This is a genomic window from Aeromonas dhakensis (assembly GCF_002285935.1).
Classification (GTDB): domain Bacteria; phylum Pseudomonadota; class Gammaproteobacteria; order Enterobacterales; family Aeromonadaceae; genus Aeromonas; species Aeromonas dhakensis.
Genome location: NZ_CP023141.1, coordinates 2,133,302 through 3,056,047, shown reverse-complemented (window position 1 = coordinate 3,056,047; position 922,746 = coordinate 2,133,302). Strand labels below are relative to the sequence as shown.

Here is a 922,746-nt window from a genome sequence, read left to right as displayed (position 1 = left end):
CGGGTCGTCTGGTGGCCCTGCCCCTCGCCCGTCGCTTCCCCCGTCAGCTCTCCCTCATCTGGCACCGGCAGAAGTATCACTCCGCCGCCCTGCGCCGCTTTCTGCAATTTTGCCGCGCCCAGGAGGATGTGTTGCCCAGCCAGATCCGCAGCACCTGAGTCAATGGGATGATCGAGCAGCATATTGCCCGGCATGGCACTTGCCACCGGGTATCGGCAGCAATGGAAGAGGGAGAGCCCTGGCTCTCCCTCTTGGTCATTCTGCCTTGTGACTCAGCATTCAGCAGGCAGCAATCCCCGCTCGACCCAGCCCAGCACCTGTCTGGTCAGTGCCTGCGGCACCCAGGGGGAGTCGGTCATGCCCGCCCTCACGCAGGCGGCAAAGTGATCCGCCTCGTGCTGCATGCCACCGCCCGCCACCGGCAGCGCGATGTCGTGGGGCCAGGCCGGCAAGGGGGCGCCGCCAAGCCAGACGATCTGCTGGGGATTCCACCACTTGCCCACCAGCTCCAGCGCCCAGCCGGGCCCGGACAACCAGGCCGACTTGTCGAGATCCGCGACGATGGAGGCAACCAGCTCGGCCTTGAGCGGGCCGGCGAAAGCAAAGCGGGCGGCTTCATCCACCTCGCCCTCACGGCGAGACAGCGTGACCTCGGGCTCACCCGCCGCCAGCCCCAGCTGGTGACAGAGGGCGGCATAGAGCCAGAGCGGGTAGACCCCCACATCCCAGGCGGCGCCGCCATCCAGCGCCGGATCGAACAGCTTGCCGTCCCGCGTCTGCACCGAGCCGAAGGCCGCCTTTAGCCTGTCGGGGGCCGGCAGTGCAATGAGCCACCTCAGCAATTCGCGCATGGCGGGGAAGCACATCACCTTCATCGCCTCCATCAGCAGCAGGTCCCGCTCGGCGGCGAGCCGTACCAGCCGATCCCAATCTGCGACGCGAGTCACCGCCGGCTTTTCCACCAGCACGTGCTTGCCCGCCAGCAGCATGAGTTCGATCAGGGCGGCGTGCTCCGGGTGGATCACCGCCACGTAGACCGCCTCCACCTGGGGATCCGCCGCCAGCGCCTGATAGCTGCCGTGGGCGTGGAGCAAGCCCTGCTCGTCGGCAAAGGCCTGCGCCCGCCCCTGATCACGGGCGGCGATCGCCACCACCCGGCTGCCACTGGCGTGTCCGTTCACATCCTGACAAAAACGACGGGCGATGGCCCCCGCGCCGGCAACGCCCCAGCGCAGCGGCTGCTCGCTTGTTCTCTCTTGCATCCTTGTCTCCTTATGCGCTCTGCCGGTCAATCATCACGCCTGCGCCAGGCTGCGCAACCAGCGGATCTCGTCGCCCCAGATGGACTCGTCAATGGTCTCCAGGATCAGCGGAATGCCGTCGAAGCGATGATCATTCATGATGTGATGGAACACCGCCTCCCCCAGGTTCCCCTCGCGCAGGCTGTGGTGACGATCGACCCGGCTGCCGAAGGTGCACTTGGCACCGTTGATATGCATCCCCTTCAGGTACTGGAAGCCTACCGTCCGGTCGAACTCGGCAAAGACGGCAGCACAACTCTCCGCGGTGCGCAGATCGTAGCCGGCGGCAAAGGCGTGGCAGGTGTCAAAGCAGATGCCGACCCGGCTCTTGTCTTCCACCCCGTCGATGATGGTGGCCAGGTGCTCGAACGACCAGCCGAGGTTGGTGCCCTGGCCGGCGGTGTTCTCGATCACCGCCGTCACTCCTTCGCTGCGCTCCAGCGCCCAGTTGATGGATTCGCTCACCAGCTTGAGGCTGGCCGCCTCCGGGATCTGCTTCAGGTGGCTGCCCGGATGAAAATTGAGGTAGCAAAGCCCCAGCTGTTCACAGCGCTTCATCTCATCCAGAAAGGCATCGCGGGACTTGGCGAGGCCATCGGGGTCGGGATGACCCAGATTGATGAGGTAGCTGTCGTGGGGCAGGATCTGCTCGGGGCGAAAGCCCCCCTTCTCGCAGGCCAGCTTGAAGGCGCGGATGCTGGTCTCGGAGAGCGGCGCCGCCTGCCACTGGCGCTGGTTCTTGGTAAACAGGGCGAAGGCGTTGGCCCCGATGGCCTGGGCGCGGGCGATGGTGTTTTCCACCCCGCCGGCCGCACTGACGTGGGCTCCGATAAATTTCATCACATCTCCTCTGCACTGTTGCTGGGTCTGGCCGCGCAGCAAAGGGGCGGCCAACCCGTGTGGGGCGCCATTATGCCAAGCCACCCGGCCGGCGCCAAACCGGGATTGTCGATGGCAGCCATAGAGAGACCCGCCGCAGGTGGGGATTAGCGTCAAGCCATCAATCGGCTGCGTCCATCCCTGCCAGCGTCGCCAGGCCATCGCGCGGGCCGTCGGGGCCCAGCGCTGACGCCAGGATGCCGCTCAGCCACTGGATGAAGGCCTGCACCCTAGGGGCCAGCTGACGGCGATGGGCATAGAGGGCGTGAATGGGCAGCGGGGGCGCCTGCCACTTTGGCAGGATGGCCACCAGCTCGCCGCTGGCCAGCAGTGGCTCCACCCCGACTCGCGGCTGCTGGATGATGCCAAGCCCGGCCAGCGCCGCCGCCAGATAGGATTCGCTGTCGTTCACCGTGAGCGCCCCGCTCATCGCCAGCACGGCGCGCGAGCCGTCTGCCTGCAGATACTCGAAACCGCTCTCTCTGGGCCCGCTGCTGCTGCCATAGTGCACCAGCCGATGGCCGCTCAGCTCGCTCAGGCTGCGGGGCGTCCCGTAGCGGGCCAGATAGGCGGCGCTGGCGCAGTTGATCTGGCGGTAGTGGCCGAGGGGGCGCGCCACCAGGCTGGAGGGCTCAAGCGCCCCGACCCGGATCACGCAGTCAAACCCCTCCCGCACCAGGTCGACCCGCCGGTCCGTGCTGCTCAACATCAACTGCAAGGCGGGATGCGCCGCCAGAAAGGCGGGCAGCGCCGGCATCACCAGATGGCGGGCCATCCGGCCCGGCATGTCCACCCGCAGCTGACCGCTCAGCTTCCCCTGCTGGCGAAACAGCCCGTTGAACTCCTCCATGTCCGCCAGCAGATCCTGACAACGGGCGTAACAGAGCCGGCCATCCGTGGTCAGCTGCACCCGCCGGGTGGTGCGCTGCAGCAAGCGGGTACCCATCTGCTCCTCCAGCCGGCGGATGGCCGCCGAGAGCGTCGCCTTGGGGACTCCTAACTGTTCGGCACTGCGGGTAAAGCTCTCCAGCTCCGCCACCCGCACAAACATCCTCATCGCATCCAGTTGATCCATGGCGCCATTGTCTCGCTAATCGGAACAGTGCATTCATTATCGCCTTATTTATCCAATCAACAACGGGCAATAGAGTGATCACACCGGCTCATCCCGAGCCCATGACCACAGACAGGAGTCCTCTCATGACCCATCCCATCGCACTCATCACCGGCGCCAGCCGCGGCCTTGGCAAACAGGCGGCGCTGGCCCTCGCCGCCCGCGGCATCGACCTCATCATCACCTATCGCAGTCAGGCCGATGAAGCGGCGGCCGTGGTGGCCGAGGCGACCGCCCTCGGCGTCAGGGCCCATGCCCTGCCCCTCGATGTGGCCGACAGCAGCAGCTTTGCCGCCTTCGCCAGCCAGGTGCGCGAGCAGCTGGGCGCGTGGCAGCGGGATCGGTTCGATTTTCTGGTCAACAACGCCGGCATCGGCATTCACGCCAGCATCGAGCAGACCAGCGAGCAGCAGTTCGACACCCTGTTCAACATTCACCTCAAGGGGGTCTTCTTTCTGACTCAGCAGTTGCTGCCGCTTCTGCGCGATGGCGGGCGCATCCTCAACCTGTCGAGCGGGCTGACCCGCTTCGCGCTGCCCGGTTATGCCGCCTATGCGGCCATGAAGGGAGGGGTCGAGGTGCTGACCCGCTATCTGGCCAAGGAGCTGGGGCCGCGCGGCATCGCCGTCAACGTGGTGGCGCCGGGGGCCATCGAGACCGATTTTGGCGGGGGTGTGGTGCGGGACAATCAGGCGGTCAACGACTTCATCGCCAGCCAGACGGCGCTGGGTCGGGTGGGCCAGCCGGAGGACATCGGCGGCGTCATCGCCGCCCTGCTCTCCCCCGACAGCCGCTGGATCAATGCCCAGCGCATCGAGGCCTCCGGCGGCATGTTCCTCTAAGGCGTCCGCTCACCGACGCCGAGGACTCTCTGGGCCGCCTGGGTCTGACCGCTGGCGGCCTGATGGGCCTCGGGCAGGTGCGCCGCCAGGGTAGCCACGGCGTCGACATCGACCCGCCCCTGGCTCGCCAGCTGTTGCAAGAATGCGAGCGCCGCGTCGGCGCTCAGCCCCGCCCGGTAGGGTCTGTGCTGCACCATGGCCTGGAAGATGTCGGCCACCCGCAAGATCCTCGCCTCCAGCGGCATCGCCTCGGCGGTCAGGTGGAAGGGGTAGCCGCAGCCATTGGGCTCCTCGTGGTGATAGGAGGCCCACAGGGCAATCTCCTCGAAGCCGTCGATGTGGCGCAAAATCTGATAGGTTTCAAAGCTGTGGGTGTTGATGATGGCCCGCTCCCGCTCATCGAGTTTTCCCGCCTTGTCGAGGATCTCGTCGGGTACCCGCAGCTTGCCGAGATCGTGCAGCAGCCCGGCGATCTCCAGCTGCTCGCAGCGTCCCTCCTCAATCCCCATCCATTGGGCCAGCCGCCGCGCCAGCCTGGCCACCCCGAGGGAGTGGGCCACGGTGAAGGGGCTCTTGGCATCGACGATGGCCGAAAAGATGCGCGCCAGCTGCTTAAGCTCGCCGTTGCTGGTGAGGCAGGGCTCCCGCTCGCTCAGCATGCCGCGCATGTAGTCGGTGATGGCGCGCCCCTCCAGCTGCAGCCAGAACGCCTCCGGCAGGGAGGCCCGCAAAAAGGCCGCCACCAGCTCGGGGTCGAAGAACTCGCCGGCGCACGCCTCGATCCGCTGCCGGATCTCCTGGGTGTGCATCAGCAGGGAGCCGTCCCCATAATGCGGGGCCGCCAGGGCATCGACCCGGTCCACCAGAAAGATGAGGTTGGCCTGGCGCCGCACCGTGGCCGTCACCCCCTGCTGCCGAACAAGTTGATGCCAGTGGGTGTGGTGATAGCGGATGGGCTCCGCCAGCGGGGCCAGCGGCGGGAAATCCTTGAGCAGATCGTAACCGACCTCGCAATGACGCTGGGAAGACTCCCAGTCGAACTCGCTGACCAGATGGCTGTGGATGAAGGTGGAGGAGACGCCGATGTCGTGCAGCACCCCCAGCTCGAACAGGCAGGCCTGCTCGCTCTCACCGGCCCCCAGTGCCTTGCCACACTCGGCGGCCATGATGCCGACCCGCTTGCCGTGTGCCACATCGCCGATGCCGACCAAATCCAGCGACGCCGACAGGGCGTATACCAGCTGGCGCAGATCAACCTGCTGGGCAACCAGCCCGCCGCAGCGGGGATGAGAGCTGTTGTGGTGCATGATGCGCTTCCACCTCTGCCAAGGTGATAGATCCCTCTTCGGGGCCGCGTAAACATATTGAATCTAAACCAGATTGCCCCTCCCGCCGGTTTGCAGCCGCCATCCGCACACGCTAATTGATAAGAAGATGAGTTGGATCAATCCGGCAAGTGCCATGCCTGGATGCGGCGTGGGTCGGCCCGGCAGACGGACAAAAAAAACGGGCCCCGCCAGTTGGCGGGGCCATCGAGGGGATGGATTTGGTTACAGTGTCTTGCCGCCCGAGCTTATCACCGTCTGGTACCAGTAGAAGCTGTCCTTCTTGAGCCGGCGCAGGGAGCCCCCCTGCTCGTCCCGCTCAACATAGACGAAGCCGTAGCGCTTCTGGTAGCCGTTGAGCCAGCTCAGGATGTCGGTGAACGACCAGGCGCAATAGCCCAGCAGCTCCACCCCGTCCTGCAGCGCCTCCTGGCACGCCTTGACGTGGCTGCGCAGATAGTCGATGCGGTAGTCGTCGTGCACCCGATCTCCCTCTACCAGCTTGTCGAACTCGCCGAGGCCGTTCTCGGTGATCATCAGCGGCAGGCCGTAACGGGAGGAGAGCCGGCGCAGGGCGATGCGCATCCCGGTCGGATCGATGGCCCAGTCCCAGTTGCTGGTCTCCAGGTGCGGGTTGGGGGCCGTCTTGTAGAGGCCGGGAATGCCGCTTGGCGGCGTAGTGCCCTTCTTGCCCGTGGTGTTGATGCGCTGCATCGTCTGGCCGCCGAGCGGGTTGTCGGTATAGGTCAGGGTGTAGTAGTAGTTGACGCCTATGTAGTCGGGGGTTCCTTCCCGCAACAGCTCGAGATCGCCCGGCAGGATCTCCGGCGCCTCGCCGGTTTCCCGCAAATAGGCGAGCGCCGCCTGGGGGTAGCGGCCGAAGCAGTAGGCATCCAGCCACCAGAGGTTGGTGAACTCCTCGGCATTCTCGTAAGCCAGCATGTCTTTGGGATCGCACGAGGCCGGATAGGCGGGAGAATACGCAAAGCTTGGGCCGATCAGTCCCCCCGGCACGTGCTGGCGAAACGCCTTGATGACCCGGGCGTTGGCCAGAAACGCGATGTGGTTGGCGGCAAAGAAGCGCTTGCGATCCTGCACCGCGGGCGGATGGGTGCCGAGCTGATAGGCGTTGGTCAGGTTGTAGTTCTGCTCGTTGAGCGACACCCAGTACTTCACCTTGCCGGCAAAACGCTGGTAGAGGGTCACGCAGTAGCGCTCGAAATCGGCGATGATGCGTCTGTCTTCCCAGCCGCCGTATTCATCCTGCAGCGCCTGGGGCAGGTCCCAGTGATAGAGGGTGAGCACCGGCTCAATCTGGTGGGCCAGCAGGGTATCGATGAGTTTTTCATAGAAGGCGAGCCCCGCCTCGTTCACCTCGCCACGGCCAGTCGGGTAGATGCGCGGCCAGCTCACCGAGAAGCGATAGGCCTTGAGCCCCATCTCGGCCATCAGCGCCACGTCCTCCTCCATGCGGTGGTAGTGATCCACCGCCACGTCGCCGTTGCTCCCCTCAAAGGTCTTGCCCGGCAGCTTGGTGAACAGATCCCACACCGAGGGCCCCTTGCCATCGGCGTCCCAGCCCCCTTCCACCTGATAGGCGGCGGAGGCGGCGCCCCACAGAAAATCTTGCGGGAAGTCGTTGAACTTGTGGTGATGCATCTGGGGTTGCTCCTTCTGCGGCGGTGGCACCTGCCACCTTTATCGCGCCGACTGGCGGCGCCCAATGGAATTGGCATTAGCATCGAACAGTTCTAAAATTCCGTCCAATGACAAATTTAACCATTCAACATTCCTAACAGGAATCACAGGAGCCGACATGGAGTTGCGGGATCTGAAGGCCTTCGTCACCCTGGGGGAGGTATTGCACTTCGGTCAGGCGGCGGTGCGCCAGCACGTCACCCAGTCGGCGCTGAGCAAGCAGATCCGGCGGCTGGAAGAGGAGCTGGGCGGCGAGCTGTTCGAGCGCAATGCAAGCAGCACCCGTCTCACCGTGCTGGGGCGCGCCCTCTATGAGGATGCCCGCGCCCTGGTGGCGGCCAGCGAGCAGCTAGCACGCAGCGCCCGCGACGTGCTGGCCGGCAACAGCGGCACCCTGCGCATCGGCTTCGGCGTTGCCACCAAGCTGCTGGTGCCCGCCGCCATCGCGCAATTTCGGGCCGAACGCCCCCAGGTGACCATAGAGCTCAACGATCTCTCCACCCACCATCAGTTGCTGGCACTGAGCGAGGGCAAGCTGGATCTCGGCTTCTGCCGCCTGCCCGCCCCCAAGGGGTGGCCGTGTCTGCCGGTGGTGCGGGCCCATTTTGTCGCCGTGCTGCCCGCCAGTTACGCCGGCGTGAGCAAGCTGGCTGATCTGGTGGACAAACCGCTGGCGATCCTGCGCCGGGACAAGGCCCCCTCGTTCTACGATCACCTGATGCACTACCTGGCCCAGAGCGGGCTGCGTTTTCGCGACATCCAGTACGTCAACGACTTCGCCGCCGGCGTTGCCACCGCCGCCGCCGATATCGCCTGGACCCTGGTCCCCTCCTCCACCACCATAGAGCACCCGGACGTGCTGACCCTGCCGCTGACCGAGGGGGAAGCCTGCTGGACCATAGGCCTTATTCGCCCGCCCCACAGTAAGGGGCCGCTGATCGACGCCTTCTGGCAGACAGTCGCCAGCATGAGCGAGCCGGACCTGCCATAAGGTCAAGGCCCGGGCAAGGCCGCGATGCGAAGGATCGAGTGACGCGCCGCTACAGCGCCGGGCCAGGGCGCTTCGCGGCGCACTCAGGCTCGGCCCGCTCAAGCAGTCGTGCCAGCCCCTCCACCATCTCTCTGCCCGTCTCGCTCGCCTTGTAATGCGCCGCCGCATGCAGCCTGGCATTGTCCCCTATGGCCATGGCCACAGCGGGGGCCTCCTGCAGCGCCGCCAGCACGCGCGCCAGTTCATCGGCGCTGTCCGGCTGATATTTGCGGCAGTTAACCCCGTCGGTCAGGTGGCGATCCCACCAGGCCCCATCTGTCGGAATGACCACGCACAGGCCGGCGGCCATGGCCTCCAGGATGGAGAGGCCGAAGGGCTCCTGATGGCTGGTGGAGACGAAGATGCCGCAGCCGGCCCTGATCTCGTCAAGGTTGCCGGGGTTTTCATGCCAGCGGGTATCGGGCAGATCTGGCTGGGGTTCACTGCAAGGTTGCAGTATGTTTCGCGGTTGCAGATAGCAGACAGTCAGCGGCGCACGGGGCTCGGCAAACTGCTGATGCGCCGCCAGCATGGTCTCCAGCCCTTTCCACTTGAGCAAGGAGGCGGCCCACAAGATGCCGGTTCCGCCGGTCGTGGCCGTGGGCCAGCTCGCCTCGCACAGTCCGTTGATGAAGGGCTGCCAGCGGGGCGGAAAGTCACGCTCGCCAAGGCGGGCGATCAGGGCCGAGAGCGAGGAGCGGGCGGCCTCCAGATAGAAGACCTGGCTGGCGCGCCACAGGGCCCTTGCCGACATGCCGGAGCAGCCCACCGGGCCGTGAATAAGCTGCACCACCGGGATCCCCGCGATCCGGGCAGCCCAGTAGCAGCAGAGATCCACCCCGGGGCCGGAGGCCGCCAGCAGGCCGCGCACCTCCCCCAGCCGCCATATCAGCCAGAGGATCATCAGGCTCTGCCACCCCTGCTTGAGCAGATACCCCAGGCCCGACTCGCGCCCCCGCAGCAAGGCGGGCACCCAGAGCGAATGGTGACGACATCCGGGCCAGGAGTCCAAGTCCGGCGTCAGGACATGCAGCGCCAGGGCCGGCAGGCGGTCGGCCAGCCCCGCCAGGATCACCTCGGTGGCCACCTTGGAGCCGCCGCGAAAAGAGATGGGATCCACCACCAGCAGCGTCTCCCCCTGCCCGGCCTTGCCAGCAGTCGACTCATGGTGCGGCTTCATGATGGTGCTCCTTCATCCGACCCGATCGCCGCCCTGCGCCCGCCAAGCAGCCCCCCTTCCCCCGCAAGACCCACCCTGGCCAGCAGCCGCTGGCCGAGCCAGCGCACCATGCGCCCGTAGGGGGGGAGATCGGGATTGTCCCAGCGCCCCGAGAGGGCCGCCGACCAGAGCTCGCTCACCTTCTCCACATAGCGTTTGACCGTGAACAGCTGGCTGGCGCGCAATTGCCCCGCCCGCCCCAGCCGATAGCGCAATCCGGCATCGCCCAGCCGCTGCCAGTGGGCAGCCATCTGGCGCCAATCACCGGGATCGGCCAGAAGGCCCGTAACCGTGTGTTCCACCACCTCGGGGATCCCCCCCACCCGATAGGCACTGACCGGCAGCCCCAGGGTGCCGGCCTCGGCCAGGGTCAGGCCGAACACCTCCTCGCGGGCACCGGAGACCAGCAGATCCACCCCGCCGCGCAGGATGGCGGCGCTGTCAGGCCGCTCGCCGAGAAAGTGCACCCGCTCGGCCACTCCCAGTTCAGCGGCCAATGCCGTGAGCGCGGCCAGTTCGGGGCCGCTGCCGACAACCAGCAGCTGCGCCTTGCCCCCCTGAGCGCAGAGCTCTGCCAGGGAGCGGATCAGCAGGTCCACCCCCTTGCGCTTGATCAGCGACCCTATGGTGGCCAGGATCAGCTCTCCCTCAGGCAGCCCGGGCAGGCTGCTGACGGGCCAAGGCGCGTCACGGTTGAGCCGCACCCCATCCACCCCGTTGGCGATGTGAACCAGCCGTCTGTGCTCGCAGCCATCTTCCCGCCAGGGGGCCAGCACCGGCTGGCTCACCCCGATCAGCACGTTGGCCTGATGCACCCGGAGGGTAAACCTGTCTCTGGGCTGATAACGGGCGTGCAGATGGCACACCAGGGGCACCTTCATCTTGCGGCACACCCCGGCCAGCCACTGGCAGGGGGCGGCGCTGTTGGCGTGCACCAGAGTGATGCCATGCTCGCTTATCAGCGCCTGCGCCCGCTGGCACAGGGCCCGATGGGCGGCCAGATCGAAGCGGGGAGCCTGCCAGCCCAGCAGCAGGGCAAAGGGCTCGACCACCGCCTTCACCCCGAGCAGGGCGGCCTCCTCTGCCAGCTGCTGGCTGTTGCACCAGAGCAGGGGGGCAAAGCGGCTGCGATCCAGGTGGGCCAGCAGATCCAGCAGGCAGCGCTCGCTGCCACGGATCCAGTTCTCGCCGTAATGCACCAGCAAAATGGGGGTTGCGCTCATGACTCAGCTCCCTTGTTTGGTTTATCCCGCTTCGTCTCGGCCATGGCCATTTCCGTTTCTCTGGCCTGCCGGACATATTTGATGGCTGCCACCGCCAGCGACAGCTCCAGATAGATGGGCCAGGTAAAGCCCTGGGTCAGGAAGGATCCCGAGACGACGAACCCCACCATGCTCGCCATCACCCCCTGCATGGCAGTCACTACTGCAGGAGGCATGCCATCCAGTGAGCAGCGCCAGGTCCGGTAGAGGGTGACCACCACCATGCCGATGAAGATGAACAGCCCCACGAAGCCGGTCTCCGCCAGCACCCCGAACCAGGTGGAGTGCACCGCGTGGTTGAGGCCGTCCCAGTGGGGGCTGAAGAAGAAGTAGTTGTAGTAGAAGTTGGAGAGCCCCACCCCGATGATCGGATGGGCCAGCGCCATGCCCCAGGCGGCCTGCCAGGCGTAGAGGCGGCCCATGGCCGAGGCATCCACCCCGCTCTCCGCCGCCCCGCCAGAGGCCCTGTCGCTTATCCCGGCAGCGGCGAACAGCACCAGCAGCGCCAGGGTGCCGCACAGGATCAGCACGGTTTTCGACTGCACCCGCTGCCAGGCAAAAATGCCGCTCACCGCGCAGATCCCGAGCAGGCCGCCGCGGCTCTGAGTGGCGATGATGGCGGCAGCCACCAGCACGAACCCCACCGCCCCCAGGATGCGCCCGGCCAGGCCGTTCTGGTTGAGCAGCAGGCTCAAGGAGAAGCCGGCGGGAAACAGCAGCACCAGCGCCAGATCGTTGGGATCCCCCAGCACCGAGCCAAGCTCGCGCCCTATGGTGACCCGGGTCCCCTCCACCAGCCCGATGCCGCTGCTCTTGTTGTAGAGCGCCACCAGCGCCACCATGCAGCCAGCCACCACGAAGGCCCGCACCGCCAGGGCGAAGTCCTCCGGCCTGCGTACCAGCCAGGCGGTGGCCAGCGTCATCAGGTAGATCTTGCTGTAGCTGCCGGTCCAGGTGGCGATCGCCTCCCCCCGGTTGCTGGCAAACAGCACCCCGATGGAGACGACGATGAAAAAGGCGGTCAACCAGCTGAGGGGCTGGCTCCAGTAGGGCCTGATGCGACCGGTCAGCAGGGTGTGCCAAACCAGGGCACCAATCGCCGCCAGCGAGAAGAGCAGCGGGATCTTGAGGGGATAGAGCTGGGGAAACACCTCGTGCAGCCGGAAAAACGAGAAGGTAACGAACCCCAGCACCATCAGAAACGGCCAGCGCAGGGCAAACCAGATGGCGGGAATGGCCAGCCCCAGCACCGGCAGCAGCAGCGGGTGCGGCAGCCGCCACCAGAGCCCGGCCACCAGCAGGGTGGCGGTCAGCCCCCAGAGGGCGTGGCTCAGGCGGCCCATTGCTCTGCCCACCACTGACCGAGCCACATCATGGCAAGGGAGCCGGCACCGCTCGCCCACAGCGCCGAGAGGCGATATGGCAAGGGCAGCAACCGCTGGCTCACCAGATAGAAAGCGAGCGCGCGCACCAGGTAGACCAGCAGCAGGGTCCAGATCACCCCGGCCACCCCGAAATGCGGAATGGCGAGCAAAAAGCCAAGGACGCCGAGCAAACTGCATCCCAGATTGATAACCATCTGGGCCTTGCTCTCTTCGCCGCTGAAGCAGCCGACGTTGAGCAGGTCAGAGACGTTGCGCACCGCCATCCCCAGCACCAGCAGCGGGATATAGGCGATGGCTCCGTGGTAACTCTCCGGGGTGAGCCAGCGAATAAGCAGGGGGGCGGTGAGCCCCACCACCCCGGCGGTGGCAAATCCCAGCACGGAGCCCAGCACGCTGTAGTGGGCGTTCAGACGCAGGCCGTCCGGCTCCTTGAGCAGCATGAAGCGGCGCGGATACCACCAGAGGGCGAAGGGCTGCAGCAAGAGCCCCACCGCCAGCGCCAGCTTGCCCGCCACCGCGTAGTAGGCCAGCAGGGCCTCGCCGACGTGCTCGGCCAGCAGCCAGCGATCCAGCCCGCTCAGGGCAAAGCCCGCCAGCCCGCTCACCACCAGCGGCAGGCCGTAGCGCAGCAGGGGGCGATAGTGTTGCCAGTCAAAGCGGATGCCACCATCGCGCCACTGCCAGAGGCTCAGCAGCAGCGCCAGCGCGACACAGGTGAGGGTGCCAGAGGCGAGTACCCCGCTCACACCCCAGCCAAGCCAGAGCCACCAGGCGGTCAGCAGGGACTGGATCACCGCCTTGCCGGCGGTGGCCACGAAGAAGAGGCGGGCCTGATTGCGCATCCGCAGCCAGGCCAGCGGCACCCCGATCACCCCCTCAAACGGCAGGGCGCTGAGCACCCAGCGCACATCGGCAAGGCGGGTTTCGGTTGGCAGCAGTTGCTGCACCAGGGGCGCCAGCCACCAGAGCAGTACCAGGCTGGCCAGGGCGATGATCCAGACCAGGCCAAACACCCGCGCCACCACCTGCTTGCGCTCGCCCTCATCTGCCGCCATCCCGGCGAAGCGGTAGAGGGCGTCCACCAGCCCGAACCCCAGGATGAGGGAGCCCAGGTTGATGATGGTCAAGAGCACTTCCAGCTGGCCATACTCCCGGGGCGCCAGCAGGTGGGTCAGCACCGGCAGCATCAGTAGGGAGATCCCCTTCATCAACAAGAGGCCGGCGGCGTAATAGAGCATGGCTATCTGGTTTACTCCGAGTCTCATAGGGCCTCCCAGCCACCAGGCAACGGATCTTGGGTCATCTGTGGTCAGCCAATGCAAGGGGCACGCCAGCCGGTGCAATTCCCCGTGCAGCCCTGCATGTCGCGCTCTCGACCTTCACAGCAACGCACATCAGGCCCAAAATGAATCTGATTTTTGCGTTTTGCAGCCCGGCCGGCGCAATTTGCACAGCGCCTTGCCATCCAACCCCCTGGCAGGCGGCCGGCGTGAGCCGGCAGCATGCTGAGCGTCAGTTGGCCCGATCCCTGCTAGATCCCGGCTAGTTGCCGACAGTGACAGGTCGGCCATGACGGCAACAGAGCCAAGGGAGAGCACACCATGAACAGCATCAGCCTGTACCGGATGAAAACCTGGGCCAAGCAGGGAGAGACGCCGCTGGCCCGCCTGCTGTGGCGCCTCGCCAAGGGGGCCCGCTGCTGGAGCTTCCCGCTCATCCCGCCCCTGCACGGCCTGCTCTATCGCCTCTATCGGCAGGCAAGCCAGACACTCGCCACCCTGACCCGCACCCTCTGGTGGACGCCGCTGTTCCAGTCCCGCCTGCGCACCCCCGCCCCCCGCCTCTACCTTTACGGCGGCATCCCCTTTATCAGCGGGCCCGTATCGATCGACATCGGGGCGGATTGTCGCCTCAGCGCCGCCATGACCATCAGCGGCCGCCCCTCGAGCAAGGAGCCCGCTCTCAGGATTGGCAACAATGTCGGCATCGGCTGGCAGACCACCATAGCAGTGGGCAGCCAGGTGGTGCTCGGCGACAACGTGCGCATCGCCGGGCGCGCCTTTCTCGCGGGCTACCCGGGCCACCCGCTGGATGCCCAGGAGCGGGCCCGGGGACTGCCGGATCGGGACGAGCAGGTCGGCGATATCGTGCTCGAAAACGATGTCTGGCTCGGCACCGGCGCCATGGTGATGGCAGGGGTCACTATAGGGGCCGGTACCGTGGTCGCCGCCGGCAGTATCGTGACCCACAGCCTGCCCGCCGGGGTGCTGGCCGCGGGGGTGCCTGCCCGGGTGCTGCGCCCCCTCGATGCACAAGATTGCCGCGACGCGCTGGCAGAGAGTGCCGCCAGCCGCCTGAGTGAGGAGAAACAGCCATGAAACCGTCGAGCGCACAGCCCCAGCTGGTGGTGTTGGGGGAGGATTGGGGTCAGCACCCCTCCAGCACCCAGCATCTCATCAAGCGCCTGCTGCCGGACTATCGAGTGCTCTGGGTCAACTCCATCGGCCTGCGCCGCCCCCGCCTCAACGTGCGCGACCTCGGCCGGCTCGGCCGCAAGCTGGGGGCCGTGCTGCGCCGCCCGGCCAAGGGCGAGGCGCAGGCAGCCACCATCCAGAGCGGGCCGACGCCCCAGGTGATGCCGCCGCTGGCGCTGCCTCTGCCCGGCAGCCCGCTGGCGGGGCGGATCAACGGCCACTGGCTGGCGGCCCAGATCCGCCGCCAGCTGCCCGAGCTCGACAAGCCCCTGCTCTGGATCTCCCTGCCAAGCGCCGTTGATCTGGTGGGCAAGCTCGGCGAGCGGGCGGTGATCTACTACTGCGGCGACGACTTCTCGGCCCTGGCGGGGGTAGATCACGCCGCCATCGCCCGCTGCGAGGCCAGGCTGGTAGAAAAAGCGGACCTTATCCTGGCCGCCAGTCCGGCGCTGGCCAGCCGCTTTCCCCCCCACAAGACCCGGCTGCTGAGCCACGGGGTGGATCTCGGCCTCTTCATGCCCCCCCAACCCAGGCCGGCTGATCTGCCGAGCGGGCGCCCCATCGCCGGGTTTTACGGCAGCCTGAGCGACTGGATAGACGTTCCCCTGCTGGCGGAGACCGCCCGCGCCCTGCCCCACTGGGATCTGGTGCTGATAGGACCACAGCAAACCGATTTGAGCCCGCTGGCAGGATTGCCGAACGTGCACCTGCTCGGCCCCAGACCACACCACACCCTGGCCGCCTACGCCCAGCACTGGCAGGTGAGCCTGCTGCCCTTCGTCGACAATGCCCAGATCAGGGCCTGCAATCCGCTTAAACTGCGCGAGTATCTGGCGACCGGCCGGCCCGTGGTCAGCACCGATTTTCCGGCGCTGGACGGCTATCGGCAGCTGGTGCATCTGCCCCGCCCGGGCGACAGCCTGGCCCAGGCCATCCAGCGCGCCGCCCTCGACGCCCCCGCCCAGGACTGGTTTCAGCGCTACGAGTGGGAGGCGCTGACCCGGCACGAGGGAAAAGCGCAGCGCCAGCAGGCGGTGGCGCAGCAGAGCTGGGATCACAGGGCCGATGAGCTGAAAAACTGGCTGGCGGGGTTGCTCTGATGATCTGGCTGGCGGCGCGTTTGCACAAGACGCTCTGGCTGCAAGTACTCGGCCTGCTCACCCTCAGCCTGCCGGCCCTCTGCTTGATAATGGTAAGCACTGCGCTGGCGGCGAGCCGCCTTGATGGCCCCACCCCCTTGCCACTGAGCGGCGAGCAGACGCCCCAGCGGCTCACCTTCGAGCGCCTGCCTTGGGCCGTCGGGGCGGATGATGAACTGGTGATCGAGGGTCACAATCCCGCGGCCAGTCCCCAGACCCTGATCCTGCGGGTCGATGACGCCGCTTCGGTCAACTACCGCAGCCGGGTCAATCTGGAGCGGATCATCCCCCCGGGCCCTTTTACCCTGCGCTTTTCGTTAAGCGACTGGCGCACCGCCCAGCCCAGGACCCTGGCCCTCGACCAGCTCACCAAGCTCTATCTCTTTATGGCTGACGGGGCGGCGCCGCTCACCCTGACACGCTGGTACTGGTCCCCCGGGCTGACCCTGCCCGCCGGCACCATTGCCCTCGATCTGGGGGCAAGCAATGCCCCCCGCTTCACCGGTTTCGAGTCCCTGGCGCCGGGGGATCCGCGTCTGCTGGGCCACCCCAGCCCCATCTTGCGCCCCTCCGGCGATGCGCTGATCCGCGACGGGCTGCGCAACCTCGACGGCGTCAGGCTGGAGGTTCCCAAGGGGCGCTACCAGCTCACCCTCTGGCTCGACGATCCGGGCGAGTGGGAGTACCTGCCCCACCCCCTCGAGCGCAGCGTGCTGATCGATGGTGAGCCGGTCTGGGCCGAGCGGTGGCAGCCGGGCGAGTGGCTGGCCCAGCGCTACCTCGCCGGCCAGCAGCAGGAGGCGCTGCCCAATCCCGATCCCTGGCTGCTGTTTGGTGCCCGTCAGGGGGGGCCGGTCAGCCTGGTGCTCGAGCACCCGGGCGGCCCGCTCACCCTCACCCTGGGGGGCAATTCGCCGGATGCGAAATTTCTCGCCGGCCTGCTGCTGGCCCCCTATCCGGCGGCGGACAAGCAGGCTGACGCCAAGACGGACGCTCCTGCGCTGGCCGAAGCCACCCGGTTGGTGCTGGCCAAGCAGCGCCAGCTCTTTACGGAGAAGTGGGCCCTGGCCCCCTATTCGCTGCCAGAGCCCCCCGCTCGCCTCACCCTGACCCCCATCGCGCCGGGGCAGCCGACCTTGAGTGCCAGGGCCAGCCCGGCAGCCCCAGCCACTTCCGTACTGGCCGCCCAAGGCAGCCAGCTGCTGCTGGAGTTCGTCATCGAGACGCCCGAGGATGACGCCGCCCCCCTGCTGGTGATCCAGCCGCCGGCGGCCAACGGCGTTACCCTGCCGCTGACCCCCTACCACAGCCAGTGGCATCTGGTGCGCCCCCAGGCGAGCGGCACCCTGCTGCTCCCCTCGGATCAGGAGCTGGTGGAGGGGGTGGCGGGGCTCACCCTCAAGCGCCGGGTGCCAAGGCGCCTGGTGCTGCATCTTCCCATCCCGCGGGATGCGCCGGCGGGGCGCTATCAGGGCAATATCCAGCTGCTCAGCCACCAGCAGCTGGTGCAACTGCCGTTAGAGGTCGAGGTGCTGCCCCTGATCCTGCCCGCCGCCAGCAAGCCGGTCGGCATCTACCTCGACACGCCCCCCTACCTTGGCTGGTTCGGTCAGGGCCCGGAGCTGGCCAACGCCCAGCTGGCCGCCAGTCGCTGCGATCTGGAGCGGCTTGCCGGGCTTGGGATAAGCGGCGTTGCCCCCGCCCTGCCCCAGGATGAAGCCGGGATGCGTACCACCCAGGAGGAGGCCATCGGCCTTGGTTTTCACATGCCGCTGCTGGCCTACGCCTCCCTCAAGCGCTGGGGCAGCGACACCAACAGCCGGCTCGATGCCTGGCAGCAGCGCCAGGTGGCCTTTCGCGCCCAGGGGCTGCCGCCCCTGGCCTGGAGCCTGTTTGACGAGCCCGATCTCGGCGCCCTGCCCGCCATTCAAGCCATGGCCCGCGAGATGAAGCGGCGGGATCCGGCCGTGGTGCGGGCCGGTCACTTCAACCATCCCGCCCAGGCGCCCTTGCTGGCCGAGGTGGAGATAGCCCTGGTCAACGCAGGCTTTGGCGCCGACAAGGCCGATGTGGAGCGGGTGAGGGCCGCCGGGGCCGCCCCCTGGTTTTACAACCTCGGCACCCCGCGCGCCGCCGGCTTCTACCTCTGGCAGAGCGGGGCCGAGGGTTATCTGCAGTGGCACGGGCGCATGCCCACCGCCCAGCCCTACGACCCCACCGACGGGCGCGAGAGCGATTTTCTGCTGCTGGGTCCGCAGGCCTGCGAGGCTCATCGCCTCTCCTACGAACTATTGCTGCTGCAACAGGGCATCGAGGATCTGCGCTGGCTCGCCTGGCTCGAGCAGGCGGCGCGCCAACAGGTGGAGGCGGCGCTGCTGCTGCAGCGGCTGCACGATTCGGTGCCCACCCGCTGGCAGCAGGCCGAAGCACTCCCCGCCAGCCGCTGGGCCAGCTTTCGCGGCGAGATTGAACAACTGGCCAAGCGCTTGAAAACATTGCAAACTGGAGCCAATTCATCCCCCTGACTGGCCAGCTTATGCCGCATCAGAACGTCACCCACATAAAGGCTTACGGGCGCCAGCGTGCCGGGCGTCGTCCCCGCCACATCAAGCTTGCCGCAGGCTTGCTGCTCTCCTTGCTGCCCTCTTTGCTACCCTCTTTGTTACTCACTGGCTGTGCCCGCCAGACGCCCACCGAGGATCCCTTCCCCATGCTGGCGCAACTGCGCCAGCAGCAGTTGGCCGAGCAGGCCCAGCTGTCGCTGACTTATCAGGATGAAGCGGTGATGTTGGCGGCGGATCAGGAGCAGCAGTTGCACCAATTTCTCGGCCAGCGGGATCCGGCGAAGATAGCCCTTATCAGCGGCCCCGGGCCGCAGACCGACATGCTGGAGAGTGCGCGCCTTGCCAGCAGCCGCCTTGGCAAGCTGGCCAGCCTGCTCAGTGCCCGCGCCATCGAGCTCGAACCGCGCTACGACCCCATGCTGGCCCCGAACAGCCTGCTGATCCGGGTGTTGCCCGTCGACGCGGCGAGCCCCCTCAGCGAGGCTCGCCAGGCGCAATAAGGGCAAGACAGGCTGCAGGTAGCGCCACCCGATAGAGGGGGGCCGGTGCGTCGCCCCACAGCTTGTGCCAGCCCTGATGGAGGCGATAGGCCAGCAGTGGCGGCTCCGGGTGCCACTGCCCCTGAAACATCACCCCCTGCAGCTGGCCTTTGCCTGCGAGCCGTACCGACATGGCCTCCCGATCCGGGGCCACCGCTATCGCCTGCAAGACCCCGTCACAATCTGGGTGGCGCAGCCGATAGCCCACATAGGTGCCCCCCAGCAAGGGGCTGGCCCCCTGTCGCAGCCAGCCGAGATGGCGGAGCTCCTGCAGCATCTGACGCGTGCCATCCACCGGTTGGCGGTGCTGATAGCGCCACCCCATGGCGCCGGTGGAGGCCAGTGCCAGCAGCATCAGCCAGAGATAACCCCTAATCGGTGGTGACATGGCGCCCCCTTCGAAACAGCAGTGTCATTAGCAGCAACAGCACCAGCCACTGGTAGAGCTGGGCGAGCGTGCCGGTATGCAGCCAGCCGTACCAGCGCAGATCCAGGCTCATCAGCACCAGCCGCAGCTGGTTGCTGCCGATGTAGAGCAGCAAGACCAGCCCCAGCAGGGGCAGCTGACGGTGCAGCGCCCGCCCCGGGGCGAGCCAGCAGGAGGAGACCAGCCAGGCCAGCGCCACCAGATAGAGCTGGGAGAACGAGGAGCAGCCCTTGAGCACGATCAGGGCATGGCCCCCCACCCGCTCGATGCGATTGCCGCTTTGCACCGTCTCCCACCCCAGCAGTTGCAGCCACTGACCCACTCCCCAAGCATCAAGCGCCAGCACGGGGCCGGAGCAGAGGGCAAAGAGCTGCTGCCCCCACAACACGGCCAGGGTGAAGGCCACCACTATGTGCAGCGCGGCGCGCTCGTCCCAAGGCTGCTGGCGCCGCCACAGGCTCGCGGCCAGCAGCAGGCAGGCCAGCGCCTTGCAACTGGCGCTCGGGATCAACAGCAGCAGCGAGAAGAGCAGCAGAGCGGCGCGGCCAGGTTGCCAGGCTGGCGCAACCCGCGATGCAATTTGCCACCAGATGGCAATCAGCAACACCACCAGCAGGTTGAAATGGCCCGTATTGAGCCACACCATGGCCCACTGATTGACCAGCCCCAACAGCAACCAGTTGGGCGCCCACTGCCAGGGACGGATCTCCATCGCCTCACCCCGCACTTGTTCGTTTTCATCCTGTTCGAAGACCGCAAATTTCATGCCTGCCGCTGATACCTGCAAAGTGGCACGCTTTATTCATTCTCCCCATCGGCACTGAGGACCAGGGCCAGGCCCCAAGGAGAAGGAGTGAGTTATGAGACTAAAACCGTTGGCAGGGCTGGTGGGGATGCTGCTGGTCAGCGCCCCCGCCTACGCTTTGACCGAAGTGGATACCGAGCTGCAACTGCTGATGGATGTGTCGGGCAGCGTCAGCGCATCCGAATTCAACCTGCAGTTGCAGGGCTATGTGGACGCCTTTTACAGCCAGGCGGTGCAAGACGCCATCCTGGATACCAGCGACGGCAAGCTGGGCACCATCGCCGTGCAGATGGTGATGTGGAGCGGCTCGACCCAGCAGGCGGTGATGACCGACTGGTTCTACCTCTATGACATGACCTCCATCAACGAGTTTGCCGCCACCCTGGACGCCCTGACACGCCCCTATTCGGGGATGACGGCGCCGGGCTCGGCCATGGAGTTCGGTGCCCTGCAGTTCGATACCAACGACTTTACCGCCACGCGCCAGGTGATGGATGTCTCAGGTGACGGGATCCAGAACGCAGGGCTGGATACCTCCACGGTACGGGATCAGCTGCTCGCCTCCGGCATCGATACCATCAACGGCATCACCATAGGCCAGGACTACCCCGATGGGGTGCTGCAGGATTGGTATCTGAACAATATCGCCGGCGGTGAGGATGCCTTCGTCATCAACGCCACCACCTTCGCCGATTTTGGCAGCGCCCTCGAGCTGAAACTCGCGGCCGAGATTGAGGGGGGGATCATCCCGGAAGGGGCGTTGGCGGCCCCCATCGAGGAGATCCCGCTGGCGGCCCAGCTGCTGCTCGGCATGCCCTTGCTGCTGGCCTGGCGCTATCAGCGCCGTACTCAAGGCCGCAATCAGCAGAACGCCGGATGGCAACGGATGCCTGCCATCGGCTAGTTAATCACCCGTGTGTTGCGATTAGGGAGCTGATGCTCCCTGATTTTTTGCTGGTGCTATGACCTGAACGTTCAATTTAACCGGCAGGCAGCAAGGCGAAAACAGGCGAATACGTCGGCCGAATTGAATAGGGATTAGGTGTTATTTTGCCTGTAATTCATCATTGTACAGTTGCTTAGCCAACGACCAGATTTCACCAAGTATTTCTTGTAATATTCTGTTTGTTTTATCTACGGCAAAGTCTTGCACCTCATGCCCGTTAATAGGATGAATAACGAGATCATTTAGGCTTCCCATACCACCGAAGGCTGAGAGTAAATGCTCAACGCCTTTAAAATCCCGCCTTTCTATGAGCGCAGCATCATGAGCAAGCCATGTGCTCCAATGTTTTTCTTTTACAGATTGAAGCAACTCGATAGCTTCATTCATGCATTTCAACAGTTTTACTATATCAGGATGCATAAACACCTAACGCTTGAGTTAACCCACCGTAAGTCAGTAGGACATTCGACACCTTTCTGTAATATGTTTCTTTAACTTGCCAAAACATCTCATATTGCTACTTCTTAGGTGAATCTCACCAATCCATATTTGCAGCACGATCATAAGCCTCCGTCAGATAGTCAACAAAACCTTTCATATCCTCAATTGATGCAATGGCATTACTGTAAGTAGTGTCAGAGGCATAAGTAAGGATGCTTGGTAGAGTACTTTTTATGTATATTACCTCAGGGAAAGTATTCGACTCCCAATAGAACTGCATGAATTCCTCGATAGCGTTTAATGCTTCTTCCTCTTGAAATTCAGTTCCGCTCTGCATAGAGAATCGCGAACATCCAATCTGATGGGGCATAAGCAGAGGTACGGCACCGACCCCAGAGTGGATTTGAAATGCCTCCCCATTTTTGCCAAATGCTCCATGAGCCATGTAATTTCTTATTTGCCTTTTTATCGTAACCAATCTGTCATAGTGTGGTTTTATCGAAGGGTCTTGGATATCGAGGCAAACCTTAAATTTTGTCGCCCAATCTTTGTCAGCTAGATTTGCTACATCTTCACCGGTTAATAAATGACCTTTCAAAATTCCAGCATGAATGAACACGTGCTCAGTAAAACTATAAAACGCATCAATTGCTGAGAGGGCTAGCCATTCTGACTCCTTCCTTAATTCATAGTAGGGCATATGCACACTCCAGGAATTTTCGGAGTGCTGCGTTCTTATTATTTCATCTTTTCTAGAAAGCGCATCATCTGCCTTTTTTCTGGACTCCTCAACCAAAAATGAATACCTATCATGTAACCTTAAACTGTGGTTTATAACATTTAGCTCTGATTTCTTGGCAGCTTCGCTGGCAATCCATTCAAAGTAAGGCTGGGCAATTTTTATTGCCTTTTTGATTTTTTTAACGATTTCTTGGCATTCAGATTCTTGATTCTTTTTGTCTGAAGCGAACAACCCCATTCCTAACTTTCTATGTTCCAGTAAATAGGCCGTTCCGTTGTAATCAATTGGAACAGACCAAGAGACTTTTTCGAATTGACCTAAGTTTTTGTAACCGAGAAGATCCACAAATAAGAAATACACCAAGTAATAAGGAGGCAAAGCCTTACCCGCATCCGTTCGTTCTGCGATAAATAAAAAATTCTTCTCAGCTTTCGTACCTTTTTCAACCGCAGAAAAAATTGGATCAAGAGCCTGTACAACTCTCTCCCTCAAACTATCAATTTCATCTGGAAGATTCATCATATTTTCCTTACACCTAACGCCGCATTAAGGTGTGAGCAGCGCTTGGCTATACTTGAGCGAAGCGAAACTACCAAGCGTTGCGAATCACTCTTAAATGCTTTGTTATGTGTTTTTAGCACAAAATTTCGTCATACAAAGCATAAATATCTTCACCATTTGCTTGTCGCCTAATCAAGTTTTGAACAATATCATATGTTCCATCATGCCTTGCTGCCACCTGCCATTCTCGAAGTTGAAGTATGTATTTTTCTATTGTTGGTGCTTTTACTCCAAAGGTTTCAGCCACATCCTCGATTGGCGTACCTTGCTCCACTAATTCTGCAGCAGATTGCCAACGACCGACTCGGTTGGAAGTAGATATTAAAGCCTTATTTCTGTAACGAAACTCCGCTATCTTTTCTCTGTATTGCTGATATTGTTCGGAGTAAAGATCTAAAAATTCACTGCAAGATTCGCTAGAACTCAGAGTTTCATCCGTTAATTCAAGTTTTAGTGCTTGCGCTATGGATTTTGCATAAGACTCTTGACGATGAGTTGGCGGCTTTTTATCATCAGGCACAAAACTTCTAAGCATGTCTATAATTCGCTCAGCATTGTAACTATATAACTTCAAATCATCAGATTTAGCATGTTCAGAAATTATATTGTATAGACTCGTCGGAATTTCAAAGCTGATTCTTGCCTCACCGACAACTATTTCAGCAACAGATACTTCATTACTCATACTGCTTTCAAACTCCAAATTTTAATAAAACACATAACAGTAATTAGATGGAAGGCGCTATTAATGTGTTAGTAACGCCTTCCATCTAACTCCGCCCTACCATATGTCACTACAATCAATATATCTTTATAAGATCGCCGAATTACCAACCAGCCTCTGATTTATAAGCGTATTATCAATGATCGGCAGCGGTTCCACTTGTACCACCATGATAAATCACAGTCAAGAAGCTGCCTGAGTGACATAAAAGAGGCCTCATCATGAGGCCTTATCAGAAATATTCGGGTTCAGAGTGGTGGCCTGCCTTGACGGCGGCCGGCAAATATCAACCCGGCACCTCCACCAGTGGCGGCTGGGCATGGGCCGTCTGGCCGCTGTGGGCATGCACAGGCTCACAATAGGGGATCCGGCTTAGCACCGGCGCCTTGATAAGCGCTGCCAGCTGATCGGTGCGGCGCAGGCTGGTATCCGCCAGTTCAATCAGCAGCGCCAGGCCGCAGCCGAGCCCCAGGCCCCCCACCATGCCGGCGATCAGAAACAGCCAGAGCGGGTAGTTGCTGGGTTTGCTCGGGGCGAAGGGCCTGTCGATCACCTTGATCCGCTCGCCGGGCTCGAAGCTGCCGAGCGCCCCGGTCACCTTGGCCTTTTCGTAGCGCAGCAGCAGATCCTGATAGAGGGAGCGCTTGACCTCGAGATCGCGCTCCAGCTCCGCCAGCTGGCTCTCCGTTTCGCCCTGGGAGGCCACCACCCTGTTCAGATCGTCGAGCTGGGCCTGCAGCGCGGCGGCATTCTGCTCGGCCTCGGCCAGCTGCGCCCTTGCCTGATCCCATTCGGGCCCGACCGCCACGCCGGGTTGGCTCTTCTGCTGTTCCAGCTCCTGCTGCAACTGCTCAATCTGGTAGCGCAGGCTCTGCACCTCGCTGTGCTGATCGCTGTAGCGCACCCGCAGCAGGGCCAGCTCGGTTTGCATCTGCTGCAACTTCTCCTCCAGACTGCGGGTCGTGGCCCCCTCCTGGCCGTGGGAGAGCTGCTCGACCCGGGTCTTGGCCTGCTGCAACTGAAGCAGGCTCTCGGCGTGGCGATCTTTCAGGCCGTAGAGCCGGGCGGCGTTGGCATTTTGCTGATCCGGCAGGGCGCTGGCATGCTCGCGCTTGAAATCCGCCAGCAGCTGTTCGGCCCCCTGCAGCTCGCTGCGCCGGCTGTCGAGCTGGCTTTGCAGGAAGCGCTCGGAGGACTCGGCCGACTGGCGCCCCTTGTTCAAGAGGTTGAAGAAGAAGCGGCGCGAGACGGCCTCCAGCAGGCCGGCGCTGCTCTCGGCCGAATCGGCTTTGACCTTCAGCTCGATCACCTCGTCCCCGATGAGACGGATGGAGACGGACGCCGAGAGCCAGTCCATGATGGCGTCGCGCTTGGCGGGCGGGGTGTTGTCATCCACCAGCTTGCGGTCCCGCGCCACCCCGTCCATCACGTAGCGACTGCGCAGCATGGCCTCCAGCACCGCGAAGCGATCCTTGAGGCTCTCCTGGGTGATCAGATCCTTGAGGGTCGGCGTCTGGTTGGAATCCTGCGGCACCATGAAGGTGGTGCGGCTCTCGTACACCTTGGGGCTGAGCACGCCAATCCCCACCCCCACCAGCGGCATGACCAGAGCCGGCATCAGGATGAGATAACGGCGCCGCCAGGCGGCGAAGAGGATGATGTAGAGGTTGTAGTAGAACTGGACCGGCATGGCGTCACTCCCCTCAAGGCAGGTATGGCATTCCACGAATGGAGGAGGAAATGCAAGGGTAATGCCAGCAAGCGGGCCAACATGGCAGACGTTGTGGTACAGGATTCGCATAGTCCCGCTCAGGGCCCGGGAAGGGCCGACAACTGTGAGGAGAGCGCCATGCCCACCACCACCCGGTCAGCCAGCACCGCCATCGTGCAAATCGTTCAGCACCTGCAGCCAGGGGGGCTGGAGACCATGGTGCTCAACCTCAGCCAGGCCAACGAGTGCCACCAGCCCATGCACATTGTCTCGCTGGAGGGGAGCAAGGAGGCGCTGCTCGCCGCCTGGCCCGCCCTGGGGCCGTTCGCCGGGCGGATCCACTGTCTGGACAAACCCGCCGGCTGGTCGCTTGCCACCCTCTATCGCCTCATCCGCCTGCTGCGCCAACTGCGCCCGGCGGCGGTGCACACCCACCATCTGGGCCCGCTGCTCTATGGCGGGCTGGCCGCCCGGCTGGCCCGGGTGGCGTGCCTTATCCACACCGAGCATGACGCCTGGTATCTCGACGATCCCCGCCAGCGCCAGCTGGCGGGGCTGGGGCTGCGCACCTTGCGGCCCACCCTGGTGGCAGACGCCACCCCGGTGGCGCACCAGCTGCAGGCGAGGCTCGGCGCCATCCAGGCCCAGGTGATCCCCAACGGCATCGACGAGGGGCGCTTCGTCCCCGGCCCCGCCGAGCTGGCGCGTCAGGCACTGGGCTTGCCCCTCGGGGTGAGGCTCATCGGCTGCGCCGCTCGCCTTGAGACGGTCAAGGGTCACCACCTGCTGCTGGAGGCCGTGGCGCGGCTCTCCCCCGAGGTGCATCTTGCACTGGCCGGGGTGGGCAGTTTGCAAAATGCGTTGCAGCAGCAGTGCCGACTGCTGGGGATTGCCCATCGGGTGTACTTTCTCGGTCTGGTGGAGCAGATGCCCCGCTTCTATCAGGGGCTGGACCTCTTCTGCCTGCCGTCGCTGGCGGAGGGGATGCCATTGTGCGTGCTGGAGGCCCAGGCCTGCGGCGTGCCGGTGGTGATGAGCGCGGTGGGGGCCGCCGCCGATATCGTCTGCCCGGCCAGCGGTCAGCTGCTGGAGACGCGAGATCCGGCTCTGCTGGCGCAACTTCTGGCACAGGGGTTGCTCAACTCTCGTGGCCTGCGCACCGTCACCCGGGAATTTGTCTGTGAACAGGGCAGCCTGAGCCGGATGGCTCAAGCCTATCAGGCGCTGTACGCCCGCTGAGGCGATGCCATCGACACGCGAAGAGACAGCAAAAGGAGCCTCCCATGGAATGGATCATGATCGTGTTCTGGCTGTGTGCAGCCCTGGTGGTGTACCACCATGTGGGTTACCCCCTGCTGCTCAAATGGGTTGGCAAACGGGCCTGCTCACGCCAGCACCAACCGACCCCGCACCAACGGGGTTTTCGGACCGAGGTCGGCGATGAGCAGCTCCCCGCCATCACCCTGGTGATGCCCATCTACAACGAGGCGACCACCCTGGCGGCCAAGCTGCAGAATCTGGCCAGCCTCGACTACCCGGCCGACAAGCTGGCGGTGCACCTGCATTTTGATGGCTGCACCGACGACAGCTATGCCATTGCCCTCTGCCAGCTCGGGGATCCCGCCCTGCTGCAGCTGCAGATCCGGCTGTTCGAGCACCCGCGCAATCGTGGCAAGGTGGCCGTGCTCAACGAGGCGATGACCCAGATTGACACCCCCCTGGTCGCCTTCAGCGATGTGTCGGCCCTGCTGCCCATCGACAGCCTGCTGCTGGCCGCCGCCCACTTTCAGGATCCCGCCGTCGGCGTGGTGGGCGAAGCCTATCGCTTCTGGCAGCCAGGCTCCCAGGGTGAGGCCAGCTACTGGCGCTATCAGAGCCAGATCAAGCTGTGCGAATCCGCCCTTGGCAGCATGCTGGGGGCCCACGGCGCCTTCTACGTGATGCGCAGTGACTGCCTGGCGCCGCTGGCGCCCGATACCATCAACGACGACTTCATCCTGCCGATGCAGGCCATCGCCAGGGGCTACAAGGCGGTCTATGACAATCGCTGCGCCGCCCTTGAGCTGGAGGTCTCCGATGCCCAGCTGGAGTCCAAGCGCCGCAAGCGCATCGGTGCCGGCAACACCCAGCAGTTGCTGCGTCTGCTGCCGCTGCTGCACCCCAGATTCGGCTGGGTGGCGTTCAACTTCGCCAGTGGCAAGGGCTTGCGGGTGCTCATGCCCCTCTGCCTGACCCTGCTGTGGCTGTGCGCCATTCCGCTGGCCATTTACTCGCCCCTGTTCGCGGCGCTGCTGGCCGGTCAACTGCTGGGCTACGCCCTGGTGCTGCTGATCCAGCTCACCCCGCTGCACAACTGGCCCGGTCTGTTTCGCAAGATCCACTATCTGGTACTCGGACACTGGTACAACGGCATCGGCTCCCTGCGCTACGGCCTGCGGATGCTGACCCGCCCCACCTCACAGGAGAGAGCAGCATGAAACACCCCATCCCCAAAGCGACCCAGGTGCTCAAGCGCATCATGGATCTGGCCGGTGCCAGCCTCGGCCTGCTGCTGACCCTGCCCCTGTGGCCACTCATCATGCTGGCCATACGGCTCGACAGCCCGGGCCCGGTGTTCTTTCGCCAGCTGCGCATTGGCCGCAGCCACGCCAGCCACACCGAGCTCTTCTTCATGATCAAGTTTCGCACCATGCGCTCCGATGCCGAGGCGGGCACGGGGCCGGTCTGGTGCGGCAAGGCCGACAGCCGGATCACCCGCAGCGGCAACTTCCTGCGCAAGACCCGGCTCGACGAGCTGCCCCAGTTCCTCAATGTGCTCAAGGGGGAGATGTCGCTCATCGGACCGCGGCCGGAGCGCCCCGGCATCGCCAACCGGCTGGAAGATGCGGTGCCCTTCTTTATCGAGCGCACCTATGAAATAGCCCCCGGCATCACAGGGCTGGCCCAGGTCAATCAGGGCTATGACGAGTCGCTGGACGATGTGCGCAGCAAGCTCGCCTTCGATCTCGCCTACTCGGTGACCCTGCTCCACCCCTGGCGCTGGCTGCTGCAGGACATGCAGATCATCGGCAAGACGGTCGCCATCATGGTGGGCAAGAAGGGGCGCTGAGCCTCACCCTGCTGCCGGATTTCGGGCCACTGCCTAGGCGGTGGCCCGATTCTTTTCACCTTCAACCACGCCAGCCTGTCGGGCCTGCATCCCCTTTTCATCTTCTTGCCGACAGCGAGCTGCGCCGACGCTGCCCTCACTCGCATCTCTTACCAGAACGTCGCCCCTCGCCATCCCGGGGCGGTTTGCGTCGCAACCTTCCCCCGGCGCCTGCAGTGGCTCCCAGCCAGGGGGAGCCAGAGGTCGCGGCCTGCTTCCTCAGCAAAGTGCTCGTGGGCAAGCGGCTTGGCGCAGCCTGTGCTGTGCCACCTCGTCAGGCGTCTGACGGACTGAGGAGGCATCCAGCCGCACCATCTCCAGCGTCAGATAGGCAGAGCAGAGAGCGCGAGGCTGACAGGGAGAGGGGTTGACCGAAGGCGCAGCTCACAGCCATAAAAAAAGCGAGTGGCCTGGCCACTCGCTGCGCTTGCTGGCGGTGTGCCGGCGGCCCGGGATCAGCCGCCATAGACAGCCAGGATGTCGCTCACCCTGTGGTTGACGCTGTAACCCCGGGCGATGGTCTGGCGGGCGGCCAGGCTCATGGCGCCCCGCGCCTGCTCGTCGCGACTCAGCCAGTAGTTGACGATGGCCGCCATGTCCTGCACCTGGCCCGGCTCCACCAGCCAGCCGTTGGACTTGTGGTCAATCAGCGACACCAGCCCCCCCACCGCAAAGGCGCAGACCGGAATGCCGTGGGCCATGGCCTCCAGCGCCACCAGCGGCAGCCCCTCGAAGCGGGAGGTGATGCAGAGCAGATCGATATGCTGCCACTCGTCGGCCATCCGGCGAAAACCGTGAAACTCGACGCGATCTCCATACTGCATGCTGAGATCCCCCATCAGCGGCCCCTCACCATAGAGGTGAAAGCTCCCCTCCGGGCAGAAGGCAGCCAGCTGGCAGAACGCCTGGGGCCCTTTCTCGGCGGAGAGGCGACCGACGAAGGCGATGCGATTGCCCGCCACCGCCACGGGCGCTGAGGGCATGGGGACAAAATTGCTGATGACGGTGCTCGGCACAGGCAATCTGCGGGCGATGGGCTCGCTCACTGCGATGCACTTCGCAAAGCGGGCCGTGAACCGGTCGAGCCAGCTGTAGAGTTTCAGCCAACCCTCCCCGTCATCCCCGCTGTGAAAAGTGGAGACCACGGGCTTGCCGCTGCACCAGGCGGTGAGACGCCCCAGGATCCCGGCCTTGTAGCCGTGGGTGTGCAGCAGCACGAAGCCGGGCTGGCCAGCCAGCACCCGCACGAAGTCACGGCTGTTGCGACAGACCCGGTATGGCAGCCCCTGTTGCCTCAGCAGAGTGACAAAGGGGGTCATACCGTGATCCGCCACCAGCACTATGGTGGTGTTCAGACCCCGCGCCAGCAGATCGCGGGCAAGGTGGGTGATGTGGATCTCTATCCCGCCGACCTGGCGGGCATCAATGGCGAGCCAGACCTGATGTGTTGGCAACATGGGCAACCTCCTCTGGTGGCGTCGGGCCACCTGCAGCGGGGGTTTTGCATAGAGTGTGCCAGCAGTTTGGGGGCCTCAGTCGGCAGGAAATGCCACCAGCAGCAGGGTCATGTCATCCGGGGCCTTGTCGGCCCGCTCGTCAAACCAGGTGGCGATGGCCAGGGCCAGCTGCTCCAGGCCGGGTGCGGGGGTGAGACAGATCTGCTGCAGCTGCGCCTCCCACAACTGGCGCTCGGCGGGGTCCCGGCTCTCCAGCAGGCCATCGGTCCAGAACAGCAGGCGCTCACCCGGCTGCAGCTGATGCTCGCAGGTCTCGAAGTGGGGATCCGGCCGCAGACCGGGCAAGGGGCCGGTCACGCCGAGCGGGTGCATTCCGTCCGCCCCGATGAGCCAGGGAGCCGGGTGCCCGGCGCTGGCCCAGCGGACGCGGCCCGCCTCCCCCAGCTCGATGCAGAGGGTGGTGAGCAGGGTCGCCCCCAGCAGGGGATCGCTGTGCACGGCGGTGGAGAGGGTGGTCAGCAGGCTGGCAGGGGATCGCTGCTCGCTCTGGGCAGTCAGCAGACCGCGCAGATAGCCCGCGTAGGCGTGGGCGAAGAACTTGGCCTCGGCATCGTGCCCCATCACGTCCCCAAGCCACAGCACCCGCTCCTTCACCAGCAGGAAATCCCCGCCCCCCACGGCGGCGGCGCGGGTCTGCAGCGCCAGCTGATAGCCGTGCAGCTGATTGGCCGGCAGCAGGGGGCGCAGGGCCGAGGTCATCCGCTGATCCAGCTGATCCCCCCACTGGGCCTTGAGCTGGGCCGACCGCTTGAGCACCCGGGCGACCGCCAGCTGCAGCGCCTGCTTGGTGATGGGCTTGATCAGAAAATCATCGATGCCAAGGGCGCCGGCCCGGCTCTGGGTCCATTGATCATGGTGGCCGGTCAGAAAGATGAAGGGGACCCCGCGCATCTTGGGATCCTTCATCAGCTGCTGGCGCAGGGCGAAGCCGTCGATCCCCTCCATCTCGATGTCGGAGAGCACCAGATCCGGCGGCTGGCGTCCCAGCGCCTGCAGGGCCGCCAGGGGATCGGCAAAGCTGTCGACCTGATAGTGGTCGTGCAGATAGCCGGTGAGCAGGGTGCGCATCACCTTGTCATCGTCGATCACCGCCACCATGGGCATCCGCCGAGGAGCGTGCCGGGCCCGCAGGATCACCCGGTTGCGCCCCTGCTGGTGACTGAAGCTCACTTCCTCAAACAGGCTGTGCACCAGCGCCAGACCATAGCCCCCCTCCTGCGGCTCTGCCGGCAGGGGGTTGGCCGCCAGCGTTGGCTGGGGCCCGCCGTCGTCATCCAGTTGCAGACTCAGGCCCGACTCATCCTGCTGCAGGGTGAGCCAGAGCTGGCTCGCCGGCGGCTCGCCATGGCGCACGATATTGGTGGCGAGCTCGCTGAAACAGAGCAGCCAGTTGGCCTGCTCCTCGGGGGCAACCTGAAACAGCGCCAACCCTTGCGCCAGACGGCCGCGCAGCTCGCGTACCGACTGCAGGGTGGCGGGGGCGGATCGCAACCACTCTTTCATATCGTCTCCCTCAGATCCGGAAGTTGAGCAGCATGCTGCGTCGGCACCAGCGTTTGAGCCACTCGGTCAGCCGGTTGCTCGGCAGCCGGTTGAGTTCGCGCAGGATCTCGCTGGCCAGCCCCGGATTGACCCTGTCGTTGAACACGGCCCCCAGCAGATTGGCCTCGGCCCGGGTCAGCTTCTCCACCGCGCTCTGCACCATGGTGGTCGGCGTCACGCCGGCCAGCACCACCAGCAGGGCTCCCTCGCAGGCGGCGCACACCTGATCCGCCGGGATATTGCCCCGGTTGAGGGCGTTGAGGGGTGAGGTATCGAACAGCACAACATCATAGTGCTCGAGCCAGCGCACCAGCAGGGCGCGCAGGGTCTCCTTGTTGCGAAAGGCCATCAGATCCTTGCCCGGCGCCGGCAGCACCGCCAGGGCGTGGCCCTGGTGCTGGGGCTCGGGCACGTCGTTGGGCCCCCAGGCCTGGCCGGCGGGCCGGCCCGGGTGATAGAGGTTGAGATCCACCAGCAGGGTCTTGAGACCGTCAGCCTCGGCGCGCCGGGCCAGCGCCTCGCAGATGGTGCTGACCCCCTCGCCCCCCTCGGCCGAGGTGACCGCCAGGGAGCGGATCCCCCGCGCCAGGGTCGAGGCGTAGAGCGACTCCAGTTCCAGGTACTGGATCGGGATGCTCACGTTACAGGGTTCCCACCAGGGCGACCACCGAGATGGTGGTAAGAATGTCACGCATCCCGTCCATGAAGATGGCCCAGTTGCTGCTCTTGCTGTCGGGGATGAAGACGGTGTCACCTGCCCTGAGCACCGGCAGCTTGCTGAAATCGGGCTCCTTGGCAAAGCCGTCCAGATCGAAGGTACGGGCCTGATCCCCCTGGCCGCTGACGGCCATGTTGATCACCACGATCTTCTTGATGTAGGCCGAGCTGGTGGGCCCGCCGGCTTCCGCCAGCAGATCCAGCAGGGTCATGGAGGAGTTGAAGCGATAGCGGCCCGGCCGGGCGATGGCCCCCAGCACCCTTATGGTGTTCTCCTTGGGCTCGTCGAGCCAGGGGCGATTCTTCTCCGGCAGGTAGATGGAATCCCCCGGCAGCACCTTGGGCAACAGTGTTTCGTCGCCGGTCTCGAAGTAGAGGGAGAGATCCAGTTTGCTCACCCGCGCCGTGCTGCCGTTGCGATGGGCGATGCGCACGTTGCGCAGGTCTGCCGCCTGGGTCGGGCCGTCTGCCGCCGAGAGGATGTCGATAAAGCCCATCTCCTCGTTGAAGGCGTAGCGACCGGGGGCGCCGACCTGACCGAAGATGTAGATGGAGCTGTCCGGCGACTGGCGTACCCACTGGGATTTGTTGTCGCTGGGATCGGTGGGCAGCTCGGGGATCATGATGGTGAAGCCGGCGTGGATCCTGGGCAGGCTGCCAAGGGCCCCCCCCTGATGGAGAAACTTGTCGAGATCGAAGATGGTCGGGGTCGCCATCCCTCCCTCCGAGGTCAGGATCTGCACCTTGGCGATGTCGGCCCGCTCGTTGGGACCGCCGGCATGGGCGATGAGATCGAGCAGCGACATCTCGTCAGACCATTCATAGCGGCCGGGAATGCGCACCGCCCCCATCACCATCACCGCCCGCCCCGGCGCCACTTTCAACCAGGACTTCTCGTTGATGTCGGTCTTTTCCGGCACGAAGATGGCGTCACCCGGCCTTATCTGCGGCAGGTTTTTCTGCATGCCCTCGGTATAGGCCTGCAGATCGATGGGTTCGACCGCGCCATTGGTGCGCAGCAAGCGGATCTGGCGGCTCTCGGCATAGCGGGTCGGTCCGCCGGCGTTGGCCAGGATGTCGAGGAAGGTATCCCCCTCCCGTCCCTCATAGGCGCCGGGCTTGAACACCTCCCCCATGATGTAGATGGTGCGCGCCCCGCGCTTGATCTGCTCCTCGTCCTTGGGCACGAAGATGGTGGCGCCGGGGGCCAGTGCCGGCAGCAGCTTGTTGTTGCCCGAATCGAGGTAGGCCTTGAGATCGAACAGCTCGGGGGCATCCCCGTTGATCACCCGGATCCGCTCCACCCCGGCAAAGCGGGTCACCCCGCCGGCCCGCATCAGCAGATCGACGATGGAGTTGCCGCTCTTGAAGCTGAAAGCGCCCGGGCTGTTCACCTCGCCAAACACCTTGATTGCCTTGCCGGTGTCGCCATCCCCGCCGGCGGCCAGGGTGGCGGCATCGAAGTCGATCTGGACGTTGCCGATAAGGGGGGATGCGGGCACGAAGACCACGTCGAGGGATTGCAGCGGGGGCAAGAGACCGGCATCGCCGGTATCGAGATAGCGCTTGTAGTCGAAGCTGGAGACGGTGTCGCCGCGGCGCACCTGCATGTTGTTGAGCTGGGCCCCCGGCACCAGGCCGCCGGCCGCATCCAGCGCCATCTGCACGTTGCCATCGGGCGCCAGATCATAGCTGCCGGGCTTTTTGACATAACCCATGACGCTGATGAGCAGCCGCTTTTCCAACAGGGTGATGGTCAGCTGGGAGAGGTTATTGTAGACGGGCTTGAGGGCGGTGCGAATGATGGCGTCCGCCTGGGGGAGCGTCTTGCCGCCCACCACCACGGTCCCCACCTCGGGCAGTTTGATTTCTCCCTGCTTGTCGATCTGGAAGGGCTTGTCGAAGGCGGCCTCCCCCGGCTGCACGATTGAGAGCCGATCGCCCGGCGCCAGCAGGGTGCTTGCCAGCAGCGGACAGGTAAACAAAAACAGAACAACCGCGATAAATCCCTTGATAGCGCCCCGATCCATAGACATCCTTTTTATTGTTACGTTTGCCTCCACTGACGCAACGGAAGTCCAGACCAGCTCCGGCTACAACCCCCACTGGTGGTCTTTTCCAGCTGCAAACGCACCTGCTTCAACGACTCGGCCAGCATGGCCTGACGCCAGGCTACGTCGGCCCAGAGTCGGCCATGTACATCCCGTACTATATCAACTCGTTGAGATTGTAGCTGTTTTAGCCCAGCCGGCATGCAGTCGCGCAGACCCGCCTGCTGCAGGCTGACCAGTTGCTGATCGAGCTTCTGTTGACGCTCATCATAACCTGACAGCAGGCGTTGTTCATCCTCATTTAACGGTAACCAGGTGGGTCTCAGCTCGGCCATTCCCCCCTTGCCCTCGGATGGCCATTGCGCGCAACCCGCCATCAGCAGCGAGATCCCGAGCACAAGCCAGTGCGTCATGATGCCACCACCATGCCGGATGACTGCATGTAGGCTTTCACGTTCTCATGACAGGGAATGACCCGGTTGATGTGCAGCATGTCCAGCAGATCGCGGGGCTGACCCGGACCACAGATGATCTCCAGATGATGCCCGTTCATCACCAGCCGCTTGTGGAGAAACACCAGGGCACCGATCCCGGAGGAGTCGATGAAGTGCACGTCTCGCAGATCCGCCAGCACATCACCTGTGTACTCCGACAGCTTTTCAAATAAGGGGCGCAATTCACTGACGGCCATCGCATCAAACTCGCTTTCCAATGCCACAACCTGAGTGTCGTTAAGGGTGTAGGTCATGCTTTCCATGTTGAAGCTCCTTGTCTATGCCAGGACGGTTTCGTTCCATGCCATACCCAGTAAAGCAAGAGCCGTGCCTGGCAAGAAAAAGACCCAAAGAAACCCTGTTTTTCACCTTAACTAGAGAAGCACATCGGCCACGGCAAGGGGAGAATTCCTTGCCAATTTGCAACATGGCTCATCCTTCTCATTGCAAAATGCGATGAAAAGGCACTCTCACCCCCTCTTCACCCCCGTCTAAGCCACGCCAGCTGCCGCTTTCCACTATCAGGCACGCTTATTGCCTTGCCTCTATGCCAGGCCCGCCGTTGCCCTGGCATCTGCTTCTCACGGTTCCATGGAGGAAGGTTATGAGACTCAATTTTTATATGGCTCCCCTGCTGGCCATTCTTTGCGCTACCGCCCAGGCGACTCCCGATCCCGACAGCGCCCAGCTCAGGGTGGAAGGCGCCATTACCCAGCCCAACTACCAGCAGGACGCCCTGTGGGACACCGCCATGCTGGATCAACTGCCCGAATACGAGATCAAGACTCACACCCCCTGGTATGACGAAGAGAAGACCTTTCGCGGCCCCCGTCTGAGCGATCTGCTGGCCAAGGTGGGCGCCAGCGGCAAGCAGCTGACCATCACGGCGCTCAACGACTACTCGATCCAGGTGCCCACCAGCGATGCCGCCCAGTATCAGGTGATCCTGGCCCGCAGCATCGATGGCAAGCCGCTGTCGGTGCGTGACAAGGGGCCCCTGTTCCTGATCTACCCGTTTGATCAATACCCCGAGCTTCGCAACAAGCTCTATTACGGCCGTGCCATCTGGCAGATCAACAAGATCAAGGTGGAGTGAACCGCATCATGCAATCCATGGCAGCCAGTCAGCGCTCCCTGTTCGTCGTGCTCTGCGTGCTGTTGCTGGCGTTTGCCGGTATCGGTACCGTCCAGTACCGGCAGTTCGAGGAGCTGCAGCACAGCACCAGTCAGGGTGAAGACAACGTCATGTGGAACTATTTCCAGCTCTACAACGAGGCGCTGCGCTTTCAAAATGCCCTGAAAAATGAGCCGCGGGTCAAGTTCCAGCTCAGATACGACATTCTGGTCAGCCGGATTGAGCTGGTGCTGGAGAGCAAGGATCGCAACCTGCTGCAACATACCCAGATTTATCAGCAGGCCAGCAAGGAGATGCGCCGCTTCATCGCCCTGGCCGATCTCTGGCTCGGGCCGGTCCAGCACAAGCCGCTGGATCAGGCGGCCCATCAGCAACTTGATCAACAGCTGACCTCCCTGCTCCCCCAGCTCCACCAACTGACCCTGGAGGTCAACGAGCAGGCGACCCTGCTCGACGTCGCCCGCCGCGAGGGGGTCCGCCAGCAGATCATCACCACCAGCCTGATCGCGGCCCTGCAGTTTGCCCTGCTGTTCGTGCTGGCCCTGCTCATCTGGCGGCAGATGAATATCTCGTTCCTGCAGCACAAGCTGATGCAGCAGCTCAACGAGAAGCTGGTGCGGGCCAACCGCGAGGCCGAAGCGGGTCAGCGGGCGAAAAGCAGTTTTCTGGCCAACATGAGCCACGAGATCCGCACCCCCATGAACGGCATACTCGGCATGTTGTCGCTGCTGGCGGATCGCACCATGGCCCCCAGAGAGCGGGAGTACCTGGAGACGGCCCGGGAGTCAGCCAACCATCTGCTGGGGCTGCTCAACGACATTCTGGATATCTCGAAACTGGAAGAGGGTCGCATCGAGCTGCAGCTCGTGCCCCACCATCTGCCCAAGCTGCTGGAGGACATCCGGGCCCTGATGCAGAGCAATTGCGATGCGAAGGGGATCAAGCTCAGCCTGACCCTGGCCCCCAACACGCCGGAATGGTTGATGATGGACCCCCTGCGGGTGCGCCAGATCCTGTTCAACCTGCTCAGCAACGCCATCAAGTTCACCCACCAGGGCGAGGTGAACATCAGGGTGGACAGCCAGCCGCTGGACAAGGAGCGTCATTCGATTCGGATCGCGATTCAGGACACCGGCATCGGCATGAGCAAGTACCAGATGGGCAACCTGTTCCAGCGCTTCTCCCAGGCCGACATCTCCATCACCCGCCAATATGGTGGCTCGGGGCTGGGCCTCGAGATCTCTCGCAACCTCGCCCGCCTGATGGGGGGCGACATCTCGGTCGAGAGCCACGAGGGGTTCGGCAGCACCTTTACCTATCTCTGGCCTGCCCAGGCGACCACCCCGTCGATGACCAGCCTGCCCAGCAAGCCGATCAGTCAGGAGAGCTATCGCATCTTGCTGGTGGACGACAACGCCACCAATCGCAAGGTCATCGGTGCCATGCTCGCGTCTGCCGGTCATCGGGTGACGCTGGCGCTGCAGGGGGAAGAGGCGCTGGCCAGACTGGCGCAAGAGACCTTCGACATCGTGCTGATGGATGTGCAGATGCCGGTGATGGACGGACTGGCGGCCAGCACCCATATTCGCGCCTCGCGCCAGAGCTGGGCCGACATTCCCATCATCGCCCTGACCGCGGATGCCATGCCCGAATCGAAGCAGTACTATCTGTCTCACGGCATGAACGGCTACATCACCAAGCCCATCAGCAAGGAGACGCTGCTGGGGGAGATCAACCGTCACCTGGTGCGCGAGCAGCGCAAGCGCACCATGACCCTGGGCAATCAGGCTTGAAGCGGCGCCGTGCGCTAGAACGCAGCGGCGTGAAGGTAGCAGGCGCTGGCTCGACGATGCGGGCGCCCACCATGGGCGCCCGTTCTCACGCTTGAGCCAGACCCAGGTTCACTCCCGCCACCAGGGGCTGCCGCCATGGGGGGCCTGCAAGGTCAGCGGTTCCCCCATCATGGGGGTGGTCAGCGGGATCTGCTGCTCGGCCGCCAGCCGGGTGATCTGCTCCAGCGGCTCATCCCATGGGTGCATGGCGAGATCGAAGGTGCCGTTGTGGATGGGATAGAGCCAGGTTGCGCGCAGATCGTGAAACGCCTGTGCGGTCTGGGCCGGAAACATGTGCACATGGGCCCAGCGCTCGTTGTAGGCCCCCGTCTCGAGGAAGGCCATGTCAAACGGGCCATGGCGCTCCCCTATCTCCTTGAAGCCGGCGAAATAGCCGCTGTCGCCGCTGAAGAACAGCTTGCACTCATCGCTGCGAATGACCCAGGAGGCCCAAAGAGTCTGGTTGCCATCGCTCAGGCCGCGGCCGGAGAAGTGCTGGGCCGGCGTGGCGATGAGTTCAATGCCATCGACCCGGGTCTGCTGCCACCAGTCCAGCTCCCTGATCTTGTGCGCCGGCACGCCCCAGGCGCGGAGCCTGGCCCCGACACCGAGCGGGGTGATGAAGTGCGCCACCCGCCCCTGCAGCGCCACTATGGTGGCCTGATCCAGGTGGTCATAGTGATCGTGGGAGAGGATCACCCCGGCCAGGGGCGGCAGATCCTCAAGAGCCATGGGCGGGGCGTGCCAGCGTTTGGGACCGAGCCATGAGAACGGTGAGGCGCGCTCGCTGAAGACGGGATCGGTCAACCAGAACTGGCCGCGCAATTTGAGCAGCAGGCTGGAGTGACCCAGCCGCCAGACGCTGGAATCCGGAGCCGCCATGACATCCGCAAGGGTCATGGCCTGCACCGGGATGGCGCGATCCGGCAGGGTGCCGGCGGGCTTGCCAAACAGGAAGTCACGCCAGATCCCGACCTCTTTCCAGACACTGCGCGCGGGAGGCGCCACCAGATTGTGAAACCGGCCCGCCCGATACTGGGTTGAGTCCTGGTGTTCGGGCAGACCCGATTGCAATACAGACGAGATAATACCGGCCATCGCGGCTCCTGTGAGTCATAACAACATAAGGGCCCCGGCTAACCGGGGCGACGCGAGCGTTGCCAAGACACGCGGCAGTGGCCGGGTGCCTTGCACGGCTCGCTTTCAAACAGGGCGCCTCAGCGCCCCACCAGTTTTCCCAGGTGCGCCGGGTAGCGCCCCCCTTCCAGCTCGATGCCTGCCACGGCGGCGTCAATGTCGGTCAGCTCGCTGCTGCCGAGCCTGATGGCGGCGGCCCCCAGGTTCTCTTCCAGCCGGTGCAGCTTGGTGGTGCCCGGAATGGGCACGATCCAGGGCCGCTGGGCCAGCAGCCAGGCAAGCGCAATCTGCGCCGGCGTCACCCCCTTGCTGGCGGCCAGATCCCCCAGCACCTCCACCAGGCGCAGGTTGGCGGCGCGGGCCTCCTCGGCAAAGCGCGGCACTATGCTGCGAAAATCGTTCGCCTCGAAGCGGGTATCGGCCTTGATGGCCCCGGTCAGAAAGCCCTTGCCAAGCGGGCTGAACGGCACGAAACCTATCCCCAGCTCGTCGAGCAGCGGCAGGATCGTCTGCTCGGGCTCACGCCACCAGAGGGAGTATTCGCTCTGCAGCGCCGCCACCGGCTGCACCTTGTGGGCACGGCGGATGGAATCGACGCCAGCCTCGGACAGACCGAAGTGGCGCACTTTCCCCTCGCGGATCAGATCCTGTACTGTGCCGGCCACCTCCTCCATCGGCACCTCGGGATCGACGCGGTGCTGATAGAAGAGATCGATGACATCGGTGTTGAGCCGGCGCAGGGATGCCTCGGCCACGGCGCGGATATTTTCCGGCCGGCTGTCCAGCCCATCAGGTACCTTGCCGTGCTTGAAGCCGAACTTGGTGGCGATCACCACCTTGTCGCGAAACGGGGCCAGCGCCTCCCCCAGCAGCAACTCGTTGTCGCCCGGGCCATAGGCTTCGGCGGTATCGAAGAAGGTGACCCCGAGCTCATGGGCGCGCCGGATAAGGGCGATCGCCTCCGCCTTGTCGGTGGCGGGGCCATAACCAAAGCTCAAGCCCATGCAGCCCAGACCGATGGCGGATACCGTCAGCCCGCTGTGACCCAATTGACGTGTTTGCATGCTTGCTCCTTTTCTCACAATGCAGCCGAAACTGCCCTGGTAACCATGGATGCACAGCCCCTTGTCTCAACCAACCCGAAGGGGAGTCAAGCGCTAAAGGCTGGCGCGGTCGATGGACGCACTATAGAGATGGGATAAACATCGAACTAGACGATAAATGACGGAATCAGTTACAACCAAATGATGTAAATCCATGAGCCAGACCATGATCAACGAATTGCGCTCCATCACCACCTTCGTACACACGGCCGAGCTGGGCAGCCTCAGCAAGGCGGCCGAGGCCCAGCAGATCTCTCCCCAGGCCGCCAGCAAGGCGCTCGGGCAGCTGGAAAGCTATCTGGGGGTACGCCTGTTTCATCGCACCACCCGCAGCATGTCGCTGACTGAAGAGGGGCAACGATTTCTGGAGGCGGCGCAGCCTGCCCTGCTCGGCCTGCAGCAGGCCCTGACGGCGGCGCGCCAGACCCGTGAGGAGTTCGCCGGCCCGCTGCGAATAGTGGGCCCGCGCTCCGTGGTGCAGACGGTCATAGGGCCGCTGCTGGAGGAGTACTGCCGCCGCTATCCCGATGTGCAGCCGGATATCCGGCTCGATGACAGGGTCGGCAACTGGGTGGAGGAGCGGGTCGATGTGGGGCTGCGCATCGGCATCTCGCCCCAGGAGGGGCTGATCGCGCGCCGCCTGTTCCCCATGCAGCTCATCATCTGCGCCGCCCCCGCGTATCTGCGCAAATATGGCGTGCCCCTCACCCTGCACGACCTTGCCCTGCATCGCTGCAGTGCCTTTCGCCACGCCGGCAACGGACGCCTGATCCCCTGGTACGTCAAGATGGGGGACGAACTGCAGGAGCATCCGGTGCGCCCGGCGCTCTCCACCAACGACGAGATGGTGGAGCTGGGGGCCGTGCTGGCTGGCGACGTCATCGGCCAGCTGGCCGGGCCGACGGCGGCGGCGCATATCCGCGCCGGCCGCCTGGTGCCCTTGCTGCTCGAGCACATGACCCAGCGGCTCGGCCTGTTTCTCTACTACGGCAGTCGCGCCGCCCAGCCCGCCCGGGTACGCCACTTCATCGATCTGGCGATCGCCAGCCTCGCGGACAACCGCGCCTATGTACTCGACCTGGATGAGCTGGAGCAGGCCCATCGGGCCGGCATGGCGTCGCTGCAAGCGACATGACGCCCGCGCCCCCGTCCCGGCACCGCAGACCAGCGCCCTCGCCCCCCCCTACATGAAGTACGGCTTGTCGCCCTCGCTGCCGGGTTGGTGGATGCCAAGGTTCTCCCCCAGATGCAGCTCGGGCGAGACCAGGATCCGGGTGATGAGATCCCCCACGCTCCTGCGCGACACCACTGTGCCCTGGAAAGGCTGGCCCTTGGCGGTCAGCTCGTAATCCACCTCATCCTCATCGGTCAGCCAGGCCGGGCGCAAGATGGTGTAAGCGAGCCCCGATGCCTCGATGGCGTCCGCCGCACGCCGGTAGGGTTTAAGCTCCTCGCCGATGATGCCGCGATTCCACTGGCCGAACTTGCCGGGCACCTCGTCGTAGATCCCAAGCGACAGCACGAAGACCAGGCGCTTCACTCCGGCGGCTTGCATGGCGGTGATGATCGCCTGGGCCTGCTTGTCCAGGTTGTCGCCACTGAGGTTGGCGTAGACGATCTCTTGTCCTGCCATCGCCTCCTTGAGCAGCGGCTTGTCCAGCACGCTGCCGATCACCCCCCTGGCGTTGGCCGGCTCACGGCCGCTCAACTTCTTTGGGTCGCGCAGCAGCAGGGTCTGGCGGATGTCGCCCTGCCCGGCGAGCCCCTTGACCACCCACCGGGCTATCTGGCCGCTGGCGCCGAGGATCAGTACGTTTCGCATATCGGTTTACCTTGTCGCTTGAATGGGTGGGGATGCCCCCACCGCGGGATCACAGGGTGCGCTGGAAGAAGGGCACGAGGCTTGCCATGGCGATGGCCACCGGCTCGGGTTTATCGTAGAGGTCGTAGTGGGACCAGCCTTCGGCCACGACAATGTGCTTGTCGGTGGAGGCGGCGCGGCCGTAGATCTCCCAGCCGTCCCGATAGGCCCCAAAGCCCCCCGCCTTGTCGCCGATGACCACCATCAGCGGCTGGGTCAGCAGCACCTCGGCATGGAGGAAGGCATCCCACCCCATGGCGGCGCCGGTGAAGGACATCAGCTGGCGGGTCGCGCCATGGGGCTGCTGACCGCGCGCCGTCTTGTAGTACTCGGTGGCCTCCAGCACGTCGATGTCGGTGATGCCTGCCGCGGTGGCCGCTGCCACTGACGCCGGCAGCAGATCGGCGGGCTCCATGGCGCTCCCTTGTGCCTGCGCCGTGCGCATCCGGGCGATGCCCAGGGCCAGCTCAAGAGGCTTGAACTGGGCGAAGCCTTCGCGGATCAGGCGGCCATAGTTGACCCCAGTGATGGAGACCAGCGCCTTGAGGCGGTGATCCGTGATGCCCGCATGGATGGTGTAGGCGCCCCCACCGCACACACCGATGGCGCCGATGCGATCGCTATCCACATAAGGCAGGGATTGCAGGTAATCCACCGCGAAGCGGATGTCGGAGACCCGAATGGCCGGATCCTCGATAAAGCGCGGCTCACCGCCGCTGGCACCCTGGAAGCTGGCATCGTGCACCAGCACCACGAACCCCGCCGCAGCCAGCCCTTTGGCGTAGACATTGCCGGCGGTCTGCTCCTTGCAGCTGCCGATGGGGTGGGTGCTGACGATGGCCGGGTAGCGCTTTTGCTCGTCGAAATCGGGCGGCAGGTAGAGGTCGGCCGCCGTCTGCCAGCCCAGGTTCTGATAGGTCAGGTTCAATACATGGCTCATGATGATGCTCCTCGATAAGCGAGAGGGGTCTCCCCCTCTCGCGGGCCGATTAGTTCAGGGTTCGCAGGAAGAAGGGGGCCAGCATGGCGACGGCCTCGTCGACATGGCGGGGCACATCGTAGAGGGACATGTGATTGGCCCCCTCCACCACATGCAGGGTCTTGTCTGTGCTCGCGGCGCGCGCCAGCAGGTCATCGCTCATCCACTTGCTGCCAGCCACACTTCCTGCCACCGCCAGAATGGGCTGGGTCAGGAAGGCCTCCGCCTTGTGATAGGCGTCGTAGGTGATGATCTGGTTCAGGTTGCGGGTCAGGGCAAAGCCCGGCGCATTGGGGTGCTCGCAGCGCGGGGTATGGTAGTACTCCCAGGCTTCGCGCAGCTCCTCGTTGGGGGCATCCTCTTCACGCAGGGGCGCCAAGGGGATGGTGGCGTAGCCGCTGCCTGCCGCATCTGCGGTGCGGGCCTGGGAGCCGAACGCCAGATACCCCATGGCATCGGCATCCTTGACGCTGTTGTCCCAGCCATTGCGGAACATCTGGCCGATGTTGACCGCGCTGACCATGCCGAGCGCCTTGATGCGGCGATCCTGGATGGCGGCATTGGCGCTGTAGCCAGCGCCGGCGCAGATGCCCATGGCCCCGATCCGGTTCTCGTCGACATAGGGCAGCGTGGTCAGGTAGTCCACCACGGCGCTGACGTCCTCGCTGCTGACATGGGGATTCTCCAGCTGACGCGGCTCGCCCGAGCTCTCGCCCTGATAGGAGCGGTCAAAGGCGATGGCAACGAGGCCCTGCTCGGCCAGCTTGCTGGCGTACAGGCCCGCGGTCTGCTCCTTCACCCCGCCGCCGGGGTGGGAGACTACGACCGCCGGGTATTGTTTGTGCTCATCAAAATGGGCGGGGAAGTGAACGATGGCGGCCATGGTGATGCCTTGGCCGTTGCGATTGGGGAAGGTGACGTGGGACATGGTCGGGCTCTCCGTTAGGTTCAGGGCGTCATGCTTGACGCGATTTCAAGCACATAGTAGTAAGTCTATTGAGCTAGATATACGTACCTATCAAGACATGACTGATTAGCCAGGCTAAACAAATGCCCATAGAACCTTCACTCGTCGCGTCACTGACGTGGTTTGCCCACATCGCCCGTCACCGCAGCTTCACCAAAGCCGCCACCGAGATGGGGGTGACCCGCGCCGCCCTCTCCCAACACCTGAAAGGGCTGGAGCAACAGCTACAGGTGCGGCTGCTCAACCGCACTACCCGCGACATGTCGCTGACCGAGGAAGGGCTGCGCCTGCTGGACGTGCTGCAACCCTCGCTCACGGCCATCGAGCGGGTGGTGAGCGAACTTAATGACTCCCACCTTGAGCCCTCGGGCCTTATTCGCATCAACAGCTCGCGCATCGCCGCACGGTTGCTGATCGAGCCACACATGGGAGAGTTTCTGGCGCGCTATCCGAAATTGCGGCTGGAGTTGGTGATGGCGGACGGTTTTTCCAACATCATCGCCGACGGAATGGATGCCGGCATTCGCCTGGGGGAGAGCCTGGATGAACACGTGGTGGCGGTGCCCATCACTCCGCCTTTGACCATGGCCATTGTCGGCTCACCCGACTATCTCAGGCAGCATGGCACGCCGCAGACCCCGGGCGATCTCACCCGGCACAACTGCCTGGCCTACCGCTTCACCTCCAGCAACACCATCGACCGCTGGTCGTTTACCTCCCCCGATGAGGAGCAGCACACCCAGATCGTCGATCCCAAGGGCAACGCCGTGTTCAACGACGTCGACAGCATGCTGCAGGCGGCCCTGCAGGGGGTGGGGCTGGTCAAACACCTGGATCTGCGGGTGCGCCAGCACCTGAGTGACGGCTCACTGGTGCGGGTGCTCGCCCCCTGGTGCCCCCCCTTCCCGGGGTTTTATCTCTATGTGCCGTCGCGGGTCCAGATGCCGGCCAAGATCCGGGCGCTGATGGATTTCCTGATCGAGAAGCGAACGCAGCTGGCCTGATCCCCCAGTGCTGGCCGTTGCCCGTCAGGCCAGCAAGTGGTTCACGCGCCACCAGTCAAGTGCCTGGGGTTGCCGACGGTCTGACACTTTCCAGCGCCTGGCCGTAGGCGTACGGCAAGCCCTTCTCTTTCAAAAAGGGGTTGTAGCGTGGTGAGAACAAAGAGGATGCAATGGCAATAGAGGCCACGGGCAGTGACTGAGGGAAACATGATCCCAAGGGAACTGCGTGGAAGATCAAGGGGGGACGTTCGCGCTGGACGCCAGGGTCACCTTGCGGTCGCACCTGAGAGCTTGCGGCAAAGAATCGGAAATATGGGATGAAGACGCCAGACTCATCCACATCAAGTGGATGACCAAGAGGTCTTAAGGGGGCTATTAGCTGTAACTTATTGAATTACAAAAACAAGTGGTGGCCCTACCAGCCACATCCCGGCACTCGAGTCCCCCGCCTTGGCTGCTACCTTCCGGTCCTGACCAGGTCGACGGGTTATCAATGCGAGAGGACCAATAGGACCACCGGCGAGGAGAATAGGCAAACTGGCCCCTCAATGCAACGGCTTTCTGCCCTTGCTCGTGCCGTTCGCCTTATTTTTCAACAATCTGGCCAAGGGTTCAGCTAAACAGCATGAATTTGGCACCCACCAGCAGCATCAACAGGGCGAACGCCTGCTTGAGCCGCTGGGGAGAGAGCCGGTGCGCCAGTTTGGCCCCCACCCGGGCAAACTGGGTACTGGTGAGCACTATGCCGAGCAGCGCCGGCAGATAGATGTAACCCAGGCTCCACTCTGGCAGATCCGGGTTGCCCCAGCCGGCGTAGAGGTAGCTGAGGCTGCCTGCCAGGGCGATGGGCATGCTGCAGGCGGCGGAGGCCGCCACGGCGTTGCGCATCGGCACGCTGTTCCAGCTCAGATAAGGCACGGTCAGCGAGCCGCCACCGATGCCAAACAGTGCCGACATCCAGCCGATCACGGTGCCGGCGATGCCGGTGCCGAGCGCCCCCGGCAGATGACGCTCCGCCTTGGGCTTGAGGTTGAGCCCCATCTGCAGCGCCATGGTCCAGGCAAAGCAGCCGATGATGATGTTGAGGGTGCTGGCGCTGAGCAGGTTGGCGGTCATGCCGCCGAGCCAGGCCCCGATCAGCATGCCGGCACCAAGCCGGCGGATCATCACCCAGTCCACCGCACCGGCCTCCTGGTGGGCGCGCAGGGAGCTGAAGCCGGTGAAGATCATGGTGGGCAGCGAGGTGCCGAGTGCCAGATGGGTAATGATGTCGGGGGCGACGCCCTGGGCGTGAAAGCTCAGCACCAGCACGGGCACTATGATGAGACCGCCGCCGATGCCGAACAATCCCGCCAACATGCCGGCGAATGCCCCCAGCAGCAGATAACCCATAAACAGCATAAAAATTCCTTCCGAGGCTCTGCCGCGCACCAGGTCGTGTGCAGCACATAAAAAAAGAGATGGCCCTTGGGCCATCTCTTCATTGTGCCGGTTAACTCAAGGGAATGGTACCGTCCATCACCTTGTAGAAGGCCAGCACGGCGCAACCGAGCAGGGCCGCCGTCATCCCCTGCTCCAGCCGGTTGAGGCCGCGCAGCCCGTGATGCTGGCGCGCCTTCCAGTAGATGAAGATACCGGGGCTGTAGAGCAGCGCCACCAGCAGCAGGTACTCGACCCCGGCGGCATAGACCAGCCAGCAGCCGTAGACGGTCGCCACCAGCGCCAGGAACAGGTCGCGCTTGCGCTGATGGGGCTGACCTGCGTAGGTCTCCCCTTTCAGCGCCAGCTTCAGCCCGTAGGCGCCGGAGAAGACGTAGGGCACCAGCGCCGCCGAGGTGGCGATGTTGACCAGCGCCAGATAGGTGCTGCTCTGGAAGTAGATGATGATGAGGAAGGTCTGTACCAGGCAGGTGGAGCACCAGAGCGACACCTGCGGCGAACCGTTCTTGTTCTCCTTGGCGAACCAGCCGGGGAAGACGCCGGTCTTGCCCGCGATGTAGGGCACTTCCGCCGCCAGCACGGTCCAGCTCAGCAGGGCCCCCATCACAGAGATGACCAGGCCGATGTTGATGAGCCAGGCGCCCCAGGGGCCGACCACGGCTTCCAGGATCATGGCGGTGGAGGGGTTCTTGAGGGCCGCCAGTTGCGGCTGGTTCATGACCCCCAGCGAGAACAGGGTCACCATGACGTAGAGCGTCAGGGCCCCCAGCAGCGCCAGCACGGTGGCACGGCCTACATCCTTGCGATGGCGGGCACGGGCGGAGACCACCACGGCCCCCTCGATGCCGATGAAGACCCAGAGCGTCACCTTCATGGTGGACTTGACCTGATCCATCACGGAGCCCAGCTCAGGGGTGCCCTGACCCCAGATGTCCAGGGTGAAGGTATCCATGTTGAAGGCGAGCAGGATGGCCACGCAGAAGACGATGAGGGGCACCATCTTGGCGATGGTGGTGACTATGTTCACCAGCGCCGCCACCTGGATGCCGCGCAGCACCAGGGCGTGTACCGACCAGATGAGGATGGAGGCGAGCGTGATGGCCACCGGGGTGTTGCCGTCACCGAAGATGACGTTGTCCGGTGTATCGAAGAAGTAGCTGAGGGCGCTGAACACCACGATGGCGTAGGAGACGTTGGCCAGCAGCTGGCAGAGCCAGTAGCCCCAGGCAGCGTTGAAGCCGATGAAATCGCCGAAACCGGCCTTGGCATAGCTGAAGATGCCGCCATCGAGATCCGGGCGACGCATGGAGAGGTTCTGATACACAAGCGCGAGGCAGATCATGCCGATACCTGTGATGGCCCATCCCAAAGCGACGGCCCCGGCACTGGCATGAGCGGCGATGTTTTGCGGCAGACTGAAGACCCCGGCACCGACCATGGAGCCGATCACCAGCGAGATGAGGGCGCCAAGCCCCAGTTTCTTGTCCATCTCAATCCTGTTTAATTAGGCGGCGGCAGAGCGTCCGTATTCATACTGCGCGCAATATGGGAGGGGCTAGAAATCCGTACCCCGTGAAAAAGGCGGCAACTATATTGCATGACTATTCCGACCGCAATCCCTCGTACCGTCAATCATGCACCGCCTTGACCGCGCGCAATTTTACAGCACTGACCCCGGGGGCCTGTGAGCTGGTTCAAATTAAGAAAGACCCGTTGATATTTCACATTTTTCCATGACCTGAGCCCCCTTTTTGCGGATAAGACCTGCATGAGAATGCAGCTTGCAGCCGAGCTCGGCAAACCTGACTGCTGACAAACGTTTCAATAAAAATGCCCCTGCGCCGAGGGCCAGGGGCATCTGCAAAAGAGAGCTGGAATCTAGAGGCGCAAGCCGCCGTCCAGCTCGATCATCCGCCCCGACAGATAGTCATTGGCGAGAATAAAATGCACCGTCTGGGCCAGTTGCGCCGCCTGCCCGAGGCTCCCCACCGGGATGGCCTGCTGCATGCGGGCCATGGCTTCGGGCTTCATCGCCGCCGTCATGTCGGTGGCAAACACCCCGGGGGCGATGCCCATCACCCGGATGCCGTGGCGGGCCAGCTCCTTCCCCCAGGTGACCACCAGGGAGGCCACCCCTGCCTTGCTGGCGGCATAGTTGCTCTGGCCCATGTTGCCGGCGCGGGCGATGGAGGAGATGTTGATGATGACGCCCCCCTCCCCGCCGGTGGCCATCAGCGCCGCCCCCTCGCGCCCGCACAGGAAGGTGCCGGTGAGGTTGACGTCGATGACGCTCTGCCACTGGGCCAGGCTCATCTTCTCCGCAAGCAACCCCTCCTTCACCTTGATCAGCATGCCGTCGCGCAGTATGCCGGCGCAGTTGACGAGGCAGTGCAGGGCCCCGAACTGATCCTTGATGGCGGCGAAGGTCGACTCGACCTCCGGCTCGCTCGCCACGTTGCAGACGAACAGGGCGCAGCGGCCGTCACGGCTGCGCACCTCCGCCTCGGTCACCTCCAGATCGGTGCGGTTGACGTCGATGAGCGCAAGCTGCGCCCCCTGCTCCGCCAGACTCAGGGCGATGGCGCGACCCAGCCCCCTGCCCGCCCCCGTGATGGCGATGACTTTTTGTTTGATATCCATAAATGCTCCTGGTGAGATGGCCGGTGACTATCGAGTCAAAGGCTATCGGGTAAAAAGGTAGATAACGGCCCTTAACCCGGCTCTGTCTTGTCCAGATAGAGTTCGACGATGCTGGAAAAATCCCGGCCCCCCTGCCCCTTGGTGGCGTGCAGGTTGAACAGGTTGCGGGCCAGCGCCCCCATGGGCACGGCGCTGTGGGCATGCTCGGCCAGGGCCATGGCGAGCCCCAGGTCTTTGACCATCAGCCGGGTCATGAAGCCCCCCTGATAGTTGCGCGACGCCGGCACGTTCTCCATCACCCCGGGCCAGGGGTTGTAACGCTCCAGGCTCCAGTTGTTGCCCGAGCTCTTGCCCATGATGGTGGAGAGCACGGCCGGATCCAGCCCCTCCTTGACCCCGAGCGCCAGCGCCTCGGCAGTGCCCGCCATGTGGATGGCGAGCAGCATGTTGTTGCACATCTTGGCAATCTGGCCGGCGCCGAGCGCTCCGGCGTGGAACAGGTTCTGCCCCATGCAGGCGAGCACGGGTCTGGCCGCTTCAAAATCCGCCTGTTCGCCGCCGACGATGAAGGTCAGCGTCCCCGCCGCCGCGCCGGCCACCCCTCCCGACACCGGAGCATCGAGAAAACGGATGCCGCGCGCCTGCGCCGCCGCCCCCACCTGGCGGGCCGAGGCCACGTCTATGGTGGAGCAGTCGATGACCAGGGCGCCGTGCGGCAGGGCCGCCAGCAGATCCTGCCCGCCTCGCTCACCGGCGCTCTCGCCAAGCCAGAGGCTGCGCACATGCTCCCCCGCCGGCAGCATGCTGATCACCAGCTCGCAGCCGCTCACCGCCTCGCGGGCATCGCCAGCGGCGATGCAGCCAGCCTCGATGGCGCGGGCCAAGCTCTCGGCCACCAGATCAAACACCTGCACTGTGTGCCCCGCCCTGGCCAGGTTGGCGGCCATGGGGCCCCCCATGTTGCCAAGCCCGATAAATCCAATCCTTGTCATGGTCTGTTCCTTGTGTGATCCCGTGTCAGCGGGGGCGCAAGGGGTTGTCCCCCTCGGGCCAGCGATAGAAGGCATCCAGCCAGGCCTCGCCAGTCTGCGGGGCCTGCCAGCGGGGGGATTTGTCCTTGTCGATGAGCAGGGCCCGCACCCCTTCCACGAAGTCCCCTCTGAGCACGCAGTTGACCGAGAGGGTCAGCTCGTCGGCAAACACCTCGGCCAGCGACTGGCGCCGAGCCTGCCAGAACTGGCGCCAGAGAATGGCGCGACTGATGGGGCTGCCGCTCTGGCAGGTCGCCCGCGCCTGGGCCAGCGCCGGTTCGTCCAGCTCGGCCCCATCGAGGCGTGCCAACACCCCTTGCAGGGAGCGACCGGCCAACAGCGCATCGATGCGGGCCTGGTGGGGTAGCAGCACGGGGGCAGGCAGCGTCTGGCCAAGAGATTGCTGCAAACCGGCCAGCAGCCCCTCGAGCTGCTCGCTGGCGTCGACAGCGCCGGACCAGTCGAGGGCGGCGAGGCGCGCCGGCAGCTCCGCCCGCTCGTGACTCGCCATGGCGTGATCCGCCAGACCCAGGCCGATGGCGTCCGCCCCGTTGAAGCGGGCCCCGGTGAGGCCGAGCCAGAGCCCGAGCCGGCCCGGCATGCGGCTCAAAAACCAGCTGGCCCCCACGTCGGGGTAGAGGCCGATGGTCACCTCCGGCATGGCGAACAGGCTCTTCTCGGTCACCACCCGAAAACCGGCCCCGGCAAAGAGGCCGATGCCGCCCCCCATGCAGATGCCGTCCGCCACGCAGATGAGGGGCTTGCTGTAGCAGTGGATGTGGTGATCGAGCCGGTACTCCTGCAGGAAGAAGTCGCGAGCATAGCCGAACAGTGCCGACTCGCTCGCCTCCTGCTTGCGGTAATAAAAAGAGCGGATGTCGCCGCCGGCGCAAAACGCCTTCTCGCCGGCCCCCTGCAGCAGCACGCAGACGATGGCCGGATCCTGCTCCCAGCGGGTCAGCGCCCCCTGCAACAACTGGATCATCTCAAGGCTCAGGGCATTGAGGGAGGCGGGGCTGGCCAGGGTCAGCATGCCGATGTGGCGACCATCCGCGGTGGGGTGGGTCTCGATGCGCACAGGCTCACTCATGGCTGGCCTCCGCAGACCGGGTATCAGCCCCTGCGACACGGCGGGCCGCCATCATTACCTCGTTCATCCTTCACTCCCTTTTCAACGGCGTGGGTTGGTCGTAGTGCCAGCGCGGGGCCCGCTTCTCGAGGAAGGCGGCCACCCCTTCGCGCTGGTTGGCATCGTCAAACAGGGTGAGGAACAGGCTGCGCTCCAGCGGCAGCGCCGCGTCCCGATGGCCGCTGCGCCCCTGATTGATGAGGGTCTTGCAGGCGCGCAGGGCGCTCGGGCTCTGGCGCTCCACCAGCTGGGCCATCTGGTGCGCCGCTTCCCAGGCGTGCCCCTCCTTCACTACCTCCTCCACCAACCCCATCTCGTAGGCCAGGGTGGCGCTCACCTTCTCGCCGCAGAGGATCATCCGCTTGGCCCAGCCCGGCCCCACCAGTTCGGTGAGGCGCTGGGTGCCGCCGGCGCAGGGCAGCAAGCCCACCGAGGCCTCCGGCAGGCCCAGCTTGGCCTGCTGCTCGGCGATGCGGATGTCGCAGGCCAGCGCTACCTCGAGGCCCCCGCCCATGGCGTAGCCGTTGATGGCGGCGATGCTGACCCCGTGAAAGCGGGCCAGCGCCTCGAAGGCGCGGCCAAAGGCCTCGGCCACTTCGCGGGCGTGCTCCAGGTTGCCGTCGGCAAACATGTTGAGATCGGCGCCGGCGCAGAAGAACTTGTCTCCGGCCCCGCGGATCACCAGCGCCACCACGTCGGGGCGGCCATCGAGCTCCACCATCATCTGCAGGAAAGCCTGCAGGCTGGCGAGCGTCCAGGTGTTGGCGGGAGGATGGTCGAGGGTGATATAGGCCACGTGACCGTGATATTCGAGCCTGATCCTTGTCATTGCGTTGTCCTTGTCAAAAAACCTGCCCCATGATGACAGGGTTGAATGGAGCCGACCTGCGGCTGGCTCACAAAGCCTGACGACGAGTCACGCCAACCGCGTCGTCAGGGCGGCCCCCTCTCGCTACTCCAGCGCCAGACCGGGCTCGGCCAGCAGTCGGCGGGCGATGATGAGCCGCATCACTTCATTCGTCCCCTCCAGAATGCGGTGAACCCGGGTATCGCGCAGGTAGCGCTCGAGCGGGTACTCGCGGATATAACCATAGCCGCCAAAGAGTTGCAGGGCGTCGTCGCAGATGCGGTGACCCACGTCGGTGGCAAAGCGCTTGGCCATGGCGCACCAGGCGCTCTTGTCCGGCGCCCCGGCATCGAGTCTCGCGGCCGCCTGACGCACCAGCAGCCGGGCGGCGGCGAGCTCGGTGGCCATGTCGGCCAGGCGAAACTGCACGCTCTGGAATTCGCTGATCGGGTGGCCAAATTGCTGGCGCTGCTGCACATGGGCCAGGGCATCGTCGAGGGCCTGCTGGGCGGTGCCGACCGAACAGGTGGCGATGTTGATGCGCCCGCCATCGAGCGCCTGCATGGCGAACTTGAACCCCTCGCCCTCCTGCCCCAGCCGGTAACGGGCGGGAATGCGCACGGCGCTGAAATTCACCTCACGGGTCGGCTGGCTGTTCCAGCCCATCTTCTCCTCCGCCTTGCCGTAACTCACGCCGAGGCTCTGGGCCGGTACCATGAAGGCGGAGATCCCCTTCGCCCCCTCGCCACCGGTGCGGGCCATCACCACCAGCACGTCTGTGCTACCGGCGCCCGAGATGAACACCTTGCTGCCGTCGATGACGTAATCCTCGCCATCGCGCACGGCGCGGGTCTTGAGGGCCGCCGCGTCGGAGCCGGCCCCTGGCTCGGTGAGGCAATAAGAGCCCAGCAGCTCGCCGCTGGCCAGCCTCGGTACCCACTCCTCGGCCACCTCGGCAGGCAACCAGCTGCCCAGCATCCAGCTCACCATGTTGTGGATGGTCAGATAGGCGGTGGTGGAGGTGCAACCCATGGCGAGGCGCTCGAAGATAAGGCTGGCATCGAGTCTCGGCAGGCCGAGGCCGCCATACTGCTCCGGGGTGTAGAGGCCGCAAAAGCCAAGCGCCGCCGCCTGCTTGATGGTGGGGACGGGAAATTCATGTTCCTTGTCCCAGCGCGCGGCGTGGGGCTTGAGCGCCTCCTCGGCAAAAGCGCTGGCGGCCTCCACATAGGCCTGCTGATCCGGGGTCAGGTTAAAATCCATCTTGTTCGCTTCCTTTTACTTGTTCGGTCGTTCCGTGTCTGTCAATGGGGCGCCCGGACAACCCGGGCGGCATCCTGCCGTCAGCGCAGTTGGATGGTCATGTTGGGGCCGGTCGGGATGTCTTCGTCGAACCAGCGTTCGGTCACCGTCTTGGTCTCGGTGTAAAAACGCACCGCCTGCTTGCCGTAGGCGTGCAGATCACCGTAGAAGGAGCCACGCCAGCCGGTGAAGGAGAAGAACGGCAGCGGCACCGGGATGGGCACGTTGATCCCCACCTGGCCCACCGCCACCTCGTGACGGAACTTGCGGGCGGCAGCGCCGCAGCCGGTGAAGATGGAGGTGCCGTTGCCGTAGGGGTTGTCGTTGATGAGGGCGAGCGCCTCATCGAGGTTCGCCACCTCGAGGCAGGCCAGCACGGGCCCGAAGATCTCCTCCTTATAGATACGCATCTCGGGGGTCACGCCGCGAAACAGGGTCGGCCCCACCCAGTTGCCCACGGGGTAGCCGGGCACGTCGCAGAAGCGGCCGTCCAGCAGGCACTCGGCCCCCTCGGCGATCCCCGCCTCGATAAGCCCCTCCACCCTGACTTTGGCCTCCGGGCTGATGAGGGGGCCGTAGGCGGCTTCGGGATCGTGCCAGACACCGGGCTTCACCTTGGCGAACTCGGCGGCAAGCTCGGGGATCCACTCCCGGGCACTGCCCACGAACACCGCCACGCTGATGGCCATGCAACGCTGACCGGCGGCGCCGACCCCGGCCCCCACCAGGTTGCTCAGCACCTGCGCCTTGTTGGCATCCGGCATGATCACCATGTGGTTCTTGGCACCGACAAAGCACTGGGCCCGCTTGAGCTGGGAAGTGGCGCTGCGATAGACGTGGCCGCCAACCCGGGCCGAGCCGACGAAGCTGACCGCCTTGATGTCGGGATGGGCCAGCAACGCATCCACCTGCTCGGCGCCGCCGTGCACCACCGACAGAATGCCCTTGGGGGCCCCTGCCTCGGCAAACAGCTCGGCCAGGCGCATGGGGGTGAGCGGATCCTGCTCGGAGGGCTTGAGCACGAAGCCGTTGCCGCAGGCCACCGCCAGCGGGAACATCCAGAGCGGGATCATGGCCGGAAAGTTGAAGGGGGTGATGCCAAGGCAGACCCCGAGGGGCTGCACCCAGGAGTGGCCGTCGACCCGGCGGGCCACGTTGCCCATGGTCTCCCCCAGGGTCTGGCTGGCGATGGCGCAGGCCTGCTCCACCACCTCGATGCCGCGCCACACATCCCCTTTGGCATCCGCCAGGTTCTTGCCGGTCTCCTGAGCCAGCAGGGCCGCCAGCTCGTCGTGATGCGTCTTCAACAGATGCTGGTAGTTGAATATCACCCGGGCCCGCTCGGAGGCCGGCACCTCTCGCCACAGCAGATAGGCGTCGTGAGCGGTGCGCACCGCCAGCGCAATTTCCGCCGAGGTGGCCTTTGGCACTCGCGCCAGCAGGCTCTGATCCGCCGGGTCGGTCACCTCGATCCACTGCTCGCTCGCGGAAGGGTACGCCTCCCCGCCGATGTGCAGCGGCACGTCACCGAACCGGGTCTGATGGTTGTTCATGGGCACTCTCTCCTTGCTGGCACATCATGGGCCGTTTGCGGGCGGGCCATGAGCACTCCTGTGACGGGGACCATCACGACCGGGCAATCGCCCTTGCCATCATGGCGCAACAAATTTACCTTAGACTAACAATCAATTTACGTTTACGCTAACGTAAACTTAAATCACAAATGGACTGACCAGTTTGGCCCCCTGTTTCAGCTCGGCCGCCAGGCTGTCACCCCCTTCATATGAGGAGAGCAAGGATGCATGCAGTGATGGACGAGACCCTGTGCGCCCTGACCGAGCAGGTCGAGGCCTTCTGCCAGAAAGTGATCGCGCCGCGGGCCGGCGACATCGATCAGAGCAACATCTTCCCCCGCGATCTCTGGCCCCGGATGGGTGAGCTGGGGCTGCACGGCATCACGGTGGCGGAGGAGTATGACGGGGTGAGCCTCGGCTATCTGGCCCACGTGCTGGTGATGGAGCAGGTGAGCCGCGCCAGCGCCTCGGTCGGCCTCTCCTACGGCGCCCACTCCAACCTCTGCATCAACCAGATCCACCGCCACGGCACGGCGGCGCAGAAAGCGCGCTACCTGCCGCCGCTGGTGGGCGGCGAGCATGTGGGGGCGCTCGCCATGAGCGAGCCAGGCGCCGGCTCCGACGTGGTGAGCATGCGCCTCACTGCGGTGCGCGAGGGGGATCACTTCGTGCTGAACGGCAACAAGATGTGGATCACCAACGGGCCCGATGCCGACACCTTCGTCATCTATGCCAAGACGGATCCCGCCGCTGGGCCCAAAGGGATTTCTGCCTTTATCGTCGAGGCGGGGACCCCAGGTTTTTCCACCGCCCAGAAGCTCGACAAGCTCGGCATGCGCGGCTCCAGCACCTGCGAGCTGGTGTTCGACAACTGCCGGGTGCCGCAGGAAAACCTGCTGGGCCCCCTGCACGGCGGGGTCAAGGTGTTGATGAGCGGGCTCGATTACGAGCGAGTGGTGCTGGCGGCCGGCCCGCTCGGCATCATGCAGGCCTGCATGGACGTGGTGCTGCCCTATGTGCGCGAGCGCAAGCAGTTCGGCCAGGCCATCGGTGAGTTCCAGCTGGTGCAGGGCAAGCTTGCCGACATGTATACCCGCCTCGCCAGCAGCCGGGCGCTGGTCTATTCGGTGGCGAGCGCCTGCGATCAGGGCCGCACCAGCCGCAAGGATTGTGCCGCCGCCATCCTGTTTGCCGCCGAAAACGCCACCCAAATGGCGCTCGATGCCATCCAGCTGCTCGGCGGCAACGGCTACATCAACGAATACCCCACCGGCCGCCTGCTGCGGGACGCCAAGCTCTACGAGATAGGCGCCGGCACCTCGGAGATCCGCCGCTGGCTCATCGGTCGCGAGCTGATGGGGGATAATGCATGAGCAGGATCCACTCCCGTCTCGACACCGCCAGTCCCGACTACGAAGCCAATCAGGCCGCCATGCAGGCCCTGGTCGACGATCTCAATGCCCGCCTGGAGGAGATAGCCTTGGGCGGCGGCGCGGCCAACAACGCCCGCCATCAGGCCCGCGGCAAGCTGCTGCCCCGCGAGCGCATCAACCAGTTGTTAGACCCGGGCTCCCCCTTTCTCGAGCTCTCGGCGCTGGCCGGCTGGCAGGTCTATGACGAGCCGGTGCCCGCCGCCGGCATCCTCACCGGTATCGGCCGGGTCTCTGGGCGCCTGTGCATGCTGGTGGTGAATGACGCCACCGTGAAGGGCGGCACCTACTACCCGCTCACGGTGAAAAAGCACCTGCGTGCCCAAGCCATCGCTGAGCGGCTGCGCCTCCCCTGCCTCTATCTGGTGGATTCCGGCGGCGCCTTCTTGCCGATGCAGGACGAGGTGTTCCCCGACCGGGATCACTTTGGCCGCATCTTCTACAACCAGGCCCGCATGTCGGCCCAGAACATCCCGCAGCTGGCGGTGGTGATGGGGCTCTGCACCGCCGGTGGTGCCTACGTGCCCGCCATGGCGGACGAATCCATCATGGTCAGGGAGCAGGCCACCATCTTTCTGGCGGGCCCGCCGCTGGTCAAGGCGGCCACCGGCGAGGAGATCAGCGCCGAGGCCCTGGGCGGCGCCGAGGTTCACTGCGCCCACTCCGGGGTGGCGGATCACATGGCCCGCGACGATGCCCATGCCCTGGCCATCGCCCGCACTCTGGTGACCCACTTGGGCAATGAGCCGGTAGAGACCAACCCCGGCTACGAGCCCCCCTGCTACCCCATCGAGGAGCTTTACGGCCTGGTGGGCACCAGCCTCAAGCGCCCCTATGACGCACGGGAGCTGATCGCCCGACTGGTGGATGGCTCTGACTTTGACGAATTCAAGGCGCTGTTCGGCACCACCCTGGTGACCGGTTTTGCCCGGATCTGCGGCATGCCGGTGGGGATCCTCGCCAACAACGGGGTGCTGCACAGCGACAGCGCCCAGAAGGGGGCCCACTTCATCCAGCTTTGCAACCGGCGCGCCATCCCGCTGATCTTTTTGCAAAACATCACCGGCTTTATGGTGGGAAGCCAAGCCGAGCGCGAAGGGATCGCCAAGCACGGCGCCAAGCTGGTCACCGCGGTGGCCTGCAGCCGGGTGCCCAAGATCACCCTGGTCGTCGGCGGCAGCTTTGGCGCCGGCAACTACGGCATGTGCGGGCGTGCCTACGACCCCGATTTTCTGTTCAGCTGGCCCAACAGCCGTATCTCCGTCATGGGCGGCGAGCAGGCGGCCGGAGTGCTGGTGCAGGTGCGCCGGGACAAGCTGACCGCCGAGGGCAAGAGCCTGAGCGAGCAGGAGGCGGCCGCCATCCGCGCCCCGGTGATCGAGCAGTACGAGCGTCAGGGCCACCCCTATTACGCCAGCGCTCGGTTGTGGGATGACGGCGTCATCGACCCGGCCCAGAGTCGCACCGTGCTGGCGTTGGCGCTGGCGGCCTGTCAGGGGGCCGAGACAGGCCCGGAACAGTACGGCATCTTCCGGATGTAAGGAGTTCACATGTCCGATCCATTCAGTCACGACGTCCAGCCCGGTTTTCGGCTGGAGCGACACGGCCCGCTGGCCGAGCTGGTGCTGTCGCGCCCGGCCCGCCACAACGCCTTCGACGCCGACCTCATGCTGGGGCTGCTCGACTGCCTCGACGAGCTGGCCCACACCCACGGCCAGGCCCTCGCCGACCGCCCCCACGCCTTGCTGCTGCGGGCCGAGGGCAAGCATTTTTGCGCCGGCGCCGATCTTAACTGGATGCGCAACCAGGCCCATGCCGATTTCGAGCACAACCGGGAAGACGCCCGGGTACTGGCCCGGTTGATGCAAACCCTGGACGAGCTTCCTTTCCCCACGGTGGCGCTGGTGCAGGGGGCCGCCTATGGCGGAGCGCTTGGCCTGGTCTGTGCCTGCGATCTGGTGCTGGCCGCCGATGACGCTCGCTTCTGCCTCTCCGAGGTGAGCCTCGGGCTGGTGCCTGCGGTGATCAGCCCCTACGTGGTGCGCGCCATGGGAATGCGCCAGGCCCGTGCCCTGATGCTCAGCGCCGACCCGTTCGATGCGGTCACTGCCTGCCGCCTCAACGTGGCGCACCGGCGCTGCCCGCCGGATCAGCTGCTGGCCGAAGGACGCGCGCAGGCCCTGCGTCTGTGCCGCAACGGGCCAGAGGCGATGAAAGAGACCAAGCGGCTGCTGGCCGCCCTCGAGAGCCACAGCGCCAGCCTGCACGAAGAGAAAACCGTCGAGACCATCGCCCGGGTACGGGTCGGTCTCGAAGCCCAGGAGGGGATGCAAGCCTTCTTCGACAAACGCTCCCCCAGCTGGCGTCCCCGTTTCAAGGATGAGACATGACTCAATACCACCCCATCAAGCACCTGCTGATCGCCAGCTGTGGTCAATATAACTGGCGTGTGGATCAACACGCTTCGCACTTGTGCGCCTTGAACGACAGGGAGCCAGCATGACCCATCACGCTCCAATTAAGCGTCTGCTGATCGCCAATCGTGGCGAAATCGCCGTGCGGATCATCAAGACCGCCCGGCGCCTCGGCATTCACACCATCGCCCTCTACTCGGACGCCGACGCCAGCGCCATGCATGTGCGCGAAGCCGACGAAGCCTGGCATCTGGGGCCGGCCCCCGCCCGGGAGAGCTACCTCGACACCGGCAAGGTACTGCGTATCGCCCAGCTGGCGAACGCCGACGCCATCCACCCGGGCTACGGTTTTCTCTCCGAGAACAGCGACTTTGCCGCCGCCTGCGAGCAGCGGGGCTTGCGCTTCATCGGCCCAAGCGGCGCCGCCATCCTCGCCATGGGCGACAAGTCCGGCGCCAAAGCGCTGATGCAGGCCGCCGGCGTGCCGGTGCTGCCCGGTTATCACGGCGCGGATCAGCACCCGGAGTTTTTGCGCGATCAGGCGAGCCAGGTGGGCTTTCCGCTCCTTATCAAGGCGGCCAGTGGCGGCGGTGGCAAGGGGATGCGCCGGGTCGATCAGCTGGCCGACTTTGACGACGCCCTGGCGGCGGTCAAGCGGGAGGCAAGTTCTGCCTTCGGTGACGACCATGTGCTGCTGGAGCGCTATCTCGCCTGCGCCCGCCACGTGGAGGTGCAGGTGTTTGCCGATACCCTCGGCAACGCCATCTATCTGGGGGACCGGGACTGCTCGTTGCAGCGCCGCCACCAGAAGGTGATCGAGGAGGCCCCCGCCCCCGACATTCCTCCGGCGCTGCGCCGTGCCATGGGCGAGGCGGCCGTCGCCGCCGCCCGTGCCATCAAGTATCGAGGAGCCGGCACCATCGAATTTCTGCTGTGCGGGGAGGAGTTCTTCTTCATGGAGATGAACACCCGGCTGCAGGTAGAGCACCCGGTCACCGAGGCCATCACCGGCCAGGATCTGGTGGCCTGGCAGCTGGCGGTGGCTGAAGGCAAGCCGCTGCCGCTCATCCAGGATGAAGTGGTGCTGCGCGGCCACGCGGTGGAGGCGCGCCTCTACGCCGAGGACGTGGCCGCCGGTTTTCTGCCCGCTAGCGGCCCCATCCAGTGGCTCAGCTGGCCCAAGGGAGTGCGCATCGATACCGGCGTCGGCGCCGGCGATGCGGTGAGCCCCTATTACGACCCCATGATCGCCAAGCTGATCGCCCATGCACCGAGCCGCAGCGAGGCCTTTGCCACCCTGGCCGACGCGCTGGCGGCGCTGGAACTCGGCCCCTTGGTGCACAACGGCCCGCTCTTGCTGCGCCTGTGCGAAGAGCCCGAGGTGCTGGCGATGCGCCACCACACCCAGTGGCCCATTCCCACCGACACCCTGCCCGTCCCGGCGATCGCCTGGCCGCTCGCCGCCCTCTGGCTCGCCAGTCGCCAGCGCGATGCCTCCCCCTGGCAGCAGGCAACAGGCTTTCGGCTCGGCCCCACCCGCAGCTTCAGCGCAGCGGTGCGCATCGACGAGGAGGCCCGCGTGTTGACCCTCACCGAGCGGGCAGGCGCCCTGCTCTGGCAGGGCGAGCAGATCCCCTTCGAGCTTGGGCCGGATCATATTCGCCTGCAGCAGGCCGGCAACTGGCAACGCTACCCGCTGCAGTCCCTCGGCGAGGGCGACTATCTGCTGCAACTGGCGGGCAGGCGCATCCGCTTCTCGGCCGATGATCAGCATCATCAGCTGCACCATGATCACCAGGTGGGCGCCGGCATCCTGGCCCCCATGCACGGCATAGTGGTGGCGCTGCAGGTCGAGGCCGGCCAGCCGGTCAGCAAGGGGCAACCCCTGCTGGTGCTGGAGGCGATGAAGATGGAGCACGTCCTCAAGGCCGACCGGGATGGGGTGATCGAAGCGCTGCAGTGCCGCCAGGGCGAACAGGTGAGTCAGGGCGCCGTGCTGGTGCGCTTTGCCGAAGAGCAGACCGAGCAGGAGGTGCGCTCATGAACCGAGCACAGGAAAACCGGGACGACAAGGTCAGCCTGGTGGAGATGGGGCCGCGGGACGGCCTGCAAAATGAAGCCGCGACCCTCTCGCTGGTGCAGAGGCTGGAGCTCATCGCCCGGCTGGCCGAGAGCGGGCTGCAGCGCATCGAGGTGGGCGCCTTCGTGTCGCCCAAAAAGGTGCCGCAGATGGCGGATTCCGCCGCACTGTTCGACGCCCTGCCGCGCAAGGTTGCAACCCGTTACGGCGCCCTGGTGCCCAATCTGCAGGGGCTGCAGGCCGCCATCGCCGCCCGCGCCGACGAGATAGGCCTCTTCACCGCCTGCTCGGACGGCTTTACCCGGGCCAACATCGGCATCAGCGTGGAGGAGTCGCTGGTGCGCTTCGCCCCCCTGGTGCAGGAGGCACGCCGCCTCGGCATCAAGGTGCGCGGCTACCTCTCCACCGTCATCGCCTGTCCGTTCGACGGCCCGACCCGGCCCAAGCGGGTCGCCGCCATGGCCGAGCGACTGCTGGATCTGGGCTGCCACGAGATATCGCTCGGCGACACCATAGGCGTCGGCACCCCGGGCACCGTGGCCCCCATGCTGGATGCGGTGCTGCACGAGATCCCGGCCGGCCGGCTGGCGGTCCATTTTCACGACACCTATGGCCAGGGGCTGGCCAACCTGCTGCCGGCGCTGGAGCGCGGCATCCGCACCATCGACAGCTCGGTGGCCGGGCTCGGCGGCTGCCCCTATGCCCCCGGCGCCTCCGGCAACGTCGCCTCGGAGGAGGTGGTCTATCTGCTGCACGGCCTTGGCATGAGCACAGGCGTCGATCTCGACAAGCTGGCCGCTACCGGCCAGTGGGTGAGCGAGCAGCTCGGCCGCCCCAACGGCTCGCGGGTCGGCCGGGCCTTGCACGCCAACGCCGAGCGGCTGCGCACGCGGCTGTGCCAGCCATCCCCGCACTCATCCCCGCACTAAGGAGCCCCGCCATGCCCAATACCCTCGCCCACGGACTCGCCGGCAAGGAGGTGACCTACAGCATCTCCGAGCTGGCTCACGAGTTTGACATCACCCCGCGCACCATCCGCTACTACGAGGACGAGGGGCTCATCACCCCGACCCGGGAGGGGCAGACCCGCATCTACAGTCACAAGGACAAGATCCGCCTCAAGCTGACCCTGCGCGGCAAGCGCCTCGGCTTCAGCCTGGCGGAGATCCGCGAGCTGTTCGACATGTATGACACCGACCGCTCCAGCAAGACCCAGCTCAACTCCATGATCCAGCTCATCGAAACCAAGCGCCACTCCCTGCGCCAGCAGCTGGAGGATATCCAGATGGTGATGGCCGAGCTGGAGGCGGCCGAGCAGCGCTGCGTAAATTCCCTTAACGGCTTGAAAACTGGCGCAGATTAACCGAATCTGGGGTTATTTACCCCCTCCCGGGAGCCCCGATGAAACGCTGGTGCTGGTTGTTGCTGCTGCTCTGCTGCGTGGCATGGGGCCACCCTGTGATCCGGGTCGGCGGCTACCCCTATGCCCCCTTTGTGATCAAGGATGCAAACGACGGCTATCACGGCCTGACCCTGGATCTTATCACCCAGCTCAACGACATCCAGCGGGACGTGCGTTTCGTCTTCGTGCCCACCTCCGCCACTCACCGCTACCAGGCGCTGGCCCTCGGTCGTTTCTCCCTGATCCTGTTTGAAGACATCCATTGGGACTGGCATGCCGATGAGGTGCTGATGACCCGTCCGCTGCTGCTGGGTGGGGAGATCTATGTTGCGCTCAAGGCGCCGGGGCGGGATCAATCCTTCTTTGATCATCTGGAGCGACGCCAGCTGATCGGGGTCAGCGGCTATCACTACGGCATCGCCGACTTCGACGCGACACCGGGCAACATGAAGCGACGCTTCAACATCACCTTGGTCAAGGACAACGTCAGCGCCCTGCAGGGGCTGTTCAAGGGGCGCGGCGAGGTGGCCATCATCAACCTCTCCTACCTCAACCAGTTCGAGCAAGAACAGCCGGAACAGGCCGCGCGACTGTTGCGATCTGACAAATGGGATCAGCAATACGCGCTGCGAGCCCTGCTCAGCCCGGATAGCAGAGTCTCGGTGCAGCAGCTGGAGTTGTGGCTGGATGCGCTTGAAAAGAGCGGAAAACTGGCAAGCCTCTGGACAAGGTACGGCGTACAGAATCAAGTGGCACCATGATAATGACCTGAAAGTTTGTTACCCTATGCGCATCAATTGGAGACCCTCATGCCCAAGCCCCTGCGTGCCCGCCTGCTGCGCTACGCTCTCTACTTCTGCGCCGCCCTGCTCTGTTCTCTGCTCATTCTGTTATGGCAAACCCCCACCCTCACCCAGCGCCACCTGCCGGCCTGGCTGGCCAAACACTACGGTCTGCACCTGACCCTGGGGGAGATAGACGTCGGCCTGCGCCACCCCTCCCTCGCCATCGGCCCCACCACCCTGTTCGATGACCAGCAACAGCCCCTCGTCGCCTTCGATCGCTTGCAGCTCACCCCCCTGATAGGGGAAAGCTGGCGCCAGCGCGCCCTGATCCTCGATGAGGCACTGCTGGTCAAGCCGACGGTCAATCTGGTGCGACTGGCGGATCACGGCCAAGACGCTCGCTTCAACCTGACCGAGGCGCTGGCCAGCCTGCTCGCACCGGGTGACGCCGCGACCACCGACAGCGGCGCCCCACTGCTGGTGCAGATCAACCGGCTGGCGGCCGAGCAGGGTCACATCACCTATCAGGACAGCCGCAAGCAGAGCAGCCCCGGCTGGGTGCCCACCCTGACCCTGAGCGGGCTCGACCTGCAATTGCCGACCTTCTCCACCGCCCTGGGCCGCGCCAACCCTTTCGTGCTCGGAGCCACCCTCAATAAGCAGAGTCCACTCAAGGCGAGCGGCGAGCTCGACATCATGAGCGGCGCCGGCAAGGGTAAGATCAGCCTGGGCAAACTGGCCCTCGCCCCCTTCGCCCCGCTCTGGGCCCCCTATCTCGATATCAAGCTTGCCAGGGGCGAGGCCAACGCCGAGCTTGCCTACCAGATAGCCGAGGGCAAGCAGGGGCTGGGCTGGCAACTCTCCAAGGGCAAGCTGACCCTCAATGACTGGCAGCTTCAGCGCCGCAAGGGCGGCGAATTTGCCCGCTTCAAGCAGCTGGCGCTGACCGGCATCGAGCTCGACGGCAACAAGCAGGCGCTGCAGATCGACCGGGTGACGCTCAAGGCCCCGACCGTCAGTGCCGTGCTCGATGCCAACCAGCAGCTGGATCTGGCGACCCTGCTGATCCCGCAGCCGCCGGTCAAAACCAGTAAAGCCGCCAAACCGGCCGCCCCTGCCAAACCCTGGCGCTGGAGCCTCAAGCAGACCCGCATCGAACAGGGCCAGCTCAAGCTGACCGAATCGAGCAGCGGCAAGCCGCTGCTGCGCGAGCTCTCCGCCCTGACGCTGGCTCTGGGGCCGCTGGGCAGTCAGAGCGGACAGCGCAGCCCGCTCACCTTGAGCGGGGCGCTCAACAACCAGGCAAAACTGGACTTTGACGGCGACCTCGCCCTCGCCCCATTCAGCCTCAACGGCGAGATCAAACAACAGGGTCTGCCGCTCAGCTGGGCCCAGCCCTACCTGCAAGATCTGCTGCGCATCAGTGTGCGCGACGGCCAGCTTGCCAGCCGCACCAAGCTGGCGCTGGCCACCGATGCCAAGGGGGCATTGAGCAAGCTGGAGCTGAGCGGCGGGCTCGATATCGATCGACTCAACGTGCTGGATCGGGCCGACAACCAGCGCCTGCTGCAAATTGAGCAACTGCAACTGAGCGGCCTGCACTACGACGGCATCAGCCAGCAGGTGAAGATCGACGACATCCTGCTGCGCAAACCCTTCGCCCGCATCGAGATCAACGAGGACAGGGTCACCAACGTGCAGCAACTGCTGCTGCCGCAACCGGCCACGGCCAAGCCCGCCAGCAGCGGCCCGGCCCCTCGCGTCAGCATCGCCCAGGTGCGCACCGAGCAGGGCAACCTGCGCTTTGCCGATCGCAGCCTGAGCCCGGAATTCGTGGTGGACATCGCCTCCCTCAGTGGCCAGAGTCGCCACATCAGCAACATCCCGGGCCAACGCTCCGAGCTGGCCTTCAACGGCAAGGTGGACCGCTACGCCCCGGTAACCATTCGCGGCGGCACCAACCTGCTGATCGAGCAGCCGGTGCTGGACGTGGCCGTCACCTTCAACAACCTGGAGCTCACCACCTTCACCCCCTACTCCAGCACCTACGCCGGTTACGCCATCGACAAGGGCCAGCTCTCCATGAAGCTCAACTACCAGTTGCACGGCAACCGGCTGGAGGGGGACAACGACATCACCATCAAGAAGCTGCAGCTGGGGGAAAAGGTCAAGAGCGAGCAGGCCAAGGATCTGCCGCTGGGGCTGGCGGTTGCCCTGCTGAGCGATGCCAACGGCGTCATCCAGATGAACCTGAAGGTAAAGGGCAATCTGGATCAGCCTGACTTCAGCCTCGGCAACATCTTCTGGGACGTGCTTGGCAACACCCTGCGCAAGGCGGTCACCTCCCCCTTCTCGCTGCTCGCCTCCCTGGCGGGTGGCAGCGAGGATCTGGACGAGCTGCCCTTCCTGCCTGGTGAGCCGGATCTCACCCCCACCCAGCAGGAGAAGCTGACCAAGCTGGCACAGGCCCTCAAGGACAGACCCAAGCTCAGCATGAACATTCGCGGCAAAGTCAACTTCAACGAGGAGCGCCCCATATTGCAGCGCCAGAAGCTCGAGCGGGTGTTGGCCAAGATCACCGGCAACCCGGTGGATCTCGATCTGCTGGAGCAGGACCCCGCCATGCAATCGGCACTGGCAGAGGCCTATGAGGCGCGCTTCAACGAAGATCTCGGGGAGCTGGCCGATCGGCTGAAGCTCGATGAAGCGAGTCCGGCCCTGCGCGCCCAGGCGGTGCTCCTGCTGCGGGATCAGCAGCTCATCACCGCCAAGTCCCTGCGCAATCTGGCCATGCGCCGCGCCCAGAACACCAAGGAGTTTCTGGTAGACCGCCAGGGGATCGCGCCGGAGCGGCTGTTTGTGCTGGACAGCCAGGTCAGGGAGGCCGACAAGGAGGCCAAGGTGGTGCTGACCCTGGACGATTGAGCCGGTGACATCAGCAGGATGAGGGGGATGCCATTCCCCCTCTTCTTTGGGATTGAGCCCTCCTTTCGAGACCTGTTGCCAAACACATGCCCCGCGTTCCTTCTTTCCCCCTTCATCCGGCCAGCTCTCTCGGCTATCCAGCAACAATCTGCGTCACTGCATAAGGCCAACTGCAGGACCCAAGCTCGCGTTCAACACTTTATCACCCCCATCCTGAGCCTTTGTTTCAGATATCCACCTCGTCAGCTCACTCGCCCGGCCAATACCCCTTGCTCAACCATGCCGAAGCCGCGGACAGGCAGTCAGGTCGTTTGTATTGAACCGGTCATTGACGCCTCTTGCTTGATGGCATATGAGCATATTTTTTGGACTCAGGTGTCCTCAGGCTTGGCGATGAAAATACGGTAGACAGCGCGGCTCAGCCCATCGCCTCGAGCTGTATGAAACTTTCAGAAATGTTCCACTTAATACAACTTTTCAACCTTGTCCGCACCATTCATTCACCAGCCATCTACCTGGATCGCACGAATGGTCAGCCTGGCAAAAGATTCCGTTATTTTTTTACTGTTTCATCCCTTCCGCCTCTTGCCCGAGGCCAAGAGCCTGCCTAAAATCGCGCGTCTTTTATCAACCCCCACCTCTATTTTTGGAGAACGCCACGTGAGCGAAAAATTGGCCAACCCTGCCCCTCTGGGTCTGATGGGTTTCGGTATGACCACCATTCTGCTGAACATCCATAACGCAGGTTTCTTCCCCATCAGCGCCATGATCCTGGCCATGGGCCTGTGCTATGGCGGTCTGGCCCAGATCATCGCCGGTATCATGGAGTACAAGCGCGGCAACACCTTCGGTGTGACTGCCTTCATCTCCTACGGCACCTTCTGGTGGAGCCTGGTGTTCCTGCTGGTGATGCCGACCATGGGTCTGGCCGAAGCCACTCCGCACGCCTACATGGGCTGGTACCTGCTGATGTGGGGCATGTTCACCCTGTTCATGCTGATCGGGACCGTCAACTACCCGCGCGTGAAGCAGTTCGTGTTCGCCTCCCTGACCGTGCTGTTCTTCCTGCTGGCCGCCCGTGACTTCACCGGCAGCACCCTGATCGGCACCATCGCCGGTTTCGAAGGCATCATCTGCGGCGCCAGCGCCATCTACCTGGCCATGGCCACCGTGATCAACGAGCAGTTCGGCCGCACCGTGCTGCCGATCGGCGATCACAAAAAAGCCGCCGCCGTTCAGCTCAAAGCCGCTGCCTAAGCACCCGGCCGACACAGCTGTCACGAAAAAGGCACCCCGCGGGGTGCCTTTTTGTTGGGCGCGATTTGCCAGGTTCACCCGACTAGCCGTGATACTCGGGCTCACCCGCCAGCAGTCGGGTCGCCGGAAAACGCGTCGCCGGCTGCTGGCCGAAGAAGCGGGTGAACTGCTGGTACACCGCCGGATAGGTATCGCGCAGGCGCAGCGGATCGGTAAAAAAGCACTCGCTGCACACCGCAAAGAACTCGGCCGGGTGCGAGGCGGCGTAAGGGTCGATGGCGGTAGGCTCATGGCGATCCAGCTGCGCCTGCATGGCATCGAATGCTGCCTGCAGCGCACTCGTCCACTGGCGCGGATCCATGCCTGCCGGCAGCGGCGGCGCCCCGTCGGCCTCCCCTCCCAACATGTCGAGCTTGTGAGTCAGCTCGTGGATCACCAGATTGAAGCCGTCCCAGTCACCGTCCTGCTGTAGCTCGCTCCAGGCCAGTACCAGCGGCCCCTGGGGCCAGGATTCGCCGGCATTCTCCTCTTCCACCTCGCTCACCAGCCCGAACTCGTCCTGTACCTGCTGGCGGCGCACCACAGGCTCGGGGATCAGGATGATTTCGTGAAAGCCCCGATACCAGTCGAGCCCCAGATGCAGAATGGGCAACGCCGCCTGCAGGGCCAGCACCGCCTGCTGGCGGGGGGTAAGCGTCACCCCGATCTGGGTGAGGGTCTTGCGGGCCAGCAGCTGCTGCGCCAACCCGATCAGGGTCTGCTCCTCCTCCCGGGAAAAGCCCTGCAAAATGGGCACTGCGGCCAGGGCCTGCTGCCACTCCAGGGCATCCGGCCCCTGCTCATCTTGCCGGAACGCACCACCAAACACACTTCGTAAGCGAGACCAGAACACGCAGACTCCTCTTGCTGATCAGACTGTTTTCACAAACCGTTTCGGACGCTCGACATACCCCTGCGCCAGATAGAAGCGATGGGCCCCTTCCCGCTTGAGGCTGCTGGAGAGCTCCAGCTGGCTGCACCCCCGCGCCTGTGCATGGCTCTCTGCCACGGCCAACAGGGCGGCCCCCACTCCGCTTCCCCTTGCACCCTCATCGACAACCAGCGCCGAGATCAGGCCCCACTCTGGTGCAACGTGCAGCGGGTTCAGGCAGTGCCACACCAAGACGCCTGCGATCCTCTCATCCAGGCAGGCCACCAGCACCTCGCGGGCCGGATCCGGCATCAGCCAGCGGTCCTCCAGCTCCTGTGGGCTGACCGGGTAGCCCAGCTGGCCGAACAAGTCGGCCATGGCGGCCACATCCCCGGCGCAGGCCGGGCGGATCACCGCCGTCTCTCTCTCTGTTTGCATCCTTGGCCTCGATTTTGCTCTGCTTCTCCCCCACGGGCATGCCGATGAAAGAGGAGATGATACCGGGTTGACACCGCATTTTGTCCAACCACATCACGATTTGTTAATGTCAATTCACAAATTAACAAGGTGACAACATATTTCGCTAGGAAGCCCTTGCACAAATCGATATGTTAAAACCCGCGGACTGGCCAGTGGAAACTTCCGCCACCAACCGGCCCCCAATCATAACGAGTGACCCCATGGTCACCTGAAATTTAAGGGAGCGGGGCAGAGACCCCGCCAACAAGACAGCACAACAAAGGAGTTGTTGTACATGAATGAGATCGTCAATGCCATCAATGGTGTGATTTGGAGCCCTGCGCTCATCTACCTGTGTCTGGGGGTAGGCCTCTACTTCTCCCTGCGCAGCCGCTTTTTGCAACTGCGTCACATCAAGGAGATGATCCGCTTGATGTTTGATGGCAAGAGCACGGATGCGGGGGTCTCCTCCTTCCAGGCGCTGGCCATGACCTTGGCCGGTCGCGTCGGTACCGGCAACATCGCCGGGGTCGCCACCGCCATCACCTTCGGTGGCCCGGGCGCCCTGTTCTGGATGTGGATGGTAGCCTTCCTCGGCGCCAGCTCCGCCTTCGTGGAGTCCACCCTGGGTCAGGTCTACAAGGAGAAGATCAACGGCGAATACCGCGGCGGCCCGGCCTTCTACATCGAGAAAGGGCTCGGCATGAAGTGGTACGCCTGGACCTTCGCCATTGCCACCGTGTTTGCCTGCGGCGTGCTGCTGCCAGGGGTGCAGGCCAACTCCATCGGCGCCAGCCTGCAAAACGCGTTTGATATCGATCCGAACGTCACCGCCGCCGCTCTGGCACTGCTGCTCGGCTTCATCATCTTCGGTGGCGTCAAGCGTATCGCCAGCTTCGCCAGTACCGTGGTGCCCTTCATGGCGCTGGGCTACATCATCGTCGCCTGCGTCATCATCGCCCTCAACATCCATGCGCTGCCGGGCGTGATCCTGCTGATCTGGAAGAGCGCGTTCGGGATGGATGCCGGCTTCGGTGCCATTCTGGGTCTGGCCATCATGTGGGGGGTCAAACGCGGGGTCTACTCCAACGAAGCAGGCCAGGGTACCGGTCCGCACGCCTCCTCCGCCGCCGCGGTAAGCCACCCGGCCAAGCAGGGCCTGGTGCAGGCGTTCTCCGTCTACATCGACACCCTGTTCGTCTGCTCCGCCACCGGCTTCATGCTGCTCATCACCGGCCTCTACAACGTGCAGGGGCCGGATGGCGCGGCCCTCTACACCGGCATTGCCGGCGTGGCTGCGGGCCCGGGCTATGTGCAGACCGCCATGGAGAGCATGATGCCTGGCTTTGGCAGCATGTTCGTGGCCATCGCGCTGTTCTTCTTCGCGTTCACCACCATCGTTGCCTACTACTACATCGCCGAGACCAACATCGCCTACATCAACCGCAAGATGAATCGCCCCTGGCTCACCTTCCTGCTGAAGATTGCCCTGATGGCCGCCACTGTCTACGGCACCGTCAAGACGGCCGATCTGGCCTGGGGCATGGGTGACATCGGGGTCGGCCTGATGGCCTGGCTCAACATCATCGCCATCCTGCTGCTGCAAAAGACCGCCTTCACCTGTCTGAAAGACTACGAGGCCCAGCAGGCCCAGGGGCTGGATCCGGTGTTCCACCCGGAGAAGCTCGGCATCAAGAACGCCGACTACTGGTCTGGTCACCGCTCCGAAGACAACCTGGAACAGGAGAAATCCGGTCACTCGTTCGAGCCGGATCAGGATCGCAAGATCTCCTGATCGCTTAAGACTCACCCAACAAAAATGGCAGCCTCGGCTGCCATTTCTTTTGTTCATTCCTGTCTCTCAGAGCGCGTTGCGGCGCGGCCCGAACGGCAGGCGCCAGCGAAACAGGCTGTTGAGGGTGGCGCGCCACTGGTTGGGGCGTCCCAGGATCTGCTTTTGCAACCGGGTCTCTTCTTTCAGCATTGCCTCATCGCTGCGGGCCCAGGCCTGGTTGTAGAGCTGCTTGATCCCCGCCAGCGCGTCCGGCGACTTGGTGATGAGGGTTATCGCGAACTCCCGCGCCTGGGCCAGCGGATCGTCGCAGACCCGGCTCACCAGCCCGAGAGACTTGGCCTCCGGCGCTGGCAGCTCGCGCCCGCTCATGGCCAGCTCCATGGCGGTGTCCACCCCCATCAGGTTGCGCATGGTGACGCTACCGCTCATGTCGGGGATGATGCCCCACTTGATCTCCATCACCGAGAAACGGCAATCGGGGGTGCTGAAGCGAAAGTCGGCGCCGAGCGCAATCTGCAACCCGCCGCCAAAGCAGACCCCCTGAGTCACGGCGATCACCGGCACCGGCAACTGATGCCAGCCATAGGCTACCCGCTGGGCCAGGTTGGTAGCTTCATCCGCCTCGCGTTTTAAGATCTCGAGCGCCGCCACCGGCTGCTTGAGCATGGATTTCACATCCAGCCCGGCACAAAAGGCCCGCCCCTCCCCGTGCAGGATCACCGCCCGCAACCCCTTGTGCTGGCGCAACTGCTCGAGTACCCCGTCGATGGCGCTGAACATGGCTCTGTCCAGCGCATTGAGCTTGTCGCCCCGCGCCAGCATCACCTCGGCGATGCCGTCCCGGACCTCGCATTTGACCCTTGGTTTTTCCATTTTCCCCTGTCCTCTCCTGAGTTCGTACTGGTCATACCACCACGTTATCAGAGTGTTATCGCCAGGTACAGCGAGGAGCCCGGTTTCCCTCAGCTACGGCGCGTGCGACTAAAGTCGGCTGGCTGGTCAGGCGCCGCTTTGTCAGACTGGCTTGACGCCACCGGCCAAGGATTGCCATGACCAGCCTGTTCAACTTTGCCCGCCCGCCGTTTGACTGCCTGACCGAAGAGGAACGTCAACGGCTCGAGCAGCACCTCTCCATCTGCTACTTTCGCGCCGGCCAGCCTGTGCTCAAGGCGGGCGATGCGCCCCCCGGCCTCTATCTCGTCCTCAAGGGGGCGGTGGAAGAATCCAGCCCCCATCATCAGTTTGGCGACTATGGCGAGGGGGACCTGTTCGACGTGCGCGCCCAGTTCGACGGCCACTGCCGCCACCAGTTCAGTGCGCTGGAAGATCTGCTCTGCCAGCTGATCCCCAGAGCCACCTTCATCGAGCTATGCGAGGGCAACCCCGCCTTCGCCCGCTACTTCACCGCCAGCCTGGCACAGCGGCAACAACAGCAGGAGCAGCGCGCCCAGCTGGGGCAGAAGAATCTGGCGGAGTTCATCCTGACCCGCATCGAGCCCGGCCATCTGCAGCCGGCACTCATCGTCGACAGCCGCCTGTCGCTCTTGGCCGCTACCGAGGCCATGGTGGCCAAGGGCACCGACTGCCTGCTCTATCCAGCCACGGATGGCAGCCTGAGTCTGGCGACCCGCAAGACCCTGCTGCACGCCCTGACCCTCAAGGGACTGCCACTGACGACGCCGCTGGCGGTGCTGGATCCGACCCCGCTCATCGGCCTGCCACTGGACAGCTATCTGTTCGACGCCCTGCTGCTGATGACCCGTCATCGCATCAAACGGCTAGTGGTCTGGCAGGGGCAGGAGGTAGCGGGGATCCTGCACCTGACCCAGGTGCTAGGTCTCTTCTCCACCCACTCCCATGTGCTGACCCTGCGCATCGCCCGCGCCGACACCCTGCCGGCGCTGGAGGCAGTGGCCCGGGAGCAGCAACAGCTGACCCGCTCCCTGTTCGGCCAGGGGATCCACACCGCCTTTTTGATGAAACTCATCGCCACCATCAACGAGCAGCTGATCGCCAAGGCCTTTGCGCTGGTGATCCCGCCCGCGGTGCAGGAGCGGGTCTGCCTGCTGATGCTGGGCTCGGAGGGGCGCGGCGAGCAGATCCTCAAAACCGATCAGGACAATGCACTGATCCTGCCCGCCGACCTGCACTGGCCGACCCAGCAGGCCGACCTTGTCGCCTTCAGCGATCTGCTGGCCCGGCTCGGCTACCCGCCCTGCCCCGGCCGGGTGATGGTCAACAATCCGGCCTGGGTGAAGCCTCTCGCACTCTGGCAGCAGGAGATCGAACGGGCCTGTGTCGAGGCCAGTGAAGCGGACCTGCTCTGGCTCGCCACCCTGGCCGATGCCCACCCCATCGCCGGCGATCGCGCCCTGCTTCCTCCTCTCGCCCGCAAGTTGCGCGAGCAGCTGGCCGAGCGGGGAGATCTGCTGGCGGAGATGGTGCGACCGGCGGTGGCGTTTCATGCACCGCTCACCCTGTTTGGCCGTCTGGAGCGGGCACCGGAGGGGCTGGATCTGAAACGTGGCGGCCTCTTCCCGCTGGTACATGGCATTCGCATGCTGGCGCTGGAAGCCGCTATTCTGGAGACCTCTACCCTGGCACGGATCGAAGCGCTGGTGACGGCCGGACGGCTCAGCGCCGGCTTTGGCGACAATCTGGCGGAGGCGTTCAGGCTGTTCGTCCGCTTGCGGCTGCGCAGCCAGCTCAAGGAGGGGGAGAGCCGGGTGCAGGTCAATGATCTCAGCCACGGCGAGCGGGATCTGCTGCGCCAGGCGCTGCATCAGGTGAAGAAGTTCCAGCAGTGGCTCACCTTGCACTTTCGTCTGAGGCAATAGCCATGTTGAGCCGCCTGCGCCGTCGTTGGCATGGCCGCCGCGTTAAAGACCCGGCATTTGCCCCGCTCTATGCCGACCCGCCCGCCGACGAGTGGGTGGCCCTCGACTTCGAGACCACCAGCCTGGATCCCGCCCAGGCCGAGATCGTCGCCATCGGCGCGGTGCGCATCCAGGGCAACCGGGTGCTGACCGGCGAGGCGCTGTCCATCCGGGTGCAAGCGCCGGCCAGCCTGAGCGAACATTCGGTGGTGATCCACGGTCTGCGCCATCAGGATCTGCAACAGGGCATGACGCTGGAGGCCGCGCTGCGCCTGCTGCTCGCCTTTATCGGCCCGCGCGAACTGGTGGGGTATCACATCGCCTACGACCTGCGGATCCTCAATCTCGCCTGCCAGCGATGCTGGGGACTGACCCTGGCGCAGCGGGGAATAGAGGTGAGCCGGCTCTACCACGATCACCTCTATCGCCGCTATCCCGATGCCGCCATCGACCTGCATCTGGCCGCCATCAGCAGCCACCTGGGCCTGCCGGCCCTGCCCGCCCACGACGCCCTGAGCGATGCCATCACCGCCGCCCTCATCTTCTTGCGCCTCACCCGGGGCGGGCCACTGGCTTATCCCAAAGTCTAATTGTCTACAAATAACATTTGATTCACATTTTGCTTACATGAGCAGCCCTGCTGCTCGGTAGGGACCTCCCTTCATTCACCGTCGACACTCAATGTCATGGAGCACTGCAATGGAACAGCAACCGTATCTTCGGATCCAGCAAGATCCCAACTTCCAGGAGCTGGTCGCCAAGCGCCAGCGCTTTGCCTGGTCCCTCTCCATCCTGATGCTGGGGCTCTATCTGGCCTTCATCATGCTCATCGCCTTCGCCCCCGGCTGGCTGGGCACCCCCTTGAGCGAAGGGTCCACCATTACCCGCGGTATCCCGGTCGGCGTCGGCCTCATCCTCTCCTCCTTCGTGTTGACCGGCATCTATGTGTTTCGGGCCAACGGCGAGTTTGACGAACTGAACCAGAAGATCCTCAAGGGAGCCAAATCATGAAAGGCAAGTCTCTGCTGTTGCTGGCCACGCTGGCCTCCTCCCCCCTGCTGGCAGCCGATGCGCTGACCGGCGAGGTGCATCGCCAACCGCTCAATATCTCGGCCATCGTGATGTTCGTGATCTTCGTGGCGGCCACCCTGTTCATCACCTACTGGGCCTCCAAGCGCAACCGCTCGGCCTCCGACTACTACGCCGCCGGCGGGCGCATCACCGGCTTCCAGAATGGCCTGGCCATCGCCGGTGACTACATGTCCGCCGCCTCTTTCCTCGGCATCTCCGCGCTGGTCTACACCTCCGGCTACGATGGCCTGATTTACTCCATCGGCTTTCTGGTGGGCTGGCCCATCATCCTGTTCCTGATCGCGGAGCGGCTGCGCAACCTCGGCAAGTACACCTTTGCCGACGTAGCCTCCTACCGTCTCAAGCAGACCGAGGTGCGCACCCTCTCCGCCAGCGGTTCGCTGGTGGTGGTCGCCCTCTACCTGATCGCCCAGATGGTGGGTGCAGGCAAGCTGATCGAGCTGCTGTTCGGCCTGCAATACCATGTGGCCGTGGTGCTGGTCGGCATTCTGATGGTGCTCTACGTGCTGTTCGGCGGCATGCTGGCCACTACCTGGGTGCAGATCATCAAGGCGGTGATGCTGCTCTCCGGTGCCAGCTTCATGGCCATCATGGTGATGAAGTCGGTCAACTTCGACATCGGCACCCTGTTCAGTGAAGCGGTCAAGGTGCACGAGAAGGGCATCGCCATCATGAGCCCGGGCGGCCTGGTCGCCGATCCCATCTCCGCCATCTCGCTGGGTCTGGCCCTGATGTTCGGCACCGCCGGCCTGCCCCACATCCTGATGCGTTTCTTCACCGTGAGTGACGCCAAGGAAGCGCGCAAGAGCGTGTTCTATGCCACCGGCTTTATCGGTTACTTCTACATCCTGACCTTCATCATCGGCTTTGGCGCCATCCTGTTGGTCAGCACCAACCCGGACTTCAAGGACGCCACCGGCGCCCTGCTGGGCGGCACCAACATGGCCGCCATCCACCTGGCCGATGCGGTAGGCGGCAGCCTGTTCCTCGGCTTCATCTCCGCCGTGGCGTTTGCCACCATCCTGGCGGTGGTGGCCGGGCTGACCCTGGCCGGTGCCTCTGCTGTCTCCCACGATCTCTATGCCAGCGTCATCAAGAAGGGCAAGGCCAACGAAGCCGACGAGCTGCGCGTCTCCAAGTACACCACTGTGGTGCTGGGAGTGGTCGCCATCGGTCTCGGCATCCTGTTCGAGAAGCAGAACATCGCCTTCATGGTGGGGCTCGCCTTCTCCATCGCCGCCAGCTGCAACTTCCCGGTGCTGTTTCTCTCCATGTTCTGGTCTCGCCTGACCACTCGTGGCGCCGTCTACGGCGGCTGGCTGGGGCTGGTGAGCGCGGTCAGCCTGATGATCCTGGGCCCGACCGTGTGGGTGAAGGTGCTGGGCCATGCTCAGGCCATCTTCCCCTACGAGTACCCCGCCCTCTTCTCCATGGCGGTGGCCTTCGTCGGGATCTGGCTGTTCTCGGTCACCGACAAGTCGCAAAATGCGCTCGACGAGCACGCCAAGTTCTTCCCGCAGTTCGTTCGCTCCCAGACCGGACTAGGGGCAGCCAGCGCCAGCTCCCACTAAACCTTCGATTGACGGTTGCAAGCCGGCCCCAGGGCCGGCTTTTTTCATGCAAAGAGGCAGTAGTTAGCGCCCGTTGCAATCCGAACGACGCGGCCATCGCCGCCAGGGTGCGCGAGTGCACAGCCCCCCTCTGTCTCCCCTCTGCAATAGGCCCGGATCACAGTTCTTGCTAAAACTTTCGGGGGATCTGTGCCATAATGCGCGCCATTTGACAGACCAACCGGGACATTCCAGTGCTTTCGAGTAACAACATCACCATGCAGTTCGGCGCCAAGCCGCTGTTTGAGAACATCAGCGTCAAGTTTGGCGGCGGCAACCGCTACGGCCTTATCGGTGCCAACGGCTGTGGCAAGTCCACCTTTATGAAGATCCTCGGCGGCGATCTGGAGCCCACTGGCGGTAATGTGAGCCTGGACGTCAACGAACGCATCGGTAAGCTGCGTCAGGATCAGTTCGCCTACGAAGAGATGCGCGTACTGGACGTGGTCATGATGGGGCACACCGAGCTGTGGGCCGCCATCGCCGAGCGCGATGCCATCTACGCCAACCTGGAAGCGACCGACGACGACTACATGAAGGCCGCCGAGCTGGAAGGCCTGGTCGCCGAGTATGACGGCTATACCGCCGAATCCCGCGCAGGCGAGCTGCTGCTGGGTGCCGGCATCCCCATAGAACAGCACAACGGCCCGATGAGCGAAGTGGCACCGGGCTGGAAACTGCGGGTGCTGCTGGCACAGGCCCTCTTCTCCAACCCCGACATCCTGCTCTTGGACGAACCGACCAACAACCTGGACATCAACACCATTCGCTGGCTGGAGCAGGTGCTCAACGATCGCGAGAGCACCATGATCATCATCTCTCACGACCGTCACTTCCTGAACTCCGTCTGCACCCACATGGCGGATCTGGACTACGGCGAGCTGCGCGTCTACCCGGGCAACTACGACGAGTACATGACGGCCGCCACCCAGGCCCGTGAGCGCCTGCTGGCCGACAACGCCAAGAAGAAGGCCCAGATCGCCGATCTGCAATCCTTCGTGTCGCGTTTCAGCGCCAACGCCTCCAAGTCCAGCCAGGCCACCTCCCGCCTCAAGCAGATCGACAAGATCAAGATTGAGGAAGTAAAGGTCTCCAGCCGGCAGAACCCCTTCATCCGCTTCGAGCAGGAGAAGAAGCTCTACCGCAACATCCTGGAGATCGAAGGCGTATCCAAAGGCTATGGCGAGGCTCCGCTGTTCAAGGGCCTCAACATGATGCTGGAAGTGGGCGAGAAGGTCGCCATTCTGGGTACCAACGGGATCGGTAAATCCACCCTGATCAAAACCCTGGTGGGCGCGCTGGCACCGGATACCGGCACCATCAAGTGGTCCGAAAATGCCCAGATCGGTTACTACGCCCAGGATCACGCCGAGGACTTCGACACCGATCTCAACGTGTTCGACTGGATGGCCCAGTGGAAACAGGAGAACGAAGACGAGCAGGCAGTACGCTCCGTACTGGGCCGTCTGCTGTTCTCCCAGGACGACATCAAGAAGCCGGTCAAGGTGCTGTCAGGTGGTGAGCAGGGCCGCATGCTGTTTGGCAAGCTGATGATGCAGCGCCCCAACATCCTGATCATGGATGAGCCGACCAACCACCTGGACATGGAATCCATCGAATCCTTGAACCTGGCGCTGGAGATGTACAAGGGCACCCTGATCTTCGTCTCCCACGACCGTGAGTTCGTCTCCTCCCTGGCTACCCGCATCCTGGAGCTGACTGAAGATGGCATCCGCGACTTCGGCGGCACCTACGAGGATTACCTGCGCACCCAAGGCGTGGTGTAACCGCCTCCTGCCCGCATATTCCGTCAATGAAAACCGGCACCTGAGTGCCGGTTTTTTTATGCCTGTTGGCAAGGCTCCCCCTTGGGATGCAGACCAGAAGAGCCAAGGGTTCGGCTCCCGCAACTGACCTTCCGCCAGGCAGCTTATCTTCGGCTAGAAGGATCAGCACATCCCGCCCCTTCCGCCGCGTGCAGATAAAAAAACGGCCCCATCAAGGGGCCGTTCTCATATCGACTGGGATCGGCTCGACTTATTCGACCGTGGCTTCCACGTCGGTGAAGTACTCAATCTTGGCAGACTTGCGCAGCTCGTCGATGAGAGACTTGTAGCTCACCTGAGCCTTGCCCTGACCCAGCTGGCCTTGCAGCAGCTTGGCCATGCCGGACGGCTCCTTGGCGACGGTCACCTTGTCCAGGGCCACCACCACGCGGTCGCCATTGGCTTCGGTCACCAGCTCGACGCTCGGCTTGCCATCGACCGGATGAGGCATGCGGAAGGCCTGTGCCACCAGGTTCTGATCCAGATCCTGGGCGAAACGGGCGACGCCATCGTGGCTCTCCACCTTCAGACCCAGTGCCGTCAACTCGGGCTGGATGTTCTCGCCGGCCTTGAGCTTGTCCAGCAGACCCTGCGCCTTGCCACGGGCCACTTCACTGGCCTTGTCGTGCTTGATGGCGGCGATCACCTGCTCTTTCACCTCCGCCAGCGGCTTGGCCGCTTTCGGCTGGTGACCGGTGATGTGCATCACCAGCGCCTTGCCGTCAGCCAGCTCGATCACGTCGGAGTTGGTGTTGTCATCGCGCAGCTGCTCGGAGAAGGCCGCAGAGAGCGCCTTGGGATCGTTGAGCGGTGCCGGTGCATCAGCCTGGCTGAAGTAACCGGTGGACTGCACCTTGAGGCCCATGGTCTCGGCGGTCAAGTCCAGCGAGTCCGGGTTCTCGAAGCTGCTGTCGGCCATCTTCTGCTGCTCGGCAAAGAACAGCTCCTTGGCCTTGTCGCTCTGCAGACGGCTGATGGTCTCTGCCTTCACATCGGCAAACGGCTTGGTCTGGGCCGGTTCAACCCCCAGCAGCTTGATGACGTGGAAGCCAAACGGGCTCTTGACGACGGCGGAGAGATCGCCGGCCTTGGCCAGGGCAAAGGCCGCCTTCTCGAAGGCCGGATCCATCACCCCTTTCTCGAACCAATCCAGCTCGCCGCCTTTTTTGGCGGAGAAGGTATCGGAAGAGTCAGCCTTGGCCAGGGCGGCGAAGTCGTCACCCGCCTTGGCTTTCGCCAGTACGGCTTCTGCCTTCTGCTCGGCGGCTTTCTCGTCCTTGCCAAACGGGATCAGGATGTGAGCCACGTGGCGACGCTCGGCACGCTGGAACAGATCCTGGTGCTGATCGTAGTAGTCCTGGGCATCCTGCTCGCTCACCTTGACGTCTTTGCCAAGGGTGGCGGCGTCCAGCAGCAGATAGTCGACCTTGACCTGCTCGTCGTTCATGAAGCGGTTGCTGTTGGCCTTGTAGTACTGCTCTACCTCTTCATCGGAGACTTTCACGTCCCCCAGATAGGCGGAAGCGGCCAGACGCACCAGACGCAGATCGCGAGTCTGGTTGTAGAGCTTGTCCAGTTGCTCGGCTTCACCCTTGAGCGCAAATTCGGTGCCCAGCAGGGCGCCCATCAGTTGCTGACGCACCATGTCCTGGCGCAGGGAGTCACGGAACATCTCGGGGGTCATGCCGGCACGGCGGATCAGCTGCAGGTAGCGATCATTGTTGAACTTGCCCTCTTCGGCAAACTCGGGCATGGCTACGATGGCCTGCTTGATCTGCTCATCGCTGACCCGCAGACCCAGTTCACGGGCCTTGCTGTCAAACAGGGCCTGATCGATCAGACGGTCCAGTACGCCGCGACGGAACTGTTTCATGTAATCGGGATTGGCGGCCAGCTGATTGAAGGACTCCCCCATTTGGGACTCCATGCGGGCGCGCTCGTTGCGGTAGGCATTTTCCAGTGCCGCGGCAGTGATATCCGTGCCGTTGACGGTGGCGGGGGCGGTACGGGCCGGACCGTTCAGATAGCTACCTACACCGGCCAAGGCAAAGGAGAGGATGATCAGGCCCAAGATAACCTTGGCCACCTTGCCCTGCGCCCCTTCGCGTAGTTTATCCAACATCATGTTTGTACTTATGCTCCCGAACTCGATGGGCGTAAATAATGAAAAGGCGCACCGATTGCGATGCGCCTTGGTCAATCAGTATGAGGGAGAGCCCTCTCACTTGTCTGGTCTGTGACCAAGGACGGTAGCCGATGTAGAATCAGCGCCCGGCTTAGTTGACCGCGTCTTTCAGGGCCTTACCGGCTTTGAAGGCAGGAACTTTACCAGCGGCGATTTCGATGGTCGCGCCAGTTTGCGGGTTACGGCCAGAACGGGCAGCACGTTCGCGCACGGCGAAAGTACCGAAACCAACCAGAGCAACCTGGTCACCCTCTTTCAGAGCTTCACCGACGGCGTCAATGAAAGCATCCAGCGCACGGCCAGCAGCGGCTTTGGAGATATCAGCACCGTCTGCAATCTTGTCAATCAGTTGAGATTTATTCACTCTTATATTCCCCTTTTATCGAACATCGCTGCGGCGCCGATTTCCCTGGCCACAACAAGTGGAGGTTTTATAGCAAGCCTCCTGATCAGTTGCAAGTGACAATCTGGCGCAAACCCGCGCCACATCACGCCTTGCGACTCATCATGAGTTCCCGATCGGTGGTCAAGGCTACTTCCGTTATCCGGAGCATGCAAGCCTTAACCACCGCCCGAATGCGCCAAATTTGCGGCGCATCAACATTTATACGACAGAAACGCGCTCAAACCCTTGTGGATTGTCCTGCAACGCCAGTTCCAGTACCTCGTCAATCCAGCGAACCGGATGAATTTCAAGGTCTTGTTTGACGTTGTCCGGGATCTCCTCGAGGTCCCGCTCGTTCTCTTTCGGGATCAGCACACGCTTGATGCCACCACGATGAGCCGCCAGCAGCTTCTCTTTGAGACCGCCGATGGGCAGCACTTCGCCGCGCAAGGTGATTTCCCCCGTCATGGCCACATCAGCACGAACCGGATTACCGGTCAAGCTGGAGACCAGGGCGGTACACATGGCGATACCGGCGCTAGGACCGTCTTTGGGGGTGGCCCCTTCCGGTACGTGCACGTGGATGTCGCGCTTCTCGTAGAAGTCGGCATTGATGCGCAGCTTCTCGGCACGGGCCCGCACCACCGTCATGGCGGCCTGGATGGACTCCTGCATCACGTCACCGAGGGAACCTGTGTAGGTGAGCTTGCCCTTGCCCGGCATGTTGGTGGTCTCGATGGTGAGCAGATCGCCCCCCACTTCGGTCCACGCCAGACCACAGACCTGCCCCACCTGGTTCTGGTCGGTCGCCTTGCCGTAGTCAAAGCGCTGTACCCCGAGAAACTCCTTGAGGTTGGCCTGATTGACCTGAACATGCTTGATGCTCTTGTCCAGCAGGATGCGCTTGACCGCTTTGCGACAAATCTTGGAGATCTCGCGCTCCAGGCTACGCACCCCCGCCTCGCGGGTGTAGTAGCGGATCACCCCGACCAGGGCGGAATCCTCGATGGTGATCTCGGACTCTTTCAGGCCGTTGCGCTGGATCTGCTTGGAGACCAGGTGCTGCTTGGCGATGTTGAGCTTCTCGTCTTCGGTGTAACCGGACAGACGTATCACTTCCATCCGGTCCAGCAGCGGACCCGGGATGTTCATGGAGTTGGAGGTGGCCACGAACATCACGTCCGACAGGTCATAATCTACTTCCAGGTAGTGATCGTTGAAGCTGTTGTTCTGCTCGGGATCCAGCACTTCCAGCAGGGCGGAGGCGGGATCGCCGCGCATGTCCGAACTCATCTTGTCGATCTCGTCGAGCAGGAACAGCGGGTTCTTCACGCCGACTTTTGCCATCTTCTGGATGAGCTTGCCGGGCATGGAACCGATGTAGGTACGACGATGACCGCGGATCTCCGCCTCGTCACGCACGCCGCCGAGCGCCATGCGCACATATTTGCGACCGGTGGCCTTGGCGATGGACTGACCGAGCGAGGTCTTGCCCACACCGGGAGGCCCAACCAGACAGAGGATGGGGCCCTTGAGCTTGTTGACCCGCGCCTGCACCGCCAGATACTCGAGGATGCGATCCTTGACCTTCTCCAGGCCATAGTGATCGGCATCCAGCACCTCTTGCGCCTTACCCAGGTCTTTCTTGACCTTGGAACGCGCCTTCCACGGCACCTGCACCATCCAGTCGACGTAGCTGCGCACCACGGTGGCTTCCGCCGACATGGGGGACATCATCTTCAGCTTGGCAAGCTCGGCCTGCGCCTTCTCACGGGCATCTTCCGGCATGCCGGCCTCTTCAATCTTGCGATTGAGGGCCTCGAACTCATCCGGACTGTCTTCCAGCTCACCCAGCTCTTTCTGGATGGCCTTCATCTGCTCGTTGAGGTAGTACTCCCGCTGGCTCTTCTCCATCTGCTTCTTGACCCGGGAGCGGATGCGCTTCTCGACCTGCAGCAGGTCGATCTCCGACTCCATCATGGCCATCAGAAACTCGATGCGCTCGGACACGGAGGCGATTTCCAGCACCTTCTGCTTATCTTCGAGCTTGAGCGGCATGTGGGCAGCCATGGTGTCGGCCAGGCGCGCCGCATCGTCGATCGCCGAAATCGAGGTGAGCACCTCGGGCGGGATCTTCTTGTTGAGCTTGATGTAACCTTCAAACTGACCGATGGCAGAACGTACCAACACGTCCTGGTCCTTCTCGTCGATCGCCTTGGAGGCGATGTACTGCGCCTCGCCAACGAAGAAGTCCCGGTCGTCGATCATCCGCTCAAGACGGGCACGCTGGCCCCCTTCCACCAGCACCTTGACGGTGCCGTCGGGCAGCTTGAGCATCTGCAGAATATTGGCCACTGTCCCGACGGAGAAGATCTCCTCCACCGTCGGCTCATCGGTTGACGCATCCTTCTGGGCCACCAGCAGAACTTTCTTGTCCTGCTCCATGGCCGCTTCCAGACAGCGAATGGATTTTTCCCGCCCCACAAAGAGTGGAATGACCATGTGGGGATAAACCACCACGTCACGAAGAGGCAGGACGGGAATCTCGATGCGTTCTGAACGCTCTAGGTTCATATATGTCCTCTCGGCTTGTTATACCGTTGGCAAAGCGCTTGGCTGAGTATATGGGGGCGCTTAGATGAGATTCAATCGCCGAAACCGCAAAAAGCATGAAAGGGGCAAAAAGCCCCTTTCATTTGATTAAAAATCAGACATTTACTCTGATGCGGCGGCCTGGGTCTCGGGATTTTCGTAGATCATCAAGGGCGCGGAGTCCCCCTTGATCACGGTCTCGTCGATCACCACCTTGCTGACACCGTCCAGCGACGGCAGGTCATACATGGTATCCAGCAGCACGGCTTCCACGATGGAACGTAGACCGCGAGCGCCGGTTTTGCGCTCCATCGCCTTGCGGGCGATGGCGTTCAAGGCGTCGTCACGGAACTCCAGCTCCACCCCTTCCAGATCGAACAGCGCGGCATACTGCTTGGTCAGCGCGTTCTTCGGCTCTTTCAGGATCTGAATGAGGGCAGCCTCGTCCAGCTCGGTCAGGGTCGCGACCACCGGCAGACGACCGATGAACTCGGGGATCAGACCGTATTTGATCAAATCTTCCGGCTCCACCTTGGCAAAGCTCTCGCTCAGGGTCGCCTTGGCGCTCTTGGACTTGACCTCGGCACCAAAGCCGATGCCGGTGCCCTTGACGGAGCGCTGCTCGATCACCTTGTCCAGACCGGCGAAGGCGCCACCGCAGATGAACAGGATCTTGGAGGTATCGACCTGCAAGAACTCCTGCTGCGGGTGCTTGCGACCACCTTGCGGCGGCACGGAAGCGATGGTCCCTTCGATCAGCTTGAGCAGGGCCTGCTGCACCCCTTCCCCGGACACGTCGCGGGTGATAGAGGGGTTGTCCGACTTGCGGGAGATCTTGTCGATCTCGTCGATGTAGACGATGCCGCGCTGGGCCTTCTCCACGTCGTAGTCGCACTTTTGCAGCAGCTTCTGGATGATGTTCTCCACGTCCTCACCCACGTAACCGGCTTCGGTCAATGTGGTGGCGTCGGCCATGGTGAACGGCACGTCCAGCAGACGGGCCAGGGTTTCGGCCAGCAGGGTCTTGCCGCTGCCGGTCGGACCGATCAGCAGGATGTTGGATTTGCCCAGCTCCACACCACCGGACTCACTGCCGCTGCGCAGCCGCTTGTAGTGGTTGTAGACGGCCACCGCCAGCACCTTCTTGGCGTACTCCTGCCCGATCACATAGTCATCCAGATGAGCGCGGATTTCATGAGGGGTCGGCAGCTCGCTACCATCGCGCTTGGGCGAGATCTCGCGGATCTCCTCGCGGATGATGTCATTGCACAACTCGACGCACTCATCACATATGTAGACGGAAGGGCCAGCGATCAGCTTGCGCACTTCATGCTGGCTTTTGCCGCAAAAAGAGCAGTAGAGCAGCTTATCACCCTCACCCTTGCGTTTTTCTGTCATTCAGCAACCTCGTTTTATCAATAGAGGATGGATTGTCCTGTTGAGTTTACAACAGTCCGGAACACCCTGCCCATGCCTGATCTGCCGATTGAGGGCATCACCAAATCAGATGATGTCCTCAATGATGGTACGGGCTAGCTCGTGGCTCAGCCGCGGCGGCTCAGGACACCATCAACCAGACCATAGGCCACGGCCTGCTCGGCGGACATGAAGTTGTCACGGTCGGTGTCACGCTCGATGGTGGCCATGTCCTGTCCGGTATGGAAGGCAAGACGCTCGTTCAGGGTATTCTTGATCTTCAGGATCTCCTGGGCGTGGATCTGGATATCAGATGCCTGGCCCTGGAAACCGCCCAGCGGCTGGTGGATCATCACGCGGGCATTGGGCAGGCAGAAACGCTTGCCCTTGGCACCACCGGCCAGCAGGAAGGCGCCCATGGAACAGGCCTGCCCCATGCACACAGTGCTGACGTCCGGCTTGATGAACTGCATGGTGTCATAAATGGACATACCGGCCGTGACGGCCCCACCCGGAGAGTTGATGTAGATGCTGATGTCCTGATCCGGATTTTCGGACTCCAGGAACAACAGCTGAGCCACCACCAGATTCGCCATGTGATCTTCGACCTGACCGGTCAGGAAGATCACCCGCTCCTTCAGCAGACGAGAATAGATGTCGTAGGAACGCTCCCCTTTCGCGGTTTGCTCTACCACCATCGGGATGAGCGCATTGCGTGGGGATTCAGTCACATCGTTATAGTTCTTGTACATAAGGCATTGTCCCTAAAATAAAATGGCCCGAGTGGAGATCACACGAGCCATTATACTTAACAGTCTTGACCTTAAGTCAAATGTTCTTAGGCAGCGGCACCGGACTTGTTGATCACTTCGTCAAATGCAACTTCTTTCTCGGTCACCTGGGCCTTGGAGAGGATCAGGTCGATGGCTTGATCTTCTACCGCCAGGTTGCGAACGCCGTTCAGCATCTGCTCGTTCTTCTGGTAGTACTCGATCACTTCCTTCGGATCTTCGTAGGCAGTGGCCATGGATTCGATAATGCTGTTGACGCGGGCGTCGTCAGCCTTGATCTCGTTGGTACGGATCACGTCGCCCAGCAGCAGACCTACGCGTACACGACGCTCGGCCTGGGCCTGGAACAGTTCGGCCGGCAGTTCAGGTGCGTTGCCGCCCTGGAAGCCGCCGAAACGCTGCAGCGCCTGCTGACGTAGGGCATCGATTTCCTGAGCAACGGCAGCCTTCGGCAGATCGATCTGGTTGGCTTCAACCAGGCCGTTCAGCACCTGCTCTTTCACACTGTTTTTCAGGGCTTGAGCCAGTTCGCGCTCCATGTTCTTGCGCACTTCGGCTTTCAGCTCTTCAACGCTGCCGCTCTCGATGCCGAAACGCTTGACGAACTCTTCGGTCAGCTCAGGCAGGATCTGCTCTTCCACCTTGTTCAGCTTGGAAGCGAACTTGGCAGCTTTGCCTTTCAGGTTTTCAGCGTGGTAGTCAGCCGGGAAGGTCACGTCGATGGTGAACTCGTCGCCTGCTTTCTTGCCCATGATGGCGTCTTCGAAGCCAGGGATCATGCGACCGGCACCCAGTACCAGGTTGAAGCCTTCGGCCTTGCCGCCGTCGAACTCTTCACCGTCGATGGAACCGACGAAGTCCATGGTCACACGCATGCCATCGGCAGCGGCGGCGTCCACTTCACTCCAGGTAGCGTGCTGCTTGCGCAGGGTGTCGATCATGTTGGCCAGATCTTCATCCTTCACGGTAGCAACCGGCTTCTCGACCTTGATGGTCTCGAGGCCAGCAACTTCGAACTCCGGATACACTTCGAAAGTGGCGGTGAATTCGAAATCCTGACCTTCTTTGATCTCTTTCGGATCCATGGTCGGGGCACCGGCCGGGCTCAGTTTGTTGTCGATGATGGCCTTGATGAAGTTGCTCTGCATCATTTCGTCAGCAACGCGAGCATGAGCCATGGCGCCGAACATTTTCTTGATGATGGCAACCGGAGCCTTGCCAGGACGGAAACCGTCGATGCGACGGGTTTTGGCCAGGCCGTTCAATTCTTTGCGCACGGCGGCGTCAACGGTAGCGGCCGGTACGGTGATGGTAAGACGGCGTTCCAGACCCTGGGTTGTCTCTACAGAAACTTGCATTCTTCTACCTCGTTCAACTCAGCACTGCGTGCTGACCCTTTATTGCCCCTGGGCAAAGCCCGGAGTCTTCCTGTTTATAAAGACAACGACTGTCTTTGTGATGAGAAAATATGACGCGACATTATAGCGGCGCACTTTGATCGAGTCGAGCCACACGTCCCCAAACCGGGCTGGCAATGGCACAATTCGCGCAAAACTGCCCCTTATATGGGGAAAACCGAGCCCGACTTCAAGGATGCAGACTGCAAGAATTTGCACTTGCTCACCTTTTTTCGTGCAAGAGCCTACTTTTTCATCTCATCAGCCGGCAGACCGGCCGCGGCGTGCAAGCTGCGACCCAAATTGTCCGCCCCGCCCCTTCAACCATTGCGTCCATGACCATCGCTCGTTATGGTGGCAGCCATCTTGATAAGTCTGGAGTCACCGACATGGCCTTTTTCCGCTTCTTGTTCAATCTGCTCTGGTTCGTACTGGGAGGCGTCTTCATGGGGCTGGCCTGGTGGCTGGCCGGACTGCTCTGTTTCATCTCCCTCATCGGCATCCCCTGGGGACGCGCCTGCTTCGTCATCGGCACCTTCACCTTCTTCCCGTTCGGCAAGCAGGCAGTCAACCGCAAGACCATGACGGGGATGAGCGACATGGGCACCGGTACCATGGGGCTGATTGGCAACATCATCTGGTTCGTGCTGATCGGGATCTGGCTGGCCATCGGCCACATCGCCTCGGCGCTGGCCTGCTTCGTCACCATCGTCGGCATCCCGTTCGGCATTCAGCACCTCAAGCTGGCGCTCATCAGCCTGGCCCCCATCGGCCAGATGATCGTCACCAATCAGGAAGCCGAATCCGGTCGCTATATTCGTTAAGGGCGATGCCGACAGCCGCAAAAAAGGGCAGACTAGGGTCTGCCTTTTTTCATTGCCATCTTTGAGGTACCCCATGCTGCCCAGCCACTTCTTCGCCAATCTAGCCCGTATGAAGCTCATCTACCGCTGGCCGCTGATGCGCAACATCCAACCCGAGAACATCGCCGAGCACAGCCTGCAGGTGGCCATGGTGGCCCACGCCCTCGGCCTCATCAAAAACCGGCTCTTTGGCGGCAGTGTGGATGCCGATCGCGCCGCCGTGATGGCCCTTTATCACGACAGCAGCGAGGTGCTGACCGGCGATCTGCCCACCCCGGTCAAGTACTTCAATCCCGAGATTGCCCGCGAATACAAGAAGATTGAGCTGGCGGCCGAGCAGCGCCTGCTTGGCATGTTGCCTCCGGAGCTGGTCGAAGATTTTCGCCCGCTGCTGGACTCGGGTGCCCAGGACGGCGAGCTGGCCAGGTTGGTGAAGGATGCCGACACCCTCTGCGCCTATACCAAGTGCCTGGAGGAGATCAACGCCGGCAACCGGGAGTTCGAGCCTGCGCGCAAGCGCCTCGAGCAGATGCTGGCCGCCCGGATGAGCGACGAGATGCGCTACTTCATCGACATCTTCGTGGCGAGCTTCTCCCTGCCGCTGGATGAACTCAACGCCCACTGAGCCAGCCAGATACCCCCAAAACAGAAGGACCCGCCGGTTTGCACCGGCGGGTCCTTCGTTTTTCTCAGCAGACAAGATGCCGCGTATCAGTGCCCCAGCTCGCGGGACGGCACCAGCCCGCTCGCCCGCCAGGCGGGGTAAAGGGTCGCCACCAGGCTCATCAGGATGGCTGCGCCGGTCACGATGAGCAAGTCCTGCATGTGCAGCTCGGTCGGCAGAAAGTCGATGAAGTAGATGTCCGGATTGAGGAAACGGTGGCCGATCACCCCTTCGATGGCGCTCAGGATCTGGGTCAGCTTGCTGGAGAGCAGGCCACCGAGCAGGGCGCCAAGCAGGGCGCCCGCCACCCCGTTCACCATCCCCTGAATGACGAAGGTGAGCCGGATCTGGCCCGGGCTCGCCCCCATGGTCTTCAAGATGGCGATCTCGCTGCGCTTCTCGTTCACCGCCATCACCAGGGTGGAGACGATGTTGAAACAGGCCACCGCCACCACCATCAGCATCACCACGTACATCACGGTGCGCACCATCTGGATGTCCTGATAGAGATAGCCCTGGCGGCTCATCCAGCTGCTGATGTAGACGTAGTGCGGAAACTTCTGGGCGGCCGCCACCGTAATGGACTGCGCCTTGAGCACGTCGTTCACCTTGAGACTGAAGCCCTCTACCGCGCTACCCATGCCGGTGATCGCCTGGGCATCGGCCAGATGCATGAAGCCGAGCACCCCATCGAGCTGGCCGCCGATCTCGAGCAGCCCCACCACCTTGAGGGTCTCCCGCTTCGGGTTCTTGATGCCGGTGGCATCGCCCCCCTGAGGCAGCAGCAGGGTGACCGTGTCCCCTATCTTGACCCCCAGCTTGTCGGCGATGGTCTTGCCGAGGATGAGACCGTGCTCGCCGGCTTGCAGTTCGCGCAGGCCACGCCCCGTCATGTAGTTGCCTGCATCGGAGAGATTGGCCTCGAGCTCTGGCAGCACGGCGCGCACCTGCAGCCCCTTGAGGGCGCTGCCGTGCTCCAGCAGGCCGTCGAGCCGGATCACCGGGGCGGCAGCCTCCACCCCGGGCTGGGCCAGCAGGTAATCCCGCAGTTTGGGCCAGTTGGGGAGCGGCGCCTCCATCCCCATCAGCTCGCCGTGGGGCACCACGGAGAGCACCCGGTTTTTGAGCTCCCGCTCAAAGCCGTTCATGGCGGAAAGCCCCAGGATCAGCGCCATCACCCCGAGGGCGATGCCGATGAGGGAGGAGGCGGAGATAAAGGCGATGAAGCCGTTGCGACGGCGGGAGCGGCTGTAACGCAGGCCCAGAAACAGGGGCAGCGGTTTGAACATCAGGCGACCTCCGCCATCACGCCGCTCACCAGGGTCACCCGGCGATGGAGCTTGGCCGCCAGGCTCAAGTCGTGGGTCACCACCACGAACGCGGTGCCGAGCTCACGGTTGAGTTCGCAGAGCAGCTCATAGACGGCGGTGGCGCTGGCGTGATCCAGGTTGCCGGTGGGCTCGTCCGCCAGCACCAGGCTGGGTTCGTTGACCAGGGCGCGGGCGATGGCCACCCGCTGGCGCTCACCACCGGAGAGCTCGGACGGTCTGTGGTTGAGACGATGGGAGAGCCCTACCCGCCCCAGCATCTTGCTCGCCTTCTCGGTGGCGCTGGCCACCGACTCGCCGGCGATCAGCAGCGGCATGGCAGCATTTTCCAGCGCACTGAATTCGGAGAGCAGGTGGTGGAACTGGTAGACAAACCCCAGCTCCTGGTTGCGAAACTTCGCCTGGGTGCGGCTGTCCCAGCGGTGGATATCCTGCCCCTTGAACAGCACGGCGCCGCTGGAAGGGTTGTCGAGCGCCCCCATCAGGTGCAGCAGGGTGGTCTTGCCGGAGCCCGAGCTACCCACCACCGCCAGCATTTCGCCGGGCGCCACGCTAAGATCGATACCCTTGAGTACCTGGGTCTCCAGATCGCCCTCTTTGTAGACATGGTTGAGGGCCTGACAGCGCAACAGCGGCTCGCAGGAGACGGATTGATTCATAAAGGGGGCTCCACTTGCACCAGTAACAACAGAAGATGAATTATTCATAGCGCAGCGCCTCCGCCGGTTTGACCCGGGCCGCGCGGGCCGCCGGGTAGAGGGTGGCGCTGAAGCTGAGCAGCACGGCGCCCAGCAAAATGGTCACGACCTGGGCGGGTTCGACGATGACCGGCAGGCCCGAGCCGCCGGCTGTCATGTAGAGGTTGAGCCCCACCGCATTGAGCAGGGGGTTGAGCCCCATGGAGAGTGCCAGCCCCGCCAGCCCCCCGAACAGGGCGCCGATGACGCCGCTGGAGGCCCCCAGCACCATGAAGATCTTGACGATGCCAGACTCGCTCATGCCCATGGTTCGCAGGATGGCCACCTCCCCTTCCTTGTCGGTCACCACCATCACCAGGGCGGAGAGGATGTTGAAGGTGGCGACCGCGATGATCAGCACCAGCATCAACCCCATCATCCGCTTCTCCATGGCCACCGCCTGGAACAGCTCGCCGCGCTCGCGGCGCCAGTCCTGCCACTCCAGCCCGTCAGGCAGCGCCGTCTTCACCACCTCGTCGGCGGCGAAGGGATCATCCAGCCAGAGGCGGATGCCGCCTACCTTGTCCGCAGGCAGACGCAGCAGACGCTGGGCATCCCCCAGCGCAATCAGGGCGACCTGGCTGTCCACGTCGGCGCCGACCCCGAAGATGCCGGAGACGGTGAAGAGGCGCTGGGCCGGCACCCGGCCAAACGGGGTGAAACGGGTGCCTTCGGTCAGGATCAGACGGACCTGGTCGCCCATGGAGACCTTGAGACGATTGGCCACCCCCTGCCCCAGCACTATGTGGTATTCGCCGGCTTGCAGGCTGTCCAGACGCCCCATCTGCATCTGGGCGTGCAGGATGTCATCCTTGGGCCACTGGGCGGGATCGATCCCCTGCACGCTCACACCAGTGAGCTGACCGGGGCTTTGCAACATGCCTTCGCTGTCGAGCATGGGGGCATGGGCGATCACGTGGGGCAACCTGGCCAAGTCCGGCAGCCCCTGCGGCGCGGCGTCGATGCGCCCCGCCGGGCTGGTCACCACCACATGGGGGATCACCCCGAGGATGCGCCCCTTGAGCTGCCCTTCAAAACCGTTCATCACCGAGATGACCACCATCAGGGCCGCGACCCCGATGGCAATGCCGAAAGTGGAAAACAGGGAGATAAATGACACGAAGCGATTGCTGCGTCGCGAGCCTGCGTAACGCAGGCCGATGGCCAGCGACAGTGGCTGAAAAAGTCCAGTCTTCAAGGATATCTACGTTGCCAACAAAATAAGATACCGGATAATAAAGGGAAACCGTCTATGACAACAAGGGATAGCCTCCATGCAGGAACAGTTCTTCAGTGTCACCCATGCCACGCCGGTCAATGTGATCCCCATGCCCGGCGATTTTCACCTGCCCTCGCTGGAGGCACTGGAAGCCGAGCTGCCCGAACCCTTTCGCATCGCCTCCTCCATCAGCTCCATCGACATGGTGACCAGTCGCCTGCTCCGCAACCAGAGTGAGTCGATGCACGATCTGGTGGAGATCATCAACCAGCAGTCGCGCAAGATCGACATGATCATGGGCTATGTGCTGTCGGTGCAGGATCACCCGGAGCACCGCTTCCACACCCTGCGCTTTGGCGCCGGCCAGCTCACCTATCTGCACCCGCGCCAGGGCCACGGCGAGGCACCGCACCTGCACCAGATAGTGCAGCTCAAGATCTTCCTGCGCGAAGAGGCCTCCGCCATCTACTGCTACGGCCAGGTCAAGCATCAGGAACCGAGCGAGCACGGCACCCAGGTGGTGCTCGACTATGTGCGGATCCGCGAGGATGACCGCGAACTGCTGGTACGCGCCAGCCTGCATATCCAGTCCAAACAACTCAAACTTCGTGCGCAAGACCGTCAACGTTAAAAGAATCGAATGATGCCAATGAAGCTCCCCGCCTTGCCCGCCAAGGCGGGCCAAAAGTCAACGCTCGGCCAGCTGACAGGCAGCAGCCTCTCGCTGATAGCCGCTCGCCTCACCGAGGAGGCTCAGCGCCCCGTCCTGCTGGTGACCGCCGATACCCCGAGTGCCCTGCGCCTCGAACAGGAACTGCAGTACCTCTTGGCCGACAAGGGCTGCCCGGTGCTGCTGTTCCCGGATTGGGAGACCCTGCCCTACGACACCTTCTCCCCCCATCAGGACATCATCTCCCAGCGGCTCGAGACCCTCTACAAGCTGCCGCAGATGAGCAGCGGCGTGCTGATCGTGCCCATCTCCACCCTGATGTTGCGCACGGCGCCCCGGGTCTATCTCGACAAATACAGCCTGATGGTGAAGAGCGGCCAGCGCCTCAACCTGCAGCAGCTGCGCGGTCGCCTGGCCGAGGCAGGTTACGTGGCGGTAGAACAGGTGCTGGAGCACGGCGAATTTGCCGCCCGCGGCTCCCTGCTCGATCTCTTCCCCATGGGCAGCAGCAGCCCCTATCGCATCGATTTTTTCGACGACGAGGTGGACTCCATCCGCCCGTTCGACCCCGAGACCCAACGCTCCAGCGAGCCGGTCAAGAGCGTCAGCCTGTTGCCGGCCCGGGAGTTTCCCACCGATGAAGCCGCTATCGAGCTGTTTCGCGGCCAGTATCGCGAACAGTTCGAGATCTCCCGCGCCGAGGGCTCCATCTATCAGGAGGTGAGCAAGGGACGCTGGCCGGCAGGTATCGAGTACTATCTGCCGCTCTTCTTCCAGCAGACCGCCAGCCTGTTTGATCACCTGCCGGACAACACCCTGCTGCTGACCGTGGGGGAGATCTACCCCGCCGCCCAGCGCTTCTGGAACGACATCGGCCAGCGCTATGAAGACAGGCGCTGGGACAATACCCGTCCCCTGCTGCCGCCCCAGCAGATCTACCTGCCGGTGGAGCAGCTGTTTGCCGCCCTGGGTCAGTACGCGGCCGTACGGCTGCAGGAGGCCCCCACCGCCGGCGATGCGGGCCAGCACGACCTCCCTCTCTCGGCGCTGCCGGATCTTCAGCTCGATCACAGCAAGGAGCAGCCGCTGCTGGCCCTCAGCCAGTTCCTGCAAGGCTTTGCCGGCCGCACCCTGTTTGCGGTGGAGTCCGAAGGTCGGCGCGAGGTGCTGGGGGATCTGCTGGCGCGCATCGCGCTGCAACCCAAGGAGTTCGCCTCGCTCGATGCCTTCATCACCAGCAAGGCCCGCCACGGCCTGCTGGTGGCACCGCTCGAACGCGGTTTCTTGCTGCGAGAGCCGGGGCAAGAGGAGCTGGCGCTCATCACCGAGACCGAACTGCTGGGCGGCAAGATCCGCAGCAAACGGCAACGGGAGAAGAGCAAGAACTTAAGCTCGGATGCGGTGATCCGAAACCTGGGCGAGCTGACCCAGGGTCAGCCGGTGGTGCATCTGGATCACGGGGTCGGCCGCTATCTGGGGCTGGAAACCATCGACGCCGGCGGCCTGCCCACCGAGTTTCTGACCCTCGAATACGCCGGTGGCGACAAGCTGTTCGTGCCGGTCACCAGCCTGCACCTCATCAGCCGCTATACAGGATCCGACAACCCGCCCAGCCACAAGCTCGGCGGCGAGGCCTGGGTCAAGGCGCGGCGCAAGGCGGCCGAGAAGGTGCGCGACGTGGCGGCCGAGCTGCTCGATGTCTACGCCCACCGCGCGGCCCGCGCCGGCTTTGCCTTCAAGCACGACCGCGAGGCCTATCGCCAGTTTGCCGCCGGCTTCCCGTTCGAGGAGACCGAGGATCAGCTCAATGCCATCAATGCGGTGCTTGGCGATATGTGCCAGGCCAAGAGCATGGATCGGCTGGTGTGCGGCGACGTGGGCTTTGGCAAGACCGAGGTGGCGATGCGGGCGGCCTTTGTGGCCGTGCACGGCGGCAAGCAGGTGGCCGTGCTGGTGCCCACCACCCTGCTCGCCCAGCAGCACTATGACAACTTCCGCGATCGCTTCGCCAACTGGCCGGTGCGGGTCGAGGTGCTGAGCCGCTTCCGCTCCGCCAAGGAGCAGAGCGCCGTGATGAAGGAGATGGCCGAGGGCAAGGTGGACATCATCATCGGCACCCACAAGCTGCTGGGCGCCGAGCTCACCTTCAAGGATCTCGGCCTGCTCATCGTCGACGAGGAGCATCGCTTCGGGGTGCGCCAGAAGGAGAAGATCAAGGCGCTGCGCGCCGACGTGGATATCCTCACCCTTACCGCCACCCCCATTCCGCGTACCCTCAACATGGCGATGTCGGGCATGCGGGATCTCTCCATCATCGCCACCCCGCCCGCCAAGCGCCTGGCCATCAAGACCTTCGTGCGCCAGCATGAGCCGGCGGTGGTGCGCGAGGCGGTGCTGCGGGAATTGAAGCGTGGCGGTCAGGTCTACTACCTGCACAACGACGTGGAGAGCATCGAGAAGTGCGCGGCGGATCTTGCCGAGCTGGTGCCGGAGGCGCGCATCGGCATCGCCCACGGCCAGATGCGTGAGCGCGAGCTCGAGCGGGTGATGTCGGATTTCTACCACCAGCGCTTCAACCTGCTGGTCTGCACCACCATCATCGAGACCGGCATCGACGTGCCAAGTGCCAACACCATCATCATGGACCGGGCGGATCATCTGGGCCTGGCTCAGTTGCACCAGCTGCGGGGCCGGGTCGGCCGCTCCCACCACCAGGCCTATGCCTACCTGCTCACCCCCCATCCCAAGCTGATGACCAAGGATGCGGCCAAGCGACTGGAGGCCATCGCGTCGCTGGAAGATCTCGGCGCCGGCTTTGCGCTGGCCACCCACGATCTGGAGATCCGCGGCGCCGGCGAGCTGCTGGGCGACGATCAGAGCGGCCAGATCGAATCGGTGGGCTTCACCCTCTACATGGAGATGCTGGAGCAGGCGGTGGAGGCGCTCAAACATGGCAAGGAGCCGTCGCTCGAACAACTCATGAGTCAGCACACCGAGGTGGAGCTGCGCCTGCCCGCCTTGCTCCCGGACGACTACATCCCGGACGTCAACATGCGGCTCTCCATGTACAAGCGGATCGCCAGTGCGGCGGACGAGCAGGAGCTGCGCGAACTCAAAGTGGAGCTCATCGACCGCTTCGGCCTGCTGCCGGAACCAACCAAGACCTTGATGGAGCTGGCCGCCTTCCGCCAGCGCGCCACGGCGCTGGGCATTCGCCGGGTGGAGATGAGCGAGCGCGGCGGCTATCTGGACTTTACCCAGGAGACCCGCGTCAACCCGGCCTATCTGGTTAAGCTGCTCTCCGAGCAGCCGCGCATCTACAAGATGGACGGGCCGACCCGGCTGCGCTTCCAGGTGCCGACCCAGGATCGGGCCATGCGCCTCAAACTGGTGGACGGTCTGCTGGCGGATCTCGCCAGCCACGCCAGTCCCTGAGGTGGCATTCCTTGAGCGGCTAGCCGCTTACCCAAATAAAACGGGAGCCAATATGGCTCCCGTTTTATTATCCCGTGATGCTGACCGTCAAGACTGCTCGGCCGGGTTTTCATGGGAGGAAAATTCGCGCATGAAGGCCTCGGCCCGCTCCACCATCTTGGTAGATCCGACGAAGTAAGGGGTGCGCTGGTGCAGCGCGGTGGGCTGGATATCCATGATGCGATTGAAGCCGTCGGAGGCTCTGCCACCCGCCTGCTCCACCAGGAACGCCATGGGGTTGCACTCATAGAGCAGACGCAGCTTGCCGTTCGGCGAGTTGGTGCCGGACGGATAGATGTAAATGCCACCCTTGAGCAGGTTGCGATGAAAATCGGAGACCAGAGAGCCGATGTAGCGGGAGGTGTAAGGACGGTGGGTCGCCTCGTCCCGCTCCTGGCAATATTTGAGGTACTTCTTCACCCCGTCCGGGAACTTGATGTAGTTGCCCTCGTTGATGGAGTAGATCTTGCCCTCTTCCGGAATGCGGATGTTCTCGTGGGAGAGGCAGAAGCAGCCGATGGAGGGGTCATAGGTAAAGCCGTTGACGCCAAAACCGGTGGTGTAGACCAGCATGGTGGAGGAGCCATAGACCACGTAACCGGCGGCGACCTGGCGGTTGCCCGGCTGCAGGAAGTCTTCCAGGGTGACGCCGGCACCCGGCTTGCTGACCCGGCGATAGATGGAGAAGATGGTCCCGACGGAGACGTTGACGTCGATGTTGGAGGAGCCGTCGAGGGGATCAATCAGCACCACGTACTTGGAGTGACGGGAGAGCTCGGAATCGAAGGAGACGAAATCCTCTTCCTCTTCGGAGGCCATGCCGCACACTTCGCCACGGGCTTCCAGCGCCGCCTTGAAGCGCTCGTTGGCGTAGACGTCCAGCTTCTGCTGCACCTCGCCCTGCACGTTTTCAGCACCCATGGAGCCGATGATGTCCGCCAGCCCCGCCTTGTTGATCTCCCGGTTCACCACCTTGGCAGCCAGGCGAATGGAGCTGAGCAGAGAGGTCAGCTCGCCGGTCGCAGTGGGATAATCCGCCTGCTTTTTGACGATGAACTCGCCCATGGTGATCATGTTTCGCATTATGGTTCCTTTAAGATCGTTTCCGTTGGCATTGAAAACGTTTGCAAGCATCAGCAAAAAAAGTGCCGATCCTCGGCAGCGTTGTTTTGTAACCTAATGTAACGTCTGTTTTTTGTTTTTGCAGCGAATTAAGCCGCTTGATAAATGCACATTCCCGCCATTTTTTCTGCCCGACGCTCGCCATAAACCGGTTTCAATCGGTAACTTTTCGAATGTTAATTCGTGGCAAAAAATCACTAAGATGTTGCCATGAGGGCGCCAAGATCCCCGCTCTGCCCCCTATCTGGGGCGCATGCCAAAGGAGACCGGCCTGCCTCTTGAGATCTCGCCATCAATCCCGCACACTGGCCAGGCTTTGGAAGCAAAAAAACATAAGGATATTCAATGAAAAGGACTCTCATTGCCGGTACGGTGGCCGCTCTGTTCGCACTCCCCGTCCTGGCGGCCCAGGTACCGGCCGGTACCAAGCTGTTACCCGCAGAACAGCAAACCTTCATCCGCAACATAGGTACCGAACCCGCCTCCATCGATCCCCAGATGGTGGAAGAGAGCGCGGGCAGCGAAATCGTCAACGATCTGTTCGAGGGGCTCTACACCCTGGACGGGGACGGCAAGCTGCAGCCTGCCGGCGCCCTGGGTTACCAGCTCGATCCCACCGGCACCGTCTACACCTTCAAGCTCAGACCCGATGCCAAGTGGTCCAACGGCGAGCCGGTGACGGCGGCCGATTACGTCTATGGCTGGCAGCGGGCGGCGGATCCCAAGAACGCCTCCAACTACGCCTGGTTCATCGAGCTGACCGGTGTCACCAATGCCGCCGAGGTCATCCAGGGCAAGCAGAGCCCGGATACGCTGGGCATCAAGGCGCTCGATGAGCATACCCTGCAGATCACCCTGAAAAACCCGGTCCCCTTCTTCCTGAAGACCCTCTCCCACTACACCACCTTCCCGGCGCCGAAGGCGACCATCGAGAAGTTCGGTCATGAGTGGGTCAAGCCTGGCAACATCGTCTCCAACGGGGCCTTCGTGCTCAAGGAGTGGACCCCCAACGAACGCCTCATCGCCGAGCGCAACCCCCATTACTGGGACAACAAGAATACGGTGCTGAACAAGGTGTTCTATCTGGAGATAGTCTCCGACACCGCCGCCTACAACCGCTACCGCGCCGGCGAGCTGCACTACACCAGCTACCCGCTCGAGCAGTACAAGCAGCTCAAGCAGCAGAGCCCGCAGGAGCTGGTGAGCGTGCCAACCCTGGCCACCTACTACTACGTGTTCAACACCCAGCGCAAACCGTTCGATGACCCCAAGGTGCGCAAGGCGCTGTCGCTTGCCATCGACAGGGACACCATCACCGAGAAGATCCTGGGACAGGGTCAGATCTCTGCCTTCAGCCTGACGCCACCCATCGTCGACGGCTTCGAGCTCAAGCGACCGGCCAGCGAGCTGATGAGCAAGGAGGAGCGGATCAAGCAGGCCAAGGCGTTGCTCGGCGAGGCGGGCTACGGCCCGGACAAGCCGCTGACGGTGGACATCCTCTACAACACCAACGAGGGGCACAAGAAGATAGCGCTGGCCATCTCCTCCATGTGGAAGCACAACCTGGGTGTCCAGGCCAAGCTCAACAACATGGAGTGGAAAACCATGGTCTCGGCCCTCAACGAAGGGGATTTCGGGGTCAGCCGCTACTCCTGGAACGGGGACTACAACGACGCGTCCACCTTCCTCGATATCCTGACCTCCAGCAGCAGCGCCAACAGCGGCAAGTGGTTCAACAAGGAGTACGACGCCCTGCTGAGCAAGGCCCACGACTCGCAGGATGGCGCCGAGCGCAACCGCCTCTATCAACAGGCGGAAGCGGTGATCGAGGCCGACGCCCCCATCGCGCCTGTCTACTTCTACGTCAAGTCCCGCCTGCTCAAGCCCAACATCAAGGGCTACCCCTACCAGAATCCGCAGGATCTGGTCTACTCGAAGGACCTCTACCTCACCGCGCAGTGAGGCTAGCTATCCCGCATAAAAAAGACCGCCATTCGGCGGTCTTTTTTTCAATCCTCCCGGCAGGTGGCCAGCGCCACCCTGCGCCGGCGCAGCACCACAGGTTGCACCAGCAGCTGGGCCAGCAAGACCCCAAACAGGGTCATGCCACCGCCGATCAGGTGATAGCTGGTCAATCTCTCGCCGAGCCAGCTGATGGCCAGGCCCGCTGTCATCACCGGCAACAGGTTCATGAAGATGGCGGTGCGGCTTGCCCCGAGCAGAGCAATGCCCTGCATCCAGAGCCAGGGGGACAGGGCTGAGGTCGGGATCCCCGCATAGAGGATCAGCCAGAGCGCCCGCCCGTCCGGCCAGTGTCCATCCACCAGCAGATAAAACGGGGTGAGGAACAGCAGACTGCACAGCACCTGGCCGTAGAGCATGGACCAGTTGTCGAGCCCCAGATCCCACTTCTTGAGCAGCACGCTGTAGAGCGCATAGGTGCCCGCCGACAGCAGCATGTAGACGGAGCCGATGCGGATGCCCTGGGTAAAGAGGCGGGCGGGATCCCCCTGCCCCAGCAAAATGGCCAGCCCCAGGATGGAGATGACGCCGCCTAGCAGCGCCCCCCAGGTGGGACGCTCCCGCAGCAGCCAGATGCTGAGCAGCACAGTCATCAAGGGGGTGAGCCCCATCATCAGGCCAATTTCGGTCGCCCCCAGGGTCTGCGCCGCGTAGTAGCCGAAGGTCTGGTTGAGCACCATGCCAAGCAGGGCCAGCGCCGCCAGCTGATAGAAACCAGCCCGCAGTTTGGCTCGCTCGCGCCAGGCCGTCCGGGGTGGATTGCCTGACAAAAAGGGGAACCGAACAGCGCCAAAGAGGCCGGAATGGCCCCAAAAACAATCATGCCCGCACGGTGGCGGGCATGATACGGATCAGCGAGGTGACGAAGCTATCACGCCGCATCCATGTGCAGTCTCGAGATCAACGCGTTGACCTCGACCACGGTCTGGCGGTGGGGAATATCCGCCGACGTGGGCATCATCAGCAAGCCGGACTGGAAGTCGAAGCGTCCTCTGCCGTGGATGTAAATCCGCCCCTTGAAGAAGGTTTTGACATGTTTTGCCACCATCAGTGGCAGGTACTTCTTGAATACTCTCATCGTTTGCAACCTCTTGCAGTTGTATCCGTATGACAGCAGCTTCTGCGAAATAATTCCGTCAAATCTGTATAAAAATCCGGAAAAATCGCAACTCTCTTCCCCAAAAAACCAATCTATAACTTTTTATTAACTTTTAGCGTATTGTATGTGGTCCTTCCAGCCAGAGCAAGACCCCCTTGCCATCCTGCCACTCGATACAGGCCAGGCCCGAGGTGGCAAACATGGGGGCACCGGCCGCCGGACAGAGGCTCTGCACCAGGTATCCCACCAGCGGCAGGTGGCTCACCATCAGGATGCTGTCGTGCTTGGCCGCAAGCGCAGTGAGGTAACTTGCCACAAAGGCCGGATCACCGTAAGGGGTGATGTCACCGCTCTCTTCGACGGCCCCTGCCTTGGGTAATTCACTGCATATGCTCTGCCAGGTTTGTCTGGCGCGCAGGTAGTTGCTGTGGATCACCCGATCCAGCTTGCCGCCAAGCTGGGGGGCCAGCCAGCGGGCCATGTGGATGGACTCTTCGATTCCCTGCTCGGTCAGTGGACGCTGTTCATCTGTTTTCGCATTCATGCCAGCCTGGCCATGACGCATGATGTAGATTTTCATTACAACCTCGCCCAACGGGCCTGTTTTGATAGCGGGGGGATCTTACCCCGCCATGCCGGGGGAAACAATTGCGCTACCTCTCAGAAAAGGGTTTGCCTCACCGGGTAGCGGGGTCGATAATCATGTTTAAATTCAAATAAATCCAACAAGAGTCACGCGCCAATGAGCCCATATGCCAGTCCCAACGACCATCGGCAATACCACTATCTGGAGCTGGCGAACCGGCTCAGGGTCTTGTTGATCTGCGATCCCGACACCGACAAGTCCGCCGCCTCCCTGGCCGTCAACACCGGCCATTTCGACGATCCGGCGGACCGGCAGGGGATGGCTCATTTCCTTGAGCATATGCTGTTCCTTGGCACCTTCACCTATCCCAAACCTGGTGAATACCAGCAATTTATGAGCCGTCATGGCGGCAGCAACAACGCCTGGACCGGCACCGAGTTCACCAACTTCTTCTTCGAAATTGACAACGGCTTCTTCGAGGCAGGGCTGGATCGCTTCTCCCAGTTCTTCATCTGCCCCACCTTCGATCCCGAGTGGGTGGACAAGGAGCGCAACGCGGTCGACTCCGAATACCGCCTCAAGCTGCAGGACGACGTGCGCCGCAGCTACCAGGTGCACAAGGAGACGGTCAATCCCGCCCACCCCTTCGCCAAATTCTCGGTGGGCAACCTGGATACCCTGGCCGATCTGCCCGGCCGGGATCTGCGCTCCGACCTTATCCGGTTTTACGAAACCCACTACAGCGCGGATCGCATGGCGCTGGTGATGATCTCGCCAGCCACCATCGAGACCCAGCTGGGTTGGTGCGATCGCTTTTTCGCTCCCATTTTGAATCGCAATCTGGGAACGCCGACCCTAGACATGCCCCTCTACCGGCTCGATGACCTGGGCATTCGCATCCAGATCAACCCGGTCAAGGAGACCCGCAAGCTCGCGCTCACCTTCCCGTTGCCCAACGTGGATGAGTATTACGACAAGAAGCCCCTCACCTTCCTGAGCCACCTCATCGGCTACGAAGGAGACGGCAGCCTGCTCTCTCTGCTGAAAGCGAAGGGTTGGGTCAACCAGCTCTCCGCCGGCGGTGGCATCAGCGGCGCCAACTTCAAGGATTTTGGCGTCAACTTCGGGCTAACCCCGCTCGGGCTCGAACACGTCAACGAGATAGTGACTGCCCTGTTCGGTTACTTGAAGCTCATCGAGCGCGGCGGAGTGGAAGCCTGGCGCTATGACGAGAAGCGCACCGTGCTCGAATCAGCCTTCCGCTTCCAGGAGCGGGGCCGGGCACTCGACACCGTCTCCGGGCTGGTGTTGAACCTGTTCAGCTACGCTCCCGACGACCTGCTCTACGGCGACTACATGATGCGCGCATACGACGAGCCGCTCATTCGCCGCCTGCTCGCCAAGCTCACCCCCCACAACCTGCGCATGACCGTCACGGCGCCGGAGCTCGGCACGGACCGGCTGGCCCGCTGGTATCAGACCCCTTACAGCGTCTCCATCATCACCGAGGCGGAGAAGATCCGCTGGCAGCAGAGCGAACCGGATCCCGCGCTGGCCCTGCCGCTGCCCAACCCCTTTATCAGCAACCGGCTCGACGTGCGCACGCCCGAGCTTGCCGCCGACATGCCCGCCTGCCTCATCGATCGGCCCGGCTTTCGGCTCTGGCACCTGCATGAGCATCAGTTCAGCGTGCCCAAGGGCAACCTCTACATCTCCATCGACAGCGAGCATGCGGTCAAGAGCCCGCGCCACATCGCCATGGCACGCCTCGCGGTGGAGCTGCTCACCGACCACCTCAACGCCCTCACCTACCCGGCGGAGCTGGCGGGGCTCGGCTATCAGATCTATGCCCACCAGGGCGGCTTTACCATCAACCTGAGCGGCTTTGCCGACAAGCAGCCGCTGCTGCTCGACATGATCCTCGGCAACCGCACCCTCGGTTACCCGGATCCGGCCCGATTTGCCGAAATCAAGGAGCAGCTCATCCGCAACTGGGACAACCAGTCCAAGGCGCGCCCCATCTCCCAGCTGTTCAACCAGCTCACCAGCCTGCTGCAGCCCAACAACCCGCCGTTCGAGCAGTTGCTGCGCCACCTGCGCAGCGTCGAGCTGGGCGAGATGCCCGCCTTCGTGGCGAGCCTCTTTGCCGAGGTACACGTAGAGACCCTGGTACACGGCGACTGGACCGCCGCCGAGGCCCTCGAGCTTGCCGCCCTGCTGGAGCGCCACCTCGGCGTCAACAGCCAGCCCAGTGCCGAGACCCGCCGCCCGCTCATCTCCATTCAGGACAGGGGCACCCTCATTCGCGAACAGGGCTGTGAGCATGAAGACTCGGCCCTGCTGGTCTACTACCAGTCGCGCACCACCCGGGCACGGGATCTGGCCTGCTTCACCCTGGCCAACCACATCATGTCCTCCACCTTCTTTCACGAGCTGCGCACCCGTCAGCAGCTCGGTTACGTAGTGGGGGCCGGCAACCTGCCCCTCAATCGCCATCCCGGCCTCATCTTCTACATTCAGTCGCCGGTGGCCGGGCCGCAGATCCTGCTGGATGCGGTGGAGGAGTTCATCGACCTGTTTCCGCTGGCCATGCTCGAGCTCACCGCCCGTCAGTGGCAGGACAGCAAGGCGGGCCTGCAGGCCCAGCTGAGCGAGCGGGATGCCAACCTGCGCAGCCGCGGCCAACGGCTCTGGGTCAGCATCGGCAACAAGGATCTGGGCTTTGATCAGCGCGAAAGGGTGTGCGAGGAGGTGGGCAACCTGAGCCGTGCCGATCTGGTGCGCTTTATCACCCAGCTGAGATCGAGAACGTCGGATCGGCTGATCCTCTGCAGCTATGGTCAGGGCCACGAGCACGACGAGCGCATCACCGGCCAGTTTATCGACGACCCGCGCGCGTTCCGGCTCAATGCCGCCACCTTCGAGGCCTGATCAGGCCTCCTGTACCCTCTCTTGCAGCCAATAAAAAGCCGACCCCGTGGGGTCGGCTGGAAAAACCATAATCAATTGCGACCAGAGCCGCCAAAAGTGAACATGAGCGTGAAAATCAGACACTGAGTTGATGGTCGGCGGGCAGTCCCAAACCAGAGCGCGCCTGCCGATGACAACAGTGATTGAGAAACAGGCTCATCTTAGGCACTCCCCTCCCTTGTCACGTTGATCTATGTCAAAGGAGGTAATAAAGAGTCAACCAGCTGCAGCTTTATGGCCAGTTTTATGGCCTCGGGTCACGCTTTTGGTCAGGCTTTTGGTCAGGCCTGTGGACGGCGCACCAGCCGGTAGGCCACCTCGTCGAAGTAGGAGAGCTGGCCCGACAGCACCCTGGGGTGATCGAGCTCCGCCGCTCGCCCCAGCACCTCCACCTGGAAGTGGCGCTCGAACAGGGTGCGCACCTCCATCTCCCCCACCGAGAACGGCGGCTGACGCTGCTGCTCCGGCTGATACTCCAGAGTCACCAGCAGGATCTGACCGCCCGCCTCGATAAGCCGGCTCATCAGCTCGGCATATTGACGGCGCATGGCGGTCGGCAGCGCAATGAGAGCGGCCCTGTCGTAGGCCAGCCGATAGCGGCGGCCAAGTTCGGGGGCAGCGAAAAAATCCCCCTCATAGATGCGCAGGCTGTCGTGCTGATGGCACTGATAGGGGCCCTCGGCACTCACCGTTTCACTCAGTTTGTTCTCGCTGAAAAAGCTGTTGATGGCGACGGACGAGAGCTCGAACCCGTCGACCGGATGGCCCTGCCCGCTCAGCCAGAGCATGTCGCGGGACTTGCCGCACAGGGGCACCAGCACGGGCTCGCCCTGCTGCTGGGCCGACCACCAGGATTGCAGCCAGCGATTGAAATCCGCCTGATGAAAGCCGATCCGGTTCTCTTCCCAACGCTGATGCCAAAATGCCGCTTCCATCCAGTAACCCCTGTCATGTAAAGATGCATCAATATCACAACTTAGCCCGGCACACGCAAGCACCAACAAGGCGGCAGCCGTAACTTTTGCCCAAAAAAGCGGAACAAAACAAAAAAGGGCCCCAAGGCCCCCTTTTGACATCTTTTTGTCATCCACTCCTGCTCTTGCTCGCCTGCTTTGCGCTTGCTACAGCGACGGTAGGGCGAGTCGGATCAGAGCAAAGCCGGCTCGGCGCAGATGACCGGCGCCACCGCAGCAAGCCTTGCCGCAATCTCGGCAAAGTCGGGGCGCGCCGCCACCGCCTCGGCAAGACAGTCATCCACCAGCGCATGCAGGGCATCCAGCCTGTCATCACAGGGGGCACAGCGGGCCAGCAGCTCTTCCAGCAGGCAGCCGAAGGCCCTCACTTCCAGTCGCTCCAGCAAGCCGGCCAGCTCGCCGTCGGTTCGCTCATAACAGGAGGCGGCACCGAAATCCCCGAGCAGCAGCCTGCCTTCCCCTTGTGAGGAGTGCAGCATGTTGTGGGCGTAGAGATCGCCGTGCAGGATGCCGCGCCCGTGCAGATGCAGTGCGGCGCTCGCCACCCCCTGCACCATGGCCAGCAGCGCAGCCAGGGTAAAGCGAGCATCGGCCGGGTAGATGTCGCGAGTACAGGAGTCCAGGCTCGGCGGTCCCGCCAGGTTGATAAAATCTGGGTCTATCAGCGCCATCACCAACGCCGGAATGCCGGAGGGGTGATCCCCCACCCGCCCCTCGACCCCGACCAGATGGGGATGACGGCCAGCCGCCAGCGACACCGCCAGCTCGCAGCGGGGCAGCCCATCGCTGGTCACGGCCCCCTTGAAGCATTTGACCGCCACCGCCCGCGGCCCCGCCGGCGTAGCCAGCTCTGCGCGATGGCTAACGCCGGATGCCCCCTGCCCCAGCCGCTCGCCCACCGTCAGTGCAGCCCACGGGATATCGGCCACCGAGGCGCACTGGCCCAGCCGCTGTTCCTGCTTGTCGCTGAAGGGGTTGCCCGCATACGCCAGCCAGGCGAGGCGCGGCAGTTTCACCAGCCAATCCGGGAGCGCCTCGAGCCGGTTGGCGGCGATGCGCACCAGCTCCAGACGCTGGCAGTTGGCCAGGGTTGCCGGCAGCTCGCGCAGGCGATTGCCGGAGAGCATCAGCTTTTGCAGGGCGCCGCACTGACCCAGCTCATCGGGCAACTGCTCGATGGCGTTGTCGGTCAGGATCAGCCAGCGCAGCCCCGCCGGCAGCGACGCGGCGGGAACCGTGGCGATCTTGTTGGCTTTGAAGCCCACCATAGTGAGTGCCGGGCAGCGCCCCAGCACCTCGGGCAGCTCGGTAAAGCGGTTCTCGGAGCAGAAAATGATGCGCAGCTTGCTGAACCCGGCCAGCTCGTCAGGCAGCCGACTCAACTGGTTGCCGGTGAGATCCAGCACCTCCAGCGTCTCTTTGAGAGCCAGGATCTCGGGCGGGAACACCGTCAGGTTTTCGGCGAGTTTAAGGTAGCGGGCGCCGCAGAGTTTACCTGCGCGCAACTGTTCCAGGGTATGCATGACATCGTCTCTATCGGGGTGGCCGACTCGCGGCCAACGGCGCTGTCGGTATGGACCCGCAGTCAAACCGGCAGTCAAAAAATGAGGGGGCATTATAGAGAATGACGGCCGAAGATCCCCTGTTTTGTTGCCGCAAGGGTCCGCACCGGCGCACGGTGCCGTGATAGGGGGGCAAAGAGAGCAAGATTCGGGTCGTGTCTGCGAGGGCCGGTTGCCATAGTGGGGCTAAACCAGCGTGGAGTTAAACCCATTGAGGTTCCAACCCACTGCCAACCCCGTGCGCCCGCACAACACACCTGCGAGGGAACTGCCATGTCATCACTGTCCAACAAGGTCGCCATCATCACCGGCGCCAGCTCCGGCATCGGCCGCGCCAGCGCCATCCTGTTTGCCCGGGAAGGGGCCAGCGTGGTCGTCGGCGCCCGCCGCCAACCCGAGCTGGATCTGCTGGTGGAGGAGATCCGCCACGAGGGGGGCCAGGCGGTGAGCCTGGTGGGGGATGTGAGAAGCGAGACTTACGCCCGCGCCCTGGTGGATCTCGCGCTGACCCGTTTCGGCGGACTCGATATCGCCTTCAACAACGCCGGCACCACGGGGACACCGGGCCGCGTGCCGGCGCTTGGACTGGCGCAGTGGCAGGAGACCCTGGATACCAACCTCACCAGCGCCTTTGTGGGGGCCAAGTACCAGATCCCCGCCATGCAGGCACGCGGGGGCGGTTCGCTTATCTTTACCTCCACCTTCGTCGGCCATACCCTGGGGTTGCCCGGCATGGCGGCCTATGCCGCGAGCAAGGCCGGCCTCATCGGCCTGACCCAAGTGCTGGCTGCCGAATATGGGGCACAAGGGGTGCGGGTCAACGCCCTGCTGCCGGGGGGCACCGACACCCCCATGGGACGGGCCTTTACCGATACCCCGGAAAGCCTCGCCTTTGTGCAGAATATGCATGCCCTCAAACGGCTGGCCCAACCGGAGGAGATCGCCCGCTCGGCCCTTTATCTCGCGTCCGATGCATCCAGCTTTACCACCGGCATTGCCCTGCTGGCCGATGGTGGGGTATCTATTTGTCGCACATGACCTTGTCGCACCCAGGATACTGCGGCTGCCAACTTATCGTGAGAGCGCCTTATGTCTGATTACGCCCGCATCGCCGATGCCATCCGTTTTATCGCAAGCCAGGTGGCGCGCCAACCCACTCTGGACGAGATAGCGGCGCACGTGCACTTAAGCCCCTTTCACTTCCAGCGGCTATTCAGCCGCTGGGCCGGGGTGACGCCCAAACGCTATCTGCAGGTGCTGACCCTGGAGCGGGCCAAGGCGCTGTTGCAGGAGTCGCGCCCGCTGCTGGAGGTGGCCGATACCCTGGGCCTTAGCAGCGGCTCGCGGCTCTATGATCACTTCGTGCAGCTCGAAGCGGTGACGCCGGGCGAGTACAAGCAGCGCGGGGCCGGTCTGGTCATCGATCACGGGGTGCACGACACCCCCTTCGGCCAGGCGTTCGTCGCCCTGACCCCGCGGGGGGTGTGCAACTTCTCATTTCTCGATGACCAGGCCCCACAGGCGCCGCTGGCTGCTCTCGCCCGGAGCTGGCCAGAGGCAAAACTGAGGGAGGCACCATCACGTACCCAAGGGGTCATCCACACCATGTTCGATGGCAGCAAGGCGCCGGATCGCCCCATCTCCTTACACGTGAGCGGCACCAACTTCCAGATCAGCGTCTGGCGGGCGCTATTGCAGATCCCGCCCGCCAAGGTGGTGAGCTACGCCCAGGTGGCGAGCGCCGTCGGCAACCCCAAGGCCGCCCGCGCCGTGGGGCTGGCGGTGGGCGCCAACCCCGTCGCCTTGATGATCCCCTGCCACCGGGTCATCCAGCAAAACGGCAAACTCGGCGGCTATCACTGGGGCGAGACCCGCAAACAGGCAATACACGCCTGGGAAGCGGCGAGGTATGAGTGAACCTGGCCTTTTCTGTTCGCCCTGATGGGGGAGAAACAGGAGTGTTGGTTGTGAGTCAGCAGACAATCAGGCCGTGCCGGACGAGCAGGCAGTGATATAAAGCGGGGGCATTAGAAGAGTCGGGGCGCAGATCGCCCTTTTGTTGCTTTGGCAAGGCTCAGCGCTTAACCACATCACCTCAGCGGATTGACAAAGAGACGTAGGGTGCAATAAGCGCAGCGCATTGCACCGTTTTCAAAGCGGCTTTTGTGCAAGGTATGAGGCCCAAAGTTAGCGGTGCAATTTCATTGCACTACGGCACTAAAGGACGGATTAGTGTGGAGATGACACCCCACAATATTTTCAAGGAGGTCAGCAATGAGAACGAAGGAAATGCGAATTGGCAGCGAACACAAAGCACCGGATTGAGGCCGGTGTCAGTTGATAACTAGATCTGTACAGTACGGATTCTTGTTATAACCAGAACTGTAAAACCCGCAATTAATATATATCACATCATATTAGATATTTTATTGCGTGCGTTTTTTATCAATACAACATCTTTGCTTACCCTATTGTTTATAGCAACTAGGCGAGCAAAAAGCTCAGTATCACTTTGAGTAAAATTTATATATCTATTAGTTGCAGTTAGCCCCCAAACAAGCAAACTAACAACAGGTTCACCACTATACATACTTGCAACCCCACCAATTAGGCCGCTAAAATCCAATGCAGATAAACGTTGTTGGTTTTTCTCCAATTTATTAATACTATCTTTTAGTTGAAGTATTTTATAGTTTACTTCTTCTTCACTTAACTTAGAAAGGTCATTTAATATATCAGTTGCAAATGGAATCTCTTTGTGTGAAAAAACTCTATCAAGCTCAAGAATGCTCATGTCGTTATTTATAGCATAAATACTACTAAGCAACTCTTTAAGCTTATTTTCTTTTATTTGAGGTGCATGCATATTTACTCCATGATAGATTGAACCAACTAGCTCTGCTGCTTTAGCATATCTAGATTCATTTTCACTCTCATACGGAAAGTAATGGGCACCTAATCCTTGAGATATTTCGTAACTAGAGCTGAAAAATGGAATATCGCTACCTTTTTCCCCGAAATACATTTCACTTATTAATCCACCAATACCCAAATGGCCAATCAATAGTAACCCATTTTGATTAACTATACGCTCCATTCCATTCCAAGAATTAGCTAGCGCACCAGCTATTTCGGATGCACTTTTTGAATTAGATAGATGAAGTGAATTTAAAAATCGGAATTGCTCATCTGTTGTATAAGAAAAACCTAACAGCCCTGTTCTATCTCTCATGCTCAGTAAACACGATGCAGTTATGCTTCTTGGAAAAATGATAGCCTTTGGGTCTACATCCAAAATATATGCAATCAAATCTAAAGGGTATAGCTCTATATTATCTATGATACTGAATTTGAGGCGCCCATTCTCTATCAACACTTTCAATTCGAACTCATTTATTTCGAACATTTCAAAAAAGCTTTTTCTAGTTGAAGAAGTTTTTTGTGGAAGAGATATGAATACTGTTCTATAAAGAGATAGATATGTCCTCAAGTTTCCTCTGTCATGATGTGTAGCATCTATGAAACATAAACTGCTGTCATTAAGATCTTCTAACTGTGAAATATCACTTCGATTGAAACTTGTTTCTCTTAATATACTCAAACGTTGATCGACCCAGAACTCCTCATCCTCCTCATATTTATCGAGTATAATCTTAGGCATTTCTCTATCAATCAAACCTGATGCCTTAATAATTAGATTATGTGGAAGAAAATCCATCCCCCCCATAAGTTCCCTCTCTCGAATCGTATGAGAAATTATCTCTTTCTTTAAGTTTGGATTTACATTTATTACCAATTCATAATTATCCAACCCTAAATCAGATAAAATAATTTCTATTTCTAAAACATCATCAGCAGAGGGGAGCACCTCAAGTTCCAAATTAAATTTCCCTGTAGCCATTTTGTAATCAAACCTAAATGGCTGAAATCGCTTTGGCAACATCATATATAGTTCATTTTCTATCTCAGCGTAAGTATACGGATAGCCATGTTGGTTTATTTTCCTCCATGATTCACGCAATTCAACTTTTTCAAAACCTTCCCTTATACAAGGAACAATAAGAGGTGCAGGATTACATATGGATCTATAATTATCATTATAATCTTTAGATAGTATCTCAACATCACTATCACTGACATTTTCAATAACAATGAAGATTGCATTCCCTTGTCGAAAAAGCCCTAGATGTGGGAATTTATGCGTCTGTAAGACAAACCGTTCATAATCGTGAACTATTACATCTATCTCAGCCTCATAGTTATATAGGTAATTTTCCATCCCATCCCCTTAATGAATTTTTATTCATAATCCGAAATAATTCTATCGCGCTAGTATAATGCTATCCATTTATTAACTAAATCTATAGCAAGGATATTTATTTGACATAAATCAAAAATAAGAAAGGCGCCCTAAGGCGCCTTTCTTATTGCTGGTTGTTAGAGCCAACTGGCTGGAGGCTATCCCCCTCCCCGCCTTGCTCCGCAACCCAATCAGATCGGGGTGATGGAGGTGATATGGGCCGAGCCATCCAGAGACTGGAAGATCTGCACCACGGCTTCCCCGTGGATCGGGTTGGGCAGCGGCACCGTGGTTTTGCATTTGAAACGGTAGTTGGTGCCGGCGACGACCTGGGTGGAGACTTCAAAGGGGGTGTACTGCACCCCGACAAATCCTTCCAGTGCCTGGTTGAATACGGCCTGATCTTTGGCGCTCAGCTTGTGGTAGGCAGTCCATCCGCCCAACAACACTGCTTGTTCTGACATAACAAACCCTCCGTGATCTCTTGTCCCTACTCGTTTGGCTGTTCGGGTTCCGCCCCGTTTATTCAAGTGGTGTCCGGACTCCACCGGGGGTCATACCAGATTTGGCATGTCCGGTGTCGACAGTGCACATAAAGGCGTTGCTGTCGTCACTCTCCCCTGCTGCCACGACCCTCGCCTCACAGCATCGGTCTCAATTGGCATGGCTGAGCCTAGTGCGAGATCCATAAAACACCCCCTGTCATATCTGACAGAGGCAGGGAGGCAAGAAAGCGGCTAGCGAGAGGAAAAATGAGGCGCAAACGATTGGAAAAAGAAAAGACGCCGCAAGGGCGTCTTTTTTACATTTTTATGCTTGAAGGGCGAAAGGGCGTTAGCCGCTTATTCCCATTCAATTATCAATAACAATAAAAATCAATTATGAAACAAGGTTTTGCAAACCTCACGCCATTAAAAACCATGAAAAATACCATAATAAAAAATACGCATGATAGTAAGGATAGGACAGCATTATAACGGATGGGTGGCCTACCTTATGGTGGACATACGTTCTCACACGTCCACCAACGACGGAAACTCGCATTCAAAGCTCAAAAATTCTGACCAGACTGATTGCGTTTTTACAGAGTTATGTCACGGGAAGGCATGTATACGACGATTCCTGTAATTTGCGAATGTCGGATTACTGGAAGTTATTCTGTTTACTAGTCGCCGGACGTTCGTAAACTTCACGTTTGCCGCAATAGAGGCAGTTATCTAGGGCTTTGCCTAGCACGGTCTGTGCTGATTTCGCTGCGACAAGCCCGGCACGTCAACACACGTCAACATCTATCAAATGACGTCGTACAGCACATATAACATACTGTGTCTGACATAGTTCAATGACTCAATAATTCTGAAAAAGGGAATCGGATGAACCGCCATTTCAAAAGGGACTTTGACGATCGCATCAACTTGCCACCAAGTGTCTTTGGGCTGGTAGACCATGTAGTCACATCAGGACCTCCGGCCAACATTGTGTTGATTGCTGTGGATGCAATTGACATCACATGGCTGAACGACCAAGCAAAAAAAGATCCGCGATTTGACATCAATAGTCCAAGGAAAGCAGCTGCGGCATGGAATCGCCAAGTTTCCCCTGCACCAGGAACTCCGAGCATCTTTGAAAGCGCCCCACTATTTCGCATTGAAGTAGAATTAGATGCCGGAACAAATCCATTTGAACTTTCATTCTTGCCTGACTACGAAGGGGTAGATACGAACACTGGTGCGCAGGCATTGGAGGGCGTATGGTTTAGGTTCGAGGTATCTTCAACCGACCATAAAGGCTTCACGCCTGCACTAATCTATCCGGGCTTATTCGCCCCACCAGTTCGCGCATTTGTTAAGGGAATGATGCCGGCACCTGTTCATACCGATGCACTGAAAAGAATATTCTCGCTACAGCATTTTCAAAAGGTATCGGAGGCCGACCTTCAAGAAACCCTCAAGAAAACTAACGCAGACATGCTCGCTGTCTACGATGTCGGGCAGGGAAACGCAAACGCTTTACTCAAGTCGAATTCATTAACCTTTTGTCATCCGCTACCATCACTCTACTTTGACCTTGGTGCTGGGGTATACCGTAACAAACACACGACACCGGCGCCCCTGCTTTTCTGCTTTACACTCTGCCCGCCAATTATACTGTCACACTGGGATGCAGATCATTGGGCTGGTGCGTTCGCGACTGGAGTCAGTACTCCGCCAACTTATCCCGCGCTTTTGCGTACATGGATTGCACCGCTACAAACCGTCGGGCCACTCCACATTGCCTTTGCAAATGACATCATTGCCCAAGGTGGTAGACTCTTCATCTACAATCCGCGCCCAAGAACTGTTGCTACGGTCGCACTCCCCAATAAAAAAAGCCTCCGATTGGCACTTGGCACCGGAAGTAACAGAAATAACTCCGGAATTGTTGCCGTAGTGGAGAACCAAAATTTAAAACCTAGTAGAACCTGGCTACTAACTGGCGACTGCAACTATATGCATATTGCCCCCTCATTAGCGCCTACGAACCCTATTGCTGTGGTAGTCCCTCATCATGGAGCAAATCTTAATGGAGGGGCCGCTGCACCAAATCCATTCCGCGGAGTGCACCGGTACTGCCGCCTGCTCTACTCGTTCGGCCCCGACAATGCACACGGGTCGACAGGGGTACGCCACCCGACACAAAACGCAGCGTCACTACACATAAGGGCTGGATGGGTTCATGGCTCATGGCACATGCCTGCTCCGGCTGAGACGATACCGGCCTTCTACGATGAAGTCAGAGCTACCGCGCAACATACTACTGCTGGAGTTGTCGGCAAGAATCTTGGCGGTATCCTTGTGGGCTGGAGCAAGCTGCCCATAGCATTCAATCCCCCGTGTACTGGAAAGCAGTGCACCACAACGCCAATACAGGTTTAGAGGTAGTCCAAATATGTGTCTATCGACGGCTAACGACCTTGGTAGTTTCTCTAAGCATGAATTGCATTTGCGCAGGAGGGGGGGGCAACAGCCCCTCCTAAAAGAGAGTCTGCTGGACTTGGTGCTCAACATATCGACAGACTGTGCATCAACACTTGAACAACATCACAGGAATATGCGCTATTGCCAACCACCGGTGACACTAATCGCAGATGTCTGCAGGTCTGTTTCTGGCGTAGGACGTGGCCTGATAAAAGTCAACTTCCTGCCAAGCAGAGACATTTGGCGTCAAGTCACCAATGCCCGCAAATGCTGCTGAACAGTCAGAGTTTTCAACCGAAAAAAGATGACAAATCACTCAAATTACGCCACCAAACAAAACCCGAATGGACAGCCAGTTGGATAATGCATACGACCGTGGTATTGGTGCCACCATTTTGGTGACACCTAGTTAGATGCCCATTGAAATTAAAAACTATCGTATCTTTAGTGCCATTTATTAATTTTTTTTCAAAAGGAAAATATTCCCTGCCATCAAAAAAACAAACTAATTACCGTTCAATGTTTCGACTTCATACTTCTAACTGTAAGGTCGATCGTTATCACTTTAATAGCGACAACTCTAGGATAATTGTTAGCGATAGTCAGCCAATAAGACTCTAGTGCTTCAGCCAAATTTTGGAGTGTAACTAGTTTGTCATCAATCTGCCAGTTCAATTGACTAGACTTCCCCTGCCAAATCAAAAGCATGACACCACAACCTGCTGTTTCTTCACGTAGATAGTCCCCGACAAGCTGATTTCGCAGTCGCTCACAGAGTGCTGGGCCAGACCAACCTTTATCAAGAAGCTTCAACTCAATTGGGACAGCAGAGTTCACCTGCGGACTCTGTAACCAAATATCAGGTCTCTGTCTATTTGGAAACTCATTTTCTTGAGCGCAGCTATATCGCCCCAAAGACTTACCGTTAAGCCAACCTGCCACTAAGTTTCGCATCTCGGTTTCTCCGTCAACCCTCTGCCAAGTTTGGTAGGGACTATCATTGCCACGTTCGATCCAAGCTTTCAAATCAATCAAACGGTCAACGGCGAGATCGAAAAGCTGCGCATGTGTCGTTGGAGTTCTCACTTGAGATCGGTCATAATCCCTTACTTGTTGTGCCGACCACGGTTCTAGATCAGCATCTTCTTCAGCACGCTTGTAAGCGAGCTTCTGCATCCAAGGGCGATAGTTGGCATCCGGATGATCCTTCGCTAATTCTGTCAGAGCAACATATGTCTCCTTACCAGGTATTTCGGATAACAACCTAAATAGGGTATCTCGGCCATCTTGTGCATCGTCACGCAGCCCTGGTGAGTAGACGCCCTTACCCGCACGATCGATATCATCCTGTGCTCGAATGTATCGATGCATAAGAACGTAAAGTGCCTTGAGATGTTTGACATTGCGGAAGGAAAAGCGGCTGACTCTAATTCTTGAAGTTTGTCGCGTCCCCATCAAGTTAGTTATAAATAGTTGTGCCTCATGAGATGCTTCTTTCTCTGGGAGACTAGATAACCATTTCTCGACAGAGGGTATCGCGTCTTCAGCATTAATATCTACCCATAGAGCAAACCACAGTGATACTTGCTCTTTTAGTTCACCAGTGTAAATTTTTGATCTAGCTAGCTTAGAAAGAGTTGCATCATCTATATTTCCGCTCATTATAATATCAATACTATAAAGTAACTTAGCGGTGCTCAGGATATCGTGTTGCTCAATCCAAGTAATAATGGATGGTGCTAAATATTGATGTAACCAAGAGGCGTAGTATACCAAATCATGCAGAATATAGTGCATGGACTGACTATCTTCAGTATGCGCTAGTTCCCATTGCAATTCTACAAGGATTGCTTCCAGAACCTGTTTTGGATAAAGTCGATAAAATTGTTCTAGCCAACTAGGAAAACCATTAAGTTCCCAAACAAAGTACCTTAGTGCGTGTTTTATTTCTGCTTCAGTTAACTTTGAAGGAAAGCCCATTATCTCTCTCGCCTCAATCTCAAGGCCAGCCATCGCAAACATCAACGAATATGGAATTGAACTGGTGTCATGTCCTTCAGATCGGAGACCTGGGGTGAAGTTTCTCCAATGTGTTATCGCTGCATCCCTGTAGGCTATCGCGACCTCTTCGCCAAACTCAGGGATCAACAAATTCCAGTTAGCCCCACCATCTCGACTTGTTCTAACTCCTTCACCTTGGACTATATTTAACAGCCAATATTGATTTTTACTTAAATCGCCTAGCTCTAGTCCAGGTGGATAACGGATGATATCTGGATCCAATTTTAAAGACTCGACCCACTCAGCGCGATCGCGTGCTTGTTTTTCCTCTTCTTTTTTTCGCCTCTCATCTTGCAATTCCCGCATATTTTCAATATCTAGAACACTTTGATGCTTCACAGGGTTTAAAAACGTATTAAGACTTTCTTCCAGATCAGCGTTTCCACTAATAACTCTTTTAATCTCATGCAGCCAATTGTCAGGCTGGTCAACTTGACTAAATAGTTGAAGAGCAAGTGACAAAGCAACTAATTTATCGTCCTGAAAATCACGAGTAGTAATAAAACCCAGCACATCGTGAAACCGTTCAGGTCCAAAACGCCAATAATGTTCAATCCATTGCAAAGACCAACAATCAATCAAGCGCTCGGATTTTTTTATTTCAAGTCTGTCACGGGTGTCTTCAACACTCCGCCAGAACAAGGCGTCATTCAAGTCCACCCAAGTTGGAATAACCTCATGGAGGTGAGTTTTAAACTCATCATAATCCTCACCCCGCCAGAACCGAGCTGCGGGTGCTTTCAACATAATCGATAGCACTTGCGAAGAAAAAGCTATCTCCAAGCGCTCGGAAACCAATCGCTCAACAGCATAGGAGGCAGGTCCGATCAACCATGCAAACTCTTCCGAAACGTGGCATTCTCGTTGCTCTATATAAGGAGGTCGGTCGAGATAATCATTCAGACCGCTGACTAATATCCCTAAAGGCTCCAAAACATCTATGTCGCCATATACCGGTAAACGGTCGATAAAATCATACAACGCACGAGTAAGTCCCGTATTATTGTATCGCTCATAGTCTTCTATCTTATCAATTATTTTGAGCAGAAAATCTACCGAAATGGCGTCTGCATCTGTGTTTTCCAAGAGTTCAGCTAATAACTGACGTGGCAGGATCTGGACTGATAAAGTCATCTGATTCCACAAGTAATCCCTTTGCTGCTTGGTTCCACACATCATCACCGCCCGTATCGAGGCGATTCGTGCGTAAATGCCTCTATCAGGCTCAATGGCAAGCTCGGACAGCATAGGCACACATGCTGTCATATCTCCTTGCCAAACCAATCTGCCCAAAAAGAAAATTGCGTCGTCGTTGTCTCGATGCTCCGTAATAAGCTTGAGAGCATCGCCGCTCAGGTCAGGCTGGGCAATGCGAGCTATCGCACGATTATCGCGGGCAGAATGATCATCTTGGTCCTCAGCAATCCTCGTGACAATATCGTTTAATATAGATTGACGTTCAACGAATGGGAGATAAGACGCATCCCCTCCTTCCACAGCCACCTCAGGCCCGATATTCAATGCTTTGTTTCGTATTTCATTGTCCAACAAGACCAGCCATGACAATATTGATCTCAAGCGAGGTGTGATAATAGAATGCCCATATTTCTCCCTAATGAATAAAGCCTCCGTGGAATACCGTGACGAACCTTTTTTTAATTGCTCATCAAACCATTCTGCAGCAAGAAGCTCTCGTACTTCCCTGTGTCTAAACCGCACGATGCCATAAAGCACATCATTAAAGATTCCGCGTTCAAGTAGTGCTTTGACCTCTGCTGGCTCCCAATCCCCCAAGATAGCTTCCGCATCGACACCTTTGTATGACTGAGTCGAATCTGGTACACGAATACCAGGCTCACCGGTCAGGATGACAGCTGCAGCAAGAATACGTGCCCCACGCCTCGCTTTTTCTCGGTTGAGCGGCTGCCGTTGCGCACGGTCTGGATCAATTTCGTTCAAACGCAACTCGATATTGTGCTGTAGCAACTCGAGTCGTCCATTGAGTGTTTGGTCGGATGTCCATTTTGCCAATACACCTTCAAGATCAAAGGGCCGTGCAGCCATTGACATCAAATTGGCTCGCTGCAATTCGAGAATCAATTTATCTATCTGTGGTGTTCCTCGACGCTCAGCGAAACAACGAATTCCACTCTCATCGAGTGGCTCGAGCAGGTACACACGCAGAGCACTATCAGACTCAGCAGCTTCATCGACTTCGTTGGGCACAACCTCTATATCGCCTATGTTTTCCAGCTTTGGCTTCGTAAAGGGCAGATATCGCTCTACCAGCTCTCGATCAGAACGAGAACGCCATGCATAAGGACGACTGGAAATGAAAATATGTGCGCGTTGTTCAGATTGTTTAATCCGTGCAGCAAAACATCTTATTGCTTTCTCAAAAGCACGCGGACTATCCAATCTAGCCTCATCTACGGAGTCAAGGAAGAACCAAGCTTCCTTTTGCGAATTCAACCAACTCTCAAAACTCCCTGCGCTACCAACTTCGAACGCATTCTCAAAGCCACTCTCTATATCCTCAATCCGGATGAAGAATGCTGCACGGCCTAATGCCGTTGCATACTTTGCACGAGCTTCCATTTCGAAACTCTTCCCCGCTCCTGCTTCAGCCAGGATAACGCAGCGAAACTCTTTCTCAAGTTCCTGCCATCCAGTTCGTTTCGGGTCACCCCAAATAGCACTCAACTCTTGCTCGTCCGAGTCAGCAACTGATTGGTTAACTAGAGAAAAAAAGCGATTAATCTTTACTGGTTCGAACATCATATCGACATACCTCGAGAACGCCTAACCCTTACAAAAATCGAACCATTTCTTAACAATTCATTTCCTCCCGATGATTTTGATTGTCCAGAGCTCTGATATTTTGCGCGCCAAGCACCTTCATCAAAAATATTCTTCTCCATCGTTCGATAAGAGTTCCAGCCTTATTCCATGTGCTTTGGCATACTCTAAGACTAAAATTTCAATCATTGATGTCACAGAACGTCGTTCACGTGCAGCGGCTAACCGTAAAAGGTGTTTTATTTCGGTTGATGTACGAATCGAAAGAGTTTCATTTTTATTCAGGTGTGACATGACTATATACCGTTAAATCAGTAGTGAAAATGTACTGCGTTTTGCGTACATTGAACAACATCTATTTCTTGTACGAACGATGTGGATGTAACGCATGGATAAGAACAAACCCATAGGATCTGGGACCGGTACAAATCAAGTGTCGCAACTCGAAACTAACACCATAGATGAAGGAGCTCGAAGACTGACAGTCCATGAGCTCGCAGAGCTTCGGCGGGATATGGCCGAATCATCAGCCAAGATGCGGACAGAGTTGGCGCGTAGACGGAACGATTGCCCGACTAAACAGGACTTCTGATCACCCGCGTAACTGGCAAGCCCTGCAGGGCAGGATGTACGTTGAGCGCCGCAGGTGCGAATAAGGGACAGTGAAGAGAGTTAACCGGCTTGCCGGTTAGCTAACTTCACACATCCTGCCCTCAGATCAGCCTTGTATCTCTCGGGGATCCCCAATAGGAAAGGGCTGTTATCGTCATACATAGGATTAAGTAATGTACTTACGCCAGGAAAAGATATGCAAACAGATAAAAAGCCATATAAAACAGTATATTATCAAGAAAATTCATATACTTTACTTAGCTAAACCCAATAACTTTACACATACTTTCCATGCACTTTCCTACGATCTCCCCTCAGTCAGCTTTCAGGGCTAGATCCTTTCCTGGCGTTCAATCCTCGGCCTCTGGCCGATTGCGCAGTCAAGCAAGGTGTAACCGTCCGCATAAAGCAGACGGTTACACCGCCTGAAGATCCTGAGATATCCTGAATATCCTGCCAAAACAGTAAAAAATCGGGCGGGTGTGAAACGCCATCGGGCGGGTATGAAACGCCATCGGGCGGGTGCGAAACGCTATCGGGCGGGTGTGAAACGCTATCGGGCAGGGATGAGACGCTTTATCCTATTTTCAGCATCTATCGTTATCCCAACTGCATGCAATTTTTCCGCATCTTCCCTGAGCCTATGACGCTCATTTCGTATCTTTTGACTATTAAGATTTTCACCACACACTGCGCGAATCAGGGTGTCAACATGCCATCCTCCGGTAGGATCATGCTTGTGGGTCAATATATGGCGAGCAATAGCTTGGCTAATACCGTGCCGCAAACGGGCAATGGGGGCCGGATCGTAGTATAGGCTTAGGTCGTGCTCCAATAGCATGACCAGTGCAATACCAAGCCGAACTCTCCATAAGTTCCGCTCCCCTCCCGTCAGGGGATCAAGGCGTGTCATCGGTGAAGGGATAACATGATCTATCAAACCACCGATTATTGGAAAATCGAACTGTGACGTTTCAATAGTTACGGTTGCTGCTCGCAGCTCAGTCAGTAATTTCTCAAGCTGGAAGAGGCTATACCGGCTGTCTGACAGCGTTTTCCGCACTTTGGCAGGGTCTACCAGAAGTTCGACACCACCATCGGACACATCGCGGCGACGTTCGGCACAATACAAGATTGCCTCAACAACATCTGCGTGCCGCTGGCCTAACCTCCCCTGAATAGAACAACGGCCAAAGGATGTCTTCATCCAATTTGCCTCCCTCATACTCGGGCGTTGAGTCGCCTGGTAGATCATCACTCGTGCCTGCGCACTGGTACTGGTTGGAACGACCTTGTTACCAATTGTCATCAGCGCCCTCCAGAGCAATTTCCGATTTCTTGAACGGCAATACTTCTTTAGTTTTACGCCGTCTCTCCAACACAGCCGGCTTGAGTACGCCCCCCTCATGTCGGCGCAGCCAACGTTCGGGAAAAGGTGCTCCATAGTTGGCTTTGCTGACGCCAAAGCGGACGAAGTAACCTCGTTGGCCGTCGTTGACCCCCAACTCTTCGGCTTCCTTTGGCGTCATCCCCGAAAGGTAGGATTGCCAACGGATGTTATCGACCAATACAGATGAACCACGGCTGGCCTGCTGTTGATCACCAACCCCCATCATGGTCGCCCCCTTGCTGGAATGATGGAGAAATACGATAGCGCAGCCCGTTTCGACAGCGATGGCCTCCATCCTGCCAATCACCTGCGACATTGGCCCACTGGCGTTCTCCTCCTCGATATGGAAGCGCCGCAGAGTATCCAGAATCAGCAGACGTCGGCCATCAGCAACCTGTATAAGTCCGTCGAACCACGCCGAAGACATAATGTCAGGACACCGACCAATCAGCGGCTCAATCAGTAATCCATCAGCTACCGCCTGCTGCTCTGTAAGCGTGAGATGTGCACCCAATACATGTAACCGATGATGAATCGTGGCGGTCGGATCTTCAGCTGGCAGATAAGCCACAGCCCCTGTCAGGAATTCACCGATCTTCAGTAGATCTGGGCCTCCAGCAATCTGTGTCGCAAGCTGTAAGGCCAACATGGACTTACCCGCCCCACCAGGTGAAACAATTGCGCCTACAGTTCCCGCAACCATATTCGGTAGGACGTAATCAATAGGCGGCGGCAGCTCAGTAAAAGCGGCCATGAGATCGAGGGCCATGCTATTAACCTCCAATAGTCTGGCCGGGGCGTGAAGCATGGAATCCTGAAGACTTACGCTCTTCAATCCATTTTTCGACTTCCGATAGATCCCAAGCAACATTTCTGCTTGTCAGGGCAATACGGCGCGGGAATTCTCCCCGCAGCTCCATGTTGTAAATTGTTCGCGCAGAAAGTGGGATCATGTCCAAAAGTGCTTTTCTATTAATCAGGGTCTTGAATGCCATTGTTTGCATGTGTTTTCCTCCAGCAACTAGTGAAGGCTTGATAGTGCCAAGCAATACAACTTGAGTAAGCGTATTAATTGGCTAAAATGGTTGACATGAAAAAAGCACCAAAGATAGTCATCTGGGAAAACTGCGATCATCACATTTCGGCTGCCATCCAGCAGTTTGAAGAACTCTGGCTGCCATACTCGCTTTCATCACGCCGCTACCCCATCCTTCGCTTGATCAAGGAAGTCCTCGACCAAGCTGTAAATAGCTACATAAAGACTCTTCCAGCAAACTACACAGGGTATCTTCCTGGTGCGGCGGTCGGTGTACCTTTCAGTGAAATTGTCAGACTGGTGGGGCTAGAGGCCATGGTTCGTATGCAACGTCAGTTATTGCGACAGTTCATCAAAACTGAAGACCAGCAAACGACGAGAGACATGTGCTTTGTCGCTACGCTTGAATCTTTGATTGGATTAGTTTGGTGCTGTGCATGCAAATCTCCCAAAAGGTCTACCTCCCAAAAAGGTGTCAACCTGAATAAGCAACGAAAACATGGATTTTGCGAATTCTGCGGGAATATGACTGAGTTTGCCACCTTTATGGCAACGGTGGAGGAAAACCGGATCAATAATACCGAACTCGAAGATCACAAGAAATTAGAGCTCAGTCACCAGTATTGCAGCAAGCACCGACCCAAGTTGGTAACTGGCGAGTGGAATCCTTTATATAGACAGGCAAAACGCTCCCTAACACAATTTAATATCGAACTTACCAGGCTGACTCATCAGTGCGCCAACCGTTCCAGACCTAACGCACTATCAGGCGATGAACTGATAGATAATTATTTTTTCCAATTGATGCTGAGATTAACCTTGCAGTCTGCAGATGAAGCCGAATTACGTAACCTAGCTCGTAGAATGGTAGATTCAAGATTATCGGATACAAAAAAAAGAATACTTGCCCTTAGGAAATTAGGGTTCAATCAAACTGAAATCGGGTTAAAAGTGTTAAATTCAAAAAGGCGTTTAATGACACGTCAAGCAATATCTAAGACCTTACTATCTATTCATGACATGTTCCGAATAGAGAATAAAACATGCATTAACAAACAATAAACTCTTTATTATATATTTAACAGCCAAATGCACTTTACAATTAATGACTTTAATTCATTCAAAACCATAATCAGGATATGAAATGCTCTCCAAAGTAAAATCCACCCAAAAATGGTTGTTACAATTCTTACCTGAACATAGAAGAATCGCATCTTCACTCCTAGATAGTTTGCACATTATAACTACTGAGGATATGATTGAAGATCTAAAGTTATTTATAGAGGAGATTGCTGATAATGACACTGAGTGTTCAGCACTACTCCCTATAAGAGAGGTTACAACTCAAGAGTCTATCTATAATGAAGAAAACCCAAACGTCTCCCCACTACTGCAGGCATCACAGGAGTCTTTAGGTAGTGAAGCCTTTATCAGTAACTTATATACCAACCTTAATCGTTCAAAACCAAATAAATATCGCCAACTTAGAGTAAATATAGATGGTGAAAATAGACAGATTGCCCCATCCATTGAGTTTATGAAACAACATAGGTTTAAGCATTTGTTTCTGTTGGATGATTTAATCGGGTCCGGCGACCGTGTTGTAAAATATTTGAACGCATTATTAAAAAACAAAACCATCAACAGCTGGGTTTCGTATGGGTTTCTGAAAATCCATATTGTCAGCTTCATGGCCACACAAAATGGTAAAAAAGTTGTACTCAAAAGAATAAATGGAAGGAATAACATTTCTCTTCACATCATACATCATGCACCATCAATACACGAACTACCTAATAACAAAGATATCATTTCTTTATGCAAAGCTTATGCGCACAAACAAGTTAGATATCCATTAGGGTATAAAGATTGTGCCGTACGGGTTGTATTCACTCATTCTGCACCAAATAATCTACCTTCTATTCTACACTATCAAGTAAAAAACAATTATCGCCCAAGTAAGAGTTTAAACTTAAAGGTAAATCAATGGCACGCTCTATTTCCTTTCAGGACAATAACAAGCCAATTTAAGCATGATGTTACAAAAATCAAATCGCAGTCATCACCAAAACATGACATTTTATCACTGCTAACTTTAATTGAAAGTGGAATTAACAACAGAAATTCGTTAGCAAACATCATGAATAAAAGTCATGCTTATATACAAACGGTCTGCACGCTATGTGAGGATTATGATTTCATATCGAATAATAACAATGTTTTAAAAATTACAGATGATGGCAAAGCTGAACTGGCCACAAAAACACATCTAGAAACAGTTCTTGCAAAAAGCGTTAATTTTTATTACCCTAGGTAATGAGCGAGACTCTAAAGTCTTTGTGCTAGTGTTAGTTGGCTGGTTTACAGTCAACCTTCTCGTTAGAGAGGATCTAAGCTCATCAGCAATCTTGGGCTTGCACGCTATAAAATGTGTGCCTTGTGCAAGTATTTATGCTTGCACAGTGGAAAATGAAAAGCTTTCATACGCAGCTAATCCTTCATCTTACTCACGGCGAAGTCTTGGCTCGCAAGATGAAGGATTACACTGACTAGTAAAGGTAGCATTTTGACTATTGTCTCGACTCATTCATATTTTAAAGCTGGTCTAGAAAAGGGACGCTCTCAAGAGCATCTCCAAGACCTAATGTCTAAAGCTCACCATATGCAGCGCTGGGGGACACCTTACATCCACAGTATTGTTCACCTTTCACACCTATCCAACAGTAGGATTGAACTAATAAAATCCATAGTGGATAGAAAGGAAGATTTTTACACTGCATACACCATTCCCAAACGCTCCGGTGGCTCTAGATTTATTCACGCCCCAAACGCTGAATTAAAATCATTACAAAGATGGATTAACACTGAAATACTTTATCGCCTCCCAGTACACAACTGTTGTTTTTCATATCATAGAGATAGCTCTATTATTGATTGCGCTAAAAAGCATTGCGCGTCAAGGTGGCTAATAAAGTTTGATATAGAAAACTTCTTCCACACAATTAAAGATGTCGATGTTTATAAAGTTTTTAGGATGTATGGATATAAACCTCTTATATCCTTCATGCTAGCCAGAATTTGTACTTACCAACCTAAAGTCGTAATAGAAAATAAATTAAACTGGATCTTATTTAATACCAAATCAGATGACCTTGTATATAGTAAAAAACATGTTAATTTTTTTGGTCGAGTACCTCAAGGCGCGCCCACAAGCCCAATGTTATCAAATCTTGTCCTTAGGGAACTAGATGAAACATTGAATCAATATGCACAAAAACGAGGTGGCATATACTCTCGATATGCCGATGATATGTTTATTTCATTTAGTCAGGATAACTTTGATAGAAAACAAGCAAGCCAAGTTATTGGAAGAGTATTTACACATGTCCGAAAATATGGGTATAACCTGAACAAAACAAAAATAAAAGTGATCCCTCCTGGACAAAACAAGGTAATATTAGGTTTAAATGTTAACGGACGAGATGTTTTACTAACAAGAGAATTTAAACAAAGAATTGAATCTCATATCTATGGAATTAAGAAATTTGGGGTTAAGGAACACATGAAATACAGAGGTTTCAATAGCATCTATGGCATGATAGAACATATTTTCGGATTAATTAACTATGCAAGGCAAGTCGATTTTTCGTATGGGGAAATTAAACATATTGAACTAACGGAACAACTACAGGCGACAGGTCTTTGGTCATAGCAACGACGTATGATTAGCTTAGCAATACTTAGATTAATTTTTTACCTCTATCGTACGTAGAAATTTTCTTATATGATAAGAAAACTGACAAAAGATATCCTTTACAGAATCCCTCTCCCCAAAACTAAAATTAAAAGCATATAACGTAAATATGATTGGATTTTTATGTTCAAAATAAACTTATGATAACTTAATTTCACTAAAATGGAACCGAATACCGCAAAGTGATGTAATGTAAATACATCTTCTCCCTTATTTTAAATAACCCAACCATCAATCATGTCTGCCCAGTCTTGCAACATTGCAGTGCGCTGCTCGCGATATTCAGCCTTGTTATATACAGCTCTCACACCCTTTTGTTCATGAGCAAGGCATTTCTCGATCCAATCAGTGTTGTAGCCAGCTTCATGTAGCAGGGTGCTGGCAGTGCGGCGAAGGTCATGGGGCCCAAACTTGGCTAGCGGCTTGCCTTCTTTCTGGGCCAGTGTGTAGGTCATGGTCATCACTCGATTCAGAGTGGCACTGCTCATAGGCAAATCAGAGTCGTAACGGGATGGCAGTATATAGTCAGAGCCACCAGAGAAGGTCTTCAACGCAATCAGGATGTCCAGAGCTTGTCTGGATAGAAACACTAGGTGGGGTGTCCGCCGCTTCATCCGCTCTTTTGGGATAGTCCAAAGAGCCTCGCTGAAATTGATCTCGTTCCAGGTCGCATTGGTCAGCTCACTTTTGCGCACCATGGTCAAAAGCAGCAACTTTACCGCTGCACGGATGGAGGGCGATGTACCAATCCGCCCCATATATTCATACATAAGCCGGATTTCTGCAGGCGACAAAGTTCGATCTCGCGGCTCAAATCTGGCGATGCTCGTTGGCCTCACAAGGTCAGCTGGGTTTTCAACCTTCTGCCCTCGCTCGATGGCCCAACGATAAATCTGCAGCACTATGTCACGGGTATGAACAGCCGTTGCTGGAGCCCCTCGCTCCACAATAGCATCCGTCAGCATGCGCAAATCTTCATGGGTGATCTCGGTCAACTTCTGGTTGCCAAATTTCGTTTCCAGCTCCCGAGCATAGACTGAGCGACGCATATCACGGGTTGAGTCCGCCATCTGGTAACCTCGCAGCCACTTTTCAGCCCAAGCACCAAATGTTTCAGCATCTCTTACCCGAGCCTTTTTACGGGCTTTCTCCTTAGCCGGAGACTTACCGTCGGCCACCATCCGCTTGGCTTCATTCAGCCGCTCGCGAGCTTCAGCCAAGCTGATACCACCGACACCGTAGCGGCCAAAGGTGATCGTCTCTTGCCTGCCATTGATCGAGTAGTTGTAACGGAACGAGACCGAACCGGCGGGGGTAACGGCTACATAAAGGCCATCCCGGTCATTCACCTTGTAAAGTTTGTCCCTCGGCTTGAGGTTGCGTAGCTTGGTATCAGTCAGCAAAATTCTTATCCTTCCTCGCATCCGATACCATGCTAAAAAACCACCCAGAAATTAGAAAGTAAAATCAATAAAAACAGTTAGTTAAATAAATTTAATACCATGAACATACAGGGCCAATCAGCATGGTATCAGCTATCACTCATGGTATCACTCCTCGATAATACCACCATGAATGCCATACTCAAGTGGTGCTTCCCAATGCCATCCGTTGCCAGAATACGCCAAACACATAAACAAAAAAGCCCATGCAAACATGGGCTTAAGTGTATTTTTATGCCAGTTAGTACCAGCTGATGCCTAACGGGTGATCATTCCCATTCGATGGTTGCGGGCGGCTTGCCGGAGACGTCGTACACCACGCGGGAGATACCGTTGATCTCGTTGATGATGCGATTCGACACGTGACCCAGGAAGTCGTACGGCAGGTGAGCCCAGTGAGCAGTCATAAAGTCGATGGTCTCGACGGCGCGCAGCGCAATGACCCAGTCGTACTTGCGGCCATCGCCCATGACGCCGACGGAGCGCACCGGCAGGAACACGGCGAACGCCTGGCTGACCTGGTTGTAGAGGTCGGCCTTGCGCAGCTCTTCGATAAAGACCGCATCGGCGCGGCGCAGGATATCGCAGTACTCTTTCTTCACTTCGCCAAGCACCCGCACGCCCAGACCCGGGCCCGGGAACGGGTGACGGTAGAGCATGTCGTAGGGCAGACCCAGCTCGAGGCCAACGCGGCGCACTTCGTCTTTGAACAGCTCGCGCAGCGGCTCCACCAGACCCATCTTCATCTCTTCCGGCAGGCCGCCGACGTTGTGGTGAGACTTGATGACGTGGGCCTTGCCGGTCTTGCTGGCAGCCGATTCGATGACGTCCGGATAGATGGTGCCTTGTGCCAGCCACTTGGCGTTTTTCAGCTTTTTCGCTTCATCGTCAAACACTTCGACGAACACGCGGCCGATGATCTTGCGCTTGGCTTCCGGTTCATCTTCACCGGCCAGGGCGGAGAGGAAGCGCTCTTCGGCATCGACCTTGACGATGTTCAGACCGAAGTGGTCGCCAAACATCTCCATCACCTGGGTGCCTTCGTTCAGGCGCAGCAGACCGTTGTCGACGAAGACGCAGGTGAGGCGATCGCCGATGGCGCGGTGCACCAGCATGGCCACCACGGAGGAGTCTACACCGCCGGAGAGGCCCAGGATCACCTCGTCGTCACCCACCTGCTCGCGGATGCGGGCAACGGCGTCGTCGATGATGGTGGCCGGGGTCCACAGGCATTCGCAGCCGCAGATGTCTTTGACGAAGTGCTCCAGCATGCGGGCACCCTGACGGGTGTGGGTCACTTCCGGGTGGAACTGCACGCCGTAGAAACGCTTGGCCTCGTTGGCCATGGCGGCGTGCGGGCAGGTGGCGGTCTGGGCGATGGTGGTGAAGTCGGCCGGGATGGTGGTGACCTTGTCGCCGTGGCTCATCCAGACATCCAGCAGGGCATTGCCGTTGTCGGCGATGGCATCTTCGATGTTGCGCAGCAGCGCGCTGGTCTTGCCGGCGTTGCCCAGCACTTCCACCTTGGCGTAACCGAATTCACGCTCGGTGGAGGATTGCACCTTGCCACCCAGCTGCTCGGCCATGGTCTGCATGCCGTAGCAGATGCCGAACACCGGCACGCCGGCGTTGAACACGTACTCGGGGGCGCGCGGGCTGCCCGCTTCGGTGACGGACTCGGGGCCGCCGGAGAGGATGATGCCGCTCGGATTGAATTCGCGGATCTGCTCTTCGGTCACATCCCAGGCCCACAGTTCGCAGTAGACGCCGATTTCGCGCACGCGGCGGGCGATCAGCTGGGTGTACTGGGAACCGAAGTCGAGGATAAGGATACGGTGCTGGTGAATGTCTTTAGTCATTTTATTCCTGCATCAGGCTGCTGTTATCACAAAAAGCACGGGATAAAAAAGGGGTGGAGAAACGGGGCCGCAGCCCCGTTTTATCAGCCCATCCGGTAGTTGGGGGCTTCTTTGGTAATGGTCACATCGTGCACGTGGGACTCTTTCATCCCGGCGCCCGAGATGCGCACGAATTCAGCCTTGGTGCGCATGTCGTCGATGGTGGCGCTGCCGGTCAACCCCATGGAGGAGCGCAGGCCGCCCATCTGCTGGTGGATGATCTCTTTGAGGCGGCCCTTGTACGGCACGCGCCCTTCGATCCCTTCCGGCACCAGCTTGTCGGCGGCGTTGTCAGTCTGGAAGTAGCGGTCGCTGGAGCCCTTGGACATGGCGCCCAGAGAACCCATGCCACGGTAGGACTTGAAGGAGCGGCCCTGGTAGAGCTCGATCTCGCCCGGTGCCTCTTCGGTACCGGCAAACATGGAGCCCACCATGACGCAGCTGGCGCCAGCGGCGATGGCCTTGGCCACGTCACCGGAGAAGCGGATGCCGCCATCGGCAATCACCGGGATGCCGGTGCCTTCCAGCGCATCGACGGCGTCGGAGATGGCAGTGATCTGGGGCACGCCCACGCCGGTCACGATACGGGTAGTACAGATGGAGCCCGGGCCGATACCGACCTTGACGGCGTTGACACCGGCAGCGGCCAGCGCCTTGGCGCCCGCGGCAGTCGCGACGTTGCCGCCGATGATCTGCAGATCAGGGTAGGCTTCGCGGGTCGCCTTGATGCGATCCAGCACGCCCTGAGAGTGGCCGTGGGAGGAGTCGATCAGCAGCACGTCCACACCGGCTTCCACCAGGGCGGCGACGCGCTCTTCGTTGCCAGCACCGGCACCGACGGCGGCACCGACCCGCAGACGACCCTTGTCATCTTTACAGGCGTTCGGCTTGCGCTCGGCTTTCTGGAAGTCCTTGACGGTGATCATGCCCTTGAGTTTGAAGTCGGCGTTGACCACCAGCACCTTCTCGATACGGTGCTTTTGCATCAGGCCGACCACCTCTTCACGAGGCGCCCCTTCACGCACAGTGACCAGACGATCCTTCTGGGTCATGATCTGTTCGACAGTCTGGGAGAGATCGGTCACGAAGCGCACGTCACGACCGGTGATGATGCCCACCAGCTGGTTGCCTTCGGTCACCACCGGATAGCCGGCGAAACCGTTCTTGTGGCTCAGCTCCTTGATCTGGGCGATGGTCAGGTCAGGGCGTACGGTGACAGGGTCGGTGACCACGCCGCTCTCGTACTTCTTGACCTTGCGCACTTCTGCAGCCTGCTGCTCGATGGACATGTTCTTGTGGATAAAGCCGATACCGCCTTCCTGGGCCAGTGCGATAGCCAGACGGGCTTCGGTCACTGTGTCCATGGCAGCGGAGATCATGGGGATGTTCAGGCTGATGGCAGAGGTCAGCTTGGTACGCAGATCGGCAGTATTGGGAAGAACTTCGGAGTGGGCGGGAACCAACAGTACATCGTCGAAGGTTAACGCTTCTTTGGCAATCCTGAGCATGGCAATATCTCACCGTTGAGGAAGTGGGGGTGTAAAATATTGCCGACGAAGTTTACTCACGCATTGGTCACTGGTAAAGAAGTTTTTTGAATTTTTTATGGCGTTTTGACCTTTTCAGTCGCCAAGACGCTAAAAACCCAACAATTTTCGTCATAAAACGGCCGTTTGCAGGCAAAAGAATTGCCTCATTGCGGTTTTATGCAAAAAGGCCCCCGTTTAATTTTTTCAGGCAACCCCGCAACCCCTCCCCCGTCACAGACCCGTTGGCACCTGTCGAGCACCCTCGCAAACCGGGTCACTCGCCTCTGGCAAGTCCCTCAAAAGCTTAACCGGGCAGCGCCGCATCCGGGCTGGTTTCCCCGAGCCGGTACGTTCAGGCGACGTGACCTTTTCACGGCGCGGGTTTGCTTTGAGCCGGCGCCTGCGTATCATGATTAACATTCTGAATTGAAATGGAATTTCATGATGAATCACGGACACCAGCAAGGGCGCATGGCCATTACCCTGGCGGCACTGGGGGTCGTCTATGGCGATCTTGGCACCAGCCCGCTCTATGCCCTCAAGGAGAGCTTCGCCGGACACCTGGGCCTGCAACCCACGCCGGCGGGGATCCTCTCCATCGTCTCCCTCTTCTTCTGGACCATCATGATCGTGGTCTCATTCAAATATGTGTTGCTGGTGCTTCGGGCCGACGACAAGGGAGAAGGGGGGATCCTCACCCTCGCCTCGCTGGCCTCCCGCCGCCTCCCGGCCAGGTCGCGCACCCTGCTCATGATGCTGGGTCTGGTCGGCGTGGGGCTCTTCATCGGGGATGCGGTGATCACCCCCGCCATCTCGGTGCTCTCGGCGGTCGAAGGGCTGCAGGTGATCACCCCGGAGCTGGCGCCCTTCGTGCTGCCCATCACCCTCACCGTACTGGTGATCCTGTTCGGGGTGCAGCATTACGGCACTGCCGGCATCGGCCGCCTGTTCGGCCCGGTCATGCTGCTCTGGTTCGGGGTGCTGGCGGCGCTCGGCGCCTATGAGATCGGTCAAAATCCCGCCATCCTGCAAGCCATCAACCCGCTCTACGCCCTCGATTTCATGGCCAGCCGACCGGGTGTCGCTTTCATCACCCTGGGGGCCGTCGTGCTCTGCGTCACCGGCACGGAGGCGCTCTACGCCGACATGGGCCACTTTGGCCGTGGCGCCATCCGGCTGGCCTGGGGCTCCCTGGTGATGCCCGCCCTGCTGCTCAACTACTTCGGCCAGGGGGCCCTGCTGCTGCGCAATCCCGCCGCCATCGAAAATCCCTTCTACCTGCTCGCCCCCTCCTGGCTGGCCTTTCCCTTGCTGATCCTCGCCACCCTGGCCACCGTCATCGCCTCCCAGGCGGTGATCTCGGGCACCTACTCGGTGGTGCGCCAGGCCATCTTGCTCGGCTACCTGCCGCGCCAGGAGATCCGCCACACCTCGGAGCACGAGATAGGCCAGATCTACCTGCCGCTGGTGAACTGGCTGCTGCTGGGGGGCATCGTCCTCGTCATCCTCTGGTTCCAGAGTTCAAGCAACCTGGCGGCCGCCTACGGCATCGCGGTGACCGGCACCATGGCGCTCACCACCCTGCTGCTGATGGTGGTGGCCGCCCGCCGCTGGAAGTGGTCACGCTGGCTCATTGCGCTGGTATGCGCGCCGCTGCTACTGGTCGACCTCACCTTCTTTGCCGCCAATACCACCAAGTTTCTGGCCGGTGGCTGGCTCCCCATCCTGTTCGCGCTGCTGGCCATCCTGGTGATGACCACCTGGAAGCGCGGACGGGCGCTGGTGCTCGACAAGCTGGAACACAAATCACTGGCACTGAAAGGGTTTGTCGACAACATGCAGGCAGACCCGCCACTGCTGGTACCCGGCACCGCCGTGTTTCTCTCGAAATCGGTGCAGGTGGTGCCCCACGCCATGCTGCACAACCTCAAACACAACAAGATCCTGCACGAACGGGTCATTTTCCTGACCGTTCAGATCAAGGACGAGCCCTGGCTCTCATTCAAGGAGCGCATCGAACTCACCCACCTTGGCGAGGGGTTCTGGCAGGTGGTCGCCCACTTCGGCTACAAGGAGGTGCCCTCCATGGAGGAGATCTTCCAGGCCTGCGCCCAGGAGGATCTGAAGGTCACCATGGCCAAGACCTCCTTCTTCCTCTCCCACGAGCACCTGGTCAGCACAGATCTGCCCGGCATGGCGCGCTGGCGGGAGGGCCTGTTCGTCTGGATGAACCGAAACTCCCTCAAGGCCACCGACTTTTTCCATATTCCCGCCAACCGGGTGGTGGAGCTCGGGGTATTGCTGGAGCTGTAACCCGCTGCCGCCACTCATTACCAGAAGGCGGCGTTGCAACCTGTGAGGCGGCAAAGGGAGCCTGGTGTCGATGCTTATCTCCCGGTTTTTCATCCTGTTACGATTAAAACACGATTGATAATAATTATTGTTTGATGAGCTATTCGTCGGGCAAGCTTGCGACATCGGCGCCGGTTCGGGCGCCTTCACACCAGCCGTTTGAGTATGTATATGAAGACTCGTCAGGGAGCCCAGTGATGGACGCCTGCAGCCCGAGACCCGCACTGCCCGCCAACGATCCCGACACCGCCCGTTTCGTTTGCCTTGCCATCGCGATCGCCCTGCATCTTGCCGCCTTCTGGTGGCTCTATGCGCACCAGCCTGCACCCATCACCCCGCCCTTGCCGCTGACCCTGTCGGCCCGCTGGGTTGGTGAGGCGGCGACCAATGACGCTCCTGCCAAGGCGGCCCCCGCCCCTGCTCCCACAGCGCAGCAAATACAAAAAGTGCAGCAAAAGGCCAGGCCGTTGCCACTACCCAAAAAACCGCCGCTCAAGCCAGTCAAGAAAAGCGTCAAGCCGGTGGTCAAATCGCTTAAACACAGTCCCCCGCAGGTGCAGCCCGCCAAGGTCATGCCGGTGAGCAGTCTGCAACCGCCGGTCACTGCGCCCGCCCCTGCGACAGCGGCAACGGCCGCACAGGCGAGCGGCGAAAGTGCCAGTCAGCATCCTGCCCACAAGGCTGGCGGCGGCGCTGGCAACAGTGCCCCCATCGCCAGCGATGCACGGCTCAACAACCCCGAGCCCCAATATCCCTATGAGTCGAGACGACGGGGAGAAGAGGGGCGGGTCATCCTCAATGTGCGGGTGACGGCCGAGGGCACCGTCGACTCGGTGGAGGTGGACAAGAGCAGCGGCTATCGGCGGCTGGACATGACGGCCCGCAAAACCGTCAGCCGCTGGAAATTCATTCCTGCCAGACAGAACAACCTGGCCGTCGAGGCCTCGGCAAACGTCACCATCATTTTCAAATTAAGGGCTTGAACATGGATCCTGAAATCGCAAGCAACGGCATGGGCATCGCCCACCTGCTCAGCCAGAACAGCGGCGTGGGGCTGATCCCCTTCATCCTGCTGGTATTGATGTCCCTTGGCACCTGCTATTACGCCCTGCTCAAGGGCTACCTCGCACAGCGGGAACAACGCCTCAACGCCCGCTTCGTCGCCAATTTCTGGCAGCATGACAGCGTGCAGGAGATGGAGCGCCAGCTGGCCCACCTGCCGCCGCAGGAGGCCTATGGCCGGCTGACCGGCGCCGCGCTGGCGGCCGTGGCCCAGCTGAACCGGGCCGAGGAGCGTGCGGTCAGCTGCAAGCTGGGCTCGCCGGATGAATATCTGCTGCGCGCCATGCGCCGTGCCATCACCCAGGAGCGGGTGCGGCTGGAGCAGGGGCTGGCCTTCCTCGCCTCGGTGGGCTCGGCAGCCCCCTTCATCGGGCTGTTCGGTACCGTCTGGGGCATCTACCACGCCCTGCTGGCCATCGGCGCCGCCGGTCAGAGCAGTCTGGACAAGGTTGCCGGCCCTGTGGGTGAAGCGCTGATCATGACCGGCTTCGGCCTCGCAGTCGCCCTGCCGGCCGTGCTCATCTACAACTTCTTCGTGCGGCGCAATCGTCTCAGGCTCGCGGCGCTGGAGGAGTTTGGCCACGATCTGTTCACCCTGCTGGTGACCGGCTTCGAGCAGGTCGCCACCAACAACGTCACCCCGCTGATGGAGCGGGAAACCAGACAGGGGCGCGGCTGATGGCATTTGGCAAACTGTCGGACGAGGGGGACGATCAACCCCTCTCCGAGATCAACATGATCCCGATGATCGACGTCATGCTGGTGCTGCTCATCGTCTTCATGATCACCGCTCCCCTGCTCACCAACGCGGTCAAGCTGGAGCTGCCCGAGGCCAGCAGCCAGCTCAACCAGCCAGACAAGCAGGACATCAACCTCGCCATCGATGGGGCCGGCAAAATCTACTGGAACGATCAGGAGGTCGACGAGGCCGCTCTGCTCGCCAGGATGGAGAGCGCCGGCCAGGCCGAGGGGGAGCTGCCCGAGATCCAGCTGCGCATCGATCGCAAGGTGGAGTACGGCATCATCGCCAGGGTGATGGCTCAGGCCTCCCGGCACGGCCTGCACAAGATTGCCTTCGTGAGCCAGCCGGAGCCGTAACGCTCCCGTCACCCACACGCCGACACCACAGGGCATGGATGCCCTGCTGCCATCCAGGCAGTTGCCAGCACAGGCACCTTGTCGGCATCATGCCGATACAGCGCCAACATTGGCCACCATCACCGCAAGGACGACACCATGAAACCTGCCGATTATGGGCGCCTGCTCCTGCTGGCCACCATCTGGGGCGCCAGCTTCCTGTTCATGCGCATCGCCGCCCCGGCATTTGGCGCCGTCAACACCACCTTCCTGCGGGTACTGTTCGCCCTCATCGGGCTTGCCGTCATGCTCCTGCTGCTGCGCGCCCCCATTGGGTTTCAGGGCAAGCTCAAGTCCGCCATGCTGCTCGGCGTCATCAACTCCGCCATTCCGTTTCTGATGTACGCCATCGCCGCCCTCTGGCTGCCGGCCGGCTACTCGGCCATCCTCAACGCCACCACGCCGCTGATGGGGGCTCTCATCGGCTTTTCCTGCTTCAACGAGCGCCTTGACAGGCGCAAGTGGCTGGGGGTGGTATTGGGGGTGATCGGGATCAGCCTCATCACCACCACCGGCGAGGTGAGTGCCGGTGGGCATCTGCTGCCCGGGGTGCTGGCCTGCCTGTTTGCCACCGCCTGCTACGGCCTCGCCGGCTTTCTCACCCGCAGCTGGATCACCCATCGCGGCGGGCTCGATGCCAAGCTGGTGGCCTTTGGCAGCCAGCTGGGTGCCAGCCTCTTCCTGCTGCCCTTTTTCGCTTACCAGCTGGCGGCCGGCCCCGCGGTCGACTGGGCCGTGCCCACCGCCTGGGCCAGCGTGCTGGCGGTCGGCGTGGTCTGCACCGCCCTCGCCTATCTGCTCTATTTTCGACTGATCGCCGATATCGGCCCGCTACGCAGTCTCACCGTCACCTTCCTGATTCCCCCCTTCGGCATCTTGTGGGGCGCGCTGGTGCTGGGCGAGACCTTGAGCCAGGGCTTCGTGCTGGGGGGCCTGGTCGTCTGCCTCTCGGTCTGGCTGGTGACCAGCCAGGCCAGCACCCCGGCCGTTCAGGCCCGGGCGCAACCTCAGGATCCGGACGCACGCTGAACGGGCCAGCGCCGCTCGGCGTTCGCCCCGAACTGCGTTAAGATGGCGCCATTGTTTTATGCCCCCGCCCCCAAGGCGGGGCACACAGCGCAGGACCAGCCTTGAACTACCGCAACGAACCGAGTCAAAGCAGACAACAGCAGGTCTTTACCGTCACCCGCCTCAACAGCGCCGTGCGCATGATCCTGGAGCAGGATCTGGGGCTGGTGTGGCTGACCGGCGAGCTCTCCAACCTGGCGATGCCAAGCTCCGGCCACTGGTACTTCTCCCTCAAGGACATGTCGGCCCAGGTGCGCTGCGCCATGTTCAAGGGCAACAACCGGCGGGTGGCCTTTCGCCCACAGGACGGCATGCAGGTGCTGGTGCAAGCACGGGTCTCGCTTTATGAGCCGCGCGGCGACTACCAGCTGATCATCGAGTCGATGCAGCCGGCGGGCGACGGCGTGCTGGCGCTGCGCTTTGAGGAGCTCAAGCGCCGCCTCGGCGCCGAGGGGCTGTTTGACGAGGGGCGCAAGCGGCCGCTGCCGCGCGAACCGCGCGCGGTGGGCCTCATCACCTCCGCCACCGGTGCTGCCCTCCATGACATGCTGACCGTGCTCAAACGCCGCGCGCCGGATCTGCCGGTGTTTATCTACCCGACCCAGGTGCAGGGCAGCGCCGCCATCAGCCAGATCGTCTCTGCCATTGCCCTGGCCAACCGCCGCGCCGAGGTGGATGTGCTGATCGTCGGGCGCGGCGGCGGGTCGCTGGAAGATCTCTGGTGCTTCAACGAAGAGGCGGTGGCGCGCGCCATCGCCCACTCCGCCATCCCGGTGGTGAGCGCGGTGGGCCACGAGGTGGATGTCACCATCAGCGACTTTGCCGCCGACTTGCGCGCCCCGACCCCGTCGGCGGCGGCCGAGCTGGTGGCGCCGGATCAGAGCGCCCGTGCCCAGCGCCTCGCCCATCTCAAGCAGCAACTGCTGCAGGCGATGAGCCGCCAGCAGACCGCCGCCCGCCACGATTTCATCCTGCTGCAAAAGCGGCTCGATCATCAGGATCCGAAGCGGCGGCTGGAGCAGCAATCCCAGCGCCTCGACGAGCTCTCCGCCCGCTTGCAGCAGCTGATGAACCACAGACTGCATCAGGGGGAGCGGCGCCTCGCCAATCTGGAGCTGCGCCTGCAGGGCAAGAGCCCGGAGCGCTTGCTGGCCACCGGCAAGCGTCGCCACCAGCTGGCCGAGGAGCGCCTCCATGCCCTCATCGCCAAACGCCAAGACCTTGCTAGCCACCGCCTCGCCATGCTCAGCACCCGCCTCGACGGGGTGAGCCCGCTCGCCACCCTGGGCCGCGGCTACTCCATCACCCGCACCCAGAGCGGTGAGGTGATCAGCCGCGCCGCCCAGGTCGATGCCGGCCAGACGCTGGTCACCCAGCTTGCAGAGGGGCAGCTGCGGGTGCGGGTGGAAGAGGTCCACCAGCCATAACGAACAAGGGGGCACATCAGGTGCCCCCCTTGTTTATCATCTCCTCATTGCACAGCCCTCTCGGCCAGCACACTCACACCAGCGAATGGCGCACCGCCTGCGCCGCATCGGCAGGCGCCGTACCCGACCCCGCCAGCGGGTTGAGCTGCAAGTATTCAAACAACCCTGCCTGCAGATTGACGTTCCAGAAGCGCCCCGCCAGGGTGAGCTCGAGCCGTGCATCACTCAGCGTTGCCAACCCGTGCTGTTGCCAGGCCTCGAACAAGGGTTGCAGATGTGCCCGCAGCGGCGTCGGCAAGCGGGCCAGCGCCAGCCAGCCGCAGTCGAGCGCGCCGCGCAGCAGGCCATCGAGGCGGCCATTGGGATTGCGCCCCATCACCATGCCGGGGGCCCGCTGATCCGCCGCCAGCGCCTCGTGCCAGAGCGCCAGATCCCGGCCATACATGAGGCCGTGCCCATGCACGTTGCCGCCGGCCCCGGCCCCGAAGGGGAGGATCTCGGCGCCGCGCTTGGCCATCTGGTTGTAGCGGCTCTGCTCGGCCTCGCCGCGCCGCCAGTGGCTGCAGGAGAGCCGCTGCCAACCCCCCTGCTCCAGCGTCTGGGCGCCATAGGCATACATGGTGGCCCGCTGCTGGCCGTCGGCGGCCCAGCCGAGCTTGCCCTTCGCCTCGGCACGGGCCAGATGGGTGCCGGCCATGGCGATGAGCTGATAGAGATCCACCCCGTGCACCCCGCTCACCATCACATCCGCGATGTCCTGACGCCACACCGCATCATCCTGGCCCGGCAGGCCGAAGATGAGATCGGCCACGATCACCGCGTCGTCGTGGCGGGTCAGCTCCCCCAGCCGGGTCAGCAGGGTCTCCCGGTCGTCGAAGCGGGCCGCCGCCTGGCGCACCTCGGTATCAAAGCTCTGCACTCCGAACGAGAAGCGGTTGAAGCCGCCCGCCAGCGCACTGTGCCACTTGGCATCATCAAAGCCGTTGAGGCGCCCCTCCAGGGTCACCTCCGCATCCGGGGTCAGGGGAAAACGACGGATGGCGGCGGCCAGCATCGCCAGCTCGTCGGCGCTCATGTCCGTCGGCGTGCCGCCCCCCACATAGACGGCCGAGAAGGGGCGGCTCTGGACAAACGGTGTCTCGGCGGCCCGGGCAAGCGCGCCGCAGAGCGCGTTGACATAGCGGGTAATGCGGGCCGGATTGGCGCCATTTTCAAAGAAATTGCAGAAGCTGCAGCGCTTGCGGCAAAACGGGATGTGGATATAGAGCGCCCGCTCGTCCGCCTCGCTCTCGCGGCGCCACCAGGCTTGCCAGTCGGCATGGTCGAGGGTGAACGGACGCACGCCGCCGCGACTGGCGTGGGCCGAGGTCTTGGCGCCAAAGGCGAACTTGAGGGGATCCGGGGTGGCAAGACCGGTCATGGTCGGGGTCAGCAGTGGTGTCATCGCAGGCAGGCTATCGAGTGAAATAATGCAAATGATAACCACTATCAATAAATGCCAAGTTTGTGCTGGATCAACTCAATGACGAACAACCCTCGTTTGCTACGCACCATTAACCTCTATCATGGATCCAGTTAACAGTTAATTTACTCAAGATGAGGTAGGGTGAGCCGATAGAGAACCATCTCCCCGTTCTGATGAGCAAACGCGGGGAGAGTCATCAACCATTGACGATCGCTCACCTGCGCATGGACCTGCCAACGATGCAAAATCTGTCTCTGAACTGGAAAATCTTTCTCCCCCTCGCCCTGGTCATCGGCTGCACCTTCGCCCTCAGCTTCGAGCTCTCCGCCTGGCTGCAACGGGATCTCGCCATCCGGCTGGCGGGTGAAAAGGTGGAGAGCGCCGCCAACACCTACATGGATCAGCTCAACGTGCTGATGATGACGGGGGCCATCGCCAATCGCCAGATCGTGCAGACCAAGCTCAAGAGCGAGGCCGGCATCGTCGAGGCCCGTCTGATCCGCGCCCCGGCGGTGACCAGCCTGTTCGGCCCAGGCCATCCGGATCAGCAGATTGAAGACAAGCTGGACGAGCGTGCCATCAACCAAGGCGAGACCATTCTCGAGCAGCAGGGCAACCAGCTCACCCTGATCAAGCCCTTCAAGGCTTACAAGGAGTACCGCGGTACCCAGTGCACCACCTGCCATCAGGTGGCGGAAGGCACCGTCATGGGGGCGGTGCGCATCAGTTACGATCTCAGCCACACCTTTGGCGAGATCCATCGCAACAACCTGATCCTGAGCGGCAGCCTGGTGGCGGTGTTCGGGCTGGGCTTCGGCCTGCTGGGCTGGGTGCTGCAACGCTACATCAAGCGGCCGGTACGCCATCTGCAGCTGGCCATGACTCGCATGGCCAAGGAGCGGGATCTCTCTCTCCCCCTGATCAATCCCAACCGGGATGAGCTGGGCGAGATGACCCGCGCCGTCAGCGACATGGTGCAGGGGTTTCGCCACAGCCTGCAGGAGGTGGAGAGCGCCACCCACCAGCTCTATCAGGAGTCCAACCAGATCCGCCAGGTGGCGACCCAGACCGAAGGCTCGGCCCGCCAGCAGGAGAGCATGACGGTACAGGTGGCCGCCGCCGTGAGCGAGCTTGCCGCCAGCTCCCACGAGGTGCGCGAACACGCCCGCAAGAGCGCCGAGCTCTCCGCCCTCACCAACCAGGATGCGGCCAACACCAGTCGCCTCGCCCAGCACTCCATCAACGACATGGGCGAGATGTCGGCTGAGATAGAGCGGGTCGACAAGGTGATCCAGCAGCTCGACAACCGCTGTCTGGCGGTCGACGGGGTGCTGGAGGTGATCAAGGGGATCGCGGATCAGACCAACCTGCTCGCCCTCAACGCCGCCATCGAGGCGGCCCGGGCCGGCGAGCAGGGACGCGGCTTTGCGGTGGTGGCCGACGAGGTGCGCGCCCTCTCCAACCGCAGTCGCGCCGCCAGCGAGGAGATCTCCCAGATGATCGCCGCCCTGCAGAACGAGGCCCAGAGCGCGGTATCGGTGATCGGGGATGCCAAGGCCAAGGCGGACGAGAGCATCCACAAGACAGAGGCGACCCTGGCCGCCATGCAGAACATCATCTGCCGCATCAGCAGCATCAACGATCTCAACGCCCAGATGGCGCAGTCCGCCGAGGAGCAGGACAGGGTCTGCAGCGAGGTGGACGGCTCGGTGAGCGACATTCGCAACACCTCCAACGACACCCTGGGCCAGGCCCACGCCGCCAACCTCGCCAGCGTCCAGCTGGTGGAGCAGTGCCGCAAGCTCGAGCAGCTGCTCAAGACCTACCGCTGGTGATCATCACTGCCGCCCGCTCTGGCCAATAAAAAAGCGCGACCCAGGGTCGCGCTTTTGTTTTGCGTCTTGTTGAGCTGGCGCGCGGCCCGGCCGACATTAGCCTGCGTTGCGGGTGGCCACCGCATCGGCCAGATTGCGCAGCAGGGTCTCGGTGTCGGCCCAGCCGATGCAGGCATCTGTGATGCTCTGACCGAAGGTGAGTTCGCACCCTTCCACCAGATCCTGACGGCCCTCCACCAGGTGGCTCTCCACCATGACGCCGAACACCGCCTTGCTGCCGGCACGCAGCTGACCGGCCACGTCCTCGGCCACCAGCATCTGGTTCTTGAACTGCTTGCTGCTGTTGGCGTGGCTGAAGTCGATCATCACCTTCTGCGGCAGACCGGCCTTGTCCAGCCCCTTCACCACCTCGTCCACGTGAGCGGCGCTGTAATTCGGCTCACGGCCGCCGCGCAGGATGATGTGGCAGTCCGGGTTGCCCCGGGTCGCAACGATGGCGGAGTGGCCGTATTTAGTCACCGACAGGAAGTGGTGCGGCGCGCTGGCGGCGCCGATGGCATCGATGGCCACCTTGATGGTGCCGTCGGTACCGTTCTTGAAGCCCACAGGGCAGGAGAGACCGGAGGCCAGCTCGCGGTGCACCTGGGATTCGGTGGTACGGGCCCCGATGGCGCCCCAGCTCATCAGATCCGCCACGTATTGCGGGGTGATCATGTCGAGGAACTCGGAGGCGGTCGGCTGCCCCATGTCGTTGAGATCCAGCAGCAGCTTGCGACCGATGCGCAGGCCGTCGTTGATCTGGCAACTGTTGTCGAGGTAAGGGTCGTTGATCAGCCCCTTCCAGCCCACCGTGGTGCGCGGCTTCTCGAAATAGACCCGCATCACTATCTCCAGCTGGCCCTTGAGTTCGTCACGCAGCACCTTGAGGCGCTTGCCGTACTCCAGCGCGGCGGCCGGGTCGTGAATGGAACAGGGGCCGATCACCACCAGCAGGCGCTGATCTTCACCGGCCAGGATCTGATGGATGGCCTGACGGGATTCAAAGACGGTATTGGATGCGACCTCGGTGGCCGGAAACTTCTCAAGCACCGCAACCGGGGGTAATAACTCTTTGATTTCACTAATACGAACGTCGTCGGTTTGATGCTGCATGATAAGGCTTCCTGCTAGATGACTGCGATAAAGAAACTTCAATCTAGCCCGCACAAGCAGCGGTGTAAATAGAAAATTACATTATCTAATAAGGAATTTTATTAACCTACCTTGCAAGTTTTAATAATGCTGCTAGGCGAGAATGAAAAGAGGGAGGTAGCAGAGCGGGACAGCCCAAAGAAACAGGCCCGCAGCGAGGCGGGCCTGGGTTCATCACGCGCGCTGACTGATGCTGGCCAGCTTGTCGAAGTAGTCCGGGAAGGTCTTGGAGGTACAACCCGGATCATTGATGGTGACGGCGGTATCGGACAGCGCCACCAGCGAGAAGCACATGGCGATGCGGTGATCGTTGTAGGTATCGATGGCCGCATGCTTGAGCTGCGCTGGCGGGGTGACGGTGATGAAGTCACGCCCCTCCTCTACCTCGACGCCCAGCTTGCGCAGCTCGGTCGCCATGGCGTGCAGACGGTCGGTCTCCTTCACCCGCCAGTTGTAGATGTTGCGAATGGAGGTGGGCCCCTCGGCAAACAGTGCGGCCACGGCGATGGTCATGGCCGCATCGGGGATGTGGTTCATGTCCATGTCGATGCCGTGCAACGGCGCCTGCTCGGCCTCGATGAAGTCATCGCCCCAGGTGATGCGCGCGCCCATCTTCTCCAGCACATCGGCGAAGTGGATGTCGCCCTGAATGCTGTGCTTGCCGATGCCGGTGACTCGCACCTTGCCCTTGATGGCGCCTGCCGCGAGGAAGTAGGAGGCGCTGGAGGCATCCCCTTCCACCAGGAAGTCACCCGGGCTGACGTAGCTCTGGTTGCCCTTGATGTAGAACAGCTTGTAGTTGTCGTGCTCGATGACCACCCCGAACTGCTTCATGATGTGCAGGGTGATGTCGATGTAGGGCTTGGAGACCAGCTCCCCCTTGATGTGGATGCGGGTGTCGCCCGCCGCCATCGGCGCCGCCATCAAAAACGCCGTCAGGAACTGGCTGGAGACGGAACCGTCGACATGGACGTCGCCGCCCCACAGCCCCTTGGCATCCACCACCAGCGGCGGATAACCGTCTTTCTTCAGGTACTGGATATGGGCGCCCGCTTCGCGCAGGGCATCCACCAGATGGCCGATGGGGCGCTCTTCCATGCGCGGTTCCCCGCCCAGGGTGTATTCGCCGGAGCCCAGACACAGGGCGGCGCAGAGCGGTCGCATGGCGGTGCCGGCGTTGCCGAGGAACAGATTGACCGGCTCCTTCACTGCAAAGCTGCGACCCAGACCGTGCACGGTGCACTCGGTCTTGTCGGCGGAGAGCTTGTACTTGACCCCGAGCTGGGTCAGCGCCGCCAGCATGTGACGAATGTCATCGCTGTCGAGCAGGTTGGTGAGTCGGGTGGTGCCACGGGCCAGGGCTGCCAGCAGCAGGGCCCGGTTGGACACGCTCTTGGAGCCGGGCAGATTGACCTCACCGGCCACACGAGAAATGGGTTCCAAACGCAACGAATTCATAGACTTCCTGTACGATCTCAAAAAAATGACCTGACCGGACGTTAGCAGCCCGCGCCCTGCTCGGCAAGACTGCAGGTGGCACAAAAGCAGGCCGCGGGGGCGGCCGGTCCGGCATCAGGGAAAAAACAGACGCCGGGGAGTCCCCGGCGTCGGCAATCGGGGAAAAAACGCCTCAGCCGTGGCGCTTGGCAAAGCCGTCCATAAAGCTGACCAGCGCCTTCACCCCTTCCAGCGGCATGGCGTTGTAGAGGCTGGCGCGCATGCCACCGACGATGCGGTGTCCCTTGAGCGCCAGCAGGCCGGCGGCTTCCGATTCGGCCAGGAACAGCTTGTCCAGCTCGGCATTTTTCAGCTGGAACGGGATGTTCATCCGCGAACGGCAGCTGGCATCCACCTGGTTGCCATAGAAGCTGGACTGATCGAGATAGCCGTAGAGGAAATCGGCCTTCTCCTTGTTGCGCGCTTCCATCGCCGCAAGGCCGCCCTGTTCTTTCAGCCACTCGAACACCAGCCCGGCCAGATACCAGGCGTAGGTGGGCGGGGTGTTGAACATGGAGTCGTTCTTGGCGGTGAGCTGGTAGTCGAAGATCGACGGCACATCGGCGCGGGCCTGGTTCAGCAGATCGTCGCGCACGATGGCGATGGCCAGCCCAGAGGGGCCGATATTCTTCTGGGCGCCGGCATAGATGATGCCAAAGCGGCTCACGTCGATGGAACGGGAGAGGATGGTGGAGGAGAGATCCGCCACCAGCGGCACCTCACCGGTGGCCGGGATGTCGAACATCTCGATGCCATCGATGGTTTCGTTCGGGCAGTAGTGCACATAGGCCGCATCGGCGCGAAACGCCGGGGTCGGCAGCAGGTGGGAGATCCCCTGCTCATTCTTGGCAACACCCTGGAAGGTCTGGATGTCGCCATACTTTTTGGCCTCATCCACCGCGCTCTGGGACCAGACCCCGGTCAGCAGGAAGTCGGCCTTTTTGTTGACGCCTCCCAGCAGGTTCATGGGCACCGCGGAGAACTGGCCGCGGCCGCCGCCGTGCATGAACAGCACCTTGTAGTTGTCCGGCACCGCCAGCAGCTCGCGCAGATCCGCTTCGGCCTTCTCGGCGACCGCCATGTAGGGCTTGCCGCGGTGGGAGAGCTCCATGACCGAGGCTCCCAGCCCCTGGAAATTACAAAATTCGCGCTGGGCGCGCTCCATGACTTCGACCGGCAACATGGCGGGGCCGGCGCAGAAGTTGTAAATCTGTTTGCTCATGACGCTTTCCGTGAGTGGATGAGTGTGATCGGGGACTTGTCTGGTTTTACACAAGTGCAGCCCCCGGATCAAAGGCTTTTTGGGAGCTGGCTCAACCTTTTGCCGACCCGCCGCCAGTGCTCTTGGCAGAAAAAAGCCCTGAACGGGTCAGGGCTTGCAGAGAACATGCGTGGAAATGGGCGCCTGCCGGTGCTCAATGCCCCCGGCCCCCTTTTTTCACCAGGTTACAGCTTGGCGGTGAGCTCCGGCAGCAAGGTGAAGAGATCCCCCACCAGCCCGTAGTCGGCCACCTGGAAGATGGGGGCCTCGCTGTCCTTGTTGATGGCGACGATCACCTTGGACTCTTTCATCCCCGCCAGATGCTGGATAGCGCCCGAGATGCCGACCGCGATGTAGAGCTCGGGGGCCACCACCTTGCCGGTCTGACCCACCTGCAGATCGTTGGCGACAAAGCCCGCATCCACCGCCGCCCGCGAGGCGCCCACCGCGCCGCCCAGCTTGTCGGCCAGCGCCTCGATCAGGGCAAACTGCGCCTTGGAGCCGAGCGCCCGCCCACCGGAGACCACCACCCGCGCCGCCGCGAGCTCAGGTCTGGCGGAGCGCACGGCGCGCCGCTCGATGAGGCGGGTACGGCAAGTCACCTCGCTCACCGGCAAGCGCTCCACCTCTGCCTGGCCGCCGCTCGCCGCCTTGGCGAAGGCGGTAGGCCGGATGGTCAGCACCTTGATGGGAGCGCTGCTCGCCACCCGGGCCACGGCGTTGCCCGCATAGATGGGGCGCAGAAAGGTGTCGCCGCTCTCGATGCCGGTCACCTCGGAGAGCATCTCCACTCCGAGCCTGGCCGCCACCCGCGGCAGCAGATCCTTGCCCTGGGTGCTGGCGGCCATCAGACAGTGCTGATAATCCCGCGCGATATGGGCCAGCAGCGGATCGACTCCGTCGCTCAGCCCCTCTGCCAGCATGGGATGCTCGGCCAGCAGCACCCGGCTCACCCCCTGCAGGGCGGCGGCCTGCTCGCCCGCCTCGGTCAGCCCCTGCCCCAGCAACAGCAGATGCACCTCGCCACCCAGCTGGCCCCCTGCAGTGACCAGACGGGCCACGTTGTCGGCCAACTGGCCCTGATGATGTTCGGCAATGATCAATACGCTCATGACTGCCCCTTGCTATCGTCCGTTGATGTCCCAGCCTGTGTGCCCATCACGCCCCCGAGCCTGTCGCCGGCGGGCGGGGTTCTGTTGATTGCTGGCAGCATCAGAGTACCTTCGCTTCGTGCTTGAGTTTGTCCAGCAGCTCGTCCACCGAGCCCACCATGATGCCGGCGCTGCGGGCAGCGGGGGCCATCACCCCGAGCAGCCGGGTCTGGCCAGCCGGCTCAACGCCGAGGTCGGCAAAGGGCGCGCTCTCGAGCGGCTTGCGCTTGGCCTTCATGATGTTGGGGAGCGAGGCAAAGCGCGGCTCGTTGAGGCGCAGATCCACGGTCACCACCGCCGGCAGCGCCATGCCGAGGGTCTCGAGGCCGCCGTCAATTTCGCGGGTCACCTGCAATTCCCCCTCCACCAGCTTGATGGCGGAGGCGAAGGTGGCGAGCGGCCAGTCATTGAGGGCGGCGAGCATCTGGCCCACCTGGTTGTTGTCGGAATCGATGGACTGCTTGCCGAGCAGCACCAGATCGGGCTTTTCCCGCTCGCACACCTGTTGCAGGGCGCGCGCCACGGTGAGCGGGGTCAGGGTCTCGCCAGTCACGTAATGGCGGGCCCGATCCGCCCCCAGCGCCAGGGCATGACGCAGCTGTTCGGCCGCCGCCTCGGGGCCGAAGGTCACCACCACCAGCTCGGATGCCACGCCGGCTTCGCGCAGCCTGACCCCCTCTTCCACAGCAATTTCACAAAACGGGTTGATCCCCATCTTGACGTTGGCCAGCTCCACGTCCGAGCCATCGCTCTTGACCCGGACCTTGACGTTGTAATCCAGCACCCGCTTGACCGCGACCAGCAGCTTCATGACGCGCATCCCTCGCTTCTGTTGAGTGAATCCATGAAAACCCTCACATTTTTTGCTTACATTTACTTTACGTTTACGTAAACTACCAGCACTACCCTAGGCCAAGTCGAGCACAGAGGCAAGATGGAACGCGAAGCAATGGAATTTGATGTCGTCATCGTCGGTGGCGGCCCGGCGGGACTCAGTGCCGCCATCGCCCTCAAACAGCACAATGCCGAGCTGTCGGTCTGCTTGCTGGAGAAGGGAGCGGAGATCGGCGCCCATCTGCTCTCCGGCGCCCTGCTGGATCCCGTCGCCCTCAAGGAGCTGCTGCCAGAGAGCTGGCAACAGGCCCCGCTCGGGGTCGAGGTCAACGACGATCAGGTGCACCTGCTGCAAAGCGACAGCCGCGCCCTGCAACTGCCCAACTGGGCGGTACCACCGCGCATGCACAACGGGGGCAGCCGCATCATCAGCCTCGGCAACCTCTGTCGCTGGCTCGGTCAGCAGGCCGAGCAGCTGGGAGTCGAAATATACCCGGGTTTTACCGCAAGCGAACTCATCATGGAAGCAGGACGGGTCAAGGGTGTGATCACCGGCGATCTCGGGCTGGATCGGGCGGGCAATCCGAAAGCGGATCACGTGCCCGGCATGGCGCTGCTCGGTCGCTACACCCTGTTTGCCGAAGGGGCCCGTGGCCATCTCGGCAAGCAGCTGATCGCCGACTTTCATCTGGAAAGCGCCGCCCAGCCGCAGCACTACGCCATCGGTTTCAAGGAGCTGTGGCAGCTCCCCCCCGGCCAGGGCAAAGCGGGCCAAGTGCTGCACGGCAGCGGCTGGCCGCTCTCCGAAGGGAAGGAAGACAAGAGCCAGGGCGGCTTCTATCTCTACCATCTGGAGCAGGATCAGGTGGCGGTCGGTCTCATCGTCGATCTCAACTACCGCAACCCCTGGCTCAGCCCGTTTGACGAGTTTCAGCGCCTCAAGCACCACCCGCTCATCGCCGCGGCATTGCAGGGGGGCGAGCGCATCAGCTACGGTGCCCGCGCCATCGCCAAGGGGGGCTGGCACTCCCTGCCCCGCATGCACTTTCCCGGCGGCCTGCTCATCGGTTGCGATGCAGGCACCCTCGACTTCTCCCGCATCAAGGGGATCCACACCGCCATGAAGTCCGGCATGCTGGCGGCCAAGACAGTTGCCATGAGTCTGCGCGGCGGCGATGAAGGGGGCCGGGATCTGGCCGAATACGGCGATGCGCTGCAACAGAGCTGGCTGGCCTTGGAGCTCAAAACAGCGCGCAACTTCGGCGCCGCCCTGCACCGCTGGGGCCCCTGGCTCGGCGGCGCCTTCAACTGGCTGGAGCAGCGGCTGTTTGCTCGCACCTCGCCGTTCACCCTGCTGGACAAGGAGCCGGACTACCGTCAGCTGCGCATGGCCAGCCGCTGCCAACCCATCGACTACCCCAAGCCGAACGGCAGGCTCAGCTTTGACAAGCTTTCGTCGGTGTACCTGGCCAACACCAGCCACGACGAGGATCAACCCTGCCACCTCAAGCTGCAGGACGAGACTATCCCGGTGGCGGTCAACCTGCCCACCTGGGCCGAACCCGCCCAGCGCTACTGCCCGGCCGGGGTGTTCGAGATCCTGGGCTCGGAGAGCCAGCCCCGCCTGCAGATCAACGCGGCCAACTGCATCCACTGCAAGACCTGCGACATCAAGGATCCGAGCCAGAACATCGTCTGGACACCGCCGCAGGGCGGCTGTGGCCCCAACTATCCCAATATGTAACAGGCTTGCCCATGCAGACCTGCGCAGATAACAAGGATGCGCAGCCCAGAAGGGCGGCTGCGGCCCCAACTATCCCAATATGTGATGAAAAAACCGCTGTGCAGACAACAATAATGCTCAGCCTCAACACATCAAATAGAGGCGGTTTCCGGCGCACGGCCGGGGGCTGTCGCAGGACACTCGGCAGCCTATCATCCCGGCCGGTGAACCCGGCTCCTCCCGCGTGCCGGGGGGAATAAAGGAGGCGACGCCGGGATCACCCGTTTCGAGGTCGGCGTGGCTGCTCCGACCTCGCTGTTTTTTTGAGCGAACAGGCTGAACCTCCGATGAATAGGCCCTGACAAGCGCGGCCCGCCCCTGTATAGTTCGCCGCATTCAGGTTTTCCATCGGCCCGTTCAGCTTGTCCACGGGATCGCTTTCTACGCGCTCTAAGGCCGCATGACCTGTGCAACCATCCCTGATTACCCATGACTTCTTAAGGGGGGACAGATGATCACCGCCTACATTCTCAATAACAAGGTACTGGACATAGTCACGCTCGGGCCTGACGACATAGTGCCTGACAACACCGTCTGGCTGGATGCCTACAAGCCGGACACGGCGGAACGAGAATGGTTGACGGGCCTGTTTCTGGAAGAGGTGCCCGACAAGGAGGAGCTCGATGACATCGAAGCATCCGCCCGTTTCTACTGGGATACCGACGGTCTGCACATTCACTCCCTGTTTCCCCAGCGGATCGGCCGTGACACCAAGGGTGTCCACGTCTCCTTTACCCTGCGCAACAACCTGCTGATCAGCATCCGCGAGGATGACATCGGCCTGGTGCGCCTGCTGCGCCACTACATGCGCCAGGATCGGCTGGAGGTGGAAGACGCCCTCGACATCCTGCTGGAGGTGCAAAACCTCAAGGTGGAATACCTCTCCGATCTCATCGAAGATGGCTACAAGACCCTGGAAAACACCGCCGATCAGATCTTCGAGCCGGATCAGATCAATCCCATGCTCAAGGAGTTGATGGCCCAGGAAGAGGCCAACGGCCAGATCCGTCTCTCCCTGCACGATACCCGTCGCGCTCTGCGCTTCTTGAAACGCAGCCTGCGCCAACGCATGACGGGCGAGCAGAACAAGTGGATCGACGAGATGCTGCACGACGTGGAGTCCCTGCTGCCCCACACCCAGTTCCTGTTCGACAAGATCAACTTCCAGCTGGAGGCCTCCATGGGGGTCACCAACCTGGAGCAGAACAAGGTGATCAAGATCTTCTCGGTGGCGGCTGTCATCTTCCTGCCGCCGACCCTTATCGCCAGCATCTACGGCATGAACTTCGGTCGCATGCCGGAGCTCGCCTGGGAGTACGGCTATCCCCTCTCCCTGGTGTTGATGGTGATGTCATCGCTCGGCACCGGTCTCTTCTTCAAGCGAAAAGGCTGGCTGTGACGCCGGCGACCCGGCACGAAAAGAGATAAGCGGATTGGGGGGCATGGCCCCCCGATTAATTCCCGCCCCTCGCCCGCCTTGCAAAGGGCGCCCCTTCGCCCCATATCCCCTTCATCCTTTGCACAGACGACCCCGGGCAACCATGACCCTCTACCCCGAACACAGATACGACGATCACGGCCAGTTGCGTCCCCCGCTCTGGTTCTGGCCCATCGCTCTCTTGCTGACCCGCTCGGTCTGGCTGTTTCTGATGGCCGGCGTCACCCGCGAGAGCGGCAGCGCCATCCTGACCCTCTTCTACCCGGACCGGCTCACCCTCTACATCAGCCTGCTGACCGACGTGCCCGCCATGCTGGCGCTGCTCGCCTGCGGCGGCACCTATCAACAGACCCGCAGCTTCCGGGCCTGGCTCAGGCGCCACAGCCCCTTGCTGCTGCTCTGCTCTGCCGTCAGCGGCCTGCTGATGCAACTGCACAGCCTCAATCTGCAGAAGTGGTCGTTCAGCTGGCCCACCGCCCTGGTGCTGGTCGCTACCCTCTGGTCACTCTGGTATCTGCTGCGCAGCCGCCAGTTGCGTGAATACGCGGTGGATCAACCCCACTGAAGGGCGAGTCGGCTCACTGGCGGGTGACCCGGATCTGCAGGGTCTGGCGATCACTCTGAGTACCGCCGCCCCCCTGCAACTGGGTGCCCAGGCTGCTGCCCTGCTGCGCCGCGCTGGTGGAGAGCTCCCCCACCGTCAGCCACTGACCGGGGGAGCCGCTCACCTCGGTGGCACTCTGCCCCCGGTTGATGGTGCCCTGCTCCAGCCTGGCCTGCTCGCTGCTGAGCGCTATCTGTACCCTGTCGCCGATCAGGGTGGCGGTGGCGTAGAGGCCATTTACCAACGGCATCAGCCCCACCACCTGGCCACCGCGCCACTGATAGAAGGTGACCGGCTGATAGGTGCCCATCTGCAATAGCACCGGCCGACCCGACAGGCCACGTACCTGCCAGCTGTCGTTCTGGCTGTGCTGATACTGCTGGGCATTGCCCTCCAGCAGCCACTGCCGCTTGGCCGCATCCCGGCCCAACCCCACACCGGCCTGCTGGCCGCTGGAAGCGCCATCCACCCGCCACTCGATGAGCAGGCTCTGGGGCGGCTGGTTGAATTTGGCCAGCGCCGCTTCGGCCTCCTGCAGCTGGGCGGCGCTGCCGCTCAGCACCAGCTGGTTGCCCATGGCGCTCACCCCCAGCTCAGGATAGAGATCCTTGAGGGTCTGCACAGCCGCCTGCGTCTCGAATACCGGGATCACCTTCACCTCGGCCCGCAGCGGCAGGCACCAGAGCCCCCACAGCAGCCAGAGTCCGCACCAATTCCATCTTCTCATCTTCTCCTCCCGTCCCACTCGGCAGCCCTCCGCCTCATCGGCCTGCTCATCACCTCGTCATCATGGGCCATCCCGCCCGCTTTTCAATGATTTTGCCCGTGAGCGGTGAACGCCGTGCAGGTCAGGTCCTTCATTTTTCGATGAAAAGAGCGGAGATAGATCAAATAACACAAATAAAAATGATTACCATTTGTTGTCACGAAAAAATCGCTCGGATACAATTCGGTCTCATTTTTTCGAGCTTGCCGTCGATGAAGCCTGTGACCACCACCCCCGCCGCCATCCACCTTGCCCTGCTGGTCAACATGCTCTCCATGGGCAGCATGATGATGGTGATGCCCCTTGGGCCGGATCTGGTCATCAGCCTCGGCATGCAGCCGGAACAGACCGGCTACTTCAGCGGCGGTGCCACTCTGGGGGCCGCCCTGATGGGGCTCATCGCCGCCCCCTGGCTCGATCGGGTCAATCGCAAGCCCGCCCTGCTGGTGCTGCTCACCCTGCGTTTTCTGCTGCTGATGGCCTGCACCCTGGTGCAAGACAGCCAGCAGCTGCTGGTGTTGTTTGTCCTGTCCGGCTGTGTGGCCGGCCCGCTCGCCGCCATCTTGATGGCAGCCGTGCTGGATCTGGTACCGCCGGCCGAGCGGGGCCGCCGCCTCGCCTACGTGGGCATGGCGTTCTCCCTGGCCGCCATTCTGGTGGTGCCCATCGCCCTGGTGCTGGCCCAGTGGTTTGGCTGGCAGAGCCCCTTCCTGCTGTTTGGTGTCTGCGGTCTGCTGCTGGCACTGCTGAGCAGCCGCCTGCTGCCCTCCTTGCCGGTCAACCGCGCCCCTCACGGCAGCGGCCTGCGCCAGCTGCTGGCCTCGCCGCTCTGCCAGGGGGCCCTGTTGATCCTCTGCCTGCAGATGTTCGGCCACTTTCTGCTGATCCCGCACTTTGCCAACTACTTCCAGTTCAACCTCGCCTTCCCGCGCGAGCAGATCGCCGCCCTCTACCTGTGCGGCGGCCTCGCCAGCATGGCCACCATGCGGCTGTGCGGTGGCTGGATTGATCAGGGCCGGGCCCGGGCTGCCATCCTGATCACCAGCCTGCTGCTGGCGCTGATCACTTTGCTCGGTTTCGCCATGCCGGTCGGCGTGCCCGTCTACCTGCTGTTCACCCTGTTCATGGCGCTGAGCTCGGCCCGATCCAGTTCGACCCTCGCCATCACCGCATCCATCCCGGCCCCTCATCAGCGCGCCGCCTTCATGTCTTTTCAGGGCACGGTCACCAATGTGGCGGCCGGGCTTGGCAGCCTGCTCTCCGCCAGGTTGCTGGTGTCGGATCAGAGCGGCGCCCTGCACGGCTTTGCTGGGCTCGCCTGGATCAATATCGGCTGCGGTCTGCTGGCCTGCGGCGGTGTCTGGCTCCTGCTCAAGGGGCTGGCACAGACAAGGAACAACAATAACCCCGAGTCTGGCCCCGCCAGACAAGGAAGTCAGTGAGCCACCGGCCCCAGAGCCGGACCCCATAACCTCTGTTTTATTCATGGAGTTTTGACTATGCAGTTGCAGCCTGGCGTCTTTCGCCTGAACCCCATCCTGCTCTCCCTCGGTCTTATCGCCCTGCCGGGCCTGGCCCAGGCCGAAGCGCCCAAAGCCAACGAGACCCTGGTGGTCACCGCCACCCAGACCAAGCACACCGAGCTCTCCGCGCCGGCCAGCGTCTCCGTGGTGACCCGCACCGATCTGGACAAGATGAACGCCAACAACATCGGCGAAGCGCTCAAGCACGTGCCCGGCGTCAACGTCATCGGCACCAACCCCACCGGCCGCAACGAGATCAAGATCCGCGGCATGGGCGGCGACTACACCCTGCTGCTGATCAACGGCAAGCGGGTCAACGCCCGCGAGACCCTGGGCAGCTCGTTTGGCAATGACTTCGACTTGAGCTCCATCCCCATGGCTGCCATCGAGCGCATCGAGGTGATCCGCGGTCCCGTCTCCTCCCTCTATGGCGCCGACGCCCTCGGCGGCGTGGTCAACGTGATCCTGCGCCAGGCCAAGGAGCAGACCGAGGCGGCCTTCGGCTACACCCACACCATGCCCACCAAGGGTGATGGCGGCGATGCCAACCGTGGCAACGCCTTCGTCTCCGGCGCCCTGATCGACAACAAGCTGCTCGGCAGCCTGGTGGTGGAAGGCTATCAGCGCGACCGCTGGCACAGCGATCAGTCCAACAACAAGGACGCAGATGCGCTGGAGAAACGGGAAGTGGTCAACATGCTCTCCAGCCTGAAGTGGCTGGTCAGCGACAACCAGGACGTGGAGTTCGATCTGGGCTACAACCAGAACGACATGGACAGCTACTTCAACAACGTGCCGCGCGCCCCCACAGCCCCGGCCACTCCGCACAACGTGCAAAAACTCGATCGGCTGAGCCTGGGGGTCACCCACAACGGCCGTTGGGAACACTTCGACAGCCGGGCCCGCTACTACTTCGAGCAGACCGATCTGATGGATGACTCCCAGCTCAACGGCGGCGCGGCCGACGTCACCCAGACCAACCACACCGTCGACGGCCAGCTGAGCGGCTACCTCGGGGATCACCTGCTGACTTCCGGCGCGGAATTCCGCAAAACCGAGCTGGAACACAGCCGCAGCATCACCAACGGCAGCGTGGATGCAAGCCAAAGCGCTCTCTATCTGCAAGACGAGTTCGGCTTTGGCGATCTGGCGCTGACCCTCTCCGGTCGTCTGGATCACCACGAAACCTATGGCAACGAGTTCAGCCCGCGTGCCTATGCACTCTACAAGCTGAGCGACGAGTGGGTGATCAAGGGCGGCGCCGGCAAGGCGTTCAAGGCCCCGACCCTGGCCCAGTCCAGCGAAGGCTTCGCCACCACCGCCTGCCGCGGCGCCTGCAAGGTAGTCGGCAACCCGGATCTGAAACCGGAAACCGCAGTCAGCTACGAGCTGGGCACCGCCTATGAGGCACAACGCTTTGGCGCCGGCCTCACCGGCTTCCACAACGACATCGAGGATCTGATCCAGAGCGATCAGTGGGGCCCGGGCTACCGTCCGAGCGTGATGACCTACCTCAACGTCAAGAAGGCGCGGGTCAAAGGGCTGGAGCTGACCGGCTGGGTCGATGTGATGGACGACGTCAAGCTGACCGGCAACTGGACCATGCTGGACTCCGAAGACAAGAGCACCGGCGACGATCTGGCCAAGACCCCGGATCACACCGGCAACCTGAGCCTGGATTGGCAAGCCACCGAGATCGTCAGCACCAACCTGGCCTGGCAGTACGTGGGCAGCCAGTTCATCAAGGTGCCGATGCACAACTCCCAGGCGCTCAAGTCCGACAGCTACCAGACCCTGGACGTCAACACCAAGTGGAAGGTCACCCCGGCGCTCGACTTCAAGCTGGGCATCACCAACCTCACCAACACCAAGCGTGACCAGGTCGCCACCGACGCCGACTTCATTCTGGAAGGTCGTACCGTCTACGCCGGCGTGGACTACAAGCTGTAAGCCCCGCAGGGGAGTCCGTCAGGACTCCCCTCTTTCTGCTGTTATTGCCTCGACATGAAGGAGTAGCCGGGTGCAGAGACACCAAACACACCTGTTCTGGCTGGGAGTGATCCTCCTGTTCCTGCTGATCTGTCTGTCACTGGCCACTGGCGCCGGTGTCTATGGTGGCCGCGAGGTCGCCGGTTTTCTGCTGGGCGATCCCGCCCTCGTGGCCGATGAAAAACTCGCCATGATAGTTCACACCCTGCGTCTGCCCCGCACTCTGTGTGCCCTGGTGGTGGGCGTCTCTCTGGCGCTGGCGGCCTCCATGCTGCAAAGCGCCACCCGCAATCCGCTGGCCGAACCCGGCCTGCTCGGGGTCAACGCCGGGGCCGTGTTCGCCCTGGTGATTGGCCTCACCTATTTTGGCGTCGAATCCGCCTACGGTTACCTGCTCTGGTCCGGCATGGGGGCCCTGCTCGGCAACCTCATCGTGCTGGGCCTCGGTCTGATGGTGGGGCGCTCCAACCCCCTCAAGCTCATTCTGGTGGGGGTCGCCCTCTCCGCCACCTTCGGCGGCCTCTCCAACTTCCTGCTGCTCTCCAACCAGGTGGTGCTGGAGCAGTTCCGCTTCTGGAATCTGGGGTCGCTGGCCGCCTCGGATCTCGATGCGGTGCTCACCGTGATGCCCTTTGCCCTGCTCGGCCTGCTGCTGACCCTGGCGCTCTGTCGCCAGCTCACCCTGATGCAGATGGGTGACAACCAGGCGCTGGCGCTCGGCATCCGGCCGACCCGGGTGCGCATCGGCGTGCTCTTGGCCGCCACCCTGTTTACCGCCTGCGCCATCGCCATCGCCGGCCCCATCGGCTTCGTCGGTTTTCTCGCCGCCTACTGCGCCCGTCTGGTGGAGCCGGTGCGCCTCGCCATCCAGGTGCGCTTCTCCGCCCTGTTCGGGGTGCTCTTTCTGCTCGGCGCCGACATCCTGGCGCGCTGGCTGATCCAGCCGTTCGAGCTGCCCAACGGGGTGATCCTGGCGCTGATCGGTGCCCCCGTGCTCATCCTGGTGGTGCGCAGCGGCGGCTTCCGCGCCCTGCTGGCCGTCAAATAAGGTTGCCTGCCTCATGAACAATTCCATCCATCCCTCCCTCACCACGACGCTTCCCACCGGTACCGTCTGCCTGCGCGTTGGCAGCCGCACCCTGTTGCTGCACCGCCGCGCCTGGCTGATTACCCTAGGGCTCCTGGTGGCCCTGGTGCTGCTCTCCCTGCTGGCGCTGACCCTGGGCTCCGGCAAGCTCACCATGCTGGGGGTGATCCAGACCCTGCTTGGCGAGGGCAACCGGCTGAGCGAGGTGACCGTCTTCAAGATCCGCTTGCCGCGCATCGTCGCCGTGCTGGTGGCGGGAGCGGCCATGGGCCTCTCCGGCTGCCTGGTGCAGACCCTCATTCGCAACCGCCTCGCCACCCCGGACATGATCGGGGTCAACGAGGGGGCCTCCTTGGCCATCATCGCCTTCTCCCTCTACCTGACCCTCGGCAGCTGGCCCTGGTGGGCCGCGCCGCTCGGTGCCCTGTTTGCCGCCGCCGTGCTCTATGCCCTGTGCAACAAGCCGGGGGAGCAGGGCTACCTGTTCGTGGTGATCGGCATCGGCGTCTCCGAGATGATGAACGCCATCGGCCAGTTCGTGATGTCCACCCAGTCGCTGGTGCACCTCACCAGCCTCTACCTGTGGAACATGGGCAACTTCGTCGGCCAGGGTTACAGCACCGTGCTGCCGGTGGGGATCCTGATCCTGCTGGTCTGCCCCTGGGTAGTTTATCTCTCCCGGGCTCTGGGCGTACTGCGTCTGGGCCCCGTCACCGCCCAGAGTCTGGGGGTGAACGTCAACCGGGTGCAGCTCGGCGTGCTGGCCCAGGCCATCGTCGTGGCGGCGCTCGGCACCGCCATCGGCGGCCCGGTGGTGTTCATCGCCATGGCGGCCCCGGTGCTCGCCTCCTGGCTCAGCCGGGATCGCATCGTGCCGCTGTGGATTGCCGCCCTGTGCGGCGCCCTGCTGCTGCTGGCCAGCGACACCCTGGTGCGGGTGCTGGCCAGCCCCCACGAGGTGGCCACCGGCATCATGACCCGTATTCTCGGCGGCCTGCTGCTGCTGTTCATCCTGCTCAAAGACCGCCAGAAGGCCGACTGACGATGCCATTCATCCATTTTCAAGACAGACCGAGGGCCGCCTGATGACGCTCACCATCAATCACCTGCAATTTGGCTATCAGCACAAGCCCGTCTTCAACGACATCTCCTTCACCATTCCCCAGGGCAAGCTGGTAGGGATCGTCGGCCCCAACGGCGGCGGCAAGTCCACCCTGCTCAAACTGCTGGCAGGCCAGGAGCAGCAGCAAGCCGGCGAGATCCTGCTCAAGGGCAAGCCGCTGGCAAGCTACGGCAAGAAAGCGCTGGCCCGCGAGCTCGCCTACCTGCCCCAGCGCCCGCTGGTGCCCGCCGGCATCCAGGTCGAGCAGCTGGTGCAGTACGGCCGCCATCCCCATCAGGGCTGGTTCAATCAGTGGAGCGAGGAGGATGCCCGCATGGTGAGCTGGGCCTGCGAGCGGATGCAGCTCGGCGACATTCTGCAGCAGAGCGCCAGCTCTCTCTCCGGCGGCCAGGCCCAGCGGGTGTGGCTCGCCATGGTGCTGGCCCAGGATGCGGACATCATCTTGCTGGATGAACCCACCAGCGCGCTGGACATCGGTCACCAGACCGAGGTGATGGAGGCCATCCACCAGATCACCGCCGAGGGCAAGACGGTGCTCATCGTCATCCACGATCTCGCCACCGCCGCCCGCTACTGCGACGAGCTGATCGCGCTGGGAGATGGCGGTATCCAGGCCATGGGGCCGGCCCGCGAGGTGGTGACCAAGTCCCTCATCGACCGCCTCTACCAGACCGACGTGGACATACTGCACGCCCCCGGCGACGGCGCCCCCATCATAGTGCCGCGCCGCAGGCCGCACGCCTTTGCCATGAAGCAGCAGGCCTGAGCCCCATCCAAAAACCGCCGAGAGGCGGTTTTTGGATGTTTGCAGCTCGGCGCACCGCCACTCACAGCAGCAGGCTGGTGAGCACCCCGCCCGGCCGTGTTTGCCAGTGCCCTGTTTGCCAATGCAGTGCCTGCCAGTACATTGGCTGCCAGTAGAGCGTACAGCGCCAACCGGCAGGCAGTGTCGGGGTCAGCGAGTCCACGAGTTCGAGGGTGAGGGTCTGCTCCGTCATGGTCAGCCAGCGGGCATCGAGAAAATCAAAATAGCGCCCCACCTTGGGGTAGAGCGCCTTGAACAGGCTCTCCTTGGCCGAAAAGATCAAGGTGAGTGCCTCAGCCCTGCTCAGTCCGACGGCGCGGGCAGCGGCCGCCAGCCGGGCCCACTCCTCCCCGCTTGCAATACCGGGCCAGAGCTCGCTCGCCTGCCCCTCTGCCAGCCAGCCCTCCAGATCCAGCCCCATCCCCGCCCGGCCCGGACGCACCGCGCACAGGGCCATGCCGCGCCCCTGCAACAGGCTGTGGCTGATGCTGCCCTCAAACCCCGCAGGCCAGCAGGGTTCGCGGGCGTTGCCGATGGCCACGGGGTGCTTCGCGAGGTGGAAGGGGCGCAGGGCTTCGCGGGCCGCAAGACGTCCCGCCAGAAACTCCCCCAGCCGCTTGGGGGCCGCGCGCTGCAAGCTGGCGGGCAGCACCATGCCGGCCGCGTCGTAGCAGGCCGGGGTGAAGGCGGCGGGGTCAAAACAGACCCGTTGCAGCGCCAGATGCGCCGCGCCGGGCAGCGGCAGGCTGTCGGCCTGCACGATAAAGCGGTCAAGTGAACAGGCTGGCGCAGTGGCAATGAACATCACAAAGGGCCCTTGGTGGATGAGCCCGCATGGTAGCAAATTGCTCCCTCCACACACCACAAACACAAATGACAATTCTTATCATTTGAATTTGTGGTAGCATGAGTTCGCCCGTTTGGGACCCAGTGTTCCACTGATTTCACCAAGAAGGATGTAACGATGAAGATCTCCTCTCCCCTGGCTGCCGTGCTGATGCTGGCCAGCCTGGTCGGCTTCCAGGCACAGGCCGGCAGCGAGACCCGTCAGGTGACCGATGCCGACGGCAAGACCCAGGTCGTACCGGCCCAGCCCAAGCGGGTGGTGGTACTGAGCGAAATCGATCTGGACAGCGCCCTGACCTTGGGGCTGCAACCGGTCGGCACCGTCAATGGCCGCGGCCAGTCCACCCTGCCCCGCTACCTGCTGCAACAGGCGGGCAAGGAGATCGCCGTGGTCGGCGATCTGGACAACCCCAACCTGGAGAAGCTGATCGATCTGGAACCGGATCTCATCCTCACCGGCCAGACCAAGCCCGAGCTGCTGGCCCTGCTCAAGGAGATCGCCCCCACAGTCGTCACCGGCAACTGGGGTGACTCCTGGAAGGAGATCTTCAATCGCAGCGCCCACGTGCTGAACCGGGACGCCGAAGCCAAGACCTTCCTCGCCCAGTATGACGCCCGCCTGCAGGAAGCCCGCAGCAAGCTTGCCAAGCATCAGGGCGAGCGCCTGAGCATAGTGCGCTGGAACCCCAAGGGCCCGAGCTACATGCACAGCGGCACCTTTGCCAGCAGCGTGGTGGAAGAGATGGGGCTAACCCGACCAACCCACCAGATCGGTGACAAGACCCCCCACTCCCCGGCCCTGAGCCTGGAATCCCTCAACCTGCTGGACGGCGACTGGCTGGTGATCGGCACCCTCAGCGCCAACGGCGATGCGGTGGATGCCATGAAGCAGGCCGAGCAGACCCCGGCCTTCCAGCAGCTCGGTGCCATCAAGAGCAAGCGCTTCGGCGCCGTGGACGGGTCGCTCTGGACCTCCACCGGCGGCCCCCAGGCGGCCCTCAAGGTGATCGACGATGTCGAGCAGCTGCTGGCCAAACCCGATGCGGCCCCCATCACCCAATAAGCTCCCGCGATCAGCGCCCACAAAGAAGCCCGCATTTGCGGGCTTTTTTTATCCATGGCTTTTAACATCCAACTTATTCCGGCAAGGGCAGCGCCTTTCTGTCCAGTTTGCCGCTGCCGGTCTTGGGCAGGGCCTCCAGCAGGATGAGCCGCGCCGGCACCATGTAGTGCGGCAGTGTCGCCTGCAGCCCCTTGCGCAGGGCGAGGCGATTGAGGGTCACCCCGCTTTTCGCCTCCACGTAGCCCACCAGCATGGCCTCGTCCCCCTCGCCCACCAGACGCACCGCCGCCTCCTGCACCCCGGCCTGGCGGCGCAGTCCCGCCTCCACCTCGCCGAGCTCGATGCGAAAACCGCGCAGCTTGACCTGATCGTCGCGCCGTCCCAGATAGAGGAAACGGTCCGTCCCCAGCCGCCGCACCCGATCACCGGTGCGATAGAGGCGATGGGTGGCAAGGCGCAGGAAGGCGGCGCGGGTCAAGGCCGGCTTGCGCCAGTACCCCTCGCACAGGGCCGGGCTCTCGATGCAGAGCTCGCCGCACTCCCCCTCTGCCACCTGCTGCCCCGCCTCGTCCAGCACCCAGTGCCGATAACCGGGCAGGCTGTGGCTGATGGTGATCTGGCCATCAGTCGGTGGCCAGCGCACCTCGCTCACCAGCGACCAGACGGTGGCCTCGGTGGGCCCGTAGCAGTTCCACAGCCGCCGGGTGCGGGCACAGAGCTGCTCGGCCAACCCTGAGTCCAGCGCCTCGCCGCCGCACAAGGCGGTGAGGGTATTGCGCCCCTGCCAGCCCGCTTTGAGCAGCATGCGCCAGCAGGCCGGGGTGGCCTGCAGCCAGTTGATGGAAGGATCCGCCTCGAGCAAGGCCTGCATCCCCAGAGGATCCTTGTTGTGCTCACCGCCAGCCACCGTCAGCCGGCCACCGCCCCAGAGCGGCCCCAGCATCTCCAGCAGGGAGATGTCGAAGGCCGGGGTGGTGATGAAGAGCCAGTGGCAGCTCGGTGAGAGCCCGAGCCGCTCGCGGATCCCGTCGAGGAAGCAGAGCAGGGCCCGCCGGCTGATGACCACCCCCTTGGGCTCGCCGGTGGAGCCCGAGGTAAACATCATGTAGGCAGCCAGGGCGTCATCCACCCGGGGCCAGGAGACGGACCCTGCCGCTGCGGGCCCATCGAGGGTGCGCAGCGGACAGCCGAAGGCGGGAGCCGGCCTGTCGCCGTCGCAGATCACCGCCGACAGGCGCGCCTGACGGGCGATCCCCTGCAGCCGCTCCACCGGAAAGTCCGGCTCAAGGGGCACGAAGGTGAGGCCGAGCCGCAGGCAGGCCAGCAGGCTGGCCACCAGATCGGGGCTGCGGGAGAGATAGAGGCCGACCCGCTCCCCCACCGCCAGCCCCTGCAGGCGGGCGGCAATCTGGGCCACCCGATCATTGAGCGCGCCGTAGCTGAGCCACTGCTCATCTGAGCCGCCCTCACTGAGGTCCTCTCCGCCCATACGAATGGCGGGGGTCAGCGGGCTGGCGGCCAGACATGCCGCCAGCCGCGCACCCAGGTTGGCCGCCCCCTCACGGGGGGCTGGCCGGGTTTGCACGAGCGGAGCCTCATGCTTGATGGTCACTGTCATAGCGCGGCCTCCGTTTGGCGCACCAGCCAGTGCCGATAGAGCCGGCTGGGGGATGGATGGGCCTTGAGGGTCTGCAGGGTGAGCGGCGCCCGCTCCTGGCCAAACGCCTCGTTGAGGGCCGCCAGCAGGGCGAGCTGCTGCACCGAATCCACCCCGAGTTCACACAGGGTCTGCTGCCAGATGCCAGGCACGCCACACTGGCGCTCCCACAGGGCCACCAGCACGCGGGCCTCGGCCGGCGGCTGAGCCAGACCGGGGGCAGCCACTTGTGTGACAGTCGATGGTGTGGCGGCCACCTGCGGCATCACCGGGGGCTGTGCCGTCGCCACCACGCTGGCCGGCTGGCTCAGGTCCGCCTGCGCCAGCCAGTCGAGCTCGGCCAGCCAGTCGGCCAGCACCGCCTCTGCCCGGGCCTCGGGGATCTGCTCGCCATCGAACTCGAGGCGCAGCTGGAGCGTCTCGCCCCGGCTGCTGACCACGAGCGACAGAGGAAGCTCCACCTTCTCCACCACGGTGCCAAAGCGCGGCACCAGCTGGTGAGGCTCGGGGGCGACAGGGGCCGCCGGCATGGGGTAGTTCTCAAACACGAACAGACTCTGGAACAGACGCGACCGGCCTTTGGTCAGTGCCGCCAGCGACTGGGTGCCGTGCTCATTGAGTGCCATCAGGTCGGTCTGCAACCGGGCGATATGCTCGGCCAGGGTCAGCTCGGTGCGCCACTCAAGCGCCAACGGCAGGCTGTTGATGTAGAGCCCGACGCTCGCGGTGATCCCCTCGATGGGGTAATCCCGGCCCGGAGTCACGTTGCCCACCAGGGTGACGGCATCGCCAGAGCGGCGTGCCAGCAGACGGTGCCAGGCATATTGGGCCAGCAGGCCCGCGGTCACGCCAAGCTCGCGGGCTCGGCGCGCGAGCAAGGTCGCTACCTCGGCCGGCAGCGCCGTGGCGCACACCGCCGGTCGCAGCTGGGTATGGCGCCCGCTTGCGCGAGCGTCCAGCGTCACCCCGAACAGGCAGGCGAGATCGTTAGGCTTTGTTAGCAGCTCCTCCCGCCCCTGCCAGTAAGCCTCGGCGCTGCGGGCTTGGCTGGCGATATGGCGGCCAAACTCGAGCCAGGCGGTATCCGGCTCGCGCTGCGGCAACAGGCCGTTCATCAGCGCCTGATAGCCGCGATGCAAAGAACCCAGCAACACGGGGCCGCTCCAGCCATCCAGCACGCCGTGATGGGCGCTGAAGATCACCTTGTGGTGATCGGAGGCCAATTTGAAGCAGGCAAGGCGCAGCAGGGGCGCCTGATCGAGCGGGATCGGGCGGGCCAGATCCTGCTCGCGATAGGCCTGGACCCGTGCCTCGGCCTCTCCCGCCTCATTCCCTACCTCGGACAAGTCCTCATAGTGGAATGGCAACTCGGCGCGCTTCAAGATGCGCTGCAGCGCCACCCCGTCCGCCAGCACCAGCTCGCTGCGAAGGGCCGGCCAGCGGGCGATCTGCCCCTGCCAGGCCTGACGGTAGATTGCCACGTCCAGCGGCTGGTGATAGTCAATCTCGGTCTGCAGGTGATAGGCGTGATCTCGGGGCAGCAGCGCCCTGTGATGGAACATGCTCTGCTGAAGCGAGGTCATGGGCAGCAGGGTCTCCACCTCGCGTTCGCTCAGCACCCGATCGAGCGCGGCTTGCGAGAGAATAATCCCCGGGAAGTCGCTCGGGGTGTGACGCGGCGCCTTCACCGTGCAGCAGTGATCTACCAGCGCCGTCAGGTTGTCCGCCAGCCGCGCCATCAGGGCGTCGCTCGCCTGCTGGTTGAGGGCGCCCACCTGGCGCAGGGTGAGGCGGCCATCAAACACGCCACCGTGTAAGCTGACCAGCTCGCGCGGCAGGTTGTCAGGGGACGTGGGGGCCCCCGGTGCCAGCGGCAGAGGCTGCCAAGGCTGAGCGGCCTCGCCCTGATGGCTGACCCCCAGGTAGTTGAAGACGATCAGGGCTTCGGGCAGTGCCCAGCCTCGTGGGTGGTGCAATCGCAGGGCGTTGAAGCCCACCCCCTTGTCCGGCACGGCGCGCAGTTGCTCCTTGGTGGCGCAGACCAGCGCGTCCCACGCACCAGCATCCGCCAGCGCCAGCGGATAGGCGCTGGTAAACCAGCCCAGGGTTCGGCTCACGTCCAGTTCAGCATCGATGGCCTCACGGCCGTGTCCTTCCAGCATCACGCAATGACGGCTGCCGTAACCCTGCTCGCTCAGGGTACGGGTCAGGGCCGCCAGCAGCAGGTCGGGCACCCGGGTGAAGTAGGCCTGGTTGGCGGTGTCGATGAGACGGGCCGTGGTCTCCTGACTCAGTTGCAGCAGGCTGGCGGCGGCGCGGCCATCGGCGGCGCGCGCCGCCTCCAGCAGGTGACCCTGGCTGCCTTCCCCCTGCGCCAGCCAGAAGCCAAGCTGATCCTCTTCCCGTTTGGCATAGGCCGCGAGCCCCTCGCCCCACTGGCGATAGCTGCTGCCCTTGGCGGGCAACGGCTCGCCCCTGCTCACCCGGGCCAGATCTTCGGCCAGAATGCGCCAGGAGACGGCATCGATGACCAAGTGGTGGAAGGCGAGGAAGAGCCCCTCCACCGTATCGCCCTCGCCCTCCCGATCCCCCTCCAAGGAGAGATTGCGCAGGCGGGCCCAGGCCAGGGTGTGGCCGCTGGCAGGGTCGAGCTCTCCTTGCAGCTCGGTCAGGCGGGCCTGCAGTTCGGCCTCATCGAAATTGGCGGCATCCAGGGTCGGCAACGGCGGCAATGGCAGTTCGGCCAGGTAGCACTGACCGGCCGGGGTCACCGCCAGGCGCAGGGCATCGTGGTGCTGGCGCAACGCATTCAGCCAGCCGCGCAGGTCCTCATCGTCCACCCCGGCCGGCAGGCGCAGGATCACCCCCTGGTTCCAGTGACCGGGCTTGGCAAAGCCCTGCTCGAAGAACCAGTGCTGAATGGGGTGGAGCGGAAACTCGCCGGTCAGGCTGCCTTGTTCGCTCCTGTGGCTAACCGCCTGCTGCTGGCTGAGCTGGCGGCAGAGGCGGCGCACCGTCTTGGCTTCGAACACGTCCTTCACGCTGCAGTGCAGCCCCGCATCCCGCAACCGGGTGGTGAGCTGGATGCTGAGGATGGAGTCACCCCCTAAGCGGAAGAAGTCATCCTCCACCCCGAGCGGTTGCTTGAGCACCCCTTGCCAGATGGCTAGCACGGTCTGCTCCAGTTCGTTTTGCGGCTCGCCCTTGCTCTGCTGCCAGACGATGGCGGGCAGGCGGCGCAAGTCCAGCTTGCCGTTGGGGGTGAGCGGCATCTCGGGCAGCCAGCAGAGGCGCGCCGGCACCATGTATTCGGGCAGGCACTCGCCGGCCCGCTGCAGCAGGGCGTCGCCGTCGGGCTCCCTTGCCCCGGCCTGCAAACAGGCGTAAGCCAGCAGGCGCCCCTCCTGCACCACCACCTTGATCTGGCGAATGGCCGGGCACAATTCGGCGAGCCGGGTCTCTATCTCACCCGGCTCGATGCGATAGCCGCGCAGCTTGATCTGCTCGTCTATCCGACCCAGATACTGGATGTTGCCGTCGCGGCGCAGCAAGGCCCGATCGCCGGTGCGATAGAGGCGATGGGTACGTTCCCCATTCGTTGCATCAAAGGCCAGCTCGATAAAGGCCTCTTGGGTGCGCTCCGGCAGATTGAGGTAGCCGCGGGCCAGCCCCAGCCCTGCCAGGCAGAGCTCGCCGGGCACCCCCACCGGGCAGAGGTTGCCCCCCTCGTCCAGGATCAGCGCCTTCAGGTGGTTGACGGGGCGACCTATGGTGATGGGCCCCCCCGGGGTGAGCTGCGCGCAGAGCGCGGTGACGGTGCACTCGGTCGGGCCGTACATGTTGAACAACGCCACCCGCTCCCCCCAGCGCTCCACCAGACTGCTCGGGCACGCCTCGCCGCCAAAACCGATGGCCTTGAGGGAACCGAGATCCGTCGGTGGCAGCAGGTTCGCCAGCAAAGCGGTCGGCAAAATCATATGGCTGGCACCGCAAGCGATCGCGGCACCGATCACCCCCTCGCCCGGCTCGCCGAAGTGCAGGGCCGCGCCGCAGTAGAGCGGCAGCAGGGTGGTCATGTTGCCTGCATCGAACGAGAGGGACATGCAGTTGAACATGGCGCCATCCTGATCAAGGGCGATGCGCTCGCCGTGATCCGCCATCAGGTTGACCAGGCTGCCCTGCTCCACCATGACCCCCTTGGGCAGGCCGGTGCTGCCGGAGGTGTAGATGATCTGGGCCAGCATGGCGGCGTCCCGAGGCAGTGCGGGCGTGCTGGTTGGCATCTTGTCCAGCACCAGCCCTTGCAGATCGTGATATTCGGCCGTCGTGCCCGCCAGCGCCTCGCCAAGCCGCGGATCCGGCACGCCACCCAGCACCAGGCTGATGGATGCATCGCCAAGGATATGGGCCAGCCGCTCGGCGGGATAGGCAGGGTCGAGGGGCACATAAGCCGCCCCCGCCTTCCAGCAGGCAAGCAGGGCGATGACGAAGGCGACATCGCGTCTGGCCTGGATGCCGATGGCGGCGCCCGGGGTGACGCCCTGAGCCTGCAGCCAGTGGGCCAGCCGGTTGGCACGCGCCTCCAGCTCGCCATAGGTCAACGATTGCGCACCGTCGCTGACCGCCAGCGCGTCCGGCAACTGAATAACGCACCGCTCGATATGACAGAGCAGGGTGTCGCGGCTCGGGTAGTCCCGCGGCAGGTCGGCAAGCTGTGCGGCAAGCGCGGCCTGGTCGGTGCCCGCCTCCAGCGGCAGTTGCCAGATGTCGGTCTCGGGGGCCGCCACCACGGCGCGCATCAGGTGCAGCAGGCGATCGGCAAGCGCCTGGACGGTCTCTCGCTCGAACAGGGCGGTGGCAAACAGCCAGTCCACCCTGACGGAGTCCATCAGCTCGGTCACCTTGACCGAGATATCGGTCTTGGCCGGCAGCACAGGCGAGGTCTCCTCCACCAGCTGGCAGCCGGGGATGAGATCGTTGAAGTCCACCTTGGCCTGATAGACCAGCATGATCTGGAAGATGGGGTTGATGGCGGTAGTGCGATCGGCGCCGATGGCCTCGGCCAGCGCCTCGAAGCGGTAGAGCTGGTGATCGAAGGCCGCCAGATCTTCCTCCCGGCACTGCTGCAGATAGTCGACAAAGCTGGGCTTGCCGCTGAGTTGAGTGCGCAGCACCAGGGTGTTGACGAAAAAGCCCACCAGCGACTCGATTTCGTGGCGCTCGCGATAGGCGAGCGGGGTGCCGATGACGACTTCCTTCTCGCCGCTCTGGCGCACCATCAGCAGGGCAAACAGGGCGTGCAGACCGATGAAGTTGGAGGTGCTATGGCGCTGACACAGGCGCTTGAAGCTCTCCCACAGGTCGCTCTCGATGGTGGAGAAGACCAGCTCGCCGCCGCTGTCCTGATGGGCCGGGCGCGGCTTGTCGAGCGGCAGGCCGTGCACCTCGGGGCTGCCACCGAGCCGGTCGACCCAGAACGGTTTGAACTCGGCGTGATAATCGAGAAAACGCGGTGAGTTGAACCAGCGGGCATAGTCGATGTAGGTGAGCGGCAGCTCGCTCACCTGCAGGGGCTCGCGGTTCTGGTGGGCAAGAAAGGCGCGCTTGAGATCCGCAAACATATTCTTGACCGACCAGCCGTCGGAGATGATGTGGTGCTGGGTGATCAGCAGCACGTGCTCGCGGCTGCCCAGCCGAATAAGATGCACCCGGCTCAGATCCCCCTGAGTCAGGGAGAAGGGGCGGCCTATCTCCTCGCGCACCCGGCGGGCCACATAGGCCTCGCGCTCGGCAATGGGCTCTGCGCTCACGTCCTCAATCTGCAACTTGAAGGGCGTGTGGGGCAGGATCTCCTGGGCCCCCCTGCCCGCCTCGTCCTTGATGAAGCGGGTACGCATGCTCGGGTGGCGGGCAAACAGGTGGTCGAAGGCAAACTCCAGCGCCGCCGTGTCCAACTCTCCCTTGACGCGAAAATAGACCGGCATGTTGTAGAGGTGGGAGGCCTCCTCGTACTGCTCGATAAACCAGAGCCCGCTCTGGGACGACGAGAGCGGCCCCTGCCGGGCGCCCTCGGCCTCACGTTGCGCAAGAATGGGTGCCTCGAAGGCGGCACGGGCCGCCAGGCAGCGCACCAGCTCATTCTTGTGGGCCTTGATGGTGGCACCGATGGCCGGCGTCACCGCCTCCTTGCTCGACTGGGAGATAAGCTGGCCCTTGTCGTTCAGCGCCAGCTTGACTCCCTGCCGTTCCAGCTGTTTCAACAGCAAAATCATATTGTTCATCTGTACCTCAGACAGCCGGCGTGGCGCGATAGGAAGAAAAACCGTCCTGCCCCTTCTCATTCAGGGCGAGCTTGACGCTCTGACCATCCAGCTGTTTCAACAGCAAAATCATATTGTTCATCTGTTTCTCAAGCCTCAGGCACTCAGGGTGGCGCCGCCGTCGACGACCAGATCCTGCAGCGTGATGTGGCTGGCCAGATCCGAGGCCAGGAAGAGGACGGTATGGGCGATCTCCGCCGGAGTGGCTACCTTGCGCAGGGGGATGCCGAGCTTGAACTGCTCCGGCAACCCGGCAATGGTGCGGGCCATGGCCTCCTCGCTTGGCAGCATGCCGCGCAGCATGGGGGTATCCGTCGAGCCCGGCGACACCAGGTTGGCGCGCACGCCGAAGGGGGCCAGCTCCAGCCCCACCGTCTGGGTCAGGCTGGTGACCGCCGCCTTGGAGGCGCAATAGGCTGCCATCTGCATGCGCGGCACATGGGCGGCGTTGGAGCCGATGGTGACGATGGCGCCGCGCCGCTGCTCCTTGAAGTGGGGCACCAGGGCCCGCAGCAGATAGAAGACCCCGCTGGCGTTGACCGTCATGCAGTCGTGCCAGTCGTCATCGCTCAGAGTCTCGGTGGAGCCGAGGCGCAGCACACCGGCCCCGTTGACCAGCACATCGAGCCCGCCGTCTACCAGCAGCGCTGCGCAGCAGGCGTTGACCGCCTTCGAATCGCCAATATCGAGCAGCCGGGTGGCATAGGGGTAATCGGCTTCGGGAAACGCCAGATCCAGCCCCACCACGATTGCTCCGGCCGCCACGAACTGCGTGGCCACCTCGCGGCCGATGCCACGCCCGGCCCCGGTTACCCAGACCCGCTTGCCAGTGAAATCAAAGGCCATTGCTTGTTGCTCCTTATCCATCACCACACCATCTCCACGCTCTCTTCGTCCTCGGCAAGCAGGCCGTCGAGGAAACGGCAGAAGTCATCCAGCCGAGGGTGATCGAACACATCGGAGACCTTGACCTGCACCCCGAACTCGGCGCCGAGCCGGTTGACGATCTGGATGGTCTGCAGGGACTGGCCCCCCAGTTCGAAGAAGTTGTCGGTGGGCGCCATGGTGGCGAGCCCCAGGATCTGCTGCCAGATGGCGCCGACCCGGTTCTCGGTCTCGCTGCCCAGGGTCAGGGCTTCGCCCCCCGCCTGGTAGGCGGCCAGCAGGGCCTTGCGATCCAGCTTGTTGGAGCCGGTGCGGGGCAGCTGGTCATAGTGGCGATAGTCGGTGGGGATCATGGCGGCAGGCAGCACCCTGGCCAGCTGCGCCTTGATGACCCGGCTGTCGCGCTCCGACCCCGCCACGAAGGCCACCAGCCGGCGCACGCTGCCGATGCTCACCCCCTGCACGCAGGCCTCATCCACCCCCGGCAGGGCCAGCAGCTGGGCCTCCACCTCGCCGGGCTGGATGCGATAGCCGCTTATCTTGAATTCGTTGTCGCGCCGACCGAGGTAGACCAGCCGGCCAGCCACCAGGCGAACTCGATCGCCGGTGCGATAGACGGGCAGCTCTTGCTCGCCGACCTTCAGGGTGCCGAAACTCCCTTGCACGCCGCCCACGTAGCCGTTGGCAAGTTGCGGGCCGAGCAGAACCAGCTCCCCTTCCTCCGCGGGTTGCTCCCCCGCCCCCAGAACGAGCGCCAGCATGCCGGCCAGCGGCAGGCCGATGGGCAACTGGGCCTGGCTCGGATCTTCCTGCTGCAGCTCCTGGGTGGTCACCACCACTGTGGTCTCGGTGGGGCCGTAGGTGTTGAAGAGGCGCACATCGGAGCGGCCCTGACGCTGCCACTGGGCCAGCTGCTCGGGGTAGACCGCCTCGCCGCCGATGATGACGGTGGTAAGCCCGGCAGGAATGTGGGCCTGACCCGCCGTCAGCGCCACCACCCACTCGTTCCAGAACGCGGTGGGCAGGTCGAGGTGGGTGATCCCCATCTGCTCCACCCCGGCCGCAAAGGCGGGCATGGATTCCAGCAGGGCGTCGGTGCGCAGCACCAGGGTGGCGCCAGCGCTCAAGGTGGCGAACACCTCCTCGATGCTGGCGTCGAAGTTGAAGGGGGCGAATTGCAGCATCCGCGCCTCTTCATCCAGGCGATAACGGCAGCGGGCGGCGGCGGCGAAGTGATCCAACGCGCCGTGGCTGACCGCCACCCCCTTGGGCAGACCGGTGGAGCCAGAGGTGAACATCAGGTAGGCGACGGCGCGGTCAGCGGCCGGCTGGTTGAGCCGATCATCGCTCACCAGATCCCCCGCCAGGAGCGTGCGCCCCGCAAACAGGCTGGCCAGCTTGTGGCGGTACTCGGCCTGGGTGATCAGGGTCTTGACCTCCCCCAGCCGCAGAATATGGCCCTGGCGCTCCAGGGGCTGATCGGGATCGAGCGGCACGTAGACGGCGCCCGCCAGCAGCACCGCCAGCTGGGCGAAGATGGCCTGGGGGGTGCGGGCCAGCATGACCCCCACCTTGTCGCCGGGGGCGACGCCTGCGGCCTGCAGGGCTGCCGCCATCTGTTCGCAGCGGGCCAGCAGCGCCTCGTAGCTGAAGCGGACCTCTCCCTGCTCCGAGCTCTGAATCAAGGCAATCTTGTGCGGGGTCTGGGCGGCGAAGTGGCAGAGCGCATCCAGCACCGGCCGTGCCTTGATCACTTCATGGGCGGGGCCGGCGATCAGGGCGCTGGCCCGCTGCTCGGCCAGCCAGTCGCCCTTGAGCGCCCCCAGGGTCTGGGCGGGCTCGGCCAGCCAGCGGCCCAGCAGGGCAAACAGGGTATCGGCGATGGCCGCCAGATCTGCCTGACAGTAGCAGCCGGGGTTGGCGTCCAGATCCAGTCTGGGCTGACCATCGACGCCGACCTGCACCTCGATGGTGAGATCTTCCACCGGGCCGGCGCTGATGTTGAGAATATGGGCAGATAACTGCCCGAAGCGGCGAGCGTGATCAAACGGCATGATGTTGACCAGCGGGCCGAACAGGCGCTTGTCGCCCCCCACCAGGCCAAGGTCGCGGCGCAACAGCTCGTAGCGGTAGTGCTGGTGTTTGCGCACCCCGCGTTTGGCCTTGGCCACGGCGCCGGCGGCGCCTGCCAGATCCAGTTCTTCACCCAGTGTCAGCGCCAGCGGGGTAATGTTCATCTGCATGCAGGGCACGGTCAACGATGCCGAGCCGATGCGGTTCATCATCATCAGGCCGAGCAGGGTCTTATCCTGGCCGCTCGACAGCGACAGCTGGGCAGAGAGGCCGGCCAGCAGCAGATCGGGCCAGCCCAGCTTGTGCTCGTCGGCAAAGCCGGTCAGGGATTGCCACAGCGCCGCCGGCAGCGGACGGCTCTCACGGATAAATTCGGCGGCAATCGGCGCCCGTAACGAGCCAAAGGATGTCACCTCGGGCCAGCCTTGCAGCTGCTCCTGCCAGAAGGTGCGAGCGGCGGCGTTCTTGCCGCTCTGCTCACGGCCCGCCTCTTCGGCCAGCACCTCCGCCAACGAGCCGAAGGGGGATGGGGAGTTCATCTCACCGGCCAGCCCCTCTGCATAGAGCTCGGCGATGCGCTGGAACAGCAAGGTGGCGCCAAAGCCGTCGAGGGCGATGTGGTGCACGCAGCTGTAGAGATAATCGCGGCCGGGGCCGCGCAGCAGGGCGAAGCGGCAGGGCGCTTCTTGGGTCAACTCGAACGGGCGGCGCAGATCGGCCCAGGCCCAGGCGCGGGCCAGCGTCTCGTCATCGCGCTCGAGGGAGGCCTCTTCATAGGCCAGGGGCAGATCGGCCGGGACGAAGCAGACCGTCTCGCCGTCTTGCTCGAAATGGCCCCTGAGCGCCTCGCACTCCCCCACCGCCTTGGCAAGGGCCGCGGCCAGCACGGCCACCTCGACCTTGCCGTCGAAGGCGATGCACTCGGCGGTGTTGAACATCGCCTTGTCGTCGTTCAGCAGATGTCCGGACCAGAGCCCCTGCTGGGGGATGGTCAAGGGGAAGCGGTTCATGGGGTCACCTCCAGCGCCTGGGCTGCCAGTTTGGACTCGATGAGGCGCCACCAACCGTTGAGGGTCGGCAGCTTGGCGAGATCCACGAAGCCGAGCTCCACCCCGGCGGCGCGCCACTCGGTGAGCAGGGCCATGATCCGCACCGAATCCAGACCGTAGTCGATGAGGTTCTCGTCGGGGTCAAACTCCCCTTCGTCCTCGTCGATATGGCTCAGCAGCCGCGCCTTGAGACCCTCATACGTCAGCAAGGGATTGGTGGGTTGGGCGGCAGAAGCGGACGCCGGGGCGAGCGCCAGCACCTCCTCGCAGCGGATCACCTTGCCGCAGCGGGTCGCCACGTAGTCGAGCGCCATCTGGTGATCGGCCAGGGAGAAGTCCGCCACCCCGTCCGCCAGGAAGAAGGGCTGGATGTCGCGCATGAAGGCGTCGCAGGCGGTCATCATGCAGCCGATATGGCCGTAGATGCCGCCGATGATCAGCTGATCCCGTCCCAACTCTTTGAGCATCTGCTCCAGCTCGGAGCGCTGGAAGGCGCTGTAGCGCCACTTGACCAGCACGGTGTCGTCACGCTCTGGGCAGAGTGCTGCCACCACCTGCTGCTGCTCGGGCCGCTTGTTGAGCCCCGGGCCCCACATGTCGTTGAGCAGGGCGCGATCTTCAGGGGATTGATCCTTGGGCTGGGCGGTGTAGAAGACCGGAATGCCGAGGGCCTTGCACTGCTTGCGCACGGCGGCCAGGCGCTCGGTGAGGGCTGCGATCAGCGGGCTGTTTTCACCATAGAAGGCGGTGAAGTACTCCTGCATGTCGTGGATCAGCAAGGCGGCGCGTTTGGGTTCCAGGGTCCAGTCGACCTTGTTGGCCTTCCACTGGCTGGGCATGGCGTAATTGTTCAGGGTTGGGATAGCCATAACGTCATGATTCCTTTTTAGTTTTATGCTGTTGTCAGGGACTGGTTGGCGGCGATGGCGTGCGCAATGCGCGCCCGCAGCCCCTGCTTGTCAATCTTGCCCACCGCCGTCATGGGCAGGGCGTCCAGGGTTTCGAAACGGTCGGGCAGCTTGAAGTCCGCCACCCCGCGCTCGCGCAGAAACTTGCGCAAGGCCAGCGGCTTGAGCCCCGGCTCGGTGGTGACGATAAAGGCGCAGCTCTTCTCCCCCATGGCGCTGTCGGGCATGGAGACCAGGGCCGCATGGGTGATAGCCGGGTGGTGCAGCAGCTGGTTTTCCACCTCTTCCGCCGCGATCTTCTCGCCGCCCCGGTTGATCTGATCCTTTTGCCGCCCTACCACGGTCAGGTAACCATCGGCATCCTGTACCACCAGGTCGCCGGAGCAGTAGAAACCCTCGCTATCGAACACCCGGGCGTTGTGGGCCGGGCTCTGGTAATAGCCGCGGAAGGTGTAGGGGCCGCGGGTGTGCAGGGCGCCAGACTCGCCGGGAGCGACCGGATTGCCCGCCTCATCGAGGATGCGCACCTCGTCGTCCGGGCTCATGGGGCGGCCCTGGGTGTGAATGATCTTCTCGTCGGGGTCGTCCAGCCGGGTGTAGTTGACCAGCCCCTCCGCCATGCCGAACACCTGCTGCAGCCGGCAGCCGAGCAGCGGCCCTATCTTGCTGGCCACCGCCTCCCCCAGCTTGGCGCCGCCCACTTGCAACAAGTCGAGGCTCTCGAGCTGAGTGCGCGCAGCGGGATCCGCTTCCGCGGCCTGCAACCAGAGGGAGACCGCCGGCGGCACCAGCGAGGTGAGATTGATCCTGTGGCGGGCAATCAGCGGAAAACAGCTGATGGGGCTGGGGTCGGGTGCGAGCACCACGGTGCCACCCGCCTCGAACACCCCAAGGGCGCCCGGGGAGCTCAGGGGGAAGTTGTGGGGCGCCGGCAGGGCACACAGATAGCAGGTATGGGGGCCAAGACCGCAGAGCTCAACGCTGCGGCGCACGCTGTAGTAATAGTCGTCATGGGTACGCGGGATAAGCTTGGGAGTGCCTGTGCTGCCACCGGAGAGCTGGAAGAAGGCCACCTCGTTCGCCGGGGTCGGGCCAGATTTCACCGGCTCACCCTCAGCCACCTTCGCCAACCAGCGGCTTAGCCCCAGCTCCCCTGTGTCGCCATCCAGCAGCACCAGCTCGGCGCCCATGGTTGTCAGCAGCTCGCTCTCACGACCCTTGCTCGCAAACAGCGGATGGGCCAGCGAGCCGATAAAGAGGCGGGGCCGGATCTGCTCGGCGTAAGAGGCCAGCTCCAGCCGGTTGTGGCTAAAGAGCGCATTGACCGGCGCAATGCCGGCCTTGAGCAGGGCGAAGAACACCAGATAGAACTCGGCCACGTTGGGGAGCTGCACCAGCGCGGTATCCCCCACCCCCAGGCCGTGGCGGGCCAGATTTTCGGCCAGCCGGCTCGAGACGGCGTCCAGCTCGCCATAGCTGAAGCGGCGCTCGCCGCAGAGAATGGCCTCGGCGTCGGGGGCCCGCTCGCACTGACGCGCCAGCATGGCGGTCAGCGGCTCGCCGCGCCAATACCCCTTGGCGCGGTAACGCTGGGCCAATTCGTCGGGCCAGCGGGTATAGGGCAGGAAGCGGTTGGAGTGCGTCATAGCGCCACCTCCAAATCCAGACCCAGGGCTTTCAGATTTGGCTGCCCACTCTGCCAGCCCAGATATTGATGCTGGTTCATTGCGCTACCTCCAAATCCAGGCCCAGGGCTTTGAGCATGGTCCCCAGCTTGGTGCCGGTCTCGGCCCACTCCATGGCGGGATCCGAGCCCGCGACGATGCCGGCGCCGGCAAACAGCTCCACCTGATGGCCATCGAGCACGCCACAGCGGATCACCACGGCCCACTCGCCGTTGCCCTGGCTGTCGCACCAGCCGACGATGCCGCTGAACAGGGCGCGCCGGAAGGGCTCCTGCTCGCGGATAAACTGGCGGGCGAGTTCGGTGGGATAACCGCACAGGGCCGGGGTGGGATGGAGCTGGCAGGCCAAGGAGAGCACCGACGCCTCGCCGCCGTGCAGCCGGCCGGCGATGGGAGTGCCCAGATGCCAGAGGGTATCCGTGCTCATCAGCGAGGGGCTGGACGGTATCGCCAGCTCGCGGCAGTGGGGGGTCAGCACCCGGCGGATCTCGTCGATCACCAACTTGTGTTCATGCTGATCCTTGCGAGAGGCCAGCAGATCCCGGGCCACCATTTCGTCTTGCGCCGGCTCGCTCGCCCGTCTGGCGGAGCCCGCCAGCGGGTGAGTGAACACCTCTCCCCCGCTGACCCGCAGCAGCAGCTCCGGACTGGCGCCGAGCAGGCGGCGGCCCTGGCCGAGCGGCAGGGAGAAGTGGAAGGCGTGGGGATTCTGGGCCATCAGACGGGTCATCACCCGCTTAGGATCGGCGGGCTGATGCAGGGTGAGTGTCAGCTTGCGCGACAACACCACCTTGGACAACCGGCCTTGTGCAAACGCATCCAGCGCCGCGCTGACCGAGGCCTGGAATTCGCTGGCCGGCGGGGTGCTCTGCACCGAGATGACCCGATTGGCCTCGACGGTCTGCTCGGCCGCTGTCACCGATGACGGCTCTGTCGGGGCCAGTTTCTCGCCCCGCTTATAGCTGCCGGGCACATAGAGGCAGGAGGCCTCCGCCGGGTCGAACGCAAAGGCACCGATCAGCAGGGGGTTGCTCTGGCCGGCGGCGCTGGCCGCGGCCAGCGCGTCGGCAATCTGTTGTTCCAGCAAAGGCCATTCACAGGCGGGGGTGGTGATAGGCTGGCCCAGGTCAGTGGCACTGATCGTGCCCTGCCCCGAGGTAAACAAGAATTCGGGCGGTGACGCAGCCTGGGCAGGCGCGCTATTTTCCATCACAAGAGTATCCACGTTACACCCTCAAATATGATTCAAAATGATAATGATTATCAATTTGTATTTGTGCGGCGGTAAAATACTCGCTTTGAAATCCCCCGGTCAATGGGATTTTTATGCCGATAAAACTGGAACTTATCTGTGGATATTGCCCGTCGTGGCCCGCCGTGCAGGGCCGACCCCTCTTGCCCGTATGAGCACCGCTGCCAACATCCCATATGAGGCTGCGACAAAAACCGCGGACTCACCGCCCGCACTGGCAGCAAGCGCCATTTACCCCTAAGATGGCGCCATCTTCATGACCATTGTCTCAACCCACGGGATCCTCGATGTTAAAGCACCTGCTTCTGCTCCCCCTCAGCCTGCTGCTGGCGGCCTGTTCACTCACCCAGTACAACGTCAGCGAAGGGGAGATCAACCAGTACCTCAAAGAGAGGGTCGCCTTCGAAAAACAGCTGGGGATCCCCGGCATCATGTCGAGCAAGATCCGCCTCGATGAGATGCAAAGCCGCATCGGTCGCCGCCAGGCTGACCGGATCGAGCTGGATGCCGCCGGCGATCTGCAGGTGATGAGCCCGCTGGGCAGCCAGCAGATGAAGATCCGCTTCTCCCTGAGCGCCCGTCCCGACTACGTGGCCGAGCAGGGGGCCATCTATCTGCGCGATCTCGAGCTGCTCTCGGTCAAGACAGAGCCGGCCGACGTGGGCACCGCCCTCACCCCGCTGCTGCCCACCTTCAACCAGTCGCTCTCGCTGTTCCTCTCCCAGACCCCCGTCTACCGGCTCGATGGCAGCCGCCAGAACGAGGCGCGGATCAAGGAGAAGGTCGAAGCGCTCAAGGTAGAGCCGGGTCGACTGGTGATCCCCTTCAAACTGATGTGATGCCTGCCGCCGCGCCCCTCTTCTCTTCAACCCCAGGGGCGCGGTTTTTTCTTCTCAAGCTCCCCCCTTTGCCTCATAATGCACACCATTCTCATTTAGATTCATGAGAAGCGTCATAATAAAATCAAACATATGGTGAGAAGGGACATGAGAAAAACCGTACTGGTCCAGGCGATCGCCTGCGCCCTCCTGAGCGGCGCCGCACACGCCGCCGTCAAGGTAGAAGACAAGACATTCAACACCGCTGCCAACATGCTGGCCTACACCGAATTCGAGCTCTCCGGCGAGCCGCTGGCCGAAGCCCTCGGTCTGGATCTGGATGTGCTGGACGCCAACCGCGCCGACGAGCCTACTCCGTTCGACTTCGCCGCCGGCATCGAATCCTATGAATACTCCGAAGAGGCGATGTACGCCCTCAACTATCAATCCGGCATGGGCCCGCACCTGGTGAACGGGCCGCAAAACCTGGCCCGTGGCGGCACCATGGCCACCCTCGGCCAGCGGGTACTGGCCATGGCCGATGCGGTCGGCTTCCCGGCCGATGAAGTGCCGCAAGGCATGTATCCTCTCTCCCTGCCCTACGCCTCCGCCAACCCGGAGTTCACGCAAGCCGTGAACGCCACCCCGGTCAACGGTGACCAGATCACCATCAAGACCGCCAAGGGCCACGAGAAGAGCGTCAAGACCCAGGTACCGGCCTACTTCCGCGACTACGCCACCCTGCGCTGGAGCGGCAGTGACAACCTGCTGGTGCCTGCGGCCGTGGGCGGCATCCTACTCAAGGAAGTGATGTGGTCCCAGGACTTCCTCGGCGGCATGCACGTGGCCGAGACCGATGAAGAGGTGGAAGCCGCGTCCGCCACCATGGATCAGGACGGCAAGCACAAACTGGGCGTCTCTGCCGCCGACGGCTTCAACGGCATGATGCTGACCGAGCAGTCCATCGACAAGCTGGCCATACTGCAGGGTCAGCTCGGCTTTGACGGCAAGCAGCTGGGCGCCAAAATCACTCCGCAATACGATCCGGCCAAGGGCATAGTCTACTTCCCTCATCAGGTGAAAGTGACCGAGACTGCCAAGAACGAGGTCGGCGCCATCGGCAAGCTGGAGGTGGTTGATGGCTCCGCCCAGCTGCGCGACGCCTGGATGATGCTGTGGCCGCTCTCCGAGTTCTACGCCTTCACCGATCAGCGCAGCGCCAACACCAACCAGAACCCGGCCTTCCACGCCGTGTTCGACGGTGCCCCGTTTGCTGCCGCACCGGCCGCCAACAAGGGCAGCGATGCCGCCAAGCTGGTAGCGGGTGACGATGCCTTCTCCCTGGCGCTGAACCTCTCCGGCATGGTGTTCAAGAACCTCAATGCCCTCCACTTAGAGCCCAAGGCCGGCACCCTGGTGGACAGCTGGCAAGCAGGCAAACAGGGCAAGCACGTCACCACCTTTGACGCCGCCTACAGCCTGGTCGCCCTGCAGATCTTCCAGCGCGCCCAGGATGCGCTGCCAGTCGGTTACGCCGCCGGTGACAATGGCGAGCTGAACCTGAAAACCGCCCAGGGCCAGCAGGCGCTGGTGCTCATTCGCCAGCAGGCCGACTTCATCCTGGCCAATCTCAAGGGCAAAAATGGGCTGGTGCACGATGGGATCACCCTGGGTGGCAAGCTCGATGCCGGCCAGTCCATCGACGCACAATTTGCCGCCATCCGCGGCCTGACCGCCGCCTTCCTGGCCACCTCGGATGCCAAGTACCGCACCGCGGCGCGCGAGCTGTTCATCGCCGCCGACAAGGCCTACTTCAACCAGAAGGCCGGTACCTGGCTCGCAGGCAAACAGGGTGAATACACCCCCTGGACCCAGGCCGCCATCTCCGGCGCCCTGCGCTCCGCCATGCTGAACCTGCGCAACGAAGGCAGCGAGAAGGCCCCGGCGCTGGAGCTGGCCCAGCTGACCCAGCGCTACGTGAGCTGGTTCCGTGGCACCGTCAACGGTGGCATGCAGATGGCCGAGTGGATCGGCGACTCTGGCGAGAACGTCATCGAAGGGGCCGGTGGTGACACCGACGAAGATGGCGTCCCGCAAGTCACCGCCGCCGGTGGCAAGCACGGCACTGCCATGGTGATGGCCGCCAAGGCGCTGATCACCGAGAAATAATCGGCCGCCCGGCTGAACAGAGAAAGGGAGCCATATCGGCTCCCTTTTTAGTTGTGGAGTCTGGCGTTGGCAGTGACATCACTCAAGCTTGGCCAGCATCTCCTTGGTCACCAGCACGATACCCTGCTCGGAGCGATAGAAGCGGCGGCTATCCTCGTCCGCATTCTCCCCCACCACCAGGCCATCTGGCAGCTTGCAGCCCTTGTCCACTACCACCCGCCGCAAGCGGCAGCCGGAGCCTATCTCTACCCCGGGGAAGATCACCGCCTGATCCAGGGTGCAGAAGGAGTGCACCCGCACATGGGTGAACAGCACCGAGTTGAGCACGAAGGAGCCGCTGACAATCGACCCCCCCGCAAACATGGAGTTGATAGTCATGCCGTGCTGGCCGTTGCGGTCCTGCACGAACTTGGCCGGCGGCGTCATGGTCTGGCTGGTCCAGATGGGCCAGTTTTCGTCATAGATGTCGAGCTCGGGCACCACGGAGGCGAGATCCATGTTGGCCTCCCAGAACGAATCCAGGGTACCCACGTCCCGCCAGTAGGGTTTCAGCCCCTCCTTGGCTCCCACGCAGGACATGGTGAACGGGTGAGCAAACGCCTTGCCCTCCCCCACGATGCGCGGGATCACGTCCATGCCGAAGTCATGCTTGGACTCCTGGTTGTGGATGTCCTCCTCCAGCAGCTGATAGAGGTACTCCGCCTCGAAGATGTAGATGCCCATGGAAGCCAGGGAGACGTGCTCGTTACCCGGCATGGCGGGCGGATTGGCCGGCTTCTCCACGAAGGCGCGGATCTTGCGCTGCTCGTCGATGTCCATCACCCCGAAGGCGGAAGCCTCCGCCCGCGGCACCTCGATGCAGGCCACCGTCACCTTGGCGCCAAGGCGCACGTGATCGAGCAGCATGGCGGCATAGTCCATCTTGTAGATGTGATCCCCCGCCAGCACCACTATGTATTTGGGGCCGTAGTCACGGATGATGTCGACGTTCTGGTAGATGGCGTCGGCGGTGCCGCGATACCAGTGCACCTCGTCCACCCGCTGCTGGGCGGGCAGCAGGTCGATGAACTCGTTCATCTGGTAGCGCAGGAAAGACCAGCCCGATTGCAGGTGACGCAGCAGGCTGTGGGACTTGTACTGGGTCACCACCCCGACCCGGCGAATGCCTGAGTTGATGCAGTTGGAGAGCACGAAATCGATGATGCGGAACTTGCCGCCAAAATGGACGGCAGGCTTGGCGCGGTTGTCGGTCAACTGCTTCAGGCGACTGCCCCGTCCCCCCGCGAGCACCAAGGCCATACTCTGGTTCAATAGTTGCCGTGCTTTGGCAGTATTTACGGGTTCTAACAACATAATTACCTCTGCCTTGTTTTGATCCATTCTCGATTCATCTTCGCCTGTTTCCGGCGTCATGAAAGTGGTTTCACTCACATTTAACTGATTTCAATTGGCCCTTTTCCAGGAGTTGAGCGGGATCGCATGCTTTGCGATGCGAGCTTGGTTAGAATTTCAGCATCAACGACATCATCAAGGATGACACCATGTTGAACAAGCTCGGGAGCAACCAGTTGATGGTGATGGCTCTCATCTGTGCTCCCCTGCTGTTGCTGCAGGGGCTCTGGCTCGCCTTCGCGAGCACGCCGCTCACCCTGCTGCTCATCCTCGCCACCAGCCTGCTCGGCTTTGGCCTGCTGATCCGGCTGGTGATGAGGCTGCAACAGGCGGATCGGGAGAGGCAGGAGCAGGTGTGGTGCCGGGCGCTGCAACTGCGCGACCCCACCTGCCTGGAGACCCCGACAGCCCAGGCCGCCCTGCAGCAACTGCTCGCCCACTTCAACGAAGCCGAGCTCGATGCCCACCGCCAGATCAGCGAACTGCACAATCAGGCGACCCAGGACGAGCTGACCCAGCTGCAAAACCGCCACGCCTTTCGCCGCGACATGACCGAGCTGCTGCAGCGGGATCAGGATACCCAGACCGCCACCCTGGTGCTGGTCCGCGCCACCGAGCTTGGCAAGCTCAACGCCCAGCGCGGCTTTCAGTCGGGGGATGCCTACATCAAGGATATTGCCAATCTCATCAACAAGGTGGTGAGCCGCTTTCCCGGCCATCAGGTCTACCGTATCTCGGGAGCAGACTTCGCGGTACTGGTACGGCCGGAGGCCAACATACCGCCTCCCCTGCTCGGGCGGGATCTGAAGATCGCCTTCGATCACTACCAGCAGCAGCACGAGCTGGAGAGCGCCGCCTACTCCGGGCTGACCCGGCTCAGCAGCGGCCAGAAGATAGAGGCCATTCTGGCCCGGGCGGATCTGGCGCTGGCCCGCGCCCAGACCGAGACGGTCAACGGCTGGGCCATCCAGCAGGATGACAACGTGGTGGAGCTGCAGGGGCAGCATCACTGGAAACTGGTGCTGACCGAGCTGCTGGAGCAGGAGCGGATCGACTTTACCTATCAGCCAATCCAGCCCATGCACCGCAGCATGCTGGCCTACAACGAGATCTACACCCGTTTCAGCAGCGCCGACGGTACCGTGCTGCCCACCGACACCCTGTTTGCCATGGCCCAGCGGCTGGACATGGTGATGCGGCTGGAACAGATGCTGGTGATCCACGTCATGCGCCAGTACCGGGCCTTTGGCTCGAATCAGAGTCGCTGGGGCATCAACCTCTCCAGCAATCTGCTGCAAAACAGCGCCTTTCTGATCTGGCTGGACCGACAGCTGCTCAACGACCCCAACACCAGCGCCAACCTGGTGTTCGAGCTGGATGAGGAGCATCTGGAGCGCAACCTGACCGGGGCCAAGCGGGTGTTCGAGCTGCTCAGACGCAACGGCAGCCGCTCCGCCATCTGCAACTTCGGCAAGGGGATCGGCTCGTTCAATCTGTTTCGCGAGCTCAAGCCCGACTACATCAAGCTGGATCCCGCCCTCATCACCGGGCTGGAGCAGGATCTGACCAATCAGCAGTTCGTGCGGATGATCGTCGACGTGTCACACCGGATGGGTTGCCAGGTGATTGCGGAAGGGGTCGAGCAGCTGGGCCAGAAGCAGCTGCTGCAGGGCATGTATGTGGACGGGTTGCAGGGCTATCTCATCGCCAGGCCCCAGCCGCTTCGGCCGGACATCAGCCAGCTCGGGCTCTTTACTGAGGATGCTTCAACTTCAACAGAGTCAGAATGATGTCGTTGAGCTGGCGATAGCGCTCCAGCTCCTTCTGATCGTAGCGGGTCGCCAGGGCGGTGGGATTGTGGCGATTCTTGAGGTAACGGTTGATCTGCAGCCGGTTGAAGCCAGCCACCTGATAGACCTGCCCCAGCAGGGCATTGAGCTCCTCATGTTCAAGACCGGCCTTGGCGAGGTAATTCTCCTGGGCCGGGCTCTCCAGCTGGCAGCTCTGCTTGGCGATGCGGCCGGTCTCCTGCAGATAGCTGAGCCACTGCTCCAGATAGAGCGGCTTGCAGCCCGCCAGCAGATTGAAGAAGCCCACCGCATCGCAGCGGCAGTCGGTCAGCAGCAGTACCGCCAGTCGATCGTCATCACAGTGAAAGGTGACGGGGCCGCTCTGTCCCCAGTCCAGCGCCTGGACCCGGATCTCGGCCCGCTCCCCCGCAGCGCCGGTGACGTCGAATACAAACATGGCTCCTCCCGCTCGGCAAAAGGTTGATGATGGACCATCCCTTTGGCGGGTGCAAAGGCAAATCGCCTTTTCATTCAGTATTCTGCAAGCCGGCCATAAAAAAACCGACATCCTCGCGGATATCGGTTCTCGTCACGCGGGCCAAGGCCCGGTTCAATGCAGCCTGGTTCAGGCGTCCAGTTCCACCAGCGCCTTGGCCAGCTCGATGGGTTCGAGCTCCTGCCCTTCCAGATCGGCGTTCCAGTTCGGGCCGACCAGCACGTCGTCTTCGTCCAGATCGTTGATCCAGATGTCGAGGAACTCTTCCAGCTCGATCACTTCCGGCTCGTAGTCGGCCCACTCGTCCACGCAGTGCAGACGGGCGTCCTCTTCGGCGGACCAGAGCGGCATCACGTCCGCATCTTCGAACTCGGCAGAGCGGCAAACCACCCAGTCTTCACCGTAGCGCAGACCCCACACCTGACCCGACTCGCGGACTTCTTCGATGAACAGTTGGAAATTGGCGTCAAGATTGTCAGTTAACTTACTCATGGGGCTCTCTCTTTAATCGGGTGCTGCGGCCACGGCAGTGCCGAGTGGCAATGCGGTGGCCAAATGGTGTCGCAAAAGCGACATGGACTCAAGCATCTTGGGGGTTATCACACAAAAAACTGCCCGATGGCGGGTTTTACCTGACAAAACGCCTCCCGAAGGAGGCGTTTTCAGCGCAGAGGGCGGGATCAACGCTCCCAGTACACCTCTTCCAGGCTGTCTTCCTTCTCCGGCAGACCGCGCGACAGGCGCGGGCTGCTCTGGGCCAGCACCTCGTAGCTCACCCGGTTGGCGTATTTGCACACCTGGGAGAGGGAGGAGTAGGTGAGGAACTCGGCCACGTGCTTGGCGGAGTTGGGCACGGCACTGCGGTGATAGGCGTTGGCCACCATGTCGTGCAGCACGGCGGAGAGCGCCCCGTCCCCTGCCCCGTTGGTGTTCTTGATCTTCTCCGGCCCGCCCATGTAGGGGGAGATGTGGGAGTAGATGCGCTTGGGCACGCGGCAGCCGCTGCGGGTCATGGGGCGGCTGAACTCGTACATGTTGAACTCGGGGATGACGCCGGGCAGCAGCGGCAGCGTGGTTTCGCGCTTGAAGTCATCTTCGGTGTAGGCGGCCATGTAGAGCCCCACCGGACCTGCGGTGCAGAGCACCATGTCGGCCCAGTCCAGCGCCTTGTCGGCGGCGGCCAGCGGATCGGAGAAACCGGTCAGAGCCTCGCCCTCTTCCTCGTTCATGGCCAGCACGGTGACGTTCTCGCTGATGAAATCGCGCCACCACTGGGGGTCGGACTCGATGACGAAGCGGGTACCCAGGGTCAGCACCACAGGCACGCCGGCCTCGCGGGCATAGCGCACTGCGGCCATGGCCGCGTCCTTCATCGGAGTACCATCTTCACCGCGCACCAGGTAGGCGGTGATGACCAGGGCGGAGGACTCCTTGATGATCTCCTCGGGGATGTGGGCCACATCCAGATGGTCCATCTTGCCGGCGTTGATGCCAAAGCTGCGTTCGCCCCCTTCGGTGATGAAGGTGAAGCAGCGGCCGACCGGGCCGTCTACCGGTTGCAGGTAGTCCAGGTTGACCCGCGACGAGGTGTTGCACAGATAGCGGTAGGCGTAGCTGCCGATGCGGATATCCTGGCTCATGACGCCGAGCAGGATGGAGTGGGAGTCCGCCAGTACCGAGTAGTTGTGCATGGTGTTGCCGATGGTGCCACCGGCAAACTCGCTCACCACCATGTTGTTGCTCTTGAGCTCGTCGTATATCTGCTCCGCCACCTCGTCGGAGATGAGCATGGAGTGGCCGCGGCTCAGGCCGTAACGCTCGAGAAACGCCAGGTCAACGTGCGCTTCGATGTCGACCAGCGTCTGGTCAATCCCGACCACATAGGCCTTGCCCCGCTCCGAGAGCTCCGCACTCTGGGAGATGAGGGGATCACGACGATCCACTGGAAAGTAGTGTTTGGACTTGCGCTGACCGGGAAATTTCATGGCAATGTTCTTGTGCTCTGGGGGAAAGAGGGGCGGGATTTTAACACAATCCGCCGCGCCGAAAAGTCGCCTGATTAAAATATGAAGTCAGTATAGACACGGGCTGCAGAGGAAAACGTTTACCAAAGCCCATCAAAAAAACCACCTCGCGAGGAGGTGGTTTTGGGGTCGGAGAAGACTCAGCCGGCGGCAAGCCCCTGTGCCAGCGCCAGCACCGAGAAGAGCCCCAGCGCCAGCCAGAACAGCAGGGTGCCGACCAGCCTCGGCAGGTTTGGCGCCTTGGGGATCTGGATGCCGATGGCGTGCAGGATGCGCCCCACCAGCAGCGCCAGGCCGCCGGCATGGAGCCAGAATGCCCCGACCCCCGCCAGCTCGCACAGCGCCATCAACAGCAGGGTGAGCGGCACGTACTCGGCAAAGTTGCCATGGGCCCGGATGGCGGCGCGCATCTCGGGCGCCTCCCCTTCCCCTATCATCACCTTGAACTGGGCGCGGCGCTTGACCACCCAGAAGGAGAGCAACAGGAACAGCAGCCCCAAGAGGCCGGCGTAAATCAGGGTGATATGCATCATGATGACACTCCTTCTCCTTGGATAACGAACAAAACACGGCCCGCTCCGGGGTACGGCACGGGCGGCGTGTCAGTCAGGCCAGCTCGCGGCAGATCAGCGACACCATCATGCGGATGTGGGCCTGATCGCTGTTGAGGGCCGGAATGTATTCAAACTGCTCGCCACCGGCGGCCATGAAGATCTCCCGGTTCTGCACCTGGATCTCCTCCAGGGTCTCGAGGCAGTCGGCGGCAAAGGCGGGGCAGATCACATCGAGCCGCTTGATCCCGGTTGCCGGCAGGCCGCCGATGGTCACGTCGGTGTAGGGCTTGAGCCACTCCTCCTTGCCAAAACGAGACTGGAAGCTGGCGGTCCACTGGCTGGCGTCCAGCCCGAGCGCCTCGGCCAGCAGGGCCGCGGTGCGCCGGCACTGCTGACCATAGGGATCCCCCTCCCGCTCGTAGCGCTCGGGAATGCCGTGGAACGACATCAGCAGGTGCTCGCCCTGGCCGTGCTGCTCCCAATGGCGGCGCACGCTCATGGCCAGCGCCTGGATATATTCGGGGTGAGCATGGTAATCACGAATGAGCCGCACCACCGGCAGGTTGCGCTCTTTTTTCATCGCCCGGCTCCAGCCATCGAACACCGAGGCGGTGGTGCTGACCGAATACTGGGGATAGAGCGGCAGCAGGATCACCCGGTTGACCCCCTTGGCCTTGAGCGCCTGCCAGCCCTCCTCCAGCGAGGGGGAGCCGTAGGTCATGGCCAGCGCCACCGGCACCTCGACCCCTTCGCGCCTGAGCTCTTGCTCCAGCGCCGCGCGCTGCTGCTGGCTGATGACCATCAGCGGCGAGCCCTGCTCGGTCCACACCTGCTGATAGAGCTTGGCCACCTTGGGGGAGCGGGTCGGCAGGATGATGAAGTGGAGCAGCGGGCACCAGAGATAGCGCGGCAGGTCGACGACCCGCTGATCGTGCAGAAACTGGCTGAGAAACGCCTTGACGGCGGCCGTGGTGGGCGCGGCTGGGGTACCCAGATTGACCAGCAAGATCCCGGTTTTCGTGGTCACGTTTGCTTCCTGTCTTTCTGTTGTTATGTCTTATATGCAAGAAAGGGCCCTGTCGGGCCCTTGTCTCAATGGCACATTGCCGCTGGCCCCTGGGGGACGATGGCAATGGCGGGCTTAGCCCAGGATGGTCGCCAGCTGCTTGCTGACCAGTTCCACCGGCTGGGTGCCATCAATCTTGACGTAACGGGTGTTGCCCGCTTCCGCTTCCTTGCCGTAGAAGCCGATGAGCGGTGCGGTCTGCTGATGGTACACATCCAGACGCTTGCGCACTGTGGTCTCTTCGTCGTCGGCACGGATCACCAGATCTTCACCGGTCACGTCGTCCTTGCCTTCCACTTTCGGCGGGTTGAACACCACGTGGTAGGTACGGCCGGAGCCGGAGTGAACGCGACGACCGCTCATGCGTTTGACGATCTCTTCGTCCGGCACGTCGAATTCCAGTACGAAATCCACGGCAACACCGGCGTCCTTCATGGCTTGCGCCTGGGGAATGGTGCGCGGGAAACCGTCCAGCAGGAAGCCGTTGGCGCAATCCGGTTGGGCAATACGCTCTTTGACCAGGCCGATGATGATGTCGTCAGAGACGAGCTGACCTGCGTCCATCACGGCTTTGGCCTTGAGGCCCAGCTCGGTGCCCGCCTTGATCGCGGCACGCAGCATGTCGCCGGTGGAGATCTGCGGAATACCGTGTTTTTCCATGATGAACTGAGCCTGAGTACCCTTGCCGGCACCCGGAGCCCCCAACAGAACAATGCGCATACACGCTCCTATTGATTGGTTATTCAATTCTTGAGAAGGCAAAAAACTACACGGTTTCGCTCATTTCCACAAGCTTGCCCCGTGTGAGTGACTTATTTTTCACCATTTTCCCGTCACGGCAATACGACCATTGGCGCAGATCCGTTTACGAAAAATGAGTGAAAATGCAGCAGCGCTGCACGCAACTGGCGCCCGCCCCAAACGGGGCAGGCGCCAGAAAAGAAAGAGCCCACTGCACGCAGTGGGCCCAAACATCATGCCTGGAGTAACAGACGGTTGATACGGGAGACGAAGCTCGCCGGATCATTGAGCCCGCCCTGCTCGGCCAGCTGAGCCTGTTCATGCAGCAGGGTGACCCACTCGCCGAACAGTGCCTCGTCCTGGATGGTGTCGAGTTTCTTCACCAGGGCGTGGTCGGGGTTCAGTTCCAGAATGTACTTCTGCTCCGGCACCGGCTGACCGGCGGCGCGCATCAGCTTGATCATCTGGGTGCTCATGCCGTGGGCATCGGTGACGATGCAGGACGGCGAGTCGGTCAGACGGTGGGTGACGCGCACCTCTTTTACCGCATCCCCGAGGCTCTGCTTGACCCGCTCCACCAGACCGGCGTTGGCTTTTTCAGCCTCTTCCTGCGCCTGCTTGGAGGCTTCGTCTTCCAGATCGCCGAGATCCAACTCGCCACGGGTGACGGAGACCAGCTGCTTGCCCTCGAACTCGGTCAGGTGGCTCATCAGCCACTCGTCGACCCGCTCCCACATCAGCAGCACTTCGACGCCCTTCTTGCGGAAGATCTCGAGGTGCGGGCTGTTCTTGGCGGCAGCATAAGAGTCGGCGGTGATGTAGTAAATCTTCTGCTGGCCTTCCTTCATGCGGCCAACGTAATCCTCAAGGGACACGGTCTGGGCTTCGCCCTCGCCGGCGGTGCTGGCAAAGCGCAGCAGCTTGGCGATCTCTTCGCGGTTGGCGTAATCCTCGGCCGGGCCTTCTTTCAGCACATTGCCGAACTCGCTCCAGAACTTGGCGTACTTCTCGGCGTCATCCTTGGCCAGCTTGGCCAGCATGGTCAAGACGCGCTTGGAGCAGGCCTTGCGCAGGGAGACGGTCACCTTGTTGTCCTGCAGAATTTCACGGCTGACGTTGAGCGGCAGATCGTTGGAGTCCAGCACCCCTTTGACGAAGCGCAGGTAGGTCGGCATGAACTGCTCGGCGTCATCCATGATGAAGACGCGCTGCACGTAGAGCTTGAGGCCGTGCTTCTGCTCCCGGTTGTAGAGGTCAAACGGAGCGCGGGCCGGCACGTAGAGCAGGCTGGTGTACTCCTGCGCCCCTTCCACCCGGTTGTGACCCCACAGGAGCGGATCTTCGAAGTCGTGGGCGACGTGCTTGTAGAACTCCTGATACTCCTCGTCCTTGATGTCCTTCGGGTTGCGGGTCCACAGCGCAGTGGCGCGGTTGACCTGCTCCCACTCGCCCGGGGTGCCGACGATGGTTTCACCGTCTTCTTCCCGATCCGGGGTACCCTCTTTGAACATCTCTACCGGCACGCTGATGTGGTCGGAATATTTGCTGACCACGGAGCGCAGGCGCCAGTCGTCGAGGAACTCGTCCTCTTCGGCGCGCAGGTGCAGGATGACGTCGGTACCGCGACCCTCTTTAGTCACGTCGGCCACGGTGAAGGAGCCTTCCCCTTCCGATTCCCACTGCACGCCCTGGCCCGGTTCGGTACCGGCGGCGCGGGAGACCACGGTCACCTTGTCGGCGACGATGAAGGCGGAGTAGAAGCCCACCCCGAACTGGCCGATCAGCTGGGAGTCGCGGCCCTGATCACCGGAGAGGTTCTTGAAGAACTCGGCGGTACCGGATTTCGCGATGGTGCCCAGGTGCTCGATCACCTGATCCCGGGTCATACCGATCCCGTTATCGGAGATGGTCAGGGTCCGTTTTTCTTTATCAACCACCAGGCGAACGCGCAACTGGCCGTCGTTTTCGAACAAAGAGGCATCGGAAAGCGCCTTGAAGCGCAGCTTGTCCGCCGCATCGGAGGCGTTGGAAATAAGCTCGCGCAGGAATACTTCTTTGTTGGAATAGAGGCTGTGGGCCATCAGGCTCAGCAGTTGTTTGACTTCAGTCTGAAACCCGTGGGTTTCGGCATGAACGCTTTGGGTCATCGACACTATCCTCAGGCGATTCGGGTTGAACATATTCCCGATCCAAGATGGGGCCGGCGATCGCCATTTCAAGGGGACAAATGCAACGAGCGGTGCGAATGGCGATTTTTGCGCCAATCGAGGCTGTGACCCTATCCTGCGCAAATAAAAAACCCGCCGGAGCGGGTTCTGGTATCGCAGGCTGAGTCGCCACGCAGGGCCTGTTGAAGAACAGACGCTGACTCAATTCAGGGGCTGACCCTGACTCAGTTGAGGGACTGACGCTGACTCAGTTGAGGGGCTGACGCCCCATCAGGGAGTGGGAGAGCGTGGTGCCGTCCACCAGCTCCAGCTCGCCACCCACCGGCACCCCGTGGGCAATCCGGCTCACCTTGACGCCAGCGGCGCGGGCCATGTCGGCGATGTACCAGGCGGTGGCGTCCCCTTCGATGGTGGGGTTGGTGGCCAGAATAAGCTCGCTGATCGCCTCGTCTTTCAACCGTCGCTCCAGGATCTCCAGCCCCAGCTCTTCCGGGCCAATGCCGTCCAGCGGCGAGAGGTGCCCCATCAGCACGAAGTAACGGCCGGAGAACTGGCCGGTCTGCTCGATGGCGGCCACGTCCGCCGGGCTCTCCACCACGCACAGCAGGCCGTTCTCTTCGCGCTTGGGATTGGCGCAGATCTCGCAGCGCTCGTTCTCGGTGAAGGTGCGGCAGTGGCTGCAGTGGCCAATCTCGGTCAAGGCGCGAGAGAGCAGCTGGGCCAGCCGCAGGCCGCCGCTGCGCTCACGCTCGAGCAGGGTAAACGCCATGCGCTGGGCCGACTTGGGGCCGACACCCGGCAGCACCTGCAGGGCTTTCATCATCTCATCCAGCAGCGGGCTGAATTTCATGGGCTTGGTATCCTTTGACGCTGTGTCGGCCACGGCGCCCTGACGGGCAAGGAGCGCGACCGAACCTATCTTGTTGGCGCAGGACTATACCCGAGCCAACCCCGAGCGCCAATGGCCTTGTGCCCTCAGCCTTCTGCCGCTGTAAGGGATGACGCCGCGCTCGCCAGCAGGATGCGCTGGCGGCCGCAGTAGATCTCCGCCCGCCCCGGGCGACAAAAGCCCACCAGGGTGAGCCCGGTCTGCTCGGCCCGCTCCACCGCGAGCTCGGTGGCAGCCGAGATGGCGAGCAAGATCTCCACCCCGGCGCTGGCGCACTTTTGCACCATCTCGAAGCTGGCGCGGCTGGTCACCAGGATGGCGCCGTCGTGCCGACCAGTGCGGCACAGATGCCCCACCAGCTTGTCCAGCGCGATATGACGCCCCACGTCCTCGCGAATGGCGAGGATGTTGCCCTCGCCGTCCACGTGCACGGCGGCATGGGTCGCCCCCGTGCTCTGCCCCAGCAGCTGGAGCGGGCGCAGCGCACTCAGCACCTTGTCGATATGCCCCACCGCAAAACGTTGGCTGTCGGGCAGCCTTGGCTGGGCGCGCACCACCTGTTCCAAGCTCTCGCTGCCGCAGATGCCGCACCCGGTGCGCCCGGCCAGGGTGCGCCGCTTCTCTTTCAGGCGATGAACGCAGCGATTGGCCAGGGTGATGTGCAGCTCGATGCCGCGGCAGGCGCTCTGCTGCTCGATGTCGTGGATATCGAGCAGGCTGTCGATGATCCCCTCGGAGAGCGAGAAACCGATGGCAAAATCCTCCAGATCGGCGGCCGAGCACATCATCACGCTGTGGGCGATGCCGTTGTAGACCAGCGCCACCGGGGTTTCGCAGGGCAGCTGCATGGCACTGTCGGTGGTGACGCCGCGCTGATGGTAATGGACCACCTCGCGGTGGGCGCTGAGCGCCTGCGGGGTGTCGGGGTCGAGTTCAAGCAACATCTGAGTGCCCCTTAGTTGAGGGTGCGGGGATCTTTGGCCGAGATCCCGAGCCGTTTCATTTTCGACAGCAAGGTGGTGCGCTTCATGCCGAGGCGCTGGGCCGCGCCCCGCTCGCCGGCAACGATGCCGTTGCACGCCTTCAACGCCCGGATGATGCTGACTCGCTCATCCTCCCCCTGTGCCTCTTCACCCTGCGGCAAGGCGGGCAGCGGCTCGCGAAACAGCTCCCGGGCCGGCTCGTCATAGACCAGGGTCTCTATCTTGTGAAAGCCCTTGAGGGGCAGCAGCTCGTCCGGCGAGAGGTTGAGCACATGGCCGCGGGTCATCACCACCGCCCGCTCGATGATGTTCTCCAGCTCGCGGATGTTGCCGTACCAGGGGAGCGACACCAGCATCTTCATGGCGTCGGCCGGGATGGAGGTGATGGTGCGGCGCATCCGCTTGGCGATCTTCTTGATGAAGAAGTTGACCAAGAGCGGAATATCCTCGCGCCGCTCGCGCAGGGGCGGCAGCTCGATGGGAAAGACATTGAGCCGGTAATAGAGATCGCTTCTAAAGCGCTTGTTCTTGACCATGGAGAGCAGGTCGCAGTTGGTGGCCGCCACCAGCCGCACGTCGATGGCAATGGGGTTGCTGTTACCCACCCGCTCCAGCTCGTGCTCCTGCAAGACCCGCAACAGTTTGGGCTGCAGATCGAGCGGCATGTCCCCCACCTCGTCGAGGAACAGGGTGCCCTTGTGGGCCCGCTCGAAGCGGCCGATGCGCTGGGTCAGCGCCCCGGTGAAGGCCCCCTTCTCGTGGCCGAACAGATCGCTCTCGATAAGGCCGGTGGGAATGGCGGCGCAGTTCACCTTGACCATCTCGTGATCGTGGCGGGCACTCAGGGCGTGAATGGCCTGGGCGATCAGCTCCTTGCCGGTGCCGGTCTCCCCCAGAATGAGCACGGTGCAGTCGCTCTGGGCCACCAGCTTCACCTTCTCCAGCACCTTCTCCATCACGGCGCTCTGGTAGATGATGTTGGCAAAGTCCCCCTGCGGCACGGGTCCGTCGACTCTGAGGGTCTTCTCCCTGGCACCGGTGGTGTTGGAGATCTCCTGCTGCGCCTGCACGTTGTTCATGGCAATCGCCGTGCGCGCCGCCACTTGTTCGAGCAGCGAGATATCGAGGTCGGCGAAGAAATCCGCCTCGGGGTGGGAGAGGATCAACACCCCCAGCAGATTGCCCCGATAGCGCAGCGGCAGGATGCAGGAGCTGTCGGCATCGGGGGGCAGGATCTGGGAGGTGAAGCGGCAGCTCGACTGGCAGCCGTGGCCCTGCTCGCGATAGAGGAAGAAGGGCTCGCTGTGGCCGAGCGCCCCCTGCAGGCAGTTCTTCTCAAAACACGAGTGGTTGATGATGCCGGGCTGTTCGCGCTGCTGCTGATTGACCAGGTAGCTCTTAAAGCTGTCGGAGGTGGCGTTGTACTCGGCCAGGCACAGGCTGCTGATACCAAAGTGGTGGTGCAGGATGGTGAACAGGCTTTTTGGCAACTCGGCGATGCGCACTAACTTAATCACCGCGTTGGTCACGTCCACCAGGATCTTGCAGCTGTCGCGCTCGAGGCGCAGGGAGTTGGCCTGCTCCAGGGTGCGCTCCTTGTCCAGCACGTTCTCCAGCGCAATGGCAACGATGGCCGCCAGCTGGGTCAGCTTGGCCAGGGTCTCCATCGGGAAGGCATTGGCCTCGCGGCTGATGAACTCCACCCCGCCCAGGTGGCTGCGGGCAGTGGTGATGGGCAGCTGGCAGTAGGAGTGCAAGCCGTCATAGACAGGGGTGCTCGCCAGCTGTTCGCAGCGGTGGCGAAAGCGGCTCGCCGGCAGCACGATGGCCTGCTCACGGGAAAAATGGAGATCGGCCTTGCGGCAGATGAGGTGCGCCGGCCCCTGCTCCCCCAGGTAGTAGAAGACCGCCTCCTCCCCCGTCCCCAGGTTGAGGATGAGGTTGACCCGATCCACCTGGCGAAAGCAGGGCTGGATCCGGTTCAGCTTGTGGATGAAGTCATCCAGGGTGACGGCGGAGAGCAGGTTCTTGGAGAGGGAGAGAAAGCCGTCATCCCAGATGGGTGAGATGTCGGTCAACGGAATGGCACTCACATTCAACATTCAGGCCTCGCATTACATCTAGATGGGTACCCTTGCCGGCCAATTGCAGCACGGCAACAACGGTAAACAATGCATCAGCCATCGCAGTCAGATGTTATAATTAATTTTTAAAAACTTAACGCTTAATTATAAAAACTAACATGCAGCGAAATAGCATCGCGCAGATTATCGCAGGATGGCTGGCATAATAAGTTAGCCACATCCCCATTACAACCAAGCCGGCCCTGGCACATATTACAGCTCCGTCAGCGGATATTTTCCGCCGCGCCCAAATATGGCGTCACTATCGCCGTCATTCGCCGCATATCGCCGCCAACTGGCCCCTCCTCTGCCCCTCGCTGTCGCAGGCTCATGAGGAGAGCAGCCGGTAGTTGTGCAGCTTCAATCCGCCGAAGATGAAGGCGGCCGAAAAGAGCTGAAGCCCCAGCAATAACCCACTGATATTGTCAGCTATTTCCACCGACACCACCCGATGGGTGAGATAGACCCCGAGCCCCAGCACACCCGCCAGCAGGCAGTTGACCAGGGTGGTGGAGAGAAAGGCGATGAGCCAGGCCGCCTGCACGCTCAATGCCGCCAGCACGGCGCTCATGGCGATACGCGCGGCGATAAAACAGCCGAAGAAGGCAAACCCCAGCAGAAATATCAATTCGTCGTGCCATAGAAAACACCCAATCCCTAACAACATCACCAGCAAATAAGCGGAGACATAAAAGATCCCGAACGAAAGGTTTAATTCATTTTTCATGATGGACACCTGCCAGCTGAAAAAAGGATGAGCGGATCCGGGCCCTGTAAACAGAGCCTGGATCCACTTTATTAACGACGATTACCCTTTGGCGGCGCTGCGCAATTTCGCCTTGAGCGCGCTGTATTCAGTCTGGACGTACACTTCCGCCCCTGGCTGATCCTCGATACGCTCAATTTTCACTGCGCAGTACTTGTACTCCGGCGTGTAGGAGACGGGGTCAACGTGCTCGATGGTGAGCTCGTTGCAGGCCCCGATCCACCACTGGTAGGTCATGTAGACCACCCCGGCGTTGACCCGGTCGTTGTAGTTGGCCCGGGTGATCACCTTGCCACGGCGCGACGAGATCCAGACCAGCGCCTGATCCTTCACTCCCAGCTTCCTGGCATCGCTCGGGTGGATCTGCACATAGCCGGGCTCATCGGCCAGGGTCTGCAGCGCCGAGCAGTTGCCGGTCATGGAGCGGCAGGAGTAGTGCCCCACCTCGCGCACGGTGGAGAGCACCAGCGGGTACTCGGCACAGGGCTGCTCCAGCGGCGGCCGCCACTCGGAGGCAATCAGCTGGCCCTTGCCGCTCGGGGTGGTGAACACATTCCCCTCGAACAGGGTGCTGGTGCCCGGGTGATCCTCGGTCGGACAGGGCCACTGCACGCTCTTGAGATAGGCCATCTTGTCGTAGCTGACCCCGGCGTAGAGCGGGCAGAGTCCGCGCAGCTCGTCCCAGATCTGCTCGGTGTCGCGATACTCCATGGGATACCCCATGGCGGTCGCCATCAGCGAGAAGATGGCCCAGTCCGGCTTCACGTTGTCCGGCGGCGTCACCGCCTTGTAGAAGCGCTGGAAGCCGCGATCCGCCGAGCTGTAGACCCCCTCATGCTCGCCCCAACTGGTGGCGGGCAAAATGACGTCGGCCATCTCGGCAGTCTGGGTCATGAAGATATCCTGCACGATCACCAGCTCCATCCCCGCCAGCGTGCGGCGGAACTGACCGAGGTCTGCCTCGGTCTGGGCCGGATCTTCCCCGAAGATGTAGAAGGCCTTGCACTTGCCCTCCTCCACCTTGTGGCCAAGCTCGGTCAGCCGGTAACCCGGTTTCTGGGAAAGTGACTCCACGCCCCATGCCTTGGCGAACTTGGCGCTGATGGCAGGATCGCTCACCGACTGATAACCCGGGAACTGGTGCGGCAACATCCCCATATCGCAGGTGCCCTGCACGTTGTTCTGCCCGCGTACCGGCCCACAGCCGGTGCCGCGACGACCGAAGTTGCCGGTCAGCAGCGCAATCCCCGCCAGCCCCTTGACCACGTCCACCGCCTGACCGTACTGGGTCACCCCCATGCCCCACAGGATCATGGAAGCAGGCGATGCAGCATAGGTGCGAATGGCGGCGCGGATATCGGCGGCCTTGAGTCCGGTGATCCCCTCCACGTATTCCGGGGTGTACTTGGCCACCGTGGCCTTGAAGGTGTCGAACCCTTCGGTGTAGTTGGCGACGAACGCCTTGTTGTAGAGCCCTTCATTGATCAAGACGTTGGCGAAGGCGTTGACCAGCGCCATATTGGAACCGTTTTTGAGCGGCAGCCACTGATCGGCGATGCGGGCGGTCTCCACCATGCGGGGATCGCACACAATCACCTTGGCCCCGTTGGCCTTCGCCTTGAGGATATGGCGGGCGACGATGGGGTGAGAGTCAGCAGCGTTGTAACCAAACACCAGCAGGCACTTGGTCTCTTGAATTTCGGGAATGGCGTTGCTCATGGCGCCGTTGCCTACTGTTGTCTCCAGACCGGAGACTGAGGGTGCGTGTCACACCCTCGCGCAGTGATCGACGTTGTTCGTCCCCAGCACAGCGCGGGCAAATTTCTGCATCACATAGTTGGCTTCATTGCCGGGGCCACGGGCAGAGCCGGTGGTCATGATGGCGTCCGGGCCATATTTCGCCTTGATGGCAGCCAGGCGACTGCTGGCGAACTCGATCGCTTCGTCCCAGGAGACGGCTTCGAGCTTGCCACCGCGCTCGCGGCGGATCATCGGGCTCTTGAGACGGGGGGTCAGCAGGTTGGTGTCGTTCAGGAAATCCCAACCGTAATAGCCCTTGAGGCAGAGCTGCCCCTCGTTGGTCCGGCCGTTGGCGCCTTCGGCCCCCACCACCTTGTCGTTTTCAACCAGCAGGTTGATTTTGCAACCGGTGCCGCAATAGGGGCACACGGTAATGACTTTTTTCATGACTCACACTCTTGTTTGTTAACGAAAAACGGCTCGGCAAGCCCGCTCACACCCGCGCCGGCATCGCCAGCAGGGCCTCGGCACTGGCCAGCTGCTTCTGCCGGTTCAGGGTTTCAAGATGCGCCGGCGTGACCAGCCGCAGCGCCTGGGTCGGACACACCTCGACACAGGCAGGGCCCGCCTCGCGGTGCTGGCAGAGATCGCACTTGAGCGCCTGCGCCTTGGTCTGCGGCCGCTTGAAGAGCGAATCGGCCGTGGGGGCCACCTCTTTCACCACCACCGCCATGGCGCCGTAAGGACAGGCCACCACGCAAGACTTGCAGCCGATGCAGCGCGCCTGCAGCACCTTGACGCAGCTATCCTCGGTGACGATGGCGTTGTTGGGGCAGGCCATGGCGCACGGCTTGTCTTCACACTGGCGGCAGAGCACCGGCGTGGTCACCTTGCTGCCCACGATCACCTTCAGGCGCGGCTGAAAATGGCTGTCCTTGGAGACCAGATGTCCATCCTCGATGGCAAGATGCAGGCCGCCCTCCCGCTCAAGGGTCCCGCTGCAGGACCCTGACTGGTGTGAAACGGCGCAGGCCACCTCACAGGTACGACACCCAATACAGAGACTGGGATCTGCAATCACGAAGCTGTTCATAGAGAGGGATCCTAAATGGTTCGTTACACCCGACCGCCCTCACCCACCAGGCAGGCGACAACGCGGTCTTCCCCCACAAAGCATTTATCAGACCAACACGGGAAGATGGCCCGCCATAAAATCGCAAATGCATGAAAATAAAGAGGTAATCTGGATAGTGAAGGCGGTATTTGCCGTAACTGACGAGGGTGACGAAGGGGCCAGCCTTCTGATCGACATGACAAAAGTGACGAGGTCGACACTGGCTGGTACCCCCTGATCGGGGGAATCATCGGCACCATCAGAAAAATTCCTAGGGCAGCTTATTATTTAGTTCTCATATCGGGCTAGCCCACCAGCATCAAGTCAGGCAAAACAAAACAATAATGGACCGCATATTGGCTAATTTTTTGAGCCAGAGCTGGTTTTCATCTCATGCCTCTTCAGTTTTTCACCTGCCTAGTTACTATGGCTCATATGGCAACCAAAAACTGGTCATAACCTTGCCGATAAAAATCATGATTAACTTTCAGAGTAAGCATGTACGTATAAGCGTGCGAATGTATAAATTAAGCCTAGAGAATAAAAATGAACGAAATGCAATTTAAAATTGATGGTGAAAAATTAAAGGACGGTGTTCCATTACATATCGCTATTGCAGCATTAGATCAGTTTCAAAAAATTGTCGACAAGTCATATCTAGGTGTAAGTGGGAATAAACGCCTCACCCAAAAGGAGCGAGATAAATTCTTCATCCGCACAACAGAAATTAAGCATGGCTCACTTCTCACCTACTTTGATATTGCGCTACAAGGTGTCCAATTGGGATTGCCTTTTGTTTCTGTATATGGACCTCAAAATGTATGGGATGCTACAAAGGATACCTTTAATTTTCTTAGAACTGTTTGCACTGCAGTACAAAATGGGAAACAACCAGTCTACGAATTCAGCAACAATGGGGATGCTCAAGTACATATAGGGGATGAGGTTCATCACTATCATGGCACTGTAATTCAAATTGGAAAGATGGCTCTTCCAAACTACCAAGAACTTGCAACATTGCTGGGAAAAAATAAGTTAAATGAGATCTCTGCTGGTCCGGTTAAAAATGAAGTGAAAGATATTTTCCTTGGAGTAGATGATAGTGGTGCCTTTGATGTGCCAACCAAAATACAAAAAGATACTATTGAGTTACATTGTGAGGTTTTTGACTTTAATAAATATAAAAATGCAGGGAAGCTAAATGTCAGTGTAGCGGGTCAAGAGATTCCTGTTGGTGAATATAGCTTCTCGATATTGGGAAACCAAGATAACGTTGATTATATTTACTCAATGCTAAAACCTGTTGTGATACTAAATTGTTTAGTTGAGCTAGCCATAAGCCCATTTGGTGGTGAAGAAATTCATCTATTACACATCATTGGGATCGGAGCACAATCATAATTAAATAGCACGGTAGGATGCAATATGCGAAGAAAGTTGCACCGCTTGCATTTTTATTAGTGGTGCAATTCACTTCGTTCATTGCACCCTACTTCCTGTCTCTTGATAAATAAAGACTCCATTGCAGCCTTACCCCTTCTCTTTTTCTGCCAGAGCCATTCTTTATTGGTCAGTATTTTATCGTTTATTTCTTGGCCAGCTTGATGCAAAACGCTGGTAAAAATGGATAGCCAGCTAAAACAATCACTTGCCAGGGTCTGGACGGGGTATTTCAATCGCTGGCCAATTAATGATTTCGTTAGCCACCCCTTTTTGATTATTTATACCTGAGCATAAACCTACGACGGGTGTGTCATTATACCCTTAACGGCAGATGAACAGACTGTGTCCCATGATGAGCCTCTTTATATCCAGTTAGCTCCCTTTCCCATCGCAATCCATTAATGCGTTCCTGCGGCACCTGCCGCACGCCCGATAGACGGGGGCGGCCCGTGCTGGCCAATCGTCACCATCAAACTGACAGACAACTTCATGAACGGTAATCACAAACAAGCCCTGTCCGGCGTTACGCTGGCGGCGATCGGCGTGGTCTATGGCGACATCGGCACCAGCCCGCTCTATACCCTGCGCGAGTGCCTCTCCGGCCAGTTCGGTTTCGGGGTGGAGCCCGCCTCCATCCTGGGCTTTCTTTCACTGATCTTCTGGCTGCTGATCCTGGTGGTCTCGGTCAAGTACCTCTCCTTCGTGATGCGGGCCGACAACGCCGGCGAAGGGGGCATCCTCACCCTGATGTCGCTGGCTACCCGCAACACCCCGGCCAAGTGGACCCCTTTGCTGATCATCCTGGGGCTGATTGGCGGCAGCTTCTTCTATGGCGAGGTGGTGATCACCCCGGCCATGTCGGTGATGTCAGCCATAGAGGGCTTGAACATCGCCGCCCCCTCCCTCGACCCTTATATAGTGCCGCTCTCGGTGCTGGTGCTGACCCTGCTGTTCGCCATCCAGAAACACGGCACCGCCACCGTGGGCAAGCTGTTCGCCCCCATCATGCTCACCTGGTTCATCACCCTGGCGGTGCTGGGCCTGAACAGCATCTTCCAGCACCCCGAGGTGCTGGGGGCGCTCAACCCCGTCTGGGCGCTGCGCTTCTTTGCCAAGTACCAGACCGCCTCCTTCTTTGCTCTCGGCGCCGTGGTGCTGGCCATCACCGGGGTGGAGGCGCTCTACGCCGACATGGGCCATTTTGGCAAGAGCCCGATCCGGCGCGCCTGGTTTATGGTGGTGTTGCCCTCTTTGGTGCTCAACTACTTCGGCCAGGGGGCGCTGCTGCTGGCCCATCCCGAGGCCATCACCAACCCCTTCTTCCTGCTTGCACCGAAATGGGCGCTGCTGCCGCAGCTGCTGCTGGCGACCCTGGCGACGGTGATCGCCTCGCAGGCCGTGATCTCCGGGGTCTTCTCGCTGACCCGGCAGGCGGTGCGCCTCGGTTATCTCTCACCCATCCGCATCGTGCACACCTCCGAGCAGGAGTCCGGCCAGATCTATATTCCGGTCATCAACTGGATGCTCTATATCTCGGTGGTGATCGTCATCATGAGCTTCGAGCACTCCAGCAATCTGGCGGCGGCCTACGGCATCGCCGTCACCGGCACCATGGTGCTGACCTCCATCCTCTCCTGCTCGGTGGCCCGCCACAGCTGGCACTGGAACAAGTACCTGGTGGCCGCGCTGTTTATCGCGCTGCTGGCCATCGACGTGCCGCTGTTTGCCGCTAACCTCGCCAAGATCTTCTCCGGCGGCTGGCTGCCGCTCACCCTGGGGGCGGTGATGTTCACCGTGATGACCAGCTGGAAGAGCGAGCGCTTTCAGCTTATTCGCCGCCTCAACGAGCACGGCAACTCGCTGGAGCCAATGATCGCCTCGCTGGAAAAATCCCCGCCAACCCGGGTGGCTGGCACGGCTGTCTATATGTCGCGGGTGGTCAACGTGATCCCCCACGCGCTCCTGCACAACCTCAAGCACAACAAGGTGCTGCACGAGCGGATCATCCTGCTCACCCTGCGGGTGGAAGAGGTGCCCTACGTCCACAACGTGCGCCGGGTCTGCATCGAGCAGCTATCCCCCACCTTCTGGCGGGTGGTGGCAAGCTACGGCTGGCGCGAGACCCCCAACGTGGAGGAGATCTTCCACCGCTGCAACGCCGAAGGGCTGAGCTGCCGGATGATGGAGACCTCCTTCTTCATGGCCCACGAGTCGCTGATCATGAAGGAGCGCCCCTGGTACCTCTATCTGCGCGGCAAGCTCTTTATGCTGCTGCAGCGCAACGCCCTGCGCGCGCCGGATCAGTTCGAGATCCCGCCCAACCGGGTCATCGAGCTGGGATCCCAGGTGGATATCTGATGGCGTGAGTTGCGCTAAAGAGAGAGGGAGGCATTGGCCTCCCTCTTTTTTGCCATTAAGCCCCCTTATCCCCAGCCCTTCTCCCGCGAGGGGAGAAGGGGGCACACCACCGATGCCCATATGCTGCAAACGGTGCAATTCACTGCGTTCTTTGCACCCTACTCCCGGCATGCTGCCGATATGTTTCCGTTCTCGTGCGTCCGATTACGCTTCGCTAATCGAACCTACGGTTTCAAGACAGACGGTCTCTATCCGAACAGACTCGCCGCCGTAGGGTGCAACAAGCGCAGCGCCGTGCACCACGACCATATGGCTGACTTTCCCTCATCCCCAACCCTTCTCCCGCGAGGGGAGAAGGGTGCACACCACCGATGCCCTAGCGCAGACGAGTAACCCTTTCGCCCCTTGTCACGACCCCGCATTCAGCCATGCCGATACCGTTTTGCGGGGGTGACGAACCCTCTTGGTGGCTTCGTCACAAGTGACGAACGTCACGCTTCGACAGTGGGACAAGGCCTCGACATCCGTCGGCGCGGTTTTTAACGTCATTTAAAAACAAACACTTACACTCATACAGCCAAGCAAAACCAAGCTGGCCCGTATCTTGCCAACCAGCCCCTACTCTCTCCGTTCGCGACACGACAAGGTAGGCTATGAACCGCTTCGTTATCGCTGACCCCAAGCTTTGTATCGGCTGTGGCACCTGTATGGCGGCCTGCAGCGAGGTACACAAGGCGCAAGGTTTGCAACAAGCCCCCCGTTTAACCGTTATGCGACACGAGCAGGCGACCATGCCGGTTCAGTGCCGTCACTGTGACGATGCGCCCTGCAGCAAGGTGTGCCCGGTCGAGGCAATTCGCCAGACCGGCGATTGCGTGCAACTCAACGAGTCGCTCTGCATCGGCTGCAACCTCTGCGCCGTGGCCTGCCCGTTTGGCGCCATCCAGAGCGGCGGCAGCCGTCCGGTGGCCATGGCCACCAGTTACGACACCTATATTCCCAGCTCCATCCGCTCCAGCAACCCCTCCACCTCCGCCGGCCTCGGCTGCTTTGGCGAGGATCTGCTGAGCTGGGAGCCGGGGGTGCGCAGCATCGCGGTCAAGTGTGACCTGTGCGAATTTCGCGCCGAAGGGCCCGCCTGTGTCGGTGCCTGCCCCTCCCAGGCACTGAAGCTGGTCAATGACGGCGACACCGAACGCGCCGCCCGCATCCGTCGCCAGCAAGCGGCCGACACCCACCCGCAGGGGGCCTCTGCCTTCTCGGCGCCCGCCACGGCGCTCCCTGCATCCGATCTATCCACCACAGAGGGAGCGTGCTGATGTTGTCCCCCCTTGTTATGGCCACGCTCCTGCTCTTTTTGCTGGGCGCTGCCGCCGGTTTGCTGCTGCAAAAGCTGCCCGCACTGGCCAATAGCCTCAACAGTGGCTTTGCCCTGCTGGGCTCGCTCGCAGGCTTGGTCGCCGCCATCCAGATCTTTGCCCAAGGCGCCCCCGTCGATGGCCAGCTCTGGCTGCTGGGCTCGGTGCATCTCGGCTCTTTTTATCTAGACACGCTCTCCGCGCTGATGCTGCTGGTCATCAGCACCGTCGGCGTCGCAGTCGCCCTCTACTCCTTTGCCTATATCCGCGAATATCAGGGCAAGGGGGATGTGGCCATCGGCGCGCTGATGAACCTCTTCCTCTTTGCCATGGTGGGCATGGTGCTGGCCGACAATGCGCTCGGTTTCTTGCTCTGCTACGAGCTGGTAACCCTCACCACCTACTGGCTGGTCAAGACCAACCCGGAAGCCGCCAAACAGAGCCGTCTCTATCTGGTGATGAACCATATCGGCATGGCGCTGGTACTGGTCGCCTTCTGGCTGCTCTGCCGCGAAAGCGGTTCGCTGGAGTTCGCCGCGCTGCGCGAGCACCATCTGGCGGGCGCCCTGGCCTCCCTGGTGTTTCTGCTCAGCTTCTGCGGCTTTGGCCTGCGCGCCGGTTTCGTGCCGCTGCACGGCTGGCTGCCGGTGGCCGAGCCCGTCGCCCCCTCCCATATCTCGGCGCTGATGTCCGGCGTCATGGTGAAGCTGGGCCTCTTTGGCATCTTGCGGGTCAGCATCGATTTTCTCGGCGCCAGCCAGCTCTGGTGGGGCTATGTGGTGCTGATCTTCGGTGCCTGCTCGGCGGTGCTCGGGGTGCTGTTTGCACTGGCTGAACACGATCTCAAGCGGCTGCTCGCCTACCACACGGTGGAGAACATCGGCATCATCCTGATGGGGATGGGGATCGGCATGATCGGCATCGCCAATCAGCAGCCGGCACTGGTGGTGCTGGGGCTGCTCGGCGCCCTCTATCACCTGCTCAACCACGCCATCTTCAAGAGCCTGCTCTTTATGGGCACCGGATCTGTGATGTTCCGCCTGCACACCCGCGATATGGACAAGATGGGGGGCCTGGCCAAGCTGATGCCCTGGACCGCGCTGGCGTTCCTGATCGGTGCCATGGCCATCTCGGCGCTGCCGCCGCTCAACGGCTTTGTCAGCGAGTGGTTTATCTACCAGTCGCTGCTCTCCATGACCAAACTCGGCACCTCTGTCGTCGCGCCGCTCGCGGTAGTGATGCTGGCGGTGACCGGCGCCATGGCGGTGATGTGTTTCGTCAAGGTGTACGGCATCTGCTTCTGCGGCGCACCGCGCAGCGAACACGCGAGCCACGCCCGCGAAGTGCCGGGCGCCATGGTGGCTGGTACCCTGCTGCTGGCCGCCGTCTGTCTGGTGCTGGGTCTGGGCGCCCCCTGGATTGCCCCCCATATCGCCAGCTATGGCCAAGCCTTGGTAAGCGGCCAAATGAACGTGGCCACTGGCGCCACCCTGCTGCCACTCGACAGCAGCCAGGCGATCCTCTCCCCGCCCGTTATCGCCATCACCTTGCTGGGTCTGTTCCTCATCCCGCTGCTGGTACTGGCCATCTTCAAGGGGCCCAAACTCGGTCGTCGTCACGCCGGCACCCCGTGGGCTTGTGGTTACGCCTATGAGGAGCGCATGAGCCTCACCTCTGGCGGTGTCACCCACACCTTGCGCCAACTCTGCGCGCCACTCTATCGCAAGCAGCCGCAGCTCGATCTGGCCAGCGCCCTGCACGGGGTGAGCGATACCAGCGGCAACACCGGCAGGCTGCTGCTCTCTTTAATAAATGGCGTTGTGCTGGCGCTCTTTATCCTGATGGCTGTAGGAGTCTGATATGCCTGTTCTTGAAATGCCGAGCTGGGGCATGGTTGCCCTCGCCCTGACCCAGGCCATCGCCATGCTGGCGCTGGCGCCGCTCGCCACCGGTTTCAACCGGGTGCTGCGGGCCAAGATGCACTCCCGTCAGGGGCCGGGCCTGCTGCAGGATTACCGGGATATCGCCAAGCTCCTGCGCCGCCAGGAGGTGACCCCCGAGCCTGCCGGCATCCTCTTCAACCTGATACCTGCGCTGCTCATCGCCGCCCTCTTGCTGGTGGGGATGGCGCTGCCAACCCTGACTCACGAGTCCCCCTTCCCCATCGCCGGGGATCTCATCACCGACATCTATCTGTTCGCCATCTTCCGCTTCTTCTTCTCGCTGGCGGGGCTCGACAGCGGCAGCATGTTTGCAGGGATCGGTGCCCGCCGCGAACTGACCCTCGGCATTCTGGTGGAGCCCATTCTGGTGCTCGCCTGCTTCATCATGGCGATGATGGTGGGCAGCTCTGATCTGGGCAATATCAGCAGTTATGTGGCGACCCAGCCACTGGCCGCGCCCATCGCCACCCTGCTGGCGGGCGCCGCCTGCGCCTTCGCGGTGTTTGTCGAGATGGGCAAGCTGCCCTTTGACTGCGCCGAAGCCGAACAGGAGTTGCAGGAGGGGCCGCTTACCGAGTATTCCGGTGCGGGGCTGGCCTTGCTCAAGCTCTCCATCGGCCTCAAGCAACTGGTGGTGGTGCAGCTCTTTCTGGTGATTTTCCTCCCCTTCGGCAAGGCGGCCAACTGGAGTCTGCCTGCGCTCATCGGCGCGGCGCTGATCCTCGCCTGCAAGCTGCTGGTGGCCTTTTTGCTGGCCGGCATCATCGAAAACGCCATGGCCCGCACCCAGTTCGTGCGCACCCACAAGCTCACCCGCTACGGGTTGGGGCTGGCCCTGCTGGCGCTGCTCGCCTATCTGGTCGGGATCTGAACCATGCCCGCCAGCACAGCAACTTTTTCCAATTTCATCATTTGTGAATGCTCATTCCCGAACATTAAAGTGAGAACTGCATGACCATCGCCATTTCGAATCGCATCGGCTGCGACTACATCCAGCAGGTGCGAGCCCAACTGCCCCACGCCATCGTCGACGAGGAGTGGCAAACCGCCGATCAGGCCACCATCACCGTCAAGCCCACCAGTCTGGTCGAAACGGCCAGCCTGATCTTCCATCAGCTGGGGGGCTGGCTTCCGCTCTCCTTTGCCAATGACGAGCGCAGCCTCAACGGCCACTTCGCCGTCTACCACGTCTTCTCCATGGAGGGCGACACCAAGTGCTGGATCACCGTCAAGGTGCTGGTGGATGCCGATACCCAGGAGTACCCCTCCATCACCCCGACCATTCCGGCAGCGGTGTGGGGCGAGCGGGAGATCCGCGACATGTACGGCCTGCGCGCCATTGGACTGCCAGACGAACGCCGTCTGGTGTTGCCGGACGACTGGCCGGAGGATATCCATCCGCTGCGCAAGGACGCCATGGATTATCGCCAGCGCCCGATGCCCACCACCGACACCGAGACCTACCCCTTCGTCAATGAGCTCGGCAGTGATGCCAACCGCATCGTGCCGGTCGGCCCGCTGCACATCACCTCCGATGAACCGGGCCACTTTCGTCTGTTCGTCGATGGGGAAGACATCATCGATGCCGACTACCGCCTCTTCTATGTCCATCGCGGCATGGAGAAGCTGGCGGAAACCCGCATGGGCTACAACGAAGTGGCGTTTCTGACCGACCGGGTCTGCGGCATCTGCGGCTTTACCCACAGCGTCGCCTACACCACCTCGGTGGAGAACGCTATGGGCATTCCGGTACCCGAGCGGGCCAAGATGATCCGCGCCGTGCTGCTGGAAGTGGAGCGCCTGCACAGCCATATCCTCAACATCGGCCTGTCGAGCCACTTCACCGGTTTCGACACCGGCTTTATGCAGTTCTTCCGGGTGCGGGAGAAATCCATGACCCTGGCCGAGCTGCTCACCGGTGCCCGCAAGACCTATGGCCTCAACCTGATTGGCGGGGTACGCCGCGACATCTTCAAGGAAGATCGCATCAAGGGCGCCCAGCTGGTGCGGGAGCTCCGTGATGAGCTAAAACCCCTGGTGACCATGCTGCTGGATACCGCCAACATCTCCTCCCGCCTCATCGGTATCGGCAAGCTCGACCCGCAGATTGCCCGCGATTTCAGCTGCGTCGGCCCCATGGTGCGGGCGAGCGGCTTCAAGCGCGACGTGCGCCGGATTCACGATTTTGCCGGCTACCGCGAGCTGCCGATGGAGATCCAGACCAAGGCGGGTTGCGACGTGCAATCCCGGGTACTGGTACGCATCCACGAGCTCTACGACTCCCTCGACATGATTGAGTTTGGCCTGGAGCACCTGCCGGAAGGGCCGCTTTTGACCGAAGGCTTCACCTATCAGCCGGGCAAGTTCGCGCTGGGCTTTACCGAGGCGCCCCGCGGCGAGAACGTCCACTGGAGCATGACCGGCGACAACCAGAAGCTGTTTCGCTGGCGCTGCCGCGCCGCCACCTACGCCAACTGGCCCGCCCTTCGCTACATGCTGCGCGGCAATACCGTGGCGGATGCACCGCTCATCATCGGCAGTCTGGATCCCTGCTACTCCTGTACCGACCGGGTCACTCTGGTCGACCCGAAGAAGGGCAAATCCACCGTGGTCTCCTACAAGGAGATCGAGCGCTACGGCATCGATCGCAAAAACTCTCCGCTGAAATAAGGGGTCATCATGATCAAGCTGTTCAAGACCATCCTCAAGGCTGGCACCCCGACCGCCAAGTACCCCTTTGCCCCCTATGAGGTGAACCGGGATTTTCGCGGCAAACCGAAATATCAGGCGGATCAGTGCATCGCCTGCGCCGCCTGCACCAAGGCCTGCCCGGCCAACGCGCTGGTGATGGAAGTGGACATGGAGACCGGCGAGCGCCGCTGGGAGATCTCCATGGCGCGCTGCATCTTCTGCGGCCGCTGCGAGGAGGTCTGCCCGACCCGCGCCATCGCCCTCTCCCCCGAGTTCGAGCTGGCGGTGACCAACAAGGCGGATCTCTATGAGGAGGCCCGCTTCGCGCTGGCCCCCTGCACCCTGTGCGGCACCTACTTTGCCCCGAGCAAACTGGTGGCGCTGGTAGAGGACACCCTCAAGCAGGCGGGCACGCCGCTCGCTCGCGATGCCAAGCCGCTGGCGCCGCCAGAGCGGCTGCACCACTGCCCCGATTGCAAACGAAAACAGAGCATGCTGAGCCAGCCTGACTCTGCCCTGATCACACCGATAGCCACACCGATGGCCGCACAAAAGGAGTGGATGTGATGAGCAAGATCAAAGGCATAGAGCCGGTTGTCGGCCATGCCCATACCCGCGCCGTGCCGCTGGCACAGGATCCCGAGATCACCAAACTCAAGAAGACCCTGCTCAAAGACATTCGCCGCTCGGCCTATGTCTACCGGGTCGATTGTGGCGGCTGCAACGCCTGCGAGATCGAGATCTTCGCCACCATCACCCCGCTGTTCGATGCAGAGCGTTTCGGCATCAAGGTGGTCGCCTCCCCGCGCCACGCCGACATCCTGCTCTTTACCGGCGCGGTGACCCGGGCGATGCGGGTACCGGCCCTGCGCGCCTACGAGGCGGCGCCCGATCCCAAGATCTGCATCGCCTACGGCGCCTGCGGCTGTGACGGCGGCATCTTCCACGACCTCTATTGCGTCTGGGGCGGCACCGACAAAATCGTGCCGGTAGATGTCTATATCCCGGGCTGCCCCCCCACACCGGCGGCCACCATCTACGGCTTTGCGGTGGCGCTCGGTCTGCTAGAACAGAAACTCAAAGCCACCAGCCACGAGGTGCAACCGGGTGAGCGGGTCGAGCTGCGCCACACCGGCATCCCCAACGAAATCCGGGTGATGATCGAGCGCGAAGCGCGCCGCATGGCCGGTTACCGGCAGGGGCGGATCATCGCCGACGAGTTTATGGCCCTGCTCGAAGGGGCGACCCAGCAGGATGTGGATCTGCGCATCCAGAGCTACCTCGATCAGCACGACGATCCCCGCCTGGCGGAGATCGTCAACAACCTCGCAAACGCCTGCCTCAACCGGGCGGCCGGCAAGGGAGAGGCGGTGCATGGCTGACGAGGTTTTCTTCTATCGCCTCTCGCGCAAGTTCGTCGACGAGCAGTTCGACGTCCCCGAGGAAGCCAAAGAGGTGATGTACTACAGCCTCGCCATCGGCCATCACCTCGGCATCGTCGATTGCCTGCGAGCAGACCTGGTCTGCTCGCTGACCGGTTATCGCGACTGGGTGGCCAAGCTGCCAGAGGGGAGCGAAGCGCGCCGCAAGATGGAGGGGTTTCTCACCTTTGGCGAGATCACCATCTATCGCGAGCACTGCCATATGCTGGCCTGCGCCTTCGACCGACTGCGCAAAGCCGACAATGTGCTCGATGAGCAGGAGCTGGGCTGGACCAACATCTTTATGGATCAGCTCACCACCCTCTATAACGACCCCCATATGTACCTGATGGTAAGGAGCCGCTGATGGGCTGCAATCTCGTGTTGACCGTGGGCAATGCCATGATGGGGGACGACGGTGCCGGCCCCTATCTCGCCGACAAGCTGCAAGCCGCCCCCCTGCCCGGCTGGGTTCATATCGATGGTGGCATCGCGCCGGAAAATGTGGTCTACAAGGTGCGGGAGCTGCAACCGGCGCGGGTGGTGCTGGTGGATGCAGCCGAGATCGGCGAGAAGGCGGGCACCCTGCAGGTGATCCCCCCCGAGACCATCGCCGAGATGTTTATCTTCTCGACCCACAATATGCCGCTCAATTTCCTGATCGACGAGCTCAAGACCTTTGTGTCCGAGGTGATATTTGTCGGGGTGCAACCGGCCATCGTGGCGTTCTCCTTCCCGATGACCGAGATGGTGAGCGGGGCGATGGATTATCTTTATCAGCACCTTGATGCCGCCAAGGATACCAGCTTGTTAATAGAGCGACTGGACCAGTGGAATATCACCAACGCGGAGTCAGATTATTTGCCAGCTTGTTAACAGCAGCGTTTAATTATCCAGATAAAGGCATATGAAAACGCCCGATGTTAAATTAAAAACATCGGGCTAGTTGCCATGAAATTGATATAAATCAACGCGTGAACATTTTTCATAAAATCGGACAACTTGCTATTTTTAAACATAAAAAAGCGTTGCCAGTCACGAAAAATTGCCACAAAATGGTGGCCATTGCGGAAGCTGATGGGGTCTGGTGGCCTCCTCGGTCTTCAAAACCGATGAGAGCCGAGAAGGCTTTGGCAGGTTCGATTCCTGCCTCTTCCGCCAAATTTCATATATTGGAGAGAAACCGTCAATTATGTTTCAGGCTGGTTGACGACTGTTTCACACATTGTTCTAACAAGGCGCCTGTCGCATTGCCAATATAATCTGAATGCGCTCCGACACCCTTATTTTTCTGCTCGAACATTAATTTATCCATTCGCCTTTTTTATTAATTCATGAATGGCGAAAAGCAGCAAATAAGCAGCGTCGTAGCGGCCTTCCTCCGGCAAGGCGGCGTGCATGTCACTCCCACGCACAGCCCGGGTCATCCCATGCCAACTCCGTCTGACGTATCCTCCCTCGCCCCCAGCGCCTCTTATGCCGCGACGCCAGCAAACCAGCGCCGCTTGCCACAAGTGGAACAGCTGCTGCAGCAACCTTTTCTCGCTGGGTTTATCGAGGCGCTGAGCCGCCCGCTGGTGACCCAGGCGGTGCGCGACACTCTGAGTGAACTGCGCCAAAGCGAGGCGTTTCGCCAGCACGGCGTCACTCCCGAACACCTTGAGGCGCTGATTGTCAGACGCTGCCGGCAGCAGCTGCGCCAGCGTCAGACCCGGGTGATCAACGCCACCGGCACCCTGGTGCATACCAATCTGGGACGTTCGCCGTTAAGTGCCGATCTGTGGGACGAGGTGCGCGACCTCAACACCGGTTACAACAATCTGGAGCTGGACCTCGCCACCGGCAAGCGCGGCGGGCGCAAGGGGCTGATCGCCCCCCTGCTCCGTTGCCTCACCCAGGCCGAGGATTCGCTGGTGGTCAACAACAACGCCGCCTCCCTCTTTTTGCTGCTGCAGGAGGTGGCCAAGGGGCGCGAGGTGATCGTCTCGCGCGGCGAGCAGATCCAGATTGGCGGCGGCTTTCGCATTCCCGATATTCTGGCCCTCTCCGGCGCCAAACTGGTGGAGGTGGGCACCACCAATATCACCACCGCCAAAGACTACCTCGATGCCATCACGGATCAGACCGCGCTGGTACTGATGGTGCACAGATCCAATTTTGCCATTCGCGGCTTTACCGAATCCCCCGATATCGGCGAGCTGGCCCGCGCCCTGCCCGAGCAGGTAGTGCTGGCGGTGGATCAGGGCTCGGGCTTGACCACGGAGGAGTTTGCACCGGACGAAACCTCGGTGCGCCAGTACATCAAGGCGGGGGCGGATCTGGTCTGCTACTCAGGCGACAAGCTGATGGGCGGGCCCCAGTGCGGCATCATCAGCGGCCGTGCGGACCTTATCAAGCGGTTGGAAAAACACCCCATGATGCGCACCTTCCGCTCGAGCCGCATCATCCACTCCCTGCTCGAACGCCTGCTCATTCACAAGCTCAACAAGTCCCCCGTCGGCGAGGGCATTGCCCAACGGACTTTAAGCAACCCGGCCGCCATGCAGGCGAAAGCCTCCCAGCTGATGACCGCCCTGCCCGGCTGCTTTGTGCCGGTTCCCGCCCAGCTGGTGGTGGGCGGCGGCACCCTGCCGGACGAGTTTTATCCAGCCCCTGCGCTGGAGTGCACCGACCAGCGTCCGGCCCAGCAACTGCTGGATACCCTGCGCGAACTGCCGGTGCCGGTCATCGCCACCGTACGCCAGCAGAAGGTGCTGCTCAATATGGCCACCCTGCTCGACGAGGACATGGAGCTGCTGATTACCCAGCTCAAAGCGCTGCTGTTGCCCACCCCGACCACAGCGACCGAGGAGCCTTGATCCCATGACCCCCTATCGCGCCGTTATAGGTCTTGCCGGCCACGTGGATCACGGCAAGACCCTGCTGATCAAGACCCTCACCGGGATCACCACTGCCCGTGCCCATGAGCAGGCCATCGGCATGACCCAGGATCTCGGCTTTGCCCACTTCGACGACGGTCAGGGCAACACCATAGGCGTCATCGACGTGCCCGGCCACGAGCGCTATATCCGCAATATGGTGGCGGGGCTCTGGAGTCTGGATCTGGTGCTGCTGGTGATTGCCGCCGACGAGGGGTGGATGCCGATGACCGGCGATCACCTGCGCCTGCTCAAGGCGATGGGGGTGCCGCGCCTGCTGGTCTGCATCAACAAGTGCGATCTGGTCTCCCCCGACGAGCTTTTGCTGCTTGAAGAGAGCCTGCTGGAACGGGTGATGGACGAGAGCGGCATGGTGCCCGATATCGTCAGCGTCAGCGCCAAGACCGGCGCCAATATGGCCGCCCTGCACGCCGCTATCGTGCGCCAGCTGGGGGATATGGCCGAGCATCATGCTGCCCGCGAGCAGAGCGCCCCGCGCCTCTATGTAGACCGCGTCTTTACCGCCAATGGCACCGGCACAGTGCTCACCGGCACATTGCAACAGGGCAGCCTCAAGGTGGGGGACAAGCTGCGCCTCTACCCTGCCGATCGGGAGGTGCAGGTGCGCTCCCTGCAGGCCTATCACCAGAGCGCCCTAGAGATTGGCGCCGTCTGCCGGGTGGCGGTGGGCCTGAAAAAAGTGCCCCACAAGGAGGTGGCCCGCGGTCACTGCCTGACCAGCACTGCCGGCCAGTGCGAGGCTGCCACCCACCTTATCGTGCGACTGAACGAGGTCGGCGGCAGCATCAGGGAGCAACGCAACCGCGAGGTGGAAATCGCCCTCGGCAGCTGGCACGGCCGGGCCCGTTTCGTACCCATCAAGGATACCCGGCTGGCACGGCTGATCTTTGCCAGCCCCATTCCCTGCTTCTTCGGTCAGCCGCTCGCCATCATTCGCCACGGCAGCAGCGAGCTGTTGCACGGCGCCCGCATCGTCTGGTGCGGCGACATCCATCCCGCCAGACGCAAGGCGCTGCACGCCCTGCTGGGCGAGCTACCTGATGAGCTGGAGTGCTACAACCCGGCCACCCTGCAGTTGGGGCTCAATGGCTATGTGCTGGCCAGCCGCTTTGCGCAGCGGCCCGAGCAGGTCACCCCCCTCGGTGAGTGGCTGCTGGATAGCTGCTGGCTGGCTCAGAGCCGCGATCAGCTGCTTGCGACGCTGCAAAGTGAACCGCTCAGCGCTGCAGAGCTCACGACCCGCCTTGGCATCGCCCTGCCGGTCACGCAAGCCCTGCTCCAGCAGCTCAAGAGCGAGCAGCTTGTTCGCCTGCACCATGACAAGTGGCAGCAGGGCAGCGGCGAGTCGGAAGATGATTTGGGGGAAGAGGCGCAGCTGGTGCTCAAGGTGGTGCGAGATCAAGGCAAGGAGGGTTATGAGCCCGGTAAACTGGGCCCCGGCGGCGTGGAGCTGGACCCCTTTATCACCCGCAAGTTGCCCGCCGCCCTGCAGCAGGGCTTGCTACAAAAAGGCGCGTTGCAAAAGCAGTTGCGCAATCTGGCGCGACTCAAGTATCTGGTGCAGCTCGATGGCCCCATCTACTACGACGCCGAGCTTTACAACCAGATGGTCGCCGCCGTGCTGGCGGGCCAGCAGGTGGGAGATCTGATCGACATGGCATCCCTCAAGGAGATCACCGGTTTGTCGCGCAAATACGCCATTCCGTTCTGCCTGCGAATGGAGATGGATGGCTGGGTACGACGCGAGGAGAACGAGCGCCGGGTGCTGCGTTTGCCGCAGACTCAAGATGAGATGGAGCCGGCATGAGCGCCACCATTGCCACCTCTATCTCTCCGAGTCATGCGGCCAGCCGGCTACGCCGCGAGTTTCATATCGACGGTATCGTGCAGGGGGTCGGCTTTCGCCCCTTCGTCTATGGACTGGCGCTGCGCCACAGCCTTGCCGGTTATGTGTTGAACGATGCCAACGGCGTCACCATTGGCGCCGAAGGATCGCCTGAGCAGCTCACAGCCTTTGCCCGCGAACTGCGGGAACTGGCGCCGCCGCTCAGCCGAATTGATCATTTCAGCGAGCGGGAGCTGCCCCTCGCTCATGATCCCGACTTCGATGGCCAATTTCATGGCCAATTTCGAATTAAAGCGAGCCAGCAGCAGAGCGCCGCCACGGTGGCCATCTCGCCGGATCAGGGGATGTGCGAGGCGTGCGCCCGGGATGTGGCCAACCCCAACGATCGCCACCACCACTACCCCTTTACCAACTGCACCCACTGCGGCCCGCGCTACACCATCATCCGCCGCCTCCCTTACGACCGCCCCCACACCGCCATGGCCGACTTTGCCATGTGCCCGCGCTGCGCGGCTGCCTATGAAAATCCGCTGGACAGACGCTACCACGCCCAGCCGGTGAGCTGCCCCGAGTGCGGGCCTCATCTGACCTGGCGCAGCGGCAATGGCGATGCCCTGGCCGAGCGCGAGGGTGCCCTGCAAGCGGCTGCCAGCGCCCTGCAAGCGGGCAAGCTTATCGCGGTCAAGGGGATGGGGGGTTATCACCTGATGTGTGATGCCCGCAATGAACAGAGTGTGGCCAGATTGCGAGCGCTCAAGCGGCGCGCGCGCAAGCCGCTGGCGGTGATGATGGGCTCCCTTGCCGAGGCCAAATTGCATGTCACCGGCTGCGAGGCAGAGTGGACGCTGCTCGCCTCTCAGGCCAGACCCATCGCCTTGCTGCGCAAGCGCGAAAACGTTGATCGGCCGTCAGAATCCCAACTGACAACTGCGCCGCTGGCCGAGGGGATCGCCCCCGGCATCCCCTACCTTGGCATCATGCTCCCCTACACCCCGCTCCATCAGCTGCTGCTGGATGCCTGCGCCATGCCGCTGGTGGCCACCAGCGCCAATGGTCGCGGCAGCCCCATCCTTATCGAGTGCGAGGCTGTGGTCAAGGAACTCGGCAGCGAGATTGACGGCATCCTGGATCACAACCGCCCTATCCTGCACCCGTGCGACGACAGTCTGGTGCAGTGGGCGGGCGGGCGGCGCCAGATGTTGCGCCTCGCCCGGGGTTACGCCCCCTGCACCCCCAGCCTGCAAGAGGCGGTCAAGGTGCCGCTGCTGGCGGTCGGGGCGCAACAGAAGAACCAGCTGGCGCTCGCCTTCGGCCGCCAGCGCATCTACAGCCCCTATATCGGCGATCTGCACAGCCTGCCGATGCAGGAGCACTTCGAGCAGACCCTGGCGACCTTTCGCGATCTCTACGATCTCAAGCCAGAACTGCTGGTCTCGGATCGCCACCCCGGCTACCTCAGCCACCAGTGGGCCAAGAATTACTGCCGCGATCAGGGTGCGACCCACCTCGAGGTGCAGCACCATCACGCCCACCTGCTGGGGGTGATGGCCGAGCACGACATCACGGGCCCGGTGCTGGGCGTTGCCTTTGACGGCACCGGCCTTGGCGATGACGGCACCCTCTGGGGCGGCGAGCTGCTGATCGCAGACGTTCAGGGATTTGAGCGAGTTGCCCATCTCAGGCCTTTCAAACTGATCGGCGGCGAGGCGGCCATCCGCGAACCGGTACGCCAGTTGCTGGGGCTGCTGTTTGAATCGCACAGCCCTGAGGAGATCGGTGCCCTCGATATTCCGTTGATCAAGCAACTACCCCTTAAGCGGATCAACAACCTGCACCAGCTCTGGCAGCTGGGTCGCAACGCCCCCTACACCAGCTCCATCGGCCGGCTGTTCGATGCGGTGGCGGCGCTCTTGGGAGTGATCGATACCCCCGATTACGAGGGCGAAGCGGGGCTCCTGCTGGAGGCAGCCGCCTTGCAGCTCACCCCCGATGAACAGCCCTTCCCCCTCGCCTTTGATCTCAGCCAATCAGCGGAAGGGCCACTGCATATCCAGTGGGCCGAGCTCATCCATACCCTTGTCAGCGAGCGGCGCCAAGGCACCTCAACCGCCAGCCTGGCCGCCGGTTTTATCCGCGCCATCAGCAATCTGGTGGTTGCCCTGGCCGAGCGCTTCCCCGGTTATCAGGTGACGCTCGGGGGCGGTGTCTTTCAAAACCGGGTGCTGATGGACCAGTTGGTGCCCGCTCTCGAAACCGCCGGCCGGCATGTATTGACCAGCGAAACCCTGCCGCTCAATGACGGTGGTATCGCCGCCGGTCAGCTCTGGTTTGCCATCCACCATCTTGCCACGCACCAGCCTGCCACAGCCGGTTGTGCCACCTTGTCGGAGTCCTGAAATTCATGTGTCTATCCATCCCCTCTCAGGTGGTGCAACTGCACCCCGAAGACAACTGCGTCACCGTCGACACCCTGGGGGTGCAGCGGCGCGTCAGCTGCATGCTGCTCGAAGAGCCTCTCCAGGTGGGCGACTATGTGCTGCTCCATATTGGCTTTGTGATGAGCAAGATTGACGACGAGGAGGCGCAGGCCAGCCTCGAGAGCTTCCGCCAGATGGTGGCCCTGATGCCCAAACAAGAGACGCTGCCATGCTGACCTTGAATGACCTCTTTCAGGGCTTTCGTCAGCCCCAGGTGATCCGCGCCCTCGCCGCCCAGATCACCGAACTGGCCAATGATCTGCCCGAGCCGCTGAGGGTGATGGAGGTGTGCGGCGGCCATACCCACACCATCATGAAGTACGGCCTGCACCAGTTGCTGCCGGCCAGCATCGAGTTTGTCCACGGCCCCGGCTGCCCGGTCTGCATCATGCCCAAAGAGCGCATCGATCAGGCCATCGAGCTGGCCCGCCAGCCCAACGTTATTCTGGTGACGCTGGGGGACATGATCCGGGTGCCGGGCTCCAAAGGCACGCTGGCCCAGCAGCGCGCCAAGGGGAGCGATATCCGCCCCGTCTATGACCCCCTCGATGCCCTGCGCATCGCCCGTGAGAACCCTGAGAAAACCGTGGTCTTCTTCGCCATCGGTTTCGAGACCTCCACCCCGATGACAGCGGCACTCTTGGCTGCTGCGGAAGAGCAAGGGATCGAGAACCTCTTGTTTCATATCAACCATGTGCTGGTGCCCCCCGCCATTCATGCGGTGATGGCCGACGGCGTTGCCAAGGTGAACGCCTTTATCGGTCCCTCCCACGTCAGCGTCATCACCGGCGCCGATATCTACCTGCCCATTGTCGACCGCTATCAGGTGCCAGTGGTGGTGAGCGGCTTCGAGCCGGTGGACGTGATGGAGGCGCTCTTGATGATGGTGCGCCAGAAGGTGGAGGGTCGCTACGCGCTGGAGGTGCAATACAGCCGCGCCGTCACTGCCAGCGGCAATAAAGCCGCCCAGCGGCTGGTCGAGCGCTTTTTCGAGACCCGCGAGCACTTTCGCTGGCGAGGCCTTGGGGATATCAACGCCTCCGCCCTGCGCCTGCGGGATGCCTTCGCCAGGCGCGATGCGGAGCGTCACTTCCAGCTTGATCAGACCCCCATCGACGATCACAAGGCGTGCCAGTGCGCCGATATCCTGCGTGGGCTGGCCAAGCCCAACCAGTGCAACGTCTTTGGCCGGGGCTGCACCCCGACCCAGCCCATGGGCAGCTGCATGGTCAGCTCCGAAGGGGCTTGCAATGCCTACTACCGATATATGGGGATCCAATGAGAGAAATTCAGTTAAGCCACGGCGGTCGGGTGATGAGGAGAGATGAACCAGCCTGTTTCTGCAATCTTGTGGAGAACCAGACCCGATGAGAGAAATCCAACTTAGCCACGGCGGCGGCGGCGTGGAGATGAACCAGCTGATCAACCAGCTCTTCTTTCGCCACTTTGGCAACGAGATCCTGCTGCGCGGTGAAGATGCCGCCCTGCTGCCGGTAAACGGCCCCGTCGCCTTCACCACCGACAGCTTTACCGTCTCGCCGCTGTTCTTCGAGGGGGGCGATATCGGCAAGCTGGCCATCGCCGGTACGGTCAACGATCTGGCCATGATGGGGGCCAAGCCCGAGTATCTGAGCTGCAGCTTTATCATCGAGGAGGGCTTCCCCTACGCCGATCTGGCCCGCATCGTCGAGTCGATGGCCGCGGAGCTTGCCAACAGCGGCGCCAGCATCGTCTGCGGCGACACCAAGGTGGTGCCTAGGGGGGCGGCCGACAAGATCTTCATCAACACCAGCGGGGTCGGCACCTTCCCGCTGCCCGAACAGAGCCGGGGCATCTCGGTACGGAGCCTCAAGGCCGGTGACGCCATCCTGGTGTCGCGGGATATCGGCAGCCACGGTGCCTGCATACTGATGGCCCGTGACGCCCTGCAACTGGGATCTGATCTCAAGAGCGACTGCACCACCCTCTGGCCGCTAGTAGAAGCGCTGCTAAAAGCGGGTATTACCCCTCACGCCCTGCGCGATGCCACCCGCGGTGGCCTTGCCGCCGTGCTCAACGAGTGGAGCAGCGCCTCCGGCGTTGCCATCGAGCTGGAGGAGTCCGCCATTCCGGTGTGCGATCCGGTGCGGGGCCTGTGCGAGCTATACGGTTTCGAGCCCCATGATCTCGCCAACGAGGGAACCATGGTGCTGGCCCTGCCTGCCGAACAGGCGCGGGACGCACTGGGCATCTTGCGGCAATTCAACCCCGCCGCCAGCCAGATCGGCGTGGTGCAGGCAAGCGATCGCCACAAGGTGATCCTGAACAACCCCTGGGGCAGCCGCCGCTATCTGGAGCTGCCGCAGGGGGAGCTGCTGCCGCGGATCTGTTGAGCGGCCATGCCGTTCAGCCAATTACAGAGGGGAGTCACACCTCCCCATATCGGTTAAGGAGCCACCATGCACGAAATGTCTCTGGCCATGGCCGCCATCGATCTGGCGGCCGAGCAGGCCACCCAGCGGGGCTTTACCAAGGTGACCGCCCTCTGGCTCGAGGTCGGCAGCTTCTCCTGCGTCGACCCGGACACCATTGCCTTCGGTTTCGAGGCTGCTGCCAAGGGCACCGCCGTCGAAGGGGCCCAGCTGCACTTTCAGTACCAGGCGGCAGAAGCCTGGTGTTACGACTGCAACCAGACGGTCACCCTCACCGAACGCGGGCAAGCCTGTCCCGAGTGTGGCGGGTACAAATTACGAGTCGCGCAGGGTGATAGCCTGCGCATCACCGACATCGAGGTAAGTTGATATGTGTAGCGTATGCGGATGCGGCCAGGCGCGGATCGCCGGCCATGAGCACGATCATGAGCATCATCACGAACATGAACATCACCATGAACATGGTCATGAGCACGACCATCATCATGCTCATGACGCCCATCACCATCATGATCACGAGCAGAGTGCGCCGCGCACCCTGATCATTCACCACCACTATCACCATCAGGGGGATGTCCATCACCACTACCACGGGGTGCGGGCCCCCATGGGCCATGAGGGTCATGATCAGCCTCATGAGCACCACCATGATCACCCCCACGACCATCATCATGAACATGCCCACTCTCATGAACACGGCCATTCCCACGCGCATCCCCATGATCACAGCCATGACCATGACCATGACCATGACCATGACCATCAGCAGGGTGGTCTGCACTACGGCAAAGGGGAAGCGGGGTTGTCGGTGCCCGGCATGGGGCAGCGCCAGCTGATCGCCATCGAGATGGACGTGCTGGCCAAGAACAATGCGCTGGCCGCCCACAACCGCGAACACTTCACTGCCGCAGACCAGCTGGTGCTCAATCTGGTATCTAGCCCGGGTTCAGGCAAAACCACTTTGCTGTGCGAAACCCTGCGCCAGCTGGCCAACAAACGCCCCTGCGCCGTGATCGAAGGGGATCAACAGACAAGCAGTGATGCGGATCGCATTCGTGCCACCGGCGTCCCTGCCGTGCAGATCAACACCGGCAAGGGCTGCCATCTGGACGCCAAAATGGTTCACGATGCCTGCCACCAGCTGCCAGCCAATCAAGGGGGCATCCTCTTTATCGAGAACGTCGGCAATCTGGTCTGCCCCGCCAGCTTCGATCTCGGCGAGAAGTACAAGGTAGCGATCCTCTCCGTCACCGAGGGGGAAGAGAAGCCGCTGAAATACCCGGACATGTTCGCCGCCGCCCAGCTGATGGTGATCAACAAGATTGATCTGCTGCCCTACGTCAGCTTTGACGTGGCCCGCTGCATCGAGAATGCCAAACGGGTCAACCCCTATATTCAGGTGATCCAGGTCAGCGCCACCACAGGCGAAGGGATGGATGCCTGGCTCAACTGGCTGGCCACGGCCTGAACCGGTTAAACGCCGCTGATAACGGTAGAAAACAAGAGAGGGAGGCTGATGCCTCCCTCTCTTTATCTGCGCGCTTTGCCAACGGTTCTCTCTGTACAGAATGGCCAGCGTTTCACTCTCCCCCCTCACCCTGGCCCTCTCCCCAGGGAGAGGGAACCGGTTCGTAGATGCCGTATTCCTCTCCTGTCTCACAGGGAAAGGGGAGCCTGTTCATGAATGCGGGCAGCCCCCTTCTCCCCTTGCGGGAGAAGGGCTGGGGATGAGGGGAACTAACCCTCAGGCCGCATTTTCAGCCAATACACCAGTCACAGGCTGCATCTCACCAAAGCGCAGTACCCGATGACAAATCTGGTGCAGCAGTGCCTGCTGGTGACTGAAGACAAGTATGGCGAGCCCGCGCTGCTCGCACTCAACCATCAACTCCCGCCAGAGTTGACGCTGAATTTGCGGATCCAGCTGGGCGGTCACCTCGTCGGCAATAAGCAGTCGGGTGCGGGGATCGAGGGCACGCAGCAGTGCGATGCGGGCCAACTCACCACCGGAGAGCTGACCGGGTTTACGACTGAGCCACGCAGGCTTGACCATAAAGCGGGCCAGCATGGCGTCATCGGGACGCCATACGTCCCACAGCGCCTGCCCGGTGGTGCGATAGGGATTGAAAGTGAGCTCCGGGTGCTGGGGCACCAGCTGGATGGGGTTGTAGCCCTTCACCGGTTTGGCCAACGGCTGCCCATCCAGCAGGATCTGCCCACCCGCCCAAACCGGTTGCCAACTCGCCAATACCCGCCCCAGCGTGGTCTTGCCATAACCGCTCGGGGCAGAGATGCCGAGTCGCTCGCCCGCTTTCACCGTCAGCGATAGCCCCTGCCAGAGGGGGCGTTCCCCCTGGGCGATGGTGAGATTTCGTACTTCCAGCATCATGACACCTCCGGCACAGAGAAGAGCGCATTGAACTCGGGCAGCGCCTGCCAGTGAGCACGGAGCATCTCGCTCCCCTGCCCCTGACGCAGGTGGTGACAGCTCAGGGTGTCGCTCACCTGCCCCTGATGCAGCGCGACGATGCGATCGGCAAAGCGGGCTGCCAGCGCCAGATCATGGGTCACCCAGAGGATGCCGCTGCCCTGATTGGCCAATTCACGCAACTGGCTGAGCAGCTGGCAGGCCAGCCCCTCGTCGAGCCAGGCGGTGATCTCGTCCGCCAGAATGTAGCGGGCACCGCCAAGCGCCGCGGTGCAGGCCAGAATGCGCTTGGCCATACCACCGGAGAGCTGGCGCGGATAGCTGTCCAGGGTGGTCGCGGGCAGCTGGTAGCGCAGCAGTTGCTGGCCGAGCCGTTCGCGAGAACCGCTCTGGCCACAGAGGCGTGCCGCACGTCCCAGCTGACGCTCCACCGTCAGCAACGGATTGAGGGCGCTCACCCCCTGCGGCACATAGCAGAAGGTGTGGCCGCGCAGACAGGCCCGGCTGGCGTCGCACAGGGGCGTGCCATCGAGGGAGATGGTGCCGCGCATGCGCAGGTTGTCCGGCAGCAATGTCAGGGCGCTTTGCAGCAGCAGGCTCTTGCCCTCGCCGCTCCCCCCCACCAGCGCCACTATCTCCCCCGGCGCCAGTTGCAGGCTGATATCGGTCAACAGCGGCCGCCAGCTGCGCCGTCCCAGCCAGGAGTAGTGGGCCGCCTCTATGGTCACCTGGTCAAAACTCAGCATGGTTCACTCCTGTGCCACAACAGCTGTTGCAGGGCGCGAGTGGCCTGATCAAACAGCAGAACCAACAGCAGCAACATCAGCCCCGGGAAGAGGGCCAGCCACCAGCCGCCGCCGGCCAGATAACGCAGGGCATCGGCCAGCAGCAGACCCAGCGAGGCCTCGTGGGCCGCCAGGCCAAAGCCGAGAAAGCTCAAGGCGGCGCTGTGCAACACCGCGTGGGGAAACATCAGCAGGGTGCCGATAAACCACTGGGGCAACAGCCCCGGCAACAGGTGGGTACGCCAGCGGCGCAGCGCCCCCATCCCCTGACAGCGGGCCAGCACCACGTAGTCGCTGCTGGCGATGCGCCGCGCCTCGGCGCAGAGAATGAGCGCCAGCTTGGGCCAGTGGGTGAGCGCCACCGCCAGGATCACCCCGCGCATGCCGCCCCCTGCGGTAAAGCAGATCAGGATCAACAGCAGCATATGGGGCAGCGCCAGCATGGCGTCGATCACCAGCCGCACCGCCGCATCACACCTGGGATGAATGAGCGACACGCTCGCTGCCACCATGGCCAACAAACCGCTGCACAGGGCCGTGCTGATGCCAAGCTCCAGACTGGTAAGGGTGCCCTGAAAGGCCCGCAGCCAGAGATCCCGCCCCATCTGGTCGGTACCGAACCAGTGGACCAGCGAAGGTGGCTGCTGGCGGGCCAGCAGATCCATCGGCACATCCTGATGAGAGAGGCTCCAGCCATAGCTGGCCAGCAGCAGCAGGCAGATCAGCGCAAAGCCCAGACGCAGCAAGGAGGGGAGCGGATTAAACAGCATGCTCGCCCTCCCAGCCTCGATTGATGTGCGCCAGCAGCACCCGCGCTACCGTGTTGCCAATAAAGACCAGCAGGGTGCAGAAGAGCACGATTCCCATCAGCAGGGGGATATCCCCCCTGAGCCCCGCATCCACGGTGGCCTGACCGAGCCCCGGATAGGAGAAGACCTTCTCTGCCAAGAGCGATCCGCCAATCAGTTCACCGAGGGAGGCAAACTGCAGGCAGAGCGCCGGGGTCAGGGCGTGGCGCAGCACGTGAAAACGCAGCATGGGCCAGCCCCCATCCCCCTGGGCGCGGGCGTAGCGAATAAAATCGCTCGCCAGCACCTCGGCCACCCGCTCCCGGGTGTGCAGCGCGATATTGCCAAGCCCCAGCAGGGCCAGGGTTGTGACCGGCAGCAACAGATGACGCAACCGCATGGCCCAATCCGCCTCATCGGCAGCCAGCCCCGGCGTCCAGGCGCAGCAGACCGGCAACAGTGGCCAGTGCACCGCAAACAGGGCGAGCAGCAACAGGCCAACCCAGAAGGTGGGCAAGGAGGCGAGCAAGTAGGCAAAACGGCAAATCAGGCGATCGGGCCAGTGGTTGAGATAACGACCGGCGCAGAGCCCAAGCAACATCCCGAAAAAGCCGGAGAGCAGCCAGGCCCCCGCCAGCAGCAGGAAGGAGGCGGCAAAGCGCTGGCCAATGACCTCGCTCACCGGTGCGTTGTAGAGCATGGAGTAACCGAGATCTCCCTGCAGCACCTGGCTGAACCAGTGCCAGTAGCGCAGCCAGAGCGGCTGATCCAGCCCCCAGCGGGCGGCGATGCGGGCGTACTGCTCGGGCGGCACGTGCAGCAGATCGCTCCCGATATAGGCCTTGATGGGGTCGATGGGGGAGTAGCTCAGCAGCACAAAGGTGGCAACAGAGACCAGACAGAGCAGCCCTGCCAGTCGCAGCAGGGCTTTCAGAGTGGCAGTCATCATGGTGGACGAACTTAACGGCACGTCCACCGCCAATCCTGCAGGTTGTTGAGCAAAGACCAGCTACCGTGGATCTCCGGCGCCCCCTTGCCAAGGTCGATGCAACGGTTAGCGAGATAAGTGTGCTGCACGTTGAGCAGCCAGGCCCAGGCCGCATCCCCCTGCACCCCGGCGCCACGCTTGCCATCCCACTCCACCTGCTGCCAGAACGGCACGGCCGCCTGCCAGTTCGGGGCATCCAGCGCCTGCTTGAGGTGCGCATCCACCACCGGATTCTGGTAATAGCCCGGGTTGTAGAACTCCACGCCGGCGGAGCCGCTCTGGTAGTGATGATAGAGCTCCATGGGATCCAGACTCCCCCACCCCATCAGCACCGGATTGGCGTGCATCTCGCGCTCCACCTGCTCCCAGCTGCCGGACTTGAGGCTCACCTCGAGGCCGATGGGTTTGAGCATGGCCCGCACAGCTTCCGCCAGATCCCGGCGGGTGCTGTCACCGCTGGTGTACCAGAGGGTAAAGGCGGCGCGCAGGTCGCCCTTGTGGCGAATGCCGTCGCTCCCCCTCTTCCAGCCTGCCTCATCGAGCAGGGCGTTGGCATGGGCCGCATCCCCGTCCTTGAAAGCGGTAGCTTTATTCAGCCAGGGCAAGCCTTCTACCGAGCTGTAGGCGGGGATGGCATGTCCTTCCAGCAGCTGGTCGGCCAGCAGCTTGCGGTCGATGGCGTAGTTGATGGCGCGGCGCACCGCCACATCCGAGGTCACGTCGTTGCCGATGGGATAACCCTTGGCATCTTTTTTACCAGCAGGAGGAATGGGGAAGACGATGCCGCGGTTCTCCACGCTCGGGCGCACCCACAGCTTGAGGGAGGCAGGGACTGTGGGCGCCAGCGACGGGGCGATGCGCACCAGGTCGAGCTGGCTGCTCTGGGCGGCGGCGTAGGCGCTCTCTTCATCGATAAAGACAAACACCAGTCGCTTGAAGTCATTGCTGCCGCCGGCGTAATAGGGGTTTGCCTCCACCACCAGTTGCTGGCCGGGCAGGAAGCTCACCAACCGGTAGGGGCCGGCGCCGACGGGATGGCGAGCGTAAGCTTTTGCGTCGTAATCCCGCTTCGACACTATGCCGAGCGATCCCAGCACATTGACAAAGGTACTCTGGGGGGCGCTCAAACTGATGGCCACTTCGCTAGGCGAGAGCACCTTGGCCGAGACAAAGTTGCCCATGTCGATCTTGCCGCCGCCCTGGGCTGCGCTGTTGTAGGTAAAGGCCACATCTTCGGCGGTGAGCGGCGCGCCGTTGGAGAACTTCAGATCCGGCTTGAGGCGGATAAGCCACCCCTTGCCATCCTGGTTCGGGGTCACCGATTGGGTAAGCAGGTTCTGCCAGCTGAGATCGGCGTTTTGTTTAAGCAGTGGGCTGTGCAGCAGCAGGTAGCTGCCGTGGCTCCAGCCGAGCAGCGGGTCGAACCCTTCGGTGGGCTCACTGCCGATGGCGAGCTTGAGTTCGGCGGGGACGGGCTGGGCCGCCAGCGCCATGGAAGAAAAACCGCCCGAGAGCAGAGCCAGCAAGGCGGCCGCAGTGACAGAGAGGCCTTTGCGGCGGCCGGCGTTGCTGCCTGAATGGCAGCCAAAGCATTGAATGGTCATAAGATCCCTTGTTCGTTTTACCACTCACTACCCAAAAAACAGGGGCACGACAGAAGCGAGTGAGGGGCCAAAACGGCCCCTATTCTAAACCTGATTGCAGATGAGACCTAGCGCTGGGTGTCGCCCACAGGGTCGCCACGCCGGCCGCTGAACAGGCGACGCCGGCTCAAGTTCACGCCGCCCTCCCCCTGCTGCACCGGAAGCGAAAGCAACATCTTGAGGGTGCTGCCCACCAGCGCGCGCCCCTCGTCAGCCCCGAGATGCGGGTCGATGGGGGACATGAGCGAGCAGGCCATCAACTGCCCCGTCTCGGGCAATGCCCCCACCATAAAGGTCAGGTTGCCGCAGGGGAGCTGCAGGGCGAGCCGATCGCTGCTGCCGCGCACCGGCCAGAGTTGCTCGGGCCCCGGCAGCACCACCACGCTCAGCATCCAGGGGGTGAGCACGCAGCCGAGCCACTGCCCTTCAAACAGGGTGCACTCGGCAACTATGGGCATGGCCGGGTGATAGAAGGGCAGGGCCTGCATCTCTTGCTGCGCGATCCGCTCGTACTGGGCTACCAGCAGGGGCGCGGGATTGGTGGCAAAACCGGCGAACTCCTGCGTCGGCTCTTGCGCGGCTTCGTTCACTGCCTCATTCACAATGGATTGCGCCATACGCCCTCCCGCGCTCGCTCGGCCTTTTCCTGCTCAGAGAGCGGAATGGCCGGTACCCCCAGGCTGGCCAGCAGAGTCAATATCCGATCCGTCGCCTCCCCCATGGCAGCCGCCACCACAGGGGTGAGGCCGATGCGAGGCTCGAGGGATTCGGGCTCGACCCCGATCAGGGTGAGCCGCCTGGGGGATTCCCCCGTCATGTGCAGCGCCGAGAGCACGTCCGCCAGCCCCAGCTGATGGGGGGAGATCTTGCGACCAAACAGGGTCGGGATCTCCTCATCCTTCAGGGTCACCACGGTACCCGGTGGATTGCCGCTGCGCACCGCGTCCGCCAGTATGATGTGGTCGCGACTGGCCATCGCTTCGAGCAGTTCCATGCCGGCGGTGCCGCCATCAAGCAGCTCGATGCCGGGGGCGAAGCGGTAGTCGCGCTCCAGCCCCTCGACGATCCGCACCCCCACTGCCTCGTCGCTCAACAGCAGGTTGCCCACGCCCAGGATCAGGGTGTTCATCACAGCACCTTCACCTGAGTTGTTTCACCACTCTGGGTATCCACCACATGGACCGCGCAGGACATGCAGGGATCGAACGAGTGGATGGTGCGCACCACCTCCAGCGGTTTGGCGGGGTTGGCCACCGGGGTGCCCACCAGGGATTGCTCGTAGGGGCCGGGTTCGTCGTTGAAGTTGCGCGGGCCCGAGTTCCAGGTCGACGGCACCACCGCCTGATAGTTCTCGATCTTGCCGCCCTTGATGACTACCCAGTGGGAGAGCATGCCGCGCGGTGCCTCTTCAAAGCCCACCCCGCGAAACTCCTTGTCCGCCGGGATCTCAGTCTTGATGTAGGCGCTGAAATCCCCCTTGCCGATGTTGTCCACCAGCGCCTTCCACTGATGAGACAAGGTGTCTTTGAGCACACAGCAGCGCACCGCCCGGCCAATGATGCGGCCCAGGGTAGAGTGCAGCTGTTCGGTCTTGATGGCAGAGCCTGTGAGCGTCCTGTAGAGACCGTTCAGCTGATCGAAGTGTGTCACCGTCTCCGGGTGCTTGGCCGCGAGCTTCACCAGGAGGTCTGCGAGCGGCCCCACCTCCACCACCTTGCCGTAGAAGGTGGGGGATTTGACCCAGGAGTACTTGCCGTCATCCTGCCAGCCGGTGTAGTTGGGCTCGGTCTTGCCCTCCCAGGGCTTGAGGGGGGCATCATCCTTGTACCAGGCGTGCTTGTTGCTCTCGGCAATGCCATCCATCAGCCAGGCATCCTGATGGCTCTCGATGGGGCGATAGCCGGCCAGATCGCCGTTCTCGATGTAGCCGCCCGGCATCAGGAAACTGCCGCCGTCACCGTCGGTGGGGAGCTCCGGCACGCTCAGGTAGTGCTTGGCCCCCTGCCCCAGGTTCAGCCACTCGGGGTAGTGCGCGGCTATGATGGCGGCATCCACCTTGTAGACCTGCTCGATGAACTCGCCGAGCCGGTCGATAAAGCTCTTCACATAGAGCAGCCGCTCCAGGTTAAGCACGCTCGGCGCATCCAGGTTGATGGGGTTGGCCACCCCGCCCACCGCCAGGTTCTGGATGTGGGGGGTCTTGCCGCCCAGGATGGCGACGATGCGGTTGGCATCGCGCTGGCACTCCAGTGCCTGCAGATAGTGGGCCACGGCGATGAGGTTCACCTCCGGGCTCAGTTTCATCGCCTTGTGGCCCCAGTAGCCGTTCGCAAAGATGCCGAGCTGGCCGCTCGCCACCAGGGCGCGGATCTTGTCCTGCACCTTGGTCAGCTCGTCGGCACTGTTGAGGGACCAGGTCGATACCCCCTTGAGCATGTCGGCCGCTTTTTGCGCATTGGCCTGCAGAGCGGCCGTGATGTCCACCCAGTCCAGTGCGGAGAGCTGATAGAAGTGGACGATGTGATCGTGGATGTTGTGGGCCGCAATGATCAGGTTACGGATGTACTGGGCGTTGACCGGCACCTTGGCGCCGATGGCGTTCTCCACCGCCCGCACCGAGGCGATGGCGTGAATGGAGGTGCACACCCCGCAGATGCGCTGCACTATCATCCAGGCATCGCGCGGGTCGTTGCCCTTGACGATCTCCTCCATCCCGCGCCACATGGTGCCGGACGACCAGGCCTTGGTGACGACGCCGCCTTCGATTTCACAGTCGATACGCAGGTGACCCTCGATGCGGGTGATGGGGTCTATGGTGATACGTTGGCTCATACGTTGGCTTTCCCTCGGGCCTGATAATCTTGGTGAACACGTTCAAGTGATGGCAGTACCGGCAGCAGCCGGATCAGCAGCAAATAGGCACACACCTCGATGGCGACGAAGCCCAGGGAGATCAGCACTTCCGCCGCGGAGGGGAAGTAGTGGTAGCCATTGCCGGGGTTGAAGGCGAGCAGGGAGTAGTCCAGTCGCCAGAGGGCGGCGCCCAGCAGCATGCTGAGGGCCCCCAGGAACAACATGCGCGAATCGCGGCGGCTCTTGTCCCAGTGGAACACCAGCAGCGGGAAGATCATCAGCGCGATCTCGCTCCAGAACATGATGGAATAACGGTTAAATTCGGAGAGATAGGCCGACTTGTCGTTGATGACGATCTCGGCAAAGCGCAGCGCCACAAACAGGATCAGGAAGATGTCGATCACCTGGGTCAGCTTGTAGAACAGCGACTTCTCGTTGGGGCCGCGCCCCGCCAGTCCCGCCTGTACCAGGGAGCCTTCAAACACCACGATGGAGAAGCCCATGATGAAGGCGGTCAGAAGCGAGAAGACCGGCAGCAGCTCGTAGCTTTGCCAGAGCGGATGGATCTTCTGCCCCGCCACTATCATCAGGGACCCCATGGAGGATTGGTGCATGGTGGGCAGCAGGGCCCCCAGTGCCAGGATGAAGAACATGATCTTGTTGAGCCGCGCCATGGAGGCCTTCCAGCCGAACTTCTCCAAGAGCACGGGGGCAAACTCCAGCGCCATCACCCCGATGTAGATGGTCATGCAGACCGCCGTCTCGAACAGCACCGAGGAGGTGTTGAAGAAACCCGGAATGTAGAAGTAGGGCAGGTTCCAGTAACGGCCGACGTCAATGGTGATGGAGAGGCCGCCCAGGGAATAGCCGAACAGGCTCGCCAGCAGGGCCGGTCGCACCAGGGGGTGATACTCGCCCCGGTTGAAGACGTAGACCGCCCAGGCCAGCGCCCAGCCACCGCAGGCGAAACCTGTGCCGATCAAGAGGTCAAAGGAGATCCAGAGCCCCCAGGGGTAGCCGCCGTTCAGATCGGTGACCGAGCCCAGCCCGAAGATGAGGCGCTTGAGGATCAGCATGCCGCACAGGATGACGAACGGCGCCAGCACCATGACCGGCCAGCTGACCAGCCTGCCCCCCAAAGGATGTGCCTTGTGATTACTCATGGTTTTGGCCTCCCGATTGCTTGTCATGGCCCGCGTGCGAGTCATGATCGTCGCCATCCTGATGGTCCTTGGTGTTGCGGCGAATGAGCACCGAGAGCCCGGTCAGCACCACCAGCGGCAGCACCATCCCCTTGTAGAGGGTGTGCTGGATGTGCTCGGAGCGCGCCCCGGAGGAGAGCTCCGGCAAATCAGGCATGTCGAGCTTGGTGTAGGGCACCCCGGCCAGCACCAGCACCTGGGTGCCGCCCCCCTCCTTCTCGCCATAGACGTAAGGCTGGTAGTTGGGCACTTCATGCAGGTAGGGATCGTTGGCGCTGAAAGTCTGGCGCGGGTAGGCATATTCGCTGCCCGGGGTGGCCAGCAGCCGGCGCTTGGCCTCGGCCATCAGCGCCTCGCGGGTACCGAAGATGACGGCGCCGGTGGGACACACCTCGACGCAGCCGGGCAACTTGCCCTGATCGATGCGCTCAAGCCCTTTCTGGTTGCAGAGCTCGCACTTGTGGATCGCCCCGAACGGGTTGTTGTAGTCATATTTGGGCACGTCGAACGGGCAGCCCACCATGCAGTAGCGGCAGCCGGTGCAGACGTCCGGGTCGTAGTGGACGATGCCGGTCCTGGGATCCTTGGTCAGCGCCTGCACCGGGCAGACGGAGACGCAGTTGGGATCGACGCAGTGCATGCACTGCTTCTTGATGTAGGCATAGCCATCCACCAGCTGATCCTTGTGCTCACCCGTGCCGCTCTTCCACACCTGAATGATGTTGTTGGTGTAGGGGCTCAGCTTGTCGTTGTTGGACCAGGTCGACTCCCCGGCCGGATTGGCCGGGTTGCCGTTGAGGCGCTGGCACTCCGCCACGCAGGCCTGGCAGCCGATGCAGAGGGTGGAGTCGTAGAGCATGCCGAGCGCACCGGGAATGGGCGGCTTGTTCTGTGCCGCCGCCAGGGCAGTGCCGGAGACAGTGGTGCCCGCCGCCAGCGCACCGACGGAGGCGAATTTGAGGAAGTTGCGTCTGTTCACGGTCACTCCTCCCGTGATGAGTGCTGCCCGGCTTCATGGCGCTTCTGCTGGCGACCGAGCTCGCGCACCGTCATCAGACTCACCCCGACCAGCACCCCGAGCGCCCCACCGATAAGGCCGGTGGCGGTGGGCGACATGTGCCCTCCCTCCTGGATGGCCACGTCGGGCTTGTTCACCCGCGGGGTGGGATTCTCCACCTTGGCGAGCTGGAAGATCCCCTTGCTGAAACCCACCCCCTGCTCGTTGCAGCCGTAGCAGGGGTGGCCGATGCCCACCGGCCAAATGCCGCCGCCCACGTCGCAGAACTCCAGGGTCGAGCAGTTGCCGTAGGTCTCCGGCCCCTTGCAGCCAAGATGGTAGAGACACCAGCCCTGACGGTGGCCCTCGTCGCCAAACTCCTTGGCGAAGCGCCCTGCATCGAAGTGCGGACGACGCTCGCAGTTTTCATGGATGAGCCGCTCATAGGCAAACAGCGGCCGCTTCTTGGCATCGAGCGCCGGCAGCTTGCCGTAGGTGATGTAGTAGGCGACCGTGGTGAGGAAGTTGTGGGGATTGGGCGGGCAGCCCGGGATATTGATAATCGGCGTGCCGAGGTTGCCGAGGGCCTCCTCCAGGCTGACGGCGCCGGTCGGGTTGCCACCGCTGGCGGGCACCCCGCCCCAGGCGGCGCAGGAGCCGATGGCGATGACGGCGGCGGCATCACTGGCAGCGCGGCGAATATGGTCGACGATGGGCTCGCCAGCCACCATGCAGTAGATGCCGCCATCCTTGAGCGGGATGGAACCATCCACCACCAGCACATACCTGCCCTTGTAACGTTCCATGGCGTTGTGCTTGTTCTCTTCGGCCTGATGACCGAAGGCCGCCGAGAGCACCTCGTGGTACTCCAGCGAAATGGTGTTGAGGATCAGGTTCTCGATGGTGGGGTGGGTGGCGCGCAGCAGCGACTCGGTGCAACCGGTACACTCCTGCGCCCCTATCCAGATCACCGGTGGCCGCTCGGGGCTGGTGAGCGCGGTAGCCATCTTGGCCACGGCGTGTTGGCTTAATCCAAGGGTTGCGGCCATCCCGGCGCACAATTTCATAAAGTCACGGCGATTAATTCCATGAGCCGATAAAAAAGTATCCTCGACCATTCTTTTTATTCCCGTAGTGAGCACTTGTTTGATAAATGCTTAATAGCGGAAATGCTAAGTACTCCCCCCCGGCATTGTGTTGATCTCCATCAAGTGACGGGACATTACCCAAATAGAAACTCATCACAATTAATTTAAAAACTTCATATGCAGCATATACTTACAAAACCATCCCGAGGAGATAAAAAATACCCAATAGGGGTTATTTTAGCAGCTTAAAGAATTAACATCATTTAAATTATCCGTTAATTCGTGATGTTAAATAATCAGAATGAAAGCGTTGTCACACTATTTGACAGGAGCTTTATGTTACCAGCCACAGGCTATTTTACCTCGCCAAAAGTGGTTGATAATATATACCTTTATATTTGTATAAGTATATGTAAACAAGTGAAATGGACGCGCGAACGATATTTATTATCAGTTTTTAAAAAGAATTCCCCCTGCTGTTCAAGGCCGATCCTCGCCGCTTGATTAATTAACCGCCCTGCGCGCAGCCGGTGCAAAAAACCGCCAGCAATGTGCGAAAAAGGCGCGATTCCCCTCCCGTTTGAAGGGGCAAAACCAGTGATAAATATTGCCCGATAGGGAGCCAGAGAAAGCGTCGGCAGGCGAATTTATACAGAGTAATATCCCGTATTTTGCCCATTTTCACATTCCCATTCGCCACATAATTTACCAACCAAAAAACAACTGATAACATCTTTTCACAATTTAAGGCATATAAAACAACATGGTTCGGTGACCCCCCGTTTGCCCGTCGCAGCCGCCGGGATCACAGGATCAGGATTGAGACCAGCAGCCAACTTCTCATCGAGCAGACACCCGACCCCATGATGAACACAGTTACGGCCAGCATCGATCTCGATGCACTTCAGCACAATTTTGCCGTGGCACGCCGCCACGCCCCCCACAGCAAGATCATCGCGGTACTCAAGGCCAATGCCTATGGTCACGGGCTGCTGCCGGTGGCCCATGCCCTCGCCCAGGCCGATGCCTATGCCGTGGCCAGGGTCGAGGAGGCACTGGTGCTGCGTGCCAACGCCATCACCAAGCCCATTCTGGTGCTGGGGGGCTTCTTCAGTGCCGAGGCGCTGCCGCTGCTGGCCAAACACGATCTGCAGACCACCCTGCATACCTGGGAGCAGTTGGCGCTGCTCGAACAGGCCACTCTGCCCGCCCCCATCAAGGTGTGGCTCAAGCTCGATACCGGGATGAACCGGCTCGGCCTGCGCGCCGAGGAGTTGCCCGCCTTTATCGAGCGGCTGAGTCATTGCCACAACGTAGTGCAGCCGTTCCAGCTGATGACCCACTTCAGCCAGTCCGATGAGCAGGATACCCAGGCCACTTTGCTGCAAATCGAGGAGTTCAACCGCCTCTCTGCCCATCTGCCGGGCGAGCGGGCCATGGCCAACTCCGCCGGCATCCTCGCCTGGCCGGCCTCGCGCAGTGACTGGATCCGGCCCGGCCTCATGCTCTACGGCGCCTCCCCCTTTACCGGCCAGCTCGCCGCCGACCACGGCTTGCGTCCGGTCATGACCCTCAAGAGCCAGCTCATCGCCACCCGGGCCTGCCAGCAGGGTGAGGCTGTCGGTTATGGGGGTCACTGGGTGGCGAGTCGGGACACCACCCTCGGCGTGGTGGCCGCGGGATATGGCGATGGCTACCCGCGCATGGCTCCCGAAGGGACCCCAATGCTGATCAATGGCCGTCGGGTTCCCATCGTGGGTCGGGTCTCCATGGACATGATCACCGTCGATCTGGGCCCGGCGGCCAGCGACAAGGTGGGGGACGAGGTTACCCTGTGGGGAGAAGGGCTGCCGGTGGAGCAGGTGGCCGAGAAGATAGGCACCATCCCCTACGAGCTGCTCACCCGCCTGACCAGCCGGGTGCATCTCGCGCACTGCGACAGCCGCGAACAGATGCCGATGTTGAAGCTGGCCTGAGCAATCAGGCTGAGGCCGGCCACCGCGAGGTGATAATCCGGCCCCTGACAACCAAAAGGCCCCGTCTTGCAACGGGGCCTTTGGCTTTATTTGGCGGTGAGGGAGGGATGATTCGCCACTGCGTGGCTCACCCCTTCGGGGCGGCCTACGGCCGTTCATCGCAGCAAGCTGCTCTGCTCGAACCCGGCGAGGGTCCTCACCCGCCCTCTTCAACATGAGCTGATAATTCTTCCCCAAAGCAAAAAACCGACCATCGGGTCGATTTTAACATCTGAGGATGGGTCGGGATTGACTCGCGCCATCCCTGGCGCTCGCCCTGCGGGCTATCCTGCCCACCTGTCGAACCAGGGCCCGAACCGAGCCGCCCATCATCGGATAAAGCAAAAGGCCCCGTCTTGCGACGGGGCCTTTTGCTTTATTTGGCGGTGAGGGAGGGATTCGAACCCTCGATACGTTGCCGTATACACACTTTCCAGGCGTGCTCCTTCAGCCACTCGGACACCTCACCAAATTTTTACTTCTTGAAGTGGCTTTCGGAGCACGCTGCGCGTGCATCTTGCCGACTTCGTCGGTGGGCAGCCTCTCGGTCACCTCACCAAATTTCGGTCTGTTGTTTAACGTGCTCAGCCAGCACTTCGTTCGTTGCGCCGTTGCGCTGGAACGGGGCGTAATGTACGGGATACGACGGCATGCGGTCAATGCAATTTTTCACTTTTTGCGTTCGTTTGCTCATTATCCGAACCAAGTGACTAAAAACATGCCGTTTCGTATCCCTTTCAATCAATTTCCAGCCGCTTCGTGCAAATGCTCGCCTTTGAGTGCCTCTTCCAGCGAGCCGTAAAACTCCAGCTGACCGGGCACCGGACGCACCTTGGCGCGCGCCAGGGTCTTGAGCGGTTGGAACTGCAGCTCGGCCACCCGCAACTGCACCCCCGCCTTGGCCATCTGCTTTTCAAACTGCAGGAAGGCGGAGAGGCCACCTGCGTCCAGGATGGAGACCGCCTCCATCTGCAGCACCAGCAGCTTGTGCCCCTTGACCTGGGCCACCAGCTCGCCGAACACCCGCTCGGCGGCGGCGAAGAACAGCGGGCCGTTGACCTTGTAGAGCAGCGCCTGCTCAGGCACTTCCTGGGCGTAGCGCTTGTGATCCGTCAGGTTGTGCAGCTTGGTCATCTTGGCAATCTCGCGCATGAACAGCAGGGAGGCGAGGATCACCCCGAAGGTGATGGCGATGACCATGTCGAAGATCACGGTCAGCGACAGGCAGACCAGCAGCACCAGCACGTCGGATCTGGGGGCGCGGCGAATGAGCTCCACCACCTTGTGCGCCTCGCTCATGTTCCAGGCGACGATGAGCAGCAAAGCCGCCATGGCCGAGAGCGGCAGCCAGGAGAGCCAGGGCGCCAGCACCAGGATGGCCGCCAGCACCACCAGCGCATGCACGATGCCGGAGATGGGAGAGGTAGCCCCGGCCCGCACGTTGGCGGCGGAGCGGGCAATGGCAGCGGTGGCGGTGATGCCGCCAAAGAAGGGGGCGACTATGTTGCCAAGCCCCTGCCCCACCAGCTCGGCGTTGGAGCTGTGCTTGCGACCTGTCATGCCGTCCAGCACCACGGCGCAGAGCAAGGATTCGATGGCCCCCAGCATCGCCATGGAGAAGGCGGCAGGCAACAGGCGCTCGATGGCGGCCAGGTTCCACTCCACCGGCGAGCCATCCGGCCCCGGCAGAGCCCAGGGCATCACCAGGGTCGGCGCGATGGGCGGGATCCCCATGCCCTGACTGCCGTCGGCCAGGGTATAGCTGAACTTGCTGCCGATGGTGGCGACGTCCACCCCGAACTGATGCAGGCCAAAGCCAAGGCCCACCCCCACCAGCACGGCGGGCAGGTGGCCTGGCACCGGCAGGCGCAGGCGCGGCCAGAGCAGCAGCACCGCCAGGGTCGCAACCCCGACCAGCGTATCCCCCCACTGCCAGCTGGGCAGGGCATGGGCCAGCGCCTCGACTTTGCCGATGTAGGTTTCCGGCATCTCGGGCACGTGCAGGCCAAAGAAGTCCTTGATCTGCAGGGTTGCAATCACGATGGCAATACCACCGGTGAAGCCCAGGGTCACCGAAGGCGGAATGTACTCGATGAGTCGTCCGAGCCGGGCCACCCCCATGGCTACCAGAAAGAAACCCGAGATCAGGGTCGCCATCAACAGGCCACCCACGCCGAACTGCTGGGCCACCGGATAGAGGATCACCACGAAGGCGGCGGTCGGCCCCGAGATGGAGAAGCGGGAGCCGCCGGTCAAGGCGATGACGATGCCGGCGATGATGGCGGTATAGAGACCGTGCTGCGGCGGCACGCCACTGGCGATGGCCAGCGCCATGGCCAGCGGAATGGCGATGATGCCGACCGTGATGCCGGCGATCAGGTCGCGGCCGAAGCGGGGAACGCTGTAGGGTTCGTCAATACAGGATTGGCGTAAAGCAATGGCCAGCTTCACGCTTTGCAAAGGTGCTTGGTTGTGCATGTATTCGTAATACCAGAAGAGGGAGATAAAGGCCGGATTGAACCGGCGCCCGATCATCATCAAGGGCCGGCAGAGCTGTCGACACGGCGATGGTATCTTGGCCAACCATACCCCAGCCGATGAAATATTTCGATGGGCGGGATCAATGAATGGCCGTTACCACGCAATATTGCCGGTGATAGTCAGCATATCGACCACTTTTCTCACCATTACGCAGCACACTCACTTCGCCTGCTAACCAATTTTTCCCTTCCTTATCCTGGTCGCGCGCCCTCCCCCTCTTTATATCTACCCGTCGGATACGGTGCCGGCGCTCGCCCCTCCCTCATCCTGTCCCGGCAGCCAATGCATTTCGTCTACCTCCCTCCTTACTCGGCGGCTTCCCCCTTGGCGAGCCTGCGAGGCTCACTCCAAGCTGCTGATTGTGCTGAAAACAGTCCACAGCGGCCAAGTTTTGGGCAAACGGTCCAAAATCCCCTTTTTGCAGCGGATCGCGGGTTGACACCCGGCGGACGGGCCATTAATATCCGCACCGTCTCGACTAGACAGGCAATTCCTCCTTAGTTCAGTCGGTAGAACGGCGGACTGTTAATCCGTATGTCACTGGTTCAAGTCCAGTAGGAGGAGCCAATTCCCTCGTAGTTCAGTCGGTAGAACGGCGGACTGTTAATCCGTATGTCACAGGTTCAAGTCCTGTCGAGGGAGCCACATTCGAAAGCCCAGCCTTTGGCTGGGCTTTTTCGTATCCCACCTTCGAAGCTACCATACAGGCTACCGTGGCTTGTACTTTCACCGAACGGCCTCAGCCCGGGTGTCGGCATCCCCTTCTTCCGTGCCCTTTCACGCCTCCCCTTGCTTTTTTGCTTGCCTCTGCCGGATATTCGTTATCACAATTACCGCCCCTGTTCACACCGTCAAAAGGACCCCTTGGCATGTCTGAGGATGCGATGCAAAAAGAAGCAGTGCCTGCTCAAGCCACCAAGCAGCCCAAAGATCCCGTCCGGCGTCTTACGCTGCAATTGGTCATGCTTGCCTTGATCGTCTTGGTCTATGTGCTGTTTGCTCAACGCCTGACCCCGATGAGCAGCCAGGGTACGGTACAGGCCTTTTTGATCCGCCTGGCCCCCGAGGTGGCCGGACGGGTGACTGCGGTGGAAGTCAGTGACAATCAGCAGGTTTCCGCCGGCATCCCTCTGTTTCAAATCAACCAGGAGCCCTATCTGATTGCCGTCACCCAGGCAGAAGCCCATGTGGCTGCAGTCGGGCAATCGATCGGGGCTGACACTGCCGCGGTGCAAACCGCCCAGGCCAAGGTGGTACAGGCCAAATCGGCCAAGGATAACGCTGCCGACAATGCCGCCAGAGTGGTCGAGCTGGCCAAACGAGGGGTCATGTCGATCGCGCAGCGGGATCAGGCGACGGCAACCTTGCAGCAAGCCAGGGCCTCCCTGGCGGCCGCACAGGCAGAGTTGCGCCGTGCAGAACAGAGCCTGGGGCCTGCCGGCAATGAAAATCCCAAGCTGAAAGAAGCGATGGCCGCCCTGGCCAAAGCCAGACTCGATCTCATTCGCACCACGGTCAAAGCGCCCAACAAGGGGGCCATTACCAACATACAGCTGGCGCCAGGCCAGTATGCCGCCGTGGGAAGTCCGGCAATGACCTTCATCGACACCTCGGCGGTCTGGATCAGCTGTATGCTGCCTGAGAACTCGTTGGAATACCTGCGACCGGGCATCAAGGCCGAAGTGGTCTTCGATGTACTCCCCGGCCGCGTCTTCAAAGCTCACCTCGATACCCTGGGATGGGGCAGTGCTGGCAATACCACCACAGACCAGACCACCGGTCTGCTCACGGCACCACAAAACAGCCCCAGTGCGCGCCAGTTTCCAGTGAGCCTGGTACTGGATGAGGCACTTCCTCGCGGGTTGCGCTATGGCTCCCAGGCCACCGTCATTTTCTATCCCAACAAGGTGGGCATGATGGATACGATTGCCGCCGGCTGGATCCGTGTTGTCAGCCTGCTGACCTATATTGCCTGATGATGAACAAAGCGTGGTGGCAATGCAGCCTGCGTCTTGGCGTCATTCCCATGGCGGCACTGGCGGTTACCCTGGCCACGGGTCAGGCCTTGCCCTTTCTGATCCCCATGTTCATCGTCATCATGCTGATGCTGAGTCCGACGCGCCTGCCGCTGATGATGGTAGTGAGAATGCTGGCACTGATCGTCGGCTGTACCGCGCTCATCTGTTTTCTTGCACATGTGGTCGGCACCAATCCCGTCGCTTTCTGGCTGGCCATGGCTGCGGTTGTGGTTCTGGCCTTTGCCCGCCTTGGCAAGAACCCTGACGATCTGCCCGGATTGCTGGTGCTGATCGTGTCGTCGATGACGATGGTGCTGGTACAAAGCCAGCCATCGCTGGTCCTGGCACTCCCCGTGTTGATGGGAAAAGCCTTTCTGATCTCCTATTTATGGTGTCTGCTGGCTTTTGCCATCTGGCCCCGGCCTTCCCCTCCGCTAATTCCCCTGACCGCCATGCGCGGTGATGAAAGGGTGATGCTGATCCTGGGAAAGAGCGCCGCTCTGTTGCTGGCCATCGGTATCGCCATCTGGCTGCAAGACAGCAGTGCCATCTTGATCGGGGCCACGATTGCCAACCTGCTACGCGCCAGCGACCCCCATCTGACACGAATGAACAGCAAACCACTGCTGCAGGCCAACTTGCTGGCGGCGGCCTTGGCTACCCCGGTGATCCTGCTGGCCTACATCAGTCAGTCTCCCCTGATCCTGTCACTGCTGGCGCTCGCCGGCAGCATCTGGCTGGCGGGACGGTTGGCGGCAGCCTGGCCCAAAGTGGTGGTACAAACTGCAATGACGGTTTACATCACTTTGCTGGGAACCGCCTTGCCCCAGTATCAGCAAGGGCTGCACCTGGTATGGGATCGACTCGCGACGCTGTTGCTGGTCGTCCTCTATTGCACCCTGGTTGTGCATCTCTTGACCACATCAACCGATAAGTCATGTCCTGCTTGAACGACATCATCTTGTCCAGACCGTTTATTGTCAGAGGGTAGAGACATGCTTTGCCCTTTGCGACCCCCACTCGATTCAGGAGTTTCTATGCGCCGTTTCAACTTAATGCTCAATGGCAGCCGGTTGATGATGTTTCCCTTCTATGTCTGCATCCTTGTCTGTGTCGCCCTCTTGATGGTGAAGTTCGCCATGCAGCTCTATGAGCTGTGTCGCGACATCATCGACATCCCCTATCTGGATCTCATCACAGGGGTGCTGACCCTGGTGGACTTCGTGCTGGTGGCCCAGATGCTGATCCTGGTGGCCATCTGCGGCTACGTACAGTTCATCAAGACCCCGGAGCAGCGGGCAGCCCTTGGCGACAACTGGCTCAGCAAGATCAACTTCGCCTCCCTCAAACTCATCGTCATCAACTCCCTGGTCACCATCGCCGGGATCGAGGTGCTCAAGGCCTTCCTGACCGACGGTACCGGCAACGAGATCGAGATGAAGTGGTCGGTCATCGTCTTCCTCGCCTTCTCCACCGCGGCGCTCATCTACGCGGTCACCGAGCGGCTGGCGGACCACAAGTAGCGCCGGTTTTCATTCAGCCTTTATTCATCAAGAGCCGAATTGATAACTCTTTTCATTACCTTTACTGCATTGTAAACTTGCTCCCCCGGGCTGAACTGCCCGGGCGTTGGAGCACTTATGACAAGCCTTTCCCTCTCACCACGACACTGCTGGCAGTGGCTGGCCTATCACCATCAGGCCGCCGAGGGCTCCCTCTATCTGATGTTCTTCTCCGGCCTGCTGCTGTGGGAACCGCTGACCCCGCTCTGGTCGCTGGCACGCTGGAACCTGTTCCTGCACGTCGCCCTCTCGCTCACCCTGTTTCCCCTGCTGTTCGGCGCGTTCTGGCTCTCCCATCGCAGCCTGCTGCGCAAAAGCCGCAAGCCTTTTTTGCGCACCACGGGCCGCATCATCGAGGCCCTGCTGCTGGTCTGTCTGACAAGCGGCCTGCTGCTGGTACTGCACGGCACCCCGGGCGATAGCCTGGGCAACCTTGCCAGCTGGGCCCACTGGCTGAGCTCCCTCGCGTTGACTCCCCTGGTGCTGCGCCACGCCTGGCGCTGGACCATCTTGAAATGGCGCACCTGATCTTATGTTGAAGTTGTTGTTATCCCTGATGTTGGCCACCCTGCTGCTGGGGACCGCCTCGGCCCAGGAGATGGGCACCGCAATGATTGCCTATGACGAGGGGAGCACCCCGCGCCTCGTCACCGCCAACCAGAGTGCAGGCTCGGTCACCCTGCTTGAACGCGATAGCGGCAAGCGACTCAAAGAGGCACAACTGGGGGGCGATCTGCGCCAGCTGGCCCGCGCAGACGACGGCCCCCTGCTGGTGACCGACTACAGCGGCGATCGGTTGCTGCTGCTGGATGATGATCTCGACCTGGACAAGGCGATCCCCACCGGCCATAGACCCTACGGCGTCATCTTCGACCCCAAGCGGCAGTGGTTCTGGGTCACGCTGTTCGAATCAGCTCGCCTGCAGGCTTATGACACCGCGGGCAAGCTGCAGCTGGATGCAGAAACCGCCGAGACACCCCGCGGGCTGGCCCTGACCGACGACGATCGCCTGCTGCTCACCCACGCCATGACCGGCCAGCTCGCCATCTATGATCTCGCCAAACTCGGCAGCGACGCCAAAGGCGCTACCCTGCCCAAGCCCAAGCTCATTACCCTGGCCGAGACTCACAGCGATACCCCAAGCGACTCGCAGGGCTTGCCGCGCCTGCTGGACGGCATCGCCCTCTCCCCCGATGGCAGCGAAGCCTGGCTGCCCCACGTGCTGTGGAGCTTCGATCACCCTTTCCAGTTTCAGAGCACCGTCTTCCCGGCGGTCTCCATCATCGACCTGGATGAAGAGAAAGAGCGGGTCGATGAAAGAAAGCAGCTCTTCTTGCAGATCAACCTGCCCAGCGTCGGCAACCGCAGCCAGATCGTCTCCAACCCATTCGCGGCGCGCTTCGCCGCCGACGGCAAGCGGGTCTATCTGACCCTGGCGGGCTCGGAGGATCTACTGGTGTTCGACCTGTCGCGCAGCGGCAAGCAGAACAGCAACCGCCACAGACGCAAGAAGTTTCAGGGCGGCGCCAAGGCGACCCAGCTCCTTCGCCACCTGCCGGGCCAGAATCCGCGCGACTTGTTTGTAGACGGCGACCACATCCTGGTACACAACGTCATGGGGCAGGATCTCACCCGCCTCAACACCGGCGGCAGCGGCCCCTTCGCCCGGGTCACAGTGGATGTGCCCCACTTCGCCAAGCTGGTCGAGACGGATCCGCGCCCCGAGCCGCTTCAGCGCGGCGAGCGGCTGTTCAATCTGGGCAACACAGCCGCCAACAGCCGCTTCCCCATGGCGGGGGACAACTGGATGAGCTGCAACTCCTGCCATCTGGACGGGTTCAACTTCACCAACCGCTATCTGATGGCAGCCCATCGCCAGCAGAGCGGCGACAACGCCATCAACGGCCACGCCAACCTGGCCAACATGGTGGCGGGGGACTTTATCGGCGAGTACCTGCGCATGACCCAGCAGACCCAGGGCGGCATGGGCCATGACACCCGCGATGGCGCCGAAGCGGTCGACCCCGCTAGGCCCCAGCCCGAGGTGAAAGCGATGATGGAGGATCTGCACGCCTTCGTCACCGCCGATGGCAACCTCCCCTATCTGGCCAACTGGCTCAGGCTCGATGCCCCGCGCAGGGATCCCACCAAGGCGCCGACCACCCATCCCAGGGAGTGGCTCAACTCCGCCTCCTGCCAGAACTGTCACCAACAGGCGTTCCAGGACTGGAGCGAGAGCAACCACCGGCTGATGGGCAACTCCCACCCCTACTACAAGGTGGTGCAGGCGCTGGCCCGTGAAACCGAGGGCGAGGCCTTCGGTCAGTGGTGCCAGGGCTGCCACATGCCCCAGCAGGTGTTGAACGGCCAGCAGGATCTTCCCAAGGGCTCCCACATGTTCGAGCAAGGCGGCGCCTCGCTCATTGCCGCCCACCAGAAAGGCGAACCTGTGGTGGAGGAAGGGACCGGCTGCGTGCTTTGCCATCGCATCACCAAAGTGGAAGATGCCGGCGGCAACAGTGCCTTTACCGTGAATCTGAAAGACCGCGAGAGCTATGTGTTCGAGGATGCCGCCGGTGGCAGCCTCAAGCACTGGCTGGCGGAGCGGCAGATCAACGCCCGCCCCGCCATGCACAAGGCCTCCTACCAGAAGGATTTCTACCGCGACGCGGCCCTGTGCAAGTCCTGTCACAACGAGTTTGCCCCCGGTACCGGCGCCAATATCGTCAACACCTGGGATGAGTGGGAGAAATCCAGCTTCGCCAAGGCGGAGGATCCCGCCAAGCGGCGCACCTGCATCGACTGCCACATGAACCCTACACCTGGCAACGGCGGCGCGCCGGTGGCCGGCCAGTCCACCGAAAACGGCACAGTGAAAGAACGGCTCTATCGCCACAACTTTACCGGCGCCCAGCACCAGCTGGTGGGGCTGCGCAATCCCGCGCTCGAGCAGGAGAGCCTGGCGCTGCTGCGCTCAAGCGCCACCCTCTCTGCCCGCATTGAAAACCAGAGCGGCCAGCCCGAGCTGGTGGTGCGGGTCGCCAATACCGGCGCCGGCCACGCCCTGCCCACCGGGGTCGCCGATTTCCGCGAACTCTGGCTGGAGCTGACCGTCACCGACGCCAGCGGCAAGCTGCTGCTTGCCAGCGGTCAGCCGGTGGATGGCGCCGTCCCTGAAGATGCGCGACTGTTCAGAAAAGTGTTCGGCGATGCCGAGGGCAAGCCGGTGGGGCTCAAGTTCTGGCGCTACGCCAAGCTCCTTGAAGATACCCGCATTCCGGCCGATGGCTGGCGCGATGAAGCCTGGCCGCTGCCAGCGGATGCCCAAGGGCCCTTCAAGGCCGATATCAAACTCAATTTCCGCACCTACCCCAAGTGGGTCAATGATGCGGTGCGCGCCGCCGAGCCGAGCTTGCCGGAGCCACCCATAGTGCTACTCAATCGGCTGCAACTCACCCTGCGGCCTCTCCCCGTCACGCCCGCTACGGAGCCTCACACCTGATGTTTGCAAGTTTTCTCATTACCCTGCGCGAGGGGCTGGAAGCCTTCCTGCTGGTCGGCATCTGCCTCTCCTACCTCGCCAAGCTGGGGGCGAGCCGCTACAACAAGTTCGTCTATCTGGGGGTGGGGCTGGGCCTGCTTGCCTCTCTCGTGGTCGCCTTCCTGTTCCAGGTGGTGGTGAGCCAGTTCGAGAGCGAGCGCTACAACCATTTGCTGATGGCGGGGATCCTGATTTTCGCCACCCTGGTGCTCACCTACATGGCGGTCTGGATGCAGAAGCAGGCCAAATCCCAGGTGGGGGCCATGACGGCGCGCATCGATGCCGCCATCGACGGCGGCAACCTGTTCGGTCTGGTGCTGCTCGCCTTCCTGGCGGTGATGCGCGAAGGCTTTGAAACCGTGCTGTTCTTCTCGGCCTTGGTTTACTCCGGGCAAGGGGTGGATCTGCACGAGGGGCTGATGGGGGCGCTGGGCGGCCTGCTGCTGTCGGTGGTGCTGGTGTGGGGGCTGCTGCGCTCCACCCGCAAGGTGGCGCTGGCCCCCTTCTTCCGCTGGACCGGTCTGCTTATCATCATCATCGCCGCCGGCCTGCTGTCGTCCGCCGTCAACATGCTGCAGGCAGCCGGGCTCATCACCTTCTGGACCGAGCCTGTCTTCAACATCAGTCACATTCTCGACGATCAGGGGGTATTTGGTACCTTCCTGCGCGCCCTGTTTGGCTACAATGCCTCACCGGCCGGCCTGCAGTTGCTGACCTGGGCCAGCTACCTGGTGATCTTCGTCACCGTCTGGCATCGCAACTATCGTCCCCAGCGCTGATCGCCCAGCGCGGCGCAGCAGCGGATGACAAGGCGGCTCAGCGGGGCCGCCTTTTCCACTTCTTATCTTTTGGTCAGCGTTTCGGATAAAGAGTCATGAGCGACAACAACACACAACACATAGCGGTACTGGGCGCCGGCCCGGCCGGTCTGATGGCCGCCTGGCGCCTGCGCCAGGCCGGTTTTGCGGTCACCCTGTTCGAGCAGGAGAGCGTGGTGGGCGGCATGTGCGCCACCCAGACCTTCAAGGGGCGCGACGGCGAGTATCGCTTCGACTACGGCGGCCACCGCTTCATCACCAAGAACCCCGAGCTGCTCGCCTTTATCGACGAGCTGATGGGGGACGACCTGCTCCACGCCGAGCGAAAGAGCGTCATCCGCTTTGGCGGGCGTACCTATGACTACCCCCTGAACCTGCCCAACCTGCTCAAGACGGCGCCGCTCGCCCTGATGGCCGGGGCGGTGAAGGATCTGTTGCTGTTGCCCCTTGCCAGGAAGCCCACCGATTTTGCCAAGGCGAGCTTTGCCGAGTGGATCCAGAGCCACTTTGGCCGCACCCTCTACCGCCAGTTCTTCGAGGGCTACACCGGCAAACTGTGGGGCATCAACCCGGACAAGCTCTCCGCCGACTGGGCCGGTCAGCGCATCAGCCTGATCGATCTCAAAGACGTGGCGCGCCGCCTGTTGCCAAGACGCAACGGCAGCATCTCGGTGCGCACCTATGCCCGCAAGTACCGCTACCCCAAATACGGCTTTGGTCAGATCTTCACCACCCTGGGGGAGCGACTGGTTGCCGAAGGGGTTGAGCTGAAAACCGGCGCCACCATCACCCGCCTTGAGCAGGCTGATGGCCGTATCGAACGGGTCTATTGGCAACAGCAGGGGATTGAACAGAGCGAGCGATTTGATCAGGTGATCTCCACCCTGCCGCTGCCGCTCACCTGCCAGCATCTGGGCTTGCCGTGCGATCTGCACTACCGGTCGCTGCGCTTCGTCAATATGCCGCTCAAACAGGAGAACCTGTCGGACAACACCTGGCAGTACCTCTCCGACCCCCATATCCTGGCCACCCGCCTACAGGAGCCGCGCCGGCGCAGCCCCTTTATGGCGCCCCAGGGCCAGACCTCGGTGATGCTGGAGATCCCCTGCAACCCGGGAGATGCTACCTGGCAGGCGCAGCTCTCTGATCTGCGCGGTCGGGTTACCGATGATCTGGCGAGCCTCGGCGTCGATATCGCCAAGCTTGGCGATGAGACCTTCGAGGCGCGCAGCGAGTACGCCTATCCGCTGATGGACCTCGGTTATCAGGCCCGCCGCAACGAGGCCATCAAGGCGCTGATGCCCATCACCAACCTCATCATGACCGGCCGTCAGGGGACATTCCGCTACATCTTCACCGACACCGCCATGGAGATGGGGATGATGGCCGCCGACATGGTGATCGACGGGGTGGACAGACGCCACGCCATCTTCAACCATCGCAACGAAAACACCGTGATCGAGACCCAGAGCGTGGCCTGATGGCCCCTGAATGTGGTGATCGACGGGGTGGACAGACGCCACGCTATCTTCAACCATCGCAACGAAAATACCGTGATTGAGACCCAGAGCGTGGCCTGATGGCCGCGCCATAAACAAACAAGGAGAAGAGGATGACCATCCGCCCGGGTTTACTTGCCCTCACCCTGCTGCTGGCCCTGAGCGGGCAGGCGCAGGCTTACTCCTACGCCGCCGCCGGCAAGGAGCCGCTGATCGATGCTCGCGAGGCGCTGCTGGGCGCCGCCACTGACGGCAAGGATGCCAGCGCCACCTTGAGCGAGATTGCCGAGGAGCTGACCTATCTGGAGGAGCACCACAAGGTCGAGCTGCAAGCGCCGCTCGCGGCCGCCATCAAGGCCAAAGACGCCGCGGCTACCGCGGCCCTGCTCAACCGGGCCTACAAGGCGGAGATCGAGCGCCGCCTCGAGGGGGCCAGCCAGAACCTTGGCGACTACCAGACCGCCAAGGTGCTGGTGGTCAAGAGCAAGCGCTTCCTCGATTTGATCCTCCCCTCCCTGAGTGAAGGGGATCGCAAGGCCGCCGAGCAGGCGCTGGCCAAGGTGCTGGATGCCATCGGCAACCCTGGGGTGTTCGGGGTGGGCGCCAAGCCCGCCGATTCAGCCGCCTTTAGCGATGCCGAAAAAGCGCTGATGGCCGTGCTGGCACCGCTCTGATGACCAACTGCCAATCATTGCGCCACCTCGCCGTGACAAACGGTGGGTTTCGCTGCGCGCTACCCACCCTACGTACTTTGATGACTTCTTATTGATGACGACGGCCCCCCTCATCCCCGACCCTTCTCCCGCAAGGGGAGAAGGGGGGCGTCACCACGGCCGATTACGCTTCGCTAATCGACCCTACTTGCTGATCCTTCTACAACTGGTCTGGCTTGGCTGGCTGCTGGCCTTCCCGGTGGCCCTCGATTCCGACGATGCCCTCAACTTCGCCCACGGGGTGGTGCGTTTCAGCGTGCTGGAGTTCTCCCCCCACTTTCCGGGTTACCCCGCCTTTATCTGGCTGGCGCGGCTGATCAATCTGGCGGTGGACGAACCGGCCCGCGCGGTGCAGTGGGCAAGCCTGTTGGGGAGCAGTTTGCTGGCGCCGCTCGCCGCCTCGCTGGCGGTCAAGTTGTGGCAACGGCCCAGCCTGCTGGCGCCGGTCTGGCTGCTGGTGCTGGCCCTGCCGCTCACCCCGACTCTCGCTCTTTCCGGCCTCTCGGACGGGCCGGCGCTGGCCGCCTGGCTCGGAGCTCTCCTGGGCTTGCAACAGCGCAAGATAACTCTGGCGGGTCTGCTGCTGGGCCTGATGCTGGCGCTGCGCCCCTCCTACTTCGTGCTGGCGCTGCTGCCCCTTTGGCTGGGGATGGCGCAAAAGGGAATGCGCGTCAGGTTTATGCTCCCCATCACGCTGGTGGGGCTAGCCTGCCTGATGTTTGTCTGGCAGGCCGATGGCTGGGCCTATTTCAGCGAGGGGCGCCGCTTTACCGACGGTCACTTTACCTTGTGGGGCAACACGGCGGCGGCCCACGGCGATCGGCTGCTGAGCTGGGCGAAGACCTTCAACGAGCAGCTCACCCCACTCTGGCCTTTGGCTGTCGGGGGACTGCTGGCGCAGCCGTTGTGGCAACGGTGCAAGGGCCACGCTGCCGCCCTCTCCCCCTGCTGGTCCCTCTACTGGCTTGCCCTGCTGCTCTGGACCCTGTTTGGCCAGAACCCGGACAATCCCCGCCATCTGGCCCCCATCACCCTGCTCGCCATCATCTTGCTGGCAGGCTGGTTGCCGCACCGGGGCGAGCGGCCAGCCATGCTGGGAGCCCTCGTGCTGCTGCTCTGCACCCTCACCCCGCCGGCGGCGCCAGCCATGACCCGGGCAGCCAGGCTGGCCGAGCAGGCGTGCCCCGCGCTGGTGACCCAGTGGGGTGTGAGGCTGCTGCGCGAAACTACGGCCCTGCCCGTCACCGACGGCTGGTATCAGGGGGATGCTCGCCTTGCATTGGCGCAAGGGGCCTGCCGGCTCAGCCGGCGTCCCCTCGACCCGGAGGAACTGCCCGCAGGTGGCCAGCGAGTCTGGTTTGCCCCCCGCTTTCACGCCGAGCCCGGCCTCTGGCTCGGCATACAGGATCACCCCCGTCACCAAAACTGGTAGACTGGATGTTTGTCACTCCCTGACTTCGCACTCATCAAGACTGGATAGCCTATGCCCCACGCCCCCCTCTCCCCCCGTTTCCTGTTCATCCTGCTCGGCGCCCTGGCAGGCCTGACGCCGCTCGCGGTCGACATGTACCTGCCCGCCATTCCGGCCATCGCCCGGGATCTGGCTACCAGCATCGATGGCGCCCAGCTCACCATCAGCGCCTTCCTCGGCGGCTTTGCCATCGGCCAGCTGTTCTACGGCCCGCTCGCCGACAGCTATGGCCGCAAACCGGTGATCCTGGCGGGGCTGGTGATGTTTGCCATCGCCTCGGTGGGCTGCGCCATGGCGGATTCCCTGCCGGAGCTCTTGGCCTATCGGATGTTGCAGGCGGCCGGCGGGGCGGCCGGCTCTGTGGTGGTCAATGCGCTGCTGCGCGACCTGTTCGAGAAGGAGGCCTTCTCCCGCGCCATGTCGTTCGTCATTCTGGTGATGACGCTCGCGCCGCTGGTCGCCCCCGTGGTGGGCGGCTACATCAGCGCCCACAGCGACTGGCGGGTGATCTTCTGGCTGCTGATGGGGATCAGCCTGCTCATCTGCCTGGTGATGCAGTGGAAAATTCAGGAAACCCTGAAGCCCGAACACAAGCAGCCCCTCAACCTCGGCCAGGTGCTGCGCAACTACTGGGGCGTGCTCTCCCATCGCGGCGCCATGGGTTACGTGCTATGCGGCGCCCTGTCGAGCTCGGGCATGTTCGCCTTTATCAGCGCCTCCCCCTATGTCTACATCGAGTACTTCAAGGTGCCGACCGAGCACTATGGCTGGCTGTTCGGCCTCAACATCCTGCTGATGATGGTGGTCACCTTCGTCAACAGCCGGCTGGTGAAGGGGGTGGGCGCCGAGCGCATGCTGCAGTACGGCCTGCTGGTACTGCCGCTGGCCGGCGCCCTGCTCATCTACAACGCCTGGAGCCAGACCGGCGGCCTGTGGGGCATCGTCATTCCGGTGGTGCTGTTTGTCGGCCACATCAGCCTGGTGGGGGCCAACGCCATGACCGGCCTGATGGGCCACTTCCCGCAGTCCGCGGGCACCGCCTCGGCGCTGGCGGGCACCTTGCGCTTTGGCATCGGCGCCCTGGTGGGGGTGCTGGTCAACCTCAATCCCCCCGAATCGCCGCTGCCCATGGCCATCGCCATCGCCGGCTGCGGATTCGGCTCGGCGCTCTGCTACTGGCTGCTGACCGGCAAGCGCGCCTGAGGGCTCCAAGAATGACCAAGCCCTGTCCATGGACAGGGCTTTTTTGTGTTCGCTTGCGTGTGCGCGGCGTCCCTCAGGGGTCCGGTGAGAGTCCGCTTCGCACCAGGATCTCGCTCTCCAGCCCATCCAGGCTCAGCTGATTCTTCTTGCGCCAGTAGGCTTCAATCCCCTCCCGGCCATGGCGCTCGGACCAGTTGGCGAGATCCTCCCTGTCCCCCTGGTACTCATACAGCGGCACCGACATGCCGCAGGAGGCCTGGACGCGCGCTATGTCCAGCAGGAAGATCTGGCGGGCCGCGACGCTTTGGGGAAAGCGTGCCAGGAACGACGACCACTCAGGATCACTCCGGTGCAGCACCCGTGCCCGGCCATAGGCCCTCAGGATCAGCGGCGCCCCCTCGAAGGCGCAGAACATCACCGTCATGCGCGGGTGTTGCAGCACATGGGCCGCCGACTCGTTGCCACTGCCGGTCAGGTTGAGCCAGACCAGGGTGTGGGGGTCAATGACCCTCAGCGAGTCCCCGCCCTTGGGGGAGAGATTGACCGTCCCCTCTGCGGCCGCCGTGCCGACGAAGAAGATCTTCTGTGCCTCGATGAAGGCCACATGGCGCGGCGAGAGCGCCTCGAACAGTTGTCCCATCTTGTCTGTCTCTCCATGATCACCCGCTCAGAACAGGGCGCTGTTGAGCCACAGGTGCGCCCCTATGCCGACCATATAGCCAAGCAGAATGGCGGGCAACCACTTGAGATGGCCGACGAAGGTATACATGCCCCTCGCCTGCCCCATCAGGGCCACCCCGGCCGCCGAACCGATGGAGAGCAAACTGCCCCCCACGCCGGTGGTCAGGGTCACCAGCAGCCACTGCCCCGCACTCATCTGCGGCTCCATGGAGAGGACCCCATACATCACCGGAATGTTGTCGATAAGGGCGGAGAGCAGGCCGATGGCCACGTTGGCCAGAGTCGGATCCCCCTGGTAGAGCAGTTGGGAGGCGAGCGCCAGATAGCCCATGAAGCCGAGCCCGCCGACGCACATCACCACCCCGTAGAAGAAGAGCAGGGTGTCCCACTCCGCCTTGGCTATCTTGTTGAACACGTCGAACGGCACCATGGAGCCCAGGCGCAGCAGCCGGGCCTCGTCGCCGGTGCGCGCGTACAGCGCCCGCTCGCGGGCCAGGGTAACGGGCTGCGTCTTGCGCAGGTAGAAGCCGAAGAACTGCAAATAGCCGAGCCCCATCATCATGCCGAGCACGGGGGGCAGCGCCAGGAAGTGATGGCAGGCGACCGCGGTCACTATGGTGAGCAGGAAGAGCAGCACTATGGTGAAGGCCCCGCGTCTGAGCACCACCCGCTCGTGGCTCATGGTGGGGGCATGGCGTGGCACCATCAGGCTCATCAGGGTGGCCGGCACCAGAAAGTTGAGCAGGGCGGGCACGAACAGCAGCAGAAACTGCTCGAAGGGCACCTGGCCCGCCTGCCACACCATCAGGGTGGTGATGTCGCCAAAGGGGCTGAAGGCGCCGCCCGCATTGGCCGCCACCACTATGTTGATGCAGGCCAGGTTGATGAAGCGACGCTCCCCGTTGGCCACATGAAGCACGACGGTGCACATCAGCAGCGCCGTGGTGAGGTTGTCCACCACCGGGGAGATGAAGAAGGCGAGGATCCCCGTCAGCCAGAACAGCGAGCGCAGGCTGAGCCTGGTGCGTACCAGGCGGGCGCGCAGGGCGTCGAACAGCAGCCGGTCCTCCATGGCGTTGACATAGGTCATGGCCACCAGCAAGAAGAGCATCAGCTCGGCGTACGCCAGCAGCGTTTGGCGAAATCCCGCCACCGCCAGCGGGCTCTGCCCCTGTCCGGCATAGACGATACCGATGACGATCCAGATGATGCCGGCCGCCACCAGCACGGGCTTGGACTTGCGCAGCTTCAGGTACTCCTCCGCCATCACCAGGGCATAGGCCAGGGCGAAGATGGCCAGAGCAAAGAGGCCGGCGCCGGTGTGCGTCATGGGCAGAGGGCCGCCGTCGGCGAGCGCGGGGGCGCAGAAGAGGCCGAGGATGGCCGAAGAAAACAGACGTGCAGATCCAGACATGGGGCCCCTCTCTTGGAAACCGTCTGGTTTTAAGGCTGACAGTGGACAGGGACGCCCCCCTGCCTTCTCCCTGCTCGCGCCAGGCCCGGGGGGGCGAACGCTTGCATCAGGGGCGCAAGATCAGGCGGCGCTCCTTGCCCCTGCCATCAGGGTTATTTCTTGCCAAACCCCGAGCGTTTGAGGGTGTAGCCGGCACTGTTTTGCCAGGCGTCCAGCCCGCTTCGGTTGTTGCCCGCCACCAGGCTGGCGGCCAGGCTCGGGCTGTTGAACAGCTGATCGGCGGTAAAGACGAAACCCCCTTCGCTGCGCGGGGCCAGGATCCCCTTGCCCAGCAGCTCCTGGCGCAGTTCGATCACTGCCTCGCGCAGGGAAGCCGCATCCTCACCGTTGGCGGTGGAGCCCGCCAGCACCATGAAACCGGGGTTCTGCCGCTTGCCCACCGGATAACCGTGCGCCTCGGCCCCCTTGCCGTTGAAGTGGTAAAGCTCGCGCTCGCCCGGCTTGTTGTCGGAGAGCGCCTTTTGCAGGGTCATCAGCTCGTTGTAAATCTCGATGGGGACCACGGCAGCCTGCTTGGCGCCCTTGCTGTCGACGATAAAACTGACTTGCTTGTGTAACATCCTTGCGCATCCTGTGACCCATGGAGGCCCCTATTCTAACCACCACAGGCGAGCGGGATCCAGCCAGGATCCTCACCTCTTTTGCAGCCTTGATCACTAACTGGCATAGTGGCACTCATCCTGAGGCGAGCCGAGGGCACGTAATGAAAGCCATTGGCCATCAACCGGTTATCCCATGCTGAATCTGCGCAATCTCGGCAAGAGCTTCGATAACGGCAGCGAACGGCTGCCGCTGTTTCACCACCTTGATCTGACCCTGGCGGCCGGCGAGATCACCCTGCTGCTGGGGCAGAGCGGCTGTGGCAAGTCGACCCTGCTGAACCTCATCGCCGGCCTGCTCCCCCCGGATGAGGGGGAGATCTGGCTGGGGGAGACCCGCCTCGACAACCAGTCGGCGGACGAGCGGGCCCGCCTGCGCGGCCGCCATTTCGGCATCGTCTATCAGGACTTCAACCTGCTGCCGACTTTGACCGTGGCCGAGAACCTCGCCCTGCCCCTTGCCATCAACCAGCTTGCCCGCGATGAGACACGCATTGACGGCCTGCTGGAGCGCCTCGATCTCGCCCACAAGCGCCACGCCTGGCCGGAGCAGCTCTCCGGCGGCCAGCGTCAGCGAGTGGCGCTGGCCCGCGCCCTCATTCACCAACCCCAGTGGCTGCTCGCCGACGAGCCCACCGGAAGTCTCGATGAACACAACGCCGAGCAGGTGATGGCGCTGATGATGGCGGCGGTGCGGGGCACCGGCGCCGGCCTCTTGCTGGTGAGCCACAACCCAGCCTACAGCGCCCTGGCGGATCGGGTGCTGCGCCTCGAAGGGGGGCAACTGGTCGAGCTCAAGGGACGCCGCCATGACTGACGCCCGCCACGGAGGGCTGTGATGTTGCCGCTGCCGCTCAAGGCGCTGCTGCGCCTCTATCGCGCCCACCCCTGGCTGCTCTTGATGAGCCTGGTCGGGCTCACCCTGGGGGTCTCTCTGGTGGTGGCCATCGAGCTCTTGAACCACAGCGCCCGCACCAACTTCGTCGCCGCCCGCAGCCAGCTGGCGGGGGAAGCGAACTACCGGCTGGCGCCGGACGGCGGGCTGGACGAGCAACTCTATGTGACGCTGGTGCGCAGCCAGCCAAATCTCGACGCTATGCCCCAGCTGCACGGCTGGCTGCAAGATGAACAGGGGCGCAGTTTTCAGCTGCTGGGGATGGATCTGTTCAACCCCGGCCCCTTGCGCCGGCTGTTTGGCGCCGCGCCGGACAAAGAGCCCACCTTCTCCCTCACCCGCGCCGACAGCGTCTGGCTGGCCGCCCCCGAGGCCAGGCGCCTTGGCTGGCAAACGGGCCAGAGCCGGCGCTTCGTGCTGGGGGGCGCTGAAGGGGCGCCGCCCCGCCCGCTGACCCTCACCCTGGCCGGCACCTTCGAGCCCGGCGCCGTGCCCATGGAGCGGCTGCTGGTGACCGACATCGGCCTCGCCCAGCCCCTGCTTGGCAAAGAAGGGCGGCTCGATCGCATCGTCTTCAAGCTAAGCGAGACGCAAGCTCGTACCCTGCAAACCGCCCTGCAAGCCTATGCCCCTAAGCAGCCCCTCTGGCTCGAACCCATCAGCCCGGCGCTCGATGCCAGTCAGCTCGGCGATGCGCTGGCCCTGAACCTCACTGCCCTCTCCCTGCTCGCCATGGCGGTGGGACTGTTTTTGGTGTTCAACGCCCAGCGCTTCGTGCAGAGCGTGCGCCGCCCCCAGCTGGCCCAGCTCATTATCCTCGGCATGCCGCCGCGCCGGCTGTTGCGCTGGCTGACCCTGGAGATCCTGATCCTTGCCAGCATCGGCACCCTGCTCGGGCTGCTGCTGGGGAGCCTCCTGGCCCTCGCCCTGATGGGGCAGCTCACTCAGGCGCTGGCCGATCTCTATGGCCCCAACCCCATCGATCTGCTGCATCTCTCCCCCGCAAGCCTTGGCAAGGCGCTGGTGATCGGCCTTCTGGGCACCCTTGCCGCCAACCTGCCCGGCTGGTGGCAACTGCTGCGCCAATCCCCCCTTGAGCTGCGAGAAGGCAACAGCCGCCCGCCGACTCATCCCTGGCAACGTCGGGGGCTCGCCATCGTCATCCTGCTGCTCTGCGCGCTCTATCTGTGGCGGCCAGAAACCGGGCTGGGCGGCGCCCTCTTCGTGGCCGGCGGCTGGCTGCTGGCCATGGCGCTCGCCCTGCCCGATGTGCTGCGCGCCGTGCTGGGCCGGCTGCGCCGACGCGAGCGCGGCTCCCTCAGCGCCCGGCTCGGGGTAGCCGAAACCCTCTATCACCTGGATCGCACCGCCATCGCGGTGATGGCGCTGCAACTGGCCATCGCGGCGGCCATCGGCATCGGGGTCATGGTGTCGAGCTTTCGCTCGAGCGTGGAGATCTGGCTCGGCCAGCGCCTGGCCGCCGATCTCTACGTCACCGCTCCCAAGGGGGTGGCCGGCAACAAGGGCGCCCTGAGCGAGCAGACCCTCAACACCATACTCACCGCGCCGGACGTGCGCGCCGCCTCCCGCCGCTCGGTGCATCCGGCCCGCTGGCAGGGACAGCCCATCGAGTGGGCGCAGATGGACTTTATCCCCGAGCTCAAAGCCGCCTATCCGCTGCTGGCCGGACGCTGGCCCGCCACCCCCTACGAGGTGCTGGCGAGCGAACCGCTGACGGTGCGCCTCGGGGTCAAGGTGGGCCAGCGCCTCGAGGTGAGCGGCGAGCAGGGGCCACGCATCTTCACCGTCACCGGCGTCTATCAGGATTACGGCAGCGACAAGGGGCAAATACTGCACGCCTTCGAAGGGGGCAAGGTGCAATCCCTGGCCCTCTTCAGCCAGCACCCAGATCGCCTCTCCGATCGCCTGCGGGCCCAGTTTGGCGAGCGGGTGAACCTGTTGCCCGCCCCCGCCATCCACGCCGCCGCCCTCAGGGTGTTCGACCAGACCTTCGTGGTGACCGAGCTATTGAAGTTGCTGATCCTGGGGATCGCCTTCGTCGGCATCGGCTCGGCCTTTATGGTGCTGGGGCTGGCCCGGCGCGGCGAGTTGCAGACCCTGCAAAGCCTTGGCCTGAGCCCTCGCCACTGCCGCCGGTTGCTGGTGTGGCAGGGTGCGGGCCTCGGGCTGCTCACTGCACTGTTGGCCCTGCCGGTGGGCTATGGTCTTGCCTGGGTGCTGATTGAAGTGGTCAACCCCCGCGCCTTCGGCTGGCGGCTGGCCTTCGAGGCCGCCCCCCTGCACGCCGTCACGGCCCTCCTGCTCGCCCCCGTCTGTGGCGCGCTCGCCTCCTGGTACGCCGCAAGGAGAGTGGTATGACATATCGGTTGGCGCACTGGCTCAGCCATGGCTTGACGTTCCCATTGACCAGATCCCTGTCACCGCCCTTGATTCAGCGCAGAGAAGCGCAGAGAGCTGCCGCGAACCATCCCCTCTCCCTTCGGGAGAGGGCCAGGGTGAGGGGAATCTTGCCCTCTTTACGGACCCTGTGGCTCGCAGCCCCCTTGATCCCGCTTGTTGCCATAAGCGGCCAAACGCAGGCCAGCGATCTGGGGAGCATCCTTGGCGGCGGCAGCGATCACTTCAAAAAGGCCCTGCCGGGCCAGTCCATCAACCTGCCCGTGGATCACGGTGCCCACCCCGACTACCGCTCCGAGTGGTGGTATCTCACCGGCAACCTGAAAGACGAGCAGGGGCGCGACTACGGCATGCAGTGGACCCTGTTTCGCCAAGGCATCGAGCAGGAGATAAAATCCGACAACCCCTGGCTCACTCCCCAGCTCTGGCTGGCCCAGTTCGCCATCACGGATCTGAGCAAAGGCAGCCACCAGCAGGACGAGCGCACCAGCCGCCAGGGGCCAGGGCTCGCCGGTGCCGGCGGCGGTCAGTATTGGCTGAAAGACTGGGTGCTGGCCTCTCAAGGGGAAGCGCTCTTTCCCGCCACCCTCAAGGTGCAAAGCAAGGCGGGGGATCTTGATTTGCAGGTGAGTGCCGCCAAGCCGGCGGTGCTGCAGGGCAAACAGGGCTACAGCGAGAAGAGCCCGGGCAACGCCTCCTTCTACTACTCCTACCCGCGCCTGACCATCAGCGGCACCTTGACCCTGGATGGGGAGACCCGCAACGTCAGCGGTGAGGGCTGGTTTGATCACGAATGGAGCAGCTCGGTATTGGCCGAGTGGCAATCGGGCTGGGACTGGTTTTCGCTGCAATTTGAAGATGGCCGCGAGCTGATGCTGTTTCGCCTGCGCACCAAGGCAGGACGCACTGAGCCGGAGAACCGCTACGGCATCCTGATTGAACGGGACGGCAGCAGCCGGGTGCTGAGCCCAGATCACATCCGCCTCACCCCCGGCAAGACCTGGCGCGGCCCCAAGGGGCAAGCCTACCCCGTCGAGTGGCAGCTTAAGGCCGGGGATCTCAATCTCCGCATCCAGGCGCGCCAGCCCAATCAGGCCATGACAGGGCGCTTTGACTACTGGGAGGGGGCGGTCTTAGTCTCGGGGGATGCCAAGGGCGTCGGTTATCTGGAGATGACTGGCTACTAAGCGGGCCGCTTGGCCGAAAACCTGCCCCCAGCGAGGCTGGAAAATCATTCTCTTGTCTGATATCACCCGGCGGTTGGCCATAGCCTCCTTGCTGATTTATTGCTCAATTTTACCCAGCATCACCCTCTACCCTGTTGCCTGAGTCTGATCCCCGTCAAAAAATCATTCAAAATCCGATCTTTAACTAACTTTCTTCTCACTTAAATTGGTCATCGTTTGATACCTTACTCATCCGACCCTTACAGCCCCAAAGGCAGCCAGGGAGCGACTATGGTTTCCCCCTCTGCAATCCGATTAATAGCAGCACTCTGGGAGCTGAAACCCCGTGCGGTAGCCATCTTATTTGCAGATAAGTGGTGTAAGAAACGAATACCAGTGAGACTCGTGAACGGATAATAACGAAAATCTCGATATATCTATATCATTGATTACATCTAGTCGCATATGGAATTAAATGACAATGATATTTTCAATTTTTCATGAATATCACTTGGCATACGCGAATCATAATTTCATTACTACATTCAAACTTTTCACATAATAAGCATACATATCATTGCACACGTACATCAATAGGTGTTAAATATGAAACTAAAAAAGCTAATAATTAAAAATTTTCGTGGTATAGGATTTGCTGAAATTGACATTGAGAATTTCACCACGCTAGTCGGACCAAATAACATTGGTAAATCAACAATTCTCAATGCTATCCATGTGGTATTAGATAATAAAAAACCTAAATTAGAGGATTGGCCATCACAGAAAGCATCAGAAAATATTATGGAGATCATCTGTGAATTTGGTGATATTGAAGGTTGGGAAAAGAGGAAATCATCAATTTCAACTCTGTTACATAACGACATCCTAAAGGTAAAAATGTCTGCAAGTTGGAACGCCGAGCAAACAGACTATTCATATGAGTATTCAGTCTATTGTGTAGAAACCCAATATCCTTGGACAGGTTTGAGTTATTCTAAGGCGAAAACAGACGAAACATGCAAAGCAATTCTAAAAGAACTAGCAATCACAAATGCGACTGAATATAACGAAAGACAATCTGATTTAGAAGCTTATGCGATTGAAAAAGCACCTCATTTAGTAGTAAATTCTGAAGACTGGCATGTTAAAAAATTCGCAAACTCCTTACAACAAGCCGTTCCTCATGTAATGTATGTACCAGCAAGTTTTAAAATTGAAGATGAATTAAAAGCTACAAATAACAGTCCTTTCTCATTCCTTTTTACTAATAAGCTATTCCCTAAGGTAAAAGGAGATGATAGCTATTCCGCCTACATCACAAAGGCAACAGAACTACAAAATAAGCTGAAGGGAAAATCTGAAGATGGGTCAGAAATTGAAGGGCTTGGGGATGCTTTGAGCGATGTTTCAAAGACACTGAACCAAATACTAGATTTTGATTCTAAGGTTAAACTTGCAGTCGGTGACATCGATATTGAGCCATTATTTATGAAAGCAGCCACTTTCTTAATTGATGATGAAATAGAGACAAGTCTTCAATATCAAGGCAGTGGTGTCCAGAGAGCTTTAGCGTTTGCAATGTTAGAAGCTAATGCCGAAGTCGAATCATCTGTTCAAGGTGAGCAAAGAACGGTCGTGGTTCTATATGAGGAACCAGAACTTTATATCCACCCACATTTAATGCGTCGACTGAAAAACACTCTACAAGTCCGCTCAGAGTCACCAAAGTGGCAGGTTATATGCTCAACACACTCACCATTTCTGATTAACATTGCTGATAAACCTGAATCCTTGAAATTGATAAAAAAAGATGCAGGAAATATTCGCACTGTGCATCAAGTTTCCTCTACTATTTTTGAAGCAACTGAAGAGTATGATGAAAGAGAAATATTGAGAGCTGCATTAGATTTCCATCCAACCGTTTGTGAAAGCTTATTTGCCAAACGTGTTGTAATTGTTGAGGGGGATACTGAAGTTGCGGTATTTAGTATGATCGCAGAACTTGCAGTGAAACTTAACATACAAGACATTATAGATAAAGACACAACTGTTATATCAGCAGGTGGAAAGTGGACAATTGCCGCTCTAGTAAAAGTGTTGAATGCTTTGAAAATTGATTATCGTGTAATTCATGATACAGATCGAAAAAATCTCTCTGATGCCGAACTAGAAAAAAAATCCGCGATCCACCCGTTTAAAGCAAATGCCAAAATTGCTTCTGTGTCAAATGCAGGAAGTGTATTTTTGGTCGATGATACTTTTGAACACGTATTGTGGGATCAAGTTGAAGGGGAAAAAGCCAAATCAACTGACAAACCTTACAACTCGTGGAAGCGAGTTCGTGATTATATTGATGGGAAAGTTGAACTTACTCCAAAGTGTGAAGCAACACTAAAAGAGATCGTGACATTTGCATTCGCAAAAGTGGCATAACCTAATATTCACAAGAGATTATCAATGTAGGGTTTCCCCAGTCCATACGGACCGCTGTAGTTATCGTTGCGGTGTTTGATTTTAGTGTTTTTCATTGGTATGTATTTAATATGTTGTCACAAGTAAATCTCTAAGACTTCCACAGATTTAGTCAACCCATAAAACCCCGGCAGAACAAGTTCTGCCGGGGTTTTATTTATCTCGCCGCCTGCTCCACCAGATAGAGGATGCTGTGATAGGGAATGCCGGCGTGCTGGCTAAGCCCCATTTCGCAGGTGCGGCTATTGCTAAATCCCTGACGGCAATCCCTGGGCACCTGGGCGGGCAGGCTGGCAAGCGCCGCGGCGTTGAGCTCCGGGGTCATCAGCCCCTTGTCGCCGGAAAAGCCGCAGCACTGGATATGCTCTGGGATTATCACCTCGCGGGCGCAGGCGCGGGCCACCGCCAGCATCTTATCGCCGAGCCCCATGCGCCGGCTGCTGCAGGTGATATGCAGCATCACAGTCTCATCGATGGGGGTCAGCTCAAGGTGGGGCAGCAGGTGTTCCAGCACAAAGGTAGCGGGTTCAAACACCCGAAGGCCCTTGCCAAGCGCCCCCGACAGCAGCCGCTGCACACAGGGGCTAGTGTCGAGCAGCACGGGCCAGCGCCCCTGCTCGCTTGCCTGCCACAGGGCCTCGGCCAGATCAGTACGCTTGGCTTCCGCTACCTCACTCATCCCCTTGCTGTCATAGGGCATGCCGCAGCAGAGCCCCTCAACTCTCGCCGGCACTATGACCCGGCAGCCCGCCTTCTTGAGCAGGGAGTACACAACGTCCGGCAGTGACGGGGCCTCCTCCTGCTGCCCGAATACCCGACTGGCGCACGACGGCAGATAGACCACGGTGCGATCCCCTCCAATGTCCTCGCTGGATCCGCTATGGCTCCCCTCCCCTTGCGGCCACTGGTAGTGGCTCGGCCCCGGCAGGGTGGGCAGCCAGGCGGGGGTACGCTGGCCGCTCAGATGGCGAACCCCGTTCACCAATCCTGCCAGCGCCTTGTCTCCCAACAGCTTGCCGGCAATGGCTTTGAGGCCCAGCGCACCGCGTGCCGTGCGGGTAACGCCGGCGAAGTGATCGGCGCTCCAGCGGGCGATGGGCACAAAACGACTGTACTTTTCGTGGCGCAATTTCTTGATCAGGCTGCCGGTATTGATGCCCACCGGGCAGCGATCGGCGCAGAGCCCGGTGGCGGCGCAGGTCTCAATCCCTTGATAGTCAAACAGCCGTGCCAGCTGGTTGGAGGGCTCATCAGCACGATTGCGGCGGGCCAGTTCGCGATAGAGCACGATGCGCTGGCGCGGCGAGAGCGACAGGGTGCGCGAGGGGCAGACCGCCTCGCAAAAGCCGCACTCGATGCACGGATCGACGATGGCATCGCTCGCCGGCATGGGCTTGAGGTGGGCCAGATGGGCGTTGGGGTCATCGTTGATGATGACGCCGGGATTGAGCAGGCCATCGGGGTCCAGCAGCGCCTTGATGCGCCGCATCAGTGCCATCCCCTCCGGTCCCCATTCCAGCTCCACATAGGGGGCCATGTTGCGGCCGGTGCCGTGCTCGGCCTTGAGCGACCCGCCAAAGCGCACGGCGACCAGCTCGGCCACCGCATCCATAAAGGCGCCGTAGCGGGCCACCTGGGACGGATCATCAAAGCCCTGGGTAAAGACGAAGTGCAGGTTTCCCTCCAGCGCGTGGCCGAAGATGATGGCTTCACCGTATTCGAAGCGATCGAACAGTTGCTGCAACCCCGCCACCCCCTCTGCCAGACGCTCGATGGGAAAGGCGACATCCTCGATGATGACGGTGGTGCCGGTGGTGCGCACCGCCCCCACCGCCGGGAAGAGCCCCTTGCGAATGGCCCAGAGGCCGGCGCTGTCGCCGGTAAAGGGCACAGAGGCGACCCGGGCGAACTCGGCCGCCATGGCCATCACCTGCTCGCAGCGATCCACCAGCTCCTCTTTCGATTCCCCATGCACCTCGACAAGCAGGGCACAAGCAGCCAGGTCCAGCGTCTTGATAAAGTCCGGCAGGCCGGGCTTGCCCGCGACCGAGCGAAGGGAGCGCCCATCCATCAGCTCCACCGCCGCCACCGGCGCACTTTTCAGGCGCGAGGTGGCCAGACAGGCCTGCTCGGCGTCCCGAAACACCAGCAGGGCCGAGGCCTTGTGGGGGTATTCCGGCACGGTATCGAGCACCACCTCAGCGATAAAGCCGAGGGTCCCCTCCGAGCCAATCATCAGGTGGGTGAGGATATCGATGGGGTCCTCATGGTCGAGCAGGGCATTGATGGCGTAGCCGGTGGTGTTCTTGAGCCGGTACTTGTGACGAATTTTGGCGGCAAGCTCGGCGTTCGCCAGCACCTCGGCGCGCAAGGCGGCAAGCCCCGTGAGCAGCTCCGGGCGCTTGGCCGCCAAGGCGGCGCGGCTGTGAGGATCGCCACTCTCCAGCACGGTGCCATCGGCCAGCAGCAAGGTCATGGCGTGCAGGGTGTGATAGCTGTTGTGGGCGGTGCCGCAGCACATGCCGCTCGCGTTGTTGGCGGCGATGCCGCCGAGCTTGCAGGCGTTGATGGAGGCAGGATCCGGCCCAATCTTGCGCCCCAGAGGCGCCAGATAGCGGTTGGCATCGGCGCCGATCACCCCGGGTTGCAGGGCAATGCGGGCCCCCTCGTCCAGAATGCGGTGGCCGCGCCAGCTGTCGGTCAGGGTGATGAGCACCGAATCGCTCAGGGCCTGGCCCGAGAGGCTGGTGCCGGCGGCGCGAAAGGTGCACGGCAGGTGCAATTCGCGGCACACCGCCAGCACAAAGCGCACTTCATCGAGGGAGTCGAGGCGTACGATGCGCTCTGGCACCAACCGGTAGAAGCTGGCGTCCGTGCCGTGGGCGAGGCGCAGATCCGGGTCGCTCACCAGCCGCTCTGGCGGGATGCGCGAGAGCACGGCGGCGTCAAACTGGTTCCAGCGCATCAGCAATCCTCCACCAGCACCACCAAGAGGCGACTCGGGCCATGGGCACCGTAGGCCAGGGTCTGCTGGATATCGGCGGTCTTGGAGGGGCCGGAGACCAGCAACAGATTGGTGGGCATGGCCTGCTGCCAGCGCCCGGCCTCCACCAGCCCCGCCAGGTTGTCGGCGATGGTGGAGGCCGCCAGCAGGGCGATATGGCAGGGTGGCACCAGGGATAGGGTGCGCGGCTCACCGCTATCCGGCAGCAACACCAGCGTCCCGGTATCGGCGATGGCCCCCGCGCAGTGGGTGATGCCAGCCTGACAGACGTCGAACAGCTCGTCTTTCCAGCCGGCGAACTCCCCCGCCGGGGTCAACACAGAGCGCCCGGCGTTGGCGGCCGCGACCGCCGCCTGCCAGCGGCCGCCCTGGCCACAGGCCAGATGCGTCACTCCCTCTTCATCCAGCCAGGCGGCCAGATCCTGGGCCAGGGTCGCCTCCTTGACGGTGAGGATCTCGGCGTGGCTGGCGGTGATCATGCCAAGAAAGCGCTCACGCCGCGCGTTGTCATCTTCCCCGCGCCAAGGCTGCCAGCCATGGGGGGCGTGGGCAATGGGGGTGGCGCCGCCGCGCAGGCGGTTCAAGATAGCCTCTTTGCTCGACATCTCAGGACTCCTTCTTCTTCTGGCGCAGCAGGGCGTGCAGGCTCTGGGGGGCGGGTTTGGGGGCTTCGCGGCACTGGGTCCAGGGGCCAAGATGCTTTGGCATCAGCCCACGCAGGCGACCGGCCACACCGGTCGCGGCGTGATAGAGGCGCGGGTGGGTGGCGGCAAAGGCAAAGCCCTGCATGGCAAGCGTCTCGAGCCGGCTCCTGGCCGCCCCCTGCCCCGCCAGCGGTTCGTGACCGGGCTGGGCGTCGTGCTTGGCCTCCCGCCGCAGGCGCTGCAACAGGTCGGGTATGGGGATGCGCACCGGGCACACCTCGCCGCAGGCACCGCACAGACTGGATGCGGTCACCAGATCGCTCGTGCTTTCCAGCCCCAGCAGGTGGGGGGAGATGATCTTGCCAATGGGGCCCGGGTAGATGGTGCCGTAGGCATGACCGCCGATGCGAGTGTAGACCGGGCAGTGGTTCATGCAGGCGCCGCAGCGGATGCACTGCAGGGTCTTGCGCAGCTCCTCGTCCCGATAGGCCTGGCTGCGGCCGTTGTCGAGCAGCACCAGGTGCACCTCGTCCGGACCATCCAGCTCTCCTTCCCGGCGCGGGCCGCTGATGACGTTGAAATAGGTGGTGATGGCCTGGCCGGTGGCCGAGCGGGTCAGGGCGCTGTAAAGGGGCGGCACGTCGGAGAGGAACTCCACCACCTTCTCGATGCCGGTGATGGCCACGTGGACCTTGGGCACAGTGGTGCACATGCGCCCGTTGCCCTCGTTCTCCACCAGACACAGGCTGCCAGTCTCGGCCACCGCGAAGTTGACGCCGGAGAGCCCCATGCCGGCACGGCGAAACTCTTCACGCAGGGACCGCCGTCCGGTCTGGATCAACTCATCCACATCAGTGGTGGGGGTGAAATCCGCCAGATTGCCGGCGAAGGTGTCGCTCACCTCCTGCTTGTTCTTGTGGATGGCGGGCATGATGATGTGGGACGGGGTGTCGCCGTCGAGCTGGACGATAAACTCCCCCATGTCGCTCTCAAGGCAACGGATGCCGTGGCGCGCCATCTCGTGATTGAAGCCCACCTCCTCGCTCACCATGGACTTGCCCTTGACGATGCTGCTCACTCCATGTTGCTGGGCGATGCCGAGGATGATGGCGTTGGCCTCGGCCGGCGTCTGGGCCCAGTGCACCCGGATGCCGTTACGCTCGCAGTTGGTTTCGAGCTGCACCAAAAGATCGGGCAGGCGCGAGAGACAGCGCTGGCGGATCTGCTCCGCCGCATCGCGCACCGCCGCTTCTTCCTGCGGGTCAGAGAAGGCATCCCGCCGCTTGGTGCGCAGGTAATCCATGGCGCCGCGAAAATTCTGGCGCAGCACGGGGTCGGCCAGGGCCGCCTCGGCCTGGGGATGGAAGCGACGCGGCGAATACTTGGCGTGCTCACTCATGATGGGCCTCCTGTTTTGGCTCTTGTAAGCACTGAGCCACCGGCTCGCTATGGGCGAGCAGGAAGCTGGCCAGGTGCATGGCGGGCAGTGTCTTGCCCTGATAGGCCAGGGATCCCTTGATGTTCAAGAGGCACCCCCAGTCTGCGCTCACCAGGGTATCGGCACCGGTCGCCAGCAGGTGGCGGGTCTTGTCTTCGACCATGGCCTGGCTGATGTGGGGATGGCGCACCGAGAAGGTGCCGCCAAAGCCGCAGCACTCGCTCTCGTAGGCCTGCTCATGCAGGGTCACGCCCTCGAGCTGCCCCAGCAGGCTGCGGGCCGTGGTGTGCACCTGCATCTCGCGCCGGGCCGAGCAGGAGGTGTGCATGACGATGCTTGCCCTCCCCACCCCACGCCAGCACACCCGGCAGACCCGGGCCAGAAACTCGGTGAGCTCGAACACCCGCTCGCAAAACGCTGCCACCTCGCTGCTCTCTGGAAAGAGGCGAGCATAGTGGTGGTGCATCATGCCGCCGCAGGAGCCCGACAACACCACCACAGGCCAGGGCTCGGGGAAGAGTGCCATCTGGCTTTGCGCCACCTGGCGCGCCTCCTCTTCATGACCCGAGGTGTAGGCCGGCTGCCCGCAGCAGGTCTGTTTCTCGACAAAGTGCACCCTTATCCCTTCCCGCTCGAGCAGGGCGATGGCATCGAGCCCCGCCACCGGGTCGAACAGGTCCACCAGACAGGTGGCGTAGAGATAGACATCGGCCGGCTTGGCCGGATAGACCCGCATTACCTTCATCACTTGCTCTCCTTTACTTCAACTGCAGCAGGACGTCCGAGACATGGAAGCTGTACATGAGCGCCAGCCCGATAAGGCCGGTGGCCAGCAGGTAGTAGAGGGTCGGCAGCGCGGTCTTGCGCAGCGTCGCCCCCTCACGACCGAGCAGCCCCACGGTGGCCGAGGCCGCCACCACGTTGTGGATGGCGATCATGTTGCCGGCCGCCGCGCCAACGGCCTGCAGCGCCAGCATGGCGGCGGTGGAGACGCCGAGGGTCTGCGCCACCTCGAACTGGAACTGGCTGAACATCATGTTCGACACCGTGTTGGAGCCGGCGATAAAGGCCCCCAGCGCGCCTATGGTGGCGCTCAGGGCCGGGAAGAACTCCCCCACCAGCCCGGCGGCAAAATTGGCCGTGGTCACCGGCATGCTGGCGAGATCCGCCCCGTTGACGCCGGAGTTGATGAAGATGCGCACCATGGGCACGGTGAAGATGAGCACGAAGCCTGCGCCGATCAGGGTGCGGCTCGACTCGCTCACGGCGCGGCCGAAGGGCGCCAGGGCACGGGCCTGAATGAGGGTGGCGAGCAGGGCGCAGAGCACCAGCAGGCCCCCCGGCAGGTAGAGCGGTTCAATGGAGGCGCTGATTCCCTTCTCCCCCAAGAGGTCTGTGAAGGCGAGGCTCACCGACAGGAGGCTCGCCTTGAACTCCGGGCTCACCCGGCTCGCCACCAGCAGGAGCGCCAGCGCCACATAGGGGAGCCAGGCCAGCAGCAGGGACATGGGGCGGCCGGCGGCCTCTTTGAGATCGAGCTTGAGGGAGCCCAGCCACTCGGCGGGCCACTCCTGCTCGGGGGCGAAATCCCAGCTGGTTTTTGGCACCAGAAAACCGGCTCGCGCCGCCGTCACCACCAGGGCCAGCCCCACCAGCCCGCCGATGAGGGACGGAAACTCGGGGCCGAGCAGCATGCCGGTCAGGGCATAGGGCACGGTGAAGGCGAGCCCGGCAAAAATCGCGAACGGCAGGATGGCGAGCCCCTCGGTCCAGCTGCGGTGGCGCCCGAAGAAGCGGGTCAGCATCATCACCATCAGCACCGGCATCAGGGTGCCGACCGCGGCGTGAATGAGGGCCACGTTGGTAGTCACCTGCTGCAGGTAGACCTCCCAGCTGCTGCCGCCGGCGCTCAGGGTCTGGCCGATGGCCTGACTGTCGAGCCCCTTGTTGATCCCTACCAGAATGGGGGTGCCCACCGCACCGAACGACACCGGGGTGGACTGGATCATCATGCCGAGCAGCACCGCGGCCAGCGCCGGAAAGCCGATGGCCACCAGCAGCGGCGCCGCGATGGCGGCCGGGGTACCAAAACCGGAGGCCCCTTCGATAAAGGCGCCGAAGCACCAGGCGATGATGATGGCCTGGATGCGCCGGTCCGGCGAGATGTTGGTGAAACCGCCGCGAATGGCGCTGATGGCGCCGGTGTGTTTCAGGGTGTTGAGCATCAGGATGGCGCCGAACACGATCCAGAGCACGGTCACCGTGATGATGAGCCCCTGCAGGCTGGAGGCGAGCACCCGGGTCGGGCTCATCTGCCAGCCCCACAGGGCGATGAATACGGTCAGGATAAAGGCGATGGGCATGGCGCGCTTGGCGGGCCAGTTGAGGCCGACCAGCAGCACGGCGGCCACCACGATCGGCGAGAAGGCCACCAGGGCCAACAGGGTATCTGTCATCATTGCGTCCTTGTCCGAGCGGTGCAGAGGCGCACCTTGTTGTTGTTTTGTTAAGCGGACGTGACCTTACCCTGTTCTTTTTTCGCGATATATGGAAATAATGAACAACATTCGTTCCAAAAATCGATCAATATGGCCAGTACCGACGACCTCATTCTCTTCGCCCAGGTGGTGGAGGCCGGCTCCTTCAGCAAGGTGGCCGAGCAAAATTCCCTGACAAATTCAGTGGTTAGCAAGCGTATCGGGCGTCTTGAAGAGGAGCTCGGGGTGCAGCTGCTCTATCGCACCACCCGCCGGCTCACCCTGAGCGAGGCGGGCAAGGAGCTCTATCAGGGTGCCAAAAATGTGAAGGCCGCCGCACTGGACGCCTTCGATGCGGTGGCAGGATTCGGTGAAAAGGTGAGCGGTCATGTGCGGATGTCGGTGCCCACCATTTCGGGGGAGCTGCTGCTGGCAGATGCGGTGGCCGATTTTTGCCAGCAGCACCCCGGGCTCACGGTGGAGATGTCGCTGGACAACCGCTTCGTCAATCTGGTGGAAGAGGGGTTCGACCTGGTCATTCGCACCGGCTATCTGGATGATTCGAGCCTGATTGCCCGCCACATCCTCGACTCCCAGTGGGTGATCTGCGCCGCCCCCGCCTACGTGCGCCGCTTCGGGGCGCCGCGCGAGCCGTCAGACTTGCTCACCCACAACTGCCTGCGCTACGCCTACCAGAGCACAGGGGCCTCGGAGTGGGCCTTCAAGGGGGAACAGGGGGACTATCTGCTGTCGGTGTCGGGGAGCTTTTGCACCGACAACGCGGGGGCCCTGCGCAAGGCGGCGCTGGGGGGGCGCGGCATCGTCTATGTGCCGCGCTGCCTCGTCTATCACGACCTGATGAACGGGGATCTGGTGGACTTGTTTCCGGACCGGGTGGGCAAGAAGCTCGGCATCTACGCCGTCTACCCCTTCACCCGCCAGCCGCCGCGCAAGATAAGGCTGCTGATCGAGCACATCCGCCAGCGCTACCTCGATATCGCTCACTACTTCGGCTGACGGGGGATGGCGGTCATCCCGTGTCTACGGGGGGCTTTTTTGACCCAGGCGGCAGCGTTGCCTACCATGGCTCTCCCCTTCAGCGCGCTGGCTCAAGCCACCAAGACCGCCTCAAGCAGGCGGTTGGCGCCAATTCAGCCGGGCTGGGCGGTGAGAAAGGCCAGCGACTGGCGGTTGAAATGCTCGGGCCGCTCCACGTTGCAGACGTGACCGCAGCCGTCGATGATCTCGAGCCGGCTGTAGGGATCGCGCGCCACCTGCTCGCGCACCGGCGCCAGGAACATGTGATCCTGCTCCCCCATCACATAGAGGGTGGGAATGGGCAGGGCCCGCTCCTTGAAATAGCGCATCAGGGGGTTCACCTCGGTGGCGAGGCGAAACCAGCGCTTGAACTCTTGTTGGCACAATTTGCGCGCCTCGCGCACGAACAGGTTGCGCGACTCCTGATGGTGCTGGCGCGGCATGATGATGAAGGCAAACAAGCGGTAGAGCCACATGTAGGGCAGGATGTGCTGGCCGAGACGGCCGAGCTGCACCAGCACCCGCGAGCGGATGTCGAGGCGCAAAATGGCGCCGCCCAGCACCATGCTCTTGACCCGCTCGGGGCAGAGCTCCGCCAGATGGCGAATGAGGATGGTGCCAAGGGAGATGCCGACGAAGTGGGCGCGGCGAATGTTGAGGTGATCGAGCAGTTGCAGGATATCCTCGGTCACCGCCCGAAAGCTGTAGTGGCCCTTGATCACCTGCTGCAGCTTGTGGGACTGGCCGTGGCCGCGCAAGTCCAGCAGCAGCACGTTGAAGTGCTCGCGATAGGCCCGCAGCTGCTTGAACCAGATGGAGGAGCTACCGCCCGCCCCGTGCACGAAGACTACCCAATCCCGCTCGGGACCCAGCTCGAAGGTCTTGTGATACAGCATCTTGCGACTCCCTCATCGACGGCATTGGGGTATAGTAGGCGCGCATCTTAGCAGATTTTTTCACCCGACTAATACGTTTGCACCGCAAGCGGCGAGGAGCATGACCATGGAGTTGACCCGTTTGAGATCCTTTCTGCTGACCCTGCCGGGCGCCCAGGAGGATACCCCCTTCGGCCCTGAAATCCTGGTCTATCGCATCGCCGGCAAGATGTTTGCCCTGCTGGACTGGCAGGCCGAGCCGCTGCGGCTGAACCTCAAGTGCGAACCCGAGCTGGCCCTGCTGCTGCGCGAACTGCACCCCGAGGTCAAACCGGGCTGGCACATGAACAAGCAACACTGGAACACGGTCACCTTCAGCGATGGCCTGGCCGACGATCTCTGGCAGGGCTGGGTGCATCACTCCTATGAACGGGTGGTGGCAGGTCTGCCCAAGGCCAAGCGCCCGCAGGCACCCCAGCGATGAGCCCCGCCATGGCGGCAGAGCCCAGGCTTGTCCGGCTGAACGAGCAGCACATCCCCGCCCTTTGCACCCTGTTCGAGCAGTCGGTGCGAAGGATAGGCCCGCAGCACTACAGCCAGGAGCAGGTGGAGCAGTGGGCCCTCGGCGCCCGTCATCCCGGCTTTGTCGGCCAGCTGCGCGAGCACCACGGCTGGGTGCTGGAGCAAAACGGTGAGCCGCTCGGTTTCGTGACCCTGAGCCAGGATGGTCACCTCAGCCTGCTCTATGTGAGCGCCGATCACCCGCGCCTGGGCTATGGCGGCCTGCTGCTGGCCGCGGTCCTCGCCGAGGCGCAACGACTCGGACTCAAACAGCTGACGACAGAGGCCAGCGCCTTCAGCTATGGGCTATTTTTACGGTATGGCTTTGAGCTGACCGGATTGGAGAGCGTGGAGCGCGGCGGGGTCGGTTTTATCCGTTATCGCCTGCACTGTCGCTTGCCAAGCTAGGTCCAGCCACTAAAATACGCACAGTTTTTCCGTATTGTTGAGGATTGAGGCCGCCATGGTTGTAGAAAGCGAAGGCTATATCGCCCTGATTGAGTATCTGGTGGAGAGTCTGGGACTGTTTGAAACCCAGCAACAGAGCAGTGGTGAACAGACCATCGAAGATCTGGTGAGCAGCCGGGTGGCCGGCAACCTGATGGCCATCTGCGAGCAGAATCCGCAGCTCGATCCCAAGTTGCGCTTCGTGATCATGCAGGAAGCCGATGCGGTGGTGGCCGATCTGGAAGAGGTGCTCTCCGCCGTCTGGCTGCGCGCCCCGACCCCGGAGCAGAAAGCCTTCCTCGAAGAGTTCATCGATCTCATCAAGAACCTGTTTGACGGCGCCATCAGCTGAGCGCCATGGCGAACGTTCGCGTCGCCACTCCCCCACCATTTATCGCACCGCAGAAATGAAAAGGGCCGCCTTCATTGGCAGCCCTGCTTGCTAGCATTTCAACTCATCAAGTTTTTCAATGACTTTTATGAATTTCGAGGCAAGAAATGTGTCTGGTCTTGGCCGCCGTCCATGGTGGCTACCAAGTTGGGCAAGCCTGGTTCGAATAAGTTCCTCTCCATGACACATTTTTTTATGATTTTTTTCACTCTCCTGACAAAGCCCGATAAAAAGGCCGCAAAGGCGGCCTTTTTCTTTTCACAAACAATGACGAGTCACAGATACCCGTCATCTTGCCCTAACGGTTGAGGCTCGGTGGCAGGCAGACGCCGATGCCACCCAGGCCGCAATACCCTTCCGGATTCTTCTCCAGATATTGTTGATGGTAATCCTCGGCGTAATAGAAGGGGGCCAGCGGTAGGATGCGGGTAGTGATGGCGCGCCCGTCGCCGCTGGCCAGCATCGCCTGCTGATAGGCGGCCAGACTCTGCTGGGCAATCGCCTCCTGGGTGTCGTCCCCGAAGAAGATGACGGAGCGGTACTGGGTGCCAATGTCGCCACCCTGGCGCATGCCTTGGGCCGGATCGTGCTGCTCCCAGAACAGCTTGAGCAGATCGCCATAGCCGATCACCTTGGGATCAAACACCACCTGCACCGTCTCGGCATGGCCGGTCAATCCGCTGCACACCTCCTTGTAGGTGGGATTCTGGGTCACCCCGCCCTGATAGCCGGCGGCGGTGGAGTAGACCCCTGGCTGCTGCCAGAACAGGCGCTCCACCCCCCAGAAGCAGCCCATGCCAAACCAGGCCACCGCCATCCCTTCAGGCCAGGGGCCCTGAGTCGGGTGACCATTGACCGCATGCTGCTGGCCAATCACCATCGCCTCGCGGCGTCCCGGCAGCGCGTCTGCCGGCGAAATAATCTGTTCCATGCACCCTGTCCTTGTATAAAAACCTGTGCGATCACACAGCTGACGAAAAGGAATATCGAAGATAACAGTTTATGGGCCGGGATCAACCTGGGGCGTACCGCCACACCGCTGACGCCCCTGCCCCGCCTGGTATCGCCACCGTTCGCCCTGCCTGACCACCGCGATGACAAAATCACACTAAATCAATATTTAATCTTGATTTGTGCATTTATTTTCATATATTGAGCCCATTGCTGTTTTTTTATGGAAGATGCCTCAAGTGCGTGAACGCGAACCCAGCCTGGTCTATGCCTTTCGGCAGTCAACCCCCTACGTCAATGTGCACAGAGGTGCCACCTTCGTGCTGATGATGGGGGGGGAAGCCCTCTGCCACCCCAATTTCGCCAACATCGTCAGCGACATCGCCCTGCTGCAGACCTTGGGCATTCGCCTGGTACTGGTATTCGGCTCCCGCCCGCAAAACGACGAGGCGCTGGCCCGCGCTGGCATCGAGGCCCAGTACCACAAGCGGATCCGGGTCACCGATGACGCGAGCTTCGCCATCATCAAGCAGGTGTGCGGCGGGTTGCAGTACGACATCACCGCCCAGCTCTCCATGGGGCTCGCCAACACACCGATGCAGGGTGCCCGCATCAGCGTGGTGAGCGGCAACTTCGTCACCGCCCAGCCGCTCGGGGTGGATGACGGCATCGATTTTTGCCACAGCGGCCGGGTGCGCCGCATCGACGTGGAGGGGATCACCCGCCAGCTGGATCAGAAGAGCCTGGTGCTCATCTCCCCCATCGGCTGCTCGGTCACCGGCGAGAGCTTCAACCTGAGCTCGGAAGAGGTGGCCCGCCGGGTGGCGGTGGATTTGAAAGCGGACAAGCTCATCTGCTTCAGCAGCACCCAGGGGGTGATGGACCGCCACGGCGAGGCCATCTCCGAGCTCTTCCCCGAGCAGGCCGAAGAGTTGCTGGTGGAGCTGGAGCAGGCGGGAGAAGAGATGTCCGGCACCGCCCGCTACCTGCGCGTGGCCATTGCCTCCTGCCGCGGCGGCGTGCCCCGCTCCCACCTGGTGAGCTATCAGGATGACGGCGCCATGCTGCAGGAGCTGTTCAGCCGCGACGGCCTCGGCACCCAGATCGTGCGGGAAAGTGCCGAGCAGGCGCGCGCCGCCACTATTGAAGACATTGGTGGCATCCTGGATCTCATCCGCCCGCTGGAGGAGGAAGGTATTCTGGTGCGCCGCTCCCGCGAGCAGCTGGAGATGGAAATAGACAAGTTCACCATCATAGAGCGCGACGGCCTCATCATCGGCTGCGCGGCGCTCTACTGCTTCATGGAAGAGGCGATGGCGGAGATGGCCTGCGTCGCCATCCACCCCGACTACCGCAACTCCAACCGGGGGGATCAGCTGGTGGCCAAGGTGGCCGAGCGGGCCAAACGGCTCGGCATCCGTCGCCTGTTCGTGCTCACCACCCGCTCCATTCACTGGTTCCGGGAACGGGGCTTCGATCCGCTGGAGGTGGAAGATCTGCCGGTGGCGCGCCAACGCCTCTACAACTGGCAGCGCCGCTCCAAGGTTTTGTCCAAGACCATTGTGTAACTCATTGATTCTGTGTTGAGTTGGCTGACTTTTTGAACTTTTTCACAAACTCGATTGACAGTGCAATCCAACGCAAGGTATTTCTAAATGCACTCCACCGCCATGGTGGAGCCAGAAGAGGAGCGCTGCCCAGGCAGCCCGAGGGAGGACACCAGTGTCCGGTGAACTTGGGTCAGGGGGAGCAGCGCCGAGACATCTGAGGCAACTGGATACCTCAGTGTCGGCTGCGGGGGCTGAATCCCCCGGGTTGTCATCGGTAGTGGTCATCCCCCACCGCGCCCCGTCAGGGGCGGGTACGGGATGGGCTCTGCGGGTGGAGTGCTTCTGGCCGGGATAGCTTCGATCATTCCTGCCATTTTCAGCCTCCTCCTCTCTTTTTGCCCGATGGAACCGGATTTTCATATTAAGACAGGAGTAAGCAATGAGCCCGATCAATGTCGCCAAGTTTGGCGGAACCAGCGTCGCCAACGCGGCAGCCATGAACAACTGCGCCGACGTGGTGCTGGCCAACCCGGCCACCCGGGTGGTGGTGCTGAGCGCCAGCGCCGGCGTCACCAACCTGCTGGTGGCAATGGCCCAGGGCGATCTGGACGAGGCGGGCCAGGAGGCGCAGCTGACCAGACTGGCCGAGATCCAGCAGGCCATTCTGGCCGACCTTGGTCACCCGGGCGAGGTGAGTGCCCAGATCCACGACCAGCTCGACGAGATCCGCACCATGGCGCGCCAGGCCCATCTGCGTACCGATGCCGAGCTGGCTGACAGGCTCATCGCCTGCGGCGAGCTGATGTCTACCCGCCTCTTTACCGAGCTGCTGCGCCAGCGCGGCGTCAAGGCCCGCTGGCAGGATGTGCGCCAGCTGCTGCGCACCGACAGCCGTTTTGGCAAGGCCAGCGTGGATCTGGCCGCCACCCGTGACCTCTGCCAGCAGACGCTGGGCCCCCTGCTTGGCGACAGCCTCATCATCACCCAGGGCTTCATCGGTGCCGACGGCGATGGCCGCACCACCACCCTGGGCCGCGGCGGCTCCGACTACAGCGCGGCCCTCCTGGCCGAGGCGCTCGATGCCGGCTCCATCGAGATCTGGACTGACGTGCCCGGCATCTACACCACGGATCCGCGCCTGGTTACCCGCGCCCGCCCCATCCCCGAAATCAGCTTCGTGGAGGCGGCCGAGATGGCCACCTTCGGCGCCAAGGTGCTGCACCCGGCCACCTTGCAGCCGGCGGTGCGCCGCGACATTCCGGTGTTTGTCGGCTCTGCCAAGGATCCGGCCGCCGGCGGCACCTGGATCCGCGCCAGCACCCGCACCAATCCGCTGTTTCGCGCCGTGGCCCTGCGCCGCAACCAGGTGCTGGTGACCCTGCACAGCCTCAACATGTTCCACGCCTACGGTTTCCTGGCCGAGGTGTTCGGCATCCTGGCCCGCCACCGCATCTCGGTGGATCTCATCACCACCTCCGAGGTGAGCGTGTCGCTGACCCTGGATCACACCGGCAGCCAGAGCAACGGCGAACCCATCCTCAATGACAAGGTGCTGGCGGAGCTCGGCCAGCTGTGCAAGGTGCAGGTGGAGACAGGGCTGGCGCTGGTGGCGCTCATCGGCAACCGGATGAGCGAGGCGGTCGGGGTGGGCAGTCAGGTCTTTGACGCCATTCGCGAACACAACATCCGCATGATCTGTTACGGCGCCAGCGCCCACAACCTCTGCTTTTTGGTCAAGGAGGACGAGGCGGGCCACATCGTCAACCGCCTCCATCAGGAGCTGCTCGACTAAGGGGCCGTCAACTCGCCAGGATCAACAGAGGGGCCGCCGGGCCCCTCTTTCTATATAGGGTGATGTTGGGATGAGAGAGTCGAGCGCCCCTAGCCCGCCGTAGTCAGCGCCGGCAGCAGGTTGGCCCGGATCTCCTCGCGCAGCCCTTCCAGCCGGCGCAGCAGCGCCCCCTGATCCAGTCCCGCCTCGTCGGGGCCCAGGTTGTCCGCCAGCTCGGCGTAATGTTCGGTCACCGCCTGCTCCAGCCAGTCGAGCCGGCGCAGGGTGAGCGAGCCACAGCTCTTGCCGCTGAGATCGTCGGCAATGTCGAGCCGGTGGCTGCGATACATGTCGCGCCACCAGTTGGCAGCGAGCGCCTCTTCGCTGGCGAGCGCCGATCGCCACTCGCCCAAGAGCCCTTGCAAGCGGGCCAGCACCGGCGCACTCGCCCCCTCCCGAGTCAGGTGCTGCAGCTCCCGCTGCGCCCAATTGACACACAGGCCGCGCCAGTAGCGAAACTGCGGCAGCGGATCCGGCTCGTCTAGCCACAGGCCCGAGAGGGTGCGGGTCTCCAGCCGTTCAGGTACGTGAAAACCGTGATCGGTGAGGCCGTTGGAGTTGAATTCATGGCGGGGATCGAAGGGCCACATGTAGCCAAAGTCGAACACGCTGATCTGCTGGCCGTCGTCCAACAGGTTGCCGGGGCTCGGATCCCAGTCGAACCAGCCCCAGTGGGCCAGCTCAGCCTGCACCGCCAGCATCTGCGCCAGGTTGCGCTCATTGAGATCATGCACCGGCACGCCCCGCAGCCAGGGGGAGACCAGCACCCCGGCCCGGGCCGAGCCAAAGCTGGTGCAGACCACGTTGGCCAGGATGGTGGGGTGCAACTCCCGCAGGGCCTCTATCTCCCGGCGGCGCTCCAGCTCGGTCAGAAAAGCGGTTCTGCCGTCCACGTTGGCCACCAGAGAGTCGTGCCGGCGACGCTTCAGGCACCAGTGATGTCCCTCCACCTTGAGGTGGAACACCTCGGCGGTGAGGCCGTGACGATAGACCTTGAGCACGGCCGGATGATCCTCCTTGAGACGCACCAGCTGGGCCACCGAGAGGGGACAGTCCTGCTCGCGCCCGATCCGGATCTCCTCCTTGCTCTCCAGCATGCGGAGCAATCTTGCCTGACGTGCCGCTACTTTGGGATTCATACATGTACCTCCATCCATATTGAGAGACTAAGCAGCAAGGCTGGAGCAGACCAGCGGCAAAGCGTCATGATGACGCTTTCATCACAGAATGAGTGTGCCCCCCGGATCGGGATCACAGTTTGCATGGATCCACAGTCATGCAACCTTCATTGTTTGGTCATTAAATTGACAACAAGGAACAAGCCCATCACCATCGGGTCAAATTAAATGCAGCAGCCATGCATCTCCGTCACTCGCTCAAAGGATGAGCTCATATGAAATCCCCCACTTCAGCACGCTTGCCAGCCAGGGTCTCCGGTCTCCCCGCCCTGCTGCTGGGCATGCTGGCCGCGCTGCTGCTGCTGACCCTGTTGCTGCCGCAGATCAATCCCGCCAGCTGGCTCGGCCGGGCCCAGCCGCTGGTGCTGGGGCCGGCGGACAACCCCATCGCCACCCTCACCCGCCATGCCCTGCTCTACAAGAGCGACAGCCGCGGTCTCTATCTGGTGGTACGCAGCCAGTGGCAACTACGGGGACCGCTGCAGGAGGGGGACAAGGTCAGGGTGGAGCTGCTCAACGACAGGGGCGAGCGCATCGATCAGCTGAGCCAGCCGGTGGACAAGCGCCAACAGTGCAGCAAGGGGCGCTGCACCCTGGATCTCAACAGCACCCTGCGCGCCCCCGACGACGCCCTGGCCAGCCGCTATCAGCTGCGGATCGGCCTGCTGCTCAAGGAGAGGCCCGAGAGCGGCGAGTTCAGCCAGATCCTGCAGACCCTGCCGGAGCGAGGCTTCAACCTCACCTATCTCTGCACCAGCCTGCTGCTGGTGCTGGCCCTGAGCGCCGCCGTGCTGAAGGTGGTGCTGCCCACCCTCAGGCGCAATCTGCGCTGGCGCATCGCCGGCAGCCTGCTGCTCGGCAACCTCACCTTCGTGCTGCTGCACGGCTTCGTGGTGTTCAAGCTGGGGGAATTTCTGCTCTGGTCAGGCTTTCGCCCCGAGCACTACTACCTCGCCTGGGGCAGCATGGTGCTGGGCTGGAGCCTCTGTGCGCTGGCGGGTTTCAACCTCTACATGGGGCTGGTGTTCACCGCCCTCTCCGGCATCGGCCTCTTGGCGAATTTCATGAAGATCGCCATCTACGGGGTACCTCTCGGGGGGGACGATCTCGGCAACCTGGTGGCGCTGCTGCGCATCCTGCTGGAACAGCATCCGGTGCTGCCGCTGCTGGGCGGTGCGATCGCCCTCTTCCTCTGCTGGCGCTTCGCCCTGTCACGCTGGGTGCTGCGTACCGCCGCCGCCACCGCCGCCTTCTTTGCGCTGTGCGTGTTTGCCACCCAGACCGGTAACAAGCTGCTGGGGCCCAACATTCGCTACGTGGACAGAGCGGTCAACTACCACAGGGACATCATCCGCTCGGGGCCCGGCCTCTATCTGTTCAACCTGGTGGACGAGATGTTGCAAAGCGGCAGCGTGTTTCGCTATCCCTTGCAGATCAACGAGTTCACCCCCCAGCTCAGCCACGTCAGCCTGAACCAGCCGCCCCGTTTCGATCTGGTGATCGTGCTGCAATATGAATCCCTCTGGCTCGGCTGGCAGGGCAAGATCTGCGCGCCCCCACCCACCCTGAGCCTGCCGGCCAGCGTGCAGCAGTGGCACAAGAGCATCCACTCCCCCACCACCGGCGGCATGACGGTGCTGGCAGAGTTCGAGATGAACACCGGCCTGCCGGTAGGCCTGCTCAAGCAAGGGGTGGTGCCCTACTACTACCTCTCGGAGCAGGTGCCGGGCCTGGCGCAGAGTGCGAAGCAAAGCGGCTACCGGACCTTGTTTGCCCACCCCTATGTGGAGAAGTTCTGGGGCCGCGCCAAGGCGATCCCGGCCCTTGGCTATGAGGAGCGCTGGTTCGACAACCGTTTCACCACGCTCGAACACAAGGGGCTCTATATCTCGGATGATGCCCTCATCGACCACCTGCTCAAGCGCAGCGAGCAGGATGAGCAGCCGCTGTTCGCCTACGCGGTCACCATGCAGGGGCACGGCCCCTTCGACGGGGATCGCTACCAGGCCCAGCAGCTCAACAAGGCCTGCCCGGATCAGAGCGAGGCCGACCGCCAGCTGCTCAACACCTACTACACCGGCGTGGTGGATGCCATGGCATCGCTTGAGCACCTGCTGACCAGCCTGGATCGCTCAGGCAAACGCTACCTGGTGGTGGCTTTTGGCGATCACCAGCCGTTCCTGATGTCGGCCGGCAAGGGCATCCACGGTGCCAAGCCACCCCGCGATGCCAGCTACCAGATCCCCATGATGGCCTTTGCCCGCGCCGATGACGCCCTCAATCTGGCGACCCAGTTCGACCCGGTGCGCCAGCTCTATCAGATGGGCCAGGCCACTCGTCAGCTGCTGGCGGGCGACATGACCCCTCTCCCGGATCAGGCCCTGCTTCATCCGGTGCTGGGAGAGGAGAAGGGATTCGACGTCTCACCCCTGGTGCCGCAGATCCGCGCCAGCTTCCGGCCCGATGCCCTGCCTTGAGCCCCGTAGCGACGGGATAGATGACAAAGAGGTCGCCCGGGCGACCTCTTTGTCTATGTGTCGATGCGACTATGGCAGGCGGCGCGAACTCACTCGCCGAGCCAGGACTCGCACAGGGTGAGGCGCTGGGCATCGAGATCCAGCATCGCCTCGATGCCAAGGGGCAGGGTCAGCATGGGGTGGGTGTGGGCGCAGTCATACTCCGCCAGAATGGGGAAGGTCGGCTCCCCCACCACCTCCAGCAGGATGTCGAGCGGCCGCCGGCCGCTGCCCTGACTGTCGAACAGCTCGTGTTTGCCGAGCACCAGGGCACCGATGCGATCAAACACCCCGCACAGCTTGAGGTGGGCAAACGAGCGCTCCACCGTCGCTGCCAAATGGAGGCTGTCCTCCAGCAGCAAAATGTCCCCTTGCTCGATGGCCGGCATATAGGGGGAGCCCCAGATCCCCGCCATCGTATTGAGGTTGCCGCCAATGAGCCGGCCCCGCACCCGACCGGTGCCCACCGAGATCAGCCGGTTTGGCCGGCACTGCTTGGCACGGCTCTGCTGCTCCCAGTCAAGCCGCTCCTCGGTCCATTGCGCCGGGGTCGGCACTGTGTGAGGCACGGCGGCGCCACCGGCTTGGCAGATCTGGCGAAAACCCGCCAGGGTCTCGTCCACCAGCGGCGAGAGCTCGCCAAAAGAGGCCACCAGCGCCGGTCCGTAGAAGGTGACGAGGCCAGTGCGGGCATGAATGCCGAGCAGCAGGGCCGTCACGTCGGAGTAGCCAATGATGATTTTGGGGTCGCGCATGAGCGCATCAAAATCGAGATAGGGCAGCAGGGAGTTGGAGTTGCTGCCGCCAATCACCGACATGATGCAGCGCACCTCTGGATCGCGAATGAGGGCATTGAGCTCGGCAGCCCGGGCGGCGATGGAGCCGGAGCGCCAGTGATCGCGCTGGCCGGTGAGGCTGCCCGCCTTGAGTCTGAAGCCCTGCCCTTCCAGAAACGCCCCGGCACGGGCAAAGCGGTTTGGCGCCCAGGCGGTGGCCGCACTGGAGGGGGAGAAAAAGCCGATGGTATCGCCGGGCTTGAGCCCCGGCGGCTTGAGTGTTGTCATCGCAAAGGGTCCTGTTCCAGATCTGGCCATCCAGGGCATGGCTGCCACAAGAAAGGACTCATAATAGCCATTAGATGGCCGTCAAGGCACCAAGAAAAGATGGCTGTTCAGGTAGTAACCGACGCCACCCGACAGGTGATCACGAAGTCGAGACCCGCATGGGAGATAGCACGGCTCACTTGCCCGCCGGCTGAACCCAGAAGCGACGCCCCCATGCCTGGCTTATCTCGTCAAAGGAGCCATCGCGATGCATCTGCTCCAGCGCCGCCTGCAGGCCTTCGATAATGGCGGCATCCGTGTTGCGGCTGAAGGCAAAATAGAACGACTTGGTCTCCTGAAACTCAAACATGGGGACAAACTCCGAGTAGTGATGGCCCAAGGTCTCTATGTGGTAGGCGGCCCCCATCTGCATGGCTGGCGCGACGTCGGCCCTGCCGTGCAGCAGCATGCGAAACTTGTCGTCCTCGTCGTGCACCAGCACCAGATTGAGCCCTTTCTCCGCCAGTTCGATGGCCAGCGCCGAGTCGCGTACCACCGCGATCCGCCAGGGGGCCAGGTCAGCCAGCTGATGGCCCACCACATCGTCGCGTTTTGCCAGGCGATACACCCAGGTGACGCGAGGCCCGATAGGGCCGACCCAATGAAAGAGCGCCTCGCGCTCGGGCAGCCTTATCATGCTGAAGATGACGGTATTGGGGTCATATTGCGCCATCTGATAGGCCCGCGCCCAGGGCAGGAGCTGGATGCCCTTGCGGTCGAGCCCGATGCCGCTGACCTCCAGCATTCGCTTGAGCAGATCCACCGACAGCCCCGTCACCTGGCCGTCCTTGTCCCGATAGTTGTATGGGGGGAGCTCCTCCGTCACCGCCTGAATGGTGGCCCCCATGGCGCTCCCCAGCCAGCACCACAACAATACCCAGCGCAGAATATGGAGCATGATTGCACCCTCGAGCTGACTCTCTTGTCATGAGTATGATGGACGCGAACAACACAATACAGGCAGGCGGACAGGTGCATGTCAGGGCGCTGGCATCCCCCATCCGCGGGGAAGGCCGCAATAAAAAACCGGCAACAGGTTGCCGGTTTTTTATTGCATCAAGGCGTCAGACCAACACGGCGGTCCCGCTGATGCTGACCATCAGCATGCTGCCGCTTTGCCCCACCACCTCGTAGTCGATGTCGATGCCGACCACCGCATTGGCACCCAGCGCCGCGGCGCGCTCCCTGAGCTCGTCGAAGGCGATTTCCCGGGCCCGGGCCAGCTCTTTCTCATAGGCGCCGGCGCGGCCGCCGATGATGTCGCGGATCCCGGCAAACAGATCCTTGAACACGTTGGCGCCAAGAATGGCTTCACCCACCACGATGCCGCGGTACTCGCGAATGGTCTTGCCTTCCAGGGTGGGGGTAGTTGAGAGGATCATCTGGGTTTCCTTGTGGATTGAACTGGGGGACAGCCTAAAGCAGCGAAGGGGGCGCAGGCAAGCAGGGAGACCCGGTTCGCCCCTGGCGGAGCATGGCGGCGCGGGCCTGCCAGCACGGATCCCGTGCGCGTCGACGACGTGGCACCTGTCCACATTCAACGACGAAAGGCGACATCGAGCCGTCGCATGGCCTGCTCCGACAGCCCCTTTCATTAGCCGATCCGGCTCAAACATCAAGTGACAAAAATGTCAGTTGTGGCCCATTTTGCCTTTCCCTAGGGTGAGTCTGTCCCGGCCATGGACCGGAGACAGACCCATTTCTCACGAGGAGAGCAGCATGATGCAGCAGGATACCCGACTACCTCCCCCCACCCTCGCACCGGGGGTATGTTCCCCCGCCAGCCAGCTCGCCGACACCGCTATGGAGACCAAGTCATGACCACGATCGCCACCCTGGATCTGGGGGATCAGGGTCTGCTGGCAGCCTACCTGTCAGCGACCTCGCCCGCCCTGCTCAACCAGACCTATGCGAACTTGTTGTTGATGCAGCAGTCATTGGCCAACAGCGAGATCGACTCCACCCTCGCGGTCAAAATCGAGGCCTACCAGGCCCAGATGATGAGTCAGGCACGCTACTACCAGCAGACCAACCTGTCCGGCCTCATCCACCTGCTGAGCAACGGCTCCAACTTCTACGCCCTGGTCGCCGCGTTCAATCGCCTGCTTGGCCAGGAAGAAGACGCCGCCGTGCTCGCGGGGCGCGCCCGGCTGGCCGAGCAGCTGACGTCTCTCGCCGATCAGGCCCTGAGCTACCGGCTCAATGCCCAAGCGCTCAATACCCGCGTGCAGGTGGCCTGGGGATCCCTGCGCCCCCTGATGGAGCAGTTCAATGGCGTCATCACCCAGCTCGAGCAGGACCTGATGGCCGATGCCAAGCGCCAGACCGAGATCATTGATGCCCTCAACCAGGCGATTGCCGCCAATATCCAGGCCATCGTCGATGAGGGTGGCAAGGCCGGTGAAGGGGTCAACCAGCTGGGGCGGGCCATCGTCACCTCGCTGACGCTGGAACAAAAACCGGCCGACAAGGGGGACAAACCCGCCACGTCGCAGGAGATAGCCAAACAGACAGACCAGCAGACCCAGTACATGGTCTCCGGTCTCAAGGCGATCTCATCTGGCATTGCCGGCTCCAGCCTAGCGGCCCGCGAGCTCAAGACCAACACCGACAAGCTGGCCGAGGCCTACCAGGCGCTGGCCGCCACCAACACCCTGCTGACCGTGGCCAAGTCGGTACAGGCGCAAAACCAGCTGTTTGTCGACACCTACAGCCGGGTTGCCGATGCCGTCACCCAGCTGCCTGCTGGCTGGCAGAAGGTGGCCGACGCCTACCAAGGGGCGGTGCCCGTGGTCGCCGACCTCAACAGCCCCGACGACGTGCGCCAGCTGCGGCGCACCGTGGCGCTCAACACCCAGTCCTGGCTGCTGCTCGCAGGCCAGGTTGACGACATCAAGGCAGCCTACGCCGGCAACGGCATCCTGCCCGACGCTTAATCCCACCACGCAAGGACACGCCAAATGACCAACGCAACAACCATCACCATGGACCAGGGTATGGCCAACCAGGCTTCCCAGGCCCTGCAGATCCAGACCTACTGCAACAGCGTCAAGCAGCAGGTGCCGGTGGACTTCAGCCAGTTCCCGAACCTCAAGGACAACCAGACCCAGATCAACCAGGGGCTCGATCTGGCGAAGGGGCACGCCGACCTCTATCTCAATACCGTCCAGCCGCAGATCATCACCAACATCAGCAACATCTCCAACTACTTTGCCCTGCAAAACGCCATTCCGGCCGTGCTGCCGCCCGGCTCCACCAAGGCGCAATGGCTCAGGCAACTGAGCGTCATCAAGGAGCAGGCCACCGAGTATCAACGGCTCTCCGCCGACACCCGGCTGGTGATCGTCAATCTCAACAACAACCTCATCACCGACTCCAGCAACTTCCAGGGCATAGTGGTGAACCTCAACAGCAAGGTGCAGGGGGACAACGGGGTACTCGCCCAGCTCAACGGTGACATCGACAAGGTGAACGCGGCCATCGACGGCGCCATCGCCGGCATCGTCGCCGGGGGGCTGCTGGTGATTGGCGGCGCCTTCGTCACCGCCATCGGCGCCGTGGCGGACTTCGTCACCGCCGGCACCTCGACCCCGGTGGTCATCGGCGGGGTCGCCATGATGGTGGCCGGGGCCGGCGGCATCACGGCTGGCGCCATCGTGCTGCACAACTCCCTCGGTACCCGCCAGGATCTGTACCAGAAACGCAGCAACCTCAACAGCGAGGTGCTGATCGCCACCCAGATCGGCAACGGCTACAAGGGGTTGCAGGTGCAGGCGCAAAACGCCGTCACCGCGGCCACCCAGATGAGCAACGCCTGGGACGCCCTCACCTCCGATCTGGGCAGCCTGATCACCGATCTGGACAAGGGGATCACCAGCGGCGACGACATCCGCCAGCTCTGGCTGACCGCCGCCGACACCACGGTCAAGACGGTGCTCACCGACGTGACCACCATCAAGGCCCAGATGGCCGGCGTGAGCCCGCTGCAAGTGCCGCAGACCGACACCATCGCCAACTTCGTGGCGCGCCTGGCCGCCTAACCCCCGGGAGGGCGGCCTGGCCGCCCTCTTTCATAAGGAGACCCCATGAGCAACGGCATTCTTTCCCAATCCATTGCCAACATGCAGCAGGCCGAAGCGACCATTCAGTCCTTCAGCGGGTTGCCGCAAAACGCCGTCAACATCCAGCAGAACGTCGGTGAGGTGGTCGCCGCCCTGCTGCCCCAGGTGCAAACCATGCAGCAACAGGTGCTGGCGTTTGCTGGCCACCTGGAGACACAACTGACCCAGCAGCTGGCCAATAGCGGCCCCTTCAACCCCGACGCCCTCAAGGCGTTCGTCGATCAGGTCCAGCAGGAGATCGCCCCCATCCAGACCCTGACCGCCCAGACCCTGACTGCCAGCCAGGCGGCCAACGATCGCATCACGCAGGACAACATAGCGTTGCAGCGGATCGGCGTGGAGCTGCAGGCCACCATCGCCGGGCTGCAGTCCAACCTGGCCGGCGCCCGGCAGGAGCTGGACTCCCTCAACAAGAAGAAGCTCTACCTACTGGGGCTGGGACTGCTGGGGCTGCCTGGCCTCATCGCCCTGGCCGTCACCCTGACGCAGACCCAGAACAAGGTGAGCAGTCTGGAGGGACAGGTGAACCAGATTGAGGGGCAGATCCAGCGCCAGCAGGGCTTCCTCGGCCAGACGACGGCCTTCTCCCAGCAATTTGGCTCCCTCATCGATCGAGTGAGCAAGGTGGGCAACACCATCACCCTGCTCGGCGGCGACATTGCCAACGTCGCCCGCGATGCCGGGCAAGGGGATCCGGAGCTGGCGCGGCTCTTCTTCACCGCCGCCCTCACCGAGGTGCGCACCCTGCAGGTGGACGCCTCCTGATACGACCGCAACAAAAAAGGAGAGGCCAAGGCCTCTCCTTTTTCATGGTGCACGTGGTCATTGTAGTCCCGGCACGTTTGCCCCAGGCTGCTTAGTGCAGCTTCAGGGTCGGGCGCAGCACCCGGTTGATGCGGCCCACCAGCATGATGAGGCCGGTCTTGATGTAGCCGTGCAGAGCAATCTGGTGCATCCGGTAGAGCGAGATGTAGACCAGACGGGCGATATAGCCCTCCACCATCATGGAGCCGCGCATCAGGTTGCCCATCAGGCTGCCCACGGTGGAGAAGCGGCTCAGGGACACCAGCGAACCGTGGTCGTGGTAGAGGTAGGGCTTGAGCTCGCCACCGTTCATCTTGGCCAGGATGTTCTTGAACGCCTGGGTCGCCATCTGGTGGGCAGACTGGGCGCGCGGCGGCACGAACTTGCCGTCCGGCTGCGGGCAGGCGGCGCAGTCACCGATGACGAAGATGTTCTCGTCGCGGGTGGTCTGCAGGGTCTCTTTCACCACCAGCTGGTTGATGCGGTTGGTCTCAAGACCGGCGATATCCTTCATGAAGTCCGGCGCCTTGATACCGGCCGCCCACACCATCAGATCCGCTTCAATCAGCTCGCCATCCTTGGTGTGCAGACCATCGGCGGTCGCTTCGGTGATCATGGTGGCGGTACGCACGTCCACGCCGAGCTTGACCAGCTCCTGATGGGCGGCGCCACTGATGCGCTCCGGCAGAGCCGGCAGGATGCGGGGGCCCGCTTCCACCAGGGTCACCTTCAGGCTGTCGGTGGTGAGGTTCTTGAAGCCGTAGGCGTAGAGCTGCTCCACCGCGTTGTAGAGCTCGGCAGAGAGCTCGACGCCGGTGGCGCCGCCGCCGACGATGGCAATCTTCACCTTGTCGCCCGGCTGGTATTCGGTGGCGAACTGCAGGAAGCGGTTCATCATGCTGTTGTGGAAGCGGTGCGCCTGGGAGGGGCTGTCCAGGAAGATGCAGTGATCCTTGATGCCCTTGGTGTTGAAGTCGTTGGAGACGGAACCGATGGCCATCACCAGGTAGTCGTAGGGCAGCTCGCGCTCGTTGACCACGATGTCACCGTTCTCGTCGACGATCTTCGCCAGCACGATGCGTTTCTCGTCGCGCTTGATGTCGGTGAGGGTCCCGAGCTGGAAGTCGAAGCCGTGGTTCTTGGCGTGAGACTGGTAGCTCAGGGCGTCGATGCCCGCGTCCATGGAGCCGGTGGCCACTTCGTGCAACAGGGGTTTCCACAGGTGGGTGCGGTTGCGATCAACCAGGGTGATCTTGGCCTTGTTCTTCTTGCCCAGCTTGCGGCCCAGGCTGGTAGCCAGCTCCAGACCGCCGGCACCACCGCCGACGACAACAATATTGGTCATGGTTAATTACCTCGGTTCCATTAAAGCGAAGGGAGCCATCGGCTCCCTTGATAGTTGAATCCATGACGTGACGATCAATCAGGCCTCTTTGAAAGCCTTCATCTGCTGCAGGTGATGAGAGATGTTCTTGAACTTGTGCGTCTCTCGTTCATCCCACACGATGTTGTAATAATTCTTCAATTCACGCTCAGTTTCGCCATTATCGCGCACTTCATCCTGAACGGAAAGGATGCAGAGGCAATTTCCTGAATTTTTACTACGAAACTCAGACACACATTTGGTGCCGATATCTTCGTACTCTTCCGGCCGGTCGATCTTGCCCTGCATGTTGATCTCGGGGTGCAGGTTGGGGTTGAAGATCACCTGCTTGATGCCGCACAGAAAGCCGATGCGCTCGCTCCAGTAGCCACCCAGTCCCACCCCGCAGATGAGGGGCTTGGGATCGGTACTCATGTCGAGCTGCTTCTTCACTTCCTTGAGCAGGTGGCTCATGTCATGACGGGGGTGAACCGTGCTGTAGTGCACGAAACGTACATCATCATCGATAAACTGCAACTGCAGCACTTTCTCGTGATTGCCGGGGCTGGTGGCATCGAAGCCATGCAGATAGATGATCATGGATAAGACCTCAGGATCTGTGTCGGTTTTATCGAAACTACCCCAGCGGCAGGGCCCTGCGCCACCAAAACATCCAACTTTCTTGCTTTGGATCACGCCCTCTGTTGCTGATGAAACCAGAGCGGCGGGACCGGCACAGCGCCGGCTATCAATCTGAGAGCCAGACCGACCGAAATGATAACCGGGCTACCAATCTGACAGCCCTCCCCTGTCCGCAGGAAAACGATTGGCAGCCATCGATGCTGTCAAGCGTGATCCCGCCTGCAAAAATGCGCATGAACAGGGCCAACAGACCCCATGTATGCCGACCGAGCACGGTTCCTGCACTCCCCCTGTGATGCAGCGCGAAGGCGACCTTCGTCTGCGTGGCCGGATCCTGGGCGACCCGGTCCCCATCCATGAACGGGACAGCCAGCCTGCCCCATCTTGCCCGGCCCTTGTCGCCGGGTCGCAAGGAGTGATCTGTTCATGCACCAGACCCAGCCCCCCGGGGCGGCCAAGGGCCGCACCATCGACGAAGTGGAGCGCCTGCTCCCCCCCGGCCAGCTCTTTACCCTCGGCCTGCAGCATGTGCTGGTGATGTATGCCGGCGCCGTGGCGGTACCGCTGGTCATCGGCGGCAGCCTGGGGCTGCCCAAGGATCAAATCTCGTATCTCATCAGTTCGGATCTCTTCTGCTGCGGTATCGTCACCCTGCTGCAGTGCCTTGGCATCGGCCGCTTCGCCGGGATCCGCCTGCCGGTCATCATGTCGGTCACCTTCGCCGCCGTCATGCCGATGTTGGCGATTGGCGCCAACCCGGCGCTGGGGCTGACCGGCATCTTTGGCGCCACCATCGCCGCCGGCATCCTCTCCACCCTGCTGGTGCCGCTCATCGGCCGCTTGATGCCACTCTTCCCCACCGTGGTGACCGGGGTGGTCATCACCTCCATCGGCATCAGCATCATGCAGGTGGGCATCGACTGGATGGCGGGGGGCAAGGGCAACCCCGAGTACGGCAGCCTGCGCTACATCGGCACCAGCTTTCTGGTGCTGGCCTTTATCCTGCTGGTGACCCGCTTCACCAAGGGCTTTTTCAGCAACATCTCGGTACTGCTCGGCATCCTGTTCGGCTTCGGGGTGGCCATCGCCATGGGGGAAGTGAGCCTGGACGGCCTGAGTGAAGCGGCCTGGTTCGCCCCCATAGTGCCGTTCGCCTTCGGCTGGCCCACCTTCGATCCCATCTCCATCGCCACCCTCACCGTCATCATGCTGATCACCTTCATCGAGTCGATGGGGATGTTTCTGGCGCTCGGCGACATCGTCGGCCACCCGGCCAGCCGGGGCGACATAGTGCGCGGCCTGCGGGTGGACGGCATCGGCACCATCATAGGCGGCATCTTCAACAGCTTCCCTCACACCTCCTTCTCCCAGAACATCGGGCTGGTGAGCGTGACCGGGGTGTCGAGCCGCTGGGTCTGCGTCATGTCGGGGGGGATCCTGCTCGCCTTCGGCCTGGTGCCCAAGATGTCGGTGCTGGTCGCCTCCATCCCCCCCTTCGTGCTGGGGGGCGCCGGTATCGTGATGTTCGGCATGGTGCTGGCCACCGGCATCCGCATCCTGGCCAGGGCCGACTACAACAGCAATCGCCACAACCTCTACATCGTCGCCATCAGCTTAGGGATAGGCATGATCCCCACCGTCTCCGGCGCCTTCTTCCAACACTTCCCCGCTGCCCTGCAGCCGTTGTTTCATAGCGGCATCCTCTTGGCCACCCTCAGCTCGGTGCTGCTCAACCTCTTTTTCAACGGCTACCAGCCGGACCTGCGCCACCAGCCGAGGCCCCTGCTGGTAGGGCCGGTGCGCCCGCCCGCTCAGCCGCAGCCAGGCAAACCCGCCCCATAAAAAAACCGCCGTGCAGCATAGCTGCCCGGCGGTTCCATTCAGCAAGCCTGTGTTAGCCGCGGGTCTGGGCGAAGCGCTCCACTGCCGCTTCTACCAACGCCAGGCTCCCCTGCCAGAAGGCGCTCTGGCGAATGTCCTGCCCCAGGTGCTTGGCCACCAGCTCTTCTGCGCTCATGCGGCCGGTATCGCGCAGCAGGTCGCGATAGGCCTGGGCCACATTCTGTTCTCCGGCTTTCTGGCGATTCATCAGCTGCTGATAGACGCCGAGACTGAACAGATAGCCAAACAGGTAGGGGTAGTTGTAAAAACCCAAGCCCGCGATGGAAAAGTGCGCCTTGGCCGCCCAGAACAGGGGGTGATAGCGGCACAGGCTCTGCTCGTACCAGCGGCCCCAGGCCTCGTCGGTCAGCGCCTTGAGCCGCGCCGGCGAGACATAGCCAGACGCCCGTTCCGCCACCAGAGCGCGCTCGAAATCGAAGCGAGCCGGGATATTGACCAGGAAGGTGGCGGCGCCGTCGGCTTCCGCCCAGGCGATGGCCTGTTGCTCTTCGGGGGTCTGCGCCTGCTCGAACAGGGCGCTGCGCACCAGGGTCTCGGCGAAGATGGAGGCGGTCTCCGCCAGCGTCATGGGGTAGCTGCGCTGGCTCATGGGCAGATCGCGAATGAGCCAGTTGTGCCAGGCGTGGCCCAGCTCGTGGGCCAGCGTGATGACGTTGTCCATGGTGCCGGCATAGGTGATGAAGACCCGCGGCTCCACCGGCTCGGCAAACTTGGTGCAGTAGGCCCCGGTGCGCCGGTTGGGGGTGGGCGCAGCATCGATCCACCCCTTTTCGGCCATCATTCGGGCAAATTCCCCCATCTCTGGATCAAAACAAGAGAACGCATCGGCGATGATCTCGATCGCCTCCTCGAACGGGATCTCGCGGCTCACCGCGACCGGCGGCGGGGCAAACAAATCCTCCGGCCCAAGCTCTTCGATGCCGAGGCGCTCGGCCATCAGCCCCAGCGCCCGCTGACCCAGCCCGCGTGCGCGCCAGGTCTCCTGCATCAGGGTATCCAGGGTCGCCCGCTCGATGTGGCTCTGATGGCAGGAGAGATCGAGCGCATCGAGCTGGCGGCTGCGGCCGCGCTGGCGCGCGAGCTCAAGCCGCCAGCCGTTGAGGGCGTTGAGGATGGCGGCCACCGTCTCCTGCTCCCCCTCCCAGCCGGCGCTGATGGCATCGAACGCCTCCCGGCGCAGGGCTCGCAGCGGGCTGGAGAGCAGGTTGCTCGCCTCGGCCAGCCCCATCTCGCGGCCATCGATCACCAGCCGGATCTTGCCCACCAGATCGTTGTAGAGGTTGCCCCAGGCGTGCAAGCCGTCGGTGCCAAGGCCGATCACCAGCTGCTCCGCCTCCACCGGCAGGCGCTGATCCTGCAAAAGGCGTTCGTGACGCAGCCGGTACGCCTCCTCCCCCAGCAGGGAGTCGGCCATCAGCTGCTCGAATTCGGGTTCCGGCAGGGCCAGCATCAGATCCTCGACCGGGGCCAGGGTCTTGAACAGATCGGCATTGAGGGCGCGGGCACGGGAAGCCAGCTGCTTGGCCAGCTCGTCGCGGGCATCCTGACTGCCACGGCAGGCCGCCAGCACGGCCAGGTTCCAGCCGATGTTGCGAATGCGCTGGGCCCGCAGCCGCACCTCGCGCAGGAAATCCTGCAGCGCCTGCGCATTGGCCCGCACGGCGCCAAGCCCCTCGATAAACTGGCCGAGCTCGTCCAGACTGGCGCGCGCCAGGGCGAGATCCGCGCTCACCTGCGGGCAGTCGAGGGCGGGATAGATATGCTGGTTTTGCCACTGTTGTGGGTAGATTCGTTGCTGCATCAAACGCTCGTCATCAGGTTGCGGGGCCGGGCCCCGTTGAATGCGCGTGGCGAGCCACAGGCCCGCCACCAGGATAAAAACGGCCGGGCTACCTACACCAGCCGCTCGAGGCGGGCGACCGCCTCTTCCACATAATCGAGGCTCTCCTGCCAGAAGGCGGGCTCACGAATGTCGACCCCCAGGTGCTTCTCCACCAGCTCTTCTGCACTCATACGGCCGGTGTCGCGCAGCAGCTCCCGATAGGCGTGGACGAACTCGCGCCCCGCCCGCGCCTGCTGGGCATAGAGCCCCAGGCTGAACAGGTAGCCAAACAGATAGGGGTAGTTGTAGAACCCGAGCTCGGCGATGGAGAAGTGGCCCTTGCTGGCCCAGAACAGCTCGTCATATTGACTCAGGGTGTCACCATACCACTGCTGCTGCGCCGATTTCATCATCTGCCGCAGCTGGCCGGCCCCCACGTAGCCCTCCTCCCGCGCAGCCACCAGGGTCCGCTCGAAGGTAAAGCGGGCCGGCACGTCGAGCAGCAGGCTGGCGGCCCGCTCCCCATCCAGCCAGGCGATGGCCCGGCGCTGCTCCATGTTGTCGGTGGCCGCCAGCAGGGCATCGCGCACCAGCGCCTCGGCAAACAGGGAGGCTGTCTCCGCCAGCGTCTTGGGGTAGTCACGCTGCTCCAACGGCAACTCCCGCATCAGCCAGCTGTGCCAGGCGTGCCCCAACTCATGAGCGAGCGTGATGACGTTGTCCAGGGTCCCCTCGAAGGTGAGAAACACCCGCGGCTCGGGCGGCTCGGCATACTCGGTGCTGTAGGCGCCGCTGCGCCTCTGTTCGCTCGGGGCAGCGTCAATCCAGCCATTGGCCGCCATCATGCGGGCAAACGCCCCCATCTCGGGATCAAACCCGGCGAAGGCATCGGCCACCAGGGTCAGCGCCTGCTCGAAGCTGATGAGGCTGCTCGCCCCGACAGGCGCCGGGGCATAGAGATCCCAGGGGGCGAAGTCGTTGATCTGCTGGGCGCAGGCCATGGCACGCAGGGCGCGCCGCCCCAGCTCCTTGTGCTCGCCGGCCGCCGTCATCAGGGTCTCCAGGGTGGCCCGCTCCAGGTGCCCCTGATGGCAGGAGAGATCGAGCGCATCCCACTTGCGTTCCTTGCCGCGCTGGCGAGCCAGCTCGTTGCGCCAGCCGTTGATGGCGTTGAGGATGGCGGCCACCGTCTCTTGCTCCGCCTCCCAGGCGGCCTGGATGGCGTGCCAGGCCGCGGCGCGCCTAGCCCGCTGCGGGTGGGCCAGCAGGTTGTCCGCCTGGGCCAGCCCCATGGGCTGCCCCTCCACCACCGGCCTGAGCCTTCCTACCAGGCCACCGTAGAGATCCCCCCACCCCTGCAGGCCATCCACGCTCAGCCCCGCGATCAGCTGCTCGCTCTCGAGCGACAACCACTGATCCCGCTGGCGCCGGTCGTGGCGAATGGCGTAGGCGAGTTCGAATAACTCGGGATCCTGCAGCAGGGCGCGCACCTGCTCCTCGGGGGCTCGCACCCAGAACAGGGCCACCGGTTTGCAGAGCTGGGCCAGGCTTGCCTGCAACTGCTGGCCGCGGGAGAGCAGCAGCCGGGCCGCCTCGTCGCGCCCGTCCCGGCTGAGCCGGTTGTAGCCGTAGGTCTGCCAGTTCCACTCCAGCAGGCGTACCTCGCGCCAGCAGGCCCGGATGGCCCGCAGCAGATGGCGCAAGGCATTGATGTCGTTGGTCTTGGGGAGTTCATCCAGCAAGGGGGGCAGGCGCTTCATGGCCTCGCGGGCACGCTGGAAGTCGGCGTCGATCGCCGGGCAGTCGGGGGCGGCATAGATGTGATCATCCTGCCAAACGGGTGGTTTCATGACGTTCCTTGTCTGTTTGCATCCATGTGGGTTGACCCCGCCTCTGTGAGCGGGTGTCAACCGGATAGTACGAAAGGAGGCCGGCCCTTGCCTAGCCCCCATCCGAGGCAACAGACGAGACAATATCTGACGGGATGACCCGCTATCGCGGGAAATGCCCGCTGACAGTCAGGCCTCCGGCACTATTTGGCGGGCTTGAGCTTGCTCACCAGGGTCATGGCCAGCACCAGCACCAGCCCGGCCACCACGCCGGCCACGGCGTTGAGCAGGGTCGGCGTCACCAGTGCGAGGGCGGCGCCGACCGCAGGCAGGGTGGCCACGGCAGCGGCAGTCCCTTCAATCAGGTGGTGCACGAAAGGCCAACCATGCACCAGGATGCCGCCCCCCACCATGAACATGGCGATGGTGCCGACCAGCGCCAGCAGGTGCATCAACCGTGGCGCCGTCACCAGCAGCCCCTGCCCCACCGCCCGGCGCAGGGCGCCACCATCGGGCTTTTGCAGCAGATGCAGGCCGATGTCGTCGAGCTTGACGATGAGCCCCACCAGGCCGTAAACCCCCACCGTCATCAATACGGCAATGCCCGCCACCACCGACAGTTGCAGTGCCAGGCTGGCTCCCTGCACGGTGCCGAGGGCGATGACGATGATCTCGGCCGAGAGGATGAAATCGGTGCGAATGGCCCCCTTCACCTTCTGCTGCTCGAAGGCGACCAAATCATCGGGAATGGGTGCGGTATGCGCCTCCCCCTCGCTCGCCTCATGGGGCAGAAACTTGTGGGCCAGCTTCTCGGCCCCCTCGAAACAGAGGTAGGCGCCCCCCAGCATCAGGAGCGGGGTGATGAGCCAGGGCACCAGGGCACTGATGGCGATGGCGGCCGGCACCAGAATCAGCTTGTTGCGAAACGACCCCTTGGCCACCGCCCACACCACCGGCAGCTCCCGCTCGGCGCGCACCCCGGAGACCTGCTCGGCGTTGAGAGCCAGATCGTCCCCCAGCACCCCGGCAGTCTTCTTCGCCGCCACCTTGGTCATCAACGCCACGTCGTCGAGTACGCTGGCAATATCGTCAATCAGGGCCAACAAACTGGTTCCGGCCATATCAGAGAATCCTTATGTCAGTAGAAGAGAGCTTCCCGCGGCACACCACGCCCTTGTTGCCCACGACCTTGGTCATCAGCGCCACGTCATCGAGTACGCTGGCTATATCGTCGAGCAGGGCCAACAAACTGGTTCCGGCCATATCAGAAAATCCTCATCAGGGTAGTCAGGGTCCCACGGTTCACCGGCGGCAACTGCCGATGTCGAGAGCGATGCCGGCCGAAGGGGGATCCCTATTGCGGGAAAAGATGGCACAGTGTAACCAGAAGCCGCCCGTTCGGCAGCAACCACATCAGGGTCATTTGGCCTTGATTCATCCGGTGCCCGCAGGCCCAAGGAGTGTTCCATGCAACCCTGGCAACCGCTGCTCACATTCTGGTTTGGCGAAGAGAGTGACGACGTCACCCGCGCCAAACGCCAAGCGCCCCTCTGGTGGGGCAAAAACAGCGCCACCGACGCCCTGCTCGCTAGCCGCTTCGGTGACCAGGCCGCAGCAGCAGCCGCTGGCGAGCTTGCCCACTGGGCCGAATCGGCCGAGGGCCGGCTGGCCCTGATCCTGCTGCTGGACCAGCTGCCGCGCAACATCCATCGGGGCACCCCGGCCGCCTTTGCCCAGGATGCCAAGGCGCGGGATCTCTGCCTCAAGGGGCTCTCGCTGGGAGCGGATCTGGCGCTGCCACCGCTGGAACGGGTCTTTTTCTACCTGCCGCTGGAGCACGCCGAATCCCGCGAGCAGCAGGCCAGAAGCGTGACCCTGTTCGAGGGACTGGCGGCCGAACAGGCTGACGGCCCGGCGCGGGAGACCTTCGCCGGCTTTGCCGACTTTGCCCGCCGCCATCAGGTGATCGTCGAGCGTTTTGGCCGCTTCCCCCACCGCAACGCCATCCTGGGCCGCGCGAGCACAGAGGAAGAGGCAGCCTTCCTGCTGCAACCGGGGTCAGGTTTCTAACCCATAAAAAAATCCCCGCCATGTGGCGGGGAGCTGGCACCCATAGTGATCACTGGATGCGATAACGAGAGATCTGCTGGTGAATATTTTCGGTGGTCACATTCAACTCTTCCGCCGCAGCCGATGTCTCTTCCGCCGTGCTGCTGGTCTGCTGGACCACCTGGGCAATCTGCTCCACCTGATGGGCAATGGACTCCGCCGCCGAGCTCTGTTCGCGAATCGCGATGGTGATCTCACCGACCTGATCCATGACGCGATGGGAAGCATGACGGATCTGAGTAATGATCTCCCCGCTTTCAGTGGCCATGGCCACCCCCTGCGCAACCTTTTCTTCCACCTGAACCATCTTGGTCACCGTGAGCTGGGAGCCCTGTTGAATCGCCTCCACCGTCTCCGAGATCTCCCTGGTTGATTGGGCCGTCCGCTCCGCCAGTTTGCGTACCTCGTCAGCCACCACGGCAAAACCTCGACCCTGTTCACCCGCTCGCGCGGCTTCAATGGCCGCATTCAACGCCAGCAAGTTGGTCTGCCCCGCCACATCGCTGATCACGTTCACCACGCCACCGATCCGGGAAATGCCATCACCCAATGCCGACACTTCACTGGAAGCCTGACGAATGGCCTCTGCGATCTCGTTGATGGCTTTCACCGTTCTGTCTATCGTGGTCCCCCCATCGCTGGCGAGCTTGCCGGATTCATTGGTGATGCGGCTGGCCTCCTGGGTTCGCTGGGAAATATCCGTGATGCTCACCGTCATCTCCTCCACCCCGGCGGCAATGAGACTGGTGGCATCGTTGGCCTGGCTCGCCGACGAGGCAAGGTGATGAGCCGCCTGGGAGAGCGACTCGGCCGTGCTCTTTATCTGTAGGCTGCCCACTGAAAACTCGGTAAAGGTTTGCTGCAAGGTGTCCAGCAGACGGTTAACGGCCGAGAGGGTCAGGCCAATCTCATCTTGCTGGGCCACCTTGGCCCGCAAGGTAAAGTTCAAATTGTGCTGAATATCGGAGAGCGTCGCCATTGCCAGCCGCAGTGGATTGGCGACCTGTCTGAACAACCAGATAAACAGCACCAGGGTCAATATTCCGGTACCACAAGAAATAAACAGCATGGTCTGGAGGCTATTGTCGTAGTTCTTTTCACCCTGCAGTTTGACTGCAGCCCCCAAATCAATGTTGAATTTCACATGCTTATCTATGGCCTTGGAAAACTGTTCGAACAGTGGCATGACATTGCTGGCGATAAAGTCTCTGGCCTCGGTGTTTTTATTATCGCGAGACAATATCAGGACCTTTTCTATCTCCTGATAATATTGCTCAATGATGCGCTGATCATCCGTCGTCAGTTGCCGATCCTCTTCATTGGAGAGCATCTCTGCTTGGTATTTTTGCAACAGAGAGCGGATTTCAGTACGCAGATCTGCAATGCCCGTCTCAATCTGATTCATCTTGCTGTTGTCGGTATTGAGCACATGGGTCTGGATCAAGGCGTGCAATGCGTAAAAATCGGCTTGTACCTGTTTGATGAGGGAGATGCTGGGCACCGTATTGTCGGTGACATAACCGAGATCAGTGTCGGCAGCAGAGAGTCGGTTGATGCTGAACCAGCTGAGAAAGGTCAGGGCCAGCATAACCAGCAGGGCAATGAGTTGAAGCCGGCGAGCAATGTTCATAAAGGCATACTCCGTTAATAAACTCCATTGCAGTGTAGACGATGGGCAACCTCCGGATGGCCCGTAAAATGTGCGCTTCCTTGCACATCTGTCACTACTGCTAGCCCTCGTGTTTCACCCGCTGCCGATGGTCAGAACCAGGCCCGAAAATAACCTCGCTGGCTGAATGTGAATGCGAAAAAGACCCGGCTACGACTGTGCCGGCCAGCCAATAAAAAAGAAGGAAGACATGTCGTCTTCCTTCTCGCTATTTATCTTCGCTCGGGATGACCCGGTAGGCCCACAGTGTGACGGCCGTCGATGAAGGTCACGCCGCCTCCGCCAGCTCCTCTTCTTTTTTCTGGTAAGCCTGCGGCGTGAGCCCCAGCAGCTCCTGCACGGTGGAGGCCACCGTAATAGAGGAGATGGTGCCCACCAGGATGCCGGCGAACAGGGTGAAGGAGAAACCGTAGAGGGCGTCACCGCCGAACAGCAGCAGGGCCCCCACCGTGAACAAGGTGGTGCCCGAGGTGATCATGGTGCGGCTGAAGGTGGCCTTGATGGCCACGTCGGAGCAGTCGTGGATCCCCATCTGGGTGCGCGAGCTGAGCAAGTCCCGCAAACGGTCGGAGATGACGATGCTGTCGTTGAGGGAGTAGCCGATCACCGCCATCAGACCGGCGATGACGTTGAGATCGAACTCGATGTTGAACAGCGCCAGCAGCCCCAGCGCCACCAGGCCGTCGTGCAGCACCGACACCAGGATGCCGATGGCTTGGCGCCACTCGAAACGCACCGCCAGGTAGACGGAGATGGCGAGCGAGGCCACCAGCACCGCCAGCATCCCCTGCTGGAACAGTTCGGCGCCCACCTGGGGGCCGACGATGGTGGTGCGCAGCAGCTCCACCGGCAGGTTGAGCTGCTGACCCAGCATCACCGCCAGCTCCTCGGCCGGCCAGGGCAGCTCGTGGGGCGGCAGCTTGATCAGCCACTCGCCGGGCACGCCGGCGCCGTGCAGCTCGACCACGCCCACCAGAGGGGCCGTCAACAGAGCGTTGAGCTCGTGGGCCTCCTTCAGGGTCTGGATGCGAAACTCCAGCAGGATGCCCCCGGTAAAGTCGAGACCGAGGGAGAGGCCGTTGATGGCGAGCACCGCGATGCTCGCCACGGTCAGCAGCACGGAGGCCCACAGGCCGATGTAACGCCAGCGGGTCAGCCCCATGGCAATGATCATTCTCAGCATTCTTCTTCCCTCGACAGCAGATGGCTCTGGCTTCCCGCAGGGAAGCCCATGGCGCGGGCGCGGAGCAGGCTCGAACGCGCGGCGCGATGACACAGGTGGTGATCCGTCATGGTCACACCCTCAGCAGCTTGGCGCTGCTCTTGCCCCACAGGGGGTTGATGATGGCGCGCGTGCCCCAGATGCCGGTCACCATGCTGGAGATAAGGCCCAGGATCAGGGTGATGGAGAAGCCCTGCAGCGGCCCGGAGCCGATGGCATAGAGCACCACGGCGCAGATCAGGGTAGTGATGTTGGCATCGAAGATGGTGCGAAACGCCGAGCGGTAACCAAAGTCGATGGCGTTGGCCAGCGAGCCCCCTTCCCGCAACCGGTCTTTGATCCGCTCAAAAATGAGCACATGGGTATCCACCGCCATGCCGACGGTGAGTACCAGACCGGCGATCCCCGGCAGGGTCAGCACGGCCCCCGGCAGCACCGCCAGCATGCCCACCTGCATCAAGAGGTTGGCGATGAGCGCGGTGATGGCGACCCAGCCGAACTTGCGATACCAGGCCATCATGAACAGCATCATGCCCGCCATGCCAAACGCCAGCGCGGTGAAGCCCGCCTCTATGTTCTGCAGACCCAGGGTCGGGCCTATGCTGCGCTCTTCCAGGATCTTGAGGGGCGCGGTGAGGGCGCCGGCGCGCAGCAGCATGGCCAGCTCCTGGGCTTCCGGTACGCTGCCAATCCCGGTGATGCGGAACTGGTTGCCAAGGGCGGTCTGGATGGTGGCGACATTGATCACCTCGCTCTGGGCCCGCAACTTGCCCTGGGCGTTGGTCTTGTACTCGGTGAAGACGGTGGCCATCGGCTTGCCCACGTGCTGGCGGCTGAACTGGTTCATCTTGCTGCCGCCCAGACTGTCGAGCACGATGTTGACCTGGGGTTGCCCCATCTCACCCATGTTGGCGCGGGCATCGACGATGTGCTCGCCGGTCAGCACCGGCTTGCGAGCCAGCCCCACCGCCTGGCCGCTGCGATCCGCCATGAAGAAGCGGCTGTCGGCCTGGGCTTCGTAGAAGGCCAGCGAGGCGGTGGCCCCGATCACCTCTTTCGCCTGCTTGGGATTGTGCACCCCCGGCAGCTCGATGCGGATGCCGTCCTGCCCCTGGCGCTGGACCGAGGCTTCGACGATGCCGAGCTCGTTGATCCGCTTTTTCAGGATCGACAGGTTCTGGGTCACCGCGTTGTTGGCCAGCAGGGTGCGCTCGGCCTCGCTCATCACCAGCCGCAGCTCGTTGCCGCTGCGCTTGAGGGTCCACTGATCCTGCCGGGTGCCGGCGGAATCCTTGATGATGGTGAGCCAGGGCGCCTGATCGGCCACCTCAGGCAGGGTCACCCTCACCTCCCCTTCGCTCACCCGGGCCACGTTGGCGCCGCGCAGGCGCGCCTCGCGAAACTGGGTGCGCAGCATGTCCACCAGGTTCTTGGTCTGGTTGTCGATAACGAAGCTCAGATCGACCCCGATCAGCAGCTGGGAGCCGCCGCGCAGATCCAGCCCGAGCTTGATGGGGGCGGCGCCGAGCTGGCTGATCCAGCCAGGGGCGTTGGAGTAGAACTCCAAGGTCAGCGCCGAGCTGTCATAGCCCTGCTGCTCCAGCAGTTGCTTGGCGCGCTGCTGTTCAGCCTGGCTGGCAAACACCAGCTCGACCCGCTCGCCCTGTTGCACCAGCTTGAGCGGCTCGATGCGGTTGTCGGCCAGCAGGGTACGCTGCGCCTCGGTCAGGCTGGTCTGGCCGTGCAGACCGAGGGAGGGCTGCTCGCCGAAGAAGGTGGGCAGGGAGTAAAAGGTAAAAGTGAGCAGCATGAGCAGCAGCAGGGCGTACTGCCACATGTTCATGCGGTTCAAGGTGATACGACTCTTTTTTCTCATGAAATCAGCCTCTGTCAGGAGAAGGCGGCGCACTCGCCACGCCCGGGCGGCGGCACGCAAAAAAACAGGAATGAGACAGTGGCCCGCTCACGCGCGGTGAGCAGGCAGCAGGCGGCGATGAGGTGGTGCGAAAGGACCGGACCCCATCGGGATCAGGCGAGGTAACTCTGACAGAAACGGTATTGCAGGTGCTGGCGCTGCAACCGGTGCCGATGGATGGTGGCAAACCGATCGCGGAAACTGTGTTTGCGATAGAAGAGGGCGGCATAGAACAGCAGGCCGCACAGCAGCAGCAGGATCGCCTGCTGGGACCAGCTGGTGACAAGCTCGTACACCACGCTGCCGGGCTGATGATCGCTGCGCAGGGAGTGTTCGAGCCGCAGCAGGTGATTCTGGTGGGAGCTGACGAACTTGACGATGCCGTCGTCGCTGTCGCTGGCACTGTGGATCACCTGGTCGCCATCGGACGGCGCCGCGGCGTCATCCATCAACTGACCATGCTGGGCGTGATGCTGGGATACGGGCAGGGAAAACCCCTCCACCGAGAGGGTGGAGAACAACAGAGCGAGGGTGATGAGCAGGGTCATCAGCGCCAGTTTCACTTTGTCGGTCAGGTTCAAAAAGTTAATTCCCGCATAATAGAAAGGGCAAACTACCACAGGGGGCCCGCTGGAACAAGGATGAAGGGGGTCGCCAACCCCCTTCCCCACCGGCTGGCCGCAACCATTACCCCTCAGACATCTGCCTGAAATCGCGGGCATAGCCCTTGAGCAGGCTGTAGAGGTGGGCCCGCTGGGAGATGTCCAGCGACTGGCTGAGATCGCTCAGCCAGTTGACGGTGCGCTGGCGCGACTGATCGGTGTAGCCGGTGAAGCGACCATCCATCAGACCGTCCCCCTGTTGCAGCAGAGCGGTGAGCTGGGCGCCGAAGTTCTGGCTCTGGCGCTGCTTCATCAGCCGATCCAGCTCCTTGGTCCAGGCGGTCTGAAACTCAAGCCAGGGGGCCTGCAGTTCGTACTGCCACTGGGCCCACTGGGCCACCAGCGGGGCCTGGGCCGGCTTCACCTCGCCAATCCAGAACACCAGCCGCTCGTTCATCTTGTCGCGAAACTCCTTGAGCATCTCCTCCCTGGGCTTGTCGGCAAACTCCTTTTCCCGCTCTGCCTGACGGGTGAGTCTGTCCTTCATGAACATGGCCACCTGCGCCTCGGTCAGGGTGCGCGCCAGTCGCACCGCCCGCGGCACCGTGTCTTCCAGGGTGCGGGTCAGGCTCTGCTGGGCCGCATCCAGATGGCGGGAGACCTGGGCCGGGGTCATGGGGCTCGCCACCGCCTTGGCCAGCGCATCGAGATCCTTGGCGTAGCGCGGCACCTCATACTGGCGGTGCCAGGCCATCAACCCCTTCACTTCGTTGTCCAACAGCCGCTTCTGGCTGCGATCCAGCGAGAAGTAGTCGTCCAGCTGCCAGACGATGGCCACGTCGAGCCAGTAATAGACGACCCGGGTGGAGCAGCCGGCCAGCAGCAGACAGAGCAGCAGCAGACTCCAGCTACTGGGCTTGCGCCAGGAAAAGGTGGTCACCATGCAGGGCTCCAATGTTGATGAAACAAAGTTGACGAAACGGATGATTCACAATGCCTGACCCTCTACTCCAGCCGCTGCCGGTTGAGATCGATCAGCGCCTGGTAGTCAGGCCCCGGCTGCTGCTCGGCCATCAGCAGCGCCCACAGCAGACCTATGTAGTCGACCCAGGGCAAAAAGGCCCGGCTCTGAAAGCCGCGCGGGCCGACTGGCTGCCCTGCCCGCTCGCAGTAGGCCTGCTCCAGTGCCTCGCGCTGGGCCTCCTGCCAGTTGTGGGTGCGCTGGATGCTGGCCACCTCGAAACCGGGATGCCCGGCGGCACCATACTCCCAGTCGATGACCCAGGGCCGGCTCCCCAACAAATTAGCCGGATTGAGATCATGATGGCAAGGGAGCCAGCAATCGGCGGGCTCGCGGCTGGCCAGCAGCCCCCGCTCCAGCGCCGGCAGCCAGGTCGGCACCCGGGCCAGCCGGCCACGATAACCGGCGCTGTGAGCCCGCACCGCCATCACCACGCTCGGCACCGGCAGCCGGTGCAGCCGCGTCAGCACCCCGGCCAGCAGCGCTGGCTGCAACGCAGCCGGGGGCGGCGCCGCCAGCCAGTTCGGCTCGTCGCACCAATCCAGCAGCATCAGGCCAGTGGCGGGATCGCTGTGATGGCAGGGCAAAGCCAGCCCCTGCCCCACGGCCCCCTGATAGAGCCGCCATTCGGTGGCCCGGTCGATGCCAAGACGCACAGGATCGGGGTGGCCCTGGCGCAAAAAGTGACTGCGCCCCGAGGGGAGGCGCAGTCGATAGTTGCAGTTGGTCAGACCGCTGGCCAATGGCTCCAGCCGACCCGAGCGCCAGGGTGGCGGCAGGCGGGCCAGCAGGGCGCGCTCGGCGGCGTCCAGAGTGGCCTCGCTCGACTTACCAGCCAAAGGTGGACTTCTTGGCCTGCTTGCGGATCTCCTTCTGATCGGCCCACAGCAGCTCGCCGTTTTGCAGATCCATCAGGTTCATGGTCATCTGGTAGTAGACATCCTTCACCTTGCCGTTGTCCTTGACGATGCTGGCGAGGTTGCCATAGACCATGTAGCGAGCACCGGTCTGCTTGCCCAGGCGCACCATGGAGGCCGGGTCAACCATGCCGCTGCTCTGCTGATATTCGAGCTGCTGCTTGACCGCCGCCACCTTGCTCATGTCGACGAAGCGGAACTTGCCGGCGCGCAGCAGCTTGGTGCGGATGGTATCGGTGATGGCCTCGGTGTCGATGTGCTCGGAGGTCTTGTTGCGGATGGAGTCCATGAACATCACCGGACGGCCGCCGGCGGTGATCTCGCTGGTGGCCGGCGACGCCAGCATGGAATCCGCCATCTTGTCGGCGATGGCCTGCAGATCGCTTGAACCGTAATCGACGGTCACCGTCTCGGTTTCGGTCGGGTCGCCATAGCTGACGGTGGTGCTGGAGCAGCCGCCCAGCAGCAGGGCGCCAGTCAGGATCAGCAGGGCATGATTCATTTTCATCAGTAGGATTCCTCAATCACTTCGCGTACGTAAATCCGGTAGCCCCGGGCGGCCGGGCTCGGCGCCAGGGCAGACAGGGTGCGGGTCTGATAGCCGTGCAGCTTGAGCGGCGTCCAGCCGCGGCCATCGCTGGCCACCTCCTGCCCCGCCTCATCATACCAATAGAACAGGTATTGCAGCTTGTTGTCACCGCGCTGGGTGCTGGCCGCCGCCACATTGACCTGCAGCAGGCCGTTTTGTTCGCGCCGGCTGAGCTCGGTCAGGGTGACATTGACGTTTTGATGCTGCTCCGCCACTGGCGCGGCGCCCGGTGCCCCATAGAGCGCCACGCCGGAGGTATTGGTGGCGCAGCCCGCCAGCAGCAGAACCAGGCCCAGAGCCAACCCGTGTGCTTTCATCTTGCTCTCCTTGCCGGCGACCCCGATGGGCCCGACCGGTCACTCATGTGTATTGCCATCGTTCGCCGTTACAGCGGCATCACCCGCGTCGTCAGCCCGGCACCGAGCCGCTGCACCCACACCAGGGTGGTGCGTCCCTGGTGAATGGTGAGCGGCAATTGCCGCTGGGCTGCCCCCGCACCCAGGGTAAGGTTCACGTCACCCGCCGGCAGCATCCCCTGCCAGCTCGCTGCCTGCGCCGGCAGCGTCAGCCAGCTGCGGGTGTCAGCCCGCTCCGAGAGGGTATTGAAGATGCCGACCAGAATGTTGCCCACATCGCCCCCCTCCTTGGCGGCGGTGCGCCGCACCTGCTCCTTGGCCACCAGCCGCAGCGCCTGGCGGGTCAGCATGCCGGGCAGCCGCTCCTGCAGATCTTTGGCCGCCAGCGCCTCTAGCCTGACCAGCTCGCTGGTCTGCTCGACCCGCTTGCCCACCGAGACCGTGAGCGGCCCGGTGTCGCTGGCCCGATTATCGTAATAGGGGATGGCGACGGTAAAGGTGCGAAAATCGCCGCCGGAGGTGGCGATGGGCAGCGGCAGGAACAGCTCGCGCCGCGCCGGGATCAACCCATCTTCAAACAGCACCACCAGCTGGCCCTGACTCTTGGCCAGGGGCGGTGCCTTGCGGCCCACCTTTTTTTCGGTCTCACGGATCTCGTCCGCGGCGCCCCGCAGCACAGCCAGGCGCAGCAAGGCATCCTGCAGGCTGCGGTTGTCCGGCGCTATCTGGTAGCCGCGCTGATAGTCGACCCAGGCATCGTTGAGATCCCCCGCCGCCTCATAGAGCACGCCGGAGAAATAGAAGGTGTAGGCGTTTTGAAAACCGTTCTTGACCCGTCCGATCAGCCGGTCCAGCTCGGGGGCGCCGCGCGACATCAGCTGGCGCATCTCCCCTTCTGCCTCGACCTCTTCGCTCTCATCCTTTGCCTTGCGCACCTCGTCGGCCCGCCGTTTGAGGGCCTGCTCCTGCACCTGGTTGGCGCGGCGCACCTCCACCAGAGCCCCCTCGGCATCCCCGCGCTGCAGGTAGTTGAGAGCCAGATAGTGGTGCAGCATGGTGCGCTCGTAATCGGGCGCCCGGTAAACCATGGTCTGGTCATTGGTAAGCAGGCTGCCCGCCTGGGCCAGCCCCTGGCTGACCCGGTACTCGGCCTGATTGTCTTCCCACGCCAGCCGGCTGTCGGCGGCCGCAAAGGACTGCTTGCTGGCGGCATCCTGACTCGCCAGCCAGGCGATGCGCCCCTGCTCCAGTCGGTCCAGCACATAGGTATCGTCCCCCGCCGTGGAGTCACGCACCTCGGGCAACGCCTCGGCGGCATGGCCCAGCAGCAGCTGGTTGCGCACCGGCACCATCTGATCGGAATAGGAGACGAACATGTCTTGCCAGTGGGAGGCGCAGCCCCCCAGCAGGGAACCGGCCAGCAGCAGACCGGCCAGTGGCAGGCGCGGCATCACAGGCTGAGCAGGGGTCCCAGCGGCTGGCCGCCGACCAGATGCAGATGGATGTGGTAGACCTCCTGCCCGCCGTGGCGGTTGCAGTTCATGATGAGGCGGTAGCCATCCTCGGCAATGCCCGCCTCGCTGGCCAGCTTGCGGGCCACGGTGAACATCCGGCCCAGCGCCAGCTCGTGATCCGGCTCCACGTCGTTAACGGTGGGGATCAGCACGTTGGGGATGATCAGGATATGGGTCTTGGCCTTGGGCTGGATGTCACGAAAGGCGGTCACCAGGTCGTCTTGATAAAGGATGTCGGCGGGGATCTCTTTGCGGATGATTTTGCTGAAAATGGTTTCTTGCGCCATGGATAACTCCTTTATATGAAAAAGAAAATTCAATGCCTGTCTCAAGCGGTTCCAACGCCCGTCATCAAGGCCCGGCAAGTGTGACACAAGCCGACATTTGACACAGCCGTTGTCCCATTCTCTTCAGTTATTGTTAAAAATACCGATAGCCGGAAGACGTCTGCCGACGTTGCTCGCCCACAGTGGTAGCAGGGTATCAAATGGACGGGGTATTCAGGCAAGGGACTTTTGCATATACAGCGGGACAATAATGAAACAAACAATGTCAGACCTCTCCATCTTGCAGAGGGTCTATCTTGGCTTTGCCATCCTGGTGGCCGTGATGGCGGCCACCTCGGTACTCACCTTCCGCAGCCAGAGCGAGCTAAACCAGGCGCTGGATCAGGTCACCCGGCAGACCATGCCGCTGGTGATCGCCAGCAGCCAGACCCAGATCAGCCTGCTCAGCGCCAACAAGTGGCTCACCGACGTGCTGACCGAGCAGGATCTCAAGCAGATCCCGGCCGAAGTAGCCGAGCTGCAGCAGGCCAAGGCGCAGGTCGACAAGACCCTCGCTACCCTCGCCCAACAGGCGGCGGAACACCCGGAGCTGCAGAGTGAGCTCGGCGCGCTCAACCAGCTGGTCAAGGACTACCTGCAACTGACCGAGACCCTGCCCACCGAACACCAGGCCCTACTCACCCGGCTCTACAAGGTGAACCAGGCCAAGGGCCAGTTCCAGGTCAGCCTGCCCCAGTTCAAGAAGAACCTCGGCGACATGATGATCACCATCGACGACAGCTTCATCAAGATGCTCTCCGAGACCCTGACCACCAAGCTCTCCGCCATTGAACTCTCCACCATGGATGCCCTCAACCAGAGCATCCCCGCCCCCATCGAGGCGGCGCTCAAGCGCAACAAGATGCAGATCGAGGGCTTCAACAGCACCATCAAGGATCTGCAGGGGGAGCTCAAGGAGTTCGACAACAACATGGGCCACTACGTGCACGGCTTCGTGCGCGACACCACCGCCAGCGACGGCGTGCTGGCCCAGTACCTGGCGCTGATGCAGCAGCAGGAGCGGATGCGCGAGCAGAGCAAGCAGGCCGGCAAGCTCATCGTCAACATCCAGAGCAAGCTCGAGCAGATCACCGCCCAGAGCCAGCAGCTGATGAACAACAGCATCCGCGCCTCCGGCAAGGTGCAGACCCAGAGCACCCTCACCCAGGGGGTGGCGCTGATCATCGCCATCACCATCGCCATCCTGGTAGCCTACACCCTCGGCAAGGCCATTCGCCGTCCGCTCAAGGAGCTGCTGCGGGTACTGACCGAGGTGACCCAGGGCGACATGACCCAGCGCATCGGTTTTCGCAGCAACAACGAATTCGGCCGGCTCGGCAGCCAGGTCAACCTGCTGATCGAGCAGATGGGCGAGGTGCTGAGCCAGCTATCCCAGGCCTCCAACCAGCTCAACAACGCCGCCCATGACAACCGCCACACCACCGAGTCGGTGCGGGCGGACCTGGAGAAACAGCGCCAGGAGACCGCCTCGGTCGCCGCCGCCATGACCCAGATGGAGGCCTCGGTGCGCGAGGTGGCCCAGGCCGCCAACCAGACCCTGGAGCGGGTGATGGACGTGGAGAAAGCCTCCGAGACCGGCCGCAAGGTGATGGCCGGCAACATCACCACCACCCACCAGCTGGCGGGCAAGCTGCAGCAGACCGGCAAGGTGATTGGCGACGTGAGTGCCATGAGCGGCCAGATCGGCAACATCCTCGACGTCATTCGCGGCATCGCCGAGCAGACCAACCTGCTGGCCCTCAATGCCGCCATCGAAGCGGCCCGGGCCGGCGAGCAGGGACGCGGCTTTGCGGTGGTGGCCGACGAGGTGCGCAGCCTGGCCGGGCGCACCGCCCAGTCCACCAGCGAGATCCAGACCATGATCGAGAACCTGCAGCAGGGGGTCGCCAAGGCGGTGACCGTGATGCAGGAGTGCTCCCGCGAGATGGACAGCTGCATGGATCAGAGCTCCCACGCCAACAACGCCATGGAGGAGGTGCAGGGCATAGTGGTGCTCATCAGCGACATGTCGAGCCAGATAGCCTCTGCCGCCGAGCAGCAGCAGGCCACCAGCGCCGACATCGCCACCAACCTCAACCGCATCTCCGACATCTCGGATCTCAACTACCAGGGGATCGAGCGGGTGGCCGAGACCAGCCAGCAGCTCGACTCGCTGGCCGAGCAGCAGGAGAGCCTGGTCAAGCGCTTCCGGCTCAGCGCCTGACGCCAACCCCGGCTACGACAAGGCCCCGCAGATGCGGGGCCTTGTTTTTTACTGACAAGCGGCGCGGGATCAGGCGTAGGCGATGGCGCCCTTGCCCACCCCTTCATAGGCCACGATCTTGACGAACTTGTCGCCCACGCTCTTCTTCACTTCGCGGGCGATGTAGTGGGCCAGCAGCTCGATGGTGGTGTCGGTGTCGATCATCTCCACCTCCGCCGCCGGCATGGCCAGCTGGAACAACCCTTGCGGCGCCACATACTTGAAGCCGACGTAGTGTTCGCCAGCCTCTTGCAGGATGGCCTTGGCCTGCTCGCTCAACGCTAGATCGCCGAGGGCCACCCGATCCTCGTCGGTCCCCAGATAGATGTCGGCCCAGCGTTCGGCCCAGTTGAGCTCAAGCTCCTGGTCGCGCTCGCCGTCCACGTGGATCTCGATGGGAGAGCGGTGGCCGTGGGCGATGCGCTGGCAGTTGCCGTCGTGCTTCTTGAGGCCGTGGCTGTAGTGATAGAAGGCGCCGTCGATGGCCTCCTGGCGCAGGGTCAGCGACAGATCCTTGATGTTGCCCGGCAGCCGCTTGGCCAGCACCGCCAGCAGATAGCGGGTGACGGACTCCTTGTCCACCTGGGGCGCCGGAATGAAGGCGAAGCCTTGGCTCGGGCAGCGCAGGTGGATGGAGCGACCGGGCCGCAGCAGATCGACGGTGCTCTCGTCACCGTCCAGCTGGGCCACCTGCACCAGGGGGCACTCGGTCGGCACCAACAGCTTGTGATCCACCTCGTCGTCGATGATCGACTTGATCAGCTTCTTGACCCGGCCGAAGTCCAGCAACATGCTCATCTCGTTGAGCTCGCCGCTCATTTCGATGTCCACCAGCCAGCTCTCCCCCACCATACCGCGGCGTTCGCACAGGTAGCTGGAGTCGATCACGGTCAAATCTTTTACAAATAACTTCATCAGTCAGGCCTTGCTACAGAGAAAGGGCGGTTTGCGCTATTATGACCCGCGATTATCGGCAAAGGAACTGGAACCCCCCATGAACAAATTGCTTATCAAGAATGCCACCCTGGTCAACGAAGGCCGCATCTATGCCTCCGACGTGCTGATCGAGGGGGAACGGATCGCCCGCATCGCCCCGGATATCAGCGCCCCCGATGCAGTGGTGATCGATGCCGCGGGCCGTCACCTCATCCCCGGAATGATCGATGATCAGGTCCATTTCCGGGAGCCGGGGCTGACCCACAAGGGGACCATCGCCAGTGAATCCCGGGCCGCCGTGGCCGGTGGCACCACCAGCTTCATGGAAATGCCCAACGTCAATCCCCAGACCACCACCCTCGATGCCCTAGAAGCCAAATACCAGATAGCCGCCAACTCCTCCGCCGCCAACTACAGCTTCTACCTCGGCGCCACCAACGACAACCTGGAAGAGATCAAGAAGCTCGATCCGAAACAGTCCTGCGGCATCAAGATCTTCATGGGTGCCTCTACCGGCAACATGCTGGTGGACAACCAGGAGACCCTGGCCGCCATCTTCCGCGAGAGCCCGGTGATGATCGTCACCCACTGCGAGGACACCCCCACCATCAAGGTGCTGGAAGACGAAGCCCGCGCCAAGTGGGGCGAAGATGTGCCGATGCGCGAGCACGGCCGCATCCGCAGCGCCGATGCCTGCTACAAATCCTCCAGCCTGGCGGTCTCCCTGGCCAAGCAGTACGGCGCCAAGCTGCACGTGCTGCACCTGACCACGGCGAAAGAGCTGTCGCTCTTCACCGCCACCCCGGATCTGAAGGATCTCAAGGACAAGAACATCACCGCCGAGGTGTGCGTTCACCATCTGTTCTTCAACGAGGCGGACTACGACACCCTGGGCAGCCAGATCAAGTGCAACCCGGCGGTGAAGAGCGCCGCCGACCAGCACGCCCTGCTGGATGCGGTACGCAATGACGTGCTCGACATCATCGCCACCGACCACGCCCCCCACACCTGGGAAGAGAAGCAGAACAGCTACTTCAAGGCGCCGTCCGGCGTGCCGCTGGTGCAGCACTCCCTGCTGGCCCTGCTGGAGCTCTACCACAACGGGGTATTCTCGCTGGAGACCATCGTCAAGAAAACCTCCCACGCGGTAGCCGAGCGCTTCCAGGTGCAGGATCGCGGCTACATCCGCGAGGGTTACTTCGCCGACCTGGTGCTGCTGGATCTGGGCAAGCCCTACGTGGTCAACGACAGCAACCTGCTCTACCTGTGCGGCTGGTCGCCCTTCAACGGCTACCGTTTCCACAGCACGGTGGAGATGACCCTGGTCAACGGCCAGATCGCCTGGCAAAACGGTCAGGTCACCAACGAGGTGCTGGGCAAGCGGCTCACCTTCACCCGCTGATCCCTCCCAATCGGTGCCACCGTCACCATCGCACCATCACAGGCCGCCCACCCGGGCGGCCTGCTTGTTTTAAGCGGCTCTCAACCCCGCCATGAGCGGTTTTTGGGCAAGTGGCGGCACTTTGAGCGCCGATTGTTCGCAAAGCAGGCGAACGCACCGCCGCCGCGGTTTCCTTGTTGACAGGCCGGGTCCATCTCCATAAACTCGGCCCCCGTCAGCTCAGACTGACTTCGTCGGCGTGTAGCGCAGCCAGGTAGCGCACTGTCATGGGGTGTCAGGGGTCGGAGGTTCAAATCCTCTCACGCCGACCATCATTCCCCGAGAAAGGCCTTGTCAAACGACAAGGCCTTTTTTCTTTCAGGCGCGCCACCGCAGGAAGCGGCCCACCGATTGTGCCCCCCATGGCTTTGTGCTGTAGTGAAACCCTCTGCTGCCAACCGGTGATCGAGATGCCCTCTCCCCGTCCCTCTGTGCCCGTCCTGCTGCTGGCCTGCCTCTGCGCTGCCCTGCTGCTCGGCTGTGCCACCCCCTATCACAGCGAACCCTCGTTCTGGAACGGCCAGACCGGCTTCTCCCAGACCCGGCTCGGGCCGGACAAGTGGCAGCTGGAGTTTGTCGGCAACGATCTGGTGAGCCGGGAAACCGCCCGCAAGTACGTGCTGAAACGGGCGGGCGAAATGGCACAAGCCGAAGGATATCAGTGGCTTGAGGTCAACGAGTTGACCCTGCAGCGGGATGCGGTCAGGGTGACCCCGAGCCGCCCCCTGTTCGGGTTCGATGATGACGAACCGGACCCCTTTCTGGATCAGCGCACCGTGGAGCATCGCATCTCGGCGCTGCTGGTCTTCACCCTTGCCAAACGGGCAAGAAACGACCAAAGCCTGAAAGCTGATTATCTTGCCAACATCAAAATAAACAGCGATTAATATAGGCGAATTGCAAGATCCATATCACATACACCTAATAGCAAGATAAAATTCTGCTACAAGGCGCTGGATTTACCCCCCCGGATTAGGCATGCTGCCAGCACACCGGCTGTCAGGAATCTACGGCTCGGATCACAAAAACGGACTGAAGCGGCACCCTTGCCGCTTGAAATGCTTTGCACTCATCAAAACTGGGACCCACCCCATGAAAATGAACAAATTGACGGCTGCCATCCTCATCGCAATGCTGGTTGGCATCCTTACCGGTCAGGGCTATCGGATGTTTGCTCCTGACCAGGCCGCCGGCTTTGCCAGCGACATCACCCTGCTGACCGACATCTTCCTGCGCCTCATCAAGATGATCATCGCCCCCCTGGTGTTCACCACCCTGGTGGTCGGTATCGCCAAGATGGGCGACACCCGCACCGTGGGCCGCATCGGCGTCAAGACCCTCGGCTGGTTCATGCTCGCCTCCCTGCTGTCACTGACCCTGGGACTGGTGATGGTTCACCTGATGCAGCCTGGGGTGGGGCTCTCCCTCTCCCTGCCTGACGACACCGCCAGCTCCGGCGTGGTCGCCACTGCCATCTCCCTCAAGGACTTCGTCACCCACGCCATCCCGAAAAGCGTGGTCGAGGCGATGGCCACCAACGAGATCCTGCAGATCGTGGTGTTCTCCCTCTTCTTCGGGCTGGCCGCCGCCGCCCTGGGGGACGCCGCCAAGCCAGTGGTGATGCTGATGGCCAGCGGCGCCGAGATCATGCTCAAGGTGACCGGCTACGTGATGAACTTCGCGCCGTTCGCTGTGTTTGGCGCCATCGCCGCCATGGTCGCCAAGGAGGGGCTCGGCATCCTGGCCACCTACGGCACCTTCATGGCCCAGTTCTACCTGGCACTGGGTTGCCTCTGGCTGCTGCTGATCGCCATGGGCAGCCTGTTCATCCGCCGCCGCATGCTGACCTTGCTGGCCCTGATCCGCGAGCCCATCCTGCTGGCCTTCTCCACCGCCAGCTCCGAGGCCGCCTATCCCAAGACCCTGGATCGGCTGGAGAAGTTCGGTTGTGACAAGCGCATCGCCAGCTTCGTGCTGCCCATGGGCTACTCCTTCAACCTGGACGGCTCCATGATGTACTGCACCTTCGCGGTGATGTTCATCGCCCAGGCCTACGGCATCGAGCTCTCCATGGCCCAGCAGATCACCATGCTGCTGCTGCTGATGGTCACCTCCAAGGGGATGGCCGGCGTACCGCGCGCCTCCCTGGTGGTGATTGCCGCCACCCTCAACCAGTTCCAGATCCCGGAAGCGGGCATCCTGCTGCTGCTCGGCATCGACCACTTCCTCGACATGGGCCGCTCCGCCACCAACGTGCTGGGCAATGCCATCGCCGCCAGCGTGGTGGCCAAGAGCGAAGACAGCCTGGGGGAAACCGCGCCGCTCGGCGAAGTGGATACCGCCAAGGCGTGATCCCCGCCATCCCATCAAAACGGCCCGCATCTGCGGGCCGTTTTCTTGTGCCTCATGGCAACAGCACGATCCCTAGCACCAGCGCCGCACCCGCCGGCAGTAATCGGCATAGGCTTTACCAAAGCGCTCCTGCAACGCCCGCTCCTCCGGCACTATCTGCCAGCGGCTGAGCCAGCCCCACAACAGCAGCGGACCGAGCCACACCAGCAGCCCGCCCAGATAACAGGCCAGCGCCATCGTCCAGCAGAGCAGCCCCAGGTACATGGGATTGCGGCTGCGGCGATAGAGCCCGCCCGTCACCAGCGCACTGACCTGCTCTGGGTGCAGCGGCGTCACCGTGGTGCCCTGGCGGCGAAAGCGCAGCACGCCCCCCAGGCCAAACACAGTGCCCAGCATGGCCAGCAACAGGGCCGGCAGCGGCCAGCCATCGTTCACGTCACCCGCGCCCCATCCCTGCATGGCCGCCACGATCAGGCCAAACAGCAGCAGCGGTGGTACCCGACACTCAAGACTCATCATCTATTGGCTCCCGGAAGGTGCCACGATCGGCACCTTGCGTTACACTCCCCGGCGGGAAAGCGCCGTGGAAAATTGACAAAGTTCATAACGATAACAATGCCTTGGCTACACTTTATCCCATCTGCATGAAAACGGTCACCCGCTGACCGCCATGCGCCTCAACCCAAACAATAAAGAAAGGAACCACCCCATGCACAAGAAGACACTGCTGGCCACCCTGATCCTGGGCCTGCTGGCCGGTCAGGCCGTCGCGGCCCCCTATCTGCCGCTCGCCAGCGATCACCGCAACGGCGAAGTGCAGACCGCCAGCAATGCCTGGCTGGAAGTTGATCTCGGCGCCTTCGAGCACAACATCCAGACCCTCAAGGATCGCCTCGGTGACAAGGGCCCCAAGATCTGCGCCATCATGAAGGCGGACGCCTACGGCCACGGCATCGACCTGCTGGTCCCCTCGGTGGTCAAGGCGGGCATCCCCTGCATCGGCATCGCCAGCAACGAAGAGGCCCGCGTGGCCCGCGAGAAGGGCTTCACCGGCCGCCTGATGCGGGTGCGTGCCGCCACCCCGGATGAGGTAGAGCAGGCTCTGCCCTACAAGATGGAGGAGCTGGTTGGCAGCCTGGTGAGTGCCCAGGGCATCGCCGACATCGCCCAGCGCCACCACACCAATATCCCGGTGCACATCGCGCTCAACTCCGCCGGCATGAGCCGCAACGGCATCGATCTGCGTCTGGCTGATTCCAAGGAAGACGCGCTGGCCATGCTCAAGCTCAAGGGGATCACCCCGGTCGGCATCATGACCCACTTCCCGGTGGAGGAGAAAGAGGACGTCAAGATGGGTCTGGCCCAGTTCAAGCTGGACTCCCAGTGGCTGCTGGAAGCGGGCAAGCTGGATCGCAGCAAGATCACCATCCACGCCGCCAACTCCTTCGCCACCCTGGAAGTGCCGGACGCCTACTTCGACATGGTGCGCCCGGGCGGCCTGCTGTACGGTGACTCCATCCCCTCCTACACCGAGTACAAGCGGGTAATGGCGTTCAAGACCCAGGTTGCCTCCGTCAACCACTACCCGGCCGGCAACACCGTCGGTTATGACCGCACCTTCACCCTCAAGCGCGACTCCTGGCTCGCCAACCTGCCGCTGGGCTACTCCGACGGCTATCGCCGCGCGCTGAGCAACAAGGCCTATGTGCTGATCCAGGGCCAGAAGGTGCCGGTCGTCGGCAAGACCTCCATGAACACCATCATGGTGGACGTGACCGATCTGAAGGGAGTCAAACCCGGTGACGAGGTGGTGCTGTTCGGCCGCCAGGGTGAGGCCGAGGTGAAACAGGCGGATCTGGAGGAGTACAACGGTGCCCTGCTGGCGGACATGTACACCATCTGGGGCTACACCAACCCCAAGAAGATCAAACGCTAAGCAAATCTCTGCTATGAAAAAGGGCTCCCGCGGGAGCCCTTTTGCTTGTTTGCCAATTATGCCGTTTTCTTGCGGGTCACCCAGAGGCTCAGCCCCATGGAAGCCAGCAGGATCAGCGCAACCACACCCAATGCAATTCCGGTGGGGATCTTGAACACATCCAGCAGCAGCATCTTGACCCCGATGAACATCAGGATCAGCGCCAGGCCGTATTTGAGCAAGGCGAAGCGCTCGGCCACGCCGGCCAGCAGGAAGTACATGGCACGCAGACCCATGATGGCGAAGATGTTGGAGGTCAGCACGATGAAGGGATCCGTGGTCACCGCGAAGATGGCCGGGATGCTGTCCACCGCGAAGATGAGATCGCTCACCTCCACCAGCACCAGAATGAGCAGCAGAGGCGTGGCGTAACGCACCCCATCGCGCCAGACGAAGAAGTTCTCCCCCTCCAGCGTCTCCGTCACCTTGAAGCGGCGGCGCATCCAGCCCAGCAGAGGGTTGTTGGCCAGATCCGGCTCCTTGTCAGCAGCCCACAGCATCTTGACCCCGGTCAGCAGCAGGAAGGCGCCGAACAGGTAGAGGATCCAGTGGAACTGCTCGATGAGCCAGCTGCCGGCGAACACCATGCCGGCCCGCATCACGATGGCACCCAGTACCCCGTACAGCAGCACCCGGCGCTGCAGCTCGGCCGGAATGGCAAAGTAGCCGAACAGCATCAGCCAGACGAAGACGTTGTCCACCGCCAGCGCCTTCTCGATGAGGTAGCCGGTGAGGAACTCCAGCCCCTTCTGGTTGGCAATTTCACGGCCGGCGCTGTGATCCAGCCAGAACCAGATGGCCAGGTTGAAGAGGAGCGCCACGCTGACCCAGATGAGGGACCAGATGCCCGCCTCTTTGAGCGACACCTTGTGCGCCTTGCCACCGCCGACAAAGCGGATATCAATCCACAACAGGACCAGCACTATGCTGAAGAAGCCGGCCCACATCCACCATTCACCCATTTTCACTTCTCCCAAAAACGACAAAACCCACGGCCGGGAGGCAGTGGGTTCGCGTCTGGAGCAGATACACCTTGCCTCTCGGCAAGGTCTCACTTACAGCCGATTTTCATCGACTGCCCGGCTGCCGGGTGCACTGCAGGATATGGGTGCACCGTAATGACGACAAACCGGCGAGAAGTTACTCCCCTTGTGCGGCGGATAGTAACAGCGGCAAAAGGGAACGCCAAGGGGCATCTTCATCTCCCTCGCAAAAAAATGGGGCGCCACCTGGGCGCCCCGTTTTTTCGTTGCGGCTCATCCATCAGAGCGGATCGGCCTTGAGGCAGGAGACCGCATGGTCGAAGTTGCCCTCGAGCTGGGGCCGGGTCTTGGCGCACTCCGGGCCAGCCACCGGGCAGCGGGTACGAAACACGCAGCCTGAGGGCGGATTCATCGGCGATGGCAGCTCCCCTTCCAGGATCTGGATGGTCTTGCTGCGCTCCAGATCCGGATCCGGAATGGGCACCGCCGACATCAGCGCCTTGGTATAGGGGTGCAAGGGATTGGCGAAGATCTCCTTGCCGGTCCCCAACTCCACCGCATTGCCCAGATACATCACCAGCACCCGATCCGAGATGTGCTTGACCACCGACAGGTCGTGGGCGATGAAGATGAGCGATAGCCCCATCTCCTTCTGGATGGATTTGAGCAGGTTCACCACCTGGGCCTGGATCGACACATCCAGCGCCGACACCGGCTCGTCACAGATGATCATCTTGGGCTCGAGGATCAGCGCCCGGGCGATGCCGATGCGCTGGCACTGGCCACCGGAGAACTCGTGGGGGTAGCGGTTGACCAGGTTGGGCAAGAGCCCCACCTTGCTCATCATGGCGCGTACCTTCTCCTTCACCTCCTCCTTCGGCAGGGCCGGGTAGAAAGTGATGAGGGGCTCGGCGATGATGTCGCCGATGGTCATGCGCGGGTTGAGGGAGGCCAGTGGATCCTGGAAGATCATCTGGATCTCTTTACGCTTCTCGCGCAGCGCCTTCTGGTCGAGCTTGGTCAGATCGTTGCCGAGCCACACCACCTTGCCGTCGGTAGCCGGCACCAGGCCGATCAGCGCCCGGGCAAAGGTGGATTTGCCGCAACCCGACTCCCCCACCACGCCCAGGGTCTCCCCTTCGTACAGGCGCAGAGTCACCCCGTCCACCGCCTTCAGGGCGGAGGGTTTGGCCCAGGGCCAGGCTTTGTCACTCTTGATGCTGAAGTGGACCTTGAGGTCGGACACTTCCAGCAGCAGTTTCTTGTCAGTCCCCATTTAGTTCACTCCCTTGATGATGGCATCCGATACCCAGTGGCAGGCCCGCTCCCGGCCGTCGTTGAACGGCGTCAGAACTGGGGATTGCCGGCCGCAAATCTCGCTCACCCGATGGCAGCGCTCCTGGAAGGGGCAGCCGGTGGGCAGACGCAGCAGGTTGGGCGGATTGCCCGGGATGGTGGGCAGCACTTCCCCTTCGGTATCGAGGCGGGGAATGGCGCGCAGCAAGCCTTCGGTATAGGGGTGGCTCGGGCGATAGAAGATATCGTTGACCTTGCCGTACTCCATGGTACGGCCGGCGTACATCACCAGCACCTTGTCGCAGATGCCGGCCACCACGCCAAGGTCATGGGTGATCATGATGATGGCGGTGTTGAACTCGCGCTTGAGCTCGTTCATCAGGGTCATGATCTGGGCCTGTACCGTCACGTCCAGCGCCGTGGTCGGTTCATCGGCGATGAGCAGTTGCGGCCGGCACAACAGCGCCATGGCGATCATCACCCGCTGGCGCATGCCGCCGGAGAACTCGTGCGGGTACATCCCCATCCGCTTGCGCGCCTCGGGGATCTTCACCGCATCCAGCATGCGCACCGACTCCTCGAACGCCTCGGCCTTGCTGACCCCCTTGTGCAGCATCAGCACTTCCATCAGCTGATCCTTCACCTTCATGTAGGGGTTGAGCGAGGTCATGGGGTCCTGGAAGATCATGGCGATCTTCTCGGAGCGGATCTTGTTGAGCTTGTGCTCCGGCAGGTTGAGGATCTCGTCGCCCTGAAACTTGGCAGACCCTGTGATGATGCCGTTCTTGGCCAGCAGCCCCATGATGGCGAACGCGGTCTGGGACTTGCCCGAACCGGATTCCCCGACGATACCCAGGGTCTCACCGGCAGAGAGAGAGAAGTTGAGGTCGTTGACCGCCACCACATTGCCGTCCGGGGTCTTGAACTCGACCCGCAGATCTTTTACATCCAGTAACTTCATAAAAACTCCTTATCGATCTTTCGTGACGTTTTCCTGTCGATCCGATGCGCTGTCCGCCCGATTGAGCCGCACTGTGCGGCCCTTCGGCGCGTTGTTCCAACGCTCTTTCCGCCGCTTTATCAGCGATCCTTCGGATCGAGGGCGTCACGCAGACCATCCCCGAGGAAGTTGAAGCAAAACAGGGTCACCACCATGAAACCGGCGGGGAACAGGAGTTGCCAGATGGCCACTTCCATCGACTTGGAGCCTTCATCCAGCAGGGCGCCCCAGCTGGTCATGGGCTCTTGCACCCCCAGCCCCAGGAAGCTCAGGAAGGATTCGAACATGATCATGCCCGGCACCAGCAGGGTGGCGTAGACCGCCACTATCCCCAGCACGTTAGGCACGATGTGACGGGTGATGATCTTCCACTTGGAGACGCCGCAGACATGGGCCGCCTCGATGAACTCCTTGCTCTTGAGGCTCAGGGTCTGGCCGCGGACGATCCGCGCCATGTCGAGCCAGCTTACCGCACCGATGGCGATGAAGATGAGCGCCAGGTTGCGGCCGAAGAAGGTCACCAGCATGATCACGAAGAACATGAAGGGGAAGGCGTTGAGGATCTCCAGTACCCGCATCATCAGGCTGTCGACCCGACCGCCGATGAAACCGGATGCCGCGCCGTACAGGGTGCCGATAATGACGGCCACCATGGCCCCCATGATGCCGACCATCAGCGAGATGCGCCCGCCAAGCAGGGTACGCACGAACAGATCGCGCCCCAGGCTGTCGGTGCCGAACCAGTGGCCGGTCTCCATGTCGGGGCCGGTCTGCATGGCGCCCCAGTCAGGATCGTCAAAGGTGTACTGGGACAGATGGGGCCCCACGATCACCGCCAATCCGATGATGGAGAGAATGATAAGGCTGGTGAGGGCCGCCTTGTTGCGCAGGAAACGGCGACGGGCATCCTTCCACAGGGAGCGTCCTTCCACCACTTCCACTTTCTGGGCGAACGCCTCGATGGCTTCGCGTTTTTCAGTTGTGACAACCATGATGTACTCCCGGCTTAGTAACGGATCTTGGGATCGATAAAGGCATAGAGAATATCGACCACGGCGTTAAAGGTGATGGTGAGGGCACCGACCAGAATGGTCAGACCGAGTACCATGGAGTAATCACGGTTGAGGGCACCGTTGACGAACAGCTGGCCAATCCCCGGCAGACCGAAGATGGTCTCGATCACCACGGAACCCGTGATGATGCCGACGAAGGCCGGGCCCAGGTAGGAGACCACCGGCAGCATGGCCGGGCGCAGCGCGTGTTTCAGGATGATGTGGCGCAGCGGCAGTCCCTTGGCACGGGCGGTACGGATGAAGTTGGAGTTCATGGTCTCGATCATGCTGCCCCGCATGATCCGCGAGATGGCGGAGATGTAATACATCATCATGCCGAACACCGGCAGCACCATGAACTGCACGCCACCACCCTGCCAGCCACCGGCTGGGAACCAGCCCAGATGGATACTGAAAAACAGCACCAGCAGGGGCGCCAGCACAAAGCCCGGGATCACCACCCCGGCCATGGCCGACGACATCAACAGATAGTCGATGACGGTATTCTGTTTGAGGGCGGCAATGGTGCCGAAGGTGACCCCCAGCGTCACCGCAAACAGAAAGGCGAAGGAACCTATCTTGGCGGAAACCGGCAGTGCCTGGCTCACCAGATCATTGACGGTGAAGTCCTTGTACTTGAAGGAAGGACCGAGATCCCCCTGCACCAGGTTGCCCAGATAGGTGAGATATTGCACCCCGATCGGCTTGTCGAGGCCATATTTGGCTTCGATGTTGGCCATCACTTCGGGTGGCAGGGTGCGTTCGCTGCTGAAGGGGTTACCCGGCGCGAAACGCATCATGAAGAAGGAGACGGTGATCAAGACCAGTAGAGTCGGGATCGCTTCCAGTAGACGTTTAAAAATGAATTTCAACATAGACAATTCCTGTCCTGTACTGCTTCCAAAGGGTCGCGGTTGTAATAAAGGCCCGCCGTCTGGCGGGCCCTGCTTGTTATGCGACTTGTAACGAAAATCAGTGGGCGATGATGTACATGTCTTTGCTGTACAGGTTGTCCAGCGGGTTGGCCGGATAGCCGCCCACGTAGGGCTTGACCATACGGGAAGTCACGTACTGATAGATGGGGGCGATCGGCATGTCCTTGGCCAGGATCTCTTCAGCCTGGACGTAGAGCTTGTTGCGCGCCTCGGCATCCACCTGGTTGCGCGACTCGTTCATCAACTTGTCGAACGCCAGGTTGGAGTATTTGCCGTCGTTGTTGCCGTGGGTGGTCTGCATCAGATCCAGCATGGAGGAGGCTTCGTTGTAGTCGGCGATCCAGCCGGCACGGCCCACGTCAAACTGACCCTGTTTCTTGGTCTCCAGATAGGTTTTCCACTCCTGGTTGACCAGGCTTACCTGCACGCCCAGCTTCTTCCACATGGAGGCCACGGCAACCGCCACCTTCTTGTGGTTGTCGTCGGTGTTGTAGAGCAGCTCGAACTTGAGCGGCTTGCCCGGGCCGAAACCGGCTTCGGTCAGCAGCTCTTTCGCCTTGGCATCGCGCTCTGCCTGGGTCAGCTTGGACCAGGCCGGCGCCACCGGCTTGAAGCCGTCCACGAAATCAGGGACCAGGGTGTAGCCCGGAGTTTCCCCCTTGCCCATCACCTTGTCGGCGATCACGTTGCGGTCGATGGCGTAGGAGAGCGCGGTACGCACCCGCACGTCATCAAACGGCTTCTTCTTGAAGTTGTACTGGTAGTAGTAGGTACCGACGTAGCCGCTCACCTTCACCTCGTTCGGCAGATCCTTCTTCATCTGCTTGAAACGCTCGATGGGCATGTTGTAGGTGAGATCCACTTCGCCGGCCAGGTAACGGTTCAGCTCGGCGTTGGTGGACTGGATCGGCAGATAGGTCACCTTGTTGATGACGGTCTTGGCGTCGTTCCAGTAGTTTTTGTTGCGCTCGACGTCGACGCGCTCGTTGACCACCCAATCCTTCAGCACATAGGCGCCGTTGGATACCATGTTGCCGGGCTGGGTCCACTTGTCACCGAACTTCTCGATCACCTTCTTCGGCACCGGGTAGGTGGTGGTGTGGGAGAGCATGCTGACAAAGTAAGGCACCGCCTTCTCCAGCTGCACCTCGAAGGTGTAGTCGTCCACCGCCTTCACGCCCAGCGTATCTGACGGCTTTTTGCCGGCAATGATGTCGGAGGCGTTGACGATGGTCGGGATCTCCAGATACCAGGAGTAGGGAGAGGCGGTTTTCGGATCGACGGCCCGTTTGAAGGCATATTCGAAGTCGTGGGCAGTGACCGGATCACCGTTGGACCACTTGGCGTTTTTACGCAGGTGGAAGACGAAGTGTTTGTTGTCCTTGGTTTCCCAGGACTCGGCCATGGCGGGGAGCACTTCCCCCTTGGGGCCGGAGGAGACGAGACCTTCGAACAGGTCACGCAGAATATTGGATTCAACCGTTCCTTCGGTTTTATGCGGGTCGAGAGTTGCGGGCTCGGAGCCGTTGCCTTTCACCAGCTGCTGAACCTCAGCCAGCTTGGTACCTGCGGGCACATCGGCGGCTTGTGCCGCGTTGACACCGCCAAACAGAGCTGCCACCAATAGGGTATTAATCATTGTTTTTTTATGAGTCATTTCCATACTCCACAAGAACATTCCATGCATTTTTCCATCAACGAGATAAGTACCCCGCTGCCAGCATAATTCCCTGACATTTCTGATAATGCAATAGATATCGTCAGGCAGGACTGGACTTTATGGTCAAAAAAGCAGCTTTTGACCAATTATTCAGAATTTAAATATCCCGTAATGGACGTTTTTTATACAAACCCGCTCGATTCTAGGAAATGACCAACAAAAAAGAAACAATAAAAAGCCGGTCACAAGGACCGGCTCCAACAAAACAGACCTGAATCACATCAATCCGGGGAAGACCCCCTTGATCCCCGCCACCATGATCTCGATACCCAGCGACATCATGATGAGACCCATGATCCGGGTCACCACGTTGATGCCGGTGTTGCCCATCACCTTGAACAGCAGGGGGGCGGCGCGGAATATCAACCAGGAGCAGAAGGCAAACACCATCACCACCAGCGACATGCCCAGCATCTGGGACCAGGTGCTCTGGCTGGCGTAGACGATGGAAGAGGAGATGGCACCGGGGCCCGCCATCAACGGCAGCGCCAGCGGCACCACAGCGACAGATTCCCGCGCGGCCAGTTCCCCTTTCTCCTGTTTGTTGTGCTTCACCTCCCCCAGCTTGCCCTGCAGCATGGACCAGGCGATCAGGGTGATGAGCGAGCCGCCGGCGATGCGAAAGGAGGCCAGCGAGATGCCGAACCCGTCCAGGATCAGTTGCCCCATGGACATGGAGACCAGCAGGATGATCATCACCGCAATGTTGGCGGTGGTGTTGGTCTTCATCCGCTCTTCCGGCGTCTGATGGCTGGTCAGGCTGACGAACACCGGCAGCAAGCCGAGCGGGTTGATGATCGCAAACAAACCGATGAAAAACTTCAGATATAAAGAGACGTCAATCGCTGCCATAGGCGCCATCCAGAAGTAGTACGAGGCCCTGTGGGCCACCCCGATAAACCGAGCGTAAATTTACATCATGCCCGAAACCTTCACCAATCAAATAATCTCACCCTTTCCGTGGCTTTTCAGTTAGTTCCTCTAATGCATCGACAAAATTCGACAGATTGAGTTGTTAATAAAGATTGTCGCGATTTAACACTCTGATAAAATCGCTTCGAGTTTTATCTGGCCATGGAGTTTGGCCGCAACATTTCATCTCAGCAAACAAGGATTTCGTGATGATTGATACGGACATCAAGTTGCAGTGGCACCTGGATGCACTGCCCGCAGGCACCCTGAACCCATTGCTTAGCTTCTTCGGGCGACTGCCGGTTGATCCCTACATTCAGGGCAGCTTTCGCCAGCGCCGCTACGGCCGGGTGGAGAAAGAAGGCTCCCGCTTTCAGTCCCTCGACAACGGCGTCTTCTTTCAGGCGGCCGCCATCAACAAGTTTCTGGGGGATGTGCCCAGAACCTATGCCGAGCTGGAGCCTGCCTTCGTCGCTCACCCCTCCTTTATACAACTGCTGAAACTGTTCGCCCGCCACACCCGGCTGGAAGACGGTCAGGCCATCGGCATTCACCAGATGCGCATCGTCACCGGCGAAGGAGAGAGCGTCCCGCCCGCACCGGAGGGGGTGCACCAGGATGGCTTTGACTTCATCGGGGTCTTCTTCTGCGGCAGTGAAGGGGTCAGCGGCGGCGCCTTGCAGCTCTATCATGGATTAAAAGAACAACCATTTTTCCAACAACAATTAAACGTCGGTGAGTATCTGATCCTGGATGATCGCCGTTTCTATCACAATGCCGCCCCCATTCTGCCCCTGGGCCCGGACCGGGGACATTGGGACGTGATCGTGCTAACTGCTTGAAAAATGGTGCGTGGACCCCTGTTCACGCACCATTCATCCCGCCTCTGGCCCACTAAACATCTGCGCAACATCTGGCAAACATGTATTGTGAAACAAAATTTCTTTTGTTCTTTTGTTACACATGATCCAGATCAAGTTTTTCTGAGTCAGCCCCGCTCTATAATCGACTCAGAAAGCGATTTAGTAAGGCATGTAAATACCCCGTTGTGGTGATTCTGTTCTTGACAGGGCATCTATAATTGCCGGGCATTGCCAAGGTCTTACTAAACAGTTTTCAAATCATCAGGAGATAAACATGGCAGTAACCAATTTGGCTGAACTGGATGCACTGGTTGCCCGCGTCAAAGAAGCGCAGCGTGAATTCGCCAGCTTCTCGCAAGAGCAGGTAGACAAGATCTTCCGTGCCGCCGCCCTGGCCGCCAACAACGCCCGTATCCCCCTGGCCCAGATGGCCGTGGAAGAGTCCGGTATGGGCATCATCGAAGACAAGGTTATCAAGAACCACTTCGCCTCCGAATACATCTACAACAAGTACAAAGAAGAGAAGACCTGCGGCATCCTCAGCGAAGATGACGAGATGGGTACCATCACCATCGCCGAGCCGGTAGGCATCATCTGCGGTATCGTACCGACCACCAACCCGACCTCCACCGCGATCTTCAAGTCCCTGATCTCTCTGAAGACCCGCAACGCCATCATCTTCTCCCCGCACCCCCGTGCCAAGAACTCCACCAATACCGCTGCCAAGCTGGTACTGGATGCAGCCATTGCCGCCGGTGCCCCGAAAGACATCATCGGCTGGATTGACCAACCCTCTGTTGAGCTCTCCAACGCCCTGATGAAGCACAACGACATCAACCTGATCCTGGCCACCGGTGGCCCGGGCATGGTGAAGGCCGCCTACTCCTCCGGCAAACCCGCCATCGGCGTAGGTGCCGGTAACGTACCGGTCGTCATCGACGAAACCGCCGATGTGAAGCGTGCCGTCGCCTCCATCCTGATGTCCAAGACCTTCGACAACGGCGTGGTCTGTGCCTCCGAGCAAGCCGCCATCGTGGTCGACTCCGTCTACGACCAGGTGAAAGAGCGTTTCGCCACTCACAATGGTTATGTGCTGTCCAAGGAAGAAGCCGACAAGGTTCGCAAGGTCATCCTGATCAACGGCGCCATGAACGCCAACATCGTGGGTCAGCCTGCGGTCAAGATCGCCGAAATGTCTGGCGTCACCGTGCCTGCCAACACCAAGATCCTGATCGGTGAAGGCGTGAAGATCTGTGAAGAGGAAGAGTTCGCTCACGAGAAGCTCTCCCCGACCCTGGGTCTGTTCCGTGCCAAGAACTTCGAAGAAGCCGTCGAGATGGCCTGCGACATGGTCAACCTGGGTGGTATCGGCCACACCTCCGGTCTCTATACCGACCAGGATCGCAACGCCGACCGCATCAAGTACTTCGGCGACAAGATGAAGACTGCCCGTATTCTGATCAACACCCCGACCACTCAGGGTGGTATCGGTGACCTGTACAACTTCGCGATGGCACCGTCTCTGACGCTGGGCTGCGGCTCCTGGGGTGGCAACTCCATCTCCGAAAACGTGGGTCCCAAGCACCTGATCAACAAGAAGACAGTCGCAAAACGGGCAGAAAACATGCTGTGGCACAAACTTCCGAAATCCATCTACTTCCGTCGTGGCTCCCTGCCGATCGCCCTGGGCGACCTGGAAGGTAAGAAACGCGCCATGATCGTGACCGACCGCTTCCTGTTCAACAACGGCTACGCCGACGAAGTGGTTCGTCTGCTCAAGGGCCTGAAGATGGAAGTGGAAGTGTTCTACGAAGTCGAAGCCGACCCGACCCTGTCCGTGGTGCGCAAGGGTGCCGAAATGGCCAACTCCTTCAAGCCGGACGTGATCGTCGCCCTGGGCGGTGGTTCACCGATGGATGCGGCCAAGATCATGTGGGTAATGTACGAGCACCCGAACACCGCGTTCGAAGATCTGGCCATGCGCTTCATGGACATCCGCAAGCGTATCTACAAGTTCCCGAAAATGGGCGTGAAGGCCGAACTGGTCTGCATCACCACCACGTCCGGTACCGGTTCTGAAGTGACCCCGTTTGCGGTCGTGACCGACGACGCCACCGGCGTGAAATACCCGCTGGCCGACTACGAGCTGACCCCGAACATGGCCATCGTCGACGCCAACCTGGTGATGGGCATGCCCAAGTCCCTGTGCGCCTTCGGTGGTATCGACGCCGTGACCCACGCCATGGAAGCCTATGTTTCCGTGCTGGCCAACGAGTACTCCGATGGTCAGGCACTGCAAGCCCTGAAACTGCTGAAGGACTACCTGCCCTCCAGCTACCTGAACGGTGCCAACGACCCGATCGCTCGTGAGAAGGTACACAACGCGGCCACCATCGCCGGTATCGCGTTCGCCAACGCCTTCCTGGGTGTGTGCCACTCCATGGCCCACAAGCTGGGTGCCGAGTTCCACATCCCGCACGGCCTGGCCAACGCCCTGCTGATCAGCAACGTCATCCGCTACAACGCGAACGACAACCCGACCAAGCAGACCGCGTTCTCCCAGTACGACCGTCCGCAGGCTCGTCGTCGCTACGCCGAAGTGGCCGACCACCTGGGTCTGACCGCCGCCGGTGACCGTACCGCCGCCAAGATCGAGAAGCTGCTGGTATGGCTGGACGAGCTGAAGGCAACCCTGGGTATCCCGGCCTCCATCCGTGAAGCCGGCGTCGCCGAGGCCGACTTCCTGGCCAAGGTTGACCAGCTGGCCGTGGAAGCCTTCGATGACCAGTGCACCGGCGCCAACCCGCGCTACCCGCTGATCAGCGAGCTGAAAGCCATCCTGCTGGACACCTACTACGGCCGTCCGTTCACCGAGGAGGCCCAAGCTGCCGCCAAGGTTGATGCCAAAGTAGAAGGCAAGAAGAAGTCCAAAGCCTGATAAGCTGAGTCGACTCGAGAGCCCGCGCACATGCGCGGGCTTTTTTGTTTGTCTATCTGCTTAATTTTGCTAGCTTGTTCATAGGCATTCATGAAATGCGAGCGAGCGTATGGCGCTGATACAGGCATCCATAGAACAGTTGCGGGTCGGTCACTATATCCATCTCCCCACGGGATGGACCAATCACCCTTTTATGTTCAATGCCTTCAAGATCAAGGATCAACAGCAACTCGACATCATCCGCCACCTTGACCTCAATCTGCTGATGGTCGACCCCGACAAGAGCGACCTCCCTCTCGAGCCCCTGTTGCGTGGCGATATTCCGAGCCCAGGCCCCGATCTCTCCGTTGTCGAAGAGCCGGAGGATAGCGGCCCTCCCCCGTTTGACGAAAAGGCATTTCGTCGCTCCCTGCGCGCCGCCGACAAGGCCTTCGGCCAGTCCATGTCCGAGCTGCGCGATGCCCTGGGCGCCCTCAACCTCAAGCCGGACGAAGGGCTCGCCAACACGGCGCAGATAGTGCGCAACGCCGCCGCCCGCATCAGTGCCCACGAGGGCCCCCTCGGGCTGCACCTCATTCGCAGCCCCCATACCGACATCCTGCTGCAGCACAGCCTGAACGTGGCCTTCATCGCCATGTTGATGGCACGGGAGCTGGGCATGACTCCCATCGAGATCGAGGAGACCGGCCTGGCCGGGCTGGTGCACGACATTGGCGAGCTGAAGATCCCGACCCAGATCACCCAGAAGCGGGGGGAACTCAACAAGTCGGAGCAGAACTTCCTCAAGATGCACCCCCAGTACGGACTGGAGATGCTGACCCAGTTGCAGGCCTTCGAGCCCAAGATCCGCCAGGTGGCCCACCTGCATCACGAGCGGCTCGACGGCAGCGGCTTTCCCCTTGGCATCAAGGGGGGCGAGATCCCGCCGCTGGCACGGATCATCGGGTTGGTGGATTACTATGACGAGCTGCTGCACCCGCGCAACAGCGCGACACCGGCGGCGCCAAGCCAGGCCATCAGCCAGCTCTACAAGCTGTCACAAAAGAAATTCGACCAGGATCTGGTCAAGCTGCTGATCAAGGTACTGGGGGTCTACCCGCCAGGCTCGCTGGTGCTGCTCTCCGACGACTCGGTGGCCCTGGTGCTCTCCACCGAACCCACCATGCCCCTCAAGCCCAAGGTGTTGCCCTACATCAAGGCACAACGACCGGAAGGGGTGGCCATGGTCGACCTGCGGGAGGATGAGCGCACCATCAAATCCTTTCTCAAGCAGGAAGATCTGGACGAAGGGCAGCGGCTGTTTTTCAACCTGACCCGACGCTTCTGTTACTATTTTGCATTCTGAGTTATCCCCAGAAGCTGGGGATAACTCATTGGACAAACCTGAATAATTGCCCGATTACCCTCAAAATGGTTTGCCACGTCCACTGGATAAAAAACGCCCGACCTGCTGGTCGGGCGGAGCATGCCACCTCCGTGTGGCGTATCCAACGGATACATTCATGCTCAATTCAGCAATATCAATCCTTGGGCAATTACACAAATATCAATTTAACATGCTGATTTGATATGGTTTTATTCCGCGTTTCTGGCACACTTCGCCGGCGTTATGGCCAGAATGGCCCACAGAACAAGATCCTGATCACATTTATTCAAGACTGCCGCTTTTTTCGGCACGGACTCTGAGGAAAGTTTTTTATGCAGTTGGTCCTCTCCCTGCTTCAACAGATGAGCGTCAGTCTGGTCATCGCCTACCTCTTTTCCAAGAGTCCGCTGCTGCGCCCACTGACCAACTATTCGGTCAGGCTGCCCCACAAGGTGCTGATTTACCTCATCTTCTCCTGCTTCTGCATTCTGGGTACCTATGTGGGGCTGGATATCGACGATGCCATCGCCAATACCCGCGCCGTGGGCGCCGTGCTGGGGGGACTGCTGGGAGGCCCGCTGGTGGGATTTCTGGTGGGACTGACCGGCGGGATACACCGTTATACCCTGGGGGGGTTCACCGATCTCGCCTGCGCCATCTCCACCACCTGCGAAGGCTTGCTGGGCGGACTGGTGCACTGGCGACTGATGCGGGCAGGCAAGATGGATGCGTTGTTCGAGCCGCGCATCGCCTTCTTCACCACCCTCTACGCCGAGATCATGCAGATGGTGATCATCCTGCTGGTAGCCAGCCCGTTCGACAAATCCCTGCTGCTGGTGCGCACCATCGCCACCCCCATGATCCTCGCCAACTCCTGCGGTGCGGCCCTCTTCATCAGCATGATCCGCGACCAGCAGCGGATGTACGAGAAGTTCTCCCGGGTTTTTTCCGCCAAGGCGCTCACCATCGCCAACCGCACCGTGGGGATCATGAGCCAGGGGTTTACCCCCGAGGCCAGCACCCGCATCGCCCAGATAGTGCAGGAGGAGACCGGGGTCGGTGCGGTCGCCATCACGGATACCGACAAGATCCTCGCCTTCATCGGCATCGGCGAGGATCACCACAAGCCGGGTACCCCCATCACCTCCGCCATCACCATGCAGGCCATCGCCCAGAACAAGGTGCTGTTTGCCGACGGCAACAGCCAGCCCTACCGCTGCAGCATCTCGCCCCAGTGCCAGCTCGGCTCTGTGCTGGTGATCCCGCTGCACGGCGACGAGGGGGTGATCGGCACCATCAAGCTCTATGAACCCAAGAAGCGGCTGTTTCTCAAGATCAACCACACCCTGGGAGAAGGGATCGCCAACCTGCTCTCTCAGCAGCTGCTGACCGGCCGGCTGGAGCAGCAGCAGCGGCTGCTGGTTCAGTCCGAACTCAAGCTGGTGCAGGCCCAGATCAACCCCCACTTTCTGTTCAACACCCTCAACACCATCAGTGCCATCACCCGGCGCGAGCCCGAGCGGGCGCGCCAGCTGCTGCTCCACCTCTCCCTGTTCTTTCGCAAGAACCTCAAGCGCCAGAGCGGGCTGGCCACCCTGCAGGAGGAGCAGGAGCACTGCCAATCCTATCTGGAGATCGAGCTGGCCCGCTTTGGCGACCGGCTGACGGTGCAAAACGACATCCCGCCCGACCTCGCCGGCCTCAAGCTGCCGAGCTTCACCCTGCAGCCGCTGATTGAAAATGCCATCAAGCACGGCATCTCCACCCTGCTGGAGCAGGGGCGCATTCGCCTCTACACCGAGCAGACGGCGGATCGGGTTACCATTCACGTCGAAGACAATGCCGGCACCTGGCAGGAGAAACCGGCCGGTGACGGGCTCGGCATGACCCTGGTGGATCGGCGCCTCAAGAGCGCTTTTGGCAACCGCTACGGCCTGAGCGTCAGCTGCGAGCCCGACTGCTGGACCCGGGTCTCCGTCACCCTGCCCAGGGAGGCGCCATGATCCGGCCGTCACACCACGCCAGTTTTGCCCCCCAGCCATGCAGGAGAACCCCATGATCCGCACCCTCATCGTCGATGACGAGCCGTATGCCCGCGAGGAGCTGATGCAGCAGCTAGCCGCCGAGCCCGATATCGAGCTGCTGGGGACGGCCGCCAACGCCATCGAGGCGCTGCCGCTCATTCAGCGGCTCAGACCCGACGTGGTGTTTCTCGACATCCAGATGCCAAAGCTGAGCGGCATGGAGCTGGTAGCCATGCTCGATCCCCTGCCCCGCATCGTGTTCGTCACCGCGTTTGACGACTACGCCATCCAGGCGTTCGAGGAGAACGCCTTCGACTACCTGCTCAAGCCGGTGGAGCCGGCCCGCCTCGCCAAGACGCTGGCGCGGCTGAGACAGGATCTCAGCCCGCAGCCCATGACGGCGATCGCCCCCGCCATTCGCCACATTCCGGGCTACCTGCACAACCGGGTGCGGCTGCTGCCCATCGAACAGGTGGAGTACGCCTTCTCCGATCTCGGCGGCGTGCACGTCGCCAGCCAGGGAGAGCTGTTTCACACCCAGCTCACCCTCAAATCTCTGGAAGAGAAGACCCCGCTGCTGCGCTGCCACCGCCAGTATCTGGTGGCCCCGACCGCCATCTTTGAAATCCGGCTGCTGGAGAATCAGCTGGCGGAGATAGTGACCCCGAACGGTGCCCAGGTGCCGGTCAGCCGCCGCTACCTGAAGGAGTTGAAGGAGCAGCTCGGGCTGGAGTGAGCCGCGCGGTGTGAGCCGGATCACGAGCGCCAACCGCTCGGGTCGCCATACGGCCGCTCGCCCCTTTTTACCTGCCGTTAACAGTGCAAGCCCCTACACTGGCCGCGCACACCAAAAAATAACAAAGCAGGAGCGTAGCAATGATCTGGTTCTTCCTCTGTGTCGGCTTGCTGATAGCCGGCTACTTCGTATACGGCAAATTCATCGAGCGGATATTCGGGCCAAAACCCGAGCTGAAAACCCCCGCCATCACCATGGCGGACGGGGTGGACTATGTCCCCATGTCGGACAAGAAGGTCTACCTGGTGCAGCTGCTCAACATCGCCGGCGTCGGCCCCATCTTCGGCCCCATCCTGGGTGCCCTCTACGGCCCGGTCGCCATGCTCTGGATCGTCTTCGGCTGCATCTTCGCCGGCGCGGTTCACGACTACTTCTCCGGCATGCTGTCGGTGCGCGCCAAGGGTGCCTCTGTGCCGACCGTGGTCGGTGAGCACCTGGGCACCGCCGCCAAGCACTTCATGAACCTGTTTGCCGTGGTGCTGTTGATGCTGGTGGGCGTGGTGTTCGTGCTGAGCCCGGCGGGCCTCTTGGCCAACCTCACCTCCACCGACCTGGTCTACTGGATTGTGGCCATCTTCGCCTACTACATCCTGGCGACCATAGTCCCCATCGACAAGATCATCGGCCGCTTCTACCCCATCTTCGGCGCCCTGCTGGTGTTCATGTCGGTCGGCCTCATCATCGGCCTCATCGTCTCCGGCAAAGGCTTCTACAACACCGGGATGGACTTCTCCAACCTGCACCCGACCGAGCTGCCGCTCTGGCCGCTGCTGTTCATCACCATCGCCTGTGGCGCCGTGTCCGGTTTTCACGCCACCCAGTCCCCGCTGATGGCGCGCTGCATGCAGAACGAGAAATCCGGCCGCTTCATCTTCTACGGAGCCATGATCGGTGAAGGGATCATCGCCCTCATCTGGTGCACCCTGGGGCTCTCCTTCTACGACAGCACAGAAGCGCTCAACGCCACCCTGGCAAGCGGCGGCCCCTCTGCCGTGGTGCACGAGGTCTCCACCAGCCTGCTCGGCACCGTTGGCGGCATCCTGGCCATCCTCGGTGTGGTGATCCTGCCCATCACCTCCGGTGACACGGCGTTTCGCAGTGCCCGCCTCATCGTGGCGGACTTCCTCAACCTGACCCAGAAGCCGATGGCCAAGCGACTGCTGATCGCCATCCCCATGTTCATCCTGGGTTTCATCATCTCCAAGGCCGAATTCGGGGTGATCTGGCGCTACTTCGGCTGGGCCAACCAGACCACCGCCGTGATGATGCTGTGGGCCGCCGCCGCCTACCTCGCCAAAGAGGGCAAGCTGCACTGGGTCTGCACCCTGCCGGCCATGTTCATGACCGCCGTGGTGTTCACCTATCTGGCCAACGCCCCCATCGGGTTCGGACTGGAGATGGGCGTCTCCACCCTCATCGGTCTGGCCAGCACCCTGGTGGTAACCGTCGCCTTCCTGATGAAGTTCAGACCCGCCCTGATCGGCAAGGCCAGCGAAAGCTGATCCACGCCAAACATGTCAGAAAAGGAGCCATAAAGGCTCCTTTTTTTGCTGCTAATTTCCCCTCACTGATGCCATACTCCCTGCGTAAGTCCTTGTCATGGATACGACTTTATGGACTCGCCCCAATAATACCGTCATCTATCTTGACGATTTCGAAGCCACTTAAGCTTCAGTACAACAAGATTGCTTAAGATTTCGGGCCCAACAGGATGGAAACCCGGTTGCTGGTTGTGTTGCAGAACCCGGGATCCAATGACAATGCTGTGCGTCACGCCAGTGGAGGCATAAATGACACTCGATTATTTTGCTCTTGGTCTGCTTTTTTTTGTGGGTTTGGTCATCTTTTACGGGGTCATCGTCATTCACGACATTCCCTATGAAATAGCCAAGCATCGTCAGCATCCCCATCAGGATGCCATTCACGTGGCCGGCTGGGTCAGCCTGTTTACCCTGCACGTGCTGTGGCCCTTCCTCTGGATCTGGGCGACCCTCTACCGGGAGGATCGGGGCTGGGGCTTTACCCAGCGTATCGAGCGCGACGAGAAGCATCTCGCCGAGCTCAAGGATGAGGTCGCCGCCCTGCGCAGCCGCCTCGATCAGCTGACCCAAGAGAAGGAGTGATCATGGATCTCTTGCTGGTACTCACCTACACCGCCATCTGTGTAGCTGTCTTCAAAATCTTCCGCATCCCGCTCAACAAGTGGACCGTGCCCACCGCCGTGCTCGGCGGCGTGCTGCTCATCGGCACCCTCATCATGCTGATGAACTACAACCACCCCTACTCCGAGATGGCGCGCAACTACTACGTCTCCACCCCCATCGTTCCCCTGGTCAAGGGCCGGGTCCGCGAGGTCGCGGTCAAACCGGACCAGAAAGTGAAGAAGGGTGACGTGCTGTTTCGTATCGACGACGAGCCGTTCCGCCAGCGCGCCGCGAGCCTGGAGGCCAGGGTCAGCTCCAACGAGGAGCACCTCAAATCCATCGAGGCGCGCATGCGCTCGGCCAAGCTCGACCGGGATCGCGCCGCCGAGCTGATGCGCCGCGGCATCGGCAAGCAGCGCGATCTGGACGTGACCCAGGCCAACGTCGACGATCTGGTCGCCCAGCTCGATCAGCAACAAGCCACCCTGGAGGATGTACGGGCCCAGCTGCGCGAAGCCAAGTACCAGCTCGACCAGACCGTGGTCTATGCCCCGAGCGACGGCCATGTGGTACAGCTGGCCCTGCGTCCGGGCATGATCGCCACCCCCTTCATGTATCGCCCGGTGATGACCTTCATCCACGAGGACGACAACGCCTACGTCGGCTGGTTCTGGCAAAACAGCATGCAGCGCCTGGCGGTAGGGGACGAAGCCGAAGTGGTGATCGACGGCATCCCCGGCAAGATCTTCAAGGGTGAAGTAGAAGCGGTGATCCCCGCCATCGCCTCGGGCAACGTGCAGGCCAATGCGGCGCTGATCGACCAGAGCTCGGCGGTGATCCCCGGCCGCCTGCCGGTGCGCATCAAGATCACCGACCCACGCTGGCAGGAGTATCAGGTGATAGCCGGCTCCAGCGGTCAGGCTGCCATCTACACCAAGCATTTCCATCACGTGGCCATCATGCGCAAGGTACTGCTGCGCATGGCCAGCTGGATGAACTACATCTTCCCCTTCCACTAAGCCGCAACGACGCAGCCAGCGGGCCGGCACCATGCCGGCCCGCTGTTTTTTGGCGCCAAGTTCCCTATAATGGCGCCACCCTGCTCCGCCCCTCGTCGACGTACCCAGCCTGCATGTTCGTTCTCAGACCCTACCAGACCGACGCCGTCAACGCCGTCATCAGCCACTTTCGCAAACACCCGGATCCCGCCGTGGTGGTGCTGCCCACCGGGGCCGGCAAGAGTCTGGTGATCGCCGAGCTGGCCCGCAAGGCGCGCGGCCGGGTACTGGTGCTGGCTCACGTCAAGGAGCTGGTGGAGCAGAACCACGCCAAGTACGAAGCCTGGGGGCTCCAGGCCGACATCTTCGCTGCCGGCCTCAATCGCAAGGAGGCCCGCGCCCAGGTGGTGTTCGGCTCGGTGCAGTCGGTGGCGCGCAATCTGGACGCCTTCGACGGTGCTTTTTCGCTGCTCATCATCGACGAGTGCCACCGGGTCTCGCTCGACGATGACAGCCAGTACCATCAGGTGATCGACCACCTCAAGGCCGCCAATCCGGCCCTCAAGATCCTCGGCCTCACCGCCACCCCCTATCGGCTCGGGCTGGGCTGGATCTACCGGCGCCACTACCACGGCATGGTCAAGAGCCACGGCGAGCGGCTGTTCGGCGACTGCGTGTTCGAGCTGCCGCTGCGCTTCATGGTCAAGAACGGCTACCTGACGCCGCCGCGCATGGTGGATGCCCCCATCGTCCACTACGACTTCAGCAAGCTGGTACCGCGGGAGAATGGCCTCTTCAGCGAGGCGGATCTCAACGGCGAGCTCAAGCGTCAGGAGCGGGTCACCCCCCATATCCTGAGCCAGGTACTGGAGTATGCCCGCGAGCGGCAGGGGGTGATGATCTTCGCCGCCACCGTCGAGCATGCCCGGGAAATTCACGGCCTGCTGGGTGCCAGAGGGGAGCAGGCGGCCCTCATCACAGGTGACACCCCGGGGCCGGAGCGCGACGCCCTCATCAGCGCCTTCAAGGCGCGCGAGCTCAAATTTCTGGTCAACGTGGCGGTGCTCACCACCGGCTTCGACGCCCCCCACGTCGACCTCATCGTGATGCTGCGCCCCACCGAGTCGGTCTCGCTCTACCAGCAGATCGTGGGCAGGGGCCTGCGCCTGTCGCCCGGCAAGACCGACTGTCTGGTACTCGACTACGCCGGCAACAACTTCAACCTGTTCGCTCCCGAAGTGGGGGAGCCCAGGCCCCATGCCGGCACCGAGCCGGTGCAGGTGCCCTGCCCCGCCTGCGGCTTTGCCAACACCTTCTGGGGCAAGACCGACGAGGATGGCAAGGTGATCGAGCACTACGGCCGCCGCTGTCAGGGGCTGTTTGAAGATGACGAGGGCAACCGCGAGGAGTGCGACTACCGCTTTCGCGCCAAGATCTGCCCCGCCTGCGGCAGTGAAAACGACATCGCCGCCCGCCGCTGCCAGAGCTGCGATCAACTGCTGGTGGACCCTGACGACAAGCTCAAGGAGGCGCTCAATCTCAAGGACTGCATGGTGATCCGCTGCGCGGGGCTGACCTTGGCGGCCGGGCGCGGCAAACAGGGGGAGCGGCTGGAGGTGGTCTATCACGACGAGGATGGCCTCACCCTCAATGAGTACTTCGGATTTCACTCGGCAGGCGCACGGCGCTTGTTTCAACAGCACTTTGTGCGTCATCATTGGCCCGCCCCGGGGCTGGAGCCCGAATTTGCCACCCTGGCGAGCGTGCTGGCGGTGGAACATCAGTTTCGCCACCCCGATTTTGTCATCGCCCGCAAGTCAGGGCGCTTCTGGCAGATCAAAGAGAAGATTTTTGATTATGACGGCCGCTATCGCACCGCCAATTCACTGGCGTGATGGCGACCGGCATAAGGCGTATGAATTGCGTTGCCATGGCCGAACAGGCATCGGCGGGTACAACAAGGTTTGAGTTATCAGGGCCGGCCCACTGCCGGGCCCCTTCGTCACGTTAGAGGATGTTATGCAGCGGCTGTTGATTGGTTTTTGTGCTCTCTTTTCCCTGGCGGCCCAGGCCGCCCCGCTGACGCCCCCCCAGGGGGGCCAGTACGCCATCGTGGTGCAGGGCAACAACGGCATCGAGTTTGCCCGCCATGCGGATCAGATGATCGCCCCCGCCTCCACCATGAAGGTGCTCACCGCGCTGGCGGCCCGTCTCGAGCTCGGCGCCGACTTCCGCTTCGCCACCGACATCCAGGCTCAGCCTGGCGCCAAGCAGGGCAATGTCATCAACGGTGATATCTGGATCAACTTCGTCGGCGACCCCACCCTGTCACGGATGGATCTGCTGGCCCTGTTCAAGCAGCTCGGGGTCAACCAGATCAAGGGCAACGTCTACGTCAACACCGGCGCCTACAACGGCTACGAGCGCGGCAACGGCTGGTCCTGGGGGGATCAGACCCTCTGCTTCGCCGCCCCCGTCTCTTCGGTCATCATCGACAAGAACTGCGCCTACGCCACCATCACCGCCACCCAGATCGGCAAGCCGGCGGTGGGCAACGTGGCCACCGGGGTCCCCATCGGGGTCGGTGCCGACAACGTGGAGGTGATGAGCTATGGCGACATGGCGCGCCAGTTCTGTGCGCTGGAAGTGGACATGGCCAAGGGCAACTTCTACGAGCTCAAGGGCTGCATCACCCCGAACAAGGAGCCCCAAGGGCTGCGTTTCGCCATCCACGACGTGGAAGCCTGGGGCTGGGACAACATCCGCTGGGCCATGGACCGGGCCGGCATCAAGCATGACGGCCTGCTGCGCGTTACCCACAAGTCGCCGGACAATGCCGAAACCCTGGGGACCCGCTACTCGGTTTCCCTGCCGGTGATGCTGGCCAAGATGTTGAAGAAATCGGACAACCTCTACGCCGATACCTTCCTCAAGACCGTCGGCCGCCACTACTACAACAAGCCGGGCAGCTATCGCAGCGGCACCATGGCGGTGCGCGCCATCCTGACCAAGAACGGCATCGATCTGGGCAACGCCACCCTGGCCGACGGCTCGGGCCTCTCCGCCCACAACCTCATCAGCGCCCGCCAGATGCTGTCGGTGCTCAACTTCATCCAGAAAAATGATGCCGAACTCGGTCTCATCAAGCTGCTGCCAAGCTCCCAGGTGGACGGCACCCTGGCCTGGCGGCGCAGCGTCACCGCCCCCATGATGAAGAACAAGGTGCATGCCAAGACCGGCACCATCACTGGCACCTCCAACCTGGTGGGCTTCATCGACACCGCCGGCGGCCAGCGCAAGGCGTTCGTGATGTTCCAGCGCGGCCTGTCACAGGATCCGGCCACCCACGAGCGCTACCGCGCCAGCAAGGCCCCCTGGCCATGGACCGTGTTCGAGAAAGGGGTGCTGGAGAGCATCTACCAGCAGCAGCCGATCCAGATCGCCGATGAGGGGTGATCCGCTGCGAGGTGAGTGACGATGACGGCCGGCGCAGTGCGCCTTATCGAAGATGGCGAACGGCCGTATCGACAATTTCCACTTTGACTAGTCACGAGGCGGGGCTATCCTGTGCCCAGCCTCAAATGAATGGAGAGAGAACATGTTTGCAGTGATTTTTGGTCGTCCCGGTTGCCCCTATTGTGTCCGTGCCAAGCAGATTGCCGAGCAACTGGTCGAACAGCGTGACGATTTCAAATTCCGCTACGTGGACATCCACGCCGAGGGCATCACCAAGGAAGATCTGGCCAAGAGCGCCGGCAAGCCGGTCAATACCGTGCCGCAAATCTTCCTGGACGAACAGCACATCGGTGGCTGCACCGATTTCGAAGCCTATGCCAAAGAGAACCTGGGTCTCTACCAGTAAGTTCACGTTGTAAAAAAGGCGCCATCAGGCGCCTTTTTTCATGGTCGTTCCCCGGCGTCACTCCGCCACCGGGCTGAAGCGGCTCACCACCTGACCCTGATGCTCGATCCACTCCATGAACATGACCACGGGACGGGCATAGACGGCGCCATCCTGCTCCGATTGATAGACCACCAGCTGCTCCCCCGTCTCGGTGTGCAAGGCCAGGGTCAGCACCTGATAATAACCACCCTTGAAGTGACGATAACGACCGGCGGCGGGGGCTTGCATGATGACTTCTCCATGGTGTGGGTACGGGGCCCGGACAAACCTGACAGCACGCGTCAGCTCCTGTTTTTGGCCGCCGTGGGCAAAAAGAACGGCATTTTTCACGCAAGCCAATCGTGCCAGCGAGCGTGAATATTTCAACACAGTCGGGTAGCTTTGTTAATGAGCTCCTCATCTTTCACTGGATAACCTTGGTTCACACAAACGATCGTGCTGAATTTAACGTTTTGGCAACCCTGTTTCAGGGCTAAAAATCAGGGAATTCTACTAAAAAGAGGATTGTTCTAGCATTCAATTCTGTGAAGAATAGGGGAAAAGAAATTTGATACTAAAAACCGCCTTTTTCGCCAACGCGTCCCCATGGGGAAGGAATCACAGTCACCATGTTCACAATCGACAAGTCGCACAAGCTCGACGATGTCTGCTATGACATCCGCGGCCCGGTGCATAAAGAAGCTCGCCGTCTCGAAGACGAAGGCCACCGCATCATCAAGCTCAACATCGGCAACCCGGCCCCGTTCGGCTTCGAGGCGCCGGAAGAGATCATCAAGGATGTGATCCTCAACATGCCCCAGAGCCAGGGCTACTGCGACTCCAAGGGGCTCTTCTCCGCCCGCAAGGCGGTGATGCAGTACTACCAGCAGAAAGGGATGCGCAAGGTCGACATCGACGACATCTACATCGGCAACGGCGCCAGCGAGCTCATCGTGATGGCGATGCAGGCGCTGCTCAACAACGGCGACGAGATGCTGGTGCCCTCCCCCGACTACCCGCTCTGGACCGCGGCAGTGACCCTCTCCGGCGGCCATGCGGTGCACTACCGCTGCGACGAAGGGGCCGACTGGTATCCGGATCTCGACGACATCCGCGCCCGTATCACCCCGCGCACCCGCGGCCTGGTGCTGATCAACCCCAACAACCCGACCGGCGCCGTCTACGGCAGCGAGTTTTTGCTGGAGGTGATCGAGATCGCCCGCCAGCACAACCTCATCATCTTCGCCGACGAGATTTACGACAAGATCCTCTACGACGACATCTCCCACACCAGCGTCTGCACCCTGTGTGACGATGTGATGGTGGTGACCTTCAACGGCCTCTCCAAGGCCTACCGCGCCTGCGGCTTCCGCCAGGGCTGGATGGTCATCACCGGACCCAAGGGCCGTGCCAAGGGCTATATCGAGGGGCTGGAGATGCTGGCCTCCATGCGGCTGTGTGCCAACGTGCCGATGCAGCACGCCATCCAGACCGCCCTTGGCGGCTACCAGAGCATCAACGAGCTGATCCTGCCGGGCGGGCGCCTGCGCCGCCAGCGTGACAAGGCCTGGGAGCTTTTGAACGAGATCCCCGGGGTCTCCTGCGTCAAGCCCAAGGGGGCGCTCTACATGTTCCCGCGCCTCGATCCCAAGGTGTACGACATTCGCGACGACCAGAAGATGGTGTTCGACCTGCTGCAGCAGGAGAAGCTCTTGCTGGTGCAGGGCACCGGCTTCAACTGGCCGGCCCCGGATCACTTCCGGCTGGTGTTCCTGCCCCGGGAAGAGGAGCTGGAAGAGGCCATCGGCCGCCTCGCCCGCTTCCTCAAGGGCTACAAGCAGTAACCGCAACGCGGCGTCTGCCCTGGCCTGCTGCTCGCCGGCAGCAGGCCGACCATAAAAAATCCGAAGCGGTCTGCACCGCTTCGGATTTTTTTATGGCGAGAGAGTCCCGTCGCAAGGCCCGCGTTGCGGGCTATTTCTCCCCGGCGGCCACTTCGGCAGGCGGCACGGCGGGAGCCTGATACCACTGCTCGCGGGGCACCAGCACGGCCTGCTCCGGCTGAGCCACGAAATTGGGGGACATGATCTGCACCCCGAACTCGTTGAACACATCCTGGATGTGGCCGTGCAGCTCGGTTCTGACCGGGCCGGGCAACAGCCCCTCTTTCATCCGTACCTGCAGCTCGTACTCCACGTACCAGTCCTGCAGATTGAGCTGACGCACCAGCGGGGCCTGCTCCTGATTGATCAGCTGGCAGCGCCTGGCCGCCAGCTCCAGCATGGCGTGCACCTGACGCCAGGGAGTGTCATAGCCGATGGTGACCTTGGTGAGCAGGGCAATGCCCTTGTCGCTTGCCAGTCGGCTCAGGTTGGTCACCTTGCCCCCCACCACCACGGCGTTGGGCAGGGTCACCTCGTGATCGTGGCGCGTCACCAGCTTGGTCGAGAGGGCGCTCAGCTCGGTGACGACCCCCTCCACCTCCCCTATCTGCACCAGATCCCCCGGCCGCAGGGCCCGCGAGTAGATCAGCACCAGGCCGCTCATGGCATGGTTCATGATCCCGGCCGAGCCCAGGGTCACCATCAAACCGAAGAAGACGCTCACCCCCTTGAAGGCGTCCGAATCGGCCCCCGGCAGATAGGGATAGGCGACGGTCAGGGCAAACAGCCAGATCACCACCGAGAGCAGACGGCGGGTCGCCCCTATCGTCTCGGAGTGCAGCCCCTGCACCCGGAAATGGCCGCGCTCGATGCGCGCGAAGATGACCGCCAGCATACGGATGAACAGCTTGGTCAGCACGAAGATGACCAGCACGGTCGCCAGCCCCGGCATGGCGGCGACGATCCCGCCCAGGATGTTGCTGCACAGCTCCAGCAGGGAGGAGCCCAGCTGATCGCTCCAGATCCGGGTATGCGGGAACAGCCCCAGCACATAGGTGAGCCAGCCATAGGTGAGCAGCAGGATCACCAGCCAGGTGAACACGCCGATGACGCGGATCTCCAGGTTGCCGAGCACCTGGCGCCATTGATGGGGGATCAGCCCCTTCTGTTGCAGCAGGTTGTTGGCGAACCAGCGACGTGCCCGCTGGTGCCCCCGTCGCAGCAGCTGGACCACCATCAGAAACAGCAGGGTCACCAGCAGCGTCTTGCCCGCCGCCTTGAGCAGGTAGGTGTTGGAGTGCAGCTCCAGCACCTTGACCCGCACATTTTCCAACCTCAGCCGCACCCGCTCTGCGGCCTGATCCAGGGTCAGCTCATCGAGCCACTCCAGATCTTTTTCCAGCAACACCAGCAGGTGCTTGTCATTGAGCCTGAACTCCCTGGCCTCCTGACCGAGGCGGGTCGAGCTGACCACGGTCACCGGATGGGTCAGATCCTCGGGCTGCAGCTGCCTTACCCGCTCCTTGACGATCCGCACCCGGGCCGCCCCGTCCAGGCGACCGAATTTCGCCTGCAGCATCACTATGGGTTCGTGAAACAGGGTCAGGGTCTGGGCCTGCTCCTGCTCGGTCGGCTCCAGTCTCGGCTCCGCCGCCCACCCGCTATCGACCATGAGCAGGGCCAGCAGCATCCCTGCCAGCCTGATGATCCCTCTGTGCCCCATAACCTCTCCCTCGTGACCGTCCGGTTTCATCATGATGACCACGTTCGGCAACGGACGGGGCAACGGCCCCCTATCCCTCTCCTGGCGTCATCCATGACACATAGGGCTCATCGCCCTCGCTTGCAAAAAATCGAGTCATAACAAAGATCACCAGCAGTAATAGCACTGCAGTCGCGGCGGCGAAAGGGGCAGCACTGCATTCTGTCACTGTGCTCACTTCGCCTGTCTGGCGCCTCAGTCAGGACTCATATTGATATGCTGCCAGAGGCACGCATAAAAATGAACGCCATGGCGTTCCCTTCCTGATCCATCGCGCGTCAAGGTGGCGAGCCAGCGGCTGCCTTTCACCCTGCTCTGCGCGACATGAATAAACAACAGGGCCGCTCAACCCCGGTTGAGCGGCCCTGTTTCATCGAGACGGCGGTCTGCTTATCACCCCTGCAGCAGGGCCCCGGCCACCAGCACCGCCATGGTGATGAGGGCCACTCCTATGATGAAGGGCAACACCCAGCGCACGAAGCGATCGTAGGGGATCCTGGCGAGCGCCAGCCCCGCCACCAGGTGGGCGGCGGTGGGGGCGAACAGGTTGATCCAGCCGGAGGCGGACTGATAGGCGGTGATCACCAGATCCCGCGATATGCCGGAGAAGTCAGCCAGCGGCCCCATCAGCGGCATGGAGACCGTTGCCAGCCCCGAGGTGGAGGGGATGAAGAAGCTTAGAATGATGTGTACCAGATAGGCCATCAGGATGAACACCGACGAGGAGAGCCCGCTCACCAGCCCCTCGGCCCAGTGCAAGATGGTGTCGATGATGACGCCGTGCTCCATCACCACATAGATGCCGCGCGCCACCGCCACCACCAGCGCCACCCCGATGAGATCCCGCGCCCCGTTGAGGAAGGTCGCCACATAGTTGGACTCCGGCATCCGGTTGATCAACGCAATCAGGATGGAGGCGCTGAAGAAGAGGGTGGATAGCTCGTCGAACCACCAGCCCAGGGTGGGCAGCAGGTCGATACCCAGATCGGACCAGGGCACCACCGCATAGATCATCAGCAAGAAGGTGCCGAAGAAGACCAGCATGGTGAGCTTCTGCTTGCCGCTGAAGGCGAGATTGCCGCTCTTCATCTGGGAGAACTCGTCGTCATAGGCGATGTCGGCCAGCACGGAGCGGGACTTGTCCTGCTGCACCTGCCTGGCGTAGCGCATCACGAACCAGGAGGCGAAGATCACCAGCAGCAGCCATTGCACGACCCGCAGGCCAATCCCCTCACCGATGGGGATGCCGGCAAAACCGGAGGCGATGCCGGTGGCAAACGGGTTGACGGTGGAGGCGAGCACCCCGACCCCGGAGCCGAGCAGGATGATCCCCGCCGCCACCATGCGATCGAAGCCCGCCGCCATCATCACCGGCACGATCAGCGCCCAGAAGGCCACCGTCTCCTCCGCCATGCCGAAGGTGGAGCCGCCGAGGGCAAACAGGGCGATGAGCACCGGAATGAGCAGCCGCTCGCGCCCGGCAAAGGCACGGACGATGGCCCCCACCCCGGCATCCAGCGCCCCGCTCTGCATGGTCACCGCCAGAAAGCCGCCGATGATGAGCACGAACAGCGCCACGTCCGCCGCCTTGTGAAAGCCCTGAATGGGTGCCTTGAGCACATCGAATAGCCCCTGTGGCTGGGAGGGGAGCTCGGTGTAGCTGCCTGGCACCGGTAACAGCCGCTCGTCGCCGCTGTAATCGGCCACGGCCGCCGCCGCCACCGGCTGCTGGCTCTTGGCGGTCACATAGTTGTATTTGCCCGCCGGCAGCACCCAGGTGAGGGCCGCCATCAGGGCGATGATGATGAAAAGCAGGGTGTAAACCGTGGGGAGTTGGCGCTTCTTGGGCGCATCATTTGGAGTGGTCATAGCTTCCGTACCTCGGCAATGCCGTCATGTGATCCGATCACCGCCAGACTAGCGGGTTTGATATGGGAAAAAGGTGATCGCGGATAATAAAATTTCGCAACCTGGCGGGATTTTTGCCAAAAAAACAGGGCCCCGCAGGGCCCCGTTTTCACTTGGGTCAGACTCAGAGTTCGACCACGTCGAACTGCACGTCCGGATTCACGTCCGCGTCGTAATCCACCTCGTCCAGCCCGAAACCGAACAGGCGCAGGAACTCCTGCTTGTAGCCGGTGTAATCGGTCAGCTCGGAGAGGTTCTCGCTGGTGATGGACGGCCACAGGTCGCGGCAGGTCTGCTGTACGTCTTCGCGCAGCTCCCAGTCATCCATGCGGATGCGGGCCTGCTCGTCCAGCGCCAGATCGGCGCCGTACAGACGGGTGCGCATCATGCGATCCACCTGCTCCATGCAGCCCTCGTGAATGCCCTTCTCCTTCATGATCTTGAAGGCCATGGAGATGTAGAGCGGCATCACCGGAATGGCGCTTGATGCCTGGGTCACCACGGATTTGAGCACGGCCACGTGGGCGGTGCCGCCCTTGGCAGCCAGATCACCACGGATGGCGGCGGCGGCGCGGTCCAGATCTTCCTTGGCGCGGCCCAGGGTGCCATGCCAGTAGATGGGCCAGGTCAGATCGGTACCGATGTAGGAGTAGGCCACGGACTTGGCGCCGTCGGCCAGCACGCCCGCATCGCGCAGGGCAGCCATCCACAGCTCCCAGTCCTGACCGCCCATGACGGTGATGGTGTTCTGGATCTCTTCCTCATTCGCCGGCTCGACGGTGGCGGTGATGATCTGATCCTTGTTGGTGTCGATGGCGGTGGTGGTGTAGACCTCGCCGATGGGTTTGAGGGCGGAGCGCACCACTTCACCGGTTTCCGGCATCTTGCGCACCGGCGAGGCCAGGGAGTAGACCACCAGATCAATCTGACCCAGATCCTGCTTGATGAGCTCGATCACCTTGGCGCGGCATTCGTTGGAGAAGGCATCGCCGTTGACGCTTTTCGCGTACAGACCAGCCTCTTTGGCAGCCTTGTCGAAGGCGGCGGAGTTGTACCAGCCGGCGGTACCGGTCTTGGTTTCGCTGCCCGCTTTTTCAAAGAAGACGCCGAGGGTGGCGGCGCCGGAGCCGAAGGCGGCGGCAATGCGAGACGCCAGGCCATAACCTGTGGAGGCACCGATCACCAGCACCTTCTTGGGACCATTCTCGATGGTGCCCTTGGCCTGGGTATAGGCAATCTGACGACGAACATTGGCTTCGCAACCGACCGGGTGAGTGGTGGTGCAGATAAAGCCGCGAACCTTGGGTTTGATGATCATGTGTTGTCTCTTATCCGTTTGATGGATGAAATCGGGGCATAAGATACCTCATCTTGCCGCGATAAGGTGCTCTGATGTGTTGAATCGCAGGGAAAATGAGCAAATGGAGGTGTAGCCCGCCGCCGAAAATGAAAAAGAGTTACGGGGAAAATGAAAAGCTACCGGCCCAGTAGTTTATCAAACTTGATGGCACTGGAATCACTGAGTTTGATAACCCCGTTAAACCGGCATTAAACCTCTATCTCATAGGTTGGTAAATCTGGCGCCTCTCCTGCCAGCTCCCCTCCCCTGTAAAACGCCTTCTTGCCGATGGCTATCTCTGTGCCACGTACTGTGACCGTTCCACCCGCCAACGTATTGAGAGTGGTGGTCGTGGTACCTACTGCGGTCACGGTACCGACCAGCAAGGGATCTGCACCGGGTACCAACTCAAGGAATCGCTTAAACAGGTTCATACAAATCGCTCCACAGTGAGCTGCTGGCGTACCGTCATGGCCCTGTTCTGCAGCGCAGCTGAGACTCTGACGCCCCGGTTGTAACCCTTCCAACCGTCCACGGCGAGCAGTGCGCCCGGCAGGATCAAGCCGGTATCAGCAGACAACGGCAGCTCGATGGTCTGGGTACGCTTGGGCATGGTCTTGGCCAGCCCCACCACACCTTGGGCACGGGCGGCCGTCACATCACATACCAGCGGGTGGGTAATGGTCGGCGCTTGTTGCTCGCCAGCCGTCCCCTGGCGTACCACCCGCGCACTGATGCCCTGATGGCCTCCAGTCACCCAGATCCCGTTGGCGGCATGACCCGGCTGGAAGTCACTGCCCAGGGTAGTAATGATTGCGCGGGGGATCGCCACATCGGCCTCTGCAGTATCGAACTGCCACGGCACGGTGGGGTAACGCGGTTTGATGACCAGATGGCGGTTGCGCTGGTGTGGCAACACAAAACCACCAGCCGCCTCGGCCAGGTACCTGACCACCTCGATCGGGGTCTGGTTGTCCAGGCTAAAGTACCCGGCAGGCACCAACCAGTCAGCCGCTTGCCAATCCAGCGTCCAACCCACCGGCAATACGGCGGCCGCCAGCTGGGCCATGGTCGCAGTTGCGCGCTCACTCACCGCCTGCGCCAGTACATGGGTCGGAGACAAGTAAGCGGTACGCGAGCGGCCCGTCAGCGTTGCAGACTCGCGGCCAAAGCTCTGGCTCGATTGCCAACCATCGCACGCGCAGTCCCATTGCTGACCGTTGATATGGATGCTGACCTCTTCCTCATCGGTCAGCGCAGCCGCCGCGATACGGGGAATTTGAGCGCTGAACTGCCACGCCCAGGAGTCGGTATCGAGCTCGATGCTCACCGCTGTGGCCGGGATATCGAGCCCATCGCGTACCCGCACGATCTTCGCTGTATTACTCACCAGATAAACCCTCCGGGTTGGAATGACGATTGCTGCATCACTGCCCTGCCAGACAAACTCCAGCTCTGCCGTGTCGCGCTTGCGCCCGAACGCCAGCCGCAACACCCGCTTATCGGGGCGGATGGGGGGCTTGGGTGGTTCTGGCGGCGGCGTCTTGCCCTTGGGTGGCCACATGGCCTCGTCCCAACTATCACGCCAACCCTCTATCAGCGGCTTGCCGTGGTGCCAGGCTTGAGCGGCCACCCCTTTACCGATGGGGATACCCTCTTGCCACTGGTCAGCCTGCCAAACCTGGTCAAAGCGCGGCGGGTTGGTGAACCCGACCAGGCGCCAGCTGCTGACCGGCGCCGCCTCAACCCACAGGGACTGATTCGCCACATGGCCAGCGGCCAGGCTGTCATAGCCCTGGCGACTCTGCTGGCTGACCGGCAGCCCCTCGGCAAAACGCTGTTGATTGGCCATGAACGTCTGGGGCATCTGCTCGCCCAGCTCTGCCACCTGCTGCTGATGAGCCGCCGCCAGTTGCCACAGGGAGCCGCTGGTTGCCCGCTCGGTGCCTGCCTTCTGCCATTCGCTACTGAGGGCCTGGGAATGGCGATCAGCCCGATCCCAAACATCCCCCATTGCACTAGCAGGGCCCCGGAATACGTTCTGGTCATACTGTCCGGCGAGCACAGGCTGCGGGGCGCGGGATGTGCTGGCCATGGTGCATTCAATGACAAACGCGCCGACCAACTCCCCACGGCCATGGGTATGGCTGGCAAGCACCGCATCAAGTACCACAGAGCCGCCCAGCATTGCGCTGGAGCGATGCGGGGCGCCAGCCAATACCGATGACAGCACCAGACCCGGTGACGCACTCAGGCGTGGCGGCAAGTTGGTACTATTCAGGATGCCGACCAGGCGCACCACGTCGGACTGGTTCAGCTCCAGCTGGCCATTGATGCTGCGAGCCTTACGCAGCGCTAGGCTGGCATCCTTTCTGGCCATATGGCCCCCCGGTTACGGTTCGGTGATGGTGGCGGTATTGATGCGGATCAGCGCACCGGCAAAAAACTCCGCTGCGGGCAGCTCCAGATCGGCGCCGCTGCCTGGCACCCCTACATCGAGATCCGCCACAAAGGCCCCATCCCGGTCAACAATGCGCCCCCAGGTGGGTGCGCCGCTGCCAGTAGCCATCTGTTCGGCCAGGGGTTTCAGGGTCAGCACCCCGCCACTGATCGTCTTGGCGCAAGGGTGGCTGAACGTCAGCACTACCAGAGCCAGCTGGTCAGTCGTGGCCACCCCCGGTGGCGGTTTGGTGCCGGTGTAGATGGTCAGCTTGGCACTCGCCCCGCTGCCTGTATCAATGGCCGTGGCCAATAGCTGGGCGCGACTGGTGCGCAGCCCTTCGGCATAGGAGAGCATGGTTATTTCCTCTTGAGCTGGGCAATCATAGGGAAAGGCTCGGGCGCCACCCCACCACCAGGCGGATAGGGATTTGGCGCCTGATAGTCGGCGGCTACGGCGTTGTAATCGGCAGGGCCATATGCCGGGTCATCCTGAGCAACCACCATATAACGGCGATTCAGCCACAACAGATCGAACCGATAGACCCCATCCGATGCGCGGCTGTAGGTCTCGCCAACCAGCTCGCCATCCTGGGTAAAGCAGAGAACCCGGCGCCGCACTCCCATCCCGCTGATGGTCACCGTACTTTCAATAAACCCCTGCTCCACGTTGCGCACCCCATCGCGGATCCAGAAATAGTCCCGCCCCTTGCAGAGTGGGTATTGGGTCTGTTGCTGGAGGTTGACCGAGCCCGCATACATCAGCGGGTTGCCGCGCCAAGCCACATCTTGCGGCTGGAATTGGCTGCGCGGTTCCTGGTTGGCGGCAACAGCGGTAATGGTATGGCGATAAACCAGATAGGTGTATTCAACCAGCAACGGGGTGAACTCGGTGCCGATGGTGGCCAACGTCTGCCCAGGCTGTAGCTCTATCCAGATCCGGCTCTTTGGTGGGGCAATAAACTGCGATGAACGCACCAATACCTTGGTCTGGTAATAGCCAAACACCTGGCCATTGATGGCAGCCAGGCCCAGATAAGGGGCATCAGTGGCCCCCTCTGTCGTGACACCGCCCACCGTCAACTTGGCCACACCATTGAGGTAAGTCAGTTTGGCAACTACAGCCCCAGCCGCATCGAACAGCACTCCAGTCTGGCCAGGCAAGATGCTACGCGCCAAGACGTAGGCTGGTGAAGTGCCGGAAGCCACCAACCCAACCCCAGGTTGGTGGGCAATGGCAGCACCAGCAGGCACGATCAAATCCGGCTGCAAAGCGGCGTATTGCTCCACCGTCAAGGCCGCAAAGTCGCCATGAAACCCGGCAGGAGCACCAGCGATGCGCAGATAGGTTTCAGCTCGGCACCCGTTCGCGCTGGCATAGGTCTCATAAGAGCGCATATTGCTAAAGCGCAGGGTCGTCACCACCGCCATATTGCAGGTCAGGGTAAATGACTGGTTGCGATGCTGACCGCCATCATCGGTATAAATCAAGCTGGTTGGGGTAAAGGTCAGCTCGCCGTAGGTTCTCGGGTACTGATCACGTTGGCTGGCCTTGGTCAGGCTGGCAAGGCTTGGGCCGTACCATAGCCCGCTGCGATAGGTGCCATCTGTTCGGGTGCGAATGGCGGCGACCACATTGCCCGCCGCATCCAGAAACTCCAGATCCATATCGCACAGGTCGTTAGTCCAGCAGGCATTGGAGGCCCCAATCTTCAACCGGTATCCCAAGGGTTTAAAAGGGATAGACCCGTTCCACACGCCGGTATCAGCAGCACCGCTCTTGTTATAGGCATAACGGAACAACCCGATATCAGCGGTATCGTCAAACCAGTCTCCCCACTCGGCCCCGCTGGTTGCGTTTACATCATAGGCGGCGTCATAGGTAATGGTCTGGGCAGCCGATAGCATCAGCCACCCTTTTGACGGCAAAAAAGTGGCCATAACTTACCTCCAGGGGCCGGTGATATCGAACCCGATCAAGGAACGTGGATCGGCGTTGTAGACATTCACCTGATAGAGCCCACGAATGAAGCGCACCTTCTTGCCGGGCAGCGCAGGCAAATCACCAAAGTTTTTACGATGCCAAGCGGTGATATCACCGTATGGCACGACAAACCCCGGCATATACCCACGCAGATGGTTGCCGTTCTCCAGCACCATGCAGGGGTCGGTTGAGAGATAAAATCCGTTATCGGGGCCGTTTGGTACAGACAACCCCAGGCCGAAACGGGCAAACATGCCCTTGATCCACCATGATGTTGCGCCAAACAACTGATGATATGGGCGAGCAATCGCTCGTTGATCGGTGGTGTTGAACGTGGTGAGTGTTGTGCCCCAATAAGCGGTACCACTCGCATCCCGGTTACCCCAGTTTGACTCGTTGGCATTCGCCGCCGTAGTGAAGTAATGGCACAGGACGGCATGGTAACGGTCACCGGGTCTGACTGAGCGGATATAGCCAGTGCAATAGACGGTTTGATAGCTGTAGTTGCCAATACTCGGTAGCCAGTAAAAGAACTGGCTATCGCCTATCAGATCCCAGGTCTTTGCCGTATAGCGCTGGGTCGCAGGCCAACGATGGTCATAGATAGTGGTAAAGGTGTTGATATCCACCACATCCTCAACCATGGTGATCTTGGCCAGATAGGAGGCAAACCCATACTGGTTAGAGCCCGTCCATCCAGTGAATGCGCTGTTATCAATTCGCCACGATACATTGCCCGACTCACTGACATTGGTGGGACGCACGATAAAGATCTTCCCGTCCCCACTTTCATGGGTGATCGTCCAGCCCAGCGGCGCCACCTTCATGGTCATGGCTGCGCCAGAACCGGCAGCACCGGGGTTGCCGCCGTCAATCTCAAACCAGACCTGAGTGGCGGTGACCTGCATCACCCGATGCTCGCCGTTGTAGGCAGCAGGCGATACCCCCTCGACCTGGACAACTGAGTCTTGCAGATAGGCATGCCCACCGGTAAAGGTCGCCACCGCCCACCCCTTGGCCGTATCAAAAGCCAGCGCGTTGATGGTCAGGGTGCCAAAGCCGGTGACCAGCACCGCCTTGAGCAGCGCCGCCAGGGCGCCCTCTGCGGTATCGCCCAGGCTCGGGGCCCCCTGCATCTCGCTTGCAAACCATTTGACCTTGTATTCAGCCATTGCTTTTCTCTCCACGGGCAAGGCGCAACGCCTCACCGGTTAACGGTTGACGTTGCCCCTGAGCTGGGCCTCGAAACGGTCGGTATCTACCGCTGCCACCGACTGCAAGATGGTGCGAATAAACCAGATCGGGTAATTGGCGGCGTAGGTGTTGAAGCGCAGCACGTTGCCCGCAGCCCAACCGGCGCCCCAGCCACGCCGGTCAAGCCTGAAATAGGGCTGGCCGTTGTTGGGGTTGATGGGGGCAAAATCGGTATTCACGTCCCCCACCGCAATTTGGCCCACATGCTCGCCGACCAAAATAAACGTGGTGGTGGTCTGGAAGATGATGGCCCAGCGCTCTTGCAGGGTCGCCCGGTTGGTCACCACGATCGGGAAATCCGTATCGTTGTATTCCGCCGTGCAGGGGTCACCAATCAGAAAATCAGACCAGTTATTTGTCCAGGTGCGTTGGTCGAACAGCGCCCCATAGCGGGCCCACAGATCACCGATAATGAGGGCGCTGGATACCAGGGTATCCGCCGCCTCATAGTTGTGACTGAGGGGCCGAGCCAGGGTGATTCGGCCCGAGATCTCCACATCGGTGGCCAGGCTCATATCCTCAACCCGGTGAACCACGGTCAGCGGCTCCACATAGCCGGTCAGGTTCAGCGGGCTGGCCAAGGTCACCATCCCGCTGTTCATGTTGACGCTGTAGAGCTGCGGCGCCAGCTCCTTGCCGTTCTTGTCCTCCACCCGGCAATAGGCCAGCCGTTCCCGCCCGGTGTTGAGCTGCTGCCCGGCCTGCACCCCCATAGGGAAGGCGCTGCGCTTGGTGGAATGCACCACCACGATGTAACCCTTGCGAATGAAGGGCACCCGGCCATCAGATGGCAGGCGCACCGGATCCAGCTTGATGAGATCCGCATCGAGCGGCAGATAGCTATAGACCACCGCATTAAACCGGATGGTGTCAGCCACTACCGACAAGGGGCGCCAGATCTTGCCATCGACCACCATATCGGGGTCGTACCAGGGTTTGCCCTCGTTGCCCGCCGCCGTCACCAGGCGGCCAAATCGTACCGATACCACCCCGGTCTGATAGTCCACCTTGCCGCTCACATCCTGGCTGGTGATGGTGCCATCGCCGTTGGCGGTCACCTCGAACCGGCGACCGTCTGCGGTGTTGCCGCTCAGGTAGAGGCTGGATGGCGCAATGGGGGCCCCCGGCGTCCTGAATGTCACCTCGTCCACCGTCTGGGCCACCAGGCTGGTGACCAGCGAACTCAGGGTAGGCACGGGCGCCGCGCCAGGGTTCCAGACCGTGATGGTCGCCTTGCCGGTGGCGTAATCCAGTGTCCCGGCCTGCTCACCGGCCCCGGTGGCGGGGTCGATGTTGCGATAGAGGATCCCTTGCCTGTCCACATAGACAGACCCGCCCAGGGCAAAGCGCACTGAGTTGGCCAGGATCGCCTCGCCGTTGCGCGGGGTGATATCCAGCACCAGCGGGGTGGCTGTCACTGTGTCCTGACCAGCACTACTGGCGTTATTGCTGCGGTACTCCACCTCGACCCAACCACTGTCGTCCACCGGGAACAGGTAGGCGGCCTGCACGTAGTAGATCTCCACCAGTGTCCAGCGCTGGCGGGCAATGGTGTTGCCGTGGCCATCGCCATAGGTGCCGATGGTGCGCCACTCATAACGGGTTTTCGGAATGCCGCCCTGGCCATCCGGCTTGATGGTGATCTTGCCGGTGGTGTAGTTGACGGTGCCCCGTTCAACCCCTGCCGCATCCAGCAGCTTGCCCGCGCCGTTGTCGCGCACACTGATGATCGGGTCACGGGTAGCGATCACCAGTTCGGTATCGTCCTTCACATCCTCATAAAGGGCATTCCAGCGCAGCGAGACCATTCTTGGGGTCAGGTTCTGCTTGGTCAGCTGCAGGGTGATCGTCCCGTCCTGATTGCGGGCCGGGTAGTCAAAGCGTTGGGTGTCCGGGTCGCCGTACTGGTAAACAACCTGGTACTCCTGACCACCATCCGGCAGGGTTGCCACCCGCAGGGCCAGATCGCCGGTCACATAATTGATGGTGCCGGTGGCATCGCCGGTCAGCTGGCCCGCCCCGTTGTCGATGGCGGTTTTGGTCGCGCCACCGGCTTGCCAGGTCAGGGTCAGGCTGTTGGGGGTGATCCCCTCATGGGCCAGCTTATGGGTCAGCTGCACCGGATCCAGCACCATGCTGGCGCGGTTGAGGTAAGAGACCTTGGTGCCCCAGCTGAACATGATCGAGCTGTTCACATCCGACAGCGCCCCCAGGGTCAGCACCACAGAGCCGGTGGTGAAGTTGAGCAGGCCAGAGCCATAGGATTTGTCCTGGCCAAACAGCTCCCCGCGCCCGTTGTCTTTCAGGTCGTACCATTTGCCCTGGGCCAGATAGCTGACGGTCAGCGAACCGGGGCAAGGGGTGGGCAGCAGGGTCGCGGTGTAGGCATAGCCCCGGTTGTTGGCGGCAATCTGGATCTGGGCCGTGTCAGCGATGCGCGATGGCATCACTGCCGGGCGAAAGCTCACGGTTTTGCTGGCGGCGCCATAGTTCGGGCACTGGCTGTTGAAGGTCAGCAGGCCACGCCCGTAGTCGATAGCCCCCACCACGGTACCGACCAGGAACAGCTCGCCGCCCTTGTCGGTGATCACCGCCGCGCCGATGGTGACCGATACGCTGCCCGGCATGGCACCAATCCCCAGGAACAGCCCCTGACTGGGGCTGACCGGTGAGGTGGTGGTGAAGGTGTGGGGACTGCCCACCCCGGATTCCAGCAGGGCGCCCAGCTCACCGGCTGCGGTCAGATCCACCACCGGGGTTTCACTGCGAGCACTGGGTACCAGCTGGGTGAAAATAGTCTTGGCCTGCACCCGCATTGCACCCAGCGCCGCATCCGCGACCAGCTTGGTGGTCGAAAAATAGTTCGCGGCATCGGCCACCACGGTTTCCCGCAGGGTGGTCTTGGTGGTGGCCTGGTCATAAGGGCTGGGCTGCTCCCCTTCAAAGGTGTAGCGCAGCGGGTCAGTGATCACGCAGGTGACCACGTTGCGGGTGAACTCGCCCTGGTAGCCAGCCACCCCGAACTTGCGCAGCTCGGAGGTTACCCGGTCAACCCGCACATACTGCTCCACCTCGTTCCCCTTCCCTTCGTTGCCGACCAGTACCAGCACCTCCCCGACTTCCGGCAACCGCACCTCAATGCGTTGCAGGATGCGGATCGCCCGCTGCCCTTCCAGCTGGGTATCGTAGAGCACTCCCTGCCACTTCGGGCCTCGGGCCTGATAGCGTTCCAGGGTGTTGCGGGCGTTATCGCGGGTGTCGTTGTGGTCTTTGGTGGTCATCAGCGTCAGGTTGACGCTGGGGTCACTGGGCGGCAGCAGCACCATGGCATTGGCGCCATAGTAGGTGTCGGTGTCGTCCGTCTGCACCGCCAGAAACGCCTTGCGCATATTCACGGTGCCATAGGCCCTATCCATGTCGCTGACGTCAGGGAACAGGCTGTTATGGTTGCCGCTGATGATCTCGCGGCCAGTGATGCGACCACCGCCATCATCGGTATCAACCAGGCGCTGGCTGGCCAACAGCACGATATCGCCAGAGAGAATGGTCATGGGGTTACCTCAGTCAGATTCAGGGTCAGGGCATAGGGATCGCCCCCTTCCGGGTCGGCCATCTCGACCAGTGGGGTGGCCACCACACCAGGGCGGCGCCACACCACGGTGCGGGCCACGCCATCGAGCAGGGTCAACGTCATCAGCTGGGCCACCTGCGCCTCCAGCACCTTGAGCTCCTGCACCTTGGCGCGGGAACAATGCCCGCTCAGGGTCAGCGGTCGCCCCTCGGGTTTGGCGGTCTCCTCCACCAACAAGGCGCCACTCAAGGTCGGGGTCACCACCTGCTCGACCGGCGCCCACTCGAACTCGTCGCGCCAGACCAGATCATCTGGCAGCAGCACGCTGTTTAAGGTCACGTTCATTGGCGAAGTCCTTGCTGTTTAAGAAGGGATATCAGGGCATTCGCATTGGCCTCATCGGCCTGCAGTTCGGCCGAGCCCCCTGCCCCTTTGAGCTCTATTGTGATCCGCTCGGACAAGGGCCTGCGTGTTCCTGGGGAGTTGGGGCCGGGGGGAAATGGCGCGACAGCCGAAGCCGGTGGCTGAGCTGCGGCCTGATTGGTTTTGGCACTCTCTTTGGCCAACGCTTTGTTGAGCTCCTCTTTAAGGCGGGCCTGCATCGCCTCCATCTCCTTTTGGAACTTCTCGCCGTAATACTTGCTCCACTCGCTGTAGGCCGGAATATCCTTGACCTTCTGGCTGTAGCGGGCCAGCTCCTCCTCCACCCCGGCCAGGGTGTTGGCCAGCCCCTCGGCATTGCCGCGCAGGCTGTTGATATCCACGCTCTTGTAATAGAAAGAACCGGCGTTCACGGTGCGGGTGATATCGCCTCGACCACCGCCCCCGCCGCTACTGGTGAGGCTGGCATTCGTCTGCTTGGCTTCATCCTGTACCCCTTTAAGCCCCGCTCGCATCGCATCGGTGGCCCCTTTGGCCCGTGCGGCCGCTTCGTCAAAACCATCTCCAATAGCTGCCACTGCCTGCTTGGTATCGCCGCTCCCCCCTTTCACCTTGGCCATGGCATCGGCGGCGATGGCCATGGAGCGGGCCAGCGCATCCCCGGTGATCTTGCCCTGGGCGGCCAGTTGCTTCTGACGCGCGATCACCGCATCAATCTCGGCGGTGGTCTTGGCGCTGTTGTAGGCGGCGGCCAGCGCCTCCTCGATGGCGGCACTACTGGCACCCGTGTGCGCCACCAATACATCCAGGGCGCCGATGGTCTTCTGAAAGCCCGCACTGATACGGCCATTAGCTCGTTCAAAGTCCAGCCCCAACGCCTCAAACGCCTTGGCCAGCTTGGCCGGGCCATCGGCGGCGGTTTGCTTAGCCACCGCATTGATCTCGGCCAGATAATCACGGGTACTCTTGGCCTCATCCCCCAGCGCTTTAACGGCTGCAGCCCCTTGTCGCCAGCTCCCAGTGGCCTCGTCGTAATGCACCTTGCCCTCGGCGACCAGGCGATCGAGATCCGCCATGCTGGTGATGGCAAACCCCAGCTCCGTTGACAGGGCGGCAAACTGGCCATTGAGGCGGGCCTGAGTCTCGGAGCGCAGCCCTTGCGCCTCCCGGAGCGCCAGCTCAGCCTGCACCAGCTGACGCAGGGCAGAGGCGAACTGGGTGATCTGGATGATGGACTCGACCGCCATGGCGGCCAGTAGCCCCTTGACGGCAGCGCCCAGCCCCCTGACCCCAATGGCAGCACCGGCTGCAGCCGTGCCCGCTGTCGTCATGCCGCCTGCTGCTGTCGCGGTCGCCACAGGCATGGCAATAAATTGGGCATAGAGGCTGCGCAGATCACCCATCCAGCCCGCGATTTTCAGGCCGACCCAAGCCTGGGCCAGCACGGTCAGCGCGGTGCGCCACTCATAGAGGGTCTGGATCAGCGACTTGAGGGTTTCCCCCATGGAGATAAAACCATCGGAGAGGCGCTTGGCCCACTCCTGTAGGCGGCCATCCCTGGCCATCGCCTCAAATTCGGCATTAAGGTTCGCCAGCTGGTTTTTGAGCCAGGCCAGCGCCCCGTTCTCGGCCACCATCCGGTAAAACTTGGCGAGGTTGTCCTGGGCATTGGAGATAAGCCCGGAGAGCAGGCTCATGTTGTCGGCAGCGGCACCGCGCGATTGGGTGGCAATCTCGTTCATCAGGGCTGAGATGGTGTCGCGGCCCAGCTTGCCCGCCTCAGAGAGCTTCTGCAGCTCGGCAGTATTCTTGCCAGTCACCTGTTCCAGCATCTGCCAGACCGGCACGCCCCGCTCAATCAGCTGCAGGATCTCCTCCCCCTGCAGCTTCTGCTTGGCCCAAGCTTGGCCGAGCGCTAGGGAGATGCCCTGCACCTCTTCAAAACCGCCGCCCAACTTGAACGCCTGATCGACAATGCCCTGCATGGCCCCCGCCATGGGGTCGATGCCGAACGCCTTGAGGCGCACGAACACCTGGGTGACTTCACTGAGCTGCAGGGGGGTGTTCTTGGCAAAGTTCTGGATCCAGGCTGACGCCTCTTTGCCACCAGCAATCGACCCCATCACGGCCTTGAGCTGCACATCGAGGCGCTCGGCCTGATCGCCGGTCTGGAACATGGCGAGCAGTTGGGTCGTCAGAGTCTGAATACCGAACCAGGTACCCGCCAACGCCACCAGGCGGCCGGTCAGACTGCCGATGGCCCCTTGAAAACCACCGGCATGCTGACTGCTCTGGCTAAGCTCGCGCCCCAGCCGTTCGGTCTGGGCGACACTCCTGGTCAGCTCACGCTGCAGGCGCTGCTGTTCCTGGGCAAGATTCTTGGTATCGAGCCCGGACTGCTTGAGCCCTGCATGCAGGCGGGTATGACTGGCTGACTGAGAGACCAGCTGGCGCTCCAGCTGCTTGACCTCGGAGGCCAGCAACCGCTCTTGTTCGGCCAGCACCTTGACGCCACCGCTGCCAGCTTGCTGCTCGCGGCGCAACTGCTCCAGCTTGTCACGGCTGAGCACGGTCGCCAGTTCGAGCTGGGTCAGGGCGGCCTTTGAGTCATTGAACTGCTGGATCAGCGCCTGCTGGCGGCTTAACGATTCGAGGCTCTCGGCCAACTGCTCCGTTTCGGCAGCCGTCTCGTCCGAGATCGGGCCCAGCTCCTGCACCTCACTCGCCAACGCGGCCAGATCTTCCCGACCGGTGACCTTGGCCGCCAGCTCCAGGGCAAGTTTGAGGGTGGTTGAGGTGGACATGGGGCATTCCGATCAGATTCAGATATGCCCCATGGTAAAGTGATGGCAAAATAGGTGGGTTTATGATGAGTTACTCACATAGACCACCGGATTATGAATAGCACTCAATTGCTCGGTGTCAATCCATCCTCAAACAATTATGAATTTGCTAAATTTATGGCTAAACATTACATAAGCTTTCTCATTGCACCTGATGGCAAAGTCCCTCAAAACCTCAAAAACTCGATTAGACAGGTAGTAAATTCATCTGCTGGTTTTAGACAAAGCTGGTTAAAAGCAGAAAAAGCTGAAGCTTATGAGACAAGTCAGGAGGCATTTCAACACTTAGACTACATTCAGAATGAGTTGCTTAGACAACGCGATGCACTGAAACAAAATTCTGATACATGGCAGACATCTACTTTTTTTTCAAAACTGTCTGTTCCTGTTGGAAATATAATAAATAATGCAACATCATCTGACTATTCATGGTTTTTGAGCTTACCCCAAGATGAGGGGACGTTGCCTATAGGCAGGGATATTACTCAACTCACTCTCGAAAAAGCACTAAATAAACTCAAACATAGAGATACGGCTGCACTAAGGTTCTTGCTCCCCTCTGAAGAGGGACATTTCATTTATATATACACCAAAGCAGGGATGGGACAGCCTGATACCATTTCAGAAATTAATATCTCTCTGTTTTGCGATGCATGTAAAGCAGCCGCCGAATGCATATGAAAATCCTACTTTGTTCCAAAAAATACACTTTCAACTAGGAACATCTAAATCACAATTTAATTTAGTTGATATTCTCAATAACTCCTTGTGATGGTCTTCCTGTAGCCTCGTATAGGTCGCACCATCACTGACATCCCCACATAGAAAAGGGAAGCTAGGCCATATAATGGTTGCTGATCCACACATCTGACCATGCCGATATCCTAGCTTCCCTGTTTCCTACCATATCAAAGTATGGTTTATCGCACCAAAATTCAAAAACCTGTTCATTTATAAATCTTATATAGTTATATTGACAAGCTGTACTTACGAAAAACCAATACAATTTTAAAAAGAAGAGATGACGAAAATATTTTAAAAAAGAGGCTATGAATAGGATTTATATTAATTTCATTACCCATAATTGAAACATCCAATTTATGTGTTGGATCAATTACATATGCACTCAGGGATAACAGCTGACCTGGCGATTCATAATATCCTAAAAAAACCAGCACTAGTGGAACACCAAAGACAAGAATCGCAATTGGTCTAAATAAACTTGTCCCATGAACAGATATCAGTGATGATATTTTAAGCACCACCCAGTTGGAGAAGGTACTAATAAACTCTGACATTTTATTTTTATGGCTCATTTTTTCTATTTCAGGTAAAACTCGAGCTTGCCCCAATCCTATTAAGTCACAAACTATTGTCGTTAAATAACTAAAAAACAACATAAGCTTGCGATTTAATATATATAGGGTTGTGTCATACTCTTTTCTTCTAAAAAAATAGAAATTATCAACATCTTTATTTTTTTGACTAAGGCTCTTTAACTGTCTATAAACTGATTGCTTTTGTTCAGCTTCTAAAGAAGAATCTTTCCGATAATTAGCATGGCTAACTTCGATATTAAATGGCCAGCTTACCCCCTCAGTTAATAATTCATCTAGCTTGGTGTTTATAAAACTTACCTCAGTATTGGTTAAGTCACAATTTGAAATCACGAAGCAACTCATGAGCGATTGATAAAAAACCAAACTTTTTATCGATGAAAAACCTGCGTTTTTAATAAAAAACTGCGTAACTTTGTTGTCTGTCGCACCCGCTATTTGAAATTGTTCATATATCTTTGAGTTTTGCAAGTCAATATTTACACTTCGTAAACTATTGCTGCGTGCATCAAAGTATAGCGATCCTATATTACACTCTGAATTCAATGTTATTCCTTTGTAATCACCAACCAAATGCAAAGCCTTACTTTTTAACTGCCTAACTGTAACCGTACTTTGAGCACTTGATATAATGTTCACATCATCACGAACTGTGGCCCCATGTATGAACAGCTCATTTACAAAACCAAAACTTTTGATAGCGGTTGAAATTAATGAAAAAAACTCTAATCGATTAGATTTTGTATCTTTCAAAAAAGATATAACATCAAACCTGCTAAGCTCAAAACCTTCAGGGTAAGGTACTCTCCCGAAAGTAGGAGACGAATTAAATATTACCCTACTGTAAACCCCAGAGACCGAGACTCCTTTAAATTTATTCCCGTACTCAAACCTCAGCTCGGTGTCTTCATTTTCTGAGTATATTGTCAAATCTGATTCATTAGTACATAACACGAAACCAATATCAGATATTTGTTTTGGAATTTCAATTTTATCAATTGAAAGATGGCAATTAAATATTATTATTTTTGTCTCAGATGTTACGTCTTCAAAAATCTCTTTTGATGTTTTTATCGCCTTATAATCCAAAATAAATATATCATTCATTTTCATGTCTCATATTCACTCATGCTGAACATAATTCCATTTAGTAAAAATTAATTATAAATCAATTACTTGAAATTAAGTACATAATTGCATTCAGTATGCCTTTTCTCAGTGGTAAAGAAAACTATATTTCATTCATCGCTCAATAAGGAACGGCAGGTCTCCCCGCCGTTTCTATGCTCCCACCCCTTATACCGTCACAGGCCGATCCACATAGAAGGGGGCGGTCTCGCCATCCACGGCCAGCAACTCCCCTTCCAGCTCGATCTCGATGGGCTTGTCGCTCATAAAGTCCACTGCCTTCTTGGGGGACAAGCTGGCACGGGGCACCGTCAGTTTGATGGCCTCGCCGCTGACGATACTGCGGCCATCGAGCAGCAGCCGCGCCTTGATCTCTGGCTGGATGTTGCCCGCGATGCGGGTACCGGTCACCGCGTTATAGGTACCGCTGACCGTCAGGCTACCGCCATCGGCTACCGAGCTACCTTTCAACGCACGCACCAGCCCGAGCACATAGTTGACCTCGATATCGGTACCCACCACCAGCGCCTTGGCCCCTTCCTTGATGGCCAAGCCAGTCGAGGCAATATTGCTCTTGCCGAGCGGAGCCCACTTCGGCCAGGCGGGCAGAACGACCGGCAGATCAGTCAGCGTCCCGGCCCCCTGATTGATGGGGCTCTCCAGACCCATAAAGGCAGCGGCCAGCAGCACGGGCGGGATCTCGGTGGTCTTGATGGTGACCATGGCAGGCTTGGGAATGTGGTAGTTCTCCCGCGCCTGACCATACTGGCCCTTGCGCTTGCTGGGAATGGAGATCTTCTGGCTGTCGGGTTTCACTTCCAGGCTATCCACATCGATGGGGCCAATCACCCCGGCCGAGAGCCCGTTCACAAAGATCTCGATAAAAAGATCCCCTTCCAGGTGCAGTGTTTCGCTCATTATCGCTCTCCTTTGAATTTCACTCGGGTAGTAAAGGCAAGCGGCAAATAAGCCGCACCGCCGCTGTAACTGGGTTTGACCGGTGGGGTGACCCGGCGAAAGGTACTGTCACCACATGCTCGCCCACTGACAGCCTGCAGGATGCGGGCAAGCCACACTCCTACACTGACCTCCTTGGGGCTGGCACGATGCACCAGCACCAGCAACCAGAGCTGATCAAAGCTGCTGGCCCGGCCTGACTGGGTGCCTTCGCTCTCACGTTCGCCCTGATAAACCACATGCACCGCCGGACTGTGCTGGCCCAGATTGGCGATGGCCGCCACATCGGTGGCCACAAACACCTCCTTGAGCCCTTTCGTTTTCAGAGGGGCGAGCAGCTCACGCAGCCGCTCGCCCGCCAGCAGGTAGTCGAGTTCGGTACCAGACGGGTTGGCGGGTTGGCTCATAGAAAGCCCCCCTTATCACGCCCCTGACTCCGGCCAAAGACGCGCCCATCCGACTGCAGTTGAGCCAGGTTCTGGCTCTCCAGGGTGGCGCCATCGGATGCCAACCCCAGCGCCAGCTCCCCCTTGCCAACCGATTTCAGAAAGGCCAGGGCCGCCTCATTGCGCTTGGCTATCTGCTCCGGGGCCTGTTCACCATAGAGACGGTGACGGGCGATATCGGCGCAGATAGGTACCAGGGCACTCGGGATATGGGCCAGCGGCAAGGGATAGCGACCCGCCAGATAGCCATCGATCAAGGCGCCTGCATCCTGCAGGGCGAGGCGCAAGGCCACCTCGTCCAGCTCGCCGGTCGGCGTCATGGCCAGGCGCAGCAACTCGGCCTCGCCAAAGCGGATCACCATGTCATTGGCGCTGGCATACATATCACTGCTCTCCGTTCTGGCCAGATGACGGCTCATCCTTGACCGGGTATTGCACGTCGGTCGCGGCGATCGCTGTCACCAGTTCGGCCTTCTTGAGCTTGGCCGCCTCCGGGATACCCATCTGCAGCGCCAGCTCGCGCAGCTCATCGACCTTCATCTCGGCCAGCGGCGTAACCTTGCCCGCCAGGGTGGCAACCCCTGCCAGATAGCCCGAACCGGTCAGGACGCCCAGTGTTGCGTCCAGATCCCCAGGCGCCGATGGTGCATCACCTGCCTGAAGGCTGGCGTCTTCAGCCAACCGGACGACCACCAGACGCGGGTCGTTCTCCAGGGTCGCGCACTGCTCAGGCGACACAACCATCTCAGACTTGCCCGGTACAATCGGCAGGCCCGCGCGAAAATAGACCTGACGAACTGTTGACGTAATCCCCACTCGAATAGCCAGTTCCATCTCTTGTTCCATCTCATGTTTTCCTCGTCGTATCTGATAGAGAGGCTGTTTAAACCGGGGGTTAAACAGTGCCTGGCAGCTGTTTAACCCCGCTTTAAACAGGCATAACGCAGGGTTAGAGGTAGTCAGCCACCACCAGCTCCAACTTGCCTTTCAGCTCGTTGCTGCTGCTGTTCGACAACTCTCGCTCCAGCATCTGGGTCGCCAGCTTCTCAAGGGAGGGGTGTACCACCAACATGGTGGCCTTCACCCCGAGCTTGCGGCCGCCATCAGCCTGAAACTCCCGCATCTTGGAGTAGGCATCCCACAGGTTGTCGGGGGTCAGCGCCCGCTTGTTGGCAAAGGCCAACTGCCAGAAGCCAAAGCCTGCGGCATCGCGGCAATCGACCCCGTAGCGGAACTCCTTGCGGGTGAATACCGCTTCGTCATCGATCTTGGTCATGGCAATCAGCTGCGGTGACTTGCGATCCTGGAAGATGACCGGCTTGAGGGCGCGGCTGGTATCGAGCAGGAACCAGGGCTCCCCCTGATAACCGGCATCCACCACCACGTTGGCAGTCAAGACAGGGGTACCGGTGCCATCGGCCTTGGGATAGACCGGGTGATCGGTGTCGAAGAAATACTGGCCGTCATAGCAAGGCGTGGTGAAGCCAGCACCGAGCAGACCGAAACAGAGCTCATCGGGGTGAATGCCCGCCGAACGGCCCATCTCGGCAAACATCGGCGCGTAGATACCCAGCTCGTCATCTTCGATATCGTTGCGATCGACGCCGACGGTGGCCTCGAAGTCTTCGTTGACGATCTGGTAACCGTGCGCCTTCATCGACTCGATCACCCGATCACCAACCCACTTACGCAGATTGGGGAACTTGCCCAACCAGCCATAGGTGTTGGACTTGGTAGTCGATTTGATCACGGTGGCGATCTTGGTGTACTGGGCAGGCGCTTCACTCTTGGCGTCTTCAAAGTTCTTCTTGAAGCCGGTGAAGAGGGACTGCAACAGCGCGGGTGTAATCATGGCCATACGGGTGTTCCTTCTCTGGTTAAACAGGTTGGTCTGACGGTCGCGTTTGTCCGATTACGCCGCTGCGCGGCTAATCGAACCTACCGGCCTTTTGCCTTGGCAAACTCTTCATAGGAAATGCCGAGCTGATCGGCGGCATACTTGTCGTCCGCCGAGAGCACAGCCTCTCCCTTCTTCTCGGGCAGGGTCACCTGGGTGGTCTGGCTGGCAGCCAGTGCCGCAATCGCCGGACGGGGCTCCAGCAACGCCTTGAGAGCAGCCACCCCCTTCTGGGCGGCATAGGCGGTCAAATACTCCTCTTCGGCGGCCACCACCTTGCCCTGGGTACGGGCTTCCTTGATCAGGGTTGCGGCATCCGTGGTTTCCACCTTGGCGCTTAAACTCGCTACCTGGGCAACCAGGGCGTTATAGGTCGCCACCGGCACGAATTGCGCCAGGTCAACTTGGCCACCCTGTTGCACCGGTTGAGCCTTGAGAGCAGCCAGGGCGGCTTCAGCGCTGGCGGTTTTGCCTGCCGCGCTTTGCAGGGTATCGAGGGCCGACAGCGCAGCCTGCCCCTGTTCGACGGTGAGCTCGCTGCCCTCTTCTACCTGAATGCCCAGCTTGGCCAGCAGGGCGAGCATTGCCTCGTTCATGGGTATCTCCTTGGTTACAGTGGCCAACTGGCCGGATTGATTGGTCTTGGGAGGTAAAGCACTGAGAGCTGCCAGAGCCTGCATACCCACCACACCGGGATCATTGGTGATCGCGGCCATCCGCAGTTCCAGCGGGCGGCCCTGAGCGTCATAGGGAAAGACGGCAGAAAGGAATCGGTACTCTTTGGCGGCCACCATGGCAGCCGCACGATCCGTCCAGCGCGGTTTGATAAAGAGGCCCTGCCCCTCGCGCCATTCGATCTCATCACCGTTGAACCAACCGGCTGCCGGGGCCTCCTTGCCAGTCTTTTCGATATGGAGGGTCTGGTGGTCGTAGTCGATCAGGATGTCTTGCCCGAGCGCTTTGGCTCGATTGATCAGGGTGGTGGCGATGCTCCTGTCGAGCTGCCAGTGACCACCAGGAACATCAAAGGGGCGGCCATCGCGGGCCTTGAACGGGCCGACCGGCAGCAACTGGTGCCAACCGTCGTCGCTCGGGCCAAGGGCTGCATCGAGCACGGCCAACCCCAGGGTGGTTGGTCTTGCATTCAAGATGGCCACGGCAATGGCGGAACTGGTGGCAGATAGGGGCATCACTCTCACTCCGGCTGGTCACAGCAAACCTCATTGCGGCCAGTGTCATCGAACTGAGAATTGGGTGGGGTTTATGGTGGGTTACTGCATCACGGGATGGATCGGAGGGTAAGCTGGGGGGCGGCGATACTGTTTAATGGTGTTTAAACTCCATTTTCCTGACCTATTCAGAGGGTAGACATGCCATCGTAGTCGCAAGGGGGCACCAGAGGCACCCAGAAGCTCACGGAGCCTCGATGACCAAATATCCCTCCAGCGTCTCCAGCACGCTCTGTTTATCCCCGTCTGACAGCCCCAGAACACGGCGCTCTGGCAGGTTGATCTCTGGGCGCCCGAACTGGTGGGCGGCACCGTATACCATGGGCGTACCAAAGTAGAGGGCCTGGGGATCAACCTGATAGTCGAGGGTATCGCGCAGATCGTCGTTCAGACGCAGTATCTCATCGGCATGACGCGGCTTGCGGGCACGGTACTTCTCCGAGAGCGGGGCCCAGGGCTCACCTTCCGGGCTCTCTTGCGCATCCCAGCGATCCCGGTGCGACAGCAGCAGCCCTTCCCCTATATCTGCCAGCGGTTCGCTCAGGTCACCGGTTTTCTGATAGAGCTTGGCCAGCAGCTCAAAGGCATCGGCCACCCCGTGGTGGCTGATGGCGATAAAGCTACCGGCCATCAGAACTCATCCTCAAAGGTGGTCATATAGTGCAGCGCTTCCTCATCTGCATTAGCCATCGCGGCCTCCCAGAGATCCCCCATCAGGTCAGCTTCCTCATCACGGGCTTGCTCACACAGGGCATCCAGCGCCTTGGCTTGCGCCAGGGTAAAGGGGCCATCCTGTGCCAGCAGGGCGCTGGCTTGTTCCAGCAAGGTCATCATGTCGCTCCTTTATTTTTTGCTCTCTGGGGCCGCTAGCGGCCGCCCTTGGTAGTGGCTGCCGTAGCTTTGGCCAGCATGGCTTCCACCCCATTGGCCAGTTCGGGAAAGTGCTCCAGCATGGATTCCCTCGCCAGCACCCAGGCGGCAAACGCCTCGGCAGCCATCTCTTTGCCATTGGTTCCGGCATATTCGGTAATCAGGCCGATGCCGGTGAGATTGGGCTCCCCGGCCCAGAAGTGAACCTGATGGCCGAGCTCATGCAACCAGGTCGAGATCCGCTGGGCCGATTCCCCCAGTTTATCGCCTACATTGGCCGACACACTCCAGTGACGGCGCAAGGCTTCACCACTGGCGCCTCTTGGCAGCAATTGGCGCGGGCCGCGATTAGCGTGGGCATCAGCCAACACATCGGCAGCTGCCGCTTGCACCGCCTGCATATCCACCGTCTTTAAAGTATCGCCCCCCTTTACCTTGATAACCAGATGATCCCAGCTGGTTGCGGTAAAGCCGTTGACCCTGCTGGCCCGGCGCGAATAGTAAAAAGAGCGCACCAGATAGGGATCTTTGCCCAGGTAATCAGCAATAGCCGGGGCAACCTTGAGCCCGGCCGCCCCCTTCCCCATTTCGGTCTGCTTGATAAACAGGGTTTTGACCGGATGCGTCTTGAGGAACACCGCCAATGGTTCGCGCTGGGGGGCTGGCAACTTGGCCAGAAGATCACTCAACCCCTGTGCAGTGACACCTTTAACGCTGGAGAAAGCACTATCAACTATCCGCTCTGGCAGTCGCTCGGCCAACGCAGGCTTGGCCGCTTCGCGCTTGGCCACCGCCTTGGTCAGCTCTGCCGGAGTCTGGGGACGATAATCAAAACCGGGATCGATACCTCGGGGGATTTTGTGCAACTCCCCGGTGGCCTTGTCCACCCACTCATATTCGCCATCGTCCGGGGCCTTGCCCACCACCAAGCCGCGCCGCTTGAGGTCAGCCTCTGAGAGCAGGAACTTCTTGCACTTGCAGCCATAACCATTGCTCGGGCTGTGCGTCGCCCACCAGGGGTGATCCACCGGCAGCACTAGGTTGTTCCACTTGAGGTGCAACTCCCTGGGATGCTCGGAGTCCCCATGACGATAGAGCGCATAGGGGCGCTTGTGCTTGATACGCTGGATCTGCTCTTCACGCCCGCCGTTATAGCTCTGGCGCAGGTTGGTCTCGAAGATGATGCGGGAACGCCAGGACGCCGGGCCGGTATGCTCCCAACCGTGGCGGGCCACAATCTCCTTGAACGTCTTCTGAAAGGCCCCGATGGATTGCCCTTCACTGATCGCCTTGTCTACCGCCCCGCGCAGGTCAGCCAGCAGATCCCTCTTGGTGGCCCCCGCCACCATAAATGCGCGGTTATGGGCATCGCGCCACACATCAGCCCAACGCTCACTCGGCATATCGAGCTTCTGGCGAAAGAAGGCGATCGCCTCGGCAAAGGGCAAGGAGCCATATCTCACTGATAAAGAGCGAACGGGCATCAGCGCCCCTCCTCCATCTCAAGCATGCCGAGCAGCTCGCTGGCGGCGATGGCTTGTGCCATCAGCACCCCCAGTTCGTCATGGCTGAGCTCAGGTTCCAGTGCCAGCAAGCCATCCCGGACCTCTTCCAGGTTAGTGGCCTGCATCACCAGCGCCTGGACAGCATCCGTCATCCCCGCCAGCAGAGGGGCCGCCTCGGCCTGCAGCCGGGCCAACTGGGCATCGTTGTTATCTCCCTGCGCTGCTTTATGTGCAGCCAGTGTCGCCAGTCCCTGACGGGGCAGCCGAGCCTTGAGCTCCGCCTCCCCTGTTGCCCCTCGATTATCCTGAATGGCCAATACCTCTTCCTGAGCGGTGGGCACCGGGATCTGCAGCTTGTCATAGACCCACTGGGTCGGGATCTTCATGCCGATAGAGACCAGAGTGCGCAGCGGCCCTGCCAGTTGCTGCATGTCCTCCAGCTCGGTCACATCAAACTCCAACCGGGGGCTACGGCGCGGCCCCTGATAGCTCTTGCCGTTCAGGGCATAGAGGGGATAGACCAGATCGCGGGTCAGGGTGGCTGCGAGTTGTCGGAGATCGGCATCCCGAACCTCTTGGCGCACCTCGTTATGAACATTACCCAGAGCATTGGTCGAGCTCTTGCCATCGGCCTGCGAGGTCAAGGTGCCCCCCAGAATGGCCTTGCTCATGGAGCGCTCGCACCACTCCATCATCACCACAAAGGGATCGGCCTGACCGCTGGCGGCGTTCTGGAACTCAATCTCCATCCCGCGCGGGATAATGCCCCCGGCGTTATGACCGATGGAGAGCACCGCCTGCAGCAGGGTGGCCTTCTCTTTTTCGGTCGCCCCTTCCGGGTATTTGCCAAGCCGCACCGGCAGGCCGTAGATCTCCAGAAACTCCGCCAGATCGCGCACGCTGTAGTTCTTGAACAGAAACGGCCAGGTCAGGGTACGGACAAGGCCGGTGCGGGCCAGATACCCCGATTTGGACTTGGCCTTGTGCAACAGCCAACCAAACGGGTTGAGGGCAACCCCTTCATGGCTGTTATCCCGCAGCCGCAGCTGATTGCGATCATCAGGGTGGGTCTGAAACCAGGCGGGATCGCGCCAGATGATGCCCTTGGGAAGCTGCAACCCCTCCACCAGCTCCCAGCCGCAAAACTCCTGGGCACAAAACCCCTTGAGCACCGCATCGGTGGCGTCAAAGATGGCATCATCAAACCAGGTAAAATCCTCAATCAGCTCGCGGATCATCTCACTGTCACGCTTCTCCGCCGGGGTGGCGTTGCGGGGCGGCTCGATTGTCCAGCTCACTCCCAGCAGAGCGCGGCGACGCTTGCCGAGTTCACTCTGCAGGTGGGCGTCTTTCTCCTCCATGTCTTCGGCCAGCTCGCACTGGGCGATCAGGTTGCCCTGTTCTGCCTCCTTCAATGCGGCTGCCGCCCTGCTCGGGGTGAGCCCCACCGTGGGGTGTTCACTGTAGTGACGGCGCAACTGGGCAAGCGCCGCCGAGTTCTCGGTCTGCGGCTCCTTTTCAAGCCGCAGGGGATTGCCGTTGATATCGATGATCCTACCCATTACCAGGCCCCTCTCTCGAACGAATGATGGTTATCTCCCCTTGCTTCATCGCGCTTGTTGGGCAGCGGGGTGAACTCGATAGCACCCCCCTCCATCCAGCTGGCCCGCACCGCCATGGCCAAGGCCACCGCAAAGTCACCGTGGCGCTGCTGGCCCCCTTGGCCAGTGTTCTTGCCCTTGTCGATCTTGGGGATGCCGTTGATGACCTGGATTTTCCCCAAGTCATCCTGCACGTCTGCATGGCGCGGGATGGTCAGGTTGCCATCCTCAAACTCTGCTTTGAGCTTGGGCATCCACTCCCGATACCAAGGGTCATTGAGCATCACGCACTCGATCATCCCGGCTCCCCAGCGCAAACGGGCCGCCTCTGCCAGATAGCCGCCGTTACCGGTGGCATCGAAGGCTGCCGCCGTGAAACGGTGCAGCCCCTGCAGCAGGTAGAACAGGATCTGGCGCTGACTCTCATAGGGGGCATTGACCAGCTCCACCACAAAGGGCACCCGTTTGCGCAAGTTGGTGGCGAGGGAGAGCGGCACAAACACCGACAAATCCCCCTTGCGGGCGAAGTCTTCGCCCAGCACATGGCGGCAACTGCGATCGAGCGCTTCCAGACAGAGCTTGAGGTTCTCCTCGCACCAAATATCCACCACTGCCTTGCGGGTCTCCTCGCTCGAGAGCTCAAAGTCTTTGGGGGCGGTAAAGCGCAGAATGGGGATATCCGGTTGCATCGCCCGCTCGATCAGGGTGCGCTTGATATAGACGCCGCTGCTCTGCTTGGGTACGCAGAAATACTCCTCAAGGGCATCCTCTTCTGTGGCGGTGGCCTTGAGCAGCCCCGCCTTCCAGGCGTCCTCGGCTTCCTGTGTCCAAAGGCCGCCCTTGACTTGGCAGATCCGGCGATAGAGCCCCTGGCGGCAAGCATCGTCCAGGCTGATGGTATGGATGGAATACGCTTTGCGGCCCGCTCGGCTGTCGTTTATCAGCTGGTTAAACAGGTTATCGACGCCGTTATGGGTACTGATCAACCGTACCTTGGCGCCCCACATGGTCAGCGCCATGGCGGCCTTCAACACCTCGGCCAGTCGGTCGTGGAATGCGGCCTCGTCGATGGTCACATTGCCCTGCATCCCCCGCAGGTTGGAGGGGTTGCTGGAGAGCGCCTGCACCTTGAAGCCCGAGGCGAAATAGACCACGAAGGTGAGGATCGCTTTATCCTCATCGTCGGTGAACACCTCCTCCTGGATCTCACCGGCCGCCTTGTTGTACGCCTTGGCCCACATCGCCACTGCATCGATAAACTCGCGGGCCATCTCCTTGTTGCTGCCCACATAAAAGTGGTGGCAACCCCCGGCCGTCTTGGTCTTGGAGGCCGTCAGAGCCGCGTCGGCCGCCTCCGCCCAGGTGATACCGGTACGGCGGCTCTTCTCGGCGATCTTGAGTTGGCTCTCGTCGGCAATCCAGATCCGCTGGTACGGCAGCAACACCTCGTCGGGGTCGTATTCGGTACCCAGGGTCTGGGCCAACTGCTGGGCGATAGGGGTCTGAGCAATGGCAGTCATCAGGCAATCCCCAATATTTCACGGCGAATCTCGGCAGCAGCCTCACCGCTCAAGCCCGCCTGAGTCACGATCGCTTCGGTCTTGGCGGCGATCTCTTCGGCAAATGCCTGGCGGATCTCCTTCTCCCGCTTATGACTCTGCATGGCGGTCGATTCGAGCCGCTGGGCCGCCAGCATGGCATTTTTCAGCATGTCGATATCCACCGCCTCCTCCGGGTTCTGCACCTGAGCCAGCATCGCCTTGAACAGCTGGGAACGGCCCAACTCCAGAATGAGCTTGGTGGTCTCCCCCATCGGCTTGTCACCAAGCTGGGAGGTTAAAGCGGCCGTGGTTTCACGCAAATCCCGCAGGTGCTGGCCGACCTGTTCAACCTGGCTGGCATGACGGCTTAACCCGGAGCGGGAGAGCTTGAGATCATCTGGCAACCCCGCCTCCTCGATCAGGCCGTTGATCTCATCCAGGATGGCGGCTTGACTGTTGCCCTTATCCCGTAGCATCTCGTTGAGCGCGTTGCGGATGGACTCAGGCAGCAGCCACACCTTGCTGGCGCGGCCTCGGGTCGGTTTATCGGCCATGGTCAATCCTCCGCTCGGGGCTTCTTGACGCCTGGCACAGTTGCCCGGCCCTCTGCCGCGTCCTGCCCCCGACCGGTCAGGTGAGCCACCTGCACCGTGGCCAGTCGCTCGATGCGCACCAGCCCCTGCTCTTCCAGCCAGGCCAGCAGGGTCTTCACCCGATCCCGCGTCACCCGGCCGGTACCCAGCTGGTCGAGGCAGTCATTGAGGATTGACTCGTTGGCGGCACCACCGATATCCAGCAGGGAGCGCAGGATCACCAGCCGCTGCTGGGCGTCCAATATTTGTTGAATGCTCATGGCTTCTCCTTCTGCACGGCGGCAAGCTCATTTTCCAACAGCAGATCGGCAAGGCGGCGGGCTTGGCGCAGCTCCGGCTTCACCTCCCGCAACTCCCCCCGCAGCTCGCTTATCTCCAACTGCAGCTTGTGCAGCTCACGCTCGCTCGGCAGGTCAGCCAGTACCTGCTCCACCCGCTGCACTCTCTGCACCAAGGCAGTGAGGTCTTCGCGCTTGGCGTAGGTCTTGGAGAGCAAGATGATGACCACCAGCCCCACCAGGCTGGCCAATGCATAAAGAGGCCCCCAGTTCTTAACGATGAAATCCCACACGGGTCGCCTCCTTGCGCTCATACAGGGTCTGGCACTCGATACAGCGCTCGGCACCAGGCTCGGCTGCAAGGCGGGAGGGCGGGATGGCTTCGTCACAATCGCAGCAGATACCATCGCCGTGTGGCCTTGCCCTGTTCTGGTGGGCTTCGATAATGCGCCCAGTCCGATCGGCATCGGCCTGCTGGGCGCGGTCTATGAGGTTTGTCACATGACCTCTCTCGTATGGCTACTAACGGACGGTATGGGTCGCCTTGATGCGGCCCCAGATGGCGAGCAGGCCACCCACCGCACTGGCCAGATCCACCAGGGTGGATGCCAGGCTAGCTTGGGTACCCGCATCGACCGGCACACCGAACAGGCCCGCAATACCGGCCCCCACGGCAATCACACCACCGATCACGGTGCGGCTTTTGAAGGCAGACTTCGCTTGAGGTAACAGGGAATCAGGCATGATGGGCTTCCTTCTTTTTGGGTTGAAATAACGGAGGTTGGCAATGACGGGCACGGGCCCGCAGGCGATCCAGTTCGGTCACCGAACGCCACCCTTTCTCGAACAGGGATTGACGGGTCTTGTGGTGGCTATAGAGCGGGATCGCCTTCGGGTCAGCGATCTGATTGGCCAGAGCGGCCTTAAGATGGGCTTTGCGCCCATCCTTGAAGCAAGCGAGATAACGGGGGTTCTTGAGCTCAGGGATGCCAAAGCAGCCCGCAGCCTGGATCGCGGCCGCCGCCTTCTGTTGCTTGATGGTCAGCACGCTCATGCCACCACCCCGCCAACCACGTCGGAAAGGAGGTGGCTCTGCAGACGCAGCAGCCGGTTGATCCAGCCATCGGCATTGGCCCACTGACTCGGGTCTTTACGCACAATGCCGTGCATAAAGCTGGCCCGCTGCATCATCAGCGCCAGCAGGAACTGGCCCTCACCCTTGGCGCCCAGTTGCTGCTTGAGCCTGCCAATCGACACAGGGCCAAGGCGGCCATCAGCCATCACCCCCAAGACCTGCTGCAGCTGTTGGATGGCGCGTTTCGGTCCGTGATGTACCGCAGCATCAAACACGGCGATAGAGAGGGCCGGGCTTAGACTGGCAATCAGGTCACATCGAGCGGGCGTCCAGTAGTTCTGGCGGTAAAAGGGCTCGGTATGGGCCGGTGTCAGATCACCGATAGCGATATCGGGCACCCCATCCCGATCGAGGTCGGCCATGCCGTCCTTCTTGCCATCGGCAGCATCGGCAATGCCGTACTTGGTATGACCACCCCGGTCTGCCGGGTGGTTGACTTCGCCCCCTTCCACATCGGGACGAAGCAGCCATTTAAGTGCGAGTGATAACATAAAGGCCCCTCGGTGAACTGCGTTATCAGCAGCGTACCGAGGGGCCTCTATGGCAGGGGTTTATGGTGGGTTAGAGTATTTGTCACATCACAATGACATTTGATAAAGTCGAGGACTGTTATCTTAACGCTGAGCAAAAAAAATGATTTGCCCTAATTGCAGAGTATCAATTTATGAAAGTTTTACACAATCCAAGTTGGGTATATGTGGGAGTATAAACAGACGCGAGAAATATTTTTGGAGTGTGCTCAAACAAGAATGCCCTTCCTGTGAAGGACCTATTGTATATGTATCTCACACGCCAGTTGATGAACAAGGCGTACATGGAGAACCAAAACATTTTCTTGTCTTTCCTCGACATTCATCCCGCCTTCCCGCCCCCTTAGAAGTTCCACCTGCAATTGCTACAGATTACAATGAAGCTGGTCTGGTACTTGAGATTAGTGCTCAGGCGTCAGCTGCCTTAAGTCGCCGTTGCTTACAACACTTACTGGATGATACCGGGCTGTCAAAAAACAGTAATCTGAACCGAGCTATTGAAGAGGCAATGGGTAAGAATCTACCCAGCCACATCACTGAAAATCTAGATGCTGTTCGTGCTATAGGTAACTTCGCAGCACACACTCAGAAGAGTGTGAATACAGGGGAGATCCTTCCTGTTGAACCGCATGAGGCCGAGTGGAATCTAGAAGTTCTCGATATGCTATTTGATTTTTGCTATGTACAACCAGCTAAAAATGCTGCCAGACGTGCAGCTCTAAATGCCAAACAGAAAGAAGCAGGAAAGCAACCAATAAAATAACCAGATCAATACGACAATCAGCATCTCTATATACATCAAAGACCCACCCTGCCACCGCAGGGTTCTTTCTAACAGCGAATGTTTCCCTATCAATAACCAAAAAGATCCGGCTGATGGCGCCTCCGAGTCAATTCGCGCTGTTCGGCCACCACCGCATAGGTCTGCGGCACCGAGAGGCTATGCTTCCTAGCCAGCTGGTCGATATTGCGGCCATTAAACTCATCCCAAATGGCCCTATCCCGCAGCGCAGCCTTGAGATGATCCCCGGTGGGAATGTAGTAAGCGCGGCCACCCATGTAATGGGCCTGTACCAACGCTAACTTGCGAGCCTGAGCCTTGGCCTGTTCTTGTGCCATCCCCCCTCTGACCAACTCGCAGGCCAGCACATCCACCAGCTCACTCAGGGCTTTGGGCCATTTGGCCGTCAATTCAGAGGCCGGGATCTGGTCGAGGCGATCGACCAGTTGCCCCAGCGAAGCGTGATCATCGGCAAAGAGATCCTGATGCTGTTCCATGACTCCCCCGGCAAAACAGAAAAAGCGGTGCGCCGATTAGAACACAGGCCATTTTATGCGCACATTTTTTAGCGCATACTGAGTCCCTCGTTATCAAAGGGAGATTGAGACGAATGAAATGGAATGAACGCTTTAAAGAGTGGCTGCTCGATATGATGGTCATGCTGGATATGGCGCCAGCAGCTTTCTTCCCTGCCTATGCCTGCACTGTGATTGGCTTGCTGCTGATGATCATCCCCGGCTTTTTCCAACCAGACCCGATGCAATTTGCGGAGGGAACGTTGCACCTTCACATAGCACCCGCAGCAGTTTTTCGTGTGATCTGGGCTGCGCTGGCATTTATCGGCCTGATGATTATGGTCAGTGGCATCTATCTCACCCACACTCGCCTGAAAGCTCTCAGAAATCGCTTCTATTGACCTGCTGACTTACACCAAGGATGGGAAATGGCACGACGTTACTATCGACGGAGAAACCAGACACTTATCACCGGCACCGCCAGCACTATGCTGATGAGTTCCTGGTGGGGAGCTCTACTGCTGGGCCTGATCGGATATGGGCTTTTTTACTGGCTACTACCTGCATGGATCATCAGCAAGATTCAAGAAATCCCTCAGCTCACAACCGGTTTGGATATCCGTACCATGGCCTTCCAGGCTGTTGCGCGCAGACTACATTGGTCTGAGTTCGTGGGAATGGCATTCCTATGGTTGGGTCTCTTGATTGCAGGTATCAAGCTGCTGGCAACGGAGCTGGAACCGAGCCAACACCATTCAGGCCTACTCGGTTTTCTGGCTCGCTTGTTGGCGCGGTGGAGTGACTAGACAAGATGCTGGCGAATGTAGTTCAAACATCCGGGGTAGAACCCACTGCACCCCAGCCATTATGATAGTATTGTCATCTAGCCTCGCACGGGTATGTTTTGTGAGCTGCACACCCTTTCATCAAAGAATAAGTGGAAAAAAGTTACCATAATGGTAAATAATGTCAGTGCCTACACAGGGCAACCACCCGCAGAGGGCGCATCTGATGCCGAGCGTCGTCTAGCAGGTCCCCTTTATAACCCAGCCGATGTGCTGGCAGTGTTGTCAAGCGGGAGCACTATCCCATGGACAAGAGATTGCAAGAGTGACTTGCAAGGATTGGCGTTTGACGAGGCTGATATTCAACAGTTGCTGCGTGACACACTGCAGCATGGGCGGTACCTCAATTCTCAATGGTGTGTACAACGCCCAACTGGCCCTTGGGCTGCTTGTGACGCATACCAATTAGGCCGAGATGAGTGGAATGAGTACGCGTACAGGGATTTGCGCGTGGAGTACTACATCAAGTTCGCGATAGGTAAAACAGGCAAGATACTACTGTTGGTATCGGCCCACGTACCTACACGCTAGGAGGTTCAAGATGGCTGCAACCGTATGCCCGATTTGCGAATCGGGCCATCTGCATCATCAGATTGAAGATATCGAAGTCGAATACATGGGTCACACTGCCATGCGCCCAAGCCACTACTCTGTGTGTGACGCTTGCGGTAGTGAGCAGGCAACGGCTGCCGACCTACGGCACAACAAACGAGACACACTGGCGTTTAGAAAAATGGTGATGGGTCTCCTCACTGGAGCCCAAGTACGGGCCTTGCGGCAAAGCTGGGGAATGACCCAAGAAACCGCTGCTCGTGTATTTGGTGGTGGTCCTGTCGCATTTTCCAAGTATGAAGCGGATGATGTCATCCAGTCTGAAGCAATGGACAAGTTATTGAGACTTGCTGATGAGATGCCCTTGGTTCTACAACGACTGAGACGAGATGCAGGGGTCGTGTATCAAGCGCAAGATCCATGGCAGATAGTTGCTATCGATATGGCAAACGCCGGACGTCAGCAAGCGGTCATCAAGACCAAACGTAGCTTCCAGCATGAGGTTAGTTATGGCTAAGGCCAACAAGGTACTGCAAGAGGCCATTGATGCTCTTGTTATCAAAGACGTCTACTTGCATTCCTCACATGCAGCTTGCCTTGATGATTTTGATCCAAAGTACTTCGGCGATATGGATTCATTGCAGGTGCAGCAAATGCATATTGTTGAACAAAGCCAGTTATTGACGCTGGATGGAGGGCAAGACCTGCTGCGAGTCTTTATCCGTATGGGGACTCGCTGGATTCAACCTGTTACAGAGGGTGAACATGACGAAGAAAGTGAGCCTCAAATCAAGGCAATCATCGAAGCTGACTTTGTTGCAGAATATCAAGTCAAGACTGCACTATCGCAAGAATGCATAGATGCGTTTTCTTTGCAAAACGCCAGCTATCATGTCTGGCCTTACTGGCGAGAATATCTCTGTTCCCAATGTGAACGGATGAGATTACCCAGAGTTGTTTTACCCACTATGCAAGTTCCTCAATCAAATAAGTAACCACTCGCACCATTAACGCTGTGACCACTTTTTCAGCGCCTCCAGCACTTTGACGGCTAGAGGCGCATCCAGCCAGCCCACCTCGGCCACCCCTACTCCACCGTTTAAACGGGCCGTCATCCGTTTAACCCAATTGTTTAATGCGGTCTCCGAACCATCCCTGACGATGCCAAGGCGGGCCATCTCGCACCAGATGGCCCTGATCTTGGCAATTTCATTGACCCTGACGTGGATACCGGCCGCAGGGCTCAGCCGTCTGTTGGCTGCATGTCGAGCAGGCTTGGGCGTAAAGCCCGCCGTCTTGAAGGCAGCCAGCACCTGTTCCAGCTCCTGTTCGTTCAACAGGGCGGCGCTACGCTTGCCGGTATGGCTGGCCAGCAGGTCGCGGTAACACTCGTCATCGAGCGCCAACGCTCGGCGCCCCACCTGTACCAACCGGATCAGTCTGCTGCGCTTGTCCATCACCTATCTCCTCCCCATTCTGCCTTGCTGTCATGGTGCTGCCCGGCCACTCTCAGCCGTTGGTAGTGCTCATTGAGGCACCCCCGACACCAGCTGGAGAGCCGAGTGGCATCGCTCGCCACACCGAAAAACTCGGTATCCCATGGCCAGAACTCGCCACAACGGGGGCAGCGCTGCTCCAGCCCCAGTTCGGTGATGCAGGCCCGACCGCTTTGCAGGCGGCGAGCCAGAATATGGGGGGCCAGCAGGGGGCTATAGATGGCCATGGCGATCCCCGGTTTCGTGTACCCCGCCACAATCTCTGGCCGATTTGGCCTGCTGCAGCTCTGCCACCAGTTGCCAGCGCATCTGGCAGGCTTCTCCGGCCAGTGCGTGAAAGCCACGGGCGCGCGCCTCTTTATCAAACTGTTTGAGCTGTTTGCACACAGCCCGTTTGTCAGCAGCAACCAGTGCAATGGCTGCGCTGCTGAATATCTTGGTAAGTCGAATATCCATCTCTGTTTTGGTCATCGCCGTGCTCCTTGTATCAAGACGGTGAAGACCTGGGCCCAGATCGTTTGGTTGCTCATCAGTACCCGGCCACCACACCGGATAGACAGGGCGGCAGTGCCGCCCTGTTTCGCATCGGGCTATTACTCGAACTGCAGTGGCGTCACCCCTTGATACTCCTCGGCATTGAGGGGGGCAGGCCCCAGCCCCAGCGCCCAGAGCAAGGCGGCCTTGATGCCATCCTCATAGGTGTCGTCGGGGTAGCAGGTACCCTCGGTTTCGGTGATTTGCTCACAGAGCAGCAGTTGCTCTTCGGCTTTTTCCACGTTGATTTCCATCACGCCTCCTCCCTATACCTTGGCCAGATCCAGGCTCATCTGGATGTAACGCCCGTGGGCGTCACGCTCATAGAGCCGCAGATATTGGCTGGTACCGGTCACCTGGATGGCATCGACAGCAGCTTGCATGGCCAACAGCCAATCCGGGTCATCGATATTGAGCTGGCGCAGGGAGAGCACCTGATTCACGTCGATATGACCGCTCTTGGATACCCGAAAGGCATGGTCTACCAGAGCGCGGATCTCGCTGCTGGCGCCATCGCTCCAACGTTCGATGCACTGGTCAATCAGCGCTTTGGCGGCCTGGATCCGTTCATCAAATTTGCGGTGCTCCCCCACTGCCCGAATGAGCTTGTAACGACCATCAAAACTGAGCAGGGTCACGTTGCCCTTGGTACCGCCCCACGCCACGCCGTACTGCTCGGCGGAGAGATCCACAAAGTCGGCGATCTGTTGCATGGCGCCAATCTTGAAGGCAGCCAGCTGTGCGCGCTGCTCGCGGGCAGCAGCGATAATGGCCAGCACCACTTCATCGCGCAGCTTGTCTGCCGGGGCGATCAGGTTTTCCGGTACCCAGTGCCCCTGAGCGTTCTGGCGCATCGGGGTGGTACTGCTGGTTTGTGCTTCTTGCATGGGCTTCTCCTTAATGGATCTTGTTGCTGCCAGGCACCGGAGGGCACATCACGGCGCTGTACTGCTCTGTTGTCGCGCTCGCCAGCTCCTCTTGGTGGGTCGCGCTGCAGAATTCGAGAAACTTGGGTAACTGGCGCAGTACCACCCGCGCCAGCGCCTCGTCTTCTATCTCAAGCTGGATCTTGCTCATCTCATCCCCCTTGCCGGTTTCAGGATTCTTGGCGCCAGTGCAGCAGGCACCCGCCAAAGCGCACCAGGGCAACTTCACGCACCACGCCCGCCAGACATTCACGGCTCAACACGGCGCGCGCCTGCATCTCTTTGGGCAGTGGCCCGGTGACCGCCAGCAGCGGGGTATGACAAACCCGACTGGTGCGAACGTCATATCCCTTGGCCGTCAACCAGTGGCTGAGCTGCTCGGCAGTCTTTTGCAAATTGCTGTGCAGATGCTTTTTCATCCCGTTCTCCTTGTGATCTCGTCACCGGGCCCACCGCGAAAGAGCCCCGCCAACCCTTATTTGCCTGCTTGCTTGTCGAGCAGCCGGTTGTATTTGATGGCCATGATTTTCAGCTCTTCCGCCAGCAGCTCACTTAGAATGCGCAGGCTGCTGCTGGCATTGTCGCCATCGCTTTTAGCCTGACGGCGCAATCTGGAGAGGGTGGCCTCGGCGTCATAGCGAGCGGCTTTCTGCTGGCCACTGCCCTGCTCTACCGATAACCGCATCGGGCGGCGCAGTTGCTGCGCCTCGGTCAGCTGGCTATGGGGGCAACCGCTGCGGCATGCCTTCCAGAGCTTGATATCCATCGGACTGCTGCCCACTTCGCTCGGGCCACGGCGTTGGTGAGCGAGACACTGGTGCGCCGGGATATCACCCAGGATGGGGCACCTCACCTTGTTGCCCATCAGGGCCCCTTCCACCAGGGTCTGTACCCTTGCCATATCACCGGGATACTTTTCGTTGCAGACCTGGCTGATGGTGGTGCGAGAGAGCCCGAGCTTCTCGGCCACCTGAGCCAGCGAGCTGGCCGCCACTTCGGCCTGCAACACCTCAAGCCACGTTTCCATGAGGTGCCTCCTTCACATCAAACTGATAAAAGTGCTGCTCGTTCTGATCCCAACATCCCCCCTGTTTTGCTCGCACCATGGGGGCAAAACGTCCGGTATCACGGATCAACTGGTAGCGGTTCTGATCCCCTTTCACCTTGAAGCGCTCTATCTTGTCCACCAGCCGGACATATCCAGCCCTGATCAAAAAGGTGGTGTAAGTGCTGGCGCCACTGTCATCGACCCCAGAGGTAATCGCGAGGTCACTCAGAGTGAAAAAACGGCTGATCTTCATGGTGTTCCACATCTTTTGCTGCACCGTCTTTCGATGAATACGGCGCTTTTTCCGATGCTTTGTCTGGCGATTCCCTGAGCCAAACTGCGGCACGTTAGATGGGTCAATCACCTGATAGCGGCTCCCGCGAAACGATATCCGCCGACCAAACGGCTTTTGATACACGCAGCGCAAATGGCTACTTGCCAGCCAACGGCGCACAATCAGATAGACATTTCCCAACTTGAGCTGGCTCCCCTCTACCAGTTCAAGCAAGTCGAAAGAGTCCTGCTGACACATCCAGTGCCATGCTTCTTCTGCGTTGCTATTTCTGATTTTTCCAACCACTGGAATCCCTCCCGTGCTTTGTTTTTATTGGCTGTAGCCTGACGGCTAGCGGCTGCGACGCACGTCATGGAGCAGCTCGCTGGCGTCAACGTCCTCCAGCCGGATAATCCGGGCATCAGAGGCCATCGCCATTTTTTCAATCTTGTCGAGGGCCGAGACGATGGTGCGCACCACGCCGTTGGAGCGCTTGCGGATCAAATCCAGCAGTGCATCGTCGATCTCCACATCCACCTCCAGCATTTCGCTGGCAATCAGGGACACGTCATCGAGATCGGCCGGTTTGAATTCGATCCACTGGGAGATGCGGTTAAACAGTTGCTTGCGCTGGCTGATGCGGCGGGCAATCTCTTCCATCCCGACCAGGATCAGGGGTTGTTCGGTGGCATCGTAGATATCGCGCAGGGTCTCCATGATGCGGGCATTGCCGACCACGTAATCGGCCTCGTCCACGAAGATGGCCAGCTCTTCGGCACGGACGGATTCGATGATGCTATCGACCTGAGCACGCAGGTTGTGGCGCTGGGGAATGCCGATCTCTTTGGCAATCTGTTCCAGCAGGCTGGTCACCGTGTCGGCCTTGTAGCAGCGGACATAGATGCCGTTCACTTCGTCCTGGTTGAACAGCCATTCCACGGCGGTGGTCTTGCCAAAGCCGGAGGGGCCATGGATCAGACCAATGCCCGGCACGATGCTGGAGCGGTTGAGCAAGTTGTCGAGCAGCTGCTCGGTCTTGATCATGTTTTTGACTTCAACGATCTTGTGTTTCATAGTGGGTTTGTCCTTTGTTTTTGGGCCTTTTCGGGCTACTCGCTAACCTTTTGCCTGGGTGCAGCGGGTAGCCCGAACTTCATCCAGATGGCGGTTAATGCGTTTTGCCATCAGCTTGTGGCTGTAGAGGTATCGGGTCAGCCACTCCTTCTCCCGCTCTGTCAGCGGGGTATCCAGCTCCCGCTCTGCCAGATAGATGGCTTGCTCGTACTCGGTCTTGAGTGCTCTCGATTCCTGCCCTGCGCTGGCTTGCGCCCGCTGCGCCTTCGCTTCTCGTCTGGCTTCTATGGCGGCCAGTTCTGCCGCATTGAAACGGGCGGGCTCAGCGGGCGTTGAGACCCCGGTGAGCGCGGCCAATGCCGGGTTATCGAGGGTGAGATCACGACGGCTGAACGCTTCAATACCCTTGGCCTGGTCGACGAAGTGGCGCACCACATCCTGATGGAGCTGGTCGATGCCAAAGGTTTTGGCAAGGTTGCGCATCTCGCGGCGAAAGCTGGCCAGCGCCTTGGCATCGGCTTTTTTGGCCGCCCGGAAGGCATCTGGGCTGATACCATTGCCCAGCAGGTCGATGTTGATGGCCTCGATCCGCTCGTTCCAGTCGCCGGTGCGGTACAAGATGGCGCGGCCCACATCGCACGGATCGAGAAAGACGCTGACCCGCTGGCCCTTCCAGTTGTGCTCCAACAGTTCGGGGGCGCTGTATTTGAGGCCACCGGCCTTGATAAAACCTTTGGAGACGGTCGCCTCGCCGATATGGTTGAGCAGCAGATCCAGCGCAGCTTCATCGGGAATAGCACGGCGCTGATAACGGGCCAGCTGATACTTTTCATTGGGGCTGACCCCGAGGGCACTGTGCTTGCGGTTGTGGTAACGGGCATCGAGCCAGTTATCGAGCAGGGTTTGCAGTTCGGCGGCCGTCATGGCCAGCTCGTAAATCTCTTTTTGCGCATCCGGTTTGCGCTTCTCCTCCAGCCGCTGGGCAAAGCTCTTGCGCGCCTCGATCACCTGACGGTCTGCCACGCAGTGGCCGATATAGGAGGGCAACAGCTCTATCAGGCCATGGCTCAAGGTGCGGAAAAACCGCTCGATATGAGGTTTCTCCCACCCCGAGTAGGCGTTGGAGCGGCTGACGTTCATACCAAGCAGAGTGCAGATGGACATGACCCGCTGGCTCACGTAGTCAGAGCCGTTATCGGTGCGCATCACGCCGTTATCGTTGAGGGTGCCCCAGGCCAGCAGGGTCTTGCGCAGCAGCAGGCAGATCCCCTCGCTCGATGAGCTCTTGGCCACCAGCAGACGAACGCGACGGGTATACACGTCGATCACCGCGATGATGCTGTGGCGACCATCCACCAACATGGCATCGACTGGGGTGCTATCGAACTCCCATACGTCGTTGGGCTGGGCCATCCAGGGGTACATCTCCTCGATCGCGCTGCGGTATTTGTTGTTGTAGGCATCCGGGTTGGTGGTGTAGGTAAAGGCCACCTTGTTCTCTGCCAACCATTTCACCATCCAGCGACGCAAGGAGGATTGGCTGGGGATCTGCCATCCCAGCTGGTTCATTTCGCTGTATTGGCTGGCCAGTTCGTGCAGCGCCCCCCACTTGTTGGCCAGATGGGGCTTGGTGGTGACCAGTGCGGTGAGAAACTGGGCCAAATCCGGGCTCTGTTCAACGGTTGATGGCCGCTCCCGCTGATAGTTGCCAGCCAGGGCTGCGGGGCCTTCATCCGCCAGCGCACTCTGCCAACGGCGCAGGGTGATCAGGCTGAATGGTTTTTGCCTTTCATAAACGCTAACAGGCAGGGCGAGAGTGCGGGCACGGTATGCCTCGATAAAGGCGCGGCGCCCCACCTCCCCTTGCTGGCAGGCGTGATAGGGGGCCAGGAAGATATCGGCGGCCTGCAGGATGAGCAGTCTGGCATCTACCTTCTGGCGAGCCCCCTCCCCCAAAGTCAGCAATTTGCGGCCTGCCTCTGGTTTGACCGGCACCTCGCGCGCCAGCAACCTGGCCATGGCCTTGCCACCCGCTGCATGATCGGTCACTGCATGGCCCTGTGCGGCCACAGCCTGTTCTGCCAGGTAACGGCGGGTTTCAATCGGCAGTGAGCCAATGTGGTATTCGGCCCCTTTGCCTTTCTCGCGCTTGCGGCTTTGCCACTCTTCACGTTCGGCCTTTTTGCGCACACCATCGGGGTAAGCGGGCATGCCAACCAATCCGGCCAGTGCCTGGGCGGTGTACCAGGTGCTCATTGGTCACCTCCCAGCAGATCGATCCCCAGCGATTCGGACAGCAGGGCCATGATGGCGCGGCTTTCCCGACGCTTGGGGCTAATCCCTCTGGCCGGAGCATAGTGTTTGATGCAACGCTGTACGGCTCGGGGGTGCAACCCTTTAGCGCGGGCCCAAGCAGCTTGGGAATATCCGCATTTTATGAGCTCAGCCCTGATCCACTCTGGTGTTTTCCCTGACATACTCACCCCGTTTCGGTATCATCAAGTGTCGCAGTGCGTATCTTCATCATTCATAAAAGAATGATTTCATGTCGCAACGCGTCACATATGAATGATTGATCACCCCAAAAAGATTGATAAGTCTTTTTGTGCGGAATTTTTTGTCTATCGACTCACCAGCATTAGCCACTAGCCGAGAATTCCTTGTATGTCAGAGCGTTATGAAGAAAAACCACAAGCAGTACAAAAAGACGGTGAGGTATCTTTTCTGACGGCGGGAATGGATACTTTGAGTGACCGTCTGGATGAGCTGCGCGGGAGCCTGAGCTACAAGGCATTTGCCGAACTGGTGGGGATGAGTGAGTCGGGGATGCGCAAATACTTCCCTCCGTTTAATTCACTGCCCACCATCGACAAGGCGCTGCGCATCGCGCGGACGTTCAATGTGAATCTGGAGTGGCTGGCCACCGGTCAGGGCCCGAAACACCCGGATGGAACGGCCGAGCAGATGGTGCAACGTGAGGAATTTGATGAGGAGTACGCGCTGATCGATGGCTACCATGTCACCGTCAGTACCGGCCATGGTGCGTTTAATGATGATCATGAGGTTAAACGCAAGCTGGCCTTTCGCCGCAAGTGGCTCACGTTTCGCAAGTTAAACCCGGATAACCTGGTGGTGGTCTTCGCCAAAGGCGACAGCATGGAGCCCACCATCCACTCTGGTGACTCTATCCTGGTCGATATCAGCAAGAATCAGATCGAAGACGGATCCATCTTCGTGTTGCGCCTGGGGGAAGAGCTCTACGCCAAGCGCCTGCAGAAAAACTTCGATGGCGGTATCACCATCATCAGCGACAACCGCGATGATTACCCCCTGCAGGTCGTTCCAGCCAACCAGCTGGAGAACCTGGCCGTGATCGGCAAGGTAGTCTGGGCTGGGCACGATTTTTTTTAACTGGTGGTGCTACAGAGAGTCACTTAAACCCGGATTTAAGACACCTACTGTCACACAAAAGAAAAAACAGGCGGTCAGCCTGTTTTTCATTTTCAGCGCATCCCAATCGGCTGAACGAACCAACTTTTCATTTTGCGCTTAAACGGCTTGGTTTAACCGCATCACGCCACAAACCCCGCCATTCCGGAGTTTGTCCCGCCATCTCCCACTTGTTTTCACCAGCTCCCGGTTTTTCATTCTTGGTGGTGGGTTACAGGAGGGACAAAAACCGCCGCCGCCCCTCCTACCGTCACGCCCTCAGGCGGACTTGCCCCATTCCCCCCTGTTGCCGCTCCCCCGCATGGAACAATAAATAACGACAAAACAAGCAGTTCCCCCCAATGGCCAAGGCGATGGCCAAAGAACCTGTACTAGTATTCAGACGGTCGGTTATTGTCATGAAGAGCCTCACAAGGGTCTTAACAAGGAGCTCCGCCATGTTTTGGAATCGCACGGGAAATCACGACAAGAGTGAACAAGCGGCAAAGATCGCAGCACTCGGCGCCTTTGAGCAGGCCATCCAGTCACGGCTGCCCTATATCGAATTCACCCCGGAGGGGGTCATCACCTTCGTCAACGATCGCTTTCTCGCCATCGTGGGCTACGGCCGGGAGGAGGTGATCGGCAAGCACCACCGCTCCCTCTGCTTCCCCGACGATGTCAACACCCGGGAATACGAGCAGCTATGGCAGGAGCTGCGGCGGGGAGAGTCGCGCAGCGGCCGCTTCATCCGTCAGGCCAAATCGGGCAAGGCGGTCTGGCTCGAAGCCAGTTACTTCCCGATCCTCCTCGATGGCAAGGTGAGCAAGGTGGCCAAGGTGGCCTCCAACGTCAGCGAGCAACAATCCACCCTGGAGCGCACCCAGGCGCTGCTGACGGCACTGGACAAGTCCCTGGCCGTCATCGACTTCCAGCCCGATGGCACCGTCATCACCGCCAACCAGAACTTCCTGCACTGTTTTGGCTACCGGCTGGACGAGGTGGTGGGTCAGCCCCACCGCATGTTCTGTGACGAGGAGTTTTATCAGCAGAATCCCAACTTCTGGCGGGATCTCGGATCCGGCGCAATCCAGTCCGGGCTCTTCATGCGCCGCGGCCGCCACGGCGAGAAGATCTGGCTGGAGGCCACCTACAACCCCATCTTCAACCACGAGCGCAAGGTGGTGAAGATCATCAAGCTGGCGAGCGACATCAGCGAGCGGGTGGAGAAATCCATCTCGGTGCGCGAGGCGGCCCAGAAAGCCTGCGCCATCGCCGGTGAGACCGTCTCGAGCGCCGCCAAAGGGCGGGAGGTGATCGACAAGGTGCTGGAAACCTCGGCCCACATCAATAGTTCGGTCAGCGAGGTCACCCGGCAGATAGAGAACCTCAACCAGCAGTCGAGAAGCATAGAGTCCATCATCTCCACCATCAGCAGCATCGCGGATCAGACCAACCTGCTGGCGCTCAACGCCGCCATCGAGGCGGCCCGCGCCGGCGAGCAGGGCCGCGGATTTGCGGTGGTGGCAGACGAAGTGCGCCAGCTGGCGGCCAGAACCTCCACCTCCACCGGCGAGATCGTCTCCGTCATCCGGCTTAACTCCGACATCACCTCCAGGATCACCCAGACCGTCTCTGTGGTATCGGACAAGGCGATGGCAGGTCAGGCCCAGGCCGACATCATCGCTGGCGTCATTCAGGAGATCATCGAGGACGCCAACTCCGTCTCGGAGACGGTCAAAGGGCTCTCCATCTAGCCATTTCGTCCACAACAGACAGGCGACGCCGGTGCGTCGCCTGTTTGCTTTGTCTCCTGTGTTACCCGCCTGCATTCGATGGGGAGCCCCGCCCGTTACCCCTCGGCGGTGACGGCCTGCGCCCCCTTGCGCCTGGCCGGCAGTTGCCCCAGCGCGATGCCCAGCAGCACGGCGCCACAGGCCACCCATTGCAGGGCATTGAGGGTCTCCCCCAACAGCAGGTAGGCCAGCAGCAGGGTAAACACCGGGATGAGATTGACGTAGGCTGCCGCCAGCGTCACCTTCACCTGGGTCACCGACCAGTTGTAGAGCAGGTAGGCCCCGAGCGTCACGCAGGCACCGAGAAAGACGATGACCGCCATGTCCTGCCAGGCCCAGTCTGCAGGCCAGGGCTCGCTGAGGGCGAAGGGGGCGAAGAAGAGGGTGCCGACGAAGGCCTGCAGGGCGGTCAGGGTCAGCACGCTGTAGCGGCTGCAGAGCTTCTTGAACACCACCGAGTAGGTGGCGGCGCAGAACATGGCCGCCATCTCCAGGCTGTTGCCAAGCAGGGCGTTGGGGGCAGACTCATCGGTTCCGCTGCCAAAACCGAGCAGGGCAATGCCGAAGATGGCCACGGCAAAGCCGAGCAGCTGGCGGCGGCTCACCCGCTCCCCGATCAGCAAAAAGGCGACCAGGGCCACCACCAGCGGCAGCAGGGCACAGACCATGCCCGCCTGGCCGGCGCTAGTGTAGCGCAGGGCGTTGACCTCCAGCAGAAAATAGAGACAAGGCTCCAGCGCCCCCATCAATGCCAGCCAGCGCCAATCCCCTGGCTGATAGCGGAAATTGCCGAGATAGCGGTAGCAGCACAGCCAGCAGAGCGCCGCCACGCTCATGCGCATGAAGAGCACCTGGCCGAAGCCCCAGACCGCCAGCACGTGCTTGAGCGCGATGAAGGAGCTGGACCAGAGCAGCATCGCCAGAGTCAGGGTAAAAATGGGTAAAGGGCGCACGTTTCCTCCATGAAATTGGCTATTTGAATAATAACCATGCGGCCTTGCGGTTGTTAAAAGGCACCTAAAATCAGATAATACCGCCGCCTTCAAACCGGATAACCAACCTGCAATGACTGAGTACCTGCTTTTACTGGTCGGCACCGTGCTGATCAACAACTTCGTGCTGGTGAAGTTTCTTGGCCTGTGCCCCTTCATGGGCGTCTCCGGCAAGCTGGAAACCGCCATCGGCATGGGGTTGGCGACCACCTTCGTGATGACCCTGGCCAGCGCCTGTTCCTATCTGATGGAACACTATATCCTGATCCCGCTGAACATCGCCTACCTGCGCACGCTCGCCTTCATTCTTGTGATCGCCGTCGTGGTTCAGTTTACCGAGATGGTTATCCGCAAGAGCAGCCCCACCCTCTACCGTCTGCTTGGCATCTTCCTGCCGCTCATCACCACCAACTGTGCCGTGCTGGGGGTGGCGCTGCTCAGCATCAACGAGCACCACAACTTCATCCAGAGCATCATCTACGGCTTTGGTGCCGCCACCGGCTTTTCGCTGGTGCTGATCCTGTTTGCCGCCATGCGTGAACGCCTGGTGGCCGCCGATGTTCCCACCCCGTTTCGCGGCGTCTCCATCGCCATGATCACCGCCGGCCTGATGTCGCTGGCCTTTATGGGCTTTACCGGCCTCATCAAGATATAGCGCTATGATTCACATTCTTTTTGCCGTTCTGGTGTTGGCTCTGCTGGCCCTGGCTTTCGGCATCATTCTGGGCTTTGCCGCCGTCAAGTTTCATGTGGAAGCCGATCCCATCGTCGATCAGCTCGACGCTCTGCTGCCGCAAACCCAGTGCGGCCAGTGCGGCTACCCTGGCTGCAAACCCTACGCCGAGGCACTGGCCAACGGCGATCAGATCAACAAGTGCGTGCCCGGTGGCGATGCCACCATGCGCAAGATTGCCGATCTGATGGGGGTCGAACCCCAGCCGCTGGGCGGCGCAGAAGCCGCCGTACCGGTCAAGAAAGTCGCCTTCATCCATGAAGATCAGTGCATCGGCTGCACCAAGTGCATCCAGGCCTGCCCGGTCGATGCCATCGTCGGCGCCACCAAGGCGATGCACACCGTGATCAAGGACGAGTGCACCGGCTGCGATCTCTGCGTCGATCCCTGCCCGACCGACTGCATCGAGATGATCCCGGTGCCCACCACGGTCGACAACTGGAAGTGGGATCTCAACAACGTCACCATTCCGGTCAAGATAGTGGAGTAACCATGCAGTCCTTACTCGAACGCATCAAAGCCGGCACCCTGTGGGATTTTCACGGCGGCATTCATCCTCCCGAGAACAAGGAGCAGTCCAGCCTCACCCCGGTGGTGGATGCGGGTCTGCCGCCCCAGCTCATCATCCCGGTGCGCCAGCACGCGGGCCCGGCCGGCGATCTGCTGGTGCGGGTCGGCGACCGGGTCAAGAAGGGTCAGCCACTCACCCGTCATGAGAAGGGGCGGATCGTGCCGGTGCACGCCTCTACCTCCGGCACCATCACCGCCATCGGCCACCATACGGTGGCCCACCCCTCCGGTCTCGACGATCTCTGCATCACCCTCACCCCGGATGGCGAAGATGCCTGGGGCGAGCGCAAGGGCCAAGCCGACTACTGGAATCTGGAACGGGGCGAGCTGCTCGAACGCATTCAGCAGGCCGGTATCGCCGGCCTCGGCGGCGCCGTGTTCCCGACCCACAGCAAGCTCGACGGCCGCGGCCAGCTCACCGAGATCCTGATCGTCAACGGCCTCGAATGCGAGCCCTACATCACCACCGATGACCGGCTGATGCAGGAGTATGCCGACGAGATCATGGACGGCATCCGGGTGCTCAAGCACCTGCTCAAACCCAAGCTGACCCTGATCGGGGTGGAAGACAACAAGCCGGCCGCCATCGGCGAGCTGACCCGTCACGCCACCGACGAAGACGTACTGGTCAAGACGGTACCCACCAAGTACCCCTCGGGCGGCGCCAAGCAGACCATAGAGCTGCTCACCGGCCGTCAGGTACCCAAGGGAGGCCGTGCGGTAGACATGGGCATCATGGTGCTCAACGTGGCCACCGTGTTTGCCATCAAGCGCGCCATCATCGACGGCGAGCCGCTCATCTCCCGCATCGTCACCCTCACCGGCGACGCCTTCAAGAAGCCGGGCAACGCCTGGGTGCTGCTGGGCACGCCGGTGCGCTGGCTGCTGCAGCGCTTCGAGCTGCAGCCCGAGGCGGATCAGCGGGTGATCATGGGGGGGCCCATGATGGGTTTCACCCTGCCCCACGCCATGGTACCCGTGGTCAAGGCCACCAACTGCCTGCTCTCCCCCACCCGGGCCGAGCTGCCGCCCCCCGGTCCGGAGCAGGCCTGCATTCGCTGCAGCGCCTGTGCCGACGCTTGTCCGGCCAACCTGCTACCGCAGGAGCTCTACTGGTACAGCCGGGCCAAGGAGTACGACAAGGCCGAAGGGCTCAACCTGTTCGACTGCATCGAATGCGGCGCCTGCGCCTGGGTCTGCCCGAGCGAGATCCCGCTGGTGCAGTACTACAAGATTGCCAAGGATGACATCCGCGAAGCTCGCGCCGAGGCCGAGAAGGCCGAGCGCGCCAAGCAGCGCTTCGAGGCCAAGCAGGCCCGCTTCGAGCGGGAGAAAGCCGCCCGCGAAGCCCGCCATGCCGAGGCGGCCGCCCAGCGGCGCCAGGCCATGACGGCGGCCGGCGGAGAAGATCCGGTGGCTGCGGCCCTCGCCCGTCTCAAGGCCAAACAGGAGGCTCCCGTCACAGCCGTTGCCGCCACAGCCGAAGGTGTACCCGACAACAGCGCGGTGATCGCCGCCCGTGAGGCCCGCAAGCGGGAGGCGGAAGCCCGCCGCGCCGCCAAGGCGCTCGACACGGCGGCAGCCATGCCAAGCGATGCCACTGCCACCACAGAGGCGGATCCGAAAAAAGCGGCCATCGCCGCCGCACTGGCGCGGGCCAAGGCCAAGAAGGCAGCCCAGAGCGGTGACACCGAGGCGGCACAGGCCACCCCGGAGGATGCCACAGCGTCAACCAGTGCTGCTGCCCAGAGCGATCCCAAGAAGGCCGCCATCGCGGCAGCCATTGCCCGCGCCAAGGCGAAGAAAGCGCAAGCTGGCAGCGAGGCAGATACCACCGAGCCAGGCGCTGACAGCCGTGCGGCAACAGCCGAGCCGACCGGCGCGGGGGACGATCCCAAGAAGGCGGCCATTGCTGCCGCCATCGCCCGTGCCAAGGCCAAGAAGGCCGCTGCTCAGGCGCAAGGTGACACTGTCGTAACCGAGGATGAAGAGGCCGTCGCGGCAGCACCTGCCGCCGTCTCGCAACCTGACGCTGCCGACGCGGATCCCAAGAAGGCAGCCATCGCCGCCGCCATCGCCCGCGCCAAGGCCAAGAAGGCCGCAGCTCAGGCGCAAGGCGACACCGCCGTGAGCGAGGGTGAAGAGGCCGTTGCAGCCGCCCCTGCTACCGCCCCGCAACCTGATGCTGCCGAGGCGGATCCCAAAAAGGCGGCCATTGCCGCCGCCATCGCCCGCGCCAAGGCCAAGAAAGCCGTCCAGGCGCAAGGTGACGCAGCCGTGAGCGAGGGTGAAGAGGCTGTTGCGGCGGCCCCTGCTACCGCCCCGCAGCCTGATGCTGCCGACGCAGATCCCAAGAAGGCGGCCATCGCTGCCGCCGTGGCCCGTGCCAAGGCCCGGAAACTGGCGGCCGAGGCGGCAGCCCAGGCCTCCCCTTCTCCATCGACCGACAAGAGCCACTGATCCATGTTCAATATCGCGAGTGCGCCGTTTGCCCATAACCGCAGACAGACCCAAACCCTGATGTTGCTGGTGATGCTGGCCTGTCTGCCCGGTTTTCTGGCGCAGAGCTGGTTCTTTGGCTGGGGCACCCTGATCCAGATCCTGCTGGCCCTGGTCACGGCGCTGGCCTCCGAAGCCCTGGTGCTGCGCCTGCGCCAACGCCCCGTCAAGCCAGCCCTGCTGGATGGCAGTGCGGCGCTCACCGCCGTGCTGATCGGTCTCTCCCTGCCGCCGCTGCTGCCCTGGTGGATGCTGGTGCTGGGCACGGCGTTTGCCATCATCATTGCCAAGCACCTCTACGGCGGACTGGGCCAGAACCTGTTCAACCCTGCCATGGTGGCCTACGTGCTGCTGCTGGTCTCCTTCCCGGTACAAATGACCAGCTGGCTGCCACCGTCGAGCATCGCCGCCTACGACATCGGCTTTGGCGATGCGGCCTCGGTGATCTTCACCGGCTTCAGCCTGGATGGCTACAGCATGGCCCAGCTCAAGCAGGGGGTGGACGGGCTGACCATGGCCACGCCGCTGGATACCCTCAAGACCGGGCTGACCCAGGGCCTCACCGCCGGCGAGGTGATGACCCACAAGGTGTTCGAAGGCTGGGGCGGCATCGGTTGGAGCTGGGTCAACCTCGGCTACCTGCTGGGCGGTCTGTTCCTGCTGCAACAGAAGGTGATCAACTGGCGCATCCCGGGGGCCATCCTCGGCGCCCTGCTGCTGGCTGCCACCCTGGGTTATCTGGTGACGCCGGATGCCACCGCCACCCCCATGTTCCACCTGTTCAGCGGCGCCACCATGCTCGGGGCCTTCTTCATCGCCACCGATCCGGTGAGTGCCAGCACCACACCGCGCGGCCGCTTGGTCTATGGCGTGCTCATCGGGGTGCTGGTCTACCTCATCCGCCGCTTTGGCGGCTACCCGGATGCCTTCGCCTTTGCCGTGCTGCTGGCCAACCTGTGCGTACCGCTGATCGACAGTCTGACACGCCCCAAAGTCTATGGAGCCCGCCGCAAATGATCTCGACAACCAACGCCTGCATGGCTTGCTGGACAGACAGCCTGAGCTGTCCCGGCGCCCATGGCGCCCGTCGTATGAGCGTCGCGCATACCTCACTCTCAGGAACGATGCAATGTTAAAGAGCATGCGCAAGAATGGCGTCACCCTGGCCCTGTTCGCCCTGGCCTGTACCGCCCTGGTGGTGCTGACCAACGAATTGACCCAGGGCCGGATCGCCCATCAACAGCAGCTGGAGAAGCTGCGCACCCTCTCCGCCCTGTTGCCGGAGGGGAGCTATGACAACGATCTGGTGGCCAGCTGCAAGCTGGTGCAGAGCAAACGCTATCTGGGCAGCGACCAAGCCATGCCCCTCTACACCGCGACCCTGCAGGGCACCACCACCGGCTATGCGCTGGAAACCGTGGCCCCCGACGGCTACAGTGGGGCCATTCGCCTGATCGTCGGCACCGACGCCAAGGGCACCGTCAGCGCGGTGCGGGTGTTGACCCACAACGAGACGCCCGGTCTTGGCGACAAGATAGAGTTGAAAAAATCTGGCTGGATCAACAGCTTCGTCGGCAAGTTCCTCAACCGCGACAACGAATCCAGCTGGGCCGTAAAGAAGGATGGCGGTGAGTTCGACGCCTTCACCGGCGCCACCATCACCCCCAGGGCCGTGGTCAAGGCGGTGAAGAACCTGCTGTTGCTGCAACAGGAGCACCCCGAGCTGCTGCGGGACGCCCCCGCCTGTGACGCCACCCCCTAACGCCGGAGCACAAGCTATGGAACAAGTTGATGTGATTGACGGGCAGAGCCCGATCAGCGAGAGCAATGGCCGCCGTGAAGAGCTCAAGGAGCTGATGCTGCAGGGGCTGTGGAAGAACAACCCCTCCCTGGTGCAGGTGCTGGGGCTCTGCCCCACCCTGGCGGTCTCCTCCACCTTCACCAATGCGCTGGGGCTCGGCCTTGCCACCATGGCGGTACTGGTCAGCTCCAACCTCGCCATCTCCCTGGTGCGCAACTGGGTGCCCAAGGATATCCGCATCCCGGTCTACGTGATGATCATCGCGGCCCTGGTGACCAGCGTGCAGCTGTTGATGAACGCCTACACCTACGGCCTCTATCAGGCGCTCGGCATCTTCATCGCCCTCATCGTCACCAACTGCGTCATCATAGGCCGGGCCGAGGCCTATGCCTCCAAGAACCCGCCGCTGCTGGCGGCCATCGACGGCTTCATGATGGGGCTGGGCTTTACCCTGGTGCTGCTGGTGCTGGGGGGCCTTCGCGAGATCATCGGCATGGGCACCCTGTTTGACGGTGCCGACCTGCTGCTGGGTGAGTGGGCCAAGTCCCTGCGCATCGAGCTGTTTCACGCCGACGCCAGCCTGCTGCTGGCGATCCTGCCCCCTGGCGGCTTCATCGGCCTCGGCCTGATGATCGCCGGCAAGAACGCCATCAACGACTGGATGGGCCGCAAGCAAAGCGCCGAGAAGGCCCATTGCAGCGTGCCGGCCGCGGGTGCCCGCGCGACCCAGCTCTGAGCCAAGAGGGAGCCATGAACAACCAGAAACGCAGACTGATCCTGGAGCGACTGCGGGACGACAATCCCCACCCCACCACAGAGCTCAACTTCACCACGCCGTTCGAGCTGCTGATCGCCGTGCTGCTGTCGGCCCAGGCCACCGACGTGAGCGTCAACAAGGCCACCGACAAGCTCTATCCGGTGGCCAACACCCCGCAGGCCATGCTGGATCTGGGGGTGGACGGGCTCAAGGAGTACATCAAGACCATTGGCCTGTTCAACACCAAGGCCGAGAACGTCATCAAGACCTGCGCCATCCTGCTGGAGCGCCACGGCGGCGAGGTGCCGGAGAATCGCGAGGCCCTCGAGGCCCTGCCCGGGGTCGGCCGCAAGACTGCCAACGTGGTGCTCAACACCGCCTTTGGCTGGCCCACCATCGCCGTCGATACCCATATCTTCCGGGTCTCCAACCGCACCGGTTTTGCGGTGGGCAAGAACGTCGATCAGGTGGAGGAGAAGCTGCTCAAGGTGGTCCCGGCCGAGTTCAAGCTGGATGTGCACCACTGGCTGATCCTGCACGGGCGCTACACCTGTCTGGCCCGCAAGCCGCGCTGTGGCTCCTGCATCATCGAAGATTTGTGTGAGTACAAAGAAAAAGTCTACCCCGAGAGCTGATCCGCAGGGCGAGGCCTGGCTCACAGGCGTCTGCGGACCCAGGCCTAGGGCCATGGATTCAAGGCAGTACCAATCACCAACCCGGAGAATTGAGCAATGAGAATTCTGCATACCATGTTGCGCGTCGGCGATCTGCAACGTTCCATCGACTTCTACACCCGTGTGCTGGGCATGAAACTGCTGCGCAAGAGCGAGAACAGCGAATACAAGTACACCCTGGCTTTCGTCGGCTACGGCGACGAGAAGGATGAGGCCGTCATCGAGCTCACCTACAACTGGGGCGTGAGCGAGTACGAGCTGGGCTCGGCCTACGGCCACATCGCGCTGGAAGCGGACGACATCTATGCCACCTGCGAGGCGCTGCGCGCCGCCGGTGCCAAGATCACCCGCGAACCGGGTCCGGTCAAGGGCGGTACCACCGTCATCGCCTTCGTCGAGGATCCGGACGGTTACAAGATTGAACTGATCGCCAAGAAAGATGCCGGCAGCGGCCTTGGTGAGAGCTTCTGATCCAGGCTTGTCCCCAAAAAACCAAAAAGAGCGCCGAGGCGCTCTTTTTTTATGGCAAAGATATCACTCAGATGGCGCCGTTGCGGCCCATGTTGATCACCACCCGCCGGTTCTTGGCACGGCCACCCTCGGTCTCGTTGGAGGCGACGTGCTGCTTCTCGCCGTGCCCTTCCACCGAGATCTTGCCGGGATCGATGCCCAGATCGACGAACACCTTCTTGATGGCATCGGCCCGCTTCTCCGAGAGCTTCTGGTTCGGCCAGCGGCCGCCATAGCTGTCGCTGTAGGCGTCGATCACCACCACGTCGATGCTCTTGTCCACCTTCACGTACTCGCCGATCATCGCCAGCCGCCGCTTGGAGGCCAGCGACAGCTGATCGCTGTTCTTGTCGTAGGTGAGCACGCTGAAGGCGATGTCGTTGAAACTGTAGGGCAGCAGGCCGTTCACGCAGTCCATGAAGGCCTGGTACTTGACCCGGAAATTGACCGAGGAGAGGGAGACCCGCACCGGCCGGTTCTGGCGATACCAGTCGCGATACTGGAAGGTCGGCATGCGCCCTCCCTCCAGCTCGTCCAGCATGGTCCAGGCGGTCTGCCCCTCCACCAGGCCATCAAACTGCTGGTAAAAACGCAATTGGCTTATCTCCCGACCGGCCAGGCCAGGGCGCCAGATGGGCGGCATGATGCCCAGACTCACCGTCTGGGTCTGGGCCTGCTGGCGCAGACCCTTGAGTTCGAAGTCCAGATTGATCTTGCGACCGGCGCGGCTGACGAAGGCCCCCGTGCCCCAGCTGGGGATGGGATGCTCGAGCCGGCACTCCACCTGGGTATCAGAGGTCAACCGCCAGACGGATTGATCCAGGCCGGCACCGAATTCGGTGACCCCCGCCTGCAACTGCATACTCACTGATATGCTGACCAACCCCAACACCCAAGCGTTCAACTGCCTGCCCTCCACACGATCTCTGGTTAGGTATCGGCAGGGGCAGGACAAGCTTTAGGTCAAAGCGCTCAATGGGGTGAAGATCCGCCCATCAGCTTGAAGCTAGCGATGCGGCCTGCCAGCTCTCGTGCCAGCTGATCCAGCTCAACGCTGTTCTGCTGCAGGGTCTCCGAGTGCTGGCGATGCGCCTCGTACACCTCGCGGATGGTCATCACGTTGTGCTGGATATCGTCGGTAACGTAGCGCTGCTCCTCGGTGGCGGTGGCCACCTGGGCCGTCATGTCGCTCACCTTGCGCACCTCGTTGACGATGTCGGTCAGCTCGCTGCCCGCCCGTTTGGCTTCGGTCACGCTCAGCCCCGCCTGCTCGGTTCCCAGGTGCATGGCCGTCACCGCCTGATTGGCCCCCTGACGCAGACGCGCCAGCATCCGTTCGATGTCGTCGGCGGCCTGCTGGGTGCGCGATGCCAGCGCCCGCACCTCTTCCGCCACCACCGCAAAGCCGCGGCCGGATTCGCCGGCACGAGCCGCCTCGATGGCCGCGTTGAGGGCCAGCAGGTTGGTGCGATCCGAGATCTGCTTGATGAGGTTGAGGGCCTCCCCCACCGACTCGGTATCCTGATGCAGGCTGTCCACCAGTTGCTGGGTATCGCTCAGGGTACCCGCCACCAGCTGGATGGCGTCTATGGTCTGATCCACCTCCTTGTCCCCCTGCCGGGCCCGGCCGATGGCCTGCTGGGTCGCCAGCGAGGTCTGGGTCGCGTTGCGCGCGATCTCCGCCACCGTCGAGGCCATCTCGGTGGCGGCGGTCGCCACCAGATCCACCTGACCAAAGCCCCTGGCCACCCCGGCGTTCACCTCGGAGATGACGTTGGCCGAGGCAGCGGCGCTGCGGGTCAACACCTCGCAGGAGCGGCGCACCGCCAGCAGCAAGCCTTCCAGGTGTTCGAGGAAGTGGTTCAGATCCCGCGCCAGCGCCCCCAGCTCGTCACCGGATTGCCAGTTGACCCGCACAGTCAGGTCGTTCTCCTTCACCAGCCGCTTGAAGGTCTGGTGCAGCGCCGTGAAGCCCAGATGCAGATCCCGCACCACCCGCCAGCAGACGAAGGTGGTCAGTGCCACGCACAGCAAGACCCCGATGGCAGCCCACCAGAAGTCGCTGGCACTCTGGGCCCGCATCTGGTCGACCCGCTCGGACAGCTGCTGATAGAGGCGATCCTCGCTCTGTTTGAGCAGGCCGATCTTGTCGGTACTCAAGGCAAACCAGGCTTCGGCATCCACCCCGAAGCCGCCGCTGGCCGCCTTGTCGAGCGCCAGTTTCTCCATGGCGGCCACCTTGGCTACCACGGGCGAGGCCAGGCTGTCGGCCAGCAGCTGGCGCTGGGAGGGGCTCGCCACCGCCTGGAAGCGTTCAAGATAAGTATTCTGGGCCGCCAGCAGCGAGATGAACTGCTGCAGCAGCGCTGGTGTGAAGCTGTCTCGGCCGAACACGTTGCTCAAGGTCGCCCGCTCCAGTCCCATCCGCTCCTTGCTCTGCAAGAAGGCGGCATAGGCGTTGGTCTGCAGCGCTATGGTGGCATCCCGGCTGTGGATGCTGATCTGATCCACCACCGCCAGCAAGCGGGAGATGATCCGGCTGTAGACGCCGACCTGCTCCGCCACCTCCACCCCCAGCGCACTGACCCGCTCGCGCATGGCCGTCAGCCCGGCCAGCTCCTGCTGCACCTCGCTGAGCGCCAGCAGGGCCGGATCTTGTGCAAAACGCTGCAGCAGGCCATCCACCACCTTGCGCTGGGCCGGCAGGGCATCGTGGAACTTGTTGCCGCCGGAGCCGAGGAAACCGGCCGACATGCCGCGCTCTTTTTGCAGCTCGTGGGCCAGTTGCGCCGCTTCCCGAACCACATCCAGCGCGGCCTGGGCCTGGCTCATCTCCTGTTCGACCCGATAGCGTTCATACACGTACCGGCCGGAGAAAAACAGCAGGGCCAGCAGTGGCAGGCAGACAACCAGCAACATCTTGTGCGCCAATCCCAGCTTCTTCATCCTTGCTCTCCATTCCATTGATTGAGTGGTCAATTATAAGCTCGCGTGTCGATAATAGAATCGGCTAGCGCCTGCGGGGCGGCGGAGATGGGACAAGGGCCCGCTTTTTTGCCATAATGCCGCCTCATTTCACGCCGACCGAGATACCATGACCGACGCAGTTCACACCCTCAAGGGCCGTTTTCGTGGCTTTTACCCCGTCGTCATCGATGTTGAAACCGCCGGGTTCAATGCCAGAACCGACGCTTTGCTGGAGATCGCTGCCCATACCCTCAAGATGGACGAGCAGGGCTGGCTCGTGCCCGATCAGATCTTCCATTTTCATGTCGAACCGTTCGAGGGCGCCAACCTGGAAAAGGCGGCGCTCGACTTCACCGGCATCGACCCCTTCAATCCCCTGCGTGGCGCCGTCAGCGAGAAAGAGGCGCTGACCGAGATCTTCAAGGGCATTCGCAAGGGGATGAAGGAGCAGGATTGCGGCCGCGCCATCATAGTGGCCCACAACGCCACCTTCGATCACGGCTTCGTGATGGCCGCCGCCGAGCGGGCCGGCCTCAAGCGCAATCCGTTCCATCCGTTCGCCACGTTCGATACCGCGGCACTCTCCGGCCTGGCCCTGGGTCAGACCGTGCTGGCCAAGGCGTGCCAGAGTGCCCGCATCCCGTTCGACAACAAAGAGGCACACTCCGCCCTCTATGACACCGAACGCACCACAGAGCTGTTCTGCCATATCGTCAACCGCTGGAAGAGCCTGGGTGGCTGGCCACCCGCTCACCCGGACAACGAGAGTGACGATGCGGGCGAATAAACCCCGATCTCAAGCAGGCTGCCACGGCAGCCGCTTTTCTTTGCACGGTTTGCCTCTGCTGGTTTATTCCTGATCTGGTTTGACCAGAATAGATAATAAAGTGCCATCCAGCGCCTTTTTTCACGCCTCCGACACCGTTGTCGGCAGCAGAGCGCCGTGAATGCTGCAGATAGGCCATCAGCCTGATTTTTTACTCGACATTTGTCACATTTTTCGCAAACTAACTGCCTTTCACACGACAGACAGCAACACAAACTATAAGGAAATCAAATGAATCCTGTTGTTATCGCAGTGGCGCTGATGCTGGTGCTCAGCCTGCTGCGGATCAATGTGGTGGTCTCCCTCGCCATCGGCGCCATCGCGGGCGGCCTGATCGGGGGGCTCACCCTTGAGCAGACGCTCTCCACCTTCACCGGTGGCCTGGGTGGCGGCGCCGAGATCGCCCTCTCCTACGCCATGCTGGGTGCCTTCGCCGTCGCCATCTCCCGTTCCGGCATCACCGATCTGCTGGCCCGCAAGGTGATCAGCCAGCTCGGCAAGGATGCCAGCAGCACCCGCATTCTCTGGGTCAAGAGCCTGCTGCTCGCCTCCGTGCTCGCGGTCTCCGTCTCTTCCCAGAACCTGATCCCGGTCCATATCGCCTTCATTCCCATCCTGATCCCGCCGCTGCTGCACGTCATGGCCCAGATGCAGATCGACCGTCGTCAGGTGGCCTGCGTCATCACCTTCGGCCTGACCGCGACCTACATGCTGCTGCCGGTGGGCTTTGGTGGCATCTTCCTCAACAACATCCTGGCCAAGAACCTGATCGACAACGGCGTGCCGGTCGAGCTCGGCCAGCTGCCGATGGCGATGGCCATTCCGGTGCTTGGCATGTTCTGCGGCCTGCTCATCGCCGTCTTCTTCAGCTACCGCAAACCGCGCCAATACGATCTGGAGAAGATCCTGGCCGCCGAGCCGGAGACGGTCGAGCTCAACCTCAGTCACATCTGGGTGGCCCTGCTGGCCATCGCCGTGGCGCTGGGGCTGCAGCTGATGACCAACAGCATAGTGCTGGGGGCCCTGGCGGGTTTCGTCATCTTCACCTGTGGCGGCGTCATCAAGTTTCGCGAGAGTCAGGATGCCTTCACCCAGGGCGTGCGCATGATGTCCCTCATCGGCTTCATCATGATCTCCGCCGCCGGTTTTGCCGCCGTGATGAAGGAGACCCACGGGGTCGACAGCCTGGTGCAGTCCGTAGCCGGTATGATGACCGGCCACAAGGGGCTGGCCGCCCTCCTGATGCTGCTGGTGGGCCTGCTCATCACAATGGGGATCGGCTCCTCCTTCTCCACCGTGCCCATCATCGCCACCATCTATGTGCCGCTGTGCATCCAGCTCGGCTTCTCGCCCATGGCCACCATCGCCCTAGTAGGTGCGGCCGGCGCGCTGGGGGACGCGGGCTCGCCCGCCTCGGATTCGACCCTGGGCCCCACCTCGGGCCTCAACGCCGACGGCCAGCACGACCATATCTGGGACAGCGTGGTGCCGACCTTCATCCACTACAACATCCCGCTCATCCTCTTCGGCTGGATTGCCGCCATGGTGCTCTAAGCCGGGCAGCAAGAGACAACACAGCAAAAAGGCGACCTATGGGTCGCCTTTTTTCTGCCTTCATTCTGCCATGTGTACGCCAGAATAAACGAGCGGACAGGCGAGGCACTTTTCCTTCCTGCCTGCTCTGTCGGCCCTCTATTGTTCTGCTTCGCTCTCCCCTTCGCGCAGGTTCTGCTCGCAACGGCACAAGGCGGCTCATGGGCTGGCTACCTTAGTTACCATCCTGCACCTGGCAGCCGATACCGGTGGCGGTGCCAGGCAGCCTGTCGGCGATATCAATGGCGCTCAATGGGTGAACCCCACCAGCACAGCATTGGTAAACCACAGGCAACAAAAAGGCCGCTCGATGAGCGGCCTTTTTAGATAACCATCAGGGCTTAGCTGTCGCGGCGCTTGCCACCGAACTTGCGACCCTTGTCGAAACCGCCTTCACGGCGATCCTTGTTGAAGGGACGGTCACCCTGCGGACGGCGATCCTTGTTGAAAGGACGGTCGCCACGGAACGGACGATCACCGCGCGGCGGACGGCTGCTGGTGTTGCCGCCGGCCGGCACCTCGGTGTAGCGGCTGATCTGCAGCGGACGCTGGCAGACCCGGGCCTTCTTGATCACTTCCAGCACGTCAGGGCTGATGCCTTTGGGCAGATCCACGGTGGAGAAGTCGTCAGCGATGTCGATGTTGCCGATGAAACGGCTCTCGATGTTCGCTTCGTTGGCGATGGCGCCCACGATCTGGCCCGGCTTGACGCCGTGATGGGCACCCACGTCTACGCGGTAACGCTCCATCTCCACGTCCGGGTTGTCTTTGAGCGGACGCGGCTCCAGGGACGGCATGCGACGGGCCGGACGATCGCCACGGTCACCGAAGTCACGACCACCGCGGTCGTTGAACTCACGACGCTCGAAACCACCGCGATCGTTGTTGTTGCTGAACAGCGGATCCGGGATGGAGTCATCCAGCAGCAGCGGCTGATCACCCTGGACCAGCTTGGCCAGTGCGGCAGCCAGCTCCAGCGGATCGGCAGAATCTTCTTCGATCAGCTCGTTCACCAGGTTCACGTAGATCTCGAGCTCTTCACCCATCATGGTTTCGCGGATGCGCTCCTTGAACTTGGCCAGACGGTGCTGGTTGATGTCCTCGGTGCTCGGCATCTTCATCGGCTCGATGGCCTGACGGGTAGCGTGCTCGATGGCGCGCAGCATGCGGCGCTCGCGCGGTGCCACGAACAGGATGGCCTCGCCCTTGCGACCGGCACGGCCGGTACGGCCGATACGGTGAACGTAGGATTCGGTGTCGTACGGAATGTCGTAGTTCACTACGTGGGTGATACGCTCAACGTCCAGACCACGAGCAACCACGTCGGTGGCGATCAGGATGTCCAACTGGCCCTGACGCAGCTTGTCGACGGTACGCTCACGCAGCTTCTGCGGGATGTCGCCGTGCAGCGCTTCACAGGCGTGGCCACGAGCGGCCAGCTTGCCGGCCAGCTCTTCGGCGGCGTTCTTGGTGCGTACGAACACCAGCAGGGCTTCGTAGGGTTCCACTTCCAGCAGACGGGTCATGGCGTCCAGTTTGTGCAGACCGGTCACCTGCCAGTAGCGCTGGCGAATGGTGGTGGCGGTAGCAGTCTTGGAGGCGATCTTGATCTCTTTGGGCTGTTTCAGGTGCTTCTGGGCCACGCGACGGATCTGCTCCGGCATGGTGGCAGAGAACAGGGCAACCTGACGACCGGCCGGGCACTGATCCATGATCCAGTCCACGTCGTCGATGAAGCCCATGCGCAGCATTTCGTCCGCTTCGTCCAGCACCAGGGCTTTCAGACCGGAGAGGTCCAGGTTCTTGCGACGGATCAGGTCCATCACGCGGCCCGGAGTACCCACGACAACCTGAGCACCGCGACGCAGGGCGCGGGTCTGGGTTTCGTAGGAGGCGCCGCCGTAGATGGGCAGCACGTGGAAATCAGGCATGTGGTGGGCATAGCGTTGGCACGCTTCAGCCACCTGCAGGGCCAGTTCGCGGGTAGGCGCCAGCACCAGGATCTGGGTGTTGCGGTTACCAGCTTCCAGACGAGACAACAGAGGCAAGGCAAAAGCAGCGGTCTTCCCTGTACCGGTTTGCGCCTGCCCCAGCAGATCGTGGCCCGCCATCAGGTGGGGAATTGCTGCGGCCTGGATGGGGGACGGGCGCTCATAGCCCACGTCCTGCAGCGCTTTCAGTACAGGCGCGGCCAGTCCAAGCTCACTAAAAAGGGGCAGTTGTTCGGTATCAGACATAGATTCTTCCAGATTAAGGCAGGCGGCTAACACCGCGGAATAGCAAAAAGGCGGCGATTATAGCGCCACTTTGTTCTGCTGTCTTGAAAAATGTGATAGGCCTCTCAAGACGTTGGCAATTATAGAGGGATCTGACGACTATGGCTTGCTTATTTTTCACTCATGGTGCGTGATTGCGGATCACACTTCGCCAGAGTCCTTGTCCCGCTTGTGCTTGAGCACCGCCATGGTCAACCGGCTGGTGCACAATAAACGACCACGTTCATCGCGAATTTCTATCTGCCATACCTGAGTAGTCGCCCCCAGATGCAACGGCGCGCAGCGCCCCGTCACCACCCCTTCCCGCTTGGCCCGCAGGTGGTTGGCATTGACCTCCAGTCCCACGCAATAACTGTCCGCCCCGACCGCCATGTTGGCCGCAAGTGATCCCAGCGTCTCCGCCAGCACCACGGAGGCGCCGCCGTGCAGCATCCCGAGCGGCTGATGGGTGCGGTGATCCACCGGCATGGTGGCCTCCAGCCAGTCAGGACCAAAGGCGGTGTAGACGATGTCGAGGTGGGCCATCAGGGTGTTGCGGGAGCTGGCGTTGAGCCCCTCAAGGCTCATGGGCTTGCGCCAGATAGGGGCGTTATCTTGACTCATGACGAGCTGACTCCTTCTGTGATCAATGGGTTATCGCTGCGCCGTAGCGGCAAACCAGCAGTGTCGGCGAAAATGGCGCAGAAAAAAAGATGCCCCGCTTGAGGGGGCATCTTCAGGGCTGGCCGGCTGGCCATGCCTTGTCACCAAGGGTAGGTCACCCCGGGCCATTCCGCCCAGGGGACGTCCCGCCCAGGCAGGCTCGGCTCGGGCCACTGCCACACCTTGCCAAGCCAGGCGCGCAGTTCGGCCTCCAGTTCGGCATCGGTGAGCGGCACCTCGGCCACCTTCCAGAAGAAGAGCTCCACCGCCACCTCCGGCAGCACCGAGGGGTAGAGGTAAACCCCGCCCCAGAACTCGGGCTCCCGTGCCGGGCTCCAGAGGCCATAGGCAAAGGAGCGCTTGGCCAGGAACTCGGAGTGCTGCCACTCCAGATCGGCCTCGTGCTGGCTCAGGCTGAAACTGGCGGAGGGCCACACATCGTCCGGGCGAAACAGCTGATGAAGCAGCTCGCGCTCGCGCAGCATGGCGACGAACTCCACCACCGCCTGGGCCGGGCTGACCGGCAGCAGCAGGAAGTGCGGGTGCCGATAGGCTTGCGGCACCCGAAACCGCTTGGGCAGGGTCAGCATCAGAGCAGTTCCAGCAGGGCCTGCAACGGGTGCTTGAGTTTCTCCCCCTCCATCCGCTTGACCTGGCTGCGGCACGAATAACCGGTGGCCAGGCAGCGCTCCTTGGGCAGGCGCGCGAGGGGCTCGGCCCAGCTCAGACCATAGATGCCTTTGGAGTTCTCCACCTGTTTGGCGTCGTGGCCATAGGTACCGGCCATGCCGCAGCAGCCCACCGAGACTGGCTGCAGGGTGGCACCGAAGCGGCGGAACAGGGTGCTCCAGTCACCATGGGTGGTGGGCTTGGCGGTCTTCTCGGTGCAGTGAGCGAACAGATACCAGGGTTCGGCACCCACCTCTTCCCGCACCGGCAGCGCCTCGGCCGGCAGGGAGAGCAACCACTCCTGGGGCAACATCACCAGGAAGTCGCCGCGAGCGGGGCCGAGCGCCTTCACGTATTCATCCCGATAGCAGAGCACCAGGGAGGGGTCGACCCCCACCATGGGGATGCCAAGCGCCGCCACCTTGTTGAGGAACTGGGCGCTGCTGGCCGCGGTACGGGCAAAGGCGCGCAGGAAACCCTTCACGTGCTGGGGCTTGCCGTTGGGTTTGAACGGCAGCAGATAGGGCTGATAGCCCAGCTTGGTGGCCAGCTTCACCAGGTCACGCACCACGGGGGCGTCATAGTAGCTGGTGAAGGGATCCTGCACGATGAGCACCACTTTTTGACGCTGCTCTGGGCTCATGGCCTCCAGGCCCGGCAGATCGAAATAGCGGGCGCGATGGTCGCGCAGCTCCTCGGCCAGGGTCGGTACGCTCAAGAGCGGCACGTCCACCATGCCGATGCTCTTCTCGGTCGCCTTCTGGGCCCACTCCTTCTCGAGGAAGAAGTTGACCAGTTTCGGCGCCTTGGCCAGCAGGGGGGCGTAGCTCTCCACCGTGCCGACGAAGTAATCCTTGGGTCCACGCAGATAGCGGCTGTGGTAGAGCTGCATGAAGCGGGCACGGAAGGTGGGCACATCCACCTTGATGGGGCACTGGCTGGTGCACGCCTTGCACGCCAGGCACCCCTCCATCGCCTCCATCACCTCGTGGGAGAAGTCATACTGGCCGCGAGCGCGGGCCACCGTATTGCGGAACTTGTCGACAATTTGCTTGAAGCGCAGACCGCCGCTTTGCAGCGCCACCTCTTCGGCAAGAGGGTCGAAGCCCTGCTCTGCCAGCTGGCGCAGCCACTCGCGCATCAGGCCGGCCCGCCCCTTGGGGGAGTGGCGGCGATCGCGGCTGATCTTGACCGAGGGGCACATGGGGGAGTCGGTCTCGAAGGTGAAGCACAGACCGTTGCCGTTGCAATCGAGCGCCCGGGTATAGCTGGTGCGCACCGCCAGCGGGATCTGGCGGTCGAACTTGCCGCGCTTGGGCCCGTCCACCGACACCAGTTCGGCGCCGCTGCCGTAAGGCATGCAGATCTTGCCCGGGTTGATGCGATTGGCCGGGTCGAACGCCCCCTTGACCCGTTGCAGCTCTTCCCACAGCTCGCCGAAGAAGGCGGGGCTGTATTCGGAGCGAAAGCCCTTGCCGTGCTCCCCCCACATCAGGCCGCCGTATTTGGCGGTCAGCGCCACCACCTGATCGGAGATGCGCCGCAGCAGTACCTCCTGCTCGGGGTCGCACAAGTCCAGCGCCGGGCGCACGTGCAGCACCCCGGCATCGACGTGGCCGAACATGCCGTAGTCGAGGCCATGGGCGTCCAGCAGGGCACGAAACTCCATGATGAAATCGGCCAGGGATTCCGGCGGCACGGCGGTGTCTTCGGTGAAGGCCACCGGCTTCTTGCGCCCTTCGGCGTTGCCGAGCAGCCCCACCGACTTCTTGCGCATGCCGTAGATGGTCTCGATGCTCGGCAGGTGGTCGCACACCTGATAGCCGATGACCCCGGCTTCACCGCGCGCCAGCAGGCCGTCGATGCGCCGGCACAGCTCGGCTACCTTGGCTTGGTGCTCGGCCTCATCGGTGTCGGCAAACTCGACGATGTTGAGCCCCTGCAGATCCTTGCCGGGTACGTCCTGGATGAGATCCTTCACCGAGTGCCAGATGATGTCGGCGCGGGCCAGCCCCAGTACCCTGGAGTCCACCGTCTCCACCGACAGGGCGTGCGCCTCTACCATAAAGGGGGCGTTGCGCAGGGCCGAGGGGAAGCTGTCGTACTTGACGTTGACGAGCGTCCGGTAGCGCGGGATGGGGGTGATGTTGAGCTTCGCCTCTGTGATGAAGCCCAAAGAGCCTTCCGAGCCGCACAATACGCGGCTGACGTCCAGGGTGTCACTCTCCGGGATATAGAGGTGTTTGAGATCGTAACCGGTCAGAAAGCGGTTGAGCTTGGGAAAGGTGGTCTCGATGTCGGCGCGCCGCTCGCGGCCTATGCGATAGAGGGTGCGATAGATCTCCCCTTCACGACTCTCGAGAGCCAGCTTGTCGGCCAGTCGCTCACCGGTCACCGGCTCGGTGGCCATGAGCTCGCCGTTTTCCAGCACGGCCTTGAGACCCAGCACGTGATCCGAGGTCTTGCCGTACACCAGCGACCCCTGCCCGGAGGCGTCGGTGTTGACCATGCCCCCTAAGGTAGCGCGGTTGGAGGTGGAGAGATCCGGCGAGAAGAAGTAGCCGTGGGGCTTCAAATAGGCGTTGAGCTGGTCCTTCACCACCCCGGCCTGGGCTCGCACCCAACCCTCTTCCAGATTAATTTCCATGATCTGGTTCATATGGCGCGAGAGATCGACGATAATGCCGCCGCCCAAGGATTGACCATTGGTGCCGGTACCGCCGCCGCGAGGGAAGAAACTCAAGGCTGCGTACTCGGGCCCCTGGGCCAGCTTGAGCATCACCGCAATATCGTCCGCGCTGCGCGGATAGAGAACCGCCTGAGGTACGACCTGATAGACGCTGTTATCCGTCGCCATCGCCAACCGGCTTGCATAAGACTTTTCGATATCACCACGAAATGCTGATCGCGCCAGCAACTCAAGAAACTGCAGGGTTGTAGGTGACAAACTGTCCTGGTAATCGAGTCTCGGGATCATGAATCCTTGTTCCCATCCTTTGCTTGATGCCGGCATTCCGGCGACAACGACCGTTCGGGCCAGCCTCTTCGCGGGCCCCCGAACCAGTCCGCTCACATGTGAGCGGGCAGTATATCAGCTAGAAAACCGCTTGCGCGCGCAATCTTCACCATTTGAAAGGAGGACTTTTATGGCTCACTACAGCCATGTTATCAGTACGCTTATCCGCACCGAAAAACAGGCGCTGACCCTGTCGCTGTTTGGTTGCATCACCTTTGCCATTTTCGGCATCGGCTATGGCCTGTTCGTCGGATCCAACGCCATCATGCTCGACGGCATCTTCACCCTGTTCAGCATGGGCATGACGGGCCTCGGGCTCATCACCGCCTACCTGGTCACCCGCCCCTCCGACGCCCGTTTTCAATACGGCTACGCCCACTTCGAACCCATCGCCAACGTCATCAACGGCACCATCATTCTGCTGCTCTGTCTGGCTGCGCTCTACAACGGCCTCACCACCCTGCTGGCGGGGGGACGGGAGATCGATCTCGGCCACGCCCTCATCTATGCCGTCGTCTCCACCTTCTTCTGCGGCATCATCTATCTGGTCGAGGCCAACGTGGCCGAGCGGGTCAACTCAGAGCTGGTGCGGGTGGACTCCAAGGAGTGGCTGGTGGACACCCTGCTCAGCACCACCCTGCTCATCGGCTTCGTGGTCGCCATCGGTCTCGATGCCATCGGCTACGGCCACTACAACCGCTACATAGACCCGCTGCTGGTCTCTCTCTTGGCCCTGTGCGCTACCCTCATCCCCATCAAGGTGCTCGGTCGCAACCTGCGGGAAGTGCTGAAAATTGCCCCCAAGGGGGACGTCTCCCGGCTGGTAGCAAACGAAGTCGAGGCCCTGCGCCTGCGCCATGGCGTCGAGTGCTACAGCCATCTGGCGAAAAGCGGCCGCCGCTTCGATCTCGAGCTCAATATCCTGGTGGCCCCGGGTCAGGAGTGGCCCGTCGAGCGTCAGGATGCCCTGCGCCAGGAGCTCTGGTCCCGCCTCGGCGATACTCTGGGAGACGCCTGGCTGTCGGTCTGCTTCACCCGTGAAAAGCGCTGGCTGTAACTGCCGCTTGAACCACCGCTTGGGGGAGGCCAGCCGCCTCCCCCAGTCATCACATCTTCATGGCTTCCCTCTTGCCAAAACGGCGCCAACCGCTATCATCAGGGCTCACTTTTAACCCGAGGTTTTATTGCCCATCATGGACAATCCCCGAAGTTGCCCTTCGTTTCTTCCCGTCAAAACCTATCTTTATCTGCTTAATCAGCGCCTCTGAATAACGTCATAGCCTTGCTGTCACTACGGCCGTCGTGCGCCGTGCTTACTCTTTGCTCTGTCTGTTTTTATTGAGGTCACTACATGGAATTGCTGCTGGATCCCCACATCTGGATCGGTCTGTTTACCCTGATCGTTCTGGAAATCGTGCTCGGGATCGACAACCTGGTCTTCATCGCCATCCTGGTGAAAAAACTGCCCCCCGCCCAGCGGGACAAGGCCCGCATCATCGGCCTGTCGCTGGCCCTGCTGATGCGCCTGGGGCTCCTGAGCGTCATGTCCTGGCTGGTCACCCTGACCACCCCCATCCTGCACATCTGGGATCACCCCTTCTCCGGGCGGGACCTGATCCTGATGGGGGGCGGCCTGTTCCTGCTGTTCAAGGCTACCTCCGAGCTGCACGAGCGGCTGGAGGCCAAGCCGCCCGAAGAGGGGCCGGTCGGCGTCTACGCCAGCTTCGGCGTGGTGATCACCCAGATCCTGGTGCTGGATGCCATCTTCTCGCTGGACTCCATCATCACCGCCGTCGGCATGGTGGAACAGCTCGGCGTCATGATGGCTGCCGTGACCATCGCCATGGTGGTGATGGTGCTCGCCTCCAAGCCGCTGACCCGCTTCGTCAACGCCCACCCCACAGTGGTGGTGCTCTGTCTGAGCTTCCTGTTGATGATCGGCTTCAGCCTGGTGGCGGAAGGGTTCGGTTTCCATATTCCGAAGGGCTACCTCTATGCGGCCATCGGCTTCTCGGTGCTGATCGAATTCTTCAACCAGCTCTCCCAGCGCAGTGCCGAGCGCCACGAGGCCAAGCTGCCCCTGCGCGAGCGCACCACCGCCGCCATCTTCAAGCTGATGGGCAGCAAGGCGTATCAGGACAAACCGGATGACGATCTGGATGCCCCCGCCCCCGAGCCGGTGAGCTTTGGCGAGGAGGAGCGCTACATGGTGACCGGGGTGCTGTCGCTGGCCGATCGCTCCATCCGTACCATCATGACCCCGCGCTCCGAGATGGCCTGGATCGACGTCAACGACACCGATGACGAGATCCGCGCCCTGCTGAAGCAGGAGCCCCACAGCCTGTTCCCGGTCTGTGACGGCGATCTGGACGAGGTGATCGGGGTGGTCAAGGCGCGCGATCTGCTGTTTGCCCTCAACGAGGGGCAGTCCCTGAGCGCGCTGGCCAAACAGAACGACCCCATTATCGTGCCGCAGACCATCAACGTAATTAAGCTGCTGGCGGAGCTGCGACAGGCCAAGGGCAGCCTCATCCTGGTGGCCGACGAGTTCGGCATCATCCAGGGGCTGGTCACCACCCACGACCTGCTGGAGGCCATCGTCGGCGAGCTGCCCGATGAAGATGAGACACCGGACATGGTCCGCGACGGGGCTGGCTGGCTCATCAACGGCAGCACCAACATCCACCACGTGGAGCAGGTGCTGGAGCACGAAGGGCTGGTGAGCGAGAGCGACGAGTACGTGACTCTCGCCGGCATGCTGCTCTCCCACTTCGGCACCCTGCCCGCCCCGGGCCAGCAGCTGCAACTGCAGCAGCTCTGCTTCGAGGTGGTCGAGGTGAGCGAGCGGCGTATCGAGCGGGTGCGCGTCATGCCGCTGGCGGCCTGACGCCATCTCGTGAACCCTGCTGCAAAAGGGGACCTTGTCGGTCCCCTTTTCTATTTATCCTCCTCCTTTCTCCTCTCTCATTTCGCCATTGCTGTCATCAGCGCAATTCTCATCTGCAATTACCCCTCTTTTTCGCAAGGGATGCCGGCACTAGAGTGAGCCCATCATCACCATGAGGAATTCACCATGCACCACGATCACCTGTTCTGCCCCCTGCGCCTCGGCCAGCTGCACCTCAACAATCGCATCGTCATGCCCCCCATGACCCGCTCCCGCGCCAGCCAGCCCGGTGACGTGGCCAACGCCATGATGGCCACCTACTACGCCCAGCGCGCAGGGGCCGGTCTCATCATCAGCGAGGGCACCCAGATTGACCCCATGGGCAAGGGCTACGCCTGGACGCCGGGGATCCACAGCGCCGAACAGGTGGCCGGCTGGAAGCTGGTGACCGACGCCGTGCACGCCAAGGGCGGCACCATGTTCGCCCAGCTCTGGCACGTGGGCCGGGTCACTCACCCTGACAACCTCGGCGGCGCCCAGCCCATCTCCTCCTCCGCCATTCAGGCCAAAGGGGTCAAGGTGTTCGTCGACAACGGCAGCGACGCCCCCGGGTTTGTCGAGACCGTCACCCCGCGCGCCATGACCCAGGCCGACATCGACCAGGTGGTGGGGCAGTTTCGCCAGGCGGCCCGCAACGCCATGCTGGCCGGCTTTGACGGCATCGAGCTGCACGCCGCCAACGGCTACCTCATCAACCAGTTCCTCGACTCCGAGTCCAATACCCGCACCGACGGCTACGGCGGTTCGCTCGAAAATCGGCTGCGCTTCTTGAAAGAGGTGACCGAGGCGGTCTGCAGCGAGATCGGGGCCGACCGGGTCGGGGTGCGCCTCGCGCCGCTCACCACCTTGAACGGCACCGTGGATGCCAATCCGCAGGAGACCTATCTGGCCGCCGCCCGCCTGCTGGGCCGGCTCGACGTGGTCTACCTGCACGTTGCCGAAGCGGACTGGGACGACGCCCCGCTGATGGCAGAGAGCTTCAAGCAGGGGCTGCGCGATGCCTTCCCCAACACCCTCATCTACGCAGGCAAGTACGACGGCGAGCGCGCCAGGGCGGCGCTCGAGGCGGGCTGGGCCGACATGATAGGCTTCGGTCGCCCCTTCGTGGCCAACCCAGACCTGCCCGAGCGGCTGCGCCACGGCTATCCGCTGGCCCCTCACGATCCGGCTACCCTGTTCGGCGGCGGCGAGAAGGGCCTGACCGACTACCCGACCTATCAGGCGGCCCCCCAGCCCCACTCGGCCTGAATCAAACCCGCCCAGGCATAAAAAAACGCGCCCACCATCACTGGTGGGCGCGCCGTTTTTGCTTTTCACGCGTGCCAATGCTCAGTAGAGGCTGACCCCGTAGCAGGCGGCGTAGCTTCTGATCTCCCGGGTCAGCCGCGCCTTGTCGGCCAGGCTCAGCCAGCTCGCCTCGACGGCATTGAGTGACAAGCGGCAGAGCTGGTTCATGCTGGCCCCCAGCTCATGGGCCAGGGCGTGGAAGTTGGCGTTCATGTAGCCGCCGAAATAGGCGGGATCATCCGAGTTGATGGTGACGCACAGCCCTTGCTCCAGCAAATTCAGTACGTTGTGGTGGGCCATCTGGTCAAACACCTTGAGGCGGGTGTTGGAGAGGGGGCAGACGGTGAGCGGCAGCCGGGTATCGGCGAGATAACGCAGCAGTTCGGGATCGTCGACGCAGCGTACCCCGTGATCGATGCGCCGCACCTCCAGCTCCCGGATGGCCTGCCAGATGTACTCCGCCGGCCCCTCCTCGCCGGCGTGGGCCACCACCGGCAACCCCAGCTCGCGACAGCGGGCAAAGACCCGGGCAAACTTGCCGGGCGGGTTGCCCAGCTCCCCCGAGTCGAGGCCGATGCCGTGAATGCGCGACAGGAAGGGAGTGGCCTCTGCCAACGTGGCGAAGGCCTCCTCTTCGCTCAGGTGGCGCAAGAAGCTCATGATGAGCCGCCAGCTGATGCCAAATTCCTTCTCCCCTGCCTGCAATGCCCGCTCGATGCCGCCCAGCACGGTGGCAAAGGGAATGCCGCGAGCGGTGTGGGTCTGGGGGTCAAAGAAGATCTCCACGTGCACCACCTTGTCGGCGGCGCAGCGCGCCAGATAGGCCCAGGTCAGATCGAAGAAGTCCTGCTCGGAGACCAGCACGCTGGCCCCCAGGTAGTAGAGATCGAGGAAGGATTGCAGACAGTCGAACTCGTAGGCGGCGCGCACGCTGGCCACGTCTGGCCAGGGCAGGGCCACGCCGTTGCGCTGGCCCAGGGCAAACATCAGTTCCGGCTCGAGCGAGCCTTCGATATGGAGGTGCAGCTCCAGCTTGGGCAGACCGGCAATAAAGTTATCCATGATGACGGCTCCATCAGTGCACAGACAGCGGGACCCGCCAGTGGCAGAGCGGTTCCCTCCCCTGCAATTGATTGTGCACCTATCTCTGTTTATGGGGGAGACTTGTCATCAAACAGACTTATAATGGCGTCACAAAAACAACATAACTATTTGAAGATCTTGAGAGTTGGCGCAACTTTCCGCCGCCTCTTGCGCCTACACAAGGAGTCCCCATGAAGAAAAGCGTCATCTGCGACATCGACGGCGTCATCCTGCACAACAACGATCTGGTGCCGGGCGCCGACCGCTTCGTCCACCGCCTGCTGGAGCAGGGCAGCAAGCTGCTGTTTCTGACCAACTACCCGGCCCAGACCCAGAAAGATCTGCAAAACCGCTTCCGCTCCGCCGGGATCGAGGTGCCGGAGGAGTGCTTCTACACCTCCGCCATGGGTACCGCCGACTTTCTCAAGCGCCAGGATGGCAAGAAGGCCTATGTGATCGGCGAAGGGGCGCTGACCCACGAACTCTACAAGGCCGGCTTCACCATCACCGACATCGACCCCGACTTCGTGGTGGTGGGCGAGACCCGCAACTACAACTGGACCATGATGCAGCTGGGAGCCAAGTTCGTCGATCAGGGGGCCCGCTTCATCGCCACCAACCCGGATACCCACGGCCCCATGATGCACCCGGCCTGCGGCGCCCTGTGCGCCCCCATCGAGCGGATGACCGGCAAGAAGCCGTTCTATGTGGGCAAGCCGAGCGCCTGGATCATCCGCGCGGCGCTCAACCGGATGGAGGCCCACTCCGACGACACCATCATCATCGGCGACAACCTGCGTACCGACATTCTGGCGGGCTTCCAGGCCGGCCTCGAGACGGTGCTGGTGCTCTCCGGGGTGAGCAAGGTGGCCGACATCGACCGCATGCCGTTTCGGCCGAACCACATCTTTGACTCAGTAGTGGACATCGACATCGTCTGACCCGCTACCCAGGATAGAGAAGAGGGCAGGCCGGCCCTGCCCTCGCAGGAAACAACATGGAACCCATTCTTATCGCCGTGGCCTTCGGCTGCGGCATGCTGGTCAACCTCATCGGCCTGCCGCCTCTGCTGGGCTTTCTGGCCGCCGGCTTCATCCTCAACGCCATGGGCTATCACAACACCCCGGCCCTCAGCGAAGTGGCCGATCTCGGTGTCACCCTGCTGCTGTTCACCATCGGCCTCAAGCTCAACGTCAAGATCCTGATGCGGCGTGACGTCTGGGGCACCACCAGCCTGCACCTGCTGCTCTCCACCCTGCTGTTTACCGTGGTGCTGCTGGTGTGCAAGGGACTCGGCTTGGCACTGGCCATGTCGCTGGACTGGAAGCTGGCGCTGCTGCTGGGCTTTGCCCTCTCCTTCTCCAGTACAGTATTTGCGGTCAAGGTGCTGGAGGAGCGCAGCGACATGAACGCCCTCTATGCCCGCCTCGCCATCGGCGTGCTGGTGATGCAGGATCTGTTCGCGGTGGCCTTCCTGGCGGTCTCCAGCGGCGAGTGGCCCAGCATCTGGGCACTCTGGATCCTGGGGCTGCCGCTGCTGCGCCCCTTGCTACTGAAACTGCTGGAGCGGGCCGGCCACGGCGAGCTGCAGGTGCTGTTCGGGATCTTCCTGGCACTGGTGGTGGGGGCCGCCGGCTTCGAGGTGGTGGGGCTCAAACCGGATCTGGGGGCACTCATCATCGGCATGCTGATCGCCTCCCACCCCGCCTCCGCGGGGCTGGCCAAGTCGCTGTTCAACCTCAAAGACCTGTTTCTCATCTGCTTCTTTCTCACCATCGGCCTCAACGGCCTGCCGACCCACGACACCATGTTGCTGGCGCTGGCACTGGTGCTGGCCCTGCCGCTCAAGAGCGCGCTCTACTACCTAGTCTACAGCGGCGCCCACCTGCGGGTGCGCACCGCCCTGCTCTCCACCCTGGCGCTCACCAACTTCTCGGAGTTTGGGCTCATCGTCGCGGCCATCGCCGCCAAGGCGGGCTGGATCTCCCACGAGTGGCTGGTTGCGCTCTCTCTGGCGCTGGCGGCCAGCTTCATGATCTCGGCCCCCCTCAACGGCCAGAGCGAGCGAATTTACCATCGGCTCGGCAACTGGCTGCGCGGCATGCAGGCCACCACCCTGCACCCGGAGGACAGGCCCATCGAGCTCGGCGATGCCGAGGTGATCATCCTCGGCATGGGGCGGATCGGCCAGGGCGCCTACTTCGAGCTGGAGAACAAGTACGGCACCGTGATCCTCGGGGTGGAGAACGACAGCGACAAGCTGCCCACCCTGCGCGCCCAGGGCATGAACGTCATCGAGGGTGACGCCACCGATACCGACTTCTGGGACAAGGTGCTGCTCTCCAACCAGGTCAACCTGGTGCTGCTGGCCATGCCTCACCACTCGGGCAACCTCTACGCCATCGAGAAGCTGCGCAGCCACGGCTTTGCCGGCAAGATTGCCGCCATCGTCCGCTTCGAGGACGACATCGCCTCCCTCAAGGAGCAAGGAGTGGATGCGGTGTTCAACGTCTACGACGAAGCGGGCAGCGGCTTCGCCCGTCACGTCATCAAGCGGCTGCAGCCACGCTGACGGGCGGGAGCAGCCCCTTGGCAAGGAGGGCGCTATCGTTTACGTTATGCGCAACCTCGTTTAATAAAACGAACAATCACGGGGCCTGGATGGCCCCGTTTTTTTATCCCTTGCCAAGGAGGCAGCATGAAGACCCTCAACGACTGGATCCTGCTCGATCGCCACGAGGTGGCTCCCACCCCGCTGATGCCCGCCCCCGATCGCCTGCGCGCCGGCAACCCGCGCCAGACGGTGTGGAACCACTACTCGGATCCGAGCCAGCAGTTCCACGTCGGCTTCTGGAGCTGTGAGCCGGGGCGCTGGGCCATCCACTATACCGAGCATGAATACTGCCAGCTGCTGGAGGGCGAGGCGGTGATCCACGACGAGCAAGGCGGCAGGCTGCCCCTCAAGCCCGGCGACCAGTTCGTCATTCCCGCCGGCTTTGTCGGGGAGTGGGAGACCCTCACCCCCTGCCGCAAGCTCTATGTGATCTTCGAACCCACCAGCTGACGTTCACGTCAACCTCTTCTCTTTTTTCCGGCGGCCGGACGGGTCGCCGCACTCCCCTACCTGCTTGACGCTTACGGCATGATTTTCTGCGGTTTTCCCGCTTGCAAAAGGTTTTTGCACTAGGCATTGTGATTGGCGAGGAATGTAAATGGAATTTCGAGCCCGAACGTGGGGGGCTCATATAAAAATCAAGAGGATTACCGCCAATGTGTTCTATTTTCGGCATTCTGGACATCAAATCCGATGCGGCCGCCCTGCGCAAATCGGCGCTGGAGATGTCCAAGCGATTGCGTCACCGCGGTCCTGACTGGTCCGGCGTCTACAGCTCCGACAAAGCCATTCTGGTGCACGAGCGCCTGGCCATCGTCGATCCGGGCAACGGCGCCCAGCCGCTCTACAACCCCGAGCGCACCCATGTGCTGGCCGTCAACGGCGAGATCTACAACCACAAGGAGCTGGAGAAGAACCTCAAGGTCGACTTCCAGTTCCAGACCCACTCCGACTGCGAGGTGCTGCTGGCCCTCTACAAGGAGAAGGGCCCGGCCTTTTTGGACGATCTCAACGGCATCTTCGCCTTTATCCTCTACGACGCCGAGCAGGATGCGTACCTGATTGGTCGCGACCACATGGGGATCATCCCCCTCTACACCGGTCGCGACGAGCACGGCAACTTCTATGTCGCCTCCGAGATGAAGGCCCTGGTGCCGGTCTGCAAGAGCGTCGAAACCTTCCCGCCGGGACACTACCTGTGGAGCAAGGATGGCGAGCTTAAACAGTGGTACAAACGCGACTGGATGGAGTACGGTGCGGTCGAGCACAACGTCAGCGACAAGGCCGAGCTCAAAGCGGCCCTGGAGGCGGCGGTCAAGCGCCAGCTGATGTGCGACGTGCCCTACGGCGTGCTGCTCTCCGGCGGGCTGGATTCGTCCGTCATCTCCGCCATCACCAAGCTCTATGCCGCCCGCCGGGTAGAAGACGATGGCAAGAGCGAAGCCTGGTGGCCCCAGCTGCACTCCTTCGCCGTCGGCCTGGAAGGCTCCCCGGATCTGACCGCGGCCCGCAAGGTCGCTGATCACCTCGGCACCATCCACCACCAGATCCACTTCACGGTGCAGGAAGGTCTGGATGCCCTGCGGGACGTCATCTATCACCTCGAGACCTATGACGTCACCACCATCCGCGCCTCCACCCCCATGTACCTGATGGCGCGCTACATCAAGGCCATGGGCATCAAGATGGTGCTCTCCGGCGAAGGCTCCGACGAGCTGTTTGGCGGCTACCTCTACTTCCACAAGGCGCCGAACGCTAAAGAGTTCCACGAGGAGACGGTACGCAAGCTGTCTGCCCTGCACCTCTATGACTGCCTGCGGGCCAACAAGTCCATGGCCGCCTGGGGCGTGGAGGGTCGCGTGCCCTTCCTCGACAAGGAGTTCATGGACGTGGCGATGCGCCTCAACCCCGCCGACAAGATGTGCGGCAAGGGCAAGATCGAGAAGCACATCCTGCGCGAAGCGTTCGAGGATCTGCTGCCCCACGAGGTGGCGTGGCGCCAGAAGGAGCAGTTCTCCGACGGCGTGGGTTATTCGTGGATCGACAGCCTCAAGGCCATGGTCGAGCAGGAAGTGACGGATCAGATGTTCGAGGCGGCGGCCTTCCGCTTCCCCGTCAACACCCCGCTCACCAAGGAGGCGTACTACTACCGCGCCATCTTCGACGAGCACTTCCCGCTGGAGTCCGCCGCCCGCACCGTGCCCTACGGCAAGTCGGTCGCCTGCTCCACCCCGACTGCGCTCGAATGGGATGCCAAGTTCAAGGAGATGGCCGACCCCTCCGGTCGCGCCGTGATGGACGTCCACCAGCAGGGTTACTGATCTGCCGGCGACCTCCTTTGCCTCAATGCCAAGCCCCTCCTGCGAGGGGCTTTGTTTTTTCCCGCCGACCCATTCCCGCTTTTTGCATAACAAGGGCCCATCTCGCCCTTGGCGGCCGGGCTCGCTCGTGTCACATTGTTGCGGCTTGGAAGCAACCACAACAACACAAGGAGCACGTGATGAACCGACTGCTATTGCCGCTGGTGCTTGGCACCGCCCTGTTTCATGGCGAGGCGTACAGCGCCGACCACCTCTGGAGCCAGACCCTGCCCGACTACAGCCAGGGCTATGACGAGCAGCGGGACCCGGCCCGCGATCTCGCCGCCGCCACCGCCAAGGCCAGCGCCGAGGGCAAGAAAGTCCTGCTGCTGGTGGGCGGTGAGTGGTGCAGCTGGTGCCAGGAGATGAACCACTTTCTGGACCAAAAACCCGATCTTGCCGGCCAGCTCAACCGCACCTTCGTGGTGGTCAAGGTGAACGTCAGCAAGCAGAACAAGAACGAATCCTTCCTCAAAGATTATCCCGAATACCTGGGGGTGCCCCACTTCTACGTGCTGGATGGCAAGGGCAAGCTGCTCGAATCCTTCAACACCGGGCTGCTGGAGAAGGGGGACAGCTACGACGGGGAGAAATTCGGCAAGTTCATCGCCTTCTTCCAGCCCAAGCCCACCCGCGGCTAGCGAGCCCCTGATATGAAAGCCCCGCACGGTCGGCTGACGATGCGGGGCTCGATAATTGGAACCTGGCAGGAGGACGCAGCCTCAGGGCTGGGCATCCGGCTGATTGGCGGGGGCGGCCTTGATAAAGGCCTGCAACTGCTCGCAGTTGGCGACGATGCGGTTGATGGTGGGATAGTCTTCCAGCGACATGTCGTAGCGGCGGGCGTTGTAGACCTGGGGCACCAGCATGCAGTCCGCCAGGGTCACCTCGTTGCCGACGCAATAGATGCCGGCGGTGGTCATCAACAGCTGCTCCAGCGCGCTGAAAGTTTCGTCAATCCAGTGGCGATACCAGGCCGCTTCCTGCTCCTTACCCGCCCTGAGGTGCTCTCCCAGGTAATTGAGCACCCGCAGGTTGTTGAGGGGATGGATGTCGCAGGCGATCATGTTGACGATCTGGCGTACCCGGGCCCGCTCCTCGGGGGCGGACGGCATCAGCGGGTGAGCGGGGTAGGTTTCGTCGAGGTACTCCATGATGGCCACCGACTGCCCCACCTGCACCTCACCATCCACCAGAAACGGCACCAGCCCCTGGGGATTGAGCCGGCGATAGGCCTTCTCGCGCTGCTCGCCCTGCCGCAGATTGACCGGATGCTGCTCGTAGTCGAGCCCCTTGAGCTGCATCACGATCCGTACCCGATAACTTGCCGATGAACGCCAATATCCAAACAACTGCAACATACTTTGTCCCTGTGTTGACAGGTGCATGGACACCTGCCGCTCACCCGTCGGCCACGTGTCCATGCCGGCCCCTTCACTTCGTCTGACTGGCCTCTGCCGGCGTGACCCGCTGCAAAATGGTGCCAAACAGACTCATCCCGTTGCGATCCTGCATCGCGATGGACACTGTATCACCAAAGCGCAGAAAGGGTGTAGTGGCTTGACCTGACTCGATAATTTCCAGCATTCGCAGCTCGGCGAGGCAGGATGAGCCACGACTTCTGTCGTAGTTAGAGACGGTCCCCGAGCCGATGATGCAGCCCGCCCCGAGCGGCCGGGTCTTGGCGGCGTGGGCGATCAGCTCATAAAAGTTGAAGGTCATGTCCACCCCGGCATCGGGGGCGCCGAACAGGGCGCCGTTGAGGTGGGTCTCGAGGGGCAGATGCACCTTGCCGTCGCGCCAGTCATCCCCCAGCTCGTCCGGGGTGATGGCCAGCGGCGAGAAGCTGCTGGAGGGCTTGGACTGGAAGAAGCCGAAGCCCTTGGCAAGCTCACCCGGAATGAGGTTGCGCAGGCTCACGTCGTTGACCAGCATCAGCAGCTTGATGTGGCCGGCGGCGGCCTGCGGGCTGATGCCCATCGGCACGTCGTCGGTGATGACGGCGATCTCCGACTCGAAATCGATGCCCCACTCCTCCGACCCCATCGGGATAGTGCCCCGCGGCGGCAGGAAGCTGTCCGAGCCCCCCTGATACATCAGGGGATCGTGCCAGAAGCTCTCTGGCATCTCGGCGCCGCGCGCCTTGCGCACCAGCTCCACATGGTTGACGTAGGCGCTGCCGTCAGCCCACTGGTAGGCGCGCGGCAGCGGGGAGAGACAGGCCGTCTCGTCGAACGGGAAGGCGTCAGGGCAGGCGCCATCGTTGAGCTGCTGATAGACGGCGGTCAGCCTGGGCGCAAGCTCGGCCCACTCGTCGAGGGCCGCCTGCAGGGTGGCGGCAAGGTGCGGCACGCGCACCGCGCGGCTCAGATCGCGACTCACCACCACCAGGGCGCCGTCCCGTTTACCATTGTTCAGGGTTGCCAGTTTCATAGAGATTCCTTTTATTTGCCGTTGGTGGCGGGTGTGAGTTCCGGGCGCAACCAGCTGGTGACGTAACGCGGGTTCTCCACCCCGTCACACAGGCTGCCGACGTTGAGCGCATCACGGGTATCGAGCATCACCGCCACCTCGTCGGTGAACTTCTTGGCGTAGGTCTGACCCGCCGCAAACGCCTTGGGATGGGGACCGTGGGTAAATCCGGCGGGATGGAAGGTGACCATGCCCCGCTCTATGTTGTCCCGGCTGAAGAAATCCCCGGCGTGATAGAAGAGCACCTCGTCGTAGTCGTCGTTGCTGTGGTAGAAGGGCACCTTGAGGGCGCCGGGATCGCTCTCGATGGGGCGCGGCACGAAGGTGCAGACCACGAACCGGCTCGCCACGAAGGTGGAGTGAGCCGACGGTGGCAGGTGGTAGCGGTGGCTCATCAGCGGGCGGATGTCCCGCCAGTTGAGGCGCACCACGCACAAGTCCCCGTGCCACCCTTGCGCATCCAGCGGATTGAACGGCCAGGTGATGACCGACACCTGGTTGTGGCGCTTGACCTGCAGCGACCAGGGATTCTCATCCTGCTGGGCCAGGAAGCGCTCGTTGATGGCCGGCACGTCAAGCGCCGCCGGGTCGAAGATGGCGTGATTGCCCACCAGCCCCTTGTCCGGCAGCTGGTAGCTGTCGTTGGTCGCCTCGATCATCAGGATGAACAGGGGCGCCGTCGGCTCGATGCGCCACATGGTGCCGCGGGGGATAACCAGGTAGTCGCCGTCGCGCAGGGTCAGGTGACCGTAGTCGCAGTAAAACTCGCCGCTCCCCTCGTGGATGAACAGGAGCTCGTCGCCATCGGCGTTGCGCACCAGAAACGGCATGGGCTCATGCAGGAGCCAGATGCGGTAGCGGCAGTGGGGGTTGCTCAGAATATCCGGCATCACCCAGGGGGAGAGGGAGCTCACCTCCTCGCCGAGGGCGTTGAGATCGAACAGGCGCGGGCGCAGCGGCCCCTCCCAGTTGACCCAGTCGGTGGGGGCATGCTTGTGGTGCATGTGGGTGGCCGGCCCGAAAAAGCCGGAGCGGCCCAGTTCACGCTCATAGATGGCCTGCTCGGGCAGGTCGGCATGAGCCTGGCGGGAGTGTGTCCCCTCCCGGTGGGGAAAGTTAATCCAGTTACGCATTGCCAACCTCCCTTGCCTGACCGACAACCTGCGCGTGGCGGCTTTCGTTACGCATCATTGAGCACCCCGCGGCGGATCTGATCCAGCTCGATGGATTCGAACAGTGCCTGAAAGTTGCCCTCACCAAAGCCTTCGTTGCCCTTGCGCTGGATGATCTCGAAGAACACCGGGCCGATGACGGTATCGGTGAAGATCTGCAGCAGGATACCGTCCTTGGTGGGAGAGCCGTCGATGAGAATGCGCAGCTCTTTGAGCGCCGCCAGATCCTCCTGGTGCCCCTCGACCCGGCTGTCCACCTTCTCGTAGTAGGTGTCCGGGGTCGGCATGAAGCCGGTGCCACGGCCGCGCAGGGTACGGATGGTGTGGTAGATGTCGCTCGACGCCATGGCGATGTGCTGGATCCCCTCCCCCTTGTACTGGCGCAGGTACTCTTCAATCTGGGACTTGTCGTCGGAGGATTCGTTGATGGGGATGCGAATTTTGCCGCAAGGGGCGGTCATGGCGCGGGAATGGAGCCCGGTCAGCTTGCCCTCGATGTCGAAGTAGCGGATTTCGCGAAAATTGCCGATCCGCTCGTAGAAATTGGACCAGACATCCATGTTGCCGCGCTGCACGTTGTGGGTCAGGTGGTCAATCTCGTAGAGCCCTGCATCCACCTCGGCCATGCGCGCCTGCCAGTCCGGATAGAAGACGAAGTCCACGTCATAGATGGAGCCCTTGTCGCCGTAGCGGTCGACAAAGGAGAGGGTGCTCTCGCCGATGCCGTAGATGGCGGGAATGTTGAGCTCCATGGGGCCAATCTTGCCGACGAACGGCTTGGCACCCTTGGCGATGGCGTACTGCTGGGCCTTGCCTGCATCGCTCACCCGAAATGCCATGCCGCAGACGCTCGGCCCGTGCAGGCTGGCAAACTGCTCGGCCTGGGAGTGGGGCTCGGCATTGACCACGAAGTTGATGTCCCCCTGGCGGTAGAGCCAGCACTGCTTGTGTTTGTGCTTGGCCACCTCGGCAAAGCCCAGCGAGACGAACAGCGCCTTGAGGGCGGCAATGCCCTTGGCATCGGGCGCCGTGTACTCGACGAATTCGAAACCATCGGTGCCGAGCGGGTTGATGGTGTGAGTACGGGCAGAAGAAGTGGTCGTCATGATGCGCTCCTTGCGATTGACTGATAACGAAACGGGTCACACCGGGGCGCTGCGGGCAGCTGCCACCGGCGTTGTTAACAACTTGTTTCATTAGAGGCAGGGGCGTAGCGGAAGAAAAGAGGCGGCGTTCAGATAGTTTGGCGGGGGGCGGCGCCAAAAGATGTAAATAGATTGTGACATTGAAGCCGCAGCCTTGTGGCGCGCTCGGTGGCGACCCACAAGGCTGTCAGTTTTGCCTTACAGGGACCAGTATCTGGGCTCGATGCGGGGCAGTGACTGCCGCGCTCGTTGCAGCCGCGCCGGGGTGGGGTTGATGAGCCAGGCCGCCTGCCCCTCTGCCAGCAGTGGCAAGTCGTGCAGGCTGTCGCTCAGGGCCAGGGTGGCGCCGAGGGCGTGGATCCCGGGCAGGATCTTGTGGCGGCCGTGACAGTAAAAACGCGGCATCAGGCCGCCGAGACGATAGTGCATCCGCGAGCCCAGAATACGATGGGGCAGTTGGCCGGGCAGCTGCTGATGGAGCTGACCCCGCACCAGGGCGCGGGGGCTGGCGGAGAGCACCCAGCAGCGCTGCCCTTCGGCCAGCAGCAGGGCGCGCGCCTCACGAAACAGCCCAGGTCGGGTGCGGCAATAGGCCCGTACCAGGCGGCGCCACCCTAGCGGCGACAGCCCAAGGGTGATGGCCCACCAGATCAGCGAAATACCGCGCCTGCGCTGGCTTGGCAGCAGATAGACCAGCCCCCCCAACGCCATCACAGGCCACAGCAGTAGCGGCCAGATGCGGCGGCGCAGAATGAAGCGCAGCAAGCCGGCATGGCTGTCATCCGGTGCCAGGGTGTCGTCAAAATCCGCCAGGATCCAGCCGCTGGCGGGTAGCTCCGGCACTGTCGCCCCCATCATTCGGCCAGCCCCGCAATGGCGGCGTGCAGCTCGGGCAGCACAAACAGCGCGCCTTCGTCGGGCGGACAGACAAAGTCGAACGCCTCCCCCGCCAGGGTGAAGGCGAGGCGCCAAGCGTGCAGATAGCCGCGATCGGCCGCCGTGCCGCCGTAGCGCTCATCCCCGAGGATCGGCGCCCCCACGCTCTTCAAGGCCACCCGGATCTGGTGGGTCTTGCCGGTCTGAGGCTTGATGCGATAAAGGCGCAACCCTTCGCGCACCGAGACGGAGTCGAACCAGCTGATGGCGGGGTTGTCGAGTGTGCGGGTCAGCATCCAGCTGCCCCCCCGCCCCTTTTGCATGTCTCCCTTCACCCAGCCCTGCTTCTTCTTGGGCTTGCGATCGGAGAGGGCCAGATACTGCTTGCTCACCTCCCGCGCGGCAAAGGCCATGCTGAGGGCCCGGTTGGCCTCGGTGGTGCGGGCCAGCAGCACCAGCCCGGAGGTCATCTTGTCGAGCCGATGCACCGGATAGAGCAGCAGACCGGTGTCGGCCTTGACCCGGCTGACCAGGCCAGGATGGAGCAGACCGGACTCGTCGGTCTCGTCGTGCATGCCGAGCCCGGGTCCCTTGTTGATAACCATGAAATCTTTGTGCTGCGCTAGTATCCGGTACATCAATAACCCTTTAGAATGTTTTTAATTACAAGAAGATGACCCTGCGGGGTCGCACCCCATGAACACTCAGAACAAGACTCGCACGGATGAAGAGATGCTTGCTTTGGCTGCTGCTGATCGGTATCAGCCATGCTGTTCCCCTGCGGGCCAGCGAATCCCCCCTTGAGGCCCCGGAGCGGGTGGTGCTCCAGTTGCGCTGGCTGCACCAGCCCCAGTTCGTTGGCTATCACATGGCCAAGGCCAAGGGCTTCTATGCCAGTGCCGGGCTGGACGTTGAGATACGGCCCGGCGGCAAGGGCATCAGCCCGGTAGAAGAGGTGCTGAGTGGACGAGCCGACTTCGGGGTCGGCAACACCGAGGTGCTGACCAGCTATGCCAACGGCAAGCCGCTGCTGGCGCTCGCCAGCGTCTATCAGCACTCGCCGTCCATCTTTCTGGCCCGCCGTGACAGCGGCATTCTCACCGTTGATGACATGCGTGGCAAACGGATCATGATGTTTTCGGCCCATCAGGACGCCGAACTGCTGGCCACCCTCTTCTATCAGGGGCTGAGCGAGCGTCAGCTCATCCCGCTGCCCACCTCGGTCAACATCGAGGATCTCATCCAGGGACGGGTCGACATCTTCAACGCCTACCTCAGCAACGAGCCCTTCTATCTGGAGGAACGCGGCATCCCCGTCTCCGTCATCAATCCGCGCAACTACGGCATCGATTTCTACAGCGACATCCTGTTCACCACCCAGGCCCAGGAGCATGCTCATCCGGATCGGGTGGCCCGCTTTCGGGCCGCCAGCCTGGCCGGCTGGCGCTACGCCCTGGCCCACCCGCAGGAGGCCATCGCCCTGCTGCGCAAGGAGTATGGCGTCAACCGCAGTCAGGCCCACATGGAGTACGAGCTGCAGGTAAGCAAGGAGATGATCCAGCCGCTCTATGTGGAGATCGGGTATATGAATCCTGACCGCATGGCCCATATCATGCAGCAGCTGGTGGAGATCGGGTTGGTGTCAAAGCCGGTCTCCTTGAGCGACTTTCTCTATCAGGCCCCCTCCGAGCAGTGGATCTTCTGGCGCCCCTGGTTCCTGTTGAGCCTGGCGGCCAGCGTGCTGATCCTGCTGCTGGCCCTCTATCTATTGATGTGCAACCAGCGGCTCAACCGCGAAATTGCCCTGCGCCGTCAGCGGGAAGAGGAGATCTGGCAGCTGGCCCGCCGCGACCCCCTCACCAACCTGCCCAACCGGCTGAGCCTGATGGAGCGGCTCGACGCCCAGGTCAAGGGGCCGGCGCCAGGCTGCCTGCTGTTTTGCGATCTCAACGACTTCAAGCAGGTCAACGACAACTTCGGCCACAGCCACGGCGATGCCCTCCTCTGCCAGCTGGCGGAGCGGATCAGCCGCAGCCTCGGGCCGCAGCACTTCTTCGCCAGGCTGGCCGGCGACGAGTTCGTGTTGCTGTTGCCGGACCATGATCAGGCGCAGGCTGACGCCATCGCCGAGCAGATCAGGGCCACCATGCAGCCGCCATTCGAGGTGGAGGGAGTCCCGCTGTCGGTCGGCATCAGCGTCGGCATCAGCCAGTACCAGCCGGGCTGGCGTCCCGAGCAGTGGTTGATCCAGGCCGACCGCGCCATGTACCACGACAAGGGAAACCCGCTGGGCCAGGCCACTGCCTGATCGACACGCCTGACAGAACAAGGCCACCCGTGGGTGGCCTTGTTGTTGTATGGATGTCAGCGGCGGCTAGCCGAAGGTCTGTCCCAGGGATTTGAGCTGTCTGGCCTTGGTCAGCAGGATCTCGCTCGACTCGTCCACGTCCTGCATCTTGTTGCTGTTGGCGTGGGAGTGCTGGGAGATGAGGTTGACGTTCTGGCTGATGTCCTCCACCACCGCCTGCTGCTGCTCCGCCGCCGCCGAGATCTGGGCCGAGAAGTCCATCACCAGCTCGATCTCCGCCAGCACCTGATGCAGGCTGTCCGACCCCATCCGGGTCATCTCCACGCAGGCCTGGGTCTGTTGCAGGTTGTTCTGCATCATCCCCTTCCAGCCGTTCAGGGTGCGCTGGATCTGGCCGATGCTGCCCTGGATCTGTTCGGTCGCCTTGTGGGTGCGGGTAGACAAGGTGCGCACCTCGTCAGCCACCACCGCAAAGCCGCGCCCCTGCTCCCCAGCCCGAGCCGCCTCGATGGCGGCGTTGAGCGCCAGCAGGTTGGTCTGATCGGCGATACCCTGGATCTCCCCCATCAGCACCCCGATGCGATCCGACTCGCTGGCCAGCGCCACCGCCGAGGCAAAGGCGTGCTCCGCCTCCTTCGCCAGATCGGTGATCTTGTGCTCGGTCTCGATCAACTGCTGATCCGTGTGCTGGCAGTGGGCCTTGGCCTCGGCGATCTGGCTGTTGGTATCCTGGATGTTGCGGGCAATCTCCTGCGCCGTGCTCGCCATCTCGGTGATGGCGGTCGCCATCTGCTGGGTCTGGGCATCCTGCTCGGCAATGTCCGAGCTCGCCTCGCTGGAGGCGCTCTTCAGATGTACCGCCAGATCCTGCAACGAGTGCGTGGCGTCGTCCACCCGGCCGAGCACGGTGCGGATGCGGGCCTGCAGCAGCTTGATGTGAAAGTCAGCGATGGCGCTCGGCTCCTGCCCCGAGTAGATGAGGCGGGTCAGGCTGTCGTACTCGCCGGCCAGTTGCTGCAAGTAACGGGGGGTGGTGATGAGCTCGTGACGATAGAGCAGCCCCAGCAAGATCAGCGGCAGCGCCATGTACAGAGCGGCCCAGCCACCCAGCTCTACTGTGCCGAGCCAACCCAGTGCCAGCAGCCCGGCCACCGCCATCCCGTGACGCAGCCGCGCCAGTGAAATTCTGGGCCTGCCACCGCCCTGCTCCGCCGCCCGCAGCCGCGCATAGGTGCGGGCAGCGATCTGCTTCATCTGCGGATCGGCGCGGCAGCGCACCGACTGGTAGCCGCTGATCTTGCCCTGCTCGAAGATGGGGGTGACATAGGCATCCACCCAGTAGTAGCGACCATCCTGGCAGCGATTCTTCACCATGCCGCGCCATGGCTGGCCCTGCTTGAGCTTGCCCCACAGGTCGGCAAATGCCGCCTTGGGCATGTCGGGGTGGCGCACCATGTTGTGGTGCTGCCCCACCAGCTCGGCCCGGCTGTAACCGGCGACCCGGCAGAAGTTGTCATTGGCGTAGGTGATCACGCCCCGCAGATCCGTGGTGGACACCAGCTGTTCATCAGCGGCGAAATCCACTTCCTGATCAACTAGATGAGCTCTTTGTTCGCGCATGCAGCCCCCTCTACTGTTTTATTGCTCAGTAGAGTGTTGGGAAGCAATCCACGCCTGTAAAGGCGAAATCAAAAAGAAACAGGCCGGCTGCGCACAATCCGGCCTGATAGGGCATGAACTTTGATTTACATCAAGTTTTTCTGCCCGCGTTCACACTTACTGCAGGCTGAGATGGCTGGCGATGGCCTTGAACAGCACAGGGTAGTCATCCTCGAAATGGTGGGATCCCGGCAGGGTCACAGTAGTCACGTTGGGCTGCTGCAAGTGGGGGCAGAGCCGCACCGGCGAGTCGTCTGCCGCCCCCTGCAGGCAGAGCATCGGCAGGGTGTGAATGGCGTTGACCTCGGGCTGGGTGGGATAACTGCCTGCCTTGTCGCGGGTCACCATGTCGCTGACGTGGATCTCGAAGTCGGAGGCGGTCGAGGGGGAGAGCATCACGGCCCCGAGCAGGCTCTTGCGGTAGGGTTCGGGCAGCCGGTTGATGACGAAGGGCACGATTTCCGCCCCGAAGGAGAAGCCCACCAGCAGCCAGCGCTGGCGCCCCCAGCGGGACTGGTAATCGTCCAGGATCCGCACCAGATCGGCGGTGACCTGCTCTGGATCCTTCTTCTTCCAGTAGTAGGTGAGCGAGCTCCAGCCCACCACCGGCATGCCGTGCTGCTGCAGCTGGGCGCTGAGCCCCTTGTCCAGCGCCGCCCAGCCGCCGTCACCGCTCATGAACACCACCATGGGGGCGCTTGAGGCTTGCGCCACCGGCAGCTCCACCAGCCCCAACTCCTCTTTCACCGGCGCGGCAGAGAGCGAGAAGGCGCAGCACGCCAGCAGCAATAACAGGATCCTCATGAACGACTCCTACTTTTTGATGAGCCCGAACGGGCCTCGGCTGATCAGGGAGATCAGGTTGGTCAGCACCCGCGGCAACACCAGCTTGCTGGCGCAGAGCAGGTAGCGCGGCTCCCAATCCGGCGAGAACTTCTCCTTGTAGCGCCTGAGCCCCTGAAAATTGTAGAAACGGCTGCCCCGGGTGAAGATGGTGTTGCCAAGCTTGGTCCAGTAGCCGCTCAGGGGGTGATCGTTGAAGCCGGACATGGGCGCCATGCCGAGGTTGAAGCTGGCGTAGCCCTCGCCCTTGCCCCACAGCAGCAGCTCGACGAACAGGAAATCCATGATGGGGGCCGTGCCCGTGTCCAGGCTGTAGCGCATCAGGTCGATGGAGAGGCTCGCCTTGTTGTCGCTGACCCAGAGGTTGGCAAAGCCGACGATCTGCCCCTCGTGCCACACCAGGGCGGCCGGGCTCAGACTGAGATAGGCCGGCTCGAAACTGCCCACCGAGAAGCCCTTCTCCTTGCCCTGCTTGCTCTGCAGCCAGGTGTCCGACACCTCCTTGAGGCGGGGCAGCAGTGCAGGCACGCATTCCGGCGCCACCACCTCGAACGACAACCCCTCCCGCTTGCCCTTGGCATGGCTCTGGCGCAGGTTGCGCAGCCGGCTGCCGGCCAGCTCGAAGGCTGCCAGATCGACGATGGCCTCCTCCCCCAGCTTGAACGGGATCAGTCCCAGCTCCAGATAGAGCGGCAGGTAGCGTGCCGACACCTGGTAGAACACCGGGCTGGCATCGTGCTGATCGCACAGCTCGCGAAACTGCCAGAGCAGCTCCTCGATAAGCTCAGGCTGACCGATGGGATCCCCCATCACGATCCAGCCGTTGCCCTCGACGCCGTACATCAGAAACGCCTCGCCACCGGGGTGAAACAGCAGCGACTTGTCGCCAAGCTGGGCCAGGTAACCGTGACCGCCCCCCTCGCGCAGCACCAGGGCATGGGCGCGGGCCAGCTCGTCCGGCTCCGGCTTGCGTCCGGAGACCCGCAGCGGCGCCAGCAGCTGGGCCACCCCCACCACCGCCAGTACCGCCACCACGCTGCCCATGGCCCGCAGCCCGCGGGAGGCGGCGCCATGGGGCGAGAAGTGGAACCAGAGGGCGTGGTCATACTCCACCTGGCGATAGGAGAAGAGCAGCAGCCAGAGCGCCCCCAGCAGCACGGCCCCCACCGAGATAAGCCAGCCCGGGGTAAACTGGGCGTGCAGCAGGGAGCCCTTGCGATAGAACAGCGAGCGACAGGGGGTGATGATGAGCAGGAACAGCCCGAGCAGCAGGGCCGACTCCCAGTCAAACCCCTTGAGCAGGGAGAAGAGCATCCCCAGCCCCAGCAGCAGCTGGGTGATGCGAAACGCGGCATCGTGGCGCCGGTAGAGGCTGCGGGCCAGCAGGATCAGCAGCACGCCGCTGACGCTGCCAAGCACATGGGAGAGCTCCAGCAGGTGCAACGGCAATACCTGCAGGAACATCTCGATGCGCCCGCGCATGGTGGGGATCATCCCGGAGCAGAGCAGCAGGCTGCCCGCCGCGAACGCTCCCAGGCTGATCAGCGCCGGCAAGAACTCGCGCACCGCGCTCATGATGCCCTGCAACCGGCTCCAGCGCGCCTTCTGCTGCAACAGCTCCTGGCTGGTGAACAGCAGCAGGGCGCACAGGAAAGGCAGCACATAGTAGATGCAGCGATAGAGCAGCAGGGAGGCCAGGAGCTTGTCCACCGGCAGGTACTTGGCCAGCAGCAGGCTCATGCTCGCCTCGAACACCCCGATCCCGCCCGGCACATGGGCCAGTACCCCGAGGAAGCTGGCCAGCACGAAGGCACTGAGCAGCACCGGATAGGAGACGCTGTCCGCCGGCAGCAGCACATAGAGCACGGCGGCGGCGGCCATCCAGTCCAGCAGCGCCACCAGCAGTTGCAGCAACCGGGTTCTGAATACCGGCAGCACCAGCTCGTGGCCGCGCCAGACCAGCACGGGCTTTGGCCAGAACAGGTAACCAAGCACCGCCAAGAGCGCCAGCCCCCCCGCCAGGTTGAGCAGCTGATCGGCCCACAGCGGCCAGTCCGGCAACAGGGTGGTGGCCTGCCCCACCAGCAGGGCCGAGCCCCCCCAGGCCAGCAGGCCGAGGAAGAAGGTCACCGAGCAGAAGAGGATGATCCTGGCCACCTCCCCGGTGTTGAGCCCGAGGGCCGAGTAGATGCGATAGCGCACCGACGAGCCGGTCAGCAGGGCGAAACCCAAGGTATTGGAGAAGGTGTAGGCGATAAACGAGGTGACCCCCACCTGCTGCCAGGGCAGCCGCTTGCCGAGGGCGTGCACCGCCAGCATGTCGTAGCAGCAGAGGCAGCCATAGCTGAGCAGGGTCAGCAGCAGGGCACCACCCAGCAGCGGCAGCGGCAAAGACCAGATGGCCAGCCGGATGTCGTGCCAGTGCCAGAGGTGGGTCAAACGATAGAGGACGACCAGCGCCGCCCCCAACAACAACAAGCTACATAACGGGCCTAACCAGATAAACAGATGACGCCGCATTGCCAATCCCTACCGACGCGGCTGATGGCTGCCTGCGTCATGTTGCTGAACATTGCACCGATGGCGGGCAGTGCCCCTGGCACGTACTCGCCCCTTGCTCTTTGATTGCTGTGTGATGCGCCATGACGGACGAGCCCGGAAGGTGAGCGTGACGGCCTGTTCCTCCGGCAAACCAGCGCGCCCCAGCATGGCATCCCACTTTATATCGACTCTTTTGCAAAAGACGAGTCTCGCCGCAAAAATAAATTACTCAGCTCTGGCCGGATTAATTCCCCGGCGACACAGGCCCGCATCCCGCCATCGCTCTGAACAATTAATAAGCAGAAATATCATACACCAGATAAAGGGATCCGCCCGCCCCATCTGGTCGGTGCGACAAGTCGCTCAAAGGATAATCATAGTGGCGCGCTAAAATAAAAAAGGGGAGCCTGGCTCCCCTTTATCTCACTATGGTGTTATTGCACGCTGCGACACTGGCTGAAGATATCCAGCGGCTGTTCATATACGGCCGTATTCACATCCCAGATCCCCAACATGGAGGAGAACAGGTTGTCATGAGAATAACGGGTATTGGCCGCCTTCTGCTGCAAACAGTCTAGGTTCATCCCCTTCTCTTTGGCAAAACCCGATGACATCCACACCTGCATGGGGACCCGGGTCTGATCATCCGGCGCAAATTTATAAGGGGTGCCGTGCAGATAAAGTCCCAATGCCCCCAGTGACTCACCGTGGTCGGAAATATAGACCAGCGCCGTATTGTATTTGTCCTCGTACTTTTTCAGGCGCTCGATCATGCTGGCAATCACATAGTCGGTGTAGCGAATGGTGTTGTCGTAGGTGTTCTCCAGCTCCTGATCGGTGCAGTTCTCGATGTCGCTGCGCTGGCAATCCGGCAGGAAGTGGCGGTGCGAGCCCGGATAACGCTTGTAATAGGTCGGCCCATGGCTGCCGATGAGGTGGAAGCCCACCAGCTTGTCCCCCTTCATGCCCGCCAGTTCGTCATCCAGCCCCTCCAGCACCACCTCGTCATAACAGGTGTTCTTGTCGCAGAACTTGGGGTGATCCTTGGGGTTGACCACCATGTTGGGCACCCGATCGCACACCCCCTTGCAGCCGCCGTCGTTCTCCTTCCAGAAGATGGAGACGCCGCTCTTTTGCAGCACGTCCAGCAGCCCTTCGCTGTTGCGGGCCTGGTTGCCGTCGAACTGGTTGCGCCCCATGTTGGAGAACATGCAGGGCACCGAGACCGCGGTCGCCGTGCCGCAGGAGCGCACGTCGTTGAAGGAGATGATCCCCGCCTGCTTGCTGGTGAAGGGGTTGGTCTCCTTGTGATAGCCGTTCATGGAGAAGTTCTTGCCGCGCGCCGTCTCCCCCACCACCAGGAACATCATGGTCGGCTTGTCCGCACCGGCCACCCGCCTGGCGTCGTCGCCCAGGCGCTGGAACGGCACCGGCTCTGTCAGATAGCGTTTCTGCAGATACCTGGCGGTACTGTACATGTAGTTGGCCGGCACTATCTCCCGGTTCAGGGTCTGGTTGTTGCGCCCGACCGAAGCGTAGTCCTGGTAGTAGGCCGCGGCGATGAGCCCCAGCACCACGAGGGAGGCCAGCATGGAGAGCCCGCGCTGCAGCAGCCCCTGATACCATCTGGCCGGATACTCTATCTTGACGAAGAACAGCAGCACCGCCGGCAGTACCCCGGCCAGCAATACCCAGATCACGATGGGCACGCTCAGATAGGAGTGCGCCTCGCTCTGGTTGGTTTCAAAGATGTTCTGGATCATGTCGCCATCAAACAGCACCTTGTATTTCATCATGGTGTAGCTGGCAATGGCACCCGTGATAAACAGAAAGGCAAAGAAAGGCTTGATGAAATAACGCACAGAAAATGGCATGAAGACAAAGTTCAATGCCGCAACCAGCACGATGGGAATAGAGATGGCAAACCCGATTTTAAAATGTTCAAGCTGCGTCAATATTTCATAAAAATGCAGCAATACTGGCCAGTTGAGCAAGAAGGCAAAGATGAATGCCAGCAAAAACACAAATGGAACAATTCTTATTCTAAGAAAAGAAGGCATGTATATCTCCCTGTTACACTTCTTTATTACACCTTGAAATACCCGCTCCGGAGTCGACACGTCGATATTTGGCGCCGGATAGTAACAGTGTGTTGAAAACGCCAAATACGATATTTTCAGACATTTTCAATAATGTGATGCATATCAACAATCACAACAAACCGACAGCCTAACCGGCAAAACTTAAGGAAGAATTAAGCAATCCGTGTTATGTGGTTGCTCAAAAAACCGGCTCGCTGTCATATTGAATGACAACGCCCTCCCATCGGCACGTTGTTACCACCATTTTTCAGACCCCTCTCCCGCTCTTAAGTTTCGCTTAAGACTACTCGGCGACGCTGTCTCCTGACGAGTCCTCGTCATACGACAGATACGAGAGAGGGTTAACATGCACGACAACAGCAAGGCAGCGATCAGCAAGGTGCCAGAGATCACCCTGGCGTTCTGGGTCATCAAGATCCTGGCGACCACCCTGGGGGAGACAGGGGGAGACGCCGTTTCCATGTCGATGGAGCTCGGTTATCTGGTGAGCACAGGCATCTTTGCCGTGATCTTCTTCGTCTCGGTCAGCGCGCAGATCGCAACGACCTCCTACAACCCCCTCCTTTACTGGACCACCATCATCGCCACCACCACGGTCGGTACCACCCTGGCGGATTTTGCCGATCGCTCGCTCGGGCTGGGCTATGCCGGCGGCTCCACCCTGCTGCTGGCCTTGCTGATGGGCTCCTTCCTGCTCTGGTATCGGCTGCAGGGCAGCATCTCCACCGGCAGCATCACCACGCCGCGCACCGAGCTGTTCTACTGGGTGACCATCATGTTCTCCCAGACCCTGGGCACCGCACTGGGGGACTGGACCGCAGACGAGGCCGGCTTTGGCTATGCGGGCAGCACCCTGCTGTTTGGCGGCATGCTGGCCGCCATCGTTGCCGCCTACTACCTGACCCGGGTATCGCGCACCCTGCTGTTCTGGGCCGCCTTCATCCTGACCAGGCCCCTTGGCGCCGTGGTGGGGGATTTTCTGGACAAGCCGCTCAGCAAGGGCGGGCTTGAACTGAGTCGTTACTCCGCCTCCTTTGCCCTGCTGGCCGCCATCGCCACCCTGGTGCTCATCTCGACCCTGCGCAACCGACAACCGGTTCGGGCCGAACTCGACATCGAGCAATGATGCCGTGACCGCAGGCAACCGTCTGTGGTCACGCTGGCAAACATGACCAGCCAGCCCGGCAGCCTTGTCGTGGCCGGGCTGGCTATGCTCTGGGTGAATCGATGCAAGGCAGGAGAACCCCATGACCACGACCAACCATCCCCCCGCTCCCCAACCCGCCGGCCGGATCCCGGGGGGCGTCTGGGTGCTGGGGTTTGTCAGCCTGCTGATGGACATCTCTTCTGAAATGATCCACAGCCTGCTACCCCTCTTCATGGTGACCGTGCTTGGCAGCAGCGCCCTCACCATCGGCCTCATCGAAGGGATGGCAGAGGCGACGGCCCTGATGGTCAAGGTCTTCTCCGGCACCCTGAGCGACTATCTGGGACGCCGCAAGGGGTTGGCCCTGCTGGGCTACGGGCTGGGAGCGCTGACCAAACCGCTGTTTGCCATCGCTACCGGCAGCGGGCTGATCCTGACCGCCCGCCTGCTGGACAGAGTTGGCAAGGGCATCCGTGGCGCCCCCCGCGATGCACTGGTGGCCGACCTCACTCCGCCGGAGCTGCACGGCGCCGCCTTCGGCCTGCGCCAGTCCCTCGACACGGTCGGCGCCCTGCTGGGGCCGCTGCTGGCGGTGGGGCTGATGCTGCTCTGGCACGATGATTTTCGCGCCATCTTCTGGCTGGCGGTGGTGCCTGGGCTGGCCTCGGTCACCCTGCTCGCCATCGGTCTGCGTGAACCCAAAGCGGCTGGCCACCACGCCCGCAGCAACCCCTTGCGGCGCGACAACCTGCAACGGCTGGGTAAACCCTATCGCTGGGTGGTGCTCATCGGCGCCCTGTTTACCCTGGCCCGTTTCAGCGAAGCCTTTCTGGTGCTGCGCGCCCAACAAAGCGGCATGGCGCTCGCCCTGGTACCGCTGGTCATGGTGGCGATGAATCTGGTCTATGCCCTCGGCGCCTATCCGTTCGGGCGTCTCTCGGATCAGATGAGTCACCGAACCCTGCTGGTCTGGGGGTTGCTGGTGCTGGTAGCCGCCGATCTGGTGCTGGCGGCCAGCACCCACTGGGGGTCATTGCTGATGGGGGTGATGTTGTGGGGCATTCATCTGGGGATGACCCAGGGGCTGCTGGCCGCCATGGTGGCCGCCAGCGCGCCCGCGGAACTGCGCGGCAGCGCGTTCGGCTTCTTCAATCTGGTCTGCGGCCTCGCCATGTTGCTGGCCAGCCTGCTGGCCGGGCTGCTGTGGGACACTCTGGGCGCCGCCTGCACCTTCTACGCCGGCGCCGCCTGCTGCCTGCTCACCCTGCTGGTGCTCGGCAGATACCCGCAGCCCGACGCCGGCAGCCAGCCATGAGCAGCGCATCCCGCTTGCTGCAGACAGCAAAAAGCCCCGGCAACCAGGTTGCCGGGGCTTTTCTGAAGATGGCGGAGGAGGTGGGATTTGAACCCACGGATGGTCGCCCATCGCCGGTTTTCAAGACCGGTGCATTCAGCCGCTCTGCCACCCCTCCGAACGGCGTGCATACTACGTCAGCCCCTTGTTCATATGCAATACATATTTGATTTGGGATAGTAGGGGGCAACAGGCTGGGGTGGGGCTTGAAATCAGCGCTCGTCATCCCGACATTCAGTGCATACAATGCGTTAACGAGGCGGCGTTGCCGCCTCACCCCGGAAATCAAGAGGACACCCAAGATGGATACCCGTTCTATCTATACCGGCACCCAGAGTGCCGCGCGCGATACCAACAAGGTACTGCGCAACACCTACATGCTGCTCTCCCTCACTCTTGGCTTCTCTGCCGTGGTGGCCGGGGTTGCCACCGTGATGAACATGCCGCCCCTGCACTGGGCCATCTTCCTCATCGGCGTCTACGGTCTGATGTTCCTGACCGAGAAGAATCGCGACAACGGCATGGGGCTGGTGTTCACCTTCGCCCTGACCGGCCTGCTGGGCTATAGCCTGGGCCCCATCATCAACATGTACATGAACAACGGCGGCGGCGAGATCGTGATGACCGCGCTCGGCGGCACCGCGCTCACCTTCTTCGGTCTGTCGGCCTATGCCCTGACCACCAAGCGTGACCTCTCCTTCATCGGCGGCATGCTGTTCGTCGGTTTCTGGGTGCTGCTGGTGGCCATGATAGCCAACATCTTCCTGCAGATGAGCGCCCTGAGCCTGGCCCTGTCCGCCATGTTCATGCTGTTCTCCTCCGGCGCCATCCTGCTGACCACCCAGCAGATCGTGCGCGGCGGCGAGACCAACTACATCTCCGCCACCGTCACCCTGTACGTATCCATCTACAACATCTTCCTGAGTCTGCTGAGCCTGCTCGGCGGCAACCGCAACTAATCAAACACCCCGCTTCGGCGGGGTTTTTATTGGCGCCTGTTTCTGTCAGGATAAGTTGCAAATCAAGGATATGAAGCGAAGTGGCCCTGATCCAAATCAGGGCCGTTTCGTTGTTGACCGGTTATGCTCTCGCTTTCGTTTCGCTCAAGGGTTGCGCTCTCCCATGCCCACGGATTTCTCTGGCCTGCTGCGCCGGCTGCTGACTGACAGTCATATCTATTTCGCCCTCAAGGTGCTGCTGGCCATCATGGGGCTGCTCGCCTTCACCCTGGCGACCGGCGACATCCAGCTCACCGTGCTGCTCTCCCTCGGGGTGGTGGCCGGCGCCATCGCCGAGACCGACGACAGCCTGTGGGGCCGGGTCAAGAACCTCGCCATGACCCTGCTCTGCTTCCTGTTCGCCTCCCTCTGCGTGCAGTATCTCTTCCCCACCCCCTGGCTGTTCGCCATCGGGCTCGCGGGCTCCACCTTTATCTTCGTGATGGTGGGGGCGCTCGGTCAGCGTTACGCCACCATCAGCTTCGGCTCCCTGCTCATCGCCATCTACACCATGCTGGGGGCCGCCAAGGCGCCGGATCTCTTCTATCAGCCGCTGGCGCTCGGCGCCGGGGCACTCTGGTATGGCCTGGTGTCGCTGGTCTGGCTCTGGCTGCTGCCCTACAAGACCCTGCACGAGCAGCTGGCCCAGAGCTACTTTGCTCTCTCCCGCTATCTGCTGGAAAAATCCCGCTTCTTTCCGGCCGACGAGCACGGCGCCCAGGCCATTCGCCACAACCTGGCCCAGCTCAACATCAACCTGGTCAATGCCCTGACGCTCACCAAGTCGGCGCTCAACGCCCGCCTCAGCACCCGTCACCGGGCCTCCCCCGAGCTGGCGAGCCTGCTGCGCCTCTACCTGCTGGCGCTGGAGATCCACGAGCGGGCCACCTCCAGCCACTACCCCTACAGCAAGCTGGAAGCCGAACTCAAGCAGGGCATAGTGCTGGACGGCTTCCAGGAGGTGTTCTTGCAGCTCTCAGAGGCGTGCCAGCGGCTCGGCTACGCCATCCTGGTGCACAAGCCCTATGCCCACAACAAGCGCATCCACTGGACGCTGGAGGCCCTCGGTGATCAGTTGGAGTTCACTCACCTCAAGCAGCACTACCCGAAAACCCTGCTGACGCCGATGAAGTTTCTGCGCCGCAACCTGGCCAGCATCAACCAGCTGCTGCAAAGCGCCGAGGAGCTGCAAAACCCCGAGCAGGCCCCGCAGAGCCTGCCGCCCCTGGCCCGCCCCGCCCGCCTGCCGCTGCTGACCCAGCTCAAGCAGCACCTGACCCCCAACTCCATGGTGTTTCGCCATGCTCTTCGCCTGTCCCTCGGGTTGGTGGTGGGCTACGGCATTCTGCAGGCATTCCACCTGGACAAGGGTTACTGGATCCTGCTGACCGTATTGTTCGTCTGCCAACCCAGCTACAGCGCCACCCGCCGCCGGCTGGTGCAGCGCATGCTCGGCACCTTCGCCGGCCTGCTGGTGGGGATCCCGGTGCTCTGGCTCTTCCCCGAACTGCACGTGCAGCTGGTGGTGATGGGGCTGGCCGCTTTCCTCTTCTTCACCCAGGTGCGCAGCAACTACAGCGCCGCGGTCTGCTTCATCACCCTCTACGTGCTGATGGCGTTCAACCTGCTGGACGGCATCGGCTTCGCCATTCTGGGGCCGCGCATGCTCGATACCCTGCTCGGCTGCCTGCTCTCCTACGCCCTGGTGGCATGGCTCTGGCCGGACTGGCAGTACAAACGGCTGCCGACCCTGATCGCCAATTCGCTGTCGGCCAACGCCCGCTACCTCTCGGCGGTGCTCGCCAGCCTGCAGCAGCAGCGGGATGAATCACTCGACTACCGGGTGGCGCGCAAGAGCGCCCATCTGGCGGACAGCGAACTGGCCATGGCCTGGCAGAGCATGCTGGTGGAGCCGCAAAAGCGCCGCCGCTTCCTCGACCTCTGCTTTACCCTCACCTGGCGCAACCATGCCCTGCTCTCCTACATCTCGGCGCTGGGCGCCCATCGCGACAAGCTGGAGGCCATCGGCGAGCTGGACGAGATCAGCCGCCACCTGAGCCATACCCTGGAGCGGGCCGCGGGCCATCTGGCGGGAGAGATGCCGGAGCAGATCGAGGGGCAGTGCCCTGTCATCACCCCGGACAGCAGCGAGGAGCAGCTGATGCTGACCCAGCAGCTCAATCTCATCAGCCAGCTGGCGGACGAATTGCTCGCCCTGGCCAACGAGAGCCGGTTGCTCACCCGGGAACAAGGCGCTACCATGCCCGCCCAATCCTGACAGGCCACAAGGAGCCCACCATGTCCGAGCACCACCAGCTGGAATTCAACGGCCAACTCATCGAGACCGATGCCAAGGGTTATCTGCTCAACAGCAACGACTGGAGCGAGGCGCTGGCACTGGTACTGGCCGAGCAGGAAGGCATAGTGCTGGAGGAGCCGCACTGGGAAGTGGTGCGCTTCGTGCGCGCCTTCTATCTGGAATTCAACACCTCCCCCGCCATTCGCGCCCTGGTCAAGGCGATGGAGAAGCAATACGGCCCCGAGAAGGGCAACAGCCGCTACCTCTACAAGCTGTTCCCGGAAGGCCCCGCCAAGCAGGCCACCAAGATTGGCGGCCTGCCCAAACCGGTGAAATGCATCTAAAAAAATACCGCGCCCATCCAAAATGAAGCGCGGTATTTTTTTTATCTTGTCGACCCTCTTAAGGGTTGTAAGCCACCACGGAACCACTCAGGCCGGTCATCTGGCCGATGCGGCTCTGCATGCCCTGCAGCTTGGTCTTGGAGACATCCGGTCCGATGAAGACCCGGTTGAGCTGACCCTGCACCGGCGTGCGCGGCGAGGTGTGAGCCGAGTAGCCCGCCGCCCGCAGCTTGCCCACCAGCGCGTTGACGCTGTCGACGTTCTTGAAGGCGCCGAGCTGCAGGATCCAGCTGCCCTGGGCCGGGGCCGTCGCTGCCGGGGCTGCGGTCGTGGTCGCTTGCCCCATCTTGCTGGCGATGAGGTCGTCCATCGACCTGATCTGACCCGCCTGCGGCTTGCTCTCCACCGGTTTTTGCACCTCTACCGGCTTGGGTGGCACCACCTTGGGCTTGGGTTGCTCCACCGGTTTCTTGGCGATCACTTCAGGCTTGGGCTGGGGCTTGACCGCCGGCGGTGTAACGGGCTGGGTCACCGGCTTGGCGGCCGGCTGCTGCACCTGCGGCTGGCCCTGCTTGGCCCCCAGGGTGACCGGCTCGGGCACCTCTTCCACCTGCCACTGCTCGGCAGCCGACGCCTGCTGCTGGCTGGCCAGATGCTCCGCCGGCAGTGTGCTGGCGGCCGATACCTGCAAGGCGGGCTTGGCGGGTTCCAGCTCGGGGCGCAGCGGGATCTTGGCAAACGCCTCTTCCTTCTGCTCCAGCTTGTGGCCGTCCATCAGATCCGGCAGAAAAATGACTACCAGGGCCACCAGGATGACGGTCCCCACCAGACGGTTTTGAAACTTAGAGGCCAAGTTGAATCCTACCTTTACGTAACTCAATATGCGATCTGGCTCCCCGCCAAAGGGCCGGGGAGCCGGGGTGTGGCCTAGACGGCGCCACCCGCCAGAATGTCGGCGACAGTGTAAAACGAACCAAACACAATGACCATATCATCAGGACTCGATGCGGCCAACGCGGCAGCATAGGCCTGCCCCACATCGTCAAAGGGGGTCGCCGGCCCCCGCTCGCTGCCAAGAGCTGCCGCCAACTGGGCCGCGCTCGCCGCCCGCGGGCCGCTCAGGCTCGCCAGATACCACTCGCCGATGAGGCCATCGAGCTCGGCAAGCGACCCCGCCATGTCCTTGTCCTTGAGCATGCCGACCACGGCGCGGCGCACGCCGGTGCAAGGCAGCTTGCGCAGCTGGGCAGCCAGATAGGCAGCCGAATGGGGGTTGTGGGCCACATCGACGATGACCAGCGGCGCGCTTTGCAACTGTTGCATCCGGCCAGCCAGCCTGGCATTGGCCAGTCCGTCACGGATGGCGGACTCCGGCAACGGCAGACCGAGGAACTCCAGCGCCGCCAGCACGGTGACCGCGTTCATCAGCGGCAGGGCCGGTTTGGGCAGCCCCAGCCAGTGGTGCAGGCCGTGGTAGTCCCAACTGTCGTCGTGCTCATCCCCGTGGAAGTCACGGCCGACCTGGCGCAAGGAGGCACCGAGGCGCGCCGCCTCGCTGGCGATGGTGACGGGCGGGTTGGGCTCACCGCTGATGGCGGGTTTGCCGGCGCGATACACGCCGGCCTTCTCCACCGCCACCGCCTCGCGGGTATCACCCAGCCAGTCGCAGTGATCGAGCGCAATGGAGGTGATCATGGCGACATCGGATTCCACCACATTGGTGGCATCGAGCCGGCCGCCCAGCCCCACTTCCAGCAAGAGCACATCCGGCGCGGCGCGGCGAAACAGCCACAAACCAGCAAGGGTGGCGAACTCGAAGAAAGTAAGGGCTATCTCGCCGCGGGCCGCTTCCACCTCGGCAAAGGCGGTGCAGTGATCGCTGTCGGCCAGCTCGGCCCCGTTGATCCGCACCCGCTCGCTGAAGCGCAGCAGATGGGGAGAGGAGTAGACGCCGACCTGGTAACCGGCTTCCATCAGTATGCTGGCCGCCATGGCGCAGCTGGAGCCCTTGCCGTTGGTGCCCGCCACCGTGATCACCTTGAACGGCAGTTGGGTAAGACCCATGCGGCGGGCGACGGCACCGACCCGATCCAGTCCCATGTCGATGTTGACCGGGTGGATCTGCTCCAAATAAGAAAGCCAGTCGACCAGCGACCGGCTTTGGGATTGTTGCATGTTGGAACTCATCTTCACTCTTCGATGACGTGAGTATTCAGCATTTTGGCGAGCAGGCTGGCCAGACGGTTGCGCATGTCGCGGCGGTCGATGATGAGATCGATGGCGCCCTTCTCCAGCAGGAACTCGGAGCGCTGGAAGCCTTCCGGCAGCTTCTCGCGCACGGTCTGCTCGATGACGCGGGGACCGGCAAAGCCGATCAGCGCCTTGGGCTCGCCCACGTTGATGTCGCCCAGCATGGCCAGACTGGCGGAGACGCCACCCATGGTGGGGTCGGTCAGCACGGAGATATAGGGCAGACCGGCCTTGGAGAGGCGGTCCAGCGCCGCACTGGTCTTGGCCATCTGCATCAGGGAGAACAGCGCCTCCTGCATGCGGGCACCACCCGAGGTGGAGAAACAGACCAGACCGCGACCTTCCTTGATGCTCTCCTCGACGGCGCGCACGAAGCGGGCGCCCACCACGGAGGACATGGAGCCACCGATGAAGGAGAACTCGAACGAACAGGCGACGACCGGCACCCCCTTGAGAGTCCCCTTCATCACCACCAGCGCATCTTTCTCGCCCGTATCCTTCTGGGCGGCTGACAAACGATCCTTGTAGCGCTTGGAATCCTTGAATTTCAGTACATCCTGCGGCTCCAGCTCGGCACCGACTTCGGTGCGGCCCTGCTCGTCGAGAAAGCTCTCGAGGCGGGCACGGGCGCTGATGCGCATATGATGATCACACTTGGGGCACACTTCGAGATTGCGCTCCAACTCTGCCCGGTAGAGCACCTGTTCACAAGCACTGCACTTGGTCCACACCCCTTCCGGAATGTTGTGGCGACGCGGGGCAGTGATCTTGCTCTTGGGAAGGATCTTCTCAAGCCAGCTCATGGAATTCCTTAATGCTTTTGTGCCTGACAAAACGCATCGAGCCTAGATTGTTCAATGACTTAATAGCTCGATGGCAATAAATGACGGATCATTAAACCACAAATTTTCGGGCCCAGTTACTAAAAACTGGTCGTACCCGGTGCCGAGTCCGGCAGCCACAACGGGCCGAGCGGCACCCGCGGCAAGCCCAGTTCCAGCGGGTAATCCACGTCCACCAGATAGAGTCCCCCCGCCTTGGCGGTGGGGCCTGCCAGGTTGCGATCCCGGGCCGCCAGCACCTCGGCCACCCACTCCACCGGTTTGAGCCCCTGCCCCACCAGCAGCAGGGAGCCGGTGATGTTGCGCACCATGTGGTGCAGGAAGGCATTGGCCCGGATATCCAGCACGATATAGGGGCCCTGGCGGCTGACGCACAGGTGGGTCACATTGCGCCACGGGGTCTTGGACTGACAGCCGATGGCCCGAAACGAGCTGAAGTCCTGCTCACCCAGGAGGCACTGGCCCGCCTGGTGCATCAGCGTCGCGTCGATCGCTTCGTGGTAGTGGCTGACGCCGCTGCCGAGGATGGCCGGCCGGTAGTTGTGGTTGTAGATGACGTAGCGGTAGCGACGGGCGGTGGCGCTGAAGCGGGCATGGAACCCCTCGTCCACCTGCTTGACCCAGCGCACGGCGATATCCGGCGGCAGGTTGGAGTTGAGCCCCAGGGTCCAGGCCCCTTCGGCACGGTTCGCATCGGTATCGAAGTGGATGACCTGGCCGGTGGCGTGGACGCCGGCATCGGTGCGTCCTGCACACTGGATGGAGACGGGGTGATTGGCGATCCGGCTGAGGGCCTTCTCCAGCTCCTCCTGTACGCTGATCACTTCGCGCTGACGCTGCCAACCGAAATACCGGCTGCCGTCGTATTCAATACCTAGGGCAATTCGCATGGATAAACTTGTCTTCTGATGAAAGGATGCGGTGAAAGAAACGGGGCGGATTATACCCATCTCGCCTCAAAAATCCCAAATCGCAGCGCCCAGGCCAGACCAGGCGCCAAAAAGAAGGGGCAGCCCGTCGGCTGCCCCTGCTGTCATCATGGTGCTGTGGCTACCTAGCCAAGGCGCTTGAGCAGCTTCTCGGCCTCGGCCCGCTGATGCTCGGTGCCCTGCTCCGCCGCCTCCTGCAGCAGCTCGCGGGCGCTGTCCTTGTCGTCGATCTCGAGGTAGGCGCGCGCCAGATCCAGCTTGGCCCCCACTCCGCCATCGTCGGCATCCACGTCAAATCCGGTGGACTCCGGCAGCACCTCGGGGAAGCCATCCAGCCCCACATCCAGCGAGAAGCCCTGATAGGGTTCCTGCTCCGTGGTGGTGGCATCGGCCTCGGCCAGCAGCTTGTCGATCTCGACATAACCGCTCTCCTGGGCCTGCTCGCGCGGCTTGACCTCGCCCTGATGGGGTTCCACTTCGGCGAAGGCATCCTCAAAATCGGAGAGGGCCATCTCGTTGGGATCCCAATCCGGTTCTGCCTCTTTCTTACCTTTGACCGGCTCGGGCTCCAGCCCCAGCTCAGCCAGCATCTCGTCGGCGCCGGCAGCGGCAGCCTGGTCGGCCCCCGGTTCGGCAAAGGCGGTCTCGAAATCGCTCAGATCGAAGGAGGCGAGATCCTCATCGCTCACCACCGCCTCGGCGTCCGGCTGGCCGTCATCGGCGCCATCCAGCGTCAGGTCGGCCTCCAGATCCGCATCCAGCTCGGCGAACAGGGCAGCCTGCAGCTCCTCTTCGCTCATGACCTCGTTGTCGGCCTTGGGCTTGGGATTGAACTCGCTGGCGAGATCGAGATCCGGCTCGGTGTCGAGGGTGATGGGATCGTCATGGGCCAGATCCAGATCGGGCACCAGATCCGGATCCCGGATGGCGGCCTTGGCGGCCGGTGCCGGCTCGGCATCGAAGCTGGCCAGATCCATCTCGCCATCGTCGCTGAACACCAGATCGGCCGGCGCGGCGGGCTCTTCCACCGCCATGTAGCCATCGGGCGTGTTGAGATCCGGTGTCGGCCGCATCGGTTCGTCATCTGTGATGCCGACCGTCATCAGCTCGTCAAACTCGCTGCTCTCCTGATCCATCACCATGGCGGTGGATTCGGACAGGCTCTTCTCCTGCTCTTCCAGCTCGCGGCGAGCCCGGGCCCGCAGCCACAGGGTCACCAGCGCCAGCACCAGCAGCACAGGCAACAGGATGATCATGGCGAGGTTGAGCGGCGAGGAGAGCAGGTCCATCAGCCAGTTCTGCTTGGGCTCGGGGGCCGGCGCCGCCGGCGGAACCGGCTTGGCCTTGAGCTCGGCAATCTCTTTTTGCAGGGCGGTCTGATCCTGCAGCTGGGCCTTGAGGGTCTCCACCTCTTCGGTCAGCGACTGCAGTCGCAGCTTGAGCCTGTGGTTCATCTCGGTGACCTGACCGAGCTGGGCATTGGCATCTTCCAGCGCCAGCGCCATCTCGGTGGAGGGCTTGCCGACCGGCTTGTCGAGGTCGGCCGGCAGCGGGGCCGGTGCACTGGCGGTGGCGGCACTGGTTGCCGCGGCCTGGCTCGCGACCGGCTCGGGGGCCTTGGCGACCTCCTTGACCTCGGTGGCCGGCTGGGGCGCCTCCACCTTGGGTGCCGGAGCCGGAATGGGCGCCGCCTTGGCGGGCGCTACCTTGGCAACCTCGGGCTTGGTCGGCTCGGCTGCCTTGGTGGGGGTCGCCTTGGGCTGGGCCGGCTTGGTGGCCACCGGTTTGGCAGGTTGAACATGCTTGTTGGCCAGATATTTCGGGCTCAGCCCTTTCCAGCTGGCGTTGTCACTGCGGAATTTGGCGCGGGCCTCGGCATCCGTGATGACGCTGGCCTCGGCGGCGGTGGGCAGCAGGATGCGCGAGCCCACCAGAATGTGGTTGATGTTGCCGTCAGCGAAACTGCGGGGGTTTTTCTCGTAGATCGCCACCATGGTCTGGTAGACGCTGACACTGCTGGAGGGACGGTACTTGCTCGCCAGGCTCCAGAGGGTGTCGGTGGGACGAATGGGACCATAACTGCCGGCATTGCTCGCAACCTGCCGCACGATGGGCTGGGCCGTCGCTCGGCTGGGTTGGGGCGTGGCGCTGGGAGTGGCGACGGGTTGTGCCAGCGGCTGGGAATTGACGGCGGGCGGAGCCGGCTCGTCCGGGCCTTTGAGCTCAACAAAAAAGGGCTCCCGCGTCGAGTCTTCGGCCTGGGCCATGCCCAGCAGACCCAATGCGAGTAGCGTTGCCAATGTTATGCGGGAATGTCCCATATTCGTTCCTTCGTATGACGGCCCTATCACATTGAAAAATCTGGATAGTTACCCCAAAACAGTCGGTTCAATATAAATCAGGCTCAGGTTGCAAGCCAGCAGTCCGACACATTTAGCACCCAACTTGCCCCTGAGTGTAGGAAAAAACTTAATCAGTTGATATCGCGAAACATTCCAGAAGTCGCACTGTGCGCCCCCGGTCACATCTGCCTCGCGCTCGGCAGTGCCATCTCTGGCGGGCATCCCTCCCCGCCAGGCCCATGAGCTCGCCGATCAGAGGTAATCGCGCACCAGCAGTTCAGCAATCTGCACGCTGTTGGTCGCCGCGCCCTTACGAACGTTATCGGCCACGATCCACATATTTATACCGCAGGGGTGAGAAATATCCTGGCGAATCCGGCCCACCTGTACCTCGTCCTTGCCGGTTGCATCGCGCACCGGGGTCGGATAGTCATGCTCGTCGTCAAACAGGGTGACGCCCGGCGCACTGCGCAGCAGCTCTTTCACCTGTTCGGCGTCGAGCGGCTGGTGCAGCTCGACGTGGACCGCCTCGGCATGGCCGTAGAAGACCGGCACCCGCACGCAGGTGGGGTTCACGGCGATGCTGGCATCCCCCAGGATCTTCTGGGTCTCCCACACCATCTTCATCTCTTCCCGGGTGTAGCCGTTGTCGGTGAAGCTGTCGATCTGCGGAATGAGGTTGAAGGCGATTTGCTGCGGGTAGAGGCTGGGCTCCACCGGACGACCGTTGAGCAGATGGGCGGTCTGGCCGGCCAGCTCGCTCACCCCCTCCTTGCCGGAGCCGGAGACGGACTGATAGGTCGCCACGTTGATGCGAGCGATACCCACCTCATCGTGCAAAGGCTTCAGTGCCACCAGCATCTGGATGGTGGAGCAGTTGGGGTTGGCGATGATGTTGCGGTTGCGAAAATCGGCCAGGGCGTCCGGGTTCACTTCCGGAATGACCAGGGGGATCTCTTCGTCGTAACGGAAGCAGGAGGTGTTGTCGATGACGATGCAGCCGTGCTCGGCGGCAATCGGCGCCCACTTGGCAGAGACCTCGGCCCCGGCGGAGAAGAGGGCGATCTGCACCTGGCTCCAGTCAAACTCCTCCACGTCCAGGATCTCGACGTTCTTGCCGGCAAAGCGCACCGTGTCGCCGGCGCTGCGGCTGGAGGCCAGCGGATAGAGGGTGGCGACCGGGAAGGCACGCTCTTCCAGGATCTCGATCATCGCCTCGCCCACGGCGCCGCTGGCGCCCAATACCGCTACGTTGAATTGCTGACTCACTGCTGTTCTCTCCTATGATGGTGCCGGTGACGCGCGCTGGCATCACCGCTGGCAGGCGGACCTGCCTGATAGCGGGTCTGGCGTCAGCCAGACCGGGTATGGGCGGGACAAGGCTCCCCCCCTTCAAGTATGTAGAGCGTTCAGCCGGGCTGGCAGACAAACCCGAGCCGGGCCAGGGCATCGCTCGCAAACGGCCCCTTCAGCTGCAGGGCCGAGAGCTCGCGCCGCTCCGGATAATCTTTGCGCTGCTCATCGAAGCTGCCCGCCACACCGAGCCGGTTGCGAAAACGGGCGTCATCACGGCGCACGTCATAAACAAGGTGGACCAGTTGCTTGATCAATGCCTGATCCGCCGGCTGGCCCGGCGTCACCTCGCGCACCTCGGGGATGGGCAGCAGACTCTGCAGATCCTGGCGCGGCGTGCGCCCCAGCTGCCGGCAGAGCGCCTCATAGAGCATCCAGGTGCCACGGGCCTTGCCCTCCAGGCTGTAACCCGCGATGTGCGGCGTCGCCAGCTCGGTGTGGGGCACCAGGGCCTGCAGCGGCTCCGGCTCCCCTTCCCACACGTCCATCACCAGCCGCAGCGGCGTCTGGCTCTGCTGGCGCGCCAGCAAGGCCTGGTTGTCCCACACCTCGCCGCGGGAAGCGTTGATGAGGATCTGCCTGGCCGGGCGGGCGGCAATCTGCGCCGCATCCAGCAGATGGAAGGTGGCATCCGGCCCTTGACGGGTAATGGGAACGTGGAAGCTGACGATGTCGGCCTCAAGGGCCTGCTGGTAATCGACAAACTGCGCCGCCTCGTTGGCCTCGGCGGCGCGGGCACGGGGCGGATCGCAGCGCAGCACCCGCATGCCGAGGGCTTCGGCCTTGCCTGCCACGCACTCGCCGGTGTTGCCGGCGCCGATGACCGCGAGGCTCATCTCGTTCAAGTTGAGCTCATGGCGCTCGGCCAGCACCAGCAGGGCGGAGAGCACATAGTCGCCGACCGAATATTTGTTGCAGCCGGGGGCACTGAAGAAGGGAATGCCCCGCTCGGCCAGCAGCGCCTTGTCCACGTGATCGGTGCCTATGGTGGCGGTGCCGACGAAGCTCAGTCGCGGGCAGCTGGCCAAGAGGGCTGCGTCCACCCGGGTGACGGAGCGCACCAGCAGCACGTCGGCCTCTTGCAGATCCGCCGCCTGCATCTGCCTGCCGGGCAGCGGGACGACCTCGCCAAACTCGGCAAACAACTCACGGGCGTGGGGCATATTCTCATCAACAACGATCTTCATCGGGCTCTCTCACTTCGCTAGCGGCCACAAGCGCGCCATTCTAGCCCAAACAGACCGAAGTTTCAGATGCTTATTCACCCATACGCGGCCGTCGCCGCGACTTTCTGCCGGGGTGGGTGCGCTGTTGCCTCATCTGCGCCCGATGAAGCGCCCTGCCCGGGCAATATCTGCTGACCGCCCCCGCCATCAGCGGACCCTGGTCAACAATCAGACCATCATCACACTCATTTGTAACCCCGTGTTACAGGGAGCGGGGCGCGACTTGACCGACCGGGTTGGGCTGGCACAATGACGCCTCTTTTTTTCTGCCCAGGAATGGGCACCTTGCCGAGCCCCGTTATGCCGACTCACGCCTCTTCCCTGCCGCGCCGCCAGGTGCTTTGTTTCAGTGCCGCCCTGATCCTGCCGCTGCTCCTGCTGGTCTGCCTGCCCTGGCAACCGTTCATGAGCCAGGCCCTGCACTCGGACTGGCTCTGGTGGCCCTACGCCCTTACCCGCATGGTGGATGTGCCCGGCATCGGCGTCAGCATCCTGGCCCTGCTGCTGCTGACCCGACACAAGCTGACGCTCAGCCTGCCGGCACTACTGGCCCTCGGCGCCGCCCTGTTTGCCGTGCTGGCCGGCGACTGGCTCATCAAGAGCCTGATCAAGCACCTGACCGAGGAGCCCCGCCCCTACCTGCTCTGGCTGGAGAGCCAGAACCTGATCCCCGCCATCCAGCAGTTCTACGCCGGCAAGGTGGAGGTGCGCAGCGAACAGGTCCATGCGGCCAGCCAGCTGCTGGCGCTGCCCGAGTGGCTCGCCAACCACTGGCAGGCGGAGGTGAACTACGCCTTCCCCTCCGGCCACAGCATCGCCGCCATGAGCCTGGCCCAGTTCTTCGGCCTGATCTGGCTGGCGCGCGCCCCCGCCGGCGCCTGGTTGCTGCCGCTGTGGGCCATCGGTGTCGGCCTGTCGCGCATGCTGATCGGCATGCACTGGCCGCTGGATGTGCTGGCGAGTGCCCTGCTCGGCAGCCTCACCTCGCTGTTCGCGGTGCGCTGGTGGCTGCGCCGTTACTAACATCCGCACGATACAAAAAACGGGCACCTGCGGGTGCCCGTTGTTGTTCTCTGCTCTCTGCCGTGGTGGCTCAGTTGCTGGCGCTCGCGCCCTGCCACCCCTGCGGGTACTTGTAGCCGACGAAGCGCTTGGCGGCATAGGCCTTGAAGGCGGCCGAGTTGTAGGCCTCTGCCACATCTTTGGCGAAGGGCTTGTCCGCATCGGCACTTTTTACCACCACCCAGTTGATGAAGTCGTAGCTGCGCTCAAGGAACAGGCCTGAGCTGAAGGGAATGCCGCTTGAGGCGGCAAAGTTGCCGTTGATGACTGAGAAGTCCACGTCTTCGCGCGAGCGGGGCAGCTGGGCCGCCTCCAGCAGCACCAGCTTGAGGTTGTGTGGGTTTTTCACCACGTCGAACTCGCTCGCCTTGAGCGGGTTGATCCCCTCCTTGAGGGTCAGCCAGCCCAGATCCTGCAGCATCAGCAGCGCCCGCGCCTGATTGGTGGGGTCGTTCGGTATGGCCACCGTGCTCCCCTCCTGCACCGCCTTCAGATCTCCCAGCTTGCCGGCATAGAGCCCCATGGGGCCGGTCGGTACCTGGGTAATGGGGGCGAGCGACAGCCCCCGATCCTTGGCAAAGCTCTCCAGATAGGGCTTGTGCTGGAAGCAGTTCACATCGAGCGAGCCGTCGGCCAGCGCGATATTGGGGGTCACGTAGTCGGTGAACTCCACCAGTTTGACCTGATAGCCCTTGGCTTCGAGCTGCGGCTTGATGGAGTCGGTCACCATGTCGGCAAAATCCCCCACAGTGGTGCCGATGACTATCTCCTGTTTGGCTGGATCGGCGGCCAGTGCAGCCAATGGCAGGGTTCCGGCCAGCAGGGCCAGGGCGGAAAGGGCAAAGAAGGAACGACGCTGCATAAAAACTCCCTGTAAAGATCTCAACGGCTGGCTCGATGGCAGAGTCGGGCTTGAATCACCACAACCATCTAGCCATCCAAACGGCTAATTAAGCACACCATAACAGAGCCGTTTCTCTTCGCCAAGCAACAAAACCGGGCAAGGTTTGCCGGATGCTTGCTAACCCCGGCTTTCAACCTTGCTGGGTACCCAAACAAGAAATATTTGATAAACCACACAGTTATTGCTTTTGCCCTCTCCCCTAATCGGCCATAGCTGGCTTATCGTGGTCACTTGATGGCTGTTGCGTGTGATGGACCTTGTTATTCAACCAGCAAAGAAACTGCTGTGGACACATATCTGGCACTCAATGCTCTCATTTTTCAGGCCAAGAATATTCCATACATAGAGCAGACTGCGGCACAGTTTTTATTTCGAACGGAAAAAGTACCTAGACAGTGATAAATTTTTACAACTGAATTTATTGTGATGACAGGAGGTCACTTGAAGGATAAAGAGAAAATAGCGGTCTTTATCGATGCAGATAATGCACCAGCCAGCAAGATGGACAGGGTATTGTCAGAGCTGGCTCGCTATGGTGTAGTCAATATTCGTAAGGCATATGGCAACTGGAAAAATCCGACCCTTAAGTCATGGGAGGAAATATTGCATGAATTTGCCATTCAACCTGTGCAGCAATTCGACTTGACCAAGGGAAAAAATGCGACCGATATGGCTTTGGTCATCGATGTTATGGATGTGCTTTATACCAAGGATGTGGATGTCATCTGCCTCGTCTCTTCTGACTGTGACTTCACCCCACTTGTTACCCGATGTCTGGCTGATGGCAAGTTTGTGATTGGGTTTGGCGAGCGTAAAGCCTCGATGCCTTTCGTCAATAGCTGCTCTCGCTTTCTCTATCTGGATGCAGAACTGCAGGATATTCAAGAAGAGCACCCCGTTACCAAGCAAGCCAAGAATCTCAAGAGTGATACACGCCTCATCAATTTGCTCAGACAAGCCATTGAAGCAGTTGAAGAAGGCGGAGGCTGGGCAAGGTTAAGCCCAATTGGCAGCCATATCTCAAATCATGCCTCATTCGATCAACGAAATTATGGCTTTAAAAAACTCAGTGACCTGTTCATGGCAATTGACTTGTTCGAGATGAAGAAGACAGACAACTCAGTATTATGGGTAAGAGATAAAAAACGGGCATCCCAATTAACCAAATCCAGATGAAGTGATGGTTGTTTTTTCAACTGGCAGACAGGTGCAGGAAAAATACTTCGGCTCAGAGCTGCTACATTTTATGGCTTTGTTGCCACCAAATTTACATTTTGAATTACTTTATTTTTGACCTGCTCCGTCCCTGCCGGTAGGTTTATGCCTTATCGACACAGTGCCGTGACTCATATTTTATACGTCACCTTGTCAGTCGCGAACGACATGGAGAGTTCGCTCACTCACCAGCAGGGAGCACGACCACACCCTATTCAAGGAGTATTCATGACCCCCAAACAACATCTGCTCGCCAAGGCCATCTTTATCCTTGCCACTCTGTTCTCCCTGGCCATGATCGCCTTCGTCGCCTGGGCCGTCGTCACGGTCAGCCCGCTCCACCCGGCTGACATGGCGCCGTCGCAGAGTCTCAGCCTTGGCCTGGCAACCGCCATCGCCCTGTTTGTGCTCGCCTTCAACTATGTGGCCTACCGCGGGCTCACCGAACAGGTGACGGCCTTCAAGGTGGTCTTCTGGTGCTTCGTTGCCCTGCAGTTGTTCGCCTTTCCGATCGGTACCGTCATCGCGCTGACCCTCATCTATCTGTGGAACCAGTCGCGCGCCTCCCTCGCCCGCCCACTCGGTGCCACTGTTTCACTCTGATCCGGGAGAGTATCCATGCTGACCACCACGAACACCGGCCTGCTGGTCGTCGATATTCAGGGCAAACTGGCCCGTCTGGTCGAGGGGAGCGACGCCTTGATCGCCAACACCGCCAGACTGGTGGCGGGGGCCCGTCTATTGGGCCTGCCGGTTGTCTGGCTGGAGCAGAACCCGGACAAGCTCGGGACCACCGTGCCCGAGCTGCAGCTGATGCAGGCCGGCGATCTGGTGCTGGCCAAGCACTGCTTCGGCGCGCTGGGGGAACCGGTACTGGCCGACGCCCTCGCCCGCCAAGGGGTCAGCCACTGGCTGGTGTGCGGCATCGAGGCCCATATCTGCGTCTACCAGACGGTGTTGGGATTGCTGGACGCGGGCAGCCAGGTGTCGCTGGTAGTGGATGCGGTGTCATCGCGCAGCGCCGCCAACCGGGAGCTCGCCATCCACAAGCTGGCGGCGCACGGGGCCGAACTCACTTCGGTGGAGATGTGCCTCTACGAGCTGCTGGGCGATTGCCGCCATCCGGCGTTTCGATCCATTCTGGCGCTGATCAAATAGCCCTCCTGCCGGCCGGCCTATCCGTCTGGCCATCCGGCCTATCCGTCTGGCCATCCGGCCTATCCGTCTGGCCATCCGGCCTTTCGATCCATTCTGGCGTTAATCAAATAGCCTCCCCTATCGGCCAGTCCCTCCAGACCACACGGCACCATTGGCGCCGGGTGGCTTCCGGCCTATCCGTCTGGCCATCCGGCCTTTCGATCCATTCTGGCGTTAATCAAATAGCCTCCCCTATCGGCCAGTCCCTCCAGACCACACGGCACCATTGGCGCCGGGTGGCTTGCCTGCAGTGCCCCCTGTTTTCATCGCAGCGGCGCTCCCGCCAGCGCGAAGATTCCCCCCATCCTGCGCAGCTCCGCCCCGCCTTTCTCACACCGGTAACGGCCCGTCAAACGTTAACAAACGGTTACTAATCGATTGATATAAAAAGATAAATATCAATAGCACCAAACTGAGAAAAGTTCTCAATACAGCACAGAAAAGGATTCACAGGAACCCCCACATGGTCTGTCGATTATTTGTTGTGAGATTTCTTTGAGCCTTATCTCAGAATGAAAATGAGTGCTTTTTGACTCTGTTCTTCCCATGTATAGATGCCAGTCGCACCCAGGACGGTGCGATATAAGATGGAGTTTATTAATGAGAAAAACATCGTTAGCGTTGGCAATCTCGGCCCTGCTCTCGGCCCTGCCTATCGCTTCAGTTCAGGCGAGTGAGAGTTGCACCCCATTGACCGGCAAGGAAGCCGGCCTCGATACCGGCCGCAGCAGTGCCGAGCGCTGCCTGCCCGGCATCAACCCGCTGCAGGATCAGCAGTGGCACCTGCTCAACAGCGGCCAGAATGCCTTCAGCCCCCGCGGCGGCGTGGCAGGCAACGACCTCAACCTCTGGTGGGCACACCGTACCGGCGTGCAGGGCCAGGGCATCAACGTGGCCGTGGTGGATGACGGCCTGGCCATCGCCCACCCGGACCTGGCCGACAATGTGCGCCCCGGCTCGAAAAACGTGGTGACCGGCAGCAGCGACCCCACCCCGACCGATCCGGACAGTGCCCACGGCACCTCGGTCTCCGGCCTGATCGGGGCGGTCGACAACCGCATCGGCACCCTGGGGGTGGCGCCCCGCGTCCAGCTGCAGGGGTTCAACCTGCTGGACGAGCGCAGCAAGCAGCTGCAGAAAGACTGGCTCTATGCGCTGGGCGGCAGCCCCGCCACCGCCGACAACCGGGTCTTCAACCAGAGTTACGGCATGAGCCTGGTGGATCCGCAAAGCGCCAGCGGGCTGGATCAGGTACAGCTCGATCGCCTGTTCGAGCAGCAGACCCAGCAGGCGCAGGGCGCGGCCTACATCAAGGCGGCAGGCAACGGCTTCAACCGCATTGCCGCGGGCGACTACATGTTCAGCCGCACCGGCGTCCTGCCCAAGCTGCCGTTCGAGAACAGCAACATAGACCCCTCCAACAGCAACTTCTGGAACCTGGTGGTGAGCGCCATCAACGCCGATGGAGTACGTTCCTCCTACTCCAGCGTCGGCAGCAACGTCTTCCTGAGCGCCCCCGGCGGCGAGTACGGTACCGATGCGCCGGCCATGGTGACCACGGATCTGCCCGGCTGCGACATGGGCTACAACCGCACCGACGATCCCAGCACCAACCGGCTGCACAACAACCCGCAGCTGGATGCCACCTGCGACTACAACGGCGTGATGAACGGCACCTCGTCAGCCACCCCCAACACCTCGGGCGCCATGGCGCTGTTGATGTCCGCCTACCCGGATCTGTCGGTGCGGGATCTGCGCGATCTGCTGGCCCGCAACGCCACCCGCATCGATGCCGGCCAGCAGCCGGTCCAGGTCAGCTATACCGCCGCCAACGGTCAACCCCGCCAGGTCACCGGCCTGGAAGGGTGGGAGCGCAACGCCGCCGGCCTCTGGTACAGCCCCACCTATGGCTTTGGTCTCATCGACGTGAACAAGACCCTGACCGCCGCCGCCAACCACACCCCGCTGCCGCCGCTGGTGCAGTTGCCGGCTCAGAAGGTCACGGTGCCGCGCAGTGAAGGGAGCATCGCGGATGTGGGCAGCAGTGCCACCCGCTCCAGCACCCAGGTGGCGCAGGCCTTGACCGTGGAAGCGGTCCAGGTCACGGTGAGCCTGGATCATCAGCGCCTGCCCGACCTGCTGATCGAGCTGGTCTCCCCGTCCGGTACCCGCAGCGTGCTGCTCAACCCCAACAACAGCCTGGTGGGGCAATCCCTCGACCGGCAGCAGCTGGGTTATGTGCGCACCAAGGGGCTGCGCGACATGCGCCTGCTCTCCCACAAGTTTTATGGCGAAACGGCCCAGGGCGAGTGGCGACTGGAGGTGACCGACGTCTCCAACAGCAGCCGCCAGCTGACCCTGGTTGACCTCAACACCAACCGCCGCAGCACTCTGACCGAGCGCAACAACAGCCAGCCGGGTCAACTGCTCAACTGGTCCCTGCGGGTGATCGGCCACGATGCCGCCCGCTCATGATCACAAGGAGTCTCAAGATGAAACACAGCTTACTCGGCCTGGCCCTGGCCGGCCTCCTGGCTTCGGCCGGCGTGCACGCCGCCGATGAGTCGGTGGTGATCGACGGCAAACAGTACCGCACCATAGAGGTGAACGGTCAGACCTACCTCACCCCGGACAACGGCAGCAAGCAGCGGGTCGCCCGCAGCGCAGACGGCAAGGCGCCCCGGCAAACCCTGCGCAGCGGCGACGTACTGCTGCAAGGGGTGGCCAGCCCGGAGCTCACCGCCAGCGGCACCCTGCTGGTGGAAGCCGATGACAACCAGGCCAGCACGCTGGCCAGCCGCCACGGCCTGCGCTTCAAGCAGAGCAGCGGCGGCATCGCCCTGCTGGAAGCCAAGCCGGGCACCGATCTGAACGCCGTCGCCACGGCGCTCAAGCAGGAGGGGGTCAAGGTGCAGATTGAACTCGCCGGGGCCCTCAAACGGCCCAAGTAAACCGCTCCGGGCCAGCGCCCGGACGCTTTGACTTATCTTCGAGGGGGCCACCGGCCCCCTCGCGTGTTGCCCGCGGCCAGCGTCATTGGCCATCAGATCACCCCTTTTTCCCATCTCCCCTGCCCTTCTCCCCTCTTGCCACCTTCCACCCTTGGTTTGGCACCGCCTTTCGATGCGACCTTGCTCACAACTCGGCCCCCTTGCTCCCGCCGGCACATTTCTCGCTCCCCCGGGGCAAGGCGGCCATCGCCCGGCTTGTTAACCTGCCTGCAGCCAAACGCCGGCCCACGGGCCCGTTCGGTCTTCCTTGCGATATCCAATGGCAGCCGCCAGCAGAGCGGCCCAGCCCGGGCGGATGCCTTGCGCCCGGTGTCGATATCTCCTTTTTATTTTTATTCAGACAGTTACGAGGACGTCTTATGCCTATCACCACAAAATTGAAAGCGGTTTCACTGGGGGTCAGCCTGGCGCTGGCCGGCCTGCTGGTCGGTTGCAACCAGAATGATTCGGATCCCCTGATCAAGGACGATGCCTATTACCGCGGCCAGGCCGAGGCCATGGTGGCCAGGCTGACCCTGAGCGAGAAGCTGGACCTGCTCTCCGGCCCCGGTTACGGCAGTGCCAACGGCGCCATCAACGTCAAGCAGGACGTGCCCGGCGTGGCGGGTTACATCAACGGCGTGCTGCGCAGCGCAGACGGCATCGACATTCCGGCCCTTAAACTGGCCGACGGGCCGGCCGGGGTGCGGATCAACGCCAACCGCGACGGTGACAGCGCCAGCTACTACGCCACCGCCTGGCCCATCGGCTCGCTGCTCGCCTCCAGCTGGGACGTCAAGCTGGTCAAGGCCGTCGGCGAAGCCATGGGGGACGAGGTGCGCCAGTACGGGGTCGACATCCTGCTGGCCCCGGGCATGAACATCCAGCGCAATCCGCTCAATGGCCGCAACTTCGAGTACTACTCGGAAGACCCTCTGCTCACCGGCAAAATCGGCGCTGCCATGGTCAACGGGGTGGAGAGCAACGGGGTGGGCACCACCATCAAGCACTACTTCGGCAACAACTCAGAGACCAACCGCAACCAGATCAACGACATCGGCGAACCGAGAACCTTCCGCGAGATCTATCTGCGCGGCTTCCAGATAGCGGTGGACGAGGCCCAGCCCTGGGCGGTGATGACCTCCTACAACAAGGTCAACGGCACCTATGTCAACGAACGCAAGGATGCGGTGACCGACCTGCTGCGCGGCGAATGGAAGTTCGACGGCCTGGTGATGTCCGACTGGTTTGCTGGCGATGTGGCCAACAACGCCTACAAGCAGGTGCTGGCGGGACAGGATTTGATCGAGCCGGGCAACGTCAAGGAGCAGTTGCAGCAATCCATCGAGCACAGCGATCTCGACGAGGCCAAGGTGAACGAGGCAGCCATCCACATCCTGACCCAGGTGATGAAGAGCCCCTCCTACAACCAGCTGGCCATCAGCAACAGCCCGGATCTGACCGCCCACGCCAAACTGGCCCGTCAGGCCGGCGCCGAGAGCATGGTGCTGCTGCGCAACGAGGCCGCGGCCCTGCCGCTGGCGACAAGCAGCACCCTGGCTAGTTTTGGCATCAACCAGATCAACACCTACAAGGGCGGCACCGGCAGCGGGGATGTGAACGCCGCCAGCACCACCACCATCGCGCAGGGACTGGCGGCACGCTTCCCGGTCAACGAGGCGTTGCAGAGTTACTACCGCGATTTTTACGAGAACAACAAGGTCTATCACGAGGGGCAATTTGGCGCCAAGGGCTACTACACCTGCGCCGAGGCGCCAATCAGCGGCGATCTGGCAGCCCTGATCGCCAGTGCGGCCGCCACCCAGCAAGCCGCCGTCATCAGCATCGGCCGCCAGGCCGGGGAAGGGGCGGATCGCAGCAGCGGCAAGGGGGACTATCTGCTCGGCGATGACGAACGCGCCCTCATCGACGCGGTGAGCAGCGCCTTCCACGCCCAGGGCAAGAAGGTGGTGGTGGTGCTCAACGTCAACGGCGTCATCGACACCGCCCAGTGGGGCGACAAGGTGGATGGTATCCTGCTGGCCTACATGGCTGGCCAGGAGACCGGCCACGCGGTGGCGGACGTGCTCTCCGGCGCGGTCAACCCGAGCGGCAAGCTGGCCCAGAGCTTCCCGCACAGCTACGCCAGCGTCCCCTCCGCCGGCACCTTCCCGGGCGAGGACACCGACGGGGACGGCGAACCGGACGATCTCTACTACAACGAGGGGATCTACGTGGGCTATCGCTACTACAGCACCTTCGAGCAGGCGGTCTCCTACCCGTTCGGCTTCGGTCTCTCCTACACCAGCTTCAGCTACACCAGCCCCGCCATCGCCAGCAATACCCTGGCGGACGGCAGCGCCGGCAACCTGGTGCTGACCGCCACCATCACCAACACCGGCGCTGTGGCAGGCAAGGAGGCGGCCCAGGTCTATGTGACCGCCCCCGAGGTCAAGCTGAAGAAACCGCTCATCGAGCTCAAGGCCTTTGCCAAGACGGCGCAGCTGGCACCGGGGGCCAGCGAACAGCTGAGCTTCACCATTCCGGCCAGCATCCTCGCCAGCTTCGATGAGGCCAGCAACCAGTGGATCGTGGAGCCCGGTCGCTACAGCGCCTATATCAGCCCCTCGTCGGATGTCTCCGCCATCACGCCGGTCAGCTTCACGGTGAGCAAGGAGATAGTGGTGAGCAACACCACGCCGGGGGCACTGGCACTGCCGGCCGGAGTGGATCCCGCCAGCGTCACTACCATCACCCGCTAACATGGGCAGGCACGGCCGGGCACCCAGCCCGGCCTTGCCCGACAATTGCTCAGCAATGACCCGACCACGGGACCGGCCTTGCGCCGGTCCCGTTCTTATTGGCGGGCGTTACGATAGGCCAGCGGCGTCATGCGGGTGTTGGCCTTGAAGAAGCGGTTGAAAGCGCTTTGAGACGAGAAGCCGACCCGATCGCTGATGTTCTGCAGCGGCTGATCCCCCTCCCCCAGCAAGCGGCAGGCTTCGCTCACCCTCGCTTCCCTGAGCAGGGTCGAGAAGCTGCTCCCCTCCCCCTGCAATTTGCGATTGAGGGTCCAGCGGCTGACGTTCATGGCGGCGCACACCTCCTTGAGCAGGCTCTCGTCGCTCTCCAGCTCCCCTTCCCGGATCTTGTGCCGGATCCGCTCCCCCACCAGACAGGCAAAGGGGGCCCGCTCGGCGATGTCGGTGCAGATCTGTGCCAGCTGGGCCAGTTGCAGACGACCCAGCGGCTCGTTGTAGCAGTGGCTGGGGCAGTCGAGTTGGCCGTTGTCGATGGTCAGGGTGTTTTCCCCCTGCTCCCAGCGGCAGCGGGTGGCGAAGAACTGATCCAGCAGCTGATGGCGCGGTGGCGGCCGCCCCGTGAAGCCCACCGAGACCCGGGGATCCGCCAGATAGACCCGCAAAATCCGGTAGAGCATGATGAAGTTGGGGATGGCCTGACTCGCCCCCAGGCTAGCGGGCCCCTGATTGACATACAAGTATTGGCTGGCCTGCGCACCCCGCCGCACCCGCAGCTCGTCACAACTGCCGATGATGGGACGATAGGCCAGCAGCACTTCGAGCGCCGCCCGTGGCGAGGGCTGGTTCAGGCACAGGCTGATGAGGGGTGGATAGTGCTGGTAGAGCTGGCCGATGTCGTAGGAGAGGATGGTTTCGTGAAAACTGGCCAGATAGGGCTGCATCAGTTGCAGCATCCGGTAGTGGCTGTGGGCCGGCAGCCGGCCCAGCTCCCGCTCGATGTCGAACGACGTGAGACCGCCCGCCATCAAAATGGCATCGGGATCGCCCCCCTGCTGCTGGCAGGCTCCCAGCATTCGTCTGATCACCTGATTTGATACGCTCTGTGACATCTGCCGTCCTGGCCTCCGTGCTGACAGGAAACTGCTCGTGATCCCCCGGCCCACCACTGACGGCGGGCCTGCCACCCCGTGCAGCGGGTTGGCGCGACCATTATGGGGCGGTTGCAAAGCGAGCAGATGTAACGGAGTGTAAAAGCACGCGCCAGCGCGCCATTTTGGGCACATCTGGCCGCCATATCAGACCAGTTGCGTCAGGTTCGGTCATGAAAAATGGCGCCCGTGGGCGCCATTTTGATGGGGGCTGTGCAGCCTGTGTCAGTTCGCCTTGTGCTGCTCGGCCAGATAGAGCCAGGTGTCGACCACGGTATCCGGGTTGAGCGACACCGAGTCAATCCCCTGCTCGACCAGCCAGGCGGCGAAGTCCGGGTGATCGGACGGCCCCTGGCCGCAGATCCCCACGTACTTGCCCGCCTTGCGGGCAGCGGCAATGGCCATCGCCAGCAGCGCCTTGACCGCCTCGTTGCGCTCGTCGAACAGGTGGGCGATAAGCCCCGAGTCCCTGTCAAGTCCAAGCGTGAGCTGGGTCATGTCGTTGGAGCCGATGGAGAAGCCGTCCACGTGTTCGAGGAACTTGTCTGCCAGGAGGGCGTTGCTCGGGATTTCGCACATCATGATCACCTTGAGCCCACGCTCGCCACGGCGCAGACCGTTCTCACCGAGGATGTCGATCACCTGCTCCGCCTCGCTCACGGTGCGCACGAAGGGGATCATCACCTCGACGTTGGTCAGCCCCATGACATCACGCACCCGCTTGATCGCCTCGCACTCGAGGGCAAAGCAGGGGCGGAAGCTGTCGGCGATATAGCGCGACGCACCGCGAAAACCGATCATCGGGTTCTCTTCGTGAGGCTCGTAGTCACGACCGCCCACCAGGTTGGCGTACTCGTTGGACTTGAAGTCCGACATCCGCACGATCACCCGCTCCGGCCAGAAGGCGGCGGCCAGGGTGGCGATGCCCTCGGTCAGCTTGGCGACGTAGAACTCACGCGGGCTCTCGTAGCCGGCGATCATCTTGCCGATGGTGGCCTTGAGCTCGGGGCTCTGGCTGTCGAACTCCAGCAGCGCCTTGGGGTGCACCCCGATCATCCGGTTGATGATGAACTCCAGGCGGGCCAGACCGACGCCGGCGTTCGGCAGCTGGGCAAAGTCGAAGGCTCTGTCCGGGTTGCCGACGTTCATCATGATCTTGATGGGCAACCGTGGCATGTTGCCCACCTCGGTCACCGCCACGTCAAAGTCGAGTTCGCCGTCGTAGATGAAGCCGGTATCCCCTTCCGCGCAGGAGACAGTAATGAGCTGGCCCGGTTCGATGCGCTTGGTGGCATCACCACAACCCACCACCGCCGGAATGCCCAGTTCGCGGGCGATGATGGCGGCGTGACAGGTACGCCCGCCCCGGTTGGTGACGATGGCGGAGGCCCGTTTCATGATGGGCTCCCAGTCCGGGTCGGTCATGTCGGTGACCAGCACGTCGCCGGGCTGTACTTCGTCCATCTGGCTGATGGAGGAGATGACCCGCGCCGGGCCCGCCCCGATCTTGTGGCCGATAGCGCGCCCCTCGATCAGCACCTTGCCCGCTTGCTTGAGGGCAAAACGCTCGAGGGTGTTGGCCTCCTGGCGGCTGCGCACGGTTTCCGGACGCGCCTGCACTATGTAGAGCTTGCCATCCTGCCCGTCCTTGGCCCACTCGATGTCCATCGGGCGGCCGTAGTGCTGCTCGATGATGAGGGCCTGCTTGGCCAGCTCCATCACCTCGGCATCCGTGATGCAGAAGCGGCTGCGCTCGGCCTCATCGGTGTCGACGATCTGCACCTGGCGGCCGTGGCTGGCATCGCCGGAATAGGTCATCTTGATGAGCTTGGAACCGAGGGTCTTGCGCACCACCGCCGGGCGTCCTGCCTTGAGGGTCGGTTTGTGCACGTAGAACTCGTCGGGGTTGACGGCGCCCTGCACCACCATCTCGCCAAGGCCCTGGGCGCCGGTGATGAACACCACGTCGTTGAAACCCGACTCGGTATCCAGGGTGAACATGACGCCGGAGGCGGCGAGATCCGAGCGCACCATGCGCTGGATCCCGGCCGACAGGGCGACACCCTTGTGGTCATAGCCCTGATGCACCCGATAGGAGATGGCGCGGTCGTTGAACAGTGAAGCAAACACATGCTTGACGGCAATCATGACGGCGTCGATGCCGCGCACGTTGAGGAAGGTCTCCTGCTGGCCGGCAAAAGAGGCATCCGGCATATCTTCCGCAGTGGCGGAGGAGCGCACCGCAAAGGAAGCGTCAAGCCCACCGCTGAGCTTGTCGTAGGCAACCCGGATCGCCTGCTCCAGCTCGCTCTGGAACGGGGCCTCGATCACCCAGTCACGGATCTGCTGGCCAGCCCGGTTGAGGGCGGCGATGTCGTCCACATCCAGGCTGTCGAGCAGATCGTGGATCTTGCCGTTGAGGCCCCTTGACTCCAGAAACTCGTTAAACGCAAAGGCGGTGGTGGCAAACCCGCCCGGCACGGAAACTCCGGCACCAGAGAGGTTGCTGATCATCTCGCCAAGGGATGCATTTTTGCCGCCAACTCGTTCTACGTCCTGCATTCCGAGTTGCTCGTACCAGAGTACGTACTGTTGCACTTGCATGTCTCCAGGTTGGTGGGCACTGTGCCGCCATGGCACCTTGTGCGCCAGTTTATGTGCGTTATTGTCTGTTTCTACTGTTGCCAACGACCATGAAAACGTTTTCTACTTATTGTCAAAAAAATCCCCGAGCAAGATTTGGGGATGGTCGAATGACACAGACATTCTACAATGCCAACACAAAAAGGTAACGACTCAGGTTTGCAAGCCACTTCACAACTTGGGCACGGCAGACCGGTTGACAAAAACGATATGGTTTCGAGAGATACTTCTTGCCAGCCAGCTCGCCGACCCCCTCACAGGAGCCTCCAGTGCACACCGTATTCTATGTTTCAGACGGCACCGCCATCACAGCCGAAGTGTTCGGCCATGCCGTGTTGAGCCAGTTTCCGCTGGCCTTCGAGCAGATCACCATCCCCTTTGTCGAAACCTTGGAGAAGGCGCGCCAGGTACGAATGCGCATCGACGAGCAGTTCCGCCAGACCGGGGTACGCCCCATTTTGTTCCACACCATCGTCGATCATCAGGTGCGCGAGGAGGTGCTCAAGGCCCAGGCCAGCAGCCACGACTTTCTCAATACCTTCGTCAGCCCGCTGGAGCACGAGCTCGGAGTAAAAGCCGAGCCCAGGCTGCACCGCACTCACGGCATGGAGAACCGCAAGCTCTATGACGATCGCATCGAGGCGGTCAACTTCGCGCTGGCCAACGACGATGGCATCACCACCAAGGAGTATGAGGAGGCCGACATCATCCTGATCGGGGTCTCCCGCTGCGGCAAAACGCCGACCAGCCTCTACCTGGCGCTGCAGTTCGGCATTCGCGCCGCCAACTACCCCTTCATCGAGCAGGACATGGGGGTTCTGGATCTGCCGGCCGCCCTCAAGGCCAATCGCCACAAGCTGTTCGGCCTCACCATCGCCCCCCAGCGGCTGCACGAGATCCGCAACCAGCGCCGCGCCAACAGCCGCTACTCCTCGCTGGAACAGTGCGAACAGGAGCTGGCCTGCGTCGAGCGGCTGTTTCGCCAGGAGGCGATCCGCTTCCTCGACACCAGCTCCCACTCGGTGGAGGAGATCAGCGCCAAGATCCTCGAGGCCACCGGCTTGCGCCGTCAGCTTTATTGAGCAACGCCGCGCGCCGGCAAGCTGGCGATACGGCAAACGACCATAAAAAAGCGCCGGATACATCTGTATCCGGCGCTTGTGGACTGAACCTCAACGGGATTGGGAGCCCGGGCGGTTCAGCTCTCTGTTGTTCATCAGCATGGCGTAGAAGTTGAGCACACCGTGACGCCGCCGTACCCGTTCAGTCAGCCAGAGGGCCGGCAGCAGGCCGATGGCACCGGCGATCAACAAGACACTCCGCAGGTGCATCACCAGATAGTCATCACCCTGTACGGCCCACACCAGCAGGCATCCCGCCGCCATGGTCAGCAGCAGGGGCGAAAGCCACACGGTCAGCCACAGCGCGACGGCCAGCAAACTGCCAATAATACGTTGCATGAAGCGCATCCTTGTTGCACAGGAGGCTTCATAAAACAGGGAATACCAGAAGAGTCAACCGAGCAGCATTCGATTGCTCACAATACAGCCAAAAACTTCCCTGCCAGCTTCGCCATTCCTTAAAAACCTGCCTTTCGCCGAAAAAACCAGCGAATGATGAGGAAAACAGGTGCATCGGCGATGGATTATCACTATTCTGCTTTCGTTGGTAGTCGCCATAAAAAACAGAAAGCGACTCACTGTAACGAAATAAATACGGATTTCGTCACGTTTCAGGCACGCTTTGCCGTGCACGGTCACATGGAGTGACCCGACGGACGAGATGACAGACGAATGACTTCAGAAGACGTAAGGAAGGAAGAATGGATCTTCAACAAAACGGCGAGGAGCTGAAACGCGGTTTGAAAAACCGCCATATCCAGCTCATCGCACTGGGCGGCGCCATCGGTACCGGCCTGTTTCTCGGCATTGCCCAGACCATCAAGATGGCGGGCCCCTCCGTGCTGCTTGGCTATGCCATCGGCGGTTTTATCGCCTTCCTGATCATGCGCCAGCTGGGCGAGATGGTGGTGGAAGAGCCGGTAGCCGGCTCCTTCAGCCACTTCGCCTACAAATACTGGGGTGACTTCGCCGGCTTTGCCTCCGGCTGGAACTACTGGGTGCTCTATGTGCTGGTGAGCATGGCCGAGCTGACCGCGGTGGGCATTTATGTCCAGTACTGGTGGCCCGAGATCCCGACCTGGATGTCGGCGGCCTTCTTCTTCGTGCTGATCAACGCCATCAACCTCTCCAACGTCAAGACGTTTGGCGAGATGGAGTTCTGGTTCGCCATCATCAAGGTGGTGGCCATCATCGGCATGATAGGCTTCGGCGGCTACCTGCTGGCCAGCGGCAACGGCGGCCCGGACGCCAGCATCAGCAACCTCTGGGCCCAGGGCGGCTTCTTCCCCAACGGCATCAGCGGTCTGGTGATGGCGATGGCGGTGATCATGTTCTCGTTCGGCGGGCTCGAGCTGGTCGGCATCACGGCCGCCGAGGCCGACAATCCCGAGAAGAGCATCCCTAAGGCCACCAATCAGGTGATCTACCGGATCCTCATCTTCTACATCGGCGCCCTGGCCGTGCTGATGTCCCTCTACCCCTGGGGCAAGGTGGTAGAAGGCGGCAGTCCCTTCGTCATGATCTTCCACGCACTGGACAGCAATCTGGTGGCCACCGTGCTCAACATGGTGGTACTGACCGCAGCCCTGTCGGTTTACAACAGCTGTGTCTACTGCAACAGCCGCATGCTGTTTGGTCTGGCCAAGCAGGGCAACGGCCCGCGCAGCCTGCTCAAGACCAACAAGAGCGGTGTGCCTGTGGTGGCCATCTCCGTCTCCGCGGCGGCAACCCTGCTGTGCGTACTCATCAACTACCTGATGCCGGGCAAGGCGTTCGAGCTGTTGATGGCGCTGGTGGTCTCCGCCTTGGTCATCAACTGGGCCATGATAAGCCTGGCGCACCTGAAGTTTCGCAAGAGCAAGCAGGCCGAAGGCGTGGTTCCCAAGTTCAAGGCGTTCTGGTACCCGTTCGGCAATTACCTCTGCCTCGCCTTCATGGCCGGCATCCTGGTCATCATGTACCTGACCCCGGGCATCCAGATCTCGGTACTGCTCATCCCGGTCTGGATCATCGTGCTGGCCATCGGCTATCAGTTCAAGCAGAAGCGTCAGAGACGGGTGGCGGCCAACCTCGGCTAACCCCCTTCCTCGCACCTCTTCAATGCCGGTCACTGACCGGCATTTTTCTGGCCGGCGTGCCCCCGCGAACCAACATCCATATCGGCCCGCCCCTCTTCACCTATGCAGATGACACCATATGCAGATGGCCCAGAGCCGGGTCAAGCTCAAGCGCGGGCCGTCACAGCCCGCCAAAGTCTGTCAGCAAGAAGGCTTCTCCCTGAAAGCAACAAGCCCGAGACACTGGGCTCGGGCTTGGAGACGACAAGGGGTGAAAGCCGCTGGATTATTCCAGCAGGAAGACGGCTTCCACGTTGTCGGTAATGCTGATCTGCTGCTGTTGATAGCTGTTTTCCATCATGTCGGCGGCGGGCGACATGGCGGCAGCCTTGAGAGCCCGGCTGTAGATCGGCATGGGGGTATTGTTGCGATATTCGACGCTGTAAACCTTGCCGAGCTTCATGCCAAACGCCTTGGCCAGCGACTCCGCCTTGCTTCTGGCATCCTCAACCGCACCGAGGCGAGCCTGTTCTTTCATGGCTTGCGGAGCCTTGAGGCCGTACTCAATCTGGGAAACGGACTCCAGCCCGGCCTTGAGCGCGGTATCCATCAGCTCGCTCAGCTTGTCGAGTTGATAGAGCTTGACCGCCAGCTGGCGCTGAGCACGATAACCCACAAGTTCCGGCTTCTTGTTCTGCGGATACTGATACTCCGGGGAGATCACCAGATTGCCCGCCTCAACGTCAGTGCGCTTGATGCCCAGCCCTTCGAGCTGACCAAAGAAGGCGGCGACCTTGCCATCCACCTGCTGTTTGGCCTTGATGCCCTGTTTCTCCAGCGCTGTCACGGAGACATTCAGGGTCAGCATGTCGGGCTCTGCTTTTTGCTCGGCATAGCCGCTCACCACCAGATGGGGAGCCTGCGGCACTTCGATGGCAAACAGGGGAGCACTGACCACCAGAGCGGACAGGGTAAGAAGGTGACGCCACATAAAAAAGACCTCAATCTATTGGAGTGAGGTCATTATGCCCGTCGCCGAATGGGATTCATATATCGTGCAACGGCGGGATCTGATCCAGTACCTGATTGGTCATGTCGATATTGATGCTGATCTCACTGCCAGCCAGCTCCGGATGGCCAGCCGTTACGGGGGAGGCACTGCGGGAGCTGAGCAGCACATCATCATCAAAATGGAAGGAGTCCCACGACAGAACGTGTCCGGCAAGCGGGGGGACCGGGTCTGCCATGGTATCCACCGTCAGAGGGGCGCAGTCGATGTTGTCGGAATGACCGAGCAGATCCTGCAGGCTGATATCGCTCAGACTTTGCAGCGTATACTCCTGCTCCCCCTGCTCATGGCCAACCAGCACCATCATATGAGGTGGCTGCTCACCCTGGGCCGGCGTGAAGGAAATGGTCGCCGCAGCAAAGTCCACATTCAGTGAACCCGCCACCTCGCCATCATCGCTCTCCAGATCCAGCGCATCAATCCGATCACCCGCCATCATGGCGTGATAGCCAAACTGGCCGGTACAGGTAATGCTGCCCTGCCCGTCCCAGCTATAGCGAATGCCATCGATATCGATCCAATTAAATGACTGCATGGTGACCCTCTCCTGTACTGCCGCTATCTTAGCCGCCCCCTCAGTCAAAAAACAGGGGCCAGGCATGGCCCGGCCCCGTTCACTGGTTACGGATCAACCTTGAGGTTGCCGTCATCCAGCAGCTGCTTGATGATGTCGTGGTTGGTTGTGAGCCCTCCGTTTTGATCCAGATCCAGGTTGCCCTGGAACTGGACGGTCAATTGAGAGCCACCACTCGCCGATCCGTTCGTGTCTATGGTCAGCTTGTTGGTCGTGGTGTCGAACTGCAGATAGTTGTTGAGCACCGTGGCCAGATCATTGTTGTTGAACCCCGAGGGAACACCGACCAGCAGATCCGACAGATCCAGCACATCCCCCCCGTTGGACGGGTTGCCCAGCGTGAAGTCGGTAATGGTGTCGGTACTGCCATCCGCATCGCCAGCAATCCACTTGAAGGTATCGCTGCCAGCGCCCCCAGTCATGGTGTCGCTGCCCAGACCACCGATCAACAGATCGTTGCCATCTCCTCCTTGCAATATGTCGTTGCCAATTCCGCCGATCAGGGTGTCATTGCCGGATTCCCCATAAAGGGTATCATTGCCGCTGCCACCATCCAGCACATCATTGCCCGACCCGCCAACCAGAGTGTCTTTGCCTCCCATCCCGTACAGCAGATCATCACCATCACCACCCGACAGGATGTTGTCCAGGCTGTTGCCCGTGATGCTGTCTCCAAAGTCGGACCCGATGGCGTGCCCTTGCGTACTGGTCAGGGTCACATTCACCGCGCTGGCGGAGTCTTCGTAGTCCACGGTAAAGGGGGCATCCGGCAGCAGGCTCAGACCGATGTTGCTGTGAACGGCATCGCCATCGCCATCCGTCAGTGTGATCGGCAACTGCAAGTTGACCGGAATACCCGGGGTCGCCACGCTGGAGCCAAAGTCGCCAATCTTGAAGGTGCTCCCTGCGGCATAGTGGAACTCCAGGCTGTTGTAACCATCCGCGGTATACGCCGCCAGTTTGGTATCGGAGATCACCCCGGCAACTGTCGCGACATAAGCCACGCCAGCGGTCGGATCATCATCGGTAAAGTTGACAGTGAAGCTGTGGCCTCCCACCGAGACAACCTGGGACATTCCGGCTCCGATACTGACGATCCTGGTTGAACCGTTGTAGCTGATTGCCACGGCGGTCAGCGACTCCTTGTTGCCATCGCCAATATCGTTGTCATTGTCCACATCCTGACGGGCTACCAGTTTTACACTGGAGCTGCTATTGATCGCCGTAAACATGGCGGAGGCACCATTTACATCGTAGTGAGCCTCAAAGGCATGGGTCTGGTTCGTCAGGACGCCGTAGGAGCCACCACTGACCGGGTTGCCGGTCAGATCGATGACAAAATCGATCCGCATCGCCTCACCCGACCCGACGGATGAACCGCTACTGATCCCCCCCGTGTTGGCAGAGGTGTTGACGGTACCGCCATCCACACCATTGGTCATCGCCGTCAGCAGCAGATCCTTGCTGTTGTCATTCGCTGCCGTATTAAAACCGGCCCAGGACGCATTGCCGCCCACGAAGTCGTAACCCCCGCCGTTGAAGTCGATGGTGGTTTGCCCGCCGTCCACTTCGCCAATCATCTGGATCTGATAGGTTCCGGATGCAGGTTGCAGGGTGGCAATGAACACGGTGCCGGCCGCCGTTGTAGCGGTCAGGGTGATACCATCCGACGACAAGGCATAGGTGATGGGCAAGCCACCCGAGGTCAGGCCACTGCTGCCATTCAGACTGCTGTCAAAGCGGATCGAACCACCATCAGCCCCGTAGTTGTTCAACAACGAGCCATCGCCATCCAGCAGGAAGGTCTCAGTAAGCCCGGACTGGTTCAGCATGACTCCCATTGCGGGCGTCATGACAAGAGGCACATCATCTTCAACTTGCACGATGAAATCCCGCACCAGAGTCACATTGTCCGGTCCTTCATGGGCAGTGATCGCACTGGAGAGGTTCAACGCCTTCAGTTCCAGATCATTGCCATCAGCCTGAGCATGATCTATCGGCCCCTGCAGGGTGAAGGTGTAATCACCATCCGCCTCCACCGCCAGCGTAAAGATCGGTTTGCTGCCGGCCATGGCCACCAGGGTATCCACCCCGACACCATGGACGATGCTGTAGGTGATCGGCACACCGCCTGAGGTCAACGCCGGCAAGCCGGCTGTGCTGCCAACACCGAAACTGACGCCAGCACTGTCAATCACCATATGGGCCAGTGAGCCGCCCACTGTAGTCAGGGACGGGTCGTTGCCGGGCAGGCCGGTGGGCAAGCCATCCTCGAATACGGAGGCCGTGATCGGCGTGGTATCCAGCACCAGTATCTTCAGCAAGGCACTGGAGGTATCGCCATCGGCATCCACTATGGTGTAGGTAAAGGTCTCCAACGTATCCACTGCTACATCATTGGGCGGTGTGTAGGAGTAGGAGCCGTCGGCATTGACCACCAACTGGCCACCCAGAGGCGTAGTCATGGGACCCGTTGTTCCTCCTTGCACCAGGAAGGTCACAACATTCCCAGTGATGCTGTCGGCAACCCCCACATACGCAGCCGGATTGCTGACGGTGAAGCTGACCTGGAACACGGTTGCGGGTGCATCCGCGCCTGCACTGTCCACGCCGGCAGTCGCATCCACATCCGTGATCACATTGCCAGTGGCAGGAGGCGGCACAGTCGCCTGCAAAGTGGCATCCAGGTCATAGATATTGTTGACCAGCGTCACCGCATCTCCGTTGTCTTCCACCAGTCCCAGCTGGGCGATCGCCGAGGCATTGCCGCTCACGTTCAGACCAACGGCGTAAACTTCGACGTTGTTGTTGTTCACAAAGCTGGTCCAGCCAGCGGGGACATTGCCTTCATTGGGCGCGCCATCCGACAGGAAATAGACCTTGGTTTCATACCCGGCCAAGGCTGGGTTTGCCAAATCCGTTGTCAGTTGATTCTGTGCCAGTACCAGGGGGGCGTTGTAGTTGGTACCACCGCCATCCGTCGGCAAACCGGAAATGCTGGCCTTGGCCACATCAGGATCACTGGTTTGCGGGATCAGGACTGCACCACTGGCAAAATCAATAACCGTAATGACCAATGGAACCCCCAGCGCCACATACGAGTCGATCATGTGGTTCAGGGCATCCTTGGCCAGTTCCAGACGGTTTGGCGAGCCATTTGACGTCGTACCTATCTGCCACAACATGCTGCCCGAGGTATCGATCACCATCACGAGGTTGAAAGGCGGCAACCCAGCCTCGGTAATGACGATGCTGTTGTCCTTGGCTGTCGGCACATCGTCCTCAAAGTTGATGTTGCCGCCCAGGTCCGCACTCACCGTCCCGGTCGCAGTGTCGTTGTCGCCATCCACCACCGTCACGGTCGCACTCAGCAGCACCTTGCCATTGGCCAGGCTGATGAGGTTGTTGTCGTTGCTGTTGTCCACGTCCTCCGGCAGATGGTCCAGCTCCGCCGACTGCGTCAGCGTCACCGTGCCATTGCTCGCCACGCTGATGCGGAACACCTCCCCGTCCGTGGTCGACCCCACTATGTCGTTGCCCACCTTGGTCAGGGTGATGGCCAGCCCGTTGCTGGTCAGCCCGCTGTTGCTGTCGGTCACGCTCAGGCTGTAGCCGCTCACCGTGGTAGTGCCCGCACCGTCCGCCCCATAGTTCGGCACCGCCGCCGCCAGGAACGCCGCCGCAAAGCTGCCGGTCGCCGTGTCACTGGCCGCACCGATGGTCTGCGCATCCTGGGTGGTCAGGGTGATGCCACCGTCCGCCACCGCATTGATGGTCACGCTCGGCACATCGTCCTCAAAGTTGATGTTGCCGCCCAGGTCCGCACTCACCGTCCCGGTCGCAGTGTCGTTGTCGCCATCCACCACCGTCACGGTCGCACTCAGCAGCACCTTGCCATTGGCCAGGCTGATGAGGTTGTTGTCGTTGCTGTTGTCCACGTCCTCCGGCAGATGGTCCAGCTCCGCCGACTGCGTCAGCGTCACCGTGCCATTGCTCGCCACGCTGATGCGGAACACCTCCCCGTCCGTGGTCGACCCCACGATGTCGTTGCCCACCTTGGTCAGGGTGATGGCCAGCCCGTTGCTGGTCAGCCCGCTGTTGCTGTCGGTCACGCTCAGGCTGTAGCCGCTCACCGTGGTAGTGCCCGCACCGTCCGCTCCATAGTTCGGCACCGCCGCCGCCAGGAACGCCGCCGCAAAGCTGCCGGTCGCCGTGTCACTGGCCGCACCGATGGTCTGCGCATCCTGGGTGGTCAGGGTGATGCCACCGTCCGCCACCGCATTGATGGTCACGCTCGGCACATCGTCCTCAAAGTTGATGTTGCCGCCCAGGTCCGCACTCACCGTCCCGGTCGCAGTGTCGTTGTCGCCATCCACCACCGTCACGGTCGCACTCAGCAGCACCTTGCCATTGGCCAGGCTGATGAGGTTGTTGTCGTTGCTGTTGTCCACGTCCTCCGGCAGATGGTCCAGCTCCGCCGACTGCGTCAGCGTCACCGTGCCATTGCTCGCCACGCTGATGCGGAACACCTCCCCGTCCGTGGTCGACCCCACGATGTCGTTGCCCACCTTGGTCAGGGTGATGGCCAGCCCGTTGCTGGTCAGCCCGCTGTTGCTGTCGGTCACGCTCAGGCTGTAGCCGCTCACCGTGGTAGTGCCCGCACCGTCCGCCCCATAGTTCGGCACCGCCGCCGCCAGGAACGCCGCCGCAAAGCTGCCGGTCGCCGTGTCACTGGCCGCACCGATGGTCTGCGCATCCTGGGTGGTCAGGGTGATGCCACCGTCCGCCACCGCATTGATGGTCACGCTCGGCACATCGTCCTCAAAGTTGATGTTGCCGCCCAGGTCCGCACTCACCGTCCCGGTCGCAGTGTCGTTGTCGCCATCCACCACCGTCACGGTCGCACTCAGCAGCACCTTGCCATTGGCCAGGCTGATGAGGTTGTTGTCGTTGCTGTTGTCCACGTCCTCCGGCAGATGGTCCAGCTCCGCCGACTGCGTCAGCGTCACCGTGCCATTGCTCGCCACGCTGATGCGGAACACCTCCCCGTCCGTGGTCGACCCCACGATGTCGTTGCCCACCTTGGTCAGGGTGATGGCCAGCCCGTTGCTGGTCAGCCCGCTGTTGCTGTCGGTCACGCTCAGGCTGTAGCCGCTCACCGTGGTAGTGCCCGCACCGTCCGCCCCATAGTTCGGCACCGCCGCCGCCAGGAACGCCGCCGCAAAGCTGCCGGTCGCCGTGTCACTGGCCGCACCGATGGTCTGCGCATCCTGGGTGGTCAGGGTGATGCCACCGTCCGCCACCGCATTGATGGTCACGCTCGGCACATCGTCCTCAAAGTTGATGTTGCCGCCCAGGTCCGCACTCACCGTCCCGGTCGCAGTGTCGTTGTCGCCATCCACCACCGTCACGGTCGCACTCAGCAGCACCTTGCCATTGGCCAGGCTGATGAGGTTGTTGTCGTTGCTGTTGTCCACGTCCTCCGGCAGATGGTCCAGCTCCGCCGACTGCGTCAGCGTCACCGTGCCATTGCTCGCCACGCTGATGCGGAACACCTCCCCGTCCGTGGTCGACCCCACTATGTCGTTGCCCACCTTGGTCAGGGTGATGGCCAGCCCGTTGCTGGTCAGCCCGCTGTTGCTGTCGGTCACGCTCAGGCTGTAGCCGCTCACCGTGGTAGTGCCCGCACCGTCCGCCCCATAGTTCGGCACCGCCGCCGCCAGGAACGCCGCCGCAAAGCTGCCGGTCGCCGTGTCACTGGCCGCACCGATGGTCTGCGCATCCTGGGTGGTCAGGGTGATGCCACCGTCCGCCACCGCATTGATGGTCACGCTCGGCACATCGTCCTCAAAGTTGATGTTGCCGCCCAGGTCCGCACTCACCGTCCCGGTCGCAGTGTCGTTGTCGCCATCCACCACCGTCACGGTCGCACTCAGCAGCACCTTGCCATTGGCCAGGCTGATGAGGTTGTTGTCGTTGCTGTTGTCCACGTCCTCCGGCAGATGGTCCAGCTCCGCCGACTGCGTCAGCGTCACCGTGCCATTGCTCGCCACGCTGATGCGGAACACCTCCCCGTCCGTGGTCGACCCCACGATGTCGTTGCCCACCTTGGTCAGGGTGATGGCCAGCCCGTTGCTGGTCAGCCCGCTGTTGCTGTCGGTCACGCTCAGGCTGTAGCCGCTCACCGTGGTAGTGCCCGCACCGTCCGCTCCATAGTTCGGCACCGCCGCCGCCAGGAACGCCGCCGCAAAGCTGCCGGTCGCCGTGTCACTGGCCGCACCGATGGTCTGCGCATCCTGGGTGGTCAGGGTGATGCCACCGTCCGCCACCGCATTGATGGTCACGCTCGGCACATCGTCCTCAAAGTTGATGTTGCCGCCCAGGTCCGCACTCACCGTCCCGGTCGCAGTGTCGTTGTCGCCATCCACCACCGTCACGGTCGCACTCAGCAGCACCTTGCCATTGGCCAGGCTGATGAGGTTGTTGTCGTTGCTGTTGTCCACGTCCTCCGGCAGATGGTCCAGCTCCGCCGACTGCGTCAGCGTCACCGTGCCATTGCTCGCCACGCTGATGCGGAACACCTCCCCGTCCGTGGTCGACCCCACTATGTCGTTGCCCACCTTGGTCAGGGTGATGGCCAGCCCGTTGCTGGTCAGCCCGCTGTTGCTGTCGGTCACGCTCAGGCTGTAGCCGCTCACCGTGGTAGTGCCCGCACCGTCCGCCCCATAGTTCGGCACCGCCGCCGCCAGGAACGCCGCCGCAAAGCTGCCGGTCGCCGTGTCACTGGCCGCACCGATGGTCTGCGCATCCTGGGTGGTCAGGGTGATGCCACCGTCCGCCACCGCATTGATGGTCACGCTCGGCACATCGTCCTCAAAGTTGATGTTGCCGCCCAGGTCCGCACTCACCGTCCCGGTCGCAGTGTCGTTGTCGCCATCCACCACCGTCACGGTCGCACTCAGCAGCACCTTGCCATTGGCCAGGCTGATGAGGTTGTTGTCGTTGCTGTTGTCCACGTCCTCCGGCAGATGGTCCAGCTCCGCCGACTGCGTCAGCGTCACCGTGCCATTGCTCGCCACGCTGATGCGGAACACCTCCCCGTCCGTGGTCGACCCCACGATGTCGTTGCCCACCTTGGTCAGGGTGATGGCCAGCCCGTTGCTGGTCAGCCCGCTGTTGCTGTCGGTCACGCTCAGGCTGTAGCCGCTCACCGTGGTAGTGCCCGCACCGTCCGCTCCATAGTTCGGCACCGCCGCCGCCAGGAACGCCGCCGCAAAGCTGCCGGTCGCCGTGTCACTGGCCGCACCGATGGTCTGCGCATCCTGGGTGGTCAGGGTGATACCACCGTCCGCCACCGCATTGATGGTCACGCTCGGGCCGTCATCCTCGAAGCGGAACACGCTGTTGGCGCCCAGATCCACCGCCGCACTGGCGCGGTCGCCATCGGCGTCGGTCACGGTCTGCACCAGGGTCAGTACGCCCTGCCCCACGGTCAGCGCCACGCTGTCATCTGCATTGCTGGTGTCGCCATGCCAGACGTTGTCCAGCAGGGCCAGGGTCACTTCCCCGCTGGTCGGGTTGATGGTCAGGGTGAAGTAATCCACCCCGCCGGCGCTGCCGGTGATGACGTTGCCCACCTGATTGAGCAGGATCGCCGCCCCCTGGCCGTTGGCGGCCAGCGGATCGACCGCATAGAGGCCGCTCGCCACGTTGCTGCCACTCAGCGCCAGGCTGTAGCCGATGCTGCCCGCCCCGTCGGCCCCGAAGGCCGGGTTGAACTGGGCCTGCACGTCGGCCGCGCTCAGGCTGGCACTGGCCACCCCGTCGCCGCCCACCCCGCCCAGGCTGACCAGGCTCTCGTCCACGGTCGCCCCCAGGCTCGGCGCTTCTTCTGCGAGGCCAGCCCGCGGGCCGTCATCCTCGAAGCGGAACACGCTGTTGGCGCCCAGATCCACCGCCGCACTGGCGCGGTCGCCATCGGCGTCGGTCACGGTCTGCACCAGGGTCAGTACGCCCTGCCCCACGGTCAGTGCCACGCTGTCATCTGCATTGCTGGTGTCGCCATGCCAGACGTTGTCCAGCAGGGCCAGGGTCACTTCCCCGGTGGTCGGGTTGATGGTCAGGGTGAAGTAATCCACCCCGCCGGCGCTGCCAGTGATGACGTTGCCCACCTGATTGAGCAGGATGGCCGCCCCCTGGCCGTTGGCGGCCAGCGGATCCACCGCATAGAGGCCGCTCGCCACGTTGCTGCCGCTCAGCGCCAGGCTGTAGCCGATGCTGCCCGCCCCGTCGGCCCCGAAGGCCGGGTTGAACTGGGCCTGCACGTCGGCCGCGCTCAGGCTGGCACTGGCCACCCCGTCGCCGCCCACCCCGCCCAGGCTGACCAGGCTCTCGTCCACGGTCGCCCCCAGGCTCGGCGCTTCTTCTGCCAGGCCAGCCCGTGGACCGTCATCCTCGAAGCGGAACACGCTGTTGGCACCCAGATCCACCGCCGCACTGGCACGATCGCCATCGGCGTCGGTCACGGTCTGCACCAGGGTCAGCACGCCCTGCCCCACGGTCAGCGCCACGCTGTCATCTGCATTGCTGGTGTCGCCATGCCAGACGTTGTCCAGCAGGGCCAGGGTCACTTCCCCGCTGGTCGGGTTGATGGTCAGGGTGAAGTAATCCACCCCGCCGGCGCTGCCGGTGATGACGTTGCCCACCTGATTGAGCAGGATCGCCGCCCCCTGGCCGTTGGCGGCCAGCGGATCCACCGCATAGAGGCCGCTCGCCACGTTGCTGCCGCTCAGCGCCAGGCTGTAGCCAATGCTGCCCGCCCCGTCGGCCCCGAAGGCCGGGTTGAACTGGGCCTGCACGTCGGCCGCGCTCAGGCTGGCACTGGCCACCCCGTCGCCGCCCACCCCGCCCAGGCTGACCAGGCTCTCGTCCACGGTCGCCCCCAGGCTCGGCGCTTCTTCTGCCAGGCCAGCCCGTGGACCGTCATCCTCGAAGCGGAACACGCTGTTGGCACCCAGATCCACCGCCGCACTGGCGCGGTCGCCATCGGCGTCGGTCACGGTCTGCACCAGGGTCAGCACGCCCTGCCCCACGGTCAGCGCCACGCTGTCATCTGCATTGCTGGTGTCGCCATGCCAGACGTTGTCCAGCAGAGCCAGGGTCACTTCCCCGCTGGTCGGGTTGATGGTCAGGGTGAAGTAATCCACCCCGCCGGCGCTGCCGGTGATGACGTTGCCCACCTGATTGAGCAGGATCGCCGCCCCCTGGCCGTTGGCGGCCAGCGGATCCACCGCATAGAGGCCGCTCGCCACGTCGCTGCCGCTCAGCGCCAGGCTGTAGCCAATGCTGCCCGCCCCGTCGGCCCCGAAGGCCGGGTTGAACTGGGCCTGCACGTCGGCCGCGCTCAGGCTGGCACTGGCCACCCCGTCACCGCCCACCCCACCCAGGCTGACCAGGCTCTCGTCCACGGTCGCCCCCAGGCTCGGCGCTTCTTCTGCCAGCCCGGCCCGCGGGCCATCATCCTCGAAGCGGAACACGCTGTTGGCGCCCAGATCCACCGCCGCACTGGCACGATCGCCATCGGCATCGGTCACGGTCTGCACCAGGGTCAGTACGCCCTGCCCCACGGTCAGCGCCACGCTGTCATCTGCATTGCTGGTGTCGCCATGCCAGACGTTGTCCAGCAGAGCCAGGGTCACTTCCCCGGTGGTCGGGTTGATGGTCAGGGTGAAGTAATCCACCCCGCCGGCGCTGCCGGTGATGACGTTGCCCACCTGATTGAGCAGGATCGCCGCCCCCTGGCCGTTGGCAGCCAGCGGATCCACCGCATAGAGGCCGCTTGCCACGTTGCTGCCGCTCAGCGCCAGGCTGTAGCCGATGCTGCCCGCCCCGTCGGCCCCGAAGGCCGGGTTGAACTGGGCTTGCACGTCGGCCGCGCTCAGGCTGGCACTGGCCACCCCGTCGCCGCCCACCCCGCCCAGGCTGACCAGGCTCTCGTCGACGGAGACAGTCCCCAGCCCTTCCGTATTGGAAGTCAGGGTGACGCTGGGAACATCATCCAGAATGACGACATCCAGACTGCCATTGGCCGTGTCACCATCCGGATCGACCAGCACAACATTGAAACTCTCCACCAGTGATGCATCGTTAGCTGGTTGAGTGTGTGTCTCGCTGTCGTTCAGCGTATAGCTGTAACTCACGCTCCCCGTTCCAGTTGCAGGGTTGTAATTGATGCCGGTAACAGTCAACTGATTGCCCAACGGGCTGGCGATGGTTTGCGGGAACGAAGTGATTGTTTGTCCATTGGTGATCAGTGCAACACCACCCAGGGTCAAGCTCTGGACACCATCGGCCGCACTGAAGGTAAAAATACCGCTCTGGGTCAAGGCTGCTGCATTGGGATTACTGCCATCTGCCAAAGAGGCTTCATTGAGCGTCAGCTCTCCTCCTTCCACCTGCAAACCAGCCAGTTCGACCGGTTCATCAACCGGCGTGATAGTGATGGTCAAAGTGGATTGGACGGTATCTACACCATCGGTGACGGTGTAGCTGACGGCGGGAACGGGACCATCATAATTGGGAGCCGGCGTGAACTGATAGCTACCATCCGCATTGATCAGCAAAGTACCGATCCCTGCCAGGCTGACAGGTGTACCCAAGGTGGCATTGGCAACCCCACCCCAACTAAATCCAGACACGGAAGCCGCCTGCGGACCATCATTGTCGATGGTGTTGGCAAGCAAATTGCCCGATACGGCTACATCTTCCGTCACCACCACACTCTCTCCCTCATCGGCGAGATCATTGATGGGGGTGATCGTCAACTCCAAGGTGGATTGCACCGTGTCGGTGCCATCAGTCACGGTATATATGACTGGTGGAACGGCGCCATCGTAGTTGGGGGCCGGTGTGAATGTGAAGCTGCCATCCGTATTGACGATGAGCGTGCCTACCCCATCGATGGTCACACTGGTACCGGCAGCTATATTGGCATTGTCCCCCCAGGTGAAGATCAGTACTGACGCAGCCTGCGGCCCATCGGTATTCACCGTGTTATCCAGCAGATTACCACTCAGAGATCCGTCTTCAGCAACGGTCAGTTGCTCTCCCTGATCCGTCAGCTCATTGACCAGCAAGGGCTCCGCTATCTGCTGGGTATCCACCACCGGCTCAGCCTGATAGGTAGTGTCAAACCCGGCGGCAGCGATAGTGGCATCACCAATCCTGTCGATAGTCACAAAACCGCCGTTTCCGCTGGCTCCAGCAACCCCACCGATCCCACCGCCGCCACCTGCAGCCGGAGCACCACCCGCAGCTGACGCTTCAAAGTTTTGCGTCGGGTCAACCCCTTGCAAAATCGACTTTTGCAAGGCGGCTATATCAGGAGAGGCCGCATTTCCGGCATCCGGAGCCGGTGGCTGGCCGGTAGCAGGCGCATCATGGGCAGGAGCATCCGGTGTGGCAGCCGCCGGTGAATCATCGTAGGGCGCCAATAACAATTTGGCATCATCTGCAATGTTGAGCTTTGCCCCGGGTTGCAGGATCTCTCCTTTTTGCAGAGGGCGGCTGCTTCCATCAGCCAGCACGATTTGCACATTGCCTTCAACGGCAGAAACCACAACGGTTTTATCGATGATTTGGGTACGCATATCCATTGCTCCAACGTGACGGATCTCGATGTCTACACCATAGATGTCCGTGCTTCTTGCATCCGTTGCAAAAATGTATGGGATTCGTGTCAAAACAGGGGAGAGAAAATGTACGAAATCGAATGTTCTTTTTTATATCGTCAAATCAATCAGTTGCGAGACGCCAAATGAGGCCATCTAGCCTAATTAAGCTAAGAATAGACGGACTTATTAACTTTTCGAATAAAAAAGGGGCCCTTGTGGGCCCCCTGAAATGCTTGGTCATGCTCACGGCAACGGAAATGCCGGGTGTACAAAGCCCTGGTAACCATCGATATGAAGCTTTGAGAGCAACTCGACCTGGTGTTGATCTTCCACTCTGGTCGCAATGGTTGTAACGCCGGCATTGTGGGCAGCACGACATACCGCAGCCAAGAAGGAAGTATCAGCCCCAGGCTCCATGACCTGGCTGGTATAGCCGTGGTCAACCTTGACATAGGAAGGCGCAAGCTCCTCCAGATACCCCAGTGACTGGAAGTGGCGTCCATAATGATCCACCCCCCACTGAAAGTCATGCTCTTGCAAAGCATGAACCAGGGCTGTCACATGCTCCTTGTGCTTCATGATGGCGGCTTCTGGGATCTCGAACAGCAAGCGATCTTTCAATCCGGCATTGTCGCTCAGATAACCGGTCAGCCAAGTACGGAATTCATCTGAACAGAGCGAGCCGGCCGTAATATTGACCGCCAGGACCAAGTCTGGTTGCTGTTGCAACAATGAAACTGACGCATCCAGTATCGCCTGGTCAAACTCACCGCCCAGCTTGAACTGCTCGATGGCAGGCAGGAACTGGCCTGCGAAATAATCGGTACCATCGCGAGAGATGGAGGCAAACAGCTCTGCATGCATGCGCAGACCATTATCAAATCGGCAGGCTGGCTGCGCCTTGAAACGCCACAAATGCCGTGCAATCGCATCCTGAACCAGATCACGCCAGGCCAGGCGTCCCATCAACCCCTGATCTGTGCCCCCTTCCATCACCACGGCACCACGACGTTCATTGCGGGCCCTGCCCAGCGCATTGTCAGCCTTGGTCAGCAGAGCCGACAAATCATCGTTGCCATCACGGCCAGCAATACCAATGACGGACAAGGCGCCCCCCTCACCCATGGGATTTACCACCAGATCGGCGATGCGACTGTTGATCACTTCAGCCAAATCCTTCAATTGGGAAAGGTCATCTGTCGGGCACAACAGGGCATATTCCGTTGCCGAGATCCGCGCCACAGCAGAGCCATCCCACCCTTTCAATTGTTCTTTCAAAGCCTGGGCTATCGATTTGACCATGTTGTCACGCGCAGCAAATCCCTCTTCGCGGTACAGCTCGTCCAGCATGTCGACGGCAACCAGCATGACCCCCCCTTGACCAGCCTCTGCAATCCAGGCGTTGACCTGACCCACGAAATAAGCCCGGTTGCCCAAGCCGGAAACGGCGTCGACGTAGACCCGCTCCCGCAGTTTTTCAGCCTCGTCGGCCTGCTCTTTGAATTGCACGGCCAACTTGCTGGAGAGGGTGTTGATGGCCTGAACCACCTGTTTCAATTCATGGGTCTTGGGTTCGGGAATGGCATGACCAAAGTGATGCAGCTCTATCTCGACGGCCTGCTCACAAATCTGCTTGAGCGGCTTGAGCAGGTAGTTGAGTGCCCGCATGAGCAAGATGGTGGTGATCAGAAAACCTATCAGGAACCAGCTGGCAAGCTCACTCATTCCGCGCCACAACTCGTAATAGGCCTGGCCGGGATGGCCAACGACCTTCAATTTACCCAGTTGCAGCCAGCCCGACGTCAGGATCGACTCATTGGATACCTCGGGAAACAACCCAAGATTGATGAACCATTGGGGAACACCTTGAATGTTATTGGTATTTTCCTGCTCGATGACATCCTTGGAAGCCAGCAAGTCCAGACGGACCAGACGATAATATCCCCCGTCAAATATCGCCTGAATGACGGACTCAGCCCCCACCTTGTCACCATTTTCCAAATAAGGGGTCAGTGCCAGCCCCAGAGACGTGGCTGTATTGATGACGGTGGTTTCCTGCTGTTGGGCCAGATAGGTTCGAGTCGAGTTGAATTGCACCCAATAGGTAGCTGCAAACAACAACCCGAACAGGATCAACATGGTTGCCAATAATTGTCTGTAGAGCGTCATAGGTTAATCATCCAAATTCAACACAGGCTGAGCCAATCGCCCCGACGTCATGCGATTGCGTAAATCATTCCATAATCCCAGGCGAGAGGACTGTCCAGCCAGTTCCCCTTGACCACGCGCCTTCATCAACCACAAGTGACTACCGTTAAAGCTGTATATCGGCACCAGATCCCTACGTTGACTGGCAGGCCGGATCGACCCTATCAAATTATCCAAAATGACGGGCACCGCAGACGGTGTTTCATAGTAAGCGACGACCATATGAAACTGGTTGTAATCCAATGCCTTGACATAGACCATCCGCATCTTTTCATCCGGAACACCCAGCTCCAGCAGGGTAAAGTATTTTGAAATGCTGAAGTCTTCACAATCGCCACCAGCCGCTCCCAAAAACTCCAGCGGGGTTGCCCAGTAGTCTTTTTTTCGCCACAACTTGATGTCGTCGATAAACCGCATCTGGTTGAAAAACTGGTTAACCTTCTCCAGTTTCTGACGGTCGGTCAGGCCGGCAGCGCGGTTTTGCATTACCAGTGTGCGCCAGGTGGTAACCCGTTTGCCGGCTCTGACGCCGTAGGTCTCCTGAGCCCGTTGTACCAGTTTGAGATCTTCAGGGGTAAGAGGCTGGCTGGCGGAGAGCAGTAACGGCAGAGATATCAGCAGCAGCCAAAGTGACCAGCGAGCGCGCAGCAGCTGGGTCAAACCGGAGGTTGACGCCATGCCGATACTGCTTGCTCTATCCCATCCGGTCACATGCATCTTCGACAGATCCAATGGTACTCACTGCATTGGCCAGAGATGGCCGTCAGAGACAAGGGATGGCGGCAGCCCGGCTGCAACCATCCCTTTCACTCGCATCAAACCTGATGCGCACTCCATTACTGTTTGGCTTGCCAATCGGCCGGCTGCTTCACATTGAATGCGTTGAGCAGGCTGCCAGTGGCATTGAGGATCCGATAATCCGCAAACAGGGAGTCATACTCGGCTGTAATGTAGCTGCGGCGCGCTTCAAACAGTTCGTTTTCGGTGTTCAATACGTCCAACAAGGTACGTTGACCGAGACCAAACTGCTTCTTGTACGCCTGCACAGTGTCATAGCTTGCATCCACGTGTTCTTTCAGGAAGGTCTTCTGTTTAGCCAAAGACTCTTTTGCATTCCAGGCCAGGCGGGTTCCTTCCTCTACCTGACGGAAGGCATTCATGTGAATATCCTTGGCCTGGGAATAGAGTGCGGAAGTGGCCTTGCTCTGGGCCAGATCGGAACCACCGCGGAACAAGTTGTAGCGCATCCGAACCATGGCGGTCAGGTCATCGTTGCGCCCCTTGACGGCATCGATATCCTCGTTCCAGTTTTGATCCACTTCAAAGGTGACGTTGGGATAAAAACCGGATTTGGAACCCTCATGCTGGTACTTGGCGGCTTCGATATCCTGCAGGGAGGAGAGCAGCGTCGGGTGAACTTCGGTTGCCGTCTTCAGTGCAGCATCCAGGCTGCTAGGAATGAGCTGAGCATCCGGAACCGGCTGTACCAAATCTTTTGGCATCTCGTTGACCACCCGGATGAACTCACTTTCGGCATCGCGATAGTTGTTCTCGGCGGCAGCCTGGTTGGCATAGGCTCTGGCTACCCGACCATCGATCTGGGTCTGGTCAGCGGTTGAACCCAACCCCGAATCGGTCCGCTTGCTGATGTCGCTGCGGATCTGTTCGTGGGTTTCCAGGTTCTGCTTGGACAGCTCCAGGATCTCCTGCTGGCGCAGCATGTTGAGGTAGACCTCGGCCACCCGCAGTGCCGTGTTCTCCGCCTCGGAGATCATGGCCAGGCGCTGGGCATTGGCTTCGGCATCGGTACGAGCCACGTTGCTGCTGACGTTGAAGCCGTCGAACAACATCTGGCGCAGGCTGATACCGGCTTCTTTACGGGTCATGGAGTCATCGATGGTGGTCGAGTTTGCGCCGGCCGCACGGGTGGTCGGGCTGTCAGTCTTCTCGTAGCCGACACCGCCACGCAGATCGATGGTGGGGTAGTAACCCCCTTTGGCCCCATCATGCTGATACAGTCGCGCCTGATAGAGATCAAAAGCTTCCTTGATTTTGGGATGGGTAGCCAATGACTGTGCCACTGACTCCTCCAGTGTTTGTGCCTGGCTTAGGCCCGGGAACAGCACGGCGCCACTTACTAACATGGCAACAATCGTCTTCTTCATGGTATCTCCAGTCATGTTGTTTTTAGATTGTTGGCTTATCGTTCTCTCAGTGCCGACTGCTTTGCCCGTAATATCGGCTTAAGCAAATAGTCTAGGACACTTTTTTTACCAGTAATAATATCTGTACTGGCTAACATACCGGGGATGATGGGAAGTGCGTTAAGCTCATCGCCCAAGTAACTCTTCTCGGTGCGCACTCGAACCAGGTAGAAGGAATTGCCATCTTCATCCTGAATTGAGTCGGCACTTATCTGCTCAACCTTGCCATGCAATCCACCATAAATGGTGAAGTCATAGGCAGTGATCTTGACCACGGCTTCCAGCCCCGGTCGCAGGAATGCGATATCTTTCGGCGACACTTTGGCTTCGACCAGCAGGGTGTCTTCCAGCGGTACTATCTCCATCAGATCCATGCCGGGCTGGACGACGCCACCCAGGGTATTGATCTTGAGCTTCTTGATAGTGCCTTTGAGCGGGGCGATGACGCTGGTGCGATCCACCCGGTCACGCAATCCTACCTGCCCCTCGGACAACTGGCTCAGTTTGCCCTGCCGCTCGTTGAGTTCGGTTTGCGAATCGGCCCGAAACTTCAGCGCAATATCGTTGCGCTTGGAAATGGTTTCCCGCAATACGGAGTCAAGCTTGGGGATCAGCAGCCTATTGCTCTCAAGCTCCCCCTGCATCTCGTTGACCTGGCGCTCCAGCTTGATCAACTCAACCTGGGGCACGATCCCCTCTTTGGCCAGGGGACGGCTGATATTGAGCTCCTGGCGCGCCAGATCCACACTGCGTGCCACCGTCCTTATCTTGGCATTGAGCTCTATGGTCTCCTGCTCTTTCTGCTCGATCTGCTGACCCAGAATATAGAGCTGGTTGCTCAGGTTGTTGAGGCGCTCATTCTGCACCGACTTTTCCCGTGTCGCATATTCGGCAAACACGTTCTCATAACCGTCCGGAAAAACGATGGGCTGCTTTTCAACCACCACCTGTTCACGCCAACCCAGATTGGGGCCGGTCTTGACCACCACGCTCTGGATCTCCGCCCGCAATCTGGCGATGTCCCCCTTGAGGGTCACCAGCTCCTGCTCGCGCTCCCGAAAGTCGGAACGGAAACGGGTATCATCGATGCGCAGCAGTGGCTGCCCTTTCTCGACGATGTCCCCTTCCTTCACGAAGATCTCCTTGACGATCCCCCCCTCTAGGTTCTGGATCACCTGCAGCTGGCGCGACGGGATTACCTTGCCCTGGCCGACGGTCACCTCATCGAGCTCGGCCCAGGCCGCCCAGACGATGGCACTCATGAAAAACAGGAAACAGGCCCACAGCAGAGCACGCGCCCGGGTCGGTGTACTCAGCAAGACGGCGGCCGCACCGTCATCCACAAACTCAAGGTGTTCCGGAGCCGGCAGCACAGTATCGGAAGGCGCCTTCTTGAACAGGCCAAACTTAGCCATTGGAGGCCTCCTGTACGCGCACCTTGCCCTCTTTCAGCTGTTGCAACACCATTTCCTTCGGACCATCGGCCACCACCTGGCCCTGCTCGATCACGATGACCCGTGAGGCTACGTCAAGCATGGTGGTTTTGTGGGTGATGACGATCAGGGTCGTTTCCGGCCCAAGTCTGGCCAGCTCATGCTTGACCTGCATCTCCGACTGGTTATCCATGTTGGAGGTCGGTTCGTCCATCACCAGTATGGGGGGGTCATTGAGCAAGGCCCGGGCCAGCAAGATGGCCTGACGCTGGCCACCGGAGAGCTGACGACCCCCTTCCCCTATCTGTCTATCCAGCCCATTGGGATCCCGGTTGGTGAAGTTGGTCACACCGGCCCGCTTGGCAGCCCGCATGACTCGCACATCATCCACCAGCGGATTGCCCAGCATGATGTTGTCGCGTACCGAGCCAAAAAACAGGGTCACATCCTGTGGCACACAGCCTATATTGCGGCGGATCACCGAGGCCGGCAGCTGATCGAGTTCAAAACCATCGAGCCGTACCGAGCCGTCGGTGGGCCGATAGAGGCCCATCAAAATCTTCTCGAGAGTCGTCTTGCCCGCCCCGATCCGGCCAATGATGGCCACCTTCTCACCCGGCTCGATGCGCAGGTTGATATTGTGCAGGGTGCTGGTTTCCATCCCGGGATACTTGAACGACACCTTGTCAAACTCGATCCGACCGGAGATCACGGGATGGTGGATGTACTGCTTGCCCTCCTCCTGCTCGCCCGGCGTGATCATGATCTTCTCCAGGATTTCCAATGCGGACTTGGCCTGGTTGTAGCGGGTCGAGAGAACCGACAGCTGTACCATGGGCGCGATGGCGCGGCTCGACAGCATGACGGCGGCAATCATGCCCCCCATGGTGACCAGCCCTTCCGAGATCTGGTAAACCCCGACAATCACCAGTGCCACCGTCACCACCTGCTGGATGTAGCTGGCCAGCGACGACATGGAGTTGGTGATGCGGCGGGTCTGTACGCCCCAGGTCGAAATGTGGGACACGGCCTGCTCCCAGCGGTGCTGGAACATGCTCTCGGCGCCAAAGATTTTCACGGTTTCGAGGCCCGAGATGCTCTCGATCAGGTTGGCGTTTTTCTGGGAAGCCAGCCGTGAGCCCTCTTCAATGGACTGCTTGAGTGGCGCCTGGATATAGAAGCTGTAAATGATGAGGATCACCATGGCCACGATGGGCACTACCACCATGACGCCGGCAAAGATCCAGATGATGAACAGGAAGAAGATGGCAAAGGGCAGATCGATGAGGGTAGATACCGTCGCGGAAGTGAAAAACTCCCGCACCGATTCAAACTCCTGCAGATGCTTGGCAAAGGCGCCGGTCGACGCAGGGCGCGACTCCATCCGCATCCCCATCACCTTGGCAAAGATCTTGGCAGACAGCAGCACATCGGACTTTTTGCCGGCGATGTCGATGAAGTAACTGCGCAGTTGGCGCATCACGAAGTCAAAAGTGAATACCACCATGGCGCCGACCGCCAGCACCCAGAGCGAATCAAACGCCAGGTTGGGCACTATCTTGTCGTAGACGTTCATGGTGAACAGAGGGCTTGCGACGGCAAACAGGTTGATGAGGATGGAGGCGACCAGCACATCCCGATAGATGCCGCGGGATTCGAGCAGGGTGCTCCAGAACCAGTGACCATCGCGGGTCTCCAGCACCTTGGGTGAACGCTCATCGAACTTGAACTGCTTTTTGACAAAAAACAGTCGCCCCAGATACTCATCACCCAGTTGAGATGCACTCAGCCACTGGGCCGCATCCCCCGCCTGAGGAAAGATCACCTTGCCCTGGGTTCTGTCTTCGTTCCACTCCAATAGAATGCAGGCGCCGCCGTTGCGCATCTGCAGCACGCAGGGCAGCAACAGGGGGGAGATCTCGTCGAGAGACTGGATGACTTCCCGGGCGGACAAGCCACCCCGCTCGGCGGCACGGCCGAACAGATTGGGCGTCAGCAGACCGGACACCAGTGGCAGGCCGGTGGTGAGAGCATCCTTGCTGTTGGGTACCCCATAAAAGCGGGTCAGAAAGACCAGGCACTCCAACAACTCGTCAATACGGTTAGTTTCTGCTTGCATAGCATCCTGTCACTGCATGATTGGGCCGGCTGTCTCGCCATACCGATATTCAAGCCTCACGGGCGTTGTTGGCGCAGACATGCCCGTGACATAAAGAACAGCGCTCCCTCGAAAAAGGAGCTACAGCCTGATACACACTAAAAGCACAGGTACCTGACACTGGATGTCATCGACAGACCTGAACGGCATTATGCCCAAAGCGGGGACGGCAGGTCAGGCTGTTGATCGCGACACAGGGTGGCGCCATGCCCGATATATCCCGTCCAAATTGGAAATAATACAAGCTTATTGATAATGATATCTTTTTCAAGCCAAGTACTATATCAAGACAATTTTACCGAAACTATACCGCAAAGACTGAATTTCATCTAATAACCCACTGTTTTTTTAATGAAATCTGACGACCTAATCAATATTGCCCACAAGGGAAAACGGGCGCCCCAACGCCTGCCCCTGAGGACCGGTGCGGGCCAGCGCACTAGCAATATCGGCCATCGCTGTCCAGCGGTTCTCGCACCAGGCAGGGGCCAGCAGGGTTGGCCGGCGCGCTGAAGCCGAGATGCGGTGATACACCACTTCGGGGGGGGTGTGCTGGATCATGGCGACTGCCGCCTCGACATACTGCTCCAGACTCAAGACATCGAGCCTCCCCGCCAGCCAGGCCTTGCCGAGGGTGCTGCCCTCCACCACGTGCAGCGGGTGAAGCTTGATCCCCTCCACGCCGGTATCCACGATACGGTGCAGGGTATCCAGGCTGTCCATCGGCACCTCACCGGGCAAACCTACGATGAGGTGGGCACACACCTTGATGCCCCGCTGATGGGCCCGGGTCACCGCATCCACATAGGCGGCGTAGCCGTGGCCCCGGTTGATGCGCTGCAGCGTCTTGTCGTTGGCGCTCTGCAGCCCCAGTTCCAGCCACACCTCGTAACCCCAGGCCTGATAACCAGCCAGCAGGTCCAGCACCGCATCCGGCACGCAATCTGGGCGCGTCCCCACACACAAGCCCACCATGTCGCTCACCGACAACGCCTCTTCATACATGCGCTGCAGGTACTCCACTTCGGCATAGGTGCTGGTATAGGCCTGAAAATAGGCGAGATAGCGCTTGGCGCGGGTGACTTCGTCCCGACGAGCCAGCAGTTGCTGCACCACGGAGAGCTGCTGGGCCGATTCGTCGGCAAAGGAGGAGACATTGCAGAAGGTGCAGCCACCACGCCCCAGAGTGCCATCACGATTGGGGCAGGTGAAGGCGCCGTGAATGGAAAGCTTGTGGATCTTCTGGCCATGGCGCTGCTTGAGATCCTGGCCGAATGTATTGACGAGTTCGTGTAACTGCATGACACCTCCAGTAAAGGAGCGTCATTGTACGAGCTTGCCCGTACGGGGCGCTGCGCTGGATCAAGGGATACGAGAGTCAGAAAACATATAAATATTCACCAATAACAGGATAAATATCAGTTAACCGGACATTCTCGACGCTTTCGAGACCCATCCCCCTTCTGACCAGCCTTCAGCATGGCGGCATAATTGTTAGCTAACATTCTGTTGAATAATGAAAATTTTTCTTTAGACGGGGATTTGGCAAATGCAAGACATTCACATCAGTAATGTGATCTCAACCAGCCACTCCGGCAGTGAATTGGTAAATTTACTACAAACACCCACACCCACCGAGTCAACCAACAAAACCCGACACATCAGGATTTAATCTCGCAAAAATAAAAAACACCAGAGCAATAGCCAATTACCACCCCATTTATCCTCGCGCATCGAGATTTTGTTATGACATTGTAATAATGAAAACAGCCGGGATGTCCAATTGACCTTGCCGAAAAATCCCATTAGTTTGGAGATTCGCCACCTCAGGCGGACGGAACCACAAGAGCCAATCGCAATTTATGCAGTCTGTTGACGACAGCGCGATGCAAGGCCGAGCAAGGGAGAAATGCAATGTCACTATATGATCCAAAGCTGGAGAGGGATAACTGTGGCTTCGGCCTGTTGGCCCACATGGAAGGTGAAGCCAGCCACAAGCTTGTCCGTCTCGCGATGTCAGCATTGGCTCGCATGCAGCACCGCGGCGGTATCTCCGCCGATGGCAAGACCGGCGACGGCTGCGGTCTGTTGCTGCAAAAACCCGACAGCTTCTTTAGAGCGGTCGCAGAAGAGAAGGGATGGCACCTGGGCCGCAACTACGCGGTCGGCATGCTGTTCCTCAACCCCGATCCCATCCTGGCCCAGGCCACGCGCGACATCATCGACGAAGAGCTGGAAAAGGAGACTCTGAGTCTGGTCGGCTGGCGCAAGGTGCCCATCGATACCAACGTACTCGGCTCCATCGCCAAGGCGTCCCTGCCCAGCATCGAACAGGTCTTTGTCAACGCCCCGCCTGGCTGGGTCGACAAGGATCTCGAGCGCCGCCTCTACATCGTGCGCCGCCGCATCGAGAAGCGCATCAGCGACGACTACTTCTATGTGGTCAGCCTCTCCAACCTGGTCACCGTCTACAAAGGGCTGTGCATGCCGGTGGACCTGCCGCGCTTCTATCTGGATCTCGCCGACATCCGCATGCAGGCGGCCATCTGCGTGTTCCACCAGCGCTTCTCCACCAACACCAGCCCACGCTGGCCGCTGGCGCAACCGTTCCGCTATCTGGCCCACAACGGCGAGATCAACACCATCGCCGGCAACCGCCAATGGGCCAAAGCGCGCAGCTACAAGTTTGCCACCCCGCTCATCCCGGATCTGCAGGAAGCCGCCCCCTTCGTCAACACCACGGGGTCGGACTCCTCCAGCCTCGACAACATGCTGGATCTGTTCCTAGCCGGCGGCATGGACCTGTTCCGCGCCATGCGCCTGCTGATCCCGCCTGCGTGGCAGAAGCACCCCAACATGGATGACGACCTGCGCGCCTTCTACGACTTCAACTCCATGCACATGGAGCCCTGGGACGGCCCGGCCGGCATCGTCATGACCGACGGCCGCTACGCCACCTGCGCGCTCGACAGAAACGGCCTGCGCCCGGCCCGCTACGTCATCACCAAGGACAAGTTCATCACGCTGGCCTCCGAAGTGGGCACCTGGGACTACACCCCGGACGAGGTGCTGGAGAAGGGCCGGGTCGGCCCGGGCGAACTGTTCGTGGTGGATACCAGCAACGGCAAGATCTGGACCAGCTTCGAGATCGACGACGACCTCAAGAGTCGCCACACCTACAAACAGTGGATGGACAAGCACTGCAAGCGGCTGGTGCCGTTCGAGCAGATGGATGACGCCAGCACCGGCGCCCGCGAATTCTCCGACGATCAGCTGAAAACCTATCAGAAGCTGTTCGGCTACTCCTATGAGGAGCTGGATCAGATCATCCGGGTACTGGGTGAAAACGGCCAGGAAGCGGTGGGCTCCATGGGGGATGACACCCCGATGGCGGTGCTCTCCTCCAGCCAGCGCACCCTGTACGACTACTTCCGCCAGATGTTCGCCCAGGTGACCAACCCGCCCATCGATCCGCTGCGGGAGAACCACGTGATGTCGCTGGCCACCTGTATCGGCCGCGAGCAGAACGTGTTCAACGAGACCTTCGGCCACGCCCACCGGGTGTTGTTCCAGTCGCCTATCCTGCTCTACTCCGACTTCCACCAGCTGTTGGCCCTGGAAGGGGAGCACTATCGCCATCAGGTGATCAGCCTCAACTTCAGACCCGAAGAGGGGCTGGAAGCGGCCATCCTGCGCGTCTGTGAAGAGGCCAAGGCGGCCGCCAAGGCTGGTACCGTGCTGCTAGTGCTCTCGGATCGGGACGTCACTGCCGACACCCTGCCCATCCCGGCCGCCATGGCGGTAGGGGCGGTGCAGCGCACCCTGGTGGACAACAACCTGCGCTGCGACGCCAACATCCTGGTGGAGACCGCCAGCGTGCGCGACCCGCACCACTTCTCGGTGCTGCTGGGCTTTGGCGCCACCGCCATCTACCCCTACCTCGCCTACGAGACCCTCGCCAAGCAGGTAGAAGAGGGCGTGCTCAAGATGAGCCTGCGCCAGGCCATGCTCAACTACCGCAACGGCATCAACAAGGGGCTCTACAAGGTGATGTCCAAGATGGGCATCAGCACGGTGGCCAGCTACCGCTGCTCCCAGTTGTTTGAGGCGGTGGGCCTCTCTAGGGCTGTGGTCGAGATGTGTTTTCACGGCGTATCGAGCCGCATCCAGGGTGCCGACTTTGCCGACATCCAGCAGGATCAGTTCAATTTGGCCCGTCAGGCCTGGCTGGCCCGCAAGGCCCTCACTCAGGGCGGCCTGCTCAAATTCGTCCACGGCGGCGAGTACCACACCTACAACCCGGACGTGGTGCAGACCCTGCAGACCGCGGTGCGCTCCGGCAACTATGCCGATTACAAGGAGTACGCCCGTCTGGTGAACGAGCGGCCGGTCGCCACCCTGCGAGATCTGCTCACCCTGAAGAAGGTCGACAACCCGGTGGCGCTGGAACAGGTGGAGCCTGCGGCCAAGCTGTTCCCCCGCTTCGACTCCGCCGCCATGTCCATCGGCGCGCTGGGCCCGGAAGCCCACGAGGCGCTGGCGGTGGCCATGAACCGCCTCGGCGGTCAGAGCAACTCCGGCGAAGGCGGTGAAGATCCCAAGCGCTTCGGTACCGAGAAGAATTCGCGCATCAAGCAGGTGGCCTCGGGGCGCTTTGGCGTCACCCCCCACTACCTGATGAACGCCGACGTGGTGCAGATCAAGGTGGCCCAGGGCGCCAAGCCCGGCGAAGGGGGCCAGCTGCCCGGTGACAAGGTGACGGCCCAGATCGCCAAGCTACGTTACTCCGTGCCCGGCGTGACCCTGATCTCGCCGCCGCCCCACCACGACATCTACTCCATCGAGGATCTGGCCCAGCTCATCTTCGACATCAAGCAGATCAACCCGAACTGCCTGGTGTCGGTCAAGCTGGTCTCCGAGCCCGGCGTCGGCACCATCGCCTGCGGCGTGGCCAAGGCCTATGCGGACTTCATCACCGTCTCCGGCTACGACGGCGGCACCGGTGCAAGCCCCCTCACCTCGGTCAAGTACGCCGGTTCCCCCTGGGAGCTGGGGCTGGCCGAAACCCAGCAGGCCCTGGTCGCCAACGGCCTGCGCCACAAGGTGCGGTTGCAGGTGGACGGTGGCCTCAAGACGGGTCTGGACATCATCAAGGCGGCCATCCTCGGCGCCGAAAGCTTCGGCTTCGGCACCGGCCCCATGGTGGCGCTCGGCTGCAAATACCTGCGCATCTGTCACCTGAACAACTGCGCCACCGGCGTCGCCACCCAGGATGAGAAGCTGCGCCGCGAGCACTTCACCGGTCTGCCGGAGATGGTGATGAACTACTTCAAGTTCATCGCCGAGGAGACTCGCGAGCTGATGGCCCAGCTTGGTGTCACCCAGCTCACCGACCTGATTGGCCGTACCGATCTGCTGGAGGCCCTGCCCGGCCTCACCGCCCGTCAGGCCAAGCTGGACTTGTCCGGCATCCTGGCCCGTCCGGTAGCACCGGAAGGCTCCAGCCTGTTCAGCCAGCAGCACAACCCCACCTTCGACAAGGGGCCGCTCAACCTCAAGATGGTGGAAGACCTGCTGGAGGCGGTCGAGAACATGAGTGGCGGCGAGTTCCGCTACGACATCCGCAACACCGACCGCTCGGTGGGGGCGCGTCTGTCCGGCGAGATCGTCAAGCGCCACGGCAACCAGGGGATGGCGGCCGATCCGGTCAAGGTGCACTTCAACGGTACCGCCGGCCAGAGCTTCGGCGTCTGGAACGCCGGCGGCCTCGAGATGATCCTCACCGGGGATGCCAACGACTACGTGGGCAAGGGGATGACCGGCGGCAAGCTGGTGATCAAGCCCCACGTCGGCGTGGCGTTCAAGTCCCACGAGGCGGCCATCATCGGCAACACCTGTCTCTACGGCGCTACCGGCGGCAAGCTCTATGCAGCAGGCACCGCCGGCGAGCGCTTCGCGGTGCGTAACTCAGGGGCCCTCGCGGTAGTCGAGGGCATTGGCGACAACGGCTGTGAATACATGACAGGCGGTATCGTCACCGTGCTCGGCGAGACCGGCGTCAACTTCGCGGCGGGCATGACCGGGGGCTTTGCCTACGTGCTCGACGAGTGCGGCAGCTTCGCCAAGCGCACCAACCCCGAGCTGGTTGAACTGCTGGATGTGGCGGATCTTGCCATCCACCAGGAGCACCTGCGCGGCATCATCACGGCGCACCTCAACGAAACCGGCAGCTCGCGCGCCGAGGAGATCCTGGCCAATTTCGACTCCTATGTGCCCAAGTTCAGGCTGATCAAACCCAAGTCCAGCGACGTCAAGTCCCTGTTGGGTCACACCAGCCGTTCCAGTGCAGAACTCAGAATCCAGGCGCAATAAGGAGGGAACCCTATGAGCCAGAACGTATTCCAGTTTATCGACGTCCAGCGGGTCGACCCGCCCAAGAAGCCGCTCAAGATCCGCAAGATCCAGTTCGTGGAGATCTACGAGTCCTTCAACCAGGCCCAGGTCGGCATGCAGGCGGATCGCTGCCTCGACTGCGGCAACCCCTATTGCGAGTGGAAATGCCCGGTGCACAACTACATCCCCAACTGGCTGAAACTGGCCAACGAGGGGCGCATCCTGGAGGCGGTGGAGCTCTCCCACCAGACCAACAGCCTGCCGGAGGTGTGCGGCCGGGTCTGCCCGCAGGATCGTCTGTGCGAGGGTGCCTGCACCCTCAACGACAGATTCGGTGCCGTAACCATCGGCAACATCGAAAAATACATCACCGACAAGGCGTTCGAGATGGGCTGGCGCCCTGATCTCTCCAAGGTGGTCAAGACCGGCAAGCGGGTCGCCATCATCGGCGCCGGTCCCGCAGGCCTCGCCTGTGCCGACGTGCTGGCGCGCAATGGCGTGACCCCGGTGGTGTTCGACAAGTACCCGGAGATAGGCGGCCTGCTCACCTTCGGCATCCCCTCCTTCAAGCTGGAAAAAGAGGTGATGCAGCGCCGGCGCGAGATCTTCGAGGGGATGGGGGTGGAGTTTCGCCTCGAGACCGAAGTGGGCCGTGACGTCACCTTCGCCGACCTGCTTGGCGAGTTCGATGCGGTCTTCCTCGGGGTCGGTACCTACAAGTACATGAAGGGCGGCTTTGCCAACGAAGAGGCGCCGGGGGTTTACGACGCCCTGCCCTACCTCATCTCCAACGCCAACCGCTTGCTGGGCTTCGAGAAGGCGCAGAGCGACTACATCGATTTTGCCGGCAAGCAGGTGGTGGTGCTGGGGGGTGGTGACACCGCCATGGACTGCGTGCGCACCGCCATCCGCCAGGGGGCCGATCGGGTGATCTGCGCCTACCGCCGGGATGCCGAGAACATGCCAGGCTCCAAGCGGGAGGTGAAGAACGCCCAGGAGGAAGGGGTGGAATTCATGTTCAACCTCCAGCCCATCGCCGTGGAGCTGGACGCCCATGGCCGCACCTGCGGCATCAAGGTGGTGAGCACCGCGCTCGGTGAGCCCGATGCCAACGGTCGCCGCAATCCTGTCGTGATCGAAGGCTCCGAGCAGGTGCTGGCTGCCGATGCGGTGGTGATGGCGTTCGGCTTCCAGCCCAACCCCCAGCCCTGGATGGCGGAGTACGGCATCGAGCTCGACGGCCGGGATCGCATCAAGGCGCCGGAGCAGGCCGAGTATGCCTTCCAGACCAGCAACCCCAAGGTGTTCGCCGGTGGTGACGCGGTGCGCGGCTCAGATCTGGTGGTCACCGCCATCTACGAGGGTCGCAAGGCCGCCGAAGGGATCATGGACTATCTGGCCGTGTAAGCGGCCATCCCAAGACCAACCCAAGCAAACAGCCCCGCTTATGCGGGGCTGCTGTTTTATGTTTGCCGCAAACCGCGATGCAATACCGGGAACACCCTAGCCAGGTCATGTCGATGAGGCGCCTGGAGATCATGAAAAAGGGGACATGAGGCAGGCGGCGAGATGGTTACGGCACATCATGAACGACTCCGCTGGCGGTAGCGCGCCAGCGGAGGGGATCAGGCGGGTTGCGGCTCCCGTGGAATGGTGGTGACCCAGTGACGACGCCAGTGCGGCGCCTCGTAGAGATCGGGCCAGAACTCGGTCTGGTGCCAGATGGCATTGCCGCGCACCGTGTGAAAGGTGATGGCACGGGCCTCCACCTCGCCATCGGTGATCAGCACTTCGGTCACCACTTCCCGCCCCTGCTCCAGCAGGCGGACGACGTCGAAGTTCCAGGGGCCGGCCGCCGGATAGCGCCGGTTGATCTCGACGAAGTTGCAGCGCCCTTCTATTCGCTCCCCCGACTGGGGCCAGTCGCAGATGAAATCTTCGCACAGCCAGCGGGCTGCCTTGGCAAAATCATTGCTCTGCATGGCTTGCCAGTAGGCCTCCACCACCGCTCTTGGTTCCATGGTCTTGTTTTCCATGCCAGCCCTCCTACAGACACACCACCAGCCACTCCCCCTTGCCCACCGGCACCAGCGAGGTCGCAAAGGCCGGATCCTGCTCCACCTCTGCCATCCACTCGGCCAGCTCCTCGCGATGGGAGACGGCATTGTCCACCACCAGCAGGCCGCGGGGGGCCAGCAGGCGCCGGATCTCGGGCCACCAGGCCTGGTAGTGGCGGCGATCGGAGTCGAGGAAGATGAGCTGATAAGCGGCCTTCGGCAGGGTGGGCAGCAGCGTGCCTGCGTCCCCTGCCAGCTGCTCAATCCAGGGGGCGAGCCCGGCGCACTCAAAATTGGCGGCCGCCATGGCCCGTTTGCCCTCGTCAAGCTCTATGGTGGTGACCCGCCCCCCCAGCCGTTTCGCCGCTTCAGCCAGCCAGAGGGTGGAGTAGCCGTTGGAGGTGCCTATCTCCAGCACCGCATCGGCCCCCCTGGTCTGTACCAGCACCGCCAGCAGCTCGCCGGTGTCGCGGGTAATGTTGAGCATCTTGCTGCCACGGGAGTGTTGTGCGCCGTCGTGCCGCTCGCCAAACAGCTCCAACTCCCGTTTCAGTTGTTCCAGTGCCATGTCTCCTCCTTGACGGTGTAAACGAGTCGGCCCGGTGCATGGAATGGCTGGGCCGACCCCGATGTTCATCATGTGGCTGCCTGTTCGTCATCCGGGGGCGTATCCCCCAGCAGGTAGCGAGGGCCGCTGCCAAGGGCGGCGGCCTGATCATCCGGATTGTAAAGTGCGCAGTGCTCGAGGGAGAGGCAGCCACAGCCGACACAGGCGCCGAGCGTCTCCTTGAGCTGCTGCAGGGCCGCGATGCGCCGATCGAGCAGCCCCTGCCACTGACCGGCAATCCCGACCCAGTCGCTGCGATCCGGGGTGCGCCCCTCGGGCAGGCCAGTCAGGGCCTCGCCTATCTCGCCAAGGCTCAGCCCCATGCCCTGCGCCACCCGGATGAAGGCGATGCGACGCAGCACATCCTGCGGATAGAGCCGCTGTCCCCCGTCGCTGCGCACGCTGCGGATCAGCCCCTTCTGCTCGTAAAAGCGCAGGGCGCTGGCCTTGACGCCGGAGCGTTTGGCTATCTGGCCGATGGCCAGCCATTTGCGTTCCATCGCCACGCTTGACCTCAAGTTAGCTTTAACTTGCACAATCCTGTCTCCCCTCATGAAAGGAGTCAAATGATTATGCATTATCTTCATCAACTGCTCGATGCCAACCAGGCATTTGCCCTCAATGGTCGCGGCACCACCAACCACTGCCCGATGGCGCTGCACGCCCTGCATGAGATGGGCGCCAGCCCAGTACGGCTGCAGCGTTTCTTTGCCCACTGGCAGGCCAACCATGCCCTGCCGGGGGGTGAACAACAACAGGGGAATGAAAAGGAGATGCAGTTTGTCCGGCTGCGTCAGCAGTTGGCAGCACGGCTGGCCGACGAGGGATGGCTGCCCGCCTTTGGCGACCTGCTGGAGCAGGGACTCTCCCCAGCGGGCGGCGCCTTTCATCCGCTGATCCGCCTGGCCTGCGCGCTGGAAAATGGCCACCTGGGAGAGCAGGCCGCCGCCCTGGCTGCCTGGCAATGCGACCCCTTGCGGGTGCCGGCCGGGCAGGGAGCACCGGTGCAGGATATCGACGGCCTGCTGAGCGTACTGGCGCAGCAGTGGGAAGGGTCGCGCTGGCAGGGCGACTGGATCACCGAGCGACTACGGCAGGTGACGGATGCGCCGACCTGGGCGGCGAGATTGCCGGGCGGGCTCCCGTCATCCTCGGATCTGCTGGTGCAGCTGGCCGACGCAGCCCTCGCCCTCTACTGGCAGACCGGCAACTTTACCGTGCTGCACATGGTGACCGGCAGTCGCGCCGCCGCCATCGTCGCCCGCCATTTGCCCGCGCCATGGCAAGGGCGCTGGCAGACCCTGATGTGGCAAGCGGTGGCGGCCGCCTATGTCACGGTCGGCGCACCGTCACTGAAAAGGCAGGTCTGGCCCGATACCGGCAAGCTGGTGTGGCAAAACGTGCTGGCCAGCGCGGTGGAGAGCCTCGACGATCATGTGATCAAGCTGGTGCACTGCTGCTGGCGGGAGGGGCTCGCCAGGCCTTTACTGGCGGAGCGTTATCTGGCGGTGGCAGCCCGTGCAACGGGTCTGCTGGCGCCCCTTAGCAGGCCGGATGCCATCTAAGGGCTGGGCTCCACAGGATGGGGCCGCCCTTAGGAGGCGGGCAGCCGGGTGAAGTGAATGACGGGGCAGCGGGGGGCCACGCCCCGGGTCAGGGTCAGCGGCTGGGCACGGTAACTCAGCCGGTAGCTGCCGGGCCGGGAGAGATCGTAGACCAGGGTCAGGTCCGCGTCGGCCTGACTCTGCTGACCAGCCCCCAGCAGAAAGAAATCCTCGGCGCCCGGGTTGCCTCGCTTGGCCAGCGGGCCCTTGTAGGGCAGCGGCTGTTCATCGAGGGTGAGATCGATGGCATCGGCAAACCAGCCTTCGAACGGCGTGAACCAGCTCAGCACCTCGAGCGGCCCCTCCCCCCGGTTGGTCAGGGTCATCACCAACGGCAGCGGCTCGTTGACCCGGCTTTGTGCCTTGACCGACAGCTCGCACTGCAGGGGGGCCAGCGCCAGGGTGGTGAGCAAGAGTGTCATCATGGTCGCTCCTTCCTGTGACAAACGACATGGACAAAAAGGGGCCTTGCGGCCCCCGGTCGGCAAATCAGTTTTCGCTCGGCGTGTTTTCGGCGAAGTACTCGTGGTTGTCGGCGTTGTTGAGCGCCTTGACCGGATCCGTCTTCGCCAGGTTGCGGGCATTGGCCTGACCGTAACCCAGATCGTCGGTGCCCGCCACCACATTGAAGTGGCTCAGCTCGTGAACGATGGTGCCGGCACGGGAGTCAGTCCCGCTGACCGGTGCGGTCCAGAAGCTCTTGCACAGGTAGACCTTGTAGGGCTGATCCGGATAGACATAGGCAAAGTAGCTCTGCTTGCAACCACAGTCGAAGGTAAGCGGCTTGTTGTCGATGGCATCCTTGATCTTGCTGAAGTGGGTCTCGGCCTGATCCCAGCGCGACGCATCATAGGCGCCAAACCAGCTGCGGTAACGCTGGCCATCCGGCTTGTCCACCGCCAGGTAGCTGCTGGAGTTGTTGGTGATGCCGCTGGCGGCATCGAGCGCCGCCAGGATGTCGCTCTTCTGGGTGTTGGTGCAGCGGCCGCTGAAACTGACCGAGGCGGTCACCGCCTGCGGCTCGACCAGGGGAGCCGCCTTGGCCAGCACCCGCTCGTCGCTCACCCCTTCCACCCACAGGGTCACGGCATTGGATTCGCTCGCCTGGGCCTGCTTGGCCTTGGCGGCTTTCGCCTCTTGTGGCAGCGTCGGCAGCAGATAGCGGATGCTGTACTGGCCCTGGGCGCTCATGTCGTAGAGACCGGAGACTTCAGCCTGCACCGTCAGGCTCTGGCCGGCCTTGAGCAGCTGGAAGTCCTTGTCGGTCGGGGCAGCCCGCTTGATCAGGGCCCCCTCATAGCTGACCTGCTGGCCGTCCCGCTCCACCAGGAACAAGGGGGCATCCTCGCTGCCCGGCAGTTGCCATTTGAGCAGGCGAACCGGCTTGTCCCCTGTGTTGGTCAGGGTCAGGTTGACGCGCACGTCGTCGCTGCTGCCATCCACCAGGGTGAGCTTGGCATCGAGCCCGGCGGCGCAGAGCGGAGAGGCCAGCACGCCGGCCAGCAACAGGGCAATGGGAGTCGCTTTCATCATGTTTCCTCATTCATTGAGTGTCGCCTTGTCAGGCGGTTTGCTTCCTTCAAGGCCCTCTTTGGGGCTCAACCACCCTAGAGCAGTTTTTTTCCGCGACCATCCCACCATATGGGTGACGCCCCCCAGGATAGGGGGAATGCCAGATACCCCCTCTTGCTGCGACAAGAGTCGCGGCGCTCTCCCCCCTTTCCCCTGCCTGCCACCCCGCCCCGCGCCCATAAAAAACCCCGGCACCGGGCCGGGGTATCAGACAGATGGAGCACTCCCTGTTCAGGGGCCTACCAGCAGCGCCAACGCTGGTTGTGCGTTGCCCGGCACCAGCCGGTAGGCCTTGTGGTGCTTGACCAGGGTGGTTTTCTTGTTGCCCTGGCTCAGCAGCAGGTGGTGGGCAAAGGCCGCCCGTGCCAGCCGGGCCTCGTCGCCGCGCACATAGAGGGTGAGCGGCTTGACCAGCTCGCCCGCCTCGATATGGCCCTGATACTCGCTGGCGCTGATGATGAGGCTCGGCTGGCCGCCCGATTGCAGGCGCAGCTTGGCGCTCACCTCGCTGTCGGTAATCACTAACCAACCCTCGGCTGCGAGCTCGGCCAGCAGGGCGGCCAGCCGGCTGCCGAGTCCGGTCGGCTCGGCCATGGCCCGCTCATACTGGCCCATGATCCGCTCAAGCAGCCCCTTGAGATCGGCGCCGGCCCCCAGGGTGCGGCCAAGCTGCACCCACTCTTTCAAATCTTCCATCACCAGCCGAGAGAAGCGTTTATCCTTGAGGGAATCGGCCATCCAGCTGCAGAGAAAGTGGCTCTCTTGCGCCGGGGTGCGCTTGCCAGCCTTCTGCTCGGCGGTACGGGCCAGTTCGGCCAGGCTCTGGCCGGCCATCTCGAGCAGGGCCTGATTGTAGGTGGGAGAGGTCATAAGCAATCCTTCAGTTGACCGCGACGAGTCAACACCGATGACAGAGAAGGCAAAGGCGCCAGTGGCGCCTTTGCGGTTCAATAGAGCGTGCGCCCTTATTTAGGCTGACGCGGCTTCTTGGCGGCCGCCAGGCGCTTGAGGCGCTGGCCCTGCAGCTTGGACTCCGCCATGGCCTGGGCGGCGGCGTTGTCTTCACGCTGGGGGCGCTTGCCGAAGCGGCGGCGCTCCTGCAACTGCTTGATCAGCTCGTCGCGGCTACTCACCTCGTAGCCCGGCACCATGATGCGGCGGATCTTCTGGCCGATCAGCGCCTCGATCTCCAGCAGGGTGCGTTCTTCTTCACGGCTGACGAAGGAGATGGCCATGCCGCTCTTGCCGGCGCGACCGGTACGGCCGATGCGGTGCACATAGTCTTCGGCGAGGAACGGCAGATCATAGTTGACCACGTATTCGAGGTTCGGGATGTCCAGCCCGCGCGCGGCCACTTCGGTGGCTACCAGCACCCGCAGCTTGCCTTCGCTGAACTCGCGCAGGGCGCGGCGACGGCTGCCCTGGGCCTTGTCGCCGTGCACCACGGCGGACTTGATGCCATCGAGGTTCAGCTCCTCCACCAGCTCGTCGCAGCTCTCGCGGGTGCTGGCGAACACCAGTACCTGCTGCCAGTTCTGCTTGCCGATGAGCTCGGAGAGCAGCTCGCGCTTGCGCTTCTGCTCCACCGGGTAGACGGTGTGGCTGACGGTGTCGGCAGTGGAGTTCTGCTTGTTGACGGCCACCACCTGCGGCTTGTCCAGCATCAGATTGGCCAGCTTTTTCACCGCCTCTGAGAAGGTGGCGGAGAACAGCAGGTTCTGGCGGGTCTTGTTGACCGCCTGCAGGATCTTCTGCACATCGGCGCTAAAGCCCATGTCGAGGATGCGGTCCGCTTCGTCCAGCACCAGGGTCTCGACCCCGGAGAGGCTCAGGTTGCAGGCGGTGAGATGCTCGAGCAGACGGCCCGGGGTCGCCACGATAATGTGAGCGCCCGCTTTCAGCCGCTTGGCCTGCACGTCCTGCTTGCCGCCACCCACGATGGTGAGGGTGGTGATATCCAGATACTTGGCGAAGTCATTGATGTTGCTCGCCACCTGGGCCGCCAGCTCGCGAGTCGGGGTCAGGATCAGCACCCGGGCGTTGGAAGGTTGCACCGGCGCCGAATTGTCCACCAGTCGCTGCAGGATCGGCAGGGCGAAGGCGGCGGTCTTGCCGGTGCCGGTCTGGGCGCTGGCCAGCAGGTCGCGGCCACGGCGCACGGCCGGGATGGCCTGGCTCTGCACAGGGGTCATCTCCTGATAACCGCACTCTGAGATGGCGCGCAAAATCTCGGGGGCAAAATCGAACGATTCAAATCTCATAATGGGTTCCTGTGTTCCAGCGGGACTGTGGCTGGCCTGGTTGGCTCGGCATGAGCAAGAAGTCGGCTATGACCACCGACGGCTGTGCCTGACATCAAGTCAGAGAGTGGCCGGAAAATGGCGGGCGCGAAGTGTAACAGATAGGCGGCGCAAATTCTGCCTCAAAAACGCCCCTTTTCACGGCATCCCGGATCGCTCCCCATGGGCTGGCCCGGGCTGGCTCCAGCTTAGCCTCCCTGCCCGATTCTGACCTGGAAATCGCGCTGAAACAGGCACATGCGGATGGCGGTACGGTAGTGACCATCGATGAAGAACTCCTCTTTGAGCTCCCCTTCCGGCTCGAATCCCAGAGCCTGATAGATGTGGATGGCCCGGACATTGTCCCGATCGACGATGAGATAGAGCTTGTGCAGGTTGAGCACGTTGAAGGCGTACGTCATCGCCTTGAGGGTTGCGCTCCTGGCATACCTCTTCCCCTGATGGGCGGGGCGATGATGATCTGGAATTCGGCGCGGCGATGGATGCTGCGAATGTCCACCAGCTCCACCAGCCCCACCTGGTTGCCTGCCACCTCGAGGATGAAGCGGCGCTCATGCTGGTCGTGGATATGCTTGTCATAGAGCTGGGCCAGCTCCATGTAAGCCTCGTAAGGCTCCTCGAACCAGTAGCGCATGATGCTGGCATTGTTGTTGAGCTGATGAACGAACTTGAGATCCTCGCGCTCGAGGGGACGAAGGGTCAAGGTGTCGGGGGATGACATAAGGTACCTGCTTGCAGATTGGAAGGGCGCCGGCCAGCCAAAGGGGGCGGCGCCATGACATGAAGAGGGGGAGAAACGGGGGCAAGGCCCCTGCCCCCTTAGCGGATGCGGTTGGTCGGTCGCTTGAGCAGACGGATGGCGATGGCCGCCATGGCGATAACGAAGAGGCCGAGGGAGGTCACCAGCAGGCACTTGGTCAGCAGCTCGTGGTGCTGGGCGAACACCGGGGTCGCCATCACGAACTTGCCCACCAGGCTCAATACCAGGGCCCAGAGGAAGGCGCTGGCGAAGCTGGCGATCATCACCCGTGGCAGATGCAGGCGCGAGACCCCCATCAGCATGGGCGTCAACACCCGCACGAACGGCACGAAGCGGGAGGAGAACATGGCCCAGAAGCCGTAGTTGTGCAGCAGGCGCGAGGCCCGTGGCAGGCTGCCATCCGGTATCATCCGCTCCACGTGGCCCATGAAGGAGGTGCCGTGCAGCGCCTGGCCCTGCACGTAGGCGATGAGGCTGCCAAGCCCGGCGGCAAGCGGCATGTAGAGCAGCGTCACCTCGGGGCCGAGCACCCCAATGCCCACCAGGCCGCCGGCCAGCAGCACCAGGCTGTCGCCGGGCAGGGGCAGGAACACGAAACTCGATTCGAGAAACAGGATCACCACCAGGCAGGTGACGAGCAGACCCACGGCCTGCATCTGGATCAATTGGTCAAAGTCCTGTTGCCATATGGCAAGCAGCATCTCCTGCATCTGGTGACTCCCATCAACTTCATGAGGTGGCCCGACGGCCTCCGGTGCGGCAGACCCCCCCCTGTCGCCAACCCCTCTCTTCCCTGAGGGTGGCCCGTTATACACCCGGCCAAGTGAACAAGAAATTAATACAGGTCACGGATAGGCGAGATAATCGCCTGCGGGCCCTAAAAAAATGAGGCCCGCATCTGTCGTGCGGGCCCCGGCTATCCAGCCACTCAGCTGTATTTGAGCCGCTGCAGCTTGGTGAGGGTGAGCAGGGTCTGGGCCGAGAGATCGCACACCGACAGCACGAAGGCGAGCTCGTCCGGGTGCCAGACCTCCTCCAGCCTGGCCCGCTCGGCGATGATGAAACCGAGCAGCTCATCCCCGTGCTTGAGGGGAGCCATCAGAATGGTGCCAGAGAGCCCCTCCAGCCCGAGCTGGGCCAGCATGGCGCCAAAGCGGGTCAGATCGTAAGGCTCGCGCAGGATGAGACAGGGTTCGTGCTCGGGCTTGGAGGATTCGTAGCGCCCCTGGATCAGCGCATAGGGCAGGTGAAACCCCTGCTGATGGTGGAGCTTGGGCAGGAAGAAGAGATCCTGGCAGTACATGGATTGCCTGTCTTCGGCGCAGAACCAGACGCTGGCCCGCGCCGCCCCGGTGCCGGCGCAGATCGCCTCGTTGATGTGACGGGCGGCCTGGCCCGGATCCTCGCCGGTCAGCAGATCGCTCTTGGCCAGGTGAATGAGGGCGCCGTGCTGCAACTTCTGGCGGGCTTCGCTGTCGGCCTGCTGCTGGCGCAGACTGTCGAGATGATCGAGCATCCGATTGCAGTCGACGGCCACCTGGGAGATCTCGTCACTGCCCTCCACCAGCAGGCGGCGCACCGCGCCGTCCTCGGCGATGAGCCGCAGATTGGCACTCAACCGTTGCAGGCGGGCGGCGATATAGCCGTTGAGGATCAGCAGCACCAGGCCACCAAACAGCAGTACCCCCAGGCTCAGCAGCCAGAAGATGCGCCGCTCTACGGCCTTGCCCTCCAGCATCAGATCCCGTGGCAGGGTGAAGCGAAAGATCAGGGGATCTTCCTCTCGCAGGGTATCGATCTGGGCCAGGGTGAGCAGCCGCTCCTCCTGCGGCAGGATCAGGCTGTCATTGGCCCTGAGTCTGGCCAGGGTGGTGACCCCCAGGCTGGTGGCCAGCTGCTGTGGACTGAGAAACGAGAGCGACAGATTGGTGCGCTTTTGCAGCTGATGAACCAGCCGGGTGTTGAAAGCCTTGAGCAGCAGCAGGGTGCCGCGGCTCGGCCCCTCCCCCTCGCTGGTCAGGATCTGGGTGGCGGCCAGCAGGTAGTAGCGCTCCCCGTCGAACCAGATGCCGCCATTGGGCTTGAGGCTGCCATAGCGCACCAGATAGTCGGTGAGCGGCGCGAGTTCGTCCGGTGTCTGCGCCAGCAGCTTGCCGCCGTGGTAGGCAAAGGCCACCTGCGGCTGCTTGTCGGCGTCATAAAGAGCCACCAGATCCACCGCCAGGGTCTCGAAGGTGCGGGCGTTGAGGTTGGCCGCCAGATAGGCGGGATCCCGGCTCGCCATGTAGGCGTAGGTGTCATCCCACTCGGACCAGTCCTGCCCCAGGATGGTGAGCTGATCCAGTTCGGCCTGCACCACGGCCCTGACCCGCTCGCGGTTGCGCTCCACGCTCAGGCGCTCCAGCTCGCCGAACTTGTTGCCCACCACATAATGAAGGCCGACATAGCCGACCCCCAGCAACAGCAGCAGCGTCAGCACTATGGTCAGCGTAATCTTGCGGCTGATCTTCATCTTTACCCACACTCCCGAACAGGTGACCCATTGAGTTTAATGGATTTTGCCTCGCCATCCGCCTTGTGTGCGAAAAACCTCGCCAGGGCGCTCAGCCCTTCGCCGCGGGGAGAAAACGTCGCCTGGAAAGGTTCATTCGACTCGGCATATGAGCTGTCAAGCCAGCCAAAAATCGCTACAGTGTAACCGTGCCTCAGCGCAAGAGGCGTCACGGAGCCCGCCATGCTCATACCACTCGTTCACCCGCTGCGCAGCGCCCTGCTGCTCACCCCGCTGCTTGGCCTCGGCCAGCCGGCCATGGCCGAGGAGGAGTCGCGGGTGCAACAACGCGCCAATGCGGTGGTCTCCCTGATGACCTTTACCGTGGTGCCCGACATCACCGCCAGCAACATCAACATCGGCAGCGGCACCAATCAATCCTCGGCCCTCAACATGACCCAGGTCGGCGGCGGCGCCACCATGAGCGAGAGCGTGCCGGTTTATCTGGAAGGGACCCTGGGATTCAGCCGCTACGATCCCCAGTTCGTGATCAGCAACGGCAGCGAGAGCCGCACCCTCCCCACCAAGTGGAACAGCCTGACGGCCACCGGCGGGATCGGCTGGGACATAGGGCTGCACCGGGACAGACACGGCGGCAACCTGGTGCTGCGCCCCATCGGCAACGTCACCCTCGGCACGGTGGCGAGCGATCTGCGCATCGGCAACTGGCTGCTGGGTCAGTACACCGGCAAAAACCTCGACTTTCTCGATGGCGGCCGGCTCGACGTCTATGGCCTCGGCGGCGCCATGATGCTGGACTACGAGCTCTTCTCCCCCGCTCAGGACATCGACGCCGAGCTGCGCTACTCCTATCAGCACTTGCAGAGTTTTGGCGGCACCGCCGCCAGCGTGACCGGCCAGGCCAACGCCGAAAACCTCGGCCTCTATCTGCGCCGCCGCGCCCCCATCGGCAGTCTGACGCTGCTGGGCAAACCCGTGCGCTACGTGCTGGAGGGGGCCCGTACCGAATACCTGGGCGAGCAGCGCGGCCTGCTCGGCTTCAACTCCCTCAACTCTCTCGGCCTCGGGCTGGAGCTCGACAGCAGCAAGTACGATATCTTCGTCACCCGCACCCGGCTGGTGGCACGCTATATGTTCAGCCACAACACCAGCGGCTACGGCGTCGGGCTGGCGATGAGCTTCTAGGCCAATCCTTCATTTATTTGCCTGCGCCGCTGGCTCAGGGCGTTGTGCCGCCTTCCTCGTCAAAGGTGGCGGCCAGGGACACCAAATAGACCGTCATCCCCCGCTGGCTATCAGACACACCGCCTATCACTTTTGCCGGCCCCGGAGAGAGGAAGACCTGGTTGCTGAGCTCGCGCCGCTCGCCACTCTTGCCCAGCTGCAAGATGGTGATGTGGTAGACACCCGCGTCCTGACTGTCGCGTGTCACCTTCACCCGCTCCCCCCCTCTTTCGAACTGCCACACGGGGCCACCCTGGGCAGGGATCTCGATGTAACGGCTTTGCGCTGACAGTGGCTGCACGGTCAATTCCGTCGCACTCGCGGCAGAGCCAGCGAGCAGCAGGCTAAAGAGTATGGCGTTTGTCATGATGACTTCCTTCCCGGTTCATATGGTATTGCCGTGGCACAAGGTAAACGGGTTGCCAGCAGGCAACCCTCACTTGCTTTACAAAAAGGTGGCAATCCTAACCAGTTTTCATCGCATAGCACAGGGGCCTCCCTCAACGCGGCTCCCTACGCCAGGCTGTCACTACCAACTGCTTGATCCCGCTCGCACTTTTTCATCATTGAGTGATTTAACATTGCCAGATGACCCTGTATAAAAAGAGAACGCCCTTGTCTGCAGCACCAACCATGGATATCAGGGGCTCCCCAGACGGAAGAGATCGACAAGGACATCACCATGGCCAAGTTCCTCAATACCAGTGCAACCAATTACTTTCTTGAAGAACTGATCAAGGACGCCAAGGAGCGACTGATCCTGATCAGCCCCTTCCTCAAGCTCAATGACAGGATCAAGGAGCTGCTGACCGACAAGAACCGCCTCAAGATCGATGTGCGGATCGTCTATGGCAAAAGTGAGCTGCAGCCGGAAGAGATCAGTTGGCTCAAGGAGCTCACCTATATCCGCACCAGCTTTTGCAAGAACCTCCATGCCAAGTGCTACCTCAATGAAGAGATGTGCATCATCACCAGCCTGAATCTCTATGAGTTCAGCCAGGTGAATAACAACGAGATGGGGGTATTGATTCAGCGTTCGGAAGACAGCGACCTGTACCGCGATGCCTACGATGAAGCCCAGCGCATTATCCGGGTGAGCGAGGAGGTGCGCATCACGTTGGAGCGCGTCGCAAGCGACAGTGACCAGCAGGACACCGTGGCCGCCCATGCAGGTCCGGCGCCGGTTTGTCCCAAATGCGGTACAACCATGGTACTGAGGACCAGCAAACGGGGAGATACCAGGGGCAACAGCTTCTGGGGCTGTCCCGGCTATCCACAATGCCGCAGCATCATCCCCATCGAGACACATCCTTGACCCGGGTCTGTGAAGGCTAAACCACATGGATATCACTGCTGCCATAGCACCGCTGCTGACTCAGCTCTGGTTTCTCCTGCCACTGCTGTTGATTGCCACCCTGATCAAAACACCCTGGTTCAAGGGGATGATCGGGGAGTGGTTTATCAATCTCAGCCTCCGTCTCTTTCTCGACAAGCAGGAATATCACCTGCTGAAGGACGTGACCCTGCCCACCCCGCAGGGCACGGCCCAGATTGACCATGTGCTGGTGTCACGCTTCGGGGTCTTCGTGATAGAGACCAAGAACATGAAGGGGTGGATCTTCGGCAATCCTGCCCATAAAAGCTGGACCCAGCAGATCTATCGCCGCAGGCACAGTTTTCAAAATCCCCTGCGCCAGAACTATCTGCATGTGATGACCCTCAGATCCCTGCTGGGGCTGGCGGATCACCAGCTTCACTCCATCATCTACTTCATTGGCGACTGCACTTTCAAAACCCCTATGCCGGACAACGTGATGAACCGCGGGCTCATTCGTTATATCAAAGGCAACACCACACCGGTTTTGACACCTGCCGAAGTCACCCGGGTTATCGACACCATCCAGCGGGGACGACTGGCCGCCAACTGGCAGACCCACAGACAGCATGTAGCGCAGCTCAAGGCTCGGCACGGAGTTGCCACCCAGCCTGTACCCGCCAGCACACCGATCTATCACCGTTCTTCACCACCAGCGGCTATCCATAAGGCAAACAGCCAGTGCCCCATGTGCCCCAACTGCGGCAACCCCATGGTGCTGCGCACCGCCAGTCGAGGTGACAACAAGGGAAACCAGTTCTGGGGATGCAGTGACTTCCCGAAATGCAGGGGGACCATAGCGCTGATGAAGTAGAGGGGGGAAACAAAACGACGGGGGCATAAGACAAAGGCGGCCAATTGGCCGCCTTTGTTACTTTTAGCAATCAGCGGATCGTCGCCATCTTCTGCACGCAGCGCTGCTCGCGCTCATCCACCCGCTTGGCAAACCAGGCGGTGGTGAGGTTGCGGGTGATCTTGGGGCTTTTCAGCTGGATGCCGGGCAGGATGGCGCGCGGCAGCCGTTTGCCCGCTTTCTGGTCTGCCAGCGTGAACACGCGATGATAGAGGTCGCTCTGGCTAAATTCGGCAGTATCGCCGAGCTTGAGGCTCTGGTGGATGGCCTGCTTGCTCATGCTGAGCTGGCCGGCGATGGCATGAACCGCGAGCTCGGTCTTGCCCGGCAGATCGGAGTCGTAGCGAATGAGATCCCCGTCCAGCGCCAGGGTCTTGCCGCTCAGCCGGCTCACTGCGGCCTGGAAGGCGGCATTGCGGCTCGCATACCAGCCCGCATTGAAGTCGGCGAAGCGGTAGAGGGTGTCGGGGTAGTCGGCCGGGTAGCCGAAGATGTGCCTGGTACCAAACCAGATGCCACCGCGGCGGGTGAACACCTCGTGGCGAATGGAATCCTTGACCGGATAGGGGTAGCCGTGGGTGTTGGCCTCGGCAAAGGCGACGCTCACCTGCATGGGGCCGCCGGTACGCACCGGGTTCATGTTGCCAAAAAGCTGCTTGCCCATCGGCACCTCCCCGATCATGTCTTCAAAGATCTCGCTCATCTCCCGCTCGGTACGCAACTTGTCGATGCGCTCGGCGTAGGTCTTGCCGGTGGGGGATTTGATGGAGAGCGCGGTGCGCACCACAAACTCAGGGATCAGCAGCTTGCCGGCGCGGGCGTTGATCTCCTTCCAGGCTATCTTGCCAAGGCCCGGCACCACGGGGTCGGCCTGGTAGGTGGCCTCCTGCTCGGCCACCGCCAGCACGGTACAGACGTTGTGATCGCTCACCGTCAGCCCCTGGCTGGTGAGCGCCGTCACCACGTCGTTGGCCCAGCCCGGCTTGTCCACCACATTGCGCGGCAAGAAGGTGACGATGCGACTCTTCATGTCGGCCGGCTTTTGCGGCTGCATCGCCTTGGGAATGGGACGCCCCGCCGGGGTCACCGAGGTCGACGGCGTGGCCGGTGCAGGCGGCTCGCTGGCACAACCGGCGAGCAGCAAGGCAAGAGAGAGGGTGGCCAGCGGCAGGCGTGGCAATCGGGTCATCGGGGGCTCCCTGTCGGGCGCCGGCAGGCGGCGCGAGAAACAAACAGCGCCATTGTAGAGGAGCACCGCCGCCCCGTGCACCCCTTATTCTCCTTGCTGCGACTTGTGGTGGGCCCAGCGCATGGTGCCAATCACCACCGGGATAAGAAACGCCAGGGTGAACAGGAACCACTGCACATTGTTGACCCCGGCCACCGCCATGGCCTGGGTGTGCAGCGGCTTGGCCAGCAGGGCCGGCGCGGCCTCCTGCCCCAGGGCAGCGGCGGCCTGCTGATAGTCGAGGAAGGCCTGGCTGGCGCTGTTGTAGTGCTCCCCCAGCCGGTTGACGGCCTGGCTCGTCTCCTGATGCATCAGGTGCGAGAACTGGGCGACCGCCAGCAGGGAGCCGAGGTTGCGGAACAGGTAGAACCAGGCCACCCCCTCGTCGAGATAGGCCCACGGCAGGCTGCGCAGCACGTGCACCGTGAGGGTGATGTTGAGGATACCGACGGCCACCCCTTTGAGCAGCAGCGCCGGCCAGAAGTCGTCGAAGCCGCTGCCGGCGCTGCGACCGGTGAGCAGACAGCAGGCGGTGAGCATCAGCACGATGCCGATGGGGATCACCTTCTCCGGATCTCGCGCCGGATTCGTGGTGGCATAGAGGGCGATCAGCAAGCCCGCCAGCATGCCGACAAACCCCACAAGTTCCATGCGACCGAGCTCGACGTGGCTGTAACCCATGGCCTGGGTGACGTAGACGGTGACCAGCTGGTTGGTGCCGAGGATGACGAAGCCGGCCATCACCGCATCCAGCATGCCTGCCTTGCACAAGGGGGCGGCCAGCAGATCGGGGCGCAGGTAGGCGCCGCCCCCCCAGCGCCGGCGCAGTGCCAGTACTGTCAGTCCGCCGAGGCCGAGCAGCAGCCAGCCCAGGGTCACCAGATGGGGAGCCTGAAACCAGTCGAAGCGCTCGCCGCGCAGCAGCAGGTAGGTCAAGCCGCCGATGAAACCGCTCAGCAGCAGCGCCTGCAGCAGGTTGAAACGCAGGGGTGAGCGTTCACCGCGCGCAAACCAGGGGCCGAAGCGGGTCCAGTAGAGCAGCGCCAGAAACACCGGTACCTGCGCCGCGAAGGCCCAGTGCCACAGGCTCTCCTCGGCCAGATGGGCCAGCAGCAGCGGATAGAGCCCCATGGGGATCAGCACGACGCCAAGCAGCATGGCCCCCTCGACCAGTGCGATGGCCCGATAGCCAAGCCCCCGCAGCACCAGGCCGTGGGCCACCAGCAGCAACAAACTGGCCGACACCCCGTGTCCCCACCAGGCGAGCAGCTGCGGCGCCGGTTGCCGGCACAGGCAGGCAAGCAGGGCGGCAGCAAGGCCAATCAGGGCGCCCAGCCGGGTCATGCTCCGATAACCCAGCCGGCGCGCCAGCCAGGCCGCCAGCGGCAGCGTCATCAACTGGCCCATCATGTTGAGCGTCTTGAGCCAGCTCGCCTCATCCCCGGAAAGGCCTAGGGCCCCGGCAATCTCGGCCGCCCCCGTGCTGTAGACCTCCCCCGTGATCCCCTGGGGCAGCAAGAGCAGCAGGGTCAGCACCAGCAGTTGGGGTATGCGCAGCATGATCAGCCCCGCCCGCCGACGGCGATCGCCACCTCGGCCGAGAGGCCGGGCACCACCCGACCGCGCAGCGAGCTCGGGATGTCGAGGGCGATCTTGACCGGCACCCGCTGCACAATCTTCACGAAGTTACCGGTCGCGTTGTCCGGCGGCAGCAGGCTGAAGCGCGCGCCGGTAGCCGGCGAGGCACCAATCACGTGGCCGCGCAGCGGGCGGTCCGGGAAGCTGTCGAGCCTCACCTCCACCGTCTGGCCGGGCTGGATATGGGTGATCTGGGTCTCCTTGTAGTTGGCCTCCACCCACACATCGTCCACCGGCACTATGGCCAACAGGTTGGTTCCCTTGGTGACATAACGCCCCTTGCGCACGCTGCGATTGCCGACCACGCCGCTGATGGGGGCCCGGATCTGGGTGTCTTCCAGACTCAGGCTGGCCAGCTCAAGGGCGGCGCGGGCCTGATCCCGCTGTGCCAGCCGCTGGGCGCGCTCGGTCTGCAGGGAGCCCAGCTGGCGCTTGGCGCTGGCCAGCCCAAGGCGGGTCGCCTCCAGGCTGGCGTTGGCCTGGCGCATCCGGGTGCGCTGGGCGTCGGCACTCGACTTGGCCACCAGCTTCTTGCCGAGCAGGTTGTCATAGCGCGCCCACTCGGCGCGCTGAAGCTCGGCATCGGCGCGCGCCGCCTCGATACGCGTGGCCGCCTCACCGATGCCGATCTCCTGCATGGCGATGCGCTCGCGCACGTTGGCCAGCGCCGCCTCGGCGGCGGCCAGTGCACCCTCCGCCTGGGTCTTGAGGGCCTGGTAGTCGCGCGCATCTACCTCCGCCAACAGATCGCCGGCAAGCACGAACTGGTTGTCGGCGACATGAACCCGGGTCACCACGCCGGCCACCTAGGCGCTGATCTGGGCTATCTCCCCCTGCACGTAGGCGTTGTCGGTGACCACCTCCCCCGCGCGGGGCATCAGGTAAACATAGAGACCAGCCACGGCCCCCAGCAGCACCAGGGCCACAGCCCCCTTCTTCATCGTCGCTTTCATCTTCACTCCGCACATGATACTGTACCGTACAGTACAAAATCATAGAGAGCGTCGTGGACGGTGACAAGCCCCCGACGATAAAAAATGTACCGAGGAGTACTGTAACTATGCGTCCATCGAGTCTGGAGAAGCGCCAACGCTACCTGGCGAGCGCCATCGAGCTGTTTCTGGAGCAGGGCTATGACAACACCAACATGGCGCAGTTGATCGAGCGCTGTGGCGGCTCCAAGCTGACCCTGTACAACTACTTCGGCGACAAGCAGGGGCTGCTGCGGGCCGTGGTGGCCGAACTGACCGAGCCCTCCGGCGAGGCACTGGCCCTGCCGCTGCCCGACGCGCGCCCGCCGCGCCAGCAGTTGATGAGCTTCGCCGTCAACTACCTGCACTTTGTCTACGATCCGCGCCGTCTCAAGCTGTGTCGCCTGGTGATGACCCGGGTGCACAAGGACCCCGATCTCATCCGCTTCTTCCTCGAGCGCAGCGCCTACCACTCCCAGAGCGTGCTCGGCACCTTCCTCAAGGCGCTCGACAGCCAGGGCACATTGCACTTCGACGATCCCGATCTGGCCTGCGAGCAACTGCTCGGGGCGCTGCGGGGCAACCGCCACTTCGAGGCCCTCTACGCCGACACCATCCCGAGCCCCGCCGAGATGCGCCGCAGCGCCGAGTCGGCGGTGGATGCCTTCCTCGCCGGCCACAGCCGCCATCCGGTTGAACCGGGCAGACACCAATAACAACGCCACCTTGCGGTGGCGCTGCTATCGGGACAGAGGTGAGCAGGATCAGGCGCTCTGGCGCAGCGCCTCTATCTGGGCGGCGCCATTGATCACCGCCTGCAGGGAGGCACTGACCACGTCGCGGCCGATGGCCACCCCGCAGGTGCGGGTCCCGTCCACGCTCAGCAGCACGTAGGCGGCTGCGCGGGACTCGGTACCGGCGGTGAGGGCATGCTCGGAGTAATCCAGCACGTCGATGTGCATGCCGGTCTGGCGCTGCCAGCCGTTGACCAGCGCCGTGATGGCCCCCTCCCCCTCGCCACAGAGCTGCAGCGAGCCGGTCGGGGTCTGCAGCTCCAGACGCAAACTCTCCTGGCTGTCGCGACCAAGCTGGAAGCGACCGATGCGATAGCCGTGGGCAGGCTCGAGGTAGTGGCGCTCGAACAGGGTGCGGATCTGCTCCGGGCTGATTTCGCTGCTGCTGGCCTCAGCCTCGGCCTGAACCCGGCGGCTGAAGTCAATTTGCAGCCAGCGCGGCAACTGCAGACCAAGGTCGCGCTCCAGCAGGTAGGTGACCCCGCCCTTGCCGGACTGGCTGTTGATACGGATCACCGCCTCGTAACTGCGACCGAGATCGGCAGGATCGATGGGCAGGTAAGCCACGTCCCAGTAGTGATCCGGTTTTTCTGCCGCGAGAGACTTGCGGATGGCATCTTGGTGGCTGCCGGAAAACGCGGTGTAGACCAGCTCGCCGGCATAGGGGTGGCGCGGATGCAGGGCAATCTGGGTACAGGCCCCGACGGTGGCGACGATGGCATCCATGTCGGAGAGGTTGAGCTCGGGGTCGATCCCCTGGCTGTAAAGGTTCATGGCCATGGTGACGATGTCCATGTTGCCGGTGCGCTCGCCGTTGCCGAGCAGGGTGCCCTCGATGCGATCCGCCCCCGCCAGCACCGCCAGCTCGGCGGCAGCCACCCCGCAACCCCGATCGTTGTGGGTGTGGATGGAGATGCTCACCTCGGGCCGCGCCTTCAAATTGCGGCAGAACCACTCCACCTGATCCGCAAACACGTTGGGGGTGCTCACCTCCACCGTGGCGGGCAGGTTCAGGATCATCGGGCGGGCTGCGCTGCGCCACTCATCGATAACGGCGTCGCACACTTCGACGGCAAACTCCACCTCGGTACTGCTGAAACTCTCCGGCGAGTACTGAAAGCTCCACTCGGTGCCCGGATTGCGGGCCGCATACTCCCGCACCCAGCGCGCCCCCTGCACGGCGATCGCCTTGACCCCTTCGCGCCCTGAGTTGAACACATAGTTGCGCTGGGTCGGGTTGACCGAGTTGTAGACGTGAACGATGGCCCGCTGCGCCCCCTTGAGGGCCTCGAAGGTGCGGGCAATCAGATCTTCGCGCGCCTGCACCAGCACCTGGATGGTGACGTCGTCCGGAATCAGGTTGCGGTCGATAAGTTCGCGCACGAAGTCAAAATCGGGCTGGGAGGCTGCCGGGAAGCCCACCTCGATGTGCTTGAAGCCGATGTGCACCATCAGCGCCCACATCTGCAGCTTCTGGGCCACCGTCATGGGCTCGACCAGCGCCTGGTTGCCGTCGCGCAGATCCACGGCGCACCAGAGCGGCGCCCGCTCCAGCACCCGGTTGGGCCACTGGCGATCCGCCAGATTGAGGACGGGGGCACGGCGGTATTTGCGATGATCGAAGCTCATATTCTGATTCCCTTGGCTGATAGACGAACGGCTGACTGGCGGCTGACAGAGGGACGAAGAGAGGGAAGCGGGGCAGCGCGGTAATGCCGGCCCTGACGAGTCGCGAGGCGGTAACCCCACGCCCGGTATCCTGTGGCCCTTCCCGGTAAGAAGGGTCGGCCGCACAACCCGATAAGGCTGCGGGCCCGATCTGTTCGCCCCTGCATCGGCAGGCGCAGACGATCTGATCGTTGACTCCTGTGACGAGAACCCAGTATAGAGAAGCGACGCGGGTGAGAGATTGCAAAGAGCGCTGTCAAATACATCTATTGCACAATCATTGTGATGTTTTATCTGATTATTGAGTGACTATCTCCCTCAGGTTCCCTGACCAGGCATTTTCCCCTCTGTCCCGCAGCCTTCGGCCAATAAAAAACCCCGCCATCGCTGGCGGGGTTTTATCGGGTCACGAAGGAGGCGTCCCTCCTTCATCACGCGCTCTTAGCGGCTCTTCAGCTGGCTCTCGACCTTCTGGTGCAGCTCCTGCACCGAGCTCACGTTGGCGGTAGCATCGACTGTAATGGCCATGCAGGTGGCGAACGCCGCGTGCAGCGTGGTGGTGTAAGCCACCTTGTGCTGCAGGGCGCCACGGCGCAGCTGCTTGGAGTCCTCGATGGCGCGGCGGCCTTCGGCGGTGTTGACGATGTAGGTGTACTCGCCATTCTTGATGCGATCCAGAATGTGCGGACGGCCCTCGTGCACCTTGTTCACGAGGCGCGGGTTGATGCTCGCCTCACCCAGGGTCACCGCAGTGCCGTGAGTAGCGTCGAGGTCATAGCCCAGCTCCAGCAGCTTGGCGGCCAGGTTCACCACCCGCTCCTTGTCGCCGTGGCGCACGGAGAGCAGGGCGCGACCTTCGCGCGGCACCTGGTGACCGGCACCCAGCTGCGCCTTGGCATACGCCTCGGCGAAGCTGCTGCCCACCCCCATCACTTCACCGGTAGAGCGCATCTCCGGGCCCAGCAGCGGGTCCACACCCGGGAACTTGGCGAACGGCAGTACCACTTCCTTCACCGAGTAGTAGGGCGGGATGATCTCGCTGGTGAAGCCCTGTTCTTTCAGGCTCTGGCCGGCCATGACGCGGGCGGCAATCTTGGCCAGCGGCGCGCCGGTGGCCTTGGAGACGAACGGCACGGTACGGGCGGCACGGGGGTTCACCTCGATGAGGTAGATCTCGTTGTCTTTCACCGCGAACTGCACGTTCATCAGGCCCACTACGCCAAGCTCCAGCGCCAGTTTGCGCACCTGCTCGCGCATCTCGTCCTGAATGGCCTTGGACAGGGTGTAGGGCGGCAGGGAGCAGGCGGAGTCACCGGAGTGGATGCCGGCCTGTTCGATGTGCTCCATGATGCCGCCGATGACCACATCCACGCCGTCGCAGATGGCGTCCACGTCCACCTCGGTGGCGTCGTCCAGGAAGCGGTCCAGCAGCACCGGCGATTCGTTGGAGACGCTCACCGCCTCGGCGAAGTAGCGACGCAGGTCCTGCTCGTCATAGACGATCTCCATGGCGCGGCCACCCAGCACGTAGGAGGGGCGAACCACCAGCGGGTAGGTGATGCGCTCGGCGGTCAGCACCGCCTGCTCCAGCGCGGTGACGGTGCCGTTTTCCGGCTGCTTGAGCCCCAGACGCTCGACGGCGGACTGGAAGCGCTCGCGATCTTCGGCGCGGTCGATGGCATCGGGGCTGGTGCCAATCACCGGCACGCCGTTGGCTTCCAGGGCGCGAGCCAGTTTCAGCGGGGTCTGGCCGCCGTACTGGACGATGACGCCCTTGGGCTGCTCGACCCGCACGATCTCCAGCACGTCTTCCAGGGTAACCGGTTCGAAGTAGAGACGGTCGGAGGTGTCGTAGTCGGTGGAGACGGTTTCCGGGTTGCAGTTGACCATGATGGTCTCGTAACCGTCTTCGCGCAGGGCCAGCGCCGCGTGCACGCAGCAGTAGTCAAACTCGATGCCCTGACCGATACGGTTCGGGCCGCCACCGATGACCATGATCTTGTCGCGGTTGGTGGGGTTGGCCTCGCACTCCTCGTCATAGCTCGAATACATGTAGGCGGTGTTGGTGGCGAACTCGGCGGCGCAGGTATCGACCCGCTTGTAGACCGGGAAGATGTTGTGGCGGGCACGCAATTTACGCACTTCACCTTCGGCCACGCCCAGGATCTTGGCCAGACGCGCATCGGCGAAGCCCTTGCGCTTGAGGGCGCGCAGGAAGTCGGCATCAAGACCCGCCATACCGCGCTCTTTCACCTGCTCTTCGAGTTTCACCAGCTCTTCAATCTGCACCAGGAACCAGGGGTCAATCTTGGTCAGGCGGAACACGCCGTCCATGGAGAGACCGGCGCGGAAGGCGTCGGCGATGTAGAAGATACGGTCGCTACCGGCATCCTGCAGCTCGTGGCGGATGCGGGTCAGGGCGTCAGGGGCGTTGAGATCCAGCATGGGGTCGAAGCCGGTCTTGCCGGTCTCGAGGCCACGCAGGGCCTTGTGCAGGGACTCCTGGAAGTTGCGGCCGATGGCCATCACTTCGCCGACGGACTTCATCTGGGTGGTCAGACGGTCGTTGGCGCCGGCGAACTTCTCGAAGTTGAAACGCGGCACCTTGGTGACCACGTAGTCGATGGCCGGCTCGAAGGAGGCCGGAGTGCGGCCGCCGGTGATGTCGTTCATCAGCTCGTCCAGGGTGTAACCGATGGCGAGCTTGGCGGCGATCTTGGCGATGGGGAAACCGGTCGCCTTGGAGGCCAGCGCGGAGGAGCGAGACACCCGCGGGTTCATCTCGATGATGACCATGCGGCCGTCTTTGGGGTTGATGCCGAACTGGACGTTGGAGCCGCCGGTCTCGACGCCGATCTCGCGCAGCACCGCCATGGAGGCGTTGCGCATGATCTGGTACTCCTTGTCGGTCAGCGTCTGGGCTGGCGCGACCGTGATGGAGTCACCGGTGTGGATGCCCATGGGGTCGAAGTTCTCGATGGCGCAGACGATGATGCAGTTGTCGTTGCGATCGCGCACCACCTCCATCTCGTACTCTTTCCAGCCGATCAGCGACTCGTCGATGAGCAGCTCCTTGGTCGGCGACAGATCCAGGCCGCGCTCGCAGATCTCGACGAACTCTTCGGTGTTGTAGGCGATGCCGCCACCGGAGCCACCCATGGTAAAGGAGGGGCGGATGATGCAGGGGAAGCCCACTTCGGCCTGCACTTTCCACGCCTCTTCCATGTTGTGGGCGATGCCGGCCCGCGGGCACTCCAGGCCGATGCTGCGCATCGCCTTGTCAAAGCGGGAGCGGTCTTCGGCCTTGTCGATGGCGTCGGCGGTGGCACCGATCATCTCGACGCCGAATTCGGCCAGCACGCCGTGCTTCTCCAGATCCAGTGCGCAGTTCAGTGCGGTCTGGCCGCCCATGGTGGGCAGGATGGCGTCCGGGCGCTCTTTCTTGATGATCTCGCGCACCACTTCCCAGGTGATGGGCTCGATGTAGGTGGCGTCGGCCATCTCCGGGTCGGTCATGATGGTGGCCGGGTTGGAGTTCACCAGGATGACGCGGTAGCCCTCCTCGCGCAGGGCCTTGCACGCCTGGGCGCCGGAGTAGTCGAATTCGCAGGCCTGGCCGATGACGATGGGGCCGGCGCCGAGGATCAGGATGCTCTGAAGGTCGTTACGTTTTGGCATGGCTCTCTTTATCCTCTTAGGCGCGATACTGCTTAATCAATTCAATAAAGTGGTCGAACAGACCGGCACAGTCGTGCGGGCCCGGGCTCGCTTCGGGGTGACCCTGGAAGCTGAAGGCCGGACGGTCGGTGCGATGGATACCCTGCAGGGACCCATCGAACAAGGAGACGTGGGTGGCGCGCAGGCACTCCGGCAGGCTGTTCTCGTCCACCGCGAAACCGTGGTTCTGGGCGGTGATCATCACTGTGTTGTCGTCCAGGCTCTTCACCGGGTGGTTGGCACCGTGGTGGCCGAACTTCATCTTGACGGTCTTGGCACCGGAGGCGAGACCCAGCAGCTGGTGACCCAGGCAGATGCCAAACACCGGGGTGTTGGTATCAAGGAAAGTCTTGATGGCCTCGATGGCGTAGTCGCACGGCTCGGGGTCACCTGGGCCGTTGGAGAGGAAGATGCCATCCGGGTTCAGCGCCAGTACCTCGGCGGCCGGGGTCTTGGCCGGCACCACGGTCAGGCGGCAGCCGCGGTCCACCAGCATGCGCAGGATGTTGCGCTTGACGCCAAAATCGTAGGCCACCACGTGGTATTTGAGCTGGTCGGCATCCGGGGTGACGTGCCCCTTGCCGAGCTGCCAGCTGCCCTCGGTCCAGTTGTACGCCTCGCCAACCGTCACCTCTTTGGCCAGATCCATCCCCTTCAGGCCGGGGAAGGCACGGGCCTGTTCGAGGGCATAGACTTCATCAACCTGTTTCCCGGCCAGGATGCAGCCGGCCTGGGCGCCTTTCTCGCGCAGGATGCGGGTCAGTTTGCGGGTGTCGATGTCGGCGATGCCAACGATGTTGTGGGACTTGAGGTAATCGGAGAGGGATTGCTGATTGCGGAAATTGGAGGCAAGTATCGGAAGGTCCCGGATGATCAATCCCTGAGCGTGGATTTGACTGGACTCTTCATCTTCGCTGTTGGTGCCGGTGTTGCCTATATGGGGGTAAGTGAGGGTGACTATCTGACGGGAATAAGAGGGATCGGTGAGGATTTCCTGATAGCCCGTCATCGACGTATTGAAAACCACTTCACCAACGGAACATCCCTCGGCGCCTATCGACACGCCTTTGAACACAGTTCCATCTTCCAGCACTAGCAATGCAGTGTGATTCAAGACAACCTCCAGTTATTTAGCTTTAAATTCAGCAATTTACCTGGGTGTTGCGGGCTCGGTTCCGGCCTTGGACAGGACTCGAACCCGGCAGATTTCTGGCAAATTGGGCGCATTCTACTTAAAAACGATCGCATTTCAACGTCTTTTCTCATTCGAAATGCATCTAAATTCAATAAACAAGCAACATTACCCATTATCTATGCACTTCATTGCTTTGCAACCCCCTCCCTGAAAAGAAAAGGCAAAAGTTGCTGTCAATCCAGACCAAGAGACCATCATTGATACAAAAACCAATTTTTAATCCTTAAAAAACAATACAATGAAGTTTCATATAAAAAATCTCAACGTCTGCAATCAGCTTTTTCAGGGAGGATGAGTGGCCTTGAAAAATGGAAAACGTTTTTCTGCGTTTGAATTTTTAGTCTGTTTTGATGGATGTAAAAAAATGCCCTGGCAGGGGCTATTGAGGCCCATTTTCGTTACCAGCCGATGACATTCATGCAATGCAGGATCCGGTAAAACAGCAGAGAGGGGCGATTTATCTCGTTTCGTGCAAAAATCACCGTGTAAGCGGTATTTATACAAAATCACCAATAAAAAACCCCGCATGAGCGGGGTTTTGAGCAGACGACGGGCCGGGCAGCCCCTTCGTGCACACCACGGGTGCCGTGATGTCAGTGGATGTGGTTACTTGAGGCCGAGCACGTCCTGCATGTCATAGAGGCCGGCGCCCTGCCCCTTGAGCCACTTGCCGGCGCGCACCGCACCGTTGGCGAAGGTGAGGCGGCTGGAAGCCTTGTGGCTGATCTCCACCCGCTCGCCGATGTCGGCAAACATGACGGTGTGCTCCCCCACCAGATCGCCGGCGCGAATGGTGGCAAAGCCGATGGTGTTGCGATCCCGCTCGCCGGTGATCCCCTCGCGGCCGTAGACGGCGCACTCTTTCAAGTCACGTCCGAGCGTCTTGGCCACCACCTCCCCCATGGAGAGCGCGGTGCCGGACGGTGCATCCACCTTGTGTCTGTGGTGCCCCTCGATGATCTCGATGTCGGTGTAATCCCCCATCACCTTGGCGGCCTGCTCCAGCAGCTTGAACACCAGGTTGACGCCCACCGAATAGTTGGAGGCGAAGACGATGCCGATCTCGCCGGCGGCGGCCTGGAGCGCTGCCTTGCCCGCATCGTCAAAACCGGTGGTGCCGATCACCATCTGCTTGTAGTGGGCCCGGGCGAAAGCCAGGTTGGCCAGGGTCACCTCGGGGCGGGTGAAGTCGATGATGAGATCAAACTCGTCCCGTACCTTGTCCAGGCTGTCGCTGATGATGACGCCGAGCCGCCCCAGCCCGTTGAGTTCGCCGGCATCCAGCCCGATCACGGCGGAGCCCGGTCGCTCCAGCGCCGCACCGACCACCACGCCCTCGGCATGGCTGATCGCCTCCAGCAGCACCTTGCCCATACGACCATTACAGCCCATCACGGCCACACGGATCGGATTGTCCATCTCCACCCTCTCATCTCTATTAAGGAAAGAGACCGTTTTACCAGCCTGCGCCCGCTTTGAAAAGCCCGCCGTGGCCGTCGTCGGCCATCCGAAAAATCAACAACATATTTACTAAAATCCGAATATTTCACGGATTTAATCAATTCAACAAAATCACCAGACAAAAAGCAGCATCCATCTGGACGTCTATCTTGACCGGGCGGGCGCGACTCACTACTGTAGGCACCCCATAGCGGCAGGATGCCCGCCACGCTCACCCCACTGCGGGCTGGCTGAGACAGGGAGGTCATGTACAACCATCGAGGAACACATGATCCAGACTCAACCCAGCGCCAGAGCCCTGCTGCCTCTGCTGGTCTTTCTTGCTCTCTTTATCGGTACCGGCACCTGGCTGACCCTGCAGGGGGTCGAGTTCGCCTTCTATCAGCTGCCCGCCCCCGTCGCCGCTCTCCCCGCCGTCATGCTGGCGCTGGTGCTGGGCAAGGAGGGGTTCAACAAGAACCTCGAAACCTTCTTCAAGGGAGTTGGTGACAGCAACATCATGGCGATGTGCCTCATCTATCTGCTGGCGGGCGCCTTCGCCACCGTGGCCAAGGCCACCGGCGGAGTGGATGCCACGGTCGCGCTCGGCCTCTCCCTCATCCCCGGCTGGTTCCTGCTGCCCGGGCTGTTCCTCATCTCCGCCTTCATCGCCACCGCCATGGGCACCTCCATGGGCACCATAGGCGCCGTGGCACCGGTGGCGCTCGGAGTGGCCCAGGCCGCCGGCATCGATCCAGTGCTGATGGCGGGCACCATCCTCTCCGGCGCCATGTTTGGCGACAACCTCTCCATCATCTCCGACACCACCATTGCGGCCACCCGCAGCCAGGGCTGCGAGATGAAGGACAAGTTTCGCGAGAACTTCAAGATTGCCGCCCCGGCCGCCATCGGCGTGATCCTGCTCTATCTGACCCTGGGGTCGGTCGGGGATGCCCCCGCCACCGAGGCCCATATCGAGCTGCTCAAGGTGATGCCCTACCTGCTGATCCTGGTGCTGGCCCTCTCTGGCATGAACGTCTTCATGGTGCTGGGGCTCGGCATTGTGGCCGCTGGCGGGGTCGGTCTGCTGGGGGATTACCCCCTCGGCCAGTTCAGCAAGGACATCTATCAGGGCTTCACTGGCATGCAGGAGATCTTCCTGCTCTCCATGCTGATCGGCGGCCTCGGCGCCCTGATGGAACGCCAGGGAGGGCTGGCCTGGATCAGCACCCGCATCAGCGCCCTCATCGCCCGCTTCACCCGTCAGCACGACGGCGAGCAGAACGAGAAGGCGGCCGAGCTCGGCATCGCCGGGGTGGTGGGCCTCACCAACCTCTGCACCGCCAACAACACGGTGGCCATTATCGTCGCCAGCAAGGTGGCCAAGGATCTGGCGGATCACCACGGGGTCACCCCGCGCCGCGCCGCCTCCATGCTCGACATCTTCTCCTGCGTGGTGCAGGGGCTGATCCCCTGGGGCGCCCAGGCGCTGCTGCTGGGCTCCATCTTCGCCCTCTCGCCGCTGGCGGTGGTGAGCATGAGCTTCTACCCCATGGCGCTGGCGCTGGCCGCCCTGGTGGCGGTGTTCGTCAAGCACCAGATGCGCAAAGCCGCCCACGCCTGATAGTGCGGCCGCCGGGTCCCACCCGGCGGCCGAGCCGCGCTGTTCAACCCGGCGCGGCCTTGTTAAGGTGATCGCCTGCCAGCGCGATCCGCTTATCGCCCCGTTGCCCGTTCATCAGAGGAGCCCCCATGCCGGATACCCAGCCTGAAAGACAATCCCTGCGCCAGCTCATCCGCCAGCGCAGAAAGAGCCTGACCCAGGCCGAGCAGCAGCAGGCGGCCCAGCAGCTGGTTGCCCAGTTCAAGCAGCATCCCGAGATCCTGGCGGCCAAACGCATCGCCCTCTATCTGGCCAACGACGGCGAGCTCAACCCCCTGCCCGCCATCCACTGGCTGTGGGCCCAGCAAAAAGAGGTCTACCTGCCGGTGTTGCACCCCTTCACCCCGGGTCACCTGCTCTTCTTGCGCTACATAGCCACCAGCCCCATGACCCGCAACCGTTACGGCATCGCCGAACCTGAGCTCGACATGCAGCAGGTGGTGCCCCACAGCACCCTCGATCTGATTTGTACCCCCCTGGTGGCGTTCGACGCGGCAGGCAACCGGCTCGGCATGGGCGGCGGCTACTATGATCGCACCCTCGCCTGCTGGCACGAGCACAGGCTCGGCCCCAAGCCGCTGGGGATTGCCCACGACTGTCAGCAGGTGGACGCGGTGCCGCAGGAGGAGTGGGACGTGCCGCTGCCCCAGATCATCACCCCCAGCCGCTGCTGGCACTTTCCCGACTGAGGCCAGAAGCGGCCTTGCCGCACTGATCGGCTCTTGCTGACACGACCATGTGTGCAATGACATGGCGCAATAAACAGGCAAACGATTTACATCTTGCAGGTTTTTGGCCCGGAACGTGAGCTGGGTGGTCGCTCTGGGGTGGCGCCTTGGATATAATGCGGCCGCTTTTTTCCAAAGGATCGATCATGACTCAAGATGAAATGAAGAAGGCGGCCGGTTGGGCTGCGCTCAAGTATGTGGTTCCCGGCACCATCGTCGGGGTAGGTACCGGCTCTACCGTCAACCACTTCATCGATGCACTGGCGACCATGAAGGACGAGATCAAGGGAGCGGTATCCAGCTCCGTGGCCTCCACCGAACGCCTCAAGGGCTTCGGCATCCCTGTGTATGACCTCAACGAGATCGACGCCCTCTCCGTCTACGTGGACGGTGCCGACGAGATCAACGGCACCCGCGACATGATCAAGGGCGGCGGCGCGGCCCTGACCCGCGAGAAGATCGTCGCCGCCGTGGCCGACAAGTTCATCTGCATCATCGACAACACCAAGACGGTCGACGTGCTCGGCACCTTCCCGCTGCCGGTGGAAGTGATCCCCATGGCCCGCGAATACGTGGCCCGCGAGATCAAGAAGCTCGGCGGCAACCCGGTCTGGCGTGAAGGGGTGGTCACCGACAACGGCAACCACATCCTGGACGTGAAAGGCATGGCCATCACCGACGCCAAGGGGCTGGAAGTGCAGCTCAACGCTATCGTAGGCACCGTCACCAACGGCCTGTTCGCCCACCGCGGTGCAGACGTGGTGGTGATCGGCACCTCGGACGGCGTGATCATCAGCTGACCTTCGATGGACAGGATCAGGTCACCCATGATCCCTTCGCAATGAAAGACGGCGCCCCATGGCGCCGTTTTTATTTGTTGCTCAATGAGTTGCAAACCCTCGTTTACAACTATCGTTGAAAACTTCAAAGAATTTGACTTTCGTCACAAATATTCCCTCTCCCCAACGTTTTTGCTACTTTACGGTTTTCTTCACACACCATATCTGCACTCACTTTTGCAAACATAGAGGGATCGTCATGACCGCCAAGTTTTCACTGGACAAGGATAAAATCAAGGTGCTGCTGCTGGAGGGGGTTCACCCCAACACGGTGGAAACCTTTCGTGCCGCAGGTTACACCAGTGTGGAGTATCTGAAGACCTCTCTCTCCGAAGAAGAGCTGATCGAGCGTATTCGTGACGTGCATTTCGTAGGGCTGCGCTCGCGCACCCAGATCACCGAGAAGGTACTGGATGCCGCCAACAAGCTGGTGGCCATCGGCTGCTTCTGCATCGGCACCAACCAGGTCTCCCTGGATGCCGCCCACCTGCGCGGCATCCCGGTGTTCAACGCCCCCTTCTCCAACACCCGCTCGGTGGCCGAACTGGTGCTGGGGGAGATCCTGCTGCTGCTGCGCGGCATCCCGGAGAAGAACGCCAAGTGCCATCGCGGTGTGTGGGAAAAGCTGGCCAACCGTTCAGTGGAAGCCCGTGGCAAGAAGCTCGGCATCATCGGCTACGGCCACATCGGCACCCAGCTTGGCATCATCGCCGAGAGCATCGGCATGAAGGTCTACTACTACGACATCGAGAACAAGCTCTCGCTCGGCAACGCCATCCAGGTGCCGAGCATGGTCGAGCTGCTCAACATGTCCGACGTCATCAGCCTGCACGTGCCTGAGACCGCCTCCACCAAGGATCTCATCGGTGCCGAGCAGCTGCGCATGATGAAACCGGGCGCCATCTTCATCAACGCCTCCCGCGGCACAGTGGTGGACATCGACGCCCTGGCCGACGTCATCAAGAGCGGCCACCTCGCCGGCGCTGCCATCGACGTCTTCCCGGTCGAGCCCAAGTCCAACGACGAGGAGTTCCTCACCCCGCTGCGCGGGCTGGACAACGTGATCCTGACCCCGCACATCGGCGGCTCCACCCAGGAGGCCCAGGAGAACATCGGGCTGGAAGTGGCCAACAAGCTGGTCAAATACTCCGACAACGGCTCTACCCTCTCCGCCGTCAACTTCCCCGAGGTCTCCCTGCCGGGTCACAAGGGCTCCAGCCGCCTGCTGCACATTCACCGCAACCAGCCCGGCGTGATGAACCAGATCAACCAGATCTTCGCCGACGAGGGGATCAACATCGCCGGTCAATACCTGCAGACCAGCAGCCACATCGGTTACGTGGTGATCGACGTGGAGACCGAGCACAGCGAGAAGGCGCTGGCCAAGCTCAAGGAGATCGGCGGCACCATCCGTGCCCGTATCCTGCACTGATTGGCCTGCAGCGCCGTCCAGCAAAAAGCCCGTCGTGATGACGGGCTTTTTTATGCTGCGATGCGCAGCGCAGATCCGCATCCTTGCGCCTTTGCCCCCTTCTCCCCTCGCGGGAGCAGGGTTGGGGATGAGGGGGAGATGAAACCGCCCTCATCCAGCCCTCTTGCCAAGAGAGCGGGAAAATACGCGACAGACAATGAGGCCCGGCTTACCACCAACCCAGCAGGTTGCGGCCCACCAGAGCGCCCCACACCAGGGCGTTGAGGGCCAGCGCGATGAAGACGGCGGCGGAGCCCAGATCCTTGGCTCGACCGGAGAGCTCGTGATGTTCGGAGCCGATGCGATCCACCACCGCCTCGACCGCGGAGTTGAGCACCTCGACGATCACCACCAGCCAGCTGATACAGATGAGCAGCAGGATCTGATCGAGGGAGTCACCGATCCAGAACGCCAGCGGCATCAGCAGCAGGATCAGCATCAGCTCCTGCCGGAAAGCGGCCTCGTTGATCCAGGCTGACTTGAGCCCCTTCATGCTGTAACCGGTTGCATTGATGATGCGGGTGACCCCGGTTGCCCCTGGCTTTGCCACGCTATCTACCTCATTTGGAATCGTTTTGGGGCTCACATCCTATCAGAGCCCCTCGAGGTTTCCATCAGGGGTTTTTTGCTTTATTTTATCCCTTTGCCTCTTCGGCACTCAGTCATTGCTACTGCCCACGCCACCCATTTCGAGAATCGAGTCGTATGTCCATTCACACCGATGAATTGCGCACCCGTCGCCTGGAGTCCCTGATCACTCCCAGCGAACTGGCGCACGCCTTCCCGTTAAGCGACACCGTTGCCCAGAATCTGCTGGATGCCCGCCGCGAAGTGGAAGCGATCCTGGCCGGTGAGGATCAGCGTCTGCTGGTCATCGTCGGTCCCTGTTCCATTCACGATCCGGCCGCCGCCCACGAGTATGCCCTGCGCCTCAATGCCCTGCGCCAGCAGTATAAAGAGAGCCTGTGCATCGTGATGCGCACCTATTTCGAGAAGCCGCGCACCATCGTCGGCTGGAAAGGCCTCATCAATGATCCGCGCCTCGATGGCAGCTTCGACGTCAATGAAGGGCTGAAACTGGCCCGCAAGCTGCTGGTGGACATCAACGCCCTCGGCATGCCTACCGCCACCGAGTTCCTCGACATGGTGACCGGCCAGTACATCAGCGACCTCATCACCTGGGGCGCCATCGGCGCGCGCACCACCGAATCCCAGGTGCACCGCGAGATGGCCTCCGCCCTCTCCTGCCCGGTCGGCTTCAAGAACGGCACCGACGGCAACACCCGCATCGCCATCGATGCGGTGCGCGCCGCCCGTCACAGCCACATCTTCTACTCCCCGGACAAGGACGGCAAGATGACCATCTACCGCACCGCCGGCAACCCCTATGGCCACGTGATCCTGCGCGGCGGCCACAGACCCAACTACGACACCGCCAGCATCGATGAAGCGTGCGAAGCGCTGGCCGACGTCGGCCTGCCGGAGCGGCTGGTGGTGGATTTCAGCCACGGCAACAGCATGAAGGATCACCGTCGCCAGCTGCTGGTGGCGCAGGACATCTGCGATCAGTTGCGCCGCGGTCGCACCGGCATCGCCGGCATCATGGCCGAGAGCTTCCTGGTGGAAGGACGGCAGGATGTGGAGAACGGCTGCGCCGCCACCTTCGGCCAGAGCATCACGGATGCCTGCCTCTCCTGGAGCGACACCGAAACCCTGCTAGCCATGCTGGCCGAGGCCGCCCAGGTGCGCCTGCACAAGCTGGGCTGAACAGCCAACAAGCAAAGGGGCCAGTATGTTCGATACTGGCCCCTTTTTCTTGGGCGGCCGACTAGGCCGCGCCCCGCTCCTACAAACTGGGCATAAACCAGACCCGGCCGCCCGCCTCGATGCGCTCGGTCTTGATCTGGAATACCTGTGCCAGCAGCGCTTCGTCCACCAGCTCGACGCCCCCCTCCCGTACCACCCGCCCCTGTTGCAGACAGAGCAGGCGATCGGCCCAGTCGATGGCCAGGTTGATGTCGTGAAGGGCGAGCACCACCAGCAGCCCCTGCCCGGCCAGCTGCTTGAGCAGCCGCAGCAGCGCCAGTTGATGGTGCAGATCGAGCCCGGCCAGCGGCTCGTCCAGCAGCAGTATCCGTCCGTCCGGGTTGAGGCTCGGCCACACCTGCAGCAGGGTGCGGGCGATCAGCACCCGCTGCTGCTCCCCACCGGACAGCCGGCTGAAGTCCCGCGCCAGCAAGCCTTCCAGCTCCAGCGCCTGACACAGCGCCTGAATAGCCTCATTCTGTCTGCTAGCAGGTTGAGCTTCATCGAGCCCCAGACTCAGCACCTGAAACACCGGGATATGGAACAGCTGGGGCTGGCGCTGAGGCAGCATGGCGCGCCGCTGCGCCAGTTCCGGCCAGCTCAAGTCCGCCAGCGACTCGCCGCCGATGCGCACCTCCCTTTGCCCCGACAAGAGGCCGGCCAGGGCGCCGAGCAGGGTCGACTTGCCGCTGCCGTTGGGGCCGAGCAGGGCCACCAGCTGGCCCCCCTGCCAGGCAAGGTCGAGGGGGGCGAGCCGGTTGGCGACGGCGAGGCCGCGGGCCGCCAGCAAGGGAGGCTGGCCCCCGAGGTGATCAGGTGCTGGCATGGGCATCTTGCCTCAACAACAGATAGATGAAGAGCGGGGCACCGACCGAGGCGGTGATGACCCCGATGGGCAGCTCCCCCGCCCGCAGGGCGGAGCGGGCGATGAGATCGGCCGCCAGCAGCAGGGCCCCGCCCCCCAGCGCCGAGGCGGGCAGCAGGAAGCGCTGATCGCTGCCGCCACACAGGCGCAGCAGATGGGGCACCACCAGCCCGACGAAGCCGATGACGCCGCACAGCGCCACCGCCATCCCGGTGAGCAGGCAGACCGCCAGCACCAGCCGTACCCGCATCTTGTCCACATCGAGCCCCATCAGGCGGGCCTGGGTCTCTCCCAGCAGCAGTTGCTGCAGCGCCTTGCCCTGCCAGCCGAGCCAGCCGAGGGCGAGCGGGAACAGCAGCCACCACCAGGCCAGTTGCTGACTGCCGTAGGCCAGGCTGCCCATCATCCAGAACATGAATTCACGCAGGGAGCCATCATCGGCAAAGTACATCAGCCAGGTCATGGCGGCATTGGTGAGGATGCCGATGGCGACCCCGAACAGCAGCAGCCGGGCGTGACCTAGCCGGGCCCGGCGCGCCAGCCGAATGAGCAGCATGGTCACCAGCAGGGCGCCGCCAAAGGCTGCCAGCGACAACCCCCAGCCCGGCAAATAGACGCCGAGGGCCTTGGCCACCGCCATCGCCACCATGGCGGCCAGTCCCGCCCCGCTCGAGACGCCGAGCAGGCCGGGTTCGGCCACCGGGTTGTGCAGCATCACCTGCAGCACGGCGCCACCGCAGGCGAGCGCCGCCCCTGCCAGCAAGGCCAGCAGGGCGCGCGGCAGGCGCAGCTCCAGCAGGATGCGCTGCTCGAGATCCCCCAGCGGCTGCCAGGGCAGCAAGACGAATTCGCCCCAGGCGAGGGAGCAGAGGAACAGCGCCAGAGTCAGCAGCAGCAGGCAGAGCAACCAGCGCCGCTGCCAGCGCTGCTGGCGGGCGAGCAAAGAGAGATACACAGAGGCTCTCCGAAGGTGAGAACGAGCCGGCGCCAGAGCCTGTCGAGCAGCTGGCGCGAGTCATGAAAAACGCATGATAACAGCGTGTTACTACCCGAGGTCAAGGCTGGTAAGGCTTGGCGAGGGCGGCGATCTCGCCGCTTGCCACCAACTCCTGCAGGGCCAGAGCCAGCGGTTGCTGCAGCGCCTGATGGGGGGAGTGCTTGCTCATGCCCAGATAGAGCACCACAGGTTGCGGCGGCTGATAGGCCGCCTTGAGCAGACCGGCCTCGTTGTCCTGGCTCAGGGCGTAGTCCACCTGGCAGTCGGTGCCGATCATCAGCGGCAGGTGACCGCGCTGCACCATGCGCAGCAGCTGATCCTCGGTGGGCACCCCGTGCTTGTCGAGCCGGCTGTCTGCATCAAAGGGGGCAAAATAGGCCGAATTGAGCACATAGCCCACCTTCTTGCCCTGCAGGTCGGCGTAGGTGCGCAGGGTCGATACCGCCGCCGCCTTGCCATAGAAGGCCGGCCGGCACTGATAGTAGGCCGGCTGCAGATAATCGATGAAGGCCGCCCGCTCCGCCGTCATCGCCAGCCCGATCATCAGGTCCACCTGGCCGGTCTGCATCTGCTTGAGCGCCCGCCCCCAGGGCACCCGTTTCACATCAAAGCGGATGCCGCTGCGGCGCTGCAACTGCTGCAAAATGTCCATGTCCAGCCCGCCGAAGCGGCCATCCGGCTGCACTATCCGAAACGGCGGCCAGACATCGGTGGCCACCGTCAGGGTCGGCGCCCCATGCACCAGGCAGGCAAACAGCAGACCAAGCACACCCCAGCTTGTCTTGCCCATCCCGTACAACCCTCTGTAACTTCATCCTTGATGGATTAAAAATACCCTGCCGCCCCACTTATGAAAACCCGTGGTTCGGAGATAAAATGCGATTGATTTTAAAGGAGAACCTAATGAACCCTATCTTTACCAGCATCGGCTTGCTGCTGTGCAGCAACGTCTTCATGACCTTCGCCTGGTATGCCCACCTCAAGAGCATGAATCACAAACCCTGGATCATCGCCGCCCTGGTGAGCTGGGGCATAGCGCTGTTCGAATACCTGTTGCAGGTGCCTGCCAACCGCATCGGTCACACCGTGCTCTCCGTTGGCCAGCTCAAGATCCTGCAGGAGGTGATCACCCTCACCGTGTTCGTCCCCTTCTCCATCTTCTATCTGAAAGAGGATCTGAAATGGGATTACCTGTGGGCCGGCCTGTGCATCCTGGGCGCGGTGTTTTTTGTCTTTCGCGAGAAACTCACCGGCGCCTGACGCTGTACACTCAATGACATTCGATGTAATTGCATCTGCTTGATAGACGAGGCAAAACCAATGGAATTGCGAGACATGCTACAGATCCTGGCCAAGCAGGATGGCTCCGACCTCTATCTGTCGACCGGCGCCCCCCCTTGCGCCAAGTTCAACGGCGGCCTGCGTCCGCTCAATGAAACGCCGCTCGAGCCCGGCGAGGTGGCCAGAATAGCCGACGCCATCATGGACGGCGAGCAAAAGCAGCAGTTCGAGCGGGAGCTGGAGATGAACCTCGCCATCTCGCTGCCCCAGATCGGCCGCTTTCGGATCAACATCTTCAAGCAGCGCAACGAAGTGTCGCTGGTGGCGCGCAACATCAAGACCGAAATTCCCCGCTTCGAGGATCTGAAACTGCCCCCCGTGCTGCTCGACACCATCATGGAGAAGCGCGGCCTGGTGCTGTTCGTCGGCGGTACCGGCTCGGGCAAATCGACCTCGCTCGCGGCCCTCATCGACCATCGCAACCGCAACAGCGGCGGCCACATCATCACCATCGAGGATCCGGTGGAGTTCGTGCATCGCCACCGCAAGAGCATCATCAACCAGCGCGAGGTGGGGGTGGATACCCGCAGCTTCCACGCCGCCCTGAAAAACACCCTGCGTCAGGCACCCGATGTCATCCTCATCGGTGAGATTCGCGATCGCGAGACCATGGAGCATGCGCTGGCCTTCTCCGAGACCGGCCACCTGGCGATCTCCACCCTGCACGCCAACAACGCCAACCAGGCGCTGGACCGCATCATCAACTTCTTCCCGGAAGAGCGCCGGCCCCAACTGCTCAACGACCTTGGCAACAACCTCAAGGCGTTCGTCTCCCAGCGGCTGGTTAAGACTACTGATGGCGGTCGCCGGGCGGCGGTGGAGATCATGCTGGGCACCCACACCATTCGCGACATGATCAAACGCGGTGAGTTTGGTGGCCTCAAGGAGGTGATGGAGAAATCCAAGGCCCTCGGCATGGTCACCTTCGACAGCGCCCTGTTCGATCTGGTGGTAGAGGGCGTGATCGACGAGGAGGAGGCAGTAAAGAACGCCGACTCGGCCAACAACCTGCGCCTCAAGATCAAGCTGTGGAAGGAGAAGGGCCAGATCGCCAGCAGCAGCGATGCCACCGGCTGGAGCCTGGAACCCACCAAGGACGAGAAGGACGATCTGTTCTGACCTCGCCCGCCCCTGACGGCACCTGCAAACACCCGCTTCGGCGGGTGTTTGTACAAGAAATGCCCGCATCTGGCCGCCCTTCAAGGCCACCACCTTCCCCGCCAGCCCAGCCCCGCCGTGACATCTGGTGAACTATCGCGCCATCTGCGACAGGTTTTGTCATCACAAATGACAAAACCATCACTTCACCGAAAAGCCGTGTGAGAAGTGTGAGTGAAAGCACTTTCATACTGGCTTCAAAGGAGGCAGTATCAAGGAGTTCTATCAATAAAGGGGTATTCAATGTTGTTACAACCTGCCAATACAGCACAGTCCAGACAGTTGCTGAACGAGACCATGGCCTTGGTTCTCGCAGGAGGGCGGGGCAGTCGCCTCAAACAGTTGACGGACAACAGGGCGAAACCGGCAGTGCATTTCGGCGGCAAGTTCCGCATCATCGACTTCGTACTCTCCAACTGCATCAACTCCGGCATTCGCCGGGTCGGGGTGGTGACCCAATACAAATCCCACAGCCTGCTGCGCCACCTGCAGTCCGGCTGGTCCTTTCTGCGCTACCAGATGAACGAGTTCATCGACCTGCTGCCCGCCCAGCAACGGGTGGACGAGGTCAACTGGTATCGCGGCACCGCCGATGCGGTCTACCAGAATCTGGACATCATTCGCGATCACGGCCCCAAGTATGTGGTGGTGCTGGCGGGGGATCACATCTACAAGATGGATTACGCCGCCATGCTGCTCGATCACGTCAACATGGGGGCCAAGGTCACGGTGGCCTGCATCGAGGTGCCGCGGGATGAGGCGAGCGCCTTCGGGGTGATGGCGGTGGATGGGGATCGCAAGATCAACGCCTTCGTCGAGAAACCCGCCAACCCGCCCGCCATGCCGGGCAAACCGGACACCGCGCTGGCCTCCATGGGGGTATACATCTTCGAAGCCGACTACCTCTACCAGTTGCTGGAAGAGGATCTCGCCAACCCGGCCTCCCACCACGATTTCGGCATGGACGTGATCCCGCGGGTGGTGCAAGAGGGCACCGCCTACGCCCACCCGTTCAGCATGTCCTGCGTCGGCTGCTGCCCGCAAAAGCGCCCCTACTGGCGCGACGTGGGCACGGTGGATTCGTTCTGGGAAGCCAACATGGATCTCGCCTCCGTCACCCCGGAGCTCGACATCTACGATCAGGACTGGCCCATCTGGACCAGCCAGAACATGACCCCGCCCGCCAAGTTCGTGCAGGACAGAAACGGCCAGCACGGCATGACCATCAACTCCATGTTTGCCGGCGGCACCATCGTCAGCGGCTCCTTCATCGTGAGCTCGGTGCTGTTTACCAACGTGCGGGTCGACTCCTTCTGCACCCTGGATCAGGCGGTGATCTTCCCCGGGGTCGAGATAGGCCCGGGCTGCCGGCTGCGCCGGGTGGTGATCGACAAGGGCTGCAAGCTGCCGGAAGGGCTGGTGGTGGGGGAAAACGCCTGCGAGGATGCCCGCCGCTTCTACCGCTCCGAGCAGGGCATAGTACTGGTCACCAAGGAGATGCTGGCCAGATTGTGATGCCGAACAGTCATAGCAGAGGGAGTCATAATGGCTCCCTTTTTACATTTGCTTACCGCGCGCCCCTTGCCTGACAGGTTGCCGGGCATGCTACTCTGCGCTCGGCCCTGCCTTCGTCTCACCATGGAATCGCATATGAAAAAACTGGATGTTGCCCGCCTTGCCAGCCTCGCCGACGAGGCCGCCCACTCCCCGCGCCTGCGCATGAACCACAACCTGCATCAGGAGCTGGCCGACCCCATCCAGCGCCTGGCCATCGCCATGGAGCCTGGCACCTATATCCGCCCCCATCGCCACCTGCAGACCTGGGAGCTGCTCACCGCGCTGCAAGGCCGCTTCGTGGTGCTCAACTTCGATGACGAAGGCACCGTCACTGCCCGCGCCGTGCTGGGGGAAGAGACCTCGGTGCTGGAGACCCCCGTCGCCAGCTGGCATGCGGTGCTCTCTCTGGATCCCGGCGCCGTCATCTTCGAGGTGAAACACGGTCCCTATGCCCCTTTCCGGGAAGAGGACTTCGCCCCCTGGTCACCGGCGGTGGACGACGTCGCCGGCCAGCAGGCGCTGATGGCCTGGTATCGCCATGCCGAGGTGGGTCAGCGCTGGCCGGGGCGCTGAGCTGCCCCCTCCTTCGCCAACCCAGCGAACACGCGCCAATAAAAAGACCCGCCAGCGGCGGGTCTTTTTGATATCTGAACGCGGGGTATCGAACACGAGCAGATGAGCTGGTTCAGCCCTTCTGCACCAGACCAATCTGGCCTGGCTCGCACCACTCGAACATCACCTCCTGGCTCTTGCCGCAACAGGATCCGCCGCACACCTGGGTCTCCCGCTTGGCGACCCGCCCCTTGCGCATCCAGACGCCGAGCATGGCCTCCACCGCATCTTCCGAGGTGTGGAAGTGGCGGGCCAGCTCGCGCCGGCTCACCTTCTGCTGCGCGGCGAGGTACTCCCCCAGCTCGCGCAGGATCATAGGGTCACCACCTTGCGGGCGACGATGTCACCGTGGCGACGACCGGCCCACCAGAGCAGCAGCAGGGAGCCGCCGTAGCTCGCCACCCAGAACAGGCTCTGCTCGGGGTGCGCGGCAAAGGTGGCCAGCTGATAGAAGACGGTGGCGCACATGAAGGCCATGTAGTTGCACCAGGCGGCGGTCAGCAGGGCCCACTGGCGGCCTGTCTCCCGCACCAGGGCGCCCATGGCGGCGGCGCAGGGCATGTAGAGCAGCACGAACAACAGGTAGGCGAAGGCACCGGCCGCCCCGTCGAAGTGACTCTGCATGTTGCCGTAGGTGGAGACGTCTACCTCCTGCGCCTCGGCGGCAGCTTTCTGGTCATCCAGGTTGCCCACCGCCAGCCCCATGGGGTCGGTCGGGTCGATGTCGGCCAGATTGGTGGCGACCGCGGCGATCGCCTCCTGGAAGCTGCTTACCAGGGAGAACTCGCTCGCCTCCTCTTCCCCGTCGCCGCTGCCGGCGTAGAGGCTGTTGAGAGTACCGACCACCGCCTCTTTGGCGAAGATGCCGGTGACGATGCCGACCGTGGCCTGCCAGTTGTCATCGCGCACGCCGATGGGGTGCAGCACCGGGGTCACCGCCTGGCTGATTTTGCTCAGCACCGAGCTCTCCTGATCCTGGTGGCCGAAGCTGCCGTCGGTGCCGAGCGAGTTGAGCACGCTCAGCACGGCGACCACCAGCACGATGGTTTTACCGGCGCCGAACACGAAGGATTTGAGCTTCTGCCAGGTCTTGATGCCGACGTTGACCGGGCGCGGCCACTCGTAGTCCGGCATCTCCATCAGCATGGAGTCGCTCTTGCCCGGCAGCAGGGTGCTGCGCAGCAACAGGCCGGTGAGCACCGCCACCAGGATGCCGATGAGATAGAGACCGAACACCAGGTTCTGGCCAGATTCGGGGAAGAAGGCCACCGCGAACAGGGCGTAGACCGGCAGACGGGCACCGCACGACATGAAAGGGGCCATGGCCGAGGTCATCAGCCGCTCGCGCTCGGAGTTGAGGGTGCGGGTCGCCATCACCGAGGGCACGGTGCAGCCAAAGCCCATCAGCATGGGTACGAACGCCTTGCCCGGCAGGCCGAGGCGGCGCATCAGGGCATCCACCACGAAGGCTGCGCGGGCCAGGTAGCCGGAGCTCTCCAGCACCGCCAGGAACAGATAGAGGCAGCCGATCACCGGGATGAAGGTGGCGACGGTCTGCAAGCCCACCCCGAAGCCGTCCGCCAGGATGGCCCCCAGCCAGTCCGGCGCATGGACCAGCCCCAGCAGGTGGTGCACCCCGTCGACAAACAGGGCGCCGCCCATGATGTCGAAGAAGTCGATGAAGGCGCTGCCCACCTTGATGGCGAACATGAACATCAGGTACATCACCAGCAGGAAGAAGGGGATGCCGAACCAGCGGTTGAGCAGCACCCGATCGAGCCGCTCGCTCTGGGCCGCGGTGAGCTTGCCCTTCTGCTGGCACGCCTGGGCGGCCCACTGGTGGATGTGGCCGTAGCGGATGTCCGCCAGTTGCAGATCCACGTCCTGCCCGTGATGAGCGCGGGCCACCACGTTGGCGGCGGCGGCCTGCTGGCCGGGCAGCAGGGTCTCCTGCATCACCGCATCCTCTTCCAGCAGGCGCAGGGCGCGGCCGCGGGCGGTGAGGTGGTGCGGGGCGAGCAGGGTCTCAAGCTCCGCCAGATCTTTTTCAAGCTCATGGCCGTAATCGAGCTGCAAGGCCACTTGCGGCTGACCGATAAACTGCTGGATCTGGTTCTTGAAGGCGGCGACCTGCTGGCGATTGTGGGCCGAGAGGGCCACCACCGGGCAGCCGAGGGCCTTGGCGAGCTTGCTCTCGTCGATGGTGATGCGCCGCTTTTGCAGGATGTCCATCTTGTTGAGCACCACCACCATGGGCAGCCCCAGCTCGCGCAGTTGCAGCGTGAGGTAGAGGGAGCGCTCCAGGTTGGCGGCGTCGATGACGTTGAGCAGCAGATCCGGCTGCTGGCCCTCCACGAAGCGGCTGGCGATCTGCTCGTCCAGGCTCCCCTCCTGGTTGGCCAGGCTGTAGATGCCGGGCAGGTCCATCAGTTTGTAGTCGTGGCCCTGGGCACTGAATTCGCCCATCTTCTTGTCGACGGTGACGCCGCTCCAGTTGCCCACCTGCTGGCGGGCCCCGGTCAGGGCGTTGAACAGGGAGGTCTTGCCACTATTGGGGTTGCCAACGGTTACCAGGGAGTAGTTCATACCGGCTCGACCTCGATTTGCTGGGCAAGGCTTTTTTGCATGGAGAGGCAGATCCCCTGACACTGGATCTGCAGCGGATCCCCGAGCGGGGCCGCGCGCAAATAGATGACTTCAGTCTGGGGCAGCAAGCCCATCACCATCAGCTTGCGCCGCAGGGGACGGGTCAATTGATTCATGTTCTTGATGCGAGCACTCTGTCCCGGTGACAACTGCGCGAGTACCATGACTGACTCCTGAAGTTAAACAATAATAATTCTCTTTTACTTGAGGGCATTATAATCCGTGTTTTCAACGCTTATTTGAGTAAAATCAAACTCCGCTTAGCTAACCCACAAATAACTGCCATGAGTCACGACAACAACAGCCGCCTGGTCTACAGCACGGACGGCGGCATCATCAAAGAACAGAACCAGCCGCAATCCGCCTCCCCCTTCCCCACCGACGGGGTGGTGCGCATCCGCCGCGAAACCAAGGGGCGCAAGGGCGCCGGCGTCATCACCATCCACGGCGTCCCGGCCGACCAGCAAAAGAGCATCGCCACCCTGCTCAAGAAAAAGTGCGGCACCGGCGGCGGCCTCAAAGAGGGGGTGATCGAGATCCAGGGGGACAAACGGGATCTGATCAAGGCCGAGCTCGAGAAGGCCGGTTTCAGCGTCAAGCTGGTGGGCGGCTGATCCAGACGCCGCCCGGCTTGCGTCACTTTCGCTTTTTCCCTAGAATGCCCGCTCCCATCGAGGGGGAGTAGTCTCGCCAGCCGGCCCCAAACCGGTTCGCGATCCTGATCAACATACTTGGTGCCAACTCACCATGGTCAGGGTGATCCACGCCAGCCGCGGATTTGACAAGACCTTTGACGGGCCAGTGCCAATACCGGGGACGGATGGCGCAGGCTTGTCTCAGGTATAACAATTCCGTCCCCCGGTCATTTTTATGGAAGCCTTGTTAACCTCAACCCTCAGCGTGGCCATCGCCGAAATCGGCGACAAGACCCAGCTGCTGGCGCTGTTGCTCATCTGTCGTTTTCGCAAGCCCTGGCCCATCATCGCCGGCATGCTGGCGGCCACCCTGCTCAACCACGCCGGCGCCGCCTGGCTTGGCGAGTTCATCAGCCGCTGGCTCGATCCCAAGGTGATGACCTACCTGGTGGCCGGCGCCTTCATCGCCATGGCCGCCTGGATCCTGGTGCCGGACAAGATGGACGACGAGGAGAGCCCGCTCGACAAATACGGCCCCTTCATGGCCACCTTCGTGCTGTTCTTCATCGCCGAGATCGGCGACAAGACCCAGATCGCCACCGTGCTGCTGGCAGCCAAGTACGACTCGCTGACCCAGGTCATCACCGGCACCACCCTCGGCATGATGCTGGCCAACGTGCCTGTGGTGCTGCTCGGCAAGCTGGGGGCCGATCGCCTGCCGCTCAAGGGGATCCGCATCGCCTGCGCCATCCTGTTTGTGGGCCTCGGGGTGAGCACCCTGCTGTTCGCCTGACCCGGCCGGATCAGAAGGTGGCGAGGCAAGGGTGAGCACTTGCCTACGCCGCTCCCGCGCCCATGTCGTCTCTTTGCACGCAAGCCCCGCCTTTGGCGGGGCTTTTTGCTGCCCGCGAGCCAGGCCGGCTTGCCCGCAGACGGGGGCTGCCAACCGGCGCCATGGCCGTGGCATAATGCGGCAAACCTGATGGAGCATCCCATGCACTTCACCTCAAGACAGACGCTGCTCGACTGGGTCAGGCGCGGGCGTCTCGACCGGGCCCAGTTGCCCGCCGCCCTCGCCCTGTGCGAGCTGCCCCCCGGCCCTGCCCGCTGGCAGTGGCTGTTCGATCGGCTGCTGCTCTGGCTCGGCAGCCTGTGCCTCGGCGCCGGTCTGGTGTTCTTCGTCGCCTTCAACTGGCAGGAGCTCGGCCGCCTCTCGCGCCTCGCGCTGCTGGAGCTGCCGCTGCTCGCCATGCTGCTGTTGCTGTGGCGCAAGCCCCTCGCCGACAGCCAGCGCCAGGCGCTGCTGCTCGCCATCGCCCTCAACATCGGCGCCTTGCTGGCGCTGGTGGGGCAGACCTACCAGACTGGCGCCGATCCCTGGCAGCTGTTCGCCACCTGGGCGCTGATGCTGCTGCCGCTGGCGGCGCTCGGCCAGAGCCCGCTGCTGTGGACCTTGAGCTGGCTGCTCGGCCAGCTGGCGCTGGTGCTCTACTGGCGGCTCGGCCTGTTCGACTTCTTCTTCGCCTTCGACGAGGAGGCCCTCGGCTGGAGCCTGACCCTCTTCAACGCCGCCCTCTGGGGCATATTGCTGCTGGTGCCCGCCCGCTACCGGCTGATGCCCTCCTGGCTGGCGGGGCTGGCCGCCGGGCTCGGCGTCACCCTGCTGACCCTGCTGGCGCTGTTCGACGCTGCCTCCCCCTGGGTCTGGCCGGCCTGGCTCGGCTGGCTGGCGGCCGCCTACCTGCGCTGGCACCACAGGTTCATCGCCGGGCTCGCCATGGGCTGCCTGAGCCTCATCGTGGTGCTGCTGACGGCGCTCGGCAAATGGATGGAGCCGGACGTCGACGGCTTCCTGCTGCTCTGCCTCATCGCCATCGGCCTGTCGGTGGCCGCCAGCCGCTGGCTGCAACAACAACGGAGGCCCCATGAGTGATCTGACCCCCTGGCAGCGACTGCAACAGGCCCAACTGGTGGAAGGGGATGCCCCCCGCGACGACCAGCCCCACTGGTCGAGCCGCTTTCTGCTCGGCATGGTGGGCTGGATTGCCGCCCTGTTCCTGCTGTTCTTCCTGTTCATGTCGTTCTCCCAGCTCACCCGGGATGCCGACAGCGCCCTGCTGATGGGCGTCGTGCTGATGGCCATCGCCTTTTGCCTCAACCGCTTCGCCACCCGCAGCGATCTGTGGGATCAGTTCGTGCTGGCGCTGGCGCTGGCCGGCGACGCCTGGCTGCTCTACGGCCTGCTCGATCGGCTGGATCTGCACTCGGCCCCGCTCTGGTTCGGCCTCGCCCTGCTGTCGCTGGCCATCGCCGCCCTGTTCGAGCACTGGCTGATCCGGCTGTTCCACAGCTTCGCCGCCGCCATCCTGCTCACCCTTGGCCTCGCCTGCCTCGGCCTGCAACTGCTGGCCCTGCCGCTGGTGATGACGGCGGTGGCCCTCAGCTGGCTGCAGGCCGAGCGCGATCCGGTGCGCCATCAGCTCTATGAATCCCTCACCCTGGGGCTGGCGCTCTCCCTGCTGGTGCTGGGGCGCCTGCACCACCCGCTGTGGGAGGGCGGCGCCAGCATGCTCGACGAGCTCGGCCACTCCCGCCTGCCGCTCTGGCTCAACCCGCTGCTCTGCGCCGCCCTGCTGCTGGGGCTGATGATCAGGCTGAAACTGCCGCTGCTGTACGGGCTGCCACTGGTGCTGCTCAGCGCCCTCATTCCCGGCATGGGGGCCGGCGCCCTGGTGCTGGTGCTCGGTTTTTATGCCGGCAGCGTCGGCCTGATGACCCTGGCCGGCCTGCTGCTGGTCGGCTTTGGCTCCCTCTATTACTACGATCTGGGGCTGACCCTGATGACCAAATCCTGGCTGCTGCTGGGCTCGGGCGCCCTGCTGCTCGGCGCCCGCCAGCTGCTCAAACGGCTGAGCCCACGGAGCCCCTCATGAGACGACTCGCCTTGCTGCTGACCGGTATCACCATCCTGGCGGCCATCAATGTCACCGTCTGGCGCTACGAGCACGCCATGAGCAGTGGCGAGGTGGTGCTGCTGCGCCTCGCCCCGGTCGACCCGCGCTCCCTGATGCAGGGGGATTACATGCGCCTCAACTACGAACTCGCCCGCCAGCTCGGCAACCGGCGTCACGACGAGGCCCCCGCCGATACCCTTGTGATCCGCCTCGACGAGCAGCAGATCGCCAGCTGGGTGGAAGGGGGCAAGCCGGAGCAGCTGGCCCGGGATGAGCGGCGGCTGCAGGTGCGCCAAAGCGATGGCCAGTGGCGCATCGGCCCCGATGCCTACTTCTTCGAAGAGGGCACCGGTGAGCAGTACGAGGCGGCGTGCTACGGCGAATTTCGCCTGCAGGAGAGCGGCAAGGCCCTGCTGGTGGGGCTGCGCGATGAGCAGCTAAAACCGCTGGGCAACCCCAGAGCGCGCTGGTAACTGCTGGCAATATCAGGCTTTTTTGCCCACACTTGGGCAAGATGATCGCCCGCGCTACGCCAAGGATTGCCCATGAGGAGAGGTTTTTTCGGTTGTCTGCTGCTGTTGTCATGCCTTGGCACGGCGCAGGCCGAGCTCGGCAAGCTGGAGTACCTGACCGAGGAGTATCCCCCCTACAACTTCACCGATGCCGCCGGCCAGCCCGGTGGCCTCGCGGTGGAGCTGCTGCAGCGCATCTGGCAAAACACCCAGACGCCCCCCCAGCCCATCCGCATCCTGCCCTGGGCGCGGGGTTACTACCTGCTCACCCAGAAACCCAACGTGGTGCTCTTCTCCACCGCCCGCACCGACACCCGCGATCCCCTGTTCAAGTGGGCCTGCCCCATCGGCCACGCCGAGTACGTGCTGCTGGCCTACAAGCGCCGCCCCATTACCCTGAGCGCCGTCGAGCAGATCAACGACTACCGCATCAGCGCCGTGCGCTCCGATGCCTCCGAGCAGTTGCTGCTCAACCGCGGCATGGACGAGAACCGCATCATCCCCGCCAACCGGCTGAGCCAGGGGCTGAAGATGCTGGTGTCGGGCCGCGCCGATCTGCTGGCGACCGGCAAGCTGGCGGGCTACGACGCCATCAAGGAGCTGCAGCTCGATACCAAAGCGTTCACGGTGGCCTTCGTACTGGATGCCGAAGAGCTCTGCTACGCCTTCAGCCGCCAGGTGGATGACGGGGTGATCAAGCAGTTTCAGCGCGCCCTCAACCAGGCGCTCGCCTCGCCGGACTATCAGGCGCTGCGGCGCCAATACATGCCGTGAGCCGTGCCACGGCTGGCGATTTGGCCGGCTTTGATAACACTTGAGAGTGACGCAACACCCCACCAGGATGGCCAAAATGAAAAAATGGACCGGATTCGCCGCACTCGTGTTTGCCACCCTGGCCCAGGCCAGTCCCGAGCTTGGCAAGCTGCACTACCTCAGCGAAGAGTACAAACCCTACAACTTCTCCAACGAGGCGGGCGCCCCCACCGGGCTCGCCGTCGAGCTGCTGCAACAGGTGTGGAAGAAGACCAACACCCCGCCGCAGACCGTCACCATCATGCCCTGGGCGCGGGGCTACTACCTGCTGACCCAGAAACCCAACGTGGTGCTCTTCTCCACCGCCCGCACCGAGGCGCGGGATCCTCTGTTCAAGTGGGCCTGCCCCATCGGTTACGCCGAGATCGTGCTGATGGGACTGGCCAAGAACCCGGTCAAGATAGCCAGGCTGGAAGATGCCCAGCAGTACAACATAGGGGCGGTGCGGGCCGACGTGGGGGAGCAGCTGCTGCTCAACAACGGCTTCGACGAGCAGAAGATCCTGCCGGCCAACCGCCTGCCCCAGGCGCTCAAGATGCTCACCTCGGGCCGGGTCGATCTCATCTCCACCAACAAGACCACCATGCTGGATCTGATCGCCTCCCAGCAGCTGGATCCCGCCCAGTTCAAGGTGTTCTGGATGTTGAGCTCGGAGCAGTTCTGCTTCGCTTTCAGCCACCCGGTGAGCGACGAGCTGGTCAAGGAGTTCCAGAGCGGCCTGACCCAGGTGCTGGCCAGCAGCGAATTCCAGCAGATCCAGAGCAAGTACTTCCCCGCCCGCTGAGGGGCGGCATGAAGAAGGGGCCCAGCGGGGCCCCTTTTGTTTTCCTGTCTCACCTGCGCGTCAGCTCGGCCGGCGACGCTGGCGCTTGACCTCGTACATGCAGGCATCGGCCAGCCTCAGCGCCTCGTCCACCGTGCTGAGGGCCGGATCGGTGGCCACCACCCCCACGCTGGCACCGGCATAATGGAGCACTCCGGTGGGCAGCTCGAGCGACACCAGGCTCGCCTCGAACAGCCGGCGCTGGAAGCCCTGTACCGCCGCCTCCCGCGTCTCGTCGCCGCACTGCGGCCCCATCCCCACCGCCACGAACTCATCGCCCCCCACCCGCGCCAGCAGATCGCCGCCGCGCAGCACGCAGGAGAGCGCCGCCGCCACCCGTTGCAACAGCAGGTCACCCGCATCGTGGCCGTGGGTGTCGTTGATGGCCTTGAAGCCATCGAGATCGATAAAACCTATCAACAGCGGATGTTCGACCCGCTCTGCCAGCGAAAAGAGGCGGTTGAGCTCGTGCATCAGTGCCCGCCGATTGGGCAGCCCGGTCAGCGGGTCGCTCAGCGCCTGGCGCGACAGCTCGTTGTTGGCCTGCTGCAGCTGCTGCAGCAGTTGTTCTCGCTCCACCTGCTCGGCGATGAGCCGGGCGAAAAAGGCGATCAGGTGATCCGAGCCCGCCGTCAGCGGCTTGTGTTCGGCGCTGGCGGCGCACAGGGTGCCATAGAGGGAGCCGGAGGGGGTGCGCACCGGGCAACTCAGATAGGTGCGAATGCCAAGGGCCTGCGCCGCCTGGGAATCCCCCCAGCAGAGCGCCACATCCTCGGTGTAGAAACGCCCCTCGTCGAGGGCCCGCCGGCAGAGGGTATCGCCCCAGGCCACCGAGGCCCCCTCGGGGATCTGCAGGTCGGCGGCATTGCGGGCATAGCGGATATGTTGGGTGTCGTGACCAAGGTCGATTTCGGTCAGATAGGTGGATTCGAGCCCGGTGACCGTCTCGAGCATCTCCAGCAGCGGGCGGGTCAGGCTCTCCAGATCCCGCGCCCCGGTCACTTGCAGCGACAACGCCTGCAATATTCTGTCCATGCACACCTCCCTGCTTGCATGTCTATTCCTGAAACCATAGCCCCTTCACCCGCCGCCCGCCCCCATCGCGGCGCTATCTCTGCGCTTTTGCCGTCCTTTGTCGCCGAACGACCCTCGATTGTCTAGCAACGTGCTCCGTTTGCAGCCAACGAGAGATAACCCCATCTGAGGGGTAATCAGCGCCCACTGCCGAAGCAAGCGGTGCCTGTCGTGCGAAGCCATTGGCTGCGGCAACTTGCCGGTGGCGCTCAAGCGAGCTCGGTATCCTGATGGCCCCAGTCGCTGACCACCTTTATTCGTGGCGCTCCCCTGCCATTCCCCTCACTCGGCTCGCCACTCGATTCAGCTCTCGGCCTGCCACTCTCCCCTGTCTCTACTCGGCTACCAGATCAGCTCGGGGCTCGGGGCTCGGGGCTCGGGGCTCACCTTCCATCACACCCCGAACCTGGGTCAACCGCCGGTTGCTACTCTGCAGCAAAGGAGAAAAACCATTTAATTCTGATGGTTGCATCACTAATTTCATGGATTTGGATGGCCCCGCCGAGGCGGGTTCCGTAAGATGATCATTGGCCTCTGTTGGCCCCGAGTATTCATGGATGGTCAAGGGCGCAAGGTGGCGGCGACAGTCAGGGGCGGCAGCGTCTTTGGCGCAGACCAGCCGGTCTCCCGCGCCTGCGGCAAGGTGCGAGGGTTGCACCCTCGACGGCTGCTCTCGTCAGCCTCCGGGGCGGTGCTCATGCCCCCATGCGGATACGACGCTTGGGGCAATGTGTAAGGTCGAATCGGGTCAAGTAGGGTCGACTAGCGAAGCGTAATCGTCCTCGGTAACCATCTCCTCTCCCCTTGCGGGAGAGGCGTAGGGTGCAATAAGCGGAGCGCATTGCACCGGGGTAAATGATCCCCTCGCCCCTTGGGAGATAGGGCTTGGGATCAATGGATGGGGTCGAGTAGGGTCGATTAGCGGAGCGTAATCGTCCGCGGTAACCGTCCCCTCTCCCCTTGTGGGAGAGGGTTAGGGTGAGGGGTCAGGTAACGTCTTTATCCGACAACACGTTATCGGCACGGCTTCGCCATGCAGGGCACGAGGACTCCGTCCTCGACGGGGTTTCGCCGCCGCTGCGCGGCTTGGCGAGTGACTTTTCTTTGCATGGCCAAAGAAAAGTCACCAAAAGAAAGGCCACCCCCACTTGTTCGCCCTCCTTCGTCGGGTTCCCTCGGTTCATGCAAAAGGTCTGGCGGAACGACGCAGACGGTACATCCCTGTACCGCCTGCGTCTGCGCCGTCGTCCATGACGGCGCTCCTGACCTTGTGCCCTCACCTCGGCGAACAACAGGGGGACAACTCCCAACCCGAAGCGCCGAGGCCGGTTAACAGACGTAGGGTGCAATAAGCGCAGCGCATTGCACCGAGGTAACACTCCCCAGCCTATTCCGAGCACAGATCGGGCAGGTTATTATCTCGCAGCTAACCCCTCGCCCACCTCATGGCGAGATCAGATGGTCGCACCTATGCAACAGGCATCATCGACATAGTTGCATAGGTGAAAAATCATGGTGAGTACAACGGCAACCGGCATATATCCCTATCGGGGAGCAGTTTTATATTGAAGGCCCGATAGTGAATGTTTTGAAATGATAATGACCTTATTTCTCGAACGTCCGATTACGCCTCACGAATCGAACAGAAGGATTTATATTAAAGATGATTATTGAACATCTAATTACGGCAATAACTTCATCTGTATTAATTAGCGGCATCATAAAGGAAGTCCAATGCAATCTGTAACGCTGGCGCATTTCGAACGAGCTATCGACGATATCGTTTCCAATGGAGAAAATGATACATTACCTTTTGAGGTTGATGGTAGTTTCATATCTGATAATAAGGATAATCTCGCCTCCTTATGTTATTCTCTTTTTGAACGGCTAGAAAAGTCAGGAAAGAAAGATGCAATAAACATCATATCTCAAACAATAATATTCCATGAGCGATTACTAACACCAACAGGCCCAAGTGGTTTCAGAATATCAACTAAAATACATCCATTCTGGAATGTTTATTTAAATGGTCTAGCAGTAGCCATAGCTGAAGAAAATGAAAAAAATAGACTTTCTAATGCTCACTCATATCGATTTAACCCATATGGAAAAGATTTGTTTATAAAAGAAAAATCATGGCGTTCATATAAGAACGCAACTCTAGTAGACCCATCAATGACTGACACCGCAATTGTTATACAAGCCGATATATCAAGCTTTTATGAACATATTTATCATCATAGAGTTGAGAACTGTATTAATGACCTTTTTAGCTCAACATCAACTGTTGCAGCCCAAATAGATAGAATACTAAATCAATTATCTTCAGGGCGCTCATTTGGTCTTCCTGTAGGTGGTCAATGTTCAAGAGTTTTGGCTGAATTATTGATGACTCATATTGATCAGTTACTCACGAATGCAGGTATTATATGGCATAGATATGTTGACGACTTTACTATAATAGCTAAAGATCAAGCAGATGCATATCGTTCAATATCTGTACTTTCAAATATACTTGCCGACTATGGATTATCTTTAAACAAAACAAAAACAACTTTATTGAACGCACCCCATTACAAAAATTTCATTACTGCACAGCTATTCAGCACAGAAGATAACGCTAGCAAACTAAAAGAAATAGACCTATATTTCGACCCTTATTCTGATAATCCACAAAGGGATTATGAGGAATTACAAGAAACTGTAGAAAAGCTAGAAATACAAGACTTGTTAAATATGGAGCTAGGTAAAAGCCAGCCAGATAATTTTTTAATAACACAAATAAGTCGAACTCTCAAATTACATCAACCTTATGTTGCCTTACAGTTATGCCAAACTTTATTAGCTCCGAACAACATACATTCATTTAGAGCATCATGGGCAACAATAATTAGAGGTGTCAATTCAATAAGAGCCAATAATAATTTCGAGCCAGTCCATGAAACGATAGATGTATTGATTGATCAAGTAATCAAAAATGCAAGCCACCTGTTATTACCAGAAACTAATCTTTTACATTTTCTTCGCTTATTAAAAACAAAGAAAAACCCGATTAGAGCTCACTTTGTGTATTCACAGGTTTTCGAAAAAACAAATTCGGAAACATTAAAAAGAGCTTGCATAGACTGTTTGAGATCTTGGCAAGATAGAAGTGCCTTCATACAAATGAGAAATAAATGGAACAGTTTTCATCCTGAGGTACAGAGAATGTTTTGGTTAGCATCATTTTCTTTTGGGGAAGAAGGCGGTCACTTTAGAAAACAAGTTCAAAAATCTCTACAACACTCATGGTCTTTAAATATAGATGTTAAAGAAAAACCTACGTTTCAAAGCATATACATAAAATGGACAGAACATGCGATTTCTAAGGCTTCCGATTAAAGACCCCAGGACAGTAGCAAGGGATATACCTGGCATTTTTGACATTATATTCCCTCAACTAACACCTGGTATTATTGCACATATCAATAATTCGCTTGAAACAATACCAATTATTGAGCGCATACCAGACTCAATTATAAAGAAAACATCTATCACTCCAGCAATGCTTTTTGAAATAGCATATGCAAAAGCTGAGTACATTTTAAATGGTAATGTTGATATAGCATGGGAATCCTGTTTTAAAGTAGCTTTATCAAGACAATCAAGATATTTCGATGCTATTTTGCCGAACTCACTATCGCCAATAGATATTACTGTTGCAAATAAAACTGCAGAGAACATCATTAATTCCCTTCGTTTCATTCAGAAAAAATTAGGAAATGAACCTATCCGTAATAGCCCTGCAATCCCAGGTTATAGCTGGATTAGTAAAGGTGAAGGCGATTTTTCCATTTCAGACACATTGATTGAACTAAAATGTGGCGCATCAAAATTTTCATCCTCTGACATACGACAAATACTTATTTATTGGTTACTAAGCTATGCCTCGTCATTAGAAAAAAATGAACAGGAATGGTCTTACGGCATCCTTTTAAACCCGAGATTAAACTTATATACAACTTTCAAATTCAATGAATTGACAAACCTACTCAGTGGCGGACGGAGCAAAATTGAAATACTGCAAACATTTGATCACATAGTAAAGAGCCATGAATCTAAAACCTTGTTTTATTAAAATAATTAAATATTCAAAAAAACTAAAGCTATAGCGGTCTGTTTGCTGAGAGGAAGGCATTTGGTAGGAAATAATGTTAACATCCTCTCTCACGAGGGGAGAGGAAAAGTGCCAACTCTCCGGCAGGCAAAAAATAAAACCGCAGCCTTGAGCTGCGGTTTTTATTTCTATTCCTCAAACATGCCTTCATCCCAACCAAAAAACTATTTCCCCAACCCCTTGCACTGCTCTCCCCCTGCGGCGGGATAGGCGGTGAGCGTCTCAAAGATAGTGGCGCGCAGGCTGCCGGATTGGCAGAAATTACAGCTGCCGCCAGCGTCGATATCGGTGATGCGGGCGCCTTGCGGCCCCTCCTGCACCAGATAGGTGCTGACCAAACGGTAGGTGCCGCTGGGGGCGTCGAGCGGGGTGCCCGGCTCGCCAAAGATGAAGCGCACCTTTACCTCGCTGCGATCCCTGCTGCCGGCGATGGTGCGCGACGAGAGGATCTGCGAGCCCAGCAGGTGATCCCAGGCATTGGGCAGGAAGGGGTTGCCCTCGACGAAGGGGGGCTTCTCGTTCGGCGCCTCGCGAGTGGCTATCTCCCGCGCCCTAGAGGCGGCATTGAGCAGGCAGAGCAGCTCGGGGGAAACGATAGTGGGCAGCGCGCCACCAAGATCGCCCTGATAGAGGCCACTCGGTTTGACCTCGCGTTCCCAGACGAGAAACTCGGCCACCTTGGCGCGAGCTTGGGCCTGCATATCGGGGGCAGTGGCGGCCACAGGCAGCCCGGACGCCAGCATAGGCAGGGCGAGAAACGGCCCCAAGTTCAGCTTCATGACGTCATCTCCTTGTTATTCTTGAAAAACAGAGCCGCCATCGGGCCGGTTTATGCCGTATATTGGCCCTCTCGCTACCACAAAGGAACAGCCTCTTGAGACTCTATCCCGCCCTGTTACTCTTGCTGGCAACCACTGCCGTTCAGGCCGAGCAGGATTGTACTGCGCCGGTGACACAAACCGACATGAACATCTGTGCGTTTCAGGATTACCAGCAGGCCGATGCCAAGCTCAACGCCGCCTACAGGAAGCTGGTTGCAACGCTTGATAAGGACCAACTTGGCAGGCTGAAAACAGCACAGCGCGCTTGGATCACATTTCGTGATGCACAATGCCGTTACGAGGCAGGTGTCTATGAAGGAGGGACTATCGCGCCCCTCGTACATAGCAGTTGCCTCACCAATCTCACCGAGCTGCGCACCAAAGACCTGAACGCACTGCTGGACCAGCCATAATCAGAGGCTCCAACCAGGTTAGGTATGAACTTGGGGGTCTAGAAACAAACGGTTTAGCGGCACTCCGGCGAGTAATGACATGAGCCCCCCTCACCCTAACCCTCTCCCCCAAGGGGCGAGGGGATCAGACCGAAGGATGCCGAGGCTCCGGCAGGCCACAAACAAAAACCGCAGCCCAAGGGCTGCGGTTTTTTTATTGGCTCAACCGGTTGGCACCAACAGGGCCACCGGCCTTAGGCACGGCGCCAGCTGGTCTTGCCGGCGCTGTCTTCCAGCACGATACCCATCTCGGTGAGACGGTTGCGGGCGGCATCGGCCGCGGCCCAGTTCTTGTCGGCGCGGGCCTGGTTACGCTCGGCAATCAGACGCTCAATCTCGGCAACCTCTTCGTCCGCCTCGTCACCCTTGAGGAAAGCATCCGGATCCTGCTGCAGGATGCCGAGCACGGCGCCCAGCTCGCGCAGACGGGCGCCCAGCGCGGCGGCAACGGCCATGTCTTCACCCTTCTGGCGGTTGATCTCGCGCACCAGGTCGAACAGGGCGGAGTAGGCTTCCGGGGTGTTGAAGTCGTCGTCCATCGCCTCCTTGAAGCGCGCCACCTGCTCGTCGCCACCGGCAGCAGCGGCCGCCGGCAGATCGCGCAGGGCGGTGTACATGCGCTCCAGTGCGGAGCGGGCCTGCTTCAGGTTGTCTTCCGAGTAGTTGAGCTGGCTGCGGTAGTGGCCAGACATCAGGAAGTAACGGACGGTTTCGGCATCGTAGTGGGCCAAGACGTCACGGATGGTGAAGAAGTTGCCAAGGGATTTGGACATCTTCTCTTTATCCACCATCACCATGCCGCTGTGCATCCAGGTGTTGACGTAGTCGCCACCGTGGGCGCAGCAGGACTGGGCGATCTCGTTCTCGTGGTGCGGGAACTGCAGATCGGAGCCGCCGCCATGGATGTCGAAGTGGTTGCCAAGGTGCTTGGAGTTCATGGCGGAGCACTCGATGTGCCAGCCAGGACGGCCCGGGCCCCAGGGGCTGTCCCAGGTCGGCTCGCCGGGCTTGGACATTTTCCACAGCACGAAGTCGAGTGGATTGCGCTTGGCATCCACCACATCGACGCGGGCACCGGCCTGCAGCTGCTCCAGATCCTGGCCTGAGAGCTTGCCGTAGTCGGCGTAGGAGTCGACGATGAACATGACATCGCCGTTGTCCGCCACGTAGGCGTGCTCTTTATCCAGCAGGGATTGCACCAGCTCGATGATCTCGCCGATGTGCTGGGTGGCGCGCGGCTCGACGTCCGGGCGCACCATACCGAGGGCATCGAAGTCGGCGTGCATGTCGCCGATCAGGCGCTCGGTCAGGTCGTCACAGGTGACGCCGGTTTCGGCGGCGCGCTTGATGATCTTGTCGTCCACGTCGGTGACGTTGCGCACATAGTTGAGTTGATAGCCGCTGTAGCGCAGGTAACGGGCCACGACGTCGAAGGCGACGAAGGTGCGGCCGTGGCCGATATGACAGTGATCGTAGATAGTGACGCCACACACATACATGCCCACCTTGCCCGGGTGGATAGGTTTGAATTCTTCTTTTTTACGAGTGAGTGTGTTGTATATCTTCAGCATCTTATGACCACTGCCTGTGAGTAAAATGGCCTGCCATTCTACCCGCATCGCGCGTAGAAAACGAGGCAGAAAACGTGCCGGATCAGGCGCACCATCTATGCCGCAGAGCCTTGATGGGCTAGAATTGCCACCACTTTATGCCATACACCTGCGGGCACTTCGTCGCCCGCATCAAATGAAAGGACATATCATGGTCACTCTGCACACCAATCACGGCGACATCACCCTCACCCTGAACGCTGAAAAAGCCCCGGAAACCGTGGCCAACTTCCTGCAATACTGCCGTGACGGTCACTACGACAACACCATCTTCCACCGCGTCATCGACGGCTTCATGATCCAGGGCGGCGGCTATGCCCCTGGCTTCGAAGAGAAAGACACCCGCGCCCCCATCAAGAACGAAGCGGCCAACGGCCTGTCCAACAAGGTCGGCACCATCGCCATGGCCCGCACCATGGAGCCGCACTCTGCCAGCGCCCAGTTCTTCATCAACGTGAACAACAACGACTTCCTCGACTTCAAATCCGCCACCACCCAGGGCTTCGGCTACTGCGTGTTTGGTGAAGTGACCGCCGGCATGGACGTGGTCAACAAGATCAAGGGCGTCAAGACCGGCAACTACGGCCGCATCCACCAGGACGTACCGACCGAAGACGTCGTGATCACCAAGGTGACCCTTGCCGAGTGATCTCTGCCTCCTGCGAGATGAACTGACTGCGGCCCCGGCCGCAGTTTTTCCATCTGCAAAGGCCGGCTCCATCGACTGGCGCCGTCTCGACTACCTGGCCCACGGCAACCCGCGCCAACGCTCGGCCCATGCCCTGCTCACGGCTGGTGTTTGGGATGCGCTGGCAGCCCAGTGCCGCGACCTGGCGCTGGTGAGCACGGTGGCCATCGGGCTCGACCGCCCCGGCAGCGATCTCGACATCGTCTGCCAGCATCCGGACCCGGCCACGTTTGCCGCAGCGCTGGCAAACCAAGGCTGGCAGGTTGCGCAAAAGGGCGCTGCCATCTGGCTGGCCGAGCAGAGCGTCACCTGCGCCGATGGTCACCCTTGGCCCCTTGAGCTCTACCTCACCCCGGATCCCCTCGAGTGCCTCAACGGCTGGCGCCACCTCAGCCTGATGGCCGCCTTGCTTGAGCAGTTTGGCGCTGCTTTTTATCACGAAGTGCTGCGCCTGCGCCTCGAGGAAGGGCTCAAAGGAGAGGCGGCCATCTGCCGTTTGCTGGGCCTTGCCGGCGACCCGTATGCCGCGCTGCTCACCCTGGAGGACGGCGAGCTGGCCCGATTGACGTGGCAGCCGGGGACGACGGGCCCCCTTTCTACCTCCACTTCCAGCCACCTCAACAGGGCCCAGCGCACTTTCTCATGAGCACCCTCTTTATCAGCGACATTCACCTGTGTGCCCAGCGGCCCGACATGACCGCCGCCCTGGTGCGCTTTCTGGCGCACGACGCCCCCGGCGCCGATGCCCTCTATGTGTTGGGCGATCTCTTTGAATTCTGGATTGGCGACGATGATCCCAATCCCCTCCACGGCGAGGTGGCCGACGCCTTTGCGGCCCTCAGCCAGCAGGGGGTGCCCCTCTACTTCATTCACGGCAACCGCGACTTCTTGCTGGGCCAGGCCTTTGCCAAGCGCGCCGGCATGACCCTGCTGGGGGATCCGTGCGTCATCGAGCTCTATGGCGAGCGGGTGGTGCTGAGCCACGGCGATCTGCTCTGCACCCTGGATGAGGGCTACCAGAAGTTTCGCCGCATCACCCAGCTCAAATGGCTGCGCTGGCTGTTCCTGCGCCTGCCGCTCGCGCGCCGCCAGGCCATCGCCCACAAGATGCGTGGCCAGAGCCAGATGGAAAATGCTCACAAGAGCCAGACCATCATGGACGTGACCCCGGCGGCGGTGGACGAGATGCTGCGCCAACACGACTGCCGGATGATGATCCACGGCCACACCCACAGACCCGCCATCCACGACTTCCAACTCGACGGCGCGCCTGTCCGGCGTATCGTGCTGGGGGACTGGTTCGAGCAGGGCTCGGTGCTGATCTGCCGCCCCGGCGAGCAGCGCCTCGAGCAGCGCGCGCTGATCTGATCCAGCCAGCTGGCGGCAATAAAAAAGGCGGGAAGATCCCGCCTTTTGTTTGCCTGCGATCTACCTCTATAACGGCTACATCACCGTCATCTGCCCCGCGTAGAGGATGAAGTAGCGCAGCAGCAATATCCCCACCAAGCTCAGGCTGCAGATAATTGCCAGCCGGGCCGGTTGATGGGCCTTGGCCGGACTGCCCACCAGCCCCAGCAGCTGGGGCAGCAGGATCCCCAGCCCGATGACCCCGAACCAGAACACCTGGGACCAGAAGCCGCCGCCGATGGCCGCCCACATGGCCGCTTCCCGCTGGCCGCCACCAAAATAGAGCCCGGTGAAAAAGCAGAGCAGCAGGAACAGCTCGATGGCGACGATGGGCCGCTCGAAGCGGTGCACGAAGCTCACCCCGCAGCTGTGGCCATCCTCCCGAAACAGGGTGACCGCCAGCAAGATGGTGGAGGCCACCCCCGAGCTGATGCCGGAGACCAGAAACAGCGCCGGCAGGATCGGGTTGTTGAGCATGGGGTAGGTCTTGAGGGCGGAGAGCAGAAAGCCGGTGTAGGCCCCGAGCAGCACGGCCAGCAGCAACAACAGTGGCGCCAGCAGCCGCTCGAGGCGGGCGAGCCAGCCGATCAACCCATTCACAAAGGCGAGCCTGTCGCTCAGCAGCCGTCGGCGCAGGGCCTCGATCTCGGCTCTGAACACCACAGCCAGCCAGGCAAACAGCACCGCCATGTAGACCTGAAACAGCATGACCCCCATCGACATCACGGAGTCGAACTGGTAGTGGAACATCAGCTTCCAGAAGGTCCAGGGACGGGCCAGGTGGAAGATGAGGATAAGCAGCCCCAGGATCACCGAGACCGGCGCCAGAATGGCGGTCGCCTTGATGATGCCGCTCTCGCTGCCAGCTCCCTGCCGGCGCAGCAGCACCGAGAGGGTGGCCGAGCCAGCCGAAATGCCGAGCAGGAACAGGTAGATGGCGATGGGGCCATCCCACACCAGGGAGTCGAAGTGAAACGCATCATGCCACATGGTGCCTCCCTCCCGCCAGCCGGTCTGCGTCATACGGATGAGATGGAGTCATGACTTCACCTCCCCTTTCGGCACCCGGTACATCTTGGGCGAGGTACCGAGGAACTGCTTGTAGCGATAGGTGGTCTCCTGCACCAGCCGATGGCTGATGGGGCTGTTGGGATCGTCCAGATTGCCGAACACCAGCGCCTTGGTCGGGCAGGCTTCCACACAGGCCGGTTGCTTGCCCGCTGCCAGATTGGTCTTGCGGCAGAAGTCGCACTTGTCGGCAACCCGGGTGACCGGGTTGATGAAGCGCACCTGATAGGGGCAGGCGGCCAGGCAATAGCGACAGCCGACGCAGAGGTCGGGGTTGATGTCGACGATGCCATCCTCCGCCCGGATGTGGGAGGCGCCGGTCGGGCAGACGTGCACGCAGGGGGCGTTGTCGCAGTGCTGGCAGGATTTGCGAAAGAAGCGGTACTCCTGCGCCGGATACTCCCCCACCGGGCCGCTGCGCAGGATCTGCAGGCGGGCCACCCCTGCCGGCACCTGGTTCACCTCGCGACAGGCGTCCATGCAGGCGGTGCAGCCAATGCAGGCCGTCTCGTCGTGGATCATGCCGTAGCGCACGCCCTTGATGGTCATGCTGTTGGCCAGGGCGCGCGGGGCCCCCGTCAGCAGGATCAGGGCGCCGGCGCTCATGCCCACCATGAAGTCGCGGCGGGTCGTGCTCATGACCCCTCCTTGACGGCGCCGCCGAGACCAGCCTCATGCTGCTTGCGGTGGCAGTCGACGCACAGCTTGATGCGCGACTTCTCGGGGATCCCCACCATGGGCTCCTTGGCCGGGTGCAGCTGGTGACAGCTGGTGCAGCTGATCCGGGTGGCGTGCACGTCGTGGGCCCAGAGGGCCTTGCGTAAATCGTCCGGCTCATGGCAGCTCATGCAGACGCCGTTTTGCTGGCTCAGCGGGAAGGCGTCGTCGCCAAAACGCATCACATCGACGATGCCGCCACGCTGTTTACGGTGATCGGCCGACGCATTGCCGTGGCAGTTGGTGCAGGTTACCTGCTCCCCCGTATTGGGGTTGGTGACCTGGCCATGCTTGCCGTGCATCCCCTCAGCCCCATCGTGGCACTTCTCACACTTGGCAAAACGGGCCGCGGCCTTTTTGGCGGCCGCCTTCTTCTTCTCCGCCTTGGCCTGCTTTTCGGCCAGGGTGGGTTGATCTGCCTGCTCGGCCTGGGCTGTGGGGGCAGCCTCGCTTGCTGTCGTGGCGGCCAGGGCAAGCTGGTTCATCCCCAGGCTCAGGGAGGCGAGCAGCAGCCACTTGATGATCTTTTTCATAGGAAACTCCGAAACGGTGGCACCCGGGGTGCCATCTGCCCGCCGCGCAACAAAAAGGAGCCGATGAGAGCTCCTTTGACGGTCATGAACACGAGACCACACCCCGCCAGAAGCGGGGTGGCTGCGTCAACGGGAGGGGCTGCGACGTTACTGCTGGCTTGCGTAGTACTCGGCCAGCGCCTTGAGGTCGGAATCACTCATGGCGATGATGGCCTTGTTCATCTTCTCGTCGTTGCTGCGCTTGCCGGCCTTGAACTCCTGCAGGGAGGTCAGCAGATAACCCTTGGGCTGGCCGGCGAGGATGGAGGCCTCGTCTTCGGCCACCGAGCCGCCTTCGGAGTGGCACTTCTTGCAGCCGGAGTCGTCGTGCAGTTTCTGCCCTGCCTTGGCCAGCGCCGCATCGAACGGCTGCTTCATCGGCTGGTAGGGCAACTCGGCATAGTGCGCCGCCAACTCGTCGATCTGCTCGTCGCTAAGGCCCTTAACAATGTCGGTCATGTTCCCCTTCTTGCTGGTATCACCGGTGACATGATTAACGGTCTTGGCTGGCCGGCCGTCGAGGTAGGTGCGCAACTGCTCGGCAAGATTTGATTCTGCCAATCCTGCGATGGTTGGAATATCGTTCTGGGTGCTGATCCCCTGATTTCCATGACATGAGTTACATGTATCCACCAATGAGTCCAGGCTGGCATGTGCAGTGCCAATAGAGCCCAAAATCAGCGACAGTCCCACTATTTCCAGCTTCATACTGCGTTTCATTTCTCATCCCTCTTCCAGAAAAGGTCTATAAACCCCAGTTAAAAAAGACATTTTTATAATCCAGGTTGATTTTCGATCCGTTTTTGAGACTTAGATCAACGCCCTCTAATATATAAACCTTACAATTAAGATGGAAATGATTTATACCGTATTCAGTCCTCTTTTGACCCTTAAGTAGTATCTTTTTGGGAATTTTTTGAGCTGGCTCATATATGGAACAATAAGTCCGATAAAAAAGGATAAAAGAATGAAATACTGGAAAGTATTGGTGGCTGCAGCAATGGTGTTCACCCTCTCCTCCTGCGGGGGCGGCGGTGATGGCAACGACAAGACGGACCAACCGCCCCCTCCGCCGGGAACACCGGATTCGCTGGTGATCTCGGCCTCCACCCCGCAACTTGGCGAGAGCGGTCAGCTCTCGGTGCAGTTCAAGGTCACCGACAAGCAAGGCAAGGGCTATGACCTGGGTACCACCCTCCCCTCCTTCACCCTGGCCAAGGTGATCCCCGGCCGTGACGCCACGCGGGAAGACCCCGTGATCTGGAAGAGCTTCATCTACAGCACCCGCAACAACCGCCCCACCGGCGAGAACGGCGGCAAGCTCGAAGCCCTCGGCAATGGCCAGTACCGCTACACTTTCTCCTTCAATGCCACCACGGTGCGCGACCCTTATCCGAGCGATTCGCAGGACAACAACGGTTTGATCCGCTGGGATGAGGCAACGACTCACCGCCTCGGCATCTACTTTGGCGGCAGCAACGACATTCCGGTCACCGACTACGTGCTGGACTGGGTACCAGCCGGCACGCCGCCGCTGCTGACCCGCGACATCCTGGAGCAGCAGAGCTGCGACAGCTGCCACATGAAGCAGCCGATTCACCACAGCAACCGGGCCGATCCCAAGCTCTGTGTCACCTGCCACAACGAGAGCGTGCCCGGCAGCGGACGGGGCGATCTGACTACCCTGGTGCACAAGCTGCACGGCAACCTAGATGCGACCGCCACCAAGCTGGTGAGCCACTTCCCACAGGATCCGCGCAACTGCGACACCTGCCACAAGGGCGTCACCCCGACCACCCCGGATGCCAACAACTGGCAGCACGCCCAGGAGAAACCCTGCGGCGCCTGCCACGCGGACTCCACCACGGCGACCGGCTACATCAGCCACATCAACGGCAAGATCAGCAGCGGCACCCTCTGTACCCAGTGCCACGCCGAGACGCCCGGTAACACCAAGTCCCCCAGCAGTGTGCACATGGGCTACCTCGCCAACGAGGCCGCCGGTCGCGACAAGCTGGTGTTCAAGTTTGACGACGTGCGCTACGCCGCGCCCAACATCGAGGTCGAGCTGACCGTGACCGCCAACGGCACGCCGGTCGAGACCATGGACGGGGTGCTCAAGTACATCAAGTACGGCGATCTGGCCAAGGCTCCCTACGTACTGGTCAACTGGGATCAGGGCAGCGGCTTCGAACTGGGCTACACCAACCCGCAGACCTTCGTTGCCGGCAACAAGATTGACTTCACCCAGTGCGAAAGCCAGGGCGGCGGCAGCTTCCTGTGCCGCAAAGAGGTGGGTAACGAGGTGACCGGCACCCTGGCGGCCACGGTCGCCGAGTTGCAGGTGTGCGTGGCCCGCAAGGCGGATCGCAACGGAGCCTTCGCCGCCGGGGATCTGCTCCCCTGCAGTAGCACCGCCAGCGCCCTCTCCTACGTGGCCATCAACCCGGTCAAGGCCTACTTCCGGGCCGAAGGCGGGGTGGACGGCAGCTATGTGCTCAAGGCAGGCGCGGATCTGGCCTCCTGCAACGGCTGTCACAAGGATCTGGCAGTCCACACCGAGGGCAACGCGGGCTCGGCCCACGCCTCCAAGGACTTCGCCCAGTGCACCAGCTGTCACAACGCCACCCGCACCTCCTTCTATGCGGGTGTGCCGGGGGATCTGAAGTACCACGTGCACTCCTTCCACGCCTTCGGCTCCCATCGCAGCGGTGATGCCACCTTCCCGGGCAAGCTGAACAACTGCGAGTCCTGCCACACCAAGGGTCAGTACAACCTGCCCAACCAGCAGAACGAACGACCCTCGCTGGTGGCGACCACGGCAGACAACAAACAGCCCAGGTTCTTCAGTCCGACCCTGGTGGTCTGCGCCAGCTGCCACCTCACGTCGCCGCTGGGGCTGGTCAAGCCGGACAGCCCGGTCGCCGGGGATGAGTGGGCCACCCACATGAAGAACAACGGCGCCATCTTTGGTGCAGAGACGATAGAGGCCGCCACCGGAGTTGAACAGTGCGCCTCCTGCCATGCCGTCGGGCAGGAGCAGGGCGTCGACAAGGTTCACAAGGTGTATGACTTCCGTTGAGACCACCAGGCCGGGGGGATGCCTCCCCCCGGCCCTTTGCCGTTGAAGGACACGATATGAAAAGAATCACCCCGCAGTGGCTCCTGGCGGGTTTGCTGGCACTCGGTTGCCTGCCGGTCTGGGCCAAGAGCGATGCCCAGCCGGCGGCCGATGCCGATCCGCGCCTGCAGGTCGAGGCCACCCTCGACCAGAAATTCGACCAGGGCAAATACTCCCCCAAGGGGGCCGATACCTGCCTCAAGTGCCACGATGCCGACTCGCGCAAACCCGCCACCGGCATCTTCCACAATGTGCACGGCAACCTCGGCAACCAGAACGGGCCGATGGCCGACAAACAGTGTGAAGCCTGCCACGGCCCCGCCGGCAACCACCCGCGCAATCCCCGCAAGGGACAGCAGCGGGAACCCATGATCACCTTCGGCCCCGACTCGCCGGTACCGGTGGAGAAACAGAACAGCGTCTGCCTCTCCTGCCACACCGATACCCAGCGGATGGGCTGGCATGCCAGTGCTCACGCGGTGGAGGATCTCTCCTGCACCAGCTGCCACAGCCTGCACCAGGTCAAGGATCCGGTGATGGACAGCAAGCTGCAGGTGGAGACCTGTACCAGCTGCCACGCCCAGCAAAAGGCTGATCTGCACAAGCGCACCAGCCACCCCATTCTCAATGGCGAGCTGCCCTGCTCCAGTTGCCACAACCCGCACCAGTCGCAGAACGAGGCCAGCCTCAAGCAGCCCAGCCTCAACGAGAGCTGCTACGAGTGTCACGCCGAGAAACGGGGCCCCTTCCTGTGGGAACACGAACCGGTGACCGAGGATTGCTCCCTCTGCCACAGCCCGCACGGCTCCATCAACCAGGCGCTGCTCAACAAGCGGGTGCCCCAGCTGTGCCAGGAGTGCCACAGCGTGCCCCATGCCAACGTCTCCATCCCCGAGGGGGATCTCAAGGTGCGTGGCGGCAGTTGCCTGAACTGTCATAACCAGATCCACGGGACCAACCATCCCAACGGTCAATCACTGCGGCGCTGAGGAGAGAAGTCATGAAATACTCAACACTTTGGCTCTCCCTGTTGGCGGTCTGCTCGGCCCAGGCGGCCGAGGAGCCGCTGGCAGTCGGGGATTACGCCCTGCAGCAGAGCAAACCGGCCAAGACCGAACGCTGGAGCTGCAAGTCTTGCGAGCGCGATGAGGGCTGGTTTGGCGAGGTGGGGCTGGGTGCCGGCTATGCCAACGACGATGGCGCCACCCGCTTTCGCAACTGGGTGCCCAGCCAGCAGGACAGCGGCATGCTCGGCATCTTCAACGCCGACCTGCAATACCGGGGAGAAGGCTCCCGCTACGGCAGCTTGGAGGTGAAAAACCTCGGCATGGAGCGCTTCAGCCTGGCGACCGAACAGGGCCACTACGACGGCATGCGCGCCCGGCTGGGCTACTCGGAGTCCCCCTTCTACTGGAACAGCCACGGCCGTAGCGTCTATCAGCCGGGCGAGAGCCCGCTGACCCAGGGGTCGCTGGCCGAGTTTGACAAGGAGGTGGTGCGCAAGAAGCTGACCGCCGGGCTCGCTTATACCCCGAAGAGCCCGTGGCGCCCCTACGCCGATTTTTCGCATGAGAAAAAAGAGGCCACCCTCGCCTACTACCAGTCGAGCGTGCCCGGCATCGGCAGCGGGCCAGGCCTCTTGCCCAAGCCCGTCGACGGCAGCTCGACCACCCTGGTCAAGAGCGGCGTCAGCTACCTGGGAGAAGGCTGGCTGGTCGATCTCGCCTACCACGGCTCCCTCTACCGTACCGATGACACGGCGCTCTACTATGGCAGCGTCACCGATCCTTACGCCAACGAGCGCGCCTACGAGCCGGACAACAACTTCCACCAGCTGAGCCTCTCTGGCCAGTACAACTGGGACCGGCAGAGCCTGACCGGCCGCGTGCTCACCAGCCAGGCCACCTCCAACGGCAGCCTGACCGCGTTTCGCAACGCCCCCATCACCCAGGATGACTTCCACGGCGAGGTAAGCACCCTGCAGGCCGATGCCAAGTGGGTAGGCCGCTTTGGCCGGGATCTCACCCTGCGCGCCGGCGGCGAGTATCGGGACCGCAAGGACAAGTCCGATGAATACGCGGTGGTCGGCAAGCAGCGCGGCAAGAGCGATCGCACTCGCAGCAAGGCGGATCTGGCGGCCGACTACCGGCTCAGCCGCTCGGTCAAGCTCACCACCGGCTATCAGTACAAAGCCGATCAGCGCGAGCAGGCCGACCGGCAGGACACCGACGAGCACACCCTGTTCCTCAAGGGGCGCTACCGCCCGGCCGGGGCGCTGCAACTGGGCGGCAAGCTCGCCTGGAGCACCCGCGACGGCTCGGACTGGCGCCACGACAGTGCCGCTGGCAACGGCAGCCCGACCCTGCGCCAGTTCTATCTGGCAGACAGGGACAGGGTCGAATTCAGGGGGGATCTCGGCTATCAGTTCAGCGAGGGGATGGATGCCCGCCTCGAAGGGTGGTGGGCCAGGGATGACTACAAGGAGCCGGACATAGGGCGCAGCGAGGGCAAGGATTATGGCATCGACCTGACCCTCAACCAGCAGTTCGACGACAACCTGAGCGGTCACCTGTTCAGCAACCTGCAGTGGATCAGCTCCAGCCAGAACCACGCCTACACAGGCGCGCCGGACTGGGATCCCTACAGCACGGCGGTGCGCGACGAGATCACCACCCTCGGGCTCGGGCTCACCCAGAAGAAGGCGTTTGACCGGGATCTCGAGCTCGGGCTCGATTACAGCTTCGCCTATGGCCGCGGCAAGACCGACGCCAGCAAGGGCTATGACTACCCGGATCTCACCAGCAAGCAGCACCGGCTGGAAGGCTACGCCCTCTATCAGCTCACCAAGCAGCATTCGCTGCGCTGGGATGTGCGCTACGAATACTTCCAGGACGTGGATTACCTCTACACCGGCGAAGAGCGCAACCTCGGCAACCTGAACCAGGACTACAACGGCTACTTCACCGCCGTCTCCTGGCTCTACAAGTTCTAAGGGCACGATTACGTGCCGGATAAGGGCAGACACCCTGTGTTGCCAGCCCAATAAAGAGGGGAGCCCAGGCTCCCCTCTTTCATGTCAAACCCACCAGCCTGCGTGACAGGCCATCAATGACAGGGTGTGAACACCAGCACCATGTCAACACTTCCCCAGCCAAGCCAAATCACATGTGGACATTGATGAAAAAACATTTAAATAAAGATCAATGAGTTAAAAACAATCAGCAGCCCCCAATGACCATAAATCGAAATTTTTATCGCCACTCTCTGTCATTACTTTTATTCCTTTTCGACCAGCAGCACCGACAGCCTGCGCCACTCTTCGGCAAACCGCTGCCTCAGATAAAACTGCCTGAGCATGATGAACCATTTCTTGGCAAACCCGGCCTTGGCCTCTCTTGCTCGCAAGCACTGGATCTCCGCCCAAAGCGAATCACGTTCAAAGCCGGTCCAGATCGGTGGCACGGGCGTCAGGGTGTTGGTGTAACAAACCGGCGCCACCCATTCGAACAAGACCATCTCGACGTGGGCAACGGGAAAGCCCCGTGCCACCTGAGCGATCAACTCGAAATCGACCTCATTATCGACAAAGAGATCGGACAGCGCTTCACACAGATCAGTGTCTGCCAATGACTGGGCCACTCGCCAACGCCTCCCAAGACGGTATCTAATCAAGTTACACCACAGACACCAAGGAGGTTCAAGCTAATCGATGCACCGGGTCATCCACTGCCCCCCTAACCGGTGGCGCTCTCCCCCTGGCAAGTCGGGGTAACATGAGCCAAACCAAGACGAGGGCTCTGGTCGAGGGAGGCCGACTGCGCCGGGCGGTTGCCGGCGAGCTGCAACACCTGGAGGCACCCCGTTCGTGGATGGGGACCGAGAGCGCGAACATCTTCCAACTGCTGCTACAGCTGATGAACGTGGTGGAGCAGTTGGCCGGCCAGCTATCCCCCATCATCGAATAAAACAAAGGGCCTTTAAGGCCCCCTTTCATTTTTGCTCAAACATCTCTTTGTTTAACTTCTCTTTCAGTGCTTCCAAAGAGAGTCTGTCTAACGCATGGTCCAGTTTCATAAGTCCATGTGCTTCACAATTTTGAGAATAGATCTCCTTGCCAAATCGCCAGCTCGTCTGTTTGACGTAGCACTGCTCCCATCCCAAACGTTCAATATTCGACATGCTGACTTTTTGTGTCAGCAGTCCCAAACCAGCAGCTATAACAATCAAGGAGACGACGAAGATCACCCGCCTCTTAACCGCTTTTGAGGAAAGGTCTGGCTCAGGCATATCCCGAGAAAGTATCAGCTTTCCACCGGCATATAGCATGAAAGGGGCCGCTAGTAGGCTAACGAAGATAGCGAACCATCCCCGCCAGTCATTCATTCGCAACGGATCTGCCGGTGTAAGTGCTTGCAGGTCCATGAATTCAGAACCAAACACCATGGCCATCCAAAGGCCACCTATTCCGAGTAATGCGACAACCAATCCACTGGCTCGCATCTGCCATGAGATCTGCCCAGTCATTCAAACTTTGCCTTAACCGCTTGTTTCATCATTTCTGAAAGCTCGGCGTTTTCATTGGTCAAGTCGATAAGTTTACCAGCAACCATCGTTACCAAAACGAGTTGCAGTAACGGAAAAGCTCATAATTTTTTGTCTCAGACGATTAGCGTAATGAGGGTAGATTTGATAACTGAAACCAAAAAAGATCCTAATGAGTTTCAACACTCTCCCCCTCCTACGATCGTGGGCTCTGTTCGTCCAAATGGTACCGACTCGAACACCCCCCAAAATATTGTTACAGTGCCAGCCTGCATAAAAACCTCAACCACCAATATGCTTCTTTAGCGGGGAGAAAGTGATAGTGAGAACAAAATCACTCGCGTGGAAAGTGAGTGCATCAATATCCACGCTGTTGCTACAAGGGATTAGTTTTGGCACATGGGCTGACGGAGAACAAGTTTGCTCTTCAGAACAACTAGCAGCTATCAAGGCAAGTTTGCCTTCAGGCACCGAACTGACTGCCGGCGCATGTAAGACGTTACCAAACCAGCCAGAAGTGACATTGACTTCCTACATTTTCCCAGATAGTGCAGATCACCATGATGAAATGTCTCTACCTACGAGTATCTGGCGAGTAGAACTCATTTCCCAAGGGAAAGTACAACAGCGGTTTGAGGAGACTATTGAAGAAGATGCCAGTATAAGAATTGGAAGCGCCAGTATATGGCTCGACACAGCTCCTTACCTACTGGCCAAAGGAGAACGGGCCTTTGGCGTAAGATTGGATATCGGCTATGGCCCCTCCTGTGCTGACGGTTTTAGCTCCAGATTCTTACATCTATTCAGACTACATAATGGAACTCTTCTACGCGTAATTAACGGCGCCCCTATGCTGCACACCTACATCCGAAAAGGCGTGCCTTGCTCACCAGGAAAAATTGACTTAGAACGAGGAATTTCCTACATCCAAGTCCTGCCAGGGATGTCTAACGGGCTGCACGATCTGAGAGTAGTAACCAAAGCGAAAACAGAGACCATAGAGCAGGATGGTACCTCTCAAACCTCCAGTCAGAGAACATTGAGCACCACGCTGCGCTTCAATGGCCATGAATACCCGGTTGGAGAATGGAATAACTTACCAAGCAAGGAGTGGTGGAAGTAATCGGCCATCCCCTGCCCCACACGGTAAATTCCTCGGGTATATACAGAGCCCTATAAAAGCCTGCCTCCAGCAGGCTTTGTTGTTATGGCGCCATAGACTCGACACAATCGCTGTCGCCACTTTGGCGACATTTTGCAAAAAACAAAAAGGCCGCTATTGCTAGCGGCCTTTCGTAAGTCTTTGATTGCTTTATTCAATAACTGGTGCCCGAGGCCGGAATCGAACCGGCACGACGCGAACGTCGAGGGATTTTAAATCCCTTGTGTCTACCGATTTCACCACTCGGGCACCGCAATCGGTATCAAGCTCGCGTGGCGGGCTTGTCAATATGGAGGCACGTTCCGGAGTCGAACCGGACTAAACGGATTTGCAATCCGCTGCATAACCGCTTTGCTAACGCGCCATGCAAAAGAGAGAAACTCTCTATTGTCTGAATTTGGAGCGGGAAACGAGACTCGAACTCGCGACCCCGACCTTGGCAAGGTCGTGCTCTACCAACTGAGCTATTCCCGCATCGGTCTGGCTGACTGCCTGACTACGAGGACGCATTCTAGCGATGTTCCTCGCCCAGTCAACCAAAAATGTTTAATACCCTGATCGTTCGAGTGTTTTTTGCCCTTTTCCTGCTTTTTCTGCACTCACGACCGTTTCCCCGCCCCAAGAACGGGGAAACGGACCTTTGTGTCGGCAGGTCAAAACCGGGAGTGATAGCTGAGATCGCCCCAGGCGGCCTTCATGTACTGGAACATGGACCAGAAGGTGAGCACGGTGGCCACATAGAGCAGCACATAGGCCAGCCACACCATCCAGATGTCGTACTGCCAGATGAGACCGGTGAGCGACACCATCTGGATCATGGTCTTCCACTTGCCGATCCAGCTGACCGCCACCGAGGAGCGCTTGCCAAGTTCGGCCATCCACTCGCGCAGGGCGGAGATGATGATCTCGCGGCCAATCATGGTCATGGCAGGAATGGTCACCCAGATGGTGTTGTAGTGCTCGACGATCACCACCAGCGCCGCCGCCACCATGATCTTGTCGGCCACCGGATCGAGGAAGGCACCGAAGGCGGTGGATTGATTCAGCTTGCGGGCCAGGTAGCCGTCAAACCAGTCGGTCGCCGCTGCCAGGATGAAGACGATGGCCGCCGCCAGATAGGACCACTGGTAGGGAAGGTAGAACAGGATGACGAAGACGGGAATGAGCAAGATCCGAAAAAACGTCAGCAGATTAGGAATATTTGTCATTATTTTCAGCCACTTCTTGTATGCCGCTACATGGTAGCCCCAAGCCGATCACGGATGCAACCGGACAGGCGCCCGCCTTGGTCTATTAATCCATCAACAACCTCAGGATGCGTGCCATTATGGCATTTGCGGCCCCCCGGCGTCACGGCTCTTGTGTGTCTGGATCCTGCAGGGGATGAACCCGGGGTGAATGATGCACTTCAACTCACCCCTTGCCGATATCCCAGGCGACAGCCCCTGCTCGCCGTCTGGACAAACAGGGGCTGCATGGAGGGGTATTCCCCCTTCTCGGCTACCAATGGCTAGAGAGAGTGCAGGGCATCGTGGATGGACTGGGCCAGCTCCTGGCTGATGCCGGGCACCTTGGCAAGCTCCTCCACCCCGGCTTTTTTCACCTCCTGCAGACCGCCCAGGTACTTGAGCAGCGCCTGCCGCCGTTTCGGCCCCACCCCCGGAATATCCTCCAAAGTACTGGTGGTGCGGGCCTTCGCCCGTCTGGCGCGGTGGCCAGTGATGGCAAAACGGTGGGATTCATCGCGGATGTGCTGGATGAGGTGCAGGGCGGGCATGTCCGCCGGTAAATGCAGCTCTTCGTGACTCTCCCCCAGGATCAGGGTCTCCAGCCCCGCCTTGCGGGTCACCCCCTTGGCAATGCCCACCAGCAGCGGATATTTGCCCCCCAGAAACTCCAGCTGACGAGCCAGGATCTCCTCTGCGCGGCGCAGCTGGCCGAGGCCGCCGTCGATAAACAGCACGTCCGGCACCTTGTCCGGCTCCTGCTGCTTGCCAAAGCGCCGCTCCAGCGCCTGCTCCATGGCCGCATAGTCATCGCCGCCGGTGATGCCGTCGATGTTGAAGCGACGATATTCCGATGAGAGCGGCCCCTCCCGGTTGAACACCACGCAGGATGCCACGGTGCGCTCCCCCATGGTGTGGGAGATATCGAAGCACTCCATGCGGGCGATGGGACGCTCCAGCTCCAGCAGCTCCTCCAGCTGGTCGTAGCGGGCGGTGGTGGTGCTCTTGTGGGCGAGCCGCGAGCGCAGCGCGGTCTGGGCGTTGATGGAGGCAAGCTTGATGAAGCGGGCCCGCTCGGCGCGGGTACGGCTCACCACCCGCACCTTGTAACCGGCGGTCTGGCTCAGGGTCTCGGCGATGACGTTCTCGTCTTCCAGCGCCACGTCGAGCAGCACCTCGCTCGGGATCTGCCGCCCTCCCTGCCCCGACAGATAGAACTGCAGCAGGAAGGATTGCACCACCTCGTCAAGCTGGGTATCGGCCGGCACTTTCGGGAAGTAACTGCGCGAACCCAGCACCTTGCCTTGGCGGATGAAGAGCACATGGATGCAGGCGGTCCCCTGCTCGAAGGCCACCCCCACCACGTCGAGCTCGTCCAGCACGTTACCGCTCACCGACTGCTGTTCGGTCACCCGGCGCAGCGCCTGGATCTGATCCCGGTAGCGGGCCGCCTCCTCAAAACGTAGATCACCGCTGGCGGACTCCATCTTGCCCACCAGCTCGCCTATCACCTGCTGGTTCTTGCCCGCCAGAAACAGCTTGGCCAGCTCCACCTGCTGGGCATACTCGGCCTCGCTCACCAGCCCGGCCACGCAGGGGCCGGCGCAGCGCTTGAGCTGGTAGAGCAGGCACGGGCGGCTGCGGTTGGCATAGACCGCATCCTCGCACTGGCGCACCGGGAAGATCTTCTGCATCAGGTGCAGGCTCTCGCGCACCGCACCGCCGGAGGGATACGGGCCGAAGTACTCCCCCTTCACCTTGCGGGCACCGCGATGGACGCCGATACGCGGGTGCTGATGGGCGGTGATGATGATCCAGGGGTAGGACTTGTCATCCCGCAGCAGCACGTTGTAGCGGGGCTGGTACTGCTTGATGAGGTTGTGCTCGAGGATCAGCGCCTCGGTCTCGGTGTGGGTGACCGTCACCTGCACGTCGGCGATCTGGCGCACCAGGGTGCGGGTCTTGATGCTGTCGACGTTGGCCCGAAAGTAGGAGGCGAGCCGTTTCTTCAGATCCTTGGCCTTGCCCACGTAGATGACGGTGCCGCCGCTGTCGTACATGCGATAGACACCGCTCTGATGGGTGACGACACTGAGAAACGCCTTGCTGTCGAAAAGAGGTTCAGAGGAAGTCATGCTGGCTCCGGCAACGGGGATCGAGGTGTTGGGTCTGGGATATCGCGGCAAGCGGAAGAACGAAAGAGAGGCTCATCGGCAACTCGGCTCAACGGATGAAAGCAGAAGACGGCACAGAGCATACTGCGCCAGGCCGGCAAAAAGCAAAAAGGCGGCACAGGCCGCCTTTGATGGCTACACGCCGCCCGTTACAGGGTATCGGCATCCAGCATGCCATAGCGAATGGCCAGATGGGTCAGCTCCACATCGCCATTGATGTTGAGCTTGCTGAACAGCCGATAGCGGTAGCTGTTGACCGTCTTCGGGCTCAGGTTGAGCTGCTCGGAAATATCGGTCACCTTCTGCCCCTTGGTGATCATCATCATGATCTGCAGCTCGCGCTCGGAGAGGGACTTGAAGGGGTTCTCGTCGGCCGAGGCAAACTGGCTCAGGGCCATCTGCTGGGCGATCTCCGGGGAGATGTAACGCTGACCGGAGTGGACCAGGCGAATGGCGTGGATCATCTCGTCCGGTGCGGCCCCCTTGGTGAGATAGCCGGCGGCACCCGCCTGCATCACCTTGGTCGGGAACGGATTTTCTGAATGAATGGTCAGCACTATGATGCGCACATCGGGTCGGATCCGCAGGATCTTGCGGGTTGCCTCCAGGCCGCCGATACCCGGCATGTTCATGTCCATCAGGATCACGTCGGGATGGTTCTGACGACAGAAAGTGACTGCGGTTTCCCCGCTCTGCGCCTCACCCACCACCTTGATCCCGCGGACATCTTCCAGAATGCGTCTTATCCCTGTACGCACCAACTCATGATCATCGACCAGGAATACATTAATCACCCAAACACCCCGTTTTTTATCTCGTTATATGCCAGTTAGGGTTAACACGGCGTCTTGCATCATAACCAAACTCGCCGATTTGGCAAACCATGGCCGGGAAAAGTTTGAAAGTGCTCATAAATGACGTTTGTAATCAAATAATTATGTAAAGATTAAACACAAAAAACGGCGCCCGCAGGCACCGTTCAGAGTCATTTTTGCTGTTGTCGGCATCAGTTCGCCAGCAGCGCACGCACCTTGTCCAGATCGGCCTGGGTATCTACCCCGACCGGCGGCGCCTCGAGGGCCTGGGCCACGTGGATCTTCTCCCCGTACCAGAGCACCCGCAGCTGCTCCAGCGCCTCTACTTGCTCGAGCGCGCTCGGCGCCCAGTCCACATAACGCTGGATGAAGCCGGCGCGATAGGCATAGATGCCGATGTGGCGCTGGTAGTGATCACCAATCTGCTCGCGGCTTGCGGCAAAACGATCACGATCCCACGGAATGGAGGCACGACTGAAGTAGAGGGCGTAGCCATCCTGGTCGGTCACCACCTTGACGGCGTTCGGGTTGAACGCTTCTTCGGCGTCCTGAATTGGCACCGACAGGGTCGCCATGGGCGCGCTGGCGGCGGCCAGGTTGTCCGCCACCTGACGGATAATGACCGGCGGAATGAGCGGTTCGTCCCCCTGCACGTTGACCACTATGGTGTCGGCGGCAAAACCGTAGTGACGGCACACTTCGGCCAGCCGCTCGGTACCGGACTGGTGATCCTTCGAGGTCATGCACACCTCGAATCCGGTCTGGCCGGCCAGCGCCTGCTGCACCCGCTCATCGTCGGTGGCGACGATCACCCGATCGGCGCCCGACTGCAGGGCCTTCTCCACCACGTGCTGCACCATGGGCTTGCCGTGGATGTCGGCCAGCGGCTTGCCCGGCAGCCGGGTGGAGGCGTAGCGGGCCGGGATGACGACGACGAAGCTCATGACGACAGCTCGTCGCTATTGAGCGGACGGGCGCGGTTCTCCAGCAGCACCGGGATCCCCTCCTCCAGCGGATAAGCCAGCTTGTCGAAACGGCAGACCAGCTCATGCACGGACTTGTTATAGTGCAGCTTGCCCTTGCAGACCGGGCAGGCAATGATGTCGAGCAACTTGATGTCCAAAGCCAAAACGATACTCCTTCAACGATGTCGCGCCGGCGGCTTAATCACGCCGACGATGGGTGTCGAACCAACCAGATGTTTCATGCGGGGCATGACAAGCCCCCTTCTCTCCCGCGCTGGCGAGCGAGATCAACCTTGTGCCTTGGTTGCGCCTTGCCCCTTCCCGCTCGCCCCCAGCTTGTGCAGCAGGGTATCGAGCAGGGAGGCGGGCAACTCGGCGCTGACCGGCAGATACCACCAGTTCTCGAGGGCAAAGGCGCGGCACTTGACCGCATCCTTCTCGGTCATCAGCAGCGGCTTGCCGGCAAAGCGGCCCACCAGCTCGTCCCGATCGAAGGGGTGGTGATCCCCGTAGGCCACCCGCTGATCCAGCTGGTAACCAAGCCCCTCGAGGGTGGCGAAGAAACGGGGCGGATGACCAATGCCCGCCAGCGCGTCAACCGACCCCGACAGGGGAGCAGCCAGCGGCGTATCGTCGCGCACTCGACGCGGGGCGTCGGCGACCAGTTGCATGGGGTACTCCCCCCGCCCCGGCTCGCCGCCGTTGCAGATGATGGCGTCCACCCGCTTGAGCCGGGTGACCGGCTCGCGCAGCGGTCCCATGGGCAGCAGGCAGGCGTTGCCGAAACGGCGCGCCCCGTCCACCACCACCAGCTCGATGTCACGGGCCAGCGCATAGTGCTGCAGGCCATCGTCGGTGATGATGATATCCACCTCACCGCTCTGCTCCAGCAGCCGTACCGCATCGGCCCGTTTCGGGGCAACCACCACCGGGCAGCCGCAGCGCCGGGCAATCAGTACCGGTTCATCACCGGCCTGCGCCGTGGTGCTGGCGGCATCGAGCCGGTACGGATAATGGGGCGCCTTGCCGCCATAGCCGCGGCTCACCACCCCGGGGCGATAGCCGCGGGCCTGCAACTGCTCCACCAGCCAGACCACTACCGGGGTCTTGCCGTTGCCACCCACCGAGATGTTGCCCACTACGATGACCGGCAAGGAGGCACGATAGCCCTTGCGCCAGCCGTGCCGATAGGCGTAGCGGCGGGTACCGCTGACAACGGCAAACAGCAGGGCAAAGGGGGCCAGCAACCAGCGCCAGCCACTCTTTGCATACCAGAGCCGCTCCAGCATCAGGCGTTGCCACCTGCGGTGGCATGACCGAACTGGATGGCGCGCAGCTGGGCATAGGTGCCCTGCTGGGCCATCAACGCCGCGTGGTTGCCGCGCTCGACGATATGGCCTTCATCGATCACCAGGATCTCGTCCGCCTTCTCGATGGTGGAGAGGCGGTGAGCGATCACCAGCGAGGTGCGCGCCTTGCACAGCTCGTCGATGGCCGCCTGGATGTGGCGCTCGGACTCGGTATCCAGCGCCGAGGTAGCCTCATCCAGCAGCAGCACGGGGGCATCGCGCAGCAGGGCGCGGGCGATGGCGATACGCTGACGCTGACCGCCGGAGAGCGACGCGCCGTTCTCGCCGACCACGGTGTCATAACCGTTGCTCATCTTGCTGACGAACTCGTCGGCGTGGGCGATGCGGGCCGCCTGCTTGATCTCGTCGAGGCTGTATTGCTCTTCCGCGGCGTAGGCGATGTTGCTCGCCACAGTGTCGTTGAACAGGTGCACGTGCTGGGAGACCAGGGCGTACTGCTTGCGCAGCTCGCTCAGGCGGTAATCACGGATATTGACGCCATCCAGCAGGATCTCCCCCTGCTCGATGTCGTAGAAGCGGGTCAGCAGGCTGGCGATGGTGCTCTTGCCAGAGCCTGAGCGCCCCACCAGGGCCACCGATTTGCCCGCCTCCACCTTGAAGCTGACGTTGTGCAGCGCCGGGGTGTCCTTGGTCGGGTAGGTGAAGGTGACGTTGCGAAACTCGATCTCGCCGCGGGCGCGCTCCAGGGTACGGGTACCGGTATCCTGCTCCGGCTCGGTATCGAGCAGGCCGAACAGGCTGTGGCAGGCGGTGATGGCGCGCTGGAACTGGTTGTTGACGTCGGTCAGGCTTTTCAGCGGCTTGAGCAGCATCATCATGGAGGTGATCATGACGGTGAAGGTACCGGCAGTCAGCTCGCTGCGCACACTGTCGATGGTGGCCACATAGAGGAAGGCCGCCAGCGCGATGGAGGCAACCATCTGCACCACCGGGCTGCCGATGGCATCGGCGGCAACCATCTTCATGGTCTGCTGGCGCATGTTGTTGCTGACCTTGAAGAAGCGCTTCTCCTCCACCTTCTGGCCGCCGAACATCAGCACCTCTTTGTGCCCCTTGAGCATCTGCTCGGTGGAGGTGGTGATGTCACCCACCGCCTGCTGGATGTGGCGGCTGATCTGACGGAAACGGCGGCTGATGAGACCGATGATGATGCCCACCACGGGCCCCACAACCAGGAAGATCACCGACAGCTGCCAGGAGTGCCAGAACATCAGGCCGAGCAGACCGATGACCGTCGCCCCTTCCCGCACCAAGGTGACCAGAGTGGTACTGGCGGCCGAGGAGACCTGACTCGCGTCATAGGTCACCTTGGAGAGCAGGTGACCGGTATTTTGGCGGTCGAAGAAGCTCATCGGCATCGCCACCATGTGGTTGAATACCTGCTGCTGCAGGCGCATCACCACGTGGTTGCCGACCCAGGCCATGCAGTAGTTGGAGAGGAAGTTGGCGACGCCGCGCAGGGCTACGATACCCAGCACGAAGAAGGGCATCCACTTGAGCACGGTCGGATCATTGCCGTTGATCCCCTTGTCGATCAGCGGCTTGATGGAATAGACGAAGGTGGTATCCACGGCGGCGTAGCCCAGCATGCCGATGATGCCGCCAATCAGGCCAAGCTTGCGGTCACGGACATAGCCGAGCAGACGCTTGAAGACAGGCCAGCTGTCTTGTGAGGTTTCTTGTTGCATGAATAGCCGTTAATAAGGGAAATGACGGGCTATTCTAGCCAAAGCGCAGGATTACACCAAGCATCGCCAGCGCATGCCCCTCGCCAAGACGGCAAATGACGGCCGTTATCCCAGCCAAAGCGCAGGATTACACCAAGCATCGCCAGCGCAATGCCCTGCAATCTGCTTCAGCGAGCAGGCCAGAGCGCGGGGCGCCACCAGTCGCCATTGCGGCGAAACCAGGGTCCCTGCTTCCGCTCGGCACGGATCCGCAGCCCGTCCGGCGCTGGCTCGACCAGGATCTCCCCGTCCAGCCCGGTGACCCATTGCTGCGCCTCCCTGTAGCGAGCCACCACCTCGGGGCGGGGAAAGCCCCACTGGTTCATGAAGCCGGCGCTGTGTACCACATAGCGGGGGGCCACCGCCGCCACGAAGGGGGCCGTGGAGGAGGTGCGGCTGCCGTGATGGGGGCTTACCAGCAAGGTGCTGGCAAGCCCCTCCCCTTCCAGCGCCAGCAGCCGCTGCTCCGCCTGCCGCTCGATGTCGGCACTGAGCAGGATGCGCCGTTCCCCGTCGCGGATCTGCAGCACACAGCCGTCGTTGTTGTGACCGCCTCCCGGTTGCTGTGGCCAGAGCACCGCCATCTCGAGCCCCTGCCAGCGCCACTGCTGGCCACGCCGGCACAGGGTCGTGAAGCGGCCGAAGTCGAAGGAAGATAGCTCGTGGCGTACCGGCAGAGCCTGCAGGATGGCACGCCGGTTGCCGGCGTGATCCCGGTCCTTGTGGCTGATGACCAGATAATCCAGCACCCGCACATCGAGCCGGTTGAGCAGCGGCAGGATCACGGCATCCGCCATGTTGTAGCCGCCTGGGTAGCGATCTCCGGTGTCAAACAGGATGCCGCGCTCACCCCGGGTGATCAGCACCGCCAACCCCTGCCCCACGTCCAATACCCTCAGTTGCCAGTGGGTCGGCGCCGGCCAGGCCGCCAGCAGCAGGGCCACGCCCCCCGGCAACAGCAAGGGACGACCGCCCGGCACATGCCAGGCGCACCAGAGCAGGGTCAGCAGCGCTGTGAGCGGCAGCACCCAGCCCGGCACCGGCCACCAGAGCTGCCACTGGCTGGCCAACCTCTCCAGCGCCCACAATATCCACTGCAGGCCGACATCGGCCAGCCAGAACAGCAGGTGGGCCAGCTCCCCCGAAAGCTGCGCCAGCAACACCCCGACCAGCGCCAGCGGTATGATGCCGATGCAAAAGAGCGGCAATGCCAGCAGATTGAGCAGCAGCGACAACGGCGCTATCCCCTCGAACAGCGCCAGTTGCAACGGCAGCAGCCCCAACAGCAACAAGCCCTGCAAGCGGACGAGCCCGGGCTTGGCCTCCAGCAGGCTCGCCACCAGCAGCAGGGCCACCGCCAAGAAGGAGAGCCAGAATCCCGCCGAATAGAGGGCGAAGGGATCCCAGAGCGTCAGCACCACGAAGGCCCACAACCAGACGCGATGGGCCGGCCACTCCCGCCGTCGCCAGCGCAGCAGGCTCCACACCAGCACCATGATGAGGGCCCGCTCGGTGGCCACCGCAAACCCGGCCAGCCAGCTGTAGAGGGCGGCAAACAGCAGGGCGAGCAGAATCGCCCCCCGCAGTCCGAACAGCCGCCCCAGCCACCAGCCGAGCACCGCCACCAGCGCGATGTGCTGCCCCGAGATGGCGATGATGTGGGTCAGCCCACTGCCGCGAAACAGGCTCCACTGCTCAGTCGTGATACCCGCTTGCTCGCCGAAGGTCAGCGCTGCCAGCAGCGGGCCCTGGCTCAGATCCTGCCAGCTGACGGCGGCCCGGGCCAGCCAGCGCTCGCGCAGCCCCGCCGGCACCGCTTCAATCTGGATCACCCTGCGCAAGTTGCCGGTGGCGGTGATCCCCTTGCCAAGCAGCAGACGCCGCCCGTCCATCCCCGCCTCGTTGGCCAGGCCGTGGGCCGGCTTGAGGGATACCTCCAGGGTCAGGCGACTGCCTGCCGTCATGGTGGGCAGCGCCTGGTAGGCATTGATGCGCACCAGGGGTGCCGGGGTGAGCGCCTGCTCATCGAGCCTGTTCACCCGCAGCACCAGCCGGACAAATTTATCGCCCTCGGGTTCTGCACTTTGCAGTTGTGCGGTTATGATGTGGCTCGTTTTTTTGCCAAGCTGATCCAGCCAGGCAAGCCGGTAGTGCAAATTCCCCTGCATCCAGAGGATGCCGAGCAGCAGAAACAGCAGCCGCCAGCAGCGGCAACCGGCGAGGGGGAACGCGAGCAGCAGCATCAGGCCACCCCATTCCCATGAAGGCAACCATGGCCAAAGCAGTGAGGAGCTTGCCCCGAGGGCAAACGACAGCAGGCGCAGATCCATGGTGCAAGTATTTAGCAAGGTTTCAATATGCCCAAACGACTCATACAACGCTGGCTGCCTGATCCGGCGACACTCAAGGAACACAAGCACTTGCGGCTGTTTGGCAAGTTGCTGCTGGACGCCAACCTGTGGCACCTCAATCGCCGCTCGGCGGCCGGTGCCTTCGCGGTGGGGCTGTTCATGGCCTGGGTGCCGCTCCCCTGCCAGATGCTGCTGGCGGCCGGCGGCGCCATCGCCTGCCGGGTCAACCTGCCGCTCTCGGTAGCCCTGGTCTGGCTCTCCAACCCCTTCACCATGCCGCCGCTGTTCTACGGCGCCTACCTGACCGGCTGTCAGCTGCTGGGGCAATCCTCCCAGCACATCGAGATCGAGTTCACCTGGGCCTGGCTGGTGTCGGTGTTCGAGACCGTGGCCCCACCGCTGCTGCTGGGTTCGCTGGTGCTCGCCCTGCTCAGCTCCCTCATCGGCTACGCCCTCATTCGTACCTGCTGGCGCATCAGCACCGTTCGTCAGTGGCAGAAACGCAAGGTGGCCCGCGCATGCTGAATCGCTGGTTTGCCCGCTTCAAGATTGACCCCGATACCCTGCGCCAGCAGAAGTGGTTCGCCCTGTTTGGCGAGCGCCTGCTCGCCCCCGCCCTCTGGCAAGGGGGGCCGCGCGCCCTGAGCGGGGCGGTGGCGGTGGGCATCTTCGCCTGCTGGTTTCCCATCCCCATGCATTCACTCATCGCGGTCGGGCTGGCGCTGGCGTTCAGCCTCAACCTGCCGCTGGCGCTGCTGGCGGTCTGGTTCAACAACCCGCTGACCCTGCCCTTCATGTACCTCTACGCCTATCGCACCGGTTGTCTGGTGCTGCACAAGACGCCGGAGCCATTTCACCTTACCTGGACCCTGCACTGGCTGGAGCACGAAGCGGCCACCCTGGTGCCTCCCTTCCTGCTCGGCAGCCTGCTGCTGGCGGTACTGACCGCCGCCACCGGCGGCCTCCTCACCCTGCTGTTGCTGCGCCTTGGCAAGCTGGTCCGCCCCCGCTGATCTCACCCGCCTCGTCAGCCTCTGGCGCGCTGACGAGGCGCTGCCTTGCCATCCCCGGCACCTGCCACCACACTCCTTGTAACCCGTTGTTTTTAGCCCCCCATTTGCCACAAGGAGCCCACCATGGCCGAACCGCTCACGCTGGCCTATGCCAGTGGTCATCCCCTCGCCCTGCTGCCGGCCATGGCCAATCGCCACGGCCTCATCACAGGGGCCACCGGAACCGGCAAGACAGTCACCCTGCAGGTGCTGGCGGAGGGATTCTCCCGCCTCGGCGTGCCGGTCTTTCTGGCCGACGTGAAGGGGGATCTGAGCGGCCTTGGCGCCGCCGGGGCTGGCTCGGCCAAGCTGGATGCCAGACTGGCCCAGCTCGGCATCCCGGCACCCGCCTTTGCCGCCAGTCCTACCCTGTTCTGGGATCTGTTTGCCGAACAGGGTCACCCGGTGCGGGCCACCGTCTCCGACATGGGCCCCCTGCTGCTCGCCCGCCTGCTCGGTCTCAACGATACCCAGAGCGGGGTGTTGGAGCTGGTGTTCAAGGTGGCGGACGACGAGGGGCTGCTGCTGCTCGACCTCAAAGACCTGCGCGCCATGGTGCAGTTTGCCGGCGACAACGCCAAGTCCCTCACCACCCGTTACGGCAACGTCTCCACCGCCTCCATCGGCGCCATCCTGCGCAACCTGCTCACCCTGGAGAGCGCGGGCGGCGATCACTTCTTCGGCGAGCCCATGCTGGACATCCAGGATCTGCTGCAGACCGATGAGGCCGGCCACGGCCATATCAATGTGCTGGCCGCCAGCAAGCTGACCCAATCCAGCCGCCTCTATGCCTGCTTCCTGCTCTGGCTGCTCTCCGAGCTGTTCGAGCAGTTGCCGGAGGTGGGAGATCCGGACAAGCCGGTGCTGGTGTTCTTCTTCGACGAGGCGCACCTGCTGTTCAACGACGCCCCCAAGGCGCTGCTGGAGAAGATCGAACTGGTGGTGCGCCTCATCCGCTCGAAAGGGGTGGGTGTCTACTTCGTCACCCAGAGTCCGGCCGACATCCCCGACAGCGTACTGGGGCAGCTTGGCAACCGGGTGCAACACGCCCTGCGCGCCTTTACCCCGAGCGATCAGAAGGCGGTGCGGATCGCCGCCAACACCCTGCGCGCCAACCCCGCCTTCGATGCCGCTGGCGTCATCACCGAGCTCGGGGTCGGTGAGGCGCTGGTCTCTCTGCTCGACGAGAAGGGGCGCCCCAGCATGGTGGAGCGCGCCTTCATCGCCCCGCCGGCCAGCCGCATCGGCCCCTTGAGCGACGCCGAGCGGCAGGCGCTCATTCAGGGATCCCTGCTGCACGGCCGCTACGAGACGCCGGAGGATCGCGAGTCGGCCTTCGAGCGGCTCAACGGCGGCAAGGGGACAACCACTGGCGAGCAAGGCAGTGAGTCGTCATCCAACGGGGAAAGCGGCCTGCTCGATGCCCTCAATGGCATCCTGTTTGGCCGCACCGGCCCCCGTGGCGGCCAGCACGACGGCGTGGTGCAGACCGCCGCCAAGAGCGTGGCCCGCACCATCGGCAGCGAGGTGGGTCGCCAGCTGGTACGCGGCGTCCTCGGCTCCTTGCTGGGGGGTGGCAAGCGCCGCCGTTAAGGCCTGAGTTGAAAAATGAAAAAGCCCGCCGGGTCTCCCCGGCGGGCTTGTTACTGAACGGATGCCGATGGTGGTGCTTACAACACCTTGGCGATGGCGTCGCACAGCGGATCTATGTTGGCGCGGGTGATACCGGCCACGCTGATCCGGCCCGAGCCGACGATGTAGATGGCAAACTCGCTCTTGAGGCGCTCCACCTGATCCTTGGAGAGTCCGGAGAAGGAGAACATGCCGTTCTGCTCGCGGATAAAGCTGAAGTCCTGGTTCACGCCGCGCGCGGCCAGTTTTTCCACCAGCAGCTCTCGCATCTCGCGAATGCGCACCCGCATGGCCGCCACTTCTTCCACCCACTCGGCATAGAGGGCCGGATCGCTCACCACGGCGGTGACGACGGCGGCGCCGTGTGACGGCGGGTTGGAGTAGTTGGCACGAATGACGGTCTTGACCTGGGTGAAGGCCACGTCAGCGATCGCCTTGGTCGCGCTGACCAGGGTGAAGGCGCCGACCCGCTCGTTGTAGAGGCCGAAGTTCTTGGAGAAGGAGCTCGCCACCAGCAGCTCGTCGTGGCACTCGGCGAAGATGCGCAGACCTTCGGCATCCTCTTCGATGCCGCGGGCAAAGCCCTGATAGGCGAAGTCAAACAGCGGCAGCCAGCCGGCGGCGGCACTCTGTCTGGCCAGTGCGCGCCACTGATCCGCGGTCGGATCGATACCGGTCGGGTTGTGACAGCAACCGTGCAGCAGCACCAGATCGCCAGCCTGCGCCTCGGCCAGAGACGCCTGCATGGCGGCAAAATCGAGCCCCTTGGTCGCCGCGTCGTAGTACTTGTACCACTTGACGGTCAGACCCGCGGCCTGGAACACGCTGACGTGGTTGGCCCAGGTGGGATCGGAGATCCAGATGGTCTTGGCGAGGTTGTTGCGTACCACGAACTCGGCGGCGATGCGCAGGGCACCGGTACCACCCGGAGCTTGCGCCGTCTTGGCGCGGCCGCTGTTGACCAGCGCGGAATCCTGTCCGAACAGCAGTTGCTGCACGATGCGGCCGTATTCGATATTGCCTTCGATGCCGAGATAGTTCTTGGTCTTCTCGTCGGTCAAGAGCTTCTGTTCGGCTTTCTTGACGCAGTGAAGAATGGGGGTGGCGCCGGTCTCATCCTTGTAGATCCCGACCCCCAGGTTGATCTTGTGGCTGCGAGAGTCGGCGCGGAAGGCTTCGGTCAGGCCCAGGATCGGATCCGCTGGGGCGGCAACAACCTTTTCAAACATGGTATTCCCTGTATTCCGTTGAGTTCGTTGGCTGGCAAAGCGTGTTGGCACACCGTCCGTGACACGCAAAACACGTGGCAAACAAAAGCGCCCACTGGCGAGCGCTTCGTCAACTCTTTATATCACCGTGCAGGATGGGGGAAAACCGCTTTTTCGGCCGGATCTGCGGCAATCTCAACCGATGGCATGCCACTGCGGCGCCAACGCGCACACCTCGGCAGACAAGCCACCATTGGACTCAACCAAACCGCTACAAACTGCTAACAATGACTTGGGGATCCGGCTCGGCTCCCAGGGGCGGGAGTCGGCCAACGGCAAGGCATAGGCCGTCATGATGGGAGCCAGCACGGTGGGCAGCCACCAGCTGGCCGGCCGACCCAAACGCTGGGCCAGAGTCAGCACCCGATCCACCCCGCTCGGGTCGAGGGAGGTAAGATGACTCCACTGCACCTGAGGCGGCAACGCGGCGATCACTTGCTGCAGCGCCTGCTGCGCCGAGGCGGGAGCCCAGATCAGCAAGCTCCCTGCCGGCAGCACCAGCTCGGCAAAGGCACCGACGCTGTCGGTGGTGATCACCCGCAGCAGCTCCCCCTCCCCCCACAGGATCTTGCCGAGACTGGCCAGGTTGCGCTCCGGCAGCGCCACCTCACCAAGCGCCTGCAGCCAGGGGGCGGCATCGAGCAGGGTGCCGCCGCTGAAAAACAGGCTGAACGGCTGGGGGGCACGCAGGCGCACCTGTTGATCCGAACAGAGCCGGATCCCCTTGTCTTCGAAGTCGATCTGCTCGTTGGGAGTAAAGCTCACCTCGCTCTTGCGATAGAGCGCGGCGAGCACCCGCTCGTTGACCTGTTCCGCCAGCTGCCAACCCTGCCCATGGAGCCACTCCTCCGGGGTTGGCGGCGCCGTGGCGATCTCGGCCAGTGTCAGTTCACGGGTCAGGTAGCGGCGACCGGCGGGAGTGAGCTCATAGTGGTGGTTGCCCAGCGCCAGCAGCAGCTGGTTGTCCTTGAGCAGGCCCAGCAGGGGTTGCCACTGGCGGGCGCGGACCACCGAGGTGGGGTTGTCCAGCAGCTGGCGGGCCAGCTCCCGCCACTGCGGGTGACTAAAGTCAATCAAGCGTCATCCTTCCCTGTCTGCCGAACATCCTGCAACGAGCTGAATAATCTAGCTATTCGCAGACCGGGAGCCAAGTACAGAAAAGAGACAACGTGAACTGGCGCAAGCCAAACAGGAGCAGGAGAGGATCATCAACAGAGGAGAAGAGAGGCAATCAGGTGGGAAGCAGATAAAACAAAACGGCCAAGCAAGCTTGACCGTTCATCAACTAAATCAGCGCAGAGACTAGATTAGAAGTTGTATTGCAGGGCAACGGTCCACTCGTCGTCCAGTTTGTCGATACCCTGGATCTTGTACTCGGTGTAGGCTTTCAGCTTGGAAGTGAAAGCGTACTGTACGCCCAGCAGGGTTTCGTCAAGCAGGTCTTTGTACTCTGCACCAGCAGTATTGGACTTGACTTTTGCTTCTTTGAAGTTGTAGCCAGCCAGGAAGGTCCAGGCATCAACGTTGTAGGAAGCTGCCAGCTCGTAGCCACGGCCCTTGTCCTTGTCACCACCGGTGGTGTTGTCGTAGCTCAGGTCACCCTGAGTATAAACACCGGCGAAGTAGAAACCGTTGATGGCGTAGTGTGCACCCAGTGCCCACTCTTTCTTGTCACCAGTGTTGTTAGTCTTGGTGTTTTCCAGATCGGAGTAGGAGTAACCTGCGTTCAGACCCAGACCGAAGTCGAAGTCATAACCGGCAGCAGCGGCATAACCGTAGTTACGCTTCACATCGGCACCGTAAACGGCAGTTTCTTTGATACCCTGACCTACGTCAGTAACCTTGACGGCTTTGTCGTCGTTGGTCTGATAGGACAGTTTGCCTTTGAAGCCGCCGTAGGTGTTGGAGTAGATAACCTGACCTTCTTGACGACCGTCATAGAAGTTACCTGCGTCACCCCACTCGTTGAAGATATCGGTCGGTTCCAGCACGTCGTAGAACGCGGTATCGGTCTGACCGAAGATGATCTTGCCGTATTGGGTGCCGTCGAAACCAACGTAGATGTGACGGGAGTCAAACTTGTTGGCGGAGTTTTCAGCAGAAACTTGCCACTCGGTCTTGGCGATACCGGACCAGGTGTTGTTCAGAGCAATCTTGCCGGACCAACCCAGACGGGAAGAACCAACCAGCTCACCGTCAACATCCTTGTAGCCAGATGCAGCGGTAGAGTCGGCGGTATTGTGGTCACCGTAGTAGTTAGCCTGAACACGGCCGTATACGTCAAAAGTGGTACCGTCTTTGTCGTAAACCACTGCAGCGTTAGCGGCGGATGCAAACAGAGCCGGGATAGCAATAGCCAGAATTGTCTTTTTCATAGTTTCCAATGCCTACTGTAATTAAACACTAAGTCGTTGTTATTCCCTGTGTTAGCGATGTACTTTGCATCACTATGGCGCCGAGACTAGCACCGGGTTTTCCAATCCGCAATGAAAAAACTTGGAACTTTTTACGAAAAGCATAGTCACAGCGGAAAAATTGTGACCTGAATCCCACATTGTTTGCACGCCATGGGAAAACGTTTACAGCGATAACCGCTGGCAAAATTCGTCCGAATTGGTGATTTATCACACAATAACGACGACTCGCCTTATAAACAGAAGAAGAGGTCGGATCTGTGCGTTGCCACACACCTCGACCCAGGTTGCCGGTTGCAGGTATCCTGTCTTCCTTCACCCTGTGCAACGGTCATTTTCTTCATGCTGTCTACCCGTCTCAAAACCACCATTCGCAATACCTATCGGCAGATTGCCGATGGTTTACCCGGTTTTGTGCCGCGCAAGGAGCAGAATTTTCTGGTGGCCGAAATAGCCAAGACGCTGACCGGGGAGTATGACAAACAGCGTCGCATCCTGGTGGCCGAAGCCGGTACCGGCATCGGCAAGTCCCTCTCTTATGCTCAGGGGGCCATCCCGGTGGCTCGCCTTACTCAAAAGAAGCTGGTGATCTCCACCGCCACCGTAGCGCTGCAGGAGCAGCTGATCCACAAAGACCTCCCCTTCTATCATCGCCACAGCGAGCTGCCGTTTCGTTTCATGCTGGTCAAGGGGCGCCAGCGCTACTGCTGCGAACACCTGCTGGAGCAGGCCGCCAGCGGCAGCGAGATGGCCAACTTCGAGTTCGACTTCGGAGCCCTCAGCAAACACAAGCCGTCAGACGCCGACAAGGAGTGCTATCAGGCGTTGTGGCAGGCCTACACGGAAGGCAAGTGGGACGGTGATCGGGACAACTGGCCCAAACCCATCAACGATAACTGCTGGGATCGCATCGCCGCTGACCGCCACACCTGCAACAAGGCGCTGACTCATCATCAGCACTGCCCCTTCCACCGCGCCCGCAACGACATGGATGCGGCCGACGTGCTGGTGGTCAACCACGCCCTGCTGCTCTCCGACCTCACAATGGGGGGCGGCATCATACTGCCGCCGCCGGACGAGTGCCTCTATGTGCTGGACGAGGCCCATCACTTGCCCACCATAGCCCGGGATCACGGCGCCGCCTCGGCCAGCGTCAAGGGTTCACGCCGCTGGCTGGAGAAGCTGGCGCAGGGGGCAGGCAAGCTGGCCAGAACCCTCAACAAGGAGAGCCTGCTCGATCCCCAGCTCAAGCTGCAGGACGCGCTGGCCTCCCTGCAGCCGGATCTGAAGGCGCTGGAGCAGTGGCTCGCCGCCAACGACCGCTTGTTCAATGAAGAAAAACAGTGCCGCTTCGCCGATGGTGTCTTGCCCGACCCCTTGCCCATGCTGGCGGAGAACCTCAAGGAGGCGAGCAAGAAGGCACTGCGGGCGCTGGACAGAATGCAGGGCGCCATCGGCGAGGCGCTGAAGGATGGCGAGATCCGTCGCAAGGATGCCGAACCCCTGCTGGCGGAGAGCGGCTTCTATCTGCAGCGGCTGGAGGGTTTCTGCGCCCTGTGGGAGATGCTGGGGCGGCACGTGGCAGAGGGCAAGACGCCGCTGGCCCGCTGGATGGTCAAGAGCGATGACGGCGACATCTGGCTGCACGCCTCCCCCATCGAGGTGGGCTACCTGCTGGAGGAGTGGCTCTGGTCCAGGTGTCTTGGCGCCGTGCTGGTATCGGCGACCCTGACCGCCCTCTCCTCCTTCAGCTATTTCCGCCACCAGGTGGGGCTCAAAGAGCACGACGGTACCCGCTATCTGCGCCTGCGCTCCCCCTTCGATTACCAGAAGGCCGAGCTCTATTTGCCAAAAATGGAACACGAGCCCAGTGCCCCCGCCTTCACCCAGGAGCTCGTCAGCATCCTGCCCCGTCTGCTGGCCGGCAAGGAGGCGAGCCTAGTGCTCTTCTCCTCCTACCGGCAGATGAACGAGGTGGTGGTGGGTCTGCGGGCCAAGGGACTCTCCCTGCTGGTGCAAGGGGAAGCCTCCCGCAACGCCCTGCTCACCTTGCACAAACAAAAATGCGATGGCGGCCAGGCCAGCATACTGTTTGGCACCGGCAGCTTCTCGGAAGGGCTGGATCTGCCCGGTCACTACCTCACCAACCTGGTGATCACCAAGTTGCCGTTCGCGGTCCCCAACTCGCCGGTGGAAGAGGCTACCGCCGAGTGGGTCGAGAAACGGGGCGGCAATCCCTTCTTGCAGCTGACGGTGCCGGAGGCGTCGCGCAAGCTCATCCAGGCCTGTGGTCGCCTCATTCGCAAAGAGGCGGATAGAGGCCGGGTCACCATTCTCGATCGCCGTCTGCTGACCAAACGCTACGGCAAGGGCCTGCTCGATGCCCTGCCGCCATTTCGACGCCGGATTGAGTAACGCCGGGATTGACCAAGGTAGCCAACCCCACTGGCCCGATGAGTTTGCATCGGGAAAGCACGAGCCCAGACGCGACAGGGGCGCCATAAACGCCTATTGCCGCCCTCTGGCAAACCTGCAAAAATGAGCCCCTGTTTTTCAGTGGGCACTCGCCTGACTGTTCAAGGAGATGAAATGAAACTGACTGTTCTGGTGCCAGCCCTGGCTGGTCTGTTGTGGGCAGGTAGTGCCCTGGCCGATGCCCAACTGGAAGTGAACAACCCCTATGTGGTGCAGCTGATCGATGGCCAATCCATCAATCCCAAACTGCTCGACAAGACGAGTACCTATCCTATCAAAGCCGGCAAGCACCAACTGGTCGTCGCCTTCGAAGGCAACTACTCCAGCCGCAGCGACACCAAGCTGGTCACCGCCGAGCCGCTGGTGATCAACTTCACCGCCGCCGACAACCAGAAACTGGTGCTGGACTACAAGAAGCCGCGCAACGAATCCGAAGCCAACCAGTTCGTCAAGGAACAGAAAGTCGCGCTCAAAGACAAGAGCAGCGGCCAGGTCGTCACCACCGAGCAGTTCGTGCTGCCGAAGGTGGAAGGCTTCCAGCTGACCCGTGACTATCAGCAGGAGCTGATCAACATGGGCAAGGCGTTCAACCAGCCCAAGACTGTCGCCGTCTCTACCGCTGCCGTCATGGCCGCCAACAGCGCCCCGGTTCAGGTCGCCCCGAGCAAGGCCCAAAGCAATCCGGAAGCCCTGACCCAGCTGCAAAACTGGTACAACAAGGCCGATGCGGAGACCCGCAAAGCCTTCCAGATCTGGGTGATCCAGCAGCAGTAATTGCATCTGTTCGTCCCGAATTATCGGGCATGACAAGGGGAGCCTGGCTCCCCTTTTTCATATCTGCCCATTTGCCAAGGCCCAGCCTTCATGTCACTGCGCATCTTCCATCACCCCCTCTACTCCGCCCTGACCCTGCCAGAGCGCCATCGCTTTCCACTGGCCAAATACCAGGCACTGTTTGAACAGCTGGGAAACCTGGGTTATCCGCTGGCAGAGGCCGCGCCCGCCAGTCGCACCCAGATAGAGAGGAGAGAGTGCACGATGCGGCCTATGTGGGCGCGGCCCTCACCGGCACCCTGGATGCGGGCGCCATTCGCCAGCTGGGGTTTCCCTGGTCCTCCGTGCTGATTGAACGCACCCTGCGCTCGGTGGGGGCCACCCTTGCCGCCAGCCGACACGCCCTCGCGCAAGGCTGCGGCCTGCAGATCTCCGGTGGCTATCACCACGCCCACCGGGACTTTGGTAGCGGCTTTTGCCTGTTCAACGATCTGGTGATCGCCGCCCAGACCTGTCTGGACGAAAGGCGCTGCGAACAGGTACTGATCGTCGATCTCGATGTCCATCAAGGGGATGGCAGTGCCGCCCTGTGCCGGGGGCGGCGCGACATCATCACCCTCTCCCTGCACGGGGAACACAACTTTCCCCGCCACAAGCCCGCCTCCCACATGGATTTCCCCCTGCCAAGCGGCATGGAGGACGATGCCTACCTCACCACGCTGGCAGAGGCGCTCAATCTGGCGTTGCGGCTCTACGCCCCCGACCTCATCCTCTATCAGGCCGGGGTGGACGTGCATCATGCCGACGAACTTGGCTATCTCTCCTTGAGTAATGAGGGGGTGCGCCAGCGCGATGCCATGGTCTTTGACTGCGCACAACGGCACGGGCTGCCCATTGCCGCCGTACCGGGCGGCGGCTACCGCCGTGACTGGCAACAGCTGATCCCGCTGCATATGTCCTTGTTTGAAGAGGCGCACAGGCGCTACGGCTAGCCGTTGATCTCTGCCTGGTCACCGTTGCAAACAACAAGGCGGCCCCTGGGCCGCCTCTGCTTTATATGCGTGCCATCCAGCCCCCTATCGGGAAGCGAGGATGGTGCCCTGCCGCCGACCACAGTTCAGGCGTGGGCCACCGGTGTCGAGTGTTTCCCCATGGGGCGCAGCAACATCAGCAGATAGAGCAAGGCCACGCCGGCGATCATGATGAACAGCAGGTTGTCCGAAAGGTGCTGCATCAGGAGTGCGGTATAAGCCGGGCCGAGCAGACTGCCGATGGTGTAGCTCAGCAGCAGCGCCTGGTTCATGGCCACCAGCTGATGGTGCTCGACCTTCTCGCAGGCCCACGCCATGGCCACCGGATAGAGGGTAAACCCGGCGGCGCCCAGGATGAACAGCGCCGGCCCCATCGCCACGCCGCCGAGCATGGCCCCGCACCCCAGGATCACCACCAGCACCTGTACCCGCAGCACCGGCAGGCGGCCGAACCTGTCCGCCAGCCGACCCACCGGCCACTGCCCCAGGATGCCGGCACTCACCATCACCGCCATCCAGTAACCAATCCCCGCATCGCTCACCCCCTGATGGTTCAGGTAGAGCGGCATCAGGCCGTAGAGCGACCCCAGCACGATGCCGGAGATGATGCAGCCGTCGACCCCGAGCCGTGCCTGACGCAGCAGCAACATGGACCAGACCCGGGTTGAGCCCTGCGCTTCGCTGCGCTCACTGACGATGCGGGTGAACAACAGCGGCAGGATAGCCGCCAGGATCAGCCCACTCGCCCAGGGCAGTACCTCCATCAGACCGGTCGGCAACTTGCTGACCAAGAGCTGGCCGAGCACTGTGCCCAGGTAGTAGACCATCATGTAGGCGGCCAGCAGACGGCCCCGATTGTGCGCGTTGCCGCTGCACATCAGCGCGCTCTCCACCACCACCCAGATCATGGCGCAGCCGATACCGGCGATAAATCGCCAGCCGAGCCAGCTCCAGAAATCAAGGGTAATGCCGAGCCCGACACAACCGGCGGCAAAGAGGGCGGAGGCCAGGTAATAGCTGCGGTTGAAGCCGCAGCGCCTGATCAAGGTGCCCGCCAGCAGGGTGCCCAGCAGGTTGCCGCTGAAATAGGAGGAGCCGACCATGCCCACCTGCCAGGTCGGCAGCTGTTCATGGGCAAGCCAGAGCGGTACCAGGGTATTGAGCACCGCGATGGAGAGGGTCAGCAGCAGCAGGCCACAGAGCAATAACAGCACTGGCCGGGTGTATATGGTCATGGGTAAAACCGCGAGGAGAGTCAAAATGCGAGCGCATCATGCCACCGCCAATGCCATTGTCAATCGGCACTGAAAGCAGGATCGCAAGGTTTTATCGAATGCTGCTGGTGCGGTGCAGCACGGCACTGTTCGGCGCCCAACCTATCCCCTTGATTCACGGACTCTTTGGCCATGATGACGGGCAGATGCCGGTTGCCTGTCGGCCTCTTCTCAATCCTGGGGGCCATAACGAGAAGAGGCGACCCCGGGTCGCCTCTTCTTTATACCTGGCACAAGGCCGGTCAGCGCTGACGCTTCTTGGCGTACTTGCGGCGGGCCCGCGCCTGGCGCTCCTCTTCCCGCTCCGCCTTCTCCTTGGCCTTCTGTTCGGCCTCGGCATCGGCCTCCACGATCTCGCTGCTCACCATCTGCGGGGTCTCCAGCGAGATGCGGCCTAGCAGGCCAGAGCGGAACTCGTTGACCAGGATCTCGGACGCCTTGTGCAGATCCGACAGCCCCCCCTTGCGCATGAAGCCGCGCTGACGGGCAATCAGATCCAGCAGTTCGATCTCGGTCTCGGGCAGCGCGTCAATCTGATAGCGCGCCTGGATCCGCTCCGGATAGGCCTTGAGGAAGTAGTCCGCGGCGAACATGGCGATGTCCGCATAGTCATAGACGGTGTCCTTGATGGCGGCCGTGATGGCCAGCCGATAACCGCAGGAGGGCGGGTTGAGTTTGGGCCACAAGAAGCCCGGGGTGTCGGTCAGGATGACGTTGTTGTCCAGCTTGATCCGCTGCTGGGACTTGGTCACCCCCGCCTCGTTGCCGGTGCGGGCGATGATGCGCCCCGCCAGGGTGTTGATCAGGGTGGATTTTCCCACGTTGGGAATGCCCATGATCATGGCGCGCACGCCGCGCAGCTCCAGATTGCGCTCCGGCAGCATCTCGTGGCAGAGGGTCAGCAGCTGCTTGATCTTCTCCGGCTCCTGCTGGGTCAGGGGCAGCGCCTTGATCCCCTTCTCCTGTTCCATGTGGGCCACCCACAGCGCGGTGATCTCGGGGTCGGCGAGATCCGCCTTGTTGAGCACCTTGATCACCGGAGTATCGCCGCGCAGCTCGGGCACCAGCGGGTTTTCGCTGGAGAAGGGGATGCGGGCGTCGAGCATCTCTATGATGACATCGACCTGGGGCATGACCTCGGCAATCTCTTTGCGGGCCTTGTGCATGTGGCCGGGGAACCAGTTGATGGACATATCCGTTACTCTCATCTAGGGACTGCGGGCGCGGGCTTGCGGTGGCGCGAGCGGCGGGCGATGGCGGACGCAGGGCGTCGCAAGGGGGCGCATTTTACCTGCACCCGCCCCGATTTGACAGGCCATTCTAGCCGCCAGCCGGCAAACCGGCCAGATTTTCGCCCGCACTCTCCCCGCGTCAGCCGATGTGGCCAGCCCTGGCTATTGATAGATAAGCTATTGATACAACATAACATTCACGCAACACCTTCATCGGATTGTCATCCAGTTTCACTAAAAGTGTCATCTGCGACCTCTAGGCTGCGCTCAGGTTTTACAAGGAGCGAACCCCAATGAGAAAGATGGCAGGACTTGCATTGATGATCGGCGCCGCCCTGGCCGCCGGCTGCAACTCCAACAACGACAGCAGTGCGCCCGCCCCCGGCGCCAAGAACGTGATCTTCTTCCTCGGCGACGGCATGGGTCTCAACACCCTGACCGCCGCCCGCATCTACGGCGTCGGTGAAGAGGGCAGCCTCACCATCGATACCCTGCCGGAGACGGCCTTCATCAAGACCTTCTCCCACGACGCCCAGGTGACCGACTCGGCCCCCTCCATGTCCGCCTACATGACCGGGGGCAAGAGCAACAACGGTGTCATCAGCATGGACGGCGATGCCACCCAGGAGAACGACTGCAGCAAGAGCGCCGGCAAGCCGGTCACCACCTTGCTGGAGCTGGCCAAGGCCGCCGGTCGCGGCACCGGCGTGGTCACCACCACCCGGGTGACCCACGCCACCCCGGCCGCCACCTATGCCCACCTCTGCAACCGGGATCTGGAAGCGGACATCGCCGCCCAGCTGGTACCCGGCGGCGCCGGTTACAACAGCGCCCTCAAAGAGGGAGTGGACGTGGTACTCGGCGGCGGCAGCAGCTTCTTCCTGCCCAAGGCCGACAAGGGCAAGCGCGAGGATGGCCGCAACCTCATCGACGAGATGAAGGCCAAGGGCTACCAGTTTGCCGCAACCCTGGGCGAGCTGAACCAGGCCGATGCGAGCAAGCCGCTGCTGGGGCTGTTTGGCTCAAGCCACATGAAATATGACCTGGACCGACCCGCCAGCGAGCCCTCCCTGACCCAGATGACCCTGGCCGCCATCAAGCAGCTCAAGGACAAGAAACAGGGCTACTTCCTGATGGTGGAAGGGGGGCGCATCGACCATGCCCTGCACGACACCAACGCCAAGCGTGCCTTGCAGGACACCCTCGCCTTCGACAACGCCATCAAGGCGACCATCGACGAGGTGAAGAAAACCGATCCCGAGCTGAAAAACACCCTGATCGTGGTCACCGCCGACCATGACCACACGCTAGTCCTGAATGGTTATGCCAAGCGCACCGGCAAGACCACCGCCGACAACCCCGGCGTGCTCGGGCTGGTGAAGAACTACGAAACCGGCGAGCCGAGCAAGGATGCCGACGGCATGCCCTACACCATCATCGGCTTTGGCAACGGCTACAACCGGGTGGATGGTCCGCGCAGCAGCGTAGCGCCGCTGGACGACGCCACCGTCTCTGCCAACGACTATCACCAGGAGGTGGTGGTCAAGGTAGGCGAGATAGGCAACGAGACCCACGGCGGCACCGACGTCTTCCTCGGCGCCATCGGCCAGGGAGCGGAGAGCTTCCACGGCTCACTCGACAACACCGCCGTGTTCGGCAAGGTCAAGGCTGCGGCCGGGCTGTAAGGAGCATTCCCATGAAAAGCGCCATGAAACAAAAACTGCATAAAACCCTCGTCAGCACAGCCCTGCTGGCCGCCCTCGGCGGCGCGGCCCAAGCACAGGCCAGCGACGCCAAGAACGTCATCCTGTTTATCGGCGACGGCATGGGCCCCACCGTGCTCACCGCCACCCGCCTCTACAAGGTGGGGGAAGAGGGCAATCTGGAGATAATGAAGCTGGCCCGCAGCGCCCGCATCAAGACCTTCTCCAACGACGCCCAGACCACCGACTCGGCCCCCTCCATGGCGGCCTACACCACCGGGGTCAAGATGAACAACGAGGTGATCGCCATGAGCAGCGACACCAAGGCCGTCGCGCCCGGCAAGGACGTCAACGGCAACAAGGGCATCAACAACTGCACCAGCGACAACGGCAAGCCGGTACCCACCATTCTCGAGCTGGCCAAGGCGGTCGGCAAGTCGGTGGGAGCCGTCACCACCACCGAGCTGACCCATGCCACCCCGGCCGCCACCTACTCCCACATCTGCCACCGGGATGCCGCCTACGCCATCGCCGAGCAGGCGGTACCGGGCGGTGCCGGCTTCAACACCGCGCTGGGGGATGGGGTCGACGTGCTGATGGGAGGCGGCGCCAACCACTGGACGCCCTACAACAGCACCAGCAACAAGGGTGGTCGCGCCGACGGGCGGGATCTCACCGCCGAGCTGACTGCCCAGGGCTACCACTACGTCACCACCAAAGATGATCTGGCTGGCGTCAACTCGGGCAAGGTGCTTGGGCTGTTCAGCGCCAAGTCCCACCTCGACTACGAGCTGGATCGGGTCGCCAAGGGGGCGGCAAGCACCCAGCCCTCCCTCTCGGAGATGACCGCCAAGGCGATCGATCTGCTCAGCCAGAACAGTCAGGGTTACTTCCTGATGGTGGAAGGGGGTCGCATCGATCACGCCCTGCACGGCACCAATGCCAAACGCTCGCTCACCGACGCGGTGGCGCTCGACGAGGCGGTCAAGACGGCGCTCGGCAAGGTGGATCTGAAAGATACCCTGATCGTGGTCACCGCCGACCATGACCACACCATGACCATCAACGGCTACTCCGCCAAGGGCAACAAGGTGCTGGATCTGGTGAAAAATGGCGACGGCTCGACCCAGAACGACGTGGATGGCAAGCCGTTCACCACCCTGGTGTTCGGCAACGGCCCCAACCGCGCCGACGTGCGCCCCACCCTCACCAGCGATCAGGTGATGGCGGACGACTACCTGCAAGAGACCGGGGTCAAGCTGGGCTCCGAGACTCACGGCGGCGGCGATGTGATGCTGTTTGCCGACGGCGCCGGCAGCAGCCGCTTCAAGGGAACCCTCGACAACACCAAGGTGTTCGGCAAGCTCAAGGAGGCGCTCGGTCTGTAAACGGCAGGGCCCGGCCAGGTGCCGGGCCCTGCTCGCTCGAGCGAGACGGCATGATGCGATATTTATTACCCTTGTGGCTGCTCACCAGCAGCCTCTCTTTTTCCCTCCTTGCCGATGAAGTCCCCGATCTGGCTGCCCGCATCCGCTATCAGGACAGGGTGACCAGCAGCGATGGCATCAGCAAGGAGAGTCAGTGGCAGGAGAAGTGGCTGCGGGTCGGCGATCAGGTGTGGAGCCAGCGGCTCATTCCCCTCCCCCTGGCCCGTGCCTACCACGCCGCCCACGATGCCACCCCGGGCCACAAGCACTTTACCCACCAGATGGCGGCGCGCTGGGTGACCCGCAACCAGCAGGATGAGTTGCAGCTGCGCTACGCCGACAACTGGCACAACCAGCTGGTGGAGGTACCGGAGGAGGAGTATGGCCAGGTGGCCTTCAAGCCCGACTGGCCCAGGATCCGCCACCTCATCAACCCGGCCCTGCTGCAGGAGATGACCCCCCTCGACGAGCCGGCTCCCGAGCAGGCCCGCTGGTATGAGAAGCGCGAGGGCAAGCAGCGCACCCGCATCCTCTGGTCGAGCCGCTGGCAGCTGCCGCTGGTGGTGGAGTCGGCGAGTCTCGACGGCTATCGCAGCTACCGGATGGAGGTGACCCTCAAACCCCTGCCCAAAGCCCTGCCCTGGCAGCAGCTGGAGGGCTACCAGACTCTGGATCTGCGAGATTTCTTCGACTGACGGGACGCCCCGAACAGGGTGGGCTGACTTGTGCCGACGGGGTGGTACACTCTGTGTACTCATCCCGGATCAGGTCTGCCATGCGAATTTCCGCTCTCCTGCTGCTGTTTTGCTCCCTGCTTTTTTCCGCCCTGCCGGCCCGGGCCGTGGTGGTCATCGCCGCCGAGATCCCCCCTTATGTGATCCGCTCCAATCAGGGCGCCCCGAGCGGCATGGTCATCGAGGTGCTGGAAGAGGCCGCCCGCCGGCTCAAGGAGCCGCTCACCATCGAGCTGATGCCGCTGGCCCGCGCCCTCAGCCAGGCCCGTTATCGCCGGAATGTCTTGCTGGTGCCGCCGGTGCGCAGCCCCCAGCGCGACCCTCAGTTTCTCTGGATTGCCCCCCTGATGGACGAGGCCTTCGTGCTGGTCAGCCATCGCCAATACCACCCGACCCCTCTCACCATCAATGCCCTGCCCGGCCTCACTGTCGGCGTGATGCGCGGCTCCTTTGGCCAGAGCCTGCTGCGACCCTATCCGCAGGTGAAACAGGCACTGGTAGCCGAGGAGATCCACAATGCCGACAAGCTGGCGCTCGGCCGCATCCAGGGCTGGGCTGTGGCCTGGAACAGCGCCCGCTACAACCAGCAGCAGGCCGGCCTGCCGCTGGCGGATCTGGTGCGCGGCGAAACCCTGCAACACTCTCCCCTGTACCTGGCTGCCAGCCCCCATTTTCCAAGCGCCGAGGCGACCCGCTGGTACCAGACTATCGCCGCCATGCGCGACGACGGGAGCCTGGCGCGCATCATCAAACAGTACGATTACCAGGCGCCCTGACAAGCTTGTCAGGAGAATTGCCAAAGCAGTTCAGAATGGTTATGGTATCCCCATGAAAGCGCTCATGATTTTGTCAAGTCTGCTCACACCCCGTTGAGCCCCCGCCCTCGCCCCTGACAGCGAGTCGTTGGGGGCATCGCATTCCCGATCTGTTTTTTCGTATCGCACACTCTTTTTTCGGCCAGCTTGCCCGTCATCCTGGCCATCAGACCCATTGATAAGGAATATCTTATGAAACAGCCACATCTCGTGATTTCCAGCCTGGATCTCGATCGCATCGAGCAGCTGCTCGGCAACCATCCCCAGCACCTGGCCCTGCAGGAGGAGCTGGATCGCGCCGAGATCCGCGAACCGGCCGACATGCCGCCGGACGTGGTGACCATGAACAGCACGGTGCGCTTCAAGATGCAGAGTAGCGGCAACGAATTCTGCCTGACCCTGGTCTACCCGCGGGACGTACAGGGAGACGAGTCGAAGATCTCCGTGCTGGCCCCGGTCGGCAGTGCTCTGCTTGGGCTCAAGGTGGGTGACAGCATCGCCTGGCCGGGCCCGGCCGGTCGCACCATCCAGGTGGAGATCCTGGAGGTGGTCTACCAGCCGGAGCGTGCCGGCGAGCTGCACCGCTAGCCCTCCCGGGCACGCGCCGGCCTGCATGACGGCGCCGGGCGTGCCCCTGCAGCTGATCCCGATCAAGCTTTGCCGCAGAAGTGGCGCCAATCCTGCCTTCCGGCCCCGCTTTCACTTGAGCCGGGACGAGGGGGCAGGTATCTTGTTGGCCGCGCCAGCACCCTGGCCGCAGATTTCAGGCTGACATCATGATTAAGATTGCCCTCATCGACGATCACCAGATCGTCCGCTCCGGTTTTGCCCAACTGCTCAATCTCGAACCCGACCTGCGGGTGGTGGCCGAATTCGGCTCCGCCGCCGAGGCGCTGGCGGGTCTGCCCGGCAGCGGGGTACAGCTGTGCGTGTGCGACATCTCCATGCCGGATCAATCCGGGCTGGACCTGCTCAAGCGCCTCCCCTCGGGGCTGGCCGTGGTGATGCTGTCGGTGCACGACAGCCCGGCCCTCATCGAGCAGGCCCTGCAGGCCGGCGCCAAGGGGTTCCTCTCCAAGCGCTGCAGCCCGGACGAGCTGATCGCCGCGGTGCGCACCGCCGCCCATGGCGGCTGCTACCTCACCCCGGACATCGCCCAAAAGCTCGCCTGCAACAGCCAGGATCCCCTCACCAATCGGGAGCGGGAAGTGGCCCAGCTGCTGGCGCGGGGACTGGAGGTGAAGGCCATCGCCGAGCAGCTCGGCCTCTCCCCCAAGACGGTGCACGTGCACCGCGCCAACCTGATGGACAAGCTCAAGGTCAGCAACAACGTGGAACTGGCCCACCGCATGCTGGACAGCTGGTGATCGCTCGTCTGGCCAGCTATGTCGCCATCTCGCTGGCGGCCTGCTTCATCTTTGCCGCCGGCTGGTTTTGCCTGTGGAGCATTGGCCTGCATCTGGCGGGCTCCCCCATGCTGGCGGCCCTGCTGTTCCCCTTCGGCCTGCGGCTGGGGCTGCTCTTGCAAAGCCCGCTCGCCTACTGGCCGCCGCTGCTGCTGTGCGAATCCCTGCTGCTCTACTGGCTCAACCAGGAGGTGGGGCTGCCGCTGTGGCCGCTCATTCAGGCGGGCAGCCTGCTCACCCTGCTGCCGCTGCTCATCGCCCGCCGCCAGCCGGTGCGCAACGACTGGCAGCAGTTGCTGGTGCTGCTGGCCACCGTCACGGTGGCGGCCGGGCTGCAATCCCTGCTCTGGCACCTGGCCGGCGAGGATGGCCTCACCGCCCTGCTGCTCACCCTCACCGGCGGGCTGACCCTCACCTCCACCTGCATGCTGATCTGGCACTACCTCACCCGCGCCACCTGGGTGCCGCTCGGCCCTGCGCTGGTGGATCAACCGGTGGACTGGCGCTTTCGCCACCTGGTCTGGTATCTGCTGCTGTTCGTGCTGAGCCTCTGGCTGCAGCTCGGCCTGCCGGACTCGCTGGTGCGCTTCACCCCGTTTTGCCTGGCCATTCCCATCATCGCCATGGCCTGGCGCTACGGCTGGCAGGGGGCCCTGCTCGCCACCCTGATGAACACGGTGGCGCTGATGGCCGGCCAGGCCTGGCACGATCATCCGCTCGATCTGCTGCTCTCCCTGCTGGCCCAGAGCCTCACCGGCCTGCTGCTCGGTGCCGGCATCCAGCGCCAGCGCGAACTCAACCAGGCGCTGACCCGCCAGCTCGCCCACAACCGCCAGCTCACCGAACGGCTGCTGGAGACCGAAGAGAGCATCCGCAAGGAGGTGGCGCGCGAGCTGCACGACGACATCGGCCAGACCATCACCGCCATCCGCACCCAGGCCGGCATAGCGCGCCGGTTGGCGCCTGACAACGCCGGGGTGGGCCAGAGCAGCGCCCTTATCGAGACCCTGTCGCTTGGCATCTACGACGCGGTGCGCGGCCTGCTCGGCCGGCTGCGCCCCCGCCAGCTCGACGACATGAGCCTGGAGCAGGCGGTGCGCGCCCTGCTGCGCGAGCTTGAGCTGGAGCGCCGTGGCATCGTTACCCGGCTGGAGTGGCAGCTGGCGGACACCGGCCTCTCCGATGCCCAGCGGGTCACCCTGTTTCGGGTCTGTCAGGAGGGGCTCAACAACGTGGTCAAACACGCCAACGCCAGCTCGGTCACCATCCGGGCCCAGCGTCAGGGGGAGCGACTGACCCTGCTGCTGGAAGACGATGGCTGCGGCCTGCCCGAGCACCGCACGCCCCAGGGCTACGGCCTGCTCGGCATTCGCGAGCGGGTGCAGGCGCTGGGGGGCTCGCTGCAACTCTCCTGCGTACACGGCACCCAGCTGACCGTGACCCTGCCCGATCGCAAGCGGGAGGAAAACCATGAATAAGCCCACTCTCCGACCGGGAGCGCTTCCATGCTGAGCTTTATGCGCAGTGCGCCGCCCCAGCCCCTCATCCGCGATCAGGCCGAGATCGACGCCTGTTATCGCCACTGGCGGCTGCACATACTGCTGACCATGTACCTGGGCTATGCGGTCTTCTACTTCACCCGCAAGAGCTTCAACTTCGCCATGCCGGACATGCTGGCAAGCGGCATGCTGGCCAAGGCCGACATCGGCATGCTGTGGACCCTGTTCTACATCACCTACGGCTGCTCCAAGTTCTTCTCCGGCATCATCAGCGACCGCGCCAACCCGCGCTACTTCATGGGCCTCGGCCTGATGGCGACCGGGGTCATCAATATCCTGTTCGGGCTCTCGTCGTCGCTGTGGCTGTTCGCCGCCCTCTGGGTTGCCAACGCCTTCTTCCAGGGCTGGGGCTGGCCCCCCTGCTCCAAGCTGCTCACCAGCTGGTATTCGCGCAGCGAACGTGGCTTCTGGTGGTCGGCCTGGAACACGGCCCACAACGTGGGCGGCGCGCTCATCCCCCTCATCGTCAGCACCCTCGCCCTGCAGCACGGCTGGCGCTACGGCATGATAGTGCCCGGCCTTATCGCTATCGTCGCGGGGCTATTTCTCTGCTGGCGGCTGCGAGATACCCCGAGCGCCATGGGTCTGCCCACGGTGGGCGAGTGGCGCAGCGATGCGCTGGAGCTGGCCCAGCAGACTCAGGATGCGGGGCTCTCCCATCGCCAGATCCTGCGCAAGTACGTGCTCGGCAACCCCTATATCTGGCTGCTGGCCTGCTGCTACGTGCTGGTCTACGTGGTGCGCACCGCCATCAACGACTGGGGCAATCTCTACATGACCGAGCAGCGCGGCTTCAATCTGATGAGCGCCAACTCGGCCATCTCCATGTTCGAGGTGGGGGGCTTTATCGGTGCCCTGGTGGCGGGCTGGGGATCGGACAAGCTGTTCAACGGCAACCGCGGGCCCATGAACCTCATCTTCGCGGTGGGGATATTGCTCTCGGTGGGGTCGCTGTGGCTGATGCCCTTCTTCAGCTACGTGATGCAGGCGGCCTGCTTCTTCACCATCGGCTTCTTCGTGTTCGGCCCCCAGATGCTGATCGGCATGGCGGCGGCGGAGTGCTCCCACAAGAACTCGGCGGGGGCCGCCACCGGCTTCGTCGGCCTGTTCGCCTACATGGGGGCAGCGCTGTCGGGCTATCCGCTGGCCAAGGTGATGGAGATCTGGCACTGGCAGGGCTTCTTCGTGGTCATCTCGGTGGCGGCCGGCGTCTCCGCCCTGTTGCTGCTCCCCTTCCTCAAGGCGCAGGCCCCCCGCCCTCGCGAGGTGGCCTGACTCCCCCCGGCCAACCGACCCGTCTCTTGATTTGATCGCGGCGCAGCCGGTCTGCGCCTGCCACCCACACCTCTCTGCCAACTCCCTTTACCACTTATGTGAAGCTGATTGTGGGCGCACGCCAGCCGGCTGAGCAGCAATTGGCACTGCTGACGGCGGGTCCCCTTGTAACAAAATGTGCTGAATACATTTTGGGCTTGAACCCGCCCCATTAGATAGATATGTTGTTTTCGTGTGATTTTATGAGTGTCGCCACGGGAAAAATGCGCCACTAACCTATTGAGTCATCTGGCACAATCGGCATTTGGTACATTTTTCACTCAGCTGGTAGCGAATAGAATCCCATATGGGGCTTTCGCCTCAATCAAGACAATAATCCTGTCTTGCCCTGTTGCCGGATGCAGCAGTCTCTTGTGCCACGGAGTCGCACGGGATCAGGTTCAAGGCTGAACACACTTTTGACAGAGACGTCACTTATGATCAAAAAACTCATTCTCTCTACCCTGCTGCTGTGCGGGCTGGCCAACGCGGCCCCCAGTTCCACCCTGGATGCCGTGCTGGAGCGCGGCGTGCTGCGGGTCGGTTTCGACGCCGGCTATCAACCCTTCGAGATGACCAACAAGCAGGGCCAGTACATCGGCTTTGACGTGGATCTGGCCAAGCTGGTCGCCAAGGAGATGGGCGTGAAGGTGGAGTTCGTCAACACCGCCTGGGATGGCATCATCCCCGCGCTCTTGACCGACAAGTTCGACGTCATCATGGGCGGCATGACCGTCACCCCCCAGCGCAACCTGCGCGTCAACTTTGCCGACCCCTACATCGTGGTCGGGCAGACCATCGTCCTGCGCAAGGACAAGGCCGGCGAGATCAAGTCCTTCACCGACCTCAACGACCCCAAATACAAGATTGCGGTCAAGCTCGGCACCACCGGCGAGCAGGCGGTCAAGCGCCTGATCCCCAAAGCCACCCTGCTGCAGTTTGAAACCCAGGATGACGCCAAGCTGGAAGTGATCAACGGCAAGGTCGACGCCTTCGTCTACGACCTGCCCTACAACGCCATCTTCGCCACCCAGAACAAGGGCGCCGTGGTGCATCTGGACAAGCCGTTCACCTTCGAACCGCTGGCCTGGGCCATCCGCAAGGGGGATCAGGACACCCTCAACTGGTTCAACAACTACCTGCGCCAGATCAAGGGCGACGGCAGCTACGACCGCCTCTACAAGAAGTGGTTCGAATCCACCGCCTGGCTTGATCAGCTCAAGTAACCTCGCAAGGGGCGGCCCGCCGCCCCTTCACGCAGATCCCCACACAATAACTACAACGAGGTTGCGACAGTGCACAACCCAACAAGACAGATGGAAAAACAACCCAATCAACTGCTCTGGCACGGCGTCTTCCTGCTGATCGTGCTGGCCGCCCTGTTCGGCATCTACAAGGCGGTGCAATCGGTGGATTACACCTGGCGCTGGGAGCGGATCCCCCAATACATCGCCTACCAGGCGGAGCAGAAAAATTACGCCGAGTTCGACGGCACCGTGGTCGCCGGCACCACAGAGGCCGACAAGGGCAAGCTGTTCCTGCAAAACGATCTCGATCCCAACCAGCGTCAGCCCATCGCCGTCAGCGGTGGTCAGGTGGCGCAAGGGGACACCGTCTTTCGCGGCGATACCCTCGACACCCAGCTGAGCTGGACCGCCGGCCCCATCGCCTGGGGCGTCTGGATGACCATCAAGCTCTCGCTGGTAGCGGGCATCTTTGCCATCCTGCTCGGCACCCTGGCGGGGCTGGCACGGCTCTCCCCCAATCCGGCCCTGCGCAACCTGGCGATCACCTATGTGGAGCTCATCCGCGGCACCCCGCTGCTGGTACAGATCTTCATCGTCTACTTCTTTATCGGCACTGTACTCAATCTGGATCGCTTCACCGCCGGGGTGGCGGCACTGGCGGTCTTCACCGGCGCCTACGTGGCGGAAATCGTCCGTGCCGGCATCAGCTCCATCCACAAGGGGCAGATGGAAGCGGGTCGCAGCCTTGGCATGACCTCGGCCCAGACCATGCGCTACGTGATCCTGCCGCAAGCCTTCAAGCGGGTACTGCCGCCGCTGGCGGGCCAGTTCATCAACCTCATCAAGGACTCCTCGCTGGTGTCGGTCATCTCCATCACGGATCTCACCAAGGCGGGACGGGAGGTGGTGAGCTCCACCTTCAGCCCGTTCGAGGTGTGGTTCACCGTGGCCCTGCTCTATCTGGTGCTGACCGGCACTCTCTCCTTCCTTGTACGCCGTCTGGAGGTGAAATATGCGCGCAGCAACTGATCCGATTATCAAGGCAAGCTCAGTGGAGAAGTTCTACGGCAGCGAGGTGCACGCCTTGAAAAACGTCAGCACCCAGGTGGCCGAAGGGGAAGTGGTGGTGATCGTCGGCCCCAGCGGCTCGGGCAAATCCACCTTCCTGCGCACCCTCAACCAGCTGGAGACCATCAACGACGGCCAGATCGTGGTGGATGGCATCAGCCTGACCGAGCCTGGCGACGTCAACAAGCTGCGAGAAGAGGTGGGCATGGTGTTCCAGTCCTTCAACCTCTTCCCCCATCTGAGCGTGCTGGACAACATCTGCCTTGCACCGCAAAAGGTGCGTGGGCTGTCGCGCAAGGACGCCGAGGACAGAGCCAAGGCCCTGCTGCTCAAGGTTGGGCTCTCCAACAAGGCCCAGAGCTACCCCTCCCAGCTCTCCGGCGGCCAGCAGCAGCGGGTGGCCATCGCCCGGGCGCTCGCCATGCAGCCGCGCATCATGTTGTTTGACGAGCCCACCAGCGCACTCGACCCCGAGATGGTCGGCGAGGTGCTGGACGTGATGAAGGGGCTGGCCCGCGAGGGGATGACCATGGTGGTGGTCACCCACGAGATGGGTTTTGCCCGGGAAGTGGCGGATCGGGTGCTGTTCATGGAGAGCGGCGAGCTGCTGGTGGACGAGAAGCCGGCGGATTTCTTCGACAATCCCCCCTCCCCGCGCCTGTGCCAGTTCCTGAGCCAGGTGCTCTAAGGGATAACGCACAAAAAGAAAGAGGGAGCCCATGGCTCCCTCTTTGCGTTGATACCCTGCCGACTGCGTCTATTTTGTCGCTTTGCGCTTTGCTTCATCCAGCATGGCTTGCAGTGCCGGCATGTTGCGCTCGGCCAGGGATTTACCCACCAGTGAGCTCTCCTGAAAGATGGCCGGCATGGTATCCAGGGATTTTTTCCCGACCGGGCTCTGATAGAAGGCGATCAGCTCCTTGAAGCTCGGCTTCGGTGAAATGCTTACGGTAGATGGCGGCCACCTCGGCACTCATGGCTGGCCAGGAGAGGTAACGGTTCACCCAGGCCTCCAGTACATCGCGGTGCTGGGCCAACTCCTGTGCATGTTCGCCGGCGCCTCGGATGATCAGCGGGATCATCTGTGCCTGCATCTGGGCCTGCAGCTGCTCCGCCTGCTGCTCGCTGTTGAGCAGACTGACCAGCTCCTGAGCGGGATCGGCCCACACACCGCCACTCCACAACAGGGCGATCACAGCCCCTCTTTTCACCCACTGCATAACTGCCTCTCTAACCATTTGAAAACAACAGGTTACATTGAATTTTCAAACAGACCAGTCGCCAGATGGTGATGAGGCATGAGGGAGTGCGGTTGTCATATGGGCAAGTTCAAGCTGACTATAAAAGCAACAGAGGGACTCATAGTCCCTCTGTTGCTTGGCCGATACGACGGGAAGGCTGAATCTGACCGGCTCCATCATCAGTTCAGCGCGGGGACTTTCCCAGGTATTGCTCCACTATGGTCCGGATCCCGTCCCGCTTCTTGAGTTCGTAGAGATGCTTGTCGAACTGCTCGACAAAGTCCTCCTTGAAGTCGAACTCCCCCTTGCGGCTGTAGCCGAGAAACCCCTGCTCCCGGCTGAGCACGGGCCCCTGCTTGAGCTGGGACATGTCGGCCACCGCCAGCTGGTTGCCCTTGATCATGCTGAGCAGCTCATAGAGCAGCGAGAGCCGGTCGTTGACGGTGCAGTCCACCCGGCCGCGCACGATCTTGAGCAGGTTCTCCCGGTTGCTCTTCACCTCCTCCAGCCCGATCTTCTGCTCTTTGATCGCCTGCCAGAAGAGGGCGCCACCGATGGTAAAACCGGCATTCATGCCAAAGCGCAGGCCGTAGTAGTCGGTCGGGAACTGCGCCTGCGGGGTGTTGACGGCCACCCCGGTGCCACACATCACCACCAGCTCTTCGTCGAGCAGGGGCTGGGAGTAGGGCCACATCCAGGGGCGACCGTCGGGCAGGTAATAGGGCGGGAAGATGGCGAAGGCGCTGCCCTGCTCCACCATGCTCAGACCCCGTCGCCAGGGCATGGCCTTGATCACCACCTCGTAGCCATCCATGGACGCCGTCACGCTGCGCACTATGTCGGCATAGATCCCCTTGACCTCCTCTCCCTCCTGCCAGGAGTAGGGGGGATAGTTGGCATCGGCCAGGATCTCGACCCGGGTCTTGGCCTGCGCCAGCAGGCAGACCCCCATCAACAAACAACACCACAGCCGCATCATCTGCCACTCCAGAGGTAGAAAGCCTCATCAAGCATAGTCACTGCACCCGCCGCTCAGGGAGTCGTCATACCAATTGATGGGCCGCCGTTGGCCACATGCCACATCAAGCTCCAGCTGAACACACCCACCGCAGCAAAATGTTAATGAAAGTTTGCATTCATCCTTTATGCTGGAGAGCAATTGCTCTGACTGGATACCCGACATGGATGTGCAACTGCTCCTGCTCTACCTCTCGCCGATCTTTGTGGCCTTTATCGGCTGGGAGATGCTCTACCTGCGCAAGCATGGCGCCGCCTTTCCCAGCGCCGGCTACCAGTGGAAGGATCTCTTCGCCAACGCCACCCTGGCGCTGATGCATCAGGGGGGAGACGCGCTGGCGGCCATCGCCATCGCCTACCTCTACGACATCCTCTGGGGCTGGCGGCTGCTGGACATAGGGCTGAACGTCTGGAGCCTGTTGCTGCTCTTCCTGTTGCAGGATCTCTGCTACTGGCTGTTCCACTTCGCGAGCCACCATGTGCGCTGGCTCTGGGCCTCCCACGTGGTGCACCACAGCTCGGAGCGGCTCAACCTCTCCACCGCCTTTCGCCAGAGCCTGATGTACCCGGTCTCCGGCATGTGGCTGTTCTGGATCCCCATGATCCTCATCGGTTTCCCGCCCGAGGCCGTGGTGGCCACCGTGCTCTTGAGCCTGGGCTTCCAGTTCTTCGTCCACACCCAGGTGGTGGGCAAGCTTGGCTGGCTGGAAGCCATCTTCAACACCCCCTCCCACCACAGGGTGCACCACGCCAGCAACGCCAAATATATCGATCGCAACTTCGCCGGGGTGCTCATTATCTGGGACCGGCTGTTCGGTACCTTCGTGGAAGAAGACTTAGGCGAGCCGTGTCGCTTTGGCATCACCAAACCCATCCACAGCTTCAACCCGCTCACCCTCACCTTCCACGAGTGGCGCGACATGCTGCAAGAGGCCCGGGGCCTCCCCTGGCGACAGAAGCTCGCGGTGCTGTTCGGCAAGCCGGCCGGCCCCGCCAGCCGCTAGGCACAACGTCGCAGACAAAAAGAGAGCGCCCCTTGGGCGCTCTCTTGCATTGGGTCACCACCCGGTCAGACGTGGGCAAAGGTCCAGACGGCGGGAATGAGGCTCAGCAGCGTCACCCCGGCCAGCAGCCGCTCGCGTCCGCTCAGGGGCTGCTCGGCCCTGAGCTGACGGCGGCTGTAGAGGAACAGCAGCAGACCCGGCCCGTAGAGCAGCAAGGAGAGCAGCAGGTACTCCATTCCGGCGGCGTAGAGCAGCCAGAAACCATAGCTGCTCGATACCAGCGCCACCGCTCGCATCAGGAGGTTCCCCTGCCCGCTGGAGGCGAGCTTGAGCAGGAACAGGCCGATCAGCAGGTAGGGCACCAGGATCATGGAGGTGGAGACGAGCAGCAGGTTGGTGTAACCCTTGCCAAGCAGCCACACCAGCAGCAGGCAGCCCTGCACCGTCAGGCTGGTAAGCCAGAGCGAGGCTATGGGGGTGCCGTTGCGGTTCTGACGCCGGAAGATAGCCGGGAAGGCGCCGTGATGCGCCGCACTGAACGGCACCTCGGCCGAGAAGAGGGTCCAGCTCACGTAGGAGGCGAGCACCGAGACGATGAGGCCGGCGCTGATGAGCAGCTTGCCCCAGGAGCCCGTCATCTGGGCCATCAGCCCCGCCATGGAGGGGTTGGGCAGGGCCGCTAGCTCGGGGCGACTCAATATCCCGAGCGCCAGCACCGAGATGAGCACATAGAGCAGCAGCGCCAGCACCACCCCGAGCACGGTGGCCGTGCCCACGTCCCGCCTGTTTCTGGCCCGGGCCGACAGCACCGCCGCCCCCTCGATGCCGGTGAAGACCCAGAGGGTGATCAGCATGGTGTTGCGCACCTGCTCGGAGACCGGCGTCGCCAGAGTGCTGCCCTCCTGATCCGCCGCGAAGGTGACCGGGTCGAACCAGTAGCAGGCAAACAGGATGAACAGCAGCAGCGGCAGGCTCTTGGCCAGGGTCGCCACCAGGTTGAACAGGGCCGCCTGCTGCACGCCGCGGGCCACCAGCAAGTGCACCGCCCAGAGGATGCAGGACTCGCCGATGAAGGCCGCCAAGGTGTTGCCCTCGCCAAACCAGACCCGCTCCGGGGTGTCGACGAAGCTGCCCAGCGCCGCGAAGGCGATCACCAGATAGCCCACCACGCCGATGGTGGCGCACAGCCAATAGCCCCAGGCGGAGAAGAAACCCACCAGATCGCCGAAACCGGCCCGGGCATAGCTGTAGATGCCGCCATCGAGCTCCGGCCTTAAGCGCGACAGATAGAGAAAACTCATGGCGAGCGCCAGGATGCCGACCCCGGTGATGGCCCAGCCGATCAGCACGGCGCGCGCGCCGGCCACCTCGGCCATGTTCTGGGGCAGGCTGAAGATCCCCGCCCCCACCATGGAGCTGAACACCAGTGCAGTGAGGGACCAGAGCCCGATCTTGCTCTCTTTCATGGGCGCTCCTTAACGCAGCCGGCTGGCCAGCGCCTCAATGTGTTCCGGGCCGATGCCGCAGCAGCCGCCGATGAGGCTTGCCCCGGCAGCGCGCCAGCGCTCGGCCCAGCCAAGGTAATCCAGCGGTCCCAGATCGGTGCGGATCTCGTCCAACCCGTCGTTGGCGGTCGCCTCCTTGGGCTGGGGCGGGAAGGCGTTGGCATAGGCGCCGAGGCGCACGTCGGTGCGCCCCAGGGCATGCAGGCCGGCCCTGGCCACCTTGAGCGCGGCGTCGATCACCTCGGGCTGGCAGCAATTGAACAGGATGGCGTTCACCCCGGCCGATGCCAACGCGGTCACGGCATCCGCCACCCGCTCGCCGGAGCGCAGGGTCGGTTCGCTACCCGGCGCCTCGTCTTCCAGGGTGAAGGAGACCCAGAACGGCTTGCCATCCTCGGGCAGCAGGGCCTGGATGGCCAGCGGCTCGGCGATGAGGCTCATGGTCTCCGCCAGCCAAAAATCTACTCGGGGGGAGAGCGCCCGAATAAGCGGGGTCGCCAGCTCGCTCACCCGGCCTGCGTCGAACAGGTCGGCACGGTAGGATCCAAAGAGCGGCGGCAAGGAGCCGGCCACCTGCACGCTACCCGGCTGCTCGTCAGCCACCTCGCGGGCCAGCTGACCGGCCAGCGCCGCCAGCTCCTCCCCCTCTGCCGCAAAACGCGCCTCACCGATATGAAACGGCACCAGCGCATAGCTGTTGGTGGTGATGACCTGGGCCCCGCTCGCCGCATAGGCCCGGTGCACCTCTCGCACCGTCTCGGGGGCCTCCATCAGGGCCAGCGCCGACCACTCCGGCTGGCGAAACGGCGCGCCCCGCCGTGCCAGCTCGCGCCCCATGCCGCCATCCAGTATCCACAATGCCTGCGTATCCATCTGTCTCGTCTCTTGTTGTGTTGTTGTCTTGCTGTGCGGGACTGTGCGCTTTATCCGTTGCGCCTGCCCCGGCGGCGCGGCAACCCGTCGCCATCGTCACCCTGAATAAATCAGCCATAAAAACATATAGATGTTTAGATGGCCAAAACAAGATAAAGCAAAGCCCGCCCGACGGCAACCGGCATCACCGCAAAACCACAAACTCAGAAGGCAGAAAAGCAAGAGGCCACCCTAAGGTGGCCTCTTGTGGCAACAGATGAACTGGTGGCTCAACGCCCGGCCAGTACCCGCTTGGTCTGTCTGACCCAGTCGGAAACTCGACCCTGCTGGGGATACCCCTGCCAGATCTGCTCCCACTGGGCGGGGCTGAGCGGGCGCCCCAACCGGCGCTGCACCCCGGCATAGAGGTAGTCGTGGGCCGTGGTACGGGCCTGGGCAGAGGTGAGGAACTTGGCCACCGGGTCGGTCAGGCGCACGTCCCGCATGCCGAGCAGCGGATAGTCGCTGTGCACCGCCGCCAGCATGGTCTCACGCATGGCCGACTCGATGTAGCCACGGGCAAACAGGGCGGTTACCGACTCGAGCGAACCTTGATCCGGGCCGTGATACTCCTCGTCGAACACCGGGCTCGGCTCCGCCACGGCGCTTTGCACCACCGCATCGGGATCCGGCTGCGGCATGACCACGGCAGCCTTGGGAGCGGCCGGCTTGGCGACGGGAGTGGCCTTGCGCGGTGCGCTCTGGCTGCAGGCACCGAGTGCCAGGGCGAGCGCTACACAGGCCAGCGCACGGGAATGAGACTGCATCTTCATGATTGCTAACGAGCTCCTTTTACTATTCCTGAGCGGGCTTGTCGGCCGGCGTGGCCTCGACCCGGGTGACCAGCAGCTGGTCAATCTTGTAGCTGTCGATGTCCACCACTTCAAACTTGTAACCGGCGTATTTGACCGAGTCGGTTCGCTTGGGGATCTTGCGCAGCATGTACATGATGAAGCCGGCGATGGTTTCATAATTCTGGTTTTCCGGGAACTCCTCGATGTCGAAGGCACGCATCACGTCGGAGATGGGGGTCACCCCGTCCACCAGCCAGGAGTTCTCGTCCCGCTGCACTATCTGCTCTTCCACCACGTGGGTGGCCCACTCGCCCATGACGGTACTCATCAGGTCGTTCATGGTGACGATACCCACCACCAGCGCGTACTCGTTCATCACCACCGCAAAGTCGCCGCGATGGTTCTTGAAGTACTCCATCGCCTCGTAGAGGTTGAGGGTGTCGGGGATGATGATGACGTTCTGCACCAGGGAGCCGCTGTTGAGATCGATGCTCTGGCCGCTGATGACCCGGATCAGCAGTTCCTTGGAGTCGACGAAGCCCTTGATGCTGTCGAGGTTGTGGTCGCACACCAGGAACTTGTTGTGGGGGTGCTCGGCGATCTTGGCCTTGATGCTCTCCTCCCCCTCTTGCAGGGTGAAGTAGATGAGGCTCTCGCGCGCCGTCATGGCCGAGGTGACACCGAGGGACTGCAGCTCGAACACGTTCTCGATGAGCTGATGCTCCTCGCGCTGGATGACGCCGGCCTCGGCCCCCGCATCCATCACCGCATAGATGTCGTCGGAGGTGATCTCGTCGTTGCGCACCATGGAGATACGCAGCAGGCGGAACAGGCCGTTGGCCATGCCATTGAACAGCCACACCAGCGGCATCAGCAGGGTGACGCACAGCAGCATGGGGCGCACCACCACCACGGCGATCCGCTCCGGCATGGTCATGGCGAGGCGCTTGGGCATCAGATCGGCGATGAGAATGAACATGCCGGTGACGAACACGAAGGAGGTCGCCGAGCTGATTTCACTCAGCCAGGGCCCCTGATAAAACTCGGAGACCAGCTCCTTGATGGCCGGGTTCAGGGCGGATTCGCCCAGGATACCGCCCAGGATGGCGACGGTATTGAGCCCGATCTGCACCACGGTAAAGAAGTTGCCCGGCTGGGCCTGCAGTGCCAGTACCTTTTCGGCATGGCGGTTGCCCTCATCGGCCATCACCTGCAACTTGATCTTGCGGGAGGCGGCGAGGGAGATCTCGGAGAGAGAGAAGAACACGCTGCCGGCAACCAGCAGCATCAGGAAAAATAAACTATCGGCAAAACTCATGATTAACCTATTGCTACACCCGCCTTAGCACAAGACGGCAAACTGGGTCCGGGAGACCGGACCGTGAGTCGATCCGGAACTCACACAGGGGGCATATTCTAGCAGAAAAGCGCCAGTCGGGTGGCGATATCTTGCACTGACTGAAAAGGCAACAAAAAAGGCGCTCAAAGCGCCTTTTTATTCATTTCAGACTCACCCTTTCCCCAGCAGGGTGCCCAGGTCGTCTGCCTTGGTGTGGCGCACGTCCTTGCCTTTCACGTAGTAGACGATGTATTCGCAGATGTGCTGGCAACGATCGCCGACCCGCTCGATGGCTCGCGCCGCCCACAGCACGTTGAGCACCTGCGGTATGGTGCGCGGATCTTCCATCATGTAGGTCATCAGCTCGCGAATGATGGACTCGTACTCCCGGTCCACCTTGTCATCTTCCTTGTAGACCGCCAGTGCAGCATCGAGATCCATGCGGGCGAAGGCGTCCAGCACGTCGTGCAGCATCTTGATGGTGCGGCGGCCCATGTTCTCCAGCGACACCAACGGCGGTTGCGGCTTGTTGGCGTTGTCGGTCAGCATCCGAGCAATCTTGTCCGCCACGTCGCCGATGCGCTCGAGATCGGTGATGGTCTTGATGATGGCCATCACCAGCCGCAGGTCGGAGGCGGTGGGCTGGCGCTTGGCGATGATACGGGTGCACTCCTCGTCGATCGCCACTTCCATGGCGTTGACGTTATGGTCGTTGGCCACGATCTTGCGGGCCGCGTCCAGATCCTGATCGTGGATCGCCGCGATGGCGTCGGTCAGCTGCTGCTCCACCAGCCCGCCCATCACCAGCACCTGGTTGCGCACGCTCTCGAGCTCGGCATTGAACTGACCGGAGATGTGTTTGTTGAGGTTCATATTGTCCATACCAATAATCCTTGATGCTCCGAGTATGCCTTAGTCGTTGAACTGACGGGTAATCTGTTTGTTGATGCTCATCTTGCTCATCCCCATAACCCTTGTTGCACCAACACGCCCTAGTCGTTGAACTGACCGGTAATCTGTTTGTTGATGCTCATCTTGCTCATCTCCATCGCCAGCATCCCTTAGCCGTAACGACCGGTGATGTAGTCTTCGGTCTTCTTCTTGGCCGGGGTGGTGAAGATGGTGTTGGTGTCCGAGTACTCGATGAGCTCACCCATGTACATGAAGGCGGTCTGATCCGAGACCCGCGCCGCCTGCTGCATGTTGTGGGTCACGATCACCACGGTGAACTGGCTCTTGAGCTCGTTGATCAGCTCCTCGATGGTGAGGGTGGAGATGGGGTCGAGCGCCGAGGTCGGTTCATCGAGCAGCAGCACTTCCGGCTCGATGGCGATGGCGCGGGCGATCACCAGCCGCTGCTGCTGACCACCGGAGAGGCCGAAGGCGTTGTCGTGCAGGCGATCCTTCACCTCGTCCCACAGGGCCGCGCCGCGCAGGGAGCGCTCGGCCGCCTCGTCCAGGGTGCGTCTGTCATTGATGCCCTGCAGGCGCAGGCCATAGACCACGTTCTCGTAGATGGACTTGGGGAAGGGGTTGGGACGCTGGAACACCATGCCCACCTGACGGCGCAGAGCAGAGACATCGACGCTCTTGTCGTAGATGTTGTGGCCGTGCAGCTGAATTTCGCCCTCGATGCGGCAGATCTCCACCAGGTCGTTCATCCGGTTGATGCAGCGCAGCAGGGTGGACTTGCCGCAGCCGGAAGGGCCGATAAAGGCAGTGACCTGACCCTTGGGGATCTTCATGTTGACGTTGAACAGCGCCTGCTTGTTGCCGTAGTACAGGTTGAGATCCTTCACTTCCAGCGCGGTCTGCTCCGGGCTCAGGTTGAGCAGGTCGGTCGCGGTGTGCTGGGTCGCTGCGGTCGTTACGTTGATCATCTGTTACCTCAAAATCTGTCGGTGGCGGCGGGCACTCTCATTGCCCGCGGCCGGAACGCTTGGCTGGCAGGGAACCCCGTTCCCTGCCCGTCTCTGTGGTGCTGGTCTATCAATGTTCCAGCGACCGGAATTTTTCACGCAAGTGGTTGCGGATGCCCATCAGGCTCATCGTCATCAATGTTCCAAAGAGCGGAACTTCTCACGCAGGTGGTTGCGGATACCGATGGCCGTCAGGTTGAGGCCGACGATCACCGTCACCAGCAGGAAGGAGGTGGCGTAGACCAGGGGACGCGCCGCCTCGACGTTGGGGCTCTGGAAGCCGACGTCATAGATGTGGAAGCCCAGATGCATGAACTTGCGCTCCACGTGCAGATACGGGAAGTTGCCGTCCATCGGCAGGGTCGGCGCCAGTTTCACCACCCCCACCAGCATCAGCGGCGCCACCTCACCGGCCGCGCGGGCGATGGCCAGAATGAGGCCGGTCATGATGGCCGGGCTCGCCATGGGCAGCACGATGCGCCACAGGGTCTCGGCCTGGGTGGCACCCAGCGCGAGGGACCCCTGGCGGATGGTGCTCGGGATCCGGGCCAGCCCCTCTTCGGTGGAGACGATCACCACCGGCAGGGTCAGGATGGCCAGGGTCAGCGCCGACCAGATGACGCCAGGGGAGCCGAAGGTCGGGCTCGGCAGCGCTTCCGGATAGAACAGCTGGTCCAGCGAACCACCGAGGGTGTAGACGAAGAAGCCCAGACCGAACACGCCGTACACGATGGAGGGCACGCCCGCCAGGTTGATCACTGCGATGCGGATGATCTTGGTCAGGCTGTTCTTGCCCGCGTACTCGTGCAGGTAGACCGCTGCGATGACCCCCAACGGAGTCACGATGATCGCCATCAGGAACACCATGAAGACGGTGCCGAAGATGGCCGGGAATACCCCGCCCTCAGTGTTGGCCTCGCGCGGATCGTCGGAGACGAACTTACCGATCTGGTGGAACCAGTAACCCACCTTGGCCGGCAGGCTCATGTCGTTGGGCCACACCACGTCCAGTACCTTGGACATGGGCATGGTCACCAGCTCGCCGCGCATGTCCTTGACCGTGATGCTGTCTCTGTCTGCCTGGGCACGCAGGGAGAAGAGCTCCTTCTCCAGCACCTGATAGCGATCGTTGAGAGCCTGACGCTCGCTCGCCAGCTCGGCTTTAAGCTGATCGGTCAGCTTGTCATCCAGCTCGGCCTTGCGCTCTTTCAGGCGCAGCCGCTCCAGTTGATAGTTGATGCTGCCGATGTCCCCTTTTTGCAGATCGTCGGCTTGGCTTGAGAGGCCGTTGGCCCGCGCCAACACCCGCTGCAGGGCAGGATGCAGATCCGAGGTGAGCTCGCGGCCATCCTCTTTCACCGCGACGATATAGCCGTAGAAGTTGCCGTTGGTGGCGCGCTCCACCATGGCCAGCTCCGCCGGCAGGCTCTGGGACTTGATGTCGGTCTCCAGCACCCAGCGGAAGTCCAGGTCGACGAACTCGCGGTTGCCGGTCTTGACCAGATAGCGGGTCAGCAGCTCGCGCTCCTCCCCTGCCAGCGGCAGGCCGGCGGCCCGCAGCCGCTCGACCGGCACCAGCTCGCGGTCGTTGATTTCGCCGATCAGCACGCTCTTGTTGCCCTGGGCGTCTTCCAGTTGCCACTCATAGATGGGGTGGGGCCAGAAGTAGACCAGACCACGCCAGCCGATCAGCAGCAGCAGACCCAGTACCGCTACCAGACTCAGGCTGACGGCGCCGCCGGTCATCCAGATCCAGGGGGCCCCCGATTTAAACCACTTACCCATTGTCGATTCCTCGATCCTTACAGAGCAGCCCATCACAGGGAGCTGTATTTTTCACGCAACCGCTGACGGATGAACTCGGCCAGGGTATTGAACAAGAAGGTGAACACGAACAGCACGAAGGCGGCGAGGAACAGTACCCGATAGTGAGAGCTGCCCACTTCCGATTCCGGCATCTCCACCGCGATGTTGGCGGCCAGAGTGCGCAGCCCCTGGAACATGGAGAAGTCCATGATGGGGGTATTGCCGGTGGCCATCAGCACTATCATGGTCTCGCCCACGGCGCGGCCAAGGCCCATCATCACCGCCGAGAAGATGCCCGGGCTGGCGGTGAGGATCACCACCCGGCTCAGGGTCTGCCACGGGGTGGCACCGAGGGCCAGGGAGCCCTGAGTGAGGTGCTTGGGCACCGAGAAGACGGCGTCTTCGGCGATGGAGAAGATGGTGGGAATGACCGCAAAGCCCATGGCGATGCCGACCACCAGGGAGTTGCGCTGGTCAAACTTGATGCCCATGTCGTGGGTCAGCCAGATGCGCGAGTCACCGTGCATGAAGGCGTTCTCGATGAGCGGGCTCACCGCGAAGGCGCCCCAGCCAATCAGCAGCAGTACCGGGATCAGCAGGATGGCGTGCCACCCCTCCGGCAACCAGGATTTGCCGCGCTCCGGCAGGTAGTTCCAGATCAAGGCGGTCAGCAGCATCCCCATCGGCAACAGGATAAGCAGCAGCACCACGCCGGGCAGCGCCCCCTCGATGATGGGTGCGAGCCACAGACCCGCCAGGAAGCCGAGGATAACGGTCGGCAGGGCCGCCATGATCTCCACCGTCGGCTTGACGTATTTGCGCAGCCCCGCCGACATGAAGTAAGCGGTATAGATGGCGCCGGCGACGCCGAGCGGCACCGCAAACACCATGGCATAGAAGGAGGCCTTGAGGGTGCCGAACACCAGCGGCACCAGGCTCAGCTTGGCCTCGAAGTCGTTGCTGGCGGAGGTGGACTGCCAGACGTACTGGGGCTCGGGGTAGCCTTCATACCACACCTGTTGCCAGAGCGCCGACCAGGTTACCTCGGGGTGTTCGTTCTCCACCGCAAACAGCTTGAAGGCGTCCCCCTGCTGCATCAGCAGCACGTTGTGACGGGGGGAGATTGCCAGCGCCGACAGGGCGCCGCCCTCCACCTTCTCGCTCAGCAGCTTGGTTTCGCCGGTGGCGTGGAAGAAGCTGATGGAGCCACTCTTGTCGGCACTGATGAAACCCTTGCGAAAATGTTCGGGGGTCAGCTGCGCCACGGCACCATCGCCCTTGAAGTCGCGGATCTGGGTGAACTGGCGCTTGCCATCCCGGGCCACTTCGAACCACTGGGAGATGACGCCATTGTCGTTGCCCACCAGCAGGGAAGAGGCGCCGGAGAGCAGCTCGACCCGGGTCACGTTGGCATCGGGGGCGTTGATCTCCAGCACGTTGCGCAGGGAGATGTCGTTCAGGTTGTGAATGTCGTAGACCGAGAGGCGGTTGCCATCGCGCACGAACAGGATGCGCAGGTTGGGGGTCAGCAACATCTGATCCACGTGACGCGGCAGGGAGGGGATGGTGTAGTTCTGGGCGCTCCACTCGACTTCGCCGGAGAGGAAGTTCTCCTCGCCGCTCATCACCATCATGACGCCGCGACCATCAGCGGTCACGGCCGCGGTGGCCATCTTGTCCTTGGTGGCTTCAAATACCATCAGCGACAGCGCCTTGCCCGCAGGGTCCACCACGACCGGCTCTTCGCCGAAGGGGTACTGCAGACTGGGTTCGATGACCCGCACGTCGTTGGGATAGGAGACCTTGAAAGCGGGCTGCACCACCTGGGCCTTGCCGTCGGCAAAACCGTAGGCCATCAGCTTCTGGCCCGGCGACGGCGGCGCGACGGCGGTGATGTCACCCTTTACCTGTGCCTGACCGAGCGACTGGCCCACCTTGACCTTGCCATCATTCTGGACGGCAAAGAAGTTGACCTGACCCTGGTCGCTGAAGCGATAGCCGATCTCGTTCTGCTCCTCCACCCCGAGCCAGGCGGTCTTGCCCTGAATGGGCAGGGTAAACGATGCGGTCGGCTCCATGGAGGCGCCGTTGAAGATGGGTTTCACCACATAGAGCAGATAGAAGAAAATAAGCAACAGGGCGACCAGTACCAGGGCTCCGCCCGTGGTCACCCCGTACTTGGCCAACTTATCCTTGATACGGCGCTTTCTGCTCCCCGCCATAACCAGGTGCAACGATTCCGATGACATGCAAAACCTCAATGTGAGCTAGGCTTGGCGGCATTATATGGCGGTTGCATGACAGTTTTGTTACATGAAGGTCCCGTGAACCGGGCTTATTTGCAGGCAAGAAAGCGGCATCAAAGATGCCATGAAGAAAATGGCAAGCGACTGTTTTATAAAGTTAAAAATGTAGCGCAAGCGCCGCGGGAGCGCACCGCTTGCGCCAATGCGTCTCAATCGTCGGCGGCCGGGGTTTGTTGCAATGCCAATCTGGCGGCTTTTTTCTCGGCGCGGCGACGCCTGAAGAAATCCGACAGCTGGGCCGAGCAGGCCTCTGCCAGCACGCCGCCGGTCAGCTCGACCCTGTGATTGTGACGCGGGTCCTGCAGGATCTCGAACACTGAGCCGGCCGCCCCGGTCTTCAAGTCCCGCGCGCCATAGACCACCCGCTTGACCCGGCTGTGGATCAGGGCACCGGCACACATGCAGCAGGGCTCCAGGGTCACATAGAGGGTGGTGTCGAGCAGACGGTAATTTTGCAGCCGCTCGCCGGCAGCCCGGAGCGCCATCACCTCGGCATGGGCACAGGCATCGTGCTCGCTGATGGAGCGGTTCCAACCCTCTGCGACGATCTCCTCCCCCAGCACCAGCACGGCGCCCACCGGGATCTCGCCGATCCCCTCGGCCCTGGCGGCCAGCGCCATGGCATGGCGCATCCAGCGTTCGTCCTGCTCGTGCTGGCTCGCCTGTGCTGCAACGTCCGATGGTTTCACGCCCTGCTCCTCTCTGACTGGTTGATGACGACAGATCATGCTGTCGGCGAAAGACGGTATCACGGCCCCATGCCGCCGATCTCTGTGGCATAGGTCCCGCCATCCATGCCCGCGGCGGGGCGGCGATTATGCCAAATCCCGCTGGCGCCCCCAAGTTCCATCTGTGCTGAGCAATAAAGAAGCAGTCAGCATCTCTATGATAAAAAAGGAGTTGCGTCCAAAGGTGCGGAACATTAGACTTCCTCCCCGTCAGCACAGACTGACCTTGTCGGCGTGTAGCGCAGCCAGGTAGCGCACTGTCATGGGGTGTCAGGGGTCGGAGGTTCAAATCCTCTCACGCCGACCATCATTCCCCGAAAATAGCCCAGTCCAGCGACTGGGCTATTTTTTTGCCCGTCATCCCGATCTTCACCCGCCGTTAGCCTCTCGGGCCACACCCTCTCCGTCAAAGAGTCACCAATCAGTTGCGGTACGGATTTTATTCAGAACCGCTTGAAACCTTTCGAGAGTATCGCTAGGATACGCGACTTTTCCGCCGGCAATTCGTACAGGGAGGTGGAAACCCGGGTGATGGAGTCACCAACCGGCTTGCAATCCAGTGAGGCAAGCACCCATGACGCAAGCAGTTGAAACACAACCCGAACACTCTCCCCTGCCCCAGCCGGCCACCGAAACCGGTGCCAACCAGTATGTGGCCGAGCATGGCCCCATCGTACGGCTCGACATCGTCGATCTGGCGGCGCCGGACGATGACTACTGAACCGTCAGCCCTGTCGTCAACCCTTTCCTGTCACGGGAGATCAGGGTCGCGACACTCGGGATCATCTCCCCTTCATACCTCCTTTGAGGGCCAGGATGGCCCGCTGATACAAATAACAACAATATCCTGCGTAACGAAATAGCGGCAGTCATATCTGCTACCAGCATCCCTCCCCTCACCTGCACACGCCATTCCCCGAGGTGATACAAACCTACGTTATTGCCCATCACTTTCTCACTCGGCTGCCACCGGACCCCATTTGGTCCCATTGAGCGACTTAAGTTTTAAACAACCGTTCTCCAGCCAATGCCAGAAGGCACCAAGCGATTGCTGGGTTGCTCAAACGCATTTCATACGGACGTTTTTTGAAAGCTTGGAGTGAGGTCGGGATTTGTTTTTGCATTTGTAATTTTATTACGTAATAAGTTACATCCCATCGACTGTTCTCCCCCCGATATGGGGCCGCCGCGAAGGGATGGAAAACAAGAGCATAACCATCTGCATAGAGTTTTTGCGCTAATTAAACAAATCCTTTTAAAACATAAAGTTAATGTCATGACCAAAACAGGCGTTTTAAAAAAGCTGTTGACGAATAGAGCAATATTTCGCACCTTATGAATCGTGTTATCCCGTTGTTACGGGAAGATTGAAAAAACAGAGATCGACTTTAGTCGTAGTTAATTAGTTCAAAATGTAATTCTCAAAGGAGTGAACACTATGTCGGCACCGGCCCAGACCCACTGTAGCGCCCGTCTGCGCATCCAGGGCGAAATGCATCCCGATTACGCGCAAATTCTGACGCCGGACGCGGTGGCCCTGGTATCCGAACTGGTGGAACGCTTTGCTCCCCAACGGGACGAATTGTTGAAACAACGTGTGGCACGCCAGGCACGTATCGATGGCGGCGAGCTGCCGGACTTCCTGCCTGAGACTGCCCACATCCGCGCCAGCGACTGGACAGTACGCGGCATTCCTGCCGACCTGCAGGATCGCCGTGTGGAGATCACAGGCCCGGTCGAGCGCAAGATGGTGATCAACGCCCTCAACGCCAACGTCAAGGTGTTCATGGCGGACTTCGAAGATTCGCTGGCCCCCGCCTGGAACAAGGTGATCGAGGGTCAAATCAACCTGCGCGATGCGGTCAATGGCACCATTGCCTACCAGAGCCCGGAGGGGAAATCCTATACCCTCAATGCGGATCCTGCGGTGCTCATCTGCCGGGTGCGCGGTCTGCACCTGCCGGAGAAACACGTCACCTTTGATGGTGCCCCCATTCCCGGCGGCCTGTTCGACTTCGCCCTCTATTTCCTGCACAACCACAAGGCGCTGCTGGCCAAGGGATCCGGCCCCTACTTCTACGTACCCAAGTTGCAGAGCCACCTGGAAGGGCGCTGGTGGAGCGAGGTGTTCGCCTGGACTGAAGACAAGTTCGGCCTGCCCCGCGGCACCATCAAGGCCACCGTGCTGATCGAAACCCTGCCGGCGGTGTTCGAGATGGACGAGCTGCTCTATCAGATGAAGGATCACATCGTCGCCCTCAACTGCGGCCGCTGGGACTACATCTTCAGCTACATCAAGACCCTGAAGAACCACCCGGATCGCGTCCTGCCGGACCGCCAGGTGGTGACCATGGACAAACCGTTCCTGAGTGCCTATTCGCGTCTGCTGATCAAGACCTGTCACAAGCGCGGCGCGCTGGCGATGGGGGGCATGGCTGCCTTCATTCCGGCCAAGGATGCCGCCGTCAACGAGCAGGTCTTCGCCAAGGTACATGCCGACAAACAGCGTGAAGCCGACAACGGTCACGATGGCACCTGGGTGGCCCACCCGGGCCTGGCCGACACCGCCATGGCCGTGTTCAACGCCACCATCCCGGCCGGCGCCAAGAACCAGATCGGCGTGCTGCGCGAGCAGGATGCCCCCATCACAGCCGCCGACCTGCTGGCACCCTGCGAGGGCGAGCGCACCGAGGCAGGCATGCGCACCAACATCCGGGTCGCTCTGCAATACCTAGAGGCCTGGATCAATGGCAACGGCTGCGTGCCCATCTACGGTCTGATGGAAGATGCGGCTACCGCCGAGATCTCCCGCACCTCCATCTGGCAGTGGATCCGCCACGGCAAGAGCCTCTCCAACGGCCAGGTGGTGACCAAGGATCTGTTCCGCCAGATGCTGGCCGAGGAGCAGGAGGTGGTCAAACGCGAGGTGGGCGAAGCCCGCTGGCAGTCGGGTCGCTTCGCCGAGGCGAGCGCCCTGATGGAAGAGATCACCTGCGCCGATACCCTGATCGATTTTCTGACGCTGCCCGGTTACGAGCGGCTCTGAATCACGGGCTCCGCAAGGGGCTCGCCAATAACAAGTCAATGGAAACGTGAAATCAATGAAAGAGGGAACTGATATGGCACTGACCCGTGAGCAACAGATCCAGGCTATCGAGAAAGACTGGGCACAGAACCCCCGCTGGAAAGGGATCAAGCGCGGCTACAGCGCCGAGGACGTGGTCAACCTGCGCGGCAGCCTGCAGCCGCAGCACACCCTGGCCCAACGTGGCGCCGACAAGCTGTGGGAGCTGATCCACGGCGGCGCCAAGAAGGGCTACGTCAACTGTCTCGGCGCCCTGACCGGCGGCCAGGCGGTGCAACAGGCCAAGGCGGGGATCGAGGCGATTTACCTCTCCGGCTGGCAGGTAGCGGCAGACAACAACCTCTCCTCCACCATGTATCCGGATCAGTCCCTCTATCCGGCCAACTCGGTGCCGTCGGTGGTGGAGCGCATCAACAACTCCTTCGCCCGTGCCGACCAGATCCAGTGGGCCAACAAGGTCGGACCGCAAGACGAGGGTTTCATCGACTACTTCCTCCCCATAGTCGCGGATGCGGAAGCCGGCTTCGGCGGCGTGCTGAACGCCTTCGAGCTGATGAAGGGGATGATTGAAGCTGGCGCCGCCGGCGTGCACTTCGAAGATCAGCTCGCTTCCGTCAAGAAGTGCGGCCATATGGGTGGCAAGGTGCTAGTCCCGACCCAGGAAGCGGTGCAGAAGCTCGTCGCGGCTCGTCTGGCGGCCGACGTGTGCGGCACCAGCACCCTGGTGATCGCCCGTACCGACGCCAACGCGGCAGACCTGCTGACCACGGATGCGGATCCTTACGATGCGGACTTCCTGACCGGTGAGCGCACCGCCGAAGGTTTCTACAAGGTGCGTGCAGGCATCGATCAGGCCATCGCCCGCGGTCTGGCCTACGCCCCCTACGCCGATATGGTGTGGTGCGAAACCGCCAAGCCGGATCTGGACGAGGCGCGCAAGTTTGCCGAAGCGATCAAGGCCCAGTTCCCGGATCGCATCCTGGCCTACAACTGCTCCCCGAGCTTCAACTGGAAGAAGAACCTGGACGATGCCACCATCGCCCGCTTCCAGCAGGAACTGTCCGACATGGGTTACAAGTACCAGTTCATCACCCTGGCAGGGATCCACAACATGTGGTTCCACATGTACGAGTTGGCCTACCAGTACGCCCGTGGCGAAGGGATGAAGCACTACGTCGAGATGGTGCAACAGCCCGAGTTCGCCGCTGCCGAGCGGGGCTACACCTTCGTGGCACACCAGCAAGAGGTGGGCACCGGTTACTTTGACAAGGTGACCACCGTCATCCAGGGTGGCCAATCCTCGGTGACCGCTTTAACGGGTTCCACCGAAGAAGATCAGTTCCACTGATAGCCAGAACTCTTTGAGAAAGTCCTTGAGATAGCAAAACCCCGGCCACTGGCCGGGGTTTCTTTTTATTCATTGCTTAGGCGTCGCTCACGCTCAAAAACACCCGAAGGGCTCAGAGCTCGAGGATCTCTTTAACAAAGGGGATAGTCAGCTTGCGCTTGGCACGAAAAGAGGCGTTGTCGAGCTGATTGAGGGTGGTGAGCAGGGTGCGCATGTCGCGCGAGAGGCGGTTGAGCAGGAAGCGGCCCACGTCGATGGGCAGTTTGAAGCCCCGCAGCTCGGCACGCAGCTGCAGGGCACTGAGCTTGCCCTCATCGTCCAGCTCGTCGAGGTGGAAGCTCACCCCCCAATCGAGGCGGGAGGCGAGATCCGGCAGCTGCAGCCCCAGTTTGCGCGGCGCGCTGCAACCGGTCACCACCAGGGTCCCCTCGCCCTTCTCCTTCCAGCGGTTGTAGAAGTCGAACAAAGCGCGCTCCCACAGCGAATTGCCGGCGATCGCTTCCAGGCTGTCGAGGCAGACCAGCGGCAGGCTTTCGAGGGCGTCGAGCATGCTGGGATCCAGCTGTTCGAACTGATCGAGGGAGAGATAGGCGGCGGCAGCGTCGCGAGCATTGACCTCGGCGCAGGTGGCGTGCAGCAGATGGGAGCGGCCCGATCCCTTGGCCCCCCAGAAATAGAGGAAAGGCGAACCCTGACCAATGGCCGCATTCTTGAGGGCGGTGATCAGATGAGCATTGTTGCCGGGATAAAAACTGACGAAGGTTTCATCATCCGGTAGTTGTACGGCTAAAGACAGTTGGGCCGGTTGCTTCACTCGTTGGGCTTTGACTGTGACATTTGCGGGCAAGTGTATCATCGTGAAGGCGGATAGAGAACCGCCCGGACGATGCCGGGCGGTGTGGATCCTCATAAAGGATCCAGGCTGCGACCATTGCTAACGGGAACGGCTACTCCTTGGCCGGCGCACCCAAGCCCTGGCAGGAGAGCGCCCATACCTCACGGCCGAACGGTCAGGATCCTCGACCAGGATCAGGGCTGCGACCACTGGTAGCTCAGCCCCTCTGGGGTATCCGCCAGCTGGCGCAACCGGCTCTCCAGCTGCAGCCCGCGGATGAGCTCGGCCTTGTCCCCCTGCAGGCTCAGGTTGAAGGTCACCTTGTCCCCCTCCAGTTTGCCAATCTCCACCTTGGTGACGCTGGCCATCCCCTGCAGCATTTTCTGCACCGTGATCATGCCGTCGATACCGGACAGCCCCTCCACCACCAGCGTCTGGCTGGAGGCAACACCGGAGATGCGCGCCCCGTAGTTCTGCACCAGCCAGCCCGCCAGGGCATCGGCGAACGTCTGCGCTACCTCGGCCTGGCTGCCGGCGCCCTCGCCCCTGGTCAGTTCACTCAGCTCACCGCCAGCCTTGGGCCCGTAGAGACCCCAGTCGATGCTCCACTTGTCCCCCTCCGGGGTGAGCTTGCCCAGCACCACCATCTCGGCACCGTAACGCTGGCTCGCCTTGAGGATGGGATCTGCGAAACGGCCCCAGACGTCGGTGGCATTGACCGCCATGTTGTCATCCAAGTCCATCAGCGGAATGCTGACCGGCAGCCCCATCGCCTGGGCCTGGGTACGCAGGGCGGCGGCCCAGCCGTCGCTGGACTGATCCGGCAGAATGCGCCGCTCCCCTTCATTGATCACCAGCCAGATGGCGACCTGCGGCCGGGCCGGGCCCAGCAGGGCGAACTTGCTCTCGGCCACCAGGGCATTGACCTTGGTCACGTCGAAATCGGCCTTGAGAAACTTCACCGGCCCCACGTCCTGATAACCGTAGTGCTGCACGAACGCACCGGGGGCCGCCAACGCCTTGACCACCGCCGGCTGGGTCAGGATGTCGCGCTTGCCGGTCACCTTGACGAGCACCTCGCCCAGGGCCTGGGACTGGGCTGCCGCCATGTCGCCGCTGGTGGGGGCCTTGCCCTGATAGAGATCGGTCACCTGGGCGGCCGACACCATGAATGACAAGCCGCAGCAGAGGGCGGTCACAACACGTTTGAGCATGAGAAAAGTCTCGAAATGGGAGATGGTGCTTATGGTAGCGGCAAGGCGCGCATGGCAGCAAGCCGGGGGCGGGAGAAACAGCGGAGCCGGCGAGGTGCCGGCTCCGTTTGCGCGCCTGCAGGCACGCGATGAGGCGATCGCGGCTTACTTGGTGCCGAAGATCTTGTCGCCGGCGTCGCCCAGACCCGGGACAATGTAGCCCTTCTCGTTCAGGCCCTGGTCGATAGAGGCGCAGAACAGCTCCACGTCCGGGTGAGCGGCTTCCAGCGCCTTGATGCCTTCCGGCGCGGCAACCAGCACCAGCACCTTGATGGACTGGCAGCCCTTCTTCTTGAGCAGGTCGATGGTGGCGATCATGGAGCCGCCGGTGGCCAGCATGGGGTCGATGACCAGCGCCAGACGCTCTTCGATGTTGCTGACGATCTTCTCGAAGTAGGGAACCGGCTGCAGGGTCTCTTCGTCGCGGTAGATACCGACCACGCTGACGCGGGCGCTCGGCATGTGCTCCAGCACGCCATCCATCATGCCCAGACCGGCACGCAGGATGGGCACCACGGTGACCTTCTTGCCCTTGATCTGGTCAACTTCCACTGGCCCGTTCCAGCCATCGATGGTAACCTTCTCGGTTTCGAAGTCAGAGGTCGCTTCGTAGGTCAACAAACTGCCCACTTCCTTGGCCAGTTCACGGAAACGCTTGGTGCTGATATCGCCTTCACGCATCAGACCGATCTTGTGCTTGACCAGGGGGTGTTTGACTTCAACGACTTTCATTATTATCTCCTCTAACTGCCGCAAAAAAATCGCGGAATCATACAACAAAAGCCGCCGCTTGTAGAGCATTTCTGCGCAAAAACGCGCAAACGATTTCCTTTCTGGTTTTTCACCGCCACTGTTAGAATACGCCCCGAATTTTACCCTCCACTTGTTTAAATGACGGGGAATACGCGTGACTGACAAAACCTCACTGAGCTACAAGGATGCTGGCGTGGATATCGATGCCGGCAATGCACTGGTTGAACGTATCAAGGGCGTGTCAAAGCGCACTCGTCGTCCTGAAGTCCTTGGTGGTCTTGGCGGCTTTGGGGCCTTGTGTCAAATCCCTGCGGGCTACAAGGAGCCGGTGCTGGTCTCCGGCACCGACGGGGTGGGCACCAAGCTGCGCCTCGCCATCGACCTGAAGAAGCACGACACCGTGGGCATCGATCTGGTGGCCATGTGCGTCAATGACCTGATCGTGCAGGGCGCCGAGCCCCTCTTCTTCCTCGATTACTATGCCACCGGCAAGCTGGACGTCGACACCGCCGCGGCCGTGGTCACCGGCATCGGTGCCGGCTGCGAGCAGTCCGGCTGTGCCCTGGTGGGCGGCGAAACCGCCGAGATGCCGGGCATGTATGAAGGGGAAGATTACGACATCGCCGGTTTCTGCGTCGGCGTGGTGGAGAAGAGCGAGATCATCGACGGCAGCAAGGTCGGCGACGGGGATGCCCTGATCGCCCTGGCCGCCAGCGGCCCCCACTCCAACGGCTTCTCCCTCATTCGCAAGATCCTGGAAGTCTCCAAGGCCGACGTGCAGCAGCCGCTGGGTGACACCACCCTGGCCAATGCCTTGCTGGAGCCGACCCGCATCTATGTGAAACCCGTGCTCAAGCTCATCAAGGAGTGCGAGATCCACGCCCTCTCCCACATCACCGGTGGCGGTTTCTGGGAGAACATCCCGCGCGTGCTGCCCGCCAACACCCAGGCGGTGATCGACGAGCAGAGCTGGCAGTGGCCGGCGGTGTTCAGCTGGCTGCAAGAAGCCGGCAACGTCACCCGCCACGAGATGTACCGCACCTTCAACTGCGGCGTCGGCATGATCATCGCCCTGCCGGCGGATCAGCTTGAAAAAGCGTTGACCCTGCTCAAGGCAGAAGGCGAAAACGCCTGGCATATCGGCCACATCGCCAAGGCGGCCGATGGCGAGGAGCAGGTCATCATCCAATGATGCGGATCCTGGTCCTTATCTCCGGCAACGGCAGCAACCTGCAGACCATTCTCGACAGTTGCGCCGACGGCAAGATTGCCGGTCAGGTGGTCGGCGTCATCAGCAACAAGGCCGATGCCTACGGGCTGGTGCGCGCCAAAGAGGCGGGGGTGGCCACCGCCATCCTCGCCCAGCAGCAGTTTGCCAGTCGGGAAGAGTATGACGCCGCCCTGCTGGCGCTGATGAACGACTATCAGCCCGACCTGGTGGTGCTGGCCGGCTTTATGCGGATCCTGAGTGCCGACCTGGTGCGGCACTTTGCCGGTCGGATGGTCAACATCCACCCCTCCCTGCTGCCCAAGTACCAAGGGCTGCATACCCATCAGCGCGCCATCGACGCCGGTGACGACGAACACGGCGCCAGCGTCCACTTCGTCACCGAAGAGCTCGACGGCGGCCCGGTGATCCTGCAGGCGCGCGTCCCCATCTTCGAAGGGGACACGGCCGAAGAGGTGGCAGCCCGGGTGCAGGTGCAGGAGCACAGCATCTACCCGCTGGTGGTGCAGTGGTTCTGTGAAGGCAGGCTGCAGATGCTGGAGGGGGCCGCCCTGCTTGACGGCACCCTGCTCGGCCCCGCGGGTTATGCCAGCGAGTAACGGTTAACCGCAACATGCAAAATAGAACAAGGGAGGCTTCGGCCTCCCTTGTCATTTCTATCTACCAGCGCACTTGCTGCAGTCAGGTCCGATTACCCCGCTACGCGGCTAAACGAACCTAAACCGGATTGTCGATATCGATAAAGGTCACATCCAGCCCGTGCACCGTCGCCAGCCACTCCCCCAGCGCCTTGACACCGTAACGCTCGGTGGCGTGGTGACCGGCAGCGTAGAAGTGCATCCCCATCTCGCGGGCGGTGTGGATGGTCTGCTCGGAGGCTTCGCCGGAGATGAAGGCATCGATGCCCTGCTCCGCCGCCAGATTGATGTAGCTCTGGCCGCCACCGGTGCACCAGGCCACCGAGCGAATGAGCTCGGGGCCGCTGTCGCCGCAATGGAGCGGTTCACGGCCAAGGCGCTCGGCAATCAGCTTGGCAAAATCGGCGCCGCTCATGGGCTCTTCCAGCTTGCCCACCATGGCGACGCTCTTGCTGTTCCAAGGCTCGAGGCCGCGGCGCACCTTGATGCCCAACAACTGGGCCAGCTGGACGTTGTTGCCCACCTCGGGGTGCACGTCCAGCGGCAGGTGATAGGCAAACAGGTTGATGTCGTGGGTCAGCAGGGTCTTGATGCGGCGCTGTTTCATGCCGGTGATCTGGGCCGGCTCGCCGCTCCAGAAGTAGCCGTGATGAACCAGGATGGCGTCAGCATCGGCGGCCACGGCCGCATCGATCAGGGCCTGGCTGGCGGTGACGCCGGTCACCACCTTGCGAATGCGCTCACGCCCCTCCACCTGCAGGCCATTGGGGCAGTAATCCTTGATGGCGTGCGGTTCGAGCAGATGATTGAGTACGGTTTCGAGTTTTCGATGAGAGATCATAGGGGTCCCTTATAAAGGCGCCGACCCCAGTGCTGCGATGCAGACAGGGATCGGGCTCATAACGCCGAGGCCCCATGATAATCGAGGCCGGCCGCCAAGACCATGATGCCTCCCGCACTGTGGCCCCTGGTCGGGCCCGGAATGGCTTCAGGCCGGCAGGTCGATCCCCGCCTCGCGCATCTGGGCCAGCTTGTAGCGCAGGGTGCGCGGGCTGATGCCGAGCCGGTCGGCCACCGCCTTGCGGCTGCCGTTGCAATCCTGCAGGGTGTCGAGAATGATCTGATGCTCCTGCTGCTTGAGCTCGCTGCCCAGGTGTTCGCTGCCGCTGCTGCGCTCACTGCCGACAAGGCGGATCTCCTCTTCCTCCACCTCTTCCAGGATCAGGTGCTCGCAGCCGATGAGGCCGTCCGGGCTCAGAATGAGGGCGCGCTGCACAACGTTGTCGAGCTCGCGCACGTTGCCGGGCCAGGGGTGAGCCAGCAGCCGCTCGCGCGCGGGTTCTGTGAGCTGCGGTGTCGGCAATCCCTGTTGGCCGGCATGCAGTGCCAGCAGGTGCTCCGCCAGCGGCAGTATGTCGCCGGGACGCTCCCACAGCGCCGTCCAGCGCAGCGGGAAGACATTGAGGCGGTAGTAGAGATCCTCGCGAAACAGGCCGTCCTGCACCGCTTTTTTCAGATCCCGGTTGCTGGTGGCGATGACCCGCACGTCGAGCGGGATCATCTTGCGACTGCCGAGCCGCTCCACCTCTTTCTCCTGCAGCACCCGCAGCAGCTTGGCCTGCAGCCCCAGATCCATCTCGGTGATCTCGTCGAGCAGCAGGGTCCCCCCCTGGGCCTGTTCGAACTTGCCGGGGCAGCCCTGCACCGCGCCGGTAAAGGCCCCCTTCTCGTAGCCAAACAGGGTCGCCTCCAGCATGTTTTCCGGAATGGCGGCGCAGTTGATGGCGACGAACGTCTGTTCGGCGCGGCTGGAGTTATCGTGGATGTAGCGGGCCAGCACCTCTTTGCCCGTCCCGCTCGGACCGGTCACCATCACGGTGGCTTCGCTTCTGGCCACCCGGGTCGCCAGCTGGAACAGCTCGGCGGTCTTGGGATCGCCGTAGACCACGGCCCGCTTCTCCACCTTCTGGGCCGGCACATAGCGGCTGACCTGGTTGAGCAGCACCTCGGGCGAGAAGGGCTTGGCCAGATAATCGATGGCACCTTCGCGCATGGCGCGCACAGCCCCGTCGATGTTGGCGTAGGCGGTCATCAACAGCACCGGCACCTGAGGATATTGCTGACGAATGTTGGCCAGCAGGGTCAGGCCATCCATGCCCCCCATCTGGATATCCGAGATCACCATGTCGAAGCTCTGGCGTGACAGGGCCAGCAGGGCCCGCTCACCGCTGTCCACCTCGCGGCACTCATAGCCGCCGAGCAACAGGGTATCCATCAGCGCTTCGCGCAGGCCATTGTCATCTTCCACTACCAGGATCCGGGCCTGAGTCATGCTACACCTCCCACCACAGCCAGCCTGGCCGCATTGATATTGATCCCTGCCGGATGGCGCTGACGCTCAACATGGCTCATGCGACACCTCCGAGCGGCACCGCCTGCTGATGCAGGGGGAACGACAGGGTAAAACAGGTGCCCTCGCCAGGGACCGAGGCCACGCTGACCTCCCCCTGATGGGCACGGACGACGGATTGCACCACCGCCAGCCCAAGACCTGTGCCCTGAGAGCGGGTGGTAAAAAAGGGTTCGAAGATCTGGCTGAGCAGGTGGGCGGGCATCCCCTTGCCGTTGTCGAGGATGCGCAGCTCCACCCGGGCGCCGCTGCGCACCGCGCTCACCAGCAAGGAGGTTGCCCCCGCCTGCTGGGCGTTGGCGATGAGGTTGTTGATGGCCCCCGCCAGCGCACTGTTGTTGGCCAGCAGGCAGAGATCGGGCTCCGGCGCCTCCATGTGCAGCTCGCAGCCCTGCTGGCTGCAAAATGCTTCAGCGCCGGCATGCACCTCGGCCAGCAGTCCTTGTACCGAGGTGGGGGTCACCACCTGGTTGTCGCCGTTGCGGGCAAACAGCAGGATGTCGTTGATCTGCTTCTCGAGATCCTGCAGGCGTGCCATCAGCTTTTGCTGGAACTGGCTGCGGGATTCGGGTTTGAGGGTGCGGTTGGCCAGGTTGGCGGCATAGAGCATGGCGGCGGAGAGCGGCGTGCGGATCTGGTGAGCCAGCGAGGCGGCCATGTTGCCAAGGGCTGACAACCGCTTCATGTGGTTGATGCGGTCTTGCAGCTGGCGGGTTTCGGTCAGATCGTTGATGAACACCAGCTGGCCCGGCTGATCCGGCAGCGGCTGGGTCGAGAGCTGGACCCGGCGCCCATCGCGCAGGGAGATCTCGTGGCCGTCATCCTCGCGAGGCTGAAAGCAGCGGTCGATGATCTGGCGCCAGGCCTGCCCTTCCAGCGGCTCCCCCAGCAGCGCCTTGGCAGCCGGATTGGCGCGGGTGATCCGCCCCTCGCCGTCGAGCAGCAAGACACCGGTGGGCAGCGCCGTGAAGATGGCGTAAAGCTGGCTCACCTCGTGAGACTGGAGCGGGGTTTCTTGCGGCTGGGCTGTCATAAAGCTGACCTCAAACTGGCGACTGAGTCAGCTTATTCAATTTCCATGCCACTAAAATTTATATATAAAATCAAAGCCTTGAAGTCAGGCGTCAAGGCTTTGACCCTTATGCTTCCTTGCTCATCCCGTATTTTTTCATCTTCTCCACCAGGGTGGTACGGCGCATGCCGAGCAGGTCGGCGGCGCGGGCCACCACCCCGTCCTGGGACTCCAGCGCCTGGCGGATCAGCTCCACTTCGAGGTCGGCCAGCATCTCCTTGAGGTTGACCCCCTCCTCCGGCAGTTGCATGGCGCGGGCGTGGCTGGCGGGCAGATCCAGCTCGGGCGGATCCTGAAACACGGCGGCCAGCGCATCGCGCTCGTCCATCTCGGTCAGCCGCTCGTCCCGCGGCTCGCAGGGCAGCAGCCGATAACGGCTCGGCAGGTCGGCCACATCGACGATCTGCTGCGGGTAGAGGATAAGCAGCCGCTCCAGCAGGTTGGAGAGCTCGCGCACGTTGCCCGGCCAAGGGTACTGCATCAGGGACTCCATGGCGCGCTGGGTCAGGCGGATCATCCCCTGGTGCAGCTCGGCGTGGCGATTGAGCAGCTCCTGCAGCAGCAGCGGGATGTCGTCGGCCCGATCCCGCAGCGGCGGGGTCTCGATGGGGAAGACATTGAGGCGATAGTAGAGATCTTCACGGAAGACCTGGGTGCGGATCATCGCCTCCAGATCCCGGTGGGTGGCCGCGATGATGCGCACGTCCGCCTGAATGGGCTTGCCACCACCGACCCGATCAAACATCCGCTCCTGCAGCACCCGCAGCAGCTTGACCTGCATCGGCAGCGGCATGTCGCCGATCTCGTCGAGAAACAGGGTGCCCCCCTGGGCCAGCTCGAAGCGGCCGCGCCGGGCGGCGATGGCGCCGGTGAAGGCCCCCTTCTCGTGGCCGAACAGCTCGCTCTCCAGCAGTTCGGCCGGGATGGCGCCGCAGTTGATGGGCACGAAGGGGCCCGCGCTTCGGGCCGAGAGTTCATGGATGGCGCGCGCCACCACCTCCTTGCCGGTACCCGATTCGCCGAGGATCAGCACGTTGGCATCGGTCTCGGCCACCTGGCTGATGAGCCGGCGCACCTCCTGGATCCCCTTGCCCTTGCCCACCAGCAGGCGCAGCAGCGCCTGCCCCTTGTCGTGGGTCTGTTGACGAGGATGGAGGGAGACGAAGGCCTGGCAAAAGTGCAGATGGCGGGTCAGGGATTCGTAGGTGAAAGGCGCCTCGGCCACCCCGATGAAGTTGCTGTTGGGGAAGTCGGCTTCCACCAGCGACAGGAAGGGTACCCGGGGAAAACCGGTCAGCAGCTCGCCCAGCGGCCGGCCATTGAGGGCACCGGTCAGTACCCCCTGCAGCGGGCCGGATGACTCGATGGCAACCTCCAGATCACCCTCGGCAACCTCCTGCCAGGGGATCCCCATGAACGAGAGAACTGTCCCCAACTGTTGGCGCCGCTGCGCATCGGCGTCAACAATCAACACTCCCATTGCCATCATATCCATCCCTCTATTCTCGACGTAACTTATTGTTTTATTGTGCTTATGTGGTCAAGCCACGCACTTTATGCAGGATGCACAAAGTGCCAAAATTCCGACGCATTGTCAAAATTTGTCGCATTTCACCTAAGTTTATCGACCCAACGGCGTCACAAGATAAATTTTGTCGACACTTTTTTTTGGGTAACGCGGGCAGGCCGCAGGCAAACAAGAGGAGGAGCGGAACAGGAGCGGGGTGCCTGCTTGCGGCCCGCAGCGGGCCGCAAGCAGGCAGGATGGTCAATGACGGGCGTGAGTGTGGGGCGCGGCGTAACGGCACTCGGGGAAGCGGCTGCAAGCCAGGAACAGGCGGCCGGCATGGGGTCCCTTCTTGGCTTCCCGCTCCACCAGCGGCGCATCGCAACGGGGGCAGTGCGGCACCTGATGGGGAGCCTCGTCTTCGTCCTCTTCCACCTCGGCAAACAGATTGTCCACCAGCTCGGCGTCGGCCGCCGGCAGCGGCGCGCTGCGTGGCGATACGATGGCCTTGATGGGGGCCACGGCCGGGGCTCGGCCACCATGGTGGGGCTCTTCCACCTCGACCCTGTCCAGCTGCAGAGGGCTGAAGGTGGGCTCGCGGCGCTCGCCCGGCAACAGATCCTCTTGCGGCAGATCCGTGCTGCGGTTCAGCAGCGGCAGGATCTGTTCGCGCAGCTCCTCGACCTGATAGTGGCTGCTCGCCGGGATCTGCAGCAGCGGCAGACCGGCGCTGTCAAAGGCCGCCTTGAGGAAGCTGTCCCGCGCCTTGCGCTTCTGATGACGGTGGGAGCTGTCATCGAGTTCGATGGCGCAGATAAAGGAGAGATCCGAGGGGTGGCAGAGCAGATAGTCCACGTGCTTGGCGCTGATCTTGTTGAAGGCCTGCTGCCACTTGCTCTTGCCCATCCCCGCCTCCGGCGTCAGCACATCGGCCACCCGCACCTTGGCAAAGACCCGGGCCTGGTCGCCCACCGCCAGATCCAGCACACCGAGGAAGGAGCGCTCCGCCGGGCTGAACAGGGTCTCCTGCAGCTCATAGGGCAGCGCCTTGCCCTTCTTGCCCCTGCTCCAGAAGATCGCCAGCAGAAGCAGCACCAACAACACCAATCCCGATACGACAAGGCTATTCATACGCGCACATCCCGCTCACCAGAGCCAGCTAGTTTCACAATACAAAACAGGGGCATCACTCTACCACGCGGCCGCGGGCGCAGGCAGTGCAGAAATGGCGTCAGCCCCCTCTTCGCCGCGCTTTTTCGCCATTTTTGCTGCCGGCGGGGCTTCATATGGCCTGTGACAGCAGGCACAATGCTGGAGAAACCCAATTCCAAGGAGAGCAGGATGCAAAAGCAATTGGTCGTGACCGTGATCGGAGCAGACAAGCCCGGTATCGTCGAGAGTCTGGCGGATGTCATCAGTCACCAGCAGGGCAACTGGCTGGCCAGCTCCATGAGCGAGCTGGCGGGACAGTTTGCCGGCATCCTGCACGTGAGCGTGCCTGACGAACACTACCGCAGCCTGTGCGAGGCGCTGGCCATGCTGCCCGGTCTCACCGTCAGCTTCGCCGAAGGCCAGCTCAGCCAGGAGCCGGAGCGGCAGGTAATGGTCAGCGTCACCGGCAACGACCGGGCCGGCATCGTCCACGAGGTGGCCAGCATCTTGCGCCAGCTCAACGTCAACGTGGCCGACCTCACCACCGGCTGCGAGCCCGCCCCCCACTCCGGAGCCCCGCTCTTCTACGCCCACGCCCTGGTGGCACTGCCGCCCCGGCTCGAACTGGGGGATCTCATCAGTGCGCTGGAGTCCCTCTCCGACGATCTGGTGGTCGACATCGACCAGGCCTTCATCGACTGAGCGGATGGTCATCAATCTGTCATATTTCCACGCCATAACTGCCGCGCAGACGCGACCTGACCACAGAGGCATCACATGAGCACCGACAAGCAGTATGAAGAGAAGGAGCTGAGTTGGCTCTCATTCAATGAACGGGTGTTGCAAGAGGCGATGGACAAGACGGTCCCGCTCATCGAGCGGGTCCGCTTCCTCGGGATCTTCTCCTCCAACCAGGACGAGTTCTTTAAAGTACGGGTGTCGGACGTCAAGCGCCGCATCCTGATCAACGAAGTGCACGGCGGCGACGACGAGGCCAAGGTGCTGCTGCGCGCCATCCAGCAGAAGGTGATGGCGCTCGGCGAAGCGTTCGACAACACCTACAAGGAGCTGTTGATAGCGCTGGCCCGCCACAACATCTTCCTGGTCAACGAGTACCAGCTCTCCGAATCCATCCAGCAGTGGCTGCGGGTTTTCTTCAAGGAGAAGGTGCTGCGCCACATCATCCCGATCCTGCTCAACAAAGAGGTCAACCCGGTCAAGTTTCTGAAAGACGAGTACACCTATCTGGCCATCGAGATGAAGAAGAACGGCCAGGTGATCCAGTACGCCCTGGTGGAGGTGCCGACCGACGATCTGCCCCGCTTCTTCCAGCTGCCGCCAGAAGGGACCCGCCGCAAGAAGCAGATCATCATCCTGGACAACGTCATCCGCTTCTGTCTGGACGAGATCTTCAAGGGCTTCTTCGATTACGACGAGATTGCCGCCTACGCGGTCAAGCTGACCCGGGATGCCGAGTATGACCTCTCCGACCAGCTGGACTTGAGCCTGGTGGACAAGATGAGTGATGGCTTGAAACAGCGCCTCACCGCCATGCCGGTGCGCTTCGTCTACGAGCGGGAGATGCCGGCAGCCATGATAAGCTTCTTGAAGCTCAAGCTGCAGATCAGCTCCTACGACGCCATCATGCCGGGCGGGCGCTATCACAACTTCAAGGATTTCATCGGCTTCCCCAACGTGGGCCGGGACTATCTGGAGAACCCCAAGCTGCCGGCCCTCGATTGCCGCGATTTTGACGGCTTCGTCAACGCCTTCGACGCCATCACCAAGCAGGACATACTGCTCTACTACCCGTACCACAAGTTCCACCACTTCACCGAGCTGGTGCGCCAGGCGGCGTTCGATCCGGCGGTGAGCGCCATTCGCATCAACATCTACCGGGTGGCCAAGAAGTCGCGCATCATCCACTCCCTCATCGACGCCGCCAACAACGGCAAGAAGGTGACAGTGGTGGTGGAGCTGCGCGCCCGCTTCGACGAGGCGGCCAACATCGACTGGGCCAATATCCTGACCAATGCGGGGGTCAAGGTGGTGTTCGGGGTGCCGAGCCTCAAGATCCACTCCAAGCTCTGCCTCATCACCCGCCACGAGAATGGCGAGGCGGTGCGCTATGCCCACATCGGCACCGGCAACTTCAACGAGAAGACCGCCAAGATCTACACCGACTTCTCCCTGCTGACCCGCCACCCAGACATCACCGCCGAGGTGGAGAGCGTGTTCGAATACATCGAATACCCCTACCGGCGCTACAAGTTCAATCACCTGCTGGTCTCCCCCATCAACAGCCGGCGCCAGCTCTATCGGCTCATCGACAACGAGCTCACCAACGCCAAAGCGGGGCAGCCTTGCGGCATCACCCTCAAGATCAACAACCTGGTGGACAGGGATCTCATCAACCGGCTCTACGCCGCCGGCCAGGCCGGGGTGCCCATCCAGATGATCATCCGCGGCATGTGCGCCCTGCGCCCCGGGGTACCGGGTCTTAGCGACAACATCCGGGTCATCAGCATCATCGACCGCTTCCTCGAACATCCGCGGGTGATGGTGTTCCACAACCGGGGCAACCCCCAGCTCTATATCTCCAGCGCCGACTGGATGAGCCGCAACATTGACGGTCGCATCGAGGTGGGCACCCCCATCTACGACGAGCGCCTTAAGCAGCGCATCCTGGATATTCTCAAGCTACAACTGAGTGACACCTGCAAGGCGCGGGTCATCGATGCCGACCAGAAGAACGAATACGTGAAGCGGGGCAACCGCCGCAAAATTCGCTCCCAGGTCGCGATTTACGACTACCTCAAACGCATAGAGTCAAACAATGGACAATAGCCTGTACGCCGCCGTCGATCTCGGCTCGAACAGCTTTCACATGGTGATCGCCCATCTCAGCGAGGGGCGCTTTCGCATCGTCGATCGCATCAAGGAGCGGGTGCGGCTGGCCGAAGGGATGGATGCCCACAAGCGGATGAGCCCGGAGGCGATGGCTCGCGGCCTCGCCTGCCTGTCGATCTTTGCCGAGCGGCTCACCAACATCAATCCGGATCAGATCCGCATCGCCGGTACCTACACGTTGCGCCGCGCCAGCAATGCCCGCGAGTTTGTGAGCGAGGCGGCCAAGGTGCTCAACCACCCCATCGAGATCATCAGCGGTCAGGAGGAGGCGCGCCTAATCTATCAGGGGGTCGCCCATACCCAGCACATCGAGGGACAGGTGCTGGTGGTGGACATCGGCGGCGGCAGCACCGAGCTCATCATCGGCGAAGGGTTCGAACACAAGGCGCTCACCAGCCGCAAGATGGGCTGCGTCAGCTTCACCCAGAGCTTCTTTGCCAACGGCAAGCTCGGCGAGAAAGCCTTCAATGGCGCCGTGCTGGAGGCTCAGCACCAGCTCGCCCCCATCATCAACCAGTACCGCAAGCTGGGCTGGCAGAGCTGCCTCGGCAGTTCGGGCTCGATCCGCACCGTGCGCGATGTGCTGCAGGGTGAGGGCTGGACCGACGGCAGCATCACGCTCGCCGGGCTGGAGCAGCTCAAACGGGAGATGCTGACCCACAAGCGGGTCGGCGATCTCAAGCTGGCCGGCCTCACCGAAGAGCGCCAGGAGGTGTTTGCCGCCGCGGTCGCCATCCTGATCGGGCTCTTCACCTCCCTGCCCATCGAACGGATGGAGTACTCCGACGGTGCCCTGCGCGAAGGCTTGCTGTATGAGTTCGAGGAGCGGCTGCAGCACCACGACATTCGCGAGCGCACCGCCCAGGCCCTCGGCACCCACTACCGGCTGGACCGAAAACAGGCCGCCCGGGTGGAGCAGAGCGTGCTGACCCTGTTTGATGCCCTGCAGGTGCCATGGCAACTGCCGGTAGAGCCCTATCGCGCCATCCTCGGCTGGGCGGCGCGACTGCACGAGATTGGCCTTGCCATCAACTACAGCGGCATCCACCGCCACTCCGCCTATATCCTGCAGCACACCGACCTGCCCGGCTTCAACCAGGACGATCAGGCCCTGCTGGCGGCCCTGGTGCGCTTCCAGCGCAAGGGGCTCAAACTCTCCGAGCTACCCGCCCTACCCAACCACGACGAGCAGACGGTGCTGCGCTGCATCCGCATCCTGCGACTCGCGGTGGCCGCCCACCACAGGCGTCAGGACAACCTGCTGCCCGAGTGGAAGGTCGCGGCGCAAGGCGATCAGCTGGTGGTGACCCTGCCACTCGACTGGTGTGAGGAGAACAAATTACTGATGCAGAATCTGGAGAAGGAGCACCGCTATTGCCAGGAGCAGGGCTGGCCACTGCTGTTCCAGCTCGGCTGAACGCGGACTACGGATGCAAAAAAGGCAGCCCATGGGCTGCCTTTTGCGTTTTCGGATGGCGACTTACTGCAGCTCGGGCAACAGCAGCTTGGCAATCTCGAAGTAGATGATGAGACCGGTGCCGTCCACCAGGGTGGCGATGAAGGGGGCGGACACCACCGCCGGGTCGATGCGAAAACGACGCAGCACCATGGGGATCACCGAGGCGACGGTGGCGCTCCACAGCACGATGGCGATGATGGTCAGGGTGACGACCATGCCGATCTGGGGACCAACCCCCAGGCTCCAGGCCCGCACCCAGGCCGCCAGCGCGATGGCGGCCGAGATGAGCAGACCGGTGGAGATCTCTTTTTTGAGCACGGTGCCGAGGTTGCGCAGGCTCACCTCCCCCACCGCCATGGCACGCACGATCGTGGTGGTGATCTGGGTGCCGCTGTTGCCGCCGGTGCCGATCAGCAGCGGGATGAAGAAGGCCAGCGCGATGGCGGCTTCCAGCTGCTCTTCAAACGCCCGCAGCACGGTACCTGTATAGGCTTCGGCCACGAACAGGATCAGCAGCCAGCCCACCCGCTTGCGCCACAGCTGCCAGGGGGTCGCCTGCAGATAGGGGGTATCGAGCGGCGAGGAGCCACCCTGCATCTCGGCATCCTCGGTGGATTCGAGCTCCAGGATGTCGGCGGCATCGTCGACGTGGAAGATGCCCACCAGCTTGCCCTGATCCTCCACCGGCAGGGTCGAGAGGTCGCGATCGATCAGCAGGCGGGCGGCCAGCTCCTGATCCGCCCGGGCGTTGATGCGCACCACCTCCCGGTCCATCAGCTCGCTCACCGGCAGTTGCGGGTCGGCAATCAGCAGGGATTTGAGCGAGATGCTGCCGAGCAGGCGTTTGTCGTTGTTGACCACATAGAGGTTCTGGAACAGCTGGGCGTTGTCCCAGGCATCGTGGATCAGCTGCTTGGCACTGCCCACCGTCTCCTGATCGCCGATGGCCAGAAACTCGTGGCGCATGTTGGCGCCCACCGATTCAGTCGGCCAGTCGAGCAGGGAGTAGAAGGTGGACTGTACCTGCTCCGGGAAGCGAGCAAGCAGCATGGTGCGATCACTGCTGCCCAACCGGCGCAGAATGGCCAGCATGTCGCGCCGGGGCATGGCCCCCTGCAACAGGCTGACGATGCTGACATGCAGTCGCATCAGCAGCCGGCCGGCACAGTCTGCCGACAGCGAGCCGAGCAAAGCAGCCCCCTCGTTGATGGGCAGGGTATCGAAGATGCAGTTGAGCTCTTCCGGACGCAGGGTCAGCAGTTGATCGGCGCGCTGAACCGGATCCAGGTTGTGCTCCAGCCAGCCCTGCAGGGCGGCCAGATCGAGCAGTTGGTGACGATTGAGTAGTGTCTGTGTTTTCTTCATCACAAATGACCTCATGTGATTTCAGGCAAGCCTGAGCGCGAACGGTGATCCGTCGCCGTCTGAAAGAAAACAGCAATTTGATTGACGAGTAATAGGCAGGAAATGACGCCGTCCGGCGTGTCATCATCCCCACGTACCAGCTTTAGCACTGCATAACGTATCCGGCATGCCGGAAGCCACTTGGGTTTACACCTTAATCCGATGAAAACTGTCCTGATCTTGGGCGTCTCTGGACGTCGTGAGATCAGTGGCCTGTGTTTATACAGGAGCCTCGCCTAACGAGATGCTGCAAATAGTCGCACAACCCTCTGTTGTGCGGGCAGCATGATTATCGAACGCTCAATAGGAGTCAACCCGGGGCAAGGGGCTAAATGGCCCATGGCAACAGCTTGTTACAATTGGTTGGCAAGGGGAGTTGAATGAGGATAAAAAAACGGAAGAAAGGGGCTGGAACGGCAACCATCGCTTGCGGCCAGCCGGGGCCGCAAGCGATGAAAAAAGCTCAGCGGATGTAGTCGAACAGGGTCAACTTGCTGATCTTGCTGAAGGAGAGCTGGGTGGCGCTCAGGGCCGCATCCTCTTTCGACAGGGTGGCGATCACCTCGTAGAGATCCGCTTCGGAGACCTTGGCCCTCGCCTGCTGGTTGAGGGTACTCAAGCCCTCGTTCGAACCCATCACCTGCTCCAGCCCGTTCATGCGCCCGCCGATCTCCCCCAGCCCCTGATCCACGTTCAGACGGGCATTCTTCATGTGGGCGGTGGCATCCGCCACCTTCAGCTGGAAGGTATCCGGCGTGATGTTGGGATCCCGCAGCGCCGTGATGAAATCGGACATGCCATCCAGGATGTTGTTGTTCTGGGGCGGATCCAGCACGAAGTTCTGCGCCGCGCCCCCCGCCGGCAGCGACAGAGTCAGCTCCAGCCCGTTGAAGGGGATCTTGTTGCCCGCCACATAGTCGCCGCTTTGCAGCAGGGTACCGCCGCCATCCCTGATCTCGTAGGTATCCGGCGTGCCGGCGATGGTGTTCACCGTGTACTGGTTGCTGGCGAGCGAAGGGTCGTAATTGTTGCGGTAAAAACTGTCGAAGTGGCCCTGATCGGCCACCCCGACCTGAATATTGGCGCTCCCCGCGCTACTGGTACGACGGGTCGGCACGATTTCAAACAGGTTGAAGCCAGAATCGTTGGCGGCAATCTGCACCGTCGGTGACACCTGGATCTTGCGCTGACCGGTATCCCCCTGAAAGATGTAGTTGCCGCTGGCATCCTGAATGAAGGGCTGGGTCTTGCTCTGGTTGCCACCAAAGATATATTCGCCCTGGGAGTTCTTGCTGTTCATCAGGTCGAACATCTGCTTTTGCAGCCCCTCCAGCTCGCTGGCGATGGCCTGGCGATCCTCGTACCCCACCGCCGAGTCGTTCGCCTTCTGGATCAGGGTCTGGGCGCTGGTCATGGCGGTATTGAGAGCGGTCAGCACCGTCTCCTCGTGGCCCAGGCTGTTTTCCAGCAGGCTGCCGTTGACCCCGTACTGCTTGAAGAGATCGATCTCCTTGGTCAGCGCCAGCTTCTGGCTCATGCCGGAAGGGTCCTCCCCCGCCGACTTGAACTTCTCCCCCGTCATCAGTTGCTCATAGGCCGTACTCAGCCGCTCGTTGGCACTGTTCAGCGAGGAGATGTTGCGGTCATAGACCATGTTGGTAGTGATACGCATCGGGTTACCTCACTGATGACAGCAGGGTGTCGAAGATGGTCTTGGCGGTGCTGACGATCTGGGCGGAGGCGGCATAGGACTGCTGATAGCGGATCAGGTTGGCCGCCTCCTCCTCCAGACTGACGCCGGAGACACTCTCGAAAATCCCCCTGCTCTGGGTCAATTTCGTTTCATCGGCCTTGAGCTGGCTCTTGGCCTGGCTGGTGGTGTTGCCCACCCCGGTCACCAGGCTGGAATAGGCCTCGTTGAAGGTCATCTTGTCGTTGCTGGTGCCGGCATTGCTGCTCTTGCGCACCAGATCCTTGTTCTGCAGTTCGGCCAGCGCCAGGCCGTTGGCGTTGTCGGCAAAGCCGTCGGTGTTGTAGCTCAGGGTGAAGCTGTCATTGGCTTCCACCTTGCCGGTGATGCTGAACTCATAACCCGGGGTCTGGGTCGGAGTGGCATACACCTTGGGGCCACCAAGCGGATTCTCGAGGGCCGCCATCAGGTTCTGCCCCTTGCTGGCGGCGGGGGCAACCCCGATCAGGGTGGTACCGTCCGCGGCATAGACCTGGTAGTTGCCGCTGCCATCTATCTTCACCACCTGGGGTGAGGCCGGATCCAGGCTGTTGGTGCCAAAGCCGGAACCGGCGCCGGTATTGGTGATGCCAGTGAGCTTGATCTCGCCCGAACCGAAGTTGTTCTTGCCTTTATCCGCCTTGAGCGGCGACGCCAGCGCCAGATCTTCGGCCCGGGTCACCAGCTGGTCCAGGCCGGCTGCCGCCCGCTTGGTGGGTCGCAGCAGGATCCTGTCCCCCGCCGCCGGCGTGCCGGAGAGATCGAACTGGATACCGTGCCCCGCCACCTGCACGGTGGCGGGTGGCGTGGTGCCGGTGGCCAGCGAGGTGCGGTTGCCATCCTTGTCCACCGAAAACACCTCGTAGCCGGTGGCACTGCTGAACTGCACCTCGTAGTCGAAGGTGGTCACTTCCGTCCCCTTGCCGGGCACGAAGCTCACCTTGGCGGCAGCGTTGCCGGTATTCTGGCTGTAGGGCAGGCCATCATTCGTGCCGAGAGAGAAGAGATCCCCCCCCAGCTCGTTGTCCAGATCCATCCCCAACCGGTTTTGCTGGTTCATGGCATCCGCCATGGCGGCCGCCAGCTGACCCAGCTCGCGCTTGGCCGGTTCCAGATCGTTGCGGGCGGAGAAGAGCCCCCCTATCCCGCCGCCTATGTCCTTGTCATTGAGGGCGACCTTGTTGGGGTCCATGACCAGCTGCAACTCGGACTCACGGGCATCGGGATTGCCCGGCACCACATTGAGCTGGGCAACGCTGCCGTTGAGCACCAGGGAGTGGCCGGTGCTCATGTTGACCAGCATGCTGCCGTTGTCCTGCGGCACGGTGCGGATCTCCATCTTCTCGGAGAGCTGGCGAATGGCCTCGTCCCGCTGATCGAACAGCATCAGGTTCTCTTCCGGCGTGCCCTGAGTGCGAATGATGGCCTGGTTCAGATCGTTGATGCTGTTGATCAGGCTGTTCACCCGCTTGGCTTCGTCACCGATGGTGGTGTTGATGGTGTCGGTCTGCTTGTCCAGCTGGGCCGACAGGGTATGAAAGCGGTTCACCATGCCACTCAGCCCGCTCAGGGTGGTCTTGCGGCCCGAGATGTCGGCGGGTGCTTCGTTGGCGGTATGGAACCCCTCGAAATAGGAGCTGATGGCGGCACCGACGCTGTTGCTGGTGTCCCCCAGCAGGGTATCGGTGTTGGCGAGCTGCTGATAACGGGTGGAAGAGGCATAGAAGGCCGAGGTGTCGCGTCTGACCTCCCCCTGGGCATAGGCGTTGATGACCCGCTCGGTCAGCATGTCCCCGGTGCCGAGTCCGTTGGCATTGGTATAGATCAGGGTCCGTTCACGCACATAGCCCTGGCTATTGACGTTGACGATGTTGTTACTGGTGGTCTGCAGCAGCCGCTGCTGGGCCATCACACCCGAGGTACCAATTCCAAGCAGATCGCTTGCCATGACTTACAGCTCCATTTCTGTCGTGTTGGTCGCGGAGTAGCCGGCAATGGCATCACTGCGCAATACCTGTTTCAGTTTCCTGGCATAGTGCGGGTCGGTAGCGTATCCGGCCTGTTGCAAGGCTTCGAAATAGCGATCCGGACTGTCCACCTTGGCCAGTGCCCCCTTGTAGCGGGAGCCCGATGTCAGGAAATCGACATAGTCGTTGAAGCTCTCTTCGAACGACTCGTAAGAGCGAAACGCGGCCTTCTGGCGCGATGCCACTCCTTTCTCGTATTCCAGGGTGCTGACCACCGTCTTGGGCCCTTCCCAGCGCGGGTCGGCCTTGATGCCGAACAGGTTGTGGGTCACCTGCCCCTCCCCGTTCTTGATCACCCGTTTGCCCCAGCCGCTTTCCAGCGCGGCCTGCGCCACCAGCACCGCCGGGCTCAATCCCAGCTTGGCGGCCGCCTTCTTGGCCAGCGGCATCAGCCGGTCGACAAACTCTTCAGGGGAGTCGAACACCTGCGCGGTATCATCCAGCGCCTTGTGACTGCGCATGCCGTGTGCCTCTGCCGCCGGCCCCATGGGCGGTACGGTTCGGCGGGTACGATGCAGCGCTGTCTGAGGCTGGGTATCCCCTTGCATCTCTTTCTCAGCAAAATCTTTGCCAACTTTTGAGGCGGAGATGAGATCGTTGGCGGCGGAGGTGGGCGGCTGATAGGGTTTGTAGACCCGCTCGGTGCGCTGGGGCATCTTGAGCACCCGCCCGTCGTGATGGGTGAAGGTCTCCGGCGAGAGCTGCTTGGCCACCATGGCGGCCAGGCCTATCCCCCCCTTGCTCGACATGTCGGCGACCCGCTGCTCGTCCAGCATCCCTTCGTAGAACTGGGTGTAGCTGCTGTTGAAGGGGCTGTCCTGGGTCAGCACCTGGTTGGCCTGGCGCATGCTCTGGAACAGGGTCTGGGTGAAAATGGACTCGAACTGGCGCGAGGCGGCCATCAGCGCATCCGCTTTCCCCTCCTTGCTCTGGCTCAACTGGCGCAGGCGATCCAGGTTCTGGATATCCTGTACCATGCCCAGATTCACGCCGCCGTTGTTATCTAACTCTGCCATTTTGCTTACCTCATTGCCGCCCGTGGCAACCCCTTGCCGCTTGTTGATTACAGTATGACCAGCTGGCCTTCGATGGCGCCAGCCTGCTGCAGCGCCTCCAGGATCGCCATCAGGTCGCCGGGTGCCACCCCGACCTGGTTCACCGCCCGCACCAGATCATCCAGGGTCGCCCCGGTATCCAGCTTGAACATGCGCCCCTGCTCCTGCTGCACATTGATGGTGGAGTTGTTGGTCACCGCCGTCTGGCCGCCCGAGAGCGGATTGGGCTGGGAGACCTGCTGGTTCTCGGCGATGGTGACCGTCAAGCCGCCATGACTGATGGCCGCCGGCTTGAGCCGCACCTGGCTGCCGATGACGATGGTGCCGGTACGGGAGTTGACGATGATCTTGGCCGCCTCGGTGGCCGGATCCACCTCCAGGTTCTCGATGGTGGCGAGATAGGAGACCCGCTGGCCCGGATCCCGCGGTGCATAGACCTTGACCGAGGTGGCATCGAGTGCCTGCGCGGTGTTGGGGCCGACCAGATCATTGACCACGTCGGCCAGCCGGCGCGCCGTGGTGAAGTCGGGACGGTTCAGGTTGAAGGTGATGGTATCCCCCTGACTGAAGGAGTTCGGGACCTCCCGCTCCACGGTGGCCCCGTTGGCGATGCGACCCACGGTAGGAGTATTGACCACCACCTTGGAGCCGTCAGCCCCCTCGGCCCCCAGCCCGCCAACCACCAGGCTGCCCTGCGCCACCGCATAGACCCGGCCATCCAGCCCTTTCAGGAAGCTTTGCAGCAGGGTGCCGCCACGCAGGCTCTTGGCCTCACCGATGGCCGATACGGTCACATCTATGGTCTGCCCCGGTTTGGAAAAAGGGGGCAGATCGGCATGGATGGCCACCGGCGCCACATCCTTGATCTTGGGCTTGATGTTGTCCGGCACCTTGATGCCGAAGTTGTTCAGCATGGTGCGAAACGTCTGCTCGGTGAAGGCGTTGCTCTTCTCACCCGTACCGGGCAGACCCACCACCAGGCCGTAGCCGATCAGCTGGTTGCTGCGCACCCCTTCCACCGAGCTGATGTCCTTGATCCGGGAGGCATGGGCCATCCCCAGGGGCAACAGGCAGCAAAACAGGGCAACAAGACGGAGCGACTTCATAACACCTCCTAGAGCGGCCACCAGGGACCATTGAAAAAGCTGGTGAGCCACCCCTGTTCCTGGCTGTTGGCCAGATCGCCGGTACCACCGTAATGGATGCGGGCATTGGCCACCTTCTGGGAGGAGACGCTGTTGTCCGTGGTCACGTCCTCGGGGCGGATCATGCCGGTGATCCGGATATATTCATTGCCGTTGTTGAGCATGATCCACTTCTCGCCACGCACCAGCAGGTTGCCGTTGGGCAGTACCTTGGCCACGCTGACGGAGATGTTGCCCTGCAGGCTGTTGCTCTGATCCGCCTTGGCCTGCCCCTTGAAAGCCCCATTCTGGCCAAGGGAGGCAGACAGATCATAGGGGCCGGCCGTTACCGGCACGCCACCCAGCATCGCAGTGTTCATCGTCAGCTTGTTGTCCTTGCCGCTCTGGGTATTGGCCTTCTTGGAGGCGGAGGTGGACTCGGCCAGCTCGATGGTGATGATGTCACCCACCTTGTGCGCCTTGATGTCCGAGTAGATGCCGTTGACCTGATCGGGCTGGAAAATCGCCCCGGTCGGTCTGACCGAGACCGGCTCCGACTCCCCGTAGACGGGGGCAAACTCGGGATCATCGGGCTTGGGGGTATTGGGGGTGCTGCTGCAGCCCCCCAACACCATCAGTCCCAGCATCCATATGGCTTTCATGGTGCGCCTCCTACTTATGTGCGCTGGATCAGGAAGGACATCATGCCGTCCACCGCCGAGAGAACCTTGGAGTTCATCTCGTACACCCGCTGGGCCTGGATCAGGTTGACCAGCTCTTCGGTCACGTTGACGTTGGAGGTCTCCAGCATGCCCTGCTTGATCACCCCAAGCCCGTCCGTGCCGGCCACCCCCTGAATGGGGGCACCGCTGGACTGGGTCTCGACAAACATGTTCTCCCCCATCGGCTGCAAACCGGAGGCATTGACGAAGTCGCTGGTATTGATCTGGCCGATGACCTGGGAAGCCCCATCCCCCTTGAGCTGCACCGAGACCTGCCCATCTTCCCCAATGGTGACGCTCTGGGCGTTCTCGGGGATCTGGATTTCCGGCTGCAACGGATAGCCGTTGCCCGGCGTGACTATGGTCCCTTCATCATTGAGGGTGAACTGGCCGTTGCGGGTATAGGCGGCGCTGCCGTCCGGCAGCTGGATTTCGAAGTAGCCGCGGCCGCTTATCATCAAATCCAGCGAGTTGTCGGTGGTCTGCACGTTGCCCTGGCTGTGGTTCTTCTGAGTGGCCACCACCTTGGCACCCGCCCCCAGCATCAGGCCGGAGGGGAGTTCGGTGTCGGCCGACGAGCGACCGCCCGGCTGATTGATGTTTTGATAGAGCAGATCCTCGAAGATGGCCCGGGATTTTTTGTAACCCACGGTGCTGGCGTTAGCCAGGTTGTTCGAGGTAACCGAGATATTGGTCTGCTGTGCATCCAACCCGGTCTTGCTGATCCAGAGTGCAGGGTTCATGTAAAACTCCTTGGTTAGCTGATACGCAGCAGCTGGGTTTGGGCCTCGTCATTCTCTTCCGCGGTCTTCATAATTTTGACCTGGGTTTCGAACTGACGTTGCAAGCGAATAAGGTTGGTCATTTCATCGACCACGTTGACGTTGCTCCCCTCGAGGGAGCCGGCGATGAGGCCCACATTGGCCGACGCCGCTTCATTCTGGCCATCCTTGCGACGGAACAGGCCATCCTGCCCCTTCTCCACCGCATCGGCTGCCGGGTTGACCAGCTTGATGCGCTGGTACTCCTCCGGCAGGTTGGGAGCGGCCCCCTCCGGCCGGCCGCTGATGGTGCCGTCCCGGTTGATTTCGATCTTCTCCATCGGCAGCGGCAGCACGATAGGCTGACCGCCATCGTCCACCACGTTCAGGCCGGTGGAGGTCTGCAGATTGCCGGTGGCACTGAGCTGCAGGTTACCCATGCGGGTATAGGCTTCACCGCCCTTGGGATCCTGCACTGCAATCCAGCCCGGGCCGTCGACGGCAACGTCAAGATCCCGACCCGTGGTCATCAGCATGCCGTGCTGCAGGTTCTGCCCAGGCCGCTCCGCCATGGCGAACACCCGGGTGGGCAGTCCTTCGCCAAACGCCTGCATGCTGCGCGCCTGCTCGAAGTCAGACTTGAAGCCGGTGGTGTTGGCGTTGGCCAGGTTGTTGCTTCGAACAGCCAGGCTGTTCATGCTTTCCTTGGCCCCGGACATGGCGATGTATAGCAAGTGATCCATGGGATCCTCCGTCAAACTGATGACTCTGGCAGAGGAACTGCAATTTGAATGCCAATCCCCATCAAGCTTGTCAGTTACCGCCGCAATCACCCGCAACAACAGGCAATAAAAAGGGGCGCCGAAGCGCCCCTTGTCGTGCATGCAACCAGACTTAACGGATCTGCAGTATGGTCTGCTGCAGGGAGCTGTTCACTTCCAGCGAACGGGAGTTGGCCTGGAAGTTGCGCTGCGCCGTGATGAGGTTGACCAGCTGGGAGGTCAAATCCACGTTGGACTGCTCCAGCGCAGAGGACTTGATGCTGCCCAGGGTGCCCGAATTGGGGGTGCCTGGCAGCGCATCGCCAGAGAGCAGAGACTGGCGCCAGGAGGTATCGCCGACCTGGGTCAATCCTTGCGAATTGGCGAACTTGGCAAGTGCCACCATGGCAACCTTCAACGTAGTTGCATTGCTGTAGGTCGCCGACACAATACCATCCGGCGTGATCTCCACCTTGGTCAGATTACCGACAGTGGCGCCATCCTGGGTCAGCTTGGTGACGTTGAAAGGCGAGCTGTATTGCGTCACGTCGCCGAGACGGATCTCCAGTGTCTGGGTGGGGTCGGCACCGTTGGTGATAATCCCGGCTGCAGTACCAAGCGCAACGGTTTTGATCGGATCTGCCGGAACGGTCAGCGTTGTATCCAGTTTGCCGCCGGAGGTAAACGTCATCTGGACGCCGGTGGGGACACCTGCGGCCGGGCTGGGTGAACCACCAGCGATGTCGATAGGCTTGTCCCCCTCATACATGTACATGCTCCAGGTACCCGGGGTCAGCGGCGTGCCCGGGGCAGCCGGATCCTCGTGGCGAACAAAATATTTGGTGATCACGTGGGGGGCACCCAGCGAATCATAAATCGTCACGGAAGTTGAGTGGGCGAAGGTGGCCGAGTTGGTGTGATCAAACGCAGCCGGTGACGTCGGTTTGGTTTTCGACTCGATACTCAGGTTGAAACTGGCTTCCACCAGCTCGGTCATTTTGGGCTCGCCCGCCCGATCCGGAATTTGAATCGGCTTGGTGGCGTTGATGCTGACCGCCTTGGGTGTCCCATCCGTGTTGATTTCATAACCTTGCAGATAGTTGCCCTGATTGTTGACCATATAGCTGTTTTCATTGAGCTTGAAGGCCCCAGCCCGGGTAAAGGTACGATCCAGATTGGTCAGACCGTCCGACGTCACGAAGAAGCCGTTGCCCTGGATGGACAGATCAAGGGCGTTGTTGGTGAATTGCAGCGCTCCCTGATGGAACTGCTGCGCCACCGCCCCCGTTGCCACACCGTTGCCGACCTGAGTCTTGGCATTGACGAAGATGGAGTTGGCGTAGACGTCCGCAAACTCGGCACGAGACTCTTTAAAGCCCGTGGTATTGACGTTGGCAATGTTGTTGGCGGTAACGTTCAGATCTTTTTGTGCCGCGTTGACACCGCTCAAGGCATTGTTAAATGACATATCCAGCTCCTTAGATCGATGCTGTTGGCGTGGTGGTTGATGGTGTTTTCACCGTACCTGCAATCTGCAAGATACTGTTCAAGCTTGTTGTACCGAGGCCTTTCAAATTGAGCTGGGTCGGATTGCTGGCCGAACCCAGGATCACGCTGTCGACCTTGCCGTAGGCAAAGATCGGCACACTCTCCGACTTACCGTCCACGGTACCGTTTGCCTTGAGGGTGTATTTGCCCTCTTTGGCCGGGTTTCCGTTCTTGTCCTTGCCATCCCATACAATTTCGACGTTGCCCTTCTGATCACCTTCCAGAGGAAACTCCTTGATGACCTGTCCGCTCTCGTCTTCGATGGTGATCTTGACGTTCGAATACTTGTTTTCTGTGCCCACTGCGACCACACCCGGCAAAGAGCCATCTTTTTCCAGGTAGCCGACGTTGCTCTGCAGCAAGACGTTTTGCCCCACCAGTGCCGACGCCTGCAGCGCCTGGCTGGAGGTCATCAAGGTATTGAGGCTGCCAATCTGGTTCGACAGGCTGCTGATCCCCTGGGACGTCGACATGGACGTCATCTGGGAAAGCATCTGGGCGTTGTCCACCGGTTTGAACGGATCCTGATAGGAGAGCTGCATGGTCAGCAGCTTCAGGAACGACTCCTGATCCAGCTCCTTCTTCGGAGTGGTGGTCGTGCCTGTGGTCTGGGTGGAGGTATAGCCAATACCGTTCACACCACTGGTTGTATCTGCCATTTATGCGTCCCCCTGTCAGGACTTGCCGAGGTTGAGCGTCTGCTGCAGCATCTTCTTGGCAGAATCGGCCACCTGCACGTTGGTTTGATAGCTGCGCGAGGCGTTGATCATGTCCGCCATCTCTTCCACCATGTTGACGTTTGGCTTGAAGATGAAGCCATCCTTGTCTGCCATGGGGTGGTTGGGGTTGTACTCCTTGAGCAGAGGGGCATCGCTCTCGACAATGCCCTTCACTTCAACCCCGGCCGACGCCTGCTTGTCCGACATGGCCTGATCCAGCTGGGCGGCAAAGATTGGCCGCCTGGCATGGTAAGTTTTTTCCACGCTGGAGCTCACGCTGTCGGCGTTGGCCATGTTGCTGGCTACCGTGTTGAGTCGAACAGACTGTGCACTCATGGCCGAGCCTGCAATGTCAAAGACCTTGAACAAACTCATCACTGTTCTCCTTTCAAGGCCTTCAGCAGGCCACTGATCTTGCTGTTCATAAATTCAAGGGAGGTCTGGTATTCAAGGCTGTTGCGCAAGAACTCGCTGCGCTCCTGCTGCACGTCCACCGTGTTGCCATCACCGGTATCCGGCTGCAGGGGATTGCGGTACTGCGTCACGCCAGGCGCATCCATCTGCAGGGCAAAGTGCTTCTCGCTGGTCGTGGCAAGGCCGAAGCCCTGATGTTGCTGGGCCTCTTCCAATGCTTGCGAGAAGTTGATGTCTCTGGCCTTGAAGCCAGGGGTATCCGCGTTGGCAATGTTGCTGGACAACACCTCGGCACGCTTGGAGCGAACGCTCAGCGTGTATTGATGGATACCAAATGCCTTGTCGAATGAAATTGCCATAGCACACCTCCTGCTTGAGAAATTATTAGCAAGAGGTGTGCCAAAGAGGGATTTAAGCGGGGATCATTTAACCTTGTAGACGATGCCGGGGTTGCAGCGGATCATCTCGAACCTGTCGGTCAAACCGGCCAGCGACTCGGAAGCCCCCAACATCAGGTAGCCGCCAGGATTGAGGCTGGCTGCAAACTGGTTGAGGATCTTGGACTTCACTTCCGGGGCAAAGTAGATGAGTACGTTGCGACAGAAGATGATGTCAAACTTGCCAAGCAGGCTGTAGCTCTCCAGCAGGTTCAAGGGCCGGAAGGTGGTCAATTTTCTGACACGCTCCACCACCCGCATCTTGTTGTCACCATAGGGTTCGAAGAACAGCTTCTTGCGCTCGGGCGACAGACCACGGGCCAGTGCCAGGCTGTCGTATACCCCCTCCTTGCACTGATTGAGCATGGTGGTCGAGATGTCTGTCCCCACGATCTGGACGCCACCTGGCAAGGTGCCGGGCTTCTTCATCTGCTGTTCCAGCGCCGTCATGGCGATGGAATAGGGCTCCTGTCCGGAGGAAGAGGCCGCAGACCAGATTTTGATGGGCCGACCGCTCTTGCCCAGCTCGGGAAAGATCTTGTCGGTCAGCAGCTGGAAGGGATAGGTATCGCGAAACCACAGGGTTTCGTTGGTGGTCATGGCATCAACCACTGCCATTTTCAGGTCACGCTCACGCACACTCATCGCTCGAGTAACCAGATCAGACAGACTCTCAATACCAAACTGAGTCATCAAGGGTGAAAGCCGACTCTTGACCAGATACTGTTTGTTGTCACCCAGCACGATTCCGCTCTGTACCGCCAGAAAATTGCTGAATTGTTTGTATAAGTCGTCCGAAAGTGTCTTCATGCAGTTTGTTCTTCTTGATTAGAGTGCGCCTTGTACGGCCTTGGCCAATTCATCCGGCTGGAATTTGGCAATGAAATTGTTCGCACCAACTTTCTGCACCATGGCCTGATTGAACACCCCACTGAGGGATGTGTGCAGAATAACATGTAAGTCCTTGAGATTGGGATTGTTGCGGATCTCTGCCGTGAAAGTATATCCATCCATCTCCGGCATCTCGATGTCCGAAATCACCAGGGCGATCTGATCCTTGATGGGACCGTTTTTGGACATCTCCAGCAACATGTTGAGCGCTTCGCGTCCATCCTTGGCCAGCACGCACTGTACCCCGATGGCTTCGAGGGCGCGCTGCACCTGCTTGCGGGCCACGGAAGAGTCATCGGCCACCAGCACCGGACGTCCCAGGGTCGGGTGTTCTACGCTGGCCTCCACCAGCTCCTGACTCACTTCGGTCGACACCGGCGAAATCTCGTTGAGGATGCGCTCCACGTCCAGGATCTCGACCAGCTCCCCATCCACCTCGGTGACGGCCGTCATGTAGTTGATGCGCCCCGCCCCTTTCGGCGGGGGCAGAATGGACTCCCAGTTCATGTTGATGATGCGCTCCACCGAGTGCACCAGAAAACCCTGAATGGAGCGGTTGTATTCAGAAATGATGATGAAACACTTGGTCAGATCCTCGATAGGACGCTTGCCCATCGCCATGCTCAGATCGATGACGGAGATCGTCTGGCCACGAATGTGGGCCACCCCGCGAATGCAGGAGTTTAACTTGGGCATGACGGTCAAGGGAGGACACTGCAACACTTCACGAACCTTGAATACGTTGATGCCAAATCTTTGACGTCCGTTGAGACGAAACAACAACAATTCCAGCCGGTTTTGCCCCACCAGCTGGGTACGTTGGTTGACCGAGTCCAGGATACTGGCCATAAACACTCCCTAAAAACGCTTGGCATTAATCATGCATGCGTGTTGGCTTGCGTCAGACTGTCGATGTCACTACGAACGAATTCTGAAGCAAGCATAGTTAAATATGGTGATATACGTGAACAACTTATCGGCCTGCGAGCGAAAATGATTAGTAGACTTTTCCTCACCTTACTGCTGTTTTGCGGCATTTCTCACGCCACGGCATCCGAGGTGACCAGTTACTTGCAAGAAAAGGCGCAGGAATTTGTGCTCGGCCAGCTCGATGTCCCCCTCGACGCCCAGGCACAGGTGCAGGCCGCTTCCATCGATGAACGTCTGCCCCTGAGTCGCTGCGAAGAGCATCTGTCCATCACCCTGCCCGCCAAGATGGAGATCCGCCGCAATACCACCGTCTACCTCAAATGTGAGGAGGAGAAACCCTGGGATCTCTACCTGCCGGTGCGGATCAGCATACAGAAGCCGTATGTGACCGTCTCCACGCCGGTGGCCAAGGGCGACATCCTCAGCGAGAGCGTGCTGACACAGGCCTACCAGGATCAGACCCTGATCCGCGGCGACTATCTCAGCGATACCACGGCCCTCATCGGCGTTCGCAGCAAACGGGAACTCAAGCCGGGCCAGCCTATCCGGCTCAGCCAGGTCTGCGTCGTCTGCAAGGGTGACCAGGTGACCCTCAGCGCAGAAAATAGCAGCATGCAAATCAAAACCATGGCCCGAGCCTTGCAAGATGGCAGCTTCGGAGACATGATCAGGCTCGTCAATATCCGGTCAGGCAAAACGGTGCAGGGAAAAGTCAACGCAGTTGGCTCCGTGGTGGTCACCTTCTGAGTATTTTCGGATCACTTTTTTTCTAAAGTTATGACGGCAGCCACCGATAAACAGGTAAGCGAACAGCAAAGCAGGCGAAGGTAAACACTATGGCTATTAACAATATCAACAACTTGGCGAACAATCGGTTGCAAAATACCGGTAGCAGCCAGGGTGCCAGCACCAAACCAGCGACCTCGTCCTCCGACAACCGTGCGGCGGCCGTCAAGACCGACTCCGTCTCTCTGACCAGCGAGGCGCAGCAATTGCAACAGATGCAGAAGAACCTCAACTCAGCCTCCACCGGCAATGAAAGCCGGGTCGAGAGCCTGAAGAAAGCCGTGGCCAATGGTGAATATCGGGTCGACAGCGAAGCTGTGGCCAAGAAGATGTTCAGTTTTGAATCCAACCTCGACAAGTTGCTGGGATGATGGATTTACCTTCGCTGCTGCACACCCAAGACGACTACCTCTCCCAGATGCAGGGCTTGCTGGAGGAGGAGTTCAACCTGCTCAAGCAGCACCAGGCACTGGCGCTGCCCGAGCTGGCAGAGCACAAGCAGAAGCTGCTTGCCGATATTGAAGAGTTGGACAAGGCCATGGCACTGCTGCCCGACCTGAAACAGCAACTGAACGCCTACCCCGAGCAGATGCGCACCCTGCGTGAGAAACTCGATGCCTGCCAGGAACAGAACGATCTGAACGGGCGCCTGCTCGAGCTCAGCATCGTCTCCAACCGCCGGCTGGCAAGCTACCTGAGCAAGCTGCGGGATCGCAACTCCCTGACCTATGACGCCAAGGGCAATACCCGCTCCGGTACCCGCTCCATCGGCATCAAGGCCTGACCTCCCCCGTTACGACGACAGGCTGCCCCGCAGCACAACCATCCCCCTTCTCTTTTTTACAGCGCCAGCTGCAACAGTACTTCGCTGTCCGCACAGGCGTGAATGCCGAGCACCCCATCCTCGTAGCGGCCATAACTTGCCGCCAGATTGCCGCGTGGAAAACAGATGGATCCCGGGTTCATCAGCACCAGCTCCCCTTCCCGCTGCAGCACGGGCAGATGGGTGTGACCGCTGATGAACAGGCTGCCGGCAGGCAGCGGCACCTCGGCAGGTTGATAGAGATGGCCATGACTGACGAACCAGCGCCGGCCATCCACCAGCAGCTGGTTGTAAGGGGCGGTGATGGGAAAATCCAGCAGCATCTGATCCACTTCCGAATCACAGTTGCCACGCACCGCCATGATGTGGGAGGCCAGCCCGTTGAGCCGCTCGGCCACGGCCGCAGGGGCATAGCCAGGCGGCACCGGGTTACGCGGGCCGTGATTGAGCAGATCGCCGAGCAGCAGATAGTGATCCGGCTGCCAGGGGGCGAGCTGGTCGAGTACCTGCTCCAGCGCACTCAGGCTGCCGTGCAGGTCGGAAAGAATGGCAATCTTCATGGCGAGCTCCTTACTGCTGACTGAAGTAGAGATCCTTGGTGGCGATCGCCCCTTTCAGGTTCTGCACCGGCAGGCCGCGCAGGGTAGGATCCACCAGTCGCATCTGGTTGTAGTGATAGACGGGGATGGCCGGCATCTCGTCCATCAGCAACTGCTCTGCCTGGTGGTAGATCCCGCTTCTGGCATTGCCATCCAGGGTATCGGCCGCCTGTTGCAGCAGGCCGTCGAAGGCCGGGTTGCAGTAACCGCTCTCGTTCTGGGGATCCTGGCAGCGGAAGCTGTTGAGCATGGCTGAGGGCTCCACGTAATCCCCGAACAGGAAGGAGCGGGCCAGCATGAAATCGCCGCTGTCTTTGGCCACCTGATAGGCGTTCCACTCCATGTTGTTGAGCGTCACTTCGACCCCCAGCGGCTTCCACATGGATGCGACGGCCAGCGCCAGCTTCTTGTGATTCTCAGAAGTGTTGTAGGTGAGCGTCAGCTTGAGAGGATGCTGGCTGTCATAGCCGGCCTGGGCCAGCAGCGCGGCCGCCCTGGCCAGCCGGGTCGGCTGATCCTGCAGGGCCAGTGGAGAGCTCAACGCCTCGTAGCCCGGCATGCCGGGCAGCAGCGACCAGGCGGGTTGCTCGCCCTGCCCGCTGACCTTCTCGGTCAACAGATGACGATCGATGGTCATGGCCAGTGCCTGGCGCACCCGCACGTCCTGCAGTTCAGGGCGGCGCAGGTTGAAGGTGTAGAGGTAGGTGCCCAGCAGCGGCAGACCCCAGATCCGCTCGGGGGTTGCCTCTCTGGTTTTCTGGTAATACTCCAGCGCCACCTTGTTGGTGAGCTGGATCTCCCCCGCCTCGTAGCGCAGCCGTTCGGCATGCTGGGAGGCGAGCGGCAGATAGGTCACCCGCTGGATCCGGGTGTGGGCATCATCCCAGTACTGCACGTTGCGCTCCGCCTCGATGCGCTCGTTCGGTACCCAGTTCACCAGCTTGTAGGCGCCGTTGCTGACCAGCTTGCCGGGCTGGGTCCACTGCTTGCCGAACTGGCTGATGGCTTTCTCGTTGACCGGCACGAAGGGGCGCTGGCTTATCAGTTGCAGGAAGTAGGGAACCGGCCGCTCCAGCGTCACTTTCAGGATCTGCTCGCTCTCGGCTTCCACCCCCAGGGTGTTGAGATCGAGCGCACCGGCATAGATGGACTGGGCATTGTTGATGCCGGTTGCCAGCAGCAGGCCGGCAGAGGGGGAAGCCTGGGCGGGGTCCAGCAGACGACGCCAGGCATAGACGAAATCGGTGGCGGTGAGCGGCTCGCCGTTGGACCACTTGAGCTGCGGGCGCAGGAAGAAACGCCAGACCAGTCCGTCTGCACTGGTCTCCCAGCGCTGGGCCTGGGCCGGCACGATCCGCCCCTGACCATCTTCGCTCACCAGCCCTTCAAACAGGTCCACCAGCACAACTTCACCGGGGAAGCCGGAGCGGATCTGGGCCGGGTCGAGGGATTCGGGCTCGGCGCCATTGCCCTTGACCAGGGTCTGGCGATCCGACAACGCGGGATCCTGGGATACCGTGGTCGCCTGCAGCGGCGGGGTCAGCAGCAGCCCCATCAGCAAGGGGGAGAGCCAGCGTGGTGCCGGCCGGCGTACTAAGCGGTAAACCATGACATAAACCTCGTTCAATGCACTTATTTCAGGAAAGGGGGAAGGCCGGCGGCGCGCCTGGATACGAATGCATGATGCCGCGCTTGTTATCCCCGAAGACGCCCCGTATTGTATCGGGCTTGCCCAAGAGATGGAGTCTCTCGGGCTATTTTTTTCAGGAGTTTTTATGGGGTATGAGTGGCTGGCGCTGGCAGCGGCCAGTTTATGGGCAGTAGCGGCCCTGATTTCCGTCAAACCGGCTCGTCATCTGGGGCCATTTGCCTACAGCCGCTGGCGGATGTGCCTGGTCAGCCTGATGCTCGGCAGCATGAGTCTCTTGACCGGCGGCTGGCATACCCTCTCGGGCAGCGCCCTCCCCCTGCTGGCCATCTCGGGCCTCATCGGCATCTTCATCGGCGATACCGCCCTCTACGCCTGCATGAACCGGCTGGGTCCCCGTCGCAGCGGTCTGCTGTTTTCTTGCCATGCGCTGTTTTCCGCGCTGCTCGGGCTCTGGCTGTTCAACGAGCAGTTGACCGGTTCCCGGCTGGCTGGCGCCATGCTGGTGTTTGTCGGCGTCATGCTGGCCATTCTGTTTGGTCGGCGCAGCAGCGGCAGCGAATGGGAAAAAATACGGGGCAGCCTGGCAGCCGGGGTCGCGCTGGGGCTGACCGCCGCCCTCTGCCAGAGCCTGGGCGCCATCATCGCCAAGCCGGTGATGATGAGCGGCGACGTCGATGCGGTGAGCGCCTCCGGCGTCAGGATGGGCAGTGCCCTGCTGGCTCACTGCGCCCTACGCATGACCGGGCTGCCACTGAGCAAGCCGCTGCATCCCATCAACCGTCGCATCTTCGGCATGATAGCCCTCAACGGATTCCTCGCCATGGCGCTCGGCATGACGCTGATCCTGGTGGCCCTGAAACAGGGGGATGTGGGCATGGTGGCCATCCTCTCCTCCACCACCCCCGTCATCTTGCTGCCACTGCTGTGGTGGCACTCGGGCGAGCGGCCGTCCGCCGCCGCCTGGGCCGGCACCCTGCTGGCCACCCTGGGGACCGTGCTGGTGCTGGGCGCCAGCGGCCACTGACTCCTGGCGATCAGAAGCGGGCGATTTCGTCGACGGTCAGCTCGCGATATTCGCCCGGCGCCAGATCGTCGTCCAGCACCAGATCTCCCACCCGCTCCCGGTGCAGCCCCACCACCTTGTTGCCGATGGCGGCAAACATCCGCTTCACCTGATGGTACTTGCCCTCGTGGATGGTGAGGCGCGCCTCGCACTCCCCCAGGATCTCCAGCTGGGCCGGCCGGGTCTTCTCGGTCTCGCTGCGCAGCAGCACCCCTTCGGCAAACAGCGCAATGGCATCCGGGCTCACCGGATCGGCCAACCAGACGTGGTAGGTCTTGGCGCACTCGTGACGGGGAGAGGTGATGCGATGGGACCACTGGCCGTCATCGGTCACCAGCACCAGACCTGTGGTGTCGAGATCGAGCCGCCCCACCACGTGCAGCTTGCCCATGGCCGGCTCGTCCATCAGGAAGAAGACGGTGGGGTGATCCGGATCCTCGTTGGAGCAGACATACCCTTCCGGCTTGTGCAGCATGAAGTAGCGGTTGCGCTGATCCAGAGTCAGGGTGACGCCGTCGAACTCGATCTGGCTCTGCTCGTTGATGTGGAAGGCGGGCTGCTTGACCACGATGCCGTCCACCATCACCTCTCCCTGCCGGATCAGTTTGCCCGCCAGCGAGCGGGTCAAGTCGGAACAATCGCAAAGAAATTTATCGAGCCGCATGCACAACCTCAGAGTCCATCAAGAAAGGGGCGTCATTATATCGGCCGGGGCCGACAACTCCAGCACTAAGCGCCAAGGCCGGCCAGCATGTCGCCATGACGAACCCGGGCGCCGGTGTTAGACTGCCAACAGAGGGCCTAACGTCACGCATAATAATAATGTCAGGAAGCCGTATGAAGTCGCACACTCCTCATCCCGTTATCCCCGTCAACCAGCTGCAACCCGGCATGTACGTGATCGCCATTACCAGCCAGACCGGCGGCATGGAGATTGCCCAGATGGGGCTGGTGACCACCCGTCAGCAGATCAACGATCTGGTCAGGCGCGGCGTACTCACGGTGCGGGTCGATCTCGCCCGCAGCAAGCTGCCCGGCATCGAGCAGGTCATCTCCCCCCAGCCCGCCGTCTCTGCGACCAGCTCACAACGTCCCTCCGGCAGTGGCAACGGCGAGGGGCGCGAGCTCAAGATCCGCCGGCTTTATCAGGAGGCTCGCGAGCTGCAGGGCAAGTTCATCCGCCACCTCAAGGCGGGGGAGCCCATCGACATCACGCCGCTGGCGGCAGTGGCCGAGGAGATGGTGGACACCATGTTCACCCACGGCGACGCCATGCTCTGTCTGGCCCGCATTCGCGCCAAGGATGCCTACCTGATGGAGCACTCCATGAACGTCGCCATCCTGCTGGCGAACTTCGGCCGCTATCTGGACCTGGATCGCAGCGTGCTCAAGGAGCTGACCCTGGGCGGCCTGCTGCACGACGTGGGCAAGATCATGACCCCGGACGAGGTGCTGAACAAACCGGGCAAGCTCACCGACGAGGAGTTTGCCGTCATGCGCCAGCACGTGGTGCACAGCTACGAGATCCTGAGCAACACCCCCGGCATCACCGCCACCATGCTGGAGGTGGCCGCCAACCATCACGAACGGCTCGACGGCACCGGTTACCCGCAGCGGCTCAAGGGCGAGCAGCTCTCGCTCTATACCCGCATGAGCGGCATCGTCGATGTCTATGACGCCGTCACCGCGGATCGTGTCTACAAGCAGGGGATGCAGCCGACCCAGGCCTTTCGCATTCTGCTCAAGGGGATCAACCACCACTTCGATGCCGAGCTGGTCACCAAGTTCATCAAGTGCATGGGGGTCTATCCGGTGGGTACCCTGGTGCAGCTCTCCAACCAGCGGCTGGCCATCGTCATGCAGCGCAATCCCCATGAGCCGCTCAAACCGGTGGTGAAGGTGATCTATCACGGAACCCAACGCCACTACCTCGAGGTGCAGTGGCTGGATCTGGCCAAGAACGGGGTGCAGGAGACCATCGAGAGCACGGTCGATCCCAAGGAGTTCGGCATCAACCTCGCCAACTTCGTCTAGTCGGCACCCCCTTCCCGCAACCGCTCGGTGCAGTGCTGGATGAGGAACTCCTCATCCAGCGGCGACAGATCGAAGCGGATGCAGGCCTCTTCGATGGCCCGGATGTCGTGTTGATGGTGCTCGCTGAGCCAGCGCACGGCGCGGCGCAGATCTTCACCGTGGGGCAGCAGGGTATGGTCGCTCATGGGGCACCTCCGATCAGCCATCGATAGCGGCCCGTCACAGCGGGCCCTCTCTTCTAGCTTAGCCCGCCTGCCGCCCCTTCATCATCCGGCCTTCAAACAGGCTCAGGCAAACGCCCGCTGCCAATCCTGATCAAACTTCGCCAGCGCCGCGTCCACCGCCGGCACCCGCAGCAGCTGTTCGGCCACATCGAGCGGCAATGTGATGGACTGGCAACCCGCCAGCAGGCAGTCGAGGGCCTGGCGCGGGGTGCGAAACGATGCCGCCAGCACCTTGCTGTGCGGCGCGTGCAGCGCCAGCAGCTGTTGCAGCTCCTGCACGGTGGCGATGCCATCGCCCCCCTGGGCATCCAGCCGGTTGACGTAGGGCGCCACGTATTCGGCCCCCGCCACCGCCGCCAGCCAGCCCTGCAGCGGGGTATAGACCGCCGTGCCCAGGGTCGGCACCCCGTTGGCCGTCAGGGTCTTGATGGCCGCCAGCCCCTCTTCACATACCGGGATCTTGATCACCAGGTCCCGATCCAGCTCACGCAGGGCAAATGCCTCGCGCACCATCTCGGTCTCGGTTTTGGCCATCACCTGGGCAAACAGCCGCGCCTTGGGACCCAGCGCCTCCCGCAGGGCAGGCAGCAGCTCGGCCAGCGGCATGCCACCGGCAGCGGTAATGGACGGGTTGGTGGTGACGCCGGCCAGCGGCAGGATCCGTGACCAGCGGCGCACCGCAGCCACATCGGCAGTATCGAGATAAAGCTCCATCTCTGACTCCTTAAGGGGATGTGCAATCTGTCGCCATTCTAGCGAGATAACATCCGCAATTTAGTTGATCAAAATCAAATCAACTTTCGAACGAAAGAAAATAGAATGCAAAAACAAAAGGAGGCGGTATGATTTTCGACCTGCAACGCTATTCAACCCACGATGGCCCCGGCATTCGCACCCTGGTGTTTCTCAAGGGGTGCTCGCTGGCCTGTCGCTGGTGTCAAAACCCGGAAAGCCGCTCTCCCAAGCCGGACATACTACTCGACCGGCGCCAATGCATCGAGGGATGCCGGCTCTGCAGCGACGCCTGCCCGGCAATCTTGCGTGACAGCCAGGGTGTCCAGCTCACCCGCTCATCCCTCGGCAATCAGGATGTGGAACGGCTGCGCGGCCTCTGCCCCAGCGAAGCGCTGCAGGTGTGCGGCCGGGAGGAGAGCCTGGACACCCTGATGGCCACCATCTTGCGGGATCGCCCCTTCTTCGAGCGCAGCGGCGGCGGGGTCACCCTCTCCGGCGGCGAGCCCTTCATGCAGCCCGCATTTGCCGCCAGCCTGCTGGCCCGCTGCAAGGCCGAGGGGCTGCATACCGCGGTGGAAAGTTGCCTGCACGTGCCCTGGCACCAGATTGAACCCAGCCTCCCCCACCTCGACCTGCTGCTGGCGGATCTCAAGCATGTGGATGAGAAACGCTTCTTCGACTGGACCCGCGGCAAGGTCGCCCTGCCGCTGGCCAACCTCAAGCGGCTGGCCGAACGCGGCGTGGCCATGCAGATCCGGGTGCCGCTCATCCCCGGTTTCAATGCCGACCACGCCTCCATCGAGGCCATCACCCAGGCCGCCGCCAGCCTCGGCACGGTACAGGAGATCCACTTTCTCCCCTACCACACCCTGGGCGTGGGCAAATACGCCCTGCTCGACCAACCCTATCTGGCCCCCCTGCAGCCACTCGATGACCCGGCACTGCTCGCCTTTGCCCATGAGTGTGCCCGTGCGCAGGGGCTGACCCCGCTCACCCGGGGCTAGCAACACCCCATGACATCAGCCATTCGCTGCCCAATGACCAGAGGATAAGACCATGACCCAGCTCGACCTCACCACCCTGCCCCCGCGGATCCGCGCCCACAAGGAGAGCCTGATCCACATCGTCCAGCCGCCGGTCTGCACCGAACGTGCCCGCCACTATACAGAGGCCTATCAGGCCCACCTGGCAAGGCCGCTGCCGGTGCGCCGTGCCCTGGCGCTGGCCCACCACCTCAAGGAGCGCATCATCTGGATCAAGCACGACGAGCTCATCGTCGGCAACCAGGCGAGCCAGGTGCGGGCGGCGCCGCTCTTTCCCGAATACACGGTGGGCTGGATCGAGAAGGAGATAGACGAGCTGGCGGACAGACCTGGCGCCGGCTTTGCGGTGAGCGAGGCGGACAAGCTGGCCATCCACGCCCTCACCCCCTTCTGGCGCGGCCAGACGGTGCAGGATCGCTGCTACGGCCTCTTTACCGACGAGCAGAAGGGGCTGCTGGAGAGCGGCATCATCAAGGCCGAGGGCAACATGACCTCGGGGGATGCCCACCTCGCAGTCAATTACGATCAGCTGCTTGCTCTCGGTCTCGACGGCCTCAAGGCCAGGGTGGCCGAGCGGCGCGGCCGGCTCGATCTGGCAGACTGGGCCGATCTGCAGCGCGAGCAGTTCCTGCAGGCCGTCGCCATCACCTTCGATGCCGTCAGCCAGCACATCGAGCGTTACGCCGCGCTGGCCCACGAACTGGCGCAGCAGGAGCCGCGCCCCGAGCGCCGCGGCGAACTTGAGACCATCGCCCTCAACTGCGCCCGTATCGCCCACCAGCCACCCGAGACCTTCTGGCAGGCGCTGCAGCTCTGCTACTTCATCCAGCTCATCCTGCAGATCGAGTCCAACGGCCACTCGGTGTCGTTTGGCCGGATGGACCAGTACCTCTACCCCTGGTATCGCCGCGAGGTGGAATTGTCGGAATCCCTGCCGCGCACACGTGCCATCGAACTGCTGCAAGGGTGCTGGCTCAAGCTGCTGGAGGTGAACAAGATCCGCTCCGGCACCCACTCCAAGGCCTCCGCCGGCAGTCCGCTCTACCAGAACGTCACCATCGGCGGCCAGAACTGGCGGGATGGCAAAGCCCACGACGCGGTCAACGGCCTCTCCTACACGATTCTGGAGTCCTGCGGCCAGCTGCGCTCGACCCAACCCAACCTCTCGGTGCGCTACCACGCCGGCATGAGCGAGGATTTCCTCGACGCCTGCATCCAGGTGATCCGCTGCGGCTTCGGCATGCCCGCCTTCAACAACGACGAGGTGGTGATCCCCGAGTTCATCAAGCTCGGGGTGAGTGAGGAGGATGCCCACCACTACGCCGCCATCGGCTGCATCGAGACCGCGGTGCCTGGCAAGTGGGGCTATCGCTGCACCGGCATGAGCTTCATCAACTTCGCCCGCATCCTGCTGGCGGCGCTCGATGGCGGCCGTGACGCCACCACCGGCAAGGTCTTCCTGCCCCAGCCCCAGTCACTGAAGGCAGGCTCGTTCGGCCACTTCGACGAGGTGATGGCCCGCTGGGACGAGCAGGTGCGCTACTTCACCAGAAAATCCATCGAGATCGACTGCGTGGTCGACAGCGTGCTGGAGGCCCAGGCCCACGACATCCTCTGCAGCGCCCTGGTGAATGACTGCATCGAGCGCGGCAAGACCATCAAGCAGGGGGGCGCCGTCTATGACTGGGTCTCCGGCCTGCAGGTGGGGATCGCCAACCTGGGCAACAGCCTGGCGGCGCTGAAGAAACTGGTGTTCGAGCAGGGGGTGGTGGATCAGTGCGAGCTGGCCGAGGCGCTCGAGCAGGATTTTGCCGGGCTTGAGGGCGAGCAGCTGCGCCAGCGCCTCACCAATGCAGCTCCCAAATATGGCAACGATCTGGACGAGGTCGACCTGCTGCTGGTGCAGGCCTACCAGAGCTACATCGACGAGCTCAAGGGGCTGCACAACACCCGTTTCGGCCGCGGCCCCATCGGCGGCACCTACTATGCGGGTACCTCCTCCATCTCGGCCAACGTGCCGTTCGGTGCGGCCACCATGGCCACCCCGGATGGCCGCCACGCCCGCACCCCGCTGGCGGAAGGGGCCAGCCCAGCGTCGGGCTCGGATCGCCTCGGCCCCACGGCGGTGTTCAACTCCCTCGGCAAGCTGCCCACCCCGGCCATCCTCGGCGGCGTGCTGCTCAACCAGAAGCTGAGCCCGGCCAGCCTCGAGAGCGAGCGGGACAAGGCCAAGCTGATGAGCCTGCTGCGCACCTTCTTCGAGGTACACAAGGGGTGGCACGTGCAGTACAACATCGTCTCGCGGGAAACCCTGCTGGCCGCCAAGGCCCATCCCGACCAGTATCGGGATCTGGTGGTGCGGGTGGCGGGCTATTCGGCCTTCTTCACCGCCTTATCCCCCGATGCGCAAGATGATATCATCGCCCGCACCGAGCACAGTCTCTGACGGGCCCCACCAGGGGCAGCTGTGCCCCATTATGACCGGCAAGCCACCCGCGAGGTGGCTTGCCGCTATCCACTGCCAGCCAGCGAGGTCCCATGAACCCACGCCACCAACTGATCCTCACCCTGGTCCATCAGGCCCGCAAGATGAGCGTGAGCGATCTCTCCCAACGTACCGGGGTCTCGGAGGTGACGGTGCGCAACGACCTGACCGCCCTCGAAAAACAGGGGCTGCTCAAGCGGGTGCACGGCTCGGCCATGGCGCTGGAGAGCGACGACCCCGACGCCCGGATGAACATCAACTACCTGCTCAAGGAGCGCCTCGCCGAGCGCGCCGCCCAGCTGGTGGAGGATGGCGAGACGGTCTTTATCGAGGGGGGCAGCGCCAACGCCCTGCTGGCCCGTCATCTGGCCCTGCACAAACGGGTCACCATCATCACCATCAGCAGCTACATCGCCCATCTGCTGCGCGACACCCAGGCCCAGGTGGTGCTGCTCGGCGGTCTGTTCCAGCATCAGAGCGAGAGCGTGGTGGGGCCGCTGACCCGGCTGTGCATCGAGCAGGTGCACTTCTCCAAGGCCTTCATTGGGGTGGACGGCTTTCACCCCGAGGTGGGCTTCACCGGCCGCGACATGATGCGGGCCGACGTGGTCAACAGCGTACTGGCCAAGGGGGTGACCAATGTGGTCATCACCGACAGCAGCAAGTTTGGCGCCATCCATCCGAGCCCGCTCGGCACGCCGGACCAGATCGGCGTGCTGGTCACCGACGACGCCTTGCCCGTCACCATGCGATCCACCCTGACTGCGCGCGGCATCACAGTGCACTGCGTCACCGCCTGAATCGCACCTTGCCCCCCGTTGCCGGGTCACTCCCCCGCCTGGCCGCTTGACGGCGCCCACCGAGGCTGGGGTATGCTCGTCCTCTTTTGGCCACCGCCTGGCAAGGGCCACTCTTTCAAGGACGTGACATGCACACCAAGGACAAGTTTCTGGCCGCTCTGGTCATCCTCTGCTGGGGGCTCAACTTCGTCGCCATCAAGTGGGGGCTGGAGGGGATCCCGCCACTGCTGCTGGGGGCGCTGCGCTTCGTCGGGGTGGTCTTTCCCGCCATCCTGCTGGTCCCCAGACCCGCCATGCCCTGGCGCTGGCTGCTGGCCTACGGCGGTGCCATCAGCCTGGGGCAGTTCTCCTTTCTGTTCTGCGCCATGAAGTTCGGCATGCCGGCGGGCATGGCCTCGCTGGTACTGCAATCCCAGGTGGTGTTCACCCTGCTGTTCGCCATGATCTGGCTGGGGGAGCGCTGGCAACCCCACCACTGGGTGGCCCTGCCGCTGGCGGGGGCCGGGCTCTACCTCATCGCCACCCATGGCGAGGGCAATCTCACCCTGCTCGGCTTCGTGCTGACCCTCTGCGCCGCCGCCTGCTGGGGCCTTGGCAATGTCATCAATCGCCAGATCGGCCTGCGTTACAAGACCTCTCTGCCAAGCCTGGTCGCCTGGGGCGGGCTGGTGCCCATCCTCCCCTTCTTCGCCCTCTCCTGGCTGTTCGAGGGGCCTGAGCTGATGGCCAGCAGCCTGCTCAACATCAGCTGGCAGGGGATCCTGTGCGTGCTCTATCTCTCCTTTGTCGCCACTTGGCTCGGCTACGGCCTGTGGGGACGGCTGCTGATGCGCTACCCGGTGGCGCAGGTGGCCCCCCTCTCCCTGCTGGTGCCCTGCGTCGGCATGGTGGCGGCGGCCCTGTTGCTGGACGAGCACCCCACCCCCTTGCAGTGGCTGGGCTCGGCCCTGGTGCTGCTGGGGTTTGTGGTGCATCTGCTGGGCGGGCGGCTGCGCTGGTTCAAATCGCAGACCGCCGCCTGACGCTTATTTACCCGTCGCCATTGACCGGGGCGGAGAAACTTTTCATGATGAGCCAGCCCCAACGGGGCTCGCATCATCAACATATGGCCTGCAGGACGCAGCCATCAGGAGAGCAAGGACATGCCATCGACAGTCACCGCCGGCCCCCGGATCATCCCGCGCCTTCTGCGCACCAGTGCCATCACCCTGACCCTCTGCCTGAGCCACTACGGCTGGAGCGCCACCCTGCCCGCTGACCTCAAGTGGGAGAGCAACAACGCGGATCCGGTGTTCGCGGATCCGGCCGCCAAGCGGGGCGGCACCTTTCGCGGCTTCATGACCAGTTTTCCGCTGACCCTGCGGGTGTACGGTCCGGACTCCAACGGCGGCTTCGCCGGCTATGTGCGGGAGACCAACCTGCCGCTCTTGAGTACCCACCCCGTCACCGGCAATCCCATGCCCATGCTGGCCAACGAATGGGCCTTTGGGCCCGACCACAAGACCCTCTATCTGCGCATCAACCCCAAGGCGCGCTGGTCAGACGGCCAACCGGTCACTGCCGATGACTGGCTGTTCACCCTCAAGCTGCTGCGCAGCAAGGAGATCAACGACCCCTGGTACAACAACTACTACAGCACCCAGATAAGCGACGTCACCAAGTTTGACGACCACACCCTGGCCATCTCCAGCGGCAGTGCCAAGAGTCGCCAGGATCTGCTGGAATCCCTCCCCTTCACCCCGGCCCCCAGCCACGCCATCAAGATCACCGCCGACTGGGTCAAGGAGTACAACTGGAAGGTGCTGCCGGTGACCGGCCCCTACCAGCTTGGCGAGGTGAAAAAGGGCAAGTCGGTCACCTTCGAGCGGGTCAAGGATTGGTGGGGCAATGACGAGCGTTACTTCCAGCACCGTTTCAACCCGGACCGGATAGAGCTCAAGGTGCTCAGGGATCAGAACATCGCCTGGCAGCACTTCCTGCGCGGCGAGCTGGATACCTTCCCGCTGGTCATGCCCAACTGGTGGCACGACAAGACCAGGACGCCTGAGTTCGAGCAGGGTTATATCGAGCGACACTGGTTCTACAACCAGACCCCCCAGTCCCCCATGGGGCTCTATCTCAACACCGCCGATCCGCTGCTGCGCGATCTCAATGTGCGGCTCGGCATCCAGCATGCCCTCAACCTCGACAAGATGCTCACCACCCTGCTGCGGGGGGACTATCAACGCCTCAACAGCTACGGCTCAGGCCAGGGGGAGTTCACCAACACGGCGCTCAAGGCCCGCCCGTTTGACCCCGAGCTGGCGCGCCAGTACTTCGCCAAGGCCGGTTTCACCAAGCCCGGCCCCGACGGTACCCTGCAAAACGACAAGGGCCAGCCGCTGACCCTGAGCATCACCTACACCACGGCGGAGCACGCCCAGCGCCTCACCCTGCTGCGCGAAGAGGCCAAGAAGGCGGGGCTCAACCTCGAGCTCAACCTGATGGATGCCTCGGCCGGCTTCAAGTCGATGCTGGAGAAGAAACACCAGAGCGCCTGGATGGGCTGGAGCACCAGCCGCTATCCCGCCTACTGGGAATATTTCCACAAGGTCAACGCCAACAAGCCGCAGACCAACAACATCATGAACATAAATGACGACGCCATCACAGCCCTGGTGGAGCAGTACGACAAGGAGTTCGACTTCGCCAAAAAGGCGGCGCTGTCGCGCCAGATCCAGCAGCGACTCTATGAACTGGCCAGCTTCATGCCCGCCTATCAGGTGCCCTACACCCGGGAAGGGGCCTGGCGCTGGATAAAACTGCCCAAGTTGCCGGCGACGCCCAAGAGCGAACTGCTCTACTGGCCGCTGGACGGCAGCAACAGTGGCTACAGCTACGGCGGCCTGTTCTGGATTGATGAAGAGACCAAGGCGCAGACCCGGGCCGCCATCAAGGCAGGCCAGCCCTTCCCACCCGTCACCCTGGTTGACACCACCTATCAGCAGAAATAGGGGGCCTGCGCAGCCTGCCTCTTTGCCAGGGTGTGCCAAGGCCATCAACAAAAAGACCCCGCAATGGCGGGGTCTTTTTTGCAACCTGGGTTGCTGCTGAGGCAGGAGGCGCTTAGCCGCGCTTGGCCTGCTTCTGGGCGATGGCGTCGGCCACGTCGGCCGGCTCCAGCACGATACCTTCCTGATCCGGCGTCGGGAAGACGGCCACGCACAGCTCATCCTGCTCCATGCCGTCAATCCAGCGCTCCAGCCACACCTTGAGGGTGATGGACTGCGGCTTACAGTCGGCCCACTCCCCTTCGGCCCACGCCTTGGCGTACTCCGGGTGCGGCCATACCGGGATGCAGTCTTCATCGTCGGTGGTCAGCATCATGACGCCGTGCTCGTCGGTCAGAACGAACAGCTCTTCGTGCTCGACCAGCTTGCTGATGAAGTGATCAAAGCGGTAGTCCGCGTTCAGTTGCAGCGCTGCATTGCGCTCGGTGTCGCTCAGTTCATAGCTCATCGGTCAAGTCTCTTGTGCAATAAAGGGCGCCATGTTCACATCTTGCCGGCGCCTTGTCCAGTATGAGAGATCGGTCACCGATTTTTGAGCCGGTTCACCCGAGCTCAGGAGTCACCAGGTCGATCTCCGCCATCTCGCCAAGGCGCTGGCGCAGCCAGTAGGCCGCCTCCACTTCGACGAAGCAGAGCTGATCCCGACCGGCCCTCGCCCCCGCCAGGATCTGTGCAAGACGAGCCTGCTGCGCGCTGTCCCAGGCATCGGCCAGCTTGCCGCCATGAGCCTCTTCCACCACCTCGCGGCGCAGCTCGAACAGGTTGTCGGTGATCGAGCTGTTGATCTTGGCCGGGCTGTGCCAGTACATCTGCAGGTTGTCCATCATCTCGCTGTCGTAGTTGGCCAGCGCGTCCAGCTCAGGCGTCGCCCCCTCTTCACCGGTCGCGAAGTCACACCAGGCCGCCGTCAGCGGTGCCAGGCTCTGGGCGGTTGCGCACTTGCCATGCTGACGCAGGGCGGCAACATCAGCCCCCTTGCAGGCGGGTAGCCAGAGATCCCCTTCATGTTGCTCGAGCAGCGGCAACAGCAGAGAGACCGGGTAGACGGAAAAACGGGAACCCAGGGTGTGCAGCAGGGATACCAGTGTGATCTTGACCATGGAATGCGCCTTGAACCGGGGGCCGACAGACAATATCGGCCAGATAGACAAAGGAAGCCCTATCCTATCATGTTTGACGCCGCAAAGCCGGACTCAAACAATTCTCAATTGATTCGCCAGATGACGGCCAAAAAAGCAGCGTTCGAGCACGCCAGGGAAAGATAAAGCCCAATAGTTTGAGCCAGCGCCCACTAAAGTGGATCCGGGAGTGCTAGTTTGCATACATCTTTAGCGTAAGGAGTGCATTCATGATCGGGATCGACCAGGTTTCCAGCGAGTTTATAAACGATTTGAAAATACTGGCATGCTTTGATCCGGCCAACATGAGCCTGGGGATCAAGTTGCGCAGCGACATGTCCGACGAACTCTGCCAGGCGGCTGTTCGCCTGCACCAGCAGGGACTCATCAGCGCGGAAGATGGCGGCTATCTGACACCATTCGGCATGACCATGGTCGAGCACCTGCAGCACCTGCTGGTGGCACTCAAACCGCTTTGACCGCCTTGGGAGCCCACAGCGAAAAGTTGAGCAGCTCCCAGCGTTTCCCTTGACGCAACAGACAGGCAAACAGCAAAGGACCTTCGGGTCCTTTTATCTTGCCATCGACCATCCACTCCCCCGCCCGTTGCGGCAACGGCTGCGCCCTGATCTCGTCCGGGAGCCTGCCAGCGCCCACCCGCACCTGCACAAACTGCTGGCACACGGCCATGGCCTCTTTCTCAACGGGGTTCGGCCCCTGTTTATCGGTGGAGGTTATCAGAGTGGCGGCGAGCAGAAGAGATGGCAGCATAGTCGGCACAACATGCAGAAGTAGAAGGTCACGCCTCACACCGACGGACGGTGATAAACGCCCATAAACAAAAAGCCGTGGAACCCAAAGGCACCACGGCTTTCTTAAATTCTGTAAGAATTACAGAGCAGTTACGTTCTCAGCCTGCGGGCCTTTTTGACCTTGGGTCACAGAGAACTGTACGCGCTGACCTTCAGCCAGGGTACGGAAGCCGTTACCTTGGATGGCGCTGAAGTGAACGAAAACGTCCGGGCCGTTTTCTTGCTGGATGAAGCCAAAACCTTTGGTTTCGTTGAAAAACTTAACGGTACCGGTGATCATGTTAGACATATCTTTAAACCTGTATTCAAAATAATTACTTATGCTTTTCAGCGGATAAAGCTCAAAAAACGGGATTAACTTATGAACAACAGGAAAAGATGTAAAACATCATATTCATTGACATAACTATCGCCCTTTCAAGCTGGTTGAGATTATACGTGGCTTTGGGGATTACGCAAACAATTTGTGCCCTGCCACGGCAGGGCACAAACGTTACAGCGTAGGTGCTTCCAGTGCCTGAACCAGGGCTTTGAGGAAGCGTGCCGCCTCGCCGCCGGTACAGGCTCTGTGGTCGAATGTCATCGACAGTGGCAGCGCTCTGACCGGGCGCGCCTCCCCATGGATGAACACCACCTTTTCGAACAACTTGCCCGCGCCAATGATGGCCACCTGGGGCGGCGTCACGATCGGGCTGGCATAGCGGCCCGCGATGGCGCCGAAGTTGGTGAGGGTGATGGTCGCCCCCTGCAGCATCTCGCGCGGTACGGCGCGCGCCTTCACGTCGGCGATCATGCGATCCAGCCCCTGGCGCAGATCGGCCCCTTCCCGCTCGGCCACGTTTTCCATTACCGGCACGTAGAGCCCATGTTTGGAATCCACCGCAATGGCCACGTTGACCTCCCTGAACAGCCGTCTTGACAGGGTATCGCCGTCGAACCAGGCATTCATGGAGGGCTCGGCCCGACAAGCTACACCGATGGCCTTGATGAGGCGCACTGTCACATCTTCATCGGGACGCCAGTGGCGCAAGTCCACCTCGTCGGTAATGCTGACCGGCACCACCGTCTGGTGCGAGAGCTCCATCGCCTTGGCCATGGCCCGGCGCGACCCCTTGAGGAACTCGTTGCCGCTGCTCTGCTGGGCTTCGAACGCTTGCTGCACGTCCTGCTCGGTCACCATGCCGGCACTGCCGCTGCCCTTGATCCGCTCGATGTCGAGCCCCAGTTTCTGGGCCAGCAGGCGCACCGCCGGCATGGCCTGCACCAGGGCGCCGCCGGGGGCGATGGCGCCCACCACGAAGTGATCCTCGATATGCTGTTGATGAGCGTTGACCTTGCCGACCACGGTGCCGTCATCCTCGCCGCCTTCGAACTCCACCAGCGGCGCACCTATGTGCAGAATGTCCCCCTCGGCACCACACAGCCTGGCGATGACCCCAGCCACCGGTGAAGGAACATCCACCAGCGCCTTGGCCGTCTCTACCGATAACAACACCTGGTCGACACTCACGGTATCGCCGGCGCTGACCTTCCATTCGACGATCTCGGCTTCGGCCAAGCCTTCACCCAGATCCGGTAATTTGAAAAATTTCATAGCCACTGGTTCTCCATCAGCTGATGAGCCGTATCGGCAATGTCCTGCTCGGTGATGAGGTAATACTCTTCGTTGCGGTAGTAGGGGACGGCGGCGTCCACCCCGGTGAGCCGTCTGGGCGGTGCCTTGAGGGAGGTGAGCGCCTCCTCGGTGACCCGCGCCACGATTTCGGCACCGACCCCGAAGCTGCCGCATGCCTCGTGCACCACCAAGAGGCGACCGGTCTTGCGCACCGATGCCAGTATGCTCTCCATGTCCAGCGGCTTGATGGTGGCCAGATCCAGCACCTCGCACTGGATATCCTGCTCCGCCAGCAGATTCGCTGCCCGCATCACCTCCTGGATGCAGGCTCCCCAGGCGACGACCGTGAGGTCGCGACCGGGACGCAGGGTGAAGCAGACATCCAGCGGCAGGCCGATGCCGTCATCCACCACGTCGGACTTCATGGAGCGATAGATGCGATCGGGTTCGAAGAACATCACGGGATCCGGGTCACGGATAGCCGACAGCAGCAGGCCATAGGCCCGCTTCGGGCTGGAGGGGATCACCACTCGCAGCCCGGGAATGTGGGCAAACAGGGCTTCCACGCTCTCGCTGTGGTGCTCGGGGGAGTGAATGCCGGCGCCGTAGGGGGAGCGGTAGACGATGGGGCAGGTGATGCGGCCCCGGGTGCGATTGCGCATCCGCGCCGCCTGGCAGATGATCTGCTCCATGCCCGGGAAGATGAACCCCTGAAACTGGAATTCGGCCACGGGTTTGAGCCCCTGGGTGGCCATGCCGACCGCCACCCCGGCGATCAGCCCCTCGGCCAGCGGGGTGTCGATCACCCGCTTGAAGCCAAACTTGTCGCGCAGGCCCACGGTGGCGCGAAACACCCCGCCGTTGACCCCCACATCCTCGCCGAGCACCACCACATCCGGGTCCCGCTCCATCTCGTGATGCAACGCCAGATTGACGGCCTCGAGCAACGTCATATCACTCATGCTTCCTCCCCGCTGTGCTGCTGCATGCCCTTGGCGATGATGCGCTGGCGCTGCGTGCGGTAATCCTTCGGCAACTCGGCAAACTGATAGTCGAGCAGGGTTTCCGGGGCCTGCGCCGCCGTTCCTTCATAGACGGCCACGGCGCGCTCGACCTCGCGGGCCGCCTCGGCCAGCAAGGCCTGCTCCTGCTGCTCGTCCCACCAGCCCTGTTCAAACATGAACTGACGCAGCCGCTTGACCGGCTCCTTGGCCCAGGCGGCTTCCACCTCGGCCGCTTCCCGATAGCGGGTCGCATCGTCGGCCGTGGTGTGATCCCCCAGCCGATAGCTGACCGCTTCGATCAGGGTCGGCCCCTTGCCGCTGCGGGCGCGTTCGACGGCGCTGCGGGTGGCCTCATAAACGGCGACCACGTCGTTGCCGTCCACCTGGAGGCTACGCACGCCGGCCCCTATCCCCTTCTGGGCCAGGGTGGGGGCGCTCGACTGCAGCTTGCGCGGCACCGAGATGGCCCACTGGTTGTTGTTGATGATCATCACCATGGGCAGGTGCCAGACGCCGGCACAGTTGAGCCCCTCCAGGAAGTCACCCTTGGAGGTGCCACCATCGCCGATGGTCACCACGGCGACCCTGGGCTGATTGCGCAGTTTGAAGGCCGCGGCGATGCCGGCGGCATGGGTGATCTGGGTGGCGATGGGCACGCAGATGGGCAGATCCTCGGAGAGTTCACCGTCGGCCTTGTAAAAGACGCTGCCGCGCTCGTCCCCACCCCAGTACTGCAGGTTTTTCTCCATGGGCACGCCCCGCACATAGAGGGTGGGCATGTCCCGGTAGTAGGGCACGTAGACATCCTGCGGCTGCATGGCGAGCCCGACGCCTATTCCGACCGCTTCGGCCCCCAGATGGGAGGGAAACGTGCCGAGCTTGCCGGTTCGCTGCAGCGCGATCGCTTTCTTGTCATAACTGCGCACCATCACCATGTTTCGGTAGAAGGTGTGCAGCATCGCCTTGTCCAGCCAGGTCGGTAGTGTGGCGACCGGGCGCCCTTCCTCATCGAGGTAACGAAGGAAAGGGATGTCGACATGGGTCATAACTGGCTCCTTGCCGTTGTCAACGTCACCACCATGAGGTGACCCTTTGAATGTAAATAGATTGTTAACCAAAGGGCAATGAGATTTAGCCAGGTAAGACCAGTAGAAACTTCTTTAATTTCAGAAAGAAGCTGGATTTTTCGGCTGAAAGAAAACGAAACAGGGAGCCACGTCGGGCTCCCTGTCAGGGCGGAGCGGGAGCTCCTGGGGCTCCCGCTCCGAGCTGCACGGCCGGCAAGGCCGGCGGCAGCCCGAGATTGTCATCAGGGGTAGCGCCGGGTTACTCCCACAGCCGGGTCGGCACCACCAGCAACACGGTGCGCTGGCCGATGGCCACGTTGGCGTTGGGGAACACCACCGCCTCCCGCGGTTTCTCTACCGTGTAGCGCAGTTCGCCATCCTCGGCCAGCACGAAACCCTGGGGAAATTCGGTGAAATTGTCCACATCGCTGGCAAACAGGAAACGAAACTGCTCCGAGCGTTTGTTGATCACCCGATCGATGGCAAAGATGGTGAAGTCATCCGCTCGCCAGGGCTCCAGCTCCACCTCATCCCGGGTCACCAGATCCTGCAGCGCCTGCCGGGTTTCGATGAAACGGGTCATGTCGTTCTCGCCGAACGGGCGCACCTTGCCCAGCTCCACCGTGAAGGCGTGAGCGCCATGGTGATGGGAGCTGTAATAGCTGAAGGTGGTGGTGGGGCCGCTGGAGAGCAGAATGGTGCGCACGCCGCAGGCACCGAGAAACTGTACCTGCTCCTTGCAGTGAGGCCGCTCGTGGGGGAAGGGGTAGACGGCAAACTTCTCGTGGCGCGAGCCGCGAATGGCGGTGTGCAGATCGTAGTGGTAGCGAGGCCTGGCCGCGTCGGCAAAGAAGCGGCTCACATACTGCTCGAGGCGCATGGCGCGGATCCGCTCCTGATTGCACAGCCCCTCCCCCTTGCTGTGGGCGCCGGAGAAGAGCCGGTTCATGTTCTCCTCCACTTCCCGCACACCCAGGTTCATGGCTGCCGGGTTGCCGAACAGGAACAGTACCCGATGGCGGGCCTTGAGCTCACCGCAGAGCAGGCGGGTCAGCAGCTGGTTGCAGATCTCGATGGGCGCGGTTTCGTTGCCGTGGACGCCGCAGGAGAGCACGATATCCTTGCGCCCACCGGGTTGATCACCGGCCCCGGAAGCGGGCTCGAGGCAGAGCACGCCGGTATCCCAGACACTCACCCTGTCGCCATTGGCCAACGCATAGGAAAAGGGCTCAAGCTGCCACTCGTGGCGGCGGGTCAGAGCCAAAAAGTCATGCTGGGGAATCATCCATCTCACCCTTTTGTCAGGAACGCTATGGGCGGATTATACGCAAGGCGCTTCGGCTTAAAATCAATTTTTAAACAAATTCAAACAGTAATGTTACAAGTTTGGGTGTGGAGCAGGATCGGGGCGTGGGGAACAGAGAGAGAGCGGCACAGAGCCGTGAGGGAAGAAATCGGGTAAGGCGATCAGCGTGAAGCAGCTGATGAACAGGGCAATCCATCAACCCGTGACGGCGGCGGTCTGCGACCGTGGATCAGCAAAAAAACGAGGCATCCTTGCCCGGCAGATCAACCACGCCAGAACGGCTTGGTGGTTTCTTGATAACGATCGGCTTCGTTCAGACCGATGTCCTTGAGCAGGTATTCGGGCAGCTCGGAGAGCTGGCGACGGCTGCGGCTACGTTCCAGCCAGGTCAGTACGGTCATTTTGACGCGGGCAACCAGATTCAGTTGGCTGGAATGCTGGTAACCGGCGGCGGTATAAGTCATGTTGGCCATGATATGGCTCCTCTGTAGGGTGTCTGCGCGGGTGCAAATTTGTTGCGCAAAGCTTAGTCAGGGGGTATGGCCGACTCAATTGACGAATTTTGATATCAGACATTAGTAAAACTAATGGTTGATGTCCGTGGTGAGATAAACATAAGATACTGATTATAAAAGACTAACAAACCTTTTCTTGGCCTGATGAAAGGCTGCAGCATATTCTCCTGCATGGCTCCCTTCTAACTATGCAGTTTCCTCTGCTGGCTATGCACTCCCGTCCTTGGCAAAAAGCAGGGTCAACCGGCTGTTTACATTCAATTGTTAATGAAGAGATCTTTCATTGATCTTCAATTAACACATTGATACACCACAGTTACCTTCCAGTGACCCATCGCCTTGCCCGCCTCTCGCTCCCACTTGGCACGCATACACAGGGCTGATATGGTTATTTATACAGTACCTTTACCGCCTTGCCGTTTCCCGCCCCATGGGCCGGCAAGGGCGACACAGGATATGCCGATGGAGACATTCACCCCCACCGCCGCCTTGCGCCAACAGATGGAGCGGCTCGAAGAGGCGCTGGCCAGGCTGGCGGATCAATTGACGCAGCTGGAGCTGCTGGAAGCCCACGTCTATCCCCTGCCCGCCGTCGCGCAGGGAGAGGAGCACGAGCCCATCGACACCATCACGGTGGGCTACCTCGATGGTGAAGAGGCGCTGGCCGCCACCCTGGCCGCCTATCGGGATCACAGTGCCCGCGCCGGCTGCTCCACCAAGGCCACCCATCGCCTGCCGGGCTGGCTGCGCTTGCCCGCCGCCAGCGCCCCGCTGCTGCGACCGCTGATCGACGAGATCAATGAGTGCAAGCTCACCTTCAAGGCCCTGGTACAACAGGCGGGCAGCCGGGACGAGAAGTTCGAGCTGGTGCACAGGGCGCTGCCCGGGGTCATCACCCTGCAGGTCTATCGCAAGCTGACCCTGCTGGAGGGTGACCTGCATTCGCTGGGCTTTACCTGGGCCGACAAGCAGAGCATCAACCGCCTCAGCCGCGAGCAGGTGCTGGAGATGCTGGAGCGCAGCCGCCGCTATGTCCCGGCGCTGTCGGACAACGAGGAGTGGAGCAAGATGGTGGATCAGGAGGTCTACGACATCCGCCGCCTGCCGGCGGATGCAGAGCTTCGGATCCGCCGCCCGGTCAAGACCCACCCCATGATCAACCTGCTCTGGCTGGATCGGGAGCCCCGCAAGCAGCAGATCAAGGCAAGCCTGCCTCTGCTGCTCTGCGCCGACAGCCAGCCGGCCGTCACCCATCTTGGCCACTATCCGCCCAAGCTGCGCCAGGCCAGGCGGGATCGCAAGATTGGCGGCGAGCCCATCATAGAGCGGCTCCACCTCTACCTCTATCAGGGCTAAGGGGCCCTTGTCCACCAGGCACAACCCACTCACCTCACAACACGTATCGCCCAACAACAAGGGGGAGCATCACAGGATGCTCCCCCTTGTTTCTTGCGCCGTGTCAGCCCCTCGTCAGCTCATCAGCAGGGCCCGCAGGCTCTCCACATCCAGCCCGCGCACTTCCGACTGGCCGCTCAGCAGGCCATCGGCCAGCGCCCGCTTCTCGTCATGCAGGGCGACAATCTTCTCCTCCACCGTCTGCTCACACACCAGGCGATAGACGGTGACCGGCTGGGTCTGCCCCATGCGGTGGGCCCGGTCGCTCGCCTGATCCTCCACCGCCGGGTTCCACCAGGGGTCGAGGTGCAGCACGGTATCGGCCTGGGTGAGGTTGAGCCCTGTGCCCCCCGCCTTGAGACTGATGAGAAACAGCGGCACCGCTTCGTGGCGAAAGCGCAGGATGGAATCCTGCCGCGCCTTGGCCGAGCAGCCACCATCCAGATAGCAATAATCCCACTGCCGCTGCTCGATGCGGGTGCGCAGCAGGCTCAGCAGATCGACGAACTGGCTGAACACCAGCACCCGATGACCGCCGTCGATGGCCTCCTCCAGCAGCGCCATCGCCTCGTCCAGCTTGCTGCTGGCCTCGGCCCACTCCGGCATCACCAGCTGGGGCGAGCAGCAGAGCCGGCGCAGCCGGGTCAGGCCGCTCAGCACGTGCATCAGGGCGCGACCATCGGCACTTTGCACCTGCTGCACCACTTCGCGCCGGGTCGCCTCGTAGAGCTGGCGCTCCGCCGGGGAGAGGCTGATGTGGTGGATGATCTCGGTCTTGTCCGGCAGCTCCGTCAGCACCTGGTGCTTGAGCCGGCGCAGGATGAAGGGGCTGATCACCGCCCGCAGCAGCGCCATGTGCTGGGGATCCTTGACCGCCTTGCCAAAGCGGCGCTTGAACTCGCCGAGGCTGCCCAGCAGCCCCGGGTTGATGAAGGTGAACAGGCTCCACAACTCCCCCAGATGGTTCTCGATGGGGGTGCCGGAGAGGGCGAGCCGAAAATCACCGTCGAGCTGGAACAGCAGCTTGGCCCGCTGGGTACCGGCGTTCTTGATCTGCTGCGCCTCATCCAGCACCATGCTGGACCAGCGCCGCGACTTGAGCGCCTCCGCCAGGCTGCCGAGCATGCCGTAGTTGAGCAGGATGATCTGCCCCGCCCTGGCCTCGCGCACCATCCCCTCCCGCTCGGCGGGGTTGTCGAACACCACCACCTCCAGCTCGGGGGCGAAGCGGGCCACCTCCTCCTGCCAGTTGGTGACCACTGACTTGGGTACCACCACCAGGGCCGGCCCCAGATGCTGGCGCATGCGCAGCACGATGAGGGCCTGCAATGTCTTGCCCAGCCCCATGTCATCGGCCAGACAGGCACCGAAACCGTGATGGGCCAGGGTCGCCAGCCAGCGCACCCCCTCCTTCTGATAGTCCCGCAGCGGCCCCATCAACTCGTCCGGGCACGCCACCTCCTGTTCCCACTCCTGCTGAAGGTTCTGCCAGGCGGCATCCCCCTCGGTGGTGATGACGGAGAGCAGCCGGGTGAGCGGATAGGCCAGCTTGTTGTTGATGCGCTGCTCGTCATCCAGCATGGCCCCCAGCATGGTGAGCCGCTCCACCAGCTTGTCGCTCAGCATCAGGCTGGTCTTCTCGTCGAGTTGGACGGTGCGCTGACCCGGCGTCAGCTGGCGCAGGATCAGGCGCAAATCGAGGATCTGATGCTCATCGAGAGAGAGGGCCCCCTCCACCTGGAACCAGTCCTGACGCCGCTCGATGCGCAGGCTCAGCGCCGCTTCATCGAGGCTCTTCAAACGCGCGCTGTCCTGATGCCAGTGAATGACCACGCCGGCATCCACCAGCTCCGGCAAGGCGTTGACCAGCGCCAGCGCCTGCTCCCCCTCGAGCCGCCATTCGCTGCCCGGCAGCTCGATGGGCAGCTGGTTGCGCAGCAGCTGGGCCTCGCCCCGCTCGGCCGCCAGATCCCGCTGCCAGTAGTGATCATCCTTGATCCCCTGGCGCACGATGGCCTCCCCCTTGCCAAGGGGCAGCGGCGGCAGCTCCTCGAAGCGGGTTACCAGCCTGACCGCCAGCTGGCCATCCTGCCAGTCGAGCTGCACCGAGGCCACACCGGGCCAGGGCGTCAGCTCGGCATTGCCGTGCAGCCCCGCCACCTGGCTGTGCCAGGGCAGATCCGGGATGGCATCCAGGGTGCGTTGCAACTCAGCCAGCCCCTCGGCCGGCAGGTCGGGAATGGCCTCCAGCGCCGGCAGGCGATCCTGCAGGGCCTGGGGGGTGAGGATGAGCTGCCACAGATCCTGCGCAAGCGGCAGTATGTGCGCCCCGCGTACGGCCGCGGCCGGGCTCAACACGGCCCCCATGCCCTGCTCGGTGGCCACGATCTGCAGCAGTGGCGCCGTGATGGCGAGCTGCAGCTTCTGCCCTCTGGCATTGAACAAACGGGAGTGGTTGGCCAGCGGCGCCCACACCTCGCGCGGCAGCCGCCCCATGTTGCGCGGCAGAGTGCGCACCAGCGCCCAATCCTCTTCGTCGAGCAGGGCGGCGTACTGGGTGGAGAGCAGGGCGGGATCGACCCGGCGACCGGCGGTCCACTCCCCTTTGGTGCTCTGTTTCTGGATCTTGCACTCGAGCTCGGGCCCTTCGGCGTGAAGCAACCAGACCAGCCGCTCCTGCGGTTTGCGCACGCCGCTGGAGCGGCCCAGTCCCTGCAGCCAGTTGAGCCAGCTGGCCGAGGCGGGAGCCTTCTCCTCATCTTCAGGCGCACTCCCCTGCTCATCCTGCCCGGCGGCCCGTAGCTGCTGCAGCGGGGCGCGTTCTGCCCCCTGCCCCAGCATCAGGCGCAGCAGATCCTGGCAGAAGGCCATCAAGCGGTGGCGGGGCGCGGCCTCCAGCACGTGGGAGAGATCCCACTTGTGCAGGATGGCCACCTGGGGACTCTGCTCGCCGTGCCGGGCCAGCGCACAGAGATCGAGCCAGAGGTAACCCCAATGGAGCTCCTCCAGCGGCAGTTGCAGGGTGTCGAACAGCCCGACCGCCTGGCCGTGGCGCTCCCCTGCCCACTGTCCCAGCAGATCGGCCAGCAGGGGGAACTGATTGGCCAAAGTGCGCAGCCACTTCTTGCGCTGCTCGCTGGCCAGCACGGGATCCGCCTGCTGCAACCAGCCCAGCCAGAGCAGGGCACTGAAGGTGGCAGGCCACTGACCCGCGCCCGCTGACGCCTGCCAGGCACCCAGCGCAGCCAGCAGGCGCTCGGCCAGCGGCTGCTCGTCTTCCTGCTCCGCCAGCTGCTGCAGGGCGGGCCAGTGAGTGATCGCTTCCCCGCTCGGCTCGCCGCAGAGCCATTGCCACTCGGCGGCAAAGCCCTCGGTCAGACCGGACAGCTCGGGCGCACAGTGCTGGGCAAGCGGGGTGAGCGGCCACTGCGGATGGGGCTCGGCATCGAGCAGGGTCTGCAGGGCAAAGTGCTGCATCAGCAACCGCTGCCACTGCGGGCTCGAGCCTGCCAGCAGCAGCTGGGCGTCGGGCAGATCGAGCAGACTCAGCAGGTCGGCCGCCAGATAGTAAGCGGGCACTTGCCCGGTCTCTCCCAGACAGAGCTCACGCACCAGCGCCTGCGCCATCTCCTGGCCTGTTACCGACGGCACCCGCGCCCAGTTGGGCATGGGACAATCGCCGCGGCGCACCGCCAGGATCAACGCCAGGGTTCCCTCTGCCGTCAGACTCCACTGTTGCTCCCCACGCAGCCGCACCAGCCCCAGCAGTTGCAACTGACTCAACTTGTCGAGCAGGGCCTGCCCAAGCGGCAGCTGTTCTTGCAAATAGCGGGTACTGGCGGTGCGCTGCAACTGCAGCTCGCCAAGCAGGGCATAACAATCTGAAGAGAGAGTGGACGCAGACATCGAGACTCACGGGCCGGTGCAAAAGCGGAATTTTAACGGGAAAGCGACTGCGGCTCGACCCTTAAGCGCGAAATAACGCAAAAAAGCTGGCGCCTGCTGGTCGGACCGACCATGACGACGGGACGCAGACAACCCGTCATTGCCGCCCCCGCGGCCCTGACGGGGAAACACAGGCATAAAAAAAGGCGCCGTAGCGCCTCTTGGAAAAGATCCTGTTCCGGCGTCAGCCTTCCAGCCGGGCCAGACGCTCGGCCAGCGCCTGCAGCTGCGCCTTGAGGTTCTCGACCTCCTCTTCCAGCGCGCTCAGCCTGTCCGCCGCCGGCGAGGCATAGTTGGCGGGGGCCGCCTCGGCCAGCGCCTGCAGATCCACCTCGCCGCTGAACAGGTGGGCGTAACGGGACTCTCGCTTGCCCGGCTCGCGCGGCAGCTTGACCACATAGGGGCCACGCTCGATGAGGGTCGCCAGCACCGCATCCACCTCGGCCACGTCATCGAAGCTGCACAGCCGGTTGGTGCGTGAGCGCAGTTCACCCGGTGTCTGCGGGCCGCGCAGCAGCAGTTCGCAGATAATGCCGAGCTCCTGGGCGGTGAACTTCAGCTCGCCAAATTCGGTGTTGCAAAAGCGATGTTGATAACGAGGCACCCGGGCGTTGAAACCGGCGGTATTGACCACCAGCCGCTTGCGGATCAGCTCATCCACCACGGCCCGGATGTCGAGCTCGGACAGCTCGAGCACCGGTTCGCGGTTGCTCTTCTGGTTGCAGGCATTGACCAGCGCATTGAGAGAGAGGGGGTATTGATCCGGGGTGCAGATCTCTTTTTCGATCAGACAGCCGATCACGCGGGCCTCCAACGGGCCAAGCACTAACTCCATTTCATACTCCCTACTAAGCAAGACGTTGAGGCCACTATCTTAGCCATGGCGCCTCTGCCGTCCAGCAGTGGCCACCATTTTTGCGAGGCGATGGGGCAGTTGATGAAACATCGCGCAATCGCCCCCCCACCGTCAGGAGGAGGGCTTGCGCTCCAGCGCCGTGGCCACGGATTTGGCGGCCGTGCCGGTCAGCAAGGGATCTGCCGGGTAGAGTGCCAGCGCTTCGCTGCGCAGGGCCCGCGCCTCCTCTTTGCGTCCCAGCGCATCCAGCGCGATCACCATGTTGGCGTAGATATTGGCCCTCGGCGTGTGACGCACGAAGGCTTGCCCCCACTCTAGATAGGCCTCCAGCTCCGCCTTGTTGCTGCTTTGCAGGCCTACCGTCAGCCGCACCGAGTTGACGTCAAACTCCACCCGGGTCAACCAGGCCATGGGATTGATGACATCGAGCAGCAGGGTCGGCTCCTTGTAGCCGCCGCGCTCGTACTTGGTCACCACCCAGGCGGTGTGCAACGCCGTCAACATGAAGGGCACCACCAACAGGGGGATGGCAATGGCGGTAAAACGCAATAACAGCCAGGGGCGGTAAACATGCTCACGCCAGCTGGCTCGTCCCGCCTCCAGTAGCCCCTCCTCCACTTCCGCGTCCAGCACATACACCAGCATCAGCAAGGCCCACCAGAGCGCGATGGCGTGGTAAAGCGGGTATTCGGTCTGGGTATGCAGCAGGATCGGGGTCACCAGTGCCAGCAGGGCTGTGCCCTTGCGCCAGCCGGCCCGACTCGCCCGCCACAGCAGGACAACGCCCATCAACACCATGCCCAGCATGGGGGCTATCCCCCCCTCTACCGCCCAGTAGAGGAACTCGTTGTGGGGGTGATCGAGGTTGTATTCGATCTGCACCATGGCCGGGTTCAACGCCTTGTCGGCCATGTAGTGATGGAGGAAGGTGGTTTCAAAGCTGCCATAGCCCCAGCCCACCCAGGGAGACTGGGCAATCAGCTTGGCGGCATAGGGCCAGTAGATGGAGCGCATGCCGCCCGACTGATAGACCTCTAGCCCGCGTTTGACACCGCTGATCCCGTACTGGGAGGCGATCCCCAGCCCGACACCGAGTGCCACCAGTCCCAGTACCTGCGCCAGCCGCCCCTGACGATGCAATGCAGGCACGAGCAGGCTCAATGCCAGTAACCCTCCCAACTGCCCCACCCGGGATTGCAACGCCATCAACAACAGGCTGGCCGCCACGCTCACCCCATAGCGCAGCCCTTTGAGCCAGGGGTTGGCATTACCGCGCAGCTCCAACCAGCCGGCCAGGGCAAGCCCAGTCGCCATGAAGGTCGCCATCACATTGGGTTGTTGAAAGATGCCGTAGGGGCGGTTGGCGCGGGTGTCATACCCCAGCCAGTTCCCCGGGATCAACAGGTAGTACTGCACCAGGCCCAGCAGCGCCTCGATGGCCACCGCCCCCAGCAACAGATAGAGCAACCGGTCACGGGATACCCGCACCAACTGCCACTGATAGAGACAGAACAGAAACAGCAGACCGGCGAACAGCCCCAGCAAACGGGGAATGACATAGTCTTTCAGTTCAAAGCCGGGATAGGCCATAGGCAGCAGCAACAACAATCCCCCGAGCCAGAGCCAGCCCTGCAACGAGGAGAACACCAGCCGCTGCTGCAAGGTCACCCGCCACAGCCCCAACCCGATGACCAGACTGGCGAAGATCCAGCCCCAGGCGTTGAACGGCAGATAGAGCCCGGCCCCACCGGGGTTGTGCATGAAAAAATGCATGCCCAGCAACCAGTACAAGACGAATAACCCAAAACATGTTCTCTGGATCAAATCAGGAAAACACACCATGAAACCTCTTCCATGCCCCAAAGCAAAAAAGCCGCGATAGCAGAACACTATCACGGCTTATTGTCTTTACGAATGAGGGCGATAGCCTTTATTACAGCGGTAAACGCTCCGTCAGATCATAGAGCGATTGACTACGATTGAGCATCTGGCCTCCATCCCTTGTCAGCGGAACCCAACCAATGGTGCCCTTGGATGTAGTCGGACGAATCAGCATCAGATCGAAAGGTATGGTCACATAGATACCTTTGGTAAAGCTGCCCTCACCATATTCATCTGCCGACACATCTGTCAGAGTTGCATAGGCCCCCATGACAATGCCTGAGTCGAATCGCTTCGAAAAATCGAATGTCGCGCCGACATCTCCAGCCAGGTAGCGACCAACAGCAACCTTCGCGGTGACACCTTCCAAGAAAGGCAATTGCCAATAGCCAGTCACATGACCGGTAACCACATCGTAGTCGGCCATCTTGAGGGTATTATTCCAGTCTCGTTGTTTCACCCAGTTGCCGTCTACCCCTAATGCCCATGACTGCCCGAAAGGCCGATACAATAGCTCACCGCCAGCACCGGCATACATCATCTCAAGGTACCCGCCATAAACCTGGCCATACCAATCCCGGCCAAACTGATCCATATGAGTCAACTGCAGGTTATTCAACAAAATATTGGATGAATCGACATACTCTCGGATCCACGTTCTGACACGGGGCAACTTGTCCGCATCTGCCGGAGGAGTCTTGTAGTTAAACTCATCAAAGTTATTGGCCACGTTGAAAAACAGTGTGCCTTGCAGCCAGTTCTTATCAGAAAGACGTAGCTCACTGTTGGCATTGACGCCGACTTGATACATGTAAAATGACTCGGGTCCACCAAAAGACTGGGTCAGACTTGGGTCAAATGAATAAGAAAAACGCTCGGCATCAGACTGATAACGTACATCTCCCATCAGTGGTTCCGGTGCTTGCTTATGGCTTTTGACCGACGTCTCATCCCCCAAAATCGGAGGCATATTGGCCTCTCGCACGGAGTCGAGGTCAATTACTGTCTCTTGCAGTGCAAGATTGCGCTGACGTTCAATTACTTTCAACTCCGTCACTGAAGCAGGTAATTGATTGGCCGCAATCACTGCCGTACGTTCAAGCGTCTCTTGAGGGTCTCTGTATTTATATTGTTGACCTGACAGAGACACAGAGTTTTGATGCTGAGTGATTGTGGACTCTTGCCAACCCGCATTTCGGTCAAATTGATCCGCCATTGCAGCCCAGTCGACGGCAGTATCCTCAGCTGGCACCCTGTTTTCCATATAGACAGGACGAGGCTCATCCAAATGGTTCTGCTGCAAATCATTGAAGTTGGTCCGCAATGTCACCCCCCACATCAGAGTATTTCCTCTCTGATAGCTAAGATGAGTATCCATATAATCGAATACACGATAGACCACACCAACATTGATCGGAGATGACTGAGTTACCTTTCCCGAAAACTCATTACTATAGTCGTTACCATCATATTCAAGTTTCAGTCTCAGTGGCTGCCATGGCGTTTGGTATTCCACCCCACCAAACAGAGCCGAGTTTCCATGAAACATATTCCCTGTTTCAAATTTACCACCTCCACCGGAATAAGAACCATCACGCCCACACCAGTCGTCTTTCCAACGGCAGAATGGGTTGGTGATATTTCCACTTTCGCCCATATTGCCCCACCCCATTCCTAGAGTGAAGTCGAAAGGGCCGTAACGTTTACTGGCAACAACATACTCACTGTCAAATAGCCCGGTCCCCATCAAGTCTCGAAATCCGAGTGATACTGTGGGTAGCCAGGTAGATTCTTGCATCAAACGAAACTTGAAATCGATGCCTTTATCTTTGTAAGTTTGATCACCACTAAAACCAGGTGAAGAACTATATAGTCTGGTTCTTACATCAGTATAACGCAGGGTTGCTTCAAACCATTCAAAAGGCTGTACAGAAACAGTCCAACGACGATATTGTTCATTGTCAAAATAGTTGGCGCTGAACTCACCCTCTTTTGCCATTCTGGCAGTAGGCATTTGCAGCAGGCCAACGCCCCCAAAATCACTTTGTGAGGGGCCCAGTGGCTCAAAGATATCCGCATTGGCGTTGGCTGCATGACATACCAACAGGGCAATCAAGGAAACTCTTGGGTACATCATTTTGGCATCCGGTTAGCAAACAATGTCAGAATTCGTTCATTCAAGTTTTGATACTGCTTGGGAAGTACGTCAGGCGAGAATCCCACGAAAAGTGTTGCCCCCGGCATCGCTTCAACATGTCGTTCATTCCAAATCGCAACAGGAAACCAATCATATTTTCCACTGGGGGATACAAGATATACCCCGGCAGGATCTCCCCCTTCCAATATATCTTTTCTTTTCCAATACTCACGTAATCCAGCTCCGGGCAGGAGAGGAACGTCACCGATTTGTTTTACCAAACCGGCAATCTGTACCTCAGGATGACGAGGGGCAAGATACAACTGATAATGGCCTTTCAATATAGGAGCATCAACACCAGAACGCGCTTGATTTACATCAGGGTCTACAGACACATCAAAACGGCCAGTTAACTCAAGCTGCTGCAATTGCTGCAACAATTGCAGAGTAGAAGATGCCAGCGATGGCTCTCCCATGTCAGACCACATTTTGGATAATACGGTCAAGTCAGCCAATAATACTTGACGCTGATGCTCGAGCTCTTGCTGACGTACCGGCGTTGATATTTGTCCGACCGGCCAATAAGGGTTATATGACAAGATAGCAGGATCACTCAGCGCACTGCTTAGCGTTATCTGCTTGGCATAATGAAGGTCTTTTACTGGCTGACCTTTCCACCATATGGATATAGTCGCATCAGCCCACGCAGGGTTAGTTGCTAAAATAGAGATAAGAAATATATTTATAATTTTCATGATGAGTAGGGCTTGAGAAAAGTCATTTCAATGACAGGAAGGGAAGGGCCTAATTGTTGCTTGAGTTTGCGAACTTGGCCGGAATGCTCATCAATCCAAAAATAATTGTTCCATTGCTCCTCACTGGGAGATGCAGTAACAGACTCTTCAATAATAGTTGTTGTATATGGTTTATCCATCACTTCTAACACTTCATTACCAACGCGGCGGTAATGGGCACTCAAAGGATAACCACTGGTATATTTTTGTGACCACTCGGCCACACTGTACCACACCATGGATGGCAGTTTATCCAGACGTGCAATTCTTAAGGGATCTTGGTCTAGATATCCGAGATAACGTAAATCATTCGGCAAGCCAATTGTTTTGACCAAGCGGCCATGTTCTGTGATGAACATCACCCCATCAGCACTCATCCATGACAAGCGCTCGCCATTGACATAAGCCAATACAACCAAAGCTTGTGGCAGATCGCCGACTTTGATGTAGGCGCTTGCATAAGGAAGCTGTCTGAGTTGCGTAGACGTCAGCACAATCTCATTTTCTTTATGAAAGACATAACCCAGGGTTTCTATTGTCTGATTCGTTGAGGTACTACAACCAGTCAGCAACAACATGCCCGCCCAGGCTAGTACTCGTGGGGGCAGAAAAGAACGGTACGATATCACGCGCGAATAACCATCCATGAAAAGAGAATAAAAGATAAGGCTGCTCGGTTAGAGCAGCCTTATTGGACTTATTTGGTCGAAGTGGTTGTGCTGGTGTTGTTGTTGCGGCTATTGGATTCAGATACAGCTACAGCGGTTACCAGTGCGGCAGCCGCACCGACAGCAACAGCAGTAGTGGTGACACCTGCAGCCGCTGCGGCAGCACCAGTGCCGGCAGCACCACCGGCAGCACCACCGGCAGCACCACCGGCAGCACCCTCTACAACCACAGCTTCCTCTGCAGCCATCACATTAGCGGAAACAGCCAGCAAAGCAGCCAGAGCAAATGCAGTCTTCTTCATACTATCTTCCTTTTTGTTGATACATCTAAACCTTATCACTGAGACATCAATTTTCTCAGACACCCGTAGTATTACCCAAACGAAACATCAATTAAACCACGATTACTGTGCGGTGTCTCTTAAGACCCAGATGTGCTCCAAGAAAAGTCAGGCTTTCGTCTTGTCGCCATAACTGTATTGATAATACCCATAATTTCCATAGTAACTGCTCGCTTTCTTCTCGACGGCATTGAGCAATATACCCTTGATCGAGACACCATTTTGCTCAAAACGACGAATAGCCACTTCCACCTCTTTGACCGCCGTCTTGGCGAAACGGGCAACCAGCAAAGATGCCCCAACATGCTGGCCAACAATGGCGGCATCGGTGACAGCCAGGATGGGAGGGGAGTCAACGATGACAAAATCGTAGTGCTCGCTCGCCCAATCCAGCAGTGCTTTGAAACGAGGATGCATCAACAGCTCGGAAGGGTTGGGTGGCACTGCCCCACGACAGACAAAATCAAGGCCATCAAACCCGGTCTGACTCACAACGTGTGCCAGCTCTGTTTGCCCCGCCAGATAGGAGCTCAAGCCAGTCCCCATCTCCTGGCCCATCACCTTCTGCATATAGCCTTTGCGCAAATCCGCATCAATCACCAGTACCTTTTTGCCTCCCATGGCAAGCGTGGCGGCAAAGTTGGTGGAGACGAAGGTTTTGCCAAGACCCGGGCCGGGGCCCGAGATCATCACTATGTTGTTTTTGGCTTCCATCATGGCGAAGTGCAGGCTGGTACGCAGGCTACGCAGCGACTCCATAGCCAAGTCAGCAGGGTTACGTGCGGCCAATAGCGCTTCATTCAGCGGCATGGCATGACGACGTTTTTTCTGTTGCTGCTCGATGGTGGCCTGCTCAGAGGAGTAGGGGATGGTGGCATAGACAGACAGCCCCATCTCTTCCAACTGTTCGGGGCTTTCCACACCACGGTGGAAGGCAGCTCGCACCAGGATCAACCCCACTGACAGCATACCACCCAGCAGTGTCGCCAGTACCACAATCAGCGGTTTCTTAGGCTTGACGGCACGGGTTTCAACGGCGGCATCATCGATGATCCGCACATTGCCGATGGTGCCAGCCTTCATGATATTGAGCTCCTGCTGCTTGTTGAGCAGCTGGACGAAGATCTCTTGACCGACCTGCACATCACGGGTCAGACGCAAAATCTCCTGCTGGGTTTTTGGCAGACGCTTGATCGACTTGTTGATCGCATTTTTGGTATTCATCAAGGTCTGGCGCTTTTCCATCAGGGCGATGTAAGCGGGGTGCTGGCGGGTATAGAGTTGCTGCAACTCCGCTTCCCGGAAGGTCAACTCGTTGAGCTGCTTCTCGAGGCCTACCATGGTATCCAGTGCAGCTTTCGCTTCCAGCGACAGATCGACCGACTCATTCTGCTGGCGATAAACATTCAACTGCTCTTCAGAACGATTCAGATCCTCTTTGACCTGAGGCAGATGCGTTTGCAAAAAATCTAGGCTCTTCTGGGCTTCTTCGGTCTTGCGCACCACATTCTGTTGCAGATAGTTCTGGCTGATGTTGTCAAGCACGGCACGAATGCGCCCCTTGTCTTCCCCTTCCAACGTCAGCGAGATGATCCCGGTATTCTTGCCCTTCTCACTGACCTGAAGCCCACTCTGCAACTCAGCAATCACATCCAGTACTGGCTGCTTGACCAGCGTGAAGGTCTGTCCCTCATCGGCAGCCACATCGGACAACAGCAAGGTAACATCATCTTTCTCAAGCAGCTCTCCAACCCGCCCTTCCAGCACCCGCCCCTCAACCTCGAGGGTAAAGCGCTTATCTTCGTTCATCGTCAGCGTCAGCGGCGTTCCCAGCAATTCAGGTGCCACCTCAAAGCGGCTTACCGCCATCTTGGGATAGGGGTGGCCCATCAGTCGTGACATACCACGGCCAATCAGCGGGAAGAAATCAGGGGTTACAACGGTATCGAGGTGAAGCTCTTGCACCGTGCGGCCGAGTACCATACGAGAAGTCAGCAACTCAATCTCGGCGGCAGCATCGGGTTGCTCACCGCCCAATACATCGGCCATATCCCCGAGCAGTGCAGCACCGCTGGCTTTTTTCTCCACCTGCAGCAAGGCGTTTGCCTTGAAAACAGGGGTAGCCAGCAGGGCATACGCAACACCCAGCACCATAAACAGCGCGGTGATCGTTACAATCCACCAACGCCCATCGATCAGATAGCCCAACAGGCGTCCCAGATCGATCTCGTCATTCTCCACCGCAGCACTGCTCTGCCGGGACGAAACAGAAGAAGTCGTCATTCAACACAATCCATTTTTATTGTCAGATACCACATGCACACAATCAGTGATGGTGGGTGTCGTTACAGTTTTTTTGCCCAACCATCGGCGCTACGCACCAATAGCTGGTAAACATGTTCGTAAGCTTCCCGGCTCAGACGATAGGGATCGGGCACTTCGCTCTCACCCTGCCAGTGGCCAAACAACATGGTTTTGCCACGGGCCCCAGGGTCAATGGCCGTCACGGCAGAGATATGCCCTTTCTCCATCACCAGGATCAAATCGGCATCCTGGCAGAGTTCACGGGTCAGTTGGCGCGCCGAGTGCCCATCTAGAGAGAGCCCGTTCTGCTGTGCCACCTCGCTCGCGACCTTGTCGGCCGGCTTGTCCACCAAGGCACTGACCCCGGCAGAACTCACCTTACGGCCGGGCAAACGCTCGCGAAGCAATCGTTCACCGGTTGGGGAGCGGCAAATATTGCCCACACACACCACAAGAATTTTTTCAAACATATCGCTGTCGCTCTTCTAAATAAAATCTGCAGCCACCGGCCCCCAATACCTGCATTTCTCCGAAAGGAGATAGGCAGGTAAAGAAAATCGCCCCCGCCTCCCTTCCCCATTCATTACCGTATGAAGATAACAAACAAGCAGGAGCAAAGGAGGCACAAGGCCCCCCCTAAATCCCATCACTCGGCTTGGAAAGCAGCTGAGCGTAAAGTAACCGGGAGAGGTTAATCAGGCCCACACCTTACCAGTTGCGTACCCGTAACATGCCTTCGGTCAACTCGTTAAAGCCAGTAATAGAAGGCACCAGTTGGCTGAGCACACGGTTCCAGCGAGTGACTGGTGCCGTAGTAACATAAACCACGTCATAAGGTTGCAGAGCGAATTCAGTGCCCATTACCAGCGCGGTGGCATCACTCAGGTCAAGCTGATAAATGGCGGCTTTCTCTTGCGCCTTCACAGCGGGGCGCAATACGAAGATGCCGGTTGCATTGGCGGCATTCTGGTTGAGGCCCTCGGCACTGCTCAATGCTTCGGTCAGGCTCATCCCCTCACGACCAATGGTCAGGGTGGATGCCTTGTTGACCTCACCCATCACAAAGACTTTCTGGGCATCGTTGCGCGGCACATAAAGCATGTCGCCGTCACGCATCAGCTGATTGTGAGAGAGATCGCCATACTGCAGCAGATCCTGCATGGAGAGTGGGAACTCCTTGCCCTGACGGGTCAACACCACATGATGCCAATCGGCGGTCGGGGTCAGCCCACCAGCCAGATTGAAGGCATCGAGCAGGGTCATCGGCACATTGGTGATGGGCTGGGCGCCCGGCTTGGTCACCTCACCGGAGATATAAACCTTCTGGGAGCGGAACGCCGCAATGCTCACATCCACCTGCGGGCTCTCGATAAACTGGGCCAGGCGCTTGGCGATATCGGTACGGATCTCCGCCACAGTTTTACCCACCACGGCCACCTTGCCGATATAGGGGTAGAAGATGGTGCCATCGGCATGCACCCAGTTGCCCGCTTCGCTGGCACTGCGGTAAGAACCGGCCGGGATAGTCAACTCCGGGTGATCCCACACGGTGACATTGAGGATATCGCCCACACCAATCCGGTACTCATAGCTGCTGATCTGGCTATTGAGCTCGGGATTGGCCTTGCCCACTACCGGCGCCTTGCGCAACTGACTGACCAGCGCAGGGGTGACCTGATAGACATCTGCCAGCTGATCAACATCTACAGAACCGGTAACCACCTCGGTTTTGCCACTGGTGGAAAGATTGGTACCGGGCACCACAGTACATGCACTGAGCAGGGCCACGGCCGACAACAGAGGAATGAGCTGAATCCTTTTCACTACCACACCTTATTAAACTTGCCATCAAGAACTGAACGGAAAAATCGCCGTATGATAGCGGGAATTGCAGAAAAAACTGAGAAAAATCTCTCAGAAAATCACTTATTTTCTCAAGAAGTTACGGTATACCGACTTGCGGAGCTCTCCTGGCAATAATCTTACCGGCACACGCACAAGAAGATTTTTACAAAGTTGTAATTCACTTATAAAACCAGATTTATAAAAACCCATCTGTGCAGAAACTTCTGAACAAGCGTATTTGAAACCACCACGCCGAATCTCCATTCCATTACCGGTTCTGGCATAAACAAGCACCTCAGATAAATTGGCGGTGACAGCGCCATTATTTATCATCCTCACCCACAATGCATAATCTTCATACAAATAGTTATCTTGATAACTACCCGCTTCCAGTACTTTAGATTTACGATACATAACTGTCATATGATTGAATGGGTTACGCGATTTTGCATACTCAACAATATCTTGATGATGTACAGGGGGCTTTCTAAATGCATGCGCATTATGATAATCATCATCAAACTCTGCTATCCACGTGCCAACAATATCAACTTGAGGATTTTCTTTTATATATCTTAGTTGCTTTTCAAAACGTGTAGGATGACAAATATCATCGCTATCAAAGCGCATAATCCATTCATTGTTACAATTTACAATAGCGTTACTTAAAGCATTACCCAACCCGACATTATTAGGCAACCTTATACATTTTAAATTAATAGCATCACAATATAACGCCAACACTGACTCTAATTCAACAGTCACAGGTCCATCGATAACCACTACAGTTTCAGTAGGTTTAACTGTTGATGTTTTAATACTATGCAGCGCTGCCTGAAAATGTTTTGGACTATCGCCTTTATACAAAGCAACTAATATTGAAAAATTCATTGCCAACCCTTTTAAACATTAAATTTTAAAACTAATGATGCATCTAATTTCATCAAAATTAAATAACAACAAACCACTCAGCATGACAAAAGCACTAACACCGACATAAACACCACTAAAATTAAAAAAAGACATTACTGTGTATACGCAAAAGAATATTGTTGGATACATAAATAAATTTTTAATTATTCCAGTAAATGTTAACCCTGCGTGTTGAGACAATAGATAAAGCTGTGTTAGATTTTTCAAAAAAAGAGAGACATATATTACGCAAAAAATTAAACGCAATGAATAATCAACTCCAATAAATGGAATAAACAAAAGCACACATAAAGAGCATAAGGCAAAAAAACATGTCAGTTTTGCTGGTGCAGAATATATCCCCCATGCAGTAACAAATGGAGATGCTATATTTGATACAACATTCAAGGAAACCAGTGCGACGATTACACCTAACAACTCGGCATGCTCAGGTGATAAACTATACCCCAACCAAACTTTATAGAATGGCTCACTAAATGAAATAAAAACAAAAAAAGCAAAACTGAATAAAAGAGATAAAACTCTAAAGACAGGGTAAATCTTTCGCTCCAACTCAAAGCCTGTAGTTTTACTAATATATACTGCGTAGGATGCAAAACTTCCAATTAATACAAGGCAAGCAGACTTTGCTAAAATGGGGATCTGCAAAAGTAACGTATACTCTCCACTTGCCGCATAACCAAGTAAAGAGCTTACTAATATTATATCTGCAAATGAGAAGGCATATGAGCCAGCTTGATTCAAGCAAACCCACAAACTTTCTCTAACTCGAGAATTAAATGAAAAGCCAACCTTTAACAAAGGGTGCCTTCGACTATAAATAAACCTTGATAAAGCAAATACTATAAACGCCGATAACAACATTGAAATGGCATTTGAATTAACATCTATGTATATAGTGGAGGCTAAAATAACACAAATCACAATCCTTAGTAGACTTCTCAATGTATCAAGTAATGATGCCACATACACTTTATTGGATGCGAATGGAAAAATTATATAGGTTTGAGATAGTATAGTCACTCCACAAGCCAAAAAAACATAAGCATAATATCCCCCAGTATCCATCAAATTAAAATAGAATAAAATACCTAGGGATATTGATATCATCACTGACACAAAAAATAATATTGAAAGAAACCTATAAAGCTCTGAGTATATGTATGATTTTTCTTCTTCTACGGTAGCTCTTGTATACGCCCTAGCATAGACAGTAACAAATGCCCCCCCCACAAAAAACAATGATTGTATAACCGCATTTGAATTACTAATGATACCTAGCCCTTCATATCCAAAAGTGTCAATACAAAATCTGGTCATCAGTAAGCTAGCAATAGAAACAACTGCAAACGATAATAATGGGTATATGACATTAAATAACATCTACGTATTCCATATCCCATTGACGATGTGTTTTTATATACTCAATCGTTTTCTGTGAATATGCTAACACATTTATGTTTTGCCCTAAATTAGAGGCTAATATGTATGAGTGAAATCGAGAGCAGATTGCGTACGATGATATAGCCCATTCATTAATTAAGCTTTCAATTGAACCAGTGTATTGATAGATATCAAAGTCTATATTTTGCGTTTGATTTCTTTCTTTATAAAAGTTTATGAACAGATTAATCATAACCAGATCAGATTCATGTCCAGAATCAAAGGAAAATAAAGTAAAATTATCAACACCTCGAGCTTTTAAATTATTTATTTTTCCCTCTAGCCATAAGAAATATTCGTTTTTATTTAGATTGGAATTGTTTATTATGGATATTGAACATGAATTATTATTTTTGGCGTATCCAGACATTTCTCCAGCAGCTAAGTCAAGGCCAACTTCTATCTTATGATTAGCTACTCCATAATAATCTACAAGAGTTATTTTTGACTCGAAATCTCTGACATAAAACTTTGATATGGTGGAAAATATTATCCGCATTATTAATCCAAATAGAATACCTCCTTCATTTTTTAAATTACAGCCATATACAAAATTTGACCGCCCCATGATTTTATATGAAATCAGTACAATTAATAACTTCAAAAAATGGGGAAGCCATCCTGCTGACCGCTGAAACATTGACCCGCCAACGATATTCAACTCATCACAACTCAGAACAGCCTTAAATTTCCCCATAGATTTAGCCATAGTAAATCGTGAATCAGTTCTATATGGTGAGAACAAGTTATCATCACTCACCATTAACACAACATCATCTTTATGGAACTTGTTGCAGAACCGATTGATTAACCAGTCATCTCCGAAATTAAGATCAAAATACCCAAAAACAAGCGATTTCATATATTAAAACGTCTTTTGATTGATAGTAAAAAATTGAAATATTTTACAGGGATAAATGTAAGAAACCAATAAAGAATATATTCTTTACGCCTCCTCTTACTATCTAAAAATAATTTTACACTGCCTATGTCATTATGTAAAAGACAACTTTTTAGATAGTCAGCCTCATGATGTCTGATAAATTTATCATACCACTCACAAGAAAATTTATATTCGTTATAGTCTCGAATGACCTTAATTAGATCCTTCTTTTTAGACATCGCACTATTATCATCATAAACATATTCGCTCGCAATAAAGTTTCGATAATATATCTTCGCATTATTTAATGCAAACTCAGTCCATAAATAAATATCTTCACCAAGCCACTCACCCTCAGGAAATTTTACCGATGGGCTATTTTTTACAACAACAGAAGATGAACAGAATGGCGGACCAAATCTGACATAGTGTTCAAAATAATTGATGTATTTATTACAAAAGTCTTCTGGAATTTTATTTGTTCTTGGAGAGTAGTCGTACCCCAGAACATCAAAGTCTCCATTTAATCTTTGATAAGTGCTGAATATATCCTCCAAGTACCCCTTGTTTAAACGGTCATCAGCATCTAAAAATACTAATAATTTCCCTCTTGCTTTTGATACACCAGTATTTCTAGCAATAGATACACCTTGATTTTGCTGACAAAAGAGGAAAAAACGATCATTTAAATTATTCTTGGCAATATAATATTTAACTAACTCGAAAGAATTATCTGTTGAACCATCATCAACAATAATAACTTCGTATGAATCATATTTTTGATACAAAATACTATTTAAAGTTTTTTCTATAAACTTACTTTTATTATATAACGGAATGACAATACTAATTAAAATACCCATTAAACACCTTAATTATCTTTTCTGTAGTTTTTTCTAAAGTATGGTCTTTTAAAAACTCATCCATTTTGTTTAGATTATTACCTGAGTAATTTAATACACAATCCCGAGTGATTTTAATTAAATCAGATTTACTGTGTGCAATGTTTCCAAGCCCATATTGTTTTTTAATCCATGGAATTGAGCCTAAGGGATACGATATGAAATCAACGCCATGAATAGCCGCCTCTAAAATAACAGTTGGAAATCCCTCAGTTCTACTTGTAATAACAATATACTTACTTTTTGAAAAAAAACATGGTATTTTTACTTTTTCTAGATATCCAATTAAGCAAATATTCTTCTCTAGATGAGACTCCAGTATAAGCTCTCTAATTTGATCGAACAATGGTCCACCACCAACCATTACAGCTTTGATATCTAATCCAGAATCGCGAAGAGATTTAACTAACTCAACAAAAATTTCAGGTTGTTTTTCTTTATCGAAACGACCAACGAATATTAAATCATACTCTTTTTCATTTAAAGTTAAACTTGGCTTTTCATTAACAAAATTACCAACAAAATGGGTTTTATTCTTATTTAATAAGACCTCATTCTCTTTGTTAATATTTAAAATGCAATTTGAACCTACATTTATCAAAAAGCTTCTTATTCTTGGATATACTGACCTGACAATGCTTAACTTGCTGACCGTATTCCATAATGACATATGAATAAGTGATACAGCATTAATACCATAATATCGAAGCATTGGTGATAACATCGACAAGGATATATCATTTAAAATTACAACAACATCCTCAGGCTCATCTCTTTTTATAATTTCAACTAACTTTAAAAAATTAAGAGCTTTATATTTCCAAGTGTCTATCCTTGGTATTTTCTTTCCTTCTGGAAAAAAATCATCGGATGAGTATACATCACATGAATATCCACGAAGATTAAGCTCACTAGATATGGATTTTATATAGTACTGCCCTCCCCCAATAATCCCATGAGAACCAGAAATTATTATGATACGCTTCACTATTTCAATCTCCTAGAGATAAAGTTCAAGGCTATCGGTACTGTTACAGGGCTAAATATTAGCCCAAAAGAAATACTTGCTATACTAATTGATAGCAGTTGTGGCCACATACCTTTATTTTGACTATATAAAAAAACAAATGTAGATAATAATATTGTAGTCCCGATTATCCCCGACTCAAGCATGAGAGTTCCATATAGATTATGCGCGGCAATCCCCCAATAATCTCTCGTATTGTCAAATCCCCACCCGAAAAACAAACTACCGATATCTCTATCTAATAATGTATCGAACAATTTATTTATAAGGAATATTTTTGACTCAAAGCTCTCATCCTCAAATATGTTAAATATGGCGCCACCAAGAAATACCATCAATAAAACTATTGGCATGAAAAACATTGATAAACACAACTTCAGCATTCTATTATTAAATACCGAATTGATATATTCCATTAAAAAGACTAACAAGAATGAAATGATAGCAGCTCGAGACAATGAGAAAAAAACAAGCGCAACAATTAAAACATTAATTACATTACCATTAGAAAAAATATTTTTGTTGTTCTTAAAAAGAAAATATATAGAAAGAAGGAAAAGACCAACAAAATTACTATCTTGAAATAAATAGCTATGTTTATACGCATAAAACATCATATCTTCATTGCCATGAGAGATTATGGCGTCAATATAGCTATCTCTCGGAAACGTAAATCTTAAAAAGGTATCTATTGTTAACAGAAGCACTGAAAATATCACCGTGTATATAATCACGCTCTTTATTTGCTCTTTATTTAAATTCTGCTCAAAACATAGAATAAAGAACAATGCAACCATGCCAATGAAATAATAACTCCATACATTTATTTTAGAGGAAAAGAATAGTGCAATAAAGACAATCACGTTAATTATCAACATTCCAAGAAAGACTCTTGAAAGTTTGGCCTTCAGAGAGGCACACAATATTACCGTTCCAAGAACAAACGAAATATAATAAGGCGCAGGGAAAAAACCGTATATATACAAGCCACACGGTATCGCTAAACAGCACACTCCCCAATATGGTAACTTATTTATCATTATCATACCAAACTAAAATGAAATTATAAATTTTTGTATACTTGGATATACCCACTATACATATTTTCCTGTGAAAATTTATCTCTATATTTATCAGAGATACATTTAGTATTCTTCTTAGCCGTTAGTAATGCGTTCTCCAATGAGATTAAATTACCTAACGAAAAATAACTTATATCATCAGAAAACAATTCCCTAAATGTTGGTATATCACTACAGACTAAGTCACAACCAACAATAAGAGCCTCTATAGTTGCAAGACCAAATCCTTCACTTAGCGAAGGCATTAAATATATATCAAAAAGTGACATATATTTTAATGGATTTCTTGTTGGCTTCAAAAAAAATACATTGTTTAGTCCGATTGACAGTTCTTTAAGATTGGACAGTTGACAACCATCTCCAACAATAAAAAAATCATGAGAACTCATTCTTCTTGCGACACCAACTAAATGCTCTAACCCCTTTCTCTTAGTAATAACACAACAAGTACCAATAATGACGCGGCCACTATCACGACGAGACTGAATAAAGCTTAGAGCGTCAATATCATCCTCTGATAAATAGCCATCATAGTTCGATGAAACACCATTATATACAAACGACAGTTTTCCTGACAATGCGGGTATATTTTCTGCGTACTTATCTCTCAAAAACTGAGTTAAACAAACACATTTCGATATTTTTTTGAAAGTACATCGCCATAAAAAATTAATAACTCTGGCCTTGTGATATGAATATTCTAACTTTAGATCTTCAAATATATCATTGTGAATGGTAGTTACACTTTTCACATTAAACACATATGTTTGCAATGCATTATATAGATCTGGGATCAACGAGTGAGAATGAATAACATTAAAACTTTTAAGCTTATGAAATGTTCTAGGTCCTAATTTTTCAACTTTGATTTGATATAAATCAAAATCATTTGAATTAATATCTAATGAAAAAATAGTAACGTCTATCGCATGCTCTTTAAGCTTTTTAGCCAAGTTAACTGCAACTATTACAGGCCCTTTTTTTCTTAAAGATGGAACTAGTATAGCAACTTTCATCTAAATCTCATTTGTAGTACTTTTGCTCAGCGATATGCTGTTATATATAAAGAGACCAACAGCACTTTCCACATTAGATTGGCGTTGTTTCCCAAATCAGCTAAAAAGTCATGACTTCCCCAGCCCCAGGTGACCGTTACACTCGGGGCTTTCTGACTGGCAGACCAAGCCTGTTCAGTTTGTTTATCGCACTCACATACGCCATCACTTCCCTTACCTGACCGTTGTATGTTCGCAGACTGATTTTGCCCATCATTAACTGCTTAATATGTTCGCAGACTGATTTTGCCCATCATTAACTGCTTAAACCGATACATCGCCGTCTCTGCCAGCGAGCGACGGTGATACCCCGATATCTTCTTCCAGTGCGCCAGCCCTTCCTTGCGCATCACCAGCACGGTGGATGCCCCTTTGCGCGAGATAAGCTGATGGCTGGCTTTGCTGTCATAGGCGCCATCCGCATAAACATGTACCAGCTTACGCCGCAGACGGTTGAGCAAGGTGGACAACACCTCGGCATCATGGACATTTTCCAGTGAGACTTCCGCCGCCAGGATATCGTGGGTCACCGGGTCTACCGCCAGATGCAACTTGCGCCACACTCGCCGTTTCTCGGCGCCGTGTTTTCTGACCTTCCACTCGCCTTCACCAAATACCTTCAGGCCGGTCGAGTCGATAACCAGGTCGGTGATACGCCCCTTGGCGGGTTGTCGATAGGCCACTTTCACAGTGCGAGCGCGCTTGCTGACACAACTGTAGTCCGGTGCGCACAACGGCACATTCATCAACTCGAACAGAGCGTCGAGTAATCCCTGAGTGGCCAGCAGAGTGAGGTTGAAAATCCCCTTGAGCATCAGGAAGGTACAAATGGTCTGGTCGGTGTAGAGCTGGCTGCGGCCCCGCCGTCCGTAATGGTCGTGGTGAAACCAGTTGTTCATGGCCTCGGTATCAACCCAGAAGGTGAGTGAACCACGGTTAATCAAAGACTTGTTGTACTGAGGCCAGTTGGTGATGGGATGAAGCGATATGCCCATGATGCAGACTTGAAGAGGATGGTGGTGATCAGATCACCAAGCCCTCAGTTAGTTCCATTCAAGCGGCATCAATTTGGGAAACAACGCCCATTAGATTAAAACACTATTTACCGCCCCATGCCAAACAGCACAGTCTTGACTGTCAGCAGCAGGATCTTGATATCCAACATCAGGCTTTGATGCTTGATATAGAAAATATCGTATTTATGCTTCCATATCCCATCTTCAATAGATGCCCCGTAGGGGTATTTGACCTGGGCCAGACCAGTAATACCGGGCTTGACCGCATGACGGAAGCGATAATACGGAATGACAGTTTCCAGCTCTTTGATAAAGACTTCCCGCTCGGGTCTTGGGCCAACCAGAGACATTTCGCCTTTAAAGACGTTGATCAGTTGCGGCAGTTCATCAATACGGGTCTTGCGAATGAAACGGCCAACACGGGTGACACGGGCGTCGTTCTTGCTTGCCCATTGAGCACCATTTTTTTCGGCATCGTTTCGCATTGAGCGGAACTTGATTACGTCGAATTCCTGGTTGAACAGGCCAACCCGAGCTTGACGATAAAAGATGGGACCAGGTGATTCTAGTTTGATGGCCAGCGCAGCAAGCAAGCCAATGGGAATGGCAACCAGACTGAGCGCAATGGCAGAGACCAGATCCAACGCACGCTTGACAATGCGATTGGATGGACGAGAGAGGATGGAGAAGGATTTCATGTGCAGGAAGTAGCCGCTGTGCAACAACTCCACTTCAGTACGGCCAAAACGGCGATCCAGATAGCTGACCAGAGGTTCAACGTAGGCACCATATTTGGTGGCCAACACCAGCATAGCGGCCAATTCATCGGTAAGGTCACCACTCTTGTAATGCACAAGAGTTTTGCCTTTCAAGACCGATAAATCCGTCACATTGAAGTTCAATTTGAACGGATAATCAGCAAGCACCCGTTCGATAAGCTTTTTGTCATTGTCACTGCAGTAAACATAAAGCTCATCACTTTTCATATGAACCCGCTTAAGCTCATACACCAGATTACCAATATCCAGCGAATGGCTCTCGGCCGTCAACTGTTCATTCGCAGCTATCCCGAAGGCTGCACTACTGTCAATTTTGTTATGCATTTCCTTTAAGCTCTCTTCATGTCTATGTCCAGAGAAAAACGGTTGATGAGTTTTTCAACGGGCATTCGACAACCACGTGACGTAGATTTTTGTATTTCCCTCAAGAGTCTGTTGAAACAGACTTCACAGGAAACGAACAAAGAAAAGAGATTGATTTTTATTTGAAAGCGAGAAGCTGATCAAGAGTAGAGCGGCATACACGTCAAATTCGACGAACCTGGCAGTAAAAAATTTAAATTTCAATCGTTTGCCAACCAGTGAACACCATCTGGATAAGCACACCCAAGAGTTGCCACACTCTCTATCCCGTACCATATATCTGGGGACTACTAGCGGTCCCTCTTTTATCGATATCATCGCCATCATTAGCGCAAAATTGACTGCAAGAAAGTCAATTAATGGCCAAAAAACAAACCAACCTATGAAAAACAATGGCTACCGCCCCTGAGTTACAGCTCCCAGTGTGCATGCAGTCTTTTATATTGTCAGAGGCATCAATAGAATGATGCGTCATTTGCGATACCTTACTGCTGACGATCATGACAACGAAGCAGTCGCCAATCCAACCATTCGCCATAACTCTGCTCATTTTGCAACATTATTTCACGCAAAAAAATGTAGGATTATTCCGAAATTGGTGGAGGGGGAATTCTACCTGCGATTCGTCGAAATGAGTAGCCAATCTAGTCCACGACAGGCTCAATCGATTAAAAAATAAGCGGGGCAGGCAATTCAAGCAAAAAAAAGCGCCCAATGATGGGCGCTCATTTACAAACTCAGTGATTGGCAAGCAAGAAATCTATGTTATGTGAGGGCAATTTGACCACATTATCACTTGCTGGTAGCTGCTGTTTGGCCAGCCACACCAGATCACAAATACCATCCGTGGGTTCGAAGGCTGCCGGAGCATGCATCAGGATGTCGCGCACTTGCTGTTGATCAAAACGGTGACAGGCATCATCCAACGAGGCTAACAAGGGGCGTAGTCGCGACCAGGGCAACCAGCTCTCTTGTGCCACCATGATCCTGGGATGTTCGGTTCCTCTGGCATCATCACCAATCAGTAACTCTTCGTAGAGCTTTTCACCCGGCCGCAACCCCGTCACCTCGATGGCAATATCACCATCGGGCCGCTGCTCATCACGCAGAGTAAGACCGCTCAGGCGTATCATGCGTTTGGCCAGCTCCATGATCCTTACCGGTTGACCCATATCGAGCACAAAGACGTCCCCCCCCTCCCCCATGGCCCCCGCCTGGATCACCAGCTGGGCCGCCTCAGGTATCGTCATGAAGTAACGGATGATATCGGGGTGGGTCAGGGTGATGGGCCCCCCTTTATCTATCTGCTGTCTGAATAACGGCACCACAGATCCCGAAGAGCCAAGGACATTGCCAAAGCGCACCATACAAAAGCGGGTGTTGTGCTTCTCACGGGTCAAAGCTTGCAATATCAACTCGGCCATACGCTTGCTGGCCCCCATGGTGTTGGTTGGCCGCACAGCTTTGTCGGTGGAGATGAGCACGAATGTTTCCACCCCTGCCTCAATGGCAGCTTGTGCCGCATAAAGCGTACCGAATACGTTGTTACGCACCCCTTCAATGATGTTGAATTCAACCAACGGAACATGTTTATAAGCCGCGGCATGGTAAACGGTCTGGATCTTGAAGCTCTGCATCACCGTCTTTAGACGATGTTGGCGCTGCACTGACCCCAGTAACGGCACCAAGTCTGTTTCGATTCCTTCACGCTGACACTGTTCCCTCAGATTCTTGTGCAAGATATAGAGGGCGTATTCAGATAGTTCGAACAGTACCAAAGTAGATGGCCGGCACCGCAAGATCTGGCGACACAGCTCAGAACCTATGGAGCCACCGGCACCAGTCACCATGACTGCTTTGCCTGTGATATTGGCTTCCATCAATTTAGTCACCGGCTCTACCGGATCTCTGCCCAACAGATCATCAATAGAGACCTCCTTGAGCTGATCTATGCGGGCAGAGCCATTGACCAGATCGGCCATACCCGGGATAGAAAGCACTTCGCAAGAGAGGGGTTCAAGTGCATTGATTACTTCCTGACGACGAGCCCTGGTGCTGCTCGGCATGGCCAGCAGAATCTTCTGTACTCCATGGTGGTCAATCAAGGTTGGTAATTGGGCACTGTTGTAAACTGTACAACCTTGGATCACGCACCCCTGTTTGGCGGGATCATCATCGACAAAGGCAACGGGATAAAACTCATTGCCTTGCAACAAGGCCATTTGCAACTGCCGGCCCGAAGAGCCCGCACCATAGATCAACACCTGAGTACGTGCCAGACGGGTAGTATTGAGCAGCGCCCGGAAAAACAGCCGCACACCACCGACTAGCAGCACCAAAAAGGAGAGATAGATAACAGATACCGTCCTAGGCAGGAAGATATCAAAGTAAAACGCAGAGATAACAAAGAAGGCCGTTGAAAGAAATGCCCCCAAGAATATTGTCCATAAAACCCGGAAGCTGACATATCGCAACACTGCACGATACAGCCCCAGCCGCACAAACACACCGATACTAACGATGATAACCGCGCCAAGCAGTGCCCAGTGATGGGGGCTATCGATTGGCCAGCTATGTTCAAGCCGGATCCAGTACGCCCCCCAATAGGTCATGGTGATCAGGATCATATCAACGGTGACAGATACAGCACGCTTGCTGGCTCGTGACAGAGAACCCAGGCAGGTCAGTAGCCAGCTCCCTCCGGGTAAAAGCTCATTTCTCATTCTGGCACTCCTGCATTCAGGTGATACGCAAGAAACGCTAATGGCAAGTAGGCAATGACCAGACCGCTCACACCATCGAGTAGGCCCAATACAATCATGACAGCGATCGGTGCAAGCCAGAGGCTATTTATAAGAAGCACAGCCAATGTCACGTTTCGGTGACTCTGCCAACGCCTCGCCAGATATTGATAGCCATGAGTACGATGAGCCTGGCTCAGAGGACATTTCAGACGATAACGATTCAGTAACGTCCAAGTCGCATCAACCACAAAGACTCCAAGCATGACGAGCCATGCCCACAGGAATTGAGGTGCAGCAGCGGCATCCAGCAGCATCAGGGAAGCCAGCATCAAGCCAAGAAACCCGCTGCCACCATCCCCCATAAAGATCCTGGCGGGCGGAAAATTCCAGCACAAGAAGCCCGCCACCGAAATCCCCAGTAGCAGGATCAAACTGGCAGACGACCACTCCCCCCCAACCAAATAGTGAAATAACGCCATGAACAGGCAAACGACAACGGCCTCGCTGGCCGCCAAGCCATCAATGCCATCCATAAAGTTGTACAGGTTGATAAACCAAATCACCCCCAGCCAGGCCAGTAGATAACCGCACCAAGCGAGATCCAGCTGCCAGCCAAAGAAAGTCAGTTCAGGTAAACCATTAACAGCAGATACGACAAAGGCTGCCGCAATGCTCTGTACAATAAGACGAGTTCTGGGCTTGAGAGAGATGTGATCATCGATAAAACCAACCAGTGCAATGCCAAGCGCAGCAGCCCATATCAATGCGACACTGCTCTGGGATATGCCATAGGGCAGTGGGATCAGGGAGGCAAGCAAAGGGACTGCCAGCAGAAAGGTAGCTACGATAGCCATGCCACCGCCTCTCGGGGTAGGCACCTGATGCGAACTACGATGATTGGGTTGGTCAAGTAAGTGGGTCTGGGCGTAGCGCCTGAGCAGACCAGTCATGGTGATTGAAAGGAAAAGACAAAATATCGACAACAAAACAAATGCCAGCATCAAGACGACTCACTATGGGAAGATGCCATCAGAGATAGGGTCTGAGAGAGCGAATAGGGTGCCGACCATTGTAATCGGCTCTGAGCCTTACCGGTATCCATTTCCAGAGAGCCATAAATCCGTTGTAGCTTGGCATCAATCCCCAAACAGCGTCCAAGCCCTCTTATTATTCCTGGTGGGAGATAAAAGAGCCGACAGCTAACCCCTTCTGCATCAGCAATCGCCGTCAACAACTGCGACGTCGACACGGTGACAGGATCCGCGACTAAAAAGACCTGGTTCACTGCGGCAGGGTGTGCCATCGCATGGGCAATGAAGTCACACAGATTAGGCAACGCCAATAAACTGCGCACATTGTTCAAACGGGCAAAAGGGAGCGGGATCCCTTTGCGCACCCACGTCATCATACTGGCGAAGTTAGCCTTCACTCCTTCCCCATAAATAAGAGGAGGACGAATGATGGTAACAGCCATATCGCACTCTTTCGCGAGCGCCATCAGCCCCTGCTCCGCCTCATACTTCGAGCGTCCATAGGGATCTTCTGGCGGACTCTGCACATGTTCATCAAATGGCTTGCCTGGCTCGGTGCGCTCGCCATTCACTTTGATAGAGCTGATAAAGATGAAGCGTTTCACCCTTGACTCAGCCGCCTGCCGAGCAAGCGTGAGGGTGCCCTCTGTATTCACCGCTCGAAAAGCCGTCAGGGGATCTGCCGCAGTATCTGACATCACATGCACCCTGGCTGCACAGTGGACAACCACATCCACTTGTTGCAAAAGGACCGTCCAGTCTGCATCGGCAGTCAAAGAGGGAGCCTGAACTTGGTACGAAGCAAACGGGTTACTGCGCACAGCACCTTTCACATTCACCCCACACCTAAGCAGGTGTTCACAGACCGCCTTGCCTACAAATCCGTTGGCACCAGTGACTAGAATCATAGGTATAGACATACAGTCTGAAGTAGGCCTTTCAAGATGAGTAATAATTTGAGATAGCCTTTTCATATAGCGTCATATATTTATCAATCATGACGTCAGCCGTAAAGTTTTGTTCAAATCTAACCTTTGCATTTTTTCCCATACGCTCAGTTTCGTCTTGATCCTCCCATAGCTTCTTCATCGCGGATGATAAAGCATCGCTATTTGCTGGCTCAATAGCCAATCCAGTTTCACCATGTAGATTTATATATGTAGTACCTGTGCCAATCTCGCAAGTAATCATGGGCTTGCCATACATTGACGCCTCTAACAACGTCATACCAAACGCTTCAGAACGCAAATGCGATGGGAATACCACGGCATAACATAACTCCAGTAAAATATTTTTTTCATCATCACTTACAGGACCAATAAAAAACGTATTTTTCAATCCTAATTTATCCGCCTGAGATTTCAACTCCTTTTCACATGGCCCTTCACCAATTATGATCAAAGGATAATCAAGCTCACGCATAGCATCAAGGACAAATGACAGTCCCTTATAATATCGTAAAAAACCGATAAAAAGAAAGAAACGCCCTTTTATTTTATCGTTCCATTTATTCAACAACGATAAATCTGCATGATATGCAGATACTCTTTCCAGACCAAATGGTATTACTTCAACATCCTTTTTTAGGCTAGAGAGAATAGGACTAGTCTTGACGTAGTTGGGTGAAGAAGCAACAACAGCATCAACTTTATTTAAAAAAGACATCATCAATGGCTTATAAAGTTGTAGCAAATACTTTTGTTTGACAATGTCAGAGTGGTAACTAACCACCGTTGGCTTTTTAGGATTAACCAAAAAATGCACTATATCCATATAAGGCCAAGGGAAATGATAATGAATAATATCAGCGCTCTCTGCCAGCCGCCTGAATTCGACGATAGCGGACCATGAAAACCCAGTCGAGGCTATATAGAAATCTTCCTTTGCGGCATGTACACTATGATTTTCAATATTAAAATGTCTGCCTGCATTTTCAGCACTCAAGCATAATACATCAACCTCATGCCCTCTTTTTACTGCACCTTCAGCAAGCTGATATATTACTTGTTGCACACCACCGTAAGCATCTGGGTAATATGTTTTAAAAAAATGAAGAATTCTCATTGACTTCCAGACCTTTATCTAAAAAATAATTTTTTGTGTATTGATGAACATCTGGTGATGCAAGAAGCTCTATTATATCAAACCATTTGTATTTTGAATGTTGAGCAACAGAAAAAGAATTTACATCGCAGCCTAATTCTATCGAATAAGCTAAGACAACATAGTGGGTAGGAGTCATAACGTCATAAAATGAATCTTTATAAAAATGTTCATAGACTCCAATAAACTTAGCTTCCGAACACTGCAACGTCACGCCAAGTTCATTTTCAGCCACTCTTTTAAAAGCATTTGATATAGATTCCCCCTTTTTTATCCTGCCGCCCAAGACAAACCAATGATCGGCTGCTGGTCTATTTTTTCTTAGACCTAGAAGGTACCGTCCTGAACTATCAGAAATCACCAGATCAATCGATATTAAGGGTGTGCTTTTTATTGTTTTAAAAAAATCATCATCAGTAAGATGCATATCACCCCCATACATCATTTATATTTCTTTGCTGGCACACCTACATAAACTCCAGACTGCTCTATATTATTTACAACACACGCCCCTGCACCAACTGTAATCTCGTCGCGAACAGAAACATTGTTTATAATAGTAGCACCAGCACCTATAAAACATAACTTCCCGATATTAACAGAACCTGCCACTGTACTATTGACCGATACGTGCGTAAATTCATCAACACTGACATCATGTTCAATTATTGCACCTGAGTTGATAATACATCCTTCACCAATTTTAACTGAAGGACCTATGTGTCCATGATGACCAATGAACGTTCCTTTACCTATAATAGAGTTAACACCAACAGTGGCAGTAGCAGAGATCAAGGTGGCAACTTGCCACCCCATTTTCTCCAGCACCTCTAGCTGTAACTTTCTTTTTTTGTTATCACCTACTGCAGGAAAAAAAAACCACTCATCGGGTGATATTAATTCCCATGACGAAAGAACTGGATAACCAAAGATGCTTTCGCCAGGTCTGGCATTATCATCAATAAAACATAACGTTAAGAACCCTAACGACAATGCTACATCAGCCACACTTCTTGCATGTCCACCACAACCTAAAATGACCAGCTTCTTAGAGTCCATCACATCATGTCTCCAAGCCACTAATACGCTCGAGTATATCGATATGCTCATTTACAACATCGGACCATGTGCGCACTGATAACTCATCATATATCTGCAACTGTTTTCTTAGTAAGATATCATGATTGTGAAGTGCCCATTCTATTTTCTTAGCCATATCTCGCCAATCATACGGATCGAAAAATGTCATTTCCTGTAATTCAGGGTCAGTAAGAATTTCTTCTGTAACAGGAATGCGAGCCATAACAACTGGCGTATTAACTGATAATGCCTCAGTAAATGTAAATGGACATCCCCCTTCACTTAGACTTGGATTAACAGCCAAACCCGCCAGTTTATAACAAGCAGCAAGTTCTTGCATCGTCAGTCCATGCAAAAACAAAATTTCGTGTTGTAGGTTGTGGCTAACAATAAATTCTTTTACTTCTGGCATAACACTAACATTGCCGGTAACGACCAGCTTGTGCTGAACGAATCTTTTCCGCAAAAGATACTCATATGCTTTGAATAAACTTATTATATTTTTATTCGGCCTGATCTGGCTAGCATAAAAAATAAAATCTACATTTTTATTTTTAAATATTGAAACATAGTCTTGCTCATTCGATTTACGAATCGCAGACATGAGTAATGATTTGGCATAATGGGAGGTCGCTTCTTCATTATCTGGTAGGCCACCAATATTAATGAAGCTATCAACTTTATTAGCGGCATGGTGTACTACTGACACCTTATCCACTGATATTTGATAGCCATCGATTAGTGTATTCCATTTTACCACTTCACTATAAGTGACAAAGTGATCCCCTGTTCTGATAGCCTCTTCTAGCAATTTAAAGGTCGATAGAGTCCTATCGCCACCAATTTGAGAAAAGGCGACAGGAAAATCTCGTAAAACAACATCTGGCACACACATTAATCGAGGGGCATCAATTTTGTTAAACTCAGGCCAATAAGCTGTAGGACAATACCATGCAGATATATCATGCATACTATCGATTAATGCGTTTATACGCTTCCCCTCCATCAACTCCATATTGCGGTAGAGACGCAACACCAATCCGTCATCTTTAGGCGAGTGAACCATTTTCATGAAACGACCTATGTACTTGGAAGACCTACCAAGCACGACTGACTTCAATTTATGAACAAAAAAGAACGCCAATAACAAAGGAAAAAACACGATAAAAAATAATGGGAATATCATTAAGGTCAACAGCAACAACAGGCCACCCTCAATCCCTAGCAGGATCAGGTCCGATGTCGTGTACGTATTCAGTAAACGCTTCTCCACATAATGAAAAGTGTTTTCCTTCAGTCTACCAATCAACTCCAGAAAAAATGATTTGAGTGTTTTTCTTTTTTTTCTTTTCGTTTTACGATTAAGATACCAATGGTAAAAATCCAATAAAAGCGGTCTTTTCTCTGGCGCACGAATTGAAAAGCTGTCATGTGGCACATTTTCGCTATCAAACAGATCATAGAGATCTTGCTTAGACCAACTGGGACAGACTAAGGTGAACTTTACATCATTGCGTGCTGCAGCACCTTTAAGAAAGGCTGCTAAGTAGCGGCCAAGCCCTTCCTTTCTTAAATCAACAGATGGGGCATAGCAAAGATAAATTCCAAATTTTCTCACAGACATTCGCGTATTACCCCCCAATAATGCTTAGCCAGATGGTGTACTTGCTGTTTTTCTAATACATCTTTGCTAGGCAACTTTTCTCGAAGATACACAGCCTGCTCTTCCATATATTTAAGTTGTTGAGCCATTTCTTGTGGTGACTCTGCAGCAGACCATGTCAAATTCAGCGAGAACTGACTATCTATTTCCCGCATTGCCGGATAATCAGAGGATAGCGCAGGAACCTCAAGGTAGGCGGCCTCGATAACCGAGAAAGTGCCATTATCTATGCGCGCAGGATGCCATATAAATGATGCTAGCTTTAGTGCCTTTCTATATTCTATATCGGATAACTCACCACACAACTTTATCTTACGCTTTAGCGGCTTACTATTCTCAACAACCCTCACAAACTCGCTCAAATGTGACAGCTTACTTTCCATTATACTCTGAGTGTTGACGCCAGTAATAAAGCATTTGAGAGAGCCCGCTAGCTGGTTATAATAAATATCCAATGCTTTCACAGCATTGAGATGATTCTTATGGGGACTTAGGTTGGTAGTCCAAATGAAATAATCGCATAAATCTTTATGCTGATCCTTTTCAAATGAAAAATCCGGCGCCAACATAGGTAACCTAGCAATTCTGTCTGGCTCAATACCAGCATATTGTTGCGCATCGCGGCAAGTGAAGTCAGTAGTCACCAAAACTCGCTCAGCTTGTGTTGCAGCTTTTAAGTAGAGATGGTCAGCACCACCTTGCAAAATTGAAACATAGCGCTGCAAATAATCATATACCATCAGTACTATTGGTCTTACAGGGAGAAGTATTTTGGCTAGCCTGTCGGAAACGAAAACCCACATATCACAATCATAGAAATTACTGATGCCATCATTGGGAACCATATATGATTCAGCTGTAGTACACCAGCCATCATGACCTGCATATTGCATAGCACGAGCAGCATCATCTTTGGAAAGATTTTGCCAATAGAAGCCTCTCCTTTGAATTGTCGGATTTAAATCCTGCAGCTCATTAGCACGCTCTAACTCGTCAATAGCTGGATGGGCAAAAACGACTTCACAATCTTCATTAGCCTGCTGACTGCCAAGCAATATGGCATCAGCTAAAAGCTTAGCGCCTCGCAGACTACCACCACGATACTCAATTGGAACAATTACTGCAATTCGCTTCTTCCTGGTGACATATGCAGGCCGAGCTTTCTGCTGCAAGCGATGCTCTTTCAATCCATCGATGACAAGACTAAAGTTGCTTTTCCATATTGAAGCACAATGCTCAGGCATCATTTGTTCAAGAAGAACATGCTGTGTTTTTCTAATATCTCTAATTAACTTTTCATCACCATTTAAGATTTTGCCAATCTTAGCCTTAGCCTCTGCAATTGTTTCACATCTGCCAGGTAAATTGACTCCCCCCATTAAATCCAACATTCCCCCGGCCATATATACCAGTGGCATACCAGCTTGTATTGCTTCAAATGGATGATAATGTATGTGATTTGGTTCAGTGGAATGATAAAACATCACGCTACATTCTTGCATGTTATCTGAGTGCTCTTCTTTAGATACAAAGCCGAGCACTTTTTTATCATTAACAGCTATTGGTTGCGCGCCACCAATGATGTAATCAAACTCTTTAAAGTCACGAACAAAGGAGTCATAAATATTTTTAAAATATGGAGATGTTCCAATTCTTGGACAGACAAATAGTATCGTCTTTCTCTTTCCACTCCAATTTTCAGGTTGGTATTTTCCTTTTAAACCAACAGGTAAATAACATGACCGTTTTGCTAAAAATGGCATTTCTACATCAGAAATATGCTCATAGCCACAACCAAACCAGAATCTCTTCCCCATCGATTTAATTGTTGAAACTACATTATCTCCACATTCACTTCTTAATAAAGAAGAATAATTGTATCCCTTAGACAAGCCGAATACACGAAGAATGACAGCACCATTAAAATTTTTGATAGTTGACTTAATCTGCTTTGGGAAGAAACCAATTATCGCATAATCAAAATACTTATTTACAATATCCCAAGCATCTTTACTTGGTGACTCATACCAATTCTGTTCATTTAAAACATCAAGCTCATGTCTAGGAATAGTCAATTCATCGTCAAAATCGAATGTTATACTTGCCGATAAATTTCCTTCATCATATGGAAACTTTTTTGGAAGATATATCTCTTCAATACCAGACTCTATTAGTTGAGGTATTTCAAAGCTTCTTAATGTTGAATGGTTAAGCAGCCACAAAACTCGATTTTTCATGTTAAATCCAGATTATTGACTCGTTTATAAGCTATGATAGCATCATCAATGGGGCCATCAAAAATGTATTCACCATGATGGAACACAATCCCTCTTGAGCAAATATTTTTCAAGGCACTGAAATCATGTGATGCTAAAACCAGTATTTCAGCATTCTCAATCAAGCTCATTATTCTGTTTTTAGCCTTTGCCATAAACTGGGCATCACCGGCACCAATCACCTCATCGAGCAGTAATATATCGCCACCAACAGCCGTGGATATGGCAAATGCTAGTCTGACTTGCATCCCTGCAGAGTAAGTTTTAATTGGATAATCAATAAACTCTCCCAGACCTGCGAACTCAACGATCTCACTTTCTTTCTCTTTCATAAAGGTAGGAGAGAGACCAAGCAGAAGACCGCGATAGAGAATATTTTCTCGGCCTGTTGCATCTGGTTCAAAACCTAGACTCAAATCAAAAAGAGAACGCACTTGCCCTTCAACAATTAATTTACCACTAGATATAGGATAAAGACCAGCCACTGTTTTAAGAAATGTGCTTTTCCCGGCGCCATTGTGCCCCAAGAGTCCAACCCGCTCTCCATTATTTATTTCCAAAGTAATATTCTTTAATGCATGAATATCAGAGATTGAGTGTTCAGCTTTTCCTTTTTTTAAAGCTCCAGACAAAAGGGACTTTAGCGATCGCTCTTTATAAGCTACCGATGCATAATGAAGGTTAACATTTTCAAGTTTAATTCTATTTTTTTTCATAGGTAGAAGATCACTTTTTTCTCTACATTTCGACCAATCAGCCACGCCAGTAAAAATAGGAGAGCAGCAGTTATTAGACTAAATGTATAGTTTTCCAGACTGGGCCACTCACCTTTTAGTAGTGGTGCTCTTATAATTTGCAATACATGATACACAGGATTGTAATCGACTAACCAATCCAACCCGCCAGAACGGAACATACGTTCCTCGAAATATACCGGAGAGATAAACCATATTGCTTGCATGACTAATCCCATAGCATGCGGCACATCTCTGAATCTAACACCGATATAAGCTAGCAACGTTGATAATGGCCAAGCAATAAGTGCCAATATTGGGAAAACAGTTAAGGTGGCTAGCCAAGTTATATTTATATTTTGTGGCAAGACAACAATTGACCAAGCAAATAGTGACAAACTGGCGAGGGCAAGCACTATGATGCTGCTAAATACAGTACGTAATGTGTATATTGCTAGTGGATGCTTACATTGTTTAATGTAGGCATCGGCTTGCACAAACGCAAGTGAACCACCAATGGTATTGGCTACGACAAAATCCCAGACTATAATCCCCGACAAAATATAGGGTGCATATGTCACTATGTCTGTATTAAACATCTTACTAAAAACTATCGATATTAATAACGTCATACCTAAAGGTTGAATAAACGACCATAAAACACCAAAAAAGGAACGCCGCCAACGAGAACGTAGATCGGATAAGGCGAGATGCTGCCAAAAATATCTAGCATCCCAAATACCTCGAATATAATAAAAGCTCATAAGGTTTCCATTAGTTTAAAATGACCCTTCACTAATAAAATATGAAGGGTCATCTATCTGAATACTATTTATTTAAGTAGAAATCAGCGATTACTTTGCAGATAAAATCAATATCTTTTTCAGATAACTCAGGGTAACTTGGTAAATTCATGCCTCTTGAACTAATATCTTCAGCAACAGAAAACTTCTGTTCTGTAAATACATGTGGCATTGTGTTAGCTAAAGGAAACAATGGCCTTGTCTCGACACCATGATTTTTTAGAACATTTCTGAGCAAATCTCTATCTTGTGCATTCTCTACAAGGATCGAGCACATCCAGTATGAATGTCTGGCATTCTCAATCTCTTTGTGGAACGTAATCGGTAAATGGTTCAATCGACGCTGGTACCAGCAGGCAATCTCTCTCTTTTTGGCAATGATCTCATCTGCTTGTTCTAATTGTGCCAAACCAATCGCAGCACATATATTGGTCATGCGATAATTAAATGCCAACGCATCATGCCAATACTCTTTCAGCTTCGAGACCCCCTGGCTCTTCAAGTGACATGCCAATTCATGGACAATTTTATCCTTTGAAACAACCATACCACCTTCACCGGTAGTTATTGTCTTATTGCCAAAGAAACTGAATGTCGCCACGTCACCAAATGTACCAACATGCTTATTTTTATAAAGAGTGCCGAAAGCTTCCGCACAGTCTTCTATCAAAAACAAGTTATGTTTTTTACAAACATCTACTAATGCATCCATGTCACATGGTAAACCATAAAGATGCACAGCCATGACAGCCTTAGTCTTTGCCGTGATTTTTGTTATCACGTCATTGACATCGATGTTCCATGTATCTGGTAGCGAGTCTACATAGACAACTTTGGCACCGGTCTGGATGATGGTATTTACTGAAGCAATATATGTGAATGAAGGAACAATGACCTCATCACCAGGACCAATACCTAAAGCAGCCATCGCCAAATGCAGTGCCACGGTGCCATTACTAACCGTTGTACAATATTCTGCACCAATATACTTTGAAAATGCAGATTCAAATCTGTTAATAAATTCACCTTTTGAAGAGATCCATGTTGAATCAAGGCATTCATTAACGTATTTTTTTTCATTACCAGACAATCTTGGTTGATATACTGGAATCATAATCACTCCACACTAACATTAACATCAAAACCATGTGATTTCAGCAAGGCATGCTGACGAGCTTGCTGCAAATCATATGCAACCATCTCTTTTACCATTTCTGCAAGAGTCGTTTCCGGCTCCCAACCCAGCTTATTTTTGGCATTAGATGGATCACCAAGGAGTGTCTCTACTTCTGCCGGTCTGAAATAACGCGGATCAACACATACGATAATATCACCAACCTTTAATGCCGGTGCCTTATCTCCAGAAATAGCCGAAACAACAGCTTTCTCATCGACACCACTCCCAACGAAGCTTAATTCAACACCTAACTCGGCAGCAGCGATTTTTATAAATTCACGGACACTATATTGCACTCCAGTTGCAATCACAAAATCCTCTGGTTGCTCTTGTTGCAACATCATCCATTGCATCTTGACATAGTCTCTTGCATGTCCCCAATCGCGTAATGAGTCCATATTCCCCATATACAGGCACTTTTCGAGACCTTGAGCAATATTTGCCAAACCTCGAGTTATTTTTCTAGTAACAAATGTTTCACCACGACGGGGGGACTCATGATTAAACAAAATTCCATTACAAGCATACATGCCGTATGCCTCACGATAATTCACCGTGATCCAATACGCATACATTTTAGCCACGGCATAAGGGCTGCGCGGATAAAAAGGTGTTGTCTCTCGCTGCGGAATTTCTTGCACCAGACCGTATAGTTCGGATGTCGATGCCTGATAAAACCGAGTTTTTTTGGTTAGCCCCAAGAAACGAATAGCTTCCAATAAGCGCAAGGTGCCGATCGCATCGACATCCGCAGTATATTCTGGAGAATCAAAACTAACAGCGACATGAGATTGAGCACCAAGATTGTAAACTTCATCGGGTTGAACTTCGGCTATAATTCTCGTTAGATTTGATGAATCAGTTAAGTCGCCGTAATGCAGTTTAAAATCAACATTTTCCTCATGAGGATCTTTATAAATGTGGTCTACACGTTGTGTATTAAACTGAGATGCACGGCGCTTAATACCATGCACTTCATAACCCTTCTCTAATAGAAATTCAGCCAGATATGAACCATCCTGACCAGTCACCCCAGTAATCAATGCTACTTTCTTGGACATTTTCAGCACTCTCCCTATATGTTGTTGATCATTTTATGTAATGAATTCAAACCAGACGTTAACTTGCTTATATTATTTTTACTTTCAACATTAAGCCTTAGTAGTGGCTCCGTATTTGAAATGCGAACATTAAATCGCCAATCGTTCATTTCGATACTAAGACCATCTACATATTCTACCTTGACAGCGAGTGGTACATAAACCTCTTCAAGCGTCTTTATTATTTCAAGAGCATTATCGACTCTATAGTTTATCTCTCCACTACATGGATATGCTTTAACTCGCTCAGCCACTAAACTTGACAATGTGGACTTTTTTAGTGATAACAAGTTAATTACTAGTAACCATGGAATCATACCACTATCACAGTAGCCAAAATCACGGAAATAGTGATGAGCACTCATTTCACCACCATAAATTGCGTTTTCACTGCGCATCCGTTCTTTAATAAAAGCATGACCAGTTTTGCTTTGTACAGGTATGCCGCCAGACTTCTCAACGATATCGATAGTATTCCATGTCAAGCGTGGATCATGAATTATTCTCTCATGAGGATTATCTACTAAAAATGCCTCTGCCAATAATCCAACGATATAATATCCTTCGATGAAAATACCATTTTCATCGAACAGAAAGCAGCGATCAAAATCACCATCCCACGCAATGCCCATATCAGCATGATGAAATTTTACAGCTTCCGATGTCACATCTCTATTTTCAGGAAGTAATGGATTAGGAATGCCATTGGGAAAGTTACCATTTTCTTCATGATGAATTTTTATAAATTCGACTGGAACATTAAGGGTATTAAAACGTTGTTCAATAACATCAATTACATGGCCTGCAGCACCATTACCGGCATTCACAACCAGCTTGAGCGGACGTAATTGATGTGGCTTTATATACGTCAGTAAATGATCGACATAAGCATCTAGTATCGATTTTTTACTCAATGTACCTCGCCGAGGTGATACACTGAAGTCCCCCTTTTCAGCCAATGTTCGAATATCATTCAAACCACTATCGCCACTAATTGGACGAGCATCACGACCAACCAGCTTCATGCCATTATAATCCATAGGATTATGGCTGGCAGTAACTTCTATCGCACCGTCAATATCCAATGTGAAGGCTGCAAAATAAGTTTCTTCAGTACCGGTTACGCCCAAATCAATAACATCACAACCTGCATCTAGAATACCGTTTGCAAGCGCTTGTTTTAAGCCTTCACTAGTTAGTCGAACATCACCTCCAACAGCAATTCTCGTTGCCTTTAAATATTGTGCTGTTGCACGACCAATACGATAGGCAATCTCAGTGTTTAATTCATCACCCAATTTTCCACGAATATCGTAAGCTTTAAAACAAGTAAGATTCATCTAATTCCCTCCCTTAATTATGATTCCTTTTTAATAATCAATAATATCGTCTTCACCCAAATACTCACCAGTTTGAACTTCTAGCATAACTAAGTCGATGAGACCAGGATTTTTTAATTGATGGCGATGTCCGGCAGGAATATATGTAGATTGGTTAGCTGTTAGTAATGTAATCTGATCTTCATAAAAGACCTCTGCAACACCAGATAGTACAACCCAATGCTCATTTCTATGATGATGCATTTGCATCGTTAAACTAGCACCAGGTTTAACCTCAAGTTTTTTAATTTTAAAACGTTCACCCGCCTCAAGTAATGTATATAGACCCCAGGGGCAATAAACAGTACGATGCATTTTAAATGCATCATTATTTATCGCCTTAAGATTATTATAAATCAACTTGACATCTTGACTGTTCTCTTTATGTGCAACCAATAATGCATCTGCTGTATCAACAATAACTAGATTTTCTATACCAACTGCACCAATAACTCGATCTTCACTCGATATATAACAGTTTGAGGTAGCATGTAAAATTGCATGGCCTTGAACGGTATTTCCATGTTCATCGGCTCGATGGAGGTCACTCATTGCAGCCCAAGAGCCAATATCACTCCAACCTATGTCACAGGGCACCACCGAAACATTGCCTGATTTCTCCATCACAGCATAGTCTATCGATATGTCTGGTACATGACTAAACGTGTCAGGATCAAGGTCAATATGTTTTACCTTTTTACTTTGAACCAGTTCTGACCTGTCGAGGCATGCTTTTGTTGCTGACAATACTTCTGGGCAATGCAAATCCATCTCTGTAATCATTGTACTTGCTTTAAAGCAAAACATGCCTGAGTTCCAGAAGAAACGACCACTTGCGACGTACTCACTTGCCTTATCCAAGGTTGGCTTTTCAACAAAACGCAATACGCTTGTACCAGTGGCCTCGATATAACCATAACCGGTTTCAGGAATTGTTGGCTTAATGCCAAATGTGACTAATTGTCCTGCTTTCGCCAATTCAACTGCACAAGAGACAGCATCATCGAATGCAACCTGATCTGTGATTAAGTGATCGGCAGCTAATACTAGCAAGATCGCATCATCACCATATGTATCACGAACATAAACTGCAGCTGATGCTACTGCTGCTGCGGTGTTACGACCATAGGGTTCCAGAATAAATGAAGTCTGAACTTCATTGCTATTCACCTCTTTAAATGAATCTAGTGTTTTGAAATAAAGATCTCTGTTAGTGATCGTCAAAACTTCTCTGATATCAGCTAGCTTTGCTCCACGTAAAAATGCTTTTTGCAAAAAACTCTGATTATCAGATAGTTTGATGAACGGTTTGGGATGCTGTTCACGCGAAATGGGCCATAATCTAGAACCGCTGCCACCACACATAATTGCAGGAATTAAAACTGTCATAGCTACACCATGAAATTATAGTTAAATTTTTTAGCCATCATAAATGATTTTGCACTTGCATCTTTCCTAGACAATACAGGGAACATATCATTATCCCATTTTATAGATAGCTGCTGATCATTCCAGCATATTGAATTTTCAAAATCTGGTTGGTAATAATTAGTTGCTTTATATAAAACTTCTGCGGTCTCTGTTCTTGTGATAAACCCATGAGCAAATCCTTCAGGAATCCATAATTGACGTTTGTTTGTATCTGACAAATGGGCTCCAACCCATCGCCCAAAAGTCGGCGAGCTTTTACGAATATCAACTGCCACATCAAATATTTCACCAATGATACAGCGCACTAACTTTCCTTGCGCATGCGGGGGAAGTTGATAGTGCAAACCACGCAATACACCTTTAGATGATTTTGAGTGATTATCTTGTACAAAGGTGACAGGGTATCCCACCGCTTCTTCAAATAGCTTATGATTGAAACTTTCAAAGAAAAAGCCACGCTCATCACTAAATACCCTAGGCTCAAATAGAAGTATGTCAGGGAGCTCCGTCTTTATTACATTCATCTCAGATATGCCAATTAAATTTATTCGTGGTACAGAGTGGTAACACCACCCAGATATCACATCAGACTTTGTTCAACCATTCTTAGCAAATATTGTCCATAGGTATTCTTTTCTAATGGTAGCGCGAGCGCACGTACCTGCTCTACATCAATAAATTTTTTGCGATAAGCGATCTCTTCTGGGCAAGCGACTTTCAACCCCTGACGAGTTTCGATAATCTGAATAAAGTTGCTCGCTTCAATCAGGCTTTCATAGGTTCCGGTATCAAGCCAGGCATAACCGCGGCCCATCATCACCACCGATAAACTACCTTGCTCCAAGTAGATACGGTTCACATCGGTGATTTCCAGCTCACCACGGGGCGACGGTTTCAGACCCTTGGCCATCTCCACCACACTGTTGTCGTAGAAATAGAGGCCAGTGACCGCATAGTTGCTCTTGGGATCCTGTGGCTTCTCTTCCAGCGAAATAACGCTGCCTTGCTTATCAAACTCCACCACCCCATAACGCTCCGGATCATGCACATGATAGGCAAAAACGGTGGCACCACTGTCTTTACTGGCTGCCGCTTCCAGCTGTTTCTGCAAGTCGTGGCCGTAGAAGATGTTGTCTCCCAGCACCAGTGCACAGGGGTCTGAACCGATGAACTCTTCACCCAGAATAAAGGCTTGTGCCAACCCGTCCGGGCTTGGCTGCACCTTGTATTGCAAATTCAGGCCCCACTGGCTGCCATCGCCCAGTAATTGTTCAAAGCGGGGGATATCTTGCGGGGTACTGATGATCAAAATATCGCGAATGCCCGCCAGCATCAGGGTGCTCAATGGGTAGTAGATCATCGGCTTATCATAGATCGGTAGCAGCTGCTTGCTGACAGCCATGGTGACGGGGTAGAGACGTGTGCCAGAGCCCCCAGCCAGAATAATGCCTTTACGTTTGGTCATGATGCTTGTTTCTTATTTTTAAATTACAAACGAGAAGGGTGGCTTTATACAACACCTTTCTGTTTTATCCCTGCCAGCCAGAGAGGTGTTCAATACGTCCCAGGCCTGTGATTTACTTGCCCAGAGTTTCGGTCAACATCCGCTCCACACCGACCGTCCAGTCCGGCAGTACCAGCTCGAAGGTGCGCTGGAATTTGCTGGTATCCAAGCGGGAGTTATGAGGGCGTTTGGCCGGGGTCGGGAAGGCACTGGTTGGCACCGCATTGAGCTGCGTGACCGCCAGTTCAACCCCGGCCTCTCTGGCTTTGGCAAACACCAGCTGGGCGTAGTCAAACCAAGTGGTGGTACCGGAGGCAATCAGATGGTACAGCCCGGCGACCTCGGGTCTGCTCTGCGCCACGCGGAGCGCATGGGCGGTGCAATCCGCCAGCAATTCAGCACCGGTCGGGGCGCCAAACTGGTCATTGATGACCGACAGTTCGCTACGCTCCTTGCCAAAACGCAGCATGGTCTTGGCAAAGTTGGCACCGCGGGCCGCGTAGACCCAGCTGGTGCGGAAGATCAGGTGACGCGAGCACAGGGCCGCAGCCTGCTCACCCGCCAGCTTGGTTTCGCCGTACGCATTCAGCGGTGCGGTCGCATCGGTTTCAAGCCAAGGGCGCTCACCACTACCATCGAACACATAGTCGGTGGAGTAGTGAACTAGCCAGGCTCCCAATGCCTCCGCTTCTCTGGCAATCGCCGCCACACTGGTCGCGTTGAGCAGTTCGGCAAACTCCCGCTCGCTCTCGGCTTTGTCTACCGCAGTGTGGGCCGCCGCGTTCGCGATGACATCCGGCTTCACCTGGCGCACAGTCTCCGCTACGCCGGCCGGCTTGCTGAAGTCACCGCAATAATCGGTGGAGTCAAAATCGACGGCTGTGATACGGCCCAGTGGTGCCAGTGCACGTTGCAGCTCCCAGCCAACCTGACCATTCTTGCCAAACAGCAGAATATGCATCAGGCACGCTTCCCGTAGTTTTGTTCAATCCAGGATTGGTAGGCGCCGCTCTTGACGTTGTTGACCCACTGCTGGTTATCCAGATACCACAGCACTGTCTTGCGAATGCCGGATTCAAAAGTTTCTTGCGGTTGCCAGGCGAGTTCAGCGCTCATCTTGCTGGCGTCAATGGCATAACGGCGGTCATGGCCAGGGCGGTCGGCCACGTAGGTGATTTGATCGCGGTAGGAGCCGGCTTTGGGCACCATTTCATCCAGCAGATCGCAGATGGTATGCACGACTTCCAGATTCTGTTTCTCGTTGTGGCCGCCGATGTTGTAGGTCTCGCCGATGACACCTGTGGTGACCACGGTATAAAGCGCGCGGGCGTGATCTTCCACATAGAGCCAGTCACGGATCTGGTCACCCTTGCCGTACACCGGCAGCGGTTTGCCATCCAGCGCGTTGAGGATCACCAGCGGGATCAGCTTCTCGGGGAAGTGGTACGGACCGTAGTTGTTGGAGCAGTTGGTGACGACGGTCGGCAGACCGTAAGTACGGCGCCAGGCGCGCACCAGATGGTCACTGGAAGCCTTGGAAGCAGAGTAGGGGCTGCTGGGGGCATAGGGGGTGGTTTCGGTGAAGAGCGGCAGTGCCACACCGGGGACCACTTCATCCGGATGGGGCAGGTCGCCATACACCTCGTCGGTGGAGATATGGTGGAAACGGAAGGCCGCCTTGCGTACCTCATCCAGGCCGTTCCAGTAGGCGCGAGCCGCTTCCAGCAGCATGTAGGTGCCGACGATATTGGTCTCGATGAAGTCGGCGGGGCCGGTGATGGAACGATCAACATGGCTCTCGGCAGCCAGGTGCATTACGGCATCCGGCTGATACTGAGCAAACACCCGATCCAGCTCGGCGCGGTTGCAGATATCCACCAGTTCAAAGGCATAACGTTCACTGCTGGCGACACAGGCCAAGGATTCCAGGTTGCCCGCATAGGTGAGTTTGTCGAGGTTGATAACTGAGTCATTGGTATCTCGGATGATATGACGAACAACCGCCGAACCGATAAAACCAGCACCACCAGTGACAAGAATTTTCATAGTTATGCTCTTGAAAATTAATAGAAAACTTAGTTTTTAGACGCACTGAATCGACGATTACCCTCGTCTTTGCAGAGAATGTCTGATGCTGTGCAAATCAAAAGCGATAGCTACCGCCCCTGAGTTACAGCCCCCAGTTTGCTGCTTTTAACCAGAATGTATGTGCTGTTGGTCATAATGCCCTCCAGCTTGGGATTGTTCTGCCATCGTCCCTGATGACAAGATTGCTGTCTGTTTGGCCTTCAACCTGGCCGTTGCACAAGCTGAAGCCATATAAATTGCTATGCCCCAAGGACAAAGTCTGGATTCTAGCGCCTTTCCCAGCGCCTTGAATAGCCAAAACAACCTTGCTCAAAACAAGTCATCTACAACCCATTTTGCTGTTGCTCAACACTCTATTGGTGGCCGGAAATGTTCGGTCATCATTCAAAAAGCCCCTATCGACACCTCATCATCATTTTCCACTGCTAATATCCCAAGTAAAAATAGTGATAAATTGCGTATCGGAGTGGAGCTAGCTCACAAGAACACCATTTTGCTCCAATCCTTGAAGAAGATGAGTAACACTTTCTTACAATTGCCATTCACTGAATGCTCAGAATTCAGGTCTTTTCACCCATCTCTGCAGCCTGCCGATAGACTGTCTGCACGACGTATTATGTCATTTGGGCTTCATATGTATATGTTTTTGCTCAAAAGAAACGGGGCGAACCCGATGGTTCGCCCCGTATTGGCCTGCTGATGGAAGGTATGAGTGTGCCTACTGCTGGCGCTCGCCCTTGTCACCCTCGGTATCGGTGGCTTGCCAGCCGCCGCCGACGGCTTTGTAGAGCGCGACCTGGTTGCTGAGCTGCGCCAGACGGGTACTGATCAGCCCCTGCTTGGCACTGAACAGCGAACGCTGGGCATCAAGCCGGGTGAGATAACTGTCCACCCCCTTCTCGTAGCGTACCTCCGCCAGCTTAAAGTAGGTCTGACTCGCCTTCACCAACTCCTGCTGGGCCTGCAGTTGCTGCTGATAGTCAGTCTGGGCGCCGAGCGTATCCGCCACTTCCTTGAAAGCGGTCTGGATGCTCTTCTCGTAGCTCGCCACCGCCTGTTTGGTGCTCACCTCGGCCACATCCAGATCCGCGATGCGCTTGCCGCCGTCAAAGATCGGCAGATTGATCTGCGGCATGAAGGTCCAGGTACCGGTGCCACCGTCAAACAGTCCGCTCAACTGATTGCTGGCGGTGCCCGCCGTCGCGGTCAGCGAGATGGTCGGGAAGAAGGCCGCACGGGCGGCGCCGATATTGGCATTGGCCGCCTTCAGGCTGTGCTCGGCCGCCAGAATGTCCGGGCGCTGTTGCAGCAGGCTGGAGGGGGCACCCACCGGGATGGCCGCCAGCTGCACCTCGGCCAGGGTCGCCGGCTCGGTCATCAGCGCGGGGACGCCGGTCCCGAGCAGCAGCGCCAGGCCGTTGCGATCCTGTTTCACCTGCCGTTGATACTGGGCCAGGCTCACCTTGGCGCTCTCCAGCGCGGTACGGCCCTGAGCCAGCTCCATCTCGGAGGCGGCCCCCAGCCGGTACTTGTGCTCGGTCAGACCATAGCTCTCCTGCTCGGTGGCCAGGGTCGCCTCGCTCAGCGCCAGCAGTTCCTGATCCGCCAGCAGGGTGAGATAGGCGTTGGCCACCGAGGCCACCAGCGCGATCTGGGTGCTGCGCTGGGTCTCGATTTGCGCCAGATAGGTCTCCAGCGCCTGATCTTTCAGACTCTGGACCCGGCCGAACAGGTCCAGCTCGTAGGCGGTGATGCCGATGTTGGCGCCGTACTGGCTGCTGATGGTGCCCTGCCCCGTGCTGCTGAGATCGTCCGATCCCTGCTGGCGGGTACCCGAGCCATTGGCAGCCAGGGTCGGCAGCTGTGCCGCCCGCTGGATCCGGTATCTGGCCTCGTAGGCCTCCACGTTGAGGGCCGCGATACGCAGATCCCGGTTGTTCTCGAGGGCCGTGGCGATCAACTGCTGCAGGGCGGGATCGAGGAACTGCTGGCGCCAGGAGGAGACGACCGCCTCCCCCGTCTGGTTGCTCTGCCAGGTGGCGCCTTGTGGCTGCTCGGGGCGCTGGTAATCGGGGGCCATGGAACAGCCCCCCAACAGCAGAGTCACGCTCAAGGCGATCAGGGTCTTAGTCATGTTTGATCTCCTCGGCATGGGCCAGACGCGCTTGCTTGGTGCTGTGTTTGGTGAAATAGCGCATCACCAGCACGAAGAACAGCGGCACAAAGAAGATGGCCAGCACGGTGGCACTGATCATCCCCCCCATCACGCCGGTACCGATGGCGTTGCGGCTGCTGGCGCCGGCGCCGGTACTGATCACCAGCGGCAATACGCCGAGGATGAAGGCGAGCGAGGTCATCAGGATCGGACGCAGACGCAGGCGCGCCGCTTCCACCACGGCTTCGCTCAGCCCCATGCCCCTGTCATAGAGCTCCTTGGCGAACTCGACGATGAGGATCGCGTTTTTGGCCGACAGCCCTATGGTGGTGAGCAGACCCACCTGGAAGTAGACGTCGTTCTCCAGCCCGCGCAGGGTGGCGGCCACAATGGCCCCCAGCACCCCAAGCGGTACCACCAGCATCACCGAGAACGGAATGCTCCAGCTCTCGTAGAGGGCGGCCAGACAGAGGAACACCACCAGCAGGGAGATGGCGTAGAGGGCCGGTGCCTGAGAGCCCGCCTGCCGCTCCTGATAGGAGAGACCGGTCCACTCGATGCCGATGCCTTCCGGCAGTTGCTTCACCATCTGCTCGATGGCGGCCATGGCGTCACCGGTACTCTTGCCCGGCGCCGCTTCCCCGACGATCTCCATCGCCGGTACGCCGTTGTAACGTTCCAGCCGTGGCGAGCCGAAGCTCCAGTCTGTGCTGGCAAAGGCGGAGAAGGGCACCATCTGACCGGCACTGTTGCGCACGTACCAGAGTTTGAGATCTTCCGGGTTCATCCGGAAGGGGGCATCCGCCTGCAGGTAGACCTTCTTGACCCGGCCTCTGTCGACAAAGTCGTTCACATAGGCAGAGCCCCAGGCACTGGAGAGCGTGCTGTTGATGTCGCTGATGGAGAGCCCCTGCGCCAGCGCCTTCTCGTAGTCGATCTTGATGTCGAGCTGGGGAGTGTCTTCCATCCCGTTCGGGCGCACCCGCACCAGGTTGGGATCCTGCGCCGCCATGCCGAGCAGCTGGTTGCGCGCCGCCATCAGCTTGTCGTGGCCCACGCCGGCCCGATCCTGCAGATAGAAGTCAAAGCCGGTGGCCGTCCCGAGCTCCGGGATCGGAGGCAGGTTGAAGGCGAACACCTGGGCTTCCTTGATGCTGAACAGGTAGCCCATGGCGCGGCCGATGATGGCATTGGCGCTGCGATCCGGCGTGTTGCGCTCCTTCCAGTCTTTCAGCTTGATGAAGGCCATGCCGCTGTTCTGACCGCTACCGGCGAAGCTGAAGCCCGCAACCGTCAGCACGGAGTCGACGTTGTCCTTCTCGTTTTTCATGAAATAGTCGCGCATGTCCGCCAGCACCACCTCGGTGCGCTGCTTGGTGGCACCGACCGGCAGTTGCACCATGGACATGATGACCCCCTGATCCTCTTCCGGCAGGAAGGAGGTGGGCATGCGCATGAACAGGATGGCCAGTACCGCCAGCATGGCCGCATAGATGATGCCGTAGCGCACCCCTTGCTTGACCACCTTGCGCACGCCGCTCTGGTAGCGGTTGGCGCTGGCGTCGAAGGCTCGGTTGAACCAGCCGAAGAAACCGCGCTTGGCACCGAACTCGCCATGCTTGATGGGCTTGAGCAGGGTGGCGCACAGGGCCGGGGTCAGGATCAGCGCCACCAGCACCGACAGCACCATGGCCGAGACGATGGTGAGGGAGAACTGGCGATAGATGGCACCGGTGGAGCCACCGAAGAAGGCCATCGGCACGAACACCGCCGAGAGCACCAGGGCGATCCCCACCAGGGCACCGGTGATCTGGGTCATGGACTTGCGGGTCGCTTCGAGCGGAGAGAGATCCTCCTCGCTCATCAGGCGCTCCACGTTCTCCACCACCACGATGGCGTCATCCACCAGGAGGCCGATGGCCAGCACCAGACCGAACATGGTCAGGGTGTTGATGGAGAAGCCGAACGCCGCCATGACGCCGAAGGTCCCCAGCAGCACCACGGGCACCGCGATGGTCGGGATCAGGGTGGCGCGGAAGTTCTGCAAGAACAGATACATGACGCAGAACACCAGGAAGATCGCCTCCACCAGAGTCTGCACCACCTCCTCGATGGAGATCTTCACGAACGGCGTGGTGTCGTAGGGGTAGACGATCTCCATGTTGGCCGGGAAGTAGGCGGAGAGCTCGCCCAGCTTGCTGCGCACCTTCTCGGCGGTATCCAGCGCGTTGGCACCGGTCGCCAGCTTGATGGCCACCGCCGCGGTGGGTTGCCCATTGTAGAGCGCCTCGGCATCGTAGCTTTCACCGGCCAGCTCGACTCGTGCCACGTCTTTGAGCCGCACCTTGGAGCCGTCCTGGTTCACCCGCAGCAGGATGTCGTTGAACTGCGCCACGGTGGAGAGTCGGGTCTGCCCCATGATGGTGGCGGTGAACTGCTGATCGGTCACCGCCGGGGTGCCCCCCAGCTTGCCAAAGGCCACCTGGGTGTTTTGCGCCTTGATGGCGGCCTGTACGTCACCCGGGGTCATCTGCACCCGGTTGAGCTTGTTGGGATCGAGCCAGACCCGCATGGAATACTGGCTGCCGAACAAGGTGATGTCCCCTACCCCGTCCAGACGACTGAGCGGCTCCTTGATGTTGGCTACCACATAGTCGGCCAGGTCATCGTTGGTCATGGCGCCATCTTTGGAGATGAAGGCGGCCACCATCAGGAAGCTACTGGAGGTCTTCTGGACCCGGATCCCCTGCTGCTGCACCTCTTGCGGCAACAGCGACATGGCTTGCTGCAGCTTGTTCTGCACCTGTACCTGGGCGATGTCGGGGTCGGTCCCCGGCTGGAAGGTGAGGGTGACCGATACCCGGCCGGAGGAGTCCGACTGGGAGGACATGTAGAGCAGGTGATCCAGCCCGGTCATGTTCTGCTCGATGATCTGGGTCACCGAGTCTTCCACCGTCTTGGCGGAGGCCCCCGGGTAGCTGGCGGAGATGCCCACGGCGGGCGGCGCAATGCTCGGATACTGGGCAACCGGCAGGCCTATGATGGCCAGGCTGCCCGCCAGCATGATCACCAGGGCGATCACCCAGGCGAAAATGGGTCTGTCTATGAAAAATCGTGCCATGAGGCGACTACTCCATCCTACTTGTTGACCGGGGCATTGGCCGGCGCCTGGGCAGACGGCGCAGCGGCGCCCTGTTCAGCCGGCGCCACGACAACCCCGGGTTTTACCTTTTGCAGGCCGGCGACGATCACCCGCTCACCCGCCTTGAGACCGGATTCCACCACCCAGTCACTGCCGACGATGCGGCCCAGCTGCACTTCACGCAGCTCCACCTTGTTGTCCGCCGTCACCACCATCACGGTGGCACCGCCTTTCGGGGTACGGGTCACCGCGGTCTGCGGCACCAACAGCCCTTCGGCGCGCTCGCCCTCCTGCAGGGTGGCACGCATGAACATGCCCGGCAGCAGCAGCTGATGAGGGTTGGGGACGATCACCCGCAGGGTCACCATGCCGGTGGTCTCATCCACGGTCACATCGGAGAACTGCAGCGAGCCCTCTTCACCGTAGGTGGAGCCATCTTCCAGCTGGAAGCTCACCCGGGCGCCTTTCTGCTCGTCCTGGGTCAGCTTGCCGGCCGCCACCTGGCGCTTGAGGCGCAGCAGATCGGCGGTGGACTGGCGCACGTCCACATACATGGGATCGAGCTGCTGGATGGAAGTGAGGCTGTCGGCCTGCTGGGCCGTCACCAGCGCCCCCTCGGTCACCGCAGACTTGCCGATGCGACCGCTGATGGGGGCCGTGATGCGGGTGTAGGCCAGGTTGATGTTGGCACTTTGCAGCGCCGCCTTGGCGGCACCGATTTCGGCCAGCTGCTGCTTCCAGGCTGCGTCGGCGTCGTCATACTCCTGGCTGCTGATGGCCTTCACCTTCACCAGCTCGGCATAGCGCTTGGCCTTGAGGCGGGCGCTCTGCTCGTTGGCCTGCGCCTTGGCCAGGTTGGCCTTGGCACTGGCGACGGCGGCCTGATAGACGGCGGGGTCGATCTGGTAGAGCAATTGACCGGCCTTGACGTCGCTGCCCTCGGTAAAGAGGCGCTTGAGAATGATGCCGCTCACCTGGGGGCGCACCTCGGCGACCCGCAGCGGGGCGCTGCGGCCGGTCAGCTCGGTGGTGAGCTGCAACGGCGCCGTATGCAGGGTGACGACATCCACCGCGGCCGGCGGCATCGCACCGGGTCCTTGCTGGGCGGGGCCCTGTTCGCCGCAAGCGGTCAGCAGACCGCTCGCCAGCAGCGCAAGGCCGACTGAACGTGCGAGAATATGTTTATGCATGAAAAACCTGAGCCTCTGTCTATCAATGAAAAACCACAGGGTTTATAGGACCCGGTTGGTAAAATTGGAAAGATGAGGCAATATACATACATTCATAAATGTATGTAAGTGACTTTTTTTACTTTTACAAGGTGCGCAGAGAGATGGCCAGAAGAACCAAAGAAGAGGCGCAGCAGACCCGCTGCCACATCATGAGTACGGCCCTGGATCTGTTCTGCTCACAAGGCCTGGCCAAGACCAGCCTGACCGACATCGCCAGGGCCGCCGAGCTGACCCGGGGCGCCATTTACTGGCATTTCAAGAACAAGGAAGAGCTGTTCGTCTCCCTCTGGGAGGAGCTCTGCCAGCCCCTCTCCCACCAGCTCGATGCCTGCGTCTCCGAGCAGGAGCCCGACCCCCTCGGCAAGCTGCGCAGCTTCCTCAAGGGGGTGATCATCAAGATAAGCACCGAGCCCGCCCATCAGCAGATGTTCACCATACTGTTCAACCTGGAGTCGCTGGAGGGAGAAGCCATCTCCTTGCGCGAGCACATGCGCAGCCAGTCCAACAACTTCTTCCGGGATCTGGAGATTACTCTGGGCAATGCGGTGCGCCTCGGCCAGCTGCCGCAGGAGCTGGATCTGCAGCGGGCCGCCACCCTGCTGCACTGCACCCTGGATGGCTACATCATCAACTGGCTGCACTTCCCGGATCGCATCGACTTGCGCCAGGAGGCCGACTTTGTGCTAGACAACCTGTTCGCCCTTGTCGCCCAGTCCGGCGGCCCGGCCACCCGCCGCACCTGACTCACAGCCGCTCAACACAGGTCCATTGGCCGGCGCAGACACTCCCCAGTTCCCTCCCCTTCCTTTGGCGCCCCGGCGCCAAATTGGCTCAAATTTGCTATAGTCACGCCCCCGAAACAGAGTAGCGTCCCCGAAAAAGTGCCCGCCATGTCCCGTTCGTCTCCCCATTGCCCGCCGATGTCCCTTGCCACCCCCTCAGCCGACCCACTGTCCGTCGCGCGTCAGCAGTTTCTGGCCTTGCTCCATTGTGGTGCCCATCTGCTGGAGGCGGGCTGCGGCGAAGGCGACGATCTCTGCTTCTTTCGCCAGCAGGGGCTGGTGGTGACTGCCTTCGATGCCCGCCTGGCGCAGGCCAGGGTAGCCTCGCGGCGCAGCGGTCAGCCGGTACGGGTATGCCGCATCGATCAGCTGCGCAGTGTGGTGCCCTATGACGGCATCTGGGCGCGCGGGGCATTGCCGCTGCTCGCGGCCAGCGAGCTCAGCGACGCGCTGGCGCACCTGGCTGGCCTGCTCAAGCCTGCCGGGCCGCTCTACTGCGCCTTTCCCCACCCCAGTGGCCAGCCGGCCTCCAACGACGGCACGCCTGAAGCCACCTCTCCCTTAGCCGAAGATCGCCTCTCCCGACTCGATGAGGAGGGCCTGCGCCGGCTCATCGCCCCGCTGCCGCTGCAACTGCAGCAGTGCTGGGAGAGCGAGCAGACGGATGGCCGCTGGCTGCACGCCCTGCTGCTTCGCAGCTGAAGGGCCGCACCAAATTAATCACCCGCAGCACTTCGCGATCGCCTGGCCAGTGGCTATCACCACCACGATCACATTTAACAATATTTAACTCGACATTAACGCACCTAAGACAGACATGATGCGGATTTTGTGTTAAAAATCGGCATTAAAATCAAAATTAAATAACAAATCAGACACTAACACCTGGATTTACTTATGAAACTTGTCCTCAAACTGGTTGCCGGCATCCTCGCCGGTCTCTTGCTCGGTCTCTACGCCCCTGAATGGGTCGCACGCGTGCTGTTTACGGCCAAGACAGTCATAGGTCAGCTGATCACCTTCACCATTCCGCTCATCATCCTGTTCTTCATCATGAGCGGCATCGCCAGCCTGCCGAAGAACTCCGGCAAGCTGCTGGGCAAGACGGTCGCCCTCTCCTACTGCTCCACCATACTGGCCGGCCTGTTCGCCTTTACCGTGGCCAGCAACCTGATCCCGCGTCTGACCAGCGCCGCCGAGTCCACCGCCGAGAGCGCCATCAAGCTCACCTCCTACATCAATCTGGAGATCCCGCCGCTGTTCGGGGTGATGTCGGCACTGGCCGCCGCCTTCGTGTTCGGCATCGGCATCAGCGCCACCCAGGCCACCGATCTGCGCCGGGTCGCCGATCAGGGCCGCGACATCATCGACCGCCTGCTGGCCAAGGTGATCATCCCGCTGCTGCCGTTCTACATCGCCGGCGTCTTCGTCGAGATGACGGTGGAAGGCACCGTCTTCGCCACCCTGAAGACCTTCGGCGTGGTGCTGGTGATGGCCATCATCATGCACTGGCTCTGGCTCTCCGTGCTGTTCGTCGGCACCGGTCTGGCCTTGGGCCGCTCCCCGGCCCAGCTCATCAAGAACATGCTGCCGGCCTACTTCACCGCCCTTGGCACCATGTCCAGCGCCGCCACCATCCCGGTCGCCCTGCAGGCCAGCAAGAACAACGGCGTGAGCGCCGGCATCGCCAACTTCACCGTGCCGCTGTGCGCCACCATTCACCTGTGTGGCTCCACCATCACCCTGGTGACCTGTGCCACCGCCGTGATGTTCCTCTCCGAGCATCTGGCCATTCCGGGCATCGGCACCATGCTGCCCTTCATCATGATGCTGGGCGTCATCATGATTGCCGCCCCGGGTGCCCCGGGTGGTGGCGTCATGTCCGCACTGGGCCTGCTCACCTCCATGCTGGGGTTCGGTGAGGCCTCCATCGCCCTGATGATCGCCCTCTACCTGGCCCAGGACAGCTTCGGTACCGCCTGCAACGTCACCGGCGACGGCGTGATTGCCCTGTGGGCCGATCGTTTCGCCCAGAGCGGCGAGACAGCCCTCAGCGCCGAGCAAGACGCCGCCTGATAGAGCAAGCAGATAAAAAAACGGGAGCCATCGGCTCCCGTTTTTTGTTGGCGCTCAGCGCTAATCAACCGCGGCGGCGGATCACCCCCTCCTGCGCCGTGCTCGCCACCAGCACCCCGTCGCGGGTGAAGAACTGGCCGCGCACCAGTCCACGACCGGCGCTGGCGCTCGGGCTGTCCACCACGTAGAGCAGCCAGTCGTCCAGCCGGAAGTCCCGGTGGAACCACATGGAGTGGTCTATGGTGGCCACCTGCATGTCCGGCTCCCAGTACGACACCCCGTGGGGCTGCAGGGCGGTGAACAGGAAGTGGAAGTCGGAGGCGTAGGCCAGCAGGTACTTGTGCACCCGCTGATCGTCCGGCATCTGGCCATTGGCCTTGAACCAGACGTGGCGCACCGGCTCGTACACGTCGGGGCGGATCGGGTCGACCAGGGTCACCGGGCGAATTTCGATGGGCTTCTCGCACATGATCTTGTCGCGCAGGGCGGGCGGGATCTGCTGCTCGTAGGGGCGCACCAGCTCCAGTTCGCTCTTGAGCTGCTCGGGGGGCGTGATCCCCGCCGGCATGGGGATCTGGTGTTCAAACCCCTCCGCCTCGACCTGGAAGGAGGCGTTGAGATAGAAGATGGGCTTGCCGCCCTGAATGGCCTTGACCCGGCGGGTGGAGACGGTCTGACCGTCGCGGATGTTCTCCACGTCGTAGACGATGGGACGGTTGGCATCGCCGGGGCGCAGGAAGTAGGAGTGGAAGCTGTGCACCTGGCGATCGCTGGCCACCGTCTGCTTGGCGGCTGACAAGGCCTGCCCCATTACCTGTCCGCCAAACACGGCCCGCAGACCGAGATCTTGGCTCTGGCCCCGAAACAGGCCCTCCTCGATTTTTTCGAGCGCCAGCAACGCCAGCAGCTCATCAAGTACCTTGCTCATTATTATCTCCTGTGTCAGTGCCGGAAGGCTAACAAGCCCGCCCTTGCCGGGCAACCACCCCGGCCCCCTTCAGCCGCCTGCCTGGCCCCATTAATTCAGCAATCCTGCACATTGAACAATAACGGACGCAGCAGGCACCAACGAAAAGGCCCGCCGAAGAGGCGGGCCTTTTACAGTGCGACTGGGCACTTACTTGCTACCGGTGCCGGAGTTGCGGGTCGAGGCTTGCGGCTTGCGACGGGCGGTAGTGGCACGGGCACGCGGCTCCTTGCCCTGCATCTCCTTGTGACGCTTGACGGCGCGACGGATCTGGGCGGCCTGCTTGTGGCGGCTGGCCTTGCCATCCTGCTGCAGATCGACCTTGGACTCGGTCTCCGGCGGCAGGTTGACCAGGCCGCGCAGGTAGTTCACCTCGGGCAGTTTGAGCTCCTGCCAGCCGCCGCGCGGGATACCGCGATCCAGCTTGACGTCGCCGTAGCGAATACGCATCAGGCGGCTCACCTGCACTTCCTGGGACTCCCACAGGCGGCGCACTTCACGGTTGCGACCCTCGGTCAGGGTAACGTTGAACCACTGGTTCAGACCCTCACCGCCGGCCGGCTTGATCTTGTTGAACTTGGCCATGCCATCTTCCAGCTGCACGCCCTTGCGCAGGCGCTGCAGCATGGCTTCGGTGATCTCGCCAAACACGCGCACCGCGTATTCCCGCTCCACTTCGTGGCTCGGGTGCATCAGCCGGTTGGCCAGCTCACCGTCTGTGGTGAACAGCAACAGACCGGAGGTGTTGACGTCGAGGCGGCCGACCGCGATCCAGCGGGCCCCTTCCATCTTGGGCAGACGATCAAACACGGTGGGACGACCTTCCGGATCGTGACGGGTACACATCTCCCCTTCCGGCTTGTGGTAAGCCAGCACGCGGCAGATCACTTCCTCTGCGGCGCGGGTCTTGACCTGGTGACCATCCACCCGGATCACGGCGTTCACTTCGACGCGATCCCCCAGCGTGGCGACCTTGCCATCCACACTGACCCGACCTGCGGTGATCAGGGCCTCCATCTCACGACGGGAGCCGTGACCCGCGCGGGCCAACACTTTTTGCAGTTTTTCACTCATCGGGGTTACCTGATTGTTGATCGCTGCCCGTCTCTGCCAACGTCAGAGTGGACAACGAGGGTTGCAGTTCGGGATCAAGCTCGGGGAGCTGCTCCAGACTCTGCAGATTAAAATAATCCAGAAATTCTCGGGTGGTGGCGAGCAGCTCCGGGCGACCCACCACCTCCTTGTGACCTATGCTGCGCACCCAGCCACGTTCTTTCAGGGTATTCACTATCTGGCTCGAGACCGCCACTCCACGGATGGCTTCGATCTCGGCCCGGGTGATGGGCTGACGATAGGCGATCAACGTCAGCGTCTCCATCACGGCGCGCGAATAGCGCGGGGCCCGCTCGCTCCAGAGCCGCGAGAGCTCCTCCGCGTACTCCTGGCGGGCCTGAAAGCGCCAGCCGGAGGCGACCTCTTTGAGCTCCACCCCCCGCTCGCTGTAATCCTGCCTGAGCTCGGCCAGCAACAGCTGCACGTAGCGGCTGGTGACCGGGTAGTCCGCCAGCACACTGCTCTTGAGCTCGCTGACGTTGAGCGGGCGCCCGGCAACAAACAGCGCCGCTTCGATCAGCGTCTTGAGTCGTTCAGCCGGCAGCGCCATGGTCCGCTCCTCGCATTATCGGCCGCAGCCGTTCAGTGGGCAGCGCCACGCTCGCTCTCCTCATGCTGGCCGGCCAGGGCAAAGTGAATGGGCCCCAGGGGTTCCGCCTGCAGGATCCAGATCAGCTGCTCCTTGCACAGCTCCAGCAGCGCCAGAAACGTCACCAACACCCCCATGCGCCCCTCTTCGGCGCGCAGCACCTGCTCCAGGCGCAGGGTCTGGCCCAGCGAGAGCATGGCGAGGATCTCCGCCATGCGCACCCGGGTCGGGATCTGCTCGCGGCGGATCTGGTGATGTTCAAAATGAGTCGCGCGTTTTACCACACTTTGCATGTAAAGGGCGAGCTCAACCAGCGAAACATCGGGCGCCAGTGGTTTCAGATCGCCAAAATCCGGCACCATGGCGCTGGCGACAAAGATCTCCCGCTCCAGCCGCGGCAACTCGTTGACCCGCTCAGCCCCCACCTTGAAGCGCTCGTACTCCTGCAGCCGGCGGATGAGGGTGACACGGGGGTCTTCCCCCTCCTCTTCGTCCTCCAGCTCCGGCGCCTTGGGCAGCAGCATGCGGGATTTGATCTCCGCCAACCAGGCCGCCATCAGCAGGTACTCGGCTGCCAGCTCCAGATTGAGGCCCTGCATCAGCTCCACGTACTCCATGTACTGGGCGGTGATCTGCAGGATCGGCAGGTTGAGGATGTCGAGCTGCTGGCGCCGGATGAGGTAGAGCAAGAGATCGAGCGGCCCCTCGAAGGTATCGAGAAACACCTCCAGCGCATCGGGCGGGATGAACAAATCCTGGGGCAGCTCATGGTAGGGCTGCCCCAGCACCCGGGCGATGGGAGAGAGCGCCGACGGTGCCCCCTCGCCAGCCCCGGCGGGCGGCTGGGCGGCCGTCATGGCGACCGGTTCGACCGTATCACTCAAACGGGGTCGGATCCCCGGCACCGCGCCGGCGCAGCACAGGCTCGTCGTCGGAGAAGTCCACCACTGTGGTAGGCTGCTCGCCCAGATAACCGCCGTTGACCACCAGATCCAGCTGTTTGCCCAGCTTGTCGAAGATCTCCTCCGGGTCAAACTCCGCCATGTCAGATTCCGGCAGGATCAGGGTGGTGGAGAGCAGCGGCTCACCGAGGGCCTCCAGCAGCGCCTGGGCAATCTTGTTGTCCGGTACCCGGATGCCGATGCTCTTCTTCTTCTCGTTCATCAGGCGGCGCGGCACCTCTTTAGTGGCCTTGAAGATGAAGGTGTAGGGGCCGGGGGTGTTGTTCTTGATCAGGCGAAACGCACTGTTGTCCACCTTGGCATAGGTGGAGATCTCGGAGAGATCGCGGCACACCAGGGTGAAGTCGTGGTTGGGATCGATGCGGCGGATGCGGCAGATGCGCTCCAGCGCGCCCTTGTCACCCATCTGGCAACCCAGCGCATAACCCGAATCGGTGGGATAGACGATGACGCCGCCATTCTGGATGATCTGCACCGCCTGGCTGATCAGACGGGCCTGGGGGTTTTCCGGGTGTACGTAAAAGTGCTGACTCATGACTCGTTCTCGCAATGGGGGCAGCAATCTCTGCCCGCTTGATGGCCGCGAAGCCGGGCTTCACGACACTACCTTACTCTGTTTGGCGCCCGTTGGCGCCCTGCAACTCTGGGGCGGTTACCGGCTCGCCAGCAACTCTGCGTGTTGCTCAGTGGTAAGCCCAAAATGACCGGGATACGCCAACCATAAATATGGCCATACCCTCTTGTCCGGTGTGTTCCCTATTTCGCAAATACTGTTACCGACTCGCCAGCAACTCTGCGTGTTGCTCAGTGGTAAGCCCAAAATGACCGGGATACGCCAGCCATACCGGCATCCCCTCCTTGGGCAACCAGAGGTGGCGACCCAGTTCGGTCCAGTTGGAGGGGAAGTGAAAATCCGACCCCACCGAGATGTAGAGGTCGTGCTCTTTGGCCCACTGGCCGAGATTCGCCCGCTCCTGGGGGCTCTGCTGAGGCAGCGAGACCTCCATGGCATCCCCTCCGGCCACCTTGAAGGCCACCAGCAGCCGCTTGATCCACTTGGCGGTGAGATCGTAGCGGCTCGGGTGGGCCAGCACAGCCAGGCCACCGGCGCCGTGAATGGCGCTGATCGCCGCGCCCATCTCGGGCCACTCGGCCGGCACATAGCCCTTGTTGCCCCGGCTCAGGTACTTCTTGAATACCTTCTGCATGTTGTCGGCCACCCCGCGCGCCACCAGCACCCGGGCAAAGTGGGCCCGGGTCACGGCCGCATCACCAGCCAGCTGCTTGGCCTCTTCATAGGTGCCAGGAATGAGACACTTCTCCAGACGACGCCCTATTTCCTGGGCGCGCGCTTCGCGACGAGCCTGTTGGCCGACCAGAAAATCGGTGAGCGCCACATTTTTTTCATCCACCCCCAGCGCCACGATATGGATCTCGTGATGCTCCCAGCCGGTGGAGATCTCGACCCCGCTCACCAGCCGCAGCGGCAGTTGCTCGTTCTCGATGGTGCGGCGCACCTCATCAAGCCCGGCAAGGGTATCGTGGTCAGTAACTGCTAACACCTCGACCTGTTTTTCGGCGGCGCGGCGCACCAGTTCGGTGGGGCTCAGCACCCCATCCGAGGCCGTGGTATGGCAGTGTAGATCGAATCTCATCAGATTATTCCGCTCTCGTGGTCAGGTCACCATGGGTACACATTCGGTGAAAGAAGGCTAAAAAGCGACTTGACTTGGCCGCGGCTTTATCGTTTTCTGTAGGCACTTCATTGCAAACATCTTTTTACAGGACTTTATCATGCAAACGACTTCCATCCTGACCATCTGGTGGTGGCACACTCCCTGACATGCGGGCGTGTGGTCGTTGCTGTACCTGTAAACCTGACAGCAAATAAAGAACCCAAAGAAAAAGCCCGCTGACCCCAGCGGGCTTTTTTATTATCCGGCAAATGGACCTGTGATGAAACCGAGAATTCAGACAAGCAAGCTGACCTGGCGATGGCGCCCCTGAACCAGCCACCCCGGACCCATTAAATTTTCAAGGAATTCAACGTCATGAACATCGGTAAACAGCATCACACGCGAGGGAACGCACTATGACAGCCAGCCATCGCCTTCCTCTGGGTGAATTCGATACCCTCACCCTCAACGCCCCCTATGTGGCCGATCCGCTGGCACTCTACAGCGAGCTCTGCCAGGGTCGCCCCAACAACCTGCTGCTTGAATCGGTGGAGATCGACTCCAAGGCGGGCAAACAGAGCCTGCTGCTGGTGGACGCCTGCCTGCGCATCGAGTGCCGGGGCCGCACCGTGCAGGTGCGCAGCCTCAACGACAACGGCGCCCAGCTGCAGAGCCTGCTGGCCGAGCGCCTGCCCGCCGCCGTTACCCAGAGCATGGTGGCCGGCGAGCTGCAGCTCGACTTCCCGGCCTCAGATCGGGAGCAGGACGAAGACAGCCGCCTCAAGGGGATCAGCGTGCTGGACGTGCTGCGCACCCTGCAGCGGGAGCTCGATTGCCAGCTGGGCAAAGAGGCGCTCTTTATGGCCGGCAGCTTCGCCTACGACCTCATCGCCTCCTTTGAAGATCTGCCCGAAGTGCCAGAGGGGAGCAACGACTGCCCCGACTACTGCTTCTACGTGGCCGAGACCCTGATCACCATCGACCACATCGCGCGCTCCACTGCGCTGCTCGCCTGCATCTTCGGCGGAGACAGCGACGAGAGCCGGGTGGAAGACAGATACCACCGCCTGAGCGAGCGCCTCGCCCAGTTCAAGCACGCCTGCCAGCAAGCCCCCGCGCAGGCACCTGCCACCCCGGCCCTCGCCGGCGGCATGAGCGTGGACAAGAGCGACAAGCAGTTCTGCGCCGAGGTGGAGAAGCTCAAGGGCTTCATTCGCCGCGGTGACATCTTCCAGGTGGTGCCGTCCCGCTGCTTCTCCCTGCCCTGCCCCAGCCCCGTCGCCGCCTACCGCCGCCTCAAGCAGACCAACCCCAGCCCCTACATGTTCTACGTGCAGGATGAGGGCTTCACCCTGTTTGGCGCCTCCCCCGAAAGCGCGGTGAAATTCTGCGCCACCAGCCGCGACGTGGAGATGTACCCCATCGCCGGTACCCGCCGCCGCGGCTTCAACCCCGATGGCAGCATCAACCGGGATCTCGACGGTCGTATCGAGCTGGAACTGCGTCAGGACGAGAAAGAGGTGGCCGAACACCTGATGCTGGTGGATCTGGGCCGCAACGACATCGCCCGCATTTCGGAGCCGGGTACCCGCTACGTCAAGGAGCTGCTGAAAGTGGATCGCTACAGCCACGTGATGCACCTGGTCTCCAAGGTGGTCGGCACCTTGCGCGCCGACCTTGACGCCCTGCACGCCTATCAGGCCTGCATGAACATGGGCACCCTGACCGGCGCCCCCAAGATCCGCGCCAGCGAGCTCATTCGCATGGTGGAAGGCAAGCGCCGCGGCAGCTACGGCGGCGCGGTCGGCTACCTCAACGGCGCCGGCGAGATGGATACCTGCATCGTCATCCGCTCCGCCTTTGTCAAAGATGGCATTGCCCATGTACAGGCCGGTGCCGGGGTGGTCTATGACTCCAAGCCCCAGGCCGAAGCGGACGAAACCCGCGCCAAGGCGGCGGCCGTGCTGGCCGCCATCGCCGCCAGCCATGGCACCTCCCTGCAAGCCCTGAGCGCCCAGCAGGAGCAACATAAGGACGTGAGCCAATGAGTACCGGATCAACAGCCACTAACATCTTCCTGCTCGACAACTTCGATTCATTTACTTACAACCTCGTCGACCAGTTCCGCTCCCTCGGCTATCCGGTGCGGATCTACCGCAACAGCCTGCCGGCGAGCCGCATCATGAGCGAGATCGCCGCCTGTGAAGGGGACGCCGTGCTGGTGCTCTCGCCGGGCCCGGGCGCCCCCCACGAGGCGGGTTGCCTCATCGACCTTATCAAGCTGGCCCGCGGTCAGGTGCCCATCCTCGGCATCTGCCTTGGTCATCAGGCTCTGTGCGAAGCCTACGGCGGCACCGTCGGCGCGGCGGGCGAGATCGTCCACGGCAAGCGTTCGCTGATTGAGCACAACGGCCACGGCGCCTTCGCGGGGCTGCAAAGCCCCTTGCCGGTGGCCCGCTACCACTCGCTGGTCGCCACCTATGTACCGGAAGAGCTGACGGTGATTGCCCACTATCAGGGCATGCCCATGGCCATCGAGCAGCAGGATGAGCGGGTGCTGGGCTTCCAGTTCCACCCGGAATCCATCATGACCTCGGAAGGGGCCCGTCTGCTCACCCAGGCGCTCGCCCATATCACCCGTCCAGAAAGCAGCGTGCGGTAAGGAGACCAACATGCATCATCATCTCAACACCCTCTATCAGGGTCAGTCTCTGAGCCGTGAAAGTACCCGCGACGCCTTCGGCCAGGTGGTACGTGGCGAAGTGGATCCCATAGTGCTGGCAAGCCTGCTGACCGCCCTCAAGATCAAGGGGGAGACGCCGGAGGAGATCGCCGGCGCCGCCGAGGCCCTCTTGGCGGAAGCGCGCGACTTCCCGCGTCCGGATTACGAGTTCTGCGACATCGTCGGCACCGGTGGCGATGGCCTCAACACCATCAACGTCTCCACCACCTCGGCGCTGGTCGCCGCCGCCTGCGGCCTGAAAGTGGCCAAGCACGGCAACCGCTCGGTCTCGAGCAAGTCGGGTTCAAGCGATCTGCTGGACAAGATGGGCATCAAGCTGGACATGAGCCCGGCGCAGGCGCGCCGCTGCCTGGACGAGCTCGGCATCTGCTTCCTGTTCGCCCCCCAGTACCACGCCGGGGTGCGCCACGCCATGCCGGTTCGCCAGGCCCTCAAGACCCGCACCCTGTTCAATGTGCTGGGGCCGCTCATCAACCCGGCTCGCCCCACCTATCAGCTGATGGGGGTCTATGCCCCCGAGCTGGTGCGCCCCATCGCCGAAACCCTGCTGGCACTGGGGCTGAAAACCGGTATGGTGGTGCACGGCGCCGGCCTCGACGAGATTGCCATCCACGGCCCGACCCAGGTGGCCCAGATCCGTGACGGCGAGATCCGCGAATTTATGATCACCCCGGCTGACTTTGGCCTCGAGACCTATCCGGTCAGCGCCATTCAGGGGGGGGAGCCTGAAGAGAACCGCGCCATCACCGCCGCCATTCTGGAAGGGCGTGGCACCCCGGCCCACAACGCCGCCATCGCCGCCAACGTGGCGCCACTGCTGCTGATGGCGGGCAAGGCGAAAGATCTCAAGAGCGCGGCGGCCGAGGTGCTGGCGGTGCTGGCGAGCGGCAAGACGGCGGAGCTCGCCGCTCGGCTCGCCACTTTGAGTCATCAGGAAACAGGCCATCAGGAGGCATGATGTCAGCCACCATGTCGCACAGCAGTCATTCAGAACGCCCGCAGGGCAAGAGCCAGTTTCGCAAGGATAACGAGATGTCAGACCTTATTGCCCCCCATGCTTTTCTGAACATGGCCTCCATCAGCCAGACCATTCTCGGCAAGATCGTGGCGGCCAAGCAGGCGTGGGTCGCCGCCCGCAAGCTGGCCCAGCCGCTGGAGAGCTTCCAGAGCGCGCTGACCCCAAGCGATCGGGATTTCGTCGGCGCGCTCAAGGCGGGCTCCACCCGCTTCATTCTGGAGTGCAAGAAGGCCTCCCCCTCCAAGGGCTTGATCCGCAACGACTTCAGCCCGGAGGCCATCGCCGACATCTATGGCAAATACGCCACCGCCATCTCGGTGCTGACCGACGAGAAGTTCTTTCAGGGGGATTTTGCTTATCTAAGCCGGGTGCGCAGCCGCGTCAGCCAGCCGGTGCTCTGCAAAGATTTCATGATTGACCCCTACCAGGTCTATCTGGCCCGCCACTATCAGGCGGACGCCATCCTGCTGATGCTCTCGGTGCTCACCGACGAGGGCTATCGCGCCCTGTTCGCTGTGGCCAAGGAGCTGGGCCTTGGCGTGCTCACCGAGGTGAGCAACGAGGAGGAGCTGACCCGCGCCATCGCCCTGGGGGCGCCGGTGATCGGCATCAACAACCGGGACCTGCGCGACCTGAGCGTGAATCTGAACCGCACCAAACAGCTGGCTGCTGACATCCCGGCCGATCGGGTGGTGATCAGCGAGTCCGGCATCAATCATCGCGCCCAGGTGGCGGATCTGCGCCACCACGCCAAGGGCTTTCTGGTGGGCTCATCCCTCATGGCCGAGCCGGATCTGGAAGCGGCGGTACGCAAGCTGATACTGGGCCAGAACAAGGTGTGCGGTCTCACCCGCGCCGAGGATGCCGCCGCCGCCCATCAGGCGGGCGCGGTATTCGGTGGCCTGATTTTTGTGGCGAAAAGCCCGCGCTATGTGGACATCCCCGCCGCCCGCGCCGTGATGACGGGCGCGCCGCTCTCTTACATCGGGGTATTTCGCAACGCCCAGCCCGCCACCCTCGTCAAGACGGTGGAGGCGCTGGGGCTCGCCGCGGTGCAGCTGCACGGGGATGAAGACGCCGCCTATATCGAGGGATTGCGCGCGCTGTTGCCGGCTGGCTGCCAGATCTGGAAGGCCGTCGGCATCACAAGTGGTGAGCCGCTGCCCGCCCTCGACTACCCGGCGGATCGCCTGCTGCTGGATACGAAAGTCGGCAGCCAGAGCGGCGGCACCGGTCAGGCGTTCGACTGGGCCCTGCTGGCCACGCTCGACAAGAGCAAACTGATGCTGGCGGGCGGCCTCAACCCCGACAACGCCCTGCAAGCCGCGCAAGTGGGCTGCCTCGGCCTTGATTTCAACTCCGGGGTAGAGAGTGCCCCGGGTCAGAAGGATGCGCACAAGATAGCGGCCGCTTTTTCCGCCCTGCGCAACCTGTAACGCAACCATTTTCGATGTTTCGATTTAGCTAATACAAGGAAGAAGCCATGACCCTGCTCAACCCGTTTTTTGGTGAATTTGGCGGCATGTACGTGCCCCAGATCCTCATCCCCGCCCTGCTCCAGCTGGAAAAGGCCTTCGTCGATGCCAAGGATGATCCGGCCTTTATCGCCGAGTTTCAGTCCCTGCTGACCGAGTATGCCGGTCGCCCGACCCCGCTCACCCTGACCCGCAACCTGACCAAGGGCACCAAGACCCGTCTCTATCTGAAGCGTGAAGATCTGCTGCACGGCGGCGCCCACAAGACCAACCAGGTACTGGGTCAGGCGCTGCTGGCCAAGCGGATGGGCAAGAAAGAGATCATCGCCGAGACAGGTGCCGGTCAGCACGGCGTGGCGACTGCGCTGGCCTGCGCCCTGCTCGGCCTCAAGTGCCGGGTCTACATGGGGGCCAAGGATTGCGAGCGCCAGAAGCCCAACGTCTTTCGCATGAAGCTGATGGGTGCCACCGTCATCCCGGTGCACTCCGGTTCCAGCACCCTGAAAGATGCCTGCAACGAGGCGCTGCGCGACTGGGCCGCCAACTACGAGTCGGCCCACTACCTGCTCGGTACCGCCGCCGGCCCCCACCCCTTCCCCACTATCGTGCGGGAGTTCCAGAAGATGATCGGGGAAGAGGCCAAGGCCCAGTGTTTCGAGAAAGAAGAACGCTTGCCCGATGCGGTGATCGCCTGCGTCGGCGGCGGTTCCAACGCCATCGGCATGTTTGCCGACTTTATCGATGAGCCGTCGGTGCGCCTCATCGGCGTAGAGCCGGGTGGTCACGGCATCGAGAGCGGCGAGCACGGTGCGCCGCTGGGTCACGGCAGCAAGGGGGTCTTCTTTGGCATGCACTCCTACCTGATGCAGGACAATCAGGGGCAAATTCAGGAGTCCTATTCCGTTTCGGCGGGGCTGGATTTCCCCTCCGTCGGCCCGCAGCACGCCCACCTGGCCGCCATCGGCCGCGCCGAGTACCCCTCGGTGACCGACAAGGAGGCGCTGGACGCCTTCCAGGAGCTTGCCAAATCCGAAGGCATCATACCGGCGCTGGAGTCCTCCCACGCGCTGGCCCACGCCCTCAAGATGGCTCGCAGTGAACCGGAAAAAGAGCAGGTGCTCATCGTCAACCTCTCCGGCCGTGGCGACAAAGATATCTTCACCGTTGCCGACATTTTCGAGAAAGAAGGAACCTTGTCATGAACCGTTACGCACAACTCTTCTCCCGTCTGGACGAAGCCAATCAGGGCGCCTTTGTGCCGTTCGTGATGCTGGGTGACCCCACCCCTGAACTCTCGCTGGCCATCGTCGATGCGCTGGTCGCTGGGGGCGCCGATGCCCTCGAGCTCGGCATTCCCTTCTCCGATCCGGTGGCGGACGGACCCACCATTCAGGGGGCCGCTCTGCGGGCGTTTGCCAGCCACACCACCCCGGACGACTGCTTCGAGCTGCTCGGTCGCATTCGCGCCAAGTACCCGCAGCTGCCTATTGGCCTGCTGGTCTACGCCAACCTCGTCTATGTACGCCACATCGACGGCTTCTACGAGAAGTGCCAGCAGGCGGGGGTGGATTCCGTGCTGGTGGCCGACGTGCCGGTGCAGATGTGCGAGCCCTACAAGGCGGCCGCCGACAGATTCGGCATCGACAGCATCTTTATCGCCCCGCCCAACGGCGACGCCGAGACCCTGAAACAGGTGGCGGAGCTCGGCAATGGCTACACCTATCTGGTGAGCCGCGCCGGCGTGACCGGGGCCGAGACCAAGGCCGGCATGCCGGTGGAGGGGCTGATAAACACCCTTCGCGAGTTCAAGGCCCCCCCCGCCCTGCTCGGCTTTGGCATCAGCGAGCCGGCCCAGGTGCGTGACGCCATCAAGGCTGGTGCCGCCGGCGCCATCTCCGGCTCCGCCGTGGTGAAGATCATCGAGACCCACCACCAGAACCCGGAACATATGCTCACTCGCCTGAAGGAGTTTGTGGAAGGGATGAAGGCGGCGACTAATCGATAAGGGGCGGCATGGGTCCGATGCCATTAGCCGTGAGTGCAGAAAGGGAGCCTGATAGGCTCCCTTTCTATTTCCTGCTTGTTGCCACTCCCAGCATCTTTGTCCCCTCTCCCCTTGGGCGAGGGCCAGGGTGAGGGAACCCATAATCCCCCGGCGTTATCGAATCGTAGGTTCGAATAGCGCAGCGTATTCGGACGTTCACGGATTGGATGTGATGGCGCGGCTTCACTGCGCAAGACGCGAGTGCTCCGCCCTCGACGGGGTTTCGCCCGCCGCTTCGCGGCTGGGGCGAGTGACTTTGGAAAGACCCGCTCTCTTTAACAAATAACACCAAAGGTCTTCTCCCCCGCTTATTCGCCCGACTGACGTCGGGGACCTTCGGCTCATCCTCTTGTCCAACGGCACGCGCCGATGGGCCTTTGGCCTCCGCCATCCATGGCTTCGCCCAAAGCCCGCTTCGAACATCCATGTTCTCGCGCCAAATCGGGTCGAGCTGTGCTCGCCCTTTCCCGATTTTGCCCATGGCCCAGCGCCGCTCGCTCGGCGTCCTGCCTCGCGGCCTGGACAAAAGGACTCGCCTCAGCGAATAAGAGGGGGCTCAAAACAAGACAGTGCCAGCCCTCAGCTCCCGTCTAACCGCAGACAAGCTCCCTCGCCCCTTGGGAGAGGGTTGGGGTGAGGGGATTTCCGCACTCTCTACCAACCCAACAGTCCACACAAAGCAGTTGTTGTTCACTAATTCGTTGAACCAGCTCAGATTTTTATCAATCTCCTCTTTCAATGTCTCAATCCGGCCCCTTAAGATAGCCAAACGACAATCCATCTCTCGGGAGCGCACCATGACTGTGATTGTTGCTATCTCGCAGGTAACAGGCAGCAGACTGGGGGCTGGAACTCAGGGGCGGTAGCCTTGCCGACGCCTGGCCATTGCCGACTTATTCACTGACGGGGGACATGGAAGCGTTAAACGAGGAAGCCGATCGTGTATATTCAAGCATCAGAAGTAACTTGGTAGTCTTTTTATTTAATTTTATTCATATCGCGGCAACTATCAGGGCAGAGCGGAGTTATATGGAAGGCTCTGCTATCGGATTAGTGCCGCCTTCTATCTAATCACGGTTAAATGGCAAAAGGAGTATATCTTGCCTCTAGTTTTCTATGAGAGTACTGACTACACCAATAATCACTTACATGTAAATTCAAATGGTGAAGCAAGTCTACGCTGCCGAAAGATAGACCTTTATAGGTCAATGATTACCGTTGGAAATCCAAGCTTTATATCGAAGCAGAAAATCAGAGATCATGGTCTCGCACGCACGATATATAGCTCCGTAATAGAAAAAATTGGTATTGTATTTGAAAATATACAATCTGATATAAACGGCATGAGGCTTCACCCGATATATCACACTCATGTAAGTGATAAAAAGCGTATTGTTAGTTATAACCTCGGGATGGCTTTTGCCAAGTTTTATGCCGAGAAGTTGTTAAATATTCCTAGTTTAGTGCATGTGGAAAGTCTCAAGGCACTTGGATCTATTGAGTTTTTTGACATTGAAAATGGAAAAGGTCGAGAGCCAGATCTTGTGGGGCGATGCTCTAACGGAGATTGGCATGTTTTTGAAGCGAAAGGAATGTCAACCAATCAATTAAAAGCAAAGATTTCAAGCGCAAAGGAGCAAGTGCGAAGAGTAGAATCAATCGATGGTGTACCTCCACAAACTCTCAACGCATGTGCTACTTACTTTAATGATCAAAGAATATTAACTCACTTAGTCGACCCTGAAAGCAAGGGAGAAAAGCGTTACAGGATTAAACGTGGTAGATTCATTGACTCCAGCTACAAGCCAATATTTCTATTTGAAAACGCTTTAGATAGGAAGCTCGAACTTAAAGTTGAAGATGGCTTTAGGTATTACGCGATAAACATTGAAGCTAAAGGTGTGAACCTTACTGTTGGTATCGAAGAAGAAATACATGACCTCATCCAGCAAAGAGAGTTGGTCGAATTTCCTTTCTCTTTAAGAGAACGGCTTACAGAGAAAAGTAGTCTGGAAAGAGAACAAAATTATTCTATAGGTTCGGATGGAATAATTGTGAAGTATCGTGATCACTAGTAATTTAACAAACACGTTTATAAGGGCGTTCGCAAGCTCCCGCCAATTACGCGTGCGTTATGCAAGATGAACAAGGAGTCAAATTTGGCCACTTTTAAACAGAAAAGAATCAGGAAGATAATTCGCTTCATAGACCACTTTGGTATTCCATTGGACTGTGAATGCGGGAAGAAACATAACATTACAATATCTGATTTTAATGATGAAAATGGAATTCTTCGTCCCAAGGAGATTATCAAGTTGTCATGTGTTCATTACTATAATCAGTTAAGTGACATTCAAGACATAAAGCTTGACATTAAAGCCGAATTTGAAGGAGGGTATTTTAGGAATTTTATTGGTAATGCATATATAGGCATATGGAAAATTTGGCTCAACTGGTAACTGCATAACAAAGTGGTCAAACATCGTTTCGCTTCGCATCACTGGACAGAATTTAAATTTCAGCCTTGTGGTTAGAAAATATTTCTAATGTTGTAAAAGAGTCGAACATCTCTAATTCTATTGCAATGTAAAATTATCACAGAATATCGGCGAAAAAATTGATAAACTTTCCGAAAAATATATCCAAATCAATCGAGCATACTGAACGAACATTGATGGAATAATATAACAAAATCCAGCCTACCGCTAAAAGCGGCGGCTAATTTTGGCATTATACATCATATACAAATCGAGCATGACAACCAAGCAACTACAATTTTATGAAATAATTAAACTTCTTACCAAAGTAGTGCCTACTCTCGCTTCTGAGAAACTAGATTTTTTGCCAAAGGCACAGAAAAAATGAACAATCGAATTAAAGGGATGGGCAGCATTATCCCATCACATAAAAAAGTCTTTATTCAATTCTACGCATGATACTGGAATCAAATACGTACTACGATTCCAAATCTGCAGAGGATTTAGAACAAGCATTTTTTTATTATTAAGCAAGCACTAGGTGAAAACGTATAACAAGTCGCTCACTTCGTTCGCTGGATAGTCAAAAGCTACGCTTTTGCCTGCCCGTTAGCTTAATTGTTAACTTCCAGTCGAATCCGAGACTCAAGGAGAAATCATGATGGTTGGTAAAGAAGAATTATATGAAGAGGCAAAGGAATCTCTAAATCGAATTCAAAATTTTGATGTTGAAAAATTACCTAGAACATCTGACTTGGGGAGCAGACTAAACTTTAGTGATGTCGTCGAACCTGCGAAGCAACTTATTGAACTATATAAACGGTTGTCTCTGACTGCATTGCAAGACTTCCCTGATAATATCCTTACGGTCGTTCGAGATAATTCGAACAATCACTTTAAGTTGTTTTCTCAGGTACTAGAATTCAACCCTGAACAGCAAGATCCGGGGGTAGCTCGCACAGCCTTGATAAATCAGGTGGTTGCAGCTTACCAGCCAGCCTTTCAGGCTTTACATGCTTATATTGCATATTCATTGCATAGGTCAGCCGACTTTCAGCGATTGGATTCAGAGGCACGGGCGACGCTTCAGGCCATTGAAGATAGAGCCTCTAAAATAGCGGAGTCCCTTGCTCAGCATGAAAATGATGCCCAAGATGTTCTAAATGAGATTCGTCGTGTTGCCGCAGAAGAGGGTGTTACAAAGCAGGCGGCTCACTTCAATGCTGAGTATGAGCATCACATCACTGAAGCAGATAAGTGGCAAAAAAGTGCGGTTTACTTGGCAATAGGTTTGGGGGGCTTTTCAGTAATTAGCTTATTCCTACACAAGATTCCATTTCTAAAGCCTGAGAATACATACGATGCGGTTCAACTATCTATAAGTAAGTTTCTAATATTCTCGGTAATTGCCTATATGATGTTTTTGTCAGCTAAAAACTTCCTGAATCACAAGCATAACGCGATTGTTAATAAACATCGTCAAAATGCACTAATGACTCATTCAGCTCTTGTTGAGGCATCTGGAGATCAAGGGGTAAGAGATGCGGTTTTACTTCAAGCATCAAGTTGCATCTTTTCACCTCAATCCACTGGTTACGCCTCGGGCAATGAAAGTGATACCTCTAATCAAAAATCAATGGTCGAGATTCTATCTCGCCCTGTTGCTCAAGCAATTAAAGAAGTTAACAAGTAGCTGCACAGGAAAATATCGTGAACCTGAACTCATACTGGAAAAACTCAAAAGAAATACATACCGACGATGGCTTAGTTCTCATAGTTGGTTGGTATGACCATAAAAACAAGCAGAATGGTGGACATAAAGCATTAGGTGTTCACTGGGGAGATTACCCACAATCCAGGGGGATACTAAGCCCATGCGTAATACCAGAAGCCACTCGCAGCGCCATTCTCTCTGGACTTCTGCACCAAGCCGTATCCAACGGAAACTCACAGCAGGTTCAATCAATTACTGAAGCCATTGAGTTCTTTAACGAGCCTGCCTAACAATGCGCTCAAGTCATTCGCTACGCTCACTAGGACGGGCAAAACATGAATCTGGGACACCCACCTTTCTAAGCAAGGCGTAGCATAGCCAACATTCAAAAGATGGGTGTCCCAGCTCAGCTGCAGCCTGTTATTCAAGACGTTCATAGCCTTCACTGGTCTGGATTGAACACCCCATCTTGCCAACAGGTCGGGCAATATTGCAGCCAAATCCCAAACACAGAATGTACCGCAGAATAAATTTCTGTTATGCATGTCGACCGCTGGATATAACACGCCATAACATAGAATCTGAGAGGGCAAAATGGATAATCTGGAAAAAATAAAAAACCTTATTCCGCTATGGTATGCACAAAGGAAGTGGGCTAAAGAGCTGCTTGTGCGTGTTTTTCATCTGGCCTCCGCAGAGGAAATATTGGAGCCAGAGCATAGGGGAACAATGATCATACCAGGGACTCATTGGGTCTATCGTACTCATGGTGTTGGTGTCGATATATACCGAACTGCTTCTGTCGGTGGAATAGACTTTGATTTCAACAAGCCAGATTCCGACGAATGGCGCTTAAAAATATTCTTTTAAAAACAGTACAATGAAGGCAACCTCTCTTTCACCGCGTACCGCGAGCTGTATGAGAATGAAGAACTGCTTGACCGCGTTATAAAAATGGCGCTTGAAAGGTGATCTACAACAACTGTCATTTATCAAACCATTATCTGGTTTTCATGGATTTTGTTACGACACGGCGGCGTAGATCTGTCTGGCAAGGTGTCATTCGACCTAGAGGATAGTGATGGACATTCGACATAGAGAGTCAGTCAAAGGGTATGTTATCAAGGCAGGCATGACGTCTGTTTCGAACAATTCCAAATGGAATCGTCTTTTTGCGTTGCTGCATCAAAGCAACAGGTTCTTCCAATACCGGCGAGCGGATCTGGATGGTTCCACATTTCCAGAAGATGGTGAGAGCTATACACCAGAACTGGCACAATATGGGGGCAACTTCTGGGCCATGGAGTTCCTGGACGTCCTGGCATACCAGGCTCACTCCAGAGGGGCATTGCTGGCACCGGACATTGAAGATTTCACGTATGAAGCGATTCATGTTGCGAGCCAGGCCGGTGTCAAATTTACCATGCTGGAGCGTGGTATCCGGGTCTGGGGCTATGTGAGAAAAGAGAGCCATCCCGTTTTCGTCTGCATGCACAACCAGTCTCTACAGGCACAGCGGCAGGATCACTGCGCGAACTAGCGTACTGTGTTGACCCTTATTTTTCTGCATTGAGCAAACGACTTTCGCCCCAAAAAGAGCGACGAATGTCTTGGTGCAAATACATGCCCTACACAGGGTTGTGTCACTGGACATAGCAACCATCGTCACCACACCTGATGTTGCAGGTAAAGCAATATGCCCGATGAAATACAGCTGGCATTTACGCCAGACAATGTAAAACAGGTTTTGACATGGGGCGCCCATCCAGAAAGTGCACCTCACCATCATGAGTCCATTGCTCACTGGTGTGAGGCTTTCTGGAACAAATACGCTGATATAGATGCCCCCGCAGAGATTGATGCCGTGATGCCCATACTCGCGGAGGTAGAAACGAACTGGGATATCCACGTTGCGTTGAATAAAGAGTCTGCCTCCATGCCTGCTGAATGGTTTGTCGCATGGTTATCTCAACTACCGGAGTGACAAGGCAACTCCCCGTCAGGCCGGAATCGCAAAATAGCACGCTCGTGACAGAATAGAGAGCCGGAAGAAGATGACCCATCGTTGAATCACACCAACTGGCATGGCTGATTAACGCAGCGCAAGGCTAGCGACAAGCGCCTGATCCTCCATATTTCGCATCCAATAAGTGAATCGCCCCATGATAAGAACACTTATCCAACTTCTGTTGACACCGCTTCTGGCGGTTGCCTTCCTCTATCTTTGCAGCCTGCCGGAGGATCTCTATTTCGACCCGCCGCTCTGGAGCTATGTCGTCATGTTTCTTGTCACTCTGGCTGGCACCGCCTATGGCAGGATCAAGGCCTGGCGCGCCTCCTGACCGACCTCATCACAGATTCTCAAGGCTGCGCAGACGCTGCCTTGAGCCCGGCGGGGCCATTGTCTACAATGACCCACTTTTTATCACACTCAGGTAAATAAAATGAGCGACAACAAACCTGCCCTGCCCGACCGTCTGGCGGCCAACCCGCGCAGCCCGCACCATGTGGCGGAGTGCTTCCAGCACGAGATCGGCATTCGCGTGAACGGCAAGGAGCGCACCAATGTCGAGGAGTACTGCATCAGCGAAGGTTGGGTGAAGATCCCCTCCCCTAAAGCCAAGGATCGCTATGGCAACCCCATGCTGATCACCGTCAAGGGCACCGTCGAGGCTTTCTACGCCTAAGCGGCCCTGACCGCGCGCCCCGCCGGGCCCGCCGCCATGCTGCTCAGAACACCGGCCTTGTGCCGGTGTTCTGCTTTGGGCCTTTCATCTTGACGCCTGTGGCGGGCAAGGAGTGTCGCAGCGGGCGCCGCCCCCACTTGCATCGGGGCGGCGTCTCGGCAATCCTTGCCGCCCCTTGAACTGGCAAGATCTCATCCATGAACAAGCTGTTTGTCCTGCTGGCGCTGTTGACCCTGAGCACAGCGGCCCACGCCGATATCCTTATCAATCCGCAGATCGTGGTGAACGGCCAAAGCCAGGGTGGCGGGCGTATCCACATCTGTACCCTGACCCCCTTCAACAGCGTCTATGCCGATGCGGGGCGCAGCGAATGGCTGGCGCGCCAGAAGGTGAGCCGCCGCTGCCAGCAGGGCCAGGGCAACAACAGCCTGTTCTGCGAGGCGGCCAAGGCGAGCTGCCTGACAACCCGATTGGACGAAGGGGACGACGCCAGCCCCCTGCTGGTGTTCGACGGTGCCCACCAGAGCGGCGAGTCCCTGCGCATCGACCGGGATATTGCGGATCTCGGCCGCTACGGCTTTGCCAACCGCATCTCCTCCTTCACCGTGCCGGCTGGCTGGGTGGTGCGTTTCTTCGAGGAGACCGATTTTCGCGGTGGCTACTACACCCGCAAGGGCGGCGAGCAGGAGGCGACCGACTTCAACAATCGCATCCGCTCGGTGCGGATCCTGAGCCGCTAGCACCCTGCCCCATCACCTCTTCGCCATAAAAAAACCTCTGCCCGGGCAGAGGTTTTTGCTTTTCGATGCTTACTGCCAGTTGGGGTCGGCCTCAACCTGCTTCATCAGGGCGGCCTGCATCCCCTTGTCCGGCTGGCCGAGCCAGGTGTAGCGGGCGAACTTGGACGGGGTTTCGCGAGCGGCGTCGCTATCCGGCAGGTCGATCAGCACGCCCCACACCCGCTTGGCCTTGGCATCCACCAACAGCTGCATGTAGTGGCTGGCGCAGTCGTGAGGTTTGCAGACCGAACCACTCTGATACGGGGTGCCGGCCACGGCTTCGAGCGGGGAGCTGGTGCCGTTGCCGCTGCGCACCCACTTGGGCAGGTTCTTGATGCCCTGGGTCGCCTTGGCCCAGGGGGCCTTGAAGTCCGCCGACAGCAGCAGATCCGAGGTATAGGTGGCGGCGGCAAACGCCGGCGCGGCGCCGACCAGCAGCAGGGAGAGCGCCAATGCGCGAGAGAAACGGGTCATGGTGTGATTCCTTGTTATATGAATGCCTGAACGGGCGCGGACGGGCCGCGCGCCATCACGCTACCGCCTGCGCCCGCCCCTGTCGAGCCCACGCCGTGCCGAGGCGTCAGTGGTTGGCGCCAGATGGACGACACCCCGCCGCGCCAGTGGCGAGACGGGGTGTGCATGGGGGCAGGGTCGCTTAGCCGAGGGAGGCGAACAGCCCCGCCAGGGTGGCGCTCATCAGGTTGGCCAGGGTTGCCGCCAGCACCGCCTTGAAGCCGAGGCTCGCCACGTCGTGGCGGCGCTCCGGCGCCATAGTGCCGATGGAGCCAAGCTGCACCGCAATGGAGCCCAGGTTGGCAAAACCGCACAGCGCGAAGGTGATGATGATCTGGGTGTGGGCGCTGAGATCCTGCTTGATGTTGGCAAAGTCCAGGTAGGCGACGAACTCGTTCATGATCACCTTCTGGCCGATCAAGGATCCTGCCGCCATCATCTCGCTGGCCGGCACGCCGATGAGCCAGGCCACCGGGGCAAACAGGTAACCCAGCAGCTGCTGCAGGGAGAGATCGGCCCAGCCGAACCACTCGCCCACCGTGGTGAGACCGGCGTTGATCATGGTGATGACGCTGACAAACGCCAGCAGGATAGTGCCGATGGCCACCGCGATCTTCATGCCGCTCATGGCGCCGCCCGCCAGGGCGTCGATGGCGTTGCTGTAGTCGCTCTTGTCGAGGGTGATCTCGGTCTGATCGTTCACCTGCTGCTGCTCAGGCACCAGCAGCTTGGCCATCAAGAGGCCACCCGGCGCCGCCATAAAGGAGGCGGCAATCAGGTATTTCAGATCCACACCGAGCCCGGCGTAGCCACCGAGCACAGAGCCAGCCACCGAGGCCATGCCGCAGGTCATCACCGCAAACAGCTCGGAGCGGGTCATGCCAGCCAGGAAGGGGCGGATCAGTAGCGGCGATTCCCCTTGCGAGAGGAAGATGTTGCCGGTGGCCACCAGGGATTCGGCGCGGCTGGTGCCGAGCAGGCGGTGAATGCCGCCCCCCAGCACCCGGATCACCCACTGCATGATGCCGAAGTGATAGAGCACCGCGATCAGCGCGCTGATGAAGATCACCAGCGGCAGCACCCGCACGGCGAAGATGAAGCCGTTGCTGGCCAGATCGCCAAACACGAAGCGGATGCCGCTGTCGGCAAAGCCGAGCAGGGCGGAGACGCCGTTGCTCATGGCGCCGAGCATGATTTGACCGGGGGGGAAGTAGAGCACCAGGGCGGCAAAGCCGGTTTGCAGGGCGAGCGCCCCCAGCACGGTCCGCCAGCGGATGGCACGGCGGTTTTCACTGGCCAGCCAGGCGATAAACATCAGGGCCAGCATACCGACCAGACTCAATAACAGCGTCATCTTGCACCTATGAAGAGAGAAGTTTCATACGGCAAGTCTGCAGACAGGCATCGCAGGGAGCGGGCGGGAGAGGTGCCGACCCCGCGACACGCAGACCACAAACCTACAGGTTAGTGGCGGGTCCCATCCTGGGGTCATTCACGTTCCGGGTGACGGCGAGTATCGGGTGACGCCAACCAGAACGCAGGGAGCCGCGCGCCAGGTGGCAGGTCGGGCGGCGATGGTACAGTGATCGCAGTCACAGAAAAAGCGGTAAAACGATTGGCACCGTCAACTTTTTCACAGTCATGGCCCCTTTCGCCGAAAACGCGGCAGGATTGCGCCACAACTGAGCCACTTCACAGGAAAACCACACTTCGCTCCCCCCGAATAGGGCAAACACCACCCCCTTCCCCGGATAACCGAAGCGGTTCACGTTTTTTCACGCCACAACGCGATACACTGACCAATCACCAAGTTTATGTTTTTATTGAAAAAGCCCCATGGTCCTGGAATGGCCTGGAGCCATCAACCTTCGGTGGAACGCCATCATGATGAAAAGAACCGCGATTGCCCTGACGCTGGCCGGCCTGCTGACATTGCCTGCCGTGCTCCCTTCCGAAGCCTGGGCTGCCCCGGTACGCTCCCTGCAAAAGGAGCAGAATTACGACCAGTACATCAGCAAGCGCCAGGTGGTGGATCAGCTGCTGGCGGACGCCTGGCAGATCTTCAAATCCCCCGCCCGCATCTCCACCGCCGGCTTCACCGCCAAGATGCCGAGCAACATGGAGCAGGTCACCGAGCTGCTGCTGCAGGCCTACCAGCTCGAGCCCTATCGCACCGACCTGCTCATCTCGGCGGCCAACGCCCAGATCTACAACGGCAACGTGGACAAGGCCATCGGCCTGTTCGAGCAGGCCCTCAGCACGGCGCCCGATGACATCGACCTGCTGACCTACCTCGCCACCTGGCAGACCTTCAAGCACAACGAGACCGCCGCCAAGGGGTATCAGAGCAAGCTGGCGACCCTCAATCCCGGCCGGGCCGCCGATCTGCAGCGCATCTTCGACACGGTCGAGCGCGTCATCGCCACCCCGCTCAAGGAGCAGGGTGAGCGCTCACCCAAGCCGGGCAACCGGGCCATCGTCACCCTGGGTTATGCTCTCAATCCCGACGGATCCATGCACGACATCCTGCTGGGCCGGCTGGAAACCACCCGGGCGCTGGCCAAGGCCAACCCGGCGGCCCTCATCATTCTGACCGGCGGCGTGCCCCAGAACCGCCAGACCGAGGGCAAGCTGATGGCGGACTGGCTGGTGAAAAAGGGGATCGACCGCTCCCGCATCATCGAGGAGAACTATGCCACCAGCACGGTGGAGAACGCCCTCTACAGCGGCTATGCCCTCGCCCGCCACCAGATTGAGTACGCCACCCTGGTGAGCTCCGCCAGCCATGTGCGCCGGGGCCAGACCCTGCTGGAGATCGCCTGCTGGCAGAGCGGGCCGGCCGGGATCCGGATAGACAGCGTCAGCTACCCCGACAAGCCACTCTCCGAACTTGCCAAGGTGAGCGACAGCGAGCTGCTCGGCATCTACCGCGATGCCCTGCGCACCTACGGGCTCTGGAGCTACCGCTCCGCCCCCCTGCTGGAGCGCTGAGTTCAGGCACGCCGCGCTCGCCCGGCCCGTTGCCAACGCGCGTCTTGCCTCAGCGGCATCCCCTGCCCCATACCAACCCGCCCAACCGGCGGGTTTTATTTTATCCGCCCAACAAGCCAAACCGGTTCGATATTCAATAAATGGGCAAGCATTGCCATATATGAATAGTCTTGCCGATATTTTCAGCATTTTTTCAACACCCATTGCCAGCCATCAAATATCGACTTGCCATATTGAGATATATGAATAAACGGATTTTATTGCCGTTCTTTTTCTAAGAATCATATTTCATCAGCCATATATTTTCGGTCTTTCCTCAGCGCCCCGATAAATGGGAAAACTGCCCCTTCATTCCCCCGATGGAGCAATATCATGACAGGAAAAGGACATTCCCTCTGGCTGGCGGCGCTCACCCTGCTCAGCCTGCAAGCCAGGGCCGTGGACGTTACTGTGGCCTACCAGACCTCTGCCGAACCGGCCAAGGTGGCCCAGGCCGACGACACCTTTGCCCGCAGCAGCGGCGCCACGGTGAAGTGGCTCAAGTTTGACAGCGGCGCCAGCGTGGTGCGGGCGCTCGCCTCCGGCGACGTGCAGATCGGCAACATTGGCTCCAGCCCGCTGGCGGTGGCCGTCAACCAGCAGGTGCCCATCGAGGTGTTCCTGCTCGCCTCCCAGCTCGGCAACTCGGAAGCGCTGGTGGTCAAGCCCGGGCTCACCTCCCCCGCAGCCCTGGCCGGCAAGCGCATCGCCGTGCCTTTTACCTCCACCACCCACTACAGCCTGCTGGCCGCGCTGCGGCACTGGGGAGTGGATCCGGCCAGCCTGCAGATCGTCAACTTGCAGCCGCCGGCCATCATCGCCGCCTGGCAGCGGGGTGACATCGATGGCGCCTATGTCTGGGCGCCGGCCCTCAACGAGCTGACCAAGGACGGCAAGGTACTGACCGACTCGGCCCAGGTGGGCGAGTGGGGCGCCCCCACCCTAGATGTCTGGGTGGTACGCAAGGCGTTCGCCAAGGCCCATCCCGAACTGGTACAGGCCTTCGTCGACAGCACCCTGGCGGCCCAGCGCGACTACCTGGCCAACCCCGACGGCTGGCTCGCCAAGCCGGACAACCTCGCCAAGCTGGCCAAACTGAGCGGCGTGCCGGCCAGCGACGTGCCCGCGCTGGTCAGGGGCAACAGCTACCTGAGCGCCAGCCAGCAGGGCGCCGAACTGGGGGAGCTGGTGAACCAGACCCTGGTGGACACCAGCCGCTTTCTCAAGGAGCAAGGCAAGGTACAGAGCGCCGGCAACGATTATCGCGACTACGTGACCGACCGCTTCGTCAAGGCTCACGCCCGCTAACCCCGCAAAACAAGGAGGCATGCATGCTGCAGCTCACCCACCTTTGCGCCGATTACGCCGGACGCAGAGTCCTCGACAACATCAACCTGACCCTGGATGCGGGCGAGCTGATGGTGGTGCTCGGCCCCTCCGGCTGCGGCAAAACCACCCTGCTCAACCTCATCGCCGGTTTTCAGCCCGCCCAGCAGGGCACCATCAGCCTGCAGGGGCGGCCGGTGCGCGGCCCCGGCGCCGAGCGAGGGGTGGTCTTTCAGCACGAGGGGCTGCTGCCCTGGCGCAACGTGCTGGACAACGTCGCCTTCGGGCTGCAGCTGGCCGGCGTGCCGCGCCGCGAACGCGAGGCCAGCGCGCTGGCCATGCTGAGCAAGGTGGGGCTGGAGGAGGCCCAGGCCAAGCCGGTCTGGCAGCTCTCCGGCGGTCAACGCCAGCGGGTCGGCATCGCCCGGGCGCTGGCCACCCAGCCGCAACTGCTGCTGCTCGACGAGCCCTTCGGCGCCCTCGACGCCTTTACCCGCGAGCAGATGCAGACCCTGCTGCTGCGCCTGTGGCACGAGCAGCGCCGGCAGGTGCTGCTCATCACCCACGACATCGAGGAGGCGGTGTTCATGGCCACCGAACTGGTGCTGCTCTCCCCGGCGCCGGGGCGAGTCATGGAGCGGCTGACCCTGGACTTCGGCCGCCGCTTCGCCGCTGGCGAGCCCTGCCGCAGCATCAAGTCGGATCCCGCCTTCATCGCGCAGCGCGAGTACGTGCTGGAGCGGGTCTTTGCCGAGCGGGAGGTGTTTGCATGAGCCTCACCCTCTCCCGTCCGCTCGACCCTGCCCGCCGGATACGCCTGCGCTGGCCGCTGCCGCGCCGGCTTGGGATAAGCCTGCTGACCCTCTGTGCCCTCCTGGCGCTCTGGTGGCTGGTGGCCCGGCTCGGGCTGATAAACCCGCTGTTCCTGCCGCCACCCGCCCAGGTGCTGCAACAGCTTGTCACCCTCGCCGGGCCGCAAGGCTTCATGGACGCCACCCTCTGGCAGCACCTCGCCGCCAGTTTGCAGCGCATCCTCATCGCCCTCGCGGCCGCCACCCTGTGCGGTGTGACGGTGGGTCTCGCCATGGGGCTCAGCCCCACCCTGCGCGGCATGCTTGACCCGCTGATCGAGCTCTACCGGCCGGTGCCGCCCCTTGCCTACCTGCCGCTGATGGTGATCTGGTTTGGCATCGGCGAAACCTCCAAGGTGCTGCTCATCTATCTGGCCATCTTCGCGCCGGTCGCCATGGCCACTCTGGCCGGGGTGCAGGGCGCCAGGCAGGTGCGTCTGCGGGCCGCCCGGGCGCTCGGCGCCAACCGCTGGCAGGTGCTCTGGTACGTCATCGTGCCCGGCGCCCTGCCGGACATGCTCACCGGGCTGCGCATCGGGCTCGGGGTCGGCTGGTCCACCCTGGTGGCGGCCGAGCTCATCGCCGCCACCCGCGGCGTGGGCTTCATGGTGCAAGCCGCCGGCGAGTTTCTCGCCACCGACGTGGTACTGGCGGGCATTCTGGTGATCGCCCTGATCGCCTTCACTCTGGAACTTGGTTTACGTGCGCTGCAGCGTCGCCTGACGCCGTGGCATGGAGAAGGACTATGAGCAATTCCCTGCATATCATCCCCCTCGGCCCCCACATCGGCGCCGAGATCAGCGGCATCAGCCTGGCCGGGCCGCTCGATGAAGGTCAGTTCGCGCAGTTGCGGCAGGCCCTGCTGACCCATCAGGTGCTGTTCTTTCGGGATCAGCCCATCAACCCCCGCCAGCAGCGGGCGCTGGCCAACCGCTTCGGCGATCTGCACATTCACCCTGTCTATCCCCACGCGCCGGAGGCCGAGGAGATCATCGTGCTCGATACCCACGACGACAACCCGCCGGACAACGACAACTGGCACACCGACGTCACCTTCATCGAGACGCCGCCGGCGCTGGCCATTCTGGCCGCCAAGCAGCTGCCGCCGGTGGGGGGCGATACCCTGTGGGCCAGCGGCATCGCCGCCTTCGAGGGGCTCTCCCCCCGCCTGCAGCAGTTGCTGGCAGGGCTGGAGGCCGAACACGACTTCACCAAGTCGTTCCCGGCCCATCGCCACAACGCCAGCCCGGCCGAATACCAGCGCTGGCAGGAGGCGGCGGCCCACAACCCGCCGCTGCGCCACCCTGTGGTTCGCACCCACCCCTTGAGCGGTCGGCAGGCGCTGTTCGTCAATGAAGGCTTCACCACCCGCCTGCCCGACTTGCCGGCGCAAGAGAGCGAGGCGCTGCTTACCTTCCTGTTTCGCCATGTCACCAAGCCCGAGTATCAGGTGCGCTGGCGCTGGCGGGAGCACGACATCGCCATCTGGGACAACCGGGTCACCCAGCATTACGCCAACGCCGACTATCTGCCGGCCCGGCGAGTGATGCACAGGGCCACCGTGCTGGGGGACAAGCCGTTCTGGCGCGCGACCGTGTAACGCCAGGACCTCTCCCTGTGCCGACCGGTTGCGCCGCCGTTATTGATCCCGCATAAAATAACGGTGCGCGTTGCCGGTCATTATTTTCAAATAGAACAATGAGACCATCAAATATCACCATAAATATGTAAATCGACACACCTTGCAATATTTCCATACAACTTCCGGCTGCCATCCGGTCGGCCCCTCCCCGTACTATTTCGGGGTTCAGGCTAGATAAATGGAAATAGACAATGAAATACACGCTGCTCATGACCCTGCTGGCACCGGCATTGCTGGCAGGCTGCAATCTGGAAAAGAAAGAGGAGCCCTTCCAGGCTCGCCATATTCGCGCCGGCTATGACGCCGGCCAGGTCTGCCAACAGCTGCGCCAGGGCTGGCAGGAGGACGGCATCGCCATTCCCGCCAGTCAGGTCAGTTGTCACTATCTGACGGTACCGCTCGATTACGACAAGGAGTGGGTCCAGATCAAGGAGAGCAAGTGGGAGAAAAGCTCCACCTCGCGCTCCAGCAGTGGCTTTTTCTCCGGCGACAGCAGCCGTTTCTCCTCCTGGTCGAACCAGCCCAGCCGCACCCATGTCAAACAGGAGACCCGCACGGTCAAGGGCGACACCCTGGATATCTTCTATCTGCACTATCGCGCCAGCGGCGACTATCGCGGCACCCTGTTCTACAACCCGGGCGGCCCCACTTCGGCCACCCCGGATCTCGGCCTTTTGCTCGACCTGCTGCGCAGCGCCAACCCCGCCATCCTTGAGCACTACGACATCGTCACCCTGGATCCCCGCGGGGCCGGTTACAGCGCCCTCGGCCACGAGCTGCGCAGCTGCCTGCTGACCGACAAGCAGGGCGTTCGGCCAGACATGACCCCGGCGCAGCTCGCCCAGCTCTTTGCCAGCCGTGACAAGGGCGCCCTGCCGGCACTCGAGAGCGGGGCGGATCAGGGCAAGGCCTTCGGCACCACCCTGCGCGAGCGCTGCGACGAGCCGTTGCGGCTGCATGCGCCGCACCTGGGCTCGCGGGCCGTGGTCGAGGACATGGAGCGCCTGCGCCAGCACCTGGGGCGCGAGCGGATCACCCCCATCACCTTCTCCTACGGCACTCGTCTGGCCGCCCTCTATGCCGCCCGCTACCCGAGCCACGTGGCCAATCTGGTGGTCGACTCGCCGATGTCTCCCGCCGAGAGCCGCTACCCGGCCATCTTTCGCCGCGATGCCGAGAATGCCAACCGCATTCTGGCCTGGCGCTTCGGGGAGCAGGCGCTGCAGCGCAGCATGGCGGTGACCCGGCAGGTGCGCGACAACGGCCGCTATGTGGACAATCAGGGCAATGTGCTCGACCGCGCCAGCTGGGTGGCGGTGCTGGGCGATGCCATCAGCGGCAGCCAGCGCGACGATCAGCTCGCTTTCTGGCAGCAGGACGACGCCGGCCCCCTGCTGGCCCGCCTCGCCGGGCAGGACGATGACAACCCCTATCAGGAACTGCAGGAGATGCCCTTCTTCAGCGCCATCCACTGCACCGACAACAGCGAGCCCTATGGTTGGCAGGGGCTGGATCCGGAAGATGCCTCCTTCCAGGGGGCTGGCGCCCTGCTGCTGGCCAAGAGCTTCAACACCTGCGCCGACTGGCCTTATCCGCACCAGCCCATCACCAACTACGGCGCCGGCGAGATAAAGCTGCCGGATGATGCCAGGGCCCTGGTGCTCGGCGCCGAGTACGACCCCAATACCCCCTTCGCCGGTGCCCGCCAGATGCAGGCCGCCTTTGGCCACGCCGCGCGAATGGTGCAGGTGGAGCAGAGCAATCAGCATGGCCAGCTCAGCAGCTCCCGCTGCGCCCGGGCGGCTCTCAGCACCCTGCTGTTGGGGGATGCCGCGAGCCTGCCCGCCGAGCAGCGCTGCCTGGCCGACTGAGCCCAGCCCTACCAAGCACAGCTGGGCACAATCCAGCTGAATGGAGCCCAATAAAAAGCCCGCCGGATTGGCGGGCTTTTTCATGCTGGTCGGTGTCCTCAGGCAGCGACCAGCGACTCCAGATCGCGCCGGCTCAGGCGTTTGCTGTCCACCTTCACATAGACGGAGCGCTCCGAGGCGGCCAGCAGTACGTCGCTCACCCCCTCGCAGGCGCGGATCTTCTGCTCGAGCGCAGTGTCGGCCTCCACCCCTTCCGGCAGCACGATGCGCAGGCTGCTCACATAGGGGGGCTCGGCCATGGTGAGGCTGACCCCGAGCCAGACCAGGGCCAGCGCGGCGCAGCCGCCAAACACCAGGGCGCCGCCGCCCAGGCTGTAGAGCAGGCCGCCGAGGCTGCCGCCGATGGCCACCCCGATGAACTGGCTGGTGGAGTAGATCCCCATGGCGGTGCCCTTGTAGCCGGGGGGCGACTCCTTGCTGATAAGAGAGGGCAACAGCGCTTCCATCACGTTGAAACCGATGAAGAAGATCTGCAGGCCGGCCAGCAGGCCCCACAGCTGCAGGCCGCTTTGCCAGAGCACCAGCTCGGCGACGAGCATCACCAGCACGCAGATCTGGAACACCCGCTTCATCTTTCTGCGCTTCTCGGCATAGATGATGAACGGCACCACGCTGACGAAAGCGATCAGCATGGTGACCAGATAAGCCTGCCACTGGCTGTCGCGGGGCAGGCCGGCGCGCTCCAGCAGCGGCGGCAGCGCCACAAAACTCGACATCAGCAGGGTGTGCACGCAGAGGATGCCGAAGTTGAGCTTGAGCAGGCGCGGGTTGGTCAGCACGGTGCGCATCCCCCCCTTCACCATGCCGGACTCGCGATTGAGCAGGTGACCGCTCGGGGTCGGCACCAGCCAGAGGGTGACGGCAATGCCCGCCAGCGCCAGCAGGGCGATCAGCCAGAAGAGACCACTGAGCCCCAGCGCATGGGTGATGAGGGGCCCCGTCACCATGGCGATGGCGAAGGTGATGCCAAAGCTCACCCCGATGAAGGCCATCGCCTTGGTGCGGTTCTGCTCGCGGGTGAGATCCGACAAGAGCGCCATCACGGCAGCCGAGATGGCGCCGCTGCCCTGCAAGGCGCGACCGAGGATCACGCCCCAGATGGAGTGGGTCAACGCCGCAATCACGCTGCCGAGGGCAAACATCAGCAGGCCGCCGACGATGAGAGGCTTGCGGCCCACCTTGTCGGAGAGCAGGCCGAACGGGATCTGGAACAGCGCCTGGGTCATGCCGTAGATGCCGATGGCCAGGCCGATGAGCGCCTCGGAGGCACCAGCCAGCGACATGCCGTAGGTGGTCAGCACCGGCAGCACCATAAACATGCCGAGCATGCGCAACGAGAAGACGGAGCCGAGCGCCCAGGTGGCACGGCGCTCGCCCCTCGTCATGGTGAAATCATTCATGATGGCCTCGATAGGTCAGGAAAAAGGAAGACTCAAGGGGTGGCCGACACTGGGCTTGCCACACCCGACACAAGGTAAAAGTGCCCGACGGGGCGGCCCCATAATAACAGAGCCGGGAAGGTTCCCGGCTCTGGATTTCATGCATTTTAGGGGGGCAAGTCACACTATCAGGGCAGCATGCTCACCAGTACCGCAGGCTCGGCCTCCGGCTGGAAGTCCACCGACATCATCACGCTCAGGCAGGTAATGGTGACGATGGAGAACATGAACAGCTTGCGTGCCCAGAGGGAGTCATCCACCGCCGCCTTGTAGCCAGACAGCGCCATCCCCAGCCACCAGACGCTGACCGCGGTGGCCACCACTAGATACTTGTAACCGGCGTAGCCGCCGAGGAACAGCATCAGGGTCGGCACCATGAAGGCCAGGATGTAGAGGGTGATGTGGAGCTTGGCCACCGGGATCCCCTTCACCACCGGCAGTACCGGGATGTTGGCCGCCTGGTAATCCTTGAAGCGGAAGATGGCGATCGCATAGGAGTGCGGCATCTGCCACAGGCTGAAGATCGCCAGCAGGATCAGGGCGCCAGAGTCGAACTGACCGCTCACCGCGCAGTAGCCGATGACCGGCGGCGCGGCGCCGGAGAGGCTGCCAACCAGGGTGCCGTAGACCGAGTGACGCTTCATGTAGAGGCTGTAGACCCCCACATAGACAATGAAGCCCAGCACCGCCAGCAGGGCGGCCAACGGATTGGCCGCAAAGTAGAGCAGTGCAATGCCCGCAATGCCGAGGGCGCTCGCGTACCAGAGCGATACGCCGGGGGCGATCAGACCCTTCACCAGAGCACGGTTCTTGGTGCGCTCCATGATGCAGTCGATGTCCCGGTCGATGTAGTTGTTGAACACGCAACCGGAGGCGACCACCAGTGATACACCAGCCATGGTCAGGATGAAGAGGGGCACATCCAGGCTCCCCTTGGAGGCCAGCAGGAACCCTCCGATAACCGAGATGAGGTTACCGAAGATGATGCCCGGCTTGGTCACTTGCAGGTATTGCTTCATCATCATTGCCAACCTGCTCAGTGAACCATCATGTTGATGTTGAGGTTGTACATGATCCACAGGGAACCCACGACCACGATGGCGATGATGAGCACGGTAAAGATCAGTGCCACCAGGTTCCAGCGCTCCTCGGACGAGGTGTTCATGTGCAGGAAGTAGACCAGGTGCACGAAGATCTGCACCACCGCCATGCCGACCACGGTGGCCAGCACGGTAGTGTGGGAGGCAGAACCGTCCATCACCATCCAGAACGGCACTGCGGTCAGGATCAGGGACAGCACGAAGCCGATCAGGTAGCTCTTGGCGCTGCCGTGGCTGGCGCCGTGATTGTCAACGGAATGACTCATTACATGACCCCCATCAGATAGACCACGGTGAAGACGCAGATCCACACCACGTCGAGGAAATGCCAGAACAGGCTCAGGCACATCAGACGGGTACGGTTGCGATCGGTCAGCCCCTTCTTGGCTACCAGCACCATCATCACGATGATCCAGACAAGACCACTGGTCACGTGGATACCGTGAGTACCCACCAGGGTGAAGAAGGCGGAGAGGAAGCCACTGCGATCCGGACCGTAGCCCTCGGCAATCAGGTGATGGAACTCGTAGATCTCCATCGCGATAAAGCCGGCACCGAACAGGAAGGTGATGAACAGCCAGGTATTGACCGCCGCCACCTTGTTCTTGTTCATGGCCAGCATGCCAAAGCCAAAGGTGATGGAGCTCAGCAGCAGCAGCATGGTTTCGGCAAACACGAACGGCAGTTCGAAGATGTCCTTGCCGCTCGGACCGCCGGCGGTGCCGTTGACCAGGACCGCATAGGTCGCGAACAGGGTCGCGAACAGGATGCAGTCACTCATCAGGTAGATCCAGAAGCCGAATACCTTGTTGGCGCCGGCATCATGGTGCCCATCCTCATGGGCACCGTGAGTGTGATGTAGAACGTCAGTCGCCATGGAATTAAGCCACCTTGTTGAGATTTTCAAAATGCTGACGCTCGATCCGCTCGATCTCGTCAACCTGCACGTAGTAGTCCACGTCGTCATTGAAGCTGTGGATGATCCAGGTGGCGATCATGCCGACGAAGCCGGCGATGGCCATCCACCAGATGTGCCAGATCATGGCAAAGCCGAACAGGGTGCTGAAGGCGGCGATGATGACGCCGGCACCGGAGTTTTTCGGCATGTGGATCGGGTCATAGTGCTTGGGCTGCTGATAGGCAGAACCGTCCTGCTTGGCTTCCCAGAACGCATCCAGCCCTTTGATCTTCGGCTCGATGGCGAAGTTGTAGAAGGGGGGCGGCGAGGAAGTGGACCACTCCAGGGTACGGCCACCCCAGGGATCGCCGGTCAGGTCGCGGTTCTTCTCGCGGTCGCGGATGCTGACCACGATCTGGATCACCTGGCACAGTACGCCCAGCGCAATCAGACCGGCGCCGCAGGCAGCCACCACCAGCCAGCCGTGGAACTCGGGATCGATGTTCTGGCTGACACGACGGGTCATGCCCATGAAGCCCAGCACGTAGAGCGGCATGAAGGCCACGAAGAAGCCGGTGATCCAGCACCAGAAGGCACGCTTGCCCCAGACGTCATCCAGCTTGAAGCCGAACGCTTTCGGGAACCAGTAGGTGATACCGGCGAAGCAGCCGAACACCACGCCGCCGATGATGACGTTGTGGAAGTGGGCGATCAGGAACAGGCTGTTGTGCAGCACGAAGTTGGCGGCCGGCACGGAGAGCAGTACCCCGGTCATGCCACCCACGGTGAAGGTGATGATGAAGCCGACGGTCCACAGCATGGGTGAGGTGAACTCGATGCGACCGCGGTACATGGTGAACAGCCAGTTGAAGATCTTCACCCCGGTCGGGATGGAGATGATCATGGTGGTGATGCCGAAGAAGGCATTCACGTTGGCGCCGGACCCCATGGTGAAGAAGTGGTGCAGCCAGACGATGAAGGAGAGCACGGTAATGGCGATGGTCGCCCACACCAGCGAGGTGTAACCGAACAGCTTCTTCTTGCAGAAGGTCGCCACCACTTCGGAGAAGATCCCGAACACCGGCAGTACCAGGATGTACACCTCGGGGTGACCCCAGGCCCAGATCAGGTTGATGTACATCATCATGTTGCCACCCATGTCATTGGTAAAGAAATGGGTACCCAGGTAGCGGTCTGCGGTGAGCAGGGCGATGGTGACGGTCAGGATCGGGAAGGAGGCGATGATCAGCACGTTGGCGCACAGGGCGGTCCAGGTGAACACCGGCAGGCGCATCATGGTCATGCCAGGGGCGCGCATCTTGATGATGGTGGCGAAGAAGTTCACGCCGGTCAGCAGGGTCCCCAGACCCGAGATCTGCAGACTCCAGATCCAGTAATCGACCCCGACCCCGGGACTGAACTCCAGCCCCGACAAGGGCGGATAGGCCAGCCAGCCGGTCTGGGCGAATTCACCGACCCCGAGGGAGACGTTAATAAGCACCACGGCCGCGGCAGTGAACCAGAAGCTCAGGTTGTTCAGGAAGGGGAAGGCGACGTCACGGGCACCGATCTGCAGCGGCACGACGATGTTCATCAGACCGATCACCAGCGGCATGGCCACGAAGAAGATCATGATGACGCCGTGGGCGGTGAAGATCTGGTCGTAGTGGTGCGGTGGCAGTATGCCCTCGCCGCCGGCCGAGGCCATGACCTGCTGGGTACGCATCATCACCGCATCGGCAAAGCCGCGCAGCAGCATGACCATGCCGAGGATGAGATACATGATACCGAGGCGTTTGTGGTCGACCGAGGTCAACCACTCTTTCCACAGATATTGCCACTTGCCGAAATAGGTGATGAGGCCGGCGATACCCAGCCCACCCAGAATGATGCCGGCGATCGTGACCATGATGATGGGTTCATGGTACGGAATGGCATCGAGTGTTAATTTTCCAAACATCAGTTAGTACCCGCTTTCACTGTCTTGTCGGCCGGCATGTGACCGGCGTGGTCCATCTGCTCGCCCTGGGCCTCATGGTGCATGGCGTCGCCGTGCTCCATGCCTTCATGGCTCATGGAGGCATCATGCGGCATCGCGGCCTGCGCTTCGCCGTGTTGCATGGCGGCGTGCTCGCCGTGCTTCATGTCGCCCATGAACTTGTTGATGATGTTGACGAACAGCTTGGGATCGGCGCTGGCGAAGTACTCCACCGGGTGGTTTTCGCTCTTCTTGGCCAGGGTATTGAACTCATCCATGGTGTTGAGCGCCTTGGAAGAGGCTTTCACCTTGGCGACCCAGGCGTCGAAACCGGCCTGATCCTGCGTGGCGATGGCGTTGAACTTCATGCCGGAGAAACCGGCGCCGCTGTAGCCACCCGAGATGCCCTTGTACTGGCCTGCCTCGTTGGCAATCAGGTGCAGCTTGGTCTGCATGCCCGCCATGGCGTAGATCTGGCCGCCCAGCTGAGGAATGAAGAAGGAGTTCATCACGGTGTCGGAGGTCACCCGGAAATTGACCGGGGTGTTGACCGGGAATGCCAGCTCGTTGACCGAGGCGATGCCCAGCTCCGGATAGACAAACAACCATTTCCAGTCAAGGGAGATGACATCGACCTGGATCGGTTTCACCTCGGATTCCAACGGTTTGTAGGGATCCAGAGAGTGGGACGTTTTCCAGGTAATCACCGCCAGGATGGCGATAATGATGACGGGTACGGTCCAGACGACCGCTTCAATCTTGTTGGAGTGGGCCCAGTCAGGCGCATAGGTGGCATTGGTGTTGGACGCTCGGTATTTGTAAGCGAACGCCACTGCCATCACGATCACGGGCACCACCACGATCAGCATCAAGCCGAGTGCGGTCAATATCAGTGACTTCTGCTCCAGACCAACTTGCCCCTTGGGGCTCATCAGCGCCATGTCGCAGCCGCTCAGCAAGCCGGCAGTCGCGAGCAACAGCAAAGCGCCCAAGCCCCTCTTTACATCAAAAGGTCTCATGCAATGTCCTCATCTTCGCAAGGCTAAAGTGGTAAGAAAAACGCAGCATTCTATTTCACCGGGGGGGGATGTGAACAACATGAAAAATTAATCTTTCACTTGTGTGCGGTTTGCGATTTCTGTGTGTCGCATGTTAATGGCTTGACGCCGCTGAATTTATCCATGTCGGGCCCTTCTCAATTAATCAGCGGCTGGCTCAATTTTATTCAATCAGCGTTGATTAAATGACCACCTCGTCGTTTAACCTTTTATTTCACAAGGATAAAGGGCGTCATTTGGTGGCCTTGCGGTGAAAATTCAGGCGATAATCAGGCCCTGTTTGTCGACCATGGCCGAATAAAGGTGAGACTCGAAATTAACCATAATTAATCAAATTAAATTTCAATTAATTCCTTGGTGTTGATGTGGCTTTGCCTCACAAACATGCATATTTCATCCATCTCACCGCCATGACCATCACATGATCCCCCATTTTGTTTAATAAGTTATTATCAAAGCCATGGACTCCATCGGGATATAGCGGTAGGTTGCGCCCCTTCGTTACTCGTCAGTCACGAATTCAACCCTATCCCACTTCTCATTCGACTCTTCATTTACAGGGATTGCCATGAGCATCACACGCAGAGACTTTCTCAACGGCGTCGCCATTGCCATTGCGGCCGGCGTCGCCCCCATCCAGCTGCTGCAGGCCGCCGAAGGCGGCAAGGCGCTGGCCGAGAAGACGCTGGTCTATCCGCCCGCTCTCACCGGCCTGCGCGGCAACCATCCGGGCTCCTTCGAGCCGGCTCACAGCATCGCCCGAGACGGCAAGCAGTATGACTTCGCCCACCTCCCGCTGGAGGGCGAGTACGATCTGGTGATCGTCGGCGCCGGCATCAGCGGCCTCTCCGCCGCCTGCTTCTACCAGCAACTGCTCGGGGCGGACAAAAAGATCCTGCTGCTCGACAACCACGACGACTTCGGTGGCCACGCCAAGCGCAACGAGTTCACCACTCCGGATGGTCTGCGGCTGGGTTACGGCGGCAGCGAATCCCTGCAATCGCCGCGCTCCGTCTACAGCCCGGTGGCGCTGGGGCTGCTCAAGGCGCTGGAGGTCAACATCGACGAGCTGGCCAAAGGCTTCCAACAGACCTTCTACCCGGATCTGGGCCTGAGCCGCGGCGTCTTCTTTGACGAGAAGCACTTCGGGGTCAACAAGATAGTGAGCGGCGACCCGGGCCACAGCGTGGCCGACGACATCCCGCGCGATCGCTTGAACGGCCGGCCGCTGGCCGAGTTCATCGGCGACTTCCCGTTTGACGACACCGACAAGGCCGCCCTGCTGGCGCTGCACGAAGAGCAGACCGACTACCTGCACGGCATGACCCGCGAGCAGAAAGACGCCTGGATGGAGAGCAACAGCTACACCACCTTCCTGCGCGACAAGGTGGGGCTGAGCGAGCGGGCCATCACCTTCTTCCAGCAGCGCACCGACGACTTCCAGGCGGTCGGCATCGATGCCACCTCCTGCGCCGACGCGCGCCTGTGCGCCCTGCCGGGCTTTGCCGGCATGGATCTCACCCCGCTCGATGCAGAATCCCAGGCCGAGCTGGACGACCCCTACATCTTCCACTTCCCGGATGGCAACGCCGGCCTCACCCGCTTGATGGTGCGCAAGCTAATTCCGCAGGTGGCCCCGGGCCACACCATGCAGGATGTGGTGCTGGCCAGGTTCGACTACAGCCAGCTCGACCGCCCCGAGCACAAGGTGCAGCTGCGCCTTGGCAGCACGGTGCTGCAGGCCAGAAACGTGCCGCTCAAGGACGGCAAACAGGGGGTGGACGTCACCTACATCAAGGAGGGCAAACTGCACCGGGTGCAGGCCAGACAGTGCATCATGGCCGGCTACAACATGATGATCCCCTACCTGGTGCCCGAGATGCCGGAGCCCCAGAAGGAGGCGCTGCGTCAGAACGTCAAGGCGCCGCTGGTCTACACCAAGGTGGTGATCAGAAACTGGCAGCCGTTCGTCAAACTCGGCGTGCACGAGGTCTATGCCCCGGCCGCCCCCTACAGCCGGGTCAAGCTCGACTACCCGGTCGACCTCGGCGGCTATGAGCATCCCAAGAACCCGGATCAGCCCATGTGCCTGCACATGGTCTATGTGCCGACCCTGCCGGGCAGCGGCCTGTCGGCCCGCGAGCAGTCCCGCAAGGGGCGCGCCATGCTCCTCGGCATGCCGTTCGAGCAGCACGAGCAGATGATCCGCGAACAATTGCAGGCCATGCTGGGCGAGGCCGGCTTCAACCATGAGCAGGATATCCTCGCCATCACGGTCAACCGCTGGTCCCACGGCTACTCCTACATCGCCAACTCCCTGTTTGACGACGACGAGCAGTCGGAGCGCTTCATTGAGCGGGGTCGCCAGCCGGTGGGCAACATCACCATCGCCAACTCGGACGCGGGCTGGAGCCCCTATGCTCACGCCGCCATCGACGAGGCGTGGCGCGCCGTCAACGAGCTGGTCGCCCTGACCAAGGGAGGTGCAAAATGATCCGTTCCCTGACTGCCAGCGCCGTGCTGCTGGCCCTGCCCACCTTCGCCCTGCAAGCCGCCCCCGCCATGTCGGCGGGTGAATACGTGGCCAAGCTGGGGGACTGCGCCGCCTGTCACACCAGCGAGGCGAGCAAGCCGCTCGCCGGCGGCAAGGGTTTCCCCACCCCGGTCGGCACCGTCTACGCCACCAACATCACCCCGGACAAGACCCACGGCATCGGCAACTACAGCCTGCCCGAGTTCATCAAGGTGATGCGCGAAGGGATCACCCGCAGCGGCGACCCCCTCTACCCGGCCATGCCCTACACCGCCTACGCCAAGATGAGCGATGAGGATCTCACCGCCCTCTACCACTACCTGATGCAGGATGTGCAGCCGCAGGCCATTGCCAACAAGGCGAGCGACATCCCCTGGCCGCTCAACATGCGCTGGCCCCTCAGGGGCTGGAACTGGCTCTATCACGATGACGGCTGCTTCACCCCGGTCACCGGCAAGAGTGAAGAGTGGAACCGTGGCGCCTATCTGGTGCAGGGGGCGGGCCACTGCGGCAGCTGCCACACCCCGCGCGGGATCGGCATGCAGGAGAAGGCCCTGACCGAAGCGGATCCCCTCTATCTGAGCGGCGCTACCCTGGATGGCTGGTATGCTCCCGACATCCGCGGCAGCCGCTACGACAAGCAGGCCCTCATCGATCTGCTGAAAACCGGCCGCAGCCAGCATCAGGCCGTCAGCGGCCCCATGGCGGAAGTGATCACTCACAGCAGCCAGTACTTCAGCGACGCGGATCTGGCCAGCATCGCCACCTACCTGACCGGGCTGGATGACGAGGCACCGGCCGCCAGGGGCAACCGTGCCTACGCCAGTGCCGGCGGCAAGGCGGACTACGCCATGTACTGCTCCACCTGCCACGGCAACGACGGGCGCGGCAACGACCACGTCATCCCCTCCCTGGTCGGCAACCAGACCGTACTGGCCGAGGATCCGGCCAGCCTGCTCAACGTGCTGCTGCACGGCGCCGAGACCCCCATCACCCAGGGCAACATCGGCTACCACATGCCGGGCTACGGCTGGACCCTCAACGATCAGCAGATCGCCGAGCTGGTCAACACCCTGCGCGCCTCCTGGGGCAATGAAGGGGTCGCCATCAAGCCGGAGACGGTCAAGGCCCAGCGCGCCCTGCACCCATAAGTCACTCCGACCCTAACAAAACGGGCCTCCAATGGAGGCCCGTTTGCTGTGTGAGTGACGACTCACCCCTTGCGCGGTTTGGAGCCGGAGAGCGGCACCGCCCCCAGCCGGTAATCGCCATAGGGGAAGATGTTGCGAAAACGCTGGGCCACCGGCTCCGGAATGGAGCGGGAGAAGACCAGCTTGACCCCATCGCCATCGCGCTGACCCAGGATGCGCCCGCGCACCGTCTCGTGACGCAGGATCTGTTTGGCATGCTCGATGAATGCGGGCGACACCTTGCCCCGCTTGACCTGCACCTTGCCGGGGGCAAGCCGGATCTCGAACAGGGCGCCACGCCCCAGCTTCATCAACCACCAGATCAGGGCAATCGCCACCAGCAACGACAACCAGGCCATCCTGTTTCTCCTTCTTCACACGGTTGCTGCCAGTATAAGCCGCAACTGGCCCCCAATTGTTTGGTGCGGATCACAGCCGCGTCTCAAGTCCGACCGCAAGCCACCCTGCTCGCCTAGCCCTCTAGCGGTTGCGACCCCAAGCCACCAGCGTCTCCCGATAGAGCGCCAGCAGCGCCTGCTCCCGCACCGCCACCCCGACCTGCTGGGCAGGATGGTCGGCCCACTCATCGTGGGGGTGGGACTTGCCGTCAAATTTCTGCAGGGTGTGACCGATGGCAGGGCCGTCGTTGATGACCCGCACCGGCCCCGCGCGCAGGGTGAACAGGGTCGGATCGATCACGTAGGCGATGGCGGACGGGTCGTGCACGTGGCAACCGTCGAGCCCGATCCGCTCGGAGTAGAAGCGCAGGTAGAAGCGGCTGACATCCCACAGGAAACGGCCTGGCTCCCCCGCTTCATCGCGCAGTGCGTCCAGATAGGCGCTGCTGAAGAAACTCTGCTGGGTCACGTCCAGCCCGATGATCACCACAGGCCAGCGGGCGGTGAATACCCGGTCGGCGGCATCCGGATCGTCGTGGATGTTGGCCTCGGCATAGGGGGTCACATTGCCGCGATGGCCGTTGACGCCGAAGGCGCCGCCCATCACCACCACCTGCTTCACCAGGCCGGCAATCTCGGGGGCCGCCTGCAGCGCCAGCGCCAGGTTGGTGAGCGGCCCTATGGTGACCAGGGTGATCTCACCGGGGGCGGCCTTCACCGCTTCGACGATATACTGCCAGGCCGGCCGGGGATCCGGAGTGAGCGTCACCTCCCCCGCCGTCACGTCGCCAAACCCGCTCGGGCCGTGTACCACAGTGGTCGGGCCCACCGGCTCGCGTCGCAGCGGGGCGGCCGCCCCCTGCGCCACATCCGCCTTCATGCCATATTGCTGCTTGAGCCAGAGGGCGTTGTGAGTGCCGTTCTTGATGGTGGCATTGCCAAAAACCGTGGTGATGGCGAGCAGCTCGATGGCGGGGTGGGCTTCGGCAAACAGAATTGCCATGGCGTCATCGATACCGGGATCGGTATCCAGAATGATCTTGTGAGTCATGGGGCCTCCTTGGGCAACAGAACCGCCAGTGTAGCGAGCCGCCGCCGCTTTAACAGCGACGGGATCACAGCCTGCCGTTTTGCCCTCCCGCCGCCTCGCAAAAGTGGTTGCGTTTCATACAGCCGCGACGGACAAGCAGCCAACGCAAGGGCGATGGCTGGCCTGACTGATGAAACTGATGAAATAGTGGGCGGGCAGTGCTGGACAGGCAGACGCAACCTTGTGGGCCGGCGGGCGGGATGGTATCACTGGGCCACACAATTCACTCCGCTCACCACCTGCCGAGGCGCCATTGATCACCCTGATAAAAGAGTCCGACCAGCTGAAGATGCCCTGGAAAAACAAGCAGGGCACCACAGCCCAGATCCTCATCTCCCCTGCCGGCGCCAGCCTCGACAAGCTCGATTTTGCCTATCGGCTGAGCTCGGCGCCCATCAAGGGGGCCGGCCCCTTCTCGAAATTTCCCGGCTATCAGCGCATCCTGCTGCCCATCAGCGGGGCCGGCTTCGTGCTCAACGGCCACCCCTACGCCACCTTCGAGGCGGCCCACTTCAGCGGGGATGACGACACCCACTGCGAGCTGCTGAAAAAAGAGGTGACGGATCTGGGGCTCATCTATGACCCGGCCCGCCTCAGTGCCAACGTGCGGGTGCTCAACCTCCCCTTCCCGCTCAGCCTCACCCTGGAGGCGGACAAGACCTATCTCTGCTACCTGCTAAGCGGCCAGCTCACGGCGGCGGGCCAGCCCATGACGGTCAACGAGACCCTGCTGATCAGCGGCGAGCAGAGCATCCAGTTCGACTGCCAGCAGAAGAGCGCCATCGCCTTCTTTACCCTGCAGCCCAGGTAGGTGGCTGGCGCCGGTCAGCGTTTCGGCGCCCGGCCGCCGCTGTCGAGGCAGGCCTGCATGGAGTCATAGGGGGTGTAGTGCTTGGTGCGGCTGTAGTAGGTACCGCCCTTGGGATGGCAGATGCCGTTGCGGCTCTTCTTCACCGGCGGCTCTGCCGCCAGCGCAATGGCGCATACCAGCAGCAGGCAACAGCCGACCACCCAGTTGATGGCGTATCTCACGACAAACGACTCCTCTCACGCGGACCATCAGGCCCGAAAGGGGCCTATCTTACCCGCTATGCTCCCCACTCACCCCGCGCGGGATCATAAAACGGCACACAGCTCCCGGTGCAGAGCCAGGGTTCCCTACGGCATGGCAAGCGGCCACAAAAAAGCCGGGCACTGCCCGGCTTCTGAGTCGGCACAACGTGCTTAGCCGACCTTGAAGGTGCCCTTCATCATGGCGAAGTGACCGGGGAAGGAGCAGAAGAAGGTGAGGTCTTTGCCGGCCAGGCCGTCGGTCTTGAAGGTGACGCTGGTGCTCTCGCCGCCGCCCACCAGCTTGGTGTGGGCCAGTACGCGGGGATCATCCTTGGGCAGGTAGTTGTTCTCGGCACCGGCACTCATGCCCGCGGTGGCAACGGCCTGATAGTCGGCGGTGTTGGCCAGCGCCCAGTTGTGGCCCATGGCGGTCACCGGCATCTTGCCGGTATGGTTCAGGGTCACGGTCACCTCTTTGCAGGTGGCCGGTACGCTCATCTCCTTGAGGTTGTACTGCATGGCATCATTGCCTTCGATGACCAACGCGCACTCATCGGCCAGAGCCGGGGCAGCCAGGGTGCTCAGAAACAGCAGGGTAATCGCCTTTTTCATCATCCTCTCCTTTGATTGGCAATAGATGGCAACACAATTGCCTGCAGGCTCGCACCATGGCTGGCAAACATGCTGTCAAAATCGACCTTATTCTACTCAACTGTCGTCATTCGGCTATGTCTTTAGCGCAAAGCTGCGGGTCAGGTCACCAGATTGTTCCCATTATTTGACTGGACAAACCGGCCGCGCCGCCCATTAACCACTCTTTGTTTAATTATCTCCCGCGCTTTTCTCCAGCCGACGCTCGCCCGCCGCCGCGCCCTTGGCTAAGCTGGCGACCCCGGCTCGCAGCCCGCGCTCGAGCCATCCGTTTTTAGCCAGAGAGATCCCGCATGTCGCTCCTTGCTCGCCCGGCCCCCCGCGGCCTGTTGTTGACCCTGCTGCTGATGCTGACCGCCTGTCAGCCAGCCCCGACCCAGACCCGCATTCAGGGCAAGACCATGGGCACCTATTATGCGGTGACCCTGAGCGACCCTTTCCCGGGCGGGGAGCCTGCGCTGCAGCAGGAGGTCGACGCCCTGCTGGCGCGCATGAACCACGAGATCTCCACCTACGACCCGAACTCCCTCATCTCCCGCTTCAATCAGGGCAGCGGTCAGCCACCTATGGCCATTCCCGCCACCATGGCCAAAATCGTGCAGCAGGGCATCGATGCCGGCCATCTCACCAAAGGCAAGCTCGACGTCACCGTGGGCCCGCTGGTCAACCTGTGGGGATTCGGGCCGGACAAACGTCCCATCAAGCGCCCCAGCGCCGAGCAGATCGCCAGCGCCCGCCAGAAGGTGGGCATCGACCGGCTGACCTTGACCCCAGAGGGTGATCACTTCCTGCTCGGCAAGGGCATTCCCGATCTCTACCTCGATCTCTCCACCCTGGGCGAGGGGGCGGCCTCCGACGAGATTGCCGGCCTGCTCGAGCAAAAGGGGGTGCACAACTACCTCATCGAGGTGGCCGGCGCCGTGCGCAGCAAGGGCAACAACGCCAAGGGCAAGCCCTGGCGGGTGGCCATCGTCGAGCCGTCCGACCAGCCCGGCGCCTTCTCGGACGTGGTGATCCCCAACGGCATGGCTCTCAGCACCGCCGGCAGCTATCGCAACTACTACGAGCTCGACGGCCAGCGCTACTCCCACATCATCGACCCTGCCAGCGGCCAGCCCATCACCCACAAGCTGGTCTCCGCCAGCGTCATCACCCCGACTGCGCTCGAGGCCGACGCCCTCGACACCGCCCTCATGGTGATGGGGCCGGAGCAGGCGATGGCCTTTGCCAAGGAGCATGGGCTCGCCGTCTACCTCATCGTCAAGACCGAGCAGGGCTTCGCCGCCAGCCATACCCCCCAGTTCGCCCCCTATCTGGTTCCCAAGCAGCCATAACCCAGCCACCATAAAAAAGAGGCCCCGCAGTGCGGGGCCTCGTTGTTTTCAAGCCGGCGTGATTCGATGGGAATGCAGTGAGGCATTGGCGTATTCCCTCGGCGACAGCAAACCAGTGAGCGCCGTCAACACGCTGCGTGTTAATCCTCGCAGCCGGCCGGCGAGGCCGATGGACGCGCCTCCCGGCGACCCATCCCGTAGAGGGCAAACACCAGCATGCAGATCGCGGTCATCACGGCGAACAGGGCCGGGCCACCCCACACTTGCAAGAACCAGCCTCCCACCATAGGCGAGAACGCCCAGCCGAGCCCGGCCAGGGCGCTGGCGCCGAAGTAGCTCCCCTTGAGGTGAGCCGGCGCCATCTGGTCGATCAGCACGTTGAAGAGCGGAAACAGCACCGCCTCCCCCACGCTCAGCAAGAACATCGCCACCAGCCAGGGCCACAGCAGGGCCGGGCTCGACAGGGCAAACATCACCTGGGCCGATGCCATCAGCAGGATGGAGAACTGCAGCCGCAGGCTCACCCGCCAGCGCCGGGTCAGGTGCAGCAGCGGAAACTGCAGGGTGATGATGGTGAGCGCATTGGTGGCCACCAGCAGGGCCACCAGCGTCTCCACCTCGGGGGCGCCGGCGCGGGTCAGGTACTGGATCAGCGGCGACTCCACCTGGGCGTAGACCAGATTCATCAGCAGGTTGGCGAGGATGAACAGCATGAAGGCGCGATCCCGCCCCACCACCCTGAGCATGGCCCCCAGGGAGAGACCCGCATCCGGCCGGTTGGCGCAGTCGCGGCGAAAGCCGAGCAGGAAGGCGATGCCGAGCAGGCCATAGCTGGCGGCCGTCACCACGAAGGTCTCCTGGCGCGCACCGAGCCCCACCATGACGCCGATGAGGGGCCCCACCCCCGCCCCCACGTTGAGCAGGAAGTAGCGCAGGTGCAGAGCCAGCTCGCGCAGCGCCTTCTCGGGCAGCAGATCTCCCATCAGTGCCTTGCCCGGGGTATCGATAAAGGCGTAGGAGAGACCCGAACCAAACACCCCGAGGGTGATGAGCCAGAGGGAGTGACCGAACCCGAGCAACAGGTAGGCGCCGCACGACAGGGCGCAGCCGAGCAGCAGTATGGTGCGCCGGCCGAGCCGGTCGGAGAGCCAGCCGACGTAGAAGCCGATGAGGCAGGAGAGCACCGCCGCGCCGCCCAGCAGCATCCCGATACCGGAGGCTGACAGGCCATACTCCCGGTAGAGCAGGATGGAGAGGAAGGGCCAGACCATGAAGAAACTGGTGCGCACCATGAAGGTGCCCAGGATCACGATCCAGACCAGCGGGGGAAAGGGTGGCAGGCGCATGGGAACTCCTTGTCGCGCAATGGTGGCTGATCCGCAGGGGAAAGCATTCAGTGGTATCAAAAGAAACCCATTTGCACAATCCCCCCTCTGAAAAAATCCACCCGGAGGGCTGTCCGGGGCCGATCGGCGGGTGGCCTTGTGATCAGGAACGAGCCGGGGTCGCCGCCAGCCATCCCTGCCCTCTCCCCGGCCTGCTCCCCAACCACCATAAAGAGCGAGGCCCCGCACTGCGGGGCCTCGTGGTGTGCAAGCCGGCGCTACTCGATGGGGATGCGGTGGGGCGCCGGAGTCACCGCCTGCTTGGGCAGTTGCAGGGTGAGGATGCCGTTGTCGAAGCGGGCGACCACCTGCTCCGGCGTCACCTCCACCGGCAGTTCGACGGTGCGCGATACGCTGCCGAAATAGCGCTCACTGCGCAGGGTGCGCTCATCCTGGCTCTGGCTGTCGTGCTGGCGGATCTCCGCCTTCAGGGTCACCAGCTTGCCGTGCACATCCACGTGGATGTCCTCCTTCGCCACCCCGGGCAGCTCCGCCTGCAGCAGATAGCCGCCGCAGCTCTCCTTGAGGTCCAGCTTGATCTGGCTCGGCAGCGGATCCCCGTGCAGGGGCCGGATGTAGAAACCGGAGGCCATGTCGTGAAACAGGTCATCAAACAGACTGGTACGGCCTGGTAGCAAACTCATTTGATTCCTCCTTGTGGTCACTGGATGGTCGAAGGCAGGCCCGCGGCCTGCCTCTTTTCAGTCTAAAAACCGGCGTGGGCGCCGCCAGTGCAATCCAGCGCCCGCTTGACCGGGATCAAGGGCCGCGGCGGTTTTTTTCAGGCCCGGCGCCCCCTTGCCAGAGGAAAAACAGCGGCGGCATGGATGTTCAATTGCCTGTCTGCGCGCTTTGGTGGCACACTTCTGTTATCCGCCCGTAGCGCCCTGACCAGACAGATGCAGACACCGGAATCCGAGCCAGAGAAAAAAGCCCCACCCAAACCGAAGCGCATCCTGCTGGTCAACGAACAGCGCTCCTTTCAGGTGATGATGAAGGCGATGCTGATCAACATCGGCATCAGTCGCATCACCTATGTCAACTCGGCCGAAGAGGCCAGACGGCGCTGCCAGAAAGAGTCCTTCGACATCTACCTCATCGATTACGAGCTGGGGGTTGGCGAGAACGGTCGCCAACTGCTGGAGAGCCTGCGGGATCAGAAGCTCATCCCGCCCCAGAGCGTGGTGATCATGGTGAGCGGCGACAGCTCCCGCGCCATGGTGCTGAGCGCTCTGGAGGCCGAGCCCGACGAATACCTGATGAAGCCCTTCTCCCAGGAGCAGTTCTCGTTTCGCCTCAAACGTGCCCTCGCCCGCCGTCAGGCGCTGGAGAGCGTGTTCAGCGCCCTCGCCGAGGAGAACCTGACCACCCTGCTCGCCGCCTGCGCCGAGCGGGCCGATGCGGTGCCACGCTTTGCCAACTTCTGCCGCTGTCTGCAGGCCGATACCCAGCTCAAGCTGGGCCAGGCCAAGGAGGCCCGCAGCCTGATGCGCCAGCTGCTGGCCGGCCAGGAGAACAGCTGGGCCCGGCTCACCCTCGGCAAGGCGTGCCACACCCTGGGTCTGCACGAGGAGGCGGTGAGCCACCTGCAGGCGACCCTCAAGAACACCCCGCTGATGGTGGAGGCCCACCTCTGGCTGGCGGAATCCCTGCTGGCGCTCGGCAATGACGAGCAGGCCCAGCAGGAGCTCAAGCGGGCGGTGGACATCTCGCCCCAGTCGGTACAGCTCTCCCGCCGGCTGGCGGAGGTGTGTCTGCTGCGCCACGACTACGCCCAGGCCAAGGACGTGCTGCTCTCCCTCATCGACCTGTCGCGCAACTCGATCCACCGCACCCCCCACTATCTGGGGGCCTATATCCAGGCGCTGACCCTCTACGCCCTCAACAGCAACGACATCTACCACATCGCCAACCTGCAAAAGCAGGTCAACTCGGCCCTGTCGCGCATTCGCGATTCGTTGATGATGGCGGAGTTCAACTACCCGGTGTTCGAGCAGATCTGCCAGGCCCGGGTACAGATCGCCCTGGGGGAGCTGCTCAAGGGCAAGAAGATGCTCTACCGCGCCAACCAGAACTGGCTCGATCAACCGGCCACCATGCCCCCCAGCCTGCTGGGCGAGACCATACTCGCCCTCTATCAGCTCGGCGAGTTCGAATATGCCGAGAGCCTGCAGGCACTGCTGGCCGAAGACGAGGATCGGCTGCTCACCACCTGCATCCAGGCCACCCGCGACGACAAGACGGTGCTGGAACGCCGCCAGCGCTACCAGCAGCTCAACGAGCTGGGCATCAAGGCCTATCAGTCCGGCGAGCTGGAACAGGCGCTCGGCCACTTTCGCGAGGCGCTGCGCCGGGCACCCGCCAATACCGGCGCCGCCCTCAACAAGATCCAGGTGCTGCTGCAGCTGATGCAGAAGAATCGCAAGAGCCCGGAGTTTGGCGCCGAGTGCAAGGAGACCCTGGAGGTGCTGGACGGCATCCCCCTCAATCCGGCCCAGCAGGACCGTTTTCGCAAGCTGCGTCAGGAGTTTACCCAGCTCAGCTGACCCCGCTCGCCGGCCGCTCGCCTATGCTGATACTGACTCGGCAAGGGGAGGAGACGGGCGATGGCCATGTGTCGATACCTGGTGGCGGACGGCCGCCACTGCAGCGAAGAGGCGGGGGAGCATGATCTGTGCCGCTGGCATGATCCCCATGGCCAGCATCAGGATCCCCACACCGCCCGCGAGCTGGAACACTACATCCACCAGGGCGGCCTGTGCCACGGCCTGCAACTGGCCCGCGCCAACCTGGCCGGGCTCAATCTGGTGAAGAAGGGCTCGCCGCACGGCTTTCTGCTGGAGCAGTGCAACCTCTACCGGGCCAATCTGCAGGGGGCCCACCTCTACGGTTTGCGCATGAAGGGGGGCAGCCTGATGAAGGCCGATCTGAGCGATGCCAACCTGCACTGCGCCACCCTCGACGACGTCAACCTGCTCGGCATCCGCTGGCACAACACCCGCCTCGACAACCTGGATACCGGCAAACGGCTGATGCAGGACAGAAAGGGGCGCCGCGAGCGGGACCCGGCGCAGGCCCGGATCTGGTTCAAGGAGGCCGAGGAGACCTACCGGGATCTGCGCAAGGCCTCGGAAGCCCAGGGCATCTTCACTATGTCCGGCCGCTACATCCAGCAGGAGCTCACCATGCGCCGGCTGCAGCTGCCATTCTGGTCCGGCCGCCGTTTCACCTCCTGGATAGTCGATCTCTTCTGCGGCTACGGCGAGGCCCCCATGCGGGTGGTGCTCTTCTCCCTGCTGCTCATCTTCATCTGCAGCCTCTTCTACTTCTTCTTTGGCCTGAGCTTCAACGGCAACCACCTCGTCTACCGACCCGGCGCCCCTTTCGAGCAGAACGCCATCTTCCTGCTGGAGTGCCTCTACTACAGCGTGGTGACCTTCACCACGCTGGGATACGGGGATTTCACCCCGGTGGGGCTGTCGCGGATCTTCGCCGCCTTCGAGGCCTTCACCGGCAGCTTTACCCTGGCGCTGTTTGTGGTGGTGTTTGTCAAGAAGATGACCCGTTAAACCCAGGCGCAACGGGCGTACCACCCCAGAGGTGGCAGCTCGCCTTCACTTGCATCCACCGCCGATTCCTAGTCCAATAGCCACTTATAAAAATGACATGAGCATCCCGGACATGAAGATCATCTCTTTCAATATCAATGGCCTGCGCGCCCGTCTGCACCAGCTGCAAGCCATCATCGACAAGCATCAGCCGGATGTGATCGGCCTGCAGGAGATCAAGGTACACGACGAAGCCTTCCCGCTGGCCGATGTGGAGGCCATGGGCTATCACGTCGAGTTCCACGGCCAGAAGGCCCACTACGGGGTCGCCATCATGAGCAAGCAGAAGCCGGTCAAGGTGGAGAAAGGCTTCCCCACCGACGATGAAGAGGCCCAGCGCCGCATGATCATGGCCACCTTCGAGCGCGAAGACGGCTCCCTCATCAAGGTGATGAACGGCTACTTCCCGCAGGGAGAGAGCCAGGATCACGAGACCAAGTTCCCGGCCAAGCAGAAGTTCTACGAGGATCTGCAGCACTACCTCGAGACCAATCACACCCCGGGTGACCAACTGGTGCTGATCGGGGATATGAATATCTCCCCCACCGATCTCGACATCGGCATCGGCGAGGCGAACCGCAAGCGCTGGCTGCGGGACGGCAAGTGCTCCTTCCTGCCCATCGAGCGCGAGTGGATGGAGCGTCTGAAAGGGTTCGGCCTGACCGACACCTTCCGCGCCGCCAACCCCACCGAGTGCGAGCGCTTCTCCTGGTTCGACTATCGCTCCAAGGGCTTTGACGAGAACCGCGGCCTGCGCATCGACCTCATCATGGCCTCCGACGCCCTCAAGGACAAGGTGACCGAGACCGGCATCGACTACGAGCTGCGCGGCATCGAGAAGCCCTCCGACCACGCCCCCATCTGGGCCTGCTTCGCCTGATAACGACAACTGAGGGGGCATTTGACGCCCCCTCTGTGACCAAGCCCCCACTTCCCCCGTTTTTTCCTTCTTATAATTTCTCCCTGAGCCCTCGCATCCGGGCAACACCACGCCGAAAGAGGCCTGCGGGCTGACACAGACTATCGCTGACCCCTCGCTCCCATGCCGCCAGATGCAAACAACTTTCACTGCCGAGCAGCTTGGGTTCAATATTCGTGCTTTATCATTAAAAAACTGTCAGTAATCCAATCAGTTAAATTTGTAACCATGCAGTTAACCATGTTCATGAAGAGAAAGGGTGGGTGCGGCAATCGTGCACCATCCCACAGGAGTGTGATGATGAAGGTGCAATCCGTCAGGGAAGAGATGTTCAAGCGCGGCTGTATCGCCCTGGCACTGGCCAGCGCACTGACCGCCTGTGGTGATGAACCCGCCGCCGGTGCCCAGGCACTGCCGCCGGTGCCCGTGGTGGTGGCCGAGGTCAAACTGACCGACGTGCCGCTGACCACCGAGATGGTGGGCGAGACCGCCGGCTTTCGCGAGATCGACGTGCGCTCCCGGGTGAGCGGCATCCTGCTCAAGCGCACCTACATCGAAGGGCAGCCGGTCACCGCCGGTCAGGCGCTGTTCCTGATCGACCCCGAGCCCTACAAGGTGGCACTGGAGCAGGCCAAGGGCACCCTAGCCCAGGAGCAGGCGCGCCTCAACAAGGCCCGCGCCGACCGCGATCGCATCATCCCGCTGTTCAAGCGCCAGGTGGTGAGTCGCAAGGACTATGACGACACCATCGCCAACTACGAAGCCGCCGTCGCCAGCCACCAGGCCGCCCAGGCCAAGGTGAAAGAGGCCGAGCTCAACCTCAGCTATACCCAGGTCACCGCCCCCATCAACGGCATGGCGAGCAAGAGCTCCCAGTCCGAGGGGAGCCTCATCTCCACCAGCGGCGAGAACGGCCTGCTCACCACCATCACCCAGTTCGACCCGCTCTACGTCAACTTCTCCTACTCGGAGCAGGATCGCCTCAACTTCGATAATGCGGTGAAGCAAGGGTTGATTGAAGCCAAGGACGCCACCAACTGGCGTACCCACATCCGGCTGGCGGACGGCTCCGTCTATCCCCAGGCGGGCAAGCTCAACTTCTCCGACAGCCGGGTCGACCCGGCCACCGGCACCATTCGCGCCCGCGCCATCTTCGACAACAAGAACGGGGTTCTGCTGCCCGGCCAGTTCGTGCGCATGACCATCGATCTGGGCACCCGCAAGAACGCCATCGTGGTGCCGCCCCGCGCCATCGTCCAGTCCCAGGCCGACCGCATGGTGATGGTGGTGGATGCCGACAACAAGGTGGTGCCCCGTCCGGTCAAGCTGGGGTCGGTGGTCGACAGCGGCGTATTGATCGACAAAGGCCTGCAGGCCGGCGATCGCTACATCGTCGAGGGGCTGATGAAGGCTCGTCCCGGCGCCGTGGTCAAACCGGTTTCCGCCGAGGAGATGAAGGCGATCAACGCCAAGATCACCCAGGGTGCCGCTGGCAAATAAGGAGCCCCCATGTTTTCCAAGTTCTTTATCGAACGCCCCATCTTCGCCAGCGTGATTTCGATCATCATAGTGCTGGGCGGGATGGCGGCAATGCGCGCGCTCCCGGTGGAGCAGTATCCCCAGATCACCCCCGCCGTGGTCTCGGTGACCGCCTTCTACCCGGGTGCCACCCCGGAGGTGATCTCCCAGACCGTGGCCGCCCCCATTGAACAGCAGGTCAACGGGGTCGAGAACATGATCTACATGCAATCCGGCTCCGCCTCCAACGGCCAGATGAACCTCAACGTCTACTTCGACATCGGGGTCGATCCCGATCAGGCGACCATCGACGTCAACAACCGGGTCTCGGCCGCCATGGCCCAGCTGCCGGAAGAGGTGAAAAAGCAGGGGGTGACGGTGCGCAAGAAGTCCACCTCCATCCTGCAGGTGATCACCCTGCAGTCCCCCAGCGGCTCGTTTGATACCACCTATCTGTCGAACTACGCCCTGCTCAACATCATCGACGAGCTCAAGCGGATTCCCGGCGTGGGGGACACCTCCCTGTTCGGTGGTACCGACTACGCCATGCGGATCTGGCTGCGCCCGGACCGGCTGGCCCAGCTGCAGCTCACCCCGAGCGACGTGATCGGCGCCATCCGCGAGCAGAACACCCAGTTCGCGGCGGGCAAGATCGGCTCCCAGCCCACCAGCACCCCCACCGACTTCACCTACACGGTGCAGACCAAGGGGCGCCTCGATGACGTGAAGGAGTTCCAGAACATCATCATCCGCGCCATGCCGGACGGCTCCAAGATCCGGGTCAAAGACGTGGCCCGGGTCGAGCTCGGCGGCAAGGACTACGACGTGCTGGCCCGTGCCAACGGCAAGCCGGCCATCGGTATCGCCACCTACCTGCAACCAGGTGCCAACGCGGTGGCGGTGGCCGATCAGGTGCGCGAGACCATGGATCGCCTGCAGGGCCGTTTCCCGCAGGACGTGGACTACCAGATCCCCTACGACACCACAGAGTTCGTGAAGATCTCCATCGAGGAGGTGGTCAAGACCCTGCTCGAGGCGATCGTGCTGGTGTTCGTGGTGGTCTATCTGTTCCTGCAGAACTTCCGCGCCACCCTGATCCCCTGTATCGCGGTGCCGGTGTCACTCATCGGTACCTTCGCCGGCATGCTGATGCTGGGCTTCTCCATCAACCTGTTGACCCTGTTCGGCATGGTGCTCGCCATCGGTATCGTGGTGGATGACGCCATCGTGGTGCTGGAGAACGTCGAGCGGATCATGAGCGAGAAGAAGTGCTCCGCCAAGGAGGCCGCCATCCTCGCTATGCAGGAGGTCTCCGGCCCCGTGGTCGCCATCGTGCTGGTGCTCTGCGCCGTGTTCCTGCCGGTCGCCTTCATGGGCGGCATGACCGGGGTGATGTACAAGCAGTTCGCCATCACCATCGCCGTGTCGGTGGCCATCTCCGGCCTGGTGGCACTCACCCTGTCGCCGGCCCTGTGCGCCATCCTGTTGAAAGAAGGCCACCACCAGCCGGCCCGCTTCTTCGTCTGGTTCAACAATGCCTTTGATCAGCTGACCCGCCGCTATGTGCGCGGGGTGGCCTTCCTCAACCGCCGGGTCGGCGTGGCCTTTGGCATCATCGCCATCATCCTCGCCAGCAGCTATGTGCTGTTCCACAAGGTGCCGGGCGCCCTGGTGCCGGACGAGGATCAGGGTTATCTCATCGGCTCCGTGATGCTGCCCGATGCCGCCGCCCTGACCCGTACCCAGGCGGTTGCCAATGATTTTGACAAAATGGCCATGGCCAACCCCAGCGTGAAGGACGTGGTCACCTTCTCGGGCTTTGACATCCTGTCCGGCTCCATCATCAGCAACCGAGGCCTCACCTTCATCACCCTGAAAGACTGGAAAGAGCGTCAGGGCGAGGGTCAGGACTCCTTCTCCCTGGCCAAGACCTTCCAGGGGATGAGCCTGATGGGGCTGGCCGATGGCTTCACCGCCACCTTCAACCCGCCTCCCATCCAGGGCATGTCCACCACCGGCGGCCTCGAAGGCTATCTGCAGAACCGCGGCACCGGCGACGTGCACGCCTTCGCGGGCGAAGTGCAACGCCTGATCGATGCCGCCAAGCAGCGCCCAGAGTTCGCCAGCGTGAGCACCACCTTCCGCGCCAACGTGCCCCAGGTCTACCTGGATCTCGACCGCGAGAAGGCCAAGGCGCTGGGGCTGCCCATCAACGCCGTGTTCGACACCATGCAGGCCACCTTCGGCCAGGTCTACGTCAACGACTTCAACCAGTTCGGTCGTACCTACCGGGTCCAGTTGCAGTCCGAGGCGGACTACCGCGCCAAGAAGGATGACATCCGCAACGTCTATGTGCGTTCGAACAGCGGCGAGATGATCCCCCTCACCAGCCTGGTGACGGTGCGCGATGCCACCGGCCCCGAACTGGTGGAGCGTTTCAACATCTTCCCGGCCGCCAAGATCATGGCCCAGCCGGCGCCTGGGGTGAGCTCGGGTCAGGCCATTGCCGCCCTGGAGGAGATCGCCGCCCAGACCCTTGGCAACGACGCCAAGCTGGAGTGGACCGGCGCCGCCTACCAGGAGAAAGCGGCTGCAGGTAGCGCCGCCACGGCGTTTGGCTTTGGCATCGTGATGATCTTCCTCATCCTGGCTGCCCAGTATGAGCGCTGGAGCCTGCCGTTTGCGGTGATCACCGCCGTGCCGTTCGCCCTGTTCGGCGCCCTGCTTGCCACCTGGGCCGTGGGGCTCACCAACAACGTCTACTTCCAGATAGGTCTGGTGACGCTGGTGGGGTTGGCGGCCAAGAACGCCATCCTGATCGTGGAGTTCGCGGTGATGAAGCATGAAGAAGGGATGACCCTCATCGAGTCGGCCCTGGAGGCGGCGCGCCTGCGTTTTCGCCCCATCGTGATGACCTCGCTGGCGTTTATCCTCGGCTGTGTGCCCCTGGTCACCTCCAGCGGCGCCGGTGCGGCGAGCCGCCACGCCCTCGGCTGGCCGGTCATCGGCGGCATGCTGGCGGCGACCTTCATCGCCATCTTCTTCATCCCGCTCTTCTTCCGCCTCATCATGCGGCGCTCGGAGAAACGGGCCTGACCACTCAAGTCACGCTCACCCGGCCCCTCCCTCAAGGAGGGGCTTTTTTATCGTCACCGTTCGCCGGCGCGCCTGCGGCGAGAGAACACACAACCGGCTACCTCCCAACGCGACGAGTCAGGCCTCAGAACTGGTGCTGCACCCCGATGTTGAAGAAGTTCAGGTAGCTGTTGTTGTAGGTACCTGACAGCTGGGGGCGACCGATCCCATCCTGCTCCACTGCCATATCCCCCAGCCAGGCCAGGGTATAGCTGGCTTCCAGTCTGGTGGCTGGTGTCAGCTGATAGCTGGCCCCCAGACCCCAGCGCCAGCTCTCGCCCAGCGGGAGGGTAACAGTGCGGTGCACGTCGTCCACTGCGCTGCTGTCATAGCCGATGCCGCTGCTCAGGCGCAGGGCCGGCGTCACATCAAACTGGGTGCCCAGGCTCAGGTGCCAGGTGTCCTGGTACTGCATGTCAAGGGTTCGGCTCTGCTGTCCCGACGCGAGATCCACCTCGCCAAAGCGGGACCACTGCTGCCAGTTGGCACTGGCCAGCAAGGCCCATTGCGGGTTGAGCTGGTGATAGCCACTCAGGGTCAGGGTCTGCGGGATCATCATCTCCACCCCCAGCCCGGCCCCATTCAGCCGGCTCAATGGCTGATCGTCCAGCTCCCACTTCAATTCGGAGACGTAGCTCAACCCGATGCGGGAGTCCTGATCCAGCTCGTAGAGCACCCCGAAGGAGGCGCCATATGCCCAGTCGCTGTCGGAAAATGCCTGACTGGTTGAACCGTTCGGCGTCATGTCCAGTGAGGCCTCCAGCGCCCCATGCATGGCGATCAGGCTGGCCCCCACCGACCAGTGGTCATCGACGCGATACGCCAGGCTGGGAGCAAAGGCGATCCCGGTCAGCTTGGCGGACTGCACATAGCCACGCCCCTGCCACCCCTCGCCATAATCGATCCCCAGCCCGTGGCTGCCGAAAAGTCCGAGGCCGGCGACCCACTGCTCATCGAGGGCGTGGGTCAGATAGAGGCTGCCGAGCGGGGCGCTCTGCAGGGCATTGCCGCCGTTGTTGCCCTCCTGCTCCAGATCCAGCTCGAGGTCGCCGTATACAGCGCCGCCATTGACCTGCAACTGGGTGCCTGCCAGCCTGGTCATGCCGGCCGGATTGCTGGCGATGGTCTCCGCCCCCTGGGCGCGGGCGGCTGCCCCTGCGTTGGCCAGGGCACTGTTGGCCGCGCTGGTTTCATACAAGGCAAGGCCGCCGGCCATGGCAGAGGGACTCAGCAAGGCTGCAAGCATCAGCGTCAGCCGTCGTTGCTGCATATCGTTACTCCCGAACAATGAACTGGATGGAGACTCGCCAGAGAGACAGCTCAAACACCCGGTTTGACGTCCTGGCAACCTCTGACCGGTACGCATCCTAACGAGAGAAGAAGCCAGCTTCATTAGGGTTGTCTATACGCCATCGTTAAGTGACGCTTAACGATTCATCAGCCCCCTCTCTGACACGCCCGGGGCCATTGACCTTCTCCTCAAGGCAAGGTTTACAGTGCCCCCAGTCATTGTCAGGATTTTCCCCATGCTCTCATCGAGATTGCCCACAGAACGCATTGCCCGGCTGCTGCTGGGGCTGATGCTCGTCTGCAATCTCACCCTCTGCATCGGCTGGCACGGGCTGGATGCCCTCAACGCCGCCATGGCGCAAGAGAATCAGGCCATGAGCAGCAGCGCCATGCAGGGACTCTCCTGCCACGGGGCATCCCAGGATGCCGGGGCACCAGATGCCGCCAGCCAGGAGTGCCAGATGCACGGCGGACTCACCTCGAGCAGCAGCCCTGGCTTGCCGCTGCTGGCCGCCCTGCTGACCCTGCTCGCCCTGCCGTTGTTGCTGCTGCCCCTCGGGACGGCCGGCAGCGTGCTGGACAACTGGCTGCGGGATCCCTTCCTGCGATCCCGCGGTACCCACCCTCCCTCCTGGCCGCGCCGACACCTGATGCTGTCGGTGCTGCGCCACTAGAACGCTCTTCTCCCGCGGCCGCGACAAGCCTCGACTTGTCCGTTTTCGGCCGCCTTGCCTGACCCTGTGCCCTGGCCGATTCGGCACACGCACAGGGAGCCGTGCGCACGCTGACCATTCAGCCGCGCCCAGTTTGCCGCCCGGACTCTGGTGATGCCTTGCCTGCACACCCCCTCCGGCGCTCTGACAGAAGAGAAGAAGTATCATGTCATATGCCCCGATCCCCGGCCCCGTGGCCGAACACGGCCGCCCCGCGCCTCTTGCCCACTGCGCCGACCTGCCCCACCCGTCCCGGACAGGAGGTGTGCGATGAGCCGGACCCTGCTGCTATCCACTCTGCTGCTCGCCCTCGGCGCCGGTGGCGGCTACTGGGCCGCCAAACAGACGGACGGTGGCGCCACCGCCAGGGAGAATACACCGCTCTACTGGGTCAACCCCATGGATCCCCGCGACAAGCGCGACGGCCCCGCCAAGGACAACATGGGGATGGACTTCATCCCCGTCTATGAGGAAAAACAGGGCGGCTTCCCTGGCACCGTCACCATCAGCCCCGAGATCCAGCAGAACCTGGGGGTGCGGCTGACCAAGGTGGAGAAACTGCCCGTCCACCAGCAGATCGAGACGGTGGGCTATGTGGGTTATGACGAGGAGCGGCTCGAAGCCATCAACTCCCGGATGGCGGGCTGGATCCGCAACCTCGCCATCAAGAACGAGGGGCAACAGGTCACCAGGGGTAGCTTTATCTACGATCTCTACGCCCCGGATCTGGTGAACGCCCAGCACGAATACCTGCTGGCCCTCAACACCACCAATCCCCTGCTGCTGCGCGCCGCCGAGGGCAAGCTCAAGTCGCTGCAGGTACCGGCGGATCAGATAGCGGCCCTCAAGCGCACCCGCAAGGTGCAGGAGACGGTGCGCATCTACGCCCCGAGCAGCGGCTATGTCTCCGAGCTCAAGGTGCGGGAAGGCCAGTATGTGGAACCCGCCGCGCCCCTGTTCAACATCAGCACCCTCAAGCAGGTGTGGGTGAGCGCCGAGGTGTTCGAGCGCCAGGCGGCCCAGATAAAGGTCGGCGATCCGGTCACCATGACCCTGGACTATGCACCCGGCCGCCGCTGGCAGGGCCGGGTGGACTACCTCTACCCGACGCTTGATGCGAGCACCCGTACCCTGCGGGTCCGCCTGCGCTTTGACAATCCGGACGAGTTTTTGAAACCCAACATGTTCGCCAAGGTGAGCATCAGCACCGGCAAGGGGGAACCCCGCCTGGTGGTGCCGAGCGAAGCGGTGATCCGCACCGGCAGCCAGGACAGGCTGGTGCTGGCGCTGGGCGATGGCAACTTCAAGTCGGTGGCCGTCACCCTGGGCCCCCAGTTTGGTGACAAGGTCGCCATCGATGAGGGGGTCGAAGCCGGTGACAGCATCGTCAGCTCGGCCCAGTTCCTGCTCGACTCCGAGTCCGCCATCGATTCGGACTTCCAGCGCATGACGGCGGTGCGTCCCATGCAGGTATGGACCCAGGGCCAGGTGCAGAACATCGATCTCGCCGGGCGTACCCTAGGCATCTCTCACCAACCCATTCCCGAGTGGCAGTGGCCCGCCATGGAGATGGACTTCACCGTGGCCGACGGCGTGGACATCAGCCAGCTGAAACCGGATCAGACCCTGCATCTGCAGGTGGAGCAGGAGGGGGACGAGTACCGCATCATCCAGATCCATGTGGAAGACAAACCGGCAGAAGACGAGCCGATGAAAAAGGCCAAGGGCGAGATGCCAGGCATGCAAGGCATGGATCACAGCCAGCACCAGATGGGGGATAAATCATGATCCCTGCCATGCTTCGCTGCATTGAGCACAAACCCAATTTGCTGCCAGCCCACCGAATGAGAGGTGTCCAGTCATGATCCCTTCAATCATTCGCTGGTCCGTCAGCAACCGCTTTCTGGTGTTGCTGCTGACCGTCATGCTCACCGCCTGGGGCCTCTGGTCGGTCAAGCAGACCCCGGTGGACGCCCTGCCAGATCTCTCCGACGTGCAGGTGATCATCAAGACTTCCTACCCGGGCCAGGCGCCCCAGGTGGTAGAGGACCAGGTGACCTACCCGCTCACCACCGCCATGCTGGCGGTGCCGGGCGCCACCACGGTGCGCGGCTACTCCTTCTTCGGCGACTCCTTCGTCTATGTGCTGTTTGACGACAGCACGGACCTCTACTGGGCCCGCGCCCGGGTGCTGGAGTACCTGAGCCAGGTGGCCCCCAATCTGCCTGCCGGGGCCCAGCCCCAGCTCGGGCCGGACGCCACCGGGGTAGGTTGGGTCTACCAGTACGCGCTGGTGGACAAAACCGGCAAGCACGACTTGAGCGAACTCACGTCACTGCAGAACTGGTTCCTCAAGTACGAGCTGCAGACGGTGAACGGCGTCTCCGAAGTCGCCACCGTAGGCGGCATGGTGCGCCAGTACCAGGTACGGGTCGATCCGGACAAGCTGCGCGCCTACGGCATCCCGCTCTCCCTCATCGAGACCGCCATCAAGCAGGGCAACCAGGAGACCGGCGCCTCCGTCATCGAGATGGCGGAGGCGGAGTACATGGTGCGCTCGAATGGCTATTTGAAGAGCGTGGAGGACTTAAAACAGATTCCGCTTGGCACCAATGTGCGCGGCGCCCCCCTGCTGCTGGGTGACGTGGCGGACGTAGTCACCGGCCCCCAGATGCGGCGCGGCATCGCCGAGCTCAACGGCGAAGGGGAAGTGGTGGGCGGCATCATCGTCATGCGCTACGGCGAAAATGCCCAGCACACCATAGACGGGGTCAAGGAGCGCCTGGCCGAGCTCAAATCCAGCCTGCCGGAGGGGGTGGAGATCGTCACCGTCTACGATCGCTCCGACCTTATCCAGCGCGCCATCGACAACCTCTCCGGCAAGCTGGTGGAGGAGTTCGCCGTGGTGGTGCTGGTCTGTCTCGCCTTCCTGTTCCACCTGCGCTCGTCGCTGGTGGTGGTCATCACCCTCCCTATCGCCATTCTGACCGCCTTTATCGTGATGCACCTGCAGGGGATCAACGCCAACATCATGTCGCTGGGGGGCATCGCCATCGCCATTGGCGCCATGGTGGACGGGGCCATCGTAATGATAGAGAACGTCCACAAGCACATGGAGCGGGAGGCTCTCACCGACAAGAACCGCTGGCGCATCATCACGGAGGCGAGCATCGAAGTCGGCCCCGCCATCTTCTTCTCCCTGCTCATCATCACCATGAGCTTCCTGCCGGTGTTTGCGCTGGAGGCGCAGGAGGGGCGCATGTTCCATCCGCTGGCCTTCACCAAGACCTACGCCATGGCCGCCGCCGCCGCGCTCGCCATCACGCTGGTGCCGGTGATCATGGGCTATTTCATCCGCGGCAAGGTGTTGCCCGAGCAGGCCAATCCCCTCAACCGTGGCCTGAGCCAGGGTTATATCCCGCTGCTCAACGCCGTGCTGGCTCACCCCAAAACCACCCTCGCCGCCGCCCTGGTGGTCACGATCGCGGGCTTCTGGCCGCTCCAGCACCTGGGCTCCGAGTTCATACCGCCGCTCGATGAGGGGGACATCATGTACATGCCCACCACCGCGGCCAACATCTCGGTGGGCAAGGCGCGGGAGATTTTGCAGCAAACCGACAAGCTCATCCGCACCGTGCCCGAGGTACAGAACGTGTTCGGCAAGGCGGGGCGCGCCGACTCGGCCACCGACCCGGCGGATCTGGTGATGATGGAGACCAGCATCCAGCTCAAACCCCGCGACCAGTGGCGCCCCGGCATGACCCCGGAGAAGCTGAAAGAGGAGCTCGACTCCCTCATCCGCTTCCCCGGCCTCACCAACGCCTGGGTGCCCCCCATCAAGACCCGCATCGACATGCTGGCCACCGGCATCAAGACCCCGGTGGGGATCAAGATTGCCGGGCCCGATCTCAAGGTCATTCAACAACTTGGCCAGCAACTTGAGCAGATCGTTGGCAAGGTTGAGGGGGCCTCATCCGTCTACGCCGAGCGGGTGGCGGGCGGCCGCTATGTGAAGGTGGACATCGACCGGCTCAAGGCGGCCCGCTACGGCCTCAATATCGCCGACGTGCAGGCGGTGCTCGCCACCGCGGTGGGCGGCATGGAGGTGGGCCAGACCATAGAGGGGCGTGAGCGTTACCCCATCAACCTGCGCTATCCCCAGAGCTATCGCGACTCGGTGGCGAGCCTTGAGCTGCTGCCCTTGGTCACCCCAAGCGGTGCGCGCATCGCCCTGGCGGACGTGGCCCGGGTCTATATCAGCGACGAAGCCCCCATGCTGCGCAGTGAAAACGCGCGCCTCAACGGCTGGGTCTACGTGGACATCCGCGGCCGCGACATCGGCTCCTTCGTGAAGGAGGCCAAGGCCGAGGTGGGCAAGCAGCTGGTGCTGCCATCGGGCTACGCCCTCAGCTGGTCAGGTCAGTACGAATACATGGAGCGGGCCATGGAGCGACTCACCTACGTGGTGCCGCTCACCGTCGCCATTATCGTGCTGCTGCTCTATCTGGCGTTTCGCCGCTTCCAGGAGGTGCTGCTCATTCTCACCACTCTGCCACTGGCGGTAGTGGGCGGGATCTGGACCCTCTGGCTGCTCGACTTCAATCTCTCGGTAGCGGTGGGGGTGGGCTTTATCGCCCTGGCCGGGGTAGCGGTGGAGACCGGGGTGCTGATGCTGGTCTACCTCAACCACGCCTGGGACGATCTGGTGGCCAGCGGCAAACCGGACCAGGCCGGCCTGCACCGGGCCGTGGTCCACGGCGCAGCCCTGCGCCTGCGCCCCAAGATGATGACGGTGGTCACCATCATCGCCGGCCTGTTGCCCATCATGTGGAGCCAGGGCACCGGCTCGGAGGTGATGCAGCGCATCGCCGCCCCCATGATAGGCGGCATGGTGACCGCCCTGATACTGACCCTGCTGGTGTTGCCCGCCGCCTATTACCTCTGGCGCAGCCGCACCCTGAAGACCCTCGACCACACGACTGCGCAGACGGATACCCCGACTGCCCCCTGATCAACCGGACAACCCAAACAAGGAAACCATCATGAACTACAAGACGCTGACCCTGCTGCTGGGCCTTGCTACCCACACCGGCCTGCAGGCCGAGGAGATGATGAACCACGAAGGCCATGACATGAGCCAGATGGGTGACATGCAGCAGATGGAGGGAATGCAGGAGAGGGTGATGACCAAGGGAGTCATCAGCCGCATCGACGCGGCAAATGGCAAGGTGGGCATCAAGCACGAGGCCATCGCGAACCTCAAGATGCCCGCCATGACCATGGTGTTCCAGGTGGCCGACCCGGCCCTGCTCAAGGATCTGCAGGTGGGGGATGTGGTGCGCTTCCACGCCGAAAGCCCGGCTGGCAAGCTGACGGTGACGGCTCTTCAGAAGCAGTAACCGGAACCAATAAAAAACGGCGGGATCATCCCGCCGTTTTGCTGTCCGGTTCTCTTTAAATACCGTTCGCCACTCAGCCGCGAATATGTGCGATAAAGGCGTCGATCTGCTCGCGGCCGCAGGCCGGGTTCATGAAGACCGCCTTCTCACCGGCGATATAGGAGTACTTGCCGCGGGCATCGTAGTCGGAGTGGGCGATGGCCTCCACCCAGTTGGTATAGAGCCCCACCTTGCCACGCCCGGTAAACAGGCTGCGGTGATAGTCGGTGTTGCGCTGCAGGCGCGCCTTGTAGGCGGGGTCCGTGCTGCGCGCCAGCTCGAAGGCGAACTCGGCCTCCGGATCGCTTACCCACTCGGGGTTGTAGATCTTGAAGCCCACGCTCGGCCCCTGATTCTCCTGGGCCACCAGCTTGACGTTGCCAAGCTGGCTTAACCGGAAGCGGAAATAGTTGGCATTTTGCAGGCAGTGGGCCAGCACGGTGCGATACCCCTCGACCCCCAGATAGTTGAGGGCCGCATAGGCACCGAACAGGCCGCTCGCCCCGCGGGAACACTCGATGGTGGACTGCAGGTGGGTGTGGCCCTGGATGTCCCGCTCGAAGTAGGAGAAGTTCTCCGGGTCGTTCTCCATCGCCTTGAGGTCGTCCTGCTCCTTGATCATCACCAGGCTAGAGGTGTAGGGCACATAGCCCCACTTCTGGAAGTCAACGGTGAAGGAGTCGGCGTATCTGAGCTCGACGAAGCGGCTCACGTTGCGCTCTATGCCCGCCAGAGTCGCGGCGTTGATGGCGAGCGGGTTGGCGGCAAAGTCGTAATCCAGGAAGAAGATCATCGACCAGCCGATGGCGGCGTCCACGTGGATGTGGGGCTTGACCGCCACCTCGAACCGCTCGCAGAGGCGATCCCGCAGCGCGACCACGGGTTTCACCCGATCCACCCCGAAGGTATCGGTGGTGCCCATGGTGAGCATGATGGTGGGCACCACGTGTTTCAAGGCAAAGCAGGCGGTCAGGGTACGCTCCAGGTGGTCGAGATCGATGTCGTTGTTCTCGCCCACCTGGATGCGGATGGTCTTGTTCTCGATGTCCACCCCGAGCAGGGAGAGGTTGGTGATGTTGGAGTAGTGGCCGCCTTGGGAGTTGATGATGCGGTAGTCCTGATAGTGACCGAGCCCCTTGTGCTTGGCCTCGGACAGGCTCTTGCGAATGCCGAGCAGGTAGCCATAGAGGTTACAGAAGGTCCCCCCCTGGGTGAAGATGCCGGTGGCGCGGGCCGGATCGTAACCCGCCAGCAGGGCAATCTGGCGCACCACCTTCTTCTCCAGCTCCTCGGCCACCCCGGCATACTCGGAGTAGACCAGGTTGGGGTTGGCGAGGATCCCCATCTGGGCGCCGTAGATGGCGGGATCCGCCGACATGGTGACCACGTTCTCGACGCTGGAGGGGTTTTCCCAGTCTTTGGAGAGGGCGCCGGCAAACAGCAGCTCCGCCATGGGCTCGCCCGGCGTGCGCATGGCTTGCGGCACCGGCATGGTCTCGCACAGGTCGGCGAGACGGGCGCAACCATCGGGCCAGGCGTTCAGCCGCGCCGACGGGGCCAGGCCGCGGGCGCGAAACTCGTTGAGGGTGGCGAAGCCGGGTTCACGAAAGACCGGCCAGAGATCGGGATTGCGCGAGAAAAAGTTGGCTTTGACGGTGGCAAAACGGCGGGCGAATTCGGGGGAGACGGCGTTGACGCCCTCATCTTTCAGATAGACCAAGTGATTCATTTTTATACCATTGATACTGCTGAGGTGCGGTTTTTATACTCCAGTGACACCTCTATCAACAGAGACAATAACTAATGGTCTGCCCTACTTTTTGTCATGTTGGCGCCCTGACGGGCGCCGCGCCCCCTCTCCCCTCTTTTCCCCTGTTCATCTTGTGATCCTGGTCATGGGCAAGGTCAGCGCAGGGCGGTCAGCAGCCATGCCGAGAATCCTTCCAGCTCGGAGTTGGCCGAAAACGTCGCCCGCCACTGACGCAGCAACTCCTCGATGGCGTCGGGACGATAGGCCACCCCGGGCAGGCGTGCGGCCAGTGCATCCAGCGGCGCCGGCTCCAGGCTGTCGCTGAAGATCTGCGCCCGCCCTATCACCCCCTTCTCCACATCGAAGTGCAGCTCCACCCCGCCCCAGCCGAAACGCTCGTCCAGCTGATGGGTAAACGCCGGGGCGTGGCCGAAGTTCCACTCCCAGCTGCGCTGGCGGGCGAAGGTCTCGGCAAAGCCGGGCAAGTCTGGCAGCCGCTCGGGGGAGATGTGCTCTGGCCGTACCCGCTCACCGTAGTGGCTGAAGAAGGCCTCGCACAGGGCCTGGCTCACCTGGCCATGGTCGATGCCCGGCAGCAGTTCGCCGAGGTTGGCCACCCGGCTGCGCACCGAGCTGATGCCCTTGGCGGCCAGTTTCTTGGGGTCGGGATTGAGGTAATTGGCGAGCCGGCCAAGATCGGCGTCCAGCAACAGGGTGCCGTGGTGAAAGCCGCGATCATGGGTCTCTCGATAGGCCGAGCCCGACACCTTGCGCTCCCCGTCCGGGGTCGCCACCAGCAGATCGTTGCGGCCGGAGGCGAAAGCCTCGACTCCGAGCCGCTTGAGCGCGTCCAGCACGATGGAGGTGGAAATACTCTTGTCGTACTCCGGCTTGCCCGCCATGAAGGTGAAGCAGCTGTTGCCAAGGTCGTGAAACACGGCGCCGCCACCGCTGCTGCGGCGAGCCAGGGTCACCCCGTCCTCTTCCATGCGGCGGGTATTGCACTCCTTCCAGGGGTTCTGGGCCCGGCCGATCACCACGGTATTGGCGTTGCGCCACAGAAACAGCACCCGCTGATGCGGGTCCATCTGGCGAAAAATGCACTCTTCCACCGCCAGATTGAACAAAGGATCGTGGGAGTCGGACAACAACAGACGCAATCGGGACATGAGAAGGCCTCATCGGGATGGGAGAACCGCTATCATACCACCCGGGCAGCAAGGATCCGCTTCCCCCCCTCCCGCCAATAATTGACTCATAACGCAATAATCGCAGTTTCGACACATTTCGACAGCAAGTTGAAAGTATCCCGTGATACGGCGACACAGACTGACGCATTGCGCTAAAAAGAGCCCAAACTCTCGCGCTTATTGAGGTAATCGACAATCAAATACGACTAAAATGCGACCATTTTTATAGGTCATATGGCTCCGTAATTCTTCGCTTAATTGCCAAAAATAACGAGCAGGAAGGCCAAATGTGATGAATGACACAGAAATCATTTTTTCTGTTACGCATCCCCTGTTATAGCGCCCTTTCGCCCCCTTGCGGGCAACAAGGAATTGTTTGACTCTAGGACGGACCATCGTCTCCCGAGAGGAATGAGTATGAGCGTCGTAAATTCCTCCCTTCATCGCCTGCTCTGGTACCTGCCAATGCTTGGTTCGGCGATGTTTTGCGCCTTTTTTTCACCGCCGTCGAAGGCGGTGATTGACAAGGTGACAGTACAGTTGCCCTGGCAACACCAGTTCCAGTTTGCCGGCTATTACGCGGCCCAGGCCAAGGGTTTCTATCGAGCCGCCGGTCTGGATGTCACGCTGCGACCCGCCATGACCGGCACCGATGTGGTCAACGAGGTGATGTCGGGCAATGCCCAGTTCGGGATCAGCGGCAGCGATCTGCTGCTGGCCCGCGCCAGCGGCCAGCCCATCGTGGTGCTGGCCTCCATGCTGCAGCACTCGCCACTGGTGCTGCTCACCCTGGAGCGACCCGACATTCGCCAGCCGGCGGATCTGGCGGGCAAGCGGCTGATGCTGGAGCCCGGCTCCCAGGAGCTGCAGATCTACCTCAACCGCCACACGCCGCCGGAGAGCTGGATAAAGCAGCCCTACCGGCAGGGCTTGAAGGCATTGCTGGCGGGCAAGACGGACGCCATCAGCGCCTACAGCACCACCGAGCCCTTCTATCTGGCCAAGATGGGCATCCCCTACCGGGTGTTCTCCCCCCGCAGCATCGACTTCGACTTCTATGGTGACAACCTGTTCACCTCGGAGCGCGAGCTGAACAGCCGGCCGGAGCGGGTCTATGCCTTTCAGCAGGCGACCCTCAAGGGGTGGCGCTACGCCATGGACAACCCGGCCGAGATGATCGACTGGATCGTGACCAAGTACCCGAGCGGCGCCGGCCGTGATCTGCTGCAGTTCGAGGCCGACACCACCCGGGAGCTGATGCAGCCCGATCTGGTCGAGCCCGGTTACATGCAGCCGGAACGCTGGCAGCAGATCGCCAGGAACTACCTCGATGCCGGTCTGCTGTCGGCCCTGCCCGATCTGGAGCACTTCCTCTACAACCCGGATCGGGAGCGGATCCGCCAGCAGCGCCAACTGCTCGACAAGAGCGTGGCGGTGGCCATGCTGATCACCCTCTCCCTGCTGACCCTGCTCGGCATCTTCTGCTACCTCTATCTGCGCCTGCGCCAGGAGGCGCGCGGCCGACAGCGACTGACCCGCGAGCTGGCCCAGAGCGAGCAGCACTACCGGTTCGTGGCGGAGAACAGTGCCGACGTCATCTGGACCATGGACACCACCACCCTGCGCTTTCGCTATGTCAGCCCCGCCATCCAGCCGCTCAGCGGTTACGACCCCACCGATGTGCTCACCCTCCCCCTCAGGCAGCTTATTCCGGAGACATCCAGAAAACAGCTGCGCGCCGAGCTGAGCGGCTCCCTCGCCGCCTGGCAACGCGGCGATCACGAGCAGACCCGCTGTGTCATTCGTACCCAGCTGCGTCACAAAGAGGGACATCTGGTGGCCACCGAGACCATCACCACCCTGCACGGCAACGAGCAGGGCCAGCCCGATGCGATCCTCGGGGTCACCCGCGACATCACGGAGCGGGCCGCCCGCGAGGAGATGATGCGCCGGCTCGCCTTCTACGACCCGCTCACCAACCTGCCCAACCGCCGCCTGCTGCAGCAGCGGCTGAAGGAGGTCATGGAGGGCAAGGTGGCCCAGCTCGCCCTGCTGTTCATCGATCTCGACCACTTCAAGCCGATCAACGACACCTTCGGCCACGAGACCGGTGACGTGCTGCTCAACATGGTGGCCGAGCGGATGCGCCACTGCGTGCGGGAGCGGGATCTAGTGGCCCGCCTTGGCGGGGACGAGTTCGTGATCCTGCTGCCCAACACCGGTGACGAGGCGCTGACGGTGGCCGACCACCTGCACCAGCGCCTGCGCCACCCGTTTCGCATCGACGAGGAGCAGGAGCTGCGCATCTCCAGCAGCATAGGGGTGGCCCTCTACCCGGAGCACGGCACCGACCCCAAGACCCTGATGCACCACGCCGATCAGGCCATGTATCAGGCCAAGGGACGAGGGCGGGGGCGGGTCTGTCTCTATACCGCCGGGCTGGATCCGGAACAGGGCTCGCTGGTGTGGCAGAGCAGCCACGAGTGCGGCCACCCGCGCATCGATGCCGAGCATCGCCAGCTGTTCGTGCTGACCAACCGGTTGCTGGAGCACATGAAGGATCATCAGGAGCACCCCGCCCTGTTCCTGGAGTGCATGGAAAATCTGTTCGACGTGGCACGCCACCACTTCACCTTCGAAGAGCAGGTGCTGGCCGAGCTGGGTTACCCCGAGTTCACCAGCCACCAGCAAGACCACCAGCTGCTGCTGCAAAAGGCTGACCAGCTGATGACCGCCGCCAGGGCGGGCACCCTTGGCAACGACGAGTTGCTCAACTTCATCATTCAGGAGCTGGTGGTCGGCCACATGAGCCAGGCCGACCGGCGCTACTTCCCGCTGATGAAGGGGCGCTGAGCCCCGCCAGCCGGCATATCTCCTCCCTGAACGTGTGAAACGAGAAGGGCCACCCGGGTGGCCCTTCTGTCATTGTGCGCCCGGCACATCTGTCGTGCCCCCCTCCGCCCGGCGCGACATCAGGCTGTAGTAGAGCAGCGGGATCACCACCAGGGTGAGCAGGGTGGAGACCAGAATGCCGAAGATGAGGCTGATGGCCAGCCCGTTGAAGATGGGGTCATCGAGGATGAAAAGGGCCCCGATCATGGCCGCCAGCGCCGTCAGCAGAATGGGCTTGGCCCGCACCTGGGCGGCGCCGATCACCGCCTGCTCGAACGCCATGCCGGCGCTGCGCTGCTGCTCGATGAAATCCACCAGCAAGATACTGTTGCGCACGATTATCCCGGCCAGCGCTATCATGCCGATCATCGAGGTGGCGGTGAACTGGGCCCCCAGCAGGGCGTGGCCCGGCATCACCCCGATCAGGGTGAGCGGGATGGGCGCCATGATGATGAGCGGCACCAGATAGGAGCGGAACTGGGCCACCACCAGCAGGTAGATGAGGATCATCCCCACTCCGTAGGCAATGCCCATATCACGGAAGGTCTCGTAGGTTATCTTCCACTCACCGTCCCACAACAGTGCCACTTCCCCCAATTTATCCGGCTGCTGCACATAGTACTGGGGCAAGTCGATACCCTCCCCGGCGGCAAACATGCCGTAGAGCGGGCTGTCGGTGTGGCCCCCCATGTCGGCCACCACCATCACCATGGGCCGCATGTTCTTGTGCATGATATAGCTGGGGGCCACCTCGTCGCGGCGACTCACCAGCTCGGAAACCCGAATGAGCTGCCCGCTCTGGCTGCGTACCTTGAGCGCCAGGATACCGACCAGATCCCGCTTGTCACCGGCCGCCAGCTCGAGGCGAATAGGCACCGGGTACTTGGCCCCCTGACCGTGCAGCCAGCTGGCATCCTGATAGCCCACGCCGCCGTTGAGGGTGGCCACCAGATCGCCAAGTTCGACCCCGAAGCGCGCCGCCTTGCTGCGATCGATCACCAGCCGCCATTTGGGCTGAGGGTCGGTCAGATAGATGTCCACATCCACCAGATCCGCCGTCGCCACGAAACGGGCCTGCACGTCGCGCGCCGCCGCTTCACGCAGCTTCGGCGTGGGGCCATACACTTCCGCGACGATGGGTGACCAGACCGGCGGGCCGGGGGGCACTTCCACTACCTTGAGATTGCCGCCGGCTGCGGCGGCGATGGCCTGCAAGGGGGTGCGCACCGACCGGGCAATCTGGTGGCTGCTGCGATGGCGCTCGTGCTTGTCTACCAGATTGACCTGGATGTCCCCCACATTGGCACCGCTGCGGATGAAGTAGTGGCGCACCAGTCCGTTGAAGTTGATGGGGGCGGCGCTGCCTGCATAGACCTGATAATCCTTCACCTCGGGCACCCTGGCGAGCTCCCGTCCCACCGCCAGCAGGGTGCGCTCGGTCTGCTCCAGGGTCGTCCCCTCCGGCATGTCGAGCACCAGCTGGAATTCCGACTTGTTGTCGAAGGGAAGCATCTTGAGCACCACCCACTGCACCATGGGCATGGCGGCGGCTCCCGCCACCAGCAGCAGGATGACCAGCCAGAGCTTGCGTCTCGCGCTCCTGGCGCCGTCACCGATCAGGAAGGGGGTCATCAGTCGGTGAAAGAGGCCGGCCCTAGCCTCGCCGTGGGCGACATGCCCCTCGCTCTTGAGCAGATGGCCCGCCAGCCAGGGGGAGAAGATAAAAGCCACCAGCAGGGAGATAAGCATCCCCATGCTGGCATTGATGGGGATGGGGCTCATGTAGGGGCCCATCAGACCGCTGACAAAGGCCATGGGCAGCAGGGCCGCGATGACGGTAAGGGTGGCGAGAATGGTCGGCCCCCCTACCTCGTCCACCGCGCCCGGAATAAGTGCTTTGAGGGAGCCCTTGCCAAGACCGCGATGGCGGTGGATGTTCTCCACCACCACGATGGCGTCATCCACCAGGATGCCGATGGAGAAGATCAGCGCAAACAGCGACACCCGGTTGAGGGTAAAGCCCCAGGCCCAGCTGGCAAACAGGGTCAGCGCCAGGGTGATAACGATGGCGATGCCCACCACCAGCGCCTCGCGCCAGCCCATGCTCACCAGCACCAGCAGCACCACCGCGGTGGTGGCGAAGATGAGCTTGCCGATCAGGGTGTTGGATTTGGTTTCGGCGGTGACACCGTAGTCACGGGTCACCGTCACCTCGACCCCGGCCGGGATGAGCCGGTTCTTGAGGCTATCGACCCGGGCCTCCACCCGCTTGGCCACCTCGACCGCGTTCTGCCCGGGCTGTTTGCCGATGGCCAGGGTCACTGCCGGATAGCTCTGCTCACCCTGCCCCATCCAGCTGCGCTGGGTCGGGGTCTCCTCCCCAAGCGCCACCTGGGCCACCTCGCCGAGGTAGACCGGCTTGCCATCGTGCAACCCCACTACCAGCTCGCGGGCCTCCTGCTCGCTCTGCAGGAACTGCCCTACCTGCACCTTGATCTCCCGGTTGTCCTGCACCACGGCCTGCTCGCTGCCCGCCTGGTTGGCGGCGGCGAGCCGCTGGTTGAGCTCACCCCAGCTGATGCCGTGGGCGCTGAGGGCGGCCGGATCCGGCATCACCCGCAGCACGGCGCGCTGGCCGCCCAGGCTGTAGATATCGCGGGTGCCGGGCAATCGCTTGAGCTCGGTCTCCAGCTCGTGGGCGACCCGGGTCAGCTCGGCGGCCCCCAGCTGCTTGCTCCAGAGCGTCAGGCTGACGATGGGCACATCGTCGATCCCCCTGGGTTTGACCAGCGGCTGGCCGACGCCAAGCCCCTGGGGCAGCCAGTCGCGGTTCGAGTCGAGCTGGTTGTTGAGATCGACGATGGCCTGCTCGCGGCTCACCCCCACCTTGAACACCACCACCAGCAGGGCGCCGTCCGGGCGAGAGAAGGAGTAGAGGGTGTCTATCCCCTTGATCTGGGAAATAACCTGTTCGGCAGGGGTGGTGACGAGGGATTCGACCTCCGCCGGGCTGGCCCCCGGAAAGGGGATATAGACGTCGGCGAAGGTGACATCGATCTGGGGCTCCTCCTCCTTGGGGGTCACCAGCACCGCAAACAGGCCGAGCAAGAGCCCCACCAGCGCCAGCAGCGGGGTGATGGCCGAGCCCTGAAACAGGGCCGCCAACCGGCCGGCCGGCCCCAGTTTGTTCTTGTTGTCGTGAGCGTAGTTACTCATGGGCCACCGCCTGCTGGCGCGCCCAGCCATCCGGTGCCACCCGATCGCCGCTCTGGACGCCCGCGAGGATCTCGCACTGCCCTGCCTGGCAATGGCCGACCCGCACCGGCGTCAGCACCCAGCCATCCCCCTCCTTCAGGTAGAGACCGCTGAACTCACCCTGCCGGAGCAGGGCCTGCTCCGGCACCTGCAGCAGCTGACGTTCGCCCTGTTTGAGCTGCACCTTGAGCCACATGCCGGGCAATACCCCCGCGGTTTGCGGCGGCAGGTCGAGGCGCAGCCGAAAGGCGTGGCTCTGGCTGTCGGCATAGTTGAAGCGGGTCAGTTTGAGGGGGGTAACAGCCTTGCCATCCGGCAGTAGCACCTGCGCATCCGACGGCTGGCCGGCGAGGGCCAGCGCGGACTGGGGCAGCTCCACCTCCACCCGCAGGGCATCAAGGGAAAAGCCGGAGAGCAGCGGGGTCCCTGGGGCCACCGTTTCCCCCAGCTCCACCAGCCGCTTGGTGACCACCCCGGCGTAGGGGGCGAGGATGCGGGTATAACCGTAGGCCTCCCGAGCCTGAGTGAGGGCAGCCTCGGCCGCGTTCACCTCGGCGCGGGCAGATCTGTCGCTCGCCAGGGCGCTGTCGAGCTGGGCGCGGGTGATCACCCCCTTGGCAATCAGCGCCTGAAAGCGGGCGAGCTGGCGCTCGGCTTCCACCTGCTGGGCCTGGGCTCGGGCCACTCTCGCCTCGGCGCCGGTCACGGCGGCAAACTGCTCCTTGCCGCTGATCTCCAGCAGCGGTTGCCCCGCCTGCACCTCATCATTCACATCCACCAGCATGCGGGAGACCCGACCGCCGGTCTGGGACGCCACCGTCCCCTGATGGATGGCGCTGACGGTGCCATCCAGGGTGAGCCAATCGGTCACCTGACGGGGAGCCAGTGTCAGGGTCGCCTCGCCATTCGCCTCGGCAGACCATGCCGTCGACAGCGTCATGGGAGAGACAAGCGCAGAGGTCACGGCCAGCAGAATGGCCCCCGGCAAGCGGATCGGTTCCATGATAGTTCTCCTTCCCCGGCAGCGGGGGCAATCCATTCAGGCGGAGCGGGCGTGGCAGCGCTTCTCCCGCACCTTCACCAGGACCCGATCAACCAGCAAGATCCCGGCCACCATGGCGGCTACGAACAACAATATCATGGGCTGGCCACTAGAAATGAGACTCAAGGCAGGCCCAGGGCAGATCCCCACCAATCCCCAACCTATGCCGAACAGGGCAGATCCCCCGATGAGGCGGCGATCCAGCTTGGGGGCTGGCACCACAGCCATAGGCTCTCCCAGCAGGCTCAGGCGCCGCGGCTTCACCAGCAAGAAATAACCCGGCATGAAGACCAGCAGGGCGCCCCCCATCACGAACCCCAGGCTGGGATCCCAGGCGCCGGCCAGATCGAGAAAACCGGTGACCCGGGCGGGGTCTATCATGCCTGAGATGGCCAGACCCAGACCAAACAGCAAACCGGCGAGCAGACTTGTCAACAAGGTCATCGCAATAGCCTCCTAGAAGAGATGATGAGTCAGAAGCACGGTCAGCACACCGGTTGCCATGAAGGTGAGGGTCGCCACTATGGAGCGCACGGAGAGCCGCCCCATGCCGCAGATGCCGTGGCCGCTGGTACAGCCATTGCCAAAACGCGTGCCGATGCCCACCAGCAGACCAGCCAGCAGCACCAGCGGCCAGGCGGGCAGCGCGGTGAATGCAGGCATGCTGGCCCAACCCAGCGTCAGTGCCAGCCAGGCCCCCGCTCCCAACCCCAGCAGGAAGAGCAGTCGCCACGGCGCCCTGTGTTGCAGCGCACCGGCCAAGATGCCGCTGATCCCGGCCACCCGGCCGTTGCACAGCATCAGGATCAGGGCCGCGAGCCCCACCAGCATGCCGCCCCCCAGGGAGAGCAGCCATTGGCTTTCCATCATCAAGATTCCTTATTTTCTGAGTGACAAAAATGGGTTTGCAACGCCGCCAGCACATCGGCGGCCGCCTCGCTCACCAGCGAGTAGTAGATCTGCTGGGAGACCTTGCGCGAGCGGACAAGACCCTGGCGCTTCAATACCGACAGTTGCTGGGAGAAGGCCGACTGGCCGAGCTGGCTGCGGGCCAGCAGCTCCCCGACTCCCTTCTCCCCCTCCACCAGCTGACAGAGCACCATCAGGCGTTCGGGATGAGCCAGCGCCTTGAGCAGGGAGGCGGCGGCCGTCGCGTGTCTGTTCATCTCGTCGAATTGGCTCATGGGAGTAAATTAGCAATTGCTGATATTTAGTTCTATTGTATAAAGCGACACTAAATTAGCAATATCTAAATTAACTAAGGAGAAGGTCATGACAGTAGAAAACGGAGTAAGAGTGGTCGCGGGCTGCATGCTGTTGCTGTCGCTGCTGCTCACCGCCTGGGTGCACCCGGGCTTTGTCTGGCTGAGCGTCTTTGTCGGGGTCAACCTGATCCAGAGCGCCTTCACCGGCTTCTGCCCGGCCGCAATGATCCTCAAACGGCTGGGGCTGAAATAGCGGCGCGCCAAGGTAGAGAAAAACCTGCCATCTGGGGCGGAATGAGGAGGGCGGGGCATCTCGCCGCCCTCTTATGGCCATGGGGGTAGCCAGCCGGCCCCGACTATTGACGAACTTGTATCTAAATGTTGCTAAATGGGCGATGAGGCTTTACCCCACCGCTCTGGATGAGTACCATCAGGCCGTCCATCAACAGCGGAGACCATCAGTGGGCAACTCATCAAGTGACAGTTGTAGACCGACCCTCGTCGTCGGTACCCGGGTCGCGAGCTAGCCGCAGGTCATCCTCTGCCGCATGCTCGCAGCCCTGCGAGAAGCGGAAATCCACTCCCCTCTTCTCTTTTCACACTTGACGTCTGGTGACCATTGGCCAAAAGCCATGGCCGCCATGCCTGCATAGTTTCTGCTTCCCACAAGGAGGCTGCTATGCGTTTTATTTCAACCCTGTCCGTAACCAACCGGACTCACCCCCTGCTGAGCAGACTGGGTCGCGGCCTGTTGCCGCTCTGGCTGCGTGGCAAGGAGCGCCAGCACCACTACCGGCTGCAGATCCGTTGCGAGGATCGGGCCGACATGGAGCAGGTGCTGGATCTGGTGAACCACACCCTGCAACCGGCGGGCCTGCACCCCCTGCAGTCCCTGCGACCCGGTCGCAGCGGCGGGCGGGAGCTGGTGCTCAATCTGCACTGCACCCCGCCCCAGCGGCGCTATCTGGTGCAGTTCGTGCACCAGGTGGGGGTACATCACCCGGTCCGCTGGGAGTTGCATCCGCGCCGCGACCCTGAACCGGCGCTCAATTGAGCAAGCCATAACCGGGGCCAGCCACGCTGGCCCCTTTCAATCCGTTTCGCAGCCCAGCCCACCATCCTGCATGGCCGGGTCGGGCTTTCCGTGCGTTTTTTCGATGAGGTGATGGCCTTCACGCACGGGGATCAGGCAAGGGAACCCTCGCCCGCCTTCAGGAAGGCCATCTGCAACAGAAGGAGTACGCCATGAGAATGTGGCAACAATTGGACATGATTTCCCTGCTCGACACCCTGGCCAGCCTGCTGCTCGCCTTCGTGCTCGGCAGTCTGGTGGGGCTGGAGCGTCAGTATCGTCAGCGTACCGCGGGCCTGCGCACCAATGTGCTGGTGGCGGTGGGCGCGGCCCTGTTCGTCAACCTGGCCCAGCGCATCTATGACCTGCACGGCGGCACCTACGGGGTGGTGCACGTGGTGGCCTACATCGTCTCCGGCATCGGTTTTCTCGGCGCCGGCGTCATCATGCGCGAATCCGGCAACATCCGCGGCATCAACACCGCCGCCACCCTGTGGGGAGTGGCCGCGGTCGGTGCCGCCAGCGGGGCCGGGCTGGCCATGGAGGCGATCCTCGGCGCCCTCTTCGTGCTGGCCGCCAACACCCTGCTGCGCCCGCTGGTGAACCAGATCAACCGCCGTCCGGTGGACAACACAGACACCGAGGTAACCTACCGGGTGACCGCCCTCACCCAGCGCGAATACCAGAAGGAGGTGCTGCACTGGCTGGAAGAGATGCTGGAGCAGGCCAACTACCCGCTGAGCGAGCTCGACATCGAGCCTTTTGGCGAGCGGGATCTGGAGATATCCGCGGTGCTGCTGGCCACCTCCATCGATGGCGACGAGCTGGACGCCCTGATGGTGAAGCTCGGCATCCACCCTCACATCAAGCAGGTGTTCTGGCGCGCCAGTACCACGGATTGAGGCGAGCCCTCGCCCCACAGCAAAAAGCCCCGCACTGGCGGGGCTTTTTCATCTTTCCGGGTTAGCGACGGCTGCGCCAGCGCACCCTGGGGGGGATGACCTGGGCGGTCTGGGTGGGGGGATTGCCCGCAATCAGCTGTTGCATCAGTTCGAAGGCGGCGCGGGCCAGGGCCGGGCAATCCTGGGCCACCGAGTCGATGCGCATGGGGATGCAGTCGAGCAGGTCGTGATCGTCGAAGGTACACAGCCGCATCCCTGTCTCCATCAGCCCCGCCTCGTTGAGGTAGCGCAGCACCCCCTCGAGCAGGGTGAAGGAGGCGGTGAAGAGCCCCTTGGGCGGTGCCCCGAGCTCGGCCACCAGCTCAGCCATCAGCTGATAACCCGAGCTTGGCTGGTAGTCACGGTGGCGCACCCGGTCTGAGGTGGCCTCCAGCCCGGCGCGGTGCAACCCCAGCTCGTAGCCCGCCAGCCGGTGGCGGCTGGGGGAGAGATCCAGCAGGCCGCCGAAGTAGTAGATCTCCTCCCCGCAGCCGGTCGCCATGTCCTGCACCAGCTCGGCGGTGGCCTTGCAGGCATCCGAGATCACCATGGGCAGGCGCGACTCGCCGATGTGACGGTCGAGCTGCACCACCGGCAGGCGGTCGTGGATGCGGGCATAGATGTCGTCGCTGTGGCCGCTCGAGGCGACGATGAGGCCGTCCACCTGGCGGCTGATAAGGTTGTCCACCACCCGCTGCTCCAGGGTGGGGTCATCCTCGGAGCAGGCGATGAGTAGCTGGATCCCCGCCTCCCGGCAGTGGGCCTCCAGAGCCCGGGCAATGCTGGCGAAACCGAAGTTGGTGAGGTCGGGGATCACCAGTCCCCAGGTGTAACTGCGCGCAGCCCGCAGGGAGCGGGCATGGATGCTCGGCTGGTAGTGGCACTCGTCCGCCACCGCCTGGATCCGCTTGCGAGTGTCGTCGGCGATGCGGTACTCCGCACTCTTGCCGTTGAGCACCAGGCTGGCGGTGGCCTTGGAGACCCCCGCGAGCGTGGCTATCTGGGCAATCGTGATCCGTTTCTTCTTCTCCACCTGACCTCCCGGCAAACTGACACCGGGCTATTGTACAAGGCAGGCCGCCAGCGGCCAGTGATCGAGGCAAATTTTGCTGTCATCACCGTCACAACGTGCGGAAAGTACTGGGTTTTCACCGGGGAAGTAGCGGGTAGACAGGGTCTGGCGCCCGCCATCGACGAAGCACTCCAGGCTGGAGCGATCGCACAAGACGGTGATGCTCCCCCCAAGCCAGGGGCAGGATCGCTCCTCCCACTCCCCGCTCTGCCAGTTCTGGCGCCGCAGGACAAGGCGTCCCGGCTGCCACACCAGCTCGACCACGGCGCCGAACCCGAGACGCCCCTCCCCGCTCAAGGCCAGGTCCAGCCAGGCCGAGTCGATGGCCAGGGCTGGCAGCTCGCTCGGCGCTCCCTCGAAGCGGGTTTGCTCTCCCTTAAGGGCTGAAATCTCCGCCACCGGCCGCTGGCAGAGCCAGTCGCCTTGCCAGAACAGCTCCCGCGGGCAGCTCATCTGGTGGATCCAGCCATGCTCGAGGGTCGGCTGGCTCATCTCATTCTCCTCCGGCAGCCCCAGCCAGGCAAACAACAGGCGCCGCCCCTGGCTGTCCTGGGTGGTCTGGGGGGCGTAAAACTCGAAGCCTCGGTCCAGCTCGTGGAAGGCACCGTGCTCGAACTGAGTGCCGTCGAAGTCACCCGCCAGCCAGCCGCACTGGTAGCGGTTGCGATAATCCTCTCCCCGGGGGGCAATCCCCTGCGGGCAGCTGATCAGCACATGGCGATCACCTAGGGGGAAGAGGTCCGGGCACTCCCACATATAGCCGAACTCCCCAAGCCCCCCGCGCCCGCTGCCGGCGATGGGGCCGACCAGCGTCCAACCATCCAGCGCGTCGCCGCGATAGAGCAGCACCTCCCCCTTGTCATCCAGGGTGCGGGCCCCCAGCACCATCAGCCACTGCCGGCCGTCGTGCCACACCTTGGGGTCGCGCACGTGACCGCTGTAGCCTTCGGGCAGGTCCAGCACCGGCCCCAGCTTGGCAAAGCCGCCCATGCCGTCGTCCCGCGCCAGACACTGGTAGGCGGTGCGGCTGCCGTCCGCGTACTTGACGTTGCCGGTGTAGATGAGAGTCAGGCGCCCCTGTTCGTCGCTCACCGCCGAGCCGGAGTAGCAGCCGCTCTGCTCGTAGGGCTCCACCGGCAGCAGGGCCGGCAGCTCGTGCTGCCAGTGCAGCAGATCGGTGGAGGTGACGTGACCCCAGCCCTTGTTGGCGTGTGCGCAACCCAGCGGGTTCCACTGGTAGAAGAGGTGATAACGCCCGCCGTGCTCGATGAAGCCGTTGGGGTCGTTGAGCAGCCCCACCGGGGCTGCCAGGTGCCAGCGGGGCCGATGGGGATCGGCCGCCGCCTTGAGCTGGCCGGCCAGCAGGGACCGGACAACCTGTTTGAGGAGATGGCTTTCCTTCATCACTCCACCTTGTACTTGAGCAGGTAGGAGGCGGCGAAGGCGGTGCCAAAGGCGACCACCAGGCCGATGACGTAGTGGATGAGGCTCATGGGCTGGACGATGGCCATGCCCGGGATGCCGGTCAGGCCCACCGCCGTCATGCCCACCTTGGCCGCCACCACGTAGGCGCCGCCGCAGGCCCCGCCGAACAGACCTGCCAGGAAGGGTTTGATGTAGCGCAGGTTGACCCCGAAGATGGCCGCCTCCGTGATGCCGAGCAGGCAGGACATGGCCGCCGGCACCGTGATGGCCTTGATCTTCACGTCGCGGGTCTTGAAGTAGACCGCGAGACAGGCACCGCCCTGGGCCACGTTGGCCATGGCCCAGATGGGCAGCAGGAAGTTGACGCCGATGGCCGGGTTGGCCAGCAGGCCCGCCTCGATGGCGTGGAAGCTGTGGTGGATGCCGGTGATGACGATAAGCGAATAAGTCCCGCCAAACACCAGACCCGCCAGCCAGCCCGCCTGCTCATAGAGGGCACTCAGGCCGAACGAGATGCCATCCCCCAGCACCCGCCCGGCGGGGCCGATGAAGAGCAGCGCCACGAAGCCGGTGATGATGACGGTCAGGAACGGGGTGAGGATGAGATCCAGGGCGTCAGGGACGCGCCTTCTCAGCTGTTTCTCCAGGTGGGACATGAACCAGACCGCCAAGAGCACCGGGAAGACGGTGCCCTGATAACCGATCATGGCCACGTCCAGCCCGAAGAAGTCCATGGTCTTGAAGCCCCCCGCCACGCCCCAGGCGTTGGTCAGGGCCGGGTGAGTGAGGATGCCGCCCAGCGTCGCCCCCAGATAGGGGTTGCCGCCGAATTCCCGCGCCGCGGTGAAGCCGATGAGGATCGGCAGGATGACAAAGGCAGCCGAGCTGAACATGTCCAGCATGATGAAGAGGGCGCTGTCGGCGTTGACCCAGCCATAGGTGCGCACCATGCCGAGCAGCCCCATCAGCAGGCCGGAGGCGACGATGGCCGGAATGATGGGCACGAAGATGTTGGAGAGCGTCCGTGCCAGGCGCTGGGCCACGTTGAGCTTGGCCGTCGCCAGGTCGGTCAGCTCCGCCTTGCTGGCGGTGCCGGCACCGGTCAGGGCCACGAACTCCGCATGGACCTTGTTGACCAGGCCGGTGCCGAAGATCACCTGGATCTGGCCCGCGTTGCTGAAGCACCCCTTGACCCCCTCCAGCTTGTCGATGGCAGCCTTGTTCACCTTGCTGTCGTCCGCCAGCACCAGCCGCAGCCGGGTGGCGCAGTGGGCGGCGCTGACGATGTTCTCCTTGCCCCCGAGCAGGGGCACCAGATCCTTGGCTATCGCACTGATATTCATATTCTTCCTCTTATGGCCCGCCATCGGCAGGCCCGTGTCACATGAGAGTAGGGTCTGTTGACCCGGGGTTCTAGCCGCGGATCAACAGCCGCTTGCGCCTGATCGCAAAAAGGCATCCAGTTCGGTGCGACTCGGCAGCGCCGTCATCGCCCCCTTGGCGGTGGTGGCCAGCGCCCCGCAGCCGTGGGCCCGGGCCAGGATGGCAGGCAACTCATCCAGAGCGGGCAGCGAGATCCGTTCGGCCAAGGCTGCCAGCAGACCGGCAACGAAGGCGTCCCCCGCCCCCGTGGTGTCGATGGGAGTCACTTTGGGCCCCACCCACTCCAGCAGCTCGCCGCCGAGGCGAGCCACCACGCCGGCCGCCCCCCGGGTCACCAGCACCAGGGCCGGGCCTGAAATGGTGGCGAGCCCCGCCGCCAGATCGTCCAGACCGCTCAGCAGCTGCAGCTCCTCCACCGAGAGCTTGACCACGTCCGCCAGGGCCATGGCCTCGCGCACCACGGGCAGCATCTCGGCGGGGTTGCCCCACACCTCGGGCCTCAGGTTGGGATCGAAGCAGACCCGCCCCCCGACGGCCCGGATGGTCGCCATGGCTTGCAGGCAACTGCTGCGCACCGGCTCGTTGGCGAGCGCAATGGAGCAGGTCAGCAGCCACTGCCCGGCCTGGAAGACCGGCAGATCGGCGGGGGTCAGGAACTGATCCGCGCTGGGCCTCACCATAAAGGTGAAGCTGCGCTCCCCTGCCTCATCGAGCTCCACCAACACCGTGCTGGTACTATGGGCCGGATCCAGGATCAAGTGACGGGTGTCGACCCCTTCGCTGGCCAGGGTGTCGGCCATAAAGCGGCCGAAGGGATCGGCGCCGACCCGGCCGATAAAGGCCGACTCTCCGCCAAGCCGGGCCACCCCGACCGCCACGTTGGCTGGCGCGCCCCCCGGACACCTGAGGTAGTGCTGCTCCCCTTCCGGGATCAAGTCCACCACCGCATCCCCCATTACCCACACACGATTCGTCACCTTGCTACTCCACTGCTGCATCGGATCGACTGTCAAACCCGGACTCTGTTTTGTTGGCTGGCATTATCAGCTAAACCGTTTTAGCAAACCAACAGATCCCGACGACGGCTGCCATTTTTGTGATCGGGATAACGAACTAGAACCAGGTTTCCATCTGTACGCCAAAGTTCCACTCGCCGCCGGCGGTGAAGTTGCTCTGGCCCATGGCATCGGTGCTGGCGTAGTTGTCGAGCTCGGAGGACCAGTCCATCCAGGTGGCGAATATCCGCAACTCGGGCCGCTCGAAGAAGCCGGCGGTCTGCGCCTTGAAGGTGGGGGCGAAGGTGAGCTTGGTGAAGTCGCCGCTCACCGCCTGACGCCCCTTGTAGCCCTTGGGATCGAGATCCATGTACTGCCAGGTGGCCTCGTAGACCAGCTCGACGTTCTGGCTCAGCACCTGGGCCAGCCGGCCGTTGAGGGTCACCCAGCGGTACTCGTCCCCCTTCACGTAACGATCCTTGCTCTGCTCCGCCAGCAGGGCCGGGGCGATACGCCAGCGGGGCGCGAGATCGGTGGCGCCAAACACGGCGACCCGCACCGCATCGGCGTCCGCCAGCAGCTCGCTGTCGGAACCCAGCCCCTTGAGCTCGGCACCCAGGCCGTGGCCATACAGCACGGCCGCCTTGGAGAAGCCGGGGTTGATGCCAAAGAAGCTGTCGGCGTGGTAGGCCAGCAGGGTGTGCGCCCCCTTGTTCGCCGCCTCGCTGCCGGCGCCGCCATCGTTGATGCGCGCCTCGTTGTCCTTGGCGGAGAGGCCGTTCAACATCCACTGCCAGTTGCCGACGCGGTTGTTCATGGTGAGGATGTAGCTCTCGATGTCCGAGAGACCGCTGGCGCTGATGTCGCCGTAGTCGCGTCCGTAAAGGGAGAAGTTCGCCTTCCAGCTGTCAGCCAGCTGCACGTCGTAGACGCCGCCACCGGTGCCGGCCAGGAACACCACGTCCGAGTCGAGCCAGTGGATGTCGAAGTTGTCCCGGTCAAAGCGCTTGCCCGCCCACAGCACAGCATGCTTGAAGGGGCCGTCGAAGCTCGCCAGATCGCCTATCTCGGCAAACACCTGGCGGGTGTTGAGGCTGGAATCGCTGGCGGTCCAGTCGTTGCTGGTCTCCACCCCGTCCGCCAGCATCAGCTTGTAGCGGGCCCAGCTGCCATCGGCGAAGGTCTGGGTCTTCAGCAGATTGGCCTCCATGTAGGTGTCATCCTCGTTGCCAAGACGACCCACGGCGCCACCCACCGAGCCGGCCGGGGTGATGTAGGGGCCGCCGCGACCGCCGTTGCCATTGCCGTTGACCAGCAGGCCCGAGCGGGCATAGCCGTGGAACTCGAAACCCTGGGCCCCGGCGGTCTGCTTGTCCACCTTCTCGCTCTGGGCCTTGGCCACCACGGCCGTCTCGCGGGCTTCGTTTGCCTTGCTCTGGGCCTCATCGGCGCGCGCCTCGGCCGCCTGCACCCGTGCCTCCAGCGCCGCCAGACGGGCCTCGATACCGCCATCCGCCGCCCACAGCGGGCTGCTCATCCCCAATCCCAGCGCTACCGCCAGCGCCAACTTGTGCTTGCACATCGTCATCGTCCTCACCTGTCATCTGTTGCCCGGTCGGGCCTGTTTTTATCGACGACGAGAGCATAGCTAAACCAGTTTAGCCAACTCAATACGCCAGCTAAACCGTTTCAGCTTAAGTGTGAGCGGGATAACATTCGTACAGCAGGAATTGGCGGAAGTTGTGAGGAAGATCCCTCATCGGGAGCCACTCAATAAGCGGGGATCTTGCTAAAGCTGGGGCAAAAAAAGAGCCGGCACAGGGCCGGCTCTTGATATCTGGGTCGCGAACATCAGCTGGTCAGATCGTCGAAGAAGCGTTTCACCCCTTCGAAGAAGCCTTCCGATTTCGGCTTGTGGGTCTTGGCGGCAGCACCGCTGAAGGATTCATCCAGCTGGCGCAGCAGCTCTTTTTGCTGCTCGGTCAGCTTGACCGGGGTCTCCACCACCACCTTGCACATCAGATCCCCCACCTGGCCGGAGCGCACGGACTTGACGCCCTTGCCCCGCATGCGGAACATCTTGCCGGTCTGGGTCTCAGGGGTGACCTTGAGCTTGACCCGACCATCCAGGGTCGGCACTTCGATCTCGCCGCCCAGCGCCGCCGCGGTGAAGCTGATGGGCACTTCGCAGTAGAGGTTGTTGCCGTCACGCACGAAGATTTCGTGCTCCTTGACGTGCACCTGTACGTACAGATCGCCCGCCGGTGCGCCGGCCTCCCCCGCTTCCCCTTCGCCGGAGAGGCGGATGCGATCGCCGGTATCGACGCCAGCCGGGATCTTGACCGACAGGGTCTTGGTCTTCTGGTAGCGACCCTCGCCATGGCACTTGCGGCACGGATCCTTGATGATCTTGCCGCGACCGTGACAGTGGGGGCAGGGTTGCTGCACTGCAAAGAAGCCCTGACGCATCTGCACCTGGCCGGAGCCGTGGCAGGTCGGGCAGGTCTGGGCAGAGCTGCCGGTGTGGGCTCCCGAGCCGTTGCACACTTCACAGTGGACCAGAGTCGGTACCTTGATCTCCTTGGAGACCCCGCGCACCGCCTCTTCCAGGGTCAGCTCCATGGTGTAGCGCAGGTCGGAGCCACGGGCCGGGCCGCGACGGCCACCACCACGGCTGCCACCGAAAATATCGCCAAACACGTCGCCGAAGATGTCGCCGAAATCGGCGCCACCGCCAAAGCCACCGTGGCCACCGCCACCCTGGCTCTGATCCACGCCGGCGTGGCCGTACTGGTCATAGCGGGCACGCAGGTTGGCATCGGTCAGGATTTCGTAAGCTTCCTTGACCTCTTTGAACTTCTCTTCGGCACCGGCATCCCCCTGGTTGCGATCAGGGTGATACTTCATGGCCAGACGCTTGTACGCCTTCTTGATCTCGCGCTCGTCGGCATCTTTCGATACCCCCAGCACTTCGTAGAAATCGCGCTTCGACATACTTATCCTGTTGCTATATCAGCAGTTACGCAGACGGGCGTTGGTTACCCAACGCCCGTAAATTCATAGAATCAAGCCGATGGGCGAAGCGGACTTCGCCCATCTGGGTCGGGCTTATTTCTTGTCGTCTTTCACTTCTTCGAACTCGGCATCGACCACGTCGTCGTCAGCCTTGGCGGAAGAGGAGGACTGACCGGCGTCAGCACCGGCGGCGCCTTGCGCCTGAGCCTGCTGCTGGGCAATCTCCATCAGCTTCTGGGACGCTTCCAGCAGCGCCTGCTGCTTGGCCTCGATAACGGCCTTGTCGTCGCCCTTGATGGCGGTTTCCAGCTCGCTCAGTGCAGCTTCGACCTTGGTCTTGTCGTCGGCAGGCAGGGCTTCACCGGCTTCGGTCACCTGCTTGCGCACGGAGTGGACCAGACCATCAGCCTGGTTGCGGGCCTGCACCAGCTCTTCGAACTTCTTGTCCTCGGCCGCGTTGGCTTCGGCTTCGCGTACCATGCGCTCGATCTCGTCATCAGACAGACCAGAGGAGGCCTGGATGGTGATCTTCTGCTCCTTGTTGGTCTCCTTGTCTTTGGCGGAGACGTGCAGGATGCCGTTGGCGTCGATGTCGAAGGTCACTTCGATCTGCGGCAGACCGCGCGGTGCCGGACGGATGCCTTCCAGGTTGAACTGGCCCAGGGACTTGTTGTCGCTGGCGCGCTTGCGCTCACCCTGCAGCACGTGAATGGTCACGGCAGACTGGTTGTCTTCGGCAGTGGAGAACACCTGGGACTTCTTGGTCGGAATGGTGGTGTTCTTCTCGATAAGCGCAGTCATCACGCTGCCCATGGTTTCGATACCCAGAGAGAGCGGGGTAACGTCCAGCAGCAGTACGTCGGTCTTGTCACCGGACAGAACGGCACCCTGGATGGCTGCACCCATGGCCACGGCTTCGTCCGGGTTGACGTCTTTGCGCGGCTCTTTGCCGAAGAACTCGGCAACTGTCTTCTGAACCAGCGGCATACGGGTCTGACCACCCACCAGGATGACGTCGTCGATCTCGCCAACCGCCAGACCGGAGTCTTTCAGGGCGACGCGAACCGGCTCCAGAGAGTCCTTCACCATGTCTTCCACCAGGGATTCCAGCTTGGCGCGGGTCACCTTGATGTTCATGTGCTTCGGACCGGTGGCATCGGCAGTGATGTACGGCAGGTTGACGTCGGTCTGCTGGGCGGAAGAGAGCTCGATCTTGGCTTTCTCGGCGGCATCTTTCAGACGCTGCAGGGCCAGCTGGTCGTTGCGCAGGTCGATGCCCTGCTCGCGCTTGAACTCGTCAACCAGGTAGTTGATGACGCGGTTGTCAAAGTCTTCACCACCCAGGTGGGTGTTACCGTTGGTCGCCAGTACTTCGAAGGTGGTCTCGCCTTCCACTTCGTCGATCTCGATGATGGAGATATCGAAGGTACCGCCACCCAGGTCATAAACGGCAACCTTGCGCTCACCCTTGACCTTGTTGACGCCGTAGGCGAAAGCCGCGGCAGTCGGTTCGTTGATGATGCGTTTTACATCCAGACCGGCGATGCGACCGGCATCCTTGGTGGCCTGACGCTGGGCGTCGTTGAAGTAGGCCGGAACAGTGATAACTGCTTCGGTTACCGGCTCGCCCAGGTAGTCTTCGGCGGTCTTTTTCATCTTTTTCAGCACTTCGGCAGAGATCTGCGGCGGTGCCATTTTCTTGCCTTTCACCTCGACCCAGGCGTCACCGTTGTCGGCCTTGGCGATGGCGTACGGCATGATTTTCAGGTCACGTTGTACTTCGTCATCTTCGAAACGACGGCCGATCAGACGCTTGATGGCGAACAGGGTGTTCTTCGGGTTGGTGATGGCCTGACGCTTGGCCGGCTGACCAACCAGGATTTCGCCGTCATCGGCATAGGCAATGATGGACGGAGTAGTACGGTCGCCTTCCGCGTTCTCGATCACGCGAGCATGGTCGCCATCCAGAATAGCGACGCAGGAGTTGGTAGTACCCAGGTCAATACCGATGATTTTACCCATTTGACGAATCTCCAAATACTTTGAATAAACTGGCGAGGGGCTCGCCTTAATGCGTTAACGGCTAGGTGGGGCCTGCCAATCTGGCTTTCAAGCTCCCGGCATCAAATTTTTTGTGCCGCCGTGGCCTTGCATCCTATATGGGGTCGCAAGTGGCCACTTCAAGCCCCGCCCTGCAAAAACCCCACCTTTTGTCATGGCCGGGCCATGACGCACCGCAGGGATACACAACAAAAAGCCCGCCAAGCGGCGGGCCTGGGCATCAAGCGCCGACTCAGTCGACGGCCTTGGATACCATGACCATGGCCGGACGGATCACGCGACCGTTCAGCTCGTAGCCTTTCTGCATCACGGCGATGACGGTGTTCGGCGCCACGTCGGCACTCGGCACCATGCTCATCGCCTGATGGGCGTTGGGGTCAAACGGCTGGTTGGTGGGATCCAGGGCCGCCAGGCCGAACTTGGCCACGCCGCTCTGCATGGATTTCAGGGTCAGCTCGACCCCTTCGATCATCGGCTTGAGGGCGTCGTTCTCCTTGTCGGCCAGCTCGATGGCGCGTTCCATGTTGTCCAGCACCGGCAAGAGCTCGGCGGCGAACTTCTCCAGCGCGAACTTGTGCGCCTTCTCCACGTCCTGCGCCGCGCGACGACGCAGGTTCTCCATCTCGGCGACGGCACGAATGGCGCGCTCGCGCTCTTCGGCAGAGGCTTGCTGGGCAGCTTCCAGCTGCGCCTCCAGCTCGGCAATGCGGGCCTGCTCGGCTGTCACTTCACTGTCTACATCGGTCGGCTCGACTGGCTGGGCTTCCACTTGCTCCATCGCTTCAACCTTTTGTTCTTCGTGGTTCATGACATCTCCAATTGCGGGTTACTTATGAGGGCCCGTTCTCCGGTTGCGCGACCGGACGGCAACGGGCCGACTATGTTGGCGCTATTATGGGGATGGATCCCCGGCTTTCAAGGGGAAAAGGGCGCCATTATCGCCAAGGAGGTGAAGCGACAGGCAATTTACGGCGTTTTCCCGCCCCATGGCGCAAGCGGACACGCCGGCAGCAGACAAATCCCCCCCAAAGCGCGGTATACTCCCCCCAATACTCATCCCAGACCCGACAGACCATGGATTCTCCGTTCAAAACCATCGCCCTGATTGGCAAACCCCACCACGAAGGGGCCAACCAGACCCTGACCGGCCTGCATCAATACCTGACCACCCGCGGTTTTCGGGTACTGGTGGAGAGCCGGGTGGCCCACGCCCTCGGCATCATGGACGAGAACGTGATGGATCTGGTGCAACTGGGCCAGCAGGCGGATCTCGCCATCGTGGTCGGTGGTGACGGCAACATGCTGGGGGCCGCGCGGGTACTGTCGCGCTTCGACGTGGCGGTGATCGGGGTAAACCGGGGCAACCTCGGCTTTCTCACCGATCTCTCGCCGCAGGATTACCTGCTGCCGCTGGAGCAGGTGCTGTGCGGCCACTACAAGAGCGAGCACCGCTTCCTGCTGGAGGCGGCGGTCTATCGCCACGGCGAGCGCAAGTCCAACAACCTGGCGGTCAACGAGGCGGTGCTGCACCCGGGCAAGATTGCCCACATGATCGAGTTCGAGGTCTACATCGACGGCAGCTTCATGTACAGCCAGCGCTCGGACGGCATCATAGTGGCCACCCCCACCGGCTCCACCGCCTACTCCCTGTCGGCGGGCGGCGCCATCCTCACCCCCAAGCTCAACGCCATCACGCTGGTGCCCATGTTCCCGCACACCCTGAGCAGCCGCCCCATCGTGCTGGACGCCGACAGCGAGGTGCGGCTGCTGGTCTCACCGGACAATCAGGACGACGCCATGCAAGTGAGCTGCGACGGTCAGGTGACCCTGGCGGTCCACCCGGGGGACGAGATCCTCATCAAGAAGAGCAGCCACAAGCTGCATCTGGTCCATCCGCTCGATTACAGCTACTTCCACGTGCTGCGCAACAAGCTCGGCTGGGGCAGCAAGCTGTTCTGATCCCCAGCCCTGCACTCCATCTCCCTCACAAAACGGTCCCTGGCGCGGGCCGTTTTGCATTCCGTCCCGCGGCGACATCTTTACTGTATGGAAAACCAGTATATACTGGATGCATACACAGTAATGTTGGCCCATACAGGATGAGACCATGCTGACCCAGCTGACCGTCAACAACTTCGCCATCGTCAAGTTTCTCGAACTCGATCTGCAACCGGGCATGACCTGCATCACGGGTGAGACCGGGGCGGGCAAATCCATCGCCATCGATGCCCTGGGCCTGTGCCTGGGGGAGCGTGCCGAAGCCGGCATGGTGCGACCGGACAGTGACAAGAGCGAGGTCAGCGCCCGCTTCCTGCTGGACGGCAACCCGGCCGCTCGCGCCTGGCTGGCCACCAACGAGCTGGAAAACGAAGGGGAATGCATAGTGCGGCGGGTCATCTCCGCCGAGGGGCGCTCACGCAGCTACATCAACGGCGTGCCCGTGCCCCTCACCCAGCTCAAGAACCTGGGCCAGCTGCTGGTCAACGTCCATGGCCAGCATGCCCACCAGATGCTGCTCAAACCCGATTACCAGCTCGCCCTGCTCGATGGCTACGCCGGCCACCATCTGCTGCTCGATGAGGTGCGCCGCCACTACCAGCAGTGGCGCCAGCTGCAGAACGAGCTCAACCGGCTCAAGGCCGAGCAGCAACAACGGGAGGCCCGCCGCCAGCTCATCGAATACCAGGTGCAGGAGCTGGATGAATTTGCCCTGCAACCGGGGGAGTTTGAAGAGATTGAAGAGGAGCACCAGCGCCTGGCCAACGGTACCGAGCTGATGCAGGAGTGTGGCGCCTGTCTGGATCTGCTTTATGACAACGAGGAGACCACCATCGCCGGTCTGCTGCAGACCGTCGTCGATCGGGCCGAGGGGCTGGTCGCCATGGACAGCCGGCTGGGCGACGTACTCGGCATGCTCAACGAGGCCCTGATCGGGGTGCAGGAGAGCCACAGCGAGCTGCGCAGCTACCTGGATCGGCTGGAGCTGGATCCAGAGCGCTTCAACGAGCTGGAGAGCCGCCTCTCCAAAGCCATCAACCTGGCCCGTAAGCACCACGTCAAACCGGCGGAGCTGGCCCTGCACCATCAGGAGCTGGCCGCCGATCTGGCGCGCCTCAACTCAGACGAAGAGCGGCTGGAGGGGATGGAAGACGAGCTGGCCGAGGCCCGCCAGGCCTTCGTGCAGGCCGCCGAGGCCCTGAGCCAGAGTCGCCAGCGCTATGCCGAGGAGCTCGGCGCCAAGGTGAGTGCCAGCATGCACGAGCTGGCGATGCCGGACGGCCGCTTCGCCATCGAGGTGCGCCCCGATGCCCAGAGCAGCCTGTCACCGCTCGGCATCGACCGGGTGGAGTTCATGGTCACCACCAACCCGGGCCAGCCCATCCAGCCGCTCGGCAAGGTGGCCTCCGGCGGCGAACTGTCGCGTATCAGCCTCGCCATCGTGGTGATCAGCGCCCGCAAGATCTCGACGCCGACCCTCATCTTCGATGAAGTGGACGTGGGGATCAGCGGCCCGACAGCGGCCGTGGTAGGGCGCCTGCTGCGCCAGCTGGGTGAATCGACCCAGGTGATGGTGGTCACCCACCTGCCCCAGGTCGCAGGCAAGGGGCACCAGCACATGGTGGTGAGCAAGCACACCGACGGCAAGACCACCGAAACCCAGATGCAGGCGCTGGATCAAAGTGCCCGTCTCAACGAGCTGGCCCGTCTGCTGGGGGGCGATCAGATCACCGACAACACCCTGGCCAACGCCCGCGAACTGCTGGCCTGCTGAGGCAAAGGTCAGCCATCTGCACGCGGGGCCCACGTTGAGGATCAGGTTCCCCGCGTAACCCCGCCTGCTGGTGACGGTGGTTTGCGGCGCCGCGGCGGGTGCATCATCACCATGCCGCCGTTGCCGCATTCTGGAGAGCTCACTCCCGAGAGATCACTTTCTGGCGATTTGAATGGTCACGGCCTGCCTGGCCGGATCGAAGCCTCATAGCCTCTCGCTCATACCGAGACACGGCCTAATCTCTTTGCTTGCCCATCCCCCTATCCACCTCTTGCAACGTGAACCTTGCGGCCATGGGCGATCCCCCGGCGCTTGCCACACAGCCATCTCCTTCCGCTTGTCTCCCTGTTCGAGTTTGCCTACCTGCCCTAATCTGCTGCCCGGGTCTGCCTCCCTACCCAGCCCCAAGGCGATTCAGCAGCAGGAGTGCGCGCCCCTTTTACAACCGGGTCTCGCCCGCCGCAGGACGGCCTGCGCTGGTTGCCATCAGCGGGGACGGCGCATAGAGTGAATCCAGAGCAGGGCAAGCCCCCTGTTTTATCATTTGCCCCGCATACCTGATCTTGCCTCAGGTACGTCATCAACCGCAGGAATGGCACCATGCTCCACGTGTTTGGTCACAAGAATCCCGATAGCGACAGCATCTGTACCGCCCTGGTGGCTGCCGACTGGCTCAATCGCCAGGGCCGCCCTGCTCAGGCCTATGCCCTCGGCGAACCCATTGCGGAAACCCGCTTCATTCTGGACACCGCCGGCGTCACCGCCCCGCCCCTGCTGCAGGGCAGCGTGGCCAACAAGCAGGTGTTCCTGGTGGATTTCAGCGAGCTGGAGCAGGGGCCGGAGGGGCTGGCAGAGGCCGACGTACAGGGCCTCATCGACCACCACCGCATCGGCACTCTCATTACCCGTGGGCCGCTCGATGCCTGGATCCGGGCCGTGGGCTGCAGCGCCACCGTGCTGCTGGAGCTGATGGGTTACCATACCCTCTCCCGCGCCCAGGCTCGCCTGCTGCTCGGGGCCATCATCAGCGATACCTTCAGTCTCACCTCGCCCACCACCACGGCGCGCGATCGCGCCGCCGTCCATGCCCTGCTGCCGCTGGCGGATCTGGCGCTGGAGCCCTTTGCCCAGACCCTGCTGGAACGCCGCACCCAGCTCGGTGACGCCCCCATGGCCGAGCTGCTCGCTGCCGACGAGAAGGCGTACCGGATCGCCGGTTACCAGCTCTATGTCAGCCAGATCTGCGTGATGGATCCGGGTCAACTGCACAGCCGGCAGGCGGAACTGGAACAAGCCATGCAGCTGCGGCTGGCAGAGGATGGGCTGGATGCCTATGTCCTGATGCTGACCGACCTGGCTCAGGGGGGCAGCCAGCTCCATTTCGCCAGCAACGGCATCCTGCCCGCCCACCCCATCCAGCTGATCGGCGCCGTCAGTCGCAAGAAAGAGGGGCTGCCCTGGCTGACGAGCTATCTGGCAGGCAAGCCACTCTGACGCTGACCCGGCGAGTCCCGCTTCACGCCGGACTCGCCGTTCTGCTCACCCGTCCCACCCACTCTCTTGTTATCTTGCCGTCTGCCAGCCAACACCCTCCGGCATGGCTCCAGAGAGGGGCCAATCCCGGCTTTGCTCACACTTTTGACGGCTCGCACGTCATTTGCCCGTCCAGCCCAGGTTTTCCTTCATTTTCCATTCAACTCAGTCTGTTATGATGATGTAAACGAGCATGCCCTGGCGCTGCATCAGCGACACCCGCTGACACCGGCAGCCACAGAGACAGGTTCGTGCTATGCGACACATAGCGGGTACACAGTGATCTGGGACAGGCCGTTTGTCCCTGGTGGCCCGCACCATGCCAAGGGAGAACTGCTTATGACCTCAACCAATATCGTGCTGTTGCTGGAAGGCAAGGATTACGAGCAGGAGACGCTGGCCAAAGCGAGTCAATTGGCACAAGGAATGGGGGGCGAGCTCACCCTGCTGCACCTGACCCACAGCAGCAAGATGCGCCGCAACAGCCTGTCGCTGTCGGAAGAGGAGCGCAGCGCCCAGGGTACGCTGGACGCTAAGGCCATCATCAGCGAGCTCATCACCACCCTGCAACACCCGGTGGATTACCAGTGCCTGGTGGTCGATGACGTGGTGCCTGACCTGAAACGCTGGCTGGCCACTCACCCGATGGATCTGCTGCTGGTCGGCAGTCGCCACCACTGGATGGAGGGCTCCCTGGCCCGCCTGCTTATCTACAAGCTGCCGCTCGACATCCAGATCTGCCACGAGCCCTACGCCAAACAACTCAAGGCCGTCGGCTGACGACCGGCCCCCGCCGACTCAGGCCGGGTACCCGAATGACCTCCCGCAGCGGGCTTTTTCGCCCGCTGCCCCCTACCCCGTCTGCTCGCCAGGAAGCCCGGCCAGGGCACGCTAGTGACAAGACTATCTACATGTTTTCTTACATATTCATCACTGTTTTTTGAGCCTCGTTTGCTGCAGGATGTTGCCCTTGCACGCCTTCGTTCGCTTCTTTCAGGTGAAAAATGAACATCACTACCAAGCAGAGAAAAATTGCCCTGCTCGCCCTTGTGCCCGTGCTCGCCATCGGCTGGTTGGCCTGGCCGAGCAAGGCACCCGAGCCGGTACTGACCGCCGAGGTGACCCGCCAGGACGTAGAGCAGACCGTACTGGCCAGCGGTGTGTTGCAGGCCATCGAGCAGGTAGACGTCGGTGCCCAGGTCTCGGGCCAGGTCACCTATCTGGCGGTAGAGGCAGGTCAGAAGGTCAAGCAGGGAGACCTGCTGGCCGAGATCGATCCGCTGATCGCCCAGAACAACCTCAAGACCGCCGAGGCGGATCTCGCCAGCCGCCGCGCCCAGCTCAAGATCAAGCAGGCCCAGCTCAAGCAAAACGAGCTGAGCTGGCGTCGTCAGCAGCAGATGTTCAGGCAGGAGGCGAGCTCGCGCGCCGATCTGGAGAGCGCCGAAGCCCAGCTGGCCGTGACCAGAGCCGAGCTGCAGGGGGCATTGGCTGAAGTCGACAATGCCCAGATCAAGGTGGAGCGAGCCAAGACGGAGCTCGGCTACAACCGCATTCAGGCGCCCATGGATGGTACCGTCGTCAGCATAGTGACCCGCCAGGGGCAGACCCTGGCCGCCAGCCAGACGGTGCCGACCCTGCTCAAGCTCGCCAACCTGGAGACCATGACGGTCAAGGCGCAGATCTCCGAAGCGGACGTCACCCGGGTCAAGGCCGGCATGCCGGTCTATTTCACCCTGATGGGGGATCCGGACACCCGCTACCACGGCACCCTGCGCACCGTCGAGCTGGCCCCCACCAACATCAATGAGCAGGCCACCAGCACCACGGCCACCAACAACGCCGCCGTCTACTACTACGCCCTGTTCGACGTGCCCAACCCGGATCACACCCTGCGGGTCGCCATGACCACCCAGGTCACCATAGTGCTCGGCGAGCGCAAGCAGGTGCTGACCATTCCGCAGACCGCCCTTGGCAAGAAGCTCGGGGAGAACGAGTACGAGGTCACCCTGCTCAAGGAGGATGACCAGAAGGAGACTCGCCGCATCAAGACCGGCATGAAGGATGACATCAAGGTGGAGGTGGTCAGCGGTCTGAGCGAACAGGAGAAGGTCACCCTGAACCAGGGTTCGCCGGTCAGCGGCAATGACGTGGAGATCATGCTGTGAGCGAGCCTCTGATCCAGCTCAAGGGGATCGAGCGGCGCTACCAGAGTGGAGAGCAGGAAGTGACCGTGCTCCATCCCCTCGATCTCGCCATCGAGGCGGGAGAGATGATCGCCATCGTCGGCGCCTCCGGCTCCGGCAAGTCGACCCTGATGAACCTGCTCGGCTGCCTCGATCGGCCGAGCAGCGGCCAGTATCTGTTCCGCGGCCAGGACACCGCCACCCTGGACGCCCTCTCCCTCGCCAGGCTGCGCTGTCACCACTTCGGCTTCATCTTTCAGCGCTACCACCTCTTGCCGCACCTCAATGCCGCCGCCAACGTGGAGATCCCGGCCGTCTACGCCGGCACGCCACGGGCCGAGCGCCAGGCCCGCTCCCAGACACTGCTGGCGCGACTGGGGCTCAGCGAGCGCAGCCATCACACCCCGAGCCAGCTCTCCGGCGGCCAGCAGCAGCGGGTCAGTATTGCCCGTGCGCTGGCCAACGGCGGCGAGGTGATCCTGGCGGACGAACCCACCGGGGCCCTCGACAGCCAGAGCGGCAAGGAGGTGATGGCCATCCTCAGGGAGCTGCACGCTCAGGGCCACACCATCATCCTCGTGACCCACGACATGGAGGTGGCCAGCCACGCCGACCGGATCATCACCCTGAAAGATGGCCGGGTACAGGATGACAGCGGCCGCAAACCGGCCGCCTCTCCCGTGACCCCGACTGCCGCCCCCGACGGCAAGGAAGGGACAGGCCACGACTGGGATCGCTACCGGGAAGCGGCACGCATGGCGCTGCACGCCATGCTGGCCCACCGCATGCGCACCTTCCTCACCATGCTCGGCATCATCATCGGCATCGCCGCCGTAGTGAGCGTAGTGGCGCTCGGCCAGGGGGCCCGTGCCAAGGTGATCGACCAGATCAACGCCATGGGCACCAATACCATCGACATCTTCCCCGGCAAGGATTGGGGGGACGAGAAGGCCGCCAGCATCCAGACCCTCAACAAGCGGGATCTCGACGCCCTGCTCGGCCAACCCTACCTGGAAGGGGCCAGCCCCCAGATCGCCGCCTCCGGCCAGCTGCGTTATCGCAACAAGACCAACAGCGGCAGCATAGTCGGGGTCGGCAGCGACTTCTTCCGGGTCAAGGGGATGAAGCTCACCAACGGCCGGCTGTTTGACGAGCGCGACATCCAGAACCGGACCGCGGTGGCGGTAGTGGACGGCAAAACCATAGAGAGCCTGCTCGGCAAACAGGATCCCGTCGGCCAGGTGGTATTGGTCGGCACCCTGCCGGTGCGCATCGTCGGCGTGGTGGAAGAGGAGACCGGGTTTGGCCGCAGCAGCCAGTCGGTGAACGTCTGGCTGCCCTACAGCGCCGTGATGAGCCGCCTCATCTCCCAGAACCACTTCAGCCAGCTCACCATCCGGGTCAAGGACGGGGTGCAACCGGCGCTGGCCGAACAGGCCGCCATCGAGCTGCTGACCCAGCGCCACGGGGTGAAGGACTTCTTCACCTTCAGCAGCGACAGCATCATCAAGTCGGTGGAGAAGACCACCGCCACCATGACCCTGCTGGTCTCCGCCATCGCGGTGATCTCCCTCATCGTCGGCGGCGTCGGGGTGATGAACATCATGCTGGTGTCGGTGGTGGAGCGCACCCGTGAGATCGGCATCCGCATCGCGGTCGGTGCCCGCCAGTCGGACATACTGCAGCAGTTTCTGATCGAGGCGGTGATGGTGAGCCTGCTGGGGGGCATGCTCGGGGTGGGGGTCTCCCTCTTCATCGGCCTGCTCTTCTCCCTGTTCGTGGAGAGCATCCAGATGCACTTCTCGCTCTTTTCCATCCTGATGGCGTTTGGCTGTTCCTCGCTCATCGGGATCCTGTTTGGCTATCTGCCCGCCCGCAATGCCGCCCGGCTCGATCCGGTCGAGGCGCTGGCGAGGGAATGACGATGTACCACTTATCCAAACTGGGGCTCTGCCTCACCCTGGCGCTCGGCCTCGGCGCCTGCAGCCAGCAGAGCAGCTATCAGCGGCAGGAGCTGGCATTGGCCGACCATTGGCAGCAGCCGGGGGACGGTCTCACCCGCCAGTTGGCCGGCCCCTGGTGGCAAGGCTTCCACGATCCCGAGCTCAATCGGCTGATCGAGGCCGTGCTGGCTGCCAACCCGGACATGCAGGTCGCCGGCCTGCGCCTGCGCAGCGCCCTGCTCAGTGCCGATCTGGCCGACACCAACCTGACCCCCTCGGTCGATGCCAGCCTCGGCGGCAATGGCACCAAGAATCTGAAGAGCGGCAAGAGTGAAGGCAGCATGGGCCCCTCCCTGACCCTCGGCTACGAGGTGGATCTGTGGGGCAGGCTGGCCTCGGTGCGGGATCAGGCGAGCTGGGAGGCCGAGGCGTCCGCCCAGGATCTGGCCGCCACCCGCCTGATGCTGATCGGCAAGGCGCTCGAGCAATATTGGCAGCTGGCCTACCTTGGCTCGGCCATCACCCTGGGCCAGCAGCAGCTCGCCAACTATGTGCGCGCCGAGCAGCTGACCCAGGCCAAGTACCGGGCTGGCGCCGTGACCCGGCTCGATCTGGTGCAGGCCAGCCAGCAGAAGGCCGGCAAGCAGGCGGAGCTCAGCTCGCTTCTGATGCAGCAGGAGCAGGCCCGCAATGCCCTGCGCCTGTTGCTCGGACGCAGCAGCGGCCCGCTGGCGCTCGAACCCAAAGCGCTGCCGACGGCCGCCATCCCCACCCTGGCGGTCGGCATTCCGGCCGACGTGCTGGCGCGGCGTCCCGACGTGCGCGCCGCCGAGCTGCGCCTGCGCAAGACCCTGGCGAAGGGGGACGAGATCCGCACCGGTCTCTACCCCACATTGAAGCTGACCGGCGGCGCCAACAGCAGCTCGGACACCCTGACCCAGGTGCTGCAAAACCCGGTGGGTACCCTGGGCGCCTCGTTGGCGCTGCCCTTCCTCGAGTACAACAAGACCCGGCTCGCCATCGCCGGCGCCAATCTCGATTACCAGATAGCCGAAGCGGAGTTTCGCAAGCAGCTCTATGGCGCACTGGTGGAGGTGGAGGATGGTCTGACCGCCCGCCACCACGGCGAGCAGCGCCTGAGCTACCTGGCCGAGCAGCTGGACTTTGCCAAAGAGGCGGAGCGGCTGGCGAGAGCCCGCTACCAGGCCGGCGCCACCGGGGTACAACCCTGGCTGGATGAACAGAACCGGCTGTGGGACGCCGAGCTCGCCCTGCTCGGCCAGCAGAAGGAGCAGCTCAACACCATGGCCAGGATCTACAAGGCGCTGGGGGGCAGCGATCGCCCCTGAGCCAGAGCCCCCCCTCGCCCCATGGCGAGGGGGGGCTATTTTTCTGCACGCCACTGAACTTCCCTTCGCTTTCCCCTCTCTGACTCTGTCACACAAACCAATTGATAATAATTTTCATTTAATGAAGAATGGGCGCCATTATCAGTCAGGAGTATGCCCATGTCCCAGTCCGCCCCGGTCAACCGCCCCCGCCTGCTCACGGTCAAGCACATTCAGGATGTGAGCCCGCACCTGCGCCGGATCTGCCTGACCAGCCCGGAGCTCGCTGACTACCCCTTCACCTGTGGCGGCGCCCATATCAAGATCATGCTGCCCCAGCCGGGCCAGGCCCATGCCGTGCTGCCCACCCCCACCCCGCAGGGGCCGCGCTGGGAAGACCCGAGCCAGCGTCCCATCATGCGCACCTTCACCATTCGCGCATTTCGCCGCGAGGCGCTGGAGCTGGATATCGACTTCGCCCTGCACGATGATGGCGGCCCCGCCAGCCGTTTCGCCAGCCAGGCCAAGCCGGGCGATCTGCTGGCCATCTCGGGCCCCGGTGGCCCGGATCCCATGCTGCAACCGGCCAGTTACTACTACATGGTGGGGGATCTCACCGCCCTGCCCGCCATCAGCGCCATGATTGAGGTGATGCCTGCCGATGCCCGCGGCCACATCGCCCTGCTGGTGCCCTATCAGGAAGATGTGCAGGATCTGTCGCTGCCCGCCGGGGTAAGCCTGCGCTGGTTTGTCGGCCCCCCCGAGCAGACGGGGCCGCTGGTGGAGTACTTCACCGCCCTGCCGCTGGAGGAGCAACAGAGCTACTTCTGGTTTGGCGGGGAAGAGGGCTTGGTGGTCCCCATGCGCCGCCACGTACGGCGCACGCTCGAGGTGGATCGCACCCGGGTCTACGCCGTGCCCTACTGGCGCCACGGCAAGGATGAAGAGGCCTATCACCATGCCCGTCACGACGTGATGGACAGCTAAACCAGCTGATTTTGTCCTGAAATATCAAGCCCATAGCCTGCCGGTCATGGGCTTGATTGCCATTGGAGCGGCCTTGCCCGCCGGCGCTCTCCCCCCATTCTGGTGTGCCACTCGGTTGTGCTTGCATTTGCGGCCGACAACAAGATAATGATAATCACTCTCAACTATAAAAGGTGATGACGCCCCATTGCAGCTCCCGTCCGGGTTCCGGTGTGGAGTGCACGTCACTCACTCCTATGCACAGCAAGGTAATCCAGATGGCAGTTTTAAACTCGGTAATGCGCGCCTTCGCGGTGGAGGCACTCCCCACTCCTGCCGACCTGTTGGCACTTCATCCCTGTCCCGCCGAACTGGCGACCCGGATCGACCAGCACCGCCAGCAGGCACACCGGATCCTGGCTGGAGAGGACGATCGCCTGCTGGTGGTGATTGGCCCCTGCTCCATCCACGATCCCCTCGCCGCCCTCGACTATGCCAGACGGCTGGCCTCACTGGCCCACGCCTATCAGGATCGGCTGCAGATAGTGATGCGCACCTATTTCGAGAAGCCCCGCACCACGGTGGGCTGGAAGGGGCTGGTGTTCGATCCCCATCTGGATGGCAGCAACGACATCAACCACGGCATGCGGCTCGCGCGCCAGCTGCTGCTCGACATCAACCAGCTGGGGCTGGCCACCGCCACCGAGTTTCTCGATACCACCAGCTTCCTCTACCTGGCCGATCTCATCAGCTGGGGGGCGATCGGTGCCCGCACCACCGAGTCGCAAGTTCACCGGCAGCTGGCCTCGGCCCTGCCCTGCCCCGTCGGCTTCAAGAACGGGACGGACGGCAACATCCGGGTGGCCATCGATGCCATTCAGGCGAGCGAAGCCTCTCATCTGTTTACCGCCCCCGGCAGCCAGGGCGGCATGGTGGTGATCAAGAGTGAAGGCAACCCGGCCGGCCACATCATTTTGCGCGGCGGCACCCGCCCCAATTACCACCAGAGCGATGTGGAAGAGGCAGCCGAGCGGCTGGCACGGCAGGGGCTTCCCCCCCGGCTGATGGTGGATTGCAGCCATGGCAACAGCCAGAAGCTGCACAAGAACCAGATCCGGGTGGCGGGGGAGCTCTGCCGTCAGCTGGAAGAAGGCAGCGACGCCATCGCCGCCGTCATGGTCGAGAGTTTCCTGCAGGGTGGCAGCCAGAAACCTGCCCCTCTGAGCGAACTGGTCTACGGCCAGTCGGTCACCGATGCCTGCCTGTGCTGGGATGATACCCAGACCCTGCTCGCCATGCTGGCGGATGCCGTCGAGCGGCGCCGCCAATATCCGGGACAGCCCCGGCCGGACCCTGTTCGCTGGCCGGCCCAGCTGGCAAGTTGAATCCATCGGGTGAATAAGGCTCCCGTAACGGGAGCCTTATTATTTCCCCACTTTCCTTTTCCAATCTCCCCGCCATACCACCGATTAAATGCCCAGGGCATCTCTTTCCCATAAAAAGTGCGCAGGTATCCGGCGCCTGCCGCAATAAAACAACCGGGGTAATACGCTGTGGTTCGTCCAACCAGGTCGCAAACAGTGAGCAGACCGATTAATGCCATGAACAACAACCAAAGGGGGGAGGCAAAGCGCCAGAAACAGGTGATCTCTTAATGCTGATGGTATCGTCCTGGAATGACCTACCTAATACTTGACGGGCTATATGAGTCCAGCAACAGGAGGGGAAGAAGGCAGCCAGTCACACCATAAAAACGATGTCGGTGATGAAAAAACCAGCCAACTGGAAATTAATCGTTCAATCAGGCGGCAACAAATAGGGGTGACATCATGCGACAAAAACCAGTCGGATAAAACAGCATGGGGAATTGACAGGGGCGGCTTTCAATGAGCACAAATAATAATGCCGCCTCATGGGCGGCATCATTCATGATCGACCCGAAGGGATCAGATCAGGAAATCATTCAGATCCTTGCCCAGCGCAACTTGCTCGGCAATGGCCTTGGGCATACGGCCCTGACCGGTCCAGGTCTTCTCCTGGCCATCTTCCTGGTACTTGTACTTGGCAGGACGCGGAGCACGCTTGCTCTTGGTCGCGCCAGCAGCGGCAGCCGGGGCGGCAGAGCTGTTCAGCAGTTCACGGGGATCGATACCAGCCTGCTGCAGCATTTCGGTGAACTCGTTCAGCTTGCGCTGACGCTCTTCCTGCTCGGCACGCTCCTGTTCAACAGAATCGGCGCGCTCGTTATATACCAGATCGAACTTCTCTTTTGCTTCTTGCAGCTGTTCAAACGGCAATTCACGGATGGCCGCACGCAGGCTGCGAATGTTCAGCAGAACTTTCAGAAACTCGTTCATTACTTCCTCACAGAATTATTTTTGTTTGTCACAGGGATAACACAGCTTGAGAATAGCACGGCAGTTTGAGAACAACATAATGTTTTTATAAGAGCTGTCACTTTCTTAACAAAAAAGTTCTGGCTGAATATAGCGGCCACTTTATTCAGCCATTACTCATTGGCCCGCCTGCAAGATGGTTTACCATGCAATTACCCCATGTAACGCATGGCAAATAGATCCGGCACAGCTTGTCATATTTTCCGGCAGGTGATGCCAGCTATTTTTACAATTAGCCACGGCTGTTAATTTTTCCGCCACTCACACGAGACTCTAGGTAGACAATTGACACTATATATTGCCGGCGATGGCTGCCGGCAACCTCTCCAGTGCGAATAGGCAAACTGGGTATGACAAACCGCCTTATTCCAGGATCAGCCGCCGCCAGGGGCCGGTGATCTCGCAGTGGCCGGTTTCAGCCGTATTCTGCCAACCCAACCGGTGATAAAACGCCAGCGCCGCCGTGTTGTTGGTGGCCACCTTGAGGGATGCTGGCTTGTTGAAGGGAGCCAGCCCCTGATTCAGCAGGGCCCGTCCCATGCCCTGGCCATGCCAGTCGGCCGAGACATAGAGGTGGTGCACGAAGCTCTCATTGCCCCAGATGGAGATGAAGCCGCAAGGAGTGCCCCCTTGCTCGGCCACCCAGATCTGCTCGCCCCGGGTCTGCTCGTCAAAATCTTCCAGCCGGAACTGGGCAGGATCGACCCAGTGAAAGGTCTGACGCCGCCCTTTCAAAAACAGCTGCGCCAACTGGGGAATATCCGTCTCTCGCATGGCTCTGATCATCAAACTGTCCCTGTCATATGAGTACCACACCACTCTCCACGGAACACGGGGGCCCTGTCAAATCGCTGGCACAGAATAACGCCGTCGCAATGGCAGGGGTGTGACACACCTCTGTCCATTTCATGAGCCATGGGACTATACTGCCTGAGTCCCGTGTATGGATGTTTTGAGGCTCGCTGATTTATGGATAACAAGCAGATAGAAGGCAATATCTTTGTTCCGGCCCATATCGACGACGTCTGGCGTGCCTGGACAACCGAAAGCGGCCTGCGCAGTTTTCTGGCGCCGGAATGCCTGATGGTGCCGGAACCGAATGGTCCCTTCGAAATCTATTTCAGACCCGATGCCCCGCTGGGCGAGCGTGGCAGCGAAGGTTGCCGGGTGATGGCCGTCATGCCCCACGACCTGCTCAGTTTCAGCTGGAATTTTCCCCCCTCCCTGCCCCATATCCGCCAACAGAAGACCCAGGTCTGCCTGCGCTTCGTGCCGGAAGGTCAGGGCACCCGACTCTACTTCCTGCAGACCGGCTGGGCCAACGACCCGGACTGGGATCAGGGCTACGCCTATTTTCGGGATGAGTGGCTGGAAACCAGCCTGCCCCGCCTGCAATACCGCTTCACCCATGGCCCCATCGACTGGAACAACCCGCCCGACAAACAGCAGTTGAAATCCCTGGCTCAATAAGAGCCCATATAAAGAAGAACACCGCCAGCTGGCGGTGTTTCTTTTTTCATGGTGATCAGACTCGGCGCAACGCTGACTCACACCCCCAGCCGATCGCGCAGGGTGTACCAGGCAGCGCCGGCGGCGGTGAAGGGAATACGGAACAGGCGGCCACCCGGGAAGGGGTAGTGCGGCAGCTTGGCGAACGCATCGAAGCGCTCCGCCTGACCGCTCAACACCTCGGAGAGCAGCTTGCCCGCCAGATGGGTACAGGTGACGCCATGGCCGCTGTAGCCCTGCATGTAATAGATGTTGTGGCCGATGCGGCCAAACTGCGGCAGCCGCGACAGGGTGAGCAGGAAGTTGCCGGTCCAGGTGAATTCCACCTTGACGTCAGCCAGCTGGGGGAAGGTCTTGAGCATCTTGGGGATGATCAGCCGCTCGATGTCCGCCGGATCCCGCGCCCCATAGACCACGCCGCCGCCATAGATCAGCCGGTGATCGCCGGAGGTGCGGTAGTAGTCGAGCAGATAGTTGCAATCTTCCAGGCAGTAGTTTTGCGGCAGCAGCGAGCGGGCCCGCTCCTCCCCCAGCACCTCGGTGGCGATCACCTGGGTGCCGCAGGGCATGCTCTTGCCGGCGAGCTCGGGCACCAGGTTGCCGAGATAGGCGTTGCCGGCCACCACCACGTAGCGCGCCTTCACCGCCCCTTTGGCGGTCTTGACCAAAGCAGGCTGACCCGGCGTGATGCTGGTGACGGCGGACTGTTCGAAGATCTTGCCCCCCTGCAAGCGGATGGCCTCCGCCTCCCCCAGCGCCAGGTTGAGGGGGTGAATGTGGCCGCCGCTCTTGTCGAGCAGGGCGCCGACGTAGCGATCGCTCGCTACCACCTCGCGTACGCCATCGGCATCGAGCAGCTCCAGCTTGTCGTTGCCCCACTTCTCCCAGCGCGCCTTCTGCGCCTTGAGCTCGTGCAGCTGCTTCTCGGTCTCGGCGGCGAACACCCCGCCCTCCTGCAGATCACACTGGATGTTGTAGCGCTTGATCCGCTCGCGGATGATCTGGCCCCCCTCAAACAGCATGGAACCGAGCAGCCTGGCCTGTTCGGGCGGGCAATTCGCTTCTATGGTGTCGATGTCGCGGCTGTAGGAGTTGACGATCTGGCCGCCGTTGCGACCGCTGGCGCCAAAGCCCACCCGGGCCGCCTCCAGTACCACCACCGAATAGCCCTTTTCCACCAGGTGCAGCGCGCTGGAGAGGCCGGTATAACCCGCCCCGATGACGCAGACGTCGCACTCCAGCTGTTCGGTCAGCGTCGGATAGGGCGCGTGTTGGTTGGCACTGGCTGCGTAGTAACTGTTTACATGTTCGGTCATGATCCCTGTTTCCTTACAAGTTCTTTTCCCAAACGAGACGATGTCTCGACACTAGAAGTTGGCCGGGGTGTGGGCGCTGACGATGCGGCAGACCTGCCCCGACGGATTGCTGAAACTGTGGGGCTCGCCCGTGTCAATCACGTAGCTGTCCCCGGCACTGAGCTGATAGGTCTGGCCCGCCACCGTCAGGATCACCGACCCCTCCAGCACGGTACCCACCTCCTCCCCCAGATGGGTGACCTGGCCACCGGTGTCGGTGCCGGGGGCGTAGGTCTCCAGCATGAAGCCGAGCTGGCGGCGGTTGTTGCCGTTGTGCACCAGCTTCATGGAGACCCCCTGGCTGCCCAGCTCGATCAACTGCTCGGCCCTGATCACCACGCTCGGCGTGCTCGCCACCTCCTCTTCGGCGAAGAAGCGCGACAGCGGCAGCTCGTAGACGCTGAGCAGCTTTTGCAAAGAGGCCACCGACGGGCTCACCTTGTCCTGCTCTATCATGCAGATGGCGCCATGGGTCAGCCCGCTCAGCTCGGCCACCCGCCGCTGGGAGAGCCCCAGCCGGCGGCGAGTGGCGGCCAACCGCTCCCCCATGCTCTGCGCCTGGGTACTCTGCGCCAGCGGGTTGTCGGTCATGGACTGCCAGCGCGTCTCGCCCTGTGGTTGCTGCATTCGGCCACCTCCCTGTGTGCCTGGTAGGAGCCATTGGCGGCCCCGGTTAAAATAGCGAGTCAATCCGACCGACCTGTTTGTTATCCTGCACAGTGCACTCCGTTCATTATTTTGCACACCCTGCACCACAGAAACCGGTAAAATCGCTCCAACAGCTCCATTTCTAGCACGCGAGACACAGTTTACTCAAATATATTTAACACTTGAAAAACATTTCAGCTCAATTTATGGTCTTCCTGTGCTTATTATTCTATACGGTGGCGGCACAGGATGAGCCGGCCCCCTGACCCACAATCGAGGCTTGCTATCTATGTCAGCATCACAACCCGCACTCTCCCTGATCAAATCCCTTGCCTATATAGATGGTCGCTGGTGCGAAGCCAGCGGCGGACGCCGATTCGAGGTGCACAACCCGGCCACCGGCCAGGTCATCACCCAGGTACCCGACATGGACGAGGGCGACACCCGCCGCGCCATCGCCGCTGCCCATGCGGCCCAACCGGGCTGGGCGGCGCTCACCGCCAAGGAGCGCAGCAACCGGCTCTACGCCTGGTTCGAGCTCATCATGGCCAACCAGGAGGAGCTGGCCCGCATCATGACCTGCGAGCAGGGCAAGCCGCTGGCCGAGGCCAAGGGGGAAGTGGCCTACGGTGCCAGCTTCATCCAGTGGTTCGCGGAAGAGGGCAAACGCGCCTACGGTCGCACCATTCCGGGTTTCTCCAGCGACCGCCGGCTGGCCACCATCAAGCAGCCGGTCGGGGTGGTCGCCGCCATCACCCCCTGGAACTTCCCCATCGCCATGATCACCCGCAAGGCGGGCCCGGCGCTGGCCGCCGGTTGCACCATCGTCATCAAGCCGGCCGCCGAGACCCCGCTCTGCGCCCTGGCGCTGGCGGCACTGGCGGAGCAGGCAGGGATCCCGGCCGGGGTCATCAACATCGTCACCAGCCATCAGGCTGCGGCGGTGGGCAACGAGCTGTGCAACAACAAGACGGTGCGCAAGCTCTCCTTCACCGGCTCCACCCGCATCGGCAAGCTGTTGATGCGCCAATGCGCCGACACCATGAAGAAGCTGTCGCTGGAGCTCGGCGGCAACGCCCCCTTCATCGTGTTTGACGACGCCGACCTCGACGCCGCCATCGCCGGGGCGCTCGCCTCCAAATACCGCAACGCCGGCCAGACCTGCGTCTGCGCCAACCGCATCCTGGTACAGGCCGGCATCTACGACGCCTTCGCCGAGAAGCTCACCGCCGCCGTCAAGGCCTTCAAGGTAGGCGACGGCATGAGCGAAGGCACCCAGATAGGCCCGCTCATCAACCCGGCCGCCGCAAGCAAGGTGGCCGAGCTGGTCAAACAGGCCACCGCCGCCGGCGCCGAGCTGCTGCTGGGGGGCGAAGCCCACCCCGCCGGCCCGCTCTTCTACCAGCCCACCATTCTGGGCAAGGTGGATAAAACCAACCCCATCCTGCAGGAGGAGATCTTCGGCCCGGTGGCGCCGCTGGTGCGCTTCGAGACCGAGGCCGAGGCCATCGCTCTGGCCAACGACACCCCCTATGGTCTGGCTGCCTACTTCTACGGCCGCGACATCGCCCGCGTCTGGCGGGTGGCCGAGCAGCTCGAATACGGCATGGTCGGCATCAACGAGGGGATCATCTCGACCGAATTGGCCCCCTTTGGCGGCATCAAGGAGTCGGGTCTGGGTCGTGAAGGGGCGGCCGAGGGGCTGGAGGAGTACCTCGAGACCAAATACCTCTGCTTCGGCGGCATCCGCTAGGCAGCCACATCTTGCGCCGGCGGCCGGGCCTGCAACAGGGGCCCGCCCCCCGCCGGTGCAGCCATATCGCTTAACAAGGACGAAGTGAGTGCTCCCAAGGGGCCTCGCCACATTGAGACAGGGGCCCCCGGCCCCTCAGGGAGGAAAGATGAGTCAGTCAGCATCAAACAAGGCGTGGCAAGCACGCCGCGAAGCCGCCGTGGTCAACGGTGTCGGCACCCTGCTGCCGGTGTTTATCGACCGGGCGCAAAACGCCGAGCTGTGGGATGTGGAGGGCAACCGCTACATCGATTTTGCTTCCGGCATCGCCGTGCTCAACACCGGCCACAACCACCCGAGAGTGGTGGCCGCGGTACGCGCGCAGCTGGAAAAATTCAGCCACACCTGCTTCCAGGTCACCCCCTACCCCGGCTATATCGAGCTGGCGGAGAAGTTGAATGCCCTGGTGCCCGGCCCTACCCCGAAGCGCACCCTGTTTCTCTCCACCGGCGCCGAGGCGGTGGAGAACGCCATCAAGATCGCCCGCGCCCACACCGGCCGCAGCGGCACCATCGCCTTCAAGGGGGGCTTTCACGGCCGCACCATGATGGGGATGGCGCTCACCGGCAAGGTGGTGCCCTACAAGACCGGCTTCGGCCCCTTCCCGGGGGAGGTCTATCACCTGCCCTTCCCGAGCGACTATCTGGGAGTGAGCGAGGCCGATGCCCTGGCTGCGCTGGATCTCTGCTTCAGCTCGGATATCGAACCGACCCGGGTGGCCGCCATCATCATCGAGCCGGTGCAGGGTGAAGGGGGCTTCTACCCCGCCTCCGCCAGCTTCATGCAGCGCCTGCGCCAGCTGTGCGACCAGCACGGCATCCTGCTCATCTGCGACGAGATCCAGAGCGGTTTCTGTCGCACCGGCAAGACCTTCGCCACCGAATACAGTGGCATCGAGCCGGACATCATGACGCTGGCCAAGAGCCTGGCCGGCGGCTTCCCGCTCTCCGCCGTGGTGGGCAAGGCGGAGGTGATGAACGCCGCCAAGCCGGGTGGCCTGGGCGGCACCTACGCCGGTTCCCCCATCGCCTGCGCCGCCGCCCTGGCGGTGCTGGAGGTGATCGAAGAGGAGCGTCTCAACCAGCAGGCCCAGGCCCAGGGCGAGCAGATCAAGGCGCGCCTGCAACAGCTGGCCGAGCGTTTTGACTGCATCGGCGACATCCGTGGCCCCGGCGCCATGGTGGCCATGGAGCTGGTCAAGCAGCGCTATGCAAACCAGCCGGATGCCGACCTCACCAAGCGACTGGTGGCCGAGGCGGGCAAGCGCGGGCTGGTGCTGCTGGCCTGCGGCGTGCGGGCCAACGTCATCCGTTTCCTGGCACCGCTGACGGCCTCGCCGGCCATCATCGAGGAGGGGCTGACCCTGCTTGAACAGGCCCTGCAGGCGGCTCACGCCTGATCTGAAACAGAGCATTAGCCCATTAGTGCAAAAAAATGCGTTTTTGCCCCCTTGATATGCTTGTCAAGGGGGCAACACGAATGCACAATGCGCCGCCGCGTAAAAGGACCGACCACTTGCTGAGTCAGGTTCTTTTTTTGCGGCAAACAAATCCACAACGAGGCCGGAACCGACCGGAAAAGATAGCGAGATGGGTTGCCATCTCACGACACCCGCTTCTCTAGTGAGGAACACCATGGGGTATTTCACTGCTTTCCTGCCGGCCCGCGCCGGTCTGCGCCGCCTTGCTGGCGCCCCCTATGCCCAGGTTGATGCCGTCAGCCTGATCCCTTCGGCCCGGATTGAGGGGAAAGCACAATGAATGCCCAACCCGTCGGCCTGAAAAAAAGCCTGAAGCTGTGGCACGTCGTCATCATGGGTCTGGCTTACCTGACCCCCATGGCGGTGTTTGACACCTTCGGCATCGTCACCGAAATCACCGAAGGCCATGTGCCCACCGCCTACCTGTTCGCCCTCATCGGCATGCTGTTCACCGCCATGAGTTACGGCCACCTGGTACGCAAGTTTCCCTCGGCAGGCTCCGCCTACACCTATGCCCAGAAGGTGTTCCACCCTTACGTGGGCTTCATGGTGGGCTGGGTCTCCCTGCTCGACTACATGTTCATGCCGATGATCAACATGCTGTTGGCCAAGATCTACATGGAGGCCCTGTTCCCGAGCGTGGAACCCTGGACCTACATCCTGGGGCTGGCCGCCGTCATGACCTTCCTGAACCTGCGCGGCATCAAGCTGGTGGCCAACTTCAACAGCCTGATCGTCATCATGCAGTTCAGCATCATCGCCGTCTTCATCGGCCTCATCGCCTGGGGTGTCTACCATGGCGAGGGGCTTGGCACGGTGGCGAGCAGCCGTCCCTTCTTCTCCGATCAGATGGCGGTGGCTCCCCTGCTCACAGGCGCCTCCATCCTCTGTCTGTCGTTCCTCGGCTTTGACGCCATCACCACCCTGTCGGAAGAGACGCCGAACGCGGATCGGGTGATCCCCCGCGCCATCGTGCTGACGGCGCTGATCGGCGGCGTGCTGTTCATTTCCGTCTCCTACTTCCTGCAGCTGTTCTTCCCGGACATCTCCCGCTTCCAGCAGCCGGATGCGGTACTGCCGGAGATCGCCCTCTATGTGGGCGGCAAGCTGTTCCAGGCGGTGGTGCTGGTGTGCACCACGGTAGCGGTGCTGGCCTCGGGGCTCGCCTCCCACGCCGGCGTGTCGCGCCTGCTCTACGTGATGGGACGGGATCGCGCCCTGCCGAGCCGCTTCTTCGCCTATATCCACCCGACCTGGCAGACCCCGGCGCTGAACGTGCTGCTGGTGGGGATCCTGGCCCTCTCGGCGGTGTCGTTCGATCTGGAGATGGCGCTGGCACTGATCAACTTCGGCGCCCTGGTGGCCTTCACCTTCGTCAATCTGGCGGTGATTGCCCACTTCTACGTCAAGCTCGGTCACAACAAGACGCTGCGGGATCACTTGATCTTCCTGCTGCTGCCCCTGTGTGGCGCCGCCTGCATCGGCGTACTCTGGCTCAACCTGGAGCCCGCCTCCTTCGAGCTGGGGCTGATCTGGGCCGCCCTCGGCGCCCTCTATCTGCTGCTGCGCCTCACCGTGTTCCGGGTCCAGCTGCGCCGGCCCGAAACCGACGCCTCCTGAGCTCCTTTTCTTCACTACTGCGCCCGCCTTTCGCGGGCGTTTTTTTACCCCTGTTCACCCGCCGTGACAGTGCCCTTCGCGCCAGAGCGGCTCCGCTCGCACCCCTGTCAGCACAGGCTGCCAGCCGGGGGCGCAACCCCGACCTGACCCAGGTCAACAAAATCCCCTGACGGGGGCATTTTTGCTTGTGTCCTCCCCCCCCTGAGGGCACAATACGCCGCCCCTGAGAGCCGATGTTTTTTGCAACATCGGTTCTTCGTTTTTAAGGGGTAAACCACATTCACCAAGAGGCCGGACTTTGTACCGGAATTGATACCGAGATTGCCAGGCAATCTCCCGACGTTGTGAGGAAATACATGGGGCATTTCATTGCTTTCCTGCCGGTCCCCGCCGGCGTGCGCCACTTGTCTGTGCCACAGACCGGCGCCCCCTGTGTCCAGCGACGCGCTGCGTCCCTGATCCCGTCCCCCTTCGCCGCCCTGGCGATCACAGAGGAGAAAGCGTGATGGCCGGTGCCAAGCTGCTCAAGACGCTCACCCTCTTCCAGGTAGTGGTGATGGGTCTGGCTTACCTCACACCCATGGCGGTATTCGATACCTTCGCCATCGTCGGTGACATTACCGAAGGCCGCGTCGCCACCGCCTATCTGCTGGCGCTCGGCGGCATCCTGCTGACCGCCATCAGCTACGGCCACCTGGTGCGCAAGTTCCCCTCCGCGGGCTCTGCCTATACCTACGCCCAGAAGGTGTTCAACCCCTACATCGGCTTCATGGTCGGCTGGTCTTCCCTGCTCGACTACATGTTCATGCCGATGATCAACATCCTGCTGGCCAAGATCTACCTGACCGCCATGTTCCCCGGCGTCGAGCCCTGGATCTTCATCTTCGGTCTGGTGACCGTGATGACTTTCCTGAACCTGCGCGGCATCAACCTGGTGGCCAACTTCAACGGCGTCATCGTCTTCATCCAGCTGGCCATCATCACCGTCTTCCTCGGTCTGATGGGCTGGGGTATCTATCAGGGTGAAGGGGCTGCAACCCTGCTGAGCAGCCGTCCGTTCCACTTCGAGAGCGCCAGCATGGTGCCGCTCTTTACCGGCGCGACCATTCTCTGCTTCTCGTTCCTGGGCTTCGACGGTTTGAGCTCCCTCTCCGAAGAGACCCCGAACGCCGGCAAGGTGATCCCGCGCGCCATCGTGCTGACTGCGCTCATCGGCGGCATCATCTTTGTCACCGTCTCCTACTTCCTGCAGCTCTACTTCCCGGATCTGGCCCGCTTCAAGGAACCGGACGCCGTGCTGCCGGAGATCGCCCTCTACGTCGGCGGCACCCTGTTCCAGAGCGTGGTGCTGGTGTGCACCACAGTAGCCGTGCTGGCCTCCGGCATGGCCGCCCACGCCGGCGTGTCGCGCATCCTCTACGTGATGGGGCGCGATCGGATGATCCCGGAGCGGGTATTCGGCTACATCCACCCGAAATACCGCACCCCGGCCATCAACGTGCTGATGGTGGGTGCCCTGGCCCTCTCCGCAGTGTCGTTCGATCTGGACATGGCGCTGGCGCTGGTGAACTTCGGTGCCCTGGTGGCCTTCACCTTCGTCAACCTGTCGGTCATCGGTCAGTTCTGGGTGCGCGAGAAGCGCAACAAGAGCCTCAAGGAGCACCTGCTGTTCCTGCTGCTGCCGCTGCTGGGCGCCGCCACCATAGGTGCGCTCTGGATCAACCTGGAGCAGAGCTCGCTGGAGCTGGGCCTGATCTGGGCCGGCCTCGGCGTCACCTACCTGTTCCTGCGCCTCGCGGTGTTCCGCATCCCCTTCCGTCAGTACGAAGAGGCGGCCGACTCGCAGTAAGCGGCCAGCGCCAACCAAGCAGAAGGGGAGCCATGGCTCCCCTTCTTGCTGTGCACGCCGCGCTCGCGGCCCCACCTAGAGCGGGCAGGCTGATCAGCCCTGATTGATCACCGCGGTGGCAGCCGCCTTGAGCGGATCCTTGGCCACCGCCTTCACATCCTGCTGGGTCTGCTTGAGCTGCTGGCCGGCCTGATTGACCTTCTGCTGGGTCCCCTGCAGCTGGCTCTTGCCCTCCTTGAGGCCGGCGCTCTTCTGCTCCAGCACATCCGTGGTGTGCTTCTTCACCTCGGCCCCGGCCTTCTCTTTCTGCTGGCGCACCAGCTTGTCGGTATCACAGCGCCCCTTGACCCCCAGGGTCGCATTGAGCGCCTCGTTCTTCATTGCCTTGTCGAGGTTGCACTCGGATTTCAACACGCTCGCCTGGGCACCGACAGACAGCAGACCCAGTGACAGACACAACACCCATGCACGCATAACAACACCACGCTGGTTGAGATAAGAAAGACCGCAGCATAACGCCCTGTCCCCCGGCTGCAAGCCGTCAGACACATTCGCAGCCAAACGGGGCGAGATCCCGGCCCAGTCCGACACCTTCTGTCCCATCTCCCCCACCCGGCCATGTCATCAAATCATCACAAAAGTGTCACTTTGTCATATTTCTGTCATGGAGCCCTGCTGTAATGCGCCCGTCCATTTTCAAGCAGACTGTCCCAAGAGGCTTCATGCACAGCACCCCATCTTTTGCACAACAGCAGACCCGTCGTACTGGCCCACTGTTCAACTGGCTCGCTGTGATCACCCTGATCTACCTGATCCTGGTTGCCGTCGGCGCCGTCTCCCACGGCTTCAAGGGCTTCTCCGGCGGCGCCGAAGGCGCGGCCCAGATCTTCGCCTTCGCCAACAACCCCTTCGTCGCCCTGCTGCTCGGCATCCTGGCCACCGCCCTGGTGCAATCCTCCAGCACTGTCACCTCGGTCATCGTCGGCCTGGTGGCCGGCGGCCTGCCCATCGGCATGGCCATCCCCATGGTGATGGGCGCCAACCTCGGCACCACCATCACCAACACCATCGTCTCCCTCGGCCATATCCGGGATCGGGGCGAGTTTCGCCGTGCCTTTGCCGCCGCCACCGTGCATGACTTCTTCAACCTGCTGGCGGTGTTCATCTTCCTGCCGCTGGAGCTGATGTTCGGTCTGCTGCAAAAGAGTGCCGAGGCGCTGGCCACCCTGCTGGTCGGCTCCGCCGACATGTCGATGAAGGGGATGGATTTCATGAAGCCCCTCATCTCCCCGGCCCTCAACTTCATCGATGACCTGGTGGCCTTCCTGCCGGGCAAAGGGCCGGCCATCGCCACCATCGTCATCGGCATCCTGTTGATCCTCGGCTGCGTCACCTGGCTCGGCAAGGTGCTGCAACGGGTGCTGGTCGGCCGTGCCAAAGAGGTGCTGCACAAGGCGCTGGGCCGCGGCCCGCTGACCGGCATCGCCTCCGGCACCCTGGTTACCGTGATGGTGCAGTCCTCTTCCACCACCACCAGCCTGATGATCCCGCTGGCCGGCGGCGGCGTGTTCAGCACCCGTCAGCTCTACCCCTTCACCCTGGGCGCCAATATCGGCACCACCATCACCGCCCTGCTGGCCGCCACCGCCATCAGCGGTGCCGGGGCCAAGCTGGCGCTGACCATCGCCCTGGTGCACGTGCTGTTCAACCTGTTCGCCGTGGTGCTCATCTACGGGGTGCCCTTCCTGCGCGAGCTGCCGGTCAAGGCGGCCGAGGGGCTGGCCCGGGTCGGCAGCGAGAACAAGCTGCTGGCGCTCGGTTACGTGGCGGGCCTCTTCTTCGCCCTGCCCGCCCTGATGATGGTGGCCGCCAAGTAACGACCACCCTGACGACGAGGGGGAGGCGCCAGTCGCCTCCCCCTGCTCATTTGCCCGTCCGGTCACATCCTGCCCCGCCCCGGCTCGCCCTGACGCCCCGGCTGGGATAAGATGCCGCACTCACTGCCCTCCCGGCATTTCACGACATAGGGATACCCGATGAAACTCGTTCTGATCGCGCTGCTGGTTGCCGGCGTCGCCTACTACTTCTACTCGAGCAGCAACAACAGGAAGCTGGCGGAAGAGAATGTGCGCAAGGGGGCCGAGTTCCTCGCCGCCAACAAGGAAAAACCCCTGGTGACCACCACCGCCTCCGGCCTGCAGTACGAAGTGCTGACCCCGGGCAGCGGCACCGTTCACCCCACCGCCACCAGCAAGGTGAAGGTGCACTACGAGGGCAAGCTGCTGGACGGCACCGTCTTCGACAGCTCGGTCGCCCGCGGCGAGCCCATCGAGTTCGGCCTCAACCAGGTGATCAAGGGCTGGACCGAAGGGGTACAGTTGATGGTGGAAGGGGAGAAGACCCGCTTCTACATCCCCGCCAATCTGGCCTACGGCGATCGCGCCGCCGGCAAAATCCCGCCGGGATCCGTTTTGATCTTCGACGTGGAGCTGCTGGGTATTCAGTAAACCGGCCAGATCCCACCCAGCGCCCGTGCTGATCTTCGATGTGGAGTTGCTGGGTATTCAGTAAATTGTTGATGGCAGGCCTGTCGCCTGCCAGCTCCCCCAGGGCCGGCCACTGCGCCGGCCTTGTTATTGGTGCTCTCCCCTCCTTCCCACCCATCACTATCAACCAATAGTGAACAGTGCTTATTCATAAAGCCGGATTGTTAACTCAAATTTCGGGGCAGATAATGACCATATCGTCAGCGGCATGTCGCCCTGGCCCACCGTTTTCGGTGCGCCTCGCACCGGTACAACGCATATGGAGTCTGTCATGTCTATCGCCCCCGTCTGGTTCATCTCCCATGGCGCCCCGGATCTGGTTCTGCGCGACCAGCCGGCGACCCATTTCCTCAAAAGTCTGCGCCTTGGCGCTCTCAAGGGGCTGGTGGTCATCTCGGCCCACTGGTTTACCCGCAGCGAGCTGCAGATCAACGTCGAGCCCAATCCGGCCCTGATGTACGACTTCTACGGCTTCCCCGAGCCGCTCTACCACATCCGCTGGCCGGCCAGCAGCCCGCTCTGGTTGCAGGAAGCGGTGAGCGACCAGCTGCTGCTGGCGGGCCTGCCCGCCGAGCCGGTGCGCCGCGAGCTGGATCACGGGGTCTGGTCGCCGCTCTCGCTGATGGATCCCGCCAGCAGCGTCCCGCTGGTGCAGCTCTCCATCCCGGCCAGCTTCACCCCGCGCCAGCTGTGGCAGCTGGGGGAGGCGCTGCAGCAGCTGCGTGCCCAGGGGATCGGCATCCTGGCCTCCGGCGCCATCACCCACAACCTGCGGGCGCTGGGGCCGGAAAACTCGCCGGTGCCGGGCTGGGCCCGCAGTTTCGTCGACTGGCTGGAGCTGACCATGGCCGAGGGCGACAGAGCGGCGCTGGAAGATTACCGCGCCCGCGCGCCGGGGGCGGTGGAATCCCACCCTCACGACGATCACCTGCGCCCGCTGTTCGTGGCACTCGGCGCCGCCGGCCAGGACAAGCCGGTCAAGCTGCACGACAGCTGGGATGGTGGCAGCCTCTACATGGGCTCCTACCGCTTTGCATAGACGCGGCGGCCGTTCAGGCCAAGGTGACGAGCAGGAGAATCGGATACAAACGCCTGCGATTAATGCTAAGTTATGTTGCAACTCATTTGATACCACTTGGGATCGACGCAGAGCGCCCCCCTTCGCGCTCTGCGTTTTGAATGCGAGATATCAGGGTTTACTTTCAATGCATTAACGCGACTCAATAGTCGTATCGGGTGTGTTCTACGTCATCAGCGAGGCAAGGAGGCTTCAGCTTGCGCAATCACCACCCCTTTTTAGGGTTGAACCGCAGTGCAGGCCTGGTATTGCTCATCGGCCTGCTGCTCTCCCTGCTCGGCACCCTCTTCCTCCATTACAGCAATGACAAGCAGGTGCAAGCCAGCATCACGGCGGCCACGGAGCACGTCGCAGATACCGTCAAGGCGCGACTCGATCTGTATCAGTACGGTCTCAGAGGGGTACGCGGCGCCATCCTGACCGCCGGCGAACATGCCTTCGACAACGAGGACTTCGTTCGTTACAGCCTGACTAGGGATGTGGACAGTGAATTCCCCGGTGCCCGCGGTTTTGGCTTCATCAGGCGAGTGAAGGATGCCGAGCTCGACGACTTCATCCAGCGTGCCCGGCGAGATGGGAGGCCAGGTTTTACCCTTCAGCTGCTCTCGCCCTATCGGGGTGAACATTTCATCATCCAGTTTATCGAGCCGCTATCACGCAACAAGGCGGCCATCGGGCTGGACATCGCCTCGGAGCCCTCGCGCCGTGAGGCGGCCCTCGCCGCTATCCGCAGCGGTGAGGTACGGCTGACGCCCCCCATCACCCTGGTACAGGCCACGGGCAAGCCAAGGCAATCCTTTCTGATGCTGATGCCCATCTACCGCACCGTGACCACTCCAGCGACTCCCGAGGAGCGAGAGGCCGCCGGGTTTGGCTGGAGCTATACCCCCTTGCTGATGGAAGAGTTGCTGGACGCCCTGCATCTGGAGAGCCCGGCCTTTCACATCAGACTGATCGATGTGACCGACCCCCGGCATATCCAGCCCTTCTATACCAGTGCCATCGACCACGAGTCGCGCAATCCGCACCACATCACCATGTCCAGAGCCGCCGAGCGGGAAATTCATGGCCGCCGCTGGCAGATCAGGCTCGACGCCCACCCCCTGTTCGTGGCACAGCTCAACCAGACCTCCCCCTATGTGGTGTTGTTCACCGGCGGCCTCTTCACTCTGCTGCTCACCCTGCTCGCGCGCATGCGGGCTCAGGGGCAACAGCAACGTCTGCAACTCATTGAGGAACAGGCCAGGCTGGCCGCCATCGTGGCCGGTGCCAGTGACGGCATCATCGCCAAGACCCTGAACGGCGTCATCGTAAGCTGGAACAAGGGGGCCGAAGATCTGTTCGGTTACCCGGCCGGCGAGGCGCTGACCCGTACCGACAGTGCGCTGTTTCAGACGGATCACGACAGCGCCAGCGAGAAGGCGCTGCTCGCCGACCTCAGGCAGGGCGTCCGGATCCCGAGCTTCTCCGCCCGGCGTCGGCACAGGGACGGCCATCTGCTGGATCTTTCCATCTCCATCGCCCCCATCTATGACCATCAGGGCAAGCTGGTCGGCACCTCAGAGACCATCCGGGACATCACGGCCCAGAAGCAGGCAGAGGCCAAGATCCTGGAGCTCAACGCCAATCTGGAACATCAGGTGGCAGAGCGCACGGCTGAGCTGAGCAAGATCAACGTGTTATTGAGCAACGTCCTGCGCTCCGCCTCGGCAATCTCCATCATAGCGGCCGACCTGGAGGGCACCATCACCCTGTTCAACGAGGGGGCCGAGCAGCTGCTGGGATACAGCGCCGCCGACGTGGTCGGCAAGGAGACCCCCGGCATCTTCCACACCCGCGACGAGATGCAGGCCCGCGGTGTCGAGCTCAGCGCCCAGTACGGCGAGGAGATCAGCGGCTTCCAGGTGTTCGTCTACAAGCCGGAACGGGAAGGGGCGGAGAGCCGGGAGTGGACCTATGTGCGCAAGGATGGCAGCCGCTTCCCCGTCACCCTGGTGATCACCGCCATCCGTGATGAACAGGGGATCAGCCGGGGCTACCTTGGCATCGGCCTGGACATCACCGACAGCAAGGCGGCCGAGAAGAAGCTGGCCGAGAGTCTCGAGATCACCCGCGCCATCCTGGACACCGCCGTCAACCCCATCATGACCATGGATCCTGACGGCCGCATTCACTCCCTCAACCCGGCCGGTCAGACCGCCTTTGGCTATCAGGCCGGCGAGATCCAGGGCCGACAGGTGCAGACCCTGTTGCAAAGCAGCGATGAGCACGCGCTGGGTGAAGCTCCCCTCGGTGCCCTCAGCGACAGTCAGCTGGCCGCCCTGATGGAGAGGGAGTTTATCGGGCGGCGGCGCGATGGCAGCGAGTTCCCGCTGCAGATGTCGATCGGCCGGATGCAGGCGGCGGGCTCCAGCATGTTCGTCTGCATCATGACCGACATGACCCAGCAGCTGGCCCAGCGCAACGAGATCCTGTCGACCCGCGATCAGCTGCAGATGGCGGCCGACGTGGCCGAGCTGGGGATCTGGTCATGGGAGCTCGGCAGCAACGCCCTGAGCTGGAACAACCGCATGTTCGAGCTCTACGATCTGCCGCTGACGCTCAGGGAGGAGGGGCTCAACTACCAGCACTGGGCAAACCGGGTGCACCCGGACGATCTGGCGGCCACCACCGCCAGCCTGAACCGCGCCGTGGCCGGCACCGGCATCTACGACCCCGTCTTTCGGGTGATGCAGGACAACGGCGATCACCGGGTGATCCAGGCCGGGGCCAAAGTGGAGCGGGACAGCAGCGGTCAGGCGCTGCGCGTCATCGGCTTCAACCGTGACATCACAGCCCAGACCGAGCTGGAGTCCCGCCTGCTCTATGCCAAGGAGCAGGCAGATGCCGCCAGCCAGACCAAGTCCTCCTTCCTCGCCAACATGAGCCACGAGATCCGCACCCCCCTCAACGCCGTGCTCGGCATGTTGCAGCTGATCCAGTACACCGAGCTCACCGCCCGCCAGCTCGACTATGTGGTCAAGGCGCACTCGGCGGCCAACTCCCTGCTGGGCTTGCTCAACGACATTCTCGACTACTCGAAGATCGAGGCCAGCAAGCTGCAGCTCGATCTGCACCCCTTCGACATCGAGCTGCTGATGCGGGACCTGGCCATCGTACTGGACGGCAACCAGCGCCAGAAAGAGATCGAGGTCATGTTCGATATCGACCCCCACCTGCCCAATCTCCTGATCGGTGACAGCATGCGCCTGCAGCAGGTGCTCACCAACCTGGCGGGCAATGCCCTCAAGTTCACCATCAAGGGCCAGGTGGTGATCACCATGGTGCTGCTGGCCCGCCATGAGCAGACGGTCACCATCCGCGTGGCCGTCACCGACAGCGGCATCGGCATCAGCGCCCACCAGCTGGAGCGCATCTTCGAGAGCTTCACCCAGGCCGAGGCCTCCACCACCCGTCGCTTCGGCGGCTCCGGGCTGGGGCTGGTGATCTGCAAACGCCTGCTCAAGCTGATGGGGGCAGAGCTGCGGGTCGAGAGTGAACCTGGCCGTGGCAGCCGCTTCTGGTTCGACATCACCCTGGCACAGGCCGCCCCCCAGTCTCTCAAGGAGGCCTGCCCGGATCTGGCACCGCCACCCTACATTCTGGTGGTCGACGACAGCGAGCTGGCGGCAGAGCTGCTGCAACGCACCCTGCTGCAGCTCGGCTGGCAGGCCGAGCTGGTCCACTCGGGGGCCGAGGCCGTCCGCCGGGTCGGCGAGGCCCGTGCTCTGGGCCGTCCCTTCGACATAGTGCTGATGGACTGGAGCATGCCGGGCATGGATGGCCTGAACGCCGCCGCCCAGATCCGGCAACAGGCCGGGCAAGACCCAGCCCCCGGAGTCATCATGGTCACCGCCTACGGCCACGAGGTGTTCACCGAGGCGCACCAGTCGGGCGCCACCCCCTTCGTCAGCCTGCTGACCAAACCCGTGACTCCCAAGCAGCTGGCAGAGGCCATCTATCAGGCCCTCCATGGCCAGGACGTCGCGCCCGCACTCCCTGCCCAGCACACCCGCCGGCTGAGTGGTCTCACCCTGCTGGTGGTGGAGGACAATCTGCTCAACCGCCAGGTTGCCTGCGAGTTGTTGAGCTGCGAAGGGGCCAGGGTGCTGCTGGCCGAATGCGGGCGGGACGGGGTGGCCATGGTATTGCAGCAAGCCCCCTCGTTTGATGCCGTGCTGATCGACATGCAGATGCCGGATATTGACGGGCTGGAGGCCACCCGCCAGATCCGGGCCCACCCGCAGTTTGCCAACCTGCCCATCATCGCCATGACCGCCAACGCCTCGGAAGCGGATCGCCAGCTCTGCCTGGCTGCCGGCATGAATGAGCATGTGGGCAAGCCCATTGCCCTCGAACAGCTGGTCTCCACCCTGCTGGCCCAGCTTGGCAAGGCTGGCCAGCCAGCCCTTGCCCAGCCCCCGTCCCCCGCAGCCAGCGAAGCCCTGCTGGAAGCGGAATCCGTCATACGCCAGCGTTTTGACAACGATATCGAGCTGCTGCAACGGATCCTGGGCCTGTTCGGCCCCGACATGGCAGAACAGCTGGAGGCCTTGCACCAGGCCATCGCCGCTGGCCAGGTCACGGAGGCCTGTCGCATATTGCACGCAATCAAGGGCAGTGCCAGCACCATGGGGGCCTGCCGACTGGCCACCCTGGCCAAGGCGCAGGAGCAGGCCCTGCTCCACGCCGACCAGTCGCAGGCCGCAGCGCTGCTGGCTGACGCCGGCTGGCTGCAGCTGTTGCAGGAGACGGTGCGGCTCAGCCTGGAGAGCCTCGACAAAACCTTCGCCCCGCCCCCCGATACCACCGCACCGCCGGCCGATGATGCCTTGTCCCTCGCCGAATGGCGGGAGGCCATGCAGCGCATCCTGACGCTGCTGGAAGATGGCAATCTGGCGGCGGTCGAGCTGACCGAGGCCCTGGCGCCCAAGACGCCGCCGCAGTTGCACGCCGCCTTTCACCAGTTTGCCGGCCTGATCGAGAATCTGGAGTTCGACGCCGCCCTCAAGTTGGGGAAATCCCTGTGCGTCAACCAATGATGGAGCCCAAGATGGTCCCCTGGAACCTGCCCACCAACCGTCGCCCCAAACTGCTGATCGTCGATGATCAGGCGATCAACATCAGGCTGCTGCACCAGCTCTTTCGCGAAGAGTGCGAGATCTTCATGGCCACCAGCGGGGAGCAGGCACTTGCCCTCTGCCGCAGCCTGCTGCCCGACCTTGTCTTGCTGGACGTCATCATGGACGGCATGAGCGGCCACGAAGTCTGCCAGCAACTCAAAGCGGATCCCGACACCCGGGACATTCCCGTCATCTTCGTCACGGCCCAGCAGGAGGAGACGGACGAAGAGTACGGCCTGGCCCTCGGCGCGGTGGATTTCATCAGCAAGCCCATCAGCCCCAACATCGTCAGGGCCAGGGTGAAGACCCACATCACCCTCAAGCTGCAGGGGGACTTGCTGCGCAACCTGGCCATGCTCGACGGCCTCACCGGCATACCGAACCGGCGCCAGTTCGATGATGAGCTGACGCGGCAGTGGCGCCAGGGTTGCCGGGACAACACCCCCCTCTCCCTCATCATGCTCGATGTCGATTATTTCAAGCGCTACAACGACCGCTATGGCCATCAGGCCGGCGATCACTGCCTGCAGGCCATCGCCGCCGTGCTGGCCGAGCGGCTGGGCAGGCCGCACGATCTGGTGGCCCGCTACGGCGGTGAGGAGTTTGCCTGCGTGCTGCCCAACACCCCCCTGGCCAGCGCCGTCCATCTCGCCGACAGCATGTGCAACGCCGTGCGCGAGCTGGCCATCGAGCACCTCGCCTCAGAGGTGGCCAGGGTGGTAACCATCTCCCTTGGCGTGGTCTGTGCCATCCCCAGCCAGACCGGCACGCCGCAACAGCTGCTGGAGGCGGCCGACCGCCAGCTCTACCGGGCCAAAGAGGCAGGACGGGCCAGAGTCGCCGCCGATGGCGAGGGGGGATGAGTCCTCTGCCGTGCCTGCCCCAGTCCAAATCAGGAGTAAGAGCGGGCCGCTGGCGAGTCCCGCCCCGCCAGCGGCCTTGCCGTTTGCACTGACAAACTGCTGATTAAAGGTTCATTGTGCGCCGCTCTTCGGTAGAATCGCCGCTTTCGATCACCATCCAACCGGCGGGAGGGGCACAATCTGGCAATGAACCTGATCCGACCCCTGCTGCTGCTCTGCCTGCTGCTGCCCCTCTGCGCCCAGGCGCTCACCCTGCACAGTCGCCCCTACCTGCAAAGCCCCCCGGCGCCCGCCAGCACGGCTGACCAGCCCTGGCTCGCCGAAATGACGACGCTGCGGGTCGGCGTGCTGCGCCACGACTATCGCCCGTTCGCCATGATCGGGCCCGATGATCACTTCGAGGGGATCGCCGCCGACTACCTCGACATCCTGGCCAGGGCGCTGCAAAAACCGGTGAAACTGCGGGCATTCAACGACACGCGCAGCGCGCTGGCGGCGCTGCGGGCCGGGGATCTCGACCTCGTCAATCTCGGCAACCTCAGCCTGAGCGGCCCCGACCAGGCGGGAATCGCCCTCAGCCAGCGCTATTTCAGCAGTGCCCCCGTCTTCTCGGCCCTCGCTGCCGAACAGGGGCCGCTGCTGCTGCCGGGCCAGCGGGTCGCCACCGTGCGGGGCTACGTGAACGAGGCCGCCTTCAAGCGCTACTACCCGGATCTGGTACTGGTCAACTACCCCTCCAACGTGGCGGCCTTCGATGCGGTCTTCTTCGGCCACGAGCCGCTGCTGCTAAGCGACCCCCACTCCCTGCACTACCTCAACAGCGAGCGCTTCGACAAGATCCGCCAGCGCAGCCAGGCGCAGCCCGCCATTGCGGCGGACGGCTTTCGCTTCGCGGTCTCGGCCGACAATCCCCGGCTGCTGGCGCTGCTCAATCACGCTCTCGCGGGGGTGAGCGACATTACCCGCAGCCTCATCTTCAACCAGTGGAACGGCCCCATCCGCGACATCGTCGAGCGCCCCAGCGATCTCTACAGCCGCGAGGAGCGCGCCTGGCTCGCCAGCGCCGGCCCGGTGAAGGTGTGGCTGATGGACGACCTCTACCCCTACGGGGTGCGCGACTACGACAACCAGCTCACCGGCATGTCGGTGGAGATGCTGGAGAAGATCAGCAAGCGCTCCGGCCTGCGCTTCGAGTTCGTCAGTTACGGCTCGGAGCAGGCGCGCAAGGAGGCCCTGCTCAAGGGGGAGCTGGATCTTATCGGTGCCATCTCCCGCCCGGTGGCCGAGGGCTATCGGCTGCGCCCCTCCCTGCCCTACGCCACCGATGACATCTATGTGCTGGTGGCCCGCAAGGGGGATGCCTTAAGCGGCGATCTGGCACAGCTCGCCGGCAAACGGGTGGGCAGCACCATCTACAACCCCATCGCCAGAGGACTTGCCGACAGCCAGGTGAGCTTTCTGGAGAGCGCCGACGAGGCGATGGCGGCGGTCAACGAGGGGCGCCTCGATGCCGCCATCGTGCCGCTCTATTTTGCCCAGCACGCGGTGGAGGGGGGCAGGCTTCAGCAGATCCGCATCGCCGGCCCCGCCGACGACCAGCCCATCCGGATGGGTTTTGCCGGCCTGCCCGCCAACCGGATGCTGATGGACATCATCGACAAGACCATCCTCTCCATCGCCCCCAACGAGCTGGCGATGATGAGTTACCAGTGGCGCAACCGCAAACTGCCGGCCCCCACCTTCATGGAGCGCAACGCCCCTTACTTTTACCTGCTGCTGGCGGGGCTGTGCGCCGTCGCCCTGCTGCTGTTTTACCGCAACCGCATGCTCAACCGGCTGGCTCGCTCGGAGCAGGCCTCCCGCCGCCAGCTGGAGGAGCACGTGCGCTTCATCGAGGCGCTCGGCGAGAGCCTGCCCCACCCCATAGTGGTGCGCGACAAGGGGGGCAAGGTGATCCTCTGCAACAGCAAGTACCTGGCCACCCTCAACGCCCCCATCGAGCGGGTGCTCGGCACCTCGTTTGCCGAGGGGCTCAAGGGGCTGCTTGGCGCCGAGGCCATCGCCGCCCTGGAGCAGGATTTTCAGCAGGTGCTGCGAAGCGGCAGCCCCATCTTGTCGGATCGCATCTTCAGCCAGCGCGGCCCGCGCCAGTTCGTCTACCACTGGATGGTGCCCTACTTTGACTACCGCGGCGCCATCAGCGGGGTGATCAACGGCTGGATCGACATCACCGAACGCAAGACCATGGAGGAGGCGCTGCGCCGCGCCAAGGAGCAGGCCGACCGCGCCAGCCGGGCCAAGAGCGACTTTCTGGCCACCATGAGCCACGAGATCCGCACCCCCATGAACGCCATTCTCGGCATGCTGGAGCTGGCGAGCCAGGATCCCGCCCTCGCCCGCCACACCGGCGAGCAGCTGCGCATCGCCTCCGAATCCGCCAACGGCCTGCTCGATCTCATCGGCGATGTGCTGGACATCTCCAGCATCGAAGCGGGCCAGCTGACCCTGGCCCCCGAGCCGTGCGAGCTGGCGCCCTTGCTCCACTCGGTGGCCCGCGCCTGCAAGGGGATGGCCCAGCAGAAGGGGCTTGGTTACCGGGTCGAGCTGCCCCCCCTGCCGCGGGTGCTCATCGACCCGCTACGCCTGCGCCAGATTGTCTTCAACCTGCTCGGCAACGCCATCAAGTTCACCGAGCGGGGGGAGGTGAGCCTGCAGGCCAGCCTCACGGGGAGCACGGAGCAGCCGCTGCTGCACCTCATCATCCGCGACAGCGGGGTGGGCATCGCCCCCGACAAGCTGCCTAGGCTGTTCAGCCCCTTCTACCGCGCCCACGACCCCTACCAGTTCGCCGGCACCGGCCTTGGCCTCAACATCGCCCGCATGCTGTGTCAGCTGATGGGGGGCAAGATAGCGGTCAGCAGCGAGCTTGGCAGCGGCACCGAGCTCAGGATCCGGCTGCCGCTCACCCCGCTGGCCGCCCCCCACGAGCCTCTCGGCGCCGCGTCACCGCCGGCCGGGCCACTGCTTGTGCCCTCCCCCCGGCCGGTTGCGCCAACCCGGCTGCGGGTGCTGGTGGTGGACGACAACCACGCCAACCAGGTGCTGCTGCGCCAGCAGCTCAAGCACCTGGGCCACGAGGTGTGCGTGCGCGGCAACGGCGCCGAGGCGCTGCAGGCCAGCCAGAGCCAGCCCTTCGATCTCGTCATCACCGACTGCCAGATGCCGCTGATGGATGGCTTCGAGCTGACCCGCCGCCTGCGCGCCCGCGGCCATACCCTGCCAATCTGGGGCTTTACCGCCCACGCCACAGCGCGCGAGCGGGAACTCTGCCTGGCCGCCGGCATGGACGACTGCCTCTACAAGCCCATCGGGCTGGCCCGGCTGCGCACGGCCCTCGCCAGCCTCGAGCAGACCAATGCCGGCGCCCTGAGCCCGGTCTGATTATCTGGGCCGGATGGCGCGGGGCAGTGCTCCAACCGTATCCGCTCCAGCCGTGTCCACCCCAGTCCTGCCAGCCCGATCCCCGTCACACCTTCGCATGCCAGTGCCGACCCGCGGCCTCTCTAGACTGGAGTCTGCCAGCGGCAGGGTGTGTAATAGCCGTTTGTTTTCAGCAGGCGCGCACATCATGCAACTCAAACCCCTTCTCAAGGGGCGCTTTCAGCCCCACTGGCAAGCCGGCCACGATCTCATCGAACAGGTGGTCAGCTCCTGCATCACGGAGCGGCGCCTGATCCCCGAGGGGGAGCCCCTGATGCGCCAGGGCGAACCGCTGCGGGATCTGGTGCTGGTCAAGAGCGGCCGCATCGCCATGGGCCACACCGCCATGAATGGCCGCCGCTTTCAGCTCGGCACCCTGGAGTGCGACCACCAGCTGTTTGGCGAGATGGAGTTCTTCACCGGCTACCGCTGCCAGCTCGACATCATCGCCGAGGAGCCGCTGGAAGTGGCCCGCATCGACGGCGAGCAGCTGGAACAGGCGCTGGTCGCCCACCCCAAGGTGGCACTCTTCTTTGCCACCGCCATTGCCATCGACTATCAGGACACGGTGGATATCTTCACCTGCCGCATGCTCTACCCCATCAGCTACAACATCGCCCTCGACCTCTATCACAGCCACTGCCACCACAACCCGGTGAGCGGCTTTCGCAAGGGGTATCAGGAGGCGGAACGTTTCGGCACCACGGACAGGGTCTACCGGCGGGCGGTGAAAGAGCTGATGGACAAAGGATGGGTGGAGCGCGGTGAGGAGGGGTTGCAGATCCGCGATCTGGCTGGGCTCAAGGCTTTTCTGGAGCAACCATAAGTCGCGGGCATCAGTCGCCGCCTGAACAGCAACAAGTGGAACAGCAACAAGCGGAACAGCAACAAGCGGAACAGCAACAAAAAAGAGGGGCGGTTTATAGCGCCCCTCTTGCTGTTTACTCCCCGCTCAGGCGAGACAAGGCTGGGGCCGAGCCATGCGCAGCGAGGCCACCAGCATGGCGAGGATCACGCCGTAGATAAGCGGGATGGCGTACATCACCGCCTGCAAGCCGATCACCTGCTCGAACATGGCGCTGATGGCCGGGCTGAACATGGCCCCCGCGCTGCCGCTGATGAGGATGTAGGAGACGTTCTTGCTCGATGCCTGCCGCACAAACGACACCCCGTAGGCGATAAAGGCGTTGTAGAGGGCCGCGCAGACAAAGCCGTAACCGTAGGTGAGGTAGGGCAACTGGCTCAGGTTGTCGGTGGTGACGATAAGCGCCGTCATCCCCATCGCCAGCGTGATGATCACCAAGAGGAAGGTGCGGATCGCAATGCGGGTCACGATGGCGGTCGAGACCAGCGCACCGAGCAGGGCCGCCGTCCAGTACTGGGTGATGATATTGCCCGCCTCCTCGAAGGGGATGCCGAACTTGTTCTTCACGAACATGGGCGCCCAGGTGAGGAAGGTGTAGAGCGCCAGCATGCCCAGAAAAAGCCCCAACCCGCCGCTGATGATGCCAAGGTTCCACTCCGAGTGCTCGTTGCCGGCGCTCTCGCCGCCCGCCTCGCAACTGCGAAAGTTGGTCAGCACCGCCACCAGCATGGTCGCCAGCGCCACCACGCCCACCGCCAGATAGCTCCAGCTCCACGCCATGGCGTGAGTCAGGGTGTAGGTAGTGACAAGCGGGAAGACCACCCCGGCCACGTTGAAGGTGGCATCCTGCACCACCAGCATGGTGCTCTGCATCCGCGCCTGCCAGACGCTCACCACCAGGGTCCCCGCAATGCAGAGCCCCACCCCGCCGCACAGGCCGATCACCGTCATGGCCGCCATCACCACATAGAGCGAGCCGGTCAGATGGAGCGCGGCCGCCGCCAGCGCGATCAGGCCGTAGCAGATCAGTGTCATCCGCTTGAGCCCCACCTTCTCGATGAGGAAGAAGGCGGCAATGGTCCCCGCCAGCGCCCCGCCGTTGAGCAGGGAGAAGATGGAGGCCACCTGATTGACGTCGGCGCCAAACTTGGCGGCGATGGGATCGATCAGCATGCCGAACTGGGTCGCAAAACCGGCCATCACGAAGTTGGCCAGGAAGCTGATGGCAGTGAGGGAGAGCTTATTGTTCATATTGGATCTCTCATAGGGTCAGGGTGCGTGCAGGGTTGGGCGGGCTGCGGCGCTTACAGCGCGGTGTGCAGCGCCAGCTCGATCATCTGGTTGAAGGAGAGTTGCCGCTCCTCGGCAGTAGTCTCTTCACCGGTCAGGCAGTGGTCGGAGACCGTCAGGATGGCGAGCGCCTCGATCCCCTGCTGATGGGCCAGCCCGTAGAGACCGGCCACCTCCATGTCGATGCCGAGCACGCCAAACTTCTCCAGCGCCGGAATGAGGTTTTCGTCCGGATCGTAATAGAGGTCGCCGGTGAAGATATTGCCCACCTTGACCGGAATGCCCTTCTCCTGCGCCTTGGTAAACGCCTTGTGCAGCAGGGCGAAGTCGGCCGAGGTGGCCATCTGGTAACCGGCGCTGCGCTTGGCGTTGGTCGGGGAGTCGGTGCCCGCCGCCTGTGCCAGAATGACGTCACGCATCTGCACGTGGTGCTGGGTCGCCCCCAAACTGCCGATGCGGATGATCCGCTTGACCCCGAAGTCGTTCACCAGCTCGTGGGCGTAGAGCACCATGGAGGGGATCCCCATGCCGTGGCCCATCACCGAGATGCGCTGGCCGTTGTAGTAGCCGGTATAGCCCAGCATGTTGCGCACATTGGTCACCTCGCGCGCATCGGTCAGAAAGGTCTCGGCGATATAGCGGGCCCGCAGCGGGTCCCCCGGCATGATGACGGTCTCGGCGAAATCGCCCGGGTTGGCATTGATATGAGCGGTCATTGTTGTTGTGCTCCAGTTTGACTCGTGTGGATGAGGGCATCCTAGCCCCCGCCCAGCCGCCCCTTGCAGGACAAAAGTCCTGTTGCCCCGATCGAGATCCCAGTTCCGACAACTTCTCCGAGGCCACCCCAGCTTGCCCCCCTTCACCGCCGCTTATCTGCCTCCGCACAACCCAACCCAGCCCTACCCTGTCCTTGCGTCACCCGTTCAGCGATAACCCCTGCGCCCCAAAATAGCGCGGGGGGCCATCAGGCCCCCCGCAAACACACCCGACAAGAAAACCCCTTACTTGGCGGCGCTATCCTTCACGCACTTCTGGACAAAGCTGTTCTTGGCCGCGCCCGCCAGCTTCTTGTCGGCCGCCGCCTTCTCGCACCTGGCCGCCGGATCCATCGCCGCGCCCGTCTTCACGCACTTCTGGATAAAGCTGTTCTTGGCCGCGCCGGCCAGCTTCTTGTCGGCGGCCGCCTTCTCGCATTCGCCGCTCACAGCGCCGGCGGCATCTTTCACGCACTTGCCGACAAAGCTGGTCTTGGCGGCGCCCGCCAGTTTTTTGGCCGCGGCCTGCGCCTCGCACTGCAACTGAGCAGCATCGTTGGCAAAGACCGGATTGGCCAGCAACACGCTGCCGCAGAGCAGGCCGAACAGGATGGCAATACGCTTCATATGACGTTCCTTATTGTGATGTGTTGGCATGGTGACCTGTTTGCATGATGATCTGATTGCAAGTAACTGTTATGACAACAGCTGATTGTTGCCGCAGATCCCCCGCCTTGCCAGCAAGGGCCACGGAGCACAGGGCACCATAGCCGCACTATAGCGCCGATTGGCTAAGCGGGATTGTCCCCGGCCAGCTCCGCCTCAACAGCAAGCCAACCCCATCGGCCCCGCGATGCTCGCCGACCCCAATCAAATCAAGGGCCATAGGAATCCCGCTATCTGTCTCTGCCATTTTTTGAGCTGGCGCATAAAACGCAGATATTCCTGATAGTTACGTCAATTTTTGACTGGTGAGACCAGATTCGATTGGCTTAACATAGCCATCCGGTGCCTATTCATCCGTGATGAGCTGCAGCCCTCGCTGGTTAATGGAGCATTTTGGCAGCTGTAATCCACGGGCGACAGTGTTGTTTTCCTGTATTAGGATGCATCACGCTGGAATTAATTAAAAAATTTACTTTGTCAGGTGTAACATATGAAAAAAATAATTTACGTCATTTTTCTCTTAACTCCAATATTGTCCCATGCGGACTGGCACCTTGCCTATAAATCAGATATTCAAGGAAATGTCACCCATGGTAATATATGCTCACTCTTGAATTATGTGAAAAACGGTTATGATGTAAAAGTGGTTGTTGATGGAGAAAATCAACAAACAAATACATCATGGCATGTATCTATAACCCCTACAGCTGTAGCATATAAAGAAAATTATGTTTATGCACGAGTAGCATCTCAGACATCTGAATACTATAACAAAGATGGGGTAATTGATTTCGTACCTACAAACAATATCAATGACTTATATCGAGCGGAAAGTATGGTCGACAACTTAGGTCGTTTAATAACCATAACATATAGTTTAAATGGTGATCGTCTGACACATAATAAAACAGTTACTCAAGTTGCAACAAAATGGTTTGTCGATACCGCATCACCAATATTAGTCAATGCCGCATGCCAATAATATTTTGGCAACACCTACGCTTTATATTCCCTCTTTTCTTTCAGTACGAATTAAATCATTATTAAATGTAATTTATCTTCCACTCTACTGAGGGGCTTGTTGTTTAAAAAGCAGCCCCTCGCACTCCCCTTGGACAAGCAATGGAAGCGTAGTTGGTTAGCCTTCCTCCCCCTCCAAGCAATACTCCCTTTCAATCCCCACCCCGGCTACAAACTCGGGATCGTGGGAGACCAGCAGCAGGGTGCCCGGATAGTCGGCCAGCACCTGAATAAGCAGCTGGCGCGAGGGGTGATCCAGATGATTGTCCGGCTCGTCCAGCAGCAACAGGTCGGGCAGTTGCGCCAGCACCATCAAGAGGCCCAGCTTTAGCCGCTCGCCACCGCTCAGCCCATGGCTGGGCGCCAGGGCGCGAGCGCCGCGCAGTGCTATGCCCGCCAACCGGGTTCTTGCCTCGCTCTCGGAGAGTGTTGGCGCCGCAGCCAACAGGTTGGCCAGCGGACTGAGGTCTAGCGCAATCAGGCTGAGCCCCTGATCGAGACACGCCATCCGGCCATTGATGCGAAAGCTGCCCGCCTCGGGCGCCAACTCACTGCGCAGCATCTGCAGCAGGCTCGACTTGCCGCTGCCGTTGCGACCGGCCAACAGACAGCGAGCCCCCCGTTGCAGCACCAGATCTACCTGCTGATCATGCCAGCGCCTATGGCGCGCCGCCGTGATCACCAGCGGCTGGGCCGCCCCCTTGCGATCGCTTTTCGCCGGCCACTGCATGACAAGCGGCTGCACCGCCGCCAGCGCGGCCGCCGCCTCGGCGCGCGCCTCCACCTGGGCACTGTGGCCCCGCTCATGGCGATCCAGCATCTTGCCAAGGGATTTGCCCGCCTGTTCCGCTTTGAAATCGAGCAGGATCCTGGCCTGGGAGCCGCGCTCGCGCCGCCCCTGACTGGCTCGTCTGGCCGCCTGTTCGCGCACCTTTTGCACGCTGCGCGCCGCCGCCTTTTCACGGCGCTCCGCCTGCGCCAGCCGGGCGCTGTGGGCTGCCTGCAGCTCGGCCTGCTGCGCCAAAAATGCCTCAAACGAGAGGCTGGCACTCTGCAGCCCCTGCTCACCCAGCTCCAGGATCTGGCTCCCCTGATTAAGCAGGCGCCGGTCGTGACTTACCAGCAGATAGCCACCACTGTGGCTGGCCAATCGCTGGCTCAACCACGCAATGCCACTGGCATCCAGGTGGTTGTCCGGCTCATCGAGCAGCAGAAAGTGAGCAGATCTCGCAAACAGCGCCAGCAGGCGCAAGCGGGTGAGCTGGCCGCCGCTCAGGGTGCTGACCGGGGCATGGGCATCGAGTCTGAGGCCCGCCTCTGCCAGCAGGTCGGCAAGATCGCTGCGCAGGTTCCAGCGATCAGCCAGCAGCTCGAAATCGTCCAGGGCGCAGCTCCCCTGCTCGATGCGCTCAAGGGCCCGCAGCGGCTCGCCCCAGCCGATCACGTCGGCCACGCTGGCTCCGTCGGCATAATCCTGCGCGGGCGCAAACTGGGACAGCCAGTTGATGGGGGTCAACCACTCAATCTTGCCAGAAGCCGCGCGGCGCTGGCCCGTCAGCAGTTCCAGCAGCAAGCTCTTGCCGATGCCGTTGCGGCCGATCAGGGTGCAGCCCGCAGCGGGCAAAGTGAAGGTAAGGGGCGCAGTGCAGGCGCCGAACGGCAGCTGCAAGGCGTTGATATGACATGCGATATGGGTCATCTGAACTCCTGTGGGCCAATACGGAAGCCGCAGGCCAAGAGCCAAGCCAAATGACAGGGACACGTGTCCACAAATGGAAAAAAACAGAGGAATCAGCATCAACCTGTCACGGTAAGACGCACCCGATCTCCCGGACGGGAGAGGAATCAAAAGCGGGGTGCGGACAGGTTAAATGCGCATCGGAGGAAGTACTCATATATCAAAGGAGCCAAGAGGCTAACCCGGCGAGTGCGGGCTGGTCAACCGCCATGACCGGGTTCACGCAGCTATGCCGCTGAATTTTCACCCACAAAAAGCCTCGTATGAAAACCAGTCGAGAGAGGCAATTCAATACCCATATGGAGCACAATTGATGACTGACTTGATCTAGACTGTGCGCTCTTTTTTATTCGGGACTCGACAATATGAAACGCGCTTTCTTCGCCGCTCTGACCATGCTGGCTGCACCTGCCATGGCCGAACAGACCATTGCCCACCACTTCGCCACACTGGAATACCAGCGGATCATTGATGGCTGCCAGATGTATCGCCTCAATACCCCGCAAGGCGCGACCCTGCTGTTCGGACACAACTTCAATGACACCGGCGTCAATGCGGAAGGAGGTGCCTCTGCCGGTACCATGGATCTCTACTCCTACATGTATTCGGACCCGAAATATCGCAGCTACTCCCTGCGGGGCACCAATAATCTCTATCAGCCCTCCACCAGCGACTCTTATACCTTTATGACCCTTTCCGTCGGGGCCGGCAGATCACCCGACAACTTCATGTTGTCCCAGCGCAAGAACATCGAACGGGCGACCTCTTACTCCAGCGGCGATACCCAGCTCTCGATGCATTTCTACGACGGACAGGATCAGCCGAAATATGACAAAGCGATGCCGAAATATCTCTCGCTGTGCGGCAGCAATATTGCCTCCTTCGACTCATTGACCAGCCTTAGACTGCGCATCGCCAGCTCCACCATCAAGGTGCAGTACCCAAGATTCAGCCAGCCTGCCGGGATCAAGGCCAGCAATGATCTGGTCAGCGAAGTCCAGCTCGCCTGGAGCAATGCCGACAACAGCGCCATCACGACCCGTCAGCTTAAATACACCCGCATCTCCCGCGCCGAGAAACTCGACAAGCCTCAAGATCAGAACTTTGTCGAGCTGGCCAGACTCGGTATCAACGACGATCGCTATATCGACATCAATGGCGACCAGAATCCTCTGATCCCGGGCAAGGAGTATGTCTATCAGGTGCAGTACTGTGACGGTTACGACTTCTGCGAAGCGAGCCCTCAGGTGATTGGCAAAGCCAATTAAGCAGCACGCTATCGAAGCAATAAAAATCCCCCGCGCTCGGGGGATTTTTATTTCCTGTTTATCCTGTTTGGCGGGCAACTGTCTGCGCCGGTGCTCGCTATCAGCGGTTCTTGAGCGCCTCCACCCTGGCGATCAGGATGGCCATAAAGCCGGAGATGATGATCAACCCGACGCTGACAGGCAGCACAGAGACGGCGTAAGGAACAACAATTGCGCCACCGACCAGAGAATCCGAGAAGATGCTCAAGGGCAGCGGCAACAAGATTAACAGTGCGATATAAACCAGCACCCTGGCGATCACCAGAGGGGTCTTGAGGGATTGCGTTACGACTCTTCGGTACGGCCACATGATGGTTTGCTCCCTGATCCGTTATTATCCGGCCATCGGCCGCCAACCCTGAGCAGGGTGCCGACCTTGTTCGTCCATGATGGCTTCATGCAGCACCCTGATTAACAGCCACCGAACGGCTGGTCAAGGGACTCCCCATCGGCGGCTTTTTCCCACGATTTTTATTCTTCTGCGCGCCGCCACTATGGCGGAGAAAACCTGCAACAAAACGGCGCCGCACCACAGCAACCTCTAACAAGTCTATCTATATCAGCAGCTTGCTGATTGCCTGCCATTCGGGGGCTTGTAGCAGCCCTCACTCTGGGATAGCCCCCGGGAGCGTTCAGGCAGAAGGCGCGGGGCCCAACGCTGCCAGCAGCGCAGTGCCGTAGGAGTTGTCTATGGTGCAGCGCCACTGCCCATCGGTTTCTTTGCGAAACACATAGGTGGCGCGGCGGGTTTCCTCAGTCAGGCTCCCCTGACCATCGGGGTAATTGAGCCGGGTCTCCATGATCACCAGGGCATTGTCGGCCCCCTCGATCACCTCCATGGCGCCCTGCTCCACCTTGAGCTGCCCCTGAAAGTAATCAGAGATGGCCGTAAAGGCGCGGCGGATGGCGGGAATGCCGCGCACCACCATACCGGGCTTGACCACCAGGGCGGCGTCCTCGGCGTAGAAGGCCATCAGGGCGTCGAAATCGCGCCGGGAGATGGCGGCGTCGCAGGTCTCGATGAGAGTTCGAAGGGGATGCTGACTCATCTTCACTCCTTATAGGGGGCGGCTTGCCCGCCCTGTCATGAATAGAAAGCAACGGATAGAAAAATCCCCCGAGGTCGGGGGATTGGCAATCAACTTAACCGAGCAGGAAGGCCCTTAGCCGAGCAAACTCCGCCGGCAGGTTGTGGGACAAGAGCGGCAGCACGGCGTGCTTGGCGAGCGGCCCCGGCAGCGGCACGTCCAGCCCCAGGATCTCGTCCACCGACTCCTTGAACTTGGCCGGATGAGCGGTGCAGAGGAACACCCCTACCTCGTCCTCGGCCAGCTGTTCACCCAGCAGATCCCAGGCGATGGCGCCGTGGGGTTCGCACAGGTAATCCAGCCGGTGCAGGCGCTGCAACGCATCGCGAGTCTGGGCATCGTCACGCATGCCTGACCCCAGGGTCTCCAGCGCCCAGCCTTTGCGACGGCACAGCTCTTCTACTCGTGGCCAGTTGTTGGGGCGGCTCACATCCATGGCGTTCGACAGGGTCGCCACCGTCTGGTGCGGATCCCACTGGCCGGATTTCAGGTAGCGCGGCACGGTATCGTTGGCGTTGGTGGCGGCGATAAAGCGCTTCACCGGCAGCCCCAGCGCCTTGGCGATAAGACCCGCGGTGAGGTTGCCAAAGTTGCCGGACGGCACGCTGATGACCGCCTTGGCGCGATCGGCTTTCGGCAACTGGGCCAGCGCCTCGAAGTAGTAGCAAACCTGGGCCAGCAAGCGGCTGATGTTGATGGAGTTGGCGGAGTTCAGGCCAATGGCCTTTTTCAGCTCCTCGTCATCGAAGGACTGCTTCACCAGCGCCTGGCAGGCATCGAAGTCGCCGTCGATGGCGATGGTGCGGATGTTGCCCCCTAAGGTGCAGAACAGCGCCTCCTGCAGCGGGCTTATCTTGCCCTTCGGGTAGAGGATCACCACCTCGATCCCCTCCAGCCCGTAGAAGGCGTGGGCCACGGCGGCGCCGGTGTCGCCCGAGGTGGCGGTGAGGATAGTGATCTTGTCGTTGGTTCTGAACGCCGCAAGGCACTGAGCCATAAAGCGGCCGCCGAAGTCCTTGAACGCCAGGGTCGGGCCGTGGAATAGCTCGAGGGCATAAGTGCCATCTTTCAATTTCACCAGCGGTGCCGGGAAGGTGAAAGCAGCCTTGACCAGCTCGTGTACCTGAGGCGCGGCCACCTCGTCCCCCAGCAGGTGGCTGAGGATGCGGGCGGAGCGCTCCACCAGCGGCAACTCCAGCAGGGCATCCACATCGGCCAGCGGCTCAAGCTGCTCGGGGAAGAACAGACCCTGCTCACGGCCCAGGCCCTGACGCACCGCCTGGGCGAAGCTCACCTGTTCACTCTTGTCCTTGATATTGTAAAGATTCATAGCTCGCTTCCTGTTACCCGTGCCCCGGCCATGTCGAGTTTGCAAACCCGGGCAAATCCATCTTCGTTCTGCACGAAATGTGCGTCCATCCACTCTTTCATCCGCTCGGCCTGGGCCAGATCCTTCATCACCACAAACACGCTGGGGCCGGAGCCCGAGATGCCGGTGGCCAGCGCCCCGTTCTGGGCGGCCTGGGCCCGCACCTCGGCAAAACCTTCAATGAGCGCCGCGCGGTAGGGCTCGGCAATCACGTCTTTGAGCACGCTCGCCGCCAACCCCTCCTGCCCGGTGTAGCTGGCGTGCACGAAGGCGGCCAGCCGGCGGCCATAGGTGAGGCAATCCTGGCGGCGATACTGGGCCGGCAGAATGGCGCGGGCGGCGGCGGTGGAGACGACCGTGCCCGGGTAGCAGACCACCCAGTACCACTGCTCAAACACCGGGATGCCCTGGCTGATGACGCCGTGCTCTTCCAGCACCAGCTGCATGCCGCCCAGATAGCAGGGGGCGACGTTGTCGTAGTGGACGGAGCCGGAGATCTTGCCTTCCATCTCCCCCATCAGCAGCAGCAATTCGTGTTCATTGAGGGGGGCGCCGTGAAAGGCGTTGAGGCCTTCCAGTGCCGCCACCACGCTGCAGGCGCTGGAACCCAGACCCGAGCCCACCGGCAGGTTCTTCTCCAGCACCATCTCGAGCGGCTTGAGACCAAGGCCCCGCTTCTCCAGCGCCTCGCCATAGGCGAGCCAGCAGTCATGGAGGATGTTCTTTTTCGGGTCAGCCGGCAACTTGTGGGCGTAACGGCCCACGGAGGAGAGGGCAAACGGCACATCGGCGGCTTTCACCTGGACCCGATCTCCCAGCAGAGAGCCATCCACGGGGGCGAGCGCCGCCCCCAGTACATCGAATCCCACGCTCAGGTTGGCGCTGGAGGCGGGGGCATAGGCCACCACGCTGCTGCTCTGGTACATGTCTGAACTCATGCTTACAACTCCTGCTTCCAGTTCTGGGTGCGCAGCACGTCGGCAAAGACGCCCGCGGCGGTCACTTCGGTACCGGCGCCATAGCCGCGCAGCACCAGCGGGATCGGCTGGTAGTAAGTAGAGAAGAAGGCGAGCGCGTTCTCCCCGTCTTTGACCTTGAACAGCGGCTCGTCGGCACCGACCGCCTTGATGGCGACCTTGCACTTGCCACCCTCGATGGAACCCACGTAGCGCAGCACCTTGCCCTGAGCTTGCGCAGCCGCAAACTGGTCGCGGAACCAGCCGTCAGCCTCCGGCAGGCGGGCCATGAAGGATTCCACATCGCCGCTCACGTCAAAGCCCGGCGGCAGGGCCTGCTCCACTTCCACATCGGAGAGTTCCAGTGCCATGCCGGCCTCGCGAGCCAGAATGAGCAGCTTGCGGGCCACGTCCATGCCGTTGAGATCGTCGCGCGGATCCGGCTCGGTAAAGCCGTTGCCACGGGCAATCTTGGTGGCGTCGGAAAAGGCCATCCCCTCGTCCAGCTTGCCGAAGATAAAGGAGAGCGACCCGGAGAGCACGCCGTCGAAGGCACGCAGCTTGTCGCCAGCCTTGATCAGGTTCTGCAGGTTCTCGATGACCGGCAGACCGGCGCCCACGTTGGTCTCGTACAGGAACTTGCGACGGGTCTGGCGGGCGGTGCGACGCAGCGCCTTGTAGTAATCGAGCGACCCGGTGTTGGCCTTCTTGTTCGGGGTGACCACGTGGAAACCGGCGGCGAGGAAGTCGGCGTACTGGACGGCGATGGCCTCGCTGGAGGTGCAATCGACGATCACCGGGTTGATGAGGTGGCTCTCTTCCACCAGCTTCTTCACCGCTTCCAGGCTGAAGCTGTCGCGGGCCTCCACCAGCTGTTCACGCCAGTTGGCGAGGTTCAGACCATCCTTGTTGACCGCCATCTGGCGGCTGTTGGCGATGCCCACTACCCGCAGGCCAGTGCCCTGTTCGGCCAATACCGGCTGCTGGCGGGCAATCTGATCCACCAGCGCCGCGCCGACACCGCCGACGCCGACCACGAACAAGTCGATGAACTGCTGGCTGCCGAAGAAGTTCTGGTGGCAGGCCTTGATCGCTTCCGCCACCTTGCGATCCCGCACCACCGCAGAGATGGAGCGCTCGCTCGAGCCCTGGGCAATGGCGACGATGTTGATGGAGGCTTGCGCCAGCGAGGTGAAGAAGCGGGCCGCCATCCCCTTGGAAGTGCGCATGCCGTCACCGATGAGGGAGATGATGGCGAGATCCTGCATGATCTCCAGCGGATCCAGCAGCTGGTTCTTGAATTCGAGCTCGAACTCGCGCTCCAGCACCTTGCGGGTCTTGTCGCAGTCATAGCTGTGGATACAGAAGCTGACGCTGTACTCGGAGGATGACTGGGTGATGAGGACGATGCTGACTCCGGCGCGGGAGACGGCGGAGAAGATGCGGCCGGCCATGCCCACCATGCCCTTCATGCCGGGGCCGGAGACGTTGAACATGCACATGCCGGAGAGATCCGAGATGGCCTTCACTTTGAGGTCGTCATCCCCCTGCTCGACGCCAATCAGAGTGCCCGGCCCCTGCGGGTTGAAGCTGTTCTTGATGAGGCAGGGAATGTGGAACTGGGCCACCGGCGCGATGGTTTTCGGGTGCAGTACCTTGGCACCGAAGTAGGAGAGCTCCATCGCCTCCTTGTAGGAGAGGGTTTTCAGTAAGTAAGCGTCCGGCACCAGGCGCGGGTCGCAGTTGTAGCAGCCCTCGACGTCGGTCCAGATCTCGCAGCACTCCGCATCGACACAGGCGGCCAGGACGGCGGCGGAGTAGTCGGAGCCGTTACGGCCCAGCAGCACGGTTTCGCCCTTGTCGCTGCCACCGGTGAAGCCCGGCATCAGGTAGAGACAGTCGGAGCGCAGGCCCTTGGCGGCGAAGCGCAGGCGGGAGGCTTCGATGTCGACGTGAGCTTCGAGGTAGCCGCCGTCGGTCACCAGCAGCTCTTCTGGCACAATGACGTCCAGCTCGAGGCCGCGCACCCGAAGCAGTTCGTGCATGAAGGCGATGGAGAGGTTCTCGCCCCGACTCAGGATGCGAGCCTGCACGTTGTCCGGGCAGAGCCCCAGCAGGCGGATCCCCTGCATCAGCCGCTCCACCTGATCCAGTTCGCTGGTGAGACGGGCCTGCAGCGCCTTGTCATCCAGCGCCGGATAGGCTGCCTTCAAGCCGGCCAGCAGGCGGGAGAAGATGCCGTTGATCTCAAACAGGGTGCTGCTGGCATCCATGCCGCGGCTGGTCTGCTCCACCAGGGCCACCAGGTGGTTGGTCACCTTGGCCGGTGCCGACAGCACCAGGGCAACCTGGGATTGGCCGTGGGTATTCACCGCGATATCGGCGACCCGTAAAAAACGCTCTGCATCGGCCAGTGACGACCCGCCAAACTTCAACACTCTCATCGCTATCTCCCTGTATTCCCTGCAAATTGATCCGCTAATCGGTCTGAAAACTGTCTAAAAACAACCCAACAAAAAAGGCCCGTACTGGGTGGGTACGGGCCTTTTTCTGATTTCTGTGCTTGTTCGTCAGCGCATCAACCGGCCCCAGTGCCACCTGTGGTGGTACCGGTAATAATGGTGGTGGTGATGACGCTGGTGAATAACTGCATGACGAACACTCTTGAACGAAGCTGGCTTTTAGCAATACCGCGCCGGGCGCCGGGCTGTCAACCTAAACCTCTTTGCCAAGTTTGCGGGCAAGGTCTTTGCAGAGCAGATGGAGCATGTTCAAATCCCGCTGCGGCAGCATGGGCACTCGGTCCATCACCCACTGATGCAGTTTTTCATCCTGTGAAACTCCGAGTTCACCGAGAATTTCTGCTGTTTTGCTTTTCAGCACCCGAACCTGTCCGGCGTTATCAATATTTTCTGCTAGCGCCTCGGGCTCATCAAGCAACTGGCTCAGCTCGTAGGCGTACAACATGATCGCCTGGCCCAGGTTCAGGGACGGGTAGCTCACCTTGAGCGGCAGATAGCTGATGAGGTCGACCTGGGCCAGCTGCTCGTTGGAGAGGCCCGACTCCTCGCAGCCAAACACGATGGCGACCTTGTCCAAGGAAGGCTTGGCCTTGATCTGGTCACGGATCTCGGCCGGAGTGAGGTAGTGCTGATAACGGCCGCGCTGGCGGGCAGTGGTGGCCACCACCAGATCCATGTCGGCCAGCGCCTCCTCCAGGGTGTCGAACGCCTCGGCCTGGGTCAGGATCTCCTGCGCACCGTGGGCCACCCAGCTAGCCTCCTCCTCTTCGTGCACCCGGCTTGCCACCAGTCGCATGGCATCAAAGCCCATGGTTTTCATGGCGCGGGCGGCGGCGCCCACGTTGGCAGGGCGGGCGGGGGCCACCAGCACAAAATAGAGTTTCATCGGGTCTTCTCCTGGGCAGGGCCGAACGTGCAAACCACAGCGGAACGTCGGCAAAACAGGGGCGCAATCTACCGTTTTCACCCGAAAATTGCCACTTGAACAGACGTTTGAATGTTGCCATAGTGGCCAGGAATGTGGACAAATTGCAGCCAATCCCAGGCGCCATCGGCCCGACAGATCACAAGGAAGAGAGAGATGCAGCAGCCATTGGAACAGGCCGTCGCCGAGACGATTCTGCAACGCTTCGAGTCGTTTTACAGTCGGTTTCTCGAAATCACCCAGGGCAGCAAGAGCCGTTTTGAAAACAGTGACTGGCTGGGGGTGCAGCTGGCGGGGCGCGAGCGTATCCGCCTCTATGATCACCACGTGGGGGCGACGGCTGGCTCCATTCGCCAGATGATGGGAGAACACCACGCCACCCAGGAGCTGCTCAAGCGGGTCAAAGGGGCCTTCAGCGACCTGCTGCCCAAGTGCGAGAACTTCGAGGTGGCGGAGTCCTTCTTCAACTCCGTCTACCGCCGCATCTTTCGTCATCGCAACATCCGCGACGAAAACCTCTACATCCACCCCTTCGTCAGCCGCGGTGACAAGCCCGATCTGAGCGCGTTGCTGCGCATCTACCGCACCGATCTCGCCCACCTGCCACAGACCCTGAGCCAGCTGCTCGGGGATTACAGCTTCACCCTGCCCTATGAGGACAAACAGCGGGATATTGTCGATATCCATCGTCATCTTGCCGAGAACGGCCCGCATATTCTGCACGATGAGCCCTTCGCCATCGAGCTATTGAGAGAGGTCTTCTACCGCAACAAAGGGGCCTATCTGGTGGGGCTGATCCGGGCAAGGGAGCAGGTCTTTCCCTTCATCCTGCCCCTGCTCAGCACCGGCCAGAGCATCTATGTGGATACCGTCATCTTCGAGCCGGATCTCGCCTCCATCGTGTTTGGCTTCGCCCGCGCCTATTTCATGGTCTATGCCCCGGTGCCGGCGCTGTTCGTCGCCTTCTTGCGCCAGATCATGCCCCACAAGCCGGACTACGAGATCTACAACGCCATCGGCTGCCAGAAGCACGGCAAGACCGAGCTCTATCGCCACTATCAGCACCATCTGGCCCAGAGCCGCGAGCAGTTCGTCATCGCGCCGGGCATCAAGGGGATGGTGATGAGCGTGTTCACCCTCCCCTCCTACGACGTTGTGTTCAAGGTGATAAAGGATGAGTTCACGCCCCCCAAGGACGTGAGTCACGAGCAGGTGAAGGCGAAGTACCGGCTGGTAAAGCAGCACGACCGGGTGGGCCGCATGGCCGATACCCAGGAGTTCACCAACTTCGAGTTTCCCCTCGATCGCATCTCGCCGGAGCTGCTGGCCGAGCTCAAGGCGGTGGCCCCCTCGGCGCTCACCATCACCGCCGACAAGCTGGTAATCAAACACCTCTACACAGAGCGCAAGATGATCCCGCTCAACCTCTATCTGGACAAGGCGGACGAGCAGCAGACCCGGCTCGCGCTGGAGGAGTATGGCAACGCCATCAAGCAGCTGGCGGCGGCCAACATCTTCCCAGGGGACATGCTGTTCAAGAACTTCGGGGTCACCCGCCACGGCCGGGTGGTGTTCTACGACTATGACGAGATCTGCTACATGACGGAGTGCAACTTCCGCCAGATCCCGCCACCGCGCTACCCCGAGGACGAGTGGAGCGCCGAGCCCTGGTATTCGGTGGCCCCCAACGACATCTTCCCCGAGGAGTTCGCCACCTTCCTGCTGCAAAAGCCGCAGGTGCGCGAGATCATGCTGGCGCTGCACAAGGAGATGTTCGACGCCAACTACTGGAAGATGCTGCAGAGCAACATCAAGGAGGGGGTGTTCGAGGATGTCTATCCCTACCGGCGCAAGAAGCGCTTCAAGTTCCAGCGCGGCGGCTAGCCGATCCGCCCTCGTTGCAAAAGGGAGTGCAAATAGCAAAAGGGACGCCGTGGCGTCCCTTTCTGCATCCGGCTGCGTGCGCTACGACAGCCTCTGACAAAAACGTCAGTTACTTGGCGGCAGGCATGGCATCGAAGGTGAGCAGTGCCGCCTTGTTGGCGTCGCTCAGCACCAGCTGCTGGCCACTGATCTGGAAGCTCGCCACTTTCTCCAGCGTCTGCAGGTAGAGCATCTCCTTGCCGGCCAGCTCGCCCATGCACATCATGCGGGTCGAGCCCATGGGGCCCAGCGCCAGCACGCCGTCACCCTGCTGGATAATGCTGCCGAAATAGCGGTTGCAGCCGCCTTTGCCCGCCACCTTGTCGCCAGCGACTTGCAAGGTAAAGGTGTCGCCGCTCGCCCCTTGCAGTTGCCAGGTGGAGGCTTGCAGTTGCGTCAGTTTGGAACCAGTGGCCATGGCGCAGCCCCCCAGGGCCAGCGCGGCCAGCAGAGTCAGTTTCTTGTTCATGGATTCACCTCTCGATATCAGCGAAATAGGGGAAGAAACAGGATGATGGGGGCCTGTGTATCATGAGAGCGGAGCAAATCAAAACTGTTTTATTGTGATCGGGGTTCCCTTTACTAACAGCTGGCATGTGCCATGCTTGTATTCCTGTTCCGGACCCAGGGAGGGGAAAAGAATGGTCAAATCATCCGTCATCGCACTCGTCTCATGCCTCAGCCTCACCGCCCAGGCCGCCGACTGGGATTTCCTCAAGAACGACACCGACAGCCAGCTCTACGTCAAAAGCTACTCAGGCGTGCTGCTCGGCAGTCAGACTCATCACAACGACAGTTTCGATCTCTGGCTCATCAATACCGGCTATCAATATCCGCTGCACGATGGCGTCAGCCTCTACATGGAAGCAGGCCCGGCCATCGGCCCCAGCAGCGAGCAATCCGGCTACAACCTGAGCTCGGGGGTGCGCTACCAGCTCTCCCCCATGCTCAACATCGGCAGCCAGCTCAAACAGCTGGAGGTGAACAAGCCCAGCACCCTGCTGGAGCTCAACACCAGCCTGCTGTTGACCCCGCAGCTGGCCATCACCGCCAACTACGGCGTCAGCGCCTTTCGCACCGAACAATCCCTCAGCGTCGGGGTCGGCTTCAACTTCTAACGGATTCAGATAAGCCGGGTGGCGCTCACCAGCACGCCGTTGAGATCGGCGTAGACGTAGTCACCCGGATGTATGGTCACCCCGGCAAACGACACCACCGCATCCAGCTCACCCAGCCCCCGCTTCTCGGTCTTGACCGGGCAGGGTGCCAATGCCTTGACCCCCAGCGCCAGCGTCGCCAGCGTGCCCACGTCGCGCACGGCGCCGTAGATCACGATTCCTTCCCAGCCCTGCTCCGCCGCCTTGATCGCCAGCTGATCGCCGAGCAGGGCGCGGCGCAGGGAGCCGCCACCGTCGATCACCATCACTCGCCCCTGCCCGGGTCGGTTGACCAGCTCCCGCACCAGGCTGTTGTCCTCGTAACAGGAGAGAGTGACCGCCTGGCCGTGAAACAGCGCCTTGCCACCGAAATTTTGAAACAGCGGCTCCGCCACCTGCAGGGCATCGCCGTACTCGTCGCAGAGATCGGGCAGTAGATCCAGCATCATAAGTCTCCTTCCATGGACATGAATTCGCTCATTCTTTCATCAAGCAGAGTCCCTGACAATCCAGTGGGATTCAATTCTGCCCAGATGGTGTGGCTCTCCCGCCAGCAACACCGGCAACAACCAGAGCTCCCCCTGTTCCACCCAGTAGATGGCATTCTGGCCAAAGCGGGCCGCCAGCCGGATGGCCTCGCTGCGCGTGGAGGCCAGCAGCAGCGACGACTCCTGCCAGCTTTCATCCAGCGAACTGCCCCGGCAGGACCCCATCACCTGCCAGCGAGGAACCGCCACAATGGCCCGCCACAGGGCCCGCTGACGGCGGGTATTGCGACGCATTCCCAGCTGGCGACTGGCAGGGTTCCAGGCCGTCACAATGGCGTAGGCAGGCCATTTCGGCGCCGAAAAGGGTGCAATAAAGCAGATTTTTCTGTAGTTTTCCCACAAATTCATGTCAACCACATGTTACATTCCATTACATTTTATAGGGGCGAAAATGGGGGCAACCCCAAGTATCATGCTGTGAACTCAGGGTTTGACCTATATCAAACCAGAGTTAAAAAGTTGCTATCTGACGGCAAAGAGTGTTGTTATGCGCCTGTTAACTGATAAAATGCAGCCACTTTTGTAATGGACTACCTTTCCAGGCTTCTCTCGCTCAGACTTATTGAGAGCCTATGTGTGGCACAGGGATGTTTGCCAACGCTGATGCCAAATTCGCGATAATCCGACCTGACATTCATACCCAGGATGACGTAATAAATTTTCAGGACCGGTCGGGTAACGCCAAAGAGTGTTAAAATTTAGATAACTAACTGATAAGAATCTGGGAATACTCATGCAAACACCACACATTCTGATCGTCGAAGACGAACTGGTCACTCGCAATACCCTGAAAAGCATCTTCGAGGCAGAGGGCTATATCGTGCTCGAAGCCAACAATGGCGACGAGATGCATCAGGCTCTGACTTCCCACACCATCAATCTGGTGATCATGGACATCAACCTGCCGGGCAAGAATGGCCTGCTGCTGGCTCGTGAGCTGCGTGAGGACGACAACATCGCCCTGATGTTCCTGACCGGTCGCGACAACGAAGTGGACAAGATCCTGGGTCTGGAAATCGGCGCCGACGATTACATCACCAAGCCGTTCAACCCCCGCGAGCTGACCATCCGTGCCCGCAACCTGCTGAGCCGCACCATGAACGTGGCCGCCGGTGGCGAAGAGAAGAAGCTGGTGGAGCGTTACCTGTTCAACGGCTGGGCACTGGACATCAACAGCCGCGCCCTGGTCAGCCCGGCTGGCGACATGTTCAAGCTGCCGCGCTCCGAGTTCCGCGCCATGCTGCACTTCTGCGAAAACCCGGGCCAGATCCAGACCCGCGCCGAGCTGCTCAAGAAGATGACCGGCCGTGAGCTCAAGCCCCACGACCGTACCGTGGATGTCACCATCCGCCGCATCCGCAAGCACTTCGAGAGCGTCAACGACACCCCCGAGATCATCGCCACCATCCACGGCGAAGGCTATCGCTTCTGCGGCGAGCTGGAGCAGGAGTAATCCTCCCTCCCGAGTTGAAAAGGCGCCGATGGCGCCTTTTTCATTGCAGCTTATTTCAGGAGTGCCGGTCAGGCAGTGAGCCTCGCCCAGAAACGGATAACAAAAAGCCCACTCGCAGGAGTGGGCTTTTTGCATCAAGGCTGGAGCGGGCAGCGGGAATCGAACCCGCATCATCAGCTTGGAAGGCTGAGGTAATAGCCATTATACGATGCCCGCCTGGCATCAAAACTTGCTTGGTGTGATGGGGAAACCCCACGACAGACAGCCCTTTCGGCTGAGGTGACAACGGCCTTGGCCATTATCAGGAATTTGGAGCGGGTGATGGGAATCGAACCCACGTATGCAGCTTGGGAAGCTACCGTTCTACCATTGAACTACACCCGCGTCAGGGCCTCTACTATATGCATTTTGCCGCCGAGCGCAATCACCCCGATACGGTTTTTTACCATAAATCAATCTGTTCGACCAACTAATGAGCAGCAAGCCGCTTTTTCCATCAATCGTTTTCACCGGCCGGAATTTACAAGGTTGCCAAGCCTGGGGGGCGAGGATAGTCTTGCGCCACTCGACGCGAGGATGGTGGTAATGGATAAAAAAACGCAAAAACGACTCTATGGCTGGTTGCGCAATCAATCGAGCCACGGCCGGCGCTGGATCGGCCTCTCCATTGGCTTTGGCCTGGGGCAGGGCATCCTGATGGTGGCGCAGGCCTGGCTGCTGGCCACCCTGCTGCACGGCTTCATCATCGAAGACGCCACCCCGGCGGGATCCATTCCCCTCTTCATTACCCTGCTGCTGGTCACCCTCGGCAAGGCGGTGCTGACCTATGGCCGCGAGGTGGCCAGCTTCAAGGCCGGCAGCGCGGTGCGCCAGGCCATCCGCGAGCTGGTGCTCACCCGCCTCGGCCGGTTGGGACCGGCCTACATCCAGCGTCGGCCGGCCGGCAGCTGGGCCAGCCTGCTGCTGGAACAGATTGAAAACATGCAGGATTTCTTCTCCCGCTACCTGCCGCAAATGGCGATTGCCGTGTTCATTCCGGTGGTGATCCTGGTGGCCGTATTCCCGGTCAACTGGGCCGCCGGCCTCATTCTGCTGGGCACGGCGCCCCTCATTCCCCTCTTCATGATCCTGGTGGGGGTCGGCGCCGCCGATGCCAACCGCCGCAACTTCCAGGCGCTGGCCCGTCTCTCCGGCCACTTCCTCGATCGCCTCAAGGGCCTGCGCACCCTGCAGCTCTTCATGCGCACCCAGGCGGAAGGGGATGCCATTCGCGATGCCTCGGAAGATTTTCGCGAACGCACCATGGAGGTGCTGCGCCTGGCCTTCCTCAGCACCGCCGTGCTGGAGTTTTTCGCCGCCCTCTCGGTGGCGCTGGTGGCCGTCTACTTCGGTTTCTCCTATATCGATCACCTGAACTTCGGCCACTATGGCACCAAAGTTACCCTCTTTACCGGCCTGTTCGTGCTGTTTCTCGCTCCCGAGTTCTACGCCCCGCTGCGCGAGCTCGGCGCCCACTACCACGCCAAGGCGCAGGCCATCGGCGCCGCCGGACAGCTGCTGGAGTTCCTCGAGGCCGAGGTGAGTGAACCCGCCTCAGGCAATGCGCCGTTCCATGCCGGCTCCCCCATCAGGGTGGAAGCCCGTGCCCTGGAGGTGCTGAGCGCCGAGGGCAAGGTGCTGGTCGGCCCCATCGACTTCACCCTGGAAGCGGGTTCACGCACCGCCCTCATCGGCATCAGCGGCGCCGGCAAGAGCTCGCTGGTCAACGCCCTGCTCGGCTTTGCCCCCTATCGCGGCGAGCTCAAGGTCAACGGCCAGGAGCTGGCCAGCCTCGACATGAGCCAGTGGCGCAGGCAGCTGGGCTGGCTCTCCCAGAACCCGCAGCTGTTCCACGCCTCGCTGCGTGACAATCTGCTGCTGGCCAAGCCCGCCGCCAGTGACGGCGAACTGGAAGAGGCCCTGAAACGGGCCCAGGCATGGGAGTTCGCCATGGAGAAGGGACTCGACTATGCGGTGGGGGATCAGGCCGGCGGCCTCTCGGTCGGCCAAGCCCAGCGTCTGGCGCTGGCCCGTACCCTGCTCAAGTCCACCCAGCTGATGGTGCTGGACGAGCCGACCGCCAGTCTGGATCGCCACTCCGAGCGAGCCATCATGACCACGCTGGAGCAGGTCATCGCCAACCAGACCCTGCTGATGATCACCCACCGCCTCGATCAGCTCACCAAGATGAACCAGATCCTGGTGCTGGAGCGCGGCAAGCTGGTGGAGCAAGGCAACTTCCAGCAACTCAGCACCGCGCAGGGGCCGTTCGCCCGCCTGCTCTCCCAACGTAACGAGGGTTCTCTCGATGACTGATCTCTTGCCGTTTCTGCGCCTCTATCGCCAGCACTGGCTCAGCCTCTCCATCGGTCTGCTGCTGGCACTGGTCACCCTGGCGGCCGGGATGGGACTGCTGTCGCTCTCCGGCTGGTTCCTCTCCGCCGCCGCCGTGGCGGGGCTGACGGCGGCCACCCGCGATCACTTCAACTACATGACGCCGGCCGGCGGGGTGCGCTTCTTCTCCATCATCCGCACTGCCGGCCGCTGGGGTGAGCGAGTGGTGAGCCACGACGCCACCTTCCGGGTGCTGACCCGGCTGCGGGTCTGGTTCTGGCAAAAGCTCTCGCCGCTCTCCACCGGCGCCCTGGCAGGCTTTCGCCAGGCGGACCTGCTCAACCGGCTGGTGGCCGACATCGACGCCATGGACCACGTCTACCTGCGGCTGGTCACCCCCATCGGGGCGGCCCTGCTCAGCACTGCCGGTCTGGTGCTCTTTCTCTCCTTCTTTGACAGCGAGCTGGCCCTCACCCTGGGTGCCATCCTGCTGTTTGGCATGATTGCCCTGCCGCTGGTGTTCTATTTCCTCGGCCGCAAGCCCGGACAGGCGCTGATAGCGGAAAAATCGAGCCTGCGTACCCGTCTGGTGGACTATCTGGACGGTCAGGCCGAGCTGCAGATGTTTGCCGCCGCCCCTCGGGCGCGTGACGAGCTGCAGCAGGCCGAGCAGGCGCTGATCCAGGCCCAGGCCCGCATGGCCCGGGTGAGCGGGCTGGCCAACGGCTCGGTGCAACTGCTGAGCGGCTGGACCCTGACCCTGATGCTGTGGCTGGCCGGCCACGGGGTGGCTGGCGCTGCGCCGGATCCCATCACGGCGCTGATGGTGTTCGCCACCCTGGCCAGCTTCGAGGCTCTGATGCCGCTGGCCGGCGCCTTCCAGCACCTCTCCACCAGCCTCACCTCGGCCCGCCGCCTCAACGAGATCCTGCAAGAGGCCAAGGCCCCCGTGTGGGGCCACGAAGAGCGTCACGCGCAACAGGGTGCGCTGCAGATAAGCGACCTCTATTTCAGCTACCCGGACAACCCGCAGCCGGTGCTGCGCGGCTGCACCCTGCAGCTGCAAGCCGGCGAAAAGCTGGCGCTGCTGGGCCAGACCGGCTGTGGCAAGTCCACCCTGATGGGACTGCTGACCCGCGAATGGCACCCGCAGGCCGGCAAGATCCTGCTCGATGGCAAGCCGCTCACCGACTACAGCGAAGGGGCGCTGCGCGCCTCCCTCTCGGTGGTGAGCCAGCGGGTGCACCTGTTTGCCGATACCCTGCGCGGCAACCTCAAGCTGGCCGCCCCCCATGCCAGTGACGAGCAGCTGGTGCAGGTGCTGACCCAGGTCGGCCTCGCCAACCTGCTGGAAGATGACAACGGCCACAGCGACAGCGGGCTCGATGCCTGGCTGGGGGATGGCGGCCGGCCGCTCTCCGGTGGCGAGCGCCGCCGCATCGGCATCGCCCGCGCCCTGCTGCACGACGCCCCGCTCTGGCTGCTGGATGAGCCGACCGAAGGGCTCGACAGCCAGACCGAGCGGGAGATCATGGAACTGTTGTTCCGGTTGGGGGCGGATCGCACCCTGCTGCTCATCTCCCACCGTTTGCTGGGGCTGGAGCAGATGGACCGGATCGCCCTGATGGAAGAGGGGCAGATCCGCCTCTGCGCCCCCCATCAGGCGCTGCTGGCGGACGACTACTACCGCAGCCTGCATCAGCGGCTGGCGCCGGCCTGATGAGCAACGAGAGAGAGGCGTCCGGTGCACCCCTCTCTCATGACAGCAGGCCAGTCATCAGCGCTGGCGGCGTGAAGCCGCACAGGCAACACACGGCCGGATCCTTGTCACACCCCGTCCATACGGCTAAAAATGGGGCTGGTCGCCACCGTCGACTGGCCCCTATAATGGCTCCTTCGCTATTCCACAAGATGCCGACATGGAGCGCCTGCGCCTTGCTACTGTCCTCATCACCGACACAAGATACGAGACGATGAAACGCCTGATCCTGATGATGCCCCTGATTGCCTCCGGCTGCGCCGACTTTGCCTTCAACAGCAATCTGGACAAAGAGAACTTCGACGAGTACTTCAAGCCGGGCAGCGTTCAGATCTATGAACAGGGCCAGCTGGCCGATCTCAACTACCTCTACCTCGGTACCGTCGAAGGAGAGTCCTGCCAGAGCGATGCCAAGCAGCCGATCCCCAACGCCGGTGAGGCCCGTACCCTGGCCCGCCGCCGCGTGGCCGACATGGGCGGCAACGGCGTCACCTTCGACAAGTGCGCCGAATTCAGCGATACCCCGGGCTGCCTGAAACAGGTGATCTGCTACGGTCAGGCGCTGAAAGTCGCCACCGAGAAATAAGCGTCAACTGCAAGGAGCCTGCATGGCACTGGCCATCGTTCGCCTCGGCACACCCCGCCTGCCCGACGAGGGGCTGCGGATCGGCACAGTGCGCCGCCCGCCCCGCGGCGTGCCCAAAACCGAGTTTGCCAGCCAGGATTGGTACGACGTCTGGTTCCCCAATCTCGCCCCCAGCAACGACACCATGAAGCTGGGCCAGGCTGCCGAGACGCCCGCCCAGTGGAGCGCCTTCTGCAAACAGTACAAGGCCGAGCTGGCCACTCCCGCCGCCAGGCACGATCTGGCGCTGCTGGCCGCCCTCTCCCACACCACCAACCTGTCGGTGGGCTGTTACTGCGAGCAGGAGTCCCGCTGTCATCGCGCCATCTTGCGCGAGCTGCTGGCCGCCGCCGGCGCCGCCATGCGCGCCGAGTAACGCCGCTCACATCAGACAGAAAAGGGCATCTCTCGATGCCCTTTTGCTTTGCTGCCACACTTGCCGGCCTCTAGCGGACCAGCTGACGCAACCGCGCCTCCTGCTCGGCTGTGATGCCGGCGGCCACCACGGCGTCCGGCGCACCGGCCAGCCATTCGGCCACATCCGCCACCGTCTCCTCCAGCGGCCGAAAGTTGAGGCCCTGCACGATGGCCGCCTCGGCGCTGATGCGGCCATAACCGGCATACTCGGGCTGCGCATTGGGCAACAGGGTCGGATAGCTCTGCCAGGGCTCCACCCCGGCGGCCAGCAGCGCGGGCCAGGGCGCCCATTCGGGCAGGATCGCAGTGGCGGGGGCCAGCCTGGCGGCCAGGCGATCCACCCAGTCGCTCAGCGCGATGCCCGGCTTGACCAGGTTGAAGATGCCGCTCAATTGCTGCTCGGCGGCCCGCAGCACGAATTCGGCGCAGTCGCGCACGTCCAGATATTGCAACCGATCTTCCCCCAGCCCCGGCAGCAGCCAGGGGCCGCCTCGCTGCACCCGCGTGATCCACCAGGCCAGCCGACCGGTGGGATCATGGGGGCCGCACAAGACGCCCGGGCGCAAGATGCAGAGCCGCTCGCCCCAGCGGGCACGATAGGTCGCCTCGCACAACACCTTGAGGGGACCGTAATCTTCCGGCAGCTCCCCCTCGGCCATCTCGTGCAGCGGCGCCGACTCGTCCTGCCCGGGTTGGGCGAAGTCGCGATAGACACTGATGGTGGAGATGAAGATCAGCCGCTCGCAGCGCCCGAGCAGGGCGGCCGACAGGCTCGCCGCCTGTTCGGGACGATAGCAGCAGGTATCGATGGCCAGATCCCAGCTTCCCTGATGGCGATGCAGCGGGGTCAGGTCCCGATCCCGGTCCCCCTGCAGCTGGGTGAGCTCGCGCCAGTCCGGATGCTGGCGACGGCCGCGATTGAACAAGGTCACCTCGTGGCCCCAGTCCAGCGCCAGTGAGGCGAGATGGCGACCCAGAAATCCGGTGCCGCCGATGATCAGCAGTTTCATCCCTGTCTCTCCTGTGCGGCGCGGCCCATCCTCGATGGCCACGCCGGTTGTGCCGGCCCGCCCTGCCGACGGACCTTTCACTCTTCCTGCGCCCACCCTACGCAAGTTGGCGGCGTGATACAGCCTTCGGGCGGCCGGGATGGGAGCAAGATCACGGCAAGCGGGTACGCCTGCGTTTTAAGGGCTGCTGTGCTACATTGCCGGGGTTTTCAGTCAGGATCCGCCATGAAGTTCGAAATCGACACCCTGGGTATCATCCGCTCTCCCTACAAGGAGAAGTTCGCCATCCCGCGCCAGCCCGGTCTGGTCAAATCGGCCCGCGCCCACCTCGAGCTACTGCCCCCCTACGATCAGCCGGACGTGCTGCGCGGCATCGAGCAGTTTTCCCACCTCTGGCTCAGCTTCGTGTTTCACCAGACCATGGAGCATGGCTGGCACCCGACGGTGCGCCCGCCGCGCCTGGGCGGCAACGAGCGGGTCGGGGTATTCGCCACCCGCTCCACCTTTCGTCCCAACCCCCTCGGCCTCTCGGTGGTCGAGCTGCACGGGGTCGGCCGTGCGCGCGGCAAACTCTGGCTCGAACTGGGGGCGGTGGATCTGCTCGATGGCACCCCCATCGTCGACATCAAGCCCTATGTTCCCTATGCCGACAGCCTGCCGGATGCCCGCGGCGGTTTCGCCCCCGACGCCCCCACCCCGCCGCTGGCGGTGAGTTTCAGCCCAGAGGCAGAACTGCAGCTGCAACCCTGGCTCAAGGCCCACCCCGAACTGCACCTGCTGGTGAGCGAAGTGCTGGCCCAGGATCCCCGCCCCGCCTACAAGAAGGGCAAGCCGGATGACAAGGAGTACGGCGTCAGGCTGTTTGACTGCAACGTGCACTTTCGCATCAGCGAGCCCAACTGCCTGGTGCTCGCCATCGAGCCGGCCCAGTGAGCCAGCCATAAAAAAACCACCCGTTCGGGTGGTTTTTTGTCAGTCGTGATCCTTGTGCCTGAGGGCAATCTGGCGAAATTCCTCCTCGCAGGCAAGGAAGGCGTCGACGATGGCCGGATCGAAATGGCGGCCACGCCCCTCCACTATGATGGTTCTGGCCTGCTCATGGCTGAAGGCGGGCTTGTAGACCCGTTTCGAGATGAGGGCGTCGTAGACATCCGCCAGCGCCATCAGCCGCCCCGACAAGGGGATCGCTTCCCCCGCCAGCCCAGCCGGATAGCCGCTGCCATCCCACTTCTCGTGGTGAGTGAGGGAGATCTCCCGCGCCAGCCGCAGGAAGGAGTTGGAGCCGAGCTGGGCTTCGGCGCTCGCCAGCGCATCGGCGCCAATCTGGGGGTGGCGCTTCATGATGGCGAACTCCTCGTCCGTCAGCTTGCCCGGCTTGAGCAGGATGGCATCGGGAATGCCCACCTTGCCCACGTCGTGCAGCGGCGCCGACTTGAACAGCAGATCGATGGTGGCATCGTCCAGCGGATAGCGCTCCCAGTCGCTGCGGCTCAGCTGCTCCGCCAGCACCTTGACGTAGAACTGGGTGCGGATGATATGGGCGCCGGTCTCGTTGTCGCGGGTCTCCGCCAGCGAGGCGAGCCCCAGGATGGCCACGTCCCGGGTCAGGTTGAGCTCGTCCTGGCGCGCCTTCAGCTCACCGATCATCTGGTTGGTGCCGGCGGCAATCAGGCCGAACTCATCGTCCCGGATCACCGGCACCCGCGCCTCCAGATCGCCGCACTGCACCTGCGCCATGGCGCGAGTCTGATGCATCAGGGAGAGGGTCAGGTTGCGACCATAGCCGCGAATGATGAGCCAGAGATAACCGAAGGTCACCACCATCACGAAGGCGATCTCCAGCAAGATGTAGTGCTGGGCATCGAGCCGCGGCAGGCTCTTGTCCACTGTGACCAGCCACTCCAGATCCTTGTTGAACAGCAGGAAGAACACAGCACCAAGCAGGGTCAGGGTGGTGAAGGCGAACAGGGAGAACTTGCGGGAAACCGGCATGGCCAGCGGCTGGTTCAGCACCAGACAGGCCTGATGCTCCCGCAGCTTGGCACGCTGCCAGTCCCGCTGCAGCGAGAGATCCGCCGCCACCAGAAAGCCCAGGGTGCTCATTCCCAGCAGGATCTTGAGGTGGCTCTCCAGCGGAAAATCATACCGGATGCCGTTGTAGCCAGAGAGCAGCAAGGCCCCCAGCAGGTAGAAGCCCACCTCCAGCCCGAAGCCTCCCAGCCCCTGACCGGACAGCGTCACCTTGCGCAGCAGCTGATCGCGCAGGACAAACATGATGCCAAAGGTCACCAGCGCGGGCCCCAGCAGCTGGGGCAGCGTCAGGCTCTCCAGGAATGGGCAGACCTGCAGCCCGTAAAGACAAAACAGTGACAGCGTCACCCCGTAGTGAAGGGCGCAGCGCCCCGTGATCCTCTGCATGATTCCACCCAAACCTTATCGTCATGACGGCGGGGAGATGACCCCGCCCCTCACAGGCGCCGCAACAGCAGGCTCCCGATCGAATAGCCGGCGCCAAACGAGCAGAGCACGCCGCGGGCCCCCGCGGGAAGGTCGCGATTGTACAGATGGAACGCGATAATGGAACCCGCCGAGCTGGTGTTGCCGTAGCTGTCGAGGATTACCGGCGCCTCCTGCTGGCTGGCATCGTGGCCGAGCAGCTTGCGGGCGATGAACTGGTTCATGGTGAGGTTGGCCTGATGGAGCCAGAGCCGGCTCAGGGAATCCGCCGCCCAGCCCTGCTCATCGAGCTGGCCGGCGATCTGGTCGCACACCAGCGGCAGCACCTCCTTGAACACCTTGCGCCCCTGCTGACGGAACAGCTTGTCGTCACCGTAACGGGTGCGCGGGCTGAGCCGGTTTAAAAAGCCGAAGTTGTTGCGGATGTTGTTGGAGTACTGGGTCACCAGCTTGCTGGCCACCAGTTGCCAGGGGTTGGCCACCAGGCAATCGGCCTCCCGCTCCAGCAGCACGGCGGTGCAGGCGTCGCCGAAGATGAAGTGGCTGTCTCTGTCGCGAAAATTGAGGTGGCCCGAGCAGATCTCCGGATTGACCACCAGCGCGAGTCGGGCGGTACCAGCCGCCAGCATGTCTGCCGCCGTCTTGATGCCGAAGGTGGCGGAGGAGCAGGCCACGTTCATGTCAAAGGCCATGCCGCCCGCCCCCAGATAGTGCTGCAGTTCGATGGAGAGGGCTGGATAGGGGCGCGGCATGTTGGAGGCGGCCACTATCACCAGATCTATTTCCCCCGGCTCGCGACCGGCGGCGATCAGCGCCTGCTCAGCGGCGGCCACCGCCATCTCCACCATGATGGAGGGCTTGTCATCGGGTCGCTCCGCCAGCAATGGCTGCATGATGTCGGGATCCAGCACCCCCTCCTTGCTCACCAGATAACGGCTCTTGATGCCGGAGGCCTTCTCGATGAATTCGCTGCTCGAATGCTGTTTGGCGGGCAGCTGGCCGGCGTCGATGGCGGAGGCGTTCTCCTCGTTGTAGAGATCCACGTACTGGTTGAAGGCGGCCACCAGCGCTTCGTTGCTGACGGCAAAGGGAGGGGTATAGAGGCCTGAGCCACTGATCACGATAGAGGTCATCTTTGCTCCTCGCCGGGTTCACTCCCGGCTTGTTGGTCTGTTCGGGTAGAGAGGGTCACAGCTGGTCGATGGCCGCAGCCAGACCCGCCAGAGTCAGCGGGTGCATGCGCCCGCCGATCAATTCGTTCATCAACTTGATGGAGGGGTGCCAGAGCCACTCCCGCCGCGGGGTGGGATTGATCCACACCAGCTTGGGAAAATGCTGCTGCAGGCGGGCCAGCCACACCTGACCGGCCTCCTCGTTCCAATATTCGACGCTGCCGCCAGGCCAGGTGATCTCGTAGGGGCCCATGGTGGCATCCCCCACCAGGATCACCTTGTAGTCGCTGCCGTAGGTGCGCAGCAGGCGCAGGGTGTCGAAGCGCTCCTCGTGCCGGCGGGCGTTGTCTCGCCAGACAAAGTCGTAGAGACAGTTGTGAAAATAGAAGTACTCCAGGTGTTTGAACTCGTGGCGCAAGGCAGAAAAGAGCCGCTGCACCTCGGCCACGTGGGCATCCATGGAGCCTCCCACGTCGAAGAAGACCAGCAGCTTGACCCCGTTGTGGCGCTCGGGTCTGAGCTTCACATCGAGCCAGCCCTGCCTGGCCGTGCTCCGGATGGTGTCATCGAGATCCAGCTCGTCCGGGCTGCCCTGGCGCACCCAGCGCCTGAGTTTGCGCAGCGCCAGCTGGATGGCCCGTTGCCCCAGCGGGGAATCGTCGCTGAAGTTGCGATAATGGCGCGCCTCCCACACCTTGACCGCCTTGCCATGCTGGCCCTCTCCCCCCATGCGGATCCCTTCCGGGTGAAAACCGCCGTGGCCGAACGGGCTGCTGCCACCGGTGCCGACCCACTTGTTGCCGCCGGCGTGACGCTCCTTCTGCTCGTTCAAGCGCTGGTTGAGGGTCGCCAGCAGCTGATCCAGCCCGCCAAGGGATTTGAGCAACGCCTTCTCCTCGGCGCTCAACAGCCGCTCGAACTCCTTGCGCAGCCACTCATCGGGCAGGCTCTCCGGCAGCAGGGGGATGGCGGCCAGCCCTTCGTAATACTCGGCGAAGGCGCGATCGAAGCGATCGTAGTGAGCCTCGTCTTTTACCAGCAGACAGCGGGCAAGCTGGTAGAACGCCTCCATGTCGAGGCTGGCCAGCCGGGCTGCCAGCGCCCCATGCAAGTCCAGCAGCTCGCGCAGGCTGCAGGGGAGCTGGTGGCGACGCAGGTGGGTAAAAAAGTCGATCAGCATGGGTCAGCTGCCGCGTCTGGCCAGAAAAGCGAGCTTCTCAAAGAGATGCAGGTCCTGCTCGGTCTTGAGCAGGGCACCGTAGAGGGCGGGTACCAGCTTGCCTGGCTCGCGGGCGCGCATCGCCTCGGGGGCGATGTCGTCGGCCAACAGCAGCCGGATCCAGTCCAAGAGTTCCGAGGTGGAGGGTTTCTTGCGCAGCCCCTCTACTTCCCGCAGCTCGAAGAAGAGATCCATCGCCTCGCCGAGCAGGCTCTCCTTGAGGTCGGGGTAGTGAAGTTTGACGATGGCCTGCATCTCGGCCTTGTCGGGGAAGCGGATGTAGTGGAAGAAGCAGCGGCGCAGGAAGGCATCCGGCAGCTCTTTTTCATTGTTGGAGGTGATGATGACCACTGGGCGCTGGCGGGCCTTGACCCGCTCGCCGGTCTCGTAGACATCGAACTCCATCCGATCGAGCTCCTGCAGCAGATCGTTGGGGAACTCGATGTCCGCCTTGTCGATTTCATCGATGAGCAGCACCGGGCGCTGGTCGGCGGTGAACGCCAGCCACAGCTTGCCGCGGCGGATGTAGTGGCCTATCTCCCCCACCCTGGGGTCGCCGAGCTGGGAGTCCCGCAGCCGGGCTACCGCATCGTACTCATAGAGCCCCTGCTGGGCCTTGGTGGTGGATTTGATGTGCCAGGCGATAAGCTCGGTACCCAGATGGCGGGCCACCGCTTCGGCCAGCTCAGTCTTGCCCGTACCGGGTTCACCCTTGATGAGCAACGGCTTCTCCAGCACGATGGCGGCATTGACCGCCATCTTGAGCGCCTCTGAGGCGAGATAGCGATCGCTTCCTGCAAATCCCATAACGTCCATTCCTTTGACGACGAGAGACCTTTTCGCGAGGGAGGTCTCAATAAGAAAGAATAAGCTCTATATCTTGTAATAACATATTGTTATAACAAATCGTCACTTCTCATTCAGAAACCACAGGGTAATCTTGTTTCATCGCCGTAACAAACAGGGATAGCACCATGAGCAAAATTTTTGAGGACAACAGCCAGACCATAGGTCACACCCCTCTGGTTCGTCTCAACCGTGTTACCAAGGGCCGCGTGCTGGCCAAGATTGAGAGCCGAAACCCGAGCTTCAGCGTCAAGTGCCGTATCGGCGCCAACCTGATCTGGGATGCCGAGAAGCGCGGCGTTCTGACCAAGGGCAAGGAGATCATCGAACCCACCAGCGGCAACACGGGTATTGCTCTGGCCTTCGTGGCCGCCGCCCGTGGCTATCCCATCACATTGACCATGCCGGCCACCATGAGCCTGGAGCGCCGCAAGCTGCTCAAGGCGCTCGGTGCCAACCTGGTGCTGACCGAAGGGCCGCTCGGCATGAAGGGCGCCATTGCCAAGGCCAACGAGATCCTCGAGTCCGAGCCCGGCAAATACGTGCTGCTGCAACAGTTTGAAAACCCGGCCAACCCGGAAATCCACGAGAAGACCACTGGTCCCGAGATCTGGGATGCCACCGATGGTGACGTGGATGTGTTCGTGGCCGGCGTCGGTACCGGCGGCACCATTACCGGTGTCTCCCGCTACCTGAAACAGACCAAGGGCAAGGCGGTGGTCTCCGTTGCCGTCGAACCGAGCGAATCGCCGGTGATCAGCCAGCGTCTGGCCGGTCTTGAAATCAAACCGGGCCCCCACAAGATCCAGGGCATAGGTGCCGGCTTCATCCCGGGCAACCTGGATCTCACCCTGCTGGACCGTGTCGAGCAGGTAAGCAGCGATGACGCCATCGAAATGGCGCGCCGCCTGATGGAAGAGGAGGGCATTCTGGCCGGCATCAGCTCAGGTGCCGCCGTGGTGGCCGCAGCTCGCCTCGCCGAGCTGCCGGAATTTGAAGGCAAGACCATAGTGGTCATCTTGCCGAGCGCTGCCGAGCGCTACCTCTCCAGCGCCCTGTTTGCCGGGGTGTTCAGCGAACAAGAGCTGCAGCAATAAGTGATCGGATTATTTCAAAACAACGGCGCTCCCAGGAGCGCCGTTTCTTTATGGGCTAGACTGAGCACTTGGCAGCGCCAGTCGACCCCTTATTTTTCGGGGTAAAATAACAAGCAAAGCAGTGACGAAAAAAGCAGACATTCTGTGATAAATCTCATATCCTGTGCCGCGTCACGAGGTGTTTGCCGACTAGGTATCACAAAGTAACAAAGTGTTATTTTTCGTTATAAAATAATTTCAGGCCAGCATTGACGCGGCTTGTAGCGCGATAACGGAAAAGAGTTGAGGCAGACACCGAATACTGCACAGAAAATTGACCTGGATTAAACCATTGCAGGTCTGATTTCGTTACTTTACAACATATCCATACTGACACGGTGCGAGAAGGAAGCGTCAAAAGCATCCCTCACACCAAAAAATATCAATAATATGGGGTGAAACCATGTACGAGAAGTCTGTTGTTATTACTGCTGAAAACGGCCTGCACACCCGTCCGGCAGCTCAGTTCGTGAAAGAAGCCAAAGAATTCCAAAGCGAGATCACTGTGGTCTCCGGTGGCAAATCCGCCAGCGCCAAGAGCCTGTTCAAGCTGCAGACCCTGGGCCTGACCAAAGGCACCAACGTGACCATCCAGGCCGACGGCCCGGACGCTCAGAAAGCCGTTGAGAAGCTGGTTGCCCTGATGGACGAGCTGGAGTAATCCAGCTTTATTCCTCCCCCACAGTCGTTTTAATAGGAAGGATTATGATATCTGGCATTCTTGCGTCCCCCGGTATCGCATTCGGCAAGGCGCTTCTTCTGAAAGAAGATGAAATCGTTATCAATCAGGGCAAAATCGCTGCCGAACAGATTGATGCCGAAATCAACCGCTTCCTCGAAGCCCGCACCAAGTCAGCCGCACAGCTGGAAGCCATCAAAGAGATGGCCGGTCGCACCTTCGGTGAAGAAAAAGAGGCCATCTTCGAAGGCCACATCATGCTGCTCGAAGATGAAGAGCTGGAAGGGGATATCAGATCCTTCATCAAAGACAACAAGGCCACCGCTGACAAGGCCATCTACGAGGTCATCGAGCAGTACGCCAAGATGATGGCCGAGCTGGATGACCCCTATCTGCGCGAGCGCGCCACCGACTTCCGTGACATCGGCACCCGTCTGGTCAAGAACGTACTGGGCATCGCCGTTGTCAACCTGAGCACCATCGACGAAGAGGTGATCCTGGTTGCCAAAGACCTGACCCCGTCCGAAACCGCTCAGATCAACCTGAAATACGTGCTGGGTTTCGTCACCGACATCGGTGGCCGTACTTCCCACACCTCCATCATGGCCCGCTCCCTGGAGCTGCCGGCCATCGTGGGCACCAACGACATCACCGAGCGCGTCAAGAATGGTGACGTGCTGGTGCTGGACGCGATCAACAACCAGATCGTCCTCAACCCGACTGCCGAACAGCTGGCCAAGTTCAAAGAGATCCAGGCCCAGTTCCAGGCCGAAAAAGACGAGCTGGCCAAGCTGAAAGATCTGCCCGCCATCACCCTGGATGGCCATCAGGTCGAAGTGTGCGCCAACATCGGTACCGTCAAGGATACCGAGGGTGCCATCCGCAACGGCGCCGAAGGCGTGGGTCTGTACCGTACCGAGTTCCTGTTCATGGACCGTGACGCGCTGCCGACCGAAGACGAGCAGTTCAAAGCCTACAAAGAAGTGGCCGAAGCGATGCCGGATCAGCCGATCATCGTGCGCACCATGGACATCGGCGGCGACAAAGAACTGCCCTACATGAATTTCCCGAAAGAGATGAACCCCTTCCTGGGCTGGCGTGCCGTGCGGATCTTCTTCGATCGCGCCGACATCATGCACGCCCAGCTGCGGGCCATCCTGCGTGCGTCTGCCTTCGGCAAACTGCGCATCATGTTCCCGATGATCATCTCCGTCGAAGAGTTCCGCAGTCTAAAGGCCACCGTAGAGACGCTGAAAGCCGAACTGCGTGCCGAAGGCAAAGCCTTTGATGAATCCATCGAAGTGGGTATCATGATCGAGACCCCGGCTGCTGCCGTGATGGCTCATCATCTGGCCAAGGAAGTGGATTTCTTCAGTATCGGTACCAACGACCTGACCCAGTACACCCTGGCCGTCGACCGTGGTAACGAGATGATTTCCGCCATGTACAACCCGCTGTCACCCTCCGTCCTGACGCTGATCAAGATGGTTATCGATGCATCCCACGCCGAAGGCAAGTGGACCGGTATGTGTGGTGAACTGGCTGGTGACGAGCGTGCCACCCTGCTGCTGCTGGGTATGGGTCTGGATGAGTTCTCCATGAGCGCCATCTCTGTACCGCGTATCAAGAAGCTTATCCGCAACACCAACTTCGAAGATGTGAAGGCCATGGCTGATCAAGCGCTGAGCTTTGCCACCGCCGCCGAAATCGAAGCCTGTGTAGATAACTTTATTAAGCAGAAGGCAGTCTGCTAAGATCGGCTGCAAACAGCGACAATCATCTCTAGGAGCTTTTACTATGGGTCTGTTTGATAAACTGAAGAAACTGGTTTCCGATGACAGCTCTGATACCGGCGGCATCGAAATTTTTGCCCCGCTGTCAGGCGAAATCGTACCGATCGAAGATGTGCCCGACGTGGTCTTCGCCGAGAAGATCGTCGGTGACGGCATCGCCATCAAGCCGGCCGGCAACAAGATGGTTGCTCCGTGCGACGGCACCATCGGCAAGATCTTCGAGACCAACCACGCGTTCTCGCTGGAATCCGACTCTGGTATCGAGCTGTTCGTTCACTTCGGTATCGACACCGTTGAGCTGAAAGGCGAAGGCTTCAAGCGCATCGCCCAGGAAGGTCAACAGGTCAAGCGCGGTGACACCATCATCGAGTTCGATCTGGCCGTTCTGGAAGCCAAAGCCAAATCTACCCTGACTCCGGTGGTCATCTCCAACATGGACGAGATCAAAGAGCTGGTGAAGATGACGGGTGCCGTGACCGTGGGCGAGACCCCGGTGATCCGCATCAAGAAATAAGGCTGCATGGGCCGATCGCCCATCGCTGACACAAAAAACCGAAGCCCAGGCTTCGGTTTTTTTATGGGCGCCTTCCAGCTACTCCTTGCCGAAGACCACCTGGTTGCGCCCGTTGCTCTTGGCCTGATAGAGCGCCTTGTCAGCCACCTGCAGCAGGTTGTCGCTGCTCTGGCCCTCGCTTCGGGTGGCACAGCCCAGGCTCATCGTCAGGGAGAAGCTCTGCCCCTCCCACGTGACCACATGGCCGACAAACTGCCGACGCAACTGCTCGGCCCGCTCGATCACAAGCTCAGCATCCACCCCGGGCAGGATCAGCAAGAACTCCTCTCCGCCCCAGCGGGCCAGGTGCTCCCCGGCTCTCAGCTGGCCGGTCATGATGCGGGCTACCTCGCACAGCGCCGCATCCCCGGCGGGATGCCCGTAGCGATCATTGATCTGCTTGAAGTGATCGATGTCGCCCAGGATCACCGAGAAGGGTTCTCCCTGCAGCCAGAGCGCCTGCAGTTGCTGGCCTGCGGCTCGCCGGTTGCCAAGCTCGGTCAGCGGATCGGTGCAGGAGATCCGGCTCACCTCCTCTATCATGCAGTGCAGATCGTGAATGTCGCGCAGGGTCACTATGTGCCAGCCCGGCATGGCATCGGCTTTCAACTGGGCCGTGATGGTAAACCAGCGCTGCTGGCCGTTCTTGCAGTAAAGCAGGGCATTCATCTCGGCCACCGCAGCCCCGCTTGCCAGGCTGCTCATCACCGCCTGGTTCCAACGCGAGATGGCCAGCGCCCGGCTCTCCTCGTCGCGATAGACGGTGGCAAACCAGCTGGCCATGTCGGGCAGATCCGTCAGGTCGTAACCCAGTTGCGTCACGAAAGCCCGGTTCACGAACCTGTGATGGCGGGCGGGGATCTCCGACAGCCGGGTGGGGATGCTGTCCAGCGTCTCGCTGCAGGCCGATTCCGAGATCAGGATAGGAAACGGGATCACGTCGAAGGAGCGAAACAGGATCTGCTGCAGCTCGGTCAGGATCACGGGATCTGTGATGGTCAAGGTAATTCCCTTCACCTGTTGAGGATTTTATTAAAGGTAAATGAGGGGAGAAGAGGGGTAAAGCCCTCATTGAACTGGGCTGGGTGCCCGGTTCCCGGCCGCAACACACCCTGCTCTGCGGCTTTGCATCAGCCGTTCGCCACCCTGACAGCCTCTCCTGGATGAGCGAAACCAGTTCTTCGACCGGCGCGCTGCCGGCCTGTTACAAATAACATGTTAAAAACACACAGAGATCAAGGTTTTGACACATCTTCGCAGTAACATGGAAAAAGTGGCCCGGAGGCAGGACGCCCGATGAGACCACCCGTGATGCAATGCAAGCCCCGAAAAGGATACGAACATGCTGAAAAATACCGAACAACGTTATGGCAGCCTGAGCATAGGGCTGCACTGGTTGACCCTGCTGCTGATGATCGCCGTCTATGCGCTGATGGAGTTCAGGGACATCTTCCCCAAAGGGTCGGTCGGCCGCGACCTGATGAAGGAGTTTCACTTCATGGTGGGTCTGCTGATCCTGGCGCTGGTGGTGGTGCGTCTGCTGGTGCGTGCGAGCAGCCCCTCACCGCGCATCGTGCCCGAGCTCTCCCCCCTGATGCTCAAGCTGGCCAAGCTCGCCCACCTGGCGCTCTATGGCTTCCTGATCCTCACCCCGCTGCTGGGCTGGCTGCTGCTGAGCGCGGGCGGCAAGCCCATCCCCTTCTTCGGCCTTGAGCTTCCCGCCCTCATCGCCCCCAACGACGGCCTGAAGGGCACCATCAAGGAGCTGCACGAGACGCTGGCCAACATTGGCTATGCCCTGATTGCCCTGCATGCGGCGGCATCCATCTACCACCACCACGTACTCAAGGACAACACCCTGACCAATATGCTGCCCGAGCGCAAATAGCCAGCGAGACGGGTTGCACACCAACAAGAAGGCCCCTTTGACAGGGGCCTTCTTGTTCATGAATGGTCATGGATAACGCGCTGTCATCCAGGCAGCACCACCCGGCTTTCGCCGCCGCCGAGGGCCTCCACCCTCACCTGCACACCGATCCGCTCCACCAGGGTCTGCACGTGGGAGATGACCCCGATCTGGCGGCCGGCCGCCTGCAGGGAGTCCAGGCTTGAGAGCGCCAGATCCAGGCTGTCGGGATCGAGCGTGCCGAAGCCCTCGTCGATAAAAAGCGATTCGACCTGGGTCTGGCGCGACGACAGGCTGGAGAGGGCCAGCGCCAGCGCCAGCGACACCAGGAAGCTCTCGCCGCCGGAGAGGGAGTCTACCGAGCGCACCTCGTCCCCCATGTCGAGATCCACCACCTGCAGCGCCAGATCGGTGCCGGGCACCCGCTCCAGTCGATAGCGAGGGGAGAGCTCGGCAAGCTGGGCGTTGGCCTCCAGCAGCAACCGCTCCAGGGTGAGGCTCTGGGCGAAGGTTCGCAACTTGGCACCGCTGGCCGAGCCGATAAGATCGGAGAGTCGCCGCCAGTGATCCGCCACCGCCTGCTGGGCGGCCAGCTCCTCCTGCAGGGTGCCCGCCTTGAGGGCAGCCGCCTCGGCCTGGGCCAGCGTGCTCTTGCACTGGAACAGCTGCTCGTCGAGGGCGCGGCAGTGTGCCTCCAGCGCCGTCAGCCGGCTGTCGAGCTCCTCTGGCGCCAGTGCAGCCAGCTCGGGGTGATGCTCGCGATAACGATCCCGCTTGCTCTCCTCCAGCGCCAGCGCCCGCTGCCGCTCGGTCAAACGGGTACGCGCCTCGGCGCGGGCATCCTCCAGCGCCTGCAAGGCGGCGCGGCGCGCCTTGAGCTCATCCGGACTCATGGCCAGCAGGCGGCGCAGGTCATATTCGGCGATGCCGAGGCTGCTGGCGTGGGCAGCCCAGCGCCCCAGCACCTCCCGCCGCCGCCGGCTGCTCACCTGCTTCTCCTGCTCCAGATGGCTGAGACGGGCCTTGAGCTCGGTCTGGCGCTCACGCAGGGCGCGGGCCGCCCCCTGCATCGCCTCCAGCTCGCTGGCCAGCTGCTGCAGCCGCTGCTGCCAGCGATGCTCGACCAGGGCAATCTCCTCGCCCCCCAGGCAAGTGGCGCGGCTGGTGACCAGCCCCTGCCGTTGCTGTTCATGCTCCTTGTAGTCGCGCTCGAGCTTGTGCAGCAGCTCACGCTGGGTCTGCAGGCGCGCCTCCTGGGCGCTCAGGGCCGGGGTGAGGCTGGCAATCTCGCCGGCCAGCCGCTCCCACTCGCTCTGGCCGTGCAGCCAAGCCTCGCAGGCCCGCTGCCACTCGTGCCACTGCTGGCTGCCCAGCCACTGGCGCCAGGGCTGGCCCCCCATCTGTTCGTCGAGCCGGCTGCCCCCCTGCGCGAGGCGCTGGCGCAGGGTCGCCTCCTGCTCGCCCATGGCCTTCACCTCCCCCTCCAGAGCGATGCGCTGGCGGTCGGCCTCCTGCCACTGCTGCTCGAACTGCTGGTGCTGGCTGGCCAGCTGGCTCAACTGCTGGCGCACGGACTGCAACTGCTGCTGCCCCTGCTGAGCCTCACGTAGCTGCTGCTGGCTGCGGGCCAGCCCCTGCTCCAGGCTCTGGCCACGGCCCAGCAGGATGCTCATCAGCTCGTTCCACTCAATTGGGCTCTGACGCAGCGGCAACGGATGGCCGAGCAGGGTATCGCCTCCCAGCTGCTGCCAACGCAAGGTCAGCTGCTCGGCACGGGTCTCCAGCTCCGGCAGATGTTGCTGGCGCACCGCCAGCTGACGGGCCAGCTCCTGGCGCTCGCTCTCGCACTGAATGTATTGGTGATTGAGCCGCTCCCACTCGAGCTCGAGGCCGCGGGCGCGCTCCGCCAGCTGGCCCAGAATGCCCGCCACCTGTGGTTGGCTCTGGTGATAGGGGTGCTCCTCGGCACCGCACAGCGGGCAAGGTTCACCGTCGCGCAAGATGTGGCGATGCTGCTCGAAACTGGCGATGGCGCGGGACTGCTCCAGCGCGTGGCGCGCCTCGTCCCGCTGCAGGGCGAGCCGCTCACGGGCCGGCGCCAGCTCGTCGCCGAGAATGGCCAGCTTGCCGAGCGCCTGCTCCAGCTGGGCTATCTCCTGCTGCAGGCGACCATGCTGCTCGCCGTGATTGCGGCCATAGTCGGCCAGCTCCAGCAGCTGGCGCAGCTGGCCCAGCTGTTCGGTCTGCTGCTGCCACTGCTCCTGCACCTTGGCCAGGCGTCCCTCCCACTGCTGCTCCTGCAGCTCGTGCTGTTGCTGCTGCAGCCGCTCCTGCTCGCGCTGCCAGTAGTCGCGCTCCTGCTGCCCTTGCTCCAGCTGGTGCTGCAACTGCCTGAGGGCGCGCAGCTTGTGCTCACGCAGGGTAAGGAGCTGCTGCAGCCTGCCGGCATCTTCGGCCCAATCCTGCATGGCGGTGAGCAGGGGCTGCCATTGGCGGGCCACCGGCGCCAGCTCCTTGTGCTCTTCAAGCCAAGCGCCCCACTGCTGGTGCTGGGCCTTGAGCTGCTCCACCTGCTGGCGCTGCTGGTGCCAGCCCTGCTCCAGGGTGAGCTGCACCTCCCGCTCCTGCGTTCCCTCCTGCTGGATCTTCTGCAGTTGCTGCTGCTTTTCCCGAATGCGGGTGTCGAGCTCCTGCGCCCGCTTGAGCTCGGGCTGCAGGGCGCCCCACTCGCGCTCGGCGGCGATCTTCTCCGCCAGCAGCTGCTGCTCGGTGAGGGCGCTCTGCTGGGTCTGCTCCTCCAGCTTGCCAAGTTCGGGGCCGAGCTCGGCCAGCAGTTTCTCCTGCTGCTGCACCTCCAGGGTGAGGCGAGCCAGCTCGTCGTGATCGGCGCGGGCCACCTGGGCCTGCTCGGCGCGGGCAAACTCCTCGCGCTCGGGGGCGGCCGCACCGTGGGCCACCTCTGCGGCGGCAAGGGCCGCCTCCCCCTCCTCACAGGCCTGCAACTGGGCGGCGATGCGGCCGTTGAGGTCGCGCAAGTCCTGCATCAGTTGCTGTTGTTGCTGCTCGTGTTTGAGGCTGGTGGCGAGGCTTATCTGCTGGCTCACCCACTGCTCGCGGGTCGCCTCGTCCATCAGCGCCACGTCGCCGAGCCGCTGGCGGATGGCGGCCAGTTGCTGCTGCTCCTCCCGCGCCCGCTCATGGGTCTGGATCGAAATGGCGGAGTAGAGCTCGGTGCCGGTCATCCGTTCGAGCAGGGCCGAACGCTCGTCGGCGCTCGATTTGAGGAAGGCGGCAAACTCCCCCTGCGGCAGGATGACGGCGCGGCGAAACTGCTCCCAGGAGAGCCCCACCAGCTCGTCGATGCGATCCTGCAGCTCCCGCTTGCTGCCACTGAACACCTGGCCCGACGCCACGTCGGTCAGGCTGCGCTCCTGGGCCTGAAAGCGCCCCTCGGCGCGGTTGCGGGCCCGGCGCACAGCCCAGCGGGCCAGCCAGACACGGCCGTCGCAGCCGCGAAACTGCACCTCGGCAAAACCGCTGGCGTGGCCACGGCTGAGGATGCCGCGCACGTCGTTGGCCTTGAGCTTCTCCTCGTCATCCATGCGACCCACTTCGGCCACGTTCTTGCGATTGGCAATGAAGCGCGGCATCTCGTCGTAGAGCGCCAGACAGATGGCATCGAGCAGGGTGCTCTTGCCGGCGCCAGTATTGCCGGTGATGGCAAACAGGCCGGCGGACCCCAGGGCGCCACCGGCAAAATCGATGGTGAATTGACCAGTCAGGCTGGCGAGGTTCTCCCCTGACAGCGACAAGATTTTCATGCATTGGCCTCCTTCACCTGCTCCAGGATCTCTTCAAACGACGCCACCAGCTCAGCCTCCGGCTCTCCGTCAAACTGACGCTGATAGCAGAGACGAAACACTTCTGTGGGGGAAAGCTCATCGAGCCGGCGCTGGCCGGCGCCGTCCGCCAGCCCCTGCCCCGAGCCCTGATAGCTGGTCGTGATGCGGGCCAGGCGCACCGGCTTGTCGGCGATGGCGGCCAGCACGCGCTCGCGGATGCGGGCCTCGGGTTTGGGCAGCAGCAGCCGTACCTCGAGGAAGGGCTGCGCCTGCTGCGGGCAAGCGGGCAGGTCCAGCGCCTCGATGGCCTTGAGCGCCTCGTCGAGGCCGCTCTGGGGCAGCCGGATCATCTCCACCGCGCGGGGCACCGGGATCCGCTCAAGACGGGCCAGCTTGCCCCCCTCAAACGTCACCTCCAGCACCTGATGGTTGTAGTTCGCCTCGGCCAGGGAGAGCGGCAGCGGCGAGCCGCTGTAGTGCACCCCCTCGGCCGGACTCTGGGCCAGGTGCAGATGACCCAGCGCCGTGTAGTCGGCGGCGGCAAACAGCTCGGCGGGCAGGGCATGCTGATTGCCGCCGAGCACCCGCCGCTCGGAGAGCTCTGAGAGCTGGCCCGCCGCCAGATAGGCGTGGCCCATGGCGATGAGGGCCTGATCCGGATTGCAGCGCGCCCGCCCCTCGCTCAGCACCGCCTCATAAACCTGGCGTACCCCTTCGATGAGTCTGTCCTGCCCCTCGCTGAGCCCTTCCGGGCGCAGATCGCTGCTGCGCAGAAACGGCACGGCAGCGCACCAGGCGGCCACCTCGCCATCCTTGCCTCGCAGCGGCACCAGCAGACGCTCGGTCTCGAGGCGCCCCTCGTCGTCCCGGCTGATGCTGCCCACCAGATGCAGATCGAAGGCGCGCAGCAGCTCGTGGGGAGCATCCAGCTTGGAGGGGGAGTCGTGGTTGCCGCCGATGAGCACCATCTCCAGTGCCGGGTGCTCGGCGCGCAGCCTGGCCAGAAAACGGTAGAGCTGCTGCCAGGCGCTGGCGGGGGGATTGGCGGTGTCGAACAGATCGCCCGCCACCAGCAGGGCGTCGATGTCACGGCGCTTGATGGTGTCGGCCAGCCAGTCGAGAAAGGCATCGTGTTCAAAACGGCGATCATGGCCATGGAGTTGGTGGCCAAGGTGCCAGTCGGCGGTATGCAGGATCTTCATGAAAAAACGGCTCGTATGGAGGTGGTGCCAGCAGCACCCGATGCAGACAAGATGAGGATATGCCTCCCTTTTTTCAAGCCGGAGCGGGTGCTGGCGTCAGATTCAGGCGGGCTCGCAGCACATCTGGTACTGGGGATGACCGGTGAGCGGGTCGGCCAGCTCCCCCTCGATCACGAAACCGTGGCGACGATAGAAGCGCACCGCCTGATCGTTTTCCACAAAGACCCGGGCATGCAGCCTGGCCCCCTTGGACTTGGCCTCCTGCAGCAGGGCATGGCCCACCCCCCGCCCCTGACGGTCGGGGCGCACGAACAGGGCGGCCAGGTAGTCATCCACCAGCGCCATGAAGCCGAGCAGCTCGCCGCGCTCCTCGAACACCCAGATGCGGGCGCGCTCGAGATAGCGGGTGCGCAGATCTTCCTGCGCCTGCCACCAGCAGGAAGCATCGACAAAATCATGGGCCTGCAGGGAGGCCAGCAACCAGATCTCGACGATCTCGTCCATGTCGTCGGACCGACTCGCCCTCAGCATATTGGTATCCTTGTTAACAACCTTAACATCCGCAGTCTAGGGGAGTTTGATGACGGCTTTGGGGACGGATATGACTCCCTGTGAAGTCGATCGCCCTTTATTTAGCAAGAATGATTGGCTGATCACAAAGCGCCTCTCTAGTACAATGCCCGCCGGACAATCTATGAGACCGAGGACGCCATGTGGTTTAAAAACCTGCAGATTTATCGCTTTACCCGCCCCTTCGAGCTGACCGTCGAGCAGCTGGAAACCCAGCTGGAAGCCTGTGCCTTCACCCCGTGCGGCAGCCAGGACATCTCCCGGTTCGGGTGGGTCAAGCCCCTTGGCAAATTCGGCTCCACCCTGACCCACTCCGCCGCCGGCCACATCCTGCTGTGCGCTCGCAAGGAAGAGAAGATGCTGCCCGGCACCGTGGTCAAGGAGATGCTGGCGGAGAAGGTAGAGGCGATCGAGTTCGAACAGGGCCGCGCCCTCAAGAAGAAAGAGAAGGAAGCGCTCAAGGAAGAGATCATGCACACCCTGCTGCCGCGCGCCTTCAGCCGCACCAGCCAGACCTTCGCCTGGATCAATCCGGCCGACAACCTGATGGTGGTGGACGCGGGCTCCGCCAAGAAGGCGGACGATCTGCTGGCCCTGCTGCGCAAGTCCATCGGCACCCTGCCGGTGGTGCCGGTGGCCCTCAAGAACCCGCCCGAGATCACCATGACCGAGTGGCTGAACGAGGGCAACCTGCCCGCCTCCTTCACCCTGGAGGACGAGGCCGAGCTGCGCAGCGCCATGGAGCATGGCGGCATCATCCGCTGCAAGCAGCAGGATCTGATGAGCGACGAGATCAAGAACCACCTGGCCAACGACAAGCTGGTCACCAAGCTGGCCCTCAACTGGGGCGAGACCCTGAGCTTCGTGCTGGGGGATGACCTCTCCATCAAGCGCCTCAAGTTCAGCGAAGAGCTGCGCGAGCAGAACGACGACGTCACCAGCGAAGATCCGGCCGCCCGTCTGGATGCCGACTTCGCGCTGGTGACCGCCGAGCTGGCCCAGTTCATCCCGGCCCTGTTCGCCGCCCTGGGCGGTGAAGAGCAGTCCATCTAAGCGAATTGGCTCAGCCTGATTGCAAAAAACCGCCTCCGGGCGGTTTTTTTATGGGCTGGCGCCGGTTCGACTTGTTGATAGATGAGTAACTTGTTGATCTGATTCAACAACTTGAGTCATTAGCGCCAATCGTGACATAGTCGCTCCTCATGCTCATAAAACAGACAAGGAGAGTGTCATGTTGCGCAAACCACTGGGGCTGGCCATCGCCCTCGCACTGCTGGCCGGCTGCGCCGCTCAGCAGAGCCTGCAAGCGCCCCCCGCCCACACCCTGATCGCACCGGAGGCCGCCAGCGGCTGGCAGGACAAACAAGGCTGGCAAGGCCGCGACTTCATGGTGGCCGCCGCCAACCCGCTGGCGGTGGAGGCGGGCTACCAGATGATCCAGGCCGGCGGCAGCGCGGTGGACGCCGCCATCGCGGTGCAGCTGGTGTTGACCCTGGTGGAGCCGCAATCCTCCGGCATCGGCGGTGGCTCGCTCATGCTGGTGTGGGATGGTCAGAAAGTCACGGCGGTGGATGGTCGCGAGACGGCCCCCGCCGCCGCCACCGATCAGCTGTTCATGAAGGATGGCAAGCCGATGGCCTTCTACGACGGCGTGGTGGGCGGGCGCTCGGTGGGCGCCCCCGGCACGGTGCGGGCACTGGCGCTGGCCCACCAGCGTTACGGCAAGCTGCCCTGGGCCAGCTTGTTCGAGCCCGCCATAACCCTCGCGGAGCAGGGATTCGTGATAAGCCCGCGGCTGGCCGCGCTGCTGGGCAAGGACCCTTACCTTGCCAAGGATCCAGACGCGCGAGCCTACTTCTATCAGGCCGACGGCAGCCCCAGAGCGGCGGGCAGCCGGCTGACCAACCCGGCCCTGGCCAAGGTGCTGCGTACCCTGGCAAGCGAGGGGCCGGACGCCTTCTATCGCGGCCCGCTGGCCGAGGCCATGGTGGCCAAGGTGCACGCCCACCCGACCAACCCCGGGGTGCTGAGCGCGGTCGATCTGGCCAGCTACCGCGCCAAGCTGCGCGACGGCCTCTGCTTTGACTATCGCCAGAGCCGGGTGTGCGGCTTCCCGTCCCCCTCGTCCGGCACCATAGCACTCGGCCAGATCTTCGGCATGCTGGAGAGTCGCGACATGGCGGCCCTCAAGCCGGTGCCAGGGGAGCAGGGCCAGCCGGCCGCCTCCGCCGAGGCGATCCACCTCTACAGCGAGGCGGCGCGGCTCGCCTTTGCCGATCGCAACCAGTACGTGGCGGACAGCGACTATGTGGCGGTCCCCGTCAGCGGCCTGCTCGACAAGCACTATCTGGCCCGGCGCGGCGCCCTCATCGGCGAGCGCTCCATGGGGCTGGCCAACGCGGGCACCCCGCCGCTGGCGCCGGCTCGCGGCCAGGATGCGACCCCTGAGCTCCCCTCCACCAGCCACATCTCCATCGTCGACAAGGCGGGGATGGCGGTCTCCATGACCAGCTCCATCGAAGACGGCTTCGGCTCGCGGCTGATGGTCAACGGCTACCTGCTCAACAACCAGCTCACCGACTTCTCCTTCACCTCGCTGGACGCCGCCGGGCTGCCGGTGGCCAACCGGGTGGAGCCGGGCAAGCGACCGCGCTCCTCCATGTCCCCCCTGCTGGTGTTTGACAAGAGCAGCGGCGAGCTGGAGATGAGCCTGGGCTCCCCGGGGGGCTCAGCCATCATCAACTACGTGGGCAAGACGCTGCTGGGCACCCAGGATTGGGGGCTCAACCTGCAGCAGGCGATCAATCTGCCCAACTTCGGCAGTCGCAACGGCCCCACCGAGCTGGAGGCGGGCCGCACCCCGGCCACCGTGGTCGAGGCACTCAAGGCGAAGGGGCACGAGGTGGTGCTGAGCGAGCAGACCTCGGGCCTGCAGGGGGTGCAGCGCAACGCCGGCGGCTGGCTTGGCGCCGCCGATCCGCGCCGGGAGGGGATCGCCAAGGGTCAGTGAACCCAGGGGTCTGCACCCAACCCTCAATGCAACGAAGCGGCCGGTCGGCCGCTTTTTTGTGAGGCCAGGCTGTGCTCGCCTTGGCCACAAAAATCATCACCGATTGATTAATACTGCCAAGCCAGGTCAATAAAAATAGAGCCACGCACCTTAAAACCATAACTTATCGACTTTTAATCTCAAAAATCCCTTTAAATGTGGATAAAGATTGTCCTTCCACCAAAAACGTATTATTTTTCAACAGAAACGGCAACTGTTGTCCCTCAGACACACCCCGTGCACGGGACCAGCATCTGTCTCTTTCGCCCCCTGCTCATTGACAGCTGCCCTCTTCACCCGCGCGGTGATCTGGTAGCCCCCTGACTGCCATTAGCGAGGTGACGACATGGACCACTCCCTTCCCCTGATTACCACCCTGGTCGGCGGCTTCGTGCTGGCCTACATCCTCGGCATGCTGGCCCAGCGCCTCAAGATCTCCCCCATGGTGGGCTATCTGGCGGCCGGCGTCATCTCTGGCCCCTTCACCCCGGGGTACGTGGCCGACATGAAGTTGGTGCCCGAGCTGGCGGAGCTGGGGGTGATCCTGCTGATGTTCGGGGTGGGGCTGCACTTCTCCTTTCGCGACCTGATGTCGGTAAAGCGGATCGCCATCCCGGGCGCCATCGCCCAGATCACCGTCGCCACCCTGCTCGGCATGGGGCTCGCCTCGCTGCTGGGGTGGGATCCGGTCGCCGGTCTGATGTTCGGCCTCGCTCTCTCCACCGCCAGTACCGTGGTGCTGCTGCGGGCACTGGAGAGCCGTCAGAATCTGGAGACCCTGCAGGGGCGCATCGCCATCGGCTGGCTCATCGTCGAGGATCTGGTGATGGTGTTGGCGCTGGTGATGTTGCCTATCATCGCCGACATCCGGTTCGGCGAGCAGGCCATGAGCTGGCAGAGCATAGCGCTGGATCTGGGCTGGACCCTCGGCAAGGTGAGCCTGTTCGTGGCGCTGATGATGGTGGTGGGCAGCCGCTTCATCCCCTGGCTGCTGACCCACACCGCCAGCACCGGCTCGCGCGAGCTGTTCACCCTGGCTGTACTGACCTGCTCCCTTGGCATCGCCTTCGGGGCGGTCAAGCTGTTCGGCGTCTCCTTCGCCCTTGGCGCCTTCTTCACCGGCATCGTCATGAACCGCTCCGAGCTGAGCCACCGCGCCGCCAACAACACCCTGCCGCTGCAGGACGCCTTCGCCGTGCTGTTCTTCGTCTCGGTGGGCATGCTGTTCAACCCGGCAGTGCTGCTGACCGAGCCGCTGGCGGTGCTGGCCACCCTGTTCATCATCATGTTCGGCAAGTCGGCGGCGGCCTACGCCATCGTGCGGCTGTTTCGCTACAGCAAGCGCACCGCCCTCACCATCTCCGCAAGCCTGGCCCAGATCGGCGAGTTCTCCTTCATCCTCATCGGGCTGGCCATAGTGCTAAAGCTGGTGCCGGAAGGAGCCCGTGACCTGATCCTGGTGGGAGCCAGCCTCTCCATCATGCTCAACCCGCTGGTGTTCAACGCCGTCGAGCGCTACCTGGAGAAACAGCCGGACGCCAACAACACCCAGGTGCTGGCCGAGTGCACATGCCCGCCGGTGGAGATGAAAGGCCACACCATACTGGCGGGCTATGGCCGGGTCGGCCGTCTGCTGGTGAATGGCCTGCAGCAGGCCAGGCGCGAGCTGGTGGTGATCGAGCAGGATCCGCACCGGCTGGAGAGCCTGCGCCAGGCCGACATTCCCCACGTCAACGGCAACGTGGCCGATGACGAGGTGCTGTGCCGCGCCGCCATCGCCGACGCCAGCTGGCTGCTGGTGGCCATCCCCAACAGCTTCGAGGCCGGCGAGGCCATCGCCCAGGCCAGGCTCATCAACCCGACCATCCGGGTGATCGCCCGTGCCCACAGCGACGACGAGGTGAGCTTCCTCACCAGGCAGGGGGCGGACAAGGTGATCATGGGGGAGCGGGAGATAGCCCTCGGCATTCTGGCTCAGGCGACCGCATAAACCGCCATCCAGTGAACCAGAGGGGCCTTGGCCCCTCTTTTTTATGCCTCTTTGTATATCCGCGCTTTTGGGCACCCAGGCCCCTCCTCACCCATTCCCGCTGACGTTTCGCGCCGATATGGCACAATTTGACTCCCTTTGTCAGCCCCCCAGGTCAGGGCCGAGTGCCGCCACGACCACGAGCCCCCTGCGCACCGCCCCCTCGCCAGCACAAAGCTCCGCCAGCCACCCTCGCCGGCCCGTAGTAGACAGCAGATCCTGCAGCGACCCCTACCGGATTGGGGGAGTACCGCGCCAGATGGGCAACTTCGCCGTTCAGTCTCCTTGGCTAGACTGGGCCAGTCGTCTTATGACACCCATTTGGCACATGTGCCCACAACCAATCTGGAAGGATCCGCCATGAAACCCTTGTTGACTGCCCTCTTGCTCCCCATGCTACCCCTCGCCGTACAGGCCGCCGAGCCCGTCTGGATAACGGTCGGTGCCGACAGCGGCGTCGAACTCAAGCAGGTAAAAGCCAAGCTGGCCCCCCTGTTCAGCGCCAGCGGCGCCCCCGTCCAGCTGGCCCAGGTCGAGGCGAGCGAGCTTGGCACCCTCTCCCACCTGATGCACGAAGGGCACCAGCGCTGCGGCGGCTACGTGGTGCACAGCACCCTGGCCGACGCCCTGCAGAGCATGGCCCAGCCCATCAGCCAGAACCTGTTCAGCGCCCCGCCGCTGACCCAGGGAGCCAGCGTCAACCGGCTGCTGCCCTACCTGGATCAGGGCAACATAGTCGGCACCATCAGCCAGCTCGCCAGCTGGCGCAACCGCTACTACACCACCACCACGGGGGTGCAGTCGGCTGACTGGGTGGCCGGCCAGTGGCAGACCCTGAGCGCGACCCTGCCCTGGGCCAGCGTCAGCCGGGTCAAGCACAGCGGCTATCCGCAGCAGTCCGTGGTGCTGACCCTCAAGGGCAGCCGCTACCCGGACGAAGTGGTGGTGCTCGGCGGTCATCTCGACTCCACCGCAGGCTCGGCCCCCAACAGCCGTACCCTGGCGCCAGGCGCCGATGACGATGCCTCCGGCATCGCCACCCTGACCGAGGTACTGCGGGTCATCGCCGAGCAGGGTCGCCAGCCGGAGCGCACCCTGCAGTTCATCGGCTATGCGGCGGAAGAGGTGGGGCTGCGCGGCTCCAAGGACATCGCCACCCGCTACAAGGCGGCCAACACCAAGGTGCTGGCGGCGCTGCAGCTGGACATGACCAACTACCAGGGCTCGGCGGAAGATATCGTCTTCATGACCGACTACACCGACCAGGGGCTGACCGGCTATTTGGCCCAGCTGCTGGACGCCTATCTGCCCCAGATCCGCTACGGCTACGACAGCTGCGGTTACGGCTGCTCGGATCACGCCTCCTGGCACAATCAGGGCTACCCGGCCGCCATGCCGTTCGAGTCGCGCTTCAACGACTACAACCCCAACATCCACACCGCCCGGGACACCTTGCAGAACTCGGATCCCTCGGCCGCCCACGCCCTCAAGTTCGCCCAGCTGGCCACCAGCTTCGCCATCGAGATGGGCAAGATAAACTGAGCCGCCAAGGCGCGGTGACGCACACAAAAACAAGAGGGAGGCCAGGCCTCCCTCTCTTGTTTTCAAACCTTCCGCTCAGGGCTGCCGATGCGCCCCGGCAAGCGGGGGATTGGTGCGCGGCAAGCCTTGCTGCGCGTGGGCCGTGGCGGCCTGCGCATGCAGCCTTTCAAGGCGCTCGAACGCGCGCAGCGCGCCATCGCGGGGAGCGGGATCGGCCGGCCAGCAGCTGGCGGGCAGCGCCTGCACACCCAGCAGGGCGACGGACAACAGCAGCAGATAAGGGACCATCTTGCGACACTCTTTGCGACACTACGGTGGCAGCAGAGTGTCTATTCTTGTCGGGGACCGATGACGGTTTGATGAAGGGACGGGATCGTCATTTTACAACATTTGACGAGGCGGGCCGGCGCCGAGATACATATGGCGACATTTATGCCAAATCTGCGCTGACCAGTTAATTTATGCCCTAAAAAGTAGCCGGGAGAAAAACGTTATCCCTGAAAAGAAAACGTTATCTGGTCAAAACGTTGTTTCTGGATCATAAAAAGTATCCAAAAACTGGTGTATATTGCACGGCGGAAACTCCTTAACCATGAAGACTGACATGAAAAAGACCAAAATCGTCTGCACCATCGGTCCCAAGACCGAATCCAAAGAAATGCTGGCCAAGATGCTGGACGCCGGCATGAACGTCATGCGCCTGAACTTCTCCCACGGCGACTACGCCGAGCACGGTGGTCGCATCAGCAACCTGCGCGCTGTCATGGCCGAAACCGGCAAGCACGCAGCCATCCTGCTGGACACCAAGGGTCCGGAAATCCGTACCATCAAGCTGGAAGGCGGCAACGACGTGGCTCTGGTCGCTGGCCAGACCTTCACCTTCACCACCGACCAGACCGTGGTTGGCAACAAAGACAAAGTCGCCGTGACCTATGCCGGTTTCGCCAACGACCTGCGCGTCGGCAACCGCATCCTGGTTGACGACGGCCTGATCGGTCTGGACGTCATCGAGATCACCGAGCGCGAAGTCATCTGTAAAGTACTGAACAACGGCGATCTGGGCGAGAACAAAGGCATCAACCTGCCGGGCGTCTCCATCAAGCTGCCGGCCCTGGCCGAGAAAGACAAGCGCGACCTGATCTTCGGTTGCGAGCAAGGCGTTGATTTCGTTGCCGCCTCCTTCATTCGCAAGAAAGAAGACGTGCTGGAAATCCGTGAGCACCTGAAAGCCCACGGTGGCGAGAACATCCAGATCATCTCCAAGATCGAAAACCAGGAAGGCCTGGACAACTTCGACGAGATCCTGGCTGTCTCCGACGGCATCATGGTTGCCCGTGGCGACATGGGTGTCGAAATCCCGGTTGAAGAAGTTATCTTCGCCCAGAAGATGATCATCGAGAAGTGCAACAAAGCCCGCAAAGTGGTCATCACCGCCACCCAGATGCTGGACTCCATGATCAAGAACCCGCGTCCGACCCGCGCCGAAGCCGGCGACGTGGCCAACGCCATCCTGGACGGTACCGACGCAGTCATGCTGTCCGGTGAGTCCGCCAAGGGCAAATACCCGCTGGAAGCCGTGACCATCATGGCCACCATCTGCGAGCGTACCGATGCCGTGATGCCGTCCAACCTGTCTGCTGCCAACGACAGCAACAAGCTGCGCATCACCGAAGCGGTCTGCAAAGGCGCGGTAGAGACCTCCGAGAAGCTGGACGCCCCGCTGATCGTGGTTGCCACCGAAGGCGGCAAGTCTGCCAAGGCCATCCGCAAGTACTTCCCGAAAGCCTGGATCCTGGCCATCACCACCAACAAGAAGACCGCTGCCCAGCTGGTGCTGACCAAGGGTGTGGTTGCTCACGTGGTTGACAGCATCGCCTCCACCGACGATTTCTATCGCATCGGCAAAGAAGCGGCCCTGGCCAGCGGCATGGGTCTGAAGGGTGACGTGGTTGTCATGGTCTCCGGTGCTCTGGTACCGAGCGGCACCACCAACACCGCTTCTGTTCACGTTCTTTAATCGGAACTGAACAAGCTGAAAACGGCGCCCGCGGGTGCCGTTTTTTTTATCTCGCCCCCCTGCTGCCCCTTTCTGCCCGGTGTTAGAATCCACGCGGATTTAATCCAAGTGGGACATCTCCCGAATATCGCGTAATAACCCGGAAGTTTTATGCTCTCAATACCGTTCAAAAGAGCCTCGGCCACCCTGTTGCCGCTGCTCTGCTTACTCGTCAGCCTCTGCGCCCCACAAGCCATGGCGCAGGACGTGCCCCAACGCGCCAGCGTACAACGGGCGCTCGACGCCCTCGGCAAGTCGGACACCCTCACCGTCAGCCAGCAGGCCGACCAGAAATTCCTGACCGACACCCTCACCCTGCTCGACAGCATCGAGAAAGAGAAGAGCAAGGCCAGAAGCCAGAACGAGCGCGTTCGCTCCCTGCCGGCCGAGCTGCGCGACATCAGCGCCAGACTGGATGCCCTGACCCAGGGCAAGAGCGCCGAGCAGATCAAGAGCGAATACGCCAGCATGAGCCTGAGCGAGCTGGAGAGTCGCCAGCCCGACGTCATGGCCAACATGCAGGATGCCCAGGAGGCCCTCGGCACCATCGGCAGCCAGCTCACCAACCTGCAGACCCTGCCGGAACGGGCTCAGGCCAGCATGAGCCGCGCCTATCAGCGCAGCCAGGAGATCCGTACCCGCCTCAACGCCGGTGACGGGGTGAGCAGCGCCGAGAAGATGAAGCTCAATGCCGAGCTGGCCCTGCTGGATCTGCAGCTGGCCAACCTGCAGAAGGAGCTGGACAACCGCACCAGCATGCAGGATCTGGCGGTCAAACAGCGCGACTACCAGACCGCCCGCCTCGCGAGCGAAGAGCAGAAGCTGCAACTGCTGCAGGAGCAGAGCAGTGCCAAGCGCCTGGGCGACACCGAAAAAACTGCAGAGCAGACCGGTGAGCTGGTGGCCGCCGCCGACAGCCCGCTGGTGCAAAAGGAGCAAGAGCTCAACCACCAGCTCAGCCAGCAGCTGGTCAGCGCCACCGCCAGCCTCAACTCGCTGGTGCAGAAGAACCTGCAGGCCAAGAGCTGGCTGGAGCGCGGCACCCAGACCGAACGCAACCTCAACGAACAGGTGCAGATGCTCAAGGGCAACCTGCTGCTGTCGCGCATCCTCTATCAGCTCTACCAGCAGTTGGAGTCCTCCCCCTCCACCCTGGTGAAAAACTTGGAGGAGCAGATCGCCGACCTGCACCTGGCCCAGTTCGAACTGAGCCAGCAGCGCGACCAGCTGTTCCAGAAGACCCAGTATCTGGACAACCTGATCGCCAATAGCAGCGAGCCGGTGAGCGAGGAGGACAGAGCCAGCCTCTCCAAGCTGCTCGACACCCGCATCAGCCTGCTCGACCAGCTCAACCGCCAGCTGGATGCCCAGCTGACCAACGCCATCAGCCTGCAACTGACCCAGCAGCAGCTGGCGCGGATCTACTCCTCCATCGAGTTCACCCTGCAGCAGCACATCTTCTGGGTGAGCAGCAACAAGCCCATCGACGGCAAGTGGTTCATCAGCTGGCCGGCCCAGGCCTACAAGCAGGCCTCCGACTGGGTGCTGAAACCGGACTGGAGCGGCTGGGGTGAAACCTTGCTGCCCATCACCCTGCTGGCCCTGCCGCTGCTGCTGATAGGTGGCCTGCTGATCTGGAAGCGCCCGACGCTGATCGAGCGGCAGAAGAAGATCACCAAGGATCTGGGGCGCTTTCGCCAGGACAGCCAGTGGCACACCCCGGCAGCCCTCTGCTATACCGTGCTGCAACGCCTGCCGGGCAGCCTGTTCATCCTGGCTGCCGGCCTGCTGCTGACTGACTGCGGTCTGCTCAGTTCCAAGCTGATTTTCCAGATCACCCTCAACCTGGCGCTCGGTTATCTGGTGTTCAGCGTCTATCTGGCGGTGATGCGGCCGGGCGGCATCGCCGAGAGCCACTTCCGCATTCCGAAAGCCGATCTGCAGGCCAAGCGCACCAGCATGCGCTACCTCTGGGTGCCCTTGCTGCCGCTCATCATGCTGTCGACCAAGGCGGTGGTGGAACCCTCCTCCCTTGGCAACGACGTGGTGGGTCAGGCGCTGACCCTGGCCCTGCTGGGGCTGGCCGCCTACCTGGTGTTCCCCATCTCCCGCGCCCGCATCAAGGGCGAGGCGAGCATGCAGCAGTCCATCACCGCCATCGCCCTGGCGCTGGCACCGGTGGCGCTGATCGTGCTGGTCGGACTGGGCTACTACTACACCGCCCTCAAGCTGACCGGCCGGCTGATCGAGTCCTTCTACCTGCTCATCCTCTGGAGCCTGGTCTACCGTACCGCCCTGCGCGGCCTTGAGCTCGCGGCCCGTCGCCTGGCCTATCGCCGTGCGGTGGCCAAACGCGAACACAAGGCCCAGGAGGATGCGGAAGGGGGAGACACCATCGAAGAGCAACCCATGGATCTGGAGGATGTCAGCCAGCAGTCGCTGCGTCTGACCCGTACCGTGTTGCTGCTGATCTTCGGCGTCGCCTTCTACTGGCTCTGGTCCGATCTGGTGGCGGTCTTCTCCTACCTCGACAGCATGGTGCTGTGGCACCGCACTGAAGGGACAGGGGCCAATGCCGTGATGTTCCCGATCAGCCTGAGCGACGTGCTGATAGGCTTCCTGCTGCTGGGCGGCGCCTGGTCGCTGGCCCGCAACCTGCCGGGTCTGCTGGAGGTGCTGGTGCTCTCCAAGCTGAACCTGGCCCAGGGCACGGCCTACGCCATCACCACCATGCTCAACTACGTGCTGATCGGGGTCGGCTCACTGACCGCCCTCTCCATGATGGGGGTGCAGTGGGACAAGCTGCAGTGGGTCGCCGGTGGTCTGTCGGTCGGTATCGGTTTTGGCATGAAGGAGATCCTCTCCAACTTCGTCTCCGGCATCATCATACTGTTCGAGCGTCCGGTGCGGATCGGTGACACCGTCACCATCGGCTCCTTCTCCGGCACCGTCTCGCGGATCCGCATTCGCGCCACCACCCTGACCGACTTCGACCGCAAGGAGGTGATCATCCCCAACCAGCAGCTGATGACCGAGCGGCTCATCAACTGGTCGTTGAGCGATACGGTCACCCGGGTCATCGTACGGGTAGGTGTGGCCTACGGTTCTGACCTGGAGCTGACCCGCACCCTGCTCAAGCAGGCGGCGGACGAGAACAGCCGCGTGCTCAAGGATCCGGCGCCCATCGTCTACTTCCTCACCTTCGGTGCCAGCACTCTGGATCACGAGCTGCGCTTCTTCGTGAGCGAACTCGGCGATCGCAACCCGGCGGTGGACGAGCTGAACCGCAAGATAGACCAGCTGTTCCGCGAAAACGGCATCGAGATCGCGTTCAACCAGATGGATGTCTACATCAAGAACATGAAGGACGAAGAGCAGAAGGTGGAGTCCGACTCCGCCCAGCCTCCCGCCCTGCCGGGCCCCCAGCCCGGTTAAGGCAGCCCCTCATCTCGTTCGAAGGCCCCGCAAGGGGCCTTTTTGTGTCGGTGGCCCACCGCCTGCGCTGGTTTTGTGACGGGCCGGCCAGAATGGGGCACGGTTTGTCGCTAGCCTGAAACGCTTGCCTCCCCGGATGAGGGGCCTGCCAATCCCGGTCGGCCGCGATACACTGAGGAGCCGATCCCCCACATTTGCCAAGGTGCGCCATGAGTTCCCAACCCTCTCTGCTCTCTTTTCTCGGCTCTCCCCTGCTCGGGGTGGCCGCCACCTATGTCGACCCCGCCAGCAAGGAGACCGGCGTCTACATCTGCGGGGTCGAGATCCAGCCAGACGACGAGCTGCTGCTGACCTTCCCCAAGGGGCACCAGCTGGCGGTGGGGGAGAAGATCACCCTGCATCTGGACAACCGTACCGGGGTCGACGAGTACGACGCCTCCTTGAGCGTCTATCGCGTCTCCTACAAGGGGGTGATCACCCGCACCGCTCCGGACAGGGTGCAGGTCACCCCGCTGCAGTTCGAACTCTGGTACGGCAACCGGGTGGTCTACGGCTTCGCCCAGCCGGGCTATCAACATCCGGCCGATGAACGCCCCGCTCGCGAGCTGCCCGTCACCCCGCTCACCGACCTGCCGGTGCCTGACTTGCGTGAAGTTGAGAACAAGATCGGGGTGCTGGTGACCCGGGCCCAGTCCCAGCCCCACACCACTGTGCTGGCGTTTCTCTCCTCCGATGAGGACGACATCTTCTTCATCACCTTCCCCGAGACCTTCAAGTCGCAGCTGCTCAAGCGCGACGGCCGCTGCCACTTCGCCATCGACTCGCGGGCGGTGTTCACCTACACCCGCGCCATCGAGTGGAACTACACCATCATCGCCGCCGATGCTTACCAGATCCCGCAGGATCACCCGCTGTTCGAACCTATCCGCGCCGCCTTCGTGCAGAAGAACCCGTGGGAAGTGGGCTTTTTCAGCCACCCGCAGGTGGAGCTCTACCACCTCAAGGCCCGCCAGGTGGTCTGCCCGGGCCGGGCAAAAGAGTAGCGCCAGCCGGGCGCGAAAGAGGATAAGATGGCCTGCGGTTGCCCATGACAAGGAGTGAGAAACAGATGCAGCAGGTCGTTTATGTGGCGAGCCCCGCCAGCCAGCAGATCCACGTGTTTGCCCTGACCGATACTGGGGAGCTCACGCCATTGCAGGTGGTCGACACCCCGGGCCAGGTCCAACCGCTGGTGATCAGCCCGAACGGGCGCTGGCTCCATGCCGCCGTGCGCCCCGATTTCGCCCTGATAAGCTATCGCATCGAGGCCGATGGCCGGCTGGAAACGCAGGGATCGGCACCGCTGGCGGGCAGCGCCTCCCACACCGCCATCTCGGCCGACAGCCGCTTCCTGCTGGCGGCCTCCTATGCCTTCAATCAGGTTACCGTCTCCGCCATCGGCGCCGACGGCCGGGCAGCGCCCCCCCACCAGCAGCTCGACGGCTTGCAGGCCGCCCATTCGGTCACCCTGCTGCGTGCAAATAAAAAGGGCGAGCAGGAGGTGCTGGTCGCCTGCCTCAAGGAGGATTGCATCCGCCGCTTTCTGCTCTGCAAGGAGGGGAGGCTGCGCCCCCATCCGCTGGGAGATCTGGTGACCGCCAGCGGTGCCGGGCCGCGCCATCTGACGCAGCACCCGAGCAATGGCGACCTCTATTGCCTCAACGAGCTCGACTGCACCATCAACCGCTACCGACCCACCGCCGATGGCGGGATCCGGCTCTGTCAGAGCCTCTCCATGCTGCCAGCCGGTTATCAGGGAGAGCGCTGGGGGGCGGATCTGCACGTGACACCCGACGGGCGTTTTCTCTACAGCAGCGAGCGGGCCAGCAGCCTGCTGACCCAGTTCGCCATCGCACCGGATGGCGAGCTCGGCGTGGTCGGCCACTTCCCGACCGAGACCATGCCCCGCGGTTTTGCCATCGATCAGAGCGGCCACTGGCTGCTGGCGGCCGGGCAGGCTTCCCACCAGCTGGCGGTGCATCGCATCGACCCGGTCAGCGGCGCCCTGACCCTGCTGGCACGCTATCACGTGGGGGACGGGGCCATGTGGGTGATCGTACTGGCACGCCATCAGCCATGATCAACCGACAGCAAAAAGCCATGGCAATGCCATGGCTTGCAAACCAGCGCACAGGGTTACTTTGCGGAGATCTCTGCCAGAAAACCGACCAGACGTTGCCAGGCAAGGGCATCGGCTTCGGCGTGGTACCTGTCTGATCCAAACACACTGAATGCGTGAGGGGCGCCACTGTAACTGGTCGCTTCATGGCTGATGCCGGCCCTCTCCAGCTCGCCGATCAAGGCGGCAAACTGCCCCAGGCTGACCGCCTCGTCAGCACTGCCATGCTGTATCAGCACACGTCCCCTGACCTGTTGGTAGTTCTGACCTAGCGGCGTCTCCAGCCCGCCATGCACGCTCACTGTACCGTGCAGCTCCGCCCCGCTACGGGCCAGCTCCAGCACGGCGGCACCTCCGAAACAGTAACCGAGCGCCACGACCTTTTCCGGTTTGCCTCCCAACCTCGTGGCCTCGGCCAGCGCCCCGACGAGCAGGGCCCGCATGCTCGCCCTGTCCTGGTATAGCGCCCCTGTCAGCCGCTTTTTATCCTCCACCGCAGTGGGTCTCACGCCAACGCCGAACAGATCGGCGGCAAACACCCGGTAACCCAAGGCCGCCAGCATGTCGGCACGCTTCATTTCATACCCGGTCAACCCATCCCAGTCATGGACCAGCAGCACCAGGGTTGACTGCTGACTGGCCCCCGCCAGATGATAACCTTCGAACGTCCGCCCTTCGACCTGATACCTGACGGACCCGGCCTGCAATCCTCCTGCCCACAGAGCCCAAAACAGGACAAGCATCCTGGTTATTCCCATCATCCACTCCTCTGCCTGGACGGCCAGCTCGCTGACGCCCGGCGATCACACCCTGAACTGTTTGAGCAGGCTGTCCAACTGAGCCGACAGCTGGCGCAAATCACTGCTGGCATCGGCTACCTGCCCCACCCGCGCCGCACTGTCGTTGTTGAGCCCGGCGATGCGATTGACGCTGTTGCTGACCTCTTCCGCCACCGAGTGCTGCTCTTCCGAGGCCTGGGCGATATACATGTTCATTTCACGGATAAGGCCGACCTGGGTCTTTATCTTCTCTACCGAGAGCTGCACGTCGGCGGCTTGTGCCCCCGCCTGGGAGGCCTTGTCCTGACTTTGCTGCATACCAGAAACCAGATTGTGGGTCGCCTGCTGCAAGCGCGCGATACTGGCACTGATCTCCTCGGTCGACTGGCGTGTACGGCCGGACAGCGTTCTCACCTCATCGGCTACCACGGCAAACCCGCGCCCCTGATCCCCAGCTCTGGCCGCCTCAATGGCGGCATTGAGAGCCAGCAGGTTGGTCTGTTCGGCAATGCCGTTGATCACTTCGATGATGTTGCCGATGCTGCTGCTCTCGCTCGACAAGGAGCGGATCAGGTTGGCGACCCGCTCCACCTCGCCGACCAGCTGATGAATGGCTTCATTGGCCTGGCCGGCCAGCTTGTAACCCTGCTCCACATAGAGGCTGGCTTCATCGGTCGCACCGGATGTCTTGACCGCATTGCCCGCCACTTCCTGTACCGCATGACTCATCTGGGTGATGGCGGTCGCGACCTGATCCAGCTCTGACTGCTGTTCGGCGCTGCCGTGCCGGGTATCGGTCGCCAGCGAATCGCACAGCTCCGCCGTCTGCAAGACGCCTGCCGACAGGGTGTTTATCTCCGACACCGTCCCTTGCAGCTTGGCAATGAATTGATTGATGTTGCCAGCCAGCGCCCCCATCTCGTCATGCCGGCGGATCTTGAGGCGCTGGGTCAGATCCCCATCTCCCTGGGCCAGGTCGAAGACTGCGGAGTTCATCTGCCGCAAGGGGCGCAGCACATTGCGGTGGATCAAGACCATCAGCAACAGGATGATGCCGACGTCCAGCACCACTATCTGCCAGACGGTGGTGATGAGCAGATGGCGCAACTGGATCAAAATGGCCCGATCACTGCTGACCACCAGCAGATTGGCCACCGTCTTGAGCTGGCCGTTGTCGTCATAGACCAGCTCATGGCTGGCGTGGCTGCCCAGATCGGCGGGCAGCTTTGCCACGGCCTGAATATCGCCGGCATCATCACGGACAAACCCCGCAACCAGCTTGTCCTTGTTTACCACCAGCAGGCTGCTAAGCGCATCCGTGGCCAGCTCGGATTTGAGGGATGCTTCGACAAAAGCCGATTCGTAATTCCACAACGGACCAGGCAAGGAGAGCTGCAACCGGCTGATGGCCTGCTCGACCATCTCGGCCTGTCTGCGGTAGCTCTCCTCCCTGGCGGCGTTGTAGTTATATCCACCAAACAACACCAGCAGCAGACTCACCGACAGGGAGGTCAGCACGGCAATCCTGAACGTCAGACTATTCCAACCCATGGTTCCCTCCCGATATCGGCAAAGACGTCTTGTTACAACTTAGTGGTACTTGGCATTGATCTTGTCGATGGTGCCATCCGCCTTCATGGCGGCCAGGATCCCGTTGAGCTTGTTGATGAGCTCATCCGGGGCTTCCTTGTTGAAAGCCAGGCTCATCTGGGTTTCCTTGAACACAAACACCGGCTTGGGACTGGACGTCTTCTCCTGGGCAGCCAGATAGGGGGCCAGGTACTCCCCGGTCGCCCAGAGATCGATGCGACCAGCCTCCAGTTTCTTCACGTTGGCGGTATCGTTGGCCGCCAGCTGCAGCTTGCCAAACCCTTGCGCCTTGAGATATTCGGCAGCGGCATCACCGTTGTAGCCCCCAACCGAATACTGCTTCGCATCTTCCAAGGAGTTGACCGTGATGGTGGAAGACGGATTGGCAAAGAAAACCCAGTTGTTGTTGACCAGCGGCCCGACCCACTTGAAGAGGTTTTCCCGCTCCGGCGTGCGCGTGGTGGAGTACAGGGCGGTATTGGGCGTGCTGAGGGTATCTTCGTAGGCACGCTTCCAGGGCATCATGCTCAGCTTGTATTCAACCCCGGCCCGCTTGAACAGCTCCTCCACCACCTCTGTGGAGAGGCCGACTATCTTGCCCCCCTCCCCCTGCATGTTGAACGGCGGATAATCCTCGGTCATCACGTTCAAGGGTGCCGCCTGTACGGCTCCCAGCGCCAGCACCGAAGAGGCCGAGAACAGGGCGCTTTTCCACAACAGTTGATATTTCATTGCAACCTCACTTTGCTCACAGCTCGTCCCTCAATGTCCGCACCAGTCGATGTGCGGACCCTTACGACCCTTATCGGATCGTGCCGGCTTGCACGGTTTGCCGCACCTTCGTCATGTCGGCGGCAAGCAGATGGGGTGGTTTCGCAGGGTGCAACGGCAAGAACAGCATCATAAGAAGAGAGGAAGATGCATCCCATGATGGGGGGCGTAAACGCCTCTTTTTTCATACTGATCCGCACAGCACTGTGTCAAACCTGACCTTTAGCAAAGGTCAGGAACAGGGATCCGTCAAATGGTGCCCTGGCCAGACAGGCTTCAATCAACCCCTATTTTGAGGCTGGTGGATACTCTCGGACGACAACGCCTGCCGGTGAGCAAGTTATTGACTTTATACGTATTAAGACTCCACCGGCCCAGCGATGTATCAGATGGCGGAAAAGAGAGAGGCCACCCTGAGGTGGCCTCTGCAAGACAGGGATACGCCGTCCGTTGACTCAATCCTTGGCGCTTTCCATGGCACCCTCTTCGGAGTGCTGGGGCAGGATGAGGTTGAGCAGGATGGCGGCCACCGAGGCCAGACCCACGCCCGCCAGGGCGAAGTCACCGATCTTCATCTCCAGCGCGCCGACACCCACGGTCAGGGTCACGGCCACGATGGCGATGTTGCGCGACAGTCCCAGATCCACCTTGGACTCCACCAGGGTCTTGAGACCGATGGCGGCAATGGATCCGAACAGCAGCAGCATGATGCCGCCCATCACCGGCATCGGGATGGAGGTGAGCAGGGCGTTGAACTTGCCGAAGAAGGCCAGAATGATGGCGAACACCGCGGCCCAGGTCATGGTGACCGGGTTGAAGTTGCGGGTGATCATCACGGCACCGGTCACTTCGGCATAGGTGGTGACGGGAGGGCCACCGATGAAGCCGGCGAAGCAGACACCGATGCCGTCACCGGCCAGGGTACGGTGCAGCCCCGGATTCTTGGTGTAATCCTTGCCGGTCACGCCACCGATGGCTAGCACGCCACCGATGTGTTCGATACAGGGGGCAATGGCTACCGGCAGCATGAACAGCGCCGCAGCCCAGTTGATCTCCGGGGTCACGAAGTGGGGCAGCGCCAGCCAGGGGGCGTTGACCATGCCGTCGAAACTCACCTGACCCATCAGCACGGCAGAGACATAGCCCGCAATCACACCACACAGGATGGGGATGAGCTTGATCCAGCCCTTGCAGAACACCGCCGCAATCAGGGTGACCGCCAGCGAGATGCCGGCCAGGGTCAGCGCCGTCGAGGCAGGCATCACCTGCTCACCACCGGCACGGCCCATGGCCATGTTGCAGGCCACCTGGGCCACCGACAGACCGATCACCATGATCACCGGGCCGATCACCACAGGCGGCAGCAGTTTGTGCACAAAGCCCATGCCGCGGGCGCGAATGAGCGCGGCCAGGATGAAGTACATGAAACCGGCGGCAAACAGACCGAACATGGTGGAGGGCAGGCCCCAGGTCTGAGTGGCGTAAATGATGGGGGCGATGAAGGCAAAGCTGGAACCGAGGAAAATCGGGACCTGGCGGCGGGTGCAGAGCTGGAACAGCAGGGTGCCTACACCGGCGCCAAGCAGGGCCATGGAGGGGTTCAGTCCGGTGAGCAGGGGCACCAGCACCATGGCACCGAAGGCGACAAACAGGATTTGCAGCCCGGCGACGCTTTGCTTGACTAAGGAAAACATGGATGTCCTTAATTTTTTGATAACTGACAGGGATATTTGACACTTTTCAGTTATCACAAGACTTTTTCAAGGCGCTGAATGAGCCATTTGGCGTCATTTGTTGCCTCTTACTGCTTGGGGAGGGCATGAAACTGGCTTTTTAGGCGGGATTCGTTGCTACAAGCATCGAGGAAGCGATTTTACGCACTTTTATGGCCGACGCCAATCGTTTTTCCATGCTGTTTTGTTTGTCAATGGCTCCCCTGCCTCTCCATCAGCCCGCCCTATACTTGATGACGTGAACCCAGCCGGACAAGGAGTCCCCCATGTCACAGCCTACTTTCAAACCCAGCCAGCGCCGACTGCTGGTGGGTTCAGCCATCGCCCTGGCCCTGTTTGCTACCCCGCTGAGCTATGACTTCAGCCACCATCAGTGGCAGGTGAATCAGGCCTATGCCAAGTCCTGTTTCGTGACCGGCACCCGCATCCTGATGGCCGACGGGAAGGTGCGTCCCATCGAGACCCTGCAGGCCGGTGAACGGGTGCGGGATCAATATGGCTGCAGCAACCTCATCCTCGCGGTCGAGCGGGTGCTGCTGGGAGCGCGCCGGCTCTACGGGCTCAACCGGCTGGCTCCCTTCTTCACCGCCGAGCACCCCTTCCTGACCACCCGCGGCTGGGCGGCCATCGCACCGGCCATGACCCGCACCGAAAACCCGACCCTCGCCGTGCTGCCGCTCTTTACCGGCATGCACCTGCTGGGCTGGTCGGAGCACGGCTGCGCTGGCAACCTGGCGCTGGCTCCGCAGCCCGCCCTGCTGCTGCTGGAGTCCCTCTGCTGGATTGATGCCCCACCCACCACGGCACTGTTCAACCTGATCCTGGATGGCAGCCACAGCTATGTCGCCAATGGGCTGATCGTTCACAACAAGGATGGCGACGGCAATAGCGGTGGGGGTGACAGTGGTGGTGGAAGCAGCAGTGGTGGCGGCGGTAGTAGCAGTGGAGGTGGAAGCAGCAGCGGTGGAGGTGGCAGTGACAGCGACGGCGGCAGCAACAGTGGCGGTGGTGGCAGTGACAGCGACGGCGGCAGCAGCGGTGGCGGCGGCAGTGACAGCGACGGCGGCAGCCATGGCAGTGACGACAACGGCGGTGGGGAGCACGCCGGCGGCGAGCAACATGCCGGAGGGGATCGCCATGCCGGTGGCGAACAGCATGGCGGCGGGGAGCGCCACGCCGGCGGCGATCGTCACGGTGGTGGACGAGGCCTGGGCAATGGCCTCGATGACAACGGAGTGGATGCCGTCGATGCCAACGGCAACGAGATCCGGGGCGACGGCACGGTCGACGATCGCGGCCAGACCCTGACCGATGCACAGGAGCAGGCCCTGATCCAGCAGGGGTTCAACAGCAAGGAGCAACCATGAGCCGTTATCTGTTGATCTGCCTGGCGCTTTGGCTGTCCGCCTGTGCCAGCCAAAGCGCCGCCCCGCTCTACCATCAGATGGACAAGCAGGACGTGGCACTCGCCAACCAGGCCCTGGCCGAGGCGCTGCAAACCCGTCCCAAGGGTCAGAGCCTCACCTGGTTCAACCCCGCCAGCCGCCACTCGGGCAGCGTCACGCCGCTGCGCACCTTTCGCCATCCCAACGGCCTCTGGTGCCGCGACTATCGCGAGCAGCTCTATATAGGCCAGGCCAGCCAGCAGTGGCAGGACACCGCCTGCCGCAGCAAGGCGGGGCACTGGCTGCCGCTGCGCGGCTGACAAGATAGCTGACCGCTCAAGGTGACAAAACAAGAGGGGTGGCCATGGCCACCCCTCTTCTATTGCAACTATTGCAACTATTGCAAGTGCAAGCTTACGCCCGTCATACCCGGCGGTAGGGCAGATAGACCGGCTCCCACATGTGGTTGAGGATGTGCTGCTGCAGATCCTGACCGATCAGCGGGTGGGAGGGATCCCGCCGCACTATGTCCTTGAGCACCGCCGTCGCCACATGCACCGAGATGCTGCGCAGCTCGCGAATGCGCGGATAGACGGCCCCTTTGGCCAGGTCCACCTCGCTCACGCACTCCGCCAGCGCAAAGGCGGCGGTGGTGAAGATGTCCGGCGTGATCTCGCGGATCTGGCTGACGATGGCCGCCAGGCCCACCCCCGGGAAGATGAAGACGTTGTTGCCCTGGCCGACCCGGAACTCCTGCCCCTCGTAGTGCACATCCTTGAACGGGCTGCCAGTGGCGACGATGGCCTTGCCCTGGCTCCAGCGATAGATGTCCTCCGGCAGCGCCTCGCAGTTGGCAGTCGGGTTGGAGAGCGGGAATACCATGGGACGTGCGCAGTGGTTGAGCATCAGCTGGATATGCTGCTCCTTGAAGGCGCCACCGGCACCGCTGGTCCCCAGCAGTACCGTGATGGGCACGTGGCGCAGCACGTCGGTCAGGTTGGCCTTGCCGGGCACTTCGGTGTCCCAGCCCGACAGCAACAGGCCCGGCTTGGCGTAGCGGCGCTTGTACTCGTCCAGCCCCTCGCGGTTGTCGCACACCAGCCCCTGGGTATCCAGGATGTAGATGCGATCGCGGGCCGCCTGGGGATCCAGCCCTTCGCGGATCATGCCCGCACAGATCTGATCCGCCACCCCGACCCCGCCGGCACCGGCACCATAGACCAGGTAGTTCTGCTGGCCCAGGGTCTCGCCCTTGACCTTGACCGCCCCTATGATGCCCGCCAGCACCACGGCCCCGGTCCCCTGAATGTCGTCGTTGAACGACGGCAGGGACTGCTGATAACGGGAGAGGTTGTTGAAGGCGTTGGACTTGCTGAAGTCCTCCCACTGCAGCACCGCATTGGGGAAGTGGCGCTTGACCCCGGCCACGAACTTGTCGATGAAGTCGTCGTACTCCTTGCCGCGAATGCGCTTGTGGGGCTGGCCCAGATACATGGGGTCATCCAGCAGCGCCTGGTTGTCGGTGCCCACGTCCAGCGCGATGGGCAGGCAGCAGGCGGGGTGGATGCCGGCCCCCAGGGTATAGAGGGAGAGCTTGCCGATGGGGATGCCCATGCCGCCCACCCCCTGATCACCGATCCCCAGGATCCCCTGGCTGTCGGTCACGACTATGATGCGCACCGACTTGGCATCAAGATGACGGGCCAGGGAGCCCATATCCTCGACGTTCTTCGGGGTGATGTAGAGGCCGCGCGGCTTCTGGAAGCGGTGGCTGAACTCCTGGCACGCCTTGCCCACGGTCGGGGTATAGATGTAGGGGGTCATCTCCTCCACGTGGCGCGCCAGCAGGGCGTAGAACAGAGTCTCGTTGCGATCCTGCAGGGCCCGCAGGTTCTGGTACTTCTCGATGTCGCTGCAGGCGCTCAAAAAGCCCTGATAAACCCGCTCAAGCTGGGCTTCAAACGTTTGAACCTGGGGAGGCAACAGGCCGTCGAGCTCGAAGTCGGCGCGCTCCTGTTCGGTGAAGGCGGTACCCTTGTTGAGGTTGCGATCGTTGAGCAGATCGGTGCCCGTCAGTGCAACGGGGCGAAAATCTTGTCCCTGTGCATCTTTCCACAGCAGATATTGTCCGGTAGCCATAGTCATTCTCTTTGATTTACGTGAAATTGCCGTTCGGCAGGAGAGCAAGACTCATAATGAAATCAATCATATGACGTTTGGTCGTTTCATTTTGTGAGCTTGGGCATACCCTGCGGCCAAAAACCGTGGCAGGACGGACTTCGGCCTCATTCAGACCATTCACATCGGTTAAGTTGCGCGCACAACAAAGGGGCGCCGCAGCGCCCCTTCTCTTTCATTTTGATATCTCGGTCAGTCTCAGCCGGACTTGCCCGTTTTAGGCTCGTCGAGCTGGTGCTTCACCTCTTCATACCAGAGGTCGTGGTGCTCCCTGGCCCAGGTCTCGTCCACCTCGCCGGTCACCATCCCCTCCAGCGCCCCTTCCAGCTGGAACAGGCCCATGTAGATATGGAAGATGAAGCCGCAGATGAGGATCAAGGCGCCTACGATGTGGATGAAGCTGGCCCACTCCATCTGGCGACGCAGCTGGCCGAAGATGGGGAAGTCCAGAAACAGCCCGGTCGCCACGACGATGCCGCCAAACCAGATCAGCAGCCAGAAAATGGCCTTCTCGCCGCCGTTGGAGAAGCCCGCCGAGGGGTGACTCCCCTTGTGGGGTCCCAGCATGCCGCCCGCCTTCATGAACCACTGCACGTCCACCATGTTGACGATGTTGTGACGGAACCACTTGATGAGCACTCCCATCAGGCAGAGGAAGAAGAGCGGCCCCACATAGTTGTGGAACACCTTGGCGAACCAGATCCAGTTCTCCCACACCCCCATGCTCACCACCGGCTTGATGAAGTGCTTGCCGTAGATGATGGCCAGCCCCGAGCCGGACAGGGTCAGGAACATGCCCGCCGTGGTCCAGTGCAGCGCCCGATCGAGCCGGCTCCAGCGCTTGAGCTTGCGCCCGGTGCGCGGCTTGGAGAGCTTGGTCGGCCCCACCACCCAGTACATCAGGCCGCACATGGCCAAGGATCCAAAGATGGCGATGGCACCGAGCGGCGATACCCATTTGGTTTTTACCTCGAACCAGAGCTGACCCGGCACCGAGATGAGCACCCCGTGCTCCGGCGAGCGGGAGGTGGTCACCCCCTCCTGCCCATCCTTCACCGCGCGCCAGTAGTCGGCGCCGGCAAAGCCGATCGTCTCCTTCTGGGCATCGGCAAAGCCAGGTGCACTGAACAGCAGCAAGGCTGTCAGCAGCCCTGTCAGCCAGTGTCTCATTGGCCACCCTCCTGCTTGCCAGGCTTGAGCCCCTTGCCTCTGCCATCGCGGGGTTGGCTGGCGTCGTGGAACAGATCCTGCTCATCCCCGCCCCAGCCCGCGTGAGGCGCACCGCGATAGGCGACCCGCTCCCGGAAGATGTCGGAGATGACCTGCGCATCCCCCGCCAGCAGCGCCTTGGTGGAGCAGAGCTCGGCGCACATGGGCAGTTTGCCCTCCGCGATGCGGTTGGCTCCGTACTTCTGGCGCTCCGCCTCGCTGTGATCCTCTTCCGGGCCACCGGCGCAGAAGGTGCACTTGTCCATCTTGCCCCGATCGCCGAAGGCGGCGGTCTTCGGGAACTGGGGCGCCCCGAACGGGCAGGCGAACAGGCAGTAGCCGCAACCGATGCAGAGATCCTTGTTGTGCAGCACGATGCCGTCGTCGGTGTGATAGAAGCAGTCGGCCGGACAGACCGCCATGCAGGGAGCGTCGGTGCAGTGCATGCAGGCGACCGAGATGGAGGTCTCCCCCGGCAGGCCGTCGTTGAGAGTCACCACCCGGCGGCGCTGGATGCCCCACTCCAGGGCATCGTCGTTCTCGTTCTTGCACGCCGTCACACAGCCGTTGCACTCGATGCAGCGCTTGGTGTCACACATGAATTTCATTCTGGCCATGAGATCAGGCTCCTACTTTACGAAAACGGCACAGGGTGACCTTGGTCTCCTGCATCTGGGTAACCGGGTCATAACCATAGGTGGTGACTATGTTGACCGACTCCCCCAGCACATAGGGGTCTGACCCTTCCGGATATTTGGATCGCAGATCCTGGCCCTCGAAATGGCCGCCGAAGTGGAACGGCATAAAGGCGAGCCCAGGTTTGACCCGCGGGGTCACCAGCGCCTTCACTTTCACTCTGCCCCCTTCCGGCCCCTCGACCCACACGTCCTGACCGTCGCGCACGCCGACATCGTTGGCATCCGCCGGGTTCATCTCGACGAACATCTCCTGCTGCAGCTCGGCGAGCCAGGGGTTGGAGCGGGTCTCATCGCCGCCCCCCTCGTACTCCACCAGACGGCCAGAGGTGAGGATGATCGGGAACTCCTTGCTGACGTCCTTCTCCTGCACCGAGGCATACTGGGTCGGCAGGCGCCACAGGCTCTTGGCGTCCGGCCAGGTGGCGTAGTCGGCCAAGAGATCCCGGCGCGGGGTGTAGAGCGGTTCGCGGTGCTTGGGCACCTGATCCGGGAAGGTCCACACCACGCAGCGCGCCTTGGCGTTGCCGTAGGGTACGAAGCCGTGCTTGATGGCCACCCGCTGGATGCCGCCGGAGAGGTCGGTCTTCCAGTTGCGCCCCTCGGCTTCTTTCTTCTCGGCCTCGGTCAGCTCATCCCACCAGCCTAGCTGTTTCATCAGATCGGCGGTGATCTCGGGATAGCCGTCTTCCACCTCGCTCCCCTTCGGCCAGGAATCTTCCGCCAGCAGCGAGACGCCCTGATACTCGATGCCGAAACGGGCGCGGAAACCGCCGCCCCCTTGCGAGACCGGAATGCTGGTGTCGTAGAGGATGTGGCTGCCGGGGTGCTTCATCTCCGGGGTGCCCCAGCAGGGCCAAGGCAGACCGTACACTTCGCCGCTGACCGGGCCGCCCTCGGCCTTGAGGTTGGTCTTGTGGAAGGTGTGCCAGTTCTGCTGGTGCGCCTTGAGCCGCTCCGGGCTCTGGCCGGTGTAGCCCACGCTCCACATGCCGCGGTTGTACTCGCGGGTGATGTCTTCCAGGAGCGGCTCGTTGTTCTCCACCTTGATGTGCTTGAACAGCTCATCGGCAAAGCCGAGCTTCTTGCTCAAGAGATACATGATCTCGTGGTCCACCTTGGATTCGAACAGCGGCTCGACCACCTTGTCGCGCCACTGCATGGAGCGGTTGGTGGCGGTGACGGAACCATAGGTCTCGAACTGGGTGGTAGCCGGCAGCAGGTAGACGCCGTCGGTACGATCGTTCATGACCGCGGCGACCGTGGGGTACGGGTCGACAATCACCATCATGTCGAGCTTTTGCATCGCCTTCTTCATCTCGGGGCCGCGGGTCTGGGAGTTGACCGCATGGCCCCAGTAGAACATGGCGCGGATGTTGGCACCCTGCTCGATGAGATCGGCGTTCTCCAGCACACCATCCACCCAGCGGGAGACCGGGATGCCGTTGTTGTTCATCGGCAGCTTGCCGTTGTAGGCCTTGTTGTCAAAGCGGGCCTTGATCCACTCGTAATCCACGTCCCACACCCGGGCCCAGTGCTTCCAGGAGCCCTCTTCCAGCCCGTAGTAGCCGGGCAATGAGTCGGAGGTGACGCCAAAGTCGGTGGCCCCCTGCACGTTGTCGTGACCACGGAAGATGTTGGTGCCCGCCCCGCTCTTGCCCACGTTGCCAAGGGCCAGCTCGAGGATGCAGTAGGCGCGGGTGTTGTTGTTGCCAGTGGTGTGCTGGGTGCCACCCATGCACCAGACCACGCAGCCGGGGCGGTTGTCGGAAAGCAGCTTAGCGGCGCCATAGACCTCTTTTTCATTGAGACCGGTCACCCGCTCCACTTCGGCCGGGGTCCAGCGCGCCACCTCTTTTTGCACCTCGTCCATGCCAAAGACGCGGGTGCGGATGAACTCCTTGTCTTCCCAGCCGTTTTTGAAGATGTGCCAGAGCATGCCCCAGATAAAGGCGACGTCGGTGCCCGGGCGCAGGGAGAGGTACATGTCCGCCTTGGCAGCGGTGCGGGTACGACGCGGGTCGACCACCAGGATCTTGCAGCCGTTGCGCTCTTTCGCCAGCAGGATGTGCTGCATGGCGACCGGGTGGGCCTCCGCCGGGTTGGAGCCGATAAACATGATCGACTTGCTGTTGTGCATGTCGTTCAGGCTGTTGGTCATGGCGCCGTAGCCCCAGGTGTTGGCGACCCCGGCCACCGTGGTGGAGTGGCAGATCCGCGCCTGGTGATCCACGTTGTTGGTGCCCCACAGGGACGCCATCTTGCGAAACAGGTAGGCCTGCTCGTTGGAGTGCTTGGCGGAGCCGAGCCAGTAGACGCTGTCGGGGCCGGACTCCTTGCGAAGGCGCAGCACTTCATTGCCCACCTCTTCGATGGCCTGCTCCCAGCTGATGCGCTGCCACTTGCCGCCCACCAGCTTCATCGGGTACTTGAGGCGACGCTCGCCGTGGCCGTGCTCGCGCAGGGCCGCCCCCTTGGCGCAGTGACCGCCAAGGTTGAAGGGGTGATCGAAGGCCGGCTCCTGACCGGTCCAGACGCCGTTCTGTACCTCGGCATAGACGCCGCAACCCACCGAGCAGTGGGAACAGATGGTGCGCTTCACCTCGACCGGCACCTCGGCGCCCACGGTTTTGGCCTCGGCCCGCTGCATCATGGCCGGCGCCAGCCAGCCGGCGGCCACGGCGCCACCGGCCACCAGACTTGAATTGACCATAAAGGCGCGACGGGTCAGCCCCTGACCGCGAGCGGCCCCATTATTTTGCAAGCCGCCTTGCAAGCTGCCCTGCTCGCCCGCCTGGGGCTGCTCGGCACGTTTCGTCAGTTTCATGAGTTCTCCTTCACTGAGCCGGCTCAGTCGGTGCCGCGCAGGGTGCGATAAAAGTCGTGAACGTGGGGGGTCTCCCGATAGCCCTTGTCGGGTTCGGTGTCGTGGGTCAGCACCTCCTTGCCCACCACCCGACCGGTGGCACCGGCCAGCACACCTATGGTGGCGACCACCCCCACCCCCTTGATCAGATTGCGGCGGGACGGGTCTTTCAGCTGTTCATCGCTCATCTTTCTGTGACCTCTGTTGTTATGGTCGGCTGCGGTGAGCCGGTTTTGCTATGAGTGGGTGGCGCAGCGTCATGGCAGCGTCACCACCGGGCTGCCAAAGGGCAGGCGCAGTTCCTGTTCCAGTTTGAAAAAGTCTTCGGCAAGGGCCCCGACCGCCCGGTAGAAGCTGCCCCCTTTCGCCTGTTGCTGATCGCGGCAGCAAGCGAGTACCCAGGGGGCAAGGTGGCGCTCATAGAAGCGGTTGCGATCCGGGTGCTGCTCGGCAATCAGTACCGCCATCACCTCACACAGGGCAGCCAGGTGATCTTCCGGCTCGCACACCCCGCTCTGGCGCTCGAAGCCCAGCGACTGCAGGTCGGCGCGCAGCACCGCCAGCGGCAGCTCCATCAGGGAGCCGGTGAGATACCAGGAGGCAAACGGCACTATCTCCCCGCGCCCCAGCCCGATAAAGAGCTCCTGATACTCCTCGGCAAGCTCATGCTCGTGGTGGCTGCTGGCCGCCAGCTGCACCAGCCCCAGCCCTCTGGCAAAGGGGCCCGGCATGGCCTGCAACCCTTGCAGCCAGGCGAGCTGTTCGCCACGGGGGGCGGCGCGCCAGAGGCTCGCCAGCAGGGCGTAGAGATCGGCGCTGCTCTGTTCCAGTTCGGTCATGGTCAGTTCGCCAGCCTTTTCGTTATGTTGTTCGCTCATCACTGCCCCCTCACACCTTGAGCTGGGAGACGGGATCCGCCGCCAGCGCCGCAAACACATCCTTGACCCGACAGTCCTCACACATCAGCAGCCGCTGGGCGGCCTCGTTCTGAAAGTGGGAGTGACCGGCCAGTTTTTGCTGGATGCGGCGGATAAGGGAGGCCGGTGCGAACGGCTTGGCGCAGCGAATGCAGCAGGCCGCCTCCTCGGCTTTGAGGCTCTGCACGGCGCGGCGCGCCTCGGGCACGGGTTGCAGGCGGGGCGTCAGCACGATGGCCTGCTCGGGGCACGCCTTTTCGCACATGCCGCACTGGATGCAATCCTGCTCGATAAAGTTGAGGCCGGGCGTGTGCCCCACCGCATGCAGAGCGCGACTGGGGCAGACCGCCACGCAGCCCATGCAGAGGGTGCAGTCAGCTTCTTTCAATTCAACGCTGCCGTAAGGGGCGCCATGGGGCACCGCCAGCGGCTCGCGGCGCCCCTCTTTGGCCTGCCAGAGGGCGTCGAAGGCGGCAAACAGGTTCTCCCGTTTGTCTCCTTTGAGTGGCTTGTCCAGCAGGGCAAGGGCTGTCTGGCCGGAAACAGGCTCACCAGCATCCGGGTTAAACAGGGCGATGCGATCGGCCGCAAGACCGGCGCCCGCCAAGAGCACGGCAGCGCTCGCCAGCTCCCGCTCAACCAGCGCACGGACGCTGGCGGGGGCATCGTTGCCCAGCGCGATGCGCACCGCACTGGCGCCATAGGCGAGAGCAGCAAACCAGCTCTCGATGCCCAGACTCGCGCTCTCCTCCACCCAGACTGGCAGCCAGTTGGCAGGCAGAGCAGTGAGTTCCGTTTCCACGCATTCGCGCTCGTTTTCACCGGCGATCAGCAGCTGGGGCGCGTCGCCCCCCGCCTCCCGGTAGTGCTTGAGCAGGCGAAAGAGGTAGTCGCCGCTGGTATTGGCATCGGGCTGGTGATAGGCAATCGCCCCGGTCGGACAGGCCGAGGCGCAGCTGCCAAAGCCCTGACAGAGATGGGGATCGATCTGGATGCGGCCATTGAAGGGCTTGAGCGCATCTGTCGGGCAGACATCGAGGCAGCGGCTGCAACCGGGCACGCCGCGGGCGGTAAAGGCGCAGGCCTCGGGGTCTAGGCGAAAATAGCGCGGCTTGTCGAAGATACCGGTCAGCGCACAAAGCTCGGCAAGCCGTTCGGCCAGGTCAGCGTCATCGGCAAGATGCAGATAGCCAACCGGCGGGCGCTCCAGCGCAAACAGCGGAGCGCGGCCCAGATCGGCCACCAGATCGAAACGCGGTTCGCTACCGACTGTCGCTTGTTGTGAAAAGCAGAGCGCAGCCAGAGAGATACGCTCACCCCGCCCGTTGAGGCCGGTGAGCTGGAACTGGCCTAGATACCCTGTCAGGCTCGGCTCGCGCAGGGTCAGGGCCGCGAGGGATGCGGTGGCATCAAAAATGGTTTCGAGATCGGCCGCCTCGGCATCGTGGACCGCTTCGCTCACCAGCAGGGTGGGCTTCACTCCGGCGGGCAGCAGGCTGGCGGCGCGGCGAATCCGATCTTCCGGGCCGACCAGCAGCAGGCGCCCCTGACTCTGGTAAGAGACAGTGGCCGGGATCAGGTTGTCGGTCTTGACCGTGTGCTGCAGGGCATGGGCGCGGGCACGTTCGTTGCGCGCGGCCACGCCATCGGCGGTCAGAGTTGCGACGGATGTTGTTATGGGTTGTTCGATGCTCACATGCACTCCTGTGCGCGCCACCTCGTGGGATGGCGTGCTTGTTGGTCAGCTGGGAGAGCAAGAGCCGAGCCAACTCCCCCAGGAAAAAAGTGACTGGCAGGGAGTCAGGATCCCAAATGCTCCATCTCCCCACCCTTGGTTGGGACATTTTGTCCATCGCGGTCAACCAAAATGTCCCGATCGTCGGTGTGGGTTTGAGAATGGTTATCAGCCAACCCTTGCGGCACGCTGGTTATGGCCGTGGCGGCCACAATCGCCGGTTCGGGTGCGGCAGCGGTTAAGTGAGGGGCTTCGTCATCCGGCGCCGTCTCCTGCTCCACCAGCCAGTTGCGCAGCCCGGCGCTCAGGGCTGCGGGCAGCAATTCGGGCTGGCTGAAATCCTGGGTGTAGTCGTCGAGCCCATCTGGCTTGTGAGTGCGAAACATGGCCCGCAGCGCCTCCTTGTCGGGGAGAGCCGGCTTCTCTGAAGGGGCCGTTTTGGGCTCTGCTCCGCGCGGCTTGGCCCCTTCGATGGGGAGCGGAACATCACTCCCCTTGTCAGTGCTGACTACGGGGCTATCCAGCGAGGTATCTGGAATTTCAGCTTCGCCACTGCCTTCTATGGGGGCGGCAACTGCCTCGGGGATAATCTCTTCCCTCGGCTGCAATGCCTGATGCTTGCGCGCCTCACTCTTGCGGGATGACCAGCGCTTGAGGAACTCACTCATGGCCGCTGTTTCCGGCCTTGTTTACAGCACAGTTTCCGGCGTCGCTGCCACGCTCGCGGCCATCGGGGCCGGTCGCTTTGATGGCGCCGCAACTGGCTTGATCTACCGTATCGACACCGAGCTGATCCTGCGCCCGTCCCTTGCCTTTTTTGCCCTTGCGACGGGCCTCCAGCAGCTCGCCGTGGCGGCCGATAAAGGCCTCCACCCAGGCTTGCAGCGCCTCGGGCAGCGGACAGGAGAGCACCTGCCGCTCGCCATCCATATAGGCGGCGGCCACGGTCTGACTCAGGGTGAGGCCATCGGCCACAAAGCCACTGTCCACGCGGCTTCCGGTGACACTTCCGGTAACAAAAAGGCGGGGCGAGCCGGAGCTCAGATTGAAGCGATAATCCCCCCGCTCATCGCGAAACAGGGTAAGGGGCAAGGCACCTGCAGCCTCGGGCTCGGCGGGATGGAGCGCCGCTATCTCGAAACGGCGGCTCTGCCAGCGGCCAACCTGGCTGTCGATGGCCTTTAACTCCAGTTGCAGCCAGCGCTGCGGGGAGAGGGGTTTGGTTGTCTCTTGCACTGTCACGGCTCCCATCAGAAGGTCTCTGCCGGGCCGCCCTCCCCCGTGAACCACCCAGTTCGAGGCAGATCAGAGCAGGAGATTTATGGCGGCCACGGCCATCAATGGGCTAAGACATAGCAAGAGTGGGGCCAAGGCGAATCAACAAGCTACATTTGGCAACACCATAACTTACAGTTTGGGATAATTCTAAATACGACTATTTTTCAAGATTGTTAATTGCTTGAGCAAGTGACTCCTCAACTAAAACACTAATTTTATAACCACTAAGTTTTCCGGAAAGCCCTTCTCTTTTCTTATTAAACAGAAAGAAAACCTGTTTTAACCAATCTAACTCTGACATCAACTCTCGATGAAAATCGAGAAAGGAATAGCGCTCATCAAACATATGCTTAATGTGCCTTATATTATTCCCTGTCAAGGATAAAACTCTATCAACAAACTCTCTAGGCTCAATAAACTGTAAGACAGGTATTTTATAATACATGTTTTCACTATTATTACTAAGTATTAGCCTTAATTTGAACAACTCTACATTATCACTAATTAAAGTTAGCAATTCATTTGCCACATTAGTAAGATTACGATTTTTAGACTCTTGAATTTTCTCTCATAAATACTGATCAAACTGTCTAAATTCATCAACATTACTCCCCACATAAGCTAGGCCATCCCAACCAGTATCATGATCATAATAACTTCTATCTTTAAGCTCATAAGGCAAAAGATTTGACTGAAATAAATAGTCTACATACGCCTTAAAGTAAGTTAATAAATCCCCCTTACTTCTATTGACAAGATTTATACTAGACAAATAAATGTATATACCCGCGAGATGTTTAACAATAAGATAATTTTCATATTTTTTACTATCCAAGTTATCCAATACTGTTTGTCTAAGATCCTCAAACTCAACATCAGTCAAATTAAGAAAATGCCATAATTTCCGCCAGTCCTCCATTACTATAATTTTGTAAAATTTATTTTCTTCTATTGATTTTTTCAATACATCTTGCTCTACCATTCCTTTTTCAAAAAAATCACTCCAAATAAAGCCCTCCATAATAAGGTCACTAAAATCTATAGTTTTATACTTTGAAGACAATATTGAGTATAGTGATTTGTCTTCATTAATGATGTCATCGAAAATACTCTCTTGAATTTTCGTCAACTGACTTATTTCATATTTAGCGCTTCGACTTTCAAATGAAAAGCATAGGAAAATTTTAAGCAACTCGACTTTCATGGCCACTTTATCAAATGAAGAGTCAGGTAGTACGTTATATATACGAGAGAAGTCCCAAAGAGCTTGCTTCAAATTCCTTAAGTTTTTACATCCGGAATCATGATAAATATTAACAATTTCACTACGACAATATTGATAGAATGATTTCAATGATTCAGGTGTCGCATCGATAAAAGCATCTAATGCCAGATCAATATCTGGCTCAATTTTGAAAGTTCTACATATAAGCTTTTCTTTTGTTCTTAAATAATGTTTATCATCATCTCCGCCACTTTTTATCTCGCTTTCATTCGCTATTAAAACAACCTTGTAACCATGATGCTCAATAAATTGATTGATATACCCAAGAAGGTCTCCAATATTTATAGAACACCTTTCAATGTCATCAAAAACCAATATATATCCGCTAGTGTTTTTTAAGTAGCTTGGCAAACCTAGACTGTCTAATGAAAGATTAGTGGCAGTTTCTTTGTCACCATTACCATCTAAATCCAGCTTTATTGTGGCTTTAAGCGTACTTTTCAATATTTTTGCTGTTATCTTCATTCCCCTTGAAGATAACACCGGATGCATTTGCTCAAAAAATGCGTCTTCTATTTCAGAAAAGTTGCTCATTCCATACAGACTTACATATAGATACTTACCTGAGCTTCACTTTAAATCATTCAGCGCCTTCTGAATAAACCAACTTTTACCAGCGCCCCACTCTCCATCGATAAGAATGGCATACTCGGGAGACTGCTCAAGATTAAAGTAATATTTAAGAAAATCATTAACATGCTTATTTTTCTCTATCATATAATTCTCTAAGGAAAACTATTTTCAATCATTCAGCTTGAAACAAAATTAGATTTAAAGCATCTATCCAGATGCCCAATGGTGCATCACTTCAGTCATGTATTACTACTGAATATTTAGTCCTTTTACAACTCTCTATAGTTCAGAACAACTTCCTGATTAACACATTTCTTTCATTGCGATTTTCGCGAAGATAGTCTGGAACAAAACTTGCTATATCCCTCTCCTTAGATCCCGGCAACCGGTCGCGAGGGGCCCATGACACCGACCTTTATCAAAAGCAATGCCGCAGCCCAGCTCACCATGGCCGTCGAGGTGATGGATGAGCAGGGCACGCTGCAAACCCGCCAAATCGCCTGTGAGCGGCCACTGACGGTCTACCTCAACTGGAAGGAGATCGTAACCCTGATGACGCTGGGGGCCCGCCCCGAGGCGCTGGTACTGGGTTATCTCAAAAATCAGGGCTTTATCGAGGATATTTCGGCCATCGAGTCGGTGATCGTCGACTGGGAGAGCGAGGCCGCCGCCGTGGTGAGCAGCCAGCAGGCCGCCGATCTCGACAAATCCTTGGAGAAGAAGACCGTCACCTCCGGCTGCGGTCAGGGCACCATGTATGGCAGCGTGATGAAGAAGCTCGAAGGGGTGGTCTTGGCCGCGCCTGAGCTTAAACAGAGCACCCTCTATGCCCTGCTCAAGGCGCTGTCGGCCCATAACGAAACCTACAAGATGGCCGGCGCCGTCCATGGCTGCGCCATCTGCCGCGGCGCCGAAATCCTCTCCTTTGTCGAGGATGTGGGGCGCCACAATGCGGTGGATACCCTGGCGGGCGAGCTCTGGATGCGCGGCGAGAGTGGCCACGACAAGATCTTCTACACCACCGGGCGGCTCACCTCGGAGATGGTGATCAAGGTGGCGCAGATGGGCATTCCTGTGCTGCTGTCGCGCTCCGGCGTCACCCAGATGGGGCTGGATCTCGCCCGCCAGCTCGGCATCACCATGATTGCCCGCGCCAAGGGGCGCCATTTCGAGGTATTCAGCGGCCACGACCATATCGTGCTGGACGAGAAGCCGCCGGTGCTGGCGCCCGGTTCGGCCGGTCGCGGAATGCGGGATTAAGCCATGAACGAGTTGATGAGTGCCCAGCAGATCGCGCTGTATCTCGATCAGACCAGACAGAGGGCCAAACGCAAGCCATGAACGAGTTTATGAATGTGAAGCAGGTGGCGGAGTACCTCGATCTCAACGAGAAGAAGGTCTACCAGCTCGCCAACGAGGCGCGCATCCCCGCCACCAAGGCGACCGGCAAGTGGCTGTTTCCGCGCTCCCTGCTCGACCGCTGGCTGCTCGGCAGCTGCCACGAGGGGGTGATGAACGACCGGCTGCTGCTGGCGGGCTCGGACGATGTGCTGCTGCACTACGCCAGCAGCCGTTTGGCCCAGCAGCTCGGCACCCAGGCACTGGTGGGCTACACCCCGTGCGGCACCCGCCAGGGGCTGGCGATGCTGGCGCGCGGCCATGTGGATCTGTGCGCCATCCACTGGGGGCAGGCCGAGGAGGCCCACCTGCGCCATCCGGCGCTGGTGCAGCAGTATCAGGGCCACCGGCAATGGGTGATCGTACATGGATTTAGACGGGTACAGGGGCTGGTGCTGCGCCAGGGGCTGCAACCCAAAGAGGCGAAAGAGGCGCTCGACTGGCGCTGGGCCATGCGCCAGGAGGGGGCCGGCAGCCAGCGCGCCCTGCAGGAGTGGCTGCAAACCCAGGGTGAGTCGCTGACCCGGCTGGAGCGCACTATCGAGGTCAACAGCGAGCGGGAGCTGGCCGCCGCCATCAGCCGCGGCGATGCGGACGTCGGGCCCGGTGCCCAGAGCACCGCCACCGAGTTCGGCCTCGACTTTATGCCGCTCTCCCAGGAGTGCTTCGATCTGGTGATGCCGCAGGGGGTCTTCTTTCGCACCCTGCTGCAACAGCTGATCGGCTGGCTGCAATCCCCCGAGGGGCGCGAGCTGGCAGCCCGCCTCGGCGGCTATGACCTGACCCAGAGCGGCAAGCTGGTGTGGAGTCCGCAGTAAGTATCCCCTCACATACCTGTAAAAAAGCCCGCCACTATTGGCGGGCTTTTTTGTGCCTCACTCTCAATTGCGACAGTCACATCCCTCCCCCTTGAGGACAATGCGCGCCCTTCAAGTTCGGCGGACTTTTTATGATGTCGTCATGACTGGGGCTCGACGCTTGCCTCACGCCCCTCGGCATTGAGGGCGATGCGCCACCCTTCCAGCCGGGCGCGCTCGCCGCCGCTGGCCAGCCGGGCGTGGCTGCGCAATCGGATGGTAAAGCAGCTGCCCTGGCCCGGGGTGGAGTCCACCAACAGCTCCCCTCCCCAGCGGCTGATGATGCGGTGGCTCAGGGCCAGCCCCAGCCCGGTGCCGGTGGCACGGGTGGTGAAGAAGGGGTCGAAGATCTTGTCGATGATGGCCGCCTCGATGCCGCTGCCGTTGTCGATGACCCGCACCTCGGCCCCCTGCAGGGCCCCGGCGTCATCCAGCCAGTCGCGGCTCTCGACCCGGATCTCCCCCTGCTCCCCCAACGCATGGCTGGCGTTGACCAAGAGGTTTATCAGCACCTGCAGCAGCTGCTGGCGATCCGCCTCGATGGGCTGCTGGGCTCTGAGATCGGCCACCAGGTTCACCTGCTGCTGACGCAGGGCGGAGCGCACCAGGGTCAGGCTCTCCTCGATGATGGGGGTGAGGTGCTGCCACACCGGCGCCGTCTCGTAGTCGCCGGGACGCGAGTATTGCAGCAGGCTGCGGGTGATGGCGCGAATGCGCTCGATCTGGGCCAGCACCAGCGCCAGCTCCTCGCTTACCGGCGCGGCCGCCTTCCCCAGCTCCAGCTTCATCAGCTCCACGTTGCCGAGGATCACCGCCAGCGGGTTGTTGATCTCGTGAGCCACCCCGGCGCAGAGCTCGCCGAGGGCCGCCAGCTTCTCGCTGATGAGCAGCTGCTGGCGGGCCTGGGTCAGCATATGGATGTGGTGCTCGAGCTCGGCGGTCTTCTGCTCAAGGCTCTGGGTACGCTCGACCACCTTCTGCTCCAGCTCGTCGGCGCTGCGGGCCAGCTGCTGGCGGTGCGCCGCCTGGCGGTCCAGCATGGCGTCGAACTGGCGGCCGAGCTGGGCCAGCTCGTGGTCGGGGTCGAGGTAGAGCTCGCCGATGCGGGCCGGCCGACCCGCCTGCACCTGGCGCACCACCTTGTGCATCCGCTCGATGGGGGTGAACAAGTCCCGCGCGCCGCGATAGACCAGCAGGCCCGAGAGCAGCAACAGCAGCACCACGCCGGAGCCCAGCTCCAGCAGATTGGTGAGGTAGGTGCGAACGATGGGCCACTCGAGAAAGCCGACGTAGAGCATGCCGATGCGCTCACCATTGGCGCCGAGCAGCGGCTCGTAACCCGACACATACCAGGCGTCGTGCACGAAGGCGCGGTCAATCCAGGGCTCGCCGCGGCCCAGCACCTGTTCGCGCACCGGCGCCGAGGCCCGGGTGCCCACCGCCCGCCCCAGCTGCTGGCTGCTGCTGGCGGGCACGTTGGTGCTCACCCGCAGATCGCCGAGAAACAGGGTGACGCTGCCGATGCTGCCGGCCGGCAGGGTGTTCTTGGCAAACACCTGGCCCTTGAGCTCGTCTACCAGCCGGGTGCTGCCGTTGATAAGCTCGCCCCCCTCCAGCACGCCCCAGAGGCTGCCGTCCCGCCCCATCACCGGGGTCAGCGAGAGGCTGATCAGACCGCGGGTCTCCTGCCCTGCGCCCGGCTCCAGCTCTTTGTCCAGCACGGCGCGGCTGGCCAGCGCCGGCGAGAGGGCCAGCAGCTGCTCCCGCGACCAGACCACGAAGTGGCTGACGCTGCGCCCGGCGGCGAGGGCCGCGCGATCCTGCGCTGGCAGCTGATCCAACTCGCTGCCGCTGCGCAGGCGCAAAAAGTCGAGGCCGTAGTTGGCGGCGAGCGGCATCACCCACTGGCGCAAGCGGG

General features: G+C 61.1%; 765 protein-coding genes, 12 tRNA genes, 3 other RNA genes, 6 pseudogenes, 2 riboswitches and 1 other annotated feature (2 of these 789 only partly in view). Of the genes and pseudogenes, 334 read left to right on the top strand and 452 right to left on the bottom strand.

What is annotated here, in order from left to right:
- Positions 1-158: the final stretch of a LysR substrate-binding domain-containing protein gene (locus CK627_RS14275; RefSeq protein ID WP_095592688.1), read on the top strand. Its footprint begins 751 nt before the window's first position; 158 of the gene's 909 nt are visible here — the last part of the coding sequence; the start codon falls outside the window, past its left edge; it ends in the stop codon at positions 156-158.
- Positions 159-272: 114 nt separating this feature from the next.
- Here the strand turns inward: CK627_RS14275 and CK627_RS14270 are convergent, their stop codons facing one another.
- The 3 genes from CK627_RS14270 to CK627_RS14260 form a co-directional block, all read right to left on the bottom strand.
- Positions 273-1,262 (bottom strand): Gfo/Idh/MocA family protein, encoded by a 990-nt coding sequence (locus CK627_RS14270; RefSeq protein WP_095592687.1) that lies wholly within the window; start codon positions 1,260-1,262, stop codon positions 273-275.
- A gap of 33 nt (positions 1,263-1,295) precedes the next feature.
- Entirely contained in the window at positions 1,296-2,141 is an 846-nt protein-coding gene (gene nfo, locus CK627_RS14265; RefSeq protein ID WP_005301356.1) for a deoxyribonuclease IV, read from the bottom strand.
- 160 nt (positions 2,142-2,301) lie between these two features.
- Positions 2,302-3,255, bottom strand: a complete 954-nt coding sequence (locus CK627_RS14260) for a LysR family transcriptional regulator (RefSeq protein WP_095592686.1) — start codon at positions 3,253-3,255, stop codon at positions 2,302-2,304.
- Positions 3,256-3,380: 125 nt separating this feature from the next.
- Between CK627_RS14260 and CK627_RS14255 the strand changes: the two genes are divergently transcribed.
- Positions 3,381-4,136, top strand: coding sequence for an SDR family NAD(P)-dependent oxidoreductase (locus CK627_RS14255; RefSeq protein ID WP_095592685.1), 756 nt, complete (start codon positions 3,381-3,383; stop codon positions 4,134-4,136).
- Here CK627_RS14255 and CK627_RS14250 read toward each other — a convergent pair.
- Both CK627_RS14250 and CK627_RS14245 read right to left on the bottom strand, forming a co-directional pair.
- Entirely contained in the window at positions 4,133-5,443 is a 1,311-nt protein-coding gene (locus CK627_RS14250) for an HD-GYP domain-containing protein (RefSeq protein WP_095592684.1), read from the bottom strand. The genes CK627_RS14255 and CK627_RS14250 overlap by 4 nt on opposite strands.
- A 243-nt stretch (positions 5,444-5,686) precedes the next feature.
- Positions 5,687-7,120: a glycoside hydrolase family 1 protein gene (locus CK627_RS14245; protein ID WP_095592683.1), complete on the bottom strand. Its 1,434-nt coding sequence runs from the start codon at positions 7,118-7,120 to the stop codon at positions 5,687-5,689.
- Positions 7,121-7,277: 157 nt separating this feature from the next.
- Here CK627_RS14245 and CK627_RS14240 point away from each other — a divergent pair, with 157 nt between their 5' ends.
- Positions 7,278-8,150 carry a LysR family transcriptional regulator gene (locus CK627_RS14240; RefSeq protein ID WP_017764364.1) on the top strand — a complete coding sequence of 291 codons (873 nt, stop codon included), beginning with the start codon at positions 7,278-7,280 and terminating at the stop codon, positions 8,148-8,150.
- Positions 8,151-8,199: 49 nt separating this feature from the next.
- On the opposite strand, the gene CK627_RS14235 is transcribed toward CK627_RS14240, so the two are convergent.
- Genes CK627_RS14235 through CK627_RS14220 form a run of 4 tightly spaced genes read right to left on the bottom strand, consistent with a single transcriptional unit; the run spans position 8,200 to position 13,320 of the window.
- Positions 8,200-9,369 (bottom strand): glycosyltransferase family 4 protein, encoded by a 1,170-nt coding sequence (locus tag CK627_RS14235; RefSeq protein WP_095592682.1) that lies wholly within the window; start codon positions 9,367-9,369, stop codon positions 8,200-8,202.
- Positions 9,366-10,631, bottom strand: coding sequence for a glycosyltransferase family 4 protein (locus tag CK627_RS14230; protein ID WP_095592681.1), 1,266 nt, complete (start codon positions 10,629-10,631; stop codon positions 9,366-9,368). The genes CK627_RS14235 and CK627_RS14230 overlap by 4 nt, the downstream gene beginning before the upstream one ends.
- Positions 10,628-12,013, bottom strand: a complete 1,386-nt coding sequence (locus CK627_RS14225) for an O-antigen ligase family protein (protein ID WP_095592680.1) — start codon at positions 12,011-12,013, stop codon at positions 10,628-10,630. Before CK627_RS14225 ends, CK627_RS14230 begins: the two co-directional genes overlap by 4 nt.
- Positions 12,001-13,320, bottom strand: coding sequence for a lipopolysaccharide biosynthesis protein (locus tag CK627_RS14220; RefSeq protein ID WP_095592679.1), 1,320 nt, complete (start codon positions 13,318-13,320; stop codon positions 12,001-12,003). Before CK627_RS14220 ends, CK627_RS14225 begins: the two co-directional genes overlap by 13 nt.
- 336 nt (positions 13,321-13,656) lie before the next feature.
- Between CK627_RS14220 and CK627_RS14215 the strand changes: the two genes are divergently transcribed.
- Genes CK627_RS14215 through CK627_RS14200 form a run of 4 tightly spaced genes read left to right on the top strand, consistent with a single transcriptional unit; the run spans position 13,657 to position 18,732 of the window.
- On the top strand, positions 13,657-14,433 hold the full coding sequence (locus CK627_RS14215) for an acyltransferase (protein WP_095592678.1): 777 nt from the start codon (positions 13,657-13,659) through the stop codon (positions 14,431-14,433).
- Positions 14,430-15,629, top strand: a complete 1,200-nt coding sequence (locus CK627_RS14210) for a glycosyltransferase (protein WP_095592677.1) — start codon at positions 14,430-14,432, stop codon at positions 15,627-15,629. The genes CK627_RS14215 and CK627_RS14210 overlap by 4 nt, the downstream gene beginning before the upstream one ends.
- The gene (locus tag CK627_RS14205; protein WP_254425314.1) at positions 15,629-18,193 is read left to right on the top strand and encodes a hypothetical protein; all 2,565 of its coding nucleotides are present in this window, start codon (positions 15,629-15,631) and stop codon (positions 18,191-18,193) included. The genes CK627_RS14210 and CK627_RS14205 overlap by 1 nt, the downstream gene beginning before the upstream one ends.
- 11 nt (positions 18,194-18,204) lie before the next feature.
- A complete protein-coding gene (locus CK627_RS14200) occupies positions 18,205-18,732 on the top strand; it encodes a hypothetical protein (protein ID WP_254425313.1) in 528 nt (175 codons plus the stop codon).
- Here CK627_RS14200 and CK627_RS14195 read toward each other — a convergent pair.
- Positions 18,707-19,159: a hypothetical protein gene (locus tag CK627_RS14195; RefSeq protein WP_026139059.1), complete on the bottom strand. Its 453-nt coding sequence runs from the start codon at positions 19,157-19,159 to the stop codon at positions 18,707-18,709. The genes CK627_RS14200 and CK627_RS14195 overlap by 26 nt on opposite strands.
- Positions 19,143-19,964 (bottom strand): hypothetical protein, encoded by an 822-nt coding sequence (locus CK627_RS14190; protein ID WP_095592676.1) that lies wholly within the window; start codon positions 19,962-19,964, stop codon positions 19,143-19,145. The genes CK627_RS14195 and CK627_RS14190 overlap by 17 nt, the downstream gene beginning before the upstream one ends.
- A 94-nt stretch (positions 19,965-20,058) precedes the next feature.
- On the opposite strand from CK627_RS14190, the gene CK627_RS14185 reads away from it, so the two are divergent.
- Positions 20,059-20,907: a DUF1194 domain-containing protein gene (locus CK627_RS14185; RefSeq protein ID WP_095592675.1), complete on the top strand. Its 849-nt coding sequence runs from the start codon at positions 20,059-20,061 to the stop codon at positions 20,905-20,907.
- Between the two features lie 141 nt (positions 20,908-21,048).
- Here the strand turns inward: CK627_RS14185 and CK627_RS22650 are convergent, their stop codons facing one another.
- The 4 genes from CK627_RS22650 to CK627_RS14175 all read right to left on the bottom strand — a co-directional run bounded on the left by CK627_RS22650 (position 21,049) and on the right by CK627_RS14175 (position 25,107).
- The gene (locus CK627_RS22650) at positions 21,049-21,336 is read right to left on the bottom strand and encodes a DUF6966 domain-containing protein (RefSeq protein ID WP_157737189.1); all 288 of its coding nucleotides are present in this window, start codon (positions 21,334-21,336) and stop codon (positions 21,049-21,051) included.
- 148 nt (positions 21,337-21,484) lie between these two features.
- Positions 21,485-22,651, bottom strand: coding sequence for a hypothetical protein (locus CK627_RS14180; protein WP_095592674.1), 1,167 nt, complete (start codon positions 22,649-22,651; stop codon positions 21,485-21,487).
- Between the two features lie 115 nt (positions 22,652-22,766).
- On the bottom strand, positions 22,767-23,378 hold the full coding sequence (locus tag CK627_RS22645) for a hypothetical protein (RefSeq protein ID WP_147323357.1): 612 nt from the start codon (positions 23,376-23,378) through the stop codon (positions 22,767-22,769).
- 325 nt (positions 23,379-23,703) lie between these two features.
- Positions 23,704-25,107, bottom strand: coding sequence for a GumC family protein (locus tag CK627_RS14175; protein ID WP_017764350.1), 1,404 nt, complete (start codon positions 25,105-25,107; stop codon positions 23,704-23,706).
- Between the two features lie 159 nt (positions 25,108-25,266).
- Here CK627_RS14175 and CK627_RS14170 point away from each other — a divergent pair, with 159 nt between their 5' ends.
- Genes CK627_RS14170 through CK627_RS14160 form a run of 3 tightly spaced genes read left to right on the top strand, consistent with a single transcriptional unit; the run spans position 25,267 to position 28,237 of the window.
- Positions 25,267-26,367, top strand: a complete 1,101-nt coding sequence (locus CK627_RS14170; protein ID WP_095592673.1) for a glycosyltransferase — start codon at positions 25,267-25,269, stop codon at positions 26,365-26,367.
- Between the two features lie 44 nt (positions 26,368-26,411).
- Complete coding sequence (locus CK627_RS14165) at positions 26,412-27,605, top strand: glycosyltransferase family 2 protein (RefSeq protein WP_095592672.1); 1,194 nt, start codon at positions 26,412-26,414, stop codon at positions 27,603-27,605.
- Entirely contained in the window at positions 27,602-28,237 is a 636-nt protein-coding gene (locus tag CK627_RS14160) for a sugar transferase (RefSeq protein WP_095592671.1), read from the top strand. The genes CK627_RS14165 and CK627_RS14160 overlap by 4 nt, the downstream gene beginning before the upstream one ends.
- A 494-nt stretch (positions 28,238-28,731) precedes the next feature.
- On the opposite strand, the gene CK627_RS14155 is transcribed toward CK627_RS14160, so the two are convergent.
- The 6 genes from CK627_RS14155 to CK627_RS14130 form a co-directional block, all read right to left on the bottom strand.
- On the bottom strand, positions 28,732-29,733 hold the full coding sequence (locus tag CK627_RS14155; RefSeq protein WP_095592670.1) for a glycosyltransferase family 4 protein: 1,002 nt from the start codon (positions 29,731-29,733) through the stop codon (positions 28,732-28,734).
- A 75-nt stretch (positions 29,734-29,808) separates the two neighbouring features.
- Positions 29,809-31,296 (bottom strand): SpoIIE family protein phosphatase, encoded by a 1,488-nt coding sequence (locus CK627_RS14150; protein WP_095592669.1) that lies wholly within the window; start codon positions 31,294-31,296, stop codon positions 29,809-29,811.
- Between the two features lie 10 nt (positions 31,297-31,306).
- Positions 31,307-31,975, bottom strand: coding sequence for a CpsD/CapB family tyrosine-protein kinase (locus CK627_RS14145; protein ID WP_005301417.1), 669 nt, complete (start codon positions 31,973-31,975; stop codon positions 31,307-31,309).
- 1 nt (position 31,976) lies between these two features.
- The gene (locus tag CK627_RS14140) at positions 31,977-34,082 is read right to left on the bottom strand and encodes an SLBB domain-containing protein (protein WP_095592668.1); all 2,106 of its coding nucleotides are present in this window, start codon (positions 34,080-34,082) and stop codon (positions 31,977-31,979) included.
- A 17-nt stretch (positions 34,083-34,099) separates the two neighbouring features.
- On the bottom strand, positions 34,100-34,516 hold the full coding sequence (locus CK627_RS14135) for a hypothetical protein (protein WP_095592667.1): 417 nt from the start codon (positions 34,514-34,516) through the stop codon (positions 34,100-34,102).
- Positions 34,513-34,860 carry an STAS domain-containing protein gene (locus CK627_RS14130; protein ID WP_005301420.1) on the bottom strand — a complete coding sequence of 116 codons (348 nt, stop codon included), beginning with the start codon at positions 34,858-34,860 and terminating at the stop codon, positions 34,513-34,515. The genes CK627_RS14135 and CK627_RS14130 overlap by 4 nt, the downstream gene beginning before the upstream one ends.
- Positions 34,861-35,201: 341 nt before the next feature.
- Between CK627_RS14130 and CK627_RS14125 the strand changes: the two genes are divergently transcribed.
- A complete protein-coding gene (locus CK627_RS14125; RefSeq protein ID WP_005301421.1) occupies positions 35,202-35,693 on the top strand; it encodes a putative pterin-binding protein in 492 nt (163 codons plus the stop codon).
- 8 nt (positions 35,694-35,701) lie between these two features.
- Positions 35,702-37,525 (top strand): ATP-binding protein, encoded by a 1,824-nt coding sequence (locus CK627_RS14120; RefSeq protein ID WP_254425312.1) that lies wholly within the window; start codon positions 35,702-35,704, stop codon positions 37,523-37,525.
- Between the two features lie 108 nt (positions 37,526-37,633).
- On the opposite strand, the gene CK627_RS14115 is transcribed toward CK627_RS14120, so the two are convergent.
- Together CK627_RS14115 and CK627_RS14110 are read right to left on the bottom strand one after the other, a co-directional pair.
- Complete coding sequence (locus CK627_RS14115; protein WP_254425311.1) at positions 37,634-38,662, bottom strand: MBL fold metallo-hydrolase; 1,029 nt, start codon at positions 38,660-38,662, stop codon at positions 37,634-37,636.
- Positions 38,663-38,781: 119 nt separating this feature from the next.
- On the bottom strand, positions 38,782-39,765 hold the full coding sequence (locus tag CK627_RS14110) for an aldo/keto reductase (RefSeq protein ID WP_026140898.1): 984 nt from the start codon (positions 39,763-39,765) through the stop codon (positions 38,782-38,784).
- Between the two features lie 193 nt (positions 39,766-39,958).
- Between CK627_RS14110 and CK627_RS14105 the strand changes: the two genes are divergently transcribed.
- Entirely contained in the window at positions 39,959-40,939 is a 981-nt protein-coding gene (locus CK627_RS14105; protein WP_080761011.1) for a LysR family transcriptional regulator, read from the top strand.
- A 48-nt stretch (positions 40,940-40,987) separates the two neighbouring features.
- Here the strand turns inward: CK627_RS14105 and CK627_RS14100 are convergent, their stop codons facing one another.
- Genes CK627_RS14100 through CK627_RS14090 form a run of 3 tightly spaced genes read right to left on the bottom strand, consistent with a single transcriptional unit; the run spans position 40,988 to position 43,572 of the window.
- Positions 40,988-41,626 (bottom strand): SDR family oxidoreductase, encoded by a 639-nt coding sequence (locus CK627_RS14100; protein ID WP_095592664.1) that lies wholly within the window; start codon positions 41,624-41,626, stop codon positions 40,988-40,990.
- A 49-nt stretch (positions 41,627-41,675) separates the two neighbouring features.
- Positions 41,676-42,605, bottom strand: a complete 930-nt coding sequence (locus CK627_RS14095) for an alpha/beta hydrolase (RefSeq protein WP_095592663.1) — start codon at positions 42,603-42,605, stop codon at positions 41,676-41,678.
- A gap of 49 nt (positions 42,606-42,654) precedes the next feature.
- Positions 42,655-43,572 (bottom strand): alpha/beta hydrolase, encoded by a 918-nt coding sequence (locus CK627_RS14090; protein WP_095592662.1) that lies wholly within the window; start codon positions 43,570-43,572, stop codon positions 42,655-42,657.
- 122 nt (positions 43,573-43,694) lie between these two features.
- Between CK627_RS14090 and CK627_RS14085 the strand changes: the two genes are divergently transcribed.
- Positions 43,695-44,615 (top strand): LysR family transcriptional regulator, encoded by a 921-nt coding sequence (locus CK627_RS14085; protein ID WP_095592661.1) that lies wholly within the window; start codon positions 43,695-43,697, stop codon positions 44,613-44,615.
- A 413-nt stretch (positions 44,616-45,028) separates the two neighbouring features.
- Here CK627_RS14085 and ffs read toward each other — a convergent pair.
- The 9 genes from ffs to CK627_RS14040 form a co-directional block, all read right to left on the bottom strand.
- Positions 45,029-45,125: signal recognition particle sRNA small type (ffs, locus tag CK627_RS14080), an RNA gene on the bottom strand.
- 102 nt (positions 45,126-45,227) lie between these two features.
- Positions 45,228-46,016 carry a sulfite exporter TauE/SafE family protein gene (locus tag CK627_RS14075; protein ID WP_095592660.1) on the bottom strand — a complete coding sequence of 263 codons (789 nt, stop codon included), beginning with the start codon at positions 46,014-46,016 and terminating at the stop codon, positions 45,228-45,230.
- A gap of 91 nt (positions 46,017-46,107) precedes the next feature.
- Positions 46,108-47,544: an arginine-ornithine antiporter gene (gene arcD, locus CK627_RS14070; RefSeq protein ID WP_010633821.1), complete on the bottom strand. Its 1,437-nt coding sequence runs from the start codon at positions 47,542-47,544 to the stop codon at positions 46,108-46,110.
- A gap of 389 nt (positions 47,545-47,933) precedes the next feature.
- Entirely contained in the window at positions 47,934-48,695 is a 762-nt protein-coding gene (locus CK627_RS14065; RefSeq protein ID WP_016350888.1) for an SDR family oxidoreductase, read from the bottom strand.
- A gap of 71 nt (positions 48,696-48,766) precedes the next feature.
- On the bottom strand, positions 48,767-49,687 hold the full coding sequence (mmsB, locus tag CK627_RS14060; RefSeq protein ID WP_095592659.1) for a 3-hydroxyisobutyrate dehydrogenase: 921 nt from the start codon (positions 49,685-49,687) through the stop codon (positions 48,767-48,769).
- A 25-nt stretch (positions 49,688-49,712) separates the two neighbouring features.
- Positions 49,713-50,816, bottom strand: a complete 1,104-nt coding sequence (locus tag CK627_RS14055) for an enoyl-CoA hydratase/isomerase family protein (RefSeq protein WP_095592658.1) — start codon at positions 50,814-50,816, stop codon at positions 49,713-49,715.
- A gap of 70 nt (positions 50,817-50,886) precedes the next feature.
- Positions 50,887-51,684: an enoyl-CoA hydratase gene (locus CK627_RS14050; protein ID WP_005301473.1), complete on the bottom strand. Its 798-nt coding sequence runs from the start codon at positions 51,682-51,684 to the stop codon at positions 50,887-50,889.
- A gap of 123 nt (positions 51,685-51,807) precedes the next feature.
- A complete protein-coding gene (locus CK627_RS14045; RefSeq protein ID WP_095592657.1) occupies positions 51,808-52,965 on the bottom strand; it encodes an acyl-CoA dehydrogenase family protein in 1,158 nt (385 codons plus the stop codon).
- A gap of 80 nt (positions 52,966-53,045) precedes the next feature.
- Entirely contained in the window at positions 53,046-54,557 is a 1,512-nt protein-coding gene (locus CK627_RS14040) for a CoA-acylating methylmalonate-semialdehyde dehydrogenase (protein ID WP_095592656.1), read from the bottom strand.
- Positions 54,558-54,802: 245 nt separating this feature from the next.
- Here CK627_RS14040 and CK627_RS14035 point away from each other — a divergent pair, with 245 nt between their 5' ends.
- From CK627_RS14035 to CK627_RS13995, 9 genes are all read left to right on the top strand, one after another.
- On the top strand, positions 54,803-55,951 hold the full coding sequence (locus CK627_RS14035; protein ID WP_095592655.1) for an isovaleryl-CoA dehydrogenase: 1,149 nt from the start codon (positions 54,803-54,805) through the stop codon (positions 55,949-55,951).
- A complete protein-coding gene (locus CK627_RS14030) occupies positions 55,948-57,549 on the top strand; it encodes a carboxyl transferase domain-containing protein (RefSeq protein ID WP_095592654.1) in 1,602 nt (533 codons plus the stop codon). The genes CK627_RS14035 and CK627_RS14030 overlap by 4 nt, the downstream gene beginning before the upstream one ends.
- Before the next feature lie 9 nt (positions 57,550-57,558).
- Complete coding sequence (locus CK627_RS14025) at positions 57,559-58,398, top strand: enoyl-CoA hydratase-related protein (RefSeq protein WP_095592653.1); 840 nt, start codon at positions 57,559-57,561, stop codon at positions 58,396-58,398.
- 109 nt (positions 58,399-58,507) lie between these two features.
- Positions 58,508-60,466: an acetyl/propionyl/methylcrotonyl-CoA carboxylase subunit alpha gene (locus CK627_RS14020; RefSeq protein ID WP_095592652.1), complete on the top strand. Its 1,959-nt coding sequence runs from the start codon at positions 58,508-58,510 to the stop codon at positions 60,464-60,466.
- Positions 60,463-61,431: a hydroxymethylglutaryl-CoA lyase gene (locus CK627_RS14015; protein WP_095592651.1), complete on the top strand. Its 969-nt coding sequence runs from the start codon at positions 60,463-60,465 to the stop codon at positions 61,429-61,431. Before CK627_RS14020 ends, CK627_RS14015 begins: the two co-directional genes overlap by 4 nt.
- Positions 61,432-61,442: 11 nt before the next feature.
- A complete protein-coding gene (locus tag CK627_RS14010) occupies positions 61,443-61,865 on the top strand; it encodes a MerR family transcriptional regulator (RefSeq protein ID WP_005301493.1) in 423 nt (140 codons plus the stop codon).
- A 38-nt stretch (positions 61,866-61,903) separates the two neighbouring features.
- The gene (locus CK627_RS14005) at positions 61,904-62,665 is read left to right on the top strand and encodes a substrate-binding periplasmic protein (protein ID WP_095592650.1); all 762 of its coding nucleotides are present in this window, start codon (positions 61,904-61,906) and stop codon (positions 62,663-62,665) included.
- A gap of 48 nt (positions 62,666-62,713) precedes the next feature.
- Complete coding sequence (locus CK627_RS14000) at positions 62,714-65,614, top strand: DUF748 domain-containing protein (RefSeq protein WP_095593508.1); 2,901 nt, start codon at positions 62,714-62,716, stop codon at positions 65,612-65,614.
- Between the two features lie 660 nt (positions 65,615-66,274).
- Complete coding sequence (locus CK627_RS13995) at positions 66,275-66,871, top strand: acetate uptake transporter (RefSeq protein WP_017764320.1); 597 nt, start codon at positions 66,275-66,277, stop codon at positions 66,869-66,871.
- An 82-nt stretch (positions 66,872-66,953) separates the two neighbouring features.
- Here the strand turns inward: CK627_RS13995 and CK627_RS13990 are convergent, their stop codons facing one another.
- Positions 66,954-67,763 carry a M90 family metallopeptidase gene (locus CK627_RS13990; protein ID WP_095592649.1) on the bottom strand — a complete coding sequence of 270 codons (810 nt, stop codon included), beginning with the start codon at positions 67,761-67,763 and terminating at the stop codon, positions 66,954-66,956.
- Between the two features lie 18 nt (positions 67,764-67,781).
- On the bottom strand, positions 67,782-68,219 hold the full coding sequence (locus CK627_RS13985) for a GNAT family N-acetyltransferase (RefSeq protein ID WP_095592648.1): 438 nt from the start codon (positions 68,217-68,219) through the stop codon (positions 67,782-67,784).
- 316 nt (positions 68,220-68,535) lie between these two features.
- On the opposite strand from CK627_RS13985, the gene CK627_RS13980 reads away from it, so the two are divergent.
- Positions 68,536-70,035 (top strand): alanine/glycine:cation symporter family protein, encoded by a 1,500-nt coding sequence (locus CK627_RS13980; protein ID WP_017764317.1) that lies wholly within the window; start codon positions 68,536-68,538, stop codon positions 70,033-70,035.
- Positions 70,036-70,101: 66 nt separating this feature from the next.
- Here CK627_RS13980 and CK627_RS13975 read toward each other — a convergent pair whose 3' ends face one another.
- The gene (locus CK627_RS13975) at positions 70,102-70,908 is read right to left on the bottom strand and encodes a crotonase/enoyl-CoA hydratase family protein (RefSeq protein WP_095592647.1); all 807 of its coding nucleotides are present in this window, start codon (positions 70,906-70,908) and stop codon (positions 70,102-70,104) included.
- Positions 70,909-71,084: 176 nt separating this feature from the next.
- Between CK627_RS13975 and CK627_RS13970 the strand changes: the two genes are divergently transcribed.
- The 5 genes from CK627_RS13970 to CK627_RS13950 all read left to right on the top strand — a co-directional run bounded on the left by CK627_RS13970 (position 71,085) and on the right by CK627_RS13950 (position 77,400).
- Positions 71,085-72,872, top strand: coding sequence for a putative nucleotidyltransferase substrate binding domain-containing protein (locus CK627_RS13970; RefSeq protein WP_095592646.1), 1,788 nt, complete (start codon positions 71,085-71,087; stop codon positions 72,870-72,872).
- 2 nt (positions 72,873-72,874) lie between these two features.
- Positions 72,875-73,501, top strand: a complete 627-nt coding sequence (locus CK627_RS13965; RefSeq protein WP_095592645.1) for a 3'-5' exonuclease — start codon at positions 72,875-72,877, stop codon at positions 73,499-73,501.
- Positions 73,502-73,610: 109 nt separating this feature from the next.
- A complete protein-coding gene (locus CK627_RS13960) occupies positions 73,611-73,922 on the top strand; it encodes a DUF485 domain-containing protein (protein ID WP_043123302.1) in 312 nt (103 codons plus the stop codon).
- On the top strand, positions 73,919-75,574 hold the full coding sequence (locus CK627_RS13955) for a cation acetate symporter (protein WP_017408234.1): 1,656 nt from the start codon (positions 73,919-73,921) through the stop codon (positions 75,572-75,574). The genes CK627_RS13960 and CK627_RS13955 overlap by 4 nt, the downstream gene beginning before the upstream one ends.
- 233 nt (positions 75,575-75,807) lie before the next feature.
- Positions 75,808-77,400, top strand: a complete 1,593-nt coding sequence (locus CK627_RS13950; RefSeq protein ID WP_011705884.1) for an ABC-F family ATPase — start codon at positions 75,808-75,810, stop codon at positions 77,398-77,400.
- Positions 77,401-77,650: 250 nt separating this feature from the next.
- Here CK627_RS13950 and ppiD read toward each other — a convergent pair whose 3' ends face one another.
- From ppiD to tig, 6 genes are all read right to left on the bottom strand, one after another.
- Entirely contained in the window at positions 77,651-79,564 is a 1,914-nt protein-coding gene (gene ppiD, locus CK627_RS13945) for a peptidylprolyl isomerase (protein WP_017779660.1), read from the bottom strand.
- 151 nt (positions 79,565-79,715) lie between these two features.
- Positions 79,716-79,988: a nucleoid-associated protein HU-beta gene (gene hupB / locus CK627_RS13940; protein ID WP_005315375.1), complete on the bottom strand. Its 273-nt coding sequence runs from the start codon at positions 79,986-79,988 to the stop codon at positions 79,716-79,718.
- A gap of 240 nt (positions 79,989-80,228) precedes the next feature.
- Positions 80,229-82,583 carry an endopeptidase La gene (gene lon, locus CK627_RS13935; protein ID WP_005301522.1) on the bottom strand — a complete coding sequence of 785 codons (2,355 nt, stop codon included), beginning with the start codon at positions 82,581-82,583 and terminating at the stop codon, positions 80,229-80,231.
- Between the two features lie 141 nt (positions 82,584-82,724).
- Positions 82,725-83,999 carry an ATP-dependent protease ATP-binding subunit ClpX gene (gene clpX / locus CK627_RS13930; protein WP_005301524.1) on the bottom strand — a complete coding sequence of 425 codons (1,275 nt, stop codon included), beginning with the start codon at positions 83,997-83,999 and terminating at the stop codon, positions 82,725-82,727.
- Between the two features lie 146 nt (positions 84,000-84,145).
- Positions 84,146-84,769 (bottom strand): ATP-dependent Clp endopeptidase proteolytic subunit ClpP, encoded by a 624-nt coding sequence (gene clpP / locus CK627_RS13925; RefSeq protein ID WP_005301526.1) that lies wholly within the window; start codon positions 84,767-84,769, stop codon positions 84,146-84,148.
- A gap of 86 nt (positions 84,770-84,855) precedes the next feature.
- The gene (gene tig, locus CK627_RS13920) at positions 84,856-86,166 is read right to left on the bottom strand and encodes a trigger factor (protein ID WP_005301527.1); all 1,311 of its coding nucleotides are present in this window, start codon (positions 86,164-86,166) and stop codon (positions 84,856-84,858) included.
- 428 nt (positions 86,167-86,594) lie between these two features.
- On the opposite strand from tig, the gene CK627_RS13910 reads away from it, so the two are divergent.
- On the top strand, positions 86,595-87,029 hold the full coding sequence (locus CK627_RS13910; protein WP_017779658.1) for a YccF domain-containing protein: 435 nt from the start codon (positions 86,595-86,597) through the stop codon (positions 87,027-87,029).
- A gap of 73 nt (positions 87,030-87,102) precedes the next feature.
- The gene (gene yfbR, locus CK627_RS13905; RefSeq protein WP_010633794.1) at positions 87,103-87,693 is read left to right on the top strand and encodes a 5'-deoxynucleotidase; all 591 of its coding nucleotides are present in this window, start codon (positions 87,103-87,105) and stop codon (positions 87,691-87,693) included.
- Positions 87,694-87,779: 86 nt separating this feature from the next.
- Here yfbR and lolE read toward each other — a convergent pair whose 3' ends face one another.
- Genes lolE through CK627_RS13890 form a run of 3 tightly spaced genes read right to left on the bottom strand, consistent with a single transcriptional unit; the run spans position 87,780 to position 90,995 of the window.
- Entirely contained in the window at positions 87,780-89,021 is a 1,242-nt protein-coding gene (lolE, locus tag CK627_RS13900; protein ID WP_005301531.1) for a lipoprotein-releasing ABC transporter permease subunit LolE, read from the bottom strand.
- Entirely contained in the window at positions 89,021-89,719 is a 699-nt protein-coding gene (gene lolD / locus CK627_RS13895; protein ID WP_005301532.1) for a lipoprotein-releasing ABC transporter ATP-binding protein LolD, read from the bottom strand. Before lolD ends, lolE begins: the two co-directional genes overlap by 1 nt.
- 40 nt (positions 89,720-89,759) lie before the next feature.
- Positions 89,760-90,995: a lipoprotein-releasing ABC transporter permease subunit gene (locus CK627_RS13890; RefSeq protein ID WP_005301533.1), complete on the bottom strand. Its 1,236-nt coding sequence runs from the start codon at positions 90,993-90,995 to the stop codon at positions 89,760-89,762.
- A gap of 76 nt (positions 90,996-91,071) precedes the next feature.
- Here CK627_RS13890 and CK627_RS13885 point away from each other — a divergent pair, with 76 nt between their 5' ends.
- Both CK627_RS13885 and mfd read left to right on the top strand, forming a co-directional pair.
- Positions 91,072-91,647 (top strand): PilZ domain-containing protein, encoded by a 576-nt coding sequence (locus CK627_RS13885; protein WP_095592644.1) that lies wholly within the window; start codon positions 91,072-91,074, stop codon positions 91,645-91,647.
- A 9-nt stretch (positions 91,648-91,656) separates the two neighbouring features.
- Positions 91,657-95,121: a transcription-repair coupling factor gene (gene mfd / locus CK627_RS13880; RefSeq protein WP_095592643.1), complete on the top strand. Its 3,465-nt coding sequence runs from the start codon at positions 91,657-91,659 to the stop codon at positions 95,119-95,121.
- A gap of 87 nt (positions 95,122-95,208) precedes the next feature.
- Here the strand turns inward: mfd and fbp are convergent, their stop codons facing one another.
- Positions 95,209-96,243 (bottom strand): class 1 fructose-bisphosphatase, encoded by a 1,035-nt coding sequence (gene fbp / locus CK627_RS13875; protein WP_094697256.1) that lies wholly within the window; start codon positions 96,241-96,243, stop codon positions 95,209-95,211.
- 384 nt (positions 96,244-96,627) lie between these two features.
- Here fbp and CK627_RS13870 point away from each other — a divergent pair, with 384 nt between their 5' ends.
- Positions 96,628-98,244 (top strand): peptide ABC transporter substrate-binding protein, encoded by a 1,617-nt coding sequence (locus CK627_RS13870; RefSeq protein ID WP_017781391.1) that lies wholly within the window; start codon positions 96,628-96,630, stop codon positions 98,242-98,244.
- A gap of 47 nt (positions 98,245-98,291) precedes the next feature.
- Here the strand turns inward: CK627_RS13870 and CK627_RS13865 are convergent.
- The 3 genes and pseudogenes from CK627_RS13865 to sixA all read right to left on the bottom strand — a co-directional run.
- Positions 98,292-99,053, bottom strand: a pseudogene (locus CK627_RS13865) (DMT family transporter); the annotation flags it as partial.
- Between the two features lie 122 nt (positions 99,054-99,175).
- Complete coding sequence (locus CK627_RS13860) at positions 99,176-99,382, bottom strand: DUF1107 domain-containing protein (RefSeq protein WP_005301545.1); 207 nt, start codon at positions 99,380-99,382, stop codon at positions 99,176-99,178.
- Between the two features lie 133 nt (positions 99,383-99,515).
- Positions 99,516-99,983, bottom strand: coding sequence for a phosphohistidine phosphatase SixA (gene sixA / locus CK627_RS13855; protein WP_005301549.1), 468 nt, complete (start codon positions 99,981-99,983; stop codon positions 99,516-99,518).
- Positions 99,984-100,145: 162 nt separating this feature from the next.
- On the opposite strand from sixA, the gene CK627_RS13850 reads away from it, so the two are divergent.
- Positions 100,146-102,920, top strand: a complete 2,775-nt coding sequence (locus CK627_RS13850) for an insulinase family protein (RefSeq protein WP_095592642.1) — start codon at positions 100,146-100,148, stop codon at positions 102,918-102,920.
- Positions 102,921-103,240: 320 nt separating this feature from the next.
- On the opposite strand, the gene CK627_RS13845 is transcribed toward CK627_RS13850, so the two are convergent.
- A complete protein-coding gene (locus tag CK627_RS13845) occupies positions 103,241-103,894 on the bottom strand; it encodes a thiopurine S-methyltransferase (protein WP_017779648.1) in 654 nt (217 codons plus the stop codon).
- Between the two features lie 212 nt (positions 103,895-104,106).
- On the bottom strand, positions 104,107-105,456 hold the full coding sequence (locus tag CK627_RS13840; protein ID WP_095592641.1) for a leucine-rich repeat-containing protein kinase family protein: 1,350 nt from the start codon (positions 105,454-105,456) through the stop codon (positions 104,107-104,109).
- A gap of 312 nt (positions 105,457-105,768) precedes the next feature.
- On the opposite strand from CK627_RS13840, the gene CK627_RS13835 reads away from it, so the two are divergent.
- Positions 105,769-106,533 (top strand): SDR family oxidoreductase, encoded by a 765-nt coding sequence (locus tag CK627_RS13835; RefSeq protein WP_167385355.1) that lies wholly within the window; start codon positions 105,769-105,771, stop codon positions 106,531-106,533.
- A gap of 51 nt (positions 106,534-106,584) precedes the next feature.
- Complete coding sequence (locus CK627_RS13830; protein WP_095592639.1) at positions 106,585-107,412, top strand: bifunctional transcriptional activator/DNA repair enzyme AdaA; 828 nt, start codon at positions 106,585-106,587, stop codon at positions 107,410-107,412.
- Positions 107,413-107,902: 490 nt separating this feature from the next.
- Here the strand turns inward: CK627_RS13830 and CK627_RS22640 are convergent, their stop codons facing one another.
- Both CK627_RS22640 and CK627_RS13825 read right to left on the bottom strand, forming a co-directional pair.
- Complete coding sequence (locus CK627_RS22640) at positions 107,903-109,774, bottom strand: hypothetical protein (RefSeq protein WP_157737188.1); 1,872 nt, start codon at positions 109,772-109,774, stop codon at positions 107,903-107,905.
- A gap of 212 nt (positions 109,775-109,986) precedes the next feature.
- Complete coding sequence (locus CK627_RS13825; protein WP_010633780.1) at positions 109,987-110,259, bottom strand: hypothetical protein; 273 nt, start codon at positions 110,257-110,259, stop codon at positions 109,987-109,989.
- Between the two features lie 909 nt (positions 110,260-111,168).
- Between CK627_RS13825 and CK627_RS22975 the strand changes: the two genes are divergently transcribed.
- Positions 111,169-112,710, top strand: coding sequence for a ComEC/Rec2 family competence protein (locus CK627_RS22975; RefSeq protein ID WP_217349748.1), 1,542 nt, complete (start codon positions 111,169-111,171; stop codon positions 112,708-112,710).
- Positions 112,711-113,268: 558 nt separating this feature from the next.
- Here CK627_RS22975 and hyoA read toward each other — a convergent pair.
- From hyoA to CK627_RS13795, 5 genes are all read right to left on the bottom strand, one after another.
- Positions 113,269-117,594: an NACHT domain-containing antiphage protein HyoA gene (gene hyoA / locus CK627_RS22635; protein WP_157737187.1), complete on the bottom strand. Its 4,326-nt coding sequence runs from the start codon at positions 117,592-117,594 to the stop codon at positions 113,269-113,271.
- 120 nt (positions 117,595-117,714) lie between these two features.
- Positions 117,715-117,906, bottom strand: coding sequence for a hypothetical protein (locus CK627_RS13810; RefSeq protein ID WP_081959468.1), 192 nt, complete (start codon positions 117,904-117,906; stop codon positions 117,715-117,717).
- 871 nt (positions 117,907-118,777) lie between these two features.
- Entirely contained in the window at positions 118,778-119,533 is a 756-nt protein-coding gene (locus CK627_RS13805) for an ABC transporter ATPase (protein ID WP_095592637.1), read from the bottom strand.
- On the bottom strand, positions 119,520-120,383 hold the full coding sequence (locus tag CK627_RS13800) for a helicase RepA family protein (protein WP_095593507.1): 864 nt from the start codon (positions 120,381-120,383) through the stop codon (positions 119,520-119,522). The genes CK627_RS13805 and CK627_RS13800 overlap by 14 nt, the downstream gene beginning before the upstream one ends.
- 4 nt (positions 120,384-120,387) lie before the next feature.
- Positions 120,388-120,618, bottom strand: coding sequence for a helix-turn-helix transcriptional regulator (locus CK627_RS13795; protein WP_033134993.1), 231 nt, complete (start codon positions 120,616-120,618; stop codon positions 120,388-120,390).
- Between the two features lie 86 nt (positions 120,619-120,704).
- Between CK627_RS13795 and CK627_RS13790 the strand changes: the two genes are divergently transcribed.
- From CK627_RS13790 to CK627_RS13785, 3 genes are all read left to right on the top strand, one after another.
- A complete protein-coding gene (locus tag CK627_RS13790; RefSeq protein ID WP_217349747.1) occupies positions 120,705-121,712 on the top strand; it encodes a hypothetical protein in 1,008 nt (335 codons plus the stop codon).
- 82 nt (positions 121,713-121,794) lie between these two features.
- Entirely contained in the window at positions 121,795-122,967 is a 1,173-nt protein-coding gene (locus tag CK627_RS22630; protein WP_157737186.1) for a phosphoribosyltransferase-like protein, read from the top strand.
- Positions 122,968-123,216: 249 nt separating this feature from the next.
- Positions 123,217-124,362, top strand: coding sequence for a reverse transcriptase family protein (locus CK627_RS13785; protein WP_157737185.1), 1,146 nt, complete (start codon positions 123,217-123,219; stop codon positions 124,360-124,362).
- Between the two features lie 257 nt (positions 124,363-124,619).
- Here the strand turns inward: CK627_RS13785 and CK627_RS13780 are convergent, their stop codons facing one another.
- The 3 genes from CK627_RS13780 to guaB form a co-directional block, all read right to left on the bottom strand.
- Positions 124,620-125,807 (bottom strand): tyrosine-type recombinase/integrase, encoded by a 1,188-nt coding sequence (locus CK627_RS13780; RefSeq protein ID WP_095592634.1) that lies wholly within the window; start codon positions 125,805-125,807, stop codon positions 124,620-124,622.
- 308 nt (positions 125,808-126,115) lie between these two features.
- Positions 126,116-127,705: a glutamine-hydrolyzing GMP synthase gene (gene guaA / locus CK627_RS13775; protein WP_017781381.1), complete on the bottom strand. Its 1,590-nt coding sequence runs from the start codon at positions 127,703-127,705 to the stop codon at positions 126,116-126,118.
- Between the two features lie 83 nt (positions 127,706-127,788).
- Complete coding sequence (gene guaB, locus CK627_RS13770) at positions 127,789-129,252, bottom strand: IMP dehydrogenase (protein WP_005301581.1); 1,464 nt, start codon at positions 129,250-129,252, stop codon at positions 127,789-127,791.
- A 465-nt stretch (positions 129,253-129,717) separates the two neighbouring features.
- On the opposite strand from guaB, the gene CK627_RS13765 reads away from it, so the two are divergent.
- The 6 genes from CK627_RS13765 (at position 129,718) to xseA (ending at position 136,319) form a co-directional block, all read left to right on the top strand.
- Complete coding sequence (locus tag CK627_RS13765) at positions 129,718-131,586, top strand: potassium transporter Kup (RefSeq protein WP_217349746.1); 1,869 nt, start codon at positions 129,718-129,720, stop codon at positions 131,584-131,586.
- Between the two features lie 236 nt (positions 131,587-131,822).
- On the top strand, positions 131,823-132,608 hold the full coding sequence (locus CK627_RS13760; RefSeq protein WP_095592632.1) for an energy transducer TonB: 786 nt from the start codon (positions 131,823-131,825) through the stop codon (positions 132,606-132,608).
- Between the two features lie 2 nt (positions 132,609-132,610).
- Positions 132,611-133,366: a MotA/TolQ/ExbB proton channel family protein gene (locus CK627_RS13755; protein ID WP_095592631.1), complete on the top strand. Its 756-nt coding sequence runs from the start codon at positions 132,611-132,613 to the stop codon at positions 133,364-133,366.
- On the top strand, positions 133,366-133,785 hold the full coding sequence (locus CK627_RS13750; protein ID WP_095592630.1) for an ExbD/TolR family protein: 420 nt from the start codon (positions 133,366-133,368) through the stop codon (positions 133,783-133,785). The genes CK627_RS13755 and CK627_RS13750 overlap by 1 nt, the downstream gene beginning before the upstream one ends.
- 138 nt (positions 133,786-133,923) lie before the next feature.
- Entirely contained in the window at positions 133,924-134,853 is a 930-nt protein-coding gene (locus tag CK627_RS13745) for a DMT family transporter (RefSeq protein ID WP_095592629.1), read from the top strand.
- A gap of 101 nt (positions 134,854-134,954) precedes the next feature.
- Positions 134,955-136,319, top strand: a complete 1,365-nt coding sequence (gene xseA, locus CK627_RS13740) for an exodeoxyribonuclease VII large subunit (RefSeq protein ID WP_095592628.1) — start codon at positions 134,955-134,957, stop codon at positions 136,317-136,319.
- 73 nt (positions 136,320-136,392) lie between these two features.
- On the opposite strand, the gene hutW is transcribed toward xseA, so the two are convergent.
- Positions 136,393-137,763: a heme anaerobic degradation radical SAM methyltransferase ChuW/HutW gene (hutW, locus tag CK627_RS13735; RefSeq protein WP_167385354.1), complete on the bottom strand. Its 1,371-nt coding sequence runs from the start codon at positions 137,761-137,763 to the stop codon at positions 136,393-136,395.
- A 260-nt stretch (positions 137,764-138,023) separates the two neighbouring features.
- Here hutW and CK627_RS13730 point away from each other — a divergent pair, with 260 nt between their 5' ends.
- Positions 138,024-139,619 (top strand): methyl-accepting chemotaxis protein, encoded by a 1,596-nt coding sequence (locus tag CK627_RS13730; RefSeq protein WP_167385353.1) that lies wholly within the window; start codon positions 138,024-138,026, stop codon positions 139,617-139,619.
- A gap of 96 nt (positions 139,620-139,715) precedes the next feature.
- Here CK627_RS13730 and aroG read toward each other — a convergent pair whose 3' ends face one another.
- From aroG to CK627_RS13705, 5 genes are all read right to left on the bottom strand, one after another.
- Positions 139,716-140,771: a 3-deoxy-7-phosphoheptulonate synthase AroG gene (gene aroG / locus CK627_RS13725; RefSeq protein ID WP_095592626.1), complete on the bottom strand. Its 1,056-nt coding sequence runs from the start codon at positions 140,769-140,771 to the stop codon at positions 139,716-139,718.
- A 213-nt stretch (positions 140,772-140,984) separates the two neighbouring features.
- On the bottom strand, positions 140,985-142,268 hold the full coding sequence (gene aroA, locus CK627_RS13720) for a 3-phosphoshikimate 1-carboxyvinyltransferase (RefSeq protein ID WP_010633771.1): 1,284 nt from the start codon (positions 142,266-142,268) through the stop codon (positions 140,985-140,987).
- 172 nt (positions 142,269-142,440) lie between these two features.
- On the bottom strand, positions 142,441-143,529 hold the full coding sequence (gene serC, locus CK627_RS13715) for a 3-phosphoserine/phosphohydroxythreonine transaminase (RefSeq protein ID WP_095592624.1): 1,089 nt from the start codon (positions 143,527-143,529) through the stop codon (positions 142,441-142,443).
- 224 nt (positions 143,530-143,753) lie between these two features.
- Positions 143,754-144,680 carry an electron transfer flavoprotein subunit alpha/FixB family protein gene (locus CK627_RS13710; RefSeq protein WP_017786872.1) on the bottom strand — a complete coding sequence of 309 codons (927 nt, stop codon included), beginning with the start codon at positions 144,678-144,680 and terminating at the stop codon, positions 143,754-143,756.
- A 100-nt stretch (positions 144,681-144,780) separates the two neighbouring features.
- Positions 144,781-145,530, bottom strand: a complete 750-nt coding sequence (locus CK627_RS13705) for an electron transfer flavoprotein subunit beta/FixA family protein (RefSeq protein ID WP_167385352.1) — start codon at positions 145,528-145,530, stop codon at positions 144,781-144,783.
- A gap of 123 nt (positions 145,531-145,653) precedes the next feature.
- Here CK627_RS13705 and CK627_RS13700 point away from each other — a divergent pair, with 123 nt between their 5' ends.
- The 3 genes from CK627_RS13700 to CK627_RS13690 all read left to right on the top strand — a co-directional run bounded on the left by CK627_RS13700 (position 145,654) and on the right by CK627_RS13690 (position 149,339).
- Positions 145,654-147,297 carry an electron transfer flavoprotein-ubiquinone oxidoreductase gene (locus CK627_RS13700; RefSeq protein WP_095592622.1) on the top strand — a complete coding sequence of 548 codons (1,644 nt, stop codon included), beginning with the start codon at positions 145,654-145,656 and terminating at the stop codon, positions 147,295-147,297.
- Positions 147,298-147,787: 490 nt separating this feature from the next.
- A complete protein-coding gene (gene corA / locus CK627_RS13695; protein ID WP_005301617.1) occupies positions 147,788-148,735 on the top strand; it encodes a magnesium/cobalt transporter CorA in 948 nt (315 codons plus the stop codon).
- Positions 148,736-148,877: 142 nt separating this feature from the next.
- On the top strand, positions 148,878-149,339 hold the full coding sequence (locus tag CK627_RS13690) for a DUF2919 domain-containing protein (RefSeq protein WP_005301619.1): 462 nt from the start codon (positions 148,878-148,880) through the stop codon (positions 149,337-149,339).
- Positions 149,340-149,352: 13 nt separating this feature from the next.
- On the opposite strand, the gene CK627_RS13685 is transcribed toward CK627_RS13690, so the two are convergent.
- A complete protein-coding gene (locus CK627_RS13685; protein WP_095592620.1) occupies positions 149,353-150,105 on the bottom strand; it encodes a hypothetical protein in 753 nt (250 codons plus the stop codon).
- 251 nt (positions 150,106-150,356) lie between these two features.
- Here CK627_RS13685 and CK627_RS13680 point away from each other — a divergent pair, with 251 nt between their 5' ends.
- The 5 genes from CK627_RS13680 (at position 150,357) to CK627_RS13660 (ending at position 156,632) form a co-directional block, all read left to right on the top strand.
- On the top strand, positions 150,357-151,586 hold the full coding sequence (locus CK627_RS13680) for a siderophore amonabactin export MFS transporter (protein ID WP_157737184.1): 1,230 nt from the start codon (positions 150,357-150,359) through the stop codon (positions 151,584-151,586).
- Positions 151,587-151,643: 57 nt separating this feature from the next.
- A complete protein-coding gene (locus CK627_RS13675) occupies positions 151,644-153,617 on the top strand; it encodes a siderophore amonabactin TonB-dependent receptor (RefSeq protein WP_095592618.1) in 1,974 nt (657 codons plus the stop codon).
- 70 nt (positions 153,618-153,687) lie between these two features.
- Complete coding sequence (locus CK627_RS13670) at positions 153,688-154,704, top strand: amonabactin ABC transporter permease subunit 2 (protein WP_017779624.1); 1,017 nt, start codon at positions 153,688-153,690, stop codon at positions 154,702-154,704.
- A 13-nt stretch (positions 154,705-154,717) separates the two neighbouring features.
- Positions 154,718-155,785: an amonabactin ABC transporter permease subunit 1 gene (locus tag CK627_RS13665; protein WP_157737183.1), complete on the top strand. Its 1,068-nt coding sequence runs from the start codon at positions 154,718-154,720 to the stop codon at positions 155,783-155,785.
- Between the two features lie 43 nt (positions 155,786-155,828).
- Positions 155,829-156,632 carry an amonabactin ABC transporter ATP-binding protein gene (locus CK627_RS13660; RefSeq protein ID WP_095592616.1) on the top strand — a complete coding sequence of 268 codons (804 nt, stop codon included), beginning with the start codon at positions 155,829-155,831 and terminating at the stop codon, positions 156,630-156,632.
- Positions 156,633-156,693: 61 nt separating this feature from the next.
- On the opposite strand, the gene amoD is transcribed toward CK627_RS13660, so the two are convergent.
- On the bottom strand, positions 156,694-157,479 hold the full coding sequence (gene amoD / locus CK627_RS13655; protein ID WP_157737182.1) for an amonabactin biosynthesis phosphopantetheinyl transferase AmoD: 786 nt from the start codon (positions 157,477-157,479) through the stop codon (positions 156,694-156,696).
- 156 nt (positions 157,480-157,635) lie between these two features.
- On the opposite strand from amoD, the gene CK627_RS13650 reads away from it, so the two are divergent.
- On the top strand, positions 157,636-158,580 hold the full coding sequence (locus CK627_RS13650) for an amonabactin ABC transporter substrate-binding protein (RefSeq protein ID WP_095592614.1): 945 nt from the start codon (positions 157,636-157,638) through the stop codon (positions 158,578-158,580).
- A gap of 73 nt (positions 158,581-158,653) precedes the next feature.
- On the opposite strand, the gene amoH is transcribed toward CK627_RS13650, so the two are convergent.
- From amoH to CK627_RS13615, 7 genes are all read right to left on the bottom strand, one after another.
- Positions 158,654-160,198 carry an amonabactin biosynthesis glycine adenylation protein AmoH gene (amoH, locus tag CK627_RS13645; protein WP_095592613.1) on the bottom strand — a complete coding sequence of 515 codons (1,545 nt, stop codon included), beginning with the start codon at positions 160,196-160,198 and terminating at the stop codon, positions 158,654-158,656.
- Positions 160,195-166,518 carry an amonabactin biosynthesis non-ribosomal peptide synthetase AmoG gene (amoG, locus tag CK627_RS13640; protein ID WP_157737181.1) on the bottom strand — a complete coding sequence of 2,108 codons (6,324 nt, stop codon included), beginning with the start codon at positions 166,516-166,518 and terminating at the stop codon, positions 160,195-160,197. The genes amoH and amoG overlap by 4 nt, the downstream gene beginning before the upstream one ends.
- Positions 166,519-166,653: 135 nt before the next feature.
- Positions 166,654-167,403, bottom strand: coding sequence for an amonabactin biosynthesis protein AmoA (amoA, locus tag CK627_RS13635; RefSeq protein ID WP_095592612.1), 750 nt, complete (start codon positions 167,401-167,403; stop codon positions 166,654-166,656).
- 20 nt (positions 167,404-167,423) lie between these two features.
- Positions 167,424-170,525 carry an amonabactin biosynthesis non-ribosomal peptide synthetase AmoF gene (gene amoF / locus CK627_RS13630; protein WP_095592611.1) on the bottom strand — a complete coding sequence of 1,034 codons (3,102 nt, stop codon included), beginning with the start codon at positions 170,523-170,525 and terminating at the stop codon, positions 167,424-167,426.
- Positions 170,522-171,433 (bottom strand): amonabactin biosynthesis bifunctional protein AmoB, encoded by a 912-nt coding sequence (amoB, locus tag CK627_RS13625; RefSeq protein ID WP_095592610.1) that lies wholly within the window; start codon positions 171,431-171,433, stop codon positions 170,522-170,524. Before amoB ends, amoF begins: the two co-directional genes overlap by 4 nt.
- Positions 171,434-171,456: 23 nt before the next feature.
- Positions 171,457-173,118, bottom strand: a complete 1,662-nt coding sequence (locus CK627_RS13620; protein ID WP_095592609.1) for a (2,3-dihydroxybenzoyl)adenylate synthase — start codon at positions 173,116-173,118, stop codon at positions 171,457-171,459.
- A 76-nt stretch (positions 173,119-173,194) separates the two neighbouring features.
- A complete protein-coding gene (locus CK627_RS13615) occupies positions 173,195-174,382 on the bottom strand; it encodes an isochorismate synthase (protein WP_095592608.1) in 1,188 nt (395 codons plus the stop codon).
- Positions 174,383-174,407: 25 nt separating this feature from the next.
- Here CK627_RS13615 and CK627_RS22620 point away from each other — a divergent pair, with 25 nt between their 5' ends.
- The 3 genes from CK627_RS22620 (at position 174,408) to CK627_RS13605 (ending at position 177,396) form a co-directional block, all read left to right on the top strand.
- Positions 174,408-174,650: a hypothetical protein gene (locus CK627_RS22620; RefSeq protein WP_157737180.1), complete on the top strand. Its 243-nt coding sequence runs from the start codon at positions 174,408-174,410 to the stop codon at positions 174,648-174,650.
- A gap of 46 nt (positions 174,651-174,696) precedes the next feature.
- Entirely contained in the window at positions 174,697-175,248 is a 552-nt protein-coding gene (locus tag CK627_RS13610) for a lipoprotein (protein WP_095592607.1), read from the top strand.
- Between the two features lie 147 nt (positions 175,249-175,395).
- On the top strand, positions 175,396-177,396 hold the full coding sequence (locus CK627_RS13605) for a hypothetical protein (RefSeq protein ID WP_095592606.1): 2,001 nt from the start codon (positions 175,396-175,398) through the stop codon (positions 177,394-177,396).
- 78 nt (positions 177,397-177,474) lie between these two features.
- On the opposite strand, the gene glgC (CK627_RS13600) is transcribed toward CK627_RS13605, so the two are convergent.
- Positions 177,475-178,749 carry a glucose-1-phosphate adenylyltransferase gene (gene glgC, locus CK627_RS13600; RefSeq protein WP_095593504.1) on the bottom strand — a complete coding sequence of 425 codons (1,275 nt, stop codon included), beginning with the start codon at positions 178,747-178,749 and terminating at the stop codon, positions 177,475-177,477.
- A gap of 188 nt (positions 178,750-178,937) precedes the next feature.
- Here glgC (CK627_RS13600) and CK627_RS13595 point away from each other — a divergent pair, with 188 nt between their 5' ends.
- Entirely contained in the window at positions 178,938-180,578 is a 1,641-nt protein-coding gene (locus CK627_RS13595; RefSeq protein WP_095592605.1) for an EAL domain-containing protein, read from the top strand.
- Here the strand turns inward: CK627_RS13595 and CK627_RS13590 are convergent.
- The 13 genes from CK627_RS13590 to CK627_RS13525 all read right to left on the bottom strand — a co-directional run bounded on the left by CK627_RS13590 (position 180,541) and on the right by CK627_RS13525 (position 195,221).
- On the bottom strand, positions 180,541-181,035 hold the full coding sequence (locus CK627_RS13590; protein ID WP_095592604.1) for a hypothetical protein: 495 nt from the start codon (positions 181,033-181,035) through the stop codon (positions 180,541-180,543). The genes CK627_RS13595 and CK627_RS13590 overlap by 38 nt on opposite strands.
- 168 nt (positions 181,036-181,203) lie before the next feature.
- Entirely contained in the window at positions 181,204-181,566 is a 363-nt protein-coding gene (locus CK627_RS13585) for a DUF2750 domain-containing protein (protein ID WP_005301823.1), read from the bottom strand.
- A 188-nt stretch (positions 181,567-181,754) separates the two neighbouring features.
- Entirely contained in the window at positions 181,755-183,059 is a 1,305-nt protein-coding gene (locus CK627_RS13580; protein WP_005301825.1) for an inosine/guanosine kinase, read from the bottom strand.
- A 179-nt stretch (positions 183,060-183,238) separates the two neighbouring features.
- Complete coding sequence (locus tag CK627_RS13575; RefSeq protein WP_011706317.1) at positions 183,239-183,631, bottom strand: MAPEG family protein; 393 nt, start codon at positions 183,629-183,631, stop codon at positions 183,239-183,241.
- A 73-nt stretch (positions 183,632-183,704) separates the two neighbouring features.
- Positions 183,705-184,679: a ferrochelatase gene (gene hemH, locus CK627_RS13570; RefSeq protein WP_157737179.1), complete on the bottom strand. Its 975-nt coding sequence runs from the start codon at positions 184,677-184,679 to the stop codon at positions 183,705-183,707.
- Positions 184,680-184,793: 114 nt separating this feature from the next.
- On the bottom strand, positions 184,794-185,438 hold the full coding sequence (adk, locus tag CK627_RS13565; protein WP_005301834.1) for an adenylate kinase: 645 nt from the start codon (positions 185,436-185,438) through the stop codon (positions 184,794-184,796).
- Between the two features lie 254 nt (positions 185,439-185,692).
- On the bottom strand, positions 185,693-187,606 hold the full coding sequence (gene htpG, locus CK627_RS13555; protein WP_095592602.1) for a molecular chaperone HtpG: 1,914 nt from the start codon (positions 187,604-187,606) through the stop codon (positions 185,693-185,695).
- A 268-nt stretch (positions 187,607-187,874) separates the two neighbouring features.
- A complete protein-coding gene (gene recR, locus CK627_RS13550) occupies positions 187,875-188,477 on the bottom strand; it encodes a recombination mediator RecR (RefSeq protein ID WP_010633741.1) in 603 nt (200 codons plus the stop codon).
- Between the two features lie 125 nt (positions 188,478-188,602).
- Positions 188,603-189,460, bottom strand: a complete 858-nt coding sequence (gene fdhD, locus CK627_RS13545) for a formate dehydrogenase accessory sulfurtransferase FdhD (RefSeq protein WP_095592601.1) — start codon at positions 189,458-189,460, stop codon at positions 188,603-188,605.
- An 11-nt stretch (positions 189,461-189,471) separates the two neighbouring features.
- Entirely contained in the window at positions 189,472-191,601 is a 2,130-nt protein-coding gene (locus CK627_RS13540) for a sigma 54-interacting transcriptional regulator (protein WP_095592600.1), read from the bottom strand.
- Between the two features lie 349 nt (positions 191,602-191,950).
- On the bottom strand, positions 191,951-192,349 hold the full coding sequence (locus CK627_RS13535; protein WP_005301849.1) for a hypothetical protein: 399 nt from the start codon (positions 192,347-192,349) through the stop codon (positions 191,951-191,953).
- 81 nt (positions 192,350-192,430) lie between these two features.
- Positions 192,431-194,575, bottom strand: coding sequence for a formate dehydrogenase subunit alpha (gene fdhF / locus CK627_RS13530; protein WP_095592599.1), 2,145 nt, complete (start codon positions 194,573-194,575; stop codon positions 192,431-192,433).
- Positions 194,576-194,621: 46 nt separating this feature from the next.
- The gene (locus CK627_RS13525; protein WP_095592598.1) at positions 194,622-195,221 is read right to left on the bottom strand and encodes a 4Fe-4S dicluster domain-containing protein; all 600 of its coding nucleotides are present in this window, start codon (positions 195,219-195,221) and stop codon (positions 194,622-194,624) included.
- Between the two features lie 567 nt (positions 195,222-195,788).
- On the opposite strand from CK627_RS13525, the gene CK627_RS13520 reads away from it, so the two are divergent.
- From CK627_RS13520 to hypA, 18 genes are all read left to right on the top strand, one after another.
- Entirely contained in the window at positions 195,789-196,643 is an 855-nt protein-coding gene (locus CK627_RS13520) for a fructose 1,6-bisphosphatase (RefSeq protein ID WP_095592597.1), read from the top strand.
- Positions 196,644-197,174: 531 nt separating this feature from the next.
- The gene (kup, locus tag CK627_RS13515) at positions 197,175-199,043 is read left to right on the top strand and encodes a low affinity potassium transporter Kup (protein WP_095592596.1); all 1,869 of its coding nucleotides are present in this window, start codon (positions 197,175-197,177) and stop codon (positions 199,041-199,043) included.
- 653 nt (positions 199,044-199,696) lie between these two features.
- Positions 199,697-200,362, top strand: coding sequence for a 4Fe-4S dicluster domain-containing protein (locus tag CK627_RS13510; RefSeq protein ID WP_042008223.1), 666 nt, complete (start codon positions 199,697-199,699; stop codon positions 200,360-200,362).
- Positions 200,362-202,260 carry a hydrogenase 4 subunit B gene (gene hyfB, locus CK627_RS13505; RefSeq protein WP_042008221.1) on the top strand — a complete coding sequence of 633 codons (1,899 nt, stop codon included), beginning with the start codon at positions 200,362-200,364 and terminating at the stop codon, positions 202,258-202,260. Before CK627_RS13510 ends, hyfB begins: the two co-directional genes overlap by 1 nt.
- 1 nt (position 202,261) lies before the next feature.
- A complete protein-coding gene (locus CK627_RS13500; protein ID WP_095592595.1) occupies positions 202,262-203,215 on the top strand; it encodes a respiratory chain complex I subunit 1 family protein in 954 nt (317 codons plus the stop codon).
- Positions 203,216-203,295: 80 nt separating this feature from the next.
- Positions 203,296-205,014 (top strand): hydrogenase large subunit, encoded by a 1,719-nt coding sequence (locus tag CK627_RS13495; RefSeq protein WP_095592594.1) that lies wholly within the window; start codon positions 203,296-203,298, stop codon positions 205,012-205,014.
- A gap of 9 nt (positions 205,015-205,023) precedes the next feature.
- Complete coding sequence (locus tag CK627_RS13490; protein WP_005333322.1) at positions 205,024-205,602, top strand: formate hydrogenlyase complex iron-sulfur subunit; 579 nt, start codon at positions 205,024-205,026, stop codon at positions 205,600-205,602.
- On the top strand, positions 205,602-206,417 hold the full coding sequence (locus tag CK627_RS13485) for an NADH-quinone oxidoreductase subunit B family protein (RefSeq protein ID WP_005301886.1): 816 nt from the start codon (positions 205,602-205,604) through the stop codon (positions 206,415-206,417). The genes CK627_RS13490 and CK627_RS13485 overlap by 1 nt, the downstream gene beginning before the upstream one ends.
- Positions 206,410-206,823 carry a formate hydrogenlyase maturation HycH family protein gene (locus CK627_RS13480; RefSeq protein ID WP_095592593.1) on the top strand — a complete coding sequence of 138 codons (414 nt, stop codon included), beginning with the start codon at positions 206,410-206,412 and terminating at the stop codon, positions 206,821-206,823. Before CK627_RS13485 ends, CK627_RS13480 begins: the two co-directional genes overlap by 8 nt.
- Positions 206,823-207,332: a hydrogenase maturation peptidase HycI gene (hycI, locus tag CK627_RS13475; RefSeq protein ID WP_095592592.1), complete on the top strand. Its 510-nt coding sequence runs from the start codon at positions 206,823-206,825 to the stop codon at positions 207,330-207,332. The genes CK627_RS13480 and hycI overlap by 1 nt, the downstream gene beginning before the upstream one ends.
- A gap of 193 nt (positions 207,333-207,525) precedes the next feature.
- Positions 207,526-207,617 (top strand) — tRNA-Sec (locus CK627_RS22615).
- 269 nt (positions 207,618-207,886) lie between these two features.
- Positions 207,887-209,314, top strand: a complete 1,428-nt coding sequence (gene selA, locus CK627_RS13470) for an L-seryl-tRNA(Sec) selenium transferase (RefSeq protein ID WP_095592591.1) — start codon at positions 207,887-207,889, stop codon at positions 209,312-209,314.
- Positions 209,315-209,318: 4 nt separating this feature from the next.
- The gene (gene selB / locus CK627_RS13465) at positions 209,319-211,202 is read left to right on the top strand and encodes a selenocysteine-specific translation elongation factor (protein WP_095592590.1); all 1,884 of its coding nucleotides are present in this window, start codon (positions 209,319-209,321) and stop codon (positions 211,200-211,202) included.
- Positions 211,199-213,637: a carbamoyltransferase HypF gene (gene hypF / locus CK627_RS13460; protein ID WP_095592589.1), complete on the top strand. Its 2,439-nt coding sequence runs from the start codon at positions 211,199-211,201 to the stop codon at positions 213,635-213,637. The genes selB and hypF overlap by 4 nt, the downstream gene beginning before the upstream one ends.
- Positions 213,638-213,642: 5 nt before the next feature.
- Positions 213,643-213,894, top strand: coding sequence for a HypC/HybG/HupF family hydrogenase formation chaperone (locus tag CK627_RS13455; RefSeq protein WP_095592588.1), 252 nt, complete (start codon positions 213,643-213,645; stop codon positions 213,892-213,894).
- Positions 213,888-215,000, top strand: coding sequence for a hydrogenase formation protein HypD (hypD, locus tag CK627_RS13450; RefSeq protein WP_095592587.1), 1,113 nt, complete (start codon positions 213,888-213,890; stop codon positions 214,998-215,000). Before CK627_RS13455 ends, hypD begins: the two co-directional genes overlap by 7 nt.
- A gap of 85 nt (positions 215,001-215,085) precedes the next feature.
- Positions 215,086-216,090 carry a hydrogenase expression/formation protein HypE gene (gene hypE / locus CK627_RS13445; RefSeq protein WP_095592586.1) on the top strand — a complete coding sequence of 335 codons (1,005 nt, stop codon included), beginning with the start codon at positions 215,086-215,088 and terminating at the stop codon, positions 216,088-216,090.
- 66 nt (positions 216,091-216,156) lie between these two features.
- On the top strand, positions 216,157-216,498 hold the full coding sequence (gene hypA, locus CK627_RS13440) for a hydrogenase maturation nickel metallochaperone HypA (protein WP_095592585.1): 342 nt from the start codon (positions 216,157-216,159) through the stop codon (positions 216,496-216,498).
- Here the strand turns inward: hypA and CK627_RS23070 are convergent.
- Positions 216,476-216,850 (bottom strand): hypothetical protein, encoded by a 375-nt coding sequence (locus tag CK627_RS23070; RefSeq protein ID WP_254425309.1) that lies wholly within the window; start codon positions 216,848-216,850, stop codon positions 216,476-216,478. The genes hypA and CK627_RS23070 overlap by 23 nt on opposite strands.
- On the opposite strand from CK627_RS23070, the gene hypB reads away from it, so the two are divergent.
- Complete coding sequence (hypB, locus tag CK627_RS13435; RefSeq protein ID WP_217349760.1) at positions 216,737-217,597, top strand: hydrogenase nickel incorporation protein HypB; 861 nt, start codon at positions 216,737-216,739, stop codon at positions 217,595-217,597. The genes CK627_RS23070 and hypB overlap by 114 nt on opposite strands.
- Positions 217,598-217,873: 276 nt before the next feature.
- Here hypB and CK627_RS13430 read toward each other — a convergent pair whose 3' ends face one another.
- The 11 genes from CK627_RS13430 to hybO all read right to left on the bottom strand — a co-directional run bounded on the left by CK627_RS13430 (position 217,874) and on the right by hybO (position 228,931).
- Positions 217,874-218,515, bottom strand: a complete 642-nt coding sequence (locus tag CK627_RS13430) for an ATP-binding cassette domain-containing protein (protein WP_095593503.1) — start codon at positions 218,513-218,515, stop codon at positions 217,874-217,876.
- Entirely contained in the window at positions 218,515-219,303 is a 789-nt protein-coding gene (locus tag CK627_RS13425) for an ATP-binding cassette domain-containing protein (protein WP_095592583.1), read from the bottom strand. Before CK627_RS13425 ends, CK627_RS13430 begins: the two co-directional genes overlap by 1 nt.
- Positions 219,297-220,112, bottom strand: a complete 816-nt coding sequence (locus tag CK627_RS13420) for an ABC transporter permease (RefSeq protein WP_095592582.1) — start codon at positions 220,110-220,112, stop codon at positions 219,297-219,299. The genes CK627_RS13425 and CK627_RS13420 overlap by 7 nt, the downstream gene beginning before the upstream one ends.
- Positions 220,102-221,106, bottom strand: a complete 1,005-nt coding sequence (locus tag CK627_RS13415) for an ABC transporter permease (protein ID WP_095592581.1) — start codon at positions 221,104-221,106, stop codon at positions 220,102-220,104. The genes CK627_RS13420 and CK627_RS13415 overlap by 11 nt, the downstream gene beginning before the upstream one ends.
- Positions 221,091-222,722, bottom strand: a complete 1,632-nt coding sequence (locus CK627_RS13410; RefSeq protein WP_095592580.1) for an ABC transporter substrate-binding protein — start codon at positions 222,720-222,722, stop codon at positions 221,091-221,093. Before CK627_RS13410 ends, CK627_RS13415 begins: the two co-directional genes overlap by 16 nt.
- Positions 222,723-222,829: 107 nt before the next feature.
- Complete coding sequence (hybE, locus tag CK627_RS13405; RefSeq protein ID WP_095592579.1) at positions 222,830-223,378, bottom strand: hydrogenase-2 assembly chaperone; 549 nt, start codon at positions 223,376-223,378, stop codon at positions 222,830-222,832.
- Positions 223,360-223,890, bottom strand: coding sequence for a HyaD/HybD family hydrogenase maturation endopeptidase (locus CK627_RS13400; protein ID WP_095592578.1), 531 nt, complete (start codon positions 223,888-223,890; stop codon positions 223,360-223,362). Before CK627_RS13400 ends, hybE begins: the two co-directional genes overlap by 19 nt.
- Positions 223,890-225,593, bottom strand: coding sequence for a hydrogenase 2 large subunit (gene hybC, locus CK627_RS13395; protein ID WP_095592577.1), 1,704 nt, complete (start codon positions 225,591-225,593; stop codon positions 223,890-223,892). The genes CK627_RS13400 and hybC overlap by 1 nt, the downstream gene beginning before the upstream one ends.
- On the bottom strand, positions 225,590-226,777 hold the full coding sequence (hybB, locus tag CK627_RS13390) for a Ni/Fe-hydrogenase cytochrome b subunit (protein WP_017786815.1): 1,188 nt from the start codon (positions 226,775-226,777) through the stop codon (positions 225,590-225,592). Before hybB ends, hybC begins: the two co-directional genes overlap by 4 nt.
- On the bottom strand, positions 226,770-227,795 hold the full coding sequence (gene hybA, locus CK627_RS13385; protein WP_095592576.1) for a hydrogenase 2 operon protein HybA: 1,026 nt from the start codon (positions 227,793-227,795) through the stop codon (positions 226,770-226,772). Before hybA ends, hybB begins: the two co-directional genes overlap by 8 nt.
- 2 nt (positions 227,796-227,797) lie before the next feature.
- Positions 227,798-228,931 carry a hydrogenase 2 small subunit gene (gene hybO, locus CK627_RS13380; RefSeq protein ID WP_095592575.1) on the bottom strand — a complete coding sequence of 378 codons (1,134 nt, stop codon included), beginning with the start codon at positions 228,929-228,931 and terminating at the stop codon, positions 227,798-227,800.
- Positions 228,932-229,764: 833 nt separating this feature from the next.
- Between hybO and alr (CK627_RS13375) the strand changes: the two genes are divergently transcribed.
- Positions 229,765-230,877 (top strand): alanine racemase, encoded by a 1,113-nt coding sequence (gene alr / locus CK627_RS13375; RefSeq protein ID WP_174704182.1) that lies wholly within the window; start codon positions 229,765-229,767, stop codon positions 230,875-230,877.
- Positions 230,878-230,968: 91 nt separating this feature from the next.
- Here the strand turns inward: alr (CK627_RS13375) and CK627_RS13370 are convergent.
- The 3 genes from CK627_RS13370 to dauA all read right to left on the bottom strand — a co-directional run bounded on the left by CK627_RS13370 (position 230,969) and on the right by dauA (position 233,454).
- Positions 230,969-231,097: non-coding RNA, RtT sRNA (locus CK627_RS13370), on the bottom strand.
- Between the two features lie 200 nt (positions 231,098-231,297).
- Positions 231,298-231,385, bottom strand: a tRNA-Ser gene (locus CK627_RS13365).
- 272 nt (positions 231,386-231,657) lie between these two features.
- Positions 231,658-233,454 (bottom strand): C4-dicarboxylic acid transporter DauA, encoded by a 1,797-nt coding sequence (dauA, locus tag CK627_RS13360; RefSeq protein WP_174704181.1) that lies wholly within the window; start codon positions 233,452-233,454, stop codon positions 231,658-231,660.
- 494 nt (positions 233,455-233,948) lie between these two features.
- On the opposite strand from dauA, the gene CK627_RS13355 reads away from it, so the two are divergent.
- The 12 genes from CK627_RS13355 (at position 233,949) to CK627_RS13300 (ending at position 246,282) form a co-directional block, all read left to right on the top strand.
- Positions 233,949-234,024 (top strand) — tRNA-Asn (locus CK627_RS13355).
- Between the two features lie 2 nt (positions 234,025-234,026).
- A tRNA-Asn gene (locus CK627_RS13350) sits at positions 234,027-234,102 on the top strand.
- 224 nt (positions 234,103-234,326) lie between these two features.
- Positions 234,327-235,433 carry an HlyD family secretion protein gene (locus tag CK627_RS13345; RefSeq protein ID WP_095592573.1) on the top strand — a complete coding sequence of 369 codons (1,107 nt, stop codon included), beginning with the start codon at positions 234,327-234,329 and terminating at the stop codon, positions 235,431-235,433.
- Positions 235,433-236,425 (top strand): DUF2955 domain-containing protein, encoded by a 993-nt coding sequence (locus CK627_RS13340; RefSeq protein ID WP_095592572.1) that lies wholly within the window; start codon positions 235,433-235,435, stop codon positions 236,423-236,425. Before CK627_RS13345 ends, CK627_RS13340 begins: the two co-directional genes overlap by 1 nt.
- An 87-nt stretch (positions 236,426-236,512) precedes the next feature.
- Positions 236,513-236,998, top strand: a complete 486-nt coding sequence (locus CK627_RS13335; RefSeq protein ID WP_005301997.1) for a YqhA family protein — start codon at positions 236,513-236,515, stop codon at positions 236,996-236,998.
- Between the two features lie 117 nt (positions 236,999-237,115).
- The gene (locus tag CK627_RS13330) at positions 237,116-237,565 is read left to right on the top strand and encodes a hypothetical protein (protein ID WP_095592571.1); all 450 of its coding nucleotides are present in this window, start codon (positions 237,116-237,118) and stop codon (positions 237,563-237,565) included.
- Between the two features lie 4 nt (positions 237,566-237,569).
- A complete protein-coding gene (locus tag CK627_RS13325) occupies positions 237,570-240,539 on the top strand; it encodes a YncE family protein (protein ID WP_167385349.1) in 2,970 nt (989 codons plus the stop codon).
- Entirely contained in the window at positions 240,539-241,357 is an 819-nt protein-coding gene (locus tag CK627_RS13320; protein ID WP_005302005.1) for an FTR1 family iron permease, read from the top strand. The genes CK627_RS13325 and CK627_RS13320 overlap by 1 nt, the downstream gene beginning before the upstream one ends.
- Positions 241,358-241,452: 95 nt before the next feature.
- On the top strand, positions 241,453-242,877 hold the full coding sequence (locus CK627_RS13315; protein ID WP_095592570.1) for an FAD-dependent oxidoreductase: 1,425 nt from the start codon (positions 241,453-241,455) through the stop codon (positions 242,875-242,877).
- A gap of 131 nt (positions 242,878-243,008) precedes the next feature.
- On the top strand, positions 243,009-243,569 hold the full coding sequence (locus CK627_RS13310) for a hypothetical protein (protein ID WP_017778874.1): 561 nt from the start codon (positions 243,009-243,011) through the stop codon (positions 243,567-243,569).
- 187 nt (positions 243,570-243,756) lie between these two features.
- Entirely contained in the window at positions 243,757-245,040 is a 1,284-nt protein-coding gene (locus CK627_RS13305; RefSeq protein WP_095592569.1) for a hypothetical protein, read from the top strand.
- A gap of 51 nt (positions 245,041-245,091) precedes the next feature.
- Positions 245,092-246,282: a Bcr/CflA family multidrug efflux MFS transporter gene (locus CK627_RS13300; RefSeq protein ID WP_005302014.1), complete on the top strand. Its 1,191-nt coding sequence runs from the start codon at positions 245,092-245,094 to the stop codon at positions 246,280-246,282.
- Between the two features lie 73 nt (positions 246,283-246,355).
- Here CK627_RS13300 and CK627_RS13295 read toward each other — a convergent pair whose 3' ends face one another.
- The 3 genes from CK627_RS13295 to CK627_RS13285 form a co-directional block, all read right to left on the bottom strand.
- Positions 246,356-246,922, bottom strand: a complete 567-nt coding sequence (locus tag CK627_RS13295) for a pyridoxamine 5'-phosphate oxidase family protein (protein ID WP_095592568.1) — start codon at positions 246,920-246,922, stop codon at positions 246,356-246,358.
- 27 nt (positions 246,923-246,949) lie between these two features.
- Positions 246,950-248,377, bottom strand: a complete 1,428-nt coding sequence (gene nhaD, locus CK627_RS13290; RefSeq protein WP_017778870.1) for a sodium:proton antiporter NhaD — start codon at positions 248,375-248,377, stop codon at positions 246,950-246,952.
- Between the two features lie 152 nt (positions 248,378-248,529).
- Positions 248,530-248,997 carry a DUF4357 domain-containing protein gene (locus CK627_RS13285; protein ID WP_005302024.1) on the bottom strand — a complete coding sequence of 156 codons (468 nt, stop codon included), beginning with the start codon at positions 248,995-248,997 and terminating at the stop codon, positions 248,530-248,532.
- Between the two features lie 175 nt (positions 248,998-249,172).
- Between CK627_RS13285 and CK627_RS13280 the strand changes: the two genes are divergently transcribed.
- The 4 genes from CK627_RS13280 to CK627_RS13265 all read left to right on the top strand — a co-directional run bounded on the left by CK627_RS13280 (position 249,173) and on the right by CK627_RS13265 (position 255,948).
- On the top strand, positions 249,173-249,853 hold the full coding sequence (locus CK627_RS13280) for an ABC transporter ATP-binding protein (RefSeq protein WP_017784087.1): 681 nt from the start codon (positions 249,173-249,175) through the stop codon (positions 249,851-249,853).
- A gap of 21 nt (positions 249,854-249,874) precedes the next feature.
- Positions 249,875-252,310: an FtsX-like permease family protein gene (locus CK627_RS13275; RefSeq protein ID WP_095592567.1), complete on the top strand. Its 2,436-nt coding sequence runs from the start codon at positions 249,875-249,877 to the stop codon at positions 252,308-252,310.
- Between the two features lie 185 nt (positions 252,311-252,495).
- Positions 252,496-253,536 carry a lipocalin-like domain-containing protein gene (locus tag CK627_RS13270; protein ID WP_167385348.1) on the top strand — a complete coding sequence of 347 codons (1,041 nt, stop codon included), beginning with the start codon at positions 252,496-252,498 and terminating at the stop codon, positions 253,534-253,536.
- Between the two features lie 585 nt (positions 253,537-254,121).
- A complete protein-coding gene (locus tag CK627_RS13265; protein ID WP_095592565.1) occupies positions 254,122-255,948 on the top strand; it encodes an ATP-dependent nuclease in 1,827 nt (608 codons plus the stop codon).
- A 196-nt stretch (positions 255,949-256,144) separates the two neighbouring features.
- Here CK627_RS13265 and CK627_RS13260 read toward each other — a convergent pair whose 3' ends face one another.
- The 5 genes from CK627_RS13260 to CK627_RS13240 are packed head-to-tail and all read right to left on the bottom strand — an operon-like array spanning position 256,145 to position 263,529.
- Positions 256,145-258,952, bottom strand: coding sequence for an FAD-binding and (Fe-S)-binding domain-containing protein (locus CK627_RS13260; protein ID WP_095592564.1), 2,808 nt, complete (start codon positions 258,950-258,952; stop codon positions 256,145-256,147).
- Positions 258,952-259,596 carry a LutC/YkgG family protein gene (locus CK627_RS13255; protein WP_095592563.1) on the bottom strand — a complete coding sequence of 215 codons (645 nt, stop codon included), beginning with the start codon at positions 259,594-259,596 and terminating at the stop codon, positions 258,952-258,954. Before CK627_RS13255 ends, CK627_RS13260 begins: the two co-directional genes overlap by 1 nt.
- Before the next feature lies 1 nt (position 259,597).
- Positions 259,598-261,034, bottom strand: coding sequence for a LutB/LldF family L-lactate oxidation iron-sulfur protein (locus CK627_RS13250; RefSeq protein ID WP_095592562.1), 1,437 nt, complete (start codon positions 261,032-261,034; stop codon positions 259,598-259,600).
- Complete coding sequence (locus CK627_RS13245; protein ID WP_095592561.1) at positions 261,027-261,818, bottom strand: (Fe-S)-binding protein; 792 nt, start codon at positions 261,816-261,818, stop codon at positions 261,027-261,029. The genes CK627_RS13250 and CK627_RS13245 overlap by 8 nt, the downstream gene beginning before the upstream one ends.
- Before the next feature lie 13 nt (positions 261,819-261,831).
- On the bottom strand, positions 261,832-263,529 hold the full coding sequence (locus tag CK627_RS13240) for an L-lactate permease (protein WP_095592560.1): 1,698 nt from the start codon (positions 263,527-263,529) through the stop codon (positions 261,832-261,834).
- 60 nt (positions 263,530-263,589) lie between these two features.
- Here CK627_RS13240 and CK627_RS13235 point away from each other — a divergent pair, with 60 nt between their 5' ends.
- Positions 263,590-264,567 carry a LysR family transcriptional regulator gene (locus CK627_RS13235; RefSeq protein WP_017778861.1) on the top strand — a complete coding sequence of 326 codons (978 nt, stop codon included), beginning with the start codon at positions 263,590-263,592 and terminating at the stop codon, positions 264,565-264,567.
- A 134-nt stretch (positions 264,568-264,701) separates the two neighbouring features.
- Here the strand turns inward: CK627_RS13235 and CK627_RS13230 are convergent, their stop codons facing one another.
- On the bottom strand, positions 264,702-265,484 hold the full coding sequence (locus tag CK627_RS13230) for an alpha/beta fold hydrolase (RefSeq protein WP_095592559.1): 783 nt from the start codon (positions 265,482-265,484) through the stop codon (positions 264,702-264,704).
- A gap of 106 nt (positions 265,485-265,590) precedes the next feature.
- On the opposite strand from CK627_RS13230, the gene CK627_RS13225 reads away from it, so the two are divergent.
- From CK627_RS13225 to CK627_RS13215, 3 genes are read left to right on the top strand one after another with little or no spacing between them, the layout of a single operon-like run.
- The gene (locus CK627_RS13225; protein WP_016351046.1) at positions 265,591-265,947 is read left to right on the top strand and encodes an MmcQ/YjbR family DNA-binding protein; all 357 of its coding nucleotides are present in this window, start codon (positions 265,591-265,593) and stop codon (positions 265,945-265,947) included.
- Positions 265,944-266,432, top strand: a complete 489-nt coding sequence (locus CK627_RS13220) for a GNAT family N-acetyltransferase (RefSeq protein WP_095592558.1) — start codon at positions 265,944-265,946, stop codon at positions 266,430-266,432. Before CK627_RS13225 ends, CK627_RS13220 begins: the two co-directional genes overlap by 4 nt.
- Before the next feature lie 55 nt (positions 266,433-266,487).
- On the top strand, positions 266,488-266,823 hold the full coding sequence (locus tag CK627_RS13215) for a DUF3802 family protein (protein ID WP_005302076.1): 336 nt from the start codon (positions 266,488-266,490) through the stop codon (positions 266,821-266,823).
- Positions 266,824-267,160: 337 nt separating this feature from the next.
- On the opposite strand, the gene msrA is transcribed toward CK627_RS13215, so the two are convergent.
- Positions 267,161-267,793 carry a peptide-methionine (S)-S-oxide reductase MsrA gene (gene msrA / locus CK627_RS13210; RefSeq protein WP_017782944.1) on the bottom strand — a complete coding sequence of 211 codons (633 nt, stop codon included), beginning with the start codon at positions 267,791-267,793 and terminating at the stop codon, positions 267,161-267,163.
- Positions 267,794-268,052: 259 nt separating this feature from the next.
- Between msrA and argA the strand changes: the two genes are divergently transcribed.
- Both argA and lysC read left to right on the top strand, forming a co-directional pair.
- Positions 268,053-269,381 (top strand): amino-acid N-acetyltransferase, encoded by a 1,329-nt coding sequence (gene argA / locus CK627_RS13205; protein ID WP_095593500.1) that lies wholly within the window; start codon positions 268,053-268,055, stop codon positions 269,379-269,381.
- Positions 269,382-269,488: 107 nt separating this feature from the next.
- Positions 269,489-269,713: riboswitch (Lysine riboswitch) on the top strand.
- 89 nt (positions 269,714-269,802) lie between these two features.
- Complete coding sequence (lysC, locus tag CK627_RS13200) at positions 269,803-271,155, top strand: lysine-sensitive aspartokinase 3 (RefSeq protein WP_095592557.1); 1,353 nt, start codon at positions 269,803-269,805, stop codon at positions 271,153-271,155.
- 89 nt (positions 271,156-271,244) lie between these two features.
- Here the strand turns inward: lysC and CK627_RS13195 are convergent, their stop codons facing one another.
- Positions 271,245-272,333, bottom strand: coding sequence for a protein kinase family protein (locus tag CK627_RS13195; protein ID WP_095592556.1), 1,089 nt, complete (start codon positions 272,331-272,333; stop codon positions 271,245-271,247).
- 254 nt (positions 272,334-272,587) lie between these two features.
- Between CK627_RS13195 and CK627_RS13190 the strand changes: the two genes are divergently transcribed.
- Positions 272,588-274,849 carry an LTA synthase family protein gene (locus CK627_RS13190; RefSeq protein ID WP_095592555.1) on the top strand — a complete coding sequence of 754 codons (2,262 nt, stop codon included), beginning with the start codon at positions 272,588-272,590 and terminating at the stop codon, positions 274,847-274,849.
- Between the two features lie 89 nt (positions 274,850-274,938).
- Here CK627_RS13190 and CK627_RS13185 read toward each other — a convergent pair whose 3' ends face one another.
- From CK627_RS13185 to CK627_RS13175, 3 genes are all read right to left on the bottom strand, one after another.
- Positions 274,939-275,952 carry a S66 family peptidase gene (locus CK627_RS13185; RefSeq protein ID WP_095592554.1) on the bottom strand — a complete coding sequence of 338 codons (1,014 nt, stop codon included), beginning with the start codon at positions 275,950-275,952 and terminating at the stop codon, positions 274,939-274,941.
- A 175-nt stretch (positions 275,953-276,127) separates the two neighbouring features.
- Positions 276,128-276,889 (bottom strand): substrate-binding periplasmic protein, encoded by a 762-nt coding sequence (locus CK627_RS13180; RefSeq protein WP_024941133.1) that lies wholly within the window; start codon positions 276,887-276,889, stop codon positions 276,128-276,130.
- 166 nt (positions 276,890-277,055) lie between these two features.
- The gene (locus CK627_RS13175) at positions 277,056-277,373 is read right to left on the bottom strand and encodes a heavy metal-binding domain-containing protein (RefSeq protein ID WP_005302101.1); all 318 of its coding nucleotides are present in this window, start codon (positions 277,371-277,373) and stop codon (positions 277,056-277,058) included.
- Between the two features lie 435 nt (positions 277,374-277,808).
- Here CK627_RS13175 and CK627_RS13170 point away from each other — a divergent pair, with 435 nt between their 5' ends.
- Genes CK627_RS13170 through CK627_RS13160 form a run of 3 tightly spaced genes read left to right on the top strand, consistent with a single transcriptional unit; the run spans position 277,809 to position 280,877 of the window.
- On the top strand, positions 277,809-278,927 hold the full coding sequence (locus tag CK627_RS13170; protein WP_095592553.1) for an HBL/NHE enterotoxin family protein: 1,119 nt from the start codon (positions 277,809-277,811) through the stop codon (positions 278,925-278,927).
- A gap of 24 nt (positions 278,928-278,951) precedes the next feature.
- Positions 278,952-280,031 carry an HBL/NHE enterotoxin family protein gene (locus tag CK627_RS13165; protein ID WP_005302109.1) on the top strand — a complete coding sequence of 360 codons (1,080 nt, stop codon included), beginning with the start codon at positions 278,952-278,954 and terminating at the stop codon, positions 280,029-280,031.
- 45 nt (positions 280,032-280,076) lie between these two features.
- Entirely contained in the window at positions 280,077-280,877 is an 801-nt protein-coding gene (locus tag CK627_RS13160) for a hypothetical protein (RefSeq protein ID WP_095592552.1), read from the top strand.
- 91 nt (positions 280,878-280,968) lie between these two features.
- Here the strand turns inward: CK627_RS13160 and CK627_RS13155 are convergent, their stop codons facing one another.
- Positions 280,969-282,261, bottom strand: a complete 1,293-nt coding sequence (locus CK627_RS13155; RefSeq protein ID WP_010633673.1) for an NAD(P)/FAD-dependent oxidoreductase — start codon at positions 282,259-282,261, stop codon at positions 280,969-280,971.
- A 78-nt stretch (positions 282,262-282,339) separates the two neighbouring features.
- Positions 282,340-282,879: an alpha/beta hydrolase YcfP gene (gene ycfP / locus CK627_RS13150; protein WP_005302119.1), complete on the bottom strand. Its 540-nt coding sequence runs from the start codon at positions 282,877-282,879 to the stop codon at positions 282,340-282,342.
- A 468-nt stretch (positions 282,880-283,347) separates the two neighbouring features.
- On the opposite strand from ycfP, the gene CK627_RS13140 reads away from it, so the two are divergent.
- Positions 283,348-284,763, top strand: a complete 1,416-nt coding sequence (locus tag CK627_RS13140) for a nucleobase:cation symporter-2 family protein (RefSeq protein ID WP_095592550.1) — start codon at positions 283,348-283,350, stop codon at positions 284,761-284,763.
- A gap of 52 nt (positions 284,764-284,815) precedes the next feature.
- Here CK627_RS13140 and CK627_RS13135 read toward each other — a convergent pair whose 3' ends face one another.
- The 4 genes from CK627_RS13135 to CK627_RS22860 all read right to left on the bottom strand — a co-directional run bounded on the left by CK627_RS13135 (position 284,816) and on the right by CK627_RS22860 (position 289,737).
- Entirely contained in the window at positions 284,816-286,624 is a 1,809-nt protein-coding gene (locus CK627_RS13135; RefSeq protein WP_095592549.1) for a M3 family oligoendopeptidase, read from the bottom strand.
- 92 nt (positions 286,625-286,716) lie between these two features.
- On the bottom strand, positions 286,717-288,495 hold the full coding sequence (locus CK627_RS13130) for a M3 family oligoendopeptidase (protein ID WP_095592548.1): 1,779 nt from the start codon (positions 288,493-288,495) through the stop codon (positions 286,717-286,719).
- A gap of 182 nt (positions 288,496-288,677) precedes the next feature.
- On the bottom strand, positions 288,678-289,595 hold the full coding sequence (locus CK627_RS13125) for a DUF808 domain-containing protein (RefSeq protein WP_095592547.1): 918 nt from the start codon (positions 289,593-289,595) through the stop codon (positions 288,678-288,680).
- Position 289,596: 1 nt separating this feature from the next.
- Positions 289,597-289,737, bottom strand: coding sequence for a hypothetical protein (locus CK627_RS22860; protein WP_167385347.1), 141 nt, complete (start codon positions 289,735-289,737; stop codon positions 289,597-289,599).
- A 204-nt stretch (positions 289,738-289,941) separates the two neighbouring features.
- Here CK627_RS22860 and CK627_RS13120 point away from each other — a divergent pair, with 204 nt between their 5' ends.
- The gene (locus CK627_RS13120; RefSeq protein WP_017778846.1) at positions 289,942-290,544 is read left to right on the top strand and encodes a DUF924 family protein; all 603 of its coding nucleotides are present in this window, start codon (positions 289,942-289,944) and stop codon (positions 290,542-290,544) included.
- 49 nt (positions 290,545-290,593) lie between these two features.
- On the opposite strand, the gene CK627_RS13115 is transcribed toward CK627_RS13120, so the two are convergent.
- The 10 genes from CK627_RS13115 to hinT form a co-directional block, all read right to left on the bottom strand.
- Positions 290,594-292,213, bottom strand: a complete 1,620-nt coding sequence (locus CK627_RS13115) for a methyl-accepting chemotaxis protein (protein ID WP_017784064.1) — start codon at positions 292,211-292,213, stop codon at positions 290,594-290,596.
- A 307-nt stretch (positions 292,214-292,520) separates the two neighbouring features.
- Positions 292,521-293,435, bottom strand: coding sequence for a protein translocase subunit SecF (gene secF / locus CK627_RS13110; protein WP_174704180.1), 915 nt, complete (start codon positions 293,433-293,435; stop codon positions 292,521-292,523).
- A 112-nt stretch (positions 293,436-293,547) separates the two neighbouring features.
- Entirely contained in the window at positions 293,548-295,350 is a 1,803-nt protein-coding gene (gene secD / locus CK627_RS13105; protein ID WP_095592545.1) for a protein translocase subunit SecD, read from the bottom strand.
- Between the two features lie 152 nt (positions 295,351-295,502).
- Positions 295,503-296,009 (bottom strand): hypothetical protein, encoded by a 507-nt coding sequence (locus CK627_RS13100; RefSeq protein WP_095592544.1) that lies wholly within the window; start codon positions 296,007-296,009, stop codon positions 295,503-295,505.
- Between the two features lie 67 nt (positions 296,010-296,076).
- The gene (locus CK627_RS13095) at positions 296,077-296,934 is read right to left on the bottom strand and encodes a DUF6279 family lipoprotein (protein ID WP_095592543.1); all 858 of its coding nucleotides are present in this window, start codon (positions 296,932-296,934) and stop codon (positions 296,077-296,079) included.
- Positions 296,935-296,996: 62 nt separating this feature from the next.
- A complete protein-coding gene (locus tag CK627_RS13090) occupies positions 296,997-297,851 on the bottom strand; it encodes a phosphotransferase (RefSeq protein ID WP_095592542.1) in 855 nt (284 codons plus the stop codon).
- Positions 297,841-298,437, bottom strand: coding sequence for a penicillin-binding protein activator LpoB (gene lpoB, locus CK627_RS13085; RefSeq protein WP_005302153.1), 597 nt, complete (start codon positions 298,435-298,437; stop codon positions 297,841-297,843). Before lpoB ends, CK627_RS13090 begins: the two co-directional genes overlap by 11 nt.
- Entirely contained in the window at positions 298,437-298,835 is a 399-nt protein-coding gene (locus CK627_RS13080; protein WP_017764229.1) for a YcfL family putative periplasmic lipoprotein, read from the bottom strand. The genes lpoB and CK627_RS13080 overlap by 1 nt, the downstream gene beginning before the upstream one ends.
- 68 nt (positions 298,836-298,903) lie before the next feature.
- A complete protein-coding gene (locus CK627_RS13075) occupies positions 298,904-300,325 on the bottom strand; it encodes a COG3014 family protein (protein ID WP_167385345.1) in 1,422 nt (473 codons plus the stop codon).
- Positions 300,325-300,675, bottom strand: a complete 351-nt coding sequence (hinT, locus tag CK627_RS13070; RefSeq protein WP_010633658.1) for a purine nucleoside phosphoramidase — start codon at positions 300,673-300,675, stop codon at positions 300,325-300,327. The genes CK627_RS13075 and hinT overlap by 1 nt, the downstream gene beginning before the upstream one ends.
- A gap of 262 nt (positions 300,676-300,937) precedes the next feature.
- On the opposite strand from hinT, the gene CK627_RS13065 reads away from it, so the two are divergent.
- Complete coding sequence (locus CK627_RS13065) at positions 300,938-302,938, top strand: methyl-accepting chemotaxis protein (RefSeq protein WP_236664553.1); 2,001 nt, start codon at positions 300,938-300,940, stop codon at positions 302,936-302,938.
- A 69-nt stretch (positions 302,939-303,007) separates the two neighbouring features.
- Here the strand turns inward: CK627_RS13065 and CK627_RS13060 are convergent, their stop codons facing one another.
- The gene (locus CK627_RS13060) at positions 303,008-303,892 is read right to left on the bottom strand and encodes a 6-carboxytetrahydropterin synthase (RefSeq protein ID WP_054544684.1); all 885 of its coding nucleotides are present in this window, start codon (positions 303,890-303,892) and stop codon (positions 303,008-303,010) included.
- Positions 303,893-303,971: 79 nt separating this feature from the next.
- On the opposite strand from CK627_RS13060, the gene CK627_RS13055 reads away from it, so the two are divergent.
- From CK627_RS13055 to CK627_RS13040, 4 genes are all read left to right on the top strand, one after another.
- Positions 303,972-305,315: a dihydroorotase gene (locus CK627_RS13055; protein WP_005302169.1), complete on the top strand. Its 1,344-nt coding sequence runs from the start codon at positions 303,972-303,974 to the stop codon at positions 305,313-305,315.
- Between the two features lie 234 nt (positions 305,316-305,549).
- Positions 305,550-305,626 (top strand) — tRNA-Pro (locus CK627_RS13050).
- 138 nt (positions 305,627-305,764) lie between these two features.
- Positions 305,765-306,241 (top strand): CC0125/CC1285 family lipoprotein, encoded by a 477-nt coding sequence (locus CK627_RS13045; protein ID WP_050559296.1) that lies wholly within the window; start codon positions 305,765-305,767, stop codon positions 306,239-306,241.
- Positions 306,242-306,446: 205 nt separating this feature from the next.
- Positions 306,447-307,706, top strand: a complete 1,260-nt coding sequence (locus CK627_RS13040) for a dicarboxylate/amino acid:cation symporter (RefSeq protein ID WP_162518743.1) — start codon at positions 306,447-306,449, stop codon at positions 307,704-307,706.
- 72 nt (positions 307,707-307,778) lie between these two features.
- Here CK627_RS13040 and CK627_RS13035 read toward each other — a convergent pair whose 3' ends face one another.
- Complete coding sequence (locus tag CK627_RS13035) at positions 307,779-308,225, bottom strand: methyltransferase family protein (RefSeq protein WP_095592538.1); 447 nt, start codon at positions 308,223-308,225, stop codon at positions 307,779-307,781.
- A 190-nt stretch (positions 308,226-308,415) separates the two neighbouring features.
- Here CK627_RS13035 and alr (CK627_RS13030) point away from each other — a divergent pair, with 190 nt between their 5' ends.
- On the top strand, positions 308,416-309,642 hold the full coding sequence (gene alr / locus CK627_RS13030; protein WP_005302179.1) for an alanine racemase: 1,227 nt from the start codon (positions 308,416-308,418) through the stop codon (positions 309,640-309,642).
- Between the two features lie 56 nt (positions 309,643-309,698).
- Here the strand turns inward: alr (CK627_RS13030) and CK627_RS13025 are convergent, their stop codons facing one another.
- The 7 genes from CK627_RS13025 to CK627_RS12995 form a co-directional block, all read right to left on the bottom strand.
- Positions 309,699-310,643 carry a TerC family protein gene (locus tag CK627_RS13025; RefSeq protein ID WP_017764222.1) on the bottom strand — a complete coding sequence of 315 codons (945 nt, stop codon included), beginning with the start codon at positions 310,641-310,643 and terminating at the stop codon, positions 309,699-309,701.
- A gap of 301 nt (positions 310,644-310,944) precedes the next feature.
- The gene (oppF, locus tag CK627_RS13020; RefSeq protein ID WP_005302185.1) at positions 310,945-311,940 is read right to left on the bottom strand and encodes a murein tripeptide/oligopeptide ABC transporter ATP binding protein OppF; all 996 of its coding nucleotides are present in this window, start codon (positions 311,938-311,940) and stop codon (positions 310,945-310,947) included.
- Positions 311,941-312,921 carry an ABC transporter ATP-binding protein gene (locus tag CK627_RS13015; protein WP_005302188.1) on the bottom strand — a complete coding sequence of 327 codons (981 nt, stop codon included), beginning with the start codon at positions 312,919-312,921 and terminating at the stop codon, positions 311,941-311,943.
- Between the two features lie 119 nt (positions 312,922-313,040).
- Positions 313,041-313,952 (bottom strand): oligopeptide ABC transporter permease OppC, encoded by a 912-nt coding sequence (gene oppC, locus CK627_RS13010; protein WP_005302192.1) that lies wholly within the window; start codon positions 313,950-313,952, stop codon positions 313,041-313,043.
- Positions 313,953-313,966: 14 nt separating this feature from the next.
- On the bottom strand, positions 313,967-314,887 hold the full coding sequence (gene oppB / locus CK627_RS13005; RefSeq protein ID WP_005302198.1) for an oligopeptide ABC transporter permease OppB: 921 nt from the start codon (positions 314,885-314,887) through the stop codon (positions 313,967-313,969).
- Positions 314,888-314,984: 97 nt separating this feature from the next.
- The gene (locus tag CK627_RS13000; protein ID WP_017764221.1) at positions 314,985-316,604 is read right to left on the bottom strand and encodes an ABC transporter substrate-binding protein; all 1,620 of its coding nucleotides are present in this window, start codon (positions 316,602-316,604) and stop codon (positions 314,985-314,987) included.
- A 279-nt stretch (positions 316,605-316,883) separates the two neighbouring features.
- Positions 316,884-317,519, bottom strand: a complete 636-nt coding sequence (locus CK627_RS12995; RefSeq protein ID WP_005302204.1) for a YchE family NAAT transporter — start codon at positions 317,517-317,519, stop codon at positions 316,884-316,886.
- Positions 317,520-317,788: 269 nt separating this feature from the next.
- Between CK627_RS12995 and CK627_RS12990 the strand changes: the two genes are divergently transcribed.
- From CK627_RS12990 to CK627_RS12940, 11 genes are all read left to right on the top strand, one after another.
- Positions 317,789-318,421 (top strand): 2OG-Fe dioxygenase family protein, encoded by a 633-nt coding sequence (locus tag CK627_RS12990; RefSeq protein WP_167385343.1) that lies wholly within the window; start codon positions 317,789-317,791, stop codon positions 318,419-318,421.
- Between the two features lie 295 nt (positions 318,422-318,716).
- Complete coding sequence (gene adhE, locus CK627_RS12985) at positions 318,717-321,380, top strand: bifunctional acetaldehyde-CoA/alcohol dehydrogenase (RefSeq protein ID WP_017784052.1); 2,664 nt, start codon at positions 318,717-318,719, stop codon at positions 321,378-321,380.
- A gap of 109 nt (positions 321,381-321,489) precedes the next feature.
- Positions 321,490-322,725 carry a cyclic di-GMP phosphodiesterase gene (locus CK627_RS12980; protein WP_005302214.1) on the top strand — a complete coding sequence of 412 codons (1,236 nt, stop codon included), beginning with the start codon at positions 321,490-321,492 and terminating at the stop codon, positions 322,723-322,725.
- 353 nt (positions 322,726-323,078) lie between these two features.
- Complete coding sequence (locus tag CK627_RS12975) at positions 323,079-324,749, top strand: sensor histidine kinase (protein ID WP_005302216.1); 1,671 nt, start codon at positions 323,079-323,081, stop codon at positions 324,747-324,749.
- A gap of 52 nt (positions 324,750-324,801) precedes the next feature.
- Entirely contained in the window at positions 324,802-325,506 is a 705-nt protein-coding gene (gene btsR / locus CK627_RS12970) for a two-component system response regulator BtsR (RefSeq protein WP_054544677.1), read from the top strand.
- A 140-nt stretch (positions 325,507-325,646) separates the two neighbouring features.
- Complete coding sequence (locus tag CK627_RS12965) at positions 325,647-327,068, top strand: carbon starvation CstA family protein (RefSeq protein WP_010633644.1); 1,422 nt, start codon at positions 325,647-325,649, stop codon at positions 327,066-327,068.
- Between the two features lie 288 nt (positions 327,069-327,356).
- Positions 327,357-327,689, top strand: a complete 333-nt coding sequence (locus CK627_RS12960; RefSeq protein WP_005302225.1) for a DUF3302 domain-containing protein — start codon at positions 327,357-327,359, stop codon at positions 327,687-327,689.
- A gap of 2 nt (positions 327,690-327,691) precedes the next feature.
- The gene (locus CK627_RS12955) at positions 327,692-328,729 is read left to right on the top strand and encodes an HlyD family secretion protein (RefSeq protein ID WP_095592536.1); all 1,038 of its coding nucleotides are present in this window, start codon (positions 327,692-327,694) and stop codon (positions 328,727-328,729) included.
- A gap of 113 nt (positions 328,730-328,842) precedes the next feature.
- Positions 328,843-330,603, top strand: a complete 1,761-nt coding sequence (radD, locus tag CK627_RS12950) for a DNA repair helicase RadD (RefSeq protein WP_095592535.1) — start codon at positions 328,843-328,845, stop codon at positions 330,601-330,603.
- Between the two features lie 124 nt (positions 330,604-330,727).
- Positions 330,728-332,164 (top strand): D-alanyl-D-alanine carboxypeptidase/D-alanyl-D-alanine endopeptidase, encoded by a 1,437-nt coding sequence (dacB, locus tag CK627_RS12945; protein WP_095592534.1) that lies wholly within the window; start codon positions 330,728-330,730, stop codon positions 332,162-332,164.
- 142 nt (positions 332,165-332,306) lie between these two features.
- Positions 332,307-332,570 carry a GrxA family glutaredoxin gene (locus CK627_RS12940; RefSeq protein WP_010633640.1) on the top strand — a complete coding sequence of 88 codons (264 nt, stop codon included), beginning with the start codon at positions 332,307-332,309 and terminating at the stop codon, positions 332,568-332,570.
- A gap of 57 nt (positions 332,571-332,627) precedes the next feature.
- Here the strand turns inward: CK627_RS12940 and CK627_RS12935 are convergent, their stop codons facing one another.
- Positions 332,628-332,840, bottom strand: a complete 213-nt coding sequence (locus tag CK627_RS12935; RefSeq protein WP_010633639.1) for a DUF1653 domain-containing protein — start codon at positions 332,838-332,840, stop codon at positions 332,628-332,630.
- A gap of 380 nt (positions 332,841-333,220) precedes the next feature.
- On the opposite strand from CK627_RS12935, the gene CK627_RS12930 reads away from it, so the two are divergent.
- Positions 333,221-334,435 carry a pyridoxal phosphate-dependent aminotransferase gene (locus CK627_RS12930; RefSeq protein WP_005302243.1) on the top strand — a complete coding sequence of 405 codons (1,215 nt, stop codon included), beginning with the start codon at positions 333,221-333,223 and terminating at the stop codon, positions 334,433-334,435.
- Positions 334,436-334,565: 130 nt separating this feature from the next.
- On the opposite strand, the gene CK627_RS12925 is transcribed toward CK627_RS12930, so the two are convergent.
- The 11 genes from CK627_RS12925 to CK627_RS12875 all read right to left on the bottom strand — a co-directional run bounded on the left by CK627_RS12925 (position 334,566) and on the right by CK627_RS12875 (position 351,916).
- Positions 334,566-336,197 carry a mechanosensitive ion channel family protein gene (locus CK627_RS12925; RefSeq protein WP_095593498.1) on the bottom strand — a complete coding sequence of 544 codons (1,632 nt, stop codon included), beginning with the start codon at positions 336,195-336,197 and terminating at the stop codon, positions 334,566-334,568.
- A 432-nt stretch (positions 336,198-336,629) separates the two neighbouring features.
- Entirely contained in the window at positions 336,630-338,105 is a 1,476-nt protein-coding gene (locus CK627_RS12920; RefSeq protein ID WP_017786756.1) for a YfcC family protein, read from the bottom strand.
- A gap of 163 nt (positions 338,106-338,268) precedes the next feature.
- Positions 338,269-339,462, bottom strand: a complete 1,194-nt coding sequence (gene fabV / locus CK627_RS12915) for an enoyl-ACP reductase FabV (RefSeq protein WP_005302251.1) — start codon at positions 339,460-339,462, stop codon at positions 338,269-338,271.
- 230 nt (positions 339,463-339,692) lie between these two features.
- Positions 339,693-339,917 carry a hypothetical protein gene (locus tag CK627_RS12910; RefSeq protein WP_095592533.1) on the bottom strand — a complete coding sequence of 75 codons (225 nt, stop codon included), beginning with the start codon at positions 339,915-339,917 and terminating at the stop codon, positions 339,693-339,695.
- Positions 339,914-341,863 carry a hypothetical protein gene (locus CK627_RS12905; RefSeq protein WP_095592532.1) on the bottom strand — a complete coding sequence of 650 codons (1,950 nt, stop codon included), beginning with the start codon at positions 341,861-341,863 and terminating at the stop codon, positions 339,914-339,916. Before CK627_RS12905 ends, CK627_RS12910 begins: the two co-directional genes overlap by 4 nt.
- Positions 341,864-341,875: 12 nt before the next feature.
- Positions 341,876-342,280, bottom strand: a complete 405-nt coding sequence (locus CK627_RS12900) for a hypothetical protein (RefSeq protein WP_095592531.1) — start codon at positions 342,278-342,280, stop codon at positions 341,876-341,878.
- 2 nt (positions 342,281-342,282) lie between these two features.
- Positions 342,283-343,863, bottom strand: coding sequence for a hypothetical protein (locus tag CK627_RS12895; protein ID WP_095592530.1), 1,581 nt, complete (start codon positions 343,861-343,863; stop codon positions 342,283-342,285).
- Positions 343,864-343,866: 3 nt separating this feature from the next.
- Positions 343,867-345,078: a hypothetical protein gene (locus tag CK627_RS12890; protein WP_095592529.1), complete on the bottom strand. Its 1,212-nt coding sequence runs from the start codon at positions 345,076-345,078 to the stop codon at positions 343,867-343,869.
- A gap of 39 nt (positions 345,079-345,117) precedes the next feature.
- Positions 345,118-348,711, bottom strand: coding sequence for a curculin (mannose-binding) lectin protein (locus CK627_RS12885; protein WP_095592528.1), 3,594 nt, complete (start codon positions 348,709-348,711; stop codon positions 345,118-345,120).
- Complete coding sequence (locus CK627_RS12880; RefSeq protein WP_095592527.1) at positions 348,708-349,076, bottom strand: hypothetical protein; 369 nt, start codon at positions 349,074-349,076, stop codon at positions 348,708-348,710. Before CK627_RS12880 ends, CK627_RS12885 begins: the two co-directional genes overlap by 4 nt.
- On the bottom strand, positions 349,073-351,916 hold the full coding sequence (locus CK627_RS12875; RefSeq protein ID WP_095592526.1) for a tape measure protein: 2,844 nt from the start codon (positions 351,914-351,916) through the stop codon (positions 349,073-349,075). The genes CK627_RS12880 and CK627_RS12875 overlap by 4 nt, the downstream gene beginning before the upstream one ends.
- Positions 351,917-352,009: 93 nt before the next feature.
- Here CK627_RS12875 and CK627_RS22610 point away from each other — a divergent pair, with 93 nt between their 5' ends.
- On the top strand, positions 352,010-352,636 hold the full coding sequence (locus tag CK627_RS22610) for a hypothetical protein (RefSeq protein WP_157737178.1): 627 nt from the start codon (positions 352,010-352,012) through the stop codon (positions 352,634-352,636).
- 287 nt (positions 352,637-352,923) lie between these two features.
- Here CK627_RS22610 and CK627_RS22605 read toward each other — a convergent pair whose 3' ends face one another.
- The 19 genes from CK627_RS22605 to CK627_RS12785 form a co-directional block, all read right to left on the bottom strand.
- The gene (locus CK627_RS22605; RefSeq protein ID WP_157737177.1) at positions 352,924-354,405 is read right to left on the bottom strand and encodes a hypothetical protein; all 1,482 of its coding nucleotides are present in this window, start codon (positions 354,403-354,405) and stop codon (positions 352,924-352,926) included.
- 183 nt (positions 354,406-354,588) lie between these two features.
- Positions 354,589-355,338, bottom strand: coding sequence for a phage tail tube protein (locus CK627_RS12870; RefSeq protein ID WP_095592525.1), 750 nt, complete (start codon positions 355,336-355,338; stop codon positions 354,589-354,591).
- Positions 355,338-355,784, bottom strand: coding sequence for a phage tail terminator protein (locus tag CK627_RS12865; RefSeq protein ID WP_095592524.1), 447 nt, complete (start codon positions 355,782-355,784; stop codon positions 355,338-355,340). Before CK627_RS12865 ends, CK627_RS12870 begins: the two co-directional genes overlap by 1 nt.
- Positions 355,781-356,206, bottom strand: a complete 426-nt coding sequence (locus CK627_RS12860) for a gp436 family protein (protein ID WP_095592523.1) — start codon at positions 356,204-356,206, stop codon at positions 355,781-355,783. Before CK627_RS12860 ends, CK627_RS12865 begins: the two co-directional genes overlap by 4 nt.
- Before the next feature lies 1 nt (position 356,207).
- Positions 356,208-356,669, bottom strand: coding sequence for a Rho termination factor N-terminal domain-containing protein (locus CK627_RS12855; protein WP_095592522.1), 462 nt, complete (start codon positions 356,667-356,669; stop codon positions 356,208-356,210).
- Positions 356,670-356,772: 103 nt separating this feature from the next.
- Positions 356,773-357,681, bottom strand: a complete 909-nt coding sequence (locus CK627_RS12850; protein ID WP_076495064.1) for a Mu-like prophage major head subunit gpT family protein — start codon at positions 357,679-357,681, stop codon at positions 356,773-356,775.
- 80 nt (positions 357,682-357,761) lie between these two features.
- Entirely contained in the window at positions 357,762-358,910 is a 1,149-nt protein-coding gene (locus tag CK627_RS12845) for a phage protease (protein WP_095592521.1), read from the bottom strand.
- A 223-nt stretch (positions 358,911-359,133) separates the two neighbouring features.
- Positions 359,134-359,580 carry a phage virion morphogenesis protein gene (locus CK627_RS12840; RefSeq protein ID WP_095592520.1) on the bottom strand — a complete coding sequence of 149 codons (447 nt, stop codon included), beginning with the start codon at positions 359,578-359,580 and terminating at the stop codon, positions 359,134-359,136.
- On the bottom strand, positions 359,580-359,783 hold the full coding sequence (locus CK627_RS12835) for a hypothetical protein (protein ID WP_230581610.1): 204 nt from the start codon (positions 359,781-359,783) through the stop codon (positions 359,580-359,582). Before CK627_RS12835 ends, CK627_RS12840 begins: the two co-directional genes overlap by 1 nt.
- Before the next feature lie 32 nt (positions 359,784-359,815).
- The gene (locus CK627_RS12830; RefSeq protein ID WP_095592519.1) at positions 359,816-361,303 is read right to left on the bottom strand and encodes a phage minor head protein; all 1,488 of its coding nucleotides are present in this window, start codon (positions 361,301-361,303) and stop codon (positions 359,816-359,818) included.
- Positions 361,303-362,886 (bottom strand): DUF935 domain-containing protein, encoded by a 1,584-nt coding sequence (locus CK627_RS12825; RefSeq protein WP_095592518.1) that lies wholly within the window; start codon positions 362,884-362,886, stop codon positions 361,303-361,305. The genes CK627_RS12830 and CK627_RS12825 overlap by 1 nt, the downstream gene beginning before the upstream one ends.
- Positions 362,886-364,445, bottom strand: coding sequence for a terminase large subunit domain-containing protein (locus CK627_RS12820; RefSeq protein ID WP_095592517.1), 1,560 nt, complete (start codon positions 364,443-364,445; stop codon positions 362,886-362,888). Before CK627_RS12820 ends, CK627_RS12825 begins: the two co-directional genes overlap by 1 nt.
- Complete coding sequence (locus tag CK627_RS12815) at positions 364,445-365,020, bottom strand: DUF3486 family protein (RefSeq protein WP_005353368.1); 576 nt, start codon at positions 365,018-365,020, stop codon at positions 364,445-364,447. The genes CK627_RS12820 and CK627_RS12815 overlap by 1 nt, the downstream gene beginning before the upstream one ends.
- Positions 365,021-365,022: 2 nt before the next feature.
- Entirely contained in the window at positions 365,023-365,319 is a 297-nt protein-coding gene (locus CK627_RS12810) for a VpaChn25_0724 family phage protein (protein WP_005345917.1), read from the bottom strand.
- Positions 365,316-365,630 carry a DUF2730 family protein gene (locus CK627_RS12805; protein WP_005345918.1) on the bottom strand — a complete coding sequence of 105 codons (315 nt, stop codon included), beginning with the start codon at positions 365,628-365,630 and terminating at the stop codon, positions 365,316-365,318. Before CK627_RS12805 ends, CK627_RS12810 begins: the two co-directional genes overlap by 4 nt.
- Positions 365,611-365,838 (bottom strand): TraR/DksA C4-type zinc finger protein, encoded by a 228-nt coding sequence (locus tag CK627_RS12800; protein WP_095592516.1) that lies wholly within the window; start codon positions 365,836-365,838, stop codon positions 365,611-365,613. Before CK627_RS12800 ends, CK627_RS12805 begins: the two co-directional genes overlap by 20 nt.
- A 21-nt stretch (positions 365,839-365,859) precedes the next feature.
- Positions 365,860-366,081, bottom strand: coding sequence for a hypothetical protein (locus tag CK627_RS12795; protein ID WP_005353373.1), 222 nt, complete (start codon positions 366,079-366,081; stop codon positions 365,860-365,862).
- Positions 366,074-366,391: a hypothetical protein gene (locus CK627_RS12790; RefSeq protein ID WP_095592515.1), complete on the bottom strand. Its 318-nt coding sequence runs from the start codon at positions 366,389-366,391 to the stop codon at positions 366,074-366,076. The genes CK627_RS12795 and CK627_RS12790 overlap by 8 nt, the downstream gene beginning before the upstream one ends.
- Complete coding sequence (locus CK627_RS12785; protein WP_095592514.1) at positions 366,388-366,963, bottom strand: glycoside hydrolase family 108 protein; 576 nt, start codon at positions 366,961-366,963, stop codon at positions 366,388-366,390. The genes CK627_RS12790 and CK627_RS12785 overlap by 4 nt, the downstream gene beginning before the upstream one ends.
- A 244-nt stretch (positions 366,964-367,207) precedes the next feature.
- Here CK627_RS12785 and CK627_RS12780 point away from each other — a divergent pair, with 244 nt between their 5' ends.
- Complete coding sequence (locus CK627_RS12780; protein ID WP_217349745.1) at positions 367,208-367,765, top strand: DUF4145 domain-containing protein; 558 nt, start codon at positions 367,208-367,210, stop codon at positions 367,763-367,765.
- 89 nt (positions 367,766-367,854) lie between these two features.
- On the opposite strand, the gene CK627_RS12775 is transcribed toward CK627_RS12780, so the two are convergent.
- Complete coding sequence (locus tag CK627_RS12775) at positions 367,855-368,280, bottom strand: Mor transcription activator family protein (RefSeq protein ID WP_095592512.1); 426 nt, start codon at positions 368,278-368,280, stop codon at positions 367,855-367,857.
- Between the two features lie 113 nt (positions 368,281-368,393).
- Between CK627_RS12775 and CK627_RS12770 the strand changes: the two genes are divergently transcribed.
- From CK627_RS12770 to CK627_RS12750, 4 genes are all read left to right on the top strand, one after another.
- Positions 368,394-368,699, top strand: coding sequence for a hypothetical protein (locus tag CK627_RS12770; protein ID WP_040069953.1), 306 nt, complete (start codon positions 368,394-368,396; stop codon positions 368,697-368,699).
- Between the two features lie 27 nt (positions 368,700-368,726).
- Positions 368,727-369,104 carry a hypothetical protein gene (locus tag CK627_RS12765; protein WP_040069954.1) on the top strand — a complete coding sequence of 126 codons (378 nt, stop codon included), beginning with the start codon at positions 368,727-368,729 and terminating at the stop codon, positions 369,102-369,104.
- A 580-nt stretch (positions 369,105-369,684) separates the two neighbouring features.
- Complete coding sequence (locus CK627_RS12755) at positions 369,685-370,212, top strand: type II toxin-antitoxin system MqsA family antitoxin (RefSeq protein ID WP_040069956.1); 528 nt, start codon at positions 369,685-369,687, stop codon at positions 370,210-370,212.
- The gene (locus CK627_RS12750; protein ID WP_095592511.1) at positions 370,205-370,690 is read left to right on the top strand and encodes a preprotein translocase subunit SecB; all 486 of its coding nucleotides are present in this window, start codon (positions 370,205-370,207) and stop codon (positions 370,688-370,690) included. The genes CK627_RS12755 and CK627_RS12750 overlap by 8 nt, the downstream gene beginning before the upstream one ends.
- Positions 370,691-370,702: 12 nt before the next feature.
- On the opposite strand, the gene CK627_RS12745 is transcribed toward CK627_RS12750, so the two are convergent.
- The 12 genes from CK627_RS12745 to CK627_RS12690 form a co-directional block, all read right to left on the bottom strand.
- On the bottom strand, positions 370,703-371,152 hold the full coding sequence (locus tag CK627_RS12745; protein WP_095592510.1) for a gp16 family protein: 450 nt from the start codon (positions 371,150-371,152) through the stop codon (positions 370,703-370,705).
- A complete protein-coding gene (locus tag CK627_RS12740) occupies positions 371,152-371,418 on the bottom strand; it encodes a hypothetical protein (protein WP_095592509.1) in 267 nt (88 codons plus the stop codon). Before CK627_RS12740 ends, CK627_RS12745 begins: the two co-directional genes overlap by 1 nt.
- On the bottom strand, positions 371,405-371,662 hold the full coding sequence (locus tag CK627_RS12735; protein WP_069528798.1) for a hypothetical protein: 258 nt from the start codon (positions 371,660-371,662) through the stop codon (positions 371,405-371,407). The genes CK627_RS12740 and CK627_RS12735 overlap by 14 nt, the downstream gene beginning before the upstream one ends.
- A gap of 45 nt (positions 371,663-371,707) precedes the next feature.
- Positions 371,708-371,777: hammerhead ribozyme type II (locus CK627_RS12730), an RNA gene on the bottom strand.
- Positions 371,778-371,784: 7 nt separating this feature from the next.
- Positions 371,785-371,979: a hypothetical protein gene (locus CK627_RS12725; protein ID WP_005345945.1), complete on the bottom strand. Its 195-nt coding sequence runs from the start codon at positions 371,977-371,979 to the stop codon at positions 371,785-371,787.
- 12 nt (positions 371,980-371,991) lie between these two features.
- Entirely contained in the window at positions 371,992-372,612 is a 621-nt protein-coding gene (locus CK627_RS12720) for a DUF3164 family protein (RefSeq protein ID WP_041217407.1), read from the bottom strand.
- A gap of 10 nt (positions 372,613-372,622) precedes the next feature.
- A complete protein-coding gene (locus CK627_RS12715; RefSeq protein ID WP_005353400.1) occupies positions 372,623-372,802 on the bottom strand; it encodes a hypothetical protein in 180 nt (59 codons plus the stop codon).
- A gap of 19 nt (positions 372,803-372,821) precedes the next feature.
- Positions 372,822-373,070 (bottom strand): Kil protein family, encoded by a 249-nt coding sequence (locus tag CK627_RS12710; RefSeq protein WP_005353401.1) that lies wholly within the window; start codon positions 373,068-373,070, stop codon positions 372,822-372,824.
- Between the two features lie 56 nt (positions 373,071-373,126).
- On the bottom strand, positions 373,127-373,678 hold the full coding sequence (locus CK627_RS12705; protein WP_095592508.1) for a transcriptional regulator: 552 nt from the start codon (positions 373,676-373,678) through the stop codon (positions 373,127-373,129).
- Positions 373,662-374,279: a hypothetical protein gene (locus CK627_RS12700; protein ID WP_139493912.1), complete on the bottom strand. Its 618-nt coding sequence runs from the start codon at positions 374,277-374,279 to the stop codon at positions 373,662-373,664. The genes CK627_RS12705 and CK627_RS12700 overlap by 17 nt, the downstream gene beginning before the upstream one ends.
- 45 nt (positions 374,280-374,324) lie before the next feature.
- Complete coding sequence (locus CK627_RS12695; RefSeq protein WP_029300291.1) at positions 374,325-375,047, bottom strand: AAA family ATPase; 723 nt, start codon at positions 375,045-375,047, stop codon at positions 374,325-374,327.
- A gap of 42 nt (positions 375,048-375,089) precedes the next feature.
- Positions 375,090-377,303 carry a DNA-binding protein gene (locus tag CK627_RS12690; RefSeq protein ID WP_095592507.1) on the bottom strand — a complete coding sequence of 738 codons (2,214 nt, stop codon included), beginning with the start codon at positions 377,301-377,303 and terminating at the stop codon, positions 375,090-375,092.
- A gap of 408 nt (positions 377,304-377,711) precedes the next feature.
- Here CK627_RS12690 and CK627_RS12680 point away from each other — a divergent pair, with 408 nt between their 5' ends.
- Both CK627_RS12680 and CK627_RS23165 read left to right on the top strand, forming a co-directional pair.
- Positions 377,712-378,458, top strand: coding sequence for a LexA family transcriptional regulator (locus CK627_RS12680; protein ID WP_013723688.1), 747 nt, complete (start codon positions 377,712-377,714; stop codon positions 378,456-378,458).
- Positions 378,459-378,934: 476 nt separating this feature from the next.
- Positions 378,935-380,233 (top strand): methyl-accepting chemotaxis protein, encoded by a 1,299-nt coding sequence (locus CK627_RS23165; RefSeq protein WP_095592506.1) that lies wholly within the window; start codon positions 378,935-378,937, stop codon positions 380,231-380,233.
- Positions 380,234-380,328: 95 nt separating this feature from the next.
- On the opposite strand, the gene CK627_RS12665 is transcribed toward CK627_RS23165, so the two are convergent.
- Positions 380,329-381,225 (bottom strand): DMT family transporter, encoded by an 897-nt coding sequence (locus tag CK627_RS12665; protein ID WP_167385342.1) that lies wholly within the window; start codon positions 381,223-381,225, stop codon positions 380,329-380,331.
- Between the two features lie 112 nt (positions 381,226-381,337).
- Here CK627_RS12665 and rsxA point away from each other — a divergent pair, with 112 nt between their 5' ends.
- From rsxA to gloA, 8 genes are all read left to right on the top strand, one after another.
- The gene (rsxA, locus tag CK627_RS12660) at positions 381,338-381,919 is read left to right on the top strand and encodes an electron transport complex subunit RsxA (protein ID WP_005302262.1); all 582 of its coding nucleotides are present in this window, start codon (positions 381,338-381,340) and stop codon (positions 381,917-381,919) included.
- A 4-nt stretch (positions 381,920-381,923) separates the two neighbouring features.
- Positions 381,924-382,487 carry an electron transport complex subunit RsxB gene (gene rsxB / locus CK627_RS12655; RefSeq protein ID WP_005302265.1) on the top strand — a complete coding sequence of 188 codons (564 nt, stop codon included), beginning with the start codon at positions 381,924-381,926 and terminating at the stop codon, positions 382,485-382,487.
- Between the two features lie 2 nt (positions 382,488-382,489).
- Entirely contained in the window at positions 382,490-385,027 is a 2,538-nt protein-coding gene (gene rsxC / locus CK627_RS12650; protein ID WP_095592505.1) for an electron transport complex subunit RsxC, read from the top strand.
- 3 nt (positions 385,028-385,030) lie between these two features.
- Entirely contained in the window at positions 385,031-386,083 is a 1,053-nt protein-coding gene (rsxD, locus tag CK627_RS12645) for an electron transport complex subunit RsxD (RefSeq protein ID WP_005302270.1), read from the top strand.
- 112 nt (positions 386,084-386,195) lie between these two features.
- Positions 386,196-386,828, top strand: coding sequence for an electron transport complex subunit RsxG (gene rsxG, locus CK627_RS12640; RefSeq protein WP_095592504.1), 633 nt, complete (start codon positions 386,196-386,198; stop codon positions 386,826-386,828).
- 16 nt (positions 386,829-386,844) lie between these two features.
- Positions 386,845-387,603: an electron transport complex subunit E gene (locus CK627_RS12635; RefSeq protein ID WP_017764207.1), complete on the top strand. Its 759-nt coding sequence runs from the start codon at positions 386,845-386,847 to the stop codon at positions 387,601-387,603.
- 14 nt (positions 387,604-387,617) lie between these two features.
- Positions 387,618-388,259 carry an endonuclease III gene (gene nth / locus CK627_RS12630; RefSeq protein ID WP_017778817.1) on the top strand — a complete coding sequence of 214 codons (642 nt, stop codon included), beginning with the start codon at positions 387,618-387,620 and terminating at the stop codon, positions 388,257-388,259.
- A gap of 96 nt (positions 388,260-388,355) precedes the next feature.
- Positions 388,356-388,769: a lactoylglutathione lyase gene (gene gloA, locus CK627_RS12625; RefSeq protein WP_017764205.1), complete on the top strand. Its 414-nt coding sequence runs from the start codon at positions 388,356-388,358 to the stop codon at positions 388,767-388,769.
- A gap of 67 nt (positions 388,770-388,836) precedes the next feature.
- Here the strand turns inward: gloA and CK627_RS12620 are convergent, their stop codons facing one another.
- Together CK627_RS12620 and CK627_RS12615 are read right to left on the bottom strand one after the other, a co-directional pair.
- Positions 388,837-389,712 (bottom strand): flagellar protein MotY, encoded by an 876-nt coding sequence (locus CK627_RS12620; RefSeq protein WP_005302285.1) that lies wholly within the window; start codon positions 389,710-389,712, stop codon positions 388,837-388,839.
- A gap of 68 nt (positions 389,713-389,780) precedes the next feature.
- Positions 389,781-391,754 (bottom strand): methyl-accepting chemotaxis protein, encoded by a 1,974-nt coding sequence (locus CK627_RS12615; protein WP_095592503.1) that lies wholly within the window; start codon positions 391,752-391,754, stop codon positions 389,781-389,783.
- 148 nt (positions 391,755-391,902) lie between these two features.
- Here CK627_RS12615 and rnt point away from each other — a divergent pair, with 148 nt between their 5' ends.
- A complete protein-coding gene (rnt, locus tag CK627_RS12610; RefSeq protein ID WP_017764203.1) occupies positions 391,903-392,562 on the top strand; it encodes a ribonuclease T in 660 nt (219 codons plus the stop codon).
- Between the two features lie 270 nt (positions 392,563-392,832).
- Positions 392,833-394,155 carry a Na+/H+ antiporter family protein gene (locus CK627_RS12605; protein WP_054544667.1) on the top strand — a complete coding sequence of 441 codons (1,323 nt, stop codon included), beginning with the start codon at positions 392,833-392,835 and terminating at the stop codon, positions 394,153-394,155.
- Positions 394,156-394,535: 380 nt separating this feature from the next.
- On the opposite strand, the gene CK627_RS12600 is transcribed toward CK627_RS12605, so the two are convergent.
- The 4 genes from CK627_RS12600 to ydiJ form a co-directional block, all read right to left on the bottom strand.
- Positions 394,536-396,431, bottom strand: coding sequence for a DEAD/DEAH box helicase (locus CK627_RS12600; protein ID WP_005302298.1), 1,896 nt, complete (start codon positions 396,429-396,431; stop codon positions 394,536-394,538).
- 180 nt (positions 396,432-396,611) lie between these two features.
- Positions 396,612-397,073, bottom strand: a complete 462-nt coding sequence (locus CK627_RS12595) for a hotdog fold thioesterase (protein WP_095592502.1) — start codon at positions 397,071-397,073, stop codon at positions 396,612-396,614.
- Between the two features lie 140 nt (positions 397,074-397,213).
- Entirely contained in the window at positions 397,214-397,702 is a 489-nt protein-coding gene (locus CK627_RS12590) for a hypothetical protein (RefSeq protein ID WP_095592501.1), read from the bottom strand.
- On the bottom strand, positions 397,702-400,758 hold the full coding sequence (ydiJ, locus tag CK627_RS12585; protein WP_167385341.1) for a D-2-hydroxyglutarate dehydrogenase YdiJ: 3,057 nt from the start codon (positions 400,756-400,758) through the stop codon (positions 397,702-397,704). The genes CK627_RS12590 and ydiJ overlap by 1 nt, the downstream gene beginning before the upstream one ends.
- A 169-nt stretch (positions 400,759-400,927) precedes the next feature.
- Between ydiJ and CK627_RS12580 the strand changes: the two genes are divergently transcribed.
- The 3 genes from CK627_RS12580 to CK627_RS12570 all read left to right on the top strand — a co-directional run bounded on the left by CK627_RS12580 (position 400,928) and on the right by CK627_RS12570 (position 404,992).
- On the top strand, positions 400,928-401,854 hold the full coding sequence (locus CK627_RS12580; protein ID WP_095592499.1) for a cation diffusion facilitator family transporter: 927 nt from the start codon (positions 400,928-400,930) through the stop codon (positions 401,852-401,854).
- A gap of 294 nt (positions 401,855-402,148) precedes the next feature.
- Positions 402,149-403,684 (top strand): TerC family protein, encoded by a 1,536-nt coding sequence (locus CK627_RS12575; RefSeq protein ID WP_095592498.1) that lies wholly within the window; start codon positions 402,149-402,151, stop codon positions 403,682-403,684.
- 186 nt (positions 403,685-403,870) lie between these two features.
- Entirely contained in the window at positions 403,871-404,992 is a 1,122-nt protein-coding gene (locus tag CK627_RS12570; RefSeq protein WP_095592497.1) for an alkene reductase, read from the top strand.
- Positions 404,993-405,073: 81 nt separating this feature from the next.
- On the opposite strand, the gene CK627_RS12565 is transcribed toward CK627_RS12570, so the two are convergent.
- A complete protein-coding gene (locus tag CK627_RS12565; protein ID WP_095592496.1) occupies positions 405,074-406,093 on the bottom strand; it encodes an adenosine deaminase in 1,020 nt (339 codons plus the stop codon).
- A 212-nt stretch (positions 406,094-406,305) separates the two neighbouring features.
- On the opposite strand from CK627_RS12565, the gene CK627_RS12560 reads away from it, so the two are divergent.
- The 5 genes from CK627_RS12560 to CK627_RS12540 all read left to right on the top strand — a co-directional run bounded on the left by CK627_RS12560 (position 406,306) and on the right by CK627_RS12540 (position 411,729).
- On the top strand, positions 406,306-407,055 hold the full coding sequence (locus CK627_RS12560) for an HAD-IIA family hydrolase (RefSeq protein ID WP_005302324.1): 750 nt from the start codon (positions 406,306-406,308) through the stop codon (positions 407,053-407,055).
- A gap of 56 nt (positions 407,056-407,111) precedes the next feature.
- A complete protein-coding gene (locus CK627_RS12555; RefSeq protein ID WP_010633618.1) occupies positions 407,112-408,686 on the top strand; it encodes a cation:proton antiporter family protein in 1,575 nt (524 codons plus the stop codon).
- Positions 408,687-408,812: 126 nt separating this feature from the next.
- A complete protein-coding gene (locus CK627_RS12550) occupies positions 408,813-409,178 on the top strand; it encodes a cupin domain-containing protein (protein WP_095592495.1) in 366 nt (121 codons plus the stop codon).
- A 206-nt stretch (positions 409,179-409,384) separates the two neighbouring features.
- Complete coding sequence (asnB, locus tag CK627_RS12545) at positions 409,385-411,049, top strand: asparagine synthase B (protein WP_095592494.1); 1,665 nt, start codon at positions 409,385-409,387, stop codon at positions 411,047-411,049.
- Positions 411,050-411,228: 179 nt separating this feature from the next.
- Positions 411,229-411,729, top strand: a complete 501-nt coding sequence (locus tag CK627_RS12540; RefSeq protein ID WP_095592493.1) for a thioredoxin family protein — start codon at positions 411,229-411,231, stop codon at positions 411,727-411,729.
- A gap of 81 nt (positions 411,730-411,810) precedes the next feature.
- Here CK627_RS12540 and maiA read toward each other — a convergent pair whose 3' ends face one another.
- The 6 genes from maiA to CK627_RS12510 all read right to left on the bottom strand — a co-directional run bounded on the left by maiA (position 411,811) and on the right by CK627_RS12510 (position 417,391).
- Positions 411,811-412,449, bottom strand: a complete 639-nt coding sequence (gene maiA, locus CK627_RS12535; RefSeq protein ID WP_041203201.1) for a maleylacetoacetate isomerase — start codon at positions 412,447-412,449, stop codon at positions 411,811-411,813.
- Between the two features lie 73 nt (positions 412,450-412,522).
- Complete coding sequence (locus CK627_RS12530; RefSeq protein ID WP_095592492.1) at positions 412,523-413,521, bottom strand: fumarylacetoacetate hydrolase family protein; 999 nt, start codon at positions 413,519-413,521, stop codon at positions 412,523-412,525.
- A gap of 11 nt (positions 413,522-413,532) precedes the next feature.
- Positions 413,533-414,693, bottom strand: coding sequence for a homogentisate 1,2-dioxygenase (locus CK627_RS12525; protein ID WP_095592491.1), 1,161 nt, complete (start codon positions 414,691-414,693; stop codon positions 413,533-413,535).
- A gap of 47 nt (positions 414,694-414,740) precedes the next feature.
- Entirely contained in the window at positions 414,741-415,838 is a 1,098-nt protein-coding gene (hppD, locus tag CK627_RS12520; RefSeq protein ID WP_005302356.1) for a 4-hydroxyphenylpyruvate dioxygenase, read from the bottom strand.
- Positions 415,839-416,075: 237 nt separating this feature from the next.
- Entirely contained in the window at positions 416,076-416,735 is a 660-nt protein-coding gene (locus CK627_RS12515) for an HAD family hydrolase (RefSeq protein WP_095592490.1), read from the bottom strand.
- A complete protein-coding gene (locus CK627_RS12510; RefSeq protein ID WP_017764188.1) occupies positions 416,732-417,391 on the bottom strand; it encodes a TIGR01621 family pseudouridine synthase in 660 nt (219 codons plus the stop codon). Before CK627_RS12510 ends, CK627_RS12515 begins: the two co-directional genes overlap by 4 nt.
- A gap of 86 nt (positions 417,392-417,477) precedes the next feature.
- Between CK627_RS12510 and CK627_RS12505 the strand changes: the two genes are divergently transcribed.
- Positions 417,478-419,061, top strand: coding sequence for a GGDEF domain-containing protein (locus CK627_RS12505; RefSeq protein WP_054544651.1), 1,584 nt, complete (start codon positions 417,478-417,480; stop codon positions 419,059-419,061).
- 66 nt (positions 419,062-419,127) lie between these two features.
- On the opposite strand, the gene CK627_RS12500 is transcribed toward CK627_RS12505, so the two are convergent.
- From CK627_RS12500 to CK627_RS12485, 4 genes are all read right to left on the bottom strand, one after another.
- Positions 419,128-420,681 carry a methyl-accepting chemotaxis protein gene (locus CK627_RS12500; protein WP_095592489.1) on the bottom strand — a complete coding sequence of 518 codons (1,554 nt, stop codon included), beginning with the start codon at positions 420,679-420,681 and terminating at the stop codon, positions 419,128-419,130.
- 156 nt (positions 420,682-420,837) lie between these two features.
- Positions 420,838-421,524 carry an AcvB/VirJ family lysyl-phosphatidylglycerol hydrolase gene (locus CK627_RS12495; RefSeq protein ID WP_095592488.1) on the bottom strand — a complete coding sequence of 229 codons (687 nt, stop codon included), beginning with the start codon at positions 421,522-421,524 and terminating at the stop codon, positions 420,838-420,840.
- 9 nt (positions 421,525-421,533) lie between these two features.
- Positions 421,534-424,083, bottom strand: a complete 2,550-nt coding sequence (gene mprF, locus CK627_RS12490; protein WP_043169856.1) for a bifunctional lysylphosphatidylglycerol flippase/synthetase MprF — start codon at positions 424,081-424,083, stop codon at positions 421,534-421,536.
- A gap of 455 nt (positions 424,084-424,538) precedes the next feature.
- Positions 424,539-426,164, bottom strand: a complete 1,626-nt coding sequence (locus CK627_RS12485; RefSeq protein ID WP_042888944.1) for an MCR-3-related phosphoethanolamine--lipid A transferase — start codon at positions 426,162-426,164, stop codon at positions 424,539-424,541.
- A gap of 388 nt (positions 426,165-426,552) precedes the next feature.
- Between CK627_RS12485 and CK627_RS12480 the strand changes: the two genes are divergently transcribed.
- The gene (locus tag CK627_RS12480; RefSeq protein WP_043169861.1) at positions 426,553-427,332 is read left to right on the top strand and encodes a COG4705 family protein; all 780 of its coding nucleotides are present in this window, start codon (positions 426,553-426,555) and stop codon (positions 427,330-427,332) included.
- 121 nt (positions 427,333-427,453) lie between these two features.
- Complete coding sequence (locus CK627_RS12475; protein ID WP_095592487.1) at positions 427,454-428,668, top strand: MFS transporter; 1,215 nt, start codon at positions 427,454-427,456, stop codon at positions 428,666-428,668.
- Positions 428,669-428,737: 69 nt separating this feature from the next.
- On the opposite strand, the gene CK627_RS12470 is transcribed toward CK627_RS12475, so the two are convergent.
- Positions 428,738-428,825 (bottom strand) — tRNA-Ser (locus CK627_RS12470).
- A gap of 184 nt (positions 428,826-429,009) precedes the next feature.
- On the opposite strand from CK627_RS12470, the gene CK627_RS12465 reads away from it, so the two are divergent.
- The 3 genes from CK627_RS12465 to CK627_RS12455 all read left to right on the top strand — a co-directional run bounded on the left by CK627_RS12465 (position 429,010) and on the right by CK627_RS12455 (position 432,348).
- Positions 429,010-429,666: a Bax inhibitor-1/YccA family protein gene (locus tag CK627_RS12465; RefSeq protein WP_010633601.1), complete on the top strand. Its 657-nt coding sequence runs from the start codon at positions 429,010-429,012 to the stop codon at positions 429,664-429,666.
- 163 nt (positions 429,667-429,829) lie between these two features.
- Positions 429,830-431,983, top strand: coding sequence for a YccS family putative transporter (yccS, locus tag CK627_RS12460; RefSeq protein WP_095592486.1), 2,154 nt, complete (start codon positions 429,830-429,832; stop codon positions 431,981-431,983).
- A 20-nt stretch (positions 431,984-432,003) separates the two neighbouring features.
- Positions 432,004-432,348, top strand: coding sequence for a TusE/DsrC/DsvC family sulfur relay protein (locus tag CK627_RS12455; RefSeq protein ID WP_011706490.1), 345 nt, complete (start codon positions 432,004-432,006; stop codon positions 432,346-432,348).
- A gap of 58 nt (positions 432,349-432,406) precedes the next feature.
- On the opposite strand, the gene dedD is transcribed toward CK627_RS12455, so the two are convergent.
- The 7 genes from dedD to CK627_RS12420 all read right to left on the bottom strand — a co-directional run bounded on the left by dedD (position 432,407) and on the right by CK627_RS12420 (position 441,251).
- Positions 432,407-433,201, bottom strand: coding sequence for a cell division protein DedD (gene dedD, locus CK627_RS12450; RefSeq protein WP_017783038.1), 795 nt, complete (start codon positions 433,199-433,201; stop codon positions 432,407-432,409).
- Between the two features lie 74 nt (positions 433,202-433,275).
- Entirely contained in the window at positions 433,276-434,535 is a 1,260-nt protein-coding gene (folC, locus tag CK627_RS12445) for a bifunctional tetrahydrofolate synthase/dihydrofolate synthase (RefSeq protein ID WP_167385340.1), read from the bottom strand.
- Positions 434,536-434,537: 2 nt separating this feature from the next.
- Entirely contained in the window at positions 434,538-435,401 is an 864-nt protein-coding gene (gene accD, locus CK627_RS12440) for an acetyl-CoA carboxylase, carboxyltransferase subunit beta (protein ID WP_005302503.1), read from the bottom strand.
- 119 nt (positions 435,402-435,520) lie between these two features.
- Complete coding sequence (gene truA / locus CK627_RS12435) at positions 435,521-436,330, bottom strand: tRNA pseudouridine(38-40) synthase TruA (RefSeq protein WP_095592485.1); 810 nt, start codon at positions 436,328-436,330, stop codon at positions 435,521-435,523.
- A gap of 164 nt (positions 436,331-436,494) precedes the next feature.
- Positions 436,495-438,690, bottom strand: coding sequence for a FimV/HubP family polar landmark protein (locus CK627_RS12430; protein ID WP_095592484.1), 2,196 nt, complete (start codon positions 438,688-438,690; stop codon positions 436,495-436,497).
- A gap of 273 nt (positions 438,691-438,963) precedes the next feature.
- Entirely contained in the window at positions 438,964-439,980 is a 1,017-nt protein-coding gene (locus CK627_RS12425) for an aspartate-semialdehyde dehydrogenase (RefSeq protein ID WP_095592483.1), read from the bottom strand.
- Positions 439,981-440,120: 140 nt separating this feature from the next.
- Positions 440,121-441,251 carry a 4-phosphoerythronate dehydrogenase gene (locus tag CK627_RS12420; protein WP_095592482.1) on the bottom strand — a complete coding sequence of 377 codons (1,131 nt, stop codon included), beginning with the start codon at positions 441,249-441,251 and terminating at the stop codon, positions 440,121-440,123.
- A 315-nt stretch (positions 441,252-441,566) separates the two neighbouring features.
- Between CK627_RS12420 and CK627_RS12415 the strand changes: the two genes are divergently transcribed.
- Positions 441,567-442,313, top strand: a complete 747-nt coding sequence (locus CK627_RS12415; RefSeq protein WP_081852213.1) for a phosphatase PAP2 family protein — start codon at positions 441,567-441,569, stop codon at positions 442,311-442,313.
- A 70-nt stretch (positions 442,314-442,383) separates the two neighbouring features.
- Here CK627_RS12415 and CK627_RS12410 read toward each other — a convergent pair whose 3' ends face one another.
- On the bottom strand, positions 442,384-443,214 hold the full coding sequence (locus tag CK627_RS12410; protein WP_017764173.1) for a MetQ/NlpA family ABC transporter substrate-binding protein: 831 nt from the start codon (positions 443,212-443,214) through the stop codon (positions 442,384-442,386).
- A 483-nt stretch (positions 443,215-443,697) separates the two neighbouring features.
- Between CK627_RS12410 and CK627_RS12405 the strand changes: the two genes are divergently transcribed.
- From CK627_RS12405 to CK627_RS12380, 6 genes are all read left to right on the top strand, one after another.
- Complete coding sequence (locus CK627_RS12405; protein ID WP_095592481.1) at positions 443,698-444,432, top strand: NYN domain-containing protein; 735 nt, start codon at positions 443,698-443,700, stop codon at positions 444,430-444,432.
- Between the two features lie 267 nt (positions 444,433-444,699).
- Positions 444,700-445,074 carry a hypothetical protein gene (locus CK627_RS12400; protein ID WP_054544569.1) on the top strand — a complete coding sequence of 125 codons (375 nt, stop codon included), beginning with the start codon at positions 444,700-444,702 and terminating at the stop codon, positions 445,072-445,074.
- Positions 445,075-445,089: 15 nt separating this feature from the next.
- Positions 445,090-445,629: an isochorismatase family protein gene (locus tag CK627_RS12395; protein ID WP_095592480.1), complete on the top strand. Its 540-nt coding sequence runs from the start codon at positions 445,090-445,092 to the stop codon at positions 445,627-445,629.
- A gap of 639 nt (positions 445,630-446,268) precedes the next feature.
- Entirely contained in the window at positions 446,269-448,143 is a 1,875-nt protein-coding gene (gene asp, locus CK627_RS12390; protein ID WP_095592479.1) for a serine protease Asp, read from the top strand.
- Between the two features lie 17 nt (positions 448,144-448,160).
- Positions 448,161-448,619 (top strand): serine protease chaperone, encoded by a 459-nt coding sequence (locus CK627_RS12385; RefSeq protein ID WP_017783047.1) that lies wholly within the window; start codon positions 448,161-448,163, stop codon positions 448,617-448,619.
- 419 nt (positions 448,620-449,038) lie between these two features.
- The gene (locus CK627_RS12380; protein ID WP_095592478.1) at positions 449,039-451,420 is read left to right on the top strand and encodes a beta-glucosidase; all 2,382 of its coding nucleotides are present in this window, start codon (positions 449,039-449,041) and stop codon (positions 451,418-451,420) included.
- 95 nt (positions 451,421-451,515) lie between these two features.
- On the opposite strand, the gene CK627_RS12375 is transcribed toward CK627_RS12380, so the two are convergent.
- Together CK627_RS12375 and ppsA are read right to left on the bottom strand one after the other, a co-directional pair.
- Positions 451,516-452,493 (bottom strand): AraC family transcriptional regulator, encoded by a 978-nt coding sequence (locus CK627_RS12375; RefSeq protein WP_095592477.1) that lies wholly within the window; start codon positions 452,491-452,493, stop codon positions 451,516-451,518.
- A gap of 300 nt (positions 452,494-452,793) precedes the next feature.
- A complete protein-coding gene (ppsA, locus tag CK627_RS12370) occupies positions 452,794-455,172 on the bottom strand; it encodes a phosphoenolpyruvate synthase (RefSeq protein WP_167385339.1) in 2,379 nt (792 codons plus the stop codon).
- 308 nt (positions 455,173-455,480) lie between these two features.
- Between ppsA and ppsR the strand changes: the two genes are divergently transcribed.
- Positions 455,481-456,293, top strand: a complete 813-nt coding sequence (gene ppsR, locus CK627_RS12365) for a posphoenolpyruvate synthetase regulatory kinase/phosphorylase PpsR (protein WP_005302533.1) — start codon at positions 455,481-455,483, stop codon at positions 456,291-456,293.
- A gap of 90 nt (positions 456,294-456,383) precedes the next feature.
- Here the strand turns inward: ppsR and CK627_RS12360 are convergent, their stop codons facing one another.
- Entirely contained in the window at positions 456,384-456,671 is a 288-nt protein-coding gene (locus CK627_RS12360) for a hypothetical protein (protein WP_054544562.1), read from the bottom strand.
- A gap of 362 nt (positions 456,672-457,033) precedes the next feature.
- Between CK627_RS12360 and CK627_RS12355 the strand changes: the two genes are divergently transcribed.
- Complete coding sequence (locus CK627_RS12355; RefSeq protein ID WP_095592476.1) at positions 457,034-458,410, top strand: amino acid permease; 1,377 nt, start codon at positions 457,034-457,036, stop codon at positions 458,408-458,410.
- Positions 458,411-458,675: 265 nt separating this feature from the next.
- Here the strand turns inward: CK627_RS12355 and CK627_RS12350 are convergent, their stop codons facing one another.
- The 10 genes and pseudogenes from CK627_RS12350 to mnmL form a co-directional block, all read right to left on the bottom strand.
- Positions 458,676-459,380 (bottom strand): SIMPL domain-containing protein, encoded by a 705-nt coding sequence (locus tag CK627_RS12350; RefSeq protein ID WP_167385338.1) that lies wholly within the window; start codon positions 459,378-459,380, stop codon positions 458,676-458,678.
- Between the two features lie 55 nt (positions 459,381-459,435).
- Positions 459,436-459,993 carry a hypothetical protein gene (locus tag CK627_RS12345; protein WP_095592474.1) on the bottom strand — a complete coding sequence of 186 codons (558 nt, stop codon included), beginning with the start codon at positions 459,991-459,993 and terminating at the stop codon, positions 459,436-459,438.
- Between the two features lie 86 nt (positions 459,994-460,079).
- Positions 460,080-471,269, bottom strand: coding sequence for a beta strand repeat-containing protein (locus tag CK627_RS23055; protein ID WP_254425367.1), 11,190 nt, complete (start codon positions 471,267-471,269; stop codon positions 460,080-460,082).
- Positions 471,270-471,680 (bottom strand): annotated as a pseudogene (locus CK627_RS23050) (retention module-containing protein); the annotation flags it as partial. It lies immediately after the preceding gene.
- 267 nt (positions 471,681-471,947) lie between these two features.
- A complete protein-coding gene (locus tag CK627_RS12335) occupies positions 471,948-473,873 on the bottom strand; it encodes a bifunctional diguanylate cyclase/phosphodiesterase (protein WP_095592472.1) in 1,926 nt (641 codons plus the stop codon).
- A 3-nt stretch (positions 473,874-473,876) separates the two neighbouring features.
- Complete coding sequence (locus CK627_RS12330; RefSeq protein WP_167385423.1) at positions 473,877-474,590, bottom strand: transglutaminase-like cysteine peptidase; 714 nt, start codon at positions 474,588-474,590, stop codon at positions 473,877-473,879.
- A 158-nt stretch (positions 474,591-474,748) separates the two neighbouring features.
- On the bottom strand, positions 474,749-476,077 hold the full coding sequence (locus CK627_RS12325) for a TolC family outer membrane protein (RefSeq protein ID WP_017766672.1): 1,329 nt from the start codon (positions 476,075-476,077) through the stop codon (positions 474,749-474,751).
- Positions 476,078-476,112: 35 nt separating this feature from the next.
- Complete coding sequence (locus CK627_RS12320; RefSeq protein ID WP_095592471.1) at positions 476,113-477,531, bottom strand: HlyD family type I secretion periplasmic adaptor subunit; 1,419 nt, start codon at positions 477,529-477,531, stop codon at positions 476,113-476,115.
- Positions 477,524-479,668 carry a type I secretion system permease/ATPase gene (locus tag CK627_RS12315; protein WP_010633572.1) on the bottom strand — a complete coding sequence of 715 codons (2,145 nt, stop codon included), beginning with the start codon at positions 479,666-479,668 and terminating at the stop codon, positions 477,524-477,526. Before CK627_RS12315 ends, CK627_RS12320 begins: the two co-directional genes overlap by 8 nt.
- Before the next feature lie 405 nt (positions 479,669-480,073).
- Positions 480,074-481,009 carry a tRNA modification radical SAM protein MnmL/YtqA gene (gene mnmL / locus CK627_RS12310; RefSeq protein WP_095592470.1) on the bottom strand — a complete coding sequence of 312 codons (936 nt, stop codon included), beginning with the start codon at positions 481,007-481,009 and terminating at the stop codon, positions 480,074-480,076.
- Positions 481,010-481,621: 612 nt separating this feature from the next.
- On the opposite strand from mnmL, the gene gltB reads away from it, so the two are divergent.
- Together gltB and CK627_RS12300 are read left to right on the top strand one after the other, a co-directional pair.
- Positions 481,622-486,079 (top strand): glutamate synthase large subunit, encoded by a 4,458-nt coding sequence (gene gltB / locus CK627_RS12305; RefSeq protein ID WP_043171942.1) that lies wholly within the window; start codon positions 481,622-481,624, stop codon positions 486,077-486,079.
- Between the two features lie 12 nt (positions 486,080-486,091).
- The gene (locus CK627_RS12300) at positions 486,092-487,507 is read left to right on the top strand and encodes an FAD-dependent oxidoreductase (RefSeq protein WP_095592469.1); all 1,416 of its coding nucleotides are present in this window, start codon (positions 486,092-486,094) and stop codon (positions 487,505-487,507) included.
- A 218-nt stretch (positions 487,508-487,725) separates the two neighbouring features.
- Here CK627_RS12300 and CK627_RS12295 read toward each other — a convergent pair whose 3' ends face one another.
- From CK627_RS12295 to soxR, 3 genes are all read right to left on the bottom strand, one after another.
- Positions 487,726-488,136 carry a nuclear transport factor 2 family protein gene (locus tag CK627_RS12295; protein ID WP_005302558.1) on the bottom strand — a complete coding sequence of 137 codons (411 nt, stop codon included), beginning with the start codon at positions 488,134-488,136 and terminating at the stop codon, positions 487,726-487,728.
- Positions 488,137-488,146: 10 nt separating this feature from the next.
- Positions 488,147-488,725 (bottom strand): O-methyltransferase, encoded by a 579-nt coding sequence (locus tag CK627_RS12290; RefSeq protein ID WP_095592468.1) that lies wholly within the window; start codon positions 488,723-488,725, stop codon positions 488,147-488,149.
- A gap of 68 nt (positions 488,726-488,793) precedes the next feature.
- On the bottom strand, positions 488,794-489,264 hold the full coding sequence (gene soxR, locus CK627_RS12285) for a redox-sensitive transcriptional activator SoxR (protein ID WP_095592467.1): 471 nt from the start codon (positions 489,262-489,264) through the stop codon (positions 488,794-488,796).
- A 66-nt stretch (positions 489,265-489,330) separates the two neighbouring features.
- Here soxR and CK627_RS12280 point away from each other — a divergent pair, with 66 nt between their 5' ends.
- Positions 489,331-490,329 carry a questin oxidase family protein gene (locus CK627_RS12280; RefSeq protein ID WP_167385337.1) on the top strand — a complete coding sequence of 333 codons (999 nt, stop codon included), beginning with the start codon at positions 489,331-489,333 and terminating at the stop codon, positions 490,327-490,329.
- Positions 490,330-490,358: 29 nt separating this feature from the next.
- On the opposite strand, the gene CK627_RS12275 is transcribed toward CK627_RS12280, so the two are convergent.
- From CK627_RS12275 to CK627_RS12245, 7 genes and pseudogenes are all read right to left on the bottom strand, one after another.
- Entirely contained in the window at positions 490,359-490,793 is a 435-nt protein-coding gene (locus CK627_RS12275) for a hypothetical protein (RefSeq protein WP_005302566.1), read from the bottom strand.
- A gap of 64 nt (positions 490,794-490,857) precedes the next feature.
- Positions 490,858-491,901 carry a M35 family metalloendopeptidase gene (locus tag CK627_RS12270; RefSeq protein WP_019840285.1) on the bottom strand — a complete coding sequence of 348 codons (1,044 nt, stop codon included), beginning with the start codon at positions 491,899-491,901 and terminating at the stop codon, positions 490,858-490,860.
- A gap of 270 nt (positions 491,902-492,171) precedes the next feature.
- Positions 492,172-492,810, bottom strand: coding sequence for a DUF2913 family protein (locus CK627_RS12265; RefSeq protein ID WP_095592466.1), 639 nt, complete (start codon positions 492,808-492,810; stop codon positions 492,172-492,174).
- 95 nt (positions 492,811-492,905) lie between these two features.
- A complete protein-coding gene (locus CK627_RS12260) occupies positions 492,906-494,201 on the bottom strand; it encodes a DEAD/DEAH box helicase (RefSeq protein WP_167385336.1) in 1,296 nt (431 codons plus the stop codon).
- Positions 494,202-494,428: 227 nt separating this feature from the next.
- Positions 494,429-494,961, bottom strand: a pseudogene (gene speG / locus CK627_RS12255) (spermidine N1-acetyltransferase).
- Positions 494,962-495,059: 98 nt separating this feature from the next.
- Positions 495,060-495,710, bottom strand: coding sequence for a DedA family protein (locus CK627_RS12250; RefSeq protein WP_095592465.1), 651 nt, complete (start codon positions 495,708-495,710; stop codon positions 495,060-495,062).
- Between the two features lie 218 nt (positions 495,711-495,928).
- Positions 495,929-497,512, bottom strand: a complete 1,584-nt coding sequence (locus CK627_RS12245; protein ID WP_017766684.1) for a CHASE4 domain-containing protein — start codon at positions 497,510-497,512, stop codon at positions 495,929-495,931.
- Positions 497,513-497,734: 222 nt separating this feature from the next.
- Between CK627_RS12245 and CK627_RS12235 the strand changes: the two genes are divergently transcribed.
- Positions 497,735-498,697, top strand: a complete 963-nt coding sequence (locus CK627_RS12235) for an autotransporter domain-containing protein (protein WP_010633558.1) — start codon at positions 497,735-497,737, stop codon at positions 498,695-498,697.
- 34 nt (positions 498,698-498,731) lie between these two features.
- Here CK627_RS12235 and CK627_RS12230 read toward each other — a convergent pair whose 3' ends face one another.
- Complete coding sequence (locus CK627_RS12230) at positions 498,732-499,103, bottom strand: hypothetical protein (RefSeq protein WP_065017823.1); 372 nt, start codon at positions 499,101-499,103, stop codon at positions 498,732-498,734.
- Between the two features lie 315 nt (positions 499,104-499,418).
- Between CK627_RS12230 and CK627_RS12225 the strand changes: the two genes are divergently transcribed.
- Both CK627_RS12225 and CK627_RS12220 read left to right on the top strand, forming a co-directional pair.
- A complete protein-coding gene (locus CK627_RS12225; protein ID WP_095592463.1) occupies positions 499,419-500,051 on the top strand; it encodes a phospholipase D family protein in 633 nt (210 codons plus the stop codon).
- Positions 500,052-500,076: 25 nt separating this feature from the next.
- The gene (locus tag CK627_RS12220) at positions 500,077-500,925 is read left to right on the top strand and encodes a nuclease-related domain-containing protein (RefSeq protein ID WP_095592462.1); all 849 of its coding nucleotides are present in this window, start codon (positions 500,077-500,079) and stop codon (positions 500,923-500,925) included.
- A gap of 70 nt (positions 500,926-500,995) precedes the next feature.
- On the opposite strand, the gene CK627_RS12215 is transcribed toward CK627_RS12220, so the two are convergent.
- The 4 genes from CK627_RS12215 to CK627_RS23045 all read right to left on the bottom strand — a co-directional run bounded on the left by CK627_RS12215 (position 500,996) and on the right by CK627_RS23045 (position 504,783).
- A complete protein-coding gene (locus CK627_RS12215; protein WP_095592461.1) occupies positions 500,996-502,153 on the bottom strand; it encodes a DUF1615 domain-containing protein in 1,158 nt (385 codons plus the stop codon).
- 84 nt (positions 502,154-502,237) lie between these two features.
- On the bottom strand, positions 502,238-503,752 hold the full coding sequence (locus CK627_RS12210; protein ID WP_095592460.1) for an MFS transporter: 1,515 nt from the start codon (positions 503,750-503,752) through the stop codon (positions 502,238-502,240).
- A 2-nt stretch (positions 503,753-503,754) separates the two neighbouring features.
- Positions 503,755-504,624 (bottom strand): HlyD family secretion protein, encoded by an 870-nt coding sequence (locus CK627_RS12205; RefSeq protein WP_254425308.1) that lies wholly within the window; start codon positions 504,622-504,624, stop codon positions 503,755-503,757.
- Positions 504,625-504,636: 12 nt separating this feature from the next.
- Positions 504,637-504,783 carry a hypothetical protein gene (locus CK627_RS23045; protein WP_254425307.1) on the bottom strand — a complete coding sequence of 49 codons (147 nt, stop codon included), beginning with the start codon at positions 504,781-504,783 and terminating at the stop codon, positions 504,637-504,639.
- A gap of 107 nt (positions 504,784-504,890) precedes the next feature.
- Between CK627_RS23045 and CK627_RS12200 the strand changes: the two genes are divergently transcribed.
- Positions 504,891-505,517: a TetR/AcrR family transcriptional regulator gene (locus CK627_RS12200; RefSeq protein ID WP_095592459.1), complete on the top strand. Its 627-nt coding sequence runs from the start codon at positions 504,891-504,893 to the stop codon at positions 505,515-505,517.
- 48 nt (positions 505,518-505,565) lie between these two features.
- Here CK627_RS12200 and leuA read toward each other — a convergent pair whose 3' ends face one another.
- From leuA to dapB, 4 genes are all read right to left on the bottom strand, one after another.
- A complete protein-coding gene (gene leuA, locus CK627_RS12195; protein WP_095592458.1) occupies positions 505,566-507,224 on the bottom strand; it encodes a 2-isopropylmalate synthase in 1,659 nt (552 codons plus the stop codon).
- Positions 507,225-507,704: 480 nt separating this feature from the next.
- Positions 507,705-510,941 carry a carbamoyl-phosphate synthase large subunit gene (carB, locus tag CK627_RS12190; protein WP_005302601.1) on the bottom strand — a complete coding sequence of 1,079 codons (3,237 nt, stop codon included), beginning with the start codon at positions 510,939-510,941 and terminating at the stop codon, positions 507,705-507,707.
- Between the two features lie 16 nt (positions 510,942-510,957).
- Positions 510,958-512,094: a glutamine-hydrolyzing carbamoyl-phosphate synthase small subunit gene (gene carA / locus CK627_RS12185; RefSeq protein WP_017785950.1), complete on the bottom strand. Its 1,137-nt coding sequence runs from the start codon at positions 512,092-512,094 to the stop codon at positions 510,958-510,960.
- Positions 512,095-512,781: 687 nt separating this feature from the next.
- Positions 512,782-513,594, bottom strand: coding sequence for a 4-hydroxy-tetrahydrodipicolinate reductase (dapB, locus tag CK627_RS12180; RefSeq protein ID WP_095592457.1), 813 nt, complete (start codon positions 513,592-513,594; stop codon positions 512,782-512,784).
- A 310-nt stretch (positions 513,595-513,904) separates the two neighbouring features.
- On the opposite strand from dapB, the gene CK627_RS12175 reads away from it, so the two are divergent.
- The 4 genes from CK627_RS12175 to serA all read left to right on the top strand — a co-directional run bounded on the left by CK627_RS12175 (position 513,905) and on the right by serA (position 518,277).
- Positions 513,905-515,239, top strand: a complete 1,335-nt coding sequence (locus CK627_RS12175) for a Na+/H+ antiporter NhaC family protein (protein WP_005302609.1) — start codon at positions 513,905-513,907, stop codon at positions 515,237-515,239.
- A gap of 128 nt (positions 515,240-515,367) precedes the next feature.
- Positions 515,368-515,967 carry a 5-formyltetrahydrofolate cyclo-ligase gene (locus CK627_RS12170; RefSeq protein WP_095592456.1) on the top strand — a complete coding sequence of 200 codons (600 nt, stop codon included), beginning with the start codon at positions 515,368-515,370 and terminating at the stop codon, positions 515,965-515,967.
- 185 nt (positions 515,968-516,152) lie between these two features.
- A complete protein-coding gene (rpiA, locus tag CK627_RS12165) occupies positions 516,153-516,806 on the top strand; it encodes a ribose-5-phosphate isomerase RpiA (RefSeq protein WP_095592455.1) in 654 nt (217 codons plus the stop codon).
- A gap of 238 nt (positions 516,807-517,044) precedes the next feature.
- Complete coding sequence (gene serA / locus CK627_RS12160) at positions 517,045-518,277, top strand: phosphoglycerate dehydrogenase (RefSeq protein ID WP_005302616.1); 1,233 nt, start codon at positions 517,045-517,047, stop codon at positions 518,275-518,277.
- Positions 518,278-518,485: 208 nt separating this feature from the next.
- Here serA and CK627_RS12155 read toward each other — a convergent pair whose 3' ends face one another.
- Positions 518,486-518,866, bottom strand: a complete 381-nt coding sequence (locus tag CK627_RS12155) for a diacylglycerol kinase (protein WP_010633544.1) — start codon at positions 518,864-518,866, stop codon at positions 518,486-518,488.
- A gap of 155 nt (positions 518,867-519,021) precedes the next feature.
- Here CK627_RS12155 and CK627_RS12150 point away from each other — a divergent pair, with 155 nt between their 5' ends.
- A complete protein-coding gene (locus CK627_RS12150) occupies positions 519,022-520,083 on the top strand; it encodes a 3-deoxy-7-phosphoheptulonate synthase (RefSeq protein WP_005302620.1) in 1,062 nt (353 codons plus the stop codon).
- Positions 520,084-520,162: 79 nt separating this feature from the next.
- Here the strand turns inward: CK627_RS12150 and CK627_RS12145 are convergent, their stop codons facing one another.
- The 3 genes from CK627_RS12145 to CK627_RS12135 form a co-directional block, all read right to left on the bottom strand.
- Positions 520,163-520,948: an ATP-binding cassette domain-containing protein gene (locus CK627_RS12145; RefSeq protein WP_167385335.1), complete on the bottom strand. Its 786-nt coding sequence runs from the start codon at positions 520,946-520,948 to the stop codon at positions 520,163-520,165.
- A complete protein-coding gene (btuC, locus tag CK627_RS12140) occupies positions 520,935-521,942 on the bottom strand; it encodes a vitamin B12 ABC transporter permease BtuC (RefSeq protein ID WP_095592454.1) in 1,008 nt (335 codons plus the stop codon). Before btuC ends, CK627_RS12145 begins: the two co-directional genes overlap by 14 nt.
- A 100-nt stretch (positions 521,943-522,042) precedes the next feature.
- Positions 522,043-522,774: a substrate-binding periplasmic protein gene (locus CK627_RS12135; protein ID WP_076361396.1), complete on the bottom strand. Its 732-nt coding sequence runs from the start codon at positions 522,772-522,774 to the stop codon at positions 522,043-522,045.
- A 113-nt stretch (positions 522,775-522,887) separates the two neighbouring features.
- On the opposite strand from CK627_RS12135, the gene CK627_RS12130 reads away from it, so the two are divergent.
- From CK627_RS12130 to CK627_RS12115, 4 genes are all read left to right on the top strand, one after another.
- On the top strand, positions 522,888-523,244 hold the full coding sequence (locus CK627_RS12130; protein ID WP_005302630.1) for a DMT family protein: 357 nt from the start codon (positions 522,888-522,890) through the stop codon (positions 523,242-523,244).
- A gap of 60 nt (positions 523,245-523,304) precedes the next feature.
- Entirely contained in the window at positions 523,305-524,444 is a 1,140-nt protein-coding gene (gene tapW, locus CK627_RS12125) for a type IVa pilus ATPase TapW (protein ID WP_095592453.1), read from the top strand.
- A 282-nt stretch (positions 524,445-524,726) separates the two neighbouring features.
- Complete coding sequence (gene glgC / locus CK627_RS12120; protein ID WP_017410869.1) at positions 524,727-525,998, top strand: glucose-1-phosphate adenylyltransferase; 1,272 nt, start codon at positions 524,727-524,729, stop codon at positions 525,996-525,998.
- Positions 525,999-526,133: 135 nt separating this feature from the next.
- Positions 526,134-526,613 carry a WbuC family cupin fold metalloprotein gene (locus CK627_RS12115; protein ID WP_167385334.1) on the top strand — a complete coding sequence of 160 codons (480 nt, stop codon included), beginning with the start codon at positions 526,134-526,136 and terminating at the stop codon, positions 526,611-526,613.
- 112 nt (positions 526,614-526,725) lie between these two features.
- Here CK627_RS12115 and CK627_RS12110 read toward each other — a convergent pair whose 3' ends face one another.
- Genes CK627_RS12110 through CK627_RS12100 form a run of 3 tightly spaced genes read right to left on the bottom strand, consistent with a single transcriptional unit; the run spans position 526,726 to position 529,462 of the window.
- Complete coding sequence (locus tag CK627_RS12110) at positions 526,726-526,968, bottom strand: FeoC-like transcriptional regulator (RefSeq protein WP_011706553.1); 243 nt, start codon at positions 526,966-526,968, stop codon at positions 526,726-526,728.
- On the bottom strand, positions 526,965-529,238 hold the full coding sequence (feoB, locus tag CK627_RS12105) for a Fe(2+) transporter permease subunit FeoB (RefSeq protein ID WP_095592452.1): 2,274 nt from the start codon (positions 529,236-529,238) through the stop codon (positions 526,965-526,967). The genes CK627_RS12110 and feoB overlap by 4 nt, the downstream gene beginning before the upstream one ends.
- A complete protein-coding gene (locus CK627_RS12100; RefSeq protein WP_005302641.1) occupies positions 529,235-529,462 on the bottom strand; it encodes a FeoA family protein in 228 nt (75 codons plus the stop codon). The genes feoB and CK627_RS12100 overlap by 4 nt, the downstream gene beginning before the upstream one ends.
- Positions 529,463-529,582: 120 nt before the next feature.
- Between CK627_RS12100 and CK627_RS12095 the strand changes: the two genes are divergently transcribed.
- The 7 genes from CK627_RS12095 to CK627_RS12065 all read left to right on the top strand — a co-directional run bounded on the left by CK627_RS12095 (position 529,583) and on the right by CK627_RS12065 (position 534,996).
- A complete protein-coding gene (locus CK627_RS12095) occupies positions 529,583-529,912 on the top strand; it encodes a translation initiation factor (protein ID WP_025201468.1) in 330 nt (109 codons plus the stop codon).
- Positions 529,913-530,168: 256 nt separating this feature from the next.
- On the top strand, positions 530,169-530,726 hold the full coding sequence (locus CK627_RS12090; protein ID WP_010633534.1) for a TMEM165/GDT1 family protein: 558 nt from the start codon (positions 530,169-530,171) through the stop codon (positions 530,724-530,726).
- 201 nt (positions 530,727-530,927) lie between these two features.
- A complete protein-coding gene (locus CK627_RS12085) occupies positions 530,928-531,866 on the top strand; it encodes a DUF2157 domain-containing protein (RefSeq protein WP_095592451.1) in 939 nt (312 codons plus the stop codon).
- Entirely contained in the window at positions 531,859-532,866 is a 1,008-nt protein-coding gene (locus tag CK627_RS12080) for a DUF4401 domain-containing protein (protein ID WP_024942574.1), read from the top strand. Before CK627_RS12085 ends, CK627_RS12080 begins: the two co-directional genes overlap by 8 nt.
- Entirely contained in the window at positions 532,863-533,360 is a 498-nt protein-coding gene (locus CK627_RS12075) for a GDYXXLXY domain-containing protein (RefSeq protein WP_095592450.1), read from the top strand. Before CK627_RS12080 ends, CK627_RS12075 begins: the two co-directional genes overlap by 4 nt.
- A gap of 72 nt (positions 533,361-533,432) precedes the next feature.
- Positions 533,433-534,173 (top strand): substrate-binding periplasmic protein, encoded by a 741-nt coding sequence (locus CK627_RS12070; protein WP_010633530.1) that lies wholly within the window; start codon positions 533,433-533,435, stop codon positions 534,171-534,173.
- A 76-nt stretch (positions 534,174-534,249) separates the two neighbouring features.
- A complete protein-coding gene (locus tag CK627_RS12065) occupies positions 534,250-534,996 on the top strand; it encodes a substrate-binding periplasmic protein (RefSeq protein WP_005302657.1) in 747 nt (248 codons plus the stop codon).
- Between the two features lie 60 nt (positions 534,997-535,056).
- On the opposite strand, the gene CK627_RS12060 is transcribed toward CK627_RS12065, so the two are convergent.
- Entirely contained in the window at positions 535,057-536,070 is a 1,014-nt protein-coding gene (locus CK627_RS12060; protein WP_095592449.1) for a GGDEF domain-containing protein, read from the bottom strand.
- Between the two features lie 1,773 nt (positions 536,071-537,843).
- Between CK627_RS12060 and CK627_RS12050 the strand changes: the two genes are divergently transcribed.
- Both CK627_RS12050 and CK627_RS12045 read left to right on the top strand, forming a co-directional pair.
- On the top strand, positions 537,844-539,490 hold the full coding sequence (locus tag CK627_RS12050) for an RNA-directed DNA polymerase (protein ID WP_095592447.1): 1,647 nt from the start codon (positions 537,844-537,846) through the stop codon (positions 539,488-539,490).
- Entirely contained in the window at positions 539,465-540,226 is a 762-nt protein-coding gene (locus tag CK627_RS12045) for a hypothetical protein (protein WP_095592446.1), read from the top strand. The genes CK627_RS12050 and CK627_RS12045 overlap by 26 nt, the downstream gene beginning before the upstream one ends.
- Positions 540,227-540,429: 203 nt before the next feature.
- Here the strand turns inward: CK627_RS12045 and CK627_RS12040 are convergent, their stop codons facing one another.
- Positions 540,430-541,044: a hypothetical protein gene (locus CK627_RS12040; RefSeq protein WP_095592445.1), complete on the bottom strand. Its 615-nt coding sequence runs from the start codon at positions 541,042-541,044 to the stop codon at positions 540,430-540,432.
- A gap of 95 nt (positions 541,045-541,139) precedes the next feature.
- On the opposite strand from CK627_RS12040, the gene CK627_RS12035 reads away from it, so the two are divergent.
- The gene (locus tag CK627_RS12035) at positions 541,140-541,499 is read left to right on the top strand and encodes a lysozyme inhibitor LprI family protein (RefSeq protein ID WP_042067809.1); all 360 of its coding nucleotides are present in this window, start codon (positions 541,140-541,142) and stop codon (positions 541,497-541,499) included.
- A gap of 233 nt (positions 541,500-541,732) precedes the next feature.
- On the opposite strand, the gene cysS is transcribed toward CK627_RS12035, so the two are convergent.
- A complete protein-coding gene (gene cysS / locus CK627_RS12030) occupies positions 541,733-543,109 on the bottom strand; it encodes a cysteine--tRNA ligase (RefSeq protein WP_095592444.1) in 1,377 nt (458 codons plus the stop codon).
- Positions 543,110-543,299: 190 nt separating this feature from the next.
- Here cysS and CK627_RS12025 point away from each other — a divergent pair, with 190 nt between their 5' ends.
- From CK627_RS12025 to lpxH, 3 genes are read left to right on the top strand one after another with little or no spacing between them, the layout of a single operon-like run.
- Positions 543,300-543,797 (top strand): peptidylprolyl isomerase, encoded by a 498-nt coding sequence (locus CK627_RS12025; protein ID WP_005302674.1) that lies wholly within the window; start codon positions 543,300-543,302, stop codon positions 543,795-543,797.
- Positions 543,787-544,482, top strand: a complete 696-nt coding sequence (locus CK627_RS12020) for a DUF4269 domain-containing protein (RefSeq protein ID WP_095592443.1) — start codon at positions 543,787-543,789, stop codon at positions 544,480-544,482. The genes CK627_RS12025 and CK627_RS12020 overlap by 11 nt, the downstream gene beginning before the upstream one ends.
- The gene (gene lpxH / locus CK627_RS12015) at positions 544,479-545,204 is read left to right on the top strand and encodes a UDP-2,3-diacylglucosamine diphosphatase (RefSeq protein WP_095592442.1); all 726 of its coding nucleotides are present in this window, start codon (positions 544,479-544,481) and stop codon (positions 545,202-545,204) included. Before CK627_RS12020 ends, lpxH begins: the two co-directional genes overlap by 4 nt.
- Positions 545,205-545,279: 75 nt before the next feature.
- Here lpxH and netD read toward each other — a convergent pair whose 3' ends face one another.
- The 4 genes from netD to pdsA all read right to left on the bottom strand — a co-directional run bounded on the left by netD (position 545,280) and on the right by pdsA (position 548,320).
- A complete protein-coding gene (gene netD, locus CK627_RS12010) occupies positions 545,280-546,233 on the bottom strand; it encodes an Nrf-like electron transfer protein NetD (protein WP_095592441.1) in 954 nt (317 codons plus the stop codon).
- A 48-nt stretch (positions 546,234-546,281) separates the two neighbouring features.
- Positions 546,282-546,950 (bottom strand): Nrf-like electron transfer protein NetC, encoded by a 669-nt coding sequence (gene netC / locus CK627_RS12005; RefSeq protein WP_095592440.1) that lies wholly within the window; start codon positions 546,948-546,950, stop codon positions 546,282-546,284.
- Positions 546,947-547,561 carry an Nrf-like electron transfer protein NetB gene (gene netB / locus CK627_RS12000; RefSeq protein WP_095592439.1) on the bottom strand — a complete coding sequence of 205 codons (615 nt, stop codon included), beginning with the start codon at positions 547,559-547,561 and terminating at the stop codon, positions 546,947-546,949. The genes netC and netB overlap by 4 nt, the downstream gene beginning before the upstream one ends.
- Positions 547,562-547,708: 147 nt before the next feature.
- Positions 547,709-548,320: a periplasmic diheme shuttle PdsA gene (gene pdsA / locus CK627_RS23160; protein WP_095592438.1), complete on the bottom strand. Its 612-nt coding sequence runs from the start codon at positions 548,318-548,320 to the stop codon at positions 547,709-547,711.
- Between the two features lie 247 nt (positions 548,321-548,567).
- Here pdsA and CK627_RS11990 point away from each other — a divergent pair, with 247 nt between their 5' ends.
- The 3 genes from CK627_RS11990 to CK627_RS11980 are packed head-to-tail and all read left to right on the top strand — an operon-like array spanning position 548,568 to position 553,713.
- Positions 548,568-550,682 (top strand): OmcA/MtrC family decaheme c-type cytochrome, encoded by a 2,115-nt coding sequence (locus tag CK627_RS11990; protein ID WP_095592437.1) that lies wholly within the window; start codon positions 548,568-548,570, stop codon positions 550,680-550,682.
- A 56-nt stretch (positions 550,683-550,738) separates the two neighbouring features.
- On the top strand, positions 550,739-551,710 hold the full coding sequence (locus CK627_RS11985) for a DmsE family decaheme c-type cytochrome (protein WP_095592436.1): 972 nt from the start codon (positions 550,739-550,741) through the stop codon (positions 551,708-551,710).
- Positions 551,711-551,721: 11 nt separating this feature from the next.
- Complete coding sequence (locus CK627_RS11980) at positions 551,722-553,713, top strand: MtrB/PioB family decaheme-associated outer membrane protein (protein ID WP_095592435.1); 1,992 nt, start codon at positions 551,722-551,724, stop codon at positions 553,711-553,713.
- Between the two features lie 284 nt (positions 553,714-553,997).
- On the opposite strand, the gene CK627_RS11975 is transcribed toward CK627_RS11980, so the two are convergent.
- Positions 553,998-554,360 carry a DUF7079 family protein gene (locus tag CK627_RS11975; protein WP_095592434.1) on the bottom strand — a complete coding sequence of 121 codons (363 nt, stop codon included), beginning with the start codon at positions 554,358-554,360 and terminating at the stop codon, positions 553,998-554,000.
- Between the two features lie 95 nt (positions 554,361-554,455).
- Here CK627_RS11975 and CK627_RS11970 point away from each other — a divergent pair.
- Positions 554,456-554,659 (top strand): annotated as a pseudogene (locus CK627_RS11970) (hypothetical protein); the annotation flags it as partial.
- A gap of 52 nt (positions 554,660-554,711) precedes the next feature.
- On the opposite strand, the gene CK627_RS11965 reads toward CK627_RS11970, so the two are convergent.
- Positions 554,712-555,245 carry a hypothetical protein gene (locus tag CK627_RS11965; RefSeq protein WP_095592432.1) on the bottom strand — a complete coding sequence of 178 codons (534 nt, stop codon included), beginning with the start codon at positions 555,243-555,245 and terminating at the stop codon, positions 554,712-554,714.
- 340 nt (positions 555,246-555,585) lie between these two features.
- Between CK627_RS11965 and CK627_RS22600 the strand changes: the two genes are divergently transcribed.
- Entirely contained in the window at positions 555,586-556,386 is an 801-nt protein-coding gene (locus CK627_RS22600) for a PA3715 family protein (RefSeq protein ID WP_147323350.1), read from the top strand.
- A gap of 201 nt (positions 556,387-556,587) precedes the next feature.
- Here the strand turns inward: CK627_RS22600 and CK627_RS11960 are convergent.
- The 11 genes from CK627_RS11960 to CK627_RS11910 form a co-directional block, all read right to left on the bottom strand.
- Positions 556,588-556,674, bottom strand: a tRNA-Leu gene (locus CK627_RS11960).
- A 41-nt stretch (positions 556,675-556,715) separates the two neighbouring features.
- Positions 556,716-556,789, bottom strand: a tRNA-Cys gene (locus tag CK627_RS11955).
- 34 nt (positions 556,790-556,823) lie between these two features.
- Positions 556,824-556,899 (bottom strand) — tRNA-Gly (locus CK627_RS11950).
- Positions 556,900-557,078: 179 nt separating this feature from the next.
- On the bottom strand, positions 557,079-557,633 hold the full coding sequence (pgsA, locus tag CK627_RS11945) for a CDP-diacylglycerol--glycerol-3-phosphate 3-phosphatidyltransferase (protein WP_010633516.1): 555 nt from the start codon (positions 557,631-557,633) through the stop codon (positions 557,079-557,081).
- A 302-nt stretch (positions 557,634-557,935) separates the two neighbouring features.
- Positions 557,936-559,786 carry an excinuclease ABC subunit UvrC gene (uvrC, locus tag CK627_RS11940; protein ID WP_095592431.1) on the bottom strand — a complete coding sequence of 617 codons (1,851 nt, stop codon included), beginning with the start codon at positions 559,784-559,786 and terminating at the stop codon, positions 557,936-557,938.
- Positions 559,787-559,974: 188 nt separating this feature from the next.
- Positions 559,975-560,619 carry a UvrY/SirA/GacA family response regulator transcription factor gene (uvrY, locus tag CK627_RS11935; protein WP_005302696.1) on the bottom strand — a complete coding sequence of 215 codons (645 nt, stop codon included), beginning with the start codon at positions 560,617-560,619 and terminating at the stop codon, positions 559,975-559,977.
- A 212-nt stretch (positions 560,620-560,831) separates the two neighbouring features.
- Positions 560,832-561,584 carry a 3-deoxy-manno-octulosonate cytidylyltransferase gene (gene kdsB, locus CK627_RS11930; protein WP_010633514.1) on the bottom strand — a complete coding sequence of 251 codons (753 nt, stop codon included), beginning with the start codon at positions 561,582-561,584 and terminating at the stop codon, positions 560,832-560,834.
- Entirely contained in the window at positions 561,581-561,769 is a 189-nt protein-coding gene (locus tag CK627_RS11925; RefSeq protein ID WP_005302702.1) for a Trm112 family protein, read from the bottom strand. Before CK627_RS11925 ends, kdsB begins: the two co-directional genes overlap by 4 nt.
- Positions 561,770-561,892: 123 nt before the next feature.
- Positions 561,893-562,894 (bottom strand): tetraacyldisaccharide 4'-kinase, encoded by a 1,002-nt coding sequence (gene lpxK, locus CK627_RS11920; RefSeq protein WP_095592430.1) that lies wholly within the window; start codon positions 562,892-562,894, stop codon positions 561,893-561,895.
- Positions 562,894-564,663: a lipid A ABC transporter ATP-binding protein/permease MsbA gene (gene msbA, locus CK627_RS11915; protein ID WP_005302704.1), complete on the bottom strand. Its 1,770-nt coding sequence runs from the start codon at positions 564,661-564,663 to the stop codon at positions 562,894-562,896. The genes lpxK and msbA overlap by 1 nt, the downstream gene beginning before the upstream one ends.
- Positions 564,664-564,830: 167 nt before the next feature.
- Positions 564,831-567,122 carry a DNA internalization-related competence protein ComEC/Rec2 gene (locus CK627_RS11910; protein WP_174704179.1) on the bottom strand — a complete coding sequence of 764 codons (2,292 nt, stop codon included), beginning with the start codon at positions 567,120-567,122 and terminating at the stop codon, positions 564,831-564,833.
- Between CK627_RS11910 and CK627_RS11905 the strand changes: the two genes are divergently transcribed.
- The 3 genes from CK627_RS11905 (at position 567,060) to CK627_RS11895 (ending at position 569,698) form a co-directional block, all read left to right on the top strand.
- Complete coding sequence (locus tag CK627_RS11905) at positions 567,060-567,578, top strand: DUF2062 domain-containing protein (RefSeq protein WP_011706585.1); 519 nt, start codon at positions 567,060-567,062, stop codon at positions 567,576-567,578. The two genes, CK627_RS11910 and CK627_RS11905, sit on opposite strands and share 63 nt — an antisense overlap.
- Positions 567,572-568,066, top strand: coding sequence for a DUF2062 domain-containing protein (locus tag CK627_RS11900; RefSeq protein WP_095592429.1), 495 nt, complete (start codon positions 567,572-567,574; stop codon positions 568,064-568,066). The genes CK627_RS11905 and CK627_RS11900 overlap by 7 nt, the downstream gene beginning before the upstream one ends.
- 123 nt (positions 568,067-568,189) lie before the next feature.
- A complete protein-coding gene (locus CK627_RS11895; RefSeq protein WP_095592428.1) occupies positions 568,190-569,698 on the top strand; it encodes a helicase HerA-like domain-containing protein in 1,509 nt (502 codons plus the stop codon).
- Positions 569,699-569,775: 77 nt separating this feature from the next.
- Here CK627_RS11895 and CK627_RS11890 read toward each other — a convergent pair whose 3' ends face one another.
- The 3 genes from CK627_RS11890 to CK627_RS11880 all read right to left on the bottom strand — a co-directional run bounded on the left by CK627_RS11890 (position 569,776) and on the right by CK627_RS11880 (position 573,380).
- Entirely contained in the window at positions 569,776-570,966 is a 1,191-nt protein-coding gene (locus CK627_RS11890; protein WP_010633507.1) for an amino acid aminotransferase, read from the bottom strand.
- Positions 570,967-571,140: 174 nt separating this feature from the next.
- Positions 571,141-572,082: a hypothetical protein gene (locus tag CK627_RS11885; RefSeq protein WP_167385332.1), complete on the bottom strand. Its 942-nt coding sequence runs from the start codon at positions 572,080-572,082 to the stop codon at positions 571,141-571,143.
- Positions 572,083-572,312: 230 nt separating this feature from the next.
- Positions 572,313-573,380: a porin gene (locus CK627_RS11880; RefSeq protein ID WP_043160279.1), complete on the bottom strand. Its 1,068-nt coding sequence runs from the start codon at positions 573,378-573,380 to the stop codon at positions 572,313-572,315.
- A 381-nt stretch (positions 573,381-573,761) separates the two neighbouring features.
- Between CK627_RS11880 and dinG the strand changes: the two genes are divergently transcribed.
- The 3 genes and pseudogenes from dinG to CK627_RS11865 all read left to right on the top strand — a co-directional run bounded on the left by dinG (position 573,762) and on the right by CK627_RS11865 (position 577,660).
- A complete protein-coding gene (gene dinG, locus CK627_RS11875; RefSeq protein WP_167385331.1) occupies positions 573,762-575,834 on the top strand; it encodes an ATP-dependent DNA helicase DinG in 2,073 nt (690 codons plus the stop codon).
- A 174-nt stretch (positions 575,835-576,008) separates the two neighbouring features.
- Positions 576,009-576,668 (top strand): YccT family protein, encoded by a 660-nt coding sequence (locus tag CK627_RS11870; RefSeq protein WP_010633503.1) that lies wholly within the window; start codon positions 576,009-576,011, stop codon positions 576,666-576,668.
- 90 nt (positions 576,669-576,758) lie between these two features.
- A pseudogene (locus CK627_RS11865) lies at positions 576,759-577,660 on the top strand (histone deacetylase family protein).
- A gap of 125 nt (positions 577,661-577,785) precedes the next feature.
- Here the strand turns inward: CK627_RS11865 and CK627_RS11860 are convergent.
- Together CK627_RS11860 and ylqF are read right to left on the bottom strand one after the other, a co-directional pair.
- Complete coding sequence (locus tag CK627_RS11860; protein ID WP_095592426.1) at positions 577,786-578,934, bottom strand: MFS transporter; 1,149 nt, start codon at positions 578,932-578,934, stop codon at positions 577,786-577,788.
- Positions 578,935-579,215: 281 nt separating this feature from the next.
- Positions 579,216-580,166 (bottom strand): ribosome biogenesis GTPase YlqF, encoded by a 951-nt coding sequence (gene ylqF, locus CK627_RS11855; RefSeq protein ID WP_010633500.1) that lies wholly within the window; start codon positions 580,164-580,166, stop codon positions 579,216-579,218.
- A gap of 332 nt (positions 580,167-580,498) precedes the next feature.
- Between ylqF and CK627_RS11850 the strand changes: the two genes are divergently transcribed.
- The 11 genes from CK627_RS11850 to CK627_RS11795 all read left to right on the top strand — a co-directional run bounded on the left by CK627_RS11850 (position 580,499) and on the right by CK627_RS11795 (position 592,166).
- The gene (locus CK627_RS11850; protein WP_095592425.1) at positions 580,499-581,890 is read left to right on the top strand and encodes an alkaline phosphatase; all 1,392 of its coding nucleotides are present in this window, start codon (positions 580,499-580,501) and stop codon (positions 581,888-581,890) included.
- Positions 581,891-581,901: 11 nt separating this feature from the next.
- Positions 581,902-583,296, top strand: coding sequence for an alkaline phosphatase (locus tag CK627_RS11845; RefSeq protein WP_095592424.1), 1,395 nt, complete (start codon positions 581,902-581,904; stop codon positions 583,294-583,296).
- A 50-nt stretch (positions 583,297-583,346) separates the two neighbouring features.
- Positions 583,347-584,030, top strand: a complete 684-nt coding sequence (locus tag CK627_RS11840; RefSeq protein ID WP_042008461.1) for a hypothetical protein — start codon at positions 583,347-583,349, stop codon at positions 584,028-584,030.
- An 80-nt stretch (positions 584,031-584,110) separates the two neighbouring features.
- A complete protein-coding gene (locus CK627_RS11835) occupies positions 584,111-584,845 on the top strand; it encodes a substrate-binding periplasmic protein (protein ID WP_162513084.1) in 735 nt (244 codons plus the stop codon).
- Positions 584,846-585,076: 231 nt separating this feature from the next.
- Positions 585,077-585,472, top strand: a complete 396-nt coding sequence (gene rnk / locus CK627_RS11825; protein ID WP_005302721.1) for a nucleoside diphosphate kinase regulator — start codon at positions 585,077-585,079, stop codon at positions 585,470-585,472.
- A gap of 188 nt (positions 585,473-585,660) precedes the next feature.
- Positions 585,661-586,251, top strand: coding sequence for a response regulator transcription factor UhpA (gene uhpA / locus CK627_RS11820; RefSeq protein WP_005302722.1), 591 nt, complete (start codon positions 585,661-585,663; stop codon positions 586,249-586,251).
- Positions 586,248-587,768, top strand: a complete 1,521-nt coding sequence (gene uhpB / locus CK627_RS11815) for a signal transduction histidine-protein kinase/phosphatase UhpB (protein WP_095592422.1) — start codon at positions 586,248-586,250, stop codon at positions 587,766-587,768. Before uhpA ends, uhpB begins: the two co-directional genes overlap by 4 nt.
- 27 nt (positions 587,769-587,795) lie before the next feature.
- The gene (locus tag CK627_RS11810; RefSeq protein ID WP_010633493.1) at positions 587,796-589,124 is read left to right on the top strand and encodes an MFS transporter; all 1,329 of its coding nucleotides are present in this window, start codon (positions 587,796-587,798) and stop codon (positions 589,122-589,124) included.
- Between the two features lie 476 nt (positions 589,125-589,600).
- The gene (locus tag CK627_RS11805) at positions 589,601-590,389 is read left to right on the top strand and encodes a transporter substrate-binding domain-containing protein (RefSeq protein WP_167385330.1); all 789 of its coding nucleotides are present in this window, start codon (positions 589,601-589,603) and stop codon (positions 590,387-590,389) included.
- A 90-nt stretch (positions 590,390-590,479) separates the two neighbouring features.
- On the top strand, positions 590,480-591,439 hold the full coding sequence (locus tag CK627_RS11800) for an amino acid ABC transporter permease (RefSeq protein ID WP_041203158.1): 960 nt from the start codon (positions 590,480-590,482) through the stop codon (positions 591,437-591,439).
- A complete protein-coding gene (locus CK627_RS11795) occupies positions 591,423-592,166 on the top strand; it encodes an amino acid ABC transporter ATP-binding protein (RefSeq protein WP_095592420.1) in 744 nt (247 codons plus the stop codon). The genes CK627_RS11800 and CK627_RS11795 overlap by 17 nt, the downstream gene beginning before the upstream one ends.
- Positions 592,167-592,235: 69 nt before the next feature.
- Here CK627_RS11795 and CK627_RS23030 read toward each other — a convergent pair whose 3' ends face one another.
- The 3 genes from CK627_RS23030 to CK627_RS11785 all read right to left on the bottom strand — a co-directional run bounded on the left by CK627_RS23030 (position 592,236) and on the right by CK627_RS11785 (position 593,671).
- On the bottom strand, positions 592,236-592,346 hold the full coding sequence (locus CK627_RS23030) for a hypothetical protein (protein ID WP_254425305.1): 111 nt from the start codon (positions 592,344-592,346) through the stop codon (positions 592,236-592,238).
- On the bottom strand, positions 592,309-592,674 hold the full coding sequence (locus CK627_RS11790; protein ID WP_254425304.1) for a DUF2059 domain-containing protein: 366 nt from the start codon (positions 592,672-592,674) through the stop codon (positions 592,309-592,311). Before CK627_RS11790 ends, CK627_RS23030 begins: the two co-directional genes overlap by 38 nt.
- A gap of 229 nt (positions 592,675-592,903) precedes the next feature.
- A complete protein-coding gene (locus CK627_RS11785) occupies positions 592,904-593,671 on the bottom strand; it encodes a substrate-binding periplasmic protein (protein WP_095592419.1) in 768 nt (255 codons plus the stop codon).
- Positions 593,672-593,900: 229 nt separating this feature from the next.
- Between CK627_RS11785 and CK627_RS11780 the strand changes: the two genes are divergently transcribed.
- Positions 593,901-594,740, top strand: coding sequence for a sterol desaturase family protein (locus tag CK627_RS11780; RefSeq protein ID WP_167385329.1), 840 nt, complete (start codon positions 593,901-593,903; stop codon positions 594,738-594,740).
- Between the two features lie 65 nt (positions 594,741-594,805).
- Here CK627_RS11780 and CK627_RS11775 read toward each other — a convergent pair whose 3' ends face one another.
- From CK627_RS11775 to tadA, 9 genes are all read right to left on the bottom strand, one after another.
- On the bottom strand, positions 594,806-596,206 hold the full coding sequence (locus CK627_RS11775; RefSeq protein ID WP_095592417.1) for a basic amino acid/polyamine antiporter: 1,401 nt from the start codon (positions 596,204-596,206) through the stop codon (positions 594,806-594,808).
- 9 nt (positions 596,207-596,215) lie between these two features.
- Positions 596,216-597,118, bottom strand: coding sequence for a homocysteine S-methyltransferase family protein (locus CK627_RS11770; RefSeq protein ID WP_095592416.1), 903 nt, complete (start codon positions 597,116-597,118; stop codon positions 596,216-596,218).
- Positions 597,119-597,387: 269 nt separating this feature from the next.
- Complete coding sequence (locus CK627_RS11765; RefSeq protein ID WP_167385328.1) at positions 597,388-597,930, bottom strand: hypothetical protein; 543 nt, start codon at positions 597,928-597,930, stop codon at positions 597,388-597,390.
- 22 nt (positions 597,931-597,952) lie between these two features.
- Positions 597,953-599,269, bottom strand: a complete 1,317-nt coding sequence (paeA, locus tag CK627_RS11760; protein ID WP_017786247.1) for a polyamine export protein PaeA — start codon at positions 599,267-599,269, stop codon at positions 597,953-597,955.
- A gap of 192 nt (positions 599,270-599,461) precedes the next feature.
- Positions 599,462-600,172, bottom strand: a complete 711-nt coding sequence (gene phoU / locus CK627_RS11755; RefSeq protein WP_005302735.1) for a phosphate signaling complex protein PhoU — start codon at positions 600,170-600,172, stop codon at positions 599,462-599,464.
- A gap of 179 nt (positions 600,173-600,351) precedes the next feature.
- On the bottom strand, positions 600,352-601,170 hold the full coding sequence (gene pstB / locus CK627_RS11750) for a phosphate ABC transporter ATP-binding protein PstB (protein ID WP_005302736.1): 819 nt from the start codon (positions 601,168-601,170) through the stop codon (positions 600,352-600,354).
- A 174-nt stretch (positions 601,171-601,344) separates the two neighbouring features.
- The gene (pstA, locus tag CK627_RS11745) at positions 601,345-602,994 is read right to left on the bottom strand and encodes a phosphate ABC transporter permease PstA (protein WP_017778548.1); all 1,650 of its coding nucleotides are present in this window, start codon (positions 602,992-602,994) and stop codon (positions 601,345-601,347) included.
- 32 nt (positions 602,995-603,026) lie between these two features.
- Positions 603,027-605,264, bottom strand: coding sequence for an ABC transporter permease subunit (locus CK627_RS11740; RefSeq protein ID WP_095592415.1), 2,238 nt, complete (start codon positions 605,262-605,264; stop codon positions 603,027-603,029).
- Positions 605,265-605,470: 206 nt separating this feature from the next.
- On the bottom strand, positions 605,471-606,010 hold the full coding sequence (tadA, locus tag CK627_RS11735) for a tRNA adenosine(34) deaminase TadA (RefSeq protein WP_017783968.1): 540 nt from the start codon (positions 606,008-606,010) through the stop codon (positions 605,471-605,473).
- Between the two features lie 269 nt (positions 606,011-606,279).
- On the opposite strand from tadA, the gene CK627_RS11730 reads away from it, so the two are divergent.
- The 4 genes from CK627_RS11730 (at position 606,280) to aceA (ending at position 610,482) form a co-directional block, all read left to right on the top strand.
- Positions 606,280-606,356, top strand: a tRNA-Pro gene (locus CK627_RS11730).
- Positions 606,357-606,623: 267 nt separating this feature from the next.
- Positions 606,624-606,770: a hypothetical protein gene (locus tag CK627_RS22840; RefSeq protein ID WP_164465069.1), complete on the top strand. Its 147-nt coding sequence runs from the start codon at positions 606,624-606,626 to the stop codon at positions 606,768-606,770.
- Between the two features lie 717 nt (positions 606,771-607,487).
- Entirely contained in the window at positions 607,488-609,095 is a 1,608-nt protein-coding gene (gene aceB / locus CK627_RS11720) for a malate synthase A (RefSeq protein ID WP_042051994.1), read from the top strand.
- 73 nt (positions 609,096-609,168) lie between these two features.
- Positions 609,169-610,482 carry an isocitrate lyase gene (gene aceA / locus CK627_RS11715; RefSeq protein ID WP_005302742.1) on the top strand — a complete coding sequence of 438 codons (1,314 nt, stop codon included), beginning with the start codon at positions 609,169-609,171 and terminating at the stop codon, positions 610,480-610,482.
- 112 nt (positions 610,483-610,594) lie between these two features.
- Here aceA and hda read toward each other — a convergent pair whose 3' ends face one another.
- The 3 genes from hda to upp form a co-directional block, all read right to left on the bottom strand.
- Positions 610,595-611,296 (bottom strand): DnaA inactivator Hda, encoded by a 702-nt coding sequence (gene hda / locus CK627_RS11710; RefSeq protein WP_167385327.1) that lies wholly within the window; start codon positions 611,294-611,296, stop codon positions 610,595-610,597.
- A 215-nt stretch (positions 611,297-611,511) separates the two neighbouring features.
- Positions 611,512-612,531, bottom strand: coding sequence for a DUF2066 domain-containing protein (locus CK627_RS11705; RefSeq protein WP_095592412.1), 1,020 nt, complete (start codon positions 612,529-612,531; stop codon positions 611,512-611,514).
- Positions 612,532-612,675: 144 nt separating this feature from the next.
- Complete coding sequence (upp, locus tag CK627_RS11700; protein WP_005302745.1) at positions 612,676-613,302, bottom strand: uracil phosphoribosyltransferase; 627 nt, start codon at positions 613,300-613,302, stop codon at positions 612,676-612,678.
- Positions 613,303-613,477: 175 nt separating this feature from the next.
- On the opposite strand from upp, the gene purM reads away from it, so the two are divergent.
- Together purM and purN are read left to right on the top strand one after the other, a co-directional pair.
- The gene (gene purM / locus CK627_RS11695) at positions 613,478-614,515 is read left to right on the top strand and encodes a phosphoribosylformylglycinamidine cyclo-ligase (protein ID WP_005302746.1); all 1,038 of its coding nucleotides are present in this window, start codon (positions 613,478-613,480) and stop codon (positions 614,513-614,515) included.
- Positions 614,512-615,150, top strand: coding sequence for a phosphoribosylglycinamide formyltransferase (gene purN, locus CK627_RS11690; RefSeq protein ID WP_094696670.1), 639 nt, complete (start codon positions 614,512-614,514; stop codon positions 615,148-615,150). The genes purM and purN overlap by 4 nt, the downstream gene beginning before the upstream one ends.
- 118 nt (positions 615,151-615,268) lie before the next feature.
- Here purN and CK627_RS11685 read toward each other — a convergent pair whose 3' ends face one another.
- The 5 genes from CK627_RS11685 to CK627_RS11665 form a co-directional block, all read right to left on the bottom strand.
- Complete coding sequence (locus CK627_RS11685; RefSeq protein WP_095592411.1) at positions 615,269-616,030, bottom strand: Nif3-like dinuclear metal center hexameric protein; 762 nt, start codon at positions 616,028-616,030, stop codon at positions 615,269-615,271.
- A gap of 147 nt (positions 616,031-616,177) precedes the next feature.
- Positions 616,178-617,521, bottom strand: a complete 1,344-nt coding sequence (locus CK627_RS11680; RefSeq protein WP_095592410.1) for a sigma-54-dependent transcriptional regulator — start codon at positions 617,519-617,521, stop codon at positions 616,178-616,180.
- A 76-nt stretch (positions 617,522-617,597) separates the two neighbouring features.
- Positions 617,598-618,632 (bottom strand): sensor histidine kinase, encoded by a 1,035-nt coding sequence (locus CK627_RS11675; RefSeq protein WP_095592409.1) that lies wholly within the window; start codon positions 618,630-618,632, stop codon positions 617,598-617,600.
- Positions 618,633-618,738: 106 nt separating this feature from the next.
- Entirely contained in the window at positions 618,739-620,160 is a 1,422-nt protein-coding gene (locus tag CK627_RS11670; RefSeq protein ID WP_167385326.1) for a sigma-54 dependent transcriptional regulator, read from the bottom strand.
- A gap of 279 nt (positions 620,161-620,439) precedes the next feature.
- The gene (locus CK627_RS11665; protein WP_041203635.1) at positions 620,440-621,309 is read right to left on the bottom strand and encodes a DUF2726 domain-containing protein; all 870 of its coding nucleotides are present in this window, start codon (positions 621,307-621,309) and stop codon (positions 620,440-620,442) included.
- A 210-nt stretch (positions 621,310-621,519) separates the two neighbouring features.
- On the opposite strand from CK627_RS11665, the gene CK627_RS11660 reads away from it, so the two are divergent.
- From CK627_RS11660 to ppx, 3 genes are all read left to right on the top strand, one after another.
- Positions 621,520-622,032, top strand: a complete 513-nt coding sequence (locus tag CK627_RS11660) for a glycine cleavage system transcriptional repressor (RefSeq protein WP_005302753.1) — start codon at positions 621,520-621,522, stop codon at positions 622,030-622,032.
- 75 nt (positions 622,033-622,107) lie between these two features.
- Entirely contained in the window at positions 622,108-624,177 is a 2,070-nt protein-coding gene (gene ppk1, locus CK627_RS11655; protein ID WP_095592408.1) for a polyphosphate kinase 1, read from the top strand.
- A complete protein-coding gene (gene ppx, locus CK627_RS11650; protein ID WP_095592407.1) occupies positions 624,167-625,657 on the top strand; it encodes an exopolyphosphatase in 1,491 nt (496 codons plus the stop codon). The genes ppk1 and ppx overlap by 11 nt, the downstream gene beginning before the upstream one ends.
- A 63-nt stretch (positions 625,658-625,720) precedes the next feature.
- On the opposite strand, the gene mgtE is transcribed toward ppx, so the two are convergent.
- The 14 genes from mgtE to CK627_RS11580 all read right to left on the bottom strand — a co-directional run bounded on the left by mgtE (position 625,721) and on the right by CK627_RS11580 (position 640,140).
- The gene (gene mgtE / locus CK627_RS11645) at positions 625,721-627,064 is read right to left on the bottom strand and encodes a magnesium transporter (RefSeq protein WP_017783958.1); all 1,344 of its coding nucleotides are present in this window, start codon (positions 627,062-627,064) and stop codon (positions 625,721-625,723) included.
- Between the two features lie 120 nt (positions 627,065-627,184).
- A riboswitch (M-box (ykoK) riboswitch) is annotated at positions 627,185-627,354 on the bottom strand.
- Positions 627,355-627,566: 212 nt separating this feature from the next.
- Positions 627,567-628,775 carry a flagellar hook-associated protein FlgL gene (gene flgL / locus CK627_RS11640; RefSeq protein WP_017782329.1) on the bottom strand — a complete coding sequence of 403 codons (1,209 nt, stop codon included), beginning with the start codon at positions 628,773-628,775 and terminating at the stop codon, positions 627,567-627,569.
- Positions 628,776-628,779: 4 nt separating this feature from the next.
- Positions 628,780-630,780 (bottom strand): FlgK family flagellar hook-associated protein, encoded by a 2,001-nt coding sequence (locus CK627_RS11635; RefSeq protein WP_095592406.1) that lies wholly within the window; start codon positions 630,778-630,780, stop codon positions 628,780-628,782.
- 3 nt (positions 630,781-630,783) lie between these two features.
- Positions 630,784-631,875, bottom strand: coding sequence for a flagellar assembly peptidoglycan hydrolase FlgJ (gene flgJ / locus CK627_RS11630; protein WP_095592405.1), 1,092 nt, complete (start codon positions 631,873-631,875; stop codon positions 630,784-630,786).
- 47 nt (positions 631,876-631,922) lie between these two features.
- A complete protein-coding gene (locus CK627_RS11625) occupies positions 631,923-633,020 on the bottom strand; it encodes a flagellar basal body P-ring protein FlgI (protein ID WP_010633466.1) in 1,098 nt (365 codons plus the stop codon).
- A gap of 8 nt (positions 633,021-633,028) precedes the next feature.
- Positions 633,029-633,700 (bottom strand): flagellar basal body L-ring protein FlgH, encoded by a 672-nt coding sequence (gene flgH, locus CK627_RS11620; RefSeq protein WP_005302761.1) that lies wholly within the window; start codon positions 633,698-633,700, stop codon positions 633,029-633,031.
- A gap of 14 nt (positions 633,701-633,714) precedes the next feature.
- The gene (gene flgG / locus CK627_RS11615) at positions 633,715-634,503 is read right to left on the bottom strand and encodes a flagellar basal-body rod protein FlgG (RefSeq protein WP_005302762.1); all 789 of its coding nucleotides are present in this window, start codon (positions 634,501-634,503) and stop codon (positions 633,715-633,717) included.
- 14 nt (positions 634,504-634,517) lie between these two features.
- Positions 634,518-635,264 (bottom strand): flagellar basal-body rod protein FlgF, encoded by a 747-nt coding sequence (gene flgF / locus CK627_RS11610; RefSeq protein ID WP_005302763.1) that lies wholly within the window; start codon positions 635,262-635,264, stop codon positions 634,518-634,520.
- Positions 635,265-635,415: 151 nt separating this feature from the next.
- Positions 635,416-636,750: a flagellar hook protein FlgE gene (gene flgE / locus CK627_RS11605; protein ID WP_017778565.1), complete on the bottom strand. Its 1,335-nt coding sequence runs from the start codon at positions 636,748-636,750 to the stop codon at positions 635,416-635,418.
- Positions 636,751-636,760: 10 nt separating this feature from the next.
- Positions 636,761-637,489 (bottom strand): flagellar hook assembly protein FlgD, encoded by a 729-nt coding sequence (locus CK627_RS11600; RefSeq protein ID WP_005302765.1) that lies wholly within the window; start codon positions 637,487-637,489, stop codon positions 636,761-636,763.
- Between the two features lie 15 nt (positions 637,490-637,504).
- Positions 637,505-637,924: a flagellar basal body rod protein FlgC gene (gene flgC, locus CK627_RS11595; RefSeq protein ID WP_005302766.1), complete on the bottom strand. Its 420-nt coding sequence runs from the start codon at positions 637,922-637,924 to the stop codon at positions 637,505-637,507.
- Positions 637,924-638,322, bottom strand: coding sequence for a flagellar basal body rod protein FlgB (gene flgB, locus CK627_RS11590; RefSeq protein ID WP_005302767.1), 399 nt, complete (start codon positions 638,320-638,322; stop codon positions 637,924-637,926). The genes flgC and flgB overlap by 1 nt, the downstream gene beginning before the upstream one ends.
- A 63-nt stretch (positions 638,323-638,385) precedes the next feature.
- The gene (locus CK627_RS11585; RefSeq protein ID WP_095592404.1) at positions 638,386-639,210 is read right to left on the bottom strand and encodes a CheR family methyltransferase; all 825 of its coding nucleotides are present in this window, start codon (positions 639,208-639,210) and stop codon (positions 638,386-638,388) included.
- Positions 639,211-639,228: 18 nt separating this feature from the next.
- Positions 639,229-640,140 (bottom strand): chemotaxis protein CheV, encoded by a 912-nt coding sequence (locus CK627_RS11580; RefSeq protein ID WP_005302769.1) that lies wholly within the window; start codon positions 640,138-640,140, stop codon positions 639,229-639,231.
- A gap of 222 nt (positions 640,141-640,362) precedes the next feature.
- On the opposite strand from CK627_RS11580, the gene flgA reads away from it, so the two are divergent.
- The 3 genes from flgA (at position 640,363) to CK627_RS11565 (ending at position 641,791) form a co-directional block, all read left to right on the top strand.
- Complete coding sequence (gene flgA, locus CK627_RS11575; protein ID WP_010633464.1) at positions 640,363-640,968, top strand: flagellar basal body P-ring formation chaperone FlgA; 606 nt, start codon at positions 640,363-640,365, stop codon at positions 640,966-640,968.
- A gap of 89 nt (positions 640,969-641,057) precedes the next feature.
- Positions 641,058-641,378, top strand: coding sequence for a flagellar biosynthesis anti-sigma factor FlgM (flgM, locus tag CK627_RS11570; RefSeq protein WP_005302771.1), 321 nt, complete (start codon positions 641,058-641,060; stop codon positions 641,376-641,378).
- Positions 641,375-641,791 (top strand): flagella synthesis protein FlgN, encoded by a 417-nt coding sequence (locus CK627_RS11565; protein ID WP_162519921.1) that lies wholly within the window; start codon positions 641,375-641,377, stop codon positions 641,789-641,791. The genes flgM and CK627_RS11565 overlap by 4 nt, the downstream gene beginning before the upstream one ends.
- Positions 641,792-641,847: 56 nt before the next feature.
- Here the strand turns inward: CK627_RS11565 and yfcE are convergent, their stop codons facing one another.
- Positions 641,848-642,390, bottom strand: coding sequence for a phosphodiesterase (yfcE, locus tag CK627_RS11560; RefSeq protein ID WP_095592403.1), 543 nt, complete (start codon positions 642,388-642,390; stop codon positions 641,848-641,850).
- A gap of 10 nt (positions 642,391-642,400) precedes the next feature.
- Complete coding sequence (locus CK627_RS11555; protein WP_095592402.1) at positions 642,401-644,038, bottom strand: peptide ABC transporter substrate-binding protein; 1,638 nt, start codon at positions 644,036-644,038, stop codon at positions 642,401-642,403.
- 166 nt (positions 644,039-644,204) lie between these two features.
- Here CK627_RS11555 and CK627_RS11550 point away from each other — a divergent pair, with 166 nt between their 5' ends.
- On the top strand, positions 644,205-645,104 hold the full coding sequence (locus tag CK627_RS11550) for a DMT family transporter (RefSeq protein ID WP_095592401.1): 900 nt from the start codon (positions 644,205-644,207) through the stop codon (positions 645,102-645,104).
- A 10-nt stretch (positions 645,105-645,114) separates the two neighbouring features.
- Here the strand turns inward: CK627_RS11550 and rsuA are convergent, their stop codons facing one another.
- The gene (gene rsuA / locus CK627_RS11545; protein ID WP_010633459.1) at positions 645,115-645,807 is read right to left on the bottom strand and encodes a 16S rRNA pseudouridine(516) synthase RsuA; all 693 of its coding nucleotides are present in this window, start codon (positions 645,805-645,807) and stop codon (positions 645,115-645,117) included.
- A 173-nt stretch (positions 645,808-645,980) separates the two neighbouring features.
- On the opposite strand from rsuA, the gene CK627_RS11540 reads away from it, so the two are divergent.
- Complete coding sequence (locus CK627_RS11540) at positions 645,981-647,177, top strand: cyclic di-GMP phosphodiesterase (protein ID WP_017765631.1); 1,197 nt, start codon at positions 645,981-645,983, stop codon at positions 647,175-647,177.
- Here the strand turns inward: CK627_RS11540 and CK627_RS11535 are convergent.
- A complete protein-coding gene (locus CK627_RS11535) occupies positions 647,174-647,362 on the bottom strand; it encodes a hypothetical protein (RefSeq protein ID WP_095592400.1) in 189 nt (62 codons plus the stop codon). The two genes, CK627_RS11540 and CK627_RS11535, sit on opposite strands and share 4 nt — an antisense overlap.
- Before the next feature lie 102 nt (positions 647,363-647,464).
- A complete protein-coding gene (gene fsa, locus CK627_RS11530) occupies positions 647,465-648,115 on the bottom strand; it encodes a fructose-6-phosphate aldolase (protein WP_005302782.1) in 651 nt (216 codons plus the stop codon).
- A gap of 128 nt (positions 648,116-648,243) precedes the next feature.
- On the opposite strand from fsa, the gene CK627_RS11525 reads away from it, so the two are divergent.
- The 5 genes from CK627_RS11525 (at position 648,244) to CK627_RS11505 (ending at position 655,457) form a co-directional block, all read left to right on the top strand.
- Positions 648,244-649,140: a glycyl-radical enzyme activating protein gene (locus tag CK627_RS11525; protein WP_095592399.1), complete on the top strand. Its 897-nt coding sequence runs from the start codon at positions 648,244-648,246 to the stop codon at positions 649,138-649,140.
- A 52-nt stretch (positions 649,141-649,192) separates the two neighbouring features.
- Entirely contained in the window at positions 649,193-651,625 is a 2,433-nt protein-coding gene (locus tag CK627_RS11520; RefSeq protein ID WP_095592398.1) for a formate C-acetyltransferase/glycerol dehydratase family glycyl radical enzyme, read from the top strand.
- Positions 651,626-651,717: 92 nt separating this feature from the next.
- Entirely contained in the window at positions 651,718-652,464 is a 747-nt protein-coding gene (locus CK627_RS11515) for a DeoR/GlpR family DNA-binding transcription regulator (RefSeq protein WP_095592397.1), read from the top strand.
- 128 nt (positions 652,465-652,592) lie between these two features.
- A complete protein-coding gene (locus CK627_RS11510) occupies positions 652,593-653,486 on the top strand; it encodes an EamA family transporter (protein ID WP_005302790.1) in 894 nt (297 codons plus the stop codon).
- Between the two features lie 120 nt (positions 653,487-653,606).
- Positions 653,607-655,457 (top strand): extracellular solute-binding protein, encoded by a 1,851-nt coding sequence (locus CK627_RS11505; protein WP_095592396.1) that lies wholly within the window; start codon positions 653,607-653,609, stop codon positions 655,455-655,457.
- Between the two features lie 112 nt (positions 655,458-655,569).
- On the opposite strand, the gene CK627_RS11500 is transcribed toward CK627_RS11505, so the two are convergent.
- Together CK627_RS11500 and CK627_RS11495 are read right to left on the bottom strand one after the other, a co-directional pair.
- Positions 655,570-655,962, bottom strand: a complete 393-nt coding sequence (locus CK627_RS11500; RefSeq protein WP_005302792.1) for a DUF2750 domain-containing protein — start codon at positions 655,960-655,962, stop codon at positions 655,570-655,572.
- Between the two features lie 94 nt (positions 655,963-656,056).
- Complete coding sequence (locus CK627_RS11495) at positions 656,057-656,614, bottom strand: hypothetical protein (protein ID WP_095592395.1); 558 nt, start codon at positions 656,612-656,614, stop codon at positions 656,057-656,059.
- A 248-nt stretch (positions 656,615-656,862) separates the two neighbouring features.
- Here CK627_RS11495 and CK627_RS11490 point away from each other — a divergent pair, with 248 nt between their 5' ends.
- Entirely contained in the window at positions 656,863-657,111 is a 249-nt protein-coding gene (locus tag CK627_RS11490) for a TIGR02647 family protein (protein ID WP_095592394.1), read from the top strand.
- Here the strand turns inward: CK627_RS11490 and CK627_RS11485 are convergent.
- The 7 genes from CK627_RS11485 to CK627_RS11455 all read right to left on the bottom strand — a co-directional run bounded on the left by CK627_RS11485 (position 657,098) and on the right by CK627_RS11455 (position 662,909).
- Positions 657,098-657,403, bottom strand: a complete 306-nt coding sequence (locus CK627_RS11485; protein WP_095592393.1) for a hypothetical protein — start codon at positions 657,401-657,403, stop codon at positions 657,098-657,100. The genes CK627_RS11490 and CK627_RS11485 overlap by 14 nt on opposite strands.
- 120 nt (positions 657,404-657,523) lie before the next feature.
- The gene (locus tag CK627_RS11480; RefSeq protein ID WP_005302803.1) at positions 657,524-657,733 is read right to left on the bottom strand and encodes a cold-shock protein; all 210 of its coding nucleotides are present in this window, start codon (positions 657,731-657,733) and stop codon (positions 657,524-657,526) included.
- A gap of 204 nt (positions 657,734-657,937) precedes the next feature.
- Positions 657,938-659,038 carry a dihydrolipoamide acetyltransferase family protein gene (locus CK627_RS11475; protein ID WP_017778578.1) on the bottom strand — a complete coding sequence of 367 codons (1,101 nt, stop codon included), beginning with the start codon at positions 659,036-659,038 and terminating at the stop codon, positions 657,938-657,940.
- Complete coding sequence (locus CK627_RS11470) at positions 659,035-660,021, bottom strand: alpha-ketoacid dehydrogenase subunit beta (RefSeq protein WP_054544481.1); 987 nt, start codon at positions 660,019-660,021, stop codon at positions 659,035-659,037. The genes CK627_RS11475 and CK627_RS11470 overlap by 4 nt, the downstream gene beginning before the upstream one ends.
- Complete coding sequence (gene pdhA / locus CK627_RS11465) at positions 660,018-661,109, bottom strand: pyruvate dehydrogenase (acetyl-transferring) E1 component subunit alpha (RefSeq protein ID WP_017778580.1); 1,092 nt, start codon at positions 661,107-661,109, stop codon at positions 660,018-660,020. Before pdhA ends, CK627_RS11470 begins: the two co-directional genes overlap by 4 nt.
- A gap of 280 nt (positions 661,110-661,389) precedes the next feature.
- A complete protein-coding gene (astE, locus tag CK627_RS11460) occupies positions 661,390-662,415 on the bottom strand; it encodes a succinylglutamate desuccinylase (protein WP_017782311.1) in 1,026 nt (341 codons plus the stop codon).
- A 284-nt stretch (positions 662,416-662,699) separates the two neighbouring features.
- The gene (locus CK627_RS11455) at positions 662,700-662,909 is read right to left on the bottom strand and encodes a DUF1127 domain-containing protein (protein WP_005302810.1); all 210 of its coding nucleotides are present in this window, start codon (positions 662,907-662,909) and stop codon (positions 662,700-662,702) included.
- 504 nt (positions 662,910-663,413) lie between these two features.
- Here CK627_RS11455 and CK627_RS11450 point away from each other — a divergent pair.
- Entirely contained in the window at positions 663,414-664,307 is an 894-nt protein-coding gene (locus CK627_RS11450; protein WP_017782310.1) for a DNA replication terminus site-binding protein, read from the top strand.
- A 114-nt stretch (positions 664,308-664,421) separates the two neighbouring features.
- Here the strand turns inward: CK627_RS11450 and CK627_RS11445 are convergent, their stop codons facing one another.
- The 40 genes and pseudogenes from CK627_RS11445 to CK627_RS11255 form a co-directional block, all read right to left on the bottom strand.
- Positions 664,422-668,252 (bottom strand): DEAD/DEAH box helicase, encoded by a 3,831-nt coding sequence (locus CK627_RS11445; RefSeq protein ID WP_095592392.1) that lies wholly within the window; start codon positions 668,250-668,252, stop codon positions 664,422-664,424.
- A gap of 223 nt (positions 668,253-668,475) precedes the next feature.
- Positions 668,476-669,126: a YceH family protein gene (locus tag CK627_RS11440; RefSeq protein ID WP_095592391.1), complete on the bottom strand. Its 651-nt coding sequence runs from the start codon at positions 669,124-669,126 to the stop codon at positions 668,476-668,478.
- Between the two features lie 132 nt (positions 669,127-669,258).
- A complete protein-coding gene (locus CK627_RS11435; RefSeq protein ID WP_095592390.1) occupies positions 669,259-670,989 on the bottom strand; it encodes a PglL family O-oligosaccharyltransferase in 1,731 nt (576 codons plus the stop codon).
- A gap of 91 nt (positions 670,990-671,080) precedes the next feature.
- The gene (locus tag CK627_RS11430) at positions 671,081-673,144 is read right to left on the bottom strand and encodes a YjbH domain-containing protein (protein WP_254425362.1); all 2,064 of its coding nucleotides are present in this window, start codon (positions 673,142-673,144) and stop codon (positions 671,081-671,083) included.
- 17 nt (positions 673,145-673,161) lie between these two features.
- Entirely contained in the window at positions 673,162-673,920 is a 759-nt protein-coding gene (locus CK627_RS11425) for a capsule biosynthesis GfcC family protein (protein WP_080760770.1), read from the bottom strand.
- On the bottom strand, positions 673,917-674,537 hold the full coding sequence (locus CK627_RS11420; protein WP_167385324.1) for a YjbF family lipoprotein: 621 nt from the start codon (positions 674,535-674,537) through the stop codon (positions 673,917-673,919). Before CK627_RS11420 ends, CK627_RS11425 begins: the two co-directional genes overlap by 4 nt.
- 119 nt (positions 674,538-674,656) lie before the next feature.
- Positions 674,657-674,929 (bottom strand): hypothetical protein, encoded by a 273-nt coding sequence (locus CK627_RS11415; RefSeq protein ID WP_095592388.1) that lies wholly within the window; start codon positions 674,927-674,929, stop codon positions 674,657-674,659.
- A gap of 147 nt (positions 674,930-675,076) precedes the next feature.
- Complete coding sequence (locus tag CK627_RS11410; protein WP_095592387.1) at positions 675,077-677,251, bottom strand: polysaccharide biosynthesis tyrosine autokinase; 2,175 nt, start codon at positions 677,249-677,251, stop codon at positions 675,077-675,079.
- A gap of 62 nt (positions 677,252-677,313) precedes the next feature.
- The gene (locus tag CK627_RS11405; protein ID WP_095592386.1) at positions 677,314-677,742 is read right to left on the bottom strand and encodes an arsenate reductase/protein-tyrosine-phosphatase family protein; all 429 of its coding nucleotides are present in this window, start codon (positions 677,740-677,742) and stop codon (positions 677,314-677,316) included.
- 238 nt (positions 677,743-677,980) lie between these two features.
- The gene (locus tag CK627_RS11400; protein WP_095592385.1) at positions 677,981-679,096 is read right to left on the bottom strand and encodes a polysaccharide export protein; all 1,116 of its coding nucleotides are present in this window, start codon (positions 679,094-679,096) and stop codon (positions 677,981-677,983) included.
- 102 nt (positions 679,097-679,198) lie between these two features.
- On the bottom strand, positions 679,199-680,008 hold the full coding sequence (locus CK627_RS11395; RefSeq protein ID WP_095592384.1) for a glycosyltransferase: 810 nt from the start codon (positions 680,006-680,008) through the stop codon (positions 679,199-679,201).
- A gap of 18 nt (positions 680,009-680,026) precedes the next feature.
- Positions 680,027-681,433 carry a polysaccharide biosynthesis protein gene (locus tag CK627_RS22595; RefSeq protein WP_157737176.1) on the bottom strand — a complete coding sequence of 469 codons (1,407 nt, stop codon included), beginning with the start codon at positions 681,431-681,433 and terminating at the stop codon, positions 680,027-680,029.
- Positions 681,423-682,355, bottom strand: a complete 933-nt coding sequence (locus CK627_RS22590) for a polysaccharide pyruvyl transferase family protein (protein WP_367643836.1) — start codon at positions 682,353-682,355, stop codon at positions 681,423-681,425. The genes CK627_RS22595 and CK627_RS22590 overlap by 11 nt, the downstream gene beginning before the upstream one ends.
- On the bottom strand, positions 682,352-683,239 hold the full coding sequence (locus CK627_RS11390; protein ID WP_095592383.1) for a glycosyltransferase family 2 protein: 888 nt from the start codon (positions 683,237-683,239) through the stop codon (positions 682,352-682,354). Before CK627_RS11390 ends, CK627_RS22590 begins: the two co-directional genes overlap by 4 nt.
- Complete coding sequence (locus CK627_RS11385; protein ID WP_157737174.1) at positions 683,223-684,266, bottom strand: glycosyltransferase family 4 protein; 1,044 nt, start codon at positions 684,264-684,266, stop codon at positions 683,223-683,225. The genes CK627_RS11390 and CK627_RS11385 overlap by 17 nt, the downstream gene beginning before the upstream one ends.
- Positions 684,266-685,345: an O-antigen ligase family protein gene (locus tag CK627_RS11380; protein WP_157737173.1), complete on the bottom strand. Its 1,080-nt coding sequence runs from the start codon at positions 685,343-685,345 to the stop codon at positions 684,266-684,268. Before CK627_RS11380 ends, CK627_RS11385 begins: the two co-directional genes overlap by 1 nt.
- A 23-nt stretch (positions 685,346-685,368) precedes the next feature.
- Entirely contained in the window at positions 685,369-686,403 is a 1,035-nt protein-coding gene (locus CK627_RS11375) for a glycosyltransferase family 4 protein (protein WP_095592380.1), read from the bottom strand.
- A gap of 136 nt (positions 686,404-686,539) precedes the next feature.
- A pseudogene (locus CK627_RS11370) lies at positions 686,540-687,437 on the bottom strand (IS5 family transposase).
- Between the two features lie 107 nt (positions 687,438-687,544).
- Positions 687,545-688,561, bottom strand: coding sequence for an exopolysaccharide biosynthesis polyprenyl glycosylphosphotransferase (locus CK627_RS11365; RefSeq protein WP_254425361.1), 1,017 nt, complete (start codon positions 688,559-688,561; stop codon positions 687,545-687,547).
- A gap of 776 nt (positions 688,562-689,337) precedes the next feature.
- Positions 689,338-691,323 (bottom strand): polysaccharide biosynthesis protein, encoded by a 1,986-nt coding sequence (locus CK627_RS11355; RefSeq protein ID WP_095592378.1) that lies wholly within the window; start codon positions 691,321-691,323, stop codon positions 689,338-689,340.
- On the bottom strand, positions 691,320-692,345 hold the full coding sequence (locus tag CK627_RS11350; protein ID WP_095592377.1) for an MraY family glycosyltransferase: 1,026 nt from the start codon (positions 692,343-692,345) through the stop codon (positions 691,320-691,322). Before CK627_RS11350 ends, CK627_RS11355 begins: the two co-directional genes overlap by 4 nt.
- A complete protein-coding gene (locus tag CK627_RS11345) occupies positions 692,345-693,295 on the bottom strand; it encodes an NAD-dependent epimerase/dehydratase family protein (protein ID WP_167385422.1) in 951 nt (316 codons plus the stop codon). The genes CK627_RS11350 and CK627_RS11345 overlap by 1 nt, the downstream gene beginning before the upstream one ends.
- Before the next feature lie 19 nt (positions 693,296-693,314).
- Entirely contained in the window at positions 693,315-694,439 is a 1,125-nt protein-coding gene (locus tag CK627_RS11340; protein ID WP_095592375.1) for a glycosyltransferase family 4 protein, read from the bottom strand.
- Positions 694,417-694,905: a GDP-mannose mannosyl hydrolase gene (locus CK627_RS11335; RefSeq protein ID WP_080760797.1), complete on the bottom strand. Its 489-nt coding sequence runs from the start codon at positions 694,903-694,905 to the stop codon at positions 694,417-694,419. The genes CK627_RS11340 and CK627_RS11335 overlap by 23 nt, the downstream gene beginning before the upstream one ends.
- A 14-nt stretch (positions 694,906-694,919) precedes the next feature.
- Complete coding sequence (locus CK627_RS11330; RefSeq protein WP_080760779.1) at positions 694,920-695,537, bottom strand: acetyltransferase; 618 nt, start codon at positions 695,535-695,537, stop codon at positions 694,920-694,922.
- 4 nt (positions 695,538-695,541) lie between these two features.
- On the bottom strand, positions 695,542-697,182 hold the full coding sequence (locus tag CK627_RS11325) for a glycosyltransferase (RefSeq protein ID WP_043169749.1): 1,641 nt from the start codon (positions 697,180-697,182) through the stop codon (positions 695,542-695,544).
- Complete coding sequence (locus tag CK627_RS11320) at positions 697,173-699,458, bottom strand: glycosyltransferase (protein WP_043169750.1); 2,286 nt, start codon at positions 699,456-699,458, stop codon at positions 697,173-697,175. The genes CK627_RS11325 and CK627_RS11320 overlap by 10 nt, the downstream gene beginning before the upstream one ends.
- Positions 699,455-700,213, bottom strand: coding sequence for an ABC transporter ATP-binding protein (locus tag CK627_RS11315; RefSeq protein WP_043169751.1), 759 nt, complete (start codon positions 700,211-700,213; stop codon positions 699,455-699,457). Before CK627_RS11315 ends, CK627_RS11320 begins: the two co-directional genes overlap by 4 nt.
- A complete protein-coding gene (locus tag CK627_RS11310) occupies positions 700,210-700,995 on the bottom strand; it encodes an ABC transporter permease (RefSeq protein ID WP_011706701.1) in 786 nt (261 codons plus the stop codon). Before CK627_RS11310 ends, CK627_RS11315 begins: the two co-directional genes overlap by 4 nt.
- Before the next feature lie 64 nt (positions 700,996-701,059).
- A complete protein-coding gene (locus tag CK627_RS11305) occupies positions 701,060-702,148 on the bottom strand; it encodes a DegT/DnrJ/EryC1/StrS family aminotransferase (RefSeq protein WP_080760780.1) in 1,089 nt (362 codons plus the stop codon).
- Positions 702,149-702,150: 2 nt separating this feature from the next.
- Positions 702,151-703,272: a GDP-mannose 4,6-dehydratase gene (gene gmd, locus CK627_RS11300; RefSeq protein ID WP_080760781.1), complete on the bottom strand. Its 1,122-nt coding sequence runs from the start codon at positions 703,270-703,272 to the stop codon at positions 702,151-702,153.
- 14 nt (positions 703,273-703,286) lie between these two features.
- Entirely contained in the window at positions 703,287-704,651 is a 1,365-nt protein-coding gene (locus CK627_RS11295) for a phosphohexomutase domain-containing protein (RefSeq protein ID WP_080760782.1), read from the bottom strand.
- A gap of 30 nt (positions 704,652-704,681) precedes the next feature.
- Positions 704,682-706,079 (bottom strand): mannose-1-phosphate guanylyltransferase/mannose-6-phosphate isomerase, encoded by a 1,398-nt coding sequence (locus tag CK627_RS11290; protein ID WP_095592374.1) that lies wholly within the window; start codon positions 706,077-706,079, stop codon positions 704,682-704,684.
- Positions 706,080-706,081: 2 nt separating this feature from the next.
- Positions 706,082-706,645 (bottom strand): dTDP-4-dehydrorhamnose 3,5-epimerase, encoded by a 564-nt coding sequence (rfbC, locus tag CK627_RS11285; protein ID WP_043169753.1) that lies wholly within the window; start codon positions 706,643-706,645, stop codon positions 706,082-706,084.
- 56 nt (positions 706,646-706,701) lie between these two features.
- Positions 706,702-707,586 carry a glucose-1-phosphate thymidylyltransferase RfbA gene (rfbA, locus tag CK627_RS11280; protein ID WP_043169754.1) on the bottom strand — a complete coding sequence of 295 codons (885 nt, stop codon included), beginning with the start codon at positions 707,584-707,586 and terminating at the stop codon, positions 706,702-706,704.
- 112 nt (positions 707,587-707,698) lie between these two features.
- Positions 707,699-708,586, bottom strand: coding sequence for a dTDP-4-dehydrorhamnose reductase (gene rfbD / locus CK627_RS11275; protein ID WP_043169756.1), 888 nt, complete (start codon positions 708,584-708,586; stop codon positions 707,699-707,701).
- The gene (rfbB, locus tag CK627_RS11270) at positions 708,586-709,671 is read right to left on the bottom strand and encodes a dTDP-glucose 4,6-dehydratase (RefSeq protein WP_043169758.1); all 1,086 of its coding nucleotides are present in this window, start codon (positions 709,669-709,671) and stop codon (positions 708,586-708,588) included. Before rfbB ends, rfbD begins: the two co-directional genes overlap by 1 nt.
- 760 nt (positions 709,672-710,431) lie before the next feature.
- Positions 710,432-711,847 (bottom strand): efflux transporter outer membrane subunit, encoded by a 1,416-nt coding sequence (locus tag CK627_RS11265; RefSeq protein WP_095592373.1) that lies wholly within the window; start codon positions 711,845-711,847, stop codon positions 710,432-710,434.
- Positions 711,840-714,989 carry an efflux RND transporter permease subunit gene (locus CK627_RS11260; RefSeq protein ID WP_017780780.1) on the bottom strand — a complete coding sequence of 1,050 codons (3,150 nt, stop codon included), beginning with the start codon at positions 714,987-714,989 and terminating at the stop codon, positions 711,840-711,842. Before CK627_RS11260 ends, CK627_RS11265 begins: the two co-directional genes overlap by 8 nt.
- A gap of 17 nt (positions 714,990-715,006) precedes the next feature.
- Positions 715,007-716,200 carry an efflux RND transporter periplasmic adaptor subunit gene (locus CK627_RS11255; RefSeq protein WP_017782277.1) on the bottom strand — a complete coding sequence of 398 codons (1,194 nt, stop codon included), beginning with the start codon at positions 716,198-716,200 and terminating at the stop codon, positions 715,007-715,009.
- A 143-nt stretch (positions 716,201-716,343) separates the two neighbouring features.
- Between CK627_RS11255 and CK627_RS11250 the strand changes: the two genes are divergently transcribed.
- The 3 genes from CK627_RS11250 to CK627_RS11240 all read left to right on the top strand — a co-directional run bounded on the left by CK627_RS11250 (position 716,344) and on the right by CK627_RS11240 (position 719,100).
- A complete protein-coding gene (locus CK627_RS11250) occupies positions 716,344-716,985 on the top strand; it encodes a TetR family transcriptional regulator (RefSeq protein ID WP_095593482.1) in 642 nt (213 codons plus the stop codon).
- A gap of 237 nt (positions 716,986-717,222) precedes the next feature.
- Positions 717,223-717,726, top strand: coding sequence for a class I SAM-dependent methyltransferase (locus tag CK627_RS11245; RefSeq protein ID WP_174704195.1), 504 nt, complete (start codon positions 717,223-717,225; stop codon positions 717,724-717,726).
- A 195-nt stretch (positions 717,727-717,921) separates the two neighbouring features.
- Positions 717,922-719,100, top strand: a complete 1,179-nt coding sequence (locus CK627_RS11240; protein WP_005302882.1) for a dicarboxylate/amino acid:cation symporter — start codon at positions 717,922-717,924, stop codon at positions 719,098-719,100.
- Between the two features lie 64 nt (positions 719,101-719,164).
- Here CK627_RS11240 and tesB read toward each other — a convergent pair whose 3' ends face one another.
- From tesB to rnm, 6 genes are all read right to left on the bottom strand, one after another.
- Positions 719,165-720,028, bottom strand: a complete 864-nt coding sequence (gene tesB, locus CK627_RS11235; RefSeq protein ID WP_095592371.1) for an acyl-CoA thioesterase II — start codon at positions 720,026-720,028, stop codon at positions 719,165-719,167.
- Between the two features lie 189 nt (positions 720,029-720,217).
- Positions 720,218-721,141, bottom strand: a complete 924-nt coding sequence (gene rluB, locus CK627_RS11230; RefSeq protein ID WP_005302885.1) for a 23S rRNA pseudouridine(2605) synthase RluB — start codon at positions 721,139-721,141, stop codon at positions 720,218-720,220.
- Positions 721,134-721,730 (bottom strand): SMC-Scp complex subunit ScpB, encoded by a 597-nt coding sequence (gene scpB / locus CK627_RS11225; RefSeq protein ID WP_095592370.1) that lies wholly within the window; start codon positions 721,728-721,730, stop codon positions 721,134-721,136. The genes rluB and scpB overlap by 8 nt, the downstream gene beginning before the upstream one ends.
- Positions 721,731-721,762: 32 nt before the next feature.
- The gene (locus CK627_RS11220; protein WP_167385321.1) at positions 721,763-722,653 is read right to left on the bottom strand and encodes a segregation and condensation protein A; all 891 of its coding nucleotides are present in this window, start codon (positions 722,651-722,653) and stop codon (positions 721,763-721,765) included.
- Positions 722,646-723,266, bottom strand: a complete 621-nt coding sequence (locus CK627_RS11215; protein ID WP_005302891.1) for an L-threonylcarbamoyladenylate synthase — start codon at positions 723,264-723,266, stop codon at positions 722,646-722,648. Before CK627_RS11215 ends, CK627_RS11220 begins: the two co-directional genes overlap by 8 nt.
- A gap of 238 nt (positions 723,267-723,504) precedes the next feature.
- Positions 723,505-724,386 carry an RNase RNM gene (gene rnm, locus CK627_RS11210; RefSeq protein ID WP_095592369.1) on the bottom strand — a complete coding sequence of 294 codons (882 nt, stop codon included), beginning with the start codon at positions 724,384-724,386 and terminating at the stop codon, positions 723,505-723,507.
- A gap of 437 nt (positions 724,387-724,823) precedes the next feature.
- Between rnm and CK627_RS11205 the strand changes: the two genes are divergently transcribed.
- The 15 genes from CK627_RS11205 to CK627_RS11140 all read left to right on the top strand — a co-directional run bounded on the left by CK627_RS11205 (position 724,824) and on the right by CK627_RS11140 (position 739,305).
- Positions 724,824-726,455 carry an anthranilate synthase component 1 gene (locus CK627_RS11205; protein WP_095592368.1) on the top strand — a complete coding sequence of 544 codons (1,632 nt, stop codon included), beginning with the start codon at positions 724,824-724,826 and terminating at the stop codon, positions 726,453-726,455.
- The gene (locus CK627_RS11200) at positions 726,452-727,069 is read left to right on the top strand and encodes an aminodeoxychorismate/anthranilate synthase component II (protein ID WP_005350219.1); all 618 of its coding nucleotides are present in this window, start codon (positions 726,452-726,454) and stop codon (positions 727,067-727,069) included. Before CK627_RS11205 ends, CK627_RS11200 begins: the two co-directional genes overlap by 4 nt.
- 10 nt (positions 727,070-727,079) lie before the next feature.
- Positions 727,080-728,108, top strand: coding sequence for an anthranilate phosphoribosyltransferase (trpD, locus tag CK627_RS11195; protein ID WP_095592367.1), 1,029 nt, complete (start codon positions 727,080-727,082; stop codon positions 728,106-728,108).
- Positions 728,108-729,604 (top strand): bifunctional indole-3-glycerol-phosphate synthase TrpC/phosphoribosylanthranilate isomerase TrpF, encoded by a 1,497-nt coding sequence (gene trpCF, locus CK627_RS11190; RefSeq protein ID WP_167385320.1) that lies wholly within the window; start codon positions 728,108-728,110, stop codon positions 729,602-729,604. The genes trpD and trpCF overlap by 1 nt, the downstream gene beginning before the upstream one ends.
- A gap of 47 nt (positions 729,605-729,651) precedes the next feature.
- Positions 729,652-730,845 (top strand): tryptophan synthase subunit beta, encoded by a 1,194-nt coding sequence (gene trpB / locus CK627_RS11185; protein ID WP_095592366.1) that lies wholly within the window; start codon positions 729,652-729,654, stop codon positions 730,843-730,845.
- Positions 730,842-731,648: a tryptophan synthase subunit alpha gene (gene trpA, locus CK627_RS11180; RefSeq protein WP_095592365.1), complete on the top strand. Its 807-nt coding sequence runs from the start codon at positions 730,842-730,844 to the stop codon at positions 731,646-731,648. Before trpB ends, trpA begins: the two co-directional genes overlap by 4 nt.
- A gap of 1,139 nt (positions 731,649-732,787) precedes the next feature.
- The gene (locus CK627_RS22585) at positions 732,788-733,762 is read left to right on the top strand and encodes a hypothetical protein (protein ID WP_157737172.1); all 975 of its coding nucleotides are present in this window, start codon (positions 732,788-732,790) and stop codon (positions 733,760-733,762) included.
- 1,060 nt (positions 733,763-734,822) lie between these two features.
- Positions 734,823-735,857 (top strand): hypothetical protein, encoded by a 1,035-nt coding sequence (locus tag CK627_RS11170; protein ID WP_095592363.1) that lies wholly within the window; start codon positions 734,823-734,825, stop codon positions 735,855-735,857.
- A gap of 17 nt (positions 735,858-735,874) precedes the next feature.
- Positions 735,875-736,168, top strand: a complete 294-nt coding sequence (locus CK627_RS11165; RefSeq protein ID WP_095592362.1) for a hypothetical protein — start codon at positions 735,875-735,877, stop codon at positions 736,166-736,168.
- A gap of 304 nt (positions 736,169-736,472) precedes the next feature.
- Positions 736,473-736,748: a DUF6896 domain-containing protein gene (locus CK627_RS11160; protein WP_217349758.1), complete on the top strand. Its 276-nt coding sequence runs from the start codon at positions 736,473-736,475 to the stop codon at positions 736,746-736,748.
- Positions 736,749-736,959: 211 nt separating this feature from the next.
- The gene (locus tag CK627_RS11155) at positions 736,960-737,418 is read left to right on the top strand and encodes a DUF6678 family protein (RefSeq protein ID WP_095592361.1); all 459 of its coding nucleotides are present in this window, start codon (positions 736,960-736,962) and stop codon (positions 737,416-737,418) included.
- A 156-nt stretch (positions 737,419-737,574) separates the two neighbouring features.
- Complete coding sequence (locus tag CK627_RS22580) at positions 737,575-737,862, top strand: hypothetical protein (RefSeq protein ID WP_081396122.1); 288 nt, start codon at positions 737,575-737,577, stop codon at positions 737,860-737,862.
- Between the two features lie 178 nt (positions 737,863-738,040).
- Positions 738,041-738,220: a hypothetical protein gene (locus tag CK627_RS11150; RefSeq protein ID WP_095592360.1), complete on the top strand. Its 180-nt coding sequence runs from the start codon at positions 738,041-738,043 to the stop codon at positions 738,218-738,220.
- 102 nt (positions 738,221-738,322) lie between these two features.
- Entirely contained in the window at positions 738,323-738,565 is a 243-nt protein-coding gene (locus CK627_RS11145) for a DUF3297 family protein (RefSeq protein WP_005302916.1), read from the top strand.
- 197 nt (positions 738,566-738,762) lie between these two features.
- A complete protein-coding gene (locus tag CK627_RS11140; protein ID WP_017783245.1) occupies positions 738,763-739,305 on the top strand; it encodes a beta/gamma crystallin-related protein in 543 nt (180 codons plus the stop codon).
- Between the two features lie 69 nt (positions 739,306-739,374).
- Here CK627_RS11140 and CK627_RS11135 read toward each other — a convergent pair whose 3' ends face one another.
- Both CK627_RS11135 and CK627_RS11130 read right to left on the bottom strand, forming a co-directional pair.
- Positions 739,375-739,818 carry an inhibitor of vertebrate lysozyme family protein gene (locus CK627_RS11135; RefSeq protein ID WP_016351391.1) on the bottom strand — a complete coding sequence of 148 codons (444 nt, stop codon included), beginning with the start codon at positions 739,816-739,818 and terminating at the stop codon, positions 739,375-739,377.
- A gap of 181 nt (positions 739,819-739,999) precedes the next feature.
- Positions 740,000-741,211: a NupC/NupG family nucleoside CNT transporter gene (locus CK627_RS11130; RefSeq protein ID WP_095592359.1), complete on the bottom strand. Its 1,212-nt coding sequence runs from the start codon at positions 741,209-741,211 to the stop codon at positions 740,000-740,002.
- A gap of 482 nt (positions 741,212-741,693) precedes the next feature.
- Between CK627_RS11130 and CK627_RS11125 the strand changes: the two genes are divergently transcribed.
- The 6 genes from CK627_RS11125 (at position 741,694) to CK627_RS11095 (ending at position 748,577) form a co-directional block, all read left to right on the top strand.
- A complete protein-coding gene (locus tag CK627_RS11125) occupies positions 741,694-742,848 on the top strand; it encodes a YdcF family protein (RefSeq protein ID WP_174704176.1) in 1,155 nt (384 codons plus the stop codon).
- Positions 742,849-743,220: 372 nt separating this feature from the next.
- Entirely contained in the window at positions 743,221-744,195 is a 975-nt protein-coding gene (gene tauA / locus CK627_RS11120; RefSeq protein ID WP_065016964.1) for a taurine ABC transporter substrate-binding protein, read from the top strand.
- Positions 744,196-744,218: 23 nt separating this feature from the next.
- Entirely contained in the window at positions 744,219-744,986 is a 768-nt protein-coding gene (gene tauB, locus CK627_RS11115; protein ID WP_095592358.1) for a taurine ABC transporter ATP-binding subunit, read from the top strand.
- Positions 744,983-745,813, top strand: coding sequence for a taurine ABC transporter permease TauC (tauC, locus tag CK627_RS11110; protein ID WP_065016962.1), 831 nt, complete (start codon positions 744,983-744,985; stop codon positions 745,811-745,813). The genes tauB and tauC overlap by 4 nt, the downstream gene beginning before the upstream one ends.
- Positions 745,810-746,664, top strand: a complete 855-nt coding sequence (gene tauD / locus CK627_RS11105; protein WP_095592357.1) for a taurine dioxygenase — start codon at positions 745,810-745,812, stop codon at positions 746,662-746,664. Before tauC ends, tauD begins: the two co-directional genes overlap by 4 nt.
- A gap of 233 nt (positions 746,665-746,897) precedes the next feature.
- Positions 746,898-748,577 carry an alpha/beta hydrolase gene (locus tag CK627_RS11095; RefSeq protein WP_167385319.1) on the top strand — a complete coding sequence of 560 codons (1,680 nt, stop codon included), beginning with the start codon at positions 746,898-746,900 and terminating at the stop codon, positions 748,575-748,577.
- Positions 748,578-748,675: 98 nt separating this feature from the next.
- Here CK627_RS11095 and CK627_RS11090 read toward each other — a convergent pair whose 3' ends face one another.
- The 6 genes from CK627_RS11090 to cyoA form a co-directional block, all read right to left on the bottom strand.
- The gene (locus CK627_RS11090) at positions 748,676-750,037 is read right to left on the bottom strand and encodes an MFS transporter (RefSeq protein WP_017780805.1); all 1,362 of its coding nucleotides are present in this window, start codon (positions 750,035-750,037) and stop codon (positions 748,676-748,678) included.
- 167 nt (positions 750,038-750,204) lie between these two features.
- On the bottom strand, positions 750,205-751,101 hold the full coding sequence (cyoE, locus tag CK627_RS11085) for a heme o synthase (protein ID WP_095592355.1): 897 nt from the start codon (positions 751,099-751,101) through the stop codon (positions 750,205-750,207).
- 11 nt (positions 751,102-751,112) lie between these two features.
- The gene (locus tag CK627_RS11080; RefSeq protein WP_005302933.1) at positions 751,113-751,442 is read right to left on the bottom strand and encodes a cytochrome o ubiquinol oxidase subunit IV; all 330 of its coding nucleotides are present in this window, start codon (positions 751,440-751,442) and stop codon (positions 751,113-751,115) included.
- Entirely contained in the window at positions 751,442-752,053 is a 612-nt protein-coding gene (locus tag CK627_RS11075; RefSeq protein WP_005302934.1) for a cytochrome o ubiquinol oxidase subunit III, read from the bottom strand. The genes CK627_RS11080 and CK627_RS11075 overlap by 1 nt, the downstream gene beginning before the upstream one ends.
- A gap of 4 nt (positions 752,054-752,057) precedes the next feature.
- On the bottom strand, positions 752,058-754,034 hold the full coding sequence (gene cyoB / locus CK627_RS11070) for a cytochrome o ubiquinol oxidase subunit I (protein ID WP_005302935.1): 1,977 nt from the start codon (positions 754,032-754,034) through the stop codon (positions 752,058-752,060).
- On the bottom strand, positions 754,034-755,071 hold the full coding sequence (cyoA, locus tag CK627_RS11065) for a cytochrome o ubiquinol oxidase subunit II (RefSeq protein ID WP_095592354.1): 1,038 nt from the start codon (positions 755,069-755,071) through the stop codon (positions 754,034-754,036). The genes cyoB and cyoA overlap by 1 nt, the downstream gene beginning before the upstream one ends.
- Positions 755,072-755,678: 607 nt before the next feature.
- Here cyoA and CK627_RS11060 point away from each other — a divergent pair.
- Positions 755,679-757,604: an NAD(P)-binding protein gene (locus tag CK627_RS11060; protein ID WP_095592353.1), complete on the top strand. Its 1,926-nt coding sequence runs from the start codon at positions 755,679-755,681 to the stop codon at positions 757,602-757,604.
- The gene (locus CK627_RS11055) at positions 757,601-758,794 is read left to right on the top strand and encodes a c-type cytochrome (protein WP_095592352.1); all 1,194 of its coding nucleotides are present in this window, start codon (positions 757,601-757,603) and stop codon (positions 758,792-758,794) included. The genes CK627_RS11060 and CK627_RS11055 overlap by 4 nt, the downstream gene beginning before the upstream one ends.
- Before the next feature lie 62 nt (positions 758,795-758,856).
- Here CK627_RS11055 and CK627_RS11050 read toward each other — a convergent pair whose 3' ends face one another.
- Complete coding sequence (locus tag CK627_RS11050) at positions 758,857-759,192, bottom strand: DUF3634 family protein (RefSeq protein ID WP_005302941.1); 336 nt, start codon at positions 759,190-759,192, stop codon at positions 758,857-758,859.
- Between the two features lie 121 nt (positions 759,193-759,313).
- A complete protein-coding gene (locus CK627_RS11045; RefSeq protein ID WP_095592351.1) occupies positions 759,314-760,282 on the bottom strand; it encodes a nucleoside hydrolase in 969 nt (322 codons plus the stop codon).
- A 292-nt stretch (positions 760,283-760,574) separates the two neighbouring features.
- On the opposite strand from CK627_RS11045, the gene CK627_RS11040 reads away from it, so the two are divergent.
- Entirely contained in the window at positions 760,575-761,132 is a 558-nt protein-coding gene (locus tag CK627_RS11040) for a HutD family protein (RefSeq protein WP_026141624.1), read from the top strand.
- Positions 761,133-761,146: 14 nt separating this feature from the next.
- Here the strand turns inward: CK627_RS11040 and CK627_RS11035 are convergent, their stop codons facing one another.
- Entirely contained in the window at positions 761,147-761,353 is a 207-nt protein-coding gene (locus CK627_RS11035) for a hypothetical protein (RefSeq protein ID WP_010633391.1), read from the bottom strand.
- Positions 761,354-761,545: 192 nt separating this feature from the next.
- The gene (azu, locus tag CK627_RS11030; protein WP_005302949.1) at positions 761,546-761,986 is read right to left on the bottom strand and encodes an azurin; all 441 of its coding nucleotides are present in this window, start codon (positions 761,984-761,986) and stop codon (positions 761,546-761,548) included.
- A 332-nt stretch (positions 761,987-762,318) separates the two neighbouring features.
- Between azu and CK627_RS11025 the strand changes: the two genes are divergently transcribed.
- Positions 762,319-763,359, top strand: coding sequence for an FAD:protein FMN transferase (locus CK627_RS11025; RefSeq protein WP_095592349.1), 1,041 nt, complete (start codon positions 762,319-762,321; stop codon positions 763,357-763,359).
- Positions 763,360-763,499: 140 nt separating this feature from the next.
- Here CK627_RS11025 and CK627_RS11020 read toward each other — a convergent pair whose 3' ends face one another.
- Together CK627_RS11020 and CK627_RS11015 are read right to left on the bottom strand one after the other, a co-directional pair.
- The gene (locus tag CK627_RS11020) at positions 763,500-764,705 is read right to left on the bottom strand and encodes an MDR family MFS transporter (protein WP_095592348.1); all 1,206 of its coding nucleotides are present in this window, start codon (positions 764,703-764,705) and stop codon (positions 763,500-763,502) included.
- 257 nt (positions 764,706-764,962) lie between these two features.
- Entirely contained in the window at positions 764,963-765,388 is a 426-nt protein-coding gene (locus tag CK627_RS11015; protein ID WP_095592347.1) for an Hsp20/alpha crystallin family protein, read from the bottom strand.
- 255 nt (positions 765,389-765,643) lie between these two features.
- Between CK627_RS11015 and CK627_RS11010 the strand changes: the two genes are divergently transcribed.
- From CK627_RS11010 to CK627_RS10990, 5 genes are all read left to right on the top strand, one after another.
- Positions 765,644-767,290, top strand: a complete 1,647-nt coding sequence (locus CK627_RS11010) for a tetratricopeptide repeat-containing response regulator (RefSeq protein WP_010633387.1) — start codon at positions 765,644-765,646, stop codon at positions 767,288-767,290.
- Positions 767,291-767,350: 60 nt separating this feature from the next.
- On the top strand, positions 767,351-768,313 hold the full coding sequence (locus tag CK627_RS11005) for an ion channel (protein ID WP_054544437.1): 963 nt from the start codon (positions 767,351-767,353) through the stop codon (positions 768,311-768,313).
- A 112-nt stretch (positions 768,314-768,425) separates the two neighbouring features.
- Positions 768,426-769,232, top strand: coding sequence for an exodeoxyribonuclease III (xthA, locus tag CK627_RS11000; protein ID WP_005302963.1), 807 nt, complete (start codon positions 768,426-768,428; stop codon positions 769,230-769,232).
- 339 nt (positions 769,233-769,571) lie between these two features.
- The gene (locus CK627_RS10995; protein WP_005302965.1) at positions 769,572-770,771 is read left to right on the top strand and encodes an efflux RND transporter periplasmic adaptor subunit; all 1,200 of its coding nucleotides are present in this window, start codon (positions 769,572-769,574) and stop codon (positions 770,769-770,771) included.
- A gap of 9 nt (positions 770,772-770,780) precedes the next feature.
- Positions 770,781-773,885: an efflux RND transporter permease subunit gene (locus CK627_RS10990; protein ID WP_095592346.1), complete on the top strand. Its 3,105-nt coding sequence runs from the start codon at positions 770,781-770,783 to the stop codon at positions 773,883-773,885.
- Between the two features lie 124 nt (positions 773,886-774,009).
- On the opposite strand, the gene CK627_RS10985 is transcribed toward CK627_RS10990, so the two are convergent.
- Positions 774,010-775,194 (bottom strand): OmpP1/FadL family transporter, encoded by a 1,185-nt coding sequence (locus CK627_RS10985; protein ID WP_095592345.1) that lies wholly within the window; start codon positions 775,192-775,194, stop codon positions 774,010-774,012.
- Positions 775,195-775,450: 256 nt separating this feature from the next.
- Between CK627_RS10985 and CK627_RS10980 the strand changes: the two genes are divergently transcribed.
- From CK627_RS10980 to CK627_RS10965, 4 genes are all read left to right on the top strand, one after another.
- Positions 775,451-775,888, top strand: a complete 438-nt coding sequence (locus CK627_RS10980; RefSeq protein ID WP_005302969.1) for a hypothetical protein — start codon at positions 775,451-775,453, stop codon at positions 775,886-775,888.
- A gap of 309 nt (positions 775,889-776,197) precedes the next feature.
- Positions 776,198-777,715 (top strand): efflux RND transporter periplasmic adaptor subunit, encoded by a 1,518-nt coding sequence (locus tag CK627_RS10975; protein WP_095592344.1) that lies wholly within the window; start codon positions 776,198-776,200, stop codon positions 777,713-777,715.
- A 73-nt stretch (positions 777,716-777,788) separates the two neighbouring features.
- Entirely contained in the window at positions 777,789-780,938 is a 3,150-nt protein-coding gene (locus tag CK627_RS10970; protein ID WP_095592343.1) for an efflux RND transporter permease subunit, read from the top strand.
- A 31-nt stretch (positions 780,939-780,969) separates the two neighbouring features.
- Complete coding sequence (locus CK627_RS10965) at positions 780,970-781,326, top strand: copper-binding protein (RefSeq protein ID WP_095592342.1); 357 nt, start codon at positions 780,970-780,972, stop codon at positions 781,324-781,326.
- A 73-nt stretch (positions 781,327-781,399) separates the two neighbouring features.
- Here the strand turns inward: CK627_RS10965 and CK627_RS10960 are convergent, their stop codons facing one another.
- The gene (locus tag CK627_RS10960) at positions 781,400-783,094 is read right to left on the bottom strand and encodes a pyridoxal phosphate-dependent decarboxylase family protein (RefSeq protein WP_095592341.1); all 1,695 of its coding nucleotides are present in this window, start codon (positions 783,092-783,094) and stop codon (positions 781,400-781,402) included.
- 176 nt (positions 783,095-783,270) lie between these two features.
- A complete protein-coding gene (lplA, locus tag CK627_RS10955) occupies positions 783,271-784,284 on the bottom strand; it encodes a lipoate--protein ligase (RefSeq protein ID WP_095592340.1) in 1,014 nt (337 codons plus the stop codon).
- A 438-nt stretch (positions 784,285-784,722) separates the two neighbouring features.
- Between lplA and CK627_RS10950 the strand changes: the two genes are divergently transcribed.
- Entirely contained in the window at positions 784,723-787,158 is a 2,436-nt protein-coding gene (locus CK627_RS10950; protein WP_095592339.1) for a diguanylate cyclase domain-containing protein, read from the top strand.
- A gap of 69 nt (positions 787,159-787,227) precedes the next feature.
- Here the strand turns inward: CK627_RS10950 and CK627_RS10945 are convergent, their stop codons facing one another.
- From CK627_RS10945 to CK627_RS10925, 5 genes are read right to left on the bottom strand one after another with little or no spacing between them, the layout of a single operon-like run.
- Positions 787,228-790,413, bottom strand: a complete 3,186-nt coding sequence (locus CK627_RS10945) for an efflux RND transporter permease subunit (RefSeq protein WP_095592338.1) — start codon at positions 790,411-790,413, stop codon at positions 787,228-787,230.
- Entirely contained in the window at positions 790,406-791,455 is a 1,050-nt protein-coding gene (locus CK627_RS10940) for an efflux RND transporter periplasmic adaptor subunit (protein WP_095592337.1), read from the bottom strand. Before CK627_RS10940 ends, CK627_RS10945 begins: the two co-directional genes overlap by 8 nt.
- 36 nt (positions 791,456-791,491) lie before the next feature.
- The gene (locus tag CK627_RS10935) at positions 791,492-791,938 is read right to left on the bottom strand and encodes a YeeE/YedE family protein (RefSeq protein ID WP_017765698.1); all 447 of its coding nucleotides are present in this window, start codon (positions 791,936-791,938) and stop codon (positions 791,492-791,494) included.
- 12 nt (positions 791,939-791,950) lie between these two features.
- Complete coding sequence (locus CK627_RS10930; protein ID WP_167385318.1) at positions 791,951-792,364, bottom strand: YeeE/YedE family protein; 414 nt, start codon at positions 792,362-792,364, stop codon at positions 791,951-791,953.
- Entirely contained in the window at positions 792,364-792,678 is a 315-nt protein-coding gene (locus tag CK627_RS10925) for an ArsR/SmtB family transcription factor (RefSeq protein WP_010633372.1), read from the bottom strand. Before CK627_RS10925 ends, CK627_RS10930 begins: the two co-directional genes overlap by 1 nt.
- An 88-nt stretch (positions 792,679-792,766) precedes the next feature.
- On the opposite strand from CK627_RS10925, the gene CK627_RS10920 reads away from it, so the two are divergent.
- From CK627_RS10920 to CK627_RS10910, 3 genes are all read left to right on the top strand, one after another.
- Positions 792,767-792,952, top strand: coding sequence for a YgaP family membrane protein (locus CK627_RS10920; RefSeq protein WP_005302992.1), 186 nt, complete (start codon positions 792,767-792,769; stop codon positions 792,950-792,952).
- A gap of 426 nt (positions 792,953-793,378) precedes the next feature.
- Positions 793,379-793,753: a hypothetical protein gene (locus CK627_RS10915; protein WP_005302994.1), complete on the top strand. Its 375-nt coding sequence runs from the start codon at positions 793,379-793,381 to the stop codon at positions 793,751-793,753.
- 191 nt (positions 793,754-793,944) lie between these two features.
- Positions 793,945-794,673: an MgtC/SapB family protein gene (locus CK627_RS10910; RefSeq protein ID WP_005302996.1), complete on the top strand. Its 729-nt coding sequence runs from the start codon at positions 793,945-793,947 to the stop codon at positions 794,671-794,673.
- Between the two features lie 61 nt (positions 794,674-794,734).
- Here the strand turns inward: CK627_RS10910 and CK627_RS10905 are convergent, their stop codons facing one another.
- From CK627_RS10905 to grpE, 8 genes are all read right to left on the bottom strand, one after another.
- Positions 794,735-795,745: a substrate-binding domain-containing protein gene (locus tag CK627_RS10905; RefSeq protein ID WP_095592336.1), complete on the bottom strand. Its 1,011-nt coding sequence runs from the start codon at positions 795,743-795,745 to the stop codon at positions 794,735-794,737.
- Positions 795,746-795,772: 27 nt separating this feature from the next.
- Complete coding sequence (locus tag CK627_RS10900) at positions 795,773-797,188, bottom strand: glycoside hydrolase family 32 protein (protein ID WP_095592335.1); 1,416 nt, start codon at positions 797,186-797,188, stop codon at positions 795,773-795,775.
- Positions 797,188-798,552: a sucrose-specific PTS transporter subunit IIBC gene (locus CK627_RS10895; RefSeq protein ID WP_095592334.1), complete on the bottom strand. Its 1,365-nt coding sequence runs from the start codon at positions 798,550-798,552 to the stop codon at positions 797,188-797,190. The genes CK627_RS10900 and CK627_RS10895 overlap by 1 nt, the downstream gene beginning before the upstream one ends.
- An 81-nt stretch (positions 798,553-798,633) precedes the next feature.
- Positions 798,634-799,569 (bottom strand): carbohydrate kinase family protein, encoded by a 936-nt coding sequence (locus CK627_RS10890; protein ID WP_496349869.1) that lies wholly within the window; start codon positions 799,567-799,569, stop codon positions 798,634-798,636.
- 136 nt (positions 799,570-799,705) lie between these two features.
- Positions 799,706-801,175: a carbohydrate porin gene (locus tag CK627_RS10885; protein WP_095592332.1), complete on the bottom strand. Its 1,470-nt coding sequence runs from the start codon at positions 801,173-801,175 to the stop codon at positions 799,706-799,708.
- 263 nt (positions 801,176-801,438) lie between these two features.
- Positions 801,439-802,581 (bottom strand): molecular chaperone DnaJ, encoded by a 1,143-nt coding sequence (gene dnaJ, locus CK627_RS10880; protein ID WP_005303007.1) that lies wholly within the window; start codon positions 802,579-802,581, stop codon positions 801,439-801,441.
- 114 nt (positions 802,582-802,695) lie between these two features.
- A complete protein-coding gene (gene dnaK, locus CK627_RS10875) occupies positions 802,696-804,624 on the bottom strand; it encodes a molecular chaperone DnaK (protein ID WP_005303009.1) in 1,929 nt (642 codons plus the stop codon).
- A 271-nt stretch (positions 804,625-804,895) separates the two neighbouring features.
- Positions 804,896-805,471: a nucleotide exchange factor GrpE gene (gene grpE / locus CK627_RS10870; protein WP_005303011.1), complete on the bottom strand. Its 576-nt coding sequence runs from the start codon at positions 805,469-805,471 to the stop codon at positions 804,896-804,898.
- A gap of 266 nt (positions 805,472-805,737) precedes the next feature.
- Here grpE and nadK point away from each other — a divergent pair, with 266 nt between their 5' ends.
- The 10 genes from nadK (at position 805,738) to CK627_RS22575 (ending at position 818,281) form a co-directional block, all read left to right on the top strand.
- A complete protein-coding gene (gene nadK, locus CK627_RS10865) occupies positions 805,738-806,622 on the top strand; it encodes an NAD(+) kinase (RefSeq protein ID WP_005303013.1) in 885 nt (294 codons plus the stop codon).
- 148 nt (positions 806,623-806,770) lie between these two features.
- Positions 806,771-808,435, top strand: coding sequence for a DNA repair protein RecN (gene recN, locus CK627_RS10860; protein WP_005303015.1), 1,665 nt, complete (start codon positions 806,771-806,773; stop codon positions 808,433-808,435).
- Between the two features lie 600 nt (positions 808,436-809,035).
- Positions 809,036-809,929 carry a DHHA2 domain-containing protein gene (locus CK627_RS10855; protein WP_095592331.1) on the top strand — a complete coding sequence of 298 codons (894 nt, stop codon included), beginning with the start codon at positions 809,036-809,038 and terminating at the stop codon, positions 809,927-809,929.
- A gap of 378 nt (positions 809,930-810,307) precedes the next feature.
- Positions 810,308-810,748, top strand: a complete 441-nt coding sequence (locus tag CK627_RS10850; RefSeq protein WP_095592330.1) for a universal stress protein — start codon at positions 810,308-810,310, stop codon at positions 810,746-810,748.
- Between the two features lie 224 nt (positions 810,749-810,972).
- Complete coding sequence (gene macA / locus CK627_RS10845; protein WP_019840184.1) at positions 810,973-812,136, top strand: macrolide transporter subunit MacA; 1,164 nt, start codon at positions 810,973-810,975, stop codon at positions 812,134-812,136.
- Entirely contained in the window at positions 812,133-814,076 is a 1,944-nt protein-coding gene (locus tag CK627_RS10840; protein ID WP_095592329.1) for a MacB family efflux pump subunit, read from the top strand. Before macA ends, CK627_RS10840 begins: the two co-directional genes overlap by 4 nt.
- Positions 814,073-815,446, top strand: a complete 1,374-nt coding sequence (locus CK627_RS10835) for an efflux transporter outer membrane subunit (protein WP_095592328.1) — start codon at positions 814,073-814,075, stop codon at positions 815,444-815,446. The genes CK627_RS10840 and CK627_RS10835 overlap by 4 nt, the downstream gene beginning before the upstream one ends.
- A gap of 159 nt (positions 815,447-815,605) precedes the next feature.
- Complete coding sequence (locus tag CK627_RS10830) at positions 815,606-816,412, top strand: siderophore-interacting protein (RefSeq protein WP_017786340.1); 807 nt, start codon at positions 815,606-815,608, stop codon at positions 816,410-816,412.
- Between the two features lie 257 nt (positions 816,413-816,669).
- The gene (locus CK627_RS10825; protein ID WP_167385317.1) at positions 816,670-817,776 is read left to right on the top strand and encodes a 3-deoxy-7-phosphoheptulonate synthase; all 1,107 of its coding nucleotides are present in this window, start codon (positions 816,670-816,672) and stop codon (positions 817,774-817,776) included.
- Between the two features lie 319 nt (positions 817,777-818,095).
- The gene (locus CK627_RS22575; RefSeq protein WP_139398470.1) at positions 818,096-818,281 is read left to right on the top strand and encodes a hypothetical protein; all 186 of its coding nucleotides are present in this window, start codon (positions 818,096-818,098) and stop codon (positions 818,279-818,281) included.
- A 56-nt stretch (positions 818,282-818,337) separates the two neighbouring features.
- Here CK627_RS22575 and CK627_RS10820 read toward each other — a convergent pair whose 3' ends face one another.
- Entirely contained in the window at positions 818,338-818,748 is a 411-nt protein-coding gene (locus CK627_RS10820; RefSeq protein WP_095592326.1) for an H-NS family histone-like protein, read from the bottom strand.
- A 402-nt stretch (positions 818,749-819,150) separates the two neighbouring features.
- The gene (locus CK627_RS10815; RefSeq protein WP_095592325.1) at positions 819,151-819,573 is read right to left on the bottom strand and encodes a GNAT family N-acetyltransferase; all 423 of its coding nucleotides are present in this window, start codon (positions 819,571-819,573) and stop codon (positions 819,151-819,153) included.
- Positions 819,574-819,756: 183 nt separating this feature from the next.
- Between CK627_RS10815 and CK627_RS10810 the strand changes: the two genes are divergently transcribed.
- Positions 819,757-820,257: an SRPBCC family protein gene (locus tag CK627_RS10810; protein ID WP_005303036.1), complete on the top strand. Its 501-nt coding sequence runs from the start codon at positions 819,757-819,759 to the stop codon at positions 820,255-820,257.
- 77 nt (positions 820,258-820,334) lie between these two features.
- Here CK627_RS10810 and CK627_RS10805 read toward each other — a convergent pair whose 3' ends face one another.
- Together CK627_RS10805 and puuR are read right to left on the bottom strand one after the other, a co-directional pair.
- Positions 820,335-821,612 carry an NAD(P)/FAD-dependent oxidoreductase gene (locus CK627_RS10805; RefSeq protein ID WP_095592324.1) on the bottom strand — a complete coding sequence of 426 codons (1,278 nt, stop codon included), beginning with the start codon at positions 821,610-821,612 and terminating at the stop codon, positions 820,335-820,337.
- Positions 821,613-821,663: 51 nt separating this feature from the next.
- Complete coding sequence (gene puuR, locus CK627_RS10800) at positions 821,664-822,278, bottom strand: HTH-type transcriptional regulator PuuR (RefSeq protein WP_017765712.1); 615 nt, start codon at positions 822,276-822,278, stop codon at positions 821,664-821,666.
- 310 nt (positions 822,279-822,588) lie between these two features.
- Here puuR and CK627_RS10795 point away from each other — a divergent pair, with 310 nt between their 5' ends.
- The 6 genes from CK627_RS10795 to CK627_RS10780 all read left to right on the top strand — a co-directional run bounded on the left by CK627_RS10795 (position 822,589) and on the right by CK627_RS10780 (position 829,040).
- Entirely contained in the window at positions 822,589-824,052 is a 1,464-nt protein-coding gene (locus tag CK627_RS10795) for an NAD-dependent succinate-semialdehyde dehydrogenase (protein WP_095592323.1), read from the top strand.
- A 148-nt stretch (positions 824,053-824,200) separates the two neighbouring features.
- A complete protein-coding gene (gene gabT / locus CK627_RS10790) occupies positions 824,201-825,490 on the top strand; it encodes a 4-aminobutyrate--2-oxoglutarate transaminase (protein WP_095592322.1) in 1,290 nt (429 codons plus the stop codon).
- 235 nt (positions 825,491-825,725) lie between these two features.
- On the top strand, positions 825,726-825,851 hold the full coding sequence (locus CK627_RS23155) for a hypothetical protein (RefSeq protein WP_005303046.1): 126 nt from the start codon (positions 825,726-825,728) through the stop codon (positions 825,849-825,851).
- Entirely contained in the window at positions 825,848-827,191 is a 1,344-nt protein-coding gene (locus CK627_RS10785; protein WP_005303048.1) for an APC family permease, read from the top strand. The genes CK627_RS23155 and CK627_RS10785 overlap by 4 nt, the downstream gene beginning before the upstream one ends.
- 356 nt (positions 827,192-827,547) lie before the next feature.
- Complete coding sequence (locus tag CK627_RS22835; protein ID WP_017765716.1) at positions 827,548-827,697, top strand: hypothetical protein; 150 nt, start codon at positions 827,548-827,550, stop codon at positions 827,695-827,697.
- The gene (locus tag CK627_RS10780; protein WP_065016933.1) at positions 827,697-829,040 is read left to right on the top strand and encodes an APC family permease; all 1,344 of its coding nucleotides are present in this window, start codon (positions 827,697-827,699) and stop codon (positions 829,038-829,040) included. The genes CK627_RS22835 and CK627_RS10780 overlap by 1 nt, the downstream gene beginning before the upstream one ends.
- Before the next feature lie 93 nt (positions 829,041-829,133).
- Here the strand turns inward: CK627_RS10780 and CK627_RS10775 are convergent, their stop codons facing one another.
- A complete protein-coding gene (locus CK627_RS10775; protein ID WP_065016932.1) occupies positions 829,134-829,514 on the bottom strand; it encodes a hypothetical protein in 381 nt (126 codons plus the stop codon).
- A gap of 248 nt (positions 829,515-829,762) precedes the next feature.
- On the opposite strand from CK627_RS10775, the gene CK627_RS10770 reads away from it, so the two are divergent.
- The 7 genes from CK627_RS10770 to CK627_RS10740 all read left to right on the top strand — a co-directional run bounded on the left by CK627_RS10770 (position 829,763) and on the right by CK627_RS10740 (position 842,995).
- Positions 829,763-830,917 carry a sodium dependent phosphate pump gene (locus CK627_RS10770; RefSeq protein WP_010633351.1) on the top strand — a complete coding sequence of 385 codons (1,155 nt, stop codon included), beginning with the start codon at positions 829,763-829,765 and terminating at the stop codon, positions 830,915-830,917.
- A gap of 159 nt (positions 830,918-831,076) precedes the next feature.
- Positions 831,077-831,547, top strand: coding sequence for a BamJ family beta-barrel-assembly machinery protein (gene bamJ, locus CK627_RS10765; RefSeq protein WP_010633350.1), 471 nt, complete (start codon positions 831,077-831,079; stop codon positions 831,545-831,547).
- A 310-nt stretch (positions 831,548-831,857) separates the two neighbouring features.
- The gene (locus CK627_RS10760; protein WP_095592321.1) at positions 831,858-832,625 is read left to right on the top strand and encodes a DODA-type extradiol aromatic ring-opening family dioxygenase; all 768 of its coding nucleotides are present in this window, start codon (positions 831,858-831,860) and stop codon (positions 832,623-832,625) included.
- Positions 832,626-832,861: 236 nt separating this feature from the next.
- On the top strand, positions 832,862-837,745 hold the full coding sequence (locus tag CK627_RS10755) for a PAS domain S-box protein (RefSeq protein WP_095592320.1): 4,884 nt from the start codon (positions 832,862-832,864) through the stop codon (positions 837,743-837,745).
- Between the two features lie 11 nt (positions 837,746-837,756).
- Positions 837,757-838,689 carry a diguanylate cyclase gene (locus CK627_RS10750; protein WP_095592319.1) on the top strand — a complete coding sequence of 311 codons (933 nt, stop codon included), beginning with the start codon at positions 837,757-837,759 and terminating at the stop codon, positions 838,687-838,689.
- A 186-nt stretch (positions 838,690-838,875) separates the two neighbouring features.
- Entirely contained in the window at positions 838,876-842,130 is a 3,255-nt protein-coding gene (locus CK627_RS10745) for a response regulator (protein WP_095592318.1), read from the top strand.
- Between the two features lie 187 nt (positions 842,131-842,317).
- On the top strand, positions 842,318-842,995 hold the full coding sequence (locus tag CK627_RS10740) for a Crp/Fnr family transcriptional regulator (RefSeq protein ID WP_043159657.1): 678 nt from the start codon (positions 842,318-842,320) through the stop codon (positions 842,993-842,995).
- A gap of 126 nt (positions 842,996-843,121) precedes the next feature.
- On the opposite strand, the gene tsgA is transcribed toward CK627_RS10740, so the two are convergent.
- From tsgA to CK627_RS10725, 3 genes are all read right to left on the bottom strand, one after another.
- The gene (gene tsgA / locus CK627_RS10735) at positions 843,122-844,285 is read right to left on the bottom strand and encodes an MFS transporter TsgA (RefSeq protein ID WP_095592317.1); all 1,164 of its coding nucleotides are present in this window, start codon (positions 844,283-844,285) and stop codon (positions 843,122-843,124) included.
- A 53-nt stretch (positions 844,286-844,338) separates the two neighbouring features.
- Complete coding sequence (deoD, locus tag CK627_RS10730) at positions 844,339-845,040, bottom strand: purine-nucleoside phosphorylase (protein WP_095592316.1); 702 nt, start codon at positions 845,038-845,040, stop codon at positions 844,339-844,341.
- Positions 845,041-845,325: 285 nt separating this feature from the next.
- Entirely contained in the window at positions 845,326-845,706 is a 381-nt protein-coding gene (locus tag CK627_RS10725; protein WP_167385316.1) for a hypothetical protein, read from the bottom strand.
- A 529-nt stretch (positions 845,707-846,235) separates the two neighbouring features.
- Here CK627_RS10725 and CK627_RS22570 point away from each other — a divergent pair.
- Positions 846,236-846,727: a hypothetical protein gene (locus CK627_RS22570; RefSeq protein ID WP_157737171.1), complete on the top strand. Its 492-nt coding sequence runs from the start codon at positions 846,236-846,238 to the stop codon at positions 846,725-846,727.
- 156 nt (positions 846,728-846,883) lie between these two features.
- On the opposite strand, the gene CK627_RS10720 is transcribed toward CK627_RS22570, so the two are convergent.
- Complete coding sequence (locus tag CK627_RS10720; RefSeq protein WP_095592314.1) at positions 846,884-848,464, bottom strand: ATP-binding cassette domain-containing protein; 1,581 nt, start codon at positions 848,462-848,464, stop codon at positions 846,884-846,886.
- A 404-nt stretch (positions 848,465-848,868) separates the two neighbouring features.
- Here CK627_RS10720 and CK627_RS10715 point away from each other — a divergent pair, with 404 nt between their 5' ends.
- Positions 848,869-849,771: a hypothetical protein gene (locus tag CK627_RS10715; protein ID WP_095592313.1), complete on the top strand. Its 903-nt coding sequence runs from the start codon at positions 848,869-848,871 to the stop codon at positions 849,769-849,771.
- Positions 849,772-849,871: 100 nt separating this feature from the next.
- Here the strand turns inward: CK627_RS10715 and CK627_RS10710 are convergent, their stop codons facing one another.
- From CK627_RS10710 to CK627_RS10685, 6 genes are all read right to left on the bottom strand, one after another.
- Positions 849,872-850,120, bottom strand: coding sequence for a hypothetical protein (locus CK627_RS10710; RefSeq protein WP_010633338.1), 249 nt, complete (start codon positions 850,118-850,120; stop codon positions 849,872-849,874).
- A 322-nt stretch (positions 850,121-850,442) separates the two neighbouring features.
- Complete coding sequence (locus tag CK627_RS10705) at positions 850,443-850,859, bottom strand: YybH family protein (RefSeq protein ID WP_095592312.1); 417 nt, start codon at positions 850,857-850,859, stop codon at positions 850,443-850,445.
- 94 nt (positions 850,860-850,953) lie between these two features.
- On the bottom strand, positions 850,954-852,228 hold the full coding sequence (gene thrC, locus CK627_RS10700) for a threonine synthase (RefSeq protein WP_095592311.1): 1,275 nt from the start codon (positions 852,226-852,228) through the stop codon (positions 850,954-850,956).
- On the bottom strand, positions 852,225-853,205 hold the full coding sequence (thrB, locus tag CK627_RS10695) for a homoserine kinase (protein WP_017786359.1): 981 nt from the start codon (positions 853,203-853,205) through the stop codon (positions 852,225-852,227). The genes thrC and thrB overlap by 4 nt, the downstream gene beginning before the upstream one ends.
- Positions 853,206-853,207: 2 nt before the next feature.
- Positions 853,208-855,667 (bottom strand): bifunctional aspartate kinase/homoserine dehydrogenase I, encoded by a 2,460-nt coding sequence (gene thrA / locus CK627_RS10690; protein ID WP_095592310.1) that lies wholly within the window; start codon positions 855,665-855,667, stop codon positions 853,208-853,210.
- Positions 855,668-855,735: 68 nt separating this feature from the next.
- Positions 855,736-855,866, bottom strand: a sequence feature (Thr leader region).
- 72 nt (positions 855,867-855,938) lie between these two features.
- Positions 855,939-856,631: a tRNA/rRNA methyltransferase gene (locus tag CK627_RS10685; RefSeq protein WP_095592309.1), complete on the bottom strand. Its 693-nt coding sequence runs from the start codon at positions 856,629-856,631 to the stop codon at positions 855,939-855,941.
- A 195-nt stretch (positions 856,632-856,826) separates the two neighbouring features.
- Between CK627_RS10685 and aceK the strand changes: the two genes are divergently transcribed.
- Positions 856,827-858,554 carry a bifunctional isocitrate dehydrogenase kinase/phosphatase gene (gene aceK / locus CK627_RS10680; protein WP_042009064.1) on the top strand — a complete coding sequence of 576 codons (1,728 nt, stop codon included), beginning with the start codon at positions 856,827-856,829 and terminating at the stop codon, positions 858,552-858,554.
- Positions 858,555-858,663: 109 nt separating this feature from the next.
- Here aceK and CK627_RS10675 read toward each other — a convergent pair whose 3' ends face one another.
- A complete protein-coding gene (locus CK627_RS10675) occupies positions 858,664-859,062 on the bottom strand; it encodes an META domain-containing protein (RefSeq protein ID WP_019839420.1) in 399 nt (132 codons plus the stop codon).
- 172 nt (positions 859,063-859,234) lie between these two features.
- Between CK627_RS10675 and CK627_RS10670 the strand changes: the two genes are divergently transcribed.
- Positions 859,235-859,711, top strand: a complete 477-nt coding sequence (locus CK627_RS10670) for a hypothetical protein (RefSeq protein WP_017765734.1) — start codon at positions 859,235-859,237, stop codon at positions 859,709-859,711.
- A 5-nt stretch (positions 859,712-859,716) separates the two neighbouring features.
- Here CK627_RS10670 and CK627_RS10665 read toward each other — a convergent pair whose 3' ends face one another.
- Both CK627_RS10665 and CK627_RS10660 read right to left on the bottom strand, forming a co-directional pair.
- On the bottom strand, positions 859,717-860,196 hold the full coding sequence (locus tag CK627_RS10665) for a putative 4-hydroxy-4-methyl-2-oxoglutarate aldolase (protein WP_010633331.1): 480 nt from the start codon (positions 860,194-860,196) through the stop codon (positions 859,717-859,719).
- Between the two features lie 42 nt (positions 860,197-860,238).
- On the bottom strand, positions 860,239-860,655 hold the full coding sequence (locus tag CK627_RS10660) for a DUF3293 domain-containing protein (RefSeq protein ID WP_095592308.1): 417 nt from the start codon (positions 860,653-860,655) through the stop codon (positions 860,239-860,241).
- Positions 860,656-861,031: 376 nt separating this feature from the next.
- Here CK627_RS10660 and arcA point away from each other — a divergent pair, with 376 nt between their 5' ends.
- Complete coding sequence (gene arcA, locus CK627_RS10655; protein ID WP_011706824.1) at positions 861,032-861,751, top strand: two-component system response regulator ArcA; 720 nt, start codon at positions 861,032-861,034, stop codon at positions 861,749-861,751.
- Positions 861,752-861,892: 141 nt separating this feature from the next.
- Here arcA and CK627_RS10650 read toward each other — a convergent pair.
- A tRNA-Gly gene (locus tag CK627_RS10650) sits at positions 861,893-861,967 on the bottom strand.
- 94 nt (positions 861,968-862,061) lie between these two features.
- Positions 862,062-862,135: transfer RNA gene (locus CK627_RS10645), tRNA-Gly, on the bottom strand.
- A gap of 201 nt (positions 862,136-862,336) precedes the next feature.
- Here CK627_RS10645 and cydD point away from each other — a divergent pair.
- The 4 genes from cydD to CK627_RS10625 all read left to right on the top strand — a co-directional run bounded on the left by cydD (position 862,337) and on the right by CK627_RS10625 (position 866,884).
- Positions 862,337-864,106 (top strand): heme ABC transporter permease/ATP-binding protein CydD, encoded by a 1,770-nt coding sequence (gene cydD, locus CK627_RS10640; protein WP_095592307.1) that lies wholly within the window; start codon positions 862,337-862,339, stop codon positions 864,104-864,106.
- Entirely contained in the window at positions 864,099-865,844 is a 1,746-nt protein-coding gene (cydC, locus tag CK627_RS10635) for a heme ABC transporter ATP-binding protein/permease CydC (RefSeq protein ID WP_095592306.1), read from the top strand. Before cydD ends, cydC begins: the two co-directional genes overlap by 8 nt.
- A 253-nt stretch (positions 865,845-866,097) precedes the next feature.
- Positions 866,098-866,469 carry an Rcs stress response system protein RcsF gene (gene rcsF / locus CK627_RS10630; RefSeq protein WP_010633326.1) on the top strand — a complete coding sequence of 124 codons (372 nt, stop codon included), beginning with the start codon at positions 866,098-866,100 and terminating at the stop codon, positions 866,467-866,469.
- Positions 866,470-866,491: 22 nt separating this feature from the next.
- Positions 866,492-866,884, top strand: a complete 393-nt coding sequence (locus CK627_RS10625; protein WP_017781992.1) for a DUF488 domain-containing protein — start codon at positions 866,492-866,494, stop codon at positions 866,882-866,884.
- A 70-nt stretch (positions 866,885-866,954) separates the two neighbouring features.
- On the opposite strand, the gene CK627_RS10620 is transcribed toward CK627_RS10625, so the two are convergent.
- Entirely contained in the window at positions 866,955-867,935 is a 981-nt protein-coding gene (locus tag CK627_RS10620; protein ID WP_095592305.1) for an NAD-dependent epimerase/dehydratase family protein, read from the bottom strand.
- A gap of 225 nt (positions 867,936-868,160) precedes the next feature.
- Here CK627_RS10620 and tsaA point away from each other — a divergent pair, with 225 nt between their 5' ends.
- Entirely contained in the window at positions 868,161-868,868 is a 708-nt protein-coding gene (tsaA, locus tag CK627_RS10615; protein WP_095592304.1) for a tRNA (N6-threonylcarbamoyladenosine(37)-N6)-methyltransferase TrmO, read from the top strand.
- Between the two features lie 39 nt (positions 868,869-868,907).
- Here tsaA and CK627_RS10610 read toward each other — a convergent pair whose 3' ends face one another.
- Genes CK627_RS10610 through CK627_RS10595 form a run of 4 tightly spaced genes read right to left on the bottom strand, consistent with a single transcriptional unit; the run spans position 868,908 to position 873,590 of the window.
- Positions 868,908-870,353, bottom strand: coding sequence for an HD domain-containing phosphohydrolase (locus tag CK627_RS10610; RefSeq protein ID WP_095592303.1), 1,446 nt, complete (start codon positions 870,351-870,353; stop codon positions 868,908-868,910).
- A 50-nt stretch (positions 870,354-870,403) separates the two neighbouring features.
- Positions 870,404-871,525, bottom strand: a complete 1,122-nt coding sequence (locus CK627_RS10605; protein ID WP_095592302.1) for a beta-ketoacyl-ACP synthase III — start codon at positions 871,523-871,525, stop codon at positions 870,404-870,406.
- A 55-nt stretch (positions 871,526-871,580) separates the two neighbouring features.
- Positions 871,581-872,744 carry a vWA domain-containing protein gene (locus CK627_RS10600; RefSeq protein WP_095592301.1) on the bottom strand — a complete coding sequence of 388 codons (1,164 nt, stop codon included), beginning with the start codon at positions 872,742-872,744 and terminating at the stop codon, positions 871,581-871,583.
- Between the two features lie 3 nt (positions 872,745-872,747).
- On the bottom strand, positions 872,748-873,590 hold the full coding sequence (locus tag CK627_RS10595) for an AAA family ATPase (RefSeq protein ID WP_095592300.1): 843 nt from the start codon (positions 873,588-873,590) through the stop codon (positions 872,748-872,750).
- A gap of 167 nt (positions 873,591-873,757) precedes the next feature.
- On the opposite strand from CK627_RS10595, the gene cysK reads away from it, so the two are divergent.
- From cysK to crr, 4 genes are all read left to right on the top strand, one after another.
- Positions 873,758-874,726: a cysteine synthase A gene (gene cysK, locus CK627_RS10590; RefSeq protein ID WP_005303122.1), complete on the top strand. Its 969-nt coding sequence runs from the start codon at positions 873,758-873,760 to the stop codon at positions 874,724-874,726.
- Between the two features lie 442 nt (positions 874,727-875,168).
- Positions 875,169-875,426, top strand: coding sequence for an HPr family phosphocarrier protein (locus CK627_RS10585; protein WP_005303128.1), 258 nt, complete (start codon positions 875,169-875,171; stop codon positions 875,424-875,426).
- 44 nt (positions 875,427-875,470) lie between these two features.
- A complete protein-coding gene (gene ptsI / locus CK627_RS10580; RefSeq protein WP_005303130.1) occupies positions 875,471-877,198 on the top strand; it encodes a phosphoenolpyruvate-protein phosphotransferase PtsI in 1,728 nt (575 codons plus the stop codon).
- A gap of 43 nt (positions 877,199-877,241) precedes the next feature.
- On the top strand, positions 877,242-877,751 hold the full coding sequence (crr, locus tag CK627_RS10575) for a PTS glucose transporter subunit IIA (protein ID WP_005303134.1): 510 nt from the start codon (positions 877,242-877,244) through the stop codon (positions 877,749-877,751).
- A 78-nt stretch (positions 877,752-877,829) separates the two neighbouring features.
- On the opposite strand, the gene CK627_RS10570 is transcribed toward crr, so the two are convergent.
- Positions 877,830-878,792 (bottom strand): GGDEF domain-containing protein, encoded by a 963-nt coding sequence (locus CK627_RS10570; RefSeq protein WP_167385315.1) that lies wholly within the window; start codon positions 878,790-878,792, stop codon positions 877,830-877,832.
- 340 nt (positions 878,793-879,132) lie between these two features.
- Between CK627_RS10570 and CK627_RS10565 the strand changes: the two genes are divergently transcribed.
- A complete protein-coding gene (locus tag CK627_RS10565) occupies positions 879,133-879,678 on the top strand; it encodes a cytochrome b (protein WP_010633316.1) in 546 nt (181 codons plus the stop codon).
- An 83-nt stretch (positions 879,679-879,761) separates the two neighbouring features.
- Here CK627_RS10565 and CK627_RS10560 read toward each other — a convergent pair whose 3' ends face one another.
- The 3 genes from CK627_RS10560 to CK627_RS10550 all read right to left on the bottom strand — a co-directional run bounded on the left by CK627_RS10560 (position 879,762) and on the right by CK627_RS10550 (position 885,271).
- Positions 879,762-883,517 carry an AAA family ATPase gene (locus CK627_RS10560; protein ID WP_095592298.1) on the bottom strand — a complete coding sequence of 1,252 codons (3,756 nt, stop codon included), beginning with the start codon at positions 883,515-883,517 and terminating at the stop codon, positions 879,762-879,764.
- The gene (locus tag CK627_RS10555; protein ID WP_095592297.1) at positions 883,514-884,740 is read right to left on the bottom strand and encodes an exonuclease SbcCD subunit D C-terminal domain-containing protein; all 1,227 of its coding nucleotides are present in this window, start codon (positions 884,738-884,740) and stop codon (positions 883,514-883,516) included. The genes CK627_RS10560 and CK627_RS10555 overlap by 4 nt, the downstream gene beginning before the upstream one ends.
- A 102-nt stretch (positions 884,741-884,842) precedes the next feature.
- Positions 884,843-885,271 carry a GNAT family N-acetyltransferase gene (locus CK627_RS10550; protein WP_005303147.1) on the bottom strand — a complete coding sequence of 143 codons (429 nt, stop codon included), beginning with the start codon at positions 885,269-885,271 and terminating at the stop codon, positions 884,843-884,845.
- Positions 885,272-885,451: 180 nt separating this feature from the next.
- Between CK627_RS10550 and rdgC the strand changes: the two genes are divergently transcribed.
- From rdgC to CK627_RS10530, 4 genes are all read left to right on the top strand, one after another.
- On the top strand, positions 885,452-886,363 hold the full coding sequence (gene rdgC / locus CK627_RS10545) for a recombination-associated protein RdgC (RefSeq protein ID WP_005303149.1): 912 nt from the start codon (positions 885,452-885,454) through the stop codon (positions 886,361-886,363).
- 178 nt (positions 886,364-886,541) lie between these two features.
- Positions 886,542-888,320 carry a gamma-glutamyltransferase gene (gene ggt / locus CK627_RS10540; protein WP_095592296.1) on the top strand — a complete coding sequence of 593 codons (1,779 nt, stop codon included), beginning with the start codon at positions 886,542-886,544 and terminating at the stop codon, positions 888,318-888,320.
- A gap of 385 nt (positions 888,321-888,705) precedes the next feature.
- On the top strand, positions 888,706-890,349 hold the full coding sequence (gene ybaL / locus CK627_RS10535) for a YbaL family putative K(+) efflux transporter (protein WP_095592295.1): 1,644 nt from the start codon (positions 888,706-888,708) through the stop codon (positions 890,347-890,349).
- Positions 890,350-890,748: 399 nt separating this feature from the next.
- On the top strand, positions 890,749-891,930 hold the full coding sequence (locus CK627_RS10530) for a M28 family metallopeptidase (protein WP_095592294.1): 1,182 nt from the start codon (positions 890,749-890,751) through the stop codon (positions 891,928-891,930).
- 75 nt (positions 891,931-892,005) lie between these two features.
- Here CK627_RS10530 and CK627_RS10525 read toward each other — a convergent pair whose 3' ends face one another.
- Positions 892,006-892,218: a hypothetical protein gene (locus tag CK627_RS10525; protein ID WP_017778406.1), complete on the bottom strand. Its 213-nt coding sequence runs from the start codon at positions 892,216-892,218 to the stop codon at positions 892,006-892,008.
- 316 nt (positions 892,219-892,534) lie between these two features.
- Between CK627_RS10525 and pykF the strand changes: the two genes are divergently transcribed.
- The 4 genes from pykF (at position 892,535) to pgl (ending at position 899,540) form a co-directional block, all read left to right on the top strand.
- Positions 892,535-893,947, top strand: a complete 1,413-nt coding sequence (pykF, locus tag CK627_RS10520) for a pyruvate kinase PykF (RefSeq protein ID WP_010633307.1) — start codon at positions 892,535-892,537, stop codon at positions 893,945-893,947.
- A gap of 150 nt (positions 893,948-894,097) precedes the next feature.
- Positions 894,098-897,421, top strand: coding sequence for a mechanosensitive channel MscK (gene mscK / locus CK627_RS10515; RefSeq protein WP_095592293.1), 3,324 nt, complete (start codon positions 894,098-894,100; stop codon positions 897,419-897,421).
- Between the two features lie 209 nt (positions 897,422-897,630).
- Positions 897,631-898,464, top strand: a complete 834-nt coding sequence (locus CK627_RS10510; protein WP_095592292.1) for a pyridoxamine 5'-phosphate oxidase family protein — start codon at positions 897,631-897,633, stop codon at positions 898,462-898,464.
- Between the two features lie 65 nt (positions 898,465-898,529).
- Positions 898,530-899,540 (top strand): 6-phosphogluconolactonase, encoded by a 1,011-nt coding sequence (gene pgl, locus CK627_RS10505; protein WP_095592291.1) that lies wholly within the window; start codon positions 898,530-898,532, stop codon positions 899,538-899,540.
- 56 nt (positions 899,541-899,596) lie between these two features.
- On the opposite strand, the gene CK627_RS10500 is transcribed toward pgl, so the two are convergent.
- The 4 genes from CK627_RS10500 to CK627_RS10485 all read right to left on the bottom strand — a co-directional run bounded on the left by CK627_RS10500 (position 899,597) and on the right by CK627_RS10485 (position 904,413).
- Positions 899,597-900,337, bottom strand: coding sequence for a dienelactone hydrolase family protein (locus tag CK627_RS10500; protein WP_095592290.1), 741 nt, complete (start codon positions 900,335-900,337; stop codon positions 899,597-899,599).
- A 45-nt stretch (positions 900,338-900,382) separates the two neighbouring features.
- Positions 900,383-901,909 carry a methyl-accepting chemotaxis protein gene (locus CK627_RS10495; RefSeq protein ID WP_167385314.1) on the bottom strand — a complete coding sequence of 509 codons (1,527 nt, stop codon included), beginning with the start codon at positions 901,907-901,909 and terminating at the stop codon, positions 900,383-900,385.
- A gap of 39 nt (positions 901,910-901,948) precedes the next feature.
- The gene (locus tag CK627_RS10490) at positions 901,949-902,680 is read right to left on the bottom strand and encodes a substrate-binding periplasmic protein (protein WP_095592288.1); all 732 of its coding nucleotides are present in this window, start codon (positions 902,678-902,680) and stop codon (positions 901,949-901,951) included.
- 494 nt (positions 902,681-903,174) lie between these two features.
- Complete coding sequence (locus CK627_RS10485; RefSeq protein ID WP_019839748.1) at positions 903,175-904,413, bottom strand: uracil-xanthine permease family protein; 1,239 nt, start codon at positions 904,411-904,413, stop codon at positions 903,175-903,177.
- A gap of 305 nt (positions 904,414-904,718) precedes the next feature.
- Between CK627_RS10485 and CK627_RS10480 the strand changes: the two genes are divergently transcribed.
- Together CK627_RS10480 and CK627_RS10475 are read left to right on the top strand one after the other, a co-directional pair.
- A complete protein-coding gene (locus CK627_RS10480) occupies positions 904,719-905,819 on the top strand; it encodes a hypothetical protein (RefSeq protein WP_095592287.1) in 1,101 nt (366 codons plus the stop codon).
- A complete protein-coding gene (locus tag CK627_RS10475; protein ID WP_017781970.1) occupies positions 905,816-906,157 on the top strand; it encodes an RT0821/Lpp0805 family surface protein in 342 nt (113 codons plus the stop codon). Before CK627_RS10480 ends, CK627_RS10475 begins: the two co-directional genes overlap by 4 nt.
- A gap of 103 nt (positions 906,158-906,260) precedes the next feature.
- Here CK627_RS10475 and CK627_RS10470 read toward each other — a convergent pair whose 3' ends face one another.
- The 12 genes from CK627_RS10470 to CK627_RS23185 all read right to left on the bottom strand — a co-directional run bounded on the left by CK627_RS10470 (position 906,261) and on the right by CK627_RS23185 (position 918,717).
- Positions 906,261-907,976 (bottom strand): NAD-dependent malic enzyme, encoded by a 1,716-nt coding sequence (locus tag CK627_RS10470; RefSeq protein WP_010633297.1) that lies wholly within the window; start codon positions 907,974-907,976, stop codon positions 906,261-906,263.
- Positions 907,977-908,213: 237 nt separating this feature from the next.
- Complete coding sequence (locus CK627_RS10465) at positions 908,214-909,185, bottom strand: formate dehydrogenase subunit gamma (protein ID WP_095592286.1); 972 nt, start codon at positions 909,183-909,185, stop codon at positions 908,214-908,216.
- The gene (gene fdh3B / locus CK627_RS10460; protein ID WP_005303185.1) at positions 909,182-909,841 is read right to left on the bottom strand and encodes a formate dehydrogenase FDH3 subunit beta; all 660 of its coding nucleotides are present in this window, start codon (positions 909,839-909,841) and stop codon (positions 909,182-909,184) included. The genes CK627_RS10465 and fdh3B overlap by 4 nt, the downstream gene beginning before the upstream one ends.
- A gap of 4 nt (positions 909,842-909,845) precedes the next feature.
- A complete protein-coding gene (locus CK627_RS10455) occupies positions 909,846-912,746 on the bottom strand; it encodes a formate dehydrogenase subunit alpha (protein ID WP_095592285.1) in 2,901 nt (966 codons plus the stop codon).
- A 23-nt stretch (positions 912,747-912,769) separates the two neighbouring features.
- Positions 912,770-912,973 carry a transcriptional initiation protein Tat gene (locus CK627_RS10450; protein WP_005303194.1) on the bottom strand — a complete coding sequence of 68 codons (204 nt, stop codon included), beginning with the start codon at positions 912,971-912,973 and terminating at the stop codon, positions 912,770-912,772.
- 69 nt (positions 912,974-913,042) lie between these two features.
- A complete protein-coding gene (locus CK627_RS10445) occupies positions 913,043-913,663 on the bottom strand; it encodes a TorD/DmsD family molecular chaperone (protein ID WP_095592284.1) in 621 nt (206 codons plus the stop codon).
- A gap of 10 nt (positions 913,664-913,673) precedes the next feature.
- Positions 913,674-915,398, bottom strand: coding sequence for a 4Fe-4S dicluster domain-containing protein (locus CK627_RS10440; RefSeq protein WP_095592283.1), 1,725 nt, complete (start codon positions 915,396-915,398; stop codon positions 913,674-913,676).
- Between the two features lie 104 nt (positions 915,399-915,502).
- Complete coding sequence (locus CK627_RS10435) at positions 915,503-916,105, bottom strand: DUF3306 domain-containing protein (RefSeq protein ID WP_095592282.1); 603 nt, start codon at positions 916,103-916,105, stop codon at positions 915,503-915,505.
- Positions 916,098-916,688: a DUF3305 domain-containing protein gene (locus CK627_RS10430; protein ID WP_095592281.1), complete on the bottom strand. Its 591-nt coding sequence runs from the start codon at positions 916,686-916,688 to the stop codon at positions 916,098-916,100. Before CK627_RS10430 ends, CK627_RS10435 begins: the two co-directional genes overlap by 8 nt.
- A gap of 184 nt (positions 916,689-916,872) precedes the next feature.
- The gene (locus tag CK627_RS22560; protein ID WP_157737170.1) at positions 916,873-917,160 is read right to left on the bottom strand and encodes a hypothetical protein; all 288 of its coding nucleotides are present in this window, start codon (positions 917,158-917,160) and stop codon (positions 916,873-916,875) included.
- Between the two features lie 123 nt (positions 917,161-917,283).
- Positions 917,284-918,534, bottom strand: a complete 1,251-nt coding sequence (locus CK627_RS22555) for a P-loop NTPase fold protein (protein ID WP_157737169.1) — start codon at positions 918,532-918,534, stop codon at positions 917,284-917,286.
- Between the two features lie 36 nt (positions 918,535-918,570).
- Positions 918,571-918,717 carry a P-loop NTPase fold protein gene (locus CK627_RS23185; RefSeq protein WP_157737168.1) on the bottom strand — a complete coding sequence of 49 codons (147 nt, stop codon included), beginning with the start codon at positions 918,715-918,717 and terminating at the stop codon, positions 918,571-918,573.
- A 258-nt stretch (positions 918,718-918,975) separates the two neighbouring features.
- Between CK627_RS23185 and CK627_RS10420 the strand changes: the two genes are divergently transcribed.
- Entirely contained in the window at positions 918,976-919,833 is an 858-nt protein-coding gene (locus CK627_RS10420) for a formate dehydrogenase accessory sulfurtransferase FdhD (protein ID WP_095592279.1), read from the top strand.
- A gap of 89 nt (positions 919,834-919,922) precedes the next feature.
- On the top strand, positions 919,923-920,789 hold the full coding sequence (locus CK627_RS10415) for a substrate-binding domain-containing protein (RefSeq protein WP_162519626.1): 867 nt from the start codon (positions 919,923-919,925) through the stop codon (positions 920,787-920,789).
- A 140-nt stretch (positions 920,790-920,929) separates the two neighbouring features.
- Here the strand turns inward: CK627_RS10415 and CK627_RS10410 are convergent, their stop codons facing one another.
- A protein-coding gene (locus CK627_RS10410) for a sensor histidine kinase (protein WP_095592278.1) crosses the window boundary here: on the bottom strand, positions 920,930-922,746 show its 3' portion. Its footprint extends 277 nt past the window's final position; 1,817 of the gene's 2,094 nt are visible here — the last part of the coding sequence; the start codon falls outside the window, past its right edge; it ends in the stop codon at positions 920,930-920,932.

Excerpts from the sequence above, each read along its gene's own strand:
- CK627_RS12385 (WP_017783047.1), top strand. The coding sequence starts at position 448,161 with ATGAAACACAGCTTACTCGGCCTGGCCCTGGCCGGCCTCCTGGCTTCG.
- nth (WP_017778817.1), top strand. The coding sequence starts at position 387,618 with ATGAACAACCAGAAACGCAGACTGATCCTGGAGCGACTGCGGGACGAC.
- CK627_RS22570 (WP_157737171.1), top strand. The coding sequence starts at position 846,236 with ATGAAAAAAATAATTTACGTCATTTTTCTCTTAACTCCAATATTGTCC.
- CK627_RS10925 (WP_010633372.1), bottom strand. The coding sequence starts at position 792,678 with ATGAGCCAATTCGACGAGATGAACAGACACGCGACGGCCGCCGCCTCC.
- CK627_RS12815 (WP_005353368.1), bottom strand. The coding sequence starts at position 365,020 with ATGGCCGATAAACCGACCCGAGGCCGCGCCAGCAAGGTGTGGCTGCTG.
- aceB (WP_042051994.1), top strand. The coding sequence starts at position 607,488 with ATGTCGGCACCGGCCCAGACCCACTGTAGCGCCCGTCTGCGCATCCAG.
- CK627_RS11255 (WP_017782277.1), bottom strand. The coding sequence starts at position 716,200 with ATGCATAAACATATTCTCGCACGTTCAGTCGGCCTTGCGCTGCTGGCG.
- CK627_RS10530 (WP_095592294.1), top strand. The coding sequence starts at position 890,749 with ATGAAACCCTTGTTGACTGCCCTCTTGCTCCCCATGCTACCCCTCGCC.
- CK627_RS12210 (WP_095592460.1), bottom strand. The coding sequence starts at position 503,752 with ATGCTGCGCATACCCCAACTGCTGGTGCTGACCCTGCTGCTCTTGCTG.
- CK627_RS12355 (WP_095592476.1), top strand. The coding sequence starts at position 457,034 with ATGGATCTTCAACAAAACGGCGAGGAGCTGAAACGCGGTTTGAAAAAC.
- CK627_RS12130 (WP_005302630.1), top strand. The coding sequence starts at position 522,888 with ATGAACCCTATCTTTACCAGCATCGGCTTGCTGCTGTGCAGCAACGTC.
- CK627_RS13960 (WP_043123302.1), top strand. The coding sequence starts at position 73,611 with ATGGAACAGCAACCGTATCTTCGGATCCAGCAAGATCCCAACTTCCAG.
- CK627_RS12525 (WP_095592491.1), bottom strand. The coding sequence starts at position 414,693 with ATGCGTAACTGGATTAACTTTCCCCACCGGGAGGGGACACACTCCCGC.
- CK627_RS11380 (WP_157737173.1), bottom strand. The coding sequence starts at position 685,345 with ATGATAAATAAGTTACCATATTGGGGAGTGTGCTGTTTAGCGATACCG.
- CK627_RS10935 (WP_017765698.1), bottom strand. The coding sequence starts at position 791,938 with ATGACCTTGTTGACAAGTCTGCTCGCCGGTTTGCTGTTTGGTCTGGGT.
- CK627_RS13310 (WP_017778874.1), top strand. The coding sequence starts at position 243,009 with ATGACCATCCGCCCGGGTTTACTTGCCCTCACCCTGCTGCTGGCCCTG.
- CK627_RS10525 (WP_017778406.1), bottom strand. The coding sequence starts at position 892,218 with ATGGTCCCTTATCTGCTGCTGTTGTCCGTCGCCCTGCTGGGTGTGCAG.
- CK627_RS14250 (WP_095592684.1), bottom strand. The coding sequence starts at position 5,443 with ATGCACCACAACAGCTCTCATCCCCGCTGCGGCGGGCTGGTTGCCCAG.
- CK627_RS13335 (WP_005301997.1), top strand. The coding sequence starts at position 236,513 with ATGCGCCGTTTCAACTTAATGCTCAATGGCAGCCGGTTGATGATGTTT.
- CK627_RS13685 (WP_095592620.1), bottom strand. The coding sequence starts at position 150,105 with ATGAGAAGATGGAATTGGTGCGGACTCTGGCTGCTGTGGGGGCTCTGG.
- CK627_RS12785 (WP_095592514.1), bottom strand. The coding sequence starts at position 366,963 with ATGTTATCACTCGCACTTAAATGGCTGCTTCGTCCCGATGTGGAAGGG.
- CK627_RS13825 (WP_010633780.1), bottom strand. The coding sequence starts at position 110,259 with ATGTCAGAACAAGCAGTGTTGTTGGGCGGATGGACTGCCTACCACAAG.
- CK627_RS13330 (WP_095592571.1), top strand. The coding sequence starts at position 237,116 with ATGACAAGCCTTTCCCTCTCACCACGACACTGCTGGCAGTGGCTGGCC.
- flgG (WP_005302762.1), bottom strand. The coding sequence starts at position 634,503 with ATGAACCCTGCACTCTGGATCAGCAAGACCGGGTTGGATGCACAGCAG.
- CK627_RS12045 (WP_095592446.1), top strand. The coding sequence starts at position 539,465 with ATGCGATTTCTAAGGCTTCCGATTAAAGACCCCAGGACAGTAGCAAGG.
- pgsA (WP_010633516.1), bottom strand. The coding sequence starts at position 557,633 with ATGACAAATATTCCTAATCTGCTGACGTTTTTTCGGATCTTGCTCATT.
- CK627_RS23045 (WP_254425307.1), bottom strand. The coding sequence starts at position 504,783 with ATGAAAGCGACGATGAAGAAGGGGGCTGTGGCCCTGGTGCTGCTGGGG.
- CK627_RS13680 (WP_157737184.1), top strand. The coding sequence starts at position 150,357 with ATGAAGCCTGTGACCACCACCCCCGCCGCCATCCACCTTGCCCTGCTG.
- CK627_RS22610 (WP_157737178.1), top strand. The coding sequence starts at position 352,010 with ATGAATAGCACTCAATTGCTCGGTGTCAATCCATCCTCAAACAATTAT.
- netD (WP_095592441.1), bottom strand. The coding sequence starts at position 546,233 with ATGTGGCATGATGCGTTTCACTTCGACTCCCTGGTGTGGGATGGCCCC.
- CK627_RS11850 (WP_095592425.1), top strand. The coding sequence starts at position 580,499 with ATGAGAAAGATGGCAGGACTTGCATTGATGATCGGCGCCGCCCTGGCC.
- yccS (WP_095592486.1), top strand. The coding sequence starts at position 429,830 with ATGCCCACGGATTTCTCTGGCCTGCTGCGCCGGCTGCTGACTGACAGT.
- CK627_RS12235 (WP_010633558.1), top strand. The coding sequence starts at position 497,735 with ATGCTCATACCACTCGTTCACCCGCTGCGCAGCGCCCTGCTGCTCACC.
- CK627_RS11900 (WP_095592429.1), top strand. The coding sequence starts at position 567,572 with ATGCTGAATCGCTGGTTTGCCCGCTTCAAGATTGACCCCGATACCCTG.
- fabV (WP_005302251.1), bottom strand. The coding sequence starts at position 339,462 with ATGATCATCAAACCCAAGGTTCGCGGCTTTATCTGCACCACCACTCAC.
- CK627_RS13155 (WP_010633673.1), bottom strand. The coding sequence starts at position 282,261 with ATGACCAATATTGTTGTCGTCGGCGGTGGTGCCGGCGGTCTGGAGCTG.
- CK627_RS10685 (WP_095592309.1), bottom strand. The coding sequence starts at position 856,631 with ATGAAACTCTATTTTGTGCTGGTGGCCCCCGCCCGCCCTGCCAACGTG.
- ggt (WP_095592296.1), top strand. The coding sequence starts at position 886,542 with ATGTTGCGCAAACCACTGGGGCTGGCCATCGCCCTCGCACTGCTGGCC.
- CK627_RS12590 (WP_095592501.1), bottom strand. The coding sequence starts at position 397,702 with ATGCTGACCCTGCCCAAGCGGTTTCGGGTGCCGCAAGCCTATCGGCAC.
- flgC (WP_005302766.1), bottom strand. The coding sequence starts at position 637,924 with ATGAGTTTGTTCAAGGTCTTTGACATTGCAGGCTCGGCCATGAGTGCA.
- CK627_RS11215 (WP_005302891.1), bottom strand. The coding sequence starts at position 723,266 with ATGAGTCAGCACTTTTACGTACACCCGGAAAACCCCCAGGCCCGTCTG.
- CK627_RS13045 (WP_050559296.1), top strand. The coding sequence starts at position 305,765 with ATGCCCTCTCCCCGTCCCTCTGTGCCCGTCCTGCTGCTGGCCTGCCTC.
- flgE (WP_017778565.1), bottom strand. The coding sequence starts at position 636,750 with ATGTCATTTAACAATGCCTTGAGCGGTGTCAACGCGGCACAAAAAGAT.
- CK627_RS14215 (WP_095592678.1), top strand. The coding sequence starts at position 13,657 with ATGAACAGCATCAGCCTGTACCGGATGAAAACCTGGGCCAAGCAGGGA.
- CK627_RS13805 (WP_095592637.1), bottom strand. The coding sequence starts at position 119,533 with ATGACAATTGGTAACAAGGTCGTTCCAACCAGTACCAGTGCGCAGGCA.
- amoA (WP_095592612.1), bottom strand. The coding sequence starts at position 167,403 with ATGGCCTTTGATTTCACTGGCAAGCGGGTCTGGGTAACCGGGGCCGGG.
- CK627_RS13605 (WP_095592606.1), top strand. The coding sequence starts at position 175,396 with ATGAGAAAAACCGTACTGGTCCAGGCGATCGCCTGCGCCCTCCTGAGC.
- CK627_RS14035 (WP_095592655.1), top strand. The coding sequence starts at position 54,803 with ATGCATGCAGTGATGGACGAGACCCTGTGCGCCCTGACCGAGCAGGTC.
- CK627_RS12615 (WP_095592503.1), bottom strand. The coding sequence starts at position 391,754 with ATGAAGAAGCTGGGATTGGCGCACAAGATGTTGCTGGTTGTCTGCCTG.
- CK627_RS11090 (WP_017780805.1), bottom strand. The coding sequence starts at position 750,037 with ATGAATGATTTCACCATGACGAGGGGCGAGCGCCGTGCCACCTGGGCG.
- CK627_RS10610 (WP_095592303.1), bottom strand. The coding sequence starts at position 870,353 with ATGCAGAGGATCACGGGGCGCTGCGCCCTTCACTACGGGGTGACGCTG.
- CK627_RS12695 (WP_029300291.1), bottom strand. The coding sequence starts at position 375,047 with ATGAAACACAAGATCGTTGAAGTCAAAAACATGATCAAGACCGAGCAG.
- CK627_RS10675 (WP_019839420.1), bottom strand. The coding sequence starts at position 859,062 with ATGAACAAGAAACTGACTCTGCTGGCCGCGCTGGCCCTGGGGGGCTGC.
- oppF (WP_005302185.1), bottom strand. The coding sequence starts at position 311,940 with ATGGGGACTGACAAGAAACTGCTGCTGGAAGTGTCCGACCTCAAGGTC.
- CK627_RS13525 (WP_095592598.1), bottom strand. The coding sequence starts at position 195,221 with ATGAACAGCTTCGTGATTGCAGATCCCAGTCTCTGTATTGGGTGTCGT.
- CK627_RS10725 (WP_167385316.1), bottom strand. The coding sequence starts at position 845,706 with ATGAAGCGTATTGCCATCCTGTTCGGCCTGCTCTGCGGCAGCGTGTTG.
- CK627_RS11470 (WP_054544481.1), bottom strand. The coding sequence starts at position 660,021 with ATGAGTGATATGACGTTGCTCGAGGCCGTCAATCTGGCGTTGCATCAC.
- CK627_RS13860 (WP_005301545.1), bottom strand. The coding sequence starts at position 99,382 with ATGAGAGTATTCAAGAAGTACCTGCCACTGATGGTGGCAAAACATGTC.
- uhpA (WP_005302722.1), top strand. The coding sequence starts at position 585,661 with ATGATTAAGATTGCCCTCATCGACGATCACCAGATCGTCCGCTCCGGT.
- CK627_RS12940 (WP_010633640.1), top strand. The coding sequence starts at position 332,307 with ATGTTTGCAGTGATTTTTGGTCGTCCCGGTTGCCCCTATTGTGTCCGT.
- gmd (WP_080760781.1), bottom strand. The coding sequence starts at position 703,272 with ATGTCCAAGAAAGTAGCATTGATTACTGGGGTGACTGGTCAGGATGGT.
- CK627_RS11870 (WP_010633503.1), top strand. The coding sequence starts at position 576,009 with ATGAAACTGACTGTTCTGGTGCCAGCCCTGGCTGGTCTGTTGTGGGCA.
- CK627_RS11990 (WP_095592437.1), top strand. The coding sequence starts at position 548,568 with ATGAAATACTGGAAAGTATTGGTGGCTGCAGCAATGGTGTTCACCCTC.
- oppB (WP_005302198.1), bottom strand. The coding sequence starts at position 314,887 with ATGTTGAAATTCATTTTTAAACGTCTACTGGAAGCGATCCCGACTCTA.
- CK627_RS14195 (WP_026139059.1), bottom strand. The coding sequence starts at position 19,159 with ATGTCACCACCGATTAGGGGTTATCTCTGGCTGATGCTGCTGGCACTG.
- CK627_RS10830 (WP_017786340.1), top strand. The coding sequence starts at position 815,606 with ATGTCCCAGTCCGCCCCGGTCAACCGCCCCCGCCTGCTCACGGTCAAG.
- CK627_RS12925 (WP_095593498.1), bottom strand. The coding sequence starts at position 336,197 with ATGGGGCACAGAGGGATCATCAGGCTGGCAGGGATGCTGCTGGCCCTG.
- rcsF (WP_010633326.1), top strand. The coding sequence starts at position 866,098 with ATGAAACGCCTGATCCTGATGATGCCCCTGATTGCCTCCGGCTGCGCC.
- CK627_RS14125 (WP_005301421.1), top strand. The coding sequence starts at position 35,202 with ATGAGACTCAATTTTTATATGGCTCCCCTGCTGGCCATTCTTTGCGCT.
- CK627_RS14260 (WP_095592686.1), bottom strand. The coding sequence starts at position 3,255 with ATGGATCAACTGGATGCGATGAGGATGTTTGTGCGGGTGGCGGAGCTG.
- guaA (WP_017781381.1), bottom strand. The coding sequence starts at position 127,705 with ATGACTAAAGACATTCACCAGCACCGTATCCTTATCCTCGACTTCGGT.
- CK627_RS12570 (WP_095592497.1), top strand. The coding sequence starts at position 403,871 with ATGCACCACGATCACCTGTTCTGCCCCCTGCGCCTCGGCCAGCTGCAC.
- CK627_RS13840 (WP_095592641.1), bottom strand. The coding sequence starts at position 105,456 with ATGCATACCCTGGAACAGTTGCGCGCAGGTAAACTCTGCGGCGCCCGC.
- CK627_RS11980 (WP_095592435.1), top strand. The coding sequence starts at position 551,722 with ATGAAATACTCAACACTTTGGCTCTCCCTGTTGGCGGTCTGCTCGGCC.
- CK627_RS23070 (WP_254425309.1), bottom strand. The coding sequence starts at position 216,850 with ATGGGGATGCGCGTGGGAATGGCCGTGTTCATGAGAGTGGGCATGTTC.
- kup (WP_095592596.1), top strand. The coding sequence starts at position 197,175 with ATGAACGGTAATCACAAACAAGCCCTGTCCGGCGTTACGCTGGCGGCG.
- cyoE (WP_095592355.1), bottom strand. The coding sequence starts at position 751,101 with ATGATGATGAAGCAATACCTGCAAGTGACCAAGCCGGGCATCATCTTC.
- CK627_RS14055 (WP_095592658.1), bottom strand. The coding sequence starts at position 50,816 with ATGAGTGAGCCTGTGCGCATCGAGACCCACCCCACCGCGGATGGTCGC.
- CK627_RS12745 (WP_095592510.1), bottom strand. The coding sequence starts at position 371,152 with ATGGACAAGCGCAGCAGACTGATCCGGTTGGTACAGGTGGGGCGCCGA.
- CK627_RS12595 (WP_095592502.1), bottom strand. The coding sequence starts at position 397,073 with ATGAGTCAAGATAACGCCCCTATCTGGCGCAAGCCCATGAGCCTTGAG.
- CK627_RS11020 (WP_095592348.1), bottom strand. The coding sequence starts at position 764,705 with ATGCGCCTGCCACCCTTTCCCCCGCTGGTCTGGATCGTGATCCTGGGC.
- CK627_RS14040 (WP_095592656.1), bottom strand. The coding sequence starts at position 54,557 with ATGAACAACCATCAGACCCGGTTCGGTGACGTGCCGCTGCACATCGGC.
- tig (WP_005301527.1), bottom strand. The coding sequence starts at position 86,166 with ATGCAAGTTTCTGTAGAGACAACCCAGGGTCTGGAACGCCGTCTTACC.
- CK627_RS11480 (WP_005302803.1), bottom strand. The coding sequence starts at position 657,733 with ATGTCTAACATGATCACCGGTACCGTTAAGTTTTTCAACGAAACCAAA.
- paeA (WP_017786247.1), bottom strand. The coding sequence starts at position 599,269 with ATGAGTTTTGCCGATAGTTTATTTTTCCTGATGCTGCTGGTTGCCGGC.
- CK627_RS11405 (WP_095592386.1), bottom strand. The coding sequence starts at position 677,742 with ATGTTTGAAAAAATTCTTGTGGTGTGTGTGGGCAATATTTGCCGCTCC.
- CK627_RS12215 (WP_095592461.1), bottom strand. The coding sequence starts at position 502,153 with ATGACCCGATTGCCACGCCTGCCGCTGGCCACCCTCTCTCTTGCCTTG.
- tauA (WP_065016964.1), top strand. The coding sequence starts at position 743,221 with ATGACAGGAAAAGGACATTCCCTCTGGCTGGCGGCGCTCACCCTGCTC.
- CK627_RS12735 (WP_069528798.1), bottom strand. The coding sequence starts at position 371,662 with ATGACCAAAACAGAGATGGATATTCGACTTACCAAGATATTCAGCAGC.
- CK627_RS11005 (WP_054544437.1), top strand. The coding sequence starts at position 767,351 with ATGGCCATGTGTCGATACCTGGTGGCGGACGGCCGCCACTGCAGCGAA.
- CK627_RS13790 (WP_217349747.1), top strand. The coding sequence starts at position 120,705 with ATGAAAAAAGCACCAAAGATAGTCATCTGGGAAAACTGCGATCATCAC.
- CK627_RS13500 (WP_095592595.1), top strand. The coding sequence starts at position 202,262 with ATGCCTGTTCTTGAAATGCCGAGCTGGGGCATGGTTGCCCTCGCCCTG.
- rsxB (WP_005302265.1), top strand. The coding sequence starts at position 381,924 with ATGATTCACATTCTTTTTGCCGTTCTGGTGTTGGCTCTGCTGGCCCTG.
- CK627_RS14120 (WP_254425312.1), top strand. The coding sequence starts at position 35,702 with ATGCAATCCATGGCAGCCAGTCAGCGCTCCCTGTTCGTCGTGCTCTGC.
- CK627_RS10475 (WP_017781970.1), top strand. The coding sequence starts at position 905,816 with ATGAGCCGTTATCTGTTGATCTGCCTGGCGCTTTGGCTGTCCGCCTGT.
- CK627_RS11200 (WP_005350219.1), top strand. The coding sequence starts at position 726,452 with ATGAGTACCGGATCAACAGCCACTAACATCTTCCTGCTCGACAACTTC.
- CK627_RS14255 (WP_095592685.1), top strand. The coding sequence starts at position 3,381 with ATGACCCATCCCATCGCACTCATCACCGGCGCCAGCCGCGGCCTTGGC.
- CK627_RS10825 (WP_167385317.1), top strand. The coding sequence starts at position 816,670 with ATGGCAGTTTTAAACTCGGTAATGCGCGCCTTCGCGGTGGAGGCACTC.
- scpB (WP_095592370.1), bottom strand. The coding sequence starts at position 721,730 with ATGGCGCTGCCGGCTGAACGACTCAAGACGCTGATCGAAGCGGCGCTG.
- CK627_RS14225 (WP_095592680.1), bottom strand. The coding sequence starts at position 12,013 with ATGGGCCGCCTGAGCCACGCCCTCTGGGGGCTGACCGCCACCCTGCTG.
- secF (WP_174704180.1), bottom strand. The coding sequence starts at position 293,435 with ATGCTGAGAATGATCATTGCCATGGGGCTGACCCGCTGGCGTTACATC.
- CK627_RS10465 (WP_095592286.1), bottom strand. The coding sequence starts at position 909,185 with ATGAGACACTGGCTGACAGGGCTGCTGACAGCCTTGCTGCTGTTCAGT.
- CK627_RS12345 (WP_095592474.1), bottom strand. The coding sequence starts at position 459,993 with ATGCAGTCATTTAATTGGATCGATATCGATGGCATTCGCTATAGCTGG.
- CK627_RS13885 (WP_095592644.1), top strand. The coding sequence starts at position 91,072 with ATGCAGGAACAGTTCTTCAGTGTCACCCATGCCACGCCGGTCAATGTG.
- dauA (WP_174704181.1), bottom strand. The coding sequence starts at position 233,454 with ATGATGATCGGGCGCCGGTTCAATCCGGCCTTTATCTCCCTCTTCTGG.
- CK627_RS13225 (WP_016351046.1), top strand. The coding sequence starts at position 265,591 with ATGGAGTTGACCCGTTTGAGATCCTTTCTGCTGACCCTGCCGGGCGCC.
- CK627_RS14025 (WP_095592653.1), top strand. The coding sequence starts at position 57,559 with ATGTCCGATCCATTCAGTCACGACGTCCAGCCCGGTTTTCGGCTGGAG.
- CK627_RS14205 (WP_254425314.1), top strand. The coding sequence starts at position 15,629 with ATGATCTGGCTGGCGGCGCGTTTGCACAAGACGCTCTGGCTGCAAGTA.
- CK627_RS13980 (WP_017764317.1), top strand. The coding sequence starts at position 68,536 with ATGAATGAGATCGTCAATGCCATCAATGGTGTGATTTGGAGCCCTGCG.
- lpxK (WP_095592430.1), bottom strand. The coding sequence starts at position 562,894 with ATGCTGGAGCGGCTCTGGTATGCAAAGAGTGGCTGGCGCTGGTTGCTG.
- CK627_RS12260 (WP_167385336.1), bottom strand. The coding sequence starts at position 494,201 with ATGAGATTTGAATCGTTCGATTTTGCCCCCGAGATTTTGCGCGCCATC.
- CK627_RS10705 (WP_095592312.1), bottom strand. The coding sequence starts at position 850,859 with ATGAGTCAGCATCCCCTTCGAACTCTCATCGAGACCTGCGACGCCGCC.
- CK627_RS12975 (WP_005302216.1), top strand. The coding sequence starts at position 323,079 with ATGCAGTTGGTCCTCTCCCTGCTTCAACAGATGAGCGTCAGTCTGGTC.
- CK627_RS11800 (WP_041203158.1), top strand. The coding sequence starts at position 590,480 with ATGGAAAAACAACCCAATCAACTGCTCTGGCACGGCGTCTTCCTGCTG.
- CK627_RS14240 (WP_017764364.1), top strand. The coding sequence starts at position 7,278 with ATGGAGTTGCGGGATCTGAAGGCCTTCGTCACCCTGGGGGAGGTATTG.
- CK627_RS12175 (WP_005302609.1), top strand. The coding sequence starts at position 513,905 with ATGATCCAGACTCAACCCAGCGCCAGAGCCCTGCTGCCTCTGCTGGTC.
- folC (WP_167385340.1), bottom strand. The coding sequence starts at position 434,535 with ATGAGTTCCAACATGCAACAATCCCAAAGCCGGTCGCTGGTCGACTGG.
- CK627_RS10415 (WP_162519626.1), top strand. The coding sequence starts at position 919,923 with ATGAATGTGAAGCAGGTGGCGGAGTACCTCGATCTCAACGAGAAGAAG.
- pykF (WP_010633307.1), top strand. The coding sequence starts at position 892,535 with ATGAAAAAGACCAAAATCGTCTGCACCATCGGTCCCAAGACCGAATCC.
- CK627_RS10785 (WP_005303048.1), top strand. The coding sequence starts at position 825,848 with ATGAATGCCCAACCCGTCGGCCTGAAAAAAAGCCTGAAGCTGTGGCAC.
- rdgC (WP_005303149.1), top strand. The coding sequence starts at position 885,452 with ATGTGGTTTAAAAACCTGCAGATTTATCGCTTTACCCGCCCCTTCGAG.
- CK627_RS12280 (WP_167385337.1), top strand. The coding sequence starts at position 489,331 with ATGATTATGCATTATCTTCATCAACTGCTCGATGCCAACCAGGCATTT.
- asnB (WP_095592494.1), top strand. The coding sequence starts at position 409,385 with ATGTGTTCTATTTTCGGCATTCTGGACATCAAATCCGATGCGGCCGCC.
- CK627_RS14270 (WP_095592687.1), bottom strand. The coding sequence starts at position 1,262 with ATGCAAGAGAGAACAAGCGAGCAGCCGCTGCGCTGGGGCGTTGCCGGC.
- CK627_RS11080 (WP_005302933.1), bottom strand. The coding sequence starts at position 751,442 with ATGAGTCATTCCGTTGACAATCACGGCGCCAGCCACGGCAGCGCCAAG.
- CK627_RS10775 (WP_065016932.1), bottom strand. The coding sequence starts at position 829,514 with ATGCGTGCATGGGTGTTGTGTCTGTCACTGGGTCTGCTGTCTGTCGGT.
- CK627_RS12775 (WP_095592512.1), bottom strand. The coding sequence starts at position 368,280 with ATGGAACAGCATCAGGATCTCTTTGCCGATGATCACGCTTCGCTGGGG.
- CK627_RS10975 (WP_095592344.1), top strand. The coding sequence starts at position 776,198 with ATGAGCCGGACCCTGCTGCTATCCACTCTGCTGCTCGCCCTCGGCGCC.
- CK627_RS14130 (WP_005301420.1), bottom strand. The coding sequence starts at position 34,860 with ATGGAAAGCATGACCTACACCCTTAACGACACTCAGGTTGTGGCATTG.
- CK627_RS11775 (WP_095592417.1), bottom strand. The coding sequence starts at position 596,206 with ATGAAAGAGAGCAAGATCGGGCTCTGGTCCCTCACTGCACTGGTGTTC.
- CK627_RS13410 (WP_095592580.1), bottom strand. The coding sequence starts at position 222,722 with ATGACCATTCAATGCTTTGGCTGCCATTCAGGCAGCAACGCCGGCCGC.
- CK627_RS12600 (WP_005302298.1), bottom strand. The coding sequence starts at position 396,431 with ATGTCTGATACCGAACAACTGCCCCTTTTTAGTGAGCTTGGACTGGCC.
- CK627_RS11290 (WP_095592374.1), bottom strand. The coding sequence starts at position 706,079 with ATGACAGTTTTAATTCCTGCAATTATGTGTGGTGGCAGCGGTTCTAGA.
- CK627_RS13585 (WP_005301823.1), bottom strand. The coding sequence starts at position 181,566 with ATGAGTAAGTTAACTGACAATCTTGACGCCAATTTCCAACTGTTCATC.
- CK627_RS10940 (WP_095592337.1), bottom strand. The coding sequence starts at position 791,455 with ATGGAACCGATCCGCTTGCCGGGGGCCATTCTGCTGGCCGTGACCTCT.
- CK627_RS11265 (WP_095592373.1), bottom strand. The coding sequence starts at position 711,847 with ATGACTAAGACCCTGATCGCCTTGAGCGTGACTCTGCTGTTGGGGGGC.
- nfo (WP_005301356.1), bottom strand. The coding sequence starts at position 2,141 with ATGAAATTTATCGGAGCCCACGTCAGTGCGGCCGGCGGGGTGGAAAAC.
- rfbD (WP_043169756.1), bottom strand. The coding sequence starts at position 708,586 with ATGCATATTCTGCTGTTTGGCAAGAATGGTCAGGTTGGCTGGGAGCTG.
- CK627_RS10595 (WP_095592300.1), bottom strand. The coding sequence starts at position 873,590 with ATGGGATTTGCAGGAAGCGATCGCTATCTCGCCTCAGAGGCGCTCAAG.
- CK627_RS12250 (WP_095592465.1), bottom strand. The coding sequence starts at position 495,710 with ATGCAGGAGATGCTGCTTGCCATATGGCAACAGGACTTTGACCAATTG.
- CK627_RS13275 (WP_095592567.1), top strand. The coding sequence starts at position 249,875 with ATGTTGCCGCTGCCGCTCAAGGCGCTGCTGCGCCTCTATCGCGCCCAC.
- CK627_RS10885 (WP_095592332.1), bottom strand. The coding sequence starts at position 801,175 with ATGACGATGTGCAAGCACAAGTTGGCGCTGGCGGTAGCGCTGGGATTG.
- CK627_RS14090 (WP_095592662.1), bottom strand. The coding sequence starts at position 43,572 with ATGTCCCACGTCACCTTCCCCAATCGCAACGGCCAAGGCATCACCATG.
- CK627_RS12275 (WP_005302566.1), bottom strand. The coding sequence starts at position 490,793 with ATGATGACACTCTTGCTCACCACCCTGGCGCTGGCCCCCCTGCAGTGC.
- CK627_RS12465 (WP_010633601.1), top strand. The coding sequence starts at position 429,010 with ATGGATACCCGTTCTATCTATACCGGCACCCAGAGTGCCGCGCGCGAT.
- mgtE (WP_017783958.1), bottom strand. The coding sequence starts at position 627,064 with ATGAAGAAAACACAGACACTACTCAATCGTCACCAACTGCTCGATCTG.
- CK627_RS13165 (WP_005302109.1), top strand. The coding sequence starts at position 278,952 with ATGACCAACGCAACAACCATCACCATGGACCAGGGTATGGCCAACCAG.
- kdsB (WP_010633514.1), bottom strand. The coding sequence starts at position 561,584 with ATGAGCTTCGTCGTCGTCATCCCGGCCCGCTACGCCTCCACCCGGCTG.
- CK627_RS13535 (WP_005301849.1), bottom strand. The coding sequence starts at position 192,349 with ATGAAAAATGAATTAAACCTTTCGTTCGGGATCTTTTATGTCTCCGCT.
- CK627_RS11160 (WP_217349758.1), top strand. The coding sequence starts at position 736,473 with ATGGATAATCTGGAAAAAATAAAAAACCTTATTCCGCTATGGTATGCA.
- CK627_RS11320 (WP_043169750.1), bottom strand. The coding sequence starts at position 699,458 with ATGAAAAATCGAGTTTTGTGGCTGCTTAACCATTCAACATTAAGAAGC.
- CK627_RS12725 (WP_005345945.1), bottom strand. The coding sequence starts at position 371,979 with ATGGAAATCAACGTGGAAAAAGCCGAAGAGCAACTGCTGCTCTGTGAG.
- dacB (WP_095592534.1), top strand. The coding sequence starts at position 330,728 with ATGCAGCGGCTGTTGATTGGTTTTTGTGCTCTCTTTTCCCTGGCGGCC.
- CK627_RS14170 (WP_095592673.1), top strand. The coding sequence starts at position 25,267 with ATGCCCACCACCACCCGGTCAGCCAGCACCGCCATCGTGCAAATCGTT.
- CK627_RS10445 (WP_095592284.1), bottom strand. The coding sequence starts at position 913,663 with ATGAGCGAACAACATAACGAAAAGGCTGGCGAACTGACCATGACCGAA.
- rsxG (WP_095592504.1), top strand. The coding sequence starts at position 386,196 with ATGTTAAAGAGCATGCGCAAGAATGGCGTCACCCTGGCCCTGTTCGCC.
- CK627_RS13480 (WP_095592593.1), top strand. The coding sequence starts at position 206,410 with ATGGCTGACGAGGTTTTCTTCTATCGCCTCTCGCGCAAGTTCGTCGAC.
- aroG (WP_095592626.1), bottom strand. The coding sequence starts at position 140,771 with ATGCAGCATCAAACCGACGACGTTCGTATTAGTGAAATCAAAGAGTTA.
- CK627_RS12430 (WP_095592484.1), bottom strand. The coding sequence starts at position 438,690 with ATGGGACATTCCCGCATAACATTGGCAACGCTACTCGCATTGGGTCTG.
- rfbC (WP_043169753.1), bottom strand. The coding sequence starts at position 706,645 with ATGAATGTAATAAAGACGGAGCTCCCTGACATACTTCTATTTGAGCCT.
- CK627_RS14000 (WP_095593508.1), top strand. The coding sequence starts at position 62,714 with ATGCCCAAGCCCCTGCGTGCCCGCCTGCTGCGCTACGCTCTCTACTTC.
- CK627_RS13765 (WP_217349746.1), top strand. The coding sequence starts at position 129,718 with ATGAATCACGGACACCAGCAAGGGCGCATGGCCATTACCCTGGCGGCA.
- CK627_RS11895 (WP_095592428.1), top strand. The coding sequence starts at position 568,190 with ATGGCCGAACCGCTCACGCTGGCCTATGCCAGTGGTCATCCCCTCGCC.
- CK627_RS13160 (WP_095592552.1), top strand. The coding sequence starts at position 280,077 with ATGAGCAACGGCATTCTTTCCCAATCCATTGCCAACATGCAGCAGGCC.
- hypA (WP_095592585.1), top strand. The coding sequence starts at position 216,157 with ATGCACGAAATGTCTCTGGCCATGGCCGCCATCGATCTGGCGGCCGAG.
- CK627_RS12400 (WP_054544569.1), top strand. The coding sequence starts at position 444,700 with ATGACCCCCAAACAACATCTGCTCGCCAAGGCCATCTTTATCCTTGCC.
- CK627_RS13985 (WP_095592648.1), bottom strand. The coding sequence starts at position 68,219 with ATGCAAACAGAGAGAGAGACGGCGGTGATCCGCCCGGCCTGCGCCGGG.
- CK627_RS11315 (WP_043169751.1), bottom strand. The coding sequence starts at position 700,213 with ATGAAAAAAAATAGAATTAAACTTGAAAATGTTAACCTTCATTATGCA.
- cydC (WP_095592306.1), top strand. The coding sequence starts at position 864,099 with ATGACTGATCTCTTGCCGTTTCTGCGCCTCTATCGCCAGCACTGGCTC.
- CK627_RS12380 (WP_095592478.1), top strand. The coding sequence starts at position 449,039 with ATGCCTATCACCACAAAATTGAAAGCGGTTTCACTGGGGGTCAGCCTG.
- flgJ (WP_095592405.1), bottom strand. The coding sequence starts at position 631,875 with ATGGCAGAGTTAGATAACAACGGCGGCGTGAATCTGGGCATGGTACAG.
- CK627_RS13130 (WP_095592548.1), bottom strand. The coding sequence starts at position 288,495 with ATGAAACCACCCGTTTGGCAGGATGATCACATCTATGCCGCCCCCGAC.
- rsxD (WP_005302270.1), top strand. The coding sequence starts at position 385,031 with ATGTTCAATATCGCGAGTGCGCCGTTTGCCCATAACCGCAGACAGACC.
- CK627_RS13760 (WP_095592632.1), top strand. The coding sequence starts at position 131,823 with ATGGACGCCTGCAGCCCGAGACCCGCACTGCCCGCCAACGATCCCGAC.
- CK627_RS12455 (WP_011706490.1), top strand. The coding sequence starts at position 432,004 with ATGTCCGAGCACCACCAGCTGGAATTCAACGGCCAACTCATCGAGACC.
- dinG (WP_167385331.1), top strand. The coding sequence starts at position 573,762 with ATGCTGTCTACCCGTCTCAAAACCACCATTCGCAATACCTATCGGCAG.
- CK627_RS10850 (WP_095592330.1), top strand. The coding sequence starts at position 810,308 with ATGACCTCAACCAATATCGTGCTGTTGCTGGAAGGCAAGGATTACGAG.
- secD (WP_095592545.1), bottom strand. The coding sequence starts at position 295,350 with ATGAGAAAAAAGAGTCGTATCACCTTGAACCGCATGAACATGTGGCAG.
- serC (WP_095592624.1), bottom strand. The coding sequence starts at position 143,529 with ATGAGCAAACAGATTTACAACTTCTGCGCCGGCCCCGCCATGTTGCCG.
- CK627_RS13590 (WP_095592604.1), bottom strand. The coding sequence starts at position 181,035 with ATGTTTGTATTCGACGTCACCGGCGCTGCGGGGGAGCGGGCCGAGATC.
- CK627_RS23165 (WP_095592506.1), top strand. The coding sequence starts at position 378,935 with ATGTTTTGGAATCGCACGGGAAATCACGACAAGAGTGAACAAGCGGCA.
- CK627_RS11095 (WP_167385319.1), top strand. The coding sequence starts at position 746,898 with ATGAAATACACGCTGCTCATGACCCTGCTGGCACCGGCATTGCTGGCA.
- CK627_RS13595 (WP_095592605.1), top strand. The coding sequence starts at position 178,938 with ATGTTGAACAAGCTCGGGAGCAACCAGTTGATGGTGATGGCTCTCATC.
- CK627_RS13835 (WP_167385355.1), top strand. The coding sequence starts at position 105,769 with ATGTCATCACTGTCCAACAAGGTCGCCATCATCACCGGCGCCAGCTCC.
- CK627_RS12885 (WP_095592528.1), bottom strand. The coding sequence starts at position 348,711 with ATGACCATTCTCTCTGGCGATATCGTGCTGTTGGCCAGCCAGCGCCTG.
- CK627_RS12115 (WP_167385334.1), top strand. The coding sequence starts at position 526,134 with ATGAAAAAACTGGATGTTGCCCGCCTTGCCAGCCTCGCCGACGAGGCC.
- CK627_RS13490 (WP_005333322.1), top strand. The coding sequence starts at position 205,024 with ATGATCAAGCTGTTCAAGACCATCCTCAAGGCTGGCACCCCGACCGCC.
- CK627_RS12050 (WP_095592447.1), top strand. The coding sequence starts at position 537,844 with ATGCAATCTGTAACGCTGGCGCATTTCGAACGAGCTATCGACGATATC.
- CK627_RS12840 (WP_095592520.1), bottom strand. The coding sequence starts at position 359,580 with ATGGCCGGTAGCTTTATCGCCATCAGCCACCACGGGGTGGCCGATGCC.
- CK627_RS14085 (WP_095592661.1), top strand. The coding sequence starts at position 43,695 with ATGCCCATAGAACCTTCACTCGTCGCGTCACTGACGTGGTTTGCCCAC.
- rsxC (WP_095592505.1), top strand. The coding sequence starts at position 382,490 with ATGCAGTCCTTACTCGAACGCATCAAAGCCGGCACCCTGTGGGATTTT.
- rnm (WP_095592369.1), bottom strand. The coding sequence starts at position 724,386 with ATGAGATTCGATCTACACTGCCATACCACGGCCTCGGATGGGGTGCTG.
- CK627_RS11170 (WP_095592363.1), top strand. The coding sequence starts at position 734,823 with ATGATGGTTGGTAAAGAAGAATTATATGAAGAGGCAAAGGAATCTCTA.
- CK627_RS10420 (WP_095592279.1), top strand. The coding sequence starts at position 918,976 with ATGACACCGACCTTTATCAAAAGCAATGCCGCAGCCCAGCTCACCATG.
- trpCF (WP_167385320.1), top strand. The coding sequence starts at position 728,108 with ATGTCAGCCACCATGTCGCACAGCAGTCATTCAGAACGCCCGCAGGGC.
- mfd (WP_095592643.1), top strand. The coding sequence starts at position 91,657 with ATGATGCCAATGAAGCTCCCCGCCTTGCCCGCCAAGGCGGGCCAAAAG.
- CK627_RS10815 (WP_095592325.1), bottom strand. The coding sequence starts at position 819,573 with ATGATCAGAGCCATGCGAGAGACGGATATTCCCCAGTTGGCGCAGCTG.
- aroA (WP_010633771.1), bottom strand. The coding sequence starts at position 142,268 with ATGAATTCGTTGCGTTTGGAACCCATTTCTCGTGTGGCCGGTGAGGTC.
- CK627_RS10760 (WP_095592321.1), top strand. The coding sequence starts at position 831,858 with ATGTCTATCGCCCCCGTCTGGTTCATCTCCCATGGCGCCCCGGATCTG.
- CK627_RS13180 (WP_024941133.1), bottom strand. The coding sequence starts at position 276,889 with ATGCTCCATATTCTGCGCTGGGTATTGTTGTGGTGCTGGCTGGGGAGC.
- mscK (WP_095592293.1), top strand. The coding sequence starts at position 894,098 with ATGCTCTCAATACCGTTCAAAAGAGCCTCGGCCACCCTGTTGCCGCTG.
- uvrC (WP_095592431.1), bottom strand. The coding sequence starts at position 559,786 with ATGACTTCCTCTGAACCTCTTTTCGACAGCAAGGCGTTTCTCAGTGTC.
- purN (WP_094696670.1), top strand. The coding sequence starts at position 614,512 with ATGATGCGGATCCTGGTCCTTATCTCCGGCAACGGCAGCAACCTGCAG.
- CK627_RS11555 (WP_095592402.1), bottom strand. The coding sequence starts at position 644,038 with ATGGTTTACCGCTTAGTACGCCGGCCGGCACCACGCTGGCTCTCCCCC.
- trpA (WP_095592365.1), top strand. The coding sequence starts at position 730,842 with ATGAACCGTTACGCACAACTCTTCTCCCGTCTGGACGAAGCCAATCAG.
- CK627_RS11410 (WP_095592387.1), bottom strand. The coding sequence starts at position 677,251 with ATGACGACTTCTTCTGTTTCGTCCCGGCAGAGCAGTGCTGCGGTGGAG.
- CK627_RS12135 (WP_076361396.1), bottom strand. The coding sequence starts at position 522,774 with ATGGGCAAGACAAGCTGGGGTGTGCTTGGTCTGCTGTTTGCCTGCCTG.
- CK627_RS10625 (WP_017781992.1), top strand. The coding sequence starts at position 866,492 with ATGGCACTGGCCATCGTTCGCCTCGGCACACCCCGCCTGCCCGACGAG.
- CK627_RS11490 (WP_095592394.1), top strand. The coding sequence starts at position 656,863 with ATGATCGGGATCGACCAGGTTTCCAGCGAGTTTATAAACGATTTGAAA.
- CK627_RS11500 (WP_005302792.1), bottom strand. The coding sequence starts at position 655,962 with ATGAGCTATGAACTGAGCGACACCGAGCGCAATGCAGCGCTGCAACTG.
- hybE (WP_095592579.1), bottom strand. The coding sequence starts at position 223,378 with ATGGCGCAATCCATTGTGAATGAGGCAGTGAACGAAGCCGCGCAAGAG.
- arcA (WP_011706824.1), top strand. The coding sequence starts at position 861,032 with ATGCAAACACCACACATTCTGATCGTCGAAGACGAACTGGTCACTCGC.
- CK627_RS13495 (WP_095592594.1), top strand. The coding sequence starts at position 203,296 with ATGACCATCGCCATTTCGAATCGCATCGGCTGCGACTACATCCAGCAG.
- CK627_RS11805 (WP_167385330.1), top strand. The coding sequence starts at position 589,601 with ATGATCAAAAAACTCATTCTCTCTACCCTGCTGCTGTGCGGGCTGGCC.
- CK627_RS14135 (WP_095592667.1), bottom strand. The coding sequence starts at position 34,516 with ATGACGCACTGGCTTGTGCTCGGGATCTCGCTGCTGATGGCGGGTTGC.
- CK627_RS10965 (WP_095592342.1), top strand. The coding sequence starts at position 780,970 with ATGAACTACAAGACGCTGACCCTGCTGCTGGGCCTTGCTACCCACACC.
- CK627_RS12295 (WP_005302558.1), bottom strand. The coding sequence starts at position 488,136 with ATGGAAAACAAGACCATGGAACCAAGAGCGGTGGTGGAGGCCTACTGG.
- gltB (WP_043171942.1), top strand. The coding sequence starts at position 481,622 with ATGTCACTATATGATCCAAAGCTGGAGAGGGATAACTGTGGCTTCGGC.
- CK627_RS13975 (WP_095592647.1), bottom strand. The coding sequence starts at position 70,908 with ATGGAAAAACCAAGGGTCAAATGCGAGGTCCGGGACGGCATCGCCGAG.
- corA (WP_005301617.1), top strand. The coding sequence starts at position 147,788 with ATGATCACCGCCTACATTCTCAATAACAAGGTACTGGACATAGTCACG.
- CK627_RS11565 (WP_162519921.1), top strand. The coding sequence starts at position 641,375 with ATGATGGATTTACCTTCGCTGCTGCACACCCAAGACGACTACCTCTCC.
- CK627_RS10950 (WP_095592339.1), top strand. The coding sequence starts at position 784,723 with ATGAGCGTCGTAAATTCCTCCCTTCATCGCCTGCTCTGGTACCTGCCA.
- CK627_RS12895 (WP_095592530.1), bottom strand. The coding sequence starts at position 343,863 with ATGGCCACTTTTTTGCCGTCAAAAGGGTGGCTGATGCTATCGGCTGCC.
- CK627_RS12085 (WP_095592451.1), top strand. The coding sequence starts at position 530,928 with ATGCACTTCACCTCAAGACAGACGCTGCTCGACTGGGTCAGGCGCGGG.
- CK627_RS11845 (WP_095592424.1), top strand. The coding sequence starts at position 581,902 with ATGAAAAGCGCCATGAAACAAAAACTGCATAAAACCCTCGTCAGCACA.
- CK627_RS12960 (WP_005302225.1), top strand. The coding sequence starts at position 327,357 with ATGACACTCGATTATTTTGCTCTTGGTCTGCTTTTTTTTGTGGGTTTG.
- CK627_RS13295 (WP_095592568.1), bottom strand. The coding sequence starts at position 246,922 with ATGGGACAACTGTTCGAGGCGCTCTCGCCGCGCCATGTGGCCTTCATC.
- CK627_RS11505 (WP_095592396.1), top strand. The coding sequence starts at position 653,607 with ATGCCATCGACAGTCACCGCCGGCCCCCGGATCATCCCGCGCCTTCTG.
- CK627_RS13650 (WP_095592614.1), top strand. The coding sequence starts at position 157,636 with ATGAAGATCTCCTCTCCCCTGGCTGCCGTGCTGATGCTGGCCAGCCTG.
- CK627_RS22640 (WP_157737188.1), bottom strand. The coding sequence starts at position 109,774 with ATGGAAAATTACCTATATAACTATGAGGCTGAGATAGATGTAATAGTT.
- CK627_RS12955 (WP_095592536.1), top strand. The coding sequence starts at position 327,692 with ATGGATCTCTTGCTGGTACTCACCTACACCGCCATCTGTGTAGCTGTC.
- CK627_RS12475 (WP_095592487.1), top strand. The coding sequence starts at position 427,454 with ATGACCACGACCAACCATCCCCCCGCTCCCCAACCCGCCGGCCGGATC.
- mprF (WP_043169856.1), bottom strand. The coding sequence starts at position 424,083 with ATGCGGCGTCATCTGTTTATCTGGTTAGGCCCGTTATGTAGCTTGTTG.
- CK627_RS13660 (WP_095592616.1), top strand. The coding sequence starts at position 155,829 with ATGACGCTCACCATCAATCACCTGCAATTTGGCTATCAGCACAAGCCC.
- hyfB (WP_042008221.1), top strand. The coding sequence starts at position 200,362 with ATGTTGTCCCCCCTTGTTATGGCCACGCTCCTGCTCTTTTTGCTGGGC.
- CK627_RS12635 (WP_017764207.1), top strand. The coding sequence starts at position 386,845 with ATGGAACAAGTTGATGTGATTGACGGGCAGAGCCCGATCAGCGAGAGC.
- CK627_RS12375 (WP_095592477.1), bottom strand. The coding sequence starts at position 452,493 with ATGCTGGGAGCCTGCCAGCAGCAGGGGGGCGATCCCGATGCCATTTTG.
- CK627_RS12990 (WP_167385343.1), top strand. The coding sequence starts at position 317,789 with ATGATTGATACGGACATCAAGTTGCAGTGGCACCTGGATGCACTGCCC.
- CK627_RS12910 (WP_095592533.1), bottom strand. The coding sequence starts at position 339,917 with ATGAACCTGTTTAAGCGATTCCTTGAGTTGGTACCCGGTGCAGATCCC.
- tsaA (WP_095592304.1), top strand. The coding sequence starts at position 868,161 with ATGAAGTTCGAAATCGACACCCTGGGTATCATCCGCTCTCCCTACAAG.
- CK627_RS23185 (WP_157737168.1), bottom strand. The coding sequence starts at position 918,717 with ATGATAGAGAAAAATAAGCATGTTAATGATTTTCTTAAATATTACTTT.
- CK627_RS14230 (WP_095592681.1), bottom strand. The coding sequence starts at position 10,631 with ATGAGCGCAACCCCCATTTTGCTGGTGCATTACGGCGAGAACTGGATC.
- lplA (WP_095592340.1), bottom strand. The coding sequence starts at position 784,284 with ATGTCCCGATTGCGTCTGTTGTTGTCCGACTCCCACGATCCTTTGTTC.
- CK627_RS22630 (WP_157737186.1), top strand. The coding sequence starts at position 121,795 with ATGCTCTCCAAAGTAAAATCCACCCAAAAATGGTTGTTACAATTCTTA.
- CK627_RS13700 (WP_095592622.1), top strand. The coding sequence starts at position 145,654 with ATGGAACGCGAAGCAATGGAATTTGATGTCGTCATCGTCGGTGGCGGC.
- asp (WP_095592479.1), top strand. The coding sequence starts at position 446,269 with ATGAGAAAAACATCGTTAGCGTTGGCAATCTCGGCCCTGCTCTCGGCC.
- cydD (WP_095592307.1), top strand. The coding sequence starts at position 862,337 with ATGGATAAAAAAACGCAAAAACGACTCTATGGCTGGTTGCGCAATCAA.
- hppD (WP_005302356.1), bottom strand. The coding sequence starts at position 415,838 with ATGACGACCACTTCTTCTGCCCGTACTCACACCATCAACCCGCTCGGC.
- CK627_RS11600 (WP_005302765.1), bottom strand. The coding sequence starts at position 637,489 with ATGGCAGATACAACCAGTGGTGTGAACGGTATTGGCTATACCTCCACC.
- recR (WP_010633741.1), bottom strand. The coding sequence starts at position 188,477 with ATGAAATTCAGCCCGCTGCTGGATGAGATGATGAAAGCCCTGCAGGTG.
- CK627_RS12905 (WP_095592532.1), bottom strand. The coding sequence starts at position 341,863 with ATGGCCAGAAAGGATGCCAGCCTAGCGCTGCGTAAGGCTCGCAGCATC.
- CK627_RS11440 (WP_095592391.1), bottom strand. The coding sequence starts at position 669,126 with ATGGAGTTAGTGCTTGGCCCGTTGGAGGCCCGCGTGATCGGCTGTCTG.
- CK627_RS12605 (WP_054544667.1), top strand. The coding sequence starts at position 392,833 with ATGAATCCTGTTGTTATCGCAGTGGCGCTGATGCTGGTGCTCAGCCTG.
- rfbB (WP_043169758.1), bottom strand. The coding sequence starts at position 709,671 with ATGAAAATTCTTGTCACTGGTGGTGCTGGTTTTATCGGTTCGGCGGTT.
- CK627_RS10510 (WP_095592292.1), top strand. The coding sequence starts at position 897,631 with ATGAGTTCCCAACCCTCTCTGCTCTCTTTTCTCGGCTCTCCCCTGCTC.
- CK627_RS13220 (WP_095592558.1), top strand. The coding sequence starts at position 265,944 with ATGAGCCCCGCCATGGCGGCAGAGCCCAGGCTTGTCCGGCTGAACGAG.
- CK627_RS11455 (WP_005302810.1), bottom strand. The coding sequence starts at position 662,909 with ATGGCCAACATGACTTATACCGCCGCCGGTTACCAGCATTCCAGCCAA.
- CK627_RS13400 (WP_095592578.1), bottom strand. The coding sequence starts at position 223,890 with ATGAACACCCTGATCCTGGGCGTGGGCAACCTGCTGTTGAGCGACGAG.
- CK627_RS13580 (WP_005301825.1), bottom strand. The coding sequence starts at position 183,059 with ATGAAATTTCCCGGTCAGCGCAAGTCCAAACACTACTTTCCAGTGGAT.
- CK627_RS12315 (WP_010633572.1), bottom strand. The coding sequence starts at position 479,668 with ATGCAAGCAGAAACTAACCGTATTGACGAGTTGTTGGAGTGCCTGGTC.
- CK627_RS13325 (WP_167385349.1), top strand. The coding sequence starts at position 237,570 with ATGTTGAAGTTGTTGTTATCCCTGATGTTGGCCACCCTGCTGCTGGGG.
- CK627_RS12540 (WP_095592493.1), top strand. The coding sequence starts at position 411,229 with ATGAACCGACTGCTATTGCCGCTGGTGCTTGGCACCGCCCTGTTTCAT.
- CK627_RS12790 (WP_095592515.1), bottom strand. The coding sequence starts at position 366,391 with ATGAGCGTGCTGACCATCAAGCAACAGAAGGCGGCGGCCGCGATCCAG.
- ppsA (WP_167385339.1), bottom strand. The coding sequence starts at position 455,172 with ATGCAAGTGCAACAGTACGTACTCTGGTACGAGCAACTCGGAATGCAG.
- CK627_RS13300 (WP_005302014.1), top strand. The coding sequence starts at position 245,092 with ATGCCCCACGCCCCCCTCTCCCCCCGTTTCCTGTTCATCCTGCTCGGC.
- netC (WP_095592440.1), bottom strand. The coding sequence starts at position 546,950 with ATGAGCACGACCCGCCGCGACTTCATGGTGGGCATGAGCGCCGGCGCC.
- CK627_RS11310 (WP_011706701.1), bottom strand. The coding sequence starts at position 700,995 with ATGAGCTTTTATTATATTCGAGGTATTTGGGATGCTAGATATTTTTGG.
- CK627_RS11345 (WP_167385422.1), bottom strand. The coding sequence starts at position 693,295 with ATGTCTATACCTATGATTCTAGTCACTGGTGCCAACGGATTTGTAGGC.
- CK627_RS13420 (WP_095592582.1), bottom strand. The coding sequence starts at position 220,112 with ATGCTGTTTAATCCGCTCCCCTCCTTGCTGCGTCTGGGCTTTGCGCTG.
- bamJ (WP_010633350.1), top strand. The coding sequence starts at position 831,077 with ATGAAACTCGTTCTGATCGCGCTGCTGGTTGCCGGCGTCGCCTACTAC.
- CK627_RS14235 (WP_095592682.1), bottom strand. The coding sequence starts at position 9,369 with ATGAAGCCGCACCATGAGTCGACTGCTGGCAAGGCCGGGCAGGGGGAG.
- CK627_RS13830 (WP_095592639.1), top strand. The coding sequence starts at position 106,585 with ATGTCTGATTACGCCCGCATCGCCGATGCCATCCGTTTTATCGCAAGC.
- CK627_RS14200 (WP_254425313.1), top strand. The coding sequence starts at position 18,205 with ATGCCGCATCAGAACGTCACCCACATAAAGGCTTACGGGCGCCAGCGT.
- CK627_RS13455 (WP_095592588.1), top strand. The coding sequence starts at position 213,643 with ATGTGTCTATCCATCCCCTCTCAGGTGGTGCAACTGCACCCCGAAGAC.
- hypB (WP_217349760.1), top strand. The coding sequence starts at position 216,737 with ATGGGCCATGAGGGTCATGATCAGCCTCATGAGCACCACCATGATCAC.
- CK627_RS11965 (WP_095592432.1), bottom strand. The coding sequence starts at position 555,245 with ATGACTGGGCAGATCTCATGGCAGATGCGAGCCAGTGGATTGGTTGTC.
- serA (WP_005302616.1), top strand. The coding sequence starts at position 517,045 with ATGACCGCCAAGTTTTCACTGGACAAGGATAAAATCAAGGTGCTGCTG.
- CK627_RS12025 (WP_005302674.1), top strand. The coding sequence starts at position 543,300 with ATGGTCACTCTGCACACCAATCACGGCGACATCACCCTCACCCTGAAC.
- CK627_RS14155 (WP_095592670.1), bottom strand. The coding sequence starts at position 29,733 with ATGTTGCCAACACATCAGGTCTGGCTCGCCATTGATGCCCGCCAGGTC.
- CK627_RS22975 (WP_217349748.1), top strand. The coding sequence starts at position 111,169 with ATGAACCGCCATTTCAAAAGGGACTTTGACGATCGCATCAACTTGCCA.
- CK627_RS13730 (WP_167385353.1), top strand. The coding sequence starts at position 138,024 with ATGCAAAATCTGTCTCTGAACTGGAAAATCTTTCTCCCCCTCGCCCTG.
- CK627_RS12715 (WP_005353400.1), bottom strand. The coding sequence starts at position 372,802 with ATGAGCAAGATCCAGCTTGAGATAGAAGACGAGGCGCTGGCGCGGGTG.
- CK627_RS12765 (WP_040069954.1), top strand. The coding sequence starts at position 368,727 with ATGGCACGACGTTACTATCGACGGAGAAACCAGACACTTATCACCGGC.
- CK627_RS12350 (WP_167385338.1), bottom strand. The coding sequence starts at position 459,380 with ATGTGGCGTCACCTTCTTACCCTGTCCGCTCTGGTGGTCAGTGCTCCC.
- CK627_RS22590 (WP_367643836.1), bottom strand. The coding sequence starts at position 682,355 with ATGAAATCGCTTGTTTTTGGGTATTTTGATCTTAATTTCGGAGATGAC.
- CK627_RS11295 (WP_080760782.1), bottom strand. The coding sequence starts at position 704,651 with ATGAATCTTACTTGTTTTAAAGCTTACGATATTCGTGGAAAATTGGGT.
- CK627_RS11150 (WP_095592360.1), top strand. The coding sequence starts at position 738,041 with ATGATAAGAACACTTATCCAACTTCTGTTGACACCGCTTCTGGCGGTT.
- CK627_RS11890 (WP_010633507.1), bottom strand. The coding sequence starts at position 570,966 with ATGTTTGAAAAGGTTGTTGCCGCCCCAGCGGATCCGATCCTGGGCCTG.
- CK627_RS10895 (WP_095592334.1), bottom strand. The coding sequence starts at position 798,552 with ATGAATATCAGTGCGATAGCCAAGGATCTGGTGCCCCTGCTCGGGGGC.
- CK627_RS10480 (WP_095592287.1), top strand. The coding sequence starts at position 904,719 with ATGTCACAGCCTACTTTCAAACCCAGCCAGCGCCGACTGCTGGTGGGT.
- CK627_RS14245 (WP_095592683.1), bottom strand. The coding sequence starts at position 7,120 with ATGCATCACCACAAGTTCAACGACTTCCCGCAAGATTTTCTGTGGGGC.
- CK627_RS12530 (WP_095592492.1), bottom strand. The coding sequence starts at position 413,521 with ATGAAACTGGCAACCCTGAACAATGGTAAACGGGACGGCGCCCTGGTG.
- CK627_RS12550 (WP_095592495.1), top strand. The coding sequence starts at position 408,813 with ATGAAGACCCTCAACGACTGGATCCTGCTCGATCGCCACGAGGTGGCT.
- CK627_RS10565 (WP_010633316.1), top strand. The coding sequence starts at position 879,133 with ATGCTGAAAAATACCGAACAACGTTATGGCAGCCTGAGCATAGGGCTG.
- CK627_RS12510 (WP_017764188.1), bottom strand. The coding sequence starts at position 417,391 with ATGTACCGGATACTAGCGCAGCACAAAGATTTCATGGTTATCAACAAG.
- CK627_RS12965 (WP_010633644.1), top strand. The coding sequence starts at position 325,647 with ATGATCTGGTTCTTCCTCTGTGTCGGCTTGCTGATAGCCGGCTACTTC.
- CK627_RS10560 (WP_095592298.1), bottom strand. The coding sequence starts at position 883,517 with ATGAAAATCTTGTCGCTGTCAGGGGAGAACCTCGCCAGCCTGACTGGT.
- ppiD (WP_017779660.1), bottom strand. The coding sequence starts at position 79,564 with ATGATGTTGGATAAACTACGCGAAGGGGCGCAGGGCAAGGTGGCCAAG.
- CK627_RS10435 (WP_095592282.1), bottom strand. The coding sequence starts at position 916,105 with ATGAGTGAGTTCCTCAAGCGCTGGTCATCCCGCAAGAGTGAGGCGCGC.
- CK627_RS11515 (WP_095592397.1), top strand. The coding sequence starts at position 651,718 with ATGAACCCACGCCACCAACTGATCCTCACCCTGGTCCATCAGGCCCGC.
- CK627_RS14105 (WP_080761011.1), top strand. The coding sequence starts at position 39,959 with ATGAGCCAGACCATGATCAACGAATTGCGCTCCATCACCACCTTCGTA.
- ydiJ (WP_167385341.1), bottom strand. The coding sequence starts at position 400,758 with ATGATCCCGAGACTCGATTACCAGGACAGTTTGTCACCTACAACCCTG.
- CK627_RS11025 (WP_095592349.1), top strand. The coding sequence starts at position 762,319 with ATGTCGCTCCTTGCTCGCCCGGCCCCCCGCGGCCTGTTGTTGACCCTG.
- clpP (WP_005301526.1), bottom strand. The coding sequence starts at position 84,769 with ATGTACAAGAACTATAACGATGTGACTGAATCCCCACGCAATGCGCTC.
- CK627_RS12080 (WP_024942574.1), top strand. The coding sequence starts at position 531,859 with ATGAGTGATCTGACCCCCTGGCAGCGACTGCAACAGGCCCAACTGGTG.
- CK627_RS13065 (WP_236664553.1), top strand. The coding sequence starts at position 300,938 with ATGTCAGACCTCTCCATCTTGCAGAGGGTCTATCTTGGCTTTGCCATC.
- CK627_RS10490 (WP_095592288.1), bottom strand. The coding sequence starts at position 902,680 with ATGAAATATCAACTGTTGTGGAAAAGCGCCCTGTTCTCGGCCTCTTCG.
- CK627_RS13015 (WP_005302188.1), bottom strand. The coding sequence starts at position 312,921 with ATGAAGTTACTGGATGTAAAAGATCTGCGGGTCGAGTTCAAGACCCCG.
- pdsA (WP_095592438.1), bottom strand. The coding sequence starts at position 548,320 with ATGAAACGCAGTATGAAGCTGGAAATAGTGGGACTGTCGCTGATTTTG.
- CK627_RS12330 (WP_167385423.1), bottom strand. The coding sequence starts at position 474,590 with ATGGCGTCAACCTCCGGTTTGACCCAGCTGCTGCGCGCTCGCTGGTCA.
- CK627_RS13140 (WP_095592550.1), top strand. The coding sequence starts at position 283,348 with ATGCACCAGACCCAGCCCCCCGGGGCGGCCAAGGGCCGCACCATCGAC.
- CK627_RS12865 (WP_095592524.1), bottom strand. The coding sequence starts at position 355,784 with ATGAGCCAACCCGCCAACCCGTCTGGTACCGAACTCGACTACCTGCTG.
- hutW (WP_167385354.1), bottom strand. The coding sequence starts at position 137,763 with ATGACACCACTGCTGACCCCGACCATGACCGGTCTTGCCACCCCGGAT.
- flgF (WP_005302763.1), bottom strand. The coding sequence starts at position 635,264 with ATGGATCACTTGCTATACATCGCCATGTCCGGGGCCAAGGAAAGCATG.
- lpoB (WP_005302153.1), bottom strand. The coding sequence starts at position 298,437 with ATGAAAATGAATCATGCCCTGCTGATCCTGACTGGCGCCCTGCTGCTG.
- fdh3B (WP_005303185.1), bottom strand. The coding sequence starts at position 909,841 with ATGGCCAGAATGAAATTCATGTGTGACACCAAGCGCTGCATCGAGTGC.
- CK627_RS10620 (WP_095592305.1), bottom strand. The coding sequence starts at position 867,935 with ATGAAACTGCTGATCATCGGCGGCACCGGATTTCTGGGTCGCCATCTC.
- CK627_RS13175 (WP_005302101.1), bottom strand. The coding sequence starts at position 277,373 with ATGATCCTCTCAACTACCCCCACCCTGGAAGGCAAGACCATTCGCGAG.
- CK627_RS11660 (WP_005302753.1), top strand. The coding sequence starts at position 621,520 with ATGCAAAAGCAATTGGTCGTGACCGTGATCGGAGCAGACAAGCCCGGT.
- CK627_RS13195 (WP_095592556.1), bottom strand. The coding sequence starts at position 272,333 with ATGAATCCCAAAGTAGCGGCACGTCAGGCAAGATTGCTCCGCATGCTG.
- deoD (WP_095592316.1), bottom strand. The coding sequence starts at position 845,040 with ATGACCGCTCATATCAATGCCAACCCGGGCGATTTCGCCGAGACCGTC.
- CK627_RS14010 (WP_005301493.1), top strand. The coding sequence starts at position 61,443 with ATGCCCAATACCCTCGCCCACGGACTCGCCGGCAAGGAGGTGACCTAC.
- CK627_RS22555 (WP_157737169.1), bottom strand. The coding sequence starts at position 918,534 with ATGAGCAACTTTTCTGAAATAGAAGACGCATTTTTTGAGCAAATGCAT.
- CK627_RS12170 (WP_095592456.1), top strand. The coding sequence starts at position 515,368 with ATGCCGGATACCCAGCCTGAAAGACAATCCCTGCGCCAGCTCATCCGC.
- CK627_RS13185 (WP_095592554.1), bottom strand. The coding sequence starts at position 275,952 with ATGACAACACTCAAGCCGCCGGGGCTCAAGCCCGGCGATACCATCGGC.
- CK627_RS10750 (WP_095592319.1), top strand. The coding sequence starts at position 837,757 with ATGGTCCCCTGGAACCTGCCCACCAACCGTCGCCCCAAACTGCTGATC.
- CK627_RS11145 (WP_005302916.1), top strand. The coding sequence starts at position 738,323 with ATGAGCGACAACAAACCTGCCCTGCCCGACCGTCTGGCGGCCAACCCG.
- pstB (WP_005302736.1), bottom strand. The coding sequence starts at position 601,170 with ATGATCAACGTAACGACCGCAGCGACCCAGCACACCGCGACCGACCTG.
- CK627_RS11525 (WP_095592399.1), top strand. The coding sequence starts at position 648,244 with ATGATTTTCGACCTGCAACGCTATTCAACCCACGATGGCCCCGGCATT.
- CK627_RS12070 (WP_010633530.1), top strand. The coding sequence starts at position 533,433 with ATGAGGAGAGGTTTTTTCGGTTGTCTGCTGCTGTTGTCATGCCTTGGC.
- CK627_RS11765 (WP_167385328.1), bottom strand. The coding sequence starts at position 597,930 with ATGAAGATGCAGTCTCATTCCCGTGCGCTGGCCTGTGTAGCGCTCGCC.
- CK627_RS10550 (WP_005303147.1), bottom strand. The coding sequence starts at position 885,271 with ATGCTGAGGGCGAGTCGGTCCGACGACATGGACGAGATCGTCGAGATC.
- soxR (WP_095592467.1), bottom strand. The coding sequence starts at position 489,264 with ATGGAACGCAAATGGCTGGCCATCGGCCAGATAGCCAAACGCTCCGGC.
- alr (WP_174704182.1), top strand. The coding sequence starts at position 229,765 with ATGATGAACACAGTTACGGCCAGCATCGATCTCGATGCACTTCAGCAC.
- CK627_RS11880 (WP_043160279.1), bottom strand. The coding sequence starts at position 573,380 with ATGAAAAAGACAATTCTGGCTATTGCTATCCCGGCTCTGTTTGCATCC.
- alr (WP_005302179.1), top strand. The coding sequence starts at position 308,416 with ATGCACAAGAAGACACTGCTGGCCACCCTGATCCTGGGCCTGCTGGCC.
- CK627_RS12850 (WP_076495064.1), bottom strand. The coding sequence starts at position 357,681 with ATGGCCATGATTACACCCGCGCTGTTGCAGTCCCTCTTCACCGGCTTC.
- trpD (WP_095592367.1), top strand. The coding sequence starts at position 727,080 with ATGCATCATCATCTCAACACCCTCTATCAGGGTCAGTCTCTGAGCCGT.
- CK627_RS12420 (WP_095592482.1), bottom strand. The coding sequence starts at position 441,251 with ATGAAGATCGTTGTTGATGAGAATATGCCCCACGCCCGTGAGTTGTTT.
- ybaL (WP_095592295.1), top strand. The coding sequence starts at position 888,706 with ATGGACCACTCCCTTCCCCTGATTACCACCCTGGTCGGCGGCTTCGTG.
- CK627_RS13745 (WP_095592629.1), top strand. The coding sequence starts at position 133,924 with ATGAAACCTGCCGATTATGGGCGCCTGCTCCTGCTGGCCACCATCTGG.
- CK627_RS12150 (WP_005302620.1), top strand. The coding sequence starts at position 519,022 with ATGTCCATTCACACCGATGAATTGCGCACCCGTCGCCTGGAGTCCCTG.
- CK627_RS12300 (WP_095592469.1), top strand. The coding sequence starts at position 486,092 with ATGAGCCAGAACGTATTCCAGTTTATCGACGTCCAGCGGGTCGACCCG.
- CK627_RS12335 (WP_095592472.1), bottom strand. The coding sequence starts at position 473,873 with ATGACGCTCTACAGACAATTATTGGCAACCATGTTGATCCTGTTCGGG.
- mmsB (WP_095592659.1), bottom strand. The coding sequence starts at position 49,687 with ATGACAAGGATTGGATTTATCGGGCTTGGCAACATGGGGGGCCCCATG.
- CK627_RS13115 (WP_017784064.1), bottom strand. The coding sequence starts at position 292,213 with ATGAACATTGCTCGCCGGCTTCAACTCATTGCCCTGCTGGTTATGCTG.
- hypF (WP_095592589.1), top strand. The coding sequence starts at position 211,199 with ATGAGCGCCACCATTGCCACCTCTATCTCTCCGAGTCATGCGGCCAGC.
- CK627_RS10855 (WP_095592331.1), top strand. The coding sequence starts at position 809,036 with ATGCTCCACGTGTTTGGTCACAAGAATCCCGATAGCGACAGCATCTGT.
- CK627_RS12325 (WP_017766672.1), bottom strand. The coding sequence starts at position 476,077 with ATGAAGAAGACGATTGTTGCCATGTTAGTAAGTGGCGCCGTGCTGTTC.
- CK627_RS11250 (WP_095593482.1), top strand. The coding sequence starts at position 716,344 with ATGGCCAGAAGAACCAAAGAAGAGGCGCAGCAGACCCGCTGCCACATC.
- amoB (WP_095592610.1), bottom strand. The coding sequence starts at position 171,433 with ATGGCTATCCCAACCCTGAACAATTACGCCATGCCCAGCCAGTGGAAG.
- CK627_RS12515 (WP_095592490.1), bottom strand. The coding sequence starts at position 416,735 with ATGATGGGGGCGACAGTGCCGGAGCTACCCGCCAGCGGCTGGATCCTG.
- CK627_RS10430 (WP_095592281.1), bottom strand. The coding sequence starts at position 916,688 with ATGGGAGCCGTGACAGTGCAAGAGACAACCAAACCCCTCTCCCCGCAG.
- CK627_RS14180 (WP_095592674.1), bottom strand. The coding sequence starts at position 22,651 with ATGAATCTTCCAGATGAAATTGATAGTTTGAGGGAGAGAGTTGTACAG.
- CK627_RS14100 (WP_095592664.1), bottom strand. The coding sequence starts at position 41,626 with ATGCGAAACGTACTGATCCTCGGCGCCAGCGGCCAGATAGCCCGGTGG.
- CK627_RS11010 (WP_010633387.1), top strand. The coding sequence starts at position 765,644 with ATGCAGACACCGGAATCCGAGCCAGAGAAAAAAGCCCCACCCAAACCG.
- radD (WP_095592535.1), top strand. The coding sequence starts at position 328,843 with ATGTTCGTTCTCAGACCCTACCAGACCGACGCCGTCAACGCCGTCATC.
- thrA (WP_095592310.1), bottom strand. The coding sequence starts at position 855,667 with ATGAGAGTGTTGAAGTTTGGCGGGTCGTCACTGGCCGATGCAGAGCGT.
- CK627_RS10605 (WP_095592302.1), bottom strand. The coding sequence starts at position 871,525 with ATGACCTCTATCGTGATCAGTGGCTCAGGCCTCTATACCCCTCCCTTT.
- CK627_RS12265 (WP_095592466.1), bottom strand. The coding sequence starts at position 492,810 with ATGACCTCTCCCACCTACAATCAGGCCCTGCTCGAGATGGCCGGCCAG.
- astE (WP_017782311.1), bottom strand. The coding sequence starts at position 662,415 with ATGATTCCCCAGCATGACTTTTTGGCTCTGACCCGCCGCCACGAGTGG.
- nhaD (WP_017778870.1), bottom strand. The coding sequence starts at position 248,377 with ATGTCTGGATCTGCACGTCTGTTTTCTTCGGCCATCCTCGGCCTCTTC.
- CK627_RS13320 (WP_005302005.1), top strand. The coding sequence starts at position 240,539 with ATGTTTGCAAGTTTTCTCATTACCCTGCGCGAGGGGCTGGAAGCCTTC.
- CK627_RS14185 (WP_095592675.1), top strand. The coding sequence starts at position 20,059 with ATGAGACTAAAACCGTTGGCAGGGCTGGTGGGGATGCTGCTGGTCAGC.
- rnk (WP_005302721.1), top strand. The coding sequence starts at position 585,077 with ATGAAACAGCCACATCTCGTGATTTCCAGCCTGGATCTCGATCGCATC.
- CK627_RS12225 (WP_095592463.1), top strand. The coding sequence starts at position 499,419 with ATGGCCAAGTTCCTCAATACCAGTGCAACCAATTACTTTCTTGAAGAA.
- CK627_RS11375 (WP_095592380.1), bottom strand. The coding sequence starts at position 686,403 with ATGAAAGTTGCTATACTAGTTCCATCTTTAAGAAAAAAAGGGCCTGTA.
- CK627_RS11685 (WP_095592411.1), bottom strand. The coding sequence starts at position 616,030 with ATGATCTCTCATCGAAAACTCGAAACCGTACTCAATCATCTGCTCGAA.
- CK627_RS10910 (WP_005302996.1), top strand. The coding sequence starts at position 793,945 with ATGAGAATGTGGCAACAATTGGACATGATTTCCCTGCTCGACACCCTG.
- CK627_RS11860 (WP_095592426.1), bottom strand. The coding sequence starts at position 578,934 with ATGACCATATACACCCGGCCAGTGCTGTTATTGCTCTGTGGCCTGCTG.
- CK627_RS12320 (WP_095592471.1), bottom strand. The coding sequence starts at position 477,531 with ATGGCTAAGTTTGGCCTGTTCAAGAAGGCGCCTTCCGATACTGTGCTG.
- sixA (WP_005301549.1), bottom strand. The coding sequence starts at position 99,983 with ATGAAAATCTACATCATGCGTCATGGCCAGGCTGGCATGAATGCGAAA.
- CK627_RS13170 (WP_095592553.1), top strand. The coding sequence starts at position 277,809 with ATGACCACGATCGCCACCCTGGATCTGGGGGATCAGGGTCTGCTGGCA.
- CK627_RS13240 (WP_095592560.1), bottom strand. The coding sequence starts at position 263,529 with ATGACAGATACCCTGTTGGCCCTGGTGGCCTTCTCGCCGATCGTGGTG.
- feoB (WP_095592452.1), bottom strand. The coding sequence starts at position 529,238 with ATGAACTACTCCCTGGTAACCGTTGGCAACCCCAATAGTGGCAAGACC.
- CK627_RS11495 (WP_095592395.1), bottom strand. The coding sequence starts at position 656,614 with ATGGTCAAGATCACACTGGTATCCCTGCTGCACACCCTGGGTTCCCGT.
- fdhD (WP_095592601.1), bottom strand. The coding sequence starts at position 189,460 with ATGTTGCTTGAACTCGACCCCGACACCCCGCAGGCGCTCAGCGCCCAC.
- CK627_RS12710 (WP_005353401.1), bottom strand. The coding sequence starts at position 373,070 with ATGAAAAAGCATCTGCACAGCAATTTGCAAAAGACTGCCGAGCAGCTC.
- CK627_RS12145 (WP_167385335.1), bottom strand. The coding sequence starts at position 520,948 with ATGCCAGCACCTGATCACCTCGGGGGCCAGCCTCCCTTGCTGGCGGCC.
- CK627_RS12860 (WP_095592523.1), bottom strand. The coding sequence starts at position 356,206 with ATGTATGCCAGCGCCAATGACATGGTGATCCGCTTTGGCGAGGCCGAG.
- CK627_RS14210 (WP_095592677.1), top strand. The coding sequence starts at position 14,430 with ATGAAACCGTCGAGCGCACAGCCCCAGCTGGTGGTGTTGGGGGAGGAT.
- CK627_RS23155 (WP_005303046.1), top strand. The coding sequence starts at position 825,726 with ATGGGGTATTTCACTGCTTTCCTGCCGGCCCGCGCCGGTCTGCGCCGC.
- fbp (WP_094697256.1), bottom strand. The coding sequence starts at position 96,243 with ATGCGAAACATGATCACCATGGGCGAGTTCATCGTCAAAAAGCAGGCG.
- CK627_RS11635 (WP_095592406.1), bottom strand. The coding sequence starts at position 630,780 with ATGGCAAGCGATCTGCTTGGAATTGGTACCTCGGGTGTGATGGCCCAG.
- tsgA (WP_095592317.1), bottom strand. The coding sequence starts at position 844,285 with ATGAACAATAAGCTCTCCCTCACTGCCATCAGCTTCCTGGCCAACTTC.
- netB (WP_095592439.1), bottom strand. The coding sequence starts at position 547,561 with ATGAAAAAGATCATCAAGTGGCTGCTGCTCGCCTCCCTGAGCCTGGGG.
- CK627_RS11835 (WP_162513084.1), top strand. The coding sequence starts at position 584,111 with ATGCGAATTTCCGCTCTCCTGCTGCTGTTTTGCTCCCTGCTTTTTTCC.
- CK627_RS23030 (WP_254425305.1), bottom strand. The coding sequence starts at position 592,346 with ATGCCGGCCATCTTTCAGGAGAGCTCACTGGTGGGTAAATCCCTGGCC.
- CK627_RS10720 (WP_095592314.1), bottom strand. The coding sequence starts at position 848,464 with ATGACCCATATCGCATGTCATATCAACGCCTTGCAGCTGCCGTTCGGC.
- CK627_RS13340 (WP_095592572.1), top strand. The coding sequence starts at position 235,433 with ATGATGAACAAAGCGTGGTGGCAATGCAGCCTGCGTCTTGGCGTCATT.
- CK627_RS22560 (WP_157737170.1), bottom strand. The coding sequence starts at position 917,160 with ATGTATTATAAAATACCTGTCTTACAGTTTATTGAGCCTAGAGAGTTT.
- CK627_RS12690 (WP_095592507.1), bottom strand. The coding sequence starts at position 377,303 with ATGAGCACCTGGTACACCGCCCAGGCACTGGCCGGATTGGTTGGCATG.
- CK627_RS11585 (WP_095592404.1), bottom strand. The coding sequence starts at position 639,210 with ATGAAGACACTTTCGGACGACTTATACAAACAATTCAGCAATTTTCTG.
- clpX (WP_005301524.1), bottom strand. The coding sequence starts at position 83,999 with ATGACAGAAAAACGCAAGGGTGAGGGTGATAAGCTGCTCTACTGCTCT.
- CK627_RS11335 (WP_080760797.1), bottom strand. The coding sequence starts at position 694,905 with ATGCATCTTACTGATGATGATTTTTTTAAAACAATAAAAAGCACACCC.
- CK627_RS11740 (WP_095592415.1), bottom strand. The coding sequence starts at position 605,264 with ATGTCATCGGAATCGTTGCACCTGGTTATGGCGGGGAGCAGAAAGCGC.
- CK627_RS12495 (WP_095592488.1), bottom strand. The coding sequence starts at position 421,524 with ATGAGGATCCTGTTATTGCTGCTGGCGTGCTGCGCCTTCTCGCTCTCT.
- trpB (WP_095592366.1), top strand. The coding sequence starts at position 729,652 with ATGACCCTGCTCAACCCGTTTTTTGGTGAATTTGGCGGCATGTACGTG.
- CK627_RS11365 (WP_254425361.1), bottom strand. The coding sequence starts at position 688,561 with ATGCATAACAAAATTGACAGTAGTGCAGCCTTCGGGATAGCTGCGAAT.
- CK627_RS11305 (WP_080760780.1), bottom strand. The coding sequence starts at position 702,148 with ATGATTCCAGTATATCAACCAAGATTGTCTGGTAATGAAAAAAAATAC.
- CK627_RS11130 (WP_095592359.1), bottom strand. The coding sequence starts at position 741,211 with ATGACGCTGTTATTGAGTCTGGTCGGTATGCTGGCCCTGATGTTTATC.
- CK627_RS13955 (WP_017408234.1), top strand. The coding sequence starts at position 73,919 with ATGAAAGGCAAGTCTCTGCTGTTGCTGGCCACGCTGGCCTCCTCCCCC.
- dnaK (WP_005303009.1), bottom strand. The coding sequence starts at position 804,624 with ATGGGTAAAATCATCGGTATTGACCTGGGTACTACCAACTCCTGCGTC.
- CK627_RS11905 (WP_011706585.1), top strand. The coding sequence starts at position 567,060 with ATGCCCAAACGACTCATACAACGCTGGCTGCCTGATCCGGCGACACTC.
- CK627_RS13060 (WP_054544684.1), bottom strand. The coding sequence starts at position 303,892 with ATGAAGTTATTTGTAAAAGATTTGACCGTGATCGACTCCAGCTACCTG.
- CK627_RS11395 (WP_095592384.1), bottom strand. The coding sequence starts at position 680,008 with ATGAATTTTTCAATATTAGTTGCTTTGTATAAAGGCGATAGTCCAAAA.
- hybC (WP_095592577.1), bottom strand. The coding sequence starts at position 225,593 with ATGAGCCAACGTATCACCATAGACCCCATCACCCGCATCGAGGGTCAC.
- flgH (WP_005302761.1), bottom strand. The coding sequence starts at position 633,700 with ATGAAAGCCATATGGATGCTGGGACTGATGGTGTTGGGGGGCTGCAGC.
- CK627_RS11665 (WP_041203635.1), bottom strand. The coding sequence starts at position 621,309 with ATGAATAGCCTTGTCGTATCGGGATTGGTGTTGTTGGTGCTGCTTCTG.
- CK627_RS13245 (WP_095592561.1), bottom strand. The coding sequence starts at position 261,818 with ATGAAGGTAATGCGGGTCTATCCGGCCAAGCCGGCCGATGTCTATCTC.
- upp (WP_005302745.1), bottom strand. The coding sequence starts at position 613,302 with ATGAAAGTCGTTGAAGTCAAACACCCCCTGGTCAAGCACAAGATCGGT.
- CK627_RS12110 (WP_011706553.1), bottom strand. The coding sequence starts at position 526,968 with ATGATCCTGCGCGAGCTGGGGGAGTACCTCGCCGCGCAGCAGAAGGTG.
- CK627_RS14220 (WP_095592679.1), bottom strand. The coding sequence starts at position 13,320 with ATGAGACTCGGAGTAAACCAGATAGCCATGCTCTATTACGCCGCCGGC.
- dnaJ (WP_005303007.1), bottom strand. The coding sequence starts at position 802,581 with ATGTCGAAGCGCGATTTCTACGAAGTGCTGGGGGTATCGAAAGATGCC.
- CK627_RS13710 (WP_017786872.1), bottom strand. The coding sequence starts at position 144,680 with ATGAGCGTATTGATCATTGCCGAACATCATCAGGGCCAGTTGGCCGAC.
- CK627_RS13510 (WP_042008223.1), top strand. The coding sequence starts at position 199,697 with ATGAACCGCTTCGTTATCGCTGACCCCAAGCTTTGTATCGGCTGTGGC.
- CK627_RS22620 (WP_157737180.1), top strand. The coding sequence starts at position 174,408 with ATGATAATGATTATCAATTTGTATTTGTGCGGCGGTAAAATACTCGCT.
- CK627_RS12820 (WP_095592517.1), bottom strand. The coding sequence starts at position 364,445 with ATGACTGCCATTGCTCAGACCCCTATCGCCCAGCAGTTGGCCCAGACC.
- rsuA (WP_010633459.1), bottom strand. The coding sequence starts at position 645,807 with ATGCGGCTCGATAAATTTCTTTGCGATTGTTCCGACTTGACCCGCTCG.
- CK627_RS12410 (WP_017764173.1), bottom strand. The coding sequence starts at position 443,214 with ATGCAGCGTCGTTCCTTCTTTGCCCTTTCCGCCCTGGCCCTGCTGGCC.
- CK627_RS10820 (WP_095592326.1), bottom strand. The coding sequence starts at position 818,748 with ATGAACGAGTTTCTGAAAGTTCTGCTGAACATTCGCAGCCTGCGTGCG.
- ptsI (WP_005303130.1), top strand. The coding sequence starts at position 875,471 with ATGATATCTGGCATTCTTGCGTCCCCCGGTATCGCATTCGGCAAGGCG.
- gloA (WP_017764205.1), top strand. The coding sequence starts at position 388,356 with ATGAGAATTCTGCATACCATGTTGCGCGTCGGCGATCTGCAACGTTCC.
- recN (WP_005303015.1), top strand. The coding sequence starts at position 806,771 with ATGCTGACCCAGCTGACCGTCAACAACTTCGCCATCGTCAAGTTTCTC.
- CK627_RS11785 (WP_095592419.1), bottom strand. The coding sequence starts at position 593,671 with ATGGGGGTCTGCCTGCTGGCGCAGGCCAAGACCCGGGTCGAGATCCTG.
- CK627_RS12565 (WP_095592496.1), bottom strand. The coding sequence starts at position 406,093 with ATGGATAACTTTATTGCCGGTCTGCCCAAGCTGGAGCTGCACCTCCAT.
- CK627_RS13750 (WP_095592630.1), top strand. The coding sequence starts at position 133,366 with ATGGCATTTGGCAAACTGTCGGACGAGGGGGACGATCAACCCCTCTCC.
- CK627_RS11240 (WP_005302882.1), top strand. The coding sequence starts at position 717,922 with ATGAAACTTGTCCTCAAACTGGTTGCCGGCATCCTCGCCGGTCTCTTG.
- CK627_RS12810 (WP_005345917.1), bottom strand. The coding sequence starts at position 365,319 with ATGAGCATTCAACAAATATTGGACGCCCAGCAGCGGCTGGTGATCCTG.
- CK627_RS12200 (WP_095592459.1), top strand. The coding sequence starts at position 504,891 with ATGCGTCCATCGAGTCTGGAGAAGCGCCAACGCTACCTGGCGAGCGCC.
- CK627_RS11075 (WP_005302934.1), bottom strand. The coding sequence starts at position 752,053 with ATGGCGACTGACGTTCTACATCACACTCACGGTGCCCATGAGGATGGG.
- CK627_RS11435 (WP_095592390.1), bottom strand. The coding sequence starts at position 670,989 with ATGGTGTGTTTTCCTGATTTGATCCAGAGAACATGTTTTGGGTTATTC.
- pdhA (WP_017778580.1), bottom strand. The coding sequence starts at position 661,109 with ATGACCCATGTCGACATCCCTTTCCTTCGTTACCTCGATGAGGAAGGG.
- CK627_RS12560 (WP_005302324.1), top strand. The coding sequence starts at position 406,306 with ATGAAGAAAAGCGTCATCTGCGACATCGACGGCGTCATCCTGCACAAC.
- CK627_RS12060 (WP_095592449.1), bottom strand. The coding sequence starts at position 536,070 with ATGGACAGAATATTGCAGGCGTTGTCGCTGCAAGTGACCGGGGCGCGG.
- pstA (WP_017778548.1), bottom strand. The coding sequence starts at position 602,994 with ATGGGTAAGTGGTTTAAATCGGGGGCCCCCTGGATCTGGATGACCGGC.
- CK627_RS10745 (WP_095592318.1), top strand. The coding sequence starts at position 838,876 with ATGAACCTGATCCGACCCCTGCTGCTGCTCTGCCTGCTGCTGCCCCTC.
- CK627_RS22650 (WP_157737189.1), bottom strand. The coding sequence starts at position 21,336 with ATGAATGAAGCTATCGAGTTGCTTCAATCTGTAAAAGAAAAACATTGG.
- CK627_RS11045 (WP_095592351.1), bottom strand. The coding sequence starts at position 760,282 with ATGACTCACAAGATCATTCTGGATACCGATCCCGGTATCGATGACGCC.
- CK627_RS13095 (WP_095592543.1), bottom strand. The coding sequence starts at position 296,934 with ATGGTGACCACCTTTTCCTGGCGCAAGCCCAGTAGCTGGAGTCTGCTG.
- CK627_RS12075 (WP_095592450.1), top strand. The coding sequence starts at position 532,863 with ATGAGACGACTCGCCTTGCTGCTGACCGGTATCACCATCCTGGCGGCC.
- CK627_RS11580 (WP_005302769.1), bottom strand. The coding sequence starts at position 640,140 with ATGGCCAGTATCCTGGACTCGGTCAACCAACGTACCCAGCTGGTGGGG.
- CK627_RS13705 (WP_167385352.1), bottom strand. The coding sequence starts at position 145,530 with ATGAAGCTGCTGGTCGCGGTCAAGCGGGTGCTGGATTACAACGTCAAG.
- CK627_RS13120 (WP_017778846.1), top strand. The coding sequence starts at position 289,942 with ATGCAACCCTGGCAACCGCTGCTCACATTCTGGTTTGGCGAAGAGAGT.
- CK627_RS12720 (WP_041217407.1), bottom strand. The coding sequence starts at position 372,612 with ATGCAAGAAGCACAAACCAGCAGTACCACCCCGATGCGCCAGAACGCT.
- CK627_RS12555 (WP_010633618.1), top strand. The coding sequence starts at position 407,112 with ATGGAACCCATTCTTATCGCCGTGGCCTTCGGCTGCGGCATGCTGGTC.
- aceK (WP_042009064.1), top strand. The coding sequence starts at position 856,827 with ATGCAGCAGCCATTGGAACAGGCCGTCGCCGAGACGATTCTGCAACGC.
- CK627_RS12830 (WP_095592519.1), bottom strand. The coding sequence starts at position 361,303 with ATGCCCGTTCGCTCTTTATCAGTGAGATATGGCTCCTTGCCCTTTGCC.
- hybB (WP_017786815.1), bottom strand. The coding sequence starts at position 226,777 with ATGAGTAATCACAAGGCACATCCTTTGGGGGGCAGGCTGGTCAGCTGG.
- CK627_RS10835 (WP_095592328.1), top strand. The coding sequence starts at position 814,073 with ATGACGATGTACCACTTATCCAAACTGGGGCTCTGCCTCACCCTGGCG.
- fsa (WP_005302782.1), bottom strand. The coding sequence starts at position 648,115 with ATGGAGCTTTATCTCGATACTGCCGATGTGGCTGCGGTGCGCCGCTGG.
- CK627_RS12245 (WP_017766684.1), bottom strand. The coding sequence starts at position 497,512 with ATGAAGATCAGCCGCAAGATTACGCTGACCATAGTGCTGACGCTGCTG.
- CK627_RS10915 (WP_005302994.1), top strand. The coding sequence starts at position 793,379 with ATGCGTTTTATTTCAACCCTGTCCGTAACCAACCGGACTCACCCCCTG.
- CK627_RS22575 (WP_139398470.1), top strand. The coding sequence starts at position 818,096 with ATGAGTCCAGCAACAGGAGGGGAAGAAGGCAGCCAGTCACACCATAAA.
- leuA (WP_095592458.1), bottom strand. The coding sequence starts at position 507,224 with ATGAGCTTCGATCATCGCAAATACCGCCGTGCCCCCGTCCTCAATCTG.
- CK627_RS11055 (WP_095592352.1), top strand. The coding sequence starts at position 757,601 with ATGATCCGTTCCCTGACTGCCAGCGCCGTGCTGCTGGCCCTGCCCACC.
- CK627_RS10710 (WP_010633338.1), bottom strand. The coding sequence starts at position 850,120 with ATGTGGCCGTACCGAAGAGTCGTAACGCAATCCCTCAAGACCCCTCTG.
- CK627_RS11015 (WP_095592347.1), bottom strand. The coding sequence starts at position 765,388 with ATGAGTTTGCTACCAGGCCGTACCAGTCTGTTTGATGACCTGTTTCAC.
- adk (WP_005301834.1), bottom strand. The coding sequence starts at position 185,438 with ATGCGCATTGTTCTGTTGGGGGCTCCGGGTGCCGGCAAGGGTACTCAG.
- glgC (WP_095593504.1), bottom strand. The coding sequence starts at position 178,749 with ATGTTGTTAGAACCCGTAAATACTGCCAAAGCACGGCAACTATTGAAC.
- CK627_RS10930 (WP_167385318.1), bottom strand. The coding sequence starts at position 792,364 with ATGATGGAAAGCCAATGGCTGCTCTCCCTGGGGGGCGGCATGCTGGTG.
- CK627_RS12575 (WP_095592498.1), top strand. The coding sequence starts at position 402,149 with ATGGAATTGCTGCTGGATCCCCACATCTGGATCGGTCTGTTTACCCTG.
- CK627_RS10945 (WP_095592338.1), bottom strand. The coding sequence starts at position 790,413 with ATGAGTAACTACGCTCACGACAACAAGAACAAACTGGGGCCGGCCGGC.
- CK627_RS12095 (WP_025201468.1), top strand. The coding sequence starts at position 529,583 with ATGAGTCACGACAACAACAGCCGCCTGGTCTACAGCACGGACGGCGGC.
- CK627_RS12980 (WP_005302214.1), top strand. The coding sequence starts at position 321,490 with ATGGCGCTGATACAGGCATCCATAGAACAGTTGCGGGTCGGTCACTAT.
- CK627_RS13075 (WP_167385345.1), bottom strand. The coding sequence starts at position 300,325 with ATGCCGCGCCTGCCACTGGCCGGTCTGCTGCTGGCCGGTTCCCTGCTG.
- CK627_RS14065 (WP_016350888.1), bottom strand. The coding sequence starts at position 48,695 with ATGGATATCAAACAAAAAGTCATCGCCATCACGGGGGCGGGCAGGGGG.
- CK627_RS13125 (WP_095592547.1), bottom strand. The coding sequence starts at position 289,595 with ATGGCCGGAACCAGTTTGTTGGCCCTGATTGACGATATTGCCAGCGTA.
- amoF (WP_095592611.1), bottom strand. The coding sequence starts at position 170,525 with ATGAACCGCTTCCCCTTGACCATCCCCCAGCAGGGGCTCTGGTCCGGA.
- amoG (WP_157737181.1), bottom strand. The coding sequence starts at position 166,518 with ATGAACAATATGATTTTGCTGTTGAAACAGCTGGAACGGCAGGGAGTC.
- tauC (WP_065016962.1), top strand. The coding sequence starts at position 744,983 with ATGAGCCTCACCCTCTCCCGTCCGCTCGACCCTGCCCGCCGGATACGC.
- thrB (WP_017786359.1), bottom strand. The coding sequence starts at position 853,205 with ATGAGTTCAGACATGTACCAGAGCAGCAGCGTGGTGGCCTATGCCCCC.
- aceA (WP_005302742.1), top strand. The coding sequence starts at position 609,169 with ATGGCACTGACCCGTGAGCAACAGATCCAGGCTATCGAGAAAGACTGG.
- carB (WP_005302601.1), bottom strand. The coding sequence starts at position 510,941 with ATGCCAAAACGTAACGACCTTCAGAGCATCCTGATCCTCGGCGCCGGC.
- lolE (WP_005301531.1), bottom strand. The coding sequence starts at position 89,021 with ATGTTCAAACCGCTGCCCCTGTTTCTGGGCCTGCGTTACAGCCGCTCC.
- CK627_RS12855 (WP_095592522.1), bottom strand. The coding sequence starts at position 356,669 with ATGGAACAAGAGATGGAACTGGCTATTCGAGTGGGGATTACGTCAACA.
- CK627_RS12220 (WP_095592462.1), top strand. The coding sequence starts at position 500,077 with ATGGATATCACTGCTGCCATAGCACCGCTGCTGACTCAGCTCTGGTTT.
- azu (WP_005302949.1), bottom strand. The coding sequence starts at position 761,986 with ATGAAAAAGGCGATTACCCTGCTGTTTCTGAGCACCCTGGCTGCCCCG.
- CK627_RS13080 (WP_017764229.1), bottom strand. The coding sequence starts at position 298,835 with ATGAAAGCACACGGGTTGGCTCTGGGCCTGGTTCTGCTGCTGGCGGGC.
- CK627_RS13540 (WP_095592600.1), bottom strand. The coding sequence starts at position 191,601 with ATGTTGAATGTGAGTGCCATTCCGTTGACCGACATCTCACCCATCTGG.
- CK627_RS11770 (WP_095592416.1), bottom strand. The coding sequence starts at position 597,118 with ATGGATACGCAGGCATTGTGGATACTGGATGGCGGCATGGGGCGCGAG.
- CK627_RS13230 (WP_095592559.1), bottom strand. The coding sequence starts at position 265,484 with ATGCTGTATCACAAGACCTTCGAGCTGGGTCCCGAGCGGGATTGGGTA.
- btsR (WP_054544677.1), top strand. The coding sequence starts at position 324,802 with ATGATCCGCACCCTCATCGTCGATGACGAGCCGTATGCCCGCGAGGAG.
- CK627_RS11510 (WP_005302790.1), top strand. The coding sequence starts at position 652,593 with ATGCACACCAAGGACAAGTTTCTGGCCGCTCTGGTCATCCTCTGCTGG.
- ppk1 (WP_095592408.1), top strand. The coding sequence starts at position 622,108 with ATGAGCACCGACAAGCAGTATGAAGAGAAGGAGCTGAGTTGGCTCTCA.
- CK627_RS13055 (WP_005302169.1), top strand. The coding sequence starts at position 303,972 with ATGAACAAATTGCTTATCAAGAATGCCACCCTGGTCAACGAAGGCCGC.
- CK627_RS10585 (WP_005303128.1), top strand. The coding sequence starts at position 875,169 with ATGTACGAGAAGTCTGTTGTTATTACTGCTGAAAACGGCCTGCACACC.
- CK627_RS12825 (WP_095592518.1), bottom strand. The coding sequence starts at position 362,886 with ATGGGTAGGATCATCGATATCAACGGCAATCCCCTGCGGCTTGAAAAG.
- CK627_RS13485 (WP_005301886.1), top strand. The coding sequence starts at position 205,602 with ATGAGCAAGATCAAAGGCATAGAGCCGGTTGTCGGCCATGCCCATACC.
- CK627_RS13795 (WP_033134993.1), bottom strand. The coding sequence starts at position 120,618 with ATGCAAACAATGGCATTCAAGACCCTGATTAATAGAAAAGCACTTTTG.
- CK627_RS12500 (WP_095592489.1), bottom strand. The coding sequence starts at position 420,681 with ATGCGCGAACAAAGAGCTCATCTAGTTGATCAGGAAGTGGATTTCGCC.
- CK627_RS11540 (WP_017765631.1), top strand. The coding sequence starts at position 645,981 with ATGAAGTCGCACACTCCTCATCCCGTTATCCCCGTCAACCAGCTGCAA.
- cysK (WP_005303122.1), top strand. The coding sequence starts at position 873,758 with ATGAGCAAAATTTTTGAGGACAACAGCCAGACCATAGGTCACACCCCT.
- flgB (WP_005302767.1), bottom strand. The coding sequence starts at position 638,322 with ATGGCAATTTCATTCGACAAGGCATTTGGTATCCATCAATACACGCTG.
- CK627_RS11625 (WP_010633466.1), bottom strand. The coding sequence starts at position 633,020 with ATGAAGTCGCTCCGTCTTGTTGCCCTGTTTTGCTGCCTGTTGCCCCTG.
- CK627_RS22605 (WP_157737177.1), bottom strand. The coding sequence starts at position 354,405 with ATGAAAATGAATGATATATTTATTTTGGATTATAAGGCGATAAAAACA.
- CK627_RS10995 (WP_005302965.1), top strand. The coding sequence starts at position 769,572 with ATGAAGGTGCAATCCGTCAGGGAAGAGATGTTCAAGCGCGGCTGTATC.
- macA (WP_019840184.1), top strand. The coding sequence starts at position 810,973 with ATGAACATCACTACCAAGCAGAGAAAAATTGCCCTGCTCGCCCTTGTG.
- CK627_RS11135 (WP_016351391.1), bottom strand. The coding sequence starts at position 739,818 with ATGACCCGTTTCTCTCGCGCATTGGCGCTCTCCCTGCTGCTGGTCGGC.
- CK627_RS12890 (WP_095592529.1), bottom strand. The coding sequence starts at position 345,078 with ATGGCTGAATACAAGGTCAAATGGTTTGCAAGCGAGATGCAGGGGGCC.
- accD (WP_005302503.1), bottom strand. The coding sequence starts at position 435,401 with ATGAGCTGGCTTGAGAAGATCCTTCCCAAGAGCAAGATCACTGCCCCG.
- CK627_RS14075 (WP_095592660.1), bottom strand. The coding sequence starts at position 46,016 with ATGCTGTTTATGGGTTATCTGCTGCTGGGGGCATTCGCCGGCATGTTG.
- CK627_RS14115 (WP_254425311.1), bottom strand. The coding sequence starts at position 38,662 with ATGGCCGGTATTATCTCGTCTGTATTGCAATCGGGTCTGCCCGAACAC.
- CK627_RS22595 (WP_157737176.1), bottom strand. The coding sequence starts at position 681,433 with ATGTTATTTAATGTCATATACCCATTATTATCGTTTGCAGTTGTTTCT.
- CK627_RS13870 (WP_017781391.1), top strand. The coding sequence starts at position 96,628 with ATGAAAAGGACTCTCATTGCCGGTACGGTGGCCGCTCTGTTCGCACTC.
- CK627_RS12770 (WP_040069953.1), top strand. The coding sequence starts at position 368,394 with ATGAAATGGAATGAACGCTTTAAAGAGTGGCTGCTCGATATGATGGTC.
- xthA (WP_005302963.1), top strand. The coding sequence starts at position 768,426 with ATGAAGATCATCTCTTTCAATATCAATGGCCTGCGCGCCCGTCTGCAC.
- phoU (WP_005302735.1), bottom strand. The coding sequence starts at position 600,172 with ATGGACAATATGAACCTCAACAAACACATCTCCGGTCAGTTCAATGCC.
- CK627_RS12935 (WP_010633639.1), bottom strand. The coding sequence starts at position 332,840 with ATGCAAGCCCCCGCCGCCGGTCGTTATCGTCACTTCAAGGGTGGTTAT.
- CK627_RS10770 (WP_010633351.1), top strand. The coding sequence starts at position 829,763 with ATGCACAGCACCCCATCTTTTGCACAACAGCAGACCCGTCGTACTGGC.
- tapW (WP_095592453.1), top strand. The coding sequence starts at position 523,305 with ATGGAATTGCGAGACATGCTACAGATCCTGGCCAAGCAGGATGGCTCC.
- CK627_RS14030 (WP_095592654.1), top strand. The coding sequence starts at position 55,948 with ATGAGCAGGATCCACTCCCGTCTCGACACCGCCAGTCCCGACTACGAA.
- CK627_RS11535 (WP_095592400.1), bottom strand. The coding sequence starts at position 647,362 with ATGAGCGACCATACCCTGCTGCCCCACGGTGAAGATCTGCGCCGCGCC.
- CK627_RS14015 (WP_095592651.1), top strand. The coding sequence starts at position 60,463 with ATGAACCGAGCACAGGAAAACCGGGACGACAAGGTCAGCCTGGTGGAG.
- CK627_RS14020 (WP_095592652.1), top strand. The coding sequence starts at position 58,508 with ATGACCCATCACGCTCCAATTAAGCGTCTGCTGATCGCCAATCGTGGC.
- rpiA (WP_095592455.1), top strand. The coding sequence starts at position 516,153 with ATGACTCAAGATGAAATGAAGAAGGCGGCCGGTTGGGCTGCGCTCAAG.
- CK627_RS10470 (WP_010633297.1), bottom strand. The coding sequence starts at position 907,976 with ATGGCTACCGGACAATATCTGCTGTGGAAAGATGCACAGGGACAAGAT.
- arcD (WP_010633821.1), bottom strand. The coding sequence starts at position 47,544 with ATGGACAAGAAACTGGGGCTTGGCGCCCTCATCTCGCTGGTGATCGGC.
- msrA (WP_017782944.1), bottom strand. The coding sequence starts at position 267,793 with ATGGAACAGATTATTTCGCCGGCAGACGCGCTGCCGGGACGCCGCGAG.
- CK627_RS11840 (WP_042008461.1), top strand. The coding sequence starts at position 583,347 with ATGATGCGATATTTATTACCCTTGTGGCTGCTCACCAGCAGCCTCTCT.
- yfbR (WP_010633794.1), top strand. The coding sequence starts at position 87,103 with ATGCTGCCCAGCCACTTCTTCGCCAATCTAGCCCGTATGAAGCTCATC.
- hybO (WP_095592575.1), bottom strand. The coding sequence starts at position 228,931 with ATGGTCGAGGATACTTTTTTATCGGCTCATGGAATTAATCGCCGTGAC.
- grpE (WP_005303011.1), bottom strand. The coding sequence starts at position 805,471 with ATGAACCACGAAGAACAAAAGGTTGAAGCGATGGAGCAAGTGGAAGCC.
- cyoB (WP_005302935.1), bottom strand. The coding sequence starts at position 754,034 with ATGTTTGGAAAATTAACACTCGATGCCATTCCGTACCATGAACCCATC.
- CK627_RS13575 (WP_011706317.1), bottom strand. The coding sequence starts at position 183,631 with ATGATGCATATCACCCTGATTTACGCCGGCCTCTTGGGGCTGCTGTTC.
- CK627_RS11550 (WP_095592401.1), top strand. The coding sequence starts at position 644,205 with ATGGGGTATGAGTGGCTGGCGCTGGCAGCGGCCAGTTTATGGGCAGTA.
- CK627_RS10500 (WP_095592290.1), bottom strand. The coding sequence starts at position 900,337 with ATGGGAATAACCAGGATGCTTGTCCTGTTTTGGGCTCTGTGGGCAGGA.
- CK627_RS12705 (WP_095592508.1), bottom strand. The coding sequence starts at position 373,678 with ATGGAAACGTGGCTTGAGGTGTTGCAGGCCGAAGTGGCGGCCAGCTCG.
- CK627_RS10805 (WP_095592324.1), bottom strand. The coding sequence starts at position 821,612 with ATGACCGAACATGTAAACAGTTACTACGCAGCCAGTGCCAACCAACAC.
- CK627_RS12395 (WP_095592480.1), top strand. The coding sequence starts at position 445,090 with ATGCTGACCACCACGAACACCGGCCTGCTGGTCGTCGATATTCAGGGC.
- tauB (WP_095592358.1), top strand. The coding sequence starts at position 744,219 with ATGCTGCAGCTCACCCACCTTTGCGCCGATTACGCCGGACGCAGAGTC.
- CK627_RS13250 (WP_095592562.1), bottom strand. The coding sequence starts at position 261,034 with ATGAGTGAGCACGCCAAGTATTCGCCGCGTCGCTTCCATCCCCAGGCC.
- CK627_RS11475 (WP_017778578.1), bottom strand. The coding sequence starts at position 659,038 with ATGAAATTTTTCAAATTACCGGATCTGGGTGAAGGCTTGGCCGAAGCC.
- CK627_RS22580 (WP_081396122.1), top strand. The coding sequence starts at position 737,575 with ATGCCCGATGAAATACAGCTGGCATTTACGCCAGACAATGTAAAACAG.
- cyoA (WP_095592354.1), bottom strand. The coding sequence starts at position 755,071 with ATGAGACCTTTTGATGTAAAGAGGGGCTTGGGCGCTTTGCTGTTGCTC.
- CK627_RS11520 (WP_095592398.1), top strand. The coding sequence starts at position 649,193 with ATGACCCAGCTCGACCTCACCACCCTGCCCCCGCGGATCCGCGCCCAC.
- hycI (WP_095592592.1), top strand. The coding sequence starts at position 206,823 with ATGGGCTGCAATCTCGTGTTGACCGTGGGCAATGCCATGATGGGGGAC.
- CK627_RS13620 (WP_095592609.1), bottom strand. The coding sequence starts at position 173,118 with ATGACGCACTCCAACCGCTTCCTGCCCTATACCCGCTGGCCCGACGAA.
- CK627_RS13610 (WP_095592607.1), top strand. The coding sequence starts at position 174,697 with ATGTTAAAGCACCTGCTTCTGCTCCCCCTCAGCCTGCTGCTGGCGGCC.
- dapB (WP_095592457.1), bottom strand. The coding sequence starts at position 513,594 with ATGGACAATCCGATCCGTGTGGCCGTGATGGGCTGTAATGGTCGTATG.
- yfcE (WP_095592403.1), bottom strand. The coding sequence starts at position 642,390 with ATGAAGATTGCCATTCTTTCCGACCTGCACGGCAGCCTGAGTGCGCTG.
- CK627_RS14045 (WP_095592657.1), bottom strand. The coding sequence starts at position 52,965 with ATGGATTTTAACCTGACCCCGGATCAGCAGGCCTATGTGGAGGCCGCC.
- CK627_RS14175 (WP_017764350.1), bottom strand. The coding sequence starts at position 25,107 with ATGCCGGTCCAGTTCTACTACAACCTCTACATCATCCTCTTCGCCGCC.
- CK627_RS12750 (WP_095592511.1), top strand. The coding sequence starts at position 370,205 with ATGGCTAAGGCCAACAAGGTACTGCAAGAGGCCATTGATGCTCTTGTT.
- CK627_RS13675 (WP_095592618.1), top strand. The coding sequence starts at position 151,644 with ATGCAGTTGCAGCCTGGCGTCTTTCGCCTGAACCCCATCCTGCTCTCC.
- selA (WP_095592591.1), top strand. The coding sequence starts at position 207,887 with ATGCCAACTCCGTCTGACGTATCCTCCCTCGCCCCCAGCGCCTCTTAT.
- CK627_RS14190 (WP_095592676.1), bottom strand. The coding sequence starts at position 19,964 with ATGAAATTTGCGGTCTTCGAACAGGATGAAAACGAACAAGTGCGGGGT.
- CK627_RS12845 (WP_095592521.1), bottom strand. The coding sequence starts at position 358,910 with ATGCCCCTATCTGCCACCAGTTCCGCCATTGCCGTGGCCATCTTGAAT.
- htpG (WP_095592602.1), bottom strand. The coding sequence starts at position 187,606 with ATGACCCAAAGCGTTCATGCCGAAACCCACGGGTTTCAGACTGAAGTC.
- CK627_RS22835 (WP_017765716.1), top strand. The coding sequence starts at position 827,548 with ATGGGGCATTTCATTGCTTTCCTGCCGGTCCCCGCCGGCGTGCGCCAC.
- CK627_RS13255 (WP_095592563.1), bottom strand. The coding sequence starts at position 259,596 with ATGTCGAGCAAAGAGGCTATCTTGAACCGCCTGCGCGGCGGCGCCACC.
- CK627_RS13000 (WP_017764221.1), bottom strand. The coding sequence starts at position 316,604 with ATGACTCATAAAAAAACAATGATTAATACCCTATTGGTGGCAGCTCTG.
- CK627_RS11450 (WP_017782310.1), top strand. The coding sequence starts at position 663,414 with ATGGAGACATTCACCCCCACCGCCGCCTTGCGCCAACAGATGGAGCGG.
- hyoA (WP_157737187.1), bottom strand. The coding sequence starts at position 117,594 with ATGATGTTCGAACCAGTAAAGATTAATCGCTTTTTTTCTCTAGTTAAC.
- CK627_RS10985 (WP_095592345.1), bottom strand. The coding sequence starts at position 775,194 with ATGCAGCAACGACGGCTGACGCTGATGCTTGCAGCCTTGCTGAGTCCC.
- CK627_RS11340 (WP_095592375.1), bottom strand. The coding sequence starts at position 694,439 with ATGAGAATTCTTCATTTTTTTAAAACATATTACCCAGATGCTTACGGT.
- truA (WP_095592485.1), bottom strand. The coding sequence starts at position 436,330 with ATGCGAATTGCCCTAGGTATTGAATACGACGGCAGCCGGTATTTCGGT.
- hypD (WP_095592587.1), top strand. The coding sequence starts at position 213,888 with ATGCTGACCTTGAATGACCTCTTTCAGGGCTTTCGTCAGCCCCAGGTG.
- lon (WP_005301522.1), bottom strand. The coding sequence starts at position 82,583 with ATGAACCTAGAGCGTTCAGAACGCATCGAGATTCCCGTCCTGCCTCTT.
- CK627_RS12930 (WP_005302243.1), top strand. The coding sequence starts at position 333,221 with ATGTTCACAATCGACAAGTCGCACAAGCTCGACGATGTCTGCTATGAC.
- lpxH (WP_095592442.1), top strand. The coding sequence starts at position 544,479 with ATGAGCACCCTCTTTATCAGCGACATTCACCTGTGTGCCCAGCGGCCC.
- CK627_RS13425 (WP_095592583.1), bottom strand. The coding sequence starts at position 219,303 with ATGCTGAGTTTTGACCAGGTGACCATAGAGGCGGCCCACTACTCCTGG.
- CK627_RS10450 (WP_005303194.1), bottom strand. The coding sequence starts at position 912,973 with ATGAGCGATGAACAGCTGAAAGACCCGTCCCGCCGCAATCTGATCAAG.
- CK627_RS10810 (WP_005303036.1), top strand. The coding sequence starts at position 819,757 with ATGGATAACAAGCAGATAGAAGGCAATATCTTTGTTCCGGCCCATATC.
- puuR (WP_017765712.1), bottom strand. The coding sequence starts at position 822,278 with ATGCAGCAACCACAGGGCGAGACGCGCTGGCAGTCCATGACCGACAAC.
- CK627_RS11445 (WP_095592392.1), bottom strand. The coding sequence starts at position 668,252 with ATGTCTGCGTCCACTCTCTCTTCAGATTGTTATGCCCTGCTTGGCGAG.
- CK627_RS12875 (WP_095592526.1), bottom strand. The coding sequence starts at position 351,916 with ATGTCCACCTCAACCACCCTCAAACTTGCCCTGGAGCTGGCGGCCAAG.
- CK627_RS11795 (WP_095592420.1), top strand. The coding sequence starts at position 591,423 with ATGCGCGCAGCAACTGATCCGATTATCAAGGCAAGCTCAGTGGAGAAG.
- CK627_RS10920 (WP_005302992.1), top strand. The coding sequence starts at position 792,767 with ATGACAGTAGAAAACGGAGTAAGAGTGGTCGCGGGCTGCATGCTGTTG.
- CK627_RS14160 (WP_095592671.1), top strand. The coding sequence starts at position 27,602 with ATGAAACACCCCATCCCCAAAGCGACCCAGGTGCTCAAGCGCATCATG.
- CK627_RS11125 (WP_174704176.1), top strand. The coding sequence starts at position 741,694 with ATGGTCCTGGAATGGCCTGGAGCCATCAACCTTCGGTGGAACGCCATC.
- CK627_RS13040 (WP_162518743.1), top strand. The coding sequence starts at position 306,447 with ATGAAAATGAACAAATTGACGGCTGCCATCCTCATCGCAATGCTGGTT.
- rsxA (WP_005302262.1), top strand. The coding sequence starts at position 381,338 with ATGACTGAGTACCTGCTTTTACTGGTCGGCACCGTGCTGATCAACAAC.
- CK627_RS10670 (WP_017765734.1), top strand. The coding sequence starts at position 859,235 with ATGGTCAAATCATCCGTCATCGCACTCGTCTCATGCCTCAGCCTCACC.
- CK627_RS13190 (WP_095592555.1), top strand. The coding sequence starts at position 272,588 with ATGAAATCCCCCACTTCAGCACGCTTGCCAGCCAGGGTCTCCGGTCTC.
- pgl (WP_095592291.1), top strand. The coding sequence starts at position 898,530 with ATGCAGCAGGTCGTTTATGTGGCGAGCCCCGCCAGCCAGCAGATCCAC.
- CK627_RS13315 (WP_095592570.1), top strand. The coding sequence starts at position 241,453 with ATGAGCGACAACAACACACAACACATAGCGGTACTGGGCGCCGGCCCG.
- CK627_RS14050 (WP_005301473.1), bottom strand. The coding sequence starts at position 51,684 with ATGACAAGGATCAGGCTCGAATATCACGGTCACGTGGCCTATATCACC.
- CK627_RS13260 (WP_095592564.1), bottom strand. The coding sequence starts at position 258,952 with ATGCGCTGGAACCAGTTTGACGCCGCCGTGCTCTCGCGCATCCCGCCA.
- CK627_RS12920 (WP_017786756.1), bottom strand. The coding sequence starts at position 338,105 with ATGACCACTCCAAATGATGCGCCCAAGAAGCGCCAACTCCCCACGGTT.
- CK627_RS13845 (WP_017779648.1), bottom strand. The coding sequence starts at position 103,894 with ATGGAAGCGGCATTTTGGCATCAGCGTTGGGAAGAGAACCGGATCGGC.
- CK627_RS13285 (WP_005302024.1), bottom strand. The coding sequence starts at position 248,997 with ATGTTACACAAGCAAGTCAGTTTTATCGTCGACAGCAAGGGCGCCAAG.
- CK627_RS11060 (WP_095592353.1), top strand. The coding sequence starts at position 755,679 with ATGAGCATCACACGCAGAGACTTTCTCAACGGCGTCGCCATTGCCATT.
- CK627_RS11420 (WP_167385324.1), bottom strand. The coding sequence starts at position 674,537 with ATGTTGTTGCTGACTGGTTGTAGTACCTCAACGAATCAGACAATAGAA.
- CK627_RS12415 (WP_081852213.1), top strand. The coding sequence starts at position 441,567 with ATGGGCACCTTGCCGAGCCCCGTTATGCCGACTCACGCCTCTTCCCTG.
- hinT (WP_010633658.1), bottom strand. The coding sequence starts at position 300,675 with ATGGCGCAAGAAACCATTTTCAGCAAAATCATCCGCAAAGAGATCCCC.
- CK627_RS11325 (WP_043169749.1), bottom strand. The coding sequence starts at position 697,182 with ATGTCTGTGAGAAAATTTGGAATTTATCTTTGCTATGCCCCATCTGTT.
- CK627_RS11350 (WP_095592377.1), bottom strand. The coding sequence starts at position 692,345 with ATGCTGGCATTTGTTTTGTTGTCGATATTTTGTCTTTTCCTTTCAATC.
- CK627_RS11260 (WP_017780780.1), bottom strand. The coding sequence starts at position 714,989 with ATGGCACGATTTTTCATAGACAGACCCATTTTCGCCTGGGTGATCGCC.
- CK627_RS10485 (WP_019839748.1), bottom strand. The coding sequence starts at position 904,413 with ATGTTTTCCTTAGTCAAGCAAAGCGTCGCCGGGCTGCAAATCCTGTTT.
- hypE (WP_095592586.1), top strand. The coding sequence starts at position 215,086 with ATGAGAGAAATCCAACTTAGCCACGGCGGCGGCGGCGTGGAGATGAAC.
- CK627_RS10900 (WP_095592335.1), bottom strand. The coding sequence starts at position 797,188 with ATGAAGGAAAGCCATCTCCTCAAACAGGTTGTCCGGTCCCTGCTGGCC.
- glgC (WP_017410869.1), top strand. The coding sequence starts at position 524,727 with ATGTTGTTACAACCTGCCAATACAGCACAGTCCAGACAGTTGCTGAAC.
- CK627_RS14140 (WP_095592668.1), bottom strand. The coding sequence starts at position 34,082 with ATGGATCGGGGCGCTATCAAGGGATTTATCGCGGTTGTTCTGTTTTTG.
- CK627_RS11050 (WP_005302941.1), bottom strand. The coding sequence starts at position 759,192 with ATGGCCTGGTTGTCGTTGCTGGTGGCGATTGCCCTGATCTGGTGGTTG.
- flgL (WP_017782329.1), bottom strand. The coding sequence starts at position 628,775 with ATGCGTATCACTACCAACATGGTCTATGACCGCAACATCTCCTCGCTG.
- CK627_RS13135 (WP_095592549.1), bottom strand. The coding sequence starts at position 286,624 with ATGCAGCAACGAATCTACCCACAACAGTGGCAAAACCAGCATATCTAT.
- adhE (WP_017784052.1), top strand. The coding sequence starts at position 318,717 with ATGGCAGTAACCAATTTGGCTGAACTGGATGCACTGGTTGCCCGCGTC.
- CK627_RS14150 (WP_095592669.1), bottom strand. The coding sequence starts at position 31,296 with ATGAAAGAGTGGTTGCGATCCGCCCCCGCCACCCTGCAGTCGGTACGC.
- selB (WP_095592590.1), top strand. The coding sequence starts at position 209,319 with ATGACCCCCTATCGCGCCGTTATAGGTCTTGCCGGCCACGTGGATCAC.
- CK627_RS13910 (WP_017779658.1), top strand. The coding sequence starts at position 86,595 with ATGGCCTTTTTCCGCTTCTTGTTCAATCTGCTCTGGTTCGTACTGGGA.
- CK627_RS13850 (WP_095592642.1), top strand. The coding sequence starts at position 100,146 with ATGAGCCCATATGCCAGTCCCAACGACCATCGGCAATACCACTATCTG.
- ycfP (WP_005302119.1), bottom strand. The coding sequence starts at position 282,879 with ATGATCATCTATCTGCATGGCTTCGATGCCACCAGCCCCGGCAATCAC.
- CK627_RS13800 (WP_095593507.1), bottom strand. The coding sequence starts at position 120,383 with ATGGCCCTCGATCTCATGGCCGCTTTTACTGAGCTGCCGCCGCCTATT.
- CK627_RS12290 (WP_095592468.1), bottom strand. The coding sequence starts at position 488,725 with ATGGCACTGGAACAACTGAAACGGGAGTTGGAGCTGTTTGGCGAGCGG.
- CK627_RS13025 (WP_017764222.1), bottom strand. The coding sequence starts at position 310,643 with ATGGGTGAATGGTGGATGTGGGCCGGCTTCTTCAGCATAGTGCTGGTC.
- CK627_RS12835 (WP_230581610.1), bottom strand. The coding sequence starts at position 359,783 with ATGATGACCTTGCTGGAACAAGCCAGCGCCCTGCTGGCACAGGATGGC.
- CK627_RS12995 (WP_005302204.1), bottom strand. The coding sequence starts at position 317,519 with ATGGCAGCGATTGACGTCTCTTTATATCTGAAGTTTTTCATCGGTTTG.
- CK627_RS12090 (WP_010633534.1), top strand. The coding sequence starts at position 530,169 with ATGGAAGCCTTGTTAACCTCAACCCTCAGCGTGGCCATCGCCGAAATC.
- crr (WP_005303134.1), top strand. The coding sequence starts at position 877,242 with ATGGGTCTGTTTGATAAACTGAAGAAACTGGTTTCCGATGACAGCTCT.
- msbA (WP_005302704.1), bottom strand. The coding sequence starts at position 564,663 with ATGCAACAAGAAACCTCACAAGACAGCTGGCCTGTCTTCAAGCGTCTG.
- CK627_RS22840 (WP_164465069.1), top strand. The coding sequence starts at position 606,624 with ATGACGCAAGCAGTTGAAACACAACCCGAACACTCTCCCCTGCCCCAG.
- CK627_RS10780 (WP_065016933.1), top strand. The coding sequence starts at position 827,697 with ATGGCCGGTGCCAAGCTGCTCAAGACGCTCACCCTCTTCCAGGTAGTG.
- CK627_RS10970 (WP_095592343.1), top strand. The coding sequence starts at position 777,789 with ATGATCCCTTCAATCATTCGCTGGTCCGTCAGCAACCGCTTTCTGGTG.
- CK627_RS13035 (WP_095592538.1), bottom strand. The coding sequence starts at position 308,225 with ATGATGAGTCTTGAGTGTCGGGTACCACCGCTGCTGCTGTTTGGCCTG.
- CK627_RS11155 (WP_095592361.1), top strand. The coding sequence starts at position 736,960 with ATGGACATTCGACATAGAGAGTCAGTCAAAGGGTATGTTATCAAGGCA.
- ylqF (WP_010633500.1), bottom strand. The coding sequence starts at position 580,166 with ATGTCCATCAACTGGTTCCCCGGCCACATGCACAAGGCCCGCAAAGAG.
- CK627_RS12480 (WP_043169861.1), top strand. The coding sequence starts at position 426,553 with ATGCACGACAACAGCAAGGCAGCGATCAGCAAGGTGCCAGAGATCACC.
- CK627_RS13265 (WP_095592565.1), top strand. The coding sequence starts at position 254,122 with ATGAAACTAAAAAAGCTAATAATTAAAAATTTTCGTGGTATAGGATTT.
- CK627_RS14165 (WP_095592672.1), top strand. The coding sequence starts at position 26,412 with ATGGAATGGATCATGATCGTGTTCTGGCTGTGTGCAGCCCTGGTGGTG.
- CK627_RS13520 (WP_095592597.1), top strand. The coding sequence starts at position 195,789 with ATGAACGAAATGCAATTTAAAATTGATGGTGAAAAATTAAAGGACGGT.
- CK627_RS13280 (WP_017784087.1), top strand. The coding sequence starts at position 249,173 with ATGCTGAATCTGCGCAATCTCGGCAAGAGCTTCGATAACGGCAGCGAA.
- CK627_RS13965 (WP_095592645.1), top strand. The coding sequence starts at position 72,875 with ATGTTGAGCCGCCTGCGCCGTCGTTGGCATGGCCGCCGCGTTAAAGAC.
- CK627_RS10495 (WP_167385314.1), bottom strand. The coding sequence starts at position 901,909 with ATGGGTTGGAATAGTCTGACGTTCAGGATTGCCGTGCTGACCTCCCTG.
- CK627_RS11425 (WP_080760770.1), bottom strand. The coding sequence starts at position 673,920 with ATGAAAATTATAAATATATTTCTTATCTCTATTTTAGCAACTAACCCT.
- CK627_RS12795 (WP_005353373.1), bottom strand. The coding sequence starts at position 366,081 with ATGCCTGATTCCCTGTTACCTCAAGCGAAGTCTGCCTTCAAAAGCCGC.
- CK627_RS13970 (WP_095592646.1), top strand. The coding sequence starts at position 71,085 with ATGACCAGCCTGTTCAACTTTGCCCGCCCGCCGTTTGACTGCCTGACC.
- CK627_RS10600 (WP_095592301.1), bottom strand. The coding sequence starts at position 872,744 with ATGCTGATCGACTTTTTTACCCACCTGCGTCGCCACCAGCTCCCCTGC.
- CK627_RS10665 (WP_010633331.1), bottom strand. The coding sequence starts at position 860,196 with ATGCTGGATCTACTGCCCGATCTCTGCGACGAGTACGGCGATGCCCTG.
- ppx (WP_095592407.1), top strand. The coding sequence starts at position 624,167 with ATGGACAATAGCCTGTACGCCGCCGTCGATCTCGGCTCGAACAGCTTT.
- CK627_RS12900 (WP_095592531.1), bottom strand. The coding sequence starts at position 342,280 with ATGCTCTCCTATGCCGAAGGGCTGCGCACCAGTCGCGCCCAGCTATTG.
- CK627_RS12230 (WP_065017823.1), bottom strand. The coding sequence starts at position 499,103 with ATGACAAACGCCATACTCTTTAGCCTGCTGCTCGCTGGCTCTGCCGCG.
- CK627_RS13810 (WP_081959468.1), bottom strand. The coding sequence starts at position 117,906 with ATGTCACACCTGAATAAAAATGAAACTCTTTCGATTCGTACATCAACC.
- CK627_RS12100 (WP_005302641.1), bottom strand. The coding sequence starts at position 529,462 with ATGGTACTCGCGCAGTTGTCACCGGGACAGAGTGCTCGCATCAAGAAC.
- rfbA (WP_043169754.1), bottom strand. The coding sequence starts at position 707,586 with ATGACCAAACGTAAAGGCATTATTCTGGCTGGGGGCTCTGGCACACGT.
- CK627_RS10740 (WP_043159657.1), top strand. The coding sequence starts at position 842,318 with ATGCAACTCAAACCCCTTCTCAAGGGGCGCTTTCAGCCCCACTGGCAA.
- CK627_RS11670 (WP_167385326.1), bottom strand. The coding sequence starts at position 620,160 with ATGATGGCAATGGGAGTGTTGATTGTTGACGCCGATGCGCAGCGGCGC.
- CK627_RS11705 (WP_095592412.1), bottom strand. The coding sequence starts at position 612,531 with ATGCTCAAACGTGTTGTGACCGCCCTCTGCTGCGGCTTGTCATTCATG.
- CK627_RS12065 (WP_005302657.1), top strand. The coding sequence starts at position 534,250 with ATGAAAAAATGGACCGGATTCGCCGCACTCGTGTTTGCCACCCTGGCC.
- CK627_RS12880 (WP_095592527.1), bottom strand. The coding sequence starts at position 349,076 with ATGAACGTGACCTTAAACAGCGTGCTGCTGCCAGATGATCTGGTCTGG.
- CK627_RS13665 (WP_157737183.1), top strand. The coding sequence starts at position 154,718 with ATGAACAATTCCATCCATCCCTCCCTCACCACGACGCTTCCCACCGGT.
- lolD (WP_005301532.1), bottom strand. The coding sequence starts at position 89,719 with ATGAATCAATCCGTCTCCTGCGAGCCGCTGTTGCGCTGTCAGGCCCTC.
- CK627_RS12740 (WP_095592509.1), bottom strand. The coding sequence starts at position 371,418 with ATGGCCATCTATAGCCCCCTGCTGGCCCCCCATATTCTGGCTCGCCGC.
- rnt (WP_017764203.1), top strand. The coding sequence starts at position 391,903 with ATGACCGACGCAGTTCACACCCTCAAGGGCCGTTTTCGTGGCTTTTAC.
- CK627_RS22645 (WP_147323357.1), bottom strand. The coding sequence starts at position 23,378 with ATGAGTAATGAAGTATCTGTTGCTGAAATAGTTGTCGGTGAGGCAAGA.
- amoH (WP_095592613.1), bottom strand. The coding sequence starts at position 160,198 with ATGACAGTGACCATCAAGCATGAGGCTCCGCTCGTGCAAACCCGGCCA.
- lysC (WP_095592557.1), top strand. The coding sequence starts at position 269,803 with ATGAGCCCGATCAATGTCGCCAAGTTTGGCGGAACCAGCGTCGCCAAC.
- CK627_RS11680 (WP_095592410.1), bottom strand. The coding sequence starts at position 617,521 with ATGACTCAGGCCCGGATCCTGGTAGTGGAAGATGACAATGGCCTGCGC.
- CK627_RS11355 (WP_095592378.1), bottom strand. The coding sequence starts at position 691,323 with ATGAGAAATGAGCTTTTACCCGGAGGGAGCTGGCTACTGACCTGCCTG.
- CK627_RS12270 (WP_019840285.1), bottom strand. The coding sequence starts at position 491,901 with ATGATGAAAGCGACTCCCATTGCCCTGTTGCTGGCCGGCGTGCTGGCC.
- CK627_RS11330 (WP_080760779.1), bottom strand. The coding sequence starts at position 695,537 with ATGGACTCTAAGAAGCTGGTCATTTTAGGTTGTGGTGGACATGCAAGA.
- CK627_RS13215 (WP_005302076.1), top strand. The coding sequence starts at position 266,488 with ATGGTTGTAGAAAGCGAAGGCTATATCGCCCTGATTGAGTATCTGGTG.
- oppC (WP_005302192.1), bottom strand. The coding sequence starts at position 313,952 with ATGGTTGTCACAACTGAAAAACGCGAAGCCATCGAGGCGTTCGCCCAG.
- CK627_RS10555 (WP_095592297.1), bottom strand. The coding sequence starts at position 884,740 with ATGAAGATCCTGCATACCGCCGACTGGCACCTTGGCCACCAACTCCAT.
- CK627_RS12360 (WP_054544562.1), bottom strand. The coding sequence starts at position 456,671 with ATGCAACGTATTATTGGCAGTTTGCTGGCCGTCGCGCTGTGGCTGACC.
- CK627_RS10715 (WP_095592313.1), top strand. The coding sequence starts at position 848,869 with ATGAAACGCGCTTTCTTCGCCGCTCTGACCATGCTGGCTGCACCTGCC.
- CK627_RS11390 (WP_095592383.1), bottom strand. The coding sequence starts at position 683,239 with ATGGGTATTTTAATTAGTATTGTCATTCCGTTATATAATAAAAGTAAG.
- CK627_RS14110 (WP_026140898.1), bottom strand. The coding sequence starts at position 39,765 with ATGCAAACACGTCAATTGGGTCACAGCGGGCTGACGGTATCCGCCATC.
- flgM (WP_005302771.1), top strand. The coding sequence starts at position 641,058 with ATGGCTATTAACAATATCAACAACTTGGCGAACAATCGGTTGCAAAAT.
- CK627_RS13345 (WP_095592573.1), top strand. The coding sequence starts at position 234,327 with ATGTCTGAGGATGCGATGCAAAAAGAAGCAGTGCCTGCTCAAGCCACC.
- CK627_RS12755 (WP_040069956.1), top strand. The coding sequence starts at position 369,685 with ATGGCTGCAACCGTATGCCCGATTTGCGAATCGGGCCATCTGCATCAT.
- CK627_RS10795 (WP_095592323.1), top strand. The coding sequence starts at position 822,589 with ATGTCAGCATCACAACCCGCACTCTCCCTGATCAAATCCCTTGCCTAT.
- CK627_RS12580 (WP_095592499.1), top strand. The coding sequence starts at position 400,928 with ATGGCTCACTACAGCCATGTTATCAGTACGCTTATCCGCACCGAAAAA.
- CK627_RS10980 (WP_005302969.1), top strand. The coding sequence starts at position 775,451 with ATGCTCTCATCGAGATTGCCCACAGAACGCATTGCCCGGCTGCTGCTG.
- CK627_RS11485 (WP_095592393.1), bottom strand. The coding sequence starts at position 657,403 with ATGCTGCCATCTCTTCTGCTCGCCGCCACTCTGATAACCTCCACCGAT.
- CK627_RS11675 (WP_095592409.1), bottom strand. The coding sequence starts at position 618,632 with ATGACAGCCCAGCCGCAAGAAACCCCGCTCCAGTCTCACGAGGTGAGC.
- CK627_RS12485 (WP_042888944.1), bottom strand. The coding sequence starts at position 426,164 with ATGCCTTCTTTTCTTAGAATAAGAATTGTTCCATTTGTGTTTTTGCTG.
- CK627_RS12505 (WP_054544651.1), top strand. The coding sequence starts at position 417,478 with ATGAAGAGATGCTTGCTTTGGCTGCTGCTGATCGGTATCAGCCATGCT.
- guaB (WP_005301581.1), bottom strand. The coding sequence starts at position 129,252 with ATGCTCAGGATTGCCAAAGAAGCGTTAACCTTCGACGATGTACTGTTG.
- CK627_RS11205 (WP_095592368.1), top strand. The coding sequence starts at position 724,824 with ATGACAGCCAGCCATCGCCTTCCTCTGGGTGAATTCGATACCCTCACC.
- CK627_RS12680 (WP_013723688.1), top strand. The coding sequence starts at position 377,712 with ATGTCAGAGCGTTATGAAGAAAAACCACAAGCAGTACAAAAAGACGGT.
- tauD (WP_095592357.1), top strand. The coding sequence starts at position 745,810 with ATGAGCAATTCCCTGCATATCATCCCCCTCGGCCCCCACATCGGCGCC.
- CK627_RS14005 (WP_095592650.1), top strand. The coding sequence starts at position 61,904 with ATGAAACGCTGGTGCTGGTTGTTGCTGCTGCTCTGCTGCGTGGCATGG.
- nadK (WP_005303013.1), top strand. The coding sequence starts at position 805,738 with ATGGATTCTCCGTTCAAAACCATCGCCCTGATTGGCAAACCCCACCAC.
- CK627_RS22860 (WP_167385347.1), bottom strand. The coding sequence starts at position 289,737 with ATGGCCGGAACCAGTTTGTTGGCCCTGCTCGACGATATAGCCAGCGTA.
- CK627_RS11140 (WP_017783245.1), top strand. The coding sequence starts at position 738,763 with ATGAACAAGCTGTTTGTCCTGCTGGCGCTGTTGACCCTGAGCACAGCG.
- CK627_RS13430 (WP_095593503.1), bottom strand. The coding sequence starts at position 218,515 with ATGCTGGAAGTACGAAATCTCACCATCGCCCAGGGGGAACGCCCCCTC.
- CK627_RS14095 (WP_095592663.1), bottom strand. The coding sequence starts at position 42,605 with ATGAGCCATGTATTGAACCTGACCTATCAGAACCTGGGCTGGCAGACG.
- CK627_RS10960 (WP_095592341.1), bottom strand. The coding sequence starts at position 783,094 with ATGAATCACTTGGTCTATCTGAAAGATGAGGGCGTCAACGCCGTCTCC.
- CK627_RS11415 (WP_095592388.1), bottom strand. The coding sequence starts at position 674,929 with ATGAAGAAGACTGCATTTGCTCTGGCTGCTTTGCTGGCTGTTTCCGCT.
- cysS (WP_095592444.1), bottom strand. The coding sequence starts at position 543,109 with ATGCTGAAGATATACAACACACTCACTCGTAAAAAAGAAGAATTCAAA.
- mnmL (WP_095592470.1), bottom strand. The coding sequence starts at position 481,009 with ATGCAGTTACACGAACTCGTCAATACATTCGGCCAGGATCTCAAGCAG.
- maiA (WP_041203201.1), bottom strand. The coding sequence starts at position 412,449 with ATGTTGCAGTTGTTTGGATATTGGCGTTCATCGGCAAGTTATCGGGTA.
- gabT (WP_095592322.1), top strand. The coding sequence starts at position 824,201 with ATGAGTCAGTCAGCATCAAACAAGGCGTGGCAAGCACGCCGCGAAGCC.
- thrC (WP_095592311.1), bottom strand. The coding sequence starts at position 852,228 with ATGAATCTTTACAATATCAAGGACAAGAGTGAACAGGTGAGCTTCGCC.
- CK627_RS11810 (WP_010633493.1), top strand. The coding sequence starts at position 587,796 with ATGCTGAGCTTTATGCGCAGTGCGCCGCCCCAGCCCCTCATCCGCGAT.
- CK627_RS10455 (WP_095592285.1), bottom strand. The coding sequence starts at position 912,746 with ATGAAACTGACGAAACGTGCCGAGCAGCCCCAGGCGGGCGAGCAGGGC.
- CK627_RS13755 (WP_095592631.1), top strand. The coding sequence starts at position 132,611 with ATGGATCCTGAAATCGCAAGCAACGGCATGGGCATCGCCCACCTGCTC.
- CK627_RS10990 (WP_095592346.1), top strand. The coding sequence starts at position 770,781 with ATGTTTTCCAAGTTCTTTATCGAACGCCCCATCTTCGCCAGCGTGATT.
- rluB (WP_005302885.1), bottom strand. The coding sequence starts at position 721,141 with ATGAGTGAAAAACTGCAAAAAGTGTTGGCCCGCGCGGGTCACGGCTCC.
- CK627_RS13690 (WP_005301619.1), top strand. The coding sequence starts at position 148,878 with ATGACCCTCTACCCCGAACACAGATACGACGATCACGGCCAGTTGCGT.
- CK627_RS12040 (WP_095592445.1), bottom strand. The coding sequence starts at position 541,044 with ATGAAGCTGAACTTGGGGCCGTTTCTCGCCCTGCCTATGCTGGCGTCC.
- CK627_RS12870 (WP_095592525.1), bottom strand. The coding sequence starts at position 355,338 with ATGAGCGAAACACTGCACCTGGAAGGGGATCTTTTTATCGAGATCTTT.
- CK627_RS11985 (WP_095592436.1), top strand. The coding sequence starts at position 550,739 with ATGAAAAGAATCACCCCGCAGTGGCTCCTGGCGGGTTTGCTGGCACTC.
- CK627_RS11780 (WP_167385329.1), top strand. The coding sequence starts at position 593,901 with ATGGATGTGCAACTGCTCCTGCTCTACCTCTCGCCGATCTTTGTGGCC.
- tesB (WP_095592371.1), bottom strand. The coding sequence starts at position 720,028 with ATGAGCAAGGTACTTGATGAGCTGCTGGCGTTGCTGGCGCTCGAAAAA.